This window comes from Janthinobacterium sp. TPC_1 (assembly GCF_056037845.1).
Window position 1 is genome coordinate 2,568,257 of sequence record NZ_CP195157.1, and the last position, 912,514, is coordinate 3,480,770.

A 912,514-nucleotide genomic window follows, 5' to 3' on the forward strand; every position below is an offset into this window, starting at 1 on the left:
AATCGGTGTTGCCGAAGCCGGCATCAAGAAACCCAACCGCAAGGATTTGCTGGTATTGAAACTGGCGCCGACGGCCACCGTGGCCGGCGTGTTCACCCTGAACCGCTTCTGCGCCGCGCCCGTGCAAATCTCGAAAGCCAACCTGGCGGCAGTGACGGCCGGCGCCGCGCCGATCCGCGCGTTGCTGGTCAACACGGGCAACGCGAATGCGGGCACGGGCGAATCGGGCCTGGCCGATGCGCAGGCCAGCTGCGCCGCGCTGGCCGAGCTGCTGGGCTGCACGCCGCAGCAAATCCTGCCGTTTTCCACCGGTGTGATCCTGGAACCCTTGCCCGTGCAGCGCCTGGTGGCCGGCTTGCCGCAAGCCGTGGCCGCGTTGACGCCTGATAACTGGTTTTCGGCCGCGGAAGCCATCATGACCACTGACACGCAGCCGAAAGCGGGCTCGCGCACCGTCACCATCGGCGGCCATGCGGTCACCCTGACGGGCATCAGCAAGGGCGCCGGCATGATCAAGCCGAACATGGCCACCATGCTGGGTTTCCTCGCATTCGACGCCACCGTGGCCCAGCCCGTGCTGGACCAGCTGGTGAAACAGGCGGCCGACAAGTCGTTCAACTGCATCACCATCGACGGCGATACGTCCACGAATGACTCGTTCATGCTGGTGGCCACGGGTGCCGGCAGCCTGGTCATCGATTCCATCGACTCGCCGCACTACGCGGAACTGGCCGCTGCCGTCACCGAACTGTCTACTTTTCTCGCGCAAGCCATCGTGCGCGACGGCGAAGGCGCCACCAAGTTCATGACTGTGACCGTGGAAGACGGCCGCAACGTGGAAGAATGCCGCAAGATCGCCTATTCCATCGCCCATTCGCCTTTGGTGAAAACGGCCTTCTTCGCCTCCGACCCGAACCTGGGCCGTATCCTGGCCGCCATCGGCTATGCGGGCGTGGACGACCTTGACGTGGGTCAATTGAATTTGTACCTGGACGACGTGTGGGTGGCCAAGAACGGCGGCCGCAACCCCGATTACCAGGAACAGGATGGCCAGCGCGTGATGCAGCAAAGCGAAATCACCATCCGCGTGAAACTGGCGCGCGGCGATGCGACGGCTACCCTGTGGACGTGCGACTTGTCGCATGACTACGTGTCGATCAACGCCGACTACCGCTCATGACCGCCCTCGATCAATTCCTGATCCGCGCCGAGCGGGTACTGGCGCGCCTGGAGTCGATCTTGCCGCCGGCCTTGCCGGCGACCGACTGGAACAGCTTTGCCTTCCGCTGGCGCCGGCGCCAGGGCGCCGCCAGCCATCTGCAGGCGGTGGCCCATGTGTCGAACACATCGCGTTGGATGACTTGCACAACATCGGCACGCAAAAGGCGCAGATCGAGCAAAACACGCGCCAGTTCGTCGCCAGTCGTCCCGCCAACAACGTGCTGCTGACGGGCGCGCGCGGCACGGGCAAGTCGTCGCTGATCAAGGCCTGCCTGAACCAGTTCGCCGGCCAGGGCTTGCGCCTGATCGAAGTGGATAAAGCAGATCTTGCCGACTTGCCCGACATCGTCGACCTTGTGGCGGCGCGCCCCGAGCGCTTCATCATCTTTTGCGACGACCTGTCGTTCGAAGAGGGCGAAAGCGGCTACAAGGCGCTGAAAGTGGCGCTCGACGGCAGCATCGCCGCGCAATCGGACAATGTGCTGATCTACGCCACCTCGAACCGCCGTCACCTGATGCCGGAACGCATGTCAGACAACACCAGCTACAAGACGGACGACGATGGCGATTTGCATCCGGGCGAGACGGTGGAAGAGAAAATCTCGCTGTCCGAGCGCTTCGGCCTGTGGCTGTCGTTCTATCCGTTCAAGCAGGATGACTACCTCGATATCGCGGCCCACTGGCTGGCCTCGTTCGGCTGCACGCCGGAGCAGATCGGGCAAGCGCGCGGCGATGCCCTGCGCTGGGCCTTGCAGCGCGGTTCCCGTTCGGGCCGTGTCGCCTGGCAATTTGCGCGCGATTATGCTGGGAAACTACCTGCGGGAAAGTTGCCGCAATGAGCGAAGTGAAAGTGACACCGGTGGACGTCGCCGTCGGCATCCTCATGAAGCCGAACGGCGACGTGCTGCTGGGCCAGCGCCCGGCCGGCAAGCCGTATGATGGCTATTGGGAATTTCCTGGCGGTAAAGTCGAACCGGGCGAAGCCATTTTGGATGCCTTGAAACGCGAGTTTGTCGAGGAGCTGGGTTTATACATCGACAGCGCCGAGGCCTGGTGCGGCGTCGAATATGTGTATCCGCACGCCCATGTGCGCCTGCATTTCTATATCAGCCGCGAATGGCGGGGCGAGCCGCAAAGCCTGGAAGGGCAGGCGTTCGCCTGGCAGGGCACGGTCGGCGTGGAACCCTTGCTGCCGGCCACCATTCCTCTGCTGGAATGGCTCGACGAGGTACGCCGGGAATCGCTGGCTGCCTGAGCATGACTTGCGCCGGTATGCCGCCCCTGTGCTGCGCTGGCGCAAGCCTGTTTCGTCCTTCCCTTGCATCGCCGGTGTTTTGCGCTACAGTGCTCTCATGACGCACTGGGGGAACTCGCATGGCGCTGACCCTGACCTTCACCGATACGGATGAATTGCTGCTCGCGGCGCTGCATAAGCGTGCGCGCGCCCATGGGCGCAGCATCGAGGAAGAGCACCGCGACATCCTGCGCAGCGCCCTGCGGCCGTTGCCGAAGCGGCCGCTCGACGACATCTTGCGCGCCATGCCGGACGTGGGACTCGACACGGATTTCGAACGCCGCTCCTGACGCGCCATGCCCGGCTACCTGCTTGATACGGATGTGATCGTTCCGCGCGGGAAAGGCAGCGCTGCGCCGGCGGGCGTGACCGCCTTTTTCGAGCGTACCGCCCCGGAAGAGCGTTACGTGCCGGTGCAAGTGATCGCCGAGTTGCGCGCAGGCATACAGTGCAGCTGGCGGCGCGAAGCGGCGCTGGAAGCACTGGCGCTCGAGGGCTGGCTGGAAGCTGTGCTGGCAGAGTATGCGCCCCGCCTGCTGGAATTCGATCTCGATTGCGCGCTCGTGTGCGCCCGCCTGCATGCTGGCCGCAGCCAAGTGCCGGGCGTGGACAGGCAGATTGCGGCGATGGGCATCGCCTATGGCTTGACGGTGGTCAGTGGACGGCTTGGTAGCTTCTTGACGCAGGGGCTGCGCCTGGAAAATCCGTTTAATTGAAGCTAATTGCGGCTTACTGCGGCTTGTTGTCTTCGTCCGCCAATGGATCTTCGAACGGATCGGCGGCGGGGATCGTGTATTTCTCTTCGGCCCAGGCACCCAGGTCGATCTGCTTGCAGCGTTCCGAGCAGAAGGGGCGGAATTTGTTGGCTTCAGTCCATTCGACTTTGGCGGCACAGGTAGGGCAGTTAACGACGGTCATGGCGATTACAGTTAAAAATTACAGAGCGTGAGCTCGAATGGTACATCGTCTTCCAGCGGCTTGGGTTTCAAGTCGCCGCCCTGGGTGGTGAAGCGCACCCACAGCATATATTTATTGGCGGAAATTTCCGGGATGGCGCCGCTGTTTTCATCCAGGCTCAGGCGCAGCATCTGGTACACCTTGCCTTGCAGCATTTGCTGGTAGCTGCCGCCATTGGCGATCAGTTTCACGGGGCCGCCGGAATCGCGCAGCAGGCGCAAGACGAGGGCCAGCGCATCGAACAGCGGTGCCAGCGGGGCGAACCAGGCGTGGATATCGGCCAGGCGCTGCTCGCAGCTGCGTTTTTGCCAGGCAAAGTAGGACGGCAAGTCGAATTCGCAGGCGCCGCCCGGGATGATGGTGCGGCCGCGGATGCTCATCAGCCATTCATTGTCGCGGATATTCTGGCCCGTCTTGCCTTGCGCCGCCACCAGGGCGCCGCTGACGCTGTCGAGTTCACCGAGGATGGCATCGAGGGTTTCCGGTTCTACATTCGGATTGCTGCGGTAGCCCAGCAGGCTCTGGCGCTGGCGCTCGAGTTCCTGCAGCAGGTCGGACTTCAGGTCGGCGCGGCCCGCCACTTCGAGCATGTCGAAAATGGTTGCCAAGGCAACATGGTGCTGCATTGCATGCTCTTGCTGGATGAAGAACTTGAATTTGTCGTACAGGTCTTCCAGCCGCAACAAGGTACGTATGCGTTCGTTGAAAGGGTATTCGTAGACAATCAAAATAATTCCCTTAAGTAAGGACCTGCAAACAATCCCGTGATTTTGAACCAAGCGTCGACAAATTACAAACGTTGCGACCCGATTCCAGCCATTCTTTTTGAAAATGCCAGATATAAATCGTGCAACTGGGCAATCTGCGGCGCCAGGTCAGCCAAATCGCCATTATTGTCGATCACATCGTCCGCCGCCGCGAGGCGCATGGCGCGCGTGGCCTGCGTGGAAATGATGGCCTTGACTTGTTCTTCCGATAAGCCATTGCGCGCCATCACACGCGATATTTGTAAACTTTCCTCGCAATCGATGACCAGCACGCGGTTGACCCGTTCCACCCAACCGCCGGACTCGACCAGCAGGGGCACGGCAAAGATCACATAGCTGCCCGTTGCTGCGGCGGCGGCCTCCAGGGTCGCCTGGCGGATGCGCGGGTGCAGGATGGCTTCCAGTCTGGCCTTGGCGGCGGCGTCGGAAAACACGAGGTTGCGCATTTTGGTGCGGTCGAGGGCGCCGCGCGCGTCCGCATAGTCGGGGCCGAATTCCGCCACCAGGGCCGGCATGGCCGCGCCATGCGGCGCCGTCAGGCTGTGGGCGATCTGGTCGGTATCGACGATGGAGGCGCCGCGCGCGGCAAACAGGTCGGCCACCGTGCTCTTGCCGCAGCCGATGCCGCCGGTGAGTCCGATGCTGAAATAGGGGGCGTTGTGTAATTGCATGTGTGTATCCATAAGGGGCCGGTCAGCCGGTCAGGCCCAGCGTGAGCCGCGACAGGGGCGTGCCGTACAGCAGCGCGATCAGGCCCGCCGCCGCCAGGTAGGGGCCGAAGGGAATCGGTTTGTCGCGCCCCCGCTTGGCAAACACGATCAGGCCGATGCCGACCACGGCGCCCACCAGCGACGACAACAATATGATCGTCGGCAACATGGTCCAGCCCAGCCACGCACCTAGCGCCGCCAGCAATTTGAAGTCACCATAGCCCATTCCCTCCTTGCCTGTCGCCAGCTTGAAGGCCCAGTACACGGCCCACAGGGCCAGGTAGCCGGCGGCCGCGCCGATGACGGCGTCCTGCAGCGGCACGAAGGTGCCGTTGATATTGACCAGCAAGCCCGCCCACAGCAGAGGGAAGGTGAGGTCGTCCGGCAGCATTTGCGTATCGGCATCGATGAAGGTCATGGCGATCAGCAGCCAGGCAAACACCAGCGTTGCCAGGCCCGTCCAGCCGCTGCCGAAGTGCCAGATCAAGAGGGCCGACAGCGTGCCCGTCAGCAGTTCCACCAGCGGATAGCGCGCGGAGATCGGCGCCTTGCAGGCGCTGCATTTGCCACGCAGCAGCAGGTAGCTGAGGACGGGGATGTTTTCCATGGCCGTGATGCGGTGGCCGCAGGCGGTGCAGTTCGAGTGCGGCAGCATCAGGTTGTAGCGGTCCGTGTGCGGCAGGGGCAAGCCGCTTTCCTCCGCCACGTAGTTATCGGAGTCGCGCTGCATCATTTTTGGCACGCGGTGGATCACCACATTCAGAAAACTGCCGACGATCAGGCCGAACAGGGCGGCGACGAGGGCGACGGGAAGATTGCCGGGCGCGGCGAACAGCAGGGTATCTTGCAGCATGGTGAACTTGTCTGAGGGGATGAATGTTGCCGCGCAAACATTGCCTGGCACTGCAGCAGTGTAAAACATCCGCTGGCGCATGGGGACGTTTTGCGTCGACATGTCTTCAAATCACGGCGCCCAGCTTGAAAATCGGCAAATACAAGGCGATCACGAGGGAGCCGACCAGCACGCCCAGCACCACCATCAGCGCCGGCTCCAGCAGCGTGGCAAGGGTGGCCACGGTGGCATCGATATCGGCCTCGATGATATCTGCCGCGCGCGACAGCATGGCGTCGAGCGCGCCCGATTCCTCGCCGATCAGGGCCAGCTGCGTCAGCAGCGGGGGAAATACGCCGCTGTGCTCCATGGCCAGGGCCAGGCTGCCGCCGGCGCGGATTTCCCGTTCGATGCTTGTCGTCGCTTCCTGGTACAGCGCGTGGCCGGTAGCGGCGCCCACCAGGCCGAGCGAATCGAGCAGCGGCACGCCGGCGGCGAACATGGCAGCCAGGGTGCGCGTCCAGCGGGCGATCGCCGCTTTGCGCTGGAGCGGGCCGAACACGGGCAGGCGCAGTGCCCGCAGTTGCGTGTTGCGCCGCCAGGCGGGCCAGCGGCGCCAGGCCAGGTGCAGCAGCACGCAAGCGAGCACGAGCGCCGCCAACAAAGCCAGCCAGTAATGGACCAGGAAGGCGGACGCGCCCATGACGAGCAGGGTAGGCAGCGGCAACGGTGCGCCGAAGCTGTCGAAGACCTGGCGAAAGGCGGGCACGACCACGCTCATGATGATGGCCGTGACGACGATGGCGACGAGCACGATGACCAGCGGATACATCAGCGCGCCGCGCACCTTCCGCCGCAGGGCGATGGCCTTTTCCTGGTGCGTGGCCAGGCGCGCCAGCAAGTCCTGCACGATGCCGGCCTGTTCGCCTGCCGCCAGCAGCTTGCAATACAGCTCGTCAAACAGCAGCGGGAACTGGCGGAACGCCTGCTGCAGGCTGCTGCCCGCTTCGATGTCGTGGCGCAAGTCGCGCATCAGCTCGGTGACGGCCGGTTTGGCGTGGCCCTTGCCGGCGATGTCGAAGGCGTGCAGCAGCGGCACGCCGGCCGCCATCATGGTCGACAGCTGGCGTGTGAACAGGGCGATATCCTTGCGCGTGATGGCCTTGCCCGGCGCGCTGCGCGCAGCCCGCACACGGGTGGCCAGGATGCCCTGGCGGCGTAGCGCGAGCGTCGCCGCGCCGGCATCGGCGGCGCGCAAGACGCCTTCGGCCGCCTTGCCATGGCGATCCGTGCCCTTCCATGCAAAGCGCCGCTCGGCCGCCATGTGCACCTCCTGCCGTCACGGTAGCAGCGTCAGGCAAGAGTACCAGCCGTACTGGCGGCAAGCTTGATGTGGCTCAGTCTTTTGTGGTTTGCACTTCCGTCTGTACAACGGCCTGGGCTTTCACGTCGGCCGCATCGTCCTCGTCGCTGTCCGTGCCCTTGCTGATGCTTTCGCCATCGTCGCGGCGCAGGGTCCAGAAGGTCAGCGAGGACAGCACCGTCAGGGCGGCCAGGGTGAGGAAGGCGTGGTGCAGTGCCGTGCTGAGCATGGCGCGGTCCGACTGCGGCATGTCGCCCAGGTACCAGCCCGTGATCAGCGAACCGAAGGCGAGGCCAAAGCTCATCGACAGTTGCTGCATCGAGCTGGCGATGGTGCTGGCCATGCTGGAATCGGCCTTGTCGACGTCGGCATACGCGATGGTATTCATGCTGGAAAATTGCAGCGAATTGAAAAAGCCCAGGCACAGGCTGATGGCGACGATCACATACAGGGGCGTGCCCGCGCCCACCTGCGAAAACATGGCGATGGTAATGCCGATCAGCACGGTGTTGACGATCAGCACCTGGCGGTAGCCGAAGCGGGCCAGCACGCGCGCGGAAATGAATTTCATGCCCATGGCGGCGGCGGCCGACGGCATCATCAGCAATCCCGATTGCCAGGCGGGCAAGCCCAGGCCCAGCTGGTACAGCAGCGGCAACAGGAAGGGCAGGCCGCCCACGCCCAGGCGCGTGACAAAGCCGCCCACCACCGAGACGCGGAAAGTGCGGATCTTAAAAAGGGCCAGGCGCAGCAGCGGGTGCAGCACTTCGCTCGAATGCCAGGCATACGCAGCCAGCAGGCTGATGGAAATGAACAGCAGCACGGCAAACGAAGTACCGTCGATGCGGTGTTCGCCGAAGATTTCCAGCAGCCACGACAGCAGCGCGATGCCCGTGCCGAACAGCACCAGGCCGATCAGGTCCAGCGGACGGGGCTTGTCGCCGTAATAGTCGGGCATGTAGCGGTGCGCCAGGTATAGCGCCGCCAGGCCGACAGGCACGTTGACGAAGAAAATCTCACGCCACGACAGCCAGTGGACGATCAGCCCGCCCACGGTAGGCCCCAGCAGGGGCCCGATCAGGGCGGGGATGATGACGAAATTCATGGCCGCCAGCAATTGTGACTTGGGAAAGGTGCGGATGATGGTGAGCCTGCCCACCGGCATCATCATGGCCGCGCCTACGCCCTGCAGCAGGCGCGCGGCCACCAGCATGGGCGCATTTACGGACAGGCCGCACAGGATGGAGGCGATGGTGAAGATGGCAACGGCGGCGGAAAACACGCGCCGCGTGCCGAAGCGGTCGGCCATCCAGCCGCTGATGGGGATACACACGGCCAGGCTCAGGATATAGCTGGTGACGACGGCCTTCAGGCTCAGCGGCGTCACGTTGAGGCTGGCGGCCATGGCGGGAATGGCGGTATTGACGATGGTGGAGTCGAGTTGCTCCATGAACAGGGCGGTGGCGACCACCCAAGGAAGGTAGCTTTTAATCGGGGAACTGGTCATGGATGCGAGCCTGAGGAGGTAAGACGGAGCCGACAGTACGATGAATTGTCACATAAATGGCGCAGGCTTGCCGCCCGCGCCGTTCATTCTGGCATCGAGTCGGGGGCAGAGTCCATGGAACATTTGTTCCATGGCAATAGATTACTGGCAAGGCTAGCATGTGTTTTCCGGCAGTTCCCGCCCCTCCTTCCCGAAAAGTCATGCCACATGAAAAATGCACTTACCTTCCTTGCTCTGAGCGCCGCCCTGTCCGCCTGCGGTGGCGGCGGCGATCACGCTGCACCGGAAGCGCCAGTCACGCCGCCCGTCGTGGTCACGCCCGTCGCCGATCCCGTGACGGTCGCCTCGCAAGCGGTCGCGGCCCAGGCTGGCCTGGCCGTGATCGCCGGCGCCAATGCGGACGAGACGGTGTATGACGTGGCGGCCGATATCGGGGACACGTGGCGCATCGCGTTCGACAGCGCAAAGAAAACCTACGCCATTCGCGTGCTGTCGACGCAATTCGGCTTGAGCGACCGCAGCGGCACGTTTACCGCGTCCACCAGCGGCAATCTCACCACCTATACGGCAACGGATTTCAGCGTCACCGTCGATGCGCGCACGCGCCTGCTGACAGGGACGGTGAAGCTGGGCAGCATGAATTCCAACGTCAGCGGCAGTGGCTATACCGCCACCGACGTGGCCAAGCTGGCCGGCAGCTATATCTTCCTGGGCGCCATGCGCAATGCCTCGAATGGTGGCGACCGCTTTAATCCGAAGGGCAGCCTCAAGGTGGCGGCCGATGGCAGCGCGCAACTGTGCAATGGCGGCGTGTTCAATGCGCAAGGCGTGTGCTCCGCGGTATCGCCGCAGCTGGAAGCGGAAAACGCCAGCCTGACCCTGGTCAAGGATGCAAAGAACGGTTTGCTCGTCGCCCGCCAGGGCCAGCAGGATTTCGGCATTGTCCACGTGCATGCCGGCGACCGGGGGCTGGCGCTGTTCATTGACCGCTACAGCCGCAACCAGCAGAACGTGCTGCGCGTGGGCACCATTGTCGCCGCCAAACAACAGAAGATCGGCACTGAAATCGCCGGCAGCTACGCCTGCTCGGCGCCGGGCATCAGCGCGAAGATCGAGGTTGCCGGCAGCACCGCGACCCTGACGAATAACACGAGCGGCAAGACGCATGCGGAAACCATCACCGTCAACAAGCTGGGCCTGGGCGCGCAGGCCGTCGATTTCGATGGCATCGCCGTGTTCAAGGACCCGGCTGACGTGCCGGCAGATTACTCGATGTTCATGCCGGTGTCGTCGAGCATGGCGGTCGAGTTCTCGACCGACCGCACGTACATGGGCACGTGCCTGAAAAAGTAATCGCTAGCGTTTGAGGTGATCCAGGGCGGCCAGCAGCGGAATGGCCGCATCGGCGATGCGCTCCAGGCTGGCCTCGCGCAGGGCGGCGGTGTCCACCGTGTGGCCGGAGTCCAGCCCCGCCCAGCGCAGCAGCGCCGAACACGCGGCGGGCGTGTCGAACATGCCGTGCAAATAGCTGCCGAGGATTTGCCCGTCACCCGACACGGCCCCTTCCGGGCGGCCGTCGATGACGAAGGCCGGCTGCGCCAGCGCCGCGCCATGCGACACGCCCATGTGGATTTCATAGCCAGCCACCGGCGCATCGGCCGCGCCGGCAAACGCGCAGTGGCCGCGCACTTGTTCCAGCCGCTTGTCTTGTCGCTTGTTAATTCCGTCACCAGGTCGAGCAGGCCCAGTGCCTTTGATTCTCCCGCCGCGCCTTCCACGCCCAGCGGATCGCGCACGCTCTGCCCCAGCATCTGGAAGCCGCCGCAGATGCCGAGCACCTTGCCGCCATAGCGCAGGTGTCTGGCCAGGTAGGCGGGCCAGCCTTGCTGCTGCAGCCAGGCCAGGTCGCCCCGCGTGTTCTTGCTGCCTGGCAGGATCACCAGGTCGGCCGGCGGAATCGGCTGGTCCTGTTTGATGAATTGCAGGTCGATGCCGGGGTGGGCGCGCAGCGCGTCGACATCCGTGTGGTTGCTGATGCGCGGCAGTTGCGGCACCACCACCTTGAAGGCGCCGCGTTCGGCTTGCGTCGCTTCGACGGCGTCTTCCGCGTCGAGGAACAGGCCTTGCAGATAGGGCAGCACGGCCAGCACGGGCTTGCCCGTCTGCTGCTCCAGCCACTCGATGCCGGGCGTGAGCAGCGAGATGTCGCCGCGGAAGCGGTTGATGACGAAGCCGAGGATGCGCGCCCGTTCGCTGTCGGACAAACACGCCAGGGTGCCGATGATGTGCGCGAAGACGCCGCCCCGGTCGATGTCGGCCACCAGGATCACGGGGCAGTCGACGGCTTCGGCAAAGCCCATGTTGGCGATGTCGCGCGCGCGCAGGTTGACTTCGGCGGGGCTGCCTGCGCCTTCGACGATGACGGCGTCGTATTGCTGGCGCAGCCGCGTAAAGGACTCCAGCACGGCGCCCATCGCGATGGTTTTATATTGCTGGTAGTCGCGCGCATCCATCTCGGCGCGCACCTTGCCGTGGATGATCACTTGCGCGCCCGTGTTCGACGAGGGTTTCAAGAGCACCGGATTCATGTCCGTGTGCGGCGCGATGCCGCAGGCCTGCGCTTGCAAGGCCTGGGCGCGGCCGATCTCGCCGCCGTCGCTCGTCACTGCGCTATTCAAGGCCATGTTTTGCGGCTTGAACGGCACCACCGTCACGCCACCGCGCTTCAACAACCGGCACAGGGCCGCGACGACGGTGCTCTTGCCCGCGTCGGACGTCGTGCCCTGCACCATCAGGACGGGAAAGGGAAGCTTCATGCCTGCTGCTCCTGCCAGGCTGAGATGATGTCGCTGATCTGGCGCAGCCCTTCGGTAATCGCCGCCGGGCCGGGCGACAGGATGTCGGGCGACTTGATCTCGAACAGCATCTGGTTTTTCACGGCGGGAATCGCATCCCAGCCCGGGCGCGCCGCCAGCTGCGCCGGCTGGAACTTCTTGCCGCACCAGCTGGCGAGGATGATGTCGGGCGCGCGTACGACCACGTCGTGGGAGTCGGCGATGATGCGCTCCTTCGCGCCGGGCTGCACGGACAATTCCGGGAAGGCGTCCGTGCCGCCGGCGATCTCGATCAGTTCCGCCGCCCAGCCGATGCCGCTCATCAGGGGATCGTTCCACTCTTCAAAATAAATCACGGGCTTGCGCGTCCAGGCGGCGGGCCCGGTTGCGGGCGGCGGCGATGTCCGCGCGCAGGCTGGCGATCAGCAATTTGCCCGCTTCCTCGCGCCGCACCAGCGCGGCCAGCACGCCGATCATGTGCAGGATGCCGTCCACCGTGCGCTGGTTGAACTGGTGTACTTCGATGCCGGCCTTGACCAGGTCGCGGCAGATATCGGCCTGCATGTCGCAAAAGCCGATCACGAGGTCGGGTTCCACTGCCAGGATGCGTTCCAGGTTCGTGGACGAAAAGCCGCTGATCCTGGTTTTTTCCTCGCGCGCCCGTGGCGGACGCACGGTAAAGCCGGAGATCCCCGCGATGACGTCCTCGGCGCCCAGCGCGTACAGCGTCTCCACGGCTTCCGTCGACAAACAGGCGATGCGCTGGTAGTGACTCACGGCGCCGCCTTGGCTGCGAGAGCGCTACGGCGCTGGCGGGCGACTTCCAGCTGTTCGCACATGGCGGCCGTGCCTTCGATCATGCGCGGCCGGCGGCGCGGTTCAGCAGGTCGCCATTCAGGCGGAACAGGTTATTCTTGCGCACGGCCGTCATCGACGGGAAGGCGCGCCACATGGCCAGGCCGCCTTCGCTGCGCGGGTCGCTCTTTTCGCTGGTGCCGAAGATGACTTCCGGGTCTTCCTGCAGCACGCCTTCCGGCGTGACGACGGGCGCCACCACCTTCATCGCGGCGAACACATTCTGGCCGCCGCATACGCGCATCGAATCGCTGATGATGCTCGCGCCGCTCAAGGTATATAAAGGTTTGTCCCACACCTGGTAAAACACGCGCACGGGCGGGCGCTGCGCGTATTGCGCCGTCAAGCTGGCCAGCTTGGCGCGCAGCTGGGCGGCGGCCGGTCTGGCGATTTTTTCCGTGCCCATCAGCTGGCCCAGGCGTTCCATGCTGTCGGGGATGTCAGCCAGCTTGCGCGGTTCGCTGTGATAAATCGGCACCTTCAGCTGGCGCAGCATGGCGATCTGGCGCTCTCGGCGCTGCCATGCATCCACACGACGATCAGGTCCGGCTTCAGGGCGATGATGCGCTCCATGTCGTACTGGCGGTTGTCGCCCACTTGCGTGATCTGCTTTGCCGCTTCCGGGAAGTCGCTGTAGCTGACGACACCGGCGATCCTGTCGCCGCCACCGGCTGCGAACAGCAGTTCCGTCACGTGCGGCGCCAGCGCCAGGATGCGCTGCGCCGGTTTTGCCACGGTGACGGTATTGCCGTCGTCGTCGCGCACGGTGATGGCGGCGTGTGTTTGCAGCGAGACCAGTCCGGCCAGCAGCAGTGCTGTTTTCAAGTGGTTCATGTGTGCTTCCATGTGGTGAGGGCCTGCTGCAGGCGCAGCCAGGCATGTTCGTCGGGGGGCAGGCCCAGGCGGATGCCGTGGGCAGCGTGGCGGAACAGGCGCACCCAGATGCCCGATTCTGCCATGTGGCGCCAGAACGTCGCGGCGCGTGCTTCCGGCCACCATTGGAACAGCGCCGTGCCGCTGCTGCTGGCGATGCCGTGCGCAGCCAATAACTGGTGCAAGCGGGTGCCTTCTCCGCGCAGGCGCTCGCGCATCGTGTGCTGCCAATGCGTGTCGGTGAGGGCGGCCAGCGCCACTTGCTGCGCCGGGCCGCTGACGGTCCACGGACCCAGCATGTCGGCCAACTGCGTCAGCAGCGCGGGATGGGCGGCGACAAAGCCCAGGCGCAGGCCCGCCAGGCCAAAGAATTTGCCCACCGAGCGCAGCACGATCAAGCCTGGCCGATGCGTATGCGGACCCAGGCTGGCCTGCGCTTCCGTGTCGCCAAACGCTTCATCGACCACCAGCCAGCCGCCGCGCGCGGCCAGCTTGCCGGCCCACTCCAGCAGCTGTTCCGGTGCGATGCGCTCACCCGTGGGATTGTTCGGATTGCAGACGACCAGCACGTCGCAGCCGTCCACCGCAGCGGCCAGCTGCGCATACGGCACTTGCCGCAATTGGTGGCCGTGCTGGCCCCAGTGGTGCGCGTGTTCCGCATACGAGGGCGCGGCCACCACCACGCGTGACGGTGGCCGCAGCCGGGGCAGGGCCTGGATGGCGGCTTGCGTGCCCGCCACGGGCAGCATGGCCGGTGCGTCGTAATAAGCGCAGGCGGTGGCCGCCAGCGCGGGATCGGCCTCCGGCAGCCGGTGCCAGGCGTTGGCGTCGGGTGCTGGCGCTGGCGCTGGATACCAGTGCGGGTTGATGCCGGTCGACAGGTCGATCCAGTCGGCGATTGGCCGTCCATACTCGTGCGCGGCGTCGCGCAGATTGCCGCCATGTTCAAGCAAGATAGGTCTCCCGAAGGCAGGACAGGCCAGCCAGCAGCGCCACCCAGATCAGCCACAGCACGGCCGTTTCGGCCACCAGGCGCCAGGCGCGGTCGATGTCGCGCGCTTCGGCGGGACGGCCGCGGCCCAGCGGCGGGCGGCGCTCCAGCGCGCCGTCGTAGATGGCGTCGCCGCCCAGGGCCAGGCCGAGGGCGCCGGCGCCGCTGGCCATCACGGGGCCCGCGTTCGGACTGCCCCAGTTGGGCGCCTGCGTGCGCCAGCATTGCCAGGCGCGCTGTTTGTCCGCCATGCTCTTGCCCAGCATGACATAGGAGAGGGCCGTCAGGCGCGCCGGCAGGTAATTCAATATGTCGTCGATGCGCGCGGCGCAGCAGCCGAACCAGTCGTAGCGCGCATTGCGGTAGCCCCACATGGCGTCGAGGGTATTCGCCAGCCGGAATAGTACGGCGCCGGGGCCGCCCGCCACGGCAAACCAGAACAGGGTGCCGAAGACGGCGTCGTTGCCGTTTTCCAGCAAGGACTCCGTGCTGGCCTTGGCCAGGCTGGCCGCGTCGGCGTTGGCCGTGTCGCGGCTGACGATGCGCGCCGTCAGCAGGCGCGCGTTGTCCAGGTCATCGATGGCCAGGGCGTCGGCAATCGGCTGATTGTGGTCGCGCAGGCTGCGCAATCCCAGGCACAGATACAGCAGGAAGACGTGCAGCGCCGCGCCGGCCAGGCCGCACAGCCACCAGGCGGCATAGCTGATGGGCAGCACGGCCAGCGACCAGGCCAGCGCGCCGCGCAGGAAACGCCCACGGCTCCGGTTCAGCAGGCGCTCCAGCGCGCTGGCGAGGCGGCCAAAGCCCACCAGCGGATGCCAGCGGCGCGTTTCTCCCAGCAGCATGTCGAGCAGCACGCCCGCCGCCATCAAGGCGGCCAGCATAGGCAGCGACAGGCCGCTCAGCATGGGCCGCCTTTCAGGTACAGCGGCAGGCCGGCGGCGACAAAGACAGCCTTGTCGCACACGGCGGCCACGGCCTGGTTCAAGCGGCCCGCTTCATCGGTGAAGCAGCGCGAGATGGCGCCATACGGCACGATGCCCATGCCCACTTCGTTCGAGACGAGAACGAGGTCGCAATCGGTATCGCCGATTTCGGCCAGCGCGTACAGCAGGTGCGCGCGCTCGCTGTGGAACAGTTCGGGCAAGGCGATGTCGCCCACGTCCGGATACGTCTCGCCGCTGGAAAACATCAGATTCGTTAGCCACAGGGTCAGGCAGTCGACCAGCAGCAGCCGGCCGGGCCGTGCTTCCCGCAGGATGGCGTCGCCCAGGCGCAGCGGTTCTTCGATAGTAACCCACCCGGCCGGGCGCTGGGCACGGTGATGCGTGATGCGCGTGGCCATCTCGCCATCGCCCGCTTGCGCGGTGGCGAGGTAGAGTACTTCCCTGCCGGACTCGCGGGCCAGTGTTTCCGCATGGGCGCTCTTGCCGGAACGGGCGCCGCCGAAGACCAGGGTGCGCGTCATGGCGCTGTTACCACTCGGTGCCGATTTGTGCGCCGATGCCGGCCGCATAGGCATGCTTGACGACGGCCATTTCCGTGACGGTGTCGGCGATGGCGATCAATTCGTCCGGCGCGCCGCGGCCCGTGATGACCACGTGCTGCATGGCCGGGCGTTCCAGCAGGTCGGCGATGACCTTGTGCACGTGAGGTAGTTGTACTTGAGGGCGATATTGAGTTCGTCGAACAGCACCAGGCCATAGCTGGGGTCGGCCAGGAAGGTCTTCGCCTGTTCCCACGCCAGTTCGGCCTTTTCGATGTCGCGTTCGCGGTTTTGCGTTTCCCAGGTATAGCCTTCGCCCATCGCATGAAAACTGATTTCGTCGGGGAAGCGGCGCAGGAATTTTTCTTCGCCAGTCGACATGGCGCCCTTGATGAACTGCACCACGCCTACCTTCATGCCGTGGCCCATGGCGCGGATGGCCATGCCGAAGCCGCTCGAACTCTTGCCCTTGCCGTTGCCCGTGTTGACGATGATGATGCCGATTTCCTTGTCCGCCTTGGCGATGGCCGCGTCGATGATGGCCTTCTTTCTCTCCATGCGCACGCGGTGGCGCTCGTTGATTGCGGCTGTTTCTACGTCGATAGGTTTGTTGTCGCTCATGTCTAATCCTCTTTCGGTATGAATATCTTGCGTTTGCCGTGATCGATGATCTCGATAGGGTGGCCCAGGTAGTCGCCCAGGATGGAGGCCTGCATCACCTCGGCCACGGGGCCGGCCAGCCAGCCGCCGTCGCCCATCAGCAGCAGCGCATGCGTCGAGACGCTGTGCACCAGGTTCAGGTCATGGCCGACCATGACCACGGTTTTATTCTGTTCGCGGCACAGCCTGGCCAGCAGGCCCATGACGCTGACCTGGTGCGCCAGGTCCAGCGCGTTGGCCGGCTCGTCCAGCAGCAGCAGGGGCGTATCCTGCGCCAGCATGGCCGCAATCGCCACGCGCTGGCGTTCGCCGCCGGACAGGCTGCGCACGTCGCGCTCGGCCAGGTGTTCCACTTCCATCGAGGCCAGCGCCGCCAGGGCGATGCGCTGGTCGTCGCTGCCTTCCCAGTAATGGTTATCGTGATACGGGTGGCGCGCCGACAGCACGGTTTCGATGACGCGGTACGAGAACGCATCGTGGCGCGCCTGCGCGAGGAAGGCCCGTTCGCGCGCCAGTGCTTCCAGTGGCCAGTCGACCAGCGCGCGGCCCTGTATCGTCACGTGGCCCGCATCCGGTTCGCGCAAGCCGGCCAGCGCGCGCAGCAAGGTGCTTTTTCCTGCGCCGTTGCGGCCGATGATGCTCCAGCATTCGCCGTCTTTGATTTGCCAGGTGAGGTTTTCCACGAGGCAGCGCGTGCCGGCCTTTAGGCCAAGTTGGTAGGTGCGTATCATGCTTTTTTCATCTCCTGCGCAGCCGATGCAGTTGGTACAGGAAGACGGGCGCGCCTATCATGGCCGTGACCACGCCGACGGGCAGCTGCAAGGGCGCCAGCACGGTGCGCGCAAGCGTGTCGGCCAGGACGAGGAAGGTGCCGCCGGCCAGCGCGGCGGCCGGTATCAGCAGGCGGTGGTCGGGGCCGCAGGCGAAGCGCAGCGCGTGCGGCACGATCAGGCCGACGAAGCCCACGCTGCCGGCGCTGGTGACGGCGCTGGCTGTGAGCAGGCCGGAACAGAAGAACAGTCCCTTGCGCAGGGCGCCCACGCGCACGCCCAGGGTGCTGGCAGCTTCCGCGTGCAGGGCCATGACGTTCAGCGAGCGCGCGCAGCGCAAGGCGAAGGCCATGGCCCCGGCCAACACCAGCCAGGGCATCAGCCGCGCGGGCGCGCCGGACAGGTCGCCGATCATCCAGAACACCATGCTGCGCAAGCGGCTTTCCGGGGCGATGGACAGCATCAGGGTGACGATGGCCATGCAGGCCGAGGCCAGGATCACGCCCGTCAGCAGCAACAGCGAGGCGCCGCCTTCGGCCGCCGTGCCGCCGCGCAGGTCGCGGCGCGCAAAAAAGTACAGCAGCATGGACACGCCGACGGCGCCGGCAAAGGCAGCCGCGTCGACCACCCACAGCGCGCACATGAACAGCAGCGCGGCCAGCGCGCCGACGGAAGCGCCGGCGGAAATGCCCAGCACGTAAGGATCGGCCAGGGGATTGCGCAGCAGCGCCTGCATCATCAGGCCGGCCAGCGACAGCGCCGCGCCGGTGACAAAGGCGGTCAGCGCACGGCCCAGGCGCAGGTCAAGCAGGGTGGCGGCGAGGGTGTCGGTCTTGCCCTGCATGACGTGGAACAGGGCGGAAGGCAGGTCGGCGAGCGGAATCGCGATCGAGCCGATCATGCCGGAGAAAATCAGGCTGGCAACGGCGCACGCGACCAGCACCGTGAGGATCACGGTGGCGCGGTGGCGCATATTGCGGAAAAATGGGTGCATGTACTGCCTTAAAAACGGGGACTGCAGAACTGCATCTGCGGGCGAGGGCGGCATGCCATCGCCCGCAGCTTACATCATTACATCATGCTTATTTCATGCCGTAGCGTACGCCAACGAAGAGGTTCGAGCCTGGCGTTGCATAGAAACGGCTCAGTTCATAGTCCTTGTTGGTGATGTTGTTCCAGCGTGCCAGCACCGACCAGTCACGTGCGAACTGGTAGGTGGTGTACAGGTTCAGCAAGCCATAGCCACCGAGGGTGGTTGTGTTGGCGGCATCTGCAAAACGTTTGCCCGACAACTGCCATTCCGTACCGGCGGTCAAAGGACCGGTTGTGTAATCGACAGCGAAATTGGCGTGCTTTTTCGCGCGGAGTGGCAGTTGCTTGTCGAGCGATTCATTGCGCGGATCTTGCAGATCGAGATTGCCACTGACGTTGAAGGCGCCGAACTTATGCGCGCCAGCCAGCGTCAGGCCTTTGAGCAATGCTTTGTCGACATTCATGCTGCAGCCTTCGCCTGGTGTCCAGCCTATCACCGTGCAAGGCCATACGTAGACAAGCATGTCGGTAATTTTGTTGTGGTAGTAGGTTGCGCTCAGTTGCGATTGGCCGTCGTTGTATTGCAAGCCAACTTCAGCATTGCGGCCTTTTTCCGGTTTGTTCGTCGGAATGCCGTAATCGGGGTAGTACAGATCGTTGAAGGTCGGTGCACGGAAACTGGTGCCATAGCTGGCGTTGGCGCGCAAGGCGTTGCTGAAACGGTAGCCATAGGCGACGCTACCTGTGTTGTGCGTACCAAACGCCGAGCTGTCGTCGCGACGGCCGCTGATGCTGGCCAGGTGGGCGCCGCGCACCAGGTTGTACGACGCTGCAAACGATTTGGTATTGCGTCCGCGGGACAGGCCTTTCTTGGAGCTCACGACATCTTCGTCACGGTACTCACCCAGCAGTTGCAGGGTGTCGCGGCCGATGAGAATATCGTTTTGCCAACTGATGTCGCTTTGCTTGGTGTCGAACTGGCTTCTGCCAAAGGCGTCGTTGGCGGAAACTGAGGTCAGTTTGTCGTTCGATTCTGCGTAGCGCAGCTCGCTGGTCCAGTTCGGCAAGAACTGGTTTTTCGTGAAGACCGAAATGCTTTCCTGCTTATTGTAGTTGCGCGCGTCGAAGTTCAAGCCCGCATCGTATTGTGCGTCCAGTTTGCTGTTCAGGAAAACCAGGCCGACTTCATGGCCCTTGGCCATCTGGTAGCCCAACTGGCCGCTGACGCTTTCCTTGTCGTAGCCGTCTTTGTCCGGATTGTAGGTGTATGACGAAGCGCCCAGCTTGGAGGCGGAATAGCCATCCGATTTTTCCTTGCCCGCAGTCAGCGCGTAGCTGAAACTGTTGTTGCCACCGGTAGAGCCTGCAACGCTTGCTTCTACCTGGCGGGTGTTGTCGCGGCCGTAGCCGGCGAAGGCGGAAAAGCGCGTCGCGCCGTCGCCTTTCTTGGTAAAGATCTGGATCACGCCGCCGACGGCATCGGCGCCATACATGGTGCTCAGTGGGCCGTAGACGATCTCAACGTGGTCGATGCTCGACAGGGGCAGGGCGCTCCAGTTGGCAGTGCCCAATGTGGCGGAGCCAATGCGCACGCCATCGACCAGCACGATATTCTGGTTGCTGTTCGCACCGCGGATGAAGACGCTCGAATCGGTGCCTGGGCCGCCATAGCGATTGACTTCAATGCCGCGCTGCTTTTTGCGCAGGTCAATCAGCGTACCGGCGCCCGAGCGCGCGATGTCTTCCGAGCTGATGGTCTGCGTATCGCTCAAGACCTCGCTCAGGTGCTGCGGGTAGCGGTTGGCGGTGACGACGATGGGGTCGAAGGTATCTGGCGTGGCTTGGGCGAAAGCGGCAGGCGCGGCAATGGCTAGCGCGAGCGACGTGAGGGCCGCGTGGCGGGAAACAGCATGGGTCATGATAATTTTCAGTAAGTAATATGCAACCAGCCGACGTCCCCGTAGGCCAGATTGAACAGAAGTGGGAACTGAAGATGACGATCGAAGATGGCCATGGGCCATTCGGATCGCGAACATCCCCGTTCGCCCACTTCCACCTGTCCTGGCCGGTATCCGGGCTGGCAAGTACGGCCATCCCACCTTCCCATGCTCGATGATTGCAAGCACAGTGGTTGTCAGAGATAGCTTGTCACCCGCTTCCTGTGGGGAGGGGCGACACTTGCTTACCGTTGCGGGGGCAGCACACGTTCGCCGCGAGCGCGGCATCGTGTTTCCCGTTTAACTGCGCTCATGGACATGAGCGCGGGCACCAAAACCCCGCCATTATACGTGCAGCAGGCGTGGACTGAAATGGCCGGCTGGACGATTCGATATCAGAAATCGACGACGACCGTCGCACCGTAGGCGATTTTATGGACGGAACGGGCGGCCAGCAGGGCCGTTTCCTCCAATGGCAGCCGGGCTTGCAGTGCCGACAGCAGGCGGATGGTACCCGCATGGCAGATGATGATGGCTGTTTCGTGTTGTTCGCGCAACAGATCGCCTAAAAACGCATCGACGCGGGCGGCCATCGCCAGCACATTCTCGCCGCCGCCGGGGCGATACCAGGCCAGATCGGCGGCCCAGGCATCGATGTCCGCGCGCGCAATCGCGTGCCAGGGCTGCATTTCCCATGTGCCGAAATCCATTTCGGCCAGCCGGGCATCAAAGTGTAATTCGCTCTCGGGCAGATCCTGCGCCAGGGCAGTCGCCAGGCTGGCGCAGCGGCGCAACGGGCTGGCATACAGCGGCACGCCGGCCGGCAAAGTCGCTTGCAGGCTGGCGCGCGCTGCGGCCATTTCGTGCGGCGCCACCGCCACATCGCTGCGGCCATAGCATGTGCCGCTGGTGACTTGCGGCGCGGGGTGGCGGACGAGGATCAGGCGCATGGTGTTTAGAAGAAGCGTGCTGGCGGCTGAAAGCTGGACAGGATGGCCAGGTAAATCGCCACTTCCGCCACCTGCTGCACGGCGCCCAGGCAGTCGCCCGTGTAGCCTTGCAGGCGGCGCTGGCATTTGCGGCCCAGCCAGAGTGCGGCAGCTGCCGCCGCCACGATGGCAAAGGCCAGCGCGCCCCAGTCGACTATCCCCAGCATGCCGCAGGCGATGGCGGGCAAAAGGGCGCAGGTGGCGGCGATGAGGAATTCTCCCGTCGTCATTTCCTGAGCCATTGGCTTGGACTTGCCTTCGTCGCGCGCATAGTCCATGACCCAGATCAGCGAGACGGCGGCCAGGCGAGACAAAGGATGGGCGATGAATAATGTCGCCACCACCGTGGCAGGTGGCAGCGAAGCGAGCGTTGTGCATTTGATGGCCAGCAGGCAGACGATGCCGATGGCGCCATACGCGCCGATGCGCGAATCCTTCATGATTTCCAGTACCCGCTCGCGCGTCAGTCCACCGCCAAAGCCATCGCACATGTCGGCGAAGCCGTCTTCGTGGAAGGCGCCCGTCAGGTAGATGCCGGCGGCGGCGGCTAGCAGCACGGCCACCGTCGAAGGCAGGAGCCAGCTGGCCAGCAGATACACTGCGCCGGAAATGGCCGCCACCACCACGCCGACCAGCGGAAAGTAGCGCGAAGCGTGCTGCAGCCAAGCCGGCTCGAAACCCACCCAGCGCGGGATCGGCAGGCGCGTGAAGAACTGCAGCGCGATGAAGAAGAGGCGGCACTGGTGGACTGCGGCGGAAACGGGGTTGGCCATGGGTCTTAGTCTGGCGTGGACTTTTCGCTGACCTGGGCCGATGCGAAGGTCGCCATCTCGCGCATGAAGTTGACGGCTGCGTGCAGCAACGGCAAGGCCAGTGCCGAACCCGTGCCTTCGCCGAGGCGCAAATCGAGGTGCAGCAGTGGGCGCGCTCCCAGGCTGGCCAGCAACTGGCGATGGCCGTTTTCATCGGAACAGTGCGAAAACACGCAGTAGTCGAGGATGGCGGGCTGCAAGCGGGCCGCCACCAGCAAGGCGCTGCTGACGATGAAACCGTCGATCAGCAAGATCATGCGCCTTTCGGCGGCTTTCAGCATGGCGCCGGCCATCATGGCGATTTCGAAGCCGCCGAAGGTGGCCAGCACGTCGAGCGGCTCATGGACTGCCGCATGATGGGCGACAGCCGCTTCGATCACCCGCTGCTTGTGCAATATGCCTTCCTTGGACAGGCCGGTGCCGGCGCCCACGCAGTCGGCGACCGGCTTTTGGGTCAGCTTGTGCATCAGTGCAGCGGCGGCCGTGGTATTGCCGATACCCATTTCGCCAAAGCCCAGTACATTGCCATCCAAGGTGGCGGCCAGGTCCATGCCCGCTTGCATGGCGGCCAGGCATTGTTCCTGGCTCATGGCGGGTTCTTTGGCAAAGTTGCGTGTGCCGGGACCCTGCTTGCGGTCGAGCAAGCCGTCGCGCGGGCCGAAATCGTGGTTCACGCCAGCGTCTACTATATATAAGGCGCAATCGTTCTGGCGGGCAAAGACATTGATGGCGGCGCCGTTACCGAGGAAATTTTCTACCATTTGCCAAGTCACGCTTTGCGGATAAGCAGAAATGCCTTCCGCGACGACGCCATGGTCGGCCGCGAAAACGATGATAGCCGGTTGATATAGTGCCAGTTGCGTGCTTTGCTGGATCAGGCCGATCTGGCGTGCCAGGGTTTCCAGTAGCCCCAGGCTGCCCAGCGGCTTGGTCTTGCTATTGATGGCATGTTCGAGGGCGGGCGTTGGCCAGTGCGGGATTGGCGGTGGGGGCGATGTGTGAGATAGGCATGGGAGTCAAGGTAGATGCGGCAGGATATTGTCTGTACTACGATATCACACAGCAATATTTGCCCAGCTGCAAATTAGCCCTTGTGGGTTGCGCAGGGCAGGGCTATAATTCGCCCCCTCGCTGAACGACGCATGCAAATGCAGCGTAAAGTGAGAAAAAAGAAGGAGTTGACGGACGTAGCAAATTGCTTCATACTCTTCCTTCTTCGCAGCTGACAAACACAACGCTTTGTCGATAGCGCGAAAGCAGTAACCGAATACAGTTCTTTAACAATTAACAGTCGATAAGTGTGGGCATTTGATGTAAGTGCAGCGGCGATCTTCGGATTGCTGTAATACTTAAAATATATCAAATGTTCACAAGAAATAATGAAATAGGATACTTCTTCGGAAGTAGCCTGTCAGTTTTTTGAGTGAGCGACCCGTCAGCAATGACGGTGCCTGTAAAAGGGCAAAGTAACAGAGATTAAACTGAAGAGTTTGATCCTGGCTCAGATTGAACGCTGGCGGCATGCCTTACACATGCAAGTCGAACGGCAGCACGGAGCTTGCTCTGGTGGCGAGTGGCGAACGGGTGAGTAATATATCGGAACGTACCCTAGAGTGGGGGATAACGTAGCGAAAGTTACGCTAATACCGCATACGATCTAAGGATGAAAGTGGGGGATCGCAAGACCTCATGCTCGTGGAGCGGCCGATATCTGATTAGCTAGTTGGTAGGGTAAAAGCCTACCAAGGCATCGATCAGTAGCTGGTCTGAGAGGACGACCAGCCACACTGGAACTGAGACACGGTCCAGACTCCTACGGGAGGCAGCAGTGGGGAATTTTGGACAATGGGCGAAAGCCTGATCCAGCAATGCCGCGTGAGTGAAGAAGGCCTTCGGGTTGTAAAGCTCTTTTGTCAGGGAAGAAACGGTGAGAGCTAATATCTCTTGCTAATGACGGTACCTGAAGAATAAGCACCGGCTAACTACGTGCCAGCAGCCGCGGTAATACGTAGGGTGCAAGCGTTAATCGGAATTACTGGGCGTAAAGCGTGCGCAGGCGGTTTTGTAAGTCTGATGTGAAATCCCCGGGCTCAACCTGGGAATTGCATTGGAGACTGCAAGGCTAGAATCTGGCAGAGGGGGGTAGAATTCCACGTGTAGCAGTGAAATGCGTAGATATGTGGAGGAACACCGATGGCGAAGGCAGCCCCCTGGGTCAAGATTGACGCTCATGCACGAAAGCGTGGGGAGCAAACAGGATTAGATACCCTGGTAGTCCACGCCCTAAACGATGTCTACTAGTTGTCGGGTCTTAATTGACTTGGTAACGCAGCTAACGCGTGAAGTAGACCGCCTGGGGAGTACGGTCGCAAGATTAAAACTCAAAGGAATTGACGGGGACCCGCACAAGCGGTGGATGATGTGGATTAATTCGATGCAACGCGAAAAACCTTACCTACCCTTGACATGGCTGGAATCCCCGAGAGATTGGGGAGTGCTCGAAAGAGAACCAGTACACAGGTGCTGCATGGCTGTCGTCAGCTCGTGTCGTGAGATGTTGGGTTAAGTCCCGCAACGAGCGCAACCCTTGTCATTAGTTGCTACGAAAGGGCACTCTAATGAGACTGCCGGTGACAAACCGGAGGAAGGTGGGGATGACGTCAAGTCCTCATGGCCCTTATGGGTAGGGCTTCACACGTCATACAATGGTACATACAGAGCGCCGCCAACCCGCGAGGGGGAGCTAATCGCAGAAAGTGTATCGTAGTCCGGATTGTAGTCTGCAACTCGACTGCATGAAGTTGGAATCGCTAGTAATCGCGGATCAGCATGTCGCGGTGAATACGTTCCCGGGTCTTGTACACACCGCCCGTCACACCATGGGAGCGGGTTTTACCAGAAGTAGGTAGCTTAACCGTAAGGAGGGCGCTTACCACGGTAGGATTCGTGACTGGGGTGAAGTCGTAACAAGGTAGCCGTATCGGAAGGTGCGGCTGGATCACCTCCTTTCTAGAGTTTGCACGAACCAGTAATGGTTCACGCATCAAATGTTCACACTTATCGGCTGTTTAATTAAGAAGAAACAGTAGTCGTAGTAGCACCGCGTTGGGGCTGTAGCTCAGCTGGTTAGAGCACCGTGTTGATAACGCGGGGGTCGTTGGTTCGAGTCCAACCAGCCCTACCAGTCATACCCAGGGGGATTAGCTCAGCTGGGAGAGCACCTGCTTTGCAAGCAGGGGGTCGTCGGTTCGATCCCGTCATCCTCCACCAATACTTTGAAAGTGCAAACGTAAGCCGGTCAACAAGACTGTGGTTTAGGTTTGATCTTTTAGCGATCAAAGCTGTTTCGTTCTTTAACAATCTGGAAGAAGTAAAGATTATTTATTGATCGGTTTGCCGTAACAAGCAAATCGATGGGTAATGATTGTATGTATCAACAAACAAGCAACAACGTTGTACTTTCTTATCCCTGTAGTAGCGCTCTTTGATTACCTAGTAATCAGAGGCTAACGTTATAGGGACAAGCGAATAAGTGCACATGGTGGATGCCTTGGCGATTACAGGCGATGAAGGACGTAGTAGCTTGCGATAAGCTGCGGGGAGTGAGCAAACACACTTTGATCCGCAGATTTCCGAATGGGGCAACCCACCCTTTTAGGGTATTGCATACTGAATACATAGGTATGCAAAGCGAACGCGGCGAACTGAAACATCTAAGTAGCTGCAGGAAAAGAAATCAACCGAGATTCCCAAAGTAGCGGCGAGCGAAATGGGAAGAGCCTGTACGTGATAGTCGGACCGATAACAGAATCCTCTGGAAATAGGAGCCATAGTGGGTGATAGCCCCGTATGTGAAATCGGACCGGTGGTACTAAGCGTACGACAAGTAGGGCGGGACACGTGACATCCTGTCTGAATATGGGGGGACCATCCTCCAAGGCTAAATACTCGTAATCGACCGATAGTGAACCAGTACCGTGAGGGAAAGGCGAAAAGAACCCCGGAAGGGGAGTGAAATAGATCCTGAAACCGTGTGCATACAAACAGTAGGAGCGGACTTGTTCCGTGACTGCGTACCTTTTGTATAATGGGTCAGCGACTTACATTCAGTGGCAAGGTTAACCAGATAGGGAAGCCGTAGAGAAATCGAGTCCGAATAGGGCGATCAGTCGCTGGGTGTAGACCCGAAACCAAGTGATCTACTCATGGCCAGGATGAAGGTGCGGTAACACGCCCTGGAGGTCCGAACCCACTAATGTTGAAAAATTAGGGGATGAGCTGTGGGTAGGGGTGAAAGGCTAAACAAACTTGGAAATAGCTGGTTCTCTCCGAAAACTATTTAGGTAGTGCCTCAAGTATCACCATCGGGGGTAGAGCACTGTTATGGCTAGGGGGTCATTGCGACTTACCAAACCATTGCAAACTCCGAATACCGATGAGTGCGAGCTTGGGAGACAGACGTCGGGTGCTAACGTCCGGCGTCAAGAGGGAAACAACCCAGACCGCCAGCTAAGGTCCCAAAGATTGGCTAAGTGGAAAACGAAGTGGGAAGGCTAAAACAGTCAGGATGTTGGCTTAGAAGCAGCCATCATTTAAAGAAAGCGTAATAGCTCACTGATCGAGTCGTCCTGCGCGGAAGATGTAACGGGGCTAAGCCAGTCACCGAAGCTGCGGATATCCTTTATTGGATATGGTAGGAGAGCGTTCTGTAAGCCTGCGAAGGTGTCTTGTAAAGGATGCTGGAGGTATCAGAAGTGCGAATGCTGACATGAGTAGCGATAATGGGGGTGAAAAGCCTCCACGCCGTAAGCCCAAGGTTTCCTGTTCAACGTTCATCGGAGCAGGGTGAGTCGGCCCCTAAGGCGAGGCAGAGATGCGTAGCTGATGGGAAGCAGGTTAATATTCCTGCACCGTCGTATGATGCGATGGGGGGACGGATCGCGGAAGGTTGTCCAACTGTTGGAATAGTTGGTTTCTGTCTCATAGAAGGCGCTTAGGCAAATCCGGGCGCGGAATTCAAGGGGATGGGACGAGTGAACTTGTTCACGAAGCAATCGGAAGTGGTTCCAAGAAAAGCCTCTAAGCTTCAGTCATACGAGACCGTACCGCAAACCGACACAGGTGGGCGAGATGAGTATTCTAAGGCGCTTGAGAGAACTCGGGAGAAGGAACTCGGCAAATTGGTACCGTAACTTCGGGAAAAGGTACGCCCCGGTAGCTTGATTGGTTTACTCCATGAGGGTGAAAGGGTTGCAATAAACTGGTGGCTGCGACTGTTTAATAAAAACACAGCACTCTGCAAACACGAAAGTGGACGTATAGGGTGTGACGCCTGCCCGGTGCTGGAAGATTAAATGATGGGGTGCAAGCTCTTGATTGAAGTCCCAGTAAACGGCGGCCGTAACTATAACGGTCCTAAGGTAGCGAAATTCCTTGTCGGGTAAGTTCCGACCTGCACGAATGGCGTAACGATGGCCACACTGTCTCCTCCCGAGACTCAGCGAAGTTGAAATGTTTGTGATGATGCAATCTACCCGCGGCTAGACGGAAAGACCCCATGAACCTTTACTGTAGCTTTGCATTGGACTTTGAACCAATCTGTGTAGGATAGGTGGGAGGCTTTGAAGCGGGGACGCTAGTTCTCGTGGAGCCAACCTTGAAATACCACCCTGGTTTGTTTGAGGTTCTAACCTTGGTCCGTTATCCGGATCGGGGACAGTGCATGGTAGGCAGTTTGACTGGGGCGGTCTCCTCCTAAAGTGTAACGGAGGAGTTCGAAGGTACGCTAGATACGGTCGGACATCGTGTTGATAGTGCAATGGCATAAGCGTGCTTAACTGCGAGACTGACAAGTCGAGCAGGTACGAAAGTAGGACATAGTGATCCGGTGGTTCTGTATGGAAGGGCCATCGCTCAACGGATAAAAGGTACTCTGGGGATAACAGGCTGATTCCTCCCAAGAGTTCATATCGACGGGGGAGTTTGGCACCTCGATGTCGGCTCATCACATCCTGGGGCTGTAGCCGGTCCCAAGGGTATGGCTGTTCGCCATTTAAAGTGGTACGTGAGCTGGGTTTAAAACGTCGTGAGACAGTTTGGTCCCTATCTGCCGTGGGCGTTGGAAATTTGAAGGGGGCTGCTCCTAGTACGAGAGGACCGGAGTGGACGAACCTCTGGTGTACCGGTTGTCACGCCAGTGGCATTGCCGGGTAGCTAAGTTCGGAAGAGATAACCGCTGAAAGCATCTAAGCGGGAAACTTGCCTTGAGATGAGATTTCCCAGAGCCTTGAGCTCTTTGAAGGGTCGTTCGAGACCAGGACGTTGATAGGCTGGGTGTGGAAGTGCAGTAATGCATTAAGCTAACCAGTACTAATTGCCCGTACGGCTTGTCCCTATAACCTTAGCAGGTACAGAGGATAAGACGGTACAACGTTGCGTGTGTGTTGATACACCGATTCATTACCCCAATCTTTGCGCTTCTTCCAGATTCATGGCCTTGTTGCTCAACAGAGAACAAGTGCCAGTACAAGTTATGCCTGATGACCATAGCAAGTTGGTCCCACCCCTTCCCATCCCGAACAGGACCGTGAAACAACTTTGCGCCGATGATAGTGCTGCAACCAGTGTGAAAGTAGGTTATCGTCAGGCTTGTTATTCGCAGTAGAGAAAAACCCGATCAGCAATGGTCGGGTTTTTTTTCGTCTGGCGGTTTGAGCGTTCGCCCCAAGCGAAGGCTGGGGTCAGACCCTGAGGGTCTGACCCCGGTATTTCGCCGTTGGGGTAATTCCGAATAAAAAAAAAGCAGCGCTACGCGCTGCCTTTGCCATCTAACGTCGCTTAACTTCCGCGATAAGTCGAATACGACCACGGCGATACCACTAGCGGAACATGGTAGTTTTCATCCGTATGCGCGATACCGAAGGACAGGGTGACCAGATCGATGAAGCGGGGCGAGGGCAATTCCACGCCTTGGGCGGCGAAATAGTCGCCTGCATTGAATACCAGTTCATACTGGCCCGCCTTCATGCTGTCGCCTTCCAGCAATGGCGTGCTGCAACGGCCGTCGCTATTGGTCATATCCATCTTCAATAACACTTTTCCTTCCGGCGCGACCGAAAACAGGGCCACCTTGACGCCGGCTCCCGGCCTGCCGTGGGCGATATCGAGTACATGCGTGCTGAGTTTTCCCATTTGCTATCCTGTATATAGGGTGAGTGAATGTGCTTATCGTGCAAATCATATACCGGTGACTGCGCCCGGCTATATGATTGGGCATATAGCCAACATTGTCCTCCTATAGGCGCGCCTCCGCATGAACAATTATGAAGATTATCCACGCGACTTGATCGGCTATGGCCGCACGCCACCGCATCCGCAATGGCCGGGCAAGGCTCGTATTGCCCTGCAATTCGTCCTCAATTACGAGGAAGGGGCGGAAAACAGCGTGCTGCATGGCGATCCCGCCTCGGAAACGTTTTTTCGGGAAATGATCGGTGCAGCCGCTTTTCCTGCGCGCCACCTCAGCATGGAGTCGATTTATGAATACGGTTCGCGTGCCGGGCTGTGGCGCTTGCTGCGCATGTTCGAGGAGCGGCGCCTGCCATTGACCGTGTTTGGCGTATCGATGGCCTTGAAACGCAATCCGGAGGCGGTGGCCGCCTTCCAGCAACTGGGGCATGAAATCGCCTGCCATGGCTTGCGCTGGATTTCCTACCAAAACATGGACGAAGCGACGGAGCGCGAACACATGCGCGTAGCCGTGCAGATCATCCGCGAATTGACGGGTTCCGCCCCGCAAGGCTGGTACACGGGGCGCGATTCTCCGAATACGCGCAAACTGGTGGTCGAGCATGGCGGTTTCCGCTACGACGCCGATTACTATGGTGACGATCTGCCATTCTGGGAGAAAGTGGCTTATACGGATGCTGCGGGCATGCCGGCCATGCAGCCGCAGCTGATCGTGCCCTACACCCTGGACGAACGACATGCGCTTTGCCGCCATGCAAGGTTTTAACTCGGGCACCCAATTTTTCGATTATCTGAAAGATGCCTTCGACGTGCTGTACGCGGAAGGCGATCCGAACGGCCTGAATCAGCCCAAGATGTTGTCGGTGGGCTTGCATTGCCGCCTGGTGGGGCGTCCGGGACGGGCCGCGGCACTGGCGCGCTTCCTCGACTATGTACAGCGCCATGAGCAAGTGTGGATCACGCGCCGCATCGATATTGCCGAACACTGGCATGCGACGCATCCCTGCACTGCTTGATGGGTATTGATATTGGATGATAAGTAAAATCAGTCTTTGCATATAGTTGTCCCATATGCCGGTGTTAATCTCCTATACTGGGACTATACCGAGGCCAGCATGTCAGAACCGATCCGTTTTTATTACCGTGGTGCCGTACAGGAAGTACGCAACGCCGCCCCTACGCAGACTGTGTTACAGCACCTGCGCGAGGATTTGCATTGCACGGGCACCAAGGAAGGCTGCGCCGAAGGCGATTGCGGCGCCTGCACGGTCATTATCGGCAGCCTGGCGGATGGCCAGGTCGAGATGAAAGCCGTCAACGCCTGCATCCAGCTCACGCCCACACTCGATGGCAAGGCCCTGTTTTCCGTGGAAGACTTGCAGCAGCCCGACGGCGCCTTGCATCCGGTGCAGCAGGCGATGGTCGAGTGCCACGGATCCCAGTGCGGTTTTTGCACGCCCGGCTTCGTCATGTCCTTGTGGGGCATGTACCTGGAGAAAAATGGCGCCACGCCCACGCGCTGCGAAATCGACGATACGCTGTCCGGCAATCTGTGCCGCTGTACCGGTTACCGGCCCATCATCGATGCGGCCAGGCGCATGGGCGAATTGCCACACGTCAGCTTTGACCGCGATGCCCTGGCGCAACAGTTACAAGCGCTGCAGCGCGCCAGCACGAGCACGTATGAACATGGCGGCCAGCATTTCCACGCGCCGCGCAGCATTGATGAACTGGTGGCGTTGCGCGCGGAAAAGCCGCAAGCCTGCCTGCTGGCCGGCTCCACCGATATTGGCCTGTGGGTCACCAAGCAACTGCGCGACCTGGGCGACATCATTTATCTCGGCAATGTGGCCGCCCTGAAAACCATCGACATCGTTGACGGCAAGCTGCAGATTGGCGCTGGCGCCAGCCTGAACGATGCGTATGCGGCACTGTGCGTGCATTATCCGGAAGAGTTGTCGGAACTGTGGCAGCGCTTTGCTTCCTTGCCGATCCGTAACGCGGGTACTTTGGGCGGCAATGTCGCCAATGGTTCGCCCATCGGCGACTCGATGCCGTGGCTGATTGCGCTGGGCAGCGAGATCGTGCTGCGCGGTTCCGCCGGCCAGCGGATCATGCCGCTGGAAAATTTTTATCTTGGCTATCAAAAGAAAGACTTGCAGCCCGGCGAATTCGTCGAAGCCGTGCGCGTGCCTTTGCCCCGTGCTGAGGTGCATTTCCGCACGTATAAACTGGCGAAACGCTTCGACCAGGATATCTCGGCCGTGTGCGCTGCGTTTGCCTTTGAACTCGATGGCGAACGCATCGTCGATACGCGCATCGCCTTCGGCGGCATGGCGGCCACGCCGCAGCGCGCCGCGCAAACGGAAGCGTTTCTGCGCGGACAGGCGTGGACGGAAGGCAATTTGCTCATCGCCATGCGCTTGCTGGCCGACGATTACGCGCCCTTGTCGGACATGCGCGCGTCGAACACCTACCGCATGACGACGGCGCAAAACCTGTTGCGCCGCTTCTGGCTGGAAACACGCCCCGGTGCGCCGTTGTTGCGCACTGCCCTCAACGCCTATGCTTGCCGCGCCTGAAAGGACCAGCATGAATCATCCTGCCACGCCCGAACTGCAAGCGGCTGCCTGGAGCGCCGTGGGCAAGCCCAGCCCCCATGAATCGGCGCAACTGCATGTGCTGGGGCAAGCCACCTACACGGACGATATCGCCGAATTGCATGGCACCTTGCACGCGGCGCTGGGCCTGTCGCAAAAGCCGCACGCGCGTATCACGGCCATGGATTTATCTGCCGTGCGCGCCGCTGCCGGTGTCGTCGCCGTCTACACGGCGCAAGACATCCCCGGCACCAATGATTGCGGTCCCATTATCCACGACGATCCCATCCTGGCATTTGATCTGGTGCAATATGTGGGCCAACCGATCTTCATCGTGGTGGCCGATACGCACGACCATGCGCGCCGCGCCGCGCGCCTGGCGCAAGTGTCATATGAGGAATTGCCCGCGATCATGACGCCGCAGGCGGCGAAGGCCGCGCAATCGTATGTGCTGCCGCCGATGCAGCTGACACGCGGCAACTACCAGGTCGCGTTCGAGAAGGCGCCGCACGTGGTCAAGGGCCAGCTGTATGTGGGCGGACAGGAGCAGTTTTATCTGGAAGGACAGATTTCCTACGCCATTCCGAAGGAGGCGCAGGGCATGCTGGTGCTGTGTTCGACCCAGCATCCGAGCGAGATGCAGCACGTGGTGGCGCATGCGCTGGGTGTGCATTCGCATAACATCACCGTCGAATGCCGTCGCATGGGCGGCGGATTCGGCGGCAAGGAATCGCAATCGGCCCTGTGGGCGGCGGCGGCGTCGATTGCGGCGGCCAAACTGAAGCGTCCCGTGAAACTGCGCGCCGACCGCGACGACGACATGCTGGTGACGGGCAAGCGCCACTGCTTTTACTATGAATACGAAGTGGGTTACGACGACGAAGGCCGCATCCTCGCCGCCAGGGTCGACATGACCACGCGCGCCGGCTACTCGGCCGACTTGTCCGGCCCCGTCGCCACGCGTGCCGTCTGCCACTTCGACAACACCTACTATTTGTCCGACGTGGACATCCGCGCCGCCTGCGGCAAGACGAATACGCAGTCGAACACAGCTTTCCGTGGCTTCGGCGGCCCGCAGGGCGCCATCGCCATCGAGTACGTGATCGATGAAATCGCCCGCCATTTGCACGCGATGCGCTCGATATCCGCTTGCTCAATTTTTATGGACGCAACGATGCGGAAGGGCGCAACGTCACGCCGTATGGCCAGAAAATCGTTGACAACGTCATCCATGAGCTCGTCGCGGAACTGGAAGACAGCAGCGATTATCGCGCGCGCCGCCGCGCCATCGATGCCTTTAACGAGGCCAGTCCTGTCTTGAAGAAGGGGCTGGCGTTTACGCCCTTGAAATTTGGCATCGCCTTCAACGTCACGCATTTGAACCAGGCTGGTGCCTTGGTCCACGTGTACGTGGATGGCTCCGTGCTGGTCAACCATGGCGGCACGGAAATGGGGCAGGGCATCAATACCAAGGTCATGCAGGTGGTGGCGCACGAGCTGGGACTGGATCTCGAATGCGTGCGTGCCACGGCCACCGATACCAGCAAGGTGGCGAATACGTCGGCCACGGCGGCATCCACCGGCGCCGACCTGAACGGCAAGGCGGCGCAGGATGCGGCGCGGCAGATCCGCGAACGCCTGGCCGATTACGCGGTCAAACTGTACGGCGGCGACGCTGTCAGTGTGCGCTTCTTCGACAACCATATCCACGTGAATGGCCATGTCGTCGCGTTTGCCGAGCTGGTGCAGAAGGCGTATCTGGCCCGTGTGCAACTGTGGTCGGATGGTTTTTACGCCACGCCGGGCTTGTCGTGGGATGCGAAGACGATGACGGGCCATCCGTTTTCCTACTACGCGTATGGCGCGGCCGTGGCCGAAGTGGTGGTCGATACCCTGACGGGTGAATGGAAGTTGCTGCGCGCGGACGCCTTGTACGACGCGGGCCAATCATTGAATCCCGCGATTGATCTGGGTCAAGTGGAGGGCGCATTTATCCAGGGTATGGGCTGGCTGACGACGGAGCAGCTGTGGTGGAATGCGGCGGGCAAGCTGATGACGCACGCGCCATCGACCTATAAAATTCCTGGCATTTCCGATTGCCCGGAAGATTTCCGTGTGAAACTGTTCCAGAACCGTAATGTGGAAGACAGCATCCACCGTTCCAAGGCCGTGGGCGAACCACCGTTGCTGTTGCCGTTTTCCGTGTTCTTCGCCATCCGCGACGCCATTTCCAGCGTGGGCCATCACGCCGTGCAGCCACCGCTGAATGCTCCCGCCACCAGCGAGGAAATCCTCAAGGCAGTCATGGCCGTGCAAGCGGTGCATGCCGGCGCCTAGGAGCAGAGCATGAGCGACTGGCTGACAGCGATGGAGAACGACATGCAGGCATCCGTGCTGGTGACGGTTGCCCTGGTGGAAGGTTCCGGGCCGCGCGAGGCGGGCGCGAAGATGCGCGTCAGCTTCGATGGTCAAATTGACACCATCGGCGGCGGCCACCTGGAATTGCGCGCCGTGGAAATCGCCAAGACCATGCTGGCCACGGGCGAGACCCATGCGCGGCTCGAGCGTTTTGCGCTCGGTCCCAGCCTGGGACAATGCTGCGGTGGCGTCGTCCATCTGGCATTCGAATATGTCGATGCCAGCCTGAAAGCATTGCTGGCCGCCTTGCGCGAACGCCGCCAGCAGGACAGCTGGCGTTTGACGGCGCTCGACGGTGAAGCCGCGTCGGCATTGTTCGATGTTGCCGGTCGCTTGATCGCCGGCACAGGCGCACAGGCGCCCGACACGTTTTCGCGCGAACGCAGTACCCATGTGGCGCAGGATGGCAAGGGGCGGCGCTGGCTGGTCGATCCCTGCCTGGCACCGCGCGCCCATCTGACCCTGTTCGGCGCCGGCCATGTGGGTGCCGCCATCGTGCGCGCGCTGGCCCACCTGCCCTGCAATATCACCTGGGTGGATGAACGCGAAGACATGTTTCCCGCGCAACTACCAGATAATGTACGCATCGCCGCCACCGATACGCCCGAGGAATTTGTCGCCATGGCGCCGCCGGGCGGCAGTTTTCTCGTCATGACGCATAGCCATGCGCTCGATCAACGCTTGACGCAAGCCATCATGGAGCGCGAGGATGCGGGCTGGTTCGGCTTGATCGGTTCGCACACGAAACGCAAGCAGTTCGAGCACCGCCTGCAGGCGCACGGCGTGCCGGACGAGCGCATCGCCGCCATGGTGTGTCCGATCGGCATGCCCGGCATCCGCAACAAGGCGCCGGCCGTGATCGCCGCTTCCGTTGCCTGTCAACTACTCATGGTGTGGGAGGAAGCGGCCGCGGCCGCCCTGGCCGCACCGCTGCGGCTGGCCTCTGCCAGTGCGCCACTGCGACGCGAGAAACGCGCCGCCATTCACCCCTTATAGAAAGAAGTCATGCCGATTGTTCCTGCTACATTGCAAGCTTACCGTGCCAGCTTGCTGCACTTCCACGCCGATCCCGCCTTTAGCGAGGAGGCGCATGCCTGGCATGCGGATGGCTTGCTGATCGTGGCCGACGGCAAGGTCGTGGCGGCAGGCGACTACGCGCAGCTGCTGGCGACCTTGCCGCCTGGCAGCGACATCGTCGATTACCGGGGCAAGCTGATCGTGCCCGGGTTTATCGATACCCACCTGCACTTCCCGCAGACGGAAATGATCGCCTCGCCCGCGCCCGGCCTGTTGCCGTGGCTGGAAACGTACACGTTTCCTACCGAACGCGCGTTTGAGGATCCTCAACATGCGCGCGATGTGGCCGAGTTTTCCCTCGATGAACTGCTGCGCTGCGGCACCACGACGGCCATGGTGTATGGCAGCGTGCATCCGCAATCGGTCGATGCCTTCTTTGGCGCCAGCGAGGCGCGCGGCTTGCGCATGGTGGCGGGCAAGGTCATGATGGACCGCAATTGCCCCGAGTTCCTGCGCGACACGGCCGAGTCGGGCGCGCGCGAAAGCGAAGGGCTGATCCAGCGCTGGCACAAGCACGGCCGTTCGCTGTATGCGATCACGCCCCGTTTCGTGCCGACCTCCACCAATGAACAGATGCACCTGGCGGGCGAGCTGGCGCGCGCCTATCCGGATACGTATCTGCAGACGCACGTGTCGGAAAACGCGGATGAATGCCGCTGGGTGCGCGAATTGCATCCGCAGGCGCGCAGCTACCTCGATGTGTATGACCAGTACGGCATGCTGCGTCCGCGCGCCATGTTCGGCCACTGCATCTGGCTCGACGAGCGCGACCGCGCGCGCATGGCGGAAACGTCTTCGGCGGCCGCCATTTGTCCTACATCAAACCTGTTCCTGGGCAGTGGCCTGTTCGATTTCGAGCGGGCCGATGCGGCGAGAGTGCTGCTGTCGCTGGCCACCGATGTAGGTGGCGGCACCTCGTTCTCGATGTTGCAAACAATGAACGAAGCCTATAAAGTAGCACGCTTGAAAGGCAGCTATCTGCCCGCCTTGCGCATGTTTTACCTGGCGACCTTGGGTGCTGCACGGGCCATGCAACTGGAAGGCACCCTGGGTAATTTCACGGCTGGCACGGAAGCGGATTTTATTGTGCTCGACAAGCAATCGACGCCGCTGCTGGAGCGCCGCACGGCCGGTTGTCAAAGCCTGGAGGAATTGCTGTTCGCCTTTGCGCTGCTGGGCGACGACCGCGCCGTGGCCGCCACCTATTCAGGCGGGCAATGCGTGCATGTGCGGGGGCAGGGCTGACCTACCCGTTGTTCAACACGAATCATCCTGAGCGAGAATGCGAATGCACATAAAACTCACCGGCCTGGCGCTTGCCGCCGCGCTGGCCTTGACCGGAACGGCGCAGGCCGCCCCGACTTCCAACGAAGCGGCCACGGCGCGCCATTTTGCCGCTCTGGTTGGCGGTGCGCAGCCGAAGACAGCCGAGTTGAGCCTGTTCTTTTCCATGATGCCCAAGGGCGGCGACCTGCATCACCATTACTCGGGCGCCATCTACGCCGAGCAATTCCTCGACTGGGTCGACAAGGAAAACTATTGCGTCAACAAGACAACGTACCGCATCGAAAGCAACAAGGACGTCGTGGCGGCTGAGCGCGCCAAACCGGCCGGACAGCGCAGCTGCCTGTCGTCCACGGAAGTGTTTGCCGATGCGGGCCTGTATGCGGAGCTGCTGCAGCGCTGGTCCACCAAGGACTTTTATAACCACGGCGCCATCCAGACGCCGCCCGACCGTACTTTCTTTGATACTTTCGGCTACTTCGGCCCTGTCGCCTCGACGAATACGGCCGACGGCCTGAAAACCCTGAAGCAGCGCGCCATCGCGGAAAACCTCAGCTACATCGAGACGATTTTCGAGCTGTCACCCTTCGTGCAGAACGCGCAGTTCGACCAGCAAGTACTGGCGCCGGGCTTGCCGCGGGCCGCGTTGCAAGCCGTGCTGGCCAAGTGGACAGCCAGCCTGGAGCAGGACGCCAGCTTCCAGAAAAGCATCACCGCGTATAACGACAATGTGAATAGCAGCAGCGCCGGCATCGACGATGCGCACTTCACCATGCGCTACCAGGCGTACGTGCTGCGTTTCCTGTCGCCATCGCAAGTGTTCTCGTCCATGGTGGCGGCGTTCAAGGGGGCCAGCCTGAATCCGCTGCTGGTGGGCGTCAATATCGTGGGCCAGGAAAGCGTGAATGTGTCCATGCGCGATTACAGCCTGCACATGGAAATGTTCAAGTTCCTCAAGGCAAAATATCCGAACGTCAAGATCGCCCTGCACGCAGGCGAGCTGGCGCTGGGCATGGTGCCGCCGGAAGGCATGGCGTTCCATATCGCCGAAGCCGTCGATGTAGCCGGCGCCGACCGTATTGGCCACGGCATGGATATCGCCTACGAGCACAATGCGCTGGCCACCATGCAAAAGATGCGCGAACGGGGCATTCCCGTGGAAGTGAACCTGACCAGCAACGATTACATCCTCGGCATCAAGGGGCAGGCGCATCCGGTCACCCTGTACCGCAAGTATGGCGTGCCGTTCGTTATCTCCACCGATGACGCGGGCGTGTCGCGCAATACCTTGTCGAATGAATACGTGCTGTTTGCCAGCCAGTACAAGACCGATTATGCGGAAATCAAAAAGCTGTCGTACAACAGCCTGCGCTATTCCTTCCTGGCGGAAGCGGACAAGCAACGTTTGCTGAAAGCGCTCGATGCCCGTTTTACCCGATTTGAAGCCTTGATCGCAAATAGTAATACTAAGGCAACTGTTGTAAAACCGTAAAAGTATTTCACCTCTCCCTCCTGCCACGCGACCGCAACTAGCGGTCGCGTAGTCTCCTGATCTTCATAGTTACAAAACCCTCCTTTTCTCCTTTTTGTTGTGCCTTTACGACAAAAAATGATGCGCTAGTAGTGCTTTCTTGCAATTATTTTCTGAAACAATTTCCAAGTCTTGCCGCTCATCTATAATTTCGCCCCGATGAGGTGAGCTTGCTCGGTTGATACAAAAAATGCGGCTTCCAGCGGTGATTTATATTTTTTATATATAAATTATTAAAAAAAAACGTATTTGTCAGCCTACAGACCTTAATGCATAGTTGGACGGCGAAGAATTGAATAAGTCATTTTTGATATCGCTTTTGTGACAATTCAGGATGTCTAGCGGCTCCTGTCACATTGCGGTCATATCCGTGTAACGGATTTGAAATATTCGATCTTTATACTGCCGTGTCTAGTTGGATAGTTTCCGTGTTTCACCACAATATAAGCAAGTCAAAATCTTGTAAGTTACAACACACTCTAGGGGGTTCAAATGCAGTTCATTCAACAACCAAAATTGCGACTAAGTATGATCGCAGTGGCATGCCAATTGGCCTGCTTCGGCATCTCTACTGCGCATGCGCAAAGTGCTGACGAAGCCACAAAAGTGGTCATTACCGCGAAAAAAACCGGTATGGGCCTGATGGTGACGGAAGATGCGCCAAAAGCACGCAGCACGATTACGGCAGAAGAACTGGAAAAGCAGCGTCCAACGGGCAATGCGTACGAAGCCCTGGAGATGTTGCCAGCTGTTAATAGCTACAACTACGATGCAACTGGCCTGTTTGGCGGCGGCCTGACACTGCGCGGCTTTAACTCCGACCAGATCGGTGCCACGATCAATGGCGTGCCGGTGAATGACTCCGGTAGTTTTGCCATTTACCCACAAGAATATGTCGACCAGGAAAATACCTGCTCGCAAACCGTGACCCAGGGTTCGACCGATGCCGATTCGCCACAAGTGGGCGCCACCGGCGGCAACTTCGGTATCAACACCTGTAATCCTGAAGACAAGCATCGCCTGCGCATGATGCAGACCATCGGTCAACTGAACATGAAGAAAACCTTCGTGCGCGTCGACACCGGCCTGTTCTCTGACAAGCGCACCAAGATGTTCGTGTCCGCTTCGCATGCTGAAGCCGACAAATGGAAAGGCAAGGGCGGCGCCAAGCGCGACCATATCGATGCTGGTATCAATTACGATTGGGACCGCTTCAACTATATTCATGCCACTTTGCTGTACAACGAGGCGATGAACAACAATATTAATAACCTGACCTTGTCGGAAATCAACAAGAACGGTTATTACTTTGATTACGCCGATACTTTCAAGGGCCATCTGAAGCCGGTAAAAGGCGTGGAACAAAAAGAAAGCACACAGTCGCCAGCTTTCTACAAACTGGGCATCAATCCATTCAAGAATGCCATCGCATCGGCTACGGCAAAGTTTCGCCTGAACGAAAACCTGGATCTGAAAGTGTTGCCATACATCTGGTACGGCTATGGTAACGGCGGCGTGCAACAGCGCGCCCAGTCGGAAAAAGGTTTTTATGACGCGACCACCGGCCTGCGCAATAGCGGCGTCGACTTGAATGGCGACGGCGATACCCTCGATACCATCCTGGTCGCCAACGCCAGCGTCACCAAGACCTTCCGTCCTGGCGTGACCGCGTCGCTGAACTGGGTATCGGGTAACCACGATGTGCTCGGTGGCTTCTGGTACGAACGTGCGCGCCATCAGCAAACCGGCCCGATGCTGGCGCTGAGCAACGATGGTATCTCGCAAGATCCTTGGCTGCAAAACGGCCAGATCCTGCGTCCGGATGGCACGCCAGCGCAAAGCCGTAACTGGATGTCGATTTCGACCGCTTATCAGTTCTTCCTGCAAGACACGATCAGCCTGAATGATGACAAGCTGAAGATCAATATCGGCGTGCGCAGCCCGAACGTGAAGCGCGACTTCACCAACTACGGCGACGAAAACAACAATGTCAAGCCGTACAACCTGATCAAGAAATACAACACCTTGCTGCCGCAGTTGGGTGCGCGTTACCGCATCACCAACGACGACCAAGTGTTCATTTCTGTCGCTAAAAACGTCAAAGCACCCCCTAACTTCGTGTTTGGCAACATCGGTACCAGCGTGAAAGTGGTCAATGGCGTCGCCAACTTTGTTGGTGATGTGAAACAAGAATCGTCGTGGAATACCGATATCGGATATCGCCATCAAGATGACAAGTTCATCGCCTCGGTGACGGCGTTCTTCGTCGATTTCAAGGATCGTCAGGCAACCACCTTCGATCCAATCACGCAAGCGAGCAGCTACACCAACGTTGGCCGCGTTACCAACAAGGGCCTGGAATTCGAAATCGGCAATACGCCGATCAATGGCTGGGCGATGTACGGTTCGCTGGGTTTCAATAACAGCAAAATCAAGGACGACATGCTGTCCGCGACGAATGTGTACCTGCCGACTGCTGGCAAGGAAATGATCAACACGCCGAAGAAGAAAGCCGGCTTGTCGATCGAATATCAGAATGGCTCGTTCTGGACCCGCGTGAAAGCGCGCGCCACCGGCCAGCAGCAAGCATCGATGGTCAATGATGAAACGGCACCAGGCTACACCACCTTCGGTATCGACGGCGGCTACACCTTTGCCAACTTCGGTTACATCAAGCGTCCTAAGCTGACGTTTAACCTGAGCAACATCACGGACAAGCAGTACCGCAATCCGTCCTCGACCACCGTCAAGAACACGCAGCCTATCGCTGGTGTGACGACGTCGGTTGATACCCAGCGTTACTACCTGGGCGCACCACGCTTCGTATCGGTCACCCTGTCGATCGATATCTAATCGACGCTGACGCGCAGCCTGCAGGCCAGGCTGCGCGCGATGTGTTGCAACGGGCCTCAGGGCCCGTTTTTCTTTTCTGCCGGCGTTGTGCAGCCGGACCTTGTTTAACCTGTTTGCGCAATGCCGTACCCCGGCCGTTGCGCTATGCTGCGAAGCCTATGAAAACACTGCCCTTATCCCTGATCGCGGTGGCCATCGCCGCCGCCATGACCGGCTGCGCCACCCATCCTGTGGCACCCGTCGATATCAACCTGGTCGCCCTGAACGATTTTCACGGCAACCTCGACCGCAGCAAATTTACCTACACGAGCGCCGCCGATGCGGAGCGCAAGACGGTGCAGGCCGGCGGCATCGATACCCTGTCCGGCGCATTGACGGCGTGGCGGCGCGAAGATGCGCAGCTGATTTTTGTCGGCAATGGCGACCTGGTCGGCGCCAGCCCCGCCATGTCGGCGCTGTGGGGGCGACGAACCGAGCATCGTCGCCATGAATATGCTGGGCATGAAGGCCAGTTCCGTCGGCAACCATGAATTTGACCAGGGCAAGGCGGAATTGCTGCGCCAGCAGCGCGGCGGTTGCGAATCGTCGCGCGCCGACAAGGCGTGCAAGTTCACGCCCGACTTCAAGGGCGCCAGCTATACCTATATGGCGGCCAATGTGATCGACACGCAGACGGGCAAGTCCTTGCTGCCCGCCTACCGCATCGAAGAGGCGCATGGCGTGAAGGTGGGCCTGATCGGCGCCGTGCTGAAAGATACGCCGTCCGTGGTGACGGCCGCCGGCATTGCCGGCCTGCAGTTTGGCGATGAAGCGGACGCCATCAATGCCACCTTGCCGCAGCTGCGCGCGCAGGGCGTGGGCGTGTTCGTCGTGCTGCTGCACCAGGGCGGCGAGACGAAGGAAGCCGTCGACCAGCCCGACTGCAGCCATCTGAAAGGCGAAGTGGTCGACGTGGTGAAACGCCTTGATCCGGCGATCCAGCTGGTCATCAGCGGCCATTCGCACCAGGGCTATCTGTGCCGCGTCGATGGCCGGCTCGTGACGCAAGCACAGATGGGCGGACATATGTTGACGCGCATCAAGCTCAAGGTCGATCCCGTCAAGAATGCGCTGATTGATGCCAGCGCGCAAAACGTCGTCATGCTGCCAGGTATGTATGAGCCGGACCCGGCCGTGGCTTCTTACCTGGAATCGGTCAAGCAACGCAGTGCGGCCGAATTGTCGCGTCCCGTGGCCGCCATCGCCGTGCCCAGCGTGGGCCGCAGCACCAAGGGCGGCGGCGCTTCCCCGCTGGGCGACCTGGTAGCCGACAGCACCCTGTTCGGCGCACGCGCTGCCGGCGCGCAAATCGGCCTGATGAACAATGGCGGCATCCGCAAGGACCTGGAAGCGGGTGCCGACCTGATGACGAATGTGGGTCAGAACCAGGCTGTGGTGCCGTTTGGCAATACCTTGATCGTCGTCAGTCTTTCCGGCGCGCAAATCCGCACCTTGCTCGAACAGCAATGGCCGGGCGAAGAGGCCGGCGAAGGCAATTTGCTGCAAGTGTCCGAAGGTTTTAGTTATCGCTGGGACAGCACGCGGCCCCAGGGCCAGCGCGTGCTGCCCGGCAGCATCATGCTCAATGGCGTCGCCATTGATGATGGCCAACAATACCGTGTCGCGGCCAACAGTTTCCTGGCCGGCGGCGGCGACCGCTTCACCGTGCTGGCGGCCGGCACGCGCCGTCTGGACACGGGCGTGCGCGACATCGATGCCTTCAGCAATTACCTGATCGACCGCGCGCGGGCCGGCAAGCCCGCTGGCAGCGCCACGGCGGCGGGCCGCATCGTGCGCGTCAAATAATCTACAAGGAATAACCATGCGTCGTTTATCTGTTTCCCTGCTCGTCACTACCCTGTTCGCGGGCACGGCCCACGCCGATTTCACCATTCCCGGCTTTGAGCTGGTGCACACCTCGCCCGTGGAAACGAGCTTGACCAATCCCGACCTGCGCGAGCCCGTCGCCGTGTGGAGCGAGCTGTTCGATGGTGCAAAAAAAGAGATCGTCATCGCCCAGTTCTATGCCGTCAGCAAGCCGGGCACGGCCTTTGAAAAGGTGCTGGCCAGCCTGACGGCCGCCGGCCAGCGCGGCGTGAAGATCCGCTTCCTGCTGGACCAGAAGGGCGTGGGCCTGTCGGAAGCGGCCACCATCGCCCGCATCAAGGCGATCCCGAACCTGGACTTGCGCCTCATCGATTTCAATAAAATCACGGGCAATGGCATCGTGCACGCAAAATACCTGGCCGTCGATGGCCAGGTCGCGTACATCGGCAGCCAGAACTTCGACTGGCGCTCGTTCGAGCACATCCATGAAACGGGCTTGAAGATCACGGAGCCCGCCATGGTGGGCCAGGTGCAGGCGATTTTTGAACAGGATTGGCAAGCCCAGGCGCTGACGTCGCAAGGCAGCCGCGCCACGGTGCTCAACAGCAAGGTGGTGCCAGCCAATTACGCGCAAAACGCCTTCCTGCTGGCCAGCCCGAACGCGTACAACCCGGCCGGCGTGGGCGACTCGGAAACGGGCTTGCCTGCCCTGCTGGCGGAAGCGAAAAACGAAGTGCGCATCCAGTTGCTCGACTATGCGCCGCTGTCCTACGGCCCGAACCGCACGCGGCCGTACTATGCCGTGATCGACAACGCCGTGCGCGCGGCCGCCCAGCGCGGCGTGAAAATCAAGCTGATGGTATCGAGCTGGAATACGGAAGCGCCCGCCATTGCCTACCTGAAAAGCCTGGCCCTGCTGCCGAACGTGGAAATCCGCATCGTGACGATTCCTGCGGCGTCGACGGGGTTCATCCCGTTCGCACGCGTGATCCATAGCAAGACCATGAGCATCGACGGCAAGCTGGCCTGGGTCGGCACGAGCAACTGGGCGGGCGGCTATTTTGATTTGTCGCGCAACCTGGAAGTGGTGCTGCGCAACGACGCCATGGCGCAACGCATCGCCGCGCTGCATGAGCAGACGTGGAGCTCGGCGTATGCGCAGCCGATCGACATCAACAAGCAGTATCCGAAGCCGGCGAAAGCCACGCCACAGGGCAAGGAGTAATGGTGAACATGAAAAAATTACTGTGCGTGCTGGCGCTGGGCGCCGCTTTCGCTTCCGGCAATGCGCTGGCCTGGGGCAACGACGGCCACCGCGCCGTGGGCGCCATTGCCGATCAATTGCTCAAAGGCAGCGCGGCCCAGGCGCATATCTCCCAATTGCTGTTGCCGGGCGAAAGCCTGGAAAAGATCGCCAATTGGCCCGACTGCGTGAAGGGCACGTATTGCGGCCCGCAATCGCCGGAAATGTTGACCTATGTCGCGGCGAACCCCAAGCATGGCGAGTACCATTACACGAACGTGCCATTCCAGAATGCGCACTATCATGACCATGGCGTGGGCACGGCCGACGACGATATCGTGCAGACGCTCAAGCGGGCGATCCTGGTGTTGCAAGGCAAGGCTGATGCGGCCAGCAATCCGCACGGTTTCAGCCAGCGCGAAGCTTTGATTTTGATCACGCACCTGGTGGGCGATATCCACCAGCCCCTGCATGTGGGCAATGCGTTTCTCGGCAAGGATGGCCAGTTCTTCGTGCCCGCTACACAGGCGCAGATCGACGACGTCGCCATTTTCAATGCGCGCGGCGGCAACGACTTGCTGCTCGACGATGCGAAGATGACGGCGCTGTCGGACGCCGTGATTCCCGCGCCGTTGCCGGCCGACGATGGCGCGGCCAAGCCGGCCAGCAGCTATCCGAAGTCGCCCACCAGGCCCCTGCATTCCTACTGGGATACGACCGTGGTCGATTACGCCATGCGCCGCCTGAGCACGCGCACGCCGCAGCAGTTCGCGCGCACCGTGATCGCCAGCGTGCCTGTGGTGAGCGCCAACAGCGGCGACCCCGCCACCTGGCCGTATCAGTGGGCCGATGCCGCGCTGGCGGCGTCAAAGCTTGCTTTCACGGACGTGGCGGCGGGACCGGCCACGCAGCAGACCAGCCGCAAGGGCGATGTCTATAATGTGTGGAGCTTGACGGTGCCGGACAATTACCCGGTGCCCAGCTCGGCGCTGGCCAAGCAGCAGCTGACCGAGGCGGGCTATCGCCTGGCTGCCGTGCTGCAGGCGATCTGGCCACAGTAAGGTGTCATCCGAAAGCGGCCTGCGGGCCGCTTTTTTCATGCCAGGGTGATGGCGATGCCCATCTCGCGGAAGGGGGCGACCAGGGCGTCTTCCACGTCGCGGTGCACGACGATATCGTTGATATGGCTCAAGGGTGCGATTTGGAACGGCGAGGTTGTGTTGAACTTTTCAGGTGACGCCAGCACAACGGTGCGTGCGGCGGCCTCGCTCAGGGCGCGTTTCACGCACGCTTCTTCGTAATCGCCGGTGGTGATGCCCGCTTGCGGATGCAGGCTGGACACGCCCATGAAATACAGGTCGGCGCGGATGCGGCCGATGGCTTCCACGGTGGCCGCGCCGACGCCCACGATCGAGTGCTTGTACAGGCGCCCGCCCAGCATCAGCACCTCGATGAACGGGTGATGTAGCAGTTCGACGGCAATCGACGGGCTGTGCGTGACGACGGTGGCGCGCAAGTCGCGCGGCAACTGGCGCGCCAGCTGCACGGCGGTCGTGCCGCCATCGATGAATGCCACTTGCCCCGTTTGTATCATGGCGCCCGCTGCGCGGCCGATGGCGGGCTTGGCTTCCGGCGAAATCTGTTCGCGGGCCGCAAACGGAGCCAATGCTGGCGAGCTGGATAGCAAGGGCAGGGCGCCGCCGTGCACGCGTTCCAGTAAACCCTCTTTCGCCAGCTCGCGCAAGTCGCGCCGTATCGTGTCTTCCGACAAGCCAAGGGCGTCGCTGACGGCCTTGGCGACGATCTGCCCTTCGCGCTGGAGCAAGTCCAGCAGGTATTGTTTGCGTTGATGTGTGAGCATGGTTTTTCTTATATTTTCTTGATATTGCACGAGTTTGCATGATAAAGTCGACGAACGCAAGCACAAGGAGATGATATGCGCGAAGAAAATAGCAAGCAGGAACGGGTCCGCATCCAGCAGGTGCAAACCCTGTCGCATGACTGGTATCTGCTGCAAAAGACCACGTTCGACTATCTGCGCCACGATGGCGAATGGCAGACGCAGACGCGGGAAACCTATGACCGCGGCGATGGCGCCACCATCCTGCTGTACAACAAGGTCAAACGCACGGTGGTTTTGATCCGCCAGTTCCGCTTTCCCACGTATCGCGAGGGCCACGACGGTTTCCTCATCGAAGCGGCCGCCGGCTTGCTGGAAGAAGCCAGCGCCGAGCAGCGCATCCGCGCCGAAGTGGAAGAGGAAACCGGTTACCGGGTGGGGCAGGTGCACAAGGTGTTCCAGGCCTTCATGAGTCCCGGTTCCGTGACGGAGCGCTTGCATTTCTTCGTGGCCGAAACGACCCGGCCAGCCGCATCGGCGACGGCGGCGGCCTGGCGCACGAAGGGGAAGACATCGAAGTGCTGGAACTGCCCCTGGCGCAAGCCATGCAGATGGTGGCCGATGGCCGCATCTGCGATGGCAAGACCATCATGCTGCTGCAGCATGCGCAGCTGCACTTGATGCCGCGCAAAAGGGGACTGCAGATTTTAGTGGCTGGCCCGTATCGTTCCGGCACGGGCGACGATCCGGCCTTGATGGCGCGCAATGTGGCGGCCATGGAAGCCGCCTGCCTTCCGTTGTATGAAAAGGGACACATGCCTGTGCTCGGTGAATGGCTGGCCTTGCCGATGCTGGCGCTGGCAGGCTCAACCGGGGTGGGCGATGCCGTGTACGAGGAATTGTTTCACGCGCATGCGACGCGTTTATTGAGCCATTGCGATGCCGTGCTGCGCCTCGGTGGCGCATCGGCTGGGGCAGACCAGATGGTCAACGTAGCGCGCAGCCTGGGCCTTGCCGTATTTTTTTCACCGGACGAGATTCCAATGGCGTAAAAAAAGCGAAGCCCGCGGGCTTCGCTTTTTTGCGCCACGTCAAAGCCAGGCTTAACGAGACTTTACAAACGGAATGCCAATCGCCTTCGGCGCGATGGATTTCGCCATCAGGCCCGCCAGCACGATCACGGTGACGACGTATGGCACCATCTGGATCAGCGAGCCGGGGATGCGGCCCACGACGGGCAAGTCCACGCCTTCAATCTGGATCTGGATGGCGGCGAAGAAGCCGAACATCAGGCAGCCGAGGAAAGTGTAGACGGGGCGCCAGTTGCCGAAGACCATGGCCGTCAGGGCCAGGTAGCCGGCGCCAGCCGACATGTCGCGCAGGAAGAAGCCGCTTTGCACGATGGCAAGATACGCGCCCGAGAACGAGCACAGGATGCCGGCCACCAGCATGGCCAGGTAGCGCGTCGCTTCCACGCTCACACCAGCCGAGTCGGCCGCGTGCGGGTTTTCGCCGCAGGCGCGCAGGCGCAGGCCGAAGCGCGTGTGGTACAGCAGCCAGTGCACGAGCGGGATCAGCAGGAACGCCACGTAGACGAGGATGGAATGGCCGCCGATCAGGTGGGCATACACCCAGCCGATGAAGGGAATGTGTTCCACGTACTGCGTGCCCGGCAAGACCACGTCGAACAGCCGCGCCGAACCGAGGTCGGGCGTGCGGCCGCCCTGCTGGAAGAAAAATTGTGCCAGCACAAACGTCAAGCCGCTCATGGCGATGTTGATGGCCATGCCGGCCACCAGCTGATTACCCTTTTGCGTGATGCTGACGTACGCCTGCAGCAGGGCCAGCGCGACGCAGACGAGCATGCCGGCAGCCATGCCGTAGTACGGGTTTTGCGTCGTGTAGGCCACGGCGGCGGAAGCAAACGCGCTGGCCAGGATCTTGCCTTCCAGGCCGATGTCGATCATGCCGCTGCGTTCGGCGAACAGGCCGGCCATGGCGGCAAAGATCAGGACGGGCGCATTGCGCACGGTCGATACCAGGATGCTGGCGAAATGAAAGTCGTCGAGTGTCATGGTGTTAGCCTTTGGTGCGCTTGAGCAGAGCGGAAATGGCCGGTGCGTAGAAGTTTTCCATGGCGCCGCAGAACAGGATGATCAAGCCCTGGATGAAAATGAAAGTTTCCGTCGGGATATTCGGTTTTTCCAGCGACAGGTCGAATCCGCCCTGGATCAGCGCACCGAACAGCACGGCCGACAGGAAGATGCCGACCGGGTGCTGGCGGCCCATCAGGGCGATGGCGATGCCGATGAAGCCGGCGCCACCGACGAAGTTGAGCGACAGGTAGTGCGTCGAGCCCATGATGGAATTGACGGAACCCAGGCCCGCCAGCGCGCCGGAAATGAGCATGACGATGATGATCATCTTGCTGATCGACACACCTGCGTAGTGGGCCGCGTGCTTGTTGAGGCCCGTGGCGCGCAGCTTGAAGCCCCACGACGAACGCCAGACCATCACGCCATAGATGACCAGCGCGGCGATCGCCAGGATAAAGCTGATGTTCAGCGGCGTGTCGCCCAGCGACGGGAACCAGGTGGAGAGGCGCGGCATTTCGCCGCTTTCCGCAAACACGCGGCTGGCCGTGTTCTGCTCGCCCGGCGGAATCAGGTACTTTACGATAATAAAATTCATCAGGCTGGCGGCGATGAAGTTGAACATGATGGTGGTCACCACGATATGGCTGCCGCGCTTGGCTTGCAGGTAGCCGGGCAAGAAGCCCCATAATGCGCCGAACAGGGCCGCACCGATCATGGCGGCGGGAATCAGGAGCCAGGCGGGCAGGGTCTGGTCGAAAGCCAGCATGGCGACAGTCAAGCCCAGGCCGCCGATATACATCTGGCCTTCGGAACCGATATTGAACAGCCCGGCCTGCATCGCCACGGAAACGGACAGGCCCGTGAAGATGAAGGTGCTGGCGTAGAACAGGGTGTAGCTCAAGCCTTCCGGATTGAGGATGGCGCTGTTGATCAGGATCAACAGCGATTCGGCCGGGTCTTCGCCCAGCATATAAATCACCAGGGCGGCGACCAGCAAGGCCGACAGCAGGTTTAACATGGGCATGACAAAGGCTGTCGCCCAGCGTGGCAAGTCGTTATTCATGATTTATGCATTCCCCCCATCAACAGACCGATGCGGGTGGTATCGAATTCTTCAATTTTCAGTTCGCCGGTGATGCGTCCGCCGCACATGACGAGAATGCGGTCGGCCAGCGCCCGCACTTCTTCCAGTTCGACGGACACCAGCAGGATCGCCACGCCCGCGTCGCGCAGGGCCAGCAATTGCGTATGGATGCTTTCGATGGTGCCGATGTCGACGCCGCGCGTGGGCTGCCCCACCAGCATCAGTTTCGGCTTGGCCAGTACTTCGCGCGCGATCACCACCTTTTGCTGGTTACCGCCCGACAACAAGCCGATGCGCAGATCCGGATTGGCCGGACGCACGTCGAAAGTCTTCAGTAATTCCGCGCAGCGGGCGCCGATGGCCTTGAAGTTGAACAAACCCCAGCGGTTTTTCAGGTGATCCTGGTAACCGAGGATGGTGTTCTGCATGACGGAAAAATTCTTCACCACGCCATCGCGCAAGCGGTCTTCCGGAATGTGGGCAATGCCCAGTTCGCGGAAGGCCAGCGGCAAGCCGTCGGCATCGTGGCGCTTGGCAAATGGCAAGTCCTTGTCCAGGAAGCGCAGCTTGCCGGACGTCGGCAAGCGCATGCCCGAGAGGATTTCCAGCAGTTCGCTCTGGCCATTGCCCGAGACCCCCGCGATGGCGACGATTTCGCCGGCGCGCAAGTTGAAACCTATGTCGGCCAGCAATTTGACCTGCTGCTCGTCAGCCAGTTGCAAACCGTCAACTTCCAGCACCGTGGCGCCCGGATTGTACGGTGCGCGCGGCAAGTGGCTCTGGATGGGGCGGCCCACCATCATGTTGGCCAGTTCTTCCTTCGAGGTGCCGGCGGCGTCGCCACGGCGCCCACCACCGTGCCGCCGCGCATGACGGTGACGTTGTCGGTGATTTCCAGGATCTCTTGCAGCTTGTGCGTGATCAAGATGATGGTCTTGCCTTGTTCCTTGAACAAGCGCAAGATTTCAAACAGCGAGGCCGTTTCCTGGGCCGTCAGCACGGCCGTCGGCTCGTCGAGGATCAGGATATTGGCGCTGCGGTAAATCTGCTTGAGGATTTCCACGCGCTGTTGCGCGCCGACGGACAGGTCTTCGATCTTCGCCAGCGGGTCGACGTCGAGGCGGTAGCGCGCGCAAATCTCGCGCAATTTCGCTTCCGCTTCCGTGCGGTGGCTGGCCAGGCGGAAACCGCCTTCCGTGCCCAGCATGATATTGTCGAGGACGGTGAAGTTTTCGACCAGCATGAAGTGCTGGTGCACCATGCCGATGCCGAGGTTGATCGCTTCCTGGCTGTTGCGGATAGGCTGTACTTTACCGTCGAGCAAGATTTCTCCGCCGTCGGCACGGTAATACCCGTACAGGATGCTCATCAAGGTCGATTTGCCGGCGCCATTCTCTCCCACCAGGCCGTGGATACTGCCCTTGGCGATGGAGAAGCTGACGTCGGCGTTCGCCTTCACATGTCCAAACTGCTTGGAAATGCTGCGAAATTCTACTGCTGGCTGCATAGGTTCATAACTGGATAGTTTCATGGAAACGCGCCGCGCGGAGACAGGCCCCGGCGGCGCGCTAAAAGATACGGAGAAAAATTAAACCGGGCAGCTGCTGCCGACGCGGTAATCGATCACTTTGATCTTGCCATCGATAATGTCCTTACGCGCACCCAACACGCGTTTTTCGATTTCCGGCGTAATCAGCTTGCGGTTGTTCGCGTCGAGCGCCCAATCCACGCCGCCTTCTTTCAAGCCTTTATAGCTGACGCCACCTTTCCAGGTGCCGTTCTTGACTTCCATGAAGCTGTCGTAGACCGTGTTGTCGACGCGCTTGACCATCGAGTCAGGATGCTGCCTGGATACAAATGGTTCTGGTTCGAATCGACGCCGATGGCCAGCTTGCCTTTTTCCTTGGCCATTTGCAGGGTGCCCATGCCGCTGCCGCCAGCGACGGCGAAGACGACATCGACGCCGCGCTCGAATTGCGAGCGGGCCAGTTCGCCACCCTTGGCCGGGTCATTCCAGGCGCCGGACGTGGTGCCGACCATGTTTTGCGTGATTTCCGCTTTTGCATTCACGGCCTTGACGCCTTGCGCGTAGCCGCAGGCGAAGTTGCGGATCAGGGGAATATCGATGCCGCCGATGAAGCCGACCTTCTTGCTCTTGCTGGCCATGGCCGCAGCCACGCCCACCAGGTAGGAGCCTTCTTCTTCCTTGAAGACAACGGAATTGACGTTGCTGCCGGCAGCCTGGCCATCGATCAGCACGAATTTGACGTTCGGGAATTCCTTGGCGACCTTTTGCACGGCTTGCGTTTGCGCAAAGCCGATGGCGGCGATCATGTCGAGTTTCTTGCGGGCCAGGCCGCGCATGACTTGCTCGGCTTGCGTATCGCTCGATGCCTGGACTTCGATGAAGGAAATGCCCGTGTCTTTTTTGAAGCGCGAGGCGCCTTCGAAAGCGGATTGGTTGAACGACTTGTCGAACTTGCCGCCCGCGTCATACACGACACCCAGTTTTGGGGTAGCCGCGGACGCTTGAGCAGTCAGAAATACGGCTGCGATCGTCAAACTAAATTGTGTAAGTTTCATGAATTGGCTCCTGGAAGATCGATATTGTATATTTTTTATAGGTGAAACATATAATTTGGGGCCGATTTAGCCTGTTTTTGATGCACGAGGTGATAATTCCTTATCAACATTGCACTGTATTGCACAAGATCATTGCTGGCCTCGACTGCTTTGATGTCGACAGTGTGATGCTCATGCAACAGTCGCGCCCCGTCTCTTTTATAGGTACAACATCGAATGGGGCTGCCGGAGCGGGCTGGGATGCGCCGTCAGTGGACGGGCTGGGCAAGCACGGAACCGGCGCCGCGATGGGCGTCCGAATCACTATGCATCATGCCAGATATGTATGACAAATACGTTTTTGTTTATGTATTTATATGCGGCGCATATAAATGGCCTGTCAGGCTGATGGGGGATTGATGATATTCAGGAAAGCCCGCACGACGGGAGCGTCATCGAGCGTCGTGTAGCTGATGTACAGGTTGGCCGACGGCGGATTCGTCTTGATGGGCAGGAAGACGACGCCGGGCCAGCCGATGCGGCTCGTCGTTTCCGGCACCAGGGTCACGCCCAGGCCCGCGCCCACCATGGCCAGCAGGGTTTGCGGTTCGCTCGCTTCCTGGAAAATCACGGGTTCGAAACCCGCGTTGATGCAGCATTGCACCAGGTAGCGGGGAAACGCGGATTTGTCGAGGTTGAGGGTCAGCATCGGCTCGTGGGCGATGTCGATCAGCTCGATGGCGGTGTTTTTCGCCAGTGGATGGTGTTCATTGACGGCCACGCAGACGTTTTCGCGGAAGCACAGTTCCTGGCGCAGGTTGTCGTGGCGCAAGTCGTCGTCATTGAGCTTGGGTTCGCGCCAGAAACCCACGTCGATCTGCTTGGCGCGCAAGGCTTCATATTGCACCGTGGGACCGAATTCATGGATGGTCCAGGTGACGCGGGGGAATTTGGTCTGGAATTCTTCCAGCAGGCTGGGGATGGGGCCCCACATGGCCGAGCCGACGATGCCCACGCGCAAGCGGCCCACTTCGCCGCGGTCGATCTGGCGGATGGTGTCGATGGTCATGCGCATCTTGGCCAACAGTTCGGCCGCCTCGTTCATCAGCGCCTTGCCCGCCACGGTCAGCTCGAAGGTGCGCGTGGTGCGCGCAAACAGGCGAACGCCCAGTTCGCTTTCCAGTTTCATGATCTGCTGGCTCAGGGGCGGCTGCGAGATATGCAGGCGCTCGGCGGCGCGGCTGAAGCTTTTCTCCTCGGCAACGGCAAGAAAATACTTTAACTGTTTCAGATCGATGGACATGCTTTCCTTGCATTACCTGATACTAAGCGAAAACCTAAGCGCGGGAACGGCGCGCGAGCCTGAAGGCTGCGCGCTTTTTTATGGCAGTCCTATTATCGTGCCACGACAGCCTGCATGGCAATGGCCAGCGCGGTGCCGACATGCGCATTGTGCTTGACCAGGGCGATATTCGTCGCCAGGCTGCGGCCATCCGTCAGTTGCTTGATGCGCGACAACAGGAAAGGCGTGACTTGCTTGCCCTTCACGCCGCCCGCGTCCGCTTCCTGCAGCGCTTGCGTGGTGATCGCATCGATTTCTTCCTTCGGCATCGCTTGCGCGGCGGGCACGGGGTTGCTGACGATCACGCCGCCTTTCAAGCCCAGCTGCCACTTGGTGCCGATGAAGGCGGCCTGTTCCTCAGCCGTGTCGAGGCGGAAATCGGCCTTGAAGCCGCTTTCGCGCGTGAAGAAGGCGGGAAAACCTTCCTGGCCCACGCTGATGACGGGCACGCCATGGGTTTCCAGGTATTCCAGGGTCAGGCCGATGTCGAGGATGGATTTGACGCCCGCGCAGACGACGGCGACGGAGGTTTGCGCCAGTTCCTGCAAGTCGGCGGAAATGTCGAAGCTCGTTTCCGCGCCGCGGTGCACGCCGCCGATGCCGCCCGTGACGAACACGGCGATGCCGGCCAGTTCCGCGCAGATCATGGTGGCGGCCACGGTGGTGGCGCCCAGTTTGCGCTGCGACAAGACGAATGGCAAGTCGCGGCGGCTGACCTTCATGGCGTCGGGCGAGGTGCCCAGCAATTCCAGCTGTTCCGGCGACAGGCCCACGCAGATCTTGCCGTCGATGATGGCGATGGTGGCCGGCACGGCGCCGCCGTCGCGGATGATCTGTTCCACTTCGCGCGCCATTTCCACGTTTTGCGGATACGGCATGCCGTGCGAAATGATGGTCGATTCCAGCGCCACGATGGCCTTGCCGGCGGGCGCGCGCGCGTCGAGGACTTCTTGCGAGAACGAGAGGAAGTTATTCAGTTGCGTCATGTGTCAATCCTGTTGAAAGAGGGTAGGGGGAGGCGGCGCCAGGTCGGCGTCGTCGATATCGTCGAGGGCGCCGGCCGAAATCTGGGGCGAGACGGTGGCAGCCGATTCCAGGGTCATGGCCGCCAGCTTCAAGCCGCGCCGGCATGCCAGTTTCAAATCGCTGCTGTCGTGGTAGAGCGACCAGCAGACGGCGGCGGAAAACGCGTCGCCGGCGCCCGTCACGTCGACGGCGTCCACTTCGCGCGCGGCCAGGTGGACGATGGGCGCGTCCAGGCTGTCGCCATCGGTGAAATACACGCCTTCGCCGCCGCAGGTGACGATCACCTGGCGCGCGCCCTGGCGCTGCACTTCGCGGCAGGCGGCGCGCACCTCAAACGCCGTTGGCAAGGCCCGCGCCACGCGCGTTTCCAGTTCGCCCCGGTTGAGGATCAGCAAGTGCAAGCCCGTCAGGTCTTGCGGCAGGTGCGCCATCTTCGGCTGCGAGACGGCGACGATGACCAGCGGCGTCGCACGGGCAGCATCCTGGCGCGCATCGGCCAGCAGTGCCTGCACGCTATCGTGGCCCAGGTTCAGGTCGCAGACGGTGAGGGCGGCGGCGGCGCGCTGCGGCTGGCGGCTGTGCAAAAAGGCGGGCGTCAGCTGTTCATACAGTTGCATGTTGGCCATCGCCAGCAGCATTTCGCCATGTTCATCGAGCACGGCCGTATAGGTGCCGCTGCTGGTGTTGCTCAGGTGCAGGCTGCCGCGCATGTCGATGCCCGCGTCTTCCGCGTGCGTCTGCAGCGCGTGGCCGGCCGCATCGTCGCCCAGCGCCGTCAGCAGGGCGACGGGAATCGACAATCGGGCCAGGTTTTCCGCGATGTTGCGGCCCACGCCGCCAAACACTTCTTCCGAACGCACGGGATTCGAGGTGCCCATCTGCAGGGTAGCCAGGGTGCGCATCTTGCGGTCGAGGTTGGCGGCGCCTATGCACAGCACGGGGCGGCTGTCGGGCAGCACGTAAGCGCGTCCCAGCAGGCGCCGCTCGCGGATCAGCCCGGCGATGTGGCCGGCGACGGCCGAGCGCGACAAGCCCAGTTCGCTCGCCAGGTCTTGCTGCGAGATGAAGGGATTGTTGCGGATCAGCGTGTACAGCTGGTCTTTTTTATTGGTATCGGTCACAGGTTTTCGCTGAAGGATTAAACATTTGTCCGAAACTGTAAACATTTGTCTTTGTGGTGTCAAGCTCGTCTCAAAGGTGCGCGAAACGTGTTCGTATGGAGCTTGTATGCATGCATTTCCGGGGCATTGCCGGGGCGTGGCCGCTGCTGGCGGACGAACGCTTGCCTGGACTATAATATCGGCGATTTATATTTAAATTGTATAAATTGGTAAGAAAAATGGTATTTGCCATACATATTCCGTTTGATGCATAGTGGCGGCAAATAGAGACAATACGCATTTCGATATACCTGTAACACCATACAAACCCGATACCTGGGCCGCAGCCCCTCACCGGGCGCGGCTGCGCAGGCAGCAACCATCATCATTAGTCAATCAGAGGATAACCATGTCGAACAACGCCCCTTTCCACGCCGCCGAAATCATCCGTGCCCGCGCTCCTGAAAATTTCAAGCCGCGCGTGGCGATGATCCTCGGCTCCGGCCTGGGTGTGTTGGCCGAGCAGATGACGGACGCCGTCAGCATCAGCTTTGACGAATTGCCAGGTTTTCCGATCAGCACCGTGCACGGCCATGCGGGCGAACTGGTGGTCGGCACCCTGTCGGGCGTCGCCGTCGTCTGCATGAAGGGCCGTGGCCACTTCTATGAAGGCTATGGCATGGGCGTGATGACGAGCGCCATCCGCACCTTGAAACTGCTGGGCTGCGAAATGCTGTTCGTCACCAACGCCGCCGGTTCCCTGCGCCCTGAAGTGGACGCCGGCAGCCTGGTCGCCATCAGCGACCCATATCAACCTGCTGCCAGGCACGCCGATGGTCGGCCCGAACGACGACCGCTTCGGCCCGCGCTTCTTCAGCATGGCCAACGCCTACGACGCCGAACTGCGCCAGCAAGTCAAGGACACTGCAGCCGCCAGCGGCATCACCCTGCACGAAGGCGTGTTCGTCGCCTACCCTGGCCCGAACTTCGAGACGGCCGCCGAAATCCGCATGATGGCCCGCCTGGGCGCCGATACGGTCGGCATGTCCGTGGTGCCGGAAGTGGTCTCGGCCCGCCATTGCGACCTGAAAGTGGTGGGCGTGTCCGTCATCACCAACCTGGCCGAAGGCATGTCGCCATTCGCCCTGTCGCACGAGCAAACCCTGAAATACGCGGCCATCGGCGCAAAAGACCTGGTCAAGCTGATTCTGGCCTTCCTCTCCAAAGTAGCTGAAAAGCCGCAAGCCTAAGCACTTTTTTTACGCAGTAGCGGCGCGCCGGCCACCGGCGCTGCCGCGTGGCAGGCCGGGGAAATCCGGCCTACACTGTTCGCATCACCCCGCATCAATCCATAAAGCGAGCCTTATCATGTCACGCGCATTTATCCTCCTGCTTGATTCCTTCGGCCTTGGCGCGACGCCAGACGCCGCCAAGTATGGCGACGCAGGTGCCAATACCTTTGGCCACATTGCCAGCACTGTCGCCAAAAGCGGCAAGACCTTGAAACTCCCGAACATGGAACGCCTGGGACTGGGCGCCGCCGCGCACCTGGCCAGCGGCGAATGGGCCACGGGCTTCGACCAGCGCGACGGCTTCACCGGCGCCTACGGCGCGGCGCGCGAGCGCTCCACCGGCAAGGACACGCAGAGCGGCCACTGGGAAATCGCCGGCGTGCCCGTCGAATTCGACTGGGGCTATTTTCCCCGCACCACGCCGTCGTTCCCGGCCGACCTGACCGACAAACTCAAAGCCCTGTCCGGCGTGCCCGGCTTCCTGGGCGACTGCCATGCCTCGGGCACGGACATCATCAACAAGCATGGCGACGAGCACGTCGCCACCGGCAAGCTGATTATCTATACCTCGGGCGACTCGGTGATGCAGATCGCCGCGCACGAAGAATCGTTCGGCCTCGAGCGCCTGTACGAAGTGTGCGAAATGGCCTTCAAGCTGGTCGAGCCGTACAACATCGGCCGCGTCATCGCCCGCCCGTTCACGGGCAGCAACGGCAATTACACGCGCACTTCCAACCGCCACGACTATGCGGTGGCGCCGCCAAGCAAGACCCTGCTCGACCACGTGAAGGATGCGGGCGGCGAAGTCGTCGGCCTGGGCAAGATCAGCGACATTTTCGCCACCCAGGGTATTTCCAGAGTCGTGAAGGGCGTCGACAACATGGCGCTGTTCGAAGCGCTGCTGAAGACGGCCGATGAAGTGCAGGACAAGTCGCTCACTTTCGTGAACTTCGTCGATTTCGACCAGGCGTTCGGCCACCGCCGCAACGTCGAGGGCTATGCCGACGCGCTGCGCGAAATGGATGCGCGCCTGCCGGAATTCATGGCCAAGCTGAAGGAAGGCGACCTGGTCGTGATCACTGCCGACCATGGCTGCGACCCCACCTGGCACGGCTCCGACCACACCCGCGAACACATTCCGATGATTTTCTTCGGTCCCGGCGTCGCCCCGCGCGCACTGGGTATTTCCGAGACGTTCTCCGATATTGGCCAAACCCTCGCCAAGCACCTTGGCGTACCACCACTTGCTAATGGAACCAGCTTGTTATGACACTCATGCACCCCGAATTCAAGCGTAACGAGGCCGTCGGCCTCGACCTGGGCTGGATCAACCAGATCCGCGTCAACCGCGCCGCGACGGACCGCCGCGCGGCCAGCCTGGCGAACCGCCGTACCGTGAAAAAGGAATACCAGGCCGCCTGGCTGGTGAAAGCCATCCAGATGATCGACCTGACCACCCTGGGCGGCGACGATACGCCGGGCCGCGTGGAGCGCCTGTGCATGAAGGCCATGCGTCCGCTGCGCGCCGACCTGATGGCCGCACTGGGTCTGACGCAGCTGAGCACCGGCGCCGTGTGCGTGTACCACGAGATGATCGCCCCGGCCGTGAACGTCATCCAGGGCCGCTTGCCTATCGCTGCCGTGTCGACCGCCTTCCCGGCCGGCCTGACGAACATGGAAACGAAGCTGCGCGAGATCGAACTGTCGGTCGCCGCGGGCGCTTCGGAAATCGATATCGTCATCACGCGCCAGCACGTCCTGAACGGCAACTGGCAAGTGCTGTACGACGAAATGCTGGCTTACCGCAAGGCGTGCGGCGAAGCGCACGTGAAGGCGATTCTCGCCACGGGCGACTTGCTGACCATGGAAAACGTGGCCAAGGCGTCGTGGGTCTGCATGATGGCCGGCGCCGATTTCATCAAGACGTCCACCGGCAAGGAAAGCGTCAACGCCACCATTCCCGTGGCCCTGACGATGGTGCGCACGGTGCGCGAATACTATGAACAGACGGGTTTCAAGGTGGGCTTCAAGCCGGCCGGCGGCGTCAGTTCGGCCAAGAGCGCGCTGCAGTTCCTGACCCTGATGAAGGAAGAGCTGGGCAACGAATGGCTGCAGCCGCACCTGTTCCGCATCGGCGCTTCCAGCCTGCTGACCGACATCGAGCGCCAGCTCGAGCACTACGTCACCGGCAGCTACTCGGCCAATCATCGTCACGCACAACCTTAAAGAACAATCGTCATGCCAACAATTAACGAGATTCTCACTACTATGGACTACGGCCCTGCTCCCGAAAGTCAAAAAGAAGCGCAAGCGTGGCTCGACGGCCATCAGCGCACATTCGGCCTGTTCATTGACAACGCCTGGAGCGAGCCGGCCGAACTGTTCGCCTCGACCAATCCTGCCGATGGCACGCAGCTGGCCGAACTGACGCAAGCCACCGATGCGGACGTGGAACGGGCTGTGGAAGCGGCGCGCCGCGCGCTGCCCGTATGGCAAGGCATGGGAGGCCATGGCCGCGCCAAGGTCATGTACGCGCTGGCCCGTCTGCTGCAAAGGCATTCGCGCCTGTTCGCCGTGCTCGAAACCCTGGACAACGGCAAGACCATCCGCGAAACGCGCGATATCGACCTGCCGCTGGCCGCGCGCCATTTCTACCATCACGCCGGCTGGGCGCAGCTGCAGTCGGAAGAATTCGCCGACTACCGCGCCGTGGGCGTGGTGGGCCAGATCGTGCCGTGGAATTTCCCCCTGCTGATGCTGTCGTGGAAAATCGCTCCGGCCCTGGCGGCCGGTAACACGGTCGTCTTCAAGCCGGCCGAATTCACGTCGCTGACCGCCATGCTGTTCGCCGAATTGTGCGTGCAGGCGGGCGTGCCGGCCGGCGTGGTCAACATCGTCACGGGCGACGGCCGCGTGGGTTCGGCCATCGTCAACCACCCCGGCGTCGACAAGATCGCGTTTACGGGTTCCACCGAAGTAGGCCGCTTGATCCGCGAAGCGACGGCCGGCAGCGGCAAGAAGCTGTCGCTGGAATTGGGCGGCAAGTCGCCGTTCATCGTCTTCGAAGACGCGGACCTGGACGGCGCCGTGGAAGGCCTGGTCGACTCGATCTGGTTCAACCAGGGACAAGTGTGCTGCGCCGGCTCGCGCCTGCTGGTGCAGGAATCGGTCCAGGAGCGCTTCCTGAACAAGGTACGCGCCCGCATGGAAAACCTGCGCCTCGGCTCGCCCCTGGACAAATCGATGGACGTGGGCGCGCTGGTCGACCCCGTGCAGCGCCAGCGCATCGCCGCGCTGGTCGATACCGCCCGTGCCGAAGGCTGCGACGTGTGGCAACCGGCGTGCGAATTGCCGGCTGACGGCTCGTGGTTCCCGCCGACCCTGATCACGGGCGCGTCGACCTCGGCCGCCGTGGCACAGGCTGAAATCTTCGGCCCCGTGCTGGTGGCCATGAGCTTCCGCACGCCGCCTGAAGCGGTGCAGCTGGCGAACAACACGGTGTACGGCCTGGCCGCCAGCGTGTGGACCGAGTCGATCAGCCTGGCCCTCGATATCGCGCCCGCCATCAAGGCTGGCGTGGTGTGGATCAACAGCGCCAACCAGTTCGACGCGGCCTGCGGCTTCGGCGGCTACCGCGAATCGGGCTTCGGTCGTGAAGGCGGCCGTGAAGGCATGCTGGAATACATGACGGCCCTGGCCGAAGATGCACGTCCGGCCTTGCCGGTGGTGGAAGCGAAAGCCAAGACCAATGCGAAGCCGGCGGCAGCCGACCCGTTCGCGATCGACCGCACGGCCAAGATGTACATCGGCGGCAAGCAGGCGCGCCCTGACAGCGCCTACAGCGTGCCCGTGTTCGGTGCCAACGGCACCCTGCTGGCCGAAGTGGGCGTGGGCAGCCGCAAGGACATCCGCAACGCCGTCGAAGCGGCCCATAAGGCGTCCGGCTGGACCAGCGCCACGGCGCACAACCGCGCGCAAGTGCTGTACTACATCGCCGAAAACCTCGCTGCGCGCGCCGATGAATTTGCCGCCCGCATCGCTGCCATGACGGGCAGTAAAAACCCGGAGAAGGAAGTGCAGGCTTCGATCGAACGCCTGTTCTACTATGCCGCCTGGGCCGACAAGTACGACGGCCTGGCGCACCAGCCGCCAACCAAGGGCATCACCGTGGCGCTGAACGAAGCGGTCGGCGTGATCGGCATCGTCTGCCCGAATGAAGCGCCACTGCTGGGCTTCATTTCGCTGGTGGCGCCGGCCATCGCGCTGGGCAACCGAGTGGTGGTGGTGCCGTCGGAAGCGCATCCGCTCTCCGCGCTGGACCTGTATCAGGTGTTCGACACGTCCGACCTGCCGGGCGGCGTCGTCAACATCATCAGCGGCAACGCCGATGAACTGGCGCGCACCCTGGCCACGCACGCCGACATCGACGCCGTCTGGCGCCATGACGGTTCCGGCGAAGGCTGCGCGGAAGTCGAGCGCCTGTCGGCCGGCACCCTGAAGCGCACCTGGGTCGGCGGCGCCAAGGGCCGCGACTGGTACAGCGCCGCGCAAAGCGGCGGCCGTGCCGTGCTGGCGCATGCGTCGCAAGTGAAAAACGTGTGGATACCTTACGGCGTCTGATTGACAACTGGAGTTGCAAAGCTGGGGTCAGAACCTTAGGGACTGACCCCAGTCTATTATGATCGGAGTTAATTCATGTTTTTGACCCAGGAAATCATCCGCAAGAAGCGCGACAAGGGCGTCTTGAGCGCCGAGGAAATCCAGTTTTTCGTGCGCGGCATCACTGACGGCAGCGTCAGCGAAGGGCAGATCGCGGCACTCGGCATGGCCGTCTATTTCAACGACATGAACATGGACGAGCGCGTGGCGTTCACCCTGGCCATGCGCGATTCCGGCCAGGTGCTGGACTGGCGCTCGCTGAACCTGCCGGGACCCATCGTCGATAAGCATTCGACGGGCGGCGTGGGCGACGTCGTCTCCCTGCTGCTGGGGCCCATGGTCGCCGCATGCGGCGGCTACGTGCCGATGATCTCGGGCCGCGGCCTGGGCCACACGGGCGGCACCCTGGACAAGTTCGACGCCATTCCCGGCTACTGCACGGTGCCGGACAATGCACTGTTCCGCAAGGTGGTGCAGGAGATCGGCGTGGCCATCATCGGCCAGACGGCGCAGCTGGCGCCGGCCGACAAGCGTTTTTACGGCATCCGCGATGTCACCGCCACGGTAGAATCGGTGGCGATGATCACCGGCTCCATCCTGTCGAAGAAACTGTCGGCCGGCCTGGACGCGCTGGTGATGGACGTGAAAGTGGGCAGCGGCGCCTTCATGCCGACCTACGACAAGTCGGTGGAACTGGCCGAGAGCATCGTCGCCGTCGGCAACGGCGCGGGCATGCAGACGTCGGCGATTCTGACGGACATGAACGAGTCGCTGGCGCCATACGCCGGCAATGCGCTGGAAGTGCGCGGCGCCATGGATTACCTGACGGGCCGTTCGCGTCCCGCGCGCCTGCACGAAGTCACCTTGTCGCTGTGCGCCGAGATGCTGGTGCTGGGCGGCCTGGCCGCCACGGAAGAGGACGCGCGCGTGAAATTGATGGCGGCCCTCGATTCGGGCGCGGCGGCCGAGCGCTTTGCGCGCATGGTGTCCGCCCTGGGCGGCCCGGCCGATCTGGTCGAGAACCCGGACAAGCACCTGGAGCTGGCGCCGTTCATCGTGCCGGCGCCGGCGCTGTCGGCCGGCTTTGCCAACGTGCGCGATTGCCGCGCCATCGGCCTGGCCGTGGTGGCCCTGGGTGGTGGCCGCCGCCGTCCGACGGACAGCATCGATTTCGCCGTCGGCCTGACGGACCTCGTGGGCCTGGGCGAGCAGGTGGCCGTGGGCCAGCCGCTGGCCATGGTGCACGCGCGCACGGAAGAGGCGGCGCAGCTGGCCGTCAAGGAAATCCAGGACGCGTATGCCATCAGCGCCGTGGCGCTGGCGGGCAATCCGGTGATTTATCGTACCATTCGTCCATAACTTAACCCTAGAAGCAAAATCTGGGGTCAGTCCTTGCAGGATTGGAATGCGTCCCATTGGAACGCATTCCCCCTGAGGGTCTGACCCCGGCCTTTCGCGGGTTTTACAGATAGATAAGCAAATGAACAACCAAGAACTGATCGCCGAAGCCAACGCCGGCCGCGAACTGGCCTACGCGCCGTATTCGCGTTTCAAGGTGGGCGCGGCATTGCTGTGCAAGGATGGCCGCGTCTTCCGCGGCTGTAACGTGGAAAACGCCGCGTATGGCCTGTGCAACTGCGCCGAGCGCACGGCGTTTTTCAGCGCCATCGCGCATGGCTGCAAACCGGGCGACTTCGCCAAACTGGCCGTCACGGGCGACACGGTCGAGCCGATTTCGCCATGCGGCGCCTGCCGCCAGGTGATCTTCGAGATGGGAGGCGCCGACCTGCCCGTGATCCTGACGAACCTGAAAAACGACATCATGGAAGTGACGGCGGGCTGGCTGCTGCCGCACGGCTTCGGCAATTCCGACCTGGACATGAAGTAACAGGATCCGCTTGAACAAGACGATCGACATCCAGGCCGCCGTGGCGATTGCCGCGGCCGAAGCCATGGCGGCGAAGACGCAGGGCACCTTTGGCGTGGGCGGCGTGCTGCTCGATGGCGCCGGCAACGTGCTGCAATCGATGCACAACAATGTCGTGCGCCAGGGCCTGGTGTTCGATCCCACCGCCCATGGCGAGCGCCAGCTGGTGGACTGGTATTTCGCCGAGCGGGCCAAGGGCGCGCCCTTGCCGCCGCCGGGAGAACTGACCATCGTCACCTCGCTCGACCCCTGCTGCATGTGCACGGGCGCCATCCTGGCGGCTGGTTTCAACGTGGTGGTGGCCGCGCCCGACGTCAAGGCGGGCATCAATTACGATGGCAGCGCCACGTTTACGGCCTTGCCGTCGCCGCTGCAGGCGCAGGCGGGCCGCAGCTTCTGCTATCCGGCCGTGCGCGGTGCCACCGAGTACGCGCGTGCCCCGTCCGGCGCCGCGCCCAGATCTTTTTTCATCGGCAAGAGCATCCACGAGGCGACGCAGGCACTGTGCTCGCTCGTGTTCGAAGCGACATCGGCGCAGGTGATGCAGCTGCTGAACGCCGGCGACGACGTGCCCTTGCGCGATCCGGCCGCCTTGCCGCCCGAGCACGCGGTGGTGCGCGCCTTGCGGCGCCGCTATCCCGACGCCCTGACTTACCGCTGCGACCCGCACGCGCCCGATGCGGGCCTGGCGCCATTCCTGCAGGCGGCCATGGAACAGGATCTGCGCGATGGTGGCCAGGGCGATGCGGCCGCCTTGCTCGATTCCTTCGGTAACCTGCTGCTGTGCATGCCGGGGAAATTGAGTCAATCGGCCATCCGCACGCCGTTCATGGAATGCACGCGCCAGTACGCGCAGCTGCGCTTTGAGCTGATGGCGAATGCGGCGCCGGCGCTGCAGGAAGAAATCAAAAGCTACCTGGGCCACCCCAAGCACGGCACCTTCGTGCTGGCCATCGGCCCGGATGACAGCGCCGCCAGTTTCATGACCCTGGGCGCCTACGGCTCCACCATGGAAGGGGCGCTGCCGGAGAATAATCCGGCGCAATTCCAGTACGTGCGACCCGCCATGGCGGAAGACGCGCTGCTGGCGCTGTGCGAGTCGATGCCGCCGCTATACCGCAAGCTGATACGCATCCGGCCGCGCCAGGTGGCGGACCAGGCCCTGGTCCAGGCGCTAGGCTAGCCTAGGCATCGTCGTCGGGCAGGTTTTTCAGCAGGAAGTCGCGCACGTTGTCGCCGGCCACGCGGTGGATCTGTGCTTCCGACAGGCCCGCGTCCAGCAGCGCCTGCGTCAATCGCGGCAGGCCGGCCGCGTCGATGGCCGTGGTGACGGCGCCGTCGAAGTCCGAACCATAGGCCACGTGTTCGGCGCCGATCAGCTTGACCGTGTACTTGATGGCGCGCGCGATCGATGCCACGTCCTTGCCGCAGACGGCCGTATTCCAGAAACCGATGCCCACCAGGCCACCTTGGGCGGCGATGCGTTTCAATTGTGCGTCGCTCAGGTTGCGCCCGTTGGCGCAGGTGCCGCGCACGCCCGTGTGCGACACCATCACGGGGCGTTTCGCCATCGTTAATACGTCGTCGATGGTGGCTGGCGAGGCGTGCGCCAGGTCGACGATCATCTTGCGCTGTTCCATGGCGCGCAGCCATTGCCGGCCCAGCGGCGTCAGGCCGCCTTTTTTCAAGCCATGCTGGGAGCCGGACAGTTCCGTGTCGAAGAAATGCGTGGGCGCGGCCATGCGATAGCCGGCCCGGTACAGAGTATCGAGGTTGTCCAGCTTGCCTTCGAGCGCATGCGCGCCTTCCAGTGTCAGCCAGCCGGCCAGCAGGGCGGGATCTTGCTCACGCGCGGCGATGAAGCTGCGCAGCTGGGCGCGGCTGCCGATCACGCGCACCTTGCCATGGCTCTTGGCCGCTTGCTGGCGCAGCTCGTCGGCCTGGTAAGTGGCGCGCGCCAGCAGGCTGGTCCAGGTGGCCGGCGGCAAGCCTTGCGCCACCACCAGTGCCGTGATGTTGTCCGTGTCGCTGCCATTGCGCTCGATATTCATCTTGCGCGGCGTCTTGGTGACGACGGAAAAGGCTTGCAGCGCCACGTTGGCCCGCTGCAGGCGGGGGAAGTCGACGTGCCCGCGCTGGCTGTCGCGGTTCAGATTGCGTTGCCACAGCAGGCTGTCCGCGTGCAGGTCGGCAATCCACAGGCTCTGGTGCAGGGCCATGGCCGCTGTCGACGGCGCCTTGCCGGACGGTGCGTGGATACGGTTGAGGTGCTCGTCGACGAGGACGGGGGCGGACAGGAAACCGCCGATCAGCGCAAGGCTGGCGGCGGTGAGGGTGCTGATAATCATTGTTCTCCGTTTTACCATGGATCGTAGGTGCCCAGGCTCCAGATGTGGCCTTCCGGGTCGCGGCAGGTAAAGCCCCCGTCCGCCGTAATCTTCATCCTTGATGTCGAGCACGATCTCGGCGCCGGCTTCGCGCGCGCTACGGTAGACGGCGTCGGCGTCGTTGACGACCAGGTAGCAATTTTGCGTGTTGGCGCCGCCGATTTCACTGGGCAGTTTCATCAGGCGGCCATAGTCGCTGTCGAGGACCGGCGCCACCATGACCATGCCGTTGCCAAAGCTCAGTTGTGCGTGGGCGACACCACCGTTGCCGTCAGGTACGACTAATTGTTTTTCAAAGCCGAGCGCCTTGCATAGCCATTCGATGGCGGCGGGCGCGTCATGGTAGCGCAGGCAGGGAATGGTCGTATTTACTGTAGCTTTTGCTATCGTGGTCATCAGAAAACTCCTATGGCTGTGGGGGAGTAGCTTCGATCATGGATACTGCGTGGCGTTCCGTATCAACCCCATCCATCGGAATGGGTTTGATGCTGGTCAGTGCTGTGCCCATCCATATTGCCATAGAATAATCATTGCACTCTTGCTACGGCTCAAATTTTTATTGCGGCGATTGCTGTGAGTCCGCCGCTTTCTGTTCCGCGCCGGCATCGTCGCTGTTGCTTGCCCATTTCAGCAGCATGACGAGGGCAAACAGCATGATAGCCAGCGGCAAGATGGTGATCAGGAACGCCAGGCCCAGGCAGCACGCCAGCAGCATGGGCCAGGACATGGCGCGCAGGGCGGCCATTCCCTGGCGCGCATAAGCGCACAGCTCGTTCCAGATTGCGCTGAAGGAAGTGCCGCCCGGTGCCGGATTGATGTCTTTCATGCCGTTCTCCTGTGGTTGCCGCTGCCGTATGCAGGCTGGCGATGAATCCACTATAGGTAAAACCTTGCTGCCGGGCATCGCGTATGCGACGAATGGCAGGAATGGCGGAGCGAACGGCGACAAATCAGGACAAACTGCTATTCAAACACCTTGAGTTTCAGCTGGAAACTGAGGGCGCCATACAGGCGGTCCTTGTAGGACGGCACGATGCGATATTCACGCCCACGCGCTGGTACTCATAGCTGATGGTGGGGACCAGGGCCGGGAACCAGTCACCATCGCGCATCTTCGGATAGCCGCTGAAGCCGCCAACGACGGCACCGACGCGCAGCGGGCCTACCTTGATGGGCTGGTAGTACACGCCCAGGTAGTTCGAATAGGCGCGGTCGCTATTGTAGAAGCGGCCAGCCGTGACCGACGCAACCGTGGAAAAGCGGTATTCGGCGCCCAGGCCCGGATTGCTGTCGTTCAAGTTCTTGTCGCGCTGAAAGTGATACGAATAAAAGCCCGCGTTGAGCCAGGTTTCGCTCAGCGGCTGATTGTCTATCATGCCCACTGTCTGCGCCTGTGCCGTGGATGCCGCTGCCAGCAGCGCCGCGCAGGCGACCTTGCCCAGCAATGACGCGGTGCGCGCCGATGACCATTGTTTCATGCCTGTTCCTTATCCTGTGGGTATCGCGTCGCCATTGCAAACGCTCCAGCGCGCCATGCTATCACTGCTCGTTTGTTCCTTGGAAATTTCATCACGTGCCGGGCACTGCCGCAGGCAGGGCGATGGCCGCCTGCACCATGTGCGCGATCAGGAATTCGGCATCTTCGTAATCCTTGCGCGTGAGCTGCTTGCGCTCCAGCACCAGGGCCATCTGCGTCGAAAAATCCGCATACGACTGGGTCATGGCCCAGATGGCGAACATCAGGTGCGTGGCGTTGACGGGCGCGATCCGGCCGGCGGCGATCCATGCCTCGAAGACGGCGATATCCTTGCGCAGCAGCGGCACGACCCGGTCGCGTATCTGCGCGCCGTACAGGGGCGCGCCATTGATCACTTCCAGCGCATACACGCGCGAAGCCCACGGCTGTTCGCGTGAAAAACGCAGCTTGGCGCCGATGTACGCACGCAGCACGTCGCGCGGCTCGTCGTGTTCATTGGCCAGCGATTCCATGCGCGCCAGCCAGTCGTCGAGCACATCGTCGAGCACGCGCTGGTACAGCAGCTGCTTGGAGGGGAAGTAATACATCAGGTTTTGCTTCGACAGGCCGGCCCGCTCGGCGATGGTGGCGATCGACGCGCCTTCATAGCCGCTTTGCGCGAAGGCGCGCACGGCTTGCTCCAGGATGTCCGCTTCCAGGCGGTCGCGGTTTTGCAGGCGCCGGCCACCGGCATTTTTCACGGAAAGGGCAGGGGATTTATCGCTGGCCATGGCGGGTTCTTTAGCGTGGGCGTATCGATTGCAGGAAGGCTTGCAGCACGGGGGTGTCGGTGTAGGCCACGTTGAAGCGGAACCACACCGTCTCGGGCGCGCGCAGCATGAAAAATTCGTTCGGCGACAGCAGGATGCCGGCCTTTAATGCCATGTCGGCGATGATCTTGCCATTCCATTCCGGCGTCTGCAGGTCGGGCCAGCCGGCGCTGACGAACATGCCGCCGCGCGGGCGCGCCACGGGCGCCATGCCCGCCTGCGCCAGGCAATCGATGCTGCGCTCGCGGGCCGCATCGAGTTGCGCCACCAGGCGTTCCACCATGCGCTTGTAGGGCCGCGCGCTGATGGCGTGGTAGACGGCGCGCTCGTTGATTTCCGACGTCGTCAGTCCTGCCAGCATTTTCACGCGCACCAGTTCGGCCACCAGCGACGGCGAGGCGCAAATCGATCCCACGCGCAGCACGGGCGACAGGGTCTTGGAAAAACTGCCCACGCGGATCACGCGGCGCAAGCCGTCCATCGCCGCCAGCGACGCTTCGCCGCGCGCCGCCAGTTCGCGGTAGATATCGTCCTCCACCAGCCAGAAATCGAATTGCTCGGCCAGCGCCAGCAGGCGGTGCGCCTGCGCCTGGCTCAAGGAAGTACCGAGCGGATTTTGCAGCACCGTGTTGACGAACATGAGTTTCGGCTGCGTGCGCGCGGCTTCAACGGCCAGCGCATCGAGATCGAGGCCCGCCTCGCCGCGGGCAATGCCGACGGGGATGCAACCGTGGTGGCGTATCAGCGACTGCAGGTTGCTGTAGCCGGGGTCTTCCACCAGTACCGTGTCGCCCGGTTTGGTCAGGCTGCGCAGGATCAAGTCAAAAGCATGCGTGGCGCCGTGCGTCAGCAAGACCTGGTCCGGTTCCACCTGGAACAGCTCTTCCGACAGGCATGTTGCCAGGTGCTGGCGCAGCGAAGGAAAGCCCAGCGGGTGGCCATAGCCGCGCAGGCGGCTGGCGGGAATGCGCATGGCCTGGCGCACGGCGTCGAGCACGGTCGCCTCGCCATACAGCTCGGGCGGCAGCCAGCCCGCCCCCACCGGCAGGGCGTCGGACACGCCCGAATACAGGTCCGGCGTGAGGGCATCGATGGCGGTGGGACTGGCGTGGATGCTTGCCTGCGGCGAGGCGGGGATATCGTGGCGCGCGACGAAATAGCCGGAACCGCGCCGCGACGACAGCAGGCCGAGGTTGACCAGGCGGTCGTACGATTCGACGACGGTAAAGGTCGACACGCCATTGCAGCGGGCGAACTGGCGCACGGACGGCATGCGCGTGCCGATGCGCAGGGCGCGGCTGCCCACCATGACGCTGATGGCGACGACGATCTGCTCGACCAGGCCGCCCTTTTTCTGGCGGTCGATGTCGAGCACGGGCCAGCCGCTGGCATTGCCGTCGCCCTCGTCCTGCTTCACCTTGTGTGTTACCGGTGGCTCCATATGCTGCCTTGCACAAAACTGTAGTGGTTTTTCGACCTGTACGGTTGGGATGTTTTGCCGTTTGTGTATCTGTGCCATTGGGGATGGCCTGTCTATTATTACATCAGCTTTTTGCCAACTGGTAAATTATTTTACGCTTCGTCAAAAACGATCCTGGCCCCGCGCCAGCCCATCCCAAGGAGAAGGTCATGAACGAAACAAGGCCGGAATCGATGTCGGCATTCTGGATGCCGTTTACGAATAACCGTGATTTCAAGGCCAACCCGCGCTTGCTGGTGTCGGCCGAAGGCATGTACTACAAGGACGTCGATGGCAACGCCATCCTCGATGGCACGGCGGGATTGTGGTGCGTGCCATGCGGCCATGCGCAGCCGAAAATCGTCGGCGCCATCCGCGAGATGGTGGGCCAGCTCGACTTCGCGCCGACCTTCCAGATGGGCCATCCGGCCGCCTTCGACCTAGCGGAAAAACTGATGGATTACACGGGGCATAAATTTGGCCACGTGTTTTATACGAACTCCGGTTCCGAGGCCGTAGATACGGCCCTGAAGATCGCGCTGGCCTATCATCGGGCGCGCGGCGAGGGCGCGCGCACGCGCCTGATCGGCCGCGAACGCGGTTACCACGGCGTGGGCTTCGGCGGCATTTCCGTTGGCGGCATCGGCGGCAACCGCAAGACCTTCGGCCCCCTGCTGCCGGGCGTGGACCACCTGCCGCACACGCACAACCTGAACCAGAATGCCTACACGGTGGGCGAGCCCGAATACGGTACCCACCTGGCCGACGAGCTGGAACGCATCGTCGCCCTGCACGACGCATCGACGATTGCCGCCGTCATCGTCGAACCGGTGGCCGGTTCCACTGGCGTGCTGATCCCGCCGAAAGGCTATCTGAAACGCTTGCGCGAACTGTGCACCAAGCACGGCATCCTCTTGATCTTCGATGAAGTCATCACGGGTTTCGGCCGCATGACGACGCCGTTCGCCGCCGATTATTTCGACGTCGAGCCGGATCTGATGACGACGGCCAAGGGCCTGACCAACGGCATGGTGCCGATGGGTGCCGTGTTTAGCAAAAAGTATATCCACGACGCCTTCATGGAGGCGCCACCGGGCATCGAACTGTTCCACGGCTACACGTATTCCGGCCACCCGCTGGCCTGCGCCGCCTCGCTGGCCACCTTGCAGGTGTTCGAGGAGCAGGACATCCTGGGCCACGCTAAAGCGATGCAGGCGTACTGGAGCGACGCCGTGCATTCGCTGAAAGGCTTGCCGCACGTGATCGATTTGCGCAGCATCGGCCTGATCGCTGGCATCGAACTCGATCCCATCGCCGGCAAGCCCGGCACGCGCGCCTTCAACGCCTTCAAGCAGGCCTTCGCCGACGGCGTGCTGATACGCACGACGGGCGACATCATCGCCCTGTCGCCGCCGCTGGTGCTGGAAAAACAGCATATCGACGAGCTGTTTGGCAAGCTGGCCAAGGTATTAAAGAATCTCGACTAAGGAAGACCATGAACGATCTCGACACGATTACCCACTACATCAACGGCGCCAAAGTCGACACCCAAAGCGGCCGCTACGGCGACGTCTACAACCCCGCCCTGGGCGAACCCGTGGCCCGGGTCGCGCTGGGCACCGTGGAAGATGTCGATGCGGCCGTGCAGGCGGCCGCCGCCGCCTTTCCCTCGTGGTCGGCCACGCCGCCGCTGACGCGCGCCAGGGTCCTGTTCCGCTACCTGCAGCTGTGCCAGCAGCACACGGATGAATTTGCCGCCATGCTCACGCGCGAGCATGGCAAGACCTTTGCCGATGCGCAGGGCGAGGTGGCGCGCGGCATCGAGATGGTGGAATTTGCCGTCGGCATCCCGCAACTGTTGAAGGGGGAATTCACGGACCAGATTTCGCGCGGCATCGACGCCTGGTCCATGCGCCAGGCGCTCGGCGTGGTGGCCGGCATCACGCCATTCAATTTTCCCGTGATGGTGCCGATGTGGATGTTCCCGGTGGCGATTGCCTGCGGCAATACCTTCGTCTTGAAACCGTCCGAGCGCGATCCATCGGCCTCCCTGCTGCACGCGAAATTGCTGAAAGAAGCGGGCTTGCCCGACGGCGTATTCAACGTGGTGCAGGGAGATAAAGTGACCGTCGACGCCTTGCTCGACCACCCCGTGGTGCAGGCAATCAGCTTTGTCGGCTCGACGCCGATTGCCGAATACATCTATTCGCGCGGCAGCGCCAGCGGCAAGCGCGTGCAGGCTTTGGGCGGCGCGAAGAACCACATGGTGGTGATGCCCGACGCGGATATGGAGATGACGGACGGTCGACGCGCTGATCGGCGCGGCCTATGGTTCGGCGGGCGAGCGCTGCATGGCCATCTCCATCGTGGTGGCCGTGGGCGATGCGGGCGACAAGTTGATCGACGCACTGGCAACGCGCACGGCCGCACTGAAAGTGCGCGACGGCATGGAAGATGGTGCGGAAATGGGACCGGTCGTGTCGCTGGCGGCCAAGCAGCGGATCGAAAAACTCATCGCCTCGGGCGTGGAGCAGGGCGCCACCTTGGTCGTCGATGGCCGCAACCACGTGGTGGCGGGCCGCGAGAACGGCTTCTTCGTCGGCGGCACCTTGTTCGACCACGTGACGCGCGACATGAGCATCTACAAGGAAGAAATTTTCGGCCCCGTGCTGTGCGTGCTGCGGTGTCCTGACGTGGTGCAGGCAGTGGAGCTGATCAACGCCAACGAGTATGGCAACGGCGTGGCCATCTACACGCGCGACGGCGGCGTGGCGCGCGAATTCGTGCGCCAGATTCAGGTCGGCATGGTGGGCGTCAACATCCCCTTGCCCGTGCCGATGGCCTTCAACAGCTTTGGTGGCTGGAAGCGCAGCATGTTCGGCGACCACCACGCGTATGGCCCCGAAGGCGTGCGCTTTTACACGCGCCACAAGGCCGTGATGCAGCGCTGGCCGAATACGGCAAGCGCTGGTGTGGAATTTGCTTTTCCCCAGATGAAGTAAGGGTTTTAAATCAAACATCGGCCGCACAAAAAAAGGAAACCGCGATGATCGAGTCCTTGAGCTATTTGCCGCATCCCGTCTTGCCCAATGAGGAATTGGCGGGCCATTTCACGGACCTGGCGCCGCCCCTGACGGCGCGCCAGGCCGCCATCGAAAGCGCCCGCTGCCTGTATTGCTACGACGCGCCGTGCAGCCGCATCTGTCCGTCGGAAATCGACGTGGCCAGCTTCATCCGCAACATCCACGACAAGAACATCAACGGCGCCGCCGCCGGTATCCTGAAACAGAACATCCCTGGGCGGCAGCTGCGCGCGCGTCTGCCCGACGGAGATACTGTGCGAAGACGTCTGCGTGCGCAACCACGATGCCGAAGGCCAGCCCGTCAAGATCGGCCTGCTGCAGCGCTACGCCGTCGACCACATGCATTTTACGGCGCACCCGTTCCAGCGGGCGGCAAGCACGGGCAAGACCATCGCCATCGTCGGCGCGGGCCCGGCGGGACTGTCGTGCGCGCACCGCCTGGCCATGCTGGGCCACGACGTGGTGATCTTTGAAAAGGAAGGCAAGGCGGGCGGCCTGAATGAATACGGCATCGCCAAGTACAAGCTGACGGACGATTTCGCGCAAAAGGAAATCGACTTCCTGCTGGACATCGGCGGCATTGACATCCGATGTCGCCAGACACTGGGCGAAAACGTGCAGCTGCGCGACCTGCACGCGCAGTATGACGCCGTCTTCCTCGGCCTGGGCCTGGGCGCCAGCCGCAAACTGGACTTGACGGGCGAGGAGGCACCGGGCTTGCTGGCCGCCGTCGACTATATCAGCGCGCTGCGCCAGGCGGACGACCTGGCCGCGCTGCCCGTGCCGAAGCGCGCGCTTGTGATTGGCGCTGGCAATACGGCCATCGATATGGCCGTGCAGATTCAAAGGCTAGGCGCCGAGGACGTCACCCTGGTCTACCGGCGCGGCTTCGACGCCATGACGGCCACCCACCATGAGCAGGATATCGCCAAGGCCAACCAGGTGCGCATGCTGACGTGGGCCCAGCCGCGGCAGGTGTTGCTCGATGCGGCTGGCCATGTGGCCGGCATGCGTTTCGAGAAAACGCGCATGCAGGGCACGCGCCTGGCGGGCACTGGCGAAACGTTCGACGTGGCGGCCGATGCCATCTTCAAGGCCATCGGCCAGAGCCTCGATACGCAGGTGCTGGATGACCCGATGGCATCCTTGCTGCAGCGCGCGGGCGACAAGATCGCCGTCGACGCGGGTTTTCGCACGGTGCTGCCGGGGATTTATGCGGGCGGCGACTGCGTGGCGCCGGGGCAGGATTTGACGGTGCAGGCCGTCCAGCATGGCAAGCTGGCCTCATTGGCCATCCATTCCGATTTGTTGAATAAAGTGGAGGCTGCATAATGGCTGATCTCAGCATCGAATTTTGCGGTATCAAGGCGCCGAATCCCTTCTGGCTGGCGTCCGCGCCACCGACCGACAAGGCCTACAACGTGGTGCGCGCCTTCGAGGCCGGGTGGGGCGGCGTCGTGTGGAAGACGCTTGGCGAAGACCCGGCCGCCGTCAACGTCTCGTCGCGTTATTCCGCCTTGTACGGCAAGAACCGCGAAGTGGTGGGTTTCAATAACATTGAACTCATTACCGACCGTTCGCTGGAGATCAACCTGCGCGAAATCACGCAGGTGAAAAAGGACTGGCCCGACCGCGCCATGATCGTCTCTCTGATGCTGCCCTGCGAAGAGCACTACTGGGCCGATATCCTGCCCAAGGTCGAGGCGACGGGAGCGGACGGCATCGAACTCAATTTCGGCTGCCCGCACGGCATGCCGGAGCGGGGCATGGGCGCAGCCGTGGGGCAGGTGCCCGAGTACGTGCAGATGGTCACCGCCTGGTGCAAGAAGCACAGCAAATTACCCGTCATCGTCAAGCTCACGCCCAACATCACGGACGTACGCATGCCGGCGCGCGCGGCCAAGGCGGGCGGCGCGGACGCCGTCTCGCTGATCAACACCATCAATTCCATCACCTCGCTGGACCTGGACCGCATGGTGGCCTTGCCGATTGTCGGCGGAGCCAGCACGCACGGCGGCTATTGCGGGTCTGCCGTGAAACCGATCGCCCTGAACATGGTGGCGGAAATCGCGCGCGATCCGCAGACGCGGGGCTTGCCCATTTCCGGCATCGGCGGCATCGGCAACTGGCGCGATGCGGCCGAATTCCTCGCCCTGGGCGCCGGCTGCGTGCAGGTGTGCACGGCCGCCATGCTGCATGGTTTCCGCATCGTCGACGAGATGAAGGATGGCTTGTCGCGCTGGATGGATGAGAAGGGCTATGCACGCATCAGCGATTTTTCCGGCAAGGCCGTGGCCAACACGACGGACTGGAAATACCTGGACATGAATTACCAGGTAATCGCGCAGATCAACCAGGACGACTGCATCAAGTGCGGCAAGTGCTACGTGGCTTGCGAAGACACCTCGCACCAGTCGATTGCGCAACTGATCGACGCGGCCGGTACGCGCACATATGAGGTGATCAAGGAGGAATGCGTGGGCTGCAACCTGTGCGAAATCACCTGTCCGGTGCAGGGCTGCATCACGATGGTGCCGCAGGCGACGGGCAAGCCGTACATGAACTGGACGCAGGATCCCAGGAATCCACGGGCATTGGCGGAATCGGCATAGGGCACGTTTTTTGCGTACGTATATTTTATAAACAGTTGCCCAACTTTGCAGTAAGCTAGGCCGCAGCCGTTTTTAAAACGCCCAACCTCCCAACCGATGGAGCAACCCTGTGAACCACGACTATTCAGGCAATACGCAACTCTGGAATGAAGACCTGGCGCCCACCACGGCGGCGCAGCGCACCTGGCGCTGGTATCACTTTGCCGCGCTGTGGGTCGGCATGGTGATGTGCATTCCCGCCTACACCCTGTCGGCCAGCCTGATCGACAGCGGTATGTCCGGCTACCAGGCCGTGCTCACGGTATTTCTCGCCAACGCCATCGTGCTCCTGCCGATGCTCCTGATCGGCCATGCGGGCACCAAGTACGGCATCCCGTATGCCGTGCTGGCGCGCGCCTCGTTCGGCACGGCGGGGGCGCGTCTGCCGGCCCTGATGCGCGCCATCGTTGCCTGCGGCTGGTACGGCATCCAGACCTGGTTCGGCGGCCAGATGATCTACACCTTGATGGGTGTATTAATGGGGCATGAACTGGGCGGCGAGAAGATCGCGGGCCTGGGCATCAATGGCAGCCAGCTGCTGTGCTTCCTGGCTTTCTGGGCCATCCAGTTCTATTACATCCTGCACGGCATGGAATCGATCCGTAAACTCGAAACCTACACGGCGCCGCTGAAAATCCTCATCTGCTTCGTGCTGCTGTACTGGGTGCACAGCAAGGCCGGCGGCGTGGCCAACCTGCTGGACCAGCCATCGCAATTCATCCCCGGCGGCAAAAAGGCGGGCCAGTTCTGGAGCGTCTTCTGGCCATCGTTGACGGCCATGGTGGGTTTCTGGGCCACCCTGGCCTTGAACATTCCCGACTTTACGCGCTTCGCGAAGACGCAGCGCGACCAGATCGTGGGCCAGTCGGTCGGCTTGCCCGTGCCCATGGGTTTGCTGGCCATGCTGGCCGTGATCGTTACCGCCGGTTCGGTCGTCATGTACGGCAAGGCCATCTGGGACCCCGTCGACCTGGCCAGCCGCATGACGGGCGCCGCCGTGCTGATCGCCCTGATCATCCTCCTGATCGACACCGTCAGCGTCAACCTGGCGGCCAACAAACCTGGTGGGGCCTGCGTATGACTTTTCCGCACTGGCGCCCAAGCAGATTTCGTACAAGATGGGCGGCTACATCACGGCCTTCATCGCCATCGTCATGATGCCGTGGAAGGTGCTCGAGTCGACGCAGGGCTATATCTTCACGTGGTTGATCGGTTATTCGGCCCTGCTGGGTCCCATCGCCGGCATTCTCATCGTCGACTATTATTTTGTGCGCAAGACGCAACTCGACGTCAAACAGCTGTATCGCGACGATGGCATCTATTCGTATGGCAGTGGCTGGAACATGGCGGCGCTGATCGCCTTCATTATCGCCGTGCTGCCGAATATCCCGGGCTTTCTGAACGCGGCCTTTCCCACGGCGTTTCCCGGCGTGGGAGAAGGCTTTAAAACCATTTACACCTACGCCTGGTTCGTGGGCGTGGCCATCGCCGCCGTCGTGTATGGCGTCATGATGAAGGGCAAGGTGGTGGCGCACGTGCAGCAGGCGCCGCAGTCGTAATCACTCAAGGAGAGAAGATGACTACACTGATACGTGGCGGTACCGTCGTCAACGCCGACCGCGCGTTTCGCGCCGATGTGCTGATCGAGGGCGACGTGATCGTCGCCGTCGGCGAGAACCTGCCCGTGCCGGCTGGCGCCACCGTGATCGACGCGGGCGGCCTGTACGTGATGCCGGGCGGGATAGACACCCACACGCACATGAATTTGCCCTTCATGGGCACGGTGACGTCCGACGATTTTTTCACGGGCACGGCGGCGGGACTGGCCGGCGGCACCACCACCATCATGGACTTCGTTATTCCCGCCCCGAAGCAGTCGCTGATCGAGGCGTATCACCAGTGGCGCGCGTGGTCGGCCAAGGCGGCCGGCGACTATACCTTCCACGTGGCGATCACCTGGTGGAGCGAGCAGGTACATGAAGAGATGGGAGTGCTGGTGCGCGAGCATGGCATGAACAGCTTCAAGCACTTCATGGCCTATAAAAACGCCATCATGGCGATGATGAAACGCTGGTGAAAAGCTTTACCCGCTCGCTGGAACTGGGAGCGCTGCCCACCGTGCATGCGGAAAACGGCGAGCTGGTTTTTCAATTGCAGCAAGCCTTGCTCAAAAAAGGCATCACGGGGCCGCAGGCGCATCCGCTGTCGCGGCCACCGGCCGTGGAAGCCGAGGCGGCCAACCGCGCCATCGCCATCGCCAATGTCTTGAATACCCCCGTGTACATCGTGCACGTCTCGTGCGCCGAGTCGCTTGACGCCATCACGCGGGCGCGCGCCAACGGCCAGCGCGTGTATGGCGAAGCGCTGGCGGGCCACCTGGTGATCGACGACAGCGTCTACCAGAGCGACGATTTCGACTACGTGGCGGGCCACGTCATGAGCCCGCCGTTCCGCGGCAAGCACCATCAATCGGCACTGTGGCACGGCCTGCAAAGCGGCAACCTGCACACGACGGCCACCGACCACTGCACCTTCTGCGCCGAGCAGAAGGCGGCTGGCAAACAGGACTTCACGCGCATCCCGAACGGCTGCGGCGGCGTGGAAGAACGCATGGCCGTCGTGTGGGATGCTGGCGTCAATTCGGGCATGCTCACCCCCTCCGAATTCGTCAAGGTGTCGTCCACCAATGCGGCGCAGATCTTCAATATGTATCCACGCAAGGGCGTCATCGCCGCAGGCAGCGATGCCGATATCGTGCTGTGGGACCCGCAAGGCACGCGCACCATTTCCGCCGCCACGCAGTTCGCCAAAGGGGGCTTCAACGTCTTCGAAGGGCGCACCGTGCGCGGCACTCCCCGCACCACGATTGCCGCCGGCAAGGTGGTGTTCCACCAGGGCGAACTGATGGCCGTCGAAGGGGCGGGGCGCTATATCGAGCGTCCCGCGTTTGCCGCCACGACCGCATAAGGAGTTGACGATGGATGAATTACGTATCAATGGTGAGCGCCTGTGGGCAGCCCTGATGGAACTGGCGCAGATCGGCGCGACAGTGAAGGGCGGCGTCAAGCGCCTGGCCCTGACGGACCTCGACAAACAGGGGCGCGACCTGGTGGTGCGCTGGGGTCGCGAGGCGGGCATGAGCATTACCATCGACCAGATCGGCAATGTCTTCATGCGCCGCGACGGCACCGACAATACCTTGCCGCCCGTGATGACGGGCAGCCACATCGACACCCAGCCCACGGGCGGCAAGTTCGATGGCAATTACGGCGTGCTGGCGGGCCTGGAAGTGGTGCGCACCCTGAATGACCTCAATATCAAGACGCGATCGCCCATCGAGGTGGCGTTCTGGACCAACGAGGAAGGCTCGCGTTTCGTACCCGTGATGATGGGCTCCGGCGTGTTTTGCGGCGCCTTTTCGCTCGAAACCGCGTACGCGGCGAAAGACACGGAAGGTAAAACGGTGGGCGAGGAGCTGGCGCGCATCGGCTATCGTGGAGACCAGGTGCCGGGCGACCATCCCATCAGTGCGTATTTCGAGACGCATATCGAACAAGGGCCGTGCTGGAAGACGCCGATAAAATCATCGGCGTGGTGCCGGCCGTGATGGGCCTGTCGTGGTACGACTGCGTGGTGACGGGCATGGAAGCGCATGCGGGGCCCACGCCCATGGGCCTGCGCAAGGATGCGCTGCAGGTGGCCACCACCATCATGCAGGAGGTGGTGGCGATTGCCAACCGCTACCCGCCGTATGGGCGCGGCACGGTGGGCATGGTGCAGGTCTTTCCGAACAGCCGCAACGTGATCCCCGGCGAGGTCAAGTTCAGCATCGACCTGCGCAACGTGAACGATGAACTGCTCAACACCATGCATGGCGAGATCACGGCCTTCATCGACGCCACGCGCGAAAAAACAGGCTTGGGCATTTCACTGGAAAGGGTGTCCTATTACCCGCCATGTCCGTTCCACCCCGACTGCGTGGGCGCCGTGCGCAATGCGACTGAAAAACTCGGTTACTCCGTGATGGACGTGGTGTCAGGCGCCGGCCACGACGCCATCTACGCGGCCCGGCTGGCGCCGGCCGGCATGATCTTCGTGCCGTGCAAGGACGGCATCAGCCACAATGAAATCGAGGACGCCAAGCCCGAGCACCTGGAAGCGGGCTGCAACGTGCTGCTGCACGCGATGCTGGAGCGGGCCGTGGCCGTGTAGCCAAAAAAATCACCAGGCGGCCCGCTTGCCGCCTGCTTCCAGGTCTCTGGCGGACATCAGCTGCCCAGCTGCCTCGCCGCGTAAGACGTCCCAAATCCCTGCCACTTTTCTCGCACCTGACAGCAGATATTTCGTCTCGATGCCAAGTGTTGCGAGAGCGTATCTTGCATCCATCCGTCGACTTTCGCGTCAGGTTTTTTGTATCTGTCTTTCCTTCATCTATCACTTGACATGCAGTCAGAGTGTCAAGAAATCATGAGAAAATTGCAGTTCAAAAAACGATGTTTTTAAATTTTCACTATGCGTATTTTTCTGTTCCGGGTATGGTGAGGAACCAATTATGACAAGCATGTTACAATTGTTGCCCAAAAAAATAATTAAAAATCACCGAGCCAATGTCATGGCTTTCCTGTGTCTTTCTTGCTATGACAAGATGCCATCTTTAGTATTGCTTACCCATGAGTTCAATTTTTACGCTACAAGAAAAACCGCTATTTTTAAATTATTCTGAAAAATTCACATATGTGCGCTGTTTTTTATGGATGTTATTGCCCAGCTTAATCTGGAGCTTTGCATTTGGTCGTATATATATCTGCATCGAGCCATTGTTTTTTCCGTATATGGAAAAACGTTTCAAGGGATGGGTTTCCTTTTTAATTAAGTTTTTATGGATTTTCATCTTCTTGGTTTCCATATTGTCAAATTGGAATATTCGACCCAGTTCATATGAATTTTACTTGTTCACTGTTTTGGGGAATTCTCCAGCGCCGATATTAATAATCTGTTTCTTGTTTTTTTTGATAATGTTTTTCTTCCTGTCTTCCGATGTTTATCGGAAAAACTTCGTTGGGATTCAGGCGCATTGTATTTTTTATTGGTATTTTCCTGATATCGCTAAAAGGTGTACTGCTGGTGCTGGATGTTGGCGTAAGTGAAATCCGCAATAGAATTGTCACACCGTCACCGTTTGCAATTAAAACGCTGATCAGTGATAGTTTTTTAAATAAACAGAATTCTTTGGGGAAAACCAGCGAACCGACCTTTTTGAATCATGTGAAAAGTGAAAGTTCAATGCCCGCAAAAATGGTTTTGATGATCGTGGAGTCATGGGGAGAAAGCCATGGTTCGTTGGTGGCCGTCGAAAAGAAGCTGAAGAGTCGCGGCGTGAAAGTGCTGAAGACTGGATTTACTGATTATCATGGTTCGACGATGCAAGGCGAGATTCGTGAGTTGTGTTCCGAATACATTCAGTTTGATGCAAGTACCAATTTCTCAGCAATGGCTGATGCTTGTGCTCCTGCCTACATGAAAACTAAAGGGTATGAGGTTTTTGGCGTACATGGGTATCAAAAAATGTTTTATGCCCGCGATTCCGTCTGGAAAAGCCTGGGCATCGAGCACGCATATTTCCAGCCTGAGCTGAGTAAGCTGAGAACTTGTCCGGGGCCATTTCGTGGTGTTTGTGACGAAGATATGATTAATTTTGGTGTGGATTTGATACGCCAGCAAGACAAGGCTTTTTTGTACATGCTTTCGTTGTCCAGCCATGAACCCATTGCATCGGGCATGCCCGATGCATCTGTCCAATATTTCCAAGATATGGAGAAGATTGGTGATTCACAGTTGGTAGCACGCAATGCGATTGGATTTTTGGTCGATACATTAAGTGCCAGTGCTGAGCTAGGCTGTACCGAAGCTTATGTGGTTGGTGATCATCAGCCGCCGTCTGCCGTAAATAGCGGGCAACTCTCCGAAGGCATGGTTCCATATATACGGATGTCTTTTCACTGCCAGCCATAGCATGTTTCAGCCTGTGAAAAGTATCATAATGTGGTGGTTTGCACGGACCCGGTTCCAGCCAAGCACGCATCTTTCCGTGGATCGAGGTGGCTGCCTTAGTAGTTCGTTGCTGCTGCACAACGTACGCCTTATACCAGCATGTACCGGCCTGGCTGCCTTCCCGGCCGCATCCCTGGCGCGGCGCCTGTCCGGGTTCCACCACTCTCTTCCTGTTACGTGTGTTTCTTCTGGAAGTTGCGCAAAAACGCCAGCAGCGCGCGCGCCGCGATGTCGGCGTCGTCGGCCGTCATGGTTTCCAGCGGGTTGTGGCTGATGCCGCCATTGCCGCAGCGGGTAAACAGCATGGCCACGTCGCTGATGGCGGCCATGGCCATGGCATCGTGGCCGGCGCCCGACAGCAGCGCGTACGGTGCGATGCCGACGGATGCCACGGCTTGCGCCAGCTGTGCCATCAGCCACGGCGCGCATGGCGCCGCGCGCGCCGACAGCAGCAGTTCCAGCTGGTAGTCGATCTGGCGCCGCGCGCAGATGGCGGCGATGCCATCCAAAATATCGTCGACGGCAGCCTGGCGCACGCTATCGCTGGCCGCGCGGATATCGAGCGACAGGGTGCAGGCGCCGGCGATCACGTTGACGGAGCCGTTGGGCACCTGCAGCTGGCCCACGGTGCCTACCAGCGCTTCGCCCTGGCTGCAGCGCCGTTCCACCAGCAGAATGATTTCCGCGGCCGCGCTGGCCGCATCCTTGCGCATGGTCATGGGCGTGGTGCCCGCATGGCTGGCCACGCCCCCAAGACTGACCAGGTAGCGCGAGCTGCCGGCGATCGCCGTGACAATGCCCAGCGGCAGGTCGCGCTCGAGCAGCACGGGACCCTGTTCGATGTGCACTTCCACATAGCCGAGCAAGTCGGCGGGGTTGCGCGCGATGGCGCCGATGGCGCTCGCTTCGTGGCCGGCGGCGGCCAGCGCGTCGCGCATGCTCACGCCGTCCGCATCCAACTGCTCCAGCAGCGACACGTCGAACTTGCCCGTCACGGCCGTGCTGCCCAAAAACGTGCTCTTGAAGCGCACGCCTTCCTCTTCCGCGAAAGCGACGACCTCGAAATGAAACGGCAGCCTTTCGCCCCGCTCATGCAGGTGGCGCACGACGGCGATCGGCAGTACGATGCCCAGCCGGCCATCGTACTTGCCGCCGTTGCGCACGGTGTCGTAGTGCGATCCCGTCATCAGGGTCTTCGCGCCCTGCGCGTCGGACAGGTAGCGTCCGACGACATTGCCGACGGCGTCGATGTGCACCTGCATGCCCGCGTCCCGCATCCAGTCGGCCAGCTGCGCGGCCGTTTTGCGGTGCGCCGGCGTCAGGTAAGCGCAGGTCAGGTTGTAATCGCTGTCGCTCCAGCCGGCCAGCGTTTCCGCCTGCTGCATGATGGCCGGGCCGAAGTCCAGGCGCACGTCGAACAGGTCGTTCAGGCGCAGTTCGGCGATGCGTTTGATCTGCCGCAGCGATTCGGCCAGTTCATCGGCGCGCCGGTTTTTCAGGCGCCGCGCAAACGTGGCGATGATGTCCTGGCGCGTCAGGCCCTCGCCCGTCGGACCCTTGACGGCCAGGATGAAGGGAAAGCCGAACTTGGCGTTGTATTCGCTGTTGAGGCGCTGCAGGGTGGCAAATTCCTCGGGGCTGCACAGGTTCAGGCCGGACTTGGCCTGTTCGCGCGTCGATTCCGCCGTCAGCTGCCCGGCGATGGCGGCCTTGCCGGCCAGTTCCGGGTGGGCGCGTATCAGTCCCAGCTGCTCTTCGGGCGAGGCTTGCGCCAGCACGCGCTGCAGCTCCGTCTTGAGGGCCGTCAGGCTGGCAAACGGCCGGGCGGCGGCCGCGCGCTGGGCGATCCATGGCGAGTGTTCGTAGATGCCATGCAGGTGTGCGATAAAATCGGCCTGGCTGCCGGCGTTCAGGTCTGAAAGGGTGGTCATGGTTTTCCGATCATGCAAGCGGTGATGATAGCGCCCCGTTCCTGCCTCCATTATATGCGCGCGCTGATAGCGGCTATCGCTGCACCAGCGCCTTGGCTGCTGCGCTGACCTGGTCGCGCAGCCATTTGTGTTCGGGCGCCTGGTGCACGCGCTGGTGCCACAGCTGGTAAAAGCGCATGGGCGGGAATTTCAAGGGCACGGTATACGTTTTCAGCGGCAGGGTCTTTTCATAGAAGCGCATGAACTGGCGGCCCGTGGTGAGCACCAGGTCCGTCTGCGTCAGCATGTAGGGGATCAGGCCGAAATACGCCGATTCCACCACCACGTTGCGCTGCAGGTTTTGCCGTTCGAGGAAGGAATCGATCACGCCGTGGTAGCCGGGCATCATCTGCGACGGCGCCACGTGCGGCAGGCTCAGATAGTCATCGAGCGTCATGGCGTCGCTGGCCGTGCGCCGCGCATAGGCGTTTTCCGCATGCATGGCGCAGACGATGGGATCTTCGAACAACTTCGAGATGTGCAGGTGCGCGGGCGGCTCGTCCCAGTTGGCGATGACCAGGTCCAGGCCCCCGTCGACAATTGCCGGATATGATCGATGCCCGGTCCCAGGCTATGCAGCACAACGCGGCTTTTCGGCGAACCGCGGCGCAGCAGGGCCACCACATTGGGCAGGAACTGGCTGTCCAGGTAGTCGGGCGCAGCGATATGGAAGGTGCGCGCCTCCTCCTGCGCCACGAACGGCGTCTTCTTGATAAACAGGCTTTCCGTCTGGTCGAGGATGCGCTTGGCCGGATTGAGCAGGCTTTCGCCATGCTGCGTGGGCACCATGCCGCGCGCGCCGCGCACGAGCAGCGGGTCGCCCGTCAATTCGCGCAGTTTGCGCAGGGAGGCGGAAATCGAGGGCTGCGGCTGATTGAGTTTCAGCGCCACGCGCGAGACATTCTTTTCCACCAGCAGCAGGTAAAGGATGCGGATCAGGTGCAGGTCGAGGTGTTGCGGCAGGCTGGACATGTGGCGGCGCCTCTGTTGTATATCGATTTGAATATGTCAAATATACGATATTTTTCATGTGATGGGCGGTAAATCCGTTTATCTTGTGTAGATTGGCACGAATATGGGTTCGGTCTGACTAGAGGAAATTTATGGAAGTATTTGCCTATCTGATTCCGTACGGCCTGGAGTGGCTGAACCTGATCGTCCGCTGGCTGCACGTCATCACGGGCATCGCCTGGATCGGTGCTTCCTTTTATTTCGTCTGGCTCGACAACTCGATCCGCCCGCCCGCGCCCGGCTCCGAGCTGGCGAAGAAGGGCGTGTCGGGAGAATTGTGGGCCGTGCATGGCGGCGGTTTCTACAACCCGCAAAAATACCTGCTGGCGCCCGCCGAACTGCCGAAGGAGCTGCACTGGTTCAAGTGGGAAGCGTATTCCACCTGGCTGTCCGGCTTTGCGCTCTTGACGATTGCCTACTACTTCAATGCGCAGGCCATGATGATCGACAAGGCCGTGGCCGATATCTCCAGCGGCCAGGCCGTCGGCATCGGCATCGCCACCCTCGTCATCGGCTGGACCGTGTACGACCTGCTGTGCCGCTCGAAGCTGGCGCAATATGAACTGTGGTTCGGCGTGACGGTGTTCGCGCTGATCGTCGGCGCCGCCTATGTGCTCACGCATCTGCTCAGCGGGCGCGCCGCCTATATCCACGTGGGCGCCATGATCGGTACCATCATGGTGGCCAATGTGCTGATGCTGATCATTCCCGGCCAGCGCAAAATGGTCGAAGCCATGGCCGCCGGCAAGCTGCCCGATCCCAGGCACGGCATGAAGGCCAAGCAGCGCAGCGTGCATAACAATTATTTTACGTTGCCTGTGCTGTTCATCATGATCAGCAACCACTACGCGATGACTTACCGTAACGACCACGCGTGGCTGGTGCTGGCGCTGATCATGGCGGCCGGCGTCTTCATCCGACATTTCTTCAACCTGCGCCACAAGGGAAGAGTCGAGTGGCGCTATCCGGCCCTTGGCGTGGCCTTGCTGGTGGGCGTGGCCGTGGCCATCGCGCGCCGAAGGCGCCGTGGCCAGCGCGCCCGTGGCGGACCCCGCCGCCCAGTTCGTGGCCGTGCATGCCATCATCGCCCAGCGCTGCGCCACCTGCCATTCGGCGCACCCGACGCAAGCCGGTTTCGCCACGGCGCCGGCCGGCATGATGCTGGATAATGAAATAGAAATCCGCCAGCACGCGGCGCAAATCTACAAGCAGGCCATCGAATTGAAGGCCATGCCGATCGGGAACCTGACGAATATGACGGAGGCCGAGCGCAGCGAACTGGGCGCGTGGCTGCAACAGACCATGCAAGGAGCAAAATGACTACGCACGCGGAAAAAATCACGGCCTGGATCGACGACCACTTCGACGAGGAGATCGCCTTTTTACAGCAGGTGGTGCAGCAGCCGACGGATACGCCGCCCGGCAATAACGCGCCGCATGCGGAGCTGGTGGCGCAGCTGCTGCAGGCGTATGGCTGGAACGCGGAAAAGCACGCCGTGCCGGCCGATCAGGTGGCAGCCTACGGCATGCAGAGCATCACCAACCTGATCGTGCGCCGCCCATATGCGGCAGGCGGGCCGACGGTGGCCCTGAATGCGCATGGCGACGTGGTGCCGCCCGGCGACAACTGGACGTATCCGCCATATGGCGGCCAGATCGACGGCGGCTATATCTATGGCCGCGCGACGGCCGTGTCGAAAGGCGATTTCGCCACCTATGTGTTTGCCGCGCGCGCCCTCGAAGCGTTGGGCATTCCATTGAAGGGCCAGCTCGAGCTGCACTTCACGTACGACGAGGAATTCGGCGGCTTGCTGGGGCCGGGCTGGCTGCTGGAACAGCAATTGACGAAGCCCGATTTCGTCATCGCCGCCGGTTTCAGCTACGGCATCGTCACGGCGCACAACGCCTGCCTGCAGCTGGAAATCACCGTGCACGGCAAGTCGGGCCACGGCTCGATGCCGGAAACGGGCCACGATGCGCTACAGGCGGCTAACAAGATCCTGAACGCCATCTATGGCCAGCTGCCGGAGCTGAAAAAGATCAAATCGAAAGTGGCCGGCATCGACTCGCCCACCATGCTGGTGGGCCGCATCGATGGCGGCACGAATACGAATGTGGTGCCGGGCAAGGTCGTCATGAAGATGGACCGCCGCATGATTCCCGAGGAAGATCCGGTGGCGGTGGAAGCGCAGGTGCGCGCGCTGATCGAAGACGCGGTGCGCGGCGAGCCGGGCATCCGCGTCGAGATCCGCCGCCTGCTGCTGTCGCACGCGCTGCGGCCCTTGCCCGGTTCGGAGCAACTGGTCGGCAGCTTGCAAAAGAACGCGCAAGCCATCCTTGGCGAAACGATTCCCGCCGTCGGCACCCCCCTGTATGCGGATGCGCGCCTGTATGGCGAGCGGGGCATCCCCGCCGTGCTGTATGGCGCCGGCCCGCGCACGGTGCCCGAATCGAATGCGAAGAAGGCCGACGAGCGGCTGGCGCTCGATGATTTGCGCAAGGCCAGCAAGATCGTCGCCCTGACCCTGCTCGACTTCCTGGCCGCCTGACTGGGCGGCGACCATGCCGCTGGCATCCGGTAAGATGCATGCCTGGGAAATCGGGGAGGCAGCATGGATGTGATTGGCAAGAAGACGATAAGGGAACTGGCGGCCGACCTGGTCGCCGGCCGCATCACCAGCGTGGCACTGACACAGCAGATGCTGGCACGCGCCGAGGCGCACCGGGCGCAGGGCGGCTTTGCGTATGTCAGCCTCGATGGCGAACAGGCGTTGGCCGAGGCCCGCGCCAGCGATGCGGCGCGCGCCGCCGGCTGGGTGCCTTCGCCGCTGGCCGGCATCCCCGTTTCGATCAAGGACCTGTTCGACGTCAAGGGGCAGGTCAGCAGCGCCGCCTCGCTGGCGCTGGCCGGCGGGCCGCCCGCCGATGTGGATGCTGGTGCCGTGGCGCGCCTGCGCGCGGCCGGCGCCGTTCTGCTGGGGCGCACCAACATGAGCGAATTCGCGTTTTCCGGTCTGGGCTTGAATCCCCATTACGGCACGCCGCGCAACCCGCACGACGGCGCGTGCGTGGCGGGCGGCTCCACCTCGGGCGGCGCCGTGACGGTGGCGCTGGACATGGCGGCCGGAGCGCTGGGCACGGATACGGGCGGCTCGATCCGCATTCCGTCCGCCTTTTGCGGCTTGACGGGCTTCAAGCCGACGGCCGCTTCCGTGTCGCTGGCCGGCGCCGTGCCCTTGTCGCGCTCCCTCGATTCGGCAGGGCCCATCGCGCACAGTGTCGATTGCTGCGCCATCCTGTACGCTGCCTTGTCTGGCAAGGAGGTCGCCGACGGCGTATCGGCATTAAAGGGCTTGCGCTTCGGCTTTACCCTTGACTACGTCGGCACGCACGTGGAGCCGCAGGTGCAGCGGGCTTTCGACGCCGCGCTGGATAAGCTGCGGCAAGCCGGCGCCCTGGTGGAACGGTTCGATTTTCCCGAATTGCTGGAACTGCCCGGTATCAATGGCGGCGGCGGCCTGGGCAGCGGAAGCCTGGCACTGGCACAGGGCGTTACTGGAAGAGAAGGGCGCACAGTACGACCAGCGCGTGGCGGCGCGCATCCGCCGCGGCCAGCAGCAGGGCGCAGCGGACTATATCGACGTGCTCGACGCGCGTGCGCGCCTGATCGCCATCGCGCAGCAGCGTCTGGCGCCGTTCGACGCCTGGCTGATGCCCAGCGTGGCTATCCTTGCGCCGGAAGTCGCGCCGCTGGAAGCGGACGACGCCACCTTCTTTGCCACGAACGGCCTGGTGCTGCGCAACGCCAGCGTGATCAACTTCCTCGATGGCTGCGCGCTGTCGCTGCCTTGCCATGCCGACGGCGAGCTGCCCGTGGGGCTGGGCATCTGCGGCCTGGCCGGCGCCGACGATACGGTGCTGCAAATCGGCCGCGCCGTGGAGGCGTTGCTACGAGGGAGCGGAAAAGAATAGTGCCATAGTGCAGGAAGATGCCAATTCTGTCATGATGGCTGGCATTGACATGGGATAGTCGCGCTTCCCCGCGCCGGCAAACTTCACACTGTGCACCGATACGACCTGATTAGCTGTCATGACTGCGGCGTGCTGTACCGCAAACGTCCGCTGCGTCCCCGCGAAAAGGCGCGCTGCATCCGTTGCCGCTCGGTGCTGTACCGCGGCGCCCACGTGCGCGGCGCATCGGCCGAATTGAGCAAGGTGGTGGCGCTCACGCTGGGCGCCGCCTTTGTCTTCCTGATCGCCCAGTTTTTCCCCATCGTCGAACTCGACGTCAATGGCCTCACTTCCAGCGCCACCTTGCTCGGCTCCATCCGCGTGCTGTGGTACGAGCAGATGCACATCGTGGCGACGATGGTTTTCCTGTTTACCATCCTCTTTCCCGCCATCGAACTCGGTTCCCTGCTGTACGTGGCGCTGGGGCTGCGCGGCGGCGTCAAGGTACCGGGATTCAACCGCGTGCTGCGCGCCGTGCAGACGGCGCGCGAATGGGGCATGACGGAAGTGCTGATGATCGGCATTCTGATCACCGTCGTCAAGATGACCAGCCTGGCTACGGTGCTGCCGCAACCTGGCCTGTTCGCGTTTGGCGCGCTCACCGTGCTGCTGGCCATCGTCGTCTCGTTCGACCCCAAGGCCCTGTGGAACCTGGGCGACGACCTGACCCGCCAAGCGCTGCCCGGCATCCGCTACAAGGCTTTCGCGCCCGGTGAAAAGGTGGTGCCCTGCCATGCTTGCGGCCTGGTGGCGCCGCCTGCGGGCAAGGGCAGGCATCTGGCGTGCGTGCGCTGCGGCACGGCCCTGCACGTGCGCAAACCGGACAGCATCAACCGCACCTGGGCCTTGCTGATCGCCGCCATGATCCTCTACATTCCCGCCAACCTGCTGCCCGTGATGGTGACGCAATCGCTGTTCGGCGCGCAGGACGACACCATCATGAGCGGCGTGGTGCTGTTCTGGACCAGCGGCTCGAAGGGCCTGGCCATCATCATTTTCATCGCCAGCGTGGCCGTGCCAATGTTGAAACTGGGCGTGCTGGCGCTGCTGGCGTTCACGGCGCAGCGGCGTTCGCGCTGGCGGCCGCGCCAGCGCACCATCCTGTACCGCATGGTCGAATTCATCGGCCGCTGGTCCATGCTCGACATCTTTGTCGTCACCCTGACGGTGGCGCTGGTGCGCTTCAAGTCGCTGGCCGTGATCACGGCCGGACCCGGCGCGCTGGCCTTCGGCGCGGTGGTGGTGCTGACCATGCTGGCGGCGATGCAGTTCGACCCGCGCCTGATCTGGGACCCTGTCGATGGGCAGGTGCCTGGCGAGGAAGAACCCGTGGTGGTGGCAAATACCGGAAACAATACAGTGATTGGAGAACAGCATGTCTGACAAAGAAGCGGGCGGCCTTGCCGAAACGGGTGGCCAGGGCGTCCCCCCGTTGCCGGAACCCGATGTGGAACAGGGCAGCCGCTGGCTGCCGTCGCTGGTGTGGCTCATCCCGTTGCTGGCCGCGCTGATCGGCGCCGGCCTGGCCGCCAAGTCCATCCTCGAGCAGGGACCCACGGTGACGGTCAGCTTCAAGAGCGCCGAAGGCCTGGAGCCGGGCAAGACCAAGGTCAAGTACAAGGACGTCGATATCGGCCAGGTGCGCGCCATCACCCTGGGCGACGACTTGAGCAAGGTCCTCGTGACGATCGACATGAGCAAGGAAGCGCGCCGCTTCGCCACCGCCGATTCGCGCTTCTGGGTGGTGCGCCCGCAAATTGGTGCCAGCGGCGTGACGGGGCTGGGCACCTTGCTGTCGGGCGCCTACATCGGCGTCGACACGGGCAAGTCGGAACAGAAGAAAGAGAACTTCATCGGCATGGAGAGTCCGCCCGCCGTGGCCGGTGACCAGAAGGGCAAGCTGTACACGCTGCATGCGGACAGCCTCGGCTCCGTCGACGTGGGCTCGCCCCTGTTCTTCCACCGCTTGCGGGTGGGCAAGGTGGTCAGCTTCGCGCTGGACAAGGATGGCACGGCATCACCATGTCGGTCTTCGTGAACGCGCCGTACGACCAGTTCGTCGGCAAGGATGCGCGCTGGTGGCATGCCAGCGGCGTCGACGTGCGCCTCGATTCCAATGGCTTCAAATTGAATACGCAATCGCTGGCCGCCATGCTGGTGGGCGGCATCGCCTTCGAGGCGGAAAACGGCCGCAAGCCCGTCGAACCGGCGCCGGCCGGCACCAATTACCGCCTGGCGGCCGACGAGGCGAGCGCCATGCGCGAGCCCGATGGCGAGGCCATCACCACCGTATTCTATTTCGACCAGTCCCTGCGCGGCTTGCAGCCCGGCGCCACGGTGGATTTCCGCGGCATCGTGCTGGGCGAGGTGCGCTCGGTCGGCATCGAGTTCGACCCCGTGAAGAAGAACTTCCGCATGCCCGTCACCGTCAATCTGTACCCGGCCCGCCTGGGCATGCGCTTCAAGGCGGCCGTCGACGATGAGGAAGGCTCGGCCGGCCACCAGCTGCTCGAACGCATGGTCAGCCGCGGCTTGCGCGCGCAGCTACGCACGGGCAACCTGCTCACCAGCCAGCTGTATATCGCGCTGGACTTCTTCCCGAAAGCGCCGAAGGTGGCGCTCGATCCGAACAGGTATCCGCTGGAAGTGCCGACCGTGCCGAACACCCTCGATGAATTGCAGACGCAGATCGCCAGCATCGCCCGCAAGCTCGATCAGGTACCGTATGCGGAGATCGGCAATAACCTGAACGCCACGATCAAGCAGGCCAATGTGTTGTTCAAGCAGATCGACGGCCAGGTGGTGCCGGAAATGCGCGACACCCTGACGGCGGCGAAGCAGACCTTTGGCACGGCCGAACAGGTGCTGCAGAAGGATTCGCCGCTGCAGTCGGACGTGCGCCAGGCCTTGCAGCAACTGACGCAAACCCTGCAATCGCTCAATGCCCTGTCGGATTACCTGGAACGCCATCCCGAGTCCCTGATCCGCGGTAAAAAAGGAGATGAAAAAAAATGATGAAGCCGATGTTTGCCGCGCTGCTGGCGGCCAGCCTGCTGGGCGCCTGCTCCACGCCCCAGCCCGAGCATTTCTATACGCTCAGCGGCGGCGCCGACGCGCAGCCGGCCAAGCCCGTGAAATACTATGTCGAGGTGCTGGCCGTCAGCGTGCCGCAGCAGGTGAGCCGCAACCAGTTCGTCGTGACGGCGCCGTCGGGGCGCATCGAATTGCTGGAGCAGCAGCGCTGGGCGGGGCCGCTGGCTGGCGAGATCGGACAGGCCCTGTCGACGGCCGTGACGAACGACCTGGGCGCCATCGACGTGTTCCGCACGCCGCATCCGGACAATCTGCCCGTGTACCGCATCAGCACCAATGTGCAGCGTTTCGAGTCCGTGATGGGCCAGTATGCGCTGATCGATGCCGTGTGGAGCGTGCGCCAGCTGGCCAGCGGCAAGGTGGTCACTTGCCGCACGATCGCCAATGAAAAGGTGGGCGCCGGCTATGATGAACTGGTGCTCGGTCACCGCCGCGCCGTGAACCGCATCGCCGCCGATGCGGCCAGCGTCGTGCGCGCTTTTGACAACGGCAGCGCCGCCTGCCCGGCCGCCTGAGCCGCTTTCCGCTACCCAGTCCCGGCGGCCGCTGGTAAAATGCGGCCATGGGAATGACCTTGTTCACGCGCCGCTTTGCCGCCTGGATCGCCTGTTTCGCGATCCTGCTGGCGGCGCTCGCGCCGTCGATTTCCCAGGCCGTCGCCAGCGCCAAGCAGGAGTCCGGCTCCGGCTGGGCGGAAATCTGCTCGGTGGCCGGCATCCGTTTTGTGCAGCTTGATCCAGCCGATGACGGCGCTGCCGATGGCAAATCCGGCGGCAAGGCCATGCAGATGGAGCATTGCGCCTTCTGTTCCACGCATGCGGGTTCCGTCGGCTTGCCGCCGGCCAGTCCCGTGCTGCCGCTGCTAGTGGCCAGCGGCACGGCCATCTTCCCGGCCCTGTACTACCAGTCCCCATCCCCGCTGTTCATCTGGTCCACCGCGCAGTCGCGCGCGCCGCCCGGTCTCATTTAAGTTTTTGCATTTTCAATGCTGGCGCTGTCCGCCTTGCGGTGTGACGCGCCGCATCCGCACACTTAAACGAGAATCACATGAACAAGACATTATTGGTGCTGGCGGCTGCCATCGCCCTGGCCTATCCCTGCGCGCGGGCGCAGCAACTTGACCACGCCATCGACACCGTCGTCGTTTCCGGCTCGCGCGCACAATCGTGGCTGTCCGAAACGCCGCAGGCGATCGGCGTCGTCAACGCCAAAACCCTGGAACGCGACAAGCCCAGGACCATGGGCGATATCCTCAACCGCATCGCCGGCGTGTACTGGAATGACCTGGGCAACGAGCAGCACAGCATGAGCATCCGCCAGCCCATCGGCACGAATGCCGTCTACCAGTACCTGGAAGATGGCATTCCCATCCGCCCGCTGGGCGTCTTCAACCACAACTCGCTCAACGAGATGAACATGGCGGGGGCGAGCGGCGTGGAAGTGGTGAAGGGCGCCGCTTCCTCGCTGTATGGCAGCAATGCCGTGGGCGGCGCCGTCAATTTCCTGACGGCCGGCGCCAGCGCCACGCCGACGGCCAAGGTGGGCGTGCGGCGCGACAGCGTGGGCGGCTACACCCGTTACGACACCTCCGCCAGCGATACCTGGGGGCCGCTGGGACTGCGCTTTTCCCATTACAGTTCGCGCCGTTCGCGCGACAACTGGCAAGAGTACAGCTATGGCGACAAGGATTCGTTCTCGCTGCGCGCCGACTATGCGCTCGGCCCCACCTCGCAGCTGCGCGCCACCCTCGTCCACACGGATCTCGATGCGGCCATGACGGGCAGCCTGTTCGAGAACGATTACCGCAGCAATCCCGGCAAGAGTCTCAATACATTCACCTACCGCAAGGACAAGACCACGCGCATGAATCTGGCGTGGGAGGGCGCGACGACGGCTAATGGCACGAGCACCATCACCGTGTTTACGCGCAAGAACGACCATGGGCAGCTTCCCGCGTATTCCATCGGCAGCTGCGTGGGCATGTTGTGCAAGGGCGTCATCAACAACAACCACGTCGATTCGCTGGGGCTGGACGTGAAACACCAGCAGAATTTTGCGTGGCTGGCTTCGCGCCTGATCGCCGGCGTGTACGTGGACAAGAGCGACAATCCCTTTGTGAGCGACAATCTGTCCATCGTGCGCGATGCGGCCACGGGCCGCTATCTGCGTTATACGCTGGCCAACGCGTCCAATCCGCAGGGCGTGCGCGACTACCAGACGGACATTTTGAACACGGCCGTCTTCGCGCAGTGGGAATTTTCTCCGCTGGCGGGCACGCGCGTGGTGCTGGGCGGACGCTCGGACGCCATCCGCTACGACTATCATAACAATCTGGCGCCCGGCGGCAGCGTCAACTACGGCGCGCCCGACGAGTCGCGCAGTTTTTCGCATGTGAGTCCGAAGCTGGGCGCCACCTACGCCATCGGCCATGCGGGCAGCGCGTATGCGAACGTCAGCCAGGGCTTCACGCCGCCCGAAGTGAGCCAGCTGTATGGCAAGACGGGCATCGCCGATTTGCAGCCGTCCGTCTACAACAACTATGAACTGGGCTTGCGCTGGGCCTTTTTGCAGGGCCGCTTGAAACTCGACACGGCCCTGTACCGCCTCGATGGGCGCGACACCATCGTCAGCTACACGCTCTCGCCGGGCAACAGCGAAAACCGCAATGCGGGACGCACGCGCAGCGAAGGCCTGGAGCTGGGCCTGAACTACGACGGCGGCCCGTTCGACGCGCGCTTCGCCACGGCCATCGCGCGCCACCGCTACCTGCGCTACCAGGTCTCCGATAGCCTCGATTACAGTGGCCGCACCATGCCGCAGGCGCCGCGCGACATCACCTCGTTCGAGATCGGCTACAAGCCCGTGACGGGCGCGCGTATCGCGCTCGAAGCCGTGCACCAGGGCCGCTACTGGATGAACAATGCCAACACGGTGGAGTATGGTGGCCACGCGCTGCTGAACCTGCGTGCCAGCTATCAGCTGGCGCGGGGCCTGGAAGCGTGGGCGCAGGTGCGCAATGTGACCGATAAGCGCTATGCCGATTCGGCCAGCAGCAGCTATGCGGGCACGGGCAGCTATGCGCCAAACAGCCAGAACCAGTACACGCCCGGTGCGCCGCGCAGCGTGATGCTGGGCCTGGCCTATACCTATGGCGGAATGTGAGGATGGCCATGGACGACGCAACCTTTCTTGTCGCACGGCGCAAAAGCCTGTACTGGCGCATCCACTTCTGGGCCGCGCTGATCGCCTCGCCGTTTGCCCTGGTGGCCACCCTGACGGGCATTTTGTATGTGTTTACGCCGCAGATCGAGGCAAGGCTGTACCAGCACCTCGACCATGTGGCGCCGCAAGCGTCCATGCTGCCGCTGGACGCCGCCGTGGCGGCAGCGGAACGGGCGGCGCCGCGCGGCTGGACGGTGCAGCACGTGGTGCCGCCGTTTCAACAGGACGACGCGGTGCAGGTGGCGTTCGCGCCGCCCGGCGGCGCGCCCGATGAACATGCGGGCCATGGTGGGCATGCCGCACCGGTCAAGCCAAAATTCGGCCTGCCCGCGCAAGCCGTCATCGTGTATGTGAATCCCTATGACGCGCGCGTCTTAGGCAGCCTGGCCAGCAGCGAACGCTTCGGCAACTGGGCAAAAAAGCTGCATTCGCGCCTGCTGCAAAACGATGGCTGGCGCTGGATGATCGAGCTGGCGGCCAGCTGGCTGATGGTGATGCTGGTGACGGGCGTGGTGCTGTGGTGGCCGCGCGGCGCGCAATCGGGCTTGCCGAAGCGGGGTGCGCGGGGGCGCAATGGCTGGCGCCAGTGGCATGCTTTTCTCGGCGTGGCGCTCGGCATCGTCAGCGTCGTGATCCTGACGACAGGCCTGACGTGGAGCCAGCAGGCGGGCGCGCGCATCCGCGTGCTGCGCGACGTCAGCGGCCAGGCGCCGCCGCCCGTGCCGCGCGGCCTGCACTCGACCGAGGAGGGCGCTCCGCTCGACTGGCAGGATGCGTGGCGGGTGGCGCGCAGCCATGCGCCCGCCATCGCCGTGCAGCTGACGGCGCCGGCCAGCCAGGACGATGTGTGGCGCGCCACCATGGCCGACCGCAGCCAGCCCACCCTGCGCTTCGACCTGCAATTCGATGCCTACAGCGGCAAGCCTTTGTACTATGCGGGATGGGACGCGCAGACGGCGTTCGGCAAGGCCACCGCCATCGGCATCCCGTTCCACCGCGGCGAATTCGGCTGGTGGAACCAGGCCTTGCTGCTGCTGTTCGGCGCCAGCGTGCTGTTTTCGCTGGTGTCGGGCTGGGTGATGTTCTTCAAGCGGCGCCTGCCAGGCTCGCTGGGCTTGCCCAAGCTGCTGCCGGGCGCCTGGACCTCGCCTTCGCCGCTGGCCTGGCTGGTGGCGGCCGGCATGTGCGCGCTGATGCCGCTGCTGCTCGTTTCCGGCTGCATGCTGATGCTGCTGGAACTGGGGCTGGCAAAATGTGGGCCGCGTGTCGGCCGGATGTGGCTGCGCTAAAATAAGGGGCGCGGTCAGGCTCGTTGCCAAGGGCCGCCCCTTTGCCTTGGCTGAACATGATATTCATCGACTTCCCCGCCCTGTCCACGCTGGCCGCCACGTCGGCAGGCGTCACGCAAAAATGCAGCTGCTGCGCCGTTCCGCTCGATGCCTGGCAGCGTCTTCCCACCTCGCTGGAGCTGGACCGCTTTGAAGAAATCGGCACTCTGCGCGAAGACCCGTACGAGGAACCGACGTTCGCCGAATACCACCCGCAGGGCACGCGCTACGACAGCGTCGACGCGCCCATCGCGCCGCGCTACTATCCCGCGAACCTGAGTCAGGTGGCCCGCTGCCTGGACTGCGGCCGCCACTACCTGCGCTACAACGAGGCGGGCGGCTATTTCACGGAACTGCGCATCCGCGCGCTGCGCCCGGCATTGCTGGCCGACGCGCCGCTGTCAGCGTGAGGGCGACAGGCTTTCCTTGACGTGCGCGATGCCGTGTTCATCGTAAATCGAGTACACGGCGGCGAGAAGGTTTTCCAGTTCCGGCGAGCGGTCCATATGCCGCATGCTGAATAAAATGGGCGAGAACGCATGCTTGTCGTCCAGCTTGCGGTACACGACGTTCCGGTGATGCATGGCTTGCACGCTTTCCGGCACGATGGAAATGCCCTGGCCGGCCGCCACCAGTCCCATGGAAATCTGCAGCTCGCGCACTTCCGTGACGGGACCGGGCGTGACATTGCCTTCGCTGAACATGGCCAGCACCTGGTCGGCAAAGCTGGGGCGGGGCGCTTTCGGATACACGAGCAGGGTTTCATGCACAAGGTCAGTCAGGCGCAATCCGCCTTCTCCCTTGGCCAGCCTGTGACCGGGCGGCAGGGCCACCACGAGCCGCTCTTCGCGCAGCAGGATGCGCGGATGCTGGGGTCTTCGCTTTTCAGGCGCCCGAAGCCCACGTCGATGCGGCCTTCCTTCAGGGCCTTCAACTGCTGCACCGTCGTCATTTCATGCAGGGTCACGTCGACCTCGGGATGGCGCTCGCAAAAGCGGTGCACGATGTCGGGCAATTCCCCATACAGGGTCGAGGCGACAAAGCCGATCGACAGGGTGCGTTCCAGCTTGCCCACGCGCTGCGTCATCGCCTGCAGGTCGCGCACCTGGTCGAGCAGGGGGCGCGCATGGGCGAGGAAAAACTCGCCCGCTTCCGTCAGCCGCAAGGGCCGCGAACCTTTTTCGATCAGCGCCACGCCCAAGGTTTCTTCCAGTTGCTGCATCTGCCGGCTCAGCGGCGGCTGCGCGATGTGCAGGCGCGCGGCGGCCCGCGTGAAGTTCCTTTCCTCTGCGACCGCAACGAAGTAGCGCAAGTGCCGTAATTCCATCTTCATACCTTTCAGGTATAGGTTTGATACCAACTCGGTGTGTTGGACGTGGGGAGATTCGGGGAATATCGTGTCACCACTCCACAGAATTATACGGAATAAATATGATTCAAAATATCGAGACCTACCTGGTCGATGTGCCAACCATCCGTCCGCACCGGATGTCCGTCGCCACCATGAATACGCAGACCCTGGTGCTGGTGCGGCTGCGCTGCGCCGACGGCATCACGGGCTGGGGCGAAGCGACCACCATCGGCGGCTTGGGCTACGGCGGCGAAAGCCCGGAAAGCATCAAGACGAATATCGATACCTATATCGCGCCGCTGCTGGTCGGCATGGAAGCGAGCGAAGTGGCCAAGGCCATGGCCAGGGTGCGCAAGGTCATCCAGGGCAACCGCTTCGCCAAGTGCGCGATCGAGACGGCCCTGCTGGATGCGCAGGCGCGCCGCCTGAACGTGCCGCTGTCGGAATTGCTGGGCGGCCGCGTGCGCGATGCGCTGCCTGTGGCCTGGGTGCTGGCCAGCGGCGACACGGCACGCGATATCGCCGAAGGGGAAAAAATGCTGGACCTGCGCCGCCACCGCATCTTCAAGCTGAAGATCGGCCTGCGCGACGTGATGGACGACGTGGCACACGTGCTGGAAATCAAGCGGGCGCTGGGCGAGCGGGCCAGCGTGCGGGTCGACGTCAACCAGGCCTGGAGCGAGACGGACGCCGTGTGCGGCATCGCCGCGCTGGAAGCGGGCGGCATCGACCTGATCGAACAACCGGTGAAGGCGGGCAACCGCGCCGCGCTGGCGCGCCTGAAGCAGCGCTTCGACGTGGCCATCATGGCCGACGAAGCCTTGCACGGCCCCGCCGATGCGCTGGCGCTGGTCCAGGCCGATGCGGCCGACGTGTTTGCCGTCAAAATCACCCAGTCGGGCGGCTTGCTGCCCGCGCTGGAAGTGGCCACCGTGGCGCGCCTGGCGGGCGTCGGCCTGTACGGCGGCACCATGCTCGAAGGCGGCGTCGGCACGGCCGCCACGGCCCACGTCTGTTCCACGTTTGCCGAACTGGCCTGGGGCACGGAATTGTTCGGGCCTTTGCTGCTGACGCAGGAAGTCTTGCGCGAACCGCTCGTGTACCGCGACTTCATGCTGCAGGTGCCGACGGGGCCTGGCCTGGGCGTCGAGATCGACCTGGACAAGCTGCGTTCCATGCAACGCCAATAAGGAGAAACCATGTTATTCCATGTACGCATGAACGTGAACCTGCCGTTGAGCATGCCCGCCGAGCAGGCGGCGCAGCTCAAGCAAACGGAAAAGGAACTGGCGCAGCGCCTGCAGCACGAGGGCAAGTGGCGCCACCTGTGGCGCATCGCCGGTCAGTACGCCAACATCAGCGTCTTCGACGTGGACAGCGTGGACGAGCTGCATAATTTGCTGACCTCGCTGCCGCTGTTCCCCTACATGCAGATCGACGTGATGCCGCTGTGCCGCCATCCTTCGTCGGTGCGCGGCGACGATTCCTGAGGAGACCGACGATGATGCATACAGCAATGACACTGCCGGGAAAACGTGCGAGGTGGACGGCATCGGCCTGCATTACCGCACGGATGGCGAGCGCGCTAAACCCTGCCTGGTCCTGTCGAATTCCCTCGGCACGGACCTGTCCATGTGGGATGCGCAGGCGGCCGCGCTGGCAAGCGACTTTTTTGTCGTGCGCTACGACACGCGCGGCCATGGCCAGTCCGCCAGCGGCAGCGCGCCGTTCAGCATCGAGCGCCTGGGCCTGGACGTGGTGGCGCTGCTCGACCACCTTGATATCGCGCGCGCTGCCTTCTGCGGCATTTCCATGGGCGGCTTGATTGGCCAGTGGCTGGGTATACACCAGCTGCGGCGCCTGACGCAGCTCGTGCTGGCGAATACGGCGGCGCGCATCGGCGGCGCCGCGCCGTGGCAGCTGCGGGCGGAGCACGTGCGCCGCGACGGCATGGCCGCGGTGGCCGGAAGTGCCGCCACGCGCTGGTTCACGCCGCAATTTATCGCGCGCGAGCCGGATACGGTGGCGCGCCTGGTCGGCACCTTGCGCAGCCAGGATGCCGGCGGCTACGCGGCCTGCTGCGAGGTGCTGGCCCAGGCGGACTTGCACGCCGGCGTCGGCACGATCAGCGTGCCGACCTTGATCATCGCGGGCGAGCACGATCCCGTGACCACCATCGACGACAGCCGCTGGCTGCAGCGGCAAATCGCGGGTGCCCGCCTGGCAAGCCTGCCCGCCTCGCATATCTCGAACGTCGAGGCGGCGGACTTGTTTACAGAGCAGTTGCGGACTTTTTTGTTGTGAGGCTTGCTGTACCGTATAGGTATGGCAGGAATTTGACTTCCCCCTGAGCACCGCCACCGGCTCGTCCTGCATGCGGCAGGGGAAGCTTTCTTGAAAAATAATAATAAGAAAAGCAGACTTGGAGTAGACGGATGGAAAACAGATTGATCATCATCGCTGCGATCACGGTGGGCTATTTCGCCCTCATGTCGTACATTACCTACAGCGTGCGCAAGCATGCCAACAGCGCCGAGGGCATGACGGCGGGCGGGCGCAATTATCCCGCCTACCTGATCGGCGCACTGTTATTGTCGGAATTTATTGGCAGTTCCGTCAGCATCGGCACGGCCCAGAAGGGTTATGAGCTGGGCATTTCCGCCGCCTGGAACCTGGTGGCGCTGTCGCTGGGCTTCTTGCTGCTGGCCATCGTGCTGGTCAAGAAATACAAGGAAAGCGGGCAGTCGACGATTTCCGGCATCCTGGCGCAAACGTATGGCGAGCCCGTGCGTTATGCGGCGTCCATCCTCACCATCGTCGCGTTGAGCATCGTTGCCGTGGCCCTGTATGCGAGCGGCGGCGCCGTGCTGGCGGCCGTGTTGCACATCAACAAAACGGTGGCCATCTTGCTGGTGGGCGCCATCACCGTGATCTATGTCAGCCTGGGCGGCATGCGCTCGGTCGTCTACACCAATTTCGCCCACTCCATCGTCAAGTACCTGGGCGTGATCCTGGCGCTGGCGTATGCGCTGGAAGCCTCCGGTGGCATCGGCGCGCTGCAGGCGCAATTGCCGGCCAAGATGTTCAACTGGGTCGAGATCGGCTGGGGCCAGATCATCGCCTGGATGATCGGCGGCATCGGTTCCATCTTCGCCACGCAATACGTGATCCAGGCGCTGGTCAGCACGGACAACCCGGCCGTGGCCAAGCGCGCCTGCTATTACGTGTCCTCGCTGATGATCCCGTTCGGCCTGATGGCGGCCCTGATCGGCATGTGCAGCGCCGTGCTGTATCCGGGCATGAAGTCGATCGATGCTTTTCCTACCCTGATCGCGCACATGCCGGCGTTTTCCGCCAGCATCATGATCGTCGGCTTGGCCGGTGCCCTGTTCGGCGGCATTTCCGCCACCACCCTGGCATCGGCCACGCTGGCCATGAAGGATTTTTATGACCCTTGGTACAACAAGGCGAAGAATGACGCGAAATCGCTGATGTTCCTGCGCATCGCCATCGTCGTGGCCGGTTTGCTGCCGCTGGTGCTGGCGCTATACGCGGAAAAACTGCTGATGATCGCCTTCCTCGGCAAGGCCCTGCGCGCCACCCTGGCCGTGCTGGTGCTGATGGCTTTCTATGCGCCGAAGTTCGGCACGCCGCGCGGCGCCTTCGTCGGCGTGATCGTTTCCGTGATCGCCACCATCGGCTGGTTCCTGGCGGGCAATCCTTATGGCGTCGACAGTTCCTACCTGGCGCTGGCTGGCCCGCTGCTGACCATGGGTATCAGCCATCTGTTCAAGCCGGCGCAAGCTGTGGCGAAGCCGGCATCGTCGTCGCGCCTGTAGTTTGCCCCGACCCTCAGACCAGTCCTGTCATGTAATAGATGGCAATGACGAGGAAGACGGCCACGGTCTTGATGACGGTGATGCCGAAAATGTCGCGGTAGGACTGGCGGTGCGTGAGGCCCGTGACGGCCAGCAGGGTGATCACGGCGCCATTGTGCGGCAGGGTATCCATGCCACCGCTGGCCATGGCCACCACGCGGTGCATGACTTCGAGCGGAATGTGCGCTTGTTGCGCGGCCTGGATAAAACTGTCCGACATGGCGGCCAGCGCGATGCTCATGCCGCCCGATGCCGAGCCCGTGATGCCGGCCAGGGTGGTGACGGAGACGGCCGCGTTGACGAGGGGATCGGGCACGCTGCGCAAGGTGTTGCTGACGGCAAGAAAACCGGGCAGCGCGGCGATGACGCCGCCGAAACCGTATTCGGACGCCGTATTCATGGCCGCCAGCAGGGCGCCGCCCACGGCCGCCTTGGTGCCTTCGGCAAAGGCGGCGCGGATGCGCCCGAAGGCGGTAATGCACACGAGCAAGATTCCCAGCAGTAGCGCGCCTTCCACGGCCCAGATACCGGTCACGGAGGCGATCGACGTGGACACGGGCGCATGCAAGCCCGGCAGGGCCTCGGCGGTGAGCACGTAGCTGGCGCCATACCAGTGGGGGATCAGCTTGGTCAGCGCAAAGTTGGCCACGCCCACCAGCACCAGAGGCGCCACCGACAGCAGCGGATGGGGCAAGTCGCCCGCGTCGGCCGTGGCCTTTTCGGCCTCGGCCCCATACCCTTCGCCCGTCGCCATGACGGAGCGGCGGCGCCATTCCAGAAAGGCCAGGCCCATGATCACCGTCAGCACGGCGCCTATCGTGCCCAGCCACGGTGCGGCCCAGCCGGTCGTATTGAAAAAGGTGGTGGGGATGATGTTCTGGATTTGCGGCGTGCCCGGTAAAGTATCCATGGTGAACGAAAACGCGCCCAGGGCGATGGCGCCCGGCATCAGCCGCTTGGGGATATTACTCTGGCGATACAGTTCGGCCGCAAACGGATAGACGGCAAACACCACCACGAACAGCGACACGCCGCCGTAAGTCAGGGCCGCGCACACGGCGACGATGACGGCATTCGCGCGCGCGCTGCCGATGTAGCGAATGGCCGCCATGACGATGGACTGTGAAAAGCCGGACAGCTCGATCAGCTTACCGAACACGGCGCCGAGCAAAAAGACGGGGAAATACAGCTTGATGAAGCCCACCATCTTTTCCATGAAGATGCCGCTGAAGACGGCCGGCACGGCGGATGGATCGGTGAGCAGCACGGCACCCAGCGCGGCGACAGGCGCAAACAGGATCACGCTGTAGCCGCGGTAGGCGGCCAGCATCAGGAAGGCCAGTGCGGCCAGAACTATCAGGAAAGACATCGGTCAGGCCCTTGCGCGAGAAGTGATCAGGATACTAATGATGCAATTAATATCATACTTCCCAGCAACACGCCAACGCGTGGGTCAAGGTGCAAGCAGTTCAGGCCGGCGCGGTGAGGAAAAAGGACTGGTCGGGGTGAGAGGATTCGAACCTCCGGCCTCTGCGTCCCGAACGCAGCGCTCTACCAGGCTGAGCCACACCCCGCTTTCCTTTATTACAGCAGATGGCGGTGCGGGTTTCAAGCGGCTGCATCAAGGTCTCTATTTCTTTTCCTGTTGCGCCTTCTTGATTTCCGCTTCGCTCACTTTTTTCGCCGGCGCATGCGTCGCCGGGGAGGTGGGGGCCTTGCGGGTGGCGTTTGCTTGCGCCATGACGGCGGCGCAGTCCGTGTCGGGGGCCTTGTCGACATTGACCAAGGGCAGCAGGGCGGCCAGCGGCGTGACGACGGTGGCCAGGGCCACGGCGGCGCCCGCTTTCAGGGCCAGCGGGCCTTTTTGCGGGCCCACGTCCGGGTTCTTGAACGTGCCTTTCGCGTACAGCGGCGTGCGCAGGGTGATGATGCGGGCGCCCTTGGTGCGGGGACGCACGTCGAGGTCCAGGGTTTCGCGGGCCAGGTTGACGTTGCCCGTGATGTTCACCACGGCCGTGTCCGTGTCGAGCACGAAGCGGCGCACGTCGGCCTGGCCATTCGTGACGGCGAAATCGCTGGCCAGGCAGTTCAGGTGCACCTGCTTGTCGCCGAAGATTTTCACGAAGACGGCATTGGCCAGGTTCAGGCCCGCCAGTTCCAGCATGAACTGGCTGACGGAGCCTTCGCTGACGGTGGCCGCCAGTTCGCCATTCGCGCTGGCCAGCATGGCGGAAATGGAATTGCCGTGGCCCGTCAGCGCCGCATCGCCATACACTTCACCGAAGCTCGCTTGCATCGATTGTAGCTTGGGAAACAGTTCGCGGATTTTGAGGTGGCGCGCCGCCACCTTCGCTTGCGCGGCGATGGTCTTTTGACGGCCGTCGAGCGTGATGTTCGACGTGATGTCGCCACCGGCCATGCCGAAGTTGAGCGGCGTCAAACTCAGCACCTTGTCTTTCATGTGGATGTTGGCGACAATGTCGTTGAGCGGGATATCGTGCGTGCGCACGAGTTTCTTGCCCGTGAATTTGACGTCGGCATCGAGCGCATTCCATTTCGCCGTGTTGAACTGTTCCACGGGTAAGGCTTTATTGTCCGGCTGCACGGGCGCCTTGCCGCGCGCCTGCTTTTGCGATTGCTGTCGTCGCCGATGGTGGGACCCAGGTCTTCCAGGCGCAGCTGCTGCGACGTCACTTCGCCACGCAACAGGGGGCGGGGCTGGCGCGGTAAATATTGCAGGGTGCCGGCCAGGTCGCTCTGGCCCACCGTGCCCTTGAAGTTCTGATACGTCCAGCTCCAGCTGGCGCCGTCCTTCTTGCCCAGCAAGCGGCCCTTGGTGGCGTAGTCCGGCGTTTCCGGCAGCAGCACGCCCGTCAGCGGGTACAGGTCGGCCATGCTGGCGCCGGCCAGGCTCAGTTGCAAGTCGATGCCGGACAGCGAACGCGGGTCCGTCAGCGTGCCATCGATGCTGGCCTTGTTCTTGCCCAGCACGGCATGCGCCTGCACGGGATAGACGGTGTTGTTGTCGGTCAATGACAGCACGGCGCCCGCCTTGCCGCCGCCCGTCACAGGCGCCTTGCGGTAGCTGCCGCCCAGGGTGAATTCGATGCCGTATTTTTGCATGGGGGCGTTGCCTGGCGCATCGCCCGGCGTGGCGTCGGGCGCCGTCGAGCTGACCTTGGCACGCAGGTCCAGGGCGATGCCCTCGTCCAGATAACGGATGGCGCCGTCGGCGAAGGCCATGCGCTGGATTTCCACGTCCCATGCCGACGGGCCATTGTCTTTCAGGGTCCAGCTATTGCTGCCGTCGGCGCGCCGCTGCAGGGCGATATTGGGTGCGTCGAGCGCCAGGTCCGTCAGCACCAGCTTGTGCCGCAGCAGGGGCAGCGGGTGGAGGGCCACGTCGATGCGTTTCGCGCTGGCCAGTTGCGGGCCGGCCGTGGCCCAGTCCGGGTTGCTCATGCGCACATCCTGGGCGCTGATGACAGGGCGCGGCACGTAGCGGCGCCAGCCCGGCTCCGTCTTGAGGCCTTGCTTCCATGCCACCTGCAAATCGCCGCCGATGACGAAGCTGCGGCCCGTGCTTTCCGACACCTTCTCGTTGATGTAGGGGCGGGCGCGGTTCCAGTCGAGGTCAGCACGAGGATGACGAGGATGGCAATCAGGGCCAGCAGGGCGGCCAGGCTCCAGCCGAGCATTTTCAGGGGTGTCGAGCGTCTCATGGGAATGCCAATCGCAGTGATTTTTCATCAAGGTAGACCGATTGTTCATATCGGTCGGTGCGCTGGGTTACGTACGTAGCGCGATTGCTGGCATTGATTCCATAATTCGATTATTATTGAAGTATGGAAAACGAAAATACAATCGCAACGCAAGCTGCGCCGCTGACGAGCACGGCTGCCATCTCGGCCCTGGCCGCGCTGGCACAGGAATCGCGGCTGGCCGTGTTCCGCCTGCTGGTGCAGACGGGCCCGGAAGGCATGGCGGCGACGAAAATCGCCGAAGCGCTGGCGATCGCGCCCTCGTCCCTGTCGTTTCACTTGAAGGAACTGGCGCACGCCAATCTGGTGACGGCAAGCAAGGCGGGGCGCTCCATCATCTATGCGGCCAATTACGCAGGCATGAACGGCTTGCTGGCCTTTTTGACCGAGAACTGCTGCGCTGGCGCGCCTTGCTGCGTCAGCGAACCACATTTACTGAAGGACATCACGACATGACGATCACGATCTATCACAACACCGCTTGCGGCACCTCGCGCAATACCCTGGCCCTGATCCGCAACACGGGTGTCGAGCCCGTCATCATCGATTACGTCAAGCAGCCGCCTTCGCGCGAGGAACTGGTCGATCTGATCCAGCGTGCGGGCCTGTCCGTGCGCGCGGCCATGCGCGACAAGGGCGCCCTGTACGATGAGCTGGGCCTGGCCAATCCGGATTTGCCCGACGCGGCCCTGCTGGACGCCATGCAAGCCCATCCTATCTTGATCAACCGCCCCATCGTCGTCACGGAACTGGGCGTGCGCCTGTGCCGGCCGTCGGAAAAAGTGCTGGAAATCCTGCCGCTGCCGCAGCAAGGGGCATTCGTCAAGGAAGATGGCCAGGCCGTGGTGGGTGCCGACGGCAAGCCGGTGGCATAAATGGAAGAGTTGCCGAACATCAGCGCCGCGCACCTGGACGTGCCCAGCCTGGATAAATTGGCGCCGATCAATGTGTCCACGCACGCGCCACGCATCCTGCTGTTGTACGGCTCCTTGCGCGAGCGCTCCTACAGCAAGCTGCTGACGCTGGAAGCGGAGCGCATCCTGCGCCATTTCGGCGCCGAGACGCGCGTGTTCGACCCGCATGGCTTGCCCATGGTCGACAGTGTGTCGCCCGAGCATCCGAAAGTGCAGGAGTTGCGCGCATTGTCGCTATGGTCGGAAGGGCAAGTGTGGTGCAGCCCCGAGCGGCATGGCGCCGTCACGGGCGTCTTTAAATCGCAGATCGACTGGCTGCCGCTGGAAACGGGCAGCGTGCGACCCACGCAGGGCCGGACTCTTGCTGTGATGCAAGTGTCGGGCGGCTCCCAATCGTTCAATGCCGTCAACGGCTTGCGCGTGCTGGGGCGCTGGATGCGCATGGTGACCATTCCGAATCAGTCCTCGGTGGCCAAGGCGTATCAGGAATTCGACGATGACGGCCGCATGAAGCCGTCGCCGTATTACGAGCGCCTGGTGGATGTGATGGAGGAGCTGTATAAATTCACCTTGCTGGTGCGCGACCGCCGCGACTACCTGGGCAGCCGCTACAGCGAACGGCTGGAGGCGGCGCCGGCCATCGTGCAGGAATTGGCGAATGCGGCCATGGAGCATGAACGGCAGTAATAAAAACGGCGCCAGTGGCGCCGTTTTTTATTGATGCAGGTCAAACACGGTCAGTGATTGCGGTCCACGGCAAACGAGCACAGTTGCAGCATGGATTGTTTATAAACACTGTCAGGCCAGCCGGCGATGGCATCGGCGGCGCGCTGGCCGGCGATTTCCGCCTGCTTGCGCGTGTAGTCTAGGGCGCCGCTGCTGGTGATGGCCGTCAGGACGGCATCGAAATGCTGTTCGTCGCCTTGCTCGATGCAGCTGCGCACCAGTTCGCGTTGCTCGGGCGTACCATTTTCCATCAGCCAGATCAGCGGCATGGTTGGTTTGCCTTCGCGCAAGTCGTCGCCCACGTTCTTGCCGATTTCGGCGGCGTCGCCAGCATAGTCGAGCACGTCGTCGATCAGCTGGAAAGCCGTGCCCAGCGAGCGGCCGTATTCGGCGGCCGCTTCGATGTCGTCTTCGCTGGCGCCGGCGATCAGGGCGCCCAGTTGCGCCGACGCTTCGAACAGCTTGGCCGTCTTCGAGCGGATGACGTTCAGGTAGCTGTCCTGCGTCACGTCCGGATCGTGCATGTTCAGCAACTGCAGCACTTCGCCTTCGGCGATCACGTTGGTGGCATCGGACAGGATTTGCATGACGCGCATATTGTTCAGCGATACCATCAGCTGGAACGAGCGCGAGTGCAGGAAGTCGCCCACCAGCACCGAAGCCGCATTGCCGAACAGGGCGTTGGCCGTCTGGCGTCCGCGGCGCATTGACGATTCATCGACGACGACGTCGTCGTGCAGCAGGGTGGCGGTGTGGATGAATTCGACCACGGCAGCCAGTTCATGGTGCGCCGTGCCGCGATAGGCGTGGGCATTGGCCACCAGCAAGATCAGCACGGGACGGATGCGTTTTCCGCCTGCGCTGATGATGTATTCGGCGATCTGGTTGATCAGAATCACATCGGAGTGCAACTTTTGGCGGATCACCGTATTGACTGCGTCCATATCGGCGGCAATCGTTTGCACGATGGTGTTTTGGTTAACGTGTTTGTTAGCGTCAGACAAGGCGAACCTGCATTAGATTGTGGGTGCCGCGATTATACGACAAGGCTTGCGCGCGCGTGATGTTTGCCTATGGCTGTAGGGCAATTGTTTGATCTTGTTGGCACTGGCGTGTGTTTTCCTGTCTGCCTGGCGCAAGCCTGACATGGTGGTCAGGTTGTCGACATACCACGATCATCAAGCTTTGTGAATAGTTTTTGACGCAATTTCTCAGTCCGTGTATAATCGCTGGTTCCCCCTGTTGTGCACGGCTTGCTTTTCATGGCAGTGGGACAAATTCTTTCAACATTTGATGAGGTTTCAAATCATGTACGCGGTCATAAAAACCGGTGGCAAACAATACAAAGTTGTCGCTGGCGAAAAACTTAAAGTAGAACAGATACCGGCAGACATTGGTTCCGAAATCACCATCGATCAAGTGCTCGCAGTAGGCGCGGGCGACAGCATCAAGTTTGGTGCTCCATTGGTCGAAGGTGCAACGGTACTGGTTACGGTTGTGGCGCATGGTCGCCATGATAAGGTCAAAATTTTCAAGATGCGTCGTCGTAAGCATTACCAAAAGCATCAAGGCCATCGCCAGAATTTTACCGAAATCCAAATCGTTTCGATCAACGGCTAATCGCCGCTGTTTGACGCAGTTTGTCTACATAATCAGCTATCAAGGAGTCTTAAATGGCACATAAAAAAGGCGGCGGCACAACGCGAAACGGCCGTGATTCAGAATCAAAGCGTCTGGGCGTTAAAGTCTACGGCGGCCAAGCTATCAATGCTGGCGGCATCATCATTCGTCAACGCGGCACCCCAGTGCGCGCCGGCGAAGGCGTAGGCATGGGCAAGGACCACACGTTGTTCGCGTTGATCGCTGGCAAAGTGAAGTTCGTTGTCAAAGGTGCTGGCTCGAAGCAATTCGTGACCGTTGTACCAAACGAAGCAGTACCAGCGTAATTCATTGGCGGAGCGCCAGTTCGCTCCGCAATGATCGCATGATGTAAGGCGCAAGCCTTCAATCGAAAGGCTCTGCCCAAGGTAGAGCCTTTTTAGTTTTATGGCGGCAAAATTATGAAGTTTATCGACGAAGCAAAAATCGAAGTCATCGCGGGCGATGGCGGCAACGGCTGCGCATCTTTCTGCCGTGAAAAATTCCGGCCTTTCGGCGGTCCCGATGGCGGCGATGGCGGCAAGGGCGGGTCCATCTGGGCTGTCGCCGACCGCAATATCAACACGCTCGTCGATTTCCGTTTCTCCAAAATGCACAAGGCTCGCAATGGCGAGCCTGGCCGTGGCGCAGATTGCTATGGCAAGGGCGCCGATGACATCCACCTGCGCATGCCGGTCGGCACCTTGATCATCGACAACGCGAGCGGCGAAATCCTCGCCGATTTGACCGAACACGGCCAGATCGAACTGCTGGCCAAGGGCGGCGAAGGCGGCTGGGGCAATATTCACTTCAAGTCCTCGACCAACCGCGCACCGCGTCAAAAAGGCGAGGGCAAGGAAGGCGAACGCCGCGAACTGCGGCTGGAACTGAAAGTACTGGCCGACGTGGGCCTGCTGGGCATGCCGAACGCCGGCAAGTCGACCTTCATTTCGGCCGTCTCGAACGCGCGTCCGAAAATTGCCGATTATCCATTTACCACCCTGCACCCGAACCTGGGCGTGGTGCGCGTGTCGCACGAGAAGAGCTTTGTGATCGCCGACATTCCCGGCTTGATCGAAGGCGCTTCCGAAGGCGCGCGCGGGCCTCGGCCATCAATTCCTGCGCCACTTGCAGCGCACTGGCTTGCTGTTGCACATCGTCGACCTGGCGCCGTTTGAAACCAATGTCGATCCTGTCAAGGAAGCCAAGGCGCTGGTCAAGGAGCTGAAAAAGTACGACGAGTCGCTGGTCGACAAGCCGCGCTGGCTGGTGTTGAACAAGCTCGACATGGTGCCGGAAGAAGAGCGCAAGAAGATCGTCAAGGATTTCCTCAAGCGTTTCGCCTGGAAAGGTCCCGTTTTCGAGATTTCCGCGCTGAACCACCAGGGTTGCCCGGAACTGGTGAATGCGATTTATCAACATCTGGAAGAGAAGAAACACAGCGAAAGCCGTGCCGAAGAAACGCAGATGACCGAAGAAGCGCGCGGTATCTCGTCGATCGACCCGGATGATCCGCGTTTCAAGATTCTCGACTAAGAGCCTTACCCTGATGCCGGTACAGACGATCGCTGTCGCGCCCGCGCGCAAGCAAGCGTGGCAGCGCCGTGTATTGCATCTGATCGCGTATGCTTACGGGCTGAGCGCGGTCGCCTGCCTGCTGTTCGCCGACGAGATGGCGGCCGGCATGGGCATCTTCCTCAATGGCGTCGATGGCTACAGCCAGTTCTACGCTTCCCATGTCGGTGTCTGGGGCGCTACCGCGCTGCTGGCGCTGTTCGCGGCACGGCAGGGCGAACCGCCTGTCCTCGGCGATATCACTGCAATGTTGGTCCTGGCGCAGCCCGCCGGCCGTCTGTTCGCGGCCATCAGCTTCGGCTTGCCTCAGGGTTTTGTGTTGTTCATGTGCGCAATCGAGCTGACGGCGGGGCTGGCCTTGCTGCTGCTGCGTCCTGCGCGCTGACGTCTATTAAGTGAAGAGCGCCGCCCCATGGATTCCGTGATTCAAAAAGCTACCCGCATCATCATCAAAGTCGGCTCCTCGCTGGTCACCAACGATGGCCGCGGGCTCGACCATGCCGCCATCGCCCGCTGGGCCGCGCAGATTTCCGGCTTGCGCGCCCTGGGCAAGGAAGTGGTGCTGGTGAGCTCCGGCGCCATCGCCGAAGGCATGCTGCGCCTCGGCTTCGAGCAGCGCCCCACCGATATCCACGAATTGCAGGCGTGCGCCGCCGTCGGCCAGATGGGCCTGGCGCAAATCTATGAAAGCAGCTTCCGCGCCCACAGCCTCGGCACGGCGCAAGTGCTGCTCACGCACGCCGACCTGGCCGACCGCGAACGCTACCTGAATGCCCGCTCCACCCTGACGACCCTGCTGCGCCTGGGCGTGGTGCCGATCATCAATGAAAACGACACGGTCGTCACCGATGAAATCAAGTTCGGCGACAACGACACCCTGGGCGCCCTCGTCGCCAACCTGATCGAGGCCGATGCGCTGGTGATCCTGACGGATCAGCACGGCCTGTTCTCGGCCGACCCGCGCAAGGATCCGAACGCTTACCTGATCACGCAGGGCATCGCCGGCGATCCGGCCCTGGAGCGATGGCGGGCGGCGCCGGCTCCAGCCTGGGGCGTGGCGGCATGCTGACGAAAATCCTCGCCGCCAAGCGCGCCGCCAAGTCCGGCGCGCATACCATCATCGCCTGGGGCCGCGACAGCGACGTGCTCAGCCGCCTCGCGCAGGGCGAAGCGATCGGCACGGAGTTGCGGGCACAAACGGGCCAATTGACGGCACGTAAGCAGTGGATGGCCGATCATCTGCACACGGCCGGCGCCGTCGTGCTCGACGCGGGCGCCGTGCAAAAGCTGCGCCAGGAAGGCAAGTCACTGCTGCCGATCGGCGTGACGGGCGTGAATGGCGAATTTGGCCGCGGCGCCGTCATCACCTGCGTCGACGTGGATGGTGTGCCCGTGGCGCGCGGCCTGTCGAACTACACGAGCGGCGAAGCGCGCCGCATCATGCGCAAGCCGTCCACCGAGATCGAGTCCATCCTCGGCTACATGGAAGGCCATGAGCTGATTCACCGCGATAATATGGTCTTGCTGTAAATGCTTGCTTGCAGGCAGTAGAATGTCAAAACGGCCCCTGCGGGCCGTTTTTTTTCTTTACACCACGGCCGGCATCGGCGACTTGTCCTTGTAGTCGCACAGGTCGGCGATCATGCAATTCCAGCATTGCGGCTTGCGCGCCGTGCAGGTGTAGCGGCCGTGCAGGATGAGCCAGTGGTGGGCGTCGTGCAGGAATTCCTTGGGGATGAATTTCAGCAGTTTTTGCTCGACGATATCGACATTCTTGCCTGGCGCGATGCCGGTGCGGTTCGAGACGCGGAAGATATGCGTGTCGACCGCCATCGTCGGTTCGCCGAACGCCGTGTTCATGACCACGTTCGCCGTCTTGCGGCCCACGCCGGGCAAGGCTTCCAGCGAGGCGCGGTCGCGCGGCACTTCGCCGCCGTGCTGCTCGAGCAGGATCTGGCAGGTGGCGATCACGTTCTTCGCCTTGGTGCGGAACAGGCCGATGGTGCGGATGTAGCTGGCCAGTTCGTCCACGCCCAGGGCCAGCATCTTGGCCGGGGTATTGGCGACCGGATACAGCAAACGGGTCGCCTTGTTGACGGACACGTCCGTTGCCTGCGCCGACAGCAGCACGGCGATCAGCAGCTCGAACGGCGTCGTGTATTCGAGTTCCGTTTTCGGGGACGGGTTGGCGGCGCGAAAGCGCGTAAAGATTTCCAGGCGTTTGGCGGCGTTCATGCGTCTTTTTTCGGGGCGTTGGGGGCGGGCGGTTCGGTCTGGGCGCTGTCGGCGGCCTTGGCGCGCGCGCGCTCCATGGCGGCGGCGATGATGGCGCGCTTGCGCTCCTTTTCCGCCTGTTCGTCGGGTGTGACGGGCACTTCCTGCGTCACTTCGCGCATCTTGGCGACGGCCTTGGCGGCCAGGCGCGCCTCGTTTTCCTCGCTTTCGCGGCGCAGGCGCTGCGTGCGGAAATCGTGGCGCGCGCGCGCGTCGTCCGCTTCCGCCTGGCTCCAGGCATCCCAGCCCGTGGCGTCGCCGCTGACCGGGTACATGACGATGCAGTCGACGGGGCAGGGCGCCACGCACAGGTCGCAGCCCGTGCACAGGCTGGTCACCACCGTATGCATCTGTTTGGCGGCGCCGACGATGGCGTCGACGGGACAGGCCTGGATGCACAGGGTGCAGCCGATACACAGCGATTCGTCGATGTAGGCGACAGATCGCGGACGTTCGAGGCCGTTGACGGGATTGAGCGGAATAACTTTTTTGCCCAGCAAGCCGGCCAGGCGCACGATGCCCTGCGCGCCGCCCGGTGGGCACTGGTTGATGTCGGCGCTGCCTGCGGCAATCGCTTCCGCATACGGGCGGCAGCCGTTGTAGCCGCATTTGGTGCACTGCGTTTGCGGCAGCAAGTCTTCGATCTGGTCGGCAAGTGAGGGAGGAACGGGATGCGGCACGGTCGTCTTCAATACGCTAAAACGTCATTATCGGCCATCTGGCCCGCATACAAGTAAAAACCTGTGTTGCGAGAGGGGCATAGCGGGCTGTTGCGGGCGCGCCGCAATCGTATTTTATTTCTCCGGGAATGTCAAAGTGCAAATAAACAACTTTGAAAATTCCTTTTTTTATGGGAGCATGATTTTTATCAAGCCAGTGATCAAAAAAAGCCGACCGCCAGTCCTGTTGCCGCGCCTGCATTGCCATGCGCGCCAGGCCATAGGAGCAAAACATGCGTTTCCTCCGGACAGTTGGTTTGCCCTTCTGTTTCTTCATGCACTCTGCGCTTGCCCTTGCGCACGGGCAGGCAGTATCTTCCATGGCGGCGCCGGGCGCTGCCAGCTCGCGCATCGTCCGCTTCGCGGCGGAAGACTGGCCGCCCTTCATTTCCCGCAGCCTGCCGGCCGACGGCATGTCGGGCGCCATGGTCAGCGCCGTCTTCGAGCGTCTCGGCTATACGGTCAAATATGAGTACTTTCCCTGGAAGCGCGCCATGCAGTTTGGCCTGGCCAGTCCCCGCTATGCCGGTTTTCTGGCCGTCTGGCGCACGCCCGAACGGGAAAAACTCTGCCACTTTTCTGTTCCGGTTGGCAATACGCAAGGCGTGCTGGCCTACCTGAAGGAAGATGGCGTGCCCGGCGCCACCCTGGCGGAGCTGGGCCAGTTGCGCATCGGCACCGTGGCCGGCTATTCGAATGGAGAACAGTTCGATGGCATGGTGGCGCGCGGCGAGCTGAAGACGGAAGAGGGCTTGAACGACGCGACGAATCTGAAAAAACTGTTCATCAAGCGCTACCGCGTGATCGTCATCGAGCGCCATGTCCTGCAGCACTTGCTGATGGGGCGCAACTTCAGCAAGGCCGAGCGGGAACGCATCGCCATCATCGATACGGTCTTCAAGGAGCGCCCCGTGCACGTGTGCTTCCAGCGCACGGCAGACGGCGCGGCGCAGCAAAAACGCTTCAACGAAGCGGCCCGTGAAATCGATACGGCCAGGCTGGAACGCGATTACTGGAAGCGGCTCGACAGAGCCTGGCTAGTGCCCCGTCCCTTCCCTGACGTCCCGCGGCACTGTTGTTAGTTGCCAAAACGAAATATCTAAATACGAAACCATTCGTTCTTGTTTGTTTGTCCATCCTTTAGTCTGCAGCCACTGTGTTGACGACTTTGAAAGGATGTTTTCGTATGCTGGAACTGATTCACAAGCATTCCCCCGCACCACGCTTGCGGCAACTGGCGCACGCCGTCTCGCTGGCCGTGCTCGTGCTGGGCGCGCCCGCCGCGGCCCATGCGCAAGCGGCGGCGGACGACGCCGGCGCGCTCGCCGGCGCGCTCGCCGACGCGCCGCTGGACGCCGTCATCGTCACGGGCGCGCGCGGCACCGGCCGCACGGTGGCCAACAGCGCCGCGCCGATCGACGTGATCAGCGCGCAGCAATTGCAGGCCACGGGCAAATTGAACCTGCTCGATGCGCTCGATACGGCCTTGCCATCGTTTAACTTGCCGGCCCGCGTACAGCCCGACCTGGGCAGCATCGTGCGCGCGGGCCAGCTGCGCAACCTCGACCCGTCGCATACGCTGGTGCTGGTCAACGGCAAGCGCCGGCATACGACGGCCATCGTCAATGAGGATGGTTTTCCAGGCTCCGTCGCCACCGACCTGGCCCTGATCCCCACGGGGGCCATTGCCCGTGTGGAAATCCTGCGCGACGGCGCCTCCGCCATCTACGGTTCCGACGCCATCGCCGGCGTCATCAACATCATCCTGAAAGCGGATGACAAGGGCAGCTTCAGCACACAGCTCGGTTCCACCTACGACGGCGACGGCACCAACGGTTCCGCGCGCATCGACGGCGGCACGCGCCTGGGCGAACACGGCTTTGCCCACTTCGGCGCCGAAGTCCAGCGCCAGGGCATAGCCGTGCGTAACTTCGGCTTGAATCCCGGCTATCTGTCGTATCCGGCCGTGCGCAACAGCGATGGCCAGCTGGTCAAATTGGGGCCGAACAACAGCTTGCCGGCCGGCGCTTCGCCTAACCCGGCCGAAGCGACGCGCAACAGCAATCCCTGGCGCAATACGGGTGTCCCGCAAAGCACGACCGCCTCGCTCAGCGCCAACGTCGGCTATGACGTGTCGAACGAGGTGCAATTGTACGGCTTCGGCACGTATGCGCACCGCAATGCCCGCTCGGCGCAGAATTTCCGCCTGCCCAATACCATTTTCAATAACAACAAGGGCTTGCTGGCCGTGTATCCCGACGGCTTCACGCCGTATGAAACGACGAGCGAAAACGACTTTTCCTTGACGGGCGGCATCAAGGGCGAGACGGCGGGCTGGAGCTGGGATATCAGCAGCACCTACGGCCGCGACGATATCGACGTGGGCGTGGAGCACTCGGCCAACTACTCGCTGACTTATCCGGGCGGCAAGACGGATTTTGATATCGGCAAGCAGCGCTACAGCCGTTCGACCACCAACGCCGACCTGCGCCGCCCCGTGCAACTGGGCTTGAGCGAACCGGCCGACCTCAGCGTCGGCCTCGAGTATTCGCATGAAACGCAGCAACGCAGCCCGGGCGAACCCGCTTCCTGGCAGGGCAGCGGCTCGTCGGCGCTGGCGGGCTACCTGCCCGTCGATGCGTCCGACACGGCACGTCATAGCTATGCGGCGTATATCGGCCTGGGCGCCAAACTGACGCCGCAGTTGCTGCTCGACACGGCCTTGCGTGCCGAAAAATATTCCGATTTCGGCAGCAAGACGACGGGGCGTTTGTCGGCCCGCTATGACGTCACACCCGCCGTCGCCGTGCGCGGCACCGTCAGCAACGGTTTCCATGCACCGAGCCTGGTGACGCAATCGTATTCGAACACCTCCGACCATGCGGGCGTGCCCTACACCTTGGCGCAGCCGAACTCAGCCGCTGCACAGGCACTGGGCGCGCAAGCGTTAAAACCGGAAAAATCGACGAATCTGTCGGCCGGGCTGACGTTCAATCCTACGCCCACCCTGCGCCTGGCCGTTGTTGACGCGTATCAAATCAAGGTCAGCGACCGCCTGGGCGTGTCATCGAACATCGGCATCGACCGCAGCTCGGGCGTGGCGCTCGACGGCAGCGGCCGGCCGCTGACGGCGGCGCAAGCGACCATCATTGAAAACCTGCTGCGTTCGGCTGGCTTGACGGTGGGCAATGGCCTCGTCGCGCATTACTTTGCCAACGTGGGCGACACGCGCACGCGCGGCATCGATTTCACGGCGGAAGATGTGCTGCGCGTGGCCGACGGCAAGCTGCGCTGGACGGCGGCAGCGAATCTCAACCATACGAGCCTGGTGGGCAAGGCGGAACTTCCCGCCGTGCTGCAAGGCTTGCCGAACATCGGCACCCTGAGCAAATCGGCCGAGTACGACTTGCTGTACCGCGCGCCGCGCGACAAGGAAATCCTCACCCTGGCGTATGAAAAAGCCGGTTGGGCATTCAATGTACGCGAGACGCGCTACGGCAAGCTCAAGCGCCTGAACGCCATCACGGGCGGCGATTACCAGCTGAAAGCGGCCTTTGTGACGGATGTCAGCATCGGCTACGACATCAGCAAGCGCATCAACGTGACGGTGGGCGCCAACAATGTCTTCGACCAGAAACCGAACCAGGTGCCGCGCGAGGCGCGCAGCGCCGCGAATCTGGCGCAGTACACAGGGGCTTACGACAACTCGGGGCCATTGGGCGTGCTGGGCGGCTATTACTACGCCCGCGCAACACTGTCATTCTGATTTGCCGCATCCCTCTACCTATCATCAAGAACAGGAACTCCTATGTCTGACAAAAATCAACACGCGGCCATCGACCTGGAATGGGCCAATCTCCTTTCGCCGCAGCGCCGCACGGTCTTGCGCGGCGGCGGCCTGGTGGCGGCGCTGGTCGCCTCGGGGCTGGCGGGGACGGCGCTGGCGCAGGATGGCGCCGTGAAACGGGTGAAGCCAGTATCCGGCAAGAGTCCGTGGGGCGAGCATACGGACACGGCGCCTACGCCGCGCCCCGTCAGCGTGCGGCCCGGCGAGGAAACCTTGCCGGGCAAGCCGCGCGCCTATACGGATATCGAGAGTTATCACGCGCATATCTATTTTGACGAAGACAGTTACCAGAAGGCGGCGCTGATACGCAAGTGGGCGGCCGAACGCTTCCAGATCGAGCTGGGCGACTGGAACCTGGAGCCGCGAGGCCCGCACGTGACGCCGTCGTTTTACTTTGGCTTTACCAATGACTTGCTGCCCGTGATCGTGCCGTGGCTGCAGCTCAACAGCCTGGGCCTGACGATATTGATCCACCCGAATACGGAAGATCCGCGCGCCGACCACCTGTATTACGCGCTGTGGGTGAACCGCTCGCAGCCCGTGAATGGCTATGCGATGAAGAAGCCGGGGCCGGGCGAGCCGAGGGTCGAGCAAATCTTTGTCAATACGCGCCCGACGGTGAAAATCGAGCGCGCGTGAGCCGGGCATAAAAGAAAACGCCACGCCAGTATGAACTGGCGTGCGTTTCGATGGAGATACCGTGTATTAGCCGTGCTTCTGAATGAATTCGCCGATTTTCGGGCAAATGATCTCGCGCCAGCGGCGGCCCGAGAAGATGCCGTAATGGCCACATTTCGGCGCCACGAAATCTTGCTGCATCTCGGCAGGGATGCCGGAACACAAGTCATGCGCTGCCTGCGTCTGGCCGGCGCCGGAAATGTCGTCCAGTTCGCCTTCCACGGTGAACAGCGCCACGTTCGTGATGTCTTGCGGGCGCACCAGCTGGCCGCCCACTTTCCACGTGCCCTTCGGCAGGCTGAATTCCTGGAACACGGTCTTGATCGTTTCCAGGTAGTACTCGGCCGGCATGTCCAGCACGGCGTTGTACTCGTTGTAGAACTGGCGGTGGCCTTCCGCCGGTTCGTCGTCGCCCGTCACCAGGTGCATGTAGAACTCGCGGTGGCTTTGGGCGTGGCGGCCCGGGTTCATGGCGATGAAACCGGCGTGCTGCAGGAAGCCCGGATACACCTTGCGGCCAAAGCCCGGGTAGTTCGGCGGCACCGCGTAGATCACGGTGTTTTCAAACCACGAGAATTTCTTTTCCGTCGCCAGGTTGTTCACTTGCGTGGGCGAGCGGCGCGGGTCGATCGGGCCGCCCATCATCGTCATGGTTTTCGGCATGTGCGGATCTTTGGCCGTCGCCATCAGCGAGATGGCCGCCAATACTGGCACGGTCGGTTGACAGACGGAAATGACATGCAGGTCGGGCGCCAGCAGGCGGATGAATTCCTGCACATAATAAATGTAGTCGTCCAGGTGGAACGGGCCTTCCGTCAGCGGTACCATGCGCGCGTCCGTCCAGTCGGTGATGTAGACATCGTGCTCGGCCAGCAAGCCGCGCACGGTATCGCGCAGCAGGGTCGAGTGGTGACCGGACAGGGGGGCAACCAGCAAAACTTTGGGCTGTTGCAAACCAGTGGTTTCTTTTTTGAAGTGAATCAGGCGGCAAAACGGTTTTGTCACGACAACATGTTCGCGGATGTCGACGCTCTCGCCCTGGACGAGAACGGATTTGATGTCGAATTGTGGTTTTTCGTAGTCTTTGCCAAGGCGGTACATCAGCTCGTAGCCGGCTGCGATGCGTTGCGAAAACGGGGTGTGGGCCAGTGGAGAAACCGGGTTGGTAAATAACTTGGAGGACATGTCTGCCCATTGCATCACCGGAGTGAGGAAAGAGCGTTGCAGTTCGTGCAGTTGGTAAAGCATATAGAGTCCTTGTTTAATTCCAAGCGCCAATATCGGCTCAAATATCATAATCCAATTTTACGATATTTGTTGAGGACAAAATGTGCTTTACCGCGCACAGGTCCACAGTTTGCGCTTTGCTGTGACAGCGCGCCACACTTGCGTGGATAGACCTGCAACGATGCCATAAAAGCAAAAAAAGCAGCGTTTCCGCTGCTTTTTGTACATTTTTTTGCCGCCACGCCCCTGCGGGGAAGAGTCTCCGCCGGAACTGCCGCCGCAACTGCCGTGCGCTTAGCGCACCAGCATGTCGAGCTTGTCCTTGACGTCCTTGTATTGCTCGGCTTCCGGCAAGGCAGCCTTCGTCTTGGTGATCGAGGGCCAGTTGCGGGCCAGATCGACGTTGATCTTGATGAAGGCTTGCTGGTCGCCCGGCACGTCTTCTTCCGCGAAAATCGCGTTCACCGGGCACTCTGCCACGCAGACGGCGCAGTCAATACATTCGTCCGGATCGATTGCCAGGAAGTTCGGGCCTTCCCGGAAACAATCTACCGGGCAGACATCGACGCAGTCGGTATAGCGACAGGCGATGCAGGATTCGGTGACAACGTGGGTCATAACAGTCCTATCAATTTGGGGGGAGGTGCTGTAGCGCCTGCAGGAACCTCGGCGGCGCATACTAAAGCAAAGCATTGTATTTTAAGGCAATTCGCTATTTCTCACAAATCCCGCTTATATACAATACATATAAGCAAATTCATTTTTTGGCTGCCGTGCCGTTGCTGCGCAGAGCGGGCATTTCAGCGACTATCCGGGACGTTGCCATGAAGAACGCGGCAAGAAAGCGACAGTCGCCCGCCGCGGCAGGTTGCGGGGCGGGTGGCGTGCTGGCTTGCCGTGTGGTGTTTTTGTTTTACTCAGGTCAAGAGCGCTACAAATACATGCCAGAACAATCAGGCGCTGGCACGTATTTGCGTCAGCAACTGTTGCCAACGTGCATTTTCAGCACTGCCATCCTCGGCAAACGTGATGGTGCGGCGCGCGCTGGGCGCGTCGACGGTGATCTGCCAGTGGGGAATGTCGGCGCCGACCTGTTCCACCGTGGCTGGCGGCTGCGTGAAAAAGCCGCTGCTGGCCAATGCCGCTTCCAGGCGGGGGCCAGCCGGATGGGCTTGCGTATCGATGTCGTACTGTTCGCTCAGGCCGGCAAAGCCGCCGCTGCTGCGGGCTGAAATTTTCATGCTGCTCCTTGCTGTTGTGGGTGGTGTGGGCGCGCCATGGCCAGCCGCTGGTGCGGCTGGCCTGAAGCGGGCGCGCTGGTGCGCTGCCGTGCTGTGTGGTGTCCTGTTTACCGTGGACCGTAGCTGCGGCACCAGGCGGCCAGCGCTTCGCGCTCCGCTTCGAGCAATTGATCCGACTCGCTGTATTCCGCATGGTTCATGGTACCGCAGCAGGCGCGCCTGTCCTGCACGGCGTCGTCTTCGTCGACGACATCGGCGGCAAACGTCATCTGGCCATCGTCCGTCATGGCATTGGCCTTGAGCACTTCGCGCACGGTAAAGCTGTTGCGGATGAAATCGAGGTAGGCGCCGTTGCCGTCGGCCTGGGCGATCGTCAGCATGTGGCCGGCCACGTCGGCATACGTGGCGGCTTGCTCGGGCGATGCCACCAGGGCGCGCAAGACCAGGCTGCGCAGGTAGTCGCCGCAGCGGTGCAGCACGGCCGCGTCGTCTTCCAGCTGGGGCTGGCGTTCGTGGGCAAAGATGTCGGCCAGGATGTCGTAGATGGCGCCCGTAAACACTTGCGAGATGGCGTGCACTTCCGTGCCTGCTTCCGACAATTTGATGTCGTTGTCGGCATTGCGCAAGCCGTTCGGCCGGCCCAGCGCCAGGCCGAATTGCTCCGCCAGGTCGGCCAGGAAGGTTTTATCGTGCAGGTCGGACTTCGTTTGCGCGATCACCGCTTCCACCTGGTCCAGCTGCGACAGGGCCAGGAAGATGGCCGTCAGGTCGCCGAACGATTCGTGCAAGCCGCCCGTTTGCGGTGGATTGTTGCTGAGCAGCCAATTCGGCTTGAGGCCATCGAGCACGGCGTGCCCCGTTTCATGCGAGACGATGTCGAGCGAGCGGCAGGTGTAGACGCGCTCGGTGGCGCCGCTGGGGATGAAGTCGCCGAACTTGAGCGCCTTGTCGCTGCGGCTGTAATACGCATTCATGACGTTGGGCAAGCCGTGCGGGAATACGCGCAGGGGTGCCGTATTGCTGGCGCTATTCCATTGCCAGGGCAGGGGCGGCGCCGTGTCGTTGCTGGCCAGCGCGCGCTGGTACATGGTGAGCGTCATGCGCACGATGGCAAACGTGTGCACGGCGTCGAACTGGTCGGTGTTGGGCGAAACGATGAAGTCGCCGAAGGCATTCGGGCTGACCTGGGCGATGCCCGGTTCGCCAAAGGTGATGCGCGCGTCGCGCGGGCCTTGCAGGATCAGCCCGGGCAGGAAGGCCTTGCGTGTGCCCAGGTCGCTGACGGACGGATCTTGTTTCCAGATCAGCACGCGTGAGCCGACGGGCACGGCGGCCAGGTTGCGCACGGTTGCCTCCGTCAGGCGGGGCGGACCCGGCTGCAAGGTCAGTTGCGCATTCTTGCGGTGCAAGCGATATGGCGCCGAGGGGGTAGGGACGTAGCCGACGGGCAGGGACACGCATTTGGTCAGCACGGCTTCGACCGGCACGATGACTTTCTGGTCCATGGTGGTTCTCCAAGACACTCGCAACTGGAACTGGAATAGTCGTCCCGCTGTGGCGTGTCCGGTTTGATCGCGCGCAAACGACATGCGGGAAAGACGGGCTTTTTTAGCCGTCCGGCGCCGGCTGCGGCCGTGCCCGCCGCATGGCGGCTGGTATGATGCTGGCCGTATTACCCCCGTTTTTAATAAAAGGATCGTTTGATGGCGGATATAAATATAGTTCAGCAACATAAGCTGACAGCGGTAAAGGCGCGCGAAGCGGCGCAGCAAGTGGCCGACAAGCTGGCCCAGGAATATGACCTGGCGTGCGCCTGGGATGGCGATGTGCTGCGTTTCGAGCGCAGCGGCGTCGATGGTTCGCTGACCCTGGAAAAAGAGCAGGCGCAACTGCAAATCAAGCTGGGTTTCATGCTCAGCGCGTTTGCTTCCACGATCGAAGGCAAGATCGCCGAGAAGATGCGCAAGGTGTTTACCGAGTCAGCTTGATGGCGTTTCACCCGCTTGTCTGGCGCCCCGTTTGGTGCTAGGAAGAGTGCCGCAGCAATGGGCGAAAAGACGATGAAAACACGTCTCTTTTCGCCTTTTTTACGTCTGACTGTACGCTAGCGAACATTGCTATCACATTTCTATTTGGAAAGCTATTGGACTTTTGTGTCTTTTTGCGTTATACTTGAGTCATATTTACAACAGCTACACCGCGTTTCACCTTCTGCTTCGCAGTACTCTCCGCTCGCTGAGTGGTGAATAATTCTTCGGGTTTTACACCCGCATCCAGTTAAAAGTAGCTTGGTCGATTTTTTTTCGGTCAAATACATTTGGTGCCATGTATTTGCATGGCGCTAGCGTTGTTAAAAGTCCTGAACCACAGCCTCTTTTAGCACGCACACGGCACCCCGGCACCGGCTTAGGCCATCCGCTGGTCACACGCGTGTCACCCCCTGTTTATTGTCGCTCCCGTGCGCATTTTGGCGCCGTGGCGTAGCCGACGCAACAGGGTTTGCTGATTCCCGCCGCAAGCTAGCAGGCTTGCTGGGTTTCAATCCATTCGTCAAATCGAGGGAGAACCACATCGTGGCAAAACAAATCATTATCGACCATGTGTTCAAAGTGTTCGGCGACAAGCCAGAAGAAGCACTTGAACTCGTCCGCCAGGGCGCCAGCAAGCAGGACATTCTGGCCAAGACAGATTGCACCATCGGCGTTTTCGATGCCACCTTTACCATTGAAGCGGGCGAGATCTTCGTCATCATGGGCCTGTCCGGTTCGGGCAAGTCGACCCTGGTGCGCATGCTGAACCGCCTGATCGAGCCCACCGCCGGCCGCATCCTGATCGACGGCAACGACATCAATACCTTGCCGGATGCCCAACTGCGCGCCCTGCGCCGCAAGGACATCAGTATGGTGTTCCAGTCGTTCGCGCTGCTGCCGCAAATTACCGTGCTCGACAACACCGCCTTCGGCATGGAACTGGCCGGCATGCCCAAGGCCGAGCGCCATGCGCTGGCCCAGCAAGCGCTGGAGCAGGTGGGCCTGGACGGCTACGGCGCCAGCTACCCCGACGAATTGTCGGGCGGCATGCAGCAGCGCGTGGGCCTGGCCCGTGCGCTGGCGTGCGATCCATCGATTTTGCTGATGGATGAGGCGTTTTCCGCGCTCGATCCGATTATCCGTACGGAAATGCAATCGGAACTGCTGCGTTTGCAGCAAATCAAGCGCCGCACCATCGTCTTCATTTCGCATGACCTCGACGAAGCCATGCGCATCGGCGACCGTGTTGCCATCATGAAAGATGGCCACGTGGTGCAGGTGGGCACGCCGGAAGAGATTTTGCGCAAACCGGCCAACGATTACGTGCGCAACTTCGTGCGCGGCGTCGATGCGGCGGCCGTCTTCAAGGCCAGCGATATCGCCCGCAAGAGCCAGATCGTCGTGTCCGAGTCGCCGAGCCGCGGTTCGCGCGCCGCGCTGTCGATGCTGGAAGAGCAGGATCGCGCGTTTGCCTACGTCGTCAATCCGCAGCGCAAGTTCCTCGGCGTCGTCTCGGCCGATTCGCTGCGCAGTGCGCTCGACGGCCATGTCGGACCGCTGGGCCTGGCGCATGCCTATTTGCCCGACGTGCAGACCATCAATGCAGACGAGCCAGTCGCCGGCCTGTTCGGCCAGGTGGCGCAACTGCCTTACGCCGTCCCTGTGGTGGCCAATGACGGCAGCTTCCGCGGCGCCATCAGCAAGACAACCTTGCTGAAGTTCCTCGACCGCGATACGCCAGCCATTGCCGAACAACAACAGAAAGGACAAGCATGAACCCAAGCACCGTTTCCACAGTAGAACCTGTTGTTGAACAGGCCGCGCAGATCAATCCCTGGGCGCTGACGCCGCCGACCGACGCCAGCACCGCGTGGCTGGATGCCGCCGCGCCCGCCGTGCAGCCGGAACACGCGACCGGTTTTCACCTGACGCAGATTTTCGACGGCTCGCTGCCGCTGGAAAGCTGGATCAACCAGGGCCTGGGCTGGGTCGTCGCGCATTTCCGCCCCTTCTTCCAGGCCGTGCGCGCGCCGATCGACAGCGTGCTGTCCGGCGTGGAAGGCGTGCTGCTGGCGGCCCCGTCGCTGACGGTGATCGCCATCATCGGCTTGCTGGCGTGGCAATTTACCAGCCGCACCCTGGCCATCGGCACCGTGCTGGCGCTGCTGCTCGTGTCGATGCTGGGCATCTGGCCGGAAGCCATGACCACCCTGTCGCTGGTGCTGACGTCGCTGGCCTTCTGTCTGGCCATTGGCTTGCCGCTCGGTATTTTCCTTGCCAGCAGCGACCGCGCACAGAATATCCTGCGCCCCCTGCTGGACGCCATGCAGACGACGCCCGCCTTCGTCTACCTGGTGCCCGTGGTGATGTTGTTTGGTATCGGTAATGCGCCGGGCGTGATCGTGACGATCATCTTTGCCCTGCCGCCGCTGGTGCGCCTGACCAACCTCGGTATCCGCCAGGTGCGTCCCGATCTGATCGAAGCGGCCCGTGCCTACGGCGCCTCGCCGTGGCAGCTGCTGACCCGCGTGCAGTTTCCGCTGGCCATGCCGTCCATCATGGCCGGTATCAACCAGTCGCTGATGCTGTCGCTGTCGATGGTCGTGATCGCCTCGATGATCGCCGTCGGTGGACTGGGCCAGATGGTCTTGCGCGGCATCGGCCGCCTGGACATGGGCCTGGCAACGGTCGGCGGCCTCGGTATCGTGCTGCTGGCCATCACCCTCGACCGCTTGACGCAAGCGATGGGCCAGCCACGCCGCGGCGTGCGCCACTGGTACCAGACGGGTCCTGCCGGTTTCGTGCTGCGCCTGGTGCGCGGCAACACGGAGAAAAATAATGTTGAACAGCAAGCAACGCTGGCCAACGCACAATAAGAAAGGATTTACATGCATCAAATCGACAATTTTAAAGTGACGCAAAAATCGCAACGCAAGTTCCAGCTGTTTTCCGCCCTGGCGATCGCCGCCATGGCGCTGACCACCAGCCTGGCCATGGCGCAGACGCCGGCCGCCGATGCGCTGCCCGGCAAGGGCGTCAAGGTCCAGCCGCTGCAAAGCTCGATCGCGGAAGAAACCTTCCAGACCATGCTGGTCGACAAGGCCCTGGAAAAGCTCGGCTACGACGTGCAGCCGATCAAGGAAGTGGAATATCCGACCGCGCATATCGCCATCGCCAACGGCGACGCCACCTTCATGGCCGTGCACTGGGACCCGATGCACAAGGATTTCTATAACAATGCGGGCGGCGACGCCAAGCTGCTGCGCACGGGCCAGTATGCGGGGCCGGCCGCGCAAGGTTATCTGATCGATAAGGCGACGGCCGAGAAGTACAACATCACGAATATCGACCAGTTGCGCGACCCGACGCTGGCCAAGCTGTTCGACCACGATGGCGACGGCAAGGCCGACTTGACGGGCTGCAACCCGGGCTGGGGCTGCGAAGCGCTGATCGAGAACCATATGGATGCGTACAAATTGCGCGAAACGGTAACGCATGTGCAGGGCAGCTATGCGGCCCTGATCGCCGACACCCTGGGCCGCTACAAGCGTGGCGAACCGATTTTGTACTACACGTGGACGCCGTACTGGGTCAGTGGCGTGCTGGTGCCGGGCAAGGACGTGGTCTGGCTGAAAGTGCCATTCTCGGCCAATCCGGACAAGGTGAATACCCGCCTCGACGATGGCAGCGATTACGGTTTTGCCGTCAACACGGCACGCATCGTATCGAACAAGGCCTGGGCGGAGAAAAATCCGGCCGCGGCCAAGTTGTTCGAGGTGATGCAATTGCCCGTGGCGGACATCAATGCGCAGAACGAGCGCATGCGCCGCGGCGAAAACACGCAGGCCGATATCGCCCGCCATACGGCCGGCTGGATCAAGTATCACCAGCAAAAGTTTGACGGCTGGATCGCGCAAGCGCTGGCGGCGGCAAAAAAGTAAATTACGGCTGATACAGGCGTAAATACAGGCGTAAAAAAAGTGGCTACCGGTTTGGTAGCCACTTTTGCGTTAACGGCCTGTTTTGGTGGTTTTTGGTGAGTTTTCAGCCGTTTTCGGCCTGTTTCTCCGCAAAACAGGAATTTTCGGCGTTTAATCCTTCAAGTCTTCGATCAGGTCGATGTATTGCTGTTGCGCATCTTCCTTCGAGGTGCCGGCCAGGGCCGCCCAGGCATCGAACTTGGCGCGGTTGACGAAGTCGGTCATGCCGGGGCGCTCGCCCGTGGCGTCGCCGCTCGACGCTTGCTTGAACAAGGCGTAGATTTTCAACAAGGTCATATTGTCCGGACGCTCGGACAGGGTCTTGGAATCGAGCTGCGCTTGGTCGAATTGCTCTTGTAAACTCATGATGGCTCCTGTGTACAGATGGAATCGCTGGAAAAGTGCGGCAGGCGCGGCGGAGTGGCCACCGTGCGTGCTGCAGTGCCTGACATCATAGTGAAAAAAGCGCGCCGTGCATTAGAGGACACACTCAAAACAAAAACGCCGCCGCTGCGTGAGAGGGGCGGCGCCTGGTACAGTCGCTTGAGCGCTGCGGAGTCGGTGCTTATACGCCCAGCAGTTCGACGTCGAAAATCAGGGTGGCGTTCGGTGGAATCACGCCGCCGGCGCCGCGGGCGCCATAGCCCAGTGCCGCCGGGATGATCAGCTGGCGCTTGCCGCCCACTTTCATGCCTTGCACGCCTTCGTCCCAGCCTTGAATGACGCGGCCGGCGCCCAGCGGGAATTCGAATGGGTCGTTGCGGTCCTTGCTCGAGTCAAATTTCGAACCGGCGCTGCCGTCGTCGTTCTGCAGCCAGCCCGTGTAGTGCACGACAACATTGTTGCCGGCTTGCGCTTCAGCGCCTTCGCCGACGACGGTATCGATGTATTGCAGGCCGGAAGCGGTAGTGGTGGTGGTCATGATAATCCTTGTGTAGGCGATGAAAGCTTCAGATTGTAGAGCAATGAGTTGCAAAGCGCCATTCCAGGCCCGGAGCGAAGAAAAACCGGAAATGAAATGAAGGCGATGTGTGGCCGCCCGGTGCATTTAAGGGGGATTTCACACAATAAATACGGTGTTCCACGTAAAATGCATGTTTTGTATTTAACAGTGATTTCTTCCATGTTCCGCAGTCTACGCCGCCTTGTTTTTTCCTCGCTGTGCCTGGTTTCCGCAATATCGACGGCGCAAGCCGAAGTGGTGGTGGTGCTCAATTCCCGTGATGCTACGGTGCAACTGCTGGACCAGAAAACCTACGCCCCCCTGTCCACCTTTGCCGTCGGCAAGGAACCGCACCATCTGATGGAGACGCCGGACGGCAAGTCGCTGATCGTCGCCAGCTCCGTCGGCAATGAGCTGATCTTCCTCGACCCCGTGTCGGGCCAGATCCAGCGCCGCATCAGCAATATCCTCGACCCGTACCAGATCGGCTTTTCGCCGGACCAGAAATGGTTCATCTCGAACTCGCTGCGCCTGGACCGCATCGACCTGTACCGCTACGATGGCAAGAACCTGACCCTGCCAAGCGCATCGCGCTGCCGAAATTGCCCAGCCACATGGCCTTCACGGCCGACAGCACCATGGCGTTCATTACGCAGCAGGGCAGCAACCAGGTCAGCGCCATCGACCTGGCCACGCAGACGGTGAAATGGACCATGCCCGTCGGTCCGGCGCCGGCCGGCATCACGATGACGCCCGACGGTAAATATTTGCTGGTCGGCATCATGGGCAGCGATTACGTGGAAGTGATCGACTGGCGCACGCAAAAGACCGTCAAGCGCATCAAGGCGGGCGCCGGCACGCACAATTTCCGCGCGCTCGGCGACAACCGCATGACGTTCGTCTCGAACCGCGTGTCGAACACCATCAACATCATCGACCAGAAAACCCTGGAAAACGTGGGCACCATCAATGTGCCCGGTGGCCCGGACTGCATGGAAATCACGCCCGATGGCAAAACCATGTGGGTAACGTTGCGCTGGATCAAGAAAGTGGCCGTGATCGACTTGACCACGCGCGCAAGGTGATCAAGACGATACCCGTGGGCCGCTCACCCCATGGCGTGTATTTCGCCACCCACTCGCCACGCATGTGATGAAGGGTGTGATGATGCAACGTTTCACCTTCGCGTGCCATGTGCCCGCCATGCTGCTGTGCGCCAGCGCCATGCTGTCGCCCGCGCATACCGCCGCAGCGGCGCCAGCAGCACCGGCCCCAGCCGCATCTTCGGCCCCGGCCGCCTGCAAGGGCACGATCTACATGACCTTCGACACGGGCAGCCAGTCGCAAGCGCAATTGATCGCCGACGTGCTGAACAAGCGCCATATCAAAGCGACGTTCTTCCTGGCCAACGAAAAGACCACGCGCGGCGACTATTCGCTCGATGCCTCGTGGGCACCGTACTGGAAAGCGCGGGTCGCCGAAGGCCATGCGTTCGGCACGCATACGTTTGACCACGTGTACTGGAAGAAGGATCTGGCCAACGGCTTGATCCAGGTCAAGCCCCAGTTCGGCAAGGATGGCGGCAAGCTGGCGTCTTTCACGGATCAGCAATTTTGCGAGGAATTGCGCCGCGTCGATACGCGCTTCCAGGAGCTGACCGGGCACAAGCTCGACCCGTTCTGGCGCGCGCCGGGCGGCTACACGTCGCCGCGCACTCTGGCCGCCGGCAGCGCCTGCGGCTACCAGCATGCGGGCTGGGCGCCAGCCGGGTATTCGGGCGATGAACTGCCCAGCGACAAGTATCCAAACGCCATGCTGCTGAAAAAGGCGCTGGCGAACTTGCGCAGCGGCGACATCTTCATTGCACACATGGGTATCTGGTCGCGCAAGGAGCCGTGGGCGCCCGCCAACCTGGACGCCTTGATTTCCGGCTTGCAAGACAAGGGCTTCTGCTTTGCCACCCTGCGCGAGCATCCCGGCTACGCGCCGAAGAAGGGCCAGCCATGACCGCCGCCGACATCGTCAGCTTCGTCACGCCCGCCATCGACGCCGTGGTCGACGCGTTTGGCGTGGCGCAAGCTGGCTGTTCCAGACCGTGGTGAATCCTCTCGTCTACCACCTGGGCTTTGGCGAATTCACGGAAGAAGCGTTTGAGGGCACGGAATGGCTGCTGATCGGCCTGTGCGAACTGGTGCTGCTGTTTCTCGTGCTGCGTCCGCTCGAAGCCTGGATACCCGCGCAAAAGATCACCGACCCGCGCGCCCGCTGGAACGATTTTATTTACACGGTGCTGCACCGCATCGGCCTGTTTTCCGTGCTGGTCTTCTTCACGCTCGATCCGCTGATGGATGCATTGGCGGGTGCTTTGCGTTTCGACAATATCCATCCATTGAATCTGGAGTCGCTGTTGCCCGGCATCAGTCCCTTAGTCAGTTTTATCATTTATTTTGTGATACTGGACTTCGTCGACTATTGCTATCACCGTGCCTCGCACCATTTCGGCTGGTGGTGGGGCTTGCACAGCCTGCATCACAGCCAGCAAAACATGAATTTGTGGAGCGATGACCGCAACCACCTGCTCGACGACTTCCTGCGCGACGTGGTGATGGCGCTGGTGGCGCTCGGTATCGGCGTGCCGCCAGGGCAATATGTGCTGCTGGTGTCGATTTCGCGCATCCTGCAAAGCTTGCAGCATGCGAATGTGCGGATACACTTCGGCCGCATCGGCGAGCGGCTGCTGATCTCGCCCCGTTTCCACCGCACGCACCACGCGATCGGCGTGGGGCACGAGTCGAAAGGCAAGGGCAGCCTGGGCGGTTGCAACTTCGGCGTGGTGCTGCCGATTTGGGATATGCTGCTGGGCACCGCGAATTTCTCGGCGGGCTATGCACGCACGGGCGTGCGCGACCAGCTGGCCCGCATCGACAGACAGGGCGTGGGCCGGCCCGGGCGCAACTATGGCCGCGGTTTCTGGCAGCAGCAATGGCTGGGTCTGCGCCGTATGGTGGAATTTGCAAGATTGAAACGAAAAGGACGCCGTTGATGCGTAATGTGCTGAATTCGTATGGCCGTGCTTTCCTGTCGCAATTGCATGGCAGGATATTGCTGTTGAGCATAGCGCCGTTCATCCTGTCGCTGGTCCTGTGGGGCGCCCTGCTGTACGTGGGCTTGCAGCCGCTGATCGACAGCCTGCATGCGCTGTTCACGCAGTATGATTTCTTCCGCACCAGTGGCCAGGTGCTGTCCGCCTTCGGCCTGGGCGTGCTGAAAGCCGTGATCGTGCCCCTGATCGCCATGTTCATGCTGCTGCCGCTGATGATCCTGACGGCGCTGATCTTCATGGGCCTGTTCGCCATGCCGGCCATCGGCCGCCATATCGGCGGGCGGCACTTTCCGCAGCTGGAAAAGAAGCATGGCGGCAGCCTGCTGGGCAGCGTCGGCACCTCGCTGGCCACATTTCTGCTGTTCATCGTCGTCTGGGTGCTCATGCTGCCCCTGTACGCGTTTCCGCCGGCCGCGCTGGCGGGGCAAGCCGTGCTGTGGGGCTGGCTGACGTACCGCGTGATGGCGTATGACGCCATGGCCGATTACGCCAGCGTGGAAGAGCGCCACGCCATCATGCGCACGCAGCGCTGGCCGCTGCTGGCCATCGGCATGGTGTCCGGCGCGGCCGGCGCCGTGCCGGGCATGCTGTGGATGGGCGGCGTGATGTCGGTGGTGTTCTTCCCCTTCCTGGCGGCGTTCGCCATCTGGCTGTATGTGCTGATCTTTATCTTTACGGGTCTGTGGTTCCAGTATTACTGCCTGGAAGCACTGGCGCGTTTGCGGGGCGTACGCGGCATGACCGACGTGGCGCCGGCGGACGCCTGACCATTTTTATTGCATTCTACGAGGGAGCTTCATGGCTATCGGATTGATCATCATCGGCGACGAAATCCTGTCGGGCAAGCGCACGGACCAGCATTTCCCGAAAGTCGTGAGCATGCTCAAGGCGCGCGGCTTGCAGCTGAGCTGGGCGGAATACGTGGGCGACGAGCCGGCCCGCCTGGTCGCCTTGCTCAAGCGCAGCTTTGCCAGCGGCGACATCGTCTTCAGCTTTGGCGGCATCGGCGCCACGCCGGACGACCATACGCGCCAGGCGGCCGCCGATGCGCTGGGCTTGCCGCTGGTGCTGCATCCGCAGGGCAAGCTCAATATCCAGCAACGCATCACGGAAATGGGCGAAGAGGCGGGCGTGCCGGCCGATTTGCACTCGCCGGAAAACCTGCACCGCCTGAAAATGGCGGAATTTGTCGAAGGCGCCGAGCTGATTCCGAATCCGTACAACAAGATTGCCGGCTTTGCCGTGCGCGAGCATTATTTCGTGCCGGGCTTTCCCGTCATGTCCTGGCCCATGATCGAATGGGTGCTGGACACGCATTACAGCCATTTGTTCAACCAGGTGCCGCACGCGGAACATGCCTTGCTCGTGTATGAAACGGCCGAATCCCTGCTCACGCCGCTGATGGTGCGGCTGGAAGCGGAGTTTCCGTTGATCAAGGTTTTCAGCTTGCCCAGCGTGGGCGACGCGCAGACGCGCCGGCATATCGAATTGGGCGTCAAGGGCGAGCCCGCGCAGGCGGCGGCCGCCTTTGCCGAGATGCGCGCCGCGCTCGATACCTTGCAGGCGGAATACACCACCATCTGACATGCCGCCAGCCCGGCGCCGGCGGCTTTTTCGCTGGCGTCCAGCCCGCCTTGCATCTATGTACGCAAGCGTACATTCCCAGACGTTGTTTTTTTGCGAAAATCTTCAATGAAGCAAGATTTTTGTGCGCGCTCGTCAGTCGTTTTCATGCCGATGTGGTGGAATGGTGAACAGGGGCTTCGCGTGTCGAACGCGGGGTCGCCTGCCTGTGCAGTAGCGTGTTTTTTCGATTCACCGGTATGGACATCATGTTAAGCAAGCTTTGTTGTGACCGGCCCTGGCTGGCCCTCGTCTTATCCCGCGCGGAGCGGTATCGCTACCGCCTTTTCCGCGCCGTCCAAACCCAACTTTATCCCAGCATCCCATGAAAGACACAGGCGTCAATCTGGCCGCGCAAGAGCGGCCCCCCTCTGATCCAGCTGCCGAGGCGCCGCCGCCGGCGAGCCCGCCGAAGAAGCGCCGTTCGCGCATCTGGCCCATCTTTGCCATTATTCTGCTGGCGCTGATTGCCGGCGTGGCGTGGTTCGTCATGCGCGAAGTGCGCACGTCGGCCCTGCAGGCCGAGTTTTTCACGCGCCTGGACCGTCAGCTGACGTTCAAGGTCGAGCCTGGCCCTGCGCCGGCGGGCGCCATCCGCTACCCGCAGCACGGCCCGTATGACGAGCGGCTCGGCTATGCCAGCTTGCCCGACTTCATCACCAAACTCAATGCGCGCGACTACGCCGTCACGGCGCAGGCGCGCATGTCGCCGAAAATGGTGCAACTGGTTGACCGGGGCATCTTTGCCACGTATCACGAGAAAAACCGCGCGGGCCTGACCATTCTCGATTGCCGCGCCGCGCCGCTGTTCGCGGCCAGCTATCCCGAGCGCATGTTCGACGGCTTCGCCGAGCGCCACCCGCGCTCGTGCAAAGCCTGCTGTTTATCGAAAACCGCGAATTGCTGGACCCGGGCACGCCCGAGCGCAATCCCGCCGTGGAATGGGACCGCCTGAGCAAGGCCGTTCTCGACAAGGCGCTGAACCTGTTCGGCGGCCACCGCGGTGGCGGCGGCAGCACGCTGGCCACGCAGATCGAAAAATACCGCCATTCGGAAGATGGGCGCACCAGTTCCATGCAGGACAAGCTGATGCAGATGATTTCGGCCAGCCTGCGCTCGTACCAGGATGGCGAAAACACCATGGAAGCGCGGCGCAAGATCGTCGTCAATTACTTGAATACCGTGCCGCTGTCGGCAAAGAGCGGTTTTGGCGAAGTCAACGGCATCGGCGACGGCATGTGGGTCTGGTATGGCCGTCCGTTTGCCGAAGTGAAGACTTTGCTCAAGGGTAATATGGATCAGCCGGGCAGTGCGCTGGCCTACAAGCAGGCGCTGAGCCTCTTGATCGCGCAGCGCCGTCCCTCCCTCGCACTACTTGGTGGCCGGCGGCGCCGACCTGGAAGAATTGACCAACAGCCATCTGCGCCTGCTGGCGCAGGCGGGCGTGATTTCGCCGCAGCTGCGCAATGCGGCCATTGCCGAAAAGCTGCGTCCATCGACGGCATCGGGCGTGCAATCGGAAGCGTCGACCTCGTTCGTCACGCGCAAGGCGTCGAATGCCGTGCGCAACCACCTGGCCAGCATGCTCGGCGATCCGCGCTTGTACAACCTCGACCGCCTCGACCTGAAAGTGGTCAGCACGCTCGATGCGCAGGCGCAAAACGCCGTCACCAAGGTCCTGCGCGAGCTGCGCGACCCGGAAGTGGCGAAAGCGGCCGGCCTGGCGGGCAAGGGCATGCTGGGCAATGGCGACCCCGCCAACGTGGTCTACAGTTTTACCTTGCTGCAAAAGGGCGAGCAGGCCAACTTGCTGCGCGTGCAAACGGATAACTTTGACCAGCCGCTCGACATCAACGAGGGCGCCAAGCTGGACCTCGGTTCCACGGCCAAGCTGCGCACCCTGGTGACCTACCTGGACATCATCGACCAGTTGCACCAGCGCTACAGCGGCATGGGCGCCGCCGAACTGGGCAAGATTGCCGTCGATCCCAAGGACATGCTGTCGCAGTGGGCAATTGCCTATCTGAAACCTTTGCCGCTGGGCGAGGCGCGCAATTTACCCGCCATGCTGGCGGCCGCCATGGAACGCAAATATTCGGGCAACCCGGGCGAAGGCTTCTTCACGGGCGGCGGCTTGCACCATTTCGGCAACTTCTCCAAGCTCGACGACAGCCGCATCATGACGGTGCAGCAGGCGCTGCGCCAGTCGACCAACCTGGTGTTCGTGCGCCTGATGCGCGACGTGGCCCGCTACTACATGTTCTCGCGCCCCGATTCCTCGGCCTCGCTGCTGGCGGATGCGGACGATCCGCGCCGGGCCCAGTACCTGAGCCGTTTTGCCGACAAGGAAGGGCGCAATTCCTGCACCGTTTCTATCAGAAGTACCGCGGCAAGAGCGTCGATGAGCAGGAAAAGATTTTATTGGCCAGCATCCGCCCGACCCCCGTGCGCCTGGCGAACATTTTCCGCACCGTCAATCCGAAGGGGACGGTGGCGGAATTCGGCGATTTCCTCAACGCCAACTTGCCGTCGCAAAACGAAGTGCCGCCCGAGCGCGTCGCCAGGATGTACGAGCAGTACGCGATGGAAAACTGGTCCTTGGCCGACCGCGGCTATCTGGCCAATGTGCATCCGCTGGAACTGTGGATGGTGGCGTATCTGCGCCAGCACGAAGGTTCCACCCTGTCGCAGATGGTGGCGGCCAGCGAGAAGGAACGCCAGGAAGTGTATAAATGGCTGTTCAACACGCACCGCAAGCATGCGCAAGACCGCCGCATCGCCAACTTGCTGGAAGTGGAAGGTTTCCTGGAAATCCACCGCCAGTGGAAAAAGATGGGCTACCCCTTCGATTCGCTGGTGCCGTCGTATGCGACCACCCTGGGCGCGTCGGCCGACCGTCCCGCCGCGCTGGCCGAGTTGATGGGCATCATCATCAACGATGGCGTGCGCAAGCCGAGCGTGCGCATCGATTCCATGCATTTCGCCGCCAATACGCCGTATGACACCATGGTCAAGCGGGGCAGCAAGGTGGAGGCGGAGCAAGTGTTGTCGCCGGACGTGGCGAAAGCCGTGGCCAAGGCCATCCGCGAAGTGGTGTCGGACGGTACGGCCAAGCGGGCGAAGACGGCGTTTGTCGGCGCCGATGGCGTGCCGATTCCCATGGGCGGCAAGACGGGTACGGGCGACCAGCGCTTCGACGTGTATGGCGCCGGCGGACGCCTGATCGAGTCGCGCTATGTGAACCGCTCGGCCACGTTCGTCTTCAATATCGGCGAGCGCTTCTATGGCAGCATGACGGCGTATGTGCGCGGACCGGAATCGAAGAACTACGATTTCACCAGCGCCTTGCCCGTGCAACTGCTGCTGGTGTCGCTGGCGCCGAGCCTGATGCCGCTGATCGAACCGCCCGCGCCGGCCGAGGGCGTGGCGAAGCAGTGTGCGAATTAAATCGTTGCTGCAATGAAAAGCCGGCCTGAATGGGCCGGTTTTTTTATGGAGGAGAAAGAAGCTATGGAAAGAATGCAGCACATCTTTGCGCAATATCACCGCTTCGACGATGGCGCGCTCGTATCATTCGAGCATGTGTATGGATCGCGCGGCGTGCAGGCCGTGCGCATCGTGTTGTACGCAAGAAATCATGCGCTGGACGGCAATGTCTGGTGCAACGTCGCCATCACGGTGGGCGAGGTGCGGGAAGTGCTGGTCAGGACGCCGGGCAACTTCATCAACCGCATCTGCTGCGGCGTGAAGTTGCTGCGTTTCGGCGATGTCTGGTGCGTCGATGTCGACGGCACGTATGCGCACGACGACCCTGCGACCCTGGACGAGGTGCGCCGCGATGGCGATTGCTACGTCATCGGCGGCACGGTCGAGGCCATCGAACTCGATTAGCCGGCAAACACAGCCGTTTTATCTGCCAGGCGCGCGTGGTAGGCGGCGATGGCGGGATAATCGGGACGTTGCATGGGCGCCATCAGCCAGCGCTTGACGGACAGGCCCAGCACGATATCGGCCACGGTGAATTGCTCGCCGCACGCATACGCGCCCGTGCGCTGCAACTGCTGCTCCAGCACGCCCATCATCTTGTTCCATCCGGCAATACCGGCCGCCAGCTGCGCCGCATCCTGGTGCGCGGGGCTGTGGCGCACCAGCGACATGAAGGCGTAGCGCCAGCTGTTGTTCAAATCGCCCATTTGCCAGTCCATCCATTTTTCCACTTCCGCGCGGGCGCGGGGATTGCTCGGCAGCAAGTCTTCGCGGCCCGCCTGGGCGCACAGGTAGCGGCAGATCGTGTTCGATTCCCACAGCACCAGGTCGCCGTCAACCAGTACGGGCACCATGGCGTTCGGGTTAGGGCCAGGAAGGCCGGGTCGTCCGTGGTGCGAAAGCCGCTGCCCCAGTCTTCGCGTTCGTAGGGCAGGTCGAGTTCCTCGCACGTCCACAGGACTTTGCGGACATTGATCGAGGCGGCTTTTCCAAGAATTTTCAGCATGCGGGGCTCCAGAGGGCAGGTGATCGATCTGCTACTGTAGCCGATTTGGCTACGCCGCGCCTGTGAAAGTGCCTTGCATAGTTGAGGTTTTCTTGGCATCGTAGCCACCCATGAAACCTATGCGCCACCACATGTCCAAAATCCTCGCGTTCAGCCGCTTTTCCGTGCGCGATTTCCTCGCCACCGCCGGTCCCACCTTGCTGCTGGTCGGCGCGTTCTGTGCGCTCGCCTACTGGCTGGTCGACCCGGCGCCGCCGCGCCAGGTGAGTTTGTCGACGGGGCAGGACAATAGCGCCTACGAAGAGTTCGGCAAGAAATACGCGGCCACCCTGGCCAAGCACGGCATCAAGGTGACCTTGCAACCGTCGTCGCTGGGCTCGCAGGAAAACCTGCAGCGCCTGAATAACGGCAAGACCGATATCGCCTTCGTGCAAAGCGGCTCGACGGAGCACGCCGATGCCGAGCGCCATGGCCTCATTTCCCTGGGCAGTTTGTTTACGGAACCCGTCTGGCTGTTCTTGCGCGAAGACAAGGCGGTGACGGAGTTGACGCAATTGAAAGGCATGAAGATCAACCTGGGGCCGGAAGGCACGGGCGTGCCCAGCCTGTTCCGGCAGTTGCTGTCCGTGAATGGCGTGGAAGCGAAGGAGCTGACGGTGAGCGACTTGCAAAATACGCCCGCCACGGTGGAGTTGCTGGAAGGGCGCATCGATGGTCTCGTGTTCAGCTCGGCGCCGGAAGCGCCGCTGATCCAGATGCTGCTGCAGACGCCGGGCATCAAGCTGTTTGATTTTTCGCAGGCGGAAGCGTACACGCGGCGTTTGCCTTTCCTCACGCATGTCGTTTTACCGCGCGGCATAGTCGACCTGGGGCAGAATATTCCGGCGCAGGATTATCATCTGATCGCGCCGACGGCCACCCTGGTCGCGCGCGAAGACTTGCATCCGGCCCTCGTCGACCTGTTCGTGCAGGCGGCGGCCGGCATCCATGGCGGCACGGGCTGGTTCCAGCAGCAGGGGCAGTTCCCGTCCGCGCGCTACACGGAAATTCCCGTCGCGCCCGAAGCGCTGAAATTCTACAAGGATGGCGCGCCCGTGCTGCAGCGCTACATGAGTTTCTGGCTGGCCAATTTTTTTGATCGCATGTGGGTGCTGGTGGTGGCGCTCGGCGCCTTGATATTACCCCTGTCGCGCGTGGTGCCGCCCCTGTACGTGTGGCGTATCCGCTCGCGCGTGTACCGCTGGTATGGCCAGCTGCGCACGGTCGAGCAGGCGCTGGAAGACGTGCCGCCAGAGCAGCGCGCGCACGTGTATGCGGAGCAATTACAACGGCTGGACCAGATCGAGGAGATGGTCAACCAGATCTCGATACCGCTGTCGTTTGCGGATGGCCTGTATGGCTTGCGCAGCCACATCAATTTCGTGCGCAAGCGCATCTTGACCTTGATGGGCGAACAGCCCGAGGTAGTTTAGACGAGGGTGACCGACAGCTTGCGCCCGAGCAGCGTGGCGGCCCGCTCCAGGGTCGACAGGGTCACGTCGCTGCCGGGGTCGAGCAGGCGGTCGAGCTGCGAGCGGCTGGTCTGCAGCAGGGCCGCCATGCGCGTCTTCGACAGCGATTGTTCCTGCATCGCCTGTGTCAGTTGCCAGGCGATCACTTCCTTGATGGCGCGGGTTTGCGTTTGCTCGAAGATGCCTTCTTCCTTGAGGAAGTCATCGAGGCTGCTGCCGAGGTGGGGAGCGGTGGCGTTCATGTCAGTTCCTTGTAGCGTTTGCGGGCCAGCGCCAGGTCATCGTCCGGCGTCGTCCGGGTTTTCTTGATAAAGCCGTGCAGCGCCACCAGGCAATCGCCGTGATGGCAGATCAGCACGCGCGCGATGCGGTTGCCGGGCAAGCTGCTGCGCACTTCCGACAAGCCGTGCCCGAGATGCCGGCACAGGGGCATGCCCACGGGCCAGCGCCATTGCGCATGCATCAAGTCTTGCCCGATCACATGGCGCTCTTCGATGGGCAGCGACTTGAGCCAGTCGCGTACGGGTTCGCCGCCATTGCCGTTCGCATAGAACAGCAGGCTAATCTGCCGCAAGCCGGAAGCATCCATGACGCACCTCTACGTTGTACTATATAAGGTACATATTCGCAAGGAGAATTTGCGCCGCGGTTGAAAAAATCGGGCGCGCATGGATGGTTGTAGCCGATGGCGGGCCATCGCGTGGCCCGCCAGATCAAACACTGTTCAGATAATTAAGCGGCCAGCATCAAGCGGCCAGCGTCAGGCGCCCAGCCAAGGCAAGCCTGCCTTGCACCAGCCGCCGATCTGCTTGCGGTGGCCGTCGGCGTCCTTGTCGCCTTCAAAACCTTCGAGGATGTCGAAACAGTTGCTGTAGCCGTGCTCGGTCGCCAGCTTGGCGGCGTGGCGCGAGCGCACGCCGGAGCGGCACAGGAACAGCAGCACCTCGTCCTTGCCGGCCTGGGCGGCCAGTTGCTGCATAAAATCGGGATTCGGCACGCCGCCCGGGTAGGTGGCCCACTGCACCGCACCATGCTGGGTATCGGCGATGTCGACCCGGCCGACCCAGTCGCGTTCGGCATTCGTGCGCACGTCGATGAGCTTGACGGCGGCATCGCGTTGCAGCAGCTCGTATGCTTCCTGCGGCGTGACGGCGCCGGCGTACGGCGTACCTTCATTGGCCCGGCTGCGGGCGGTGGTCAGGATGTCGGCGGCGGTGGTCATGGCGTCCTCGATGAAAGTGGGCAGGTATGGTCGATTATAGTGCGCCATCCGCGCCCCGCAAACGGGAATGCCATGGTGCACGCTCAATGCACCACAACGAGGCATTTTTCAGAAATCCGCACAAAAATGCACGATAATGGTGCATTATTCGTTTTTTGCACTTGCATAGTGCATTCTTGATTTGACGCAAACTCAGCAGGAAAATCGCGGGCGGGAAAACTTTCATTGGGATAGCCGGGTTTTGCCTCTGGCGGCCAGGTCTCTTCTGGAGCTGGCATGGAATCTGCTATGATCCTTATGAGTTTTGGTGGCACGCAATGTTTGCTTCGCTTCATCAGCCCAGACGCACTAAGGTCGGCTCACCCCACATTCATTTAGGAGATACGCATGGCAATGACAGCCGCAGAAGTCTTGAAGATGGTAGAAGAAAACGAAGTCAAATTCGTTGATTTCCGCTTTGCTGATACCCGTGGTAAAGAGCAGCACGTGACGGTTCCCGTGTCGCACTTCGACATGGACAAATTCGAGTCGGGCCACGCCTTTGACGGTTCTTCGATCGCTGGCTGGAAAGGTATCGAAGCGTCCGACATGATCTTGCTGCCGGATCCAAACACGGCCAATATCGACCCGTTCATGGAAGAAACGACCTTGTTCATGCAGTGCGACGTGATCGAACCGTCGGACGGCAAGGGCTACGACCGCGACCCGCGCTCGATCGCGAAACGCGCCGAAGCCTACCTGAAATCGTCGGGCATGGGCGACACCGCCTACTTCGGCCCTGAGCCGGAATTCTTCATCTTCGACAGCGTGCGCTGGAAGATCGACATGTCGGGCTGCTTCGTTAAGATCGGTTCGGACGAAGGTTCGTGGTCGACCGGCAAGGACATCGAAGGCGGCAACAGCGGCCACCGTCCTACCGTCAAGGGCGGCTACTTCCCCGTGCCGCCAGTGGACAGCTTCCAGGACATGCGTTCGGAAATGTGCCTGATTCTGGAATCGCTGGGCATCCCGGTTGAGGTACATCATCACGAAGTGGCCGGCGCCGGTCAGAATGAAATCGGCACCAAGTTCTCGACCCTGGTCGAGCGCGCCGACTGGACGCAAAACCTGAAATACGTGGTGTGGAACGTGGCGCACAGCTATGGCAAGACCGCCACCTTCATGCCGAAACCTATCGTTGGCGACAACGGTTCGGGCATGCACGTGCATCAATCCGTATGGAAAGATGGCAAAAACCTGTTCGCTGGCGACGGCTATGCCGGCCTGTCCGATTTCGCCCTGTACTACATCGGCGGCATCATCAAGCACGCCAAGGCACTGAACGCGATCACCAACCCGGGCACCAACTCGTACAAGCGTCTGGTACCAGGCTACGAAGCTCCAGTGAAACTGGCGTACTCGGCGAAAAACCGTTCCGCCTCGATCCGTATCCCGCACGTGGCCAATCCAAAAGGCCGCCGCGTCGAAGCGCGCTTCCCGGATCCACTGGCGAACCCGTACCTGTGCTTTGCCGCACTGCTGATGGCCGGCCTGGACGGCGTTGCCAACAAGATCCATCCGGGCGAAGCCGCCTCGAAAGATCTGTACCATCTGCCGCCGGAAGAAGACGCACTGATCCCTACCGTGTGCGCTTCGCTGGAAGAAGCACTGGAAGCCCTGGACAAGGACCGCGAGTTCCTGACCCGCGGCGGCGTGTTCAGCGATTCCATGATCGATGCTTACCTGGAACTGAAAATGCAGGACGTGCAGCGCATGCGCATGACCACGCATCCTGCCGAGTTCGACATGTACTACTCGCTGTAATGGCGCCATGCCGGCAACTTGCCGGTAGTGAATAAAAAACGCGGGTGAGGCGATGGTCTTGCCCGCGTTTTTTTTATGCTGTGCGCCAATGCGGCGCCGGTGCGGTGTTGTATAGTCGGCCCAGGAACCATGCGGCACGAGCCGACAGGAGTGAAGATTGACCAAGCATTACAGAATGGCGCTGATGGCAGGATTGCTGGGCGCGGCGGCACAGGCGCACGGGCAACTGTATGTGTGCGCCGATGCGCAGGGACACAAGACGTACACGGACAAGCGGGCCGGCGCGCATTGCCAGCTGCTCGATTTACCGGGCGCCATGACGGAGCCCCACGCACGCAAGACGGCGCCGCTGGCCGGCGCGCCTGCCCGGTCCGCCACGCAGGCGGTGGCCACGGCGGCGCCTGCCGCCGGCGCGTTTCCCAAGGTCGATGGCGCCGAGCAGCGGGCGCGCGACCTGGACCGGCGCCAGATCCTGCAGGACGAATTGCGCAGCGAAGAGCAGAAACTGGCGGCGCAGCGCCTGGAATTTAACGGCGGCCAACCCGAACGCCAGGGCAATGAGCGCAACTATGCGAAATATCAGGAACGGGTGGCGCAGTTGAAGGACAACATCAGCCGCACGCAGCAAAACATAGACGCCCTGAAACGCGAGATCGCGAATATTCGGTAAAGCACATGACACTAGACAACCATTCCAGCCGTCCCGCCCACCTGGCAGGCCTTGATTTGCTCGCTTCGGCCGTGATCCTGCTCGACGGCGACGGCCGCATCGGCTATGCCAACGCGGCGGCGGAAAACCTGCTGGAAAGCTCGCTGAAAGCCCTGTCGCGGCAAAAGCTGACGGCGCTGTTCCTCAATCCCGAGGAGCTGGCCGGCATTTGCGCGCAGGCGCTCGAACATAAGTTTTCTGACTTGCGCCAGGACCTGAGCCTGGAACGCCTGGGGCGCGAACCGCTGCGCGTGCACAGCATCGTCAGCGCGCTCGACGCACCTAGCGACGGCGTGCTGATCGAACTGCGCGAGAACGTGCAGCAATTAAAGCTCGACCGCGAGGAGCGCATCCTCGACCAGAGCCAGGTCAACAAGGAGCTGATCCGCAACCTGGCGCATGAAATCAAGAACCCGCTGGGCGGCATCCGCGGCGCGGCCCAGCTGCTGGAGCTGGAACTGCCGGCCCTGCACCTGAGCGAACTGCGCGAATACACGCAAGTCATCATCAAGGAGGCGGACCGCTTGCAGACGCTGGTTGACCGCCTGCTGGCGCCGCACCGCCGCCCGCACATCGTGGGCGACGTGAATATCCATGAAGTGTGCGAACGGGTCCGCAGCCTGATCCTGGCAGAGTTTCCCAGCGGACTGACCATTTCGCGCGATTACGACGCCTCGATCCCCGAGTTTCGCGGCGACAAGGAGCAGCTGATACAGACCGTGCTCAATATCGCGCATAACGCGGCGCAGGCCTTGGCCGAGCGCATCGAGGCGGGCGACGCGGAGCTGATTTTCAAGACGCGCGTGGCGCGCCAGGTGACCCTGGCCAAGGTTCGCTACAACCTGGCATTAGACTTGCATATCATTGACAATGGACCGGGCATCGCACCCCAGATCCGCGACCGGATTTTCTACCCGCTGGTGTCGGGCAGGGAAGGCGGCAGCGGGCTGGGGCTGACCTTGGCGCAAACCTTCGTGCAACAGCACCTGGGCGTGATCGAGTGCGAAAGCCGGCCTGGATACACCGATTTCAGGATCGTTCTCCCCTTGCCATAAGCGAGGCAGTATCCCACCCATGAAATCCATTGCGGGACGCACACACTAATGAAGCCAATCTGGATAGTTGACGACGACGAATCAATCCGCTGGGTGCTGGAAAAAGCCCTGGCGCGGGAAAATCTCGCCACCAAGAGTTTTGCCAATGCGCGCGACGCCATCGCCGCACTGGAATTTGACACGCCGCAAGTGCTCGTGTCCGATATCCGCATGCCGGGCGCATCCGGCCTGGAACTGTTGCAGACGGTCAAGTCGCGCTTTCCCGGCTTGCCGGTCATCATTATTACCGCCTTTTCCGACCTCGATTCGGCCGTCGCGGCCTTCCAGGGCGGCGCCTTCGAATACCTGGCCAAGCCCTTCGATATCGACAAGGCCGTCGAGCTGATCCGCCGCGCGCTGGAAGAAAGCTTGCGCGAGACCAGCGTCGAATCGGGCCCGTCGGAAACGCCGGAAATCCTCGGCCAGGCGCCGGCCATGCAGGAAGTCTTCCGTGCCATCGGCCGTTTGTCGCAATCGAATGTGACGGTGCTCATCACGGGCGAATCCGGTTCCGGCAAGGAACTCGTGGCGCGCGCGCTGCACAAGCACAGCCCGCGCGCGGCGCAACCGTTCATTGCCCTGAACACGGCGGCGATCCCCAAGGATTTGCTCGAATCCGAACTGTTCGGCCATGAGCGGGGGGCGTTCACGGGCGCGCAGACGACGCGCCGGGGCCGCTTCGAGCAGGCCGAGAACGGCACCCTGTTCCTCGATGAAATCGGCGACATGCCGTTCGACCTGCAGACGCGCCTGCTGCGCGTGCTGTCCGACGGCCATTTCTACCGCGTCGGCGGCCATCAGCCGATGAAAGCAAACGTGCGCGTGATTACGGCCACGCACCAGAACCTCGAGCAGCGCGTGCGTGACGGCCTGTTCCGCGAAGACTTGTATCACCGCCTGAACGTGATCCGCTTGCGCCTGCCCAGTTTGCGGGAGCGGCGCGAGGATATCCCCATCCTGGTGCGCCACTTTCTGGTGCAAAGCGCGCGCCAGCTGGGCGTGGAAGCCAAGCGCATGAGCGAGCCGACGATGCAGTTCCTCAGCAGCCTCGATTTGCCCGGTAATGTGCGCCAGCTGGAAAATCTGTGCAACTGGATCACCGTCATGGCGCCGGGCCAGACGGTGGAAATCAAGGACTTGCCGCTGGAATTGACGCAGGGACAGGGCGATGGCACCGCGCAGGCCGTGGCCGCTGATGCGCCGCCGGCGAATGTTGCTCATGTGCAAGGCGGCCAGGTATTCGAAGCTGTCGCGCCCGCCAACGGCGCGCCGCCGGGCTGGATCGGCTTGCTGGAATTGCAGGCGGCCGGCATGCTGGGCGCAGGGCAGCAGGAAGTCATGGCCGTGCTGGGGCGGCAATTCGAGTCGGCCCTGATCAAGACGGCGCTCAAGCATACGCACGGGCGCAAGAACGACGCCGCCGTGCGCCTGGGCATCGGCCGCAACACCATCACCCGCAAGATCTCCGAACTGGGCATCGACGGCGCCAAGGACGATTGACGCCTTGCCGGACGGGGGCTCCCCCGTCCGCTTTTTCTTGCGGTGTTCCTTGCACGCTACAACACCCACAGCAGGCGATAAGGTAAGCTGGCGCCTGCCGGACTGTTTCGTCCGGTCTTAACTTTCATTGTGGAACTGTATGCTGATTAACTGCGTGGCCTACCAGGATGGCAAAAAACTGGCCGACTTGCCGATCGACGATATCAGCGATTACGTCGAGCGCCCCGATTGCTTCGTCTGGGTCGCCCTGCTCGACGCCACGCCGGACGAGCTGAAACAGATGCAGCACGAGTTTTGCCTGCACGAACTGGCGGTGGAAGACGCGCAGCGGGGCCACCAGCGCCCGAAGATCGAGGAATACGGCGATTCCCTGTTTGCCGTGGTGAAAACCGTGGAAATGGTCGAAAACGAACTGGTGCTGGGCGAAGTCGACATTTTTGTCGGCGCCAATTACGTGCTTTCGTCGCGCAGCAACAGCTCGCAAGGTTTTCTTGGCGTGCGCGCCCGCGCCGAGCGCGAACCGCACCTGCTGCGCCAGGGTTCGGCTTTCGTGCTGTACGCGCTGATGGACGCGGTCGTCGACCGTTACTTTCCCGTGCTCGACGCGCTGGAATCGGAGCTGGAACTGATCGAGGACCGCATCTTCGACCGCGGCACCGAGCGCGACAATATCGAGCGGCTGTACCAGCTGAAACGCAAGGTCATGGTCTTGCGCCATGTGGTGGCGCCCCTGATGGAAGCGGTGGGCAAGCTGCACGGCGGGCGCGTGCCGCCGCTGTGCCACGATACCCAGGAGTATTTCCGCGACGTGCACGATCATCTGGCGCGCATCAATGGCACGCTCGATACCATCCGCGATACGATCAGCACGGCCATCCAGGTAAATCTGTCGATGGTGGCCATCGACGAGAGCGAAGTGAACAAGCAGTTGGCGGCCTGGGCGGCCATCTTTGCCGTGTTCACGGCATTTGCCGGCATCTGGGGCATGAATTTCAAGTTCATGCCGGAGCTGGACTGGCATTATGGCTATCCGGCCGCCGTGGCAGTGATGAGCTGTGTCTGCGGTTACATGTATTACTTGTTCAAGCGTTCCGGCTGGCTTTAAAAAATTCCTGTGTATCTGTATTATTGAACAATATCCAGGGGTACAATCGCGGCAGGTCCGCTGGGGCGGGTCATGGCTGAGAATCGCCGCGCCGGCAGCTGTGCCTGCGCTGCCGGTGCTGTGCAGGAGCATTCATGAGTATTCCGTTGTTTGATGTGAATTCGCAAGAACCCCTGTTCGATCCCGAGCAGCGGCGCACCCTGGCGGAAGCGGCCCTGCGCTCGATCACCGCCTCGACGGCGCACGCCCGTGGCGACGACTTCCTGCGCATCCTCGTCAAGGACCTGGCCGAAGCGCTCGACGTGCAGTATGTGATCGCCGGGCGCCTGGTGCGCATGGACGATGGCAGCGAAGGCATCCGCACCCTCGCCCTGTGGGGCGGCAATGGCTACCAGCCGAATATCGAATACAGCCTGCAGCACACGCCTTGCCAGGACGTCACCTGCCAGAGCATGTGTTTTCACGGCAGCGATATCCAGCGTCGCTTTCCATTCGATACCCTCCTTGTCGACATGCATGCGGAAAGCTATGTCGGCATGCCGCTGATCGATACCGATGGCAAGACCCTGGGCATCCTGTCGGCCATTGACACGCGTCCCATCGATGAAAACAAGCGTTTGCTGGCCTTGCTGCTGCTGTCGATCTTCTCGGCCCGCGGCGCGGCCGAACTGCAGCACCAGGAGCGCACGCAGCAACTGGAAGAAATCGTGCGCGTGCGCACCGAATCGCTGCTGGCGGCGCAGGCGAACCTGATCGAGCAGGAACAGATGGCGGCCCTCGGTTCGCTGGTGGCCGGTGTCTCGCATGAAGTCAACACGCCCATCGGCGTGGCGCTGACGGCCGCGTCGAGCATGGGCAGCTATGCCGACCAGCTGGTGCAGCTGCTGGGCGGCGCCAAGGTCAGCCGTGCCGAACTGATCGACATTGCCGAATCCCTGAAAGGCGCTGCGGCCTTGATCGAGCGCAACCTGGCGCGCGCCGCCGACCTGATCGGCAATTTCAAGCAGCTGGCCGTGGACCAGGTCAGCGAATACGTGGCCGACCTGGCGCTGCACGATTATGTGCACGGCCTGGTGTCGGCGCACAGTCCGGAATTGCGCAAGGCGGCGCTGGGCGTGGAACTCGACATCGCGCCCGATTGCCAGGTGCGCCTGGCGGCCGGCAAGCTGTCGCAAATCCTTTCGAACCTCTTGATGAACAGCGCCCGCCACGGCTATCCGCACGGCGGGCCGGGGCGCATCACGATACGCGCGCGCATCGAGGAGGAAGAGGGGGAAGACGCCGCCGGGCGATGGCTGCTGCTGGAGTTTTCCGATGACGGCATCGGCCTGGCGCCGGCCGTGCGCGAACATATGTTCGAACCGTTTTTCACCACCAAGCGGGGCCAGGGCGGCTCCGGCCTGGGCATGCACATCGTCTACACCATCGTGCAGCAGCTGGGCGGCCAGGTCAGCGCCATCGATGCCACGCCAGGCTGTCATATACAGATCAGGCTGCCGCTGGCAGCCTGAGGCTGGCTTAGCGCGCCGCCATCGACAGCGCTACCGCCTCGGCCACCTTGATGCCGTCGACGGCCGCCGACAGGATGCCGCCCGCATAGCCGGCGCCTTCGCCGGCGGGGAACAGGCCCCGTGTATTCAGGCTTTGCAGGTTGTCGTCGCGGCGCTTGATGCGGATCGGCGATGAGGTGCGCGTTTCCACGCCCGTCAGCACGGCGTCGGCCTTGTAATAACCCTTGATCTGCTTGTTGAACGCCGGAAACGCTTCGCGCAGGGCCGTGATCGCGTATTCGGGCAGCGAAGGCGCCAGGTCCGTCAGGTGCACGGCCGGTTTGTACGACGGCACCACGCTGCCGAATTCCGTCGAGGCGCGGCCGGCCACGAAGTCGCCGACTAATTGCCCTGGGGCATCGTAGTTGCCGCCGCCGAGGGCGAACGCGCGTTCTTCCAGTTCGCGCTGCAAGGCCATGCCGGCCAGCGGGTCGCCCGGGTAGTCGGCGGGCGTGATGCCGACGACGATGGCGCTGTTGGCGTTGCGTTCATTGCGCGAATACTGGCTCATGCCGTTCGTCACCAGGCGGCCCGGCTCGGATGCGGCCGCCACCACCGTGCCGCCCGGGCACATGCAGAAGCTGTAGACGGAACGGCCATTGCTGGCGTGGTGCACCAGCTTGTAGTCGGCCGCGCCGAGGATCGGGTGGCCGGCGCTGGGGCCGAAGCGGCAGCTGTCGATCAACGATTGCGGGTGTTCCACGCGGAAACCGATCGAGAACGGTTTCGCTTCGATGTACACGCCGCGCTTGTGCAGCATTTCAAAGGTGTCGCGCGCGCTGTGGCCGATGGCCAGCACGACGTGGTTGCTGGCGATGGTTTCGCCATTCTCCAGCACCACGCCACGCACCTGGCCACCGTCCGGGCCGGGCGCGATGTCGAGATCGACCACTTTGCTGCTGAAACGGTATTCGCCGCCCAGCTGTTCGATATTCGCGCGCATTTCCTCCACCATCTTGACCAGGCGGAAGGTGCCGATGTGCGGCTTGCTCACGTACATGATTTCTTCGGGCGCGCCCGCCTTGACGAATTCCGTCAGCACTTTGCGGCCGTAGTGCTTGGGGTCCTTGATCTGGCTGTACAGCTTGCCGTCCGAGAAGGTGCCGGCGCCGCCTTCGCCGAACTGCACGTTCGATTCCGGGTTCAGTTCGCGCTTGCGCCAGAAGCCGAAGGTGTCGACCGTGCGTTCGCGCACCTGCTTGCCCCGTTCCAGGATCAGAGGGCGCAGGCCCATCTGCGCCAGGATCAGCGCCACGAACAGGCCGCAGGGGCCCGTGCCGATGACGATGGGGCGCGGTTCGGTGCTGTGGCCGGCCAGCTGTTCGCCGCCGGCGACGAATTTGTAGTCGGTGTCGGGCGCGGGCATCAGGTGCACGTCGTGCCGCAGGCGCGCCAGCACGGCCGCTTCATTCTTGACGTCCACATGCAGCGAGTAAATCAGCACCACGGCGCTGCGCTTGCGCGCGTCATAGCTGCGCTTGAAGACGGTAAAGCCGAGCAAATCGGCGGCATCGATGCCCAGGCGCGCCAGGATGGCGGCGGGCAGGGCCGCTTCGTCGTGTTCGAGGGGGAGTTTTACTTCGTTGAGTCGCAACATGGTGTCTATCCGAAAAGTGCAGGGCTCCGTATCTAGCGGAGAGTGGGCAGCCGCGTGGCGCGGCGCAAGGCGGCATTTTACTCCTTCTTGTACGCAATGCATGGCGGCCAGGGCGGATGTCGGGCCTTTTTCCTGCTCCCTGGACGTTGTCGGCGACCGGCTTAGGTGCAAGAGGCGGCGCTTCCCCGGACGCCACGTCCGCACCGCTCCATGACGCGCTGGCATGGCATGACAGCGGGCTTCTGCAGCGCACCATTCGGGTGCGCCAATCTGTCGTTTCGCCGCCAAGGCTGGCATTTGTAGGCGATAGGCTGACTCTGCCCAAGCGATTGACGGCCGGTTTTTTTGCCTTTTTTAAATATTGCTTATTTTGCGCATGGGGGATTTTTGAAAGATCAAATTACATACGTCCGTGCTCTAGCCGAGCGGAAGATTGTTGAAGCAGCCAGAAGAATTTGAATATAAATGTATAGGTAACTTCTGTTTTTTCTTGCCAAATTGAATGGACAAGGAACGCTGCAGCGATGCGGAGAGATGGGATTTGCCGTAGCTTCGGGAGGGCTGCCATCGTGGCGTGGCGGGACAACGTGTTGCTGGCGCTGCCACATTTCACCTTGGTATACGAGCAGGAACTGGCGAGCTGGCACCTGTCATTAAAACGGGCTTCTTTATTTCAAATTATTGCGTGCAATAACTGTAGATATTATTTGATGCGTTTCTCATCGATTGATGAGTTCATTGCATTATCGATTCATTTTTTTTTGATTGTTCAGAAGTAATTATTTGATGGCGCTGAAATTTTTATTTTCGGGAAATTGAATGCGGGTCGTATTTCTATTTATTCGGCATTGAATATAAAAAATTTTCTTCAGAGGTTTTGGGTTATTTGTATGTGCAATAACTTATATTTAAACGTGAAGATACTCTTGAGAAGTATTCATGCAATGTAATTGAAAAATTCAACTTTGAATAGTTCAATTCCATATTGTGTTGTCAATTCGCAACAAATCTAAGGCCATCCCGTATGCTCGAAAGAGGCTGCTTCAAGGGCTGCAGCTGCGCCATCGCAGGGATGTCAAGTGGTGGGCATGCACGGGCGGGACACACAACAGCGTGTATTTCCAAGCCATATTTTTTCGCATATTAATATGCGTTTTTTTGCAGTGCGTCAAATTGGTGCAATGCCGCACAATCTTGGACGCAGTTGCCATTTTCCTGCTTCATTCATTTTGTTGTATCTTTGCATCATATTTTTCTACTATGTTGACAGTGACAATCGCATATGGTTTTATGTATCGCTTAGGCAAGTAGGTTTTTCCTGTTTTGTCTGAAGCCTGCCATATCAGTGGTGGGAGAGTGTCAAATCATCAAAAACTAAAACCGGAAATAAAAACGTATTAAACATGATTTAGTGCTTAAATTTACCAAGCAACTCTACCAGAGACGCTTAATCTAATAATTAGGAAACCACATGTTGAGAAAAACTGTTTTAGTACGTGCCCTGGCGCTGGCCTTCAGTGCCGGCGCCATGTCCGCCATGGTCGTTGCGCCTGTCATGGCGCAGTCGAACGCAGCAGGTAGTATTTTTGGTAAGGTCGGCAGCGGCGGTGGCGATACCGTCGTGTTGAAAAACAACGGTACCAACCAGACGCGTTCCACGGCAGTTGATGCAAACGGCTCATTCCGTGTCACGAGTCTGCCTATCGGCACCTATACCGTGACGCTGAAGAAGGGCGAATCGGTTGTCGGTACTACGTCGCTGGAAGTGCTGCGGGTCAAGGCGTCGAGGCGATTTTCCCTGTCGCTGGCGGCGTTCAGGCCGTGCAAGTAACGGGGCGTCGCAACCGCATCGATATCTCGAACTCGACCAATGGCGCGACCTTTACCGCACGTGAGCTGGACAAGTTGCCGATCGCACGTAACGTCGAGGCAATCGTTCAACTCTCCCCGAACACCACCCGTGGCGACCCGACCTATCCCGCCGGAGCTAGTTTCGGCGGCGGCGGCGCTTCGGAAAATGCTTACTATATCAACGGTTTCCCTGTAACCAACCCGCTGTCGCAATTGGGGGCAATGGAACTCCCGTTTGGCGCGATTGCTCAAGCTCAAGTTTTGACGGGCGGTTACGGCGTTGAATTTGGCCGTTCGGTTGGTGGCGTGGTCAATATCACGACCAAATCCGGTACCAACACCTGGGAAGCTGGTGCCCTGGTATCGATCTCACCGAAGTCGTTGCGCGCCAAGTCACGTGACATGTACTACGCCAACACCGGCGTTTTCCCGCAAACAGACGGAACCCTGCGTATTCGCCGCGAAGACAATGACTTCGAGCAAAAACAGTACTCAGCTTATGTTGGCGGTCCACTGATCAAGGATACCTTGTTCGGTTTCGTTGCACTGGAGCAAACTCGCGCCGAGAGCAATGGCGTCTTCGGCGGCCGCACCGCGCTGACTAACAGTGATAACGGCTGGCGCGATTACAAGACCACCACTCAGCGCTACTACGGTAAGCTGGACTGGAATATTTCCGATAATCATCGTATCGAATTCACAACGATCGGTGATTTGCCAGAGACCGATACACAGTACCGTTCGTATGATTACGCGACCCGCGCCGTCGGCAGCAAGATCAACTCGTCAACCCACGAAGAATACGGCCCATTCAACCCGAACGGCGGCGAAGCAAACATCGCGCGCTACGTTGGTAATATTACCGATAACCTGACCGTCACTGCCTTGTATGGTCAATCGCGTGCCAAGCATATATCTATGAGCCTACAGGCTACGATCCAAAGCTGGCACAAGTGAGTGCGGCAAAGGCGGATCAGGCGCCAGGCTTGAACTACTCTGGTGGTCAGCCGTTCTCGACCAATCAACCAGTCAATGGTTCCTCCGACCGCGTAACGTCCAAGCGTCTGGATTTGGAATACAAGATTGGCAACCACACTCTGCGTGCTGGTCTGGACAATAACAAGATGTCCTCGACAGATGCTGGCGATGCTCTGGCCGGTGGCGTACTGTGGTTGTATGGCAAGACACCGGATGCTACTCAGCCATTTAACGTTCCTGGTGGCGAAGTTGGCGTGTTGGCAGGCAAGGGTCCGCTCGCCTCACAAGGTTTTTATGTGTCGCGTGTCTTGTCCTCGACCGTATCGAATGCTTTCGCTGGTCAGGATGCTCAGTACATTGAGGATCGCTGGCAAGTGACGAAGGACGTGTTGCTGACCGCAGGTCTGCGTCGTGAGGGCTTCTATAATGCCAACCAGGACGGCACCAAGTATATTGAGATGAAGAACCAATACGCTCCACGCGTAGCAGCGGTGTGGGACGTGAATGGCGATGCATCGTTTAAAGTATTCGGTAGCGCTGGCCGTTACACCTTGCAAATGCCAACCGTGATCGCTCTGCGCGGTGCAAACGGTTCGCTGAACACCAACCAGTACTACGCTTACACTGGTACGGATGCACATGGTGCGCCAACGGGCTTGACCCAGATGACGGATGCGTTGTCTGCAAACAATGAATTCGGTCAAGCAAAAGATCCGAAAACCGTTGCTGCACTGGACATGAAGCCATCGTTCCAGGATGAGTTGACCCTGGGCTTTGAAAAGGCCTACAATCCTAGCCTGAATTTCGGTGCCAAGGTTACTTACCGTACCCTGAAATCGACGATCGATGACTTCTGCGATGGCCGCGTGCTCATAAAATACGCCAAGCGCAATGGTATCGATACTTCGAACTACGGCGGGTTTAATTGCGCATCGTTCAACCCGGGCGAAGCAAATGATTTCCTGGTTGACTTCGCAGGTACGCAGTCCAACTACACCCGCGTTCACCTGACGAAGGAAGACCTGGGCTTCGACAAGGCCAAGCGTACTTACGCTGCACTTGATGTGTTTGCTGAGCATCCATACCGTAATGGCTGGTATGGTAAGGTCAACTACACCCTGTCGCGCAGCAGCGGCAATACTGAAGGTCAGACGCTGTCCGATACCATTAGTGGCCAGGCTGACGTTGCCGCTACCCAAACCTGGGATTACGCAGCACTGATGCGCTATGCGGATGGCCGCCTGCCAAATGATCGTAAGCATCAGATCAAGGCTTACGGCTTCTACGACCTGACCCCAGAGTGGACCGTGGGTGCTGCCGCCTTGCTCGCTTCGGGCCGCCCACGTTCGTGCACGGGTACCAATCCGAACACGCAGACAGTAGAAGATAAGAACTTTAACTATCAGTCCGCTTCGCACTACTGCTTCGGTGCAACTGGCAATCAGAACGTTGTTTCGCCACGTGGTGCCGTGGGCAATCTGCCATGGGACAAAAACCTGGACTTGAACGTGTCGTACAAACCAGCTTATGTACCAGGCCTGTCGGTTAAACTGGACATCTTCAATGTGTTCGACACGCAAACCACGCAAAAAGTGGTCGAGCGTTACAACACCAACCAGGCACGCTATGCTCTGTATGAATCGGTACTGAGCTACACAGCACCTCGTTCGATGAAGTTCACCGCTGAGTTCAACAAGAAGTTCTAATTGTGTGATGGCCGCCGGCTTGCTGGCGGCTTGCAAAAGACACGATTTCAGTAAAAATGCCGCTCTCTGTCAAACAGGGGGCGGCATTTTTTTTAGCTATTTCCCCGGCAAGCGTGGGAACCGTCCCAGCGTTGTCTTCAATATGGTTTCCGAAAAACGGATGCGTCCGGCGTCGATTATTCAGCGCCATCCCGGATAATTCGGTAGGTAACTGCTGGCTACGCCATGGAAGAGGCGCCACCAGCCGCGCAAGCGGCTGTGATACGCATTGACTCTTACATCCCGCCCCACAGGGCACTCAACGTCGCCAGCGCCGTCAAGCCCGCCGTTTCCGTGCGCAGGATGCGCGGGCCCATCGCCAGGCCGATGGCGCCGGCGGCCAGGGCCGCCTTTTCTTCCGCCTCCGAAAATCCGCCTTCCGGGCCCACCATCACGGTGATCGCCTGCGGCGGCTGGTGGCGCGCCCAGTCGGCCAGCGACTGCTCCGCGCGCGGCGTCAAAATGATGCGCTTATGCAAATCTTGTTGTTTGCTCCAGCTATTGAACTCTTGCAGCGGCGCCAGCTGCGCCAGGCGGTTGCGGCCCGACTGTTCCGATGCAGAAACGATGATCGCTTGCCAATGCGCCAGTTTTTTCTCGGCCCGCTCGGCGGACAGGCGCACCACGCAGCGCTGCGCCGACAGCGGCACGATGCCGGCCGCGCCCAGTTCGATGGCTTTTTCGATGATCCAGTCCTTTTTTTCGACGCTTCCGGCAGCGCCTGCGCCAGGGTCACGGCATACGGCAGTTCCGCCTCGCGCGCCACGTGCGCCTGTATTTCAGCCGTCACGCTGCGCTTGGCGACCGCCACCAGGCTGGCCTGCACTTCGCCCCCTTCGCCATTGAACAGGGTGATGACGTCGCCCGGCGCCAGGCGCACGACCTGGATATGGTGGGCGACAGCCTCCGGCAGGGCAATGGTGGTGCCGGCAACGAGCGGCTGGGGACAGAAAAAACGCGGCATGCAAATCCTCAACGGGGGGTAAGTGGGGTGGAAAGACGTCAAAGTATAGCCATTTGGCGGGCCAGTACGCCGCAATTCTAATTTGCGGCCCCCCAGTCTGGTAAAATAGTTGACTACAGAAAGCAGCCGGCTTCCCTGTCCGCGCTGTTGCAAACGAATCCCAAACTCGCGACTGACCCACACCATCATGACAACTACGCTCCCGACTACCAAAATGGCCAATGCGATCCGCGCACTGGCAATGGACGCTGTACAAAAGGCCAACTCCGGCCATCCAGGCATGCCGATGGGCATGGCCGAGATCGCAGTTGCCCTGTGGAGTGGTCACTATCGCCACAATCCCGCGAATCCGAAATGGCAGAACCGCGACCGTTTCCTGTTGTCGAACGGCCACGGCTCGATGCTGCATTACGCGCTGCTGCACCTGACGGGCTACGACCTGTCGATGGATGACATCAAGGCCTTCCGCCAGATGCATTCGAAAACCCCGGGCCACCCGGAAGTCGATATCACGCCAGGCGTGGAAACGACCACCGGCCCGCTGGGCCAGGGCATCGCCAACGCCGTCGGCATGGCCCTGTCGGAGCAGTTGCTGGCCGCTGAATTCAACAAGCCTGGCCACGACATCGTCAACCACTACACCTACGCCTTCGTCGGCGATGGTTGCCTGATGGAAGGTATTTCGCACGAAGTGTGCGCACTGGCCGGCACCCTGGGCCTGAATAAACTGATCGCCCTGTACGACGACAACGGCATTTCCATCGACGGTAAAGTGGAAGGCTGGTTCACGGACGACACCCCGGCGCGCTTCGAAGCGTACGGCTGGAACGTCATCCGCGCCGTCGACGGCCACGATGTTGCCGCCGTGGCTGCCGCCATCGCCGCCGCCAAGACCGCCAGCAAGCCAACCTTGATCTGCTGCAAGACCATCATCGGCAAGGGTTCGCCGAACCTGCAAGGCGGCGACAAGGTCCACGGCGCCGCGCTGGGCGACAAGGAAATCGCCGCCGTGCGCGAATACATCGGCTGGGATGCCGCACCGTTCGAGATGCCGGCCGACGTGTACGCCGCCTGGGATGCGAAAGAGCAGGGCGCCCTGCTGGAAAAAGACTGGAACGAGCGCTTCGCCGCCTACGCCAAGGAATTCCCGCAGCAAGCCGCTGAACTGAGCCGCCGCATGCAGGGCGAACTGCCACAGGCATTCGAAGCGGCCCTGAGCGCCGCCATCGCTTCCTGCGTGCGTGGAAAAGAAAGAAAACATCGCCACCCGCAAGGCCAGCCAGAACGCCATCCAGGCATTGGCGTCGTCGCTGCCGGAATTCCTCGGCGGTTCGGCCGACCTGACCGGTTCGAACCTGACCAACTGGAAAGAGTGCGTGGCCGTGCGTTCGGGCCAGCCTGGCAACCACATCAACTACGGCGTGCGCGAATTCGGCATGAGCGCCATCATGAACGGCATCACCTTGCACGGCGGCTACATCCCGTTCGGCGCCACGTTCCTGACGTTCTCCGACTACAGCCGCAACGCGCTGCGCATGGCCGCCCTGATGAAACTGCGTTCGATCTTCGTGTTTACCCACGATTCGATCGGCCTGGGCGAAGACGGCCCGACGCACCAATCGGTCGAGCACGTCTCGTCGATGCGTCTGATCCCGAACCTGGACAACTGGCGTCCATGCGACACCGTCGAGTCGGCTGCTGCCTGGGGCGCCGCCGTGCGCCGCAAGGATGGCCCATCGACCCTGATCTTCTCGCGCCAGAACCTGCCGTACCAGGAGCGTAGCGCCGAACAGATCGAGAACATCTTCCGCGGCGGCTATGTGCTGAACGACGTGGCCGATGCCAAGGCGATCCTGATCGCCACCGGTTCCGAAGTGGAACTGGCCGTCGCCGCCGCCAGCGCGCTGGCCTCGGAAGGCATCAATGTGCGCGTGGTGTCGATGCCGTCGACCGACGTGTACGACCGCCAGGACGCCGCCTACAAGGCCAGCGTGCTGACGAAGGGCGTGCCGCGCGTGGCCATCGAGGCGGGCGTGACCAGCTTCTGGTACAAATACGTGGGCCTGGAAGGCGCCGTGGTCGGTATCGACACGTTCGGCGAATCGGCGCCGGCCGGCGTGCTGTTCAAGCACTTCGGCTTCACGGTCGAGAACGTCGTAGCCAAGGTTAAAGCCGTTATCGCTGGCTAATATTGATTTTGAGCAGACCCTGGCAAGGTAATGCCGGGGTGCTGTGCTGATACCTTTTTTTTAATCAGGAGCAGAGTATGACGATCAAAGTTGCAATCAATGGCTACGGCCGCATCGGCCGTAATGTGTTGCGCGCTTTCTACGAAGGCGGCAAGAAACAGGATATCCAGATCGTTGCCATCAACGACCTGGGCGATGCCAAATCGAACGCCCACCTGACCCGCTACGACACCGCGCACGGCAAGTTCCCGGGCACCGTCACGGTCGAAGGCGACAACATGATCGTCAATGGCGATCCGATCCGCGTATTCGCACAGCGCAACCCGGCTGAAATCCCATGGGGCGAGCTGGGCGTGGACGTCGTGCTGGAATGCACGGGCTTCTTCACCACCAAGGAAAAAGCTTCGGCTCACCTGAAGGGCGGCGCGAAGAAAGTCATCATCTCGGCACCAGGCGGCAAGGACGTCGATGCAACCGTCGTCTTCGGCGTGAATCACTCCGTGCTGAAATCGACCGACACCGTCATCTCGAACGCTTCGTGCACCACCAACTGCCTGGCACCGCTGGTCAAGCCATTGAACGACGCCATCGGCATCGAAACGGGCCTGATGACCACCGTGCACGCCTACACCAACGACCAGGTGCTGTCCGACGTGATGCATGAAGACCTGCGCCGCGCCCGTTCGGCCACCATGAGCATGATCCCGACCAAGACGGGTGCCGCTGCCGCCGTGGGCCTGGTGCTGCCTGAGCTGAATGGCAAGCTGGACGGCTTCGCCATCCGCGTGCCGACCATCAACGTGTCGCTGGTCGACCTGTCCTTCATCGCCAAGCGCGACACCACCGTGGAAGAAGTCAACGCGCTGATGAAAGCCGCGTCGGAAGGCGCCCTGGAAGGCATCCTGACGTACCAGACCGAACCGCTGGTCTCGATCGACTTCAACCACAACCCGGCGTCGTCGAACTTCGACTCGACCCTGACCAAAGTGTCGGGCCGCCTGGTGAAAGTATCGTCGTGGTACGACAACGAGTGGGGTTTCTCGAACCGCATGCTGGACACCACCGTTGCACTGATGTCGGCCAAGTAATTGTTGACCGCATAAGAAAAAACGCCCAGGTAGTTGCCTGGTTTTTTTTTTTTTTTCGTCCGTATGATTAGAAACGGCGCCGGTAGAAGCGCCACAGCAGGCGCAAGTCGCGCAGCACGGGCGCGCCGGACAGCAGGGTCAGCACGCCGGCCAGGATGATGGTGGCGGCGGGAAAACCGATGTGCTTGAAGGCGAGGGCGCCGCTGACGCCGCCGATGAAGAAGCAGCCGATCAGCAGGCTGTGCGTTCTCAGCTTGCCCCGGTTGACCTTGACCACGCGGTCCGGTAATTGCCTGCGGTTGTAATACGCCATCTTGCCCAGTTCGATGCCGATGTCGGTGGACAGCCCCGTCACGTGGGTGGTGCGGATGACGGCGCCGGAAATCTTGGTGATGATGGCGTTTTGCAAGCCCATCACAAAGCACAGCAGCAAGATGGTGACGGGACCGAGCACGTCGGTCGGGCATGGCGGCCAGGTAATTGCCCGCCAGGCCGAACAGCAGCAGTAGCGCCGCTTCCAGCAGCAGGCTGGCGGCAAACTGGCTGTGCAGCCGGCGCCGCTTGCCCCAGTTCACCATGATGGCCGTCACGGCCGCGCCGCTGACGAAGGCCAGCCAGGCACCCAGCGCGGCCAGCGCCACCGTGATATTGCCCAGCGCCAGGTCGTCCGCCATGCCCGAGACGATGCCCGTCATGTGCGAGGTATAGCCGCCGATGGCGAGAAAACCGCCCGCGTTGACGGCGCCCGCCACCAGCGCCAGCACGCAGCCCAGCTGCAGGTTGGCTTGCGTATCGCGCGCCGATCCGCTCAGGCGGGACAGGTAATGGAGCGGCATGCGGGCGCGTTTTCCTCTTGCCGTGGCTTATTTATAGATGCCGGAACCGACGATCATATTGTCGACCCGCTCGATGTAGCCGGATTTCTGTTCGACCACCTTGGTCAGGGGATTGGGCCACTTGAAGTCTACCCAGCCGCGTCCGGCCGGCGTGCTGGCCGTGGTAATCAGCGACTTGATGACGGCCTTGCCTTCATTGTCCTTCAGGTCGATCAGGTTCTTGCCGACCATCTTGGGATTGTTGCCGTGCGCCAGGGTGACGCCATTCATGTCGTACACATAAATGTACAGGTCGCGGTCATGGAAGCTGGTGTTGGCGGGATCGGCAATGGCGGCAAAGGCCTTTTCCTTGCCGTCGGCCTTGATCATGGCCACGGCGCGCTTGGTCATGGCGATGGCTTCATCCGCGCTGCCTCTGGGGGCGGCCCATGCCGTTGCCGGCATGGCGCAGATGATGAAACTGGCAACGAGGGCGTGGATGCCCGTTTTTACACTTGCCGTTTTTACACTTGTCTTCATACGCTGTCTCCTGGTATGGGCAACCCCGGCGCGGCCTGTTGTACGGCACTACTGGGAAGTGGAGTTGCCTGTACGTATCATACGCCGGCGCCGGGCTTATGCAATCGTCGCGGGAAAGATCGTGTGCCACAGGCGCATGACGTTGTCCGCATGCACGCGCACCCGTTCCGGTTCCACCCGGGCCAGGTCTTGCCCCTGCAGGCGCAGCTGGTGCTGCAGCTTGCGCAGCGCGCGGTAGGCGTCGGCCACCAGGGCCGCCAGTTGCGCGTCGATCAGCCCCAGCTCGCCGCACAGGCGCAGCAGGGCGATATTGCCCGAATTGGCCGTCAGCTGCGGATATTGCGCCGCATGCTGGAGCACCAGGTATTGCACCATGAATTCGATGTCGATCATGCCGCCCGGATCTTGTTTCAGATCAAAGCTGCCGGGGCGGGACGGGTGGGCATCGAGCATTTTCTTGCGCATCGCCACCACTTCGCCCTTGAGCGGGCCGTTTTCCGGGCGTTCCTTGCGCAAGATCGTGTCGCGGATGCGCTCGAAGTGTTTGCCGATGCTGACGTCGCCCGCGCAAAAGCGCGCGCGCGTGAGCGCCTGGTGTTCCCACACCCAGGCCGCGCTGCCCTGGTAGCGCTCGAAGGCTTGCACGCTGGACACCAGCATGCCCGAGGCGCCGTCGGGGCGCAGGGCGATGTCGATGTCGAACAAAATGCCGGCCGAAGTGTGCGAGGTCATCCAGGTGATAAAACGCTGCGCCAGCTTGGCGTACAGGGCGGGCGCGTCCTGGTCGTCGTCGTCGAACAGGAAGATGACGTCGAGGTCGGAGACATAGCCCAGTTCCTTGCCGCCCAGCTTGCCATACGCGATGACGGCGAATTTCGGCACCTCGCGGTGGCGCGTGGGCAATGTTTGCCACACGGCTTGCACGGTGGCGGCGACGATGATGTCGGCCAGCTGCGACAGGTAATCGGCCAGTTTTTCCACGCTCAGGTCGCCCGCCAGGTCTTGCGCCAGGCACTGGAACAACTGCGCGTGGTGCATTTCGCGCAGGATATCCATCTGCCGCTCCGTGTCGCCGGGGGCGTCGTCGAGCTGGCGCTGCAGGTCGAGTGCCAGCGCGTTTGGATCGGGCACCGTGTTGCGGATGCGTTCATCGAGCAGCTCGTCGAGCAGGATCGGATGCTGCGTGAGGAAGGTGGCGGCCCAGCCGCTGGCGCACACCATGCGCACGACCCGTTCCAGCGTGTGTGGGTATTCCGTCAACAATGACAGATAGGCCGAGCGGCGCGCAATCGCTTCCAGGAAATCGAGCAGCCGGCCCAGGGTGGCCAGCTGGCTGGCATTGCCGTTGGACACGGAGCAATCGGTGATCAGGGGCAGGGCGGAATTGACGAGGGCGACCAGACGCGTGCGGCTCGCCTCGGGCAGCGATTGCAAGCGCGGCGCCTGCCACGTGGCCAGCAAACGGCGCGCGCAGGCGGCCGGCTCATGGAAACCCAGGGCGGCGAAGCGCGCCTCGATGGCTTCCTGCTGGTCCGAGGCGGCGCAATCGTTCGACGTTTGCGGGTCGATGCCCGTGTCGGCCGGCGGCGTGCCGCTGCTCTTGTCGCTGAACATTTCGTCGAATTGACCGGCGACAAACACGCGGTGCGCTTCCAGCTGGGCCAGCAGGGTGGGCGTGTCGGGCAAGCCCATCATCTGCGCCACGGTCAGGCGGTCGGCCTCGCTGGCGGGCAGGGTGTGGGTTTGCGCATCATCAAGATATTGCAGCCGGTGTTCGAGGTTGCGCAGGAAAGTGTATGAATTGAGCAACTGTTCCACGATGGCCGGTTCCAGCAAGCCCTTGTCCGCCACCGTGCGCAAGGTAGCGCGCGTGGAACGCTCGCGCAGCTCGGCGTCGCGCCCGCCCCGTATCAATTGAAACACTTGCGCGAGGAACTCGATTTCACGGATGCCGCCGCGGCCCAGCTTGACGTTGTTGCTGCGGTCGGGGTGCAGCCGCTCCTGGCGGTTGACCTCGGCGCGGATCTGGCCGTGCATGGTGCGGATGGCGTCGATGACGCCGAAATCGAGGTAGCGGCGGAAGACGAACGGGCGCACGATGGCGTCGAGGGACGCAATGTCTTCGGGCTTGCCCGTCACGGCGCGCGCCTTGACCCAGGCGTAGCGCTCCCATTCGCGGCCTTGCACGATCAGGTATTGCTCCACCATGCCCAGGCTGGCGGCCAGCGGCCCCGAGTTGCCGTTCGGGCGCAAGGCCATGTCCACGCGGAAAGTAAAACCATCTTGCGTGATCTCGGCCAGGGCGGCGATCAGTTTCTTGCCCATGCGAATGAAAAACTCGTGGTTGGACAGGCTGCGCTGGCCCGGCAAGGTCGTTTGCGTGTCGCCGTCTTCCGGGTAGACAAAGATCAGGTCGATATCCGACGAGACGTTGAGCTCGCCGCCGCCCTGCTTGCCCATCGCCAGCACCATCAAGGCCTGTTCCTCGCCCGATTCCTCGCCCACGGGCATGCCGTGCAGGGCCACCATCTCCGCCATGATGGCGTCCACATGCGTGCGGATGGCGAAATCGGCAAAGCCCGTCATGGCCGTGACGACTTCGTTCAAGTCCGCCTGGCCGCCCAGATCGCGCGCGATCAGGCCGCAGACGAGCAGGTTGCGCAGGCGGCGCATGGCCCGCTCGGGCGGCAGCGGCGGCGTGGCGGCATTCGCCTGGGCGGCCAATTCGGCGGCAAAATCGAGCCCGTCCAGCGGCGCGCGCACCAGTTGCGCTACCTGCGCGGCTCGCTCGGGGGCGGCGTCCAGCCAGCGCTGGTAGAAACGGGAGGCGGAGATCAAAGGCTGTGTGCTCATGGTATCGGTAAGTGTCTCGTGGATGCTGCGTGCATGTTCTTGTTTAACTTGGCTGCGAACGGCGGGGGATGCGGTAAAATTGTGCCGCTGGCGCTAAGCCGCCGGCAGTGCGTGCTCTTCCGGACGATGGTAAGGGAGGCTTTGCTCTGACGCAAGCGCAAGGATGCAGGCGCGCACCACGAATGCAGACGATTTTTGCCATTATTTGACGCCGGGCCAGTTTATTAGCTTATTGATGCAAAAACCGCCAGAAGCAAGCGTGACAGAACATGTGCCACTGGCCCTGCGCTGGCAGCGGCTGCGTGCCGCCTATCGCATGGCCAACCTGGCCACCCACCATGTGCTGGGTTTTACCGTCAAACTGGTGCTGCTCGCGTATTTCGCCTTCGCCGTGCTGTTTTTGTTCCTGCGCTACGCGATCTTGCCGAATATCGATTATTACAAAGGCGATATCGAGCGGGCGGCCAGCCGCGCGCTGGGCAACCCCGTCAGCATCGCGCGTATTTATGCTTCCTGGCACGGCCTGCGGCCGAATCTCTTCCTCGGCGACGTGACCCTGCGCGACCAGGCGGGGCGCCAGGCGCTGAGCCTGCCGAGCATCTCGGCCACCGTGTCGTGGTGGAGCGTGCTCGGTTCCGTGCGCTTCACTACCCTGGAAATCACGCGGCCCGACCTGGACGTGCGGCGCAGCCTGGATGGCAAGCTGTACGTGGCCGGGGTATTGATCGACAGCACGCAAGGCAGCGATGGCAAGGGTGCCGACTGGCTGCTGTCGCAGCATGACGTCATCATCCGCGACGGCAAGGTGCGCTGGACGGACGAAGCGCGCGGCACGCCGGAGCTGGCTTTGTCGCAGGTCAACTTGCTGCTGCGCAACCGCTGGCGCAGCCACCGGCTGGGCTTGCAGGCCACGCCGCCGGCCAGCCTGGCCGCGCCCATCGATGTGCGCGCTCACTTCACGCATCCCCCTTTCAGCACGCGCATCTCGGATGTGTCGATGTGGAAGGGCGAGCTGTACGCGGACCTGAAAAACGCCGACCTGGCCGCCTGGCGCCGCTATCTCGATTACCCGTTCGAGCTGAGCCAGGGCAAGGGCGCCCTGCGCGCCTGGCTGAGCCTTGATCACGCGCGCCTGGCCGGCTTCACGGCCGATGTGGGTCTGACTGATGTGCAGGCGCGGCTGGGCGAGCATATCGCCCCGCTCGACTTGCTGTCGGTGAGCGGGCGCATTTCCGCCAAAGAAGAGCTGTCGGCGCAGGTGCCGGACGGCAAGCCCACCTTTGGCGCGAATGGCCATCAGGTGGAATTGACGAATTTCGCAGTAGAAACCCGCGATGGCCTCAGCCTGCCGCCCACGACCTTGTCCGAGCGCTTTATTGCCGCCACGAAGCGCAAGCCGGCGCGCACGGAAATCGCGGCCAAGTCGCTCGATTTGCAAACCTTGGCCGCGCTGGCCGACAAGCTGCCGCTGGGCGAGCAGCAGCGCCAGCGCCTCGACGCCTTTGCGCGCCGCGCGGCCGCCTGCAGGATTTTTCCGCGCAATGGGAGGGCGACATGGCCGCGCCCGCCAGCTACCGCCTGCGCGGCAAGCTCATCGGCCTGGGCCTGAATGCGCAGCCAGCGCAACTGGCTGTGGCGAAGACGGCGAGCAGCCCCGCGCAGGCCGCCGCGCCCGCCATCCCCGGTTTCGACCATTTGAGCGGCAGCATCGACGCCAGCGACAAGGGCGGCAGCATTGCCATCGACGCGCAGGACCTGGTGCTGCAATTGCCCACGTACTTGAGCGAACCGGCCATGCCGTTCGAACAATTCGCCATGCAGGCGCGCTGGACCTTCGAAGCGGAGAATATGCTGCAGGTCGAACTGGACAAGCTCGACTTCAATCAGCAAGGCTTGCGCGTCGCCTTGCAAGGCACGCACCGCCTGCCGCTCGACGGCAAGAACCTGGGCCAGGTCGACTTGACGGGGTCGATCGACAATTTCCAGATCAACACCATCGGCCGCTATCTGCCGCTGCAAACGCCCGAGCACCTGCGCCACTGGCTGACGGGCGCGCTGGAAGGCGGCGTGGCGCGCGATGTCAGCCTGCGCCTGCGTGGCGAACTCGAGCATTTTCCCTTCAAGGCCGACACGCCAGCCCAGCGTAACCGGGGTGATTTCCGTATCGCCGGCAAGCTCGAGAACGGCACCCTGAATTATGCACCGGGCGAATTTGCGGAAAGCGGGCCGCTGGCGGGCAAGGCGCCCCTGTGGCCGCAGGCGGAAAAGATCAAGGGCAGCTTCGTCTTCGAGCGGGCGCGCATGGAAATCCGCGGCGACACGGCCACCACGGGCGGCGTGGCCTTGACGAATGTCAAAGCCGTGATCCCCGACCTGACCGTGTTCGACACCTTGCTCGATATCGACGGCAACGCGGCCGGCCCGATGCAGGAATTCCTCAAGTACGTGACGGCCAGCCCCGTGCTGGGCTGGATCGAGCATTTCACGGATGAAACGACGGCGACGGGCAACGCCAAACTGGCCCTCAAATTGCACTTGCCGATCGAGCGCATGCTGGAAGCGACCGTGCAGGGCAGCCTGCAGCTGGCGGGCAACGACGTGGTGCTGTTCCACGACATGCCGCCCGTGCTGGGTACGCAGGGCAAGATCGAGTTCAACGAAAAGGGCGTCAACCTGAATGGCTTGAACGGCAGCCTGCTGGGCGGGCCGCTGGCCATCTCGGGCGGCACGCAGGCCGACAATTCCATCCAGGTCAAGATTGCCGGCAACATGAGCATCGACGGTTTGCGCAAGACGTATCCGGCACCCGTGCTGCAGCGCCTGGCGAAACATTTGAATGGCGGCGCCCGCTACAGCGGCCTGATCACGGCGCGCGACCACCAGGTGGTGGTCAATGTGGAGTCGCCGCTGACGGGCCTGGGCCTGGATTTCCCCGCTCCCCTGAAAAAGCCGGCCGGCGACAGCCTGCCCGTGAAATTCACCCTGACGGGCAATGCGGCCAACGGGGCCGGCCTGCGCACGGACGAGATCCGCATCGCGCTGGGGTCCGGCATCGCCGCGCGCTACCAGCGCCAGAAACAGGGTAAGGACGCCTGGCGCCTGGTGCGCGGCGGCATCGGCGTGAACGTGCCGGCGCCGGAACCGGACAGCGGCATGATGCTCAATGTGAATTTGAAAACCCTGGACGTGGACAGCTGGATCGCCGCCGGCAGCGAGATCGCCGGCAGCGCCGCGGCCTCCGCCGAGGCCGATGGCGACGCACCTGATATCGCGCAATACGTGGTGCCGGACATGATGGCGGCCCGTGCCAGCGAATTGATGCTGGGCGAGCGCAAGCTGGAAAACGTGGTGGTCGGCGCCACGCACCAGAAGGATGTATGGCAAGCCAATATTGATGCAAAACAAGTGTCGGGCTATGTAACGTGGCTGGAAACGCCATCCGGCCTGGGCAAGATGACGGCGCGCCTGTCGTCGCTGATCATTCCGGAGTCGGCCGCCAACGATGTGAAGAATTTGCTGGAGGGAAAGAGCGGCGCCCAGTCGATCCCCTCGCTCGATATTGTTGCCGAGCAATTTGAACTGTTCAACAAGAAGATCGGCCGGCTGGAGTTGCAGGCCTATAACACCATGGCGGCAGGCGGGCGCGAGTGGCGCGTGGGCAAGCTGCAACTGTCGAACCCCGATGGCGCCCTGAGCGGCAATGGCAAATGGGTCATCAAGGATGGACTAAGCACGACCAGCCTGCGTTTCGGCCTCGATATCGTCGATGCGGGCAAGCTGCTCGACCGCTTCGGCTTTGCCGATACGGTGCGTCGCGGCAAGGGCCGACTGAGCGGCGACATCGCCTGGAACGGCTTGCCGTACTCGCTCGATATTCCCACCCTGTCGGGGCAGATCGAAATGAACGTGGAGTCGGGGCAGTTCCTCAAGCAGGATCCGGGCGCGGCCAAGCTGTTGGGCGTGCTCAGCCTGCAAGCCTTGCCCCGCTTGCTGAAACTCGATTTCCACGATGTGTTTTCCGAAGGCCTGGCCTTCGACGGCATCACGGCCAACGCCAGCATCAAGCGGGGCGTGGTGACCACCGACAACCTCAAGATGCATGGCGTGGCGGCCACGGTGCTGATGGATGGCACGGCCGATATCGCCAATGAAACGACGAATCTGCACGTGGTGGTGATCCCGGAATTTAACCTGGGCACGGGACCGCTCGTGTACGCGCTGGCCGTCAACCCCGTCATCGGCCTGGGCAGCTTCCTCCGGCGCAGCTGTTCCTGCGCGCCCCCGTGATGAAGGCGCTCACTTACCACATGCAGATCGCCGGCCCGTGGAAGGCGCCCGTCGTGACCAAGCTCGATGGTGGTAAATTGGAGCCTGTCGCCTTGCCTGCCGCCGCGGCGGCGGAGGCCGTGGCGAAATAAGCGAGGCGTTCGAATGGATAAGAGGTGGCAATGATGCATACAGTCGCAGCGGTACAAATGATTTCCTCGCCGTCCGTGGAAGACAACCTGGCCACGGCACGGCGCCTGGTGGCGCAAGCTGCGGCCGGTGGCGCGCAGCTGGTGGTGCTGCCCGAATACTGGGCCATCATGGGCAAGCAGGAAACGGACAAGCTGGCTCATGCGGAACAGCCCGACCACGGGCCGATCCAGGATGGCATGGCGCAGATGGCGCGCCAGCACGGCATCTGGCTGATCGGCGGCACCTTGCCCCTGATTTCCGGCGAGGAGGGCAAGGTCTTGAACACCACGCTGGTGTACGACCCGCAAGGCGAGCCGGCCGGCCGCTACGACAAGATCCACCTGTTCGGCTTTACGCGCGGCGCCGAGTCGTACAACGAATCGCGCACCATCGTGCCCGGCGCGCAGGTGCGCGCCATCGAGACGCCGTTCGGCCGCGTCGGCCTGTCCATCTGCTATGACCTGCGCTTTCCCGAACTGTACCGCGCCATGGGCGATTGCGCATTGATCGTCGTGCCGGCCGCGTTTACCCACACGACGGGCAGCGCCCACTGGGAAGTGCTGCTGCGCGCGCGCGCCATCGAAAACCAGTGCTATGTGCTGGCCTCGGCGCAGGGCGGCCTGCATCCGAACGGCCGCCGCACCTGGGGCCACAGCATGCTGATCGACCCGTGGGGCGAAGTGAAGGCTGTGTTGCCGGAAGGCGAGGGCGTGGTGAGCGGCGAGATCGACCTGGTGTTTTTGGCCGGCGTGCGCGAGTCCTTGCCGGCGCTCGCCCACCGCACCATGTAAATTGAATGTTGAGAAAGAGTCATGATCCCATTTGAACCCAATCTGTCCAGCCTTGCCGTGGCGCGCGATATCCTGCTCACGCCGTTCGGCCTGGATGAAGACAAGCTGTTGAAAGCCCTGGGCACGATGTTTACGCATAAGGTCGATTACGCTGACCTGTACTTCCAGTCGACCAGGAGCGAAGGCTGGAGCCTGGAAGAGGGTATCGTCAAGACGGGCAGTTTTTCCATCGACCAGGGCGTGGGCGTGCGCGCCGTGTCCGGCGACAAGACGGCGTTTGCGTATTCCGACGACATTTCCGAGCGGGCCCTGCTGGAAGCGGCGGCGGCCACGCGCACCATCGCGCGCGCCGGTAGCGGCAAGATCAAGATCGCGGGCCGGACGCTGGCGCAGGGCGGGCGTTCCTTGTACCTGCCCAATGATCCGCTCGCTTCGCTCGATGCCACAGCCAAGGTGCAACTGCTGGAACGCGTGGAAAAGATGGCGCGCGCGAAAGACCCCCGGGGTGGTGCAAGTGATGGCGGGCCTGGCCGGCGAATACGACGTGGTGCTGGTGCTGCGCAGCGACGGCGTGCTGGCGGCCGATATCCGTCCGCTGGTGCGCGTGTCAGTGACGGTCATCGCCGAGCAGAATGGCCGCCGCGAAACGGGCTCGGCCGGTGGCGGCGGGCGTTTCAGCTATGACTATTTCAGTGATGCCGTGCTGGAACAATACGCGACGGACGCCGTCAATTCGGCCCTGGTGAACCTGGAAGCGCGCCCGGCGCCCGCCGGCCCCATGACCATCGTGCTGGGCCCGGGCTGGCCCGGCATCCTGCTGCACGAAGCCATCGGCCATGGCCTGGAAGGCGATTTCAACCGCAAGGGCTCGTCCGCGTTTTCCGGGCGTATCGGCGAGCGCGTGGCGGCCAAGGGCGTCACCGTGGTCGATGACGGCACCCTGGCTGGCCGCCGCGGCTCGCTCAATATCGACGATGAGGGCAACCCCACGCAGTGCACGACCCTGATCGAGGACGGCATCCTGAAAGGTTACATCCAGGACACGATGAATGCGCGCCTGATGAAGATGCCCGTGACGGGCAATGCGCGCCGCGAATCGTTCGCCCACCTGCCCATGCCGCGCATGACGAATACGTATATGCTGGGCGGTGACAAGGACCCGGGCGAAATCCTTGCATCCGTCAAAAACGGCTTGTATGCCGTCAACTTCGGCGGCGGCCAGGTCGATATCACGAACGGAAAGTTCGTCTTCTCAGCCAGCGAGGCGTACATGATCGAAAACGGCAAGCTCAGCTACCCCGTGAAGGGCGCGACCCTGATCGGCAACGGCCCGGACGTGCTCAACCGCGTTTCCATGATCGGCAACGACATGCGCCTGGACTCGGGCGTGGGCGTGTGCGGCAAGGAGGGGCAAAGCGTGCCCGTGGGCGTAGGGCAGCCGACCCTGCGCCTGGATGGCATCACGGTCGGCGGCACGGCCTAGGTACTTGAACGGGCGTTGCAGGCACCGGCGGTTCCTGCAACGCCCGACACGTCCGGCACGTTGATACAGATCAAAACTTGTATTTCACCCCCGCACTGATAAAGCGTCCCGCCGCGCCCGCATAATCGAGCGGGTTGTAGCCCGTGGCGCCATACGTCAGCGGATCGAGCGGGGCGATCTTGTCGAACAGGTTTTGTATCGTCGCAAACACTTCCAGCTTGGGCGTGGCCAGCCAGCGGGCCGTCAGGTCCACCGTGGTGAACGAGGCGATGCGGCAGCCGCGCGGCGCATCCGTGCCGTCGGCGAAGTGCGTGGCGCAGCCGTCCGGGTCATTCTTGAACAGTATGTTGTCGAGCGGCGCGCGGTAGTTGACGTTGGCGCTGACCCGCCAGTTCTGGCGTTCCCAGGTGGCGCCCAGATTGATGCGGTCGTCCGGCGTGCCCATGCAGTTGGACACGTCGCAATTACCATGCGTGCCGGCAAAATCGCGTTGCGTGCCGTCCTGTTCCGTGCGCAGCCATTTGTACAAATGCGTCCATTTCAGGTCAAACACCAGGTTGCCATAGTCGCTGCCCAGGTTGAAGCGCTGGCGGGCGTCGATATCGATGCCGCGCACCGTCGTTTGCGCGGAATTCACATAGTTGGCCAGCACGGCCGTAATGGCGCCTGGATCGCCGGCGATGCCGGTGGCCGTGGACGGGTCGCGCGCCACGCTGCCGGCGGCAATGGCCGCATCCGTCTGCTCCTGGTTGATTTCATTCTTGCGGCGGATTTGCCACAGGTCGACGGAAATGCTGGTACGCGGCAGCGGATCCCACACGGCACCCACGGAAAAGCTGCGCGAACGCTCGGGCGACAGGTTCGGATTGGGCGAGGTGATGACGGCGATCGGCGCGGGATCGCAGGCCACTTCCACGCCCAGCGCGCAGCGCAGCGGATCGCTTGCCGTGGAGAATGCGGCCAGGCCGCCGACGCCGTTTTCCGCCGCGCTGGGGGCGCGGAAACCCTTGGCGAAGGTGCCGCGCAAGGCCAGTTCGCGCACGGGCGTCCATTTCACGCCCACTTTCGGCGTGTAGGAGTTGCCCACGTCCGTGAAATGGTCGGCGCGCAGGGCGCCCGACAGTTCCACGGTCTTCAGCACGGGCGCCAGCACTTCCGCATAGATGGCGGAGGCATTGCGGCTGCCTTTGTAGGCGGAATAGCCGAGGCCAATGATATTGCCCCGTTCCGTGCCGGTGGTGGGCTTGAGTTCCGTCGATTCGTGGCGGAATTCCGCGCCCACGGCCACGCCCAGGCCGCCGCCGTCGAGCTTGGCCATTTCGCGGCTGGCCTTGAAGTCGATCTGCGCGATATGCGTCTTGGCATCGTTCGAGATGCGCGGCGACAGGGCCGCGTACAGTTCGGCCGAATTGAGGCCCGCGTTTTCCGCGATGCGCCACAGGCTGCCGGCTGGCAGGGCCGCATACGCGGGGTTCAGGCTGGCCGCCGCCACGTTGGCGGAAGTCGGATTGAGCAGGGCGAAGGCGACGTCGCGCTGCAGGTAGCCGTCCAGGTCGTTCGAGACCTTGTTTTGCGAGTACAGCAAGGCGCTGTCGATATCCCAGCCCGCCACCGTGCCCTTGATGCCGGCGACAAAGCGCGTGAAGGTGGATTGGACTTCCGACAGGCGCGGCCCCACGTCGGCCGCCAGGTAGCGCAGCCGCGCCGCCGTGCCGAAATACGGATTGTCGGGGTGGGCGGCGCCGAGCGACACGCCCGCATTGCTGACGGGGCCGCCCGGGTAGCCGACCGAGCCGCTGACCGTCGAGGGCGTGGTGGCCGAGTGCGATTCGCTGTGATACAGGTTCAGTTCGGCATACGTTTGCAACGCTGGCGTCAGCTGCCAGGCGCCACGGCCGAAGAAGTTGATGTTCTTCTGTTTCGGCTGGATCTGGCCATATTGCTGTGCGGCATCGGTCAGGCAGCCGCCGCCCGGATCGCCCTGCGGATGCGTGGTGAAGTTGCCGCAGGCGGCGCCGGGGAAGGTGCGCGTAAAGTCCGCGCCGGCCAGGTTGCCGCGGTTGTAGTAGTCGAGCGTGTCGGGATTGCGCACATTGCCGTTGACGGCGCTGCCGGCTGCATTGTTGGTGGTAATGGCGCCCGCGCCGCTCAGCGATTCCTGCGCGCTGAAACCCAGGTCGCGCAAGTCGCTGCGGCCGACGGCGCCCCGCCCGGCCCGGTCGCGGTTCCAGATGGCGGCCTTTTCGCTGTATTCGAGGTTCAGCAGCACGTTGTAGCGGTCCGTGTCGATGTCGCCGAAGCCGTGCGTGATGGCGGCGCGCGCGTCGCGCCCGTCCCACTCCTTCGTCTTGCCGTAATTGCCCTTGATGGCCGTGCCCTGGTAGTCGCGCCGCAGGATCACGTTGACCACGCCGGCGATGGCGTCCGAACCGTAGATGGCCGAGGCGCCATCCTTGAGGATTTCCACCCGCTCCACCGCTTCCAGGGGAATGATGTTCAGGTCGGCGAACACTTTCTGGCATCGTCGGCCAGGCCATACGGCGCCACCCTGCGGCCATTCAGCAGCACCAGGGTCGAGGCCGTGCCCAGGCCCCGCAGCGACACGCCGGAAGCGCCGGCGGCAAAGCCGTTGCCGAAGGTGGTGGGCACCGAGCCCTGGTTGTCGACGGCCAGGGTCTGCAGCAGTTCGGCCACGCTGGACTTGCCCGATTTTTCAATGTCGGCCGCGTTCAGGGTTTGTACGGCCGATGCCGTTTCCGCCTGGGCGCGGCGGATGTTCGAGCCGGTGATTTCCACGCGGGCAATGGGCGCGGCATCTTGTGCCAGAACGGGTAGACTCAGCAGTGCACTGGCCAGCGCCAGGCCCAGTCTGGGTGGTGAAAAGGCAGGGGATTGCAAGGATGGTGTAGGGATCATGCGGTTCTCCGGAAAGGTCAGGCAATCAAAGGTCGTCGATACGTCCTTGAGTTTTGTCCGTGCGGCGATGCCGGGACTAGATATGGATCAAGGAGTGTCCTGCTTTGTCGTCGATAGAATGGCTGGCGTGGCGTGGTTGCCACGACGGGCACAGCGGTGGCGCCCGGTATGCAGCGTCACAGCGAGATTCACCGTGCGCAACTTTTTATGCTTTTTTGCGGCTTATGCAGTGTAAAACGGCAGCGGCATGCGGCTTTGCCGACAAATATGCTTGCCAACCCTTGCAATTTAGGTTTATAGTCGTTCATCACTTACGGATGACTCGCATGTTCGCTCGCCACTTTTTTACCGCTTATTTTTACTTTAGCAATTCCAACCCAAAGGCGGTGGAGTAGCGGTCGGTTCACGTAGCAGCAAAACGAGATCCCAGCAAATTCTAAAAAACCGCCACTGATGGCGGTTTTTTTTTACCCAGATGTTTTACCCTTCCTTAAATTTTGGAGAAAATGATGCCCCGCACCGATGATTTGCGCATTCGCGAAATGAAGGAACTGACCCCGCCGTCCCACCTGATCCGCGAATTCGCCTGCTCGGAGCAAGCCGAACAGACCGCCGCCAGCGCCCGCATTGCCTTGCACCGTATCCTGCATGGCCAGGACGACCGCCTGATGGTGGTGATCGGGCCTTGCTCCATTCACGACACCAAGGCGGCGATGGAATATGCGCGCCTGCTGGTCAAGGAACGCGCGCGTTTTGCGGGCGAACTGGAAATCGTCATGCGCGTCTACTTCGAGAAGCCGCGCACCACGGTGGGCTGGAAGGGCCTGATCAACGATCCGTACATGGACAACAGCTTCCGCATCAACGACGGCTTGCGCATGGCGCGCGAACTGTTGCGCGATATCAATGAGCTGGGCTTGCCGGCCGGCACAGAATTCCTCGACGTCATCAGCCCGCAATACATCGCCGACCTGATCAGCTGGGGTGCCATCGGCGCGCGCACGACGGAGTCGCAGGTGCACCGCGAGCTGGCGTCGGGATTGTCCTGTCCGGTCGGCTTCAAGAATGGCACGGACGGCAACGTGAAAATTGCCGTGGAAGCCATCAAGGCCGCCTCGCAGCCGCACCATTTTCTTTCCGTCACGAAGGGCGGCCACTCGGCCATCGTATCGACCAACGGCAACGAGGATTGCCACATCATCTTGCGCGGTGGGAAAACCCCGAACTATGACGCGGCCAGCGTGGACGAGGCGTGCAAGGCCATCGCCGCGCAGGGCCTGGCGGCGCGCCTGATGATCGACGCCTCGCATGCGAACAGCTCGAAAAAGCCGGAAAACCAGATCCCCGTGTGCGCCGACATCGCCAGCCAGGTGGCAGGCGGCGATGGCCGCATCGTTGGCGTGATGGTGGAATCGCATCTGGTGGCGGGGCGCCAGGATTTGATCCCGGGCAAGGAATTGATCTACGGCCAGTCCGTCACGGACGGCTGCATCGACTGGAGTGCCAGCGTGGCCGTGCTGGAAAACCTGGCGGCGGCCGTGAAGCAGCGCCGCTTGCGCGAAGACGAGGCGTAGAGTCGTTCGAGCGCAGGCAAAAAAAACCCCAACGGAGTTGGGGCTGCTGGCAAGACCATCAACAGGGCGCCGAGGCGCCCTGTTTTTTATGCTGCTTACTTGAAGGTATAGCCTGCGCTGGCGTAGATGAAGCGGCCGCGTGGGTCATACTGGTTAATGTCATAACCCGACTGGAACTGGTTGCTGACTGGCACAAACATACTTGGTTGCTTGTCGAACAGGTTACGTACGCCGAAATTGAACGTCAATGCCTTCATCGGTTTGTAGCTGACGTTGGTGTCGTACAGTGCTTGCGCGCCGACGAAGTTGCGTACGCCGTCGACTTGGCGATTGCCGGTCTCATAGCGCGACGAGTAGTTCTGGGTCAGGGTGACAGCCCACTGACCCTGACTCCAGGTGCCGCTCAGTGCATGCTTCCAACGCAATACCACACCACCTTGATCCGCGCCCAATACCGGGTTACCGTCTTTGTCAACGATGGTGCCGACCTTGTGCGAGATATCGCCGCCAGGGCTGGTCTGGTCGTAGGTATCCATATAGGTACCGTTCATGTTGACGTCAAACCGGCCGATGCTGCTGTTCAGGCGATAGTTGGCAAACAGGTCAACGCCGCGTACGGTAGCGTCGCCGGTATTGGCCAGGGTCGTGATGATGCTATCGACGTTGTTGCCGTTCAGGGTTACCAGACCTGCATAGGCTTTGTCGCCAGCGCGGAAGCGCGACACGACTTCTTGTGCCGATGGGGTGGCCAGGATGTCCTTGATCTTGATCTGGAACCAGTCCGCACCCACGGTGAAGTTTTCGAATGGCGACAGAACCGCGCCGAGAGACAATTGCTTCGATTTTTCCGGCTTCAGGTTGGGATTGCCGCCAGCCAGAGCATTGACCTGCAACTGCGTCTGGTTCGTCGCTGGATCGTTGAACAATGCCGAATTTTGCAGCGATTGCGGAGTCCACAGGTCGGTCAGGCTAGGCGCGCGGAAGCCGGTGCCGCCCGATGCGCGCAGCAGGACTGCCTTGCTTGGCTGCCAGCGGCCATTCAGCTTGAAGTTGGTCGAATGGCCGACATCGTCGTAGCGGTCATGACGCACGGCCAGGCCCACATCGAGTTTTTTCATCAGCGGCACATTGGTTTCGCCAAAGATCGATTTGATGACGCGGTCACGGTTCACCGGCGGCACGCCGCCGCCCAGACCGGCGATATCGCCCGATTCCAGGGCAGGGCTAGGCGAAGTCGTGTAGGTTTCCTTGCGCGCCTGCACGCCCACCGCGTATTGCGCCGTGATACCGGCAATTTGCGGCAGGTCACCAGCCAGCTTGGCATCGAAGATGGTATTTTTTGATTTGGCGACCAGCGTGTCGCCAGTGTACAACGCGCCTTTCAGCTTGTCGGCCAGGGCGCCTGTCTGCACGCCGCCATTGGCCCATGGGTTCCAATTATTGCTTGGATCGTTGATGATTTTCGCATACGCCACTTGCGAGAAATAGCCGCCAGGAACGGTGCCGTGCGTCTTGCTTTCATTGCTGGTCAGTCAGTGCAACTTCATAGTCCTGGTTGCCGATCGTGCCCTTGGCGCCCAATACCAGGCGCGATTGGGTTGCTTCATCTTCGCTGATGCGGTTGCCGTAGTCAAACACGCGGCTGGTGATGGCCAACGGCTTGCCGATCAGATCGTTATGACCCTGGCTGGTCAAATAAGGTACGGCGATCGATTGGTACACCGGGTTGCTTGGGTACAAGATTAAGCCTGGGTAAACACCCTGCTTATCAAATTCGGCATCGGTGGTCAGGAAGCTGCGGCGCAGGGGACTGCCTTGGAACGATTGGGTTACCGTACTCTTCGAATACAGCATATCAGCGAACAGTTCGGTGGTCGAGTTCAGCTTGTACGCTGCATTTCCGGTGAAGTTGTTCAGCTTGCGTTTCGGGATCAGGCCGACAAAGGCATTGCTGTCGAAGGCGCAATATGGTGAGCCGTGGGTGGTGTTGGTGTCGTTCTTCACCATGTTGATCGTACCGCAATTATTGCTGGCGGCCAGAGGGTTGCCGTAACCTGCGCCCGGGTTATCGCCGAAGCCTGGCAGGCGATCGTTGGGATACTTGCTTGGGTCTACGCCGCCTTCGATATTGCCCTGGCCTGTGGCGCCAGCTGTGTAGTACGGTGACCGGTCGCCGGAAGCGGCGTACTTGCGGTCTTTGGAGAACAGTGCTTTTTCATTTTCGGACGAAGCCGACAGGACAACCGAGTAACCGTCCGATTCCAGGTTGCCGAAGCCGCCAGTGATCGACAATTTGTTATTCTGTCCGCCCCCGCTGTTGCTTGGGCTGCCGTAGCCAGCGTTGACTTCGATACCTTCAAAGCTTTTCGACAGGATGAAGTTGACCACGCCTGCGACCGCATCCGAGCCATACACGCCGGAAGCGCCGTCTTTCAGCACTTCGACACGTTCAATGGCAGCCAGGGGGATGACGTTGACGTTGACGGCTGCGCCGCCGCCGCCAGCAAAGGCGGCCAGACGGCGGCCGTTGACCAGGATCAGGGTGCGTTCGGCGCCGAGACCGCGCAGCGAGATCGAGGACAGACCGTAGGTGGAGCTGCCCGCGCCCGTGGCGTTTGCAGTCGAGCCAGACGAGGACAGGGCGGAAATTGATGTCAGCAATTCTTCCGTGCTGCTGGCGCCAGTACGCGCAATTTCCGCTTTCGTCATGATCTGGACTGGCAGGGCCGTTTCGGAGTCCACCCGTTTCAGCGAGGAACCCGTCACTTCGACTTTTTGCATGGCAGTCTCTTGTGCCATAGCATTGTTTGCAAATAATGCCATACCGGCGACGACGCCAGTCGAGCAGATGATTCTGATGGAACGCGACAGCTTTTTCTCTTCGATCATTGTTTTTCCAAAATAGTAAGTTAATTCGGATATTGTGTTGAATATCGATTTTTTGTTGGTAATTTGTCCCAAAAATCATACATTTCCATCATTATTCAAGTTGCGCTTGAATAAAATCAGGGCCTCATCAGACCACTTCTGTCTCGGCACTGTCAAGGAACTCGATTGAGCAATGAGACAAAAAAACAACAGATATTTTTATGATTTTGTTGAACTAGTTCATAAAAAAAAAAAACCGCTTGCCTGAAGTTTTGGCAAGCGGTCGCGTAGTTGCGGCAAAATGATGACGGTGTTTGGCGCCTTTATTACACTTAGGCTGACCAGCTGCCGAGACAGGTACTAAAACGTATAGCTGCCACGCAGGTAATACGCGCGTCCGACCGGATCCGTGTAGCGCGGGTCATAACCTTTCTGGAACAAGGTGCCCTGGTTCGAGAATGGCGGTTCCTTGTCGAACAGGTTTTTTACGCCCGCCGTCAGCAGCAAGCCCTTCCAAGCATAGCTGCCCGACACGTTGAGCAGGCTGTACGAGGGCACATCGTGCTTGTACTGCGGATCCACATTGTTCTGGTCCGTGTAGCCGGACTTGAACGATTGCGACACGGTGGCGCCCCAATTGCCCATGCGCCAGTTCAGCGCGGCCGTATGTTTCCAGCGGAATACGGGATTGTTGTCCGCATAGCGGCCCACGTTGGCGATGAAGGGGCCATTGCGCTCGTTCTGGTAGTCGTATTTGTGGGTCCAGGTACCGTCGACCGACACGCTGAAGTCGCCGTAGGCGCCGCGTCCCAGGCGCGCATTCAGGCTGACGTCGATGCCGTCGGTTTTCACTTCGCCGATGTTATCGTTCAGGTCGAGAATGGCGTAGGGCGAACCGTCGGGATTGCGCAGGAACAAGGCCTTGTATTTCTCGTAGTTGCCGAAGATCGATTGCTCGGGCAAGGATGAAATCTTGTCCTTCAAATGGATGTTCCAGTAATCGACGGCGACGGTGACTTCCTTGATGGGTTCGACCACGACGCCGAAGGCAAAGGTGGTGGATTTCTCCGGTTTTAGCTTTTCATTGCCACCTTGCAGCTTGAATTGCTGCAAGTCGCAATCGCGCAAGGGGTTGGCGCCCGGTTGCGGCACGCCACCGGGGCACAAGATCGGGTCGTCATAGGTATCGTTGGTATCGTTCTTCGATGGCGGCGCATTCTTTTCAAACAGGGTCGGGGCGCGGAAACCCGTGCTGGCCGAGCCGCGCAGCACCAGCGCGTTGCTGGCCTGGTAGCGCAGGGCCAGCTTGGGGTTGGTGGTGCTGCCCACGTCGCTGTAATGGTCGAAGCGGGCCGCCAACTGTACTTCCAGGTCCTTGATCAGCGGCAAGTTGACTTCGCCGAAGACGGCCTGGATCGTGCGTGCGCCGCTCTTCGACAGCGAGCCGGACAAGCCGGAACTGGCGGCCTGGCCGGCGATGTCGCGGTTGACATTGAAGTTGGCCTTTTCGCGCCGCACTTCGCCGCCCAGCGCGATGGCCAGCGGTCCGCCGGCCAGCTGCATCAGGTCGCGGCTGCCCTTGACGTCGAAGCCCGTGGTGGTGACCCTGGCGTTCTGCACTTCGCCGCGCAGGGCCGTGCTGGCCAGGTAAGCCTTGCCGGCCGCATCCTGCACGCCAAATGGATTCAGTATGCCGTTCAGCACGCCGGCCGCAAACGATGCATCCTGGACGTAGCCGTTCGTGAATTTCTCCGATGACTTGCTGATCGCATGGCTCAGCCCCGTCTTGTAATCCCAGCCCGCCAGCTCGCCTTCCAGGGCCAGCACCAGGCGGTCCGCCTTGCCGGTCGAATCGATCTGCCGCTGGCCCGCTTCCACGGGGCGCCAGTTGACGCTCAGCGGCTGGCCGGACAAGCCCGGCTGGGCCGGCACGCCGCCCGCATTGCCCGGATAGTATTTGCTGGTATTGGGCAAGATCAAGCCCGTTTGCGGCGGCGGCGCCGTGCGTGCCTTGACCTTGTTGTCCGAATGTAAGTATTCGACGGTGGCCAGGTGCCCGCCGCCCAGCTTGAAGGCGCCCTTGCCGAAGAAGGCCAGTTGTTGCTGGGCAGGCAAGTCGTCGATCTGCCGCGTGTAGTCCTGGCGGCAAGTGCCGTTCGCCGGCACGGCCGGCACCGACAGCGGAGGCAGACAGCCGCTGGCCGCGTAGGGGTTGCCGGCCAGCCCATCGCCGCCATTGGCTGCCGCATCAAAGTAATTGCCGGGGAAAGTGGTGCCGCTGGTAATCGACAGGCCGCGCGACGGGACGATGCCGGTCGCCGAAAAGGCGCGGTCTTGCGAAGTCAGCACTTTTTGCTTGTGGTAGTCGAGCACGCCAAAAATATTGTAGCCATCCGTGTCGAGTTCGCCAAAGCCCGTCGACAGGTTGAGGCGGTGCTCGTCGCCGCCCTTGTGCTGGGGAGCGATGACTTCGGCGGTGATGTTCGTGACATTCACCGAGCGCTTGGTGATGAAGTTGATGACGCCGCCGATGGCGTCCGTGCCGTAGATGGCCGAGGCGCCGTCGCGCAGCACTTCGACGCGCTCGAGGGCGGCGATGGGGATGATGTTCAGGTCGACGCTGGCGCCGTCATACGGGTGGTTGGCAATGCGCCGCCCGTTCAGCAGCACGAGGGTCTTGTCGCCGCCCAGGCCGCGCAAGTCGGCGCTGGCCTGGCCGCCCGTGGGCAAGCCGCTGGTGTTGCCGCCGACGGCATTGCCGCTGCCCATGCTGGAGGAGTTCGCGGGGATCTTGCTGAGCACTTCCTGGGCCGTCGTCAGGCCCTGCTTGGCGAAGTCTTCGGCCTTGAAGATGGACAAGGGCGTGGCCGTTTCCGCGACGAGGCGCTTGATGGAGGAACCGGTGACTTCGACCCGCTGCATGGCGGGCGTACCGGCTGCGCCGGTGTCCTGCGCCATGGCCGCATGGCCATAGGCGCCGAGCAAGGCTGCGCACAGCAGGCGCAAGGTAGGGGAGGGACTGCGGGTTGGCATCATCTGACACTCCTGTGGCATGGTCATGGGCCAAGTGGCCTGCAAGGGAGTTTTACAGGCGCACAGCAGGTAAGGTTTGCGCTGGCGCAATAGGCGTGTGGATGAGTGCCTTGCGCCACAGTCGCAGACGAAAAAAGGCGGTGATTGCTCACCGCCTCGCGTCAGGATGCCGGCGTCAGCTTAGAAGAACTTGTAGCTGGCGCCCAGTTTGAAGTAGCGGCCGATGGCGCCGCTGGCATCCATCGGGTTGTAGCTCATGCCGCCATAGGTCAGCGGGTCGAGCGGGGCGATTTTGTCGGTCACGTTGTTGATCGAGGCAAACAGTTGCAGCTGCTTGCTGTAGTTCCAACGGCTTGACAGGTCAAGCGTGGTGAACGAGGCGAGCTTGCAGCCGTTCGGCGCCGGCGTGCCGTTCGCCAGTTTGGAGGCGCAAGGGTCGCCCTCAAACTTGATATTTTTCATGTCCGAACGGTAGTTCAGCACGCCGCTGACGTTCCAGTTGCCCAGATCCCACGAACCGGTGAGATTGATCTTGTCCTTCGGCGTGCCGGCGCAGTTGGACGTGTCGCAATTGCCGTGCGTGCCGGCGAACTGGTAGCGCACGGTGGCCGACTCGGCCCGCACCCACGAGGCGATGTGGGTCCAGGTCAGGCCGAACGTGGCGCGGCCGTAGTCGCCCAGGCGCACGCGCTGCTTGACGTCCAGGTCGATGCCCTTGATTTCCGTAAAGCTGGAGTTGCGGTACGGCGCCTTGGTGATCAGCAAGGTGCCCGTGTTCGGCGTGACGACGCCGTTGATGGTCAGGTTGTTGTCGGAACGGATGGCCGTCGGCAGAGCGGCCGCCTCGTTGTACGGCAGCGGATTGATCTCGTTTTCGCGCTTGATTTTCCAGCCATCGAGCGACAGGCTGGTATCGTTGAACGGATCCCACACGATGCCCAGGGTATAGCCCTTGGATTTTTCCGGCTTGAGGCTGGGGTCGCCGACCTTGACGGCCGCCACCTGCAGTTCGCAGTCGCTGGCATTGGCGCCGGGCAGGCGGTTGCCGCCCGGGCAGCGCACGGGGTCGGTCACGGTCGAGGTGCCCGTCGATTGCGAATCGGCATTGCTTTCGGCCGGGCCCGGTGCGCGAAGCCTTCCGAATACGTGCCGCGCACGGCGAAGGTTTTGACCGGCGTCCACTTGGCGCCCAGTTTCGGCGTGGTCGAGGAGAAACGGTCGTATTTGTCGTAACGCAAGGCACCCGACAGTTCCACCGTCTTGAAGACGGGCGCCAGCACTTCCAGGAACACGGCAGAGACCTTGCTGTCGCCCTTGGCCGCCACGTAACTGGCGTTGATGGAACCGTCTTGCGTGCCCGTCAGGGAGGGATTGTCGAGTTTGTCGCGACGGTGCTCCGCGCCCACGGCCAGGCCCAAGGCGCCGCCCGGCAACTGCATCAGCTCGCGCGTGGCCTTGACGTCGATAATGTCGAGCTTGGTCGTGGAATCGGAGGTGGCGTTGGTGACCATGGCCGCGTACAGCGAGGCGGGATTCTTGCCTGCCTGTGCACCGATGTAGTAGGGGAAATACGGGTTTTTTGGGCTGGAATCTCCCAGGGCCGCCTTGACGACGGCCATGTTCAGCAGCAGTTGCTGCTGTAATCGAGGTGCAGCTTCGATTCCGAATGCGTGTAGCCGGCATCGTAGTCCCAGCCCATGGCATTGCCCTTGACGCCGAGCACGATGCGGTTGAACTCGTTGTTCGCCTTGCGCGTGCTGGGGCCGACGTCGAAAGCCTGGTAGCGCACGCGCACCGGCACGCCATACGGATTTTGCGGGTGGCCGGCGGCCAGCACGATGCTGGTGCCCTCTCCGGTGGCGTAGTTGATGACGCCGGCCTTGTTGCCGGCGTTCGGCGGGAAGGCGACCGTGGGCGTGACCGATGGCGGGATCATGGTGAAGGCCGTATCGCGTTTCGAGTAGCCCGCTTCCGCATACACCTGGGTGTCGGCATTGACTTGCCAGGTGCCGCGCGTGTACAGGTTGACCGATTCGATCTTCGGCTGCATCGAGCGGAACTGGTCGTGGTGCCACACGCAGCCGCCTTTCGGATCTTGCGGCGAGGAAACGGACAAGCTGGAGCAACCGGGCAGCGATACATAGTTGTTGGTGACGGGGTCGCGGATCAGGCCTGTCGGCGCGGCATTCGCATCGTTGTTGCTGTTGATGTAGCCGCCGGCGAACTGGGTGTTGATCGCATAGCCATACGGGCGCAGGTCGCCCTTGCCTATCCACTTGCGCCCGGCGCGGTCGCTGTTCATCAGCATGTCCGACTTGGTGTACTCGGCATTGACGACGACATTGAACTTATCCGTGTCGAGGTTGCCCTTGCCGAAGGTCAGCGAGGCGCGGTGCTGTTTGGCGTCGCTGTCGCCGGACATGCCCGTGTCGGCTTTCAGGGTCAGGCCTTCGAAGTCCTTGCGCAGGATGATGTTGACGACGCCGGCGATGGCGTCCGCGCCATACGTCGACGAGGCGCCGTCCTTGAGGATTTCGATGCGCTCGACGATCTGCATCGGCACGGTGGACAGGTCGGTAAAGCTCTTCTGGCCATCATCGGCGCGCGCGAACGGCGCCATGCGGCGGCCATTGAGCAAGACCAGGGTCGAGGTGGCGCCCAGGCCGCGCAGCGAGATGGCCGTGGAACCGGCGGCAAAGCCGTTGCCGAAGCCCGTCGGCAGGGAGCCGGCGCCATCGGCGGTGAGGGTTTGCAGGTATTCGGCGACGGTGGCCTTGCCCGATTTCATCAGGTCGTCGCGGGTGATCAGCTGTACCGGCGATGCGGTCTCGGCCGTCGCCCGTTTGATGCTCGATCCTGTAATTTCCACACGTTGTACATTGGCCTCTTGCGCCATTGCCGGCGCAGCCATGATGCCAAGGCTGAGCGCCGCTACGCTACCCGAAAAGATCAGGCGTACGGAGCGGGATATCACTGTTTCCATCATCATTCTCAGAACTCCGAAAGTATGCTCGGCCGGCCTGTGTGCGGCACAGCTTTGCCAGGGTGATAAAGATTGCTGCGTCGGCAATCGCTGTGGGTCAAACGGCATATCGTGCGTTGCCGTGATTGATAAGACCATTTGCCGGGAAACCCTGTCAACGCGCACACATGCTTTTTCAGCATGGAAACAACAGTGTTTTTTATAATATTGACCTGTTTCAATATTTGCAATTATTTCAATGTTGCACTGCGCCGCATATTTTCCGTACTGCCATAAAAACAGTTGTCATTCGGGGCCGTAAGGGTTCTTGCCAAGGCGTTTTTTCATGGTGGCGACCTGCTTTTGTTGCAATGCGGAAAATTTCCCCCATGCGGCAGGCGGCCGTGGCTGCGCGCCACGCCAGTACGGCGGCTTTTCGCCCGGCGAACAAAATATGCGTTATCGTTACGCCTTTTTCCAGCTCGCCTGCATGCGGACGGAGCTGGCGATGAGCAAGGCACAGATCTTGCGTGGATGGACTGGTTTTGGCGGTGGAATCCTGTATCCCAGGAGGAAGCCAGTACAAGCGCACCAATACGGTGCGACGGATAATCGAGATGAAGGGTATTACATGAAGTCACCATGGATGCGGCGCGTGGCGCTGCTCGCCTGCCTGGCCACCCTGCCGCTGGCCGCCGTTGCCGTTGACGCTGCCCCCGCGGCCGCGCCGGTGAAAACCTTGCGCTATATCCTGCCGGCCGCCGAGACGGGTTTTGACCCGGCCACCGCGCGCGACCTGTATTCGAACCACATCACGCAGGCCGTCTTCGACACCCTGTACACGTATGACTACCTGGCGCGCCCCGTGAAGGTGGTGCCCGGCGCGGCGGCCGCCATGCCGGAAGTGTCCGCCGACGGCAAGACCTATACCATCCGCCTGAAAAAAGGCATCCTGTACACGCCCGACGCCGCGTTTGGCGGCAAGCGCCGCGAACTGACGATGGCCGACTACGTGTATTCGTGGAAGCGGCTGTTCGACCCGCGCCTGGCGTCGCCGCACAGCTGGCTGTTCGAAGGCAAGGTGGTGGGCCTGGACGATCTGGCGAAGGACGCGGCCAAGTCGAACAAGCTCGATTACAGCAAGAAGGTGGCGGGACTGGAAATCCTCGACCCGTACACCCTGCGCATCTCGCTGACCAAGACCGATTTCAATTTCCCCATGATCCTCGCCTACGTGCCGACGGCCGCCGTGGCGCGCGAAGTGGTGGAAAAATACGGCGACGTGAAGGGCGAAGTGGGTTCGAATCCCGTCGGCACCGGCTATTACACCCTGGGCGAATGGACGCGCGGCAACCGCATTGTCCTCAACCGCAATCCGCAGCACTTGCCGGAAACGTGGAATTTCATGGCCGGCGACGACCCGGACGACCAGCGCATCGTGCGCCAGATGCAGGGCAAGCGCATTCCCGCCATCGACCGCATCGAAATTTCCGTGATGATCGAAGACCAGTCGCGCTGGCTGTCCTTCCAGAGCGGCGGCACGGACGTGTTCTGGCTCGACGGCCCGCTGGCGCCGAAGGCATTGCTGAACGGCAAGCTGCGTCCCGAGCTGGCGGAGAAGGGCGTGCAACTGTCACGTTTGCTGGACCCGGAAATCAGCTATTACTACTGGAATATGCAAGACCCGACCCTCGGCGGCTTCAGCAAGGAAAAGATCGCCCTGCGCCGCGCCATTGCCATGGCACACAATATCGACGAGGAAATCCGCATCATCTGGAATGGCCAGGCCAAGCGCCTCGACTATCCGATACCGCCCGGTGTCGTCGGCTACGATCCGCACTATAAATCCCTGCTGCAATACGATCCCGTGCTGGCGAATAAGCTGCTGGATAAATTCGGCTACAAGAAGGGCGCCGACGGCTGGCGCACCTTGCCGGACGGCAAACCACTCTTGATCCGCTACGCTTCGCGCAACGAAGCCAACGGCGTGCTGCAGGCGGAAATGTGGCGCAAGACGTATAACTCGCTGGGCATCCGCATGGAAAACGACCGCATGATCTTTTCCGACATTCTAAAAACGGAAAAGCAGTGCAAGATGCAGACGCGCACGGCGCCATGGCTGGCCGACTATCCGGACGGCGACAACTTCATGCAGCTGTTCTACGGCCCAAACACGCACCAGAACAACAATGGCTGCTACCAGGATCCCGAGTACGATAAATGGTACGCGGCCAGCCAGGCCATGCCGGCCAGCCCCGAGCGCGACGAGCTGTTCCACAAGATGGCGCGCCGCCTGGAAGTCAATGCGGGCGCCCTGATCGGCTATGCGCGCTACCGCAACATGCTGGCGCAAAAGTCGGTGCAAGGCTACAAGAAGCACCCGATCCTGTTCCAGGAATGGGCGTACATGGATATCGACAGCACGGGCGCGCCCGTGTCTGCCGCGCCAGCCCCTGCAGCCTCGGCTAAAAAATAAGCGCAGCTTATAACAACAAGGAATCATTATGTTCGCTTATATCCTGCGCCGCCTGTGGCAGATGCTGCCCACCATGCTGGGCGTCGTCCTGCTGGTGTTTATCTTGTTTAACTGGGTGGGCGGTGACCCCGCCTACATCCTGGCCGGCAAGATGTCTAGTGCGGAAAGCATCGCCAACATCCGCCGCCAGCTCGGCGTCGACCAGCCATACTATGTACAGCTGTGGATCTTCATCAAGCAGATCGTCACCTTTGATTTCGGTCAAAGCTGGGCCACGGGGGAATCCGTGTCGCACATCATCACTTCGCGCCTCGGGCCGTCGATGATGGTCTTGATTCCGCTGACCGTGCTGGAAACGTTTTTCGGCGTGGCGCTGGCGCTGGCCATCGCGTTTGTCCGCGGCTCGCTGACGGACCGCATGGTGATGATCGCCTGCACGGTGGGCATGTCGATTTCCATCCTCGTCTACATCATCGTCTTCCAGTACGGCTTCGCCTACAAGCTGGGCCTGTTCCCCGTGCAGGGCTGGGGCGACAGCTTCTGGGAAAACCTGCTGCGCTATTCCACCCTGCCGATTTTGATCGGCCTGGCCGTGTCGATCGCGCCGACCCTGCGCCTGTTCCGCACCTTCGTGCTGGACGAGGCCAACCAGGATTACGTGCGCACGGCGCGCGCCAAGGGCCTCAAGGAAGGCCGCATCATCATGTGGGTGCACGTGCTGCGCAATGCCGCCATTCCCATCATTACCTATGTGATGTCGAACTTGCCGGCCCTGCTGATCGGCGCTTTCCTGCTCGAGCGCTTCTTCGGCATCCCCGGCATCGGGCGTGAAGTGATCCTGGCCGTCGAGCGCAGCGACTTTCCGGTGATCAAGGCGATCACCGTGTATGTTGCCGCCGCCACCATGCTCTTCAACCTGCTCACCGACCTGCTGTACCAGGCGGTCGATCCTCGCGTACAACTGAAGTAGAAAGAGACGATGTCGAAACCTCATACATCGCCCGGCCTGTGGGCCCTGGCGTGGCGCCGTTTGCGCGGCGACAAGATTGCAATGGTATCGCTGGCCGTGGTCGGCGCATTTTTCCTGCTGGTGCTGGCCTCGGCCAGCGGCCTGGTGGCGGCGAACTGGGAAGACGAAGTGGCCGTCAGCTATGCGCCGCCCACGTTTGTCGGTGCCGACAAGGATGTGGCCGGCGCCCCGACGGCGCCATTCCCCAGTCCGACGAGCGCAGCGCGCCGACACCCGTCAACGTGCTCGACCCGCTGGCCGACGATATCGCCGAACTGCGCGCCCAGATGGGCAGCAACCCTTCTGCCGGCGTGGAAATGTACGGCGTCACCGACCCGCTGGCCGACGACTTGACGGCCTTGCGCGCCGGCATGGGCAAGACGAAGAAGTTGATCCCGCACAAGGCGGCAACCTTGCCGTTCGGCGCCGACAAGTGGGGCCACGACATCGTGCAGAAAACCATCAAGGGCGGCGAGACGTCGATCGTCGTGGGCCTGGTGGCGGCCTTGCTGGCCGTCGTGCTGGGCACCCTGTTCGGCGCCGTGTCCGGCTACTTCGGCGGCATCGTCGATGACTTTTTTAACTGGTTCTACAGCATTTTTACCTCAATTCCATCGATTCTGATGATCTTGACGGTCGCGGCCGTGCTGCAGCAGAAGGGCGTGCTGACCATCGTGCTGATCCTTGGGTTGACGGGCTGGACGGGGCCGTACCGCTTGATCCGCGCCGAATACATCAAGCACAAGGCGCGCGAATACGTGATGGCGGCCGACGCCATCGGTGCTTCGCACTGGCGCAAGATGTTTTCGCACATCTTCCCGAACGTGAGCCACGTTGCTCTGGTGCAAATGTCGATTCTGGTGGTGGGCTTCATCAAGGCGGAAGTGATTTTGAGTTTCCTCGGCTTTGGCGTGCCGGTGGGCACCGTCTCGTGGGGCAGCATGCTCAACGAGGCACAAAATGAACTGATCCTGGGCAAATGGTGGCAGCTGACGGCCGCCGCCACGGCGATGGCCGTGCTGGTGACGGCGTTCTCGCTGTTTACCGATGCCTTGCGCGATGCGCTCGACCCCAAAGTGAAATAGGAGTTGCTCATGGACCAGAATAACCTGTTGGAAGTGCGCGACCTGCGCGTCACCTTCCGCCTGGACAAGAAAACCACGTTCGAAGCCGTCAAGGGCATCTCGTTCAACGTGCCGCGCAACAGCACCGTCGCCCTGGTGGGCGAATCGGGCAGCGGCAAGTCCGTCAGCTCCCTGGCCGTGATGGGCTTGTTGCCGCCGGATAACACCATCATCGATCCCGCGTCCAGCATCCACTTTGGCGGACGCGACCTGCTCAAATTGTCGATTGCCGAGCGGCGCACCATGTGCGGCAAGGATATCTCGATGATCTTCCAGGAGCCGATGTCGTCGCTGAATCCCGTGTTTACCGTCGGATTCCAGATCGCCGAAGTGTTGCGCCAGCACATGGGAATGAACCGCAAGCAGGCAAGGGCGCGCACCTTGGCGCTGCTCGAGGAAGTGGGCATACCCGACCCCGCCACCAAGATCGACGCCTACCCGAGCCAGATGTCGGGCGGCCAGCAGCAGCGCGTGATGATCGCCATGGCGATCGCCTGCGAACCGAAACTCTTGATCGCCGACGAACCGACGACGGCACTGGACGTGACGATCCAGAAGCAGATCATGGACCTGATCGCGGCGCTGCAAAAGAAGCACCAGATGTCCGTGCTCTTCATTACCCACGACCTGGGCCTGGTGGGAGAAATCGCCGACCAGGTGATCGTCATGCGCCACGGCGAAGTGCGCGAAACGGGGGAAGTGCGGCAAGTGTTTGAAGCGCCGGCCGACGCCTATACCAAAGCCCTGCTGCATTGCCGTCCCTCGCTGGACGAACGCCCGTGGCGTTTGCCCGTGATCGCTGATTACATGGACGGCAAAGCGGGCCCCGGCATCGAAATGAAACAGCGCACGCGCGGCTACACGCCGGGCGACGAGCCGGTGCTGGTGGTGAATAACTTGAGCAAGAGTTTTTATACGCGCGAGGGCCTGTTCGGCAAGCGCGAATTCCAGGCCGTCAAGGACGTGTCGTTCACTTTGCCGCGCGGAAAAACGCTGGGCGTGGTGGGCGAATCCGGTTCCGGCAAGACGACGGTGGGCTTGACCCTGCTGCGCCTGCACCAGGCAACGAGTGGCACGGCCATGTTCCACGGCAAGGATCTGATCGCCATGCCGAACAAGGAGTATTTGCCGTATAAGCGCCGCATCCAGATCATCTTCCAGAATCCGTATGCGTCCCTGAACCCCCGCTTTACGGTGGGGCAGATCTTGCTCGAACCGATGCGCATCCACAAGATCGGCGCCAACGACCAGGAACGCATCGCCAAGGCCTATTGGCTGCTCGACAAGGTGGGCTTGCCGGAACAGGCTTTCCACCGCTATCCGCACGAGTTTTCCGGCGGCCAGCGTCAGCGCATCGCGATTGCCCGCTGCCTGACCATGCAGCCGGAAATCCTTGTGTGCGACGAATCCGTGTCGGCGCTCGACGTGTCGGTGCAGGCGCAGGTGCTCAATTTGCTGCAGGACTTGCAGGATGAATTCGGATTGTCCTATATCTTCATCTCGCACGATTTGTCCGTCGTCAAATACATCGCCGACCAGGTGATGGTGATGCACAAGGGGCAGGTGGTGGAACTGGCCGATTCGGATGAGCTGTACCGCAATCCCGTGCATCCGTACACGCGCACCCTGCTCAGCGCCATACCTAAGGGCGTCCAGGTGTAGGGGCATTTTTACGGTAAGATAGCGGCCATGCCCAACCTCATTTACCTGCTCGAACATTACGGTGTCCTGATTGTCTTTGGCATCGTGCTGGTGGAGCAGCTCGGCCTGCCGATTCCCGCCTTTCCCATTCTCGTGGTGGCGGGGGCGCTGGCCGTCGATGGCGACATGAATGGGGGGCTGGTGCTGGCCGCCGCACTGGGCGCCTGTCTGATCAGCGACTTCACGTGGTTCCGCGCGGGCCGCCATTTCGGCAAGCGCATCCTGCGGCTGCTGTGCCGCATCTCGCTGTCGCCCGACTACTGCGTCAGCCAGACGGAAGACAAATTCAAGCGCTGGGGCCCGAAAGCCCTGATCGTTTCCAAATTCGTGCCGGGATTCAATACCGTGGCCGCACCCATGTCGGGCGCGCTGGGCACGCCGCCGCGCCTGTTCTTCCTGTATGCGGGCCTGGGCGCCTTGCTGTGGAGCGGCACGGGCATCGCCGTCGGCGTGATCTTTCACGCCAGCGTGCAGCAGGTGCTGGACTTGCTCAGCACCATGGGCAGCACGGCCTTGCTGATGCTGGCCACCTTGCTGGGACTGTTCCTGCTATATAAATTCCTCGAACGCCGGCGCTTCCGCCAGGCCTTGCAGATCGAGCGCATCGGCATCGATGAATTGCTTGAACTCATAGAGCAGGGCGAGGAACCGCTGATGGTCGACGCGCGCAGCGCCACGGCGCAGGCCCTGGAGCCGGCCGTGCCGGGCGCCTTGTTCTTCAATGGCAAGGAACCCGTGCCCGCCATGATCGCCATGGACAAGGACCGCCACATCATTGTGTATTGCAGCTGTCCCAACGACGTGACGGCCGCGCAAGTGGCCAAGCTGCTGCACCAGCACGGCTTTCACCGGGCCAAGCCCCTGCATGGCGGCCTCGATGCGTGGAATGCCGCCTACCGCTCGGACCAGCCGGCACCCGCCAGCCTGCTGGGCGAAGGCTTGCCTTCCTGATCAGTAAAAACTGGTAGTAATAATACGAAAACACCGTCGCCGGGCCGCCGGAACGGCAGCGCTACGCCTGCGCCGCCCCATACAAAGCGGCTTTGCGCAAACTGCGGCATACTCTTGTTTTCAGGCGATTCCTGCTGCTATGCAGCATGCTTTTCGTGCGCCCACCGAGTGCAAGTACTTACTATAAATCATTGTTTGCGAGCAACTTTGGCCCTGCCTGTTGCATTTGGAGTGGAACTACCAATAAAGGCTTGTTTTGATGTACTTAAACTACAAACTTTGCTTGCCTCCGGGCGCATTCATCCTTTAAGCTTGGCGTCCCATGCGTCCCACTTCATCATTTAAAATCATGAGCGCTTCGTCTTCACCCGTATTGCCGACTTCCGCCTTTGCCGATGGACCGCGCCTGCTGGCCGACGTGGGCGGCACGAATGCCCGTTTCGCCCTGGAAGTGGCCGCCGGCCACATCACGCTGGTGGAAGTGCTGCCCTGTGCCGATTACCCGAGCCTGTCCGCCGCCCTGCAAGCCTACCTGGCCCTGCCGCACATCGCTGCCGCCGGCGGGCAAGCCGTGCGCCATGCCGTGATCGCCATTGCCAACCCCGTCGACGGCGACTTCCTCAGCATGACGAACCACCACTGGTCGTTCTCGATCCGCGCCATGCGCGAAGAGTGCGGTTTCACGACCCTGGACGTGGTCAACGATTTCACGGCCCTGGCGCGTTCCTTGCCGCAGCTGTCGAGCGAGCAAAAGCACCAGGTGGGTGCGGGTACGGCCCGTCCGAACACGGCCATCGGCCTGATCGGCGCGGGCACGGGCCTGGGCGTGTCGGGCCTGATTCCGTCGCACGGCGGCTGGATCGCCCTGCAAAGCGAAGGCGGCCACGTCAGCTTTGCGCCGTTCAATGAAAATGGAAGTGAGCATCCTGCAATTTGCCTGGCGCGAATACGAACACGTCTCGGCCGAGCGCCTGATTTCCGGCGATGGCCTGGAACTGATCTACCGCGCCCTGGCCGACCGCGCGGGCGTGCCGGCGGAAGACTTGCCGGCCGCGGAAATCACGCGCCGCGCGCTGGCCGGCGAATCGCAGCTGTGCGACGACGTCATCGAAGCGTTCTGCTGCATGCTGGGCACCGTGGCGGGCAACGTCGCCGTCACCCTGGGCGCGCTGGGCGGCATTTATATCGGCGGCGGCATCGTGCCGCGCCTGGGCGCGCGTTTCGACCGCTCCGGCTTCCGCGCCCGCTTCGAGCGCAAGGGGCGCTTTGCCAATTATGTGTCGCAAGTGCCGACCTTCGTCATCACGGCGCAGTATCCAGCTTTCCTGGGCGCATCGGCTATTCTCTCGGAGAAACTCGCCTCCCTGTGATGCGGGGAGTGGGCGATGTGTCGCGCCAGGGCCGGGTAAAACGCGTGTTTTACCCGGTTTTGCGCTTTTCCGCTTTTTATCAGGTACAATTGGCATCGTTGGATGAAACGACGACTGTCGCTCTCCTGTCTGGCTGTTTCGTCGCCACGGGAAAAGCAGCTGCTCCGGAGATCGTTTCATTGCTGGTTACTTAGTGAAGGTTAATTAAGGCCAGCACCATGGATGGCAGGACTTTCACTGCATCCGCTTTAGTCCCGCTTTGCGCGCATCGGCCAAGGCGTCGGAAAAACAGCCTCAACTAGTAACCCAGCACGGCGTCATCATCGATGTATGCCATCTGTTACGTTGAAATGAACGTTTTTGATTTCTTTCTCTGCATACGAATTGCAACACACATCCGCACAGAATTGCTATGAATACAATTGAGGCTAAAAAAGTCCTCGAAACCGCGTTGCTGTGCGCTCGTGAATCGCTGACGATCCACAGCCTGAAAAAGCTGTTCGTCGATGCGGACGAGAACGGCCGCGTGCGCGGTGTCGGCGTCGGTGCCGACACGATCAAGCAATTGCTGGAAGAGTTGCGCGACGAGTGGGAAGGGCGCGGCATCGAGATCGTCAGTCTGGCTTCGGGCTGGCGCTTTCAAAGCCGCCCGGAAATGAAGATGTATCTCGATCGCCTGACGCCCGAGCGGCCGCCCAAGTATTCGCGGGCGACCCTGGAAACCCTGGCCATCATCGCCTACCGCCAGCCGGTGACGCGGGGCGATATCGAGGAGATTCGCGGCGTTGCCGTCAATTCGCAGACGATCAAGATGCTGGAAGACCGCGGCTGGGTCGATGCCATCGGCTACCGCGACGTGGTGGGACGGCCGGCCTTGCTGGCCACCACCAAGCAATTTTTGGATGACCTGGGTTTGCATTCGCTGTCCCAGCTGCCGCCTTTGCAGCAAATCAGCGAAATGCAGGGCAATGGGCTCGAAGCCCTGGAAGCGGCCCTGCAAGAAAATTTTGACAAGGCAAGCAATGAGCTTGCCCCCCAGCTTGGTGCAGGTAGCAATACGGCTGTGACAGATGTAGATGTGACAGCAAGCCTTGATGCCGGCCCCGATGCTTCGCCCACGGACGAAGCCTACACTCACGACCCTGCGCCAGAACTAACGGTTGACGCTGCGCCAGGTCAGCACAGCCAAGAAACGAAGAATGAATAATCCGAACACACCCGAGACAGTAACCGCCAGCGACGAAGCCATCGTTGCCAAGCCCAAGCGCCGCACCAAAGCCCAGATCGAGGCCGACGCGGTTGCTGCAACCGCTGCTGGCGACACCGCCGCGGCCAAGCCGAAGCGCCGCACGAAAGCCGACGTGGCCGCCGATGCGCCCGTCGTCGCCGCTGCTGAAACTGAAGCTGCGCCAGCGGCCAAGAAAACCCGCGCCAAGCCGGCCCTGAAGGCCGTGGCCGAAGCCGCGGAAGCCGCAGCCGAGGCGGCTGCCGCCCCGGCGCCGCGTCCGCCGCGCGCCCGCGCCGCCGCCAAGGCCGCCGCTGCCGTCGCTGAAACGGCGCCGGAAGCCGTTGCCGACAAGCCGGCCGAAGCACGTCCGACCCGCGGTCCGCGCCAGATGCGCGGCGTGCAGGCCGAACGCGCGCTGCGCCAGCCGCCGCGCGCCGAAGCGCCGCAGGCAGCGCAAGCCGCTGCGCCTGCCGCAGAACAAGCTGCCGCGCCGGTCGCCGACGTGTTCGACGCCGAAGGCAACCTCGTTTCCGGCCCGCGCCTGCCGCGCGGTCCGCGCAACGACGTGCCGGGTGCCGGCAAGAATGCCGGCAAGAGCCGCAAGAAGGGCAAGGGCCGCCAGGCTGCGCCCGGCAAGGTCAGCGACGCCGATGCTGTCTTCTCGTTCGTTACTTCCGACGCGTTCGACAGCGAAGAAGGCGGCACGGGCCGCGTGCAGAAAGCGGCCGTGCGCCGCGACCTGACGTCCGACGACGACGCGCCGAAGCTGCACAAGGTGCTGGCCGAAGCCGGTCTCGGTTCGCGCCGCGACATGGAAGACCTGATTATTTCGGGCCGCGTGTCCGTGAATGGCGAGCCGGCCCACATCGGCCAGCGCATCCTGCCGAGCGACCACGTGCGCATCAACGGTAAATTGATCCAGCGCCGCGTCAGCAAGAAACCGCCGCGCGTGTTGGTGTATCACAAGCCGGCCGGTGAAATCGTCAGCCATAATGACCCGGACGGCCGTCCATCCGTGTTCGACCGCCTGCCGACCATGAAGGCCGGCAAGTGGCTGGCCGTGGGCCGCCTCGACTTCAATACGGAAGGCTTGCTGCTGTTTACCACCTCCGGTGATCTGGCCAACCGCCTGATGCACCCGCGCTACGGCATCGACCGCGAGTACGCCGTGCGTACCCTGGGCGAGCTGGAAGAGGGCATGCGCCAGAAGCTGCTGGCCGGCGTCGAGCTGGAAGACGGCCTGGCGCAGTTCTCGAAGATTGCCGATGGCGGCGGCGAAGGCATCAACAAGTGGTACCGCGTGGTGATCGGCGAAGGCCGTAACCGCGAAGTGCGCCGCATGTTCGAAGCCATCGGCCTGACCGTGTCGCGCCTGATCCGTACCCGCTACGGCGCCATGACCCTGCCGAGCGGCCTGAAACGGGGCCGCTGGGAAGAGATGGATGAAAACACCGTGCGCGACCTGCTGGCCGCCTACGGCATCGAAAAGAAAATGCCGCCTTCGGGCGATCCCCGTGCCGCCGGCGCCGCCAAGGGCCGCGAAGCGCGCAAGGTCGAACGCAAGGACCGCGATGACGAGCCGAATGGCAACCGCATCGATGTGAGCAACCGCAACGCCGATCCATTCCCCGTGGCGCCGCGCCGTGGCCAGCCGCAAGGCCAGTTTGCTCGTCCGCAAGGCCAGGGTCGCCCAGGCGGCGCCGGCCGTCCAGGCGACGCACGTGGTCCGGGTCGTGGCCAGCCGCAAGGTCCGTTCCAGGGTGGTCAGCCACGCTCGTCGGCGTCGTTCGACGCGCGCGCGCAAGGCCAGGGTCGTCCGCCGCGTGCGGCAGGCCAGGGCCAGGGACGTCCCGGTGGCGAAGGCCGCGCGCCGCAGCGCGGTCCGCGTCAGCCCGATCCACTGCAGACGGCCTTCGGCTTCGCCAGCACGGGTCCGCGCCGCAATGCTGGCGGTGGTGCCGGTGGGCAAGCGCGTTCCGGCGGTCAGCCGCGTGGCGGCATGGATCGTGGCGGCATGGACGGCATGCCGCGCCGCCGCAGCAAAGGTTAATCGGGAAGAGTTTCTTCTTGCGCGCCCGCCGATCTGCCGCGGGTGCGCGCTCTTGTAACTGTTGTAAGCCGGGCCGTTCCTCGTGTGCGGCATTGCGGCGAAGTTAATAAGAGGTTATAATCTGCAGCCTAATAAAAGTTCTCCGCAGGGTTGTTTGGTGGGGAGTGCTTTCATCTGGTTGGGGAAATACAAGAAGATGGGCAGATGCCCATTTTTTTTTTGTTGAACCGTTTGTAATGGCGCCAACAAGGGGCCATATATGACTTGAATGCGTGTTTTTGCATGTTTTCGGCGCCCAATGCGGCGCTGTCATGCCGAAAACGGGCCTTATTTCTGGAGAATTTCTTGCAGCAGTTGGGATTGATTGAAAAGACAGTTACAGGTCTGGGCTATGAGCTCGTTGATGTCGAACGTGCCGAGCGCGGACTGCTGCGCGTCTTTATTGATTTCAGCGCCGCCGATGCCGCTGAAAAAGGTCCGATCACGGTCGAAGACTGTGCCACGGTGAGTCACCAGTTATCGCATGTGTTGACGGTAGAGAACGTTCCTTACGAGCGTCTCGAGATTTCTTCCCCGGGTCTGGATCGTCCGGTGCGCAAGCTGGAAGACTTCGTCCGTTTCGCAGGCCAGGAAATCATCGTCAAGCTGATGGTGGCGATGCCGGGTACGAACAACCGGAAATCGTTCCAGGGGATATTGCAAGAACCCGTGGGCGATAAATTGTCGTTGGAATTTGAAGGTAAGGATGGTCCGGCGATGTTGGAGTTTACGCTCGCGGATGTGGATAAGGCACGCTTGGTGCCGCAGGTGGTTTTTAAGGGACGCAAAGCATGAGCCGCGAAGTTTTATTATTGGTTGACGCGCTGGCGCGCGAAAAAAACGTCGATAAAGATGTCGTCTTCGGCGCCCTCGAATTCGCGTTGGCGCAAGCCACGAAGAAACGGTATGAGGGTGAAGTAGACATCCGCGTTTCGATCGACCGCGAAACGGGCGAATTCGAATCGTTCCGCCGCTGGCACGTGGTGCCCGATGAAGCGGGCCTGCAATTGCCGGATCAGGAGATCCTGCATTTCGAGGCAAAAGAACAGATTCCCGATATCGAAGTCGATGACCATATCGAAGAACCGATCGAATCCGTTGAATTCGGCCGCCGTTTCGCCCAGGATACCAAGCAGGTGGTCCTGCAGCGCGTGCGTGATGCCGAACGCGAACAGATCCTGGTCGACTTCCTGGAACGCGGCGATTCGCTCGTCACCGGCACCATCAAGCGCATGGAACGCGGCGACGCCATCGTCGAATCGGGCAAGATCGAAGCACGTCTGCCACGCGACCAGATGATCCCGAAAGAGAATCTGCGTATCGGCGACCGTGTGCGTGCATATATCTTGCGCATCGACCGCAATATGCGCGGCCCGCAAGTGATCCTGTCGCGCACCGCGCCAGAATTCATTATGAAGCTGTTCGAGCTGGAAGTGCCGGAAATTGAACAAGGCATGCTGGAAATCAAATCCGCAGCCCGCGATGCCGGCGTCCGCGCCAAGATCGCCGTCTACACGGCCGACAAGCGCATCGACCCGATCGGTACTTGCGTCGGCATGCGCGGTTCGCGCGTGCAGGCCGTGACCGGCGAGCTCGGTGGCGAACGCGTCGACATCGTGCTGTGGTCGGAAGATCCGGCGCAGTTCGTCATCGGCGCCCTGGCGCCGGCGAACGTGTCGTCGATCATGGTTGACGAAGAGAAACACGCGATGGATGTCGTCGTCGATGAAGAAAACCTGGCAATCGCGATCGGCCGTTCCGGCCAGAACGTGCGCCTGGCCTCGGACCTGACCGGCTGGAAGATCAACATCATGACGGCCGAAGAATCGGCCGACAAAGCTGCCCAGGAAACGGCTGCCGTGCGCATCCTGTTCATGGAAAAGCTCGATGTCGACCAGGAAGTGGCCGATATTCTGGTGGAAGAAGGTTTCGCCAGTCTGGAAGAAATCGCTTACGTGCCAATTTCCGAAATGCTGGAAATCGAATCGTTTGACGAAGATACCGTCAATGAACTCCGTACCCGTGCGCGTGATGCGCTCGTGACCGAAGCGATTGCTTCGGAAGAGGGTCTGGAAGGCATGGACGAGGCGTTGGTGGGTCTGGAAGGCATGGACCGCATTACCGCCGGCAAGCTGGGTCTGGCTGGTATCAAGACCGTTGAAGCATTTGCAGCACTGGCATACGACGAATTTGGCGCAATCCTGGCCTTGTCTGCGGACCGTGCGCGTGAACTGATTACAAGTGAATTTAAAGATGTGACCGACGATGAGATGAAGTTGGTTGACTCGAAATACGACGATCGTGCCAAGGCGTTGCAAGCCAAGGCATGGAGTCTGGCCGAATCCGCAAAGGCTTAATTTGAGTATCTTTATCATCTCCGCGACACATAGAAAAGAGGACTGAATGGCGAGTAACAACGTAGCCCAATTTGCCACCGAACTGAAGATGCCTGCAGATTTGCTGCTGACGCAGCTGCGTTCTGCCGGCGTCGAGAAAAGTTCGACGTCAGATCCATTGTCGAAAGATGATAAGGACAAGCTTTTGGATCATCTGCGCCGCACACACGGCGCAGCGGCTGACACAGAAAAGAAAAAAATCACCGTGACCCGCAAGGAAACGACTGAAATCAAGCAAGCTGACGCCACCGGCAAGTCGCGCACCATCCAGGTGGAAGTGCGCAAGAAACGCACTTTCGTCCAGCGTGACGAAGCTGCGCCGGTCGCGGCAGAACCGGCTGCGCCTGCCGCACCGGTGATCGATCCCGCCGACGTGGCGCGCCGTGAAGAAGAAGCCCGTAAACAGGCTGAACTGATCGCCCGCCAGGAAGCCGATCTGCGCGAAAAGCAGGAACGTCTGGCCAAGCTGGACGCGGAAAAAGAAGCCCAGGCGAAAGCCACGCAACAGGCTGAACTTGCTGCGAAGAAAGAAGCTGAAGCGGAAGCGAAGAAAGCGGCCGCCAAGGCTGCCGCCGCGCCTGTCGCCAGCGCCGCTGCGCCTGTCGTTGACGACGCCGCCGCCGAAGCGAAAAAAGCTGCTGCCGCTGAAGAAGCGAAGAAGAAAGCCGCTGCCGCTGCTGTTGCCGCCAAGGAAGCCGCCGATAAAGCGGAAGCCACCGAGCGTGCACGCAAGGCCGTTGCCGACGAAGTCGCCCAGATCAAGGCCATGATGAACGCGCCACGCCGCGCCATCAAGGCACCGGAACCCGTACCGGTTCCAGTGAAACCGAAGGCGCCGGAAGGCACCCTGCACAAGCCTGCTGACAAGAAACCTGGCGACAAGCCGGGCGACAAGAAGCCTGCTGTTGCAGACAAGAAATCCATCAAGTCGGCGAATGTGTCGTCCACCTGGTCCGATGACGCGAAAAAACGCGGCACCACCGGTGGTCCCAAGCCACGCGGCAACAGCGGCCCAGGCGGCCGTGACAGCTGGCGCGGTGGCGCGAAGGGCCGTCGCCCGACGCACCATGACGACCGTGAATCGAACTTCCAGGCACCGACAGAAGCCGTCGTCAAGGACGTGCACGTACCGGAAACGATCACCGTGGCCGAACTGGCGCACAAAATGTCCGTCAAGGCATCCGAAGTCATCAAGCATTTGATGAAATTGGGCCAGATGTGCACGATCAACCAGGTGCTGGACCAGGAAACCGCCATGATTCTGGTGGAAGAAATGGGCCACAAGGCGTTCGCCGCCGAACTGGACGATCCGGAAGCGCTGCTGGCCGATGTGGGCGAACACGCGCACTTCGAAACCAAGCCGCGCGCACCGGTGGTCACCGTCATGGGTCACGTCGACCACGGCAAGACCTCGCTGCTCGATTACATCCGTCGCGCCAAGGTTGCCTCCGGCGAAGCGGGCGGCATTACGCAGCATATCGGCGCTTACCACGTCGATACGCCACGCGGCATGATCACCTTCCTCGACACCCCGGGCCACGAAGCGTTTACCGCCATGCGTGCCCGTGGCGCCAAGGCAACCGACATCGTGATTCTGGTGGTTGCCGCCGACGATGGCGTGATGCCGCAAACGAAAGAAGCGATTGCCCATGCGAAAGCAGCCGGCGTACCGCTGGTGGTGGCGATCAACAAGGTCGACAAACCGGGCGGCAACGTGGACCGCGTGACGCAGGAACTGGTTGCCGAACAAGTCGTGCCGGAAGAATACGGTGGCGAATCGCCATTCGTGCCGGTATCGGCCAAAACGGGCCAGGGTATCGATGACCTGCTGGAACAAGTGCTGTTGCAAGCCGAAGTGCTGGAACTGACGGCACCGGTCGATGCGCCAGCGCGCGGCCTGGTAGTCGAGGCGCGTCTGGACAAGGGCCGTGGTCCTGTCGCGACGATCCTGGTGCAGTCGGGTACCTTGCGCCGCGGCGACGTGATCCTGGCCGGCTCTTCGTATGGCCGTGTTCGCGCCATGCTGGACGAGAACGGCAAGCCGATCGCCGAAGCGGGTCCTTCGATTCCGGTCGAAATCCAGGGTCTGACGGAAGTGCCGGTCGCCGGTGAAGAAGTCGTCGTCATGGCTGACGAGCGCAAGGCGCGTGAAATCGGTCTGTTCCGTCAAGGTAAGTTCCGCGACGTGAAACTGGCGAAACAGCAAGCTGCGAAACTGGAAAACATGTTCGACCAGATGGCCGAAGGCGAAGTGAAAAACTTGCCGTTGATCATCAAAACCGACGTGCAAGGTTCGCAGGAAGCGCTGGTTGGTTCGCTGCAGAAACTGTCGACCTCCGAAGTGCGCGTACAAGTTGTGCACGCAGCCGTCGGCGGCATCACGGAATCGGACGTCAACCTGGCAGTCGCCTCGAAAGCGGTCATCATCGGCTTCAACGCCCGTGCGGATGCCCAGGCACGCAAGCTGGCCGAGTCGAATGGCGTGGACATTCGCTACTACAACATCATTTACGATGCGATCGACGAGATCAAATCGGCGTTGTCGGGCATGTTGGCACCAGAGAAACGCGAAACCGTCATCGGGCAGGTCGAGATCCGCCAGGTTATCCTGGTCTCGAAAGTGGGCGCGATTGCCGGTTGCCTGGTCACCGATGGCGTGGTCAAGCGTGCTTCTTCCGTCCGCCTGTTGCGCAACAACATCGTGGTGTGGAGCGGCGAGATCGACTCCCTGAAACGCTTCAAGGACGATGCGAAAGAAGTTCGCGCCGGTCTGGAGTGCGGCCTGTCGCTGAAGAACTACAACGACATTCAGGTTGGCGACACCCTGGAAGTGTTCGAAGTCCAGGAAATCGCTCGTACCCTGTAATCACAGCAGCAATGGCGCGGACATATCGTTGTCCGCGCAAACACGTGGGGCGCATTGGTCAACGGGCAACCGTTTGACCCATGCGCCCTGCGGCACTTAGGACAGCATAAAATCATGGCTAAACATAGCAAAACCATGCCGGCGCGCGGCTTGCGCGTGGCGGACCAGATCCAGCGCGATCTGGCTGAAATCATCGCCTACGAATTGAAAGACCCGCGCGTGGGCACGATGATCACCATCACCGAAGTACAGATCACGCCCGATTACGCGCACGCCAAGGTGTTTTTCACGATGTTGAAAGACAGCAAGGAAGCCATCAAGAACACCACCGAGGGCCTGATGGCCGCAGCCGGCTTCATCCGTGGCTTGCTGGGCAAGCGCCTGCACATCCACACCCTGCCGATGCTGCATTTCGTGCACGACAGCTCGACTTCGCGCGGCATGGAAATGTCCTTGCTGATCGACAAGGCCAACGCCACGCGCGCGGCCGATGCCGAGCCGGATGTCAAACCAGAAGCGGACGAGCAATAACAGTGGCCGGACCGAAGAAACCGCCCGGCATCAAGCGGGTGCGCGACCTGGTCGACGGCGTCTTGCTGCTCGATAAGCCCGTGGGCTGGTCCAGCAACGACGCCCTGATCAAGGCCAAGCGTGTCTTGAACGCGAAAAAGGCGGGCCATACGGGCACGCTGGATCCGTTCGCCACGGGCTTGCTGCCATTGTGCTTTGGCGAGGCGACGAAGTTCTCGCAGGACTTGCTGGAAGCCGACAAGACCTACGAAACCCTGGTGCACCTGGGGCAGACGACGGATACGGGCGACACGGAAGGCGAAGTGCTGGAAACGCGTGAAGTCAACGTCACCGAAGAGCAGATCGAAGCCGTGCTGGCGCGGTTCCGCGGGCCGATCCTGCAGACGCCGCCCATGTACTCGGCCTTGAAAAGGGACGGCAAGCCCTTATATGAGTATGCAAGGGCAGGCATCACGCTGGAGCGCGAAGCGCGTCCGGTGACCATCCACAAGCTCGAGTTCCTCGGCTACGAAGCCCCGTTCCTGAAATTGTCCGTGATGTGCAGCAAGGGCACGTATATCCGCGTGCTGGGCGAAGACATCGGCCATGCCCTCGGTTGCGGCGGCCATCTGAACGCCTTGCGCCGCACGCAGGTCGGCAACCTGACTTTGGACGGCGTCGTCACGCTCGATGAGCTGACGGCGCATGCCGCGCCGCTGAGTCTGCTGGCGCCCGTCGATGCATTATTGTCGAGTTTCCCCGCCGTCCAGTTGACGGAAGAATTGGCCAAGCGTTTCCTGCATGGCCAGCGCATCGCGCTGGGCAAGGAAGATGTCGCCGTGCCAGCCGAACCGGGCAGGGTGCGCGTGTATCACGACGCCAAATTGCTGGGCACGGGCCAGTTGCAGGAGTACAGCATCCTGGCGCCCGAACGGCTGATCGCCACAGCGCATCAGTGACCACCTGACCAAACCTACTGCGCGTCGTGATTTGCGGCCTGCGATGCTCACTGTGCATGCGCACAGCTGCGCTTCTTAGCCACAACTCCCTTCCGCTCGCTACGGTTTTGTCAGGTGTCGTTAAGTCATAGGTAAGTCATGGTCAAGTCATATTGATCAGCGACACTGCTAACCCGGTGTCGTATTTTTAAACAAACCGTCCCCGACTGCGGGAGCCGCCAGCATTTTTAGATAGCGTTGCAACGCAACATGCTATACTACGCGGTTCCGGAAATAGATTAGCATTCGGGTATCTCGTACATCTTGTACGCACTCCGCAGTTTTTCAGTAACTACTACGACCATGTCAAATACAAAACGCGCAATTCGTAATATCGCCATTATCGCCCACGTTGACCACGGCAAAACCACGCTGGTGGATCAGCTGCTGCGCCAGTCCGGCACCTTCCGTGAAAACCAAGCGGTCGACACCCGAGTCATGGACTCGAACGACCTGGAAAAGGAGCGCGGCATTACGATTCTGTCGAAGAACTGCGCCGTTGAGTACGAAGGCACCCACATCAACATCGTCGACACCCCAGGCCACGCCGACTTCGGCGGCGAAGTGGAACGTGTTCTGTCGATGGTGGACTCGGTTCTGCTGCTGATCGATGCACAGGAAGGCCCGATGCCGCAAACCCGTTTCGTCACGCGCAAGGCGCTGGCACTGGGTCTGAAGCCTATCGTGATCGTCAACAAGATCGACCGTCCAGGCGCACGTCCGGACTGGGCCATCAACCAGACGTTCGAACTGTTCGACAAGCTGGGCGCTACCGACGAGCAACTGGATTTCCCTATCGTTTACGCTTCGGGCCTGAACGGCTATGCCGGCCTGACCGAAGACGTGCGCGGCGGCGACATGAAGCCGATGTTCGACGCCATCCTGGAACACGTTCCAGTACGTGACGACAATCCGGAAGGCCCGCTGCAAATGCAGATCACTTCGCTGGACTACTCGTCGTACGTCGGCAAGATCGGCATTGGCCGCGTCAACCGCGGTACCGTTAAAGTTGGTCAAGACGTGCTGGTCATCAATGGCCCAGGCGCCACGCCAATCAAAGGCCGCATCAACCAGGTGCTGAACTTCAAGGGCCTGGAGCGCGTGCTGGTGGACGAAGCCGTCGCCGGCGACATCTGCCTGATCAACGGTATCGATGAAATCGGCATCGGTTCGACCCTGTGCGCAGTGGACACGCCTGAAGCGCTGCCGATGCTGACCGTCGACGAGCCGACCCTGACCATGAACTTCATGGTCAACAACTCGCCACTGGCTGGCCGCGAAGGCAAGTTCGTTACCTCGCGTCAACTGCGTGACCGTCTGGAAAAAGAATTGAAAGCCAACGTTGCTCTGCGCGTAGCGCCGACCGACGACGACACGATCTTCGAAGTATCGGGCCGCGGCGAGCTGCACCTGACGATTCTGATCGAAAACATGCGTCGCGAAGGCTTCGAGCTGGCCGTATCGCGTCCACGCGTGGTCTTCAAGATGGTCGATGGCGTGCGCCACGAGCCGTTTGAAAACCTGTCGGTCGACGTGGAAGAAGCCAACCAGGGCGGCGTCATGGAAGAACTGGGCCGTCGTCGCGGCGACCTGCAAAACATGGAATCGGATGGCAAGGGCCGCGTGCGTCTCGAGTACCTGATCCCGGCACGTGGCCTGATCGGCTTCCAGGGCGAATTCATGACCCTGACCCGCGGCACCGGCCTGATGAGCCACGTATTCCACGAATACGCGCCAGTCGACAACACCCGTGGCGAAATGGCTGGCCGTCGCAACGGCGTGCTGATCTCGCAAGACGACGGCGCCGCTGTTGCCTACGCTATCTGGAAACTGCAAGATCGCGGCCGCATGTTCGTGTCGCACAATGACCCGGTCTACGAAGGCATGGTCATCGGCATCCACTCGCGCGACAACGACCTGGTCGTCAACCCGATCAAGGGCAAGCAGCTGACCAACGTGCGTTCGTCGGGTACCGACGAAGCAGTGCGCCTGGTGCCGCCTATCCAGATGTCGCTGGAATACGCAGTCGAATTCATCGAGGACGACGAACTGGTGGAAATCACCCCGAAATCGATCCGTCTGCGCAAGCGCTTCCTGAAAGAGCACGAGCGTAAAAAAGCGTCGCGCGACGCGTAATACCCGCGTGAGCATGGATTGACGTCCATGCCGCTTTCGGCCCGCTGCGCCGCATGACTTTAACCGGTGATGCGCGCAGCGGGTTTGTTGTTTGTAGAAGCTGTTGTGTATTGACCTGTTTTTATTGATCCTATGACTACGTCCTCCCTGCCTTCCCGCCGCCTGTCCGTCGCCCCCATGATGGACTGGACCGACCGCCATTGCCGCAAGTTCCACCGCGAAATCACGCGTCACACCTGGCTCTACACCGAGATGGTGACGACGGGCGCGCTCGTGTACGGCGACGTGGAGCGCCATCTGCGCTTCAACGAGGAAGAGCATCCCGTCGCCCTGCAGCTGGGCGGCAGCGATCCGACAGACCTGGCCACCAGCGCGAAGCTGGGCCAGCAGTGGGGCTATGACGAAGTCAACCTGAACTGCGGCTGCCCGTCCGAGCGCGTGCAAAAAGGCGCGTTTGGCGCCTGCCTGATGGCCGAGCCGCAGCTGGTGGCCGACTGCGTGAAAGCCATGCGCGACGTGGTCGACATCGACGTCACCGTGAAACACCGCATCGGCATCGATGACAGCGAATCGTACGACTTCGTGCGCGATTTCGTCGGCACCGTGGCCGATGCCGGCTGCAAGACATTTATTGTGCATGCGCGTAACGCCATCCTGAAAGGCTTGAGTCCGAAGGAAAACCGCGAAGTGCCGCCCCTCAAGTATGACTATGCCTACCGTTTGAAGCGTGATTTTCCGCAATTCGAGTTCATTATCAACGGCGGCATCAAGACACTCGATGAGATCGACCTGCATTTGCAGCACCTGGACGGCGTGATGCTGGGCCGCGAGGCCTACCACAACCCGTATGTGATGGCGCAGTTCGACCAGCGCTATTACGGCGACGACGCGCCCGTGAAAACGCGCGAGCAAGTGCTCGAGGCGATGATTCCGTATATCAGCGCGCAGCTGGAGAAGGAAGCGGGGAGATTAAAACTGAACAGCGTGACGCGCCACATGCTGGGCCTGATGCAAAACCTGCCCGGCGCGCGCGGCTTCCGCCAGACCTTGTCCGACTCGAAGAAGCTGGCATCGGGCGACCCCCGTTTGCTGCTGGAAGCGGCGGCGCGCCTGTCGCTGCCCGCGTAATGAGCGGCGACTGCCACGCCCATGCACAGCAGTTGCATGGTTACCTGCAAGCCGTCAGCGCCCTGAAGGATGACGGCAGCCTGTTTCTTTGCGAGTATCTGGGACCCGTCGCGCCGCAGGCATCGCTCGATGCGCTGTGCCGCGTGCTGCGGATTGCGCCGGAGGGCGTGTCCTTGCAGCCGCTCGAGAGCGTGGCATGCAGCGGCATCGCCTGCACGCCGCGCCAGTGGCTGCTGGAGCGTATTCGTCCCATGAGCGAGGCGGACCGCCAGCCGTTCGATGCGCGTTTATATGACGGTTTCGAGCGCGAACTGGCCGAACTGCTGCGCGGCGAGCCCCACTGGTATCAACTGGTATTGTCTGGCCAGCGCAGCCTTGCCGGCCAATTGGGCGCCATCTGGAGCGTCTTTGTCTTCGGCACAGAGTGCCACGCCTATGTGATGCATTGCAGCTGGGACAGCTGATCCAACTTGTCTATACCGCTGCCCCTGCGCAGTGGTATTGTCCGTACTTCCCCCTCCTCTGAGCACCCCTCCCAAAACGATGCAATATGGCTATGCCATGTGTTGTAAATGCGCTGTTTCGGCGCACGCCCGCACTGTCGTGGGGCGTTTCTATGGGGCAAGAATCGGCGTTGTTGCCATTTCCCCGAAGAAAGTTAATCTGCCATTTATTCAGGTACTTATTGCTTGCTTTGAGGCAAAATTTACACCTATAATTGATTATAGACAAATATTTCTCATATGAATGTTTGATGTTGATCTCGCATCATCAGTGTCAAAAATTCAGGGTGTGGAACAAGTTTGCATTCGCAGTCACTGGCGTTTTCAGGGCTGTTGTAGATCAGGAAGTACCCCAGGCTGCGTGCGGCCGGATACCGCCAGCATACCAATGGGTAAGGGCGGATGCCGGTGTTACGCAGCCTTCGTCTTGTCGTGCCGGGCAAAAATCCTTATCAATAGTTTCATTTACGAAGAGCCGAAATGAATTTAGCAAAAATGAAGGTTGGTACCCGCCTGGGCCTGGGTTTCGCCCTGGTACTGGTTCTGCTGGTGGCCGTGACCGTCCTCGGCATCGCGCGGATGGCGCAAATCCAGGAACGTCTCGATCACGTGATCAATGTCAACAACGTCGTCACCCGCCTGGTGATCGATATGCGTGGCAACGTCAGCGACCGCATCACCTCGCTGCGCATCCTCACCCTGATGACGGACGCGGGCGATATGGAGCCGGAAATGGCACGTATCAAGACGCAGACCAGCACCTATCAGGAAACGCAGAAGAAGCTCGAAGAGAAATTCGCCATCGAGTCGACCTCTGAAGAAAAAGCCTTGCTGGCCTCGATCAAGGAATACGAGGCGGCCGCCATGCCAGCCATCGCCAAGGCGTCGGCACTGTGGATGGCCAACGATGCGGAAGGCGCCACGCGCGTGATGATCAAGGAAATCCGCCCGGTACAGAAAAAATGGATGGAAGCGCTGGAGCAACTGGCCGTGCTGGAAGACAAGCTCAATGAGCAGATGCAATCGGATGCCCGCAAGGCCTTCGACAGCGCGCGCCTGTTCATGATCATCCTCGGCGTGCTGGCCGTGGCGATGGGCGTGGCGGCGGCGCTGGTGATTACCCGCGGCCTGCTGAAACAGCTGGGCGGCGAGCCTGACTACACGGCATCGATCGCCGGCAGCATCGCAATGGCGACCTGTCGATCGGCATCCACACCCAGCCATCGGATAATTCCAGCCTGCTGGCGGAAATGAAGGAAATGCGCAACAGCCTGGTGGGCATCGTCGGCCAGGTGCGCGTCGGCACGGAAACCATCGGCACGGCCTCGCGCGAAATTGCCGACGGCAATATCGACCTGTCGTCGCGTACGGAGATGCAGGCCAGCGCGCTGGAAAAAACGGCGTCGGCCATGGAAGAGCTGACCTCGACCGTGAAACAGAATGCGGACAATGCGCGCGAAGCCAATAAACTGGCCGCCACCGCGTCGGACGTGGCCCTGAAAGGCGGCTCCGTGGTCTCGCAAGTGGTCGACACCATGAGTTCGATCAATGAATCGGCGAAGAAAATTGTCGACATCATCGGCGTGATCGACGGCATCGCCTTCCAGACGAATATTCTGGCGCTGAACGCGGCCGTGGAAGCGGCACGTGCCGGCGAACAAGGCCGCGGCTTTGCCGTGGTGGCGTCGGAAGTGCGCAACCTGGCCCAGCGCTCCGCTGGCGCCGCGAAAGAAATCAAGATCCTCATCGACGATTCGGCCGAGAAGACGGAACGCGGCACGCGTTTGGTGGGCCAGGCCGGCGTGACGATGGGCGAAGTGGTCGACAGCGTGCGCCGCGTCACCGACATCATGAGCGAGATCGCCAGTGCCAGCCAGGAACAAAGCGCCGGCATCGAGCAGGTCAACCTGTCGATCATCGAAATGGATGGCATGACGCAGCAAAATGCGGCCCTGGTGGAGCAGGCAGCCGCCGCGGCGCAAAGCTTGCAGGACCAGGCGGCCGAACTGGCCCACGTGGTCAGCATCTTCAAGCTGGTCGAAGGCGAAGAGAAGCCGGCGGCGTACGTGCCGGCCCCCGTGGCCGCCGCCGCGGCGCCAGTGGCCGCGCGCAAGCCGGCGCCGGCATTGCGCCCGGTCAAGTCGCTGACCCGCAAGGTGGAAGCGGCCGCACCCGTGGCCGCCCCCGGCGCCGCGCAAGGCGGCAGCGGCGAGCAGCAATGATGAGTGGGAAGAGTTTTAAGCGCGGCCAACAGCGCACAGGAAATCGAAATTACCGTATCTGATAATCATGGGGAAGCACATGTTTGAGAATAAGAGTTTGATGAGTGTTGCAGCAGCCTTGCTGGTATCCGTTTCTTCCGCCGCCTTCGCGGCCGAGGTACCGGCGTCGTTCGATGCCAAGAACTGCAAGGCCGACTATCCGAAAGCCTCGCTGATGAACGAAGAGCAGGGCACCGTCTCGATGTCTTTCCTGGTCAACGCCGACGGTAGCGTTGCCGATTCGAAAATCGAGAAGAGCAGCGGCTTCAAGAACCTGGACAAGGCCGCCATCAAGGCTCTGTCCGCGTGCAAGTTCAAGCCGGGCACCAAGGATGGCGCTGCTGCGCAAACCTGGACCAAGGTCGATTACGCCTGGAAGCTGGACTGATCCATATATTGCTGGGAGGTAACTCCCGGCATGCATTCTCCGCTACGGGCGGCGCCTGCGAGGGCGCCGCCCGTATTGTTATGTGCGCCAGCCAACGGCGCCGGCGCCGCCGATTCTGTTACCCTCGAAACATACCTTCGGGATCTCCCACCACAAGAGGCCTACCATGCAGCGCATCCTGACACTTTCTTCCCTGGCGGCCACCGGCTTGCTGCTTTCCGCCTGCGCATCGCTGGGCACGCCTGTCGGCTTGCAGGCGGGACAAACCGTCGCCGTCGTCAACAGCTTGAGCTGGGACAATCCCCTGACGGGCAAGCGCGACGGCGTGCGCACCAGCTGGCCCATCAAGGATGGCAAGATTGCCCCTGAATATTTCCCGCTGGCGCAATTGAAGCAGTGCGAGGCCGGCGGCACGCCTTGCGCCTGGGGCGTGATGCGGGCGCAGCGCAGCGCACCCACGCTGAGCTTTGTAGACGGCGGCGTGGACGTGGCGCTGAGCGTATCGATCGAGGTGGCGCGGCGCCAGGACGCGCGCCAGGGCGAGACGCAGACGGCGATGGCGATACCGCAGGATGTGCCGGCCCTGGCGGGCAAGCAGCGCGTGCAGCCCAGCTGGAAATTGAAGTATGGCAAGGTCGAGCAGGTCGAGCTCGATTACGGCGTGCGCTACCAGGTGTGCGTGCAGCGCTACGATGCGGCCGGCAAGGCCATCGACACCTGTGCGATTCCATTTATCTGAGGAAACATGCCGCGTGCGCCGCTTGTGGCGCGATTGCGACATTTCATGTTGCGGCGTGCGTCGGGGTGTAACAATAGGTAAAAGCACAGCAAAGCACGGCGTAATTTCTTATAGTACTTCATTAGAGATCGGTATTGGTACAAGAGGAGAATTGCGATGAAAACCCTGTTGGCAGTAATCTCGCTGGCCGCCCTCGGTGGCTGCGCCGTGGCGCCGCCCGGGCCCGCGTATTACGGTTCGCGCGCGCCACAGGCGGCCTACAATCCCTATGAATGGCATACGGTCTCGTCCGAACCGGTGCAGTCGGGCCGCGTGATGAGCGCGCCGCGCGTCGAATACACGAATGAACCCGTCTACGTGCAGCAGCAGCCGGTGTACGTGCAGCAGCCCGTATATGTGCCGGCACCCGTCTACGCGCCGCAACCGTATTATTACAATCCGCCCGTATCGATCGGGCTTGATTTCGTGTTTGGCTTTGGGCGCTACGGTGGACACCGCGGCGGCTGGGGCGGGCATGGCCGTTACCACGGCAGGCGCTAGCCGGCGCGCGTTGTCCGGTGACGGACTGCGGCGGCGCCTGATGACATCAGTGGAAATACACGGAACTCTGGTGCAGCACGTCCGCCGAGCACAGGATGTACATCGCCGCCGCTGCCAGACCTATTTGCAAGGCGCCAAAGCTGATCGGGATGAGGCGGGACATGTCGTACTCCTGAGTGTGTGAGGTGTGGTCAGGCTTTCATCATAGGTTGAATTGATGCCTTTGGGCATCGGATGAATGTCCGCCGCCATGTAGGACAACACCTCGTCGCTGCCTGGCTGTCCTGCCGCTTAGCGGTTTTTCCAGCGCAGCACCGGCTCTTCCGGCGCCGTGTCCGGCACGTTCGAGATCGCCAGCCAGTGCGTCAGGCGTTCCGGATGCTTGAGATTGATGCCCATGCCATCGATGATGCCGATTTGCTCCAGCATGCGCGCATCGATCTTCGCCTTCGACACCGTGGGCGCGCCCATGACCATGCGGTCATACGCCTTGCGCGCCTTGTGTTCCCACTTGTGCAGATTGCTTTCGTCGAAGCGGTTCGCTTCGAAATACACGGTCAGGGTGCCATCGAGGTTGCCGAAGCCGACGATGCCCGCGCCCTTGCGGATGGTGGTGGTGTTGTCGATGTCAAATTCCGCCGTGGGCACGAAGATGCCGGCGCGGCCATCGATGTCGGGACGTCCCACGGGCGTTTCCTTGCCGTAGGAACTGGTTTCGGTAATGGTTTTTTCTGCGGACATGGTGCGTGTGTGGCGGCCGTGCCGGGAGCACAATCGGGCCCGGCAGCGCCAGTCATCCTGTTCAAAAAATGCGTGCTGATGATCAGGGCGGGGTAGGGGCCCTGGCGGAGCGATGCTTGGCATTGCTTGATACCCCCCTATTGTAGCGCCAATTTAATTCTTCTTGGCAACATTTCCTGAAAATTATGCTCCCGTTTTCCCATGAAAAAAGCCGCCCGGCCATGGTGGCGGGGCGGCTGATTCGCGACGCTCGTTCAGGCTCAGGCAGCGTTCTTGCGGCGCGCCATGAAACCCAGCAAACCCAGGCCCAGCAGCATCATGGCGTAGCTTTCCGGTTCCGGCACGGCCGTCGTCACCGAGACGTTATCCAGGTAGGAACCATAGGTCGGCGCGGAGACGGGGCCGACCGATTCGAAGCGCAGCAGGCTCGACGAGCCGAGCGCCGTCACGTTCTGGCTGTAGGTTTGCCACACGCCGGTGGTGGTGCCGACCAGAGCCGTTGGCGTGAGCAGGGTCGAACCCCAGTAGACATTCATCAGACTGCTCGCGCCGCCTGGCGTATTCGGGCGGCCCGAATAGGCAAACGACAGCGCATACGTGCCGCCGGCCGTGGTGGCGATGGCTTGCGACACGGAGGTCAGGCGCGCGGCGTTGAGTTCCAGGTATTGCGTGCCGGCGGCGGCAACGGGATTGAAGCCGCTCAGGCCGCCTTGCGTGGCGCCCTTCTGGATTTCAAACGCCGTATTGCCGCTGACGGACGAAGTCCAGCCTGTGACGGCGCTCAGTTGCGCGAACGGCGTGTTGATGGCATTGCTTTCGAAGCTGCCGTTGACGACCAGTTCGGTCGCGGCGTTGGCGGCGCCGGCAGTGATCAGGGAAGTGAGTGCGGCGATCTTGATGAGGGTGGCAGGCATGTTCATGTATGGTCTGTTATCTTATTTAATGATTAATTTAATTTCTTAAATGATATTAAAGAATATCACTAAAACTCACCGGAAGTAGATGTTTCTCGCTAAAAAATTTGTAATTATGAAATTATCTGTGTTTAAATTGAAAATAATTTCCATGGCGAACTAATATTGTCAGCCTCGAGGGTGAGGCGGCCATGTTTAGGCTTGCATTAAGCATCTTTGTGACAGGACAGGCGAAAAAAACCTGCATCGACGTGACGGCGATGCAGGTTGTGATAGGTGCGCCTAGAACGCCAGGCGTCCCTGCAGGTAGAGCATGCGCGGCGCGCCCACCAGTTTGCCCAGGTTGCCGTCCGAGGTGCGCGTGAAGTAGCGCTTGTCGGCGAGGTTGTTGACGCCGGCGACCAGCTCCAGGCCCTTCCGGCCCGGCACTGTCCATTTCACTTGCGTGTTCCAGGTACGGAAGCCTGGAATGACGCCCAGGCTGCCGGCCGGATTTTCCGCCACGGTATTGGCCTCGTCGGCGAACTGGCGGCTCTGGTGGCTGCTCGACAAATCGAAACCCCAGGCGCCCAGCTGGTAGTGGGCGCCGACGGTATCCGTGGTACGCGAATAGAAGGGCACGTCGTTGCCCGCGTTCGCGCCATCCTGCAAGGTCGCCTTGGTGTAAGTGTAGGTGGCGTAGGCGTTCAAGCCGGCCAGCGGGCCGGACTTGTCGAAGCGGTAGTCGACGGCCGATTCCAGGCCCCGGTGGTGCGTGGCGCCCACGTTGTAGAAGACGACGTTTTCGCCGCTGCCGACGGACTGGATCTGGTTGTCGAACTTGATATTGAACAAGGTCGCTTCGGCCGACAGCTGGCCGCTCTTCCAGCGCGCGCCCAGTTCGGCCGTCTTGGCCAGTTCCGGCTGCAGCGGATTCTTGTCCGATTGCGAGTTCAGCTGCGTGTTTTGCACGGCGCCAAACGAGCTGTTGTAGTTGCTGAACAGGGTCACGTTGTTGTTGAGCAAGTAGGCCACGTTCAGCGAAGGCAGGGCCTTGTTGTTGAGCAACTCGATCTTCTGGTCGACCGGCAAGTGGTTGAAGCGTTCCGTCTTGATGTGTGTTCGTAAGCGCACGCCGGGCGTGATGCGCCAGGCATCGATGGCGATCTTGTCATCGATATACACGGCTTGCGCATCGGTGGCATTGTCGGCGAAGCGCGTCGGCTTTTGCTTTACACCGCTGGCGATGACGATGTTGTAGATGGTCTCGTCGGCCCGTTCGGCCAGGTAGCGATAGCCGACGGTGATGTCCTGCGATACCTTGCCGGTCGTGAAGCGCTGCGTGTAGCGGGGCTCGATGGCCGTCGTTTCATAGTTGCGCGGCTGGCGGCCCAGGCCCGTGCGGCCAGCGTTGATCAGGGTGCTTTCGCGCGAGCTCTTGTTGTAATAGGCGCGCACTTCGAATTCCTGCGTGCTGGAAATGGCGTTCAGGTAGCCGATGTCGACAGCCTTGCGCTCGCCGCTCCAGTAATCGGTCGGGCGCGTGTTCTGGAACGGGTCGGCCTTGTATTGGGCGGTGGTCAGGCCGCCCGGCGTGCGCGACGTCACGTCGTAGTAGGACAGCTTGGCGTACACCTCGGCCGTGGGGCTCAGGTCGTAGCGGAATTTCAGGGCGAAGTCGTTGACCTTCTCGTCGCTGCCCACGCGCCAGTCGCTGCCGCGGATGCCGGAATACAGCACGGCAAGGCCCAGGCCGCTATCGAGCTGGGTGCCGGCAAAGACGCTGGCCTGCGTATTGTGGCCCACTTCGCTGTACGAGTTGTAGCGCACGGTGGCGTCGCCCGTGATGCCTGGCGTGGTGGGCACGCGGCGTGTCTTGAAGTTGATGATGCCGCCCACGTTTTGCGGGCCGAAGCGCACGGCGCCGCCGCCGCGCACCACGTCGACCGTCTCGATATTGGCCAGGCTGACGGGCGCGAACGACAGTTGCGGCTGGCCATACGGCGCCACCGACATCGGGATGCCATCCAGTAACACCGTGCTGCGCGGCGAATAGCGCCCGGCCAGGCCCCGCACGCCGATATTCAGGGAGATGGCGCTGCCGGCGCTGCCCGAGTTGTCGCTGATCTGTACGCCGGGAATGCGGCGCATCACGTCGCTGAGGCTGGCCGCGCCCGAATTCTCGATATCGTCTCTTTGCACCACCGTGCGGGCGCCCGCGAAATTCTTCGTGCTGGCGGCCATGCTGGTGCCCAGCAGATTGCTGCTGACCTGGATCGATTCCAGGATGGGGCCGGCGTTATCGGCTGTACTGGCGCTATTGGCGTCCTGTGCCTGTGCGGCAAGCGGGGCGCCCAGGCAGGCGAGGGCGATGGCCAGCGCGCACGGGCGCAGGGAAAACGGCAGTGGGGAAAGAGTGGCGGCCATGCATGGATCTCCGTAATGACAATGTTTGCGCGTTCGCTCAGGCGGCGCGACAACATCGTGGCGTAGGCATCCGGCGCAAGGGGATGATAATGATAATGATTCTCATTTTATCCGTCAATTGCGCAAACTGCGTAGGGCTGGCTTTCTCCGCGCGCGGGTGGGGAAGTGTTGCTGGCGCGGTACAGCAGGGTGTCTGGATTGTTGCTTGGCACCATTGCTCGGGTGCGGCGGCATTGCGCGCGCTTCTTGTATACTCCCGTTTTTGCAGCCGTCAGACGTGAACGTACAATGAGCCAGACAACTGAAACGACACCAGGCAGTTCCTCCGTGGAACGCCGCCAGGGCGACCAGCCGGCAAGTGCTGCGCGCAAACTCAATCTGCTGGTGGTCGACGACAACCAGGAAGTGGGCGAATCGCTGGCCATGCTGCTCGAAGCGCTGGGCCACCATGCGGTGGTGGTGCGCAACTGGCAGATGGCCGTCGAGCAAGTCAAGCTGTGCGTGCCCGACGCCGTCTACCTCGACATCGAAATGCCCGGCATCAGCGGCATCGAAATCGGCCGCCGCCTGCACCACAATCCTGAAACGGCCAACGCCGTGCTGATCGCCGTCACGGGCCACAGCCTGCCCATGTACATGGACGACGCGCTGGCCGTGGGCTTCCGCCACTTCCTCGTGAAACCCGTGCGCCTGGAAGACCTGGCGACGACGGTGCAGTCGGTGCTGGCGGGGTAGTTTCTTCGCTGTTGTGGCGGATGGGCGGTCAGGTGGTCAGCGCTGCGGCGCGGAATTGCAAGCCGAGTGCATGCGTCACCTTCAAAATGGTGTCGAAGCTCGGATTGCCTTCGCCGGACAGGGCCTTGTACAAACTTTCTCGTCCCAGTCCCGTGTCTTTGGCAAGTTGCGTCATGCCACGCGCCTTGGCAATATTGCCAAGCGCTTTGGCGATGAAGGATGCGTCGTCGCCAGCTTCTTCCAGGCAAGCTTCAAAGTAGGCGACGATATCCTCATCGGTTTTGAGGTGCTGCGCACTATCCCACTTGTTGAGTTTTTGTGCCATCAGACCTCCTGGAGTGTTTGCAATCGCCGAAGTTGCCATCTTCGGCACGCTCATGCGAGCCTGAATGCGGAAAGAGCTTTCCGATCCTTCAGCTTGCTGAACCAACCATCGAACGTGGCGGTGGTATGGATGCTTTTTACACATACACAAGTGTATTTTTGGGGATACGGAAAATCAAGCGTAGTCTCAAGTGTGACTGCCGCGCGCAGGCTGGCTGCGTTCGCTGATGCGCTCGTCTGGCATGTTGCTGAAGGGGGAGGGCTGATGTTGCCTCATGCATGTGCGCGGAAATGAAAAAAGGGTTACAAGCCGAAGCATGTAACCCTTTTATCTACCGCTAATTCTGTGGGGGGGCTGATGGGGCTCGAACCCACGACAACAGGAATCACAATCCTAGCGTTGAGGGGAGATTTATTATTATAAATCAAAGGCTTAACAATTTAATCTTCCAACAATCATTCATTTTTCCTCACTAGCCTATGCGGCCTGCAGGCTACCCGTTGGAAAGTTCTTGTGAGCGCTAAGAGTCCAATCGGCTGGCACTATCGTCAGCCTGGCTTGTCTCTGTACCATATTGCCTTCTGGACTTATAATCCTTGCAACTGGTAAAGCGGAGGACGTATGGGTAGTTTTTTGCGTGATTTACAAATCAAAAATGTGTCCTTGGATCTCCGCCGGGTTGACGAACTTTGTGAGGCTATCGAAAGCTTGGCCATTGAATTGCGCGATGCGGCTGGGTTTCCGCCTTCCCAGCCTCTGCTTCCTTTCTATACATACGTCATACGGCACGATGGGCAAGGAGATCGCCTCTATAGCCGTCGAGACCTAATTGACAGATTTTCCAGGGCGAACGTCGTGGAGCGACTAACGCTTACGTTGGAAACGGGGCAGAGTACAAATACAAGCCGACAAGATGGCGTATTTATCGAGATGATTTTTGATAATGCTAATCCAAATTGCTTTCTGACGGTTTCCGCCGATAGCTCACGCTTATGCGGGGCAGCGTTCGGAGTGTTATCCAATCTAATGCGGAAATATCGCACGCGATATGGTGTGGTGAGATCGACTCTTTTTCAGTTAATGATACAGCTGACCGGGGTTACATTATTTTTTATCCTCAGCATTTCATTGGGTAAGCGTTTGGTGATTACGTCGCTTCACCTAATGGATTTATATTGATAGTCGCATTTACATTGTTAATGTGTTCAAACATTTGGAGCTTTTTGCTACCCGTATTGCAGAGAGGCCTCTCCGCCGTGTTTCCGTCAATAGAGTTCATCAGCGAAGGCCGACAATTCTGGCATTGGACAGTTCAGGCAGTAGTCGGTGCAGTTATTTCTGGAATGGTTTTGTTCGCAGTTGGCTCGGCGGGCGAGGTACTATTAAAAATGGCCGCTGGCATATTTAAAGTTGCTAAATGAAATTTTCGCAACGCGAACCTTCACTGCTAGGATGAATGAGCTTCAAAAAATGGCTGTTCAACTTCAACTTACCGTCACGATGGTGGTAAGGGGCCATAATGCAATTGAAGCTGCAGACTGGGCTGACGAGGTTGTCGAAGAGGCCTTCGCAGAGTCGCCCCGCTCTAGGTATCTAAGAATCTATCTTGATGAAGTTGAAAAAAGAGCTCCTCGATCACACGAGGTTTTGGCTAATATTGAGTCTATCAAACATTTTTTGCATAACAAGGGAAAAAATTAGTGAAAGCCTTGCTAATAATCGCCATAGCTTGCATTCCATTAGTGGCCTTTGGCGCGGAACCCCGCCAGCCAAATTTGTACCTAAATCCAGCAGATTTTTCCACAAAACGACAAGACTGTAACTTAATTGTTGGAGTAGTATCTTATATCCCGACTTGGCGAGATAATAAGGTGCCGGTTGCGCGAGCACATAAAAATATCGAGGATTTGCTAATTAAAGTTGCCGCAGCTGATGAAGATAAATTGCAGTGGCATCAGGTAGTAGACCGCTTGTATGGTTCCAAGGTCACTACTAAAGAGGTTGAAGGTCAGTTACGTCCCATGTGTGAAAAAATTCCGTGAGAGTCGCTACTAATCACAGCAATTGAGTTTCGATAACGTGTTGGATTAGATTGAGCGCGAATGTGGGCAGCTAAGTTGCTTCAACCTCTTGGTGGTGCTGGGTGCAAATATTGCAGACTGATATTTCAAGCACCTGCCAGGGAGGCTATTCGGTGGCGCCAGCCTTTTTTACTTTCCTACGATCATAGTGTTTGTGCGTGGTGCTTGGGTTGGCATGAGCGGCAAAATCATACGCGTCGACGTTACGCTGGTCGAACTTGGCTGTGATGGCGGCTGGCCGGATATCCTGCAGTGAAAAATACTGTGCGTGGTCTGCCAGCCTGTAGTCGGCCTCGTACTTCGCCACTTTCAGCCCCTTCTTATACGCCAGAATATATTCCAGCTCGGCAGCCCGTTTGCGAGCTAGTGCGGCGGCAGCCTCGGCGTCAAACGACGCTATCCACTCGAACATGGCATCCTGCAATACTGACCCCATCCCCGACCGCGTGTACGCCTGGCCTTTTGAGTTGGCGAACAGAAACTGGCGCGGCACCGAGTGCGTCTGTTCTGCTCGTGCAACGACTACGCGCAACCTGGTCGACCACTCACGCAATTTCATCACCTCGGCCTGCCCCTTCTTGCGCTTGGCGCTGGTGACGAGCACGCCTTCCTTCGTTTTGCCATCGATATGGAACGGCCGCAGGTTGCTGGCAGCCGTTATGTTCTTGAAAAGCGCCCGTTGTCGACCACCAATATGGTGCGCGCGCCGCTGGCCCGGCCTGGCTCGTTTGATTACGCATCGATTCCCTCCCGCATGGGCGACCAACGCGTGCCGCACGGCCTGGCTATCCTGAGCCTGAATGACCACCCGGATATCAGGCGGGTATTTGCGCGTTTCCGGATGGATGCCACGGGCATTCAATACAACGTCGGCGGTGGCGGCAAAGCGGTCGACCGCAAAGAGCTGATCATCTACCGCTGGGATAGGGCGGCCGAGCCAGCCAGGTTGTTCTAAGTTTTCAAGTTGGTGTGGCCAGTGCAGACGTCTGCACTGGCTGATGTCCTCTTGCATTCTTTGTATGAGCCTTTTGATATGGCATCATGGTGTTTTGCTGGGGGGGGAAAAATAATGGAAGTTTTTGCATTTGTCTGGTTAGGGAGTGCCGTACTTTGCTGGATTGTGGCCAATAGCAAAGCCCGTTTTGCCGGCGTCTGGTTTTTGTTGGGCCTGCTTTTCGGGCCGTTGAGCCTGATTGCTGTGGCAGTAATGCCATCGGTTGAAAAAGATAAGTCCGCCCCATCACCCCGTACCCACGTCAAGTGTCCTGACTGCAGGGAGCTGGTAATAAAGGATGCGCGAATCTGCAAACATTGTGGCTGCAAGTTGGTGCCACAGCCCTGACAGCGTTGGAAAATAAGAAAAACCGTTGGAAAACACAAAAAAAAGGGTTACAAGCCGAAGCATGTAACCCTTTTTATTTACCGCTAATTCTGTGGGGTGGCTGATGGGGCTCGAACCCACGACAACAGGAATCACAATCCTGGACTCTACCAACTGAGCTACAGCCACCACTGTCTTACTTACCTGTTTAGCTGTTTTGCTGAACAGGTGCCGAATTATACAAAGAACTCGGCGAAGTGGCAAATCTAAATGCAGTCTTTTTTAAAGAATCGAAAGATTGCATGAAAACGGCCGCTTTTGCTCGCACCGTTCACACGGACAGGTGTGCGACGGGCGGCTGCAAGTCCAGCAAACCGGCGAAGGCTTGCGCCAAGGATTCGACCTTGGCCGTCGTGTAGCCCTGCAGTTGCGGCGCATCGTTGTTGATGCGGCGCAAGCTGGCCGCATCGAGCAGGCGGGCCAGCTGGCGCGCCACGGCTTCGCCCGTGTCCACCAAGGTGATCGTTTCCTGCGTATGCGCGCGCACCGTGCGTTCGATGGCGTCCTGCACGAACGGGTAGTGCGTGCAGCCGAGCACAAGGGTGTCGACGCCCTGTTCCAGCATCGGGGCGATATAGCGCTCCAGCATGGCGCTGGTGGCGTCCAGCGGGTCGTGGCCCAGCTCGCACTGTTCGATGCGGTCGGCCAGGCCGATGCATGGCTGCAAGATGAACGTGGCGCCTGTGGCGGCGCTCACCTGCTCGCGCAGGGCCAGCAACTTGTCGCCGCGCAAGGCGCGTTCCGTGGCCAGCACGGCGATCTTGCTGTTGCGGCTGATGCTTGCCGCCGGTTTCAGGCCCGGTTCGACGCCGACGATGGGCAGGTCGGGGTAGCGCGCGCGCAGCGCCTTGATGGCGGCGATGGTGGCCGTGTTGCACGCCACCACCAGTGCTTTCGCGCCTTGCTGCAATAGAAAGGCGGTGATCGCCAGCGAACGGTCGACCACTTGCTGTTCCGTCTTGTCGCCATACGGCGCGTAGGCGGAATCGGCAAAGTAAATCAAATCTTCCTGCGGCAGCTGCGCGCGGATATGGCGCAGCACGGACAGGCCGCCCACGCCAGAGTCGAAAATGCCGATGGGCGCGTCTGGGTGGGCATTGCTTGCAATAGAAGTCATGGGGAACCGGAGTAGATAAAAAAACGCCGCGCTGATGTTGCCGCGCGGCGTCTATGGTAGAGCTTGTTTAAGCGACCGTCACGGGAATCTTGCTGACGCTATTGAGTTGCTCGATCTTCGCCTGCCATTCTTTCGGGCCCGTGTTGTGCACCGACGTACCCTTCGCATCGACGGCCACCGTGACCGGCATGTCGACGACGTCGAATTCGTAGATCGCTTCCATGCCCATGTCGGCAAAGCCCAGCACCTTGGCGTGCTTGATGGCTTTCGACACCAGGTAGGCGGCGCCGCCCACGGCCATCAGGTAAGCCGACTGGTGCTTCTGGATCGATTCGATGGCGACCGGGCCACGTTCGGCCTTGCCGATCATGGCGATCAGGCCCGTCTTTTCCAGCATCATGTCGGTGAACTTGTCCATGCGCGTGGCCGTCGTCGGACCGGCCGGGCCGACGGCTTCGTCGCGCACCGGGTCGACCGGGCCGACGTAGTAAATCACGCGGTTTTTGAAGTCGACCGGCAATTCCTCGCCCTTGGCCAGCATGTCCTGGATGCGTTTATGCGCGGCGTCGCGGCCCGTCAGCATCTTGCCGTTCAACAGCAAGGTCTGGCCCGGCGTCCACGAAGCGACTTCTTCTTTCGTCAGGGTATTCAGGTCGACGCGCTTGGATTTTTCCGTGTCCGGCGTCCAGTGCACTTCCGGCCACGACGACAGCGATGGCGGCGTCATGTAGGCAGGACCGGAGCCGTCCAGCACGAAGTGGCCGTGGCGCGTGGCGGCGCAGTTCGGGATCATGGCGACCGGCTTCGACGCGGCGTGCGTCGGGTGCATCATGATTTTCACGTCGAGCACGGTCGTCAGGCCGCCCAGGCCTTGTGCACCGATGCCCAGCGAGTTGATCTTGTCGCACAGCTCGATACGCAATTCTTCCAGTTTATTCTGCGGGCCGCGTTGTTTCAGCTCAAACATGTCGATGTCTTCCATCAACACCTCTTTTGCCATCAGCATGGCCTTTTCGGCCGTGCCGCCGATGCCGATGCCCAGCATGCCTGGCGGGCACCAGCCGGCGCCCATGGTCGGCACGGTTTTCATGACCCAGTCCACCAGCGAATCGGACGGGTTCATCATGATCATCTTCGATTTGTTTTCCGAGCCGCCGCCCTTGGCAGCGACCTTCACGTCGACGGTATTGCCTTCGACCAGTTCCATGTGCACCACGGCTGGCGTGTTGTCCTTGGTGTTCTTGCGGTCGAAATGCGGGTCGGCCACGATGGAGGCGCGCAGCTTGTTGTCATCGAAGTTGTACGCGCGGCGCACGCCTTCATTGACGGCGTCGGTGACCGTGCCGCTGAAACCTTCGAAGCGCACGCCCATGCCGATTTTCAGGAAGACGTTGACGATACCCGTGTCCTGGCAGATAGGACGCTTGCCTTCCGCGCACATGCGCGAGTTGGTCAGGATTTGCGCGATCGCATCCTTTGCCGCCGGGCTTTGTTCGGCCGCATAGGCGCGCGCCAGGTGCTCGATGTAATCAGCAGGGTGGTAGTAGCTAATGTACTGCAACGCTGCGGCGACGGATTCGATCAGGTCTTCTTGCTTTATGACAGTCATGGTGTTCTCGCGGTGGATAAGAAGGGTAAGACTCTTTGCTGAAAGCCCATGGCCGCCGCTGGCAGCCATGGGGCTTCTTTCTTTAGTGTGGTGCTCTGGCTTGATTTTGCGTGACGGTCATGATGCGGTCCGTGTACGCAATCGCCATCGCCGACAGGATGAAGACCATATGGATCACCGTTTGCGCGATGATCACTTCGATCTTGTACGAGTTGGCGTTGATGAAGGTCTTCAGCAGGTGGATGGACGAGATGCCGATGATGGCCATCGCCAGCTTCGTCTTCAGCACGGACGCATTCACATGCGACAGCCATTCCGGCTGGTCCGGATGGTCGTCGAGGTGCATGCGCGAGACGAACGTTTCGTAGCCGCCGATGATGACCATGATCAACAGATTCGAGATCATGACCACATCGATCAAGCCCAAGACCACCAGCATGATGGTCGCTTCATTGAGCTTGGTCGGCAGGGCGCCGCCCGGTACGGCCACGGCCGTCAAGACGTGCTGCAGGGCCGCATCATTGCCGAACACGGCGCCGATCAGGTCCGACAGTTCCACCCAGAAATGAAATACGTACACGCATTGGGCAAGGATCAAACCCAGGTACAGCGGCAGCTGCAGCCAGCGCGACATGAAGATGAAGGCGGACAGGGGATGCAGTTTGCTATGTTTGGGTTTTTGTGAATGGTCGATCATCTGGAGTTTCCTGGGGGTAAATACCAATTTTTGGTATGCCCGACATTTTACACTTGCTGCTGATCACTGCGCATGCCCTCGATCTGGATTCTTGGCCTTGATGAAACGCAAAGTGGCATCAAGTAGTTGGCGTGTTATCAGTTTTTCCATCCAGAATGCTGGGCGGCGCACCCTTGACGCCCGTCGCCTGTGGCGATTATGGTTAGAATGGATCGAGGAAAACGCCGACTGTAAGGCGTCCGTAAGACAGCAGGAATATTGTGTTAGCAAACAATTACTACACTGGAGACTAGCATGGCCGCTATAGAGAACCAAGGGCAGGGCACTGAGCAGCAGGGACCGGAAGAGTCGCGCGTATTTGAACCGTCGGCTGCGTTTGCCGCACAGGCAACGATTTCCGGCATGGACGCCTATCGCGCCATGGTGGCCGATGCCGAACGCGACTACGAAGGCTTCTGGGCCAAGCTGGCGCGCGAGAACCTGAGCTGGAAAAAGCCGTTCACCCGCACCCTGAACGAAGACAACGCCCCGTTCTACAAATGGTTCGAAGACGGCCAGCTGAACGTGTCGTATAACTGCCTGGACCGCAACATCGAAAATGGCCTGGGCGACAAGACGGCCATCATCTTCGAAGCGGACGACGGCACCGTTACCAAGGCAACATATAAAGAGCTGCACGAAAAGGTCTGCAAGTTCGCCAACGGCCTGAAATCCAAGGGCATCGCCAAGGGCGACCGCGTCATCATCTATATGTCGATGTCCGTCGAAGGCGTTGCCGCCATGCAAGCCTGCGCGCGCATCGGCGCCACCCATTCCGTCGTGTTCGGCGGCTTTTCCGCAAAATCCTTGCAGGAACGCATCATTGACGCGGGCGCCGTGGCCGTCATCACGGGCGACGAGCAATTGCGCGGCGGCAAGAAGCTGCCATTGAAATCCATCGTCGACGAAGCGCTGGCGCTGGGCGGCTGCGAGTGCGTGAAAAACGTCATCGTGTATAAACGCACGGGCAGCGACCTGCCGATGGTGGCCGGCCGCGACACCTGGCTGCACGACCTGGTCGAAGGCCAGAGCGCGCAATGCGAACCGGAATGGGTCGATGCCGAGCATCCATTGTTTATCCTGTACACCTCGGGTTCCACCGGCACGCCGAAGGGCGTGCAGCATTCGAGCGGCGGCTACCTGCTGTGGGCCGCGCTGACGATGAAGTGGAGTTTCGACATCAAACCGGACGACGTGTTCTGGTGCACGGCCGACATCGGCTGGGTGACGGGCCACAGCTACATCGCGTACGGCCCGATGGCCGTGGGCGCCACGCAAGTTGTGTTCGAAGGCATTCCGACCTACCCGAACGCGGGCCGTTTCTGGGAAACCATCAAGAAGCACAAGGTCAGCATCTTCTACACGGCCCCGACGGCCATCCGTTCGCTGATCAAGGCCGCCGACGTGGACCCGAAAGTGCATCCAAGCAACTACGACCTGACCAGCCTGCGCCTGCTGGGCACGGTCGGCGAGCCGATCAATCCGGAAGCGTGGATGTGGTACTACAAGCACATCGGCGGCGAGAAATGCCCGATCGTCGATACCTTCTGGCAAACGGAAACGGGCGGCCACATGATCACGCCATTGCCGGGCGCCACGCCGATGGTCCCCGGTTCCTGCACCCTGCCATTGCCAGGCATCATGGCCGCCATCGTCGACGAAGCGGGCCAGGACGTGCCGAACGGCCAGGGCGGCATTTTGGTCGTAAAACGCCCATGGCCATCGATGATCCGCACGATCTGGAACAACCCCGAGCGTTTCAAGTCCAGCTATTTCCCGGAAGAGCTGGGCGGCAAGATGTACCTGGCAGGCGACGGCGCCATCCGCAACAAGGACACGGGCTACTTCACCATCACGGGCCGCATCGATGACGTCTTGAACGTGTCGGGCCACCGCATGGGCACGATGGAAATCGAATCGGCCTTGGTGGCCAACCCGCTGGTGGCCGAAGCGGCAGTAGTCGGCCGTCCGGACGACACGACAGGCGAATCGATCTGCGCCTTCGTGGTGCTCAAGCAAGCGCGTCCGACGGGCGAGGAAGCGAAGAAACTGGCCCTGGAGCTGCGCAACTGGGTCGGCAAGGAAATCGGCCCGATCGCGAAGCCGAAGGAAATCCGTTTCGGCGACAACCTGCCAAAAACCCGCTCCGGCAAAATCATGCGCCGCCTGCTGCGCGTGCTGGCCAAGGGCGAGACGATCACGCAAGACGTGTCGACCTGGAAAACCCGGCGATTCTGGATCAGTTGAAGGAAGCGTCGTAATGAAAGGTCGGTCCCTGCGGGGGCCGACCACGGCCTCTGTTGGGCTGCTGCTTGTCGTTGCCAGCTTTAACTTTTACCCCACGGTAAATAACTTTGGCAGTCCGTAGAATCTTTGCTATAATCTGCGGCTTCGCGACAAGCGAGAAATAGTACGCAATGCGAGCAAGTAGACGCATTGCCTGCAGGAGAGGTGGATGAGTGGTTGAAGTCGCACGCCTGGAAAGCGTGTATAGGTTCATAGCCTATCGGGGGTTCGAATCCCCCTCTCTCCGCCAAGGATACAAATTGGCCAGTTCAAGAAAGTCCAAGAACGTCCACAAAAAACCGTTTTAGCCCGTGCTAAAGCGGTTTTTTTGTATTCTGGCGTCCAGTACTGTCCAGCTGCAGCCAGTAAAAATCGGGGCTGGATTACAGATCAGCTTACCCCAAGTCTGGCAACCAAGCCCTCATTCGTCGGTCTAAAGTGATTTCTGACGCATATGCTGAGGAGACAGCCATGGCCAAGATCATTCCTCCCCTGACCGAGTTCCAGGTCAAAAATGCCAAGCCCAGGCAAAAGTCATACAAGCTGTTCGATGGCGGCGGCCTGTACGTTGAAGTGATGCCCAGCGGTTCGCGGATCTGGCGCATGAAATTCCGTCAATCGAACGGCAAGGAAAATACGCTGACCTTCGGACCTTATCCGGAAATTTCGATCATGGTGGCGCGTGAAAAGCGCACGGAGGCGCGCCGCTTGCAGCTGCAGGGAATCGACCCTGGCAAGCACCGCGACGACGCCAGGCGGCTCGCTGCCGAAAAAGCATCCAATACCTTCGAGAAAATCGCCCGCGAGTGGTACGCGAACAAGGTGCCGACATGGAGCGAACGCACTGCCAAGAACATGCTGCAGCGCCTGGAAGCCGATATTTTTCCAAGCATCGGCGACCGGCCAATCACGGAAATCCGGCACCGCGAACTGATTGCCACGCTGCGTAAGATCGAGGAGCGCGGCGCGACCGAGATTGCACATCGGCTGAAAGCCGTCTGCTCGCAGATATTCAGCTATGCCATCCAGTGCGGCCTGGCCGACCGCAACCTGGTGGTGGACATGAAAGACGTCCTGAAGACCAAGCGCGCCTCGCACTACGCCGCCATCGACGCCGATGAATTACCCGCCTTCCTGGACGCGCTGGCGCGCAACGAGGCGCGCATGTTCGAGCCGACGCGCATCGCGCTGCGCATGATGCTGCTGGTCTTCGTGCGCACCAGCGAACTGATAGAAACGCCATGGAGCGAAGTCGATCTGGAGAAGGGGGAGTGGATCATTCCCTGGCAGCGCATGAAGCGCGGCAAGCTGACCGTCAACCCCGACACGACCAATCACCACGTCTGCCTTTCGCGCCAGGCGCTGGCCTTGCTACGCCAGCTGCACACCATCACCGGCCGCGGCACGTACCTGTTTCCAAACCAGCGTGACCACGACAAGCCGCTGAGCAACAACACGCTCCTTGTGGCGCTGGCCCGCATGGGCTACAAGGGCCGCATGACGGGCCACGGCTTCCGGGCGCTGGCCATGAGCACCATCAAGGAGCGCCTGGGCTACCGCCATGAGGTGGTGGACCGCCAGCTGGCGCACGCACCCAAGGACAAGGTGGCCAGCGCCTACGACCGCGCCCAGTTCCTGGCGGAGCGCCGCAAGATGATGCAGGAGTGGGCCGACTACCTGGAAGCCGTGGAACGCGGTGATACGCCGCCGCCAGGCCATCATGGAGCGCTGGAACTGGTGTGGCCAGCGCCGCATCGTTAAGGAGACAGCCATGCCAAGACGAATTGAACCTCTGACTGAGCAGCAGCTGATACAGGCCGAGCCTGGAGACAAGCCATTCAAGTTATTCGACGGCTACGGCCTGTATGTTGAAGTCATGCCGACCGGAACAAAGGCATGGCGGATGAAATTTCGTCAGTCAAATCGGAAGGAAGGCAGGCTAACTTTCGGCCACTACCCGGAAGTTTCTCCGGAGCTTGCGAGAAGCCGCTGCTTGGCTGCCCGGAAGATGCTCGATGAGGGCCAGGACCCGCGTACGGAATTCAATGCTGCGCACATACGCCTACCAAAGCGACTGTGGCGAAGTCGCCCGCTTCCTCCTGCCATGGACAGAAGAAAGGTTGGGCGCTGCGCAAGCCATGTCGGTATGCATGCGGTGGAACGGATGCGGGCGCAGGCCTTCCCGGCGCTGAGCCGCGTTTCCGCCGATGAAAGAATGCGAAGCGACATGCTGGCCATGCTGGAGAAAGTCCAGAAAGAGCGCGCCGCCGAGGTGATTGACGTGCTGTATGACTACTGCGCCGATATCATCTTCGACTGCCTTGAATTGGGCATCGATGAAGATGCTTTGATCGAAGCCATGGCGGATGCTAGGGTAGCGCAGCGGCGGAGGTGAGCTATGTATTGGTGCGTTGTTCTAATCTTCGCTGACACCAGTTCCTAAATGAGTTATTGTTCTAGCACAATATTTTTTTCAATAACTGTTTTTGGAAAATATCGCCCGATTGTACAAATTATAAAATTCTAGATTCGGTAATATATTGCGAGAAATTTCGGGGAGTGGATTTGTATTTTTAACTATAATTGGTGTGCTATTTTTATTGATGAAGACGTGAAAATAAGGCGCAATTTTTTATTATATTTCTATATTTTCAAAATAAAATGAATTCAAAATATATTGGCGATACATTCCGTGATTACATTTTTACTATGTTAAAGAGTAAGTTCCCGGATGCGCATGTTGAGGGTAAAGTTGCCTGGAAGAATGCAGATATTGTCTTTACTATGATGGAGCTTGGGAAGCGTGTTAAGGTCGCAGTTGAATGTAAAAACTATAATCGCGCATTGAAAACAAGTGATTTTTCAAAAATTCATGCGGACTATCAGGTTTCTTTGGAAAATAATGATATTAATTTGCTTCTTATTGTTCGAATTATCATGTGGAATCTGCATCAAGACAATATATAGAGAAAAGTAGAAATTTACGATTCATGACTGTTTCAGAGTTGGAAGGCTGGCTTGTCGGACTTGAACCATATGTGCAAGCTTTGGCTGAGGAATTTTCTGCTGATGAAATTCATGAGTATTATGTGGAGGGGCGTTTCGAAGATATTGATGGAACAGCGTTTGATAATATTCATGTGTGGATAAAATCTTCTTTAGCGAGCGATACAGGATTGGCAATCTTGGGTGGTTACGGGCTTGGTAAAAGTAGTTTGGCAAAACGATTGGCATCGGATCAAGCATTACGATACTTGCGCGATCCAGAAAATGAGCGTCTACCAATATTATTGCCATTGGGGCAGGTGGTGCACGAAACCGAACTTGCGGGATTGTTTGGAAAGCATTTTACGGCGAGATACTCATTGGAGGGGTATTCGTATAAAACTCTTATGCAATTGAATTCAGCAGGGAGGTTGTTGATAATATTGGATGGTTTCGATGAGATGAAACACGCGATGACTGAGCATGATTTTCGTGCAAACTTTCGAGAGTTTAATAAGCTCCGCGTACCTAATTCAAAGGTATTATTATTGGGGCGTCCTAATGCATTTACATCAGAATCAAGAAGTTTGTTAATACGAGGCCTATCGTCGATAGGTGAACAGCAATTTTCTAATTTTGATTTCCCCGCGTGGGAAGAGAGGAAATTATCATTTTTTAATTCTGAAGAGCAAAGGATTTTTCTCAATGGATTCTTGAAATGTAAAAATGATGTATTAATCGATAAGAGTATTAGGGTAAAGAGAATTGCCGAAGTAATGAGAGACATTGATGATGATATACTACAGCGCCCTGTACAAACACGAATTGTAGGTCTGCTTGCAGCGGATGCTAACTACGTTTTTAAAGGAATCAGCAGATTTCGGCTTTATAGTGATTTTGTTAAGCAGGTTATTCATCGAGACCAGGAAAAAAGAGCAAGAAGTTTTATTCCTGCTACAGATAGGCATAGTTTTTTATGTGGATTAGCGTGGTGGTCTTGGACTAGGCCTGGAGTTCAAGGTACTTTCTTAAGGGAGGAGGTTCCAAATTCATTGTTGGATGGTTTGTCTGATGGTCAGGCAATTGACTATCAATCCAAGAGAACTGAGTATTTAGTTTCTTCTTTAACGGAGGAGAAGGACTCTAATTTTTTATATTTCGCTCATCGTTCATTTCACGAATTTTTAGTGGCCGCTTACATAATTTCTTTGAGTGAGCCATCGCATAGCGCTCTAAAAGAGATTAGCTTAGCACTGAGCGATGATGTTGTTGACTTTTTACGCGAATCAAAAGAGGATGATTGTTTTGCATATATGTACTCGACATTGAGTGATGCAAAAGGAATTCCAGTTAGTTTAAAGATGACAGAGCTACTTTCATCCTCTACTATATTGCTGGAGAATATTCTGGAAAAAACAATATTAAAGTTGACTGCGCTTGATGTTTTTATTGTTTGGGCTTCTAAAAAGTTCGCTATCAATAACAAGGATTTTCAATCTTGGTTAGGAAAAGTTATTGCCTTTGGTGAGAATGATGCTGCAGATGCAGCTGGGTACATTTTTATGGAAATAATATATCACGATACTGAAGTTTCGTTGCTAAACCCTGTTGCTTTTATAAGTAAATCTTGGGATAGGATGCTATCTGGATTGAGTGGTGGTGGTTCAAAAATATATGAAGAGGAATTAATTAATGTGGATTCCAAAGGAATAGTAATTAAAGATGATAAATTTGGTGCGATAGCTGAATCAATTTCCAAGCAAACAAGAAAAATGCGCTTATTGAAAGGTGATTGGATTTTAATTAATGCCAAGCAAATGCATTCTATTTTTACTCAATCCATGAGGGCGTTAGGTTTTATAGGCTTATCCACAGGTAAAGAAAATAAGTTGTTTGAAATACCTTTGGATGCGGTTGAGAAGAATATGAGTAAAATTAGAGCTAGACAGTTCCGGTCAATTTATCAACGTAAAGGCGATGAATTTTTATTGGTTAAAAGTACGCGCCGAACGACAGGAAAGCGCAGCTCAAGACAAAAAAGAGACGATGAGTGAGTGATAAAAGAAAGTAATTCACTATTTCACTTTAAGTGTTTCGCTTGCGGAGACCAGTGCTTGCAGATTTGTCTGTCATTGGGGATATAGTGGTAGTGCGTCTGCTAGCTTCAATGCATGACTGCATCCACCGTAGTACCTCGCTTCTAAGCCAAGCAGAAGAACGTCCCTGCAACTTGACGGGCGCAGGGAAGGTGCCTTCCTTGATACCCGCATAAACGCTGCTGCGCGACTTGCCGCAGGTTGCCAGCACTTCGCCCAGGCGGATGAAGCGCTCTTCACCCAGGCGAGGTTCCACGCGGCGCTCTTTCAGGTATTCGGCTGTCGCTGGTTTCATGGCGTCCCCCTTCGTGAATCAAAAATGCCAGCGGCAGCACCGGGGCGAATGGCATATGCCGCAGGCCTTGCCCTGCGACCGATTCGTCCTTCGTCGAGACGCGCTCGCAATCATTATTTCGAAAACATGGGGCCAGTATCGAATGCCGTAATCGCTGGTGCAACAAGAATCGGCCTGCCATGCCACTTGGATCAAGCCTGCCGCGCACTTTGTGTGAGATCAAGGCTGGACACAGGAGCGGGTTCGTGGAAGCTTTAGCAGCTAAAAATTCGGCAATCGACAGCGCATTCTTCATGCGATAGATGCATTGGCGCGGCCCCGATTTCATTGGTCCTGTTGCCGTATCGCCGCCACATGTGCATGCGACTGCTGGCATCTCACGCCATCAATACCTGTCAGCAATCGTTTTGACCGCCTCCAGGGGGATCTCTTTCTGTCCATGCGGAAAGGCGCAGCCATCGGAGGAGAAGCGCGCTATTGCCGTGTAGTACTCGTACAGCAGACTATGAAAATTTGTTGCTGACATTGATCAAGGTCGGCCCAGATGCATGTCAAATGTTCCCACTTGGATGCTGCCTATTGCCGCTGATCAACCGTGCTACTTTCGGCATACATTCCTGCTAAATCTGCTCTCGTACCTGCAAAAAAATGGTTCGACCGAGGTATTACCCGGTGATTAAAGGGTTTCAGTCGCTGCACAGGGCGGAACTACCGTGCTAGTTTCGGCATACATTCCTGCTAAATTTGCTTTCGTACCTGTAAAAAAATGGTTTGGTCGAAGTTGTGTCCGACGATTTTTGTGGTTTAGTCGCTGCGCGAAGCGGGGCAGGATAGGTGAAGTTAGCTAACCTTCGGTTAGCTAACTTCCCACCTGCTTATTCGCACCTGCGGTGCTCAACGGAACTCCCGGTTTAGACTTTCGAATGAGCATGCTCCAACTGCACCTACTGCACCTACTGCGCCTTATGTGTAAGTCCGCGTCCGAATGGCAGCACCTTGCGCTCCTAGCCAGCCCATCTCAAAGGCGTATTCGATCAGTCTTCTCAGTCCTAGTCGAGGCTTATGTTTCCCTGGTGACCTCTTCATATTTCCTTTTCAGCATGTAATAGGCACAGCAAATGAAGAGCTTGTTGGAACTGGACCAGCACAATCCATATTCAAAGTTATTTCTTCGACGATCTTGTATAGATTTGGTAGGTTGACGCAGAAGAATCCCTATTGATCAGGGGTTTTAATAAGAATTAAAAATGATTTGAGTGGTTCTAAAATACTCCTTCAAGTAGGATGGATGGGGAAATTGCAAAACTGATGGCGCTGTATTTTCGGTGTAACATTGCGGCTTTCCGAGAGAGCTAAACAATCGGTTATTGGAATATGGATGATCAAGTTAATAATTTTTGTTCCTAATTAAGTGTTAATGTGATAAAGTTTTTCCGTAATGTAGAGAAGTTTGTTGCGTACTTTACCTCAATAGGACATTAATGAATATTTTACCCACTAAAGATGCCGCCGAGTTGGACGAAGTTTCTGAGGCCTTGGAAATTGTTTTTAAGGATACCAGCAACTTTATCGTCATAGGCCTGACTGGTCGCACGGGATCTGGATGCTCCACCAGTGCCGAACTACTTAGCTCTTCGCGGCTTCCTATTCCAGAGGCTGCTAACTCACATTATATAGGGAATGAAAAGAGAAAATATCAAATAGTCAAGAATTATATTGATAAGAAATGGGTACCATTTCAATGGTTGCAAATTAGATCGGTATTGACGCGCTATATTTTGGAGCTGGATTTCTCTGATTTTTGTAAGCTAGTTTGCGAAATATTGCGTGAAAATCAACATGACGTAGAAAATCATATAGGATACTTTAAGGATGAATATAGTGAATTCTACTCAAAAATTTCTAATTTTTTAATTAGTTCGGAAGAGTCGATAGGCGATATAAATGCAAAGAAGCTTGCGGCATATCAATTATATTTTATTGATTTGCCAATTTTCTCTAATAGTGTTCGTGATTGTTTGAAGAGAATTTCAGCAGGTGCCTACACATCTATTTATCAAAAAATCGGTGATAATGTTAGGGCTTCTGGTCGTGCTGATAATGCTAGTTTTAATCCAAAGAAGGTTTTTGCTTTCGCGGAAACCATCAGTCGAATAATTAAGTCAGCGAGATATTGGGCGAAAACGAAAGGAATTCCTTGTTATCTCGTGGTAGATGCTATTCGAAATCCATATGAGGCAGTATACCTTCGTGAACGTTATCCGGATTTCTTTTTGGTATCAATTAACACGGAGAATGAGAATAGATTGGCGCATCTTAGGAATAGCCATAAGTTTACTGATCAGCAAATCTCTGATTTGGATAAGAAAGAGTATCCACATTCGCTAATGGGGAGCAAAAAATATAGCTCACAAAATATTCAAAAATGTATCGAAATTGCAGATATCCATATCAATAACCCAAAGGCTGATCAGTACGGGACTAGTGAGCTTGCGAGTCAACTCGCTTGGTATGTCGGGTTAATGATGCATCCAGGACTCTCATTATGCCAACTTCCATGGAAACCTGTATGCAAATAGCCTACACAGTCAAAAAGTCTTCAGGTTGCATTTCAAGACAGGTGGGCGCTGTGGTTACTGATGAATACTATTCGGTTAAGTCAGTTGGTTGGAATAATACTCCTGCTGGTCAAGTTCCTTGTTTATTACGGAATGCTTCACATCTTCTTGATGGTATCGACGTTGTCGCATATAGTAAATATGAAAGAAATGACTCTGTATTCCGTGGAATAATGGTTTCAAAGTTTTCGAAGGATATTATCGATAAGGCGAATCAAAATGGACGAAATTTAGCTTACTGTTTTAAGGATATACAGAACGAAAAAGAAGGTGAGAAAAATCAAGTTCATACTCGTGCATTGCATGCGGAGGAAAATGCATTTTTACAAATTTCGAAGTTCGGAGGTCAAAAATTAAAGGGTGGAATATTGTTTACGACAGCGAGTCCGTGCGAGTTGTGTGCGAAAAAAGCGTATCAGATCGGCCTTGCAAAAATTTATTATATAGACCCATATCCGGGCATCGCAACTAGTCACGTTCTTACATCTGGAGATTTTAGCCCAACGTTAATACTTTTTAGAGGTGCAATTGGTGCAACTTATGATCGTCTATATCAACCTATTATGCCCTACAAGGAGGAGTTGGACATGTTGCTTTCTATTCCAAAAAAACTTCGTAGTGAGGAAGTGAAGTTGAACGAATTATCGGAAGAGAACTCTTCTTTGAAACGGCGATTGGAGATTCTCGAGGCGCGATTGATAGAAAAAAATATAAATTCTTCAAAAAACCAATAATTAATTACGGCTAGATAACACCTATGCAGCACCTATAGGGTTAGGTCTGCCATTTGGACACGGGCTGATACATTGAGCACTGCAGAAGCCTGGTCAGTTAGACCAACGAACGCACGTCCTCAGCACGCAATGCCGACGACAAAGACCGATGGGCTTCAACTGCAACCACAGCACCAATCCGTGTCCAAATGGCGGACCTGACCCCGAGTGCGTTGACAGGCGTTGAATGGTGCATTGCCACAATTTCGGAACAGTTGAGCGGCGGACGGTGGACAAGTATTGGCCATTTTTTGTTGCAAGCATCGTTTCGCGGTGACACTTTATGTATTTTTCTACTGGGCAAGATGCTATCCTGATCACATCTGTTAATTTTTTTTGGAATCATGCGAATCGAGAGGGTCGTTATGCACAATACCTACAACATATACAAGATTCGTCATGAACGATTAAATGATCTAAAACAAAAATTGGAAATGGTCGGCCTTTTCGAGCAGAAGACATTGCAGTCTAAAGAATACGAAATGAAATTTTACTTTTCTGAAAAGGTGGAGGGGAATCCTATTTGGTGGTGGCAAACATACCGTGATTTTTTCAAAGATGGACTAGAAGAACCTAAAAATTATTTTTATTTTGGCGTCCTGCTTTGCTCAGATACTAAGAACGAGGAAAGAATATATGCCGTCAGTTTAGGTAAAGCTCACTTCTACTTATCTAAGTTCATTAGTTCGGATTTCGGCATAAATTTAGCAGTTCGTATGGCTGACGAAAATACTATTCTTTTAAAGAAAAGTCGATATTTCGCGGGTTCCAAACGACAAGATGTTTCTTCGTACGAGAAATTTCAAAAAGATAGTTATGAGCCAGGGGAGTCAGTAGACCATTTAAAACTCAAAGCGTCGGATAAGGAAATATGGGGAAAGAAAAATATAATTTTTGCTGATTCCATACAAATGGATATGGACATTCATCCGTCGAATCTATCATCTGTTTTCGAACAGATTGATGCTCATTCTGTTAAGGACGAAATAATTCAGTTGCCAAAACTTGAACAGGTGGAAAATGAATTGGGGTATGATTTAGATGGTTTGCTGCTTGCATGTCTAAGGGATGAACAGGGGAAGGTAAATGTTGAAGAATTTTCTGTTCACGGAGTAGCGATTTGCTTTAGCTTTCACGACTATGAATATAGACTGTCAGCCAAGAATCCAGGTCAAGATAAATATCATAAGAAAAATATCGGAAACACGTTGGAAATTTCGGCCATTCGTGAATTCCTTGAGGAAAACAGGGATATTGTTGATGTTAATTCAATTCGAGTCCAGTTTCAGAATGATGAACTTGGAAGTTTTACAAAAGGACTCAAGGAGGTCCTAGATCTTCCTATATTCCATGATAATTCATACTACTTCCTCCGAAATGGAGAGTGGTATAAGTTCAATCAAATATTCATGGATTATCTTAAGCGCTCGCTTGAGAGCATCGAGTTAGTTAAAATGGTTGATCTGAGCGAAAAAGATTACCTTGCGTGGAAGGCCGATAAGGAAAGGAAGATTTTAGAAAAAGAAGATGTTGATGATAAGTTGGTATATCGAGAAAGTTATTTCAATAAAAAACTATGTACTGACCATGGTTATGAATTGCTGGATCGGCAACTTACACAAATACGGTCATTGAGCGAGGGAAAGCAGAAATATAAGGTTGAAATTGCTGACCTATATAAAGAAAATGAAATAATTTCCGTTAAAATATCAGAAGCTAATCATGATCTTATTTATAATATCGAACAATCAAAAGACTCGGTTGAGTTAATAATGAGGAAATCTGTTGATTTTGAACATAAGTTGGTTTCTGCAGGATTGTGGTTCGTATTTGAAGGCAATGTTGAAAAAATTACGGATATAAATTCAGTTCAGTTTTTATTGGCAATAGAAGCTTGGCGGAAATTAGTGAAAAGTTTTAATCTTAAACCGAGAATTTATATATCGAAACATGACTTGACCTAGAATTTTATAAAGTGAAATACGGAAGGTCTCGGCGCCGCTGAGGGTATGTTTTGGGGTATGCGGCAACCTGAACATAGCCGATAATTATGCGCCACAATGGATTCGTTCATGATAGTAATCCCCCCTCTTCCATTTCTGAGCGGCATCGGCATCGGCATTGGCATTGGCGGAACATCCCAGCTCATCACCCCGAATATCCCAAGCCCCCGCAAACCTTATCCCATCTCAACCCCCTCACAGTTTCCCCATGTATCGTAAGCCTCTCCTACCAAGCCCGGAGAGTCCCATGTCCTACACCTACACCAAAGTCACCGACCTGGAAAAAACCACCATGGTCGGAAATCATCAATGCGTTGCGCTGGTCCGCCATTACGCGGGCGCCCCAGCCACATTGGCCTGGAAGCAGGTGGAGGCAGTGCTGGGAAATCGTTTGCTGCGCAAGGGCACGGCCATTGCCACGTTTATCAACGGCAAGTATGCGAATCATCAACAAGGCAATCACGCGGCCCTGTATATGGGGCAGGCGCTGGATGGGATCATTGTCATGGACCAGTGGACGGGCAAGCGCCCGGGCATCGTGACTTCGCGCACCTTGCGTGCCAAAGGCCAGTACAAGAATGGCTTGCATATCGACCCCAGCAACAATGCCGACGCTTTTTTCGTCATCGAATAGGGGAGTGTCCATGCAACATCAACGTTTGTTGACCGCGCCGCCTGCTGCCTATTCCCTCTGTTCGCGCAGGCTGCGATGCCCGCCGTCCATGCTTGCCCGGAGAGCGTGCCCGAGGCATCGATCAGGCTGAACGCCGTGCCGGCTGGCTGGACGCCGTATATCGGCAGCCCACTCTACCTGAGTGCCGCGGCGCCGATCGACGGCGCGCCAGCGCGCAGGGGGCAGCTCGTGCCCAGCGGGGAGCGTAAGAAGCAAGGGAGAACGACGCTCAGCTACCGCCTGGAAGGCCCCTACCCAGACGGCAAGTGGCTGCAATGCAGCTACGGCGAGCATGGCGAAGTCACGCTGTCGCGGAGGATGGACGACAGCGTCAGCCTGTGCGAGTTTACTTACAGAAAAGGCCGCAAGGCCGGGCAGAACGAGATCGATATCGATTGCCGGTAAGTGAATTGGTATCAGCGGTATTGCTGCGTGAATCGCAGGCCGCTGCAATCAGTGCCTGTAGCTGTGCATGCCGGCTTACGCGTTCCGCTAAGCCGACCTACGCAACTGCCGCCTGCCCGCAGCGCAGACGCAAAAAAGCCCGCCGAAGCGGGCTTTTTCACTCTACCGTCAAACCAAACGCTCAGAACTGGTTCATCGTATTGTCTTTACCGGCAGCTTTGAGCGCCGCTTCGCCGCTGAAGTAATCCTTGTGATCGTCGCCGATGTCCGAGCCGGACATGTTTTGATGTTTCACGCAGGCGATGCCCTGGCGGATTTCCTTGCGCTGCACGCCGGCCACGTAGCCCAGCATGCCTTGGTCGCCGAAGTATTCCTTGGCCAGGTTGTCGGTCGACAAGGCGGCCGTGTGGTAGGTCGGCAGGGTGATCAGGTGGTGGAAGATGCCGGCTTCGCGGGCCGAGTCGGCCTGGAAGGTGCGGATCTTCTCGTCGGCGGCGATCGCCAGTTCCGTCTGGTCGTATTCCACGCTCATCAGCTGGGCGCGGTCGTAGGCGGACACGTCCTTGCCTGCTGCCGCTTTCATGCCGTCGAAGATTTGCTGGCGGAAGTTCAGGGTCCAGTTGAACGATGGGCTGTTGTTGTACACCAGCTTGGCGTTCGGGATGACCTTGCGGATTTCGCTGACCATGCCGCCGATTTGCGCGATATGCGGTTTTTCCGTTTCGATCCACAGCAGGTCGGCGCCGTTTTGCAGCGAGGTGATGCAATCGAGCACGCAACGCTCTTCGCCGGAACCGGCGCGGAACTGGAACAGGTTGCTCGGCAGGCGTTTTGGACGCAGCAGCTTGCCTTCGCGCTTGATGATGACGTCGCCATTGCCCAGCGCGTCGGCCGACACTTCTTCGCAGTCGAGGAAGGAATTGTATTGGTCGCCCAGGTCGCCTGGTTCATTCGTCACGGCGATCTGCTTGGTCAGGCCGGCGCCCAGCGAGTCGGTGCGGGCGACGATGATGCCGTCGTCCACGCCCAGTTCCAGGAAGGCGTAGCGGATGGCGCGGATCTTGGCCAGGAAGTCTTCGTGCGGCACCGTCACTTTACCGTCCTGGTGGCCGCATTGTTTTTCGTCGGATACCTGGTTTTCGATCTGGATGCAGCAGGCGCCCGCTTCGATGAACTGTTTCGCCAGCAGATAGGTGGCTTCGGCATTGCCGAAACCGGCATCGATGTCGGCGATGATGGGCACGACGTGGGTGACGTGGCCGTCGATCTTGGCCTGGATCGCTTGCTTTTCAGCACCTTGGGCCGCATCCAGCTGGCGGAACAGGCCGCCCAGTTCGCGGGCATCGGCCTGGCGCAGGAAGGTGTACAGCTCCTTGATCAGTGCCGAGACGGCGGTTTTTTCATGCATCGATTGATCCGGCAGCGGGCCGAACTCGGAGCGCAGGGCGGCGACCATCCAGCCGGAGAGGTAGAGGTAGCGGCGGTCGGTGCTGTTGAAGTGTTTCTTGATCGAGATCATCTTCTGTTGACCGATGAAACCGTGCCAGCAGCCGAGCGACTGGGTGTACTTGGATGGGTCCGCATCGTAGGCAGCCATGTCGTTGCGCATGATCTTGGCCGTGTACTTGGCGATGTCCAGGCCGGTCTTGAACTTGTTCTGGGCGCGCATGCGGGCGGCGGACTCGGGATTGATGGCGTTCCATGCGCTGCCTTGTTGGTCTTTCAAACCGGCAACAGCTTTGATGTCGTCTTGATATTGGGACATGTGAATCTCCTAAAAAGAAAAGCTATGTTTGAGAAAATCGCCGAGTGCGCCACAACGTCTTGTCGAAGCAAACTGCATGACTAAATAGTAGGCCGATTCGCGCCGATGTTCAAGTCTTATATAAGACATATAACTTAAATTAAGTCTTTGTTTTTCAACGGCTTAATTATAATTTTTCAGGATGTGAAATGAATTTTCAAAAAGTGAGAGCGGCGGTGTGAGCCATTGCTCATCAGGATTTCGCAATATGAAACGTCTTTTCAGATTTTGGTGCAGCGCGACATTCTGGGCGAAAAAAAAGCACCCGAAGGTGGCCTGGGCCGTAGCCAGCTGAGTTATCGGCCAACAGTCTGCCGCTGATCCTTGATGAACAGCGCCGTCAGCATGCCCACCACGCACACGCCGATCACATAATAGGCGGGGCCCAGCACGTTGTTCTTCAGCATCAGGGTCACGACCACGGGCGTCAGGCCGCCGAAGATCGCGTACGACAAGTTGTAGGAAAACGACAGTCCCGAGAAGCGCACCTGGGCCGGGAACGCTTGCACCAGCACGTAGGGCACGGCGCCGACGACGCCGACGAACAGGCCCGTCATCGCGTACAGGGGCAGCAGCAGGTCGGGGCGGGTGCCGACGGTGGTGTAGAAGATATAGGTACTGATGGCCAGCAGCACGGAGCCGGTGAAGATCACGCGCTTGCCGCCCAGGCGATCGGCCAGCATGCCGGCGATGATGCAGCCGAAGGCCAGGCACAGGGTTGCCACGGTATTGGCGACCAGGGTGGTGCGCGGCGCGATGTGGTGGATCTTTTGCAGCAGGGCCGGCGTCATCAGGATGACGACGACGATGCCGGCCGATAACATCCACGTCAGCAGCATCGATACGACGACGGCGCCGCGGTGGCTGCGCAGCACGGATTTCAAGGGCATTTCCGTGGCCAGCGCCTTGCGTTGCTGCATTTCTGCAAAAACCGGGGTTTCATGCAGCCAGCGGCGCAGATACATGGCGCCAAAGCCGAAGATGCCGCCCAGCAAGAATGGATAGCGCCAGGCGCCGTCGGTGATTTCTGCCGGCGTGTAGACGGTATTCAAGCCCGTCGCGACGAGCGAACCCAACAAAATACCGACAGTCAGGCCGGCCGTCAGCACGCCGCAGGCAAAGCCCGTGAAACGGCTCGGTACATGTTCGGAGACAAACACCCAGGCGCCCGGCACTTCGCCGCCCACGGCCGCGCCTTGGAAGACGCGCATCAAGAGCAGCAGCAGCGGGGCGGCCAGGCCGATGGTGGCGTAGGTCGGCAGCAGGCCGATCAGCAGGGTCGGCACGGCCATCATCAGGATGGAGAGGGTGAACATGCGCTTGCGGCCCAGCAAGTCGCCGAAGTGGGCCATGACGATGCCGCCCAGCGGACGCACGACGTAGCCGGCGGCGAAGATGCCGAAGGTTTGCAGCAGGCGCAGCCATTCCGGCATTTCCGGCGGGAAGAACAATTGGCCGATGGCGTTGGCAAAGAAGACGAAGATGATGAAATCGTAGAATTCCAGCGCGCCGCCGAGGGCGGCCAGCGACAGGGTTTTATAGTCTTGCTGGGTGAGGGGACGGCTTGCGGCGTGGATGGCGGCGGTGTTGGAAGTAGGCATGTGTCTCGTTCTTGTGTGTTATCGGAGATTGCCAGATCTAGCATACGCATTTCCGCCGCGTGAGTAAATGCGGCGCGTATGGGGAGCCGCCTCAGCTGTGCTTAATACAACGCCGCTATCATCCGCGTTGACTTCATTGGAAAGGACACAGTATGCATATCATGATGATCGTGGGCGCCAGCCGGGGCCTGGGACGCGCGCTGGTGGACGGTTTGCTCGCTGACGGACATACCGTCATCGGCGTATCGCGCCAGCAACCCGCCGACTTGCCTGCCGGCCAAGGTACACAGCTGCAATGGATCGCGGCGGACCTGGCCGCACCCGCGGAGGCCGTCGAACGCATCGCGCGCGAAGCGCCAGCCATGCTGGACGCGGTGATCTACAACCTGGGCATATGGGAAGAGAAGGCCTTCAGCGACGATTATGCGTTTCTCGGCGATGCGGACGATACTATCGTCGGCATGGTCAATACCAACATCACGGCGACGATATTGCTGCTCAAGCGCCTGGTGCCGCGCTTGTTGGGCAGCAACAAGCCGCAGCTGATCCTCACGGGCTCGACGTCCGGCCTGCGCCAGAGCGGCCGCCCGGAAGTGACGTTCAGCGCCTCGAAATTCGCCCTGAACGGCATCGCCGATGCCTTGCGCGAAGGATTCCGCTCACAGGGACTGGCCGTGACGGCGCTGCAGCTCGGTTATTTGAATACCTATGACGGCTTGTCCGTGCCGCTGGCGGACGCCGCCGCGCGGGGCGAAGGCGAACTGATACCCGTGCATGACGTCGTCGCCGTCGTGCGCATGCTGCTGAGCTTGTCGAATGCCTCGTTCGTGCGCGAACTGGTGCTGCCGGCGCTGCGCGACGAGCGTTTCTAGCCGCTAGGCGTCTGCGCCATAGACTTCGCTCCAGCCGAGACGCTCTTCCAGCCACTCATCCGCTTCGGACGAGTCCATGTGCAGCAGCAGGGCGCCCAGCCGCAGCTGGCCCTTGGCCAGGGCCAGCACGGCGAACACGGATTCCAGCATGACGGGGTCAAACTGGCCCTGCAGCTCGCGCGCGGCGATGGCGGGCAGCTGCGCCCAGGCTGCCTGGTAGCTGGCGGCCAGCCAGTCCGGCAGCGGCGGATTGTGCTGGCGGTGGCGTTCCAGTTCGATCAGGGCGATCAGCGCATAGAAATCTTCCTCGCGCGATTGTGCGTTGCCCAGCAGGTGGACGAGCTGGGGCACGGCCGCATACGAGGCCACGCCCACGTCGCCCTGGTGGTGCAGCTCTTCCCACAGCTCATGCCAGACGTCTTCGCCCGCCTGCATGGCCTTGAGCGCCCCGGCCACGTCGTAAGGTACGCGGTAGCCGCCTTCCAGGGTGGGCCAGAGGGGATCGTCGAGTGATAGCAGCATGGGTTTCCTTGATGACGCAGCTCGCTTGAGCAAATGCGCACTATACAAGCACTAAGCAAGCACCCGGCGCACGCAGCGCGCATAGCCGTCAAACGCGCGCGCATTCTGGTAGGCAACGCCCGTGTCGAAATCCTTGCACCAGACTTCGTCCTCGCTGTCGCCCGGTTCGCTCGACCAGTGCCAGTTGGGCCGGAACGCGTCTTTCAAGGTCGCATACAGCAAGGTCTGCTCGCGCCGATCCGGCAGGCTATGGCCGAGGCCGGCGGCCCAGTTGGATGCGGCTTGCCAGCAATGGTTCTCCAGCTCGCACTCGTCCGGCAGCAGCACCAGGTGGTAATCGGGCGCGCCATCCGTGCCGAGGGTCAGGCCGGCGTAGCGTTCGCCCTGTCGCAAGGGGACAGGCGCGGCGGCCGCTGGCGGCAGTTCGGCGCGGCGCACGGCGCAGGCGCGGCCGGCGTAGGTCTTGCGATAGTTGTACTGGGTGCCGTTGTCGAAATCGTGGCTCCAGGCCATGCGGGGCAGGATGGCGTCCGCTTCCGACGACCAGTACCAGGCATCCGGGAAGGCGTGGCCCAGGTTGGCGTGCAGCAAGGCCAGTTCGCTGCGCGTCGGCAAACAGGCGCCGCGCGCCGCGGCCCAGGCTAGTGCGGCTTGCCAGGGCAGGGCATCGGCTTCGCCGGGCAGCAGGAATAGCTGGTAGCCGGCGGCACCGTCCTGGCCAGGCATGATGCCCGCGTAGCGCTCGCCGGCAGCGGTGCCCAGGTCGTTATGCCTGGCGTGCATAGGCAAACATATGTTGTACATACTCGGCCTTGCCGAGCGGCACGCCGTTATGGCGCAGGATGTTGTAGGCCGTCACCAGGTGAAAATAGAACTGCGGCGTGGCCCAGTTGAGCGCGTATTCCAGGCCCGTCATGTCGAAGCTCAAGCCGCCGGCCAGGGTAATCGACACTTGCTGCTCTGCACCCGCGTCGACCGCTGCGCGGTCCGCCGCAGCGAGCATCGCTAGCGTGTCTTCGATCAGCGCCTTGGCTTCCGTCATGCTGGCGGGCGTGGCGACCTGGGGCAGCGTCTGCCGCGTCAGGCGGCACACGGCTTCCTGCGCCTGCGTGCACGTAAATTCCACCTGCCGCGCCAGGGTGTGCATGTCGGGCGCCAGCCGTGCATCGAGCAGGTTTTGCGGATCGAAACCCAGCGTCTGGGCGCGTTCTTCGCCTTTAGTTAACAGCGTCGTCAGGGAGCGCAGCATCTGTGCAAAGCAGGGGACGGTGATCGAGTAGACCGACATTGACATTCCTCAAGTAGTTATATGAACAGGGGGAAAGGCAGGCGGCCCCTACGGATGCCCCAGCACGCCCGGGCAATGCTCGAACCAGCCATCGTCTTCTTCCTGGGCAATAAACGCCGCGATCAGCGCCTGCTGTGCGGGCGGCACGGTGGCCAGCAAGGTGTTGAAGCAGCTAATTGCTGAGGCGTGGGGCGTGCCGGCACCATTGGCGATGCCGACGAGAAAGTCGCCGGCCCAGTCGGGCAAGGTGGCGATCAGGCGCGGCAGTTCGTGCAGCAGGGCCGTGCAATACGCTGTCTCGCCGAAACGCCAGGCGGCGCGGTTGGCCGTCTGGTAGGCGCCGTAGTCGTGTTCGGCTTGCACGGACTGAAAAATGGCCAGCGCGTAGTGCGCGCCTTCCTTACCCGTCAGCGCATCGAGCATGGCGCAGTAGCGCTGGAAGCGCCGCTGGGCTTCATGAGGCGGCGTGGACGTGTCGTCATCCTGGACGATATTGCCCACAATTAATAATTCGGCTTTCCAGAGTTCAAATGCAGTTGGCATGGCATGAATGAAATGATCGCGATGGGCTCTCATTATGACTTGTGTGCCCGTATTTTACTCACAGTGACAGATTCCTTTTCGGTGAAAATGAATCATCTTTGTTCTTCTATTTATTGACTTTACTGTTCACTGGCTGTGGCGACTCATCGTTACAAATGAAAGTCGGTTGATGGTTTCAATGCGATTATTTTTCTTTGCTTGAAATAGATAATAAGAATCCGGCGCTGGAATTACGATATTTTATGCTGTTCAATTCAGCTGTTGCCTATCATATTTTTTAGTTATCGTGAATAATTCGGGTCGAGTGAAATATCATTAACCTGATCGGAATATCACGTGAATAGTAGAATTTTATTTTGTGCGCTGGCTTTTGCTGCCTTGTCGGCCTGTGGTGGCGGGAGCAATGATGCGGCGGACAATGGCGGCGTCGTGGCGCCCCCCCCACGTTACTGTGGTCAATACGCAGCCAGTCGCGCAAGCCGGGCCCACCCAAAGCGTGGTGGTTGGCAGCGTTGTGACCCTGGATGCGAGTACCAGCTCCGACGCCAATGGCGATGCCTTGACCTATAAATGGGTGATGAGTTCCAAACCCGTCACCAGTGCCGCCGCCCTCGATTCCTTATCCGCCGTGAAACCGACCTTTACCGCTGATGTGGCTGGCACTTACATGGCCACCTTGCAGGTCAACGATGGCAAGATCAGCAGCGAGCTATCTTCGGTCACGATCACCGTATCGGTAGCCAATGCACCGCCGGTCGCCAACGCGGGGCATGCAATGACCATCGTTGCGGGTATGGGCATCATGTTGGACGGTAGCGCAAGCAGCGATGCGAATGGCGATATCCTCACCTATAAATGGAGCCTGGTATCGAAGCCGGCCGGCAGTACTGCACGGATCGTGGATGCAAACTCCGTGCGTCCGTATGTCGACGTGGATTTGCCGGGTGCCTATGAACTGAGCCTAGTTGTCAATGATGGCAAGGTGGATAGTGCGCCGGCTTTCGTGACGACGACGGCGGTTGTCGGCAATGTCCGGCCATTGGCCAATGCGGGCGTGGCGCAGAACGTGCTTAAAGGTAGCACCGTCATTCTCGACGGCAGCGCAAGTTCCGATGCGAATGGCGATGCCCTGACGTATTACTGGACCCTGACTTACCGTCCTGTGGGGAGTACTGCCACGTTGTCGTCCGCAACGCTGGTGAACCCCTCTTTTATCGCCGACAAGGCTGGCACGTATGTCGCCACGTTGCGTGTGTGGGACGCAGCGACAATGAGCGATTCAATGAGCGTCACGATTACGGCGACGTCCACGAATGCCGCCCCGGTGGCGAATGCCGGGGTGGATCAGCGTGTGCAGGCAAGTGCGTATGGTGTGACCCTCGATGGCAGGGGCAGTTCGGATGCGGACGGCGACAATCTCAGTTATAAATGGACGTTCATCTCCGTGCCTGCAAATAGCATGCTGCAGCCATTTCCCGGCGAATGGGACCGCAGCCAGACAGTCAGCAGATTTTTGGCGAATGTGCCGGGAACCTATGTCGTCAGCCTTGTCGTCAATGACGGTACGGTCGACAGTGCGCCATCGACCGCCACCATTATTGCCACTGCAAGTTCGACCAATGCGGAGCCGAGGGCCAATGCGGGCATAGATCAGTTTGTCGCGCCAGGAACGACCGTGCGTTTGACGGGACTTGGCAGTACGGATGTGGAACACGATGTCTTGACATACCGCTGGCAATTGAGGAGCAAGCCTGCTGGCAGCGCGGCCGTGCTGTCATCACTGACTGCCGCGCAGCCGACATTTTTCGCAGATATGGCCGGCAGTTATGTCGCGACATTAATCGTCAACGATGGCTCGGTGAATAGTAGCGAAGATAATATGGCGGTGACGGCGACGCCGAATCTGCTCAATTTGTACCAGGTGCAGGACAATGGGGCCGGTCCGGTCGACACGAAGGCCGGTTTGCCTTACCTCGCCAATGCGACGGTACATAAGTCGTGCTCGGGATCGTGTGCGGCCAACTTTACGGTCGATACCTTCAAGGTGGCCGCCGCCGGGACGAGCTTCATGATTACCCAGGTGACGGCCGTCGACAGTACCGGCAAGGTCGTTCCAGCCATCGTCGGTCTGGTGTCGGGCCAGGTCATTCCTGCCGGCAGCAGCGCCACCTTCTCGCTGGTGTCGCCCAAGACGAATGGCGCAACTGCCAAACTGACGTACAAGTTCTTTGTGGCGGAAACGGGCCAGTCTTTCGTTTATAACGCAGACTTCACGTCAAATTAAGTGATGTAATATGGCGAATGCCGGGCTTCGGTCCCGTATTCGCCAGCCCTTCTTGCCTGTGTTCCCATGCCCACCTGGACTTCCCCGCCCCAACTCGTCGCCCTGGCCGCCTTTTATGCGCAGGCGCAAGCCCATCCGGAAACGCTCAGTGATGCTGTCTTCCTGGAAAATGTGAAAAACGCCCACTGGCCCACCAATTGCTGGAATTATGCGGAAGCATCGTTCGCCATCATCGCCCCAGCCTGCCTGCTGCGTCCGCATCTGACCGCCGAGCTGATCGCCTTGCCCATCGACGCCATGATCGCGGGCGGCCTGGAGGAGGCGGAGCAAGTCATCGCGATTGGCCTGGCCTGCGCCACGCACGACGCGCCGTATGTGGAGGTGAGCGAGGAGGGCAGGCGCTGGCTGACGCAGGTGTGGCCGGGACTGGGGGAGGTGGTCGAGACCGTGTTCCGGGCCAGGCTGCAAGCGGCGCTGGCCGATGACGAGGAGTAAACGCTGACGCTTGACGCCGAAAGCTCATTTGCGTTAGTGCATACGTAACTACTTACATATATCCTTTCAACATGTCTTCCACCCTGCAAACCTACGGCTCCCTGATGCTGGCCAGCCGCCTGCGCCGTCTTTCCGATCAACTGTATGCCGGTGTCGATACCAGCTATGTGGCCGCCGGCGTCGAACTGACGTCGCGCTGTTTCCCCTTGTTATTGCTGCTGCGCGACAACGGCCCGACGGCGATCACGGCCCTGGCCGCGCAGATCGGGCAGACGCATCCGGTGGTGGTGCAGCTGGGGCGCAAGCTGCTCGATGCCGGCATGGTGGCGGAGCTGCCGGACGCCAGGGATGAGCGGCGGCGCTTGCTGGCGCTGTCCGACGCCGGGCAGGCGCTGCTGCGCAACATGGCGCCTCTGTGGGACGACGTGCGCGCGGCCGTCGACGCCGTCTTCGAGCAGGGCACGCCGCAGCTGATGGCCAGCCTGGACCGGGCTGAAGCGCGCCTGCAGTCGCAAGGCTTTGGCGAGACGATCGCCGCTTGCCGGCGCCAGCGCGAACGGGCCGCCGTGGAGATTATCGCGTACGACGCCCAGTATGCGGCCGACTTCAGGCGCCTGAATATCGCCTGGCTGGAGCGCTACTTTTATGTCGAGGCGCTGGACGACAAGGTGCTGTCCGACCCGCAACGCTCGATCCTCGACGATGGCGGGCAGATTTTCCTCGCCCGCCTCGATGGCAAGACCGTCGGCACGTGCGCGCTGATCCGCGCCGGCGACACCAGCATCGAGCTGTCGAAAATGGCCGTCACGCCCGAATGCCAGGGACTGGGCATTGCGCGCCGGCTGATCGAGCGGGCCTTCGACGCCTTCGAGGCCAGCGGCGCACAACTGCTGTTCCTGGAATCGAACAGCAAGCTGGCGCCCGCCATCCGCCTGTACGAAAGCAGCGGTTTTACCCACGTGGCGCGGCCGGCCGGCGACGCCCATTACCAGCGCGCCGACGTCTACATGGAGTGGCAGGGCAGGTAGCACACGCGAGGGCGCCACGCGGCGCTCCCCATCGGCCGTCTCCCGCGTTACAATACGTGCTTCCATAACGGAACCGTGGTTCCACTATCGAGAGACGCCGACGCCGCATGCCTTCCTTCCCGATGCCCTTCCCGCAGTTGATCGTTCCACCCGAGCCCACCCAGGCGCGCAGCAAGCTGGCCTTCGAGCGCTTGCTGCTGGTGGGGGAACAGTTGCTGGCGGAAAACCGTTTCGATGAAATCGGCGTGGCCGACCTGGCAAAACTGGCGGAAACCTCGGTGGGCACGTTTTACCGTTTGTTGGGCGACAAGGACACCTTGAGCCGCCTGCTGCTGCAGCGCTTTTTTTCCGATATGGTGGAAAAGGTCGAAACCCTGACGGAACTGCGCCAGTGGGAAGGGCGCAGCCTGGAAGCGTTCATCCGTGCCATGGTGGCCATGTTCGTGGCCGTCAACACGGGCCGGCGCGGCGTGCTGCGCGCCCTGATCACGCGCTGCTCGCAGGATGCGCAATTCCGCGACAAGGTGCACCAGATTAACCATCTGATTTCGCAGCGCACGGTCGCCGTGCTGGCCAGCAAGTCGTCCAGCATCCGCCACCCGAATCCCACGCAGGCCATGATGGTGGTGCCGCCCGTGCTGCTGGGCATCCTCAACCAGCACGTTTTGTCGGGCTCGCTGTCCTTTTTGTCGGCGGCTGCGCTCGAGGATGAACTGGTGCGTGTTGCTTTAAATTACCTGACTTCAGATATTTAGCGATTTAACTTGAAATCGGAATTCGGATTCCGTATTATGTTTTCCAACAGCAGGAAAACATATTCCTGCACCTGAACACAAAGCATGTTCAACAGCAAGGAGACAGAATGCGGCGTCACACGACATCCGATGTTCCATTGCATTACCTCGACTTGGGCAGGGAGCAGGGCGAGCCTGCGCAGTCAGAGCCTATTTTCCTGCTGCACGGCCTCGGATCCTGCGCCGCAGACTGGCGCCCGCAGATCGACGCGCTTGGCGCAAGCTACCGTTTGATCGTGCCCGACCTGCGCGGCCATGGCGCCAGTCCCGCGCCCAACGGCGACTGGCAGATCGGCGACTTCGCCAACGACCTTTTCAATTTGATGGACCAGCTCGACGTGCCGCGTGCGCACATCGTCGGCTTTTCGCTGGGCGGCATGGTGGGCCTGGAAATGGCCAACCGCGCGCCGGGCCGGGTGGCCAGTTTGTGCCTGATCAACTCGCAACCGTTCCAGGGCAGCAAGCCGGCGTCGCTGCTGTTTGCCTACTGGCTGCGGCGTACGGTGATCGCCACCTTCGGCCTGAAAGCCATGGGCAAGATCATCGGCAAGAAACTGTTCCCCGAGCCGGCCCAGCAAGCGCTGGTCGAGCGCTTCGCCACGCAGATGGCGGGCATGGACAAGCGCGCCTACCTGGCCGCGCTCGATGCCATTTTCCACTGGGATATCGATATTCACTTCCAGGCCCTGGCCATGCCCGTCTTCATCATGGCGGCGGACCAGGATTACACGCCCGTCGCCAGCAAGCGGGCCTTTGCCGCACAGTTTCAGCAGTGCGAGATCGAGATTATCGCGAACTCGCGCCATGCCACGCCCCTGGACCAGGCGCAGCGTGTGAATACCTTGTTGCAGTCCTTCCTCGCCACACATTCAAAATAAACAGGCCACTCGCCGCACGGGCAGAGGCCGGGAAACAGTCATCGCAGGGCAGGTGCTCGCATTGCGCGCGCGGGTACCGTTACGTCTTGCGATTCTGGAATCCGGCCGTCTTCCCTGGTGGTAAGCAAGCCTGACATTGGAGACGCTATGAAACTTGCTTTGAAATTGATGCCCGCCGCCCTCGCCGTTGCCGGCGCCTTCAGCTTTTCCACCCTGGCCCTGGCGCAGGAAGCCGCCGCCAGCGCCCAAAGCGCCAGCGAGGCCAGCGATGCGAAAGAACGCATGGAAACCGTCACCGTTTCCGCCCGCCGCCGCGAAGAGCGGCTGCAGGACGTGCCGCTGGCCGTCACGGCGTTTTCCGCCAAGGCCCTGGAGCGGGCGAATATCCAGAACCTGGCCGACTTGCAGGAGCGCGTGCCGAACCTGACCGTGTACGCCTCGCGCGGCACCAACACCACCTTGACGGCCTTCATTCGGGGCGTGGGCCAGGCCGACCCCGTCTGGGGCGTGGACCCGGGCGTGGGCATTTATTTCGACGACGTCTACATGGCGCGTCCGCAAGGCGCGCTGCTCGACGTGTTCGACGTGCAACGCATCGAAGTGCTGCGCGGCCCGCAAGGCACCTTGTATGGCAAGAACACCATCGGCGGCGCCATCAAGTACATTTCGCGCCCCCTGGCGAAGGAAAACGGCGCTTCGGCGGAAGTGGGCATCGGCAATTACAATCAGCGCAACTTCAAGGCCGCCTTCAATGTGGCCAACGAGAGCGGCACCTGGCGCGCGCGCCTGGCCGCTGCCAAGCTGGACCGCGACGGTTTCGGCCGCAACACCTTCAATGGCGAACAGGTCAGCGACCAGGACAGCACGGCCGCACGCCTGTCCGTCGGCTACTTTCCGCAAGATATCCCTTTGACCGTCGTGCTGAGCCTGGACGCCACGGACGACAAGTCGGGGGTGCGCGGCTTCCAGCGCATGGGCGTGAGCGCCTTCGATCCGCTCAAGCGGCCGGCCAGCACGGATGCGTATGACATCCAGAGCGGCATGCCTGGCAACAACTTCACGCACAACCGGGGCGGCTCGCTGGTGGCCAATTACACCTTGTCGAACGACTGGTCGGTGAAAGTGATCGGCGCCAAGCGGCGCAGCACCTCCGAGCAAACCATCGACTTCGACGGCTTGCCGCAACCGATTGCCGACGTGTTCGGCGACTCGCGCGACGAACAGAAAAGCCTGGAATTGCAGGCCTCGTACAGCGGCGACTACGGCGCCGGCGTGATCGGCCTGTACCGCTTCGAAGGCACGGCGGGCGGCGGCATCTACAACAACTTCCTGGGGCGCCAGTTCACGGCCGCCGTCAGCACGGTGGAAACGGACAGCACGGCGCTGTACACGGACTGGACCTGGCCGCTGGGCAAGGTGTGGAGCATCAATGCGGGCTTGCGCCACACGCGCGAGGAAAAGCGCGCCATCGTGCTCAACCGCTCTTTTGCCGACGTGGGCTTCACGCGGCCCATCCAGACGGCGGCCGACTTCGACAAGTCCTTGTCGGTGAGCAATACTTCGCCGAAAATTTCCGTGCGCTATGAAGCGTCGAAGACGACGAATTTCTACAGCAACCTGTCGCGCGGCTTCAAGTCGGGCGGCTACAACGTGCGCGCCAACAACCTGGTGGTGCCCGATTCCGCGCGCCCATACAAGGATGAAAAACTCGACGCGCTGGAAGTGGGCATGAAGTACGCGGCGCCCGACGACACCTTCGACGCCAACGTGGCCCTGTTCTACAACCGCTACAAGGATATTCAATTGTCCGTCTTCACCAGCTACGTGCAGCCGGGCGGCGTGCCGGGCTTCTATGGCGACTTCACGAATGCGGGCAAGGCGACGGTGAAGGGCGCGGAGTTCGAATTCTCGTGGCGGCCCAACCGCCAGTGGGAAGTCAACGGTTTCCTGGCCTTGCTCGATGCCAACTATGACGAGTTCATGAGCGGCGGCAAGAACATTGCGGATACGCAAAAGTTCAGCAACACGCCAGCCCGGCAAGTGGGCTTGAATGTGACGCGCACGGACCGCGACGTGTTCGGCGGCGCCTTGCGCAGCATGGTCGGCTATGGCTACCGCAGCAAGGTCTACCCGACCACGGACTTGAGCGAAACCCTGGCGCAGGGCGGCTACAGCATCTGGACGGCCGGCGTCGTGTGGGAAGCGCCGAAGAACTGGACGTTCAGCTTGCATGGCAGCAACCTGGGCAACAAGCGCTACCGCACGGATGGCTACAATATTCCGGCCGTGTTCATCCTCGACGGTTTCTATGGTCCGCCGCGCCAGATCATCGCCAAGGCTGGCTACAAATTTTAAGGGGTGGTAGAAGTGCCGGCTTGACGGGCGTCAAGCCGGGTCGTTGTCGCTGTTTTCGTCCTTAATAATAATCAGGAGACTGGCATGGCACATCTGCATCAACAACTGCGTCAATTCAATTCTTATCTGCATTCATCGCCGCCTGCGGCTTGCTGGCCGCGCTGCCGGCCACAGCCGGGCAGTGGGACTTCGGCCTGTACGCGAGCCTGTGGGGCTCGCGTGAATACCAGGTCTGGCTGCCGAGCAATTACAATCCGAACACGCCGCTGCCCGTCGTGCTGATGCTGCACGGCTGCGGTTCCGAGCCGAACAGCATGGCCGCCGTCAGCCGTTACAACCAACTGGCCGACAGCGAAAATTTCATCGTCGTCTATCCGCGCCAGAACGTCACGGCCAACCCCATGCGCTGCTGGAATTTCATGTTGCCGCTGAACCAGGAGCGGGGCACGGGCGAGCCGGCCGTGCTGATGGGCATCTTGAACAAGGTCAAGAATAACTACGCGGTGCAGGACAGCCGCGTGTACGTGACGGGCATCTCGGCCGGCGGCGCCATGGCCTCCATCATGGCCGCCTGTTACTCCGATGTGTTCGCCGCCGTGATGGTGCATTCGGGCGGCATGTACAAGGGCGCCACCGGCATGGTCACGGCCGCCGATTCGCTGTTCAACGGCAGTTCCTTCGACCCGAAAGTACGGGGCAAGGATGCCTGGCGCTGCTCCGGTTCGCCGCGCCGGCTGATGCCGACGATGGTGTTCCACGGTACTTCCGACATCGTCGTCAACCCCGTCAACGGCGAACAAACCATCGAACAATTCCTGCAGACCAGCGATTATGGCGACGATGGCCTCGACAATGACAGTGTGCGCTACCGTGCGGACAGCATCGTGCGCCAGACGGTGCCGTACGGCCGCAGCTATTCCATCGATACGTATCTGCACAACGGCGCCGTCATCGCGCAAAAGTACACGGTCGAGGGCATGAACCACGCGTGGAGCGGCGGCCCACCGGGCTGGCCATTCAGCGATGAGCTGGGCCCGGACGCCACCGTGATCAGCTGGAATTTCTTCAAGAATTACCAGCGCTGATGCAGTAAGGCAATTTACAGCTTGTACAATGGGCGCAGCAGCAATTGCGCCCCATTTTTTATACCTGCGAAAGATCCCATGCCTGCTTGCCGTTTGCCGTCCTGTCTTGCCGCCGTGCTGCTGTCCGCTTGCGCCAATGTCGTTCCGTCCGCGCTGTCGGCTGCCTACACGCAAGCGTTCGAGCGTGCCGCCCAGCAAGACAGCATGCGCAGCGAGTGCGACTGGGACGTGCGTTATGCACCCGTCGCGTCACAGGACGCCAGCGTGGCGCAACTGCAGGCCATCGCCACGGCGCGCCTGGCGGCAATGCAACTTTCACCCGCCTGGACCCTGGCCATGCCCGGCAGCGAGGCGCACGCCTTTACGGACTCGGCGCAGGACCGCGCCGGGCTGCAATTGTTGCTCAGCATCGTCTTGCCGGCCATGGAGCGCTACCCGGCCGGCGTCTTCGCGCGCACGGGCTTGCGCCACGTCGTGCTGGTGAAGGACTTGAGCGTGGAAGGCCAGCGCCGCCTGGCCATGCCGGCGCCGGAAATCGACAGCGTCGTCTACGCCGACAACCTGCTGGCCGCCCTGTGTCCATCCGGCATGGAGCTGCGCGTGCACCACGAGTATTACCACTTCATCGAATACCGGCTGTTCGACGATTTCTATTACCGCGACCCCGCCTGGCTGGCCCTGAACCCGCCCGGCACAGCCTATGGCCAGGGCGGCGCCACGGCCTACGGCAAGGGTTTCCAGAACCTGGGCCACCCGCAGCCCGGGCTGGTGAGCCTGTACGCCGCCTACGGCCCCGAGGAAGACAAGGCGGAAGTGTTCGGCTGGATGATGACCCCCGCGTATGCGTTGCGGCTGCAGCAGTGGACGGCGTTTGATCCCGCCTTGCTGGCGAAGCGGCAATTGTTGATGGATGTATTGAGCAGCAAGACAGATTCTTACTAAATATCAAGTATTTCCTTGCTATCCCATGGCATTGTCGGTTCTCCAGCTTGACTAGATGCAAGTGCGAATGAGGAGAGCGCCATGGACGGTGATGAGTCGATATCGGGTGGCGAACGTCCCTTGCGCCTGCGCCTGGGTGTCTCTCCCAAGGTACCGGCCGGTGCGCTGATACCGCAGCGCGTCGCTGGAAGCGAGGCCATCTGTGGCGGCATCGAGTACCGCGTGCTGTGCGTCTCGACGCATGTGGACTTGCCGCTCAGCGGTTTGATTGCCTTGCCTGCCGCTATCGACATTGTTACCGACCAGGGCCAGTTGCGCAGCATCTGCGGCCTCGTCACGCAAGCCAGTGCGGGGGACTGCGATGGTGCGCTGGCCAGCTACCAGCTGGTACTGACGGACGCCTTCGCCATCATGGAAAAGCGCTGCAATACGCGCGTCTTCCGGCGTTTGACGGATATCGACATCGTCAAGACCTTGCTCGACGAATGGATACGCAGCAATACCGTGCTGGCGCATGCCTTCCAGTATGCGTTTGCCGACTTCTTCGAAGCACAGACGTATCCGCAACGCGAATTTGTCATGCAGCACAATGAGTCCGATGCGGCCTTCGTGCGGCGCCTGCTCAAGCGAAGCGGCGTCGCCTGGTTTTTTCGCGCGCAAGGCAATGCGGATGCGCATGCCGAGCCGGCACATACCCTGGTGCTGTTCAACCATGCCGATGGCTTGCGGAAAAACATGGCCGATACCGTGCGCTATCACGCGGACCGCGCGACGGAACAGCGCGATACCCTGACGTCGTGGAACGAAGTCCGCAAGTTGCAAGCGGGAAAAGTAACGCTGCATAGCTGGAACGAGGAACATCCACGCGCGCGGCCGTTCATGACTGCCGACGCCATGGGGCAGGGCCGGCAAGGCATGCATGGCAACGCCATTGCCGCCAGTCTCGATGATTACCGCGTGCTGCCGCCGCGAGCGGGGAGCGATCATGATGCCTTGTGCCAGCTGGGCATGCTGGCCATGCAGCAGCATGACTACGAGAGCCATTGCTTTCATGCCGAGGGCAGCGTGCGCGACCTGTGTCCGGGCGAATACTTTAGCCTGGCCGAGCATCCCGACGTCGACGCACTTCCGCCGGCCGAGCGCGATTTTGTCGTGACGGCGCTGCAGGTGGCGGCGCAGAATAATTTACCCAGGGAACTGGCTGCCAGGGTCGCGCGTCTGTTTGCGCGCAACCGCTGGCTGGCCGATGGCACGGCGTTGCTGCAGCGCGAGCTGGCGACGGCGGTGGACGATGGCCCCTTGCGCATGCATATCGAGCTGAGCGCCGTGCGGCGCGGCGTGGCCATCGTCCCCGCCTATGACACGCGTAGCGATTTGCCGCATGTCGCCATGCAGAGCGCCGTGGTGGTGGGGCCGGCGAATGAAGAAGTTCATTGCGACGCCATGGGCCGGGTCAAGGTGCGCTTTCCCTCCACGCGCAAGCTGGACCATGAGCATGCAGGCGGCACGGGCGCCTCCGACACGGATGCCGATTCGGCCTGGGTAAGAGTCGCGTCCAGCTGGGCGGGCAACGGACCTGGCAGCATGCAGCAATGCGGCTATCTGGGCTTGCCCCGCGTGGGCAGCGAAGTCTTGCTGGCTTTCCTGGGCGGCGACCCGGACCGGCCCATCATCGTGGGGCAGCTGTACAACCACAGCGCGTTGCCGATTGCCTTGAGCAAGGCGGGCGACTTGCCGGGAAACCGCTATTTGTCCGGCATCAAGAGCCGCGAGATCAAGGGCACGCGTGGCAACCAGCTGCGCTTTGACGATGTGCAGGGGCAAATCAATGCCCAGCTTGCCAGCGATCACGGTTCCAGCCAGCTCAACCTGGGCTGGCTGACGCAGGACCGGCGCAATGGCCAGGGCGAGGCGCGCGGCGAGGGCGCCGAGCTGCGCACCGATGAGCAGTTGGCGATGCGGGCGGGCAAGGGCATGCTGCTCTCCGCCTGGAAGCGCCTGAATGGCGACGGCGGGCACATGGCGCGCAGCGAATATCTGGGGCTGATGGAAAATTGCCTGGAATTGTTTCGCTCGCTGGGCAGTTATGCTGCCACGCATCAGGCACTGGAGAATGCGGATGAAGCGCAGCAAGAGCTGCAGCACAGCTTGAAAAGCTGGGAAGGTGGCAGCAATACGCAGCCCCGTGCCGAGCTGGGCGGTGCGGCGGCGATTGCCGTCACGGCGCCTGCCGGCATCAGCTTTGCCAGTTCGAAGGCCATCGTCAGCTATGCCGTCAGCAATATCGATACGGTGGCGCAGCAGCATCTGCAAGCGGTGGCGGGCCAGCGCTACAGCGTGAACGCGGGCAAGGGCATCTCGCTGTTTGCCCATGCGGATGGCATCCGCGCCATCGCCCACCATGGCAAGTTCTTGCTGCAAAGCCAGCATGACGACATGGACCTTAACGCGGCGAAAAATTTGAAGCTCACCGCCAGCGAGGGAAAGCTGACGGGCATGGCCGATGAAATCGTGCTGATTTCCAAGCATGGCGCGTTCATCCGCATCGGCGACGGCATCACCTTTGGCAGCAAGTCGCCGCTGAACTTCAATGCGCCCAATTTCGTCTTCAATGACCCGCAGAGCATGGCAGTGCAATTGCCAAGCTTTGCCGAGGGCAAGGCCGATCAGCAATTCATTTTTCAATATGAGGGCGACGACAGTCCCGCCGATGGCGTGCCGCCAGCTCCCCAGCTGGCGCCGCAAGCCCACTTTGCCGTGAAGCTGGAGGATGGCTCGTCGGCCGATGGCCGCAGCGACGGGGACGGCAAGACGGAGGTACTGGAGCGCGCGGCCATGCACCTGGCCGCCATCGAAGTGTTCAACAACAAGGATTGATGACGCCAGGAGAGTGCGATGGGCAGCTATCCGAAAGTGCCGTACGTGGTGGGAGAAGACGTGACGCTCCTGCATTGCGAACGCACCGTCTGCAAGAAGGTAAAAATACGCCGCAACCTGCCGGGCAATATCATCGTTATTCACGGCGTCAACGATGTGGGCGTCAGCTACAAGGCGGTGGAAGATGGACTGTGCGAGGGATTGACGCAAAGGCTGGGGCGCGGCTTTACGCCAGCTTCTTACCGCATGCCCGTGGCGGCGGATAAGGACAAGCTGGAAGATGATCCCGACGCCGTCTTTTTCAAGCGCACGATCGCCAAGGATACCAACAGCCCCGTGATTCCGTTTTACTGGGGCTACCGCGAAGTTGAAGGTAAGACGACTACCATCCATGGTCAGTTCGTCGACCGTTACGGCAACCGGCTGGACAAGGATCTGTCCAAGGAAGGCGGGCCGTTCGGCAACGCCACCAGCAGTTTGCCCGACATGTGGCGCAGGGGTATTTATGCACCTGCCGATCCCATGGGTGATGCCTTGCGTCCGCTGAAGACGGCGCCTGGCCGCATGTATATGGTGCTGGCGGCCCAGCGCCTGGCAGCACTGATTTCCATGATCCGCGATTACGACGCCCAGGATACTGTCAGCATTGTTGCGCACAGCCAGGGCTGTCTGCTGTCGCTGCTGGCGCAAGCCATGCTGATGGAAAAGGGGCGGCGCCGGCCGATAATTTGATACTCACGCATCCGCCATACAGCCTGGTGGAAAATATTCCCTTTCTGCTGAGGAAGGCGAGCGGACTCGATGGTGGCGAGGATGCGGCGATGCGGGCGCACTATCATCTACTCGACGGTGTTCAGACGCTGGCCGCGCGCCTGCAGACGCTTGTCAATATTGTTGCTGGGGTAGCGAAAGGGAATGGACAACCCTGCGTTCCGTTATTTACGGAGTTGAATGGTGATCAGCATCGCGGTATGGTCGGCGCCAGTTGGAGCAATGTAGCGGATCGAGATAACCGCAGGAAAGTATATCTGTATTTTTGTCCCGAAGACATGACTGTGGCGCTCGATAACATTCAGGGAATTGGCTGGGATGGCGTACCCGATTTTGTAACAGGAACCGAGGTGAAGTCCGAAGAGGAAATTTATGCTTATGGAGGAAGAAATTACTCCACTGGTCGCTTTCATAATCGGGGTACTGAACAAGTACGAAAAGCACTCTCCGAATTGGGAACCAGGTTTTATCAACGGGTGTTCAGTAACAAGATACGTCTCGATCCAGGCACTGGAAAGAAGGCAGTGTCTCTTGTCGGCATGCCACCACCCCATGATTACCCATTGTGCCTGGAAAAAGAAGACGAACATGCACATGTGGAGGCATCTGTACGCGGCAACCGGGGTACGCACAAGGCAGTCGCATGGCCCATCAAGACCAAGCTGAAACCTGTCGAGCAGCGAAACGGTATACGCACAATTACTGGTGAAGCATTGCGCAAGCCTGTTCCTGCAGACCTGCGCGGCACCTCGCAAATTGACCCGGCAGACATACCCCGCGATTCAATAATGCATGGTAGAGCGAAGAAGGATGAGGGGCCGACGGAAGCGGTGGATCCTAATGACGCGGCAACGGCAATTGCCAGCGGTCGCGGCCTGATCAGTAAATCGGAAGAGCGTCCGGATCCTTCTGGTTATCGCAAGTTTCCGGAGAGTGTTGAGGCCTTACGCGAAACCGAGTTACAAAAGATGACGGTGGCCTATAACAAGGAACAGAAGCTGGATGACAAAGGCCCGTTGGCACAACGCAAGGTGATTTCTGCGACGAGGGACAAGAAAGGCAATGTATGGGCAAATATCCAGGAAAGCCCTAACGAAGCACGTCTGCGTTGGCAACACGAGGTCAGTGCCAAGTCCTTTCACAGTTCGATTATTGGCAACGTGAAGAATCATAGCCAGGTGACGGCGTATGACGTTGCCATAGGTAGTGGCAAGGCCAGCTCTGATCCGCAGTTCTACGAGTACTTATGTGCTGTGGCGGATTGGCGAGTGAAGGATTTGAAGACTAATGATAAAGGGCGTAAAGGAATGCTGATAAAGGAAAAATTCTTATCTGATTTTGCAGCATATTTATCCGTAGAACCTGCATGGAGAAGTGCTGCGATCAATGGCGGTATGGACTATTACAACACTGGAATTCTGCCCGCAGGACTTCCATTGTTTATCGGGTGCTTTATGGAAGATCGTTGTGTCACAAACAAAAGACATGAAGATAGTGACTGAAAAATAATTGGATGGTCTAGGACTCGTCGAAAAACTTGTTTGGACCGATGATCTTTTCTCCTGAATAGTAGACCAAAAAGGTGAAAGCTATGATGACGCTTCGTTGGTTGGGAATATCAATAGTTATTGTAATTTTATTTTTTGGCGTGTTATGGCTAGGTGCTTTGTCGAAGAGCCAGGCGCGTGAAATTGCATTACAGGTCCAGGAAAAACAGCCAAGGAAACCGGTGGAGCCACGGCAAGAGTATGTGCTGGAAGTGATCGGATTGGGTGTGACGCTGGACAAGTATCGGCAGGGTAAATTGTGGGGAGCCTTGCAAAAAGGAAGTCCTTACACGAGCATACGCGAACAAGATCCCAAGAAGTATCCCTGGACGGGTAATGACAAGGATGGCGACGGTGGTAGCAGAGCCTACGATGCACTGGAAAATGGCATCAATTTCACTCCGATGTATTGGAACCTGCCTTCGTTTTATGCTGGAACGCCCATTCTTGACCCGACTGCACAACCGAGCTTGATAGAGCCGATGGCGGGACTTGTGGCTGGCGCTGGTACGGGGGGCATGCCCTTGCATCTATTTTCCGTGGCTTCCTGGAAGCTGGATGAACATCCCGACCAATTGCTGATTGATGTGTTTGATTTTTTCGATAAGCATCCTGACGTACCTTACGTCGCCTTACACTCCGAGGATAGCGTTGGCACGCGGGATGGCAACCGGAAGCCAGGAACTGCAAGAAAATTGGTAAACGGGTATTTCATTCCGGATATGCCTGATGCCACGGCGGTGTTCATCCTGGCACGCCGCGAACGAATAGAACCGTTGCGTCCTTTTGTATGGGATGACCCGGAGAATAAATTCGTCCAAGAAAAACTGCGGGCCATGTATTACAACGTCATGCAGTCGTTGCCTTCACGCGCGAAACAGCTGCGACCTGAAGCCTTCAGCGAGCGTCAACCCACCGTCGCCGAATGGCTCGCCGCTGCCGCCGCTTTCGCCCAGCGGCCCGATATCCGTGGCGTGGGCTTGCATACCTTCGACAAGCTCAATCCCTGGGAAAATCGTCCGCCGCGCGACTGGAAGCCGACGCCGTGGTTTCCCATTCCGTGGAACCGGGAACAGATGGAAACCTTCGACCGCCTGCCTTCGTTTGGATTCGTGCACAGGCCCGTGTTCGTCAAGTTCGCGGATGAGGAAGGCAAGCCCGTCACGCGGCGCGATGCGCGCCAGAAGATATTCAATGCAGGCTGGCAGCAGGCGCTGCAGACCTTGCCGGAAGCCGAGCGCGGCAAGGGGCCTTCGCGTATCGTGGCCGGTACGGGAAACCAGCCGGAACAGTCGCTGATGTTGGAAAGCATGCTGCATGACTATGCGGCACAGGGCGGCCCCGAAATCGACAGTAGCAAGAGCGCGCAGTTCATCAATACCGATCTTCGCCTGGGCAACACGGGCGCGGCCACGTGGTTCATGCAGATGGCGATCGGCGTGATGGGAAGCTATCGCGATGGAGGCGCCAGTGCGGCGATTAATTTACGCGACAGCAATGAGGCCAGCATCATTTTTATTACACCGCCATCGGATGCCAAACGCCAGCAGCAGGATGCCAATGGCGACATCTTCCGCAGCCGCATCACGCCGGCCGTCGATCCGGCCAACTACGCGGCGCCATCGGTGGAAGCCATCCTGGAAAGTCAGGCTGGGCAATAATTCTGGAGGCAGCATGCGCAAAGTCATCCGCTTGGGCGATTCCACCTCGCATGGCGGCAAGGTGCTCAGTTGTGCCGCCACGCACTTTACGGTCAATGGTATTGCTGTCGCCTGTGTCGGGGACTTGTGCAGCTGCCCCATCAAGGGACATCAAGGCTGCAAGATTGCCAGCGGCTCGTCCCGGCATAACATCAACGGCATCGCTATCGCCTTCGAAGGCGATACCACCACTTGCGGCGCCAGGCTGTTGGCTGGCGGCGTCAACTTCCGGACCTCCTGACAGCCTGTCCGCCTGGCATTTCCTGGTAACTATATAATCGGCGCTTGGGCGATACCCGCCCCTGAACGTCGATTGAAGGAATGCCATGCCAGGATATTTCATGCGCTCTGTCGCGCTTTTTACCGTATCGGCCGTCTGCATCTCCGCCAGTGCCGCCGAGGCGGTGGCGGTGGATGCGCCGCAGCGTGCGTCCTTGCTGGATTTTTATGCGCAGCAATATCCGGGCGAACCGGCTGCGCGCACCGTGTTCGAAAGCGTGCCCATCGTGGGGGGACGTGGCAGCGAAGTGGTGGGCAGCGTGGAAACGCCGCCGTATCGCGGTCATGGCGCGCTGTGCCGGACGCAGCGCACCAAGTTCGTGCTGCACGGCGAAGGCAAGCAGGCGCGCTGGCAGGAGGCGGGCATGGAGTATTACGCCTGGCTCGACCGTGGCACCTGCCGCGCGGTGGCCGAACCCGTGCGCATGCTGCAACGGATTCCCGATGTGGAACTGGAAGGCGTGTTGCTGTACCAGAAGCCGCTGCTGGAGCGGGCGCGATTATTGATGGCGGGTAACACGGCCTGCGCGCCGCTACGGGCGCTGAAATTTACGCTGGCGGCCGTCGACGTGGGCGCCGCCGCCCCGCGCGCCGAAGAGCGCTATGCGCTCGTGTTCAAGAGCGACCGCGACAGCTACGCCCGCGTCTGGCTGCGCAAGAGCGGCGCCCAGTATGACGCCTGGAATGTGACTTGCCCGCCAGTGCTGTAAGCTGCGCTCCCTCGATTTATTTTTTTGACTGTTGCAACCATGAACGAAAATTCCACTTCCGCCCGCAGCTGGGGCACCATCGTCACGCATAGCGACGAGATGGCCATCATCTACCGTTATGTCGACGCCTTCCATGACGACTGGGACCTTTCGTCGCAGCCGGACCGCATCATCATCGCCTGGCGTTATGAAGATGAAACAGGCATGCCCGCGCCGAACGAGCGCGAGCACATGGAAGAGCTGGAAGCGGCGCTGGCGCCCGTGGTGGAAGAAGAAGGCTTCGCTACGCTGGCGCTGGTGTCGACGGGCGAAAACCTGCGCGAATGGATTTATTACACGCAGTCGGGCGAAGAATTCTTCAACCGCCTGAACACGGCGCTGGCGCCGCGCCCGAAATTTCCGATTGAAATCCGCAGCGCGGCCGATCCGGCCTGGTCGACGTATGCAGGCTTCATGGCAGCTCTGCCGAAGTAATTACGCCAGCGCGGCCGTCACGATGCGCGTGGCGGCCGTGATGATGTCCTGGTTCGTGTCCGCTTTTTTCTGTTCGCGCGTGTAGTACACGGCGATGAGCAGCGGCGCGCCGCTGGGCGGGTAGGCCACGCCGATGTCGTTGACGCTGCCATACGCGCCCGAGCCCGTTTTATCCGCCACTTGCCAGCCAGCCGGCACGCCGGCGCGGATGCGCTTGTCGCCCGTCGTGTTGCCGCGCATCCAGGCGTCCAGTTGCTGGCGCTGCGGCGCCGGCAAACTATTTCCCAACAACAATTGCTGCAAGCTGTGCGCCATCGACGCGGGGCTGGCCGTGTCGCGCACTTCGCCGGGGATGGCGCTATTCAATTCCGTTTCCCAGCGTTCCAGCTGGAATACCGTGTTGCCGATGCTGCGCGCAAACGCCGTCACGGCTTGCGGCCCGCCTAATATTGTCATCAGGAAATTGGCCGCGCTATTGTCGCTGTACTGCAAGGTGGCGGCGCACAGGTCGGCCACGCTCATGCCGTCGGCCAGATGCTTTTCCGTGATGGGCGAATACGTGACCAGTTCCTTTTTTTCGTAACGCACGTGCTGGTCCAGCAAGCCCGGCTGGCTGACGCTGCGGGCCAGCACGGCGCCTGCCAGCATGGCCTTGAAGGTGCTGGCCAGGGGAAAGCGTTCATCGGCGCGGTAGGCAACGCGCAGCTCGCTGCCCTGGCGCCAGGCGGCAACGCCGAGGCGTCCGCCTGCGGCCTGTTCCAGCGCGGCCAGCTGCGTGTGGGCGGCGGCGATGCCGGTGGTGGACGCGGCAAACAGCAGCGGCGTTGGGCACAGCAGGATAGCGCCGCTGGCCAGCAGGAGGTGGCGGCGGACGTGGTTCGTGGAGTCAGTCATGGTCTGTAGGTATTGTCGGAGTGGATAGGGCGGCCAGCAGTTCGCCGATGGCGAGCAGATTGGCCGGTTTGGTCAGGTGGTGGTCGAAGCCGGCCGCGCTCGACTGGCTGCGGTCGTTTTCGGCGCCCCAGCCCGTCAATGCGACGAGCACGACGCTGGCGCCGGCCGGTATCCGGCGCAGCGCGCGCGCCACTTCGTAGCCGTTCATGCCGGGCAAGCCGATGTCGAGGAAGATGACGTCTGGCAAGAATTGCGGCGCCACGGCCAGCGCTTGCGCGCCATCGTGAGCCACTTGCGTGGCATGGCCCATCATGTCGAGCACGGCGGCGAGGGTATCGGCCGCATCGACGTTGTCGTCGACCACCAGCACGCGGAAATGGCGGCCGCTGGCGGCAGGGGCGGGCGCGTCCGGTGCGGCGGGGGCTTGGGCTTCCTCCTTCAGCAGCGGCAGGCGCACGGTAAACGTGCTGCCCAGGCCGGCGCCGGGACTGGCCGCCGTGGCGCTGCCGCCATGCAATTCGGCCAGGCGCCGCACCAGCGACAGGCCGATGCCCAGGCCGCCCTGCGCGCGGCCCATGTTTTGTCCCACCTGGGTGAACATGTCGAACACGGTGGCGATCGACTCGGCGGGGATGCCCACGCCGCTGTCCTTGACCTCGATCAAGGCCTCGTTGCCATCGCGCAGGGCGCGCAAGCTGATGTGGCCGCCGGCGGGCGTGTATTTGGCGGCGTTGTTGAGCAAATTGCCCAGCACTTGCGCCAGCCGCGTAGGATCGGCTTCAAGCGGCAGCGCCTGCTCGTCGAGTTGCACCTGCAACTGGTGGCGGCCCGCCTCGATCAGCGGCATGCTCGTTTCCACGGCGCTGGCGATGATGGTTTTCAAGTCCGCGCGTTCCAGCTTGAGTTCGATCTGCCCCCGCGTGATGCGGGCCACGTCCAGCAAGTCGTTGACCAGGTGCACCATCTGATTGACTTGCCGTTCCATCACGTCGCGCACGCGCGACACGGTGGCGGGCTTGTCGGCGGCCAGGCGCATGATTTGCAGGCCGTTGCGGATCGGCGCGAGCGGGTTGCGCAGTTCGTGCGCCAGGGTGGCGAGGAATTCCGTCTTGCGCCTGTCCATCTCGGACAGGTTGTCGGCCAGCTGGCGCAATTGCTGCTCAGAACGCTTGCGCTCGCTGATGTCGCTGAACAGCACCGTCAGCAGGCGGCTGCCGGGTCCGCCGAGGCGCGCGGCGAAGACTTCGAACCAGCGCTCCATGGCCACGGCTTCATTTTCGTAGCGCACGGGCTCGCCCGTCTTGACGACCTGGTCATACAGGTCGAACCAGTGCTGGTCGTGGTCGGGCACGAAGCTGCGGATGGTCTTGCCGATGGCATTGTCGAGGCCCGACTGCTTGACGAAGGCGGCGTTGCCTTCCAGATAGCGGAAGTCCACGGGGCGGCCTTGCTCGTCGTACAGCATTTCGATGACGCAAAAGGCCTGGTCCATCAGCTCGATCAGGGTGCGGTAGCGTTCCTCGCTGCGGCGTAGCGCATCTTCCACCTGTTTCTGGCGCGTGATGTCGAGCAGGACGCCTGGAAATTGCAAGGGCGTGCCATCAGGTGCATATTCCGCGCGGCCCCGCGCGATGACCGAGCGGTACTGGCCATCGCCGGCAGCGACGCGGTAGCCGGCCTCGAATGGCGTGTGGGCATGCACGGCCTGGGCAATCTGCGCGCTGACTTGCTCGCGGTCATCGGGATGGATGATGTCCAGGTAGCGCGCCAGCGGCGCCGCCGTGGGCGCATCGGCATTGACGTGGAATAAACGCGCCATGTTGCTGTCGGCCGTCACGCGGTCGGCAACGATGTCCCAGTTCCAGGTGGCCACTTCGCCGGCCGCCAGGGTCAGGCGCAGGGTTTCCTCGTTCTGCTTGCTGGCCGTCAAGTCGAGCGAGATGCCGGACAGGGCGATCACGTTGCCGGCGCCGTCGCTGGCGCAGGTGCCGCGCATGTGCGCCCAGTGCAGCGAATTGTCGGGCCAGCGCACGCGGATGTCGATCTCGAAATCGCTGGCGCTGGCGATGGCGGCGTGCACCACCGTCTGCCACTGCTGCAGGTCGCCGTCGAGCATGGCGCCCGTCAGCTGCGCGTAACCGATGCGGCTGGCAGGCGGCAAGCCCAGATTGGCCTTGAATGCGTCGGAGCACGTCATGCTGCCGCTACCCAGGTCGATCTCCCACGTGCCCATGCGGCCGCCCTGCATGGCCAGGCGCAGCCGCTGTTCCGTCTGCCGTTGCTGCGTCACGTCGCAATGCGAGCCCAGCCATTCAACGATGCTGCCGTCGGGCGCCAGCACGGGCAGCATGCGCACGATCACATTGCGGTAGCTGCCGCTGACGTGGCGCAACCGGTATTCCGCTTCGAACACGGTCGTCAGATGCGACGGCATGACGTAAGGCAAGTTGCGGTCGTCCGGGTGCAGGGCATTGAGCCAGCCGCGGCCCAGCAGTTCGGCCTCCGTCTGGCCCGTGAAGGCGCGCCAGGACGGCTGGTCGGCATCGAACTGGCCGAAGGTTTTCGTGCTCCAGACGATGTCGCAATGGGCACCCAACAGTAAATGTGCCGCCTGGGCGGCGGCGATGCAGGACGGGACGGCGTTGCTGGGCTGGCTGGGTTCTGGCATGGAGGCGATCGACGATGGTGCGGGGCGCCGCCGCCGCACTGGAATGGGGCGGCATGGCAGCTCAAGTCTGGCGATATTACAACTATTTTTACCCTCGGGGCTGTCTTGCAGGACGCCAATCCCGCTTTCGGCTGGCCAGCAGAAAAAGTCGCGCCATATGGCATGTCATGGGGGAAATGGCAAAGAAATAGCAATACAGAGGCGCTATTGTGGCTGAATAACCACTAGTCGGCCCATTATGTTGACGAATGAATATTTTACATAACAATATTCTTGCTCCGCATAAGCTGCTTGAATTAAATTGGCGCCTTGCTAAAAAGTTGGTGCTCATCAGACATCTCAGAGATGCGGCCGGAACCGCTGTCCGCTTGCGCGGCAGCCAGGGCAGAGCCAGTGACGCCGAGAGCGGGGGAACATCCGCTCGCGCTGCCGCACCGTGATGGTGCGAACGATCGTCCAGCGCCGTATATAACCCGGAGACAGGTTGCAAGAAAGACAGATTTCGCAATTCTTTTTTTAAACTTCTGGGAAACCACATGATCAAGATGTCCAAGATGCACAAGCGTTTGTGCGCCAAAAGCGCCGCAATGCTGGCACTGTCCGCTGCCTTGCCTATCGGCTCGGCTTACGCTGATGAAGTCGCTGCTGATACGGCCCCTGCCGCCAGCCAGCTGGAAACCGTGACCGTCACGGCACAGCGCCGCAAGGAAAATATCCGCGACGTGCCCGTCTCCGTGTCGCTGCTGCGCGACGAGAAGCTCGACGTGCTGGTCTCCGGCGGGCAAGACATCCGCGTGCTGGCCGGCAAAGTGCCGAGCCTGAACGTGGAATCGTCGAATGGCCGCACCTTCCCCCGTTTCTACATCCGCGGCTATGGCAATACCGACTTCAACATCTTCGCATCGCAACCTGTTTCCCTGATTTACGACGATGTCGTGCAAGAAAACCCTATCCTCAAAGGCTATCCGATTTTCGACGTGGCCGGCGTGGAAGTGCTGCGCGGCCCGCAAGGCACCTTGTTCGGCCGCAATACGCCGGCCGGCGTGGTCAAGTTCGAATCCGTCAAGCCGAAGCTGGACAAGGTTGAAGGCTATTACAACGTTTCCGCCGCCACGCACAACACGACCAATTTCGACGGCGCCGTCAACGTTCCGCTGAGCAAAGAATGGGCGATGCGCGTCTCGACCTTGCGCCAGCACCGCGACGACTACGTCGACAACACGTTTACCGGCCAGAAAAACGCGCTGGACGGCTACAACGAACACGCCGAACGCGTGCAATTGATGTATGCGCCGAACGGCACCTTTAACGCCTTGTTTAATGTGCATCAGCGCAGCACCACGGGCAGCGCGCGCGTCTTCTACGCCAACATGATCAAGCAGGGCACGAACGATATCGTCGACGGTTTCGATCCGAAAAAATCCTACACCGATGGCCTGAACTTCCAGGAGCTGCGCACCAATGGCGCCAGCGCCCGCCTGAGCTGGGAACTCGACGGCGTCAAGCTGTACTCGATCACCGGTTTCGAACGCGTGGGCAAGTATGTGTCGCATGGCGACATCGACGGTGGCGCACCAGGCATGGTGCCAGCGATTCCATTCCCGGTGGAAACCGCCGGCGGCATCAGCAGCGTGAAACAGTACTCGCAAGAATTCCGCGCCGAATCGAAAAAAAATGCCGGTCCGCTCAATTGGCAGGCTGGCGTGTACTACTTCAACGAAGATGCCAACGGCTATACGGATAACTTCGGCGGTAGCGACCATGCGCTCGTTTCGCACCTGGCCAGCCGCCAGAAAAACAGTGCCTGGGCTACTTTCGGTTCCGTCAACTATGCCGTCAACGATGACTTCATGCTGCGTGCCGGCTTGCGCTACACCAAGGACAAGAAGGATTTCAACACGGTCGAAGCGGACCGCGTGAAGCAAATCAACCCGACCAGCGCCGATGTCAGCAAAGCCAAGGTCAACTGGGACCTGAGCGGTACCTACAAGTACAACAAGGACGTGAACTTCTACGGCCGTATCGCCACCGGTTTCCGCGCGCCAAGTATCGCGCCGGCCAGCAAGGATGTATCTGTGACCGTGGCCGATGCGGAAACCATCACCTCGTTCGAAGCAGGCATCAAGGCCGACCTGTTCGAGCGCCGCGCCCGCGTTGCTTTCAGCCTGTACAACTACCAGGTGAAAAACCAGCAACTGACGGTCGTGGGCGGCACCTCGAACGTCACGCGTCTGATCAACGCCGCCAAGACGAATGGCCGCGGCGCGGAACTGGAACTGGAAGGTTTTGTCACGCCTAGCCTGAAGATGTCCCTGGGCGGCAGCTACAACTTCACGGAAATCAAGGACCCGAGCCTGTCGGTAACCCCGTGCCGCAGCTGCACCGTGACCGATCCGATCAACGCTGCAAACCGGGCCGTTATCGACGGCAATCCATTGCCGCAAGCGCCGAAGTGGACGATCACCGCCACGGGCCGTTATTCGATCCCGATGGAAAACGGCGAATTCTTCGTCTTCACGGACTGGGCTTACCGCAGCAAGATCAATTTCTTCCTGTATGAATCCACCGAGTTCACCGGCAAGCCGATGGTCGAAGGCGGCTTGCGCGTGGGTTACACCTGGGATGCCGGCAAGTATGAAGTGGCCGCGTTTGGCCGCAACATCACCGACACCCAGCGTATCACGGGCGCCATCGACTTCAACAACCGCACGGGCTTCATCAATGAGCCACGTCAATTTGGCGTGCAATTCAAGGGCAACTTCTAATTGCCTGATGCCTGGCGCCGGCCCTTGCGGCTGGCGCCTGCTTCAACCCGCCGACGGCTCGCGCCGCGGCGGGTTTTTTTTATGCCCGCCCGGGAAGGCGCGCCAGCCGCTGCGTCCAGGCGGGCACGGCTTGCCGCCAGAAGTCTTCCACGTCGTCGGCGCGCACGTCGAGACCGAGGAAGCGGGCGGCTGGCAGCAGCGCCGACGCCAGCAGTTCTGCCGCACCGGTGCCCGTGTCGAAGGCGAGGGCGCCCGTCTGCTTCGACAGTTTCTCGCCGCTGGCATTGGTGACGACGGGCACGTGCAAAAAGCCCGGATGGGGCAAGCCCAGCACATCCTGCAGATACAGCTGACGCGGCGTGGAATCGAGCAGATCCGCCCCGCGCACCACCTGCGTGATGCCTGCGCGCGCGCCATCGTCGACCACCACGGCCAGCTGATACGCCCAAAAACCGTCGCCGCGCAGCACGATGAAATCGCCCACTTCACTGACCAGGTCCTGTTGCTGCGGCCCCGCCCAGCGGTCCGTAAAAGAGTACACAGCATCGGCTCCCTGCGGCACGCGCAACCGCCAGGCCCGCGCCGCCTTGCCTGGCGCCAGGCCATGGCGGCACGTGCCCGGATACACGGCGACGCCCCCCTTGGGCGCGCCCGCCTGCAGCACCGAATCCTGGATCTCCTTGCGGGAACAGCCGCACGCATACACGAGGCCATCGTCCTGCAACTGTTTCAGCGCCGCCTCGTACAGCGGCAGCCTGCGGCTCTGCCACGTCGCCTCGCCATCCCAGTACATGCCGCAGCGCTGCAGGCTGGCCAGGATACCCAGATCAGCACCCTCGACATTGCGGTCATAGTCCAGGTCTTCGATGCGCAGCAGCCACGTGCCGCGATGCACCTTGGCATCGAGATAACTGGCCATGGCGGCAACAAGCGAGCCCATGTGCAGGGGGCCGGAGGGGGAGGGGGCGAAGCGGCCGATGTAGGGGGCGGTGGGGGAGTTCGGAGACGGCATGCTGTGAGTGTAGGCGGTGGTGACAGGCGCTGATGGTTTATTGCTCAGGGTGGGGAGCTTTGGCGACAGCGGCAAGTATCGTGCAGGGCGATGGGCAAGTCAAATCCTGGGCTGTTCCAGGTGCTGCCTAATTGATAATCAAGTGTGTGACGTTATCTTCAACATATGAAATTTCTTCATTGCAGTAATGCGGGTCATTCAGCTCTCGGAAATGTAAATCCTTGTCGAATTCCTTCATCCTGAACTTGTTACTCAGCAGTGCCACAACGCTCCCCTTCTCTGGCCAGTCTGAAGAATGCAATGCAATCAATGCATTTCCAACGGAAATTTCATCCAGAATGCACATTGTTAATTTTTTGGGTAGCTTCTTCAACAAAACCAGCCATCGCATCTCACTCGATTTTGGAAAAAACGTATCACGACTTTTTATGAATGCCGTTATTCGTTGCTGCACTTTTATCGATTTATCTATATTGATATGCGATTCGCAATTATCATTAATTTTCAATCGGATGGGTGATTTTCTGGCTATTTTGTACTGCAAGATTATGCATGATGAGGATATTTTTATGTCATGTTGTACGATAACGCTTCCCCACGGAAATTGAAATATTATTTCTGATAACCCTTTCATTTTGCCGGGAATGCCAGACTTTCTTTGAATTTGTTTGACTAACGATGATTCACTCACGCCGTTGCCTACAGAATTATTTTCAAAGTAATGCATTATTATGCAATCTATTTCGGGGAAATTTTCTTTTACAATAATCAACTCGACAACGTAATCGCCTACCCATCCATTGATATCAAAAATATACATTCCAGTCCCTGTTGTTGTGGGTTTGATATGGAATGTATTGATAATGCTATTTATGAAATCGTTTGCTGGATTTTTTTTTCGATAAGGCAATCTCTCCATTGACGAGCAGTAATCCATCAATGAAATCAAAAATATAGCTTGGGATTTCAAATTTTTTCATTCTGTTATGCGGAATTTTGAATGATGCATCTCGTATGAATTATTGCGGTGATTCAGCACGGTTGGTAGAGGCAAATATTGTTCCCCATCGGATCTTCGACGTTCAGAAAACTTGCGTAGGGAGCCTCTACGTAATTGACGAAAAAAGCAGTTTTTTCCAGTCGCTCCTTGAACGTGTCAATATTTTTCGTTGGTAAAGTGAATAGATTGATCGTGCCACCTTTGTAACCTACGCGATGTGCTTGCTCAATGTTTGAAGGATGTATGAATTCTATTGAGAATTTTTTGTTGGACTCGTGCGCCATTGTCAGGCGGCGACTGGTACCTGAATCACACTGAATGATGCTATCCATTGTGATAAAAAACCCGAGATTATCAATGTAAAATTCTTTTGCTTCGTCAAAATTCAGGCAAAGTATTCCTATATTGATTGTGTTTAACATGTGATTTTTTCTGGACTTCATGATTATCCTTGGAAGAGAGGATAAATGCGAAAAATATTATTTTCAAAATTACATAAACCAGGATTTTATTATGGATAAAAAATTTTCACAGGCTTCATGTTCTTCTTTGAAAATGCGAAGCCCTGTCTTTATTCCTCGTTCATAGTAAAAAACCTCCCAATATCCATTTTTTCTCTGATGCACAGACTCTCATCCTGAGTCGGATCGCCAATCGAGAAAGCATTTGATGGTATGTTTAAAATTGCCATCTCGTGTACTATATCGGAAATATTCATATATATGGTAATCTGAATTTAATATTGGTTTTATGATAGGCGCAAAACACTGATGTGGTTTGATTATGTGGATCGTGACAGGCGTCTATTTCCCCCCATGGCCCTGCTTGCGGCAGAACGATGCCAAACGCATCCAGAAACCAGCGTCTCACTCTTCTTGTATATTTTCCTTCGGGTTTAGACTGAAAACCATCCATGCAATTTTCCGGACAAAAATACCAGCATTTTATGGGGCCATCATCTTTCTCAAAAAAACAAATAACGATTATTCTCAATTTCTTTAGTTTGAAACTTGTTTTGTAGGCAATTACCTCTTCATCATGCTTTACCCATGCTTCCCAGTCTTGATCCATCGAGTGTAGATTTTTTCTTTTCATCCCTCTAAATAGAATGATTGATTCGTTTGCAGAAAAATATCCATCTTCAAATTTGACATCACGAATTATATCCATTGTCAATAATTTTAATTTTGTGAATTTTTATCAGTTTATTATTTTCATCAACCAGGCTTATCTTATAGTTTTCTGATTGGGCATAAAAGTAAGCGGAGAAGAAACTTGAATTTAGAAAAATGCAAAAAACATATTTCCAACTCTTTTTATATGAATTTTCATTGATCAGTAGATTAATTATTTCTGGCGTGATTAGTTTGGCATTCCAAGCCTTGGATAGCTTAATGTGCATATCAGCTTCCTTGTTAATTTCAAACTTCATGCTTGACAAAAAATCCTTATGTGAATAAATAAGAATTTTCATTTTTGTCCTTTGATTTATTGTGTATGAAAATAGTGCATATTCCAGGATATTCCAATTTATGCCATCGCGGATTGAATAGATGCTGAAGCTGAAATGCTGCCCCATGGAAAGTTGAATGCGGAGAAAGATTTTTTTACTTCGTCAGGATTTTTTTCCAACACTTTAGCAAGTAATCTGGCCAGGTTGTTCTTGTCGGATATCAACTGATTTTCCGTTGAGTTGTATCCATATTTTTTGGTATTTCCTCCATCCCACGATAGCCATACACTCTTCATGCAATAATTTTCAAAGATAAAATTTATGCCAAACTCAAATTCATTCAAGCTTCCGCACGTTGATAAATTGCGCACATAAGTGTTTGTTTTATTGTTTTCTATTTCAATGTCATTTTCTTTTGCAATTTTAATAAAATCAGATTCGTTAAGTGGCGCCATCATTATGCCGTCCAATAGGAGATAACCATTTTTTGTGTCAAATGATACTTTTTTCATTTTTTGAAACCTTGCCGATGACCTGGTTACGGAGTGGTAATACGATAATCCCCAACCGGAAACTATGCGTTGACCGCTAGCGGATTAGATTTTCGCATATCCACTCTAGAGTTTTTGCATAGGAAATATTTCCTTTTTTCCGTTCTTGAGTCGCATCATGAAGAAAAGAGTTCTTTAGTTCCAAAGTTCCATTTTGCGTGACCCACATGTAAATTGAATCAGAGATAGCATGATCTGTATTGGCTTCATCAAGTATTTTTGCCATCATGTGCAAACCTTTAAAAATATGATTTTTTAACATATGGAATTCGGCCACAATCATGCGCAATCTCAGGGATTTGCTTTTTTCGAAGCTATCAAGAATTTTCTCTTGTTCATGGCTTGGTGAGTTGTGTAGGTAGTAACTAAATACAGGTTCAATATGGCCATTGAAAACGTTGTCGTCGTCGGCAGATACATTGATGGTGATGATGTTTTTTGCAATTTTCAACATGGCTGCGTTTGGCGGACTTTGCCATGCTATATCCCAGATAACCGGATGTAGTTCCGGGCTATAAAATTGGTGTTCGAGCGAGCGAGCAAAAAAATCAAGCTCGTTGCTTGTAAGTGGAGCAGTTTTCTTTGCGATAATTTTTCTTCGCAAACTTTTAAGATATTTTTGTTCCAGACGCAATTTTTTCATAATTAATTATATAGATTGAGAAATTGAATATTTTTCATGCTATATATCTCAAATCCATTTTTCCAAAAAATCTTCAAGAAATTTTATGTTTTTTATTTATTTGGTTGATGTGTTTTTGTTTGCATGAAAATTCTCATTTATTTCGATATCTCCAGTGTTGCTGTTTGTGTTTATTTTCGGCCTTGGAAATTAAATATTTTTGCGTTAGCTTTGAATTTTGATATGTTGGAGTCATCAATATTTATGTTTTTAAAATTCAACTATCTATGGCGATATGACCTGATAATCATGTTGTCTTTTTTGGAAATCAAATATGTTACTGCGTGTCCTAATGATGTTTCTCCTCCTAAGCTTTGGTGTTCTCCTGGAGCAAGATTGGGCATAAAAATTATTTCTATTTGTTGGTTGTCGTCCCTGATTAATATTTCAAAATCCTCAATATTTTTTTGTTTTTTTTCAAAGTCAATGTAAGCAATTGTTGTGTATCTAAAATATTTTCCAGAGATTTCGTCATCAAATTTTCGGATTTTTTCCATAATTTTTCTCCTTTAATTTTTTTTTGACTCAATATTTGTGCGGGTGATTTGTGTGTAAAAGTTCGATAGATAGTCACCATCTTGCCCATCACCTTGTCGAGCGCGATGGCGGCGTCGTCGGACAATACTTCCACCACATAGGCAAAGTCGCGCGACAGGCTTTCGCTGGCGGCCAGGCTGTTGGCCAGGAACTGGATGCCGGCAGGGCCGTCGCCATGCGGAAAGTGCAGGCGCAGCAGGCGCTGGCCCTGCATGTCGTCCACTAATGCCGTCCATGCCGCCGTCGTATCGGGGAACTGGATCATCGTGCATCGCTTCACGGTAGGGATCGTTGGCCGACTGTAGCAATAGCGAACACAAGCGTTTTTGCGCGGCCGCAAGGTTTAATCGTTGAGGGAGGGCATCAATTGCATTGTGTAATGCATGTCGTCGCGGTGGCGCGGCGTTGCCGCATCGCCGAGGAAACTGTTGCGGCCGAGGCCGGCTTGCCCGTCGGTCGTCAGCGCCATGCCCCGCACATCGCCGGCGCGCAGCACCAGCACGATGTCGTAGCGCACGAGCGGCTGGCCGAACAGCATCAGCATGTGCCGCAGCGCCTCGCTGGCCGGGGCGCGCGGCAGGAAGCTGGCGTGCTGCTCTGCCGTGAGCGGGCCGAGGCGCAGGCGCACGGCCAGGTCGGGGCGGCGGCAGCGCTCGCCGACGGTGGCGCGCTGGCCCAGCACGGCATTGGCCATGCCCAGCGCCGTTTGTTCGCGCGGCGCCAGCACGTCCATGGCGCCCGTCGCCTCGTCGATATGGCAGGGCACGCCGAAGTGGTCGGCGAGGATGCGCGCCATGACGATGGACGAGATGTCGCATTGCTGGAGCAAGCCGCTGTACAGGCCGGCCGCCGCCTCGTCCTGACCCTGGCCCGGCTGGCATGCGGCCACGTCCAGCAGGCGCGACAGGAAGTCCCCGCTGTGGCCGGCCTGCTCGATGCGGTATTTTTGCCAGGCCTGATAAAACAGGGCCACGGCGCGGCTGGAAAACAGGTCGAGAAACGCGCGTGCACTGGTGTCGCGTTCGCTGTATTGATGCACGGCGATGCGCTCCGAATAGTGGCTGGGCAAGCTGCCCTGGCAGCCCAGCAGGCCCATGAAGGTGGGCGTGAGGTGGATATGTGGTAACTCACCCGACAGCAGCGCCTGCAGCAAGGCATCCGCATCGGCGATGCCATCTGTGGTCAGCGCTTCGACCTGGCTGGCGGGAAAGCGCAGCGAGACGCTGTTGTCGAAGCGCACGCGCTTTGCCAGCGCCGTGTGCTCATCGATGCCGTGTTCGGCCAGCCACGCCAGCAGCAGGCGCAGCGCCTGGAAGCACTCGAAGCGCTGCGGCGCGTCGAGCAATTGCTGGATTACGCTGGCGTGGCGTCGGCGCTGCGTTCTGGGCATCGGAGGATTTCCTCGCCGCTGCGCCGGGATAGCAGCGTCAGTTGGCTAAAGCAGTTGAGCTGGCTGTTCAGGGCGAAATAGCGCTGCAGCACCTGCGCGAAGATGTACACGCTGCTGCCGACAAAAGCTTGCTCGTCAATGCCCAGGCGGATGCCGATGCCGGGCATCAGGGTGGGAAACGGTAGCGTTGGCATCCACGCGCGCGTGCTGCCGTGTTCGAGCGTGACGATACCCTGGATCAGCCGTTGCGTGGTGGGCGAGCGGGGCAGATCGTACAGGCTGAGCATTTTCTGGAAGTCGCCCAGGCCCGCTTGCGTCAGGCTCGAGTAATTGAGCGACAGGTGTGCAATCAGGCGCCAGTGGGCGCCATTGTCCGCCAGGAAACGCATGCTGGGCGTGGGCTTGCGCAGGAAGCGCGCGGGGATGCCGTCGGGCACGTCTTCGGCCAGCAAGTCGCCGCCGGGCAAGCCGTAGTGCAGGTGGGTGGGCAAGTCGCGGTTGCTGCACAGCAGCTGCGTCGAGACGGTGGCGCAGGCCGCGCTGTCTGGTGAAAACTGCGGGTCGATCAGGCTCAGCCGCATTTCATGGCCGGGGCTGATGGCGGCCACGGCTTCGTCGCGGCGCGCCAGCCAGTATTGGCCAAGCTCTGTCTGAGAACCTTGCCGCGAGGCATACAGCGGCAAGAAGGTGCTCAGGCGCTCGCCGGCTTCGTCCTTGCGCACCACGGTGACGGTCTCGATGCTGTGGATGTCATAGGCAAACGCATGCGTGGCATCGGCCACCAGCGCGTAGTCGGGTTCCGTGTGCGTGAGGCGGATCGGCACGCCCGACTTGGCAAACAGGTTGACGACGGGCGTGCAGCCCAGCAGCAGATTGTCGCGGCTGGCGCCGGAGAGCAGGCGCGCCTCGTGGCTGTCGCTGCGCACGCCCATGAGCGGCAGGTGCAGGGTGAACTGGCGGCACTGTTTCGGCAGAAGAGGAGCCAGCAGGGACCAGTCGATATCGATGAAATGAAATTTTTCGGGAAACGCGAAGTACTCGGTCAGCAGGCGCAGGGCCGGGTGCGAACGGGCGGAAAAGGGGATCAGCGCGTCGTCGTCCGCATAGCCGGCCGGGGCAAGCAAGGTGCCGTCGACGGCCAGCCACGGACTGTGCTCGTCCAGCGCCACGTACGCGCCCGCGCCGCGCAGGAACAGGGCGTCGAGCAGCGCCGCGCGCACGGACGCTTCGCCATCGGCAAACAGGCGCAGGCTGGCAAAACCTGTTTGATCGAGATGGTAGTTGTCGCTGCTGCTGGTGAATTGAATGCTGAGCAAGGCGCTGGCGCCGGCGGGCAGGCGCAGGCCAGGCGGCGCGTCGATGAGCGGCGAGAAATGCAGATGCGTGATCGCCAGCGGCGCCAGGGTCACGTCATATGCGCTGGTGAATTTGCAAGCCACGCCCTGCACCGGCTGCGAGCGCAGCACGGTGCCGCGTGGAACATGCGCCACCTGGGCCAGCTGGCCGCCAGCGTGCGCTTCGTCTGCCGCGATGCGCACGATGGAGCATGAAGGAAACGGCCGCAGGTAGTGCGGGTACAAAGTTTCAAGCAGGGAATGGGTGAATTGCGGATAGGCGTCGTCGAGGCGCTTGGCGACCCTGGCCGTGAGCAGGGCAACGGACTGGATCAGGCGCTCGATGTGCGGGTCTTCGCACGTCTCGCCGGCGATCAGCAGGCGCCCGGCCGCCTTCGGATAGCGGCTTGAAAACGCGCGCGTGTACTGGCGGAACAGGCCCAGCTCACGCTCGTAATACGGCAGCAGTTGTTCCACGTTCGCGCTCTCCGCCAGCTGGAAAGCTTCATGCTGGCATCAGGCGCGAAGGTGGGTGTTGATGCGTGACAATGATTCTTAGAAATGGTACTCCGCGCGTATCATCGGTGTCCTGGCCGTCTGGCCCACGTTGCCCGTGGTGGCGGGCGAGTTGCCGAACTTGTTCTTCCAGTACTGGTATTCCAGGCCCACGCGGAAGGTGTTCTTGGCGCTGCCCAGGGCCGCGCCCACGTCGTACATCACTTGCATGTCGATATTCGTTTCCACGGCCGTGTCGCGCCCCACTTCATCCTTGCCTTTCGAGTCGATGAGGTTAAAGAAACCTTCGAACGAGAACAGCGGCGACAGCGGGATGGCCCAGGCGCCCGTCAGCATGGCGTGCGTTTTAAATGTGTAGCGGCCCGTCACTTGCGAGATGGGCGGGAAGGCGCCGCTGGGGGCGTTGCTTTCGCGCAGCAACAGCAGGCTGGTGTTGAAGAAGCCGGGCACGTCCCACATCAGCGTGGGGCCGGCCACCAGCATGCGCTTGCGCGAGTTGTAGCCCACGTCATTTTTCGTGTTGACGTCGAAGCCCAGGGTGACGCCGACGCCGCGCACGGGGCCGAACTTGATGTCGCTGCCGCGCACCTTGCCGATGTCGATGGTGTTGCGGTACACCAGGTAGGCCTCTTGCGCGCCGGACGTCTTGCCCAGTGCGCCGGGGTCCTTGCTGTCGGAGATCAGGAAATCCAGGTTGACGAAGTTGCTGCCGTATTTGTAGCCGCTGGCGTGCGTGATGGCAAAGATGTTTTTCTTGATGTCGTCCGGGTTGAACGGCTCGCGGTAGTCATTGCCGGCGCGCCAGCTCAGCGCGGTATCGCTCCATTCGGCAGCCTGGGCGGTCGCGCCCATGCCCAGGGTGGTAGTAAGGCAGAGCAACAGACACGGTATGGTTTTTGGCACTTTCGGCTCCTGATGGCGGTGTTGGAAAACGGGAAATGAAATAGCAGGGGGCGTAGCCCGCATGAAGCGCTGCGATGGGGCATCGCGCGCCGTTCAATCCATGATGCGAGAAGCGCCGCGTCGGGCGATATGTCTTATCTGCATACTTACTATCAGTTCTTGCATATAATCATCGCACCTTCTCGCCCTTGCGGGGCAAGGTGGCCGCTGTAAAGCTGATAATTTTTTTCAAAATTGTATACAGGTGTTGTTTTTTTGCGGAAATAGAAATGCGCGCCGCCACGCCGTCCCCCAAGCGCCGCGGATGCCGATACGATAGAGACAACAGCTTGATTTTTTGCACCGGCGGCTATGCCGGTTTCCCCCGCAGCGAGGCACGAAAAAAACAATGACGGCACGTCTGGAATTACTCGATATCAGCAAGCGCTATCCGGCCGTGGTGGCCAATGACGGCATCTGTCTCACCGTGGCGCCGGGGCAGATCCACGCCGTGCTCGGCGAAAACGGCGCCGGCAAATCGACCTTGATGAAGATCATCTACGGCGCCGTGCAGCCCGATGGCGGGCGCATCGTGTGGAACGGCCGCGAGGTCGACATCGCCAACCCGTCGGCCGCGCGCGCGCTGGGCATCGCCATGGTGTTCCAGCACTTTTCCCTGTTCGACACTTTGACGGTGGCGGAAAACATCGCCCTCGGTTTGCCCGCCGGCACCAACATGGCGGAACTGGCGCAGCGCATCGAAGACACGGCGCGCCAGTACGGCCTGGACCTGGAACCGCAGCGCCACGTGCACACGCTTTCCGTCGGCGAATGCCAGCGCGTGGAAATCGTGCGCGCCCTGCTGGCCAAGCCGCAACTGCTGATCCTCGATGAGCCGACGTCCGTGCTGACGCCGGGCGCCGTGGAAAAACTGTTTGGCACTTTGCGCCAGCTGGCGGCCGAAGGCTGCAGCATCCTGTACATCAGCCACAAGCTCGACGAAATCCGCGCCCTGTGCCACACGTGCACGGTGGTGCGCGCCGGCAAGAATGCGGGCGTGTGCGACCCGTCGCAAGAGTCTGCAGCCAGCCTGTCGCGCATGATGATCGGCGCCGAGCCGCCCGCCGTCACCCGTGTGGCGCGCACGCCCGGCGCGGCCATGCTGAGCGTGCGCAATCTGGATTTGCCGAAGAGCCATCCGTTCGCCACGCAATTGATCGATATCAATTTCGACGTGCGCGCGGGAGAAATTGTCGGCATCGCTGGCGTGTCCGGCAATGGCCAGCAGGAATTGCTGGCGGCCCTGTCGGGCGAGGACATGCGCGCGGCCGCCGGCAGCATCGTGCTGAACGGTACGCCTGCCGGGCGCTTGCCGCCGGGCCGCCGGCGCGGCCTCGGTTTCGGCTTCGTGCCGGAGGAGCGGCTAGGACGGGGTGCCGTGCCCGACATGGGGCTGGCCGACAACGTCTTATTGAGCTTGCAGACACCCGCCACCATCCGCCACGGCTTCGTGCGCCGTGGCGCGATCGCGCAGCGGGCGGCCGCCATCATTGCCCGCTTCCAGGTGAAGGCGGGCGGGCCGCAGGCGCTGGCGCGCAGCTTGTCTGGAGGCAACTTGCAGAAATACATAGTCGGTCGCGAAGTCATGCGCGAACCCACGGTGCTGGTGGTGGCGCAGCCGACCTGGGGCGTGGACGTGGGCGCGGCCGCGCAAATCCGCGCCGAACTGCTGGCGCTGCGCGACGCCGGTTGCGCGCTGCTGGTCGTGTCGGAGGAACTCGATGAATTGTTCGAGATCAGCGACCGCCTGCTGGTGATGGCAAAAGGAAAAATTTCACCTTCGCTGGACGTGGGCGAGGCCAGCGTCGATCTCGTGGGGCAATGGATGAGCGGGCTGTGGCCGCAGGAGGCTGTCCATGGCTAAGTTCGCCTTGCGCCTGGAAGCCCGTCCGTCCCCATCGAGGCTGATGTCGTGGCTGTCGCCCGTGCTGGCCGTGCTGCTGACCGTGCTGTGCGGCGCGCTGCTGTTTGTTGCGCTGGGACACGATCCCGTGGCGGGCCTGGCCGTGTTCTTCGTCGAACCCTTGCGCGACGCGCATGGCTGGTCCGAGCTGGGTCTCAAGGTGGCGCCCCTGCTCTTGATCGCCGTCGGCCTGGCCATCTGCTTTCGCGCCAACATCTATAACATCGGCGCGGAAGGGCAGCTGACCCTGGGCGCCATCTGCGGCGGCGCGGCGGCCCTGTACCTCGATGACGGAATCGGTGGCGCGGCCATCATCGGCGTGTCCCTGCTGGCCGGCATGGCGGGCGGCATGGCGTGGGCGGGCCTGGTGGCGTGGCTGCGCGACCGCTACAACGCCAGCGAAATCCTCGTCTCGCTGATGCTCGTCTACATCGCCCAATTGCTGCTCAGCTATCTCGTGTACGGCGTGCTGCGCGACCCGGAAGGCTTCAATTTTCCCCAGTCGAAACTGCTGTCCGACGGCTTGCTGTTGCCGATGGTGATCAGCGATACGCGCTTGCACGTGGGCATCGTGTTTGCCTTGCTGGCCTCGCTGGGCGGCTGGTTGTATTTGTCACGCAGCATTGCCGGCTTCCGCCTGCGCGTGGGCGGCATGGCGCCGGCCGCCGCCCGCTATGCGGGCTTTTCCTCGCGCAAGACTTTATGGTCGTCGCTGCTGATCTGCGGCGCCCTGTCGGGCCTGGCGGGCGCGTGCGAAGTGCTGGGACCGATGGGGCAGCTCACGCCCACGGTGTCGCCCGGCTACGGCTTTGCCGCCATCATCGTCGCCTTCGTGGGGCGGTTGCATCCGGTCGGCGTGATTTTCTCCAGTTTCGTCATGGCCCTGTTTTATATCGGCGGCGAACTGGCGCAATCGCGCCTGGGCTTGCCCAGCGCCATCACGGGCGTGTTCCAGGGCATCCTGCTATTTGCCTTGCTCGCTTGCGACGTGTTGATCCAATACAAACTGCGCTGGAGGAAACATGGATAACTTGCTGCTCACCATCGCGCCCTTGATCGCCGCCAGCATCAATGCGGGCACGCCGCTGATGCTGGCCGCCCTCGGTTTATTGGTGAATGAAAAGGCGGGCGTGGTGAACCTGGGCGCGGAAGGCATGATGCTGGTGTCGGCCATCACGGGCTTTGCCGTGGCCGTCAATACGGGCAGCCCCACCTTGGGCTTTCTGGCGGGGGCGGGGGCCAGCATGGTGCTGTCCGGCTTTTTTGCCTGGCTGACCGTGTGGCTGGGCACGAACCAGTACGCGACGGGCCTGGCTTTATCGCTGTTCGGCGCAGGCGCGTCCACGTACATCGGCTTGAAGTACGTGGGCAACAGCTTACACAACGGCCGCTTCGGCATCCCTTTATTGGAAGACATTCCCGTGCTGGGGCCGGCCCTGTTCCGCCAGCATCCGATGGTGTATCTGTCGCTCTTGCTGTGCGTGGCCATCGCCTGGTTCTTGTATCGCACGCGGGCGGGACTCGTGCTGCGCGCCGTGGGTGAGTCGCCGTCTTCCGCGCATGCGCTCGGCTACCCCGTGCGCCGCATCCGCCTGGCGGCCGTGCTGTTCGGCGGCGCCTGCTGCGGCCTGGCCGGCGCCTTTTTGTCGCTCGTGTACACACCGCTGTGGGTGGAGGGCATGGTGGCCGGGCGCGGCTGGATCGCGCTGGCGCTGACCACCTTTGCCACCTGGCGCCCGGCGCGCGTGGTGGGCGGCGCCTACCTGTTCGGCGGCATCACGATCCTGACCTTCCACGCGCAGGCGCTGGGCGTGCCCATCGCGTCGCAACTGCTGTCGATGCTGCCGTATGTGGCGGCCATCGTCGTGCTCGTGCTCATTTCCAGCAATGCCAATTACATCAAGCTCAACATGCCCGCTTCGCTGGGGAAAAATTTCAATCCCGGAAATTAATCACTCACCACAAGGAAAACCATGTCCAAGAAACTAGTATGCGCCGCCGTTTGCAGTGCCATTTTGATGCCCGTCATGGCCGCCGCACCCGCCACCGCTCCGTTGAACGTCGGTTTCGTGTATATCAGCCCCATCGCGCGACGCGGGCTGGACTACCCAGCATGATCAGGCGCGCAAGGAAATGGAAAAGGCGCTGGGCAACAAGATCAGCACCAAGTTTGTGGAAAACGTGCCGGAAAGCGCCGATGCGGAACGGGTGATCCGCGACCTGGCGCAAACGGGCAGCAAGCTGGTCATCACGACTTCGTTCGGTTACATGAATCCCACCTTGAAAGTGGCGAAACAATTTCCTAATGTGAAGTTCATTCACTTGACGGGCTACAAGACGGCCGTCAACGTGGCCAACACGAATGCGCGTTTTTATGAAGGCCGCTACCTGGCTGGCGTGCTGGCAGGCAAGATGAGCAAGACCCATGTGGCCGGCTACGTGGCGGCGTTTCCCATCCCGGAAGTGTTGCAGGGAGTCAACGCCTTCACGCGCGGCATGCGCAGCGTCGACCCGAAGGCGGAAGTGAAAGTGGTGTGGGTGAATAGCTGGTTCGACCCGGGCAAGGAACGCGACGACGCGGCCATCACCCTGATCGGCCAGGGCGCCGACGTGGTCACCCACCACACGGACTCGACCGCCGTGGTGCAGGCGGCGGAAGAGAAGGGCAAGTATGCGATCGCCTACCACTCGGACATGAAAAAGTACGGGCCGAAGGCGCAGCTGGCCGCCGTCACCCACCATTGGGGCGACTATTACACGAAGCAGGCGCAGGCCGTGCTGGATGGTACGTGGAAGTCCAGCAGCACCTGGGGCGGCATCAAGGATGGCATGGTCAAGCTGGAAGGCATCAACGCGGCCGTGCCCGCTGACGTGAAACAGTTTGTATTGGCGCGCGAGAAAGACTTGGTTGCTGGTAAGCTCAATCCGTTCAGCGCGCCGATCAAGGATAACGATGGCAAGGTGCGCCTGGACAAAGGCGTGCTGGATGATGCGGCGCTGACGAAGATGGATTATTTTGTCGAAGGCGTGGCAGGAAAAGTTTCCGGAAAGTAATAGGTTTGCGTTTGAACTTGCTGTAATATATTGCCGGAAACGGGAGCAGGGCCGGGGATACATGCGCGTTCCCGGCCCACCCACACAGCAGAGCTTGAACAAGCCCGTACCGGAGACAGACCCATGGACAGACTGGAAGTATTCAAGATTATCGCGCTGCAAGCGAGCAAGGGCGAACTGACGTTCCCCGCCAACGTCAAGGCCACCTTGAAGCTGCAGGAAGCGCTGGACGACCCCGATTGCCATATCGAAGCGGCCGCCCGCATGGTCATGGCCGAGCCGCTGCTGTCGGCGCGGGTCGTGGCCTTGGCCAACTCGGCCGCCTACAACCGTTCCGGCAATGAAATCGCCAATGTGCGCGCGGCCGTCTCGCGCCTGGGCTTTGCCACGTTAAAGTCGATGGTGGCGTCCGTCATCGTGCGCCAGCTGGGCAGCCAGATCACGGACCCGCAATTGCGCGCCAAGGCGGCCAGACTGTGGGAGCACACGGCCCACGTGGCCGCGCTGAGCCAGGTGATCGCCCGGAAAGTCACGCATGTGGACGTGGAAACGGCCATGTTCGCGGCCATCGTGCACGAAGTGGGCGGCTTTTATCTGTTGTCGCGCGCCGAGGAATATCCGGGCCTGCTCGACGACAATACCGAAGACTGGATCGAATACGGCGAAAAACTGATCGGCCGCGGCGTGCTGCGCCAGCTGCAAGTGCCCGACATGGTCTTGCAAGCAGTGGAAGGCATGTGGCACGGCGGCAGCCCGTTCCCGCCCCGCACCCTGGGCGCGACCCTGGTGCTGGCCAACGATCTGTCGCCCGTCGGTTCGCCCCTGCACCCGCCGGAAAGCGCCGAGCGGCGCCAGGCGGCCGCGAAGATCGATTTCGGCATCGGCGGCAGCACCTTGCACACCATCCTCGAGGAATCGGCTGAAGAGATCGAATCCCTGGCGGCCGCCCTGCTGGTGTAAATTACGCCTCGATGACATCCCCGCCTTGCCGCGGGGATTTTTTTCGTCCGCATTTTGATGCATCTTTCCCCATGGCATACAATCGCCGCCCCCGGCCATCCGCCGGACTGAATGTCTCCTCTTACCCAAAGGATCTTATGCAGAAGCTGTTTTCTTCCCTCGCCTTGACGGCGCTGGCGTTTTCCGCCCAAGCCGCTACCAGTTTGCCCGTGGTGCAGGAAGCGCCCCTGCGCGCCCACCTGGCCTTCCTGTCCAACGATTTATTGGAAGGCCGGGGCACGGGCCAGCGCGGTGCCGACTTGACGGTGGCGTATTTGGAAACCCAGGCGCAGATGGCTGGCCTGAAACCCGTGCGTGGCAACAGCTACCGCCAGAGCGTGCAGATCGCCGGCGTGAAGTCGCTGCCGGCCGAGAGCAGCCTGCAGGCGTTGGCGGGCGGCAAGGCCGTGCCGCTGGCATTTGGCCCGGACTGGGTGTGGGCCACGGGCGACTCCGTTGCCGCGCACACATTCGACGCGCCGCTCGTCTTCGTCGGCTACGGCATCACGGCGCCGGAAGAGGGCTGGAACGATTTCAAGGGCGCCGATGTCAAAAACAAGATCGTCGTCATGATGGTCAACGACCCGCAGCCGACCGCGCTTGATCCGAACCGCTTTGCCGGCAAGGCGCTGACCTATTACGGTCGCTGGACGTATAAATTCGAGGAAGCCAAACGCCAGGGCGCCGCTGGTGTCTTGCTGATCCACACGAAACCGTCGGCCTCGTACGACTGGAGCGTCGTGCAGAACAGCTGGAGCGGCAGCGAGCGCTTCCAGTTGGCGGACCGCACGGCCGGCACGCCGCTGCAGGGCTGGATCGCGGAAGACGCGGCGCGCCGCCTGTTCGCGGCCGGCGGGCAAGACCTGGACGCCTTGCGCGCCAAGGCGGAACACAAGGATTTCCAGGCCGTCGCCTTGAATGCCAAGTTGTCGGGCGAGATGAAGTCCATCGTGCGCAAGGTAGAGCAGTTCAATATCGCGGGCATGGTGCCGGGCACCGACCCGGCATTGAAAGATGAAGCGTCGTCATCTACAGCGGCCATTGGGACCACCTGGGCAAGCAAGGTGACGCTGGAGACACGATTTACAACGGCGCCGTCGACAATGCCTCGGGCACGGCCGGCTTGCTGGCCATGGCGCAGGAAGCCGTGAAAAAGCCGGCGAAGCGCACGCAGATCTTCCTGTGGGTGGCGGCTGAAGAGCAGGGTTTATTGGGCAGTGCCGCCTATGCGGCCGATCCGCTGTGGCCTTTGGACAAGACGGCCGCCGCGCTGAACCTGGACAGCCTGAACTTTGTCGGCGCCACGCATGACATCGGCGCGCAGGGCAGCGAGCGCACGGAGCTGGGGGCGATGGCGGCGGCAACGGCCAAAGCCATGGGCATGCATATCGCCCCAGCCCGTCCCGACCTGGCCGGCGGTTATTTCCGCAGCGACCATTTCAGTTTTGCCAAGGCGGGCGTGCCCGCGTTTTCCATCAATGGCGGACGCGACTACATCAAGGACGTGGCCGCATCGAAAGCCAAGGCGGCCGCCTACGGCCCCCGCTACCATCAGGTGACCGATGAGTACGACGCCAGCTGGGATTTGTCCGGCATGACGCAGCAGGCGCAATTTACCTTGAGCCTGGGGCAGATGGTGGCAAATGCGGCGAAGATGCCGGCCTGGAAGGCGGGCGATGCGTTTGGCAAGGCGCGTGAGCAGGCGAAGTAAGGACGTAAAAAAACCGCTCTGTCGAGCGGTTTTTTTTGCGCTGGTCAGGTTGAGCTTGCCCGTTCCAGCCTGCGCTGCGTGTGCCGGTACTTGCTCCACACCAACAGCAGCAACAGCGGCATGGCGCCGCCCACCATGCACAGGGCGGGCCAGCCGCCGGCGGCAAAGCTGGCGCTGGCCAGGGCCGAGCCTGCCGACGCGCCGATGAAGCCGCCCGCGATGAACACGGTGGTCACGCGCGCCCGCGCATGCGGCGCCAGTTTATAGATGATGGACTGGTGCGTCACTTGCAAGCCCATCACGCCCATGTCCAGCAGGAGATGCCGATCAACAGCAGCGCCAGCGAATGGGCGCCGAAGCCGATCAATGCCCAGCCCGCGATCGAGGCGACGGCCAGCAGCCACGTGGCCTGGCGCGCATAGCCGCGGTCGGCCATGCGGCCGGCCGTATTCGCGGCAAAGGCGCCCGTGGCGCCCGCCAGGCCGAACAGGCCGATCTGCATTTCCGAATAGTGATACGGCGCGCCGCTGAGCAAGAAGGTCAGGCCCGTCCAGAACACGCTGAAGGTGCCCAGGCCCAGGCCCGAGAACAGGGCGCGCTGGCGCAGCAAGGGTTCCTGGCGGATGATGTCGGCCAGCGAAGCCATCAGCTTGCCGTATTGCAGCTTGCCACGCGGCGCCTCGTTCGGCAGGATGCGGCGCAGCATGACGAGCAGGGCGGCCACGACGATGGCAGCCAGCACGTAGACGGTGCGCCAGCCGCCGCTGATCTGCGACACGGTGCCGGAGACGGTACGCGCGAGCAAGATGCCCAATAATAATCCCGTCATGACGGTGCCCACCATGCGGCCCCGGCTGTGATCGGGCGCATACGACGCCACCATGGCCGTGACCACCATCAATGCGCTGGCCGTGATCCCCATCAAGACGCTGGCGATGGCAAAGACGATAATATTCTGGCTGGTAGCGGCCAGCAGCAGGGCACCGATCTTGGCGACCAGCATCCAGGTCAGCAACTGGCGGCGGTTCAGCACGTCGCTGAGGGGCACCAGGAAGACGATGCCCAGCACGTAGCCGATCTGCGTGGCCGTGACCAGGTAGCCCGCCTGCGGCACGCTGACGCCAAACGAGGCGGCCAGCATGGACGTGAGCGGCTGCACGTAATACAGGCTGGCGACGAGCACGCCGGCGGACAGGGCGAACAACAGGATGCGGGTGGAGCTCAGCAGGGTGCTGGCGTCGACGGACGATGGTGCAGATTTCATGCGATACAACTTTCTTGGAATGATGCTTTTGGATGAGCATGATAGCGGGGTGGCGTAGTTCTTGCCGGGCGCGGCCGATTTTGCTACTGGGCGTGAGCAAAAAAATCCCGGCGATCGTTGCCGACGGCCGGGAAAAGGGTATTTGGGGAAATACCAGGGGAGACAGTGAAGTTACTGCGCGCGTGCCAGCTCCGCATGCACTTGCGCCGTGATTTCATACGAACGCAGCCGGTGCTGGTGCTCGAAGATTTGCGAGGTGATCATCAGCTCGTCGGCGCCCGTTTCGGCGATGAAGGAAGCCATCTTCGCCTTCACCGTGTCCGGTGCGCCGATGGCCGTGCACGACAGCACGGAATCGAGCATGGCGCGTTCCTGCGGGCCCAGCTGCTCCAGGTAGCCGGGCACGGGCGGCTGCAGACGCGACGGGCGGCCCGTGCGCAGGTTGACGAACGCTTGCTGCATCGACGTGGCGCGCAGGTGCGCTTCGGCATCCGTGTCGGCGGCGAACACATTAAAGCCCAGCATCACGTACGGTTGCGCCAATTGTTTGGACGGCTTGAAGTGTTCGCGGTAATACGCCACGGCTTGCATCATCATCTGCGGCGCGAAGTGCGAGGCGAATGCGTACGGCAAGCCCAGGTGGGCGGCCAGCTGGGCGCCGAACAGGCTGGAACCGAGTATCCACACGGGTACTTTCGCGCCCTTGCCGGGCACGGCCAGCACGCGCTGGCGCGGCTCGTCGGACATGTAGTCGATCAATTCCAGCACGTCCTGCGGGAACTGCTCGGCGTCGGACTGCAGGTCGCGGCGCAGCGCGCGCGCCGTCGTCTGGTCGGAGCCGGGCGCGCGGCCCAGGCCCAGGTCGATGCGGCCCGGATGCAGCGCTTCCAGTGTGCCGAACTGTTCCGCGATGACGAGCGGCGAGTGGTTCGGCAGCATCACGCCGCCCGCGCCCACGCGGATGCTTGTCGTGCCTGCCGCCACATGGGCGATGACGACGGCCGTGGCGGCGCTGGCGATGCCGGGCATGCCGTGGTGTTCGGCCAGCCAGTAGCGGTTTAAAGCCCCAGCGTTCGCCGTGCTGCGCCAGGTCGAGCGTGTTCTTGAACGACTGGCTGGCGTTGCTGCCTTCGGCGATGGGCGCCAGGTCGAGTATGGAAAATGGAATCATGGTAGCGATATCGGGACGTGGTGGAAAATCACAATGGACGATTTGTCTATCCCCTGCCGCCGGCAGGGTCACCCATGACGGCGTGGCGGGGAAGACAGGCTGTGCACATGATAATGCGAATCGGGAATTTGCGTACTGATCGGTAAAAAACTCGTAGCGATTGGAAATCGGTGCGGGCGATGCTAGAGTGGGCCTCCCCATTTCACGCGCCCCGCCATGTTCAAGAAACCCCTGCTGTTGTCCCTGCTTGGCCTGCTGCTGCAGCCCTCCGTTCACGCCGCTCCCGTCAGCCCGCAGGCGCAGGAGACGGCTCGCTACGCGCTGGCCACCTATCCCGAACCGCTGATCGCCAGCCTGGCGAAGATGGTCAGTTTCAACACGGTGGCCGACCCGGCCGTGCCGTTTGCGGAGAATCCCCAGCACACGGGTTTTAAACGCTACCTGGCGGCCGAGGCGCAGCGCCTGGGATTCGATTTCCACGATCACGGCCACGTGGTAATCATCGGCATGGGCAAGGGCAGCGAGCGGGTGGGCGTGATCACGCACGGCGACGTGCAGCCTGTGAACCCCGCCAAGTGGGCCCGCTCGCCGTTCGAGCTGGACCGTACCAGCGAACCGGGCAAACTGCTGGGACGGGGCACGGAAGACGACAAGGGCCCCATCGCCACGGCCCTGTATGCGATGAAAGCCATCCAGGACAAGCAAGTGCCGTTGAGCAAGCGCATCGAGCTGTACGTGTACATGGCGGAGGAATCGGACTGGGAACCGCTGAAACAATTCCTGAAAACCCACACGCCGCCGCAGGTGAACATCACCATCGATGCGGAATATCCGGTGGTGACGGCCGAGAAAGGCTACGGCTCCATCAAGCTGACCTTGCCGCCGCGCACGGCACTGCCGGCCGAGGGCGGCCCCGTGCTGACGAACCTGACGGGCGGCTTTTTCGGCAGCCAGATCCCGGAAGACGCCACCGCCGTCATCGAACGCGCGCCGGCCGCGCTGGAAGCGGCCATCCGCGCTCGCGCGCAGCAGCAACAGGGCGTGCGCTACACGTATGCGCGCGATGGCGGCACCTTGAGCGTGACGGCGCTGGGCGTGTCGGCCCACTCGTCGAAGCCGGAAGACGGCGTCAACGCCATCAGCATGCTGGCCGACGCCCTGGCCGTGCAGCCGTGGCAGGGCACGCAGGCGGCCGACATGCTGTCGTTCCTGAATGAACTGGTGGGCACCGGCATTTACGGCGAACGCTTCGGCCAGATCGCCTACCGCGACGGTTTCATGGGGCCGATGACGGTGGCGCCTACCGTGCTCAAGCAGCAAGGCGGCGCGCTGGAACTGAATATCAATTTGCGCCGTCCGCAAGGCAAAACGGCAGCCGTGCTGCAGCAGCAGGTGACGGCCGCCTTCGACGGCTGGAAGGCGCGGCGCCAGGTACCGGCCGCGCTGCAGGTGCAGATCGGCGAGCCGTGGCTGCAGACGGACGCGCCGCAGATTCCCACCTTGCTATCCGTTTTCGAACATTACACGGGGATCGCCAATCCGCAGCCGGTCGCCATCGGCGGCGGCACCAATTCGCGGTTGTTCCCGAACGCCGTCAGCTTCGGCCCCGCCATGCCGCACACCGTGTACACGGGGCATTCCGAGCACGAGTTCATCACGGAAAAACAGTTGCTGCTGAACTTGCAGATGTACACGGCCGTGCTGATTGAACTGGCGAAATAGTCGCTTGCAAAAATAGCGGGAAGTCATAGACTGCAAGCCTGAGACGAGGCCAGGCGCCGAACTTTTTATGCGCGTGCTGGTCTTACGTTTCCATGTAGGAAGGGAGCAGCTATGCATGCACAACAGGACGCCCGGCTGGCGCCAGGCAGGGCAGGTGGGGCGGTGGCGTGCCGCATCCCGCACGAGGAGCGGTCATGAACTGGCCGCTGGAACTGGAAGTGGCGCACAAGCTGGCGCAGATGCGGGGCTGGCTGGAAGACCAGCATGCCGGCGCCGTGCGCCTGCGTGGCGTGGACTGGTTTGCGTGGGCCACGGCGGGCGCGTCGAACAGCCATCGTCATACTGCCGAGTGCGGCTGCGCGGAAGTGCTGGTGACGCGCGCCGCCGCCTACATCCTGACGGACGAAGCCGAAGCCATGCGCATGCGCGAGGAAGAGGTGCGCGGGCCATGGACGTGGCAGGTGTCGCCGTGGATGCAGCCGCAGCTGTATGAATTGCGCGAGCATTTCGTGCAGCATGTGGCCGGCGGCTTGCCTGTTTTGTCCGACCGGCCAGGCTTGCACGAACGCAGCCTGCCCGTGGCTCTGCGCGAAGAGCGGCTGGTGCTGCTGGAATCGGAGCAGCAGCGCTACCGGCAGGTGGGGCAGCTGGCCGCCAGCGCTGCGCGGATGCGCTGCGCCAGGCCCGCCCCGACTGGAGCGAACTGGAGCTGGCTGCCGCCTGCGTGCGCGCGCTGTGGCTGCGCGGCTTGCAGGCCGTGCACGTGCTGGTCAGCGGCGAGGAACGCCAACACCGTTATCGGCGCGCGCCGCCGGCCCAGGTGGTGCTGGGCACGCAAGCCGTGCTGGCCCTGTGCGCGCGGCGTTTCGGCCTGTGCGCCAGCCTCAGCCGTCAACGGCGCTTTGGCCCGCCGCAGCGTCGCGCCGATGGCGTGGCCGTGGGCGATGCCGATGCCGCCATGCTGGCGCTGGAAGCCGTGGCGCTCGACGCTTGCGAAACGGGTCGTGCCCTGAGCATGGTGTACCACGCGCTCGACAGCGCCTACGCCTATGCGGGCCAGCCCGATACGGTGCGCACCAGCCGGCAGGGTGGTATCCATGGCTACCTGGCGCCCGAAGTGGCAGCTGGCGCGCATACGGAAATCATCCTCAAGCGGGGCATGGCCCTGGCATTCCACCCCAGCCTGCCCGGCAGCACGGTGGAAGACACGTTTTTGCTCGACGGCAACCAATTGCACAACCTGACGCACGACCCGGCCTGGCCTTCGGCCATGGTGCAGGGCCGCAGCCGGCCGCTGACCCTGGCGCTGGCCTGATGCGCCTTGATGCGGCCAGGGGCGGAAAAAGGCAGCGGCAAGTGTCGGCCAGCACCGGCTGCATCAATAGCGCTGCATCACGCCTTTTTGCACGCTGACCCGGTCGCCGATCTGGAAGGCGGGCTGGGTATTTTGCATAAAGGTGCGCGTCGTGCCGTCGTCCAGGCGCAAGGTGACGCGGTACAGCATGTTGCCCGCCGCCCCCGAGGTGCTGCCGGCCGTGCCCGAGGTGCCCGCCTGCATGTCGGCACTGCCTTGATCCATGCCGCGCGGCACGGTTTCTATCGATTGCACCGTGGCCGAGCTGATGTTCATGCTGGACTGGCCCGCCATATCGCTGCTCATGCCGGTATCGGTGGCGGTGCTGGCTGTGCTGCTGGCCGGCATGCTGCTTTGCGGCGTCGTGCCGGCCGGTGCGGCATAGGTTTCGCCGCTGTTGCTGCGCGCCAGGCTGGCATTGTCCGTGGAATGGCAGGCCGCCAGCAAGGCGCATGTCAGGCCGGTCAGCAGCAGGGTTTTTTTCGATCTCATCTTGGTCTCCTCATGGTCGAACACTCAGGATCGGCACCCGCGGTGATTGCGGATAGCAGCGATTGCTGCATGTAAGAGCATGGCGTCGCCGGGATGTTCGGCGCCCGTCATTGGTGATTGAGCTAGATCAAGCGTCTAATTGCCGTGCTTGGTATAAAAGATGCTGGCAATTACCACTTCGTGCGGCTGCACGTTTCCTCACTGTTGAATCGGGAGAAAAAATGTCATCTGGCCCTACCGTAAAACTGATCGATGAGTTGGTGCTGGCCGTCGCCGGCACCGCGCACGATGCCCGTGCGCGCCATGTACTGGCCCAGGCATTGCATGGACTGGTGCGGCTGGCGCGCTCGGAACAGTTGCTGGACATGCAGCGCGATGCGGCACGCGCCATGGGCGCCGGCAGCCGGCGCGAGGCGCGCGCCCTGATGCGGCGCCTGGGCGCGCGCAGCCAGGGGCAGTTGCGGCTGGCATTGCAGGATAGCGAAGCGGACCGCGCCTGACGGACGGTGCCGGTTCAGCCTTTGGGCAACGGCGCGCCCTGAGCCAGGGCGGCGGCGACCATTTTCGGCCAGAGGAAATACAGCGGCAGGCAGACCGCCGCGGCGGCCGTGATATCGACCACCCAGTCGCTGACGGCGCCATGGCGGTAAGGCAGGAAGCTCTGGATGAATTCGTCCAGCGCGCCCATGGCCGCCACCATCAGCACGGCCAGCACTGCGCGGCGCGCCATGCCGCCGGACGTGCCGCTGAACAGGATCAGGGCCAGCACGCCGTAGCCGAAGGAATGCAGCACGCCGCCCGACGCATATTGGCCCACGTCGGCGCGCACGCCGGGAATGTCGCCGATCAAAATCACCAGGACATACAACACCAGGGCCGTGCGGTAGCGCAGGCGTTCGTAACGGTCGGAAAAACAGAGTTCGGGCAAGGGGGCGGACATGATGCGTCAGGATAAATGGAAAGGTACTCACAATATCATGCGCATGGCGGGCCACCGTGTTCTTGCGCAAGAGCTTGCCGGTCAGGCAAAAAAAAGGCCCGCGGGGGCGCGGGCCAAAAACCCAAATGAAATGGGTCAAGAGTTGAGAGTTGCTCGGTACTTACCATGTCGCGCGCCTTGCCGGCGCCCGCCACGGTCATGAAAGGGGAGTGGTGTGCCATCGCGGCACACCTGTCTGTAGTCAGGCATATCGGTTGCCTGTACAGCAGATGAAGCAAGTATAGGGGGCGAACATGACGGGCCTATGACACGCCGCAACATTTTTGAGGAAACCGGCATATTGATGGAAAAATTCGGGCGGCATGGCAAGAATAGCCATGTTTCAGTCGCGACAGCAAAAAAAAAGCCCGCTGGTGAAAGCGGGCTTAAAACTATTTTCTTGGAGGAGAATAGTGGAGACAGGTGCATTATGCTGCGTCGCACGATATGTGTCTAATGATCTTTTTAGATATGCATTATTCTTTTTTGATATAACTCGCCGGTTTCACTCTTTCACGGCCACCGTGTAGTTGAGCGCCATGCGTCCGCCATCGACATAGATGGTCTGGCCCGTCATATAGCTGGCGTCGTCGCTGGCCAGGAAGGCGGCGATGCCGGCCACTTCTTCCGGCTCGCCGCAGCGGCCCAGCGGCGTGCGCGACAAAATCGTGTGGCGCGCCTGCGGGCTCGACAGCACCGCCTGCCTGGCCAGTTCCGTCAGGATGGTGCCCGGCCCGATGCCGTTCACGCGCACGCCGTGCGGCGCCAGGTTCAGGGCCATGACCTTGGTCAGCTGGTTGATGGCGCCCTTCGACACCACGTACGGCACCTGGTTCGGAATGGCCAGCTCCGCATTCACGCTGGACATATTGATGATGCAGCCGCTGTTGCGCTTGACCATCTCGCGCGCCACGGCCTGGCCGCACAGGAACATCGATTTCAGGTTGATGCGCATGACCCGGTCGAAATCGTCTTCGCAGACGTCGAGGAAATCGGCCGCGTGCGTGACGCCCGCATTGTTGACGAGGATATCGATGTGGCCGAACTGGGCCAGCGTTTCCTTCAGCATCGCATCGACGTCCGCCTTCTGGCTGACGTCGGCGCAAAAGAAGCGCGCCTGCGGGCCGAGGGCGGCCGCTGCCTGCGCGCCTTCTTCCTTGATGTCGACCAGCATCACCTGCGCCCCTTCGGCGATCAGGCGGCTGGCGCAAGCCAGGCCGATGCCTTGCGTGGCGCCCGTGACGATGGCGTTTTTATTGACCAGTTTCATGTAATCGCCTCGGCGGGAAGGATTCAGAGGAGGATGGGTTCGTTCGGCAACTGGTTGCCGCGCGTCCCATCGGCAGGGAAGTGGCTTTGCAGCATGGCATTCAACTGCTGCAAGGCATCGAGCGTGCTGTCGTGGTAATTGCCATCCTTGAAACCGCCCGTCATGGCGCGGCATACGGCTTGCCACTGTTCCGGCGTGATGCGGCGGCCCACGTTGCGGTCGGCCACGATATCGACCTGGTGCTCGGCCAGGTTGATATAGATCAGCACGCCAACGTTGTCTTCCGTATCCCACACGCCATACTGGGCGAACAGTTCGCGCGCCCGCTCGCGGTTGCTCACGCCCTGGTAAGCCATGCCCGGCGTCAGGGCCGCTTCGACGATCAGGCGCACTTCCGCGCGGTGCATGGCTTCACCGTCGGCAATCGCTGTTTCGATGGCTTTCAGGGTGCGTTCGGGAAAGGCCTGGCGTGCCGTCGCCGGCGTGCCCCGCAAATGTTTCAAGGCGCGTCCGCAGCGTTGTCCGAATGTCAGTTGTTTCGTCATTACCAATCTCCCGAGGCGCCGCCGCCGTCAAAACCGCCGCCGCCGCCACCGAAGCCACCGCCGCCACCGCCTCCGCCAAAACCACCGCCGCCGCCGAAGCCGCCACCGCCACCGCGGTTGTTCAGCGCCTGGCTCAAAATGCTGCCCAGCACGACGCCGGTGGCGCCGCTGGACCAGTTGCTGCCGCGCTGCAGCCGGTTTGGGCCGCCACGCGAGCGGAACACGGTCACGAGCACAAGAAAGCCGAAGAACAGCAGCGGCAGCCAGAAGGTCAGGCCGCCCGCTTCCACGGTCGCCGGCGCCTGTTTTTGCGCCGGGGCGGGGAATTGCTCCTGGTTCAGCAGGGTGGCGATGGCGCCGATGCCAGCCACCAGGCCGCCGTAATAGTCGTTCTGCTTGAAATGCGGGGCGATCACGTCTTGCAGGATGCGTTTCGATTGCGCATCCGTCAGCACGCCCTGCACGCCGCGGCCCGCCTCGATGCGCAGGCGGCGCAAGGACGAGGGATTGTCTTTCCACCATCAGCAGCACGCCGTCATCGACGCCCTTGCGGCCCAGCTTCCAGGCATCCGTCACGCGGATGCTGTATTGCTCGATGGCTTCCGGTTCCGTGCTCTTGACCAGCAGCACGGCGATCTGGCTGCCCGTCTTGGCTTCGTAGTCGGCCAGCACGCCTTCCAGCGCCGCTTTTTGCTTGTCATCGAGCATGCCGGCGTTGTCCGTCACGCGCGCGGCCAGCGGCGGGACGGGCTGCAAGCCCTGCGCGCCGGCCGGCGGCATCGCCCACAGCAGCAGGGCCGTCGCCAGCGCGGCCAGATAAGACCAGGCTTTCATCTTATTTGCCGAAGTTGACGGTCGGCGCGGTCGAGATGGCTTTTTCATTTTCCACCGTGAACGACGGCTTGACCTTGTAGCCGAAGACCATCGCCGTCAGGTTGTTCGGGAAGCTGCGCGCATGCACGTTGTAATCCTGTACGGCGGCAATGTAACGCTGGCGCGCCACGGTGATGCGGTTTTCCGTGCCTTCCAGCTGCGACTGCAGGTCGCGGAAGCTGGTATCGGCTTTCAGGTCAGGATATTTCTCGGACACCACCATCAAACGCGACAGGGCCGACGACAGTTGTCCCTGCACTTGCTGGAATTTCTCGAACGCGGCCGGGTCGTTCAGCACTTCGGGCGTGATCTGGAAACTGGTGGCGGCGGCGCGCGCCTTGGTCACCGCTTCCAGCGTTTCGCGCTCGTGCGTGGCATAGCCCTTGACGGTATTGACCAGGTTGGGGATCAGGTCGGCGCGGCGCTGGTACTGGTTGACCACTTCGCCCCAGGCCGCCTTGGTGGCTTCGTCCTTGCTCTGGAAGTCGTTGTAGCCGCAGCCCGTCAGGATGCCGGCCAGGACGGTGACGCTTAGCGCCAGGCGCAGCCATTTGGTGAATTGATTGGTGATTTGCATGATGGGTTCCGTGCTGAGTAAGGGAGGTGAGGCAAATATACCTGAAACGGCCCGCCATGTCGGTTTAATAAGCGCGGGTGGCCGTGTCTGGCCGCGTTACAATACGGGGTTTGCAACTGAATATAGAGAAGGTGTGCCGTGAATTTCATCAATAAATTATCCGCCGCGTGGACGGCCAATAATTCCCTGCTGTGCGTGGGCCTGGACCCCGACCTGGCGAAACTGCCGGCCGAACTGCGCGACTTGCCCGATGGAATCACCACCTTTTGCACGCGCATCATCGACGCCACGGCCGACCTGGCCTGCGCCTTCAAGCCGCAGATCGCGTATTTTGCCGCGCTGGGCGCAGAAAAGCAGCTGGAAGACATCTGCCGCTACGTGCGCGAGAATTATCCGCACATCCCGCTGATCCTCGACGCAAAACGGGGCGACATCGGCGCCACGGCCACGCAATACGCGCGCGAAGCGTTCGAGCGCTACGGCGCCGACGCCGTCACCGTGAACCCGTACATGGGCGAGGATTCGCTCGACCCCTACCTGGCGTGGAAAGACCGCGGCGTGATCATCCTGTGCCGCACCTCGAACCCGGGCGGCTCGGACCTGCAATTCCTGAATACGGACGGCGAACCGCTGTACCAGCGCGTGGCGCGCCTGGTGGCCGAGAAATGGAACAAGAATGGCCAGTGCGCGCTCGTCGTCGGCGCCACGTTCCCAGAAGAACTGGCGCAAGTGCGCGCCATCGTCGGCGACATGCCGCTGCTGGTGCCCGGCATCGGCGCCCAGGGCGGAGATATTGCCGCCACCGTCGGCGCAGGCCAGACGGCGAACGGCATGGGCATGATGATCAGCTCCTCGCGCGCCATCATCTACGCCAAGCCGCAGGACGGCGAAGACTGGGCCGACGCGGCCCGCCGCGTGGCGATTGAAACGCGCGATGCGATCAATCAGCACCGTTCGGTTTAAGTTGCATGCATACAAAATGCCGGGCTAGCCCGGCATTTTGCATTCAGTCTCTTTGCGGGGCGACGATCTCCGCATAATCGTAGAGTTCGCCAAGAATTTTCTTCGCCACGCTCATCGACCGATTCCGACAGCACGTCGATTTCCGTAAACAGCATTTCGATGGTGCGGGCGCCGCCGTCGCCGTCGAACAATCGGGCGGCGCGGTGCTGTTCCCAGTGCAGGCTTTCCGCTTCGCTCAGGGTTTGCGGGAAATTGCGGGCGCGGTAGCGGAACAGCAATTCCTGCAAGCGTTCGTCGGCAAACGACGGGCGGGCCGTGGCCAGCCTGGCCGGCGTGTCGCGGCGCAAGGATTCGAGCAGGCGGCGGTCGTCGTTGCTGACGAAACCATTGTACAAATCCTCATCCACGTCCAGCGCGGTGTTCGCGCCCGGGCGCTGGAAGACTTCGGCCCAGATGGCATCCATGTTCGGCGCCGCGGCGGCGAATTGCGCGTTGACCTTCGCCGCGTCCACGTCGATGCCCCACTGCGCGGCCATGGCGGGCGACAGGGTCTTTAAATTGCCCACCAGCATGGGCGACTTGTTCAAATGCACGCTTTTCACGGGCAGGCGCGTCATGCCTTCCGGCATGGCTTCCTTGCGCGTGAATAAACGCGTGCGGATGGTGTCGGCGTCCAGTTCGAACAGTTCGCGCGGGTCGTAGGCGCAATCCCAGACGAGGATCTCGTTTTTGTTGCTCGGGTGCGTGGCCAGCGGCCAGACGACGCCCAGGCAACCCCGTTCGGCCGGGAACATGCCGGACACGTGCAGGAAAGGCTGGCGCTCGCCGGCGGCCAGGTGCATGCCCATTTCGCTGGCGACCCGGTCCTTCTTGTGCAGGGCCAGGCAGAATTCGAACAGTTTCGGCTGCTTCTGCTTGATCAGGCGCGCCAGGGCGATGGTGGCGCGCACGTCCGATAGCGCATCATGCGCCGCTTCGTGGGCCAGGCCATTGGCCTTGCTCAAGTGTTCCAGTTTAAAACTGGTCTGGCCATCGTCGCGCTTCGGCCATTGAATGCCTTCCGGGCGCAGCGCGTGCGTCATGCGCACGACGTCGAGGAGGATGTCCCCAGCGGCCGCAATGGTTCTTCCATTCGCGCGCATACGGGTCGATCAGATTGCGCCAGAACAGGAAACGCGTGACTTCATCGTCGAAACGGATGGTGTTGTAGCCCACGCCGATGGTGCCCGGCTCCGAAAAGGCCGCTTCGATGGTGGCGGCGAACTGGTGCTCGGGCACGCCCAGCTGCAAACACTGCTGCGGCGTGATGCCCGTGATCAGGCACGATTGCGGGTCGGGCAGGAAATCATTGGCAGGCTGGCAATACAACATGATCGGCTCGCCGATCTCGTTGAGATCCGCATCCGTGCGGATGGCGGCGAACTGGGCCGGGCGGTCGCGGCGCGGCTGGGCGCCAAAGGTTTCGTAGTCGTGCCAAAGAAAGGTCTGGTTAGTCATTGATGGTCGTAACTTAATGTTGCTGAATGGGTTATCCGGGCCGCTAAAAACAAGCCGCCGCTTCAGTTTTCTGAAAACCTGCCGATACTACACGAGAGGATGGTCATCATCGCGTTTCCCGCATGGTGGCATACATTGTCCGTTCAAGGAGGTCTATCGTGTCAATTCCCATCGCCGCAAGCGGCAATTCCACCCCTTCCGTGACTTCCGTCAGTACGGGTGTTGCCGGAAAGGACGATAAAGTCCAGCAAAAGGATGGCGTCAACGCTGAAATGAGCGTCAATGACCGCACCAAGCTGCAATTGAACGCTTCCATCATGCAGGCGTCGCTGAACGTGTCCATCGGTTCGGAAAACGAGCCGCTGGCGCTGCTGTACAAGACAGCCATCACCAACATCAATGAAGCGCTGAAGGGCCAGTACGGCGAGGACGCGATCCAGAACGCCGCCTCGCAGGACAACAGCGCCGAAGCGACGGCGAGCCGCATCGTCTCGCTGTCGACGGGTTTTTTCGACGCCTACAAGAAGCAGAACCCCGGCATGGACGACGATACGGCCCTGACCAAGTTCATGGACACCATCAGCGGCGGCATGGAAAAAGGCTTCAAGGAAGCGCGCGACATCCTGGGCGGCTTGAAAGTGCTGAACGGCGATATCGCCGGCAATATCGACAAGACGTATGAGCTGGTGCAGAAGGGCTACGCGGATTTCATCGCCGCCCACAGCAGCAAGAAGGATGATGCCGCCAAGCCGGCCGACAGCAAGGCTGCCTGAACTACAGCATGACCCGGTTGCGGCCCGATGCCTTTGCCCGGTAAAGGGCCGCGTCGGCCGCGGCGATCAGCGCTTCGTCGTCCTGTCCGGTCGCCAGGCTGGCCACGCCGAAGGAACCCGTGATGTGCGGCAGCGCGCTGCGCATGTCGGCGAAGATGACGGCGAGCTGCATGCGCTCGCACAGGCGCTCGGCCACGCGCAAGGCCACGTGTTCGTTGGTATCGGGCAAGATCACCATCATTTCCTCGCCACCATAGCGCACGGCAAAATCCGTGGGCCGCAGGGCCGCGCCCAGCACTTGCGCGGCGATGCGCAGCGCCTGGTCGCCCGCCTGGTGCCCGTGGGTGTCGTTGAAGCGCTTGAAATGGTCGAGGTCTATCATCACCAGCGACAGCGGCGAGCCGCTGGCGTGGGCCGTGACGATCATGTTCGGCAGTAAATCAGTGAGCCAGGCGCGGTTGTACAAGCCCGTCAGGCTGTCGACCATCGACAGCTGGCGGTAGAATTCGCCCAGTTTCTGCCGGCGGCGCAGCAGGGCGTTGGCGGCGCGGATGCGGAAGGACAGCAGCCGCAGCAGGTTGCGCGCCAGGCCGTTCGATTGCTCGATCAATTCCCAGACGATGGCCGCGTCGATTACCAGCAAATCGGTTTCTTCCAGGGCGGAAATGGCGGCCAGGTTGCTCGCTTCATCGAGCACCGACTGCTCCCCCACGCTTTCGCCGGGCAAGACCTTGCTGACGGTGCCGTCATCCATGCCCGTGTGGGTGTCGGCGGCCACGGCCAGCGAGCCGCGCAGGACGATGTACAGGCTGGCACCTTGCGTGTCGGCAATGGCTTCGCCCGCTTCGAGGCGCACCACGGGGCAGGGCGCCAGCATGGCGGCCGTCTGGCTATCCGCCCCATCGCGAAATAGCTGTAAATCGCCGATGTTGCAGCCTGAAGCGCTGAAGTTGCCGATCTGTTCCACAATCACACTTTCAAAAAGCCGGCGCGCGAGCAGAAGGCCGGTAGCTTCATGATAGCGTAAAGCAGCCTTGGCTGTAACGGCAAAGGCTTGCTTGATGTCACTTACTGTGAGAAATACGACAATTATTTCATTGCCGTGTTAATACGCTGGAATGCTTGCGGTTTTATTATGGATGTTGCCGCACGCGAAAGGTGGGGCCGGATGTGCAAAGGCAGCCTTGAACGGCTGCCTCAGTCTCTGGAAATCCTGCGGGTGGGGGATTACTCGGCGGTTTCTTCCGCTTCGGCCGTATCGATCACGGCATTCTTGCCGGTCGCATGGCGCTTGCTGTCTTGCAGGCGGCCCAGGGCGCTATCGATGGCGCGTTTCAGCTTGTCGGTGGCGCCGGCCACGGATTGATGCACGGTGGCGTTTTGCTCGGTCACGGCGATCGGTTGATAGCCTGCAACGCGTGCTTCCATGACGCAGCGGATATCGTCGGCGCCGCCTTTCGGGCCATTCGTGTCGCTGATGTGGACTTCGATGCGGGTCAGGTTGTCGCGGAAGCGGCTCAGTGCGCTTTCAAGTACGGATTGCACATGTTCGTTCAGTCCAGCGGTGTTGGCGATGGTGCTGTCGGTATGAATATTGATTTGCATATGCTTACTCCTGTCAATTCAAAAAAAACCCATCTCAGGCGTGCTGCGGCCTGGTTGCTGCCTCATGCACATGACCTCGTGCATGGAACTTATCTTACTCCTCTTTCCGGTATTTCAAGAGGGTGCGCACGATTAAGATGAGCTTAACCCTTCAGCCAGGTCAAGTTTCCGCTACGAAATTATTTTTTAGCCATTAATGAGTCCGGCGGCGATATTGATCGACAGCCCCAGCACGACCAGGTTGAAGAAAAAGCTCAGCACGGATTGCCCCAGCACGATCTGCCGCATCGTCCGCGTCTGCACGCACACGTCCGACGTTTGCACGGCCACGGCGATGGTGAAGGCGAAATACAAAAAATCCCAGTAATCGGGATGCTGTTCGTCGTCGGGAAACTTCAGGGGGCGCAGCGCGGGGTCGGCCTGGTAATACAGGTGGGCATAATGAAAGCAGAACAGGGTGCCGACGAGAAACCAGGAACCGACCAGTGTCAGGATCGTCAGGCCATAGTGCAGCGCGCGCTCGTCCGGTGCCATGTCTTTCATCGAGGACAGCTGCGAGACGATGGCCACCAGGCTCATCACGGATGCGACGGACAGGGCCGACAGCACCGTGGCCGCCCGCTCATCCTGGCGCGCCGCCATGGCTTTGACCTTGTGGTGGTTGGCGCGCATCATCATCCAGGCCATCGTCGCCAGGTAGAACCAGACGGCCACGTTCCACGCCGTCAGCAACGCGTCATCTGTTGCCAGGATGGCGGCAGCAGCAGGCCGGCCGCCACGCCGATGGCCGTGGCCATGCTCAGGTGGGGGCGGCTGCGGATGAAGCCGTGCAAGGGAAGCGTGATTTTCATGGTGCAAGTTAGTCAGTGGCAGTAGCGCATCTTAATCCTTATGGGCTTGCCGCGGTGGCCGTCCTGGCGGCCGCTTCCTTCTCGTGGTGGGGGAAACGGTCCATGCGCGACAGCACGGGGAACAGCACGGCCCACACGCCCGTCACGGCCAGGGTGGCGGCGCCGCCAAACAGCACGGCGCGCACGAGGCCGAACCAGCCGGCCGTCAGGCCCGATTCGAATTCGCCCAGTTCGTTCGAGGCGCCGATGAAGACGGCATTCACGGCGCTGACCCGGCCGCGGATCTCGTCCGGCGTCTCGAATTGCACCAGCAGGTGGCGGATGTAGACGCTGACCATGTCGCCGGCGCCCATCAGGAACAGCGCAACCAGTGCCAGCGGGAAAAATAGCTGGTGCTGCCCAGCACCAGGGTGCCCAGGCCGAAGACGGCCACGCCGCCGAACATCCAGGCGCCCACGCGGCGCGTGATGGGAAACATGGCCAGCGCGATCGAGCACAGGGCCGCGCCGGCGCCCGGGGCCGTGCGCAGCAGGCCCAGGCCGCTGGGGCCGATATGCAGCACGTCATGCGCGAGCGCCGGCAGCAGGGCCGTGGCGCCGCCGAACAGCACGGCGAACAGGTCGAGCGAAATGGCGCCCAGCACGATGGGTTTCGACCAGACGAAGCGCAAGCCTTCGAGCAGGGTGTGCCAGCTGACGGGTTCGCGCTTGACCACTTGCGGCGCGGGCGTGGTGGCGCGCATCAGCAGGACGGACACGACCAGCAAGGCCGACGAGACCAGATATACCACCTTGGGGCCGAAGTAATACAGCAAGCCGCCCAGAGTCGGGCCCAGGATGATGGCGACGTGCGAGCTTGACGAGCTGAGCGCGAGGGCGCGGCTGAAGTGTTGCGTCGGCACCATGTTCACCAGCACGGCTTGCGTGGCCGGCATCATGAAGGCGCGCGCGCTGCCGAACAGCACCAGCACGGCAAACACGGGCCAGACGATGGAAAGATTGCTTAATGTAAACACCAGCAAGGCCAGCGCGCAGGCGAGCTGTGCCGCCAGGCACCAGGCGATGATGTTGCGGCGGTTGTAGCGGTCGGCCACGTGGCCGGCCGGCAAAATCAAGACGAGGAAGGGCGCGAATTGCGCCAGACCGATCAGGCCCAGGTCGAACAGGCTGCCCGTGATCTGGTACACCTGCCAGCCGATGGCCACGCTTTGCATCTGCACGGCCACGGTGCCCAGCACGCGGGCGGAAAGGTAACAGGCGAAGTTGCGGTGACGCAGGATGGCGAGAGACATGAAATTTCCAGGAAACAGCGGGGTGGGGCGGGTGGCGGCAGCGGATGCCGCGCCAGCAGCACCCCGCTGTCTGGATGCTTACTTGGCCAGGTCGGCTTCCGTGGTGAAAGCGTCGGCGTAGAACTCGTCGGCTGGAAGTTGACACAATTGCACGAAATCGCGGTTGGCCGATTCGACGACGATCGGTGCGCCGCACGCATACACCTGATACGCGGACATGTCGGGCAGGTCGGCCATCACGGCCTGGTGCACGAAGCCCGTGCGGCCGCTCCAGCCGTCTTCCGGCAAGGCTTCCGAGACGACGGGCACATAGGTGAACTGCGGCAAGTCGGCGGCCCACTGGCGGCACAGCGCATCCATGTACAGGTCGTGCGGACGGCGGCCGCCCCAGTACAGGGTGATCGGGCGCGGGGATTGCTCGTTGATCATGTGCTCGACGATGGCTTTCAGCGGGGCAAAGCCCGTGCCCGAGGCCAGCAGCACGACGGGCTTGTCGGAATCTTCGCGCAGGAAGAAGGTGCCCATCGGGCCTTCGAAGCGCAGGATGTCGCGCTCCTTCATCGTGCCGAACACCTGGTCGGTGAACAGGCCGCCCGGCATGTGGCGGATGTGCAGGCTCACGGGGCCGCCTTCGACGGGTGCGCTGGCCATGCTGTAGCTGCGGCGCTTGTTGTCGCGCAGCATGATTTCGATATACTGTCCGGCGCGGTAGTTGAGGCGCTCGCTGGCCGGCAGCTGCAGGGTCAGCACGACGACGTCGGGCGCGACTTTTTCGATGGTGGTCACGCGCGACGGCATTTTCTTGATCGGGTAGTCGCTGCTGCCCGCCACTTCGCGCGCCTCGATGACGAGGTCGGCGTCCGTGGTGGCGCAGCAGAACAGGGAAAAGCCGGCCGCTTCCTCTTCCGGCGTCAGGGCGCGCTGCTGGTGCGCCTTGTGCTGGACGGTGCCGGCAAGCACTTTACCCTTGCAGGAACCGCAGGCGCCATTTTTACAGCCATACGGCAAGCCCACGCCGGCGCGTATCGCTGCCGACAGGACGGTTTCGTCCGCTTCGCAGCTGAATTGGTGGCCGCTGGGCTGAACAGTAACTTGAAAAGTCATACAATCCTTGAGATGAAAAATATGTTAATGCACTCTTTGCGCAAGCCTGTGGGCTTGCCGCGCCTGCTGATCCTGGGCTGCGGCGACGTCGGCATGCGGCTGCTGCCCCTGCTGCGCGCGCGCTTTCGCGTCTTTGCCGTCACCAGCCAGCCGGCGCGCTGCGCGCAGTTGCGGGCGGCCGGCGCCGTGCCCATCGTGGCCAACCTCGACGAGCGCGCCAGCCTGAAACGGCTGGCGGGACTGGCGCCGCTGGTCGTGCACCTGGCGCCGCCCCTGTCGTCGGGCTTGCTGGACCAGCGCACGCGCAATCTGGCCGCCATTTTACCCGAGCATGCCCGCATGGTGTATGTGAGCACCAGCGGCGTGTATGGCGATGGCGGCGGCGCCTGGGTCGATGAAACGCGGCCCGTGGCGCCGGCGAATGCGCGCGCGAAGCGGCGTGTGGACGCGGAACAGGTCTTGCGGGCCTGGGGCGCGCGCCGCGGCGCCAAGGTGACCATCCTGCGCGTGCCGGGCATTTATGCGGACGACCGCCTGCCCCTGAAGCGCTTGCGCGAGGGCACGCCGGCCCTGGCGGCAAGCGACGACGTGTACACCAACCATATCCACGCCGATGACCTGGCGCGCATCATTGAACGGGCCTTGTGGCGGGGCAAGCCGGGACGCGTGTATCACGCCAGCGATGACAGCGAACTCAAGATGGCGGACTATTTCGATGCCGTGGCCGATGCCTTCAAGCTGCCGCGCCCGCCGCGCCTGCCCCGTGCCGAACTGCGGCAAGCGGTCACGCCGATGCTGCTGTCGTTCATGTCCGAATCGCGCCGCCTGCACAATACGCGCATGAAACGCGAGCTGGGCGTGCGCCTGCGCTATGCGCGCGTGGCCGATGCCTTGCGGGCGATGGCAGCCGGCGGGGCCGGCATCGGGTAAAATGACCGGTTATCTGCGCACTTTTCCTGGGCCGGCGCGCGGCGCGCCGTTCCGGCGGTGCGCCATTCACTTAAGGAATACCGCATGAGCACCCTCACTTACGAAGAATACCTGGACGAGGTCACCACCGTCCTCACGGAACTGTACGACCTCGACGACGACGCCGCCATCAAGCTGGTCGTGGCGGCGCAGGACGCCGAATTTTTTGTCCCGCACGATGCGCATGAAGAAATGCGTACCTTGGAGCAAGCCAAGAAAGATGCGGTCACCCTGTTCGAGCGCAAGCAGAACCGCCAGCAGACGCAGGAAAAACAGCAACAGCGCGTGCGCCAGCAAAAGAAATAAGGACGGCCGCCAGGCCGTGGGCAATACGGGCTGCGGCGCAACGCCGTGGCCTTGCCGTTTGATGCAGCGCAAACGTGTCATGGCACGCTGGCGATATGGTGAGCAATGTCGTCACGCGTTTGGGCTATTTGTGACGGGCTCTACGCAGCGCGACGCTGTTTTTCGTCAGCAGGAGCGGGTCATGCGAGTTACGAATCACCCCAGCAAGGAACAGGTGTGCGCGCCTACATGCGCCGGCGCGAACATGCGCGGCAGCCGCCGCCGCCGCCCGATGAAATTCGCCGCCAGCTGGCCTGGTGCCGCGTGGATGTCTTGCCGGGTACTTGCCTGCTTGCCACCCCGGCAGGCGTGGCCGTGCAGGGTTGGCATTTATCTGCGGAAATGGCACGCCTGGGCACGCTCATGGCGATTGCCTGGCTGATGCGCAGCGGTGTTCCTCATTGTAAAAATTGATGACTTGCAGCAAACTTCCCCGATTTGAGTTATCCTCTAGCACATTCCAAGTGCGTCAATTCTCTTCAATTATCACAATTTTGCTTTAAGTTACGCAAAAATCAACAATAGCGTGTATTATATTGTTTGCGGCAGAAAAGCCGCATAAGTGATGGCGCTTTTTAGTGTGTTTACCCTGAATTATTGCAGAAGAGACATTCTGTTTCTTTTTGCCTTAATACAACAAGTACGGATTTTCGACCATGTCTCTCAAACAAATTACCTCTTTGCCTACCTACAACCCGAATCGCGTCCTCGATGCGATCATCGACAAGCTGCAACTGAAAAACGATGCCGCCCTGTCGCGAGCGCTGGAAGTGGCGCCGCCTGTCATCAGCAAGATTCGTCACAACACCTTGCCGATCGGCGCCACGATCCTCATCCGCATGCATGAAATCAGCGATTTCAGCATTCGTGAACTGCGCGAGTTGATGGCTGCCTAAGAGCGCCTGACAGACGGCAAACTGAGAGGTGCCGTCTGGGTAAGTCAGGCTTGCCGCGTGCGGCAGCCACATCTGTTTTCCGTTTTGCTATTGCGGGTCGCGGTTCAACACCGGACGATCGACATAGAAACGCCCCATTTCCAGGCTGGTCGAAGACGACTTGAGCACCGCTGCTGCCAAGGTGGCGGGCGCGCCGGAAAATGCCGTGCTGGCAGCGCCCGTCGCGCGGCCCGAATATGCCGTCGCCTGCACCGCCGCACCGGAAAACGCCGTCGCCTGCACCGCCGCACCGGAAAACGCCGTCTGCCCGGCCCGGCCCGAGTATGCGGTCGCCTGTACCGCACGCCCTGAATACGCGGCTTGCACGGCCCGTCCCGAATACGCCGCCTGTACGGCGCGCCCCGAATACGCCGTTTCTGCGCGGATATAATCTTCCCCGAATGTTTGCTCATACAGCTGTTTCATGCGCTCGCCCACGCGCTGGTGCGCCGCTTCGTCGTCTTCGCCGCGCAGGCCGATGTACGGAAAGTGATGGAGGAAGTAGCCGAACACCTGTTCGCAATCCTCTGCATATTTCAGGGTGTCGAGGATGTGGTAGTGCCAGAAAGTATCGACGTCCATCAGCGGCGCCGTTTCTTCTTCCGGAAACTGTTTCATCAGGATCAGGAAACGCCGGTATTCGAATTCCACCGCATTCGCCTTCTCCAGGCTCCATCCTTCGCCTGACTCCCGGTGCATCAGCTTGACCTTGATCGCGTCCAAATTCAAATCGGCAATTGTCTTGAAACTGTCGTTCGTATCCATGAATGTCCTTGTGGTAAAGAGTGTTGTGGGAAATACAGTGAAACAAAGGTGGGTGTGTACTCCTGGCAAGTCGTCGAGGAATGCCTGACCCATGGCGGGCAGGCGCGCTAAGTTGTCCTACATCAATATTGCATCTAATTACGAAATAAGCAAGCTGAGCTTGTTTCAAGCGGGACGTGGCTGTCAGGCGCTGGCCCGGCTGTCTTCCTGGTAGGGAAATGCCGTGGCGTCGGCGCCCAGCGGCACGCTGACATGCACGCTCATGCCGGCGCCGGGGCTGCTTTCGATGTAGAAAGTGCCGCCCAGCAACTTGATGCGCTCTTCGATGCCGACCAGGCCAAATGAGCCCTGCTTGTTGCGTCCGTCGATGGCCGCGCCCACGCCGTTGTCGCTGACGCTCATCGATACGGTGTCGCGGCACTTTTCCAGCTTGACTTGCACGCGGCTGGCATTGGCATGCTGGGAAATATTGCTGAGCGACTCTTGCAGGATGCGGAACAGGGCCGTGGCGCACTGGTCGCTCAAATAGATATCGTCATGGCTTTCGCTCATTTCGCAGGCGATGCCCGTGCGCTGGCGAAATTGCGCCACCTGCCATTCGACGGCCGCATTCACGCCCAGGTCCAGCACGGTGGGACGCAAGTCGTTGATGATCTGCCGCACGCTCTTGATGGTGGCGTCGATCTGCTCCAGGGTTGAGCGGGCGCGGGCGTTCAGGCGCGGATGGCGGCGTTGCGTGCGCGAGGCCAGCATGTCGGCATCGATGCGCAGCACCAGCAGGTTCTGTCCCAGGTCGTCGTGGATCTCGCGCGCGATGCGCTTGCGCTCTTCTTCCTTGATCTGGTCGGCGTGGGCCGCCAGGCGGCGCAGTTTCTGGTGCGACAGCTGCAGGCGAATCTGGCTGGCGCGCAATTCCTCCGTCATGCCCGTCGCCATCTGGATGGCGCGCCGGCGCGACGACGCCAGGGTGTGAAACAGCATGTACAGCAGCATGGTGCTGGCAAAACCGGTCATCAGGGCCAGCCACGGCAGGAAGGCATCGAAGCGGGTATACAGGTCGCTCTTGCGCACGCTGAACAGCGCTTGCCACACGCGGCCATTGTGTTCGATCAGCATCGTGCTGCTCAGGTAGCGGCCCGAGTTGCCGGGCTGCCACCATGGCGCATGCATGCCCGCCGCCGTGCTGTCGAAGATGGGGCGCATATCGTGCGGCAAGTCCGGCTGTTCAAGCGCCTGCTGGCCGATATCGAACAGGGTCAGGCGGACATTGCGTACCGGCATGTCGGCCAGCGCGCTGCGCATCATCGCCACCAGGTCGTAGCCGATGCCGACGGAACCCTGGTAGGCCGCGCGCCTTTGCTCCAGCGTATCGGTCGGCATGCCGAAGCGGTACACGGGCAGGCGCATGGCCATGCCCGTCAGCTGCGGCCGGCCTTCCATCGGCACGGGCACGCCGGAATTGCAGATCTGCCCGGTATCGCGCGACTGTTCCAGCGCTTCGGCGATCATGGGCCGCGCAGCGATGTCATAGCCATACTTTTCCGCAGCGCTGGCAATCGGCTCGATGTAGACCAGCGCGGAATAATGGGGGCGCGGGCCGGGCGGATGGATGGCAAACGCCGGATAGCCGTCGCGCCCGGGCGGATAGTCGCGCTGCATGGCCGTTTCGAAGGTGGCGCGCTGCGAATCGTCGAGTTCCCGGCTGTAATTGAGATTCATCACGCCCGGGTAGTTCTGATGCAAGGCGAGGTTTGCCACGTAGCGGTGGAATTGCTCGCGGCTCACGTGTTCATTGGCGTGGAACAGGCTGACCGTTCCGCGCAGCAAATTGGCATATGACTTGCCGCGCGATTCGATGTTTTTCTGGGTATTGCGCGCCAGATTGTTGAATAGCTCGCTGGCATCGTTTTCGATCGACAGCGAGGCGGCGATGTAGAACAGCAGGCCGACCATCAAGGACAGCACGAAGCCAATCAGCCACTGCGGCCTTTTTTCCAGCGATAACTGTTGTTCACCAGCAGTAGAGGACATCGCCATCCGCATCAAGAGGAGGAATCGGGTGCCGCCTCGGTGGCGGTGGCCAGGCTGCGTTGTACAAGCACCATCGACATTGCAAATTGCTCAATAGCTGCCTAATATACAAAACTATCGTGAATATAGTCAACAGGCAATATTTCTCTGGTGATAGATATTGCTAAGACGAAAAAAAAAAAAAAACCGCCGCAGCGGTTTTTTTTGGGGGACGGGCGTCCGGCGCCTTATTTTGCGGGCTGCCAGCTGTCTTTCAGGGTGACGATGCGGTTGAAGACGGGCTTGCCCGGCTGGCTGTCGACGCGGTCGGCCGCGAAGTAGCCGTGGCGCTCGAACTGGAAGCGCTGTTCCGGCTGGGCCAGTTCCGCACCCGGTTCCAGCCACGCCTGCACCACTTCCTTGGCCAGCGGGTTCAGGGCCAGCTTGAAGTCCTTGCCGCCCGCGCGCGGCTGCGGGTCCGTAAACAGGCGGTCGTACAGGCGTACTTCGGCGGCAATCGCCGTCGGCGCGCTGATCCAGTGCATATTGCCCTTGACCTTGTAGTTGGCGCTGCCTTCCGTGCCCGACTTGCTGTCCGGGAAATAGTTGCAATGCACGGCGATGACCTTGCCGTTTTCATCCTTGTCAAAGCCCGTGCACTCGATCACGTAGCCGTAGCGCAGGCGAACCTTGCTGCCCGGCTTGTCGTCGATCGGCGGATACAGGCGGAAATAGCCTTTATTCGGCACTTCCATGAAGTCGTCTTCCTCGATCCACAGCTCGCGCGAGATGGGGAAGGTGCGCAAGCCCCGCTCCGGGAAGTGCGGATGCACGGGCGCCGTGCATTCCACGCTCTCGTTTTCCGGGAAGTTGTCGATGATCAATTTCAAGGGGCGCAGCACGGCCACCGTGCGGGGCGCCTTCGGGTCCAGGTCTTCGCGCAGGCAGCCTTCGAGCACGCTGTAGTCGATCCAGCCGTCCGATTTCGTCACGCCCGTGCGTTCGCACATCAGCTGGATCGCTTCCGGCGTGTAGCCGCGGCGGCGCATGCCCACCAGGGTCGGCATGCGGGGGTCGTCCCAGCCGTCGACGATGTGTTCTTCCACCAGCTGGCGCAGCTTGCGCTTGCTGGTGACGATGTATGTCAGGTTCAGGCGCGAGAACTCGAACTGGTGCGGCACCGGTTGCTGGAAGAAGCCGCCGGCGGCGAGGGTTTCCAGCAGCCAGTCGTAGAACGGGCGGTGATCCTGGAATTCCAGCGTGCAGATCGAATGCGTGATGTTTTCCAGCGCGTCCGAGATCGGATGCGTGTAGTCGTACATCGGATAGATGCACCAGGCGTCGCCCGTGCGGTGGTGGTGCGCGTGGCGGATGCGGTAGATGGCCGGGTCGCGCAAGTTCATGTTCGGCGAACTCATGGCATCTTCGCTCATCTTCGCGCGCAGGATGTGTTCGCCATCCTTAACTGGCCCGCCTTCATGGCGCGGAACAGGGCCAGCGATTCGTCGCGCGGACGGTCGCGGAACGGCGAATTCTTGCCGGCCTGGCCGAAATTGCCCCGGTTGGCGGCCATGTCTTCGGCGCTCTGGCTGTCCACGTAGGCAAAGCCGGCCGTGATCAGGTATTCGGCCATCGCGTACAGCTGGTCGAAATAGTCGCTCGCGTAGTGCAGGTGGCTGTGGCCATCGGCAGTCTTCGGTTCCCAGTCAAAGCCCAGCCATTTCACGCTGTCCATGATGGTGTCGACGTATTCCTGCTCTTCCTTCGCCGGATTGGTGTCGTCGAAGCGCAGGTTGCACTGGCCGGCGTAATCGCGCGCCAGGCCGAAGTTGACGCAGATCGACTTGGCGTGGCCCACGTGCAGGTAACCGTTCGGCTCCGGCGGGAAACGCGTGATCACCTGGGGCAGGCCGGGACGCACGTGGGTGCCGGCAGCCAGGTCGGCTTCGATGATGTTACGCAGAAATTGGGCGCCAGCGCTGGCGCGGCGGTATTCGGTTTATCGTTGCTCATTGATCAATGCGGAAGAGTGACAGTAAAAAGCATTTTACCGTACCGCAAGCGCTTTATAAGCACGTATTTGCCCCCATTTCCCAGCATGCAAGCGACGCCGGCGCCGTTCTATAGGATAATTCGCCTTTAATTAGCAAACAAAACGTGACCCCGGAGCCATTTATGGAAAATTTGTATAACGTCCTCGGTGTCGCACCCAATGCCAGCGACGATGAAATCAAGAAAGTCTACCGTTCGCTGGCCATGCGCTTCCACCCCGACCGCAACCAGGCCCCCGGCGCCGAGGCGCGCTTCAAGAGCGTCACCAAGGCGTATGAAATCCTGGCCGACCCGGCCAAGCGCGCCGAATACGACCAGAGCGTGAACCACCGCATCATCATCGATCCGGAAGCGGAAGCCTATGCCCTGTGGTGCGGCGTGTTCCGCCTCCACGGCACCAACCTTCCAGCAGACTGAGTCTGCCGGCAGCCGCCATCGGGCGGCTTGAATGATATTTAAAACAACAACAACGGCGCTTTTATCAGCGCCGCGCATCACATTGGAAAGCACAGCATGAGAAGAGTACACCCTGAATTCGCGTACCAGTCGCGCGAGCTGGAAGGCCAGATCGACGGCATCCTCGGCGACCCGCCGAACCGCAAGAACTACAAAAGCATGGTCGACGCGCTGGTGAGCGAGTACGCCAGCGGCGGCGGCATCGAAGACGTGAACATGCTGGCCTTTGCGCTGGTCGACCACATCACCTTCAGCGATCCGAAAGGCTTGCTGGCCGAAAGCGAAGACTACGAGTTCGGCGACCCGTCCCGCGTGTTCTCGATGGCTGCCTGCGCCGCGCCGGAAGCGGCGAAGATGTACGCCGCCATCGAAGAGAGCTTCCCCGACCTGGCGCGACAGGCCATCATCACGGCCTTCCTGCACAAGAATCCGCGCCTGTGGGACGACGACGACCAGTCGCTCGACCAGCTGGCCGCCAATGACGACGGCGACGACGATCACGACGAAGATGAAGCCACCGACGATTTCGCCCAGATGTTTGACCAGGATGGAGATGACCATGGCCGATAACAAGGATGAACAAAAAAGTAACCTTCCCGCGCTGACGAAGCAGGTCACGGAATTGGTGCTGTCCGGTTCGCTGGGGCACGCCGAGCAGGCGTTTGCGGACGCGGCCGACCAGTACGGCGATCTTGCCGTGGTGGAAGTGCTCAATTCCATCCCGCCGCAGGTGACGGCCCTGCACCTGGCCGGCTTCGACGGCGGCAAGATGTCGCTGGCCACCCTGCTGGTGCCGCCCAAGGCCTGGGCCGACAGCCTGGCCTTCATCGCCGCCACCTGGAGCGACGACCAGATCGAGGACGATCCGGAACGCATCGCCGAAGCGCTGTTCGCGCACATCCACGGCGTGGTGTTTTCCACCGACGACGCCGAGCGCCGCCGCGAGCTGCTGCTCGAAGCGTCCGCCACCGACTGGGGCGCCACGGCGTTTGCCATTTTGTTCTCGATGGCGCCGAAGGAAATCCTCGAAGTGGCGGGCGAGATCGTCATCAAGGGGCCGTACGTGACGGGCGTGACGTCGTCCGACAACGACATCGTGCCGCTGGCCATCGAGCTGGCGCAGGCCAATGAAGACGGCTGGGACCGCTCGCTGTTCGAACTGTTCCCCGACTTCCGCCACAGCGCCGACCTGGCCGACGCGGAATACTCGGACGACCCGGACGAAGAGCCGACCATGTTGCAGCGCAGTACCAAGGAATTGCTGTACCGCCTGCGCAAGCAAGTGCCGAGCACGCGTAGCGCACCGCGTTCCAGCACGCGCCGCAGCCTGGGCACGGGCATTTTCTCGTAATGAAAGCAGGGAACTACTAATGCTGCCAGCAATTGTTGTAGAGAATCTTCCGCGCCTCGTGCGCGCCATCAAGCTGTTGCCGGGCGACCCGCGCGAGGATGCGGCGCTGCTGAACCTGGCCGACGAATTGACGGGCATCACGGCCATGGTGGCCGAGAAGTTCACGAATGAACGCACGGCCGACGGCATCCAGAAGGCGCTGTACCTGACGGTGGGCGGCGTGTCGCTGGGCCTGGAACAGGCCGTCACGCACGAAGGCGACCAGGCCGCGCTCGACTTCCTCGTCGAGCACGGCGCCGAACACGCGTTCCAGGTGGGCTTTCGCCTGATCAAGGAATTGTCGCAGCTGCCGGAAGACGCCCTCGTCGGCGAATACGACCAGGACCCCGTCTACCTTGCGCGCCGGCTGCGCGAGCTGTTCATCGATATTTGCCAGGCCGACCCGAACCAGAACTGGGCCGGCTATGAAAAGTATGCGCTGCAGTTGCAACAGCGCAAGGAAGTGCAAGCCGTCGTGCGCCTGGCCGGCTGGCTGCGCCGCCACCACGACAACGGCCCCGTCAGCGACAGCGACTTGAATGCCGAGGGTGTCATCGCCCTGGCCATCATCTTCGCCATCGAAGGCGGCGGGCGCATCGTGGCGCGCACGGGTCAAAAGGAGTTCGAGCGTTTCGTGCGTTCCGTGCGCAAGAACAAGCCCGACTTCGAGGAAGGCTGGGCCGCCCTGGTGGCCAAGGTGCCCGTGCAGCATCACCCGGTGCTGCTCGACCGCATCGCGTCCTACCGGCGCAGCTGCACCGTCGTGCACAAAATCCTCACGCGGGCCAGCATGAAGAGCCTGTTCGAGGACCTGGAAAATTACGCCGGTTCCGAGCTGGACGCCGACTACTCGTAATGCAGTACGTGGGCTGGCGCCTGCCGGCCTACGCTCCCCCTTCCAGCGCCGCTTCCTCGGCCAGTTTCACGAACGCCGCCACCAGCGGCGACGTCTCTTCTTCCCGCTGTGCAAGTAATAAACTGGTGGTCGCCTGCGGGTCGGCGATGGGGCGGTAGCACACGCCATCCATGCGGATGCGGTCGAACGAGGCGGGCAGCACGGAAATGCCGCAGCCGGCCGCCACCAGGCCGATGATGGTCGACGCTTCGCCCGCTTCCTGCGCCACCTGGGGCACGAAGCCGGCCGCCTTGCACAGGCGGAAAATTTGCGGATAAATCCCCGTGCCTGCATCCCTGGGATACATGACAAAGCCTTCGCCCGCCATGTCGGCAATCGCGATGCTGTCCTTGGCCGCCAGCGCATGGGCGACGGGCAGCACGAGGAACAGCGGGTCCTGGCGCAGTTGCGTCAGCTTGATATCGGAGGGATACGTCGTTTCCGGCGGGCGCACGAAGCCCAGGTCCATCGTCCGGCCCGAGATCGCTTCCAGCTGATGCAATGTCGCCATCTCGTGCAAGGTCAGGGTGACGTGCGGGAATTGCTGGCGGTAGCGGTTGATGACGGTGGCGAAGTAGGGCGTAAACGGCGTGGAAAACGTAAAGCCGATGCGCAATTCGCCCGCTTCGCCCCGCTGTGCCCGGCGCGCCGTCACGGCCGCCTGTTCAGACAGGGCCAGGATGCGCCGCGCATCGTCGAGGAAGAGGCGGCCCGCTTCTGTCAGTCGCACGGAGCGCTTGTTGCGCTCGAACAACTGCGCACCGAGTTCCGCCTCCAGCGCCTGGATCTGCTGGCTCAGCGGCGGCTGGCCGATGTGCAGGCGCTCGGCCGCGCGCGTGAAGTGCAGCTCCTCGGCGACGGCGACAAAGTAACGCAGGTGGCGCAGTTCCATATAAGTAATATTTTAAAAGTATGAGTTGGGCCTTGAATATATATTGGACGATATGAGTTGGCAATCCTAAGATGAAGACTCGCTTCCTTTCCGAAACACGGCCATGTCTGATTCATCGCTCGCTTTTGCCTCCGCCGCCACTCCGGCGCTTTCGCCTGCCGCTCCCGCTCCCCGCACGGCCATCGCCAAGGGTTCCATCGAATTCAAGCGCAGCAACCGCGCGCTGTTCTTTGGCGGCTTTTCCACCTTCAGCTTGCTGTATTGCATCCAGCCCCTGTTCCCGCGCTGCTGTCGCACCAGTTCCATTTGACGCCCGCGCAAAGCAGCTGGTCCCTGTCCGTGTCGAGCGGCTTGCTGGCCATCTCGCTGGTGCTGCTGAGCGCCGTGTCGGACCGGGTGGGACGCAAGCCGCTGATGGTGGCATCGATGTTTTCCGCCGCGATATTGACGATCTTGTCCGCCTTTGCGCAGGATTATGCGCAGTTGCTGGCGATCCGCGCCGCGCTGGGCGTGGCCCTGGGCGGCATGCCGGCCGTGGCCATGGCCTATCTGGGCGAGGAAATCGAGGGGCCGTCGCTGGGCTTGTCGATGGGCTTGTATATTGCCGGCAGCGCGTTTGGCGGCATGTCGGGACGCTTGATCGCTTCCATGCTCAGCGATTTTCTGTCGTGGCGCTGGGCCCTGGGCGTGCTGGGCGTGGCCGGCGTGCTGGCGGCGGCGGAATTCTGGCGCAGCCTGCCCGCGTCGAAGAACTTCGTGCCCAGTACCAAGGGTTGGAACGCCTTGCCGCATGCGATCAAGCAGCACTTTTCCGACCGGGGCTTGCCGTGGCTGTTCTGCCTGGCGTTCGTGCTGATGGGCTGTTTCGTCAGCCTGTATAACTACATCGGCTACCGTTTGCTGGCTGCGCCGTTCAGCTTGCGCCAGAGCACGGTCGGCTTGCTGGCATTCTTGTACCTGATCGGCATCTTCAGTTCCGTCTGGGCGGGCCGCCTGGTGGACCGGCTGGGACGCCGGGGCGTGCTGTGGATCATGCTGTCGGTGATGCTCAGTGGCATTGTATTGACCCTGTTCGACTCGCTGCCGCTGATCGTCACCGGCATGGCGCTGGCCACCTTCGGCTTCTTTGCCTCGCATTCGATCGCCAGCAGCTGGGTCAGCCGCCGCGCCCGCGCGCCGCAGGCGCTGGCCTCGGCCTTTTATCTGCTGTTCTATTATTTGGGATCAAGCCTGATCGGCTCCGCCTCGGGCATGATGTGGGGTTTCGACGGCTGGACGGGCGTCATCATCATGCTGGGCCTGTGCATGGGCGGCGGCGTGCTGATCGCCTTGCGCCTGCGCCATCTGCAGCCGCTGGGCGCGCGCGAAGCGGTGGGCTGAGCCCGGCTATTTGGGGCAGTTGCCGATCATCGTTTCTCCCTGCTTGCCCGCGCGCGTGGTCACGCACAAGGTGCCCAGCGCGCTGGTGATTTTATACGTGCGGCTGCCCCTGGCCTCATTCGCGCCCACTTCCTCGATTTTCGATGCCTCGTACCATTTCGGCGGCACGGCCGCGTAGGCTTCGGCAAAGCCTTGCTGCATGCGCTTGAAGCCCGTGTCGTCGAATTTCTCCCCGCCCCGCTGCGGGAATTCCTTGCGTAAATCCTTGTCGATCTTGCCCACGTCGCGCTTGGCTTGCGCCAGGATATCGGCTGCGCTGGGCGCTGGCGGCGCCGTGATCGCTTCCGGCGTTACCGGCGCCTGCGCCGGCTCGGCGGCGGGTGGTAGCAGGGGACGGCTGACGGGCGCCGGTATGGTTCGGCGCGGCACGTTTTCAGCGGCCGGTTTTGCGCTGCGCAAGGCTATCGGCTTGGGCGGCGCAGGGGACGTGTAGCGCAGCCAGGCGATGGCCGGACCCTGCGGCAGGTGCTCGTCAGCGGCAAGACGGGGGCGCGACTGCAGCACGACGTAGGCCAGCCCCGCGTGCAGCAGGACGATCAGCAGCAGGCCGGGAGCGCGGCGGGGCAGGGGTGGCAGCGAGGTCATGGAGGGCAGGGTGGTTCGGGTACGCCAATGTATCTGAAGAATTTGATAATTATCTAGAATGTCACAAGCGCTTACAAAAAAGTGCCACACGGAAATTTCAACGCCGCGGCCGCTGGCGGGGAACCCTGCGCCAGCCTGGCGATCCAACTCCCAATACCATGGGAGGACACATCATGATGCAGGCAAAGGAAGTGGCACGGCGCTTTGGCGCCATCGAACACGCAATCGGCCAGGCGGCCCAGCTGTGCGGCAAGCAGCAGGCATGCCGATGGACTTGAAGGATTGCATCAACCAGCTGGACCAGCAAAAGAGCGCCGTGCGGCAAGCCATCGACACGCACGACGATGCGCGCATCCGGCAAGCCGTCGACCAGATGGAATCGCTGGGCGACCGCGCCAAGCGGGCCTGCGGCACGGCGTCCAGCGTAACGCCGGAAATGAAGAGCGCCGTGCTCAAGGTGCACGATGAACTGTCCGACTTAAAACACCAGTTGCATTAGCTACATCTGCCGGAACAGATGGGCATATAAAGGGCTGACGCGCAGCTGTGCCGGATGCTGGCGCAGGGTCAGCGACAGCTTGCCCGCCTCGTCGCGCACGGCCGTGGCGATGGCGCTGGCGTTGACGATGGTGCCCCGGTGGATTTGCCAGAACTGTTGCGGGTCCAGCTGGGGCAGCAATTCCTTCAGGCTCGTGCGTATCAGCGCTTCGCTATCCTGGCACACGACGTTGATGTATTTGTCCAGCGCCTCGAAATACACGACGTCGGCCAGCGCGATCATGCGCACGCTGTTGCCGACGGCCGCCCGTATCATCTGCAGGCGCGGGGCGGGTGGCACCATGGCTTGCAACTGGCTCAGCAGGCGGGCCAGGTTGCCGTCGCTGGCGGACGCTGTTCCGTTCGCCGTCACCGGCGCCGCCGTGGCTGCCGCTGGCGTTGCTGTCCCGCTGGCGCCAGCGCTGTCGCGCAGGCGCTGCTGCAGGCGTTCCACCGTCTTGCCCAGGCGCGCATCGTTGACGGGTTTTAAGACGTAATCGGCGGCCGCATGCTCGAAGGCGGCCAGTGCAAACTCATCGTAGGCGGTGACGAACACGATATGGGGGAACGCGACGCCGTCGGGCCACTGTTCCGCCAGCTCCTCGGCCGCTTCCAGGCCCGTCTTGCCGGGCATCTTGATGTCGAGAAATAGTATGTCGGGCTGCAGCGCCAGGCCTTGCTGCAGGGCTTCCACGCCGTTGGCGCAGGTGGCGACGATGTCGAGTTCCGGCCATAGCCGGCGCAAGGCGTGCGCGAGGGCGGCGGCGAGTATCGGTTCGTCTTCGGCGATCAGGGCGCGCGGGGTGGGGTTGCTCATGGCATGGGACTCGCGGTGGTGGGGTGAATGGGAAATTGCAGGCGGGCGACGACGCCTGCCGGCGTGTTGGCGGCCAGCACCAGGCTGGCGGCATCGCCATGCATGCCGCGCAGGCGTTCGCGGATGTTCGCCACGCCCAGGTGCGTGCCCTTGCTCTGGCCCGGATGGTCGAGGCCCAGGCCATCGTCGCTGACGGTAAGAGTCAGCACGCCAGCGTCCGTGGATGCCCGCACGTGGATGTGGCCGCCTTCGATCTTCGGTTCCAGGCCGTGCTGGATGGCGTTTTCCACCAGCGGCTGCAGCAGCATGGGCGGCACTTTGATCTGGCGCAAGGCCTCGGGCAAGTCCAGCGCGTAGCCCAGGCGCGCACCCATGCGGATGGACATCAGGCCCAGGTAGGCTTCCATCAGGGAAAACTCCTGCTCCAGGGTGGTGGATTCGGCGCGCGAGGAAGACAGGGTGGCGCGCAGATACTGGATCAATTGATCGAGCAGCAACTGGGCGCGGTCAGGATCAAAGCTGATCAGGCCCTGCAGGTTGGCGAGGGTGTTGAACAGCATGTGCGGTTCGATCTGCGCCTGCAGCAGCTGCAGCTGCGCCTGCATGGCCTGGCGCGCCACGGATTCGGCGCGGGCTTTTTCCTGGGCCGCCTCCATTTGCAGGCGGGCGATTTTTTCGCGGCTGCCAAAGAACAGGATGGCCGCTCCCGCCACCGCCAAGGTGAACACCGTCATGCCGACATTGCGTGACGACATGGAGACGGGCGCGGGAACGTCGATATTGGCAAGCCAGCCGAACAGCATGGTGCCGCCTACCTGTGCCACGGTGGCGCTGACGATGATGAGGGCCGTGAAGGGCAGTCTTGGGGGGCGGCGTCCCTCGCCCCACCAGGCCAGGCGGATGCCGTCGATGAGCAGGAAGGCGATGCCGCCGATGCACATGGATGCAAGCAGGTTGAGCCAGAAGCTTTGTCCGCCGCTCAGCACGAAGGTGATGAAGAGGGCGCACAGGACATTGAGCAGCAGCGCATAACGGGCATCGCCCAGCAGGCGCCGGTAGGGAAAGCCCGTCTTGCGGGGGGCGGTGTCGGTAGTGTGCATGCGGGACCGCTTTCGGGTGGGCGTTCGGGTTGGCAATGCGGCAATTATGGGCGGCTCTGCATGCGGGCGCAACGCCGTTGCGACGAAAGCGGGCGGAGACGGCGCCAATCGCCTGATCGCGTCCTTTACATGGTGGCGCTTGCACGCGATGATGGCAAGACGTCCTCATTGAAAACCTCATCATGATAAAGGAACACCATGTGGCCCTATCCACGCACCCTGGCGCACCGCGGCGGCGGCACCCTGGCGCCTGAAAACACCCTGGCCGCCCTGCGCTGCGGCCTCGCCTACGGCTACCGTGCCGTGGAATTCGACGTCATGCTGGCGTCCGACGGCGTGCCCGTCGTCGTGCACGACCCCGAACTGGGCCGCACCGTGGCCGGCAGCGGGCATATCAGCGATTACACGGCCGCGCAGCTGGGCGCCATGGAGGCGGGCGCCTGGTTCGGCCCGCAATTCGCGGGCGAGGGCGTGCCCACGTTCGAGGCCGTGGTGGACTATTGCAAGGCGCAGCGCATCTGGATGAACATCGAAATCAAGCCGGCACCCGGCTTCGACGTAGCCACGGGCGAGGCGGTGGCGCGGGCCACGCGCGATTATTTCGCAAAAGAAATTGCTGCTGGAGAATTATTGCCCTTGCTCTCGTCGTTCAGCGTCGACGCGCTGCAAGCGGCGCGCCAGGCGGCGCCGGAACTGGCGCGCGGCTGGCTGGTCGAACAGATACCGGATGACTGGGTGCGCACGGCGAAGGAACTGGACGTGGTGGCGATTCATTGCGACCACCAGCAACTGACGCCGGAACTGGCGCGAAAGGTCAAGGAGGCGGGATACGGGCTGTTCTGCTACACCGTCAACACGCCCGAACGGGCCAGCGAACTGCTGGCCTGGGGCGTGGACGGTTTTTGCACGGATCGGATCGATCTAATCAAGGCAAGCTGATAAGTTCTCAGCTCAACAGCGCCTGACGTTACTAGAACGTCACGCGCATGCCGACGGTGACATTGCGCCCCATCAAAGGCGCCGCGTTCTTGATGAACGAGGTGTGGCTGTACGCCAGTTCATTCGTCAGGTTGTTCGCCTTGATGTAGAACTGGGCCGGCGTCGTGCCGATGCGCGTGTCGTAGTTGGCGGACAGGTTCAGCATGTTGTAGCCCGGGGTTGCCGTCTCAAACGCGGCCACCTTGTCTTGCTTGCCCACGCGGTAGAACTCGGCCACGCCGCTCCATGCCTGCCAGTTGGCGTCGACCTTCAGGCCAAAACGCTGGGCCGGGATGCGCGGCAGGTTGCTATTGTTAGCTGCGCCACCGTCGGCCAGCTTGGCCCGCACATAGTCGCCGAACACGCTGGCGCCGAACATGGGGTTCAATTGCTGGCGCACTTGCCCTTCCACGCCCGTAAACGTGGCGTCGCGCTGGGCGTACTGGATCAGCTGGAAGCCTTCGTGGTTGTCCAAGGTGGAGCCGAAGATGTAGTTGTCGACCTTGTTGCGGTAGGCACTGGCCGAGAAGGTCGTGGCGCCCGCATATTTGCGCAAGGTCAAGTCGATATTGTTCGACGTTTCCTTGCCCAGGTTTTGATTGCCCAGCTCGTACGTGGCCGTGGCCATGTGCACGCCGTGCGCATACAGTTCCTCGGCGCTGGGCAGGCGGTGGGTGCGGGAAATGGTCGAACCGAGCGAGTACTGGGGGGCGAATTTCCACACGGCGCCCAGCGAGACCGACGTACCCTTGGCGCTGCGGTCTTGCAAGGTGGCGCTGTCGACAGCGATGTCTTGCCATTCATGGCGCAAGCCCGCTTCGAAGCGCCATTGGTCGAGCTTGTATTCTTCCACCAGGAAGGCCGCGTGCTTCTTCGTGACCGTCGGCGCCACGTAGGCTTCCTCGCCCAGGGCGGAGAAATCGCGCTTCGACGTTTGCAGGCCGACCACGCCGCGCCAGCCGAAGACGGGATGGTGTTCCATCTCCAGGCGCGCATCGTGACCCTTGTTCTTGAACGTGGTGGCGATTTCCGTGCCTTCGATTTCATCGTGCTTGTAATCGGTAAATGAAGCGCGCAGGCGCAGCTTGGCGAAGCCGGGCACGGGATCGCGCAATTCGCCGCGCACGTCCCAGCGTTCGCTCTTCAGTTTCACGTAGGGCACGCTTTCGTGTTCATGCTCGTGCTCATGTTCTTCGTCGTCGCCATGGCCGTGGCCTTCGTGGCCGCCGCAGTGCAAGTGCGTGCCGTGCGGGTGGCAGCTTTCGAATTCGTGGTTGTGGCCAGGCAAGCCGTATTCCGCATGCTGGCTGGTGAAAGCCAGGCCCAGGAAGCCGCGCTGACCCACCCACGACACGCCCACGCTGCCCGTGTCCGTCTTGTTGTAGCTGCCTGCCACCCTGGAGCCGCCTTCCCAGCCGCTGCCGACCTTGTATTCCTTCGCGTCGCGCTTGACGCCTTCCGCGTGGAAGGCGATGTTGCCGGAGCCGCCAGTCACTTCAAAGGCGCCCGCCTTTTCGCGCGCGGCCGAATTGGCGCGTACTTCCGCGCTGCCTTCGAAGCCCTTGGCCGGCACGCGCGTGGGGATTTTCTTGTCGATCACGTTGACCACGCCGCCGACGGCGCCGCCGCCGTAGGCCAGCGCGGACGGGCCGCGCAAGACTTCAATCTGTTCCGACAGCATCGGTTCGGCCGCGACGGCATGGTCTGGGCTGATGGTCGAGGCGTCCTGCACTTCGGCGCCATCGGACAGCACTTTCACGCGCGGACCATCCATGCCGCGGATGATGGGACGGCTGGCGCCGGCGCCGAAATGGCTGGACGTGATGCCGGGCTGGCCGGCCAGGGTTTCGCCCAGGGTCGCTGACCTTGCCAGCACCAGTGCCTCGCCTTCCAGCACGGTCACGGGCGTGCTCATGTCGTCGCTGCCCAGGGCCAGGGCGCTGGCCGAGACGGTGACGGCGGGCAAGGTGGCTGCCTGTTGCGCCAGGGCGCTGGCGGGAGCGGCAAAGGCCAGCATGATGGCCAGCGCGAGGGGAGTCGGTTGGTGAGGACGGATGGACATGGGCAAGAGTTCCTTATCGGCTATCGTTATTGGCAGGGTTTGGGCAGCGCGCGCAAGGTAATGGCCTGCCCCAAGTTGATAATGATAACCCATTATCATTACTGTGTGACAGTTTTTCCGGGCGGTGGATGCAGGCGGATGGTGTATTCTGTCGGCTATGGAACGCACAACACGTCAAAAAACCGCTATTCAAGCCGCCATCGAGTCGGCCCAGCGCCCCTTGTCGGCGCAGGAAATCCTCGAACAGGCCAGCTTGCAGGTGACGCAGCTGGGCATCGCCACCGTTTACCGCAACTTGAAGTCCCTGGTGCTGGAAGAAAAGGTGCACGTGGTGACCTTGCCGGGCGAAAACCCGCGCTATGAGTCGAACACGGCCGCCAACCACCACCACCACCATTTCCAGTGCACCACGTGCCAGCGCGTATTCGACGTGCATGATTGCCCGGGCGACTTGAAGCGCATGGCGCCGCAAGGCTTTGTCGTCGAGCGCCACGAGCTGACCCTGTACGGCCGCTGCGCCGACTGCAATGCCGCTGCCGGCGCCGCAGTGCCCGCCGCCGTGACCACTGCGCACGCCTGCGCCAGCGGCCACGACCCGGCCTGAGCCGGCAGGCTGTCGATGTTGGCACGGGCGCAACAATGCCCTGGCTAGCCGTCAATGCCGCACCCCATATCACGTATAATCTTCCCTTTAAAGCTGCCGCCACTTTTTGCCAAAAAAACATGAAATCATCTGAAATCCGCGACAAGTTCCTCAAATTTTTCGAATCCAAGGGCCATTCCATCGTCCGTTCCAGCTCCCTGGTGCCAGGCAACGATCCGACCTTGCTGTTGACGAACAGCGGCATGGTGCAATTCAAGGACGTGTTTACGGGCATGGACAGCCGTCCGTACACGCGCGCCACCTCGGTGCAGCGCTGCGTGCGCGCCGGCGGCAAGCATAACGACCTGGAAAACGTCGGCTACACGGCGCGCCACCATACCTTCTTTGAAATGCTGGGCAACTTCAGCTTCGGCGACTATTTCAAGCGCGACGCGATTCACTTTGCCTGGGAACTGCTGACCAAGGTGTACGGCTTGCCGGCCGACAAGCTGACCGTCACCGTGTACATCGAAGATGACGAAGCGTACGACATCTGGGCGAAAGAAATCGGCGTGCCCGTCGAGCGCATCATCCGCATCGGCGACAACAAGGGTTCGCGCTACGCCTCCGACAATTTCTGGCAGATGGCTGATACGGGCCCATGCGGTCCGTGCACGGAAATCTTCTACGACCACGGCGCCGACATTCCTGGCGGCCCGCCGGGCTCGCCTGACGAAGACGGCGACCGTTTCATTGAAATCTGGAACCTCGTGTTCATGCAGTTCAACCGCGACGAAGCTGGCGTCATGCACAAGCTGCCGAAGCCATGCGTCGACACGGGCATGGGCATGGAGCGCCTGGCCGCCGTGCTGCAGCACGTGCATTCGAACTATGAAATCGACCTGTTCCAGCACCTGATCCGCGCCGCCGCGCGCGAAACGGGCGCCACGGACCTGGAAAACAAGTCGCTGCGCGTGATCGCCGACCACATCCGCTCCGCCGCCTTCATGATCGTCGACGGCATCATTCCGGGCAGCGAAGGCCGCGCCTACGTGTTGCGCCGCATCATCCGCCGCGCCCTGCGCCATGGCCACAAGCTGGGCCAGACGAAACCGTTCTTCTACAAGCTGGTGGCCGATCTGGCCATCGAGATGGGCGGCGCCTATCCGGAGCTGGAAGAAGCGAAGGAAAACGTCGCCAACATGCTGAAAGCCGAGGAAGAGCGTTTCGGCGAAACCCTGGAAACGGGCATGAAAGTGCTGGAAGCGCAGCTGGCCAAGGATGCCACGGGCATCGACGGCGCCACCGCTTTTACTTTGTACGAAACCTACGGCTTCCCGCCGGACCTGACGGCCGACATCTGCCGCGAACGCGACATCACCTTCGACCAGGTGGGCTACGATGCAGCCCTGAAAGAAAGCCAGGAACTGTCGCGCAAGGGCGGCAAGACGCACAAGGACAGCAAGGTCGAGTACACGGGCGAGAAAAACAAATTCGTCGGCTACGACCAGTTGACGTTCAGCAGCAAGGTTGTCGCGCTGTACGCGGCCGGCACGCCCGTGCAGGAACTGAAAGCCGGTGAGGCGGGCATCGTCGTGCTCGACACCACGCCGTTCTACGCGGAATCGGGCGGCCAGGTGGGCGACCAGGGCGTGATCGCCTCGGGCGCGGGCAGCTTTGCCGTCAGCGATACGCTGAAAATCCAGGCCGACGTGTTCGGCCACCACGGCGTGCTGGAATCGGGCGTATTGAAAGTGGGCGACGCCGTCTCGGCCGAAGTCGACACGGCCAAGCGCGCGCGCACCATCCGCAACCACTCGGCCACGCACCTGATGCACAAGGCCTTGCGCGAAGTGCTGGGCAGCCACGTGGCGCAAAAGGGTTCGCTGGTCGACCCGGACAAGACCCGTTTCGACTTCAGCCACAATGCGCCGATGACGGCGGAGCAGATCGCTGCCGTGGAAACGATTGTCAACAAGGAAATCCTGGAAAACCGCGCCACGCAAGCCCATCTGATGTCGTTTGACGATGCCGTCAAGCATGGCGCGATGGCCCTGTTCGGCGAGAAATACGGCGACGAAGTGCGCGTGCTCGACATCGGCAGCTCGAAAGAGCTGTGCGGCGGCGTCCACGTGCAGCGCACGGGCGACATCGGCTTGTTCAAGATCATCGCCGAAAGCGGCGTGGCCGCCGGCATCCGCCGCGTGGAAGCGGTGACGGGCGAGGGCGCGCTGGCGCTGGTGCAAACCATCAACCGCCGCCTGATCGAAGCGGCCAACGCCCTGAAGGCGCAGCCGGAAGAGCTGACGGCCCGCATCGGCCAGGTGCAAGACCACGTGAAGGCGCTGGAGAAGGAACTGGCCGCGCTGAAATCGAAACTGGCGTCGGGCCAGGGCGATGAGCTGGTCACGCAAGCCGTCGATGTCAATGGCATCAAGGTGCTGGCCGCCGTGCTCGATGGCGCCGACGTGGCCCGTCTGCGCGAAACCATGGACAAGCTGAAGGACAAGCTGAAAACGGCCGCCATCGTGCTGGCCAGCGTGGCCGACGGCAAGGTCAGCCTGATCGCCGGCGTCACGGCCGACGCGACTGGCAAGGTCAAGGCGGGCGAGCTGGTGAACTTCGTTGCACAGCAAGTGGGCGGAAAAGGCGGCGGACGCCCCGATATGGCGCAGGCGGGCGGCACCGATCCGAGCGGCCTGGCGAACGCCCTGGCCGGCGTGCCGGCCTGGGTCGGCGAACGCGCCAAATAAGGCGTAAGCTAGAGGGCATGCGGGGTTTTCATCCCACAGCCCCGTGAAAACGGCCCGCAGACATTGTTTGCGGGCCGTTTTGCCGTGTGGAATCTCGTTGTGACACCACAACAGCCGATGAACTATTTTGGTGCAGCGCGTCAATGCCCCTGATTTAGAGTAGTATGTCGAAAATCAGTACAACAAAATAATGGTGGGATATTGATGATGAGCGACACACTACTTGATACCGAGATTATGGAATTTCACAAAGAACTCGACGCGCGGGGCTTGAATTGCCCGTTGCCGATTCTGAAGGCGAAAAAGGCTTTGTCGGAGCTGCAGAGCGGGGAAGTGCTGCGCATCATGGCAACCGATCCCGGTTCCGTGCGCGACTTCCAGGCTTTCGCCAAGCAAACGGGCAATGCCCTGCTGTCGCACGTGCAGACGGGCACCGAATTCGTCTTCCTGATGCAACGCAAATAATTCTGCCAGCCGGGGCCGCCGTGGCGCGGCCTGGTCGATACCCAGCCGTGCCATTTTTGCGCCTTTTTGCTGCCCTGCAGCGTAGCGGCCGACTCCCCTGAAATCCTCGAAGCTGGACAGTTTAGATGGATTGCTCTAACAAAAAATCGCACGATCGTGCTTAAATTCGGTTCAGGATTCAAATTTCTCTTATAATCGAACGCACAATCAGCACTTGATCCGTCATTTTTATAATTTCCCAAAGGCATAGCTATGAAAGTCTTGGTACCCGTCAAACGCGTGGTCGACTATAACGTCAAAGTCCGCGTCAAGAGTGACGGCACTGGCGTCGATACCGCCAACGTCAAAATGTCGATGAACCCTTTCGATGAGATCGCGCTGGAAGAAGCGATGCGCCTGAAAGAGGCCGGCAAGGTCACCGAAGTGGTCGCCATCTCCTGCGGCGTGACGCAGTGCCAGGAAACCCTGCGCACGGCCATGGCCATCGGCGCCGACCGCGGCATCCTGGTGGAAACGACGACCGAACTGGAACCGCTGGCCGTCGCCAAGCTGGTCAAGTCCCTGGCCGAGAAAGAACAGCCGCAACTGATCATCCTGGGCAAACAGGCGATCGATGACGACAGCAACCAGACGGGCCAGATGCTCGCTGCCCTGCTGGGTTGGCCGCAAGCCACGTTCGCTTCGAAAGTCGTGCTGGAAGACGGCAAAGTCACCGTCACGCGCGAAGTCGACGGCGGCCTGGAAACCCTGGCATTGACCTTGCCAGCGATCATCACCACCGATTTGCGTTTGAACGAGCCACGCTATGTGACTTTGCCGAACATCATGAAGGCAAAGAAAAAGCCGCTCGAGACCGTCAAGCCGGAAGACCTGGGCGTCGACGTTGCGCCACGCCTGAAGACCCTGAAAGTCGTCGAGCCAGCCAAGCGCTCGGCCGGCATCAAGGTGCCGGACGTCGCCACCTGGTCGCCAAGCTGCGTACCGAAGCCAAAGTCATCTAAGCGGCTTTGCCGTCACTCCAGAACAATTACAGGACATATCATGGTCGCATTAGTTATTGCTGAACACGACAACGCTACCTTAAAGGGCAGCACCCACCACACCGTGACCGCGGCTGCCCAGTGCGGCGGCGACGTGCACGTACTGGTCGCAGGCTCGAACGCATCGGCTGCCGCCGCTGCCGCCGCGCAAATCGCCGGCGTGACGAAAGTCATCGTCGCCGACGCGCCGTACTTTGCCGACGGCCTGGCCGAAAACGTGGCCGAGCAAGTGCTGGCCATCGCCGGCAACTACAGCCACATCCTGGCGCCAGCCACCGCCTACGGCAAGAACATCCTGCCGCGCGTGGCCGCCAAGCTTGACGTAGCGCAAATCTCGGAAATCACCAAGGTCGATTCCCCAGACACCTTCGAGCGCCCGATCTACGCCGGTAACGCCATTGCCACCGTGCAATCCGGCGACAAGGTCAAGGTCATCACCGTGCGCACCACCGGTTTCGACGCCGCTGCCGCCACCGGCGGTTCGGCTGCCACGGAAACCGTCGCCGCCGTTGGCGACAATGGCAAGTCCACTTTCGTGGGCCGCGAACTGGCCAAGTCCGACCGTCCTGAGCTGACCGCCGCGAAAATCATCGTGTCGGGCGGCCGTGGCATGGGTTCGGCCGAGAACTTCCACATCCTGGAGCCGCTGGCCGACAAGCTGGGCGCCGCCATGGGTGCTTCGCGCGCAGCCGTCGACGCCGGCTTCGTGCCGAACGACTGGCAAGTGGGCCAGACGGGCAAGATCGTCGCCCCATCGCTGTACATCGCCGTCGGCATCTCGGGCGCGATCCAGCATCTGGCCGGCATGAAAGACTCGAAGACCATCGTCGCCATCAACAAGGATCCGGAAGCGCCGATCTTTGCCGTGGCCGACTACGGCATCGTGGGCGATCTGTTCGAGATCGTGCCGCAACTGGTCAAAGAACTGGGCTAAGTCTTACCCATTCAGGTTTTGTTATTGACAAAGCCACGCCGGCCCGCCCCACACGGCGAGCCGCGCGTGGCTTTTTTCTTGGAGAAATAGATGAGCTATCAAGCCCCGCTGAAAGACATGTTGTTCGTGATGAACGAACTGGCCGGCCTGGCCGAAATCCATACTTTACCTGGCTGCGAAGACGCGACGCCCGACACGGCCGAAGCCGTGCTGGAAGAAAACGCCAAGTTCTGCGGCGGCGTGGTGGCCCCCTTGAACGGCCCCAGCGACAAGGAACCGAGCTTCTGGCACGACGGCCAGGTCACAACCTCGAAAGGCTTCAAGGAAGCGTTCAAGGCCTACGGCGAAGCGGGCTGGCAGGGCGTGCAGCATCCGACCGAGTTCGGCGGCCAGGGTTTACCGAAGCTGCTGGCCACGCCGTGCATCGAAATGCTCAACTCGGCCAGCATTTCGTTCGCCCTGGTCGCCTTGCTGTCGGACGGCGCCATCGAAGCGCTGCTGACGGCCGGCAGCGACGAACAGAAGGCCACGTATCTGGAAAACCTGGTTTCCGGCAAGTGGACGGGCACCATGAATCTGACGGAGCCGCAAGCGGGCTCCGACCTGGCCGCCGTGCGCACGCGCGCCGTGCCGCAGGATGACGGCACCTATAAAGTCTTCGGCACGAAGATTTTCATCACGTACGGCGAGCACGACATGGCGGAAAACATCGTCCACCTGGTGCTGGCCCGCACGCCGGACGCGCCTGCCGGCGTGAAAGGCATTTCGCTGTTCATCGTGCCGAAATTCCTCGTCAATGCGGATGGCAGCCTCGGCGCGCGCAATGACGCGCACTGCGTTTCCATCGAACATAAACTGGGCATCAAGGCCAGCCCGACGGCCGTATTGCAGTTCGGCGACCACGGCGGCGCCATCGGCACCCTGGTGGGCGAGGAAAACCGCGGCCTCGAATACATGTTCATCATGATGAACGCAGCCCGCTTCGGCGTGGGCTTGCAAGGCATCGGCCTGGCCGAGCGCGCCTATCAGCAGGCCGTGGCCTTCGCCAAGGACCGCGTGCAGTCGCGCGACCTGGCCGGTTCCGCCGGTCCGGTCTCCATCATTCACCACCCGGACGTGCGCCGCATGCTGATGTCGATGCGCTCGCAGACGGAGGCGGCGCGCGCGCTGGCCTACGTGGGCGCGGCCATCAGCGACGTGGCGCACCACCATCCGGACGCCGAGGTGCGCGCGGAAAGCCTGGCGACCTATGAATACCTGGTGCCCGTGATCAAGGGTTGGGCCACGGAAATGTCGCAGGACGTCACGCGCGACGGCGTGCAGGTGCATGGCGGCATGGGTTTCATTGAGGAAACAGGCGCGGCCCAGCATTACCGTGACGCCAAGATTCTGACGATTTACGAAGGCACGACGGCCATCCAGGCGAACGACCTCGTGGGCCGCAAGACGGTGCGCGACGGCGGCGCCGTGGCGAAAGCCATCATTGCCCAGTGCGCGCCACGGAAGCCCAGCTGGGCGAGCTGACCGGCGCCGACTTCCAGGCCATGCAGCGCCATCTGGCCGAAGGCAGCGCCGCGCTGGAAGCCGTGGTCGAGTATGTGGTGGCGAACATGAAGACGGACATCAAGGCCGTCTTCGCGGGCAGCGTGCCGTACCTGAAACTGGCCGGCATCGTGCTGGGCGGCTGGCAAATGGCGCGCGCGGCCGTGGCGGCGCAGCAAAAGCTGGGAGAGGGCAGCGGCGACGCGGCGTTCTACAAGGCGAAGATCGCCACGGCCCGCTTCTTTGCCGACCACATCCTGTCGCAGGCCCCCGGCTTGCGCGCCACTATCATCGATGGCAGCGCGGGCGTGATGGCGCTGTCGGAAGAGCAGTTTTAAGTTGAAACTTGGCCAGCGCTCGCTGGCTGAATGTAAAAAAGCGCTGGAGAGTGATCTCCAGCGCTTTTTTTACTCTTTCAAAAGCTTACCTTCTGGCGATGCCGTTGCCGGAATTGCGCACCAGATCGCCAGCGGCCAGGCCAGGGTCCTGATCAAACGCGAAGTCAGCCTTGGCGCCCGTTTCGTATTGCACGGTGACGGTCCAGGTCTTGGCGTTCTTCATGTGGCCTTCGACTTGCTTGCCGGCATACGCGCCGCCGGCGGCGCCGGCCAGGGTGGCCAGATCCTTGCCGCGTCCGCCGCCCACCTGGCGGCCCAGCAGGGCGCCGGCCACGCCGCCGCCGATCATGCCCAGGGCGCCGCCTTCACCGGCTTTTTCAGTGACGTTGACTGCCAGCACCTTGCCGCACTCGGCGCAGATCTGGTGCTGCGGCTGCTTGGAAGGCTGGCTGGCGTAGGAATTGCCCGCTTTTTGCGCGGCCTTGGCGTTGATGATGGCCTGGTCGTATTCGCCCTTGGCGTCGCGCAGGCATTGCATGCGGGCTTTCGAGCTGGTTTCTTCGGCACACAATTTCTTGTCGTCCGCATAGCGCGTGTTCGCTTGCTTTGTATCGTAGGCGTATTGCGCCTTCGGCGACAGGTTTTGCGCGAAGGCGGAAGTGCTGAACAGGGCCGTAACGGCGACTGCGAGGATGAGTGGGCGACGAATCATGATCTTCTCCTAGGGTGTTGAATGAGCCAGTAATGTCGGCATTGTGAATGCAGTATAGAGGAAAATCATGATTGCTTACCAACACTTACATGTGCGCGCGGGGCGCGGCAAATGATGCCATTTCCATACGGAAATTAACCGTAGGCGCCGCCCGTGTACAGCAAGTCGAACAGGCGTGCCATGGTGGCGATCAGCACGCCCGCGCCTAGCATCAAGGTAGCGACCAGCACCACGGCCAGGGGCCAGCCCGTGTCCGACTGGCGGCTTGATGCGGCGTTGTAGCGGGCGTCCCACTTGTCGTCCGGCATCAAGCCCAGCACCAGCGCTTCCAGGAAGCCACCCAGGGCGGACAGGGTCAGCGGCAATATCTGGTAAAACCAGTCCGCCTCGGGAAATAGCTGGTGCAGCAGCAGCGCGCTGGCGGGCAGGGCGGCCAGGTGCAGCCAGCCCCAGCGGTCTTTGGCGCCGTGCAGGTAGAAGCGGTGCGCGCCCAGGGCGCCCAGCAGGAAGGCCAGCAAGGTGGTGAAGGCCTTGTTCTTGTGCGACTGTTGCAAAATGGTAGCGGTGGTCATGGGACTCCAGAGTTGCTCATCGGTAAAGATTGCCAGTATCGGCCATTGTCTCGTGCAACGATAGCACTTTCCTGTGGCGTTTATGGAATGATTTCGTCTGATTCCAAGCCATGGCCGGCACGATAGACGCACGCGCCTATTGCGTCTTCGGCGATGTCTGGTCATAATGTTTGATTAGCCCAAATTACACGCCCGTCATCATAACGCTTGCTGCCTGGCGGTAAAGCGCGCTATAATTTGCGGCTTTTTCCGCCTCAGCACACTTTTTGGAAATATTATGGTCGTTATTCGTTTAGCTCGTGGAGGCGCCAAGAAGCGCCCGTTCTTCAACATCGTCGCTACTGATTCGCGCAATCGCCGCGATGGTCGCTTCATTGAGCGTATCGGTTTTTACAACCCGATGGCGCAAGGTGGCGAAGTTCCACTGCGTATCACCGCAGACCGTCTGGCCTACTGGCAAGGCGTTGGCGCACAATTGTCGCCAACCGTTGCTCGCCTGGTAGCCAGCAACAACAAAGCAGCAGCTTAATTAGATCACTGGTTTGACGGTCAAGACTGCATCCGGGGTGAAAGTCCCCGATGACCTGGTACAGGTAGGCTATGTCTCCGGTGCTTATGGCATTGCTGGCGGGGTCAGGATCACTCCTTTCTCCGACGACGCGGATGCATTATTAAGCGTCAAAACCTGGTGGTTTGATAAACCGACCTTGCATGATGTTCAAGTCAGGCAAGCGAAGTTACACGGCGGCGACGTCGTGGCCCAGCTGGTGGGTGTGGTCGGGCGGGATGCCGCAGAAGCGCTGAAAGGCGTCTCTGTGCAAATTCCGCGTAGCCATTTCCCGACGCTGACGGCCGATGAATTTTATTGGTCCGATCTGATCGGACTGACAGTCGAGAATTTGCAAGGCGAGTGCCTCGGCACCGTGCACGACATGATGAGCAATGGTCCGCAGTCGATCTTGCGCGTCACGCCCGTCGCCACTGCCGATGAGACCGTTGAAAGGGCGCCTGAGCGCCTGATTCCGTTTGTTGGCCAGTTTGTCATTAACGTTGACAAGGCTGCCGGCAAGATCACGGTCGACTGGGGCCTCGATTATTAAACCGCCTGCGCATAATTTTGCGCCGAGCAATGTTTTCAGGATGGCGAGCGATGCAATTTGATGTCGTGACCCTGTTCCCGGAAATGTTTGCCGCGCTGACGCAGTCGGGTGTGACCCGGCGCGCCTTCGAGCAGGGGAAATGTGGCTTGTCGCTGTGGAATCCCCGTGATTTCACGACCGACAATCACCGCACCGTGGATGACCGCCCGTATGGCGGCGGCCCCGGCATGGTGATGATGGCGCGTCCCCTCGAAGCGACAATTAATGCCGCAAAGCAACGCCAGACCGATCTCGGCCTGGCGGCGCCCCGCGTGGTGTTCATGTCGCCGCAAGGCCGTCCGCTGACGCACGAGCGCGTCACGCAGCTGAAAGCCGAACCTGGTTTGGTGATCCTGTGCGGCCGCTATGAAGCCGTGGACCAGCGTTTGCTGGACCGTTGCGTCGACGAAGAGATCAGCATGGGCGATTTTGTCCTGTCAGGCGGTGAATTGCCCGCCATGGCGCTGATGGACGCGGTGATCCGTTTGTTGCCCGGTGTCTTGAACACGGAAGCATCGGCCATCGAGGACAGCTTCGTCAATGGTTTGCTCGATTCGCCGCACTACACGCGGCCGGAAACATATGAAGGCATGGCCGTGCCGCCCGTCTTAATGGGTGGCAATCATGCCGAGATCGTCAAGTGGCGCCGCCAGCGCATGCTGGAAGCGACCGCGACGAAGCGGCTGACCTGCTGGTCAGTGCACGCGCCGCCGGCTTGCTCAGCAAGACGGACGAAAAATTCCTGGCCAGCCTGTAAGCCGTTTTCGGACGGCCGGCAGGGTGGCTTTGTAGTGCCGGGCATGTTGCCCATATTGTGTTACCCATCCTCTACCGGGCGGATACTTGCTATCCACAGTGCGCCGGCATGATGGTTTTCGGAGTGTTAAAAATGGACTTGATTCAACAATTAGAGCAAGAAGAGATCGCCCGTCTGGGTAAATCGATTCCTGACTTCGCACCAGGCGATACCGTTATCGTCAGCGTCAACGTAGTCGAAGGCACGCGCAAGCGCGCCCAGGCTTACGAAGGCGTCGTTATCTCCCGTCGTAACCGTGGCCTGAACTCGAACTTCATCGTTCGCAAGATCTCGTCCGGCGAAGGCGTTGAGCGTACGTTCCAACTGTACTCGCCGCTGATCGCTTCGATCGAAGTGAAACGCCGTGGTGATGTTCGCCGCGCCAAGCTGTGTACTATCTGCGTGAGCGTTCGGGTAAATCGGCGCGTATCAAAGAAAAATTGCCAAATCGCCGCGTTGTGGCGAAAGCAAGCGCGTAATATCAGCGTCTGCGTTGGGAAAAGGGGTGCCGTATTGGTGCCCCTTTTTTTATTCTGAATTGCTAATGGGACAAGCTGCCATGGCCGCCATCGCATTTGATCCAAAAAAACAACTAGCCATCGATTCGATCGCCGGCGAGGCGGCGCTGGACGCCGTGCGCCTGACGCCGGACTGGCTGCGCCAGCGCCTGGCCGAACCGCCGGACTGGCAGCCCGAGATCACCCAGGATTTCCTGTCCGCCCGCGCCGTGCCCGTGCGCGCCGCCGTGCTCATTCCTCTCGTGCAACGTCCGCAGGGCTTGACCATCTTGCTGACCATGCGCACGGACCACCTGAGCAGCCATGCGGGCCAGGTCAGCTTCCCCGGCGGGCGCAGCGAACCGTTCGATGGCTCGGCCATCGCCACGGCCCTGCGCGCGAAACGGAAGAAGAGGTGGGCTTGTCGCGCCAGCATATCGAAGTGCTCGGTTGCCTGCCCGATTACCTGACGGGCACCGGCTACCAGGTCACGCCCGTGGTGGGCCTGGTGACGCCGCCGTTCGAGCTGCGCGCCGACCCGTCCGAAGTGGCGGAAATCTTCGAAGTGCCGCTGGTCTTCCTCATGGATGGCCTCAACCATCAACGCCTGTCGGTGGAATTGCCCGGCGGACGGCGCTCGTTCTACGCCATGCCGTACGAGCGCTTCTATATCTGGGGCGCCACGGCCGGCATGCTGCGCAATCTGTTTCACCTCTTGCGCGCGTAAAATGGCGCCGCGCACGTAATAAGTTTGATTCCAGCACGGCACTGCGCTATCGTAGCGGGCATTGCGGTATTGCTGAAAAAGACAAAAAGGACCATTGATGACATTTCTCTCCATACTTTGCGCATTGCTGATCGAGCAGCTCAAACCTTTGCGCGCGGATAATCCCATCTACGCCGAAATCAAGAGCCTGGCAATGCGCATGGAGACCTGGTTCAATGCCGGCCACGCCAACCATGGCCGCACGGGCTGGTTCCTCATGATCGGCGCGCTGATGGTGCCGACGGCAGGCGTGTACTGGCTCTTGCTGTATTACAAGCTGACTCCCCTGGCCTTCGTCTGGAACGTCCTCATCGTCTACCTGACCCTGGGCTTTCGCCATTACAGCCATTACTTCACGTCGATCCAGCTGGCCCTGAGCGCCGGCGACGAGGCGTCCGCGCGCACCTTGCTGGCCGAGTGGACCAAACTCGACACGGTGGGCATGGAAGCGAGCGAAATCGCCCGCATCGCCGTGGAAAAAGCCCTGATCACCACGCATCGCAATGTCTTTGGCGTATTTTTCTGGTTCCTGATGCCGCTGGGCCCTGCCTGCGCCGTGATGTACCGCGTGGCCGAATACCTGGCGCGCGCCTGGAACGAGCCCGAGCACATGCGCAATGAAGCGTTCGGCCAGTTTCGCGCCGCGCGCGCCTTTTACTGGATCGACTGGATCCCCGTGCGCCTGACGGCCGTGGCGTTTGCCGTGGTCGGCAATTTCGAGGATGCCATCTATGCCTGGCGCAATTTCGCCCAGCGCTGGCAGGACGAGGCCATCGGCATCATCCTGACGGCCGGCGGCGGCGCCATGGGCGTGCGCCTGGGCACGCCAGCGGAAACGGCGGCCCGCGTGCTGGTGACCCCCGACATGGCCGTCGATGACAGCGACAGCGAAAGCGATATCCTGCCCGGCGAAGAACCGGGCGCGCGCGCCTTGCAGAGCACGGTCGGCCTGGTCTGGCGCGCCTTGCTGCTGTGGATGCTGCTGCTGCTGTTGATGTCGGGCGCCGTTTTCCTCGGCTGACGCGGGCGCACACGCGCCATCCATGCGCCTTGCGCGCGGAACAAGGTTAAAATAGGGGCTGGCGCGCAAGGCGTGCCGGCCCCTGTTTGCATCGTCAGGGCAGATCGAGGTAGAAACCCAAGTCTTCTATAAGATATAATACTGGCTTACCGCAGCAAACGTAGTTGAATTACCAGCCCGGCTTACCCGCCGGGGCCATTCACGCAATCCAGTCCCGACAAGCCACATGGCCGAGTTATCTCAAAAAACAGGGGAACTCTCAGACGAGTTCTTCATCCTTGGTCTCACCAGCAATGGCAAGCAATTCCGACCCAGCGATTGGGCCGAGCGCCTTTGCGGAGTGATGTCCTGTTTCAATCCCGAAGGCGGCGGGCGTAACGCGCACCTCCAGTATTCGCCCTACGTGCGCCCGACCGTCGTCAATGGCGTCAAGTCGGTGGTGGTCAACACCAAGCTGCGCGAGATCGAGCCGATGGCGTTTCACTTCGTGCGCGAATTTGCCAAGGATAATGACCTGCAAATCGTCGAAGCCTGCTTCCTGCCGCCCCCCGAAGAAAAGTAAGACCGTTTCAATTGATTTGCCGCAAACCCGCCACGGCGGGCTGGCGTAGCGTAGACACTCTGCCTCAAACGGAGTGGCGACATGCGTATCGGCGACATCTGCACCCTGCACACCATCCATTGCCAGCGTGACACCAGCGTGCAAGACGCGGCGCTGCTGATGCGCCAGCATCACGTGGGCGACCTGATCGTGGCCGAGCAGCCGAACGGCGAGCGCGTCCCCATCGGCATCCTCACCGACCGCGACATCGTCATTTCCGTCATCGCCCTGGGCCTCGACCCCGCCAGCCTGCTGGTGGGCGACATCATGAGCGCGCAACTGCTGACGGCCAGCGAAGACGAAGACGTCTACGACATCATCGAACGCATGCGCGTCAACGGTATCCGCCGCCTGCCCGTGGTCAATAGCCTGGGCGCGCTGTCCGGCGTCGTCAGCATCGACGACCTGCTGGCCTTCCTGGCCCAGGAAATGGCCGAGCTGGCCCGCATCAGCAGCGGCCAGCTGGTTCACGAAAAGCGCACGCGAAAATAGCAAGCGCTAGCCAGGTATTGCGCAATTCCGGTCAAGCCACGGCTTGCTGAAAATGCTACAGTCGCTGCTCGTTCAACGGGAAGCGTTCATGCACTATCTGGCCAAGGCACTCTGGTATATCGAATCGCATTACGCGGACGATCTCTCGCTCGGCGATATCGCCCACGTGGGCGGCGCTTCGCCGTGTCATTTGACGCGCGCGTTTGGCCTGGCCACGGGCCACTCCGTGATGCGCTATGTGCGGGCGCGCCGGCTCAGCGAGGCGGCCCGCGCGCTGGCCCAGGGCGCGCAAGACATCCTTGACGTCGCGCTGCAGGCCGGTTACAGCTCGCATGAAGCCTTTACGCGGGCTTTCCGCGAACAGTTCCACGTTACGCCGGAAAAGGTGCGGGCCCAGCGCCACGTCGCCAACCTCGCGCTGGTGGAAGCGATCAAGATGGATGTGGCGCCTGGCGTGCCTTTGGCGCCGCCCCGTTTCGAGCAGGGCCCCGCCATGCTGCTGGCGGGCCTCGTCGAACGTTATCGCGCGGAAACATCTGCCGGCATCCCCGCCTTGTGGCAGCGTTTCCTGCCCCATGTGGCGCCCGGCCAGCTCGTGTATGGCGTGTGCTGCAACAATGATGACGCGGGCAATTTCGATTACCTGTGCGCCATGCCGGTCAGCGACTTTTCCCGGGCGCCCGATGGCTGGATGCGGCTGCGCATCGCCCCGCGGCGCTACGCCGTGTTTCACCACCGCGGCCACATTTCCACCATCCGCGCCACCTGGCATACCGTGTGGAACGAGTGGTTGCCGCAGTCCGGGCTGGAGGTGGCCGACGCGCCCGATTTTGAACGCTACGACCGGCAATTCGATCCCGCCAGCGGCATCGGCGGCGTGGAAATCTGGCTCCCCTTGAAAGCATGAGCATGCTCAATACCTTGTCTGCGCCGGCTGCCGGCGGCACCGCGCTGCGCCAGCGCCTGTTGCAAACCGCCGCCGCGCTGGCGGCGGGCCTGCCCCTGTACTGGGTGCTGGGACCGCAGCCGCTGGGCCCGCTGGCCTGGCTGGCGCCGCTGCCCGTGCTGTGGCTGGCCCTGCGTTCTTCGCGCCGCGATGCCGCCTGGATGACTTTCCTGGCCGCCTTGCTGGGCTTGTCATCGAACTTCAGCTATTTTCGCTTGCTGATGCCCTTGCCGGCCGTGCTGGCCGTGACCGTCGCCAAGGCCTTGCTGTGGCTGCTGGTGGTGCTGGCCACGCGGCGCCTCGTGCTGCGCTACCGCTCCGGCTGGACGGTGCTGGCGTATCCCGTGCTGTGGGTGGCCATCGATACCCTGATGGCTGCCTTCTTGCTCGATGGTAACTGGGGCAGCCTTGCGTATTCGCAAACCGATAACCTTGCCGTGCTGCAGGTGGCAGCCCTGGCGGGCGTGCCTGGCCTGCTGTTTTTGTTGTGCCTGCTGCCCTCGGCGCTGGCCTTGTTGCTGGCGGGCGGCCGCGCGTATGCGCCGGCGGCGAGTGCCGCCGTGTTGCTGCTGGCGGCAGCGTTCGCCGCTGGCGCCTGGCGCGTGCAAGGTGCGCCGGCGCCGGCGCCAGGCGGGCCGCTGGCGGGGCTGGCGGCCATCGACGACTTCATCGGCCCGGCCACGCCGCCGGCGCGCGCGCAAGCCATCTGGGACCAGTACGCGCGCCACGTGGTGCAGCTGGCCGGGCAGGGCGCCCGGCTGGTGCTGCTGCCGGAAAAGATCGCCGTGCTGGCGCCCGCGCAGGCGGATGCCGTGCGGCAGCGTTTCCAGGCGCTGGCGCGCGGCACGGGCGTGTGGATCGTTCTCGGCATCGGCGTGCAGGACGCCGCCGGCCGGCGCAACCTGGCCTGGCTGTTTGCTCCCGATGGCGCCGCGCCGGTCAGCTATCAAAAACATCATCTGGCGCCGCCCGAGCGCGAGTTTCTTGCTGGCAACGCGTATGCCGTGCAGCCCGTGGTGGGGCAGGCCATGGGCCTGGCCATTTGCAAGGACATGCATTTTGCGCCGCTGGGCAGGCATACGGCGCGGCTGGCGCGCAGGCGATGCTGGTGCCGGCCTGGGATTTCCAGCTCGATGCCTGGATGGGAGCGCGCATGACGGTCGTGCGCGGCGTGGAAAACGGTTATGCCGTGCTGCGCGCGGCGCGCGAGGGCATGTTGACGGTCAGCGATGCGCATGGACGGGTGCTGGCGGAACGGACCAGCAGCGCCATGCCGGGCAGCACCTTGCTGGCGCCGTTGCCGGCGGCGCTGCCTGTGGCAACCTGGGCCGGTTGGCTGGGGCCGCTGTTCGGCTGGCTGTGCGTGGCGCTGGGCGTGATCCTGCTGTGCGCGGGGCGCCGCGCCGCGCCTTCTGCCTGATGGGAAATGACAGGTTTTGCTGCAATGCGCAAAACCGCATTATGTAGCCCTTTTTATATTCTCCGTACGCAGGCCACATAATCGCCGCCGATTAATTCACCATGGTGGTGCATATATCGGCGCGGCGCCGGCATATATATTGCAGTGCAATAAGTGGTGTTATCTGGTATTGGTGAAATGGGGCGATTGGTATTAATTGGTACTTAATTCGGCCACGAAGTCATACATATCGCCGCGGAAGTAGGAGCGGCAGAATTCCACGGCGCGGCCATCGCGCAAAAAGCCCAGCCTTTCCACCGACAAGCCCGCGTCGCCTTCCTCCGCCTGCAGCAGGCTGGCCTGCTCGCCCGTCAGCAACAGCGCGCTCAGCCGCTGCAAGGCGCGCACGGGGCGGTTGCCCGCCTGTTCCAGCGCGTCGTACATCGATACGTCGACGGCGTCGAGCGCCGGCAGGCAGCTGGCGACGATGGTCGCGTATTCCAGGCACATCGGCACCTCGTCCGCATAGCGGATGCGGTGGAAGCGGTACACGGGTGCGCCCGGCGACAGCCGCAGGCGCAAGGCTTCTTCCGGCGTGACGGTGCCCTCCGCGCGCTTGAGCCACACGCTGCGCGGCGTGCGTCCGCGCGCCCGCATGTCCTCCGAAAACGAGGTCAGCTTGGCGAAATTCTTCTCGATGCGCGTATTGATGAAATTGCCCGAGCCAGGGCGCCGCACCAGCAAGCCCTCGTTGACGAGGCCGTCGATGGCCTTGCGCACGGTGATGCGCGAGACGGCCAGGTCGCTGGCCAGCTGGCGCTCAGCCGGCAGGGCTTCGTCGGGGCCGAGGATGCGCTTGTCGATCGCTTCGCGCAGCGCGCGCTGCAGTTGCTGGTACAGGGGCAGGCTACTCGTCTGCCCCAGGCCTTGCATGATGTGAGCCAGGGTTGTCATACGCTGAGGGTCTCCGTTACGGCGCGTTGCAGACGCGCTCTGTATCTGTTTTGTGTCGCTGGATAATACCAAAAAAGGCCGTTATAAAACCAATTTCAATTATCAAGCCAGCAATTTATGCCTGGCTACGCTCGTATTTAGTCCGTCCACACGGGCTACGGATTGATTTAGATAAAGTGGTCTGTGTGATTCAAACAACGTTATAAAAAAAAAGTTGCAACTGGTAGTGTTCTGGTATTGGATAGTAGTATATTGGCGTTGAATTGGTTTTGTAAGTGGTTGTACCGAAGGGTCTGCAGCATGCCGGCGAGAGTGGGCGGGCTGGAAAGAAGATCTACGTTAAAAATGAAAAGGTTCCAATCCTGGAGCCTAAATCAAGGGGGAGTACATGAAACGCAATTTGACAGCTAGCTCTGCAGCACGCAATTTGACGCCTATCGCCGCTGCTGTGGCTATGTTGATGGCCGGCGCGAGTTTCTCGGCGCATGCGCAGGAAGCCGTGGCCAAAGAGGCCAAGCCGGCAGCGACGGCTGATGTTGACGAAGGCCAGACCGTCGTCGTGACCGGTATCCGTGCATCGCTGCAACAATCCTTGAATCAAAAACGCAATTCTGACAGCCTGGTCGAAGTGATCACGGCTGAAGACGTGGGCAAGATGCCTGACAAAAACATCGCTGACTCGCTGCAACGCCTGCCAGGCGTGAGCGTTGCCGCGGCTGGCGGCGGCGAAGGCAGCTTTGGCGAGAATGATCGCGTGGCCCTGCGTGGCACGCCGTTCGGCCTGACCCTGACCACCTTCAACGGCCACGCAGTCGGCAGCGGCGACTGGTTCGCCGACAACATCATCGGCGGTGGCCGCAGCGTCAGCTTCTCGCTGTTCCCATCGGAACTGATCGGCCGCGTGACGGTGCATAAAGGTTCGCAAGCCGATTTGCTGGAAGGCGGCGCCGAAGGCGTGGTTAACATCGAGACGCGCAAACCGCTGGACTTCAAAAAGTCGTTTACGGGCCAGGTTAACGCCGGTGCCGTGTATTCGTCGAATTCCGGTAAAACCGACCCTCAATTGAGTGGCATGATCGCCTGGAAGAACGACACCAATACCCTGGGTGTGCTGGTACAGGGTTTCCATCAAAAACGCACCCTTACCCGTTACGGCCAAGAAAACCAGGTGTGGTACGACAAAGTTGAGCCTGGTACGCCTATCGCTGGCGCCATCCCCGGGCGCGGCTGGTTCGATGGCCAACTTCCTGGGCGGTACCGCGTGGTTTGAGCAGAAGCGTACACGCGATGGCGGCTTGATCGACATTCAGTTGAAACCGTCGAACGATGTCATGCTGGATCTGACGCTGTTCCATTCGCAACTGGATGCACCGAACATCAACCATAACTTCATGCAATCGCTGGGTCGTGCATTCGGTACCTCGTGGGCATCGCCACCTGGTTTTCCTTCGGCAAATATCAATGGCGCGATTGCCGGCGGTGTCATCACCAATCTGAACACCACCGTGCCAGCCAATTGCCCGACCTGCGCCGGTACGTCCGGTTCGGTGCAGGAAGAGTTCAGCCGTCCCGTAGCAAAAAGCAAATCCGACTTCATCAATCTCGACGGTAAATTCCGCGTCAATGAGCGCCTGGTGCTGACCGGCAAACTGGGCACCACCAAAGGTGTCGGCGAAACCGTCAGTGGCGCGCTGGGTGTTTGGATGCCATTCCGCGGCGCAGCTATCAGATGAACGGTTCGGAAAATCCGGTTACCTACACGATTCCTGGCGCGGACCAGTTTTCGATTCGCGGCACAGCTGACCCATATACCTATGGCTCGCACGTGAAAGCCGTCGACAAGGAAACTTATGGCCAGGTTGATGCTACGCTGAAACTGGATCTGCCATCGATTTCGTCCTTGCAGTTCGGTGCACGTGTCGCGGAACACAAGCGTACGCTGGAAGCCATCGGCATCAATTCGAACGTTGCCGGCAACACGGATGCTGGCGCGCTGGGCAATCCTGCCAACCTGCCATTCGGTGGCCTGACAGCGTTCCCGAGCGGCTTCAAAGATCTGGGCACGAATGGCGCCGGTTTCTGGACCTTCTCGCAAAATGCCGTGAATGGCTGGCTGTCCAAGTATGCCAATTACTCGGGTCACCTGCGTCAGAACGAATTCAACATCAAGGAGCCGACCCAATCGGCTTATGTGATGGCGAACTTTGGCGCCGAAGCACTCTCCGGTAACTTCGGCGTGCGCGTCGTGCATACCACGGAAGATGTGACCCGCTCCGAGATGGATGGTGCTGGCGTGTATACCGTGCGTAACTATAAGAATGGTTACACCGATATTCTGCCGAGTGCAAACTTCCGTCTGGACGTGTCGAAAAACGTCGTGGCGCGCTTCGGTGCAAGCCGCACGATGGCGCGTCCGGAACTGGGTCAAATGGCGGGCCTGGACTTGCGCGATCAGCAACTGTTCGGCGTGGTCGGCAATCCTAACCTGCGTCCTATCCGTTCCAACAATGCCGATATCGGCGTGGAATGGTACTTTGCGCCAAAATCGCTGTTGTCGGCGAATGCCTTCTTCTCGGCACTCGATGGCTACGTGACCTACGGCACGACCAAAGGTGTGTACTTTAACCAGCTGCAAAACAAGAATACCGAGTATGTCATCGGTACGCCGGTTAATACGACGGCTGAAGTCAAGGGTCTGGAACTGGCGTATGTTCAAGCGCTGCCGGGTGGTTTTGGTGTGAACACCAACTACACCTTCACGGATGGTAAGGAAACGGGTCACGCTGTCGGTTCGCCTTGCGCCAATGAAATTCGTCAGGATTGCACGTTGATCGGTACTTCGCGCAATGCTTACAATATCGGCGCCTTCTTTGAAAACGACAAGTTCAGCGCCCGCCTGACCTACAACTACCGCTCGGGCTTCTTGAACGGGACCAGCCGCAACAGCGCTGCCTATCAAGGTTCGATTGGTACCTTGTCGGCATCGATCGCTTACCAACTGACGGAAAACCTGGCCATCACGCTCGATGGCAAGGACCTGAACAATCCAATGGTGCGTTCGAAGATCCGTACGGCAGGCTATGCCGACATGCCAGGCGCGTTCTACAAGAACGGTCGTCAGATCTACCTGGCACTGCAGGGCAAGATGTAATACGTTTTTATTTAGTTAATGCCTCCCGGCGGACACCCGGGATGGCATGACAATGGCGGAGCGCAGCTGGCTCCGCCATTTTTTTATTGCAAGATGGCTTTTTTATATGTTGGGATACCTCCGATGACCTTACACGCAATGCTGGCTTGCTTCGCCTGCGCGCTGCCACTGGCCGCCTCCGCCGCTCCCGCCGCGCCGAACCTGGCGCCGGAAGTGGTGGCTTACTATCCCGGCTGGAAATCGGCCGATTTTCCCGTTAACGAGCACAATATTCGCGCCAGCAATGTCAGCCTGATCCAGTACGCGTTCGCCGACATTTGCTGGGATGGCGAACATGGCAACCCCGCGCCCGAGGGCGGCGGCGTGAGCGCCTGCCTCGATGCAGCCGGCCAGCCATCCCGGCCGGCCAATGGCAGCATCGTGCTGCCGGCGCCGCAAGCCGACGCCGACAACTTGCGCAAGCTCAATGCGCTCAAGCAAAGTCATCCACGGCTGCGCGTCCTGCTGTCGGTGGGCGGCTGGATCTGGTCGAACCGTTTTTCGGACGTGGCCGCCACGCCGGCCGCGCGCCAGGCGTTCATCGCTTCCGCGCTGGAGCTGGTGCGCCGCCATGGCCTCGATGGCATCGATATCGACTGGGAACATCCGGCCACGGGAGGCATTCCCTGTATCGAAGGCCGCCTCTGCCACCGCAGCGACGACAAGGAAAACTATGTGCGCCTGGCCAGCGAACTGCGCAGCGCCTTCGACCGCGCCGGCAAGCAGGCGGCCGGCCGCCATTACCTGATCACCATCGCCGCCGGCGCGCACGCCAGCCTGACCGATGACAGCGACGCCGCGCCCGGCTGGATCGTCCGCCTGGCGGCGCAGCTGGACTGGATCAACCTGATGACGTACGACTACCGCGGCGTGTGGGATGCCGAGAACGGCCAGCTGGCGCCCCTGTACGCCGACCCCGCCGACCCGCAGCGCGACAAGCACCTGTATGCGGACGCCACCGTGACGCGTTTCCTGCGCGCCGGCGTGCCGGCGGCCAAGCTGGTGCTGGGCGTGCCCTTCTATGGCTATGGCTGGAAGCAGTGCGCCGCCGGCCCCCGTGGCGATGGCCTGTACCAGCCTTGCCAGGGCGCGGCCAGCGGCAATGACGCTACGCCGACATTTACTTACCGGCATCTGCTGGAGCAAGGGTATCTGGTCGACGGCCAGGGCGCGCGGGGCTTCCAGCGCCATTGGAATGCCGCGTCGCAAGTACCGTATCTGTACAACCGCGACAGCGGCGTGTTCATCAGCTATGAAGATGCGCAGTCGGTGGCCCACAAAGTGCGCTATATCCGCGACAAGGGCTTGCGCGGTGGCATGTTCTGGGAATTGAGCGGCGACGCGCAGCATGCGCTGGGCTCGGCCCTGGCACCTGTCCTGAAGGGGGCGCAGCCATGAACCAGCGCTACCTCGCCCTCGACGTCCTGCGCGGCCTGACCGTGGCCCTGATGATCGTCGTCAATACGCCGGGCGACTGGGGCAGCGTGTATGCGCCTTTCCTGCATGCCGAATGGCATGGTTTTACTGTGACGGACCTGGTCTTTCCCAGCTTTTTGTTTGTCGTCGGCAATGCCTTGGCCTTTGCGCTGGGCAAGTATGAAAACCTGGGCCATGGCGCCGTGCTGGCCAAGCTGTGCAAGCGCAGCGCGCTGATCTTTCTGCTGGGCTTTTTGCTGTACTGGTTTCCTTTCTTCAAGATCGACGACGCGGGCCAGTTCGCCTGGTCGCCGCTGTCGCACACGCGCATTCCCGGCGTGCTGCAGCGCATCGCCGTGTGCTACCTGGCCGCCGCCCTGATCCTCCATTACTGGAAGACGCGCGGCGCGCTGGTCTTCAGCGCCTGCGCCTTGCTCGGCTACTGGGCCATCCTGGCGACCTGGGGCGACTACAGCCTGCACGGCAACGCGCCGGCCAAGCTGGACCTGATCTTGCTGGGCGACAGTCATTTGTACCACGGCGAAGGCATCGCCTTCGACCCGGAAGGCATCCTCGGCACCTTGCCGTCCATCGTCAATGTGATTGCCGGCTATCTGGCGGGCAGTTTCCTGCGCCAGACGGCGCCGGCACGGCTGCGCGCCAGCTTGGTTCAGCTGGCCGTGGCCGGTGCCATTTGCGTGGCGGTGGCCCTGTGCTGGAACGAGGTGTTTCCGATCAACAAGAAGCTGTGGACCAGCTCTTACGTGATGCTGGGCATCGGCCTGGACTTGCTGCTGCTGGCACTGTTGATGTTCATCATTGACGTGCGTCAAATGACGGGCTGGACCTACTTCTTTGAAGTCTTCGGCAAGAACACCCTGTTCATCTACCTGGTGTCGGAAGTGCTGGTGATCATCGCGTTTACCGTGCGCATCGGCAGCGGCAATCTGTACCAGTGGCTGTACCAGCACGGCTTTACGGGCTGGGCGCCGGCGCGCGTGGGCTCGCTGCTGTTTGCCGTCAGCTTCATGCTGCTGTGCTGGCTGATCGCCTACGCCATGGACAAGCGCAAGATCTATATCAAGGTCTAGAACTTCAGTTTTAATCCGTAGCGCGTGGCCAGCGCGGTGAAGGCCAGCATCAGGGCGGTGACGGCGGCGGCATTCCACAGGCCGGCCGCGCCGCCCGTTTCCAGCCAGGGCCACCAGAAGCGCGGCAGGTGCAGCACGGCCGCCAGCTGCTGCCACAGGTCGGGCACGATGTAGGCGAACAGGGCGTTGGTGCCGGCAGGCAACAATACCACCGCCCAGGCGCGCCAGCGCCACACGTCGATGACGACATAAAACACGAGGAACAGGGCCAGAATGAGGGCGCTGCACACGAGTGTGTACGATTCCGTCGCCGCGATCTTGTTGATGTGGTGATACGGCCGCAGCAGCAGGCCGGCAGCGAACAGTCCCAGCGCGAACCATGCCATGAAGCGGATGCGCTGCCCATGGCTCAGGGCGGCGCCGCGCAGGAACAGCTGGCCCACCAGGGTGCCGGCCAGCACATTGGCCGCCGTCGAACCGAGCACTTGCGGCACGTTGACGATGGCGTTCACGCCAGCCGGCAGGAAATCCAGGCTGCCCGCCGTGCCCCCCATGTACAGCACGATCAGCAGGGAAAACACGCCCATCAGCGCCGTGCCGCTACCCTGGCATGCCAGGTACAGCAGGCTGCACAGCAGATACGCCCAGCCTATCATGCCGAGGATGCCCCACCACGACGGCTGCAGCCAGGTGCTGGAAAACTCGCTGTTCAATTCCCCTCGAAAAGTTGCCAATAGGAACAGCATCAGCGCGCCGCCTGCGGCCAGCTCCAGCTTGCCCGCGCCCTGGCGCCACAGCAGTATCATGGCCATATAAAACAGCAGGAAGTAGACGGCGTGCGGCAGCGGCGCCGCCTGCGCATCGTAGCGGTAGGCGTTCGCCAGCACCACGCCGGCCAGCATCAGGCTGGCGGAGCGCCACAGCAGGCGTCCCAGCAAGGCCGGCGTGACGTGGCCGCAATGGCGCTGCAAGGCGAGCGGAATGGCCATGCCGACCATGAACAGAAAGCCGGGAAAGACCAGGTCGGGCACGGTGATGCCGTCGGCGCGCGGTCCCGCATGTTCGAGCCAGAAGGCAATGCCGGGCATGCCGGCCAGGTAGTTGACCCAGATCATGGTGACGATGACGAAGCCGCGGAAGGCGTCCAGGCTGATCAATCGTTCAGGTGCGGGTGCGGGGACGGTGGCTGGCGGCATGGCAGGATGGAAAAAGGTCGAAAAAAAAGCAGCCCCGGCCTGAACCGGGAACTGCCTTGCGTCTGCTTGATGGCGCAGGAATTACTGGGCCGCTGCTGCCGGCGCCGCCGCTGCCGTGGCAGGACGGTTCAGCCACAGGATCCAGTAGCGGGCCAGGTCGCCCACGCCGTCGCCGCCCTTGACCGTTTCCAGGACCTTGATGGCTTCATCTTTCTTGCCGGCCATGGCGTAGGAATAGCCGAGGCGCAGCTTGGCGTCTTCAGCACGCTTCAGGCCGCCCTTGGCGATGCCTTTCTGGATCAGGTCGATACCTTTGTCGAATGGTCCATCGTCACGAAGGCGTAACCGAGGTTGATCAAGCCCGTGCCATCCTTGCTCTTCATGGCCGACGCTTCGCCGCTGGCGATGTTTTTCGCATCGTCGGCGGCAGCCTTGGTGGCCTGGTCGCGCAGTTTCTTGTGCTTGGCGGCATTCGCGCCCGTGCCCAGCACGCCTTTGGCAAAGCCGGCGTCGAGGACTTTTTTCGCTTCCGTCGGGAAGGCGTTCTGCAAGGCGATTTCAGCCATGTCGCTGTAATCCTGTGGCGGCATGGTGTCGACGGCCTTGAATTGCAGGCGCAGCACGTCCAGCGCGAAGCGGTCCGAATAGCCGGCCTTGCCCTGCAGACGGCCCAGCAGGTCGCTCCAGTAGTCGTCCGACGGGTAGTAGCGCACCAGGTTTTCCATGGCGACCAGGTAAGTGGCCGGATCCTTGCTCTTCGAGCCCGTATTGGCCAGCAATTGCAGTTCTTCGATGCTCGGCGTCTTGCCCGCTTGCTGCTGGCCGTCACGTCACGTCGGGCCATCAGTTCCTGCTTGGCGCGCGCGAAATCATTGCTGAAGTAATAGGCGCGGATGATGTAGGGACGTACGGTCGCCACGTCGCCTGTTGCTGTCTGGTAACGGGTGAACCATTTGATGGCGTTCGGGTAATCCTTGGCGTTGTAGTGGTAGTTCGCCAGTGCCTGGATGAAGTCGCCTTCCGATTTCTTGTCCAGCTTGCCCGATTCGATCACCGCTTCCAGCGCCGTCATGGCCATGGCCGCATTGTTGGTGGTCGAGGCCAGCGCCACGCGCAGGCGGTTCAGCACGAACAATTCGTAAGGCGTCAGGGCCGGAATGGCGGCAGCCTGGTCGATGCGGCTTTGCACGTCGGCGTAGTTTTTCGCATCCATCGAGGCCTTCACGGCGGCTGGATCGAGCAGTTTGAACACTTCAGGGCGCACCGTGTCGGCTGGAGCGGCAGCGGCGGCAGCCGGCTTGGCATCCTGCGCGTGCGACAGGGTGGGGCAGGCAGTTCAGGCCGATGGCGGCCAGGAGCAGGCTAAGACGGGCAAGACGGAATTGGGACATGGGTTATCCTTCAATCAATAACAAAAATACGCACCTGCAGTGGCAGCCGCAACATCGTGCAGTGGCATTGCCAGAGGGGCAAGGAAGCTCGAAAAAACACATTTCTGCCGTTCTGCCTGCGTAAGTCAAACAGAAGCGGCATGATACAAAGCGGCTATTGTCACATAAACGGCTGAGCGGGTGCGGCAAACGTGCGCGCCAGGGCTTGCCCTTTTGCATCGAACAGCAGGCAGCGCTGCGGCGGCAGATGCAGGCGCATGGCGTCGCCCGCCTGGCGCAAGCCTTCCTCGGCCGGCAGCTTGACGGCCAGCATCTCGCTCACGCCCGGCATGCTGGCGTAAACGATGGCCACGTCGCCCAGGTATTCGACGTGGCTGACGGCCGCGTCGACGAGGTTGTCGCCTGCATCGTCCCCGTGCTGCAGGCTGACATGCTCGGCCCGCACTCCCAGGGTCAGCCGGTCGCCCGGCGCCACGCTCCCGCCCTGCGCTTCGACGTCGATCGCGGCGCCGCCGGGCAGGCGCACGGCCACGGAGCCGGGGCTGGCCGCGACGGCCTCGCAAGCGATGAAGTTCATCTTCGGCGCGCCGAGGAAGCCGGCGACGAACAGGTTGCCGGGATTGTTATACAACTCGTGCGGACTGCCCACCTGCTCGATGCGCCCGCCGTTGAACACGACGATGCGCTCGCCCAGGGTCATGGCCTCGACCTGGTCGTGCGTGACGTAGATCATGGTGGTCTTGAGTTCCTGGTGCAGGCGCGAGATTTCCACGCGCATCTGCACGCGCAGCGAGGCGTCGAGGTTCGACAGCGGTTCGTCGAACAGGAATACCTGCGGTTTGCGCACGATGGCGCGGCCGATGGCCACGCGCTGGCGCTGGCCGCCCGACAGGTCCTTCGGTTTGCGCTTGAGCAAAGGCGTGATCTGCAGGATCTCGGCCGCGCGCTCGACGGCGGCGCGCACCTCGGCCTTTTTATGCCCGGCCAGGGAGAGGGCGAAGGCCATGTTCTCGAACACCGTCATGTGCGGATACAGGGCGTAGCTCTGGAAGACCATGGCCAGGCCCCGCTCGGCCGGGGCGATATCGTTGGCCAGCTTGCCGCCGATATGCAGCTCGCCGTCCGTGATGTCTTCCAGGCCGGCGATCATGCGCAGCAGGGTTGATTTGCCGCAACCTGAAGGCCCCACGAAGACGACGAATTCGCCGTCGCGGATATCGAGGTCGATGCCGTGGATGACCGGGTGCTTGTCATCGTACAGCTTGACGATATTCTTTAAAGCAATGTGTGCCATGGAGTGGTTCTATCTTAGCTGGCGCTGGCTGGCGCCTGGGGGGAATCGGCCTTGCTCAGGTCGGGCTTGCCGGCGGCGTCCTTGGGGCCGATGCGCATGAAGCGCGACAGGATCAGGACGGGCAGGGCCGACACCAGCACCCACAGGAAAAAGGTCTTGTAGCCGAGCGCCGTCTGGATGTCGCCGCTGATCATCTTGAACAGCACGAAGCCCAGCTGCATCACGCCGGTGGCAAACGCATAGTGGGCCGTCTGGTACTTGCCGACGGAGACCACCTGCATCATGAACAGGATCAGGCCGACGAAGCCGAAGCCATAGCCGAACATCTCCACGCTGAGCGCGGCCGTGATCAGGGTCAGATCGGTGGGCATGCTGTGGCTCAGGTAGTAGAACACCAGGTTCGGCAAGTTCATGGCCAGGATCAGGAACAGCATGGCGCGCTTCAGGCCCAGCCAGGACGTGAAATAGCCGCCGCCGATGCTGCCCAGCAGGAAGGCGACCGTGCCGGCCGTGCCGTACACGGCGCCCACTTCCGTCGTCGACAGGCCCAGGCCGCCCAGTTCGCGCGCTTCGCGCAGGAACAGCGGGCCGATGGTCTGCACTTGCGCCTCGCCCGCGCGGAACAGGATGATGAAGCGATCATGCCCCAGATGCCCGGTTTTTTCAGGAAGTCCACCAGCACGTCCCACAGGGTGCGGCTGATGCCTGCCACGCTCTTGTCGGCCACGGCTGCGTTGCGCACCTGCGGCAGCGCCCACAGGTGGTACGCGGCCAGCGACACCATCATGGCGCCGATGATCAGGAAAATCACCGACCAGGCGGGTTTGACGCCGATGTTTTTCTCCAGATAGCCGGCCAGGATCACCAGGCCGCCCAGCGAGATGAATTTGCCCGCATTGAAGAAGGCGCCCTGCCAGCCCGCGTAGGCCGCCTGCTGCTTGTCGGACAGGCTGGCGATGTACAGGCCGTCGCAGACGATGTCGTGCGTGGACGAGGCCAGCGCGGCGACGAACAGCACGGCGATGCAGGCGGCGAACCACAGCGGCGTTTGCAGCGCCAGCGCGATCAGGCCCAGGCTCAGGCCACCGGCGAACTGGAACAGCACCACCATGGTCTTCTTGCTCGACGCCAGCTCCAGGAAGGGACTCCACAGCGACTTGAAGACCCAGGCGAAGCCGATCAGGCCCGTCCAGCGGGCGATCTGGTCGTTCGGCACCCCCATGCTCTTGAACATCAGGCCGGCCACCAGGGCGACCGCGTAAAACGGCAAGCCCTGGGCGAAGTACAAGGTGGGCACCCACGAAATCGGGCTGCGGACGCCGCCCTTGCTACTGTTGCTGCTGCTGGTCTTGTCATTCATGGATGCTTCCTCGGGTCGTCTTGAAAGTGCTGTGTGATTCGGTGGCAAGGGCGGCGCTCACTGGCAGCGCCGCCTGGCCTCGGCCATGATGATGCGGTCGGCCGCCTCCTGCGCGTACACGCCGGCGCCGGCCGGGTAGCGTGCGGCCATCGCGGCCAGGCGCTGCAGCCGCGTGCCCACCGCCTGCAGCGGCAGGGCGCCAGAGGCCAGCGCGGCGCCGACGGCGTCCAGCGCGGCTGGCAGCTGCGCGGCATCGGCCAGCAGCGCCATGTCGGCGCCGGCGGCCAGCGCGCGCGCGCGCCGACATGCCCGCCCTGCGCATCGATGCCCGGCGCGAGCAGCACGCCGTGCATCACCGCGTGCGACAGGCTGGCGGGCTGGTTTTCATCGAGGGCCGGATAGGCCACGTGCGCGCTCATCATCGAGGCCGTCTGCGCGGCGGCCCGGCGAAACGGCACGAAATCGTGTTCTTCCAGCTGCGAGCGGGTCTTGTCGACGCTGGGGAGAGGGCTGCCGGCGCCGTGCTGCGGCAGGTACAGCCTGGCGCAGCACGCCACGCCCTCGGCCTGGCAGCCCGCCGTCCAGGCGTGCGCCATGGCGGCCGCTTGTGCCGGATCGCCGCCAAACGCCTGCGCCGCGCCCGGCGCCTGTCCGGCAGCCGTATCGAGATTGATCAGGGGCGCCAGCAGCCAGTTGATGCCCAGTGCGCGCAAGCCGCGCGCCGTCGCCGCGCCCGTGCCGTTGGCCAGTTCCGCGTCGCCAAGGGCGCACAGGTTCATGGCGTCCGGTGGCTGCGGCAGCCAGGCCGGATAAGCGGGAGGCATGCCGGCCGGGTCGATGGCGATCAGCGCCTGCGGACCCAGGGCGCGGCGCAAGTCCGTGCTCAGGCGCGTCAGCTGCACCGCATCGCGCAGATTGGCCGCGCGCAGGCACACGGCGCGGATGCCGTTCTGCCGCAGCCATTGCGCCGTGGCCGCATCGAGCCCGGTGCCGGCGATGCCCGTCATCAGCAGCTGGCCAGCCAGCAGGCGCAGGTCGGTGGCGATGGCGGCGCTCATTTGACGGCGCCGTCCATGCCGCGCATGAAGAAGCGCTGGGTGAACAAAAACGCCAGCAGGGTTGGCACGATGGTGATCAATGTGCCGGCGGCGATCACGCGCGTGCTGCTGCCGAAGGTGCCGCGCAAATACAGCACGCCGACAGAAAGCGGGAATTCATCGGGCTTGCTCATGACGATGGACGGCCAGATGTACTCGTTCCACGATTCGACGGCCGTCAGGATGCCGACGGTGGCCAGCCAGGGCGTAATCAGCGGCAGCATGATGCGGCTGAAGATCACCCACTCGGAGGCGCCATCGACCCTGGCCGCGTCGATCAGGTCTTGCGGCACTTCCTCGAACGCCTGCTTGAGCAGCAAGATGGCCACGGCCGTCACCACGTTGGGCAGGATCACGCCCGTGTAGGTGTCGACCAGGCTCATTTGCGTGATGGTGATGAAGTTGACGAGGAAGTTCACCTCCGACGGCAGCACCAAGGTGGCGAGGATCAGGCCGAACACGAGTTTGCGGCCGCGGAATTTCAGGCGCGCCAGCGGATACGCGGCCAGTGAGCACAGCAGCAGCTTCCAGAACACGGTGAACACGGCGATCAGCACGGAGTTCTTGAAGAACGACCAGATGGGAATCGCGTTGAACACTTCGATGAAGTTCTCGAAGGACGGCGCCTTCGGCCAGAAGGTGGGCGGGAAGGCGAAGATATTGCCCTCCGTGGAAATGGCCGTCACCAGCGTCCACCAGAACGGGAAGACGCAGACGACGGCGATCGCGCACAGCACGGCATAGTGGCCCAGTATGTGCAGGCGCGTTTTCAGGGGGCGGGAACGGATTTTCATGGTCATTCCCCGGTCAGCGGTGCTTGGGTTTGAGGTAGCGCAGGCACAGCAGGGCGATACCGATGCAGAATAGGGACACGACGAAGCTGGCGGCCAGCGCGCGCGGCAGCTTCAAGTGTTTGAGGCCCTGGTCATACGCGTAATACAGCGCCGTGAAGGTGGAATTCATCGGGCCGCCCTGGGTCAGCACGTCGACTTCCTGGTAAGCCTTCAGGGCCGCCAGCACGGACAGGATGGAGCACAGCATGATGGTCGGGCGCAGCATGGGAACGGTGATCTTCCAGAAGCGCTGCCAGCGGTTGGCGCCGTCGAGCATGGCCGCTTCCTGCATGTCAGACGGAATCGATTGCAGGGCCGCCAGGTACATCACCATGTACCAGCCCAGGCCGCGCCACAGGGTGACGAACATGACGGCAAACAGGGCCAGGCTGTCATTCGACAGCCAGCCCACGGGCGCGTTCACCAGCTTCAAGGTCATCATCACGTAATTGAGCGCACCCTGTTCGTGGAACATGAAGCCCCACATGATACCGACGACGGACACGGTGGTCACCACGGGCACGTAGAAGGCGGCGCGGAACAAACGGATGCCGGGCAGGCGGTTGTTCACCAAGACCGCCAGCGTGATGGCGCCCACCTGCACGAAGGGCACCATCAGCAAAAACATCAGCGAATTCTTCAGGCCCGAGACGAACATCTCGTTGTTGAAGATGTAGCGGAAGTTGTCGAGGCCGACGAAGCGCGTCTCGCGTATCAGGCTGTAGTCGGTGAAGGCCAGCACGGAGCCGTAGCCGACGGGCCAGAAGGAAAAGGCGGCCAGCAGCAGCAGGGCCGGGGCGAGGAACAGCCAGGCTTGCACGGTGTGGCGGTGGGCGAGTTTCATGGTGTCCTTAGTGGCGCGGCAGGGTGGCCAGCTTGCGGTTCCAGATGGCGACGGCCTGGTCCAGCGCCTGCTGCACATCCTGCTTGCCCGTCACGCCCGCCTCGACGGCTTTCACCAGCGAGCGGCGCAGCTCGTCGTAGTCGTCGATGCCGGCCACGTACAGCGTGCGCGAGTGATTCATCGACAGGGCGCCGGCGGCCACCGCCTTTTCGGCCGCGCTCGCGTTCTTCGGCGTGGCGAGGAAAAACGGGTCGGCGGCTGCCTTGATCGTGGTGGGGAAGACGCTGGCCTGGCGCGCGAAGGCCAGCTGGTTGTCGTCGTTCGTCAGGAAGCGCGCGAACTTGCCCACCGAGGGCAGCAGGCTTGCCGGCACGCCTTTCGGGATGGCGAAGTGCACCAGCCAGCCGCCGTCGGCTATGCCGGTGGGGCCCAGCGGCGCGGGCGCCACGTCGGTGATGGCGTAAATGTCTTTCGCATCGCCGCGGATGCGCTGCATGGCCGTCGGCGGCGCCAGCAGCATGCCCAGGCGGCCGCCCTTGTAGGCGTCGATCACGGCCGGGAAATTGTCTTCGGCGAACAGGCTTTCTTTCAGCAGGCCGCCGACCCTGTAGGTGTCGGCCAGTTTCTGCACCAGCGCCACGTGCCGCGGCGAATTGAAGACGGCGCGGTTGTCGGTGATGACGGCCAGGCCCTGCTGCATGAACAGGCCGTCGATTTTCGACAAGGCGGGAGCGATGCCGGCCTTGCCCGTGCGCTGCGCGATCTGGCGCGCAAACGCCAGCTGTTCATCGAGGCTGGCGGGGCCGCGCGTGAGCCCCGCCTGCTTGAAAATGGCGGTATTGAAGGCGATCACCGCGACATTGCTGTACATGGGGAAGCCATAGGTGCCGCCCTTGAAGCGCAAGTCCGCCAGGGCGCTGGGAATGTAGCTGGCGCGCGCAGGCGCGATCAGGCCATCGACTTGTGTGAGCAAGCCGTCGCGCGCAAATTCGTCGGCCCAGGGCACGTTCAGGCTGACCAGCGCGGGCGGCGTGCCGGCCACGATGCGCGTGACCAGCTTGGTCTGGATGATGTCCCACGGGAAGTCGATCCATTCGATTTTGACGCCGGGATTTTGCGCCTCATAGCGCGCCATCACCGCATTGAAATACGGCGTGAACTTGGGCTTCATGCTGAAGGTCCAGAATTCGATTTTCTCGGCAGCCCATGCCTGCGGCGCGAGCAGGCCCGCGCAGGCAAACACTGCCAACAGTCTCTTGATCATTATTATTATCCTGGCGACTGACCCCGCAAGTGCCGGGGTCGGACCCTCAGGGTCCGACCCCCGTCTCAGCCTTTGGGGGGGCGTAAGTTACTACTTGTTGCTTAGTTTGTTTTTGTTACCTTGCTCAGGTGACGCGGCGCATCCGGGTCCATGCCGCGCGCGGCCGACAGTTTTGCCGCCATCACGTAGAACGACTGGATGGCGACGATCGGATCGAGATCCGGCGTGGCCGCCACGGGCAGGGTCAGGTCGCGCTCGGCCACGTCGGCGGGCGCCGCCAGCAAGACCTTGGCGCCACGGCCGCGCATCTCTGTTGCCAGCTGCAGCAGGCCGGCCTGGGTCGGGCCACGGGTTGCAAAAATCAGCAGCGGGTAGCCGTCTTCGATCAGGGCCATGGGGCCGTGCTTGATTTCGGCGCCGCTGAACGCTTCCGCCTGCAGGGCCGAGGTTTCCTTGAATTTCAGGGCCGATTCCAGCGCCACGGGGAAGCTGATGCCGCGTCCGACGACCATGATGTTGCGGGCCGGGGCCAGCACGTCGATGGCGGGCGACCAGTCGACGCGGGTCGCTTCGAGCAGCGCTTCGGGCAGCGCTTCCAGGCCTGCCTGCAGCTCGGGATCGTTCTGCCACTGGGCTACCATGCGCGCGCCGGCGACCAGGCTGGTAATGAAGCTTTTCGTCGCGGCGACGCTTTGTTCCTTGCCGGCGCGCAGGGGCATGGCCCATTCGGCGGCGTGCGCCAGCGGCGAATCGATGTCGTTGACGAGGGCCACGGTGGTGGCGCCGCCGTCGCGGAAGTAGCGGATCGGTTCGACCACGTCCGGGCTCTGGCCCGATTGCGAGATCGAGATGGCCAGGGTATCGCGCGTCACCAGCGGCGACTTGTTCAGGGTCACCAGCGACATCGGCAGGGACGCGACGACGCGGCCCAGGCGCGCCATGATCAGGTAGGCGACGTAGTTGCAGGCGTGGTCGGAGCTGCCGCGCGCGATGGTCAGCGCGGTCGAGAACGAGGTGCTCCTCAATTTGCGGCCCAGTTCCGCGTAGCGTTCGGTGTCGCTGGCCAGTTGCAGGGCGACGCATTCGGCGGCGGAAACGGCTTCTTTAAGCATCATTGAGGTCACAGATTTCTCCTTCTATATACACTGCTTTGAGTTTGAGATCGCGATCGAGTACTACCAGATCGGCGTAAGTGCCGGGGGCCAGCCGGCCGCGTTCTTCCAGGCCCAGGTAATCGGCGGCGTTGGTCGACACGCGCTTGGACGCGTCGGCCAGGTCCAGTCCCAGTCCCACCAGGTTGCGCAGCGCCTGGTCCAGGGTCAGGGTGCTGCCCGCCAGCGTGCCGTCGGGCAGGCGCACGCCGCCCATGCATTTCTGCACGGCGTGGCGGCCCAGCATGTATTCGCCGTCCGGCATGCCGGTGGCGGCGGTCGAATCGGTGACGCAGTACAGGCGCGGGATGGCGCGCAGGGCCACCTTGATGGCGCCCGGATGCACGTGCAGCAGGTCGGGGATCAGTTCGGCGTATTCGGCGTGCGCGAGGGCGGCGCCGACCATGCCCGGCTCGCGGTGATGCAGGCCGCTCATGGCGTTGAACAGGTGCGTGAAGCCCACCGCGCCGTGCTCCAGCGCGGCCACGCCGTCTTCATAGGAGCCCAGCGTGTGGCCGATCTGCACGCGCACGCCGGCGTCGGCCAGGGCCCGCACCAAATCCAGGTGGCCGGCGATTTCCGGCCCACGGTAATGACGCGCAGCCTGGCCAGCGTTTGCAGGCGTTCGATTTCGGCCAAGGTGGCGGCGCGCGCGTAGTTCGGCTGCGCCCCGAGCTTGCCGGAATTGATGTACGGGCCTTCCAGGTGGGCGCCCAGCACGCGCGCCGTGTTCGGGCGGCGGTTGTTGGCGGCGATGCCGATGGCCGTCAAGGCCATGTCGATGTCTTCCGGCGGCGCCGTCATGGTGGTGGCCAGCAGGCTGGTGGTGCCGTGGCGCGCATGGATGGCCGCGATGGTGTAGACGGCTTCGCCGCCTTCCATGATGTCCTTGCCGGCGCCGCCGTGCACGTGCAGGTCGATAAAACCGGGCAAAATATAGTCGTCGCTGTTGCCCGACGGGTGGAGGGAATCGCCCTCGATGCTGTCGACGCGCTCGCCGAAAGCGATGGCGCCGTGGATCCAGCCGCCGGGGGTAAGGATATTGCCTTTGATAGTGCTGCTCATCTGCGCGACTCCGCTACGAATTCATAATAATCACTGCGGCAATACGAGTGGGTCAGTTCCACCGCTGCGCCGTTGTCGAGATAACTGACACGGGTGATGTGCAGCATGGCTTCACCCGTCTTGATATTGGCCAGCTTGGCCTGTTCCGCCGTGGCGTTGACGGCGCGGATATGCTGCAGCGCGCGCATCGGGATGGTGCCGCGCGACTCCAGGTAGCCGTACAGCGAATCGGTGACTTGCTGCGGGTCCGGCATGTACAGGGCGGGGATGGTGGTCGTCTCGATCGCCATCACCACTTCGTCGGCCGTGCGCAGGCGGCGCAAACGCGCCACCGGCATGTGCGGCGACAGTCCCAGAGACAGCAGTTCCAGCGGCGCGGCCGAGCCGATATCGCGCTGCAGCCAGCGCGAGCCGGCGGTAAACCCCCGCTGGCGCAATTCTTCCGAAAAGCTCGTCAGGCGCGACAGCGGCTGTTCCAGCTTGGGCGTGATGTAGGTGCCCGAGCCGCGCTTGCGCGTCAGCATGCCCCGGTCGCACAGCATGTCGATGGCCTTGCGCGCCGTCACGCGCGAAATTTCCAGGATGTCCGACAGCACGCGCTCCGAGGGCAAGGCCTGGTTGGCGCGCCAGTCGCCGCTGGCGATGCCGTCCGACAGCATGTTCGCCAGCTGCATGTAGAGCGGCGTGTCGCTGGCGGGATTGGGTTTGAAGGCGGACAGTTTGGCCAGCATGGTCATTGCTCCTGCAAGTGCTTGCGTATCAGGCGCAGGCCGCCTGCGGCCGAGTCGCCCTGTGCCGGCACGACCAGTTGCAACAGTGCCGCCGGCAGGTAGCCCGACAAGGGCGCCGCCAGGCCGCCGCACAGGGCCACGGGCAAGCTGCCGGCCGGGTCGAGCGCCCGGGCGATCAGGGCGATCTGCTGGCCCGCGTCGGTCAGGATGGTGTGCGCCACCACGTTGGTGGCCGCATGTTCGAGCACCAGGCGCGCCAGTTGCGCAAAGTTGGTCTGCTGGCGGCCGCCAGCCACACCTGCATGGCGTCGCGCTGGCCGCCGCAGGCATCGATGACGGCCGTGGCGAAGGCGCTGCCGGGCACGCGCCCGTCGGCCACCTGTTGCGCGTGGTTGATGGCGCGCATGCCGATCCAGGCACCGCCCGCTTCGTCGCCGGAGGGGAAGCCCCAGCCGCCCACTTCGTGGCGGCTGCCGTCCGCGTGCAGCACTTCGCCCACGCTGCCCGTGCCGATGGCAACGATGACGCCCGGCTGGCCCGCATGCGCGCCCAGCAGGGTGGTCAGGGCATCCGATTCCAATGCCACCAAGGCATAGCCGGGATTGTGTTCGATGAAGCTGGCGGCCCACTGCTTGTTGTGCACGCCGGCCAGGCCCAGGCCGATGGCCATGCGCTGCAGGGGCGGCTGTTCCAGGCCGGCGGCGCGGAAGGCCAGGGTGACGGCATGCGCCACGGAGGTCCAGGCCCGTTCGATGCCCAGGCCCAGGCCGGAAGGGCCGCTTTGTCCCTGCGCCAGTTCCTGGCCATCGAGGCGCGCCAGGCGTACGCGGGTGCCGCTGCCCCCGCCGTCGACGCCGATTATGTATTCGATCATGTGTGTGCAGTCCCGCGTATGGTTGGATGCGCCTGTCTCGTTTTTATTTGTCGGGCGGCGAAAAAGCTGAAGGCACTATATTGTTGCCTCGATGGCTTGTCAACAGGTATTTAAGTGGTATTAACAAATGCCTTGCGCGGCGTCGTGCCATGCCCGAGGGAATGATTGCAAGTATTTGTTAGTAAAGGAGTTTTTGTATTTATTGAATGGTATTGAAATTGGCCTTGTTTAATGCCAATTTTTTCCCACTGGTCTGTGCCCGGTGTTGCGGTATTGCTTTTGTGCATGCTTGGCAAGGGACGCCATGAAGAGTAAAGTCGGCCTTTTACACCTGAGTTGGAAGAGCATGATGAACGACAAGGCAGCAAAGAGCGATTACTGGGACGACTGGCAGCAAGAGGCGCTGGCCGCCGGCGTGTCGGCGCCGCTGGCCGCGCTGGGCATGGAAATGATGCGCACGCACCGCAAGAACCGCTGGCCGAAGGATTTCCTGGGCCGCGAAAGCGATGGCCCGGTCATGATCGAGATGTGCCTGGAAGACGAGGCGGAGACGGAATTGTTCTTCATCGAGAACCTGTATCCCTACGATGCGGCGCTGATCGAAAAGACGCGCCGCCGCCTGTGCCTGCACTGATCCGGCACTGACGTACGACTGGAACGGCCGCCTTGCGCGGCCGTTTTGCTTTTCGGGTGGCATTTTCATGGGGGAGTGTCATAATGGCCCAGGCATTTCCGCCCAGGCATGGAGTAGATGATGAGCAAGGCACAGGACAGCAAGAAAGAAGCCAAGAAAGAACCGGCCAAGACCATGAAGGAAAAGAAGGAAGCCAAGAAGGTCAAGAAAGAAGAGCGCAAGCGCTGATCATGCGCCTGCGCCGTACCCTGACGCGCCCGTGGCGTGCGCCGGCCCTGCTGGCGGCGTTCGCCCTGCTGGCCTTCGGCGTGCCCGTGTCCGGCGTGCTGGCGCAGGCCAAGCCGGCGCCGTCCACGTTCGGGCAAGTGGTGGGCAATGCCGTGCTGTGCATCGACCATATCGACAACAAGGCCTTCTATGCCTACCTGCTGACGGCCTTCGGCCCCGCCTACAAGCATGAAGGGGGCGCCTACTGGTTCCGCACGGAAGCGACCCTGTGGGGCGCGCCCGTTACCGACGTGATCGTCAGCGACGATACCAGTCCCCTCGTCTTCATGGGCGTGGTGGCGGATTCGACGCCGGAAAAGCTGGAACCGGCCATCCGCGGCGCCTCTGGCCTGCGTTTCAATAAACTCGACAATTCCGCCTTTCCTGTCCGTGGCTCCGTGCCTGGCAGTAAAATCGTCTACTTCCGTAGCAAGGCGAAAGTGTATTGCGCCAAATACAAGCCCTTGCCGCCCGCCCGCACCCGTTGAGGGTATCGGCTTGCCGCAGCGCATTTTGATCGTTTCATCCGCAGGGTCTCCATGTACACGCATTATTTCCAGCTCAAGCAATCGCCGTTTTCGATCGCCCCCGATCCGCGCTACCTGTTCATGAGCGAACGCCACCGCGAAGCGCTGGCGCACCTGCTGTATGGCGTGGGCAGCGGCGGCGGCTTCGTGCTGCTGACGGGAGAGATCGGCGCCGGCAAGACCACCGTGTGCCGCTGCTTCATGGAGCAGATTCCGGAAAATTGCCAGCTTGCCTATATCTTCAATCCGAAATTGTCCGTCGAGGAATTGCTGCTGTCGATCTGCGAGGAATTCCGCATCGCCCTGGCGCCCGGCGTGGCCAGCGTGAAAGGCTATGTCGACGCCATCAATGCGCACTTGCTGGCCAGCCATGCGCAGGGCAAGAATAATGTGCTGATCATTGATGAAGCGCAAAACCTGTCCGCCGCCGTGCTGGAGCAGCTGCGTTTACTGACCAACCTGGAGACGAGCGAGCGCAAGCTGCTGCAGATCATCCTGATCGGCCAGCCGGAATTGCGCGCCATGCTGGCCCGGCCCGAGCTGGAACAGCTGGCGCAGCGCGTCATCGCCCGCTATCACCTGGGTTCGCTGACGGCGGACGAGACGGCCAGCTATGTCCGCCACCGCCTGGCCGTGGCGGGCAGCACGGCGCAGACGCCGTTCGCGCCCCGTTTGATGGCGCCCATCCATGCCTTGAGCAAGGGCGTGCCGCGCCGCATCAACCTGCTGTGCGACCGCGCCTTGCTGGGCGCCTACGTGGAAAACCAGCCGCAGGTGACGCGCCAGATCCTGCGCCGCGCCGCCGAGGAAGTGTTTGCGGAAGAGGGCAAGCCGGTTGCAGGAAGGGGCTTGCGCTGGCCGCACGTGGCCGGTGGCGTGCTGGCCGGCGCGCTGGTGACGGCTGCGCTGGCCTGGCATTTCATGCCGCATGCGCCTGCCACCGTGGCCGTGGCGAAAGCGCTCGCCGTGGCGGCGCCCGTTGCCGCTGCTGTTCCTGCAAAGGCGCCTGCGCCTGCGCCCGCGAGCGTGCCGGACCGCAACGCCGTGCTGCGCCAGCTGGCTGCCCTGTGGGGCGAGCAGTTGCCGGCCGGCGACGCTTGCCAGGCGGGCGCGCGCGCCGGCCTGCGCTGTTTGCACAGCCGTGGCGGCATCGCCGAACTGCGCGTGCTGGACACTCCCGCCATGCTGGCCTTGCGCGATGCGGGTGGCACGGAACAGCCGGCGCTGCTGACGCGCCTGCAGCATGATACCGCCACCTTGATGCTCGATGGCAAGCAGATCAGCTTGCCGCTGGCCCAGCTGTCGCAGCGCAGCGATGGCAGTTTTACCACCTTCTGGCGCGCCCCGCGCGTCTGGCGCGATGAAGTGCCGCTGGGCGCCCGCGGCGCCGACGTGGACTGGCTGGCGCAGCGCCTGGCGCAGCAGCGGGGCTTGCCGGCGCCGGCCGCCAATCTGCCGCTCGATGCCGAGATGCAAGGCCAGCTGCGCGCTTTCCAGCAAAGCCAGAACCTGCGGGCCGATGGCCTGGCGGGCCCGAAAACATATATACGCCTGAGGCAACTGGGCGACAACGCGGAGCCGCGCCTGAGCGGTGCTGCTCCTGCCGTGGCGGCGCCCGCCGCGACGGCGATGGTGGCGGGGAAATAAGATGTCCTACATACTTGAAGCACTGAAAAAATCGCAAGCCGAGCGCCAGCTGGGCGAGTTGCCGTCGATCCACGCACCGCAAGTGCAGCTGCACGATGGCGCGGCGTCCGGCGCGGCGCGGCGCGCGCCCGTCTGGCTGGCGCTGGGCGGCGTGACGGTGGCCGTGGCTGCCGCACTGCTGCTGTGGCAGCCGTGGCAGGCGGGCGCGGCGGCGCCTGTAGCCGTACCTGTTCCCTTGTCTGCTGCCGCGCCTGCCGTGCTGGTCCAGGCTGTGCCAGCGCCGATGCCGGCAGTCCCTGTGCCCGTGGCGGCCCCGCCAGCGGTCGCCGCGCCCGTGCCCGTGCCGGCGGCGGCCACCGCTGCGCCCGTACACCATGCCAGGCCCGTGGCGGAACCGAAGCAGGAAACGCCGGGCCAGGCCGCGCCGCCGCCCGTAGTGGCCCCGCCCCCCGCAACGCCTGCTCCCGCGCCGCCGGTTGAAGAGGCCGTGCCCGGCATGCGCGACTTGCCCGAGCCGATACAGCGGCAAATTCCCCCGATCGCCATCGGCGGCTATATTTATTCGAAGAATCCGGCCGACCGTTTGCTGCTGATCGACAAGGTGCTGCGCCACGAAGGCGAGGAACTGGCGCCTGGCCTGGTGCTGGAAAAGCTGCAGCCGAAGGCGGCCATCTTCAGTTTCAAGGGCTACCGCTACCGCGTGCCGTATTGAGTTGTTGCACATCAAGGCAGGGGTACAGTAGCTGAATCATACTGGCCTGGCCTGGTCGAACCAGGATTGCCGCGTCCGTGCGCGCGGCCGGGGAGGTCCCATGATTGCTGCTGCCGGTGAGGGTGTGCTTGATGCGGATGCGCCGGAAAACCTGGCGCGCATCGAGCATATCGTCGTGCTGATGATGGAAAACCGTTCGTTCGACCACATGCTTGGCTACCTGAGCCTGGAAGGCGGGCGTGCCGATATCGACGGCTTGCAGGCCAGCCATGCCAACGTGCATGCGGGCGTGACGTATCCCGTGCACCATTTGCGGCGCACGGCCTTCGGCCCGCAGCAAGACCCGTCGCATACGGGCCAGTCGGTGGCGCAGCAATTGCAAAACAATAACGGCGGCTTCGTCGACGACTATGCGCAAACGCATCCGGGCGACCCCGACATCGACCTGGTGATGGGTTACTACAACGGGACCGACTTGCCCATGTACGATTTCCTGGCGCAGCAGTTTTGCGTCTGCGACCGCTGCTACAGTTCCGTGCCGGGCGCTACCTGGCCCAACCGTTTGTATGCGGTCAGCGGCAAGGCGGCCGGCAGCAAGGATAGCAAGCGCGTGCCCCTGTATGCGAACAAGTCCTTCGTGCGGCACCTGGACCGCGCCCAGGTCGGCTGGAAATTTTATTCCGCCTGGAAGCCCTGGAGCCTGGCCTTCAGCGACGACCATTACCGCTCGTCCGAGTGGTACGAGCCGTTCGGTTCCAGCGCGCGCCGCTATGGCTTCATCGGCGATGCGCTGGCCGGCACCTTGCCCCCGGTCAGCTGGATCGATCCGCATTTCTTTGAAAACGACGACCACCCGCCGGCCGATATCCGCGCCGGCCAGGCGCTGGTGGCGCAGGTCTACCAGGCCCTGTCGCGCGGTCCCGCCTGGGCGCGCACCTTGCTGATCCTCAGCTATGACGAGCACGGCGGCTTTTTCGACCATGTGCCGCCGCCCGCCGCCGACGACGACGACCCCGCGTTTCGCCAGTATGGCGTGCGCGTGCCCATGCTGCTCGTGTCGCCGCTGATCGCGCCGGGCAGCGTCAGCCACCAGGTGGTCGACCACACGTCGATTATCAAAACCATCCTGCAGCGCTTTTGCCGCGCCGCCGATGGCAGCTTGCCCCAGATGGGCGCGCGCGTGGCGGCCGCCAGCGGCCTGGGCGCCGTGCTGACCCTGGCGCAGCCCCGCGCGGCGCCGGCCGTGCCCGCTACGGTGCTGGCGCAGCGTGCCGCCTGGGAAGCGGATGTGCGGGCCCGGGATTTCGCCTCGCTGGCGCCCGCCTGCCAGCCCGCCGCTGACCTGGCGACGGCTGGCGAGCTGGACGCTGCTGCCGCCGTGCCCGCGCTCTCCGATGCCGAGGCGGGCGCGCTTGCCGCGCATCGGCAATTGGCGCGCATGGCCAGGAATGTGCAGGCGCAGAATGGGAAAAATACGGGGAGAAATGCGGGAAAAAATGTGGCCCAGCCGGCAGGCCGGCGCCGGCGCCAGGGTGGCAAGCCGGCGCCGGCCGGCGCCGGGAATGGCGGAAAATCCGGAGGCGCTTGATTTGGGCGATGAGCCTGGCACTGGGCAAGGCAATGCGCTGGGCAATGCGCGGGTGGGGCTGCGTATAATCATTCCTTCTCAATCAAGGAGTGACCATGCACGATGCGATGCCCGCACACCCGGTACTGGGGGTGATCGGCCGTTCCGGTAGCGGCAAGACGACCCTGCTGGAATTTGTGGTGAAGGAATTGGCGGCGCGCGGCTTGCGCGTCAACCTGGTCAAGCACAGCCACCATGACCTGGCGCTGGAGCCGCCGCAAAAGGACAGCGCCCGCCTGCGCCTGGCGGGCGCGGCGGAAGTGCTGGTGGCGTCGCCGTATCGCTTTGCCATCGTGCATGAGCTGCGCGGCGCGCCGGAACCGAGCCTGGCGCAGCAATTGGCCCGCATGGGGCCGGCAGACCTGACCCTGGTCGAGGGCTTCAAGACGGATCCCATCCCCAAGCTGGAAGTGTTTCGCCCGGAAGTGGGGCAAGCGCCCCTGTATCCGCATGACCCGCATGTGATCGCCGTCGCCTCCGACAGCCCGGCACCGGACGATCTGCGCGAGGGCGTGCAATGGCTGGACTTGAATGCGCGCGAGCATGTGCTGGCCTGGCTGCTGCACAGGCTTGAAAAATAAGTTAAAGGTTTGCCGGCAGCATCCGTTAACAAGGGTAGAACCTCATTGGAGAAACGTATGGACGTCGCAAGCATTGCTCAACTGTCAACCACGATGGCGGAGACAGGCACGCGTCAAGCCGTCGGTTTGACTGTCCTGAAAAAAGCGCAGGATATTCAAAGTTCGACTGCCACTGCCTTGCTGGAAGCGCTGCCACCGATACAGTCGGCGCCGAGCCTGCCGGCTCACCTCGGTAACCGCATCAACACGACAGCCTGAGCGCAGGTCGGTAGCGCCCGTCCGGCGCTGGTCGTACCCATGCCCACACCACCGTCATCGACGGTGGCGCGTGGGCGTTTTTGTTTGTCTTTTCGCCTTCCTCCCGTCTCCGTTCGCCATGACCCGGCCGATTCAGTAGAATGACGTCCATCACCTCGCGTTGTCCATCGTGCAGCCCGGGGCGTGCCCACTTTACTTTGACCCATGCAAGAGGATTCCCCATGAACAAACGTCAAGCTCTCATCGCCGCCGCCCTCGCGGGCCTGTGCGCCGGCACCACCGTCAACGCGGCCGCCCACGATGGTCCCGCCCCCGGCGACAAGGAAAAATGCTATGGCGTGGCCAAGGCGGGGCAGAACGATTGCGCTTCGTCCGATGGCGCGCATTCCTGCGCGGGACAGGCGGAGGCGGACAACTTGCCCACGGAATGGGCATATGTTGCCAAGGGCACGTGCGAACAGGCGGGCGGCTCCGTGAAACCCGTCAAGGCCGCCAAGGCTGCCAAGCCGGCCACGCAGCCCTGAGCGTCCGCCGCCCGCCCATGCCGCCGCCCGTCCTCGCGCTAGCCGGCGCCGGCGTCGGCTTGCGCGCGGCGCACTACCGCGACTTCCTGGCGCGCCGGCCCAAGGTCGGCTGGCTGGAAGTGCACACTGAAAATTATCTGCAGCCTTCGGGCTGGGACTGGCATGTGCTGCAAACCCTGCGCCAGGACTACCCGCTCAGCCTGCATGGCGTGGGCCTGGGTCTGGGATCCGTCCGGGGCTTTTCCGAGGCCCATCTGCAGCGCGTGCGCGCGGTGGTGGAAGGCATCGCGCCGGCCCTCGTGTCGGAACACCTGTGCTGGGGCGCCGTGGCGCAGCAGCAACTCAATGATCTGTTGCCGCTGGCCTTGAATGGCGCCGCCCTCGATTTACTGTGCGCAAGAGTAGGGCGGGTGCAGGATGTGCTGAAAAGGCCGATCTTGCTGGAGAATGTCTCCACTTACCTGCGTTTTGCCGACGATGCCATGAGCGAAGCGCAATTTCTGACGGAACTGGCGCGCCGCAGCGGTTGCGGGCTGCTGCTCGATATCAATAACCTGTATGTGAACCAGTGCAATCACGGCGAAGACGCCTTGGCGGCCATGCAATCGATTGCGCCGGGCAGCGTGGGCGAGCTGCACCTGGGCGGCCACCTGCTGACGCCGCACGCCGTGATCGACCACCATGGGGCCGCCGTGGCCGATCCCGTCTGGGATTTGTATGCGGCCGCCTTGCAGCGCTTTGGCGCCGTGCCCACCCTGGTCGAATGGGACACGGATTTGCCGCCGCTCGATATCCTGCTGGGCGAGGCGGACAAGGCGCAAGGCATGCTGGCGCGCCACGCGCAACATGCGCCGTGGCACGCGATGCCGCCGCTGCCGTCACCGCCGCCGGCCGCGTCGCCAGGCGCGCTGGCTGCTGGCCAGCAAGCGTTCGCCACCGCCTTGCTGGATACTGAGGCAACATTGCCAGCGTTCGCGGGAGACGTGGTGCCGCAGCGTTTTTCACTGTACCGTGGCAACTTGAGCGCCGCCTGGCGCCGCACGCTGGCGCACGCCTATCCCGTCGTGCTGGCGCTGGTGGGCGAGGATTTCTTTGGCGGCCTGGCGCGTGCATACGGCCGGAGGATGCCATCCGATAGCGCCGATTTGAACCAGTTTGGCGCCCGTTTCGCCGATTTTCTTGCTGCGTTCCCGCCTGTGGATGAGCTGCCTTACCTGCCGGACATGGCGCGCCTGGAATGGGCCTTGCACCTGGCCCATTACGCGGCCGATGCGCAGGCACTGGCGCCCGAGTCGCTGGCCGCCTTGCACCCGGATCAGCTGGAAGCGCGCCGTTTTACCCTGCATCCCGCTTGCGCCTTGCTGGCGTCCGGCTGGCAGGTGGCGGCCATGTGGCAGGCGCATCAGGAGGGGGACGGTTCGGCGATCTTTCCGCAAGATCTGCAGGTGGCCAGCCAGGCGCTGGTGTGCCGGCCGCGCTGGAAGGCGCAGGTGCTGATATTGGATGTGGCCGCGCATGCCGCCTTGCAAGCCTTGCGGCAGGGGCAGACGTTCGGCGCCGCGCTCGATGCGGCGTTCGAGCTGGATCCGGCCTTCGACCTGGCCGCGCACTTGCGCCAGTGGCTGGCGCATGCGGTGCTGGTGGCGTAACTATGACTCGAAGGCCCGCAGCAGGCGCGCTTCGCCCGTCTGATCGCGGTACAGGGCATTCGCGGCCAGGGTGGCGTCCATCATGCGGGTGACTTGCTCCTCTTCAAAGCGGGCAAGCTCGGCAGTGGCCGCGACGAGGGCCAGTTGCAGCCTGGCACGCGCACTCTGGTACAGGCTGCTGGTATATTTGTCTGTGTTGCGCAGTAATTCTTCCGCGTTTTCTATTACCTGGCGCAAGTCGCCGATCAGGCGTTCCTGGCTGCGCGTACCTTGTTCGGGATGGTCCATGGCGCTTCCCTTCTGCAATCGATATTTATCTGACAATAACGACGTGTCGCAGCTTGACTTGGGCAGCCGGGCTGGCAGGGGTGCTGGCTGGACGCATGGGGCTGCTTTCGCACCCCATGCCGGTATCAAACGGGGCCGACGACCGTGATACGGATATCGCCCACGCTGACCACCTGACCGGCGCGGATCTTGGCGGTCTTGCGCAATTCCTTCTTGCCATCGACCTTCACCACGCCGCTATCGACCATGACCTTGCCTGCGCCACCGCTGTCGCACAGGCCGACCAGCTTCAGCAGCTGGTTCAGCTCGACGAACTCGGATGTTAAATCAAAGCTTACTTTTTGCATTGTATCCCTTATTGCAACGATGTGTTTTCAACACTGAATGACAGTGTCAACTAAGGTCATAGTTTACATGAAGCGAGGGGGAATGCAGGCTGAGCCTTAACTTTTGTTGGGCTGCGTCATCTCCAGGGGAACGATCCATGCACTGAATTGCTCTTCCGTCACAAAGCCCAGGGCCAGCGCCGCTTCCTTCAGGGTCGTGCCTTCGTGCTGGGCCTGTTTGGCGATTTGCGCCGCCTTGTCGTAGCCGATGTGCGGTGCCAGCGCCGTGACCAGCATCAATGAGCGTTCCATCAGTTCGGCGATGCGACCACGGTTCGGTGCGATGCCGTGCGCGCAATGCGCGTCGAAGCTGCGCATGCCGTCCCCGAGCAGGCGCGCGCTTTGCAGGAAGTTGTGCGCGATCAAGGGCTTGAAGACGTTCAGCTCGAAATTGCCCGAGGCGCCGCCCACGGTGATGGCCACGTCGTTGCCGAATACCTGGCAGCACAGCATGGTCAGCGCCTCGCACTGGGTGGGATTGACCTTGCCCGGCATGATGGAGCTGCCCGGCTCGTTTTCGGGGATGGTGATTTCGCCGAGGCCGGAACGGGGACCGGACGCCATCCAGCGCACGTCGTTGGCGATTTTCATCAGGGCCGTGGCCAGGGTTTTCAAGGCGCCATGGGCGGCGACCAAGGCATCGTGGGCGGCCAGGGCGGCAAACTTGTTGCTGGCCGTTTCGAACGGCTGGCCCGTCAGGCGCGCCAGCTCAAAGGCGATGCGGCCTGCAAATTCCACGTGGGCATTCAATCCCGTGCCGACGGCCGTGCCGCCGGCGGCCAGCTGCAGCAGCGGCGGCAGCGCTGCCGTGATGATGTGCTCGGCAAAGTCCAGCTGCGCCACGTAGCCGGAAAATTCCTGGCCCAGGGTCAAGGGCGTGGCGTCCTGCAAATGCGTGCGGCCGATCTTGACGATGTCGGCAAATTCCGTCGCTTTCGCGTCGAGCGTGGCGCGCAGCTGGCGCAGCGGCGGCAAGACGGTGTGGGCGACGGCCAGCGCGGCCGCCACGTGTATGGCGGTGGGAAAGATGTCGTTCGAGGACTGGCCCAGGTTGACGTCGTCGTTCGGGTGCAGCAGGCGCTCGGCGCCCCGCAAGCCGCCGATCAGCTCGGAGCCGCGGTTGGCCAGCACTTCATTCATGTTCATATTGCTTTGCGTGCCGGAACCCGTCTGCCAGACGGCCAGCGGGAATTCCCCGTCATGCTTGCCGGCCAGTACTTCGTCGGCCGCCTGCGTGATGGCGATGGCTTTTTTGCCATCCAGTAATCCCAGGTCCAGGTTGACGTGGGCGGCCGCGCGCTTGACGGTGGCCAGGGCGGCGATCAGTTCGGGCGGCATCTTTTCCGTGGAGATATGGAAGTGCTCGAGCGAGCGCTGCGTTTGCGCTCCCCAAAGCCGGTCGGCGGGTACGTCGATCGGGCCGAAACTGTCGCGTTCGATTCTGCTACTCATGGCATCCCTTTCATCGATGGAGGTGGATCGAGTGTACTCCAGACGTCAAAAAGGCACAGGATGATGCTGTATTGCATCATTTTTGCCTTGGCTCATCTATATTTTTGCGATTTCCTGCCGTTAAAGACAGGCGAGTCTCCATTATTTATCTTGTTATCAAAGCGATCAGTCCATGCAGAGCAGCATCTTTCCCCGTTGGTCCCTGATCGCGTGCGCCGCCGCCAGCCTGGCCTTGCCGCCCGTCATGGCGGCCGAACTGGGCGACATGGCCGTGCTGTCGCACGTGGGCCAGCCCTTGCTGGCCGAGATCGAGCTGACGGCGCTGGCGCCCGATGAAGCCGGCGGCGTGGCCGTGCGCCTGGCTTCGCCCGATGTGTACCGGGGCGGCGGCATCGGCATGGACGCTGCCCTGCAAACCTTGGCGATCAGCCCGTTTGAACGCGGTGGGCGGCAGTATGTGCGCGTGACCACCCGGCAAGCGATCCAGGCTGGCCACGTGCATCTGTATTTGTTGCTGGGCAGTGGCAATGGTGCCGTCGTGCGCCTGGGCACCTTGTGGCTGACGCCGGCCCCGCCCGCTGCCGCCAGTGTGCCAGCCAGGCAAGCTGTTCCGGCGCCCGCGCCAGTGCCCGCGCTCATGCCTGTAGCGCCGCCGCGCGCCGTGGCCGGAGCGCCGCCGCCCGATGCTGCCGCGCTGGCGGCCCGCGCGCGGGCAGAGGGCATGTTGCGTCCGGCCAAGGTGTTCGTGCCGCCGCCCGCCGCGCCTGCGCCAGCCGCTCCCGCGCTGCGTCCGCCGCCGTTGCGCCGCGCCACGGCGCCCGTGGCCGCCTGCGCGCCGCAGGCCGATGCCGGGCAGGCGGCAGCGTGCGTGGCGCTGGACGAGAAAAATACGGCCCTGAATGACAAGCTCGGCGAATTGGAGGGCAAGATCGGCGCCTTGCAAAAGGCGCTGGCGCTGCCTGCCGCCGCGGCCGTGCCGCCTGCTGCCGCGCCAGCCGTGGCGGAAGCGCCCCATGCCAAGCCCAAGCCCCTGCACGCGGCGCCGGCTGCCGACAAGGAAAAGAAGCCGGGAGGCAACGGCTTGCTGTGGCTCGGTGTCGGCACCTTGCTCTTCCTGCTGGTGACGGCGCTCATCGTGTATGCCGTGCGCAAGCGCAGGCAAGGGGCGGGGCCGGGCACGCCGTCGAAATACTGGGTTTTGCTGCGCAAGCCGTTCGGCCGCAGGAAGAAGGAGGTGCCCGTGCTGACGGAGACGGTGGAGGAGGGGCAGGTGGCCGAGCCGGAAGCGGAGCCGTTCTCGCGTTAATGCCGCTGCAAGGCCGCACTCCAATTTGATATAAAAAAAGATATTGAAAAAATACATGGGAACGCTTGCCAATCACGTTGCCTGTTTCTTAAAGATGGTGCTATGATTAATTCAGTGGACTTGCTCTACGACAAAACAGCCCCAGCCTGGCGCAGTCACCAACGATAGTGTGGCGCGGCAAACAGGTGTAGCGTTGCATAAACGCCTGGGTCTGGAAGCGGTTCGCGATGCCGACGATGTGCTCGCGAACGCCGGATGCAACCGGCAGCGAGGCGACGCCAGGAGATACCTGGGGCTCGCCTTCCAAATTCTCCCCCTTTGCTTCCCGCGCGCCGCAGATGGCGCGCTCACTGCCAAGGCGATAGGCGTAAAAAAAGCACCCTCGGGTGCTTTTATCGTTTCTGATGCGGCTGCTTCTTACATGCGGGCGCGCGATCCCGGCATGACGTTCGACAGCTGCGTCATCCACGGTTCCGTGATGGCGCGGATTTCGCGGTCGTTTGCCAGGATTTGCTTGAGCAAATCGATCTTGCGCTGGCGCGAGGCGCCGGCCTGGGCAGGCATGCTGCCCGCCATGGTCGCGCTGGCGGCGCTGGCGCACTGGTTTTCCAGGGTATCCAGGTCATCCCAGTCGCTCGAACGTGCGGCCACGACCATTTTGTTGGTCATTCCTGCAATATTTTCATACATCGAGAGAACGTCGTTGGAGGTCATGAGCACACCCGTAACTAGTGAATGGATTACCGCTTGTCTAGATTAACGGCGGGTCCAACGGGAACTTGAGGGTGTTTTTGAAAAAAAAGTGAAAATAATTTGCCTGATTTTGGCGTGCCGCCGGAATCGCCCGCAAACCCGCATGGATGCTGGGGTGGCGATACCGGCAGCGGTGGATTTATTTGACGAGTTCTTCCAACCCTGCGCTCAGTTCGGCAGGCGGCGGCATCTTGTCGACCAGCACGGAGGGCGGCAAACCCAGCGCTTCAGCCACTTCATTCGGGTAGCAGGCGATGATTTCTTCATTGCTCAACGCATTTTCCTCGATGCGCGCGCGCCAGGCGGCCAGGTGGATGATGGCGGCCAGGCGGTTCAACGGCGCCTTGGCCAGCGGATCGGGAAAGGCGGCGATGGCCTCGGCAAAGGCGGGCGGAAACTTCCAGCGGCGCGCCAGTTCGGCGCCCACTTGCGCATAGTCATAGCCCAGCGATACCCGTTCCGCATCGAGCCGGCGCGCATCGAGCGGCGGTGCGATCTTGTCGAGCTGCATGGCTTGCTCGGGCATGACGGCATGGATCACCAGTTGTCCGATCGCATGCATCATGCCGATGGTGAACGCCAGGTCCTGGTTGTCACCCGTCTGCCTGGCGATCCAGCGGGCCGACACGGCGCTGTGCAGGCTGTAGCGCCAGAACTGCTGCAGATTCAGTCCGGGCACGGTCTTGAATCCGCTGACCAGGCCCGAGCTGATGACGAGGGTGCGCACGGTCACAAAACCGAGCATCAGCACGGCGTCTTCCACCGTGCCGATGCTGCGCGAGACGTGGTAATAGGCCGAATTGGCCAGCCGCAGCAGCTTGGCGCTCAGCACAGGATCCGCGCTCAGCTGGCGCGCGATGTCTTCGGTGGCACAGGCGGGGTTGTCGAAACTGCGCACCAGTTCATCGACGATCTTCGGGGCGGCGGGCAGGGCGTGGGGATGCTGGAACAGCGCTTCCAGTTGCATGGCAATCTCCTTGGCGTTCGCGCGGTACGGGGTCGTGCAACTATATGCTGATTTTTTGTCCGCATGCAAAAAAGTTCAGGGGCGGATTTTGGGCGGGAAACAGGCTATGATTTCAGCCCTGGTTTCAGCTCATTTTCAGCTATTTCATCGAAAGGATCGCCATGCACGGTCTGCGTTTTTCCTGGTCCCGGACGCCAGTCCAGGCCGCCATCGTCCTCGCCCTGGCCGGCGCCTCGCTGACCGGTTTGCCGGCCCAGGCGCATGGCCAGCAAGCGGCCGTGCCCGCTGCCGCGAAGACCTTGCCCGGCGACGATTTCTACGATTACGTGAATGGCGACTGGCTGCGCAGCACGGAAATTCCCGCCGACCGCAGCAGCTGGGGCTCGTTTGCCATCCTGTCCAACGCCACCAACGAACGCATCATCGGCCTCGTCGAAGGCCTGGCCGCTACGCCGCAGGCGGACGCGTCCGCGCGCCAGGTCAGTGATTTTTACCGTTCCTGGATGGATGAAGCGGCTATCGAAGCGAAAGGCTGGGCGCCGATCAAGCCCTTGTTGACCAAGATCAATGGCATACGCGACCGGACGGGGCTGGCCCGCGCGCTGGGTGAAAGCTTGCGCGCCGATGTCGATCCGCTCAACGCCACCAATTTTTATACGGAAAACCTGTTCGGCCTGTGGGTGGCGCAAGACTTGAACGACACCACGCGCAACGTTGCCTACTTGCTGCAAGGCGGCCTGGGTTTGCCCGACCGCGCCTTCTACCAGGGCGACAGCGCCCGCATGCAGGGCTTGCGCGCGGGCTATCAGGCGCATATCGCGGCCATGCTCAAGCAGGCCGGCTACGGCGATGCGCCGGCCCGCGCCGCGCGCGTGTTTGCGCTGGAACAACAAATTGCCGCGAGTCACGCTAGCCGCGAGGATTCGGCCGATGTCGTCAAGGGCAACAACGCGTGGCGCGCCGCCGACTTCGCCAGCAAGGCACCGGGCCTGGACTGGAAAGCCTTCTTCCAGGCGGCAGGGCTGGGCCAGCAGACGGATTTCATCGTCTGGCACCCGTCGGCCATGACGGGCAGCGCCGCGCTGGTGGCGAGCGTGCCGCTGGCCACGTGGAAGGATTTTCTTTCCTTCCACGCGATCAACCATTTCAGTACCACCTTGCCGAAGGCGGCCGCCGACCAGCGCTTCGCCTTCTATGGCAGCACCCTGAGCGGCACGCCGCAGCAGTCGCTGCGCAGCAAGCGCGCGCTGGCCGCGACGAATGCGGCCCTGAGCGACGCCGTCGGCAAGCTGTACGTGGATCGCTATTTCCCGCCGGAATCGAAAGCCCGCGTGCAAGACATGGTGACGAATATCGTCGCCGCCTTCTCGCGCCGCATCGACAAGCTGGACTGGATGGCGCCGGCCACCAAGGCGCAGGCGCAGGAAAAACTCAAGACCCTGTACGTGGGCGTGGGCTACCCGGAACGGTGGGAAAACTACGCGGGCTTGCGCGTGGTGCGCGGCGATGCGCTGGGCAATGTGCAGCGGGCCGAGCAGTTTCATTACCGGCAGGAACTGGCCAAGCTGGGCCAGGCGCCCGACCGCAAGGCCTGGGCCATGCCGGCGCAGCTGGTCAACGCCGTCAACCTGCCGCTGCAAAATGCGCTCAATTTCCCCGCCGCCATCCTGCAACCGCCGTTTTTCGACCCGCAAGCGTCCGACGCGGCCAACTATGGCGGCATCGGCGCCACCATCGGCCACGAGATCAGCCACAGCTTCGACGACCAGGGCGCGCAGTTCGACGCCCAGGGCAAGCTGCGCGACTGGTGGACGCCGGCCGACCTGGCGCATTTCCAGTCGGCATCCAAGCAGTTGGTGGCGCAGTTCGCCGCCTACAAACCGTTCCCCGACCTGGCCGTGAATGGCCAGCTGACCCTGAGCGAAAACCTGGCCGACCTGGCCGGCGTGGCGGCCGCGCATGACGCGTTTGCGCTATCGCAACAGGGCAAGCCGGCGCAGGCGGACGCCGACCGCGATTTCTTCACGGGCTATGGCGTCAGCTGGCGCAGCAAGGCGCGCGAAGCGGCGGCGCGCCAGCAAATCCTCACGGATGGCCATGCGCCGGCGCAATACCGCGCCGCCACCGTGCGCAACCTCGACGCCTGGTATCCGGCCTTCGACGTCCAGCCGGGGCAGCAGCTGTACCTGGCGCCGGAACAGCGCGTGCGCGTCTGGTAGACAATGTGGACGGTGCCGGACGCGCAATGCGCCGGCGCCGTAAAATGGCGTGATTACTGATTGGAGCGCCATGAAGCCGACCTCGCAAGACCAGCAAGATCCCATCCACGCCATCACGGGCCGCACCCTGGCCCACTACGATGCCAGCGCCGAGCAGTTTTTCGAAGGCACGCGCGACCATGACGTCAGCCAGAACATTAGCGCGCTGCTGAACGCCATCGGCAAGCCGGCGCCGCTGGCGATTCTCGACCTCGGTTGCGGCCCCGGCCGCGACCTGAAGGCGTTTACGGGCCTGGGCCACCACGCAACGGGCGTCGATGGCTGCCCCCGTTTCGTCGGGATGGCGCGCGCCTACAGCGGCTGCACCGTGTGGCAGCAGGATTTCGTCGACCTCGATTTGCCGGCCGCGCACTTCGACGGCGTGTTCGCGAATGCCGTGCTGTTCCACGTGCCCAGCGCCGCCTTGCCCGGCGTGCTGCGCGCTTTGTACGCGTGCCTGAAACCGGGCGGCGTGCTGTTCAGCTCGAACCCGCGCGGGCAGAACGAGGAAGGCTGGAATGGCGCGCGCTACGGCAGCTACCACGACGAAGCGACGTGGGCCGCCACGTGCAGGCGGCCGGTTTCAGCCTGGTCGAGCAATACTACCGTCCGCCGGGCCTGCCGCGCGAGCAGCAGCCGTGGCTGGCCACCGTCTGGCGCAAGGATTTGACGGCCTGATCGACGATGTTGGCACTGTGTTAGGAACCGTACAGAGCCTTTGATCCCCACTGCGTACTATGGACACATCGACACGCAACAAGCAGCGTGTGAGCCGCAGTACCGGCCCTGATGGGCTGGACAACAGATGTACCAACTACAGTGAGGATCCATCATGAACAAAGATCAAGTCGAAGGTAAACTGAAGGAAGTCGGCGGTAAAATCCAGGAAGCCGCTGGCAAAGTCGTCGGCAGCGAAGAACAGCAAGCCAAGGGCCTGGCAAACCAGGTCGAAGGCAAAGTGCAGAAGAAGGTTGGCGATGTGAAAGACGCGGTGGAAACCATCACGCGCAAACCGTAATTTGCTGTACACATAAAAAAACCGCCGCCTGTCGCGAGACAGGCGGCGGTTTTTTATTTGATGCAGCGCAAGCTTACTGTGCTGGCTTCATCAGGTTTTGCTTGAAGAACAGCTCGATTTTCTTGTACACGTGGCGCTGGCCCGCGCGCGACGAGATGCCGTGCTTGGCGCCCGGATACGTCATCAGGTCGAATTGCACGCCGCGGTTCACCAGCGCGTCGATCAGTCGCGTGCTGTTGCTGAACAAGACGTTGTCGTCGGCCATGCCGTGCACCAGCAGCAGCGGCGACTTCAGGCCGTCGAGGTGGGCGAACACGGTGCTGGCCTTGTAGCCGTCCACGTTTTCCTTCGGCATGCCGAGGAATTGCTCCGTGTAGTGGGTGTCGTACAGCGACCAGTCGGTGACGGGCGCAACCGACACGCCCATGGCGATCTTGTCCGATGCTGCCGACAGCAGGCGCAGGGTCATGAAGCCGCCGTAGCTCCAGCCGAACACGCCGATGCGTTTCGCATCGACGAAGCTTTGCTTGGCCAGCCAGTCGATGCCGACCAGCTGGTCCGCCACTTCGGCCGCACCGAGGTTGTGATAGATGGCGTCCGTGAACGCGCGCTCGCGGCGCGACGAACCCCGGTTATCGAGGCGGAAGACGACAAAGCCCTGCTGCGCCATGTACTGGTCGAAGTTGTTGCCCCAGCGGCGAGCCACGTGCTGCGAGTGCGGGCCGCCATACGTCGACAGGTAGACGGGGTAGCGCTTGCCCGCGTCGAAGTTCGACGGCTTGACGATCGAATAGTGCAGGGTCTGGCCATCGTTGGCCTTCAGGGTGCCGTACTCGGTCGGCAGGTGGTCGGCCTTGTACTTGGCGTATGGATGGCCGGCGTTCAGCGCGTTTTCTTCCAGCCAGCCCACCATGGCGCCGTCCGGGCGGCGGATGCTCACCTGCGGCGGCGTGGCCGGGTCGGAATACGTGTCGACAAAGACTTCGCCGTTGCGCGAGAACGTCGTGTCGTGCCAGCCGTCGGCCTTGGTGACGCGCTGCGGCTTGTCGGCCGTGCTGCCGTCGAGGGCCAGGGCGTAGGTCTGCTTGTCGATCACGGCGTCGCGGTTCGACGACACGAACACTTTACCCGTCTTCTGGTTCACGGCCAGCACGCTGTCGATGCCCCACTCGCCGGAAGTGACAGGGTGCAGCAGCTTGCCGCCCATGTCGTACAGGTACAGATGGTTGCGGCCCGTGCGCTCGGACGACCACAGGAAGGTGCCGTTCGACAGGAAGCGCAGGTCGTCATGGATGCTGACCCAGGTTGTCGACGTTTCCGTCAGCAAGGTGCGCTGCGCCAGGGTAGCCGCGTCGACGGCGACCAGGTCCAGGGTCTTCTGGTCGCGCGACTGGCGCTGGTAGACGAGCGACTTGCTGTCCGCGCTCCAGTCGGCGCGCACCAGGTAGATGTCCGGGTTCGTGCCCAGGTCCACCTGGCGCTGCGCGCCCGTTTCCGGCGAGACGGTCAGCAGTTGCACCAGCACGTTCGGGTCGCCGGCGGCAGGGTAGCGCTGTTCCACGACGACGTCCGTGCGGTCGGCGAAGATTTCGAAGCGGCGCACGACGGGCACGGGCGCTTCGTCGTAGCGTTTATAGGCGATGGCGGAATCGTCCGGCGCCCAGTAGTAGCCGGTGCGCTGGCCCATTTCTTCCTGCGCCACGAATTCGGCTTCGCCGTTGCGGATCGTGCCCTTGCCGTCGGTCGTCAGCTGGCGTTCCTTGTCCGTCTTGAGGTCGATCACATAGATGTTTTGATCGCGCACAAACGACACGTAGCGGCCCTTCGGCGAGATTTTCGGATCGAGCACATTGCCCTTGGCGACCAGGCGCGCCTTGTCCGGGTGGGCCGCGTCGACCAGGTACAGATTGCCGGCCAGCGGCACCAGCAGCTGCTTGCCGTCCGGCGACCAGCTGTAGCTGAGAATGCCGTTCAGGCTGGCCGTGCGCTCGCGTTCGCGGCGCGCCTGCTCTTCGGGCGAAATCGTTTCATTCGGCACCAGCGCCTTCGAGTCGATCAGGCGGTGCGTGCTCTTGTCCTTCAGCTTGAATTCCCACAGGTCGAGCTGGAACTGGTTGTCGGCGCGGCCGCGCAGGAAGGTGACGCGCTCGCCATCGGGCGAGACCTTCAGGTTGCGCACGCCGGGGCCGGCCAGCGCCGGATCGGCGTGGATGCGTTCCAGGGTCAGCTTTTCAGCCGATGCGGGAACGCTGGCCATCGCGGCCAGGAAACAAAGAATAAAACGCATGGATGTCTCGGTAGTTGGAAGGGAAGGGCACTGCATGTTAAGGCGAGCTTGAGCGTTGCCTAAGCGTAAGACGATACCAGAGCGTGCCTGTTTATGCGATAGCCCATGCCACGGAATATGGCGTTCCTGGCCATATTTCCTTCGTCAAAAATGTCCAGCAGCCGCCCATTCCATGGCGCTTTGCCCCGTTCAGGCCAATATCGTGCCTTCGATTACCGTCAGGCATGCGCCGCCTATCCAGGCGTGGCCATCGCGGAAAGTCACGGACACGCGGCCGTCGCGCTGCAGGCACGTGCCCTGGCGGACCGTGTAGTCGGCGCCCGCCAGCAGGTGCGCGATGCAGGCGTTGGCGCTGCCCGTGACGGGGTCTTCGACCAGCGCGCCATGCTCGCTGAGCAGCGCGCGCACTTCGTAGTCGGCCGGCCCGCCTGCGCCGTGCGGGCCGTACAGCGCCAGGCCGTCGGCGCCGGCGGCGGCCAGCAATGGCGTCAGCGCGGCGATGTCGGCGCGCACGGCCAGGCAGGCGGCGGCGCTGGCCAGCGGCACGCACAGCCAGCGGATGCCCATGTCGGCGATGGTGGCGCCAGCGGCCAGTTCTCCGCCCAGCGCCGTTTGCAGCAGCGGCAGCAGATCCGGGGCGAGCGCGCGCGTGCTGCAGGGCGGCGCCTGGAACGCCAGCACGCCGCCGGCACCGCGTTCTATCTGCACCAGGCCGACGCCGCATTCCTGCACGATGCGCGCGCCCCTGGGCTGCATGCCCGCATCGAGCAGGGCGTGCGCCGTGCCCAGGGTCGGGTGGCCGGCGAACGGGAATTCCATCTCGGGCGAAAAGATCCGCACGCGGTAATCGGCGGCCGGGTCGCGCGGCGCCAGCACGAAGGTGGTTTCCGACAGGCCCGTCCAGCGCGCGATGGCCTGCATCTGCGCGGCGTCGAGGCCATTCGCGTCTAGCACGACGGCCAGCGGATTGCCCGAGAAGGGAACCGTGCTGAAGACGTCGACTTGCCTGAAGGGGCGTGGTTGCCGCATGGTGTGCTCCTTGTGCATGGGGGGCTCCTTGTATCAGGCTGCGCGCAGGCGCTGCAGCGACAATCGGTTCAGGTACCAGGTCAGCAGCACGGCGGCCACCGTCAGGCCCGTGACCAGGCCGATCCAGAAGCCGGCGGCGGCCATCGGTTCGGCCGGCGACCAGATGAAGCCTTGCGGCGCCAGGCCCAGCACATAGCCGATGGGCAGCGAGAAGCCCCAGAGAAGGCCAGCAGCTGGATCAGCATCGGCTGGCGCGTCACCTTGTAGCCGCGGATGGCGCAGGAAGTGGCCACCTGCGTGGCGTCGGACAGCTGGAACAGGGCGGCGAACAGCAGCAGCTGCGCGCACAGGGCCTGCACTTGCGGGTCGGACGTGTAGGCTTGCGCGATCTGGTGGCGGAAGACGGTGATCAGGGTGGCCGAGACGATGGCCGCCGTCAGCGACATGGCCACGCCCACCCACGAGATGAAGCGCGCGCGGCGCAGATTGGCTTCGCCCACGGCATGGCCCACGCGCGTGACGAGCGCGATGCCGAACGTGAGCGGCACCATGAAGACGACGGACGAGAAATTGAGGGCAATCTGGTGCGCCGACACCTGGATCACGCCGAAGCGCGCCACCAGCAGGCTGATGACGCCAAAGGCGCTCACTTCGGCAAAATACGTGACGCCGATGGGCAGGCCGAGGCGCAGCATGGGGCCGATGGACGACAGCTGCGGCCATTCCCAGTGCGTGAACGGATACGTGGCGCGGTAGGCGGGCGCGATCCGGATCCACGCCAGCATGGCCAGCAGCATCATCCACACGCAGCAGGTGGTGGCCACGGCGCAGCCCACGCCGCCCAGTTTCGGCATGCCCCAGTGGCCGTAGATCAGCAGGTAGTTGACGAAAATATTCAGCGCCAGCGCGGCCAGCGCGATGACCATCACGGGCTTGGTCTGGTTGATGCTGGTGCTGTAGCCGTACAGCGCGCGGTAGGCGGCGAACGGCGGCAGCGCGCAGCTGATGATGTGCACGAACAGCTTGGCCTTGGCGGCCACCGCCGGTTCGAGCATCAGGTGGTCGAACACCAGCGCCGCCATGTTCGTCAGCAGGCAAGCCACCAGGCCGACCAGCAGCGCCTTCCACAGCGACTGGCGCACGATGTGCGGCACCCGGTCGTGGCGTGCGGCGCCGATTTCATGCGCCACCAGCGTATTGATCGCCATCATGATGCCGCTCACCGTCACCAGTACGATGGACCAGATGGCCGCGCCCAGCGACACGGCTGCCAGCTCTTCGGGATTGGTATGGCCCGTCATGGCCACGTCGGCCGCGCCCATGCCGACGGTGGCCAGCTGGCCGATCAGGATGGGCCAGGCCAGCTTCCACAGCGAGGAAACTTCATTGCGGACGGCGGGCAGGGTGAACGAGGTCGTGTGTGGCATGGGCGGCAAGCTTGACTAAACACAAGATTCTACCGGCATTCGCCGTGCTTGTCCGACGCGGCGCCCCCGGCGCCCGCCACGGTAATCATTTGTTACAGCTAAGAATGCCAGTCGCGGATAGACTGCGCGCTCTATTTGGCAAAATGACCAAATAGTCAACCGCAATACCCTGACTATGGAGCAAGACCATGCTGAAACACACCCTGAGGTGCGCCCTGTTGCTGGGCGCCGCCATGACGGCCGAACTGGCCGGCGCCGGCGAACTGACCCTGTATTCGCGCGACGATTATCACGGCCGCTCGCAGACCGTGCGCGACGCCGTCGCCGACCTGGAAACCCTGCGCTTCAACGACACGACGCAAAGCATCCGCGTGCGCTCGGGCCGCTGGGAAGCGTGCGAGGAAGCCGATTTCCGCGGCGATTGCTTCCTGCTCGAGGCGGGCGAGTACCCGTCGCTCGATGGCCGCGCCAACAAGATCACGTCGCTGCGCGAAGTGCGCGGCGGCTGGGGCGGTCATCCGGGCCGCGACCGCGATTGGGAGCGCGACCGCGAGCGGGACCGCGACTGGGACGGCCGCCGTGACCGCGAGCGCGACCGCGAGCATGGCCATCTGCCGGGGCGCTCGCTGGGCGGCGAGCTGACCTTCTATACGCGCGACGATTTCGCCGGCCGTAGCTTGACCGTGCGCAATAGTTCGGCCGATTTGCGCGAACGCGACTTCAACGACACGGTGCAGAGCGTGCGCGTGCGCTCCGGCTACTGGGAAGTGTGCGAGGACGTGGGCTTCCGCGGCCGTTGCCGCACCCTGGAACCCGGCGAATATGCGAGCCTGGAGCGCATGAGCAACCACATCTCCTCGGTGCGCGAAGTGCGCTGACGCGGGTCGCCCGGCAAGGCAAATGGCAATGGCAGGCTCCCGCGGGGGCCTGCCATTGCTTTTGGTAACAATTTATTGTGCTTTTCGCATACTTTGTTACACCGTTTTTTCTGCAGATGGCTACACTGGCATCAGTTGTCATGTCGATCACTTGCCTTTGCCGCCACCGGAGACCGCCCCATGAATCGCCCGTTCGCTTTTGCCCTGCTGTGCGCCAGTTCGCTGTTTGTCCACCTCGCGGCGCAGGCCGGCGAGATTCGCCTGTACACCGACGATAATTTCAAGGGCAGGGTGGTAGTCTTGCGCGATACGACCGATGACCTGTCGCGCGTCAATTTCAATGACACCGTGTCGAGCATCCAGGTCGAGTCGGGCAGCTGGGAAGTGTGCACGAATTCCGATTTCAAGGGCGATTGCAAGACGCTGGAACGGGGCGACTACCGCTCGATGCCGGGTATGAACGACAAAATTTCATCCGTGCGCGAAGTCGGCGGCAGCGGCAGCAGCGGCGGCGGCCGCCGCGCGGCACTGGAATTGTATGCGGACGGCGGCCAGCGCGGCGCGTCGGCCGGCATCAACGCGGACCGCGACGACCTGGTCGACATCCGCTTCAACGACCGCGCCAGCAGCGCGCGCATCGAATATGGCTACTGGCAGCTGTGCAGCGATTCCAACTACCGCGGCAGCTGCCGCGTGTTCGGGCCTGGCAGCCACGATGACCTGGGCAGCCTGAGCGGGCGCGTGTCGTCTGCGCGCCTCGTCGATCCGCGCGAAGAGAACCGTCCGCAAAATAACGAGGGACTGGTGGTGTTGTACGGCCGCGCGTTCCTGAAGGGGCCCGGGCTGCAGGTGAACCGCGACGTCAGCGACCTGGTGCACCTGAACTTCAATGACCAGGCCGCCTCCATCGCCATCCACGAAGGCACCTGGGAAGTGTGCTCGGACTCGCAGTTCAACGGCAGCTGCGAGCGCATTGGGCCGGGCAAGTATGAAACCCTGGGCGCGACGCTGGAAAAGCGCATTTCCTCGCTGCGTCGCCTGTACTGAGCGCGCGACCGGGCCTTCGCCGAGGCCTTGTATTTGTTACACTAACACCCTGGCGCAATCGCCAGGCAAATCATCACCAAAGAATGAAGAATGGAGTTAATCATGACGGGCCCTCTCAAACACGCGCTGGCATGCGCGGCGACCTTGCTGCTCTCGCTGGGGGCGCATGCGACCGCCCATGCGGGCGATATCACCTTGTTCGAAGACGTTGATTTCCGTGGCCGCGCGGTGAACCTGCGCGAGACGACGGACGATCTGTCGCGCTTTGGCTTCAACGACAAGGTGTCGAGCATCCTCGTGCGTTCAGGCACCTGGGACGTGTGCACCGATGCCGGCTTCCGCGGCAGGTGCAAGACCCTGGGGCCTGGCGAGTACAGCTCGATGCCCGGCATGAACGACGCCATCAGTTCGGTGCGCGAGTCGGGCCGCGGCGATGGCAACAATCCGGGACGCCCGGGACGCGACCCTGACCGCGGCAACGGCGGCTATGGCCGTGGCGGCTCGCTGGAAGTGTATTCGGGCGCGGGCCAGAATGGCGGCTCGGCACGGCTGAACCGCGATACGGACGATTTCGTCAGTATCGGCTTCAACGACCGCACCACCAGCATCGTCATCCATAACGGCTACTGGCAGCTGTGCAGCGATTCGAACTACAACGGCGTGTGCCGCATCTTCGGCCCTGGCCGCCACGACGACCTGGGGCGCGGCCTCGACGGGCGCGTTTCGTCGGCGCGCATGGTCGACGAGCGCGAGGCGCGCCGCCAGCAGCAATACGATAATCAGTACCAGCGGCCGCAGTACGACCAGCCGCAGTATCCGCAATACCAGCAGCCGCAGTACCAGCAGCGCGGCGCCGTCCTGCTGTTCCCCGAAGCGGGCATGCGCGGCGAACCGCTGGCGCTGGACCGCAATGCGGAAGACCTGGTGCGCTACAACTTCAACGACCGCGCCTCGTCCATCGTCGTCAACGAGGGCCAGTGGGAAGTGTGCAGCGATTCGAACTTCCGTGGCCGCTGCGAAGTGATCGGGCCGGGCGAATACGGGCGCCTGAACAGCATGGAAAACCAGATTTCCTCGCTGCGCCGCGTGCGCTGACCGCGCCTTGACGCCTTGCTGACAGGCCGCCTGCCGGGAATGCCCCGCCAGGCGGCTTTTACATTCCCAGCCGTGTGCTGACATTTGCTTGCCCTTTGTTACACTCGCCGCCTGCCGCCTGGACTACACTGGCGAAAATGTCTCAGTATTGGAGTTGTCATGGTTCGATCTTTCCGCCCTGCGCTGTTGTGCGCCGCCACCTTCCTCGCCCCGCTGGCCGCCTTCGCGGGCGAAATCACCCTGTTCCAGGATGCCGGTTTCCGCGGCCGTCCCGTGACCCTGCGTTCCGACACGGGCGACCTGTCGCGCATGGGCTTTAACGACAAGACCTCCAGCATCATCGTGCGCTCGGGCACCTGGGAAGTGTGCAAGGATGCCAGTTACCGGGGCAACTGCCGTACCTTCGGACCGGGCCGCTACGACAGCATGCCGGGCATGAACGATGCCGTTTCCTCGGTGCGCGAAGTGGGCCGTCCGGGCCACGGCGGCGGCGACCACCGGCCCTACCCGCCGCGCCCCGAGCGTCCTCATCCCGGTTATCCCGGCCACGGCGGCGGACACCGTCCGGACATGAATGGCGCCGTGCTGCTGTTCCCCGATGCGGGCATGCGCGGCCGGCCCGTGCGCCTGGACCGCGAAGTGCATGACTTGAGCCGCTATGGCTTCAACGACCGCGCCGAATCGGTCGTCGTCAACTACGGCCGCTGGGAGTTCTGCGTCGACGCCAATTTCCGCGGCCGCTGCGTGGTGATGGGGCCGGGCAGCTATGGCCGCCTGCACGGTGGTCTGGACCGCCGCATTTCCTCGCTGCGCCGCGTGCGCTGATTCCGCTGCCGGGCAGCGTCGTATTGTGCGCACGCTGTCCAGCGACTAATTCGTGTACTCTTCCCTCAGGCAGTTCAACCATGGGGAGCAGGCACGGTGGAATACAAGGACTACTACAAGGAACTGGGCGTCGAAAAGACGGCGACCGAGGCCGAGATCAAGAAGGCGTACCGCAAGCTGGTGCGCAAATACCATCCCGACGTGAGCAAGGAGCCGGACGCGGACAAGCGCACCAAGGCCCTGAACGAAGCCTACGGCGTGCTGGGCGACGCGGAAAAGCGCGCCGCCTACGATGAACTGGGCCGCAACCAGGGCGCGCAGGGCCAGCCGTTTCGCCCGCCGCCGGACTGGGGTTCGGGCTACGAATCGTCGGGCGCCGACGACAGCGACTTCTTTGCCGACCTGTTCGCCCATGTGGGCGGCCGGCGCCGCGCCAACAGCACTTTCCAGATGCAGGGCGAGGACAGCCACGCCGCCATCACCATCGACCTGCAGGACAGCTACCAGGGCGCCAGGCGCCACATCGTCATGCGCGTGCCCGAAGCGGACGCCCAGGGCCACGTCGTCACGCGCGAGCGCACCCTGGAAGTGACGATACCGAAAGGCGTCACGGAAGGGCAGCAGCTGCGCATGAAGGGGCAGGGCCATCCGGGCAGCGGCGGCGCGCCCGCCGGCGACCTGTATCTGGAAATCCGCTTCCGGCCCGATGCGCGCTACAAGGTGGAAGGGCGCGACGTGTTCGAGACGGTGCCCGTGACGCCATGGGAAGCGGCGCTGGGCGGCGAGATCGACGTGCCCACGCCATCGGGCACGGTGTCCGTCAGCGTGCCGCCCAATTCGCAGACGGGGCGCAAGCTGCGCCTGAAGGGGCGCGGCATTCCCGCCGCCCAGCCGGGCGACCTGTATCTGCTGCTGGAAGTCGTGCTGCCGCCGGCGAACGACGACAAGGCGCGCGAACTGTATGCAACCATGGCGCGCGAGATGGCTTTCAATCCGCGCCAGAAGCTGGGAGGGTAAATCATGACAAACAAGGTAATTGGCGAACTGCTCGAAGACCGTGCCCTGAGCCTGGAGGAACTGGCGCGCGCCTGCGCCGTGGAGCCGGACTGGGTGGTGCAGCATGTGCAGACGGGCGTGCTGCTGCAGGATGGTCCGCCGCCGGGTCAATGGACGGCGTGGCGCTTCACCAGCCTGGATCTGGTGCGCGCCCGCCGCCTGCACGAAATCGAATCCGTGTTCGACGCGAACGCGGACCTGGCCGCGCTGGTGGTCGATTTATCGGAAGAAGTGGCGCGCCTGCGCCGCCGCCTGCACGTGCTGGGCGTCGAGTAACCCTTAGGCCGGGTCGCCGTGCCGCTGCACGGTGATCCTGCCGATATAAAACTGCCCGTCGACGACCACCCGGTGCGGGATGCCGGCCACGTCGAAGCCGGGACCGCCGTCTTCCATCCATTCCTGCGCCAGCGAGTCGAACTGCTGCGGCGTCATGCGCAGCATCTGCGCCGTGATGACGAAGCGCGCGCCTGGTTTTTGCTTGTTGACGAAGTCGTCGATGCCGGCCATGGTGTTTCCTTTTGATACTGATCAATGTATGCGCGCATGATACCCGCCCGTGCGCGCATCTAAAAGACTTGTTCCAGCAGCGGCAACTGCTCCGCAAACCGTTCCGTCAGCCACTTGCCCGCCTGGCCCGGCGGCGTGTCCGCGCGCTGGATCAGGTAAATCGGGTAATTTTCGCCGTTGTCGACGGCCAGCGGCAGGCGCACCAGGCGGCCGGCTTCCAGGTCGTCGCGCACCATCGCTTCGGGCATGTTGCCCCAGCCCAGGCCCGCGCGCAGCAGCGCGTGTTTGGAACCCAGGTCGCCCAGGCGCCAGTTGCGCAATCCCAGCACGCCGAAATCCTGGCCCTCCGTCAGCACGCTGCGGTCGCTGAGCACCAGCTGCACGTGCTCGCGCGCCACGCTGGACGCAATCGGCCCTTGCAGCTGCGCCAGCGCGTGGCTGGGCGCGGCCACGGGAATCAGGCGTACGTGGCCGACGGCCAGGCGTTCGAAGACGCTGGCCGTGGCCGTCATCCAGCCGCCCAGGCCGATGTGGCAGCTGCCATCCATCACCAGCTGCGCCACGGCGCCCATGGCTTCGATGCGCAGGCGCAGGGCGACGGTGGGGAACTGCGCCTGGAACGCCTCGAGCACGCGCACCAGCACGCAAGTGGGGAACATCACGTCGACCACCACCGATACTTCCGCCTCCAGCCCGCCGGCCAGCGCCTTGGCGCGCGCGCGCATGCCGTCGACCTTCAGCGCCACGGCGCGCGCGTCGGCCAGCAGGGCGCGGCCCGCGTCCGTCAGGGTGGGCTTGCGCTTGCCGCGGTCGAGCAGCACCACGTTCAGCTGTTCTTCCAGGTTGGCGATGGTGTAGCTGATCACCGACTGCGTGCGGTGCAGCTGGCGCGCCGCGTGGGCGAAGCCGCCCGCGTCGATGACGGCGACAAACACGCGCAACTGGTCGAGCGAAGGCTGGCCCGGTTCTCTCATGGTAACTCCCTATCTAGAAATTCGATGCTAACCATTGATATTTATACGGTTTCATCGATGGTAGACCCGAACTATGCTGTATGCAAGGGCTGCGATGCGGCCATTCCCGTCACCCGTTTTCACAGGAGCACTTCATGAGCAAGGTTTTATACATCAATAGCAGCGTGCGCAACAGCGGTTCCCTGTCGCGCCAATTATCGGGCGAATTCGTCGCCAAACTGGCCGCGCAAGGCGCCAGCGTCGTCGAGCGCGACCTGGCGGCGCAGCCCGTGCCGCACCTGACGGAAGAGGTAATGGGCGCGTTCTTCACGCCGGCTGAGCAGCGCAGCGCCCAGGCGGCAGCGGCGGTGCAATTGTCCGATACCCTGGTCGATGAATTGCTGGCCGCCGACGTGCTGGTGCTGGCCGCGCCTATGTACAATTTTTCCGTGCCGTCGACCCTGAAGGCGTGGATCGACCATGTGGCGCGCGCCGGCCGCACTTTTCAATATACGGCGACGGGTCCCGTCGGCCTGGCCACGGGCAAGAAAGCGTATATTTTCACGGCCAGCGGCGGCGTCTACAGCGCAGGCCCGGGCGCCGCGTATGACTACCTGAGCACCTATCTGCGCACGGCGCTGGGCTTCATCGGCATCACCGATATCGAGTTCGTGCAAGCGGAAGGCGTGGCCATGGGCGAAGATGCCGTCGCCAGCGCAGTCGCCAAGAGCCGTGCCTCGATCGAGGCCCTGGCGGCCTGAGTCTGGCCCCGCGCTAGTTCCAAAGGGGGATTGCCAATCTGCCATGGTTGACATAAGCTTGCCGGCGGCACGCCCCGTGCCAGGCCGGCGAGCCGTTCGCCATGAAAGTCCCCCATGTACCAGTTGGCAAGCGCAGTACTGTTCGGATGTTCCCTGTTTTCCGCAGGCATGGCGCGCTGGCAGCAGACCGCGCCCGCTGCACCACCTGCACCGCCCCACGTGGGTCGCCACGCCTCCACGCCCGAAGATATCCGCGCCATCGAGCAAGTCGTCGCCGACTTCCAGGCGGCCCTGGTCGCCAAGGACGTCAGGCTGCTGTCGTCGCTGATGCTGCACACCAACATCCTGTTCGCCTCGCCGGCCGACGACGGTTTCATCAAGAAAATGCGCGACACGACGGACGTCCACTTCGACGGCGTCGCGGCGGGTGGCTACGCCGCTTTCGCCAACTTCATCAAGCGCGAACCGCAGCGCACGGAAGAAAAATTCTACAACGTCAAGATCACCCAGGACCGCCATGTGGCGTGGGTCAACTTCGACTACGAATTCCTCGTCGGCGACAAATTATCGAACTATGGCGTGGAAGCATGGCAGATGGTCAAGCGCGACGGCGCATGGAAAATCCTCAGCATCGTCTGGTCCATGCATTCCGCCGCCGAGGCAGGAAAATAGGGCCAGCCGTGCCGCGTCAGTCGCGCGGCAGTTCGCGGATTTCCACCGTCCCCCCTGCGTTCAGTACGGGGTTTCCGATTAACAATTTTTTAGCATCGTCTATACTTTCAGCTTGCACGCGTAGATAGCCTGACAAGTGTGGCGTGACCGCTCTGGCCTGGCCTGAGCGGTGCACGCAGATGCCGGGCCCGATGGAGCTGCCGCCGCAGAAGCGGCCGCTGGCCCTGAGCATGGCGAAGTAGTCTTCCCAGGCCGAGGTGGCGACGTCCATCGGTGTTTCCGTGTCGTCATGCATGAAGATGATGTAGTCATTCATCCTTTTTCTCCTGTGCCGCGTGATAAAAAGAGAGCTGAATCAAGTATCCCAAGCAATCGCGAGCGCATGGTTTTACCCTTACCGCGTCAGTCCGTAGAGACAAGCTGTCCGGCCATGTCATTTTTGGAGCGTACATCGTGCCGATAAAGTATGTTGATTTTTATGAGGTGAATTACACGGCAGAGCGCCTGCGGGGCTGCAAGCTGTGGGGCGCCTATGTCGCCATCTATGCCCCGTCGCCCAACCCCATGCACCGGGTGAACCTGGTGAAAAAGCGCAGGGTGGCGGCCGACCACCAGTTTACAACGGAAGCGGACGCCATGGCGGAAGCGGACGAGGCGGCCGTGAAGCTGGTCGAGCGGCGCCAGCGCCGCTATGTCTTCCACCCCTGACCTGGCTTGTTCAGGCGCAAGTTATTGCGAATGAGCACAGTCCTGGCGCCGGCTGGCCAGGCGCGCCAGCGAAGTTGCCCGTATTATGCAAGCTATCATGCAAGATATCGCCACGCCAGAGGACCGCCATGAAACGCCAGTTGCACCTGCTCGTCATCGACCCGCAAAACGATTTTTGCGACTTGCCCGCCACCTGGCTGCCGCCTGATGCGGCGCCGGCCCTGGCCGTGCCCGGCGCCCACGCCGACATGCTGCGCGTGGCGCAGCTGATCCGTGAAGGGGGCGGCGGTTTGACGCAGATCAGCATCACGCTCGATGCGCACCACCGCTACGACATCGCCCACCCCGCGTTCTGGCGCACGGGCGATGGCGGCCCGGTCGCGCCGTTCACGCAGATCAGCGCCCGGCAAGTGCGCGACCGCTTGTTCCTGCCCGCCGCCAGCGGCGCCTTGCCGCGCGCGCTGGCTTACCTCGATGCCTTGCAGCAGGCGGGGCGCTACCAGCTGATGGTGTGGCCCGTGCACTGCGAAATCGGCAGCTGGGGCCAGAATGTGCACGCGGCCGTGCGTGCCGCCTACAACGGCTGGGAAGTGGCAAATCTGCAAGTGGTCGCCAAGCTGAGCAAGGGTTCGAATCCCTGGACCGAGCATTACTCGGCCGTCATGGCCGAAGTGCCCGATGCGCAGGATGCGGCCACCCAGCTCAACCGCGCTTTCCTAGACACCTTGCTGCCGGCGCAGCAGATTTATGTCTGCGGCGAAGCGGGCAGCCACTGTGTCAAAGCCAGCACCGAGCAGCACATCGCCGACTACCTGCAAGCGCAGCAAGGCAAGGCGGCCCTGTCGCGCCTGGTGCTGCTGACGGACTGCATGAGCCCCGTCACGGGTTTTGAACGGCAACAGCACGAGTTTCTTGCTGCCATGCAAGAGCGCGGCGTAGGTCTGGCCACGGCTGCCGACGCCGTTCCCGAGCTGCTGGCCAACGCGGCTGCCTGAGCCACTGTTAATCGTGCCCTGCTGAAATGCTTGCGGTGGCGTACTATTCTGGCTTCAGGAAGTTGGAGAAAACACACATGACCCCGATAGTGCGCAGTTTGCTGGAAACCGATCTGTATAAATTTACAATGTGGCAAGCATTGCTGCACGGTCATCCGAATACCCATACCGAATACGAATTTGTCTGCCGTAATAAAACGGCGTTCCCGCTGGCCGAACTGAAGGTCGAGCTGGAAGAACAGCTCGACCATTTATGCTCGATGTCGTTTGCCGACGACGAGCTGGCCTATCTGCGCACCTTGCGCTTCATGAAGAGCGATTTCGTCGACTTTTTGACGGTGTTCCGCTTCCAGAGAAAATTCATCGAGGTCAGCACCGATGGCGACACCTTGCTGGTGCACGCGGCAGGGCCGCAGGTGCACGTGATGGGCTTCGAGATTTTCGTGCTGTACATCATCAACGAACTGTATTTCCGCCGCTTCGACCTCGATGCGGCCATGCGCGAAGGGCGCCACCGCCTGGGCTTGAAAGTGGCGGCCGTCAAGGAATTCGGTAAATTGCCGCGGCGCAAGCATCCATTTGAATTTTCCGACTTCGGCGTGCGCCGGCGTTTTTCCGGCGCCTGGCATGACGAGGTGGTGCAGCGGCTGGCGCGCGAAGTGCCCGAGTATTTCAAGGGCACGTCGAATGTCTACCTGGCGAAAAAGCTCGGTATCGTGCCGATCGGCACCATGGCGCATGAATACATGCAGTCGTTCCAGTCGTTCGGCGTGCGTCTGCGCGACTTCCAAAAAGGCGGCACTGGAAGACTGGGTGCAGGAGTACCGTGGCGACCTGGGCATCGCCCTGACGGACGTGGTCGGCATGGATGCCTTTCTGGCCGACTTCGACCTGTATTTCGCCAAGCTGTTCGATGGCTTGCGCCACGATTCGGGCGACCCCGTCGAGTGGGGCGAGAAGGCGCTGGCCCACTATGCGGCCTTGCGCATCGACGCCAATACCAAGCGCCTCGTGTTTTCCGACGGCCTGGACCTGGACAAGGCGTTTGCCCTGTACCAGCACTTCGCCGACCGCATCATGACGGGCTTTGGCATCGGCACCAATCTGACCAACGACGTGGGTTTGACGCCGCTCAATATCGTCATGAAACTGGTGCGCTGCAATGGCCAGTCCGTAGCGAAACTGTCGGATTCGCCGGGCAAGACGCTGTGCAAGGATGAAACCTTCCTCGCGTATTTGCGGCAAGTGTTCCACCACCCTGCGGCATGACGGCGGCAGGGCAGGCGCTGTCCGCTTAAAAACCCGTGACCACGGTATTCATGTGCTCGACCTGCGGCGGGGCGGCAAAGAATTCGCCGACCAGGCCGCGCCAGGCCTGGAAGTCTTCGCTGCCGCGGAAATGCACGGTATGGTCTTCCAGTGTCGTCCAGCCCACGACGAGGCGGTAGGCGTCGCCGTTTTCGATCGAGCGCTCCAGGCGCATCGATTCACAGCCGCGCGCGCGCCGGAACAGGGGCACGGCTTGCGTCACGGCCGCCTCGAAGGCTGCGTGCGTGGCCGATTTGATCTGGATATGGGCAATTTCATAAATCATGGCAAGTTCCACTGTGGAATGAAGGAACGCTGATCTTGCCATAGTTTGGCCGTGCAGGGGAGGGGTGTCAGCCCGCCAGCGCAGGCGTGCCGGTGCGCCGCCCGCCCGCGTGGCTGGCCGTGCGCTGTTCGATGTCGCAGCCATTGCATGCCTGCACGATGGCGTGCGCCCGTTCCCGTTCCTGCGGCGTGCTGACGGCGACGACGGGGCGGAACATGCCGCGCCACGCCGCCTTGCCCTGTACGGGGACGGCCTCGTCGTCGACCGTGTCGAGCTGCACGGCGTGCGGGGGGAAACCGTCGCCCAGCAGGGCGCTGCGGGCCTGCTGGGCATCGGCAAACTGGTCGAAGATACGGATCAGGGCCGGCGAAACAAGGGGGCTGGTGGAGGTGCTCATGGCCAGGCTTTCAAAGAGGGTCTTCCGGATTTGACCTGCGAGCCTTGAAATAATTCTGGCTCAGCCTCTAAATGCCTGCATTCGGTGGCAAAAGTTTGATAAATATCCAGTATGGCTGCCAAGTCGCGCTAAGATACGGCTTGCGGGATCAATCTTTCATAGGAGAACTAAATGGCAGCGAAGAAAATTCTGTTTTTGACCGGCGATTTTGCAGAAGATTATGAAACGATGGTGCCTTTCCAGGCCCTGCTGATGCTCGGTCATACCGTGCACGCGGTCTGCCCCGGCAAGAAAAGCGGCGAGACGATCAGACGGCCATCCACGATTTCGAGGGCGACCAGACCTATACGGAAAAACCGGGCCACTTGTTCACCCTGAATGCCAGCTTCGACGAGATCGACCCGGCCCACTATGACGCCGTGATGATCGCTGGCGGTCGCGCGCCCGAGTACCTGCGCCTGAACGAGAAAGTCATCGCCGCCGTGCGCCATTTCGCCGAGGCGGGCAAGCCTGTCGCGGCCGTCTGCCACGGCGCGCAATTGCTGGCCGCCGCCGACGTCATCCGCGGCAAGCGCATTTCCGCCTATCCCGCTTGCGCGCCGGAAGTGAAACTGGCGGGCGGCACGTATGCCGACATCGCTGTCACGGACGCCGTCACGGATGGCCAGTTCGTCACGGCGCCCGCCTGGCCCGCCCATCCGGCTTGGCTGGCGCAGTTCGTCAAGCTGCTCGGTACCGAGATCCATTTGTAACGATAGACTTGCCCGCCGCGCTGCACGCCAGCCTGGCGGGTGTTTCCCCTTTTTTGATTCGAGTTCTTCATGCATGCGCCGCGCAGTCAACCTTCCCGCAAACAACTTCCAGCGTCGCGCTGGCGCCAGCGCCGCCAGGCGCAAGCCGCATCGGGCCTGAGCGCCGCGCAGGAACGCCAACTGGCCACCCTGCATGACATTTCCACCCTGCTGGCGGGCCAGCACGCCATCGATGCCCTGTGCCGCGGCTTTTTGCGCCACGTGATGCAATTCGCGCAGGCCGAAGGCGGCACCGTGCGCATCCTTGATCCGCAACAAGATACCGTGCACATCATCGTGCACGAGGGCATTTCCGACGCCATGGTGGAAGAGGAACATTGCATCCGTAACAACGATTGCCTGTGCGGTGCGGCCGTGGCGCAGGGCGTGATCCAGATCCGCGATTTCCGCCAGGTCGATGCGCTGCAGCGCTTCCGCTGCCAGGACGAAGGTTTTATCGCCATCGCCGTCTTCCCCATCCTCGCGCGCGAGCAGGTGGTGGGCAGTTTTTCGCTGCACTTTGCGCGCCCGCAAGCGGCCCATGCGCAGCAGCAGGGCTGGCTGGAAACCCTGGGCCAGAGCCTGGGCATCGCCATCGAAAACCAGCGCCTGATCGCGCGCGAAAAGGAATTCGCCGTGGCGCGCGAACGCAGCCTGCTGGCCGAAGGCTTGCATGACAGCATCGCGCAAAGCCTGAACTTCATCAGCCTGCAAGTGCAGATGCTCGACGATTCCGTGCGCCGGGGCCAGCTCGACGAGGCGGCCGAAGTGTTGCCGCTGATGCGCATGGGCGTCGAGCAAAGCTACCAGGACGTGCGCGAATTGCTGGTCAATTTCCGCACGCGCTGGCATGGCAGCGACCTGGAAAGCAAACTGTCGGAAGTGCTGGCCAAGTTCGAGCTGCAGACGGGCGTCGTCGGCACGCTGGACATGAGCGGCAACGGCGCGCCGCTGGCGCCCGAGCAGCAATTGCAGATCCTGTTCATCGTGCAGGAAGCGCTGTCGAATATCCGCAAGCACGCGCAAGCGAGCAATGTGGCGCTGCGCGTGGAAAACGGACGCGATTTTGCGCTGCAGGTGCGCGACGATGGCGAAGGCTTTGCCGCCAACCTGCGCGACAAGAAAACGGAATTGCAGATCGGCTTGCGTATCATGCAGGAACGGGCCGAGCGGCTCGGTGCGCAATTTGCCATCGACAGCAGGCCCGGCGGCGGCACGACGATTTCGCTGGCCTTGCCGGCAGCCCGGCGCCAGGCCGCGTAACAGATGAATCATCCTTATCAGGCAACAAACATAGTGAACGCTCCAATCAAAATCCTGCTGGTCGACGACCACACCTTGCTGCGCAGCGGCGTCAAGCTGCTGCTGCAGCGCAATCCTCAATTCCAGGTGGTGGGCGAGGCATCGAACGGGCTCGACGGCGTGCGCCTGACGGCCGAACTGCGGCCCGACGTGGTGCTGATGGACTTGAACATGCCCGGCGTGACCGGCGTCGAAGCGCTGCAGCTGATTCTGCAGGACATGCCGCAGATGGTGGTGCTGATGCTGACCGTGTCGGAAAATGCGGCCGACCTGGGCGCGGCCCTGCGCGCGGGCGCGCGCGGCTATTTGCTGAAGAACATCGAGGCCGAGCAGCTGGGCCAGGCCATTTGCCGCGCCGCCGCCGGCGAATCCGTGATTGCCGACGCCATGACGGCCAAGCTGGTGTCGCAGTTCCGCGCGGGGCAGAACGCGCCCCAGGCCGATTACGACAAATTGACGCCGCGCGAACGCGAAGCCATGGCTTGCCTGGCTCAAGGGCTGAGCAACAAGGAAATCGCGCGCCAGCTCGATGTGGCCGAAAGCACGGTGAAAATCCACGTGCAAAACATCCTCAAAAAGCTCAAGCTGAGCAGCCGCGTGCAGATCGCCGTCTACGCGGTCGAGCGCGAATTCGGCAAATAAAGATCAAGCAAAGCGCAAATAGTGCGCAAGGAATGCGCGATTGTTTGATCTGCATGGCGTTACGGCCTAGACAACCCTAGTTCCTTTGACGTATGGCCTTGACCGTGCCTGCGCATTACACTCTTAGTCATTCGCTAATCTAATAAGAGAGTGTCATGCATAAGGTCAACGTCGATGGCTTGCTATCGAGCCAGGCTCTGTTCCGCCATATTTCCCCTTCGCAATTAGAGCAATTGCGCCAGGATGTCGTGCGCGTCGAAGTGGAAAAAGGCAAAGTGCTGTTCCGCAAGGGCGAAGTGGCGGAAGGCGCCTACGTGGTGGTCTTCGGCCTCGTCAAGCTGAGCGTGTTTTCCATGGAAGGAACCGACAAGGTTCTGGAACTGATCCGCCCGGGCCAGAGTTTCGGCGAAGCCATGATTTTCCTCGATGAACCGTATCCGTTCTGCGCCGAAGCGCTCGAGCACTGCCTGCTGCTGCGCATCCCGCCGCACGCGCTACTGCGCCTGCTGGACCAGTCGCCCCGCATCGCGCGCCAGATGATGAACAGCCTGTCGCACCACCTGATGGGTTTCATCCGCAACGTGGAACGCTGCTCCGTGCAGAACGCCACCCAGCGCGTGGTCGAGTATCTGCTGCAGGCATCGGATCAGCAGCGTTCGAACGAAGTCAAGCTGGACCTGAAGAAAAGTTTATTGGCATCGTTCCTGAACCTGGCGCCCGCCACCCTGTCGCGCGTGCTGCACCAGTTGACGGATTTGCATTTGATTAAAGTCAGCGGTTCGCTGATCCAGATCCAGCCGGATGCGCTGAAGACGTATCGCCACGGTTCCGCCACGGCCATGCTCAATTAAGTTTTTCAGCAGGCAAGGTCAGCCGCCAGAACAGCAGGGCGAGCAAGCTGACCGCCGCGCCCAGCGCGCATACCCCATGCCAGCCCGCCAGCGCATACACGCTGGTGGCGGCAATCGCCCCCACACCGCTTCCCACCGCATAAAACAGCATGTAGCACGCCACCAGGCGGCTGTGCGCGTCGCTGTCGTCCTTGAAGATCAGGCTCTGGTTCGTCACGTGGATGGCCTGGCCCGCCAGGTCCAGCGCGATGATGCCGATGACCAGGGGCCACAGGGCCGCGCCCGCAAAGCTGAGCGGCAGCCACGCGGCCAGCAGCAACAGCAGGGCCGCGCCCGTCGTCCACTGCGCGCGGCCCTGGTCCGCCATGGCGCCCGCACGCGCCGCGCCCAGGGCGCCGATCACGCCGACCAGGCCAAACGCGCCGATGGCCGCATGCGTATAGCCTTGCGCCGTCAGGGGCAGCACGAGGGCGCTCCAGAAAATATTGAAGACGGCAAACATCAGCAGGGCCAGCATGCCGCGCACGCGCAGCACCTTGTTGTGCAGCAGCATGTCCAGCATGGACGCGAGCAGGGCGCCGTAGGCCAGCTTTTGATCGGATGGCTGCGCCGGCGGCAGCTTGCGCCACAGCAGCAGCAACAGGGCGCAGGCGATGGCGGCCGAGACAAAATACACGGCGCGCCAGTCGGCGACATCTGCCACCACGCCGGACAGGGTGCGCGCCAGCAGCAAGCCGATCACCACGCCGCCCTGCGCCATGCCGACGACCCTGCCCCGTTCGTGGCTGGCCGCCGCGCTGGCCGCGTAGGCGATCAAGCCCTGCGTCATGGCCGTGCCCAGCAATCCCACCAGTAGCATGCCGCCCAGCAAGGCGGCCGTGGAACGGGCGCAGCCCAGCGCCGCCAGGGAAATGGCAAGCAAGCCCAGCTGGAACAGGGTCAGCCGGCGCCGGTTCAGCATGTCGCCCAGGGGCACGAGCAGCAGCAGGGCCAGCGCGCAGCCGAGTTGCGTGGCCGTGATGACCATGCCGCTGGCCGCTTCCGTCATGCCGAACTCGTGCGCCAGCGTGGCGAGCAAGGGCTGGGCGTAATACACATTGGCCACGCTGAGGCCGGCCGCACAGGCAAACAGCCAGACGAGAGGGGAAGGAAGTGCTGCTGTGATGGGGGTGGTCGTGTCGCGCATGGGCTTGCCTATAAGTGGTTGCAAATTAAAACTAGTTGGAGTCTACGGTGATTAGTTTTAAAATGCAACCACTCAATCCTGGAGCATGCCGATGGCCAAGCGCAAGAGCCTGAAAACCGACCCCTGTCCCGTGGCGCGCGCGCTCGACGCAATCGGCGAGCGCTGGTCGCTCTTGATCGTGCGCGACGCCTTCGACGGCATGCGCCGGTTCGGGGAATTCCAGAAAAGCCTGGGCGTGGCGAAGAACATCCTGGCCGACCGCCTGCACACCCTGGTGGAAGAGGGCATTTTTACCATTGCGCCCGCGTCGGACGGCACGGCCTACCAGGAATACGTGCTGACGGCCAAGGGGCTGGCCCTGTTTCCCGTCGTCGTCGGCTTGCGCCAGTGGAGCGAGGCGCAATTGTTTGAACCAGGCGAGGCGCACTCCACCTTGCTGCAGCGCGGGTCAGGCTTGCCCGTGCGCAGGCTGGACGTGCTGGCCGAGGATGGCCGTGTCCTGCAGGCGGGCGATACGGTGGTGCACAAGGTGGAGTCCAGGACATGAAGCGCGTGGCCGTCATCGGCGGCGGCATCACGGGCGTCACCACGGCATACGCGCTGGCGAAACGCGGCGTGCACGTGACCCTGATCGAGCGCCACCGCTATGCCGCCATGGAAACGTCGTATGCGAACGGCGGGCAATTGTCGGCCTCGCACGCGGAAGTGTGGAACCACAAGGCAACGATACTGAACGCCGTGAAATGGATGGCGCGGCGCGATGCGCCGCTGCTGCTGCATCCCTGGCCCAGTTGGCACAAGTTGAGCTGGTTTGCGGAGTTTCTCGCCGCCATGCCGGATTACGAGCGCAACACCATCGCCACGGCGCGCATGGCGATTGCCGCGCGCGCACACCTGTTTGCGTGGGCGGAGCAAGAAAACATTGATTTTGATCACCGGCGCGCCGGCATCCTGCACGTGTACCGCGACCAGCGCGGCTTCGAGCGGGCGGCCGGCGTGTCGCGCCTGCTGGCGCAGGCAGGGCTGGGCAGGGCTGGAGCGGCGCGCCGTGAGCTTGCTGGAAATGCGCGCCATCGAACCGGCGCTGCACGGCGACTTTTACGGCGGCTACTACACGGACAGCGATTCCACGGGCGACATCCACAAGTTCACCAGCGGCCTGGCCGATGCCTGCGCCCGCCTGGGCGTGGCCTGCCGCTACGGCGCGCAGGTGACGGCGCTGGCGCGCGAGCATGGCCAGGTGCGCATCAGCGTGGGTGAGAGCGTGGGCGAGGATAGCAGCGTGTTCGACGCCGTCGTCATCTGCGCGGGCACGGCCAGCCGCGCCATGGCGGCCATGCTGGGCGACCATGTGAATGTGTATCCCGTGAAAGGCTATTCGATTACCGTGCAGCTCGATGACGCCGCCAGCCGGGCGGGCGCGCCGCAGGTCAGCCTGCTCGACGACGCCACCAAGCTGGTCAGCAGCCGCCTGGGCGAAGACCGGTTGCGGGTGGCGGGCACGGCCGAGTTCAACGGCGTCAATGACGACATCCGCGCCGACCGCATCCGCCCGCTATTGCAGTGGGTCGAGCAGTGCTTTCCTGAAGTCAATACGCGCAAGGTGATCCCCTGGGCGGGCCTGCGCCCCATGCTGCCCGCCATGCTGCCGAAAGTGGGGCCGGGCAAGGCGCCGGGCGTCTACTACAACACGGGCCACGGCCACCTGGGCTGGACCCTGGCGGCCGCCACGGCGGAGATGGTGGCAGAGGTGGTGGACAAGGCGGCTGCTTAGTTCTTCGGCAGCAGATCGCTGAGCGCGGCGCGGCCCTTGACGGTGAGGAAGGGGCCGACCTTGCTGTAGGGCATTAAAAAATCGTTTTCGCAGCCGCTGCCGTTCGAGTCTTCCCAGAACGACACCCCTTCGGGTTTCAAGGACAGGTGGAAGCGGCCGCGGCCGTCGTAATCCGTGCCCTTGCACTCGGCGTCGATTGTCACATCCTTGAAGAGGGCCTGGCGCAATCGGTCCGGCAATTCGGCCTTGTCGTCGCCATCGCTGGCGCTGGCGCCAAACCAGTTCCACACGTCCGTTTCCTGGCCCGTTTTCACGTCCCAGGTGCGGAAGCGGATGGAAATGCCGCTGGCGCCATAGCCGGCCGCCCAGCGGTAGAATTTGACCGTCACCCAGCGCGGCGACCAGTAGGTGGGCTCCGCATACACTTCGTCTTCCGTCGTGAAACCGTTGCGGCCCAGGTATTCGCGGCGCGTGGCATAGAAATCGGCCAGGTCCTTCTTGTTCTTCGCCAGCACGGCGCGCAGCTGCGCGTTGATTTTTGCGATGCCGTCGCCAGGCGCCATCAATTCCACGGTGATGGTGTCGCCCACTTGCAGGTTGCGGTATTGCTTGCCTTCGAAGGCGATCGGTTTGCTCGTCTTGGTATTGGGAAAATCTTCCAGCGCCAGGTTGTAGGCATCGCTGGCGCAGGACGGATGCTCGCGGTCGCCCGCTGCTTCCAGCAGGGTCAAGGCCAGGGGGAGGGTCTTGCCGCTTTTCGGCTCCGTCCACGTGCCGGACAGCTTGTTGCCTTGCGGCGCGTTGAGGCGCCACGTGCCCGTCGTGTCGCCCTTGGCGTCGGATTCGCTCCACTCGCTCTTGCCGTTCGCCATGGACAGCATGATCGGCGTCTTGTAGCGCGTGTAGTAGTAATTGCCGCTGCGGTCAGACCCTTGCGTGGGGCTGGGCTGGTTGAAGCAGGCGACGATATTCGCCTTGCCCAGGGTGCCCTGCCACACGCCTTGCACGGGCGTATCGCCAGCCATGGCGATATGGCAGGCGGGCAGGGTCAGGCAGGCAAACAGAAAGCGGCGCATCGGTGGTTCCTCTCGTGGGCGAAGGCCGATTCTACATGGCCCCGCCCACGAGATGCCACACGTCAACTTATTTGGCCGGACGCTCCTGCGCCACCACGGCCATCGCCGCGCCCAGGTACTGCAGCATGGCGGCGTCGACGAAGCTGCCTTGCATCAAGCGCGGTTCCTGCTGGTGCGCCTGGCGGAACTTCAGCTGCGTGGCCGGGTCCGTGCCGGCATACGAGCGGAACAGATCCAGCCACTGCCGCGCCAGCTGCAGCACGGCCGGGTCCGTGGGCGGCGTGCGCGCATCGATGGCGGCGCGCACGGCGGCGATCAGGGCCGGCCACTCGCCCGAGCGCCTGCCGTAGTTGGCGAGTAAATACGCATATTCCTGCTCATCGAGGAAAGGTCGATACAGCGCAATGCGCGAAGCGTTGAAGGCGGCGATGATGAACTGCATCAGTTCCGCATCGATGCTGGTGGTAGCCTGCATGGATGGCTCCTGCTCGTGCATGCTGTTCAGGCGCGCGAACAAGCCCGGGTGGGCGCCCGTGTCGCGCACCAGCTTGACCATCCATTCCGTGGCCAGCGCTTGCGCCTGCGCATCGCCGGGGCCCGCGCCCGCGTCCCTGGCGGCGCGCACGCGCGTCACCAGTGCCTTCCATTCCTGTTCCACGGCGCTATCTGTCAGCAGCGGCATCCGTTGCAGTTCTTCCTCGGTAAAATATTTGTCGTACATGGTCATCAACTCCATTGTGGTGAGCCACTCGGCCAGTTCCGGTGCCTGCCCCTGGGCCAGTTGCGCCTGCAAGGTGCGCAGGCGTTCGCGCAGGGTGGAAGCCTGCGCGATCTGGCGTTCCAGCATGGCGATCTGCTGCGCCACGATGGCGCTCAAGGGCAGGTCCGGGCCGGCGAGTGCGTTGGCGATATCGGCCAGCGACAGCCCGAACTTGCGCAGCGCCATGATCCGGTGCAGCCGGTCCATGTCGCCGTGCTGGTACAGGCGGTAGCCAGCTTGCGTGCGCGCCGAAGGCGAGAGCAGGCCGATGCTGTCGTAGTGGTGCAGGGTGCGGATGCTCAAGCCTGTCATCCTGGCCAGTTCACCGATTTTTAACAGCATCGTTTGCTCCTTTCTTGTTGCGTACAGACAGGTTCGATCCTGACGCTACGTCAGGGTCAAGCAATATTTTCAGCTGATCGTCAGCCGTTGCCGCAATTCCTGCAGCAGGGTGCCCGTCTTTGGCGTCAGCTGGCGCGCCAGCGGCCACGCCAGGTACAGGGGCAGGCCCGGCGTGGCCAGTTCCGGCAGCACTGCCACGATGGCGCCCGTGGCCAGGTAGTCTTCCACCAGCCAGGTGGCCAGCTGGGCCACGCCCAGGCCCGCCAGCACGGCGGCCGTGCGCGCCTCCGCGTCGCCCACCGTCATGCGGGGAGACGCCAGGCGGTATTCCAGCTGGCCTCCCTTGTCCCCGTCCGGGAACAGCCACGGCATGGGCGAACCGTCGCCACGCCCGTAGGCGATGCAGTCGTGGCCATCCAGATCCGCGATGGACGCGGGCGTGCCGCGCCGCGCCAGGTAGCCGGGCGCCGCGCACAGGATCAGGTGTTCGTCGCCCAGGTGCATCTGCCCCAGCGCGGCGGGCCAGTGCGAAGGCGCGCCGATGCGCACGGCGATATCGATGCGCTCCTCGAACAGGTCGACGAAGCGGTCGCTGAAAGGCGATGGCCGGCTGCAGGCGCGGATATTTTTCGCACAGACCGATCAGCGCCGGCATCACGCGCAGCCGGCCATACGCGGCGGGCACGCCGATGCGCACCTGGCCCGCCAGTTCCGCCGCATGGTCGCCCAGCACGTCTTCCGCATCCGCCAGTTCCTGCAGCACGCGCTTGCAGGTGGCGTAGTAGGCGCGGCCCGCGTTGCTCAGTGTCAGGCGGCGCGTGCTGCGCTGGAACAGCAGCACGCCCAGCCGTTCCTCCAGCCGCGCCACGCTCTTGCTGACGGCCGAGCTGCTCAGGTGCAGGCGCTCGGCCGCCTTCGTAAAACTGCCCGCGTCGGCCGTGGCGAGGAAGGGCGTAAGGCCCTTCAGATGTTCTGATGAAAACATGATCCGCGAATTTTATTCATGAATAGGGTGAAATAGTATCGCGGATAAGAATTTGCGTCGCGGATATGATGGATTTTTCTTTCGGAGCTACTCTCATGCAAAAACACGCCCTCATCATCGGCGCCAGCGGCGTCATCGGCAGCAATCTGGCCACGCATCTGCTCGGCGAAGGCTGGCAGGTGACGGGCGTCTCGCGCGGACGCACGCCCGTTCCCGCCGGCTGCACGGCCCTGCAATTGGATGCGACGGACGGCGCCGCCGTCGCCGCCGCGCTGGCGGGCTTCGACGCCAGCCACGTCTTTTTTACAGCCTGGGCGCGCCAGGAAAATGAACAGGAAAACATCCGCGTCAACGGCGCCATGGTGGCCAACGTGCTGGCCGCGCTGGGGCCGAACGGCCATTTGCGCCACGCGGCCCTGGTGACGGGCCTCAAGCATTACCTGGGTCCGTTCGATGCCTATGGACAGGGCGCCGTGCCCGTCACGCCGTTCCGCGAAGAGCAGGGCCGCCAGCCTGTCGAGAATTTTTATTACGCGCAGGAAGACCGCCTGTTTGACGCGGCCGCGCAGTACGGCTTCACGTGGAGCGTGCACCGCCCGCACACCATCATCGGCTATGCGCTGGGCAATGCCATGAACATGGGCCTGACCCTGGCCGTGTACGCGAATTTATGCAAGGCCGGCGGCCAGCCCTTCGTCTTTCCCGGTTCGTCCGCGCAGTGGCACGGCCTGTCCGACATGACGGATGCGGGCCAGATCGCGCGCCACCTGGCGTGGGCGGCCGACAGCCCTTGCGCGCGCAACGAAGATTTTAATATCGTCAATGGCGACGTGTTCCGCTGGAAGTGGCTGTGGCCGCGCCTGGCCGCGTATTTCGGCATCGAAGCGGCGGACTTGCCGGAAACGATGGCGCCGCTGGCCGGCCGCATGCACGACGCGCCCGCGCAATGGCGTGAGATTGCCGGGCAGCATGGACTGGCGGAGCTTGACGTCGGCCGCCTGGCCTCGTGGTGGCATACGGATGCCGACCTGGGCCGGCCGATGGAAGTGATGACGGACATGGGCAAGAGCCGCAAGGCGGGCTTCCTCGACTACCAGGACACGCACGATGCCTTCATCAAACTGTTCGAGCGCCTGAAGGCGCAGCGCATCATTCCGCGCTGACGCTGTCCGCCGCGGCCGGTGGCGGCATTGCAGCCGCTGCCGCATTCGCCGCATTTTGCTTGTGCCGCTGCGCCCGCTGCCATTCCAGGCCCGGGCGGTCGACGCGGAATTGCAGCAGCCGGCCTTGCACCACTTCCGTCACGTAGGCCGTGCGGCCATCGGGGCCGCCAAAGGTGATGTTACTGGGCTTGGCGCCGGGCACGCTGATTTCGCGCAAGATGCGCCCTTGCGGCGACAATTTCACCACCGTGCCCTTGCCGTAGCGCGTCACATAGAGGTTGCCGTCGACGTCCACGCGCATGCCGTCCATGCCGAAATCGTCGAACTTGATCAGCAAGCGCTTGCCGCTCAGGCTGCCATCGGCGGCGATGTCATACATCCAGATATTGCGCTGCACGCTTTCATTCACGTACAGAATCTTGCCGTCGGGACTGACTTCGATGCCGTTGGCCGTGCCCATGGTGTCGAGCGCCAGGGTTACCGTGCCGTCCTGCGCGATGCGCCACACGCGGCCCGTGTTTTCCTTCCAGTTCGGGTCGCTCGCATACAGCACGTCGTCGGCCGTGATGGCGATGTCGTTCGGCTGCGTCATGCGCGGCTCGCGCGCGTGGATGGCGAGCGCGCGCGTGGCCGGGTCGACCAGGTAAATCGTGTGTTCCATGTAGTCGGCCAAATACATCTGGCCACGGCTGCCGAAGCGGATGCCGTTGGCGATGCTGGTGCCGGGCAGGGTCAGGTACACCTCGCCAGTGCCGCCGGGGCTGACCATGCCGATGGTTTGCTGGCGCGCAAAGTTGACGGCATAGATATTGCCATCCGCATCCACTGCCGGGCCTTCGATGCCCTTGGTAAAGGAATGCGCGGGCGTGAAGGTGGTGGCGAGGAACAGCGTTTCGTGCGCGGGCGGGCTGGCGCAGGCGGACAGGCTGGCCAGCGCGGCGGCCAGCACGGCGGCGCGCAGCGACGCCAGGGCGTTTCGGGAATCGGGCATCAAGGTTCTCTGTATGGCAACGGTGGCGTATGTTACCCGACGCGCAGCAAGCGGGGCGCCAAGCTAGGCGGCCACGACGACGAGGTCGGGGAAATCGTCCTGCCAGCCGTCCCATTCGTCTTGCAGATGGGCGTGCATGCCGGCCCGGTCTTGCGCCAGATCAAACGCGTCCGCGCTGGCCAGCAGAAAATGGGCAATGGCGCGCAGGGTGGCCGGGTCGGCCTGGATGGTCACGTCGGAGCAGGGCAGCGGACGTTCGGCGGCCTCGTCTTGCAGATAGCAGTGCAGCGATAAATGTGTGGTCATGAGCTTCAGTTGTTGATGTAGGCGCCCAGCATGGCGTGTGCGTTCAGTGCGGCGCGGGCCGCTTTCAGTTCCCCCGGCTGCAGGTACCAGAAGATCCAGCCGGCATGCTCTTCACAGCGGCCATGGGCTTGCATCGCAGCGCGCAGCGCTTGCCGGCGCTCGGGCGGCAGCGCATCCAGTTTGGCTTGCGTGAAACCATTGATCGGATAGACATCGCGCAGGTGCGCATCTTGCAACCCGCGCCGTTTGATGGCGGCCCAGTTATTTGCGGGGCAAGGCGTGCCAAAGGTCATCGGATGGGCCTCATCGAGCTGCCGGTAGCCGAGTGCGTAGCCGGTGCCATAGCCCTGCGTTTCAGCGTAGCAGTACACATATTCGCAATGCTCAAACAGGCCGGGTATGGCCCGCGCACCGTCGAACAGCGGCGCCAGCGCAAGCTTGCTGGCGCGTATGGACAGAACCAGCTCCGAGTCCGATGAATACATGGCCTGCGCGTCGCAGTTGACGGCCTCGTAAGCTTCGTCGGGCGGTACGAGACGCGGCGAAAGCAGTCCGATGCTGTTGGTCTCTGGCGCGAACAGCATCTTCTCGTAATTTCGCTGTGAGAACTTGACGATTTTGCCGCGCTTGTTGCCGTAGCGCTCGACGGGTTCGCCGATGTGCGCGAACCAGGCAAACAGCTGGGCGCTGGCCGCAGCGGCAATGAAGGGGGTATTTTTCTTGAATTCGCCTACGAGGAAGTGATATTGGTCCATATGTCGTTATTAGGGGGGGGCAACGCGCATGATGCCATGCGCGGGCACCTGGCGCCAGCGCGCGCACCGCAGCGATGGCGCCGGATGGGAGCGATAGAAAAAGATGCACGGCAGGACTGCGCAACGGCCCGCTTGAGGCGTATGATGGAAATACGGATGTGGTTGCCGCAAGGCAGTGCGACCGGCACGCGCCAGCACGTCCTGCAGGTTTTTTTTCGTGGTTTTGGCAGCAGTAACAACGAGGAGACATCATGGACAAACCCGAATTCATCCTGGCCGCCAAGGCCATGGAAACCCTTGAGATGTATCAAACGTTCTACGGCCATTCACAGGAATACCAGGCGCACCAGCAGGAAGTGCTGAAACTGCTGCGCCACAAGGGCGCTTCCCTTGGTGTCCGAACATGGCCCGGCGAAGTTTTTATTGGCGTTTGCCGATGCGCTGGAAGTGGCGGGCTTGCCGGGCGAGTATGTGCCGTTGAGCCGAAGGTAGGGGGCGCGGGAGCCTGGCTGTTTAATGGCTGCCAGGCTGTATGGGCGCTAGCAAATCGAGCCACCTATGCTTTTGCCATTGCGCAAGTTAAAGCCGAAGTAGCACCTATAGCCGTCATGATCCCGGACACAGGAAACATTTTCCTTATCGCGCTGCCGATAGCCTTTCTCCAAACTGCAGCGTTCTTTCGAATCCGGAGCCATGGAGTCAAACATTTCCTTGGCAACGGCCCCCGTGACCATGAAAGAAATCTTGCGGTCATGCGGTGTGGGAGGCTGTTGCTCGCCCAAGGTGTTCGAATAAATCAGATAAGAACCCTTGAACTGTTTGTCTGCGCCCCAGTCGCTGTTGCCACCTGCATAGACCGGTGAAAACAGGGTGAGGGCGCTCAGCGCCATAGGCCATAGTGTTTTCATATCAGGCTCTCAGTTCCAGATGAAAGTGATGGTCGTGATTTTTGAATGGCGTCACGAATGGAATGTGGGTATCGTTAAACAGCACCCTGCGCACGCTGGCATGGGCACGAAAAAGTGCGATGAGCTTCGCCGTCGCGGCTTGATCGTAGTCTCTGTCATACCAATAAACAGGGAGTTGAAGGCCGTCCTTGCGCAGCGGGCGAATGTCCACCTCCAAGCCGGATTTGTGGGTTGAGTGCTGGCCATAGGCGGTTCCGTTAGCCAGACTGATGTTGCCAATGCCAAATTGCCGGTTATCGATCGCTACGTAATAGTCTGCATCTTCCGGTGCCTGCGGCAGGATGAAGAATCCACGCTTGTCCCTGGGCTGAACTTCGAGCATGGTCGACTCCGCTAGGCGCAACGGTGGGGGAACTGGCATTGTTTCGCATTCCGCTTCATATAGGATTGCGCTTCCGCAAACAATTGCGGGCTGGAACAGGAGTCAACGCCGCCATGGCGGAAAGAACACCTTGCCCGGCCAGTGTTGCGGTAACTTTTTTATATCTTTTGTGACGATGTGTGAGTATGTTGCTGCCTATTTGGTGCACACTTTGCCGGATATCAAACCGGGAGTTAATCCATGACCAGGTCACGCAGCTTGCCGCCACGCCTGTTGGGTGCCGGTTTCGGGGATTCTCTTTGTTGCCGCTGGCAATCTTCTTTGTCGTGCTGGTGTGCCTGTCGCTCCTGGCGATCCAGTTATGGATGACCTTGCGCGCGCGGGAAGTGCAGCTCAATGAAGCGGCCCGTGAAAGCGCCAATCTGGCGCAATCCGTTGCGCAGCATGCCTATGACACCATCAAGGAAGCCGATACGGTGCTGGTCGGACTGGTGGAGCGGGTGGAGACAGATGGTGTCTCCGACCTTGAACTGGAGCGTATCCATAAATTGCTGGTCACCCGTGTCGGCGAGCTGCCGCAGCTGCACGGCATCTTCATTTATGCCAAGGATGGCAGCTGGCTGGTGAACTCCCAGAAAACGCTGTTGAGCCATCTGAATAATTCCGATCGGGATTATTTCAACTACCACCGAACGCATGATGACCGCGGGCCTTATGTCGGCCCGCCCGTGCGCAGCAAATCGACCGGGGACTGGATCGTTACGGTATCGCGGCGTATCAATATGCCGGACGGCAGTTTCGGCGGCGTGGCGCTGGCGACCATCGATATGCATTATTTCAGGCAGTTTTACGAACGTTTTTCGATAGGAGAAAAAGGCGCCATTTTCATTGCGAATGGAAAAGGCATTCTTTTATTGCGAAGGCCGTTCGATGAAAGCATGCTGGGGCGCGATCTTTCGCAGTTTCCTTTATTTCATGATTATTTGCCCAAGAGTCCCGTTGGCACGGCCGTGATCAAGTCGCGGGTCGATGGTGTAACGCGTATCAACAGCTACCGAAGAATCGAGGAATACCCGCTGGTGGTCTCTGCCGCCTTGTCGCAGGAAGAAGTGCTCGCCGAGTGGCGTCTCGACATGATTTTGCAAAACGCGGTGGGTGGCGTACTGGTACTGCTGATTGCCTTCATCGGTTACCGCGTGGTGCGGCAAATCGATTTGCGGGTCAAGAGCGAGGCGGGTTTGCTGGAGGCGCGTAACGAGCTGGAGTTGATCAATGAAACCCTGGCCCGCCTTGCCAACCAGGATGGGTTGACGGGACTGGCGAACCGGCGCCACTTCGACCAGTCGCTGCTTGCCGAATTCAGCCGTGCGCAGCGTGAAGGCAGCGCCATGGGACTGGTGTTGATCGATGTCGATTTCTTTAAGCAATACAACGATATCTATGGCCATGTGGCCGGCGACGAGTGCCTGAGAAAAATTGGCAAGGTGGTGGCCTACAGCATGCGCCGGCCGGGAGACCTTGCTGCGCGTTATGGCGGCGAGGAAATGGTCGTTTTATTGCCCGGCACGGATATGGCCGGCGCCTTGGCGGTGGCGGAAGGGCGTGCGCGATGCCGTGCAATCGCTGGGAATCGAGCATCGGGGCAATCCTCCTGGCGTGGTGACGGCCAGCGTCGGCGTGGCGGCGTTTATGCCGACGCATCTGGAAAACCAGGCAGTCGAGCTGCTTGAGTTCGCTGACAAGGCCCTGTACAAGGCCAAGGCAGCCGGCAGAAACCGGGTCTGCTTTGAATCTTCCTTTGAAAGTGCGGTGCAGGCTGTGACTGTTTTGGCGTTTCGATAGCAATTTTGAAGGGGCGGGGCCGGCGTGGGCTGTGCGCTGCGTCCTCGGTGGCGCGTGCGCCCGCCGTGTCCATGTACAATCGGCAACATCCGGATCGACGTATCCACCCCTCATCGCGGAGTGCCCACTAGCGTGACACAAACATTGCAAACCTGGCTGCTGGCCTGGCGCGAAGCCTTTACGTGCATCGGCCTGGGATTGCGCGATGCGCGTCATGCGGGGCTGTGGTGGCGCTCCGCGCTGTGGTGCATGGCGGTCGTGGCGTTGTGGCTGGGGCTGTATAGCTGTTTCGGCCGTTTTTTTGTCGAGCTGAGCGCCATGCTGGCGCTGGTGTCCGTTACCGGCCTGCTGGGCCTGGGCGTGATGGATGGCGTCGGGACACTCGCCAACGGGCCTGCCACGCTCTCGCAGATGGGCAATATCGCCGGCAGCCTGGGCAGCGCCGCCCAAGCCCTGTTGTCGATCGGCCAGATCGCCCTGGCCTTGCTGGCGCTGGCCACCTTGTTCTATGTCATGGTCTTTATTGTCGGCGCCATCGGCACGGCGCGCTTGCCGCTGCGCTGGTTCTTGCTGGAGCGCGCCAAGGCGGTGGCGGCGCGCCGCTATGCCGGCCGGCAAGCGCCGGCAAGCCTGGCGCTGTCCGCCGCACGCCCGGCCTGGTGGCGCCGCCTGTTGCTGCTGCTCTCCCTGCTGATCCCCGTGTGGGCCATGTGCGTGCTGATTGCTTGCCTGCTGGCCTGGAACGTGCAGGCGATCTATGGCGCGGCGGCAAAGGATGTGCTCGATGAGCAACAGCAAGCGGTGTTGCGCCGCGCCCAGCATCCGGCGATCTTTGCCCTGGGACTGCTGCTGTGTTTGCTGATGCTCGTGCCGGTCCTCAATTTATTGTTGCCAGGCTTGCTGTGCAGCAGCGTTTGCCATTTGCAGCGCCGCGGCTGGCGCGCCACGGGAACGTCAATCACAGTGGAGTGAACAAGGAGTGAACATGAGTGAACACGCAAGACGCGGCAGCCTGGAGCGCGCCATTCAAATCGCCGCCGCCACCCATGCCGGCCAGACGGACAAGGGCGGCGCGCCCTACATACTGCACCCCTTGCGCGTAATGCTGCGCGTCGCCCCCGGCGCCCAGCAGATCGTTGCCGTGCTGCATGACGTGGTGGAAGACAGCGACGGTAAAGTCACCTTCGAGGACCTGGCGCGCGAAGGATTTTCCCAGGAAGTCATCGACGGCGTGCGCGCCGTGACCAAGGTCGAGGGCGAGTCGTACGAGGACTTCATCGCCCGCGCGGCCTTGAACCCGGTCGGCAAGGCCGTCAAGCTGGCTGATCTGGCGGAAAACAGCGACTTGTCGAGGATAGGGGCGCCGACGCGGAAGGATCTGGAGAGGATAGAGAAATATCGGCGGGCGATCGGGTATTTGCGGAGGGATGTTTCTTAATTTCAAGGTGGGCGGCGCGTCTTTGCTCTGGTTTAATGTCATGACCGCAATTAGCGATAACGCCATTAACGTACAGGGATTTGAACCTTCGCAATGCTTCGGGAATGCACTACGGCAAAAATTGTCGAGTGTGCATCTGTTGGCGATCATGCGAGGGTTTCCTCCAAGTACAGCGGTGCGAGACATCGTCAATAAAATGCGTTACAAGGTTTGACAGGCAGTATGCATCGCGACGCAATGCAAATCCGCATACTTTTTGAATTCAGCTTTGTCCAAGTTATTTATTTTAATGACCCTGCTATCCCCCGGATAAGACCACTAATACATCAGACGGCCATTTTCACGTCACGATTAAATAGCGGGACGGATGACATGAAACGCATTCTCGCTGTTTTTTCGCTCCTTGCTTTGGCTACGGCCATGGCCCAATCCGCAACCCAATGGTTACTTTCTTACCAGTCATTCAAAAGCCGCTATGCCATCTATAGCGGAGGCCTGAGCGATCCACAGCCGCCAACCAGGAAAGACAAACGCATCGCGTTTTAGATCGACGGCAAGGCGGCAAAGCAGCTATTTGATGCGATGGGAGAGGACTTGCGCAATGCGTGCGGCGCGGATGGCGAATATCGCCTGCGTCAGCGGGCGGAAGTGCGCTGTTCCTACCATCCCCGTGACGGCCATCATTGCGACTTCGGTTTTGATCTTCTAACCGGACGCAGTATCGGCGGCTCCGTATGCTGAGGCGCGTCAGCGTGCGATTCGTCGCGCTACTGTGCTTGCTGTTGGTGCACTAGGCCAGGGCCGTATGGGAATTCGTGCAAAAGGATTTTTCAGGGGCGTACGCGATTTATGGCGCATATCTCGACGATGCCGTGGCACAGGTTGCGGGCGATACCAAAGTTGCGTTTCGTTTGACGGGAGCAGCTGCAAAGGACATGTTCGACGCCATCGGGCCGGATATGCGCGATGGCTGCCCCGATCCGCAAATACGCATTCGCAATCGTGACATGCTGCTGTGCCGGCATCGTCCGAAAGATGGTTATCGCTGTGATTTTGGTTTCGATTTGTCGACGGGCTTGAGTATCGGGGGAGCGGTGGGGGGGGGGGGGGAAACGGGCACGATTACCATGTCAGGAAGAATCGCCTGCGGCTGAGCTTACAAATGTAGCCAGAGTTTGCGGCTCTATTGGGTAGGCAGGGCGGCTTACATCACTTACGTAGCCACACGGGACTTGGATTAGATGCTACAGCAGTAAAGGTTGAGTTTGCGTACAAATAGCAGACTTGATCCGGTTCATAGAGCTTGCGTTAAACGCAGTCCGCAGTGTTGGCAGGTTGTCGCATTGCATATTGTAGATGAGACGTAAAATCGAACAGTAAGAAGTGAGCAAAATGGCAATTCGATGAAAGTCAAAAAACCTTCATCGAACGCCACCTTAATTCATTGTGAAAAACATAAGTAAGGCAGTGGTGGTGAAAATAATATTCACTTCAAGTATTGTTTTATTAACTTGCAAGAAAATTTCATGGAGTTTTTACTTTATATAATATTTTAAATTTTCATTATTTTATTTTTTGGATTTGGATTGTTTTTCTATTATTTCTTAGGGCGAGGCGGAAATAATATAATTTAAAATTATCAAGAGAAAATCTGTCCATAATGTGTATGAGTTAGTTTGTTGAAGATATTTAATGCCTTCATGTGTTCCGGCTTATTTTCTTCTAGCTCTACTTTGAATCCATGGTAGTTATTTCCATGATGGCAGTGAAATTGATACCAGGAATTATTAAAATAGCTATAAATTTTTGAGTTAACTTTTATTCCGTTATTAAGTGCTAACTGCGCATCAGTTGCGGAAAGATCCATAATGCTTACAAGTTCTCCCGCAGCCCGATATTCCTTCATTTTGTGTTTTGGATTATTTTCAAATTTCCACATGAGTCCGGAGAGCCCCATCTCATCGGTCACATTCAATACGGTTTTTACTCCCCAAATTGAGCTATGAATACTCGTAGATGACACACCATAAGCTTGACAGTTTCTCGCGGAAACTGTTAGTGGTGAGCCGATACATGATGCAGCACTATCGAAACATGATTCTTTAAGGCAATTTCCACTGCTATCGGTAATGGCGTCATTATCTTTAGAGTGGTAGTTTTCAGAGTAAGGCTGCTTGAGAAAAACCTCGATGGCAAGCTTGCGCTGACGCTCATCAAAGGCACGTCCCTTACTAGAACTTGCGACGAGAACCTCTTTAACAGTGGAACTGCCAGTAATTATTTTATCGCCTAACGTACGAGTTCGATATGCTTTCTTTCCAAAGCTAATATCTCTTGTGCGTGCGACCAATATGGCTAATTTAAAAAGAATATCCATCGCATCGCCTTCATTAGATGCTTGACCAACTATAGATAAATCATTAATAAATACCTTCATTAAAATAACCTCAACAAATCTTTTTCAGCTTGGTCGAAAAATCCTTCGTCAACGTCGCTTAAGCCACCGTCGGGGTCAATAAGAATTTCTGTTACAATTCGTCCAGCATCAGTAGATCTTACAGAGTTTATTATTACAAAACCTTCAGCTACCCCAGTTTCTTTGGCGGAAACGCGAATTCCGTTAACAATATGATCGCTGTGAGTTTCTAATATTACTTGGACACCACAATCAGCAGTTGATATTAATAAAGATGCAAGTGCTGATTGTGCGGCAGGATGTAGGTGTACCTCTGGATTTTCAACTATAAGACATCCGCCATCTCTTGTACAGAGAGCTCCTAATACAATAGGAATCACATTGCTAATACCAAACCCTGTATTAACCGGACGTACCTGATTGGCAGTTGATCCTGCTGAAAAAGTATTGGAAACTTTATCAAGATTTAGGTGTGAATTGGCAACTATATCAAAATCTGAGTTTATTAATTTCATGGCCTCTTTAAAGGCAACAGCCAGACTTATTGGGCGATCCTCCTGCCCATCTGCAGTTGGATAAATACGCTTGGCAAGTTTTTGATTGGGGGCAGGCATGTCACCATACCGTACCAAAGCAGCTATGGCATATTGTCCATAAATCCCCAAGTCAAGCTTGTCTGAATCAAAATTAGTATCGTAACTATTTTGAGGGGAAAGTCTGTATGCGCTTAGATAATTGAAATCCGAGCAGAAAAAATCATGAGCCAAGTTGGGACTAGAGTCAATCTCAATATGGTACTCATCAGCCTTGGTTTTTTTTAGGTCAGATGAAAAATCTAAATTGTCAATTGAGATTAATAGTGATTCCCCAATAGGGGAATGGTTTATTAGATCGCGAACATGCCCAACAGAAAAATATTCCCCTACTAAGCTGAGCTTTCCCAATTGGAGTTTGTTGCAGTTATAATTTTGTCGAAGTAGAAGAAGCGCTTGGAGAGCTGTAGATTTTCCTGCAGAATTGGCACCGCAAAATACAGTGAGATTGGATAAGTTAAATGAAATTGTATTGAAGCATTTAATGTTTTTTAATTCTAGTTTTGATATCATCGATGTAAATCCTAGCTATGAATATTTTTTAAAAAATTCTGTGGGGACATGCTGTTTTTGTATCTATACTTTCGATTTCTAAAATCTTCTAAATCAAAATATCTATCCTTAAGAGATTCAATAAAACATGCGACAATGCTTTCACTATCCAACTCAATGCCATTTATATTTTCATAGGGGAAGTAACCTCTACTGGATAAATCTGTAAATATTATTGTTGCTCTCAAAACTCTACTTGCTTTATCTAGGGCGTTGACTACCACATTTTTCAGATGATTAAAATCTTCTGGATTGCGATGCAAGTAAATGGCCGTTTCATCAAGTAGATCGCTAAATTTGCTGTATTCTCTATTGTTGAGATAAGATATGCGGTTGTGATATGTTAAAGATGCGCAGCAAAGCATTAGATAAAGTTCATCAAAATCTGAAGCTGCTTTATGGTTTGCTTTTGAAGTGCTAATCGATATTTTTTGTAAATTTCCTGATTTTGGCGTTAGGTTATTATGTGTGATATTTTGAAGTTCACGAATGAAGTATAGATTCTCACGAAAAGCATAATTTCGAGCAAGTTGGATTGGAAATCGATAGGAATCCGAATGAAACCTTTTAAAAAATTCGAATTTTAAGATCGCATCAGTATCATAACTTATGATTGTAAGATCAAGCTCAGTACGGTTGTGGAAAATAGATGCCTGCGCATAAGGTAATTCTGAATACCTATGATTATTAAGAGAGGGTATAAGCTTTAGGTATTGCAGACTAAATTCATCATTAAAAAATTCCTGGAGGCAAATTAAGCGTTGCACACCATCAAGTACGAATAATTCACCATAATGATTTTCTTCGCAAAGTATATCGGCCGCTGGCATGCCGACTAATATACTTTCAATGAATGTCGATTTTGAAAAAATGGACCACGACTTAGTATAGGTGAACATGGGATCCCACCGAATCCTCTCACTACGAATCCCATCTAATAGTGATGGTATCGATTGGGTAGTTTTTCTATATCTAAAAGATCTATTGAATTCTTTATAGTCCATGTCAGGCAAACCCTGAAATTTTTTTTGCATGGTAGTACCTTTTAAAATAAAAACGATCCGTGACTCGCCATGATTTTTTGTTGATGATATGTAAAGTGAAAGTACGATTAAAGGCATGTCACTTGATCGCATCATATCGTACCTCAACTTATCTGATGCATTTTTATGGCTCTTAAGTTCCTATTGGAGCAATTGCAGGGTTGTATTTGGACCCGAATGTTCATCACTTTGGAATGACCAAGGAATCACTGGTTTCCGATGGTGCATCCTTTCACGCGGCTGGTAGAAGACGTGTTTGTACTGAGTTTTTCCCATGTTTGGACGTCAAACGGACTAACCACAACTCAAGCAAGTCATCATTGTCCAACTCATCGGCCAAGAACACAAGTTCGTTATGTTGGCAATCTAGTTAGCTGAGAAAAGACGGGGTCTTGACAATATTACGTACTTGGTTAGGTGGTTGATCTTCGCTTTAGATTGGGTTGCTTGCGATGTCACAGTGCGCTAAGTATTTTATTGTAATAATGATAATTATGCCTCGTGTTAAATTCTGAGTGGAACGATAGGTAGATTTGCTATTTGTACACGGTCTTAGCCATTGATGTTGCCACTTGGAAAAACCGCCTGCGGCGCAAAAGCTAGCCAGAAGAATCGGAGGGGGGTGCGCTTGCAAGCGCAACCCGGTTGTGCGGCGCCGAGCTGCGCTCGCCGAAGGCCTCGCACAACCCCCGCGCCCGTACCGGACGCGGATCGATGCTCGCGTTCTGCATGCATGGAATAAATAAAAAGGGCCTCCCCGCCAAAACGGGGAAGCCCTTTTATTTATTCAGTGGTGGAGACGGCGGGAATCGAACCCGCGTCCGCAAGCACTCCACAGACAGTTCTACATACTTAGCACTATCATTTAATTTAACTCAGCCAGCACGGATGTGCACGTTATGGGCAAGCGAGTTACCTATTATTTAGTCGGACGCTAAGTAACCCAGCATACGACGAGTCCCTGTAAATGACTCTAGAGCTTTTGACGGCCCACCCCAGGGACGAGGTGTTCTAGAGCTAACAGCGATTAAGCTGCCAGTGCGTACGAGTTATCGTTTGCAGTTAAGTTTTTTCAGGTTGTATTTACGAGGTAGCCCGCCCTCGGTATGCCCTGCGCTGCTTTGCAACCCACGTCGAAACCAGGTCGTCCCCACAGAACCTTCATTGTAGCGCAATCTGACCACTCTTGCATGGTGCTTTCGCTTGCTGGTGTGCCAGATCAAGCGCAGGCCGATTTATGCCGCCAATTGCCGGGCCTGCGCCGCCTTCACCACCGCGCTGACCAGCTCGAGCAGCGCATGCGGGGTATCCAGCAGGTGGTCGGCGTTCCAGTGCTGCGGTTCGACGGGGCCGCAGTAGCCCCAGGCGCAGGCCACCGTGCGCATGCCGGCGGCGCGGCCGGCCTGGATGTCGCGCAGGTCGTCGCCCACGTACCAGCAGTCTTGCGGCGCCAGGTCCAGGCGGCGCGCCGCTTCCAGCAGGGGGGCGGGGTGCGGCTTAGGATGCGCCATGGTGTCGCCCGAGATCACGCAGCCGGCCGCGCCCAGGCCGATCTGGCCCACCAGCGGGTCGGTGAAGCGGGCGGCCTTGTTGGTGACCACGCCCCAGGCCAGGCCCAGGGCACTCAAGCCCTCCAGCAGGGCGGGGATGCCGTCGAACAAGCGGCTTTCCACGGCCAGCGCCGCTTCGTAATTGTTCAGGAAGCCGTCCTTCAGGGCTTCGTAGCCGCTTTCGCCGGGTTGGACGCCGTACGACGCGCCGATCATGCCGCGCGCGCCGGCCGAGGCGGTGGGGCGCAGGATGTCATACGGGGTCGGCGCCAGGCCGGCGCGCGCGCGCAGCAGGTTGATGGCCGCTGCCAGGTCGGGCGCGGTGTCGGCCAGGGTGCCGTCGAGGTCGAACAGGATGGCGCGCGGGGCTGGCAGAGGGTCTGTGATCATGGCGGGCGAAGTGTGTCAAGTAAGAATGAAAAATGGCGGCCGCAGCCGCCTGGTATTGTGCGTGATGGTTACAACGGCCGGGTGCAGGCCACCAGATAATTGACGCTGGTATCGCTATTAAGTGAGTAAATCTTGGTCAGCGGATTGTAGCCCATGCCGCGCATGCTGTTGACGTCCAGGCCGGCGCTGCGCACGTATTGCGACAGCTCGGCCGGGGTGATGAATTTGTCGTAGTCGTGCGTGCCTTTCGGCAGCAGGCGCAGCAGGTACTCGGCACCGAGGATGGCGAACAGGTACGCTTTCGGGTTGCGGTTCAGGGTCGACAGGAAGACATGGCCGCCCGGTTTCACCAGCGTGGCGCAAGCCTTGACGATGGCGGCGGGATCCGGCACGTGTTCGAGCATTTCCATGCAGGTCACGACGTCGTACTGGCCCGGCTCTTCCTCGGCCATGGCTTCGGCGGCGATCAGCTTGTAGCGTACCTTGGCACCCGATTCCAGGCTGTGCAGGTCGGCCACTTTCAGGGCCTTGTCGGACAGGTCGATGCCCGTCACGTCGGCGCCCTTGCGGGCCATCGATTCGGCCAGGATGCCGCCGCCGCAGCCGATGTCGATCACGCGCTTGCCGGCCAGCGGCACTTTTGCGTTGATCCATTCCAGGCGCAGGGGGTTAATTTCGTGCAGGGGACGAAACTCGGAAGTGGGGTCCCACCAGCGGTGGGCCAGCTCACTGAATTTTTGGATTTCGAGAGGGTCGGCGTTCATAGGTCGAATAATAGCGGCAATTTTACAATTGGGCAGCCACGGACGAAAAAAAACCCCGCCATGGCGGGGTTTTTCATGCTGTCCTTGACTTGCGCGATGTCTTGCGGCAAGTCGAGGGGCTCAGCTATTACTTGTTGCGGGTACCAACAACTTCGATTTCCACGCGACGGTTTTTCGCACGGCCTTCGGCAGTTTTGTTGTCAGCAACAGGTTGTTTTTCGCCTTTGCCTTCGGTGTACACGCGGTTGCTTTCAACGCCTTTGGTGACCAGGTAGGCTTTGACAGCATCAGCACGACGTACCGACAGTTTTTGGTTGTAAGCATCGGTGCCGACGGAGTCGGTGTGACCCACAGCGATGATGACTTCCAGGTTGATGCCGCCCAGTTGTGCGGACAGCTCGTCCAGCTTGGCTTTGCCTTCTGGCTTCAGCGTAGCTTTGTCGAAATCGAAGAAGGCATCAGCAGCGAAGCTGACTTTTTCCGAGGTAGGAGCAACGACGACTGGTACTGGTACGACAACGACTGGTGCCGGTGCTGGTACGACTGGTGCTGGAGGAGCCACGCATTTGCCGTCTTGCAGGGTTTCTGGCTCTACGCACAGTGGCACGTCGCAACCTGGCACTGCGTCAGCAGGTGTCCAGTAGCCGGTACGCCAGCACAGACCGAATGGGTCACGCACGATGACGCCGCGGGCATCTTGCACGTAAGCGCTTTTTGGGCTTGGTGCTTTGATGTCAGTGGTAACTGGCGCGAATGGTGGGGAGGTTGGGGTTTGGGCCGAAGCCGAGCCAGCAATCACTGCGGATGCAGCGAAAAACAGCGTTACAAATTTATTCATTCTTTTTTCCTTTCGGGGGGTGATATCCGCAGAACAACACTGCGCTACTGGTGCTACGTGCCAAGATTTTATCATGTAGACCATATGCGCTCGTTTCAGATTGCGAAACTAGCAATTAACTTCTCAGTCATTTTGCCACACGCATCAGGGGCGCACGACCGTGGTTAAATCAAAGCTTACCCGATTTTAGACCGCACGTTGTTTTTGCGCAACGAAAATGCCCATTTGTAACGCGTCTGTAACAATTGATCGGTTTTTTTGCCTCTTTTAAGGGCAGGCGTCTTGAACTGGTATTGCCATTGTGCATTATCGACAGGCCGGCGTGCACGCTCCCGGTGCAAACTGGCAATATTGCCGGTCTGGCCAATTTGTACAGGTAACAGGGCGCGCATGCTAAAATCGTGCGCTTGACTGTCAAGAGTGTGAAGCAAATGCCCGCGGCGGCGCTACCGCCCGGGATGGTTTGTCAGGCACTCTGCGACATGGACGCCGGGCCGCGCCAGCAGCGCGCAGTGCGGCATCCACGACGACAGCCACCCAGGATATGCAGTATTGCGTCATACATTGCGTAACAGATAAGTTAACCACAGCCTGAGATCAGTCGAACCGCCAATGGATCAATTCGCAAAAGAAACAATTCCTATTTCCCTCGAAGAAGAGATGCGCAAGAGCTACCTCGATTACGCCATGAGCGTGATCGTCGGCCGTGCCTTGCCCGATGCGCGCGATGGCTTGAAGCCAGTGCACCGCCGCGTCTTGTTCGCGATGCATGAAATGAATAACGTGTGGAACCGCCCTTACGTCAAGTGCGCCCGCGTGGTCGGCGAAACCATGGGTAAATACCATCCCCACGGCGATGCCTCGATCTACGACACCTTGGTGCGCATGGCGCAAGATTTTTCGCTGCGCTACATGCTCGTCGATGGCCAGGGCAACTTCGGTTCCGTCGATGGCGACGGCGCCGCGGCGATGCGTTACACCGAGTGCCGCCTGGACAAGATCGCCAGCGAGCTGCTGGCCGATATCGACAAGGACACCGTCGACTTCCAGCCCAACTACGACGGCAAGGAAAAGGAACCGACGGTCTTGCCGACGCGTATCCCGAACCTGCTGATCAACGGCTCGTCCGGTATCGCCGTCGGCATGGCGACGAACATTCCGCCACACAACATCACCGAAGTGATCGACGGCGCGCTGCATGTGCTGCGCAACCCGGAATGCACGATCGATGAATTGATCGAGATCATTCCCGCCCCCGATTTCCCGACCGCCGGCATCATCTATGGCGTGTCGGGCGTGCGCGACGGCTACCGCACGGGCCGCGGCCGCGTGGTGATGCGCGCCAAGACCCACTTCGAAGAATACGGCAAGGATGGCGGCCGCATCGCCATCATCGTCGACGAGCTGCCCTTCCAGGTCAACAAGAAATCCTTGCTGGAACGCATCGCCGAAAACGTGCGTGACAAGAAGCTGGACGGCATTTCCGACATCCGCGACGAATCCGACAAGTCGGGCATGCGCGTGGTGATCGAGCTGAAGCGGGGCGAAGTGCCGGAAGTGGTGCTCAACAACCTGTACAAGCAGACCCAGTTGCAGGACACCTTCGGCATGAACATGGTGGCCCTGGTCGATGGACAGCCGAAGCTGCTGAACCTCAAGCAGATGCTGCAACAATGCTTCCTGTCGCACCGCCGCGAAGTGGTCACGCGCCGCACCGTGTTCGAATTGCGCAAGGCGCGCGAACGCGGCCACGTGCTCGAAGGCCTGGCTGTCGCGCTGGCCAACATTGATGACTTCATCGCCATCATCAAGGCCGCGCCGACGCCGCCGATCGCCAAGGTCGAGCTGATGGCCAAGGCCTGGGATTCGTCCGTCGTGCGCGAAATGCTGGCCCGCACGGGCGACGGCACGACGCCGGGCGGCGTGGACGCCTACCGTCCGGAAAACCTGCCGAAGCACTACGGCATGCAGGCCGATGGCCTGTACAAGCTGTCGGACGACCAGGCGCAGGAAATCTTGCAGATGCGCCTGCAGCGCCTGACGGGCCTGGAACAGGACAAGATCGTCAATGAGTACAAGGACGTGATGGAACATATCGCCGACTTGCTCGACATCCTGGCCAAGCCGGAACGCGTCACCGTCATCATCACCGATGAAATGACCCTGGCGAAGAACGAATACGGCGCCGGCAACAAGGACGTGCGCCGCTCGCAGATCAGATCGAGCTCAATGCGACCGACCTGGAAACGGAAGACCTGATCACGCCGCAAGACATGGTCGTGACCCTGTCGCACACCGGCTACATGAAGGCGCAGCCGATCACCGAATACCGCGCGCAGAAGCGCGGCGGCCGCGGCAAGCAAGCCATGGCGACTAAAGAGGAAGACTGGATCGACCAGCTGTTCATCGCCAATACGCACGACTACATCCTGTGCTTCTCGGATCGTGGCCGCATGTACTGGCTGAAGGTGTGGGAAGTGCCGCAAGGCTCGCGCAATTCGCGCGGCAAGCCGATCGTCAACATGTTCCCGCTGCAGGACAACGAAAAGATCACCGTGATCCTGCCGCTGTCGGGCGAGAACCGCACGTTCCCGGAAGACCATTACGTGTTCATGTCGACCAGCCTGGGCACCGTCAAGAAGACGCCGCTGAAGGACTTCAGCAATCCACGCAAGGCCGGCATCATCGCGGTCGACCTGGACGACGGCGACTTCCTGATCGGCGCGGCGCTGACGGACGGCCAGCACGACGTGATGCTGTTCTCCGATTCGGGCAAGGCAGTGCGCTTCGACGAAAACGATGTGCGTCCGATGGGCCGCACGGCGCGCGGCGTGCGCGGCATGAACCTGGAAGAAGGCCAGCACGTGATCGCCCTGCTGGTGGCCGAGAACGAGCAGCAGTCGGTGCTGACGGCCACGGAAAACGGCTACGGCAAGCGCACGCCGATCACCGAGTACACGCGCCATGGCCGTGGCACGAAAGGCATGATCGCCATCCAGACCAGCGAGCGCAATGGCAAAGTGGTTGCCGCGACCCTGGTCGATGCCAGCGATGAAATCATGCTGATCACCACCGGTGGCGTCTTGATCCGCACCCGCGTGTCGGAAATCCGCGAGATGGGCCGCGCGACGCAGGGCGTGACCCTGATCGCCGTGGAAGACGGCACCAAGCTGTCCGGCCTGCAGCGCGTGGTGGAAACGGATATCGACGAAGTCGAGCTGACGACGGAGGCGGACGCCGCGCCTGCGCCGGCAGCGGCCGAACCAGCCGATCCTGTCGACCCGGCCCAGCCGGAGTAAGATGATTGGGGCTCTTTCGGGAGCCCCAATTGCTATTGGCGTGCCTTTTCCTGGCGCCGCCAGCACAATTTCGTACGTCGGCTTAGCCCGTCGGGCGTAAGCCGACATGCATCGCCGGCAGTGCCCTTTTACCAGTCAATCAACATCCCGCATGCCATGAGAAAAATCGTCGCCACCTTCTTCGCCGCGTTTTCGCTGGCCTTTCTTGCGACCTTGCCGGCCCTGGCCCAGAGCACGCAAGCCACGCCCGCCCGCCAGGCGGCGCCCAGCCCCGCCATGAAGGTGGCCGTGCGGCGCATGCTCGACGCGATGCAATTCCCGCAGCTGACGCGCAACATCTTCGACCAGATGCTGCAATCGGTGCCCGCCATGATCCGCCAGTCGGCGCAGCAGCAAATCAGCAGCAACCCGAACCTGGACGAGCAGCGCAAGGCGCGCGCGCTGGCCAGCGCCGAGGAGGAGATCCCCGTCGCCATCGCCACCCTGACGCAGGTGCTGGCCGACCCGACCCTGATCGATGATCTGAGCGCCGAAATGGTGCCCCTGTACGCGCGCTTTTACACGGTGCAGGAAGTCGAGCAGCTGACGGCCTTCTACAAGACGCCGCTGGGCCGCAAGATGCTGGCCACCATGCCGCAACTGTCGGCCGAGTCGATGGCCATCAGCCAGCGCGTGCTGATCCCGCGCGTGAATGCCGTGCTTGACCAGGTCATGCGGGCGGCCACGCAGCCGCCCCAATAATTTCATTTTATTAAGGACTGTATCGTGACCCATATCTACAACTTCTCCGCCGGCCCCGCCGTCCTGCCCAAGGAAGTGCTGGCGCAAGCGGCGGCCGAGATGCAGGACTGGCATGACAGTGGCATGTCGGTGATGGAAATGAGCCACCGTGGTCCCGAATTCATCTCCATCTACAAGCAGGCGGTGGCCGACCTGCGCGAGCTGCTGGCCGTGCCCGAGAACTATAAAATCCTGTTCCTGCAGGGCGGTGGCCTGGGCGAGAACGCCATCATCCCCATGAACCTGGTGGGTCTGGCCGCGCAGCAGCCGGCCACCATCGATTTCGTGCATACGGGCTCGTGGTCGGGCAAGTCGATCCAGGAAGCGGGCAAGTATGCCAACGTCAACGTGGCCGCGTCGTCCAAGGCTGCCCATTTCACGGGCGTGCCGCCCGTCGCCGAATGGCAGCTGACGCCGGGCGCCGCCTACCTGCACATCTGCACCAATGAAACCATCGACGGCGTGGAATTCCAGCAGGCGCCGAATGTCCCCGCAGGCACCACCATCGTGGCCGACATGTCTTCGCACATTCTGTCGCGCGTTATTGACGTATCGCAATATGGCGTCATTTTTGGCGGCGCGCAGAAAAATATCGGCCCGGCCGGCCTGACCCTGGTCATCGTGCGCGAAGACTTGCTGGGCAAGGCGCTGCCGATCTGCCCGTCCGCTTTCGACTGGACCATCGTGGCCGAACATGAGTCGATGTACAACACGCCGCCTACCTATGGCATCTATATCGCCGGCCTGGTTTTCCAGTGGCTCAAACGCCAGGGTGGCGTTGCAGCCATGGAACAGCGTAATATTGACAAAGCGGCGCTGCTGTACGCGGCGCTCGATGCGGACGATTTCTACCAGAACCGGGTCGACCCCGCATACCGCTCGCGCATGACCATCCCGTTCTATCTGCGCGACGAAAGTCTGAACGACGCATTCCTGGCCGGCGCCAAGCAGCGCGGCCTGCTGCAACTGAAGGGCCACAAGTCCGTCGGCGGCATGCGTGCATCGATCTATAACGCGATGCCGATCGAGGGCGTGCAAGCCCTGGTGAATTATCTGAACGAGTTTGCCGGACGCTGAGTCGCTTAACCGACCGCGCCGGCCCGCCGCCGGCGCAGGCCGCGCGGCAATGATTGAAGTACAGCTGACGAAACAAACCAACCATGACCGATAAATTGAAACCGCTGCGCGAACAGATCGATGCCATCGACGCGCAAATCCTCGAACTGCTGAACCGCCGCGCGCAGATCGCCCAGCAAGTGGGCCACGTGAAGGCCGAAACCCAGGCGCCCGTGTTCCGCCCCGAGCGCGAAGCGCAGGTGCTGCGCGGCGTGGCCGAGCGCAATCCCGGCCCCATGGGCGACCGCGAAGTGCAGACCATCTTCCGCGAAATCATGTCGTCCTGCCGCTCGCTGGAAAAACGCGTCACCGTGGCCTATCTTGGCCCGGCAGGCACCTTCAGCGAACAAGCCGTGTACCAGCAGTTCGGCAGCGCCGTCGAAGGCTTGCCGTGCGCCTCCATCGACGAAGTGTTCCGCTCCGCCGAGGCGGGAACGGCGGATTTCGGCGTGGTGCCGATCGAGAATTCCTCGGAAGGCGCCGTCAACCGCACCCTGGACATGATGCTGCAGACTAGCCTCATCATCAGCGGTGAAGTCGCGATTGCCGTGCACCACAGCCTGATGACGAAGAGCGGCAACATGGATGGCGTCACGGCCATTTGCGCCCATTCCCAGGCGCTGGCGCAGTGCCAGGTGTGGCTGAACCAGAATTATCCGCACGTCGAGCGCCGCGCCGTGGCCTCGAATGCCGAGGCGGCGCGCCTGGCCGGCGAAGATGGCACGGTGGCGGCGATCGCCAGCGAACTGGCGGGCGCGCAGTACAAGCTGGGCGTGGTCAAGGGCCACATCCAGGACGACCCGCACAACCGCACGCGCTTTGCCGTCGTGGGCACCTTGCAGACGGCGCCGTCGGGCAAGGACCAGACCTCGCTGGTATTGGCCGTGCCGAACAAGGCCGGCGCCGTGTATCAGTTGCTGGCGCCCCTGGCCAGGCACGGCGTGTCGATGACGCGCTTCGAGTCGCGCCCGGCGCGCATGGGCAGCTGGGAGTATTATTTCTATGTCGACGTGGAGGGCCACGTGCATGACGCGGCCGTCGCGCAGGCGCTGGCCGAGCTGCAGAGCAACGCGGCGTTTTTCAAGGTGCTGGGGTCGTATCCGGTCAGCCTGTGAAGTTGTAGCGATTCTTACAATCACCCACTTTTTTAAAGAACACCATGTCTAAAAATATCGGTCCAGAATACGTCCGCGCCATCGCCCCTTACCAGAGCGGCAAACCGATCGCGGAAGTCGCGCGCGAATTCGGCCTCGACGAGGCAGCCATCGTCAAGCTGGCGTCGAATGAAAACCCGTACGGCATGCCGGAATCGGCCAAACAGGCGATGATCGCCGCCATCGATGACCTGGGCCGCTACCCGGACGCCAACGGCTTTGACCTGAAGGCCGTGCTGTCGAAACGCTACGACGTGCCGGCCGACTGGATCACCCTGGGCAACGGCAGTAACGACATCCTGGAAATCGCCGCGCACGCGTTTGTCGAGCACGGCCAGTCCGTCGTGTACTCGCAATACTCGTTCGCCGTGTACGCGCTGGCCACGCAGGGCCTGGGCGCGCGCCACATCGTCGTGCCGGCGCAAGCCTACGGCCATGACCTCGACGCCATGGCGGCGGCGATCGCCGACGATACGCGTCTGGTCTTCATCGCCAACCCGAACAACCCGACCGGCACCTTCCTGACGGCCGCGCAGCTGGAAGCCTTCCTCAAGAAAGTGCCTGCGCACGTCGTCGTCGTGCTGGACGAGGCCTACAACGAATTCCTGTCGGCCGACGACCAGTACGAGTCGACGGCGTGGGTACGCCAGTATCCGAACCTGGTGGTCTCGCGCACCCTGTCGAAGGCGTATGGCCTGGCCGGCCTGCGCATCGGCTTTGCCATCGCCCAGCCGGTGCTGACGGACCTGATGAACCGCATCCGCCAGCCATTCAACGTCAATTCGCTGGCGCAGGCGGCAGCGATTGCCGCCCTGAACGACAAGGCCTTCCTCGAGCAAAGCGCGCGCAACAACGCGGCCGGCTACCAGCAGTTCACGGAGGCGTTTACGCAACTGGGCCTGGAATATGTGCCGTCGCATGGCAATTTCGTGCTGGTGAAGGTGGGCGACGACGATGAAGCGGGCGCGCGCGTCAATCTGGCGCTGCTCAAGCAGGGCGTGATCGTGCGCCCCGTCGGCAGCTACGGCTTGCCGCAATGGCTGCGCATTTCCATCGGCCTGCCGCAGGAAAACGCCATCTTCATCGCCGCGCTGACGAAAGCGCTGGCCTGACGATATGACGACGCCTGCACTGAACAAGGTCGTCATTTTCGGCGTGGGCCTGATCGGCGGCTCGTTCGCGCGCGCCCTGAAGCACGCGGGCGCCGTCGCCACGGTGGTCGGCATGGGCCGGTCGCCGGCATCGATGGCGCGCGCGCTTGAACTGGGCATCATCGACGAAATCGGCGGCGACATGGCGCAAGCCATGGCGGGCGCCGATCTGGTGCTGCTGGCCGCGCCCGTGGCGCAGACGGGTGCCATCCTCGCGTCCATCGCGCCGCACCTGCAGCCGGGAACCATCGTCACCGACGCGGGCAGCACGAAAAGCGACGTGGTGGCGGCCGCGCGCGCAGCACTTGGTGGCAAGGTGGCGCAATTCGTGCCCGGCCACCCGATCGCGGGACGCGAGACGAATGGCCCTGACGCGGCCATCATTGACTTATATCAAGGCAAGAAAGTGGTGCTCACGCCGCTGGCGGAAAACGCCGCGCCCGACGTGGAGCGGGTGACGGCCGCCTGGCGTGCCTGCGGCGCCATCCTGCACACCTTGAGCCCCGAAGAACATGACAAGGTGTTTGCCGCCGTCAGCCATCTGCCGCATTTGCTGGCCTTTGCGCTGGTCGACGACATCGCCAACAAGCCGCACGCGGGCCTGCTGTTTCAATACGCGGCCAGCGGCTTTCGCGACTTTACGCGCATCGCCGGCTCATCGCCGGAAATGTGGCGCGACATCAGCCTGGCCAACCAGCCGGCGCTGCTGCACGAACTGGACGCCTACCTGGCGCAGTTGACGACCTTGCGCGCCCACCTGGCCGCCAACGACGGCGCCGCCATCGAGGGCGTGTACGCGAACGCCCAGCACGCGCGGCAGCAATGGATAGAGGCGATCGAAACGGCGGAAGCGCCCGCGCCCACACAATAATTGAAGGATTCCAGCATGACCCAGATCAAGCACTACCCCCACCATATCGATTTGAAGCCGGTGATGCACGTCGAAGGCACGGTGCGTTTGCCCGGCTCGAAAAGCATTTCCAACCGCGTGCTGCTGCTGGCCGCGCTGGCCAGGGGCACGACGAAAATCATCGATTTGCTCGCTTCCGACGACACCTTCGTCATGCTGACGGCCCTGACGTCGCTGGGCGTCAAATGGACGCAGGATGAATTGACGGGCGACCCGGCCACTGCCCACCAGGTGCACCACGTGGAAGGCTGCGGCGGCGTGTTCCCGCACCACGCGGCGGACCTGTTCATGGGGAACGCCGGCACGGCGATCCGCCCGCTGACGGCGGCGCTGGCCGTGATCGGCGGCGACTACACGCTGCATGGCGTGTCGCGCATGCACGAGCGCCCCATCGGCGACCTGGTCGACGCGCTGAACGCCGTCGGCACGCAGATTGAATACACGGGCGAGCAGGGCTTCCCGCCACTGCGCATTCGCCGCGGTCACATCCACGCGCAGCGCATCGCCGTGCGCGGCAACGTGTCGAGCCAGTTCCTGACGGCCTTGCTGATGGTGGCGCCGCTGATGGCGCGCGACCATGCCGTGACCATCGATGTCACGGGCGAGCTGATTTCGAAGCCGTACATCGAGATTACCCTGAACCTGATGCGCCGTTTCGGCGTGAAGGTCGAGCATGACGGCTGGCAGTCGTTCACCGTGCAGCCGGGCCAGCAGTATCAAAGCCCGGGCACCATCCACGTGGAAGGCGACGCCTCGTCGGCCTTCGTACTTCCTGGCGGCCGGCGCCATCGGCGGCGGTCCCGTGCGCGTGGAGGGCGTGGGACGCGACAGCATCCAGGGCGACGTGCGCTTCGTCGAAGCCTTGCAGCAGATGGGCGCGACCATCACCATGGGCGAGAACTGGATCGAGGCCCGTTCGAACGGCGTGCTGAAAGCCGTCGACATGGACTTTAATCACATCCCCGACGCGGCCATGACGATCGCCGTGGCGGCCCTGTACGCGGACGGCACCAGCACCTTGCGCAATATCGCCAGCTGGCGCGTGAAGGAAACGGACCGCCTGGCCGCCATGGCGACGGAATTGCGTAAACTGGGCGCCGAAGTGGAAGAGGGCGCGGACTACCTGCGCGTGACGCCGCCGGCCGAAATCCAGGCAGCGACCATCGACACGTATGACGACCACCGCATGGCCATGTGCTTTTCGCTCGCCTCGCTCGATGGCGCCGCGCGCCGCGGCAACGAGATGCGCATCAACGACCCGAAATGCGTGGCCAAGACCTTCCCCGAGTATTTCGCCGCATTCGCGGGGATTGCCAAAGACACCTTGATTTAATTGATTGTTTAATACTATGCCAACCTCCAACATCCCAGTCATCGCCATCGACGGCCCCACCGCTTCCGGCAAGGGCACGGTGGCCCATCGCGTGGCCGACAAGCTGGGCTTTCATTACCTGGACTCGGGCGCGCTGTACCGCCTGACGGCCTTGAGCGCGCTGCGCCGCGGCACCGACTTGCGCGACGAGCACGCGCTGGCCAAGCTGGCCGAGCACTTGCCCTGCCATTTCGCGGGCGGCGAAATCCTGCTGGCGCAGGAAAACGTCACCGAACAGATCCGCGCCGAAGAAGTGGGTAATACGGCGTCGAAAATTGCCGTATTGCCAACGGTTCGCCATGCCCTCGTGGGCTTGCAGCTGGGTTTTCGCAAGACGCCGGGCCTGGTGGCCGACGGGCGCGACATGGGCACGGTGATCTTCCCGCATGCCCAATTGAAGGTCTTTCTCACGGCCAGCGTCGAGGCGCGCGCGCAACGGCGCTACAAGCAATTGATAGACAAGGGTTTTTCTGCTAATATGGAAGACCTTCTGATGGATTTGCAGGCGCGGGACGAACGTGATACTCACCGTGCGATTGCGCCGCTGGTCCCCGCGGAAGGGGCGCATGTCCTCGATACGTCGGAAATGACGGCAGATGATGCCGTCGAAACCGTGTTGAAATGGTATGCAGCTGCAGCAAAATAGTGTGATTTCTATGCTATGTGGTGCCCGTTGACGGCTCCTGGCCTGTCCGGGTGTGTCAAAAACCTAACCCAGTTTAAGTCGCATCGTGCGATCTCTGCTGGATAACCTGTGTGAACCCTATGTCTACTGTTACAACTAACGAATCTACCGGTATGGAAAGTTTTGCTGCGCTCTTCGAGGAATCGTTGTCGCGTCAAGATATGCGCTCCGGCGAAGTTATTTCCGCTGAAGTCGTGCGCCTCGACCACAATTTCGTGATCGTCAACGCCGGCCTCAAATCCGAAGCATTCATCCCTGTCGAAGAATTCAAGAACGACCACGGCGAACTGGAAGTCAAAGTTGGTGATTTCGTTTCCGTGGCGATCGAATCGCTGGAAAACGGTTTCGGCGATACCATCCTGTCGCGCGATAAAGCCAAGCGTCTGGCTTCGTGGCTGGCTCTGGAAAAAGCAATGGAATCGGGCGAAATCGTCGTCGGTACCGTCAATGGTAAAGTCAAAGGCGGTCTGACCGTGTTGACCAACGGCATCCGCGCATTCCTGCCGGGTTCGCTGGTTGATACCCGTCCTGTCAAAGACACCACCCCATTCGAAGGCAAAACCCTCGAATTCAAAGTGATCAAGCTGGATCGCAAGCGTAACAACGTGGTTCTGTCCCGCCGCGCCGTCATCGAAGCTTCGATGGGCGAAGAGCGTCAGAAACTGATGGAAACGCTGAAAGAAGGCACGGTCGTGACCGGCGTCGTCAAAAATATCACCGACTACGGCGCGTTCGTGGATCTGGGCGGTATCGATGGCTTGCTGCACATCACCGACCTGGCATGGCGCCGTGTACGTCACCCGTCGGAAGTTCTGACGGTTGGCCAGGAAATCACCGCCAAAGTCCTGAAATACGATCAAGAGAAAAACCGTGTTTCGCTGGGCGTGAAACAACTGGGCGACGATCCTTGGACCGGTCTGTCCCGTCGTTACCCACAAAGCACCCGTCTGTTCGGTAAAGTAACGAACCTGACCGACTACGGCGCGTTCGTTGAAGTGGAACAGGGTATCGAAGGTCTGGTACACGTTTCCGAAATGGACTGGACGAACAAAAATGTTGCTCCTAACAAAGTTGTCCAACTGGGCGACGAAGTAGAAGTGATGGTTCTGGAAATCGACGAAGAGCGTCGTCGTATCTCGCTGGGCATGAAACAGTGCAAAGCCAATCCATGGGACGACTTCGGTGTTACCCATAAGAAAGGTGACAAAGTCCGCGGCGCGATCAAATCGATCACCGACTTCGGCGTGTTCATCGGCCTGGCCGGCAACATCGACGGTCTGGTGCACCTGTCCGACCTGTCCTGGACCGAAACCGGCGAAGAAGCCGTGCGTCGCTTCAAGAAAGGTGACGAACTGGAAGCCATCGTTCTGGCCATCGACGTTGAGCGCGAGCGCGTTTCCCTGGGCGTCAAGCAACTGGAAGGTGACCCATTCAACAACTTCGCAGCCATGAACGACAAAGGCTCGCTGGTAACCGGCACCGTTAAATCGGTTGAGCCTAAAGGCGCCGTGATCCAACTGTCCGAAGAAGTTGAAGGCTACCTGCGCGCTTCCGAAATCTCGCGCGACCGCGTTGAAGATGCTGGTACGCACCTGAAAGTCGGCGACACCGTTGAAGCCATGGTGTTGAACATCGACCGCAAAGCCCGTGGTATCCAACTGTCGATCAAAGCGAAAGACAACGTGGAAACCCAGGAAGCCATGCAGAAATGGCAGCTACCGACAACAACGCAGCTTCGGGCACCACCAGCCTGGGCGCCTTGTTGAAAGCTAAGTTCGATAACAAGAACTAAGACTTCGCGGATACTGGCAGATGACAAAGTCCGAGCTGATCAACCGCCTCGCTGAGCGTTATTCTCAGCTGGTGGCGAAAGATGCGGAGTATGCCGTCAAGACCATTCTCGATGCGATGACCAACGCCCTGGCGACCGGTCAGCGTATCGAGATCCGCGGTTTTGGCAGTTTTGCCCTGAACAGCAGGCCCCCGCGCATCGGCCGCAACCCGAAATCCGGCGACAAGGTGATGGTGCCCGAAAAACGGGTACCCCACTTCAAGCCGGGCAAACAGTTGCGCGAGCGGGTGGACGCGATGGTCGGGCAACCGATTATCGAGGATTAATCGTCTGCTGGAAGGCGACATAGAAAGCGGCGTCCCTTGGATGCCGCTTTTTTTTGTTAATATGCTGAGAATACCTGACATAAGCTACTGCGCGTCGCGCTTTGCGGCCGGCGATGCTCACCGTGCTCGAGCACGGTTGCGCTTCTTGGCCACAAATCACTGACGCTCGCTGCGCTTCTGTCAGGCATTCCAAGGTTGTGCCATACGGGCATTTTTTGTACTTTCTGGGCGTATCGATGAAAATCATCTCCACCATCGTTGGCTGTGTTCTTTTCGTCCTGTTCTTCAGTTTTGCGCTGAAGAATGCGCAGGTTGTCGACCTGCATGTTTTCCTCAATTATGAAATTCGCGGCCCCCTGGTCCTGATGCTGCTGGGCTTTTTTGTCGCTGGCGCCAGCCTGGGCGTGCTGGCCCTGACGCCGACCGTGTTCCGTCACCGCCGCGAAGCGAGCAAGCAAAAAACCACCATTGCCGCGCTGCAGACAGTTGGCGTGCCCAGCAATGTCCAGCCGCAACCGGACAGCGTGAGCGCGCAGTAAGCGCCGTCCTCGCTCCTATCTCTCTTACTCGAATAAAAACAATCGCATGGATTTTGAACTCTGGTGGCTCTTGGGTATCCCGGTGTTTTTCGCGCTGGGCTGGATTGCCGCGCGTGTTGACATTCATCAACTGGTGTCCGAATCGCGCAGCCTGCCGCGCAATTACTTCAAGGGCTTGAATTTCCTGCTCAATGAACAGCACGACAAGGCCATCGACGCCTTCATCGAAGTCGTCAAGCTGGACCCGGAATCGGCCGATATGCATTTTGCGCTGGGTAATCTGTTCCGCCGCCGCGGCGAGACGGAGCGCGCCATCCGCGTGCACCAGAACTTGCTGGCGCGCCCGGATCTGCCGCTGGAACAGCAGGGCCATGCCGCCTACGAGCTGGGCATGGATTACCTGAAGGCGGGTTTGCTGGACCGCGCCGAAGAAACCTTCAACAGCCTGGTCGACACGCAATATGCGGCCCAGGCGCGCCGCGCGCTGCTGGAAATCTACCAGCGCGAAAAGGAATGGCCACGCGCCATCGAAGCGGCCGTGGGCTTGCAGGAATCGGGCGCCGGCGCGCGCCAGAAGGAAATCGCCCAGTTCTATTGCGAGCTGGCGCATGACGCCCTCGTGCACATGAAACCGGACGAAGCCATGCCGCTGCTGGAAAAAGCCTTGCAGACGGACCGCAAGAGCGTGCGCGCCACCATTCTGACGGGCGACGTGCTGCTGGCGCGCGGCGACGTGGAAGGCGCGCTGACCACCTGGCGCCGCGTCGAGCAGCAAAGCGTGCCGCACGTGGCCCTGGTGGCCCAGCGCCTGATGGATGGTTACACCAGGCTGGGCCGTCCGCAGGAAGGCGTCAACCTGCTGCGTTCCTACCTGGAAGAGGCGTCGTCGATCGACCTGATCGAAGTCGTCTTCAAGGCCGTCATCGAACTCGACGGCGTGGAAGCGGCGAAGCAGCTGGTCAGCGCGGAATTGCGCCGCACGCCAACCTTGCTGGGCCTCGATAAACTGCTGGAAGCGCGCATGATGGATGCCCCGGCCGCCATCTGGTCGGAGCTGTCGATGGTGAAAAACCTCGTGCACGGCTACACGCAGAAGCTGGCCCGCTACCAGTGCAGCCACTGCGGCTTCAAGGCGCGCCAGTTCTACTGGCATTGCCCTGGCTGCAACAAGTGGGAAACCTACCCACCGCGCCGCACTGAAGAATTAAATGTCATGAATTGATCAATCGTACACGCCACCTTGCCTCGCGCAACGTGGCGTGTACTCGTATGTAACACCTATATTTCAGAAATACGGCACAACCATGAAAATCACTATTATCGGCACCGGCTATGTTGGCCTCGTGACCGGCGCCTGCCTGGCGGAGCTGGGCAACGACGTCTTTTGCCTCGACCTGGACGCACAGAAGGTCGCTTTGCTCAACAGCGGCGGCATCCCCATCCATGAACCGGGCCTGGAAGAAGTCGTCGCGCGCAACCGCGCCGCCGGGCGCATGACCTTTTCCACCGACGTCGAAGCGGCCGCCGCGCACGGCGTGATGCAATTCATCGCCGTCGGCACGCCGCCCGATGAAGACGGCTCGGCCGACTTGCAATACGTGCTGGCCGCCGCGCGCGGCATCGGCAAGTACATGACGGACTTCAAGGTCATCGTCGACAAGTCCACCGTGCCCGTCGGCACGGCTGAAAAAGTGCGCGCCGCCATCCAGGGCGAACTCGACGCGCGCGGCGTGGCCGCCACGTTCTCGGTGGCGTCGAACCCGGAATTCCTGAAGGAAGGCGCGGCCGTCGAAGACTTCATGCGCCCGGACCGCATCGTCGTCGGCGTCGATGCCACGCCGGACGGCGAGCGCGCACGCGAATTGCTGAAAAGCCTGTACGCGCCGTTCAACCGCAACCACGAGCGCACCCACTGGATGGACGTGCGCTCGGCCGAGTTCACCAAATATGCGGCGAATGCCATGCTGGCCACGCGCATTTCCTTCATGAATGAACTGGCGAACCTGGCCGACAAGGTGGGCGTCGATATCGAAGCCGTACGCCATGGCATCGGTTCCGACCCGCGCATCGGCCATAGTTTCCTGTACGCCGGTTGCGGCTATGGCGGTTCCTGCTTCCCGAAAGACGTGCAGGCGCTCGAGCGCACGGCGCGCGGCTACGGCCAGGAATTGCTGATCCTGCGTGCCGTCGAAGCCGTCAACGACCAGCAGAAGCAGGTGCTGGGACGCAAAGTGGTCACTCGCTTCGGCGAAGATTTGACGGGCCGGCATTTCGCCGTGTGGGGCCTGGCCTTCAAGCCGAATACGGACGACATGCGCGAAGCGTCGGCCCGCGTCCTGCTGGCGGACTTGCTGGGACGCGGCGCAACCGTGGCCGTGTACGACCCCGTCGCCATGGCCGAGGCGCGCCGCGTGCTGCAACTGGACTTGACGCCGGAGCAATTGGCGAAGGTGCGCTTTGCCGACAGTCCGAAGGATGCGCTGCAGGACGCCGATGCGCTGCTCATCGTGACGGAATGGAAAGCCTTCCGCAGCCCCGACTTCGAGCAGGTCAAGGCGCGCCTGAAGCAGGCCGTGATCTTTGACGGACGCAATCTGTTCGAGCCGGCCGTCATGGCCGAGAACGGCATCGAATACCACGGGATCGGTCGCTCGATCCTGACGCGCGCATGAGCGCCAATGAGGTGGTCGCCTTGACGGCGCCGGCCGCATTGGCCCAGGTACGCCTGCTGGTGGTGGGCGATGTGATGCTGGACCGCTACTGGTTCGGCGACGTCAGCCGTATTTCGCCGGAAGCGCCCGTGCCCATCGTGCGCATCGAGAAGCGCGAAGAGCGCCTGGGCGGCGCGGCCAACGTGGCGCGCAACGCGGCCGCGCTGGGCGCGAAGACGAGCTTGCTGGGCGTGGTGGGCGACGACGAGGCCGGCAGCCAGGTCGAGCGCCTGCTCGAAGGCGGCGGCATCCACAGCTATCTGCAGCGCGACGCGGCCATTTCCACCATCATCAAGCTGCGCGTGATCGGCCGCCAGCAGCAGATGCTGCGCATCGATTTCGAGGATGCGCCCAGCGACACGGTGCTGCGCGACAAGCTCAAGCAATTCAACGCGCTGTTGCCCAGCTACGACGTGGTGATCCTGTCCGATTACGCCAAGGGCAGCCTGGTGAACGTGGCCGAGATGATCAAGGCGGCCCGCGCCGCCGGCAAGATCGTCATGGTCGATCCGAAAGGCGATGATTTCAGCCGCTATGCGGGAGCGTCAGTGCTCACTCCGAACAAGTCCGAGCTGCGCCGCGTGGTCGGCAGCTGGAGCACGGAAGAGCAACTCACGGAACGCGCGCAGCAGATGCGCGCGCAGCTGGGGCTGGACGCCTTGCTGCTGACGCGTTCGGAAGAAGGCATGAGCCTGTACACGGCCGATGACGTGCTGCACATGCCCACCGATGCGCGCGAAGTGTTCGACGTCTCGGGCGCCGGCGACACGGTGATCGCCACCATGGCGGCCATGTTGGGCGCAGGCATGGGCCTGGGCGACGCCGTGCGCACGGCCAACCGCGCCGGTGGCATCGTCGTCGGCAAGCTGGGCACGGCCACCGTCACCCGCGAGGAGCTGTTCCCGCAGTAAATTGTTGCACTACCTGCGTCAGGCCGTTTGATCTGGCGCAGGTTTTCCTGCCGTTCTGCCGTGCCGTCTTGTCAACCATATCACGCCACAGCCGTTAAAGCCGTTAAGGCGCTGTTCCTCCCTTGCGTTCGAGTCATCTTGAAACCACATCACGGAGAGATACCCATGTTCAAAAAAATACTGCTGGCCATCGCCACCCTGATCGCGACGATGGGCTTTGCCTTTGCCCAGGTCGATGTCAACAAGGCGGACCAGGCGGCACTCGACAGCGTCAAGGGCATTGGGCCCGTCACGTCGAAAGCCATCATCGACGAGCGCGCCAAGGGCGGCGCCTTCAAGGATTGGGCCGATTTCGAAAGCCGCGTGAAGGGCATCGGCCCGAAAAGCTCCGTGAAGCTGTCGGAAGCGGGCTTGCAGGTGAATGGCCAGGCCAAGTCCGGCGCGCCGGCGGCGCCCGCCCCGGCGGCGAAGGCTGCCCCGGCAAAAAAGGAAGCTGCTGTGAAGGAAGTTGCAGCGAAAGAAGCCGCACCGAAGCCAGCTGCTGCGACCGACACCGCTGCGGCGCCAGCCAAGACGGCCGCTGAAACGAAGAAAGAAGCTGCTGCAGCCAAGAAAGAAGCCAAGGCCGCTGCTGCTGCAGCCAAGAAAGAAGCCGCCGCCAAGGCAGTGCCCGCTGCAGCGCCTGCCGCCGCCGCAGCCGATGGCGCCGCGCCCGTGAAGACGGCCGCCGAAGCGAAGAAGGAGGCTGCCGCTGCCAAGAAAGAAGCGAAGGCTGCTGCCGCTGCCGCGAAGAAAGAAGCGAAACTGGCTGCCGCCGAGGCGAAGAAAGCGGAAGCCGAGAAAAAATAAGCGTTTTGTTGTAGAGCGTGCTGCGTGGTGGTGCCGCGCAGCATGCAAGAAAACCCCGCGTGGTACCGGCCGCGCGGGGTTTTTATGCGACAGCCAGTTTACAGCTGCGACTCGATCGGCAGCCAGCGCATCACGGACACCAGCATGCGGCGCCAGAAACCCGACTCCGGATCGTGCGTCCATAGCTTGGCGGGCTGCTCGGTGGCGTCGGACCAGCGCAAGGCGCCGCCGTCGAGGAACAGGCGGTAGCTGGTGTCGGCCGAGGTCGAGTGCAGGAACAGGGCGCGCATGTCGGCCGCCAGCGCGGCATCGTCGAACAGCACGCCCATTTCCGTGTTCAGCTGGGCCGAGCGGGGATCGAGGTTGAAGGAGCCGACGAAACCACGCCGGCCATCGACCACCACGGCCTTGGTATGCAGGCTGGCGCGGCTCGAACCCATCAGGCTGATGCGCTTGCGATGCTGCGTCTTCAATTCATACAGGTCGACGCCGCCATCGAGCAGCAGCTGGCGGTAGCGCGCATAGCCCGCATGCACGAGGGCCACGTCGGTGGCCGCCAGCGAGTTGGTCAGCACCTTGACCTGGACGCCGGCCGCGACCTTGTCGCCCAGCAGCGTGCTCAGCGCCGTGCCGGGCACGAAGTAGGGCGAAGTCAGCAGCGCTTCTTCGCGCGCCTGCGTCAGCAGGGGCAGCAGGCTGTGCATGAGCCAGTGCTCGCTGCGCTGCAGGCTGGCCACGGGCGCGGCTTTTTCCGGCGGGTCCGACAGCACCTGCACTTGCGCGCTCCAGTGCAGCCGCAGCCGGCCATCGAGGTGGGCCTGCAGCTGGCCCGTGTCGGTCAGTTGCCGCAAATACGGCGAAGCGCCCAGTTCTCCCGTCAGCGCATCGAGGCGGGCGCGCACCGCCTGCAATTCGGGCGCACCCGCGTTCTTGCCTGCATGCAAGGCACCGATGGGGAGGACGGCGCGGCTGTTCCAGAAGCGGTCGAAGATGTCGCTCGTCTGCTGCACGGCGGGGCCCACCAGCAGCAAGTCGGCATCCTGGAAATTGACTTGCTCGGCGGCATCGAAGTATTCATCGCCGATATTGCGCCCGCCGACCAGGGCGACCCTGCCGTCGACGATCCAGGCCTTGTTGTGCATGCGCCGGTTCAGGCTGACGGCGCGCAAGGCCATTTCCACGGCGCGCCACCAGATGCCGTCGCGGTTGCGGCTTGGATTGAAGATGCGCACGTCGATCAGCGGGTGGCTGTCGAGCGCGAGGATGGCGGCGTCCTGGCCCCGCGCATTGATGTCGTCGAGCAATACGCGCACGCGCACGCCGCGGTCGGCCGCGCGCAGCAGTTCGCGCACGAGCAGGCGGCCCGTGACGTCGTTATGCCAGATGTAGTACTGCAGGTCGATGCTGCGGCCCGCTTCGCGCGCGCTCAGGGCGCGCAGGGCGAACGCTTCCAGGTTGTCGTCGATCAGGGCCGTGCCGCTGTGGCCCGGGCGTTGCGCCAGTTGCGGCGCCAGCACGCGGTCGAGCAGGGTGGCATCCATCGCCACGGGCAAGGCCATTCCTGGCGCGCCCAGCGAACGCTGGGCAAAGCGCCCGTAGCTGTACAGGGCGGCGATGCTGAGCACGGCAAATAGCGTGCCCAGTAGCAATAGTTTGACGAGCATGCGGCGCACCGTCAGCGGGCCGCGGGCATGCTGCGGCGCGGGGAAAGCCTGGTGGTGTGGGGCATGCGGACTCTTTCAACGGGATGGCGAGAGCCGATTGTAGCAGTTTCTACAATGCACGATTTCAGGCCGAGCCCGCCGGCAGCCGCGCCAGGAAGCCGTGAATCTGGGAAACGACGGCCGCGCCTTCGCCGACGGCGGCGGCCACGCGCTTGGTCGAACCGGCACGCACGTCGCCGATGGCGAACACGCCCGGCACGCTCGTTTCCAGCGCGGCCCGCTCGGGCAGGTCGGGAGGCGGCTCGGTCAACAGCGCGGCGTGGCCGTGGGCGCGGCATTCGGCGCGCGTGACGTCGAAGCCCGTGCGGATAAAGCCCTGTTCATCGACGGCCACGGCGCAGTCGTGCAGCCAGTCCGTGTTCGGATCGGCGCCCACGAACAGGAACACGCGGCGCACGGCGCAATCGCACTCTGTGCCCGTCTGGTTGTTGCGCCAGCGCACTTCCGTCAAGCCATCGTCGTCGCCTTCGAGGGCGATGATTTCCGTGTGCGTGTGCAAGGTGATGTTGGGCGTGGCGGCGATGCGCTCGATCAGGTAGCTAGACATGCTGGCCGCCAGCCCTTCGCCGCGGATCACCATGTGGACCTTGGCGGCGTGGCCGGAGAGGAACACGGCCGCCTGGCCGGCCGAATTGCCGCCGCCGACCAGGATGATCTCTTCCTGCCGGCACAGCTTGGCTTCGATGGGTGAGGCCCAGTAATACACGCCCCGTCCCTCATACGTTTTCAGGTTGGCCAGCGAGGGGCGGCGGTAGCGCGCGCCGCACGACAGCACCACCGTGCGGGCGCGCACCTGCGTGCCGTCGCACAAGTTGACGCGCAGCGGCCAGGTGTCGCACAGCAAGTTGGCGGCGCTGGCCGGGGTGGCGATTTCGACGCCGAACTTTTGCGCCTGCACATAGGCACGTCCCGCCAGCGCCCGGCCGGAGATACCGGTGGGAAACCCCAGGTAATTTTCGATGCGCGCGCTGGCGCCCGCCTGGCCGCCATACGCGCGCTGTTCCAGCGCCAGCACCGACAAGCCTTCGGAGGCCGCATACACGGCCGTGGCCAGGCCTGCCGGCCCCGCGCCCACCACCAGCACGTCGAAGATCTTGTCGCCGGACAAGTCGGGCAGCATGCCCAGGCAGCGCCCCAGTTCCGCATTGCCGGGATTTTTCATGATCTTGCCGTCCGGACAGACCACCAGCGGCCATTCCTGCGGCGTGGGCTGGTAGCGCTGGGCCAGCGCGGCGGCGGCCGCATCGCTGGTCGGATCGAGCACCGTGTGCGGGTGGCCATTGCTCGACAGAAAGCTTTGCAGGTGGAACAGATTGCCATTGCCGCGCGGGCCCACCAGCACGGGGCCGCCCGAATTCGATTCGATCAGCGCCACGCGGCGCAGGATCAGGGCGCGCACGATGCGTTCGCCCATCTCCGCCTCGGCCACGATCAGCGCGCGCAGGGATTCCGAGCTGATGTCGAGCAATTCCACCTCGCCCACGGCGCTGCCATTGACGAGGGTGGGGCGGCCGGACAATTGCGCCACCTCGGCAATGAAATGGCCGACGCCCACTTCGCGCAGCACGGACGCCTGCCCCAGCACTTCGTGGCGCTTGATGCTGACGCGTCCGGACAGTATCACCAGCATGCCGAAGCTGCTGCTGCCCGCCTCGAACAGCGTCTCGCCATCGGCAAAGCGCTGCCGCGTGCCATAGCGCTGCAAGCGCTGCAGTTCGGGCGCATTGAAGACGGGCGAGATCTGGTGGCTGCGGCCCTGCAAGTCGAGCGTGGCGAACTGGACGGAATCGTCCTGCGTCGTTTCGGGAATGAATTCGGGGGTGCTGCTGGCCATGGCGAGTCCGATCGGAGGCTGAATAAGCAAATAACAAAAATAACTAACAGTGGCGAGTCTAGCGCATGCGGCGCGCGCCCGCCGCAATACCCTCTGCGCATGCCCGGAAATGGCGGTGCGGCAGGCGCCATGCGGCATGCGGCGGCATGCGCGCACGCGCACGCGAACCCGGATGCCTCCGCCGATCAGCGATACGCTGCCCAGCATCTCATATTAGAATGGGTCTTTGTTGAAATTACTCAAACAGACACGATGGCTTACAAGACACTTGAAGATACGATAGGCAATACCCCGCTGGTGCAGCTGACGCGCTTGCCGGGCGCCGATGCGCTTGCGCGCAACAACGTCATCCTGGGCAAGCTGGAAGGCAACAATCCGGCCGGCTCCGTGAAGGACCGTGCGGCCATGTCCATGCTCAAGCGCGCTGAAGAGCGCGGCGTCATCAAGCCGGGCGATACCCTGATCGAGGCGACCAGCGGCAATACGGGCATCGCCCTGGCCATGGCCGCCGCCTTGCGCGGCTACTACAAGATGCTGCTCTTGATGCCCGATAACCTCAGCGTGGAGCGCCGCCAGAGCATGGCCGCCTACGGCGCCGACATTTTATTGACGCCGAAGACGGGCGGCATGGAATATGCGCGCGACCTGGCCGAGCAGATGCAGAAGGATGGCCGCGGCGTGATCCTCGACCAGTTCGCCAACGAAGACAATTCGCGCGCCCACTATGAGAGCACGGGACCGGAAATCTGGCGCGATACCAACGGCCAGGTCACGCATTTTGTCAGCGCCATGGGCACGACGGGCACCATCATGGGCGTGTCGCGCTATTTGAAAGAACAGAATCCCGCCATCCAGATCATCGGCGCCCAGCCCGAGGAAGGTTCGCAGATTCCCGGCATCCGCAAATGGCCGGAAGCCTATTTGCCGAAAATCTACGACAAGTCGCGCGTGGACCAGGTGGAATACGTGAGCCAGGGCGTGGCCGAGCGCATGGCGCGCAGCCTGGCGGCGGAAGAGGGCTTGTTTTGCGGCATCTCCGCAGCCGGTGCGTGCGAAATCGCGCTGCGCATCTCGCAAACGGTGGAAAACGCGACCATCGTATTCGTCGTGTGCGACCGCGGCGACCGTTATCTGTCGACCGGTGTTTTCCCTGCGTAACGGCTGAAGTCATGGAACTGATGTTGGCCAGGACGGCCTGAGAACTGCTGAAAACTACCCCCTCCCCACGGCGGGGAGGGAAAACCTGCGAAACTGGCAGGATCAGCCTTGTGGCGTTTCGCCTTCTTTTGGCTTGAATTGTTTGTCGCTGATGCGGAATTTGTTACGACGGTCACCCATCAGGTAACGCAGGTCGCGGATGCTCAGGTCGCTGACTTCGTGCATGCGGATCAACAGCGATGCGCCGACCGGCAGGCGGTGGTGACGGATTTTGCTGATGACCGGTGGCGCTACTTCCAGCGCGCGGGACAAGGCTGCGTCGTTTTTCAGGCGCAGGTTTTCGATCAGGGTATCGAGCAATCTTTTGGGTTGTATTGAAGCAGATCGTCGGAGTCCGAATCGCTGTTCATATCAATGCCGACTTGGTTTGTCATGATGTTATTGTTCCTTCTGTAGTTGCACTGCAAAGTAAAAAACACTCGGAGCTCGCTCTTGCTGCGTTCATGTTCATTCTTTACTAAAAGGAACGAATTCACACACGGTACGATCCGGGATACAGTTTTTCATGATATATACACAATTGTACAACAGGATTCAATTTCAGACCGGAAAGCCTGCTAATCTTGCTTTGTACAGAATCGGTGTTGTCTGGTTGCAACACCTATTTATTCTTTATTATGCTCCATGATAGAACAAAAATTGTACTTTGACAAAAGTTAAGTATAAAACCATTTCCGTATTCCGTGCCGCACAAAGGCTGGCGAGCGAGGCTGGCACATGTTATCGGCCCTACCATAGTCTTGTTTGGTGGCCGCTTCAACATCCCTTACGCTTTCTTACAAGTAATATTATAACTTTACATGACTTTCGGTTAGCGTGCGCGCACTTGGCTGATGGCCTTGCCCAGGTCAATGACTGACATGGCATAAAAATAACTTCTGTTGTACTGAGTTATAGCAAAGAAGTTATTGGTTGCCAAGTGATACTCAGTTGCTTCTGAACCATTTTGTAAGTCGATCAAGCCGAACAGCATGTTCTGGGGCGTGGCCGCGACGGTGCTCACGCCCGCTTCCTGCAATTCCCCCAGCCGGTACTTGGCCTGCAAGCCCTGGCCGATGAATTTTTCCCAGGCGCGGCTGGCCGAGACGGTGACAGGATAGGTGCTGATGGCCGGATCGTCGCGCCGCCAGCCGTGTTCGACGAGGAAATGCGCGACGCTGCCGATGGCGTCGGCCGTGGAGTTGCGCAGGTCGATATGACTATCGCCATCGAAGTCCACCGCATATTTCATGATGCTGCTAGGCATGAACTGCGGCAGGCCGATGGCGCCCGCATACGAGCCGAGCAGGGTCAGCGGATCGATGCCATCCTTGCGCGCGTACAGCAGCGCGTTTTCCAGTTCTCCCTTGAAAAATTCCATGCGTGCGGCCCGCGTCGGGCTTTCCGGATAGGAAAACGCCAGGGTGGTCAGCGCGTCGAGCACGCGGAAGCGGCCCGTATTGCGTCCGTACACGGTTTCCACGCCGATGATGCCGACGATGATCTCGGCCGGCACGCCATATTCACGCTCGGCGCGCGCCAGCGCTTCCGCGTTCTCTTCCCAGAATTTCACGCCCGCATTGATGCGCACCGGCTCGATGAAGCGCGCGCTGTACGCTTGCCAGTTCTTCGGCTTGCCCGGCGGCGCCGGTTTCATCAGCTGCACGGTCGACTCGACATAGCGCACCTTGCCGATCAGGGTGTCGAGTCCGGCGCGGTCAAAGCCATGCTTGGCAGACATCTCGTCGAGGAAGGCGCGGACTTCTTTCCAGTTGGCATAGTCGACAAACTCGCCTTCGAAGTCGAATTTTGCCGGTGCTTTTTTGGCTGCGACCTTGGCGGGCGGGGCCTTGGCCGCGCGCACGGCACGGGCGCGGTCGGCGGCGGAAATATGGCTGTTTTCGCCGGCGTGCGCGGTGGCCAGGCACAGGGGAAAGGAGAGGAGCAGGGACAGGGCGGAGGTTTTGATCGGTAACAAGGAGCGTCTCATCGGCATTGGGTTAACAGGCGGCGCAAGCTGCGCCGCGCGCGGAGTTGTTCGTCTGGGTTGGCATTACCATACTTCATCGCGGCATAGATTGCCAGAAACTGTGCGATGGCGGCGTGCGCCTCGGGTGTGGCCTTGCCTGCGGCCAGGCGCGCAGCATAACCGTGCGGGCCTTCATGCGGCGCACGGCTGTGGCCGCGCCGCGCCTGCTGGCGGCAAAACTGCGCGTACAGGGCGTCGAGCGGATCGCCTTGCCGGGCTTGGCGCCACCAGACCAGTGCGCCGGCCACGGCGGACAGCAGGGCCAGCACGGCGCAAGCCAGTGCCAGTGTCTCTTCGCTGGCAAGTTTTTCAAGCCATCGAGCATGGCGCGCTGGCGCTGCGGCGTGGTGTCGAGCACCCAGCTGCTCCAGGCTTGCTCGGCCTGCTGCCATTGCTGGCGCCAGGCGGCAAGCGCCCCGTGCGCGCCGCCATCGAGGCCGGCCAGGGCGCGCCACGCCGTCAACGGCGACGGTGCCGGCGGCAGGGCGGCGTCCAGGTTGCGCTCGGTGCGCAGGGGTGCGACGGCGCCCGTGGGATCGATGCGCACCCAGCCCCGGCCCGCCAGCCACACTTCGCTCCAGGCGTGGGCATCGGACTGGCGCACCGTCAGGCTGGCACCGTCACTGTTGCGTGCGCCGCCCTGGTAACCGGTGACGACGCGCGCGGGTATGCCCATGGCGCGCATCAGCACGACGAAGCTGCCCGCGTAATGTTCGCAAAAGCCCGCCTGCGTCGTAAACAGGAAGTCGTCGACGCCATGCTTGCCCAGCAGCGGCGGCTGCAGGGTGTAGCGGAAGGGCGCGCGGCGGAAGTGCTCCAGCACGGCGGTGATGGCGTCGGCGGGCGCCAGCATCTGCGCGCCGCTGCCGCGCAGGGCGCGTGCCCAGGCCACGCTGCGCGGATTGCTGCCGGCGGGCAAGGCCAGCCAGGGTTGCTGCTGGGTCAAAGACAAGCCGGCCTGCAGCTGGTAGCGGGAGTGGGAACTGACGCGGTAACGTACGGTCGAAGTAATAGGCTGTATGGTCAGCACTTCCAGCGCGGACGACACGACGTAGGGATTGCCGGGCAAGCGTTCGATGCTGCGGGGCACGTCGAGCGCGAAGATGCGCCGCTGGCCGCTTGCCTGCAAGGTCACCTCATATTGGCTGGGCCGGCCTTCCAGCGCGATGTCGATGCGGCTGTCGCCGGCAGGCGCGCGCCCCTTCGCGCCCCGGCGCGTCCAGGTGGCGCCGTCGTAGTCTCCCAGCACCACGCCGCGCCAATACAGCTGCTCTTGCCGCGGGAGCGGGGCGGAAAAGCGGGCAGTGAAGACGGGTTCGCCAGACAGGGCCAGCGAGGCGATGGCGCCCGGTTGCATGCTGTCGGACAAGCCCGTGCGCGCCTGCGTGCCCTCGTGCGGCGCGCCCCACAGGGGGCCGTCGATGCGCGGCACGGCAAGAAACATCAGGGCCGCCAGGGGAAGGGCCAGCGCCAGCATGCGTCCCAGCAAACTTAATCTTTGCGCCAGGCGCGGCTGCAGCGTGCCGTACTGGGCCGACAGCAGGCCGGCCAGCAAGACGAGGACGGTAGCCAGCATCCAGGCGGCGCTGAGGATGCCTTGCGCATGGAAGAAGTTCGCCAGCAGGAGGAAAAAACTGAGGAAGACGAAGACGAAGATATCGCGCCGGCCATGCATTTCCAGCGATTTCAAGGCCAGCAGCAGGGCCAGCATGGCTACGCCGGGATCGCGTCCCAGCACGCTGCCATAGCTGGCGTACACGCCGGCGATGCCCAGCAAGGCCAGCGGCGCGAGCAGCGTGAGCGGCGGCTGGCGCCGGCCCCGCACGGTAATGATGGCGCGCCACAGCAGCAGCGCGGCGGCGGCCACCGACAGCCACGCAGGCAGGTGCAGCGCGTGCGGCGCCAGCACCATGGCGGCGGCCAGCAACAGCAGCAGCATGTCGGCCTTGTCGCGCGGCAAGCTGTTAAACCAGCGGATCATGGTGACTCCTTGCTGGGAGGTAAGTCATGCAGGGCCAGCGCGCGCAGGCAGGCGTCGCGCTGGCTGAGGCCCAGGCCCGGCGCCACGGTCAGCGCGCCCAGGCGCAAGCCATAGGGCTGGCCGTCCCGCTCCGCTGTCAGCACCCAGGCGGCCAGGCGAGACAAACGCGCTTCCGGCGCCAGCGCGTGCAGGGCGGCGTGCTCAAGCATGATGCTGCCAGGGGCTGCGCCCGCCTGCGCGTCGGTGGCAGGCTGGAATTGTTTGCTGAATAAATGCTCGCCGTCATGGCGGGCGATGTGGCGCCAGGCCAGTCGGTGCAACGGGTCGCCGGGCTGGTAGGCGCGCACGCCGGCCAGCTCCAGGGCGCCGCCGGACGTGCGCGGCGGTTGTGCTTGTTGCACCTGCCGCACCGTGCCGGCCGGCAAGGGCAGCGGCGGCGCGTTGTGCTCGGGCTGCGGATACACGAGCACGCGCGCCTCCGGCTGCCAGTGGCACCAGGCAACAAACAGGCCCAGCGGAAAACGGCCGGACAGGCGCACGGGAGGAGCCGCGAGCCATCCCCGTTGCTGCGCCGCTACGCCGATGCTGACGGCCGTTTCGCCGTGGGCGGCGATGTCGGCCAGGCTGGGCGCTGCCGGCGAGCCGAACGCGGCCAGGTGGATCGCATGGCGCGGGCGCGCGCTGCGGTTGATCAGGCGCAAGGTGAACAGGGCATGGCTGCCCGTGAAGACGGGCTTGCCGGGCGTGGCGGCCAAGGCCAGGCCCGCCAGGTTGCGGCTTGTAAACAGCATGTCGGCGATGGCGCAGGCGGCCGCGAAGTACGTCAGGGCGTAGCCCAGGCCCAGGCCGTAGTTGACGGCGGCGATCCACAGCGCCAGCAGCAGCACCGCAAAGGCCAGGCCCGCGCGCGAGGGGCGGATGTGCACGCGCTGCGCGCCCAGCCAGGGGCGTGCCGGCAGCCAGGAAACATTGCGCCAGCGCATGCCGGTCAGACGGGCGTGTTCAAGAGCATGTGCTGCAGCAGCGCGCGGCTATCCGAGGCTCCTTGCGCCGCATGCAGGCGGTGGGCGCAGACGGGCAGCAGCACGGCTTGCACATCGTCGGGCGTGACGTGGTCGCGTCCGGCCAGGGCGGCCCAGGCGCGCGCCGCCTGCAGCAGGGCCAGCGCGGCGCGCGGACTGAGGCCATCGGCAAACACGCCCGGCACGCGGGTGGCATGCACGAGGGCCAGCACGTAGTCGACCACGGCAGGCGAAGCGTGGATGGTGCGCAAGCCCGCCTGCGCCTGCAGCAATTCTTCCGCGTTCATGACGGCTGGCAAGGTTTGCAGCATGGCGCGGCGGTCGGCGCCCAGCAGCAGTTCCCGTTCGGCGGCCGCATCCGGGTAGCCCAGGGTGACGCACATGAGAAAACGGTCGAGCTGCGATTCGGGCAGGGGGAAGGTGCCCAGCTGGTGTGCGCAGTTTTGCGTGGCGATGACGAAAAACGGCTGCGGCAGCGCGCGCGTGACGCCGTCGAGCGTCACTTGCCGCTCTTCCATCGCTTCGAGCAAGCCCGATTGGGTCTTCGGCGTGGCGCGGTTGATCTCGTCGGCCAGCAGCACCTGGGTAAACAGGGGGCCTGGATGAAAAATGAAACTGGCGCTGCCCCGGTCATACACGCTCATGCCGGCCACGTCGGCCGGCAGCAGGTCGCTGGTAAATTGCTGGCGCTTCCATTGCAGGCCCAGCGAGATGGCCAGCGCATGCGCCAGCGTCGTCTTGCCCACGCCGGGCACGTCTTCGATCAGCAGGTGGCCGCCCGCCAGCACGCAGGCGAGGGTCTGGCGGATCTGTAACTGTTTGCCGACGAGAACTTCGCCGATCTGCTGTGCGGCCTGGTGTATTTTCGAAAACATGCTATTTCTATCACAGTACGATGGATTATTTAATTTACAATCGCTTTGGCTAGGTCAAAGCGCGCCGCCCGCCCGTTGCGCGCTCGTGGTAGATTAGAGAGGCAGCAAGGACGGCCAGGGCGGCACAGACCAGCCAGTGATTTTATGCGAGAACGCGCAGGGCGAACAGGAATGCCATGCAGTGTTCCCGGAGAATGGATAGAGACAGAGGTAACCAGTACAGCGCATGAGCACAGCCATTTATACCCATCCCGATTGCCAGCGCCACGAAATGGGCGACTGGCATCCCGAATCGCCGGCCCGCTTGCAGGCCATCAACGATCAATTGATCCTCGCGCACATCAGCGACCTGGTCGAGCACCGCGACGGCGTGCGCGCGCAATTGTCCGATATCGAGCGCAACCACAGCGCCACGGCCATCGGCCTGGTGCGCGACAACGTGCCGCCGGCGGGCGATTACTATCCGCTCGACGGCGACACCCTGCTCAACGCGCACAGCTACGAGGCGGCGCTGGCGGCCGCTGGCTCGGCCGTGGCCGCCACGGACGCCGTCATCGATGGCGAGATCAGCAACGCCTTTTGCGCGATCCGCCCGCCCGGCCACCATGCGCGGCCCAGCGAACCGATGGGTTTTTGCCTGTTCAATAATATCGCCATCGCCGCCAAGCATGCGCTCGACGTGCGCGGGCTTGAACGGGTCGCCATCGTCGACTTTGATGTACATCACGGCAATGGCACGGCCGAATCCGTGGCGAACGACCCGCGCATCCTGATGGTGAGTTTTTTCCAGCACCCGTTCTATCCGTACAGCGACGTCGAATCGTATACGGATACGCGCGTCAACGTGCCCGTGCCGGCCCGCTCGAAGGGTGACGCCGTGCGCCAGCTGGTGCTCGATCACTGGCTGCCCGCGCTGCACCGGCAGCAGCCGCAGATGATTTTCATTTCCGCCGGTTTCGATGCCCACCGCGAAGACGACGTGGGCGGCATGGGCCTGGTGGAGGCCGACTACACGTGGATGACGCAGCAGATGATGGCCGTGGCCCATCAGTATGGCAAGGGGCGCATCGTCAGCTGTCTCGAAGGGGGCTACAACCTGTCGTCGCTGGGCCGCAGTGTGGCGGCGCACGTGAAGGCGCTGGCGGAACTCTGACTACAGCAGGGTGGGGCGGCTGCGGGAATTGGTGTGGCGGTGCGTCTGGTAGTCGAGCGCATCGCCGGCCATGAAGCGGCGCCAGGCTTGCGTGTAGACGAGCGATGATTTCTCCGCATCGAAGCTGTCGAGCTGCAGCATGTCGCGGTGGTGCTTGATTTCATTGACCAATTGGTCATACAGCATTTGCAAGCCATAACTGTCCGCGCTCTGGCGTTTCAGGCGCTCTTCCAGCTGCGCCACTTGCCCCTGCAAACTGCCGGCATTCCCTCTTCCAGTCATTGCGCGGCGGGCGCTTGGGCGCCATGCCAGTGTGTTCCATCATCATATCGACCTATCCCCATCGCGTATCTCCCTGCACCTGGCGGAGCCAGCCTGGAAATAATTGCTTTTCATTTAAGAGGCGATATTAGAGCACACTTTTTTATTACTCTCAGTAAATATAAAAATCCTTGTGGAAATACTTGACCTGGCTTCCCCGGCGCGCATCACTGGCGCTGCGCTGCCTTCAACGGCGCTGCCGGGGCGGCTCCGGCTATTTTTCCGTCGTCGGCATAGGTCAGGGTCAGCAGGGTATTGTCGTCCCAGGTCACGTCATGCAGCGGCGGCACGAAGCGCTGGCGGTCTTGCGTGACGCGGATGTCCAGCGTGCGCTCGCCCGAGCGCGCCTGCACGGCCAGCAGCTTGCGCAGCACGGGAAACGGTACGTGGATCAGCGATGAGTGGCACGGTCCGCCCGCCAGGCGGAACAGGTTGCGCCGGACGAAGGGGAGCTGGTCCTGTTCGACTGCCCAGCGGATTTCGCATTCCAGGCGCAAGTCGCCCAGGCGGCGCACGTTCGCGGGCAGTCCCGGCGTATGGATGTCGGCGCGCCAGCGCAGGGTATCGCGCTTCTTGTTGCTGACCAGGTCGGCATTCGCATCGTAGGCCGTCTTGTCGCGCGTCAAGGTGAAGCTGCCGTCCGCCGCCAGGGGCACGGGGATGGACAGGTTGTCGGCCGACAGGTGCAAGGTCACGCCATCGAGCCGGGCCTGGGGCGTGGCGGGAACCAGCATGAAGCGCAGCGGCGCGTCCGGCGCTAGGCGCTGGTGGTCGGCATACGCGTCGAGTCCCTTGAGCATGGTGCGGTAGGGGCGCAGGTCGGGATCGCGCGTGCCTTGCACGTCGACGACCTGCTGCATTTCCTGGTTCACCGGGTCGCCGGGCGCCGCCGCTTGTTCCTGGGCCATGGCGGGCAGCAGGCCGGCGCTAAGGGAGACGAGGAGGCAAAAACGGGAAAAGTGCATGGAAGGCGTGCCAGGTTAAGCTTGCAATGGTGAACCGGCCAGGCTGGACGGACTGCGGATATTATCATTCATGTAACTGCCAAATTATCACCAATTGTCTCGTTCGTGTCGCACGGCTGGCGCTGGCGGCGGAAAATGGGACGTCGTGGCGGCAACCACGTAAAATAGCGGATTGACCGAACGATTTTGAAAGCAAGAGCATGGCGATACAATGGTACCCAGGACACATGAACGCGGCCCGCAAGAAAGCGGCCGAGACCATGGAAAACACCGATCTGGTGATTGAAGTGGTGGACGCGCGCCTGCCGGCAGCCAGCTGCAATCCCATGGTGGACGAGCTGCGCCTGTTCCGCCAGCGCCCTTGCCTGAAGATCCTCAACAAGACTGACCTGGCCGATCCTGCCGCGACAGCCGCCTGGGTGGCCTATTTCAATGCCCAGGAAGGCGTGACCGCGTATGCGATGACGACCAAGAAGCCGGGCGACGTGGCGCGCATCCCTGACCTGGCGAAATCGCTGGCGCCGCACCGCGGCGTGCCGACGAAGCCGCTGCGCATCATGATCATGGGCATCCCCAACGTGGGCAAGTCGACCCTGATGAACGCGCTGCTGAAGAAGCGCGTGGCCAAGGTGGGCGACGAGCCGGCCGTGACCAAAATGCAGCAAAAGCTGTACCTGGACAAGAACACGATTCTGGTCGACACGCCCGGCATGTTGTGGCCAAAGATCGCCATCCCCAGCGATGGCCTGATGCTGGCGGCCAGCCACGCCATCGGCTCGAATGCGCTGATCGAAGAGGAAGTGGCCGTGTTCCTGGCCGAGGAATTGCTCAAGCGCTACCCGGACTTGCTGGCTGCCCGCTACGGCACCAAGGTCGATGAAGTCGACGCCATCGGCGTGGTCGAGGGCATCGCCGCCAGGCGCGGCTTCCGCATCAAGGGCGGCGACTACGATTTCGAGAAAGCGTCGCACACCTTGCTGCTGCTCGACTACCGCAGCGGCATCCTCGGGCGGATCTCCTTGGAAACGCCGGATACGCGCGCCGCCCTGCTGGCCCAGCACGCGGCCGAGATGGCGGAAAAAGCGGCCAAGGCAGCGGAGCTTGCCGCCGAGAAGGCGAAAAATGCGGCGCGGGGCAAGCGCGGCACGTAAGTTACCGCTTCACCATGCAAAAAGCGCCGCGACAGCAATGTTGCGGCGCTTTTTTTCATGCGCGAGCCGATTATCCGAATTTGAAACTGGTCACCGCCAGCGCCCCAAAAAAATCCTCCTCGTGGTACACGACCTGCGCCGCCTCCTGCTCGGCCGCGCCGAGCGCCACCATCAGCGGCAGCAGATGGTCTTCCTGCGGATGGGCCTGGCGCGCTCCCGGGGCCCGGTCCCAGGCCAGCAACTGTTCCAGCCTTTGTTCTGGCGGCAAGGCCATGGCCTGGCGCAGCCAGGCGTCGAACTGGTGCGAGGCGGCGGCGCCCGCCTGGCCGAACTGGCGCAGGTTGTGGTAACTGAGGCCGCTGCCCAGTATCAGCACGCCTTGCCGGCGCAGGCCCGCCAGCGCGCGGCCCACTTCGACGTGCGTCAGCGGGTCGTAGCCGTGCTTGAGCGACAGCTGCACCAGCGGCATGTCCGCCTGCGGGTAAATGGGGAACAGGGCACTGAAAGTGCCGTGGTCGAAACCGCGCTCATGGTCCAGGCGCGCCGGATGGCCGGCCGCGTCCAGCAACTGCTTGACTTGCGCCGCCAGCTCCGGCGCGCCCGGTGCCGGGTACTGGATCTGGTACGTGTGCGGCGGAAAGCCCGAATAATCGTAGATCATGCCCGGGCGGGGGCTGGCCGAAACGAGAAATTGCGGCCCTTCCCAGTGCGCCGTCACCACCAGCACGGCCTTGGGACGCGTACCGATCTGGCGCGGGATATCCTGCAGCGACGCTTCCAGCACGTCGTAGCGGCCGCCGAACTGGTCTTTCATGAACGGCCACGGGCCCGCCGCCGTGCGACAGGAAATAAGTAGGGAAGGTGTGCTCTTGCATGGCGGCTCCTGGTAGGAATGGCTGATGATGGAACGATGATAGTCATGCGCGGTCAGTTGATCAAGATCGCAATTATTGATATATCATTTCCATTTTGTTGATGATGGGATGCTCATGGATACCTTGCGCAGCATGCGCGTGTTTCGCGCCGTGGTGGAACTGGACAGCTTCGTGCGCGCCAGCGAGCGGCTGGATCTGTCGCCCGCCATGGTCAGCAAGCACGTGATGCACCTGGAACGCCACCTGGGTGCGCGCCTGCTGAACCGCAGCAGCCGCCACCTGAGCCTGACGGAAATCGGCAAGGTGTATTTTGAACAGTGCCGCGACATGCTCGACAACCTCGACGAGGTGGAAGCGACGGTCGGCCGCACGACGGTGGTGCCGCGCGGCATGCTGCGCCTGAGCGCCCCCGTCTGGTTCGCCAACGCCATCTTTACGCGCACGCTGGCCGCCTACCGCGAGCGCTTCCCGGAAGTGACTTTTGACGTCGACCTCAGCGGAAGAGTCGTCAACCTGGTGGAAGAGGGCTTCGACCTGGCCCTGCGGGTGAGCCAGGCGCCGTCGCCGAGCCTGATCGCGCGGCCCATCGGCAGCATCGCCTTTCATTTGGTGGCCGCGCCCGCCTACCTGGCGCGCGCGGGCCATCCGCACGTGCCGCAGGACCTGGCGCAACACGCCATGATCAGCTATTCCTTGTTGTCAAACGGAAATGAACTGGCTTTCGACGGGGAGCAGGGGCGCGAGACGGTGAAGTTCTCGCCCGTGCTGCAATGCAATAACGAAAGCCTGCTGCACGCGGCCGCGCTCGACGGCATGGGCATTGCCCTGCTGCCGTCGTGGCAAACGGATGCGGACCTAGCGGCGGGGCGGCTGGTGCGCCTCTTCGACGGCTACCAGCTGGCGGGCGGCAAGGTGTACGCCGTGTACACGAGCCGCCGCTACCTGTCGTCGAAAGTGCGCACCTTCATCGACTTCCTCGCCGATGAAGGGCGCCTGGGGGCCTGACTAGGCGATTGAACGCTTGACGTCGATCAAGGCGAACAGGCGCGCGCTGCGCATCCACGCCAGCACCAGCACCGCCAGCTGCGTCGCCAGGAAGCCGGCCACGAGGGCCAGCGGACCGGGGGCGGCCAGGTTCAGCCGGGCCACGCCCAGCAGCGCATACAGGGCCAGTCCCAGCACGGTGATGACGAGGTAGATGGCCAGGCTGGCCAGCGGACGCCGGCGCAGCATGCCGAGGCCCCGCCACCACGCCTTGACGGCCGACGTGCGGCGACGGTCGACGGCCAGCGCCGCGCGGCCCGCGTCGAGCGTGGCGCAGGCCAGCAGGAACAGCACGCCCGTGAGCAGCAAGGCCAGGTGGCGGGCCAGGTCGGCGTCCGCTTCCAGGATGGCCTTGGCCGCGTGCTTGTCGGCCAGTTTCAGCGCGCCGGCGCCGATCGCCAGCGCCACGCCCAGCGGCACGATACTCCACAGCAGCATGCGCAGCATGCGGCCGTATTCGCCGAAGGCGCCCGTCAGCAGGGGGCCGAAGCCCAGCGCCGCAGGCGCGCGCGCGGCCGTCACCACCAGGCCGCTCAGCAGCGGCGACAGCAGCAAGGCCAGGATGGCGCCGGTGATGGCGGCCTGGCTGATGGCGGCGCCGTTGCGTGCCGCATTGGCGACCAGGTCGGCCAGGGTCGACATGTCGAGCTGGTGCGCCAGGGCCGCCGCATGCACGGCCTGGTCGAGGCTGGCGCTCAGGGTGCGCCACAGGGGAAAGACGGCAAGGATGGCGGGGATCAGCAGCAAGCCCGCCCACAGCAGCAGCAAGCGCCATTGCAGGGCGGCGCGGCTGGCGCGCGTGGTCAGGGTCAGGCCGCTGGCCCGTGTCGTGGAAGTGGCGCTCATACGATGGCAATCAGGGAAAGGAGGTATTGGAAGGCGGCGGCCAGGTCGAAGCTCCAGCGCCGCGCGGCCGAGGCATCGGCTTTCAGGGTGCGGCTGTCATCGAGCTTGTTGACGTCGAGGTAGTGCACGCGGTCGGGATCGAGTTCGGCCGAGACGGCTTTCACGGGCTTGCTCCAGGTGTAGCGCTGCCACAGCTGCTCGTTGTCCCATACCACGCGTTCGGACGTGCCGTCGGCAAATTTCACCAGCAGCACCTGCGGCACGGGCGCGCCGCGGCGGCGCAAGACCACGCTGGTCAGATACGGATACGGTCCCGTGCCGGGCTTGGCGTCCGGATGCGCCTTGTCCCACGCCTCGCGCACCTTTTCCTCCTCTTTTTCCAGCGCCTCGGCCGTGTGTTCCACGCGCTTGCCGTTCACCAGCGCCGTGCCGGCCAGCGGCGTCTGCTCTTCGCTGGTGAAGCTGCCGATGCGGTCGTCGATATTCGCGCTGGCATAGACTTGCTGCGCGAAGACCTGTTCCACGATGCGCCGCTGGCCCGTCGCCTCGGCCAGCGCTTCGCGCAGGTCGGCCACGCTCGGGTGGCGGAATTTCCACTGTTCATAATAGGCCTTGAAACCCCGTTCCATGGCCTCGCTGCCGATGCGCGCTTCCAGGTCGCGCAGGGTGACGGCCGTGCGGCTGTAGACGGGGCCCACGCCCTGCAGGCGGTTCCACGCATTCTGGCCCAGCGGGTCGGCCGCATCCTGGCGCGGTGCGGCCATGCGCTCGAATTCGAAGACCTTGAAGGCGGGATCGAAGCCCAGGCGCTTGAGCAGGGGCGTGGTGGCGTGGATGTCCTGGCCGCGCGCGCGCAGCATGCGCTGGTCCCAGTACTCGTTCAAGCCTTCGTCTAGGATCGGTTCCTCGAACTCGTTCGAGGCCAGGATGCCGTAGAAATAGCCATGCCCGAATTCATGGATGGTGACGAAGTCGAGGCCGAATTCTGCCGCCGTCTTCGGCTGCAGGCTGGCGTAGCTGGACGCCGTGATGAAGGTCGGGTATTCCATGCCGCCCGCTTCGGCCGCATTAAACGGCGGAATCACCACCGTCAGGGTCTTGTACGGATACGGGCCCAGGGTGCGCGAGAAATACGTGAGCGAATCCTTCGCCGCCTGCAGCGCGGGCGCCGCGTTGGAGGCGTATTCGGGCGGGTACAGCACCTTGATGGCCACCGGCGGGCTGCCTGGGCCGCTCCAGCTGCCCAGCAGGGGCTGGGCGCTGCGCTTGTCGGCCGTCCAGGCGAAATCGTGCACGTCGCCCTGCACGTAGTGATGCGTGAGCATGCCGTTCTTTTCCTGCGGCGCGCCCTGCAGTTCGCCCGTGGCGCCCACCGTGTATTCCTTGGGCACGGTCAGTTTCACGTCGTAGTGGCCGAAATCGGCGTAGAACTCCGAATTGAGGTGGAATTCATGCGCGTTCCAGCGCGGCGCGGTGGCGCCCCGTTCGCCGGGCAGTTCCAGCACGGCGATCTTGGGGAACCACTGGCCCACCAGGTGGAAGCTGCCGAAATAGCCGGTGCGCGCGATGACGCGCGGCAGCTGGTCGAAGAAGCGGATGTCGAGCGTCGTCTCGGCGCCCGGCGCGACGGCCTGCGGCAAGTCGACGCGCACCACGGTGCGGTCGGTGGCCGGGCCGTTGTCCGGCTGGACGAAATGCCAGGGCGCCTTGGCGCCGTTCTGCGTCATGCTGCGCAGTTCGATGTAGCCCCACTCGCCGTCGCGCGTGTCGACGCCCGAGCGGAAGCCCGTGTCGAGCTTGCGCTTTTCGGTGAAGAAGGTCGAATGTTCGCCTTCGAATGCGTTCAGATACAGGTGCAGGTAGACGCTGCTGACGGCTTGCGCGCTGCGGTTGCGCCAGCGCAACTTTTGCTGGCCATCGATGGTGTGCTTGACGGGATCGAGCGTCGCTTCGATCTGGTAGTCGACCACGCGGTCCGACAGGGTCGCTTGCGCGCCCGTGCGCGCGCCGCCCCACGCGTTGCTGGCGCTGGGCGTGCCGACGGCCGACGCGTGCGGCGACGCCAGGGCGATGCCGTCGGCCGATGGCGCCAGCGGCACGGGCGCGCCGGCAGGCTTGCCCTGGCCCGGCTGGGCGAACAGGTCGGCCTGCAGGGCCAGGCCGGCCAGCAGCAGGGCGGCGATGGAGAGGGCTTTGAACTTGCCCGAGATGGGGAAAAAACCAATGCTGCGGCGCGTGCCGCGGGGACTTGGCGGCCCCTGGCGCGTTGTGCTACGACTTTCCATGCGTGACTCCCACAGTGACTTCTTATTGTTGATTTTTAAATGCAGTCGGCTGCGCCCGGGATTGCCGGGTGCACCTTAATATACCTACAAAAATGCCAAATCACCAATAAAATATTGGCATAAGGAAAGTACCAGCGGGCTAGTGCTTGCGGCGCCGTGCGCCGTGGGTATAATGATTCGCTTTTGCCATCCCTCCATCCCTCTGCCGAGCGTCCGCGCCCCGGCAGCGCACCCAGCTTTCCGCCATGATGCCTGTCCCTCCCGCCCTGACCATCGCCACGCGCACCTTGCTGCTGTGCGCCCTGGCCATGCCGGCGTGCGCGCAGGATGGCGTGGATGGCGGCGCGGCCGGCGTCACGCATGGCGACTTGTCCGCCGAACTGGCGCAGGGCGGCCAGCACAGCGTGCGCGGCGCGCTGTCGCGCGAGCAGGACGGCATGACGCTCGACGTGGCCATCGACGGGCTACGCAACGGCAATTACCGCGATGGCAGCGTGTTTCACCAGCGCGGCTTCAACGGCGGCGCGGAATGGAAGCTGCGCCAGGGCCGCATCGGCTTCAGCGCCGACCAGCTGAACCAGGACACCCGCTATCCCGCGCCCGAGGCGCCGTTCCTGGCCTTGCTGGCGGCCCGCCCGGAAGACCTGTACCGCTATGAGGTGCGGCGCGCCAGCGCCTTCGTGCAGCGCTATGTGGGCAGTTTCGAGCTGGGCGTGGAGTTGTCGCAGCGGGAAAAGCGCGCCACGGCCCGCTATGCAGGCGAGGACGGCAGCAGCGAATCGCGCTACAGCAGCCGCCGCCGGCAACTGGCGCCCCGTCTGCGCCATTACGGCAAGGTGGGCGGCGTGGGCACGGATACGGAAGTGGGCCTGGACCTGATGCAGTGGCAGCGGCGCTCGGACCGCGCGGCGCTGGGCCGCGATGGCGACGGGCAGCGCCGCCAGTACTCGCGCGCGCTGCTGCTGCGCGAAGAGCTGGCCTTCGGCGGCGCGTATGCGCCGCGACTGCTGCTGGGGCTGCGGCATGAACAGTTCCAGCTCGATCCGGCCGACATGCCCGCCGGCGGCAGCGACTGGGAAAACCAGAATGCCTGGGATTTGCAGGGCAGCCTGCAGCTGCGCCCGCAACTGAGCGTGTACGCCAAGGCCGCGCGCAGCTACCGCATCGACGACGATGGCTATACCCGCGCCGGCTACCGCCCCCTGGCGGGACAGCTGCGGCGCGAAACGGAAGTGGGCGCCACCTTCGGCGACGCGGCGCGCAGCGCTTCCGTGCGCCTGTTCAGCGAGCGCCTGAGCAACCAGATCGTCTTCGACCAGAGCCTGGGCCAGCTTGGCTTTGCGGGCAACCTCGAGCCCTCGCGCCGCGCCGGCATCGCCATCGAGGCCGGCCTGGCGCTGGCGCGCGACTGGCGCCTCGACGCTCAGCTGCGCCAGGTGCATGCGCGCTATGACGATTACGCCTACGACGGCCCGGACATCGCCCTCGTGCCGAAAACCCTGGCCAGCCTGCGCCTGTACTGGACGGGGCAGGCCGGCGCCAGTGCCGACGTGGGCGTGCAATGGCTGCGCGCCCTGCGCTATGGTCCGGATTTCGCCAACAGCTGCCTGGCGCAGGTGCCCGCGTTTGCCACCGTGGACGGGCGCTATGCGCGCAAGCTGGGTGCCTGGGAGCTGGAACTGGCCGGCAGCGACCTGGCCAACCGCCGCCATTACGGCGATGCGCCGGGCTGCCGCTCCAGCATTTACCTCAACGATGCGCGCCAGTTGCGCGTGTCGGCGCGCTACCATTTCTGAGGCAGACGCGCGGCGGCGCTTAAGAGCGGCTTAATCGGGCGCAAACGGAGCGCGTAAAAGCGCCTTTTTTCCACCCGGGCTTCAATGGCCGGCGCAAAAAGTGGTAATCTCGCCCCGTTCACGACCACTTTATGATGAAGGATTATTATGCGTTTTCTGCGTTTCTTGCGTCCCCTGCTTGCCGCTGTCACCCTGGTGGCGGCCACCGGCGGCGCCATGGCGGCCGATACCGGCTTTACCACGCTCCCGACGCCAGTGCGCACGGACACGGGCAAGAAGGTGGAAGTGGTGGAGTACTTCATGTATTCCTGCCCGCATTGCTACGCGCTCGATCCGCTGATGCACGACTGGGTCAAGAAGCAGGGCGACAAGATCGCCTTCCGCCGCATCCACCTGGCCTTCTCCGGCCCGAAAGACCCGCAGGCGCACGCCTATGCCACGCTGGAAGCGATGGGCCAGCTGGACCAGTTCCACGACAAGATCTTCCGCGCCATCCACGTCGAGCGCAACCGCCTGAACCGCGATGACGCCATCCTCGACCTGCTGGTCAAGAACGGCATCGACAAGGCGAAATACCTGGACATGTTCAACTCGTTCGGCGTGCAGACCAAGCTGAAACGCAACGAACAACTGATTACCGCCAGCAAGATCGACAGCGCGCCGACCATCGTCATCGACGGCCGTTTCGTCACGTCGCCGGCGCAATTGTCGCGTCCGGGCCAGTCCGAGCCGCAGACCCAGGCGGCGACCCTGCGCGTGATGGATGAACTGGTGGCGCGCGTCCTGAAAGAGCGCGCACCGGCGCCAGCGAAGAAGTAACAGCGGAGAAGACCATGAAACAGCTGCCCTGGACCCTGTGCGCACTGGCTCTGGCCCTCGTGGCGTGGCTGGCGATCGCCGTCGTCAACGTGGAAAACCAGCGCAATGCGCTGGTGACCAAGGCTTGCGTGGACCCCGCGTTCAAGAACGAGGTCGACGCGAAATGCCTGGCGTCCGTGCAATCGCGCGAACACTGGTGGCAGCATCTGACTTATGCCATGACGCACTTTGGAAATTGAATGCGCCTGCCAGAAAAACCCGCCTTGCGCGGGTTTTTTTTCGTCCGCGTATGATGATGTGACAACTACCAAGGAGGGACGATGAAGGAAGTGATCCTGATTACGGGCAGCAGCCGCGGCATCGGCGCGGCGACGGCGCTGCTGGCGGCGCGCCAGGGCTATGCCGTCTGCGTCAACTATCTCCGCGATGCGCAGGCGGCGGAGGATCTGTGCGCGCGCATCGTGGCCGAGGGCGGCGAAGCGATTGCCGTGCAGGCCGACGTCAGCGATGAAGCGGACGTGGAACGGCTGTTTGCGGACGTCGATGCGCGCCTGGGCACGCTCACGGCGCTGGTCAACAATGTGGGCGTGCTGGAGCAGAAATGCCGGCTGGCCGACATTTCCGTGCAGCGCCTGGAGCGCGTGCTGCGCACCAACGTGATCAGTTACTTTTTGTGCTGCCAGCAGGCCGTGCGGCGCATGTCGACGGCGAACGGCGGGCAGGGCGGGCGCATCGTGAACGTGTCGTCGGTGGCCGCGCGCATCGGCTCCCCGGGCGAATACATCGATTACGCCGCTTCCAAGGGCGCCGTCGATACCCTGACCCTCGGGCTGGCGCAGGAAGTGGCGGCCGAAGGCATCCGCGTCAACGGCGTGCGGCCCGGCATCATCTACACGGAGATCCACGCCTCTGGTGGCGAGCCGGGGCGGGTGGCGCGCCTGGCGTCCGGCGTGCCCATGCAGCGGGGCGGCCAGCCGGAAGAAATCGCCGGCGCCATCCTCTACCTGCTGGGGCCGGGCGCCACGTATGTGACGGGCAGCATCCTCGACGTGGCCGGCGGGCGCTGATTTTCAACGCATTTTCAATCCTGACAAGCAGATGATTCAAGCGCTGGGCCAATTATCAGGCAGGGCAAGCGAGTCCAGAATGACGGTGTGCCATCTGCACGCCGATCAACCCACCTGGAATGACCATGCCTGCTTCTCCTTTTGCTCCCGCCATCCTGGCCCTGTCCCTGCTGGCTGCCACGCCGGCCCATGCCGCCGCCAAGCTGCCCATGCCCGCCCACTTGTCCGGCGCGCAAGCCGATGCCACGGTGGCGCTGGCGGCGCGCCGCTATGCCGCGTTCTGGCAGAGCGGCGACCCGGCCCTGGCGCGCCTGGCCCTGGCCGACGATTTTATCGACCGTACCTTGCCCGCCGGCCGTCCGCAGGGATTGGCCGGCCCGCTGCAGGCGTCGCAGGTGTTTCACGCGGCCGTGCCGGATCTGCAGGTGGCCATCGAGGACATGCTGGTGGCAGGAAGCCGGGTGACCCTGCGCCTGCACTTCACGGGCCATTTCACGGGCGTCTTTCCCACGCCGCAGGGCGAACTGCGCGGGCAGGGGCAAGCCATCGATTTCCAGGCGTTTGATTTATATCAGGTCAATGCGCAGGGACGCATCAGCGACAACTGGCATCTGGAAGACAACCTGACCCTGCTGCGCCAGCTGGGCGTGCTGCCCCAGTAAGGGCGGACGTCAGGCTTGCAGCGCGGCGAACTGCTGCAGCAGGAAGTCGGCCAGCAGGGCGACGCGCGGCGGCTGGAAGCGGCTGCGCCGGTACAGCAGGTGCAGGGGAACGCTGTCGGCAAAGTAATCGTCGAGCACCGTTTGCAAGCGTCCCGCGCGCAGGTCGTCGCCGATGTCGAGCAGGGATTTGTAGGCATAGCCATGGCCAGCCACGGCCCAGCGGCGGATGATTTCGCCGTCGTTGCTGTGCCAGGCGCCCTGCAGGCGCAGGCTGTGGCGCTTGCCGTCTTCGCGGTAGCGCCAGTCCTGCGGCGCGCCGTCGCCCGCCGTGAGCACGAGGGTGGGCAGCAGCGCCAGGTCGCGCGGCGTGGCCGGCACGCCGACCCTGGCGGCCAGCGCGGGAGCCACGCAGACGACGCGCCGGCCCGGGTGCAGCAGGCGCGCCACCATCTCGCTGTCGGGCAGCTCGCCATAGCGGATGGCCAGGTCGACCTCGTCCTGCACCAGCCTGGCCGTCATGTCCGTCAGGGTCAGCGCATGGCGCACCTGCGGGTGCAGCGCGGCAAAGCGGTCGAGCATGGGCAGCAGCAGCTGGCGGCCGATGTCGGACGGCGCAGAGATGCGCACCTGGCCGCGCACGGCGCCGCCGCCCCCGTGCAAGCCGTCTTCGGCCTGCGCCAGCAAGTCCAGCGCCTGTTCGCTGTACTGGCGGTAGTGCTGGCCCTCTTCCGTCAGGCGCAGTTGGCGCGTGGTGCGCTCGAACAGGGTGGCGCCCAGCGCCGCTTCCAGGCGCGCGATGGCGGCGCTGGCGGCGGCCGGCGACAGGCCGTGCTTGCGGCCGGCCGCGGAAAAGCTGCCCAGCACCGCGGCATCGAGGAACAGGGCGATTTCCGCCAGGCGCCCGGCACCGCCGCTCATGCGGGGTGCGCGGCCGCCGGTTTCGGCGCCGGTGCCGAATGCGGCGCCGAGTGGGGCGTGATCACCACGGTGCAGGTGGTGCCGGCCACCAGGACCTGATTCCTGTCTTGCTCGTCGATGTGGATGCGCACGGGCACGCGCTGCGCCAGGCGCACCCAGTTGAAGGTGGGATTGACGTCGGCCAGCAGTTCGCGGCCCGTGGCGGCGTCGCGGTCGGTGATGCCGCGCGCGATGCTTTCGATGTGGCCGTGCAGGGTGCCGCCGCTCATCAGGTTCATTTCCGCCTTGTCGTCCTGCGCCAGCATGCCCAGCTTGGTCTCTTCGAAGTAGCCGACGACATAGTACGAGGCGCTGTCGATGACGGCCAGCTTGGGGGCGCCGACGGCGGCAAAATCGCCCTTGTGCACGTTCAGGTTCGTCACGTAGCCGCTGACGGGGGCGCGCACGGTGGTGCGTTCCAGGTTCAGTTGCGCCAGCGCGCGCGCGGCCACGGCGGCCTGCACCTGCGACGAGGCCGAGGTGGCGGCAAAGGCGGCGCTTTCGCGGCTTTCCGTCGAGATGATGCTGGCGTCCAGATTGGCGCGGCGCTGCGCTTCCTTGCCGCGGCGGCCCATTTCCGTCTTTTGCGCGGCCAGCACGGCGTCGGCCTGCGCCAGCGCGCTCGCATAGCGCTCCTTGTCGACGACGAACAGGATATCTCCCTTTTGCACCACCTGGTTGTCGCGCACCAGCACGTCCGTGACGGTGCCGGCCACGTCGGCGCTGATATTGACGATGTCGGCCTTGATGCGGCCGTCGCGCGTCCATGGCGATTCCATGTAGCGGTCCCAGACGGTCTTGCCTATCCACAGGGCTGCGGCCAGTAGCAGCAGGGTGATTGCATAGCGGGTCAGTTTGCTTACCATGTCGGCAGCCTTTCCTTGATCGGGTTGAACAGTTTTTTTTATTTGTAAAGCGATAGCGCCAGCGCGCCGAAGATGGCGATGAAGATGCACAGCCGCGCCAGCGACGGGTGCCACACCATGCGGTACACGCCCAGCCAGCCCAGCACGCGGTCGAGCAGGGTTTGCAGGCCGATGCTGAGGATGAACAGGGGCAGCAGGGTGGGAATCAGTATTCCGAACAGGGCGAATTCACGCGGCATGGTGGTCTCCGGCGCCAGGCGCCATATGGTCGAGCAATGAGGTGTAGATCGAATGCAGGTCGGCCAGCGCCGTCTGCAGGCGCGCGCCGCGTTCCTGTGTCGCACCCGCTTCGGCCTGCGCCGCACGCACCACGGCGCCCGCCTGCAGGGTGGCGGCCAGCGCCGCCTGCAGCTGCGCATCGCCGCGCGTGCGCAGCCAGCCGGCGATGTGGTCCACGCACTGCTGCAGCGCGTGGCGCGTGGCGCCCGGGCGGGCGGTCGCGATCAGTTCGCGCAATTCGATCACGGAATGGCCGATTTCCAGCAGGGTCAGAGCCTGGCGCACGACGGCGCGCGTGGCTTCGCCCGGCGCCGGGCCGGCCGCCGCATTGAGCTGGCTGGCTGAGCAGGTCGCGCACGCGGTTGTCGAAGCGGTGTTTCACGCGCCGCGCGGGGGCCGTGCACGCATGCAGCGCTTCGCGCCACAGTGCCCGGCCGATATGGTCCTTGTGGCCCATCGTGTGTTCGGGCAGCAGCACGGCAAACACGAGGGCGGCCAGCATCAGGCCGACGATCAGCGCCATGCCCGTGTTGAGGAAGGCGGCGCCGTCGATATGCATCAGATTCGTCGGCGCCATCTGCGTGATGAAGGTCGACACGCCCAGGCCCACGCCCAGCTTGGCGGGATTGGTCATCAGGTACAGGCCCACGGCCAGGAACGGCGCGAAACTGAGCACCAGCATGGGGAAGCCGTCGCCGTGCACCAGCACGAAGTACACGCACACGAGCGACAGGGGCATGGCGATCAAAAAGCCCGCCAGCACTTGCCGGATCATCAGGATGGGACGCGGCGAGGACGACGCCAGCGCGCAGAACACGGCTGCCATCAGCATCGCCGTGCCGGCATAGGACCAGGCGAGGAAGTAGGCGCCCAGCGCCAGCAGGGCCAGGCTGATGCCGGCGCGCGCGCCGCTGGCGATCACCAGCGCGGGCGGCGTCTTCGGCGCATACGCCTGCGGCGTGCTCACTTCCAGCGGCGTATCGTGCGCCAGGCTGAAATACACTTCGTGAAAGCGGCTCATGTCGCGCGCGAAGCGCTCGAGCAGCTCGCAGACGGTGTCGAAGTCGATCTGCTGCGCATGCGCGATGGCCGCGCCGTCGATGTCCGCGCGCGCCTGGCCCAGCGCCGTTTGCAGATGCAGCTGCATGGTGTCGAGCGAGTCTTGCGAGGGCGTCGTTTGCAGCGCTTCGGCGACGATGGCGTACAGGGGCGCGCACGCCTGCATGACTTGTGTTTCGCCGTCGCGCTGCAGGCGGTCGAACAGGCGGTGGAAGGTATAGAAGGTGGTCAGCGCCGTCATGAAGGTGGCGTTGAAGGCGTGCAGCTTGCGGTTTTTGCGCGCGCACGTGGCTCACCTTGCTGGTCACTTCGAACAGGGCGGCCGAGCGGCCCAGTTCCAGCGCCGCCACGTCGGCGGCAAATTGCAGATGCGTCAGTTCCACCTGGGCCGGCGTGAGTTTTTGCTGCAGCACGTCCTGGCAAAAGGTGAGGAATTTGCCGTAGCGGGCCTGTACCGTGCGCATCACCTGCGTGCCCTGGTGGCGCGGCAGCAGCACGCTGGACACGGCGGCCGAGCAGATGATGCCCAGGCCCACTTCGGCCACGCGCGTGACGGCCAGCGAAAACACCTGCGTCGGCTGCTCGATGGCGGGCAGCACGATCATGCAGGCCGTGTAGCCGGCCAGCACGTACACGTAGGACTGGGCGTTGCGGTGCAGGGCCGAGCCGCTCGTGCACAGGCCCACCCACAGGGCCAGGCCGGCGAACAGCAGCACCGGCTGCTGCGGGAACAGGCCGATCAGGGTCAGCGCGGCCGTGCATCCGAGCAGGGTGCCGCACAGGCGGTAAAAGCTTTTTTCCAGCACCATGCCGCTGCTGGGCAGGGCCAGGATGATGGTGGTGGTCATCGCCGTGCTCGGTGAATCGAGGCCCAGGCGGTAGGCCAGCCACAAGGCGCAGAACGATGCGATGAGGGTCTTGCCGACGTAGATCCAGCGTTCGCCTTCCGTCGTGCGCCAGTCTTGCAGCGCCAGCGCCAGCCAGCGGGCCGCCCGGGTCAGGGGCCCAAATGTAGGTGTTGTGGCTGGCGTCATCGATAGGCTATCAGTTCTGGTTGTTGAGATTGTTGAGGTTGCGCAACTGGCGCACGTACAGCTTGTCGAGCACTTGCAGCTCTTCTTCAGTAAAACCCTCATACAGGGCCGAGGTTTCCTGGTACACGTCGGGCAGCGCCGTTTCGATCAGGGCGCGGCCCTTGTCGGTCAGCGAGATCATCACCGAGCGGCGGTCGCCGGGGCGCGTGCCGCGGTGGATCAGGCCGCGCGTTTCCAGGTCATTGCACACGCGCGTCAGGTTGGCCGGCTTTTCGTGACAGGCCATGCCCAGGGTGCAGGCGTTCGAGGTTTCGTCTTCCGTGCCGTACAGCACGGCCAGCACCATGTAGCTGGCATCGACCAGGTCGTGCTTTTTCAGCGCGGCATTGGTCAGGTCCTTCATGCCTTTTTGGATGTGGTACGTCATGCGCAGCAGGCGCATCAGTTCCATGGGGAAGCCTGGCATGCGCGTGCGGATGTTTTGCAGCCGCTTGGAGGTGGCGTCAAAAGCGGTCATGTCATATTCCTTCATGTATCAATAAAGCTCCGATTGTATCTTGTTGGGCTAGGGCAACGCGAGCCTAGATGCCGCCTCCCAATGCATTCATCAAGGAAACGTACAGATCGAGTTCGCGCGCCCCATTCTGCGCCTGCTGCTGTTCTTCCGCCAGCAGCGCCACTTGCGTGTTGAGCATGGCGATGGCGTCGCTCATGCCCGCCTTGTACGCCTTTTCCGCCAGGTCGCGCGCGCGCTGCGCCGTGGCCAGCGCCTGCACGGTCAGCTGGTGCTGCCTGGCCAGCGATTGTGCCTTGGTAACGGCATTGGCCACGTCCGACATGGCATTGATGACGGTGGCGTTGTATTGCTCCACGGCGCCGTCGTACACGGCCGTCTGGCTGCCCAGCTGCGCGCGCAAACGGGCGCCAGCAAAGATGGGCAGGCTCAGCGCGGGCGAGATGCCGCGGATGTCCGAGTTGGCATCGAGAAAGTGGCTGAAGCCGAAGGCCTGGAAGCCGGCAAAGGCCACCAGGTTGACGTTCGGATAAAACTCGGCCTTGGCGGCGTCGATGCGCTGCGCCGCCGCTTCCACTCTCCAGCGCTGGGCGGCGATGTCGGGCCGGCGGCCGATCAGGTCGGCCGGCAGGGCGGCGGGAATGGCCAGCGGCTGGTCCAGGCGCAGCACGGGGGCGCGTGAGCGCGGCACCGGCGGCCGGACCCTTGCCGGCCAGGGCCGCCAGCTGGTTGCGCAGCAGGGCCAGCGACTCGGCCGACTGCTCCAGCTGGCGGCGTCCCGCGGGCAAGGTGGTTTCGATTTGCGCCACGTCAATGTCCGTGCCGATGCCGGCCGCCTTGCGCTGGCGCGTGATGTCGAGGATGCGGGCGCGCTGCGCCAGGCTGCGTTCGATCACATCCTGCAGCTGGAATTCATACGACAGCTGGATGTAGGTGCGCACCAGCGCCGTTTCCAGGGCCAGGCGGGCCATCTGCGATTCGGCCGACGCCATCTGCACGTCGCCCAGGGCGGCGGACAGGGCGGCGCGGTTGCGGCCCCACAGGTCCAGGTCGTACGAGGCCGTGACGGTGGCCTGGTTGCGCCACGCGTAGTTGCCGGCCAGCGGGGCCGGCGTGCTGCCGTGCTGCGAATACAGTTCGCGGTTGATGGAGACGTTCGCGTCCGCCTGCGGGCGGGTCTTGTCTTCCGCCGCGCCGGCCAGCGCTTCGGCCTGGCGCGCGCGCGCGCCTGGGCGCCGCGCAGGGTGGGGCTGTCGGCCAGCGCCTGATCCATCAAACGGTTCAATTGGGGATCGTGCAAGTCTTGCCACCATTGCGTGCGGGGCCATTGTATGGCGGCACTGGCGGCGGCATCCATGGCCTGGCTCGCTTTCAGCTTGTTGGCATCGAGCATGGCCGATTGCGGCGCGATATGGCCCATGTCGGCGCAAGCGCTCAAGGCAAGGATCAGGCTGGCGGCAAGCAAACGGCGGTGCAGGGACATGCAGGGACTCCGGGAGAGATATGTTGGGGGTGCTGCTGACAGCTCGCCGCGGTGAGCTTCGGGAGTGGCCCGAGTGCTGCGCCGCAACTGAGGTGTGTTACTGACTGACTGAAACCGGCTGACTGGTTTCTTATTTCACGACGTGTTTTGTCGTTTGCGCGACGTCAAAGTCCGCTTCCGTTTGCGGGATCAGGCCAGCCTTGCGGGCGGCGTAGAACTCGGCCATGACTTCTTCGCGCGTCACCTTGCTGGCGGCGGTGGCCGGCGTTTTCGGATAGTCGACTTCGCTGGTGGCGATTTCGCCGGCGTTGCGGGCACGGATGTATTCGGCCGTGACGTCAGCGCGCGTGAGTTGCTGGCTGGTAGCGGCAGGCGCGGCGCTCTGGGCAAAAGCCGAAGCGGCGGTGGTGATGGCGAACAATGCTGCGATGAGTGATTTGGCTTGCATGATAAGACTCCAAAATGTGCATGATGGCTGGGTGGATGGGCCGGATCGCCACGTACCGGTCGGTTCGTCGGCAGGGCGCTGGTGGGCGCCGTGCCGCCGATGAAGCAGTTTCTGGATGAGAAGATGCTTACTTGAATTAACTATAGCAATGAATAGTACATTTGTGAAGTAATTTCTGAAAATATTTGTGCGATGCCGCATTTCCCCTGGGGAAGATGCCGTGCAGGCGTGCGCCGCTGGCCGCGCCAGGGGAGTAAGCTGGTTTTTTGATTAACGGGAGTCGGCCATGAGCAGCAGTTCACTCGACCCGGACAATTTACCCGTCACTTCCGACCGCGTGCTGGGCAGCGGCCATGGAAAGGGCGCGCTCGGTCCCAGCGACAGTTCCGACAGCGGCAGCGACATGCAGGGCGTGCCCGGCCAGGATGCGGAGGAGCTCGATAACGACAGCGATGCGGCCGGCACGGGCGAGCGGGCCGGCGTGGAACCCCACAACACGGCGCCCGATGGCGGCGACATCGACGTCGACCATGTGGAAAGCCTGGCGCCCGTGCCGCTGGCGGAGGAGGGCGAGGGGAAATTGCCTCCACGAAATACTGTCCCTCCTGCGCCATCAGCGTAAAATACAGGCAAGGCGGCGTGCGCGCCGCCATGGCCAGCCGGCCGGCACAGGATAGGATGTCAGAGGATGCAAACGCAGATGTCGGAAGAGAAAGAAAAAGACTTGATGTCGATGTACCGCGAGACGCGGCCGCGCGAGTTTTTTGGCGAAAAAAGTAACACCAATCACCTGGCCTGGAGTTTGCTGGTGATGTTGCTGGCGCTGGCGTTCTGGCTGGTCGTGGCCCTGGCGGCAGCGGAAAACCAGCGCTATGCCCTGGAAACGAAGGCGTGCCAGGATCGCGTGTTTCCCTCGGAAATCGACACGTCTTGCCTGAAGCAGGTCAAGTCGCGCGATCACTGGTGGCAGCACGTGGGCCACGCGCTGGTGCGCATGGGCGCCTGACCCTGGCGCAAGCTGGTCTGAACGGCCTGGCGGAATCTGGCGGCGGCGAAGGCCGCCACGGTGATAGGGTGATGGAGCGATAGTGCGGGAGGCGTCATGCCACGCGATCACTCGCGCGAGCAGCCGCAATGGCTGCTGGCGCGCCACAGTGCCTTGACGGCGCGCCAGTTATTGCGCGCTTATGGCTTGCTTTGCCTGTTTTCCCTGACGATTGCCGCCGCCTTCGCGCTGCGCGGCCTCTGGTACATTCCCGTCTTTTCGTTCGCCGAACTGGGCCTGGTGGCCCTTGCCCTGCTGCATTACCTGCGCCATGCGCGCGACTATGAGCACATCGCCCTGCGCGACGGCGAGCTGATCATCGAACAGGTCAGCGCCGGCCACTGCCGGCGCCACCATTTTTATCCGTGGCGCACGCGCATCGCCGTGCCGCAGTGGCCGCGCCAGTTGATACAGATCAAGGATAGCGGTGCTGGCGGCGCGCATGTGGACGTGGGCGTGTTCGCCACGCCCGAACGGCGCCGGCAGGTGGCGCAGGAACTGCTGGCCCTGCTGCCACCACCCATCTCGCCGCCAGCGCCACCGTGAACGCCTTACACGGCCCGCGACGGGCCTTCCCACAGGTTGATATGGCCTTCGCGCGCCTGCACGTCGATGGCGGCCAGCTCGTCGGCCGTGAACGACAACTGCTGCAGCGCGGCCACGTTTTCGCGGATTTGCGCGCTGCTGCTCGCGCCGATCAGGGTCGAGGTGACGCGCGGATCGCGCAGCACCCAGGCCAGCGCCATCTGCGCCAGGGTCTGGCCCCGCTGCGCGGCGATCTGGTTCAGCGCGCGCACGCGGGCCAGGTTTTCCGCGCTCAGGTGTTTTTGCAGCAGCGAGCCGCCGCCGGGGCGGTTGACGCGCGCATCCTGCGGCACGCCGTCGAGGTATTTGTCGCTCAGTAAACCCTGCGCCAGCGCCGTGAACGTGATGCAACCCATGCCTTCTTGCTGCAAGGTATCGAGCAAGCCGTCTTCCTCGATCCAGCGGTTGAGCATATTGTAGGCGGGCTGGTGGATCAGGCACGGCACTTTCCATTCTTTCAGCAGGGCGGCCGCCTCGGCCGTCTTTTGCGGCGAATACGAGGACAGGCCCACGTACAGCGCCTTGCCCTGCTGCACGGCAGTGGCCAGCGCGCCCATGGTTTCTTCCAGCGGCGTGTCAGCGTCGTAGCGGTGCGAGTAAAAGATGTCGACGTAATCGAGGCCCAGGCGCCGCAAGCTCTGGTCCAGGCTGGCCAGCACGTATTTGCGCGAACCGCCGCCCTGGCCGTACGGGCCTGGCCACATGTCCCAGCCTGCCTTGGTGGAAATGATCAGTTCATCGCGGTAGGGTAAAAAATCGTCGCGCAGCAGCTTGCCGAAATTGCTTTCCGCGCTGCCATACGGCGGGCCGTAGTTGTTGGCCAGGTCGAAATGCGTGATGCCCAGGTCGAAGGCCGTGCGCAGCATGTCGCGCTGCGAAGCCAGATTGTTGCTGTCGCCAAAGTTGTGCCACAGCCCCAGGGACAGCAGCGGCAGTTTCAGTCCGCTGCGCCCGCACGTACGGTATGGCATGCTGTCGTAGCGGTTCTCGGCGGCGTGGTAGGTCATGGCATCTCCTTGTAAATGAATCGCCTATTTTGGCGCAAAATCAAGGTCTGCGTGCGTGCGCCTTGCGCGCGGCGGGACGCGCCTTACAATGGGCGTTCAGGAATCTCGCAAGGAGCGGTCATGGAAATCGAATTGAAATTGCTGCTGGCGCCGCGCAAGACGCGCGCCCGCCTGCGCGCCCACCCGCTGCTGGCGCAGACTGCGCAAGGTGCGCCGCAGGTGCTGCAGATGCACGATATCTATGTCGATACGCCCGATTTGCAGCTGTGCCACCACCACGCGGGCTTGCGCGTGCGCCAGGTGGACGGACACTGGGTGCAAACCCTGAAGGCGGGCGGCACGGTCAATGGCGGCTTGCACAGCCGCCACGAATGGGAAGGCGATGTGCCGGGGCCGCAGCCGGATCTCGCCGCGCTCGAGTCGGCCATCGGCCGCAAGCAACCCGTCCGCGCGCTGCTGCGCCAGGACGCCGTCCGCGACGGCTTGCAGCCCGTGTTTACCACGCGCATCGAGCGCACCGTCTGGCAATTGCGCACGCCGCAGGGCGATCAGATCGAATGCGTGCTGGACCAGGGCGTCATTGACAGCGGCACGGACGGGGCCGCGCGCAGCGTGCCCGTCAGCGAGGTCGAACTGGAATTGAAGCAGGGGCAAGCTTCCAGCCTGTTCGACGTGGCGCTGGCGCTGCTGCAGGACGTGCCGCTGCAACTGGGCCACATGAGCAAGGCGGAACGCGGTTACCGTCTCGCGGTGCCGCAGCCTCTGCAGGCGGTCAAGGCGCAGCCGCTGGCGCTGGATGCGGCGATGTCGGTGGAGCAAGTGTTCCTGGCCATCGCCGGCAATTGCCTGGAGCAAGTCAGCGGCAACCAGGATGGCGTGGCGGCGGGCGAAGACGTGGAAAGCGTGCACCAGATGCGCGTGGGACTGCGCCGTTTGCGCTCGGCGCTGGGTATGTTCAAGTCCCTGCTGGTGCTGCCGGATGCCTTGAAGGGGGAACTCGACTGGCTGGGCGGCGCGCTGGGCGAGGCGCGCGACTGGGATGTGTTGGCTGGTAACACCCTGGCGCAGCTCGATGGCGAGGCGCAGGCCGATGCGGCCGCGCTGGCACAGGCGGCGCACGCGCAGGCGCGGCTCAAGCACCAACAAGCGGCCCAGGCCGTCATTTCGGCGCGCTATACGGCTTGCATGCTGGGCGTGCAGCGCTGGCTGCAGGCGCGCGCATGGCGCGACGGTTGCTCCGTGCGCCAATTGCGGCGCCTGGACGCGCGCGTGTCGCCGTTTGCCCGCGCCACCCTGCGCAAGGACCAGCGCCGCCTGATGAAGCGCGGCAAGCGCCTGCTGCATGCCACGCCGCAGCAGCGCCACCAGGTGCGCATCGCGGCCAAGAAGACGCGGTATGCGACGGAATTCTTTGCCTCGCTATTTGCGGGCCGGGCTGTGAAGCCGTATGTGGGGCGGCTGTCGGCGCTGCAGGATGAACTGGGCTGGCTCAACGATGTGCAGGTGGCCGACCGGCTGTTGCAGCAATTGCCCGAAGTTCAGGCTGGTCAGGCCGACCAGGCTGACCAGTCCGCCCAGGACGGATTGCGGCTGCACGCGGCCTTTGTGCGCGGCTACCTGGCGGCGCGCGCGCAAGCGCAAGGTGCCGATGGCCGCATGCACAAGGCCTGGCGGCGCTTCAAGGCGGCCCGTTTGCCGGCCTGAATCCGGTTTGATCGGGGTGTGAGACCTGGCCAGACCCCATCAGGCCGGACCCAGTCAGGCCAGACCTAATCAGTCCAGTCCAGCGCAGGCTAGGCCAGCGGCCGCTGCAACTGGCGTTCGAGGATGGCCAGCGGCGACTTGTCGGGCGCAGCCATGGCGCGCACGGGCAGCAGCCAGGTTTGCTCCAGCGCATGCTGTCCCCGCAGGGCCGCGTGCGATACGGCGTCGCTGAAGACGATCCACGTCTGGCCCGGCGCGAACGCATGCGTGTGCTGCTCCACCTGCGCCTGGTAAGCGAGATCGGCCTTCATGGCGTCGTGCAGCTGCAGCATGTAGTGATCGTAGGGTGTGCGCCGCGACTTGGTGACGTGCAGCCATTGCAGCAGCGCCGCCAGCACGGGTTGCGGACGCTTTGCAAGGGGTAAAAAATGCTGCGCCACCTGTTCGAATGGCGCGCCCAGTTTCCACACGCGGGGCGCGTCGCGCGGATGGATGTTGGTGAAGACGCGCAGGATGCGCCGGCCTTGCGTGGGTGCGGAGGGGAAGCTGTCGACGTGCAGGCGCGTATCGTCCTTGCGCCAGGAGGTGATGCGCCCGGCGATTTCCACGGGGCGAAAGCTGCCCTTGCCTTGCTGTAGGTGGGGAACATAGCCGGGCAGCAAGCCGGCCAGCAAGTGCTGCGTGTGCCGCGCATAGCGCCGCATCAGCGCGGCCAGCAGGGCCGCATCGCAGGCATCGCCCTGGCCCCGCACGCCGCGCGCCGGTTCCCAACTGATGTTCTTGGCGCTGCTGGCGCTACCCACAGCGCCGTTCAGCAGGGCATGCTCTTCCTGTTGCAGGGGGAAACCCAGGCGGGGCAGCAGCACGACTTGCCCGTCTTCGAGCGCCTGCAGCGCCGCCGCTTGCTGCGCGGCGCTGCCGCTGGCGTCCCAGCGGGGCAGGGAAATGTCGACGAGCTTGCTCATGGCGCAAACGGGGAAGAGGTCGGAGCCGCCAGTTTATGCGCTTGCCGCCCGCTCCCGTTTGCGCTGGCGCAGTGTTACATCATAATTTGCTGTTCTGGCAGCCGGCGCTCACGCATTCGCGCACGCGGTCTTGCAGGAATTGCGCGCGTTCGATGGTGGTCTGGGTGGCGCAATCGAGGTTCACATAAAAGCCTGACGATTCGCGTTTGGAGCAATTTTGGTTGCGGTTGCTGATCCACGCCAGCTGGCCCGATTTCAGCTTCTGCTTGCCGGCGGCATCGAGCTGGGCGCTCAGTTTCTTGTAGTTGGCGTTGAGTTCCTTGTCCGCTTCCTGGTACACCTTGTTGAGGCAATACAGGCCGTCGAAGTCGTTGCGCGGCGTGTCGCAGGCGGAGTTGGCGAAGGCGGAACCGGAGGCAAATACGAGCAGGGCAAGCATGAATTTTTTCATTGTTTTCTTTCAGCAAGGGATGGCGGCGAGGCTGGCCGGCAAGCACGGGCGTGCGCTTGCGTATCTTATAACATCGCGCATGCTGATCTTGTTCGCTTGACCAGTGTGTGCCGCCCGCATCTACTTTCTGCGTGGACATAAAAAAAGCCCGCGCTCGCAAGCACAGGCTTCTTTTGGTGCGCCGCAGCGGCGAATGCCGCGGGCGCGTCCGTTTTACGTTGTCAGGAACCGCTTACGCGAAGTTCTTGGCAACGAAATCCCAGTTGACCAGGCCCCAGAACGTTTCCACGTACTTGGCGCGCAGGTTGCGGTAGTCGATGTAGTAAGCGTGTTCCCAGACGTCGCAGGTCAGCAGCGGCTTGTCGCCGGTGGTCAGCGGGCAGCCGGCGTTCGAGGTGTTGACGATGTCGACGGAGCCGTCGGCTTTTTGCACCAGCCAGGTCCAGCCCGAACCGAAGTTGCCCACGCACGACTTGGTGAATTCTTCCTTGAACTTGTCGAACGACGACCATTTGGCGTTGATCGCGTCAGCCACGGCACCGGTAGGCGCGCCGCCGCCGGCCGGCTTCATGCCGTTCCAGTAGAAGGTGTGGTTCCATACTTGTGCCGCGTTGTTGAAAATGCCGCCCGACGATTTCTTGATGATTTCTTCCAGCGACAGGTTTTCGAACTCGGTGCCCTTGATCAGGTTGTTCAAGTTGGTGACATACGCCTGGTGATGCTTGGCATAGTGGTATTCCAGGGTTTCTTTCGAAATATGCGGCGCCAGAGCGTCCATTTCATACGGCAGTGGTGGCAGAGTATGTTCCATGTGATGTCCCTTTATGGTGAGTGTTCGGAGTCTTCCGGCCTGGGCCGGAGGGTTGAGCCTTGCGTGCTTGAACCAAGCATTCTTGCTGAACGAGCCACTATTGTAAAGCGGATGCGCCATTGCTGCAGATTCCCGCACGCGTTGCGGATGCCGCTGGCGTAGTGATTCTCGTTCAGCGCCAGACCTAGCGAACACGTCGGGTAGTTTCCCTGACGATCAGTTCCAGAGGAGGTATCGCCGCCTGCACGGCCTCGCCATTGATCAGCCCCAGCAGCGCTTCCGTGGCGATGCGGCCGATGTCGTACAGGGGCTGGTGGATGGTCGTCAGCGGCGGCGTCGTGTAGGACGAGCCGGGCAAGTCATCGAAACCGACGAGCGAGATGTCGTCGGGCACGCGGATGCCCTTGCGGTACAAACATAGGCGCACGCCATAGGCGGACAGGTCGTTGGCGGCGAAGACGGCGCTGAACTGTTGCTGCGTATCAAACAAGTGGTTCATGGCCAGCATGCCGCTTGCCTCGTGGAAATCACCTTCCGCCATCAGCTTCGGGTCGATGGCGATGTCCGCTTCGCGCAGCGCGCGCTGGTAGCCCGTCAGGCGTTCGGCCGCATCCGTGTTGTTGGCAGGGCCGGCGACAAACGCGATGCGCCGGTGGCCCAGTTCGATCAAGTGGCGCACGGCCAGGTAGGCGCCGTATTCGTTGTCGAGCTTGAAGCCGATGGCGCTTTTGGTCGCCAGCAGGCGGCCCGTCGAGACGATGGGCCGCTGCTGCGAGAAATCAAGCACGCTCTCGTCCGAGATGCGCCCCGACAGCAGGATGATGCCGTCCACCTTTCTCGCCAGCAGCAGACGGATGCGATCCGCTTCTTCCTGCGCATTCCAGTGCCCGCTGACGATGACGGACGCGTAGCCCGTGTCTTTCAAGCCATCGTCCACGCCGCGCAGGCTTTCGTCGAAGAAGGGGCTGGAAATATCCTGCACCACGATGCCGATGGTCATCGAGCGGCCCTTTTTCAGCCCCTGCGCCATCTGGTTCGGCGCGAATTTCATGTGCGCAATCGCCGCCAGCACGGCGTCGCGCTTGTCGTCAGACACCCTGGCCGTGCCGTTCAGGATGCGCGAAACGGTGCTGGGCGACACGCCGGCCTGGCGGGCCACGTCGAGCAGGGTGGAGGGAGAGGCGGCGTGGTCGCTATCGTTCAAGGTGGTTCCTGGGTATCAAGATGGCTGGTCGTCAGTGTTCTGAAAACCTTTTCATTGAAAGATTACCATAAATGCCCACGGTGGGCCGTAGGTCGGGTTAGCCCTGCGGGCGTAACCCGACATATTGTTGGCCGTGCACGTCGGGTTACGCGTTGGCGCGCTATCCCGATCCAATTATGAAAACGTTTTCACAAAAAACAACGGCGGCTCAAATGAGGAATTTTGCGCTTTCTCATAGGAGAACACGCGCCACGGCGTGCAACTTGCCACGCCACCCTCGATAAAAATGACAACTTTTTCGGTTGACTTGATTTTCTTTGCGGTGTTAAATGGACGCATGTTGTGAAAACGTTTTCAAGATAGAAGACGCTCAATAAACGGAGATGAAATAATGAAGTCAAGCATCCTTGGCGCCGCCCCCCTGGCCGCGCTGACCCTGGCCTGTGGCGTGGCCGCCGCAGCCGCCCCGCCTGCCGCACCGTTGCCTGCCCTGGCCCCCGCCACGATCACCGTCGCCTCCTTTCCCGACCTGGACCGCGCCGTCAAGACGGCCTTGCCCCTGTGGGAAAAGCTGTACCCGCAAGTAAAGGTCAAGCTGGTCAGCCTGCAGATCGACGACCACCATAACTCGATGACGACGGCGCTGGCGGCCGGCGCGCGCCTGCCCGACGTGATGGCCATCGACTTCCGCTATGTCGGCAGCTTCGCCGAATCGAAGGGCATGGAAGACCTGTTGCAAGCGCCATACGGGGCAGGGCAGTACCGCGCCCAGTTCGTGCCGTTCACCTTCGTGCAGGCGACCAGTTCGCGCGGCACCCTGGGCGCCATGCCGGCCGACCTGGGGCCGGGCACTTTGTTCTACCGCAAGGACTTGATGGACAAGGCGGGCATCAAGGAAAGCGATTTGACGGCTTCGTGGGAATCGTACATCGCCGCCGGCAAGAAGCTCAAGGCCGCCACGGGCACCTATCTGCTGGCCGGCGCCAGCGACCTGGCCGACATTTATATCCGCGCCAATCTGAAAGATGGCGAAGGCATTTACTTTGGCGACAAGGGGCAGGTGCTGGTCGACTCGCCCCGCTTCGTCAAGGCCTTCGAACTGGCCAAGGCGGCCAGGATCGCCGGCATCGATGCGCGCACCGTGGCCTGGACGGGCGAGTGGGCCGAAGGTTTTAAACGCGACAAGGTGGCCAGCCAGATGATGGGATCGTGGCTCAGCGGCCACCTGGCCAAATGGCTGGCGCCCGATTCCAAGGGCCAGTGGCGCGCGGCGAACCTGCCGGCCGGCGCGCTGGCGTCGTACGGCGGCTCCTTCTACGGCATCCCGAAAAAGGCGGCCAACAAGGCGCAGGCCTGGGAATTCATCAAGTTCATGACCGTTAACAAGGATATCCAGCTGCACTCGCTGAAAGAGATCGGCGCCTTCCCGGCCCTCAAGGCGGCGTATGCGGATCCCATGATGGACGAGCCGCAGCCGTATTTCGGCGGCCAGAAGACGCGCCTGCTGGCGCGCGACACGGCGGCGAAGATTCCCGTCATCCGCGTCGACAAGTTCGACGCCGTGGCGCGCGACATCGTCAACATGGAACTGGAAAGCGTGCTGGCGCAAAACAAGGATATCAAGACGGCCCTGGCCGACGCCAAGGCCCTGATCACCCACCGCGCGCGGCGCTAGGAAACAGCATGACTCTTGATACTGATCAAACCGGGAGCCGGCCATGAACGCACCTTCCGCATCGCTGGCGCAAGGCGCGCCCGTCTCGGCGCGGCCGGCACGCAAGCGCTTCAACATGAAAAAATGGGCGCCGTATATCTTCATCAGCCCCTTCTTCATCCTGTTCGCCGTCTTCAGCCTGTTCCCGCTGCTGTTTTCCATCTATTTGTCGTTCAACCAGTGGGAAGCGGCCAGCGGCGTGGAAGCCATGCAGTGGGTGGGGCTGGACAACTACAAGTACGCCTTGAGCGACCCGTGGTTTTTGCGCTCGCTGGGCAATACCGTCTGGCTGGCGCTGGCCTCGGGTGTGCCGCAGCACCTGGTCGCCATTCCGCTGGCAGCCTTCATCCACAACAGCTTCAAGCGCTCGCGCAACCTGGTGATCGGCATTTACTTTTTACCGTTCATCACCTCCAGCGTGGCCATCGCCATGGTCTTCAACACCCTGTTCTCGCGCGACTATGGCCAGATCAATGTGCTGCTCCAGTGGTGCGCCAGCCTGCCGCTGGTGGGCGGGCTGTTTCCGGCAGAATCGATCGACTGGCTGGGCAGCTCGCTGTTCATCAAGCCGGCCGTCGCCTTCGTGATTTTCTGGCGCTACCTGGGCTGGAATCTGGTGCTGTACCTGTCCGCGCTGCAGGTCATCCCGAAGGATTTATATGAAGCGGCCACCATCGACGGTGCGTCGAAACGCCAGCAGTTCTGGTACATCACCCTGCCGCAGCTGCGCCCCATGATCTACCTGGCCGTCACCTTGACCATCATGGGCAACCTGCAGCTGTTCGAGGAACCGTTCGTGCTGGTGGCCGAATCGAGCGGCGTAAGCCAGTCCGTGATGACGACGGCCATCTTCGTCTACAAGACGGCGTTTTCCTCGGGCGACTTCGGCACGGCGTCGGCCATCTCCTGGCTGCTGTTTTTGATCATCGCCAGCACCACCTGGGTGAACAACCGCATCTTCAGCCGCAACGAACGCCGAGAAGCCAAGGAGGCCAAATGAAGACTACCCGCTGGACGGCCTACGCCATGGTGGCCATCGGCGCCCTGATCATGGTCGCGCCGTTCTACTTCATGTTCGTCTTCGCCACGCACACGAGCGCCGAGATCTACAGCCTGCCGCCGCCGCGCTGGTTCGGCACGGCCCTGCTGAACAACATCGAGCTGCTGCAGGAGCGCCTGCCGTTCTGGCGCAATATCGGCATCAGCCTGTACGTGGCCCTGATGACGACCGCGCTGACCCTGTTCTTTTGCTCGCTTGGCGGCTATGCGTTCGCCATGTACGAATTCCGCTTCAAGCGGCCCCTGTTTACCCTGGTGATGGCGTCGATGATCATCCCGTCGTTCATGAACATGATCCCCACCTTCATGCTGATGGATTTCCTCGGATGGCTGGACCAGCCGCGCGCCCTTTACGTGCCGGGCGCGGCCGGCGCGCTGGGCATCTTCCTGATGCGCCAGTACATCGGCACGGCCATCCCGAAGGATTTGATCGAGGCGGCGCGCATCGACGGCTGCGGCGAGTTCGCTATCTACTGGCGGGTCGTGCTGCCGCTGATCGGCCCCGCCATGGGCACCCTGGGCCTGATCACCTTCATCAACTCGTGGAACAATTTCATCACGCCGCTGGTCGTCATGCGCTCCGTCGAGAACTACACGATCCCGCTGGCCCTGCGCAGCATGCAGGCGCCGAACAACACGGAGTGGGGCGCGCTGATGACGGGCGCCGCCATCGCCGTGCTGCCGCTGCTGCTGATGTTTTTTGTCGCCTCGAAGCGCCTGATCGAGGGCCTCACGCAAGGCGCCGTCAAAGGCTAGAACTTTCTTAACCACTCACACTGACATGACCACCATGCATAACGACGACACCGATACCAACTTCCCCGCCGCCTTCACCTGGGGCGTGGCCACCAGCGCCTACCAGATCGAGGGCGCGGCCGCCATCGACGGCCGCGGCCCGTCCATCTGGGATACCTTCAGCCACACGGACGGCAAGATCATCGACGGCAGCAATGGCGACGTGGCTTGCGACCACTATCACCGCTACTTTGATGACGTGGAGCTGATCGCCAGCCTGGGCGTGAACGCCTACCGCTTTTCCATGTCCTGGTCGCGCGTCCAGCCCACGGGTTCCGGCGCCTGGAACGAGGCCGGCTTTGATTTTTACTCCCGCCTGCTCGACGCCCTGGCCGCCAAAGGCCTCGAAGCGCATCTGACCCTGTACCACTGGGACTTGCCGCAAGCGTTGCAGGACGAGGGCGGCTGGCTCAACCGCGCCACCTGCTACCACTTCGCCGCCTACGCGGCCGAGGTGGCGCGCCGCTTCGGCCACAGGGTCGCCAGCATCGCCACCCATAACGAGCCGTGGTGCACGGCCGTGCTGGGCCACGGCACGGGGCAGTTCGCGCCCGGCATGGCCGACCCGGCCGCCGCCGTGCAAGTGTCGCACCATCTGCTGCTGTCGCATGGTCTGGCCATGCAGGCCATGCGCACGGTGAACGCGCCGGCAAAGCTGGGCATCGTGCTCAATCAATGGACGGCCACGCCGGCCACCGACAGCGCCCAGGACCGCGAGCTGGCCGAACTCGAATATGCGCGCTCGGTGCAGTGGTATATGGACGCCATCTTCAAGGGCCGCTACCCGGCCCTGGCCCTGAAACACGCCGACGCTTCCGCTTTGGCCATCTTTGAAAACGATTTCATAGATATTAAACAGCCCATCGATTTCCTCGGCGTGAACTACTACACGCGCGCCTTCATGAGCGCCGAGACGCCGCCGCGCAAGCCCGAATGCAAGCTAGGCGTCAACGACATGGGCTGGGAAACCTATCCGCAAGGCTTGACGGAGCTGCTCGTGGGCCTGCACCGCGAATACCGGCTGCCGCCCGTCTACATCACGGAAAACGGCATGGCCGTGGCCGACAAGCCCGTCGGCGGCAAGATCCATGACCAGGCGCGCATCGAGTACGTGCGGCTGCACCTGGATGCCTTGCGCGCCGTGATTGCGCAGGGTATCGACGTGCGCGGCTATTTCTACTGGAGCCTGATGGATAACTTCGAGTGGAACTCGGGCTACGCCAAGCGCTTCGGCATGCTGTACGTCGATTACGCCACGCAGCAGCGCAGCTTCAAGGACAGCGCCCTGTGGTACCGCGACTTCATCGCCGCGCAGCGCGCCGTGCATGCCGATGCGGCCGTCCTGGCCGGGGAGCACTGAGATGGCCGCCATTTCCCTGCGCGGCATCCGCAAGACCTACGGCGACGGCCCGGAAATCGTCAAGGGCCTGGACCTCGATATCCATGACGGCGAATTCATGGTCTTCGTGGGGCCGTCCGGTTGCGGTAAATCAACCCTGCTGCGCATGATCGCGGGTCTGGAAGACATCAGCGCGGGCCAGCTGCGCATCGGCGACCTGCTGGCCAACGACGTGGCGCCGGCCGAGCGGGGCATCGCCATGGTGTTCCAGAGCTACGCCCTGTATCCGCACATGACGGCGCGCGACAACATGGGCTTTGCCTTGAAATTGGCGGGCCAGCCGGAAGCCGAAGTGCGCGCCGCAGTCGGCAAGGTGGCCGAGATTTTGCAGATCACGCACCTGCTCGACCGCAAACCCAAGGCCTTGTCGGGCGGCGAACGCCAGCGCGTGGCCATCGGCCGCTCCATCGTGCGCCAGCCCAAGGTGTTCCTGTTCGACGAGCCGCTGTCCAACCTCGACGCCTCGCTGCGCGTGCAGACGCGCATCGAGCTGGCCAAGCTGCACCAGGAACTGGGCACGACCATGATCTACGTCACGCACGACCAGGTCGAGGCCATGACCCTGGGCGACAGGGTCGCCGTTTTCCACGGCGGCCACCTGGAGCAGGTGGGCGCGCCTTTGGCCCTGTACCGCCATCCGGCCAGCCAGTTCGTGGCCGGCTTCATCGGCGCCCTGCGCATGAACTTTTTGCCGTGCGCCGCCGTCCCCGCGCTGGCCAGCCAGCTTGGCGGCGCGGCGGGCATGCTGGTCGGCATACGCCCCGAACACCTGCGCCTGGTGCCGCGCAGCGAGGGCTATGGCGCCACGGTCACCCTGATCGAACAGCTGGGCGACGCGCAGATCATCCACGCGACGCTCGAGGGAAGTTCGCAAGCGGTGGCCATCAAGCTGCACGGCGAGGCGCGCCACGCGCTGGCGCAGGGCAGCGCCATCGGCTTCGCGCCGGAAGAAGGCCATGCCTTTCTGTTCGACACGGCCGGGCGCGCCGTGGCCACCCATTGACCCCGCACGGAGGCGACATGACTTCAGATTGACACCCAAAAAATGTGCAGCAGTAGCCAAAGAGCTATGTGATCATCATTCAACCAGCGGTACAGGAGACAACAACAATGCAACAGCTCAAACGCAATACCATCGCCCTCAGCCTGGCGCATGCGACCTTCGCCCAGTTCATCTTGCTGGGCAGCGGCGCCGCCATGGCCCAGGAAGCGGTCAGCACCACGGCAGCCACCGACGCGGCAAAACCGGCCGCCGAACAGATGGACCGCATCGTCGTCACGGCCACGCGCCGCAATACCTTCGTGCAGGAGACGCCGCTGGCCGTCACCGCCTTCAACCAGGACACCCTGCAAAACAACCAGGTCAAGGACCTGGCCTCGCTGGCCACCATGGTGCCCAGCCTCGTCGTCGAGCAGCATGGCGACTCGGGCGGCGTGCACGTCTACATGCGCGGCGTCGGCTCGGCCAACCACACGGAGCTGGGCGACCCGGCCGTCGCCTTCTATGTCGACGGCGTGTATTCGCCGCGCCCCCAGGGCGCCACGGCGCTGATGTACGACTTGAGCCACGTCGAGGTGGCGCGCGGACCGCAGGGCACCCTGAACGGCCGCAATTCGACGGCCGGCGCCGTCAATCTCGTGTCGGCCGCGCCAAACACATCGAAGTTCATGGGCTCGGCCGGCATCACCGTGGGCGATTACCGCCACCTGCAGACGCAGGGCATGCTCAATATCCCGTTCTCCGACGACGTGGCGCTGCGCATCGCCGCCATCAAGGATAGCCATGACGGCACGGTGGACTTCCGCCGCGGCTCGAACGTCATGCCGGGCACGGCCAAGTATGGCGCCGGCGACCAGATGGGCGTGCGCGCCTCGCTGCTGTGGAAGTTCACGCCGCAGCTGCGCGGTACCTTCATCGCCGACTACTTCCTCGACCAGGGCGCCGGCAACGTCTACCTGGCGGCCGAACCCAAGCCGGGCGAGAAGCTGCGCTCGGCCCTGATCGATACGCCGGGCACCCTGGACCAGTCGATCCTGACCTACAAGGGCAAGCTCAATTACAAGCCGACGGATGCGCTGGACTTTACTTACCTGGGCAGCTGGAGCCGCTACAAGCGCCAGAACAGCAACGATGCCGATGCGGGCCTGTTCCCCGGCTTTAAGTCGGAAAACCGCACCGACTGGGCGCAGTTCGACAGCTATTCGCACGAACTGCAGGCGCGCTCGGACGACGATGCGCCATTCCAGTGGGTCGCCGGCCTGTTCCTGTTCAATGAAAAGAACAAGGTGCGTTTCGATATCGACCGCAGCCAGATTTCGCAGGCGGCCGTGCAGCAGGATATCGCCAACGGCGCCGTGATCTTCGTGCAGCCCACGGTGGGCCAGTATGCGTCGGCCATGTCCTTCATTCAGGGCGACCGCCAGCTCAAATCGAAAGCCGTGTTCGGCCAGGTCAGCCAGCAGCTGACGGACCAGATCAAGCTGACGGCCGGCGCGCGCTACACGAAAGACCATAAATTCGACGTCGGCGGCCAGAACTGGGCTTGCCCGAACTGGCCCGCGCAACACGCCACTGGGCACCACCGTGCTCACTGCCGACCAGCTGCGCCAGCTGGTCACGCCCGGCACGGGCCTGGCCAACACGCACAATATCGGCCCCGGCGGCGCCATCACGGCGGCCGCCTGCGGCAATACGCCGGGCGACAATACGGCCGACCTGAAATACGGCCAGGCCACCTGGCTGGGCCGCATCGAGTACAAGCTGCGTCCCGATATTTTGCTGTTCGGCTCCGTGACGACGGGCTTTCACTCGCCGGCCATCGGCGACGGCGGCGCCACCACCAAGCCGGAAAAGCTGACCAGCTATGAAATCGGCTTCAAGTCGGATCTGCTGAACCGCGAACTGACCCTGAACCTCGATGCTTTCCTGATGAAGTACAAGGACAAGCTCGAATCGCAGGTGGTCAACAGCGTGCTGGCCAACTTCAATGCGGCCGGCGCCACCGTCAAGGGCCTGGAAGCGGAATGGGTGTGGCGGCCGACGAAGGTCGACCGCCTGACGGGCAACGCCACCTGGCTCAAAGCCGTGTATGACGATTTTCTCTCGTGCGACGTCGATGCGGCGCGCGCGAATGGCCAGTCCTGCGGCTCGACGGCGCCATTGGTGAACGTGGGCGGCAGCACCATGAAGCATGCGCCGAAGTTTTCCACGACGGTCCAGTACGAGCACGATTTCACGGTCGCCGGAGGCCAGCTCACGCCGCGCGCTTCGGTGCACTATGAAACCATGTCGTATGTGGGTGCGGGCGCGTTCAACGGTGACGTGCCGGGCCATGCGGGCGTCAAGCGCCAGGAAGCCTACACGACCCTGGACCTGAGCCTGCGCTTCCAGCCGGCCAACAAGGCGTACACGGTGGAAGCGTTCGTGCAGAACGCCACCGACAAGGCGGTCAAGCTGGACGTCAATGAAATCTGCACGGATGTGGGCATGCCATGCCAGCCCACGCAGCAGATCTACGGCGCCTTCTACAACGCGCCGCGCACGTTTGGCGCGCGCGTGTCGATGAAGTTTTAAATGAGGTAGTGTGAAAGAGCAGTTGCAGTCGCAGTCCACTCAGTAGGGGAAGGTGTTGGGCCGGGGAGCTTCCCCGGCCTTTTTTACTCTAACGTCGCCTGCACGCTGGCGATGCCGATCTGCGCGCTGCCTTCGGCCAGGCGCACGTTGACGTTCTGGCGCGCCTGCAGCTGGGCCGGCGAGCGCACGATGGCGCCTTTTTCGTCGCGCAGGATGGCGTAGCCGCGTTCCAGCGTGCGCTGCGGATTCAACAGTTCCAGCTGCGCCGCCAGGCCGTCGAGGCGGTGGCGCCGCTGGCTGACCAGCTGTGCCATGGCCGCGCCGCCGCGCCGCTGCATGTCCACCAGGCGGGCGCGCGGCGCCGTAACGTCTGGCCGCAAGGCCGTCCAGCGCGAACGCAGGCGTTCGAGCGCGTACTGTGCCTGGCTGACTGGCGCGCGCGCCGCATGCGTCATGGCCGTGGACAGGGCCAGCAGCTGCAAACGCTGCTGCCGCAGCTGCGCTGTCGGGTTGAGCAGGCGGCGGCTGTGGCGGTCCAGCGTCTGCGCCGCATCGTCGAGGCTGCGGCGCATGGCGCGGCGCAAGTCCGCCGCATCGGCGCGCAGGGACGCCATCCAGTCGGCGCGCGGCGTGGCCGCCAGTTCGGCCGCCGCCGTCGGCGTGGCCGCGCGCAGGTCGGCCGCGAAGTCGGCAATGGTGAAATCCGTCTCGTGGCCCACGCCGCTGATCACGGGCATGGAACAATCGGCGATCGCGTGCGCCACCGCTTCATCGTTGAACGACCATAAATCCTCGATGCTGCCGCCGCCACGGCACACTAGCAGCACGTCGCACTCGGCCCTGGTCGATGCCGTGCGGATGGCGTGCGCGATTTTTTCCGGCGCCTGCTGGCCCTGCACGGGCGTGGGATACAGAATGATGTTGACATGCGGCGCGCGGCGCTTGAGCGCGATCAGCACGTCGCGCAGGGCGGCCGCCTGCGGGCTGGTGACGATGCCGATGCTGCGCGCGAACATGGGGATGGCGCGCTTGCGTTCCTGGTCGAACAGGCCCTGCGCGGCCAGTTTTTCCTTCAGGCGCTGGAACGCTTCGTACAGGGCGCCCACGCCGGCGCGGCGAATGGCTTCCACGTTGATCTGGTAATCGCCGCGCGCGCCGTACAGGGTGACGAGGGCGCGCACTTCCACCTTGTCGCCTTCGCGCGGCGTGAAGCCGGCAAACTGGGCGCGGCCGCGGAACATCACGGCGCGCACCTGGGCGCCATCGTCCTTCAAGGTGAAATACCAGTGGCCGGAAGCGGCGCGCGTGAAGTTGGAAATCTCGCCGGCGATCCAGGTCAGGGGGAACGAGCGCTCGAGCAGGCGCGCGACGGCCTGGTTCAGGGCGCTGACGGTCAGCACGGGCGGGGCGGCAAAGCCGCTGTCAGTCGGGGTGTCGTTCATCATCAGGCAAGGGGAAAGAAGAAAGCTGTCCACATATTATCGGCGAGGTCATGCTTATGTCATATATCGTGCAAAACAACAAGATCTATTTCTAAGTAATTGATTTCATGCAGAATTCCCGCATGCCTGATTTGCGTGCACAGGGAAAAAATCCTTTAATATCAAGCACATCAGTGCAGCCCCTGCCACTTACGCACAAAGTTATCCACAGAAAGTGTGCGGAACTTTTTGCCTTGGACAAACATGGCCGGCTAGGCCTTGATTGAGCGATAAAAATGCCTTGCTACATTTTTGCGCACGGAAATAAAGTGTATAGGAATCAAGTGCTTAGTATGCCATGCATGGCCTTGCGCACAATCTTATCCACAAAAAATGTGCAGAACTCTGGCACGGCAGCGGATTTAGCCAGCGGAATGCCCATGGCATGGCTTGCCTGAATTTTGCGCAGCATAAAAATAGCCATATAGATCAATGGTCTAGCGTGCAGTCGTGCGCCTTGCTCACAATCTTATCCACAGAATATGTGCAAAACCGCATAAATCGTTTCGTCTTTTCCCCGGGTTTTCCAGTGTGTGAGCAGGCGCTTGCGCTGCCTTATTTTTTAGCATTGAAAAAAACTCCTTTAAAATCAATGCTCTTGCATGGAGTCAATCGGCTTGCTCACAATCTTATCCACACTTTATGTGTGAAACTGGCTTCGCGGTGGAAAACTGCGTTTTTGAAGTCAAATCGGACGCTGAAAACCCAGCTTTTCAGCCCTTGCTACATTTTTATGCACGGCAATAAAAACGATATAAATCAATGTACTTAGCGTCTATCTTTGAGCTTGCGCACAATCTTGTCCACAGATTGTGTGCAGAACTTTGACGCTCCTTCTGCCGCCGATTGCGCGCTGCCTGCCACTTTTTTACTCATTGATTTAATTTTGTTTAAAATCAATGACTTAGATGAATTGCACGGCTTTGCGCACAATCTTGTCCACAGTAAATGTGCAGAACTCTTCAGGTATTAATTTATTGACATTGACTACTGGCGATAAGCTGCTATGCCTGTATTTTGCGCAGCACGATAATTTTCATGTAAATCAATGACTTGCATGCTGGACTTCATGCTTGCTCACAATCTTATCCACACAAAGTGTGCAAAACTGAGCGCCAGCGACACGCGCCTGCCGCGCCGTGTGGACAAGTGCCATGCAGGCGCCACTTGCCGCCGGCGCGGCAACGCGCTACATTGCGCCATTCCTGCGCGGACGTACAATCGGTCTTCGGCGCTCGGTACAATACAGGCTGTCCGGGTGGTCCGCCGCCTTCCCTTTACCAGGAGTTTCTTTTGCTCGCTATATTTCAAGCCGCTGGCTGGCCCATCTGGCTGTTGTTGATCGCTTCCATCGTCGCCCTGGCCCTGATCATCGAGCGCCTGCTGTATTTGCGACGTGCCAAGATCCTGCCCCGCAAGCTGTTTGATGAAGTGGTGCAGGTGTATCGCAGCGGCAAGATCACGCCGGACACGGTGGCCAAGCTGGAAGACAATTCGCCGCTGGGCGTGGTGCTGGCCGCCGCCTTGCGCAACGTCGACGCGCCGCGCGAAGTGATGAAGGAATCGATCGAAGAGGCGGGCAGCGGCGTGGCCCACACGCTGGAACGTTTCCTGACGACCCTGGGCACCATCGCCACCCTGGCGCCGCTGATGGGGCTGTTCGGCACGGTGATCGGCATGATCGAGATTTTTGCCTCGCCCGGCGCCACCGCGTCGAACACGGCGCTGTCGCACGGTATTTCCGTCGCCTTGTATAACACGGCGTTTGGCCTGGCCATCGCCATGCCGGCCCTGATCTTCTACCGCCACTTCCGCGCCCTCGTCGACAGCTTCGTCATTGATATGGAGCAACAAGCCGTCAAGTTCGTCGACATCGTCCACAGTGGCCGCAAATGAACTTCCGCAAAGGCAAGGGGCGTGAAGACCCCGAAATCAACCTGATCCCGTTCATCGATGTGTTGCTGGTGATCCTGATCTTCCTCATGGTCAGCACCACCTACAGCAAGTTTACGGAGCTGCAGATCACCTTGCCGACGGCCGACGCCGAGCAGGCCAAGGATAAGCCGCAGCAGATCGACGTCACCATCGATGCCAAGGGCAACTACACGGTCAACCGCGAACCCGTCTCGTTCCGCGACGTGGCCGGCCTGGCCGATGCCCTGCAGAACGCGGCCAAGGCTGCCAACGGCGGCAAGGCGCCCGCGCAGACGCCCGTGGTGGTGGTCAACGCCGACCAGTTCGCCATGCACCAGATGGTCATCCACGTGATGGAAGCGGCGCGTCTGGCCGGCTATGAAAAGCTGACGTTCGCGGCGCAGGCGGGCGGCAAGTAAGGCCAACCCCCAACCCCAACCGAAGTGCCGGGGTCGGACCCTCAGGGTCCGACCCCAGGTGTCGATTTTGGGTTCCAATTTTAGTTGACACCCCATGCCCACATCCTCCCCCGCCAAGCTTGAAACCACACTCACCCGCGCCTGGCTGACGCGCGGACCGCTGGCGTGCGCGCTGTGGCCCGTCTCGCTGCTGTTCGGCGCCCTGAGCAGCGTCAGGCGCGGCCTGTACCGGGCAAACATCCTGAAATCGGCGCGCCTGCCCGTGCCCGTCGTCGTCGTCGGCAATATTTTTATCGGCGGCACGGGCAAGACGCCGCTGACGATCTGGCTGGTGCAAGCCTTGCGCGACGCGGGCATGCGCCCGGGCGTCATTTCGCGTGGTCACGGGAGCGCCGACCGGTTGCCGCGTGCCGTCACCGCTGCTTCCACGCCGCAGCAGGTGGGCGACGAGCCGCTGCTGATCTTCCAGCGCGGCGGCTGCCCCGTGATGGTGGGGCGCGACCGCGCGCAAGCGGGCAGGGCGCTGCTGGCGGCGCACCCGGACGTCGACGTGCTGGTCACGGACGACGGCTTGCAGCATTACGCCTTGCAGCGCGACGTGGAAATCGTGCTGTTCGACGGCCGCGGCGCGGGCAATGGCTGGCTGCTGCCGGCGGGACCGTTGCGCGAATCGCCGCGCCGCCGGCGCGACGTGACGGTGATCAATGCGCCCGCGCTGGCGCCGGCGCTGGTGGACCAGGTCGCGCCCAAGGGCTCGCTGGTGGTGCAGATGCTGCTCGATGGCGGCGTGGCCGAACGCCTGCTCGACCGCAGCGAGCGCATGCGCCTGGAAACCCTGGCGGCCAGCGGCCGGCGCATCGTGGCGGCGGCCGGCATCGGCAACCCCCGGCGCTTCTTTGCCATGCTGCGCGGGGCCGGATTGGATTTTACGGAACTGCCTTTGCCCGACCATCACGACTTCCTCGACCAGCCATTTGCGGCACTCGACACGGATGTGATCTTGATCACCGAGAAGGATGCAGTAAAATGTGCGCAAATTGAACATCTCAAAGATGACCCGAGACTGTGGGTCGTCCCCGTCAGTGCGCGCATCGATAGCGCGCTGGCCCAACAAATTGTGGAGAAATGTCGTGGACGCTCGACTGCTTGATATCCTGGTCTGCCCTGTTTGCAAGGGTCCGCTTGAACACGATAAGAAGGCGCAGGAACTGATTTGCCGCGCCGACCGCCTGGCCTATCCTATCCGCGATGGCATCCCCATCATGTGGGCGGACGAAGCGCGCACCCTGCAAGACGCAGTGGAATAACGATGGCGTTCATCGTCATCATCCCGGCCCGCCTGGCTTCGACGCGCCTGCCGAACAAGCCGCTGGCCGACCTGGGTGGCAAGCCCATGGTGGTGCGCGTGGCTGAGCAGGCGGCGCTCTCTGGCGCCGCGCGCGTCATCGTCGCCACCGACCATGCATCCATCCGCGACGCCTGCGCCGCGCATGGCGTGGAAGTGTGCATGACGCGCGCCGACCATCCGTCGGGCACGGACCGCATCGCCGAAGTGGCGCGCACGCTGGCTTTGCCGCCGGACGCCGTCGTCGTCAACCTGCAGGGCGACGAACCGCTGATCGATCCGGCCCTGCTGGCCGCCTGCGCGGCGCAGATCAGCGCCGCCGTCCCCATGGCCACGTGCGCCCATCCGTTGCACGACGTGGTCGACGCGTTCAATCCGAACGTGGTGAAGGTCGTGCTGGACAAGAACGGCCGCGCCTTGTATTTCTCGCGTGCAACGATTCCGTGGCACCGCGACGGCTTCGCCCAGTCCCGTGAAAACTTGCCGCAAGGCTACGTGCCGCTGCGCCATATCGGCCTGTATGCGTACAGCAATGCATTTTTGCAAGAATATCCGCAATTGTCCGCATCGCCGCTGGAAGCCATCGAGGCGCTGGAGCAGTTGCGCGTGTTGTGGCACGGTGTTGCCATCGCCGTTCACGTCACGGACTCGGCGCCGGCCGCCGGTGTCGACACGCCGGAAGATCTTGCCAGGGTGCAAGCCCACTACGGCGCCCTGTAAGCGCTACCCGCAAAACGGCAGGCGTGCAAATATAATTTGTACGCCTGCAGCAAAAACCACATTTTGAAACGTCCGCCTCGCTAATTGCTGGCTTTGATCAATCAGGGCATAGCATAGCAATTCGATAGCAAACTGGCGCTCTGGGGATTTTTTGTGGTAAGTTTCGTAGGGAAAGATAGCCATAGCAACACCATCTAAAAATAATTACACATACCACCATCCAAAATCTGTTTTTTAGGAACTTTTCAATGCGTCTGATACTTTTAGGAGCACCCGGTGCCGGCAAGGGCACCCAAGCTAATTTCATTAAAGAAAAATACAATATTCCACAAATCTCCACGGGCGACATGCTGCGCGCGGCGATCAAGGAAGGCACGGAACTGGGCCTGGCAGCGAAAAAAGTCATGGATGCGGGCGGCCTCGTGTCGGACGACATCATGATCGGCCTGGTCAAGAACCGCCTGCAGGACGCCGATTGCGCCAATGGCTACCTGTTCGACGGCTTCCCGCGCACCATCGCGCAAGCGGACGCCATGAAAGATGCGGGCATCCATGTCGACTACGTGCTGGAAATCGACGTGCCGGACGAGTCGATCATCGAGCGCATGGACGGCCGCCGCAGCCACCCGGGTTCGGGCCGCGTCTACCACGTCAAATTCAATCCGCCCAAGGTCGACGGCGTCGATGACATCACGGGCGAACCGTTGATCCAGCGCGACGACGACAAGGCGGAAACGGTCAAGAAGCGCCTGGACGTGTACCACAACCAGACCAAGGTCTTGCTCGGTTACTACAACGACTGGGCCAAGTCCGGTCTGCCGGGCGCACCGAAATACCGCCGCATCGCCGGCGTCGGTCCGGTCGAGCAAATCCGCGACAGCGCATTTGCCGCCCTGGCGGAATAAGCAGTATTGAAAAGCGGACCTGAGTGTCCGCTTTTTTTGTGCCCGCTTTTCGCCAGCGGTGCCGTGTCGTTTTCGTGGTTCAGGTTTTTTGCAGGTCGTGTTTTCCTGGCTGCGCGTGCCTACCCGGTGCGGTCTGCAGCTGTTGGCAATGACGTCGGATAAAAACAGAAGGGGACGATATGGCAGCCAGTTTGTGGTTTGCGGTAGCCTGCGGCGTGGTCGCAGTCATTTACGGTTTGGTGTCGCGTAGCTGGATCCTGCGCCAGGATCCCGGCAACGCGCGCATGCAGGAAATCGCCCTGGCCATCCAGCAGGGTGCGGCCGCCTATCTGGCGCGCCAGTACCGCACCATCGCCATCGTCGGCGTGGTGCTGCTGATCGCCATCTATGTGCTGCTCGGCTTGCACACGGCGCTGGGCTTCCTGATCGGCGCCGTGCTGTCGGGCGCCTGCGGCTTCATCGGCATGAATGTCTCGGTGCGGGCCAATGTGCGCACGGCGCAGGCGGCCACCCTGGGCATCAACCAGGCCTTGAACGTCGCATTCAAGGGCGGGGCGATCACGGGCATGCTGGTCGTCGGCCTGGGCTTGCTGGGCGTGACTCTGTTCTACTGGCTGCTGGCGACGACGGGCGCGCCCGGCCTGACCCAGCATGACCTGATCAAGCCCCTGATCGGCCTGGCCTTCGGCGCCTCGCTCATTTCCATCTTCGCGCGTCTCGGCGGCGGCATCTTCACCAAGGGCGCCGACGTGGGCGCGGACCTGGTGGGCAAGGTCGAGGCGGGCATCCCCGAAGACGATCCGCGCAACCCGGCCGTCATTGCCGACAACGTGGGCGACAATGTGGGCGACTGCGCCGGCATGGCGGCCGACCTGTTCGAAACCTATGTCGTGACCCTGATCGCTACCATGCTGCTGGGCGCCTTGCTGATGGCCGAAGCCAGCAACGCGGCCATCATCTACCCGCTGCTGCTGGGCGCCGTCTCCATCCTCGCGTCCATCGTCGGCTGCTCGATGGTGAAAACGGCCCCGGGCAAGAAAATCATGTCGGCCCTGTACACGGGCCTGTGGTGGGCGGCCGGCCTGTCGCTGGTGGGCTTTGCCGTCGTCACGTGGCTGCTGTGGCCCGACGACGCCATGCGCTACAAGATGCTGGGCGCCACCGTGGTCGGCATCGTGCTCACGGGGCTGATGGTGTACATCACCGAGTACTACACAGGCACGGATTTCAAGCCCGTGCGCCACATCGCCGAAGCGTCGACGACGGGCCACGGCACGAATATCATCGCCGGCCTGGGCGTGTCGATGAAGTCCACCGCGTATCCGGTGCTGGCCGTCTGCATCGCCATCCTCGTCTCGTACCAGCTGGCGGGCCTGTACGGCATCGCCATTGCGGCCACCTCGATGCTGTCGATGGCGGGCATCATCGTCGCGCTCGACGCGTACGGCCCCATCACCGATAACGCGGGCGGCATCGCGGAAATGTCGGGCTTGCCCGACTCCGTGCGCGCCATTACCGACCCGCTCGATGCCGTCGGCAACACCACCAAGGCCGTCACCAAGGGCTATGCGATTGGCTCGGCCGGGCTGGCCGCGCTGGTGCTGTTTGCCGACTACACGCATGCGCTCGAATCCGTGGGCCAGCACATCACGTTTGACTTGTCGAACCCGATGGTCATCGTCGGTCTGTTCATCGGCGGCCTGATACCGTACCTGTTCGGCGCCATGGCGATGGAAGCGGTGGGCCGCGCGGCCGGTGCCGTGGTGGTGGAAGTACGCCGGCAGTTCCGCGACATCAAAGGCATCATGGAAGGCACGGCGCGGCCCGAATACGACAAGGCCGTCGACATGCTGACGGCGTCGGCCATCCGCGAAATGATCGTGCCGTCCTTGCTGCCCGTCGTCGTGCCCATCGTCGTGGGCATGCTGCTGGGGCCTGCGGCACTCGGCGGTCTCTTGATGGGGACGATTGTGACGGGCCTGTTCGTGGCCATTTCCATGACCACGGGCGGCGGCGCCTGGGACAATGCGAAGAAATACATCGAGGATGGCCACTTCGGCGGCAAGGGTTCGGATGCGCACAAGGCGGCCGTCACGGGCGACACGGTGGGCGACCCGTACAAGGATACGGCGGGACCGGCCGTCAATCCCTTGATCAAGATCATCAATATCGTGGCCCTGCTGCTGGTGCCGCTGCTGCCGGCCACGGGCTGGGCTGGCCGTGGCGGCGCCGGCACCCGTCCACGCGCCCGCGCCACCCGTCATGGCGCCGGCCACACCCGTGCAAAGCTTGCCCGCGCAATAAGAGGGTGCGGTTCCCGCAGCCCCGTGGCACGTGAAAAATTGCAGTACGGCATGGAGTGCCGTGCTGCCGAGCAGCGTGCGCTGACGGGGAGGCGAACATGAACACGAGAGCGTTGATGGGGCGTGCCGGCTTGCTGGCGCCGCTGCTGCTGGCCGCCTGCACGGTGCTGCCGGAAGGGCCGTCGGCCATGGCCTTGCCCGGCACGGGCAAGAGCCTCGATCAATTCCGCGTCGATGACGGCAGTTGCCGTGGCTATGCGCAGGCGCAGCTGGCCGGCACGGGCGCGGCCGAGAGCTCCTCGCATGGCATGCAGCGCAGCTACGATGATTCTTATCAAAAATGTATGTATGCGAGCGGCCACAAGGTGCCCTTGGCCGGGCGGATGCTGGGCAGCGTGCCGGCGAATGCCGCCACGCCGCCGCCCGATACGCCGCCGCCCCGTTATTAGCCGATTAGAAGCGCGACGTCAGGCCGACGAACATGCGGCGTCCCGGTACGTAGTAGTCGACCAGGCCATCGGCCATCGGACCCTTCTTGAACAGGTTTTGCACGCCGCCGCGCACCGTCCACTGGGGCGTGACCTTGTACGACACGACGGTGTCGACGATGGTGTAGGCCTTGTCGGCCAGCTTGCCGGCATCGAGTTCCTTGCCCGTGTACTGGGCCGATACTTCGCCGAACAGCTGGTCGTTGACTTGCCAGCCCAGCGCCGAGTACCACGACAGTTTTGGCGTGGACAGCAGGTTGGCGCCCGTAGTGAGGTTTTTCGCTTCCGCCATGTAGGTGACGTTGTTACGCCAGTTCAGGTTTTTCGTCAGCGGGATGGTGGCCGTCGCTTCCAGGCCGCTGGTGCGCGCCTTCTGGATATTCGTCATCTTGGTCCACCAGCGCTGCTGGTAAAAGCCCAGCGGCGCATAGTCGATCTTGTTCTTGAAATCCGTGTGGAAGTAGGTCAGACCCACGTCCCAGCCATTCTGTTCCCACGCCACGCCGATCTCGCCGGCCGTGCTCGTTTCCGGCTTCAAGTCCGCATTGCCGGCCATGTAGCAGTCGCCCGTGATGTAGCCCAGCGGTTTCAGGCTGCCGCAACCGCGTCCGGCCGAGTTGGTCGCCGCCGCCGGCGAGTTTTCCTTCAGGCTTGGGGCGCGGAAGCCTTGCGACACGCCGCCCTTGATGGTCCAGGCGGGGGCGGGGTGGTACACCAGGTACAGGCGCGGGCTGTAGTGGTTGCCGAACTTGCTGTGGTGATCGAGGCGCAGGCCGGCCGTGGCCGTCAAGTTTTCGCGCAAGAACAATTGATCTTCCGCAAACAGGGCCGAGGTGGTGCCCGACAGGGTCGCGCCGCTCACGGTGTTGCCCAGATAATCGGTGGGCACGGTGCCGATGGTATTCGTGTTCGTCAGTTCCTGGTGCTTCCACTGGCCGCCCATCACCAGCATTTGCTCGATGCCGCCCCAGCCGAGCCGTTTTTCCAGGCTGGCATCGAGCGTGCTGTCCTTGGATTTCGCCACCGTGCCGACGTCCTGGTTATCGAAGTCGTTGTGATACAGGTTGACCGTGGTCTTGCCGAAGTCCCAGCGGCCTTCGTAGCCGAGGCTGACACTCTTGCGTATCAGCTTGTTGGCGCCCCAGCTGTAGACCAGCGGCTCGCCATCCGCATCATGCGCACTCGAATTGCTCGCTTCCTGCCTGCCATAGCTGGCGTCCAGCGACAGGTTCTGTTTCTTGTCCAGCGCCCAGGTCAGCTGGCCCGAGACAGTCTGGTTGCGTTCGCCGCCCATGGCGCCCGCTTTGTCGAAGGATTTTTCATCGGGATTCTGGCGCGACTGGTTCACGCCCAGGCGCATGCCGACCGTGTCCGACAGGGGACCGGCCAGGTTCACGCCCAACTGGTGCGCCGTGCCGCGGTCGCTGTCCTGCGGCTGCGTGTAGTTGGCCGTGGCCGAGCCGTTCCACTTGCCCGGCACCTTGCGTGTGATGATGTTGATCACGCCGCCCATGGCGTCCGAACCGTACAGCGAGGACATGGGACCACGCACCACTTCGATGCGCTCGATCATGTCGGGTGAGATCCAGTTCAAGTCCTGGCGGCCCAGATCCGGGCGGTAAGCCGTGTCGGCCGAGCTGCCCACGCGCTTGCCATCGACCAGGATCAGCGTGTATTTGTCGGGCAGGCCGCGCAGCTTGATCTTCGACGCTTCGCGTTCGGGGCCGGTGCCGCCCGTCACGCCGGGGATGCGGCGCAGCAAGGTGTTCAGGTCATACACGGGCTGGCGCTCGATTTCCTCGCGCGTGATGACGCTGATGCTGGCCGGCGCATCCTTGATGTCGATGGCCGTGCCCGACGCGGTGACGACCACCGTGTTCATGGTGGGATCGGCGGCCACATTGCCTTCGGCCCAGGCGTTGCTGACGGCCAGCGAGAGCAGGCAGGGCAGGAGCAGGGCGGCGGAATGCATGGCACGGGCGGGAGTGGAAGCGGGGATTACGAAGGCGGGACTACGCTTGGTCATGGTGAACTTTCCGGATGTTGTTATTTCCTGGCTGCCTTCCGGGTGGCTCGGGTATGAATGAAAAGAGAATCAACTGCGCTCGAATTCTGATAATGAGAATAAGAATCGTTCTTATTGTAGTGCCATCCTGGCAAGAAGGAAAGTGCTGAAAGGAAATAAAACACCGTTGCAGTATGTGCATGGCATCTGGCGCAGTGTGTGCCAATAATGAAAGCGGTAAGATCGATGCTTGGGGAGGTGGCATGAAGACGATGGTAAAAAGCATGCTGGCGCTGGCCGGCGCCCTGCTGGTAGCTGCTGGCGGCCATGCCCGGGCGCAGGAACCGGCGGCGCCTGCCGAGTCTTTGTCTGAGCCTTTGCCCGTGTGCCGGCTCGACCCGCGCGACAGCGCAAGCTGGCCGTGGAACCGTGCCGCCCGGCGCCGCCCGTGCAGCCGCGCCGTTCCGTGGCGCAGGTGATCGGCCGCATGCCGGCGCAGCCAGCGCCTCCCATTGTGCCCATGGCGCCTTTGCCGCCCGGCCCGGCCGTGCCCATGCCGCGCGCGCCGCAGCCCATCGGTTCCTGCGACGCGGGCGGTTGCCGCGACGCGTCCGGCGCGCGCTACGACGGCGCGGGCAACGCCACGCTCGATGCCAACGGGCGCATCTGCCACCGCAACGGCGCTTTTATCCAGTGTTTTTAAGCCTGCCACGCGCTGGCGCCGCAAGTTTTCGCTCGGTGACGGCAAAAATGGCTACAATTGTCGCCGACATTACGTTTACGTAAACGTAATAGTGCGTAATAGCGTAATAATGGCATCGTGCATCAACCATCAGGCGCCGGGAACACGGCCCTTATCACTCAGGAGATTTCATGCAGATTCAGGACAATGTATTCATCATCACGGGCGGCGCATCGGGTTTGGGCGCGGCCACGGCGCGCATGCTGACGGCGGCCGGCGGCAAGGTCGTGCTGGCCGACGTGCAGACGGAAGCGGGCCAGGCGCTGGCCGCTGAACTGAACGGCATGTTCGTGCAGTGCGACGTGACGTCGGAAGAAGACGGCATGGCCGTGGTGGCGGCGGCCACCAAGCTGGGCACCTTGCGCGGCCTGGTCAACTGCGCCGGCGTGGCGCCTGCCGTGAAAACCGTGGGCAAGGATGGCCCGCACCCGCTGGCCCTGTTCCAGAAAGTCGTCAACATCAACCTGGTGGGCACCTTCAATATGTGCCGCCTGGCGGCCGACGCCATGGCGAAACAGGATGCGACGGCGGAAGGCGAGCGCGGCATCATCATCAACACGGCTTCCGTGGCGGCCTACGATGGCCAGATCGGCCAAGCGGCCTACGCCTCGTCGAAGGCGGCCGTGGTGGGACTGACCCTGCCGATGGCGCGCGACCTGTCGCGCAACGGCATCCGCGTGATGACGGTGGCGCCCGGCATTTTCGAAACGCCGATGCTGCTCGGCATGCCGGCCGAAGTGCAGGATGCGCTGGGCAAGATGGTGCCGTTCCCTTCGCGCCTGGGCAAGCCCGGCGAATACGCGCAGCTGGTGAAAGCCATCGTGGAAAACGTCATGCTTAATGGCGAAACAATCCGCCTGGACGGCGCCATCCGCATGCAGCCAAAGTAAGAGCACCTGGACAATGCCCAGAGCGTTGTTGCATGGCCTCGCCGTACTATTCGTACTGTCTTCGGCCACGCGCCTAGCCCTGGACATCGCCAGGCACTCTTACGAAGGCAGTGCCCTAATGGGCATTTGATGTAGGATACCCCCGTATGGGGCGTACGGCCTTGCCTGGCTGTGCGCCCTTTTTTTTATCGGAGAATCCATGATCGCATTGAAGCCGCTGGCGCTGAGCCTGACCTTGCTGGGAGCCCTGGCTGCCAGTCCCGTATTTGCCGAAGTGCCGCAAAAGGCGCCGGAAATCGCCACCGCATATGCGGAGAAATCGGGCTGGGCGGCGCAGAAATTCATGGTCGCCGCCGCCAACCCGCTGGCCGCCGATGCCGGCTACCAGATGCTGAAAAAGGGCGGCAGCGCCATCGACGCGGCCATCGCCACGCAGCTGGTGCTCACCCTGGTCGAGCCGCAATCGTCGGGCATCGGCGGCGGCGCCTTTTTGCTGTACTCCACGGCCAAGGGCGTGCAGGCGTTCGACGGGCGCGAAACGGCGCCGGCCGCCGCCGACGAACACCTGTTCCAGAACGCGGACGGCAGCCCCGTCTCGCGCGCCACGGGCGTCGTGGGCGGGCGTTCCGTGGGCGCGCCGGGCGTGCTGCGCATGCTGGAACTGGCGCACAAGGAACACGGCAAGCTGCCGTGGGCGACCCTGTTCAGCCCCGCCATCCGCCTGGCGCACGGCGGCTTTCCCGTCAGCCAGCGCCTCAACGGCCTGTTAAGCTGGATCAGGCCCTCAAGCGCGACCCTGTCGCCGCCGCGTATTTCTATGACGGCGAGGGCAAGGCCTGGCCCGTCGGCCACGTGCTGAAGAACCCGCAACTGGCGCGCACCCTGCGCGAGATCGCCCGCGGCGGCGCCGACGCCTTTTACCAGGGCCGCATCGCGCGCGACATCGCCGCCAAGGTGGCGTCGCACCCGAGCAATCCGGGCAAGCTGACGGCGGCAGACATCGCCAACTACCGCGCCAAGGTGCGCGAGCCCGTCTGCAGCGACTACAAGGCGTGGACCGTGTGCGGCATGCCGCCGCCATCGGCGGGCGGCATCGCCATCGCGCAGATGCTGGGCATCCTGGAAGTGAAGGATATCGGCCCGTATGCGCCCGTCGACGGCGTGCCCGATGCACAGGCGATCCATCTGTTCTCGGAAGCGGGGCGCCTGGCCTACGCGGACCGCAACCGCTACGTGGCCGACACGGATTTCGTGCCGCTGCCCGGTAACGGCATCCCTCGATGCTCGATAAAACCTACCTGGCGCAGCGCGCCGCCTTGATCGGCGACAAATCCATGGGCAAGGCCTTGCCCGGCACGCCGCCCGGCATGCAGGTGGCGTGGGGCATGGACAACGCCTTGCAGCGCCCGTCGACGTCGCACCTGGTGGCCGTGGATGCTTTTGGGGGCGGCCTGTCGATGACCACCAGCGTGGAAGACGCCTTCGGCTCGCGCCAGATGGTCGACGGCTTCCTGCTGAATAACCAGCTGACGGATTTCTCGTTCGATTCGCGCGATGCCGACGGCCCCATCGCCAACCGGGTCGAAGCGGGCAAGCGTCCGCGCAGCGCCATGTCGCCCACGCTGGTATTCGAGAAGGGCACGCACAAGCTGGTGCTGGCCACGGGCTCGCCTGGCGGCTCGTCCATCATCAATTACGTTGCCAAGGTGCTGGTCGGCACCATGGACTGGGGCTTGAACGTGCAGCAGGCGATCAGCCTGCCGAACTTCGGCAGCCGCAATGGCCCGACGGAGCTGGAAAAGGGCCGCGCGCCTGCCGCCCAGGTCGAGGCGCTGCAGGCGATGGGCCACGAAGTGCGCGTGATCGAGCAGAATTCCGGCTTGCAGGGCATCATGCGCTTGACTGCGCATGGCAAGGATTTCTGGTTTGGCGGGGCGGATCCGCGGCGCGAAGGCATGGTGCGCGGTGATTAATTAACATCTAAACTTTTCCACAAAGCATCCAGACCCTGCTAATCTGCCGGCATGGGAATGCAAAATAAAACAGGCTTGATACTCACGGGAGGGGGCGCCCGTGCCGCCTACCAGGTGGGCGTGCTGCAGGCGATTTCGGCGATTCTGTGGGAAGCGGGCTGGGCGCCGGCGCGCAACCCGTTCGACATCATCTGCGGCACCTCGGCCGGCGCCATCAATGCCACGGCGCTGGCCTGCCGCGCGGATAACTTCGGCGAAGGCGTGCAAAAGCTGCTCGACGTGTGGCAGCACATCGAGGTCGAGCAAGTGTACCGGGCCGATTCGCTGGGCGTGATCCGCTCGGGCGCGCGCTGGCTGTCCTTGCTGTCGTTCGGCTGGCTGCTGCGCCAGTGGCATGCCTCGCCGCCCAGTTCCCTGCTCGACAATACCCCGCTGGTCAGCCTGCTGCACCGCATGCTCGACCTGCCGCGCCTGGACGCGGCCCTGGCCGACGGCCTGCTGCATGCGCTGGCCGTGACGGCATCGTCGTACTCGGGCAGCCGCCACATGACGTTTTACCAGACGGCCGAGGATATCGCGCCGTGGGTGCGCACGCAGCGCCTGGCCTTGCCCGACCAGATCGGCGTGGAGCACTTGCTCGCCTCGGCCGCCATCCCTTTTATTTTTCCCGCCGTGCCCCTGTACGTGGGCGGCCAGCGCGAATACTGCGGCGACGGTTCCATGCGCCAGCTGGCGCCTATTTCTCCGGCCATCCACCTGGGCGCGAACAAGGTGCTGGTGGTGGGCGCGGGGCGCATGACGGAACCGGCGCCCGCCGCGTCCGAAGCGGCGCGCTACCCCAGCCTGGCGCAGATCGCCGGCCACGCGCTGTCGTCGATTTTCCTCGATGGCCTGGCCGTCGATATCGAGCGCCTGAACCGCATCAACCTGACCCTGTCGATGCTGCCGCCCGAGTTGCTGGGCAAGACGGCCTTGAAACCGGTGGAATTGCTGGTCATCGCGCCGTCCGAGCGGCTCGACGCCATCGCCAGCCGGCATATCGGCAGTTTGCCGCGTCCCATCCGCACCATGTTGTCGGGTATCGGCGCGGCCGAAGCGCGCGGCGCGGCGCTGGCATCGTATTTGTTGTTCGAATCGACGTATACTAACGAGCTGATCCGTCTTGGACAGCGCGATACGCAGGCCCGCAAGGACGATGTACTGGCGTTTTTTGGTTCTTGAGACGGCCCTTGGAGCGGCGTGCGGGTTTTTCGCGTTTTTTTTGACAGGACGATTGTGCTGGTATTTCGACGTGTGTTTTCGATGTTGCCTTACTGTTAATTCTTCTGCTGGGCGGCTGGGCTGCGGCGGCGCCTGCGCCCACCTTGCGCTTCGACCAGCTCAGCGTCGACCAGGGCCTGGCGCAGGAATCGGTGCTGGCCATCGCCCAGGACCGGCAGGGCTATATGTGGTTCGGCAGCCAGTCTGGCCTGAGCCGCTACGATGGCTACCGCATGGTCGTCTACAAGAATATCGAGGGCGACAAGACCAGCCTGGCCGACAACTGGGTCGGCGAGCTGCATGTCGATAGCCAGGGCCAGCTGTGGGTCGGCACCGACAATGGCCTGGACCGCTTCGACGCCGCCAGCCAGACCTTCATCCATTACGTCCCGGCCGAAAAGAGCAAGCGCGGCAACGGCAACCGGCATATCCATGCCATTCTCGACGATGGCGCGCGCGGCTTCTGGATCGCCACCTCGGACGGTTTGCAGCATTTCGACCCGGCCACGGGCCACTTCCGCACCTGGCACCATGAAGAAGGCAACCCGCACAGCCTGGGCGACAATGAAATCAAGGCGCTGGCGCTGGACGCGCAACAGCGCCTGTGGATCGGCACGGTGACAGGCCTGGACATGCTGGCGCCGGGCAGCGAGCGCTTCGAGCATTTCGCCGTCGATACGGAGCCCGGTTCGAAGTACAACGTGATCCAGTCGCTGCTGATCGACCGCCAGCAGAACCTGTGGATCGGCACCATGGCCGGCGCCGAGCGCTGGCGCCTGGGCGGCGCCGGCGAGGCGCCCCAGGTACGCGTGCGCTTCGGCGAGAAACATGGCTTTTCCGCCATCCGCGTCGCCAGCCTGTACCAGGACGTCGATGCCACCGTCTGGCTGGGCAGCAATGCCGATGGCCTGTTCCGCTGGCTGCCCGGCAGCGACAGCTTCCTGCAGTACCGCCACCAGACGGGCGACAAGTTCAGCGTCGCCGACAACCAGCTGTCGTCGCTGTACCGCGACCGCGCCGGCACCTTCTGGGTCGGCTCCTGGGTACAACGGCGTGAGCCGGGTGGACCTGGGCAGCGGCGGCTTTTCGCGCATGGCGCGCGCCCCCGGCGACGTGGGCGCGCTGGCGGACAAGAAAGTGCGCGCCGTGGCCGACGCGGGCAATGGCAAGCTGTGGCTGGCCACCAAGGGCGGCCTGAAACTGTACGACACGCGCGACGGCAGTTCGCGCCTGTTCGACCTGCGCAGTTCGCCCGGCATGTCGCGCGACGAGCAGGTCACCACCCTGTACAAGGCGCCGGACGGCACCCTGTGGGTGGGCGGCTCGACGGGCTTGCACCGCTTCGATCCGGCACTGGAGCGCTTCTTCACCATGCGCTTTGCCGCCGGCGATCCGAACAGCGACACCATCCGCAATGTGGTCAGCGACCGCAGCGGCATGCTGTGGGTATCGACGCGGGGCGGCGTGCACCGCTTCGACCCCGTCAGCCGCCGCTTTACCACCTACCGCCACGACCCGGCCAACCCGAACAGCCTTTCACAACATGGTGCGGCCCGTGCTGGAAGACGGCAAGGGGCGGCTGTGGATAGGCTCTTTCCACGGCCTGGACTTGCTGGACCGCGCCAGCGGCCGCTTCCGCCATTTCCGCCACGATCCGCAAAACCCGCATAGCCTGAGCCACGACGAAGTGCATTTCCTGCACGAGGACAAGCGCGGCGTGCTGTGGGTGGGCACGGCCAATGGCCTGAACCGCATGGACGTCGACGCCAAGGGCGAAATCGGCTTCCGGCGCTTCGTGCGCAAGGATGGCATGGCCGACGACGCCGTCGCCAGCATCCTCGGCGACGACAACGAGCAGCTGTGGCTGAGCACGAACAGCGGCATCACGCGCCTCGACATGCGCAGCGGCCTGTTCCGCAACTACGACAGCGCCGATGGCACGGTGGAAGGCTCGTACTTCGATGGCGCAGCCCTGCGCGCGGCGGACGGGACCATGTATTTCGGCGGCTTCAACGGCATGACGGCGTTCGTGCCGCAGGATATCCACGACAACCGCGTGCCGCCGCTGGTGGCCATCACGGAGCTGCAGATCTTCAACAAGCCGGTGGCCATCGGCCGCGGCGAGTTCGCGCACGTGCTCAGCAGGGCCATCGACCACACGCGCCAGCTGGTGCTGACCAGCCGCGAAAGCGTCTTTTCGCTGGAGTTCGCGGCCCTGCATTTCGCCGCGCCGCAGCGCAACATGTTCGCCTACCGGCTCGAAGGCTTCGACCAGGACTGGGTCATGACGGACGCTGGGCGGCGCTTTGCCACCTACACCAACCTCGATGCCGGCAACTACGTGTTTCGCGTCAAGGCGGCCAACAAGGACGGCGTGTGGAACGAGAGCGGCGCCACGCTGGCCATCACGATCCTGCCGCCGTTCTGGAAAACCTGGTGGTTCCGCACCCTGATGGCGGCGCTGCTGCTGGGCGCCATCTATGGCGCGTACCGCCAGCGCGTGCGCGCGCTGCGGCATCAACAGAATGAACTGGAAAAACAGGTCAGCGAACGCACGGCCGAGTTGCAGAGCAAGGAAATCGAAGTGCTGGCCCAGTCGGAAAAGCTGGCACAGGTCAACAACAGCTTGACCAAAAACGAGGAAAGTTTGCGCCAGGCCAAGCGCAAGGCCGAGGATGCGACGCGCCAGAAGTCGGAATTTTTGGCCAATATGAGCCACGAGATGCGCACGCCGCTGGCCGGCGTGATCGGCATGCTGGGCTTTGCCCTGCGCGACGAGCAGCTGCACGACGCCACGCGCGAGCAGATCCTGCGCGGCCAGGCCAATGCCCAGTCGCTGCTGGTGATCATCAATGACTTGCTGGATTTTTCCAAGATCGAGGCGGGCAAGCTGAGTATCGAAAATATCGATTTCGCGCTCGGCGCGGCGATCGAGGCGGTCGTCAGCCTGTTCGAGGAGCAGGCGGCCGCGCGCAGCATCGGTTTTTCCATCGATTTCGCGCCCGACCTGCCGCCCTTCGTGGTGGGCGACCCGACCCGCTTGCGCCAGGTGCTGGTCAACCTGGTCGGCAATGCCTTCAAGTTCACCCAGCGCGGCGGCGTCAGCGTGTGCGTCGAGCGGGCCGGCGTGGCCAGCGGCAGCGGCGGACGCCGTGTCAACCTGATCCGCTTTACGGTCAGCGACAGCGGCATCGGCATCGATGCCGATGCGATGGCGCGCCTGTTCCAGAAATTTGAGCAGGCCGACGCCAGCACCACGCGGCGCTACGGCGGCACGGGGCTGGGCCTGGCGATCTGCCGCCAGCTGGTCGAACTGATGGAGGGCGAGATCGAGGTGGCCAGCACGCCGGGGCAGGGCAGCACGTTTGCCTTCACCTTGCCGCTGGCCGATGGCGTGGCGCCGCCGCTGGTGCCGCAGGTGGCGCTGGCGCCGCACAGCCACCAGTTGCGCGTGCTGTGCGCGGAAGACTTCCCCACCAACCAGATTATCATCCGCGTCATGCTCGAAGAGCTGGGGCACCGGGTCGACGTGGTCGCCAACGGCGCGCTGGCGGTGGCGGCCTGCGTGCATACGCGCTATGACCTGATCCTGATGGACGGCCGCATGCCGGAGATGGACGGCGCCACGGCCACGCGCTTGATCCGCGTGGGCGGCTGGCCGGACCAGCCCGTGCGCGACCAGGAGCTGATGATCGTGGCCCTGACGGCGAATGCCAGCGAAGAGGATCGCGGCCGCTATCTGGGCGTCGGCATGGATGATTTCCTCAGCAAGCCTGTGGACGAGGCGGCGCTGCATGGCTTGCTGGCGCGCACCATCGAGCGCCAGCTGCAGCGCGGTTTCATGTTGCCGCGCATGCCGTCGAACGCGCCGCGCGCCAGCGCGCGGGGGCAGGCCGAACTCGACGCCTTGTTCGGCATCGCGCCGGCGGCCCCCGTCGCGGCACCCTCCCAGTCCATCCGCAGCGGCGAACTGCAGCGGCGCATCCGCGTCGCCTTCGTCGCCGACCTGGAGGGACGCCTGCGCGAACTCGACGCCGCGCCTGGCGGCGCAGGACCGCGACAACGCCGGGCGCCTGCTGCACGGCTTGAAGGGCAGTGCCGCCTATCTCGATGAAACGCAGCTGCACATGCTGTGCACGGAAATGGAGGAGGCGGCCGATGGCGGGCGCTGGACCCAGGTGGCCCTGCATTTGCCGCAATTGCGCGCACTGTTGGCGCAAATAGCCGTTTCGGGCAAGGAAATGTAAAATAGGCAATGCCGGCCATCGGGCGCGCGGCGAAACTGGGTAGAATACGGCCAGGCCCCTGATGCCGCCGGCAATGGAGAAAGCAATGAAAGTACTGGTGGTTGACGATGATGTCGTGTCGCGCATGGTATTGATGCATCTGATCGACAGCTGCGGCGTGCACGATATCGTGGAAGCCGAAGATGGCGCGGCGGCGTGGGAGCAGCTCGAAGGCGGCTTGCGCCCCGCGCTGTGCTTCTGCGACTTGCGCATGCCGCGCCTGTCCGGCATGGAGCTGCTGCAGAAAATCCGCTCCGACAGCGCGCTCGACGCCATGCCGCTGGTGCTCGTGTCGTCGGCGAATGACCACGACACCGTGCGCGACGCCGTGCAGGCCGGCGCCGCCGGCTATATCGTCAAGCCCTTCCAGCCGGAGCAGGTGCGCCATCATATCGACGCCTGCTTCGACGTCTCCGCCTTGCCGGCCGAGGCGCCGCGCGACACCCTGCAGCGGCTGGGCATCGACGGCGAACGCCTGCTGGCCTACTTGACGGGCTTCCAGGGGCAGATCGGCGCCGCCAGCGAGCAGGTCGACGCCTTGCTGGCGCGCGGCGAACCGGCGCAGGCGCGCCAGCAGCTCGAACGGCTGCACCTCGGTTGCCGCACCCTCGGCTTGCATGGCGCGGAGGCGGGGATGATGGCCCTGCTGCAGGCCTCGGTGCTCGATGGCGAGCAGATACAGGCGGCCCTGGCCGCGCTGGCGCGCAGCGTGGCGCAGCAGGCGCGTTTGCTGCGGCAGCAGGACGGGATCGACTGAATCTGCTGTTTTCTGCTTGCCGGGAAAATACTTTAGGTTTAAAGTATCTGCTTCCGGGCCATGTGCACGCGCCCGCTACCAGCCAGGATGAGCATGAGCAGCGACCCTTCGCCTACCACCGCATCTCCCCAGGATGACTTTGCGCGCGCGCACTTGCCGCCGCGCGCACTCTGGCCGCAGCTGTGCCTTGACTTGCCCGAGCTGCTGTATCCGGCGCGTCTCAATTGCGTCGCCGCGCTGCTCGATGCGGCCGTGGCCAACGGCGGCGGCGAGCGCACCGCCATCCTTGCCGACGGCCAGCGCTGGACCTACGCGCAGCTGGCGCGGCAGGTCGACCGCATCGCCCACGTGCTGCGCGCCGACCTGCGCCTGATCCCCGGCAACCGCGTGCTGCTGCGCGGCGCGAATACGCCCATGATGGCCGCCTGCCTGCTGGCCGTGCTGAAGGCCGGCTGCATCGCCGTGCCGACCATGCCGCTGCTGCGCGCGCGCGAACTGTCCACCATCCTGGCCAAGGCGGAAGTGAACGCCGTGCTGTGCGCCCAGGGCTTGCGCGGGGAACTCGACGGCGTGCCCGGCCTGCCGGCCATGCTGTGCTTTGGCGCCGACGACGCGGAACTGGAACGGCGCATGGCGGCCCACGCCGCCCCCTTTGCCGCATGCGACACGGCGGCCGACGACGTCTGCCTGATCAGCTTTACCTCGGGCACGACGGGCGTCCCCAAGGGCACCATGCACATGCAGCGCGACCTGCTGGCCATCTGCGACTGCTTTCCCCGCTCCATGCTGCAGGTGCGCGCCGACGATATCTTCATCGGCACGCCACCATTGGCTTTTACTTTTGGCCTGGGCGGCCTGCTGCTGTTTCCCCTGCGCTTTGGCGCTTGCGCCGTGCTGCTGGAAAAACTCACGCCCGACGCGCTGCTGCGCGCCATCGGTGCCTATCAGGCCACCATTTGCTTCACGGCGCCCACCTTTTACCGCCAGATGGCGCCGCTGGCCGCGCAGCACGACCTGCGCAGCCTGCGCTTGTGCGTGTCGGCCGGCGAAGCGCTGCCGCTGGCCACGCGCGACGCCTGGCAGGCGGCGACGGGACTGGCCATGACGGACGGCATCGGCGCCACCGAGATGCTGCACATCTTCATTTCCGCCACGGGCGAGGGCATCCGCCGCGGGGCCATCGGCAAGGCCATCCCCGGCTACCAGGCGTGCATCGTCGATGACGCCGGCGTGCCGCAGCCGCCCGGCGTGACGGGCCGCCTGGCCGTGAAAGGCCCCACCGGCTGCCGCTACCTGTCCGACCCGCGCCAGCGCGAATACGTGCAGAACGGCTGGAACCTGACGGGCGACACCTTCGAGATGGATGCCGACGGCTATTTCTATTACCGCTCGCGCAGCGACGACATGATCGTCTCGGCCGGCTACAACATCGCCGGCCCGGAGGTGGAAGAGGCGCTGCTGCGCCACCCGGCCGTTGCCGAATGCGGCGTGGTCGGCGCGCCGCCGATGCCGAGCGCGGCCAGATCGTCGAGGCGCACGTGGTGCTGAAAGATGGTTTCCAGCCCGGCGATGCCCTGGCAGCCGAATTGCAGGACTTCGTGCGCCAGCAGATCGCCCCGTATAAATACCCGCGCGCCATCCGCTTCCTGCCTGCGTTGCCGCGCACGGAAACGGGCAAGCTGCAGCGCTTCAAACTTCGCACGGACACCCCATGAATATCGTCTGCATCGGCGGCGGCCCTGCCGGCCTGTATTTCAGCCTGCTCATGAAAAAGCAGAACCCGGAGCACCGCATCACCGTCATCGAGCGCAACCGCCCGTACGACACGTTTGGCTGGGGCGTGGTGTTTTCCGACCAGACCCTGGGCAACCTGGCCAACGCGGACGAGCCGACGGCGCGCGCCATCCTGCAGGCGTTCAACCACTGGGATGATATCGAAATCCACTTCAAGGGCCAGACCGTGCGCTCCGGTGGCCATGGCTTTTGCGGCATCGGCCGCAAGCGCCTGCTTAATATCCTGCAGGCGCGCTGCGAGGAACTCGGCGTGCAGCTGGTGTTCGAGACGGAAGTGCGGGACGACCAGGCCATCGCGCGCCAGTACGGCGCCGACCTGGTGATCGCCAGCGACGGCTTGAACAGCCGCATCCGCACGCGCTATGCGGCCAGCTACCAGCCCGAGATCGACCAGCGCCATTGCCGCTTCGTCTGGCTGGGCACGCGCAAGAAATTCGAGGCCTTCACGTTTGCCTTCCGCCAGACGGAATTCGGCTGGTTCCAGGCGCATATCTATCAATACGACGGCGAGACCTCGACCTTTATCGTCGAAACGCCCGAACACGTGTGGCGCGCGGCGGGACTGGACGCCATGAGCCAGGAAGAGGGCATCGCCTTTTGCGAAGCGCTGTTCGCCGGGGAACTCGATGGCCACGGTTTGCTGAGCAATTCGCCGCACTTGCGCGGTTCGGCGCAGTGGATCACCTTCCCGCGCATCGTCTGCCCAGCAATGGGTGCATGTACAGGATGGCGTGCCCGTGGTGCTGATGGGCGACGCGGCCCATACGGCGCATTATTCGATCGGTTCCGGCACCAAGCTGGCGCTGGAAGACGCCATCGAGCTGGCGCGCTGCTTCGGCCAGCATGGGGATACGGATGCTGCGCTGGCCGCCTACCAGCAGTTGCGCGCCATCGAGGTGCTGAAAATCCAGAGCGCGGCGCGCAATTCCATGGAGTGGTTTGAAAACGTCGAGCGCTACAGCGCCATGGACGCGCCGCAGTTCGCCTATTCCATGCTCACGCGCAGCCAGCGCATCTCGCACGAAAACCTGCGCCTGCGCGATCCCGCCTACGTGGCCGGCTATGAACTGTGGCTGGCGCGGCGCGCCGGCGAGCAGGCCGGCGTTGTATTTCCGCAAGTACCTTTGCCGGACCAGGCCGTGCCACCCATGCTCACGCCGTTCAAGCTGCGCGGCGTGCTGCTGAAAAACCGCATCGCCGTCTCGCCGATGGCGCAGTACAGCGCCGTCGATGGCGTGGCGGGCGACTACCACCTGATGCACCTGGGCGCGCGCGCCATGGGCGGCGCCGGCCTCGTGTTTGCCGAGATGACGTGCGTGTCGGCCGACGCGCGCATCACGCCCGCCTGCCCCGGCATGTACAGCGAAGCGCACACGCAGGCCTGGCGCCGCATCGTCGACTTCGTGCATGCCAACAGCGATGCGAAGATCGCCCTGCAATTGGGCCATGCGGGCGCGAAAGGCTCGACGCGGCCCATGTGGGACGGCATCGACCAGCCGCTCAGGGAGGGGAACTGGCCTTTGACTTCGGCCTCGGAGCAGCAATACCTGGCCGGCGTGTCGCAAACGGCGCGCGCGGCCACGGAAAGCGACCTGGCGCGCATCGAGCAGGACTTCGTGCGCGCCACCCTGGCCGCGGCCGTCGCCGGTTTCGACTGGCTGGAACTGCATTGCGCGCACGGCTACCTGCTGTCGAGTTTTATCTCGCCGCTGACCAATCGCCGCACGGACGAATATGGCGGCAGCCTGGAAAACCGCTGCCGTTATCCGCTGCGCGTGTTCCGCGCCATGCGCGCCGCCTGGCCGCAGGATAAACCGATGAGCGTGCGCATTTCGGCCCACGACTGGGTCGACGGCGGCATCACGCCCGATGACGCCGTCGTCATCGCGCGCCTGTTCAAGCAGGCCGGCGCCGACCTGATCGACTGCTCCTCGGGCCAGGTCAGCAAGCTCGAACGGCCCGTGTACGGGCGCATGTTCCAGGCTCCGTTCGCCGACCGCGTGCGCAACGAGGCAGGCATCGCCAGCATGGCCGTCGGTTCGATCTTTGAAGCCGACCACGCCAACAGCATCATCGCCGCCGGGCGCGCCGACCTGTGCGCCGTGGGCCGCCCGCACCTGGCCAACCCGGCCTGGACCCTGACGGAAATGGCGCGCATCGGCTACAGCGGCGGGGCAGCCGCGTGGCCGAAACAGTACCGTCCGGGCCAGCAGCAGCTGGAGCGCAATCTGCAGCGCGAGCGGCAACTGGCTGCCGCCAATACGGGCCTGACCCCGCAACAGGTGGCCGCGCGGCTGCTGGAAGGATGACATGAGCAAGCAAGCATTGATGGACACGCTGTCAGAAAAACATGCGCTGGTGACGGGCGCCGGCAGCGGCATCGGCCTGGCCTGCGCGGGCGCTTTGCTGGACGCGGGCGCCCGGGTCACCCTGGCCGGGCGCGACGGCGCGCGGCTGGCGCGTGCGCGCATGCAGCTGGAAGAGGCGGGCCACGCGGGCAGGGTGGCCATCTGCGTGCTCGACGTGGCCGTGGAAGCGTCCGTGCAGGCGGGTTTCGCGCAGGCCGCCGCGCATTTCGGCCGTATCGATGTATTGATCAATAACGCGGGCCAGGCGCATGCGGCGCCGTTCGGCAAGACGGACGCCGCCATCTGGCAGCAGATGCTGGCCGTGAACCTGACGGGCGTGTTCCACTGCTGCCAGGCCGTCCTGCCGGCCATGCTGGAAGCGGGTTGGGGACGCATCGTCAACGTGGCGTCGACGGCGGGCCTGAAAGGCTATCGTTACGTCAGCGCCTATGTCGCCGCCAAGCATGGCGTGATCGGCCTGACGCGCGCGCTGGCGCTGGAAGTGGCGCCGCGCGGCGTCACCGTCAACGCCGTCTGCCCCGGTTATACGGAAACGGAGATGGTGGCGCAGGCCGTGCAGAACATCGTGCGCAAGACGGGGCGCGGCGAAGAGGCGGCGCGCGCGGAACTGGCGGCAGCCAATCCGCAGCAGCGGCTGGTGCAGCCGCAGGAAGTGGCCGATGCGGTGGCGTGGCTTTGCCTGCCCGCGTCGTCCGCCATGAATGGACAATCGATCGCCGTCGCCGGCGGCGAAGTCATGTAACGGAATGAAGATCATGGATAAAGAAAGCGCTGACGCGCAAGAACAACCGGTACTGGACCTGTCCAGCCGCCTGACGCAAGACCACCATCAGTCGCTCAAGCTGTGGCTGCGCATGCTCTCGTGCACGGTGAAAATCGAAAACGAGGTGCGCACGCGACTGCGCGCCACCTTCGGCATCACCTTGCCCCGCTTCGACCTGATGGCGCAGCTGGAGCGCTTTCCCGAAGGCTTGCGCATGGGCGAGCTGTCCAAGCGCATGATGGTCACGGGCGGCAATATCACGGGCATCACCGACCAGCTGGAGCAGGAAAAGCTGGTGGCGCGCGTGGTCGACCCGAAGGACCGCCGCTCGTACAGCGTCAAGCTGACGCCGGCGGGCCGGCGCGCCTTCGACGAGATGGCGCGCGTGCATGAAGGCTGGATCGCCGAACTGCTGCACGGCGTGACGCCGGACGACAAAAACCAATTGATCGACCTGCTGTCGCACATGAAGCAGCAGTTGAATAACACCCCTCTAAAGGACTGAGCATGCGCCATCTACCCGGCCAGCCGCAAGATCTGCCAGGCAACCGCACCAGCTTGGGCCATTACGCCGCGCGGCATTTTTTATTCTCCGTCGAGGAAGGCGTCGCCACCTTGACTTTGCACAGGCCCGAGCGCAAGAATCCGCTCACTTTTGACTCGTATGCGGAATTACGCGAGCTGTTTCGCGCGCTGGCGCATGCGGACGACGTCAAGGCCGTGGTGATCACTGGCAGCGGCGGTAATTTCTGCTCGGGCGGCGACGTGCACGACATCATCGGCCCGCTGACGCAACTCGACATGCCCGGCCTGCTGGCGTTTACCCGCATGACGGGCGACGTGGTGAAAGCCATGCGCGCCTGCCCGCAGCCCATCATCGCCGCCATCGACGGCATTTGCGCGGGCGCCGGCGCCATGCTGGCGCTGGCTTCCGATATCCGCCTGGGCACGGCGCGCAGCAAGACGGCCTTTTTGTTTACCCGCGTGGGCCTGGCCGGCTGCGACATGGGTGCCTGCGCCTTGCTGCCGCGCGTGATCGGCCAGGGCCGCGCCGCCGAACTGCTGTACACGGGGCGCTCGCTGGCCGGAGCCGAGGGCGAGCGCTGGGGCTGGCTCAACCGCCTGGTCGAGCCGGAAGAACTGGCCGAGGCGGCGCAGCTGTTCGCCGCCGGCCTGGCCGGCGGCCCCACGTTCGCGCACGGCATGACGAAAAAAATGCTGCAGCAGGAGTGGAACATGGGCGTCGACGAAGCCATCGAGGTGGAAGCGCAGGCGCAAGCCATTTGCATGGCCACCAACGATTTTCATCGGGCCTATCACGCCTTCGTGGCGAAGGAAAAACCGCAATTCGAGGGCGATTAAGATGCAACATACACGCGATACGACTTACCTGGACTGGCCGTTTTTCGAAGCGCGGCATGCCGAGCTTGAGTCTGAGCTCGATGCCTGGGCGACGCAGCACCTCGATGTCGCCCATGGCGGCGACGTCGATGCGGCCTGCCGCGCGCTGGTGGCGCAATTGGGGCAGGGCGGCTGGCTGGCCTACGCCACCGGCACCGATGGCAAGATCCACGCGCGCCATTTGCCTGATGCGCGAAACCCTGGCGCGCCATAACGGCCTGGCCGATTTCGCTTTTGCCATGCAGGGACTCGGTTCGGGCGCCATCGGCCTGTTCGGCAGCGCGCAGAACAAGGCGCGCTATTTGCCCGATGTGGCCAGCGGCAAGCGCATCGCCGCGTTTGCCCTGTCCGAGCCGCAGGCCGGTTCCGACGTGGCGGCCATGGCGTGCGCGGCGCGCCGCGATGGCGACGACTATGTGCTCGATGGCGAAAAGACGTGGATCTCGAACGGCGGCATCGCCGACTTTTACGTGGTGTTTGCCCGCACGGGCGAGGCGCCGGGCGCGCGCGGCATCAGCGCCTTCATCGTCGACGCCGACAATCCCGGGCTGGAAATCGCCGAGCGCATCGCCGTCATCGCGCCGCATCCGCTGGCGCGCCTGCGTTTCAATCACTGCCGCGTGCCTGTCTCGCAGCGCCTGGGCGAGGCGGGGCAGGGTTTCAAGGTGGCGATGGCCACGCTCGACGTGTTCCGCACCTCGGTGGCCGCCGCCGCGCTGGGCTTTGCGCGGCGCGCCTTCGACGAGGCGCTGCGCCACGCGACAAAGCGCCAGATGTTCGGCCAGACCCTGGCGGACTTCCAGCTGACGCAGGCAAAATTAGCGCAGATGGCCACCGGCATCGACGCGGCCGCGCTGCTCACCTACCGCGCCGCCTGGCAGCGCGACCAGGGCCGCAAGGTGACGAAGGAAGCGGCCATGGCCAAGCTGACGGCCACCGAGACGGCGCAGCAGGTGATCGATGCGGCCGTGCAGCTGTTCGGCGGCATGGGCGTGGTCAGCGACCATCCGGTCGAGCGCCTGTACCGCGAAATCCGCGCCTTGCGCATCTACGAGGGTGCCAGCGAAGTACAGCAACTGATCATCGCGCGCGAATTGCTGCGCGTGGCGGCGGACGCATGAACCGCATGAACGACGAGGAGAACACAATGCAAGTGCTGCAACCACCAGGATGGGCCAGGCCGCGCGGCTATGCGAACGGCATCGCCGCCAGCGGACGCACGGTGTACGTCAGCGGCATGATCGGCTGGGATGCGCAGGGCCAGTTCCATACGGACGATTTCGCGGGACAGGTGCGCCAGGCCCTGCAGAATATCGTCGTCGTGCTGGCCGAGGCGGGCGCCTTGCCCGAGCACATCGTGCGCATGAACTGGTATGTGCTCGACAAGAAAGAGTATGTGGCGGCGTATCCGCAAATCGGCGTGGCGTACCGCGAGCTGATCGGCAAGCACTACCCGTCCATGACGGCGGTGCAGGTTGCCGGCCTGATCGAGGATCGCGCCAGGGTGGAGATCGAGGTGACGGCAGTGCTGCCGCCATGATGCCTGTATGAACTATTGCATTAACTGCATTTCAATTGAAATAAATTAATGCAATTAATATATCACCCTGTGCTATATTGATATGCCGAAAATTCACGGCAAACACACAGGGGGAGCGATGCAACAACAACAAATCATGCTGAAAATCAAGGCGCTGCAGCCCGTCACCTTGCTCGCTGCTGCCTTGCTGTGCGGCAGCATCGTTCCGGCCGCCTCGGCGCAGTCCTTGCTCAACGGCGCGCAGGAGGCGCAGCTGTCCGCCTGGCTGGGCGAAGGGCCGCTGGCGCTGACGGCCATCTACACGAAGTCGGCGGGCGACACCTCGCGTGACTTTCACCTGGCCGCCGACGGCAAGGGACGCACGTTTTCCGTGATGCAGGCGAGCAACGCCGCCGGCCAGACCTGGCTGGTGGGCGGCTACAACCCGCAAAGCTGGAATTCGTCGGGCAACTACAACATGACGCCGGAAGACCGCGACCGCACGGCCTTCATCTTCAACCTGACGTCGGGCCAGCATTTCCGGCAGACGCCGAAAACCTATGCGCTCGACTCGGTGGGGGCATATCAAACTTTTAACGACATCAACGCCGGTCCCACGTTCGGCATCGGCGCCGACCTGGGCATGTCGGCTGACCTGACCAGCAATGGGATTTCTTCGCGCTACTCGTACATCGATCCCGTCAATGGCATCTTTGGCGCCAGCTTGCTCGACGGCGCGCCGTATGGCTCCTATCCGAATGTCACCTTTGGCGCCATGCAAGTTTTTAGCGTCAGCGCCGTGCCGGAACCGGCAAGCTACGCGCTGTTGCTGCTGGGCCTGGTTTCGCTGGCAGGCTGGCGCCGCAGGGCAGCCCGTGCTTGAGGATTGATCTGCGTTGATTTGTTTCCAGGATGAATCGATTGCACGCGGCGCGGCAGGGCGCGGGCGTATGCGTGGTCCCCCCGACTGGAATCGAACCAGTATCCCACGCTTAGGAGGCATGTGCACTATCCATTGTGCTACGGGGAGGACGCTCAGGCGTGGCAAGCTGCCATGCCGGATCCGGCGGCAAGGGGCGTGCAAGACGTCCCATGTGTCGCGGATCGAGCGCAATTATAGCCGACAGTTCGCAAGATATGCCTATGCTTGCGCGAGTATCGGTACAATGCGTGCTTCATTCATCTAATCGGCGGCTGTTTTGCACACCACGCGGTGTGCGCGAGACGGCGCCCGAGCACTCTTACTCATTATGGCTGTCATTTCTCTTTCATCGGCGCAACTTGCGTTCGGTCACGTCGCGCTGCTCGATCACGCGGAATTTTCACTGGAAACCTCGGAGCGGGTCGGCTTGATCGGCCGCAACGGCACGGGTAAATCGTCGCTGTTGAAGGTTATTTCGGGCAAGTTCAAGCTCGATGACGGCTTGTTGGTGATGCAGCAAGGCATCAAGATCGCCTATGTGGAGCAGGAACCGCAATTCGACCCGGACATGTCCGTGTTCGACGCCGTCGCCTCCGGCATGGGCGAATCGCAGGCGTGGCTGAAGGAATACGATGCGCTGACGGGCCAGTTTGGCCAGGGCAATGACGACGAACTGATGGAACGCATGCACGACATCCAGGTCAAACTCGATGCGGCCGATGCGTGGAGCTTGCCGAACAAGGTGGAAACCGTGCTCGACCGTCTGAACCTGACGGGCGACATGGCCATGAAAACCCTGTCCGGCGGGATGCAAAAGCGCGTGGCGCTGGCGCGCGCGCTGGTATCGGCCCCCGACGTGCTGCTGCTCGATGAACCGACCAACCATCTGGACTTCAGCTCCATCCTGTGGCTGGAAGGTTTGTTGCGCGACTTCAAGGGCAGCGTGCTGTTCATTACCCATGACCGCTCCTTCCTCGACAACGTCGCCACGCGCATCATCGAACTCGACCGCGGCCGTTTGCTGTCGTACCCGGGCAACTTCACGGCGTATCAAGTGCGCAAGGCGGAGCAGCTGGAAATCGAGGAAGTGGAAAACGCCAAGTTCGACAAGTTCCTGGCGCAGGAAGAAGTGTGGATACGCAAGGGTGTCAAGGCCCGCCGCGTGCGCGACGAAGGCCGCGTGCGCCGCCTGGAAGCGCTGCGCCTGACGCGCAATGCGCGCCGCGAACAGCAGGGACAAGTCAAGCTGGACGTATCGGCCGGCGAACGCTCGGGCAAGATCGTGGCGGACCTGGAAAACGTCTCGAAGATCTATGGCGACAAGGTCATCGTCAAGGATTTCAGCGCGACCATCTTGCGCGGCGACAAGGTTGGCCTGATTGGCGCCAACGGCGCCGGCAAGACCACCTTGCTGAAGATGATCCTCGGCGAAGAGCAGTCGGACACGGGCACCATCCGCCTGGGTACCAAGCTGCAAGTGGCGTATTTCGACCAGATGCGCACGCAGCTGAACGAAGAGGCGAACCTGATGGAAACCATCGCCCCGGGCAGCGACTGGGTCGAGATCAATGGCCAGCGCCGCCACGTGATGACGTACCTGAACGACTTCCTGTTCGCGCCGGAACGTGCCCGTTCGCCCGTCAAGTCGCTGTCCGGTGGCGAGCGCAACCGTCTGCTGCTGGCGCGCCTGTTCGCCAAGCCGGCCAACGTGCTGGTGCTCGATGAGCCGACCAATGACCTCGACATCGATACCCTGGAATTGCTGGAAGAGTTGCTGGAAGAATATACCGGCACGGTTTTCCTCGTCAGCCATGACCGCACCTTCCTCGACAACGTCGTCACGCAGGTGATCGTTGCCGAAGGCGAGGGCAAGTGGCGCGAATTCGTCGGCGGCTACACGGACTGGGAGCGCGTGCGCACCTTGCCGATCGCCACGGCGCCCGCCAGCAAGCCGGCCGTGAAGGTCGAGGCCGCCGCACCGGCCGCGAAGCAGAAAAAGCTCAGCTACAAGGAGCAGCGCGAGCTGGAAGAACTGCCGAAACTGATCGCCAAGCTGGAAGACGAGCAATCGGTGCTGGCTGCCGAGCTGTCGCATCCGGACTTCTACAAGAAGACGCCGGCCGAAGGCAAGCGCCTGAACGCGCGCGTGGCCGAGATCGAAGGCGAATTGCTGGAAGCGCTGGAAAAGTGGGAGCAGATCGAGGCGCGCGCCAACGGTTGATGCTTTTTTGCATACCCTGTTGTAATTAAGTCAGGATTATTTGCCACGGCAACGGTCCTGCTTGATATAATTATATAATTATATTTATTACATCGGGGGATGCATGTTTGTCATGAAAAACACGCGCTCCGGACCACGGCGTCCGGCGCGTGGCACCATCTCCGCTGCGCAGCAGCATGGTTGACCGCGCCGCCTGGCCCCGGGTAGCGCCATTCCTGGCCTACCTCTCCTTTATTTTCATTGCCGACATGCTCGGCCGTCTGGGCGTTGCCGCGCAGGAATTGCGCTGGCTGTACGCCGTCAAGATCGGCGTCGTGCTGGGCCTGCTGTTGTACTGGCGCCGCAGTTACACGGAATTGCTGTGGACGCCGTTGGGCGCGCGTGCCATTCTCGGGGCGCTGGCAAGCGGTGTTGTTGTTTTTCTGCTGTGGATCAATCTCGACGCCGGCTGGATGCGCATCGGCAACGCCGATGGCTACGACCCCCGCACCGACGGCCGCATCGAGTGGAGCCTGGTGCTGCTGCGCATCGCCGGCGCGGCGCTGGTGGTGCCCGTGATGGAGGAGCTGTTCTGGCGCTCCTTCCTGCTGCGCTGGCTCGACAAGCCGGATTTTTTGCGGGCCGCGCCGCGCCAGGCCAGCGCCAAGGCCTTCGCCATCAGCGTGCTGCTGTTTGGCTTCGAGCATAATTTATGGCTGGCCGGCATGGTGGCCGGTGCGGCATATAGTGTGTTGTACATGCGTAGCCAGTCCCTGTGGTCGCCTATCCTCGCGCATGGCGTGACGAACGGCGTGCTGGGGCTCTGGATTATTTCTGGTGGGCACTGGAATTACTGGTAGTATTGCCTATCAACTGTGTGATCTTTCAAAGACAAAATCCATGTTGAACTCCTTGCGTAAAAAAGCTGTTGCCGCCGCCTTCACGGCCCGCCCCCGCCTGTCTGTTGCGCTGGTCCTGGCCGGCACCCTGGCCAGTGGCGCCGCGCTGGCCGATATCAGCGACACCATCAAGCCTTTCGTTGCCACTTCCTATTCGTACGACGACAACCTGATGCGCTTGCCGGACGACGTGCCCGGTTTTTCCGGCCCCCGTTCGGATACGTCGAGGATGCTGCAGGCGGGCTTCCTGTTCAACCGTCCCATCGGACGCCAGGTGCTGACGGGCCAGGCCAAGTGGTCGAAGGTGAGCTTCAACCGCTTCAGCCAGTTCGACTACGATGGCAAGGATTACCTGGCCGACCTGGAGTGGCACATCGCCAACCACCTCGAAGGCCATGTGGGCGCCAGTTATGCCCAGACCCTGACGCCGTTCAGCGACTTCCAGAGCACGGTGCGCAATTTGCGCACGCAGCGGCGCGAGTACCTGAATGGCGCCTGGCGCTTCCACCCCAGCTGGCGCGTGCGCGGCGGCCTGTCGCGCGACCGCTATTTGTATGACTTGCCATCGCAGGCGTTTTCCAACTGGACGGAAGACGCGACGGAGTTCGGCGTCGATTACCTGGCGCGCAGCAATAGCCGCATCGGCCTGCAGCTGCGCCACCTGAACGGCAAGTATCCGAACCGCAGTGCGCTCGAAGCCAGCGTGTACGGCAATGGCTATCGCCAGGACGAGATCAAGGCGAATGTCTTCTGGGAGTTGAGCGGCATCACGCAGGTGGAATTCCTCGGCGGCTGGGTGCGCCACCGCAACAATTTGCTGGCCGGGCGCGATGACAGCGGCACGAATGGCCGGCTGAGCGTGTACTGGAAGCCTTTGGGCAAGGTCAATTTCACGGGCATCGTCTGGCGTGAATTCGGTTCCGTCGACAATTCGCTGGTGACAAGCAGCCTGAACACGGGCGCCAGCGTGGGCGCCACGTGGGCGGCCACGTCGAAGGTGCGCGTCGATGCGCTGCTGCGCCAGGAGCGGCGCGATTTCGCCGCCATCAGCGGCCTGGTGCTGCCTGGCGACGGGCGCGACACCACCCGCACGGCGTCGCTGGGCGCCACGTATGCGCCGCACCAGAAAATCCAGCTTGGCGTGCGCCTGTTCCACGAGCGGCGCGAAGGCGTCGCCATCATCGATAGCGGCAGCTATCGGGCCAAGGGCATTTCCTTCAATGGCAGCGTCCAGTTTTAAAGATCAACATGACTGTCAATGATATACCCCTGATTTCGTTTTTCCAGCGCGTCCTCGATCCGATCATCATCATGGGCTTGCTGTACCTGATGACGGTTTTGTCGGGGGCGACATTTACCGGCTATACGCTGGTGCTGATGATCTTGGCCGTCTTCATTTCATCGACGGTGTACCAGCATGTCGACCCCTACCGTACCTGGCGCAGCGGCCGCATGCTCGCGTATGCGCGCGATATCCTCGTGGGCTGGGCGATCGTCGCGCTGATCCTCATCTTCCTGGGCTCGGCCACGGGCCTGGCCTATCATTTCGATACCGAGGTGGTGCTGGCCTGGTTTGTCCTCACGCCCTTCGTGCTGCTGGCCGGGCACCTGGCCGGGCGCAAGTTCAGCCTGCACCCGGACGGCGACAGCGAAGTGCGCTCGGTGGTCATCATCGGCGCCAATGACGCCAGCCTGAAGTTTGCCGCCACCGTCGAGCGCAATGCCAACCTGTTCATGCACGTGCATGGCTTCTTCGACGACCGCACGGACGACCGCTGGCCGGAAAAGATGCGCGAACCCATGCTGGGACGCATGGATGATATCGCCACCTACGTGCGCGAACACAATATCAAGATGATCTTCATCAGCCAGCCGATCTCGGCCCAGCCGCGCATCCGCAAGATGCTCGACGAGCTCGAAGATACGACGGCTTCCGTGTATTTCCTGCCGGACATTTATATCTTTGACCTGATGCAGGCGCGTTTCGACAACGTGGGCGGCATGCCCGTCATCGCCATCCGCGAATCGCCCTTCACGGGCTTTAACAGCATGGTCAAGCGGGGCAGCGATATCGTGCTGGGGCTGGTGATCCAGGTGCTGCTGCTGCCGGTGATGCTGGTCATCGCCATCGCCGTCAAGAGCACCTCGAAAGGCCCGGTGATTTTCCGCCAGCGCCGCTATGGCCTGTATGGCGAAGAGATCGTCGTCTACAAGTTCCGCTCCATGACGGTGGGCGAAGACGGCGACAATGTGGTGCAGGCAACCAAGAACGACCAGCGCGTGACGCGGGTCGGCGCCTTCCTGCGCCGCAGTTCGCTCGATGAGCTGCCGCAATTCCTCAATGTCTTGCAGGGCCGCATGAGCATCGTGGGGCCGCGCCCCCATGCCGTCGTGCACAACGAGCAATACCGCAAGCTGATCAAGGGCTATATGCTGCGCCACAAGGTCAAGCCCGGCATTACGGGCTGGGCCCAGGTCAACGGTTTACGGGGCGAGACGGAAACGCTCGACAAGATGGAGGCGCGTATCCATTTCGACCTCGATTACCTGCGCAACTGGTCGCTGTGGCTGGATCTGTGGATTATCGCGCGCACGGTGAAAGTGGTGCTGGCGCGCGAGAACGCCCATTGAGCGCCAGTCTGCTGCTGGCAGGAAAAAATAGCGTTTGATTATACTTTGCACGGTGTCAATACGCGTTAAAATGGAGCATCTTATAGAGCACCAGCGCATTACGCGACCACTCGCGCTCACCTTGCCACGAGTCGTGCCGGCCATGCGCCATTACTTTCCTCTTGGGAAGGGTTCACGATGTGTGCAGTATCCGGCCCTGCCCCTGCCGGTCGTTGCGTCACCCTGACGGGTAGCCGTCAGGGACGGCACGCGCCAACTATCATTTTTAAAGTCGCTCTGAACCGTGCAATACATAATATTTTGCAATGAAGTGGACTGCGGAAATAGTTGTTTTTATATCTCATTAGTAGATTTTTAAGCAAAATATTTTCCTTGTTGCCTTGCATTATGTGTATTATGTTTACAATATTATTAATTATTTGACGAATAACTATTTTCAGGGGAAATTATTTCATGTCGTGCAGCCTGGCCATGCCAGTCCACCACGCCGGATTTTTCCACCCACCCGTCATACCTGTTTTTCGAAGGAGCACGCTTGAATCATTCTTTTCACTCCCGTCCCGCGCCGCGTCTGCTGTGCGCCGCCCTGGTCCTGCTGGCCGCTGCCGGGCTGTCCGCCTGCGGCAACAAGGAAAAAAAGGCTGGCCAGGCGCTGGCCAGCGTGAACGGTGAAGAAATCACCATCCTGCAGTTGAATGAAGAGTTGCAGCGCGCCGGCGTGCAGGCGCCGCAGCAGGCAGCGGCCAGCAAGCAATTGCTCGAATCGCTGATCGACCGCCAGTTGCTGCAAAATGAGGCGGCCAAGGAAAAGGTCGACCGCGATCCGAAAGTCATGCAAGCCATCGAGCGTGCCAAGGCGCTGATCGTGGCCCAGGCCTACATGCAAAAGCGCATCGGCGCGGCGACCCGCCCCAGCAAGGCGGAAGTGGACGAGTATTTCGCAAAAAATCCCCTGTTTTTCAGCCAGCGCAAGCAATTCGATTTGCGCGAGCTGGTCATTCCGACGGCGGCGCTGAACGACGAGCTCAAGGCCGTCATGGACCGCGCCAAGTCGCTCGAAGACGTGGCGCAATGGCTCGACGAGCACAAGATCGCGTACGGCCGCACGCAGGTGTCGCGCACCAGCGCCGACCTGGCGCCGGAACTGAGCAGCAAACTGCAATCGATGCCCAAGGGCCAGCTGTTCATCGTGCGCGAAGGCGAGCGCAGCCTGCTCATCGCGCTGGCCGATATCAAGGACAGCCCGGTGGGCCTGGACGCGGCGGCGCCGCAGATCGAACAGTTCCTGGCCAACAAGAAGAACAAGGATGCGGCCGAGGCGGAACTGAAGCGGCTGCGCGCCAGCGCCAAGATCGAGTATTTCAACAAGGATGCGGCGGCACCGGCCAGCGCGCCAGCCAGCGCACCGGCTGCGGCTCCGGCCCCGGCGGCAGCGGCGCCGGCGGACAGCGCGCATGAAGCCAATGTGCGCGGCGTGGCGGGATTGAAATAAGTGACGTATCAACAAGTAGTTAAACATCAGCAATCTACCAACGGGAATCTGTAATCATGAAACGACTCGCAAACTGGATGATGGCGGCCTTTCTGGCCCTCGCCGCAGGCATGGCCGGTGCAGCCGATGTCCCCCTCGGGGCCGGTGATGTGCTGAAAATTTCCGTCTACGGCAACCCGGACCTGGGCCTGGAGACGCGCGTCAGCGAAGCGGGGGAAATCACCTTCCCGCTGGTGGGGACGGTCGCGCTCGGCGGCTTGTCCACGTCGGCAGCGGAAAAGAAGCTGGGCGGCCTGCTCGAGAGCGGCGGCTTCCTGCGCAAGGCGCAGGTGAACATCATCGTGACCAGCCTGCAAAGCCAGCAGGCGTCCGTGCTGGGCCAGGTCAACCGCCCGGGCCGCTATCCGGTGGAAGGCAAGCGCAGCGTGATGGACATGCTGGCCATGGCCGGCGGCGTCAGTCCTGACGGCGCCGACCAGATCACCGTGATCCGCAAGCGCGGCGGCACGCCACGCGCGAGGTGGCCGATATCCTCGACATCGTGCGCAACGGTGACCTGAAGGGCGACACGGAAGTGGGCGGCAACGACATCATCTATGTCGAACGCGCGCCGCGCTTCTATATCTACGGCGAAGTGCAGCGTCCGGGCGCCTTCCGCCTGGAACGCAACATGACCGTCCTGCAAGCCTTGTCCGTGGGCGGCGGCCTGACGGTGCGCGGCACCGAGCGCGGCGTGCGCGTCAAGCGCCGCAATGCGGAAGGCCAGATGGAAGTGCTGCCGGTCAAGCATGACGACCTGCTGCGCGTCGACGATATCGTGTATGTCCAGGAAAGCCTGTTCTAAGAGCAACTGGCTCCCTATCTTTTTGTATTGAAAGTTTCCAAATGAACCTCACCCAACTATTGCTGATCCTTCGGGCACGCAAGAAGATTGTGCTGCTGACCTTGCTGATCACCGTGGCGCTGGCGCTCGGCGTCAGCCTGGTGCTGCCGAAGACCTACAAGGCCACCAGCACCTTGCTGATGAACTACAAGGGCGTCGATCCCCTGACGGGCATGACCATGCCGGGGCAGTTGCTGCCCGGCTATATGGCGACCCAGGTCGATATTATCGGCAGCAAGAACGTCGCCTTGCGCGTCGTCGACCAGCTGGAACTGGCGCGCAGCCCCGCCGTGATCGCCCAGTTCAACGAAGCGGCACAAGGCAAGGGCACGGTGCGCGACTGGCTGGCCGACTTGCTGCTGAAGAAACTCGAAGTGATGCCGTCGCGCGAAAGCAGCGTGGTCGATGTCAGCTTCAAGGGCGCCGACCCGCAATTCGTGGCGGCCGTGTCGAATGCCTTTGCGGAACAGTATCAAAAGGTCAGCATCCAGCTGAAGGTCGACCCGATGCGCAAGGCGACCACCTATTTCGATGACCAGACCAAATTGCTGCGCGATAACGTTGAGCGCGCGCAAAGCCGCCTGTCGAAATACCAGCAGGATAACGGCATCGTCAGCGTCGACAACCGCCTCGACGTGGAATCGAACCGCCTGAACGACCTGTCGGCGCAGCTGGTGCTGGCGCAAGGCCAGGCCATGGAAGCCAATTCGCGCCAGCGCATGGCGCAGGGCGGCAACCTGTCCGAATCGCCGGACGTGGCATCGAATCCGCTGATCCAGAGCCTGAAGCTGGGCCTGGGCAACGCCGAGGGCAAGCTGGCTGAGCTGGGCCAGCGCCTGGACCGCAATCACCCGCAGTACCAGAGCGCCAAGGCGGAAGTGGACAAGCTGCGCCGCGACCTGGCCGAGCAGACGCGCGCCACCTCGCAAAGCGTGGGCAACAATGCGCAGATCCTGCAGCAGCGCGAAGGCGCGATCCGTGCCGCCCTGGCGGCGCAAAAAGCCAAGGTGCTGGAACTGAACCGGACGCGCGATGAAATGGGCGTGCTGAGCAAGGATGTGGAAAGCGCCCAGCGCGCCTTCGACGTGACTTCGCAGCGCCTGTCGCAGACGCGCATCGAAGGCCAGGCGGAGCAGTCCGATATCGCCATGCTCAACCCGGCCACGGCGCCGATCGAGCCGGACAGCCCGAAGATTCCCCGCAACGTGCTGCTGTCGATCTTCCTCGGCCTCATGCTGGGCTGCGGCATCGCGCTGCTGGCCGAATTGCTGGACCGCCGTATCCGTTCCGACCAGGACCTGAGCGAAGTGCTGCAGATTCCCGTGTTCGGCGTGGTCGACTGGAAACCTAAACAGCGTCGCATGCGCGGCATGCTGCCGCGCCGCTTGCGCCTGAACTGAGATGGAACCTATCATGACTTCAAGTCCACACCTCCTGAATAACACCGCACCGCTGGTGCGCGGCGCCGATTCCAGCATTGGCGGCCTGTTGCTCGAATCGGGCAAGATCACGCCGGAAAACGCCGAACGCGTGCTGCGCATGCAAAAGGAACTGGGCATCCGCTTCGGCGAAGCGGCCCTGCGCCTGGGCCTGATCACGGAAGCCGATATCGAGCAAGTGCTGGCGCGCCAGTTCGACTACCCGTATCTGCAGCCGGGCGCCGGCAAGTATCCGCAGGAACTGGTGGCCGCCTACCAGCCTTTCAGCCACCAGGTGGAAACCCTGCGCGCCGTGCGCAGCCAGCTGATGCTGCGCTGGTTTGCCCGCGGCAGCAAGTCGCTGGTGGTGCTGGGCATGGAGCCGGGCGACGGCGCCAGCCTGTTCGCGGCCAACCTGGCCGTGGTGTTTTCCCAGCTGGGCGAGCATACCTTGCTGGTCGACGCCAACCTGCGCGCGCCGCGCCAGCATGAAATCTTCGACCTCAAAACGCGCCAGGGCCTGTCCGACGTGCTGGCCGGCCGCGCCGAACTCGATATCATCGCCAAGGTGGAATCGTTTGTCGCGCTGTCGGTGCTGGCGGCCGGCACCTTGCCGCCGAATCCGCAGGAATTGCTTAGCCGTACCTCCTTCGTCACGCTCAACAAGCAGCTGGAAAGCCGCTACGACGTGGTGCTGTACGACGTGCCGGCGTATGCCACCGGTTCCGATGCGCTGGCCGTGGCGGCGCGTGCCGGCGGCGTGCTGCTGGTGGCGCGCAAGAACAAGACACCGATGGCGGAAGTGGCGGCCATGAGCGAGCAGATGACGCATAGCGGTGCCCAGGTGGTCGGTTCGGTAATGGTCGACTTTTGATGGCTGCGCCTGGCCATGCCATGCCGCCGGCACGGGCCGGCCGCTCCGCCGTGCCGGACTGGCTGCCGCTGGCGCTGGGCTTCCTGGCCATGCTCGTGCCCAGCCTGGTCGGGCTGTTGCGTGGCATCTGGTCGACCGAAGAGCAGGCGCACGGCCCCATCATCCTGGCCCTGTCGCTGTGGCTGATCTACCGCAAATGGCCCGAGATGCTGGCGCAGAGCGCCGGCGCCCGTCCGGCCCGCGCCGGCTGGCCGCTGCTGGCCGCCGCGCTGCTGCTGTATGTGCTGGGCCGTTCGCAGCAGATCCTGTCGCTGGAAATCCTCGCCCTGATCGGCACCGGCCTGGCGCTGCTGCTGCTCAAGCGCGGCTGGGTGGCCGCGCGCGTGCTGTGGTTTCCCTTCTTCTTCATGCTGTTCATGGTGCCGCTGCCGCTGCCGCTGGTGACGACCCTGACCATGCCGATGAAAATGGCCGTGTCGTATGTGACCGAACACCTGCTGTTCCTGGCCGGCTATCCGATCGGCCGTAACGGCGTGATCCTGCAGATCGGCCAGTACCAGCTGCTGGTGGCCGACGCCTGCGCCGGCTTGCAGACCTTGCTGACGCTTGAAGCGCTGGGCCTGTTCTACCTGAACCTGGTGCGGCACACTTCGCCGTTCCGCAACATCGTGCTGGCCCTGCTGATCGTGCCGATTTCCTTTACGGCCAATGTCATCCGCGTGGTGGTGCTGACCCTGATTACGTATTACTTCGGCGATGCGGCCGGGCAGGGCTTCCTGCATGGCTTTGCCGGCATGGTGCTGTTCATTTCCGCGCTGCTGCTGATCCTCAGTGTCGACAGCTTGCTGCAGTGGGTCGTGCGCAAGCGCCAAGCGCGCCGCGCGCCCACCGTGGGAGCGTCGACATGAACGGGGCATTGCGCATGAATGTACTGCTGGGCGCCTTGCTGCTGGGCGCGGCCGTCGTCAGCCATGGCGTGGCGCCGGGCGTGAAGCTGGCCGACCAGCGCCCCAGTTTTTCGCTCGAAGCGGCGATACCGCAAGCGTTCGGCGAGTGGCGCGTCGACAGCTCCATCGTGCCGCTGCAGGTCGACCCGGAGACCCAGGCGCGCCTGAACAAGATCTACAACCAGACCCTGTCGCGCACCTACATCAATGCGCACGGCGAACGGGTGATGCTGTCGATCGCCTACGGCGGCGACCAGAGCGACAACATGGGCGTGCACAAGCCGGAAGTGTGCTACGCGGCGCAGGGTTTCCAGGTCGAGCGCGACGAGTACGGCGAGCTGGCCTCGGCCTACGGCAGCCTGCCCGTGAAGCGCCTGCTGGCCGTGAGTGGCAACCGCAGCGAGCCCATCACGTACTGGATCACCGTCGGCGACAAGATCAGCAAGGTGGGCATGCAGCAGCGCCTGGAGCAATTGCGCTACGGCTTGACGGGCACCGTCGCCGACGCCATGCTGTTCCGCGTGTCGAGCATCGATACGGACTTGCCGCGCGCGTACCGCTTGCAGGACGATTTCGTCAACGGCTTGCTGGCCAGCATGCCGGCGGCGGATCGGAGCCGCCTGATCGGCGCGCCGCGCGGCTGAGGCGTGGCTTTGAAGTATGAAATACCGCCAGCGGGCGTGGCGCACGGTGGCAGATAGCGAGAATCATGAGCAGCGACATCAATAAGAAAAGCGTCAGCGCCGTCAAATGGGCGGCGATGGGCACGGTCCTCATGTTTGGCCTGCAGCTGGTCACGCAAGTGGTGCTGGCGCGCCTGCTGGGGCCGGAAAACTACGGCTTGTTTGCCATGGGACTGATTGTGCTGACATTTAGCAACTTTCTGGCCGATTTCGGTTTTTCCTGGGGGCTGGTGCAAAACCGCACGCTCAGCGAGGAAGACGTGCGCTTCACCGTGACGTGGCAGGCGCTGACGGGCCTGGCGGCCATGACCTTGCTGTTTTTCATGGCGCCCTGGATCGCCGCGTACTTCAAGGAACCGCGCATCGCACCCGTGATCGCCTGGATGAGCCTGACCTGCCTGCTGAATGCGCTGACGGCGCCGGGCAGCAGCCTGTTGCGGCGCGCGCTGGATTTCCGCTGGCTCAACATCATCCAGGTGAGCAGCTACATCGTCGGCTACCTGCTGGTGGGCTTGCCGCTCGCGTATGCGGGCGCCGGCGTGTGGACCCTCGTGTGCGCCTGGCTGGGACAGGCGGCCACGGCGCTGGTGCTGACGTATGCGCGCACGCGCTTTTCGCTCAAGCCGCTGCTGTGGTACGAGGGCGCGCGGCGCTCGACGAATGTGGGCGTGACGGTATTCATGACGAATCTGTGCAACTGGTGCCTGAACAATATGGACCGCGTATTCCTCGGCCGCTTGCTCAATGCCCACGCGGTGGGCGTGTATGCGGTCGGCTACAACCTGGCCAATACGCCCAACTCGCTGTTCCTGAGCGCCTTGCAGCCGGCATTCCTGGCCACGGGCGCCAAGCTGCAGGACGATCTGCCGCGCCTGCGCGACACGTATCTGTCGGTGCTGGCGACCATCTGGATCGTCATCCTGCCGCTGTTCGTGCTGCTGGCGATGACGGCGCCGGACCTGATCGGCGTGTTGTACGGCAAGGTGTGGCAAGAGTCGGGCATCGTGCTGAGCATCCTGGCGCTGGCCATGCCCGCCTACATCACGTGGGGCATGTCGACGCCGATTTTATGGAATACGGGCGGCAAGCACCTGGAAAGCCTGCTGCAGCTGCCGCTGATCGTGCTGGCCGGCGCGGCGCTGTTGCTGTGGGCGGGGCAGGGCGTGGCGGTGGTCGCCATGATCGCCGCCGGCACCTTGCTGGCGCGCGCGCTGGTGGTGGGCACGGTGGCGTGCTTGCGCCTGCAGGTGGGGCCGGGCGAGCTGGCGCCGCTGGCCGCGCGCGGCCTGGCCATGGGCTTGCTGGCCGGCGCGGGCAGCTGGGGCGGCGCCGTGCTGGGCGGCCTGGGCGGCAGCCATCCGCTGCCGGCATTCCTGGGCGGCGCGCTGCTCGGCGGCCTGACCTTGCTGCTGGCCGTGCTGGCCTGGCCGGGCTTGCTGGGCGCGCGCGTGGTGGGCATGCTGGCCCGTTTCAGTCCGCCGCTGCCGGCGCGCGTGGGCAGTTATCTGCGCGCCCGCTGCAGCGCCTGAGGCGGGGCGGAGCAGGGCAGGGAAATACCGATCAAGCGGCGCGTTGCGCCTGCGACAACTTACTGGATACGCGAGAATCACATGAGTGAAATACTGTTTGGCCTGTTTGCTCTGATCAGCGCGCTGCTGCTGGTGTTCGTCATCGCCTTGAGCATTCATTGGGGGAATAAGCGCGAGACCGGGCTGGTGCCCTACGTGTTCTATCCCGTCATGCTGTCGATCGCGTTGACGGCCATCCTGTCGAACCGCGACATCTCCGGCAACGAGATCCTGCTGACGGCGCAAACGGTGCGCCACCCGGTCGGCGTCTGGTTTGGACGCATGACCTCGCTGTTCGTGATCTTCGCCTGCGGCGAGCGCATCCTGCACCGTTTGATGGAGCGCGAAACGCTCAAGCCCATGCCGATGCTGCTGTTCTGGGCGCTGTTCATCTATTTTCTGACGAATATTCTCAGCCCCGCCTTCCTGGGCAGCCATACCGATGTCTCGCATGAATACCTGTACATGTTCCTGGCCGGTTACGCCGCCTTGCTGATGACGCCGAAAGAGGTGGACATGAGCATCGTGTCGATGCGCAATGCGACCTTGCTGTTCCTCGTGCTCAGCGCGGCCGTCGCGGCCTGGAACCCGAACATGGTCTTCAACAAGAACTACCATGGGCTGATTCCTTTCCTCAGCGTGCGCTATGCGGGCCTGGCCAGCCATGCGAACGGACTGGGACCGATGGCAGTGGCCTTCCTGCTGTGCCTGTGGCGCAAGCCGTATGCCTGGCGCGCACTGAACCTGTTCGCCTGGACGCTGGGCCTGGCCAGCCTGATGCTGGCGCAATCGAAAACCAACTGGATCGCCTGCATCCTGTGCTTTGCCTGTATCGCGTATTTCGGTTTCCGCGAGCAGATCAAGGAGCGCCTGTTCGACTACCGCCGCCCGCAATTGTCGATCATCGGCATCTTCTGTTTCATTTTGCTGTGCGTGCTGGGCATGCTGCTGGTGATGTTCGGCAACCTCGACGCCAAGCTGGCGCGCTTTGCCTCAAGCAATGAAGGCTTCGAATTGCTCAGTTTTACGGGGCGCGACGTGATCTGGCAGGTGGCGGTGCAGGAATGGCACAAGAACCCCGTGTTCGGCTACGGCTTGCAGATCTGGGATGAGGCATTCCGCCTGAGCACGGCATGCCGTACGCCACGCATGCGCACAGCCAGTTCTACCAGAGCCTGTCGAGCGCGGGCACCGTCGGCGCCGTCGGCCTGGTGCTGTACGTGATCGTGCTGCTGTACGGCGCGGCGCGCACGGCGCGGGCCAGCCAGGGCCTGTCGATGGCGCTGTTCGTGCTGATCATCAGCCGCTCCTTCAGCGAAGTGCCCCTGTCGCTGGCCGGTTTCGCCGCCGAGGCGCTGACGCACTTGCTGCTGCTCATCATCGTGGCCGCCTACTATCCGACGGCCGACCGGCAGGCGGTCAGGGCGCGCAAGGTACGCGTGCCGGGAATGGCGTAATGCTGTGCTCGGTCATCATCCCGCTGTATAACAAGGGCCCGTATGTCGAGGCGACCCTGGCGTCGGTGCTGGCGCAGACGCATGCCGACTGGGAAGTACTGGTGGTCGACGACGGTTCCGGCGACGACGGCGCGCAGCGCGTGCTGGCCTGCGCGGATGCGCGCGTGCGCCTGATCCGCCAGGCGAATGGCGGCGTGTCGCGCGCGCGCAACCGCGGCATCGCCGAGGCGCGGGGCGAACTCGTCTGCTTTCTCGATGCGGACGACCTGTACGCGCCCGATTACCTGCGCACGCAGGTCGGCCTGGCGCAGGCATTTCCCGACGACTGTTTTTTTGCCACCGGCTACACCAGTTTCGCGCCCGGCAGCACGCCGGACATGGCGGGCGCGCCCGTCGCGCCCGCCCAGGCGCAGCGCATCGGTGAATTCTTCACGCATTTCAACCAGCACTGGCCCTTCTTCTGCACCAATTCCGTCGCCGTGCGGCGCGCGGCGCTGGCCGCGCTGCAACCGTGTTTCCCGGAAGGCGAGCAATTCGGCGAAGACCTGGACTTGTGGTTTCGCCTGGCCGAGCAGCATCGCCTGGTGCTGGCGGCGGCGCCGCTGGTGGCGTACCGGCGCGAAGTGGGCGGCAGCCTGACGGCCATCCTGGGGCGCGACGTGGTCTTGCCGTGTTTCTGCGGCTCGAGGCGCGCGCGCGCGCCTGGCCGGCCGGCAACCGGGCACGCCGGCCGGCCTTGCTGCTGGCCTCGAATGCGCGCGTGGCCGTGGTGCGCGAAATGCTCGAAGGGGGGCGGCGCGGCGCGGCCCTGGCCGAACTGGCGCGCGCGGCCCGCCATGGCGTGACGCGCCACTGGTGGACGACGGCCGCCATGTGCGTGTTATTTACACCGGGCATGACGCGGCGCTGGTCCTTGTGGCGTAAATCACGCACCCCCGCTTAATTCCGGCGTTGCCGGGAGGCATTTCGGTATAATTGCGGCATACGCCCGAGTTCTTTGGGCGCCCAAACCTCCATACTTGTGTGCGAAAAAGCCGTACTGTTTGCGTTGCGGTAACATTGTACAAGTTAAATAGTAACCAAAAGTAATGTTTTCCCGACCTTCAATCCGCCCCCCGGCAAAGGAAGCCCCCGCCATGAAATCTAGCAAACGTCCCCTGCTGCGCGCCCGCTGGCTATTGTTATTGCCGCTGTGCGGAATGGCCCAGGCCGACTGGGTCCAGTCGAGCGAAGCCCTTGCCGTTCGTCCTCTGCCCGACAATATGCAGTCGCAGCCGCAAAATCCTCCCACCTTCACCTGGTCACGGCATGCCACCTTGCCGCCAGCCTACGTCGTCCAGGTGATGCAGGGCGGTGTGCTGTATAAAACCTTCAATACTTCGCGCAATTGGTATTTGCCGCCGAAATCATTTCCTGTAGGTAGCTATACATGGCGCGTGCGGCCATCCACTTCGCAAGAGTGGTCCAGCCCCCGCAACTTTGTGATCGGTAGTAACTCGCAGCTGTTCGAAGTGCCGGAAAATGTGACTTTGCGTAACACTATCCTGAGCAAGCCCCGGCCGCGCGCACTGCCCAGCGGGACCAAGCTGTTTTCCACGTGGACCTCGGCCATGCGCACGGACCGCACGCCGGCGTTAAATGGCCTGACGAACGAAGTGAAGTACTACATGACGGCGCTCAAGACGGTGTCCGACGCCGAATGGCCGCTGGTGCCGGGCGCCATCCGCACGGCCGCCGTGGTGGCGCAGGCGGCCAACATCATGACGCGCGTCAATCCGAATGCGCGCCAGCTGGAAGGCGCGGCCCTGCTGTACCGCTTGACGGGCGAAAAGATCTACCTCGATGAAGCGATCCGCCGCGGCGACCAGTTCGCCGCGCTGAACATCACCGGTCCCACCAGCTTCGTCAACCAGGACATGGCCAGCCGCGTCATGGCGCAAAGCCTGATGAAGGCCATCGACAACCTGGGTACGGCGCTGGTCGTCAATGGCGATACGACGCGGCGCACCAAGTGGCTGTCCGTGGTGGCGGCGCGCACGAATGCGCTGTACAAGGATTTGTCGGCCAATGGCGGGCGCCTCGACCAGTATCCGTATGATTCGCATGCGGCCACCAGCATGGCCTACCTGACCCTGACGTCGACGCTGGCGCTGGGCGACATTCCCGAGGCGCAGACCTGGTTCGACTTCGCCTTCCGCGCGTTTGCCAGCTCGTTCAGCATCTGGAGCGGTCCGGAGGGCGGTTTCGCCAACGGCACGGCGTATGCGGAATACGAGGCCGACTTCGCGCTGCAGATCTGGCCGGCGCTGGCGCAGGCCACGGGCGTAAACATGTTCGACAAGCCCTGGTCGCGCGGCTTTGCGCAATTCCTCATGCATTTCGTGCCGCCGGGCCAGCAAACCCACGTCTTTGGCGATGGCCACGAGACGGCGCCCGAGTTCCGCTTCATGAAAGGCTTCGCCTCGCGCTACGCCACGCCGCAGTCGGCCTGGTATGTGAAGAACCTGACGCGTCCCGACGACGTGCTGGCCACCCTGCAGTCGCCTTACCCGATGCCCGTCAATACGGTGACGGCGACTCCCACGCCGCCGGCCAACGCCGCCTACTATCCGAGCATCGGCTGGACGGCCATGCACAGCAACCTGGCCGACAGTGGCCGCACTTCGCTGTACTTCAAGTCCAGCGCGTATGGCTCGTTCAACCACAGCCATGGCGACCAGAACGGCTTCGTGCTGTTCAGCGGCGGCGTGCCGCTGCTGACGGAGACGGGCTGGTATGACTGGTACGATTCGCCGCTGTGGAATTCCTGGTACCGTCCGTCGAAGTCGCACAATGCGCTGACCTTTGACGGCGGCATCGGGCAAAACGTGGATGGCTATGAAGAGCCGCTGGCGCGCAATGGCCGCATCATGGCGTTTTCCACCACGCCGGCCGTCGATTACGTGGAGGGCGACGCCACGCTGGCGTATGCGGGGCAGCTCAAGTCGGCCGTGCGCAAGATCTGGTATGTGCGCGGCAGCAACACGGCCGTCATCCTCGACCAGTTCTCGTCGGCCACGCCGCGCGTGTTCGAATGGAATTTCCATGGCTACGCGCCGATCGTCGTCGACGCTGCCGGCAAGATCTCGGTCACCAACCAGAGCCGCAGCGTGTGCATCGTGCCCTTGACCACCACGGCGCAGCGCTTCGAGCGCCGCGTGGGGCCGCCGCCGCAAGCCGGCACCTATGAAGACCATGGCGTGTTCGTCAAGGCGGCCGCGGCCACCAGCGGCGAATTCCTCACCGTGCTCGACGTGGGCTGCAAGAACACCGCCGTCAAGCTCGACACCAGCGGCGGCTTGCGCAAGGTGATCGTCGGCACGCAAACGCTGACGTTGCCGCTGCCCAAGTAAAGCCACGCGCACCGCACAAGAAAAGCAATGCCAGCCCAGGCATTGCTTTTTTTTTGCGCCGCAGCCAGTCACGGCCATGCTGTTTTTCATGTAACATAGATAATAAATTCATATGAGTATCGGCTCGTGCAGACTATGCCCGAGCCATCTTCCCCTCTGACGCGCCAGGTAGACGGTTTCCCCATGCCCCTGAAGATTTTGCAATTTGTACCGGAAAGCTTGCCCACCTTCCGCGCCGACGTCGCCGTGCTGTTCGGCAAATACCTGCCGCGCCACGGCATCGAATGCGACATCGTCGGCATGCCTTCGCCCGATGCGCCCGCGGCGCAGGCACAACCGGGGCAGGGCTTTCGCTCCGTGCGCAGCGGGCGCTTCCGGCACAACCGCATCGCGCGCGAACTGGCGTTCCAATGGACCTGCGTGCGCGCCTTGCTGGCCGCCAGGCGCGCCAGCTGCGATGCGATCCAGGTGCGCGACATGGTGCCGACGGGGCTGCTGGCCCTGCTGGCGGCGCGCCTGAAAGGCATCCCCTTTTATTACTGGGTCTCGTTCCTGATCAGCGAAGGCCGCATCGAGCGGGCGCGCAGCAGCCTGGCGCAGCGCCGCACCTTGCGCGCGCGCCTGGTGCTGTGCAAGGGCCTGGTCGAGCGCTGGCTGCTGTACCGGGTGCTGCTGCCGCGCGCCGACCATGTCTTCGTGCAAAGCGAGGCGATGCTCGAACTGATGCGCACGCACGGCATCGCCGCGCAGCGCATGAGCGCCGTGCCGATGGGCGTGGATACGGAAGTGCTGGGCCAGCAATCGATCGTGGCGTGCCGGCCCGCCGGCTGGGAAAGCGTGCCGCTGCTGGGCTACCTGGGCACGTTGGACCAGTCGCGCCAGCTCGAACGCCTGCTCGACGCCTTGCTGATCGTGCGCCAGCAGTTGCCCGACGCCTGTCTGCTGCTGATCGGCGCCTCGGACACGCCGTCCGACGTGGATGCCTTGCTGGCCTACGCGCAGCGCGCGGGACTGGCCGACGCCGTGCGCGTGACGGGCTGGCTGCCGTCGAGCCAGGCCTGGCCCTTGCTGGCGGGCACCGATGCGGCACTGTCGTACTTTCCCCGCGGCATCATCGGTGATGTCTGTTCGCCCACCAAGCTGCTGGAATACCTGGCCCTGTGCCTGCCGGCCGTGGGCAATGACAATCCCGACCAGGTGCGCGTGCTGTCGGACAGCCAGGCAGGCTGGCTGACGGCCAGCAATCCGGCGGCGCTGGCCGTGGCGATGACGGCGATCCTGCGCGATGTGCCGGCGGCGCGCGCGCGTGCCCAGGCCGGCGCCGCGTATATCGAAACGCAACGCAGCTACCGCGTGCTGTCGGCCGAACTGGCGCAGCGCTACCGGGCCCTGGCTGGCGCCTGACGGTATGTGTACAGCCAGCAAGTATTTGTTGCCGATTCAAGCCGTGGCGCGCAGAATGAAGCTGGCCATGCTGCGTGGAAGCAACTGGGGTGTGGCCTGATCGGTGTAAAAATAGGTGCGTCCATAGCTAAATTACAAATTTATAACATATAATGTCAATATGACTACTGTAATGTTGCTTGGACCCGCGCTCAATGCGGTCAGCGGGGTGACTACCCATTTGAACCAACTGTTTTCCTGTTCCCTGTCGCGCGACTTTCAACTGGTGCATTTCCAGGTGGGAAGTGAAGGCCGGCAAGAGTCGCGCTTGCGCAAGCTGCTGCGTTTTGCCTGGAGTCCCGTTCAGTTCGTGCGCGCCTTGCGCGTGCACCAGCCGCAGATCGTGCACATCAACACGTCGATGGAAGTGAAAAGCTATTGGCGCGACCTCGTGTACTTGCTGCTGGCCAAGGCCATGGGCAAGCGCGTGCTGTACCAGGTGCATGGCGGCGCCTTGCCGCAGGTGTTTTTCGGCGGCAAGGGCCTGTTGACGGGCGTGCTGCGGCGCGTGCTGCGCCTGCCCGACGCGCTGGTGCTGCTGGCGCAGTGCGAATTGCTCGGCTATCGCCGCTTCGATGCGGCGCTGGCGCCGGAAGTCATCCCGAACGCCATCGATGCCGGTACGGATGCGGGCGCCAAGACGCTTGCTCCGCAGCGTCCGCTGTCGCTCGTGTACGTGGGCCGTCTGGCCGACAGCAAGGGCTTGTTCGAGCTGGTCGAGGCGATGCGCCTGGTGCGCGGCGCCGGCGTGGCAGCCACCCTGGCCCTGGTGGGCAGCGGCCCGGCCGACGCGGCCTTGCGCGAGCGGGTGGCGGCGCTGGGCTTGCAGGACACGGTGACGTTCCTGGGGCAAAAATTTGGCGTGGAAAAAGAGGCGGCCTGGCGCGATGCCGACCTGTTTGGCTTTCCCACGCACCATGAGGGTTTGCCGTACGCCTTGCTGGAAAGCATGGCCGCGCGCACGCCGGCGCTCGTGTGCCCCGTGGGCGCGATTCCCGATGTGATGCAAGACGGCGTGCATGGCGTTTTCGTGCCGCCGCGCAATGCGCAGGCGCTGGCGGACGCCATCGTGCGCCTCGACGCCGACCGCGGCCTGCTGCAGCGCATGGGGCAAGCGTGCCGCGAGCGCATCGAAAGCGCCTATACGGTCGAGCGCCTGGCGCAGGATTTCCGCCGCGTTTACCGCGCCATGCTGGCGCCGCCGGCAGTCTAGCCGAACTCTTTTTTAAGCGAGCCTATATGTGCGGTATTGCCGGTTTGATCTTCCCTTCGTCCGTCGCCGGCTTGCCTGCCGCGCTCGACGCCATGGGGCGCGCCATCGCCCACCGCGGCCCCGATGACACGGGCGTGCTGCAGGCGGCGACGGCCGACGGCGCCTGGCAGGTGGGTTTGCTGCACCGCCGCCTGTCCATCATCGATATCGCCACGGGCCACCAGCCGCTGGGCAATGCGGCGGGCGACGTGCAGATCATCTTCAATGGCGAAATCTACAATTTCCAGCCCCTGCGCGACGAACTGATCACGCTGGGCCACCATTTCCGCACGGCATCGGACACGGAAACCATCGTGCATGCCTACGTGCAATGGGGCGAGGAGTGCGTGCAGCATTTCCGCGGCATGTTTGCGTTTGCCATCTGGGATGCGCGCAAGAATTGCCTGTTCATGGCGCGCGACCCGTTCGGCAAGAAACCGCTGTTCCTGTGGCAACACGAGGGAAAACTGGCCTTCGGCTCGGAAATCAAGGCCCTGCTGGCCTTGCCCGACGTGGCGCCGCAAGCGGACCAGGCCGCCATCTGGGATTATTTCGCCTACCGCTACGTGCCGGGCCCGGCCACCTTGTTCCAGGGCATCCGCAAGCTGGCGCCCGGCTCCACGGCCACGTGGGAAAACGGCGTGCTGCGCGAGCGCGTGTACTACACGCCGCCCGACAGCCGGCCCCGTGCGGCGGCCCCGCTGCCGGCCGACCCCGTCGCCACTTTCCTCGCCAAGCTCGATGAATCGGTGCGCATCCGCATGATTTCCGACGTGCCCTTCGGCGCCTTCCTGTCCGGCGGCATCGATTCGTCGGCCGTGGTGGCGCTGATGTCGCGCCATGCGGGCGTGCCCGTGAAAACCTTTTCCGTCGGCTTCAAGGAGGGCGGCTTCAGCGAACTGGCGTATGCGGCCGATATCGCCCGGCAATTTTCTACGGAACACCATGAGCTGGAAGTGTCCGTCGACCAGGTCATCGCCTTGCTGCCCGACCTCGTGCGCTTCCGCGACGCCCCCGTGGCCGAGCCGTCCGACATTCCCATCTACCTGCTGGCGAAAGAGTCGCGCAAGACGGTCAAGATGGTGCTGACGGGCGAAGGCTCCGATGAAATCCTCGGCGGCTACCCGAAACACGTGTACGAACGCTATGCGGGCAACTACCAGATGCTGCCGGGCCTGCTGCGCCACGGCCTGATCGAGCCGGCTATCGGCGCCTTGCCATATCGTTTCCGCCGCGCCAAGACGGCCATCGTCAACCTGGGCCTGGAGGCGTTCGACGAGCGCATGCCGCGCTGGTTCGGCATGATGTCCGACCAGGAGCGGGCGCGCCTGGTGGCCATGCCGCCGCCGGTGCGCCAGCGCGACCCCTCGCTGGGCTGCGGCAGCGCGGACAACAGCGCCTTGCGCCGCATCCTGTGCTTCGACCAGCTGAGCTGGCTGCCCGACAATCTGCTGGAGCGGGGTGACCGCATGACCATGGCCGCGTCGCTGGAAGCGCGCATGCCCTTCATGGACCACGAACTGGCGGCGTATGTGTCGAGCCTGCCGGACGAGTACCGCGTGCGCGGCCGCACCACCAAGTGGATCTTGCGCGAAGCCATGAAACAGTTGTTGCCGGAAAATATTCTGGCGCGCCCGAAAGTGGGTTTCCGCGTGCCCGTCAACGAATGGTTCCGCGGCCCCATGAAGGATTACCTGTACGAACACCTGACGGGCGCCGAGTCGCGCACGCGCCACTACTACCATGCGGCGGCGCTGCAGCAGGTGCTGGCTGAACACGTTGCAGGGCGGCAAAACCACGAGAAGCTGCTGTGGAGCTTGCTCACCCTGGAAATCTGGCAGCGCCAGTATCTGTGAGATGCCCATGCTGAGCAATTTGTCCTGGAAACTGAACCGCTTGCGCGCCATGGGGGCGCCCGAGGTAGCGCACCGCGTGCGTGATGCCGTGCAGCAGCGGCTGCAGGCGCGCGGCTACGGCCTGGCGCACGTGCCGCCGCCCGCCGCCCGCCAGCGTTTCGGCGCGCCATGGCTGGGTCTGCCCATCGATGCGGCGCCGCACCTGGCGGCCGCCGAACGCCTGCTGGCGGGTCGTTTCGACGTGTTCGCCCTGCGCGATGCGGACCTGGGTTTCCCGCCGCAATGGAACCGCGATCCGAAGACGGGCACCGTGGTGCCGCTGGGCTTCGGCAAGACGCTCAATTACCGCGATGAAGCGGTGGTGGGCGACATCAAATGCCTGTGGGAACCGAACCGCCACCTGGCCGTGGCCGACCTGGCGATGGCCTACCACCTGGGCGGCGACCTGCGCCATGCGCGCGGGGCGCAAGCGTTGCTCGAATCGTGGTGGCAGCAGTGTCCGTATCCGCTGGGGCCGAACTGGAGCAGCGCGCTGGAGCTGGCCCTGCGCCTGGTCAGCTGGTCGCATGCGTGGCACTTGCTTGGCGGCATCAACAGCCCCTTGTTTGCGGGAGCGCAAGGGCAAGCCTTTTTGCAGCGCTGGCTTGACAGCATCTACCAGCATTGCCACTTCATCGCGGGCCACTTGTCGCGTCACTCGTCGGCCAACAACCACCTGTTTGGCGAATTGACGGGCTTGCATATCGCCGCGCTCACATGGCCTTGCTGGCCGGAAAGTGCCGGCTGGCTGGCGCAGACGGAACGCGAGCTGGAAGCGCAGGCGCTGCTGCAGAACGGCCCGGACGGCGTGAACCGCGAGCAAGCTATTTATTACCAGCACACGGTGGCCGATGAAATGCTGCTGTGCGTGCTGGCGGGCCGCGCGAATGGCCGTCCCCGCTCGGCCGCCTTTTTGCGGCGCCTGGAAGCCATGCTGGACTTTCTCGCCGCCATGACGAACGTGGCGGGCGACGTGCCGATGATCGGCGACGCCGACGACGCGCTGCTGGCGCACTGGGACAAGACACCGGGCGCCAATCCCTATGCCTCGCTGCTGGCCAGCGGCGCGGCCCTGTTCGGCCGCGCCGACTTCAAGGCCAAGGCGCGCACTTTCGATGAGAAAAGCGCCTGGCTGCTGGGCGAGGCGGGCGCGCAGGCTTTCGATGCCTTGCCGGACGCCGCGCCGGCAACCTTGCCGCGCGCCTTCCCCGATGGCGGCTATTACGTGATGGGCGCGCGTTTCGATACGGCATCCGAAGTGCGCCTGATTGCCGACGCCGGCCCGCTGGGCTACCTGGGCATTGCCGCGCATGGCCACGCCGATGCGCTGGCGCTGACCTTGTCTGTGGCGGGCCAGGCGGTGCTGGTCGACCCGGGCACCTACGCCTACCACACGCACAAGCAGTGGCGCGATTACTTCCGCGGCACCAGCGCGCACAATACCGTGCGCATCGATGGCCGCGACCAGTCCGAGTCGGGCGGCAACTTCCTGTGGCTGCGCAAGGCCGGCGCGCAGTGTCTGGCCTGGCGTGACGATGCCGATGGGCAATTCTGGAGCGCCAGCCATGACGGCTATATGGGCTTGAAAGATGCCGTGCTGCACCGGCGCGACGTGCGCGTGGCGCCCGGCGCCGCGCTGATCGTGGTCGACGACGTGCTTGCATGCCAGGGCGCGCATGCAGTGGAGCTGTTCTGGCACTTTGACCCCCGCTGCCGCGTGCGGCTCGATGGCCGGGTGCTGCGCGTGGCGGGCGATGATTTCTCGCTGGAAATGCATCTGCCGTCCTTGCCGGATGCCACAGTGCAACTGGTATGCGGCAGCGATGAGCCGCCGCTGGGCTGGATTTCGCGCCGCTTCGATGAAAAACAGGCTGCGCCTGTACTGGTCTGGCGCGCGCAAGTGCAAGGCGCGGCCACCTTGCGCACGGAGTTTCACCTGAGTTTGGCTACCCCTGATCTGTCAGAAAATACGAGGAAAACATGAAAATTAGCATATTTGGTTTGGGTTATGTGGGTGCCGTCTCGGCTGGTTGCCTGGCAACGGATGGACACGAAGTGATCGGCGTCGATCCGAACAGGACCAAGGTGGAGCTGATCAACCAGGGCACCACGCCCATCATCGAAAAAGACATCGGCGAGATGATTGCCGCCACCGTCAAAAGCGGCCATTTGCGCGCCACACCTTCGACGTGCGCGACGCCGTCTTCGGCTCGGACATGTCGCTCATCTGCGTGGGCACGCCGTCGCAGCTCAATGGCAACCTGGACCTGAGCCACGTGCGCAAGGTGTGCCAGGAAATCGGCGCCGCCATCCGCGAAAAAGACAGCTTCCACGTCGTCGTGGCGCGCTCGACCATGCTGCCCGGCTCCATGCGCGCGCTGGTGATCCCGACCCTGGAAGCGGCCTCGGGCAAGGTGGCCGGCGTCGACTTTGGCGTCTGCAACAACCCGGAATTCCTGCGCGAAGGCACGGCCGTCTACGATTACTACAATCCGCCGAAGACGGTGATCGGCGAATCCGATGAAAAGGCGGGCGCCTTGCTGGTGCAGCTGTACGAAAAAATGGACGCGCCGCTGGTGCGCACGGACGTGGAAACGGCCGAAATGGTGAAATACACGGACAACACCTGGCACGCCGTCAAGGTGGCGTTCGCCAATGAAATCGGCAATATCTGCAAGGCCGTCGGCATCGATGGCCACACGGTGATGGAGATCTTCTGCCAGGACACCAAGCTGAATTTGTCGCCGTACTACATGAAGCCGGGCTTTGCCTTCGGCGGCTCGTGCCTGCCGAAGGACGTGCGCGCGCTGACCTACAAGGCGCGCAGCCTGGATCTCGATTTGCCCTTGCTTAACTCTATCCTGCCATCGAACCAGAAGCAAGTGGAAAAGGGCATCAAGATGATCGTCGACAAGGGCGCGCGCAAGGTGGGCATCCTGGGCTTCTCGTTCAAGGCCGGCACGGACGACTTGCGCGAGTCGCCGCTGGTCGATGTCATCGAGTATTTGCTGGGCAAGGGCTACGAGCTGAAGCTGTACGACAAGAACGTCAACCTGGCCGCCCTGACGGGCGCCAACCAGGATTACATCCTGAACATGATCCCGCACATTTCCAAGTTGATGGTGGACAACATGCAGGACGTGCTCGATTTTGCCGACACCATCGTCATCGGCAACGGCGCGGCCGAATTCAAGACCGTGCCCGCCAGCCTGCGGCCGCACCAGCAGATCGTCGACCTGGTGCGCATCAGCAAGGAACAAAGTGGAGAGCAATATGACGGCATCTGCTGGTAACACCGTGGCTGGCCAGCCAAGGCGCGTGCTGATCCTGGTGGAAAACCTGCCGTCGCCGTTCGACCGGCGCGTGTGGCAGGAAGCGACCACCCTGCATGCGAATGGCTACGAAGTGTCGATCATCTGCCCGACGGGCAAGGGCTACGAGTCGCGCTACGAAGCCATCGACGGCATCCATATCTACCGCTACAACCTGCCGCTGGAAGCGGAAGGGGCCAAGGGCTACCTGGTGGAATACTCGCTGGCGCTGTTCCATACTTTCCGTCTGGCATGGAAAGTGCATTTTGCGCGCGGCTTCGACGTGATTCACGCCTGCAATCCGCCCGATTTGCTGTTCCTCATCGGCGGCTTCTTCAAGTTGACGATGGGCAAGCGTTTCCTGTTCGACCACCACGACATCAATCCGGAGCTGTACGAAGCCAAGTTCGGCCGCCGCGATTTCTTTTACAAGCTGATGGTGCTGTTCGAGCGCTGGTCGTTCCAGAGCGCCGACGTGTCGATCGCCACCAACGAGTCGTACAAGAAGATTGCCATCGAGCGGGGCGGCATGGACCCGAACGACGTCTACGTGGTGCGCAGCGGACCCAAGCTGGACCGCCTGCGCGTGCTGCCGCCCGTGCCGGAACTCAAGAAGGGCCGCGCCTACCTGGTCGGCTATGTGGGTGTGATGGGTGCGCAGGAAGGCATCGACCTGCTGCTGCAGGCGGCGCAATACATCGTGCAAACCCTGAAGCGCGAGGATGTGCAGTTCGGCCTGGTGGGCGGCGGCACGTCGCTGGAACAGATGAAGCAGATGGCGCACGACCTGGGCATCGCCGATTACGTGACGTTTACGGGGCGCGTGCCGGACCAGCAGCTGCTGGAAATGCTCAACACGTCCGATGTGTGCGTGAATCCGGACGTGGCCAACGACATGAACGACAAGTCGACCATGAACAAGATCATGGAATACATGGCGCTGGGCAAACCGATCGTGCAGTTTGATCTGGTCGAGGGCAAGGTTTCCGCGCAGCAGGCATCCTTGTATGCATTGAAGAACGACCCTGTCGACATGGCGCGCAAGATCGTCGAATTGCTGGACGACCCCGCCCGCCGCGAACAGATGGGGGCGTTTGGCCGCCACCGCGTGATCAACGAGCTGGAGTGGGAATATGAAGCGCCCAAGCTGCTGGCCGCGTATGCGCGCCTGTTTCCCGCCGCCGCGCCCGCCGCTCCCGTGACCTTGAGCAAGGATGGCCGCTGAAGTGCACTCAATCCTGATGGAGTATGTCCGACGATGAAAGCAATGATATTGGCCGCAGGCAAGGGCACGCGCGTGCAGCCCCTGACCTACGATTTGCCCAAGCCGATGATTCCCATCCTGGGCAAACCCGTGATGGCTTATGGTGGTGGAACACCTGGCGCAGCATGGCGTGACCGATATCATGGTCAATGTCAGCTACCTGCATGAAAAGATCGAGGAGTATTTCGGCGAAGGCCACCAGTTCGGCGTGCGCATCGGCTATTCCTTCGAAGGCTATACGAACGACGCGGGCGAGGTCGTGCCGCAGCCGCTGGGCTCGGCCGGCGGCATGAAGAAGATCCAGGAGTTCGGCGGCTTTTTCGACGACACGACGATCGTGCTGTGCGGCGACGCCTTGATCGACCTGGACCTGGAAGCGGCCGTGCGCGAGCATCGCAGCAAGGGCGCGCTGGCGACCGTCATCACCCTGGAAGTGCCGTGGGACAAGGTGTCGAGCTATGGCGTGGTGGTCAGCGATGCGGACGGGCGCATCCGCGCCTTTCAGGAAAAGCCGGCGCAGGCCGATGCGTTGTCCAATTGCGTCAGCACCGGCATCTATATTTTCGAGCCGGCCGTGCTGGACCTGATTCCCGCCGGCCAGCCCTTCGATATCGGCTCGGAACTGTTTCCCCTGCTGGTAGAGCGGGGCTTGCCCTTCCATGCGCAAAAGTGCCAGTACAACTGGATCGATATCGGCAGCATCAAGGATTACTGGGAAGTGCTGCAAAGTGTGTTGATGGGAAAAGTTGCCAATTTACATGTTCCTGGCACCCGCATCGCCGATGGCGTGTGGGCCGGCCTGAACACCAGCATCGACTGGAGCGGCGGCACGCGCATCGAGGGGCCCGTCTACATCGGCTCGGGCTGCCGCATCGAAGCGGGCACGACCATCATCGGGCCGGCCTGGATCGGCCACGGCAGCCATGTCTGCGGCGGCGCCGAAGTGGTGCGCAGCGTGCTGTTCGAGTACACGCGCGTGCTGCCTGGCGTGTTGCTTGATGAAATGATCGTCTTCAAGGATTATAGTGTCGACCGTGCCGGCCAGATGCGCCACGTTTCCGAGTATGAGAACGATGCGTGGGGCAATGCGCGCGACCGGCGCAGCCTGCGCCGCGCGGAAACGCCGCCGGCCCTGTATGCTGCCCAATAAACTGTTTTTGAAATGAAACCATGAAAATTTACCCAGTCATCCTGTCCGGCGGTTCGGGCACCCGCTTATGGCCGCTGTCGCGCGCCGTGTTGCCCAAGCAACTGTTGCCGCTGGTAACGGACAAGACCATGCTGCAGGAAACGGCGCTGCGCGTGACGAGCCTGCCGAACCGCCGTGCCGGCGATAGCGGACTGGCCGCCTTCGACGTCATGCCGCCGCTGGTGGTGTGCGGCAATGAGCACCGCTTCATGGTGGCCGAGCAATTGCGCGAGATCGGCTTGCCGCCGCTGGGCATCCTGCTCGAACCCGTCGGGCGCAACACGGCGCCGGCCGTGGCCGTGGCCGCGCAATACCTGCTGGCCATCGACCCGCAGGCGCTGATGCTGGTCTTGCCGGCCGACCACGTCATCACCGACGTGGCCGCGTTTCACCAGGCTATCGCCGAAGCGGCATCGCTGGCAGCCGACGGCGCGCTGGCCACCTTCGGCATCGTGCCGACGGCGCCGGAAACGGGCTATGGCTACATCCGCAGCGGCGCGCCCGTGCATCCGGGCGCCGTGGGCTGCAAGGTCGAGCGTTTCGTGGAAAAGCCGGACCTGGCCACGGCACAGTCGTTCCTTGCCGCCGGTAATTATTTCTGGAACAGCGGCATGTTCCTGTTCCGCGCCGAACGCTATCTGGGCGAGCTGGGGCAATTCCAGCCCGCCATGCTGGCCGCCTGCGAAGCGGCCGTGCGCGACGGTTACCGCGACCTCGATTTCTGCCGCCTGGAAGAAAAGGCCTTCTCCGCCTGCCCGTCCGATTCGATCGACTATGCCGTCATGGAGCATACGGCGCATGCGGTGGTGCTGCCGGCCGCCATCGGCTGGAGCGACGTCGGTTCCTGGTCGGCCCTGTGGGAAGTGCAGCCGGGCGACGCCAACGGCAACGTGGTGCGCGGCGACGTGTATCTCGATGGCGTGAGCAATTGCCTGGTGCGTGCCGAGCGCCGCATGGTGGCCGTGCTGGGCGTGCAGGACCTGGTCGTGGTGGAAACGGACGATGCCGTATTGATCGCGCACAAGGACCAGGTGCAGCGCGTGAAACAGGTGGTCGACCACCTGAAGCAGGCGGGACGCAGCGAACACGTGCAGCACCGCAAGGTGTACCGCCCGTGGGGCAGTTATGAAGGCATCGATATCGGCGAGCGCTTCCAGGTCAAGCGCATCACCGTCAATCCGGGCGGCAAGCTGTCGCTGCAGATGCACCATCACCGCGCCGAGCACTGGGTGGTGGTCAGCGGCACGGCGCAAGTCACGTGCGGCGAGAAGGTGACCTTGCTGACGGAAAATGAATCGACGTACATTCCCATCGGCATGACGCACCGGCTGGAAAACCCGGGCAAGCTGCCCTTGCACCTGATCGAAGTGCAGTCGGGCAGCTACCTGGGCGAAGACGATATCGTGCGCCTGGAGGATGTCTACCAGCGCGCCTGATGGCGCCATACTCGGCAGGCAGCCGCGCCCCTGGCCGCCTGCCTCCGATTTCCCCCTTACCGGTGCACCGACCCTTGCGCAACTTCCTTTGTCTTTCGCTGGCGCTGGCCGCCGGCGCTGCCCATGCCGACCCTGCCGCAGCCGTGGCCCCGCCCGGATTGCAGGCCTCGCAGCTGGCCATCGTCGTCAACGACGCCGAGCCCAACAGTATCGAGGTGGGCGAGTACTACCGCAAGGCGCACGGCATTCCGGCCGCGAACGTGGCGCACGTCAATATTCCCAACCGCCCCCGCAAGCTCAGCATCGACCAGTTCACGCAGCTGAAAGAGCGCATCAATGCGCAGCTGAAACCTGACATCCAGGCCGTGCTGATGGTGTGGAGCGCGCCGTATGCCGTCGAATGCAACGCCATCACTGCCGCATTCACACTCGGCTATGACGGGGATCAATGCGCGAAGACGTGCGATCCGGGCAAGCCCAGCGCATATTTCAACAGCGAGGTGGCGCAGCCCTACACGCAGCTGGGCTTGCGCTTGTCGATGCTGCTGCCCATCGATTTCGTGGAAGAGGCCAAGGCCGTGGTGGACCGCGGTGCCGTCAGCGGCTTTTCCGTGCCGGCCGCCAGCGCGTATTACCTGAGCACCAGCGACGCGGCGCGCAACAGCCGCGCCGCTTTCTTTCCGCCCGCCGGCGTGGTGCGCCAGCGCAAGCTGACCATCAGGCACCTCAAGGCGGACAGCCTGGAAGGGGCGCAAGACATCATGGTGTACCAGACGGGGCTGGCCAAGGTGGCCAAGCTGGAGACCCTGCACTTCCTGCCCGGCGCCCTGGCCGACCACCTGACCTCGTTTGGCGGCGACTTGCAGGGCAGTAGCCAGATGAGCAGCCAGCGCTGGCTGGAGGCGGGCGCGACGGCCAGCTATGGCACCGTCAGCGAACCGTGCAGTTATTGGCAGAAGTTTCCCAATCCGACCGTGCTGCTGCTGCGCCGCTACCTGTCCGGCAGCACGGCGCTGGAAGCGTACTGGGGCAGCGTATTGTGGCGGCCCAGGGCCTGTTCCTCGGCGACCCGCTGGCGGCCCCGTATGCGGGCTTGCGGCGTTGAAGCCTGATTCTTTCAGGCAATAAAAAAGGCCCTTGCGGGCCTTTTCTCATGCTGCGGCGTTATTTGCTCTTTGCGGCGGCGCGCCAGGGCGACGAGGCCCAGTCCGGCCAGCAGCATGGCATAGGTTTCCGGTTCCGGCACGGCGGGAATGTCCGGCGTCACGGGGATGATGCTGCCGCCCGTGAAGCCGCCACCCGAGCCGCCGCCGCCGACACCGTTACTGCCTGTAGGCAAGCCTTCGCCCAGCGACGACGAAACGATCAGTGGCGCCTGGGTGTCGCCGCTGCGGCCCTGATTATACGAACGGCCCGGGCCGCGGTATCCGGCTGCGTCGTCGAAGGGACGGTTTGCTTCGGAGGCGACGAAGTCGCGCGTGGCAAAACGGAAGTCGCGGTCGTTGCTGACGAGCGCCTTGCGCGGTTCGCCGGTGCTGGCATCGGCAGGCAACTGGCGCGTGGCCAGGCGGTGATTATTCTCGGCCGATGACGCGTTGCGGAATTCCTGATCGGACACGCCGCCGTCAAATTCCGGCGTCTTGTTCGTGCCGTCGTTGGTGCGCGTGCCGGCGCCGATGAAGCCGTTGGACAGGCTGCAGGCGCTGTAGGTGCCGTCCAGGTTGGCATCTTTCGTATTGCCGTTCGCCGACTGCGTGCTGGCCTGGCAATTCTTTTCATTTTTTTGCGCAGGCGCGGCCGTTTGCGCCTGTACGCTGGCACCGAACAGCATCAGTGCTGCGGCCAGCAGCAAGGGACGGGAAGAGGCTGGCGTGAAGATTGGTGTTGGCATGATCGATCTCTCAAAAAGCATGGAAGGGTGCGCCGTTCGACGCGTGTATCCACATGCGAATGTTGCCGCTCCCGTCCAGGCTACGTTGCGAGCAAGGTGGGGAGTGCGTTTCAAGGTCAGGCATGGATGGGGCCTGCACTACTGGGTCTGGTGTTGCCGTTCAATTTCTTATCAGGAATTAAACTTATTTGTTTGAATTATATCATATTGTGCAGCCGAGTACGCATCAAGCTTGCTTTGTAAAGCATGGCGTTGCTGAAAGGATACTGCCGGCATGCGGTCGCCAGCCTGGATCGCTGTCAGGCATGACTCCGTTCAACTTAATGAAATGTCATCAAATCGTCATGCGCCCGGTTTAGTATGCAAATTCGTATGCAAATCATAAGTTCGTTGTCATTTTACTGACCAGGAAAACCATGACTTCCCACCTTGCCGCCGTGTCCTTCTCGCCCTTGTCCCTGCGTAAACCGTTGCGCCTGACGGTCATGGCCGCCGTGCTGGCCAGCCTGTCCCTGCCCGCCCTGGCCGCCTCCGACGTCGTCATCAGCCAGGTGTATGGAGGCGGCGGCAACACGGGGGCCGTGTACCGCAACGATTTCATTGAGCTGTTCAACCGTGGCGCCAGTCCCGTCAACCTGGGCAACTGGAGCGTGCAATACGCGCGTCCGCCGCCGGTACGAGCTGGTCCGTGACGGCCTTGCCGGCTATCGATTTGCAAGCCGGCCAGTATTTGCTGGTCCAGCAAGCCAGGGGCACGGGCGGCACGCAAGACTTGCCCGCACCGGACGCCACGGGCAGCCTGGCCATGTCGGGCACGGCGGGCAAGGTGCTGTTGAGTAATAGCAAGACGGCGCAAACGGGCACCAGCCCCACGGGCGCCGCCGTCATCGACCTCGTCGGCTTCGGCACGGCCAACGGCTTTGAAGGCGCCGCGGCGCCCGCGCCTTCGAATACCTTGTCCATCCTGCGCGCAAACGGCGGCTGCGGCGACACGGATGACAACAGCGCGGATTTTGCCACCGGAAGCGTGACGCCGCGCAATACGGCTTCGCCGCTGCATGCGTGCGGCGGCCCCGTCGTGCACCAGATCATTGCCAGCTGCCCCGCCAGCCTGGCCTTGGCCGTGGGCAATGGCGGCAGCGCCGTGCTGCGCGCGTCCGACGTGGATGGCGTCGTGAATGCGGCCAGCCTGGCGTCGCCGGCCGTGGCCGGCATCAGCCTGGCCCATTTCAGCGCGGCCGGCGTGGCGGGCGACAGCGCCACGGTGAGCCTGCTGGTGGCCGCGGGCGTGCCGGTGGGCAATTATCCCGTCATCGTGAATTTCAGCAACGACCAGCAGCAAAGCGCCAGCTGCAAGGTCGACGTCGCCGTGCAAGGCCTGGCCGCCGTCAGCCACACGATCCCGCAGATCCAGGGCAGCGGCGCGGCCAGCCCCTACGCCAATGCCGTGCAGACGACCGAGGGCGTGGTGACGTTGAAAGTGGGCACGGGCTTCTTCATGCAGGACGCGGCCGGCGATGGCGACCCGTCGACGTCGGACGGCATTTTTGTCTACACGGGCAGCACGGCCACCACCGTGCAGCCGGGCGAGCTGGTGCGCGTGACGGGCACGGTGGTCGAATACACGCCCACGGGCGCGAAAAATTCCTATACGGAATTGAAGGATGTGACGGCCATCCTCACGCAAAGCGCGGGCCACGGCATCGTGCCGGCGAATGTGATGCTGCCGAACGACAAGCTGACCGCCGTGGAAGGCATGCTGGTGCGCTTCACGCAACCGTTGACCGTGTCGCAAAACGCCTACCTGGGCGCGCGCGGCGAACTGACCCTGTCGGCGGGCCGGCGCGAGGTGCCGACCAACCGCTATCCGGCGGGATCGAACGAGGCACAAAGTTTGATCGCGGCCAATGCGAACAACCTGATCGTGCTCGATGATGGCATATTCGTCACACCGCCGACGATACCGTACATCGGCCAGGATGGCACCGTGCGCAGCGGCGACACGGTGGCCGACCTGACGGGCGTGGTGGACTTCGGTGCCATCGGCGGTGGCGGCGCCGCATATAAACTGCAGCCGACGCGCAGACGCCGCAATTCTCGCGCGACAACCCGCGCACGGGCAGCCCGGAACTGCCATCAGGCAACGTCAAGGTGGCCAGCGCCAACGTGCTGAATTTCTTTACGACTTTTACCAATGGCAATAACGTGTTTGGCCAGACGGGGCAGGGCTGCACCGTGGGGTCATCGACCAGCAAGAGCAATTGCCGCGGCGCCGATAACCTGGCCGAGTTCGAGCGCCAGCGCGACAAGATCGTGGCCGAACTGAAAGCCATCGATGCGGACGTGGTGGGTTTGATGGAAATCCAGAACAATGGCGAAACGGCCGTCACCTATCTGGTCGAGCAGCTGAACGCGGCCATCGGCGGCGTCACCTATGCCGTGGTGCCGAAGCCGGCCGCCACGGGCACGGACGCCATCCGCGTGGCGATGATCTACAAGCCAGGCAAACTGGGCCTGGTGGGCGGCGCCTTGTCGGATGCCAGCGCCATCAACAACCGTCCACCCATGGCGCAGACCTTCCGTGCCGTCAATGGCGAGAAATTCTCGCTGATCGTCAATCACCTGAAATCGAAGGGCAGCTGCCCGGCAAGCGGGCCAGATGCGGACAACAACGATAGCCAGAGCTGCTGGAACGCCACCCGCGTGCAGCAGGCCCAGCGCCTGGTGGGCAGCTTCGTGCCACAGGTGGCGGCCGCCGCCGGCGACGCGGACGTGCTGGTCATCGGCGACCTCAATTCCTATGGCGCGGAAGACCCGATCCAGCTCATCACGGGCGCCGGTTTCGTCAATGAGCTTGAGCGCTTCGTGCGGCCGTCCGGCATGCCGTACTCCTACGTATTCGGCGGCCAGAGCGGCTACCTCGACCATGCCCTGGCCAGCGCCTCGCTGAGCCCGCAAGTGGCCGGTGTTGCCGAATGGCATGTGAATGCGGACGAGCCGGAAGTGATCGACTACAACATCGATGCGGCCAAGCCGCAAGACCTGTACAACGCCTTGCCCTACCGCGCCTCGGACCACGACCCCGTCGTCATCAGCCTGGACTTGCAGCCCGCCTACCGCGACATCACGGCCGGCGTGGCGCAAGCCAGCTCGGGCCTCACGTTCAACCGCGCGACGCAACAATACACGGGCACGTTCTCGTTCACCAACACGGGCAGCAGCGCATTGAGCGGCCCGTTCCAGGTGGTGTTCGGCGGCTTGCCGGCCGGCGTCAGCCTGAGCAACGCCACGGGCAACCATGCGGGCGCCGCCTATGTCACCGTCAACGGGGCCAGCCTGGCGCCGGGCGCGACGGCCTCGTTTGGCGTCAGCTTCACCAATCCGTCGAAAGCGACGATCCATTATTCCGCCAGCATCTACGCCGGCAACTTCTGAGGACACCATCATGCTGACAACGAAACTCAATCCGGCCCTGCGCCGCGCCGTGCTGGCCGCCGTGCTGGCCGCCAGTTCCAGCGTGGCGCTGGCGGACCCGCTAGCCTACCGCGTGGAAATCGACACGAGCCAGTTCTCGGGCGCCGGTTTCCTCGACTTCGCCTTTATCGCCGGCAACAGTCCCGCGCCCGGCGCCAGCGCCGTGCTCAGCAATTTCTCGGGCGCGTTCGGCGCGCTGGCGTCGCAGGAAGGCAATGTCAGCGGCAGCGTGCCCGGCACCTTGACCTTCGGCAATAGCGGTGCCTACAACGACTGGTTTCACAACGTGACCCTGGGCGGCAAGTTCGGTTTCAACGTCGTCTTCGGCGGCGACTTCCTGACCACGCCCGGCAACGCGGGCACGACGTTTGGCGTGGGCTTGCTCGACTATACCGGCATGGCTTACCTGGGCAATGCGAATGGCAACCTTGTGCAATTCGAACTGACGCCGCTCAATGGCAGCTTGCCCGGCAGCATTACCGGCAGCAGCTACGCCAGCATGGCGACGATCTCGGCCGTGCCGGAAGCGTCGGAATGGATGATGCTGACGGGCGGCCTGGCGCTGATCGGTCTGGCCCTGCGCCGCCGCCAGAGCGTGTGAGCCTTTCGGCGCGGCGCGCGCCGGTGCGTGTTGCGCGGGCTTAAGATTGCGGGGCGGTTCCGGTGCCGCGGTGCGTGCCGCCGTCGTTGACATGCTCTTCGCTATCGGGCGAGACGCGCGCGACGAGGGGGCTGGCGCGCAGGCGCTTGACCTCGGCCGGGGTGAGCAGGGCGGCAAAGCCGTCCAGCGCGTTCGTGTAGCGGTATTGCACTGTGGCGTCAGGCACCAGCGCCAGTACGGCGCGCCGCCGCTCTGCGCGCCGGGCCGCATCGCCATCCGCCTGCGGTGCGGCTGTCAATTGCACAATGTAGGCCTGGCGCGGGGGCGCGGCCGGAGCGGCCGGCAGGATACAGGCGCTGGCCAGGATGGCAACACTCAGGCGGAAGGCTGGCATGGAGGCTCCTCGGTGCGTGGTGGCGGCACGGCCGCCCACGCGCCGATTGTACCCGCGCCACGGGGCGGGGCAGGCGGCGCGCGATTTGCGCTAGTGCAAACGTGATGGTTTCCCTGGTATTTTGTTGTTTTCAGTACAAATAAAAGATTGTATTAAGCATAAGCGGCATGGTAGCCTGCTAAGCAATCCTCAGGAAATCACAATAATTTATTGGGGCTTACTTAGGCATCAGGCAGGCGCGCGCCGCCTGTGCGCAGCCACCAGCGGCGCACATGGCGGCAATGTATTGAAGGTAGGCAAGAAGGAGTTACCGGATGCATGCAGCACACAGGCAGAACCTTGCGGCAACGCGCCATGCGCGCGGCTTTACCTTGCTCGAATTGCTGGTCGTCATCGTGATCATCGGCTTGCTGGCGGCCTATGTCGGTCCCAAATACTTTGCCCAGCTGGGCAAATCGGAAGTGACGGTGGCCAAGGCGCAGATCGAGGCGTTTGAAAAATCGCTCGACACCTACCGCCTTGACGTGGGGCGCTATCCGACCACGGAAGAAGGCCTGGCCGCGCTGCTGGCCGCGCCGCCCGCCGCCGGCACGCGCTGGAATGGCCCCTACCTGAAAAAAGCCGTGCCTCTCGACCCGTGGGGCCATGCCTATCAATACCGCGCACCGGGCAGCAAGGGCGAGTATGACATCGTCTCGATGGGCAAGGATGGCCAGCCGGGCGGCAGCGGCGAGAATGCCGACATCAGCTCGCAATAGGGCCAGCGCCACGCCTCCCTCACGGACACGCCATCATGCAGTTTGAAGTGCGCGCGCTTTCCACGGACCAGGCCATCGCTACCTTGCACACGTGCGTGATCGACGGCCGCGACGAGGCCGACGCGCGCCGCCAGGCCGAGGCGCGCGGCTTGTTCGTCAGCGCCATCCGTCCCTTGCGGGCCACGCCGTTCAGTGCGGCCGGGCGCCAGCGCGCGCGGGCCCTGCCGCTGCTGCTGTTCAGCCAGGAATTGCTGGCGCTGCTGCAAGCGGGCCTGGGCATCGTCGAGGCGCTGGAAGCCTTGCTGGAAAAGGAAGCGTCGCCAGCCACGCGCAGCGTGCTCACGCGCCTGCTGGAAGGCTTGCGCGAAGGCAAGCGCTTTTCCGCCGTGCTGGCAGAGCAAGCCCAACTGTTCCCCCCTTTGTATATCGGCATCGTCAAGGCGGCCGAAGGCACGAGCGACTTGCCGCGTGCCTTGTCGCGCTACATCGACTACCAGCAGCGCATCGATACGGTGCGCAGTAAAATCGTCAGCGCCGCCATCTATCCCACTATTTTGCTGGCCGTGGGCGGCGGCGTCAGCGCCTTCCTGATCAGCTATGTGGTGCCCCGTTTTGCCGAGGTCTACCAGGGCGCCGGGCGCAATCTGCCGTGGATGTCGCAAGTCATGCTCAGCTGGGGCCAGTTCGTCACGCAGCATGGCGTGCTGCTGTTGCTCGGGCTGCTGATCACCGGCAGCGTCGTGTTCACTGCCGTGCGGCGCGTGCTGCGCCATGGCGGCGTGGCGCGCCTGCTGGCGAAGTTGCCCGGCATCGGCGAGCGCGTGCGCATCTATGAACTGTCGCGTTTGTACCTGACCCTGGGCATGCTGGCCGAAGGGGGCATCACCATCGTGCAAGCGATATCCACCGTGCAGGCGATGGTCTCGCCGGGCATGCAGGCTTCCCTGCAGGGCGCGCGCGGTGCCATCGAGGCGGGCCAGCCCCTGTCATCCGCGTTTGAGCAATATCAGCTGACCACGCCGATCTCGCTGCGCATGCTGCGCGTGGGCGAGCGCACGGGTGACATGGGCCCCATGCTGACGCAGTCGGCAGCCTTTTATGATGGCGAAATCAGCCGCTGGATCGACCGTTTTACGCGCACCTTCGAACCCTTGCTGATGGCCGCCATCGGCCTGGTCGTGGGCGCCATCGTGATCCTGCTGTACATGCCCATCTTTGACCTGGCCGGCGACATTTCATGATGCAGAGCGCAGCCGAATCCACCGTGGCCATCGACCCTGCGCTGCTGCAGCGCGCGCGCCTCCTGAGCCGGCAATCGAAGCGCAGCCTGGTCGAGCAATTGCAGCAATTGAGCGCATCGACGCGCGCGCCGTGGTGCGCGCACTGGCGCGCCCCTTCGGCCTGGGCGTGCTGGAAACGGCGGACATGCTGGCGTTGTCTCCCGCCTTCGACCGGCTGCCCCTGTCGCAGGCGCTGGCGCGCCACTGCGTGCTGCTGCGCGCCGCCGATGGCCAGCTGGCGGGCGTGATCGCCGACCCTTTTGATCTGGATCTGCAAACCTGGCTCGGGGCGCGCGCCGGGCAGGGCGCCTTGAACGTGCATCTGGCGCTGCAGGCCGATATCGATGCCTATCTGTCGAAGCAGGAAGAATCGGCGCGCGCCGTCGACAGCCTGCTGCCCGGCGCCGCCACGGACGCGCGGCGCGACGGCAAGACGGCGGCCGTGCTGTCGTTCGCCAGCGTGTCGGAAGCGGCCAGCCCCGCCGTCAAGCTGGTCAACTCGACTTTATATGACGCCCTGAAGGCGGGTGCCTCGGACATCCACCTGGAAAGCACGGCCGGCGGCCTGGCCGTCAAGTACCGCGTCGACGGCGTGCTCGATCACGCCACGGCCGTCAACGGCATCGAAGTGGCCGAGCACATCATCTCGCGCCTGAAGGTGCTGGCCGAACTCGATATCGCCGAGCGCCGCGTGCCGCAGGACGGCAGCTTCCGCGTGGAGTCGGGCGGGCGCGAAATCGATTTGCGCGTCTCCATCATGCCCAGCATCCATGGCGAGGATGCCGTCATCCGCATCCTCGACAAGCGCGCCATGATCGAGGCCTACGGCGCGCTGACCCTGGAAGCGCTGGGTTTTGACGCGCCCTCGCTCGAAGCCCTGCGCGCGCTGGCGCAGGAAGCCTACGGCATGCTGCTCGTCACCGGCCCCACGGGCTCGGGCAAGACGACCACCCTGTACGCGGCGCTGACGGAAATCCACAACGGGCGCGAAAAGATCATCACCATCGAAGACCCCGTCGAATACCAGCTGCCCGGCATCTTGCAGATACCCGTGAATGAAAAGAAGGGGCTGACCTTCGCCAAGGGCTTGCGCTCCATCCTGCGCCACGACCCCGACAAAATCATGGTGGGCGAGATCCGCGACCGCGAGACGGCGGAAATCGCCGTGCAGTCGGCCCTCACGGGCCATCTGGTGCTCACCACCGTGCACGCGAATAATGTCTTCGACGTATTCGGCCGTTTTACCCACATGGGCATCGACCCGTATGCGTTTGTTTCGGCCCTGAACGGCATCTGGGCGCAGCGCCTGATCCGCACCAACTGTCCCCATTGCGCGGTGGAGTACACGCCGGACGACGCAGAGCTGGCCAGCGTGGGCCTGGCGCGTGCCGACGTTGATGCATATCAATTCAAGCAGGGCAAGGGTTGCGGCGATTGCCGCGGCACGGGCTACAAGGGGCGCCGCTCGATCGCCGAAATCCTCGTGCTGACCGATGAAATCCGCGAACTCATCGTCGATAAAAAACCGATCCGCCAGATCAAGGCGGCCGCGTATGCGAACGGCACGCGCAGCCTGCGCCTGGCGGCGCTGGAACTGGTCAAGCGGGGCGCCACCACCATCACGGAAATCAAGAGGGTCACCCTGCATGCGTAGAGGTTTGGGAATTGGACTGCGCCTGGGCGTGGCGGCGGGCAGCGTCAGCTTGTGGCGCAGCAGCCGCTGGCGCGCGCCCGCCTGGACGCCGCTGGGCGAAGCCGCGTATGCGGGGGACGAGTCGCTGCATGGCGACTTTGCCGCCCTGGGCCAGGCGCTGGCGCAGCTGCTGCCGGCCGGCCAATACGCGGGCTGGCCCTTGTCCGTGGTGCTCGACGATGCGCTGGCGCGCCTGTGGCAAGTGGACATGCCGCAAGGCGCGGCGCGCCTGGCCGACATCGAGGCGGCCGCCGCGCTGCGCTTCCAGTCGCTGTATGGCGATCCTCCCGGCCTGTGGCATAGCAGCAGTGCCTGGGATGCGCGCGCGCCGTTTTTTTGCGCCGTGCCCCGTGCGCTGCTGGCGCAACTGACGCGCGTGGCGGCCGAACGCAAGCTGGCCCTGATTTTTATTACGCCGCAATTCGCGCGCCACTGGAACCGCTGGCACGGCGCCCTGAAGCCGGGCGCCTGGTTCGGCCAGTTGCAGGAAAACGCCTTGACCCTGGGCGTGCGGCACGCTGGCCGCCTGCTTGCCGTGCGCGCGCTGCCCTTGCCACGGGACGCGCAGGATGCAGGCCGCGACTGGCTGGCGCAGGCGCTGGCGCGCGAGGCGCTGCTGCAAGGCGTGCCCGCACCCGCGCTGCTGCAGCTGTGCGGCGCGCCGCCGGCGGACTGGCTGGCGCCGGCGACAGCGTTCCACTGCCAGGTTTTTTCCACGCCGGACGGCGAAGCCGCCCTGTCGCCGGCCGCCTGCCTGGCGCGCAGCGGAGGCGTGGCATGACGCGTCTCGATATCGATTTCGCGCCGCCAGGCTGGCGCCGCAGCCTGCGGCGCGTGCCCGCCTGGGCCTGGTGCGCGGGCGCGCTGGGCGTGGCCTTGATCGTCACGGCGGCCTGCAGCGGCAGCGCCGCGCTGCGGCGCCAGCAGGCAAGCGAGGCGCAATGGCAGCGCGCGCAACAGCGCGTGGCGGCCGCCATGCAGGGGCCGGCGCCTGCGCCGCCAGTGCAGATCGCGCCCGCGCAGGCGGCGGCCGTGAATGCGGCCATCCTGCAATTGAACCTGCCGTGGCGCGACGTGCAGGATGCGCTGGCCAGCGCCACGCCGCCCGCCATCGCGCTGCTGGCGCTGGAACCGGACGCGCGCAAGCGGGTATTGAAGATCACGGCCGAAACCACCAGTAGCGACGCCATGGTGGCCTATATCGCGCAATTGAAGCGGCAGGAGCTGTTCGGCGCCAGGGTGCAGCTGCTGCGCCATGAAATCAACGCGCTCGATCCGAACCAGCCCTTGCGCTTCCAGCTCGAAGCGCGCTGGGGCACGCCATGATGGCCGCCGACATCAATAGCTTGCGCCTGCGCGCGCAACTGCTGCTGCGCCGCCTGGGCGCGCCCGCCTGCCTGGCAGTGCTTCTGCTTGCACTGGGCATGGCCGCCTCGATCTGGGCCTGGCAGCAGCGTGCCGTGGCGGCGCGGCTGGAAGCGCGCCCCTTGCCGCAGCCAGCGCTGGCCGTGGCGGCCTTGACGCCGGCGACGACGGCCAGCGAGAACCTGGCGCGCTTTTATGCCGCCCTGGGACAGCAGCGCCACGCGGAGCAGCAGGTCAAGCAGCTGTTCGACCTGGCCGCGAAAAACGGCTTGCTGCTGGCGCAGGGCGAATACAAGAGCGGCTACGACAAGGCCAGCCGTGTCGCCACATACCAGGTGACCCTGCCGCTGAAAGGCAGTTATGCGGCCGTGTGGCAGTTCGCGCTGCAGGCGCTGCGCGCCATGCCCTTCGCTTCGCTCGACGAACTGAGTTTTCGCCGCGAGCAGATCGCCGACACGCAGCTCGAAGCGCGTTTGCGCCTGACGTTTTATTTAGCTGACAGCGTGGGAGCGGCGCCATGACCCCGCGCCATTGGCTCATGCTGGCCGGCGTGCTGGGCGCGGGCGCCTTGCTGCTGTTCGGCGAGCGCCAGCCCGTGGCCGAGGTGGCCGAGGCGGTCGAGCGCGCCGTCGCCCCCGCGCGCCATGCCGCCGCCAGGCCGCCAGCCGCGCAGCCGGCCATCCTGGCCTTGCTGCCGCGCAGCGAAGTGGCGGGCGAGGATGGCGACACCTTTGGCGGCACCGGCGCCGTCTTCCACCGCCAGGACTGGACACCGCCGCCGCCGAAGGTGGCCGCCGTCGCGCCACCGCCGCCACCCCCGCCGATGGCGCCGCCGCTGCCCTTCGTCTACCTGGGCAAGGCGGCCGCCGACGGCGCCTGGGAAGTGTTTTTGTCGCGCGCCGACAAGACGTATATCGTGCGCGCCAATACCGTCATCGATGGCGCCTACAAGGTCGCGGCGATCGCGCCGCCCGTCATGACGCTCACTTATCTGCCGTTGAACCAGGTTCAGCAGCTCAACATTGGAGTTTCCGAGTGATGTCTCGTTCCTTTTCATCGGCGCTGCTGCCGGTACTGCTGGCGCTGCTGTCCGGCTGCGCAGGGCAGCAAGCCTACCGCGACGGGCGCGAGCTGATTGCGCAAGATCACATCCCGGCCGGCCTGCAAAAGCTGCAGGAGGCGCTGCAGCAAGACCCCGGCAACGCGCAGTACCGCAGCGCGTATCTGCAGGCGCGCGAACGGGCCACCAGCAGCCGCTTGCAGCAGGCCGAGCGCCAGGCGCAGGCGGGGCAGGGCGAGCTGGCGCGCGCGTCCTTCCTCGGCGTGCTGGAAATCGATGCGCAGAACGAGCGCGCCAGCAGCGGCTTGCGCGCGCTCGAACGCGAACAGCGCCAGGGGAAATTGCTGGCCGATGCGCGCACGGCGTTTGATGCAAAACAATACGACCCGGCGCGCCAGCGCCTGAACGCCATCCTCACCGAGCAGCCGAACCATGCGGGCGCGCGCGCGCTGCTGCGCGAGGTCGATGAAAAAACGGCGCCGCCCATCGTCGAATCGGGCCTGGCCAAGTCGTACAAGCAGCCGATCACCATCGAGTTCCGCGACGCCCCGTTAAAACAGGTGTTCGAGCTGATCGCGCGCCGCTCGGGCCTCAATTTCGTCTTCGACAAGGACGTCAAGGCGGACGCGAAAACGTCGATCTTCCTGAAGAACAGCACGGTGGAATCGGCCGTGTACTTCCTGCTGGTGACGAACCAGCTGGAGCAGCAGGTGATGGATGCGAACACCATTTTGATCTATCCCAATGTGGCGGCGAAAGTGAAGGAATACCAGGAAGTGCTGGTCAAGACCTTTTTTCTGGCGAACGCGGACGCCAGGCAGGTGGCCAACACGCTCAAGACCATCTTGAAGACGCGCGACGTGGTGGCCGATGAAAAGCTCAACCTCGTCATCGTGCGCGACTCGCCCGAGGCGATCCGCCTGGCCGAGCGCCTGATCGCGCTGCAGGACGTGCCGGAGGCGGAAGTGGTGCTGGAGCTGGAAATCCTCGAAGTCAAGCGCAGCCGCCTGCTGGAACTGGGCGTGGCCTGGCCATCGAGCCTGACCCTGACGCCACTTTCCACCTCGGGCGGGATAGGGCTGACCATCAACGACCTGAATAATCTGAACCAGCGCACCATCGGCGTGAGCGACCTGTCCGTGACGGCGAACGCCAAGAAGACGGACGGCGACGCGAATATCCTGGCCAATCCGCGCATCCGCGTGCGCAACCGCGAAAAGGCGAAGTTCGTCATCGGCGACCGGGTGCCCGTGGTGACCACCACGATTTCGCCGGGCACGGGCGGCTTCGCTTCCGAGTCGATCAGCTACCTGGACGTGGGCTTGACGGTGAACGCCGAGCCGACCATTTACCTGAATAACGAGGTGGGCATCCGCATCTCGCTCGAAGTGAGCAACCTGGGGGCGGCCACCACCACCCGCAGCGGCTCGACCCTGTACCAGATCGGCACGCGCCAGGCCTCGACCATGCTGCAATTGAAGGATGGCGAAAACCAGGTGCTGGCGGGCCTGATCAACAATGAAGAGCGCAGCTCGGGCAACAAGGTGCCTGGCCTGGGCGATATTCCCGTGCTGGGGCGTTTGTTCGGCAGCAGCAAGGACGACAGCCAGAAGACGGAGATCGTGCTGTCGGTCACGCCGCACCTGGTGCGCACGGTGCAGCGTCCGGAAGCGAAGGAATCGGAATTCTCGGCCGGCACGGAAGGCAGCTTCCGCCGCCGTCCCGACATGGCGGCCAGGGCGCCCACGCAGATGCCGGGCACGGTGATCGTGCGTTCCGGCCCGTCGGCCGTCGGCATGCAGCCGGCGCCGGCGCAGCCGCTGATGGCGCCGGGACAGGTGCCGCCGATCGTGCCACCGGCATTGCCGCAGAGCGTGCCCGCGCCGGAAGTCGCGCCGTCGCCCGAACCGGCCGCCTCGCCTTTGCCGATATCGTCGGGCCAGCCCGTGCCGCTGCAGCGTCGTCGCCCTTGCCGCTGTCGTCGAGCCAGCCGGTGCCGGTCGCCAAATGAGGCTGGCGCGCACGCCCGGCGGTTTTACCCTGATCGAGCTGCTGGTGACCCTGGCCATCCTCGGCGTGCTGGGCACCCTGGTGGTGCCCGTCACGCAGGTGGCCATGCAGCGGCGCCAGGAGCAGGACTTGCGGCGCGCGCTGCGCGAGATCCGCCAGGGGCTCGACGCGTATAAGCGGGCCGGCGACGAAGGGCGCATCGTGCGGGCGCCCGACGCCAGCGGCTACCCGAAAAGCCTGGAACTGCTGGTCGAAGGCGTGCCGGACCAGCGCAACCCGAAGCGCAGCAAACTGTTTTTTCTGCGCCGCGTGCCGCGCGACCCGTTCAACGCAGACGCGGGCCTGAGCGATGCGCAGACCTGGGGCAAGCGCAGCTACGCCAGCGAGGCGGCTGAACCGCGCGAAGGCGACGACGTCTACGATGTGTACTCCACGTCCAATAAAACGGGCCTGAACAACGTGCCTTACCGTTTATGGTGAACCATGGCTGCTGACATCCTTGCTGCCCGCAGGCGCGGCTTTACCCTGATCGAATTGCTGGTGGTGCTCGGCATAGTGGCGCTGCTGCTGACCCTGGCCGTGCCCCGCTACTTTCCCAGCCTCGACAAGGCGAAGGAAACCGTGCTGGCGGATAATTTACGCAACCTGCGCGCCACCATCGACCAGTTCCACGGCGATACGGGCCGTTATCCCGATTCCCTGGAGCAACTTGTGGAAAAGAAATACCTGCGCGCCATGCCCGTCGATCCCATCACGGACAGCGACGCCAGCTGGCTCATCGTGCCGCCGCCCGACGACACGCCGGGCCAGGTGTATGACGTGAAAAGCGGCGCGCCCGGCAAGGACCGCAGCGGCACGCCGTTTGCCGACTGGTAGCGGCCATGCATCGTTCTGCGCGCCGCCAGCGCGGTTTCACTTACCTGGGCCTGATCATCCTGGTGGCCATCCTGGGCCTGGTGGGGGCGGCCGGGCTGAAGATGGGTTCCCTGCTGCAGCGCCAGGCGGCCGAGCAGGAGTTGCTCGACATCGGCGCGCAGTTTGCCGATGCGTTGCAAAGCTACGCGGGCGCCACGCCCGCCGGCCAGCCGCAGCAGCCGGCGACGCTTTCCGCCTTGCTGCGCGATCCCCGCTTTCCGCAAGTGCGCCGCCATTTGCGCAAGCTGTATGTCGACCCCATCACGGGGCGCGCCGAATGGGGCTTGCTGTACCAGCCGGGCAGCCGCGGCATCATCGGCGTGCATAGCCTGTCGTCGTCCGCACCCTTAAAAGTGGGCAATTTCGACGCCCGATTCACTGACTTCGAAGGCAAGGCGCACCTGTCCGAGTGGCAGTTCGTCGCCGGCGGCCCCGTGCCGCCGGCAGGGCTGGCTCTCGTGCCGGCTGAGGTGGATACGGGCAAGCCGCCCGCCTTGTTTCCTCCTGCCGCGCCAGCGTCCGCCGTGCCCGAGGTGGTGCCGCCGGAGGAAGAGGCCGGCGCGCAGCAGGAAGCGGCAAACCCGTTGTAACCATAAGTCAATGGGGCGCGATACAGAGAGAACTATTTTCACTGGGAAATCCTCCGGCATGAGTAACCATTCCATAGAGGAAATACTTATTCCAAATGAAATTTAAATAAAATAATTGCAAGTAATTTAATGTCTTTATGATACCATTTTGTTTGGTACTTTCAGTACTCAAGCGATGGCTGGCCCATCTGGCGGCCATAAATTACTTTTAAGGGATAATTTATGAAATTGAAATTTATCGCGGCGGGCATTCTGGCTGCAGCTTCGTTCAGCGCATCGGCTGCAACGTATGAGCTGGGTGTCCTGGATCCTGATACAACCGATACGCTGTCGGGAATTAGCACCAAAATCCCGACGTTTTTCCAGGTCGATGATTCCTGGACCTTTAAATTGCTGACGCCATCGTGGACCTCGCTGGCCTTCCTGCAAACGTTTACCTCGCCGGAAGGGGCAGTCCAGGATATTACGGCCACCTTGCTTGGATATCGCAATGACAAAGGCGGCTTCGTCAAGCGCACGGCGATAGGCATGCAAAGCCTGAGTTGGGCTGGTCCATGGGAATTGGACGCCGGTGAGTACACTGTGCGCGTGACCGGCGTGACCAGCCTGACACGGGCCCAGTATATGGGGACGGTATCGGCCCGGCCCGTGCCGGAACCGGAAACCTACGGCATGCTGCTGGGCGGCCTGGCGCTGGTCGGCTTCGCGCTCCGCCGCCGCGCCCGCAAGGCTGTTTGATTTTTTCCTGGCCTGAATGACAAAACCCGCCGAGGCGGGTTTTTTTTTTTGTTTCTACAACATGCGCAGGACTAGGCGCCAAGTCGAAGACAGTACGCTAGTACGGCGAGACGCTGGCAACAACGTCCTGCACATGTTGTTACGCGTGGCGCTTGAAGTCGCGGAAGCGGAAGCCAACCGCAAATAACGTCGCAAAGTACGCCACGCCGCACACGGCCACCACCAGGGCCAGCGCGCCGGCCCGCAGCAGCGGATGGGCTTGCATGGCGATCCAGTCGATGCGCAGGGCGCCAGCATACGCCACGCCGCCCATCACGATGAGGGCCGGCAGCAGGCGCGCGAAGAATTTGGCCCAGCCCGGTTTCGGCTGGTAAATGCCGCGCTTGCGCAAGCCCCAGTACAGGAAACTGGCGTTCAGGCAGGCGCCCAGGCCGATCGACAGGGCCAGGCCGGCCACGGCGATGTAGGGCACGAACAGCAGATTCATCAGCTGCGTGGCGATCAGCACGCCGATGGCGATTTTCACGGGCGTGCGGATGTCCTGGCGTGCATAGAACGCGGGCGCCAGGGTTTTTACCAAGATAATGCCGATCAAGCCCAGGCTGTAGGCCACCAGCGGCTGCGTCGACATGGTGACGGATTCGGCCGTAAACTTGCCGTAGTGAAATAATGTCGCGATCAGGGGCGTGGCCAGGGTCGCCATGCCGACGGCGGCGGGCAGGGCCAGCAAAAAGGTCAGGCGCAAGCCCCAGTCCAGCAGGGCCGAGTATTCCGTCTTGTCGCCATCCACGTTGGCTTTCGACAGGCTGGGCAGCAAGATGGTGCCCAGGGCCACGCCCAGCATGGCGGTCGGAAACTCCATCAGGCGGTCCGCATAGGACAGCCAGGAAATGCTGCCCTCGGCCAGGCGCGAGGCGATGCTGGTGTTGATCATCAGGCTGATCTGCGCCGCCGAGACGGCAAACACGGCCGGTCCCATCTTTTTCAGCACGCGGCGCACGCCGCCGTCGGACAGGCCGATGGCGGGATTGAGCGACAGGCGCGGCAGCATGCCGATCTTGATCAGCGCGGGAATCTGGATGGCCACCTGCAGCAGGCCGCCGGCGAACACGGCAATGGCCATGGCGTAGATCGGCTGTTTTAAATAGGGCGCGAGGAACAGCGAGGCGGCGATGAACGATAGGTTCAGCAGCACCGGCGTAAACGCGGGTATCTTGAATTCGCGCCAGGTATTCAAGATGCCGCCGGCCAGGGCCACGAAGGACATGCAAGTAATATAAGGGAACATCAGCCGCGTCATCCACACGGCCGCGTCGAAGGCGCCCGGGTCCTTGGACAGGCCCGTGGCGATCGCATACACGAACCACGGCGCGCCGGCGATGCCGATGGCGGACACGAGCAAGGTGGCCCAGACGAGGGTGGTGGCCACATGGTCGGCCAGTTGCTTGCTCGCTTCCTGGCCATGCTGGTTCTTGTATTCAGACAAGATCGGCACGAAGGCTTGCGAGAACGCGCCCTCGGCAAACAAGCGGCGCAACAGGTTGGGGATGCGGAAGGCAACGATGAAGGCGTCCGTGTAGGCGCCGGCGCCAAAGGCGCGCGCGAACAGGCTTTCGCGCAATAATCCGGTTACACGGGACAGCATGGTCATGCTGGAAATGGCGGCGAGGGTTTTAAGCAAGTTCATGGGGGCAGATTATAGCCGGGCGCCAGTGCCGGCAAACGCTTAAAATATGGTAACAATTGCCGCCGATCCGCTGCCGATTCGCCCTTGCCAGCCCCATTTTCAGGTGTTTTTGGCGTCACACACGGTTTTTTGATTTGCCCCCGCTTGAAAATATCGCTATAATCGAAGGCTGTACAGAATTCTGTTACGCAGACACTAATGTTTGACAGGCACTGGTTTGGCACACATGGTTCGGCAGACGCACAGAACGCACCGGTTGGCAAACACTAATGTTTGCAAACGCACTTTGACCCTGTTTTAGGAAATTCCATGGCAAATACCGCACAAGCGCGCAAACGCGCTCGTCAAGCAGTTAAGCAAAACGCACACAATTCGTCCCAACGTTCGACCTTGCGCACGGCTATCAAAGCTGCTCGCAAAGCGATCCAGGGCGGCGACAAGGCAGCTGCTGCTGCAATCTTCCAGGCATCCGTGTCGACCATCGACCGTATCGCTGACAAGAAGATCATCCACAAAAACAAGGCAGCTCGCCATAAGAGCCGTCTGGCAGCTGCTTTGAAAGCACTGTCCGCTTAATATTCGCCAGCAGGCAAGCCACCACGGTGGCCTTGCCTGTGCCGGTACGCTGGCACTGGTTGAAAAGCAAAAACCCGCAGATTCGTTCTGGCGGGTTTTTTCGCGTTTTTATCCGGTTTTTAAGGCCGCGTCCGCCAGCGGCCGGCCGCCACGGCCTAGCGTGCCGCCGGCAGGTTGCCGATGCTCATGCCCGGCTTGATATTCTTTTGCTTGAACCAGCCCAGGTGCATTTCCAGCGCATAGCGCACGGGCACGGTCTTCGTGGAGCAATGGCTGTCGAGCGTATGCGGCTGCATGTCTTCGATGTTGACGATCTTGCCGCTGGCATCGATAAAGGCCACCGACAGGGGCAGCGGCGTGTTCTTCATCCACATGCATTGCGTGGACGGGTTGCCAAAGACGAACAGCATGCCCGCATTCGCCTCCATCTTTTCACGGTACATCAAGCCCTGCTCGCGCGTTGTGCTTCCGTGGCGGCCACTTCCGCCTGGATCAGATGCATGCCGGCCGACAGTTGCACGCCCCTGGTTTGCGCCTGGGCCATGCTGGCGCAAGATAACAAGGCGATGGACAGGCCGAGACGGCGTAGGGAATTTTTCATGGGGCGGGATGGTGGCTGCGAAGCGGCGATTAAGCCATGCTGGCGGCTGCCTGGTCAAGCATGCTGCCTGTCCGCGCCGAAAGCGTGGGGTTACAGCAACATAGTCGCTGCCGTAACCCCGGGGATTGCGCTTACTTCACGGGCTTGCCTGCTTCAGCGGCCGGCTGCTTCGACTTGCGGGACTGGGGAACCAGGCGCGGCGCATCGGTGGCGGCCGAGGCCTTGGTTGATGCGCCCGAACGTGCCGCATCCGTCGCGGCCGACGCGTTGACGGTGGCCGACGCCGGCGGCACCGGCTTGACGGCGTCGGTGGCGGCCGAGGCGTGGCTGGCGGCCGAGGCGGGTGGCGGCTTGACGGCATCGGTCGCGGCGGAAGCGTGCACCTTGGCGCCCGCTTGCGCCAGTGCGGCGCCAGCGAGCAGGGAAGCGGCCAGGGCCAGGATTACTTTTGTCATCATCTTTCCTTTTCAGTCATGTTAAGGTGGGATGATTTTAATGCATTATCTAAAAATAAATAGTGCTTATTGGCAAAATTCAATGCCGAGGCTGTTTTTTCTTGTCCCGCTCACGCTTTTCCGATGTTCTCGGCCGGCACTTCGCACCATTCTCCTGGCAGCAAGGGGTGGCTGGCCAGCGAGAACGGGCCGATGGCGCTGCGCACCAGGCGCAGGGTGGGCAGGCCGACGGCGGCCGTCATGCGCCGCACTTGCCGGTTTTTTCCCTCTTTTAAGGTGATCGCCAGCCACGAGGTGGGCTTGTCGGCGCGCGCGCGGATGGGCGGATTGCGCGGCCACAGCCAGTCCGGCTCGGCGATGCGCACGGCCTTGCACGGTTTGGTGATGAAGTCGCCCAGGTCCAGCGGCGCCTGCAGGCGCGCCAGGCTGGCCGCATCGGGCACGCCATCGACCTGCACCAGATAGGTTTTCGCTTCCTTGCGGTCCGGGTGGCTGATCTCGTGCTGCAGGCGGCCGTCGTCCGTCAGCAGCAGCAAGCCTTCGCTGTCGGCGTCGAGCCGGCCGGCCGGGTAGATGCCGGGAATGGTGAGGTGGTCGGCCAGAGTGGTGCGGCCGTCCTGCGGCGAAAACTGGCACAGGACCTGGAACGGTTTATTGAAGAGGATGAGTGGCATGCTGGTAGAGGAATTGATGCAAACGATGGTGGCTGCTGGTTGGCGCCGCAAAAGCGTGGCGCCCTGTAAGATACTGGTGCATAATGTGAAACGTAAGTCTTATGTCTTATAGAAGACATAGGCGGTATGGCAACGAGGTTCTTTGGCGCCGTGAATGGCCCGGGTGTTCTTTCCCTGCTAAAGTGCGTTGTTGCCGCCATGTTCGGACTTGTTTTTGTAAACTCTGCAACCGCAGAGCGCGTCGCCGGCCCGTGTTGCCCGCCAGCGGTGTGTCCCACTTCGGAGATCACGATGTATCAACATATCACTGTACCTGCTGACGGCCAAAAAATCACCGTCAACGCCGATTTTTCGCTGAATGTACCAGATAATCCCATCGTTCCCTTCATTGAAGGCGATGGCACGGGCATCGATATCAGCCCGGTCATGATCAAGGTGATCGACGCGGCCGTGGCCAAGGCCTACGGCGGCGCGCGCAAGATCAGCTGGATGGAAATCTACGCGGGCGAAAAATCGACGAATGTGTACGGCCCCGATGTGTGGCTGCCGGAAGAAACCTTGCAAGTGCTGAAAGATTACGTGGTCTCCATCAAGGGTCCGCTGACGACGCCCGTCGGCGGCGGCATCCGCTCGCTGAACGTGGCACTGCGCCAGCAGCTCGACCTGTACGTCTGCCTGCGTCCCGTGCGCTATTTCACGGGCGTGCCGTCGCCCGTGAAAGAGCCGGAAAAGACGGATATGGTGATTTTCCGCGAAAACTCGGAAGACATCTACGCCGGTATCGAATACCAGCAAGGCTCGCCCGAAGCCAGGAAACTGATGGATTTCCTCGTCAATGAAATGGGCGTGACGAAAATCCGCTTCCCGGCCACCTCGGGCCTGGGCATCAAGCCCGTCTCCATCGAAGGCACGCAGCGCCTGGTGCGCAAGGCCATCCAGTACGCGATCGACAATGACAAGCCTTCCGTGACGATTGTGCACAAAGGCAACATCATGAAGTACACGGAAGGCGGCTTCCGCGACTGGGCGTATGCGCTGGCGCAAAAGGAATTCGGTGCCGAGCTGATCGATGGCGGCCCCTGGTGCAAGTTCAAGAATCCGAAGACGGGCCGCGACATCATCGTCAAGGATTCCATTGCTGACGCGTTCCTGCAACAGATCTTGCTGCGTCCGGCCGAATACAGTGTCATCGCCACCCTGAATCTGAACGGCGATTACATTTCCGACGCGCGCTGGCGGCGCAAGTGGGCGGCATCGGCATCGCGCCGGGCGCCAACCTGTCCGATTCCGTCGCCATGTTCGAAGCGACGCACGGCACGGCGCCGAAGTACGCGGGCAAGGATTACGTGAACCCCGGTTCCCTGATCCTGTCGGCGGAAATGATGCTGCGCCACATGGGCTGGCTGGAAGCGGCCGACCTGATTATTTCTTCGATGCAAAAGTCGATCGCCTCGAAGCGCGTCACCTACGATTTCGCCCGTCTGATGGAAGGCGCCACGCAAGTGTCGTGCTCCGGTTTCGGCGAGGTCATGATCGAGCACATGTAACAAGAGCGGTGGGGCAGGGTGCAGCGCACCCTGCGGACGAAAAAAAACCCCGCTTCAAGGAAACGGGGTTTTTCACATCTGAGGGCCGGCGATGCTTAGGCTGCTTGGATGTTGGAAGCTTGCTTGCCTTTAGGGCCTTGCGTGACTTCGAATTGAACTTTTTGACCTTCTTTGAGGTCTTGAAACCGTTCATGTTGATTGCGGAGAAATGAGCAAACAAATCTTCGCCGCCATCATCTGGAGTGATGAAGCCAAAACCTTTGGAATCATTGAACCACTTAACTGTACCTGTTGCCATAAAAAGAACTTTCAAAATTAAAACAAATCACACGAGCCATAAAAGCAAGAAGCTTCTTGCCCCCTCCTCGACGTCTCACTTCTTATCAAGCTGTACATTACTGCAACAGTCGATACAGCATTGTTGGCGGAATAAATAATGAAGTCAAGCGCTTTTCCATCGATATTGCCAAATTCTTCACGGCAACCAAAAAAGCAACTCTTGATTTTGACAGCAAGGTCGCCATCTGCGCAATATTAAGAAAACGCGTAAGATTGAAAACAATTGGAAAGGCGTAGATATTGCGCATGACAACCACTGTGAAAGCATTAGAATAAGCGTATGGCAACCAAGCACGACACAGAAACCCTGCTGGAGCGGCAAGTGCTGAAGCCGCCACCGCTCTACCAGGTGGCCTTGCTCAATGACGACTACACCCCGATGGAATTTGTGGTGGCCATCATTCAGGAGTATTTCAACAAGGACCGTGAAACGGCGACGCAAATCATGCTCAGTGTTCATCGCTACGGCAAAGGAGTGTGCGGCGTGTTCTCTAAAGATATAGCGTGTACCAAAGTGGAGTTCGTTTTAACGCATGCGCGCAAGGCGGGGCACCCCCTGCAGTGCGTGATGGAGGAAGTATGATTGCGCAGGAATTAGAAGTAAGTTTGCACATGGCGTTTGTCGAAGCTCGGCAGGCACGGCACGAATTCATCACGGTTGAGCATTTATTGCTGGCACTGCTGGACAATCCCTCCGCTGCCGAGGTGTTGCGTGCCTGCGCGGTCAATATTGAAGACCTGCGCAAGACCCTCACCAATTTCATCGGCGATAACACGCCGACCGTGCCTGGCACGGGCGAAGTCGACACCCAGCCGACGCTTGGTTTCCAGCGCGTGATCCAGCGCGCCATCATGCACGTCCAGTCCGCCTCGAATGGCAAGAAGGAAGTCACGGGCGCCAATGTGCTCGTGGCCATCTTCGGCGAAAAGGATTCGCATGCCGTCTACTACCTGCATCAGCAGGGCGTGACGCGCCTGGACGTGGTCAATTTCATTTCGCACGGCGTGCGCAAGGACCAGTCGACGGAAAGCGCGAAAGCCTCCGAAGGCGTGGAAGAAGCGCCAGTCGACGGCCAGCCGAAGGAAAGCCCGCTCGACCAGTTCACGCAAAACCTGAACAAGGCCGCTGCCGAAGGCAAGATCGACCCGCTGATCGGCCGCGAGGAAGAAGTCGACCGCGTGATCCAGATCCTGTGCCGCCGCCGCAAGAACAATCCGCTGCTGGTCGGCGAGGCGGGCGTGGGCAAGACGGCCATCGCCGAAGGCCTGGCTTACCGCATCACGCAAAGCGACGTGCCGGAAATCCTGCAGAATGCCGTCGTGTATTCGCTGGACATGGGCGCCTTGCTGGCCGGTACCAAATACCGCGGCGACTTCGAACAGCGCCTGAAAGCCGTGCTCAAGCAATTGAAGGACAATCCGAACGGCATCCTGTTCATCGACGAGATCCACACCATCATCGGTGCGGGCTCGGCGTCGGGCGGCACGCTGGATGCATCCAACCTGCTGAAACCGGCACTGGCGAATGGTCAGCTGAAATGCATCGGCGCGACCACGTACACGGAATTCCGCGGCGTGTTTGAGAAAGATCATGCCTTGAGCCGCCGTTTCCAGAAAGTGGACGTCAACGAGCCGACCGTCGAGCAAACCGTGCAAATCTTGCGCGGCCTCAAGTCGCGCTTCGAAGAGCACCATGGCGTCAAATACTCGGCCTCGGCCCTGTCGACGGCGGCCGAACTGGCGGCGCGCTTCATCAACGACCGCCATCTGCCCGACAAGGCGATCGACGTCATCGATGAAGCGGGCGCGGCGCAGCGCATCCTGCCGAAGTCGAAGCAAAAGAAAACCATCGGCAAGGCCGAGATCGAGGACATCATCGCCAAGATCGCGCGCATTCCGCCGCAAACGGTCAACCAGGACGACCGCAGCAAGCTGCAGACGATCGACCGCGACTTGCGCAATGTCGTGTTTGGGCAAGATCCCGCCATCGACGCGCTGGCCTCGGCCATCAAGATGGCGCGTGCCGGCCTGGGCAAGACGGACAAGCCGATCGGCTCCTTCCTGTTCTCCGGTCCGACCGGCGTCGGCAAGACCGAGGTGGCGAAACAGCTGGCCTTCATCCTCGGTATCGAGCTGATCCGTTTCGACATGTCGGAATACATGGAACGCCACGCCGTCAGCCGCCTGATCGGCGCGCCGCCGGGCTACGTCGGTTTCGACCAGGGTGGCTTGCTGACGGAAGCGATCACCAAGAAGCCGCACGCGGTCTTGCTGCTCGATGAAATTGAAAAAGCCCATCCGGACATTTTCAATATCCTGCTGCAAGTCATGGACCATGGCACCTTGACGGACAACAATGGCCGCAAAGCCGATTTCCGCAACGTGATCATCATCATGACGACCAATGCGGGCGCGGAAAGCCTGCAAAAGACGTCGATCGGCTTCACCAATTCGAAGCAGGCCGGCGACGAGATGGCCGACATCAAGCGCATGTTCACGCCGGAGTTCCGCAACCGCATCGACGCGACCATCAGCTTCCGCGCGCTGGACCAGGAAATCATCCTGCGCGTGGTCGACAAGTTCCTGATGCAGCTGGAAGAGCAGTTGCACGAGAAAAAGGTCGAAGCCGTGTTTACCGAGAAGCTGCGTGCTTTCCTCGGCAAGAAAGGTTTCGATCCGCTCATGGGCGCGCGGCCGATGGCGCGTTTGATCCAGGACATGATCCGCAAGGCCCTGGCCGACGAACTGCTGTTCGGCCGCCTGGTCACGGGGGGACGGGTCACCGTCGACCTCGACGACAAGGACCAGGTCTTGCTGGAATTCCCGGAACCGCCAGACGCGGCGCCGACGGCAGCACCGGAAACGGTGGAAGTCGAGTAATCGGCCCCTTCGCTTCCGCGCGATCAAAAAACCCGCCCACACAAGTGGCGCGGGTTTTTTTACGTCCTGGCCGCAGGAATGGAAACTGTTGTGTAAATATCCTTGTTTAAAAATAAGTATTGCTTTTGCGTAAGCTATGCAAGAATCAGAATCCCGATGTCGGCCATGCCCCGCATCGTTCCGCTTCCCTGGCTCTTGAAAGATTGCTTAATGAAAATTTCCCGCACTCTCGCCTTCCTCCTGTTGTCCGCCGGCCTGCTGGGCAATGCCGCCGCTGCCGCGTCCGCTGGCAGTTATTTCCGTTTTCCCGCCGTGCGCGGCGATACCGTCGTCTTCACGGCCGAAGGCGACTTGTGGAAAAGCAATCTACGCGGCGGCGCGGCGCAGCGCCTGACCACGCATCCCGGCTATGAAACGAACGCGGCAATTTCGCGCGACGGCCAGTGGCTGGCGTTTTCCGCCGCCTACGAAGGGGCGCAGGAAGCGTATGTGATGCCGCTGGCGGGCGGCTTGCCGCGCCGCATTTCCTTTGACAATGGCGGCGTGCTGGTGCTGGGCTGGACGGCGCAGGGCGAAGTGCTGGTGAGCACGCAAAATACGGACGGTCCCGCCTCGCGCCGCATCGTCGCTGCCATCGATCCCGTGAAACAGACGCGGCGCGTGTTTCCCGTGGCCGACGCCAACGACGCCGTGCTCGACGACGCTGGCAAGACGCTGTTCTTCACGCGTTTCGGCCTGGCCATGACGAACGACAATGTGCGCAACTACCGGGGCGGCGCGCATGCCACCTTGTGGCGCTATGATCTCGATGGCAAGGGCGAGGCCGTGCCCATGCACACGGATGCTGGTGTGTTGGCGGGCAACAACAAGCGCCCCATGTGGTGGCAGGGCCGCGTCTACTACATCAGCGACGAGGGCGGCAGCGACAATCTGTGGAGCATGCTGCCCGACGGTTCGGACCGCCGCGCCCTGACCCGCCACACGCAGTGGGATGTGCGCAATGCGCAGCTGGGCGACGGCAAGATTGTGTATCAATTGGGCGCAGACCTGCGGGTACTGGACCTGGCCGCAGGGACGGACTCATCGCCATTGCCGATCAGCCTTGTCTCCGATTTCGACCAGCAGCGCGCGCGCCAGATCCGCTCGCCGCTCGATACCTTGAGCAATGTCCAGGTGTCCGGCAAGGATGAGCGCATCATTCTCACTGCCAGGGGCCGCGTGAGCATCGCCGGCACGGGCAGCTTGCGCCGCGTCGACATCGCCATTCCCGAAGGGGCGCGGGCGCGCGACGCCGTCTTTTCCAGCGACGAGAAATCCGTGTTCGCCATCGTCGACACGAGCGGAGAGAACGAAATCTGGAAGTACGCGGCCGACGGTTCGGGCAAGGGCGAGCAGCTGACGACGCAGGGAGATAATCACCGCTGGAAGCTGTACCCGTCGCCGGACGGACGCTGGCTGGCGCACACGGATAAAAAGGGCCGCTTCTGGCTGCTGGATCTGGCAACGAAGGGCAACCAGCTGATCGACGACGCGGGCAAGGCGGGCGTGGACAAGCACGACGAAGTGCAATGGTCGCCCGACAGCCGCAACCTGGCCATCGTGCGCGTGGCCAGCAACGAGCAGCGCGAGCAGATCGGCCTGTACAACCTGGCATCGAAGCAGTTGCAATTCGTTACCAGCGACCGTTATACCTCCGCTTCGCCCGTGTTTTCGCCGGACGGGCGCTGGCTGTATTTCATGTCGGCGCGCAATTTCCAGCTGGCCAATGGGTCGCCGTGGGGTGACCGCAACATGGGGCCCGTGTTCGACAAGCGCATCGGCGTGTATGCGCTGGCGCTGCAGCCGGGCAACCGCTTCCCGTTCCAGCCCGACGATGAGCTGAGCCGCCCGGGAGTGAAACCGGCCGAGACGGACGATGAAAAGGCGGCCGAATCGGCGGCGGAAAAGGCATTGGAAAAGGCCGGCGGCAAGACGGCCGTGAAAAAGGCGCCGGCAGCGCTGCCGGACGTCGTCTTCAAGGGCCTGGCCGGGCGCCTGTATGAAGTACCGCTGCCGGCGGGCAATTACGGCGCGCTGGCCATGGACGACAAGCGCCTGTATTTCCTCGAGCGTGACAGCGGCGAGAACAAGTTCAGTCTGAAAACGCTGGCCATAGGCAATACCGGCTCCAAGCCGGAATTGCTGGTGGCCAATGTGCGCGAATTCGACCTGGCGCAGGATAAAAAGCATTTGTACTACAGGACAGCAACCAGCGCAGCGGCCACGGGGCCGGGCGAGATGCTGGTGATCGAGGCGGGCGCCAAGCTGCCGTCCGACTTGTCGAAGGCGAAAGTAAAAGTCGACGACTGGACGTTTGTGTCGAACCCGCGCCTGGAATGGAAGCAGATGTTCAACGACGCCTGGCGCTTGCACCGCGACTTCCTGTACGACGCGAAGATGCGCGGCGTGGACTGGGGGCGGCGCGCGACAAGTATGCGCCGCTGGTCGAGCGGGTCACGGACCGCGCCGAACTCAATGATTTACTCGGCATGATGGTGGCCGAAGTGGGTGCCCTGCATTCGCAGATCCGTCCCGGCGAATTGCGCCGCACGGAGCAGGAAGGCGCGCCGGCCGGCCTCGGTGCCGTGCTGGCGCGCACCAGCGAGGGCTACCGGGTCGAACACGTCTACCGCAGCGAGGCGGAATTGCCGTCGGCGCGCGCGCCGCTGGCGCGCCCCGAAGTGGACGTCAACGCGGGCGACGTGATCACGGCCGTCAACGGCAAAGACGTCCTGGCCGCGCGCGACATCAGCGATTTGCTGCTGAACCAGGCCGACAAGCAGGTCTTGTTGCAGGTCAAACGCGGTCATGGCAAGGCTGCGCCGCGCGCCGTCATCGTCACGCCCGTCAACATGGCGAAACAGACGGCGCTGCGCTATGGCGACTGGGAACTGAGCCGCGCCGAGCAGGTGGCGGCCGCCTCGCAGGGGCGCATCGGCTACCTGCACCTGCGCGCCATGGGGGCCAACGACATCGCCTCGTTCGCGCGCGATTTTTATGCCAACATCAACCGCGAAGGCCTGATCATCGACGTGCGGCGCAACAACGGCGGCAATATCGACAGCTGGATCATCGAAAAACTGCTGCGCAAGGCCTGGGCCTACTGGGCGCCGCCGGGCGTGCAGCCGTCGACGAACATGCAGAACACCTTCCGCGGCCATCTGGTGGTGCTGGTCGATGAACTGACGTATTCCGATGGCGAGACCTTCGCCGCCGGCATCAAGGCATTGAAACTGGCGCCGCTGGTGGGCAAGCGCACGGCCGGCGCCGGCGTCTGGCTCAGCGACAATACGCGTCTGGCCGACAACGGCATGGCGCGCGTGGCGGAAAACGGCCAGTTCGGCATCGATGGCCAGTGGCTGATCGAAGGCGTGGGCGTGGTGCCGGACGTCGAGGTGGACAATCCGCCGCACGCCACCTTCAATGGCGGCGACCGCCAGCTGGACGTGGCGCTCGACATGCTGGCGAAAAAACTCAAAGAGCAGCCGCGCCCCGCCTTCCAGGCGCAGCCTATCCCCGCGCTCAAGTAATCTGGCTACAGGCCGGTGGCGGCCTTGAATTGCAGTGCGCGGCGGCGCGACACCTCGACCACGCTGCCGTCCAGCAGGCGCAGGTCGAGGCCGTCGGCCGCATTCGGCGCCACTTGCGCCACCTGCGCCAGGTTGACGATCTGGCGCCGGTTGGCGCGGAAGAATTGCGCAGGATCAAGCCGTTCTTCCAGCTGGCTCAATGAGCGCAGCATCAGCGGCTGCTGCGCCGCGAAATGCACGCGCGTGTAGTTGCCTTCCGACTCCAGCAGGCGGATATCGTCAAACGCCACGAACCAGCAGCGCTCCCCATCCTTGATGAAGACCTTGCGCGGCGCGGGCGGCGGCACGGCTTGCGCCCGCGCGCCGGCGCGTGCCAGGGCCGTGGCCAGGCGCGCCGCCTGCACGGGTTTTTGCAGGTAGTCGAGGGCGCTGACCTCGAAGGCCTGCAGTGCGTACTGGTCGAAGGCCGTGCAAAAGATGACGTCGGGCGCGTCGTCGAGCGACGCCAGCAGGTCGAAGCCGGAGCCGCCCGGCATCTGCACGTCGAGCAGCAGCAGGTCGGGGCGCAGCTTGGCGATCTGCGCGACGGCGTCGGCCGCGCTGGCCGCCTCGCCGACGATGTCGACGGCACCTTGCCGCACATGCGGCGCCAGCAGGCGCCGCAGCTCGGCGCGCGCCAGGCGCTCGTCGTCGACCAGCAGTACCTTGAGCGGCCGAGCGTTCATGCCTGCTCCGGCAGGTCGATGGTGGCAAATACCCAGCCCGCCTGCTGGCGCAATTCCAGGCTGGCGCGCTCGCCGCAGGCCAGCTGCAAGCGCTGGCGCGCATTGCGCAGGCCGACGCAGGTGGAGTTGCCCGGTGCGCGCAAGACGCCCGTGTTGGCGACCTCGATCTGCAGCATGGCCGCGCCATTCGCGCTGTGGCGCCGCGCCGCGATGCGGATGTCGCCGCCGTCGGCGCTCGTTTCCACGCCATACTTGACGGCGTTTTCCACCAGCGTTTGCAGGGCCATGGGCGGCACGCGCACCTGTTCCAGGCCGGGGGCGCTGATCCCGATCGCAAAGTTGACGCGCAGGCGCTCCTCGAAGCGTATCTGTTCGATCGCCAGGTAGGCGCGCACGGCGTCCAGTTCGGCCGCCAGCGGCACCGTCGCATGCTGGCCAGACTGCAGCGCATGGCGCATCAGGCCGGCCAGCTGGTCGATCATGTGCGCGGCCGCCTCGCGGTCTTCGAAGATCAGCGCGCGCACGCTATTGAGGCTGTTGAAGAAGAAATGCGGGTTCACCTGCGCCTGCAAGGCGCGCAACTGGGCGTCCTTGGCCAGTACTTCCAGGCGCAGCGCCTCGGCCTCGAAGCGGCTGGCGCGGCGCAGCGACTGCACCATCGAGTACAGCACGGTCCAGATCAGGAAGATGGCGCTCCAGGTGACGAGCGCCGGCGGCAGCCAGGCCAGGCTGGTGACGGGGCCGAACGGCTGCAGCACGGCGTAGCCGGCGCCCGCGCTCAGGCTCTGGATCAGGCCCAGCAGCGGAAGCACGGGGAGGATGCGCTGCCAGGCGAAGCGGCCGTCGATCCAGCCGCGCCGCCGCAGGAGGCGCCGCCACGCCATGGACAGCAGCAGGCCGCTGGCGCCGCCCCACCAGCAGACGCCAAGAATGGCCCAGCTCATGGGGGCGCGGCTCAGGCTCAGCAGCGCCAGCAGGGCGGCCCCATTCCAGCCGGCCAGCTGGAAGGTCCAGTACCAGTTCAAACGGGTCAGCCAGGAACGGGGCGCTTGTGTCATGGCTGCCTGTCAGTCGAGGAATTGCCCGATGCGGCCGAGCATCCAGTCCGGCTGGTCGTACATGATGAAATGGCGCGCCGTGTCGGCCAGCACGATCTGCACGCCCGGCAGCTGCGCGTACTGCTGCTGGAAGGTGGCTTCGATGGCGGCGCGCGGCGCATAGTCCTTGTAGGCGATCCAGGTACCCAGCACCAGGGCGGGCGACTGTACTTTCGCCACGTCCTGGCGCAGGTCGCTGGCCATCAGCGTGCCCATGGCCTTGATCACCGTCTCGCGGTCGGAGCGCTGGCCCCAGCCGATGATGCGCTCCACGTCGGCTGGCGCGCTGGCCATGCTGGTGACCGCGCGGCGCTGGCTGGCGGCGTAGGTGGCGTCATCCTGCGCGCGCATGGCCGATTGCATCTGCGTTGCCATGGCTTGCAGCTGCGGCGGCGTAATGGACGGCAGTTGCGTCGCGCCCAGCGCGGGCAGCGAGTCGACGATCACCAGCTTGCCCGTCCGGGCCGGATGGTCGATGGCCATTTTCAGGGCCAGAAAGCCGCCCAGGCTATGCCCGATGATGGCCGGTTGTCCCAGTTTATTCACTGTGATGTAGTCGGCCAGCTGCTGCTCCGCCTGCGCCAGCAAGTCGCCATCGATGGGCGCCACGCCGGCAAAGCCGGCCAGGGTCAGCACGTGGCATTGACGCGCGGTGTGCGGCGCGCACAGGCGCGCCACCGTGCCTTGCCAGACTTCGCCCGACGACGCCAGGCCGGGAATCAGGATCAGGGGGCGGCCTTGTCCGGTGACCTCGACCGTGAATGCGGCAGGTGCAGCGGCCTGGCTGGCGCTGGCCAGCAGCGCGGTACTGAGCAAGATTAATGTTTGCAGTGTTCGTTTCATGGGGTACTCCTCCTTGACGACCATGCTAGCGGCGCCGGGAGCGCGCAGCCAGCGCCGCGGGATGAGCGGCGCCAGGGCGGGATGAGCGGTTCAGATCCATTCATCCTGGTCCTGGCAGTGCTCGGGAAGGTAGGTCAGGTATTGCACCATGCGCGGCGCCGGGCCGCGGTTGGGCGTGGCGCAGTGGGGCAGGGCCTGGTGCCAGATGATGAAATCGCCGGCCATGCCGTCGACGGGCACGGGCCGCAAGGCTTCGACGGCCCATTCGCGCGGCTGGCGGCCCGGCGGCACTTGCCGCAGCCAGTCGGCCACGTGCCGCTGGAAGCCGGGCACGCAGTGAAAGGCGCCGTGCTGCGCGGGACAGTCGCTCAGGTACAGCATGCCTTGCAGCTTGAACGGAATCGGCTGTTGCAGGCTGACGTCCCAGTGCAGGGCGCTGCCGAGGAAGCGGTGCTGCGGCGTTTCCGGCGGGTTGAAGCTCACCTTGTCGATGCTGGCGTAGATGCCGGTGCCGGCGCCTGTGCCGCTGTCATATAGCTGCTGGCAGGCGTGGCGCACGTGCGTGCTGTGGCGGTTTTCCTCGAGGGCCGGATGGTCGGAAAACTGCAGCATCAGGCCCCGCTTGCCCGGATGCGGCTGGTACCACGACGTTGGCTCGTCGGGCGAGGCGCCCAGGTAGTCCCAGATGGCCGTTCGGGCGGCGGCGCACTGCGCGCGCGGCACGGCGCCGCGCAGCACCAGATAGCCGTGTTCTTCGAAATGGCGCAGCTCGGCGGCGGACAGCACGTCCTGGTGCGCGCTGGCGGCATGCGCCGGGCGTGGGCGCGTGCGCGCGGCGATCCAGTCCGTGTAGGCTTGCAGGGTCGGGCGTTGCTGATACAGGAAGTGCAGCGTGTCTTCCATGGAAATGCCGCGCGCGTACAGCGCCTGGAGGTCCCCGTGGTCGCGCGCCAGCCCCTGCTTGCCCGTCGCGCCAGCGTGTCCCGTGCAGCGTTGCCATAAGTCGTGCAGGTGAGGCCAGTCGTCCATGGTGTTTTTCGTCCGGGTGAAAAAATCAGCTGGCGCGCAGGCGGCGCCACAGCGTGGTGCGGCTGATGCCGAGGTATTGGGCGGCGGCGTCGCGGCGCCCGCCGAAGCGCGCCAGCACCGCGCTGGCGCTTTCGTCTTCCAGGCGCGGCGCGATGGCGACGGCCGGCGCCGGCGGCAGCGCCGCCGTGCCGGCAGCGTTGCCCAGTTCCGGCGCCACGCCCAGCACGAAGGCGGGGGTGAGCGCCTGCAGCGGCTCGGCGGCCAGGAACAGCGCCAGGCGCTCGGCCAGGTTGCGCAGCTCGCGCACGTTGCCGGGCCAGTCGTAGCGGCGCAGCAGCGGCGCGCAGGCGATGATTTCCGCGTGCAGGTTGGGGTGCGGACGGGCGCCCAGCGCGGCCAGCGCGTTTTTCAGCGACCATTCGGCCAGGCCCGGAATGTCGCTGGCGCGTTCGCGCAAGGCGGGCAAATGCAGGCGCAGCACGGCCAGGCGGTAGAACAGGTCGGCGCGGAAGCGTCCTTCGCGGATGCGCTGCTCCAGGTCGCAGTGCGTGGCGCTGATGATGCGCACGTTGATGGCGATGGGCCGCGTGCCGCCCACGCGCACCACTTCGCGCTCTTCCAGCACGCGCAGCAGCCGCGTTTGCAGGGCCAGCGGCATTTCGCCGATTTCGTCAAGGAACAGGGTGCCGTGGTTGGCCGCTTCGAACAGGCCCGCATGGCCGCCCCGGCGTGCCCCCGTAAACGCCCCGTCCTCGTGGCCGAACAGCTCCGATTCCAGCAGGGACTCGGCGATGGCGCCGCAATTGATGGCGATGAAAGGCCGGTTCGCGCCCAGGCTGCGCGGGCTTTCGCGGTGAATGGCCTGCGCCACCAGTTCCTTGCCGCTGCCCGTCTCGCCCTGGATCAGCACCGTCGCCGGCGAGCGGGCATACAGCACCACCGACTGGCGCAGCGCCTCCATCGCCTCCGATTCGCCGCGCAAATCGTGCAGGCCGTGGCGCGCGCGCAGGGTGTCGGCCACCACCGCGCGCCGTCCCCGGTTCGATTCGATCTGCGTCAGGCGCGCCAGCTCCAGCGCGTCGTCGAAGGCGCGCCGGATGGCCGTGGCCGAATACACGAAGACGGCGGCCAGGCCCGCCTCTTCGGCCAGGTCGGTGACGAGCCCCGCGCCGACGACGGCTTTGACGCCGGCCGCCTTCAGTTCATTGATCTGCGCGCGCGCGTCTTCCTCGGTGGCGTAGGTGCGCTGCGCGATCTGGAAGCCGAAGGTGGCGGCAAATTCGCCCAGTTCCGGCATCGGGTCCTGGTAGGTGACGACGCCGATGTGCGGCGAGATGCGCCGCGCGCGCGCCAGCGCCTGCATCACGTCGTAGCCACTGGCCTTGGCGATGATGACGGGCACCGACAGGCGGCCTTTCAGGTAGGCGCCGTTCGAGCCGGCCGCGATGACGGCGTCGCAGCGCTCCGTGGCCATGCGTTCGCGGATGTGGCGCACGGCGTCGTCGAAGCCCAGGTTGATCGGTTCGATCGTCGCCAGGTCGTCATATTCGAGCGTGATGTCGCGGAACAGGTCGAACAGCCGCGAGACGGAGACGGTCCAGATGACGGGTTTGTCGCGGTGGTCGAGCGGAGGTTGGGGAGGGCGGCGCATGCTTTATTCTAAACGATTTGTTTCATTTTCTTGCCATGCAACGCCGCCGTTGCAACGGGCGTGTTGCACGTGCTCTGTGGTGTTTCAGATATTGCCAATAAGGAATATGAAAAAACCGCCGGAAACTGGTTTATGATCTAGCAGCACCATGATGCTTGGAAGAATATGTTTCCCAGGCGCATGTTCACTTTGCCGTTAACCATCCATGGTGTCCATGAACCGCGTACCAACCAGTCCCGATTTCATCGCCGATGCCTTGCAGCTGATCGCCTTGCCCGCTTGCGCTTGCGATGCCTGCGGCATGGTGGTGGCCGCAAATGGCGCCCTGGGCGCCTTGCTGGGCAGGGACGTGTCGGGCCGCCTGCTGGCCGACTGTTTTACGGACGCCTACCGCGCGTCGAGCAGCAGCATGCTGCGCGGCGCGCTCGGTGCGGCCGGGCGCGAGCGGCAGTGGGACAGCAGCCTCGAAGGGGACACGGGCGCCATCGCCGTGCAGGTGTGGGCCAGGCCCCTGCTGGTCGGCGACGGCTTGCCGGGCGCGACCCTCGTGTTTGCCGACATCAGCGTGCAGCAGCGCGACCAGCAAGCCTTGCGCAAGACCTTGCTGGAACAGCAGGCCATCCTGGAAAGCGCCGCCGTCGGCATCGTGTTTTCCAAGGGCGGCTTCATCGAAGAGTGCAATATCCGCGCCGCCGAAATGCTCGGCTATGCGCGCCACCAGTTGACGGGCATGCCGGGCGCGGTGCTGTACCGCTCGGCCGAACATTGCCGCGCCCTGGGGCTGGAAGCGGCGCCGCTGCTCTCGAAGGGCAAGCCCTACCGCACGGAGCTGGAATTGCGGCGCCAGGATGGCACCCTGTTCTGGAGCCGCCTGCACGGGCGCGCCGTCGATCCCTTGAATACGCATGACGGCACGGTATGGATTATCGAAGATATCAGCGACCACCGGCGTGACGAAGATCAATTGCGCCGCGCCATGCTGGAAATGCAGGCCGTGATGGACAACGCGCCCTTGGCCATCGGTTTTCAGCGCGACAAGGGCGTGCTGCGCTACAACCGGCGCTTTGCCGAATGCTTCGGCTTCGACGGCGACAGCGGCGTGGGCATGGCCGTCGCCGACCTGTACCCGTCGCGCGCGGCGTATGACAATGTCGTGCGGCAGGCCGCGCCCCTGCTGCGGCGCGGCCTGCCGTTCCAGGGCGAGATGGAGATGCGCCGGCGCGACGGCTCGACGTTCTGGGCGCTGGCGTATGGCTATGTCCTCAATCCGGAGAACCAGACCGACCGCGGCCTGCGCGACACGATCTGGCTGTTCGACGACCGCAGCGCGCAGAAGGCGGCCGAGGAGGCCACGCGCCAGCTGATGCTGGAGCAGCAGGCCATCCTCGACAATGCCTCCGTCGGCATCCTGTTTTCGCGTTCGCGCCTGATCCTGCGCTGCAATCCCCGCTTCGCCGAAATGTTCGGCTACGCGCAGGACGAGATGACGGGCATGCCCGCCGCCGGGCTGTTCCCCTCGCCCGCCGCCTACGAGGAGTTTGGCGTGCAGGCCACGCCGCTGCTGGGACAGGGCTTGCCGTACGAGCAGGACGAATCGCTGTTCCGCCGCCGCGACGGCAGCCTGTTCTGGTGCCGCATCCGCGCCAAGGCCGTCGACCAGACGCACAGCGAGCAGGGCGCCATCTGGATCCTCGAAGACATCACCGCCAGCCGCCAGGCGCAGATGGAAGTGGCGGCCATTATGACGAATGCCTCGGTGAGCATCCTGTATACCAAGAACCGCCAGATCACGCGCTACAACCTGGGCTTTGCCGCGATGTTCGGCTATAGCGGCGACGAGGCGCTGGGCTTGCCCGGGCGCGCGCTGTACGTGTCGCAGCAATCCTACGAGCTGCTGGGCGCGGCGGCCTTCCCCTTCCTGTCGGTGGCCAAGCCCTTCCAGACGGAGGTGGAAATGCAGCGCCGCGACGGCAGCACCCTGTGGGCGCAGCTGATCGCCTACGTCGTCAATCCGGACGATCCCGCCGCCGGCACCATCTGGATCATCGAGGACCGCACGGAAGCGAAGCGCGCCGAAGAATCGCTGCGCAACGCGCTGCTGGAAAACCAGGCCATCCTCGACAGCGCCGTGCTGGGCATCTCGGTGGTGGAGGGCGGCCACAATTTGCGCGCCAACAGCAAGATGGAAGAGCTGTTCGGCTATGGGCCCGGCGAGATCAACGGCCTGTCGGTGCGGGCCTTGTACCCGGACGTGGCGGCATGGAAGGCGGCGCGCGGCGAAACGGCGCGCGATTTCGAGGCGGGCAGGGTGCACATGTCGGAGTACCAGCTGGTGCGCAAGGATGGCAGCCGCTTCTGGGCGCGCCTGTCGGGCCGGCCGTTTGATCTGGCGCATGCGCATGGCCGTTCCGTGTGGCTGGTCGACGACGTGACGGCGCGCCGCGAGGCGGCCGAGGCGGTGCGCCGCGCGCGCGACGAGCTGGAATTGCGGGTGCAGGAACGCACGGCCGAACTGGCCGGCGCCAATCTGCTGCTGCAGGGCGAGATCGTCGAGCGGCGCCAGGCCGAGGCGCGGGTGCACCACATGGCCTACCACGACAATCTCACGGGCTTGCCGAACCGCGCGCTGCTGTCGGACCGGCTGGAACGGGCCATGCTGGCCGCGCAGCGCTCCGGGCGCAAGCTGGCCGTGATGTTCATCGACCTGGACCGCTTCAAGACCATCAACGATTCGCTGGGCCACATGACGGGCGATCTGCTGCTCAAGGAAGTGGCCGCGCGGCTGTGCGGCGCCGTGCGCGCCAGCGACACGGTGGCGCGCCTGGGCGGCGATGAATTCGTCGTGCTGGTGCCGGGCATCCGCGGCGGCGAGGAAGCGGCGCGCGTGGCCGAGAAGATCATCGAGGCGCTGACGCCCGCCTTTCCGCTCGACGGCCATGTGCTGCATGTGACGCCATCGATCGGCATCTGCGTGTATCCGGACGATGGCGGCGACGTCGACGCCCTGATGCGCCATGCCGATGCGGCCATGTACCACGCCAAGGGCAATGGCCGCAACAACTACCAGTTCTTTACGCAGACGATGAACCAGGCGGCGGCCCTGCACTTCGACCTGGAAAGCAGCTTGCGCACGGCGCTGGCGCTGCAGCAGTTCGAACTGTTTTACCAGCCGATCATCGATATCGCCACGCGCCGCCTGCACGGCATGGAAGTGCTGCTGCGCTGGCGCCGCCCGGGCCACGGCCTGGTGCTGCCCGACCGCTTCATCCCCATCATGGAGGAAAACGGCTTGATCGTGCCAGTGGGCGAGTGGGTCATGCGCCAGGCGTGCGAGCAAAGCATGGCCTGGCAGCGCCAGGGCTTGCAGCCGGTGCCGCTGGCGGTGAATCTGTCGCCGCGCCAGTTCATGCACAAGGGTCTGGTGGCGGCCATTGGCGCCGTGGTGCGGGAAACGGGCATCGATCCGGCGCTGCTGGAGTTCGAGATCACCGAGACGGCGCTGATGCAGCACGGCGAGCATACCCTGGAGATTTTGCGCCAGATCAATGGCATGGGCTTGCGCCTGTCGATCGACGATTTTGGCACCGGCTATTCCAGCCTGGCCTACCTGAAGCGCTTCCCCGTGAAGAAGGTCAAGATCGACCGCGCCTTCATCAAGGATCTGGAACACAGCGCGGAAGACCGCGCCATCGTGGCCGCCATCATCGCCCTGGCCGACAGCCTGCAATTGTCGGCCGTGGCAGAGGGCGTGGAGACGGAGGAGCAGTTCGCCCTGCTGCAAGCGAACGGCTGCCGCTATGCGCAGGGCTATCTGTTTTCCGCGCCGGTACCTGCAGCGAATGCGCAGGTGTTATTGGAACGCGTATCTGGTTAGTCGATGGTGGCGACAACCGGCGCATGGTCGGACGGCTGCTCCCACTTGCGGGGCACGCGGTCGATCACGCAGGCGGTGCAGCGGGCGGCGAGGGCGGGCGAGAGCAGGATATGGTCGATGCGCAGGCCTTTGTTCAGGCGGAAGCCCAGCTGGCGGTAATCCCACCAGCTGAACGATTTTTCCGCCTGCTCGAACAGGCGGAATGCGTCCGTCAGGCCGATGTCGAACAGGCGCTGCAGGGCGGCGCGCTCCTTGTCCGAGACCAGTACCTGGCCTTCCCAGGCGACGGGGTCGTGCACGTCGCGGTCGTCGGGCGCGATATTATAGTCGCCGACGACGGCCAGTTGCGGGTGCTGCTGCGCTTCTTCGGCCAGCCAGTCGTGCAGGGCGGACAGCCAGCCCAGCTTGTATTCGTATTTGTCCGAGTCGACGCTCTGGCCGTTCGGCACGTAGGCGCAGACGACGCGCACGCCACCGATGGTGGCGGCCAGGATGCGCTGCTGCGCATCCTCATAGCGCGGGTTGTTTTTCACCACATCGGTGATCGGCAGCTTCGACAGGATGGCTACGCCGTTATACGTTTTCTGGCCGCTGAAGACTACCTGGTAGCCGGCCGCCTCGATCTCGGCGACGGGGAACTTGTCGTCCGTGAGCTTGGTCTCTTGCAGGCAGAGTATGTCGACCGGGTTGTCGGTCAGCCACTGCAGCACTTGCGGCAGGCGCACTTTGAGCGAGTTGACGTTCCAGGTGGCGAGTTTCATGGGGAAAATCCTTGCTTGAATAGGTGACGATGGGGTGTCGATAGGCGCGAATCTTACCGCATGCGCGTCGACGGCGTCCTGTCGCGCTTGTTGCGCACCACCTTTATTTGCTCACAGGGAAAAAGATATTAATAAAGTATTTATATTTAACCAATCGTGGCGCATGAATATTATGTTTTTGTGTATCATTGATCAACCCCTATGTTTGATTTGGCATAAGTGGCTGGCATGGCAGGCTGCGTCTCGCCGTTTAACGCGACAAAGGTGTAAAGTTTCTCGCTAAAACGCGATAAAAACTACTAAAATGGCACAATGTAACAACTGTGTCACACGGCTTTGTTACAGCCAAGTTAAGAACCGAACAGGAAGCAGTTGTAATTAGTTGTAATTGCTATTCCGATTACATGACCACTGTGCCCGGGGCGGAACGTCAATTCCGTCCCTGGCGCCGCCAGACTTGTTATATAAATTGCAGTACTATATCTATGAGACTGTTTTGCGACATCAATAGATGGTACTATTTTGAAATGTTGCAGTTTTAATAGTGAGACTTGCGCGTAGCATTTGCAAAGGAAGAAAATGCGAACTGCATTTGAAGCGTGGGCGCAGCGTGACGGCCACATTGTGCGGCGAAGAGAAGATAAACCGGATGAGTACCTGATTTTCGAGACCCAGCGCCGCTGGGTTATCTGGCAGGCGGCTCTGACGCATGGCAAGACGGCTGCCAAGCCGCGCGTGAGCGCGGCCGAAAAGGCGGCGAAAGCCCAGCGCGCGCTGGAAATGTCGTCCGACGAGGCAACCGTGCGCAACAAGGTGCTCAATGAGGTGCTCGACGCCTTCAGCGGCGCCGATGGCGCTGCCGGCATGGAAGGCATACTGAAAGTGATCCAGGGCCTGAAGATGAAGCAGAAGGCGCTGGCCGACGACAAGAGCGAAGATTCCACGGCTTGAGGGGGCGGCGATGCGTTATCGGCACTACAAGGGCGGCATTTATGAACTGGTGTGCGAAGCCACGCTGGAAGCGGATCTGACGCCGATGATCGTGTATCGCGCCGCCGACGGTTCCATCTGGACCCGGCCGAAAGACGTGTTCTTTCAGCTGATCGAGGTCGAAGGCGTCATGGTCCAGCGTTTCGCCCCCATCAACTGATGGCCGCCTGCGTGCGTGCCCGGGATTTTCTTCATGCGTAAATTGCTGCCTGCCGCCCTGGTGCTGGCCTTTGCCTGCGCCGCGGCGCATGCCGAAACCATCGGTTCGGTCGACACGGTGTTCAAACTGATCGGCCCTGACCATAAAATCGTCGTCGAAGCGTATGACGACCCGCGCGTCGCCGGCGTCAGCTGCTATCTGTCGCGCGCCAAGACGGGCGGCATCAAGGGTGCCGTCGGCCTGGCCGAAGACAAGGCCGATGCGGCCGTGGCTTGCCGCCAGGTGGGGCCGCTGCAATTCAAGGGCAAGCTGCCGCGCCAGGAAGAAGTGTTTACCGAGCGCGCCTCGATCTTCTTCAAGCACGTGCGCGTCGTGCGCATGGTCGACAGCAAGCGCAATGCGCTCGTCTACCTCGTATATTCCGACCGCCTGATCGAAGGCAGCCCGAAAAACAGCGTCACCGCCGTCGCCGTGCCTGGCGACCAGCCGATTCCCGTCCGTTAAGCGAGCTTCCCATGCGCGTGCCGCTGTCTGCCCCCCTTGCCGCCTTTGCCGCCGGGACGCTGCTGCTGTTCGGCCTGGGCGGCTGCGCCACCCTGACGGGCAATACCGAGCAGATGGTGCTGGTGCAGACCATCCAGGACAACCGCGAACTGACGGGCGCCGGCTGCATCCTCAGCAACGACGTGGGCAAGTGGTTCGTCACCACGCCCGGGCGCATCACCATCCGCAAGAGCCAGGAACCGTTGAAAGTCGACTGCCGCAAGCACGGTTCGCCCGCCATCGCGACGGACGACCACATCGATCCCAAGCTCAATGGCAGCGTCTGGGGTAATGTCATCCTGACCCTGGGCGTCGGCTATTTCGTCGACCGCAATACGGGCGCCGGCTTCGACTACCCGTCCATTTTGACCATCGTCATGCAGGACCCCGCGCGCCTGGCGCCTCCGCCCGCGCCGGTTGCCGCGCCGCCCCCAGGCGCCGTGCCGGAAACGGTGGTGCAGCCGAAGGTGGCGCCGTCGCCGTTGCCCAATCCCGTCGTCTACTGATTAATACGCCACGCATGAAAAAACCGCCATGGTCAGTGACCATGGCGGCTGCCTTCTTACGTAGCGACGCCTGACAAAACCGTAGCGAGCGGGAGCTAGTGGTGGCCGAGAAGCGCAGCTGTACTTTATGTACAGCGAGCATCGCCGGCCGCCAATAGCCCCGCGCAGTAGGTTTGGTCTGGCGTTCTCTTACACGCGGTTGATCAGGAACGTCGTCAGCAAGGGTACTGGACGGCCGGTCGCGCCCTTCGAGCCGCCCGATTTCCATGCCGTGCCTGCGATGTCCAGATGCGCCCAGGTGTACTTCTTGGTGAAGTTTTCCAGGAAGGCCGCTGCCGTCACCGAACCGCCGCCTGGCGTGCCGATGTTGGCCAGGTCGGCGAAATTCGACTTCAGCTGCTCGTTGTATGCCTCTTCGATCGGCATGCGCCATGCCGTGTCGCTCGATTGCTTGCCCGCTGCCAGCAGTTCATTGGCCAGCTGGTCATGCGCCGCATCGCTGCGCGTAAACAGGCCGCTGTTGTGGTGGCCCAGGGCGACGACGCAAGCGCCCGTCAGCGTGGCGATGTCGACCACGGCTGCCGGCTTGAAGCGTTCGGCGTAGGTCAGCGCGTCGCACAGTACCAGGCGGCCTTCGGCGTCCGTATTCAGCACTTCGATGGTCAGGCCGTTCATCGAGGTGACGATGTCGCCCGGCTTGGTGGCGCGGCCCGACGGCATGTTTTCGCACGCGGCGATGACGCCGATGACGTTCAGCTTCAGGTTCATTTCGCCGATGGCGCGGAAGGTGCCCAGCACCGAAGCGGCGCCGCACATGTCGTACTTCATTTCATCCATGCCGGGACCGGCCTTGATCGAAATGCCGCCCGTGTCGAAGGTGATGCCCTTGCCGACCAGGACCACCGGCGCATCCTTGGCCTTGCCGCCCATGTGCTTCAGGACGATGAACTTCGGCGGCTGCTCGCTGCCGTTGGTGACGGACAGGAAGCTGCCCATTTTCAGCGCTTCGAGCTGTTTGCGGTCCAGCACTTCGACTTCGAACTTGTAATCCTTGGCCAGCTGCTTGGCCGTGTTGGCCAGGTAGGTCGGATTGGCGATGTTGGCCGGCAGGTCGCCCAGGTTGCGCGTCAGGTCGGAACCGTTGGCGATGGCGATGGCTTGCGCCAGCGCGCCGCGCGTGGCTGCCGTTGCTGGCGCCGACAGGACGATCTTGCGCACGCCCGCTGGCGCCGGATCTTTTTTGCTTTTTTGCGAGTCGCAGCGGTATTCGCTGTCGTGGGCGGCTTGCACCACGCAACGGATTGCCCAATTTACGTCGCGCTCTTTCACTTCGGCCAGCGGTAATGCGATAATGGCGTCCGCAGCGCCCAGCGAGCCGAAGGCCTTGAGTGCGGCCTGTACGCCGGTCGTGAAGCTTTTTTCGCTGACAGTTTCATCGCTGCCCATGCCTACCAGCAGAACACGTTCGGCGGCGACGCCATCGACTGCGCGCAGCAGCAACGTGCTGCCAGGCTTGCCGCTGATGTCGCCGGACTTCAGCGCAGCCGAAATCGCACCCTTGCTGTCCAGCGATTTTGCCGCTGGCGACAGTTTTTTGTTTTCGAATACCGCAACCGCGATGCATCCGCTTTTGGCCGTGCCGAGGGTGCTCTTGGTATCGAATGCTTTTATGCTAAAGTCCATTTGGTTCTCCGTTTTCATTTACTAGTAACGTGTTACTCAACTAACTGACCCGAATTATAAACTCCGAATGATCTTTCAACGCGCCCTTCGACGTGAATTGGCTAGTGCCGCCGGGGCCACCTTCACTGTTTTGTTCAGCATCCTGCTCACCTGGATGCTGATCGGTATTCTCGGCAAGGCGGCGGGCGGCAAGATCGCGTCGTCCGACGTCATGTCCCTGATGGTCTTTTCCGCCCTGATGCAGCTGCCCACCATCATCATCCTCACCGGTTTCATTTCGGTGCTGATGGTCGTCACGCGCAGCTACAAGGAGTCGGAGATGGTGGTGTGGTTCGCTTCCGGCCTGAGCCTGTCGCGCTGGATCTGGCCCGTGCTCAGCTTCGGCCTGCCGCTGGTGCTGGCCACCGGCATCCTGAGCCTGTATGCCACGCCGTGGGCGCAAAAGAAAAGCGATGAATATGTGGCGCGCTTCGAAAAGCGCGAAGACCTGCAGAAAGTCACGCCGGGCCAGTTCCGCGAATCGGCAGGCAGCAACCGCATCTTCTTCGTCGAGGGCGTCAGCGGCGAAAAGAACGTGGTGCAGAACGTCTTCGTCAATACCGTCGATGAAAAAGGCAGCGCCGTCGTCGTCGTCGCCAGGGAAGGCGTGATCAATACCGACGCCAAGGGCGAACGCTTCCTGGTGCTCAAGAGCGGCCGCCGCTACCAGGGCATACCCACGCAGGCCGACTTCCAGACCATGGAATTCGAGCAGTACATCATGCGCATCGAGAGCAAGCAGCAGGCGCTGGGTGCGGAGCTGGGCGTGCGCGCCATGAGCACCATGGCGCTGGTCGCCGAGCCGAATCCCTACACCATGGCCGAATTACTGTGGCGGGTCAGTGCGCCCCTGATTGGCCTGATGCTGATCCTGCTGGCCATTCCGCTGGGCTTCGTCAATCCGCGTGCCGGCAGTTCGACCAACCTGATCATCGCCCTGCTGATTTTCTTTACGTACAGCAACCTTATCAAGGTCATCGAAGCGAGCGTGTGAAACAGGGGCGCCTGAGTTTTGGCATGGCCTGGTGGCCGCTGCACCTGCTGGCGGCGCTGGCCGTGGTGGCGCTGTTTGCCTGGCGCCTGAATGTGAATCACCGCTATCATCCGCTGGTCCTGCTGGCGGCTTTCAAGCGCGCGCGCCGCGCCGGCAAACCAAGTAAAGCGGTATCGAAATGAAGATTTTACAGCGCTATTTTGCCGTCTCGATATTCCAGGCGGTGCTGTTCGTGCTGCTGGCCTTTCTGGCTTTGCAAGCCTTCATCGACCTGACGGGCGAGCTGCCCAAGGTGGGCCGCAACGGCTACACCATCCAGTATGCCTTCCTGTATGTGCTGGTGCTGGTGCCGGGCCACGTGTACGAGGTGATGCCGATCGCGGCGCTGATCGGCACCATCTACACGATGGCGCAGTTTGCCGCCAGTTCCGAATTTACCATCATGCGCGCTTCAAGCATGTCGACGGCGATGGCGGCCGGTTTCCTGTTCCGCATCGGTATCGTCTTCGTCGTCATCACCTTCATCTTCGGCGAGTTGATCACGCCGCGCACGGAGCCGCTGGCCGAACGCCTCAAGCTGACCTCGCGCGGCGCGGCCGTGTCGAGCGAATTTCGCTCCGGCCTATGGACCAAGGACATGGTCAAGAGCGAGGGGCTGACGGGCACCGTCACCGGTTCGCGCTTCTTCAATGTCGGCGAAGCGCGTCCGGATGGCCAGCTGAAAAACGTCAAGCTGTATGAATTTGACACCGATATGCGCTTGCGCACCTTGACCGTGGCCAAAGGAGCGGCATATCAGGGCAATAATATCTGGCGCCTGACCGATGTGACGGAAACCTCGTTCTCGAACAGCGCGGCGACCTCGCCCGGTTTCGAGCCGAAGCTGGAAAACTACTATGCGCAGGAAACGAGCATGGTGCGTACGGTGCAAAGCGCCAGCAAGGACATGACGTCGGAAGTGACGCCGAAGATCCTGACGGTGTCGGCTTCCGATCCCGAGCGCATGTCGGCCAGCGAACTGGCCGTGTACACGCGCCACCTGGCCGAGAACAAGCAGGAAACGGAGCGCTTCCGCATCGCCTTCTGGAAAAAGCTGATCGATCCGCTGGCCATTTTCGTGCTGATGGCGCTGGCGCTGCCGTTCGCCTACATGCATACGCGCAGCGGCGGCATCAGCCTGAAGATATTCATCGGCATCATGATCGGCGTGAGCTTCATGCTGGTCAATACGCTGTTCTCGCATCTTGGATTGCTCAGTACCTGGCCGGCCTTCCTGACGGCAGTGGCGCCGAGCGCCCTGTATCTGCTGCTGGCGCTGGGCGCCCTGTGGTGGGTGGAGCGGCACTGATGGAGACGAACGTGAAACAGGCACTGATCTTGTTTGCCCACGGCGCGCGCGCCGCATCGTGGGCCGCGCCCTTCGAGCGCCTGCGCGACCTGACCCAGGCGCGCATGCCCGGCACCAGCGTGCACCTGGCCTTCCTGGAACTGATGACGCCACGCCTGCCCGAGCTGGTGGCGACCCTGCTGGCCGAGCTGCCCGCCGGCGCCATCCTGGACGTCACCGTGGTGCCCGTGTTCCTGGGGCAGGGCGGGCATGTGCTGCGCGATTTGCCGCTGCTGCTGGAAGAATTGCGCCAGCAGCATCCGGCACTGCGCCTGAAAGTGGTCGAGGCGGTGGGCGAGAACGCCAGCGTGCTGGCCGCCATGGCCGACTATTGCGTGGCGGCGCCAGGCTCCAGTCCTCTGCCTTGAGCGGCATCGACATCGTCTACCTGTGGGTAGACGGCGCCGATCCCGCCTGGCGCGCGCGCCGGCAGCACGCATATGCGGCCTGGGCGCAGGCGCATCCCGGTCAGCTGGCCTTGCACGGCAACGTGGCGGGCCGCTACCGCGACAACGGCGAACTGCGCTACAACCTGCGCGCGCTCGAGCGCTTCTTTCCCGGCCATGGCCATGTCTACCTGCTGACGGACCGCCAGGTGCCGTCCTGCTGCGCGCTTCACCGCGCCTGACGGTGATCGACCATGCCAGCCTGATGCCCGGCGCATCGCTGCCAGTGTTCGACTCCGGCCATATCGAATCGTATCTGCACCATATTCCGGGCCTGTCCGAACGCTTCTTGTATTTGAACGACGACGTATTTTTTGGCGCGCCGTTCGAGTCCGCATTCTGGTTCGGGGGGGAAGGGGACCGGTGTCTGAGCGTGTTTACGGAAAGTGCGCCGCAGGACGAAGTGCCGGGCTTGCGCGCCGACGTGGCGGCGCCCGTCAATTGCGCCACCCTGTCGCGGCAATGGCTGTCGGCGCAGTATGCCGATTACCAGCATGAACCGCGCCTGTATGCGCATGCGCCGCGGCCCATGCTGAAAAGCGCGCTGCATGACCTGGAAAGGCTGGCGCCGGCCATGTTTGCCGGCGTGCGCGCGACGGTGTTCCGCTCGTGGCAGGTGCCGGCATTGCTGCCCGACCTGGTGCCGCGCTGGATGGTGCATCAGGGGATTGCGCGCTCGCGCATGCTCGACCCGCTGCATATCGCCAGCGGCGATGCGCACGCGCCGCAGCAGCTGGAGGAGCTGGCGGCGCGTTTCGGCAGCTTGCCGTTTTTCTGCATCAACGATACCTGCGACGAGGCCGACGATGACGACCCGCGCCTGCTGCGCGTGGCTGTTACCTTGCAGCGGCTGCTGCCGCTGCCATCTTCATTTGAAAACGCTTAAGCCGATTTCTTTTTTGGCGCCAGGCTGATGCGGGCGGCGGCCGAGCTGTCGGACAGTGAAGCGAGGAACAGCAGCAAATAGGCGCCCAGTTCGAAGACTTCCTCGCCCAGCAGCGCATAGGCGTCCGGCATGCCATGGAAGACCTTCTTGTCGAATGGCCAGCCGGCCACCATCAGCAAGCCGCCGATGGCCGTCAGGATGGTGATGCGCATGCTGAAAATCTGCGGCGCATGGGCAAATACCTTGCGCGCGCGCGGCGCGAAAAAGATCAGCACGCGTATCAGGATCAGCAATTCCACCACGCGCAGGGCTTTTTCCAGCTGCGCCCAGGCGGGCGCCGTGCCGAACTGGTCGATATCGAGTTCGCGCAGCAGGAAACCGAACAGCAGGGCCGACAAGCCCGCATGCATCAGAAAGCGCAGGGACTGGCGGTCCGGCTCCTGCCACGCGCGCACGCCGTGCACCGTGCAGGCCAGGGCCAGGAACAGCGCCTGCAGCCATTCCAATAAATGGTTTTCATCGTCGATATTCGGGAACACCGTCCACAGGGCGATGGAGGCGAGCATGCTGAACAGCACTGCGCTGGCGACGCCGACATTGCTGCGGCTGAGCGAAGTCAGGGCTTCGCGCATGGAGGTGAAATTCATGTGTGGTCGTAAGGCTAAAGTTGCGCGGCGCGGTATTGCAGCCTGCGGGCGCAGCTTTTTTCGGGGAGATCGCCGGGTGGCCTCCGTCAGCCGGAAGACCGCGCGGCAAGCGCTATTATGGCGGGGTGTAGTGTGATTTTATTGCTATCACGCAACAACTTCTCGAGAAAAGATGCGTGAGCATCGTATCATGTTTTCTCTGAGGACGTCGGTTACTGACTTTAAAGTCGGTAAAATACGGTGTATTTATTCAGGCATGGCGCGCCAGCATGGCCGCCGTTTCTGCAATGGCCTGGTGCGCGCGCGCGGCCATGGCGTCGCCCAGCATCACCAGCACGGGGCCATGGGTGTCGCCCAGGCCGTGCGCCAGGGCGCTCAGCGTCAGGCGCACGATGCGCTGATCCGGGCGGCTGCAGTTTTCAATCACCACCACGGGGGTATCGGCCCGGCGGCCCAGGGCCAGCAGGCGCTGCGCCGTGGCGATGGCTTCGCGCCCGCCCATGTATTGCACCAGGGTATCGCAGTCCGGGATGCGCGTCTGCTCCGGTTCTCCCGGCGCCGTGCTGGAGGTGAAAAAGGCCACGCTGCGCGACACGCCCCGCTTGGTCAGCGGCTGCAAGGTGGCCGCCGCCGCCGCCAGGGCCGTGGTAATGCCGGGCACCACTTCCACGGCGATACCCGCTTCTTCCAGCGCCCGCAATTCCTCGTCGGCGCGGCCGAACAGCATGGGGTCGCCCCCTTTCAGGCGCACGACGACGGCGTGCTTGCGGGCGTTGTCGACTAGTTGCTTGTTGATGAACGCCTGCGCCGTCGACAGCTGGCCGCAGCGCTTGCCGACCAGAATCTTTTGCGCCTGGGGGCACAACTCCAGCATTTCCTCGGTGACCAGCGCGTCGTGCAGCACGACGTCAGCCTGTGCCAGCAGGCGGGCGCCGCGCAAGGTCATCAAGTCTTGCGCGCCGGGGCCGGCGCCGATCAGGTAGACCTTGCCGGGGAGAGATGGGGAGCTGTGCATATGGCTGCCTTTCCTGGACGAAGCGGGGTTAGAGCCGGACCATGCCGGCCGCGACCGTCTGGTGGGTGACTTCATCGATCAGGATAAACGCACCGGTGGCGCGGATATCGGCATACGCGTCGGCCGCCAGCGCCTGCTGCACGTTCAGGCTGATGCGGGCGATGTCGTTCAGCTTCAAGCCTTCGGCCGGATGGCGCTGCTGCGTATTAATGTCGAGGATCGATTCGATCGCCGTCACCTTGGCCGCCGTCTGTTTCGTGCCGTGCTTGATCCAGTACTTGCGGCGCAGGTCCAGCGCGTCTTCCGACAGCCAGCACACGTCGGCCACCACCTGTTTCAGCAGGGTGGCAGGGCGCTCGCTGCTGGCCAGCAAGTCGCCGCGCGAGATGTCGAGGTATTCATTCAGCAACAAGGTCACGGACTGGCCCACCACGGCCGTCGGCAGCGAACCGTCGAGGGTGACGATATCTTTGACTGTTGCCGTCTGGCCCGATGGCTGCACCACCAGGGTGTCGCCGATGCTGACCTTGCCCGCCTCGATGCGGCCCATGTAGCCGCGGAAGTCGTTCGCTTCGTGGCCATTGTGGCGCGCCACCAGTTGCACCGGGAAGCGGAATGGCGTGTCGTGCGATTCGTCGTAGACGGACAGCGATTCGAGCAGCTCGATCAGGGTCGGGCCCGTGTACCAGCCCAGCTTGTCGCCGCGTTCGACGACGTTGTCGCCCGTCAAGGCGGACAATGGAATCGGCGTGATGTCCTTCAGACCCAGCGACTGGGCAAATTCGCGGTAGGCCGCGACGATGCGGTTGTACACCGTCTCATCGTAGTCGACCAGATCCATCTTGTTGACGGCCACGACCACGTGCTCGATCTGCAGCAAATGGGCAATCGTCGAATGGCGTTTGGTCTGGATCAACAGTTCTACGCTGCCATCGTCACCGAGTTTGACTTTCGACACGTCGATCAAAATGATGACGGCGTCGGCCGTGGACGCGCCCGTGACCATGTTGCGCGTGTACTGTTCATGGCCCGGCGTGTCGGCGATGATGAATTTGCGCTTTGGCGTGGCAAAGTAACGGTAAGCCACGTCGATGGTGATGCCTTGCTCGCGTTCCGCTTCCAGGCCGTCCGTCAGCAAGGACAGGTCGACCGTGTCGCCCACCGTGCGCTTGTGCTTGGAGCGCGACATGGCGTCGAGCTGGTCGGCGAAGATGCCCTTGCTGTCGAACAGCAAACGGCCGATCAGGGTGCTCTTGCCGTCATCGACGGAACCGGCCGTGATAAAACGCAACATGCCGCGTTCGACGCTGTCGGTGAGATTGGTGTTCTGGATTGCTGCGTTCATTAGAAATACCCTGCTTTCTTGCGTTTTTCCATCGAGGCTTCGGAAGTCTGGTCATCCATGCGGGTGGCGCCCCGCTCCGTGATTTGCGTGATTGCCGTCTCGGCGATGATGGCGTCGACGGTGGCCGCATCGGACGAGACGGGGCAGGTGCACGAAATATCGCCCACCGTGCGGAAGCGCACGACTTGCGTTTCCACCGTTTCACCTTCGCGCGGCGGCGTCAAGTCCGTCAGCGGCACCAATAAACCATTGCGCGGGATCACCTGGCGCTCGTGCGCGAAGTAGATCGGCGGCAATTCCAGTTGCTCGCGGGCGATGTATTGCCACACGTCCAGCTCCGTCCAGTTCGAGATGGGAAACACGCGCATGTTTTCACCGGGATGCACGCGGGTGTTATACAAGTCCCACAGCTCGGGACGCTGGGCTTTCGGGTCCCAGGCGCCGAATTCGTCGCGGAAGGAAAAGATGCGTTCCTTGGCGCGGGCCTTCTCTTCGTCGCGGCGGGCGCCGCCGATGCAGGCGTCAAAACCGTGTTCGGCGATGGTTTCCAGCAAGGTGACGGCTTGCGCCGCATTGCGCGAATCCGTGGCCGGGTTGCGCAGGCGCACGGTGCCGCGCTTGATCGAATCTTCCACGGAGCCGACGATCAGGCGCTCGCCCAGTTCCGCCACTTTCTTGTCGCGGAAAGTAATGACTTCCGGAAAGTTATGGCCCGTGTCGATATGCACGAGGGGAAACGGGAACTTGCCTGGGCGGAAGGCCTTTTCGGCCAAACGCAGCAGGACGACGGAATCCTTGCCGCCGGAAAACAGCAGCGCGGGGTTGGCCGATTCGGCCGCCACTTCGCGCATGATGTGGATGGCTTCCGATTCAAGGCTGTCGAGGTGACGCTGGTTCAAAATATTGCTCATATTGGATGCTTTCTTGTTCTGTGTGTCTGTTCAGGCTGCCACGGATTTGATGCGGATCAACTTGCCGTCCACCATGTGCAGGCCGCATTCCTTGGAATCGGGATTTTCCCACCACCAGCGTCCGGCGCGCACGTCTTCGCCCGGCTGCACGGCCCGCGTGCACGGTTCGCAGCCGATGGACGGGTAGCCCTGGTCGTGCAGCGCATTGTAGGGCACGTCGTTGGCGCGGATATAGGCCCACACGTCTTCTTCCGACCAGTCGGCCAGCGGATTGAATTTCGTCATCGCGTGCGCCGCATCGTCTTCCTGCACGTGCAATTCGGCGCGCGTGGTGGACTGGGCGCGGCGCTGGCCCGTCACCCAGGCCTTGTTGCCGGCCAGGGCGCGGCCCAGCGGCTCGACCTTGCGGATGCGGCAGCATTCGCGGCGCATCTCGACACTATTGTAGAACGCGTTCAGGCCGTTCTGTTCCACGTAGGCGGCAACAAGCTCCGGCTGCGGGCGGTACAGCGTGATATCGTGGTCGTAGCGGGTTTTGACCTTGTCGAGCACGGCCAGGGTTTCCTGGTGCAGCCGGCCCGTTTCCAGGGAAAAGATGCCGATGGGCAGCTTTGCCTTGAGAATCATGTCGGTCAGCACCATGTCTTCGGCTGCCAGGCTGGACGCGAACACGGCCGGCGAAAAATCCGCGGCGATGCGTGTCAGCGTTTGCTCGGTGGCGTGAATCAAAGAAGTCAGATCGCTCATGATTGGTCCTCAGATGCCGGCCGCGTTGTCGAGGTCAGGATTCTGGCCTTCGCGGTGGTGGCGGCGGAACAGCGGCGATTTCTGATCCCACGACGCCTGGTAGGTTTCCGAAAAGACCGACAAACCTTTCAGGGCGTCATGGATGCTGCGGTCCGGGCGCGTCGCATACGCGTCAAAGCCGACCCGATGCATGGAAAACAGCTGGTCGCGCAGCACGTCGCCGATGGCGCGTAATTCTCCGCGGAAACCCAGGCGGGCGCGCAGGTTGAAGGCGATGGAATAGCCGCGGCCATCCGTGAATTTCGGAAAATCCACGCCGATGACGGGCAACACATCCACGTCGGCCGCCAGTTCTTCCGGGCGCTCGTCGCTGGCCAGCCAGACGCCGATGTCGGGCAGGCGCGCGGCCAGGGTTGCGCGCTGGGCTTGCCAAACGAGCAAGGGGACGATGACCTTGCCTGCAGGCACGACGACCGTTTCCGGCGTGTCGGTCTCATCGAGGCGCAGCAAGCCCCAGGTATTTGGCACCACGGCGGCGTTCTTGATGATTTCTTCGCGTACTTCAAACATATTCGTCTTCTCCCACCAGGTTGCCGACCGTGATCGGCGTTGCATATACGTGTTCCTTGAACGGCGCCAGGCCCAGGCGCTGGGCCGTGTCGACGAAGCGCTCGCCTTCATGGCGGTCGCGCACGTAGACGTGCAGCAGGCGGCCGATGACTTCAGGCATCTGCAGGGAAGAGAACGATGGTCCGATGATCTTGCCGATGGCCGCGTTGTTGCCTTGCGCGCCGCCGATCGACACTTGATACCATTCGCTGCCATCCTTGTCGACGCCGAGGATGCCGATGCTGCCCACGTGATGGTGGCCGCAGGCATTGATGCAGCCGGAAATATTCAGTTCGATCTCGCCGATGTCGTGCTGGAAGTCGATGCTGTCGAAGCGCTCGGCGATGGCGGCCGCGATCGGCAGCGACTTGGCGTTCGCCAGCGAGCAGAAATCGCCGCCTGGGCAGCAGATCATGTCCGTCAGCAAACCGATGTTCGGCGTGGCCAGGCCATGCGCCTTGGCTTCCTGCCACAGTGCGAACAGTTTTGACTGCTCCACATCGGCCAGCACCAGGTTTTGCTCGTGCGTCACGCGCAGTTCGCCAAAGCTGTAGCGGTCGGCGAGATCCGCCACGAAGTCGATCTGCTCGGCCGTCGCGTCGCCTGGCGGCACGCCCGTTTTCTTCAGGGACAGCACCACGGCCACGTAGCCGGGGCGCTGGTGCGGCTTGACGTTGCGCGCCAGCCAGTTGACATAGGCCTTGTTGTCCGCATGTTCCGTCTTGTAGTCGAGTTCCGGCAGGGCCAGGTAGGCGGGCGGATTGAAGAAGTCCGCCACGCGCTGCATTTCCTCTGCCGTCAAGGTTTCCGGACCGTCCTTCAGGTCGACCCATTCCGCTTCCACCTGGCGCGTGAATTCTTCCACGCCGATGGCTTTCAGCAAGATCTTGATGCGCGCCTTGTATTTGTTGTCGCGGCGGCCGTGCAGGTTGTACACGCGCATGATGGCCTGGATGTACGTCAGCAAATGCTGCCATGGCAGGAAGTCGCGCACGACGACGCTGCCCAGGATAGGCGTGCGGCCCATGCCGCCGCCCGCCATCACCTTGAAGCCCACTTCGCCAGCTGCGTTGCGCACGGCCGTCAAGCCGATGTCGTGCACGGCGATGGCGGCGCGGTCTTCCTCGGCGCCATTGATGGCGACCTTGAATTTACGTGGCAGGGCGATGAATTCGGGGTGGAAGGTGCTCCACTGGCGCAATACTTCCGCGTACGGGCGCGGATCGATGATTTCATCGGCGGCCACGCCGGCGAACGGGTCCGATGTTGTATTACGGATACAGTTGCCGGAAGTCTGGATCGCGTGCATTTCCACGGACGCCAGGTCCGTCAGGATATCGGGCGTCTGTTCCAGTTCGATCCAGTTGAACTGGATGTTCTGGCGCGTGGTGAAGTGGCCATAGCCGCGGTCATACTTGCGCGCGATGTGCGCGAACATGCGCATCTGCTTAGCCGACAGCAAGCCGTACGGCACGGCGATGCGCAGCATGTAGGCGTGGCGTTGCATGTACAGGCCGTTTTGCAGGCGCAGCGGAATGAATTCCTCTTCCGTCAGTTCATTGGCGATACGGCGCGCAACCTGGTCTCGGTACTGGGCGATGCGTTCTTTGATGATGAGGTGGTCGTACTGATCGTAATGGTACATATCAATTCCTAAAAAAGCCGGGGTGCTGGAAGATTGCCTGGGATTATGTTCTTGATACTGCTCTTGTCACTTGTTCGGTCATTAATAGATTAGCTTCACTGCCACGCCGGTCAAGGTCATCGCCAGCAAGACTCTTAAAAACTTTTCCGGCACGGAGCGGGCGACCCAGGAGCCGAGGGTGATGCCAGGCAGGGAGCCGACCAGCAAGGAAGCCAGCAATTCCCAGTGGATGGAGCCGAGCCACCAGTGACCGAGGGCGGCGATGGCCGTCAGGGGCACGGCGTAGGCGATGTCGGTGCCCGCCACTTCGGCCGAGCTCATGCGTGGATACAGCATCACCAGCAAGGTCGCGCCGATGCGCGGCCGCGATCGATCGACGAGACCGTCACCAGCACGCCCAGCACGGCGCCGGCGATGATGGTCGCGGCGGCAAGCTTGTTGCCTTGCAATTGTTTCTCGGGGTGCGCATTGATCCAGGCCAGCATGCGGCCCTTGAAAATGAGTGCCACGACGGTCAGCAGCACGGAGCCGGCGATCGAGTAACGGATGATCTGGCCGATTTCCGGCGACAGGGTGCCGAACGATTTCAGCGCCAGGGTCGCGATGACGGCGGCGGGCAGGGCGCCCATGCACAGGCGCTTGACGATATCCCAGCGGATGGTGCCGCGCAGGCGGTGCGTCAGGGTGCCCGCGCTCTTGGTGATCGAGGCGAACGCCAGGTCCGTGCCCACGGCCACGGAGGGCGGCACGCCAAACAGCAAGGTTAACAGCGGCGTCATCAGCGAACCGCCGCCCACGCCGGTCATTCCTACGAGTAATCCTACGGCAAATCCTGAGACTATATAAGACAAAGTCATGCTTGCACCCCCAAAGTACTCGCAATAGTAATAAACTTAGTGTTTATTCCAAACTACTAAGTACGCATTTGCTTATATGCGATATGCGTATATGCATGCATGCAAAATCATGGGTGGGGCGGAAACTCGGCAAATCACGGCAATCTAGGGCAAACCAGCAATGAATCTCCATCAACTGCGCTTCGTGCGCGAAGCGGTCCGGCAGAACTACAACCTGACGGACGCCGCCAAGGCATTATTTACGTCGCAACCGGGCGTATCGAAAGCCATCATCGAGCTGGAAGAGGAACTGGGCGTGGATATTTTCACGCGCCACGGCAAGCGCATCCGCGGCTTGACGGAGCCGGGCCGCCTGGTGCTGGAGTCCGTCGAGCTGATCATGCAGGAAATCGACAGCATGAAGCGCATCGGCAAGGAATTCGCGGCGCAGGACAGCGGCAGCTTTACCATTGCCACCACGCATACGCAGGCGCGCTACACCTTGCCCAAGGTCGTGCAAGCCTTCATGCTGAAGTTCCCGAAGGTCAGATTGTCATTGCTGCAAGGAAATCCGCGCCAGATCGCCGAGATGGTGCAGCGCGACCAGGCGGATCTTGCCATCGCCACGGAATCGATCGCCGCCATCGATGGTTTAATTACCTTGCCGTGCTATCAATGGGAGCACGTGGTGGTGGTGCCCGTCGATCATCCGCTGCTCAAGTCGAAGTCCGTGACCCTGGAAGAAATCGCCGCCTTCCCCCTGATTACCTATGACAGCGCGTTTGCCGGACGCAACAAGATCGACCACGCTTTCGTGCTGCGCGGCCTGAAACCGGACATCCTGCTGGAGGCCATCGACGCGGACGTGATCAAGACTTATGTGGAGTTGGGCATGGGGATTGGTATCATAGCGGGTATGGCCTTCGATGCCGAGCGCGACAAAGGCTTGCGCGCCATCCCTGTCGGCCACCTGTTCGGCATGAATGTGTCGCGCGTGGCCGTCAAGCAGGGCGCGTATTTGCGCAGCTATATCTATACCTTTATCGAGTTGCTGACGCCGACCCTGAATCGCAAGCTCATCGAGCAGGCGATGAGCGGTGATAAAGAGCACTACGAACTATAACAATGCATGAAGTCGGCCGGGCGAGGTGCCTGGCCAAGATTATTTAAGAAGAGAAGAAACAATGATTACCGATCAGCTTGCCAAATATTACGCCACCATCGCGCAGCAGTACGAGCGCGTCTATGACAAGCCCGAACGCCAGGAAGACCTGGAAGTGTTGCGCGACAAGGTCGCCGACGTGCTGGAAGGCCACACCGTGCTGGAACTGGCTTGCGGCACGGGCTACTGGACGGAAGTGGTCGCCGAGTCGGCCGAGTCCGTGCTGGCCACCGATATCAACGATGAAATGCTGGCGCTGGCCCAGGCCCGTGGCTTGCCCGACAACGTCACGTTTGCCAAGCTCGACGCATTCAACTTGCCCGACGACCTGCTGGGCAAGTTCACGGCCGTGTTCGCCGGCTTCTGGTGGTCGCACGTCAAGCGCGAAGACCAGGACAAATACCTGAAGCAATTGCGCAGCAAGCTGGGCAAGGACATCCTGCTGGTACTGATCGACAATTCCTATGTCGATGGCAGCAGCACCGTGATCGCGCGCACCGACCTGGAAGGCAATACGCACCAGTTCCGCACGACGGATGGGGGCGAGCGCTACGAAGTGTTGAAGAACTTCCCTTCGGATAGCCACCTGCGCAAGAAGTTCGCCCACTCGGCCCGTGAAATCCGCATGAAGCGCCTGGAATACTACTGGCTGCTGAGCTGCCGCCTGAAGTAAGGCCGGCACGGCAAGACAAACCGCCTGCGGGCGGTTTTTTTTTTTCGCCTGTTGTTTTTATCTGACACGATGTTGTGCCAAAAAGCAACATCTTGTCGATGTCATATTGTTGAAGTATTTCGTGGGCATGATTCGGTTCAGCAGCTAGGCAGCTCAGCAGCAGCTCAACTTGTCCAACCTAATGTAGAGAATCTCAAGTGAAAAAAATTACTCTGGCAGCATTGATCATCGGCACCTTCGCAGCAGCTACGGCGCAAGCACAATCGAACGTCACCGTGTATGGCCTGGTTGACCTCGGCATTGCCAAGACCACTGGCCAGCCGACGGTACAACGCGAAAACAATGCGTCGCGCCTCGGTTTCAAGGGTACGGAAGATCTGGGTGGCGGCCTGTCCGCAATTTTCAACCTGGAAAGTGAATTCCTGGCCGACACCGGCGCGCAAAAAGGCGTGTTGTTCGACCGTCAAGCGTATGTGGGCTTGAAAGGCGCGTTTGGTACCGCCATCCTGGGCCGCACCAAGAATCTGGTCGATGGCACCATCGCCCGCGTCGACCCATTCAACACCTACGGCGTGGTCGGCAAGAACAATGAAACCCTGCTGCGTTCGGGCGTCGGCACGTCGCGCGTCAACAATGCCGTGACCTACAACAGCCCAAGCTTTGACGGTTTCGTGGGCAGCCTGCAATACGTGTTGAGCGAAGTCAACAGCGCTGACGCAGGCGTGATTGGCCTGGCAACCTACGACAATGGCCCGATCAGCTTGCACGCCGGCTACGAAAAAGCCGTGCAGGCAACGGCAACGGCAGCCAAGCCTGACCTGTGGTCCATCGGTGGCGGCTATAAATTCGGCCCAGCCAAGATCACGGCCGCTTACTCGAAAGGCGACACCAAGGTTGCCACGACTGGCGAATTCAAGTCCTACCTGATCGGCCTGAACTACACGGTGGGCGGCGGCGATGCCAAAGTGTCGTATGGCAAGCAAGAGCAAAGCAACAACAAGTTCAAGGATCAGGACACCATCAAGGAATTCGGCGTCGGTTACGACTACCACCTGTCGAAGCGCACCGATGTGTACGCTTACGCTGGCCGCGAGCGCGTCAAGTCGCTGACCTCGTACCAGATCGGTCTGGCACACAAGTTCTAAGCAGCATTCGCTGTAACGAAGCAAAGGCGCCTGCGGGCCTTTTTTTATTGCATCGCCGCTGCTGGCACTTCCTTATGCATGGGCAGCGAGATGTCGATGCGTGTGCCGCCCAGTTCGCTATCGGCGCCGATATGGATGCTGCCGTTCAAGCCCCACACCCGTTCGCGCATGCCCAGCAACCCCAGTGCCGTGGCTTTCTCCATGTCTTGCTCGGCAATGCCGCGGCCGTCATCCTGGATGGTGATGGCCAGCGAGGAATCGATGCGGTGCAGGGCGATGGTGATGTGGTTCGCTTCGGCATGGCGCGCGATATTCGTCAGTGCTTCCTGCACGATGCGGTAGATGGCCGTGCTGCGCGCATCGTCGAGCACCAGGTCGGCCTCGTCGGCCAGCAAGTCGAAATGGATGGCGCGGCGCAGCAGGAAGTCGTGGCGCAGTTTTTGCAGTGCAAAATACAAGCCCCCTTCGTCGAGTGCGCGCGGACGCAGGTTGCTGGCGATGCGCCGCAGCGAGGTGATGGCTGTCACCAGCAATCCGTCCATGTTTTGCAGCAACGCTTGCAGGGGCACGGTCGTGTCCGTATGCTGGCGCACCAGGGTCAGGTCGACGCGCAAGGTGGCCAGCAATTGTCCCAGGTCATCATGCAGCTCGCGCGCGATATGCTTGCGCTCTTCTTCGCGGATGGATTGCAGCGCGCTCGACAATTCACGCAGTTGCGAAAAGGAGCGGGCCAGCTGTTCATGCATCTGCTGGCGCGCGGTAATGTCGCGCACGATGATGGTAAACACGCTTTGGCCGTTTTCCTGCATGGCCGAGAGCGAACCTTCGAGGGGAAACATGGCGCCATCGCTGCGCCGGCCCGTCAAGGTGTAATCGGTGGCGCGCCGGCCCGTCAGGCGCAGCTCCTGGCTGATGTCATCGAACGGCGGATCGCCTTCATGCCTGCCCAGGCTGCGCAAGTCGCGCAGGATATAGTGGCCCAGGCGCATGCCGCGCATGCCGGCCGGCGTGTCGTCGAACAACCTGGCTGCCGCCGCGTTCGCATGCAGGATGATTTGCCGGCTGTCGATGCTGATGATGGCGTCGCTGGCGCTGTCGATGATGGCTTGTCCGCGCGCCTGCCGTTGCCGGCGGGCTTTCAGTGGAGGAAACAAGCACAGCAAAAGCGCCGCCGCCATGCCCAGCGGCAAGATGCGCAGCAGTGCAGGACTGCCTCGGTCGGGCATGGGGTTCTCCTTGCAATGTGTACGAAGGCAGGCAAGACAGGGATGGCGGGCAGGACTCTATCTAGCCTATGCCTGTTGGCGCGGCGTGGCTTGATGTGGCGCAGGAAGGGGAGCGGAAGAGATCAATACGCCGCGCCGGCAAGGCCGGGCGGCGGCGTGCGATTTACATTTGCTTGAACAGGTGCAGGAAACTGCGGCTCACTTCGAGCTTGTCGGATTTGCCCTTGATGAGCACCAGGTGGCGGCCGCGGATGTCGCGCGTCACGCCTTCGATGGCATTCACGTTGACCAGGGTGGCGCGGTGGATTTGCCAGAACAGCGAAGGGTCGAGCTCTTCGGCCAGGTCGCGCACGGGCTTGCGGATCAGCGCCTCATACTTGGCTGTCTGCACGCAGGTGTATTTCTCGTCAGAACGGAAAAATAAAATCTCTTCCACGGGGATCATGCGCAAGTCCTGGCCGATGCTGGCCTGTATCCATTGCAAATACGTGGGCTTGGCCGTGATTTTCTCCGCCAGCTGCGACAGCATGGCCGTGACGCTGCTGTTGACGTCCAGCGCCGGCTTGTTCAAGTGCGTTTTCAGGCGTTCCACCGTCACCAGCAGGCGCTCATGCTCGGGCGGCTTGAGCACGTAGTCGACGGCGCCCCGTTCGAACGCTTCGACGGCGTGGCTATCATAGGCCGTGACGAAGACGATATGGGTCTTGCTGCCTATTACCTGCGCCGCTTCCATGCCCGTCTTGCCGGGCATGCGGATATCGAGGAAGGCAAAGTCAGGCTTGAGTTGTTCCACCAGTTCGATCGCTTGTCGCCATTCTTGGCTTCGCCGATGATTTCCAGTTCGGGCCAGGCCTGGCCCAGGCGCAGGCGCAGCTGGTCGCGCATCAGTCTTTCGTCGTCGGCAATAATAGCGGTAGGCATAAGTCTCAAGTGTGAACGGGCGAAGATTGATTATTCAATGATTTAGCGTTTTTATCAACTGTCTTATTTGGACAGCTGATACGGCACTTCGATCACGGCGCACACGCCGGAGGGTTGATTTGGCGTAATGGTCAGGCTGCCTTGGTCACCATGCAACAGTTTCAGGCGTTCGCGGATGGTGGGCAAGCCCAGGCCCGTGCCATCGCTGGGCACGACGCCAAAGCCGAGGCCGTCATCGGTGACGGTGACACGCAGCTTGCTGTGCGCCACTTCAGCCACGATGCGCAAGGTGCCGCCTTCCGGCTTGACTTCCAGGCCGTGCTTGATGGCATTTTCCACCATCGATTGCAGCATCATGGGCGGGAAGGCTGCGCTGCGCAGGCCGTCAGGAATCTGGAAGTCGACGGTCAGGCGTTCTTCCATGCGCATTTTCAGCAGGTTCAGGTACGCTTGCACCATGTCCGCTTCGCGGCCCAGGTTGGTAATCAGGGCGTTGTCGCGCATTTGCGGCAGCACCGCACGCAGATACTGGATCAGGCTGCGTTGCATCTTGGCCGCGCGCGGCGGGTCGACCTGGATCAGGTGCTCGACGGAAGCAAGCGTATTGAACAGGAAGTGCGGCTCGACTTGCGCCTGCATCATCTGCATCTTCGCTTCGCTGAGCTGGCGCTGCATGGATTCGCGCTCGGCCGCTTCATTCGCCGTGACGGTTTCCGCTTCGGCGCGTTTCTTGCCGCCGACCAGGGCTTTCATGGCGAACAGGGCCAATACCAGCAGCGAGACGAAGCTCTTGAACCAGGTGGAAGCTTGCTGGTGGTAGCGCGAAACCTTTTGCTCCGCAGCATCATCGACCGCTTCTTCGATGGCATTCGACAACTCTTCGCCGATTTTGCGGGGGCAGTTCGATATGGACTTCTTCTCCCGAAGCATTGGTGGTCACCGGATAGCTGGGCTTGGCGGGGGCGGCTGGCGGTTCGGGCGGTGCCGGCGGCACCGCGTTTGCGTGCTCGTCCGCCTCAGCGGCATCGGCCGGTTCGCTGGCCGCATCGGTGGCGCTGCCACGCCGATTCTTGCTGTTGCGGGGATTAAAATGGATGCCCGTATCGTCGATCAGGATATTGGTTTCCCCCGAGCCCTTATTGCTGCGTTTGTGCGACTTGATGACCACTTCTTCGTCCGGACTGGACGAGAACAGTTCATCTTGCAAAATGGAGCCGGCGATCAGGGCCAGTGCAGCGAACAGGAAAAATTTCCACCAGGACAGCTGGGTGACCCAGGTCGTCGTCGCGTCGAATGCCCGCTGCAACCAGGCGAGGATGGTCTTCAACAGTTGAGGCAGGCTGGAAATCGGGAGCATGTGGACGCTTTCAAATACAAGATACAAGAGTTAATCGACGCGGCGGACAAGTTTAACCTGTTGTTGCGCCGTGTCAGAGTCTGATGTTGCCACTGTGCCTAAAGCCATGGCCCGACGCCAGCCCCTTGCGACAGGCTGCACAAAAGGGCGCTTGAAGTGAGTGCTTTGCCTGCTGGGCGGAGAGTTGTTCGGATGGGGCTGCAAAATAGCCCTTGCGGCGCGCGCAGGGCAGGGCTATAATTCGCCCCCTCGCTGAACGACGCATGTAAATGCCGAGTAAAGCAGGGTGAAAAAAGAAGGTTGACGAATTAGCCGAAACGCTTCATACTCTTCCTTCTTCGCAGCTGACAAACACAACGCTTTGTCGATGGCGCGAGAGTGGCAAATAAGCAGTACCGAATACAGTTCTTTAACAATTAACAGTCGATAAGTGTGGGCATTTGATGTAGTGCAGCGCCGATCTTCGGATTGGCGTCATACTTAAAATATCAAATGTTCACAAGAAATAATGAAATAGGCGCTACGAAAGTAGTAGCCTGTCAGTTTTTTGAGTGAGCGACCCGTCGCAAGACGGTGCCAATAAAATGGCAAAGTAACAGAGATTAAACTGAAGAGTTTGATCCTGGCTCAGATTGAACGCTGGCGGCATGCCTTACACATGCAAGTCGAACGGCAGCACGGAGCTTGCTCTGGTGGCGAGTGGCGAACGGGTGAGTAATATATCGGAACGTACCCTGGAGTGGGGGATAACGTAGCGAAAGTTACGCTAATACCGCATACGATCTAAGGATGAAAGTGGGGGATCGCAAGACCTCATGCTCGTGGAGCGGCCGATATCTGATTAGCTAGTTGGTAGGGTAAAAGCCTACCAAGGCATCGATCAGTAGCTGGTCTGAGAGGACGACCAGCCACACTGGAACTGAGACACGGTCCAGACTCCTACGGGAGGCAGCAGTGGGGAATTTTGGACAATGGGCGAAAGCCTGATCCAGCAATGCCGCGTGAGTGAAGAAGGCCTTCGGGTTGTAAAGCTCTTTTGTCAGGGAAGAAACGGTGAGAGCTAATATCTCTTGCTAATGACGGTACCTGAAGAATAAGCACCGGCTAACTACGTGCCAGCAGCCGCGGTAATACGTAGGGTGCAAGCGTTAATCGGAATTACTGGGCGTAAAGCGTGCGCAGGCGGTTTTGTAAGTCTGATGTGAAATCCCCGGGCTCAACCTGGGAATTGCATTGGAGACTGCAAGGCTAGAATCTGGCAGAGGGGGGTAGAATTCCACGTGTAGCAGTGAAATGCGTAGATATGTGGAGGAACACCGATGGCGAAGGCAGCCCCCTGGGTCAAGATTGACGCTCATGCACGAAAGCGTGGGGAGCAAACAGGATTAGATACCCTGGTAGTCCACGCCCTAAACGATGTCTACTAGTTGTCGGGTCTTAATTGACTTGGTAACGCAGCTAACGCGTGAAGTAGACCGCCTGGGGAGTACGGTCGCAAGATTAAAACTCAAAGGAATTGACGGGGACCCGCACAAGCGGTGGATGATGTGGATTAATTCGATGCAACGCGAAAAACCTTACCTACCCTTGACATGGCTGGAATCCCCGAGAGATTGGGGAGTGCTCGAAAGAGAACCAGTACACAGGTGCTGCATGGCTGTCGTCAGCTCGTGTCGTGAGATGTTGGGTTAAGTCCCGCAACGAGCGCAACCCTTGTCATTAGTTGCTACGAAAGGGCACTCTAATGAGACTGCCGGTGACAAACCGGAGGAAGGTGGGGATGACGTCAAGTCCTCATGGCCCTTATGGGTAGGGCTTCACACGTCATACAATGGTACATACAGAGCGCCGCCAACCCGCGAGGGGGAGCTAATCGCAGAAAGTGTATCGTAGTCCGGATTGTAGTCTGCAACTCGACTGCATGAAGTTGGAATCGCTAGTAATCGCGGATCAGCATGTCGCGGTGAATACGTTCCCGGGTCTTGTACACACCGCCCGTCACACCATGGGAGCGGGTTTTACCAGAAGTAGGTAGCTTAACCGTAAGGAGGGCGCTTACCACGGTAGGATTCGTGACTGGGGTGAAGTCGTAACAAGGTAGCCGTATCGGAAGGTGCGGCTGGATCACCTCCTTTCTAGAGTTTGCACGAACCAGTAATGGTTCACGCATCAAATGTTCACACTTATCGGCTGTTTAATTAAGAAGAAACAGTAGTCGTAGTAGCACCGCGTTGGGGCTGTAGCTCAGCTGGTTAGAGCACCGTGTTGATAACGCGGGGGTCGTTGGTTCGAGTCCAACCAGCCCTACCAGTCATACCCAGGGGGATTAGCTCAGCTGGGAGAGCACCTGCTTTGCAAGCAGGGGGTCGTCGGTTCGATCCCGTCATCCTCCACCAATACTTTGAAAGTGCAAACGTAAGCCGGTCAACAAGACTGTGGTTTAGGTTTGATCTTTTAGCGATCAAAGCTGTTTCGTTCTTTAACAATCTGGAAGAAGTAAAGATTATTTATTGATCGGTTTGCCGTAACAAGCAAATCGATGGGTAATGATTGTATGTATCAACAAACAAGCAACAACGTTGTACTTTCTTATCCCTGTAGTGCTCTTTGATTACCTAGTAATCAGAGGCTAACGTTATAGGGACAAGCGAATAAGTGCACATGGTGGATGCCTTGGCGATTACAGGCGATGAAGGACGTAGTAGCTTGCGATAAGCTGCGGGGAGTGAGCAAACACACTTTGATCCGCAGATTTCCGAATGGGGCAACCCACCCTTTTAGGGTATTGCATACTGAATACATAGGTATGCAAAGCGAACGCGGCGAACTGAAACATCTAAGTAGCTGCAGGAAAAGAAATCAACCGAGATTCCCAAAGTAGCGGCGAGCGAAATGGGAAGAGCCTGTACGTGATAGTCGGACCGATAACAGAATCCTCTGGAAATAGGAGCCATAGTGGGTGATAGCCCCGTATGTGAAATCGGACCGGTGGTACTAAGCGTACGACAAGTAGGGCGGGACACGTGACATCCTGTCTGAATATGGGGGGACCATCCTCCAAGGCTAAATACTCGTAATCGACCGATAGTGAACCAGTACCGTGAGGGAAAGGCGAAAAGAACCCCGGAAGGGGAGTGAAATAGATCCTGAAACCGTGTGCATACAAACAGTAGGAGCGGACTTGTTCCGTGACTGCGTACCTTTTGTATAATGGGTCAGCGACTTACATTCAGTGGCAAGGTTAACCGCATAGGGAAGCCGTAGAGAAATCGAGTCCGAATAGGGCGATCAGTCGCTGGGTGTAGACCCGAAACCAAGTGATCTACTCATGGCCAGGATGAAGGTGCGGTAACACGCCCTGGAGGTCCGAACCCACTAATGTTGAAAAATTAGGGGATGAGCTGTGGGTAGGGGTGAAAGGCTAAACAAACTTGGAAATAGCTGGTTCTCTCCGAAAACTATTTAGGTAGTGCCTCAAGTATCACCATCGGGGGTAGAGCACTGTTATGGCTAGGGGGTCATTGCGACTTACCAAACCATTGCAAACTCCGAATACCGATGAGTGCGAGCTTGGGAGACAGACGTCGGGTGCTAACGTCCGGCGTCAAGAGGGAAACAACCCAGACCGCCAGCTAAGGTCCCAAAGATTGGCTAAGTGGAAAACGAAGTGGGAAGGCTAAAACAGTCAGGATGTTGGCTTAGAAGCAGCCATCATTTAAAGAAAGCGTAATAGCTCACTGATCGAGTCGTCCTGCGCGGAAGATGTAACGGGGCTAAGCCAGTCACCGAAGCTGCGGATATCCTTTATTGGATATGGTAGGAGAGCGTTCTGTAAGCCTGCGAAGGTGTCTTGTAAAGGATGCTGGAGGTATCAGAAGTGCGAATGCTGACATGAGTAGCGATAATGGGGGTGAAAAGCCTCCACGCCGTAAGCCCAAGGTTTCCTGTTCAACGTTCATCGGAGCAGGGTGAGTCGGCCCCTAAGGCGAGGCAGAGATGCGTAGCTGATGGGAAGCAGGTTAATATTCCTGCACCGTCGTATGATGCGATGGGGGGACGGATCGCGGAAGGTTGTCCAACTGTTGGAATAGTTGGTTTCTGTCTCATAGAAGGCGCTTAGGCAAATCCGGGCGCGGAATTCAAGGGGATGGGACGAGTGAATTTATTCACGAAGCAATCGGAAGTGGTTCCAAGAAAAGCCTCTAAGCTTCAGTCATACGAGACCGTACCGCAAACCGACACAGGTGGGCGAGATGAGTATTCTAAGGCGCTTGAGAGAACTCGGGAGAAGGAACTCGGCAAATTGGTACCGTAACTTCGGGAAAAGGTACGCCCCGGTAGCTTGATTGGTTTACTCCATGAGGGTGAAAGGGTTGCAATAAACTGGTGGCTGCGACTGTTTAATAAAAACACAGCACTCTGCAAACACGAAAGTGGACGTATAGGGTGTGACGCCTGCCCGGTGCTGGAAGATTAAATGATGGGGTGCAAGCTCTTGATTGAAGTCCCAGTAAACGGCGGCCGTAACTATAACGGTCCTAAGGTAGCGAAATTCCTTGTCGGGTAAGTTCCGACCTGCACGAATGGCGTAACGATGGCCACACTGTCTCCTCCCGAGACTCAGCGAAGTTGAAATGTTTGTGATGATGCAATCTACCCGCGGCTAGACGGAAAGACCCCATGAACCTTTACTGTAGCTTTGCATTGGACTTTGAACCAATCTGTGTAGGATAGGTGGGAGGCTTTGAAGCGGGGACGCTAGTTCTCGTGGAGCCAACCTTGAAATACCACCCTGGTTTGTTTGAGGTTCTAACCTTGGTCCGTTATCCGGATCGGGGACAGTGCATGGTAGGCAGTTTGACTGGGGCGGTCTCCTCCTAAAGTGTAACGGAGGAGTTCGAAGGTACGCTAGATACGGTCGGACATCGTGTTGATAGTGCAATGGCATAAGCGTGCTTAACTGCGAGACTGACAAGTCGAGCAGGTACGAAAGTAGGACATAGTGATCCGGTGGTTCTGTATGGAAGGGCCATCGCTCAACGGATAAAAGGTACTCTGGGGATAACAGGCTGATTCCTCCCAAGAGTTCATATCGACGGGGGAGTTTGGCACCTCGATGTCGGCTCATCACATCCTGGGGCTGTAGCCGGTCCCAAGGGTATGGCTGTTCGCCATTTAAAGTGGTACGTGAGCTGGGTTTAAAACGTCGTGAGACAGTTTGGTCCCTATCTGCCGTGGGCGTTGGAAATTTGAAGGGGGCTGCTCCTAGTACGAGAGGACCGGAGTGGACGAACCTCTGGTGTACCGGTTGTCACGCCAGTGGCATTGCCGGGTAGCTAAGTTCGGAAGAGATAACCGCTGAAAGCATCTAAGCGGGAAACTTGCCTTGAGATGAGATTTCCCAGAGCCTTGAGCTCTTTGAAGGGTCGTTCGAGACCAGGACGTTGATAGGCTGGGTGTGGAAGTGCAGTAATGCATTAAGCTAACCAGTACTAATTGCCCGTACGGCTTGTCCCTATAACCTTAGCAGGTACAGAGGATAAGACGGTACAACGTTGCGTGTGTGTTGATACACCGATTCATTACCCTTAATCTTTGCTTCTTCCAGATTCATGGCTTTGTCGTCCTACAGGAGACAAATGCCGGTACAAGTTATGCCTGATGACCATAGCAAGTTGGTCCCACCCCTTCCCATCCCGAACAGGACCGTGAAACAACTTTGCGCCGATGATAGTGCTGCAACCAGTGTGAAAGTAGGTTATCGTCAGGCTTGTTATTTGGTGAAACAGCCCCCGGCTGTTCCACCTAGAGAAAAACCCGATCAGCAATGGTCGGGTTTTTTTTCGTCCGCTGATTTTATCTACGCCAGCGCTTGCCGGGTTTTTGAAAGGGATATCTTGTCTGCTGTGCATACATTGGAGCAATTACGCGCTGGCCAACTGGCCGGCCTGCGCCGCCTGACGCTGTCCTGCGGCTTGGCGGACTTCCCCCGTGAGATCTTCGACCTGGCCGACAGCCTGGAAATCCTCGATCTGTCCGGCAATGCGCTGTCCACGCTGCCCGACGATTTACCGCGCCTGCACCAGCTGCGCATCATTTTTTGCTCGGATAATCTGTTCACTACCTTGCCGGCCGTGCTCGGTTCCTGTCCTGCACTGGAAATGATCGGCTTCAAGGCGAACCGGATACGCCACGTGCCGGCCGCAGCCTTGCCATCCAGGCTGCGCTGGCTGACCCTGACCGATAATGCCATCGAGGCCTTGCCGGACGAGCTGGGCAAGTGTGGGCAATTGCAGAAACTCATGCTGGCAGGCAATTGCCTGAGTCACTTGCCTGCTTCTCTGGCGAACTGCCGCCAGCTGGAACTGGTGCGCATTGCCGCCAACCGTTTCACGGCGCTGCCCGACTGCCTGCTGGCCTTGCCACGCCTGAGCTGGCTCGCGTATGCGGGCAATCCCTTCACGCAAGCGCGTGAACTGGCGGCCCTGAGCGGCGCCGGGACGGCGGGCGTGGCCTGGCCGCGCCTGCAACTGGCGCAGCAGCTGGGGGAGGGGGCCTCGGGCGTGATTTCCCGTGCCCGCCTCGATGGCTGCACGGATGTCGCCGTCAAAGTATTCAAGGGGGCGATGACCAGCGACGGCTTGCCGCGCAGCGAAATGGCGGCCTGTGTCAGCGCCGGCGCCCATGCGGGCCTGATTCCCATCCTGGGGACGCTCGATGCGCATCCGCAAGGGGCGCTGGGACTCGTCATGCCGCTCGTTGACGCGGCCTTCCGCAACCTGGCCGGGCCGCCCAGCCTGGCGTCGTGCACGCGCGACGTGTATGCTGAGGGTGTGCGCTTTGACGCAGCGCAAGCGCTGGCCATTGCCCAGGGCATCGCCTCGGCCGTGTGCCAGCTGCATGGGCGCGGCATCGTGCATGGCGACCTGTATGCGCACAACATCCTGCATGCGGACGGCGGTGCCTGCCTGCTGGGCGACTTCGGCGCGGCGTCCATGTTTGCGCCCGGCTCGCCGCAAGGGGACTTGCTGCAGGGCATAGAGGCGCGTGCCTTTGGCGTGTTGCTGGGCGAGTTGATCGCGCATTGTGCTGCCCCCTTGCCCGTCTTGCAGGCCGTGCAGGAAGCTTGCCTGCAGGAAGACGCGCTGCGGCGGCCACAGTTTGACGTGATCGAGCGGCAATTGCTGGAAATGTTCCCCGCATAAAAAAATGGCGCAGCCTTCGCAGGCTGCGCCATTTTTATGTCAGGCTGGCAAGATTCAGCTTGCTACCTGGATTTCTTTTTCCGGCAGGGCGATCTGGTTGTCGACGCTGAACTGGTAGTCCTTGAAGACGTGTTCGGCCGTCAGGATCTGGTATTCGCCATTGTCCAGCTTATGCGTGGTGTCCTTCAGGCGATACGTGTAGTGGCCGCAAGTCCAGCAGTTGAAGTTGCGCATGTGGGTGCACAGGCAAGTCTTGTCCATCACGACGACGGTTTTTTGTTCCGGATGGGCGGCAACTTCGCGGTTGTACGAGTTGATGTACGCGCAGTTGCCCGTCGCGTCGAGCAGGTAGCCATACGATTCGCAGCCTGGACGGATGCCGGCGCCGATGGCGGGCGTGTTCTTCAGCATGCGCATCGGGTAGCCGGTCGGCGAGACGCCGTTGACGATGATGTCTTCTTCCGAGGCTTTGTAGTATTCCTGCTTGACCTTGTTTGGCAAGCCGCATTCCTTGGTGACGGTAAAGCGCGTCGCCACTTGCACGCCGGCCGCGCCCGCTTCCAGGAAGGAGACGGCGTCGCTGCCCGTGAAGATGCCGCCCGCGGCGATCAGCGGGATGTCCAGCTGTTCCGCTTTCAGGTAGGCCAGCAGTTCCGCCGTGATCGTGTGCAGGTCGTAATTAGCCCAGTCCATGCCGAAACCCAGGTGGCCGCCGGCCAATGGTCCTTCGACGATGATGAAGTCGGGCAAACGGTCCAGCTTGGCGTTCTTGCGCAGGAAAATCTGCAAGGCGCGCACGGACGAGACGATGATGCCCAGCTTGGCATCGCGGAAACGGGGATGGTCGGCCATCAGTGCGAACGAACCGAAGTGCAGACCGGCGGACAGGGTGATGCCGTCGATGCCCGCGTCCAGCGCCGCATTCAGGCGCACGCGCAAGGTTTCGCGGGGGCCGTTCATGGTCAGCTTTTCCATGCAATTGACGAAGATCAAGCCATCGCCTTTTTTCGCTTCCATGGTGCGGCCGATATGCAGGCGCTGCGCTTCCGCCAGGCGGCCCAGGTCGAATTGCACCACGGCCTTGTCGCTGTTATTGATGTTGAATTTGTACAGTTTCGTCTTGTCTTTGACGAAGGTGGTGTCGAACCGGCGATCCGACACGTCTTCCACCATGGCATCGGAGATATGCCCGATACCGTTCAGCCGGGCCGCTTCCAGGGCCAGCTCCGACGTGGAAATATCCACACCCATTCCGCCTATCATGATGGGCACATATTCTTTTTTGCCAAATCGCAGGCGGAAATCATCAACACGTTTCATTGCTATCCTTAGACTACCGTGGTTATCACTGAGCCAGATGTACGGTCAAACCCGCTGCCGGTCAGGCGCGCGGGCGCATGTAGCTGTGCGCAGCTTCAATTCTACCCCAAGCGGGCGGGCTCTCCGAGGCAGAGCTTGCCACCATGCGGGCGCAAGCGCAGGCCGGAGCGTGCGCATCATCGAAATTAATCGCGGAAATTATTAAATTCCAGCGGCATGTCGGGCACGTCCTTGCGCAGCATGGCCATGGCCGCCTGCAGGTCGTCGCGCTTGGCGCCCGTGACGCGCACGGCTTCACCCTGGATGCTCGCTTGCACTTTCATCTTGCTGTCCTTGATGACGCGCACGATTTTCTTGGCATCATCCGATTCGATGCCATTCTTGATCTTGATGATCTGCTTGACCTTGTCGCCGCCGATCTTCTTGATGTCGCCTTCGTCGAGGAAGCGCACATCGACCTTGCGTTTGGTCAATTTGTTCGTCAGCACGTCACGTACCTGGCTGAGCTGGAATTCCGAGTCCGCAAACGCGGTCAATTCGTTTTCCTTGTGTTCGACGCGGGCGTCACTGCCCTTGAAGTCGAAGCGGGTCGTGATTTCCTTGTTGGATTGCTCGACGGCATTCTTGACTTCGATCATATCGGCTTCGGAGACTACATCAAATGACGGCATGGTCTGTTCCTTTTCTTGTTAAAGCGAGCGCGCGCTCGGCGCGCTGGGCCTTGGCGGCTGATTCTGCGCCATGGGATGGCCCTGTTAAAGATGCGACATTTTAACGGACAACGGGCAAGTCGCCCTTGTCCTGAGGTGGTTTTTTGTCGCTTTCGCTCTATAATCGAGCAAAATTTCCCTATCCCATGCATCCAGAGCTCACCATCGAACACAATTACAACCTCCAGCGCCTGAATACCTTCGGCATCACGGCCAATGCGGCCGCCTACGTACGCATCACTTCGCAGGCCGAATTGCAGGCGGCGCTGCAAGATCCGGCCCTGTCCGCCATGCCGCGCCTGATCCTGGGCGGCGGCAGCAACATCGTGCTCACGGGCGACTTTCCCGGCGTGGTGCTGCACATGGCCACGCGCGGCATGCGCCTGGCGCAGGCCGATTTCGACACGATACTCGTCACGGCCGCAGCCGGCGAGAACTGGCACGATTTCGTGCAATGGACCCTGGCGCAAGGCGTGGGCGGGCTGGAAAACCTGTCGCTGATCCCCGGCACGGTGGGCGCGGCGCCTATCCAGAATATTGGCGCGTATGGCGTCGAAATCAAGGATTATCTGCATAGCGTGAGCGTCATGCACAGCGCCAGCGGCATCGTCTTCGACATGGACCGCGACGCCTGCCGCTTCGCCTACCGCGACAGCATCTTCAAGCAGGCGGACGGGCGCGAACTGATCGTGCTGGAAGTAACGTTTGCCTTGCCGGCCCAGTGGCAGCCGAACTTGCGCTATGCGGAACTGGCGCAGGCCGTGGCCGAGCGTAATCTTGCCGAACCGACGCCGCAACAGGTGGCCGAGACGGTGATGGCGATCCGCCGCAGAAAATTGCCCGACCCGGCCGTGATCGGCAATGCGGGCAGCTTCTTCAAGAATCCGGTGGTGTCACGCGAGCAATGTCTTGCCTTGTTGGAACGTTTTCCTGCCTTGGTGCACCATGTGCAGCCCGATGGCACGGAAAAGCTGGCGGCCGGCTGGCTGATCGATCAGTGCGGCTGGAAGGGGAAAAACCTGGGGCCCGCGGGAGTGTATCCCAAGCAGGCACTGGTTCTGGTGAATAATGGCGGCGCTCGTGGCGCGGACATTACCCGGCTGGCGGAAGCGATACAGGATGATGTAGAGGCGAAATATGGCGTGCGCCTGTCGCCCGAGCCTGTGTTTGTCTAATTAAGCGAAATGGCAGACGTAATCGAGCGTCTCCACCGTTTCAATATCAAAATAGCTATTGCCCGGGACCTTGAATTCCTGGCCCGCGCCATAGCTGTTCCACTCCGTCGCGTCGGCCAGGCGCACCTTGCACACGCCGCCGACGACTTCCATGATTTCCGGCGCGCCCGTGTTGAAGCGCAACGATGACGGGAAAATCACGCCCACGCTTTTTTTCGTGCCGTCGGCCAGGATGACGTTGTGCGAGACGCATTTGCCGTCAAAGTAGATATTCGACTTCTTGACGACGCTGACATTGTCCAGTTGTGTGCTCATGCTTCACTTTCCTTGCTGTTAAAAATCAGTCTTCGACGTCATCGGCGCTCAGCACGCTGTTGCGTCCGCCGCGCTTGGCCGCGTACAGGGCCTGGTCGGCGCGGTTGATCAGTTGCTCGACCGTCGAGTCGGGCGATGGCACGACGGTGGCCACGCCGATCGAGATGGTGACGATGCCCGTGCTGGCCGCCGGGTTCTCGATCTGCAAGCCTTCCAGATGGCGCCGGCATGCTTCGGCGATCAGCAGCGCGCCGGCCGCTTCCGTTTCCGGCAGGATCAGGGCGAATTCTTCGCCACCGTAGCGGGCGGCGGCCAGGTCGGCCGGGCGTTTCAAATGTTCCGTCAGCACGGCGGCGACCTTTTTGAGGCACAAGTCGCCAGCCAGGTGGCCAAAGTGATCGTTATAGCTTTTGAAATGGTCGATGTCGCAGAATAGCAGGCTCAGCGGTGTTTTGTCGCGCTGGCCCCGCTGCCATTCGAATTGCAGGGTTTCATCGAAGCGGCGGCGGTTGGCGATGCCCGTCAAGCCATCGAGGGCGGCCAGTTTCTGTAATTCAATATTCGCGTCCGCCAGGTTTTTTTGGCTTTCTCGCAGGAAACGAAAGGCCTGGTCGCGCTGCAAGCGGCTGATGTGGGCTGCCGAGTGATAGCGTATGCGCGCCAGCAACTCCAGGCGGTCCGGCAGTTTCACTACGTAATCGTTGGCGCCGACGGCAAAGCTGTGCGCCTTCAGTTTCGGGTCGTCCTTGGCCGACATCACGATCACCGGCACGTGCGCCAGCGCCTCGTTTTCGCGGTACAGCTGGATCAGGGCGAAGCCGTCGATACCCGGCATCACCAGGTCTTGCAGGATGACGGTCGGCTGCAAGCGCAGCGCCGTATCGAGCGCTTGCGTGGCGTCGGTCACATAATGAAATTCGATATCCTGCTGGTCGCTGAGCATGCGCCGGACTGCCTCGGCAATGATCAACTGGTCGTCCACCAGCAGGACGCTGACCTTGAATTCGGTCAATGCGGGTTCGTGCTGGATGAAGCTCGAGGAGAATTCTGGCATTGCATTCTTTTCAGATGTTAGGGGAGGGCTCCCACCCATTGTTGAGTTTGGCGCCCAGGCGGCTGCGCAGGCTGGCGCCTATTCTATCCAGGGGCAGGATGTACTGCGCCGCATCAAGTTCGGCTGCCGCGCGCGGCATGCCGTACACGGCACTGCTGGCCTGGTCTTGCGCAATCGTCGTCTTGCCGGCGCGGCGCATGGCCAGCAAGCCATCGCCGCCGTCGCGTCCCATGCCTGTGAGCAATACGCCGATGGCGTCGCCGCGCCAGTGCTGCGCCACGCAGTTGAAGAATACATCGACGGACGGGCGGTAAACATACTCGCGCGGTGCTGCATCGTAACCCAAACGATAATTTTGATCTAGCAGCAGGTGGTCGTTGGTCTTGGCGATCAGTACCGTGCCCGATACCAGTTCGTCGCCTTCGGCGATCACGCGCACGGGCATGCTGAGCTGGTCATCGAGCCACTTGGCGAAGTGCGAGGCGAAGGTTTCATCGATATGCTGCACCACGACGATGGCGCAGCCGGGCGGCGCCGTCCAGCCGGACAGCACCTTGGCCACGGCCGATGGCCCGCCCGTCGAGGCGCCGATGGCCACCAGGGTCGATACCTGGCCATCGCCCCGTTCGCCGCCATTGGCCACGGCCTGGCGCGGCGGTGGCGTCTCTGCACTATGGCGTATCAGCTTGCCGATGGTCTTGATCTTGGCCAATAGTTCGCTGTCGCCGCCCACTTGTCCCTGCAGCACGGGCGTGGCGGTGACGTCGAGCGCGCCCGCGCCCAGCGCGCGGAAAACCTGGTTGACATTGTCTTGCGGGCGGCCCGTGACCACCAGGATGGCGCACGGGCTTTGCTCCATGATCAGGCGCGTCGCTTCCACGCCATCCATTTCCGGCATGTTCAGGTCCATCAGGATCAGGTCGGGGCGGTTGCCCTCGCACATGCGCACGGCTTCGAGTCCGGTGCGGGCAATCCACAGCACCTGGTGTTCCTGCGTGCTGGCCACCACCCGGCGCAGGGCCTCGGCGGCCATGGCGACATCGTTGGCAATGGCAATTTTCATGAAGTACAACTCATAAGCGGGCATCTCCTATCAGGTCGGCTACTGCGTCGAGCAAGGTCTCGTCGTGGAAGCTGCCCTTGGTCAGATAATAATCGGCGCCGGCGGACAGGCCGCGCGCGCGGTCTTCCGGGCGGTCCTTGTACGAGACGATCATCACCGGCAGCTTGTGCAGGTGCAGGTCCTTCTTGATCAACGAGACCAGTTCGATGCCATCCATGCGCGGCATGTCCACGTCGGTGATCACCAGGTCGTATTCGCCGCTGCGCACCACGTTCCAGCCGTCGATGCCGTCGATGGCCACGTCGACCTCGAAGCCGCGCGCCAGCAGCAGCTTGCGCTCCATTTCGCGCACCGTCAGCGAGTCGTCGACGACGAGGATGCGCTTGGCGCGGCGCTGCTGCGCGTGGCCGGCCTGCGCCAGCTGGTGCAGGCCGCCCTCGTGCAGCAGCTTGTCGATCGACAGCAGCAGATCGGGCACGTCGAGTATCAGTACCGGCTCGCCGTCGTCGAGCAGGGCGGCGGCGGAAATGTCGCGCATCTTGCCGAAGATCGGATCGATGGCCTGCACCGCCAGGCTTTGCTCGCCGCGGATGGCGTCCACCACCAGCGCATAGCTTTGCTTGCCGCGCCCGATCACCACCACGGGCAAGTCTTCGGCCTGGCTGGCCGCTTCGCCCAGCTCCAGCACCTGCGCGGCAGACACGAGCCCCAGATGCTCGCCCTTGAGCTCGAAGAACTGCTTGTTTTCCAGCGTATGGATGGCCGCTTGCGGCACGCGCACCACGCTTTCCACCTTGACGATGGGGATGGCGTAGGCTTCGCCGTGGACGTCGATCACCAGCGCGCGCACGATCGATTGCGTCAGCGGCAGGGTAATCAGGGCGCGGAAGCCCCGTCCCGGCTCCGATTCCAGGCGCACCGTGCCGTTTTGCTGGCGTATCGTCTCGTGCACGATATCGAGGCCCACGCCGCGTCCGGACAGCTGGTTGGCCGTCGCTTTCAGGCTGAAGGCGGGCAGGAACAGGAATTCCAGCAGCTCGCCCGGCGACAGCGCGGCGGCCATGGCGGGGCTGGCCATCTTGCGCTCGATGACGGACTGGCGGATTTTTTCCAGGTCGACGCCGCGCCCGTCGTCGCTGATCTCGATGCTCAGCATGCCGGCGCGGTGGCGCGCTTCCATGCGTATCGTGCCCAGCGCCTCCTTGCCCGCGTCGATGCGCTCGTACGGGCCTTCCATGCCATGGTCGATGGCATTCCTCAGCATGTGGTTCAGCGGGCTTTCGATCTTTGCCAGGATGTCGCGGTCGACCAGGGTGTCTTCGCCCTCGATTTCCAGCTGCACTTCCTTGCCCAGGCTGCGCGCCAGGTCGCGCACCATGCGGGGAAACGCGTGGATGCCGTCGCGGAAAGGGCGCATGCGCAGGGCCAGCACTTCGTCGACCATGCCTTGCGAGACGGCCAGCAGGCGCCGTTCATAGGTTTCGATGTCGGCGATGTGCTCGAGCATGAACTGCTTCAGCGGCTGCGTCTTTTGCAGTGCCAGCAGCGACTTTTCCATCAGGCCCGCATCGCCCGAACGGGAAATGGCTTCATGCAGGTGCTCGATGGCGGAAAACAGGCTGCTCTGGTTGCGCTTGAAACGCTGCAGCGCGCCGATGAACGGGTGCATCTGGTGCGCATTGATGGCGATTCGCTGGCCAGCGACAGCAGTTTGTCGAAGTTTTGCGCCGGCGCCTTGGCCGGTGCGGCACCCGTGCGGGGCGCAGGCGCGGCGGCCGGTTCCACTTCCTCGCCGGCCAGGCCGCTGGCCACGGGAACTTGCTGTTCGGCAACTTCCACCTGCAGTGGCGCAGCCGCAGCCGCCGGCACCGGTGGCGGGGCCGCAGGCAGGGCCGGCAGCTCCGGCAGGTCGGCGATGCCGGCGATGGCGTTCAGGGTCTGGTCGATCTGCGCCGCATTCGCGGCCAGCCACGCTTCGGCGCCCGCGTCGTCCAGGCGCGACAGCTGCACGATCAGGTCGACGCCCGACAGCAGCACGTCGACCCGTTCCGGCGTGAGTTTTAATCGGCCATGCTGGGCGGCAACAAAGCTATCTTCCATGCCGTGCGCCAGTTGCACCACCACTTGCAGGCCGACGATGGCGGCGGCGCCCTTGATCGAGTGCGCCGCGCGCATCATCGATTCGACGGCGGCCGCGTCGCCCGCATGGCGCTCCATGGCCAGCAAGCCATCGGTCAGAATCTGGGTCTGGCTGTCCGCCTCCATGCGGAACAGATCCAGCATGGAAAAGGCACTCAGGTCGCCGTGCTGGTCCTGGCTCATCGTAATAGTCTCGCAAGTTGAAAGCCGATCAGCGCCGTGTCGAGGCAGCCGATGCGCATGTCGCCCTCGGTGATGACACCGGACAGATAGCGCGACAGGCCCTTGTTGATGGTCGCCGCCGGCGCCTGCACCTTGGCAGAGGCGTAGCGCACGATGCCGTGCAGGTCAGCCACGGGCAGCGCATAGGCCTGCTCTTCCCAGCGCATCAGCAGCAGGCGCGCAAAGGTGTGGCGGCCGCGGGCCGCTGGCGCGCCCTGTTCGTCGATGCCCAGCAGGTGCGCCAGCGACATGCATGGATACAGCTTGCCGCCGATATTGACGATGCCCGCCAGGCCGCGCCCGCTGCGGTGCGGCAGCACTGCGGCCGGGCTTGCGGCGCCACGGAATCGAACACCTGCGTGGGCAGCGCCAGCCATTCGCGGCCGATGCGAAACACCAGCGCCGAGCTGTCGCGCACTTCGCCGCCCGCGTCGAGCTGGCGGAAGTGGCTGGCCCAGTCGCGCTGGTAGTGTGCATCCACGGGGCGCTGCAGGTTGCGCTGGGCGGCGCCCGCATACACCTCGCAGTTGCGGCAATGGACGTTGGCGGGCAGTTTGGGACAGCTCTGGTCGCCGACCACGCCGATATGGTTCCAGCAGTCGTCGATGGTTTCCAGAGTCTCGCTGGCGATGATGGTTGTCATGCGTGCCCCTTAGTTGGACGCCTGGCGGCGCTGGTAGATGCGCGCCGCGCGCGCCTTCAGGGTGGCGGCGGCCGTGTGGTTGCCATTGCGTTCGGCCAGCAGGGACAAATGGCACAGCGCCTCGTAATGGTCGGGCTGCAGGTAGATGCAGCGGCGCCAGTAATCGTCGGCCAGGTCCATCTTGCCGGCCAGCTCATTGATGATGCCCAACATGAAATACGCTTCCGCCGCCTCGGGCACTTTCGCCAGGTGGGCGTGGCATTTTTCGCCCGCTTCGCGCAGCTGGCCACGGTCGGCCAGCAGGCGCGCCTCGGCCAGCAAATCGGCTGGCGCGGCCGGCGCCGCCGGCACGGACACGGGGCGCGTGCGCGGCGCCGGTGGGACGGGCGCGGCGGAAGAGGAGGCTGCTACGGCAGCGCGCCTGGGCGCGGGCGGCACGCTGCGCAGGGGACGCGCGGCCGGCAGCGGTGCCAGCTGCACGGGACTGGCCGGCGCCGCCGTGTCCTTCTTCAGGGCGAAGGCCTGGCGGAACTGCAGCGTCGCAAAGCCGTTCTGGCAGAACGAGGGCACTTCCGCATAGCCGGCCAGCAGCATGCCGTCATCGGCCAGCAGGGCCGACAGATTGGCGATGGCGGCGCGCGTGGTCGGTTTGTCGAAGTAAATCAAGAGGTTGCGGCAGAAGATGACGTCGTAATGGCGGCTGTAGGTGGCCGTATCGAACTGCAGCAGGTTGCCCTGCCTGAAGGTGACTTGCTCGCGCAGGGCGTCGATGATGCGGTAGGCGTCGTCGGCCACGTGCGTGAAATAGCGTTCGCGGAAGGCCACGTCCTGCGCCCGGAAGGCGTTGCGGCCATACACGCCGGCCTGCGCCCGCTCGATGCAGCCGGGGCTCAGGTCATAGGCGTCGATGCTGAACGCCTGTTTCGGCACGCCGCCGTCGCGCAGCGCCATGGCCATCGAATACGGTTCCTCGCCGCCCGCGCACGGGATCGACAGGATGCGCGTGGCGCGCCCGCGCGCCCAGCGTTCCTGCACCAGTTCGACGGTGGCGTAGAACGCCTGCGGGTCGCGGAACAGCCACGATTCGGGCACCACCACCAGTTCGATCAATTGGGTCATTTCGGCCGGCGTGAGCGCCTGCAGATAGGCTGCGCTATCCGTAAAGCCCGTCTGCTCCATGCGCTGGTTGACGGCCCGCTCGGCCACGGTTCTGGAGACGGACAGGCCGGTCGCGCGGCGCAGCAGGGCTTGCGCCGTCATGCCGCGCTCGCGTCTTGAAACAGCAGCGCGCGCACGTCGGGCGGCAGCAGGTGTTCGAGTTCGACCAGTTGCACGATGCCGTCGGCATCGCTGGCCACCTGGCCCAGGAAGGGCGCCGTCGCCACGCCGCTATCCTCGAGCTGTTCCGCATCGAGGTCGGCGATGCCGCGCACCTGCGAAGCGAGCAAGCCCAGCGCGTGTGCGGTTGCGCCGCCAGGCGCGCGGTAGTCGACGATGACGATGCGCGTGTCGAACTGCGCGGCGGCGGCCGGCAGCCCCGCCAGGCGCGACAGGTCGATCACGGGCACGGGCGTGCCGTGCAAGTCCATCAGGCCGGCCACGTAATCGGGCGTGAGCGGCAACTGCTTCAGCTCCAGCAGCGGCAAGACGCGCACGATGCCGGCCAGGGGCAGGCCGTAGCGGTCGCGTCCGATGTGAAAGAGCAGTACTTTCATGGGGTCAGATGGTGACGGCGAAGGTCGACACGCTCGACTGCAGGTCGCCGGCCGCATATTGCAGCTGGTGCACCGCCTCGCTGGTGGCTTTCAAGGATTCCACCGTTTGCTGGGTGGCATCGTTGAGCTGCATCATGGTGTCGGAAATCTGCGACGCGCCGATCGCCTGCGACTGCATGCCTTGCAGCACGGCATCGAATTGCGGCGTGAGTTTTTGCACCTGGTCCATCACGGACGACAGTTGCTCGGCCACTTGCCGCACTTCGCCCACGCTGCGGCGAATTTCCTCCGAGAACTTATCCATGCCCATCACGCTGGCCGACACGGCAGATTGCATTTCCTTCAACATTTGCTCGATATCCCAGGTGGACACCGAGGTCTGGTCGGCCAGGCGGCGGATTTCCGTCGCCACGACGGAGAAGCCGCGGCCCGCCTCGCCCGCCTTTTCCGCCTCGATGGCGGCGTTCAGCGACAGGATGTTGGTCTGGTCGGCCACTTTCGTGATGGTGATCAGGACGCTGTTGATATTGCTGGCCTTTTCCGACAGGGCGGCCAGCTTGGCGTTGATGGAATCGGTGGCCGAAACCATGTGCTGCATGGTCGAATCCATGCGTTTGAGGTTGTTTTGCGCTTCGGCCGTCGCATTCGTCGTGTAGTCGGCCACGGCGGTGGCGTCTTCCATGGTTTTGAGCAACTGGCTCGTGTTGGCCGAAATTTCCTTGGTGGTGCTGAGAATTTCCACGCTGGTTTGCGCTTGCTCAATGCCCGTGGCTTCCTGCTGGCGAGCCGAGGCGGCGATTTCCGTGGCCGAGGTCGTCACCTGGATGCCGGCCTTTTGCACATTGTTGAGCAGGCTGCGCAGGTTCTCGAACATCTTTGCCAGGCCGTTGCCCAGCTGGCCGATGGCGTCGCTGCCCGTGATGCCGACCTTGCCCGTCAGGTCGCCCGAGGCCGCCTTCGACACCACTTCCAGCAGGGAATCGACCTTGGCCCGCAAGCTGTTCGTCGCGGCCAGTTCATTGGCCTGGTTGTCCTGGATGGTTTGCGCCATGCGGTTGAACTCTTCCGTTACCTTGCCCAGCTCGTCGCGCGAGAGGATGGCGGCGCGCGCGCCTTGCTCGCCGCCGGCGATGCGGCCGACGGCGTCCGTCAGGCTGTTCAGCGGGCCGAGGATGGAACGGCCCAGCAGGTAGGAAATGCCCAGCGCCAGCACCACGCACAGCAAGCCGCCCAGGGCCAGGGTCAGCAGCATGGTTTCCTGCAATTTTGCCGTGGTGGCCGTGCGTTCGGCCAGCAGGCGCGATTCTTCCGCCGCCACTTCATCGAGCAGCTTGTTCGCTTGCGCGACAGCCGGATAGCCGGTCGGCGGCATGGTGCGCGCCACCGATTCCGTCGCGCCCGGCGCATTGCCCAGCGCGCGGCGCTTCTCGATCAGGGGATGGATCCACTCCTTGACCCAGGTGCTGGTCAGCTGGTCGATCTTGCGGAAGCGTTCCGACTGCACCTTGTTGTCGACCGTCATGGCGATGGCTTTTTGCGTGTGCTGGCTCAGCACCCCCGTTTCATCGGTTTCCGGCGTCAGCGAGGCTTCGTTGCCGGTCAGAATGAAACCGCGCGCCTCCACCTGGATTTGCAGGATGGAATTGTGGATCTTGTCGATCTCGACCAGCACTTCCATCGTATGGCGGTCCCATGCATTGGCTTCCGACAGCCGCGAAAAACTGTTGTAGGCCACGCCCAGCAGGATCAGGATGATGGCCACGATGGAGCCGAAGCCCAGGTACAGTTTATTCTTGATACTCAGGTCTTTGAACATGGGAGGGCTCCGAAGGCGGGAAGGTCAGCACAATTGCACTGTAGCATTTTGCCATGCGGACAGCAAAATGGGGTGCGTGCAGGGCCGTAAATCGCGGACGAGTGCGTTTCAAACGTAAAAAAGCCGCCCGTGGGCGGCTTGAGCTGGCGCGGGAGGCGGTGCCTCCCGGCAATTACTTCTGGCCGCGCTTTTCGCGGGCGATGGCGGCGATGCGCATGCGCAAGGCGTTCAGCTTGATGAAGCCGCCGGCATCGGCCTGGTTGTAGGCGCCGCCGTCTTCGTCGAAGGTGGCGATGTTCATGTCGAACAGCGAATCGGTCTTCGAATCGCGCGAGACGACGATGACATTGCCTTTGTACAACTTGATGCGTACCCAGCCGTTCACGGTTTCCTGCGTGTGGTCGATCAGGGTTTGCAGGGCCACGCGCTCGGGCGCCCACCAGTAGCCGTTGTAGATCATCGACGCGTAGCGCGGCATCAGGTCATCTTTCAGGTGGGCCACTTCGCGGTCCAGGGTGATCGATTCGATGGCGCGGTGGGCCTTGAGCATGATGGTGCCGCCCGGGGTTTCATAGCAGCCGCGCGATTTCATGCCGACGTAGCGGTTTTCCACCAGATCCAGGCGTCCCACGCCATGCTTGCCGCCGACTTTGTTCAGTTCGGCCAGCACGGTGGCGGGCGACATGCGCACGCCGTTGATGGCGACGATGTCGCCTTTTTCGTATTCGATGTCCAGGTATTCCGCTTCGTCCGGCGCCTTTTCAGGGCTGACGGTCCAGCGCCACATGGTTTCTTCCGCTTCGGCGCTCGGGTTTTCCAGGTGGCGGCCTTCAAAGCTGATGTGCAGCAAGTTGGCATCCATCGAGTACGGCGCGCCGCCGTTCTTGTGCTTCATGTCGATTTCGATGCCGGCGTCTTCCGCGTACTTCAGCAGTTTTTCGCGCGACAGCAGATCCCATTCGCGCCATGGGGCGATGATTTTCACGCCTGGCTTCAAGGCGTAGGCGCCCAGTTCGAAACGCACCTGGTCGTTGCCCTTGCCGGTCGCGCCGTGCGAGATGGCGTCGGCGCCCGTGGCGTTGGCGATTTCGATCAGGCGCTTGGCGATCAGCGGACGGGCGATCGAGGTGCCCAGCAGGTATTCGCCTTCGTAGACGGTGTTGGCGCGGAACATCGGGAAGACGAAATCGCGCACGAATTCCTCGCGCACGTCTTCGATATGGATGTTTTCCGGCTTGATGCCGAATTTGATGGCCTTGGCGCGCGCCGGTTCCAGTTCTTCGCCCTGGCCCAGGTCGGCCGTGAAGGTGACGATTTCGCACTGGTAGTTATCTTGCAGCCATTTCAGGATGACGGAGGTGTCGAGTCCGCCGGAATAGGCCAGGACTACTTTTTTAATGTCGCTCATATTGCTTCCAGTTGTCGTTGTCGATGTATGTGTTGCGATGCTGCCAGAATGGTTGCAGTGCCTGGCGAATTAGTTGATTTTACCCAGTAACAGGTATTCGATCAGGGCTTTTTGCACGTGCAGGCGGTTTTCCGCCTCGTCCCACACGACCGATTGCGGGCCGTCGATCACTTCGGCGGCCACTTCCTCGCCGCGGTGGGCGGGCAGGCAGTGCATGAACAGGGCGTCGGGCGCGGCGCGGGCCATCTTCGCGCCATCGACGATCCAGCCGTCGAAGGCGGCGATGCGGGCCGCGTTTTCCGCTTCGTAGCCCATGCTGGTCCACACGTCCGTGTTGACCAGGTGCGCGCCCTCGCAGGCGTCCGATGGGTTGGCGAAGAAGGTGTAGCGCTCGGTCTTGACTTGCGCCAGGTCAATGTCATAACCCTTCGGCGTCGACACGTTGACGTGGAAGCCGAACACTTCGGCCGCTTGCAGCCACGAGTACAGCATGTTGTTGGCGTCGCCGATCCAGGCGACGACCTTGCCGGCGATCGAGCCGCGGTGTTCGATGTAGGTGAAGATGTCGGCAAAGACCTGGCACGGGTGGTGTTCATTCGTCAGGCCATTGATCACGGGCACGCGCGAATTGGCGGCGAAACGCTCGATGATTTCCTGGCCGAAAGTGCGCACCATGATGATGTCGCACATGCGCGACATGACCTGGCCCGCGTCTTCCACCGGCTCGCCGCGGCCCAGCTGGGAATCGCGCGTGTTCAGGTAGATGGCGGCGCCGCCCAGCTGGTGCATGCCGGCTTCGAACGACAGGCGCGTGCGGGTGGAGTTCTTTTCAAAGACCATCACCAGGGTGCGGTCGATCAGTGGATGGTAGATTTCGTAATTCTTGAACTTGCGCTTGATCAGATGGGCGCGTTCGATCACATATTCATACTCTTCCAACGTGAAATCGGAGAACTGGAGGTAGTGCTTGATCGGTTTTTTTGTCGACATAATGACCACTTGAAGATGCGCAGGCCGCCGGCGGCGTGCCTTTCCCGCCGGGTTGCATCAGCGTACAACATCTCGACTGATGACTGCCTCGCCCGGCGCGCTGCTGTGTTGATCGGTGCCCGCGCCGGTTTGTCGCGCGGGTCGATGCGGTTTGCCAAGTTGTAAATCATGCAATGGCAGGGACTTCAGCCATTCAATTATAAGGGTTTTGCTTTTAGATTGGAAAGACTGGCCGGACGGGTACTTGTGTAGACAAGTGGCCGCGTCCAGCCAGGGTCTTGCCGGCTCAATAGATGTTGGCCGGGGTGGCCGCATCGATCCGCGGCGCCACCAGGGGCAGATCGAGCGTGAAGCGCGTGCCGGCGGGGCTGCTGGCCACCTGGATAGTGCCGCCCAGCAAGGCCGTGACGATGTTGTAGCTGATCGACAGACCCAGGCCGCTGCCGCCCTGGCCCAGCTTGGTAGTAAAGAAGGGGTCGAAGATGCGCGACAGATGCTGTTCGGCGATGCCGCCGCCATTGTCGGCGAAGACGATCTGCACGCGGGCGGCCTCCACCGTGGCGGACAGGCGCATGCAGCCCGTGCCGGCGGCGCCATCGTTGGGCGCGGGGGCGAAGGCGTGCAGCAGGGCATTGTTGATCAGATTGGTGATCACCTGGCCGAACGGGCCCGGATAGCTGTCCATGGCGATGCCGAACTCGATCTGCGTCTCGATGCGGTGGCCCGAGCTGCGGATGCGGTTCATGACGGTGGCGATGATTTCATTGCTGACTTGTTGCAGATCAAACTGGCGCCGCTGCTCGGTGGTGCGGTCGACGGCCACCTGCTTGAAGCTGTTGACCAGGTCGGCCGCGCTGTGCAGGCCGCGCATCACCAGCGCCGACGCCTTGCCCGCATCCTCGATGTAGGCGGCCAGGTCGGAGCGGCGCAGGCCGGGGCCGTTCATCAGGCGCTCCACGTCTTCCGTCTTTTGCTGCATGGTGCTGGCGATCAACAGGCTGTTGCCGATCGGGGTATTCAGTTCATGCGCCACGCCGGCCATCAGGGAACCGAGGGCAGCCAGTTTTTCCTGCGATACCAGTTGTGCCTGGGCATCTTGCAACTGCCGGTAGGCGCTGGCATTGTCGAGCGCGATGGCGCCGTACGCGCACAGGGTACGGAAGATCAGCCGCTCGCGTTCGCCGTAGGCATGGGCATGGCAAGCCTGCACCGTCATCACGCCCAGCACGCGTTCGCCCACCGTCAAGGGCACGTACAGCACGCTCTGGTTATGCAGGGTGCCTGGCACCGTGTAGGCATGGCGCTTGGGCGGTACCTGGGCGATATACACTTCGCTCCGGCCCAGCAGGCAGCGCACGGAATAGGCGCGTGGGTTGCTCAGCGGAATGGCGTTGTCGGGCAGGGGCCGGCCCGCTTCCATGCCGTGCGCGCGGCGCAGCGCCGTGCCGGCGGGATCGAGCATGTAGACGGCGAAGGTGTTTACTGGCAGCAAGGCATGCACGTGGCGGTCGAGCACCTGGAACACGGCGCTGGCGTCGAGGTGGGTGGTGATTTCCTGGCCGATGGCCGACAGCCGTTCCAGCGTGTCGCTGGTCTGTTGCAGCACTTCGGCGCGGCGCGCCTCGGAAGCGGCCAGTTCGCGGTGGTGATAGCCTTCCGAGCGCGCATGTTCCGTCTGGTGGTAGACCTGCATGGCGGTGGCGCGGTTGCTGGCCTGCTGGGTGTGGCTTTTTTCGCGCGCCACGCCCGCATCGAGGGCGATATCGTAGGCGCGCGCATAGTCGCCCGCATGCGCGTATTCGCGCGCCAGCGCATCGAGCAGTTCGCCGGGCGGCACATAGCCGTCGATGGAGGCGGCTACCTGCAGCGCCTGGTGCAGGAAATGCAGGGCCGGATTGCGTTCCAGCATGCCTGCCGGCGGCGGCAGGTCGTGGCGCGCATGCAGCATGGACAGCACGCGCAGCGCCGCCACCTGGTGCATGGCGTCGCCTTGCGCCGTGGCAAGCTGGCAAGCCCGTTCGGCCGCCTGCAGCGCCTCGTCCGGACGGTCCAGGTAGGACAGCGCGTGGGCGCTGCCGCGCTGGGCCATGCTGCGGAAATCGGCCTGGCCCAGCGCTTCGGCGCGCTGCGCCAGCCGGCTGAAGGCGTCGAGCGCCGTGTCGTAATCGCCCTTGTCCAGGCTCAGTTCGCCCAGGTGGAACAGGGCGTTGGCATAGGTGCGCGCACCCGCCACGGGGGCCAGGATCAGCAGCGCCTCGCGCAGCAAGTCTTCGGCGGCGGTCAGGCGCCCCAGCTTGCGCATGGTCTCGGCCGTATGCGTCTGGCAGGCGCCGATGCTGCGCGGCCAGCCGGTCGGGCGCGCCAGATCCAGCGCGCACTGCATCCATTCGAGAGCCGATTCGTTGTCGTTAAGGCTGGAGAAACAGTCGCCGATATTGATGGCGGCCGTGATGGCGCCGCGCAGCTGGCCGCTTTCCAGCGCCGCCTCATAGCTTTGCATGTAGTGGCCGGCGGCCGTGCCCAGGTCGCGCGAGGTGTGCGCCAGCAAGCCGCGGAAGTCGTGCACCCAGGCAGCCAGCGGCGCGGGCAGCTTGCCGCTGGCGCCGTCAAGCTGGAAGTGGCCGCCCCAGCGCGCTTGCGCGGCCGGCGCATCGCGCAAGACGGCCCAGCGCGCCGTGGCCGCATCGGCCAGGCTGGCGCGCATCGCATCGCCGGCGCTGCGCGCTTGCCCGGCAGCGGCCAGCAGCTCTGCATCGCAGCGGGCATGGTCGCCCCGGTCGACGGCAATCGAGGACAGCAGCCAGTGGGCGTCGGCGCAACCGGCGCCATCGCCTTGCGCGCACAGGACGGCATGCGCCGCCATGGCCAGGTTTTCGGCCGCATCGAGCGCACCTTGCAGCCATGCAACTTCCGCTTGCACCAGCTGCAGGCGCGCCTGCGCGATGGCCAGGGCGTGCGCAGGCAGTTGGGCCTGGGGCAGCAAGGCCGCCGCTTCGGCTGCATGGTGCAGCGCTTGCGGGCAGTTGCGCTGGCGCAAGTGCCATGCCAGCAGCATCAGCAAGGGCAGGCGCTCCAGGCCGCGCAATGGCCGCAGTGTGTCTTCCCACTGTGTAATGTCATGTTCGAGTGCGAACATTTCCATCCGAAATCTCCCGCAAGGCGATGGTGTTGGCCTGCGGCCAGTGACACCTTATTGGATCGCATTGTAAGCTGCATTCGGATACAGTTGTTTGGCCGACTCGACAGTATTTTTTTTTGCGCGCGCCCTTTCAGGCTGCGCAAAGCCGGCGGGGCAATGGCTTGCCGGCCGGTCGCCGTGACGCTTGCGCCGTGCTGCTTGTTTAGCGGCCGGCGAAGTGCACGGTGCTGGCCGTTTCGCCAGCCTTGGCCATGGCGCCCGGAATCTGGTTCAGTCCGGTAATGGCGATGACGTCGCCATCGGCGCGAAATTCCATGCGCGTGCCGCTGGCCGTTTCAAAGACGCCCGGCGCGCGGCCGAACAGTTCTATTTCGGGCTGCCCCTTGATGTGCGTGAAATAGCGGTTGACTTGCTGGCGCAGCAGCAGGGTGTCGCCCGTGTCGAGCTGGTAGCTATTGCCGTACTGGCTGAATTCCTGCGGGGCAAGTTTATAGACCTTGCCGGAAATTTGAACCTTGTCCTGTTCGCCGATTTCCAGCGCGCTGGCGCTGAGGCAAGACAGGCCGAGGACGAGGGCGGCGCTACCGAGGGCGAGGGTACGCGAGAACGATGATTTTCATGATTTCACCTTGTTATCGAGATGCTGGTTGGAGTTAGACCGATGTTGTCTCCAGCAGGTTCGCTGGCGGGGACAGTGCCAAGGTAGCAAGTGGGCTGGCGCCATGCCAGCGTGAAGCGACGAAACGCAGGAATCCGGCGCTGAAATGCGAAATAGGCCGATGGGCAGTTTTGGAATGAATGGGGGAAAGCGGGCTGTACGGCAGAATTTAATTCTGCTAAATTCGATGTGGTAATGTTTTTGTCGGCCTGGCGCCCGCCCTGATGGCGGGCGCCACGCGCGTTCAATACAGCGTTTGCGCCGATTCGTGCAGCAATTGGCCGTACAGGGTATGGCGCATCTTGGCGATCTTGCCTTCAGACAAGGCTTGCAGGATCGCGCATTGCGGCTCGATCAGGTGGCGGCAGTTATAGAACTTGCAACCGCCCAGATAGGGCTGGAATTCGCGGAAGGCCCGCTCCAGCATGCCTTCGCTCAAATGGTACAGGCCGAACTCCTGGAAGCCGGGCGAATCGATGATGGAACTGTTGGCGCCCAGTTCGTCGAGCTTGTACAGGCGCGTAAAGGTCGTCGTGTGCTTGCCCGTGTCGAGCGCGGCCGAGATTTCGCGCACGGCGATATCGGCGTCCGGCACCAGCAGGTTGATCAAGGATGACTTGCCCATGCCCGACTGGCCGATCAGGATCGACGACTGGCCCGCCAGCAGCGGCGCCAGGGTGGCCACGGCGTGTTCCGGTTCGGCACGCGCCGACACTTCATCGACGGGATAGCCCATCGAGGAATACGGCAGCAGGCGTTCGCGGGCGCGCTCCAGCGAAGCCGTCACGTCCGTTTTATTCAGAATGATGCGCGCCTCGATGCCGGCCGCATCGGCCGCCACCAGCGAGCGCGAGATCAGGTCGTCCGCAAAGCCCGGTTCCGTCGCCACGACGATGAACAGCTGCGTCAGGTTGGCCGCCAGCAATTTCGATTTGTACTGGTCCGAGCGGTACAGCAGGGTCTTGCGTTCCTCGATGCGGTCGATGACGGCCTGGTCGTTCGAAGTGCGCGTCAGGTGCACGATGTCGCCCACGGCCACATTGGTTTTCTTACCACGCGTCACGCATTGCAGCTTGGCGCCGTCCACGTCGGCCAGGTAGTGGCGGCCGTGGGCGGCGATGATGATACCCGTCAACTTGCCTTCGCTCATGGGGCCACCTGGCTGCTCTGGTAGATGAGGTCGGCCTTGGCGGCGCAGATGAAGTCGTTTTCGGACAGGCCGCCGGCGCCCTGGTTGACCGAGTGCGTGTCGTAGCGCACGGCGCAGGTTTTGTAAGTAATGATGAGCTCCGGATGGTGGTCTTGCGTATGGGTCATATAGGCCAGGGCGTTCACGAACGCCAGGGTCTGGTAGTAATTCTTGAAGCCGTAGTCGCGGCACAGCTTGCCATTTTGCAGCGTCCACTGGGGCAGCAGGGCGAGCAGGGTGGCGACGCCGGTGTCGCCCAGCGCGTGCTGGCGCGGCGCGCAGGACAGTTGGGCCAGCTCTTGCAGTGTGGATGGCGTATTCATGTCGTAGCCCCTTTCAGGTGGCGGATGCGCACGCTGGCCGGCGGATGCGAGTCGTAGAAGGCCGAGTGCAGCGGGTCGGGCGTCAGGGTCGACGCATTGTCTTCATACATTTTGACGAGGGCCGAGACCAGGTCGTCCGCCTGCGTGTGCGTGGCGGCAAAGGCGTCGGCCTCGAATTCGTGCTTGCGCGAGCTGAGCGAGGTCAACGGTCCCAGCAGGAAAGTGAAGACGGGCAAGGCCAGCATGAACAGCAGCAGGGCCAGCGCGTCCGTCGGCTGGCCGGTGAGTGCCAGCGTCACGGGATCCACGCCCAGGCCCGCGTAAAACCAGGGCTGCGTCTTCAGGAAGCCCAGCAGCGCCAGAAAGCCCAGCGAAATGATAAACATCATGGCGATGCGCTTGACGATGTGCTTGAGCTTGAAATGGCCCAGCTCATGCGCGAGCACGGCCTCGATTTCCTGCGGCGCCAGGCGCGACAGCAGGGTGTCGAAGAAGACGATGCGCTTGTTGGCGCCAAAACCCGAGAAATACGCATTGCCGTGGGCGCTGCGCTTCGAGCCATCCATGACGAACAAGCCTTTCGAGGCGAAACCGACGCGCTGCATCAAGCCTTCGATGCGGCTTTTCAAGGATTCGTCGGCCAGCGGCGTGAATTTGTTGAACAGGGGAGCGATGACTGTGGGAAACAGCACCATCATCAGCAGCTGGAAGCCGCTCCAGACGAACCACGCGTACAGCCACCACAGGCCGCCACTTTTCGCCATCAGGGTCAGCACGACCCAGATCAGCGGCAAGCCGATGGCCGCGCCCAGGCCCACGCCCTTGAGCATGTCCATGAAGAACAGCTTGCGCGCCATGGTGTTGAAGCCGAAACGTTGTTCCAGCACAAACTGGCGGTAATAGTCGAAAGGCAGGTCGATCAGGCCGGAAATGACGGCAAAGGCGGCGATCAGGCCGATCTGGTACAGCATGGGAGAATCCGCTCCCATCCATTCATTCAGGTGCAGCGCCAGCCATTGCAGGCCGCCCAGCAGGGTAAAACCGATCAGCACGGCATAGTTGACCAGCAGGGTCAGCAGGCCGAACTTGGTCTTCGCCACCGTATAGTCGGCCGCCTTCTGGTGCGCGGCCAGCGGAATCTTTTCCGCGAATTCTGGCGGGACAGCCGCGCGGTGCGCCAGCACGTGGCGAATCTGCCGCGAAGCGAGCCAGAAGCGCACGGCCAGGGTCAAAACGAGGACGGATACAAACAAAATCGAAAACGCGAGTGAATACATTCTGTGCCTGTGAGAAAATGGCTGATTATTTAGTTTGATTAGGCCAAGAGAGAATTATGTCACAAGCGACCGACTTAACCGCATCCACCCCCGCACCTGCCGTCCCGGCACGTCCCAACGAGATGAACCTGGTCTGGGTCGACATGGAAATGACGGGCCTGGAGCCCGATACCGACCGCATCATCGAGGTGGCGGTGGTGGTGACGGACATGCACTTGAACCTGCTGGCCGAAGGCCCCGTGTTCGTGATTCACCAGTCGGATGAAACCCTGAACAAGATGGACGCCTGGAACAAGGGCACGCACGGCCGTTCGGGCCTGATCGACAAGGTGAAGGCGTCGACCGTGACGGAAGCGCAGGCGGAAGCGGAACTGATCGCGTTCCTGAAGAAATACGTGCCGGCAGGCAAGTCGCCCATGTGCGGCAACACCATCGGCCAGGACCGCCGCTTCATGGTGCGCGGCATGCCGAAGCTGGAAGCATTCTTCCACTACCGCAATGTTGACGTATCGACATTGAAAGAGCTGTGCAAGCGCTGGAAGCCGGAAATCGCCACCGGTTTCAAGAAACACCAGAAGCACACGGCGCTGGCCGATATCCTCGAGTCGATCGAAGAATTGAAGTACTACCGCGAGCATTTCATCAAGTTATAACTTTTCGTATGTTCCAAAAAGGCGAGGGCGGACCAAACACCATCCTCGCCTTGCCACTGCAGCGCAAACGGTCCCGTTTGCCGCAAGCCCGTGATCCACACTGTCTCGCCAGGTTCGCGGAAATATGCCGTGCACTGGCCGAACGGCTGTTCCAGCCGGCACAGCACCAATCCTTCGCCCGCCACGGCACACCATTGCTCATTGATATCGATCAATGCCACGGCCGGGTCGCCATAGAATTCGCCCAGGCTGGCGTGCCGGCCATCTGCCGCTGTCACGCCGGCCTGTTCGTATTCGTGCTGGATACTGAATTGGGCGCTGCGCGCCAGTTCCGTGCTCGTCATGCTGTCTCCACGGTAGGCCAGACGGTTTCCTGGTCGGCGCGCGCCTCTGCGATCAGCCATTCGCAGAATGCGTGCACGAGGGGCCGCGTTTCCGCCTGGGGCGAGCGCAGCAAATAATAGCAGTGGGGGCCGCGCACGGCGTGCCCGAAGACGCGCACCAGGCGGCCCGAGCGCAGGTCGTCGCCGATCAGGGGGCTGGCGGCGATGGCCACGCCCTGGCCGCTGGCGGCCGCGTCCAGGCATAAATAGGTGTGCGAAAAGCGCGCGCCGCTGTTGCCGCTATTGCCGCTGTAATGCACGCCGCAGCTGTGCAGCCAGCGCGTCCAGTCGATTTCGCCGGGCAGGTGCACTTCCGGCTCGTCGTGCAGCAGCGGATAGCGCAGCAGGTCGGCCGGCTGGCGCAGGCTGGCCGCGTTGGCGCGGAAACCGGGGCTGCAGACGGCGGAAAACCATTCTTCCATCAATAAATCCACCTTCAGGCCCGGATAGCGGCCCGGTCCCAGGCGGATGGCCACGTCCACGCCATCGCGCGCCAGGTCGACCGGGTGCATGGACGCCAGCACGCGCAGTTCGATCTGCGGGTAGCGGTCGCGCAGCCGGCCCAGACGCGGCATCAGCCAGCGCGAGACGAGTGAGCTGGTGGCCGTCACAGTGACGACCTTGTCGTCGCCCTGGCGCCGCGCCTGTTCGGAAACGTCGGCCAGCTGGTTGAGGATCGGCCCCAGCGAGGCCGCATAGCGCTGGCCGGCGCTGGTGAGCACCACGCCGCGCGGCAGGCGCTGGAACAGCACGATGCCGAGCCACGCTTCCAGCTGTTTTACGTGATGGCCGATGGCGCCGGCCGAGACGTGCAATTCTTCGCCCGCGCGCTGGAAGCCTTCATGGCGGGCGGCCGCCTCGAAGGCGTGCAGGGCGGCGAGCGGTGGCAAGGGACGTGACATGACAGTCTTCAAGAGAATTGAGCCTCAGTAAAATTCGGCCTATCCGTGAAGAATATTGGTTTGTTTCATTTTGCGCAAGCGAATATGATGCCGTCACTGCGTGAAGTGACCCGCAATAGGATTCACGCATGCACATCTCCCGGCCTGGCTGGGCATTTATATTTACAACGTTACAACGCCTGGAAAACCGTCGCGCTACGCAGCAGGTTTGCCCAGGCGTACTCAAAGAGGTTTAGTCATGTCTGATCGCCGCGCTGTTGCGCTGGTGTTGCTGTCGGCCGCCGGTTTCGGCAGTTCCGCCGTGTTTGCCAAGGCGGCCTATGCGTCCGGGGTCAACCCGTCGACCATGCTGGCCTTGCGTTTCGTCATTGCTGCCATGCTGTTGCTGCCGCTCGTGTGGCTCGGTGGCTGGCGCTTGCCGCGCGGCCGCCTGCTGGCCGGCTACATGCTGATGGGCTTGATGTACACGGCCCAGTCGCAAGGCTATTTCAATGCCCTCATGTATGCCAGCAGCGGCCTGTGCGGCATGTTGCTGTACGTGTATCCCGTGCTGGTGACGATCCTGGCGCTGGCGCTGGGCTGGGAAAAGCTGGACCGGCGCATGCTGGTGCTGATGGCGCTGGCCATTGCCGGCATGGCGATCACCCTGGGCGGCAAGCTGCAGGGCCAGCCCATCGGCATCGCCCTGGCCTTGATGGCGGCCGGCGTGTACGCCGTGTACATCCTGTGTCGGCAACAGCCTGTCGAAAAGCCGCGAGAATATTCACCCATTGGCCGCTTGCGTGGTGATTTTGGGCACGGCCGGGCTGTCGAACAGTGCAATTGCGCTGTGGCAAGGCGTTTCCTTGCCGGGCACGGCGACGGGCTGGCTGGCCGTCAGCGCCATCGCCCTGTTCTCGACGGCCATCGCGATCGCCGCCTTCTTTGCCGGCGTGGCGCAGATCGGCGCGGCCAAGGCTTCGATCATCTCCACCTTTGAACCCGTCATCACGATGGCCTTCGGCGTGACCCTGCTGAAGGAATCCGTCAGCGGCACGCAATTGCTGGGCGGAGCCATGGTGCTGGCCGCCGTGGTCTTGCTGGCGCAGCGCCCCGCGCCCAAGGCGGCGGCCATGCCGGCGGTACAGGCCAGCGCCTGAATTCAACGCTGACATTTTCTCAACACTGATCAGTTGTATCGATCGGTCTCCTTTGGCGCCGCGACGGGTTTTCTGTCGCGGCGCTTTTTTTTTGCCCGCGCTCAGGCACACGTAAATAAGTCTTGATTGCGAATGATTCTCATTTATAATTAACTTCAAGATTCCCCCACCACCAGCCAGCCCATGCCAGCCAGTGTTCGCCTTGAAAGGAGACACCGTGACGAGCATGCCCCCTATTTGCAATACCGAGCTGGTCGCCAGCGAATTTGCCCGCCTGCGCCGCGAAAAGAAGGCCCGCCACCGCGACATCGCCGAGGAACTGGGCATGGCCGAAGGCGAGCTGATCGCCGCGCACGCTGGCCTGTCGCTGGCCAATGGCGCCTTGCTGGGCGCCGCGCGCCTGCAGGCCGACTGGCCCGCCATCATTGCCGCGCTGGAACCGCTGGGCGAAGTCATGGCCCTGACGCGCAACGCTTCGTGCGTGCATGAAAAGACGGGTGTCTACCGAAAAGCCAGCCACAACCACCACGTGGGCCTGGTGCTCGGTGGCGACATCGACCTGCGCGTGTTCTACCGCCAGTGGGCGCATGGCTTTGCCGTGCGCGAGCTGGGTGAAAAGGAAGTGCAGCGCAGCCTGCAGTTTTTCGATGCGGCCGGCCACGCCGTGCACAAGATTTTCCTCAAGCCGCAAAGCGATATTGCCGCCTACGACGCGCTGGTGGCGCGCTTTGCCGATGCCGACCAGACGGCCGGCATCGCCGTGACGGCACCGCTGCCGGCGCCGGCCGAACTGCCCGATGCGCAGATCGACGTGGCCGGTTTTCGCGCTGCCTGGGCCGACTTGCGCGACACGCACGAATTCTTCACTTTGCTGAAAAAATATGCGGTCTCGCGCCTGCAGGGCCTGCGCCTGGCCGAAGCGCGCTTCGTGCAGCAGATCGACAAATCCTGCGTGCTCGACCTGCTCAACGATGCCGCCCTCGAAAGGGTGTCCATCATGGCCTTCGTCGGCAATGCCGGCATGATCCAGATCCATTCGGGGCCCGTGCACAAGATCGCCGTGATGGGGCCATGGATCAATGTCCTCGACCAGCGCTTCAACCTGCATTTGCGCGAAGACCATATCGCCAGCGCCTGGGTGGTGAAAAAGCCCACGGTCGACGGCCTGGTGACGTCGGTGGAACTGTTCGATGCGAAGGGCGACACCATCGTCATGTTCTTCGGCGAACGCAAGCCGGGCGTGCATGAATTGTGCGAATGGCGCCATATCGTCGACAGAGTGGCGCAGGAGGGCGAATTATGCGCCGCATGATCGCCGCCAGCGTGGCGCGCCGCATCGCGCTGAAAAAGATGGGGGCGGGAGCATTGGCCCTGGCCGCACCGATGCAGGTGCTGGCGGCAGTGACCGACGCGGGCAAGCCGCTGGCCAAGGCGCGGCGCATCGTCAGCGTGGGCGGCGCCCTGACGGAAATCGTCTATGCGCTCGAAGCGCAGGGCGAACTGGTGGGCGTCGACACCACTTCGCTGTATCCGGCCGTGGCGCGGCAACTGCCGCAGGTCGGCTATGCGCGCACCCTGTCGGCCGAGGGCGTGCTGTCGCTGGCGCCCACGCAGCTGATCGCCACCGAGGAAGCGGGGCCGCAAGCGGTGCTGCGCCAGGTGCGCGACGCGGGCGTGCCGGTAGCGGTGCTCAGCGCGAACAACCGATTCGAAGGCTTGCTGGAACGGGTAAAGCAGGTGGGCCGCATCACGGGCCGCGCCGAGCCCGCCGCGCGCCTGGCGCACACCTTGCAGCAGCAGTGGAACGGCGCCCTGGCCACGGTGCAGCAGCGCCAGCATGCGCCCGTGCGCGTGCTGTTCATCCTCGCCCATGCGCCGAACCAGGTGATGGTGGGCGGGCGCGAGACGGGCGCCGACGCCATGCTCGCGTATGCGGGCGCCGTCAATGTGATGGGCGGGCAGGGTGGATTTTCCGGCTACAAGCCGCTGACGCCCGAAGCCGTGATCGCCGCGCGGCCCGACATCGTGCTCGTCACCGACCAGGGCTTGCAAGCCTCGGGCGGCGTGGACGGCATCCTGAACCTGCCTGGGCTGGCGCAGACGCCGGCCGGGCGCAAGCACCGCATCGTCTCGCAGGAAGCCATGCTGCTGCTGGGCTTTGGCCCGCGCATGCCGCAGGCGCTGGCGGAACTCGACGCCGCTTTCGCCAAAGCCATGGCCGCATGAACGTGGCCTCCCTGGTCTCCGCCGCGCCCTGGCGCTGGCCTCGCTGGGGCGCCGGCGGGCTGCTGGCCGCCGCCCTGGCTGGCGGCTTGCTTGTCGCCGTGCAGGCCGGCGCCGTGCCTGTCGCCTTGGCCGACTGGCTGGCGCCGTTTCAGTCTGGCGACGCGGCGCTGTCCGGAGGCGCGTATGTGCTGTGGCATATCCGTTTGCCGCGCGCCCTGTTTGCCATCCTGATCGGCGCCGCGCTGGCGCTGGCCGGCGGCTTGACGCAAGGGCTGTTCCGCAATCCGCTGGCCGACCCGGGCCTGCTGGGCGTGAGCAGCGGCGCCGCCTGCGCGGGCGCGGCCACCATCGTCTTCACCGCCAGCCTGCACGTGGTGCCCGAGCTGCGCGTGTGGCTGCTGCCGGCCGCCGCGTTTGCCGGCGCCATGCTCATTTGCGTGCTGCTCGACCGGGTCGCCCGCTGGGCCACGCCCGGTTCCATCGTCGGCCTGCTGCTGACGGGCGTGGCGCTGAACGCCATCGCGGTGGCCGTCATGGGGCTGTGCATCTACCTGGCCAGCGACGATCAATTACGCACCCTGACTTTCTGGACCCTCGGTTCGCTGTCGGCCGGCAGCTGGCGCCAGGTGGCGGCGCTGCTGCTGGTGCTGGCGGGCGCGCTGTGGGCCACGCGTTTCCTGATGCGTTCCCTGAACGCGCTGGCGCTGGGCGAGGCGCAGGCGCTGCACGTGGGTGTCGACGTGAGCCGCTTGCGCACGCAGGTCATCGTGCTGGTGGCCGTGCTGACGGGGTTTGCCGTGGCCTGGTGCGGCGGCATCGGTTTTATTGGCCTGATCGCGCCGCACCTGGTGCGCACCTGGCTGGGCGCCGACCAGCGCAAGGTACTGCCGCTGGCGATGCTGATGGGCGGCTTGCTGCTGCTGTTGGCCGATACCCTGGCGCGCACGGTGGCCATTCCCGCGGAAGTCCCCGTCGGCATTTTTACGGCCTTGCTGGGCGGGCCATTTTTCCTGATGCTGTTGCGGCGCTTCCGCCACGGCACGGCCTGAAAGGATGGGCATGACGCCTTTATTGGAACTCACGTTCGCCACCACGCAACTGGGCCAGCAGTATTTCGGCCCCTTCAATGTGCGGGTGGCACCCGGCGAGCGCGTCGCCATCCTCGGCCCCAGCGGCGCGGGCAAGTCGACCCTGTTGAAACTGATGGCGCGCGAACTGCGGCCGCAGGCGGGCCAGGTGGCGCTCGCGGGACGGCCGCTGGCGCAGTGGCCGCTGGCCGAACTGGCCCTGCGCCGCGCCGTCCTGCCGCAAGGCTCGAACGTGGCCTTCGGACTGCAGTGCGAGCTGGTGATCGGCCTGGGACGGGTGGCGCGCCTGGCCGACCCGCAGCTGGAGCGGATCGTGCAGGAGGCGGCCGCCCTGGCGCACGCCGCGCATTTGCTGGGGCGGCGCCTGGACACCCTGTCCGGCGGCGAGCAGGCCAGGGTGCAGCTGGCGCGCATCTTCGCGCAGATGTGGGATATGCAGGATGGCTTGATACTCGTCGACGAACCGCTGGCGGCGCTCGATCCCGGCCTGCAATTCGACCTGCTGGAAAGCCTGCAGCAGTTTTGCGCCGCGCGCGGCCACGCCGTCGTCGCCATCCTGCACGACATCAACCACGCCTTGCTGGGCTTCGAGCGGCTGCTGCTCGTGCGTTCGGGCCAACTGGTGGCCGACATCGCCAGCGATGCCGGCGCCGTGCCAGCCCTGGCCGCGCTGTACGGCATCGCCCTGACGACGGCGACCAGCAGCGACGGCGACGTGTGCGTCATCCCCGCCAGAAGCGCCATACGCAGGGCCGCCTGACCGGCACATTTATTATTTACTCGCTCACCACACGTCCGCCGCGCGCGGCCGCGCCATCTGGCCGCTGCCCAGCAGCCAGACCATCAGGGCATCGGCCTGTTCGCGCGTGGCCGTCACCTCCTGCACGATGCCGAAGGCTTTCATGGCGCCGGCCGCCAGCGCCTGCAGACGCGCGCGCTGCTGCGCGTCCGCCTCGACCGACACCAGGCCCCGGCAAATGGCGGCCAGCGCCACCTTGTTATGCTTGAGCCACAGGCCGCGCCGCTTGCGGTCGACGTGCGCTTCGTCGCTGCGCTCTGCTTCGAACAGCATGACGAACGGTTCGCCGTGGCGCAGCAGGGCGTCCATGTCGTTTTCCCACAGCGGGGCATAGCCGGTGACGGCCGTTTCAGGGCGAAAGCGCACGACGGGAAAGTCGCTGACGTCGTGGATGGAAAAATGTGCGGGATTCGGTTTCATGGCGTGCTTCCTTGCGAGGTGGTTGAAAATGCTTGCCAGCCGCCGCCCAGCGCCTTGTAGAGACCTGGACAGCGACAGCGAGGCGGTGGCGCGGCTGTCGACCAGCGCCGCTTCGTTGTTCAATAAGGTGTTTTGCACATGCAGCACGTTGAGCAAGTCCGTGCCGCCCTGGCGGTACTGCAGTTCCGCGCTGCCCAGCGCGCGGCGTCCCTGTTTGACGGCTTCATCGAGGCTGGCCTGGCGCCGTTCGTTGGCCTGGTAGCCAGATAAGGCATCTTCCACCTCGTGCCAGGCGGCCAGCACCGTCTGGCGGTAGGCGATGGCCGCTTCCTGCTGCTGTGCCTCGCGCAATTGCAGCTTGCCGCGCAGGCGGCCGCCGTCGAACAGGGGCACGCTGAAGCCGGGGCCGAAGGCAAAGCGTTTGGCGTCCCAGCCGATGTCGGACAGCTGCATCGCCTGCAGGCCGATGCTGCCCGAGAGGGTGATGCGCGGATAAAAATCGCCTTGCGCCACGCCGATGGCGGCCGTGGCCGCGTGCAGCTGCGCTTCGGCGCGGCGGATGTCGGGACGGCGCTCGGCCAGTTCGCCGGGCACGCCCAGCTGCACCTGCATGGCCACGGCGGGAATATCCTTGCCCGCCGCCAGTTCGGCGTGCAGGGCTTGCGGCGGCAGCGCCAGCAAGAGGGCGAGGGCATTGCCCAGGCGCGCTTCGCGCTGCTGCAGCGGCGGCAGGCGCGCTTCGATGGTGGCCACGTGGGCCGCCGCCTCGGCTTCGTCGAGCTGCGTCGCCGCGCCTTCGCGCAGGCGGATGCGGGTCAGGTTCAGGGTATGGCGGGCGATATCGAGCAGTTGCCGCGTGATGGCCAGGGTCTGCTGCGCGCCGCGCAGCTCGATGTAGTCGCGCGCCGTCTCGGCCAGCACGGCCAGCAGCACGCCGCGCTGCGTTTCCAGCGCCACGCCGACATGCGCGTCAGCCGCTTCCACTTCGCGCCGCACGCGGCCCCACAGGTCCAGCTCCCAGGCCGCATCAAGGTTGCCTTGCCACAGGCTGTAGGCGGCTGGCCGTTGTTGCGCGACGGGTCGCTCAAGCCTTGTTCGCTGTTGCGCGCGCGGCTGACGCTGCCATTTGCGCCCAGCGAGGGGCCTTGCGCGGCGCCCGCCACGCCCCGTGCGGCGCGGCTTTGCTCCAGCCGGCTGCCGGCCGCCAGCACGTCAAGGTTGGCGCCGGCGGCGTGCTGCAGCAGGGAAGACAGGGTGGTATCGCCGAAGCTGTCCCACCAGCGCTGTTCGAGGGCGGCGTCCTGCCGGGCGGCGAAACGGGCATCCTGCGCCTGGCGCCATTGCTGTCCCAGCTCGTGGTGCGGGCGCTGGAAGTCGCTGCCCACGCTGGCGCAGCCGGCCAGGCCCAGGGCCGTGAAAATGATCAGTGCTTTCATCGCGCGCTCACCTGTTGCACTTCTGGACGGCGCATGGCCGCAGCTGTACTAATGCGCACTTCGGCCGACATGCCCACGCGCAGGCGGCTGCCGTCATCCTGGCCCGGATCGAGCGCGATCCTGACGGGGATGCGCTGCACCACCTTGGTGAAGTTGCCGGTGGCGTTTTCCGGCGCGATGGCGGCAAACGTCACGCCCGTGGCGGGCGCGATGCTGTGCACCGTGCCGCGCAGGAGCACGCCCGGATAGGCGTCGACGGCGATGCTGGCGCGCTGCCCCTGGCGCACGTGCGTCAGCTGCGTTTCCTGCAGGTTGGCGACGACGAAGCTGCGGTTCAGGGGCACCACGGCCATCAGGCTGGCGCCGGGCGCCACGAGGGCGCCGACGCGCACGGCGCGGCGTCCCACGATGCCGTCGATGGGGGCGCGCAGCTGCGTATGCGACAAATCAAGTTCGGCGCGCTGCAGGCTGGCGCGGGCGCGCAGCAGGGCCGCTTCGGCCGCGCCTTGCTGCGCCTGCAAAATGTCCGTCTGCTTGCGGGTGGCGACGAGGGCGGCGCGGTTTTGCGCCAGGCGCGCGCGGCTCACGTCGAAGCGCGATTGCGCCTGCTGCGCGTTTTGCACGCTGCCCGCACCCTGGCCGGCCAGGTGCGTTGAGCGGGCCAGTTCCTGCTGCGCCAGCTTGTCTTCCGCCTGGTTGGCCTCGACCAGGGTCGTGGCTTGCTCGATCACCGATTGCTGGCGCTGCAAGGTGGCGCGGGCATTCGCCAGCTGCGCTTCGGCACCGGCTACCTCGGCGCGGGCCGAGGCGGCGGCGGCCTGGTAGTCGCGGTCGTCGATGCGCGCCAGCAGCTGACCCGCCTTGACAGTCTGGTTGTCTTCCACCAGCACTTCCCGCACGATGCCGCCCACCTTGGGGGAGAGCACGGTGTAGTCGGCACTGACGAAGGCGTCGTCGGTGCCTTGTTCTTCGCTGGGCGAAAACAGCAGTTGCCAGGCGCAAAAGGCGAGGGCGCAGGCCAGCAGGGCCAGGCCGAGAAGAAATGCGCGTGAGCGCAGTATGGTTGTTTGCATGGGGATGCTCTTTCTTGAAATAAAAGTCAGGCTGCGCGCGGCGGATAGACGCGCGTCGGCAGGATGGGAATGATCAAAATCATGGCCAGCGCGATGGCGGCGACAATGAGGTACAGGTCGGACGAGGTCAGGGTGACGACTTGCGCATGCATGCGCGCGCTCAAACCAGGACCCAAACCCGCCATGTCCACGGCGGCCGGCAGGTTGCCCAGGCGTTCGCTGAGCACCGTCGAATGAAAATGGTTGCGGCGCGTGATCAGCGCATCGAGCACGCCGGTGGCGACGACGGCCGACATGCCCTTGATGGTGTTGAACCAGGCCGAGGCGAAAGGGCCGTCCTGCGGCGCCAGGCCCGTGGTGGCCAGCAGCAGCAAGGGAATCACGGCCATCGGTTGCGCAAAGATCTGCACCGCCTGCAGCAGGTAGAAGTGCGTGCGTATCCAGTCCGGCGACATGCGCGCACCGAGCACGCAGGACAGGGCCAGCAGGGCCAGGCCGATGGCCAGCACCCAGCGGCAGTCGACGGCGCGCAGATTGCACAGGGCGGCCCCAGCGGCAGGGCGACCAGCTGCGGCAGCGCCACCATCAGCATCACGGGCGCCGTCTGCAGCGGGCGGTAGGCGTGCACCTGCGCCAGGTAGGACGAGGGAATCAGGATCACGGCCAGCAGCACGAACAGCACGCCGCCCAGGGTCAGCAGGGCATGGCTGAGGTTCCGCCGCGACAGCAGCTGCAGCTTGAAGAACGGCAGCGGATGCGACCATTCATTGATAAAGAACAATACCAGCAGCAGAAGGCCGCCGCCCAGCAGCACGCAGATCAGGGGCGAGGCGAACCACGCCAGGCGCTCGCCCTGCAGCAATCCCACCACCAGCATGCTGATGGCGGGCAGGCCCAGCAGCAGGCCGCGCCAGTCGAATTGACGGAAACGTTCGAGGCGCAGCGGGTCTTGCGGCAAGCCCCAGGACACCATCAGCAGCGCGACGATGCTGCCCGGGACGACTTGCCAGAAGGCCCATCGCCAGCCCAGGTACTCGGTCCAGAAGGCGGCCAGCGGCGTGCCCAGGCTGGGGCCGAAGGTGGCGCTCAGCGCATAGCCGCCCAGGCCATACAGCTTGATGTTCGGCGGCAGGAAGCGCAGCGCCACCGTCATCAGCATGGGCGGCAGGGCGCCGCCGGCCGCGCCCTGCACCACGCGCAGGACGATCAGCACGGACAGGTTCGGCGCGAACGGACACAGCACGCCGGCGGCCATGCAGACGATGATGGCGGCGGCCGTCAGGCGGCGCAGCGAGAAGGTGACGGAGCACCACGGCGCAAATGCCATGGCCGACACCGACGCGGCTGCATACAGGGCGACGAGCCAGCTGGCGTCGTCGCGCGCGATGCCCATGGCGCCGCGGATGTCGGCCAGCGCGACCTTGGTGATGTTTTCATTCAGGCCGGACACCAGCACGGCCAGCAGCACGCCGGCCAGGCCCGTGGCCAGGCGCAGACCGAAAATGGGCGGTGTAGGGGGAGGCGGCGCCGTCGGGACGGCGCCGGGTAGCAGTACAGCGGACACAGGGAACTCCGTGGATGAGAATCAGTCCACGCAGTATAGGTAGCCGTTAATCTTGTGAAAATTGATAATTAATGAAGTCTGAATTGCGTCTGGCGCAATGATTCAGGTGCCAGGGAGTGCGCTGCCGCACAGCTCCTTGATCATCCGCCGCAGCCAGCGGTGCGCATGGTCGTGGTCGAGGCGCGGGTGCCAGGCCTGCATCACGTCGACGCTGTCGACGGGAATCGGCAGCTGGAAGGTGCGCAGTTTCAATCCCAGGCGCTCGACGATGGGCAGCAGAGGCGTGGGCATCAGCGGCAGCAGCAGGCGCGAATCGGCCACGGCGAAGATGGCGGACTGGAAGTTGGGGCTGATCAGCGAAACCCGGCGCATGTAGCCCCGCTCGGCCAGGGCCGTGTCGAACGGGCCGCGCGCCAGGCCGCGCCGCGAGACGCTGATATGTTCGTATTCGGTAAAGCTGTCCAGGTTGACGGGGCCGTCGAAGAAAATCGGGTGGTCGCTGCGGGCAATGCCGACAAAGCCGCTGCTAAACAGCTGCTGCAGCTTGATGTCGGGCGCAAAGGCGCGCCGCGCGCTGATGTACAGGTCGATGCGGCCCGCGTGCAGGGCGTCGTTTTCCGTGGCGCCATCGCCTTCGGGCACGAAGCGCAGCACCGTGTGCGGCGCATGGCTGGCCAGCAGGTCGCGCAGCTTGCCGCCATACGCGCCGACAAACACGTCGTTGGCGCACAGGCTGAAGGTGCGTTCCAGCGTGCGCAAGTCCACTTCGCGGCCGGAAGTGAAGATGGCGTGCGCCTGCTCCACCACGCCGCGCACCTGCTCGCGCAATTCCAGCGCGCGCGGGGTGGGCGCCAGGCCGCGCCCGGAGCGCACGAAGACGGGGTCGCCGATGGCGTCGCGGATGCGCGCCAGGGTGCGGCTCATGGCCGGCGCGCTCAGGTTCATGCGCCGCGCCGCGGCCACGGCGCTGCCTTCCTCGAGCAGGATGTCGAGGGCGACGAGCAGGTTCAGGTCGGGGAGTTTCATGCGGCGATTATAGCCCGGGGGCCAGCGCCAGCGCTGCGCCGGCAGGACGCCGGCGCAGCGGGGATGCTATTGCGGTATTACTCGGCTGCCGGCTCGGCGCCGCAGCATTTCTTGAACTTCTTGCCGCTGCCGCAAGGGCAGTCGTCGTTGCGGCCCACTTTCGGCTCTTCGCGCTTCATGGTTTGCACCGGAGCCTTGCGGCGCGGCACCCAGAAACGGTGGATGGCCGGCAGGTTTGCTTCCAGTTCCTGCGCCAGCTTGTGCGCCTTGACCGGGTCTTCCACCAGTTTCAGTTCTTCTTCCTTGATTTCGTCGGCGCCCAGCAGGTAGATCGGCTGCATCAGTTCGGCCACTTCGGAATCCCAGATTTCGTTCCACGAACCCGGACGCAGTTCCATGCCGTCCCAGAAGCCCCAGCACCAGGCTTCGGCGTCGATCAGGGTCTGGCCTTCGTAGTCGTGTTCGACGAACAGGGCTTCGAATTCCTTCGGCGCCACTTCAAACGTCACCAGCACTTCGTTCATGAAGCGCATGATCAGGTTGACGATGCGCTCTTCTTCCTTGCTGTTCTTGAATTTCGGCGCATCTTCGGCATCTTCGCCCCACACGCGCGGCAACCACTCGGCCGGCATGATCGGTTCCGGGCCGATGGCGACGGCCGTCAGATAGCCGTGCAGCATATCCATGGTCATGGCGTCTTCGGAGCACCGGTCCGACAACAGGAATTGGTCTAATTCGTCGAATTCTTTTTCTGATAATGGCTGTTCGAGTTGCATGGCTTGCTCTTTGATTGAATGTAAGCCGCCAGTATACGCCTTGCAGCGCTTCATCACCGAAGTGTTTGCACCGGCGGCCCGCGCGCGCCTTACAATGTCGCTTATGCACAATGAAAACCAGCCGCACGAGGACGACCGGCCCGTCCATCCCTTTTCCGCACTGAGCCCCGATTGCGTGCTCGACGCCCTCGACAGCGTGGGCTTGCGCGGCGACGGCCGCCTGCTGGCGCTGAACAGCTATGAAAACCGCGTCTACCAGGTGGGCATCGAGGATAGCGCGCCCCTGGTGGCCAAGTTTTACCGTCCCGAACGCTGGAGCGACGCCGCCATCCTGGAAGAACACGCGTTCGTGTCCGAGCTGGTCGAGCGCGAAATCCAGGTGGTGCCGGCGCTGGCCATCAACGGCAGCACCCTGCACCAGTACCAGGGCTTCCGCTTTGCCGTCTTCCCCCGCCACGGCGGCCGCGCGCCCGAGCTGGACGACCCGGCGACCCTGGAATGGATAGGGCGCTTCATCGGCCGCATCCACGCCGTCGGCGCGCTGTCCGCCTACAAGGAACGCCCGGCCCTCGATCACCAGACGTTTGGCGTCGAACCGCGCGAATTCTTGCTAGAAGGTAATTTTTTGCCGCCCGAACTGCTGGCCGCGTATTCCAGCGTGGCGCAGCAGGCGCTCGACGGCGTCAAGCGCTGCTATGACCGCGCGGGCGACGTGGCCGTGCTGCGCACGCACGGCGATTGCCATGGCGGCAACGTGCTGTGGACGGACGCCGGCCCCCATTTCGTCGATTTCGACGATAGCCGCATGGGTCCGGCCATCCAGGACCTGTGGATGATGCTGTCGGGCGAACGCGGCGACCAGGTGCGCCAGATGAGCGACATCCTGGCCGGCTATGAAGATTTCTGCGATTTTGACCCGCGCCAGCTGTACCTGGTCGAAGCGCTGCGCACCCTGCGCCTGATCCATTATTCGGCCTGGCTGGCGCGCCGCTGGGACGATCCCGCCTTCCCCGTCGCCTTCCCGTGGTTTAACACGCAGCGCTACTGGCAGGACCGCATCCTGGAACTGCGCGAGCAGGTGGCCTTGATGGACGAAGCGCCGCTCTGGCCCATTTGACTTAAACGTGGGAAAAGGGCGGTAAACGTCCTTCTTCTTGCCGCGCTGATTTGTGCATGCCTGTTCGATAATGGTGGTAATAAATTCCCATAAGCAACGGAATTCACCCGAATAAGCGAGAAATCATGCAAGCACAGCAAAATCAGCGCCAGGCCGCCTCCCTCACCGTCGCGTATTCCGCCGACGACGAGTTCGACCAGGACAGCATGGTCTCGCTGCATGATTTCAAGGACCTGGAGCGCAAGGCGGAAGCGCCGGCTGTCGCCATCACGCCCGAACCGCAAGCCGAGCCGTCAGCCGAAGCCGACATCAAAGCGCCCGCCGCCGAACGCCAGAAAATGGAATTGAAAGCCATCCACGAGGCGATTGCCCGCGTGGAAGCGGAAGCGAAGGCCACCTGCGCCGCCGAGAGCCGCGCGCTGGCCGAGGCGCGCGTGCGCTCGCTGGCCGAGGACCGCGCCGCCATCGACGCGGCCGCCGCCGCCGCCGCGCAGCAGAATGCGCAGGCCGCCGAAGAGGCGATTGCCGCCAACCGCGAACGCCTGGACACCATGCGCGCCGCCGCGCAAGCCAGCGTGGCCCGCCTGGAAGCCGTCAAGCAGGAAACGGCCGAATTGCGCGCCCGCGTGGAATCCGATAATGAAATCCGCCTTGCCGCCGAACAGCGCGCCCGCGCCGAGCAGGAAAGCCGCTTGCGCGCCAGCGAGCAGGTGGCGGTGCAGTCGGAATTGGCCGAGCAGGCCGCCCGCGCCGCCGAGGAATTGCAGGTGCAGACGGAGCAGGCGCGCCTGCAGGCCGTCGAGCGCGTCGCCGCCGTGCAGGCGGCCAAGGAAGAAATGGTGGGCATCGCCTCGGCCGATGCCCGTGTCGCCGTGCTGGCCCGCGAACGCGAGCGCCACGCCCACGGCGCGCGCCAGACGGCGCAGATGCTGGCCGAAGCGGAAAGCGAAGCGCTGGACTTGACGGTGCAGCGCGAGCGCGCCGACCAGATCGCGCTGGAATCGGCCTTCAACCGCGCCGCCGCCGAAGTGCGCGCCCTGGAAGAAGCGCGCGCGCTGGCGCACCTGAGAGCAGGAACGCGAAGCCATTGCGCTGGCGCAGGCGGAATCGGAACGCCATGCGGCGCAATCGCTGCGTTTGCGCCTGCAGACGGAAAAGGAATTGCGCGACGCGGCCATCCACCGCGAGCGCCTGGAAATGGTCGCCGTGGCCAGCGCGCAGGCGCGCCGCGATGCCGACGTGCGCATCCTGGCCGCCACCGAGGCGCGCATCGAGGTGGACCGCCAGCTGCGCGCCGTGGCGCTGGCCCGCGTGACCGCCGAACAGGACGCGGAAATCGCCGGCCACGCCAAGCTGGAAGCGGAAACGGCCGCACTGGAACAGACCAAGGCCCGCGAAGCGGCCGAGCAGGCAGCCGCCGTGGCGGCAGCCCGCGAACTGGAAGAACAGCAGCGCGCCGCCAGCCTGGCGCAGGAACGCGCCGGACTGGCGCGCCAGGCGTCGGAACTGGCCGCCAGCCAGAACGAAGCCGAGCAGGCCGAAGTCGATGCCGGCAAGGCGACTTTGGCCGCGCAGGCGCAGGCAGCGCAACTGGCACAGGAAAAAGCACGGCAGGCGGAGCAGCTGCAGCAGGCGGAGCAGGAGCGCCTGGCCGCCGAGCAGGCCGCCATCGCCGCCCTGAAAGAAAAACTGGAAGCGGAAGCGCTGGCGTGCAACGCGGCGCAGGAGCGCATCGCCGCCGAAGGCGCGCAAGCGGAACTGCTGCGCGGCCAGCACGCCGCCGAACAGGCTTTGCGGGAAGCGGCGCAAAAGGAAGCCGACGCCATCCGCATCCTGATGGACCAGGCGCTGGTCGAAGGCGAAAAAAAGGCCGCTGCCGCGCAAGCCGTGCAGGCGCAGGCGCGCCTGGCCGTGGAACTGGGACAAGTGCATAGCGAGCGCGCCCGCGTGGAAGAAGACAAGGCGCAAGCTGCCGAAGCGCTGCTGGCATCCGAGCGCGATTTCGTCGCGGCCGAGCGCGAGTCGCTGGCGCTGATCGCGCAAAAACTGGTGCAGCAGCGCCAGACGACGGCCGCCGAGGAACGCGCGTCGAACGCCATCGCCGGCCGCCTGGAAGCGGAAAAGCAGGCGACGGCGGCTGCCGAAGCGAGCGCCGGCATGGAACAGCAGGCGCTCGACGCCATGCGCCAGCGCGAACAGCTGGAACTGGCTGCGCAGCAGGCCGCCAGCGAGAAACTCGACGCGCAGCAAGCCTTGCTGGCCAGTGCCCAGGCCCATGCGGCCCTGCAGCGCAAGGCGGCCGACACGACGCGCGCGATGGCCGAGGCCAAGCAGCAGTTGCTGGAACGGGATACGGAGCGCGCGCAGCAGCAGGAGCGCGAACTGGCGGCCCTGCGCGCCAGCCTGGAGCAGCCGCAAACCGTCTTTTCCAGCTCCTTGAGCGCCGCCCGCGCGAAAGCCGAACAGGTGAGTTCGGCCAGTCTGACGCGCGAAGTGATCGAGCGCCTGACGCAGCCTAACGAAGCTGGCGCCGTCTGGCGTTCGCGCTGAGAGCCTGAAAACCCGATAACAGCCGGGGTCGGACCCTCAGGGTCCGACCCCAGTCCCAGGTTTGGGTTGCGTCCGTATTCCCATCAAAACTTCCGTCCCCCCCCCCCACCAAAATCACATCCGCATCGCGGTGATAATCGGTGATGACTCGGTTCCACGCCACGTGCGCCACCCAGCGGCGGTCGACGTGGTAGCGGGCCACGGCTGACAGCAAGCCCGTCAGGCGCGTGCTGTGGCCCTGGGTGTCGCGGCCGTCCCATGCCAGGTAGGGGCCGCCGCCCATGCCGAATTCCACCTTTTCATTGAGCGAGCGGATCAGCCACAGCTGGGCGGCCACGCCGCGCCGGTGCGCCAGGTCCGTGTCGCCTTCGTCGAGGGCGGTGACGGTCCAGTCCACGTATTTTCCCGCCGCGCGCCGGTATTCCAGCGTGAACGGGCGCGAGGACTCCGAGCGCAAGCTGTTGACGATGGTGTGGCCCGTCGAGAGGGTCACGGTGTCGTCGTGCGCCCAGTTCTGCAAGTGCAGCTTGGCGCCCGGCACGCCGTCATAGCGGTAGCCCGCGCCGATCAGCAGGTGCGTGGTGTTGTCCTTGCCGTCGGGCTTGATGCGGTTGAGCTGTGCCTGCGCATACCAGCGGTTGTCGAACTGCCAGCGCGCCTGCAGGCTGACGATGGAACCCCAGCCATGGTCATTGTCGAAATTGTGCAGGCCGTCGTCGGTCCTGGCCGTATCGAAGAAAAAATAGCGGCCCGCGCCGGCGCCCAGCATCAGCCCCTGCTCCACCTTTTTCGTGCGCAGCCAGAACTGGCCCGCCATGCCGTCGCGGTGATGGTCTTGCGGATGGCCCTCATTGATGTAGGACAAGCTCATGGCGTTGTAGTCGCCCACCGGCTGCGTGTAGCTGACGGCGGCGACAAAGGTGCGCTCCTTGGTCGAACTGACTTTCAGGGCACCGGCCATGCCGGAGATGTCCTGTGCCTGGGCGGACAGGGGCAGCGAGGCGGCCAGCAAGGCCAGGGCGGCGGGGCGTATGCGCATGGTTTTCCGGTCGTGGTGATGCTCGCTAACGGCGGGCTGGCTGGACGTACTGCGCTAGCGCAAGCATCGCGTGTTTTTACTACAGCAATGAACAGTTCCAGTCAGAACTAATTGCGATAGTGTATAAGAAAGCGGGAATGTGTGAGGCGCGCCATGCGGCTGGAGAGCGGGGAGGGGCGCCGGCACGAGTATGGCTGGCCGGCGCGGTATTGCTGGAATGACGGTATTACTGACTCAGGACGACTTTATCGGCAAAATATTCCGTCTCGCCGAAGCATTGCGTGGGCACGCCCTTGTGCTGGCTGTAGGTGACGAGGATGCGCTTGCCGGCCGCGGCCGTCAGCTGCTTCGCCACTTCCTCGTCGCGCACGCTGAACTGGAATTTTTCCGGGATGGTGCCGGGCAGCGCCGTCAGCAGCAATTCCCCTTCCCACGTCTTGCAAATCCAGCCCCGCTTGGAGAACTTTTGCAGGTAGCCCGCCCGTTCGCCTTCCGAGTACGAGAAGCTCAGGGCCATCCACGTGTAGGCTGCCAGCAGCAGGAAGCCGGCCACGAGGAAGATGGCGAAGGCGAAGGTGACTTTTTTGGTCGTAGGGGTCATGTTAAGGGGTGAATTGTTTAGTTGGAGAAAGAGTTAGTCTTTCCGGCCGGCTTTCCAGTTCAGGCCAAAGTTATATCTTTCATCCATGGCCTGGTGCGCCGTGATTTTACCTTGGCCGCCGAAGTATTCCACCAATTTTGTCACCTGCAGGTTGCCGCCGTGGTTTTCCAGCATGGCGATGGCGCACATGGCGTGCTGGCTGTCGCTGTCGAGGCGCACTTCCACCGTCGGCTGGCCCGGGATCTCGATCGTCACGACGCCATCCGTGGCGGCCCAGTTCGGCACGCCCTCGTAGATGAAGGCGTAGACAAGTACGCGCTTGATCTGGTCGAAATGGGTGCCGTTGATGAAGATGTTTTCGCCGCTGCTGACGCTGCCCGTGCGGTCGTCGCCTTCCAGGTGGATGTACGGCGGGCGGTCGTAGGCGCCCCAGCTGTTGCCCAGCGCCTGCACGGCGCTCTTGGCGCCATTGCTCATTTCGAACAGGCAGCCGATGTCGAGGTCGATGCCGCCCGAACGGCCGGCCGGCTTGTTGAACAGCTTGCCGAGGAAGCCCGTGTCCAGTTTCGAGGCGGGCGCCTGGCCTTGCGACGCATTCTGGTTCCAGTTCAGGTTGACGCGGATGCGGCCATAGCCGCCGCTGTCGCGCTTGTCGAGCGAAATCTTGTCGCCGCGCTTTTCCAGGCGGATCTTCGACAGCGAGATTTTATTCGCCGGCGGCGGTGCCGCTGGCGCAGGCACGGGGGCCGGCGCCGGAGAAGATTGCGCTGCTTCGCTGCCGCCGAAGTGCTTCAGCAGCGCCGCCAGGCCGCCCGCGAAACCCTGGCCCACGGCGCCGAAGCGCCAGCTGCCGTCGCGGCGATACAGTTCGCCGATGATGACGGCTTTTTCGTCCTGGAAGTCCGTGCCCGTGAAGGCAAACGTGGCGGCCTGGCCCAGCGCCATGCTGGAGTTGCCCAGCGCGCGCATGCTGCCCTGTTCCGTCGCCGCCGTAAACACCAGCTTGTCGATCGAGGCGGGCAGGCGGGAAAGGTCGACCTGGAAGGTGGAGCGGGGGCCGTTCAGCTCCACCGTGACGGCGTTGTCCGGCGCGCTTTTCTGGTTGTAGAACACCATGTAGCGGTCGTCCGACAGCTTGCCGGCCGCATCGACGCCGAAGCAGCTGACGTCCACTTCCATCGAGCCGGAAGCGATATCGAGGGTGACGGCAAACGGGCCGTTCAAGCCCAGGTCCGCCAGTTTTCCTTTTTGTCCGCGTGTGAAATTGGTCATGGTCGTGCAATCCCTTCGTCGCTTGAGAGTTGAGTCAATGAGATAGTCGGCAGGTGCGCGGCGGCGTTGTCGGCCGCGTGGCGGATGCCGAACAGGCGCGCCTGCTCGATGATGCGCAGGGCCCAGCTGCTGTGCGTGGCCACTTCGCACATCGATTCCTGCATGCGGAACACGGCCGGGCTGTCCGGGTCGATGATGCGCAGCGCCAGTTCGATGTCCGACTGCGCCACCTGGTAGTGGCGCTCGATCTGCGGCACCTGGTCAGGGTGGATGGCCGTCTTGGCGATCATGCCGTGCGCCATGTCCTGCGCCACTTCGGCGTCGAGCCAGCTGCCCTGCGACAGGTGCTCGAAGACGGGCGCCGTCAACTGGAATCCGTGCGGCTTGAAGATCGTCACCAGGCGGCCGATGACCTGCCCCAGCGGCGTCTGGTAGATGGTGCCGCTGGTGGGGCGGCGCAGGCCCAGCAGGGCCAATAAATCGTTGCCGCCGATGCGCAGGGCCAGGATGCGGCGCCGCACTTCCGGCGCCGACAAAATGATGCGGAACTGCTTCATTTCCTCGTCGTCGAACACTTCCGCCGTTTCCAAGGTCGGCATCAGCAAATGATGCGTGTGGCGCACGAGGTCGAAATACGCGGCGAAGTTGTGGCGCGTCGATTTCGGCAGCACGAAGCCGCTCAACTTGTCGGCGCCCGGCATGGCCAGCACGCGCGCCAGCACCTCGAGGTTACGCACGCGCACGAAGCGCAAGGTATCCGATTCGTCGGCCATGTTTTGCAGCGCCAGCGACAGGTTGAACAGCGCGTAACTGAGGTCGCGTTCGGCGATGGCGTCTTCGGTGCAAAGGATGACCGAACGCAAATGACTGAATTTGTCGCCATTGGCGATCGCCAGCAAGTCCTTGTGCGTGGTCGGCACATACATGGAGGCGCCCAGCGCCGCTTTATGCTCGCTTTGTGGGTGTAGGGAGTTGTTATCCATCGACTGCGCTCCTGATAAGGGCGACCGCCTGGTAAGGCAGTGCCGGTTCTACTGTAATGGGTATGGCTTTTTCCTGCGCCAGAAGCAGCAAATGTGCCACGTCCGGCGCATTCGTGTCGCGCACGATCAGGCGCTCGGGCACGCGGCGCAGCAGCACGCGCGTCGCTTCGCCGATGCCAGGCTTGATCAGGTTGATGTCGCTGATGCCGTATTGCTGCTGCGCGGCCGCCATGTAGGCTTGCGAGCGGGCCGCCATGGCTGGCGCGTCGCTCGCTTCGGCCAGCGGGATGCCGCTGCTGGCGGCAATCGCCATGGCGTCGGCCACCAGGCCGTCGGCGAAAGCGCGCGACTGGTCGTGCTGCTCGAACTGCGCGTAGTACACGCAGCCGTGGAAGTCGCCGGGGCCGATGGCTTCATTGAGTACGGAGCGGCTCACCAGGCCCGAGACGGTGGCATTCAAGATGCTCGACGGGATCAGGTAGTCGCTGGCCGAGGCGGCGCAGGCGGCCGTGCCGGCCAGGTCGGACAGCACGAACAGGCCGCCGTCTATCGCCGTGCCATTGGCCGCGTTGAAATCGTGGACCGTCTGGCGCAGTTCGCGCGAAATCACGCCCTTGCCCGTCGCCGTCGACGAAGACGAGGGATTCAGCTGCATGGCCCTGCGCCAGGATGTGCTTCAAGGCGTTCGCATCGATGCCGCGGTCGCGGATGATGGAGACGGAATAGTGGCTGCATGCGCGCTGGAATACCTGGCGCAGCAAGTGGCCCAGGATGACGCCCACGGGCGTGCCGGCGCGCGCCAGCGACACCAGGGTGATGGGCCCCGCGCGGCGCGCCGCGATCAGGGCGGCCAGGCGCAGGCAGTCGCGCGCCATCTGCAGGCGGTTGGCCGCGAATGCGCTCTGGAACAGGGCCAGATAGGCGGGCGAGGGCAGGGATTCGGGCGACAGCATTTCGCTGTAGTGGCGCTGGCCCGACTGGATCAGACGCTCCTTTTCGGCCAGGTCGAGAATCGGTTCGAGCGCCATCGGCGTGAGCAGAAACTCCACGTCTTCCTGGCGGTAGCTGCCGCTGAAATGCTGCGTGTCTTGCGTCATAGCGCCGCCACCGTGAGTGCCGCCAGCTGGGTGCCGTTGGGGATGATGGCGTAGTCGCAGGCGGCCATGAAGCGGGCGTCCGAGCGGCTGTCGCCCATGCCGAAGCTGACGATGGGGCCATGTTCGGCTTCCAGTTCCGCGCGCAGGTAAGCGACGGCGCGCGCCTTGTTCAGGGTCTTCGGCAGCACGGCCAGGTTGTTGCCGTTGCGGTGGATGAAGTAGCCGCTGCCTTCCGTGGCGATCCACTGCTGCAGCACTTGCTCTTCGATGTCGGCCAGGCGTTCACCGCGTGCTTCATGGTCCTTGACGACGATGTAGAACGGCGTGTTGTAGTCTTCGATCAGGCGCGCGCGCGAAGGCATGCCCGTCTTGATTTGAAAATCGTCGATGATGCGCATGGCGTCCCGCAGGCCGGGCAAGGCCGTCTGCATGTCGTTTTGCATCAGGGCCAGCCAGCCCGCGTCGAGCGCGCCGCCTGGCTGCAGCACGATGCCGCCGTAATCGAGCACGCTGTAGCTGGTAAACGGCAGGTCGACGCGGCGGAAGGCGTCGCCATTCCTCGCCGTGGCGGGGATCAATGTCATGCCGCTTTGCGCGAAATCAAAGAAGGCGCGCTGGCGTGCCGTCGTAAACGAGCAGGCGTCGCCATTTTTCAGATAGGCGGCCGGCTGCAGGTCGGTCTCGCCGGGGCATTTTTTCGGGGTCTGGAACAGTGTGTCGTCCAGATCAACAAACAGGAATTTCTTCAATTTGGGTCTCTGACTGAAAGTGGAACAGGCGGCCATTCAACTGGCCGGCGAGTTGCATGAGGGCCGGGCTGGCCGGGGTTTCATGGCAGATGAACACGTGCTGGTACTGGCCAGGCGCCACGTTGTACAGGTAATTGGCGATGCCTTCGCCGTAGTTGTCGTCGCAGTGAACGATATGGCCGACGGAGCCCCACGACAAAATGGGCGAGCGCGTGGTCGATTGCACTACCACGTTCTTGCCCAGCGCTTCGAGCTCGCGCGCCAGCAAAAACGACGGGTGCATGAATTCGCCCGTGCCCAGCACCAGCACGGAGTCGCCGGCGCCGATCTCCTGCGCCAGTTGCACCGCCAGGCCTTGCGGCGGCGCCAGCGCGCGTCCCACGCCGATGCGCCCGAAGGCGGAGCTGGCGCCCCGTTCTTCGTTGGCCTCGAAGCGCTGCGCGCTGGCCGCCACGGGAGCGGGCGCCGCGCCGGCCTGGAAGGCGTACTGGCCGGACAGCGCCGCGCCGATGCTGGTGGGCAGGCCGAAACGCTCACTCAAGCCCGCGTTGGCGGCCTGGCCCATGAAATTGGTGATCACGCCCAGGTGCAGCTTTTCCAGCTGCGGATAGCGCGCGCGGCACACTTGCACCAGGTTGGCGAAGGTGTTGCCGGTCGACGCTTCATCATCGATCAGCACCAGGCTGCGCGCCGTGGAAAACAGCGCGCTGGCCGCGTCGGACAAATGCAAAAACTGGCGCGGGGCGTGGCTGTGCGATTCCTCGAATTCGAAGAAGGGCACCGTGCCCACGCGGTAGCGCGAGCTGTGCAAAAACAGCGCTTTTCCATTCGGGTTGGCGCGCAGCCACGCTTCGAACACGCCCTGGCCCAGGCCGACGGCCGTTTCCGCCATGGCGATGAAGACGACGGGGCCGGGCAGGCTGGGGGGGATTTGCGCGGCCAGGTCGTCGTGGATGGCTTGCATGGCGCGCGGCGTGACGGGCCAGTGCTTGCCCAGCACTTTGGAGAGGAACAAAAAGCCCCGCTTGGCGTTGGCGCGCGCGGCAAAGCCGATCAGCCAGTCCAGCGGAAAGCGCGCCTCGTCCACCTTCAGGGTCAGCTCGCCCGTGGGCATCTGCTGCTTGACGAGGTTCATGGCAGCTCCACGGCGCAGGCGGCTTCGCCCACGCGCATGCCTTCGCGGATGGCGGGCACGGCGAGCTTGTCAAAGCCCTGGTCGAAGCCGGCCAGCGCCAGGTAGGGCAGGTTGGGGCCGGCCGCACACGCCATGCCGATGCGCCCGACATGCGCGGGTTGATTTCCAACAAAGCCAGGCCGTTCGCGCCTTCGCGGAACTGGATGTTGAAGACGCCGTTCAGGCGGTAGTCGCGCGCCAGCTTGTCGCAGGCGGCCAGCAGGTCGTCGCGCAGTTCGATCAGCTGGCCGCTGCCGCCTCCATGCAGCTTCTTGCGCGGCACGGCGCAAATGAGCTTGCCCTGGTCGGCGACGCAGTCGGCGCTGTATTCGTGGCCGTCAAGGTATTCCATCAGCAGCAGGGTTTTAAATGTACCCATCTGCGCCAGGCCGTTGCGCAGCTCTTGCGCATTGATCTGATACGCGGCGCCGGCCAGCAGCAGCTGGGCGCTGGTGCGCTCTTCATCGAGTATGGCAAAGCCCAGCGCATACACGGATTCGGACGGCTTGATGCACAGCTTGCGATGCAGCGGGCGCAGTTCGGCGTAGGCGGCGTCGTATTCCGCGATGGTGGTCACGGCGCGGTAGTCGGCCGGACGCGCCATGGGCAGGTCGAGGCCTTCGCAGAAGCGTGCCTTGTCGTGCATCAAGGTCAGTGTCTCTTCGCTGGCCACGCTGAGCACGCGCGTGCCGATGGCGGCGAAGCGCGCGCTGGCGCTGCCGATCAGGCCCGCTTCCTTGCCGGGCCAGAAAATCGTGATATCGCGCTCGCGGCAAAATTCCAGGCACCACTCGACATAATTGTGGCCCGTCAGTCCCGACGGTTCGACCACATATTCGTGGGCCGATAAAAAGGCGGCCGCATGCGCATTCGTATTGCTGCACACGATGTGATAGCGCGGCGCGCCATTGGTCGCGGCAATATCGGCTTCGCGGATCAGGCGCATGGCCGTGCCGACCGAGGAAAATGTTTTGTTGAACCAGACTCTTTGCATGTACGGGGGACCGGGTAAAGAAAGGGGAAGCCGCGCGCAGGTGCGCGCGCGGGGAGTCTAAGCGACCAGACTTAACCTGGCCTTAGATTTTTTTGAACTACAACGTTGAGCAGCAGCAAACTAACAGCGCCTGACAAAACCGTAGCGAGCGGAAGGAAGAGGTGGCCGAGAAGCGCAACCGTACTCAAGTACGGTGAGCATCGCAGGCCGCCTATGCCGACGCGCAGTAGGTTTGGTCAGGTGCCTCTAACTAGCTTTGCCGCTGGCTGTCCATTTCAGGAATGCATCGCGGTTGCGCGAGCAGATGAACACCTTGCCCGAGCCGGAAAAGCGCAGCACGATGCCTTCGCCGCTGGTCACACTGTTGACGATATTGCCGAGGAAGCCGCCGATGCCGCCGCCGCTGGCACCGCCGCCCGTGGTCACGGAAATCTCGTATTTCAGGCTGTTGTCCCAGCACACCACGTGGGAATTGTCGATCACGACGTCCTTGCCCGGTTCGACGTCGAGCTGGAACATGGAGCCGAAGCCCGACACCACCACTTGCCCCGTGCCGGCCGTTTCCATGACGAAGAAGCCGCCCGACTGGGCGAACAGCGCGTTGCCGATGCTTTGCGTGCGCACTTTCATTTCCGTGCCCGAGGTGGCGGCGACAAAGGCGCCGTCGTTGAGCAGGTACTGGCGCGCGCCCACGTCGACCACTTCGATGGCGCCCGGCAGGGTGGGCGAGAGCAGGCAGTCGCCGCTGCCGCGCACCGCTTCGATATGCTGCTGGAAGAACGATTCGCCGTTGGCGAAGCGGCGCATGATGGCGCTGCCCAGGCCGCCCGTCATCTTGCCCTTCAAATCGAGCGCCGTTTCCATCATCACCATCGCATCGGATTCGCAATAGATGGTTTCGCCCTGCTTCATGCTGACGTGGAGGAAGGGATCGACGTCGCCCGTGACACTAAATACTGGCATGATAAATCTCCAAAAAAAAGCCGCCTGAACTGTGCAGGCGGCATTAATGATATGACATTAAGATAATTCACCTCGGAAAACCGTAGCGAGCAAGCTCGATTTCGGGTTAAGTCGCGCAGCTGTACGGAGGTACAGCGAGCAACGCAGGCCCGAAAGTGAGCGGCGCAGTAGGTTTAACGAGCGTGAATTAGGCGTTGACGCCGAAAGAACGGGCGAGGGGGCCCAGGCCGCCGTTGAAGCCCTGGCCGATGGCCTTGAACTTCCATTCGCCGTTGTAGCGGTAGATTTCGCCAAAGATCATCGCCGTTTCCGTCGAGCTGTCTTCGGACAGGTCGTAGCGGGCGATTTCTTTTTCGCCTTCCGCGTTCAGGCAGCGGATGAAGGCTTTCGAAACCATGCCGAAGTTCTGGCGGCGGGCGTCGGCGTCGTGGATGGTGACGGTGATGCTGATGCGGTCGATGTCGGCCGGCACGCGGGTCAGGTCGATTTCGATGCGTTCATCGTCGCCTTCGCCTTCGCCCGTCGTGTTGTCGCCCGTGTGCACGACGGAGCCGTCGGTCGACTTCAGGTTGTTATAGAAGATGAAGTCAGAGTCGCCACGGACTTTGCCGTCGCTTTTCAGGAGGAAAGCGCTACCGTCAAGGTCGAAAGGGCGCCGTCCGTCGAACGAGGATCCCAGCCGAGGCCGACGATGATCTTCTTCAGGTTCGGTGCTTCCTTGCTCAGGTTGACGTTGCCGCCTTTTTGCAAACTGATTGCCATGTGGTGCTCCTTAAAAAATTAAACTCGATCATGCATTCATGGGATGAGCGCATGAGACGCTCGTGCCATTACTCTCTCAATTGGGGGCGGAACCCCCGATTTCAAGCTTGTGCCGCGTGCCGTTTGCGATAACGCAAGGACGACCACAGCGAGACCAGGATGAAGGCCACGCCCGACAGGCCCGTGAACCACTCCGGAATATGGTACTTGACGGACGCCAGCATGATCAGGGCGAGGATGCCGATCGCATAGTGGGCGCCGTGCTCGAGGTAGACGAATTCGTCCAGCGTGCCCTTGTGCACCAGGTACACCGTCATCGAGCGCACGAACATGGCGCCGATGGCCAGGCCCAGCATGATGATGACGACGTCGTTGGTGATGGCGAACGCGCCGATCACGCCGTCAAAGCTGAACGAGGCATCCAGCACTTCCAGGTACAGGAAGCCGCCGATGCTGCCGCGCGCCACCGTTTTTACCAGGTCGCCATTGCCGTTTTTGGCCGGTGCGGCGCCTTCTTCCTCGTCATCCTGCAAGTCCGGTTCGCCTTCTTCCAGCAAGCCGCTGATCCAGTTCACGCCGATGTAGACGGCGATGCCGACGATGCCCGAGGCGAGCACGCTGTACTTGGCTTGCGCAGGGCCCATCGCCACGCAGGCGGCCACGGCGCCCATGGTGATCAGTACGGCCAGGCTTTCCGTGCCCAGCGCGTTGACTTTTTCCTCGGCCCAGCCCAGCCAGTGCAATTCTTTCTCGTCGTCGAACAGGAAGTTCAGGAACACCAGCAGCAGGAAGGCGCCGCCGAAGGCCGCCACTTGCGCATGGTTGTCCGTCAGGTGCTTGGCATACACATCGGGCGTGGTGGTGGCCATGGTCCACACGTCGACAGGCCCAGGCCTGTGGCGACGGAAACGATGACCAGCGGGAACAGCAGCCGCATGCCGAAGACGGCCACGAGGATACCTACCGTGAGGAACAGTTTTTGCCAGAATTCATTCCAGTGGCGCAAGACCGAGGCATTCACCACGGCATTGTCGAACGACAGCGATACTTCCATGACGCCCAGCACGCCCGTGATCCACAGGGCATTGATCAGGCCGGACATGCCGCCATGGCTGTAGCCCCACCAGCCCGACACTGCCATCAGGATAAAAGTGACTAAAAAGGAAATTCTGAAATGCCGCATGAGTACCCCGTTGCAAGTATGAAAGACGTTTGATTATCCGCGCCGCTGTGCGCGCCGCACTCAGTGTTGATATACGTCAATTGTTGTATATGCCATGATTTTATATTAGTTGCCGCCGGGGGCGGCGTTTTATAGGCCGACGACCGACAGTTCTGCTGGCGCGGATGATCTGCGATAATTGCGGCGCGCCCATCCGGCTGCCGCAGTCTCTTGCATACTCTCTACATATATATAAGAAGGAATACCCCGTGGATATCGCTTACCTCGTCACGCCCCTGATCACCTGGATCCTGGTCGGACCGATCAAATTTCTGATCAACAGTGTCCGCACGCGGCAATGGGCGTTCGGCCTGGTCGGCAATGGCGGCTTTCCCAGCAACCATAGCGCCGTCGTTTCCAGTATGGCAACCCTGATCGCCTTGCGCGAAGGCATAGGCCATCCCGCCTTCGGCGTGGCCGTGACCCTGGCCTTTATCGTCATCATCGACGCCAACAGCCTGCGCCAGCACGTGGGCAAGCAGGCGGCGGCCATCAACCGCCTGGCGGGGGAGGCGGTCAGCGCCGCACACAAGACCTTGCGCGAGCGCATGGGGCATACCCTGGTGGAAATCGCCGGCGGCCTGTGCACGGGCGTGGCGATCGGTTTCCTGATCAATTCCGTGTTTGCCCGCTAAGCATTTTTTTCCTGAAACGCAAAACCCCGCTTCAAGGCGGGGTTTTGCGTTTCAGGGCGTAAAAACTACGTTTCATCCATTGATTAAAGCATTACAGGAAACCGCCGATTGACATGCCCAGACGCGCTCATGGATACTTTGGCGCTTGTGGTTTTAATAAAAATAAATGCCTGCCATCGCTTGCCGGCCCTATCCGGGTCATCGGGACGGTCGTGGCGCTATCTATCCGGAGAATTACCCATGTTGCGCAAAACCCTGTTTGTTCTGGCAATCGCTTCTGCCCTGGCCGCCTGCGGCAAAGAGTCCAAAGATCCCGGCAAGGGTGGCAAGAATGCCAAGGAGCAGGCGGGCGCTGCCGTCAATCTGCTGGTGTCCCCGGAAGACTTGCTGACCATCCAGAGCAATGCGCTGGCGTCCGGTCCCGTGATCACCGGTTCCGTCCAGCCCGAGCGCAACGCGGACTTGCGCGCCGAAGTATCGGCCGTGGTGATCCAGGTCCTGAAGGAAAACGGCGAAATCGTCAAGCGCGGGCGACGTGCTGGTGCGTCTGGACGAAACGTCCATCCGCGACAGCCTCAATTCGGCCGAAGAAGCGAGCCGCGCCGCCAGCCAGGTGCTGGAACAGTCCGAACGCATGTTCCAGCGCATGAAAACCCTGCGTGCCTCGGGCATGACGTCGACGCAGGCGCTGGAAGACGCGGAAATCCGCCGCAACAATGCGCAAAGCGACTTGTCCGCCGCGAAGAGCCGCGCCGCCCAGGCGCGCCAGCAGCTGCAGCGCACGCTCGTGCGCGCGCCGTTCGACGGCATCGTGAGCGAGCGCAAGGTATCGAATGGCGATACGGCGCAAATCGGCAAGGAATTGATCAAGGTCATCGATCCGACCAGCATGCGCCTGGAAGGCCTGGTATCGGCCGACAAGATCGGCGTCGTCAAGGTGGGCCAGCCGGTGTTGTTCCGCATCAATGGTTATCCGGGACAGGATTTCGCGGGCAAGGTGCGCCGCGTCGACCCTGCCGCCGCCACACCGTCACGCGCCAGGTGGCCGTGCTGGTCGATTTCAACGACAAGGAACAACCGCGCGTGGCCGGCCTGTATGCGGAAGGCCGCATCGAGACGGAAACCGTCAGCGCGCTGATGATCCCCGACTCGGCCCTGGTGAAGGCGGGCGACGTCACGTACACGTGGAAAGTCAAGGACAAGGCCTTGCATAAAGCCACGCTGCGCATCGGCGCGCGCGACGTGCGCACGGGCCAGTGGGAAGTGCAAAGCGGCCTGGCCAGCGGCGACACCGTGCTGCGCACGCCGGGCTCGACCTTCAAGGATGGGCAGAAAGTGGAGTTGACGGCCGCCAAGGCCGTGCCAGCCGCCGCCGTGGCCAGCAGCAGCACCGCCGTTGCCGGTAAAGGAAACTAAGCCATGTTCCTTTCCGATTTCAGTATCAAGCGGCCCACCGCCACCATCGTCCTGATCCTGGCCATGATGTGCGTCGGTTTGCTGGCGCTCAAGAAATTGCGCGTCAACCAGAATCCGGACGTCGAAGTGCCGTTCATCGTCGTCAGCATTCCTTACCCTGGCGCATCACCTGACACGGTCGAGCGCGAAGTGGTGAACCGCCTGGAAAAGTCGCTGCAAAGCATTTCCGGCGTGACCGAGGTCAACAGCGACTCGAATGAAGGTTCGGCCAGCATCTTCCTGAAGTTTTCCTTCAATACCAATTTGATCGAAGCGTCCGACAATATCCGCAATGCGATTGCCGCCGTGCGCTACAAGTTGCCGACGGAAATGCGCGAACCCATCCTGCAGCGCATCGACCCGGCCGCCGAGCCGATCATGCAGCTGGCGCTGTCGTCGAACTCGCAAAGCCATGCGGAAATTTCGCGCCTGGCCGAAGACGTGCTGTCGGACCGCTTCCGCACCGTCGACGGCGTGGCGCTGGTCAACGTGGGCGGTTCGCTGAAGCGCGAACTGTCCGTGCTGTTGCGGGCGGAAAAGTTGCGTGAATACAATGTTTCCGTCAGCGACGTCGTCACCGCCTTGCGCAACCAGAACACGAACGCGCCCGTGGGCAAGGTGCGCGGCACCCTGGACGAGAAAAGCATCCGCCTCGTGGGCCGCATCGAGTCGCCAAGCGACTTCGAGAAAGTGGTGATCAAGCGCCGTGGCGAGGAAATCGTGCGCCTGGCGCAAGTGGCCACCATCGAGGACGGTTTTGCCGAAGTCAACAGCCTGAGCATGCGCAGCGGCAAGCCCAACGTGGGCATATCGATTACCCGCGTGCGCGACGCCTCCACCGTCAGCGTGGCCAACAAGATTCGCGACATGGTGGCGGAAATCAACAAGACCTTGCCGAAAGGCACGATCCTGCAAGTGACGCGCGACGGCGGCGAAAACGCCCAGCATAGCCTGAACAACGTGATCGAATCGCTGGTGCTGGGCGCCGTGCTGACGATTTTCGTCGTCTACGCCTTCCTGAACTCCTGGCGTTCGACCCTGATCACGGCGCTGAGCCTGCCCACGTCCGTGATTGCCGCCTTCATCGCCGTGTGGCTGTGCGGCTTTACTCTGAACTTCATGACCCTGCTGGGTCTGTCGCTGGCCATCGGCGTGCTGATCGATGACGCCATCGTCGTGCGCGAAAACATCGTGCGCCACATGCAGATGGGCAAGGACCGCCGCACGGCCGCGCTGGAAGGCACGGCCGAGATCGGTATGGCCGTGGCCGCCACGACCTTCTCCATCATCGCCGTCTTCATTCCCGTCGCCTTCATGCCCGGCATCTCGGGCGAATGGTTCCGTCCGTTTGCCTTGACGGTGACGTGCTCGGTGCTCGTCAGCCTGGGCATCTCGTTTACGCTCGACCCCATGCTGTCGGCCTACTGGGGCGATCCGGTCGAGGAACACTCGGCGCCGAAAAAGGGCATCGGCCGCGTGCTGGAGAAATTCAACCACTGGTTCGACCACCAGGCCGACCGCTATGGCCGCGTGATCGCCTGGGCCCTGCATCACCGCCGCTGGATGGCCGTGATCGCCTTCGGCAGCCTGGTGGGCGCCATCGTCCTGCACTCCACGCATGGCGGCACGAGTTTCTTGCCGGCATCCGATTCCGGCAATCTGATGATCAATGTGCGCACGCCATCGTCGAGCAGCATCGAGTATTCGCGCTTGAAACTGGAAGCGGCGGCCGTGCTGGCGCGTACCTTGCCTGAAACCAAGGATACCAACAGCTCCATCAATGCCGGTGGCGGCCGCGTGTATGTCGACATCGGCAAGCGCAACACCCGCAAGCGCTCGGCCAAGGAAATCGCCGTCGAGCTGCGCGAGAAGATGTCGCGCCTGGTGGGCGCCGAATACGTGGTGCAGGATGACTTGAGCAACGGTTCGCAAAAGCCGATCCAGGTGGAATTCACGGGCCCGGATTCGCGCAAGCTGATGGAAATCACGAATGCCTACATGGACAAGCTGCGCGCCATTCCCGGCGCCGTCGACGTGGGCTTGTCGGAGCAGGACCCGAAGAACGAGCTGCAGATCGAGCTCAACCGTGGCCTGGCCAACTCGATGGGCATTTCCGTCAATGACGCGGCGCAATCGCTGCGCGTGGCCTTTGCCGGCGTGGAAGTGGGCGACTGGGTCGATCCGACGGGCGAAACGCGCGACGTGGCCGTGCGCCTGCACCCCGACGACCGCGTGGCGTCCGAGAACATCGAGCGCCTGCCGATCAGCGTGACGGGCACCTCGCAAATGGTGCCGCTGGACCAGATCGCCACCATTACCATGGGCAAGGGCCCGTCCGGCATCGAGCACAAGAATGGCAAGCGCACGATCACCGTGTCGGCCAATGCGCAGGGCCGTTCGAACGGCGAAGTGACGAGCGATGCCATGAAACTGGCCAACTCCATCGACTTCCCGCCCGGCTACGGCCTGGCGCTGGGCGGCGCGGGCCAGGACCAGCAAGAGCTGTTCACGGAAATGCTGATCGCGCTGGTGATGGGTATCGGCCTGATGTATTTGATCCTCGTCATGCAGTTCGGTTCCTTTACGGCGCCCGTGGCCGTGATGATGTCCTTGCCGCTCAGTCTGATCGGCGTGGTGGTGGCGCTGGTGATTACCAACAACACCCTCAACCTGATGAGTTTTATCGGCATCATCATGCTGATGGGCCTGGTCGCCAAGAACGCCATCCTGCTGCTCGACGCGGCGCGCAAGCGAGAAGAAGAAGGCCATGGCCGCGAGGATGCGCTGATGTATGCGGGCCGCATGCGTCTGCGTCCCATCCTGATGACGACGTTCGCGCTGATCGCCGGCATGTTCCCCGTGGCGCTGGGCCTGGGCGAGGGTGGCGAGTTCTACCGTCCACTGGCGATCGCCATCATCGGCGGCACCATCACCTCGACGATTCTGACCCTGCTGGTCGTGCCGACCTTCTATGACAGCATCGAAATCGCCCGCGATGGCGCTGTGGCCAAGTTCCACCGCCGCGCCGCGCGCATGCCCGTGGCCGTGGCCATGATATTGACCTTGCTCGAATGCGTGCTGACCCTGCTGATGGTGCGCTTCGTCTACCGCATGCTGAAGAAGGCCGTGCTGTTCGTGATGGGCCGCCGCGCGCCGAAGGCGGCGTCGGTCAGCCTGCAAAAGTAAGTCTGGCAGCCTCGGCTGCGCAATCCTTGTGCCAGGTCAAAGAGCCTTCTTCGGAAGGCTCTTTTTACGTCTGGTGCTCTACAATCGTAGAACGGGTGGGCGGGTTCGCCAGCCTGGTATCGCGATACTTTTGCGATATTTTTCAACGGCAATGTGGCACGGCAACGTATCGGACCAGCACCATGTTCTCCAGCCTCCGGCAGCCCATACTCGGCATTCTTACAGTATGCCTGCTGGCCGCTTGCGCCGTCGGGCCGGACTTCCGGCGTCCCGCCGCCCCCGGCGGTGGCGACCGCTACACGCCGGCACCGTTGCCGGCGCAAACGGTGGCGGCGCCCGGTCCCGCCGGCCAGGCGCAGCGCTTCGTGCCGGGCCAGGATATTCCCGCGCAATGGTGGTCGCTGTTCCAGTCGCCGGCGCTGGACCAGCTCGTGCGCGGCGCCCTCGCGCGCAATCCCGGCCTGGCGTCGGCCCAGGCGGCCCTGCGCCAGGCCGATGAAAACTACCGCGCCCTGTCCGGCAGACTGCTGTATCCCGAGGTAGGCGCCCAGCTGGGCGCCAGCCGCGAGAAAAACAGCAGCCTGGAGGGCGTGGGCGGCGTCCTCAATTTGTACAATGCCTCGGTGAATGTGTCGTATGCGCTGGATGTGTTTGGCGGCAACAAGCGCCAGCTGGAAGGCTTGCAAGCCCTGGTTGACTATCGGCAGTATCAGCTGGAAGCGGTGTATCTGGCCCTGACGGCCAACCTGGTGACGGCGGCCATCCGCGAAGCATCGTTGCGCGCCCAGCTGCAAGCCACCGGCGAGATACTCGATGCGCAGCAGAAACAGCTGGACCTGATCGAACAGCAATTGCGTTTCGGCGCCATCAGCCGCGCCACGGTGCTGATCCAGCGCAACACGGTGGCGCAGACGCGGGCCAGCGTGCCGCCGCTGGAAAAAGCCCTGGCCCTGACGCGCCACCAGCTGTCCGTGTATGCGGGCCGCTTGCCCAGCGAGCCTGGCATGCCTGAATTCGACCTGGCATCGCTGCGCTTGCCGCGGGACTTGCCCGTTTCCCTGCCGTCGGCCCTGGTGCGCCAGCGCCCCGACATCCGCGCCAGCGAAGCGCTGCTGCAGCAGGCCAGCGCGCAGATCGGCGTCGCCACGGCAGCCATGTATCCCCAGTTCACCTTGACGGGCAATTTGGGGGCGCTGGCCACCAGTTTTCCCGCGCTGCTGCATGGCGGTTCTTCCGTGTGGGGCGTGGCGGCCGGGCTGGCCCAGCCCATCTTCAATGGCGGTGCGCTGCGCGCGGGGCGGCGTGCCGCCGTCGCGGCCTACGAGGGCGCGGCGGCCGATTACCGCGCCACCGTGCTGGGCGCTTTCCAGAATGTGGCGGATAGCCTGCGCGCGCTCGAGGCCGATGCCGCCGCCTTGCAGCAGCAAGCCGAGGTGGAGGCCATGGCCAGCGAATCGCTGGCGCTGAGTACGCAGCAATTCAAGCTGGGCGCCATCAGTTACCTGTCCTTGCTGGACGCCCAGCGCACTTATCAGCAGGCCAGGGTGGGCCTGGTACAGGCGCAGGCGGCCCGCTATGCCGATAGCGCAGCGCTGTTCCAGGCGCTGGGCGGCGGCTGGTGGAACCGTCCCGCGCTGGACAACGTTTCCGCCACGACCACCTTGCCGGTGGCGGCAGGCACGGATTGACTTTTGGACGCCGGAATAAACGGGGAGCGCATCCATGACGAAACGCAATAAGCGCATGCTCATCATGCTGGGGGCGGTGGTGCTGTTGATTGCCCTGCTGGCGCTGGGATTTTTCCTGCACATCCGCCAGCTCATGGCCAGTTCGCCCAAGCCCACGCCGCAGACGGTGTCGGCGACCATCGTCCGCAAGGTCGACTGGCAGCCGCATCTGTCCTCCGTGGGCACCCTGGTGGCCGTGCGCGGCGTCGACGTGACGAGCGAAATCGCCGGCCTCGTCAGGTCCATCCATTTCAAGTCCGGCCAGGAAGTGGCGGCGGGGCAACTGTTGCTGCAACTGAATGCCGATGCCGACCTGGCGCAGCTGCGCGCGCTGGAGGCGGCCGCGGAACTGGCCGCGTCCGTGCTGGCGCGCGACCGCCAGCAATTTGCCGTGCAGGCGATCAGCCAGGCGCAGGTCGACAACGACGCGGCCGACCTGAAAAGCAAGCAGGCACTGGCGGCCCAGCAGGCGGCACTGGTGGCCAAGAAAACCATCCGCGCGCCGTTTGCGGGCAAACTCGGCATCACCACCGTCAATCCGGGCCAGTACGTGAATCCCGGCGACAAGATCGTCACCTTGCAAACCATCGATCCCATCTATGTCGACTTCTATATTCCGCAAAAGCAGCTGGGCGGCCTGCAAGTGGGGCAAGCCCTGAATCTGTCCAGCGATGCGCATGCCAACACGGCGTTTGCGGGCAAGGTCAGCGCCATCAGTTCCAAGGTCGACCCCGCCACGCGCAATGTGCAGGTGGAAGCCACGGTGGCCAATCCCCAGCGGCAGTTGCTTCCGGGCATGTTTGCCAACGTCCTCGTGGAAGTGGGAGGGAAGAAACAGTTCCTGACCTTGCCGCAGACGGCGATCACCTATAACCCGTATGGCTCCACCGTCTTCGTTGTGCAGCGGGCCCCGGCCCCGGCCCCGGCCCAGGCCCAGGCGCCCAAGGCCGGCGCGCCGCCGCCGAAGGCGGGCGACCTGGTGGTGCAGCAGGTATTCGTGACGACGGGCGAGACGCGGGGCGACCAGGTGGCCGTGCTGACGGGCCTGACCGAGGGGCAGCAGGTCGTCACCAGCGGGCAGATCAAGCTCAAGAACGGCAGCCCCGTGGTGATCAGCAACGTCGTCGAGCCGCGCAACAATCCGCAGCCCACGCCGCAGGAACATTGAGTCGAGGCGCCGCCATGAACTTCACCGATCTCTTTATCCGCCGGCCCGTGCTGGCCATGGTGGTGAGCCTGCTGCTGGTGGTGCTGGGCTTGCGCTCGCTGTTCAGCCTGCCCATCAACCAGTATCCGAAGACGCAGAATGCCGTCGTGACGATCTCCACCACCTATTACGGCGCCGATGCGCAGACGGTGGCCGGTTTCATTACGCAGCCGCTGGAATCGGCCATTGCCCAGGCGCAGGGCATCGACTACCTGTCTTCGTCCAGCAGCAGCGGCGTGTCGACCATCACGGCCACCTTGCGCCTCAATTACGACGCGAACCGTGCTTTGACGCAAATCAATACCCAAGTCAGTTCCGTGAAGAACCAGTTGCCGGCCCAGGCGCAAACGCCCGTGCTGACGGTACAGATGGGGCAGACGACGGACGCCATGTACCTGGGCTTTTACAGCAAGACCTTGCCGACGAATAATGTGACGGATTACCTGAGCCGCGTCGTCAAGCCCAAGCTGGACTCCGTCACCGGCGTGCAGACGGCGGAATTGCTGGGCGCGCGCCTGTTCGCCCTGCGCGCCTGGCTCGATGCGGACAAGATGGCCGCCTTCGGCGTGACGGCGGCCGAGGTGAGTACCGCCCTGGGCAATAACAATTACCTGGCCGCGCTGGGATCGAGCAAGGGGCAGATGGTGACCGTTCCCCTGACGGCCGGCACGGATCTGCATTCGGTCGAGGAATTCAGGAAACTCGTCGTCAAGCGCAGCGGCGATTCCATCGTGCGCCTGGAAGACCTGGCCACCGTCGTGCTGGGGTCGGAAAACTATGATTTCAACGTGGCTTTCAGCGGCGTGCGCTCCGTCTTCATCGGCATCAAGGTGGCGCCGGAAGCTAATATCCTCGACGTGGCCAAGCGCGTGCGCGCCAGCTTCCCCGATATCCAGTCCCAGCTGCCGGCCGGGCTGACGGGGGAAATCGTGTACGACTCGACATTCTTCATCAATACTTCCATCAAGGAGGTCATCAAGACCCTGGTCGAGGCATTGCTGATCGTCACCATCGTCATCTATTTGTTCCTGGGCAGCCTGCGGGCCGTGATCGTGCCCGTGATCGCCATGCCGCTGTCGCTGATCGGCACGTTTACGGCCATGCTGGCGCTCGGCTATTCCATCAATCTGCTGACCTTACTGGCCATCGTGCTGGCCATCGGCCTGGTGGTTGACGACGCCATCATCGTGGTGGAAAACGTGGACCGCCACATGAAGCAGGGCCAGCCGCCGCTGGAGGCCAGCCTGCTGGCGGCGCGCGAGCTGGCCAGCCCCATCCTGGCCATGACGGTGGTACTCATTGCCGTGTACGTGCCCATCGGTTTCCAGGGCGGCCTGACGGGCGCGCTGTTTACGGAATTCGCCTTCACCCTGGCCGGCGCCGTGGCCGTGTCGGGCATCGTGGCCTTGACCCTGTCGCCCATGATGTGTTCGCGTTTTTTTCGTCCGGAACAGGACAGCGGGCGCTTCGTGCAAGCCATCGACCGCGTCTTCGGCAAGGTGCACGACACGTACCAGCGCCTGCTGCATGCGCTGCTCGACACCTGGGTGGTGCTCATCGTCATGGCGGCGCTATTGATGGTGGTGCTGGGACTGATGTTCAAGATGTCGCAGTCCGAGCTGGCGCCCGAGGAAGACCAGGGCGTCGTGCTGTCGCAGGTGGTGGGCGACCCGACGGCCACCTCGGACCAGATGCAGGTGTATGCGGAGCAAATCTACCAGGTGGCCAAGGCCATGCCCGAATACAGCCAGATGTTCCAGATCACGGGCGTGCCGACGGTCAACTCGGGTTTTGGCGGCATGCTGATGACGCCGTGGGACGAGCGCACGCGCAGCGCCCAAGAGGTGCAGCAGGACTTGCAGGCGGGCTGGAACCGGATTGCCGGCGCCCGCGTGGCCGCCTTCCAGTTTCCCGCCTTGCCCGGCTCCTCGGGCCTGCCCGTGCAATTCGTCATCGCCACCACGGAGCCGTTTGAAAACCTCGATGCCATCGCGCAGCAGGTGCTGGAGAAGGCGCGCGCGTCGGGCAAGTTCTATTTCATCGACACGGACTTGAAGATTGATAAACCGCAAGCCACCGTCGTGATCGACCGCGACAGCGTGGCCGCGCTGGGCATGACGCAGCAGGATGTGGGGCAGGCGCTGGGCGCGGCTTTGGGCGGCAACTACGTCAATTATTTTTCCATCGCCGGGCGTTCCTACAAGGTGATCCCGCAGGTGCTGCAGGTGGACCGCCTGAATCCATCGGCCGTGCTGGACTTCCATATCAAGACGCCCGACGGTGCGATGATACCGGCCAGTACCGTCGCGCATATCCGCTACGATGTCGTGCCCGAGTCGATCAACCGCTTCCAGCAACTCAATTCCGTGACGCTTTCCGGCGTGTCCGGCGCCTCGCAGGGCGAAGTGCTGGCCTTCATGCGCGAGACGCTGGCCCAGCTGGCGCCCAGCGGCTACACGGCCGATTATGCGGGCCAGTCGCGCCAGTTTGTGCAGGAGTCGGGCGGTTTTGTCGTCACCATGCTGTTTGCCGTGGTAATCGTCTTCCTGGCGCTGGCGGCGCAGTTCGAGAGTTTCCGCGACCCCGTCGTGATCCTCGTTTCCGTGCCGCTGGCCCTGTTTGGTGCCACCATGTTCATCTTCCTCGGCTTTGCTTCGATCAACATCTACACGGAGGTGGGCCTGGTGACCCTGATGGGGCTGATCAGCAAGCATGGCATCCTGATCGTGGAAGTGGCGAATCAGCTGCAAAAGACGGGCAAGAGCAAGCGCGAAGCGGTGGAAGAAGCGGCTGCCGTGCGCCTGCGCCCCATCCTGATGACGACGGCTGCCATGGTGTTTGGCGTGCTGCCCCTGGTGATCGCTTCGGGCGCTGGCGCGGCCGGGCGCCACGCGATGGGGCTGGTGATTTTCACGGGCCTGTCCATCGGCACCCTGTTTACCCTGTTCGTGGTGCCGGCCATGTATCTGTTCCTGGCCGCCGATCACCAGGCGCTGGGCGCGCGGGGCGCGTTGAAGGCGGCGCCAGCCCATTGATACGCTGTAGCGGGCGCAATTGCTGCGCTGTGCAAGACAAAGAGCCTTCGTTGGAAGGCTCTTTGTTGTTGATTCCCGTGCTCGTTGCCGGGCTGCGGGGCTAGTCGCCGCAGCGCAGCGGGTGCAGCCTTTAGCTGCTGCGTGGCGGTGGCGTGGTGGTCCCAGTCCCTGTGCCGGTTCCTGGCGTGGTGCCGGGCGGGGTGGCTGGCGGCGTCGTCGTGCCGTCGGGGTTGGTGGTGGTACCCGGCGCAACGGATGGCGTGGCGGGCGTGGTGGTGTCCGGCGTGGTGGTGCCGCTGGTGCCCGAGGTGCCGCTGCCGCCCGTGCCGGGCGTGGTGGCGGGCGCCGTGTTGGGCGTGGCCGCCGGGGCGGTGGTGGACTCATTGTGCTTGTTGCAGCCGCCCAGCAGCGCGCACACGATGGCGGTGCCGAGGACAAGCTTGCTGGTGCTAGGGAGTGGGGCCGTCATGATTGTTCCTTTCTCGTTGGAAAGCTGTCGAGGGTGATCGTACCTTGCAAGGCGGCCTGTCACGGTGCGGGCAGACCGTCGCAGCAAGGCTGGCATCGCTTGCAAAAATTAGAGTAGGCAGGCGCGCGCAGGTTCACCGGATTTACAAATCAGCGGCCATCGGCGAGAAAAGAGGCGATCCGCTTTGACATGGCGCAAGCGCGCCACGTGAACGACAAAGAAAGGGCCAGGACAGGGCGTCCCGGCCACGCATGGGGGGCTTACTTGGCGGCAGGGGCCTTGCTCACTTCCACTTCCCAATCCACGCCTGACTCAATGTGATGCTTGGCGGCAAAGTCGCCCTGGCTGATGGCCACGGCCACGTCGAGCAGGCTGTTCAGGTAGACCAGGGGCTTGCCCTTGGCGACGCCGCCAAACGTGTGCTCGAACGGCGCCGTGACCTTGGCCACTTGTTTGCCCTTGTGCAAAATGCGCACTTGCAGCGGATCGTGCAGTTTCACCTGTAATTCGTCGAGCAGGGATTTCGGGATATTCGTCCAGACATTGCCATACTTTACGTCCAGCACGGGCACGATGCCGCGGATGGTATTGCCGTGGCGCACAGGTTTTTGATACGCGATCTTGACCACGGATGCGCTGGGCAATGACGGGCCCACCTGTTCATAGCTGATGGCGCCCGACGCCAGGCGCGCACCCACGTAGGCGTACACGTCGCGGCCGTGGAAGGTGTAGGACTCCGCGGAGCCGGCCAGGCGGTTGACCTTTTCATCGATTTCGCGCAATTCCGCCACGCCATCGCGCTCGGCGATCAGGGTGAACAGGCCGTTGTCCGGCCCCACGAAATAGCGGCCCCCCTTGGTTTTCAGCACCACCGACTTGCGGTTGGTGCCCACGCCCGGATCGATGACGGAAACAAATACCGTGCCTTGCGGCCAGTAATTGGCCGTCTGGTACAGGCGGTAGGCGCCCAGCCAGATGTCGTAGTCGGGAATCTGGTGCGTCAGGTCCGAGATGGTGAGCTGGGGATCGACGCCGTAGGCGACGCCATGCATGGCGGACACGGCGCCGTCGGCCGTGCCGAAGTCCGTCATCAGCACCAGCGGTGCGGCAGCCTGGGCGGGCGACAGCAGCAGGGCGCTCAGGCAGGCGCCGGCGGCGAGGTGGGAGATTCGTTTGATGATCATGATTTATCCTTGTCCGTGTCAGAACGTGTAGCTTAATTTAGCGTAAAAGTAGGCGCCATTGACGCCGATGGGGTTGATGAAATTGTAAGGCAGGGCGCCGCCATAGGTGGCGTTATTCGTTTCGCGCACGCGCTGGGGATAGCGGTCGAGGATATTGTTGCCGCCCACGCTCAGCGTCAGTTGCTTGCTCAGTTTCAATTGGCCTTCCAGATCCAGCGACCAGACGGCGCCGAAGCGCTGCGCGGGGATGCCGTCGATCAAGGGCGCATCGCTGTCGTAGGAAAAATCTTTCAGCTCGCCAAAGCGGGTGGCGCGCGCCTGCACGCCCCAGCCGGCCGCCTGCCAGTCAGCGCCCAAGATCAATTTGCTGGTCGGTGACGCATGTTTGATACGGAACAAACTCGTTTCCGTCAGCAGGGTCAGACTTGGATCGATATTGGTTAGTGCCGCGGAACTCTGGCGCAGCTTGTCGAGGCTGGTCTTGTTCAGGTTCAGCGCCGCATTCAGGTTCAGTTTGCCTGAGGTGAACGCCAGGTCGTGGTTCAGCACCACATCCAGGCCTTTGGTTCGCGTGTCGAGCAAATTGGCCAGGTAGGCCACGGATTGAATGTCGCTGCGGCCATTCGCGGCAAGGTAGGCCGTGACGGCATCGCTTTGCAAGTCGCTCGAGCGCGTGATGCGGTCGCGGATGCGGATCACGTAGGCGTCCACCGTCACGCTGGTGGCGGCCGCCGGTTTCCAGGCCAGGCCCAGCGACAGGTTGGTCGATTTTTCCGGTTTCAGCTGTTGCGCGCCGAAGCTGCGCGCCAGCGGGTCGCTGGCCGGCAGCAGGGCTGCCGTTTGCAGGGCCGTGCCATCGGCGTTGAAGTTCAGGGTGGCGAAGCGGAAACCCGTCTGCACGAGGGCTGGCGCGCGGAAGCTGTTCGACAGCGAGCCGCGCACGAGGAAGCTGTCCGTCACCTTGTAGCGCGTGGACAGCTTGCCCGTGCTGGCGCTGCCGAAGTCGCTGTAGTCGGAATAGCGGGCGGCGGCGCCCACCAGCAGGCGCGGCGTGAGGTCGCTTTCCACGTCCGCATACACGGAGCGGATTTGCCGGCTGCCGTCGTAGGCGTCCGATGGACGCAAGCCTGGTCCCGCCTGCGCGCCCGGTGGCGCGTCGGTGAAGCTGCCGGCCGCATACGAGGCGGGGTCGCCGGCCGAGCTGGTGTACGTTTCGCGCATCCATTCGGCGCCCACGGCCACGCTCAACGGTGACGGCAGGCCGATGTCGATGGTGCGCGTGGCATCGAAGTTCAAGGCGTCCTGGCGGAAGTCGAAGCCGGCCAGGTGGAAACTGGTGGGGCTGGCCGCGCCCAGCGAAGCGTTGACGGAGTGGCTTACGCCATAGTCAAAGCGGTCGCTGCCGTGGCGCGCGCTGGCGTCCCAGTTCCACTCGCCCGCGCTGCCGCGCACGCCGGCAACGATGCTGAGGTCGCGCTTGTCGCCGTTGGTGACGGGGCGGTAGCCGTGCGGATACAGGGCCGTCACGTTCGACGGGTCGCCCGGATAGCGGAAGTAGGCGCTGCCGTCGGATGTGCGCTCGTTCAGGGTGGCAAACGAGTACAGGTCGAGGCCGTTGGCCAGCGTGAGCCGGGTGTTGTAGAACAGATAGTTGTTGCGCTGGCGCGAGTCGCCGGACTTGAACACCACCTTGCCGTCGAGCGCCTGGTCGGCCGGCGTGAAGTTGTAGGACGTCCAGCCCGCGTCGCTGGGGCCGGCCCGTTCCGTGGGCGAGCGGCGCCGCGTTTCCGCGCCGAAGCGGAAGAATCCCGCCTCGCCCAGCGGCACGCCGTAGTCGGCGTTGACGATGACGGTCTGGCCATCCGTCAGGGTTTGATCGGTGGGGGCGAAATGCGTGTGGTTGGCACCATAGCTGACGGAGGCGGCACCGCCCGTGCGGGCCTTTTTCAGCACGATGTTGATCACGCCGGCCACGGCATCGCTGCCGTACTGGGCGCCCGCGCCGTCGCGCAGGATTTCGATGTGGTCGATGGCATTCGGGGGAATGGCGTTGATGTCGACCGGCACGGTGCCGGCAAAGCTGCTTTCCGTGTCGAGCACGGCGCTCGTGTGGCGGCGCTTGCCGTTGATCAGCACCAGCACCTGGTCGGGCGCCAGGCCCCGCAACTGGATGCCGCGCACGGAGTCCGACGCGCCGCTCGACTCGATGCGGGGGAAGTTGATCGACGGCGACAGGTTTTGCAGGGCCGCGCCCACGTCGCCCGAGGCCAGCGCGTTGTCCACTTCACGGGCACCGAAGCGGTCGATGGGCACGCTGCTGTCGAACACGGTGCGGCGGTTGCGCGCGCGCGAACCGACGACGGTGACCTGGTCGATGCTGGCGCCGGCCGTTTCAGCGGCGGCGCCTGTGCCTGTGCTGGCGGTGGCTTGCGCGTCCTGTGCCCAGGCGGGCGCGGCGCCCAGCATGGCGCAGGCCAGCACGATGGCGCGCAGCGGCGTGGCGGGAAGGGAATGGGGGGCGTATGAGTGGCGCAGGTGCACGGCGGTATCCTTTAAGCTTGTTCATCTGAAAACAATTGGATGAGCTTAAGGGAGGTTGTTGCCCAGGCGAACGATTCTTTATGGATATGCTTATGGCTGTTGTTTCTACGCCGCTTCACTCAGGGCGCCAGCTCAGGGCGTCAGATTACGCAGCAGGGCGGGTATCTCGGCCGGGATTTCGCGCGCCAGGTAGCCGAGGATGCCGAAGCGCAGGGCCAGCTTTTCGCCAGCCAGCGCATGCAGGGCGATGCCCCAGGCGCATGCCTGTTCCAATGGCGCGCCGCGCGCGGCCAGGCCCGTGATGATGCCGGCCAGCGTGTCGCCGGAACCGGAGATGGCCAGGCCGATGTTGCCGCCCGCGTGCGTCCAGCTGCTGCCATCGGGCATGGCGATGACGGTCAGCGCGCCTTTCAGGGCGACGATGGCATGCCAGCGCCGCGCCGCTTCCACGGCGCAGGCGTGCGGGTCGGCCAGCACGGCGTCCTTCGACAGGCCCATCAGCTGGGCCAGCTCGCCCGCGTGCGGCGTCAGCAGCACCGGCTGCTCAAAATGGAACTGCGGCGGCTGGCGCACGACCTGCATGGCGCAGGCATCGAGGATCAGGCGGCTGCCGGCAAACAGGGGCAGCAGGTGGCGCATCAGCTCGCAGCTTGCCGCCGTGTCGCACATGCCCGGCCCGACGAGGACGGCATCGACCTTGCCCGCCAGCGGCGCCAGCTGGTGCCGCGCCTCGTGGCGGAAGCCACCCAGCGCCGTTTCGTCGAGGCCGATGACCCGCGCCTCGGGCATCGCGACGGCCACTTGCGCCGCCACCGAGGCGCCCGTCGCCAGGGTCAGCTTTCCCGCGCCCGCGCGCAGGGCTGCCGTGGCCGCCAGCACGATGGCGCCCGGCATTTCTTCGGAGCCGGCGACGATCAGCAGATGGCCGCGCACTTCCTTGTCGCCATCGGGCTGGGGCATGGGCAGGGGCCAGGAACGCAGCAGGGAAGGGGTGATGGCGGTGGCGTCCATGGATGACCTCCGAAGGATCAGGATTTCGGCGCCGCCGGCATGTCGGGCTGGGCCGTGACGGGAGTGCCGGCCGCTTCCAGCGGCGCAACAAAATTGCACAGGTCCAGCTGCAGCTTGCCGTGCCTGCCCAGGGCGGGGTTGAAGGCGTATGAGGTGATGCCGCAGTTGGGCACGTCGGCCGCCTTGTCGATGGCCAGGATGGCGTGCTCGTCGCAGCGCTCCAGCAGGTAGCGGAAGCAATTGATGATGACCTGGTGGCCGACGATCAGCACCCGTTCGCCCCGGTATTCGCGGGTGATGGTGTCGAGCACGCTGCGCAGGCGCAGGATGACGTCGCACCAGCTTTCGCCGCCCGGCGGGCGAAAATAAAACTTGCCCACGTGCTGGCGCTGTTCGTACAGCTCCGGGTATTTGCTGGCGATGCCGTGCACGGTCAGGCGGTCGAGGATGCCGAATTCCTTTTCGCGCAGGCGCTCGTCGGCCGCGACGGAGTTCAAGCTGTCCTCACCGATGCGCGCCAGCACGGCTTGCGCCGTCTGGTGGGCGCGCACATACGGCGAATACAGCACGACGGTCGGTTGTTGTTCAGGGGGAAGGGTGGCGAACCAGTCGCCGAGGGCTTGCGCCTGGCGCGCGCCAAGCTCGGAGAGGGGGACATCGACGTCGCGTTCGGCGATGGCGATCAATAACTGTTTTTCCGCTTCGGCGGCATCGCGCGCCACGTTGCCGGCACTTTGGCCGTGACGCACGATCCAGATTTGCTGCGGCCATTTCTGTTCCATCGCCTTGCGCCTTGCGCCTTCCTCCGTATTGATTGCGATTCAATATAGACGAAAGCGGCAAGGCGCGGCGCGCCGCTCGATAGCTTCCTTAGGCCGCGTGTTCCGCCTCGTCCAGGTCCGGCGCGTCGTCGCTGTTGTAGACGGCCAGGTCGGTTTGTCCCATGACCCGGCTGGTGACGGTGCCGGCCGTGATCGAGCCGCTCACGTTCAGGGCCGTGCGGCCCATGTCGATCAGCGGTTCGACGGAGATCAGCAAGCCGGCCAGTGCGACGGGCAAGTCCATCGCCGACAGCACGATCAGCGCGGCAAACGTGGCGCCGCCGCCCACGCCGGCCACGCCGACGGAACCGATGGTGATGATGGCCAGCAAGGGCAGCAGGAAGCTGACGGTGAACGGGTCGACGCCGACGGTAGGGGCGATCATGATGACGCCAGCATGGCCGGATAGATGCCGGCGCAGCCATTCTGGCCGATGGTCGAGCCGAACGAGGCGGCGAAATTGGCGATGCCTTCCGGCGTGCCCAGGCGCTGGGTTTGCGTCTGCACGCTCATCGGGATCGAGCCGGCGCTGGTGCGCGACGTGAACGCGAAAGCCAGCACGGGGAAGACTTTCTTGACGAAGCGCAAGGGGTTCAGGCCCACGCCCGCGATGATGGCCAGGTGCACGAGGAACATCAATATCAGCGCGCTGTACGAGGCGACGACGAAGTTGATCAGCTTTAAAATGTCCGTGTAGCTCGACGAGGCCACCACTGCAAACATCAGCGCGAACACGCCGTACGGCGTCAGGCGCAGCACCAGGGTGACCATGCGCATGACGATGGCGTGCGCCACTTTCATGAAGCTTTCGAAGGAGGCGAAGATTTCCGGCTTCTTGGCGGCGATGCCCGTGGCCGAGATGCCGATGAAGATCGAGAACACGACGACGGCGATGGTCGTCGACGTCTTGCGCGCGCCCGTCATGTCGAGGAAGGGATTGGTCGGCACGAAGCTGACCAGCAGTTTCGGCAAGGACAGGGCTTTCGCCGTTTCCAGCGACCCTTGCAGCTGCACGCCGCGCGCCACTTCGGCCGCGCTCGACGTCAGGCCGACGGCCGTCAGGCCGAACAGCTTGGCCATCAAAATGCCCAGCGCGGCGGCGACCGTGGTGGTGATGAGCAGGGTGCCGATGGTCAGCGCGCTGATCTTGCCCAGGGAACTCGCATCCTTGAGCTTTAAAATGGCGGAAATGATGGACACCATGATCAGCGGCATGATGATCATCTGCAACAGTTTGACGTAGCCGCTGCCGACGATGTCGATGTATTCATTGGTGCCGGCGATGATGGGCGAGCCAGCGCCGTACAGCCACTGCACGGCCGCACCGAGCAGCACGCCCAGGCCCAGGCCCGTGAAGACGCGCACGGTAAACGTCGCGTGTTTGCGTTGCTGATGGAACATGAAAGCGAAGACGAGCAACGCAACGAGCAGATTCAGGATGATATTAATTGCCATGAAGGGGCCTTATCTTGGTTTTATTCGAGACTGCACGGAGCACATAAAACAGTACTACAACTGACAGCTGCCCCAGCCCGGGGCGGAAGGGCAAGCACTGTACAGTACTATGGTGGCGTTTTGCGCAATACCGCTGCGAATATTACGCTATATAAATATGCTCCACAGGCATAAGTCTTCCGGCGGATTGTGAAAAACCCGATTTCATGCCAGCATGTTTTGCCTATTTATTAATGTCGTGCCAATTATTTCAAGGAAAAAGATGAATGTTTTAACGGAAGTACAGGTACTCGATGCGGAAGAACGCTTGCGCCTGGCCATGATGGCCTCCGACGTGGCTGTACTGAGTCAGTTGCTGGCCGATGACTTATTGTTTACCAATCACCTGGGCCACTTGCTGAGCAAGCATGCGGATCTGGCCGCGCACGAGCAGCGACTGCTGACTATTACCGATCTGCGCGCGTCCGAGCGCCATGTGCGCATCAATGGCCCCGTGGCCGTGGTCTCCGTGCGCATGCAGTTGACGGGCAGTTATCACGACGTGGAAACGCATGGCGACTTCCGTTTTACGCGCGTCTGGGCGCAGGATGCGGCCGGCGCGCTGCAAGTGATCGCCGCCCATTCGGGCGTCGTGGCATAGGGGTAATTGAGTGGATCATCGTTCCAAAGGGCAGCTGTTTGAAGCTGTCATCGCCGCCGGCCCGGCCACCCTGGCCGTCACGGCCGGCTATCCCGTGCTGCTGTACAACCTGGTGCGCACCTGGTCCGACGCTCCCGGCGCCAATGCCCTGGCCGCGCTGCTGCTGACGGGCGGCCTGTGGGCCTTGCTGGAATTCTGGCGCATCGCCCTGGCCACGGTGGCGCGCAAGGCGTATGCCTTCAACTGGCGTTTCTGGCTGGCCATCGCCAGCTTTCTTGCCTGCTTCGTGCGTTTCGTGCCGGACATGCCGGCCGGACTGATGTTGTTGCTGATGGTGCTGCCGGCGCTGGCGTGGACGCATTTCATCTTGTTGCAGATCAAGCGTCCAGCCAACTTGTAAGTTTTAATCTTCCTCTTCGGTCTCTACTTTCAGCCAGGCTATCCGCCCATTGCCCGCCTCATGCAGATGGGCCAGCAGGGCGGTGGCCGCCGTTTCGGGCAGGCTGAAGTCGAACAGCACGGCGTCGCCGTGTTCCACGTTCAGCAGGGTGGCGCCGGCGCCGTCGAGTTCGCGGCGCAGCATGCCCTCCATCGCATACGGCACCGTGCAGCGCAGGCTGCGCTGGCGCACGATGGCCGTCTTTTCCGCCTGCAATAACGCTTGCGCCACGCTGTCCGTGTAGGCGCGCACGAGGCCGCCCGCACCGAGCTTGATGCCGCCAAAATAGCGCACCACGGTGGCCAGCACGCCTTCCAGGTCCTGGTGGCGCAGCACGTCGAGCATGGGCCGCCCGGCCGTGCCGCTCGGTTCGCCATCGTCGACGGCCGCCGACTGCCCGCCCGCCAGCAGCGCCCAGCACACATGGCAGGCGCCCGGATGCTGGGCCTTCAAGTCATTGACCACCTGCTGCGCGCTGGCGCGGTCCGTCATCGGCTGCACGCAACCGATGAAACGGCTTTTCTTGATGATCAGTTCGCTGTGGACGGGGGCGGCAATGGTAAACGGCATGGCGGGTGCGAAGGCGGGCAAAGCAGCATGATAGAGGAAATGCGCGCCGGGGACGAGCCAGCCCGCTCACGCGGCGGACGCGGCCACCAGTTCGCGCAGCGCCGCATCGCGCACCTGCACAATGTCGAACAGGCCCAGCGCATGCAGGGCGGGCAGGGCGTCGACAATGTCGCGCTCGGCGATGGCCTTGTCGTCGCTGCTGCTGGCGTCGTCCAGCCACAGCCGTGCATTGGCCAGGAAGGCGCCCACCGTGCCCTTGCGCACGGTGACGCCCTTGAACTGGGCCTGGTTTTGTTGATCGGCTAATACGTCTTCTGCACGCATGGCGAACTCCTGAGGGGTGGAAAGACTTCACTGTATGATGGCCGGATTGTCTTGCCTGCGTTGTTTATGTCATTCGATACGTCAAATCCGTCAATCTTGCCGCCAGCACCGCCGCTGCGCGCCATGCGCATTGTCCAGCCGCAGGAAAGGGTGACGGCGGCGCACCGCCATGCCAGCGGCCAGCTGTTCGGCGCGATGCGGGGTTTGCTCTCCGTTGCCGCCGACAGCGGACAATGGGTAGTGCCGGCCAGCCACTGCGTGTGGGTGCCGCCCCATCACATCCACGCGCTGCGTTCGCATGGCCCGTTTGCGGGCTGGAGCGTGTATGTGGACGAGGCCAGTTGCGCCGGCTTGCCCGCCGCGCCGTGCGTGATGCGTGTCTCGGGCTTGCTGCGCGAGGCGGTGGGCCGCGCCAGCACCTGGGACGAGGGCGCACTGGACGCGCGGCAGGCCCGGGTGGCGGGGCGTGATCCTCGACGAAATCGCCGCCGCGCCGCACGAATCCTTCGGCTTGTCGCTGCCCCCTCGGACCCGCGCCTGCTGCGCGTGGCGCGCGCCGTGCTCGACGACCTGGCCGATGAGCGTGGCGTGGAAGCGCTGGCCGCCTGGGCCGGCGTCTCGCCGCGCACCCTGGCGCGCCGTTTTACGCTGGAGACCGGCTTTACGCCCTCCGCCTGGCGCCAGCGCGCCCGCATCCTGCGCGCCCTGGAACTATTGGCCGCCGGCCAGCCCGTCACGACGATTGCGCTGGACCTGGGCTACGACAACGTCAGCGCCTTCATCGCCATGTTCAAGAGGGTGATGGGGGTGACGCCGGGGAGGTATGGGGAAAAGGATGATAGTGAATCGAGTAATATCGGTAATTGATAAAGCACCACTTGCTGCAGATGGAGGCGCCCAAGGCTGAAATCGTGTACGAATGCCGGACTTGACTCCGATCCCGCGATCTCAATATTGTCGTGCCTTGTATTGGCCGTCCTTTGGGAACGCTACTTCTTTGATGGCCAAATCAGTTGCGCTGAAAGGCAGCAGATCAGTTGGTAATTGTCTATATGAAAAATACTCGGGTCGGCAGGGTCCTGTGTACCGACGAAGAAAATCCATCCTTTGATCTGCTTGTTACGCTTTGCTTGCTCGATGGCTTCTTCGCGAGTCGTGGTGAATTCGCGTAGCAAGGTGTTACGACGGACCTTACTCCAACTTTCCCAGTTCACGCGCACTTTGCAAAGCGTCTTGTATTCCCCCGTTTCTTGGCTCCATTCGCCTGCGTTAAGCGTCAGCTCGCAGTACTCTTCTGTTATCAGTGGCCTTGCTGTCCAGCGGATTGCTGCGTAATAAAGCCGGGTTGGAAACTTGAATGGTTCTGGCTTTTTGCTACGCAGGTAAGTGAAGATTTTGGCATAGGTGTTGCCTGCAACACCAGGAATCTCGAGCGGCAGAAAGTCGCGGTCGTTTGGAAGCTGAATGAATGCACGGCATGCGGGGCGAATGCTTTTTACTGAATGGCCATGATACTTGCGTGGCGTGGCGGCATTTTTATCCGACGTGCTGCTTGTCCTTGTGCTGCCGGATAATCCTTGCGTAACGAGGTCTTTGACAACTAACCTGTTGGCAAGCGAAGGTTTGATTATTCTTCCGAAGGTTGAAGCGTCGGAACAAAAAATTGTTATCCTAGAACATGCAGTCAAAACTAAAGAAGGTCGCCCTTCAAAATTCAAAGTGTGGATTGGTCGTGATTGCAACGCGCTCACAGCAGACGCAAAAAATTACTGGAATGACCTCAAGAACAAAGGTAAAGATTACTTTGTCGAAAATCTTAATGAAGAAGGAAAACAATACGAAAAGGACGAGGTTAAACAATTCATTAATGGTTTGTTCGCCAAGTAAACGCAGAAACATCAAAACAAAGCCACCTATAAGGTGGCTTTTTCGTTGACAAAAACATATCAAAAACTCATTTTAGGTTGACGTAACCAATCTTAAACGATAGAATTATGTGACATATGTAACATAACATAAGGCACATGATGGCAATCGGCGAATCGGGCAGAATCGTTCTAGAAATTGAGCCAGAGCTCAAGAAAAAAATTTATGCATGTCTAGCTTTAGAACAGACGTCTTTAAAAGACTGGTTTATAAAAGCAATTGAAGAACATATGCAGTGCAATCACCCTGAAATTTTTACCACGAAGAATAATAAAAAATGAATTTTATTGAAAACGAATCCGAGCAAAAACTTCGTGGCGGTTACTACACTCCAGAATACTTGGCAACCTATATCGCCAAATGGGTAGCAAACTCGTCTCCGAAGAATATTTTAGAACCAAGTTGTGGTGACGGGATTTTTCTAAAAGCTCTGCATAATATCGGAGAACACAAGAACATCCAGTTTCATGGTTTCGAATTACTAAAAGAAGAAGCGGAAAAAGCTAAAGCTCTTTCTCTTCAACTAGATATGCATGCAACAATTGAAAACTCTGACTTTCTTGAGCATGCAATTCGAATCATACACTCAGGGAAAACGGCTTATGATGGCGTAGTTGGAAATCCGCCATTTATTCGCTACCAATATCTCCCTAAAGACTCGCAGGATAAAGCAGAAATAATATTCAAGAGCGAACACTTAAAGTTTACAAAGCATACCAACGCATGGGTTCCATTTGTTATCTCTGCAATTAAAATACTTGCACCGGGTGGTAGACTTGGAATGATTCTACCAGCAGAAATTATTCATGTCATGCATGCTCAGTCTTTAAGAACTTATCTTGGAGAACAATGCAGTAAACTACTAATTATCGATCCAGAAGAAATCTGGTTTGAAAATACGCTTCAAGGCGCAGTTATTTTATTTGCAGAAAAAAAGCAAACAGTCAGCGACCATTCTTATGGATTGGGCATCCATAAAGTGGCTGGCAAAGATTTTCTTAATGAAGATCCAGGAGACTTGTTTGAAAGAGTTCCAAGAATCATGGTGAAACATTAGAAGGAAAGTGGACACAAGCTTTACTAACTAAAGAAGAAAGAGAACTCTTCAAATCACTTCTCAAACTTGATGAAGTCCATAAATTCCATAATATCGCAAAAGTAGACGTCGGCATTGTAACTGGAGCTAACAAGTTCTTTTTAGTTGCTGACGATGTAGTGAAGGAATACGGATTAGAAGACTATGCTCACCCTATGTTTGGACGAAGCGAACACTGCCCAGGGCTAATATATGACAACGAACAGCACAAAAAAAATGCCGAAAAAGGAAATCCGACAAACTTTATATTAATCAAAGACGAGCTAGGAAAGCTACCCAAAAAAGTAAAAGAATATATTGCATATGGTGAATCGCAAGATCTCCAAACCCGCTATAAATGTAGAATTAGGAAACCTTGGTATACAGTCCCATCCGTGTATGCCACAGAGATAGGAATGCTAAAGCGCTCCCATGATATGCCTAAGTTAATTCTTAATACAGTCGTCGCTTATACAACTGACACCGCATATAGAATAACTACAAAAGGCGATATTTTATCCAAGAAATTGGTGTATTGTTTTGGGACAGCACTAACTGCATTAAGTGCAGAGCTTGAGGGGCGGCATTACGGAGGTGGCGTCCTAGAGCTAGTTCCGTCAGAAATCGAACAATTACTCATCGCCTATCCAAAAGGATTGGAAGAACATGACCTTGATGAGCTCAACCAAATCTACAAGGATAAAAGTGCTCCTGAAATTCTTGAACAACAGTCTAGAATTGTTTTAGGAGCACTGGGAGTCACAAGCACTCAACAAAGAATATTATTAAACGCTTGGAAGCGGTTAAAGAATCGAAGGCAGCGGATCGCCGACTAATTAATCTATCTCAATTGCAAATACGGGTGGGGTTGTGTCTTTTCTATATAGCTTCATAACCCTACCAAGTAAGTCTTCTCGTGCAACAACCGACTTAGCCATACCCCAACTAATATTAGTCATAGCATTCAGTTGTTCATACGATTTAGAAGTAGTATCTGTATTATGAGAAATCTTTAGCAAAAATCCCCCTCTATATTCACCCTTAGTTAAAAAGTGAAATAAAGCATTTGCTCGTTCGTAGTGTGGTAGAGCATAATCAAATCTCCAGTCCAAATCAGAAAATATTTCATCTCTGAAATAGTGCCTTTGGTCAATCTGGTCCATTGCGCCCTTCTTCCACAGCATAGAACCAGTGGGATTGGTATTTCCACCTTTGGGAATATTAAGATCTCTTTCTTTTAGTTCCTTACTCTGCCAAACCAAATAATAATCACGAATGTTTGGAGCAGTGATACTAGGGACATCAATAGGCGTCTCTCTCCCGTTGGCATTAACTACAATCGTATCTAAAAGTCCTCTTGGTCCTCTTCTTTTGGTAACAGGTATGGGAAAATTTTTGAACAAGTCCATTAAAGGTAATTGATCATCTAATTTCTTCGAAGATCTAATTCCTCTATGCTTACGAATGACCGCCTCATCGATCGACGACTCGGCCGGTATTTATAAGAGCCTCAATATCTTCTTTTTTCTTAATAGCAATTACATGCTGAGGATGTTTCACGATCAGACCAGAAAATAGAGATTCAGCATCCACCACAAATTCTTCGTCGTCCTTATTTGTTAAATCTAATTCTAAAATAGAACTAGCTTCAATATTATTATTTAATCCCCCAAAAGTTAGATTAGCACTGCCGACTATCGCAGTTGCGACCGCGTCCTTTCTAGCAAGGTAAATCTTAGGATGAAATATCGTATTCTGTGATCCTGTATCAACCACGTAAATATTTGCTCCAGTAGACAAAAGAATTTCTAAAGCCTGGAAAGAGGTTATGTCATTTCTAATTCCAACAAAAACAAAAGAATTTTTTTTATTCCTCTCCAATGCGGATTTTATAGTCATTACACCTTGGCTTCTAGCAAAAGCAACGCTTACAAGCAAGCTATCCAAGTCTTTTTCAAGGGTTTTTCTGATAATTGTAGAGTGGTCATGTTTCGTCACAGCTTGTAACAAGAATTTCGCTTTTGCCATATCATCTCCCTATGAGGTGGGAACATGATATCAAGATAGTTGCCTTTGGTAAAGATATTGCATGGTGTGCATCCAACACTAGCTTATGTAAATCACTTTCGAATGAAAAAAGCCACCTTATAGGTGGCTTTTTTATTCCTGACTACCATTCTTAAATGATTCAATCAATCGTATTTTTTCACTTATTTCTGAAATAGCCCCTTGATTCACCAGACACAGCCTATGCGTTATTCTTACGGATAGGAATAGGACTGTGTAGTGGTTTAATGTACCCGAACACTGATTTAGGCGAGAATTCTCGCCATAGAGAGGTGTTTGATGAGCAAGCAAAGACGTACGTTTTCCCCTGAGTTCAAACAGCAGGCGGCATGCCTGGTACTGGATCAAGGATATAGCCATACGGAGGCAAGCCGGTCGGTGGGCATCGGCGAATCAGTGCTGCGCCGCTGGGTGCAGCAGCTTCAGTTGGAGCGGCAGGGCATCACGCCACAGAGTAAGGCAATGTCGCCTGATCAGCAGCGAATACAGGAACTCGAAGCACGCATTGAGCGTCTCGAGCGGGAGAAGTCCATTTTAAAAAAGGCTACCGCGCTCTTGATGTCGGAAGGGATAGAACGTACGAGGTAATCGATCAGATTTGTGGTGACGAATCAATCGAGTTGATCTGCGCGGTGTTCGACGTAGCGCGGTCATGCCTGTATGCATATCGGGAGCGCGCCCGCCACATTGATGTTGAGCGCATGGCATTGCGTAGCCGCGTGCACGAGCTGTTCGTCGAGAGTCGCAGTTCGGCGGGAAGCCGCAGCATCATGGGCATGATGCGCGAGGAAGGCACAGCAATTGGCCGCTTCAAAGTCAGTCGTTTGATGGAAGAGTTGGGGCTGATCTGCAGGCAGCCTGGCAGCCATGCCTATAAGCAGGCCACGGTGGAGCGGGTCGATATTCCGAACCACCTCAATCGTGAATTCACAGTCGAGGCGCCAAATCAGGTCTGGTGCGGGGACATCACCTATGTCTGGGCGCAAGGCCGATGGTATTACTTGGCAGTGGTGTTGGATTTGTTCGCTCGCCGAGCGGTGGGCTGGGCATTCTCGCTACGACCCGACGCCGACCTTGTTGTGCAAGCGCTGGAAATGGCTTACGAGCAGCGAGGTCGACCGATGGCGCTGCTGTTTCATTCGGATCAAGGTAGCCAGTACGCCAGTCGAAAATTCCGTCAGCGCTTGTGGCGCTATCGAATACGACAGAGCATGAGCCGGCGGGGAAATTGTTGGGATAACTCCCCGATGGAACGGCTATTCCGTAGCGTCAAAACGGAATGGGTGCCGTCAACCGGTTACGTGACGGCACAAGAAGCACAACGGGACATCAGCCACTACCTGATGCATCGGTATAACTGGATACGGCCACATCAGTTCAACCAGGGACTGGCACCGGCCGTCGCAGAAGAAAAACTTAACGTAGTGTCCGTGATGGGTTGACCACTACATGGGCACTGGATCGCTGGGGGCACATAAGATCTTTGGCTGCACGGCAACGGAGTGTTAGCGCATTGACTGACGCGTTAGAGGTTCAATTACTTGATGAGGAAGTGTTAACGGGACCGAACAACTGGACTGCAGCGCTAATTCGAGGGGTGTTGAGAGATTCCGAGGCGCTGATTTGGTTGGCTCACAACCTTATTATTGTTTAATCATGGCAATGCTTTTCCCTGTAGTCCGAACTGCTGGCATGTGGTTCTTCCGCTGAATTTACTGTTACGTCCGACAGGACTGATGTACATGGGCTAGTGCGAAGAATTTTCGATGTTGATGCGGAACGGCAGCGACCGGACCTTTTCCGAAGCGACCAGAGAGCGACCAGAAAGCAAAAAAGCCCACGAACGTAAATTCGTGGGCTTCTCTGAAGTATTTGGTAGGCCGTGCGGGATTCGAACCTGCGACCAACGGATTAAAAGTCCGCTGCTCTACCAGCTGAGCTAACGACCCAAAAACTTTGACTGCTTACTGCGGTAACACTGTGCGGTACGTACTTGCCACGAAGGCAAGTAAGCGTATTGCAAATTCTTGGTAGGCCGTGCGGGATTCGAACCTGCGACCAACGGATTAAAAGTCCGCTGCTCTACCAGCTGAGCTAACGACCCAAGGGCGGCTATTATGACGGCCAATGGCGGTTTTGGGAAGGGCCGGGTTGGAAAAAAGCCTTGCGTTGCCCTGAAGCGAGGGATAGTATAGGTAGATAGTCTACCTATTTATGTGATCCCATGTCCAATACCGAAGACCTTCCCATCCCCGAGCGCGCGCTGGCGCTGTCCGATGACTTGCGCGTGGCGTTCAAGCGCCTGTTGCGCGCCATGCAGCGCGAAGGGGGCGAGCTGGAAGGCGGCGTATCGATGATGCAGTACATGCTGCTGGCGCTGATCCACGAGCAGCCCGGCATCGGGGTGGCTGCGCTGGCGCGGCTGCAGAATGTGCGCGGGCCCACCGTCAGCGCCCAGGTCAAGTCGCTCGAAGAGGCGGGGCTGGTCGAGCGCAGCGCGCCCGATCCGCAGGATCGCCGGCGTTCGGGCTTGCACGTGTCCGCGCAAGGCCTGGCGATCCTCGAAACCCTGCGCGCGCGGCGCCGCGATGCGCTGGCGCGGCGCATCGCCCGCTTGTCGCCGCAGCAGGTCGATGCGCTGGAAGCCGCCATGCAGCCGCTGCTTGAGATTGGACAGGCATGAGCGGCCACGATCACGCCGCAGGCGCAGACAAGGACGCCGTAAAACCCGTCACCGAGCGCGAAGTGCGCGCCATCTACCTGGGTCTGATGGCCGTGCTGGGCCTCGGTGCGCTGGACCAGAGCATCGTCGCCACGGCCTTGCCGCGCATCGTCGACGACCTGGGCGGCATGGCGCATTTGTCGTGGGTGGTGACGGCCTACGTGCTGGCGTCGACGGCCACCATGCCCCTGTACGGCAAGCTGGCCGACCAGTACGGCCGCCGCCCCATGATTTTCACGGCCCTGCTGACCTTCTTGCTCGGTTCCGTGCTGTGCGGGCTGGCGCAGAACATGACGGAACTCATTATTTTCCGCGCCATCCAGGGCCTCGGTGCGGGCGGCTTCATGCCGCTGGCGCAGATCATCATCGGCGACATCGTGCCGCCGGCCGAGCGGGGCAAGCGGCAGGGTATGGTGCCCATCGTGTATGCCGTCACCAGCGTGCTGGGTCCCGTGCTGGGCGGCGTCATCACGGATGCCCTGTCGTGGCACTGGATTTTCTATGTCAACCTGCCCGTGGGCGTGGCGGCCGTTGTCATCATCGCGCGCGCCATGCGCAAACCGGCGCGCACGCATGCGCACCAGATCGACTACCTGGGGTCGGCGCTGCTGACGGGGGCCGTCACGGCGGCGCTGCTGGTGCTGGCGCTGGGCGGCACGGAGTGGCCGTGGGACTCTCTCGCCATCAAGGTATGCGGCGGCGTCGCCTTGCTGCTGGGCGCCTGGCTGGCCTTCCACGTGGGCAGGGTGGACGAACCCGTGCTGCCGCCCGAGCTGTTCGAAAACCGCACTTTCAATATCGCCAGCCTGGTGATGGCCGTGACGTTCATGGGCCTGATGGGCGCCAGCGTCTTCTTCCCCCTGTTCTTCCAGCTGGTGATGGGCACGAGTCCCGCCGAATCGGGCGTGATGACGGTGGCGATGATGGTGGGGCTGGTGGCGTCGTCGATGTTCAACGGCAGGGTGCTGTCGCGCTCGGGCAAGTACAAGATGGTGCAGGTGGCGGGGCTGGGCGTGGCGGTGGTGGCGTTTGCCGTGCTGGCCTGGGCCATGGAAACGTCGCGCGGCTACTGGATCATCGAGCCGGCCATCTTCCTGCTCGGCACGGGATTAGGATTAGTGATGCCGAACATGACGATCGCCGTGCAAAATGCCTTGCCGCTGGCGCGCCGCGGCGTGGGCACGGCCATGCTGGCCTTTTTCCGCTCGCTGGGCGGCTTGCTGGGCGTGACGGCATCCGGCGCCATCCTGGCGCACCAGCTGCACAAACATGGCGTGGAAGCCGTGTCGGCGCTCGGTGCGCAGGCGGCGGTACAGACGGTGGAAGTCTACCGGCACGCGATCGCCAGCGTGTTTGGCGCCGGCGCCGTGCTGCTGCTGGTGGGACTGGTCTTCCTGCTGTTCCTGCCGGAATTGCCCCTGGAGGGGCATCCGGCAACGGTGAAGGACGATCAGTAGCGTTCCAGCCAGTGCGCGTACGGCGCCGGCAGGGTCCACGAGGCGCGTTCGACGCCGAGTTCCTTGGCGGCAAAGTATGCCCAGTGCGGATTGGCCAGGTGCGCCTTGCCGACCATTACCACGTCCAGCTGTTCTTCCTTGACGACGCGCTCGGCGATGGCCGGCGTGCCGAAGCCCCAGGCGGACGAGACAGGGACGCCCGCCTCCGTGCGCACGCGCTCGGCGATCGGGCCCATGAAGGCCGGGCCCCACGGGATAGCCACGTCGGGAATGGTAAAGCCCATGCTGACGCTGATCATGTCCATGCCCGCATCCTTGAACTGGCGCACGAGGGCTATCGATTCGAGCAGGGTTTGCTCGTCGCGGCCGTCGAATTCCAGCACGCCGAAGCGGATGGTCAGCGGCAGGTGCTCGGGCCACACTTCACGCACGGCTTTCAATGTTTCCAGCAGGAAGCGGCTGCGGTTCTCCACGCTGCCGCCATAGATGTCGTCGCGCTGGTTCGAGTGGGCGGAAAAGAAGCTTTGCGCCAGGTAGCCGTGGGCGAAGTGCAGTTCCAGCCATTCGAAGCCCACTTCGCGGGCGCGGATGGCCGCATCGACGAAGTTCTGTTTCACGCGGGCGATATCGTCGAGGTCCATGGCGCGCGGCACCTTGCCCAGGCCGCCGCCGAAGGCGATGGCGGAAGGGGCGATGGTTTGCCAGCCGCGCGCGTCGCCTTCAGCAATGTGGTCGTCGCCTTCCCATGGGCGGTTGGCGCTGGCCTTGCGGCCCGCGTGGGCGATCTGGATGCCGGGCACGGAGCCGGCCGCCTTGATGGCTTTCACGACAGGCACGAAGGCTTGCGCCAGATCATCGTTCCAGATGCCCGTGCAGCCGGGCGTGATGCGGCCTTCGGGTGCCACGGCCGTCGCTTCGACGATCACCAGTCCCGCGCCGCCGCGCGCCATGCCCGCGTAATGCGACAGATGCCAGTCGTTGGCCACGCCATCGACGGCCATGTACTGGCACATGGGCGGCACGGCGATGCGGTTGCGCAGGGTGACGTTTTTGAGGGTGTAGGGCTGGAAGAGGGCGGACATGGTGGCCTTTGTGTTGGTTTTCAGAAAAGTAAGGTCAAGCTGATTCGGTAGTTCGTAAATATTCGAAGAATGGAATTAGTATAGCGCATGCTGTATGATTCTGCTCATGCGTCCACACAAACATCCCTCCGCCAGCGAATTCGTGCTCGAAAGAGTGCTGTACGCCTTGAGCGATTCCATACGCCTCGACATCGTGCGCCACCTGGCCAGAGTCGAGGCGGCCGCTTGCGGCGACCTCGATGGCGGACGGCCGAAATCGACCGTTTCCCACCATTTCAAGGTCTTGCGCGAAGCGGGCCTCGTCTACACGGAAAACGCGGGCACGACGCACATGAATACCCTGCGCCGCGCCGATATCGAGAGCCGTTTCCCCGGCTTGCTCGACGCCATCCTGGCGCAGCAGCCATTGGCGCCCGGGCAGCCGGAGGCGGAAAAGCCCGCAGCTTAGCCGCCTGTCGTGCCCCGCCATTTGCCAGGCTCGGCTATGATGTCGGCCTTTCGGTAAATCCCCTGCCGCGCGCCTGTTGCGCGACGGACTGGCGAGACTACCTGGCACGGCAAGGGATGGGAATGACGGTAGCAGCAGTGGTATCACAGGCGGACCTGGCAAATCGTCCGCAGTTTGGCTGGATCAATGTATTGATTGAAGGCGGGCGCGGCGCAGTTGATCGTGTTGCACCACCTGGCGTTTTACGGCCCCATGTCCGACTACGTGCAACCGCTGTGGCCCGCGTTGCTGGACTGGCTGGGCGGCAGTGCGCGCATCGCCGTGCAAGTATTTCTCGTCATCGGCGGCTTTCTCGTCGCCAAATCCCTCGCACCCGCCGGCCAGCCCGGCATTGCCACCCCGCTGCAGGCCGTCTGGCGCCGCTATGCCAAGCTGGCGCCGCCTTTCCTGGCGGCCACCTTGCTCGCCGCCGTGCTGACGCCCGTGGCCGGCATCTGGATGCTGCACGATTCCATGTCGGCCGCCGTCACCCTGGGCCAGTTGAGCGCCCATGCCTTGCTGCTGCACGGCGTGCTGGGCTATGAATCGCTGTCGGCTGGCGCCTGGTACGTGGCCATCGATTTCCAGCTGTACCTGCTGACGGTATCGCTGCTGTGGCTGGGCGGCCGCCTGGCGGGCCGGCGGCGCGGACGCTGGCTGATGCCGCTGGCCGTCACCGTGGGCATCACCTTTTCCCTGCTGTATTTCAATCTCGACGCGGGCTGGGATAACTGGGCGCCGTATTTCTTCGGCAGCTATGGCCTGGGGCTCATGGCCTGGTGGGCCAGCGACCCGGCCCGCAAACCGGGCGCCATGACAGCGCTCATGGCCATGGCCGCCGTGCCAGTCCTGCTGGCCCTGGCCGTCGACTACCGCAGCCGCATCGCCCTGGCCCTGATCGTCGCCTGCGCGCTGTTCCTGTTCGGCCGCGCCCGCACGCCCTCCCAGGGCGGCGCGTGGAACATCGTCAACGCCCTGGGCCGCATCTCGTATGCCGTGTTCCTCGTCCACTTTCCCGTCAGCCTGCTGGTGAATGCTTTATTTATTGCCTATGTGCCGCTCGAGCCCGAGTGGCAAGCGCTGGGCATGCTGACGGCCTGGGGTGCCAGTCTGGCGGCCGGGGCGGCGTTTCACCGCTGGGTGGAGGTGCCCTGGGGCGGGTGATGGGGAGCGTGCTGGCGCATCTGGCCGGGAGGCAGGCGCTGGCGTCGCGTTAATGGTGGTGATGTAGCAGTCCCGATGGCGCCCTTGTTCGCGAAACAGGGCTGGCTGTTTCTATTATTTGTTACTACAATAAATAATGAGAATCACTTTTGATGCTGTCAAGCGTGAAAAGACGCTCAGGGAGCGTGGCCTCGACTTTGCGCGTGCACGCGAAGTGTTTGACGGCCTCACCATTACACTGCCGGACCAGCGCCAGGACTACGGCGAACCCCGCTTCATCACTGCAGGTTGGCTCGACGAGCGCCTGGTTGTACTGGTCTGGACGCCGCGTGGCCGGGCGCGCAGAATCATCAGCATGAGGAAGGCAAATGAACGCGAAATCGACAAATACAAACAAAGCCTGGGTTGATCCGGACGATGCGCCTGAATTGACGGATGGTTTTTTCGAGCAGGGTATCTGGCAAGTGGGCGACAAGCCCGTTTCCCGCCCTGAGGCGCAGCAGCAGGAGGCGGCACGCCGCCGCGGCAGACCCGCTGGCACTGGCGGCAAGGTCAGCACGACCATACGTTTCGACGCCGACATTCTCGAAGCCTTCAAGGCCACCGGCGATGGGTGGCAAACGCGCATGAATGATGTATTGAAGGAGTGGCTGCGATCCAGGCAAGCCTAGAAAACAAAAAAGCCAACCGCGAACGGTTGGCTTCTTCATAGTATTTGGTAGGCCGTGCGGGATTCGAACCTGCGACCAACGGATTAAAGAACGCAAAGCGGGGAGTATAGTTTTCCCTTTGCCGATCCGATTGAGGGAAAATGTTTCCCATCTCCTTGGGGAAACTTGGATCATTGTTTGTGCTGTGCTGTGCTCTGCGGTGTCTCCATCGAACTTGGCTCTAGATTCACTGAGCTTGACTGCATTCTATCTAGCCCTGACCAGACCGCGACCAATATTAACAATTATCGGCTTTACAGATTTCGCTGCAAATCAAGGCCTACTTTCCCTTTGGAATTTTTTTCGTGACAATATGGTGTTGACAGGAAATAATTGCGTCGCAAGGTGATGTGGAAACTGTCAAAAAATCACCATTGCTAGTACAGTGCTCAGCTTGGTGGTCATTGGCTAGCGTGCCTTGCATTACGTTCATTAATGGAGAAAGTTGGGTGACTACATCCGATCTGCTGAAAATATTGCTACCCTCCATGGGCGGCGTAACGGTTTTTGCCTATTATCTTTCACATCTGGTTGATCATGGCTCTTCGAAGCTAGGTAGGGAAGAGATTGCCCGGATCGCGAAGAAAAGGGTCATTCTTCCTGCATCGCGTTCTGCCTTCAGTTTTTTCTTGTACGCGTCCGATCATTTTTTCGGGAAGCGACTTTTTTCTTGGAGAGCATTGTGCAGATCATTTGCGTTAAGCGGGCTATGGATTTTTCTGGTGCTGGCGATATGCTGGTATAGCTTTCCAAACTACAAAAGCTGGTTGGGAAGTGATTATTATCGAGAAACCTTATTCTGAGACATTCGCTACCGCTCATTTTTGCGGGCGTGGCTATTGATTTTCTCTCGTTGTGCCTTACCCGGTACGTCATTCGATCATCAATCGGAAAAAAAGCGGCGCATCCATTTCTCTCGCTTCTTATAGATTTCCTATTGTCCGTGCTGTTGTTTTATGTTGGCTTTTCTCTGGCAAAGATTGCCGTTCTCCCAGGGCATACAGCACTTGGTCCTATCGACTCGTTGAGGCTGTGGTTGACGCCATCTGTTCTGCCATCCGAATTTCAGCTGCTGCAGTCTCTGACGGCAGATATGCTCGTCCCCGTTGGGGGAGGGGTGTTCGATATAAAAGGTGGTTTGCTGACCGAGCTCGTTTACGCTTTCCCGGAAGCGATATTATTTTTCTCCAGCTTGCTCAGCTCCGTATGGTTGTGGCTATATGTTGGGGGTTACATCTTGCTGTACATAGCTGTTCGATTGGACCGAGTTTCACAATGGTTCATGGAGAGGCTGGATTTTGACCACGGGCCTGGAACGGCGCTCGGTTTAGCCATTGTCGTAATATACGTGATGCTTTGTGCTGTCTTCGTGATGGTTAACTTGCTGATTAATTTGATTTGAATGAAGCAGCGCTGGTTTAAATGTTAATGATCCAGCAATTCCTGCTCAACTTAGGCCGCTAACCAAGCGCATGTTGTTTTGGTTGTCGTCTTCGAGCAGGTAATTCGCCCGTTGCTTTCTAGCCTTGGCCTACAAGTTGTTGAGAGTGGGGAGATTGGGTTGAGTGCCGGAGCGGCATAAGGTGAGGCTTTTACCGATGCGACTAGAGAGCGACCAGAAACAAAAAAGCCAACCGCGAACGGTTGGCTTCTTCATAGTATTTGGTAGGCCGTGCGGGATTCGAACCTGCGACCAACGGATTAAAAGTCCGCTGCTCTACCAGCTGAGCTAACGACCCAAAAACTTTTTACAGCAACTTCGGTAACACTGTGCCGTAAAAAAAAATGCTTGCTATAACAACTCGCAAGCAGATCAGTACTGCGTATTCGTGGTAGGCCGTGCGGGATTCGAACCTGCGACCAACGGATTAAAAGTCCGCTGCTCTACCAGCTGAGCTAACGACCCGAAGAAGAAAGATTATAGGGGGTGCCCGGGATTCTGTCAAACCTAACGGGCAACTTTTTCCCCGTTTTTACTTTTTACCGGCCCGTTCCTTGGCGGCCTGGGCCGCGCTGGAGTCCGGGTAGCGCGAGATCAGCGCGTTCAGCGTCTTGGTCGCGTTCGGCTTGTCTTTCAGCTCCGTGTAGCAGCTGGCGATGTTGAGCATGGCGTCGGGCGCCTTCGGGCTGTCCGGGTAGTGTTTCAGCACGGCCTGCTGGGCCGTGATGGCGCTCTTGCAGTCGCGCTGGGCGTAATAGGCATTGCCCAGCCAGTATTGCGCGTTGGCCGCATACGCCGATTCGGGATAGCGCTTGACGAAGCCGTCCAGGGCCGTCACGGCGCCCTTGTAGTCGCCCGACTTGAACAGGCCGAATGCGGATTCGTACGCGCTTTGCTCGGACACGCCCACGGCCGCTTCCTGGCCGTCGATGGTGACCTGGCGCGGTTCGAGCTTGCGCAGGCGCGCGTCGATGTCGGTGTAGAAATCCTTCTGGCGTTTTTGCGTGTTCGCCAGGTCGTTGCCCAGCACTTCGATCTGGCCGCGCAGGCGGGCGATCTCTTGCATGGTCTGGTCGTGCTGGTTGAGCAGGCTCAAGGTGCTGGTCTTGTCCGCCTTGGTGTCGATGCGGCTGTTCAGGTCGCGCGCCATGGCGTCGACCTTGGCGCGCAGCTCCAGGATGGCCTTGCGCGCTTCGTCGTCGTCGAACAGGGCGGCGTTGGCGTGCAGGGGCAGGTAGGCAAACGCGGCCATCAAGGCGGCGGCGACGCCGGCTTTCGAGAATGTCATCATGGGTCGGGCTTTCTAAGGTTACGCAAACATGCAAACGGGGCGCCGGGCGGTGAATCACCGCGCTGCGCCCCATTATTATGCCTATGACTGGCCAGTTAGGTAAGCGTCAATGCTTGCGCGCTCACCCGTCAACATCAATAAACGATGTCAGCGCGGCGGTTTTCAGCCCATGCTGCTTCGTTGCTGCCTTGTGCTTTAGGCTTTTCTTTGCCCAGCGACACGGCTTCCATCTGGCCTTCCGGCACGCCCAGGGCAGCCATCGACTTGCGCACGGCTTCGGCACGTTTCTGGCCCAGGGCCAGGTTGTACTCAGCGCCACCGCGTTCATCGGTGTTACCTTGGATCAGGATCTTGCGCGATGGGGTTTTCACCAGGTAAGCAGCGTGGTTTTGCACGACTGGGGTGTCCGCTTCGCGCACGACGTACTTGTCGAAGTCGAAGTAGATGCTGCGGTTAGCCAGCACGCCTTTTGGATCGTCCAGTGGATCGACCGATGCGGTCGTTACTGGCTGAACTTGACGGGTGTCAACTGGAGCGACGACTTTTTCAGGAGCGCGCTCAACCACTGGGGTCTCTGCTACTTTGACTGGGGTGCTGCAGGCGGACAGCAGGGCTGCGGTAGCGGCGATGAAAGCCAAACTTTTAAAGTTACTCATTTTTATTCTCCGGGTCATGGTTAAAGGTGAAACTGTACAGCATTTACTTCATAAAAGGACCCCAGGTGGGCTCCTTGATATTGCCAGCTTGCGTAGTCAAACGCTGTTTGACGCGGCCATCCACCGATACCACTGCCAGCGACTTGCGTCGTCCGGATTCGGTCGCGTACATGATATATTTCCCGTTGGGCGAAAAGCTCGGTGATTCGTCGTTGGCGGTGTCCGACAGGCGCAGTTCCTGGCCACTAGCCAGGTCGAGCGCGTAGAGCTGGAAATTGCCGTCGCGACGGGAAATATAAGCGAGTGTCTTCCCGTCGGACGAAATCCGCGGGCTGATGTTGTAGGAGCCGCCAAACGTCACGCGCTTGGCTTCGCCGCCGCTGCTCGACATGCGGTAGATCTGTGGTCCGCCGCTGCGATCGCTGGTGAAGTAAATGCTTTGGCCATCGGCCGAGAATTGGGGTTCCGTATCGATGCCGCTGCTGGTGCTGACGCGGCGCAAGCCGCTGCCGTCGGCATTGACGGTGTAGACCTGGGTATGGCCATCGCGCGACAGGGCCACGGCCAGGCGCGAGCCGTCCGGGCTCCAGCTGGGCGCGGAATTGCTGCCTTTTTCATTCGATACGATGGTGCGCTGGCGCGTCACCAGGTTTTGCACGTAGACGATGGGCTTTTTCTTTTCAAACGACACATACGCCACCTTGGTGCCATCCGGCGACCACGACGGCGAAATGATCGGCTCGTTCGAGCGCAGGGCGACCTGGATGCCTTCGCCATCGGCGTCGGCGATTTCCAGCCGGTATTCGCGGCCCGATTGCGTGACGTAGGCGATGCGCGTGGCGAACGCGCCTTTGACGCCCGTCAACTTCTCATAGATGTCATCGGCGATCTTGTGCGCCAGCAGGCGGTTGAACTGCGGCGCGGCCGCATTGTTCATGCTGGAGATCTGCGCGCCCTTGATGGTGTCGAACAGCTTGTAGCGCACGTCCAGGCGGCCATCGGCCATGCTTTGCACGCTGCCGGCCGCCAGCGCGTCGGCGCCGCGCGATTTCCACTGCTCGTAGCTGACGGGCGCCGTTTCCGCCACGGGCGCATCGGCGTCGATCAGCTTGAACACGCCGCTGCGCGCCAGGTCGGCCTTGATGATGCCGGATAACGATTGCGGCGCCGCTGATTCATTGACAAAGGTGGCGACAGCCACCGGGATCTGGTTGCTGCCGATCCCCGTAATCTCCACGCGCAGCTGCGCCTGGGCGCCGGCCGCGCCCAGCATCAGGCCGGCGCAGAGCACGACGTAGCTCATTTTTTTCATGGTCATCATTTAGGCAAATCCTTCATCTCGAATATGAGTTCAATCTCGCGTTCCACGGTGCCGTCTTTTTTCTTCGGCAGTGCGACGATTTATTAATGGCGTTTTCCACCGAGCTGTCATACGCCGGCAGGCCGCTACTTTTTATCTTTCGGACCGAAATAATTTCCCCAGTTGGCAGTTGCTCGATCTTGAACACGGCGCGCGGGTTGCCCGGCACCTCCGTGCTACCGCTGTACGCGATATTGCTCTTGATCTTGCTCGTCAGGGCAGCGACATAGCCGCTGTCCTTGCGTGGCGCGGTCGCTTTCGCGGCCGTACCCGTTGTGCCATTGCCTGCCTGCGCCATCATGCGCTTCATGTCATCGGCACGCAATTTGTCGGCTGCCGCTTTTTCCGCCGCCGCTTTCTTGGCCTTGGCGGCTTTTTCGGCCGCAGCTTTCTTCTCAGCCAATTCTTTCTCGGCTTTTTCTTGTGCTTTTTCTTTCTCTTTTTCGAGCTTGGCTTTCTCCAGCTTGTCAGCCTTTTCTTTCTCGAGCTTTTCAGCCTTGTCTTTTTCTTTCTGCTTCTGTTTTTCCAGTTCGCGCTTTTCTTCCTCGCGTTCCTTTTGTTCCTGCTTGCGGCGTTCTTCCGCTGCCGCTTTCTCTTTTTCTTCCTTCAGCTTGGCCTTCTTGCGTTCCAGGGCGATTTCCGCCTCGCGCAGGTCGACTTTCGGCTCGGGCGCGGCCACGGGCGGCGGTGGCGGCGGGGCCGGCTGTTCCACTTCCGGTTCCGGCGGCGGCGCCGGTGTCGGCTCCGGTTCCGTCGCCACGTCGGGCGGCGGCGCGGCCGTTTGTACTTTCAGGTCCCACACTTCCGCTTCGACGGCGACAGGTTCCGTATTTTGCCAGTGTACGCCCACCCACAGGAAAAACAGCAGGCCAAGGTGCATCGCCAGCGCCAGGCCCAGCGAGGGCCAGCGGCTGCGTTCGCGCGGCACGCTGTAGGGCTTGCCGAGTACATGGTCGATTTGTTTGTTCTGCAAAGTCTAGTCTATCTAAAAACGGTCAAGTCTGGAAACAGGGTGCTGCGCTTACTTGGTGGCCAGGCCGACGCGGGTAATGCCCATCTTTTTCGCTTCCGAAATGAGCTGGATCACATCGTCGTACTTGCTTTCCTTGTCGCCCGCAATCATCACGGGATAGTCGGGATTGCTTTCGTGCAAGCCGCGCAGCTTGCGCAGCAGGGCGTCGCGGTTCGGTTCCGTTTCCGGCGACAGCTGTTCCTTGCCGATCACGCCGATCGACAGCGAACCATTCGGTTTCAGCACGATCTGAATATAGTCATCGGGCGGTTTCGCCGACTTTTCCGCGTTGGGCAGATTCACCACGCTGGGATTGTTCGACGACGGCATCACCATGAAAATGATCAGCAGCACCAGCATCACGTCGATGTACGGCACGACGTTGATCTCGGACTTGAACTTGCGGCCGCGGCCGCCGCGCATGCCGCCGCTATTGAAGGAGGAACCCATGGACGCTGCTCCCTCTTAGCGCGACTGGCGCTGCAAGATGTTGGAGAATTCCTCGACGAAGCTCTCGAAGCGGATCGCCAGGCGGTCGATGTCGTGCGAAAAACGGTTGTAGGCGACAACGGCGGGAATCGCGGCGAACAGGCCGATGGCCGTGGCGATGAGCGCTTCGGCAATGCCGGGCGCGACGGCGGCCAGGGTCGCTTGCTGCACGTTGGCCAGGCCGCGGAAGGCGTTCATGATGCCCCACACGGTGCCGAGCAGGCCGATGTAAGGCGAGACGGAGCCGACGGAAGCGAGGAAGGCCAGGTGCGATTCGAGCACGTCCATTTCACGCTGGAAGGCGGCGCGCATGGCGCGGCGGGCGCCGTCGAGCACGGCGCCGACGTCCAGCGCTTCGCGCGAACCGTACGATGCCTTGCCCTTGATGAATTCGCCCATGCCGGCGTCGAAGATGCGGGCCAGCGCGCCGCTCTGGTCGCGGTTGCCGCTGGCGTTCTGGTGCAGCGCATGCAGGTTGCCGCCGGCCCAGAAGCTGCGTTCGAATTCGATGGTTTGCTTGCGCGCCTGGCGCACGGCAAACATCTTGCGGAAAATGTAGGTCCAGCTGGTCAGGGAAATCAGCAGCAGCAGGGCCATGATCAGTTGCACGATCAAATGGGCATTGGAGATGAGCGCGAGGAAAGAAAGATCTTGTGTAACGTTCATTGGCTGGCAGTCTGTTGGGTGAATTGTCCGGGGGTGGCGGGTAGGGCTCAGGCGGCGCGCATGCGGGCCGCGACGGCGTCGGGCACGGCGCGCGGGCGCAATGCCGAATCGACGCAGCCGACCTTGACGCGCGCCGTGTTGAGCAGGCGGTCGCCGCACCAGGCTTGTTGCAGGAAAACGATGGAGGCACGCCCCATTTTCTCTATGCTTAAGGTTAATCTTACCGTGTCATCGAGCCTGGCTGGCGCATGATAGTCGGCGTTGACGCTTTTGACAACGAACATCGCGTCGTGCTGTTCCAGCAATTCCTGCTGGCCCACGTCGATGGCGCGCAGCCATTCGGTGCGCGCGCGTTCGAAGAATTTAGGTAGTTAGCGTAATAGACGATGCCGCCGGCGTCGGTGTCTTCATAGTAGACACGTACGTTCCAGGTAAAGACTGAAGGCATGTTTATTGCGCCAGTAGTGAGATTGAGCAACATTTTACGCGATTTTTCTTCTTGTGACTGTGGGCGCTTGCTGGAAAGCCATGCAAAAGCGGCATATAAGTTGCACCGCAGCATTGTAAATCTGGGGTAGGCAATGGCAAGCCTCGTAACATACGCTTACAAGCCGCCGCCAGGTTTAAGCCCGGCTTAAGCGCCGCGCTCACGTCGCTGGGCGGCCTGTGGCCTCGCCCGGGCTGCGGTGGCGCGCGGCGATTATAGCCGCACCGTTGCATTCCTTGCTCAATTTGGGCACTTAACTTACAATTTGACTTCCATTACGTCTCACGTGACTGGCGAAAAGTCGGCGATCTCCAAGAATGGCGATCGGCAAACCGGCGAAAGGTGGGCATCCACCGGGAAACGTGAGATTTTTCATCAGCCGTTCGCCTGGGTAGCCACTATGGAAAAGCACGAAGAGGCTGCCTGTCCAATGTTGTTATTCACTTAACGCCGGCTCCCCTCATTCGATCCAACCTGCCAGTACAAGCACCCTCATACTTGGAGTTTTTACATGTTTGCAAAAGATCACAACCTCGCCAACGTCGACCCTGAATTGTTCGCCGTCATTCAAAAAGAAAACGTGCGCCAGCACGATCACATCGAGTTGATCGCGTCGGAAAACTACACGTCGCCAGCCGTAATGGAAGCGCAAGGCTCGCAGCTGACGAATAAATATGCCGAAGGCTATCCAGGCAAGCGCTACTACGGCGGCTGCGAATACGTCGACGTGGCCGAGCAACTGGCCATCGACCGCGTCAAGCAGCTGTTCGGCGCCGAATGCGCGAACGTGCAGCCGAACTCGGGCTCGCAGGCGAACCAGGGCGTGTTCTTCGCCATGTTGAAGCCAGGCGACCTGATCATGGGTATGTCGCTGGCCGAAGGCGGCCACCTGACCCACGGCATGCCGCTGAACATGTCCGGCAAGTGGTTTGACGTCGTTTCCTACGGTTTGACGGCGGAAGAAGACATCGACTACGAGGCGATGGAACGCCTGGCCCGCGAACGCAAGCCGAAGCTGATCATCGCCGGCGCCTCGGCATTCTCGAAAAAGATCGACTTCGAGCGTTTCGGCAAGATCGCCAAGGAAGTGGGTGCCTACTTCATGGTCGACATGGCCCACTACGCGGGCCTGATCGCCGCCGGCCTGTACCCGAACCCGGTGCCGTTCGCCGACTTCGTCACCTCGACCACGCACAAATCCTTGCGCGGCCCGCGCGGCGGCATCATCCTGATGAAGGCCGAACACGAAAAAGCCATCAACTCGGCCATTTTCCCCGGCATCCAGGGCGGCCCGCTGATGCACGTGATCGCCGGCAAGGCCGTCGCCTTCAAGGAAGCGCTGAGCCCTGAATTCGTCGAATACCAGAAGCAAGTGATCAAGAACGCCGACGTGCTGGCGAAGACCCTGATCAAGCGCGGCCTGCGCATTGTTTCCGGCGGCACCGAATCGCACGTCATGCTGGTCGACCTGCGCGCCAAGAACCTGACGGGCAAGGAAGCCGAAGCCATCCTCGGTTCCGCGCACATCACCTGCAACAAGAACGGCATCCCGAACGACCCGCAAAAACCTTTCGTCACCTCGGGCATCCGCCTGGGCAGCCCGGCGATGACGACGCGCGGTTTCAAGGAAGCGCAAGCGGAAGAAGTGGGCAACCTGATCGCCGACGTGCTGGACAACCCGCATGACGCCGCCACCATCGAGCGCGTGAAAGCGGCAGTGAAAGTGCTGGCCGACGCGCACCCGGTGTACGCAGCATAATTATTTGTCCAGAATGTGTCATACGGAGTAAGATTCTGTATGACACATTCCTTCGTGCCCCAGGGCGCCCGGAGTGATTCGGGCGCCCTTTGTACAAGGGCGGCGATTTCCCGTAATTATTACTACTATAAAGTTGTAGCCAGCCCATGAAATGTCCATTTTGCCAGCACGGCGATACCCAGGTTCTCGATACGCGCGTATCGGAGGAAGGGGATGCCATTCGGCGCCGCCGCCGCTGCGGCAAATGCGACAAGCGGTTTACGACATACGAACGCATTGAACTTATCATGCCGGCCGTCGTCAAAAAGAATGGCAGCCGGACGGAGTTCGCTGCGGATAAGTTGCGCGGCAGTTTGATGCTGGCCTTGCGTAAGCGTCCCGTCGCGGCCGCCTCTGTGGATACGGCCATCGCGTCCATCCAGGAAAAACTGCTGACCAGCGGCTTGCGTGAAGTCGATTCCGGCTATATCGGCGAACTCGTCATGCAGGAACTCAAGCGTCTGGACAAGATCGCCTACATCCGCTTCGCCTCCGTCTACAAGAATTTCGAAGACCTGGCCGAGTTCCAGGATGCGATCGCCGAAGTGGGACAGGCACGCGGCAAGCCCTGATACTTGCTTTGCCGATAGCGGGGCCGCTCATGCGCCCCGTTTTCGCCCCCCGTTTTCACCACGCCAGCGCTCGCCTGGCAAGCGGTCTGATCAATCCCAACGCGGTTCTTCTCCCCTTATCGCTGCGCTGTTTGCGCTAGCGCAGATCCCGATTTTTGTGCGCGCCTATCGTGTAGCTGGGCCGCCTGTTCTTGCGACTCTTTCTGCGGAAGGGAGCAAGGCATGCGCAATGGCGGTCGCGATAAGTTTCTGGCGGATGGCAGCAGCCTCGTCGAGGTGCTGGTGTCGCTGCTGCTGTTGACGCTGGGCTTGCTCGGTGCCAGCATCTTGCAATTGAACTCCCTGCGCGCGCGCCATGAATCGGCGCTGTTGTCGGCGGGCGCGCAACTGGCCGCCGGCATGGCCGAACGCATGCGCGCGAATAGCGTGCTCATGAATGGCCCCGATACGGGCAATCCCTATCTGAAGGTGGAATACGCGGCGGCGGACGGCGCCGACGCGGGCGGCGGTGCGCCCGACTGTTTCGGCGCTGCCGCCTGCGGCGCGGTCGAACTGGCGCAATTCGATATCGCCGAATGGAAGCAGGTGCTGCAATCGGCCTTGCCCGGCGCGCGCCTGCGCATCTGCCGCGACCTTGCCGCATGGGACGCCGCCGCCCAGGGCTTGCACTGGGCGTGCAGCGGCGGCAAGGGCGCGCCCATCGTCATCAAGCTGGGCTGGCGCACCCGCCTGTCCGATGGCCAGCCCGCCGTGGATGCGGCCGGCGAGCCGCTGCCCAGGCTTGCATTCCAGCTTGGCGGAGGCGGCGCATGAACGGCACGCACGCCATTCGCCGGCATTGCGGCATGAGCCTGGTCGAGCTGCTGGTGGCCCTGTCGCTGGGTGCGCTGCTGATGCTGGCCGCCAGTAGCGTGCTGCTGGCCACCAGCGGCAGTTATGGCGACCAGTCCGCCAGTGCGCGCCTGGACGACAATGGCCGCTATGCGCTCGACACCATCGCCCGCGCCGTGCGCCAGACGGCGTATGTGAATTGGGATAGCAGCGCCGCGCCCGTCGCCCATGCCGATCACGACAGCGCGAATGTTGCCGGGCTCGACGCGCGCAGCCTGGGCAAGAACAGCGAAGGCATCAGCGGCGCCTTGCCCGGTGCCCTGCATGGCAGCGACGTGCTGGCCCTGCGCTATTACGGCGCTGGCAAGGACGAGGGCGGCGATGGTTCCGTGCTCAATTGCGCCGGCTTCGGCGTGGGTGCCGCCCAAACGGAGGCGCAGCGGGGCTGGAGCATTTTCTATGTAGCGCAGGGCGCCGATGGCGAAGGCGAACTGCGCTGCAAATACCGTGGCGCGAACGGCTGGGGCGCGGACGCCGTCATCCGCGGCGTCGATGGTTTCCAGGTGCTGTATGGCCTCGACACGGATGCGCCGCCGGACGGCGTGGCGAACCGCTATGTCAACGCCAGCGCGCTCGACGCCTACGATGCGGCGCTGGTGCTGGCGGGTGCGGATGCGGCCGCGCGCCAGCGCGATTTGCGGCGGCGCACGCACTGGAAGCGCGTGGCCTGCGTGCGCGTGGCGCTGTTGCTGCATGGCGAGGCGGGCCAGGCGGACAAGATGGCGGAACTGGGGCCGGCGCAGTTCGACCTGTTCGGCAAGGCGTATGCCGAGGCGCACGGCGCCGATGACACGGGCGTGCGCATCGCGCGCGCGTCCTTGCCTGCCGCGACGCGTTCCCGGCTGCGGCAACTGGTGCAGACGAGCATCATGCTGCGCAACGGGCCGGCGTAGGCGGACGGCGCGATGGCTGGCGCGGGCGTTACCTGTTGCTTGCCTCCCTGCTTGCCTTGTTGTTCACCTCGTGCGCGCCACGGTGGCGCCACCCTTGTGTATGTGCTGGGCCTGCTGGTGATTATCTTGCTGCTGGGCATATCGGCGGCGCAGATGGCCTTGCAGGGCGAAAAGGCGGCACGCGGCGAGCGCGACCGGCAGATCGCGTTTCAGGCGGCGGAGGAGGCATTGGTGGATGCGCAGAACGATATCGAAGGCTTGCCCGGCGCACCGGGCCGTAGCAGCCTGTTCGCGCCAGGCAGCGCGGCCGGGTTCGCGGACGGCTGCGGCGAGGGTGGCGCGCTGGGCCTGTGCCTGCCCGCAGCGCCAGATGCGCCGGCGCTCTGGCTGAGTACGGACCTCGATGGTGCCGAAGGGAGCAGCCGCGCGGTTTCATATGGCCAGTTTACGGGCGCCGTCATGCAGACGGGGCAGGGTTTCCTGCCGTCGCGCCTGCCCCGCTACCTGATCGAACTGCTGCCGTTCCACCCGCCCGGCGCGCAGGCGGCGGCAGTGGCTGGCTGCCTGGCCACGGAAAGCTATGTGTACCGCATCACGGCCATCGGTTTTGGCGCGCAGGACAGCACGCAAGTCGTGCTGCAAAGTTATTACCGCAAGCAGGCGGCGGGAGCGGGACCATGAGGATTTGCTCATCCGCTTTAAGGGCCGCCTGGCTGCTGCTGATCGGCCTGTTTTGCCTGGCTTGCGGCGCCGCCCTTGCGGCCGCACCTCCCGTGACGCTGGCACGGGCCGACGCGGGCTTGCACGGCGCCAGAGTGCCGCCGAACCTGCTGCTCAACCTGTCCCTCACGCATGCGGCGACCGCTGCCGCGCACGGCGGCGATTATGCGCCGCAGCGCGAGTACCTCGGTTACTTTCATGCGCGCATGTGCTACAGCTATCCGTACCGCAGCAAGGATGGCGTCATGCTGCCGGACCTGCGCGTAGCGACCGCTTACTTCTCCGTGCTGAAGCCTGCCGATGCGCTGCACGGTTGCGGCGGCGATAGTTTTAGCGGCAACTTTCTGAACTGGGCCAGCGCCAGCATGCTCGACATCGTCCGCTACGCGCTGACGGGCGGCGACCGCGTCATCGACGAGGTGCGCAAGACGGTGCTGCAGCGTGCCTGGCTGCCCGATGCCGGCAGCCCCATCGACTTCTATGCCCACCCTGTCTTTTTCCCGCGCAAAGTCTTGCAGACCGGCGTGTCGGCGGCGACGCCGTTTGCGCTGGCGCAACTGGCCATCGTTTCCTGCCGCAACCGCCTGCTGTTCGGCGACGCCAGCGCGCCCCCGGGCGGCAGTTGCGACGCGCCCGGCTTTGCTGTCACGCACGGCATGTTCCTCGCGCGCGTGCGCGTCTGCGATGCCGATGAAGGGCCGCTGCGCGACGACTTGTGCCTCGCGTATGGCAAGAACTACAAGCCGGTGGGCGCCGTGCAGCGCCATGGCGGCAGGGTGCGCGTGGGCGTGTTTGGCCACTTGAACGGCGTGTCCGCCAGCGCCGGCCCCGTGTATGGCGGCGTGCTGCGCGCGCCGCTGGCCCACGTGGGCAGGCTGCGCTGGACGGCGCCCGATTTTTTGCCGCAAGACAATGCCGGCGCCGAGTGGAATCCCGCCACTGGCGTCTATATGTCTGAAGCTGCGGGACCTGGCGGCGGGGTGACCGCTTACATCAATGGCCTGGGCCGCGGCAATGCCGGGCATCCGGGCGCGTATGCGGGCGCGGCGCCGCTGGCCGAATTGCTGTACGAATCGCTGCGCTACCTGCAGGGGCGGCAAGCGAGCGCCGTAGTGCCTCCTGCCACGGCTCCGCCTGCCATCGATGGCGGCTTGCCGGTCGTGACCCCATGGAGCGACCCGCAAACGGCCAGTTGCCAGCGCCATATTGTCGTCAGCCTCGGCGATGCGGGTATGGCGCTCGACCGCTACGTGCCCGGCAATGTTCCTGTGACTCCCGTGTCAAGCGGCGACCGCGCCCGCGCGCCGGATGGTTTTGCGCCACCGCCGTTCGATGCAATGGCCTGGACGCATGCGGTGGGCAGCCTGGAAAGCGGCGGCGCGCAGGGCAATCCCGCGCCACGGCCCGAACTGGCGGCGCTGGAATTGCTGGCCGACGGGACGGGCGGCGCCAGCTACCATGCGGCGGGCCTGGCCTACTGGTCGCATATGCAGGCCCTGCGTCCTGGCGGCAAGAACGACGGCCTTGCCAAGGTCGAGCACTATGCGGGCGACTTGCGCCAGGGCGACCCGGCCGCTACGCCCGCTGCTACGCCTTTATTGTTGGCGGCCAAATATGGCGGCTTTCTCGATGCCAATGGCGACGCCAACCCATTCAAGGGCGCAACGGGCAGCGCGTTCGATGAATGGAGCCTCGATGGCCGCTGGCCCGCCCATTACCTGCCCGGCAGCGATCCGGCCGCCCTGATCGCGGGACTGCGCGCAGCCTTTGCGGCCGCCGACAAGGGCAGCTTGCCGGCGGCGCTGGCAGGGCCGGCCCTGATGGCGCTGGCCAGCGGCACGGAAGAGGCGTACTGGTTCCAGACGCAACTGCGCCTGGCCGATGGCAGCATGACCTTGTCGCGCACCGCGTTTGCCGTGGGCGCCGATGGCGCACTGCTTCCCGGCAAGCCAAGGTGGCGCGCGGGCGGGTTGGACAAGATGGCGCCGGAGGGAACGCCAGCGGCCTTGCGTCCCGTCTACACGCTCGACGCCAAGGGCGCCCTGATGCCGCTGGCCTGGACGCGGCTCGACGCGGAACAGCGCGGCGCGTTCGATGGCGGCGACGGCCGGGGCGAGGCGAGGCTGGCATATCTGCTGGGCCAGCGCGCGCACGAGGCGGGCCAGCCGGGCGGCTTCCTGCGGCGCAGGTCTGGCAGCCTGGGCGCGGCGCCATACGGCAATCTCGTGTACGTGGGCGCGCCGGGGCTGGGCATGCCGGGGGCGGGATATGGCTTGCACCGCCAGGCGCTGCTGCAGCGCCGGAAAATGCTGTATGTAGGCGCCAACGACGGCTTGCTGCACGCCTTCGATGCGCGCACGGGCAGCGAATTGTTTGCCTATCTGCCGCAGGCGCTGCTGCACGTTGCGGCAGCCGCTGCGAGTACTCACTACAGCCCCGGCCCGCTGCTCGATGGCGCGGCGGCCACGGCGGAAGTGCTGGTGGCGGGGCACTGGAAGACGGTGCTGGTGTCGGGCATGGGCGGCGGGGCGCAAGGCGTGTTTGCGCTCGACATCACGGACCCGGCGCGCTTCGCGCAAGACGGTGCGCTGTGGGAATTTACGGACCGCGACGACAGGCTGATGGGCAATGTGCGCGCGCCGCCCGCCTTTGCCCGCATCAATATGGGCGCCAAGGAGGGGGCGCCGGCCTACCGCGATTTCGCCATCGTTGCCAGCGGCTACAACAATTATGTAAACGACGGCAAGGACACGACGGCGCCCGCATCGGCCGCCGCCATCTTCCTGCTGGCGCTGGACAAGGCGCCCGGCACGCCCTGGATGTTGGGAAGTAATTACTTCCGCCTCAAGGTGCCCGTGGCCGGCGGCAGCGGTGGTGGCGATGGCGGCCATGACGCTGATGCGGGCACGGATTCCATGCCCCAGGCGCTGGGCCCGCCCGCCGTGGTGCCGGGCGGCGACGGCGCGCTCGCGTATATGTATGCGGGCGATTTGCAGGGCAATATCTGGCGCCTCGACCTGGCTGGCGGGCCGCCGTGGAAGGATGGCCAGGGGCGCAAGCTCGTCTTTGTTGCGCGCGATGCGCAGGGCCGGCGCCAGCCCGTGACGCAGCATCTGAACGTGGCGTACGCGCCCGGTGGCGGCTATCTGCTGTTGTTCGGCACGGGCAAGCTGGCCGAGGCGGGCGATACCTGGCCTTCCGCCTTTCTGTCGCAGTCGTTTTACGCCGTGCACGACGATGTACGGGAAACATCTCCCACGCGCAGCCGGGCCGACCTGGAGCAGCGCAGCCTGGGCGAGGCGGCGGGCGGCGTGCGCGTCGACGGCGCCGAGCTGCGCTATACGGGCAGCGACGCCATGCGCGGTTGGTACCTCGATTTTCTCAGTACGGCGCAGACGGGCGAACGCGGCATCAGCAGCCCCGTATTGGCCGCCGGCAAGGTACTGTTCAATACCGTCCTGCCGGGGCGCGACGCTTGCGCCAGGCCGGCCACGCGCCTGTACGTGCTCGATGTGCTGAGCGGCTTTGCCGCCGATGGCGCCGGTGTCGTGCAGGCGGGCGAGCAGACGGGGCGCTTGTTCGATGGTCTGGCGCGCGCGCCGCCGCTGGCGCTGGAATTGAGCAGCACGGTGGGCGCCGCGACGGCGGCAGGGCGGGCCGACGGGCGCAAGGAACTGGCCGTGCTGCAGCCGGGCTTGCCAGGTGCGGCCAGCGGGGCAGTGCTCAAGGTCGTCAGCGCGCCGCTGCCGGCCCGGCGCCTCAGCTGGCGCGAAGTGGCGAACTGGCGCGAATTGCATGAGGCGGCCAAGAAAAAATAGGCGTGGGCATGGCTGCGTGTCGCAAGTGACAAGCGTGCCGGCCTGCGCATCGTATCGGCTGGCGCTTGTTGGAAAGGGGGAAATAGCATGGGGACGTTGGCAAGGCAGAACTGGTTCGCCGCAAACGGTGGCGTTCCTGCTGCCAATCAGCCGGGCTTCAGCCTGATCGAACTGCTGGCCGCGCTGGCAATCACGAGCCTGCTGCTGGCGCTGGCCGTGCCCGCTTATCACGGCCATGTCGTGCGGGCCAAGCGGGTGCAGGGGCAGGCGGCCCTGCTGCGGCTGATGCAGCAGCAAGAACGCTATTATTCGCAAAACAATCATTATCTGGCCTTTTCCTCCGCCTCGCCGGCACCGCAGGCGCAAGCATTTCCATGGTGGTCCGGCGACGGAGGCGCGGCCGGCAGCGCGTATGAAATCGAGGCGCTGGCCTGTCCCGGCCTGGCAATCGGGCAATGCGTGCTGTTGCGGGCCATGCCGGGCACGTCCAAGGTCGATGCGCAGTTCCAGGATGCCGATTGCGGCGTGCTGTCCTTGAACAGCACGGGCCAGCGCGGCAGCAGCGGTCCCGCCAGCCATTGCTGGCCCTAGACCATGGTTACGCTGACGCGCGCACGAGGCAGGGGGGCTTCACTTTCATGCCGCCTTTCGCCTTCCTGCGGCCGGCCCTGGTTTGCCCGTTCGCGCAGCAGCCATGTCGGGCGGGGCATACCATGCTCGAATTGCTGGCCGTGCTGGCGATTGCCGCGCTGCTGGCGGCCGCGGCCTTGCCCAGCTTGCAGCATGTGCTGGCGCGCCAGCAGGTGCGCGCGGCGGCCAGGGACTTGTTTTCGGCCATCGAATTGACGCGGGCGCAGGCGATGGCGCGGGGCCGGCGCGTGCTGCTGATGCCGGCAGGGTCCGGTGGCACGGACTGGAGCGCGGGTTGGCTGGTGTTTATTGACAGCAATGCCAACCTGGCGTTCGACGGTGGCGACGAATTGCTGTTCCGCCAGGACCCGCTGCCGGCGGGCATCACGGTCCAGTTCGTGTTTTCCTCGGCCACGGTGCCGTTTTATATCGCCTACAATGCTGCAGGACGCAGTTGCAGCGCGACCAATAGCCTGGCGGCGCGCTGGGGCACCTTGTCCCTGACTTTGGGAAAGCAGGTGCGCCATATTAAAATCAATATGCTGGGCAGGGTGCGCGTGTGCGACCCGCAGCAGCAAGCGGTCAATTGCAGCGGCGTGGCCGACAGTTCCTGACACGATTGACCAATGACTCACCTTCAAGCAAAGAAGCCCGTGGAAATACTCAACGATATCGATGGCATGCGCCTGGCGCTGGAATGGGCGGCGCGCGGTTTATACACGACCTCGCCCAATCCCCGCATCGGCTGCGTGATCGTCCGCGATGGCCAGGTGATCGGCGCCGGCGTGACGCAGGCGGCCGGGCAGGATCATGCCGAAGTGCAAGCGCTGGCGAATGCGGCGGCGCGCGGCAACGACGTGCGTGGCGCCACCGCGTATGTCACTTTGGAACCGTGCAACCACCATGGCCGCACGCCGCCCTGTTCCGATGCGCTCGTGCGCGCGGGGCTGGGACGCGTCGTGGCCGCCATGACGGATCCGAATCCGCTGGTGGCGGGGCAGGGACTGGCCAAGCTGGAAGCGGCTGGCATTGCCGTCACTACGGGCGTGCTGGCGGATGAGGCATATGAAATGAATATCGGCTTCTTTTCGCGCATGCAGCGCGGCAAGCCGTGGGTGCGCATGAAAACGGCGGCCAGCCTGGACGGCATGACGGCCTTGCACAACGGACAAAGCCAGTGGATCACGGGGCCGCAGGCGCGCGCCGACGGCCATGCGTGCGCGCGCGCGCGCCTGCGCCATCCTGACGGGCATCGGCACGGTCAAGGCGGACGACCCGCAACTGAACGTGCGCGCCGTCGAGACGCCGCGCCAGCCGCGCCGCATCGTCGTCGACAGCCGGCTCGACATCAGCCTCGACGCGCGCATCTTGCAGGGCGGCGGCACGTGGATCGTGGCGGCCGTGGCCAACCCGGAGAAACAGGCGCAACTGCAGGCGCTCGGCGCGGAAGTCATCCTGTTGCCGAACGCGGCCGGCAAGGTCGACCTGGCCGCGCTGATGCTGGAACTGGGACGCCGGCAAATTAATGAAGTCCACGTCGAGGCCGGCACCAGGCTGAAGGCTCGCTGATCCGCGAAGGCTGCGTCGACGAGCTGCTGGTCTACCTGGCACCCACCTTGCTGGGCGACGCGCAAGGCATGTTTGCCTTGCCCGCATTGACGGATATCAAACAGCAGCGCACCTTGCAATTTCACCAGGTTCAGCAAGTGGGCGAAGATTTGCGTATCCTTGCAAGATTCGCGCAACGAAATTAACATTTTTACATTTTTATAGGGTTAGCTCCATGTTTACAGGAATTGTTGCCGCCATTGGCAAGATTGAAACCGTGCAAGCACTCGAAGGCGGCCTCGACGCAGGCGTGCGCCTGACCATCCACGCGGGCGGCTTGCCGCTGGCCGACGTGGCCCTGGGCGATTCGATCGCCATCAATGGCGCCTGCATGACGGTGGTGGAAAAGTCGGACACGGGCTTTGCCGTCGATGTCTCGCGCGAAAGCCTCAATTGCACCGTGGGCCTCGATACGACGACGGAAGTGAACCTGGAAAAAGCCCTGACCCTGGCCGAGCGCCTGGGCGGCCACCTGGTGTCCGGCCACGTCGACGGCCTGGGCATCGTGCGCAAGTTCGAAGCCGTGGGCGAATCGTGGGAACTGGTCATCGAAGCGCCGCACGAACTGGCGAAATACCTGGCCTTCAAGGGTTCCGTCGTCGTCAATGGCGTATCGCTGACCGTCAACCGTGTGGAAGACCTGGGCGCGGGCGCCGTCAACGGCTGCCGCTTCTCGATCAATTTGATTCCCCACACCATCGCCATGACGACCCTGAAACATTTGACGGTCGATGGCAAGGTCAACCTGGAAATCGATTTGATCGCCCGCTATGTCGAGCGGATGTTGTCGCTGGACAAGGCTGCCGCTTAACGCTACAGCGTAAGGCAACACACCTGCCGCCTTGGCAAGCGTGTGTTGCTTTTCTTTCAGACGCGCATACTATGAAGCTTTCCGCAGTGGAGGCCAGTCATGGACCCGATTTCGCGCGCAACCGTGCCCAATACCATCCCGGCCACGCCCCGCGTGGGCGCGGCAACGCTAGCGCCGCTGGCGCCGGCGACGCCCGTGCCGCCTTCCAGCGCGGCTGCAGCCCTTGCCATTCAGTCATCGACCCAGGTCGACCTCTCTCCGCTGGGCCAGTTCCTGTCCGGCGTGGCCTTGTCGCGCCGGCAATTGCTGGCCTTGCAGGGTGTCACGGAGGAGGCCAGGGCGGCAAATACTCCCGTGAATGTCAATGAGGACTTGCTGGCGCTGGCGCGGCAGCTGACGGAATCGTTTGCCCAGCTGCAGACGAGCGGCATCGACGCCAGCCAGCTGGCGACGGTCGGCGACACGCCGGGCAGCCTGGCGCAGCGCTACGATTTACTGTCGGGCGATGGCACGACGGATGCGGCGGCTGCGCTGGCGCAGGACGGCAGCCTGCTCACGCAAGCACAGCTGGCCCGCATCGGCATCGATTTGCGCAATGAAGATGTCGATGCGACCACGTTGCAGGCCGCGTATGCGGCCGACAGCCATGCCACCCTGGACGCCTTGCAACAGGGAACGGACGTGCTGGCGCAGGTGGGCGCCGTGCTGGCCCGGCAGCAGGGCGCGCCGCTGGCGGCCAATGTCGAAGCGGATTTGACGGGCGCAGCGCTGCAGGCCGCGCAGCCGCAGGCCGTCGACGAGGCGCCGCCGCAGACGGCCGCGATTGCACAGCGACAACTGGAATTGCAGCAGCAACTGGAAGCGGAAGAGCTGAACCTGGATTTGCAGGCGCAGCGGGCAGACAGCCAGCGCGTGGATGCCCTGCGCATCGACAGCGAGCGCATGAATGCCGAGCAGCTGGCGCAGCAGGAGGACGCCGCGCGGGCGGCCCAGGCGCAGGTGCGCGCGGGGCAGGGGCAAGCCGATGCGGGCCTGGCGACGGCGCAAGCCCCGCTGGCGCAGGAAAATACGCAGGCGCAGCAGCTGGCTGCGCAAGCCGCGGGCATGGCCGTGCCGCCACCCTCGTCGCAAGACCCGTCCGTGGCGGCGGCCATCGCCGCGTATAACCTGAACAATGCAGCCCTGAATCCCGGCTTGATGCACCGGCCATTGCCGGCCAGCGACTCGCGCTTGCCGCTGGTGGCGCCGGTGGCCCCCGTGGAACCCGTCAAGCCCGTGGATAAAATCTAGGGCAGCAGGGTAGCATTCAGGGTAATGTTGGCTTTAAGCAACTTCGACACGGGGCAGCCGGCCTTGGCCTTGCCCGTCAATTCTTCGAACTTCGCCTGGTCGGCGCCCGGTATCTTCGCTTTCAGGATCAGGTGGACGGCCGTGATGGCAAAGCCGTCGTCCACTTTATCGAGCGTGACTTCGGCCGTCGTTTCCATCTTTTCCGCCGTCAGGCCTGCTTCGCCGAGGATCAGCGACAGGGCCATGGTGAAGCAGCCCGCGTGGGCTGCGCCGATCAATTCTTCGGGATTGGTGCCGGGTTTGCCTTCGAAGCGGCTGGCAAAGCCGTACGGGTATTCCTGCAAGGCGCCGCTGCGCGTGCTGATGGCGCCCTTGCCGTCCTTGATGCCGCCTGACCAGATGGCCGATCCATGGGTTTTCATGTTGCCGCTCCTGTGTGGGGTGTCGCTGCGAGTGGAGTGTCAGCGCCGTGGCGGTGACTGGCTGATCTTATGCTCTTTGCAAGGCTGGCGGCGCGCGTCTTGCCGCCGCCGTGTGCGCCGGATCGGGGAATCGGCGCTTTGCGGGGCAGGCTGCGGCGCCCATGCCGCAAAGCTGTCTTATTTCAGGTCTGCAAGCGCTAAATCCTTTAAAATAGCAGGTTATAAGAAAATTCCCGGAAATTCGCGGAATGTTCGCACGCGATGTTTCAGTTTTTAGCCTTACTAAGAGGATCAAAGATGTCTATATCCAGCACCGAAGAGATCGTCGCTGAATTACGCGCCGGCCGCATGGTGATACTGGTCGATGAAGAAGACCGGGAAAATGAAGGCGATCTGGTGCTTGCCGCCGATTTCGTGACGCCTGAAGCCATCAATTTCATGATCACGCATGCGCGTGGCCTGGTCTGCCTGACCCTGACGGAAGAGCGTTGCGACGAGCTGAACCTGTCGATGATGACGTCGCGCAACGGCACGGCCTATGGCACCAACTTCACCGTGTCCATCGAAGCGGCCGAAGGCGTGACGACGGGCATTTCCGCCGCCGACCGCGCCAAGACCATCCAGGTAGCGGTTGCCAAGGGCACGCAGCCCAGCGATATCGTCCAGCCTGGCCATATCTTCCCGCTGAAAGCGCAAAAGGGCGGCGTGCTGATGCGCGCAGGCCATACGGAAGCCGGTTGCGACCTGACGGCCATGGCCGGCTTGACGCCCGCGTCCGTGATTTGCGAAATCATGAAGGATGACGGCACCATGGCGCGCCTGCCGGACTTGCTGGTGTTTGCCGAGCAACATGGCCTGAAAATCGGCACGATTGCCGACCTGATCCATTACCGCAGCCAGACGGAATCCCTGGTCGAGCGCGTTGCCGAGCGCACCCTGCACACGGCGCATGGCGAATTCCGTTTGATCGCCTTCCGCGACAAGCCCAGCGCGTCGGCCCACCTGGCCCTCGTGCATGGCGATTTGGCACCCGGCCTGGAAGCGCTGGTGCGCGTGCACCAGCCCGTTTCCCTGCTGGACGTGCTGGAAAGTGAAGCGACCACCCACTCGTGGACGGTGGCCGCCTCGATGGCCGCCATCAAGCAGTCCGAGCGGGGCGTGATGGTCTTGCTGAACTGCGGCGAGACGTCGGGCGAGCTGTTTGCCCAGTTCGCCGCGCTCGATACGCCGCAAGCCAAGCCGAAAGGCCGCGCCGCCAGCATGGACTTGCGCAGCTATGGCATCGGCGCGCAAATCCTGCGCGACCTGGGCGTGAGCAAGATGCAATTGCTGGCCAGCCCCCGCAAGATGCCGTCGATGGTCGGTTTTGACCTGGAAGTCACCGGTTTTCAGTGCCATCCAGGCCAGACGTCGATGTAAGAGTAAACGATGGCGACATGTGCATGTCGCCCTGAACCACCAGATTAAAGAGGCATATGATGACCGTAGGAGCATACGAAACCAATTTTGCCGGCGAAGGTTTGCGCGTCGGTATCGTCCAGGCACGATTCAATGAAATCGTCGGTGGTGGCTTGCTGTCGGCATGCCTGGAAGAGTTGAGCAAGCTGGGCGTGGCCGATGAAGATATCCTGCACGTGACCGTGCCGGGCGCCCTGGAAATCCCGCTGATTCTGCAAAAAATGGCAGAAACCGAGCAATTCGACGCCCTGATCGCACTGGGCGCCGTGATTCGCGGTGAAACCTACCACTTCGAGCTGGTATCGAACGAATCGGGCGCGGGCATCACGCGCGTCGGTCTCGATTACGGCATCCCCATCGCCAACGCAGTGTTGACGACGGAAAACGACGAGCAGGCGGAAGTGCGCATGCTGGTCAAGGGAGCGGAAGCGGCACGCGTGGCAGTGGAAATGGCTAATCTGGCGCAAGCGCTGGAAGAGTTGCAAGACACCGACGAAGACTAAGCGCGTGTGATAAGAATGCCATGGCTGCGTTGCAAGGCCTCGCCGTACTTTCGTACTGTCTTCGGCCTCGCGCCTTGCCCTGACATCCTTCTCACGCACGCTTGAATTGCGGCTGCGCTGCCTAAAAGCGCGCCGCAGTGTCTCGCCGGAATTTGTAGTGAACACGTACTTAAGAACAGGTAACAATCATGACTGAGAAAAATTTGCTCGCCAACCCCAGCAAAAACCGCACGCCGCGTCACCGCGCGCGCGAGTTTGCGCTGCAGGGCTTGTACCAGTGGCTGCTGAACAATGAAGACGCGACTACCGTCGTGAACAATATTCGCGCGGCCCACGGCTTCGACAAGGCCGATGGCGATCATTTTACGGTGCTGCTGTACGGCGCCATCAAGGATTCGCTGGCGCTGCGCGACAGCATGGCACCTTTGATTGATCGCAATATCGCGGAATTGTCGCCCATCGAAAACGGCATCCTGCTGATCGGCGCGTTCGAGCTGAAGAACAACATGGAAATCCCGTACCGCGTCGTCATCAACGAAGCGGTCGAGCTGGCCAAGTCGTTTGGCGGTATCGACGGCCACAAGTATGTGAACGGCGTGCTCGACAAGCTGGCAGTGAAATTCCGCGAGGAAGAAGTGGGCGCCAACAAGCGCAAGTAATATATAGCGTAGTTCCTGCGGCTGCTGCCGCAGGGTAACAAAAAAGCCACCGGCACTTGCGTGCGGTGGCTTTTTCTTTGGGTGCTGCTTTTTGGATGCCCCTGTGAGGGCTTTTAAAGGGTCACAGGCCGGCGATCTCGTTGTGCGGCAGCACTTTGATGGTGATGCCGCTTTCCGCTGCAGGCGCCTTGGCTGGCGCTGGCGTGTTCGATGCCATCACCGGCGTCGTGGTCGGCACGCGCTGGCCGGCCGACACTTGCTTCAGGCGGCGGTATTCGGCCAGCACGCGCGAGCCGTAGCCCGAGTCGGTGGCGAAGTTGGCGGCGCCCACATAGGTTTTCAAGCCCGCTTCGACGGAACCGCCGCGCGTGACGTAGTCTTTCAGGATCAGGGAGCCGACGCGGATGTTGGCGACGGGATTCAGCGCTGCTTGCACGCCGCCCATTTCCTGGAAGCGCTCATGGTGCACTTTCGACATGACTTGCATCAAGCCTTGCGCGCCGACGGGGCTTTCCGCGAACGGGTTCAAGCCCGATTCGATGGCCATCACGGCCAGGATCAGCAGCGGGTCCAGCTTGATTTCACGGGCCGTCAGGTAAGCCGTCGAGACGAGCATATTGGTGGCGTCGTTGGCCACGCGGTAGCGCTTGGAGAGCCAGTTGGTGACCCATTGCTGCTGCTTTTGCGTGCCCAGCAAGGCTTTTTCTTCCTTGGTCAGCGGTGCGTCGCTGGCGGCGGCCGTTTGCACGGAAGCAGGCGCTTCCATCAGTGCCGACAGGGCCGGCGCTTCGACGGCTTGCGCCTCTGCCATTGGCAGCGGGAACAGGCTGTGCGTCAGTTGCTTGCCCAGGTCCGGGCGGAACATCAGCAGGGCGATCAGTGCCAGGGCGGAAATGCCGAAGACTGTCAGTGTGTGTTGTGCCGTGGTCAAAACGCCACGCGCCGAAATGGCTTGTGCGCGGGCGCGCAAACGCGCCAACGCTGGCTGCCCAGCCACGGTTGAAGCAGGCAAGGCTGCTTCAGTGCTACGATGAGTCATAGAGTTCCCCGAAATGTCGCGTCAACAGGCAGCCCCTCCGCGGTGTCGCGGTGTTGTGGGTACTGCCAATGCCGTGCATCAGAAATATCATCGTTTCCGCCGCGTATGGATGCGTGCGAGAAACGCCGTCATTGCTTGCTTGAGCTGATCGGTCCCGTTTTTGGTATTGGATCAGTCGCAATACAACTTTTACCGGGGGTAAGGCAGACGCCTTTTGAAAACACTCCTTAAAATGTCATGTGGAGCCCCGACTCCGTGAATGAAAGAGAAACGCTAAAATCAAGCTCTGGGCCGGCGTGCTCTTTCAAGTTGGGCGAATTGTAGAAGCCGTTTTATATCAAGTCAATACTAACGAATCGATTCTTTATTACTTTTATGTCTTACTTTTTGTCTTGCATTGTGCCAAAAGCCAATAAAATCAATTACTTGGCATAGATCCTTCAGCAACGGCGTCCGACGTCAAAAAAAAAAATTAAAAACACATGAAATATTCAGATTTGCGAGATTTTATTTCTCAACTGCAACAAATGGGTGAACTTAAGCCCATTTCGACCCCCATTTCACCGATTTTGGAGATGACGGAAGTCTGCGACCGCACCTTGCGCGCGGGCGGACCGGCCTTGCTGTTCAATAATCCGACGGGATACGACATGCCGGTGCTGGGCAATCTGTTCGGTACCACGCGCCGCGTGGCGCTGGGCATGGGCGCGGAAGACGTCAGCGAGTTGCGCAAGATCGGCCATGTGCTGGCGCGCCTGAAGGAGCCGGAACCGCCGAAGGATTTCAAGGATCTGCTGGGCCTGGGTTCCCTGGTGAAATCCGTGTGGGACATGTCGCCGAAAGAGTTGCGCGGCGCCAAATGCCAGGAAATCGTCTGGGAGGGTAATGACGTCGACCTGGCGCGCTTGCCCATCCAGCATTGCTGGCCCGGCGACGTCGCTCCCCTGATCACCTGGGGCCTGGTGATCACCAAGGGGCCGAACAAGAAGCGGCAAAACCTCGGCATTTACCGCCAGCAAGTGCTGGGGCGTAATAAAGTCATCATGCGCTGGCTGGCGCACCGGGGCGGGGCGCTGGACTTCCGCGAGCATGCCATTCAAAGCAAGGGCAAGCCGTATCCGATCGCCGTCGCGCTGGGCGCCGATCCCGCTACTATATTAGGGGCCGTCACGCCGGTGCCGGACAGCTTGTCCGAATACCAGTTCGCCGGCTTGCTGCGCGGCAGCCGCACGGAGCTGGTGAAAGCCATCGGCAGCGAGCTGCGCGTGCCCGCTTCCGCCGAAATCGTGCTCGAAGGCCATATCTACCCCGATGAAAACCATCCGAGCGGCTACGAGCACGCGCTGGAAGGGCCGTATGGCGACCACACGGGCTACTATAATGAGCAGGACAGTTTCCCCGTGTTCACCATCGACCGCATCACCATGCGCCGCGACCCGATCTACCACTCCACGTACACGGGCAAACCGCCGGACGAGCCGGCCGTGCTGGGCCTGGCCCTGAATGAAGTGTTCGTGCCCCTGCTGCAAAAGCAGTTCAGCGAAATCACTGACTTCTATCTGCCGCCCGAAGGCTGCAGCTACCGCATGGCCGTGGTGCAGATCAAGAAACAGTACGCGGGCCACGCCAAGCGCGTGATGTTCGGCGTGTGGAGCTTTTTGCGCCAGTTCATGTATACCAAGTTCATCGTGGTGGTCGACGAAGACGTGAATATCCGCGACTGGAAAGAGGTGATCTGGGCCATCACGACGCGGGTCGACCCCATCCGCGACACGACCCTGGTCGACAACACGCCCATCGATTATCTGGACTTCGCCTCGCCCGTCAGCGGCCTGGGCAGCAAGATGGGCATCGACGCGACGAATAAATGGCCGGGCGAAACGACGCGCGAGTGGGGCACGACGATTGCCATGACGCCGGAAGTGAAGGCCAAGGTGGATGGGATCTGGCAGGAGCTGGGTTTGTAAGGCCAACCCAAGAGCAGATGCCGGGGTCGTACCCTGAGGGTACGACCCCAGATTTCGCCGTTGGGGTACTCTGGTTTTTGCGTGACTTCCCCAATCTTGCGCAGACCGGTTATAATTGTCCCCGGCGGGCCCCTGCGCATCGTGGCATGGCTAACCTGGTCAGGTCGGGAACGAAGCAGCCACGGCTATTAACCATGAGTGCCGCAGATCAGGCTCGCCTCCTTCGGGAATGTTTTAATCTGGATCAACAATCAAGCTGCCATGGGCAGCTTTTTTGCTTTTACGGCCCCGTTTTCCTGCGACGCCGCAGCATTGCCGGGCTTGCCGTGTTTTCCATATTTCCAGCTGGCCATGTTATACAATTGCTGCTTTGCCGCGTTTGCCAGGTTTGCCTGGCCCGGCCATGAGGCTTGCGCCCGCCGCGCAGGATCACCCGCAAAATCGCATGGTAAAATCTCAGCATGTCCTATCAAGTCCTCGCCCGTAAATACCGCCCCAAGAATTTCGAGACGCTCGTCGGCCAGGAGCACGTCGTGCGCGCGCTCACGCATGCCTTGCACAGCGGCCGATTGCATCACGCCTACCTGTTCACGGGCACGCGCGGCGTCGGCAAGACGACCCTGTCGCGCATCCTGGCCAAGTCGCTCAATTGCATCGGCCCCGATGGTACGGGCGGCATCACGGCCCAGCCTTGCGGCGTCTGCGAAGCGTGCACGGCGATCGATGCGGGACGCTTTGTCGACTATATAGAGATGGATGCGGCATCGAACCGCGGCGTCGATGAAATGGCGCAGCTGCTGGAGCAGGCCGTCTACGCGCCCAGCAATGCGCGCTTCAAGGTCTATATGATCGACGAGGTGCACATGCTGACGAACCACGCGTTCAATTCCATGCTGAAAACCCTGGAAGAGCCGCCCGAGCACGTCAAGTTCATCCTGGCCACGACGGACCCGCAAAAGATTCCCGTGACCGTGCTGTCGCGCTGCCTGCAGTTCAACCTCAAGCAGATGCCGCCCGGCCACATCATCAGCCACCTGGACAATATCCTGGGACAGGAAGGCATCGCCTTCGAACAGCCGGCCTTGCGCCTGCTGGCCCAGGGCGCCCATGGTTCCATGCGCGACGCGCTGTCGCTGACGGACCAGGCCATCGCCTACGCGGCCGGCGAAGTCACGCTCGACGCCGTGCAAGGCATGCTGGGCGCGCTCGACCAGTCGTACCTCGTGCGCCTGCTCGACGCGCTGGCGCAGCAGGATGGCGCGGACTTGCTGGCCGTGGCCGACGAAATGGCCTCGCGCAGCCTGTCGTATAACGGCGCCCTGCAGGATCTGGGCACCTTGCTGCACCGTATTGCGCTGGCGCAAACCGTGCCGGCCGCCTTGCCGCAGGATTTGCCCGAATACGCGGACATCGTGCGTCTGGCCGCCGCGTTCGACGCGGAAGAAGTGCAGCTGTTTTACCAGATCGCCGTGCATGGCCGCAATGAACTGGGCCTGGCGCCCGACGAGTACGCGGGCTTTACCATGACCTTGCTGCGCATGCTGGCCTTTCGGCCCGGCATAGGCGGCGCCGAAGGCGTGCCGGCTGCGGCACCGGCGGCTGCCCCTGGCAACCGTCCCGCCGCCGTCGCCGCCGCGCGCGCCGCCGCTGGCGCTTCCGCACCGGCCGCCCGCGCCGCCACGAACAGCGTGGCCAGCCATGCCGCCGTGACGCCGCCCGCCGTGGTGGCCGCCGCTGCCGCCAGCATGGCCCGCAGCGAAGCGCCGCCGCCACGCGCGGCTGCACCAGCACCGGCACCTGTCCCAGCCCCGGCACCGGCAGCGCCGCCGCCTGCGGCTGCCCCGGCAGCCTCGGGCGCGCCGATCAGTTCCGCGCGCGCCGCCATCAATGCGGCGCTGGAAGCGGCCCGCGCCGCCTCGAAAGGCCGTCCGGGCAGCGCGCCGTCGGCGCCATCGTCGGCGCCCAAGCCGGCCGCACCGGCACCGGCACCGGCTGCCGCTGTTGCCGCGCCCGCCCAGGCCGCGCCCGCTCCGGCAGCGCCCGTCCAGGCTGCACCGCCGCCGGCCGCCGCGCAAGCGCCGGCGCCGTGGGACGATGCGCCACCCGTGGCCGTCATGGAAGCGCCGGCACCGGTGCAGCCGGCGCGCCAGGCGCCGCCACAGCAGGCGCCCGCCGACGACGACTTGCCGCCCTGGGTCACCGAATTTTCCGACGACAGCGCCTCGGCCGCCGTGTCGGCGCCCGCCGCGCAGAGCAGCGAGCAGCCGGCCGTCGTCATGCCGCAACGTGCCGCCAAGCAAGCCGCGCCCAGCGGGCCGTACGTGATTACGCCCGTGCCGGGCCTGGACTGGGACGGCAACTGGCCGGCCGTCGCCGCCGTGCTGCCCCTGCGCGGCATAGCCCAGCAGCTGGCCGTGCAAGCCGAGCTGATCGAATGCCTGCACGACGGCCACAGCACCACGTTCCGCCTGCGCGTGCCGATCGATACGTGGCGCAGTCCGGCCAACGTGGAAAAACTGGCGGCCGTGCTGAGCGAGCGTTTCGGCCGCAAGGTGAATGTCGACACGGAACTGGGCGCCGTCTGGTACACGGCCAGCGCGGAAGCGCAGGCCCACCGCGAGGCGTGCCAGCTTGCCGCGGAAGAAACCATCGCCAGCGATCCCTTCGTGCTCGACATGAAGCGTGTATTCGACGCCTTTGTCGTGCCGGGAACGATTACCCCTGCACCGGCCGGCTCCGCCGCGCCGACCCTGCATTGATGATTAACACACTCACAAACTGAATTAACGGAGCATTCTTATGATGAAAAATCAACTGGCTGGCCTGATGAAGCAGGCGCAAGCAATGCAAGACAACATGAAAAAGGCCCAGGAACAACTGGCGCTGGTGGAAGTGGAAGGCCAGTCCGGCGCCGGCCTGGTGAAAATCGTCATGACGTGCAAGAACGACGTCAAGCGCGTCTCCATCGACCCGTCGCTGCTGGCCGACGACAAGGACATGCTGGAAGACCTGGTGGCCGCTGCCTTCAACGACGCCGTGCGCAAGGCGGAAGCGACATCCGCGGAAAAAATGGCAGGCTTGACCGGCGGCATGAACTTGCCAGCCGGCTTCAAAATGCCATTCTGATGCAACACCGCATGCGCTCGATCTGTGGCACTGGGCAGGGTTGATCCATGTCAAAGTCGCTTGAATTCTTGACCGAGGCGCTGCGGCGCCTGCCCGGCGTCGGCCCCAAGTCGGCGCAGCGGATGGCGTTTCATTTGTTGCAGCACGATAGGGAAGGCGCGGCCATGCTGTCGCGCGCCCTGTTCCAGGCCGTCGATGCCGTGCATCACTGCGGCCTGTGCAATACCTTTACCGAACATGAAGTGTGCGAGACCTGTCTCGACGAAGAGCGCGACAAGCGCTTGCTGTGCGTGGTGGAAACACCCGCCGACCAGCTGATGATCGAGCAGACGCTCACCTACAAGGGCCTGTATTTCGTCCTCATGGGACGGCTCTCTCCGCTGGACGGCATCGGCCCGAAAGATATCCACCTCGAAAAATTGCTGAACCGCGCCAACGATGGCGTGGTCAATGAAGTGGTGCTGGCCACCAATTTCACGAATGAAGGCGAAGCGACGGCCCATTACATCAGCGAAATGCTGAAGGCGCGGGGCTTGCGCGTGAGCCGCCTGGCCCGCGGCGTGCCCGTGGGCGGCGAACTGGAATACGTCGACGCGGGCACGATTGCCCGCGCGATGCTCGACCGCAGGGCAACCTAAATCATGCAAGAAAAAACGTCGGCTGGTCCTTTGACGGGCATCAAAGTCCTGGAACTGGGCACCCTGATCGCGGGGCCGTTCTGCGCCCGCATGCTGGCCGAATTCGGCGCCGACGTGATCAAGATCGAGTCGCCCGATGGCGGCGACCCGATCCGTACCTGGCGCGTGCTGAAGGACGGCACCTCCTTGTGGTGGTCGGTGCAGGCGCGCAACAAGAAAAGTCTGACCTTGAACCTGAAAACGCCCGAGGGCCGGGCGATTGCGCGCCAGCTGGCCCTGGAAGCGGACATCATCATCGAGAACTACCGCCCCGGCGTGCTGGAAAAGTGGGACCTCGGCTATGAGCAGCTGAAAAAGGAAAAACCGTCGCTGATCATGGTGCGCCTGTCCGGCTTTGGCCAGACGGGGCCGATGAAGGACTTGCCCGGCTTCGGCGCCATCGGCGAGTCGATGGGCGGCTTGCGCTATGTGTCCGGCTTTGCCGACCGCCCGCCCGTGCGCGTCGGCGTGTCGATAGGCGACTCGGTGGCGGCCCTGCACGGCGTGATCGGCGCCATGATGGCCCTGCGCCACCGCGACGCGACGGGCGGCCGGGACGGCGGGCAAGGGCAGATGGTCGACGTGGCCCTGTATGAATCCGTGTTCAACCTGATGGAGTCCCTGGTGCCCGAATACGACCAGGCGGGCGTGGTGCGCGAGCGCACGGGCGGCTCGCTGCCCGGCATCGTGCCCTCGAATACCTATACGACGGGCGACGGCGAAAACATCGTCATTGCCGGCAATGGCGACGCCATCTTCAAGCGCTTGATGCTGGCCATGGGCCGCATTGACATGGCGGGCGACCCGCAGCTGGCGCGCAATGACGGCCGGGTGGCGCGCACGCAGGAAATCGACGACGCCATCGGCGCCTGGTGCGCCACGCACACGATCGACAGCGCGCTGGCCGTCTTGACGGCGGCAGACGTCCCCGCCGGAAAGATTTACTCCGTGCGCGACATGATGAGCGATCCGCAGTTTCTCGCCCGCAACATGTTCGAACAGCACCATTTCGCCGACGGCACGCCCGTCAAATTGCCCGCCATCAGCCCGAAACTGTCGGCCACGCCGGGCAAGACACAGTGGCTGGGGCCGGCCCTGGGCCAGCACAACGACGAAGTGCTGGCATCGCTCGGCTATGATGCGGCCGCCATCGCGCGGCTCAAGACCGATGGCGTGGTGTAAGCCATGCTCCTGCCGACTCAATGATACCGATCATGCCTCCATTGTTCCACCGCGCGCGCACCGCGCTTGCCCTGGCGTCCGCCGCCATTCTGCTTTCCGCCTGCAACATCCCGCCCGCCTCGCATTACGCCGATGCGGATGCCGTGGGCGGCCTGCGCCTGATCGGCGAGCAGCGCATTGCGCTCAAATACGCGTTCGAGGGCACCACGGTGGGCGGCTTGTCCGGCATCGACTACGATGCGGCCAGCAATACCTGGGTGATGGAAAGCGATGACCGCTCGGAAATCAATCCGGCCCGCTTTTACCGCGCCACGCTCAGCTACGACAGCACGGCATTCTCTGCCGTGACCTTCAACAGCGTGCATTTCTTCACGCAGCCCGACGGCAGCCGCTATCCGAACCTGGCCCATGCAAAGCTGGACCGGGGCGAGCAGGTGCCCGACATCGAAACCATCCGCGTCGATCCGCGGGACGGCAGCCTGTGGTATGGCAGCGAAGGCAACCGCAAGGTGGGCTTGCACCCGTTCGTGCGCCACGCGGACCGCGATGGGCATTATCTGTCTACCTTGCCCACGCCCGCCATGTTCAATGTGTCGAAGGAAGAAATCGGTTCGCGCAACAACATGAGCTTCGAGGCGCTGTCGTTCTCGTCGGACGGCAAGAGCCTGTGGCTGGGCATGGAAGCGGCCCTGTACCAGGATGGCCCGCTGGCCACGCCAGATCGCGGTTCCGTGGTGCGCATCACGCGCCTGGACCGCGCCGGCAAGGTGCTGGGCCAGTATGCGTATCTGATAGAGCCGGTGGCGTCGCGGCCCGCGCCGGGGCGCGAAGCGGACAATGGCGTGTCGGAAATCCTCGCCGTGAACGGCCATCAGGTGCTCGTGGTGGAGCGGGCCGGCGTGGCCAACGCGGACGGCCTGTACACGAACCACGTGCGCATCTATGCGATGGACACGCAGGGCGCCACCGATATCCAGGCCATCCCCGCGCTGGCGGGCGCAAGCTATGTGCCGGCGCGCAAGCGCCTGCTGCTGGACCTGGAAAAGATCGGCCTGTCCCGGGTCGACAATATCGAAGGCATCAGCTGGGGCCCGCGCCTGGCGAACGGCCGCCGCAGCCTGGTGATGATTTCTGACGATAATTTTAATCCGCAGCAAGTCACGCAAATCCTTGCCTTCGAAGTGCTCTAGTTTCCAGGCTGGCCAGCTGGCCCGTCTGCCTGGCCAGCATGGCCGTGATCGTGTCGTGCGGCGACGGGTGGCCTAAAAAGTATCCCTGGGCCATGTCGCAGCCGTATTCTTCCAGCATCACCAGCTGCTCGTCCGTCTCCACGCCCTCGGCCACCACCACCATCTTCAAGCCGTGCGCCATGGCGATGATGGCGCGCGTGATGGCCGCGTTTTCCGTATCCTGCGGCAAGCCGGCGATAAAACTCTTGTCGATTTTCAAGGCCCGCACGTCGAAGCGTTTCAAATAATTCATCGACGAGTATCCCGTGCCGAAGTCGTCGATCGACAGGTAGACGCCGATGCCGCGCAATTGCTCCAGGGTCACCATGGTGGCGCGCGCGTCGTCCATCAACGTCCCTTCCGTCAATTCCAGTTCCAGCAGCCGCGCGTCGAGGCCCGTGTCGGCCAGGGCCGACAGCACGATCTGCATCAGGTTTTCATCCTTGAATTGCTTGGCCGACAGGTTGACGGCCATGCGGATGGCGCGCCCGCCATCGTTTTGCCACGCCTTGGCCTGGTTGCACGCCGTGCGCAGCACCCATTCGCCGATGGGCACGATCAACCCCGTCTCCTCGGCCAGCGGGATGAATTCCGTAGGCGAAATGATGCCCCGCTCGGGATGGCGCCACCGGACCAGCGCTTCCACGCCGACGATCTGCGTGCTGGGCACGTCGATCTGCGGCTGGTACAGCAGGTACAGCTCGTTGTTCTGTAACGCTTTGCGCAAGCCCACTTCCATCTTGACGTGGCTCATGATTTCCATCGTCAGCGAGGAGCTGTACAGCTTGGCGTTGTTCTTGCCGCAGTTCTTCGCGTGGTACATGGCCGTGTCCGCGTATTTGAGCAGCGAGTTGCAGTCCTCGCCATCTTCCGGATACAGCGAGATGCCGATGCTGGCCGTGACGAAAATCTCGTGCCCCTCGATCATGAAGGGCCGGCGCATGGCTTCTTTTACGCGGTGCGCCACGTTCAGCGCGTCTTCCACGCGCTCCAGGTCGGGGATCAGAATCGTGAATTCGTCGCCGCCCAGGCGCGCCAGGTTGCTGCCGCCGGAGCTGGGCCCGAACTCGTGCTCGGCGCGCAGCACCAGGTCGCTGGGGCGGATGGTTTCGCGCAGGCGCTCGGACACCACCTTGAGCAAATGGTCGCCCACGTCGTGGCCCAGGGTGTCGTTGATGCGCTTGAAGGCGTCGAGGTCCATGAACAGCACGGCGAATTTCTTGTCGTGCTCCTTCGAGCGCAGCAGCTCGCGTTCCAGCGTTTCCAGGAAAGCCTGGCGGTTGGGGATGCCCGTCAGGCTGTCGCAATAGGCGAGGCGGCGGATCTGCTCTTCCGTGCGCTTGCGCTCGCTGATGTCGCGCACCAGGCCCAGCACCTCGTCGGCCCCCGTCGCCACCAGGCGCGCCTCGAAATGGCGCGTGCTGTCTTCGTGCGTGAGCGTGTAGTCGACGGAGCCGATATGCTGCGTGGCCAGCACGGCGTGCGCCTTGTCCAGCAGGCGCGCGGCGATTTCGGGCGGCAGCACGTCGCGGATATGGCTGCCCACGCAGTCGCTGAGGGAAAAGCCGGCGCTGGCGTCATGCCCCTGTTCATAGTCGAGATAAAAGCCTTCGCGGTTCAGGCGGAAGAAGGTGTCGGGGATGGCGGCCAGCACGGCGCGGTTGTGCGCGTCGGCGATGCGCAGGCGGGCGATGGCGTCGCTGGCGCGCAGCACGTACAGCACGCGGTGTCCCAGGATGGGCCAGTTGATGGGCTTGGAAATGAAATCCGTGGCGCCCACCTCGTAGGCGCGCGTGACGGCTTCCAGTTCGTCGCCGCCCGTGACCATGATGATGGGCACCGTGCCGCCCACTTCCTGGTGGCGGATTTCGCGGCACACGGCAAAGCCGTCCATGGCGGGCATGTCGACGTCGAGCATGACCAGGTCGGGCCCGCTGTGCTTGTAGCTGGCCAGTGCCTGCACGCCGTCTTCGGCCTCGATCACGTCCAGGCCCACTTGCGTGAGCATTTGCCGCATCAGCAGGCGCATCACGGGATCGTCATCGGCCACCAGCACCAGGCCGCGGGGAGGGGAGAGGGGCGCTGTCATGTCAGTGTTCCTTCACGAGGATGGCGTTCAGCGATTCGCGTACGGACAGGAAGGCTTGCTGCATCTGCTGCAGCAGGATGGCCGCGCCCTCGGTGCTGCCGGCGCGGCCCAGTTTTTCCATCTCCTTGCACAGCTGCGCCAGGCCATCGGCGCCCACGTTGGCGCTGCCCGACTTGAGGCTGTGCGCCACCTTGCGCAGCGCTTCCGCATCCGCGCCCGCAATCGCCTCGCGCATGGCGCTCAACTGGCGCGGCGTCTCGCTGGTAAAGGCGAGGATGACCCGTTCCAGCAGCGCATCGCCATCCGTGCCGGACAGGGCGCGGATGTTTTCCAGCGCCTGCCGGTTCAGCGGCTGGCCCGCCGGCGCGGCGGCGGATGGCGGCGTTGCCACGGGCGGCGGTTCGGGAGGCGCCTCCTGCGGTGCTTCGCTGTGGTGCACGGTGGCCGCGCGCGGCAGGGTGATCCAGCGCGCGATCGTGTGGCCCAGGTCCTGCTGCGTGAACGGCTTGCTCAGGTAATCGTCCATGCCGGCCGCCAGGCACGCTTCGCGGTCGCCCTGCAGCGCATTGGCCGTGATGGCGACGATGGGCAGCACGCGCGCGTGGCCGCACTGCTGTTCGTGGCGGCGGATTTCCGCCGTGGCGGCAAAGCCATCCATCACGGGCATCTGGCAATCCATCAAAATCAAATCGAAATCCTCGGCCTGCGCCGCCTGCAGGGCTTCTTCGCCGTTGCGCGCGCACACCACGTCCAGGCCCAGGCTGTCGAGCATGGCCAGCGCCACTTCCACGTTGACGGGATTGTCCTCGGCCAGCAGCACGCGGCGGCGCTGGCGCCGGCCCACCTGGCGCGCCGTGTGCGGCGGATGGATGCGCAGGCTGTCGCTGGCGCGCGGCGGCGTGACGATGCAGTCGAACAGATCGCATTCGCGGGCCGGCTTGATCAGCTGGTAGGCCACGCCCGCCTCGCGCCGCTGCACGGGGTCGGCCGCCGCCTGTTCCGTGCTCAGCAGCAGTAACTTGAGGTCGGCCAGCAGCGGGTCGCTCTTGATGTTGGCGGCTAGGGCCAGGCCGCTGGTGCGCGGCAATTCCATGTCGAGCAGGGCCACGGCATACGGCGTGCCGGCCTGCGCGGCCGCGCGCAGCTTGCCCAGGCAGTCGCTGGCCGTGCCGGCGCTGTCGCTGACGATGTGCCAGCTGGCCAGTTGCCGCTCCAGCACGGCGCGCGTGGCGGGTGTGTGGTCGACGATCAAGGCGCGTAACCCTCGCGTGGTTTTCAGGTTGAAGGACGGGTCATCGCTGTCGACCCGCCGCTTATCGAAATTTACTTCGAACCAGAAGATCGAGCCTTGCGTTAAAGCATTATCAACGCCGATAGTGCCGCCCATCAGCTCCACCAGCTGTTTCGAAATCGTCAATCCCAGGCCCGTGCCGCCGTGCTTGCGCGTGGTCGAGCCGTCCGCCTGCGAAAACGATTCGAAGATGCGCGTCTGCGCTTCGCTCGACACGCCGATGCCCGTGTCGTGCACCTCGAAGCGCAAGCCCACGCTGGGCGCGTCTTCGCTGCACACTTCCACTTTCACGGTGACCTTGCCCGTTTCCGTGAACTTGATGGCGTTGCCCAGCAAGTTGACGATGATCTGGCGCAAACGGTTCGGGTCGCCGCAGATGGCGATGGGGATGTCATAGGCGATATCGAATTCCAGGCTGATATTCTTCGCTTCCGCCTGCGGCGCGAATACGTGTTCTATGTCGTCGAGCAATTCGCGGAAATTGAAGCGGATGTATTCCACGCTCAGCTTGCCCGCCTCGATCTTGGAAAAATCGAGGATGTCGTTGATGATCACCAGCAAATTCTGCCCGGAACGCTGCACCATGCTCGTGTAGTGGCGCTGCTGCGGGCTCAACGGGCTGGCCAGCAGCAATTCCGTCATGCCCAGCACGCCATTCATCGGCGTGCGGATTTCATGGCTCATGGTGGCAAGGAACGCGCTCTTCGCCTGGCTGGCCGCCTCGGCCGCATCCTTGGCCTTTTCCAGCTGCGCCGTGCGCACGCCCACCTGGCGTTCGAGCTGGTCGCGGTAATTGGCCAGGGTGCTGTCGCGGCTGTCGATCTGCGCCAGCATGTCGTTGAAACTGTCGATCAGCACGCCCAGCTCGTCGCTGCGCTGGTGCGCGATGCGGTGGCTGTAGGTCTGGCTGCTCGACACTTTTTGCGCCGTATCAATCAGCTTGGTGATCGGTTCGGCGATCACGCTTTTAAAGCGCCGCGCCAGGAAGACGGCGATCAGGAAAGACAGCACGGTGGCGCCGCCGATGGCGCCCACATGGCGGCCGATGTCGCGCCACATATGGTTCAGGTCTGCCTCGATCAGCACGGCGCCGATGATCTGTTGCGGCTCGCCTGGCCGGTAGACGGGCCGGTACAAGCGCATGGCGGGCGCCAGGGTCGTGCCCGAGCCTTGCGTGACGGGCTGCACGGCCATGTCGGCCAGCAGGGCCGGGTCCATGTCTTCCGGCGCCGGCAGGCCGTCCGCATGCTGCGGCGCGCGGTACAGGGCGAACAGGCGCCCGCCCTTGTCGAACAGGGCCGCCTGGGCCACCTCGTCGCGCGCCGACAGTGCCGCCAGCACCTGTTCCGCCTGCGCCTGCGCCGGCTTGCCTAGCAGCATCGGCGCCGCGCTGGCCGCGCCGATCACGCCCGCCAGCGACAGCAGTTGCTTGCCTTCATCGTTTTTGTGGTTGAGCACGGAAGTCAGCGCAAACGCCACGAACACCAGCAGCAGCGCGCAGCCCGACGACAGCACCGAGATCATGGTCAGCTTCTGGCTGATGCTGGAGCGTTGGAAATTGAACATGAATTCGCTGCTTCCCCGGTCGCCCGTTGACTGTTATTTAATTCCTATTGGAAAAATATAGACGCGAAGACACATCCCGATATTGATGTGGGTCTAATGGAGGAGAGGGGAGGGGAACTTATAAGAGAGGAAATGAATAGGGCGGCCCAACAAGACCGCCCTCAAATTATTGCTGAGCAACAACACATGACCCAGCCGTAGCGAGCGGAAGGGAGAGGCGGCCGAGAAGCGCAACCGTACTAAAGTACGGTGAGCATCGCAAGCCGCCTATACCGACGCGCAGCAGGCTGGGTCAGGTGTCCGCTAACAACAACCGCCGCGTTTGCCGGCGCCGCCGTAGCGCGCTTCCTGCCGTTCGCGGAAAAACTCTTCATACGTCATCATCGGCTCGCCGGGATGGGTCACTTCCCGGTGCGCCACGTAGGTGTCGTACTCGGGCAAGCCGCACATGAGCCGCATGCTTTGCCCCAGATACCGTCCCGCCTTGATGATTTCGTCGATCATCATTGCACCGTGGGCATGGCCTGGAACGGCGTTTCCTTGGTGCTAGGCTTGCTGTCGGCGCGCGCCTTCAGGATGGTGCGGATGCCGAAGAACAGCACGCTGATCACGACGATGACGAAGAAGGCGGCTAGGCCGGCGTCCAGGTAATCGTTGAAGATGATCTGCTGCATCTGCGCCACCGACTTGGCCGGCGCCAGCAGGGTGCCTTCATCGAGGGCTGCCGAATATTTCTTGGCATGCGCCAGGAAGCCGACGCGCGGGTTGGTATCGAAAATCTTTTGCCAGCCCGCCGTCAGGGTGCACAGCAGCAGCCAGATGGTCGGCGTGATGGTGACCCACGCATACTGGCCACGCTTCATCTTGAACAGCACGCAGGTGCCGAGGATCAGCGCGATGGCCGCCAGCATCTGGTTGGCGATGCCGAACAGCGGCCACAGCGTATTAATGCCACCCAGCGGATCGACCACGCCCTGGTACAGGAAATAGCCCCAGGCCGCCACGCACAGGCCCGTGGCCAGCAGGTTGGCGATGACGTTTTCCGTCTGTTTCAGGCTCGGGACGAAGCTGCCCAGCAAATCCTGCAGCATGAAGCGGCCCGCACGCGTGCCCGCATCGACGGCCGTCAGGATGAACACAGCGCTTCGAACAGGATGGCGAAGTGATACCAGAAAGCCATCATGGCCTTGCCGCCGATGGCACCCGAGAGAATCTGCGCCATGCCGACGGCCAGGGTCGGTGCGCCGCCCGCGCGCGAGATGATGCTGTGTTCGCCAACGTCCTTGGCCGTCTGCGTCAGCATGTCCGGCGTGACGTAGAAGCCCCATTGCGAGATCGCCTGTGCGGCGGACTCTGCCGTGGTGCCGATCAGGGCGGCCGGGCTGTTCATGGCGAAATAGATGCCCGGCTCGATGGTCGAGGCGGCCACCAGGGCCATGATGGCAACGAACGATTCCATCAGCATGGCGCCATAGCCGATGAAGCGGGCGTGGCTTTCGTTTTCGATCATCTTCGGCGTGGTGCCCGAGGAAATCAGGGCGTGGAAGCCGGACACGGCGCCGCAGGCGATGGTGATGAACAGGAAGGGGAACAGATTGCCCGACCAGACGGGGCCGGAGCCGTCGATGAACTTGGTCATGGCCGGCATTTTCAGGTAAGGCGCGACGACGATGATGCCGATGGCCAGGCCCAGGATGGTGCCGATCTTCAGGAAAGTCGACAGGTAGTCGCGCGGCGCCAGCAGCAGCCACACGGGCAGGACCGAGGCGATGAAGCCGTAGCCGATCAGCATCCATGTCAGTTCCGTGCCCGTGAACGTGAACATCGGGCCCAGCACGGCGTGTTCCTGCACGTACTGGCCGCCGATGATGGCCAGCATCAGCAAGACGAAGCCGATGATGGAGATTTCGCCGATGCGGCCCACGCGGATGAAGCGCGAGTACACGCCCATGAACAGGGCGATGGGAATCGTCGCCATCACGGTGAAGCTGCCCCATGGCGAACCGGTCAGCGCCTTGACGACGATCAATGCCAGCACGGCCAGGATGATGACCATGATCATGAAGCAGCCGAGCAAGGCGATCATGCCGGGGATTTCGCCCAGTTCAGCCTTGATCAGGTCGCCCAAGGAGCGGCCGTCGCGGCGCATGGAAATGAACAGCACGATGAAATCCTGCACGGCGCCCGCAAACACGACGCCGGCGAGTATCCACAGCATGCCGGGCAGATAGCCCATCTGCGCGGCCAGCACGGGGCCGACCAGGGGGCCGGCGCCGGCAATCGCCGCGAAATGGTGGCCGAACAGCACATATTTATTCGTCGGCACGTGATCGAGGCCGTCGTTGTGCTTGAAGGCGGGCGTCATGCGGCGGGCATCGAGGCCCAGCACCTTGTCGGCGATGAACAGGCTGTAGAAACGGTAGGCGATCAGGTAGACGCAGACGGCGGCGATGACGATCCAGATCGCGCTGATCGGTTCGCCACGTTGCAGGGCAACAACGCCCAGGGACCCGGCGCCGGCCAGCGCAAGCGCTGCCCAGCCGAGCTGTTTGAAAATGCGGTTCATGCTTCCTCCAGAGATTGACGGGCGCTGTGCCGTGCGATGATGTGTGCTGCCGGGCCTGGTCGTCGCCAGTTTGGGTGTCAGTTTGGTGTATCTGCAGCTTATGGCGAGTATTCAGGAATCGTATAATTGCCGCAAGCGCACGACTACGCAGTAACGCTCAGTATTACTACGCAGACTGATCGCGGCGCCGCGACGTAAAATCACGCCTTCCCACCAGCAAAGACGCCGCCGGAGCGCCAGGCCATGAAACTCAGACAGAAAGTCATCTTCCTGGCCCTCACGCCGCTGATCCTCGCCCTGTGCGCTATCGCGTTTGCCGTGCGGCACCAGGCAATTACCCTGGCAGAGCAGCAGCGCGCCACCATCCAGCAAGCGTATCTGGCCAGCAAGGAAGCCGAACTCAAGCATTACGTGACCCTGGCCAGCCATTCCATCGCCTCTCTGTATCAGTCGGGCCGCAAGGATGCCGCCACGCAAGAGGAGGCCAAGCGCATCCTGTCCGCCCTCAGCTATGGCGACGACGGCTATTTCTTCATCTATGATTTGCAGGGCAATTCGCTGATGCATCCGCGCCAGCCCGAGCTGGTGGGGCAGAACCTGTGGCAGTTGCGCGACGCCGAGGGCAACCTGACCATCCAGCGCCTGATGCTGCGGGCGAAGGGCGGCGGCGGCTTCGAGCGCTACAACTGGATCAAGCCGTCGACCAACAAGTCCGCCCCCAAGCTCGGCTATGTGATTTTGATGCCGGAGTGGGGCTGGATGATGGGCACCGGCATCTACATGGATGACGTGGACCAGGCGCTGGCCAAGGTCGACGCCCAGCAGTCGCGCAATATCCGCTCGACCATGGAACTGATCGCCGCCATCGCCATCCTCGGTTCCCTGCTGGTGGCCGCCTGCGGCCTCGTGCTGAACCTGCGCGAACTGCGCGTGGCCGACGCCAAGCTGAAAGTGCTGGCGCAGCGCGTGGTCGAATCGCAGGAAGAAGAGCGGGCGCGGCTGTCGCGCGACTTGCATGACGGCATCAGCCAGTGGCTGGTGTCCATTAAACTGCAGATCGAGGCGGGCATCGCGCGCCTGGCTGGCAATGCCGAGCAGAAAGACAAGGCGCCCGCCACCTTCGAACGGGCCGCCGAGCAGCTGAACAAGGTGCTGGGCGAGGTGCGGCGCATTTCGCACAACCTGCGCCCGGCCATCCTCGACGACCTGGGCCTGGCCGCCGCGCTCGACCATCTGGTGCATGAATTTAACGACAGCAGCAGCGCGCAAGCCAGCTTCACGGCCAGCCCGGCGGCGGCGGGCGAGGGATTGCCCGACATGGTGAATACCGTCCTGTTCCGCATCGCCCAGGAAGCGCTGACCAATTGCGAGCGCCATGCCCATGCCAGGGGCGTGGAAGTGAGCCTGCGCGAAGCGGGCAAGGCCGTGGAATTGCGCATCGAGGATAATGGTGGCGGCTTCGACTTCGACGGCATCGCCCTGCACCCGCAGCGCGGCATCGGCCTGCGCAACATGACGGAACGCATGGAAGCCATCGGCGGCAGCCTGCACATCGCCTCGTCCCCGGCCGGCACCGTGGTGCTGGCGCGGCTCGATCTTCCCTCCACACACTAATAATGAGAACCATGAGCGACACGATCCGAATTTTGCTGGTGGACGACCACCCCCTCGTGCGCGACGGCTTGCGCGCGCGCCTGGAAGCGGTGGCGCATTTCGACGTGGTGGCCGAGGCGGGCGGCGCCGACGAGGCGCTGGCCCAGGCGCGCGCGCACCAGGTGGACCTCGTGTTGATGGATATCAATATGCGCGGCATCAACGGCATCGAAGCGACGGCGCTGTTCAAGCAGGCGTTTCCGCAGATTGCCGTGTTGATCCTGTCCATGCACGACAAGCTCGAATACGTGTCGCAGGCCATCGCCGCCGGCGCGCGCGGCTATGTGCTCAAAGATGCCCCAGGGAAAGATATCGTCTTCGCCATCGAGACGGTGATGTCCGGCGGTATTTATTACAGCGCCGCGCTGGCGCGGCAGCTGTCTCGCCCGCAAGTGCACGATTCCTTCCTCACCACACGCGCGAGCAGCAGGTGCTGCAGCACATCGCGGCGGGCCAGTCGAACAAGCAGATCGCCCGCGACCTGGACCTGAGCGTGCGCACGGTGGAAACGCACCGCCTGAACATCAAGCGCAAGCTCGGTATCGAAGGGCAGGCTGAACTGATCAAATACGCGGTCGAGCACGCGCATGGCGGCAGCGCCTGAGCAGGCGTACGGCGCCGTCTTTTGCCAAACCCGCATGACAGGCGGGTTTCTCGGTGGAATGTTTTTTTTGAACATTTATTGCCAAAATTAAACTGTTTCGTGGGTGAGATTCGGATAGAATGATTCTTGCTGTCGAAATGGCATCCCTGTCGGGCCAGGGTTGCCAATGCTGGCCAGTTTATTTACTATGGCGCCCTACCCACACTGAGATACCGATGTCAGCGTCTGAATCAAACCTGTTTCCGTTGGTGGGATTACAAGCAGTGGCCAATGCTCTTAACGAGTGGGTCGCTGTCACCCTGCATGTACCGCAGGCCTCGACGGCGCCGCTGCTGGCGGCGCTGGCCGCCGCCGATGCGTATGCCTTCCTGGCGCCGCTCGACTGCATCATTCCCCTGGCCGACCCGCATGGCGTGGACGAGGCCGTGCTGGCGCAACTGGCGCCGCAACGCACCATTTTCCGTTTGCCGGCGCAGCTTGCCGGCGACAAGCAGATTCAAAAGAAATGCCAGCAATGGCGCGACGCCGGCTACCGCATCCTGCTCGATGGCGATGATGCCGGTCCCGTGACGGCGGCGCAGGTCGAGGCGCGCGCCCTGAGCTTTGACGCGGCCGGCACCCGCCCGGCCCTGCATCAGCTGCTGCCCTTGCCGGGGCCGCACCTGGCCTACAACATCGCCGATGCGGGGCAGCTTGCCGCATTGCAAGAACTTGGCGTGAGCTGGTTTGCCGGCGATTACGCCTTGCACCAGGCGCGCCAGCAAAGCGAGCCGGAAGACGCCACTTCGCGGCGCCGGCTGCTGTCGCTGCTGGGCCTGCTGGCCCGCGATGCCGACGCGCACGAGCTGGAAGTGCCGCTCAAGCAAGATCCCTCGCTCAGCTATCATTTATTAAAACTGGTCAACTCGGCCGCCTTCGGTTTCACGGCGCCGATTACCGGCTTCAGCCAGGCCATCACCCTGCTGGGCCGGCGCCAGCTGCAGCGCTGGCTGCAACTGCTGCTGTATGCGCGGCAACAGGACGACGGCAAGATCCACGCGCTGCTGCCGCTAGCGGCCGTGCGCGCGGCGCAGATGGAAGCGCTGTGCCAGTTGCGCGGCGGCGACCGCGATGCGCAGGATCTGGCCTTCATGGCGGGCGTGTTCTCGCTGCTCGACGTCTTGTTGGGCATGCCGATGGAAGAGATCATCGCCACCCTGAACCTGGCACCCGAAGTGAGCGTCGCCTTGCTCGAACGCAATGGCGAGCTGGGCGCCTTGCTGGCGCTGGTCGAAAGCGGCGTGCCCCCGCCCGATGGCTTGCGGCGTGCCGGCATCGATGGAGAAACCTATTGGCGCAGCCTGCTACAGGCCTACCAGTGGGCCATCCAGGTCAGCCGGAACCTCTAGCATGACCTTGCTGCCGGTGTCGGATTCCCTCGGTGACAGCGCCGCCCTGTGCGATGCCGTCGTGCGTTTGCGCGGCCCCGCGCTGGTGGCTGAACTGGGCCGTATCGCCAGCGCCGTGATGGCCAGCCCGCATGGCCAGTTCCTGCCCGCGGCCGATGGCGCTGCCCGGCCCGCGCTGTTCCCCCGCGATACGCCCGCCTTGCTGCAGGAAATCAGTTTCGACGGCCACTGCTTCGGCCATTACAGCGTGGCCGGACGCAGCGCGTACAACGACGCCGACCGCCGCCACCTGGCCAGCCTGGCATCGCTGACGGCCGGCGTGCTGCAAGTGCATTCGCTGGCGCAACGTTCCACGCACGCCTACGCGCAAGTGGAAGCCTTGCTGGCGCAGCAGACGCAAATCCTCGACCAGCTGCATGAATCCGTGCTGACGATGGACTTGACGGGCTACATCACCAGCTGGAACAAGGGCGCCGAGCGCCTGTTCGGCTACACCTCGGTGGAAGCCGTGGGGCGCAACATCCTGTTCCTCTACGACGACGAAGACACGGGTTTCCACGACGCCTTCCTGGAGCAGGGAGGGCGCCTGATGGAGGTGCGCCGCCGAAAGAAGTCGGGCGAGATCTTCTGGGCCAGCCTGTCCCTGTCGCCGCTGCAAGACCTGGACGACAAGCCCATCGGACTCATCGCCTACCTCACTGACATCACGGAGCGCAAGCTGGCCGAAGAACGCCTGCACCACCTGGCGTATTACGACCCGCTGACCAGCCTGCCGAACCGCACCCTGCTGGCCAAGCTGGTCGACCAGGCCCTCAGCGTGGCGCAGCGCAGCAAGATGCTCGGCTGCGTGCTGTTCATCGACCTGAACCGTTTTAAGCTGATCAACGACACCCTGGGCCGGCGCATCGGCGACGAGCTGCTGCGGCAAGTCTCGCTGCGTTTCCGCCATGCCTTGCGCGACCAGGATCTGGTGGCGCGCCTGGGCGGCGACGAGTTCGCCGTCGGTCTGTTCGACATCGGCCAGCATTTCGAGGCCAGCATGGTGGCGCAAAAGCTGCTCGCTTCCCTGGTGGAACCGTTTTTGATCGAGGGCCACGACCTGCGCGTGGGCGCCAGCATCGGCATCAGCGTGTATCCGCAGGACGGGCAAGACGCGGAAACCCTGCTGCGCCTGGCCGACATCGCCATGTACCGCGCCAAGCAGGACAGCGGCGGCGAAGCGGAAAGCGTGGCTTTCTACAGCCAGGACATGAACCTGGGCATGCAGGCGCGCATGCGTCTGGAAACAGGCTTGCGCCAGGCCTTGTCGGAACAGCAACTGCTGCTGCACTACCAGCCAAAGTATGCGCTGGGCAGCGGCCGCATCATCGGCGCCGAAGCGCTGGTGCGCTGGCACCACCCGCAGCACGGCATGATCCCGCCCGCCGAATTCATCCCCCTGGCCGAATCGACGGGCCTGGTGGTGCAAGTGGGCGAATGGGTGCTGGAAGCGGCCTGTGCCCAGGCGCAAACGTGGAAACTGGCCGGCTTGCCGCCGATCCGCCTGGCCGTCAACGTCTCCGCGCGCGAATTCACGGCGGCCTTGCCCGCCAGGGTGGCGGCAACCCTGGCCCGCTACGGCCTGGAAGCGGCCTGGCTGGAACTGGAAATCACGGAAAGCACCCTGATGCACAACATCGAGAGGGTCATCGGCATCATGGACCGCATCACGGCCTTGGGCGTGGCCCTGTCGCTGGACGACTTCGGCACCGGTTATTCGAGCTTGTCCTACCTCAAGCGCTTCCCCATCGACACCCTGAAAATCGACCGCTCGTTCACCACCGGCATCCCGACCGACGCCAGCGACTGCGCCATCGCCAGCACCATCATCAGCATCGCCCAGCAGCTGCACCATAAAGTCATCGCCGAAGGCGTGGAAACGGCGCCGAGCAGCTGGCCTTCCTGAAGAGTTCCGGCTGCGACGAAGTACAGGGCTACCTCTTCTCGCGCCCATTGCCGGCGGCGGGGGAGTTCGAGAAGGCGCTGCGGGAAAACTGGGGCGTGTAAGGCATGTGTGCTGGCATGATTGTTTATGTCACAAGCAAAGAGCCGGGGGCGTTGGGGTAAATAAGGCCACGGGAGTGCTAGCCATTGGTAAGCCACTGACCTTTATGTATAATGCTGCCATCTGGAAGCGTGGCCGAGTGGTTGAAGGCACTAGTCTTGAAAACTAGCGACGGGTTACACTGTTCGTGAGTTCGAATCTCACCGCTTCCGCCAAGTACATAAAAAATTCGTGAGTATACTCAACCTATATTCCACCGAATTTCATTGAAAATCAACGACTTAGCTTGATTTTCATCCCTCCGAGTCACAGATTCGGAACCATCCAAAAACCTTCCCACAGAATCACGCGTAGGCTGAAATGTAGGTATCATGCGGTTTTTCTCAAACCCGTACCTACAGGATTTCGCATGGCCATCAATACGCTTACCGATGCAGACTGCCGCCGCGCCACGCCGAATGACGGCAAGCTGCGCAAGCTCTTCGATGGCCACGGCCTGATGCTGGCAGTCCTGCCGAGCGGAAACAAGGTTTGGCGCATGGCCTATCGTAACGACGAGGGCAAGCAGCAAACTGCCGTGATCGGCCCGTATCCCCTGATCGGCCTCAAGGAAGCGCGCGAGCGCCGGGACGTTTTGCGGTTGAAACTGATCGACGGCGACGACCTCAAGCCCAAGCGCAAGGCAAGCAGCCCATCCATTACCCTTGATGCCGCCATCGATACCTACTGGGCGGGACGCACGGACATCAGCGCCGGCTACAAAGCCAATGCATTGCGCGCGTTGGCCATGTACGTCTCGCCGACGCTGGGCGCGAAAACCGTGCGTGAAATTACCAAGGAAGACTTGATGGCGGCGCTGCGCCCGATGGATGCTGCCGGCCTGTCCGTGTACGTCCGGCGCGTGCGCATGTGGGTGGGCCAGGTGCTCGACTGGTCCATTCAGCACGGCCACTGCGAAGAAAATCCCGCATCGAACATCAATTCGAAGGTCGCCTTTTCCCGCAAGCCGCGCGAAGGCTTCGCCGCCCTGGCATTGGCTGAGGTGCATCCGTTCATGGAGCGCCTGGCCCTGGAAGATGAAATTCAGTCCGTGCTGGCCTGCAAGCTGCTGGCGTTGACGTGGACGCGCACGGACGAGCTGCGGCGCATGACCTGGGCGGAAGTGGAGGGGGATGTCTGGCGGATACCGGGCAAGCGCATGAAGAAGGGCCGCGAGCACCTTGTGCCGCTGTCATCCCAGGCGCTGGCCCTGCTGGCGGAAATGAAGCTGCGTTCGCGGGGCAGCAACTACGTTTTCCCGAACGACCGTGGCGGTAGCCGCCCCATGAGTGAAAACGCGATTCTTTACCTCATTCACCGTATCGGCTTCAAGGGCAAGATGACGGGCCACGGCTGGCGTAAGGTCGGTTCCACCTGGGCCAACGAGCACGAATACAACTCGGATCACGTCGAGGTGCAGCTCGCGCACAAGGACGGCGGCGTGCGCGGCGTCTACAACTCGGCCGAGTACATGAAGCCGCGGCGTGTGATGCTTCAGGCGTTCGCTGACTGGCTGTTAAAGCAGCCTGATCCCAGCGGCTTGGAGCGTTGAAAGGCGCCATCCCAGCGTGCGCTGGGTTATGGCAACGTCCGCTGGCGGCAGCTTGTTATCCTTGACCCATCTGCGCAGCGTCTCCGAAGTGACGCCCAGCATTTTGTATAAGTCCTGGCGGTAGATAATTCGGTCTTCGTTCATTATTTGAGTCCTTTCGTGGTGGGGTTTTTCTTGCGCTGGGCTGGTTCTGTATGGCCGGCTTTGCTTTGCACCGCCAAGGCGAATGCTTCGGCCTCGGTGTGGTGCGGTACTTCGACGCCTGGCTTGCGGTAATCACGCAGTCGGCAGAATTCTTTGTATTGGTTCATTTGGGTACTTTGTAGTTCGCTTGATAGTTTTACTCGTCTGCTTGTGCCATCCGCAACGCTGGCACTCTGGTGGCTCATGTCACCTCCATTGCCGACTCAATGAAGATCCGCGCCTGCTCCGCGTTGATCGCGTTACCGTAGGCGCGCAGGCGTCCCACTCGGGCGGTAGCCCCATCAGCCAGCGGGAATGTGCCGGGTTCAACTGGCCGCCACTTTTCATCCCTGCAGTGCAACCAGTCAGCATCTCTCCAGATGCCGTTAGTCGGGCCGCGCAGGTGCTCGTCAATGGCACCATCTCCGTCAGGTAGCCGCTCGTCCGATTGGTCGCTACGCGGCTGGGCCGTAGTCCCGTCCTGTCGATTACGTCCAACGTGTTGGGTGTCGGCCAGCCGCACAAGTACGCTTGCCTGGGTAGCTGATCCACCCGATCCTTTCCATCCCGTTGCGCCACCATTCCCGGCGTGTCCTTCCAGTCCCGAGCCGCTGGTGTTACCCACCCAGTAGGTGCGGTCCCGGATATGCGGAGCACCGACGCCCGCAGACGGGAACGCAAGCGCCCCGAAGGCATAGCCCAAGGCTTCCATGTCAGTTTGTACAAGGTCGAGCCAAGTATCTGCGTCCTTACTCGCAACCTGCTCTCCAAGGATGACTGGAGGCTGGAGCTTCTGCCGGCGACGCCATTGAGCGTGCTCGCGGATGAGGTGGTGGAATGCTGGCCACAGGTGCCGCTCGTCAGCGAACCCAGCGCCGCCGCCTGCCGAGCTGAAAGGCTGGCACGGGCACGAGCCTGTCCAGACTCGTCGCGAATCGTTCCATCCTGCGCGACGAAGAGCATAGGACCAAACTCCAACGCCAGCGAAAAAGTGGCATTGCGTGTAGCCGACGAGCTCGTCGGGACAAATATCTTCGATCGATCGTTCATCCACAATTCCCGGCGCTATGTGGCCGGCCTTTATCAGGTTGCGCAGCCAGGCGGCTGCGTATGGGTCAATTTCATTGTAAAAAGCGCTCACGTGTAACGCCTCATGGCACCAGTTGAGATGAATTCACGCACCTGCCATATTGGCTTTGCAGTTGCAGCATGCTGGTTTTTCCGCATGAGCTGCCCTTGATGATTTGCAAGGACATGGGCCCGGTCAAGGAGCCCAGATGCTGGTGTTCAGTCTGGAATGGCTTGACAGATACCAGCGCGGCCAGCGGCACCGCGCGGAACATGCCCGGCCACTGGTGATCCAGCTCCACCCACGCATGCAGCTCGCCATTGCCCACATCACGGCGCAAGTCGTTGACGGTGCCGGCCTGGTAGCCTTCATCGGTATCGAATGTCACGCGGTCGCCCAGGGCGATTTGCCGCGGTGAATCGGTCAGGGTGTTCAGCATTGCGGTGTTCCTTTCAGTTTTGCGGTAACGCCGCACACACCGTAGCGGTCGATGGCGGCGTCGATCACGTCGCCGCTGGATGCGGCAACCTCAAAAAATTAAAGCGTTCGGTTTGCGTGCGAACGATCACGGCATAGGTGCTCATGTGCCAGTTCCTTCATCGGGTGGGGTGTCGGGGACGATCAGCCGGGGCCACGGGCAGGCGTTGACGGCCGCCCAGGCGGCAATCAGCGCTGTTTTTGCCTCGTCAGACAAATTAGGGATTGGCGCCGCCGGCGGCGTGGCCGGGGCAGGGCGGTCGGGGTGCGTACAGTTATTTACACGAGTCCGAGGAACGGCAACACCAACAGCCACCCCGCGCCCGCCTGTGGCCTGTACGGGCGTCCACGTATGGCGCACGGACTTGAAGACCACGCCGATCAGATCGCTGCAGCGCACGCCGTAGGGCGTGGTGCGCAGCGTTTCGCCGTAGCGGCCGATGACGGTCTTTTCGTCCTTGGCCAGGGTGACGACCAGTTCCTTGCGCGGCACCAGGGCGCCGCCCTGGGCGCGCAGGTACTCGGCCCAGCAGGCGCGCTTTTCGCCGTCGATCTTTTGCACGGCGTCCCAGGCGCGGCGCATGGCGGCCGGGGCTTCGTTGAGCATGCTTTCCTCGATGCGGCGCAGTTCGCGCCAGACGGTGACGGGAGCGCCGCCCCATTGCTGGAATTGACGGATGCCCCAGCACGCGGCCCAGGACTCGACGCGCGCCGATGGCGTCAGCTCGACATCGCCTTCGGTGTCGGCCGTGACGACGTAGCCTTCTTTCGTCTTGTGCTCGGCCACGCCGTCGATGTTCTTGGCCACGTACTTGGCGATATAGCCGGCGGCGCTGCCCTTGGCCCAGTCGATGCGCTTGACGTCCAGGCGGCGCGCGAAGGCACCCGGTTCGCCACGGTCCACGCGCCAGGCGTAGCGCTTCATGATGCGGATGGCGCGGCCCGCCACGTCCTGCAGGTGGGCCGTCTTGTATTTCGCGGTGGGGCGCACGAACAGCAGCAGATGCCAGTGCGGGCAGCCGTCGTGGTGCGGCTCGGCGATGCGAAAGCCGTACAGGCGATGCCACGGCGCGCCAGCGCGGAGCGGCACAGCGACGTCATCTTGCCCAAGTAGGCGTTGGCCTCGCGCGGCGTGGAGCCGTCGAACTTGTCGTTTGCCTTGCCGCTGTGCTGCATGGCGTGGAAACGCGATGGGCACGTCCAGGTAATAAAAATGCCCTGGTCGCCGCACTCGCGGGCGATCTGCTCAAAGCCGTTGATGCGCAACATCAGCTCGCCGCGCCGGATGGCCTTGTTGGCGGTGGTCTTCTCGGCCAGCTCGGCGATGCTGAATTGTTGGCCGTTCTCGTTCTGCACCAGCGTGGCGGCCAGCGCTGCCGCGTTGCGGCGGTTCTGCGCCAGGCGCGACAGCACGGCGTCGTTGCTGGCGTAGGGTTCGCCGCGATAGTTCACGTACCCCAGGCGGATATTGCCCGCCTCGAAGGCGCGCTTGACGCGCTTGCGCAACTGGCGGCGCCACCAGCGTGCATCCACCAGGCGGGCGATGGTATCGGTCAGCGCGTCGAACTCGGGCAGCTCGATGCCATACGAGGCGCATTCGTCTTCCATGATCTGCAGGGCGTGCGTGTCGGACACGGCCATCCACAGCATTTTGGTCACGCCGGCCGCCGCGCGCTCGGCGGTGGCCACGATGTCGGCGTCGCTCTGCGACAGGTCGACGCCGGCCGGCACGTACTGTTCGGCGAACTCGCGCACAAAGCTGGTGGCGATGGATTCGTACACTCTGTACCAGGACGACCAGGCCATCTTGGCCATGGCGGCCGTGATGACGCGGTTGCGCCACTTGAACGGGATACGGGCTAGCTCGGGCGCGAAGTACGGGGATCGCAAAAACGCCTCGTGACGCTGAGCGGGCTTGAGAATTTCTTTAGATGGCATTCAACAGTCTTTCGTACACACGGATAGCGGCGGAGGTGGCGGCGCGCAGCTCGATGCGCTCTTCCTCGGTAAATGAGTGGATGGGCGATTCCCAGCGGTCAGCGTCCATACCGGCAGCGATCAGCACGGAGCGGCGCGCGCCGCGCGGCGACAATCCCCAGGCCTGGGCCATGAAGGGCGCCAGATTGCGCGGCTTGATGCTGCGTAGCTGGGCCTTGGCTTCGGCGATAGCGGCCAGCGCATGCCCGGCGCCTGGTGGCGTCGGCATATCCTTGTCGCGCGCTGCCAAAATCTCGGCGGCAGGCTGGAAGGACAGGTGATTGTCGATAAGGGACGCCGGCATGGTTCAGTCCTTGATGGCGCCGATGGCCTGCAGCACGGCAGGGGTGATGACGATCAGGAGCGACAGCAGCCAGATGCCGCAGGTTTTGGCAAGGCGCTGCATTAGCGTGCCCCTGCCTTGAGAAAATGTTCTGCCCAATACGGGAGCGTGTGCGATGTGCCGCAGCAGTGCCGGGAACCTGCTTCGTTGGCGAAAATGTAGTTCACCTCGATGGGCAGCTTGCCGACCAGGGCGCGCTGCTTGGCTGGCGCGAAAAATCCGTCGCGCTCCAGTGCCTGCGCATCGCTGACGATGAAGGTCAGATTGGCAGCGCCGTAGGCGTGATAGGTCTTGGCAATCTCATGGATGCGGGCGGTCAGCGCCGCGATGCCGATGCCCGCACTGGCCTGCAGCAGAAAACACGTTGGCGCCACGGGGACAATACAATTTTGCAAGGTCGGGCGGATCGTGCTTGATGCCATGGATTGGTCGGCATGACTGGTGGCGTGCAGCGTGTTTTCCATCGGTTTTCCTTATTTCAGGTTGAACGAATCCCGCACGCTCAAAAGGGAGCGCAGCAGGGCACAGCAAAAGAGGGGAGTTACGGCGGCCGGACTACGGCGGCGCGCGGAGCGGGATAGTCATCAGCAGCCCGCAGTCAGGTCCAGGGCGAGCTGGCTTGTGGCCGCCGCGCGCGCATGCTGGGACATCGGGATGCGGATATCGGCCTTGGGCATGGCGGACAGCGAGAGGGTGCGCAGCACTTCCAGGCCAGCCACGAAGGAGTGCCCGCAGTCCGGTTCTGGCACATATAGGTGATTTCCTTGAACATGGCGGACATCGTGCGGCTCTTGACGGCGCGGACGGTGTATTCGCAATGCGGGCATGGCAGGCCGATGACTCTCATTTCAGCTTTCTTTCCACTTGGTACAGGGCGCGACCGCGACCCGTCATGTTTTTCGACTGTATGCGTAAGCGCGACTTGACGAGCCATTCAGCCGCCTGATCGATACTTGCCAGCCCCTGGCGCTGGCGCACGAGTTCCAGCACCGCGCGCTCTTCGTCATTGAGGTGAATTTGATGGTCTGGCATTTTCTGTAACTTTAGAGTTGCTCAAAAGTGACTCGGTTTAAACGCTGCGACGCTGTACGCTGTCGATAGTGGCGTCATCCAAGGCGATCACGGCCAGGGCTTCACGCATCACGATCTGGCGCACCAGCACCGCAAGCTCTTCGCCCTGGTAGTTGGCGATCGAGGAAACGAGCTGGTGCTCGTAATCGTCCAGGCGCAGCATGACGCGGTGGCTGCGGATACGTTTTGCATCGGGGTACATGACGTTGTCCTTAGTGGGTGGATTTGGATGCGAGTTCGCGCTTGTAGTCGGCGAGGCCGCGCAGGATCAGGAAGCGGAGGAACCAGGCACGGGAGCGCTCAAGTTTCTCCGCGTAGCCTTCGACTTCGTCAACCTCATCAGGCGTCAGACGGACGCCAAGAGGCTTAGTCGTGACGCCCTTGGCAGTACGCCTCGCTATGGATACGTTTTTCATAATGTTATGATGTGTAATCGCTACAGGATGGCGTAACTATAGTATGTTAAAACATACTTGTCAACGTAGATGTATGGATAAAAATATTTTTGGTGATAGATTAAGGCAGGAGCGAACACGCTTGGGTCTTACACAAGAAGCGTTCGCGGCAATTGGTGGCGTGAAGAAACTCGCACAGATTAACTATGAGCAAGGAAAGACGTTACCTGATGCCGGCTATATGGTTGCGCTGGCAGGTATTGGAGTCGACTTGTCGTATGTGATGCTTGGTGTACCAGCCAGTAACACTTTGACTGACGATGAAAACGAGTTGTTAGCGGGATATCGACGGCTAGATTTGCGAGGAAAGGCTCGTGTTCTTGGTGTTGTGGAAGGAATTGGAGAGCCGGCAGTTACGTCGCCCTCCAGAACAGTCGAACGCAACACACAAATGGTTTTCCATGGCAAAGTAGGCCAGCAAATTCATGGGGATATCACGGCTCCCCAAACGATCAACGTTGGTCGCAAAAAAAAATCACCTACGTAGAGCGCGGCGGAAAGATAGGCTATCGTTGGTATGGTCAGCAGTGAGATGGAAAGTTGCTGCTGTAGCCCCTTTGCTCTTTGCGTGCTGCTGGCCGCAGCATAGATGCGAAACGATGACGTCGATGGTCAACGAGCCTGTCAGAAATTCATGCTATTTCGAGGGCAAGGCATACACTGTTGGCATTGTCATTGAGACGGCACGAGGTATTAAATGCGAGTGTGCCTCAGCAGCAACTTCTGATGGCCTACCGACTTGGGTGAGCGGCACATGGAGTTAGCTATATTCTCGCCGATGCCAATGCCGGGCATCGGCTAATACCAGAAGTGCCGCACCACTGTCTTTGGTACGGTGTCGCCATCAAAAGCTTCTTGTGACATTTTGCGTATTTTTGCGGTGGTCTGAATGTTATCCTCCGATTCGCAGGTTGCTGGCCGTATTGAGCCGGTACGCGTTTCACGAAGACTATGCAAAGATTAACTTACCTATTTTCGGCAGCCTTGACGCTGTCAGTTCCTGTTCTGGCAAATTCAGCGGCGAAAACTGTACCTCTTTCATCTGTTGAAGAGCGGCAGTGGATTAGCGCAGTGAAAGCGCATAAGACTGCAGACGGCAAGACTGTCCAGGAGGTTCTCAGCCGTGTTGAAAAACGCGCGCTTGGCCGTTTCAAAGTGGCTTCCTACGATGTGTTTTACGACTGGAATGGGCAGCCCAGCACGGTCGTAATATCGTATTGGATTGGCACAAAGCGTAAGCGAGATTTAGCGTTTTCAGATCTCGCGTATCCAATGAATCGTAATGGAACGATTGCGAAAATTTCGCTCGTTGACCGGCCAACTCTAGCGGCTTTAGAAGCGGGAGTTGATGCAATGTTTGCCGAGGTTGGTATGCGTTACAAAACGGACTGCTCACCTAGCATGCTATCTGAAAATTGCTGAAAGGCGATTTGGTGGTATCTAATACATACTTGAAGGAAGTAGCTAACAGCAGACGTACGACTACGAAAAAATTTACACGTCTTATCGAACTCCGTTTCCGGGAAAATTCAATGCCACTAGTTGGGGAATTGCAAAGCATTACATGAAGAAAAATACCGTAAAAAGATTCTATGAAATTGAGCAAGCCAAGATTTTATTGGATTTTGAAAAAATTTCACTATTTACAAACCATCCGACGTCGCTGGGAACCTTCAGAGAAAGTCGTCTTCGCCAGTACCTAAAAGATTTTACACCTAGTCAACTTTCTATGGGTACCGGATTCATTTCTGCTAATGATGCAATACAAGGAGAAATCTCGTCGCGGAGTAGTCGTCAAATTGATTGCTTAGTATATGATGGGAGCAAGAGACATCTTGAACTCAAAACTGACGACTACGTCATTATCTGTCCGGCGCAACTGTATGCCGCTATCGAGATTAAGAGTGATCTAACTTTTTATAAGCAACAATTTAAAGAGGGCGACGATCTGGATGCATTCCCAATCCATAGGGTAGGTCAAAAACCATATCGGTGGGCTGGAACAGTCGTGGATGCGTTTAAAAATATAAAATCTGTTGCTGACAATGAACCAAAAGAGGGACGGAAAGCATTCTGTGGAGTTTTTGGTTATGGTGCTAGCTTTGATGTGAAGACTCTTTTTGCAGCTTTCGACAACAAGGAATTGCAGATACAGTTAGGAATCACGCATGTCGATCAGCTTCCAGCCGCTATTTGCGTTCCAGGAAAATTTATTGTTGTTTTTTCGCCATATGATATTTTGGAATCGACGCCGCATCATGATCCTTATACTTCCTTCATGAATGTACTGATGTCGTGCGACGACTCGATGGCGCTTCCTTTGCAATTTTTCACGACATCTTATCTGAATCAAGTTGGATATACGTTGAATAATGAAATGGTTGACGCTGGCGGGCTGAATTCAGTTTCTTCTATTAGAGCAGACATCTGGCGGGCTCATTTTGATTTGAGATCAGATGGTTACGAAGACCAATAAACACGTGCTTACGACATGTAAATTAAGCTGCCCTTATATTTTGAGACGGAACATAAATTATTGATCGATCGTTTCGTGGTATTAAAAAATGGCGATTTAAATATTGCTTATTTAATATTATTAATAGCAATTCCCCAGCAATAACTTAGTACTAAGTCAAGGTGCTTTTTTTGGGCACGCAGCCGCTGACGGAGGGTAAATCCAGTACTTTATTGCCTGCATTTCTGCAGGCAACGGCTTGCGTAGGCTTTCACGGTTCTTCGATATTCTCCTTGATAATGTCGCGCACTTCTTCGATATGCTTCCACGCATGCAGCGCCGCCCGCTTGGCGGCCTGCTTACTTTTGTAAACATGCTCCAGCGTCTTGAGCTGGCCTTTGGCGCCGGCCTGCTCCTGCCCCGTTTTTTTCTTCTTCGCCGCGACGTCCTTCCACTTGGCCACCACGCCCGTGATGCCTTCGTCCGGGTCTTTCTCGTCCTCGCGCTCGGCCTCGACCGCTTCCGTTTTCGTCTCAAACTCCACGCGTGTGGTAAAGCCGTTGCCGCCCAGGCTGTGCGTGACCTTGACCGATAGCCAGTCGGTGGCGTCGATCTCGGGCTTGAAGCCTTGCACGGTGACGGGCGATTGCGGGAACACTGCCGGATTGCCCAGTGCCAAGCTCATTTCGAAGGTGGCCAGGCCGCGCAGGATGCGCTGCCATTCGGCCACGGCCGCCGCGCGCGCGTCGGTTTCGTTGGCGAAGGTGGTGCGCAGGCGCTTGCTGTTGCCGAGCACGCCGGCCACGACGCTGCGGCGGCGCGCGTAGCGCTCGTCGTGCCAGAAGGCGCGCACGCCCGTGTAGGCGTCGCTCTCGGCGCTGTGGTAGCGGTGGCCGTCGCCCAGGGCGCGCGTGATGGGGATGACGGGCAGCGCCTTGCCGCTAGCGGTGCGGCTCTGGTTGATGGGGATGAAGAGCAAAGTGTCGTTCTTGACGGTGGCCACCGCGTCGTATTTCCTGCCCAGCCGGCGCAGGAAGGCCGCATCGCTTTCGTGGGTCTGGTCGATGTGCTCGATGGCCGTGTCGCGCAGGCGCGTCGACACGCCCGACGCCAGCTCGTTGCGAAAGGCGATGGCCTCGATGATGGCGCCCAGGGTGGTCTTGTGAAAGCTGTGTTCCTGTTGCTGCTTGAAGGTGTCGATCAGGTTGGCCGACCTGGCGCGCAGGGTGATGGTGTCGGGCGCGCCGCTGTGCTCCACCTCGTCGACGGTGAACTTGCCCATCTCGACCAGGCCGGACGCTTGCCAGCCCAGCGCCAGTTCTATCTGCGCGCCGCGCGGCGGCATGGCCAGCTTGCCGTCGCTGTCGTCCAGCGCAATGTCGAGCTGGTCGCTCTCGTCGCCTCGGCACAAGGTCAGGGTCAGGTTGATGAGGCGTGGCGAGACGATGGCGGTGATGTCCTTGTCCTCGATGGTGACGCGGAAGGCGGGGATATGCTCGCTCATTTGAACTTGTCCGCCGCGCTGCCGATGGCGCCGCTGATGCTGCCGCCGATCTTGTCTTTCATCTCGCTGACCACGCCGCCGTATTTCGAGGTGATGCCGCCGACCACGTTGCCGACCACGCTGCCCACGGCATTCCTGGCCGCGCCGGCAATGCTGCTGGTCATGCCGTCGATGCTGAGCATGTTTTTCAGGTCGCCGATGTCGCCCAGGCCAAGCATGGCCAGCACGCCGTCGTCATCGCGCTTGAGCGCAATCGAGAACTCGACGCGCCGCGCGCCACCGCTGCCGTCCAGGATGGAGCGGCCTTCCGTCATGCTGGTGATGCGGTACGAGCCGAGAATGCGGCCCGTGCCCTGGATCAGAATCCACGATTTCCCCGTGTCGGCCATCATGCGCAGCGCATCGAGCGAATACAGTGAGCCGGTCAGTTCCGGCGCTACCCAGCCCGACAGGGTAATGGTGTCGTCGCCGGGCCCCACATACTGGTGCGCGTCGCGCAAGCCCACGCGGGCCGTGCTGGCGTGCTTCCATTCCGTTTGCCGCTGCAGCTCGTGATAGGCCAGGGTCGGCAGGCTGAACACGAACATTCCTAAAATCATCATCATGGTGGTTATTCTTTCTTAATCGTGGTCGCGCAGGGACGAGCGGATGCGTGCCGCTTTTTCGCGGTCGCGCTGATCGAGCGCCACGCTCACGGCGCGCGCGATGGCCTGGGGATCGGTGCCGGCCTGCACGTGGAAGGTGATTTCGATCTTGTCGCCTTGAATCGTCATGCCGGCGCCGAACCCGCCCTGGGCCAGCGGGGCGCGCGTATCGACGGCGCTGGCCGGCAAGGCGGTGGCCGTGCCGATGGCAATGCCGGCGCCCAATTGCGTCAGGCGCTGCGCCAGCCCCGAAACCTTGGCAATCGGCGCGCCCTCGCTGCGATCCAGGCCCACGGCCAAGCCTTGCATGGTGTAGTCGCCAAGCTGGGCAAACACGCGGCTCGGGCTGTGGATGCCCAGCTTTTCCTTGAACCAGGCAATGGTGTTGGAACCGGCATCGCTGATGGCGTCCTTGACGGCGCCCATGGAACCGGTGATGCCGTTGACCAGGCCGCGCAGGATGTTGGCGCCGAACTCGGTAAATTTGGCCGGCAGCTCGATGCCGAACCAGCTCATGACACCCGCGAACGCCTGGTAGAACACGCCGACCGGCGACCAGTTGATAATCAGGGCCGTGATGCTGCCCATGCCGCCGGCACAGACCGTGCGCAGGCGCGACCAGATGTCGGCAAAGAAGGCGGAAATGGGCGCCCAGGATGCGGTGATGCGTTGCAGAATGCTGGCGCCGAAGTCGGTGAACTTGGCCGGCAGCACGATGCCGAACCAGCCCAGCACGCCCGCGAAGGCGCGATAGAACAGGCCCAGCGGCGACCAGTTGACGATCAGGGCGCTGACGCCGCCTATGCCGCCTGCAAATGCTGTCTTGATGTGCGACCAGATGCCGCTAAAGAAGCCGGCCAGCGGCGCGAGTCCCTTGGCAAAGCGGCCCCGGATGCTGGCGGCAAAGTCGGTGAACCTGGCCGGCAGCGCAACACCGAACCAGCCCAGCACGCCCGCGAAGGCGCGATAGAACAGGCCCAGCGGCGACCAGTCGGCGATCAGGCTATTGATGCCGGTAAAGCCGCCGGCAAAGGCCTCCATGACGTCTGACCACAGGCCGCCAAAGAAAGCCTTGATCGGCTCCCAGTATTTGTAGATCAGGAAGGCGGCGCCGGCAATGACCGTGATGGCGATGCCAATCGGGTTCATCAGAAGAGCGCGGCCCAGCCACAGCACGGCGCGGCCGGCCCACATGAAAGCGCCGCCCAGCTTGCGCAGGATGGGCGTGAGCACGCCGCCCGTCACGCCCATCTTGGCGAACATGACGTGCAGCATGGCATACGGGCCGATCATGGCGGCAATGCCCAGCATCAGCGGCCCCAGCACCAGCAGCAGGCCGGCCAGCACGGCAAAGGCGGTAATCATGAGCTTGGCCACGGTCGGGTTGCGTTCCATGAAACCGTTCAGGCGCGTGAACGCCGCAATCGCCATTTCAAGCGCTTGCGTGTACATGGGCAGAATTTTTTTTCCCATGACCAGCTTCAGGTCGGAAAGCTTGGCATGGGCTTCGTGTTCTGCACCAGCGCCTACCGCGCGCGCGCGGTCGTGTAACTTGTCCATGCCTTCGGTGTTCTGATTGAGGCGCTCACTCTTTCGCATTTGCAAGCGCTGGCCAACCACGCGCATCAAGAAGGCAGCACCGTTGCTATTGGAAATGAGGGTGCCAATTTTGCTGTTAATTGCATCTTCGTCTGTAATTCCTTTCGCAGCCAGCTTAGGCAGGAAAACTTTTTCTACCCAGTCCAATGGACTTTTTTGGAACAGTTCGCCTTCCAGCAGCGCGCCAGCCTGAATGTATTTAATTTGCCCCACCTTGTCGTACTTGATGTGCGTGCCATTCAACAGGCCAAGAGCTTGCATTTCCCTGGCCGAGCGTTGAGTGGCGCGTCCCTGGACAATGTTGTTGTACAGCGAGCGGAAGCCGACACCGGCTGTCGATCCGCCCAACTCCTGCAACATGGGTTCCATCTGATTGAAAAACGCGTTGTCGGTCAAACCTTTACCCGCCACGCCGCTACGAATCGTGAATTGACGCCATTCTTCGCCACTTACTCGCCCGCCTGTCGCAGCAATGATTTTTTGAATGCGATCAGCATCCTTCTTGAATGCCTCGACTGATCCAGCATTGCCGCGTAACTCAATGACCTTTTGCATAGCAAACAACTGCGCATTGCGTTCCCCAGCGGAATCTGGATAGAGGGTATCGTTGATGAACTTCATTTTTGCCAAGCTGGGCAAAGCCATTTCAGCATGGTGTCCGTCTGCAAAGATGGAAATTGAATCTCGGATCATTTCCGTCTTTTCCAGCTGGCTAACGCCATACGTCTTGAGTTCCTTCGCAAACGCAATCGCGTGTTCTTTTTCCTTGGCCGTGCGCGTACCCAGCGCACGGATGCGCGCCGTTTCAATTTCGTAGTGTTTCGCTTCGTGTAGCCCCTTGACGACGGGCGCGGCCACCACGGCGCCGGCGGCAGTCGCGCCAGCGCCGGCCATGGCAATGCTGCCCGCTTTGCTACGCAGCTTGTCGGCGTGCTGGGTGGCATTGGTGACGCGCTGCTGCTTGGCGGCGGAGGCGGCCAGGCGCTTTTGTTGCGAGGCAAGCTCAACGTTCGTCAGCTGGATGCTGTTTTTCAACCACTCCTGCGCCTTGCCCAGCTGACGCGTGTCGATGCCGGCGTCTTTCAGGCAGGTGCGCAGGACGCGGAATTGCTGGCTCTGTTCTCGACCTTTCAGCGTCAAGGCCTGCGTGACCTTCGTCGCCGCCTTCAAATCACGCGTCATGGCGCGTGTAGGAGACTCGGTCTGTTTTATGCTTGCGGCCAGCTCTTTTACTTTCTTTTGAGCTTCTTTCAGCTCAACCCCCGTTGTTCGAATACCGCTATGCAGTTCGCGGAATTTCCCCAGGTTTCGTTGCTGGGCATTCAGCTCGCGCAAGCGGTCGCTGGTCGCCTTCAATGCCTTGGCCGTCTCGCTGGAACCGCCCATGATCTTTTTCAGCGGGCCGGTAATCTTGTCCAGCGCTGCAAATACCACCTGTAATTTCAGATCCCGACCAGCCATCTATTCCGCTCCGCTTCGCTGCCGGGCGCGTTCGCGCCAGGCCATCAGTTCATCAATCGTAAAACCGTCCATCGCTGCCGGCGTCCAATGGAAGACGCCGGCAATGTCGGCCATGGCGTCTTCTACTTCGCCGGGGATACCGAAAGGCGATCGGCTTTGCTCGCCAAAAAACCGGCAACCTCGGCGCCCACGGCCAGCAGGTCGGCCGGGTCCATGTTGGCGATGTCGTGCGCGGTCAGGGTCGGCTCGGTGATGCGCGGCAGGACGATCTGCAGGGCCGACACGTTCAGGTTGGCCAGCTCGATCAGGGAAATGCCGCGCAGGGCGCCCGCCTTGGGCTTGCGCACGGTCAGCGAAGTGATGAAGCTGTCGCCGCGCTTGATTGGCTCGTCCAGTTCGATGACGGCTTGGTTTTGGGTATCGTTGTTCATGCTGTGTTCCTTGTGGTGGGGTGGTCAGTAAAAAAGGGGATTACAGGCCGATGGCCTTGCGGATGGCCGCATTCGTGTCGCCGCCGCCAAAGTTCTCGGTGCCGCTCATGAAGTCCAGTTCGATGACGGTGGCGCCGTCGATCATCAGCTTGTAATAGCTGCAAGCCATGGTGTATTTGTGGGTGGTGTCGTCGCCCATCTTGGCCGCGCCCATGTCGATTTCCTTGTAACGGCCACGCACGACGACCTCGACGGCGGCGACGCTGCCGTCATCGTCGTTCTGGTAAGCGCCGGCAAAGCGCAGTTGCACGGCGCCGTGCGTGTGCGCGCCGTACTGTTTCAGGGCTTCGGCGATCAGGCCGCCGCCGCTCCATTCCAGCGACAGTGCCTCGTTGCCGAAGTCGACGGACACGGGGCCGCTCATGCCGCCGGCGCGGTACTCTTCCATCTTGCGGCTGAGCTTGGGCAAGGTGACTTCGGGCACCATGCCCATGAACAGGACGCCGTTTTGAAATACGTTGAATTGCTTGAGTTTGTGGGGCATGCCCATAGTGTTCTCCAGTGGTCAGTGGCACCCGCACGCGGCGGGCACGGGGATGGTTAAGCCGCGATGCGGGAGGCGAAGTCGGCCAGGTAGCGGTCGGTAATGCGCTGCTGGAATTTCAGGTTTTCCAGCGGCGGCACGGGCGTGTAGTCGTAATCGATGGCCAGCTTGCCGTCTTTCAGCCCGGCCTTGTCGTTGTACTGCTCGTCATACCAGGCATGGCCGTCGATGATGTAGCCCTGCAATTTCAGGTCGCGGAACTTGGCGTTGATGCTTTCCAGCAGATCGCGCACCAGCGACGGATGCAGGGGCACATCGACATAGGCGAAATGCGCCTCGGCGATGGTGTCGGCCAGCACCTGGGCCGTGCGCGTGTAGCTTTCGAAATAGAAGAAGCCGCCCGGCGCCTCGCAGGTGCGCGAACCCCAGAAGCGGTAGCCGCCCATGTTAATCAGGGTGGTTACTTCCTTGGCGTTGAGCACGCCGGCGTCGGTGGCCGGGTCTTGCAGGTCGAAAAACACATCCTTGGTGATGCCGGTCGGGCCGTTGACGACCACGTTCGACAATGTCTTGTGCCAGCCCGTTTCCTCGTCGATCTTGGCGCGCAGGCCCATGGCGTAGGCGACGGCGGACATGCTGGCCTCGGCATCAAGGGCGGTATCCCAGTTCACAAAATCCGGCCAGATGAGCATGACCTCACGCTGGCCGAACTGTCCGCGATAGGTGGTGGCGGCCGTGACGGTGGCGCAGCCGTAGGCCGACGCATACACGAAGCCGCGCAGGCGCTGCGCCACGCTGGCCAGGGCGTTGGTGACGGCCTGGGCGTCCAGTCCCGGCGCGCCCAGGATGCGCGGTTTCACGCCCAGCTTGCTTTGCGCGGCCAGCAGCGCCTGGGCGCCCAGGTACTTGCCGTCCGGCGAGACGCCGCCCACGGCATTGGTCGTGGTTTCCGCTTCCGTCTCGCCTTCGGCCACGCGCACCACGACCGTCAGCGGCTTGGTCTGCGCGGCGATGGCCTGCAGTGCGCGATACAAGGTGCCCGTCTTGCCGGCCTTGCCCATGGCGGCCAGCACGTTGGTGACGAGCACGGGCGTGTCGAGCGGAAAGGCGGCCGGGTCGGCGTCGTCGGCCGTGGCGATCAGGCCCAGCACGGCCGTGGAGACGGTGCGGATGGGGCGCGAACCCTCGTTAATTTCAATGACGCGCACGCCATGGTGGTAGTCGGTGGCCATGTGGCTCTCCTGGTGAGTGGTGAAAAGGCGTTACTGGGGGGCTGTTGTGCCGGCATCATCGAAGGCGCGCCGCGCCTCGTCCGGCAAGGCGTCGGCGATGCGCTGGAATTCGGCGCTGACGGCCGCTTGCAGCGCTTCGATGTCCTGCGCGGCGGCGACCGCTGGGCAGATGGTGATGTCGAGCAGGCCGGTGCGCGCCGTGGCGATGGCTTGCGCGGTGGCCGCGTCGCCGCTGGCCATGGCGGCAAAGCCGATGCCGGCCAGGCGGTTGAGGATGGCGTCGCGCGTCTGGCGCACGCTGGCCAGGTAGGGCGCGGCCAGCACGGCAAACGGTGGCGGCGGTGGCGCGGTGATGCTCCACTTGCCGCCGGATTTCTTGCGGATGGTGGCGCCGGCGGTGATGGCCTCGCGCAGCATGGCCTCGTCCTCGGGCGCGACCTCGACGCCATCGGCTGGCCAGGTGCCTGCATGTTCGTAGTCGGCACGCATGGCGGCCGGATAAAAGCCACGGGTGGTATTGGAATAAAAGATCGTCATATTATTTTCCGAAAGCGATGTAACGGGTGGCTGGCGTGGAGTCGGACGAGTACGCGGCAAAGCCCGTTCTGGTTGGCTTGCCGGTTCCCAGGCGATTGACGGCGTCGTTGTTGGCGCCGGTGAGACAGACGCCGAAGCACTCCACAGGGAAGGCGATATCGAAGGTAATGAAACTTCCCGCAGGCGTCGCGGTGGCATCGCCAAATTGCATGATGAAATTACCCGGCAGTTTTTGGTGGCCGTTATTTGCAGCCAACTTTGATGAAAAATCGGCGACCTTGGCCAGGAGCGGGTGCGGATCTGCAGCGGCCAGGTGCTTGGCCAGTTGCTGGTCGCCATAGGCCCGTGCGCTGGTATCCTGTTGATCGACATAGGTGACCTTGGCCAGCAGTGGGTGCGGGTCAGCGGCAGCCAGGTGCTTGGCCAGCTGCTGGTCGCCATAGGTGCGCGCGCTGGTGTCCTGCTGATCGACGTAGGCGACCTTCGCCAGCAGCGGGTGCGGATCGGGAGCCGCCTGATGCTTGGCCAGTTGCTGGTCGCCATAGGCGCGCGCACTGGTGTCTTGCTGATCGACATAGGTGACCTTGGCCAGCAGCGGGTGCGGATCAAGAGCCGCCTGATGCTTGGCCAGTTGCTGGTCGCCATAGGTGCGCGCGTTGGCGTCCTGCTGATCGACATAGGCGACCTTCGCCAGGAGCGGGTGCGGATCAAGAGCCGCCTGATGCTTGGCTAGTTGCTGGTCGCCGTAAGTGCGTGCGTTGGTGTCCTGCTGATCGACATAAACGACCTTGGCCAGCAGCGGATGCGGGTCGGCGGCAGCCTGATGCTTGGCCAGCTGCTGGTCGCCATAGGCGCGCGCGCTGGTGTCCTGCTGATCGACGTAGGTGACCTTCGCCAGCAGCGGGTGCGGATCAAGAGCCGCCTGATGCTTGGCCAGTTGCTGGTCGCCATAGCTGCGCGCGCTGGTGTCCTGCTGATCGACGTAGGCGACCTTCGCCAGCAGCGGGTGCGGGTCGGCGGCAGCCAGATGCTTGGCCAGTTGCGCGTCGCTGTAGGCGCGCACAATGATGTCCTGGTCATCGACATACTTGCGCGTGGCCAGGATGATGGACGGGTCGATTTTCAGTTCGATGGCGGCCGTGCTGGCGACGATCAACACGATGCGCACCACTTGCGTGCGGCCGCTGCCTTCCATCATCAGGGGCTTGTAGCTCGGCGGGCAGTTGGCCACCGCGCACAGGTCGCCGGCCTCGTCAAAGATGCCGATTTCGCGTATCCACCAGCCGCCCACGTCTTCGGGCAAGACTTGCTCGACGATGATCTGGCTGGTGTTGGCCGGATCGATGGTCAGCTGGTTCAGGCCCGCGCGGCGCACCTCGTGCACCAGCGCCTTTTGCGTGCGCACAGGCATGGGCAAATTGCCGTTGCCGTCGCCCACGGCCAGGCTTTTCAGTTTCAGGGTTTGGCCCAGGGCGATGGCGTTGGCCAGCTTGGCCTCGCCCACTTCGGTCAGGATGGCAAAGTATGTGCTCATGGATAGATGGTCAGGGTGTCGATGGTATGGGATGCGCCGGCCTGCAACAGCGTGCCGCGCACTTCGATGGTTTCCGCGATCCAGGGATACACGGTCATGCTGTCGCCGTGGTACGCACAAGCGCCCGCGTAGACGTTGCCGCGACTTTCCAGATAAATGGCCAGGCCCGTCATGTGGCGGCTGACGGGCTTGGCGTCGGCGATCAGGCGTTCCATTTCCTGAAACATGGCGTCCGTGATGCCCGTGTCCAGCACGCCGACATCGAGGCGAGGCGGAAAGTGCCCGGCACGCCCGGCGGCGTGGTTTGCCACCATTCGGTGATGCGGATCAAATAGCCCAGGGATTCGACCACGCGGCGCACGGCGGCAATCGTGCCCTTGTGCTTGTGGATGAAATAGGATGCCTTGATGGCGCCGCGCTTGGTCGATTCGGGCCAGGTGTCGTCCCAGCGGTCAACGGAACAGGCCCAGGCCAGGAATGGCAGCAGGGCGACCGGGCAGCGGTCGGCGCTCCACAGGTCGCGCAGCGGCACGGGCACGTTGACCAGTTCGGCGCAGGCCACGGCGATGGCGCGTTCCAGCGCCGTGCTGTTGGGCGGCAGGGTGGGCACGGTCTTATTCATCGAGCACCACCACGTTCAGTTTGATGGCCGTGCAGCGCGCGGCCTGCGTGGCGTTCAGTTCGATGTCCGCCACCGGGCTGCTCAAGACGACCTTGCGCACGCCCTCGACGTGGACGGCGGCGCTGCAGGCGGAACGGTAAATGCTATGGCCCAGCGGCGACGCGGCTGCGACACGCGCACGGCGTTGGCGCGCGCGGCGTCCAGTAGGATCGGCACTTCCGGGCCGACGCCGATAAACAAGGTGGCCTCGATCTGGTAGTCGATGACCTGGGCGGCTTGCACCGTCAGGCGGTCGCCCAGGGGGCGCACGTCCTCGGCGTTGAGCGCGCGCGCCACGGTGGCCAGCAGCGCGGCGTCGGCGATGCCTGTGTCGTTGTTGGCCAGCACCGTGACGGTGACGCTGGCCGGCGCGGGGCTGGTGGCGCTCGCGTCCTTGACGCGGCCATCGCTGCTGCGGGCGTGGAATTCATACGACGCCTTCGGGCCGGCTACGGAGAGGCCGTCCGGTGCTTCCTGGATGCGCAGGCGGTAGGCGTCGTTGTCTTCCATGACGGCGGCCACGGGCGGCAGCGCGTTGGGATTGGCCGGCGTGATGACCAGGCGCGCCACGTTGACGTTGGCGCCCAGCTGGTCCAGGTCGCCGTCGAGGGCAAAGGCCAGCATGACGGCCTTGCCCGCCTCGTTGACGCGGTTGCGCAGGATGGTTTCCTGATACGCATTTTCTTCCAGCAGCTTGGTGGCTGGCTCCGATTCCAGCTCCAGCAGGGCCGTGACAGCCGCGCGCTCGGCTTCCGGCAGCAGGCTCACCAGGTGGGCTTTGCGGTTGGCCAGGATGGCTTCGAAGTCCAGCACCTCGACCACGCTGGGCGCCGGCAACTGGGTCAGGTCGATGGGCGTGCTCATACGGCGCCCCCTTGCTTGACGGGCACGGCCAGAGTGATGCCCTGGCCGTTGGCCGTGCCATCGAGTAGCAGCGCGATGGCGCCGTCCGTGTCGCGCGTGAGCTGCACGCTGGCCAGTTGCAAACGCGGCTCCCAGCGGCGCAAGGCAAAGGCGGTGGCGGCATAGATGCGCAACTGCGTGGCGCTGTTCAGGGGCTGGTCGATCAACTCGGGCACTTCGGAGCCATAGCGGCGGCGCCGGATGCGCGAACCCATCGGCGTGGTGAGAATGTCGGTCACGGACTGGCGCAGATGGCCCAGGCCCGTCAGGCTGCGCCCGGTGGCGGCGTGCATGCCCATCATGATTGCGGCCCGTCCGACTGGTCGCCGCCGGCTTTGACGCCGCCGTGCGCATGTTTGGCCAGGCTGATGGCGCCGGCCAGCACGTCCTCGCTGGCTTTGATCGTGCCTTGCACGGCCATGGCCACGCCGCCAGCGGCGCCGGCCTTGGCGTTCACGCCGCCGTTCAGCGCGGTGGCGCCGTTGACGGTGGCCGCTTGCATGACGATCAGGTTTTTCATGACGGTCAGGTCGCCCGTGCAGATGGTGCTGGGTGCGTTCGACGTCACCTTGTCGGCGGTGATGGTGGCCGTGCCGCCGGGGAGTAGGGCCGTCAGGGCGTGGGCCGCATGGTCGTACTGCACCACGGCGCCGTCGGGGTAATGCGTGGTGTGGATGGTGTCGCTGGTTTCGGGGGCGTCAAATTCCTGGGAGTACAGCGCAGGCAGGATGATGCCGCGCGTCAGGTCGCCGCCCGGAGAAAAGACGATCACTTGTTCGCCGACCGTGGGCGCCGACCAGGTGCGCGTGCTGCCCGCGCGCCGGGTGGCCCACTTCAGCCATTCGGTGGTGAGGGTCGGCCCGAGCCGCACGCGCGCCTTGGCCCCTTTGACCTCGGCGATGGTGCCCAGGCGGATCAGGTTTTGTAGCAAGCGGAGGAGGTCGGACAGGTCGGCGTTCATGCAATGCATGTTGCCGAAGTCCGCGTGCGGATGCACGCGGGGGCGGGTTGATAAAGCTATTAATAACTAAAGATTTTACACATACAGCTCAATAAATAATTTTTAAATAATGAAATTGGCTGTTTCTCGTATTAATTGAGGTAGTGTCAATTTCTCATGTGAAATTTCAAGTGAGCCGAACTTCATTCTCCGCAAAGAGGTTAGCTCCTACCAAGATACTATCCCGGAGACCTTTGAGTACATGTCCGCTCATCTTGCGTTCTCTTTCTTTACATACAATATCTAATTTATTTGCCATGCAAAGTAACCAATCTTTTTCATCTTTTAATTTTCTACGGTAGTGTTCTGAAGAATATCGCTCCTCAAACATATGGCCTACCTGATAAATTTGTCTGGGATGTAGCTTTAATAAAACTTGAACAAATTTTTCTTGGTCAATAAACGATAAAATTGGCATGCCAACATATTTTGCAGCTTTATAGTTGTTGTGAATTAATTCTGTTGTAAATTGATTGGTGTTGGTTTCCATAAGTTCCAACATCTCTAGTGCTTCATTTGGGTAATTTTCAGTTATTGAATTAAATCCAATTGCATCAACTTCCTTTAGAAAGTCGGAAAAATCTTGTTCTTCAACTTCGTGGTACCCAAGGCTTTCGTATCCAGTTCTATTTCTAGATTTTATGTAACTGGAAAACATTTCTCTTAGGGTGCCATTGTTTTTCATTTGCTGGACATTTGCTAAGCCTAACTCTACTATTTCCGTCCTTTCTTTGTCATATACTCCAATCTTTGAAAGTCGCATTAAATTCGATACTGCATGAATGAGTTCGCCTAAGTTTGGGATATTTTTTTTCAAAAAACTTTTTTCGACATTCTTGATTGCCACTTCAAGCTCATCGTCCAATAGATGATGCATATGCCACAATATAATCCAGTCAGGCCTATTTTCTTCTGGGAAGTACCTGCTATTTTTTAAGGCTCGGTTAATTTCCTCGCTGTCAAAAAGTCCTGTGTTGAAGACTGACTCCCATGTCGTTGAGTTAAGTAGTGCATCCATTATCTTTACATCAGTATATTTTTCACTGAGGTATGTATATAAATTTTCCGGCTCATCTAAATCTAATGGTGTGATATTTTTTTTCGGAAAGCTGCCACCTATCAATTTTATATGGCTTGGCAGCATGGTTCCGCTTTTAATTTCGAAAGAGTAAATGAGGAAGAAAGATAAAAGGTGTTCCATTAACTCTATTTTTTTTCGTACTGCCATGTCCAGAATTTCTACCATTCGTGCGAAATCCAAAATGGCTTGGCGAAGATGTCTTAGGTTCTTAAAATCTGCATTTATGTAAATTTTCTTAATTATTTCGATATGTTCTATTAGTAAATTTTTGCTGCTTTCCAAACTAATCTCATTGATGAATGTTTTAATTGCTTCAGAGAAATCTGGCTCAATCTGAAAGGTTTTTCCGATTAATTTTTCTTTTATTTTTTGATAGCTTCTGTCAGTGATATATTTTTCATCGCTGAATGATGATGCTATTACATCTTCATTGCATAGGATGATAACTTTTTGACCATCATGTTCAACAAAATAATTTATGTAGCCGAGCACCTCTGATATTGATAGTGAACAGCGCTCTAGGTCGTCGAAAACCAGAATATGCCCATTTGTGTTTCGAAGATATTCAGGTAGATTAAGCTCAGGTATTCCAATATTTGCTCTCGCATCAGATTTTGGATCGTTGTCGAGATTGATTTTTAAAGTTCCCTTGATGAATCCCTTTAATATTCGACTCGCAATTTCAGTTCCTTTTGATGATAATAATGGATGTAATTGTTTAAAAAACTCATCATCAATTTGTGATGTTTCTGATATGCCATAAAGGCTTATATATAAAACTTTAATTTTTTTGTTTTCTAATTCTTTAATAAAGTTTTTTATAAACCAGGTTTTTCCACTTCCCCATAATCCTTTCAGCATGATTGCATACTGTGGACTATTTTTCATTTCAATATAATAGTGGAGGTAGTTTTTTATTTCTTTGTTTTTATCTGGCATGGTTTATTTTTCAATTCTATGGTTGTGAAATGGGGAGTGCTAAATTTGTATATTTGCTAATTTATTCTCTGGGCTGGAAAATTACTGTTTCCGTATCACTTCCATGTGCTTGTATAAACTCTAGCGTAATTTTTAGGTAAAGTCAGTCAGTTTTTCTGACATTAAAATTTTTGGATATGGTGCAGTAAATAGTGGCGGATCAACGTCCTGTCGAGATCAGGCAATCCAAGCAACGAGCGACGCGCATATCTGTACATTTCACCGTTTTTTGAGACACGCTCCTGCAAGCCAAACTGATGCACACGCGCCACGCGCGCCACCCAGCCAAAGAAGCCGACCTCGATCTGGTCGCCTGTCGCCTTTACTTTCAGATGTTTGGCGGTGCGAATCTTGGCAAACATGGCCGCCTTTTGCCGCTTGATCCTCCCATTCTTCCCCTTGAACTCCTTGCGCCGCTTGCGCGCCGGGTAGGCCGTGCCATCCGGCCCCTGCTGTGCCTTGATGCGTTGCGACTGGCTGCGGCGCAGGTCGATGGCGACCTTGTGATTGATGGCGCGGCGCTGGGCCGGCTGCAGCTTGGCCAGCAGGGCGCCGGCCCAGGCTTCCAGCGCGTGCAGGTCGTCGCTCATGGCGTGGCCTCGGGCGTGCGCCATTCGGCCAGCAGGGTGTCGCCGTCGTACAGTTTCCAGAACGTCCGCATAAGCCGGCATGTGCTGTATCTCGGCCAGGTGCTTGATGTCCAGGCGGCCCGCTTCGCCGGTCTTGACGGCCACGCGCTCGGTCAGGTCCAGCTTGATGGAAATGTCGACCGTTTCATGGTTATTAAAATCCACCTCGAAGGCGATGCCGTGCTTGCGGGTTTCCTCGTTGGCCATCAGGTCGAGCTGGTGCACTTTCAGCCAGGCGATCAGGGCCACCATGATGGCGTCGGCGTCGCCCGCGTAATCGGTGACGATCAGGTTAAGCTTGAAGCGGTATTCGAAGGAGAGGGAGGCGGTGGCCGACGCCACCACGTTGCCCTCGTCGGCGAAGACCAGCAGACGGTCGGGGTCGCGCTGCAGGTCGGGGATGGCGGCGGCCAGGTGCTGGCGCAGGCTATTCGGTTTGTACATGGTAGGTGTCTCGTACGGTGTTGTAGGCGTCGATGCAGGCGTTCAGCTGGCGGGTGGCGTCGTCGCCGTCGCCGGCAATGGCGTCAAGAGCTGCCGCAGTCGCCGGGTCAAGTTCGGCGCGCGCTTCACGCCGATGGCCTGCGGCAGCGGCGGGATCTGCAGTTGCGGGGCACTGGCCGCTGGCAACGGGGATTGACAGGCGCACAGCGCCGCTGCGCACGTCAGCATTGAAACGGTCACGTTCAGTTTTCGCATGGGATTGCTCCTGGGTGAGGTGGTCGGCACGCTGTGCCAGGGCGGCACCGGCGGCGCGCTCCAGCGTCAGCACGCGGGCGGTGGCCTGGGCCAGTGCGGTGGCGGCATTGGTTTTGCTGGTGGCGGCCGCCCGCTGCAGTTCGGCGATGCTGGCGTCCTTGCGCCAGCCCTGCGCCATCCAGCCCGCCAGGGCGCCGCACAGGAGAACGGCGGCCAGCGGGCGCCAGGTGGTCGTGGTCACATGGCCACCCGTTCCTTGATCCAGCCGAACAGAAAACGGCGCTGGGTCTTGTTGGCCTCGGTGATTTCCAGATAGCGCGCCGCCTGCAGGCCGTTCAATGCACGCAGCAGTACGGTGGCGCCGTCCTGGCCGCGCCATTTCAGGAAGGCGGCCAACGCGCCCAGCGACTGTTCGCCCAGGTGGCCATCGACAACCAGGATGGGATAGCGTGCGCCCGTGTCATTGAAACCGTTCAACCAGCGCTGCAGGAACTCGGCTGCGCGGTGCGGCCCCATGTTCACGCCCGTGTCGATCACTTCGGCGCCGATGCCAACATGGATGGCCAGCACCTGGTCGAATTTCGGTTCCGTGATGTAGCGGGCCGTGTAGATCGCGTGCGCCACCGACACGGGCAGGTCACGCATCGGCCCCGTGTAGCCGTTGGCGCGCGCCACCGCCACGGTGATGCCGTAATTGGTTTCGCCGCCTTTGTCTGCCGGGTCGTTCACATAGCCACCTTCGGCGCGCAGGATGGCGTCGATGACGCGTGCGATCAGTGGATTGTCCGTGGTGGCCATTAGTGTTCCTTCGCGTCTTTGACCAGCTCGGCGATGTCCTTGTCGCTGCGCCGCTGGAACCACAGGGCCACGGCGCGCGATACCCACCAGCCGGGCGCGCCGACGATCAGGTCGATGGCGGAGGCGTTGACCATGGCGCCGATGGCCGGGAGCTGGGCGCACAGCAACTGGTACACGGTGCCGCCCAGGAGGCACGAGAACACGCCCGCGCAGGCCAGGCGGGCGACGAATTCGCCCTTGTTGAAGGTGCCGTCGGCATTCAGCGGCGGGAGCACGATGTACAGCATGGCCGCACCGACCATGCCCAGCGCCGCCTTGAAGCCGTACAGTTTGACCAGGGTGGCGAAACCACCAAACGATTCTGCGGACATTGCTTGTTTCTCCATGATGAGGATAAGTAGAGGTGTTGTTAAAAAAAGTTAGTCCCATAGCTGCACAAGATCGGCAACGGCGGCCACGTTGGCGGCAGGTTCCGGCAGGGTGACGACCAGGCCGGCCGGCAGCACGGCGCCGTGGCGCGCCAGTGTGGGATTCATTTCCAGGGTGTGCTCGACGTATCCCGCGCCGTCGCCCAGGTAGCGCCACACCAGGGCGTCTACCGTGTCGTGCTGCCGCGTGCGCACCTGCATCAGATCAGTTCCACGGTGAGGTGCGTGCGGCCGACCATATCCGCGATGGCCCATTGTGCATTGCGCCGCTGCGCGCCTGGTGCTTCGTCCAGCCATTCCATGCTTTTCTTGTCGCTGACGGACGTGGCCGTGCTGTCGTAATCGCGGTAACGCTCGATCAGATCGGCTTTCGCCGTGCTGTAGACGGCGCGCCGGTACTGCGCCAGCAAGCGGGACTCGCGGTTGATGCGCGTGGCTGGCACATCGACCAGGGCAGGGACTCCGGCAGCGGCCTGCTTGCCCTGCCAGTCGGCCAGCTCGCGGTTGACCTGCAGGATGGCATCGACCACGGCTTGCACCAGGCGCGCGTCGGTGACGGTGCCATCCAGGCGCATGGCGTCACGCATATCGTGTGAGCAGGATGTCGGGAAACCAGCCGTCGTTCTCGATGATGCCGGCGGCCGGCGCTGGCGGAGCAGGGGTGGTGCCAGGCTGGTTTGACGGAGGCAGGGCCATGAAGGACATACGGGGCGCTTTCAAAAGTGGGCGGTGGACGGGGTTCATCAGGTCGATGGTTCGGCCAGAATCCCCCCGTGCCGCCGTGCTGCGGGGGATGCTCTTTACGTGGAACCGGCCGCGCGCTTGAGGCGCCGCTCCAGCCGTTCCATATCTTTCTTGACGCCGCAAGACTCCGACAGGGCGCGCGCACGTTTCAGCTGGGCCATGGCGTTTTCCGCCTGCTGCACCAGTTCCGGGGCGATGTCCGTATCGTCGGCCTGATCGAGCACGGCGATCATGGCGAGGCCAATCGCCTTGTGCAGTTTGGCGCGCGCCTGGTCGGGCGCGTCGCTGGCGGCCGTCAACTGCTCGACGGTGCCCAGCACCTGCGCCGCGTGCTGCGGATCGCTGGCCAGTTTGCGTGCAAATAGCCCTCGGCGAACTCGTCCAGCATCAGCGTGGCGATGTCGCGGCTGTAGGTGTCGGGCAGGGTGAACTTGTGCGCCAGCGCGTATTCGGCCATGACCAGGGCGCGCTCGTACTTGCCCGTGTCGATGTGCCACACCAGCAGGGTGGCAAAGACGTCATCCTGCGCACCCTTGCCGCCCGCCAGCACGCCATCGATCCACTGCGCGTAATCCGGCAGCAAGGTGGCCTTGACCTCGATCTTGCGTTCGACCGACTGGATGGATTTCAGGCGCCGACGGTCGTCGGACAGCTTGTAGAGCATCAGGTCGTAGGCCGTGCCGGTGGTGACGCCCTGCGGCGCGGCGGCGCCGGCCGTGCGCTCGGCCAGCATGCGCGCGCGGTGGCGCAGGGCGGGGGATTGATGGGCCATTATTTGTCTTTCAGCTCGATGTTTTCCACCAGCGCGGCCAGGCCCAGGTCTTCGATCACGTAGGCGTCGTTGGACGATTCGTAGTTTTCGATGCGGTCGCGCTTGGGCACGTCCTCGACGCGGCGGCGGCGCGCGCCTTCCTGGAAATAGATCGACAGATTGTCGAAACGCGTGATGAGGATGGCGTTGTCCGGGAAGAACGGCACGCGCGCCGCTGGCAAGCCGCCGATACGTTTCTGGCTGATGATGATGTCGGCCGCCAGGGTTTCCATGGGCGCCTGCTTGGTGTTGACCAATGGGAAATACTTGTCGTTCAACAGCTTGCGCCCGACGATGGCCACCAGATTGGTGTCTTCCTGATACCACGGGTCCAGCAGGTTGACGGCATCCATGACGGCCGCGTCGAGGTTGGCATAGTCGGCGCCGTCCACGTCGCCGATGACGACCTGGCCCGGCATGCCAGCGGCCACCAGGCCAAGCACGCGCTCGGGCGCCAGCTCGCGCAGGTGCTGCAGCCAGCCTTTATTGACGTCCTGCAGCAGCGGATTGGCGTCCAGATCGGTGTCAGCCATGGCCTTGACCTTGACGCCATTGAAACCGATGACGATGCGGTCCAGCGCCTGGCGCGTCAGGATGGCATTGGCCACGCGCGACTGGAAGTCGGGGAACTTGGCCCAGGCGTCGAGCTTGGCATAGTTCAAATGCGTGTCGAAGTTGGTTTGCTCGCAGCGGTATTTGGTGCCGTCCAGGGTGGACAGGTCGCGCGTCTTGCGTTCCTTGTCTTTGGTGTTGGTGCGGCCGGCAATCGGGCCAGACACGCCCAGGCCCAATTTTTCGCCTTCCTGCTCGGTCACGCCGATGATGTTGACCTTCGACAGGAACTCGCTCGATTCCTGCATCTTCGTTTCCAGCTTTTGCTGCACGCTGGGCGTGACGCTGAAGGTCTTGGCCACGTTGTCCGTGTCGTTCAGTTGGCCCAGGCGGGTTTCATATTGGCCAAAGACCTGGCGCGTTTGCTTTTTCATAAATCAGTGCTCCGTTGTTGAATGGGGGGAAGAAAGGGCGAGGGCGCTTAGAACTCGGTCTGCACGGCGCCGTCGTTGCCGGTGGCGGCCGGGCGGCGCGGGCCGTTGCCGGGCGTTTCGTCCATCTGCGCCTTGAAGGTGGCCAGCTCGTCCTGCGTCGCTTTCTGCGCCTTTTCCGCGGCATCGAGGCGCTTGAGGGCATCGGCATAGTTGTCGTTGGCGGTGACGACGTGGCCGGCCAGTTCCTGCACGGCTTCGCTGATGTCGGCGAACTGCGCGGCGTCGGCGCCGGATTTATTGGAGAAGCGCGACAGCAGGTTTTTCACGGCGTCGGCCAGCTTGATGCCCTGCTCTTCAAACTCCAGCGTCACCTCGACGGCGGAGGTAAACAGGTTGGTGCTTTGCTGCTTGCGGCCGGCGGAGAACTGCAGCGCTTCGGTGCCCAGGCTGGCGGGGCTGTCCGTGACCCCCAGGCCGACCAGGTAGGGCTGCGACGAGTTGGCAAAATCCGGCTGGATTTCCAGGCTGGTATAGAGCTTTTGTTTCGCCTTGTTGATGGCCACCAGTTCCGGCGTGGGTTCGATCTGTGCGAACAGGGCCAGTTTCTTGCCGCTGTCCGTGTTCACTTCCTCGGCTTTCACCGCGATCACGTCGCCGTAAGCCTTGAACTGGCTGTCGGGCAGGATGCCGCGAATGTGCTCGAGCCAGATGCGCGCGCCGTAGGTCTTCGGGTTGTAGGTGGCGGCGATCTGTTCGATGGTGGCGCGGTCGATGTTGCGGCCGTCCGTGGTGGCGCCTTCGGTGGCGACGCGGAAAAATTTCGATTTGGACATGGTGGGCGTTCTCGGTTGATCGGATAACGCCATGGTCAACGTCTTGGCGCTGCGATTCAATGCGCTGCGGGTTGCTATGGGGCATAGCGACTTTTGCCTTTCCCCGCTCCGCGCGCGCGCGGCCTACGCTGGCGGCATGCTAGTCATTGAACAAAAAACCGAAGAGAAAATCGCCGAACTGGCCGTGCCCGAATCCGAGCCACGCCGCGCCGCGCGCGCTCTGTACTGGAAGGCTGGCGCATTTCGTCCATCGCGCGCCACCTGGGAATCAAGCGCAGCACCATCAATAGCTGGAAAGAGCGCGACGAATGGGACAAGGCGCAGGCCATCGAGCACGTCGAGGCGTCGGCCGAGCTGCGCCTGGTGAAACTGATCGAAAAAGAGGTCAAGAGCGGCAGCGACTACAAGGAAATCGACTTGCTGGCGCGCACCATCGTGCAGATGGCGCGCGTGCGCCGCTACGAGCAGCCGGGCGGCAACGAGGTCGATCTCAACCCCAGGCTGGCGAACCGCAATGCCGGCCCGAAGAAGAAGCCGACCCGCAACGATTTCAGCGAAGAGCAGAAAATCCAGCTGCTCGACGCCTTCCAGGATTCGCTGTTCGATTACCAGAAAGTTTGGTATCGCAACGGCGACCAGCGCACGCGCGCCATCCTCAAGTCCCGGCAGATCGGCGCCACCTGGTACTTTGCGCGCGAGGCGCTGGCCGACGCGATGGAGACGGGCCGCAATCAAATCTTCCTGTCCGCGTCGAAGTCGCAGGCGCACGTCTTCAAGCAATACATCGTGCAATTCGCGCGCGAGGCGGCCGGCATCGAGCTGACGGGCGACCCCATCGTGCTGCCGAACGGCGCCCACCTGTATTTCCTGGGTACCAATGCGCGCACGGCGCAGGGTTACCACGGCAATTTCTACTTTGACGAATTTTTCTGGACGCAGAATTTTCAGGAGTTGAACAAGGTGGCCTCGGGCATGGCCATTCACAAGAAATGGCGCAAGACCTACTTTTCAACCCCATCCTCGACCACGCACCAGGCCTATCCATTCTGGACGGGCGAGCTGTTCAACAAGCGCCGCGCCAAGGCCGATCAGGTCAATATTGATGTGAGCCACGCCCGCCTGTCGTCGGGCTTCACGGGTGAGGACAAGATCTGGCGCCAGATCGTCACCATTCTGGACGCCGAGCGCGGCGGCTGCAACCTGTTCGACATCGACGAGCTGCGCAACTTCGAATACAGCCCGGACCAGTTCGACAACCTGTTGATGTGCAACTTTATTGACGACTCGGCCTCGGTCTTCCCACTGGCCGAGCTGCAGCGCTGCATGGTCGATTCCTGGGTCGAGTGGGACGACTACAAGCCCTTGCTGGGCCTGCGCCCGTTCGGCAACCGGCCCGTGTGGATCGGCTACGACCCGGCCTTGAACGGCGACAGCGCCGGGTGCGTCGTGCTGGCGCCGCCCATGACGGCCGGCGGCAAGTTCCGCATTCTGGAGCGCCACCAGTGGCGCGGGCAGAGCTTTGAAGACCACGCCGACGCCATCCGCCAGATGACCCAGCGCTACAACGTCGAATACATCGGCATCGATACCACGGGCATGGGCATCGGCGTGCTGCCGATCGTGCGCGGCTTCTTCCCGGCCGTGACGGCCCTGAATTACTCGCCCGAAGTCAAAACGCGCATGGTCTTGAAGGCCAAAAACATCATCAGCAAGGGCCGGCTGGAGTTCGACGCGCCGGCTGGACGGATATCGCGCAGTCCTTCATGGCCATCCACAAGACCCTGACCCCCAGCGGGCGGCACGTGACCTATGTCGCCGGCCGCAGCGACGAAACCGGCCACGCCGATCTGGCGTGGGCCTGCATGCACGCCCTCGATCACGAGCCATTCGAAGGCACCACCGACAACCACCAATCCTTCATGGAGATTTATTCTTGAGCAAAGCACGACACTTGCGCGGCCGGCAGGCCGAGAGCGCACCACCAGCGGCCACGGCGCCGGCCGCCGCCGGCATCGAGGCGTTTTCCTTCGGCGACCCGACGCCCGTGCTCGAGCACGCCGATATCCTCGACTGTTTCGAATGCTGGAAGAACGGCCACTGGTATGAGCCGCCCGTCAACCTGGCCGGCCTGGCCAAGTCCTTCAATGCCGGCGTGCACCACAGCAGCGCCATCCACTTCAAGGCCAACGTGCTGGCGTCCACCCTGATTCCCAGCAAGTATTTGTCGCGCGATGCTTTCAAGCGCATGGCCCTGGACTTCCTGACCTTTGGCAACGCCTACCTGGAAGACCGGCCCAGCCGCAGCGGCAAGGCGCTGGCGTACCAGCATGCGCTGGCCAAGTACATGCGGCGCGGCGTCGATCTGGATACTTATTATTTCGTCAACGGCTACCAGGCCGTGCACCAGTTCGACAAGGGCCGCGTGTTCCACCTGATGGAGCCGGACGTGAACCAGGAGCTGTACGGCGTGCCGCAGTACCTGAGCGCCCTGCAATCGGCCTGGCTCAACGAGGCGGCCACCTTGTTCCGCCGCAAGTACTACAAGAACGGTTCGCACGCCGGCTTCGTCTTCTACATGACGGACGCTGCGGCGAATACCCAGGACGTGGACAACCTGCGCCAGGCCATGCGCGACAGCAAGGGGCCGGGCAACTTCCGCAACCTGTTCATGTACGCGCCGAACGGCAAGAAGGATGGCATCCAGATCCTGCCCGTGTCGGACGTGGCCGCCAAGGACGAATTTTTCAACATCAAGAGCGTGACGCGCGACGACCAGCTGGCCGCGCACCGCGTGCCGCCCCAGCTGATGGGCATCTTGCCGAACAATGCCGGCGGCTTCGGCGCCGTCGAACCGGCCGCGCGCGTCTTCGCGCGTAACGAGCTGGTGCCGCTGCAGGCGCAGTTCGAAGCGATCAACGAGTGGGCCGGCGTGGAAGTGGTGCGCTTCGCCCCGTATGACCTGGCCACGGGCGGGGAGGGCGCGGCATGAGCGATCACATCGACAACACCGACAAGATCATCTTCGCCGAGGTGGCGCGCGGCCTGGCTGCTGTACGGTGCCGGCCCGCCCTGGTGGCGCATGGCTGCTGCCACTACTGCGACGAGGCGCTGGCGCCCGCGCTGCTGTTCTGCAATGTGGACTGCCGCGATGACTACGAGAAAGAGCAGGCGGCCAAGGCGCGCGCCGGCCGCGCAGGATGACCACCACGCAGCGATAGCTGGCAGGGCCGGGCCGTGGCAGCCCAGGCGCGCCAGCGCACCCCAGCCACCGCACAAGCCGCCTACGAGGCGGCTTTTTTACGTCCTAATGAATGAAATTGCCATGGAGGCAAGAAAAATCCCCATTTCGGCCCGGCGCGCGCAGTTGTCCCCCCTCCACACCTGCCCGCTATATAGGGCTCTTTTGATTCAAATTTGCGCCATGGCCGAAAGTGCATGAGGACTGGCGTGGCGGGGCGAAGAGAGGGCGTGCGTTTTGACGCATTTTGACGCACTTTGAGCGGTTTTTCGTACGGTTGGTGCGATGGCGTGGGAAGGACGGCTTTCGTGCCATGGTGGGGAATGCAGCGTACCTCTGTTGTATGCCAACACCATGGAGCTAAATTGCTGCGTGAATGAAAAACGATTTGACCTTGTTTCGATTTTCCACGACCAGGGCTGCCAAACGGGCTATCGCAATAATGCATACCACGCTGCCAACTGCTATGAGGGGGCAAAGTAAAACTGATCTTTGCATCCAAGGTTGAACAATGCCAAAAAGAAACAGAAGGATAGGCATGTGGATGATGTAAAGGGTATAGGAATATGGAGCTGCCGAACGAAATATGGTCGTGAATTTGGCACTGCCGACCAGAATGAGTGCAAGAATGGCTGAAAAGCATAAGCCGGTAGCGATATTGTAGAGAACAAGAAAATGCCACGCAGTGCGGGCATCTTCAACAGTCAGCGTCTTTGTCGCAAAGAAAATTGCGGGGAAAAGGAGCACAGTGGCTGCCAGCCACAAATATTTGGCCGGCGGAAGGACGGACCGATTGTGCAAGATGGATATTAGGTAACCGGCCCACCAGACCGGCAGGTAGTAGTAAAACTGATCATTGTTCCATCCGACATAAAGCAACGCCGCTACTGCGGGGATAGAAGCCAGTTTCCACCAGCGTTTTGGCCAGGCGACAATTGCGGCCAGCAGGTAGTACCAGACCTCGATAGACAGGCTCCATAAAGCGCCGTTCGAATTTGGCGTATCAGTAAAGAAACCGTTGACCGCAACGGCAGCCCCAAGAAGCTGCATTGGCTCATAGGTAAATTCTTGGCGCGCAAGCGCATGACCGGGCATAGACAGAAATGCGCGGGAGCCGCTCGCGAAGACGAAAGGGGCAATCTGATATAGTAAAATCAACAATGCGATAGATAGCAGGAGCGGTGGCCAGATTCTTATAATGCGATCACCAAGATATTTTTTTAGTGAGAGCGCACCGCTGTTTTTTGCAATATTGCTGCTGATGGATTTCCCGATCAAAAAGCCGCTGAGAACAAAGAAAATCATTACTGAACTTTGAGCCAACAACCCGAGCCATGGCGATAGCCTCTCGTAAAACGGGGCTATCAAGACCTGATTGGCATGTCCGATCACGACTGAAATTGCTGCAAGGCCGCGTATGGAATCAAGCTGCGAGGAAATATTTTCGGTTATTTTTGGGAGTCTTGCGACGACGGGGGACATTACCTTTGCTCCATTGCGACTATCTGCCGGTCCGCGATACTACTACAGTCGCGGTTTTCTGCCTTAGGTATGTCCGAGGTAAGAAGTGCTCAAACATTTCAATTTTTGCTTGAATTTTAGTTGGTGCCGCCTTGGCGCGCGCATTCCATGAGCAAAAAAAAGGCTGTCATTTTGTTGTCATTCCCAGGCTAAAACAGCCCAAAAACAACCCAAATAATGACAGCCTTTTTCTTGCTAACTACTTGATTCTAAAAAATTCAGTGGTGGAGACGGCGGGAATCGAACCCGCCTCACCTTGCCAGGTACTCCCACCAAAAAAGTACAGCGTCGTACGTGTTCCTGCTTAGAGGTATCGCGCGTGGGGTGCAGGTGCGCAAAGTTTTTTTGTGCCGATGTTCGTTCGTAGGTAGCATAGTAGGTACGGTTCTTATTTGGCTTGTGGAAAGCCGCATAAGTATTAGTCATTTGCATTACACCGCTTCCGCCAGGAAATAAAGAAACCGCCTTCGGGCGGTTTTTTTTATTGCCTGGCGGAAGCGAGCAGGGCGCCTGCGCGCCCTGCGTGTGAGATTCGAAGGGCTGGGCCTACCGGCCCAGCCCGCCCCGAATCCTCCAATTGCTGCCGCTGCGCGGCAGCTCCGCGCGCCGAGGGCGCGCGTTCGTGGTTCTAATCAGGTCTTTAACTGAGCCAGCTTCCACAGCACCCAACGCATCAGTTCGTGTCCGAATAGCGGACCTGACCCTCGCGCCCCGTGGCTGGTAGGGGCGCCGAGACGGATCACGCCGCGCATGTGAACTCCACGCGGATTGCGGATACCGCGTGATGTCCCGATTCGCGGTTCGTTTTCAGCTTCAATCTGATCACTTGGAATAGCCCTGTGTTGACGACTCCTTGTCGTCGTTTCGAATGCCCCACCACATTAAATAGGCGTTGTTTTCGCCGCGCGCGCGGAACCATGGCCCTTCCGGTTTGAACGGTCGCACCTTTTCGGGCGGCGCCACCAGCACCGCCGTGGGGTGTGCGGTATCGCTCGTTCCAGCGACGAGCACATTTTTGCCGACATGGTTGGCATAGGCTATCGCCAGCGCCACGTTCGTCAGCGCGGTGCCAGTGCCCATTTCGCCCAGGATCGCTGGCGTATTGAAGCTCTGCTTCATAAAGTCGAATTCGGCCAGCTCACTTGTAAGGGTTTGTGCCAACGTGCCGATGCGCTCGGATGAGTCGGACTGGGTGTTGTTGGCATCGTGGATCACGTAGCCGATATCGCCTTTGGTGTTGGCCGCGTTATGCACCGCGCCATCCAGCGCCGCCTTCCAGGCCTGCACCGCGCGCGGCGGCTGGCCTTTTTGCGCTTCGAAATCGACCACGGACTTTGTCGCCGGGTAGCCCACCCACGCCAGGGCCGCACGCTCGGTTTTATAGTTTGGGCCAGCCAGCACCAGAAGCACCATGTTTTCGTTGATTTGCTCGTCCTTGGGCGGGAAGCTCGGGGCGTCCCAGTTCATTACCCAGACGGTTTCGTTGGGATGGGCGCGCAAATAGTCGAGACCGGCTGTGAGCGAGGTAAAGCCGGCATTGGCGCCACCCATCGTGACGTGCACATCGGGAGGCGTGCTGCGCGACCATGCTTTGGGAAAGCTGGGGTTGCCGATATCGAACGCACGTCTAATTGTTTTTCGAGTGAAATCCGCCGCGGTTACCGGATCGAGGCGACCTTGGGGAAGCGCATATTGCACGTGAATGCCGGCAAGTTCACGCCACGTCGTCTTGTCCTTGAGCGAATGGGCGTTGTAAAAATAGCGCGAGCTTGAAAAATAGATGTCGCGAAACTTATACATCAATTCTTCCACGTATTTTTTGTGATATCCCTCGAACGACTCTCTGCCCTCATTTCCATCCGCCACGATACCGATTGCCTGCAGCGTGGAGTACTTCTTGGGCTTGGTTCTGACCTGGTCGTCATTTTCGTTCGGCTTGGCCAGACCCAAGGTCCACAACAACTGCCATTCCGTCGGATAATCGCGACGTTGCAGCGGGTTGAGCCACTGTACCCCGACCACCTGGGCGACGAAGGGTTTCGCTGAGTCTTCTACGGATAAAGCTGCAGCAGGTGAGGCGCTTGGCGCGGGCGCGGTTGAGCAGGCGGCAAGCAATCCGAATAAAGCGAGTGCGGATATGGTGGGATAGCCCAAAAAACGCATCAGTAGTTCTCCATCGGTTAAGGATTGTGCAGCAGCAGGGGCTGGGTGCCGTGTGAGCCAAAGCGCTCCCACCAAGATCAGGCAGAAGCCGAGCAAGCTCCAGCCCAGTCTTCTAGGCCAGGTTGCGATCAGCTGATTCATAGCTGCACCTCTTGTTGCTGCCGCGTGCGGCTCTGGCGCTCATCGAAGATCTTTTCTGGCATGTCCAGCCTAACAGCCGCTCCCCCTGCCGCTGGCAGGCATCGTAGAAATCAGGGTCGCGCCGCAGGTGGTCTTGTGGCCTTCGAAGGCCACCGGTACACCATCCATCGTTCGCACCTTTGGATCCCCTTCGGCGATGCTGCACACTTCATGGCCGCGCATCGGGCACAGGCAACGGTCGCCTTTGCGCGCAACAGCTACCCCCAGCACGTCACTATTCGGTGCGGCAGAAATGACCTTGCCCCCGTGGCTGGTTGGGTCGCCGAGACGGATCACGCCGCGCATGTGAACTCCACGCGGATTGCGGATGCCGCGCGATGTCCCGATTCGCGGTTCGCTTTCAGCTTCAATCCGGTCACTTGGAATAGCCCTGTGTTGACGACTCCTTGTCGTCGTTTCGAATGCCCCACCACATTAAATAGGCGTTGTTTTCGCCGCGCGCGCGGAACCATGGCCCTTCCGGTTTGAACGGTCGCACCTTTTCGGGCGGCGCCACCAGCACCGCCGTGGGGTGTGCTGCATCGCTCGTTCCAGCGACGAGCACGTTTTTGCCGACATGGTTGGCATAGGCTATCGCCAGCGCCACGTTCGTCAGCGCGGTGCCAGCGCCCATTTCGCCCAGGATCGCTGGCGTATTGAAGCTCTGCTTCATAAAGTCGAATTCGGCCAGCTCACTTGTAAGGGTTTGTGCCAACGTTCCGATGCGCTCGGATGAGTCGGACTGGGTGTTGTTGGCATCGTGGATCACGTAGCCGATATCGCCTTTGGTGTTGGCCGCGTTATGCACCGCGCCATCCATTGCCGCCTTCCAGGCCTGCACCGCGCGCGGCGGCTGGCCTTTTTGCGCTTCGAAATCGACCACGGACTTTGTCTCCGGGTAGCCCACCCACGCCAGGGCCGCACGCTCGGTTTTATAGTTTGGGCCAGCCAGCACCAGAAGCACCATGTTTTCGTTGATTTGCTCGTCCTTGGGCGGGAAGCTCGGGGCGTCCCAGTTCATTACCCAGACGGTTTCGTTGGGATGGGCGCGCAAATAGTCGAGACCGGCTGTGAGCGAGGTAAAGCCGGCATTGGCGCCACCCATCGTGACGTGCACATCGGGAGGCGTGCTGCGCGACCATGCTTTGGGAAAGTTGGGGTTGCCGATATCGAACGCCGCGATAATGGTTTCTCGAGTGAAATCCGCCGCGGTTACCGGATCGAGGCGACCTCGGGGAAGCGCATATTGCACGTGAATGCCGGCAAGTTCACGCCACGTCGTCTTGTCCTTGAGCGAATGGGCGTTGTAAAAATAACGCGAGCTTGAGAAATAGATGTCGCGAAACTTATAGATCATCTTTTCCATGTATTTTTCGTGGTATCCCTCGAACGACTCTCTGCCCTCATTTCCATCCGCCACGATACCGATTGCCTGCAGCGTGGAGTACTTCTTGGGCTTGGTTCTGACCTGGTCGTCATTTTCGTTCGGCCTGGCCAGACCCAAGGTCCACAACAACTGCCATTCCGTCGGATAATCGCGACGTTGCAGCGGGTTGAGCCATTGCACGCCGACCACCTGGGCGACGAATGGAACGGCCGGGTCCTGCATCGGCGTTGCCGGGATCGGTGCCGAGCGGGAGCTGGGCGCGGCGGCGCAAGCAGTTAATGCACCGAATACCGCTATCGCGGTCAAAGTAGGAAAGCCCAAAAAACGCATAATCAATTCTCCATCTGTCAAGGATTGCGCCGCGGCGGCGTTTGCATGCCGCGTCAGCCAGAGCATGCTGGCGACGGCCAGGAAAAAGCCAAGTAGACTCCAGCCAAGTCTTCTAGGCCAAGTGGCGGTTAGTTTGCCCATTGCCGCTCCTCTGGCTGCTGACGGGCGGCACTTTGGCGCTCGTCGAAAATCTTGCCAGGCATGCTACCTTCCCCGTCTGGGGTTGTAGTTGCCCAATCATATACGGCCTGTTTCTTAAATTTGCCCGAATGGAAATATTCATGGAACCCTTTGTTAGGGTCATCCTTCTCCAGTCCCTCTAAGAATCGCCAATCCGCCGCTTTCCTCGCTGTCCTCAAGGCTGCCGGCGAAATGTTGCAGCAGCCTATCGCTACGTCATAGGTCAGCGCGTTTCGAGCATGCATGCTATTTGTCATGATGGTTGAGTGATCAGTTGCGTGGCTATCCACTGTGGCTGCCAGCAGCGTCTTGATTTGTTTGCCGCGCCATTTCGCGTAGTTGTCATCGGCACTTTCTGGTTCGTCCTCCATCTTGACCTTGTCCTCGTTTTTATACAGCTTTTCTCGTTTGGCCTGCATGCGCAGATAAGCGTGATGCTCATAGCGCAGCGATGCTTCGCTGCCGTTGTCACCCAGCGCGGCATCGGTCAGCTCGGTTTGCGGTCCCTGGCTACCGCCTTTCGGAATCGGGTTATCGTGGCCGTACGGATCACCATTCTCGCGCGCACGTTGATGGTCGCGTGACTGACCCTGCGCGTCAAAGCCTTGGTCGAACTTCAGGCTGCTGGCGCCGAAACGTTTGGACTGTGGATGGAAAGGCGCGGGCAGCGCTGGCGCCTCCAGCGGCAGTACCCAATTGTCCGGGGGCAGGGCGTTGATGGGCACTTTCTTTACGCCGAGCACTATCTTAAAAATCGGCCAGGTAACGACGGACATGATCGAACCGATCACGCTCGAATTTGTGGGCAGGCCTTTGCTCAGCGAATACTCGGCCGGTGGCGACTCTGGAAACCAGAAGCTCTTGTTTCCTTTCTTCGGTTTGCGCCAGTGATTGTCCCAGCTGTCATATTTTTTCACGCCCGGCGTGCCCACCTCGAATCCCTGCGCAAACACGCGTTGGGTGAACACACCGAAACCACCGGTAGCGTCGATCTCTTCTGCGTTCATGCCACGCCAGCCGATCCCCTGGACAGAAGTCGATGAAATGACTTGATCATGCGGGTTGGAATACAGCGTCACGCGGCCGTACGTTGCGTCCATGTATCCGTGGCGCTTGCGGTCCGTGGCGATATCGAAGTCATGGGCGCAATTGGACATACGCGCATCGACTGCCGCATCACTTTGTTTGCGCGATCTTTGTCCACGAATGATTTCAAAGAACGCTTTCATTGTCTCGACCCGGGCTTTGTAGGTCTGGCGTCCGGTACGGCCCTGGCGGTCCTTCATGTCGCCCTGGGTCATATGCTCCGAAAAATTGCTGTCCACCAAGCTGTAGGGTGGGTTGCATAGCACGTACGAGTCCGCCACACAGTTAAGCTGCCCGGAGATTCGGTCGCCGAGAAAGGCGGCGGCGATGCCGACCATATTTCCTTGGCTATGGCAGACGATGGTGATCGGCACATCCGCCTGCTGCTTACGTAACGATTCCACGAGCTTCGCAAGGCGTAACGCGGCCAGCACGTAATATGGCCGCGGCGGGCAACTATAGACTTGTCGGTCATTGGTAGGGTTCATGTGCTGGATGTGGAGCCACAAAAACAGATGGTCCGACAGGCCTTGTCCCCACAGGTCGGGCAGCGAGGTACAGCCATTGGCGAACGGGCCGCCGCCCCAATAATCGTTCTCGTTCAGATAAATGCTGTCGCCATACGCCTGCAGCTCGTCGCTGCTGGCCTTGTAGCCCCACCGGAAGCGGATTACAGGAGAAAAGGCGTCGGCATCAGACATGAACGATTTCGGATTCATGTCGGGATTGATAAACCCGTCATTGCTAAGCTCCGGGAGATACGTCGTGGGCGACAGCTGTCCCGCTTCTGGGCCCTTGTGAGTCAGATCTTGATCGCGGCGGCGCAGCCGCTCGTTCAGCCCGGCGCAAAGACCCTCTTCGGCTTCGCCATACCATTCGCCGTCGGAATTGACGCCGTGGACAAAGATTACCAATCCGGGCAACGGCAACTGGGCGATCATGTCCATATTACCTTTGTTAAAAAGACATACCCCGCTCTTGGATGCCAGCAGGGTGTTTCCTTCCTTCAGCTCCTCCAGAACTGCGTCGCCCTGGACATCCGCAATCGACGATCCGCCAGGCTGTGGGGCTGGTTTGCTATAACTCATAATGCATCCTCAACTTGCTCGATTACGATAGATAAATGTTTCGCATGGCGGCAGCATTGTGCGATGGCCGTGGCGCCCATCATTTACGCGGCGCAAAGAAATATGCCTTGATTTGTTGCAACCGGCCGGAGGTGATCGGACTAACCTTGCCATCGCCGCCACTTGTGCCCGAAATCGGGCCGTCGCCTGGTAGCTCGGCATGGAACAGCATGCCTTCGACCGGTTTGCCATCGGTGGGGCTTAGCAGCCGTGGAGTGCGGCCCAGATCGGCTTCGCCGAAGCTGGGCAGCTCCGCCGGCGAACTGGCCGGACCGTTCCAGTGGTGGCCATTTGTCTTGACGGTCAGCGCGCCTGGCCCGCCCAGCTCCACCGTTCCGCCCGCCAGCTTGAGATAGGCGCCGCCACCTGTCATTAGCGTGACTTCGTCGTGCGCCATGATGACCACACGCGTTCCAGCAGTGGCCTTGATATCCTTGGCCGCGTCCAGCAGCATTTCATCGTGCTGGCTTTGCATCTTGAATTTGCCGTAATGGGCGATCTGGACGATTCCATCCTGGTGCGCGAACAGCGAGATACCCTTGCCGGCGTTCAGGTTGAAGCGCTGCCCGGCGGTCAGCTGCATGTGTTGCTGCGCCACCGTGTCGACGTTCACGCCGGCGTAGCTGACGATCGTCTTCGGCGTGCTCACCGCGATTCCTGCCGGGGCCGTGATGCTGACGGTCGGTTCGCCTTGAACCCCGCCCGGTGACACATTGCTACCGCCCGCCGCGCCGGCCACTGCCTCCTTGAGCGTGGTGGCCGGCTCGTCGTCGAGTGCCAGCGCCTGGTGCTCGGCTGCGAATTGGCCAAGCGATTTGAACAGATCCAGGCAGTCTTGCATCAACGCGACATGCTCTTCGTTGCTGAGCTGATTGCCGGCGGCGTCCAGGCGCTTCCAGGCCGAAATCAGCAGTGCTTTGGCGGTGCGGATGCTGCCGCCCTCATCGCTGCGCAGTTCGAAACCCTCGCCGCGCGGTGCGGCTTTGCCCTGCTTGCGAGGCTCAGTCAGATACCCCAAGTTAAGTTGCGCGGCGGCGTGGTCGCTGGAGAGCTGTGCGCTGATCTGGCCGGGCGTGTCGTCCAGCCGAAGCTGGTTGGCGCGCTGGCCGCCGATCTCGCGACTGACGATGCCCGACAGGTAGCGGTCGCCTGGAAGGCTGCTGACATGGCTAAAGCTTGGTGGCGGCGTGGTGCCGCCATGCACCGCACCGGTGATGACGGGCTTGTCCGGATCGCCACCCAAAAAATCGACCAGGCAGGAGGTGCCCACGCGTGGCAAGCTGTTGGCGCCCCATCGTGCGCCGGCCCAGGAAGTGGCTACGCGCACCCACGCCGAATCGTTCGGCGTAACTTCGTCGTTCGCCGCGCGCCCTCCAGCTAGTTCATCAGGACGGACTCCAGGAAAGCGAACCATCACGCGGCCCAGCTCGTCGCAATGGACTTCCTCGCCCTGGGGACCGATCACCATCACATTCAACGGTGCGACAGCGGGCAAGTCCCGCCGCGGATCGTACGATGGCACAATCGGCACGCCACGCCTGACGCAGCGGAAGTAATTGGAGTAGCGCGCCCCGCGCTCGGCATTGGCGTCGGCCAGTGCGCTGGCGTGGCTGACGCTCCCTTGCGCCCAGCGGTTCAGTGCAAAAAGGCGCTGTACGCGCTCACCGACCGTCTTGGGCAGGTTGTTCTCAGCCTCTACGCGCAGTTCGGTAATGATGAATTCGCGCTCGTCTGCCGCATGCGCGTCGATGCCGGCGTGCCCGGTTACACCAATCCACTGACCGATGCACAGGTCGCGCACACTGCTTTCGCCTTCAAAACATTTGGCGTCATATTCATGACGCTGCATGCGCAGCAGGCCCAAGTCGCCATAGTCCTCATCGTTGTCGCCGGCGTGGGGCGCTTCGATCAGGGAGTCTTCCAGCCCCAAGGCGAATTTCGCGCCCATCGGGCCCTGTTCGACCCCGCCTGGTGTCGCGAAGCGGGATGCGCGCGCGGTCTTGTAGTCCCAGCTCTGCCGGCTCTCACGCTGCCTGGCACGAGCTGTCGCAAAGCCTGCCAAGCGGTGATGGTGTCGCGCGCCTCGGTGCCGTCGTCGCGATGGAAACGCACGCTTCCAGCCGCGTTTTGCGCCAGGCTATTGGCGTCATCGAACAGAACCAAGGTATGCGACGGCGTTTCATCGCTGCCGCCCGCGCTTGCGCGGCCCGCCTGGAAAAACCACGCCAAGCCGCGCCGGCGCCAGAGGCGGCGTAAGAACGCAGCATCCGATTCGTTGTGCTGCATGGTGAATTCGCGCTGCGGGTAGCTCGTCTTCAGGTTTGACAGGTCGTGGTCGAAGGCGCGTGCCAACACAGGATTGTTCTGACGCCAGTGGTCGAGAATCTTGCCTGTAATCTCAATTTCGTTTTTGTTACGGAAAATCCGGCTATGACAGCCCTTGTCCATGATGGACAGGGCGTCGCGCACGATTAGCTGATACGTGGCCAGGCCGCCATCGGCCTCGCCAGCAATCACCGAGTCGACGATCCCGCAGACCGAGCGCAACTCGCCTTTGTCTGTGACGAATTGCAATTCGGCGGGCATGGCTATGAATTGCTTGGTGGGCAAGTCGGCCTGGGATGCTACGCATAGCAGTTCATATTGCAGGCCTCCGCACAGGGTCTCGACGCCGCTAACCTGTTTGACCAGCAGCAGGTCGTCAGCGACGCCCTTATCGTGTGAGAGGCGCAGGCGGATAGGGCGATTCGCTTCCGTCAGGCCGGACACGGCGGTCAATACATCGTTCAGATTCATGGTTGAGCTTTCAAATTAGGTGCCCATTTCGCAAGAAAAATTTCCATGTGGCTTGCTAACGTAACGGCAAGGCTGCGCCTCGTCACATCTGAGGCCAGTGTGATTGCGGCAGAACAAAGGTTTCGAGGTGGAAAGTCGAGCACGTCGGGCGCTGGCGGACTGCACATCCCTGGAGGGATAGCGGTACCTTTTCGAATTTCTTGTGGTGTTCGGTATATTTGTTTGCTGTACAAATTGTACGCAAGTTACCAGTGGATAATCCCTCCAATAGTCACACTTTCGCGCGATGTGTAGTTGGATGCTGCAGAGGGGGGGGGCTCTGAAAGACTCCTTTACGCGCGCATTGTTTTTTTTGAAATACTGTGTAAAAATACAGTATTAACGTTCAAAAAGGACACCTCATGATCAAAGGCAGTTGCTGCTGTGGCGCAGTAAAATTTGAATTGGCCTCACCCCCAGGCATGATGGGCATGTGCCACTGTTCCCGCTGCCGGAAGGCGGGAGCGAGTGCCCTGGTCTTCGTGGATAAAAATTCATTTACCTTGCTGGAGGGGCGAGAATGTATTCAGCGCTATGAGCCAGAGCCTCCCTTTAAGTATGCAAGAACTTTTTGCAAACACTGCGGGACTTCCTTGGGGGAAGTTGGCTCGGAGAATGATTCATTTCCCATCGCCGTTAACTGCCTGGATGATGACCCCGAGGTAAGAATGCAATTTCAATTTCATGTTTATGTTGGCTCCAAGCCGGCATGGTATGAAATTTGTGATGGTGCAAAACAGTTTCAAGAAAATCCAACATAATAAAAAAAGCCAGTCATTTGACTGGCTTTTTTATCGCGCTCTTGAGATTCCGAGCAAGAGTCCGCGCAAAAATGACAGGCTCAGTTTCTTGATGTCCTGCCTACATCATCGACTCTTTAAAATCACCCCACTCATATATTGATTCAAGTCGCGAAAATCCTGAACTTTCCAGGCATGCGGCGGTATCTTCACGCCATTTTCTCGCAAAGTTTTTGGAATCAAGTCGCCATTGGGGCGGAGTATGACCGATGACACAATAACGCCAGGATAATCATTCAGTCGTTTTTTGAAAGCGGATGTCGTCAGGTCAGGCGTTGGGGGATTGCTCTTATTTGCCAATGCTCCTGTCCCTTTGATATCAGCGCCGTGGCACACGGCACATCTCTGTACATAAAGATTTTTTCCGTTGATATTATCCGCGAAGGATAATGGTGTTTGCATCAGCGACAGAATTCCCAGCGAAGCGGCGAATAATATTTTCATTTTCATGTGGTCTTGTTGTATCGGTCAGATATGCGTCGAGGGCAGGGCCCGGATTTTATTTTTCGGGGATTTGTCTCGACTACTCATTCCATCATTATATCTGCCGGGATTCTCTGCCGGGTGCCGCAGCGTATCGGGCGCAGCCACGGCGGGAATTCTTTTGTATGGATAATGTACGCAGATATTTGCTGGCAACGATGACTGGACGGCGCCTGCCCGCCACAATTTCCCCAACCGCGACCGCGGGCGTACCCTGCTTATTGGTAAATGAGCAGGTATTTCGCGGGAATGTCGAGCGGGTGGAGCCTGCCCGCCAGAGCCAGGTCAATCAGCAGGGCGAGCACGAGGCCGGCGCCCGCCGGAATGCCGATGGCGAGCCTGCGCACCATGGGCGGGCGCGCCTGGACTTGCCAGTAGGCGGCACAGCCCAGGTGGGCAAACAGGGCGAACACCGCGAGGAAGTAGTACGGCGCAAAGAACCATGCATATGGCATCAGGACAAAACCGGCCGCCGCATAGTAAAAATTGGTGTCGAGCCTGAGCGCGGCGCGGCCGAACAGGACGGCACCCACATGAAACAGCAGGAACAGGGCCAGGTAGATGCCCGAACCGGCTTGCAGCCACGCTACGAATCCGTCGCGTTTCTTCCAGCTCCTTAGCACCATCCATGTTCCGCTGCCACATTGAAACAGCACGCACGCCAGCAGCACCGGCTCGAGCACGGCATGTCGATACAGGGGCCGGATCGCCTCCATGAAGGCGATGTGCGCATGGGGGCCGGCAACGGCCGCCAGGTGATTGCCAAGATGCAACAATATAAAGACCGCCAGGACACAGGCCGACAGGCGGTGAAATTTACGAATTGACATAGGTATTCATGGGTGAGTTCGATGTTTCCTGTGTTGCGCATGGCGCCATGCTGAGCGCCATCGCTTCTTCAGGTGCGGCACCAGTCGCTGGCCGAAGCTGTGCCAGGAATATCGGGCCGTCGTGCCCGCTCCAATTTTTCATGGCCTGGTGGATAGTGCGCGGCTTGAACTGCTGCGCATTGCCGGGAAACGGCAGGGCGGGCGAGCTTGGCAAGTCGGCGATCCCGCGCGCGACGGGCATGGCAGCGGTGTTCATGAAACTCCTTCGGTGTGCATGTGATGAAGTCAGTATCGCTTGCTCCCTGATGCAGGTCTTGAACGTTTGCGACACGCTACAATGCTTTCATGACACCAACTGATTTCATCTGCCACAGGCGTGGCGCAGGACTCTCTCTGCCCACGATTGCCCCCACAAGACGACCATGACCTTCACGCTCCACCCGTTTTCCGCTATCCTGCCCGCGGATTGGCTCCTTCTGCTGAACCACCCGGACGTCATCCGCCACATGCCGCTCGCCACCGAAAGCTGGACTGAGCAGGCTGTGGTGGAATGGGCGAAAGGCAAGGACGCGCAGTGGCAGGCCCATGGCTATGGACCGTGGGCGATCCGGATCGATGGCGCTTTTGCCGGCTGGGGCGGTTTTCAGCAGGAAGGGCGCGAAGCGGATCTCGCACTGGTATTGCTTCCTGCATTCTGGGGATGTGGACCCGCGCTGGTGCGCGCTTTCATGCGCCGCCGGCTGGAACTGGGCATAGGTGCTGTAAGTCTCCTGCTGCCGCCCAGCCGCACGCGCGTCAGGGGGCTTGCACGAATCGGCTTCGCCTTTGACTGCGAGGTGGAGTATGACGGCCGGCGTTTCCTGAAGTTCCGGGCAGTCGAATGAGTTTCATCTGCGTGGAGGGGATGGCAATATCCCCTCGTCCCCAGCTACGCTCCTATTCACTTTCCACCTTTGAACCCATGAAAAACATCACCGTAGAATATCGTCACAATTTTCCCCTCGATCCGCTCGACGTCGTCCGCGTCTTCGATCAGTCCGGAATCAAGCGGCCGACCGGCAATCTGCCGAGAATCGCGCGCATGTTCGCCGCGCCTTGTCTCTTGCTGTCGGCTTGGGTAGACAATGAGCTGGTGGGGGTGGCGAGGTCGCTGACCGACCATGCGTATTGCTGCTATCTGTCGGATCTGGCCGTCAACAGGCAATACCAGGGTCTGGGTATCGGCAAGCAGCTGGTCCAGCGCACGCAAGCCATCATCGGCGACGAAGTGTCCCTGATACTGCTTTCCGCTCCGGATGCCATGTCCTACTATCCGACGCTCGGTTTTGAGCCTGCCGGCAATGCCTATGTGATCCGGCGCAAACATTGAGCGCGCGCTTCCCGGAACTCCGCCTTATGAAACCCGTCTACACACTCGCCGAAGCCCTGGCAAAAGACCCCGGCCGCGTCGCCAAAACCCAGGCGCTCACCCTCGACAGTGCCAGGCCCCGCATGGGCCTGAAAGGCAGCCATGGCTTGTTCGCGTCCGAAGCGTGGTGGCAAAACATCGCGGCCAGGCGCCTGCAGACGCAAACCTTGACGGGCATCATCGAGCGCACGTATTTCGCGGGCCAGGACAGCCGGCGTGGCGATCAAGTCAACAGCTTCACTTTGCGCCTGGCCGATGGCTCGACAGCCGATGAAAGCATCTACACGCACCGCCGGCAGGACATCAAGCTGTTCGTGCCAGGCGCCACGGTGACGATGGTCTACGCGCTCGATGAGCTGAAGGCGCGGGCGGCGGACGGTGGTGCCGACTATGCGCGGATCGTGCTGGAAGTGTCTGTTTCTGCGGCATAAGGCCTTATATTCACTTGATGCCGCTGCCATAAGCCCCCTGTTCCCTGTCAACACCATCCCTCCAGGTTTGCATTAAATTAAGGATACTTCATGATGGAGGCGAGATGGATGACGAACTCAGTGGTGAAACATGGGGGCGAAAATTTCCAGGCAGCACCAACACGAGGGATTTGTCAGGAAATTTTCGTTTGGCAGTGGAAGATTTTCTATATGCAATGAAAGAGGCGGGGATCAGGGTTGCAATCAATGCCACCTACAGACCGCCGCAGCGCTCCTACCTGATGCGTTATGCGTGGAGACTCGCAAGAAAACAGCTTGATCCCCAACATATCCCAAAAATGGCGGGTGTGAATATCGCATGGGATCACGGTGAAATTGACGCATCTGTCAAGGCTGCAAAAGCGATGTTGACCGTCTTGCAGATTAATCATTTACCCATCAAGCCCGCACTGCGCTCGCAACATAATTCTGCTCTTGCGATTGATATGGATTTGGTGTGGAGCGGAACGGTTGAGGTGAAAGATGCGAGCGGTAATATGGTGAAGATTGCCACTTTGCCGAGAAACGGCATGAACAGGCAACTTATCGCGGTCGCTGCAACATATGGAGTAAAGAAATAAACGGGCCTGGAAGCGACCGGCCACACTGGTCCAATAACGGTTATTAAAGGAAAATCATGCGAATGTTTTTTCTGATAGTAGCTATTTACTTTGTTCTTCCTTTTGCCTTTTCAGCCCAGCCACTCCCTCAGGATGTCAGCAGGTTTATCTATAACGCAGAAGCATGTGAGCACTTGGCGGGAGAATTTGATGGGGAGCTACCTAAGCGGCAGCAGGATGCTATCCTCAAGAATATACATAAATACTGCAAGGTGGCGCAAAATCAGCTGAGAATTCTTGAGGTGAAATATCAAGGCAATGCCAAAATAATGAAGGTCATCAAGAGTCATGCTAATGATGCGGTGACCAGTTATGAGAGGGAATGACATACGCTGGTCTTGCTGGTGAACGTAGAGCGCAAGCTGCCACCACAGCAATATGCGCAAACTTGACCTAAGCAAATTCCCCACAGAAATTCGTTTGACCGCCTCCCGCGCCAGGTCTAGAGTCGTCAAAGACACCTCAACCGACCCCATCGCCCCCCATGGCCAAGCCCTTTCCCTTGAATCCCAAGAACCCCGAACGCATCTGCTGGGGCTGCGACAAGTATTGTCCGCCGGATGCCATGCGCTGCGGCAATGGTTCCGAACGCACGCAGCATCCCATCGAGCTGTTTGGCGAAGGCTGGAATGACTGGGGGCTGGCGGCCGCCGATCAAGCCGAGGCGGAGAAAAAACCGTAGCGGTGACAGCGCCGCGATCCGCTACAATTTCCCATCGCAAACGCGCCCACGCTGAGGAAATGCCCATGCAAGAAATCCTGTCCCGCTGGCTGGCAAGCAGCGCCGGCGATTACGCCATGGTCGAACATCCGGCCGTCCACACCATCGATGAAGCACGGATCCACGTGCCGGCCATGCCCGGCCTGATGGTGAAGAACCTGTTCGTGCGCGACGAGAAGGGCCGGCGGCATTTGCTCGTCATCGTGCCTTGCGACAAGCGCGTCGACCTGACGGCGCTGGGACGGTTGTTGCCGGCCAGTAAGCTGAGCATGGCCTCGCCCGAGCGCCTGCTGCGGCACCTGGGCATCACGCCCGGCGCCGTCAGCCTGTTCGCGCTGATCCACGACAGCGCGCGGGCGGTGGAGCTGGTGCTGGACCAGGCCGTGTGGGATGCCGGCCATATACAAGCGCATCCGCTGCGCAACACGGCCACGGTGGCGCTGTCGCATGCGACCCTGGTCCGTTTCCTCGCGCACACGGGGCATGTACCCCGCATCGTGACGGTGCCTGCAACGCAATAAGACAAGCTCAATGCCCGGCCACGGGCGCGCCGCCGCTGCGCCGCCCCGGCCGGAAGCCATGCGCGCGGGCCGACCAGGCGAGCGCGAACGCCAGCAGGAGTAAAGCCACCATGGCCCAGGGGAAAGCGTCTGCGCCCCAGGTTTCCAGCAAGGCGCCGCCCACCACGCCCGCGGCCGCAATCGCGCCATTCCACGCCACCACGTTCATCGACAAGGCCACGTCGGCGCCGCTGCCGGCCGTGTCGGCCAATGCCGTTTGCAACAGCGTTGCCGCGCCGCCAAAGCTCAGGCCCCAGACGGCCATGCCGACATAGATGACAGTTGGAAACTGCGACGCCATGCCCAGCACGAGGGCCGTGGCGGCGAAGGTCGCCAGGCTGGCCAGCACGGTGGCGCGCAGGTGGCGCTCGACCAATTTCCCCGTGATCCAGATGCCGGCCATGGCCGCCGCACCGAAGACGAGCAGCACCAGGTCGATGCGCCCCGTCAATCCGGCCGGCGCCACGAACGGGGCGATGTAGGTGTAGAGAATGTTGTGCGCCAGCATCCAGGCGATGACGACGGCCAGCACGGGGCGCACGCCCGGCGTCGTGAAGACGCGGCGCAGGGGCAGGCGCTCATGCGCACGCTGGCCAGGGTAGTCCGGCACTTTCGCCAGCACCCACCCGATCAGGACCAATGTCAGCGCGGAAATGATCCAGAACGCGGCGCGCCAGCCGACCAGCGAACCGAGCAGGGTGCCCAGCGGCACGCCCAAGGACAGGGCGACGGGCGCGCCCACCATGGCCAGCGCCAGGGCGCGGCCTTGCTGGTGGGGCGCCACCATGCGCCGCGCGTAGCCGGCCAGCAAGCTCCACGCCAGTCCGGCCGCCATGCCGGCAAAGAAGCGGGCTGCCAGGGTCAGCCAGTAGTGCGACGACAGCGCCGTGACGGTATTGAACACGAGAAAGCCGATGATGGTCAGCAGCAGCACGTTGCGGCGGCGCCAGCCGCGCGTGGCGATGGTCAGCGGTATGGCCGCCAGCAGGGAACCGAGCGCATAGGCCGTGACCATTTGCCCGGCCAGCGCGGCGCTGATGCCGAGTCCCGCGCTGATCTGCGGCAACAAGCCGGCGGGCAAGGTTTCCGTGACGATGCAGATAAAACCCGTCATGGCCAGGGCCAATAAACCTGAAACGGGGAGTCGGTCGGCCAGCGCGGGGCTGGCTCCGGTGGTGAGCGTGGCGTGATTCAAAGCGGCTATCCTTGGAAATGTGACGGGGCGGCAAGGCGCGGGAGTGCCCCCGGCCGTCGTGGCGGTATATATGTATCGATCGGTATAAATATAGGCGATGGCGCGCCGCGTTGTCAATGACTTCTGTATCGAGTAGTATGTAAGTGGTGGTGCGTAGATGAGAAGGAGCGATGGATGGCGCAAATGGGACGGCCGCGTACGTTCGACCGGCAGGCAGCCGTCGAGCAGGCCATGTTTTTATTCTGGCAACAGGGATATGAATCGACGTCCTTGAGCCAGCTCAAGGCGAGCCTGGGCGGCGGCATTTCCGCGCCCAGCTTTTATGCGGCGTTCGGCTCGAAGGAAGCGCTGTTCCGCGAGGCGGCGCAATGCTATCTGGACACCTTTGCGCGCGTGACGGAGTGTTTGTGGGACGATGGCCTGGCGCCGCGCGCGGCCATCGAGCTGGCCTTGCGCCAGTCGGCCGGCATGCAGTCCGATGCGGGACATCCGCCCGGCTGCATGGTGGCGCTCGGCTGCATGAGCGCGCCGACGGCCGAACATGCGGCCGTGGCAGCCCCGCTGACGGCTTCGCGCGCGCGCACGCGTGCCGGTTTCGTGCATTGCGTCGAGTCGAGCGGGGCATGGCCGGCGGTGAGTTGCCGGCGGGTATGGATGCTGCGGCGCTGGCGGCCGTCTTTGACAGTTTTTTATCGGGCGTGGCTATCCAGGCCCGCGACGGCGTGGGCTACGCCGTGTTTGACGCCGCCATCACGCAGATCCTGCGCGTGTGGGATGCCAGCCGCTTGCCAGCCTAGACCGTAAAGCGAAACTCCAGCACGTCGTCGCCATACTTGTCCGTCTCTCCCGTCGCCGTCCAGCCCAGGTAGCGGTAAAAGCCGTAGGAGCGCGAGGCGGGGTCGCTGGAGCAACCGAGGAACAGCCGCTGGTGGCCCCGGGCGCGCAGGTCGGCCATCACCAGTTGCAGCAGGGTCTTGCCGATGCCCAGACCTTCGAATTGCGGCAGCAGCGCCAGGACGATGATTTCGCCCGTGTCGCGCTCGCCAAAGCAGTAGCCGGCCAACTGACCGTCGTGATGGCAGACCTGGCCGGGCAGGCTGCCCGAGCGCATCATGTCGGCCCAGGTGTCGGCCGTGATGCCCACTTCCGCCAGGCGTTCCTTGGAAACGGCGTTTTGCCGCGTCTTGCCGCGCAAGGCGATAAAGGCCGGGGTATCTTCCGCCCTGGCGGCATGAAAAGTAATCGATGCGGGATGTGTCGTCATGTGTGCGTGAATTGTTGTGAATTGTTGGATGGTAGTGAAGGATTTACTCCCACGGTTTGCGCATAATGTGCGCGTGGCGCTGCCAGTCAACTACTTTTGTATTTTCAATGGCTTGCTGGCCGGGATTGGCGCTATCGATCTTTTCATCCTTGACGATGACCAGCTCGTTTTTATCATTGAGGCGGTATTCCCTGTAGCGCTCGCAATCCTGTTCACGCCGGGCGGTGGTGATTAATTTGTCAGCCTGCCACGCATAGCTGTCTTCATAAAAACATTGCGCCGCGCAGCCGCAATTGGCGATGCCGCCTTCGATTTTTTGATCGCTTATGCTGATATCCAGATTCGGAATGGCAGACAAGGGTTTGTTGAAACTGTATTGTTTTGCTTGCGCATCCCACAGCCACACGTCGGAACAGCGGATGCGCCCCTGGCTATCCGTATAGCCGGTGACCCACAGGTCGGCATGGCCGTCGAAATTCATGTCCAGCAGCAGCGCGTGCAAATTGCCCGTACCACTGCTGCTGCAACTGCCATTGAGCCACTGCTTGCCGATTTTCAGACGGTAGGTCTGTTTTTCATCGTGATTGACATAGCGGATATCGGCCGCTTGCCGCACTTTGCCTGTCGCGGCTTTGTCCAGGTGCAAGGTGCCGCCATAAGCCGACGTGGCAATCAGGGATAAAAGCAGAACAATCAATTTCATGGCGTTATTCTTCGGGCACAATGCCCCGATTGCATCAGGTGGAGAATGATCATAACGCATGATCTGGGCAATGCGCCACACGGTTTCTATTGTGCATTCTGTGTGGAACAGTGCTGTGTACAATGCCCAAAAATCCCCGATAAGGAATCTTCATGACTGTTTCCAGCGCATCTTTTAATGAAGCGGGCATCCTCGCTTATAACGACGGCAATCATGCCGAGGCATTTAAGCAATTCGACGCCGCCGCGCGCACCGGCGATCCCGCGGGCCAGCATTTATTGGCCAGCCTGTATTACCAGGGCCATGGCGTGACGCAAGACTTGCCGAAAGCGGTGGAACTGTTCACGGCGGCAGCGCAAGCGGGCTTTCCGCCGTCGCTGGCCAACCTGGCCCTGATGTATGCGAGCGGCGATGGCGTCGCGCAAGACATGGCGCAATCGCTGGCGTACGGGCGCCAGGCGGCCGAGGCGGGCGATGGCCAGTCGCAATTCAATCTGGCGCAGGCTTACCGCAAGGGTATTGATGTACCGCAAGACTATGCCGAGGCGGCGTTCTGGTACAAGCAGGCGGCCGAAGCCGGCTCCCTTTCCGCACAGAATGAATATGGCTTGCTGTACGCGCAAGGGCAGGGCGTGGAGCTCGATTACGTGCAGGCCTATGCGTGGATCGCCATGCCGGCCGAGGCGGGCAGCGCGCAATCGGTCAAGAACCGCGACCAGCTGCTGGAAATCCTCACGCCGTCACAGCAGCAGGCGGCGCGCGCGCTGGCCGCCGAGTATGCAGCGCAGTACGGGGTCAATCCCCACTAGACTTCCCCGGCAGCTTGGTCAGCACGCCGGCCGCATCGAGTTCATAGCTGTCGAAATCGCGCGCCAGGAACAGTTCACCTGAGTAATGCAGCCGCGCTTCCGCTTCCAGCTCGGCCATGCCGTCCGCATTGTGATAGCGGGCGCTGAAGTGGGTGAGGATCAGGTTCGGCAAGCGCACCGCTTCGGCGAACTGCGCCACGCGCTGCACGGAACTGTGCGTGGGGCCGGGGCCCACCTTTTGCAGCATCGCTTCCGTGTAGGTGGCTTCGTGCACGAGCAGTTGCGCATCCGTGCAGGCATCCGTCAGCAGCCCCGGCGTGTCGTTGTCGCCGCCGATGACCACGGTGGCGCGCTGCGTTTCCGTCTGGCGGAAAGCGGCGGCGCGCAAGACCGTGCCATCGTCCAGGATCGCATCCTGGCCCGCCTGCAACAGTCCCCAGGCGGGGCCGGGCGGCACGCCCGCTGCCTGCAGGGCCGCCTTGTCCAGTTTCCACCGGCTCGTTTCCAGCGCAAATCGGTAGCCGACGCTCGGTGCGCGGTGCGACAGCGCGTGGCGCGAAATGGTCAGGCCCGCTTCTTCATGCACGACTGGCGCGCTGTCCACGTCGATGTGGATCAACGGGTACGTCAAAAACAGTTCCGTGTGCAGCAGGGTCGCGTCGATCCACGCCTTGATGGCGGCCGGGGCGATCAGCAGCAAGGGTTTCTTGCGCCCCGTCATGGAGGCGCTGGCCAGCAGGCCCGGCAGCCCATAGCTGTGGTCGCCATGCACGTGGGTGATGCAGATGCCCACCAGGTCGTGCACGGACAAGGGCAGGCGCTGCAGCCGGTGCTGCGTGGCTTCGCCGCAATCGATCATCCACCAGTCGCGGTTGTGCGTGGTTTGCAGGGCCAGCGACGTGACGTTGCGGTGGCGCGTGGGCACGCCGGAAGACGTGCCGAGAAAAGTCAGTTTGAACATGCCCGCATTATGCGGCAAGCCTTGCCCGCTTGCCAACGCCGCTGGCCTCAGCTTGCCAGTGAAGCGCTCAATTTGTCCTTGTAGATGCGCCCGTTCTTCATGATCAGCAGCAATTTTTCTTCAGGCTGGGCGAGGAAATCGAGGTTCTTCGCGGGATCGCCATCGGCCACCAGCAAGTCGGCCAGCGCGCCCACGGCCAGTTGGCCCAGGGTGCCCGGGTAGGGCGCGCGCTGGCCGGCCAGGGCCAGCAATTGTCCATTCTGCCCCGTCGCCTGCGCCAGCAGGGTCAACGGGTCGTAAAAGCGCGTGAGCTTGGCCAGCTGGCGACCCTGGGTCGGCGTGTTTTTCGCGTTGAACAGAATATCCGCCCCCAGCCCGTCCTGATGCCGTATTTTTGCGCCAGCGCATACGCCTTCACCGTGCCTTCCGATACGATGGCCTGGCTGGCCTTGCGCGCCGCATCGGGATACACATTCGCATCCGCATCCTGCAGGAACGGCTGCAAGCTCCACCACGTGCCCGCGTCGCGCATCATGCGCGCGGATTCGTCATCGGCAAGCTGGCCGTGCTCGATGCTGCGCACGCCCGCGCGGATGGCCCGCTGTATGCCTTTCGGCGTGTAGACGTGGGCCATCACATAGGTGCCCCAGTCGGTGGCCGCTTCCACGCCGGCGCGCAGTTCGCGTTCCGAATACTGGGTGCTGTCGAGTGGGTCGTACATGGACGCCACGCCGCCGCCGGCCATCATCTTGATCTGCGTCGCGCCCAGCATCAGCTGCTCGCGCACGCGGCGCAGCACTTCCGCCTCGCCATCGGCGATCATGGCCATGCCCGCCGTTTCCGCCATGCCCAGCGGCGCGTTGGCCGCGCGGGGAATCTCCGAGCGCAGGCGGAAGTCGCCATGGCCCGAGGTTTGCGAAATCATGGCGCCGGACGGGAAGATGCGCGGGCCGTCGACGATGCCTTCATCGATGGCGCGTTTCAATGCAAACGCGGGGCCGCCAGGATCGCGCACGGACGTGAAGCCCCGCAGCAGGGTGCGCCGCGCTTCCTGCGCCGCCACCAGATATAAATAGCCGACGTCGGACGTCATGGCCGTCACCTGGCTGATGGCGGCCAGCATGGTGTGCCAGTGGGCGTCGATCAGGCCCGGCATGACCAGCTTGCCCTGGCAATCGATCACTTGCGCGCCTTCGACTTTCTCGCCGGCGGGCAGCAGGGCGGTAATCGTCGCCCCCGTCACCAGCACGTGGATGCCGGAACGGGGTGCCTTGCCCGTGCCGTCGAACAGGCGCAGATTGGTCAGCAATAGGGGGCGGTCGGATGCTTGCGGCTGCTGGGCGATGGCGTTGCTGGTGGATAATCCGATGAACGGCGCCAGCATGGCGGCCGTGCCGCCGAGAAATTGCCGGCGCCGCATGTCCGCCATCACCCGCTGGTGCAGGATGGTGAAGACCGTGCCGCCGCAGTCGCAGGCACGCGGCTTCAAGCCGCCCGTTTGCCACGTGTCCATCAGATGCTGCTCTTGTGCCAGGGCCATCGCGCCATCCTTTCATCGCTGCCGCACCGGGAGCGTGGCAGCAGGCAAAGTTAATGATTAGAAACTATTGCCATAGTTAGCCCGCAGCGGTGGCAAGTCAAGCGTGCACTTGCTTTACGGCAAAAAAAGGTGCATCGGCTGTTCACGGTGCCTGCTGGCCGCTATTTTCCCCTTCTCCTGCCGTGTAGTCGACAAAGCCGTCGCGGCGGCAAAAGCTGGCCAGCTGCATGCCGGCCTGGCGCGCGATGCGGATGGCCAGCGAGGTGGGCGCCGAGATGGTGGCGACGAGCCCGATATGCATGCGCGCCGACTTGCGCACCAGTTCATAGCTGGCGCGGCTGGACAGGAAGACGAAGCCGTCGTGCATGGCGATGCGGTGCAGCGCCAGGTAGCCGATCAGTTTATCGAGGCCGTTATGCCGGCCCACGTCCTCGAACACTTTTACCACCGCGCCCTCGGCCGTGCACCAGGCTGCCGCATGCACGCCGCCCGTTTTGTGCATCAGTTCCTGGTAAGGCAGCAGTTCGCGCGCGGCCCGGCCGAGGATGGCGCTGCTGGCCACCAGCGGCGGCAGGGGCCGCGTAATCTTTTCCGGCACCAGGTCCAGCAGGGCCAGGCTTTCGATGCCGCACACGCCGCAACCCGTGCGCCCCGTCAACGCGCGGCGGCGGGCCTTGAGCTTGATCAAATCGGGCTGCGCGATGGTCAGCCGCACTTCCGCACTGTCCGCGCCGCAGCACACGTCGAGGTCGTAGATGTCGCGCACGCTGCCGACGATACCCTCCGTCAAGGTAAAGCCGACGGCGAATTCCTCGAGGTCGCGCGGCGTGGCCATCATCACCGCGTGGGCGATGCCGTTGTAGACGAGGGCCACGGGATACTCCTCGGCCACCATGTCGTGGCCCGCCGTGGCCACGCCACCTTGGTGGCGCACCATGGGGACTTCCAGGAAACCGTCGCGTTCGATGGTGGTGATGCCGATGTCGCATTCCATGATTTTTCCTCCAGTTAATCGATCTGATAGCGGGGGCAGGGCCGTATCGAAGGCAGCAGCGGGTCGCCGTTCAATTCCAGCAGCGAGCGTTCCGTTTCGCGCGTCATGGCGTTCAGGGCCAGGCAGTTGGGCGCCAGGCCGAACGGTTCGGCGATCTGCTGCGCGATGGCTTCCAGCGCAAACAGGGTGTAGGCGACGAAGACGGAAATGAGGGGCGTGGCCACGCCGATGGCGTCCACCAGTCCCAGCGGCAGTAAAAAACAGTACATGTAGACGGTGCGGTGCACGAGCACGCCATACGGATACGGAATCGGCGTGTTCTTGATGCGCTCGCAGCCGGCCACGGTGGCGGCCAGGTCGTTGAGCTGGGTGTCGAGCATCCACAGCAGCTGCGTCTGGCCCGGCTGGCGCTGCACGGCCTCGTGCAGCATGGCGCGCACCGTGTGCAGCACGGCGACGGGCTTGAAGTTGACTCCCTGCAATTGCTGCACGTCGCCGGCCGGCAGGTAGCGCGCCAGGTCTTCTTGCGGATCCGTCTGGCGCAGCTGGTGCTTGAGCGCGTAGACGAAGGCGATCAGGCGGCGCAGCAGCAACTGGCGGTCCAGGCCGCTCGTTTCCTGCGGCAGATACGTGAGCGCCTGCGAAGCGAGGGCCCGCGCGGCGATCAGCAATTGCCCCCAGATATGCCGCGCCTCGACGAAGCGCGCATAGCTGGCGTTGTTGCGAAAGCCGAGAAAGATCGCCAGGCTGATGCCGACCATGGGAAACGGCGCCGTATCGAGCGGAATCTTGACGCCGAAGATACGGCCATCCGTCAGCAAGGCCAGCGAACTGACGACCAGCATCAGCAGCAATTGCGGGATGATGGCTTGCAGCACCGAGCCATCCCAGACGAACAGCATGCGAAACCAGTTGGTGGTGGGCCGAATGATCATGATTTGATGCCGATCAATGCTTGCGGGGCACGACTTTGCCCTCGAAGACGTAGTATTGGAACAGGTTGTAGCCGATCATGATCGGCAGCATGGAACCCATGCCGATCAGCATGAAGATCAGGGTCGGCTCGTCCGATGCGGCCGCCGCGATGCTCAGCTTGCCCGGCACCAGATCTGGAAAGAAACTGATGGCCAGGCCCGCGAACGACGCCAAAAACAGCACGATGGCGCCGCGGAACGGGCCGCGCACGCCGTTCACGTGCACGGCCCACAGGATGTAGATGAAGGCGCTGGCGGCGATGGCGGCCAGGGCCAGCAGCACGCCGAACACGCCCGGCTGCGCCCAGCGGTCGTGGCCGATGGCGCTGAAGACCATGGTGCCGGCCGACAGCACGATGGCGGCCGCGACCGTCGCCAGCACGCTGGTGGTGGCGTAGCGCCGCGCCGCCGCTTCCAGCTGGCCGCCCGTCTTCTTGATCAGATAAGTGCTGCCCAGCAGGCAGTACCCGGCCACCACGCCCAGCGCCGTGCACGCCGTGAAGGTACCGCTCAGCCAGCCCGGCTGCAAGCCCGTGATGACCTCGCCCAGCACGACGCCCTGCGCCACGGCGGCCAGCAGGCTGCCCACGCCGAAGACCAGATCCCACAGGCGCTTGTTGCCGGCCGCATGGCGGAACTCGATCGAGGCGCCGCGCATTATCAGGCTGGCGATCAGCAGCATGATGGGAATGTACAGCTGTTCCAGCAGGGTGGCGTAGGCGCTGGGAAACGCGCCGAACAGGGCGCCGCCCACCACCACCAGCCAGGTTTCATTGGCGTCCCACACGTGGGCGATCGACTGGAAGATCAGGTTGCGTTCCTGCTCGCGGCCGGTGAACAGGCTGAGGATGCCCACGCCCAGGTCAAAGCCGTCCGTGACCACGTAAAACACCAGCATCAGGCCGATCAGGCCGAACCAGGCATTGCCCAGCATGGCATGCGAATTGATATCCATTACATACTCCTTGATTGATGGGGGCGCATTTCAATACCCCGCGGCATGGGCGGCGTCCGGCAGCGGCAGCGCCACGTCCGGGCCTTGCTGCAGCCATTTCTTGGCAAACACAAAGAAAGTGACGAACAACACGATGTAAAACACGAAGAACATCAGCATGCTGCCGGCCACGGCGTGGGCCGCCACGTCGGAAACGGCGTCGCGCGTGCGCAGCAAGCCGTACACGACCCACGGCTGGCGTCCCACTTCGCGCACGATCCAGCCGCACTCGACGGCGATGTAGGGCAGCGGTATCGTCAGCACCCAGGCCAGCAGCAGCTTGCGGTTGCGCACGAACTCCTGCACCCGTCCGCCCACCTTGCGCCAGGCGACGAAGGTCCAGAACGCCAGCAGCACGAACCACATGCCGATGCCGGCCATGGCGCGGAACGCGTAGTACAGCAGCGGCAGCATGGGCGGCTGGTCTGCGCGGGCGATGTCGGCCAGGCCCGTGATCTTGCCCGTGGCGCTATGCGTGGCGATCACGCTGAGCATGCCGGGCACTTCGAGCGACCAGTCGTTCTTCTGTTCCGCCTGGTTGGGCCAGGCCAGCAGGGACCAGGCCGCCCCTTCGCCATCGGGATTCGTGTGCCAGTGGCCTTCGATGGCCGCGCCCTTGGCGGGCTGGGTCTTGAAGACGTCGACGCCGCTCGAATCGCCGAGCCACACTTGCAACGGAGCAATGACCAGCAGCAGCATCAGCGCCAGCTTGAACGAGCGGGCGAAGAAGGCCGGTTCGCGGCGCTTGAACATATACCAGGCGGAAATGCCGGCGATGACGATCAAGCCCGTTTCCACGGCGGCCACCCACATGTGGCCCACGGCCCAGGCCATGTCGGGATTGAAGATGGCGGCCACGTAATCGGTGACGATGATCTTGCCGTCCACCACGCGCACGCCGGCCGGCGTCTGCATCCAGGAATTGGCGACCATGATCCAGAACGAGGAAATGCTGGAACCGAGCGCCACCATGCCGGTGGCAAACAGGTGCACGCCCTTCGGTACGCGGCCCCAGCCGAACATCATGACGCCGATGAAGCCCGCTTCCAGCATGAAGGCCATGGCGCCCTCGAAACCGAGGATGTTGCCGATGAACTGGCCGGAATGGTGCGAGAACGGCGCCCAGTTGGTGCCGAACTGGAATTCCAGGGGAATCCCGCTGACGACGCCGACGGCGAAGTTAAGCACCAGCAGCTTGCTCCAGAAGCGCGCGTGGCGGTAGTAGACGGGGTCGCTGGTGCGCAGCCACAGCGCCTCGACAACGAACAGGAACAGCGACAGGCTGATCGTCAATATGGGCCACAGGATGTGGAAGATGGCCGTCATCGCAAATTGCGCGCGCGACAGGTCCAGGGTATCGAAACAACATGGCGTTCTCCTGATCAACTGAGGGCGGCCGAAGGCGCCAGCAGCACGGGGATGGATTTGAAGGTCGGCGTGCGCGAACCGTGGCCCACGCTGTCGAGCGGCACCAGCGGATTGGTTTCCGGGTAGTAGGCGCCGATGCAGCCGCGCGGAATGTCGTACTCGACCAGCAGGAAGCGGTCGGCGCGGCGTTCGATGCCGTCATGCCACACGCCGATCAGGTCGACCCAGTCGCCGGCCGCAAAGCCCAGCATGGCCAGGTCGTCCTTGTTGATGAAAACGACGCGGCGCTGGCCGAACACGCCGCGGTAGCGGTCGTCCATGGCGTAGATCGTCGTGTTGTACTGGTCGTGCGAACGCGTGGTCATCAGCACCATCAAGCGCTCGCCATATTGCTGGCGCGCGCGGTGGATCGGCGTATCGAGTTCCACGGCGTTGACGAGGAATTGCGCCTTGCCGCTGTCCGTCTTCCACACTCTTTCGCGCGAAGCGATTTCCAGGTGGAAACCGCCCGGTTTGGCCACGCGCAAGTTGTAGTCGAAAAAGTCGTCGAACACTTGCTCGATGGAATCGCGCAGCAGCGCATAGTTGCCGGAATAGCGCAGCCAGTCGATCTTCTCGCTGCCCACGGTCGCCTGCGCCATGCCGGCCACGATGGCGATTTCCGAGCGCAGATTGGGCGAGGCGGGCTGGTTCATGCCGAACGAGATGTGCACCATGCTCATCGAGTCTTCCACCGTCACGCCTTGCGCCACGCCTTGCTGCACGTCGATTTCCGTGCGGCCCAGGGTGGGCAGGATCAGCGCATCCTTGCCGTGCACGAGGTGGCTGCGGTTGAGCTTGGTGGCGATGTGCACCGTCAGGTCGCACGACCGGAGCGCATCCCAGGTGCGCGGCGTGTCCGGCGTGGCCATCGAGAAATTGCCGCCCAGGGCGACGAACACTTTGACCTTTTTCTCCAGCATGGCTTCGATGGTGCCGACGGCGTCATAGCCGTGGTGGCGCGGCGGTTCAAAACCGAACACCAGGCCCAGGCGGTCGAGGAACTCCTTGGTCGGCTGTTCCTCGATGCCCATGGTGCGGTCGCCCTGCACGTTCGAGTGGCCGCGCACGGGGCACAGGCCCGCGCCGCGCTTGCCGATATTGCCGCGCATCATCATCAAGTTCGACAGGATCTGCACCGTGGCCAGCGAATTCTTGTGCTGCGTCACGCCCATGCCCCAGGTGGCGATGACGGCCTTGCCTTTGACATAGATCTGCGTCAACTCTTCGATCTTGTCGCGCGCCACGCCCGATTCGGCCAGCAGCAAGTCCCAGCTTTCCGCGCGCAGGTCGGCGGCGAAGGCGTCGAAGCCGCTCGTGTGTTCGGCGATGAAGGCGCAGTCGAGCACGCGTTCCTGGCCGTGGGCGATGGCGTCATCATCGAGCTCGACGACGCGCTTGGCCATGGCCTTGATCAGCGCGAAGTCGCCGCCCAGCGTGGGGCAGATGAACAGCGAGCAAATGTTCGTGCTGCCGCCCGTCAGCATTTCCAGCGGATGCTGGGGGCTGGTGAAGCGTTCCAGGCCCCGTTCGTGCAGCGGGTTGATGGAGACGATGGTGGCGCCGCGGCGCGACGCTTCGCGCAATTCGCCCAGCATGCGCGGGTGGTTGGTGGCCGGGTTCTGGCCGAACAGCAGCAGGGTGTCCGCATGTTCGAAATCGTCCAGCAGCACCGTGCCCTTGCCGATGCCGACCGTTTCCGGCAAGCCGCGGCTCGTCGCTTCGTGGCACAGGTTGGAACAGTCGGGGAAGTTGTTGGTGCCATAGGCGCGCACGAACAGTTGGTACAAAAAGGCCGCTTCGTTGCTGGCGCGGCCCGACGTGTAGAAGGCGGCCTGGTTCGGGTCGTCCAGCGCGTGCAAATGGTGCGCCACGAGGGCGAACGCGTCGTCCCAGGCTATCGCCTGGTATTTGTCGCTGGCCGCGTCGTACACCATGGGGTCCGTCAAGCGGCCATGTTGTTCCAGATCATAGTCCGACTGTTCCATCAATTCCGTGACCGTGTGTTCCTGGAAAAACTCGGGGCGCACGCGCTTGCTCGTCGATTCGGCAGCCACGGCCTTGACGCCGTTTTCGCAGAATTCGAACGTCGACGCGTGTTCGCGGTCGGGCCAGGCGCAGCCGGGACAGTCGAAGCCGTCGGGCTGGTTTTGCTCGAACAGCGAGCGGTAATTGCCCGCGCTGACTTTTTCCTTGAACAGATTGATGGCCACGTACTTGAGGGCACCCCAGCCGGCCGCGGCATGGGTGTAGGGCGCGATGCGCGCGTCGGACTTTGGCTTGCTCATGATGACTCTCCTGGTGATATGCGATGGGACAATCACATGGTAGGGGCGGCGGACTCCCCCGTAGGCGCACAGTTCCGGACAAAAAAACAGAGTACAGATGGCAAGATGACGATGCCGGTCGCGCCGGCGCCGGCCGTGATTTATGATGTGGACAAGGAGAAAAACATGCACAGGGAAGACAAGGAAGATAAGGAAGATGGAATCGACGCGGCGCTGATAGCGCTGCTGGCGCTGCTGTGGCAAGCGCGGCAGGAGGCGCCCGAGAAACCGTGGTCGCTGGCCAAGCTGGCCAAGCGGGCAGGGGTACAGATGAGTACGTTGTTGCGCCAGCTCAATGCGCTGTCCAGCGCGCAACTGGTGAGCGTGACGACGGCGGAGAGCGGCGGCAGTGCATCCTTGAGCGCGGCGGGCGCTGAGCTGTGCGCCAGCGTATTTACTTCACCGCAAGAAGAGTAGCCGCGTGTCTGTACTCTATCGGCTGGCGCCGGACTGTACCTCCTGGCATGCCCCCTTTCGTCCTATGCTGGACACTGACGAATGCACATCAAGGGGGAAGCACAATGAACACCATCCTGTATCCGCAGCCGGCGCTCCGGCAGCCAGACTATATCGAGCCGTGCGTGGACATGCTGGGCCGCCCCCTGACGGACTTGCGCATTTCCGTCATTGACCAGTGCAACTTCCGCTGCACCTATTGCATGCCGGCCGAACTGTACCCCAGCGATTACCCGTTTCTGCCATCGAGCGAGCGCCTGTCTTTCGAGCAGATCGAAACGATGGCGCGCGCCTTCGTGCGCCTGGGCGTGGATAAGATCCGCATCACGGGCGGCGAGCCGCTGCTGCGCAAGAACCTGGAACGGCTGATCGAGCGCCTGGCGCGGCTCGCCACGCCGGACGGGCGCGCCGTGAGCATCGCGCTGACGACGAATGGCAGCTTGCTGGCCGCCAAGGCGCGCTCGCTGAAGGAGGCGGGCCTGGACCGGGTCACCGTCAGCCTCGACAGCCTGGATAACGGCATCTTCCAGCGCATGAATGGCGTCGATTTTCCCGTCGAGAAAGTGCTGCACGGCATTGAGGTAGCGCAAGCCGTCGGTTTGCACCCCGTGAAGGTCAACATGGTCGTGCAGAAAGGCGTCAACGACAGCCAGATCGTGCCGCTGGCGCGCCATTTCCGCCACACGGGCGTGATCCTGCGCCTGATCGAATTCATGGACGTGGGCGGCATCGGCGCCTGGTCGCGCACGCACGCACGTCGTCACGTCGGACGCGGCGCGCGCGCTGATCGCGGCGGAATTTCCCCTTGTATCGCTGGGCGAAGGCAAGCCGATCTCGCACGAGACGGCCAGCCGCTACAGTTATCTCGATGGCGGCGGCGAAGTGGGCTTCATTTCCAGCGTGTCGCAGCCGTTCTGCGGCGACTGCAGCCGCGTGCGCGTCTCGTCCGATGGCAAGCTGTTTACCTGTTTGTTCGCCCATGACGGCCTCGACCTGCGTCCCCAGCTTGATCCTGCGCAAGGCCCGCAAGGGCTGGAAACCGTGCTGCGCCGGCACTGGCAGCGCCGTGGCGACCGCTACTCGGAAGTGCGCGGCGCCCTGGCCCAGGCCGGCGGCGCCCAGCGCAAGCAGTATCCCACCGTGCGCATGTCGCTGGTGGGCGGGTGAATGGTTTACAGGAACTCGGTGATCAGTTTGCCCAGCAGGATGATCGCCTGTTCCACGTCCGCGTTCCACGGATAGCTGTAGTTGAGGCGGATGCAGTGCTTGTAAGCCTGGCTGACGGAAAACATGCGCCCCGGCCCCACCGTGATCCTGCATTCCAGCGCGCGCCGGTACAGTTGCATCGAGTCCACGTTGCCCGGCAACTCCACCCACAGCACGTAGCCGCCCTGCGGTTGCGAGACTTTGGTGCCGGCGGGAAAGAAGCGCAGCACGGCGGCGGCCATGATGCGCGCCTGCTGGGCGTAGGCCTTGCGGGTGCGGCGCAGATGCTGTTCGTAGCCGTCGTTCTGCAGGTATTCGGCGATGGCCAGTTGCGGGAACGACGAGGTGGTGAGCGTGTTGAGGAATTTGAGTTCCTCCACCTTGCCCCGGTAGCGCCCGGCCAGGGCCCAGCCCACGCGCTGGGCGGCGCTGAGGCTCTTGGAAAACGAGGAACAGTGCAGCACCAGGCCCTTGCGGTCGTAGGACTTGAGCGAGGACGGGTGGGCGTCGCCGTAATACAGCTCGTTGTAGACGCCGTTTTCGATGGCGGGCACGTCGTGCTGCTCCAGCAGCTGGACCAGGGCCCGCTTGCGCTGGTCCGACATCTGGAAGCCCAGCGGATTCTGGAAGTTCGGCATCACCATGACGGCGGCGATCGGCTGCCGGGCCATGATGTCGGCCAGCGCTTCAATGCTGATGCCGTCATACGGATCGGTGGACACTTCCACCACCTTCATGCCCAGCCGCTCGACGGCCAGCAGCATCGCATAGAAGGTGGGCGATTCGACGGCGATGGTGTCGCCCGGCCTGGCCACGGCTTGCAGGCACAGGTTGATGGCTTCCGTGGCGCCCACGGTGACGATGATTTCGTCGGGATCGACGGCCAGGCCGTTTTCCAGGTAGCGGCGGGCGATTTCGCGTATCAGTTGCGGGTTGCCCGGCGGCAGGTCGTCCGTCACGCTCCAGTCGCGGTTGCGGCGCGCCACGGCGCTCGCGTACTGGTTGATGCGTTCCCACGGAAACAGCGCGGGATCGGGGTAGGGCGAGCCCAGCGGAATGGCGTCGTGCAAGCCGATCGAGCGCAGGGTCGACAGCACCAGGCGGCTGACGTGCACTTCGGCCGGCACGGTGCTCGGCTGGGATGCCTGCATGCACAGGTCGGCCGGCTGCGCATCGCCGGCGCGGGGCCGCACGAAGTAGCCGGACTGGGGCCGGCTTTCGATCACGCCCATGCCTTCCAGCTTGACATAGGCGCGCAGCACCGTCGTGATGCTCAGCTTGTGCTGCTGGCTGGTCTGGCGCACGGAGGGAATGCGTTCCCCGGGCAAGAGCACGCCCTGGGCCACCAGTTGCTCGATGTCGCCGACGAGCTTTTCATACAATTTCATGCAATGGTATCCATTCTTGATTCTTGCTCTACGTCATTGCATTATCGTCCAATTCATGACGACCTATAGTTACAATTATCATGTTGCCTAAATGAAACTGCCATCCGGCACTTCTGGTTTAAGATTCACCTGGAAAACGAAAAAGGAACATCTGTCATGGCAATTCCACAAAGCATGCTGTCCGTCGTCGCGCGCGACGAAGTGCATTTGCAGTTCAATGTGAAGGCCGGCGTTGAACCGGAGCAGCTGTTCAGGGTGCTGGGCAAGCTGTGGGAATCCGGGGTCACGGGCATCCTGGACCCCACCCTGAACCGCCACCATCAGTTGACGGGCGGCACGGCCAATGTGGTGCTGGGATTCCGGCCCGAGCTGTGGCGCGCCGCCTGTCCCGGCTGCGTGCCGGACAACATGGCATCGTTCGCGCACGACCTGGTGGGCGCCAACGGCAAGACGGCGCCGGCCACCCAGCACGATTTCTGGGTCTGGATCACGCAGTCGAACGCGGCCACCCTGTACGACAGCATGCGCACGACGCTCACCTTGCTGGGTCCCTTTGCCGAGCTGGCCAGCGAACAGGTGTGTTTTCCGTATCATAACAATGTGACTTTCGACGGCTTTGCCGACGGCGTCGCCAACCCGAATCCGTTCCGCGCCAATGGCGTGGCCATCATTCCGGACGGCGAGGCGGGTGCGGGCGGCTCGACCGTGCTGCTGCAGAAATGGCGCATGGACGTGGAGCGCCTGCGCGCCTTGCCCGTGCACGCGGCGGAGCAGGTGTGGGGCCGCACCAAGGCCGGCAGCCATGAATTGTCGCCGCTGCCCGTCGATTCCCACGTGGGCCGCAACCAATTTCTGCGCGATGGCGAGGAAGTCGATATCGTGCGCCGCAATGCCAATTACGCCAATGCTGCCGAGGCGGGCGTCATGTTTGTCGGTTTCAGCCGCGACATCACCGTGACCATGGGCATGCTGCGGCAAATGTACGGCGTAGGCTATGATGGCGTCACCAAGACGGACAGGCTGCTGGATTTTTCCACGGCGCTGTCGTCGGCGATCTATTTCGTGCCCAGCATCGACGCCTTGCTGGCCGTGGGCATTTCGCCGGCGGATCCCGGCTAAGGGCCGCCCCGGCGGTCCCTATTTTTACTTAACTAGGAGTTTTCCATGCGTATTCGTCCCGCCACACTGTTGTCCACCTTGATACTGGGCAGCGTCGTCTTCAGCGCTTCCGCTTCCGCCGTCGGCCTGGGTTTCCTGGCAGATACGCCGATGGCTTACCTGAACAAGAACGACAAGCCCGTCTTCGTGAAAGCCGTCACCGACGTGCTCAATGACAAGAAGGATGGCGAAACCGTGCAATGGAGCAATGAAGGCTTGCGCAATTCCGTGCGCATCGCCGCCGACATCACGGCCAGCGACACGGAAAAGACGGACGCGCAAACCTGCCGCAAGGTGCAGGTGGGCTTGAACGCCAAGGGCCAGGAACAGACCCTGAAGCTGAAAGTGTGCAAGACCGGCACGGCCGCGTGGAAAGTGGCGAAGAGCTGACAGTCCGTGCATTCCCTTGCCGGTCCTGCGCCGGCAAGGTGACGACTTTCTCATAGCTAAGTCTGGCAGCGGTTAGAATCACGCTTTACCCTCACTTTTGTCACCTGCATGCAGCAAAGTCGCCTCCTGTTCTTCCGCCTGGCCGGCCAGTTTCGCCGCTATGGCGCCATCGTTGCCGCCACCTTGCTGGCCGTGGGCGTGGCGTCTGCCACCGATGTATTGTTGATTCGACAATTGCAAAACGTCGTCGACGCCATGCGCGCGACGGCCAGCACGCAGGCCGCGCCCGCGTCCGGCGTGATGGGCATGCTGCAGGGCTGGGTCGACCGTTTCTTGCCGGCACAGGCGGGGCAGGTGGACTTGTGGGTGATTCCCGCCACCATCCTGGGCCTGGCCGTGCTGCGCATGGTATCGAGCTTTGCCGGCGATTACGGTTCCGTATGGCTATCGAGCCGGGTGCAGGCCGATCTGCGCGAAAAGATGTTCGCCACCATCATGCGCCTGCCCAGCCGCTTCTTCGACACCACCACCACCAGCCTGACGCAGTCGCGCGTGGCCTTCGACGCCAGCCAGGTGTCGCAGGCGGGCTTGAACGTGCTCAACGTGATGGTGCGCGATTCCGTCGCCACCATCGGCTACCTGGTCCTGCTGTTCAGCATCGACGTGAAACTGGCCCTGTTCTGCATGGCCTCGATGCCCATCGTCGCCATCGTCGTGACCCTGGCGGGCCGCCGCATGCGTCACCTGAGCAAGAGCTCGCAGCAAGCCGTGGGCGAGCTGACGTCCGTGCTGGACGAAAGCATCGCCGGCCAGCGCGTGGTGAAAATCTTCGGCGGGCAAGACTATGAGCAGGCGCGTTTCGTCGACGTCGTCAAGCGCAACCGCCAGCTGGCCGTCAAGCATGCGGCCACGTCCGCCATGAATTCCGGCTTCATCATGATGCTCGTCGGCATCACCCTGTCGTCCGTGATCTATTTCGCCATGCTGCGCGCGCAAAGCGGCGCCATCACGCCGGGCGCCTTCGTTGCTTTCATGGGCGCGCTGATGGCCATGCAGTCGCCGATCAAGAATTTAACGAAGATCAATGAGCCGCTGCAGCGGGGCCTGGCGGCGGCCGAATCCGTCTTCGGCTTGATCGACACGCCGCTGGAACCGGATCCGGGCACCATCGCCCCGGCCGCCGTGCAAGGCAATCTGTCCCTGCAGAACGTGCACTTCCGCTACAACAGCGACGATCCCGATGCGCCCACGGCCTTGAGCGATATCACGCTCGACATCTGCGCCGGCGAAACGGTGGCCCTGGTGGGCGGCTCCGGCGGCGGCAAGACGACCTTGCTGGGCTTGCTGCCGCGCTTCTATGACGTCAGCGGCGGCCGGATTTTGCTCGACGGCGTCGACGTGCGCGACTACGCCTTGCTGGCCCTGCGGCGCCAGTTCGCCCTCGTCAGCCAGGATGTGATTTTGTTCAACGACACGATGGCGGCGAATATCGCGTATGGCGACCCGGCCCCGGACCAGGACAGGATTGAAAGCGTCGGCGCGCGCCGCCTACGCGCACGACTTCATCATGCAACTGCCGCAAGGCTACGCAACCCAGGCGGGGCAGAACGGTTCGCGCCTGTCGGGCGGGCAACGCCAGCGCCTGGCCATTGCCCGCGCGCTGTACAAGGATGCGCCGATACTGCTGCTCGATGAAGCGACCAGCGCGCTGGACACGGAGTCGGAGCGTTCCGTGCAGGCGGCGCTGGAAGTGCTGATGCGCAACCGCACCACCATCGTCATCGCCCACAGGCTGTCCACCATCGAAAGCGCCGACCGCATCGTCGTCATGCAGGGCGGCCGCCTGGTCGAGTCGGGCAGCCATGCCGCCTTGCTGCAGCAGGGCGGCGCGTATGCACGGCTGCATGCGAGCCAGTTATCTCCCGTCAAGGATGGCATGGGCTGATGTGTGGCGCGCCAGCGCATCCGCCGGGCCGGAGCCGGACCAGCAGGTTCGTCCCGGCCTTTTTTTATGGGGCGGCAATCGTGCCCATGGCGAACGGCGCTTGCCTTTATGATAGTGGCCGTAAAGCAACATGAGCAATGGAGCAACATGAAGAATCAACAGACGATGCGCTGGCTGCTGGCCGCCGCGTTGGGCATGGGCGCAGCCCTGCCATTGGTGGCACAGGAAGATGCGCCGTTGCCGGCAACGGCTTCCGATCACGCGCAAGAAGAGGACAAGACCATGTATCTGGATGAAAATTTCATGCCAAGCAACCAACGCCGCGCCGTGTATGCGCTGCGCACGCCGCCGGAGCGCGACGAGGCGCTGGGCGCCTGGCATGTGCGGCTCGAATTTCCCGACACGCCGGGCGTGCTGGCCTTTGAAACCTATGCCACGGATCTGGACTTGAGCCAGATCAAGTTCGTGCGTTTTCGCAAGTCCTACTACGAGAATGGCCAGCTGCTGCGCGAAACCTACTTCAATGCCCAGGGCGAGGAGCTGCTGGGCGGCTGCGTGTACTTCGAGAATGGCCAGGTCCAGCGCGGGTCACGGCGTTGCCGAACGGACGCGACAGCATCTCGGAAACGTATCACAAGAACGGCCAGCTGATGAGCCGCACGCTGTACCACGGCGACGAGATGGCCGATGGCGAGCACGTGTCGTATGGCGCGAATGGCGCCGTCAGCAACCGCTCGTATCGGCGCAATGGCCAGATGGATGGCCTGGAGGAATCGTTTTATGCGGATGGCAAGCTGCACCGTAAGGGGCGGTACGTCGATGGCAAGCGCGAGGGCGAGTTTGTCCGGTATGCCCAGGACGGCAAGGTGCTGGCCAGGACCGTCTGGGTGCACGGCCAGCCCGACGGATGGTCGTTTGAAAGCCATGGCAATGGCGTCGTGTCGAACAAGACGCTGTACCAGAAAGGCGCCGTGCTCAGCTTGCAAACGTGGGGGCCGAATGGCCGGCCCAACTTTGCGTGGCAGAAAGACGCGCAGGGGCGCGACCATGGCGACACGACGGACTGGCATGCCAACGGCGTGCGCGCCAGCGTGACGCCGTTTGTCGAAGGCCAGCGCCACGGCTTGCTGCAGACCTGGTACAGCGACGGCAGCCTGCGGCAGATCGTGCCGTATGAACACGGCAAGAAGCACGGCATCGAGCGCCAGTGGGACAAGACGGGCAAGCTGGTGCTGGAACAGACGTGGCAGGCTGGCCAGCCCGTGGCCGCGAAATAGGGGGGGGATCGCATGCGGTACGGACAGAAAATGCGCCTGGCCCTGCTGGCGGCGCTCATGACGGTGCTGCCGCTGGCGGCGCAGGCGCAGGCGCCGGCTGGCGGCACATCGTTCTATGACAGCGGCCGGCTCCAGCAAAAAGTGACCGTGCTGCCGAACGGGCGCGACCGCATTGCCGAGACCTACCACGAGAATGGCCAGCTGATGAACCGCATCACTTACCACGGCCAGCGGATGGCCGATGGCGAGTATGTGTCGTATGGCCCGAATGGCAAGGTCAGCAGCCGCGCTTTCCTGAAGGACGGCAGGATGCATGGCTTGCAGCAATTGTTTTACGCCGACGGCAAGCTGTTCCAGCGCAGCCATTTCATCCATGACAGGCAGGATGGCGAGGCCGTCACCCTGGCCGAGGATGGCAAGGTGCTCGCCAGCATGATATGGCGCAATGGCGAGCCCGACGGCTGGTCGTTCGACAGCCATGACAATGGCCAGCTGGCGCAGAGAGCGCTGTACCGCAGGGGCAAGTTGCTCCGCATGCAGAAGTGGGGCAGCAATGGCCAGCCGACCGTTGCCTGGCAGCAGGATGCGCAAGGGCGCGAGCAGGGCGACGTGACGCAGTGGCATGACAGCGGCGTGCGCGCCCAAGTCACTCCCATGCGCGACGGCCAGCGCCACGGCTTGCTGCAAAGCTGGTACGGCGACGGCAGCCTGCGGCAACTGGTGCCCTACGAACACGGCAAGAAGCACGGCGTCGAGCGCGAGTGGGATCCGTCCGGCAAGCTCGTGCTGGAGCAGGCCTGGCGCCATGGGGAGCCTGTAACAAGCAGTTAGTGGAGGGCCGTCTTTGCAGGTATCATGCAGGGATTCCGGCCCGCCAGCAGGCGCGAAGCCGGCAGGATAACTGGAGGCAACGGTGGTGGAAGCGGAAGTATCGGCGGTGGCCAAGGCGCAAAGCCTGGCCTTGCAAAACATGCGCGTCGTCATGCGCGCGGCGCAGCGGCATTCGGCACAGGTCGAAAAGCAATGCGGCGTGTCGGGCGCACAACTGTGGGTGATGCAGGAATTGCTGGAGCGGCCAGGCCTGCGCATGGGCGAGCTGGCAAGCAAGATGTCCATCCACCAGACGACGGCCAGCAACTTGGTCGAGGCGCTGGTGAAAAAAACCTATGTGCGCAAGGCGCGCGACCAGCCCGACCAGCGCGTCGTGACGCTGACCCTGACGGTGGAAGGGCATGCCGTGATCGCCGGCGCGCCGCAGCCGGCGCGCGGTTTGCTGCCCAGTGCGCTGGCGCAGCTCGATGCCGCCAGCCTGGCGCACCTGAACCATGGCTTGAGCGCCTTGCTGGCCGTCGTCGCCCCCGATGACAGGCAGGCGGGCATGCAGCCTTTTCCGTTCACCATGTAGCCGCCGGCAAGCGTGTGGCCGGGCCGCTCCGCTTGCCCTTATCATCGGCGCTGTCGCAGTGTTGATGAAAGCATGCCTTGAAGATCGTCATTCCCGTTTTGCTGGCTACCGTCCTGGCCGGTTCATCCCTTTCCATGGCCACTGAGTCGGCCACCCGATACTTCGACGCGGATTATCAGCCTGCCGGGCGGGCCGCCGCCATGTACGAGCAGCGCGCGCCGCTGCGCCACGACGCGGGCCGCCAGGCCTGGCACTGGCAGCTGCACTTCGCGCAGCCGCCAGGCAAGCTGCACATGGATGCCTGGCTGCGCGGCGCGGATCCTGAGTCGTCCGACTACGTCCACCAGCGCAGCGTGTATTTCGCCGATGGCCAGCCGGCGCTGCTGGAAGAGCGCAACGGCGAGGGCGACTTCGACGGCGTGAACGTCGCCTGGTATGCGGATGGCACGCTAAAAAGCCGCAAGGCTTACCGCGGCGGCGAGTACGAGGGCTTGCATAGCCACTACCATGCGAATGGCCAGCTGAGCCGTGAATTGCGGTACCAGGCGGGCCAGCCTGCCGATGGCGAATACCTGAGCTTTGACGAGCGTGGCCAGGTCAGCAACCGCGCCCATTTTGCCGATGGCGTGCTGTCGGGCGAAGTGACAGCGTTTCATCCGAATGGCCGGCTGGCCGAGCGCGGGACGTACCTGGACGGCCAGCGCGAGGGCCTGTACGAGGCCTGGTGGCCGGACGGCCGCGAAAAAGCGCACCTCCATTACGTGCATGGGGAAAAGCACGGGCTGGAGCGCAACTGGGCCGAGGACGGCACGCGCACCGTTTGCGCATGGCAGGACGGCAGCTTGCTGCGCCCCTGCAGCCATTTTTAGTTCGGTGGCGCCGGCAGCCGCTGCAGCTGCAGCTGGGCCAGCGCGCCGTACAGCGGTTCGCTGAGCACGCGCGAGACGGTGCTGGCCACCACCGCGCAGGCCATCAGGCTCAGCACCATGCCGTGGCCGTCGACCATTTCCATGACGATGATGAACGCCGTCAGCGGCGCCTGCGTGGCGGCGGCCAGGAAACCCACCATGCCCAGCGCGATCAGCGCGGGCGCGTGCGGGTAGTGCAGCAATTGCGCAATGTCATGCCCGATGCCGGCGCCGATGGCCAGGGATGGGGCGAAGATGCCGGCCGGCACGCCCGACCACACGGTCAGCCACGTCGCCACATATTTGAAGGCCACAAAGGCCGGTGCCGCGTCGCTGGAACCTTCCAGCATGGCGCGCGTGGCCACGGTGCCGCTGCCGAACGTGGCGCCGTGGCTGGCGATGCCGATGGCCGCCACCAGCAAACCGCAGACGGCGGCGAACAGCACGGGCCGGCCTGTTCTCCACGCGGACAATTTCCCCAGCGGATTGCCCCGGGCGGACGCCAGCAGCAGCCGCGCAAACAGGCCGCCGGCCACGCCCGCGACCAACGTTACCAATAAACCTGGCAGTGCCAGCGCCAGGCCGATGGGGCCCGGATGGATGATGCCGAAATGGGTGGCATTGCCGTGGATGGACACGGCCATCATGCCGGCCAGCACGATGCCGGCGACAATCAAGCCGCTGTTGCGCTGCTCGGGCGAGCGCGACAATTCCTCGATGGCGAACATGACGCCCGCCAGCGGCGTGTTGAAGGCGGCCGCGATGCCGGCCGCGCCCCCGGCCACCAGCAGCGAGTGGGCGCTCACCTGCGAATGGCGCGGCAGCCAGCGCCGCGCGGCGAGCATCACGCCGGCGGCGATCTGCACGGACGGCCCTTCGCGCCCCAGCGACAATCCCCCCAGCAAGCCGCCCGCCGTCAGGCCGATTTTCGCGGCGCTGAGTTTCAGGGACACGAACAGCGAGCGCTGCTCCGGCGCCACGGCCGGGTCCAGTGCCGCCATCACTTGCGGGATGCCGGAACCGGCCGCGCCCATCGCGTAGCGGCGCGTCAGCCAGACGAGCAGGGCGGCGCAGGCGGGCGTCCACAGCAGGGCGAACCACCAGGCCTTGCCGTTAAAAAAGAGAAAACAATCGAGCGCTGTTTCCGCCAGCCACGTAAAGCCCACGACGACGAGGCCCGCGACGGCGGCCATGCCGACGACGACGGCGCGCGACCACCACAGGCGCGGGTTGGCAAATTCATGCTTGAAGGCAGAGGGGATGTCGTGCAAGTGCTTCATTGCGGCAAGTCCTGGAAGGGGCGCGCAAGGCGTCGGGGAGGCTTGCCATTATATAGATGTATTTGCTCAAATGTATTTGCGGGGTTTTAATTGTGGAACTTCAGTTGTGGAACTGCTACACGAACAGTTCGCGCCGCGCGCTCTGGCTGATGGCGACGGTGGCCGGGTGGCTCAAACGGCGTTCCGTGGTGATCGCATACACTTGCTCGACGAGGCTGTCGACCCGCCCCAGCGCCACCACGCCATGCTGTTCGCATACCTGGGGCGCGATCACGGTGGGGGCGAAGAACAGGCCGGCGCCGGACTGGCCGAACGCTTGCATCATGGCACTGTCGTCGAATTCGCCCACGATGCGCGGGTGCAGATTGTGCTCGCCCAGCCATTGCAGCAGGCGGCCGTAGATGGCGAAATCCTCGCCCGGCAGCAGCAGCGGCGCGCCGTCGAGGCAGCGGGGAAAGCCGCCTTCCAGGGTGGCAGCCAGCGCCGGCGTGCCGAACAGGGTCATGCCGCTTTCGCCCAGCAGGTGGTTGTAGCCGCGCACGCTCAAATGGGACGGCATGGGGCGGTCGGCGATGATCAGGTCCAGCCGGTGCACGGCCAGATCCGCCAGCAGGCTGGCCAGCCGGCCTTCGCGGCAGATCATGCGCAGCGGTTCGGCCAGGCCCAGCGCCGGTTCGACGAGGCGGCAGGCGATCAGTTTCGACACGGAATCGGCGCAACCGACGCGAAACGTGGTCGTCGCCGTGCGCGACTGGTCACGCACGATTTCCAGCAATTCATCGCCCGTGCTGAAGATCTCTTCCGCATGGCTGAGGATGCGCCTGCCCGTCTCCGTCAATTCCAGCTTGCGCCCGCTGCGGCGGAACAGTTCCACGCCCAGGGTGTCGGCAAAGTCGCTGAGTTGGCCGGAAATCGATTGCGGCGTCAGGTGCAGCTGCTCGGCCGCGCGGGCGATGCTGCCCGTCTTGGCCACCATCCAGAAATAGCGCAAGTGCTTGAAGTTGAGTGTCGACATGTTTGTTCCCGGCAAATTAATGCATCGACTTTTTCGATGTATTCGTAAATTATATTCGATTTGTTCGATGTTTATATTCAGCCTATGATGACTGCTCAATTCATGCAAGGAGAATGCCATGGGCATCAGGATACAGACAGATTATTGCGGAGGCCGCCGATGAACGGCCTGGAGAGCATTGCAACGGCGCCCATGTGGGCCGGTTTCATCGCCTTCGTCCTGCTGATGCTGGCGCTGGACTTGTTCGTCTTCGGCGGCAACAAGGCGCACAAGGTGGGCGTCAAGGAAGCGGCGACGTGGTCGCTCGTGTGGGTCAGCCTGGCCCTGCTGTTCAACGGCGGCCTGTGGTGGTATCTGAACGGCACGGCCGGTCCCGAGATCGCCAACCAGAAGGCGCTGGAGTTTTTCTCCGGCTACCTGATCGAAAAAGCCTTGTCGGTCGATAACGTGTTCGTCTTCCTGCTGATCTTCAGCGCCTTCCAGGTGCCGATCCAGTACCAGCGCCGCGTGCTGATCTATGGCGTGCTGGGCGCGATCGTCATGCGCGCCGTGATGATCATGGCCGGCGCGTGGGTGGTGAGCGAGTTCAGCTGGGTGCTGTACCTGTTTGGCGCCTTCCTGTTGATTACCGGCATGCGCATGCTGGTGGCGGCCGATGCGGAACCGGACGTGGCGAACAACCCCGTGCTGCGCTTTGCCGCCGCCACTTGCGGGTGGCCGACGGCGACCACGGCGAGCGTTTCTTCGTGGCAAAGGGCGGTTTGCGCTATGTCACGCCCCTGTTCCTCGTGCTGATCCTGATCGAGGTGACGGACCTGGTGTTTGCGGTGGACTCGATCCCGGCGATCTTCGCCATCACGACGGATCCGTTCATCGTCTTCACGTCGAACCTGTTCGCCATCATGGGCTTGCGTGCCTTGTACTTCCTGCTGGTGGACGTGGCGGACCGCTTCCACATGCTCAAGTATGGCCTGGCGATGGTGCTGGTGTTCATCGGCGCCAAGATGCTGGTCATGCCGTGGTACCACGTGCCGGTGGAAGCGTCGCTGCTGGTGGTGGCGGTGCTGATCGTATCGAGCTGCGTGGCGAGCGTGTTCATCACCCGCAGCGACAAAAAGTAAAACTGCAGTACGGCGCGCCCCGCACGGCGGTGGCGCGTCTTTTGATCAATCACAATGAAAGAATGAAATCATGCGTACCTATGAAGCGAACAGTCCCCAGGCAGCGGGACGTATCCTGGCCCTGATGATGGTGGTCGATGGCAACCTGGCAAGCGCCGAGCTGCAGGCCATGCACCGAAGCAAGATCCTCGAGCATATCGACCTCGAACCGGCCGCCTTCCAGCAACTGCTGCAAGACTTGTGCGACGATATGCTGACCTCGACCGTGCATGGCGCCGTGCAACTGGCCCATGGCGTGATCGACAGCCTGCTCGATGAAATCACGGATCCTGACTTGCGCCGCAAGCTGCTGCAAGCGATGTGGAAGATCGCCGACGCGGACGACTGGCTGGCCGATGGCGAAGCCGTGCTGCTGGCCCGCGCCAGCGCGGCATGGTCGGCGGAAACGAATTTCCGCGCGCATGCCGCTTGATGCACATCAAGCCGTCTTATGCCCCATGGCAATGACGGCGGCGCCGGCCAGGGCCAGGCCTACGCCCGTCATATCGGTCCAGGCGGGCGTGACGCCGTCCACCAGCCACAGCCATCCCAGCGCCGTGGCGATATAGATGGCGCCATACGTGGCGTAGACCCTGCCGCTGGCGGCCGGGTGCAGGGTCAGCAGCCACACGAAGAGCAAGAGGCTGACGGCGGCCGGCAACAGCAGCCAGGCGCTGCCCTTGTTGCTCAGCCACAGCATGGGCAGATAGCAGCCCAGCAGTTCAGCCACGGCCGTGACGGTAAACAGCCCGAAGGTGCGGGCAAGACTGGTCCACTCGATGGCGTCGTTCATGGCATTCCTGTTTTTTCAGTCGGGCCGCCATTGTAGCCGGGCGAACCTTCATTGAGCTGCAGGGCAACATACAGCAGCAGGCGGTCATCCGTGTCGTCTAGATCCAGCCCCGTCAGTTCGGCGATCTTTTGCAGCCGGTAATCGAGCGTGTTGCGGTGGATGTGCAGCGCCCTGGCCGTGGCCATCGGGTGGCTGTGGTGGCGGAACCAGGCGGCCAGGGTGCGCATCAGGGTGCCCGCCTTGCGGTCGTGCGCCTGCAGGCGGGCCAGGGTCTGGCGCAATTGCTCAGCCTGCCAACCGTCCTGCAGGCCGGACAGCAGCACGGGCAGGCTCAGTTCCAGATACGAAAAAGTGGCTTGCGCGCCATCGCGGGCGCGTCCCACGCGGGCCGTCTGCTTCGCCGATTCATATGAAGCCGTCGCCCCGTCGAGGCCCGGCAAGGCCACGCCCATGGACAGGGTGGCGGCCGGCGCGAGCGCCTGCTGCGCCACCTGGTGCAGTTCGAGCAGGCGCTGCCTGGCCTGTGCCGCGCGCGCCTGCTGCGGGCCGCTGGCGGGAAAGGCGTCGAGCAATACCAGTTCGCCTGGCGAGACGACGGCCATCAGCAGGGCAGGCCAGCGCGCCGACAGGTCGGACTGCACTTGCTGCAGCTGCGTCAGCACCTGGTCCAGCCGCTCGCCCGGGCCTTCTCCCGCATCGGGAATTTCCAGCACGAACATGGCGCGCGGCACGCGCAGATCGACGGCCAGGCGCGCCGCCCACGCCTGCATGCTGGCGTCCGAAATGCCCGTGCGGTAGACGAGCTGGAACACGAATTCCTCGCGGTAGCGCTTTTCGTGCTGCAACTCGCTGAGCAGCCGCGCCTGCTCCAGCATCATTTCCGCCATGGCGCGCACCAGTTCGCCGAACTGGCGCACGGCATCGGGCTCGCCCGTCAGGCCCAGCACGCCGCAAATCTCGCCGCGCACCGTCAGGGGCAGGTTGATGCCGGCCCGCGTGCCGGGCAGCCTGGCCATGTCGGCCGCGCCGATTTCCACGCTGGCGCGCCGGGCCAGCGCCAGTTGCGCGCCCGGATGCAGGTCGCCCACGCGCTGCGGGTCGCCGCTGGCCAGGATCACGCCGCGCGCATCGATGACGTTGACGCTGAACGGGATGATGTGCATGGTGCGCCGGACGATGTCTTGCGCCAGGGGAAAATCGATGCTCGGCATGGCTGGTCGCCTTATGGTTTTGTGCATTTGCATGGAATCATCGGATTAAACACTATATTTCTTCGTGCATCCGCCCGATGACTGTTTCTGCCGGCGATTGTACGATGGGCTGCTCGTATCCCATAAAAAAATACTCAGGAGACACCCATGACCACCCAACCAGGCGCCAGCCTGCCCGCCGGCGCGTCCGCGCAGGACCGCGTGCGCGAAGGCGCCTACCGCAAGGTCACCTTGCATCTGATCCCCTTCATCTTCATTTGCTACCTGTTCAATTACCTGGACCGCGTGAATGTCGGCTTTGCCAAGCTGCAAATGCTCGATGCGCTGCAATGGAGCGAAAGCGTGTACGGCCTGGGCGCCGGCATTTTCTTCATCGGCTACGTGGCCAGCGGCGTGCCCAGCAACCTGCTGCTGCACCGCCTGGGCGCGCGCAAGGTCATCGGTACCCTGATGATCGCCTGGGGCATCGCTTCGGCCTGCCTGATGTTCGTCACCACGCCGGCCGCGTTCTACTCGCTGCGCTTCATCACGGGTGTTCGAGGCAGGCTTCTTCCCCGGCATCGTGCTGTACTTTACGAACTGGTATCCCGCTTCGCGCCGGGGCCGCATCATGGGCCTGTTCATGTCGGCCATTCCCATTTCCGGCTTGCTGGGCAGCCCCTTGTCGGGCTGGATGATGCAATCGTTCGCGGGCCACGGCGGCCTGGCCGGCTGGCAATGGATGTTCTTGCTGCAAGGCATCCCTACCGTGCTGCTGGGCTTTCTCGTGTACGTGCTGCTGAACGACGGCATCGCCCAGGCGAAGTGGCTGAATACGGAAGAAAAGCAGCTGCTGCGCGCCGACCTCGACGAGGACGAACGCCAGCGCCGCAACGGCGCGAATACGGCCGACACCTTCGCCAGCGTCTTGCGCAACAAGCACGTGTGGATGCTGGGCCTCGTGTATTTCTGCATCCAGATGGGCGTGTATGCGATCAACTTCTGGCTGCCCACCATCGTCAAGTCGCTGGGTTTTGCCAGCCCCGTCGCCGTGGGCTGGATCAGCGCCATTCCCTACCTGTGCGCCAGCATCTTCATGATCTGGGTGGGCCGTTCGGCCGACAGGCACAAGGAACGCCGCTGGCATTTGAGCGGCCCCCTGCTGATGGCGCTGTGCGGCTTGCTGCTAGCCACCCAGGCGCACGGCAACGTGGTCGTCGCCATCATCGGCCTGTCGCTGGCGACCATGGGCGCGCTGTCCGGCCTGCCCATGTTCTGGCCCCTGCCCACGGCGTTCCTGGGCAGCGCGGCGGCGGCCGGCGGCCTGGCGCTGATCAATTCGCTGGGCCAGGTGGCCGGCTTCGTCAGCCCCTTCCTCGTCGGCTGGATCAAGGATGCGACGGGCGGCACCGACGTGGCCCTGTATATTCTTTCCGCAGTCATGCTGCTGGGCGCCATACTGGTGCTGCGCGTTCCCGCGCGCATCGTTAATCGCTAAGTGAACCGTTGAACGAACCTGCCATCGAACCGAGGAATTGACAATGACGATGACGACACCGCCGTGCCGCGCGCCTTGCTGCAAGCCATGTTCCACGCCGCCATCGAGGCGGCGCAGCCATCGCACTGCATACCGCCCCATCTGCCGCCCGCGCCCAAGGGACGGCTGATCGTCATCGGCGCCGGCAAGGCCTCGGCCGCCATGGCGCAGGCCGTGGAGCGGCACTGGCCGGGGCCGCTGTCGGGCCTCGTCGTCACGCGCTACGGCTATGCCGTGCCCTGTGAACGCATCGAGATCGTGGAAGCGTCGCACCCCGTGCCGGATGCGGCCGGCATGCAGGCGGCGCAGCGCATGCTGGAATTAGTTGCCAACTTGCAGGCGGACGACACGGTGCTGTGCCTGATCTCGGGCGGCGGCTCCTCGCTGCTGGCCCTGCCGCTGGACGGCATCACGTTGGCCGACAAGCAAGCGTTGAACCGCGCATTGCTGGCGTCGGGCGCCACCATCGGCGAAATGAATTGCGTGCGCCGCCATTTGTCCGCCATCAAGGGCGGCCGGCTGGCGGCCGCCTGCCATCCGGCGCAAGTCATCACTCTGGCCATCTCCGACGTGCCAGGCGACAAGCTGGGCGATATCGCCTCCGGCCCCACGGTGGGCGACGCGACGACGTGCGAGGATGCGCTGGCCATCGTGCACCGCTATGGCATGGACTTGCCGGACAGCATAAGAGCAACGCTGGAAAGCGGGCGCGGCGAATCTGTGAAACCCGGTGACCCGCGCCTGGCGCGCACGCGCACGACCCTGGTCGCCACGCCGCAGATGGCCCTGGAAGCGGCGGCCGCCGTGGCGCGCGCGGCCGGCGTCACGCCGTATATATTAGGCGACAGCCTGGAAGGCGAAGCGCGCGACGTGGGCAAGGTCATGGCCGGCATCGCGCTGCAAACGGCGGTGCGGGGCCAGCCGTTTCCCGCCCCGTGCGTGCTGCTGTCTGGCGGCGAAACGACGGTCACCGTGCGCGGCAATGGCCGCGGCGGGCGCAACGTGGAATTTTTGCTGCTGGCGCTGGGCATCGCGCTCGATGGACAAGCGGGCATCCATGCGCTGGCTGGCGACACGGATGGCGTCGACGGCCAGGAAGAGATCGCCGGCGCGCTTCTGGCGCCCGACACCCTGCAACGGGCTTGGGCGCTGGGCATCAGGCCCCGCGACAGCCTCGACAACAACGATGGCCACGGCTTCTTCCAGGCACTGGGAGACGCAGTGATCACGGGCCCGACATTGACGAATGTCAATGATTTCCGGGCCATCCTGATTACCTGATCAGTTAAAACCTTCCAGGACGATTTTTCCCTTCGCCGTATTGCTCTCCAGCAAGGCATGCGCGCGTTTCAAATTCGCCGCATTGATCGTGCCGAAGCGCTCGGCCACGGTGGTCTTGATGATGCCCGCATCCACCAGCTGCGCCAGTTCTTCCAGCAAGGCATGCTGCTGGACCATGTCGGCCGTCTGGAACAGGGAACGGGTAAACATCAGTTCCCAGTGCAGGGACACGCTCTTGCCCTTGAACTTGCGCACGTCGATGTGCTCGGGGTCGTCGATCAGGGCAAATTTCCCCTGCGGCGCGATCAATTCGACGATCTGTTCGAAATGCTTGTCCGTCTGGTTCAGGCTGATGACGTAATCGACGGGCGGTAAACCCAGGCGCGTGATTTCGGCGGCCAGCGGCAGGCTGTGGTCGATCACGTGGTGCGCGCCCAGTTGCTTGACCCAATCGGCCGTTTCCGCGCGCGACGCCGTGCCGATGATGGTGACGCCTGTCAATTGCCGCGCCAGCTGCACCAGCACGGAACCGACGCCGCCGGCCGCGCCGATCACGAGCAGCGACTTGCCTGTCAGACTCTTGTCGCGGCTCAGCTGCAGGCGGTCGAACAGCAGTTCCCAGGCCGTGATCGCCGTGAGCGGCAGGGCGGCGGCCGCAGCGAAATCGAGGCTGGCCGGCATGTGGCCGACGATGCGCTCGTCGACGAGCTGGAATTCGCTGTTGCTGCCGGGGCGGTTGATGGCGCCCGCGTACCAGACCTTATCTCCCGCCTGGAACAGGGTGACGTCGGGGCCGACGGCCGTGACGACGCCGGCCGCATCCCAGCCCAGCACTTCCGGCTGGCCGTCTTTCGGCGCGCGGTTCTTGCGCACCTTGGTGTCGACGGGGTTGACGGAAATGGCGTGCACGGCGACGAGCAGGTCGCGCCCCGTGGCGACGGGCACGGGCAGCTCGATGTCGAGCAGGGCGTCGGTATCCGTGATGGGCAGGCTGTGGTGGTAGGCGATGGCTTTCATGTGCTTCCTCGTTGAGTGGATACCGTATGATGGTCGTATTGTCGCCCTGGAAAAAGGGGGCGCGTACCGAAACACTTTCAAAGGAATGCTGAAAATTGCTGCGACTCGATGACTTGCAGGTGTTTGTGCGCACGGCCGACCGGGGCAGTTTGTCGGCGGCCGCGCGCGAGATCGGCATCTCGCCCGCGCTGGCCAGCGCCGCCGTCAAGCGCCTGGAAGGGGAGCTGGGCTTGCGCCTGCTGGCCCGCACGACCCGTTCGCTGAGCCTGACGCCGGAAGGCACGCAATATCTGGAACATGCGCGCGAAGCCTTGCGCCTGCTGCGCGCGGGCCACGACGCACTGCTGGCCGGCAAGGACAGTTTCGGCGGAACCTTGAAAATTGCCATGCCTTCCGACCTGGGCCGCAACCTGATGCTGGGCTGGCTGGACGAGTTCCAGTTGCGCCATCCGAAACTGCAGTACCAGCTCAGCGTCAGCGACCGGGTGGCCGACATGGTGCGCCAGCAAGTCGACGTGGCCCTCCGCTATGGCCAGCAAGACGATTCGAGCCTGATCGCCATGCCGATCGCCCCCGCCAATGACCGCGTGCTGGTGGCCTCGCCCGCTTACCTGCGCGAACACGGCCCGTTGCTGGCGCTGGAAGACTTGTCGCAGCGCAATTGCCTGCGCTTCGCGCTGGAAGACGGCTTGCACGACCGCTGGACCTTTTACCGCCTGCCCCAGCGCGAGCAGGTGACGGTGTCCGTCAGCGGCAACCGCAGCGCCGACGACGCCGACCTCGTGCGGCGCTGGGCCGTGGCGGGCCTCGGTATCGCCTGCAAATCGCGGCTCGATGTGGCAGGCGACCTGGCCGCCGGGCGCCTGCAAGCGCTGTTGCCCGAGGTGGCGGGCGAGGCCACGCCCCTGCACCTGGTCTGCACGCACCGGGCGCAAGTGACGCCGCTGGTGCTGCAGCTGCGCGATTTCCTGCGCGACAAGTGTGCGGAATTAATAAAATAACATTATTAATTACAACTCGTTGCAAATGGCAATCATGCGCGGGTCAAGCTGGGCGTACCCTCAGGCATTCTGCATGAAACCGCTTGAAGGATAGCCATGACCCCCAACCGATTATTGCCGACAGTCTTGATGTCCCTGCTGCTGGCCGGCTGCACCGCAACGCAACCTGCCGCCCAGGCCGATCATCGCGCGCCGGCCAGCGCCGCGCAGGACATTGCCATGCTGCAAAGGGTCAGCTGGGGCGTGAACGGGGGCAGCGTGCGCCAGCTGCAGCAGCAAGGCTGGAATGCCTGGCTGCAGGCGCAGTTGCATCCAGGCAAGGCCAGCCTGCCGCCCGCCGTGCAGGCGCAGATCGACGCCATGACCATCAGCCAGGTGCCGCTCGATCAGCTCGTCATGTCCGTGGAGCAAAAGCGCAAGGCGTCCGCCGGCGTCATGGACGACATGGCGAAGCAGCAGGCGCAAAAGGAGTATCAGCAGGAACTGAATCGCCTGGCGCGCGAGGCGGCCACGCGCTCGCTGTTGCTCGACGTGTATTCGACTAACCAGTTGCAGCAGCAGCTGAGCTGGTTCTGGCTCAACCATTTCAGCGTGCACCAGGGTAAGCACAATCTGCGCGCCATGGTGGGCGATTACGAGGCGAACGCCATCGCACCGCATGCTTTGGGGAAATTTCGCGACTTGCTGGGCGCCACCGTCCACCATCCGGCCATGCTGCGCTACCTGGACAATGAAGCCAATGCCGTCAAGCGCATCAATGAAAACTATGCGCGCGAGCTGATGGAGCTGCACACCCTGGGCGTCAACGGCGGCTACAGCCAGACGGACGTGCAGGAACTGGCGCGCATCCTGACCGGGGTGGGCGTGAACCTGGGGCCGGAGACGCCGAAGGTGAAACCGGGCTTGCAATCGCAATACGTGCGCCGCGGCTTGTTCGAATTCAATCCGAACCGCCACGATTACGGTGATAAACAATTCCTGGGGCAAACGGTGAAGGGCAGGGGACTGGCCGAGCTCGATGAAGCGCTGGACCGCCTGAGCCGCAGTCCCGCCACCGCGCACTTTATCAGCGGCAAGCTGGCCCAGTATTTCGTCGGCGACAATCCGCCCGAAGCGCTGGTGGCGCGCATGGCGGCCACCTTCCGGCAAAGCGACGGCATGATCTCCGACGTGCTGCAGACCATGTTCAGCAGTCCCGAGTTCAGGCAATCGCTGGGCAAGAATTCAAGGACCCCATGCATTATGTGGTGTCGGCCGTGCGCCTCAGCTATGACGATAAGCCCATCCTCAACGCGGGCCCCATGCTGAGCTGGCTCGCGCGCATGGGCCAGCCCCTGTACGGGCGCCAGACGCCCGATGGCTATCCCTTGACGGACGCTGCCTGGGCCAGCCCCGGCCAGATGACGACGCGCTTCGATATCGCCCGCACCATCGGTTCGGGCAGCGCCGGCCTGTTCAGGACGGAGGGCCCGCAGCCGCAGGAAAAAGTCGCGTTTCCCCAGCTGGCCAGCGCTCTGTATTACCAGTCGCTGCAGCCAGGCCTGAGTCCGGCCACGCGCCAGGCCCTGGACCAGGCCGCCTCGCCGCAGGAGTGGAATACATTTCTGCTCTCTTCGCCGGAAATGATGCACCGCTAAAACGCCTGCCAAAACCTGCTGCGCGTCGCGACTTGCGGCCTGCGATGCTCACTGTGCATTCGCACAGTTCCGCGTCTCGGCCACAATTCACTGCCGCTCGCTACGGTTTTGTTCACGCGTTAAATACTGAAAGGAGTTGCCATGAACCGTCGTGACCTGTTGAAAGCCCTGGCCGCCGCGCCCTTGCTCACCCATGCGGGCAGCCTGCTGGCCGCGCCCGCCACGGATGCAAAGCTGCTGTTCGTCTTCCTGCGCGGCGGCTATGACGCGAACAATCTGCTGGTGCCGGTCGGCAGCGATTTTTACTATGCGTCGCGGCCGAATATTGCCATCGCGAAACCCGGTGAAGACAATGGCGCGCTGGCCTTGAACGGCGACTGGGCCCTGCATCCGGCCTTGCGCGAGAGCATCTACCCCATGTTCACCGGCGGCGAGGCGGCCTTCATTCCGTTTGCGGGCACGACGGATTTGACGCGCAGCCATTTCGAGACGCAGGACAGCATCGAACTGGGACAGGAGATCGGCGGCCGGCGCGATTTCCGCTCGGGCTTCTTGAACCGGCTGGCGCAAAGCCTCAATGGCAGCAAGCACGCCATTTCCTTCACGGACCAGCTGCCGCTGATCTTCCAGGGCGGCGTGCAAGTGCCGAACATGGGGCTGCGCTCGGTGGGCAAGTCCGGTATTGATGCGCGTCAAAGCCAGCTCATCGCCGCCATGTACCAGGGCACGCCCTTGCAGCAACCGGTCAGCGCGGGCTTTGCCGTGCGCGCGGACGTGAGCCGGGAATTGACGGGAGAAATGCAGGCGGCCAACCGCAACGCCATCAGTACCAAGGGTTTTGAACTGGAGGCGCAGCGCATCGCCCGCTTGATGAAGGACAAATACAACCTCGGTTTCGTCGACGTGGGCGGCTGGGATACGCACGTGGGGCAGGGCGGCGCCAACGGCTACCTGGCGGGGCGCTTCGACGAACTGGGGCGGGGCCTGGCCGCGTTTTCGCAGGAAATGGGCAGCGCCTGGCGCAATACCGTGGTCGTCGTCGTCAGCGAATTTGGCCGCACCTTCCGCGAAAACGGCAACCGCGGCACGGACCATGGCCACGGCAGCGTCTTCTGGGTGCTCGGCGGCGGGATCAAGGGCCGGCAGGTGGCGGGCGAGCAGGTGGCGATTTCGCAGGCGACGCTGTTCCAGAACCGCGACATGCCCGTGCTGAATGAGTACCGGGCCGTGCTGGGCGGCTTGCTGCGCCGCACCTTCGGCTTGACCCCGGCGCAACTCGATCACGTGTTTGCCGGCGTCAAACCGGTGGAGCTGGGACTCGTGTAAATCAGCGAACCTCCGTGTTACGCTACGCCTGCGCAACTGGCGCGTAGCCTAGCACCTATCAAAACCTACTGCGCGTCGTAATTTGCGGCCTGCGATGCTCACTGTACCTTCGTACAGTTGCGCTTCTCAGCCACAACTTCCTTCCGCTCGCTACGGTTTTGTTAGGCGCTATAAGCCCGTACACCTTTACAGTGTGCTGGGCATGAATGGAGTGGTATGACCGATACCCAGCGCGACATCGTCAGCGCAGGCTTTTCCCTGGCCCTGATCGCCGTGACGGCCTTCGTCATGCAGCGTTTCTTTTTGCCCCTCGTGTGGGCCGGCATCCTGTGCGTGGCCACCTGGCCCCTGTACCTGCGCGTGCGCGCGGCGCTGGGCCAGCGCACCCTCATCGCGGCAGCCGTGCTGACCCTGGCGTTTGCCTGCATCTTCATCATTCCCGTGCTGTTCGGCGTGGCGCAGGCGGCGCGCGAAGTGCCCGTGCTGGCCAATTTCGTCGTCCATGCGAATACGGATGGCTTGCCCGTGCCGGACTGGGTGGCGCACATTCCCCTGGCGGGCAGCGCCATCGGCGACTGGTGGCAAGCCACCCTGAGCCAGCCCCACGGCCTCGGCCACTTCTTTGCGGGCAGCGCCGTGGGCGGCTTTCACTCCGCGCGCGACATGCTGAAAGTCCTCGGCGCGGACGTCTTCCACCGCCTCGTCGACTTCGGCCTGGCGTTTTTATGCCTGTTTTTCTTTTACAAGGATGGCGAAGCGCTGACGCGCCAGATCACGGCCGTCGGCAGCCATTTCCTGCGCCCCGAACGGTGGGGGCGCTATGCGCAAAAGATTCCGACGGCCATCCGCGCTACCGTCAACGGCCTGGTGCTCGTGGGGCTGGCCGAAGGCGTGCTGATCGGCTTCGCCTATGCGATTGCCGGCTTGCCGTCGCCGGCCCTGTGGGCGTTCGCCACGGGCATCCTGGCCATCATCCCATTTGGCGCGCCGCTCGCTTACCTGTGCGCGGCCGCCTTGCTGGTGTTCCAGGGCAATGTGGGCGCCGCCATCGGCGTGGCCGCGTGGGGCACCGTGGTGCTGTTCGTGGCCGACCATTTCGTGCGCCCTGGCATGATCGGCAATGCCACCCGCTTGCCCTTCCTGGCCGTGCTGTTTGGCATTCTGGGCGGCGTGGAAACCCTGGGCCTGGTGGGCCTGTTCATTGGCCCCGTCGTGATGGTGTTGTTCGTCACGCTGTGGTACGAAGCGAATGTGTTTGACAAGCTGCCGCCTGCCAACCCGCTTGCCGACGCAAGTGCCGAAACACCTGCCAGCCCGGCCGCACCGGAACGCACGCAGTAATGAGGGGTCGGCCAGCGTTGCCGCCGGCCGGTACTGGCGCGCTCCTGGCGTGGCCGGACGGAGCTGACTTGATAACAGGGTGCGAACACCTTGTTTTAAAGTCATTCTTAATGCGCCTTGGATAAAATGAGGAGCCAACGGCGCATCAGCAGCACTTCAACATAGCCCGGCTCGATGCCCGTACCGCACTCGATCAAGGGATTGACGGTGTAGTAGCGCTTGCGGAAGTCGCGGCAGACGAGGATTTCGCGCTTGCCCATGCGGACGAGGAAAGAGCTTGGGGCGTATTCCAGGCCGAACCGTGAGCCAAAACCGCTATTCAATGTTGCCATGACAATTCCTTTGAGGGAGATGTGTTGAACGAGTCATCAGAATAGCATAACTACTGTATGAAAACACAGCTACTGTATGAATAAACAGTATTTTTTTACTGGTGTGGTTTTTTTGATCATCGCCAGGGACATGAAAGAGAGATGAGTTTGCAAGAGAAAAATGACATGGGCATGACCACGGGCTGGACCCTTAAACTGCGCCGCTTCGTCGAGGCGCGCCTGTCGCCCGAGGGCGAGCTGGGACTGCACATGACGGTCGGCGTGGCGCTGATGCTGGTGGCCATCGTGGTCTTCCACGAGATCGCCGAAGCTGTGATGGGCATGGAGCAGATCACCGTGATCGATCTGCAGGTGGCGCAGTGGTTCAACCAGCATGCCGTGCCGTGGATCACCAGCGTGCTGCTGGTCGTCACGCATATGCATGGCGTGATCGGCGCCATCACCCTGGCTACCTTGCTGGGCTGGTATCTGCACCGCAAGGGAGCCAATTACTGGCTGTTTACCCTGGTCATCACCATGCCGGGCGTCATGTTTTTGAACCTGCTGTTAAAGTACATTTTTGTCCGCGCGCGGCCCAGCTTTGACGAGCCCATCCTGCAGACGGCCTTGAGCACGTACAGCTTTCCCAGCGGCCATACGGCCACGTCGACAGCCCTGTACGGTCTGCTGGCCGCCTACCTGATTTGCCAGACGGCACCGGGCGCCTGGGGCAAGCGCATCGCCATCGCGCTGGCAGCCTTCCTGATGGCGGCGCTCGTCGGCTTCAGCCGCATTTACCTGGGCGCGCATTACCTGAGCGATGTGCTGGCGGCCATGGCGGAAAGCTATGGCTGGCTGGCCATCTGTATCGCCGGCGTGTCGACCCTGCGCCGCCGCCGGCATATCCGGCAAACCAGATAAGGGGAGTGATCCTGAGCAAGATTGCAGTCATCATCAATGCGGGCGCCGGCTGCGGCTATGCGCCCGACTGGGCGCAGCAGCTGGAAGCGCAATTCCTCGCCGTCGGCCTCGATGCCGCCATCACCCTGGCGCAAAGCGGCGCCGAGATGATCGCCACGGCCGAACAAGCCTTGCGCGATGGCGCGCCCATCGTCGTGGCCGGCGGCGGCGATGGCACCATCAATGCCGTCGCCTCCGTCGTCGTCGGCAGCGGCACGCCGTTTGGCGTCTTGCCGCTAGGCACCTTGAACCATTTCGCCAAGGATCTGAATATTCCCCTCGCGCTGGAGGCGGCCATCGCCAATGTGGCGCAGGGCTTGCGCGTGAAGGTCGATGTGGGCGACGTCAATGGCCGCATCTTTCTGAACAATTCCAGCCTGGGTTTGTATCCCGATATCGTGCGCGACCGCGAAAAGCAGCAGCGCCGGCTGGGACGGGGCAAGTGGCTGGCGTTCGGCTGGGCGCTGGTGGCCGCCTTGCGCCGCTATCCGTTTCTCAGTGTGCAATTGAAACTCAACGATGCCGTGCATGCGCGGCGCACGCCTTTCGTTTTCATCGGCAATAATGAATACCTGATGGAAGGCTTGAATATCGGCGAGCGCGAACGGCTCGATGGAGGCCAGTTGAGCCTGTACGTGGCGCAACGTCCCGGGCCGCCTCGGCTTGCTGAAGCTGGCCTTGCACGCGCTGTTCGGCAAGTTGTCGCAAGCCAAGGATTTCGACGTGCTGACGGCCACCGACCTGGAAATCGCCACGCGGCACCGCCGCCTGCGCGTGGCCACCGATGGCGAAGTGACCGTCATGAATACGCCGCTGCAGTACCGCATCCGTCCCGCCGCGCTGGATGTGATCGTTCCCGCGCCGGCGCCAGCCCAGGAGTAGGCCATGCGTACCCTCGTGCATTTATCTGACTTACATTTCGGCAAGGTCGATGCGGCCCTGCTGGCGCCCCTGCGCGCGCTGGTCGAGCGCCTGGAACCGGACGTGGTCGTCGTCTCGGGCGACCTTACCCAGCGGGCCCGCAGCGTGCAATTCCAGCAGGCGCGGCACTTTCTCGACAGCTTGCCGGGGCCGCAGATCGTGGTGCCAGGCAACCACGACGTGCCCCTGTATAACGTCTTTTCCCGCTTCCTCACGCCGCTGGTGAAGTACCGGCGCCATGTGACGGATGACCTGACGCCCGAATATATCGATGAGGAAATCGCCGTGCTGGGCATCAATACGGCCCGCTCATTGACGTTCAAGGATGGCCGCATCAGCCATGAGCAGATCGATTTCCTGCGCGAACGGCTGGGCCGTTTGCCGCCCGGTTTGACGCGCATCATCGTCACGCATCATCCGTTTGACTTGCCCGAGCATTTCGACAAAGATGACCTGGTGGACCGCGCACCGCTGGCGCTGCAAATGTTTTCCGAATGCGGGGTCGACCTGCTGCTGGCGGGCCATCTGCACGCCAGCGTGGCGGGCAACACGGCCGAACGCTACAAGATCGCCGGCTACGCCGCCCTGATGGTGCAGGCGGGCACGGCCACGTCCACGCGGGGGAGGGGCGAGTCGAACTCGTTCAATGTGCTGCGCGTGGAAAACAGCTGCATCCGGGTCGAGCGCTACAGCTGGAGTGACGAGAGTGCCGACTTTGAAAAGGTCAGCACGGAAGCGTTTGAACGCCAGGGCGGGGTGTGGGCCAGTTTGCGGCCGCTGTGAGGCGCCGCATGCGCGCGATGGATTATTGACTACAGATGGCGTGCCGGATCCATGCGGTCATGCAAAATGCGCACGATGGCAATGCCATAGTGAGTGATGCGGAAATAAATCATGTGCCGTCCCACTTTGCGGCGCCGGTAGCCGGGCCGGATCTGCTCGCATGCCGGTGCCGTCTCGGGCGTGCGCGCCAGCTCATCGAAGGCCGCCGTCATGTTGTCAAGATAAGCACTGGCCTGCTGCACGCTCCACCGCTGCGACGTATACGCCCAGATCGCCTCAAGATCATGCTCGGCGGCGGGCGTCAGCCGGTATTTAGCCATGCGCTGCCAGCATTCTCTGCTTGAAAGCCCTGGCGTCGAAAGGCTGGGGTTCGCCGCTGGCCTCGCCTTCCACCAGCGCCGCGCGGATCGCATCGAGTTCGGTGCTGCGTTCCTGTTCACGCCGGATCAGGTCTCGGATGTACTCGCTGTCGTTGGTATAGCGCCCGGCGTCAATTTGCGCCTTGATCCAGTCGTCCTGCTGCTCCGTCAAGGTAATGGTCTTGCGCACGGTGCCCATGGTGGTCAGCTCCAGAGATGAGTAGTACGACGATCATCATACTATTGGTGCAATATAGTGCATATCTATGCAAATATCCAGTTCCTGCAAGGCGCTTACAGCCAGTAATTCATGAAACGAGCCGCCCACTCCTTCATGCGGTCCGCGATGGGCCGCGTTTCCCATTTCGCCCTGGTGATTTCTTCCGAATCGCGCAAATCTTCCTGGAAGGCGTTTTCCATTTCGCGGCCGAAGCTGTCGCCCAGCACGATCACGTTCAGCTCGCTGTTATGCAGGAAGCTGCGCATGTCGATGTTGGTCGAGCCGACCGTTGACCAGGCGCCGTCGATGACGGCCGTCTTGGCGTGCAGCACGGCCAGTTTCAAGTGAAAGATGCGGATGCCGCCGGCCAGCAGCTGGTCGTACAGCGCGTGTCCCGCATGAAACACGAGGCCGCTGTCGGACACGCCGGGCAGCACCACGGTGACGTCCACGCCCCGTTTCGCGGCCGCCACCAGCGCGTCGACCGTCTGCTGGTCGGGCACGAAATAGGCGGAGGTGATGTGGATGGATTTCTTGGCTTCCTGGATAGCTAAAATATACGCCTTGTAGATTTCAAAGCCGCCGTCCGGTTCGCTGGCCACCACGCGCACCAGTTTGTCGCCCACTTCGGACAGCACGGGGAAATAATTGGCATCCGGCAAGTCGGCCTGGTCTTGCTGGGCCCAGGTGCGGATGAACAGCCACTGGAAGGCGGCCACGGCCGGGCCTTCCACTTTCACGTGCGTGTCGCGCCAGCCCACGTCCTTCTTGTCGGTAGCTTTCGATTTCGAGCGGAACAGCGAGCTTTTCGCATAGGTATCGCTGATATTGATGCCGCCCGTAAACGCCGTCTTGCCGTCGACGATCAGCACCTTGCGGTGGTCGCGGTTGTTGATCTTCCAGTCGTCGCCCTTGAGCTTGGCGGGATTGACGGGATTGAAGGCCACCAGGTGCACGCCGGCCGCGCGCATGCGTTCGAAAAACGCCTGCGGCACGCCGATCGTGCCCACGCTGTCATAGATGACGTTGACCGTCACGCCCGCTTGCTGCTTCTCGATCAGCATGTCGGCGAATTTCAGACCCAGCGGGTCCTGGTCGAAGATATACGTTTCCAGGTTGATGCTGTTCTTCGCCTCGCTGATGGCCTGGAACATGGCGGCCATCGTTTGCGGGCCGTCAAACAGCAGGGTTACCTTGTTGCCCTTGATCAAAGGCACGCCCGTGGCCGCCTCTTCCAGCGCGGCCTGGGTTTTCAAGTCCATGCCGGACTTGGCCCAGCGCTTGTTGAGCAGGGCCGCGCGGCTGTTGACGTTCAGCAAGGCGCCTTTGCCCGTGATGACATTGGGCTTGGCCACGGGGGCCAAGGTGGTGTTGAGGTTCTTGACATTGGGTAGCGAGGCGCATGCAGCCAGGGTCCAGCACAGCAGTAGGGCGGTGAGACAGGGTTGCATGCGCCGAGCGGTCATTTTTGAGCCTTGTTTGTCAGTGACAGGTTTGCCGAGTCATCGGCCAGTGCCAGGGGCGGCGGGTTTTTCGAACCAAAGAAGAAGACGATGGGTGAGCGCAGGAAGCGCTTGCCAAGGATTTTCAACAATTGCATGCCGTGCTTGAAGCGCACCTGGCGCGAACGCAGGGCGACCCACAGGGCCAGGCCGAAGCTGACGAGCAGGTTGGCCGTGCCGATGGCGAAGATGCCCGACAGCGACTTGACGGCCAGTTGCCAGCTCATATTGTGATCGAGTCCCACCAGGGCTGTCGCAAAGTTGGCGGCAGAGAAGGTGATGTGTCGGATATCGATCGGCAAGCCGATCAGGAAACCCAGGGTGCCGATGGAGCCGAGCAGGATACCGAAATAGAAGTTACCCATCAGCCCGCCCAGATTGTTTTCCAGGTACAGGCCCAGCCGCTGCAAGCGTTCCTGGCCGATCACGCGGCCCAGGCCGCGCAATTGCGCGATGCGCTGCGCCCAGCGCGTGTACAGGGCCTGGTTGTCGTAGTAGCCGGAAATCAGGCCCGCCACGAACAGGCACACGCCGGCGATCATGGCGTAGAAGATGGCGGGGCTGCCGATGGGGTCGATATCGTGCAGCAAGTGCATGGCTTTTTCCGGCGTCACCAGGTTGTGCCCCGTGATCGCCTTGTAGCCGAGCGCGATCAGCCAGGCCGTGGGAATGGCCGTCGCCAGGTTGCCCAGCACGGCCATGTTTTGCGTGCGGAACACTTTATTGATCAGTTCCGCCATGCTGTCGAGGTCGATGTTCCGGCCATCCTTGCTGTGCAGGCCGGCGGCGATGCGCGAGGCCGTCATGGCCGGCTGCTTGGTGGCCACCGTGAAGTGCAGCAAGTGGATGAACATGAAGCCGATCGAGTAATTCATGCTGAACATGAACGCTTCGACCAGCGGCGCCGAGCGCAGATACGACATCAATATCTTGAACAGGGCCATGAAGCCGATGATCACGCCCGCGCCCGCGGACGAGAGGAACATGGCGCCCATTTCGCGGCGGTTTTCCGCGATGTAGTGCTCGCCCGTGCGGCTGGCGTTTTCCGTCACATTGCGAGCCAGCAAGTTGATATTGTCGGAAAACAGGTCGCTGACCTTGTATTTGTTGTTGTGCGCCTGGATCAGTTCCAGCGCCAGCCCGACGGCGCCCGCGCGGCGGCGGCTGACCGGCTGCGGGTGCAGCAAGTCTTGCGTGGCGTCCACCGTGATGGCGGCGATGTCCACATTGTTCGATGCGGGCAGCTCGCCGCTCGTGTCGACGAGGAACAACAGCTTGCGCAGGCGCTCGATGCTTTGCGCCAGCGCCACCAGCAGGTAGGTGAGGGGAATGCTGGTGCCCTGGTACAGCGCCTTCTTGCGGATCTTGGCGATGACGGCGTCGCACTGGTCCAGCATCACCAGCAAATGGCGCGCGTCCTCGATGTGCTCGATGTCGCCCTGCAGCAGGCTCGTATAGGCGTCCAGGTAGGCGTTCACTTCCGTGTTCTGCACCATGAACGGCGACTGGAACACTTCAATTTCACTGTGGAAACGCGTCAGTTCCGGCTCCAGGCCCATGGCGCAGACGCGGTAGGACAGGGTGCGGATGGCGTCGAGCAGGCCTGGCAGCATGATGTTGCCGTCGCCGACGGCCAGTTCGACCTCGTCGCTGGTGAGCACGTCGAACAGTTCCAGCCAGTCCGTGGCGGGGACGTTGCTGATCCACAAATAATCGGTCTTCAGGTACAGCACCTGGTCGAGCGCGTCGTTCAGGTATTCGTCGCCGAGGGCGGGCGGCAGCATGCGGTAGGCGATGCGGCGTTTCAATTCAGTAAAGAAGCCGCTGTTCGACAGCACGCCGATATCGGTGTACAGGCTGGCGTGGCGGCGGCGCGCGGCCAGCACGCGCAGCACGTATTCGTGCAGGGCGCGCGCTTGCGCGGGGTTACCTTTGAGAAGCTGGCGCAGGGTGCGCACGTTGGCGATCGCGGTAGCGCTGTCGTGGGCGCGCTTGGGACGCAGTGAGTTGAATAATTCCACCAGCAAGTCGATATTGCTGGAGTTGGGGTCAATGCGTTCGAGGATAGCTAGCATGCAAAAAAACGGGCGAGCCGCTGTCGGTAAAACCAGTAGTGTACCGCCTGCGTCAAATCGCGCAACGTTCGCCACCGAACATTGCTTCACGGCAGGGCCTGCTTTTAACGCCATTTTGCCGCAAATTGCGACAATCATGCTTGCTCTTGCGTGTTGTCAGTGTGCGACGTGTTTCCCGGGACTAAGCTGAAGTTTCTGTTGTACAACGCACGGATGGCTGGACAAAAAGCGAGGATAAGGTAACACTGGGACGTGACACACAGCGCACGTCCTGATCAATACCGGAAAGTAGTTTCTTTCACGTTACCGAGATATTTATCATGCAGACCTCGTATTTTGCGCTTGCTGTGATAGGGATGGGGCCGTGGCTGCTGTTTGCGCCGGCCCAGGCTGCCGATGGCGCAGGCAATGCCGCATCCAGTAACGTTGCCGTGTACGGCGTGCTCGACGCGGGTATCGTGGCCGAACGGGGCTGTGCCGCCAATTGCGCCGGCACCAAGGTCTCGGGCGGCGTCGCGTCCGGTTCGCGCCTGGGGCTGCGGGGCCGCGAAGCGCTGGGCAATGACGTGTCCGCCGTATTCACGCTGGAAGCGGGCATCCAGAACGACACGGGCCAGTCGGAAGAGGGCCGGCTGTTCGGCCGCCAGGCCTATGTGGGCCTCGACAGCCGCCTGGGCGCGCTGACCCTGGGGCGCCAGTACAATCCGCACTACCTGGCCCTGACCGACGTGGCCGACCCGTTCAAGGGCGGCATGGCCGGCAGCGCCGGCAACCTGGCCGGCTACAGCGTGAAACGCTATGACAACACCATCAAATATGAAACCCCCGCCTTGCGCGGCGTGTCCGCCAGCGCCATCTACAGCTTTGGCGAGTCGCCCTACAGCAATGCCAACAACCGCGCGTATGGCGCCACGCTCGGCTATTCGGCCGGCGCCGTGAATGTCAGCGTGTCGCACCAGCGCAAGAATAGCCTGATCCTTGCTGCCGGCACCTTGCCCGCCATCGACATGTCGGCCCGCAACACCCTGATCGCGGCCAACCTCGACCTGAAGGTGGCGACCGCCTTTGCCGCCGTCGGTGTCAACAAGGGTTACGGCAGTTCGCCGTGGGACCCGAACAACGCCTACAGCGCGCTGGCCCTGTCGATGTCGTCGTCGGACAGCCGCGATACCTTGCTGGGCGTGTCCGTACCCGTGGGCGGCTTCAAGCTGCTGGCATCCTGGGTGCGCAAGGACGACCGCGACCTGGCCAACCGCGACGCCAGCCAGGTGGCCGTCGGCCTCACGTATTCCCTGTCAAGACGCAGCGATTTCTACGCGTCCTACGCGAAGATCCACAACAGGAACGGCGCCCGCTACACGGTGGGCAATGCCAGCGATGCGGGCCGCGGCGACGCGGCTTTTAATATGGGCTTCCGTCACGGTTTCTGAGCGGCGGCGGATGGCGCAGGGCACGTTGCGCCCAGCCACTTGCCGTTGCTCGTCACATTCACCTGTTCCGGCGTGCCGCGCGCGCTGGTGCTCACCGCCAGCTGCATGCTGAACGCCTGATCGCCCGTGAACAGCACCTTGCCTTCGCCGCTCGATTTCGGATTCGCGCAGCTGAACGACACCTTCATGCCGCCTGCGATATCGGTGTTGTTCGATTTGCAATCGCCGGGCTGGCCCGTGGGAATCTGCTTGCGCGCCGCCATGTCCGGCGTCACGCAGGCCGTCACGCGCACGGCGCCGTCGGCACCCACGGTAGGCATGGCCATGCCGCGGCTGGCCGCCATGCTTTCCAGCTGCTTGCGTTGATCGGGGGGAAGGTTGCCCAGTTGCTGCAGCACCATGGACATTGCGTTGTCGGTGGCGGCGTCGGGCGAGGCCATCTTGCTGTCGACTTGCCACAGGCCCGGTTTGATGGCGGTCGATGGCGCGGCGGCCTGGGCGCCGGCCTGGGTACCCAGGGCGGCGCAAGTGAGCAGGGTCAGGCGTAGCAGGGATGATTTCATGTGGGCGTCTCCGGAAAAGGCAGACCCCAGCATACGGCATGGCAAGCGGGGCACGCTTGCCATTGTGTTACAAACTGTGATCGGGTTCGATGCGGCGCACGTCCACGCAGGCGATGCGGCGCTCGTCCGCTTCGACGATTTCATAGCGCAAGTCGTCGAGCTCCAGCACTTCGCCCACGGCCGGCATGTTCTCGAAATGCGCCAGCAGGAAGCCGGCCAGCGAGTTGTACTCGCCGTCTTCGCTGACGAGGGTTTCCGTCTCGAACACTTGCTCCAGGTAATGCAGGTCCGTCGCGCCGTCGATGCGCCAGTGACCGGGGCCCAGCACTTCCACGTCCGGCTGCTCGTCCTCGTCGGGGAATTCGCCGGCGATGGCTTCCAGGATGTCGATCGGCGTGAGCACGCCTTGCACGGTGCCGAACTCGTCGACCACCAGCACCAGCTGGCCGCGCGAGCGCTTTAATGTTTCCATGGCTTTCAGGACGCCGGCCGCTTCCGGCACGACGACGGCTTCGCGCATGCTGGCCGGGTCGATCTTGCCGCGCGAGACGAGATCCTCGATCAGGTCCTTGCTGCGCGCGATGCCGGCCACGTTGTCGAGGTCGTCCTTGCAGACAGGAATCATGCTGTGCGGCGTGTCGCGCAGCAATTGCAGCATCTTCTCGCTGCTGTCGTTCAGGTTGACCCACGAGACGTCGCCGCGCGGCGTCATGACGGAGCGGATCGAGCGTTCGGCCAGGGTCAGTACGCCGCTGACCATGTTGCGCTCTTCCACGCCGAAGGCGGAGACGTCGGGCAATTCCTTGACTTCGTGCTCTTCCACGACTTCGCGGCCCTTGCGCCCGCCCAGCAGGCTCAGCACGGCTTGCGCCGTGCGGTCGCGCAGCGGGGCGTTCGACTGCAGCTTGAGGAAGTTGCGGCGGGCCAGCTGATTGAAGAATTCGATGACGATCGAGAAACCGATAGCGGCGTACAGATAACCCTTCGGGATGTGGAAGCCCAGGCCTTCGGCCACCAGGGACAGGCCGATCATCAGCAAAAAGCTCAGGCACAGCACGACGACGGTGGGGTGGGCGTTGACGAAGCGCGTCAGTACCTTCGAGGCCAGCATCATGACGACGATGGAAATGACGACGGCCGCCATCATCACGTACAGGTTTTCCACCATGCCGACGGCCGTGATGACGGCGTCGAGCGAAAAGACGGCGTCGAGCACGACGATCTGCGCCACCACCAGGCCGAAGCCGGCGTAGACTTTCGGGCCCGTCTGGGCGTGCGTGACGCCTTCGAGGCGTTCGTGCAGCTCGGTGGTGGCCTTGAACAGCAGGAACAGGCCGCCGACGAGCAGGATCAGGTCGCGCCCCGAGAACGAAAATTGCCAGACAAAAAAGAGCGGCGTGGTCAGCGTGACCAGCCAGGAAATCAGCGAAAGCAGGCCCAGGCGCATGACGAGGGCCAAGGTCAGGCCCAGCACGCGCGCCTTGTCGCGCTGGTGCGGCGGCAGTTTCTCGGCCAGGATGGCGATGAAAATCAGGTTGTCGATACCCAGTACGATTTCCAGTACGACCAGCGTCAGCAGGCCGACCCAGATTGTCGGGTCAAATAACCATTCCATGTGTGTAACCTTGTAAAGTTAAATCAAAATAAAGCTTGCCTGGCGGCCAGTGCCCCAGGGAATGATGTTGCTAATGTGTGATGTGATGGCGGACGCGCGGCGGCCGGGTGGCCTGCCGCGCGTCCGCTTCGGCAAGTGCCCCCGGTCCCGCTTGCCAAATGATGGCGCAAAACGGCGCGCCCTGGCGCGAGGTCGGGTACAGCGTGATGGGATCGTTGTCGCATTCGTCGGCGTCGCAGCTGTCGCCGGGCAAGCCGGCATGGACGCTGGGGTCGAGGCAATCGGCGGCAGGCATGGCGGCAGCGGCGGCCGCGACTGCGGCGTCAAGGTGCTGGAATGGGGAAGGACTGGCGTAAGCCATGCTGGCGAACGCCTGGGGTAACGCAATGAAAACAAAAAGGCAGAGCAGGACGAGAGCTCGTCTCATATACAGGCAGATAGTTCTGGAACCGTGGAGTATAACACGGGAAAATAACAGCTCGATGACAGGACTTGCGTAACTGATAAGTATGCCGTAAATTGCGAGAGCAATCATTTCCCCTGGCAGCGAAGACGCAGCGCGGGCCTGTGGCAATTCTTGCGCTTGTATTCCATTGCGCCCGCTTTTGCGCTTGTCTAATAACGTAGTGTTACCAGGACTTTGCCTTGAAACCAATTACCGCCCTCCTGCTTGCCGCCGGCATCCTCTCGCCTTCGTTCATCCTTGCCGCCACCCCAGTGGAAGCGGCGCCGGTCCAGAAAGCCGGCAAGGCTGCGCCCAACCGTGCCGCCGTCAAGGTCACGTCCGTCGAAGGCATCACCGAATACCGCCTGGCCAACGGCTTGCGCGTGCTGCTGTTCCCCGACGCCAGCAAGCCTACGCTCACCACCAACATCGTCTACCTGGTCGGTTCGCGCCATGAAAACTATGGCGAAACGGGCATGGCCCACTTGCTCGAACACTTGCTGTTCAAGCCCAGCGCCAACTTTGGCGTCAGGAAGGGCACGAAAACCCCCGTCGAGATCCTGAACTCGACGGGCGCCCAGTTCAACGGCACCACCTGGTACGACCGCACCAATTACTACGCCACTTTCCCCGCCAACGACGACAACCTGCGCCAGATGCTGGCCATGGAAGCGGACCGCATGGTCAACGCGGCCATCGACCAGAACGACCTGTGGAACCCCGTCACAAAAAAAGCGCGAAATGACGGTCGTGCGCAACGAGTTCGAGATGGGCGAGAGCGATCCGATCGGCGTGACCAGCGAACGCATCCAGGCCATCGCCTACGACTGGCACAACTATGGCAAGTCGACCATCGGCGCCCGCTCCGACATCGAGCAGGTGAATATTCCCCGCTTGCGCGCGTTTTATCATAAATATTATCAGCCGGATAACGCCGTGCTGATGGTGGCGGGCCGCTTCGATGAAGCCAAGGTCTTGAAGCAGATCAATGATTTGTTCGGCAAGATCCCGAAACCGACGCGCGTGATCGAACCGACCTACACGGCCGAACCCGTGCAGGATGGCGAGCGCGCCGTGACGGTGCGCCGCAGCGGCGGCACGCAATTCGTCGGCGCCGGCTACCACGTGGCGCCGTCCGGCAACCCGGACGCCGTCGCCATCGAGGTGCTGGGCCACGTGCTGACCGATGCGCCCGCCGGCCGCCTGCACAAGGCGCTGGTGGAAACCAAGCTGGCCAGCAAGATCGAATACAACTCGGTGAGCAACCTGGAACCGGGCTACAACCTGTTCGGCGCGCTCGTGCCCGTCGATGGCAACCTTGACGCAGCGCAAGCGGCCATGCTGAAAGTGCTGGAAGACTTGAAATCGCAGCCGATCACGGATGCGGAAGTGGCGCGCGTGAAACAGCAGCTGAACAAGCAGGTGGAACTGATCACTTCGAATACGGCGCGCATGACGATCGCCCTGACGGAGTCCCTGGCGGCCGGCGACTGGCGTTTGTTCTTCCTGCAGCGCGACCAGCTCGACAAGCTGACGACGGCGCAAGTGCAGGCGGCGGCCGAGAAATACCTGAAGAGCTCGAACCGCACCCTGGGCCGTTTCATCCCCACCGATGCGCCGGACCGCACCATTGTGCCGGCCTACGCCGACGTGGCGCCGCAGCTGGCCGGCTACACGGGCCGCGCCGTGGTGGCGCAGGGCGAAGCGTTCGACCCCAGCCCCGACAATATCGAGGCGCGCACCACGCGCTTCACCTTGCCGAACGGCTTGAAGGGCGCCTTGCTGCCGAAGAAAACCAAGGGCAGCAACGTCAGCGTCGTATTGAAATTGCAGCTCGGCAGCGAAGAAAGCTTGCGCGGCAAGGGGCAAGTGGGTAGCTACACGGCCAATTTGTTGTCGCGCGGCACGGATAAACTGTCGCGCCAGGAAGTGAAGGACAAGTTCGACCAGCTGGGCATGCAAGTGGCCATCTCCGGTGGCGCCGAAGGCGTGACCGCCATGCTGACGGGCAAGCGCGAGAACTTGCCGGCCGCCATGGATCTGCTGGCGCAAGTGCTGCAAAAGCCGGCCCTGAACGAGACGGAATTCCTGGAATTGCAGCGCGAGCGCGTGGGCCGCGCCGAGCAGGAGTTGCCTGAACCGCAGCCGCTGGCCGTGAACGCCTTCCGCCGCCTGCTCGACGCCACGCCGGAAGGCCATGTGCGCCACGTTGCTACCTTGCCGGCGGAACTGGCGCAATGGAAAGCCATCAAGGTTTCCGATGTGAAAGCCTTCCATGGCGCCTACTATGGCGCGTCGAATGCCACCTTTGCCGCCGTGGGCGACTTTGACCCGGCCGCGCTGAAGGCGCAAGTGGCCAGCCTGTACGGCAGCTGGAAGGCGCAGCAGCCCTACGTGCGCATTCCCGACGCCGTCAAGCCCGTCAGCGGCGAGAAAGTCACCCTGGAAACGCCGGACAAGGCCAACAGCGTGCTGTTCGCCATTCAGCCGGTTCCCCTCAAGGATGATGCCGCCAGCTACCCTGCCTTGCTGATGGCTAACCATATGCTCGGCGGCGGCGCCTTGCGCAGCCGCCTGGCCGACCGCATCCGCCAGAAGGAAGGCCTGTCGTACGGCGTCGGCTCGCAAGTGTCCGTGCCGTCGCGCGAACCGGCCGGCTACTGGATGGCCTACGCCATCAGCGCGCCGCAAAACACCGTCAAGGTGGAAGCGGCCCTGCGCGAGGAAATCGCCAAGGCGCTGGCCGACGGCTTTACGCAAGAGGAACTGGCGGAAGCGAAGAAAGGCTGGCTGCAATCGCAGGAAGTGGGCCGCACGCAGGACAGCGGCCTGGCGCGCGAACTGGCCGGCTACCTTGCCGAAGACCGCACCATGGCCTACGACAAGGACCTGGAAGCGAAAGTGGCGGCCCTGACCCTGGCGCAAGTGAACCAGGGCTTGCGCGAGTACCTGAAGCCAGCGGCCGTGTCGGTCGTGACGGCGGGCGATTTTGCCAAGGTGGCGAAAGAGGGTGAAAGCGGCGCGAAGGCAACGACGTCGAAATAAGCTGTTTTAGATGGAAAAAAACCCGCTGGCAATGTAATTGCCAGCGGGTTTTTTTATTGATGCGAGTCAACTTAGCGCGGCGCTAATTCCGCGACGTAAATTTCCACGCGGCGATTGCGTGCGCGTCCCGATGCATCCGCATTCGAGGCGATCGGCTCGCGGGCGCCGCGGCCTTCGGTGACGACGCGCGTCGGCGAGACGCCGCGCATGGCCAGGTAGTCGCGCGTGTGGGCGGCGCGTTCCACCGACAGCGGTTCATTGATGGAATCGCTGCCCGTGCTGTCCGTGTGGCCGATGATGCTGACCGTCGTGTTCGGGTTTTCATTCAGGGTGGCGGCAAAGCGGTCGAGAATCGGGCGGAAGTTGCCCTTGATGTCGGCGCGGTTGGTATCGAAGGAAATGTCGCTCGGGATTTCCATTTTCAGGCGGTTATCGGACGTCTGCGACACTTGCACGCCAGTACCCTGCGTGGCTTGCTCCATGGCGCGCTTCTGGTTTTCCATGCGGTTCGACCAGATATTGCCGACCACGGCGCCAGCTGCGGCACCGATCAGGGCGCCGCCGGCCGTGCGGCCGCTGCTGCCGCCACCGGTGGTGCCGCCGATCAGGGCGCCCAGGCCTGCGCCGATGCCCGCGCCCGTGGCCGTGCCACGTTGCGTCGAGGACATATCCGCGCAGCCGGTGGCGGCCAGCGCGATCACCAGCATGCCGATCAGGGATTTGGCGCCAGGGCCTTTTTTGAATGCTACTTTCATGGATTTTCTCCTTGTTTTGTTATTGGGACATACCCAGGAATTACCTGCACACGTTACTGCAAAATGGCGCTGCTTGCCAGCACGCACACCGTATGCAAAAAAAGCGGCGCCCGTTTGCACGCGCGCCGCCTTGTCTGGCCGGTAAGCCGACCTCTATAAACCGCGCCCGCTGATCAGGCGCAGCAGGACCATGATCACGGCGACTACCAGCAGAATGTGGATGAAGCCGCCAATGGTATAGGAAGTTACCAGGCCCAGCAGCCAAAGAATAATGAGTACGACGGCGATTGTATACAACATGATATGTCCTCCGAGAGTAATGTGTGGATGACGGCGGCGGCCCAGGCCTGGAAGGCGCTGGCGCATGGCGCCGTCATCGGTTCTTGTCATTGCGCGGCGATTGGGTCGCTGAACGCTGATGCCATGACTTAGTGTCTACTTTGTTTCCCTTGCGTTCTGTACGCTGTCGTACACAAGTCTCAACTATCGGGGCCGGTCGGCATGTTCGTCGGCCATGCCGGGCAGCCACGCCAGCATGCCGGCCATGCCGACGGCGCCCGCCAGGCAGCTGAGCATGCCGCCGGTGAGCAGCAGCATCACGCCGAACACGGGTGCGCTCGCTTGCGCCGGCGCCAGGTCCAGCGCGCAGAAGCCCAGCGCGGTGGCCAGGATGCCGCCGCCGATAAAACCCAGCCAGATCCTGTTGCTGCCTGTCTTGTCGTTTTCCATCGCCGCTCCTTGAGGGGAATATCCGTTGAACTTTCCTGAATGCATCATCTCGCGTCACGGCAAGCTCATCTGTACGCCAACGAACATTATCAAAAAGAAAACGCCCGGACAGGCCGGGCGTGTGTTGGATTTGCCACTCATTCCGGCAGCGGCGCCGCCGCGCTTCTCTTAGCCGATGGCGCGCAAGCCGCCGTTGACGACGCGCACGCGGTCGCCCTGGCGCCAGTTCGGCGCGGCGCTCTGGTGCACGGTGCGCGTCTTGCCGCTATCGAGGCGCACGACGATGTTGTAGCTGCGCGTGGCGCGCACGCTGCCTTCGATCTGGTTGCCGGCCACGGCGCCGCCGACGGCGCCCAGCACGGTGGCCAGTTGCTTGCCATGGCCGCCGCCCACCTGGTTGCCCAGCAAGCCGCCGACGACGGCGCCGCCGGCCGCGCCCACGCCGCTGCCTTCGGCGCGCGTATTGACTTCATGGATGGCTTCGACCACGCCGCAATTGCTGCACACCTGCGGTGCCGGTGCCGGGGCCGCCGCGTATTGCTGCGGTGGTGGCTGCTGCGGCTGCGGCTGGCGCACGGGCTGCTGCTGTGGCGGCAGGGCGGCCAGCGGCTGCGCGCCGGCCGGTTGCAAGTTTGCTGGCGGCTGGTTTGCCTGCAGGTTGGCCATTTGCTCGGCTGAGGTGCTGGCCGCCAGGGGCTGGCTATCTCCCTGGGACGAAGGCAGCCAGCCCATCAGGGCTGCCGTGCCCACGCCGCAAAACAGCAGGACGGCGACGGCGGCGGCAAGTACCAGCGGATGGAGGGATTTGGTGGTGGTGGTCATGGAAAGCTCCTTGGTTTTTATAAATAATGAAATGGGTAGTGCGTGTTATCCGTGCGATTCGCGTGTATTGCCAGTGTGCTGCGCCGCTTGCCCCGCTTCCGTGCGTCACCGTACATACAGGGGTGGTACGGCACCGTAGGCTAGGTAAAAATTATGTCGAGTTGTAACGACACCAAGGAAAAGCAATGCCACCAACGACTGCCAGCATGACCCTGTCCCGCGACGCAGGCCGATCCGGCCTGGGCACGCCTGCGGGCGCGCTTGACGCGGGCAACCGCTTGCTGGCCAGCCTGCCCGAGCACGACTTGCGGCACCTGACGGCGCTGTTCCATACCGTCACGGTCGAGGTGGGCGAGGTGCTGTACGAACCGGGCCAGCCTATCGGCCATATCTATTTCCCCGGCGATTGCCTGATCTCGCTGCTGGCCGTGGCGGAAGGCCGGATGACCCTGGAAGTGGGCTCCGTCGGCCGCGAAGGCGTGCTGGGCGCTTCCGTCGCGCTGGGCCATGATCTGGCGCAAGTGCGTGCCGTGGTGCAACGTTCCGGCACGGCCAGCCGCATCGCGCGGGCCGATTTCTGCGCCGAGTTCGCCCAGCTCGATTCCCTGCAGCGCCTGCTGTACCGCTACACGGACACTTTGCTGGCGCAAGCCATCCAGATCGCCGTGTGCAGCCGCTTCCACGTGCTCGAGGCGCGCCTGGCCCGTTCGCTGCTGATCACGCGCGACCGCCTGCAATCGGAAAAATTTCACCTGACCCATGAATTCCTCGCCCATACCCTGGGCGTGCGGCGCGTCGGCGTGACCAAGGCGGCCAGCGCGCTGCAACAGCAAAAACTCATCACCTACAGCCGCGGCAATATCGAAATCCTCGATTCGGCCGGCCTGGAAGCCGTGTCTTGCCGCTGCTACGAGCTGGTCAAGGATAGCGGCGCCATCGGCATGGCCAACGTCTTCGTCTAATTTCCTCAGAATAACTTTTCAATGTCGTCAACGGAAGCCGCACGCAAAAAAGCGGGGCAGGCGCCTGCGCGCCCACCCCGCTTTTCGGATGGCCGATTACTTCGGCTTGACTTGGTTGCCGATCACGCCGCCGACGGCGGCGCCGCCGACTGCGCCGACGGCGCTGCCGCCCGTCAGCACGGAGCCGGCAACGGCGCCGATACCAGCGCCGATGGCCGTGTTCTTATCCTGGCCGGACATGTTGGCGCAAGCGGTCAGGCTCAGCAGCAGGGCGGCAACGGAAGTGGTAGCGGCGATTTTTTTAATGATTTGCATGATAGTTCTCCTATGAATTCGGACCTCGTGGCGCCGGCATGGTATGGGCCGGGGGACTTCGTATCGCCACGTCTTGGGTGTTTCAGGCACGATCACAGAATAGGATTGTGACAAGGCAGGGTCTGTTCGGCAACGCACATAGGGGTGTAACAATTGTAATCGTGCACGGCTGCGTATTTCTTAACGGTTTTTGCGCGGCGCCTTGCCCGGTTTCGGCGCCACCGGTTTCACGCGCGCCTGGGCCAGCAGGGCCGCGCATTCGCTGTCCTCGACGGGGCCGGTATTGACCAGCGGCAGCAGCGCCGCCACGGGCGCCACCACGGCCAGCGCCAGGGCGCCGCCGGCGCGCAGGGCCAGCACGCCCTTGTCGACGCTCACGTCGGGCTTGCTGAAGGTGCCGTGCACATACAGGGGCGAGCGCAGCGAAAAGATGCGCAAGCCTTTGCTGTCGGGCCGCAGGGTCAGGTCCAGCCGTTCATCGGCCAGGTTCACCGTGCCGTCGATATGCAGGACGGCGTCATCCGTGTCGACGATGAACTGGCGCGTGCGCATCAATCCCTTGGTGACGGTGAAGTCGGCGGCCATGCAATTGAGCTTGACCTGCTTGTCGCCAGCCAGCTTGGCCAGCACGACACTGCCGATATTCAAGCCCATTTCTTCCAGCAGCAGCTTGCTGATGCTGCCCCGGTTGATCAGCGCGCGCACTTCGCCGTTCGAGCTGCCCAGCAGGCTGGCGACGGAATTGCCCGTGGCCGACAGCGAAGCGTCGCCATTGATCTCGCCCACGCTCGCTTGCAGGGCCGGCAAGCGGGGAAACAGTTGCTGGATGTGCAGATGGCGCGCGCTGGCCTTGAGTTCGGCCGCGATGCCGTTGGCGATGACCTTGCCGCTGCCGTCGAGCTTGATTTGCGACGTCAGGGTGCCGCCCGCCACGTTGAAGTTGAGCGGCGTCAAGGACAGCACGCCGTCCGTCAGCACCACGTGCGTGTCGAGCTTGCTGATTGGCAACTCGGCGTCGCGCGTGATCTTGTCGGCCGTATAGCGCACGTCGGCGTCCAGGCTGGTCCAGCGCTCCGTCTTGAAGGTTTCCACCGGCAAGAGACCCGGCCGGCCGGCCGGCTGCGTCGACGGCACGCCCCGTTCCTTCTTGCTGGCGCTGGAATCGGCGCCCACCAGTGGACCCAGGTCGGAAAATTGCAGCAGGCGCGAGTGGACGTCGCCCGTCAGGCGCTTGCGCGGCGTGCTGGCGGAAAAGGCCAGCTTGCCACTGATGTCGCTCGACCCCACCTTGCCGCTGAACTGGTCATATACCCATTCGCCGCCGCGCGGCGCCAGGGTGCCCGTCAAATGGCCTTCCGTGCTGAAGTGCGGCGTTTCCGGCAGCAGCACGCCCGTCAAGGGATACAGCCGGGCCATGCTGGGGCCGGACAGCTTCAGGCGCACGTCCAGCGCCGCCAGGTCGGCGGGGCGCGTCAGTGTGCCTTCGATGGCCACACTGCTGCCGCCCGCGCGCATGTCGGCCTGGATGGGGAAGGGCGTGCCTTGCCGCTGCAGCGACAGCACGCCGCCCGCCTTGCCGCCGCCCTGGACGCTTTCGCCGCGGTAGGTGCCGGACAGTTTCCAGGCGATGCCGTAGCGCGCATCGCCGGCGATGGTGTCGACGTCGGCGCGCATCGCCGTTTTGCTGACGCCGTCGTCCAAGGTCACGCTGCCCTTGCTGAAGACCACGCTTTGCAGCTCCAGCTGCCACGGCGATGGCTGGTCCTGCTTGTCGAAGGTCCAGTTGTTCTTGCCATCCTTGCTGCGCAGCAAGCGCACCTGCGGCGTGTCGAAGCGCAATTGCGGGATGATGATCTTCTTCTCCAACAAGGCCAGGGGATTGAGCGAGAACGCCAGCTGGCCCACGCTGGCCAGTTGCGCCTGGCCATCCGTCCCGGCCATGGTGCTCGGGTTGCCCAGGCGCACGTCCTTGGCCTGCAGGTGCGGCCAGGGCAGATAGTCGCGCCAGGTTTTTTCCCCCGCTGCCTTGCCTGGCTGCTGCCACGTCAGCGCCAGGTCGCCCTCGATGGCAAACGGCCGTCCCAGCGCTTCGCTGGCGCGCGCATTGAGCCAGGGCTTGGCGCGGTTCCAGTCCATGTTCAGCAGGACGATGGACGCCGTGACGGGCAGGGCGACGAGCACGGCGGTGCTGGCGAGGGCGATTTTCTGGCGGCGAGACAGTTGCATGGGCGACGATTCTTTCTGGACAAGTATTCACGATGCTACAGGAATCGCTGTCAAGCCGGGCCCGTTTCTCGCTTTTGCGGCCCGGCGCGTGCGCTGGCGCACGTTGCCCATGCAAGTATTGTCGATTTCCTACTCTATGTGCGGCACCGAACGGATATGCGGGGAGCCGGGGCCTATAACGTCATACATCAAACGCAGTTCCTGATTCGTTCCACCTGTTACACATCAATCACATTCTCCAGGAGAAGAAAAATGACAAACCGAGATTTCATCAACACCCCCATGACCGCTCTGGCCGCCTGCCTCACCGCCGTTGTCCTGATGACGGGCTGTTCCAGCCTGAAAACGCCGGCCACGGCCGACGTCGCCGTGTCGCGCGCCGCAGTCGATAACGCTGCCAGCGCCGGCGCTGCCGACCTGGCACCCGATGAAATGCGTTCGGCCCGCGAAAAAATGCGCATGGCCAACCAAGCGCTGAAAGACCGCGACTACAAGCTGGCGCGCGACCTGGCCGACCAGGCGCAAGCCGATGCCAAGCTGGCGCAAAGCAAGGCCAACTCGGCCAAGGCCACCAGCGCCGCCGATGAAATCAACGAGAACATCCGCGTCATGCGCGAAGAACTCGACCGTGCCAACCAGCAAGCCCCGAAACAATAACTAACAAGAAGAACAGGATTCCATCATGAAAAAAGCTACCTACACCACCATTCCCGGCCTGCTGGCCATGGCCGCCCTCGTTGCCGCCTGCAGCTCCGCACCGACCACCACCAGCCTGCTCGACCAGACGCGCGGCGATTACATGGCGGCGCAATCGAACCCGCTGGTGTCGACCTATGCGCCGCGCGAATTCCGCGAAGCGAGCGCTGCACTGGAAGCGGCCAACGCTGCCGCCACGCGCCAGGATGACAGCGAAAAAGTCGACAAGCTGGCCTACCTGGCCAAGCAAAAGATAGCCACGGCGCAAGAAGTCGCCAAGCAGAAAGCCGCCGAAGCCGATATCGCCAATGCCGGCAAGCAGCGCGACCAGTTGCGCCTCGATGCCCGCACGCAGCAGGCTGACCAGGCCACGGCCCGCGCCCAGTCGGCACAGGCGGATGCGGAAGCTGCCAAGGCACAGGCACAAGCGGCCGAAGCGTCGGCCCGCGATGCGCAGGCCCGCGCCGCCGGACTGGAAGCCCAGCTGGCCGACCTGGCCGCCAAGAAAACGGAACGCGGCATGGTCATTACCCTGGGCGACGTGCTGTTTGGCACGGACAAGGCAAACCTGACGGCCGATGGCGCGAATACGGCGCGCAAGCTGGCCGACGTGCTGAAAAACAACCCGCAGCGCACCGTGCTGATCGAAGGCTTCACGGATAGCACGGGCGGCTCCGCGCACAACCTGGAATTGTCGCAACGCCGTGCCGAATCCGTGCGCAATGCGCTGCTGGAGCAAGGCATCAGCCGCGACCGCATCGCCACGAAAGGCTATGGCGCTGCCTATCCGGCCGCCGGCAACGATACGGCGGCGAACCGCCAGCTGAATCGCCGTGTGGAGATTGTTCTGTCGGAAGACAATACGGCCATTCCTGCCCGCCGTTAAGAGCTGCGCCGCCTGGCGCGGCAGTAGAAAGGCAGCACCGGCCGAATGCTGGCCGGTGGATACCCATGCAATACTTGAAAGGAAGCATCATGACCCAAACATCTGTTGAGATTCCAGCTGGCATCGATACGGCCGCCATCCGCGCGGCCGCCAAAAACCTGGACGACGGCGCCGTGACGGCCGGCTACCAGGGCGACCGCCAGGAGTTGATCACCCTGTTGAATGGGGCGCTGGCCACCGAACTGGTGTGTATTGCGCGCTATAAACGCCATTACTACACCGTGAGCGGGCGCGACAATGGCACCATCAAGGCCGAGTTCCTTGAGCATGCGCAACAGGAGCAGGAGCACGCCGACTGGCTGGCCGAACGCATCGTGCAATTGAATGGCAAGCCAGATTTTAATCCTGCAACATTGCTTGCGCGCAGCCATGCCGAGTATGATGACTCCGAAGACGTGCAAAGCATGGTGCGTGCCAATCTGATCGCGGAACGGGTAGCGATCGAGTCGTATCGCCAGATGATCGTGAAAATTGGCGACAAAGACCCGACGACACGCCATTTGTTGATCAAAATCATGGCTGTCGAGGAAGAGCACGCCGATGATATGCGCGATCTAATGGAATAGTGTTTTTGAGTAAAGTAGGTATAGTAACTACATTCATCCACAGCTAAGGAGCTAAACCATGTTGGAAAACAATATCACCACCGTCAATAACGATGTCAAAACGCTGGTCAAGGATGCGCAAGCCCTGTTCAGCGCCGCTGCCGCCCTGACGGGCGAAAAAGCTGACGAAGTGCGCATCAAGGGCATGAAAACCCTGGACGCCGCTCTGGCCAAGGCACACGAAGCGCAAGCGTCGGCCATCGTCGCCACCAAGCAGATGGCTGCCCAGGCAGACGGTTATGTCAAGGAAAACCCATGGCGCACGGTGGCCGTCGCCGCTGGCGTCGGCGTGCTGGTCGGCTTCATCCTGGGCCGCAAGTAATCCCACTCAGGAGCGATATGGACAAGTCTGCTTCGTCTCACCAGGGGCCGGGATTGATCGGTTCGGTTGCCGGCCTGGCCAAGAACGCCGTCGGACTGATGTTGTCGCGGCTGGAACTGGCCACCATCGAACTGTCGGAAGTGCGCAATCACGTGTTGCAGCTGATTGTCATTTTCGCGCTGGCGACGGTGGCGGGCTTGTTTGCCATCGCTTACGGCAGCGTGCTGATCGTCTTCCTGGCCTGGGATAGCCTGGGCTGGAAGATCCTGGCGATCATGACGGTCGTGTTCGTACTGCTGGGCATCGGCCTGGTCATGTATGCGCGCGCCATGCTGCGTCAAGGACGGCTGTCCATGCCCGCCACCATGGCGGAATTGAAGGCCGACCGCGACATGCTGATGTAAGCTGCCCTACGAGGAGAATTCATGTTGGAAAACGACAAACTGGCGGCGCAAGCCGCCCGCAAGCGCCTGCTGATCGCCCAGGGCGAGATGTACCGCGTGGGCATCGTGCATGCGCGCGCCAACGTGGGCTATGCCTTGCGTCCCGAATCGATGCTGCAGGGCGTGGTCGAAACGGCGGTCGGCTTTGCCGGCCACCGCGTCGAATCCCTGCTGGCACCGGGCGGCATGCGTTTGCAAGGTGCCATGCCTTACGTGCTGACGGCGCTATCGTTTATCGGACGCAAGAAGCTGGTGAAGCCGGCCCTGGTCCTCGTGGCCGTGGCCGCCGCGGCCGCCAGCTGGCTGCGCCGCAAGCGCTGAACGCCAGCCGCACAGGAACGCCGTCATCGACGGCGTTTTTTTTTGCCTGTACGCAACGTCCGACGCGCGCACGCGCAAGCGCGCACAATCCCTTAAAGCGCGCACAATTCCTTAAAGCGCGCACAATCCCTTACAATGATTCACGCCGCATTTCGCGCGGCGGACAGAGGGGCCATCTTGATGACGAATGCGAAGACACCGATCAATCAGTTAAATCCTTCGCGCCTGCGCATCGTGCTGGTGCTGCAAGGCGGCGGCGCACTGGGCGCCTACCAGGCCGGCGTCTACCACGCCTTGCACGAACATGGCCTGGCGCCCGACTGGGTGGTGGGCACCTCGATCGGCGCCATCAATGCCGCCATTCTGGCAGGCAACAAGCACGAAGACCGCCTCGTGCGCCTAAAACAGTTCTGGCAGCGCGTGGCGCACCGCGACAGCATCGACATGAACCTTGTTTCTGACCAGCAACGCCGCTCGAACATCTGGCTGGCCACGCTCGATACGGTGCTGCGCGGCGTGCCCGGCTTCTTCAAGCCGCGCGCATTCAGCCTGTTTCCCGCCGGAATTGCCGTCAAGCCGGAAGAAGCGAGCTTCTACGATACGGGCGAGCTGGCCAGCACGCTCGGTGAACTGGTCGATTTCGATTACCTGAACCAGCCGGGCGGCATGCGCCTGACGGTCAACGCCCTGCGCGTCAAATGCGGCAGCCTCACCAGTTTCGACAGCCAGCAGCAACCGTTGACGGCCGACCACATCCGCGCCAGCGGCGCCTTGCCGCCCGGCTTCGCCGGTGTGCGGATCGATGGCGATTTATATTGGGATGGCGGCCTGTACTCGAACACCCCGCTGGAAACCGTGCTCGACGATACGCCCCACGTCGACACGCTCGTCTTCATGGTCGATTTGTGGAGTTCGGAAGGGCCGGAACCGACGACCCTCGATGAAGTGCAGACGCGGCAAAAGGACGTCACCTTCGCGTCGCGCTCGAAACGCCACATCGAGGATTACGTCAACACGCATACCCTGCAGCACAAGGCGGGAACTGTACGCCCGCCTGCCCGAGGACGCGCACAGCCACCGCCAGGCCGAAGAACTGGCGGCGCTGGGCTGCGACAGCACCATGCACATCGTGCGCCTGCCGTACGCGGGGCGCGACTGGCATATGGCGGCCAAGGACATCAACTTTTCCAAGGGCTCCATCGAGTGGCGCTGGGAGCAGGGCTACCAGGATGCCTTGCGCGCAATCAAGGCGGCCGGCTGGCTGGCCTTTGTCACGGAAGACACGCCGCTCGTGGTGCATGAATTGCCGCCATACGAGCGCGACGCCGCTTAGTGACGCCTGTCAAAACCTGCTGCGCGTCGGTATAGGCGGCCTGCGATGCTCACCGTACTAGAGTACGGTTGCGCTTCTTAGCCACCTCTCCCTTCCGCTCGCGACGGTTTTGTCAGGCGTTGCGGTTTGTCTGGCGTCGCAACAGCACGACGCATCACTGCGGATGCGCCGCTTCGCGCAGTTTTTCCGCGTTCGCCATGTCTTGGCGGTACGTATCCTGCGCGTCCTTCAGGCAGCTGGCGCGCGCGGCGGACGGTTCCAGACGACAAGCTTTCTTGGCCTCGGCCAGGGCGGCGCTGATTTCCTTGCGCAGGGTGCGCAGCTGGGCTTGCGCCGTGCTGTCTTCCTGATACCAGCGTTGCGGGTCGCCCGGCTGCGGCGTGGCCGTCTGGGCCAGTGCCAATGGTGCCACGCTGCAAGCGAACAGGGTGGCCAAGAGTGTGTTGTGGATAGTCATGATATTTCCTCCTTGCAATAAAAAAGGCGCCGTAGCGCCTTTTTTTACAACCTGCCCGTCAGTAATAGCAGGATCAGTATCACTACGACCAGGCCGGCGATGCCGCTGGGGCCGTAACCCCAGTTGCGGCTATGCGGCCAGGTGGGCAGGACGCCGACCAGGGCCAGGATCAAGATGATCAGAATGATGGTGCCCATGGTATCTCCTTGTTGGTGCATGGTCCGGCGCGGGCTTGCTGGCAAGCCCGGCCAGCGGATTAATAGCGGTAGACGCGGCCGTCAACGACGCGTACGCGGTTGCCCGGGCGCAAATCATTCGCGTTGTCCTGCACCACGGTGCGGTATTCGCCGTTGTCGAGGCGTACGCTGATCTGGTAAGCCTGCGCTTGCTGCTTGCGGCCTTCCACCTGGTTGCCGACCACGCCGCCAGCGACGGCGCCCGCCACGGTGGCGGCCGTGCGGCCGCTGCCCGAGCCGATGGTGTTGCCCAGCAGGGCGCCGGCGATGCCGCCGACCACGGCGCCGGCGCCGCTGGTCTGTCCGCCGCCTTGCACGATCTGGATGGAGTCGACAGTGCCATACATGGCGGACTCAGGCTGGTTGGCCGGGTAATACTGTTGTGACTGGGTAGGGCCGGTGGCGCAACCGCTGAGTACGGCGGTTGCGGCGAGCATCAGTGCAGCCAAGGTGGCGTTGGTTTTCATTTTATTCTCCTGACGAGGTGAGGGTGTAGGGCCATCTTAGTCAGGCCCGTGCCTCCGGTCTGTACGCTGCCGCACGTACCTATTTGCTGCTTAAATGACATCTTTGGCTGGCGCTATCCGGCAAAACGTTGTTATTTCTCCCTGTCTGCCTTCCGCTTTCAAAATAAATTACTTGTGTACGGCAGCGTACAGAAGAGCGGCGGCGATCCACGTAAAACGGTAGTCATGCCAAGCAGACATGCTTGCTACCACCAGGGAGAAATACATGCACAACAAGAACAAGCTTTTCACCGCCATCGTCGTCAGCCTGGCGTGCGCCGCCTGGGGCGGCCAGGCAGTGGCTGCCACGCCGGAAGCGAAAGCGGCCTACAAGGCGGCCAATGAACAGGCGGGCCTGAATTACAAGCTGGCACACGCCGAATGCGAAAAAATCACGGGCAACCCGAAGGACGTCTGCATCGCCGAAGCGAAGGCCGTGCGCGCCTATGATGAAGCAGTTGCTCAGGCGCAATACACGAATACCCTGCGTGCCTACACCAAGGCGCGCATCAAGATTGCCGATGCCAACTACGACGTCGACCTGGCGCGCTGCAATGCGCTGACGGGCAACGACAAGGATGTCTGCGTCAAGCTGGCCAAGTCCACCAAGGTGGCGGCCCTGGCCGATGCCAAGGCGGACAAGAAAGTCATCGAAGCGCGCAGCGATGCGCGTGAAGCAAAAAGAAAAGCCGAGTACAAGGTCGCGACAGAAAAATGCGATGCATTGGCCGGCGCAGCCAAGGATGACTGTATCAAGGCTGCAAAAACCCAGTTTGGCTACTGAGCTCCCTCCGGCGCACAGTCACCACACTGGTATAAGAAGCTCATTGTGAGCACATTGATTGACCACTCCTAAGGAAACCACCATGAAATTCACTAAATCGATCGCTACTGGCCTTTTCGTCGCTTCCCTGTTCGCCGTTGCAGGTTGCGCTTCCACCCCAACCAAGGAAGGTACGGGCGAGTACCTGGACGACGCGGCCATCACCACCAAGGTAAAAGCCAGCAGCATCTTCAATGAGCCGACCCTGAAATCGACGGAAATCAACGTTGAAACCTTCAAGGGCGTGGTTCAGCTGAGCGGCTTCGTTGCGCAGCCAGCCGATGCCGCCAAAGCGGGCGAAGTTGCCCGTGGCGTCAAGGGCGTGAAGTCGGTGAAAAACGACATCCGCGTCAAGTAATGGCATGAACTGCCGCAGCGGCCAGCCCCACGGCTGGCCCTGCGGCCCTCCACCGACCGTCGCGGGAATCGCATGCATATCCAGCCTACAGATACCCCGCCCGAGCCGGTGGCGGCTGCCTCCACCGAGCCTGCCGGGCCACCTCCCGGCGCGCCCGTGGAGCAGCCAGACGCATCCCTGCGTTTGCCGCTGCACGTCCATGCGCGCGGCATGGCCCTGGGCATCATCGCCACCGTCAGCTTCATCTATGCGCTGCAGTGGGCACAGAAATTCCTCATTCCCGTCATCTTCGGCATTTTCATTGCCTATACCCTCAATCCCGTCGTCGCCTGGCTGGAAAAGCTGCGCCTGCCGCGCGCCATCGGCGCCACGGCCGTCACGGCCCTGATCCTGTTCGGCTCCATCGTCGTCGTCGAGCGCGTGCAGGGCGAATTTGAATCCATCGTGGAAGAGTTGCCGGCCGCCACGCATAAACTGTCGCGGCTAATCGCCGCCAGTACGGGCGGCAAGAACAGCACCTTCCAGAAAATGCAAGCCGTGGCCAATGAAATCGAGCAAGTGGCCGCCGGCGCCGAAGCGCGCCGCAACAACCGCCGCGCCGCCGCTGCCGAGGCGCCCAACTTCAAGATCATGGACTGGGTCTGGGCCGGTTCGCTGGGTCTGGTGGGCTTTCTCAGCCAGGCCACCATGGTCATCTTCCTCGTGTTTTTCCTGCTGCTGTCGGGCGATACCTTCAAGCGCAAGCTCGTCAAGCTGACGGGGCCGTCGCTGAGCCGCAAGAAGGTCACCGTGCACATCCTGGAAGACATCAATACCTCGATCCAGAAACTATATGTTCATGCTGCTCGTCACGAATGTCTTGCTGGCCGTCCTGATGTGGATCGCGCTGCGCGTGATCGGCCTGGAAAACGCGGGCGCCTGGGCCATCGTGGCCGGCTTGCTGCACATCATGCCGTATTTCGGCCCGCTGCTCATCACCATCGCCACGGGCCTGGTGGCCTTTTTACAGTTCGAATCGCTGGAAATGGTCTTGCTGGTGACGGGCACGTCGATGGCCATCGCCACCCTGGTGGGTACCTTTGTGACCACCTGGATGACGGGGCGCATCGCCCGCATGAATCCCACGGCTGTCTTCATCAGCCTGCTGTTCTGGGGCTGGCTGTGGGGCGTCTGGGGCTTGCTGCTGGGCGTGCCCATCATCGTCATCGTGAAGGTGGTGGCCGAGCGCGTGCAGGGCATGGAAGTGGTGGCCGAGCTGCTGGGCGAATAGTTTGCGGCAGCACAAGAAAAACGGCGCCCGCGGGCGCCGTTTTGACATGCGTCAGCCTGCTCAGGACTGGTGGCGTTTCAGTATCTTGACTTGCACGTCGCCATCGTCCGTCTTCGGCATATCCTTCATGCTGCCCAGCTGCAGGGCGAACTGGCGCGTGAATTCGGCGCCCAGGAAGAAGATTTGCGCCGAGTAATACACCCACAGCAGCAGGGCCACCAGCGAACCGGCCGCGCCATAGCTGCTGGCCACGCCGCTATTGCCGATGTACACGCCAATCGCGTATTTTCCCAGTGAAAACATGAACGCCGTGCCCACGGCACCGATCAGCACGTCGCGCCAGGACAGGCGCACGCGCGGCAGCATTTTATAGATGACGGCAAACAGGCTGGCGATGACGGCAAAGCCGATCAGGTTCGACAAAATGGTAAACAGCACGGCCGTGTCTTTCCACACGCCTTCCCAGAAGTTGGCGAGGATGGCCATGGCCGCGTTGACCACCAGCGACACCATCAGCAGGAAGGCCAGCACCAGTACCAGGCCGAAGGAGAGCACGCGTGCGCAGCATGTCCCAGGCGCCCGCCTCTTTCAATGGCGGCACTTGCCAGATTTCATCGAGGCTGGCCTTCAGTTCCGCAAACACGCTGGTGGCGCCAAACAGCAGCAGGGCGCTGGCGATGAGGGTGGCGATGCGGCCTTGCTCATGGTTCTTCGCGCCGGCCAGCACCAGCTGGATGGCTTCGGCGCCCTGCGTGCCCAGCAAGCCCTGCAGTTGACCCATCAGCTCGCCGCGCGCGGCGGCCGGGCCATAGAAGAAGCCGGCGATGGCGATCACCAGCACGAGGATGGGGGCGATGGAAAACAAGGTGTAGTAGGCGAGGGCCGCGCCCTTGCTCGAGGCGCGGTGTTCCAGCCATTCGGTGACGGAGCAGACGATGACGCTGCGCATTTGTTTGCTGAGCGGCGCCAGGCCGGCCAGCCTGGGATAGCGGGTAGAAAAATTCATGATGGCTTTCAATGCAAAAAAGGGGCGCGAGCCCCTTTTTTTATTTACAAGTGGCGTACCACCGTTCAGCTTACTGCACGCGGCGTTCGATGGTGATCTGTTCCACTTCAACGCGGCGGTTCGGTTCCAGGCACTTGATCAGGTCGGCACGTTTCTTGTTATCGCAGGTGACGACAGGATTGGTGGAGCCTTTGCCTTCGGCCGTCAGGCGGTTGGCGGCGACGCCATGGGCGACCAGGTATTCCTTGACGGCGTCAGCGCGCTGCTGCGACAGTTTCAGGTTGTACTTGGGCGAACCGATGCGGTCGGCATAACCGCTGATGACGACGTTGTTGACGTCCGGCGCTGCGTTCAGCACGCGGGCGATTTCGTCGAGCTTGGTCTGTGTCGGACCCAGCTTGGCGCTGTCGAACGCGAACAGTTCCGTTGCCGACATCGTCACTTTTTCAAAGCGTGCCGGCGGCGGTGGCGGTGGTGGTGGCGGCACGACCACGACGACTTCCTCGCGCACTGGCGGCGGTGGCGGTGGTGGCGGCGGTGCAGGCGGTTTGTCGAACGCGAAGTTCAGGCCCACGGTGACGTAGTAGTTGTTCGACTTGCTGCTCGGGTCGAAGGTATTGCCGCGCAGGAAACCGTGCACATTGCGCACGTCAGCCTGGAACGACAATTGATCATTGATGGTGGACTGGAAGCCCAGGCCGACGCTGGCGTATGGCGAACTCTTGCTGCGTTCGCCGAAGGCAAAGCTGGTGTCCTTGTCGCGCTGCATGCCGGCACCGACCAGCAGGAAGGGGCGGAAGGCTTTGCGCGAGAACATGTACAGGCCGTCTACGCCCAGCGTATTTTGCTGGTAGCGCTGTTGGCCATCCTTGGAGCGGGCATACGTGGTGCCCAGTTGGATATCCCAGTCCTGGGAAACAGGTTTGCCGAAACGCAAGCCTGCGCCATAGCCGGTTTTATCCGTGGCGAAGTCGGAATCTGGCTTGAGTGCGTTGAGGCTGGGTTGAATGTACCAGGAAGGATTGATTTCCTGGGCCTGTGCGCCGAGGAGGGCGGAGCACAGTACTGCGGCGGCAACGGCGATTTTTTTTAGATTATTCACAAGTAACTCCCAACGTTGATAAGAGATTGTCTCTACTGCATCAATGCGACAACTGCCAGACATGCTATTGCTAGAGATAGACAACAATTCCAGGTGCGCTTTCTTGCGATAAATGCACTGCTGTTGGACTAGAGAATACGGTTGCACGTTCAACCGGTCGGTGCGTTGGCGCACAAAGCATTGCGGTATATCAATGGTGTTGCAGATTCACGACAAATACTTTGCTGTTGAAAAAAACTCATCTGCCTCGATAAAAACTGGCGGCAACCGCCAACGGACGGGTGTCGCCGCAAGAGGCAATCGTACGACTTGCTGCTGGCTTGCCACTGTATATTAGCAACAATGATGAGCTTGATAACTAATATTACATTACTGTTGTATTCCTGCCGCGCTGCCTTGCCGAGATTCATTGGGCAACTTTTGCGCGCCGCAGCCAGCTCCGCCACTTTCATCAAGGAGTTACCCGTGCCTGATCGTCCCCGTATTTTTTCTTCCCCGCTGTCTGGCAAGCTGGGCCCGCTGGGTCTGCTGTTGTCGCTGGGCCTGGCTATGCCGGCCTGGGCCGATAGCGGCGTAGCCTTGTTTTCACCGAGCGGCACGGTCAAGGCCGTGCGCCAGGTACGGGCCCAGTTCGCCACGCCGATGGTGCCGTTCGGCGACATGGGCTTGCCCGCGCCGTTCGCCATCGATTGCGGCAAGGCCGAGCCTGGCGTCGTGGCGGGCGCGGGACGCTGGGCCGACGAGCGCAACTGGAACTACGATTTCGAGCGCGACTTGCCGGCCGGCGTGGCCTGCAGCTTCACCTTGAAGCCAGGGCTGAAGGACTTGGCGGGCCAGGCCTTGCAGGGCACGGCGGCGTACCGCTTTTCCACGGGCGGCCCGGCCATCGTCGAGGCCGTACCGTATGACGGCCAGCCCTACATCGATGAAAACCAGATCTTCGTGCTGGGCCTGGACGCCGCGCCGAACGAGGCCAGCGTGGCCGCCAACGCGTATTGCCGCGCCGATGGCATCAATGAAAAGATTCCCGTGCGCTTGCTCAAAGGCAAGGAGCTGGAGCAGGTATTGACCCTGCGCAAGAGTTTTCTCGACCGCTACCTGACCGTGTATTTCAAGAAGCGGGGCACGCTGTGGAAAGTGGGCATGCCCGTCGCCAGCAAGGGCGCGCCGCCGCTGCCCGTCACGGTGCTGCAATGCAAGCGCAGCTTCCCCGCCAACGCCAAGGTGTCGCTCGTGTGGGGCGAAGGCATTGCCAGCGCCAGTGGCATCGCCACGGACAAGGCGCAAACCCTGCAGTACAAGACGCGGCCCGATTTCACGGCCAAGTTCAGTTGCGAGCGCAGCAACCCGAAGGAGCAGTGCATTCCCTTCCTGCCCATGCGCGTGCAGTTTTCCGCGCCCGTGAGCGCGGCGCAGGTGCGCGCCATGACCCTGAAGGGCGGCGGCAAGACGTATGCGCCGACGATTGCAAAAGAGGAAGAAAAGGCGGAGTTCCTGTATAGCGCCACCTTCAACGGCCCCTTCCCCGTGCAAGCCAGTTTCGTGCTGAACTTGCCGCCGAAGCTGACAGACGATGCGGGCCGCGCCTTGCTCAACCGCGCGCGCTTCCCCATGACGGTGCGCACGGGCGAACAGCCGCCGCTGCTGAAGTTCCCGGCCCCGTTCGGCATCATCGAAGCCAAGGGCGACGGCTTGCTGCCCGTCACCGTGCGCAATATCGAGCCCGTGCTGTCAGGCAAGGAAGTCGCCCAGCCATCCGCTGCCGCCACGGGCTCCACCTTGCGCGTGCCCGACAATGACGACAAGTTCATCATCGAGTGGATGCAGCGCCTGGCCGGCGATGGCGCCGGCGGCGAGTACTGGCAGCCGTATGCCCAATATGCGGGCAACATGAGCAAATCCGTGCTGGCCGACGCCGCCGGCACGCGCCCCATCAGCCTGCCGCGTCCCGATGGCAAGAAAACCTTTGAAGTGATCGGCATCCCTTTGCAGAAACCGGGCTTTTATGTGGTCGAGCTGGCCAGCCCCATCCTGGGCAAAGTGCTGCTTGGCAAACCGACGACGGCGTATATCCGCACGGCCGCGCTGGTGACGAACCTGGCGGCCCACTTCAAGCACGGCGCGCAATCGTCGCTCGTGTGGGTCACGTCGCTGGACAAGGGCGCGCCTGTTGCGAAAGCGCAAGTGGCCGTGCGCGACTGCGCCGGCAAGCTGCTGTGGCAAGGCGCCACGGGCGCGGACGGCGTGGCGCACATCCCCGGCGAGCTGGCCGCTTCCAGCTGCAAGAACAATGGCCGCTACTTTATCAGTGCGCGCAGCGGCGGCGACATGACGTTTACCCTGTCGGACTGGGTGGGCGGCATCGAAGCCTGGCGTTTCAACCTGCCCACGGACGACACGCGGGCCGACAACACCTTGCTGGCCACGGTTTTCGACCGCACCTTGCTGCGCGCCGGCGAAACCGTGCACATGAAGCACTTTATACGCAAGCACACGGGCGAGGGCATGAGCCTGGTCGACAAGAACAACGGCCCCGGCAGCGCCACCTCCGTCGTCATCACGCACCAGGGCAGTGACCAGAATTACCAGTTGCCCCTGCGCTGGTCCGCCGGCGGCACGGCGGAAAGCGACTGGCTCATTCCCGCCGACGCCAAGCAGGGAGAGTACAGCGTCACCATGGCGGGCCGTCCTTCCGGCAGTTTCCGCGTAGAAGCCTTCCGCGTGCCGACCATGAAAGCCGTGCTGCAGGGGCCGAAGGCGCCCGCCGTGCAGGCAAAGCAGGTGGCCCTCGATGCGCAGATCACGTACCTGGCCGGCGGCGCCGCCACGAATGCGCCCGTCAAGCTGCGCACGGTGCTGCAAGACAAGAGCGTGACGTTTGCCGACTATCCAGATTACAGCTTCAGCAATGGCGACGTGAAGGAAGGTCTCGTCAAACAGGGCACGGGCTACGACGACGATGAAGGCGAATGGCAGGATGAAGGCCGTGGCGTTGCCAGCGCCGGCGCGACGGCCGCGCGCACGCAAAGCTTGAGCCTGGACAAGGCCGGCGGCGCGCGCATCGTCATCGACCAGTTGCCGCAACTGTCCGTGCCGCGCGACCTGGTGGCGGAAATGGCTTTCCAGGATGCGAATGGCGAGACGGCTTCCGTCGCCACGCGCGTGCCGCTGTGGCCATCGAATGTGGTGATCGGCATCAAGCCCGACACCTGGGCCTTGAGCAAGGATGCCTTCAAGTTCACGGTCGCCGTGCTGGGCACGAATGGCAAGCCCGTGGCGAACGCCCCGGTCGCCGTCGACTTCTTCCAGCGCAACAGCTATTCGCACCGCCGCCGGCTGATCGGCGGCTTCTATGCGTATGAAAACAGCAGCGAAGTCGTCAAGCTGGGCCCGGCGTGCTCGGGCAAGACGGACAGCAAGGGCCTCTTGATGTGCGACGTGAAGGCGCCCGCCAGCGGCAATCTGATCCTGCGCGCCCGCACGCAGGATGCGTCCGGCAATGCGGCCGTGGCCAACCGCGAAACCTGGGTGGCCGGCAGCGGCGACTGGTGGTTCAACGCCAGCGACAATGACCGCATCGACGTCTTGCCTGAAAAGAAACGCTATGAACCGGGCCAAGAGGCGAGCTTGCAGGTGCGCATGCCGTTCCGCTCGGGCACGGCGCTGATCACGGTCGAGCGCGAAGGCATCCTCGACACCTATGTGCGCCAGCTCAATGGCCGGGAACCGGTGGTGAACATCCCGGTCAAACCAAACTATGCGCCGAATGTGTATGTGTCCGTGTTTGTCGTGCGGGGGCGTGTCGATGGCGTGCAGCCGACGGCCCTGGTGGACCTGGGCAAGCCGGCCTACAAGATGGGCATCGCGCCACTGAACGTGGGGTGGCAGGCGCATGAACTGAACGTCATGGTGGTGTCCGACAAGGAAGTATATAAAACGCGCGACAAGGCGGAAGTCTCCGTGCGCGTGCGCCGCGCCGACGGCAAGCCGCTGCCGGCGGGCGCCGAAGTGGCGCTGGCGGCCGTCGATACGGGCTTGCTGGAGCTGATGCCCAACGATAGCTGGAAGTTGCTCGATACCATGATGGCGCAGCGCAGCTTGCAGGTGGAAACGGCGACGGCGCAGATGCAGGTGATCGGCAAGCGCCATTTCGGCCGCAAGGCCTTCCCGGCTGGCGGGGGCGGCGGCAAGGGCGCCAGCCGCGAGCTGTTCGACACTTTGTTGTTCTGGAAGGGCACCGTCAAGCTCGACGCCAAGGGCGAAGCGACCGTGCAAGTGCCGCTCAACGATTCCTTGACGGGCTTCCGCATCGTTGCGATTGCCAGCGCGGGCAAGGAATTGTTCGGCACGGGCAGCACGGATATCCGCAGCTCGCAAGACCTGATCCTGATGTCGGGCTTGCCTTCCCTCGTGCGCGAAGGCGACCAGCTGCGCGCGGGCTTTACGGTGCGCAACACCTCGGCCGCCCCCCTGAGCGTGGAACTCAATGCCAGCGCGGCCGGCAAGGCGCTGCCGCGCCAGAGCTTGACGTTGGCGGCGGGCGAAGCGCGCGAAACGGGCTGGGATTACCAGGTGCCGCTCGGCGCGCAAACTGTCGTGTGGGAGATCAGCGCGAAGGCGGGTAGCCATACGGACAAGCTGAAAATCACGCAAAAAGTGGGCCAGGCCACGCCCGTGCGCACGTACCAGGCCACCTTGATGCAGATCGACAAACCCATCAATATGTCCGTGCAGATGCCGGCCGGCGCCTTGCCGGGCCGGGGCGGCCTGCAGACGAGCTTTGTCGCCAAGCTGGGCGGCGAACTGCCCGGCGTGCGCGAGTACATGGCCGCCTACCCGTACACCTGCTTCGAGCAAAACACCTCGAAAGCCATCGCCCTGCAAGACCAGGAGGCGTGGAACAAGCTGGCTGCCAGCCTGCCCGCCTACCTCGATGGCGACGGCTTGCTGAAATACTTCCCCATCATGGAGCAGGGCAGCGACAGCCTGACGGCCTACGTGCTGTCGGCCACCCGGGAAGCGGGCTATGCGATTCCCGAACAGACGAAGAACCGCATGGAAGCAGCCTTGACGGCCTTCGTGCAGGGCAAGATCGTGCGCCATTCCGCGCTGGCCACGACGGACCTGGCCGTGCGTAAACTCGCTGCGCTGGAAGCGCTGTCGCGTTCGAATAAAGTGCCGCCCGATGCGCTGGAGAGCATCAGCATCAGCCCGAACCTGTGGCCGACGTCCGCCGTCATCGACTGGAGCTTGTTGCTGCAACGCACGCCAAGCCTGGCGCGCCGCGATGCGCTGCTGGCCGAGGCGCAGCAGATATTGCGTTCGCGCCTGAATTTCCAGGGCACGACCATGGGCTTTTCCACCGAGCGCAAGGATAACTGGTGGTGGCTGATGGTGTCCGGCGACGTCAACGCCAACCGTTTATTACTGGCCGTGATGGACAACCCCGCGTGGAAGGACGATATCGGCCGCCTGGTGCGCGGCAGCATGGGCCGCCAGAAGAAGGGCCGCTGGGATACCACGGTGGCCAACGCCTGGGGCACCCTGGCGATTGCCAAGTTCTCGGCCAAGTTCGAATCCACACAAGTGACGGGCGCCAGCGCCGTCAAATTGGGCAGCGATACGCAAGCGCTCGTGTGGAATGGCGCGGCGAAAGTGGGACCCGTGCTGCAGGCGTGGCCGAAAGGCACGGATACCCTGGGCCTGGCGCACAGCGGCACCGGTAAACCGTGGGCTACCGTGCAAAGCCTGGCGGCCATCCCGCTCAAGGCGCCCGTCTCCAGCGGCTATACGATCAAGAAAACTGTGACGCCGGTGGAACAGAAAACGGCGGGCGCCTGGTCGCGCGGCGACGTCTACCGCGTGCGCCTGGATTTATCCGCGCAGGCGGACATGAGCTGGGTGGTGGTCGACGACCCGATCCCGGCCAGCGCCAGCGTGCTGGGCAATGGCCTGGGCCGCGATTCGCAGCTGCTGACGGCGGGTGAAAAATCCACGGGCTGGGTCTGGCCCACGTTCGAGGAACGGGCGTTCGACGCCTTCCGCGCCTACTACGCCTACGTGCCGAAGGGTAACTGGAGCGTGGAATACACGGTGCGCCTGAACAATGCCGGCGACTTCAGCCTGCCGGCCACGCGCATCGAGGCCATGTATTCGCCCGAGATGTTTGGCGAAGCGCCGAATGCGAATGTCAAGGTGGGCCAGTGAAGCGGTTGATCTTGATCATGGGCTGCCTGCTGGCCAGCCCGGTCTTCGCCGAGGCGGTCCTGACGCCGGCCCAGGTGCAGGCTGCTTACCGCAGTTCGGAAGCGCAATTGCTGGACCGCGGCGGCGCGCCGTTGCAATCGTTACGCGTGGACATGAAAGTGCGGCGCTTGCCGTGGGTGCCGCTGGCCGATATTTCCCCCGCCGTGCAGCAGGCCGTGCTGCTGGCGGAAGACCAGCGCTTCATGCGCCATGGCGGCGTGGATGTGTCCGCGCTGGCCACGGCCGCCTGGGACAATCTGTTTGCCAAGAAAGCCCGTGGCGCCTCGACCATCACCATGCAGCTGGCGGGCCAGCTCGATGCTGACTTGCAGGCGCAAGCGGGCGGACGCAGCCTGCGCCAGAAATGGGACCAGATGCGCGCCGCGCAAGCCATCGAGGATAGCTGGAGCAAGGCGCAGATTTTCGAGGCCTATCTGAACCTCGTATCGTTCCGGGGAGAGCTGCAGGGCATCGCCTCCGCCTCGTACAGCCTGTTCGGCAAGGCGCCGTCGGGCCTGAACCAGACGGATGGCATCATCCTGGCCAGCCTCGTGCGGGCGCCGAATGCGCCGCCGGCCGCCGTCACGCGCCGTGCCTGCGCGCTGGCGAAAGAATGGCGCATGGACAGCAGCTGCCAGCTGATCGGCCAGCGCGTGCAAACGGCCTTGCAGCGCACGGCCCTGTACGCCGACCTGGCGCCTGCGCCGCAAGTGGCGCAGCAATTGCTGAAGCAGCCGGGCGCGCAAGTCGCCAGCACGCTCGACGGTGCGCTGCAGCGTTTCGCCCAGGAAAACCTGCGCCAGCAGCTGGGATCTTTGCGCGAGCGCAATGTCAACGACGGCGCCATCATCGTGTTGGATAACCGCAGCGGCGAGATCCTCGCCTATGTGGGCAATGCGGGCGGCAGCCACGTCGATGGCGTGACGGCCCTGCGCCAGGCCGGTTCCACATTAAAGCCTTTCCTGTATGAGCTGGCCATCGAGCGCCGCCTGATGACGGCTGCCTCCGTCATGGACGACTCGCCGCTCGACGTCGCCACGGCGTCCGGCATGTATGCGCCGCAAAACTACGACCGCAATTTCAAGGGTTACGTCAGCGCCCGCACCAGCCTGGCCAGTTCCCTGAACATTCCCGCCGTGCGCACGGTGTTGCTGACGGGGCAGGACGGTTTTTATAACCGCCTGAAGGACGTGGGCCTGTCCAGCCTGACGGAACCGGCCGAATACTACGGCCCGTCGCTGGCGCTGGGCTCGTCGGAAGTAACCCTGCTGGAACTGGCCAACGCCTACCGCGCGCTGGCGAATGGCGGGCTGTACAGCACAGCCAGCCTGCAGCCGGGGCAGGCTGACAAGGACAGGCGCCGCGTGATGGAGCCGGGCGCCGCCTTCATCGTGAGCGATATCCTGGCCGACCGTGCCGCGCGCAGCATGACCTTTGGCTTGCGCAACGAGCTGGGGACGAATTTCTGGAGCGCCGTCAAGACGGGCACGAGCAAGGACATGCGCGACAACTGGTGCATGGGCTACTCGGAGCGCTACACGGTGGGCGTGTGGGTGGGCAATTTCGATGGCAAGCCCATGTGGGACGTGTCGGGCGTGACGGGCGCCGCGCCCGTGTGGCGCGACGTGATGGATTATCTGCACAAGAACGTGCCCAGCCATGCACCGAAAGCGCCGCCAGGCGTGCTGCAGCAAATGGTGGCCTACCAGCCCGCGCTGGAAGCGCCGCGCCGCGAATGGTTTATTGCCGGCACGGAAAGCCCCGTCATCGCCGTGCTGGGGGACACCGTGAAGCCGCCCGCCATCGTCTATCCGGCCGAGGACAGCATCCTCGCCATCGACCCCGACATCCCGCCCGCCCTGCAGCGCGTGTTCTTCCAGGCGCAAGGCAGCCACGGCTTGCGCTGGGTGCTCGACGGTAAGGATATGGGCGGCGCAGCGGAGAGCATCAGCTGGCGCCCCGTGCCCGGCAAGCATGCGCTGGCTCTCGTCGATGACGCTGGCAAGACGGTGGTGCAGGTGGCATTCCAGGTGCGGGGCAATGCCCTGGCGCAGCTGGCCGCACAGGGAAAATAATCAATTCGATGGATAGTTCGCCGGGTCGATGGCCGGCGTGACGTAGTGCCGCAGCACGTCGCCGCCGTGCGGGTGTTTTTGCGTGCGGCGCTTTTCGTCCGATGGCGGGCTGACCAGCACACGATGGTCGCCTCGTCCGGGTTGCGCAGGTTCACCACCGCGCTGACGCCGCCATCGCGGTAGCTGCCCATCACGCCGATGGCCATCTGTACGAACAGGGTGGCCGCGCCCGTGTTGCCCAGGCGCCGGTCCGTATCGATCCATTGCGCCGTGTTGCCGCTGTCGAGCTCCGTGCCGCCATCTTCCGCATGTTTCAGCAAAGTCTTGTGCAGCGCCAGCAGCTGCGCCTGATTGCCGCCCGTCGCCGCGACCAGGCGCGCCGGCGCGGCGGGACGTTCGGTTTCCGGCAGGCTGCGCAAGGCTTGCTGCCAGCCCGCCTGCAGGGCGTGTTCGCGCTGGTCGCGCCGCGTCAGCGGCTTGCCGTGTTCATCCGTCAATTTGATAAAAGTGGGCCGGTGGAGGAAGCCGAAGGTGGGCAGGCGGTCCAGCTGCGCCAGCTGCTCCTTGTTGAACGGCAGGGGAAACCAGGGCGTGGGTTGCCAGTCTTTCGGCGGCTGATAGGTCTTGTGCTGGAGCCTGTCGAGCATGCTGAAGCTGCCCGTGCCGCGGATGTCGGAACGCCGGGCGAATTGCGCGGCGACGGGCAGCCATTCGGCGATGCTGGGCTGGCGCCGGGTGATGGCTGTGGGATCAGTTTCCAGGCGTGCCTGCGGTACTGTACCCATCAAATCATAGTAGGCCAAATACAAGCGCCGCGCCACGCCGTAGGTATTCAAATCATCGACGCTGTCCTCGGGCGGCGCATCGTCATACGCAAACTTGCGCACGGCATCGATGCGTTCGCGCCGGGCCAGCACGAACAGGGCGGAGGCGTCGGGCATTTCGGGGATGTAGCGGCCATCCTTCACAAGTGATGGCGAATCAATTGGCCGGTACAGATCGCGCGTGGGCGTGCTGTCTTCGGAATTGAGTACGATGTAGGGTACATCGGGGTTGGCGTCAAAAAAAGCGAACACGTCTTCCAGGATGCGGTCCGGATGCTCACTGAAGCGGCGCGGACCGCAATGAACAGATGCCAGTGCAGGCCGGAGGGGGCGGCGCCAGCGGCCAAACCTATTACCGGCGCATCGGGGCGGTCCAGCATGCGTGAATTAAAGATCGGTGGTTCTGCGTTAAACACGGGCACACCAAAATACATGGGGATGTACTTTGCGCCATTTTCCAGCGCATCACCACTGCGGCCCCCCGACATTCCCGATCTTTCCATGGCATCCCATGGATATTTTTCCTTGTCCTGTTCGCGGATGCTGGCATAGGCGTTTCCCTTCTGCAGGGCTTCCCAAAGCTTGTCCTGACGATACTTGTCCAGGGTGACGCCAAGACCGATCACTTCCAGCACATATTCCCGCTTTTCCTGCTCTGTAGGCGCCGCCTGCTGCACTTGCGGCTTTGCGATGGGTACAGGCTTGGAGGAGTGCAGCCAGCGTGCACCAAGCAATGCGGCCGCCACGATGGGCGGGATCAGCAAGAGCCATCTCAGGTGTTTCCATATTTTGCTGCTCATCGTTGCCTCCAGCAAGAAAGGTGAGTGATTGCTCAGTGCAGACCAAAGCAGTAGCAGTGCCAGTGCACCAAGGCTAGCAATGAGCGGATACGTCAAGCGCGGAAGCAAGTTGTTCATTTTGGGATGTCATCGCTGGCTTTGTGAACGACTGGCGTGATGACCGATTCGGTGCGTCTGCCCGTTACGGTTTCACACACGACGGTGGAGGGCAGGCCAGCTTGCAGGTCAGGTAACCAGGCCGGTAGCACTCCCGAACTGTAGTATTGGGCATTACCTTCGATAATTTGTCTGCGTTGCGTGGATTCAGATGCCCAATAGACGCCAAATTGCGTCAGGAACTCTTCCCATCTGCGAATAGACGGCCGGTGAGGTATCAGTGCATCTCGTTGCAGCCGCCAATCCGCCACCGCACACAAATACCGGTAAAACTGCGGATCGCTGCTCGCCTTGCCGCTGCCGATGGCCACGTCATACGCCGTCACATTGCGGTGGTTTTCCGCGTTGCCGATGATGGCGCCGTGGAAGGATTTGGGGCTGACCTCGTTCTGCCAGCGCTTGCGCGCCTGGTTCGGGGTTTCCAGCGGATCGATGTATAGCAGGTCACCGCCGCGCGGGTAGCGGGCCACGCGTTCCAGCTTGCGCCAGTCTCCCGGTTCTTTGCCCAGATTGAGAGCTTGCTCCACCTGTTTGAGTGCGGACGGACTGAAGGGGCCATAGTTGTATTCCGATTTCCGGTCGTGCAGGGGGCGAGGATCGTCGACGACTTCTCTCGGAAGTTTTCGCACGCCTTTTTTACTGGTAATGGCAATGGCCGCATCGATCGGATCGACTTCTTCGCACGGTCCTTGCTGGTCGCGCGGCAGCTTGGCCTGGTCGGAATCCTTGGGGAATTGCGCCGGCTTGACTTCGCCGCCGTCGAGCACGGCCGCCCTGGGCACGCGCAGCGCTTCGCCATTGATCGTGCGCAAGCCTTCGCGCCGGCCCGCTGCCGTGGAAAAGATATTCCATTTGCCGGGTTTGACGGGCGGCCATGGTGCCTCGTCATGGTTGCCGCGATGGCCACGGTTCGCGCCGGCCACGTGGGCGTGGTCGTCCTCGTCTTCCAGGCGCAGGGCGAAGTCGTGCGGCGGCAGCCCGACGAGTACCGGGCCGCTGTTTTTTTCAGCTGCATCGGACCGCTGTTTGTTGGTAAAGACCCGCTGGTAAAATCCTGCGCCCAGTTCGGCCAGCGGCTTGCGCATCTGGTATTGCTTGTCCCACTGAGTAGGGCCGGCGCCCCAGATGCCTCCGTCTTTCTTGCCCTCGGTTTTCGACAGGCCATGGCCATTCTGATGATCGGGCACGCCCTGCCAGCCGATGCCTTGCATATTGTCCAGCGCCACCGTCATGTCTTCGGGACAAAAGTACAGGTAGACCTTGCCCCGGTTGTCGCGGTCCGCTTCCGCCCGCCATGCCGCGCCCGCCATGCCATGGCAGACGGCATGATCCTTGATCTGCGCAAAGGCGGGCGTGGCATGCTTTTTTGCCACCACGCCCTGCACGATCTGCACCAGCGTCTGCAGGCGCGCATGGAAGGTCTGGCGGTCGTTGATGGCCATGTACTGCTTGCGCATGACCGCATCCTGGCCGCCGCCGAAGATGCGGCTCGATTCCGCCGCGCCAAAGAACATGGTCGTGTCTTCCACCAGGCTGTAGGGTGGGTGCGTGAGGATCAAGGTGTCGGCGGGCCGCTTGCCCTCGTCGAGCAGGAAGGCCTGTGCCAGCAGCGAGATCAAACAGCCCTGGCTGTGCGCGACGATGGAAACCACGTCATTGCTGTCGTAGTCGCGGATCATGGCGATGAGCGCGGCCAGGCGCTTGGCGGCCAGCACCATATACATGCGCCCGGGAGCCGTCATCAGGGGCCGCACGGGGTCGCCGCCCACGTCGTAGGGCGAGAACAAGCCCTTGTTCCACATGTCGGGCAGGGTGTTGGTGGCATTGCCGAACGGGCCGCCGTTCTTCGACATGTCCTTGTCCAGGCGGTTGCCGTAGCGGTCCGTGTTCTGGCCGTTGACCACTTTGCTGGCGTTGCCTTGTTCGCGAAAGCCCCAGTAAAACGGGATCACGGGGCTGTACGTCGTATCGTCAGGCTTGCGCTTGAAATAGATGGCGTCCGGATCGGCGATCACTTCACGCTTGTCGGATTCCTGCGGCATACGGTAGGCGGCCGGGGTGAACACGTGGCCGCCGCCATACATGCGCGCGTCGAGTCCCTGGCATAAACCCTTTTCCACGGCGCCAAAACTGGTGCCCACATCGTTGACGCCATGGATGACGATGATGTTGCCGGGCAGTTCAGGGCGGATGCGCACGATGGCATCCTGCATGCGGCCGCAATGCAGCAGGGCGGTGCTCTTGCCGCTGGTGTAGGGAAGTTTGGGATACGCCATCGCCACTCCATGCTGACCAGTCAGGACAGTGTAGAGAGGCGCGATGGCGGATTAGTTGCGATTACGCAAACTTTGCGGGAAAGAATGCGGTCTTACGGCGCGCTGATGATCTTCGTCAGCGCGATGCGGTACGCGGGCTGCACGTCGCCATCCTGGTCCAGCTTGTCCGTCATGATCACGCCGAAACCCTGCGCGTACCACACGTATTCGCCGCTTTTACCCTTGCTCTTGCCGCCCACGTCGCGCAGTTCGAACTTGCAGGCGTCGGGGAAGCGGCGCCCGCCCAGTTCCAGGCGCTCCCAGCCCAGGAAGGTGATCGAGAAATCGCGTTGATCGGTGCGCGTGGAGGTGGTGATCTTGTCGGACAGGCCCGCCAGCGGGTAGTGGGTGCTCGTTTGCGTGTCCGTGAATTGCACGCGCACTTCCTGGCCCGGGCGCATCCTGGCGGGGATGGCCGACTGCGGCGCGTAGACGTTCTTGCTGCGCACTGTGCCGTCTTCGTTGTAATGGACCGTGCCCGTCAGGAAGACCTGGCCGTCGCGGATGTCCTGGTAGGACGTGGCCAGCACAAGACGCCGCCGTCGAGGATCAGCTGGATACCCTTGAGTTTCTTGCCTTCGAAGACTTCCTCGACGTTGACTTGCGCGTCGCCATTGTTCTTGCTGAACTTGACGCCCGTCGTCAATTCCATGCACTCGCCGACCGTCGGCGCCGCCTGTACGCCCGCGGCCGCCAGTACGCCTGCCGCCACCAACACTTGCCATGCTGCTTTCATTGTCATCCCGGCTATCTTGTAAAGGCGTGATGATAGCGTGCCCTGGAGCAATGTGGCGCAGCGCTGACCCTATTTCGCAGGGGCGACGGGGATGCTGGGCACAGCGGGGGTGGACGCTGGCGGCGCCGTCGGCTTGCCGCGCCGCGTGCGCTTGTCCGTGCGTGTTTTGGCAGGCTTGGCGTCGTGGATCAGCCTGCCCTTGTTGTCGAGCTTGTCGGACTGGTCCGATTGCTGGCCTGGATCGTTGGCATTGTTGGTGTGGTTGCCCGTCTGGTTCACATTCGTCGTCGACTGGCTTGCACCCAGGCGCCGCCGACGGTCATCAGGGTGGCGGCCAGCAAGAGAGCGGCGGTTTTCATGGCGGTGTCCTGTGCAGAAGTGAGTAAGAACTGGCATTCTCACACAGGAGACCGCCCGCACGGGTAGGACGCCGCCGCATGGCTGTGTCGGCCATTTGCTTCAGATCAACGGAACTGTTCCGTCGAGATGTCAAATCGCTTGAGTTTGTCGTACAGGGTTTTCTTCGGGATATTCAGGCTGGCGGCCGCGTCGATGACGTTGCCATTGTGGCGGCGCAAGGCTTCCTCGATGATGGAAATCTCGAAGGTGTCCACCTGTTCGGCCAGCGACGCCTCGCGGCAGCCGGCCGGGCTCAGGGTATCGTCCAGCAGGCCCAGCACGAAGCGGTCGGCCACGTTGTGCAGCTCGCGCACATTGCCGGCCCAGCGCTGCGCCATCAGCGAGGCGATCAGTTCGCCGCTGACGAGGGCGGCCGGCTGGCCATAGCGCAGGGCCGCCTGCTGCAGCACGAAAAATTCGAACAGCAGGGGGATATCCTCGCGCCGGTTGCGCAGCGCCGGCAGCGTGAGGCTGGCCACGTTCAGGCGGTAATACAGGTCGGGCCGGAACTTGCCCTGTTCCGCCAGAACATTCAAATCTTCCTTGGCGGCGGCGATCACGCGGAAATTGACGGATATCAATTTGTTGGAGCCGAGCCGTTCCACTTGGCGCTCCTGCAGCACGCGCAGCAGTTTCACTTGCAGGGCCAGCGGCATGCTTTCGATTTCGTCGAGGAACAGGGTGCCGCCATTGGCGTACTCGATCTTGCCGATGCGCTGGCGCTGCGCGCCCGTAAACGCGCCTTCCTCGTGGCCGAACAGTTCCGATTCGAAGATCGATTCGGGCAGGGCGCCGCAATTGATGGCCACGAAAGGGTGGTCGCGCCGCTCGCTGAAGTCGTGCAGGCAGCGGGCGATGAGTTCCTTGCCGGTGCCCGTTTCGCCCAGGATAATGATGTCGGCCGACTTCGGCGCCAGGTTCAGCACCAGCTGGCGCACCTTGGCCATGGCGGCGCTGCGGCCCACGATGCGCGCCTCGATGCCGACCCGCTGTTCGAGCTGGCGGCGCAAGTTCATGTTTTCCAGCACCAGGTGGCGTTTATCCAGGGCGCGGCGGCACACTTCCACCAGCAAGTCGGCGGAAAACGGTTTTTCGATGAAATCGTAGGCGCCACGGCGCATGGCGCCCACGGCCATCGACACGTCGCCATGGCCCGTAACGAGGATGACGGGCAGGCTGGCATCCTGTGCCACGGCGATATCGAGCAGTTTCAAGCCATCCATGCCGGGCAGCTTGATATCGCTCAATAAAATGCCGGCAAATTCCGGCACCAGGTAGGGCAGCGCTTCCTCGGCCGTGGCGACGGCCGTCACTTGCAAGCCCGCCAGTTCCAGCGATTGCCGCGCGCCCTTGCGCACGACGGCGTCGTCTTCCACCAGCAGCACTTGCATGCCCTCAAAAAATTATTCTCATGCATCGGGTGTTTCCTCTGTCTCTTTATTTTTCCCCCGGGGCGCAGCTGAGGGTGATGGTAAATTGCGCGCCGCCCCCTTCCTGCGCGCTGCGGTTGCGCACGGCCAGCGCGCTGCCGGCCGCGCGCAGTATGCCAGCGCTGATCGACAATCCCAAGCCCAGCCCGTGTTCCTTGGTGGTATAGAAGGGGTCGAAAATCTTGTCGAGCGAAGCGAGCGGGATGCCGGGGCCATTATCGGTGATATGCAGCACGGCGAGGTCGCCTTCGCGGCGCACCTGGAACCAGATCTGCACGGGCTCGCTTTCCGGCACGGCATCCATGGCGTTCGTGATCAGGTTGGTAAACACCTGTTCCAGGCCGATGGCGTTGCACAGCACGATGATGTCGTCCTCAAGCCAGCTTTCATGCAGGGTCAGGCGCTGCGAGTTCTTGCGCGTGCGGATTTGCAGCATGGTTTGCGCAAACGCCTGGCGCACGCTGACGGGCTTGCGCGCATCGTCGCTGCGCCGCGCAAAGCCTTTCAGTTGCGAGGTGACATAGCCGAGGCGCTTGACGAGGTCGGAAATGGTCGACAGGTTGTCGAGCGCGTCGTCGATCTGGCCGCGTGCCAAAAACACCTTGGCATTGTCGGAAAACGTCTGCAGGGCGGCCAGCGGCTGGTTCAGCTCGTGCGTGACGCCGGCCGCCATCTGGCCGATGGCTGCCAGCTTGCCGCTTTGCACCAGTTCCGCCTGGGCGTAGCGCAAGGTCTGCTCGGCCCGCTCGCGCTCGGCCACTTCCGCCTGCAGGCGGCCGTTCGCGTGGACGAGGTCGGCCGTGCGCTGCTCGACCTTGATTTCAAGCTGTTCATAGGCACGGGCCAGCGTTTGCTGCGCATTGAGCTTGTCGGCGATGCGGCGCCGGCGCTGGCGCGCATACATCAGGGCCAGCAGCAGCAAGGCCCAGCCCAGCGCGGCGGCGATGGCCGCGTTGCGCGCCGCCTCATCGACCTGGTCGAGCTCGGCCAGCACGGTGATTTGCCATTGCAGCGGGCCCAGCGCGCGGTTCACGGCCAGATAGTCCACCTTGTCGGCATTGCCGGACAGGGCGGGGGCGTCGCTCGTCTGCGGGCGTTCCAGCGTCATCACGCTGGCGCCGTCGGCGAACTGGCGGCTGACGCGGTGCGGCAAGATGGGCAGATTTTCCTGCAGGAACTGACGCTGTTCGCTGATGTCTTTCTTGGCGGCCGGCGACAAAGGCGCCAGCGTCTTGAACTTGAAGGCGGGGGTGGTGGCCAGGATGATCACGCCATTCGCATCCTTGACCCAGATCTGTTCACCGGCGCCGGGCGTGCGCCACGATTGCTCGATCCAGTCCAGGTTGACCTTGGCGGCGACGATGCCGAGGATGCGCCCGTCGCGCTGCACGGGCTGCGAAATGAAATAGCCGGCCTCGAAGGTGGAAAAGCCGATGCCGTAGAAGCGGCCGATGCCGCCCGCGATCGCATCCTTGAAGTAGGGCCGGAAACCGTAGTTGACGCCCACATACGAGCTGCGGTCTTGCCAGTTGCTGGACGCCAGGGTGGTGCCCTTGGCGTCGAGCACGTAGACGGCAAAGGCGCCCGCGCGGCGGTTCATGTCGACCAGGTAGGCATTGATCTGCGTCACTCTGCCGGCGCTAGGCTGTTCCAGCAATTGCGCCACGGCATCGCTCTGGGCCACGGCCAGGGGCAGGAATTCGTACTTGTTGAGGGCGCCGCCGATGGACGCCGCATACAGTTCCGCGCGCGAATCTAGCGTGCGGTGCAATTCATCGAGCTGGCGCTGCTTGACCCAGGCATACGACGCCCACGTCAGCACGACCAGCGAGCCCACGGCCAGCAGGGGGGCAAGCAGCTGTCTCAGGGGCCATTTGCCGAATGCCATGGTGCTCCGTGTGTCGGGTTAATTACGACGGTATTGTAAGGCTGAAACCCGCAAGTCGAAGACTGGGGTCGGACCTTAAGGTCCGACCCCGGCACTTGCTTTCGGATTAGCTTGCGCGGCAATTAATCAGCAGTGCTGGCCATGGTTTCCGCGTTATGGTGCCTTTGCTGCTCTTCCATCACCATCTCGCCCAGCATGCGCTTGAGGCGGTTGAACTCCGGGTCGCTCGGGTCGCGCGGGCGGGGCAGTTCGATGGCCACGTCGCGCTTGATGGTGCCGGGACGGTAGGTCATGACGATGGTGCGGTCGGCCAGGTAGATCGATTCCTCGATCGAGTGCGTCACAAACACGATGGTGGTGCCGAAGACTTTCCAGATTTTCAGCAATTCATCTTGCAGGTTGCGCCGCGTCAAGGCGTCCAGCGCGCCGAACGGCTCATCCATCAGCATGATCGGCGAATCGAGGGCCAGCACGCGGGCGATCGCCACGCGCTGGCGCATGCCGCCGGACAAGTCTTTCGGGTAGCGGGTACGGAATTCCGTCAAGCCCAGCATGCTCAGCAGCATGTCGACCCGCTCCTTGATTTCGGCCGGCGTCTTGCCGGCGATTTCCAGGCCGAAAGCGATATTGCTTTCGATGGTCATCCAGGGGAACAGCGCATATTCCTGGAACACCATGCCGCGGTCGGGGCCGGGTTCGGTGATCAGCTTGCCGCCGGCCAGGATCTGGCCCGACGTCGGCTGCGAAAAGCCGGCGATGGCGTTCAGCAAGGTCGACTTGCCGCAGCCGGACGGTCCCAGCAGGCAGATGAACTCGCCGCTGGCGATTTCCAGGTTGATATCCTTCAGGGCGATGACGTCCGCGCCGCCCGTGGTGAAGATTTTATTGACTGCATTGATATTGATCGTGGTCATGGCCGTTCCTCTCAGTGTTCCAGGCCGCGGTGCCACTGCAGCAAATGATTATTCAGGGCATTCATGGCCATGTCGATGGCCAGGCCGAACAGGCCGATGGTAAACATGCCGGCGATAATCTTGTCAGACCAGAAATATTCGCGTGCTTCCAGGATGCGGAAACCGAGGCCGCTGTTGACGGCGATCATTTCCGCCACGATCACGACGATGAAGGCCGTGCCCATGCCGATGCGCGCGCCGGCCAGGATGTACGGCGTGGCGGCCGGCAGGATGACGCGGCGGAACATGGTCATCTGGCTGGCACCCAGGTTGCGCGCGGCGCGAATATAAATGCCGTCGACCTGGCGCACGCCGGCGATGGTATTCATCAGCACGGGGAAGAAGGAACCGATGCTGATCAGGAAGAAGGCGGGCGGGTTGCCCAGGCCGAACCATAAAATGGCCAGCGGAATGTAGGCGATCGGCGGAATCGGGCGCAGCACCTGCACCAGCGGGTCGAACAGTTTATAGATGGTCTTGTTGGTGCCCATCAGCAAGCCCAGCGGCAAGGCCAGGCCGGCGCCGATGGCAAAGCCGCCCAGCACGCGCGACAGGCTGGCCCAGGCGTCGTGCGGCAGTTCGCCGGAGAACATCCACACCAGGTAGTTGCCCGCTTCGGGCGTGTACGCTTGCATGGGGATCAGGTATTCATACCATTTCACCAGCACGGCCACGGGCGAAGGCAGGATTTGCGGGTTGATCCAGCCGAAGGTCGACATGGCTTGCCACAGCAGCAGCACGGCGACGGGCACGGCGGCGCCATGCGCGAAGCGTTTCATCATTTGCATATTCATCGTGACACTTTCAGATTAGCGAGGTCGTGGTTAGCGTGGGACATAGGACTTCTTGGCTTTTTCCAGCAGGTCCAGCTTGACCCAATCCTTGGCGGCAGGCGCCTTGGCCATGCGGCCCACGCCGAATTTCACCATGTAGTCGGTGGTCAGCTGCACGTGGCTTTGCGTGATGTCTTCCGTGAAGATGGCGTTGTCGATGGCGTCGCGGTAATCCTCGGACGTGATCTGGTTCTTGAACATCGATTCGCGCACGTATTTTTCCGCCAGTTTCGGGTCGGCCAGGAAGGCGCGCGTGGCGGCGACGAAGCAATCCATGAAGCGCTGGGCCACGGCCGGCGGCTTTTCCTTGTACATCTTTTCCGTCATCACGAGGGCGCGCACGGGCTCGCCCAGCGGCGTGTCGTAGGGCTTGATGACGGCCGCGCCGTATTTCTTGTGGATCGCCTGCGTCGAGTACGGTTCGGACTGGCTCATGACGTCGATATCCTTGGTCAGGAGCGCCTGGTTCAGGTCCGGGTAGCCCATGTACAGGATCTGCACGTCCTTGCCCGGCTTGTCGGACCAGGTCAGCTTGGCCTTGGTCAGTTCGGCAAACAGCAGGATTTCCTGCGGGCCGCCGCGCGTGACGCCGACTTTCTTGCCTTTCAAGCCAGCAATATCCTTGATGTTCAGGTCGGGCCTGGCGACGATCTGCACGCCGCCCTTGGCGAAGCCGCCCACCAGGTACACGGGCAAGCCCGTGGCGCGGCCCGTGATGGCCGCTTCCAGCGCGCTGGCGGACACGTCGATTTCACCGGCGATCATGGCCGGCACGATGTCGAGGCCCTTGGCGAAGATGCGTTCCTCGATCTTCAAGTCGTATTTCGGCGCGATTTCCTTCATGTAGGCGACGGCGCCGTAATGGGCGAATTTCAGGTTGCCCAGGCGAACCAGGTCGGCCGCATGGGCGGCCAGCGGGAATTGCGCGGCCAGGGCGACGGCCACGGCCAGTGCCTTGGTGTTGAGGAAGGACGAGATGCGGAAGGTGCTTGCCATGCTGTTGTCTCCAAAAAAGGTAGATGGTTTTTATATTGGGTGAGGCTGCCGCTCTGATGGCGCTTATGAAAATATAAAAGCATCTTCCGTGCCAGTGGAGCGCATTTTGGCGTTTATTGCAAGTGATTGTTTATAAAGGCTTAATTTGAATCTATTGAAAATGGGAAATGGCGAGATTCCGCCTTTCCGCACGGCGAGGGGAAAGACTGTGCGGATTGCCGCATTGCGGCCGCTGCTGGCGAGGCGTGCCGGCGCCGCAGATACGGGTGAACCTTCATGGCGCGGGCGACTCCAAACGTAAAAAAACGCGTTGCAAACCGGCTGGCAACGCGTAACTCCCCCGTGGAGTAGGGATGGCGCCGCGTGGGCGCCTGATGGAGGCCTTCGTCTGTCGCCTTATTTCGGCGTGGCGGGCGGCAGGGCGGGCGCGGTGGCGGGATCGGTCAGCGGCGCAGGCGGCGTCGTGCTGCCCGGACCCGCTTCCGGCATGGCTGGCGTGACGGGGGCAGGCATCACTTGTGGCGTGGAGGCGGGATTCGGCGCCGTTTCGGGCAGGGGCGCTTCGGCCGGTTTTTTACAGGCGGACAAGGTGACGAGCAAGGCGGTGGCCCACAGGGCAGGCATTAGGGCAGGCATTTTCATGATGTTTCCTTTGCAAGAGTCGAAGGATCGCGGTGCGGGCGGCAGGCGCCGCGCGCGAAGCTTGAATTTATTGCAATGGCGACTCTGCTTCTGTTCGCTATTTCACTTTGCGCCATGAATGGACACAGTGTTTTTTTAGATGCCTTTTTTAGATGCCACGAGAGAAATGATTCAACAGGGAAATATTTTTCACTTTCTTGCTTCTAATGTTCGTTAACGCACAGACCAGCGCCGCCGGCACAGGCATTCTGTGTCCAGACGCTCAGGATTCGTGGCGTTCTGGTATAAAAATTGCCAAGAACTTAACAATCCGGGCTACCGGCAATCGTTTAAAAGGAGTATTCAAATGCATGCAATGACTCAGTCTCACGTGAAGAGCGAATTAAAGGCAGCGCACCAGGAACTTCGTAGCCCCGAAAAAGGCTCGCAAATGGTCGAACGCGCAGCACCCATCCCCCCGGAACGCATGAATCCCATTTCCATGGCACCGATCGAGCGCGTGCGTTCGACGTCGGCCACCCTGCGCCGCATCGAAAACATGCAAAAGCTGATCGGTGAATTGTCGCTGCACGAGATGCTGGCCGACGAAATCGCCTGGTTCCTCAAGTTTTCGCCATCGGGCGCCCGCAAATACATCCGCGACCTGCGCGAAGCGGGCGTGATCGAACTGGCCCGCTACATTGAAGGCACCGCCACCTACCTGGGCAAGGCAGTGTACCAGCTGACGCCGGACCCTGAGCGCGTGCGCGCCTTCCTGGCCGCCATCGTCCAGCCGAAACGCGAAGGCGCGCCACCGCGCAAGGACCGTCCCGGCTTGCGCGAGCAAAGCATGGCAGGCAGCGGCCGCCACTTCCACATCCTGGCCGATGACACGCATTACGCCATCCGCGTCAACCGCGGTCCCGTGACGCGCGATCCGCTGGTGGCCGCCTTGTTTGGCGCGCCACAGCAAAAGTCGGCCGAGTAAAACCTATCGGTTTTGTCAGGCGTTGTGACGTAATAGAAGCCGGGTTGCTGCCCGGCTTTTGGCGTTGGGGCAAGCCCTTTGACCTTAGCGGATTGAAAAGATATTAATCAACCCCATGTGGGCTGGACTGCCGCCCGCAACGCGCGGGTTCACTTGAAGGAGCTGTCCTTGTCTGCCTACGCCGTGTTTTCCTGCCCCCATGCCTTCATTGTCCTGACGCGGGCCGCCGCATGAACCCGCTGCTGTGGATCGCCCTCGTCACGGCAGCCATCGTCTTTTCGCTGTGGTTCCCCCGCTGGCGCCTGAAGCGGGCCCTGGCGAAACCCTTGCCGGCCGAAGGCCTGGCCGTGCTGGAAAGCAATATTCCCGTCTACCGGCATATGCCGGCGCCGCTGCAGGAACAGTTGCGCCGCCTGGTCGTGCAATTTTTGTATCAGAAGAAATTCGTCGGTTGCGGCGGCCTGGAGATCACGGACGAGATGCGCTACACCATCGCCGGCCAGGCGTGCTTGCTGCTGCTCAATCGCCAGACCCAGGTGTATCCGGAACTCGACACCATCCTCGTGTATCCCACGGAATTCATCGTCACGCGCGATGAAGTGGGGCCGGGCGGCGTCGTCACGCCATCGGCCAACGGCTTGTTGGGCGAATCCTGGGGCGATGGCCGCGTCGTGCTGGCCTGGGACCACGTGCAGCGCGGGGCGGCCGACTGGACCGATGGCCACAACGTGGTGCTGCATGAATTCGCCCACCAGCTCGACAGCGAATCGGGCGCCGCGAATGGCGCGCCCTACCTGCCCAGCGTGTCGAGCTACCGCAGCTGGGCCACCGTGCTGTCGCGCGACTTCGACAACCTGCGCCACGACGCCATCTATCAGCAGCACAGCGTGATGGACCACTACGGCGCCACGAATCCCGCCGAATTCTTTGCCGTGGCCACGGAAACCTTCTTTGAAAAGCCGTACCAGATGGCCGAGCACCACGAAGAACTGTACGCGCAATTCTTGCAGTACTACAAGGTTGACCCGCGCGACTGGATGGCGCCGCCCGTGGAACCCGAACACATGGCCTCTCCATTCCCGAACTTTGCGCCGCACTGGTAAACGGGACTTCAGCCCAGCAGCCGCCGTTTCAGCGCGGGATAGCTGCTGCGCGACACGGGAATGCCCGTGCTGGTCTGCGTGTCGAGTGCGTACGTACTTGCCGCCCGCGGCGATCTGCAGCCGCTTGAAACCCAGGCTGTTGACGAGGTAGGAGCGGTGCACGCGCAGGAAGTGGGGCGGCAGCAGGGCCATGAGCTTGTCGATCGGCAAGTCATGAAAACACTGTTCGCCGCTGCGCAGCACGATATTGCTGTAGTGGCCATCGGCTTGCACGTGATCGATGTCGGCCATGGCGATCCATTCCAGCGCGCCCCGTTTCTTGACGGCCAGCGAGGCCGCTTGCGTATGCCGCCCCGTATAGCGCTGCAGCGCCTTGTGCAGCCGTTCGCGGCTGAAGGGCTTGGCAACGAAGTCGAGCACGCCGAATTCGAAGGCCGTGATCGAGCGCTCCGCGTGGGCCGAGACGATGATGGTCTGGAATGGGGCTTGTTGGGCCAGGCGCAGCAGGTCGTAGCCGTCCGCGCCATGCAAATTTAAATCCAGCAGCAGCAAGTCGACCTGCTCTTGCCCCTGCTTCTGCGCCAGGGCGGCCAGGGCTTGCGGGACATTGTCATGCAGCACGAGATTGCGGAGTCGCGCGCCGAAATGCGTGCGCACTTCGCGTTCCAGGCCTTGCGCGATCAGCGGTTCATCTTCCAGTATCAATACGTTCATGGGGCCGCCGGCAGGGTAAAAGTGAGACGCCAGCCAGCCTGATGCTGTTCGCTGGCATAGTGGGCCGCATCGCCAAACACGGCATGCAGGCTGGCGCGGATGTACTGTTCGCCCACGCCGCTGCCCGCATGGGGGCGCGTCTCGCCTTCGGGCAGGACCAGCGTAAGTATTTGCGTTTGCGCAAGCCTGGCGCTGCGCAGCACGAAGTGGGCACCGTGGCGGTAGCGGTTGTGGCTGAACGCGTTTTCGAGCGCCGTCAGCAACAGGGCGGGCGGCACGGCGATGCCCGCCGCGTCGCCATCGAGCAGCAGGCTGCACGGCTGCTGCAGCCGCGTGCCCATGATGCTCAGGTAGTTCTGGCACAGGGCCAGTTCCTGCGTCAGGGCGATGCTGGGCTGCTGGGCAAATTCATTGAGCATGCGCAACTCGGCCCCCAGCGCCTCGATGAAGGTTTCGGCCGCCTGCGGCGATTGAGCGTTGAGTTCGCTGATCAGGCTCAAGGAATTCATCAGGAAATGCGGCTGCATGCTTTTGCGCAAGAGCTGGTTTTCCAGCTGCCGGGCGCGCGCCGCCTTGCCGCGTTCGCTCAACAGCTGGGCCAGCAATTGCGCGCACAGGGGCAGCAGCAAGAAGCACACGACGAGGGCGAAGCCGCCTTCGGCAAACTGGCTGCCCGTCAGCAGGAACAGGGTGCACGAGGCCAGCGCGATCAAGGTGCCGCCGCGGCTGCCCGGCAGGCGGCGCCACAGGGCGCCCAGGTTCAGCAGCAGGCTCGCCGCCAGACCCGTCATAAACATCAGCCAGCAGCTGGCGTCGAAATGCGCGGGCAAGGCGCCGGCCAGCGCGCTGCACGCCAGCAACACCGCCGCCGCCAGCGGCCAACGGGGCAGGCGGTACGCCGTATAAAAATACAGGGGCAGCAGGGCGGAAAACAGCCACGTCAGGGCGCTGACGGCATACAGGCGCGGCAAGTGCCAGGGGTAGGCATAGCCGGTAACGCTGCGCCAGAGTTCCACCACCAGCAGCAGCGCCGCCACCAGGCACAGCGCGGCAAACATGGCCCAGTGCCGCTGCCGCTGGTACAGCACCGTCAAGGCGAGGAACAGCAAAGCGACGGCGCCCAGCGCGCCCGCCAGCAGCAGCGGCGGCAGCCTGTACCAGGCCAGCGCCGCGCGGTAATCTTGCCGGTCGACCAGGTACAGCGCATACAATGGCGACGCCAGGCGGGCCGGCGCCTGCTGCGTCGACAGCAGCAGGCGCAGGTGGTGCTTGCCCACGGTCAACTGTTGCGGCGTCAGGTGGATGGCGAAATCGATGTCGCCCGGCCTTTCATCGACAGCCTGGCGGGCCGGCTGGCCATTGCTGCCGATCAAGACACCATCGAGCCACAGCTCGCTGGCGGCCAGCGCCGACAGCACCAGCAGCTGCGTCGACGAGGGCGTGGCGGCCAGGACCAGTTCGCGCTCGACGCACAGCAGCTGGCCCGGCCGGAGCAACTGCCGCAGCGTGGCGGCGGGCGCGGACGGCGTGTTGCCGCAGGCGCGCCAGCCTTCGCCCAGCCAGAGCGGATGCATGGCGCAGGCGAAAGAGGGCAAGGCCAGGCAGCACAGCAACAGGTAGCGGAAGAGGGAGGGCATGGCGGGCATTGTAGCCGCTCATTTGCTACTCCTTTGCAACATTTCCATGCTCCCCGGTGCCGTTCGTGCAGTCCGCGTGCATTTCGTGCATCGTCCGCCTATGGCGCTGGCATGATGCTTATCATGCATCAGCGCCGCGTGGTGGACGCGGCCCTCACCAGGGAATGACTGATTATGCAAAGCAGCAAATACTACGGTTTCGCCGGCGCGCTGGCGCTGTTCTGCGGCGTGGCGCAGGCCGCCCCCGCTCTTCTGTTCCCGCTGCTGTTCCCGCTCCCGCGCTGGCCGCGCGCCTGGCGGACTTCGACGGCTGGGTGGCCCGGCGCATGGCCGCGCAGCGCATGCCGGGCGTGACCGTCGGGTTCAGCCAGGGCGACGTGGAATGGGTAAAAGGCTATGGCTATGCCGACCTGGAAAACCGCGTGCCGGCCACTGCCCGGTCCAGCTACCGGCTGGCGTCCGTCACCAAGCCCATGACGGCGGTGGCCGTCCTGCAGCTGGCCGAGCAGGGCAAGATCGACCTCGATGCGCCCGTGCAAACCTATGTGCCGTACTTCCCCGTCAAACCGTTTACTGTCACGGTGCGCCAGTTGCTGGGCCACCTGGGCGGCATCGACGCCTACCGCAATAGCCAGGCGGAGCAGCATTTCAAGGAGCACAAGGATACGCGCCAGTCCATCGCCGTCTTCGAACAGTTCGACCTGGTGGCCGAACCGGGCACGCGCTTCCGCTACACGAGCTATGGCTACAACTTGCTGGGCGCCGTCATCGAGGGCGCCTCGGGCGAAAGCTATGGCGGCTACATGCGGCGCCACGTGTGGGGGCCGCTGGGCATGGACGCCACCGTGCTGGACGACCCGGACGCCGTGATCGCCCACCGCGTGCGCGGCTACCGGCTGGCCGGCACGGCGTTGAAGAATTCGGAATTCGTCGACATCAGCAGCCGCTTTTCCGCCGGCGGCACGCGCGCCAGCGTGCCCGACATGCTGGCCTTCGGCCGGGGCGTGCATGAAGGCAAGATTCTGTCGGCGGCCAGCGTGGCGGCCATGGTGCAGCCGATGGCCACGCGCGCGGGCCGCTTGACGCACTACGGCATGGGCTGGGAAATCCTGCCGACGGGCGGGCGCTACGCCATTGCGCACAGCGGCCAGCAGCCGGAAACCGTGACCTATCTGTACAGCTTTCCCTCGCGCAAGCTCACTCTTGCCGTCGCGTCCAATCTCGAGCGCGTCAATCCGGAAGCCTTCGTGCAGCACCTGTTCGAGGTGGTCACGGGCGAACCGTGGCAGCTGAACACGTATATCGCCGACGCGGGCGCGCAGCGCGCTTACCAGGTGGCGCAAGGCTTGTTCGAGGAAGGCAGGGCCTACGCCGAGCGCACGGATCAAGCGTATGCGGATGCGGCCGCCACGCGGGCAGCCTTTGCGCAAATCAACCAACAAGCGCTGGCGCCGGACGCCACGGCCGCGCGCGCCTTCATCGAAACGGCCCGCCATCCCGCGGGCGGGCGCGTGTTTCTCACGGCCGGCGCCAGCATGGCCGGGGCATTGCGCGAATCGGGCGCCGACCTGGATACCTACTCGCGCGGCGGCGCGCTGGCGTTTGCGCGCGACTATATTCTGTTGTCGCAAGGCAAAGCGTCCGGCACCTTGCCCCGTTTCGATCCCGCCTTCGAGCAAGCCATCGTGGCCCTGGCCGCCAGCTGGGACCGCACGGCCGCCATCGCCTGGCCGCAGGCCCCCGTATCCATCGCCGCAATCGATGGCCAGCTGCGCGCAGCCTTCCGCAGCCAGCGCGCCTATCCCGATTTCGTGCCCGAGCTGCTTGAGCTGGCGCAAGCGTCGGACGCGCGCGGCGAAGCGGAGGCGGCGCTGGCGGCCGGCCGCCTGGCCGTGGCACTGTATCCGCTCAGCGACGGCGCGCATGCGCTGCAAGGCTTGACCTTGCTGCGCGCCGGCAAGACAGAACCGGCCCTTGCCGCCCTGCGCGTGTCGCTGGCCCGTGATCCGCTGGGCGCGGCCAGTCCGGCGGCGCTGAACCTGGAAGCGTATCGATTGAAAGGCAGCGGCGCCGTGGCGCAAGGCATGGCCGTGCTGCAGGCGGCCGTCAGCCTGCATCCGCAGAACGCGAACCTGCACGACAGTCTGGCCGAGTTTTATGTGGAGCAAGGCTTGCGCCCGCAGGCCGTCGAGGCTTACCGCCAGGCATTGCAGCTTGACCCCCGCTATCCGGGCGCCGTGGGGGCCAGGGCGGCGATCCTGCGCCTCGGCGGCGAGACGAAGGCGCTGGCGCCTTAGCTGAGGTCTTCACTGATGCCTTAGATGAATTCTTCATAAGCAAGGCTGAAAAGATTCCTTTTTGGAAATAAGGACGCTGCGGTCTAATGGCGGCATTCGTTATCCACCAGAGGAATCCCATGCAGACCCGTCTTCATTTCGCCGCCCTGTTATTCACCAGCATCGCCTTCACCCAGGTGGCGCAAGCGGACCAGCTGGCCGCCATCAAGGCGAAGGGCGAGCTGGTCTGCGGCACCCTGGGCACGGACGAGCCGAACAGTTTCATCGACGCCAGGTCGCGCCAGCTGGTCGGCTATGAAGTGGACCTGTGCCGCGCCATCGCCCAGGGCCTGGGCGTCAAACCGGTGATCAAACAGCTGGCCGTGGCCGCCCGCATTCCCGAATTGCAGCAGGGCCGCATCGATATCCTGACGGCATCCTTGACGCACAACAAGGAACGCGAAGCGCTCGTCGATTTCTCGCTGTCCACGTTCTACACGGGCCAGCGCGTGCTGGTCAAAAAGAGCAGCAATATCACGACGGTCGCGGGACTGGCCGGCAAGAAAGTGCTGACCGTCAAGGGCGGCACGCAGGAACCGAATATCCGCAAGGCCGTGCCCGGCGTGGAGGTGGTGACGTTCGAGACGGCGGGCCAGGCGTATTTGGGCTTGCAGCAGGGCAAGGGCGTCGGCTATGTCGACGATGAAGTCTCGCTGCTGAATAATTACGCCAAGCTGGGCGCCGCGCAAAAGGACTATATTGTGCTGCCGCAAAACATCAGCGAGGAAGTGTTTGCCTTCGGTATCCGCAAAGGCGAGAAGGGCGTGAAAACGGCCGTCGACCAGGTGCTGCGCGGGCTGGAAAAGTCGGGCGAGGCGGAAAAACTGTTTTTCAAATGGTATGGCCCCACGAGCAACGTCAAGTTTCAAAAACGCACATTCAAGATCGAATCGGACAAGATTGACGCCTGAACCTTGCCTGACGCTTCCGCATGTTTGATCTGAACTTTTTGCTGGCCGGCGACTACCGCGACTGGCTCGTCTCCGGCTTGCTGCTGTCCCTGCAACTGATGGGCATTACCTTGCTGCTGGCCCTGCCGCTGGCGTGCGGCGTGGCCATGCTGCGCCTCGCCCCGTCGCGCCTGCTCAATGGCCTGGGCGCCGCGTATGTCGAGCTGATCCGCAACGTACCGTTGCTGGCCCACTTCCTGTTCTGGTATTTCGGCGCGCCCGAACTCTTGCCCGACTCTTGGAAGGAGCGCTTGTATGCCGGCAATATTGAAGCCGTCAGCGCCGTCACGGCCCTGACTTTATATACGGCCGCCTACATGGCGGAAGACATCCGCAGCGGCATCCGCGCCATTCCCGCCCAGCAATTCGAGGCGGGCCGGGCGCTGGGCTTCAGTTTTCTTGCCACCATGCGCCTCTGCATCGTGCCGCAGGCGCTGCGGCTGGCCGCGCCGCCGCTGCTGTCGCAAACCCTGACCCTGTGGCAAAACACCAGCATCGCCACCGTCATCGGCGTAGCCGAGCTGATGTACCAGACGCAGCGCGTGGAAGCGGCCTCGTTCCGCAGCGTCGAGGCCTTCGTCTTCGCCAGCGCGGCCTACCTGGCCGTCTCGCTGCTGATCGCGGGCCTGGCGGCCTTGCTGCAAAGGAAGGTGTCCTGATGCTGGAACTGCTGCACGATTATTGGCTGTATTTTCTCGTCGGTCGCTATCCCGAGGGGCCGCTGGGCGGCCTGGCGCTGACGGTCGTGCTGGCCAGCCTGGCGCTGGTGCTGAGCCTGCCCTTCGGCTTGCTGCTGGGCCTGGCGCGCCTGAGTCCCTGGCGCCTGCTGCGCTGGCCCGTCGCCGCGCTGATCCACGTGGTGCGCGGCATCCCCTTGCTGCTGGTCATCTTCTGGGCGTATTTCTTCCTGCCCAGCATCACGGGACATGAAAGCGGGCAATTCGGCACCATGCTGGCCGCCCTCGTCATTTTCGACGGCATTTATCTGGCGGAAATCGTGCGGGCCGGCGTGCAAGCCGTGCCGCGCGGGCAGGTGGAGGCGGCCCGTTCGCTGGGTTTGAACTATCTGGACAGCATGCGCCAGGTGGTGCTGCCGCAGGCGCTGCGCCACATGCTGCCCTCGCTGGTGAACCAGTTCGTCTCGACCATCAAGGAAACCTCGCTCGGTTACATCATCGGCCTGGCCGAAGTGTCGTTCATCGCTTCGCAAGTGAACGGCCTGGTGCTGACGAAGCCCGTGCAAGTGTATTTTTTGCTGGGCATGACGTATTTTGTTTTGTGTTTCAGCCTGTCGCGCGCCGCCTTCTGGCTCGAGCGGCGCCAGGCGCGACTCTTGAAAGCGGCTAGATGATTACCTTTGACAACGTCAACAAATACTATGGCGAGTATCACGCCCTGCGCGAGATCAATGAACACGTGGCCAAGGGCGAGGTGCTGGTCGTGTGCGGGCCGTCCGGCTCCGGCAAGTCGACCCTGATCCGCACCATCAACCGCCTGGAGCCGATCGCTTCGGGCCGCATCGCGGTGGCGGGCCAGGATATCCACGCGCCGGGGCTGGACGTGAATGCCTTTCGCTCGCATATCGGTTTTGTGTTCCAGCAATTCAACCTGTTTCCGCACCTTTCCGTGCTGGACAATTGCGCGCTGGCGCCGCAGCGCTTGCGCGGCCTGACCCGGCGCGAAGCGGAGGAGCGCGCGCTGGCCCTGCTGGAACGGGTGGGGCTGGCGCACAAGGCGCGCGCCATGCCGGCGGCCTTGTCGGGCGGCCAGCAGCAGCGCGTGGCGATTGCCCGCGCGCTGGCCATGCAGCCGCCGCTGATGCTGTTCGACGAGCCGACCAGCGCGCTGGACCCGGAAATGGTGGGCGAGGTGCTGCAAGTGATGCGCGACCTGGCGCAGGGCGGCATGACCATGGTGTGCGTGACGCACGAGATGGGCTTTGCCCGCGAAGTGGCGGACCGCGTCTGGTTCATGGACCACGGGCAAGTGCTGGAGCGGGCCACGCCCGAGGAATTCTTTGCGCGGCCTCAACATGCGCGCGCACAACAATTCCTGTCGGATATCCGCAGCCCGTTTGGCGTATCCGCATGAGTGAGCGGCTGTGTGCGTAATCGAACGGTATTTCGCGGTTGGTGAGCGCACGCTGGAGGCGTGGCGCATGGTGCGCCCGCAGCCGATCAGGAGGGCCGTATCATGTCACGCATCATCGCAGGTCATTTTCAGTTGCAGGAACAGGTCGACGCCGCGCGCGCCGCCCTGAACCAGGCGGGCTTTTCCGACAGCCGCATCAGCGCGTTCTTTGTCAACCAGCCGGGGCAGCACGATCTGCACGCGCTCGGCGGCGACCGCGACGTGTCGCCCGGCGCCCGGGAGACGCCCACGGGCGTGGTGGAAGGCGTGGCGGTCGGGGCCGCCGTCGGGGCGGGCATCGGCGCGGCCACCACCCTGGCGACGGGGCCGCTGGGGCCGGTGGTGGGGGCGCTGGTGGGCGCCCACGTGGGCTCGCTCTACAGTTTCAACAAGATGAAGGAGGCGGGCGAAGCCGAGAAGAACGGCGACGGGAATGGCGAAAACCGCCGCCAGCCGCGCCATCCGGGCATGCTGATCGCCGTGGCGCTGGGCGGCCTCGACGAGCGCGAACGGGCGCTTGAGGCGCTGCACCGGCTGGGCGCCGAGCATATCGAGGAAGCGGAAGGCACGATCGCCAATGGCGACTGGCTCGACTTCGACCCGCTCAGCATTCCCGTGCTGGTGGCGTGAATCGCCGCCTCTGTGGTGCAAAAGGCATAAATTCCGCGCTGCACGAAATTTAGGTATGATCCTTGTTAGTATGAGTAATTATTGGTAAACAATGCCGACAGGGATAGTTTCCGCGCGCCCGAAGTGACACTGGACCAAGGTGACTGCCCGTAGTACTTGCCTCGCATGCTAACGAGTATGGATAGGAGGGCGCGTCATGACACAGGCATGGTTCATTCTGACACGGGCCGATGGGCGCGACATCTGCGCGCCCTCGCCGGCACAGCTGGCCGATGCGCTGGCCGAGGTGTACCGGGGCGGTGCCGTCACGCCGGACGGCAGCCCGGCCGCCGTCTTGTTGCGCTTTGGCTACGACGACGGCTTGATGTATCAGGTCGAAGTCGCTAGCGGAGGCGAAGTCACTTTCGAGGAATGGTCGGACCGCGATTGTGAAATCGCCCTGGCCAGTCCGCGCCACATGTCGGCCCTGCCGCAGGACGACGCGCTGCAGCTGTGGCAGTGGCTGGCGCAGCGCCAGGTGGCGAAGATCCGCAGCCAGCCCTGGCAGGGCGGCTAGCCCTGCCGTCTTTGCAGCGCGCTAGTGTGCCATCAGCACGGGAATCGTCATGCTCTGCAGAATCGTGCGCGTGACGCCGCCGAGGATGGTTTCGCGCAGGCGCGAATGGCCATACGCTCCCATCACCAGCAAGTCGGCCGACAGGTCGGCGGCCTGCGACAGCAGGGCCTCGCCGATATCGCCGCGCCGCACGCCCCCGCCATCGAGCAAATGCAGCCGCGCTTCCACGCCGTGGCGCGCCAGGTAGTGCAGCAATTCCGCGCCCGGCTGTTCACCGTGCTCGGCCGCGTGTACCTGGGCGTCGAAGATGGCGACGTGGACTTGCCCGGCGCGCTGCAGCAGGGGCAGGGCGGCGCTCACGGCGCGGCTCGCTTCCTTGCTGGCGTTCCAGGAAATGAGCACATTGCGCGCCGCTGCCGGCGGCGCCAGCAGGGGCAGCGGCGGCGCATACGGCACGATCAGCACGGGGCGGCCCGAATGCAGCAGCACATAGGCGGGAAAGTCGCGCATCACGGACGGCGATTTATCCTTGGCATTGTATTGGCTGATGACGACCAGGTCCGCATAGCGGGCCAGCAGGCTGATGCCGCCCGCCGCCTCGTCGTCGACGACGCGCTGTTCGTACGAGACGACGCCGGCCGCGCGCACCTGCTGTTCGAAACCGTCGAGGGCGCGCGTGGCCCGCTCGCGCAGGAAGTTCAAATGCAAGCTCAGGTTCGGGTCGGCATCGAGGTCGGGCTGGTTCTGGTACAGCAGGCGCGACACGCCCGTCAGGGCCACGCCCGTCAGGTGGCCGCCGCACGCCTGGGCGATGCTGGCGGCCGCTGCGATGCGGGCGGCGCGTCCGGCGCTGTCGTCGATGTGGAGCAATACGGTCTTGTACGTCATGGCCTGGCCTCTCGCTGTGCGGTAGTGGCCATTCTGGCACAGTCCGGGGCGCCGGCCGCGCACGACTGCGGCCAGCGCCTGCCGCTTCAGCTCATGGCGATGATGATGATGTCGGCGTCGCAGTTGCGGTAATGAATCACGATGACGATGACGCGCCGCAATTGCGCCGCTTTTTGCGCCACCTCCAGCATGGCGCGGCTGGCGCGGTTCTTCATCGTCACCTGCACTTGCGAGGCATCGCTGACGGGGATGCCCATGGCTTTCAGCGCCGCTTTCGGGTTGGCCATCAGGGCCAGCGCATGCTGTGGATCGAGCTCCGCCTGATGCACCGATTCCACGTCGCTCATGCCGGGATTGATGTCGTTGAACAAGTCCCTCAATGCTTCTGTGTCGTCCTGGATTTCCATCGCGCTCTCCTTTGGATCATGCCATCAGGCAAGGATTATCTGCCTTGCCCGCCGAGGTGCCATCACCTCTCCGATGAGTATGATTTTGATAATTTTTAGCATATGGACACAGCGCAGACGAACGCGGCAATAAGCAGACCGGGCCTTTGATCTGGCGCAATGTCCGCTTCAAAAGCGCCACCTACACTTGATCCCACGCAGAACAACCATAACAAGCGGGGAGAGACAGCAATGAAGGAACAAAAGGTAGCGCTGGTGACGGGGGGCATGGGCGGCCTGGGCACGGCCTTGTGCCGCCGCCTGCATGCGGCGGGCTTTGCCGTCGTGGCGGCGCATACGCCGGGCAACACACGCGGGTGGAAAGCTGGCTCGACGAGCAGCAGGCACAGCAGTATTATTTTCATCCGCTGGCGCTCGACGTGACGGACTTTGCTGCCTGCAGCGAAGCCGTCGGCAGGGTGCTGGCGCAGTTCGGCCGCATCGACGTGCTGGTCAACAACGCCGGCATCACGCGCGACCAGAGCATGCGCAAGATGGAATTGCCGCACTGGTCCGAGGTCATGCGCACCAATCTCGACAGCCTGTTCAACATGAGCAAGCAGGTGCTGGAACCCATGCTGGCCAATCGCTGGGGCCGCATCATCAATATCTCGTCCGTGAATGGCCAGAAGGGCGCGTTTGGCCAGTGCAACTATGCGGCCGCCAAGGCGGGCGTGCATGGCTTCAGCAAGGCGCTGGCGCTGGAAGTGGCGCGCCACGGCATCACCGTCAACACGGTTTCGCCCGGCTATTTGCGCACGCAGATGGTGACGGCCGTGCCGGCCGATATCCTGGAAACGAAGATCCTGCCGCAGATTCCCCTGGGCCGCCTGGGCGAGCCGGACGAGGTGGCGGCCCTGGTGGCTTACCTGGCATCCGACGAGGCGGCGTTCGTCACGGGCGCGAACATCGCCATCAATGGCGGACAGCACATGAGTTGATCGGGCGTGCAGCTGGATATTTGAAGCAGGGCAATGGCAGTAGAGGAGACCCGTCCATCCAGCCGGCGCACAGACGCTGGCGGAGGACGGCAGGCAGCATGGTAGTCACGCTGGAAAACAGGGGGCAGGGCAGCAATGCCTTGCCCTTTGTTGTTGCGCCGCCGTGACGCTCCCCCTCAGGGGAGCGGGCGCCGGGCTTTTTCCAGCCGCGTCTGGCAATCGATGCACAGCCGGGCTTCGGGGCGCGCGTTCAGGCGCGACAGGCCGATCGCTTCGCCGCAGTTGTCGCACAGGCCGTAGCTGCCGTCGGCAAACTTGGCCAGCGCGTGCTTAATGATGGCCAGTTGCGCCAGGTTGTGCTCGGCCGCTTCGCTGACGAGGGCGTTCAGGGTGCGCACGCTGGCATTGTCGGCCGGCGAAGCTTCGACTTCATTGAGCAGCGAGGCGCGCGCATCGGCCTCGGCCGTTTCATTCTCGATCTGTTCCAGCAACGCCAGCTTGCGTTGCTCCAGCACGCCCTGCAGGCGCTGCAACTGGTCTTGTGGCAATCCATTCATGGCTGTCCCCGATAGGCGTCTCTCCTCTATGGTAGTCCAGGATGGGCGCTTCTGCTTGCGCTACTACCCGCGCCGCGTTTGACGCGGCGCAGGCAGGCGCGGGCCGTTCTATGCTGGCTCTTTCAGGCAGTTGACCATCCAGGCCACGCCGAACTGGTCTTTCAGCATGCCGAAGCGCTTGGCCCAGAACGTTTCCTGCATCGGCATCTGGATGTTGCCGTCACGCGCCAGCGCGTCGAAGGCCCGTTCCGCCTCTTCCGGCGTGTCGACGGTCAGGCAGACCGAGCTGCCGCTCATGCCCCTGGCGCCATCTTCCTGGCAGCCGCCGTCCGAACCCATCAGCATGGTCGGTCCCAGCTGCACGGAGCCGTGCATGATCTTGTCGTACCAGTCTTCCTTGACTTGCTCCTGGCCTGGCGTGCCCCGGTACGGCATCAGGCACAGGTTGTCGCCATGCAGGTGCTGGCGGTAATATTCCAGCGCTTGCGCGCAATTTCCATTGAATTGCAAATACGGTTCGATACGCATATTGGCCTCCTCTGGTGGTTCCGCCGGCACGATTGCCAGGCGGGGACGTCCCAGTATAGGCGTTCGCCGGCCGATTTCAATCACTCCGGCGTCATCTCTTGCAGCCGCTCACGCACCTTGCCCAGGGTGCCGAGGATGCGCTCGGGATTGCCGGCGAGGACGGCGCTGCCCAGGTGCAACAAGCTCGTCGCCAGGCTGATCCAGTGCCGCACGTCATCGTTGCGGGCGATGCGCAAACGCACCGTGTCGAGCAGGCCGCTGAGCTGGCGCTGCGCCGTTTCCAGGCCGGCCACCGTGTGCCCGGCGGCATCGGCATACAGCTGGTTGGCTTGCTGGCGCAAGGCCACTTCCAGGGGGCGAAGACGGCCTGTGCCTGGCTGTGGCTGATGCCGTTTTCTCCCTGGCTGGCGCGCTTGCGGATGGCGCGCATGACGGCGCCATGCAGGGTGACGGCCGCCTGCGACAGGCTGTCGGCCAGTTGCTCGACGCGCATGGCGCTGCTCAGGGCCGCTTCGCGGCGTTCGCTGCTCCTGCTTACTGATCCGTCCATCTTGCCTCCGTGGTGGTGAGGGCGGCGGCGAGCTGGGCATGGCCGCGCGCCAGTGCCGCCAGTTGCCGGCGTGCCAGGGTGTGGCGCAGGCCAAGCAGCCGGTATTCTTCGGTTTTGCTTTGTTGCATGTTTTTCGCCAGCACGGACAGCAGCCGCTGCTGCGGCGTGTCGGCATACGCGATTTCCACCTCGAGCAAGCCGAGCACCATGTCGCGCTCGTTGTCTCCGCTTTTGTGTCGTACAGCGCCAGCAAGCTGTCGAGCGCCGCCAGCAAGGCTTGCAGCGGCGCGTCGCCATCGTGCAGCACTTGCGCCAGGTGTGCCTGCTGGCTGGCCGCCCCGCCCAGGCGCGACAGTTGCTGCAGCAATACGGTGTAGGCGCTGACGTGGCGGTCGTCGATGCCGCTGCCGGGCCAGGCGCGGATGGCGGCGCCGGCGCTGGCCAGTTCCGGCTGCACGTCATACGCATCGGCATTCGCCAGCCGGCCCAGCGCCTGCAGGTACAGGCGCACGGCCTGCGCCAGGCGCGCGACGTCCGCCTGCGCGGCGCGGCGCTGCGCATCGAGCAGGCGTTCGCGCGCGTCTTCGGTCGGCGACAGGTAGGGGCGGGCGCGCTGGTAGCTGTCCACGTGGCGCTGCGACAGTTCGTTGAAGGCAGTCAAGGCATCGGTGCCGGCGGCCAGGGCGCGCACCTGCGCCAGGTCGGTGCGCGGGCTGGCGCAGCCGCACAGCAGCACGGCCAGGCAGAGGTGCAGGCCGAGGCCAGGGAAAAGGGCGCGGCGAAGGCGGGCGGGCAGGGTGGACACGTCACCTCTCGACAGGGAGTACTGTATGGAAAGGTATTGTCGTGCCGGCCTGCGCTGCCCGCCTTGTGCGGGCGCAAGCGCGCTGCGATCAGGCGCCTGTTGTGCCCGTTGTGCCCGTCAATTGCGCGCGCCAGCCCAGCCCGGCAACGGTGTCGCTGGCGGGCCGGTATTCGCAGCCGACCCAGCCCGCGTAGCCGATCTGGTCAAGCAGCTTGAACAGATGGCGGTAGTTGATCTCGCCCGTGCCCGGTTCATGGCGGCCCGGCGTGTCGGCGATCTGGATGTGGCGGATCAGGGGCAGCAGGGCGCGGATGGTGTTGCTCAGCTCGCCTTCCATGCGCTGCATGTGATAAATATCGTATTGCAGGAAAATATTGCTGCGCTGACAGTCGGCGATAATGTCGGCCGCTTGCTGACTATGGTTCAGAAAGTAACCGGGCATGTCGTAGCGGTTGATCGGCTCGATCAGCACGTTGATGCCGTGCGGCCGGCAGGCGTCGGCCGCATGTTGCAGGTTGCCGATCAGGCTTTGCCGCGCCCGCTCCAGGCTCATGCCGGGCGGCACGATGCCGGACATGCAGTGCAGCTGTTTCGCCCCCAGCGCCAGCGCGTAGTTGAGCGCCAGCTGCACATTCGTGCGGAATTCCTCGCCCCGGCGCGGATCGCAGGCGATGCCCCGCTCGCCGTGCTCCCAGTCGCCGGGCGGAAAGTTGAACACGGCCAGCTGCAAATGGTGGCGTTCCAGCCGCATGGCAATCTGGCGCGCCTCGACGGCATAGGGAAACAGGAATTCGACGGCATCGAAGCCCGCTTCCCTGGCGGCGGCAAAGCGGTCCAGGAAGGGCAGTTCGGTAAACATCATGCTGAGGTTGGCAGCGAAGTTCGGCATGGCAGCACGCAGGTGAGGAAGATGGATACTATCCTAGCCCAAATTGCCAATCAGTGGCGTGCATGAAAAAACCGTTCCAGAAACAAGTCCTGGAACGGTTTTTGTCGTCTTTTTGACAAAGACAAACGGGGCCTGAAAGCCGGGCTTTCAGGCTGCGTTTTAGCGGCCGCGGCCGCCGGAGCGGTGGGAGGCCGCCGAACGCGGCGCATTGCCGGAACGGTTGCCGCCGCCACCGCCGCCGCCCGACGGGCCGGCGCTGCGTGGCTTGGCGCCGCTGCCGCCCGTTTTCACGCGCACGACGGCGCCGGCTGGCGCGCGGCTGTTGTTGCGGTGGCCGCCGGTGCCGCTGCGCAATTGCACAGGCTGGGCGCGGGCGTTCAGGTCCGGCTCGAAGCCGGGGATGACTTCGCGCGGCAGGGTTTGCTTGATCAGCTTTTCGATGTCTTTCAACATTTCGTGCTCATCCACGCAGACCAGCGACACGGCTTCGCCCTTGGCGCCGGCACGGCCCGTGCGGCCGATACGGTGCACATAGTCTTCCGGAATGTTCGGCAAGTCGTAGTTGACGACGTGCGGCAACTGGTCGATGTCGATGCCGCGCGCGGCGATGTCGGTGGCGACCAGCACTTGCAGGGTGCCATCCTTGAACTCGGACAGGGCGCGCGTGCGCGCCGACTGGCTCTTGTTGCCGTGGATGGCCAGGGCGCCGATGCCGTCCGCGCCCAGCTGCTCGACCAGTTTATTGGCGCCATGCTTGGTGCGCGTAAACACCAGCACTTGCGTCCAGTTGTTCGACTTGATCAGGTAGGACAGCATCGGGTGCTTCTTGTCGCGGTCGACGGGATGGATCTTTTGCTTGATCACTTCCACGGTCGAATTGCGGCGCGCCACTTCGATCATGGCCGGCTTGTTCAGCAAGCCGTCGGCCAGGGCCTTGATCTCTTCCGAGAACGTGGCCGAGAACAGCAGGTTCTGGCGTTTCGGCGGCAGCACGGCCAGCACTTTCTTGATGTCGCGGATGAAGCCCATGTCCAGCATGCGGTCGGCTTCGTCCAGGATCAGGATTTCCACCTTCGACAGGTCGACGGTGCCCTGGCCCATGTGGTCGAGCAAGCGGCCCGGCGTGGCGACGAGGATGTCGACGCCATGCTTCAATTGCTTGATTTGCGGGTTGATGCCGACGCCGCCGAAGATCACGGCCGAATTCAGCTTGGTGTACTTGCTGTAGGCGCGCACGCTTTCCTCGACCTGGGCGGCGAGTTCGCGCGTCGGGGCCAGGATCAGGGCGCGGATGGGGCGCGTCGAGGTGTTGCTGGTGATGGCAGCGCCATTCGCGTCGGTGGACAAACGGTGCAGCACGGGCAGGGTGAAGCCGGCTGTCTTGCCGGTACCGGTCTGTGCGCCGGCCAGCAAGTCGCCGCCAGCGAGCACGGCGGGAATCGCCTGCGACTGGATCGGGGTCGGCACGGTGTAGCCGTGTTCGGTAACTGCACGTACGATAGCGTCGGACAATCCGAGGGAGGAAAAGGACATGGTAACTTTATTGTGAGATCGGCCTGTCGCCATCGTGGGGCGCCAGTCGCAGGCAATCAGATTAGGGGTCGAAAGACAGCGGCAAGGGGACTGGTCATATGTGCCGCACACGCGAAGTATAACAGCATGGCAAAAAACCGCCGAGTTTGTTTAAAGTATGCAATGCCACAGGTAAAAGAAATACATGGCCAGGGCGCGCCTTTTCATGCCGTTTTTCATTATTATTGCCTGTAGCACTCCATTCGCGGGACTCAGCGCGGCGCCGGGGTGTTCACTCCCGGAGGACTATCATGCGTATTGCCGATCTTCGCATCGCCACCCGCCTGTATGGCGGTTTTGCCACCATCGTCCTGTTGCTGGCCGCCCTGGTCACCGTCGCCACGCTGAATGTCGCGCGGCTGGCCGACGCCAATGCCATCAACACCCACACCTACCTGGTACTGGCCGAAAACAGCGCCATCCTGGAAAGCCTGATCAATATGGAAACGGGCCAGCGCGGCTATGTGATCACGGGCGTGGAGGCCTCGCTGGAACCGTACCAGGCGGGTCAGGCCGCGTTCGGCGCGCATCTGGGGAAGGCGCGCGCCCTGACCAGCGACAATCCCGCCCAGCAGGAGCGCCTGGCAAAACTCGATGCCGCCAAGCAAGCCTGGCTGGCCGGCGCGCTCGAACCCGTGATCGCCATGCGGCGCGCCGTGGCGCAGGGCACGGCGGCCATCGAACCCGTGCTGGCGCTGGAAAAGGAGGGCCGGGGCAAGCAGGCCATGGATGCCATGCGGGCCTTGCTGGGCGAGATCGGCCAGGCGGAAACGGCGTTGCTGGCGCAGCGCTCGGAAGCGGCGGCGGCCTTGCAGGCGCGCACGCACTGGACCTTGCTGGGCGGCGGCGCGGCGGCGCTGTTCCTGGCCGCCCTGATCGCCTGGTGGCTGGCGCGCAACATCAGCGTGCCGCTGCGCTCGGCCATCGGCGTGGCCAGGCAGGTGGCGCAGGGCGACCTGACGGTGCAGGTGGACGTGCGCTCGAAGGATGAGACGGGCGAACTGATGCAGGCATTGCAGGACATGACGGCCAGCCTGCTGCGCATCGTCACCGAGGTGCGGGGCGGCACGCAAGCCATCGCCACGGCTTCGCGCCAGATCGCTTCGGGCAACCTCGACCTGTCGGCGCGCACGGAACAGCAGGCCAGTTCGCTGGAGGAAACGGCCTCGTCGATGGAAGAACTGACCGGCACGGTGCAGCAGAACGCGCAGAATGCCCATGAAGCCAACGGCCTGGCCGCATCGGCCTCCGCCGTGGCGGGCAAGGGCGGCAGCGTGGTGGCGCAGGTGGTCGATACCATGGGCTCGATCAACGACTCGTCGCGCAAGATCGTCGACATCATCGCCGTGATCGACGGTATCGCCTTCCAGACGAATATCCTGGCCTTGAACGCGGCCGTGGAGGCGGCCCGGGCGGGCGAGCAGGGGCGCGGCTTTGCCGTCGTCGCCACGGAAGTGCGCAACCTGGCCAAAGATCGGCCGGCGCGGCGAAGGAAATCAAGGCCCTGATCAACGACTCGGTGGCGCAGGTGGAGAGCGGCGCGCGCCTGGTCGACGAAGCGGGCCACACCATGCACGAGATCGTCGACAGCGTGCACAAGGTCAGCAGCATCGTCGGGCATATCTCGGCCGCCAGCGATGAGCAGCGGGCCGGCATCGAGCAAGTCAACCAGGCGATCAGCGAAATGGACCATGTGACCCAGCAAAACGCTTCCTTGGTGGAAGAGGCCGCCGCTGCGGCGGAAGCCATGCAGGAGCAGGCGGCGCGGCTGGCCGATGCGGTGGCCGTGTTCAGGACGGCGCAGGTGGACGCCGTCGCGGCGCCGTCACCCCGGCCCGCCGTGCGCCGTCCCGTGCCGCTCAAGGCGGCGCGCGCACCTGCCCGCCTGAGTGCCAGGCCCGTGGCGCGCCATGCGCCGCAAGTTCCGGCCGGCAAACAGCGCCCAGGGGAAGACGAGTGGGACGAGTTTTAATGCCGCAGTGCATGTGACAACTGTCGCAAAATAGCGCTTGCGTGCATGTGACTGTTGTCGCATAATTGTGTCAATAGTCACTATAAGGATGCACCATGAGCACGCCCTCCGTCACCGAATTGTCGTTATTGAAAGCCTTGTGGAAAGACCACCCGCTGTCCGCGCGTGAATTGCACGCCAGGGTGGAAGACGAGCTGGGCTGGTCGTTTTCGTCCACGCGCAAGACGGTCGAGCGCATGCTGGACAAGGGCATGCTGCTGCAGCGCAGCGTGCATGGCGTGCTCGTGTATGAAGCGAACGTGGACAAGGTGGCCACCCTGGCCGCGTTCGCGCACGACTTTGGCCGGCGCGTGATGGAAATCGATAGTCCCTTGCCGGTCAGTATGTTTACGGGCAGCAAACTGGTGGACCAGCAGGAGCTGGCGGCGCTGGAGCAGCTGCTGCAGGACTGGCCGCTCGAGGGAAAGGAATAGGCGATGCTGCTGTTTTCTCTCACGCGCTGCTGCAGGCCAGCGCCGCCTGTCTCGTGACGGGCCCGCTGCTGTGGGCAATGCTGAGCCTGGCACAACGGCGCTGGCCCGCGCTGGCGGCGCAGCGCAGCGTGTGGCTGGGCGCCCAGCTGGTGCTGGCCGCCGTGTTTGTGCTGCCGCTGCTGCCCGACGCGCGGCAGCTGAGCGTGGTGCCCGAGGTAAGCGTGCCCGTTTTCCTGGCCGGCACGGCGCCCGGCGCGCCGCTGGCCATGGCGGCGCCGGTTGCCGGGCTGCCACCGGCTGCTTCCTGGCTGGCCCTGGTGCCATCCGCCTGGGGCCTGATCTATCTGCTGGGCGTTGCTTGCGCCGTCTGGCGCTGGCGGCGTGGCCACGCCATGCTGCGCACCTTGCTGCAACTGGCGCGGCGCCGCGGCCTGCCTGGCATGGATGTGCTGGAAGTGGACGCGCCGATCTCGCCGATGCTGGTGGGCGTGTGGCGGCCGCGCTTGCTGTTGCCGGCGCACCTGGCGCAATTTACGCCGGAACAGCGGCAGCTGGTGATTGCCCATGAGCTGACCCATGCCCGCCGGCGCGACCCCGTGCTCCTGCTGCTGGCCACTCTGCTGCAGGCGCTGCTGTGGTTCAATCCGGCCGCGCGCTGGCTGGCCGGCCAGCTGGCTTGGGCGCAAGAGCTCGGTTGCGACCGCCAGGTTCTGGCGGGCCGCCCCGCGCGCCAGCGCCAGCAATATGCGGCCGCCCTGGTCCGGCAGCTGGGACTGCAGGCGCAGCCGCTGCCGGGGCTGGCCTTCGGCGGCGGCGGCATGGCCGAGCGCCTGCGGCGCATGCGTGACGGGCAGGGGCGCCCGCCTGCGGCCCTGCGGGTGCTGACGGCGCTGCTGCTGTGCGCGATCGGCGCGGCCAGCCTGGCGCTGCAGCCGGCATTGGCGTGGGCCGTGGCAGCCGCGCCGGCAACCATGCCCGCTGCGACGGCGACGGCGCCAGCGCTCTGGCGCAATCCCCTCGATACCATGCGCGTGACCGGCTTCTTTGGCGTGGTGCGCCAGCTGACGCCGCGGGGCCATCGCGGCATCGATCTGGGCGCCAGGCGCGGCACGCCCGTGCATGCGGCGGCCGACGGCATCGCCAGCGTCAGCGAAGATGCGCGCCTCGGCAAGGCCGTGCGCATCGACCATGGCGGCGGCGTCGAGTCGCTGTATGCCCATCTCGACCGGGTCACGCTCACCACCGGCATGGCCGTCACGGCGGGGCAGGCCATCGGCACCGTGGGCGCCACCGGCCTGGCGACGGGACCGCATCTGCATTTCCAGGTCAGCCGCGACGGGCGCTTGCAGGACCCGCAACAGTGGCTGGCCGGTCTCGATGCCAACGCCACCGCGCACGCCTTGCGCATGCGCAAGGAACAGTTCGGCCATTAGCGTGAGCCGGCCGCAGGTCGGTTGAGCGCGGGAGCGCACGGCCGACACCATCACAACCCTTTCAGGATTCCCCATGCGATTGCGTATTTTGTTGTGCAGCCTTGCGCTGCCGTGGACGGCGCACGTCCGTGCCGCAGACGTTCTCCCTTCCGTGACGGTCACTGCCGGCAAAGTCGACCAGCGCCGCAACGACACCGTCGCCGCCATCGTCGTCGGCCACGAGGAACTGATACGCCAGGGCGAGCGTACCTTGTCCGACGCCCTGAAGCGCCTGCCCGGCATTACCATCGGCGGCACGGCTTCGGGCACGGCTGGCGGGCAGCTCCAGCTGCGCGGGCTGGGCCAGGGTTATACCCTGGTCATGCTCGACGGCGTGCCCGTGCCGCCCGGTTTTTCGCTCGACTCCCTGGATCCGGAACTGGTCGAGCGCGTGGAAATCATGCGCGCCGCCACGGCGCAGTTTTCCGCCCAGGCGATCGCCGGCTCCATCAATATCGTGCTGAAAAAATCGGGCAAGCGGCGCGAGCGCACTGTCAAGCTGGGGGCGTCCGGCAGCCACGGCATGCCCGCCGGCAGCGCCACCGTGCAGTGGTCGGACAAGGACGGCGACCTGTCCTGCGCGCTGGCCGGCACGCTCGCGCACACGGGGCGCCGGGGCGTGCTCGATGAATGGAACCGCGCATACGATGCCGCTGGCGGGCCCACGGTGGTGCGCCATATGCCGCTGACGGAGCGCGTGACCAGCGATGCGTTCGAGCTGGCGCCCCGCCTGCAATGGGCGCTGGCGGGCGAAGACAGCCTGGCCTGGCAAAGCCTGGTCAGCTGGCGCCGCGTGGCCAGCCGCCGCCAGGTCGTGGAAACGGCTTACCTGGGCGGCCATACCGGCTATCCGCACAACGACGCCGCCTTCAGCCAGGACAGCGGCACCGTGCGCAGCGATCTGCACTGGCTGCGCAAGCTGGGGCAAGGGGCCAGCCTCGATATGAAACTGGGCCTCGATGTCAACCACCGCAGCAGCGACTATCTGTTCCAGGGTGTCGGCGCCGCGCCCGGGCCGGCGAATGTGCGCCGCGTCGATGCGGGCGTGGACAACGAGGTGGGCGCGCAGACCAGCGGCACCTACCGCCGGACGCTGGGCGCGGGGCACGCGCTGGCGGCGGGCTGGGATGCGGGGCACCGGCGGCGCGCGGAGTTTCGCCGCGAGCGCCAGCTCTCGCCGGGCGGGCCGCCCGTGCTGCCGGACGCAGACTATGCGGCCACGCTGCGGCGCCTGGCCCTGTTTGCGCAGGATGAATGGGATATCTCCGCGCGCTGGTCGCTGTCTCTGGGGCTGCGCTGGGAAGCCTGGCGCACGGCCAGCACCACCGGCAGCGCGGACGCCGTCGACGTGCGCGCGCAAGTGTGGAGCCCCGTGCTGCACAGCCTGTGGAAGCTGGCCGGCAAGGATCAGCTGCGCCTGGCCGTCACGCGTACCTACAAGGCGCCGCAGATTTTCCAGCTGATCCCGCGCCCCTACCTCAACGACAACGGCAACAGCCCAGCGAATCCCGACAACCAGGGCAACCCGGCGCTGCGCCCGGAGCTGGCGTGGGGCCTCGATGCGGCCTATGAATACTATCCCGAGGAAGGCGCCATGCTGGGCGCCAGCGCCTCGCTGCGGCGCATCGGCGACGTGATGCTGGACCGGCTGTACCAGGACCAGGGGCGCTGGGTGGCCATGCCCGTCAATCAGGGCAGGGCGCAGGTGCGCGGCATCGAACTGGAAGCGAAGCTGCCGTTGGTGGCGCTGTGGGCGGACGCCCCCGCGCTGGACTTGCGGGCGAACGTGGCGCGCAACTGGTCGACGCTGGACGCCGTCGCCGGCCCGGACAACCGCCTCGATGGCCAGCTGCCGTGGAGCGCCAACCTGGGCGCCGATTACCGGCTGTCCAGCAAGCCCTTGACCGTGGGCGGCAATCTGCATTACCAGGGCGGCGGACGGTGGCGCGAGTCAAGCCAGCTGCTGGCCTGGCAGGGCGCCCGCCGCGAACTGGACCTGTACGCCTCGTGGAAGTTCAGCGACCAGCTGCGCCTGCGCGTGTCGGGCGCGCCAATCTGCTGCGGCAGCCTGAGCGCGCGCGCAGCCTGTATGCGGATGGCGCCGGCAGCCTGTTGCGCACGGTCGATACGGGCAGCTACCGCACCCTGCGCGTCATGCTAGAAGGCTCCTTGTAGGCCTTGTTCAGTCGTCGATCTCCGCGACGACGTAAGCGATGCCCTGCGCATCGAGCCAGGCGCGCACGGCGTCCAGGCCGTGCCACGGGTCCGGGCGCAGGTGCTGGCAGACATACAGGCCGGCGGCCGTCAGCCTGGCGTCCGTGTCGGGCATGGCGTTGCCGGGCGGGCGCGGCGCTGGCGCCGCCAGCTCTGGCAGCCGCGCGAGGTGCTGGCGCTGTTCCGGCGTCAGGCTGGCCGTGATCCTGAATTCAAATCCCATGTTTTCTCCTTGATTTGCGGGCCGCCGCAGCGGCTATTTTTCATTATCGAAAAAATTGCACATAGCTTGGCATTCTTTCCGTTTTTGTTTTCAAAGTATCTCGTCCATACTGCATAGCACTGGCCCGGCACACACAGCGTGACGCAAGGGCAGGAGCAGAAGCGCCGTACAACGACATCCCTTTTTTTATATTCAATTATTTTCACCAAGGAAAACATCATGCCTATCGCCACCGCCCAAGCCGCCCAAAAACTGCTGACCCCTGACGATCATACCCTGATCATGATCGACCACCAGTCGCAGATGGCGTTCGCCACCCGCTCGATCGACCTGGCCTTGCTGCGCAACAATGCGGCCCTGGTGGCGAAGGCGGCGGTGCAATTCAATGTGCCGGCGATTTTGACGACGGTGGCGGCCAAGTCGTTCTCCGGCCCTATTTTTGACGAAATCCAGTCCGTCTTCCCCGAACAGGCGCCGGTCGACCGCACGACCATGAACACCTGGGAAGACGCGCGCATCGCCGACAAGGTGAACGGTTACGGCAAGGGCAAGATCGTGCTGGCCGGCCTGTGGACCTCCGTCTGCATCGTCGGCCCCGCCCTGTCGGCGCTGGCGCAGGGCTTCGAGGTGTACGTGATCGCCGACGCCAGCGGCGACGTCTCCGATGAAGCCCATGCGATGGCCATGCAGCGCATGATACAGGCAGGCGCGCAGCCGATGACGTCCGTGCAATACTTGCTGGAACTGCAGCGCGACTGGGCCCGCGGCGAGACCTACAATGAAACGGTGGCGACGGCCGTGGCGCACGGCGGCGGCTATGGCCTGGGCTTGATCTACGCCAAATCCATGTTCAACGCCAGCGAAGGTCATTGAGCTTTCATTGATATCGCGCCAGCGCCGCCCGCCAGCGGGGCGGTATTCTTCACCTGAACCGGGAGTTTCCATGCACGCAAGCACGATTTTACTGAATGGCCGTTTCCACACGGTCGACAGGACGCAGCCGCTGGCGTCCGCCGTCGCCATCGCCGATGGCAAATTCCTCGCCGTCGGCGACGTCGAAGACGTGATGCGCCATCGCGGCCCCGCCACGCAGCTGATCGACCTGGCTGGCCGCACGGTGATTCCCGGCCTGAACGATTCGCATCTGCACCTGATCCGGGGCGGCTTGAACTACAACCTGGAACTGCGCTGGGAAGGCGTGCCGTCGCTGGCCGACGCCTTGCGCATGCTCAAGGAGCAAGCCTTGCGCACGCCGAACCCGCAATGGGTGCGCGTGGTGGGCGGCTGGACGGAATTCCAGTTCGCGGAAAAGCGCATGCCGACGCTCGATGAAATCAACGCGGCCGCGCCCGACACGCCCGTCTTCATCCTGCACATGTACGACCGCGCCCTGCTCAACCGCGCCGCCCTGCGCGCCGTCGGCTACGATAAAAATACGCCGAACCCGCCCGGCGGCGAGATCGTGCGCGATGGGGCCGGCAACCCGACGGGCTTGCTGATCGCCCGGCCGAACGCCATGATCCTGTATGCCACGCTGGCGAAAGGCCCGAAGCTGCCGCTGGAACTGCAGGTCAACTCCACGCGCCAGTTCATGCGCGAACTCAACCGCCTCGGTATCACCAGCGCCATCGACGCCGGCGGCGGCTTCCAGAATTATCCCGAAGACTACGCTGTCGTCGATGAGCTGGCGCAAAAGGAGCAGTTGACGATACGCATCGCCTACAACCTGTTCACGCAAAACAAGGGCGCGGAATTGCAGGACTTCCAGAAGTGGACGGGCATGATCAAGCCCGGCGACGGCACGGATTACTACCGGCACAACGGCGCCGGCGAAATGCTGGTGTTTTCCGCCGCCGACTTCGAGGATTTCCTCGAGCCGCGCCCCGAGCTGGCGGCCGGCATGGAAGACGAGCTGGAAAAGGTCGTGCGCCACCTGGTCGAGCAGCGCTGGCCGTTCCGCCTGCATGCCACCTATGACGAATCGATCAGCCGCATGCTCGACGTGTTTGAAAAAGTCAACCGCGACACGCCGTTCGGCGGCTTGCACTGGCTGTTCGACCACGCGGAAACCATCAGCCCGCGCAATATCGACCGCGTGAAAGCGCTGGGCGGCGGCCTGGCCATCCAGCACCGCATGGCCTTCCAGGGCGAGTATTTCGTCGAGCGTTACGGTTTTGATGCGGCCAGGGCCACGCCGCCCGTGCAGCGCATGCTGGACGCGGGCGTGCCCGTGGGCGGCGGCACGGACGCCACGCGGGTCGCCAGCTACAACCCGTGGACGGCGCTGTACTGGCTCGTTTCCGGGCGCACCGTGGGCGGCCTGGCCCTGACGGATGCGGCGGGCAGACTGTCGCGCGACACGGCGCTGGAACTGTGGACGGCGGGCAGCGCCTGGTTTTCCAGCGAGCAAGGCAAGAAGGGGCGCATCCGCGAGGGCATGCTGGCCGACCTTTCCGTGCTGTCGGCCGATTACTTTACGGTGCCGGAAGAGGCGATCAAGTCCATCGAATCCGTGCTGACCATGGTGGGCGGCAAGGTCGTCTACGCCCAGGGAGAATTCACGGCGCTGGCGCCGCCGGCCATCCCCGTGCTGCCCGAGTGGTCGCCCGTGCGCACGGTGCCCGGCCATTACCGGCCCGCAGCCAGGCCGGCGCAAGCGCAAGCCATGCTGCCGCACCAGTGCGCGGGCGCCTGCGGCGTGCATGCGCATGCGCACGACCGGGCGCGCAAGTCGGCCGTGCCGGTTGCCGACTTTTCCGGTTTCTGGGGCACCCTGGGCTGCAGCTGCTTCGCCTTCTAGGCGGCCGGGCCTTATTTTGAAAGACGCAGGATGGCCGAGGCGAGCCGCGTGAAACAGGGACTCAGGTCGCTTTCGGTGGCCGCATAGCAGTACAGGCCCATGGGTTCGGCCGGCTTGCGGCAACGCGTTGGCGCATCGCTCGTGTTGGCCATGCAGCGCAGCAAGTCTTCGCCGATTTCATTGTCCGGCCCTGCCATGCCCTTCAGCGCGGCGCCCATGCCCAGGGTAAAGATGTAGGTTTTTTCCAGGCGCGCCTTGCTGGCCATCGCTTCTGCCAGGTTGCGCGATGCACGGTGCATATTGGTCCACTGAAGTTTTCTGGTGGACATATCTTTGCTCACTGCACGCGGCGCAGTGGTCACGATGGGGAATTCGCGTGCCGTCGGATCGTCGGCCGGCTGGGCGGGAGGATTGTGCGCGTTATACCAGGCCGGCAATTCACTGATCAGGTTTCTGGCGCAATAGGTCTCGGGCGCGAGCTTGGTGCTGGTTGCATCGATACGGTACAGTCCATCTGTCGCAAAACCGCTCGATGGTAAATCGTCGTACACGGCCAGCGCTCCCGCTTTCGTGCAATTGCCCGTGGTAGCGGGGAAAAAGTAAGAGGAAAAGGCGGACGGCGAGCCGTCGGAAAAGAACACGATGACGCGCAGGCTGGAGCGATTGACCTGGCTGATGCCCTTGAGTTGATCAAGGGCATTCCACATGCCTTCCGAATAATTCGTGCCGCCTTCAAACTTGTAGCCATTGATGGCATTGCCAGCCTGCGTGCGATTGAAGCCGCGATCGCTTGTCTTGATCGGCAGATCGAGTTGCGCGCCGCTGGCAAAATGCAGGAGGCCCACGCGGTCCACGGTGGAATTGAATTTATTCAGGAAGGAAATGCCCGCAGCCCGCACGGCGTCCGCATTGTTTTTCAGCGACCCCGACGTATCCATCACCAGCACCATGTCCAGATCCTTGCGGATGGTTTGCGCGCTGGCGGCCACGTTCATGGTCTTGAAGCCGAGTATGCCCATCAGCGAGACGGGCAGGGAGGCGGTGGCCGAGACGTCGATGGTGACGGTGCCCTTGTCGAAGGTCACGCCGACGGGGTTCAGTACGGGCGTGGAGAGCAGGAACTGATCCGGATAATTGATGTCAAAAAACTCCTTGGCCGACTGGCGCGCACTGTCCCGCTGTTCCGCTTCGGAGTTGCCTGTAGTAACGCCGCGCGCCGCCGCCAGGCTGGCCGAGTCGACGGCCGCATTGAGCTTGGCCTTGACGAAGTAGCCGAGGGCCGAATCGATGGCCAAGCCCGCCGAGGCGATCAGGACGACGGCCGACAGCGCCACCATGATCAGCACTTGGCCGCCTTGCCGCTTGTGTGGAATGCGCATCAGAATATCGTCATCGAAGTCAGGTTGGGGCCCAGGATGGGCGTCGTGCTGTTGCCAATTTTCAAGGTGCCGAAAAGCATGTCGAAATTGTAGAAAGTTTCCACGGCGTAGATCAGTTCGCCGTCCGCCAGTTGGTTCTGCATCAATGCCACCGTGGGAGCATAGTCGTCCTTGGCGATGCTGGTGCACGTGCCATTGCTCCAGCTGCTGCATTGCCACACCTGGCTGGCGGGCAGGTAGCCGCTGGCCTTGGCGCCGGCGTCCCAGCGGTACTGTTCCAGCACGATATTGCGCAAGCCGCTCTTCGCCGTGTAGCCCATGATCTTGGTGACGTAGATCATGCCGCGCCTGTTCATGTCCAGCGGCGGCGTGCTGGCGGCCAGCGCATTCATGATGGTCTGGCTTGAGCCGCTCAGGTCGGACGTCGAGCGCGAGGCCAGGTTGGCGCCTTCGCGGCTGATGTTGAGCAGGATGATCTTGGCCTGGATGGCGCGCGACAGGTCGACCACCATGAACAGCAGCAGCGCCAGCAGCGGCAGCACGATGGCAAATTCGATGGCGGCGATGCCGCGCGCGGCGCGCCGCGCAAGAGGGCGGGAGCGCATCACAGGCCGCCAAAGCTTTCATTGCGCATGGTGGCGGCCACGACGTAGGGCGATTTGCCGTCCTTGTAGAAGGCGGCCATCAGCGGCGTGGCGAATTTCCAGTTGTATGCGACGGAAATGACGACGATATCGCCGCTGTTGCCGAACATGCCGGTGCTGGTGCCGCTGGTGCCATTGACCGTGATGACGGGATTGACTTTGTCGTAGATGCCCATGGAACTGGCTTTCATCTTTTGAATGACGGCCTGGTAGCGCTGCTGGTTGCTGCTGGCCGGATCGAGATCCTTGTTCCCCGTCACGGCATAGCGTGCGCCTTCGCGCACCGCATGCTGCATGGTGAGATTGGCGAAATAGGCCATGCTCAGTTCGATCATGCCGATCAGCAGCAGCAGGAAGACCGGGGCAATGATGGCAAACTCGACAAGGGTGGCGCCAGCCTGCCGGATGCTGCATGGCGGAGGGCGGGAAAAGCGGGCCGTAGCCTTGCTGAGCATCATTTCGGGTATCCAGGTAAAGGCTCGCGCCTGCGTTTTATGGCAATGCATTCAAATCAATTTGCCTCAGCTCATTTTATCGCGCTTTGCGCGAGTGAGGTTCGCATTAAAATGCACGGAAATCAAGTTTATTATAATTTACATAGTCAATGGCGGGCTGCCCATTCCTAATTTGTATTCCTGAGAGTAATATGCGGAGCGTACGGAAATTAAAAAATAATTAAGCAATTTCCGGCATGCCGAACCGATGGTGCTTTTTGCAAAGATGAAATGAGTATGCTGCAACAGCAACAATTGCAATGGGGAAAGAGCGGCGTGCCAGCCTTGCCGCCGGAGGAGCATGCTGACTTGCAAATAATCTCAGGCATGCGCTTATTCTTGGCCGTGACGGCATTATTGGCACTGATGCTCAATTCCGGCAGCCAGGGCTTGTCCGGGCAATTGGCTTGGGTAATTTTCCCCCTGTATGTGCTGTATGGCGCGGTATTGCTGGTTTTGCTGCATTTTCATCGCGGCAGCGGCAAATTGGTGTATTGGCTCGACGTATGCTGGTGCGGCCTGATCGTGTTGTGCACCGGCGGCGGCGAGAGTTACTTTTTCCCCGGGTTTTTCTTTGCGATCCTGGCGTCCTCGTTCCAGCGGGGATACGATGAAGGCGCCCGGATAACGCTCGCTTCCTGTGCCATGCTGGTGCTGGCGTCGGTGCTGTCGGAGCAGGAGCCGAATCTGCCGCACCTGCTCTTGCGCACGGCGTTTGTCCTGGCGCTGGGCTGCATGATCGCTTGCTGGGGTGGCCTGAGCGTGCAGCACAAGCGCCGCCTGGCCTTGCTGCGCGAGGTGGGCCAGCAATCGAATCCCCGTTTCGGGGTCGATCATACGGTGGCGTCGATGCTGGAGAAGGCGCGCGTCTTCTTTGGCGCCAGCAGTTGCATCCTGGTCATGCGCGAGGGCGGCGCCGCGCATTGGCAGTTGCGCACGGCGCTCGACGACAGCAGGGGAAATGGCGGGCGCGTCAGCCAGATGAGCGAAGCGGCCGTGGCGCCGCTGATGGTGTTCGAGGCCAGCCAGAGCGTACTGTACGCGTCGTCGCTGCGTTCGCGCCTCGGGCTGGCGCATGCCTGGCAGGGCAAGGCACGCGCCAGCGCCAGATGGCAGCGGCTCGACATCGACGCGACGCAGGGCACCGCGCTGACGGAACTCTTCGATGCGCGGTCCTTCATCAGCGTTCCCTTGCCTTTGCATAAGGGACAGGGCCGGCTGTACGTGCTGGCGTCCACAACCCGGCTGTCGAAGGCCGACGCCATGTTCTTGACGCATATCGTTGCACAAGTATTTCCCCAACTGGAGAATATCGCCATTCTCGACAAGCTCGCCTCCGGCGCCGCTTACCGCGAACGGCAGAAAATTGCCCGCGATTTGCACGATTCGACCATCCAGCCCTACATCGGCCTGCGCCATGGCTTGAGCGCCTTGCGGGGCAAGGTGGCCGCCGGCAGTCCCCTGCTGGCCGACCTCGACAAGCTGATCGAGATGAGCGGCCAGGTGATAGCCGACTTGCGCCAGATGGCGCAGACGGTGCGCGGCGGCAAGGAGCGGTACGACGAGCCGGAGCTGCTGGCGGCCCTGCGGCGCCAGGCGCAACAGTTGAAGAAATTCTTTGGCATCGACATCGAGATTGTCTCGGACCGGACGTTCCTTCTCAGCGACAGGCTGGCGGCGGAAGTGTTTCAGATCGTCAATGAAGGCATGAGCAACATCCGCAGGCACACCACGGCCCGCGAGGGCTGCGTGCGCCTGGCCTGCGGGACGCATGCCGTGTCGATCTCGATCGAAAATGCCGCCGAGTCCGGCGCACCGGGGCGCGTGCCGTTCATGCCCGCTTCCATCGCTGAACGCGCGCAGGCGCTGGGCGGCACCGTGCAGGTTGGCCAGGCGGCTGGCGGCGCCACGGCGGTGCGTATCGAAATTCCCGTGTAAGGGCCCGGCCCTGCGCGCCGTGGCACATTGAAGGTAAGCCTATGTCAAGTCTGCATCCCATCCGCGTCATGCTGGTCGACGATCATAAAACCATGTTGTGGGGCCTGGAAAAAATGCTGGAGGACGCGTGCCCGGCGATGACAGTGGTCGCCAGCGTCAGCAATATTGGCGATGCCGTGGCGCTGGCCGGCAGCTTGCAGCCCGATATCGTCGTACTCGACGTCGATCTCGATGGCGTGTGTGCCGTCGATTCCGTGCCGGCGCTGGTGGCCAACGGCGTCACGCGCGCGCTGATGTTCAGCGGCACGCGCGACCAGGAAGTGCTGGCCCGCGCCGTGCGCAGCGGTGCGCGCGGCGTGATCGGCAAGGAAGTGGCGGCGGAACAGCTCATCGATGCCATCGCGCGCGTGCACCGCGGCGAACTCTGCCTGGACCAGGCCTTGCTGGGCAGTCTGCTGGGAGCGCTGATCAAGCCGGTCCCGGCACCGGCGGCGCCCGATCCGGAGGCGGCGCGCATCGCCCTGCTGACCATCAAGGAACGCAAGATCGTTGTCATGATGGTGGAAGGCAATGGCGCACTCAACAAAACCATAGCGCAGCGCGCCTTCATTTCCGAGCAAACCTTGCGCAACCATTTGACGTCGATTTACAGCAAACTGGACGTGGCCAACCGCCTGGAACTCTATGTCTACGCCTTGAAGAACGGCCTTGCGGGACCCCAGGAATGCTGAATCCAGTACAAATGTACTGATATTGCAAAAGAAAAAAGCTCTTTTGTACCAGTTAAAAAATTACTTTTATCTGATTAATATCACTATTTATTTATTTATAATATATGAATCGGCAATCGGTAAATGCCGCTGAATTAGTCAGACTGATATTGCGAATAGGGCCAAGGGCAGGAAAGGCCGGAAAAAAATGATACGCCAGGCATCGTGTATTTAATGCGCGGTTGGCGCAGCAATTCATTTTCCGCTTATACCTGGCGATGCTCGCTGATCGCCTTGGTGTGCCTGCCTGTACTTTCGCCCATATGCAAGGATCCGTGGCATAGATCCACTTCTGGCTGTATCCGCAGTTGTCATGACGTTGTAAAACTTACTCTGAATGGATTAATCATGAATTTCATCAAAAATTTTATCGCTGAAGAAGATGGCGTTACCGCAATCGAATACGGCCTGATCGCCGCGCTGATCGCTGTCGCGATCGTTGGCGTCGTGAAAACTGTGGGTACCGATCTGGGTGCCGTATTTACCAGCGTTTCGAAGAACTTGACAGGCAAGTAATCGCCACGCGTGCTATGGCAGTGCGCGCCCCTCCGGGCGCGCGCCGATGGTGGCCCGGATCAGCCGCATGGCGCGGGCCATCGTCGTTTCTGCCCCAGTCCTTGTCTTTCCCGCGCCGGATAATCCATGTATACCGCTCTTTTCCTGACCTGGTCGCCGGCAGTCCTGCTGGCCGGCTTGCTGCTGCTGGCCGTGTGCCACGACGTGCGCAGCCGCCGCATCCCGAATCGCCTGGTGTTTTCAGGCGCGCTGGCAGGATTGTTGCTCAACGCAGCGTTGCCGGCCGGTGCAGGCCTGTTGTCGGCCACGCCCGGCGCGCTCGGCTTCTGGCCGGCCCTGGGCGGCCTGGCCCTTGGCCTGGCGTTGCTGCTGCCGATGTATGCGCTCAAGGCGCTGGGCGCCGGCGACGTGAAATTGATGGCCATGGTGGGGGCCTTTGTCGGTCCGCACGCCGTCTTCTTTTGCCTGCTGGTCAGCCTGCTCGCTGGCGGCGTGCTGGCGCTGGCCGTGGCCGCTTATCACGGCACCTTGCGCCAGGTCGGCAGCAATAGCTATCACATGGCCTTGAGCAGCTTCATGCGGGCCATCGCGGCGCAACGGCCCGATATCGACGCGCCGGTCGCGCCCAGCGGCAAGTTGCCGTATGCCATAGCCATCGCCAGTGGCACCGCGCTCTACCTGCTCCTGGCCGCCGGCGGCCAGCTGGGACTCTTCGCATGACCGCTGGCGTCTTCCGCACCCGTACCCATGCCTGCTGATCTGCTTGCCGCACCGGCTTCCCAGCGTGCCCCGCGCACCGTCGAAGAGACGGGCTTGCCCTTTTTCTTCCTGGTCGAACTGCTGGTCAAGGTGCTGTTCCAGCGCGGGCAGCTGCACCTGCCCGAGCTGGCCAGCTACGTCAAGCTGGGCCTGGGCGTGATCGACCCCGTCATGGTCTTCATGCGGCAGGAAAAAATGTGCGAGGTCATGCGCCGCGGCGCCAGCGGCACCGATGCCGACCTCCACTATCAGTTGACGGACAGCGGCCGCCAGCGCGCCCTCGAATGCCTGGCGCGCAATGCCTATGCGGGCCCATGCCCGGTGCCGCTGGCCGCCTATAACGCGCAGGTATCGGCGCAAAGTGTTGCCAACATGCATGTCACGCGTCCGCAGGTCGCGGCCAGCTTCGACGGCGTGGTGGTGAATCAGACCGTGCTCGACCAGCTGGGCGCGGCCATGAATTCCGGGCGCGCCATTTTCATCTACGGCGCCGCCGGCAGCGGCAAGACGTATCTGGCCGAACGCCTGCAAGACTTGCTGCAAGGGGCCATTGCCTTGCCTTACGCCATCATGGTCGATGGCGAAGTCGTGCCCTTCTATGACCCGGTGCTGCATCTGCCGGCGGCGCAGCAGGCGGAAGCGCCGGCCGGCATCGAGCGCGCCGTGCAGCTCGACGCGCGCTGGGTGCGCGGCGTGCGCCGCCCGGCCGTGCTCACCGGCGGCGAGCTGACCCTGGAAATGCTGGACCTGCGCTTCGACGGCGTAACGCGGCTGTACCGCGCGCCGCCGCACCTGAAGGCCAACAACGGCATTTTTCATCATCGACGACCTGGGGCGCCAGCGCTGTTCGCCGCTGGAGCTGATGAACCGCTGGATCGTGCCGATGGACCGCGCCATCGATTACCTGTCGCTGCATAACGGCCATACCTTCCAGGTGCCGTTCGACGTGGTGGTGGTGTTTTCCTCGAATTTCCTGCCCGAGCGGCTGTCGGACGCGGCCTTCCTGCGCCGCCTGGGCTACAAGATCGAAGTGCCGGCGCTCAGCGCGGCGCATTACGAAAGCGTGTTTCGCCAGACCTGCGCCACCTGCGGCGTGGCGTTCGACGCGGAGGCCTTTGCCTTCCTGCTGCAGCGCCATGCACGCGGCGCGACGCCCTTGCTGGCCTGTTATCCGCGCGACCTGCTGCGCCAGGTGCGCGACCTGGCCCGCTACGAAGGCACGCCGGTGCAACTGAGTGCAACGGTGCTGGACTGGGCCTGGAACAATTATTTTGCCGGCGCGAACCAGCGCCAGGGCGCGGACGACATGGCCGTGCAAGAGCGGCGCGAACAGAAATCAAGCTGAAGTCAGAGGAAAAACGATGCGAAATACCCGTGCTTTACTTATGTTGCTGCTGGCCCTCGTGCTGGCCGGTGCCGCCGTGCTGACGGCGGCGATCTGGATGGGCGGCCAGAGTACGCCCGCGAGCCAGCAGATCGTCGTGGCCCTGGTCGATATCGGCGTGGGCACGAAGATCAGTCCGCTCATGCTGCGCAGCATGGACTGGCCCGCCGGCGCGCAGCCGCCCGGCGCCTTTACCGACAGCAAGGCGCTGGACGGACGCATCACGCGCACGGCCATCAGCCTCGGTGAACCGGTGCTGGAAAGCAAACTGGCGCCGCCGGGCACGAGCGGCGGCCTGTCCTCCATCGTGGCCGATGGCAAGCGCGCCATGACCGTGCGCGTCAACGATGTGGTGGGGGTGGCGGGCTTTGCCTTGCCTGGCAACTTTGTCGACATCCTCGTCAATACCCAGGATGACCGGGCCAAGGCCAGCGGCGGCGCCGAGCTGGCCATTTCGAAGATCGTGCTCGAGCGCATCCTGGTGCTGGCCGTGGCGCAGGAATCGAACCGCGACGACAACAAGCCCAAGGTGGTCAATGCCGTCACCCTGGAATTGACGCCGGACCAGGTGGAAAAGCTCGACCTGGCGCGCAGCGTGGGCACCTTGTCGCTGGTGCTGCGCAACCAGATCGACCCGGCGCCCGTCAACACGGGCGGCGCCACCAAGGAGTCGCTGCTGGGACTGAAGCCGCTGCTGCCCGTCGCCGCGCCGCGCGCGGCTGCACCGGCGCGCCAGGCGCCGCGTCCCGCCGCGCCACCGGCCGAGAGCGTCAAAGTGATCACGGGCATGGATACCCGCGTCCAGCAATTCTAACCATACCAGTAGCAGGGATAGTCGATGACCTCATTTCGTACCCGTATCGCCAGGCCGCGCTTGCGCCTGGCCCTGGCCCTGAGTGGCTTGACGGCGAGTTTGCTGTGGCCGCCTGGCGCCAGCGCCGCGCCCGCCGTGCGCAAGGTGGACGCCGCCAGCCAGGCCGCCCCCCTGTCGCTGGGCGGCGATATCGCCCGGCTGGGGCCGCCGATCCGCTTGTCCGTCGGCAAGTCGACCTTGCGCAGCCTGACGCGGGCCGTCTCGCAGATCGCCGTCAATGATCCGAAGGTGGCGGGTGCCAGGCTGCTGGGCAGTTCCAGCGAGCTGTATATCTGGGGCCTGGCCCCGGGCAGTACCAATCTGATTCTGTGGGACAAGGAGCATCGTCCCGTGATCGTCGATATCGAAGTCGGAATCGATGCCGACGGCTTGCAGGCGCAGCTGGCGCATGTGTTTCCCCGTGAAACAGATCTCAAGGCCAGTTCGGCCGGCGGCGCCATCGTGCTGACGGGCATGGTTTCGGATGCCGTCAAGGCCAGCCAGATCATGGCCATGGCCACGGCGTTTGCGCAGCGGGGAGGCGGCGAAGCGGCGCCGGCGGCCACGGGAGCGGCAGGAGCCGCTATGGCGCCAGTCGCCGGCCCGGCCGGCGCTGCCGCTTCCGGCGTGAGCGTGATCAATATGCTGACCATCGCCGCGCCGCAGCAGGTGATGCTGGAAGTCAAGATCGCCGAAGTCTCGAAAACCCTCGTCGACCAGCTGGGCGCCAGCATCGGCGCGCGCGCCAGCAGCGGCAACTGGACTTACAGTTTCCTGTCGAACTTGTTGAGCGGCAACCCCAGCATGATCGACGGCTTCAATGGTAAAAACGGCAACTTCCTCACGCTCGATGCGCAAAAGCGCGACGGCCTCGTGAAAGTGCTGGCCGAACCGAACATCATGGCCATCAGCGGCCAGGAGGCCAGCTTCCTGGCCGGCGGCAAGATCTACATTCCCGTCTCGCAAGACAGCGCCACCAACAAGATCACCCTGGAAGAAAAGGAATTCGGCATTGCCGTCAAGTTCACGCCCACCGTGCTCGACGGCGGGCGCATCAATCTGAAGGTGGCGCCGGAAGTGTCGGGAGCTCAACAAGGACGGCATCGGCATCACCACGGGCGGCACGGCCGGCAGCGCCATCCTGCCGGCATTTACCACGCGGCGCGCCACCACCACGGTGCAATTGTTCGATGGCCAGAGCTTTGCCATCGGCGGCTTGATCAAGAACAATGTGACGACGAATATCAAGGCGCTGCCGATGCTGGGCGAGATTCCCGTGCTGGGCGCCTTGTTCCGCAGCAGCGATTTCCAGACCGACCGCACCGAGCTGGTGTTCATCATCACGCCGCACCTGGTCAAGCCGCTGGCCGGCGACTACGCGCTGCCGACGGATGCCTATGTGGCGCCCAGCCGCGCGCAATTTTTCCTGCAAGGAAAGATGGAAGGCGATGCCACGCCGCCGCCGGCGGCGGCCGACAAACAACCGGGCGCCCCAGCGGCGACCGGCTTCGACATTCAATAGGAGAGTGAGCATGCAGCGTCCTCCATTCCTTCCCCTGCTGTGCGTGCTGCTGGCATCGATCGCCGCCAGCGGCTGCGCCACCACGCCGCGCCTCGACAGCAACTTCGGCCGCAGCGTCGGTTTGCTGCGCGCCCAGCAAGTGATCAACCCGCAGGCGGGACGGAACCGCGACCCGGTGGCTGGCCTCGACGGCAAGTCGGCGGCGGCGGCATACCAGGCCTACGAGAAGACTTTCAGCGCGCCCGTGCCGCAGTCGGGCGCCATGACGATCAGCCTGGGACGCCAATGAAGATGTCACCGTTACCACAGAATAAGCAAGGCATATCGTGAAAATCGCCATCATATCCCGGGATGACAGAGTATTGGCCGAGCTGGGCCGCCTGGTCGGCAACCGTAATCCGGCGGACGACGTCGACGCCCGCAGCGGACCGCTGGAGCAACTGTATGCGGCGCAAGAGCTGCCAGACGTGCTGATGTTCGACCGGCCCGGCAACGATGGCGCCGACCTGGCCGCCATTGAGCGCCTGAGCAATCAGTTTCCGCGCCTGGCCGTGATTGCTGTGCCCGCAGCATTCGCCCGACTTCCTGCTGCAAGCCATGCGTGCCGGCGTGCGCGAAGTGTTGCCGTCGCCGGCCGCCGCCGCCAGCGTCTACCCGGCCCTCGAACGCATCGAGGAAAAACTCGAGCGGCGCGACAATGGCAATGGCAAGGTGCTGGCCTTCATTTCCTGCAAGGGCGGCAGCGGCGCCACCTTCATCGCCACCAACCTGGGCTATGCCCTGGCGGAAAGCGGCCACAAGCGTGTTGCCTTGCTGGACCTGAACCTGCACTTCGGCGATGCCTCGCTGTTTGTCTCCGAAAACAAGCCGCTCGCTACCCTGGCCGACGTCACGCGCGACATCCACCGCCTGGACCCGTCCTTCCTCGCCTCGAGCATGCTCAATGTGCTGCCCAATTTCAGCGTCCTGGCGGCGCCGGAGGACCCGGCCCATGCCAGCGAAGTCCAGCCCGAGCATATCGACGCCATCATCAAGCTGGCGCGGCGCCAGTACGACTTCGTGGTGCTCGACGTGGGGCGCAACCTCGATGCGGTCAGCGTGCGCGCGCTCGACCACGCCGACCTGATCTTCCCCATCCTGCAAACGACCTTGCCCTACATCCGCGACGGCAAGCGCCTGCTGGGCATGTTCCGCTCGCTGGAATACGACAAGGACAAGGTGCGCCTGATCGTCAACCGGCACGACAGGGGCGGCGAAATCCGCCTGCAGGACCTGGAGGCGGCATATGGCACGACGATCGACCGCACGGTGCCGAATCATTATGCGTCGGCCGCCGCATCGGTCAACCAGGGCATGCCGATCTTGCAGCTGGACAAGAACAGCCCCATCACGCGCTCGCTGCAGGAGTTTGCCGCCAGCCTGACGGGCGCCAGCGTCGAACCCGCGCGGCAAGGCTGGCTGAACCGCGTGCTGCGGCGCGCCTAACCCCATTCGAACAGGAATTCTTTTATGGCAACTTCCCCCGTCTCCAGCCTGTCGATCCGCGAGCGTCTCGGCAATGGCAAGATCGCCACCCTGACGCCGCAGCGCGCGCCCTCGATCGACAACCGCAGCTACCGCGAGCTGAAACAGCGCATCCATACGCTGCTGCTCGAGCGCGTCGACCTGGAAAGCATGCAGCGGCTGACGCAGGATCAGATCCGCGACGAGTTGCGCAGCCTGGTCGAGCGTCTGCTCGACGAGGAAGCCGTGGTCATCAACGATATCGAGCGCAAGAACCTGACGCGCGACATCCGCAACGAGATGCTGGGGTTTGGCCCGCTGGAAACCTTGCTGTCGGACCCGAGCGTGTCGGATATCCTCGTCAATGGCCACAAGCAAGTATATGTCGAACGGCGCGGCAAGCTGGAATTGACCGATGTCGTGTTCAATGACGATGCCCATTTGATGAAAATCATTGACAAGATCGTCTCGCGCGTGGGCCGCCGCATCGACGAATCGAGCCCCATGGTCGATGCGCGACTGCCCGACGGTTCGCGCGTCAACGCCATCATCCCGCCGCTGGCCATCGACGGGCCCGTGATGTCGATCCGGCGTTTTTCCGTCGACCCGCTGCGCCTGGCCGACCTGGTCGCCTACACCAGCATGACGGCCGAGATGGCCGAAGTGCTGCAGGGCCTGGGCAAGGCGAAGATGAATATCCTCATTTCC

At 62.2% G+C, this 912,514-nt stretch carries 769 protein-coding genes, 13 tRNA genes, 6 rRNA genes, 2 other RNA genes, 116 pseudogenes and 2 riboswitches (2 of these 908 cut by a window edge); of the genes and pseudogenes, 501 read left to right on the forward strand and 405 right to left on the reverse strand.

Annotation, left to right across the window (positions count from 1 at the left end):
- The 5 genes and pseudogenes from argJ to ACQVLG_RS12620 form a co-directional block, all read left to right on the forward strand.
- Positions 1-1,180: the 3' portion of a bifunctional glutamate N-acetyltransferase/amino-acid acetyltransferase ArgJ gene (gene argJ / locus ACQVLG_RS12600; RefSeq protein WP_230541469.1), read on the forward strand. 59 nt of this gene lie to the left of the window's left edge; only the last 1,180 of its 1,239 coding nucleotides appear in the window; the start codon falls outside the window, past its left edge; it ends in the stop codon at positions 1,178-1,180.
- Positions 1,177-2,060: pseudogene (locus tag ACQVLG_RS12605) on the forward strand (ATP-binding protein). Before argJ ends, ACQVLG_RS12605 begins: the two are co-directional and overlap by 4 nt.
- Positions 2,057-2,476, forward strand: a complete 420-nt coding sequence (locus tag ACQVLG_RS12610) for an NUDIX domain-containing protein (protein ID WP_230541467.1) — start codon at positions 2,057-2,059, stop codon at positions 2,474-2,476. The pseudogene ACQVLG_RS12605 and the gene ACQVLG_RS12610 overlap by 4 nt, the downstream one beginning before the upstream one ends.
- Positions 2,477-2,595: 119 nt before the next feature.
- Complete coding sequence (locus ACQVLG_RS12615; protein ID WP_474294842.1) at positions 2,596-2,805, forward strand: FitA-like ribbon-helix-helix domain-containing protein; 210 nt, start codon at positions 2,596-2,598, stop codon at positions 2,803-2,805.
- Between the two features lie 6 nt (positions 2,806-2,811).
- Positions 2,812-3,231 (forward strand): PIN domain-containing protein, encoded by a 420-nt coding sequence (locus ACQVLG_RS12620; RefSeq protein WP_474294844.1) that lies wholly within the window; start codon positions 2,812-2,814, stop codon positions 3,229-3,231.
- Between the two features lie 13 nt (positions 3,232-3,244).
- Here the strand turns inward: ACQVLG_RS12620 and yacG are convergent, their stop codons facing one another.
- The 6 genes from yacG to ACQVLG_RS12650 all read right to left on the reverse strand — a co-directional run bounded on the left by yacG (position 3,245) and on the right by ACQVLG_RS12650 (position 8,651).
- Positions 3,245-3,433: a DNA gyrase inhibitor YacG gene (gene yacG / locus ACQVLG_RS12625; protein WP_101483945.1), complete on the reverse strand. Its 189-nt coding sequence runs from the start codon at positions 3,431-3,433 to the stop codon at positions 3,245-3,247.
- Between the two features lie 11 nt (positions 3,434-3,444).
- Positions 3,445-4,200 (reverse strand): cell division protein ZapD, encoded by a 756-nt coding sequence (gene zapD / locus ACQVLG_RS12630; protein ID WP_230541464.1) that lies wholly within the window; start codon positions 4,198-4,200, stop codon positions 3,445-3,447.
- Positions 4,201-4,262: 62 nt separating this feature from the next.
- Positions 4,263-4,910 carry a dephospho-CoA kinase gene (gene coaE / locus ACQVLG_RS12635; RefSeq protein ID WP_474294847.1) on the reverse strand — a complete coding sequence of 216 codons (648 nt, stop codon included), beginning with the start codon at positions 4,908-4,910 and terminating at the stop codon, positions 4,263-4,265.
- Positions 4,911-4,932: 22 nt separating this feature from the next.
- Positions 4,933-5,802 carry a prepilin peptidase gene (locus ACQVLG_RS12640; RefSeq protein ID WP_474294849.1) on the reverse strand — a complete coding sequence of 290 codons (870 nt, stop codon included), beginning with the start codon at positions 5,800-5,802 and terminating at the stop codon, positions 4,933-4,935.
- 106 nt (positions 5,803-5,908) lie between these two features.
- A complete protein-coding gene (locus tag ACQVLG_RS12645; protein ID WP_474294851.1) occupies positions 5,909-7,105 on the reverse strand; it encodes a type II secretion system F family protein in 1,197 nt (398 codons plus the stop codon).
- A 73-nt stretch (positions 7,106-7,178) separates the two neighbouring features.
- Positions 7,179-8,651 (reverse strand): DHA2 family efflux MFS transporter permease subunit, encoded by a 1,473-nt coding sequence (locus ACQVLG_RS12650; RefSeq protein WP_474294853.1) that lies wholly within the window; start codon positions 8,649-8,651, stop codon positions 7,179-7,181.
- Between the two features lie 207 nt (positions 8,652-8,858).
- Here ACQVLG_RS12650 and ACQVLG_RS12655 point away from each other — a divergent pair, with 207 nt between their 5' ends.
- Positions 8,859-10,004 (forward strand): hypothetical protein, encoded by a 1,146-nt coding sequence (locus ACQVLG_RS12655; protein ID WP_474294855.1) that lies wholly within the window; start codon positions 8,859-8,861, stop codon positions 10,002-10,004.
- Between the two features lie 3 nt (positions 10,005-10,007).
- Here ACQVLG_RS12655 and ACQVLG_RS12660 read toward each other — a convergent pair.
- From ACQVLG_RS12660 to cobT, 14 genes and pseudogenes are all read right to left on the reverse strand, one after another.
- A pseudogene (locus ACQVLG_RS12660) lies at positions 10,008-11,467 on the reverse strand (cobyric acid synthase).
- Positions 11,464-11,841 carry an ABC transporter substrate-binding protein gene (locus ACQVLG_RS12665; RefSeq protein ID WP_474294857.1) on the reverse strand — a complete coding sequence of 126 codons (378 nt, stop codon included), beginning with the start codon at positions 11,839-11,841 and terminating at the stop codon, positions 11,464-11,466. Before ACQVLG_RS12665 ends, ACQVLG_RS12660 begins: the two are co-directional and overlap by 4 nt.
- Positions 11,828-12,262 carry an ABC transporter substrate-binding protein gene (locus ACQVLG_RS12670; protein WP_474294859.1) on the reverse strand — a complete coding sequence of 145 codons (435 nt, stop codon included), beginning with the start codon at positions 12,260-12,262 and terminating at the stop codon, positions 11,828-11,830. Before ACQVLG_RS12670 ends, ACQVLG_RS12665 begins: the two co-directional genes overlap by 14 nt.
- A pseudogene (locus ACQVLG_RS12675) lies at positions 12,259-13,174 on the reverse strand (cobalamin-binding protein). Before ACQVLG_RS12675 ends, ACQVLG_RS12670 begins: the two are co-directional and overlap by 4 nt.
- Positions 13,171-14,166 (reverse strand): threonine-phosphate decarboxylase CobD, encoded by a 996-nt coding sequence (gene cobD / locus ACQVLG_RS12680; protein ID WP_474294861.1) that lies wholly within the window; start codon positions 14,164-14,166, stop codon positions 13,171-13,173. The pseudogene ACQVLG_RS12675 and the gene cobD overlap by 4 nt, the downstream one beginning before the upstream one ends.
- Positions 14,159-15,112, reverse strand: a complete 954-nt coding sequence (cbiB, locus tag ACQVLG_RS12685) for an adenosylcobinamide-phosphate synthase CbiB (protein ID WP_474294863.1) — start codon at positions 15,110-15,112, stop codon at positions 14,159-14,161. Before cbiB ends, cobD begins: the two co-directional genes overlap by 8 nt.
- Positions 15,106-15,672, reverse strand: a complete 567-nt coding sequence (cobU, locus tag ACQVLG_RS12690) for a bifunctional adenosylcobinamide kinase/adenosylcobinamide-phosphate guanylyltransferase (RefSeq protein WP_474294865.1) — start codon at positions 15,670-15,672, stop codon at positions 15,106-15,108. Before cobU ends, cbiB begins: the two co-directional genes overlap by 7 nt.
- Before the next feature lie 7 nt (positions 15,673-15,679).
- A pseudogene (gene cobO, locus ACQVLG_RS12695) lies at positions 15,680-16,311 on the reverse strand (cob(I)yrinic acid a,c-diamide adenosyltransferase).
- A 2-nt stretch (positions 16,312-16,313) separates the two neighbouring features.
- Complete coding sequence (locus tag ACQVLG_RS12700; RefSeq protein ID WP_474294867.1) at positions 16,314-17,081, reverse strand: ABC transporter ATP-binding protein; 768 nt, start codon at positions 17,079-17,081, stop codon at positions 16,314-16,316.
- A gap of 7 nt (positions 17,082-17,088) precedes the next feature.
- Positions 17,089-18,114, reverse strand: coding sequence for a FecCD family ABC transporter permease (locus ACQVLG_RS12705; RefSeq protein WP_474294869.1), 1,026 nt, complete (start codon positions 18,112-18,114; stop codon positions 17,089-17,091).
- Between the two features lie 88 nt (positions 18,115-18,202).
- Positions 18,203-20,071 carry a TonB-dependent receptor domain-containing protein gene (locus ACQVLG_RS12710; RefSeq protein WP_474294871.1) on the reverse strand — a complete coding sequence of 623 codons (1,869 nt, stop codon included), beginning with the start codon at positions 20,069-20,071 and terminating at the stop codon, positions 18,203-18,205.
- 127 nt (positions 20,072-20,198) lie between these two features.
- A riboswitch (cobalamin riboswitch) is annotated at positions 20,199-20,440 on the reverse strand.
- Positions 20,441-20,484: 44 nt separating this feature from the next.
- Complete coding sequence (locus ACQVLG_RS12715) at positions 20,485-21,039, reverse strand: histidine phosphatase family protein (RefSeq protein ID WP_474294873.1); 555 nt, start codon at positions 21,037-21,039, stop codon at positions 20,485-20,487.
- A gap of 5 nt (positions 21,040-21,044) precedes the next feature.
- Positions 21,045-21,851 carry an adenosylcobinamide-GDP ribazoletransferase gene (locus ACQVLG_RS12720; protein WP_474294875.1) on the reverse strand — a complete coding sequence of 269 codons (807 nt, stop codon included), beginning with the start codon at positions 21,849-21,851 and terminating at the stop codon, positions 21,045-21,047.
- A gap of 5 nt (positions 21,852-21,856) precedes the next feature.
- Entirely contained in the window at positions 21,857-22,870 is a 1,014-nt protein-coding gene (gene cobT, locus ACQVLG_RS12725; protein ID WP_474295638.1) for a nicotinate-nucleotide--dimethylbenzimidazole phosphoribosyltransferase, read from the reverse strand.
- Positions 22,871-23,368: 498 nt separating this feature from the next.
- Here cobT and ACQVLG_RS12730 point away from each other — a divergent pair.
- From ACQVLG_RS12730 to rrf (ACQVLG_RS12750), 5 genes are all read left to right on the forward strand, one after another.
- A 16S ribosomal RNA gene (locus ACQVLG_RS12730) occupies positions 23,369-24,899 on the forward strand.
- A 98-nt stretch (positions 24,900-24,997) separates the two neighbouring features.
- Positions 24,998-25,074: transfer RNA gene (locus ACQVLG_RS12735), tRNA-Ile, on the forward strand.
- 10 nt (positions 25,075-25,084) lie between these two features.
- A tRNA-Ala gene (locus ACQVLG_RS12740) sits at positions 25,085-25,160 on the forward strand.
- Positions 25,161-25,408: 248 nt separating this feature from the next.
- Positions 25,409-28,284 (forward strand): 23S ribosomal RNA (locus tag ACQVLG_RS12745).
- Positions 28,285-28,425: 141 nt separating this feature from the next.
- Positions 28,426-28,538, forward strand: a 5S ribosomal RNA gene (gene rrf / locus ACQVLG_RS12750).
- Together the 16S, 23S and 5S rRNA genes with 2 tRNA genes alongside form the textbook arrangement of a ribosomal RNA operon.
- Before the next feature lie 189 nt (positions 28,539-28,727).
- Here rrf (ACQVLG_RS12750) and uraH read toward each other — a convergent pair.
- Entirely contained in the window at positions 28,728-29,081 is a 354-nt protein-coding gene (uraH, locus tag ACQVLG_RS12755) for a hydroxyisourate hydrolase (protein ID WP_034754489.1), read from the reverse strand.
- A 121-nt stretch (positions 29,082-29,202) separates the two neighbouring features.
- Here uraH and puuE point away from each other — a divergent pair.
- From puuE to ACQVLG_RS12810, 11 genes and pseudogenes are all read left to right on the forward strand, one after another.
- A pseudogene (gene puuE, locus ACQVLG_RS12760) lies at positions 29,203-30,154 on the forward strand (allantoinase PuuE).
- Between the two features lie 99 nt (positions 30,155-30,253).
- Complete coding sequence (gene xdhA / locus ACQVLG_RS12765) at positions 30,254-31,720, forward strand: xanthine dehydrogenase small subunit (RefSeq protein ID WP_474294877.1); 1,467 nt, start codon at positions 30,254-30,256, stop codon at positions 31,718-31,720.
- A 10-nt stretch (positions 31,721-31,730) separates the two neighbouring features.
- Positions 31,731-34,075, forward strand: a pseudogene (xdhB, locus tag ACQVLG_RS12770) (xanthine dehydrogenase molybdopterin binding subunit).
- Between the two features lie 9 nt (positions 34,076-34,084).
- Positions 34,085-35,152, forward strand: a complete 1,068-nt coding sequence (gene xdhC / locus ACQVLG_RS12775) for a xanthine dehydrogenase accessory protein XdhC (protein WP_474294878.1) — start codon at positions 34,085-34,087, stop codon at positions 35,150-35,152.
- A 9-nt stretch (positions 35,153-35,161) separates the two neighbouring features.
- Entirely contained in the window at positions 35,162-36,478 is a 1,317-nt protein-coding gene (gene guaD, locus ACQVLG_RS12780; RefSeq protein WP_474294881.1) for a guanine deaminase, read from the forward strand.
- Positions 36,479-36,521: 43 nt separating this feature from the next.
- Positions 36,522-38,009, forward strand: coding sequence for an adenosine deaminase family protein (locus tag ACQVLG_RS12785; RefSeq protein WP_474294883.1), 1,488 nt, complete (start codon positions 36,522-36,524; stop codon positions 38,007-38,009).
- Positions 38,010-38,540: 531 nt separating this feature from the next.
- On the forward strand, positions 38,541-40,901 hold the full coding sequence (locus ACQVLG_RS12790; protein WP_230538811.1) for a TonB-dependent receptor: 2,361 nt from the start codon (positions 38,541-38,543) through the stop codon (positions 40,899-40,901).
- Between the two features lie 158 nt (positions 40,902-41,059).
- The gene (locus ACQVLG_RS12795) at positions 41,060-41,431 is read left to right on the forward strand and encodes a hypothetical protein (RefSeq protein WP_474294885.1); all 372 of its coding nucleotides are present in this window, start codon (positions 41,060-41,062) and stop codon (positions 41,429-41,431) included.
- A complete protein-coding gene (locus ACQVLG_RS12800; protein WP_474294887.1) occupies positions 41,388-42,746 on the forward strand; it encodes a bifunctional metallophosphatase/5'-nucleotidase in 1,359 nt (452 codons plus the stop codon). The genes ACQVLG_RS12795 and ACQVLG_RS12800 overlap by 44 nt, the downstream gene beginning before the upstream one ends.
- Positions 42,747-42,762: 16 nt before the next feature.
- Complete coding sequence (locus ACQVLG_RS12805; protein ID WP_474294888.1) at positions 42,763-43,992, forward strand: phospholipase D-like domain-containing protein; 1,230 nt, start codon at positions 42,763-42,765, stop codon at positions 43,990-43,992.
- A gap of 8 nt (positions 43,993-44,000) precedes the next feature.
- Positions 44,001-45,071: a S1/P1 nuclease gene (locus tag ACQVLG_RS12810; RefSeq protein WP_474294890.1), complete on the forward strand. Its 1,071-nt coding sequence runs from the start codon at positions 44,001-44,003 to the stop codon at positions 45,069-45,071.
- Positions 45,072-45,106: 35 nt separating this feature from the next.
- Here the strand turns inward: ACQVLG_RS12810 and ACQVLG_RS12815 are convergent, their stop codons facing one another.
- Entirely contained in the window at positions 45,107-45,871 is a 765-nt protein-coding gene (locus ACQVLG_RS12815) for a DeoR/GlpR family DNA-binding transcription regulator (RefSeq protein ID WP_474294892.1), read from the reverse strand.
- Positions 45,872-45,946: 75 nt separating this feature from the next.
- Here ACQVLG_RS12815 and ACQVLG_RS12820 point away from each other — a divergent pair.
- Positions 45,947-46,530 (forward strand): annotated as a pseudogene (locus ACQVLG_RS12820) (NUDIX domain-containing protein); the annotation flags it as partial.
- Entirely contained in the window at positions 46,531-46,902 is a 372-nt protein-coding gene (locus ACQVLG_RS12825) for a DUF4406 domain-containing protein (protein WP_474295640.1), read from the forward strand.
- Positions 46,903-46,953: 51 nt separating this feature from the next.
- Here ACQVLG_RS12825 and ACQVLG_RS12830 read toward each other — a convergent pair whose 3' ends face one another.
- From ACQVLG_RS12830 to ACQVLG_RS12865, 8 genes and pseudogenes are all read right to left on the reverse strand, one after another.
- The gene (locus ACQVLG_RS12830) at positions 46,954-47,925 is read right to left on the reverse strand and encodes an ABC transporter permease (RefSeq protein WP_086145100.1); all 972 of its coding nucleotides are present in this window, start codon (positions 47,923-47,925) and stop codon (positions 46,954-46,956) included.
- 4 nt (positions 47,926-47,929) lie between these two features.
- Positions 47,930-49,009 (reverse strand): ABC transporter permease, encoded by a 1,080-nt coding sequence (locus tag ACQVLG_RS12835; RefSeq protein WP_474294894.1) that lies wholly within the window; start codon positions 49,007-49,009, stop codon positions 47,930-47,932.
- Positions 49,006-49,833 carry an ATP-binding cassette domain-containing protein gene (locus ACQVLG_RS12840; RefSeq protein WP_474294896.1) on the reverse strand — a complete coding sequence of 276 codons (828 nt, stop codon included), beginning with the start codon at positions 49,831-49,833 and terminating at the stop codon, positions 49,006-49,008. Before ACQVLG_RS12840 ends, ACQVLG_RS12835 begins: the two co-directional genes overlap by 4 nt.
- Positions 49,830-50,537: an ATP-binding cassette domain-containing protein gene (locus ACQVLG_RS12845; RefSeq protein WP_474294897.1), complete on the reverse strand. Its 708-nt coding sequence runs from the start codon at positions 50,535-50,537 to the stop codon at positions 49,830-49,832. The genes ACQVLG_RS12840 and ACQVLG_RS12845 overlap by 4 nt, the downstream gene beginning before the upstream one ends.
- 81 nt (positions 50,538-50,618) lie before the next feature.
- Positions 50,619-51,613 (reverse strand): annotated as a pseudogene (locus ACQVLG_RS12850) (BMP family lipoprotein).
- 379 nt (positions 51,614-51,992) lie between these two features.
- Positions 51,993-52,895: a LysR family transcriptional regulator gene (locus tag ACQVLG_RS12855; protein WP_086140167.1), complete on the reverse strand. Its 903-nt coding sequence runs from the start codon at positions 52,893-52,895 to the stop codon at positions 51,993-51,995.
- A gap of 92 nt (positions 52,896-52,987) precedes the next feature.
- Positions 52,988-53,920, reverse strand: coding sequence for a pseudouridine-5'-phosphate glycosidase (locus ACQVLG_RS12860; protein WP_474294899.1), 933 nt, complete (start codon positions 53,918-53,920; stop codon positions 52,988-52,990).
- 3 nt (positions 53,921-53,923) lie between these two features.
- Positions 53,924-55,081, reverse strand: a complete 1,158-nt coding sequence (locus tag ACQVLG_RS12865) for a carbohydrate kinase family protein (RefSeq protein ID WP_474294901.1) — start codon at positions 55,079-55,081, stop codon at positions 53,924-53,926.
- 388 nt (positions 55,082-55,469) lie between these two features.
- Between ACQVLG_RS12865 and xapA the strand changes: the two are divergent.
- The 7 genes and pseudogenes from xapA to ACQVLG_RS12900 all read left to right on the forward strand — a co-directional run bounded on the left by xapA (position 55,470) and on the right by ACQVLG_RS12900 (position 64,121).
- Positions 55,470-56,310, forward strand: a pseudogene (gene xapA, locus ACQVLG_RS12870) (xanthosine phosphorylase).
- 118 nt (positions 56,311-56,428) lie between these two features.
- The gene (locus tag ACQVLG_RS12875) at positions 56,429-57,622 is read left to right on the forward strand and encodes a phosphopentomutase (protein ID WP_070219353.1); all 1,194 of its coding nucleotides are present in this window, start codon (positions 56,429-56,431) and stop codon (positions 57,620-57,622) included.
- On the forward strand, positions 57,619-58,578 hold the full coding sequence (gene deoC / locus ACQVLG_RS12880) for a deoxyribose-phosphate aldolase (RefSeq protein WP_474294903.1): 960 nt from the start codon (positions 57,619-57,621) through the stop codon (positions 58,576-58,578). The genes ACQVLG_RS12875 and deoC overlap by 4 nt, the downstream gene beginning before the upstream one ends.
- A gap of 12 nt (positions 58,579-58,590) precedes the next feature.
- A complete protein-coding gene (locus ACQVLG_RS12885; protein WP_474294905.1) occupies positions 58,591-60,972 on the forward strand; it encodes an aldehyde dehydrogenase family protein in 2,382 nt (793 codons plus the stop codon).
- Positions 60,973-61,047: 75 nt separating this feature from the next.
- Positions 61,048-62,370: a thymidine phosphorylase gene (deoA, locus tag ACQVLG_RS12890; RefSeq protein WP_474294907.1), complete on the forward strand. Its 1,323-nt coding sequence runs from the start codon at positions 61,048-61,050 to the stop codon at positions 62,368-62,370.
- Between the two features lie 121 nt (positions 62,371-62,491).
- Complete coding sequence (locus tag ACQVLG_RS12895; protein ID WP_474294909.1) at positions 62,492-62,899, forward strand: cytidine deaminase; 408 nt, start codon at positions 62,492-62,494, stop codon at positions 62,897-62,899.
- A 4-nt stretch (positions 62,900-62,903) separates the two neighbouring features.
- Positions 62,904-64,121, forward strand: coding sequence for a nucleoside deaminase (locus ACQVLG_RS12900; protein ID WP_474295642.1), 1,218 nt, complete (start codon positions 62,904-62,906; stop codon positions 64,119-64,121).
- A 1-nt stretch (position 64,122) separates the two neighbouring features.
- Here the strand turns inward: ACQVLG_RS12900 and ACQVLG_RS12905 are convergent, their stop codons facing one another.
- The 6 genes and pseudogenes from ACQVLG_RS12905 to ACQVLG_RS12930 form a co-directional block, all read right to left on the reverse strand.
- Positions 64,123-65,304 (reverse strand): dipeptidase, encoded by a 1,182-nt coding sequence (locus tag ACQVLG_RS12905; RefSeq protein WP_474294911.1) that lies wholly within the window; start codon positions 65,302-65,304, stop codon positions 64,123-64,125.
- A pseudogene (locus ACQVLG_RS12910) lies at positions 65,298-65,721 on the reverse strand (VOC family protein). Before ACQVLG_RS12910 ends, ACQVLG_RS12905 begins: the two are co-directional and overlap by 7 nt.
- Positions 65,722-65,881: 160 nt before the next feature.
- On the reverse strand, positions 65,882-66,151 hold the full coding sequence (locus ACQVLG_RS12915) for a hypothetical protein (protein ID WP_230538796.1): 270 nt from the start codon (positions 66,149-66,151) through the stop codon (positions 65,882-65,884).
- Positions 66,152-66,288: 137 nt separating this feature from the next.
- Positions 66,289-66,803: pseudogene (locus ACQVLG_RS12920) on the reverse strand (hypothetical protein).
- 91 nt (positions 66,804-66,894) lie between these two features.
- Positions 66,895-67,572 carry a TetR family transcriptional regulator C-terminal domain-containing protein gene (locus ACQVLG_RS12925; RefSeq protein ID WP_474294913.1) on the reverse strand — a complete coding sequence of 226 codons (678 nt, stop codon included), beginning with the start codon at positions 67,570-67,572 and terminating at the stop codon, positions 66,895-66,897.
- Between the two features lie 10 nt (positions 67,573-67,582).
- The gene (locus tag ACQVLG_RS12930; RefSeq protein WP_474294915.1) at positions 67,583-69,052 is read right to left on the reverse strand and encodes an aminotransferase-like domain-containing protein; all 1,470 of its coding nucleotides are present in this window, start codon (positions 69,050-69,052) and stop codon (positions 67,583-67,585) included.
- Between the two features lie 188 nt (positions 69,053-69,240).
- Here ACQVLG_RS12930 and aptA point away from each other — a divergent pair, with 188 nt between their 5' ends.
- From aptA to ACQVLG_RS12970, 8 genes and pseudogenes are all read left to right on the forward strand, one after another.
- A complete protein-coding gene (gene aptA, locus ACQVLG_RS12935) occupies positions 69,241-70,557 on the forward strand; it encodes an omega-aminotransferase AptA (protein ID WP_474294917.1) in 1,317 nt (438 codons plus the stop codon).
- Positions 70,558-70,565: 8 nt separating this feature from the next.
- A pseudogene (locus tag ACQVLG_RS12940) lies at positions 70,566-72,072 on the forward strand (CoA-acylating methylmalonate-semialdehyde dehydrogenase).
- Positions 72,073-72,116: 44 nt separating this feature from the next.
- A pseudogene (locus ACQVLG_RS12945) lies at positions 72,117-73,485 on the forward strand (NAD(P)-dependent oxidoreductase).
- A complete protein-coding gene (gene preA / locus ACQVLG_RS12950) occupies positions 73,485-74,765 on the forward strand; it encodes an NAD-dependent dihydropyrimidine dehydrogenase subunit PreA (RefSeq protein WP_230538789.1) in 1,281 nt (426 codons plus the stop codon). The pseudogene ACQVLG_RS12945 and the gene preA overlap by 1 nt, the downstream one beginning before the upstream one ends.
- Before the next feature lie 109 nt (positions 74,766-74,874).
- Positions 74,875-76,363: pseudogene (locus ACQVLG_RS12955) on the forward strand (NCS1 family nucleobase:cation symporter-1).
- A 17-nt stretch (positions 76,364-76,380) separates the two neighbouring features.
- A pseudogene (gene hydA / locus ACQVLG_RS12960) lies at positions 76,381-77,771 on the forward strand (dihydropyrimidinase).
- 10 nt (positions 77,772-77,781) lie between these two features.
- Positions 77,782-79,016 (forward strand): annotated as a pseudogene (locus ACQVLG_RS12965) (Zn-dependent hydrolase).
- An 825-nt stretch (positions 79,017-79,841) separates the two neighbouring features.
- The gene (locus ACQVLG_RS12970; protein ID WP_474294919.1) at positions 79,842-80,816 is read left to right on the forward strand and encodes a sulfatase-like hydrolase/transferase; all 975 of its coding nucleotides are present in this window, start codon (positions 79,842-79,844) and stop codon (positions 80,814-80,816) included.
- Positions 80,817-81,028: 212 nt separating this feature from the next.
- Here the strand turns inward: ACQVLG_RS12970 and ACQVLG_RS12975 are convergent, their stop codons facing one another.
- Positions 81,029-82,786 carry an allantoate amidohydrolase gene (locus ACQVLG_RS12975; RefSeq protein WP_474294921.1) on the reverse strand — a complete coding sequence of 586 codons (1,758 nt, stop codon included), beginning with the start codon at positions 82,784-82,786 and terminating at the stop codon, positions 81,029-81,031.
- Between the two features lie 73 nt (positions 82,787-82,859).
- Positions 82,860-83,797 (reverse strand): annotated as a pseudogene (locus ACQVLG_RS12980) (LysR substrate-binding domain-containing protein).
- Positions 83,798-83,928: 131 nt separating this feature from the next.
- Between ACQVLG_RS12980 and ACQVLG_RS12985 the strand changes: the two are divergent.
- From ACQVLG_RS12985 to ACQVLG_RS13030, 10 genes and pseudogenes are all read left to right on the forward strand, one after another.
- Positions 83,929-85,156, forward strand: a pseudogene (locus ACQVLG_RS12985) (urate hydroxylase PuuD).
- Positions 85,153-86,385, forward strand: a complete 1,233-nt coding sequence (locus ACQVLG_RS12990; RefSeq protein ID WP_230538782.1) for a M20/M25/M40 family metallo-hydrolase — start codon at positions 85,153-85,155, stop codon at positions 86,383-86,385. The pseudogene ACQVLG_RS12985 and the gene ACQVLG_RS12990 overlap by 4 nt, the downstream one beginning before the upstream one ends.
- A gap of 63 nt (positions 86,386-86,448) precedes the next feature.
- Positions 86,449-87,808, forward strand: a pseudogene (locus ACQVLG_RS12995) (amidase).
- Positions 87,809-87,937: 129 nt separating this feature from the next.
- Complete coding sequence (locus tag ACQVLG_RS13000; RefSeq protein ID WP_474294923.1) at positions 87,938-89,230, forward strand: paraquat-inducible protein A; 1,293 nt, start codon at positions 87,938-87,940, stop codon at positions 89,228-89,230.
- Positions 89,223-90,862: pseudogene (locus tag ACQVLG_RS13005) on the forward strand (PqiB family protein). Before ACQVLG_RS13000 ends, ACQVLG_RS13005 begins: the two are co-directional and overlap by 8 nt.
- Positions 90,859-91,455, forward strand: coding sequence for a PqiC family protein (locus tag ACQVLG_RS13010; RefSeq protein WP_230538778.1), 597 nt, complete (start codon positions 90,859-90,861; stop codon positions 91,453-91,455). The pseudogene ACQVLG_RS13005 and the gene ACQVLG_RS13010 overlap by 4 nt, the downstream one beginning before the upstream one ends.
- 47 nt (positions 91,456-91,502) lie before the next feature.
- Positions 91,503-91,910: a DUF2946 domain-containing protein gene (locus tag ACQVLG_RS13015; protein WP_474294926.1), complete on the forward strand. Its 408-nt coding sequence runs from the start codon at positions 91,503-91,505 to the stop codon at positions 91,908-91,910.
- 77 nt (positions 91,911-91,987) lie between these two features.
- Entirely contained in the window at positions 91,988-94,102 is a 2,115-nt protein-coding gene (locus tag ACQVLG_RS13020; protein WP_474294928.1) for a TonB-dependent receptor family protein, read from the forward strand.
- Positions 94,103-94,110: 8 nt separating this feature from the next.
- A complete protein-coding gene (locus ACQVLG_RS13025; protein ID WP_474294930.1) occupies positions 94,111-95,451 on the forward strand; it encodes a PepSY-associated TM helix domain-containing protein in 1,341 nt (446 codons plus the stop codon).
- A gap of 56 nt (positions 95,452-95,507) precedes the next feature.
- On the forward strand, positions 95,508-95,900 hold the full coding sequence (locus ACQVLG_RS13030) for a hypothetical protein (RefSeq protein WP_474294931.1): 393 nt from the start codon (positions 95,508-95,510) through the stop codon (positions 95,898-95,900).
- Here the strand turns inward: ACQVLG_RS13030 and ACQVLG_RS13035 are convergent.
- Positions 95,892-96,817 (reverse strand): annotated as a pseudogene (locus tag ACQVLG_RS13035) (LysR family transcriptional regulator). The gene ACQVLG_RS13030 and the pseudogene ACQVLG_RS13035 overlap by 9 nt on opposite strands.
- 104 nt (positions 96,818-96,921) lie before the next feature.
- Here ACQVLG_RS13035 and ACQVLG_RS13040 point away from each other — a divergent pair.
- From ACQVLG_RS13040 to ACQVLG_RS13055, 4 genes are all read left to right on the forward strand, one after another.
- The gene (locus tag ACQVLG_RS13040; RefSeq protein ID WP_474294933.1) at positions 96,922-98,031 is read left to right on the forward strand and encodes a muconate/chloromuconate family cycloisomerase; all 1,110 of its coding nucleotides are present in this window, start codon (positions 96,922-96,924) and stop codon (positions 98,029-98,031) included.
- A 9-nt stretch (positions 98,032-98,040) separates the two neighbouring features.
- On the forward strand, positions 98,041-98,331 hold the full coding sequence (gene catC, locus ACQVLG_RS13045) for a muconolactone Delta-isomerase (RefSeq protein ID WP_474294935.1): 291 nt from the start codon (positions 98,041-98,043) through the stop codon (positions 98,329-98,331).
- Between the two features lie 52 nt (positions 98,332-98,383).
- Complete coding sequence (gene pcaD / locus ACQVLG_RS13050; RefSeq protein ID WP_474294937.1) at positions 98,384-99,145, forward strand: 3-oxoadipate enol-lactonase; 762 nt, start codon at positions 98,384-98,386, stop codon at positions 99,143-99,145.
- Positions 99,146-99,276: 131 nt separating this feature from the next.
- Entirely contained in the window at positions 99,277-100,680 is a 1,404-nt protein-coding gene (locus ACQVLG_RS13055) for a sodium:solute symporter family protein (RefSeq protein WP_474294938.1), read from the forward strand.
- 13 nt (positions 100,681-100,693) lie between these two features.
- Here ACQVLG_RS13055 and ACQVLG_RS13060 read toward each other — a convergent pair whose 3' ends face one another.
- The 3 genes and pseudogenes from ACQVLG_RS13060 to ACQVLG_RS13070 form a co-directional block, all read right to left on the reverse strand.
- Entirely contained in the window at positions 100,694-102,088 is a 1,395-nt protein-coding gene (locus tag ACQVLG_RS13060) for a GntP family permease (RefSeq protein WP_474294940.1), read from the reverse strand.
- A gap of 128 nt (positions 102,089-102,216) precedes the next feature.
- Positions 102,217-102,293 (reverse strand) — tRNA-Pro (locus tag ACQVLG_RS13065).
- Positions 102,294-102,349: 56 nt separating this feature from the next.
- Positions 102,350-104,490, reverse strand: a pseudogene (locus ACQVLG_RS13070) (AsmA family protein).
- A gap of 74 nt (positions 104,491-104,564) precedes the next feature.
- On the opposite strand from ACQVLG_RS13070, the gene ACQVLG_RS13075 reads away from it, so the two are divergent.
- Genes ACQVLG_RS13075 through arsH form a run of 3 tightly spaced genes read left to right on the forward strand, consistent with a single transcriptional unit; the run spans position 104,565 to position 106,081 of the window.
- Entirely contained in the window at positions 104,565-104,936 is a 372-nt protein-coding gene (locus ACQVLG_RS13075) for an ArsR/SmtB family transcription factor (RefSeq protein ID WP_474294942.1), read from the forward strand.
- A complete protein-coding gene (gene arsC / locus ACQVLG_RS13080) occupies positions 104,933-105,355 on the forward strand; it encodes an arsenate reductase (glutaredoxin) (protein ID WP_474294944.1) in 423 nt (140 codons plus the stop codon). Before ACQVLG_RS13075 ends, arsC begins: the two co-directional genes overlap by 4 nt.
- Positions 105,356-106,081 carry an arsenical resistance protein ArsH gene (gene arsH, locus ACQVLG_RS13085; protein WP_474294945.1) on the forward strand — a complete coding sequence of 242 codons (726 nt, stop codon included), beginning with the start codon at positions 105,356-105,358 and terminating at the stop codon, positions 106,079-106,081.
- 50 nt (positions 106,082-106,131) lie between these two features.
- Here the strand turns inward: arsH and ispB are convergent, their stop codons facing one another.
- Positions 106,132-107,124: an octaprenyl diphosphate synthase gene (gene ispB, locus ACQVLG_RS13090; RefSeq protein ID WP_474294947.1), complete on the reverse strand. Its 993-nt coding sequence runs from the start codon at positions 107,122-107,124 to the stop codon at positions 106,132-106,134.
- Positions 107,125-107,428: 304 nt separating this feature from the next.
- Here ispB and rplU point away from each other — a divergent pair, with 304 nt between their 5' ends.
- The 5 genes and pseudogenes from rplU (at position 107,429) to proB (ending at position 110,863) form a co-directional block, all read left to right on the forward strand.
- Entirely contained in the window at positions 107,429-107,740 is a 312-nt protein-coding gene (rplU, locus tag ACQVLG_RS13095) for a 50S ribosomal protein L21 (RefSeq protein WP_034754730.1), read from the forward strand.
- 53 nt (positions 107,741-107,793) lie between these two features.
- Positions 107,794-108,066 carry a 50S ribosomal protein L27 gene (gene rpmA / locus ACQVLG_RS13100; protein ID WP_070219281.1) on the forward strand — a complete coding sequence of 91 codons (273 nt, stop codon included), beginning with the start codon at positions 107,794-107,796 and terminating at the stop codon, positions 108,064-108,066.
- A 114-nt stretch (positions 108,067-108,180) separates the two neighbouring features.
- Positions 108,181-109,294: pseudogene (obgE, locus tag ACQVLG_RS13105) on the forward strand (GTPase ObgE).
- Positions 109,295-109,307: 13 nt separating this feature from the next.
- Complete coding sequence (locus tag ACQVLG_RS13110) at positions 109,308-109,718, forward strand: hypothetical protein (protein WP_474294950.1); 411 nt, start codon at positions 109,308-109,310, stop codon at positions 109,716-109,718.
- 27 nt (positions 109,719-109,745) lie between these two features.
- Positions 109,746-110,863, forward strand: a pseudogene (gene proB, locus ACQVLG_RS13115) (glutamate 5-kinase).
- A 57-nt stretch (positions 110,864-110,920) separates the two neighbouring features.
- On the opposite strand, the gene nth reads toward proB, so the two are convergent.
- From nth to ACQVLG_RS13130, 3 genes are read right to left on the reverse strand one after another with little or no spacing between them, the layout of a single operon-like run.
- A complete protein-coding gene (nth, locus tag ACQVLG_RS13120) occupies positions 110,921-111,568 on the reverse strand; it encodes an endonuclease III (RefSeq protein ID WP_474294952.1) in 648 nt (215 codons plus the stop codon).
- Positions 111,565-112,287, reverse strand: a complete 723-nt coding sequence (gene rsxB, locus ACQVLG_RS13125) for an electron transport complex subunit RsxB (RefSeq protein ID WP_474294954.1) — start codon at positions 112,285-112,287, stop codon at positions 111,565-111,567. Before rsxB ends, nth begins: the two co-directional genes overlap by 4 nt.
- A 16-nt stretch (positions 112,288-112,303) precedes the next feature.
- Entirely contained in the window at positions 112,304-112,648 is a 345-nt protein-coding gene (locus ACQVLG_RS13130; protein ID WP_474294956.1) for a hypothetical protein, read from the reverse strand.
- On the opposite strand from ACQVLG_RS13130, the gene ACQVLG_RS13135 reads away from it, so the two are divergent.
- From ACQVLG_RS13135 to ACQVLG_RS13145, 3 genes are all read left to right on the forward strand, one after another.
- Positions 112,647-113,408, forward strand: coding sequence for a substrate-binding periplasmic protein (locus ACQVLG_RS13135; protein WP_474294958.1), 762 nt, complete (start codon positions 112,647-112,649; stop codon positions 113,406-113,408). The two genes, ACQVLG_RS13130 and ACQVLG_RS13135, sit on opposite strands and share 2 nt — an antisense overlap.
- A gap of 104 nt (positions 113,409-113,512) precedes the next feature.
- Positions 113,513-116,092 (forward strand): TonB-dependent receptor plug domain-containing protein, encoded by a 2,580-nt coding sequence (locus ACQVLG_RS13140; RefSeq protein WP_474294959.1) that lies wholly within the window; start codon positions 113,513-113,515, stop codon positions 116,090-116,092.
- Positions 116,093-116,134: 42 nt separating this feature from the next.
- Complete coding sequence (locus tag ACQVLG_RS13145) at positions 116,135-116,812, forward strand: DOPA 4,5-dioxygenase family protein (RefSeq protein ID WP_474294961.1); 678 nt, start codon at positions 116,135-116,137, stop codon at positions 116,810-116,812.
- A gap of 66 nt (positions 116,813-116,878) precedes the next feature.
- Here the strand turns inward: ACQVLG_RS13145 and ACQVLG_RS13150 are convergent, their stop codons facing one another.
- From ACQVLG_RS13150 to ACQVLG_RS13165, 4 genes are all read right to left on the reverse strand, one after another.
- Positions 116,879-118,099 (reverse strand): polyhydroxyalkanoate depolymerase, encoded by a 1,221-nt coding sequence (locus ACQVLG_RS13150; RefSeq protein WP_230538755.1) that lies wholly within the window; start codon positions 118,097-118,099, stop codon positions 116,879-116,881.
- Positions 118,100-118,372: 273 nt separating this feature from the next.
- Positions 118,373-118,696 carry a ferredoxin FdxA gene (fdxA, locus tag ACQVLG_RS13155; RefSeq protein WP_010395176.1) on the reverse strand — a complete coding sequence of 108 codons (324 nt, stop codon included), beginning with the start codon at positions 118,694-118,696 and terminating at the stop codon, positions 118,373-118,375.
- A gap of 335 nt (positions 118,697-119,031) precedes the next feature.
- On the reverse strand, positions 119,032-119,319 hold the full coding sequence (locus tag ACQVLG_RS13160; RefSeq protein ID WP_474294964.1) for a protealysin inhibitor emfourin: 288 nt from the start codon (positions 119,317-119,319) through the stop codon (positions 119,032-119,034).
- A gap of 107 nt (positions 119,320-119,426) precedes the next feature.
- Positions 119,427-120,824, reverse strand: a complete 1,398-nt coding sequence (locus ACQVLG_RS13165) for a hypothetical protein (RefSeq protein WP_474294966.1) — start codon at positions 120,822-120,824, stop codon at positions 119,427-119,429.
- 198 nt (positions 120,825-121,022) lie between these two features.
- Here ACQVLG_RS13165 and ACQVLG_RS13170 point away from each other — a divergent pair, with 198 nt between their 5' ends.
- The 4 genes from ACQVLG_RS13170 (at position 121,023) to proX (ending at position 125,290) form a co-directional block, all read left to right on the forward strand.
- Positions 121,023-121,307 (forward strand): polyhydroxyalkanoic acid system family protein, encoded by a 285-nt coding sequence (locus tag ACQVLG_RS13170; protein WP_230538752.1) that lies wholly within the window; start codon positions 121,023-121,025, stop codon positions 121,305-121,307.
- A 585-nt stretch (positions 121,308-121,892) separates the two neighbouring features.
- Complete coding sequence (gene proV, locus ACQVLG_RS13175; RefSeq protein ID WP_086145175.1) at positions 121,893-123,125, forward strand: glycine betaine/L-proline ABC transporter ATP-binding protein ProV; 1,233 nt, start codon at positions 121,893-121,895, stop codon at positions 123,123-123,125.
- A complete protein-coding gene (proW, locus tag ACQVLG_RS13180) occupies positions 123,122-124,225 on the forward strand; it encodes a glycine betaine/L-proline ABC transporter permease ProW (protein WP_230538751.1) in 1,104 nt (367 codons plus the stop codon). Before proV ends, proW begins: the two co-directional genes overlap by 4 nt.
- 12 nt (positions 124,226-124,237) lie before the next feature.
- Entirely contained in the window at positions 124,238-125,290 is a 1,053-nt protein-coding gene (gene proX, locus ACQVLG_RS13185; protein WP_474294968.1) for a glycine betaine/L-proline ABC transporter substrate-binding protein ProX, read from the forward strand.
- A 150-nt stretch (positions 125,291-125,440) separates the two neighbouring features.
- Here the strand turns inward: proX and ACQVLG_RS13190 are convergent, their stop codons facing one another.
- On the reverse strand, positions 125,441-125,695 hold the full coding sequence (locus ACQVLG_RS13190) for an acyl-CoA-binding protein (protein ID WP_070219266.1): 255 nt from the start codon (positions 125,693-125,695) through the stop codon (positions 125,441-125,443).
- 199 nt (positions 125,696-125,894) lie between these two features.
- The gene (locus tag ACQVLG_RS13195) at positions 125,895-126,251 is read right to left on the reverse strand and encodes an FKBP-type peptidyl-prolyl cis-trans isomerase (protein WP_034760263.1); all 357 of its coding nucleotides are present in this window, start codon (positions 126,249-126,251) and stop codon (positions 125,895-125,897) included.
- Between the two features lie 201 nt (positions 126,252-126,452).
- Here ACQVLG_RS13195 and ACQVLG_RS13200 point away from each other — a divergent pair.
- From ACQVLG_RS13200 to ACQVLG_RS13230, 7 genes and pseudogenes are all read left to right on the forward strand, one after another.
- A pseudogene (locus tag ACQVLG_RS13200) lies at positions 126,453-127,425 on the forward strand (YVTN family beta-propeller repeat protein).
- Positions 127,426-127,436: 11 nt separating this feature from the next.
- On the forward strand, positions 127,437-128,279 hold the full coding sequence (locus ACQVLG_RS13205; RefSeq protein ID WP_474294971.1) for a polysaccharide deacetylase family protein: 843 nt from the start codon (positions 127,437-127,439) through the stop codon (positions 128,277-128,279).
- A pseudogene (locus tag ACQVLG_RS13210) lies at positions 128,276-129,315 on the forward strand (sterol desaturase family protein). The gene ACQVLG_RS13205 and the pseudogene ACQVLG_RS13210 overlap by 4 nt, the downstream one beginning before the upstream one ends.
- The gene (locus ACQVLG_RS13215) at positions 129,315-130,142 is read left to right on the forward strand and encodes an EI24 domain-containing protein (RefSeq protein WP_474294973.1); all 828 of its coding nucleotides are present in this window, start codon (positions 129,315-129,317) and stop codon (positions 130,140-130,142) included. Before ACQVLG_RS13210 ends, ACQVLG_RS13215 begins: the two are co-directional and overlap by 1 nt.
- A gap of 31 nt (positions 130,143-130,173) precedes the next feature.
- Complete coding sequence (locus ACQVLG_RS13220) at positions 130,174-130,959, forward strand: competence/damage-inducible protein A (RefSeq protein WP_230538745.1); 786 nt, start codon at positions 130,174-130,176, stop codon at positions 130,957-130,959.
- A 364-nt stretch (positions 130,960-131,323) separates the two neighbouring features.
- A pseudogene (locus ACQVLG_RS13225) lies at positions 131,324-134,445 on the forward strand (transglycosylase domain-containing protein).
- Positions 134,446-134,517: 72 nt separating this feature from the next.
- Positions 134,518-134,889, forward strand: coding sequence for a hypothetical protein (locus ACQVLG_RS13230; RefSeq protein WP_474294975.1), 372 nt, complete (start codon positions 134,518-134,520; stop codon positions 134,887-134,889).
- Here the strand turns inward: ACQVLG_RS13230 and ACQVLG_RS13235 are convergent.
- Positions 134,886-135,490: pseudogene (locus ACQVLG_RS13235) on the reverse strand (glutathione S-transferase family protein). The gene ACQVLG_RS13230 and the pseudogene ACQVLG_RS13235 overlap by 4 nt on opposite strands.
- A 131-nt stretch (positions 135,491-135,621) precedes the next feature.
- Here ACQVLG_RS13235 and ACQVLG_RS13240 point away from each other — a divergent pair.
- On the forward strand, positions 135,622-136,962 hold the full coding sequence (locus ACQVLG_RS13240; protein ID WP_474294977.1) for a TAXI family TRAP transporter solute-binding subunit: 1,341 nt from the start codon (positions 135,622-135,624) through the stop codon (positions 136,960-136,962).
- Here the strand turns inward: ACQVLG_RS13240 and ACQVLG_RS13245 are convergent.
- The 4 genes from ACQVLG_RS13245 to ACQVLG_RS13260 all read right to left on the reverse strand — a co-directional run bounded on the left by ACQVLG_RS13245 (position 136,959) and on the right by ACQVLG_RS13260 (position 138,501).
- The gene (locus tag ACQVLG_RS13245) at positions 136,959-137,243 is read right to left on the reverse strand and encodes a helix-turn-helix domain-containing protein (RefSeq protein ID WP_230538740.1); all 285 of its coding nucleotides are present in this window, start codon (positions 137,241-137,243) and stop codon (positions 136,959-136,961) included. The genes ACQVLG_RS13240 and ACQVLG_RS13245 overlap by 4 nt on opposite strands.
- Positions 137,240-137,590, reverse strand: a complete 351-nt coding sequence (locus tag ACQVLG_RS13250) for a type II toxin-antitoxin system RelE/ParE family toxin (protein ID WP_474294978.1) — start codon at positions 137,588-137,590, stop codon at positions 137,240-137,242. The genes ACQVLG_RS13245 and ACQVLG_RS13250 overlap by 4 nt, the downstream gene beginning before the upstream one ends.
- 171 nt (positions 137,591-137,761) lie before the next feature.
- Positions 137,762-138,223, reverse strand: a complete 462-nt coding sequence (locus ACQVLG_RS13255; RefSeq protein WP_474294980.1) for a rhodanese-like domain-containing protein — start codon at positions 138,221-138,223, stop codon at positions 137,762-137,764.
- An 83-nt stretch (positions 138,224-138,306) separates the two neighbouring features.
- Positions 138,307-138,501, reverse strand: a complete 195-nt coding sequence (locus ACQVLG_RS13260) for a hypothetical protein (RefSeq protein ID WP_474294982.1) — start codon at positions 138,499-138,501, stop codon at positions 138,307-138,309.
- 109 nt (positions 138,502-138,610) lie between these two features.
- Here ACQVLG_RS13260 and glnA point away from each other — a divergent pair, with 109 nt between their 5' ends.
- The 6 genes from glnA to ACQVLG_RS13290 all read left to right on the forward strand — a co-directional run bounded on the left by glnA (position 138,611) and on the right by ACQVLG_RS13290 (position 145,945).
- Positions 138,611-140,026, forward strand: coding sequence for a type I glutamate--ammonia ligase (gene glnA / locus ACQVLG_RS13265; RefSeq protein ID WP_070219258.1), 1,416 nt, complete (start codon positions 138,611-138,613; stop codon positions 140,024-140,026).
- A gap of 157 nt (positions 140,027-140,183) precedes the next feature.
- Positions 140,184-140,696, forward strand: coding sequence for a DUF4124 domain-containing protein (locus tag ACQVLG_RS13270; RefSeq protein ID WP_474294984.1), 513 nt, complete (start codon positions 140,184-140,186; stop codon positions 140,694-140,696).
- A 5-nt stretch (positions 140,697-140,701) separates the two neighbouring features.
- Positions 140,702-141,790, forward strand: coding sequence for a nitrogen regulation protein NR(II) (gene glnL / locus ACQVLG_RS13275; RefSeq protein ID WP_474294986.1), 1,089 nt, complete (start codon positions 140,702-140,704; stop codon positions 141,788-141,790).
- A gap of 48 nt (positions 141,791-141,838) precedes the next feature.
- On the forward strand, positions 141,839-143,329 hold the full coding sequence (gene ntrC, locus ACQVLG_RS13280) for a nitrogen regulation protein NR(I) (protein WP_474294988.1): 1,491 nt from the start codon (positions 141,839-141,841) through the stop codon (positions 143,327-143,329).
- A 139-nt stretch (positions 143,330-143,468) separates the two neighbouring features.
- Positions 143,469-144,434, forward strand: coding sequence for a magnesium/cobalt transporter CorA (corA, locus tag ACQVLG_RS13285; protein WP_034760218.1), 966 nt, complete (start codon positions 143,469-143,471; stop codon positions 144,432-144,434).
- Positions 144,435-144,568: 134 nt separating this feature from the next.
- Positions 144,569-145,945 carry a GAF domain-containing sensor histidine kinase gene (locus ACQVLG_RS13290; protein WP_230538735.1) on the forward strand — a complete coding sequence of 459 codons (1,377 nt, stop codon included), beginning with the start codon at positions 144,569-144,571 and terminating at the stop codon, positions 145,943-145,945.
- 7 nt (positions 145,946-145,952) lie between these two features.
- Here the strand turns inward: ACQVLG_RS13290 and ACQVLG_RS13295 are convergent, their stop codons facing one another.
- Positions 145,953-147,581, reverse strand: coding sequence for an NAD(P)/FAD-dependent oxidoreductase (locus tag ACQVLG_RS13295; protein ID WP_230538734.1), 1,629 nt, complete (start codon positions 147,579-147,581; stop codon positions 145,953-145,955).
- Positions 147,582-149,109: 1,528 nt separating this feature from the next.
- On the opposite strand from ACQVLG_RS13295, the gene ACQVLG_RS13300 reads away from it, so the two are divergent.
- The 3 genes from ACQVLG_RS13300 to ACQVLG_RS13310 are packed head-to-tail and all read left to right on the forward strand — an operon-like array spanning position 149,110 to position 152,116.
- Positions 149,110-149,412, forward strand: a complete 303-nt coding sequence (locus ACQVLG_RS13300; protein ID WP_474294991.1) for a carboxypeptidase-like regulatory domain-containing protein — start codon at positions 149,110-149,112, stop codon at positions 149,410-149,412.
- Positions 149,403-150,389 carry a TonB-dependent receptor plug domain-containing protein gene (locus ACQVLG_RS13305; protein WP_474294993.1) on the forward strand — a complete coding sequence of 329 codons (987 nt, stop codon included), beginning with the start codon at positions 149,403-149,405 and terminating at the stop codon, positions 150,387-150,389. Before ACQVLG_RS13300 ends, ACQVLG_RS13305 begins: the two co-directional genes overlap by 10 nt.
- Positions 150,386-152,116 carry a hypothetical protein gene (locus ACQVLG_RS13310; protein WP_474294995.1) on the forward strand — a complete coding sequence of 577 codons (1,731 nt, stop codon included), beginning with the start codon at positions 150,386-150,388 and terminating at the stop codon, positions 152,114-152,116. The genes ACQVLG_RS13305 and ACQVLG_RS13310 overlap by 4 nt, the downstream gene beginning before the upstream one ends.
- 275 nt (positions 152,117-152,391) lie before the next feature.
- Here the strand turns inward: ACQVLG_RS13310 and ACQVLG_RS13315 are convergent.
- Positions 152,392-153,035, reverse strand: a pseudogene (locus tag ACQVLG_RS13315) (16S rRNA (uracil(1498)-N(3))-methyltransferase).
- Here ACQVLG_RS13315 and ACQVLG_RS13320 point away from each other — a divergent pair.
- The 3 genes and pseudogenes from ACQVLG_RS13320 to gap all read left to right on the forward strand — a co-directional run bounded on the left by ACQVLG_RS13320 (position 152,922) and on the right by gap (position 156,396).
- A complete protein-coding gene (locus ACQVLG_RS13320; protein WP_474295935.1) occupies positions 152,922-153,200 on the forward strand; it encodes a hypothetical protein in 279 nt (92 codons plus the stop codon). The pseudogene ACQVLG_RS13315 and the gene ACQVLG_RS13320 overlap by 114 nt on opposite strands.
- A gap of 106 nt (positions 153,201-153,306) precedes the next feature.
- A pseudogene (tkt, locus tag ACQVLG_RS13325) lies at positions 153,307-155,308 on the forward strand (transketolase).
- A 77-nt stretch (positions 155,309-155,385) separates the two neighbouring features.
- The gene (gene gap / locus ACQVLG_RS13330; protein WP_010395244.1) at positions 155,386-156,396 is read left to right on the forward strand and encodes a type I glyceraldehyde-3-phosphate dehydrogenase; all 1,011 of its coding nucleotides are present in this window, start codon (positions 155,386-155,388) and stop codon (positions 156,394-156,396) included.
- A 67-nt stretch (positions 156,397-156,463) separates the two neighbouring features.
- On the opposite strand, the pseudogene ACQVLG_RS13335 reads toward gap, so the two are convergent.
- From ACQVLG_RS13335 to glnE, 3 genes and pseudogenes are all read right to left on the reverse strand, one after another.
- Positions 156,464-157,232, reverse strand: a pseudogene (locus tag ACQVLG_RS13335) (YoaK family protein).
- Positions 157,233-157,259: 27 nt separating this feature from the next.
- Complete coding sequence (locus ACQVLG_RS13340) at positions 157,260-157,751, reverse strand: cache domain-containing protein (RefSeq protein ID WP_230538727.1); 492 nt, start codon at positions 157,749-157,751, stop codon at positions 157,260-157,262.
- Between the two features lie 96 nt (positions 157,752-157,847).
- Positions 157,848-160,604, reverse strand: coding sequence for a bifunctional [glutamate--ammonia ligase]-adenylyl-L-tyrosine phosphorylase/[glutamate--ammonia-ligase] adenylyltransferase (glnE, locus tag ACQVLG_RS13345; protein WP_474294997.1), 2,757 nt, complete (start codon positions 160,602-160,604; stop codon positions 157,848-157,850).
- Positions 160,605-160,863: 259 nt separating this feature from the next.
- Between glnE and ACQVLG_RS13350 the strand changes: the two genes are divergently transcribed.
- The 5 genes and pseudogenes from ACQVLG_RS13350 (at position 160,864) to tldD (ending at position 167,336) form a co-directional block, all read left to right on the forward strand.
- A complete protein-coding gene (locus ACQVLG_RS13350; RefSeq protein WP_474294999.1) occupies positions 160,864-162,213 on the forward strand; it encodes a YhdP family phospholipid transporter in 1,350 nt (449 codons plus the stop codon).
- On the forward strand, positions 162,159-164,891 hold the full coding sequence (locus ACQVLG_RS13355; protein ID WP_474295001.1) for a YhdP family protein: 2,733 nt from the start codon (positions 162,159-162,161) through the stop codon (positions 164,889-164,891). The genes ACQVLG_RS13350 and ACQVLG_RS13355 overlap by 55 nt, the downstream gene beginning before the upstream one ends.
- Positions 164,888-165,022, forward strand: a complete 135-nt coding sequence (locus ACQVLG_RS13360) for a hypothetical protein (protein ID WP_474295003.1) — start codon at positions 164,888-164,890, stop codon at positions 165,020-165,022. The genes ACQVLG_RS13355 and ACQVLG_RS13360 overlap by 4 nt, the downstream gene beginning before the upstream one ends.
- 30 nt (positions 165,023-165,052) lie before the next feature.
- Positions 165,053-165,853: a carbon-nitrogen hydrolase family protein gene (locus ACQVLG_RS13365; protein WP_474295004.1), complete on the forward strand. Its 801-nt coding sequence runs from the start codon at positions 165,053-165,055 to the stop codon at positions 165,851-165,853.
- A gap of 21 nt (positions 165,854-165,874) precedes the next feature.
- Positions 165,875-167,336, forward strand: a pseudogene (gene tldD, locus ACQVLG_RS13370) (metalloprotease TldD).
- Positions 167,337-167,406: 70 nt separating this feature from the next.
- Here the strand turns inward: tldD and ACQVLG_RS13375 are convergent.
- Together ACQVLG_RS13375 and ACQVLG_RS13380 are read right to left on the reverse strand one after the other, a co-directional pair.
- Entirely contained in the window at positions 167,407-169,848 is a 2,442-nt protein-coding gene (locus ACQVLG_RS13375) for a TonB-dependent receptor domain-containing protein (RefSeq protein ID WP_474295006.1), read from the reverse strand.
- Positions 169,833-170,252, reverse strand: a complete 420-nt coding sequence (locus ACQVLG_RS13380) for a TonB-dependent receptor plug domain-containing protein (protein ID WP_474295007.1) — start codon at positions 170,250-170,252, stop codon at positions 169,833-169,835. Before ACQVLG_RS13380 ends, ACQVLG_RS13375 begins: the two co-directional genes overlap by 16 nt.
- Before the next feature lie 509 nt (positions 170,253-170,761).
- Here ACQVLG_RS13380 and aroG point away from each other — a divergent pair.
- Positions 170,762-171,826 carry a 3-deoxy-7-phosphoheptulonate synthase AroG gene (gene aroG / locus ACQVLG_RS13385; protein ID WP_099374780.1) on the forward strand — a complete coding sequence of 355 codons (1,065 nt, stop codon included), beginning with the start codon at positions 170,762-170,764 and terminating at the stop codon, positions 171,824-171,826.
- A 95-nt stretch (positions 171,827-171,921) separates the two neighbouring features.
- Here aroG and ACQVLG_RS13390 read toward each other — a convergent pair whose 3' ends face one another.
- From ACQVLG_RS13390 to ACQVLG_RS13410, 5 genes and pseudogenes are all read right to left on the reverse strand, one after another.
- Positions 171,922-173,301 carry a TonB-dependent receptor domain-containing protein gene (locus ACQVLG_RS13390; RefSeq protein ID WP_474295009.1) on the reverse strand — a complete coding sequence of 460 codons (1,380 nt, stop codon included), beginning with the start codon at positions 173,299-173,301 and terminating at the stop codon, positions 171,922-171,924.
- 43 nt (positions 173,302-173,344) lie between these two features.
- On the reverse strand, positions 173,345-174,787 hold the full coding sequence (locus tag ACQVLG_RS13395; RefSeq protein WP_474295011.1) for a TonB-dependent receptor: 1,443 nt from the start codon (positions 174,785-174,787) through the stop codon (positions 173,345-173,347).
- A 267-nt stretch (positions 174,788-175,054) separates the two neighbouring features.
- Positions 175,055-177,730 carry a TonB-dependent receptor gene (locus ACQVLG_RS13400; protein WP_474295012.1) on the reverse strand — a complete coding sequence of 892 codons (2,676 nt, stop codon included), beginning with the start codon at positions 177,728-177,730 and terminating at the stop codon, positions 175,055-175,057.
- Positions 177,731-177,907: 177 nt separating this feature from the next.
- Positions 177,908-179,346: pseudogene (locus tag ACQVLG_RS13405) on the reverse strand (TonB-dependent receptor domain-containing protein).
- A gap of 2 nt (positions 179,347-179,348) precedes the next feature.
- Entirely contained in the window at positions 179,349-180,638 is a 1,290-nt protein-coding gene (locus tag ACQVLG_RS13410; protein ID WP_474295014.1) for a TonB-dependent receptor plug domain-containing protein, read from the reverse strand.
- A gap of 682 nt (positions 180,639-181,320) precedes the next feature.
- On the opposite strand from ACQVLG_RS13410, the gene ACQVLG_RS13415 reads away from it, so the two are divergent.
- The 21 genes and pseudogenes from ACQVLG_RS13415 (at position 181,321) to ACQVLG_RS13515 (ending at position 207,102) form a co-directional block, all read left to right on the forward strand.
- Entirely contained in the window at positions 181,321-183,165 is a 1,845-nt protein-coding gene (locus ACQVLG_RS13415) for an ABC transporter substrate-binding protein (RefSeq protein ID WP_474295016.1), read from the forward strand.
- Between the two features lie 28 nt (positions 183,166-183,193).
- Positions 183,194-184,135, forward strand: a complete 942-nt coding sequence (locus ACQVLG_RS13420; RefSeq protein WP_474295018.1) for an ABC transporter permease — start codon at positions 183,194-183,196, stop codon at positions 184,133-184,135.
- 9 nt (positions 184,136-184,144) lie between these two features.
- Positions 184,145-185,259 (forward strand): annotated as a pseudogene (locus ACQVLG_RS13425) (ABC transporter permease).
- A gap of 9 nt (positions 185,260-185,268) precedes the next feature.
- Positions 185,269-186,960, forward strand: a complete 1,692-nt coding sequence (locus tag ACQVLG_RS13430; RefSeq protein WP_230538716.1) for an ABC transporter ATP-binding protein — start codon at positions 185,269-185,271, stop codon at positions 186,958-186,960.
- A gap of 27 nt (positions 186,961-186,987) precedes the next feature.
- Positions 186,988-187,950, forward strand: a complete 963-nt coding sequence (locus ACQVLG_RS13435; protein WP_230538715.1) for a VTT domain-containing protein — start codon at positions 186,988-186,990, stop codon at positions 187,948-187,950.
- A gap of 349 nt (positions 187,951-188,299) precedes the next feature.
- Positions 188,300-188,779, forward strand: a pseudogene (locus ACQVLG_RS13440) (glucokinase); the annotation flags it as partial.
- Between the two features lie 88 nt (positions 188,780-188,867).
- Entirely contained in the window at positions 188,868-189,320 is a 453-nt protein-coding gene (locus tag ACQVLG_RS13445) for a glucokinase (protein ID WP_474295021.1), read from the forward strand.
- A gap of 412 nt (positions 189,321-189,732) precedes the next feature.
- On the forward strand, positions 189,733-190,527 hold the full coding sequence (scpB, locus tag ACQVLG_RS13450; RefSeq protein ID WP_230538713.1) for an SMC-Scp complex subunit ScpB: 795 nt from the start codon (positions 189,733-189,735) through the stop codon (positions 190,525-190,527).
- Complete coding sequence (rluB, locus tag ACQVLG_RS13455) at positions 190,520-192,598, forward strand: 23S rRNA pseudouridine(2605) synthase RluB (RefSeq protein ID WP_474295023.1); 2,079 nt, start codon at positions 190,520-190,522, stop codon at positions 192,596-192,598. The genes scpB and rluB overlap by 8 nt, the downstream gene beginning before the upstream one ends.
- Before the next feature lie 345 nt (positions 192,599-192,943).
- Positions 192,944-193,432, forward strand: coding sequence for a ribosome maturation factor RimP (rimP, locus tag ACQVLG_RS13460; protein ID WP_035828693.1), 489 nt, complete (start codon positions 192,944-192,946; stop codon positions 193,430-193,432).
- On the forward strand, positions 193,429-194,994 hold the full coding sequence (nusA, locus tag ACQVLG_RS13465; protein WP_086144982.1) for a transcription termination factor NusA: 1,566 nt from the start codon (positions 193,429-193,431) through the stop codon (positions 194,992-194,994). The genes rimP and nusA overlap by 4 nt, the downstream gene beginning before the upstream one ends.
- Positions 194,995-195,040: 46 nt before the next feature.
- The gene (infB, locus tag ACQVLG_RS13470) at positions 195,041-197,899 is read left to right on the forward strand and encodes a translation initiation factor IF-2 (protein ID WP_230538711.1); all 2,859 of its coding nucleotides are present in this window, start codon (positions 195,041-195,043) and stop codon (positions 197,897-197,899) included.
- Positions 197,900-198,013: 114 nt separating this feature from the next.
- On the forward strand, positions 198,014-198,430 hold the full coding sequence (rbfA, locus tag ACQVLG_RS13475) for a 30S ribosome-binding factor RbfA (protein ID WP_076569135.1): 417 nt from the start codon (positions 198,014-198,016) through the stop codon (positions 198,428-198,430).
- 2 nt (positions 198,431-198,432) lie between these two features.
- Complete coding sequence (gene truB / locus ACQVLG_RS13480) at positions 198,433-199,368, forward strand: tRNA pseudouridine(55) synthase TruB (RefSeq protein WP_474295025.1); 936 nt, start codon at positions 198,433-198,435, stop codon at positions 199,366-199,368.
- A 342-nt stretch (positions 199,369-199,710) separates the two neighbouring features.
- On the forward strand, positions 199,711-201,543 hold the full coding sequence (gene typA / locus ACQVLG_RS13485) for a translational GTPase TypA (protein WP_230538709.1): 1,833 nt from the start codon (positions 199,711-199,713) through the stop codon (positions 201,541-201,543).
- 132 nt (positions 201,544-201,675) lie between these two features.
- Positions 201,676-202,671, forward strand: coding sequence for a tRNA dihydrouridine(20/20a) synthase DusA (gene dusA / locus ACQVLG_RS13490; RefSeq protein ID WP_474295028.1), 996 nt, complete (start codon positions 201,676-201,678; stop codon positions 202,669-202,671).
- Positions 202,671-203,135 carry a hypothetical protein gene (locus tag ACQVLG_RS13495; protein ID WP_474295030.1) on the forward strand — a complete coding sequence of 155 codons (465 nt, stop codon included), beginning with the start codon at positions 202,671-202,673 and terminating at the stop codon, positions 203,133-203,135. Before dusA ends, ACQVLG_RS13495 begins: the two co-directional genes overlap by 1 nt.
- A gap of 534 nt (positions 203,136-203,669) precedes the next feature.
- Positions 203,670-205,415, forward strand: a pseudogene (locus ACQVLG_RS13500) (methyl-accepting chemotaxis protein).
- Positions 205,416-205,475: 60 nt separating this feature from the next.
- The gene (locus ACQVLG_RS13505) at positions 205,476-205,823 is read left to right on the forward strand and encodes an energy transducer TonB (RefSeq protein ID WP_474295032.1); all 348 of its coding nucleotides are present in this window, start codon (positions 205,476-205,478) and stop codon (positions 205,821-205,823) included.
- 166 nt (positions 205,824-205,989) lie between these two features.
- Entirely contained in the window at positions 205,990-206,562 is a 573-nt protein-coding gene (locus tag ACQVLG_RS13510; protein ID WP_474295033.1) for a hypothetical protein, read from the forward strand.
- A gap of 156 nt (positions 206,563-206,718) precedes the next feature.
- Positions 206,719-207,102, forward strand: a complete 384-nt coding sequence (locus tag ACQVLG_RS13515; RefSeq protein ID WP_230538703.1) for a hypothetical protein — start codon at positions 206,719-206,721, stop codon at positions 207,100-207,102.
- Positions 207,103-207,393: 291 nt separating this feature from the next.
- Here the strand turns inward: ACQVLG_RS13515 and ACQVLG_RS13520 are convergent, their stop codons facing one another.
- The 3 genes from ACQVLG_RS13520 to ACQVLG_RS13530 form a co-directional block, all read right to left on the reverse strand.
- Positions 207,394-207,843, reverse strand: a complete 450-nt coding sequence (locus tag ACQVLG_RS13520; RefSeq protein WP_230538702.1) for a hypothetical protein — start codon at positions 207,841-207,843, stop codon at positions 207,394-207,396.
- A gap of 260 nt (positions 207,844-208,103) precedes the next feature.
- Positions 208,104-208,757, reverse strand: a complete 654-nt coding sequence (locus tag ACQVLG_RS13525) for an FxDxF family PEP-CTERM protein (protein ID WP_474295035.1) — start codon at positions 208,755-208,757, stop codon at positions 208,104-208,106.
- Positions 208,758-209,039: 282 nt separating this feature from the next.
- On the reverse strand, positions 209,040-211,163 hold the full coding sequence (locus tag ACQVLG_RS13530; RefSeq protein ID WP_474295037.1) for a TonB-dependent receptor family protein: 2,124 nt from the start codon (positions 211,161-211,163) through the stop codon (positions 209,040-209,042).
- Between the two features lie 288 nt (positions 211,164-211,451).
- Between ACQVLG_RS13530 and ACQVLG_RS13535 the strand changes: the two genes are divergently transcribed.
- On the forward strand, positions 211,452-211,898 hold the full coding sequence (locus ACQVLG_RS13535) for a response regulator (RefSeq protein ID WP_230538699.1): 447 nt from the start codon (positions 211,452-211,454) through the stop codon (positions 211,896-211,898).
- A gap of 28 nt (positions 211,899-211,926) precedes the next feature.
- Here ACQVLG_RS13535 and ACQVLG_RS13540 read toward each other — a convergent pair whose 3' ends face one another.
- Positions 211,927-212,223 (reverse strand): addiction module antidote protein, encoded by a 297-nt coding sequence (locus ACQVLG_RS13540; RefSeq protein WP_474295039.1) that lies wholly within the window; start codon positions 212,221-212,223, stop codon positions 211,927-211,929.
- Positions 212,224-212,844: 621 nt separating this feature from the next.
- Between ACQVLG_RS13540 and ACQVLG_RS13545 the strand changes: the two genes are divergently transcribed.
- Positions 212,845-213,402, forward strand: a complete 558-nt coding sequence (locus ACQVLG_RS13545; RefSeq protein ID WP_474295041.1) for a hypothetical protein — start codon at positions 212,845-212,847, stop codon at positions 213,400-213,402.
- Positions 213,403-213,923: 521 nt separating this feature from the next.
- Positions 213,924-214,265 carry a hypothetical protein gene (locus tag ACQVLG_RS13550; RefSeq protein ID WP_474295042.1) on the forward strand — a complete coding sequence of 114 codons (342 nt, stop codon included), beginning with the start codon at positions 213,924-213,926 and terminating at the stop codon, positions 214,263-214,265.
- Between the two features lie 145 nt (positions 214,266-214,410).
- Here ACQVLG_RS13550 and ACQVLG_RS13555 read toward each other — a convergent pair whose 3' ends face one another.
- The 5 genes from ACQVLG_RS13555 to ACQVLG_RS13575 form a co-directional block, all read right to left on the reverse strand.
- Complete coding sequence (locus ACQVLG_RS13555) at positions 214,411-215,316, reverse strand: hypothetical protein (protein ID WP_474295044.1); 906 nt, start codon at positions 215,314-215,316, stop codon at positions 214,411-214,413.
- Between the two features lie 422 nt (positions 215,317-215,738).
- Positions 215,739-215,814 (reverse strand) — tRNA-His (locus ACQVLG_RS13560).
- Between the two features lie 142 nt (positions 215,815-215,956).
- On the reverse strand, positions 215,957-216,802 hold the full coding sequence (gene murI / locus ACQVLG_RS13565) for a glutamate racemase (protein ID WP_474295046.1): 846 nt from the start codon (positions 216,800-216,802) through the stop codon (positions 215,957-215,959).
- Positions 216,803-216,869: 67 nt separating this feature from the next.
- Complete coding sequence (locus ACQVLG_RS13570) at positions 216,870-218,411, reverse strand: fumarate hydratase (protein ID WP_086144995.1); 1,542 nt, start codon at positions 218,409-218,411, stop codon at positions 216,870-216,872.
- Between the two features lie 82 nt (positions 218,412-218,493).
- Positions 218,494-219,108, reverse strand: a complete 615-nt coding sequence (locus ACQVLG_RS13575) for a YqhA family protein (RefSeq protein ID WP_070218187.1) — start codon at positions 219,106-219,108, stop codon at positions 218,494-218,496.
- Between the two features lie 294 nt (positions 219,109-219,402).
- On the opposite strand from ACQVLG_RS13575, the pseudogene acs reads away from it, so the two are divergent.
- The 6 genes and pseudogenes from acs (at position 219,403) to ACQVLG_RS13605 (ending at position 226,472) form a co-directional block, all read left to right on the forward strand.
- Positions 219,403-221,408 (forward strand): annotated as a pseudogene (gene acs, locus ACQVLG_RS13580) (acetate--CoA ligase).
- A 184-nt stretch (positions 221,409-221,592) separates the two neighbouring features.
- A tRNA-Ser gene (locus ACQVLG_RS13585) sits at positions 221,593-221,683 on the forward strand.
- Positions 221,684-221,904: 221 nt separating this feature from the next.
- On the forward strand, positions 221,905-223,194 hold the full coding sequence (locus tag ACQVLG_RS13590; RefSeq protein ID WP_474295048.1) for a tyrosine-type recombinase/integrase: 1,290 nt from the start codon (positions 221,905-221,907) through the stop codon (positions 223,192-223,194).
- Positions 223,154-223,828 (forward strand): Arm DNA-binding domain-containing protein, encoded by a 675-nt coding sequence (locus ACQVLG_RS13595; RefSeq protein ID WP_474295050.1) that lies wholly within the window; start codon positions 223,154-223,156, stop codon positions 223,826-223,828. Before ACQVLG_RS13590 ends, ACQVLG_RS13595 begins: the two co-directional genes overlap by 41 nt.
- Positions 223,829-224,094: 266 nt before the next feature.
- A complete protein-coding gene (locus ACQVLG_RS13600; protein WP_474295052.1) occupies positions 224,095-224,400 on the forward strand; it encodes a hypothetical protein in 306 nt (101 codons plus the stop codon).
- On the forward strand, positions 224,373-226,472 hold the full coding sequence (locus ACQVLG_RS13605; protein WP_474295054.1) for an NACHT domain-containing protein: 2,100 nt from the start codon (positions 224,373-224,375) through the stop codon (positions 226,470-226,472). Before ACQVLG_RS13600 ends, ACQVLG_RS13605 begins: the two co-directional genes overlap by 28 nt.
- A 31-nt stretch (positions 226,473-226,503) precedes the next feature.
- Here the strand turns inward: ACQVLG_RS13605 and ACQVLG_RS13610 are convergent, their stop codons facing one another.
- Positions 226,504-226,809: a helix-turn-helix transcriptional regulator gene (locus ACQVLG_RS13610; RefSeq protein ID WP_409027112.1), complete on the reverse strand. Its 306-nt coding sequence runs from the start codon at positions 226,807-226,809 to the stop codon at positions 226,504-226,506.
- Entirely contained in the window at positions 226,751-227,104 is a 354-nt protein-coding gene (locus ACQVLG_RS13615) for a hypothetical protein (RefSeq protein WP_474295937.1), read from the reverse strand. The genes ACQVLG_RS13610 and ACQVLG_RS13615 overlap by 59 nt, the downstream gene beginning before the upstream one ends.
- Positions 227,105-228,290: 1,186 nt before the next feature.
- Here ACQVLG_RS13615 and ACQVLG_RS13620 point away from each other — a divergent pair.
- From ACQVLG_RS13620 to ACQVLG_RS13640, 5 genes are all read left to right on the forward strand, one after another.
- Positions 228,291-229,388 (forward strand): nucleoside/nucleotide kinase family protein, encoded by a 1,098-nt coding sequence (locus tag ACQVLG_RS13620; protein WP_474295056.1) that lies wholly within the window; start codon positions 228,291-228,293, stop codon positions 229,386-229,388.
- Entirely contained in the window at positions 229,379-230,161 is a 783-nt protein-coding gene (locus ACQVLG_RS13625) for a hypothetical protein (RefSeq protein WP_474295058.1), read from the forward strand. Before ACQVLG_RS13620 ends, ACQVLG_RS13625 begins: the two co-directional genes overlap by 10 nt.
- A gap of 404 nt (positions 230,162-230,565) precedes the next feature.
- Positions 230,566-232,164 carry a DUF6119 family protein gene (locus tag ACQVLG_RS13630; RefSeq protein ID WP_409027110.1) on the forward strand — a complete coding sequence of 533 codons (1,599 nt, stop codon included), beginning with the start codon at positions 230,566-230,568 and terminating at the stop codon, positions 232,162-232,164.
- A 286-nt stretch (positions 232,165-232,450) separates the two neighbouring features.
- On the forward strand, positions 232,451-232,837 hold the full coding sequence (locus tag ACQVLG_RS13635) for a BPSL0067 family protein (protein ID WP_474295060.1): 387 nt from the start codon (positions 232,451-232,453) through the stop codon (positions 232,835-232,837).
- 57 nt (positions 232,838-232,894) lie between these two features.
- A complete protein-coding gene (locus ACQVLG_RS13640) occupies positions 232,895-233,281 on the forward strand; it encodes an STY0301 family protein (protein WP_474295643.1) in 387 nt (128 codons plus the stop codon).
- 181 nt (positions 233,282-233,462) lie between these two features.
- Here the strand turns inward: ACQVLG_RS13640 and ACQVLG_RS13645 are convergent, their stop codons facing one another.
- Positions 233,463-235,046, reverse strand: a complete 1,584-nt coding sequence (locus ACQVLG_RS13645; protein WP_474295062.1) for an isocitrate lyase — start codon at positions 235,044-235,046, stop codon at positions 233,463-233,465.
- A 335-nt stretch (positions 235,047-235,381) separates the two neighbouring features.
- Positions 235,382-236,686 carry an MFS transporter gene (locus tag ACQVLG_RS13650; RefSeq protein WP_474295064.1) on the reverse strand — a complete coding sequence of 435 codons (1,305 nt, stop codon included), beginning with the start codon at positions 236,684-236,686 and terminating at the stop codon, positions 235,382-235,384.
- A 152-nt stretch (positions 236,687-236,838) separates the two neighbouring features.
- Between ACQVLG_RS13650 and ACQVLG_RS13655 the strand changes: the two genes are divergently transcribed.
- The gene (locus tag ACQVLG_RS13655; protein ID WP_474295066.1) at positions 236,839-237,558 is read left to right on the forward strand and encodes an SDR family oxidoreductase; all 720 of its coding nucleotides are present in this window, start codon (positions 236,839-236,841) and stop codon (positions 237,556-237,558) included.
- A 3-nt stretch (positions 237,559-237,561) separates the two neighbouring features.
- Here ACQVLG_RS13655 and ACQVLG_RS13660 read toward each other — a convergent pair whose 3' ends face one another.
- Genes ACQVLG_RS13660 through ACQVLG_RS13675 form a run of 4 tightly spaced genes read right to left on the reverse strand, consistent with a single transcriptional unit; the run spans position 237,562 to position 239,911 of the window.
- Positions 237,562-238,080 carry a hypothetical protein gene (locus ACQVLG_RS13660; protein WP_474295068.1) on the reverse strand — a complete coding sequence of 173 codons (519 nt, stop codon included), beginning with the start codon at positions 238,078-238,080 and terminating at the stop codon, positions 237,562-237,564.
- Positions 238,081-238,131: 51 nt separating this feature from the next.
- Positions 238,132-238,863: an Lcl C-terminal domain-containing protein gene (locus ACQVLG_RS13665; protein WP_474295070.1), complete on the reverse strand. Its 732-nt coding sequence runs from the start codon at positions 238,861-238,863 to the stop codon at positions 238,132-238,134.
- Positions 238,847-239,368 (reverse strand): DUF1993 domain-containing protein, encoded by a 522-nt coding sequence (locus ACQVLG_RS13670; protein WP_474295072.1) that lies wholly within the window; start codon positions 239,366-239,368, stop codon positions 238,847-238,849. Before ACQVLG_RS13670 ends, ACQVLG_RS13665 begins: the two co-directional genes overlap by 17 nt.
- A gap of 48 nt (positions 239,369-239,416) precedes the next feature.
- Complete coding sequence (locus ACQVLG_RS13675) at positions 239,417-239,911, reverse strand: hypothetical protein (protein ID WP_474295074.1); 495 nt, start codon at positions 239,909-239,911, stop codon at positions 239,417-239,419.
- Positions 239,912-240,362: 451 nt separating this feature from the next.
- On the opposite strand from ACQVLG_RS13675, the gene ACQVLG_RS13680 reads away from it, so the two are divergent.
- The 15 genes and pseudogenes from ACQVLG_RS13680 (at position 240,363) to ACQVLG_RS13750 (ending at position 258,130) form a co-directional block, all read left to right on the forward strand.
- A complete protein-coding gene (locus ACQVLG_RS13680; RefSeq protein WP_474295075.1) occupies positions 240,363-242,195 on the forward strand; it encodes a PKD domain-containing protein in 1,833 nt (610 codons plus the stop codon).
- A gap of 66 nt (positions 242,196-242,261) precedes the next feature.
- Positions 242,262-242,690 carry a hypothetical protein gene (locus tag ACQVLG_RS13685; protein ID WP_474295077.1) on the forward strand — a complete coding sequence of 143 codons (429 nt, stop codon included), beginning with the start codon at positions 242,262-242,264 and terminating at the stop codon, positions 242,688-242,690.
- A gap of 71 nt (positions 242,691-242,761) precedes the next feature.
- Positions 242,762-243,718, forward strand: a complete 957-nt coding sequence (locus ACQVLG_RS13690; RefSeq protein ID WP_474295078.1) for a bifunctional helix-turn-helix transcriptional regulator/GNAT family N-acetyltransferase — start codon at positions 242,762-242,764, stop codon at positions 243,716-243,718.
- 107 nt (positions 243,719-243,825) lie between these two features.
- Positions 243,826-244,473 carry a TetR/AcrR family transcriptional regulator gene (locus ACQVLG_RS13695; RefSeq protein WP_474295080.1) on the forward strand — a complete coding sequence of 216 codons (648 nt, stop codon included), beginning with the start codon at positions 243,826-243,828 and terminating at the stop codon, positions 244,471-244,473.
- 107 nt (positions 244,474-244,580) lie between these two features.
- Positions 244,581-245,390 carry an alpha/beta fold hydrolase gene (locus ACQVLG_RS13700; RefSeq protein WP_474295082.1) on the forward strand — a complete coding sequence of 270 codons (810 nt, stop codon included), beginning with the start codon at positions 244,581-244,583 and terminating at the stop codon, positions 245,388-245,390.
- A gap of 147 nt (positions 245,391-245,537) precedes the next feature.
- On the forward strand, positions 245,538-247,745 hold the full coding sequence (locus tag ACQVLG_RS13705) for a TonB-dependent receptor (protein WP_474295084.1): 2,208 nt from the start codon (positions 245,538-245,540) through the stop codon (positions 247,743-247,745).
- A 149-nt stretch (positions 247,746-247,894) separates the two neighbouring features.
- Positions 247,895-248,830, forward strand: coding sequence for an extracellular catalytic domain type 1 short-chain-length polyhydroxyalkanoate depolymerase (locus tag ACQVLG_RS13710; RefSeq protein ID WP_474295086.1), 936 nt, complete (start codon positions 247,895-247,897; stop codon positions 248,828-248,830).
- Between the two features lie 78 nt (positions 248,831-248,908).
- Positions 248,909-249,772 (forward strand): hypothetical protein, encoded by an 864-nt coding sequence (locus ACQVLG_RS13715; protein ID WP_474295088.1) that lies wholly within the window; start codon positions 248,909-248,911, stop codon positions 249,770-249,772.
- Between the two features lie 81 nt (positions 249,773-249,853).
- On the forward strand, positions 249,854-252,649 hold the full coding sequence (locus tag ACQVLG_RS13720) for a type VI secretion system Vgr family protein (protein ID WP_474295090.1): 2,796 nt from the start codon (positions 249,854-249,856) through the stop codon (positions 252,647-252,649).
- Positions 252,650-252,667: 18 nt separating this feature from the next.
- Positions 252,668-253,689: pseudogene (locus ACQVLG_RS13725) on the forward strand (T6SS effector phospholipase Tle3 domain-containing protein); the annotation flags it as partial.
- Positions 253,690-254,388: 699 nt separating this feature from the next.
- Entirely contained in the window at positions 254,389-254,922 is a 534-nt protein-coding gene (locus ACQVLG_RS13730) for an effector protein Tle3 domain-containing protein (protein ID WP_474295644.1), read from the forward strand.
- Between the two features lie 89 nt (positions 254,923-255,011).
- Positions 255,012-256,628 carry a type VI lipase adapter Tla3 domain-containing protein gene (locus ACQVLG_RS13735; RefSeq protein WP_474295092.1) on the forward strand — a complete coding sequence of 539 codons (1,617 nt, stop codon included), beginning with the start codon at positions 255,012-255,014 and terminating at the stop codon, positions 256,626-256,628.
- Between the two features lie 13 nt (positions 256,629-256,641).
- Positions 256,642-256,908, forward strand: coding sequence for a PAAR domain-containing protein (locus ACQVLG_RS13740; protein ID WP_474295094.1), 267 nt, complete (start codon positions 256,642-256,644; stop codon positions 256,906-256,908).
- A 100-nt stretch (positions 256,909-257,008) separates the two neighbouring features.
- The gene (locus ACQVLG_RS13745; RefSeq protein ID WP_474295096.1) at positions 257,009-257,656 is read left to right on the forward strand and encodes a hypothetical protein; all 648 of its coding nucleotides are present in this window, start codon (positions 257,009-257,011) and stop codon (positions 257,654-257,656) included.
- Between the two features lie 39 nt (positions 257,657-257,695).
- The gene (locus ACQVLG_RS13750; RefSeq protein ID WP_076567214.1) at positions 257,696-258,130 is read left to right on the forward strand and encodes a DUF695 domain-containing protein; all 435 of its coding nucleotides are present in this window, start codon (positions 257,696-257,698) and stop codon (positions 258,128-258,130) included.
- On the opposite strand, the gene bla is transcribed toward ACQVLG_RS13750, so the two are convergent.
- A complete protein-coding gene (gene bla, locus ACQVLG_RS13755) occupies positions 258,131-259,024 on the reverse strand; it encodes a class A beta-lactamase (protein ID WP_474295098.1) in 894 nt (297 codons plus the stop codon).
- Entirely contained in the window at positions 259,017-261,692 is a 2,676-nt protein-coding gene (locus ACQVLG_RS13760; protein WP_474295099.1) for a hybrid sensor histidine kinase/response regulator, read from the reverse strand. Before ACQVLG_RS13760 ends, bla begins: the two co-directional genes overlap by 8 nt.
- A 536-nt stretch (positions 261,693-262,228) precedes the next feature.
- On the opposite strand from ACQVLG_RS13760, the gene ACQVLG_RS13765 reads away from it, so the two are divergent.
- Entirely contained in the window at positions 262,229-264,457 is a 2,229-nt protein-coding gene (locus tag ACQVLG_RS13765; RefSeq protein ID WP_474295101.1) for a TonB-dependent receptor, read from the forward strand.
- A 79-nt stretch (positions 264,458-264,536) separates the two neighbouring features.
- Here ACQVLG_RS13765 and gluQRS read toward each other — a convergent pair whose 3' ends face one another.
- The 12 genes from gluQRS to ACQVLG_RS13825 form a co-directional block, all read right to left on the reverse strand.
- Positions 264,537-265,469: a tRNA glutamyl-Q(34) synthetase GluQRS gene (gene gluQRS, locus ACQVLG_RS13770; protein ID WP_474295103.1), complete on the reverse strand. Its 933-nt coding sequence runs from the start codon at positions 265,467-265,469 to the stop codon at positions 264,537-264,539.
- A 127-nt stretch (positions 265,470-265,596) separates the two neighbouring features.
- The gene (locus ACQVLG_RS13775; protein ID WP_474295105.1) at positions 265,597-266,439 is read right to left on the reverse strand and encodes a hypothetical protein; all 843 of its coding nucleotides are present in this window, start codon (positions 266,437-266,439) and stop codon (positions 265,597-265,599) included.
- Between the two features lie 62 nt (positions 266,440-266,501).
- Positions 266,502-266,912, reverse strand: a complete 411-nt coding sequence (locus tag ACQVLG_RS13780; protein WP_474295107.1) for a VOC family protein — start codon at positions 266,910-266,912, stop codon at positions 266,502-266,504.
- Between the two features lie 271 nt (positions 266,913-267,183).
- Entirely contained in the window at positions 267,184-267,540 is a 357-nt protein-coding gene (locus ACQVLG_RS13785; RefSeq protein WP_474295109.1) for a hypothetical protein, read from the reverse strand.
- An 82-nt stretch (positions 267,541-267,622) separates the two neighbouring features.
- Positions 267,623-267,943, reverse strand: a complete 321-nt coding sequence (locus ACQVLG_RS13790; RefSeq protein ID WP_474295110.1) for a hypothetical protein — start codon at positions 267,941-267,943, stop codon at positions 267,623-267,625.
- Positions 267,944-267,999: 56 nt separating this feature from the next.
- A complete protein-coding gene (locus ACQVLG_RS13795; protein WP_474295112.1) occupies positions 268,000-268,434 on the reverse strand; it encodes a hypothetical protein in 435 nt (144 codons plus the stop codon).
- A gap of 76 nt (positions 268,435-268,510) precedes the next feature.
- Entirely contained in the window at positions 268,511-269,116 is a 606-nt protein-coding gene (locus tag ACQVLG_RS13800) for a hypothetical protein (protein WP_474295114.1), read from the reverse strand.
- 418 nt (positions 269,117-269,534) lie between these two features.
- Positions 269,535-269,957 (reverse strand): hypothetical protein, encoded by a 423-nt coding sequence (locus ACQVLG_RS13805; RefSeq protein WP_474295115.1) that lies wholly within the window; start codon positions 269,955-269,957, stop codon positions 269,535-269,537.
- Positions 269,958-270,035: 78 nt separating this feature from the next.
- Positions 270,036-271,082: a type VI secretion system baseplate subunit TssG gene (tssG, locus tag ACQVLG_RS13810; RefSeq protein WP_474295117.1), complete on the reverse strand. Its 1,047-nt coding sequence runs from the start codon at positions 271,080-271,082 to the stop codon at positions 270,036-270,038.
- Positions 271,046-272,893 (reverse strand): type VI secretion system baseplate subunit TssF, encoded by a 1,848-nt coding sequence (gene tssF, locus ACQVLG_RS13815; RefSeq protein ID WP_474295119.1) that lies wholly within the window; start codon positions 272,891-272,893, stop codon positions 271,046-271,048. The genes tssG and tssF overlap by 37 nt, the downstream gene beginning before the upstream one ends.
- Positions 272,894-272,971: 78 nt before the next feature.
- Positions 272,972-273,784 (reverse strand): outer envelope protein, encoded by an 813-nt coding sequence (locus tag ACQVLG_RS13820; RefSeq protein ID WP_230538824.1) that lies wholly within the window; start codon positions 273,782-273,784, stop codon positions 272,972-272,974.
- Positions 273,785-273,987: 203 nt separating this feature from the next.
- Entirely contained in the window at positions 273,988-274,233 is a 246-nt protein-coding gene (locus tag ACQVLG_RS13825) for a hypothetical protein (protein ID WP_474295121.1), read from the reverse strand.
- Here ACQVLG_RS13825 and ACQVLG_RS13830 point away from each other — a divergent pair.
- The 6 genes and pseudogenes from ACQVLG_RS13830 (at position 274,224) to ACQVLG_RS13855 (ending at position 281,541) form a co-directional block, all read left to right on the forward strand.
- A complete protein-coding gene (locus ACQVLG_RS13830; RefSeq protein ID WP_474295123.1) occupies positions 274,224-275,738 on the forward strand; it encodes an ABC transporter ATP-binding protein in 1,515 nt (504 codons plus the stop codon). The genes ACQVLG_RS13825 and ACQVLG_RS13830 overlap by 10 nt on opposite strands.
- On the forward strand, positions 275,731-276,807 hold the full coding sequence (locus ACQVLG_RS13835; RefSeq protein WP_474295125.1) for an ABC transporter permease: 1,077 nt from the start codon (positions 275,731-275,733) through the stop codon (positions 276,805-276,807). The genes ACQVLG_RS13830 and ACQVLG_RS13835 overlap by 8 nt, the downstream gene beginning before the upstream one ends.
- Complete coding sequence (locus tag ACQVLG_RS13840; RefSeq protein WP_474295127.1) at positions 276,800-277,729, forward strand: ABC transporter permease; 930 nt, start codon at positions 276,800-276,802, stop codon at positions 277,727-277,729. The genes ACQVLG_RS13835 and ACQVLG_RS13840 overlap by 8 nt, the downstream gene beginning before the upstream one ends.
- A 21-nt stretch (positions 277,730-277,750) precedes the next feature.
- Positions 277,751-278,831, forward strand: a pseudogene (locus ACQVLG_RS13845) (BMP family ABC transporter substrate-binding protein).
- Positions 278,832-278,954: 123 nt separating this feature from the next.
- A complete protein-coding gene (locus ACQVLG_RS13850; protein ID WP_230538651.1) occupies positions 278,955-279,791 on the forward strand; it encodes an HDOD domain-containing protein in 837 nt (278 codons plus the stop codon).
- Between the two features lie 137 nt (positions 279,792-279,928).
- A pseudogene (locus ACQVLG_RS13855) lies at positions 279,929-281,541 on the forward strand (M28 family peptidase).
- Between the two features lie 44 nt (positions 281,542-281,585).
- On the opposite strand, the gene ACQVLG_RS13860 reads toward ACQVLG_RS13855, so the two are convergent.
- From ACQVLG_RS13860 to ACQVLG_RS13870, 3 genes and pseudogenes are all read right to left on the reverse strand, one after another.
- On the reverse strand, positions 281,586-281,843 hold the full coding sequence (locus ACQVLG_RS13860; RefSeq protein WP_474295129.1) for a hypothetical protein: 258 nt from the start codon (positions 281,841-281,843) through the stop codon (positions 281,586-281,588).
- Entirely contained in the window at positions 281,840-282,805 is a 966-nt protein-coding gene (locus ACQVLG_RS13865; RefSeq protein WP_474295131.1) for an MFS transporter, read from the reverse strand. Before ACQVLG_RS13865 ends, ACQVLG_RS13860 begins: the two co-directional genes overlap by 4 nt.
- Positions 282,806-282,976: 171 nt before the next feature.
- Positions 282,977-283,976: pseudogene (locus ACQVLG_RS13870) on the reverse strand (LLM class flavin-dependent oxidoreductase).
- Positions 283,977-284,192: 216 nt separating this feature from the next.
- On the opposite strand from ACQVLG_RS13870, the gene ACQVLG_RS13875 reads away from it, so the two are divergent.
- The 3 genes from ACQVLG_RS13875 to ACQVLG_RS13885 all read left to right on the forward strand — a co-directional run bounded on the left by ACQVLG_RS13875 (position 284,193) and on the right by ACQVLG_RS13885 (position 287,013).
- On the forward strand, positions 284,193-285,698 hold the full coding sequence (locus tag ACQVLG_RS13875; protein WP_474295133.1) for a dipeptidase: 1,506 nt from the start codon (positions 284,193-284,195) through the stop codon (positions 285,696-285,698).
- 194 nt (positions 285,699-285,892) lie between these two features.
- Positions 285,893-286,711 (forward strand): hypothetical protein, encoded by an 819-nt coding sequence (locus tag ACQVLG_RS13880; protein ID WP_474295134.1) that lies wholly within the window; start codon positions 285,893-285,895, stop codon positions 286,709-286,711.
- Positions 286,636-287,013, forward strand: coding sequence for a hypothetical protein (locus tag ACQVLG_RS13885; RefSeq protein WP_474295136.1), 378 nt, complete (start codon positions 286,636-286,638; stop codon positions 287,011-287,013). The genes ACQVLG_RS13880 and ACQVLG_RS13885 overlap by 76 nt, the downstream gene beginning before the upstream one ends.
- Positions 287,014-287,076: 63 nt before the next feature.
- On the opposite strand, the gene ACQVLG_RS13890 is transcribed toward ACQVLG_RS13885, so the two are convergent.
- Positions 287,077-287,544, reverse strand: coding sequence for a hypothetical protein (locus ACQVLG_RS13890; protein ID WP_230538645.1), 468 nt, complete (start codon positions 287,542-287,544; stop codon positions 287,077-287,079).
- Between the two features lie 221 nt (positions 287,545-287,765).
- Here ACQVLG_RS13890 and ACQVLG_RS13895 point away from each other — a divergent pair, with 221 nt between their 5' ends.
- Positions 287,766-288,044 carry a hypothetical protein gene (locus tag ACQVLG_RS13895; RefSeq protein WP_230538644.1) on the forward strand — a complete coding sequence of 93 codons (279 nt, stop codon included), beginning with the start codon at positions 287,766-287,768 and terminating at the stop codon, positions 288,042-288,044.
- Positions 288,045-288,058: 14 nt separating this feature from the next.
- Here ACQVLG_RS13895 and ACQVLG_RS13900 read toward each other — a convergent pair whose 3' ends face one another.
- The 5 genes and pseudogenes from ACQVLG_RS13900 to ACQVLG_RS13920 all read right to left on the reverse strand — a co-directional run bounded on the left by ACQVLG_RS13900 (position 288,059) and on the right by ACQVLG_RS13920 (position 291,788).
- Complete coding sequence (locus ACQVLG_RS13900) at positions 288,059-288,484, reverse strand: VanZ family protein (protein WP_474295138.1); 426 nt, start codon at positions 288,482-288,484, stop codon at positions 288,059-288,061.
- 544 nt (positions 288,485-289,028) lie between these two features.
- Positions 289,029-289,793 carry an SDR family NAD(P)-dependent oxidoreductase gene (locus tag ACQVLG_RS13905; protein ID WP_230538642.1) on the reverse strand — a complete coding sequence of 255 codons (765 nt, stop codon included), beginning with the start codon at positions 289,791-289,793 and terminating at the stop codon, positions 289,029-289,031.
- 23 nt (positions 289,794-289,816) lie between these two features.
- Complete coding sequence (locus ACQVLG_RS13910; protein WP_230538641.1) at positions 289,817-290,338, reverse strand: TPM domain-containing protein; 522 nt, start codon at positions 290,336-290,338, stop codon at positions 289,817-289,819.
- Positions 290,338-291,172, reverse strand: a pseudogene (locus ACQVLG_RS13915) (TPM domain-containing protein). The gene ACQVLG_RS13910 and the pseudogene ACQVLG_RS13915 overlap by 1 nt, the downstream one beginning before the upstream one ends.
- 1 nt (position 291,173) lies before the next feature.
- Positions 291,174-291,788, reverse strand: a complete 615-nt coding sequence (locus ACQVLG_RS13920) for a LemA family protein (protein ID WP_070313665.1) — start codon at positions 291,786-291,788, stop codon at positions 291,174-291,176.
- 138 nt (positions 291,789-291,926) lie between these two features.
- Between ACQVLG_RS13920 and pyrF the strand changes: the two genes are divergently transcribed.
- A complete protein-coding gene (gene pyrF / locus ACQVLG_RS13925) occupies positions 291,927-292,751 on the forward strand; it encodes an orotidine-5'-phosphate decarboxylase (RefSeq protein WP_474295141.1) in 825 nt (274 codons plus the stop codon).
- A 43-nt stretch (positions 292,752-292,794) separates the two neighbouring features.
- On the opposite strand, the pseudogene sbcB reads toward pyrF, so the two are convergent.
- A pseudogene (gene sbcB / locus ACQVLG_RS13930) lies at positions 292,795-294,248 on the reverse strand (exodeoxyribonuclease I).
- Positions 294,249-294,406: 158 nt separating this feature from the next.
- Between sbcB and ACQVLG_RS13935 the strand changes: the two are divergent.
- On the forward strand, positions 294,407-295,021 hold the full coding sequence (locus ACQVLG_RS13935) for a DUF5610 domain-containing protein (protein WP_230538637.1): 615 nt from the start codon (positions 294,407-294,409) through the stop codon (positions 295,019-295,021).
- Between the two features lies 1 nt (position 295,022).
- Here ACQVLG_RS13935 and ACQVLG_RS13940 read toward each other — a convergent pair whose 3' ends face one another.
- From ACQVLG_RS13940 to ACQVLG_RS13965, 6 genes and pseudogenes are all read right to left on the reverse strand, one after another.
- On the reverse strand, positions 295,023-295,988 hold the full coding sequence (locus tag ACQVLG_RS13940) for a GGDEF domain-containing protein (protein ID WP_474295143.1): 966 nt from the start codon (positions 295,986-295,988) through the stop codon (positions 295,023-295,025).
- Between the two features lie 260 nt (positions 295,989-296,248).
- Positions 296,249-296,626, reverse strand: a complete 378-nt coding sequence (locus ACQVLG_RS13945; RefSeq protein ID WP_070221366.1) for an HPF/RaiA family ribosome-associated protein — start codon at positions 296,624-296,626, stop codon at positions 296,249-296,251.
- A 186-nt stretch (positions 296,627-296,812) separates the two neighbouring features.
- A complete protein-coding gene (locus ACQVLG_RS13950; protein ID WP_474295146.1) occupies positions 296,813-297,358 on the reverse strand; it encodes a DUF1345 domain-containing protein in 546 nt (181 codons plus the stop codon).
- Positions 297,352-297,477, reverse strand: coding sequence for a hypothetical protein (locus ACQVLG_RS13955; protein ID WP_474295148.1), 126 nt, complete (start codon positions 297,475-297,477; stop codon positions 297,352-297,354). Before ACQVLG_RS13955 ends, ACQVLG_RS13950 begins: the two co-directional genes overlap by 7 nt.
- Before the next feature lie 38 nt (positions 297,478-297,515).
- Positions 297,516-298,768, reverse strand: a pseudogene (locus ACQVLG_RS13960) (MFS transporter).
- Positions 298,769-298,846: 78 nt separating this feature from the next.
- Complete coding sequence (locus ACQVLG_RS13965) at positions 298,847-299,872, reverse strand: CDP-6-deoxy-delta-3,4-glucoseen reductase (protein WP_474295150.1); 1,026 nt, start codon at positions 299,870-299,872, stop codon at positions 298,847-298,849.
- A 12-nt stretch (positions 299,873-299,884) separates the two neighbouring features.
- Here ACQVLG_RS13965 and ACQVLG_RS13970 point away from each other — a divergent pair, with 12 nt between their 5' ends.
- The 4 genes from ACQVLG_RS13970 to ACQVLG_RS13985 all read left to right on the forward strand — a co-directional run bounded on the left by ACQVLG_RS13970 (position 299,885) and on the right by ACQVLG_RS13985 (position 302,082).
- A complete protein-coding gene (locus ACQVLG_RS13970; RefSeq protein WP_474295152.1) occupies positions 299,885-300,802 on the forward strand; it encodes an SDR family oxidoreductase in 918 nt (305 codons plus the stop codon).
- An 84-nt stretch (positions 300,803-300,886) separates the two neighbouring features.
- A complete protein-coding gene (locus ACQVLG_RS13975) occupies positions 300,887-301,147 on the forward strand; it encodes a hypothetical protein (protein ID WP_230538631.1) in 261 nt (86 codons plus the stop codon).
- Positions 301,148-301,363: 216 nt separating this feature from the next.
- Positions 301,364-301,600, forward strand: coding sequence for a hypothetical protein (locus tag ACQVLG_RS13980; protein WP_474295154.1), 237 nt, complete (start codon positions 301,364-301,366; stop codon positions 301,598-301,600).
- Between the two features lie 242 nt (positions 301,601-301,842).
- A complete protein-coding gene (locus ACQVLG_RS13985) occupies positions 301,843-302,082 on the forward strand; it encodes a hypothetical protein (RefSeq protein WP_029496207.1) in 240 nt (79 codons plus the stop codon).
- Positions 302,083-302,169: 87 nt separating this feature from the next.
- On the opposite strand, the gene ACQVLG_RS13990 is transcribed toward ACQVLG_RS13985, so the two are convergent.
- The 3 genes and pseudogenes from ACQVLG_RS13990 to ACQVLG_RS14000 all read right to left on the reverse strand — a co-directional run bounded on the left by ACQVLG_RS13990 (position 302,170) and on the right by ACQVLG_RS14000 (position 306,909).
- The gene (locus tag ACQVLG_RS13990; protein WP_474295157.1) at positions 302,170-302,979 is read right to left on the reverse strand and encodes a glycine-rich domain-containing protein; all 810 of its coding nucleotides are present in this window, start codon (positions 302,977-302,979) and stop codon (positions 302,170-302,172) included.
- 90 nt (positions 302,980-303,069) lie between these two features.
- Complete coding sequence (locus ACQVLG_RS13995; RefSeq protein ID WP_474295159.1) at positions 303,070-304,917, reverse strand: sensor histidine kinase; 1,848 nt, start codon at positions 304,915-304,917, stop codon at positions 303,070-303,072.
- Positions 304,918-305,144: 227 nt separating this feature from the next.
- Positions 305,145-306,909, reverse strand: a pseudogene (locus ACQVLG_RS14000) (glutamine--tRNA ligase/YqeY domain fusion protein).
- 162 nt (positions 306,910-307,071) lie between these two features.
- On the opposite strand from ACQVLG_RS14000, the gene ACQVLG_RS14005 reads away from it, so the two are divergent.
- From ACQVLG_RS14005 to ACQVLG_RS14020, 4 genes are all read left to right on the forward strand, one after another.
- Positions 307,072-307,365 carry a DnaJ domain-containing protein gene (locus tag ACQVLG_RS14005; RefSeq protein ID WP_070288594.1) on the forward strand — a complete coding sequence of 98 codons (294 nt, stop codon included), beginning with the start codon at positions 307,072-307,074 and terminating at the stop codon, positions 307,363-307,365.
- Positions 307,366-307,461: 96 nt separating this feature from the next.
- Positions 307,462-307,974: a hypothetical protein gene (locus tag ACQVLG_RS14010; RefSeq protein ID WP_230503649.1), complete on the forward strand. Its 513-nt coding sequence runs from the start codon at positions 307,462-307,464 to the stop codon at positions 307,972-307,974.
- Entirely contained in the window at positions 307,964-308,755 is a 792-nt protein-coding gene (locus ACQVLG_RS14015; RefSeq protein WP_230538625.1) for a hypothetical protein, read from the forward strand. The genes ACQVLG_RS14010 and ACQVLG_RS14015 overlap by 11 nt, the downstream gene beginning before the upstream one ends.
- A gap of 19 nt (positions 308,756-308,774) precedes the next feature.
- Positions 308,775-309,650, forward strand: a complete 876-nt coding sequence (locus ACQVLG_RS14020; RefSeq protein WP_474295162.1) for a hypothetical protein — start codon at positions 308,775-308,777, stop codon at positions 309,648-309,650.
- A 28-nt stretch (positions 309,651-309,678) separates the two neighbouring features.
- Here ACQVLG_RS14020 and ACQVLG_RS14025 read toward each other — a convergent pair whose 3' ends face one another.
- The gene (locus ACQVLG_RS14025) at positions 309,679-310,581 is read right to left on the reverse strand and encodes a LysR family transcriptional regulator (protein ID WP_474295164.1); all 903 of its coding nucleotides are present in this window, start codon (positions 310,579-310,581) and stop codon (positions 309,679-309,681) included.
- Positions 310,582-310,684: 103 nt separating this feature from the next.
- On the opposite strand from ACQVLG_RS14025, the gene ACQVLG_RS14030 reads away from it, so the two are divergent.
- Positions 310,685-310,891, forward strand: coding sequence for a hypothetical protein (locus tag ACQVLG_RS14030; RefSeq protein WP_474295165.1), 207 nt, complete (start codon positions 310,685-310,687; stop codon positions 310,889-310,891).
- Entirely contained in the window at positions 310,843-311,961 is a 1,119-nt protein-coding gene (locus ACQVLG_RS14035; protein ID WP_474295167.1) for an MFS transporter, read from the forward strand. Before ACQVLG_RS14030 ends, ACQVLG_RS14035 begins: the two co-directional genes overlap by 49 nt.
- 6 nt (positions 311,962-311,967) lie before the next feature.
- Here ACQVLG_RS14035 and ACQVLG_RS14040 read toward each other — a convergent pair whose 3' ends face one another.
- On the reverse strand, positions 311,968-312,606 hold the full coding sequence (locus tag ACQVLG_RS14040; RefSeq protein WP_474295169.1) for a hypothetical protein: 639 nt from the start codon (positions 312,604-312,606) through the stop codon (positions 311,968-311,970).
- Positions 312,607-312,868: 262 nt separating this feature from the next.
- Here ACQVLG_RS14040 and ACQVLG_RS14045 point away from each other — a divergent pair, with 262 nt between their 5' ends.
- Positions 312,869-313,105, forward strand: coding sequence for a hypothetical protein (locus ACQVLG_RS14045; protein ID WP_474295171.1), 237 nt, complete (start codon positions 312,869-312,871; stop codon positions 313,103-313,105).
- Here ACQVLG_RS14045 and ACQVLG_RS14050 read toward each other — a convergent pair whose 3' ends face one another.
- Complete coding sequence (locus ACQVLG_RS14050; RefSeq protein WP_474295173.1) at positions 313,106-313,960, reverse strand: LytR/AlgR family response regulator transcription factor; 855 nt, start codon at positions 313,958-313,960, stop codon at positions 313,106-313,108. It abuts the gene before it with no gap.
- On the reverse strand, positions 313,957-315,060 hold the full coding sequence (locus ACQVLG_RS14055) for a sensor histidine kinase (protein WP_474295174.1): 1,104 nt from the start codon (positions 315,058-315,060) through the stop codon (positions 313,957-313,959). Before ACQVLG_RS14055 ends, ACQVLG_RS14050 begins: the two co-directional genes overlap by 4 nt.
- A 198-nt stretch (positions 315,061-315,258) precedes the next feature.
- Between ACQVLG_RS14055 and ugpQ the strand changes: the two genes are divergently transcribed.
- Positions 315,259-315,999, forward strand: a complete 741-nt coding sequence (gene ugpQ, locus ACQVLG_RS14060) for a glycerophosphodiester phosphodiesterase (RefSeq protein WP_474295176.1) — start codon at positions 315,259-315,261, stop codon at positions 315,997-315,999.
- A 31-nt stretch (positions 316,000-316,030) separates the two neighbouring features.
- Here ugpQ and ACQVLG_RS14065 read toward each other — a convergent pair whose 3' ends face one another.
- Positions 316,031-318,100 (reverse strand): TonB-dependent receptor domain-containing protein, encoded by a 2,070-nt coding sequence (locus ACQVLG_RS14065; RefSeq protein WP_474295178.1) that lies wholly within the window; start codon positions 318,098-318,100, stop codon positions 316,031-316,033.
- 157 nt (positions 318,101-318,257) lie between these two features.
- Here ACQVLG_RS14065 and ACQVLG_RS14070 point away from each other — a divergent pair, with 157 nt between their 5' ends.
- The 6 genes and pseudogenes from ACQVLG_RS14070 to ACQVLG_RS14095 all read left to right on the forward strand — a co-directional run bounded on the left by ACQVLG_RS14070 (position 318,258) and on the right by ACQVLG_RS14095 (position 325,755).
- Entirely contained in the window at positions 318,258-318,704 is a 447-nt protein-coding gene (locus ACQVLG_RS14070; RefSeq protein ID WP_230538616.1) for a Fur family transcriptional regulator, read from the forward strand.
- 119 nt (positions 318,705-318,823) lie between these two features.
- A complete protein-coding gene (alaS, locus tag ACQVLG_RS14075; RefSeq protein WP_474295180.1) occupies positions 318,824-321,436 on the forward strand; it encodes an alanine--tRNA ligase in 2,613 nt (870 codons plus the stop codon).
- 237 nt (positions 321,437-321,673) lie between these two features.
- Positions 321,674-321,901: a sulfurtransferase TusA family protein gene (locus ACQVLG_RS14080; protein WP_010395510.1), complete on the forward strand. Its 228-nt coding sequence runs from the start codon at positions 321,674-321,676 to the stop codon at positions 321,899-321,901.
- A 252-nt stretch (positions 321,902-322,153) separates the two neighbouring features.
- A pseudogene (locus ACQVLG_RS14085) lies at positions 322,154-322,759 on the forward strand (electron transfer flavoprotein subunit beta/FixA family protein); the annotation flags it as partial.
- Positions 322,760-322,942: 183 nt separating this feature from the next.
- The gene (locus tag ACQVLG_RS14090; RefSeq protein WP_131688382.1) at positions 322,943-323,875 is read left to right on the forward strand and encodes an electron transfer flavoprotein subunit alpha/FixB family protein; all 933 of its coding nucleotides are present in this window, start codon (positions 322,943-322,945) and stop codon (positions 323,873-323,875) included.
- A 90-nt stretch (positions 323,876-323,965) separates the two neighbouring features.
- A pseudogene (locus ACQVLG_RS14095) lies at positions 323,966-325,755 on the forward strand (acyl-CoA dehydrogenase).
- An 85-nt stretch (positions 325,756-325,840) separates the two neighbouring features.
- On the opposite strand, the gene ACQVLG_RS14100 reads toward ACQVLG_RS14095, so the two are convergent.
- Both ACQVLG_RS14100 and ACQVLG_RS14105 read right to left on the reverse strand, forming a co-directional pair.
- Positions 325,841-326,467, reverse strand: coding sequence for a glycine zipper 2TM domain-containing protein (locus tag ACQVLG_RS14100; RefSeq protein WP_230538612.1), 627 nt, complete (start codon positions 326,465-326,467; stop codon positions 325,841-325,843).
- A 134-nt stretch (positions 326,468-326,601) separates the two neighbouring features.
- Complete coding sequence (locus tag ACQVLG_RS14105) at positions 326,602-327,039, reverse strand: NINE protein (RefSeq protein WP_474295183.1); 438 nt, start codon at positions 327,037-327,039, stop codon at positions 326,602-326,604.
- A 277-nt stretch (positions 327,040-327,316) separates the two neighbouring features.
- Between ACQVLG_RS14105 and rpsP the strand changes: the two genes are divergently transcribed.
- From rpsP to ACQVLG_RS14160, 11 genes and pseudogenes are all read left to right on the forward strand, one after another.
- The gene (gene rpsP / locus ACQVLG_RS14110) at positions 327,317-327,568 is read left to right on the forward strand and encodes a 30S ribosomal protein S16 (RefSeq protein ID WP_010395524.1); all 252 of its coding nucleotides are present in this window, start codon (positions 327,317-327,319) and stop codon (positions 327,566-327,568) included.
- A gap of 13 nt (positions 327,569-327,581) precedes the next feature.
- The gene (rimM, locus tag ACQVLG_RS14115; protein ID WP_474295185.1) at positions 327,582-328,139 is read left to right on the forward strand and encodes a ribosome maturation factor RimM; all 558 of its coding nucleotides are present in this window, start codon (positions 327,582-327,584) and stop codon (positions 328,137-328,139) included.
- Between the two features lie 50 nt (positions 328,140-328,189).
- Positions 328,190-328,935 (forward strand): annotated as a pseudogene (gene trmD / locus ACQVLG_RS14120) (tRNA (guanosine(37)-N1)-methyltransferase TrmD).
- A 132-nt stretch (positions 328,936-329,067) separates the two neighbouring features.
- A pseudogene (rplS, locus tag ACQVLG_RS14125) lies at positions 329,068-329,453 on the forward strand (50S ribosomal protein L19).
- Positions 329,454-329,533: 80 nt separating this feature from the next.
- Positions 329,534-330,198: pseudogene (locus ACQVLG_RS14130) on the forward strand (CoA pyrophosphatase).
- Between the two features lie 97 nt (positions 330,199-330,295).
- Complete coding sequence (locus ACQVLG_RS14135; protein WP_474295187.1) at positions 330,296-331,258, forward strand: CobD/CbiB family protein; 963 nt, start codon at positions 330,296-330,298, stop codon at positions 331,256-331,258.
- A 226-nt stretch (positions 331,259-331,484) separates the two neighbouring features.
- A complete protein-coding gene (locus ACQVLG_RS14140; RefSeq protein WP_029496213.1) occupies positions 331,485-331,820 on the forward strand; it encodes a DUF3579 domain-containing protein in 336 nt (111 codons plus the stop codon).
- A gap of 81 nt (positions 331,821-331,901) precedes the next feature.
- Complete coding sequence (locus ACQVLG_RS14145) at positions 331,902-332,351, forward strand: CBS domain-containing protein (protein WP_070221849.1); 450 nt, start codon at positions 331,902-331,904, stop codon at positions 332,349-332,351.
- 88 nt (positions 332,352-332,439) lie between these two features.
- Entirely contained in the window at positions 332,440-333,258 is an 819-nt protein-coding gene (locus ACQVLG_RS14150; RefSeq protein WP_474295646.1) for an AraC family transcriptional regulator, read from the forward strand.
- A complete protein-coding gene (locus tag ACQVLG_RS14155; RefSeq protein ID WP_474295189.1) occupies positions 333,255-334,454 on the forward strand; it encodes a nitrilase-related carbon-nitrogen hydrolase in 1,200 nt (399 codons plus the stop codon). The genes ACQVLG_RS14150 and ACQVLG_RS14155 overlap by 4 nt, the downstream gene beginning before the upstream one ends.
- Positions 334,406-334,717, forward strand: a complete 312-nt coding sequence (locus ACQVLG_RS14160) for a hypothetical protein (protein WP_474295191.1) — start codon at positions 334,406-334,408, stop codon at positions 334,715-334,717. Before ACQVLG_RS14155 ends, ACQVLG_RS14160 begins: the two co-directional genes overlap by 49 nt.
- 192 nt (positions 334,718-334,909) lie before the next feature.
- Here ACQVLG_RS14160 and ACQVLG_RS14165 read toward each other — a convergent pair whose 3' ends face one another.
- Positions 334,910-335,650 carry a GntR family transcriptional regulator gene (locus ACQVLG_RS14165; protein WP_034759852.1) on the reverse strand — a complete coding sequence of 247 codons (741 nt, stop codon included), beginning with the start codon at positions 335,648-335,650 and terminating at the stop codon, positions 334,910-334,912.
- A 388-nt stretch (positions 335,651-336,038) separates the two neighbouring features.
- Here ACQVLG_RS14165 and ACQVLG_RS14170 point away from each other — a divergent pair, with 388 nt between their 5' ends.
- The 5 genes from ACQVLG_RS14170 (at position 336,039) to ACQVLG_RS14190 (ending at position 341,347) form a co-directional block, all read left to right on the forward strand.
- Entirely contained in the window at positions 336,039-336,920 is an 882-nt protein-coding gene (locus ACQVLG_RS14170; protein ID WP_474295193.1) for a TonB-dependent receptor plug domain-containing protein, read from the forward strand.
- The gene (locus ACQVLG_RS14175; RefSeq protein WP_474295195.1) at positions 336,886-337,383 is read left to right on the forward strand and encodes a hypothetical protein; all 498 of its coding nucleotides are present in this window, start codon (positions 336,886-336,888) and stop codon (positions 337,381-337,383) included. The genes ACQVLG_RS14170 and ACQVLG_RS14175 overlap by 35 nt, the downstream gene beginning before the upstream one ends.
- A complete protein-coding gene (locus tag ACQVLG_RS14180) occupies positions 337,350-338,801 on the forward strand; it encodes a TonB-dependent receptor domain-containing protein (RefSeq protein WP_474295197.1) in 1,452 nt (483 codons plus the stop codon). Before ACQVLG_RS14175 ends, ACQVLG_RS14180 begins: the two co-directional genes overlap by 34 nt.
- Before the next feature lie 123 nt (positions 338,802-338,924).
- Positions 338,925-340,238, forward strand: coding sequence for a glycoside hydrolase family 18 protein (locus ACQVLG_RS14185; RefSeq protein WP_474295199.1), 1,314 nt, complete (start codon positions 338,925-338,927; stop codon positions 340,236-340,238).
- A complete protein-coding gene (locus ACQVLG_RS14190; RefSeq protein ID WP_474295201.1) occupies positions 340,235-341,347 on the forward strand; it encodes an acyltransferase family protein in 1,113 nt (370 codons plus the stop codon). Before ACQVLG_RS14185 ends, ACQVLG_RS14190 begins: the two co-directional genes overlap by 4 nt.
- Here ACQVLG_RS14190 and ACQVLG_RS14195 read toward each other — a convergent pair.
- From ACQVLG_RS14195 to ACQVLG_RS14205, 3 genes are all read right to left on the reverse strand, one after another.
- A complete protein-coding gene (locus tag ACQVLG_RS14195) occupies positions 341,344-342,543 on the reverse strand; it encodes a DUF5009 domain-containing protein (protein WP_474295203.1) in 1,200 nt (399 codons plus the stop codon). The genes ACQVLG_RS14190 and ACQVLG_RS14195 overlap by 4 nt on opposite strands.
- An 81-nt stretch (positions 342,544-342,624) precedes the next feature.
- Positions 342,625-342,768 (reverse strand): hypothetical protein, encoded by a 144-nt coding sequence (locus tag ACQVLG_RS14200; protein WP_474295205.1) that lies wholly within the window; start codon positions 342,766-342,768, stop codon positions 342,625-342,627.
- 74 nt (positions 342,769-342,842) lie between these two features.
- Positions 342,843-343,322: a hypothetical protein gene (locus ACQVLG_RS14205; protein ID WP_474295207.1), complete on the reverse strand. Its 480-nt coding sequence runs from the start codon at positions 343,320-343,322 to the stop codon at positions 342,843-342,845.
- A 228-nt stretch (positions 343,323-343,550) separates the two neighbouring features.
- Here ACQVLG_RS14205 and ACQVLG_RS14210 point away from each other — a divergent pair, with 228 nt between their 5' ends.
- A complete protein-coding gene (locus tag ACQVLG_RS14210) occupies positions 343,551-343,685 on the forward strand; it encodes a hypothetical protein (RefSeq protein ID WP_474295209.1) in 135 nt (44 codons plus the stop codon).
- Between the two features lie 409 nt (positions 343,686-344,094).
- Here the strand turns inward: ACQVLG_RS14210 and ACQVLG_RS14215 are convergent, their stop codons facing one another.
- From ACQVLG_RS14215 to ACQVLG_RS14260, 10 genes and pseudogenes are all read right to left on the reverse strand, one after another.
- Complete coding sequence (locus tag ACQVLG_RS14215) at positions 344,095-345,228, reverse strand: ABC transporter ATP-binding protein (protein ID WP_474295211.1); 1,134 nt, start codon at positions 345,226-345,228, stop codon at positions 344,095-344,097.
- A 442-nt stretch (positions 345,229-345,670) separates the two neighbouring features.
- Positions 345,671-346,588 carry an MFS transporter gene (locus ACQVLG_RS14220; protein ID WP_474295213.1) on the reverse strand — a complete coding sequence of 306 codons (918 nt, stop codon included), beginning with the start codon at positions 346,586-346,588 and terminating at the stop codon, positions 345,671-345,673.
- Complete coding sequence (locus ACQVLG_RS14225; RefSeq protein ID WP_474295215.1) at positions 346,585-347,646, reverse strand: glycoside hydrolase family 3 N-terminal domain-containing protein; 1,062 nt, start codon at positions 347,644-347,646, stop codon at positions 346,585-346,587. The genes ACQVLG_RS14220 and ACQVLG_RS14225 overlap by 4 nt, the downstream gene beginning before the upstream one ends.
- A complete protein-coding gene (locus ACQVLG_RS14230) occupies positions 347,643-348,479 on the reverse strand; it encodes a carbohydrate ABC transporter permease (protein ID WP_230538595.1) in 837 nt (278 codons plus the stop codon). Before ACQVLG_RS14230 ends, ACQVLG_RS14225 begins: the two co-directional genes overlap by 4 nt.
- A gap of 13 nt (positions 348,480-348,492) precedes the next feature.
- Positions 348,493-349,362, reverse strand: coding sequence for a carbohydrate ABC transporter permease (locus ACQVLG_RS14235; RefSeq protein ID WP_219310923.1), 870 nt, complete (start codon positions 349,360-349,362; stop codon positions 348,493-348,495).
- Positions 349,363-349,369: 7 nt separating this feature from the next.
- Positions 349,370-350,626, reverse strand: a complete 1,257-nt coding sequence (locus tag ACQVLG_RS14240; RefSeq protein WP_474295218.1) for an ABC transporter substrate-binding protein — start codon at positions 350,624-350,626, stop codon at positions 349,370-349,372.
- A gap of 101 nt (positions 350,627-350,727) precedes the next feature.
- Entirely contained in the window at positions 350,728-351,741 is a 1,014-nt protein-coding gene (locus tag ACQVLG_RS14245) for an SIS domain-containing protein (RefSeq protein WP_152285307.1), read from the reverse strand.
- Positions 351,731-352,842 (reverse strand): annotated as a pseudogene (gene nagA / locus ACQVLG_RS14250) (N-acetylglucosamine-6-phosphate deacetylase). Before nagA ends, ACQVLG_RS14245 begins: the two are co-directional and overlap by 11 nt.
- On the reverse strand, positions 352,839-353,573 hold the full coding sequence (locus ACQVLG_RS14255) for a GntR family transcriptional regulator (protein ID WP_052140116.1): 735 nt from the start codon (positions 353,571-353,573) through the stop codon (positions 352,839-352,841). Before ACQVLG_RS14255 ends, nagA begins: the two are co-directional and overlap by 4 nt.
- A 2-nt stretch (positions 353,574-353,575) precedes the next feature.
- A pseudogene (locus tag ACQVLG_RS14260) lies at positions 353,576-354,447 on the reverse strand (glucosamine kinase nucleotide-binding domain-containing protein).
- A 346-nt stretch (positions 354,448-354,793) separates the two neighbouring features.
- Here ACQVLG_RS14260 and ACQVLG_RS14265 point away from each other — a divergent pair.
- The 9 genes from ACQVLG_RS14265 (at position 354,794) to bufB (ending at position 362,873) form a co-directional block, all read left to right on the forward strand.
- Positions 354,794-355,081, forward strand: coding sequence for a hypothetical protein (locus ACQVLG_RS14265; RefSeq protein ID WP_029496217.1), 288 nt, complete (start codon positions 354,794-354,796; stop codon positions 355,079-355,081).
- Positions 355,082-355,311: 230 nt separating this feature from the next.
- Positions 355,312-355,836 (forward strand): hypothetical protein, encoded by a 525-nt coding sequence (locus tag ACQVLG_RS14270; RefSeq protein ID WP_474295221.1) that lies wholly within the window; start codon positions 355,312-355,314, stop codon positions 355,834-355,836.
- A gap of 51 nt (positions 355,837-355,887) precedes the next feature.
- Positions 355,888-357,522 (forward strand): ExeA family protein, encoded by a 1,635-nt coding sequence (locus tag ACQVLG_RS14275; RefSeq protein ID WP_474295223.1) that lies wholly within the window; start codon positions 355,888-355,890, stop codon positions 357,520-357,522.
- 1 nt (position 357,523) lies between these two features.
- The gene (locus tag ACQVLG_RS14280; RefSeq protein WP_474295225.1) at positions 357,524-358,234 is read left to right on the forward strand and encodes a general secretion pathway protein GspB; all 711 of its coding nucleotides are present in this window, start codon (positions 357,524-357,526) and stop codon (positions 358,232-358,234) included.
- A 100-nt stretch (positions 358,235-358,334) separates the two neighbouring features.
- Positions 358,335-359,822 carry an alkaline phosphatase family protein gene (locus ACQVLG_RS14285; protein WP_474295227.1) on the forward strand — a complete coding sequence of 496 codons (1,488 nt, stop codon included), beginning with the start codon at positions 358,335-358,337 and terminating at the stop codon, positions 359,820-359,822.
- A gap of 95 nt (positions 359,823-359,917) precedes the next feature.
- The gene (gene mobB, locus ACQVLG_RS14290; RefSeq protein WP_230538587.1) at positions 359,918-360,442 is read left to right on the forward strand and encodes a molybdopterin-guanine dinucleotide biosynthesis protein B; all 525 of its coding nucleotides are present in this window, start codon (positions 359,918-359,920) and stop codon (positions 360,440-360,442) included.
- Positions 360,443-360,499: 57 nt separating this feature from the next.
- On the forward strand, positions 360,500-360,700 hold the full coding sequence (locus ACQVLG_RS14295) for a YjfB family protein (RefSeq protein WP_071079054.1): 201 nt from the start codon (positions 360,500-360,502) through the stop codon (positions 360,698-360,700).
- A 221-nt stretch (positions 360,701-360,921) separates the two neighbouring features.
- The gene (locus ACQVLG_RS14300) at positions 360,922-361,224 is read left to right on the forward strand and encodes a BufA1 family periplasmic bufferin-type metallophore (protein ID WP_230538586.1); all 303 of its coding nucleotides are present in this window, start codon (positions 360,922-360,924) and stop codon (positions 361,222-361,224) included.
- Between the two features lie 17 nt (positions 361,225-361,241).
- Complete coding sequence (gene bufB / locus ACQVLG_RS14305) at positions 361,242-362,873, forward strand: MNIO family bufferin maturase (RefSeq protein WP_474295230.1); 1,632 nt, start codon at positions 361,242-361,244, stop codon at positions 362,871-362,873.
- On the opposite strand, the gene ACQVLG_RS14310 is transcribed toward bufB, so the two are convergent.
- The 3 genes from ACQVLG_RS14310 to fumC all read right to left on the reverse strand — a co-directional run bounded on the left by ACQVLG_RS14310 (position 362,874) and on the right by fumC (position 364,999).
- Entirely contained in the window at positions 362,874-363,161 is a 288-nt protein-coding gene (locus ACQVLG_RS14310) for a hypothetical protein (protein ID WP_230538584.1), read from the reverse strand.
- A 125-nt stretch (positions 363,162-363,286) separates the two neighbouring features.
- On the reverse strand, positions 363,287-363,508 hold the full coding sequence (locus ACQVLG_RS14315) for an RNA-binding S4 domain-containing protein (RefSeq protein WP_092798343.1): 222 nt from the start codon (positions 363,506-363,508) through the stop codon (positions 363,287-363,289).
- Between the two features lie 96 nt (positions 363,509-363,604).
- A complete protein-coding gene (gene fumC / locus ACQVLG_RS14320) occupies positions 363,605-364,999 on the reverse strand; it encodes a class II fumarate hydratase (RefSeq protein ID WP_474295232.1) in 1,395 nt (464 codons plus the stop codon).
- Positions 365,000-365,171: 172 nt separating this feature from the next.
- Between fumC and ACQVLG_RS14325 the strand changes: the two genes are divergently transcribed.
- On the forward strand, positions 365,172-366,305 hold the full coding sequence (locus ACQVLG_RS14325) for a type IV pilus assembly protein FimV (protein ID WP_474295234.1): 1,134 nt from the start codon (positions 365,172-365,174) through the stop codon (positions 366,303-366,305).
- A gap of 417 nt (positions 366,306-366,722) precedes the next feature.
- Here the strand turns inward: ACQVLG_RS14325 and ACQVLG_RS14330 are convergent, their stop codons facing one another.
- The gene (locus ACQVLG_RS14330) at positions 366,723-367,019 is read right to left on the reverse strand and encodes a flagellar protein FliT (protein ID WP_474295236.1); all 297 of its coding nucleotides are present in this window, start codon (positions 367,017-367,019) and stop codon (positions 366,723-366,725) included.
- A gap of 178 nt (positions 367,020-367,197) precedes the next feature.
- Positions 367,198-368,025 carry an HDOD domain-containing protein gene (locus tag ACQVLG_RS14335; protein ID WP_230538580.1) on the reverse strand — a complete coding sequence of 276 codons (828 nt, stop codon included), beginning with the start codon at positions 368,023-368,025 and terminating at the stop codon, positions 367,198-367,200.
- A 161-nt stretch (positions 368,026-368,186) separates the two neighbouring features.
- Between ACQVLG_RS14335 and ACQVLG_RS14340 the strand changes: the two genes are divergently transcribed.
- The 3 genes and pseudogenes from ACQVLG_RS14340 to ACQVLG_RS14350 all read left to right on the forward strand — a co-directional run bounded on the left by ACQVLG_RS14340 (position 368,187) and on the right by ACQVLG_RS14350 (position 371,301).
- Entirely contained in the window at positions 368,187-370,244 is a 2,058-nt protein-coding gene (locus ACQVLG_RS14340) for a M13 family metallopeptidase (RefSeq protein ID WP_474295238.1), read from the forward strand.
- A 70-nt stretch (positions 370,245-370,314) separates the two neighbouring features.
- A pseudogene (locus ACQVLG_RS14345) lies at positions 370,315-370,961 on the forward strand (class I SAM-dependent methyltransferase).
- Between the two features lie 154 nt (positions 370,962-371,115).
- Positions 371,116-371,301, forward strand: coding sequence for a CsbD family protein (locus tag ACQVLG_RS14350; protein ID WP_116743435.1), 186 nt, complete (start codon positions 371,116-371,118; stop codon positions 371,299-371,301).
- 73 nt (positions 371,302-371,374) lie between these two features.
- Here ACQVLG_RS14350 and ACQVLG_RS14355 read toward each other — a convergent pair whose 3' ends face one another.
- The 3 genes and pseudogenes from ACQVLG_RS14355 to ACQVLG_RS14365 form a co-directional block, all read right to left on the reverse strand.
- Entirely contained in the window at positions 371,375-373,588 is a 2,214-nt protein-coding gene (locus tag ACQVLG_RS14355) for a S9 family peptidase (protein ID WP_474295240.1), read from the reverse strand.
- Positions 373,589-373,777: 189 nt separating this feature from the next.
- On the reverse strand, positions 373,778-374,617 hold the full coding sequence (locus ACQVLG_RS14360; protein WP_474295242.1) for a PhzF family phenazine biosynthesis protein: 840 nt from the start codon (positions 374,615-374,617) through the stop codon (positions 373,778-373,780).
- A gap of 33 nt (positions 374,618-374,650) precedes the next feature.
- Positions 374,651-376,044: pseudogene (locus tag ACQVLG_RS14365) on the reverse strand (MATE family efflux transporter).
- A 188-nt stretch (positions 376,045-376,232) separates the two neighbouring features.
- Here ACQVLG_RS14365 and ACQVLG_RS14370 point away from each other — a divergent pair.
- The 6 genes from ACQVLG_RS14370 to ACQVLG_RS14395 all read left to right on the forward strand — a co-directional run bounded on the left by ACQVLG_RS14370 (position 376,233) and on the right by ACQVLG_RS14395 (position 381,221).
- Positions 376,233-376,922: a beta/gamma crystallin family protein gene (locus tag ACQVLG_RS14370; RefSeq protein WP_474295244.1), complete on the forward strand. Its 690-nt coding sequence runs from the start codon at positions 376,233-376,235 to the stop codon at positions 376,920-376,922.
- Positions 376,923-377,102: 180 nt separating this feature from the next.
- Positions 377,103-377,969, forward strand: a complete 867-nt coding sequence (locus ACQVLG_RS14375; RefSeq protein WP_474295245.1) for a beta/gamma crystallin-related protein — start codon at positions 377,103-377,105, stop codon at positions 377,967-377,969.
- Between the two features lie 102 nt (positions 377,970-378,071).
- Complete coding sequence (locus ACQVLG_RS14380; protein ID WP_230538572.1) at positions 378,072-379,064, forward strand: beta/gamma crystallin-related protein; 993 nt, start codon at positions 378,072-378,074, stop codon at positions 379,062-379,064.
- 159 nt (positions 379,065-379,223) lie between these two features.
- Entirely contained in the window at positions 379,224-379,889 is a 666-nt protein-coding gene (locus ACQVLG_RS14385; protein ID WP_474295247.1) for a beta/gamma crystallin-related protein, read from the forward strand.
- A gap of 96 nt (positions 379,890-379,985) precedes the next feature.
- Positions 379,986-380,906 carry a DnaJ C-terminal domain-containing protein gene (locus ACQVLG_RS14390; RefSeq protein WP_474295249.1) on the forward strand — a complete coding sequence of 307 codons (921 nt, stop codon included), beginning with the start codon at positions 379,986-379,988 and terminating at the stop codon, positions 380,904-380,906.
- A 3-nt stretch (positions 380,907-380,909) separates the two neighbouring features.
- Entirely contained in the window at positions 380,910-381,221 is a 312-nt protein-coding gene (locus ACQVLG_RS14395) for a chaperone modulator CbpM (RefSeq protein ID WP_474295250.1), read from the forward strand.
- A gap of 3 nt (positions 381,222-381,224) precedes the next feature.
- Here ACQVLG_RS14395 and ACQVLG_RS14400 read toward each other — a convergent pair whose 3' ends face one another.
- Both ACQVLG_RS14400 and ACQVLG_RS14405 read right to left on the reverse strand, forming a co-directional pair.
- A complete protein-coding gene (locus tag ACQVLG_RS14400) occupies positions 381,225-381,452 on the reverse strand; it encodes a hypothetical protein (protein WP_034759733.1) in 228 nt (75 codons plus the stop codon).
- Between the two features lie 59 nt (positions 381,453-381,511).
- On the reverse strand, positions 381,512-382,426 hold the full coding sequence (locus ACQVLG_RS14405) for a LysR family transcriptional regulator (protein WP_474295252.1): 915 nt from the start codon (positions 382,424-382,426) through the stop codon (positions 381,512-381,514).
- Between the two features lie 134 nt (positions 382,427-382,560).
- On the opposite strand from ACQVLG_RS14405, the gene ACQVLG_RS14410 reads away from it, so the two are divergent.
- Positions 382,561-383,166 (forward strand): FMN-dependent NADH-azoreductase, encoded by a 606-nt coding sequence (locus ACQVLG_RS14410; RefSeq protein ID WP_474295254.1) that lies wholly within the window; start codon positions 382,561-382,563, stop codon positions 383,164-383,166.
- Positions 383,167-383,280: 114 nt separating this feature from the next.
- Positions 383,281-383,838 (forward strand): Cif family virulence factor, encoded by a 558-nt coding sequence (locus ACQVLG_RS14415; protein WP_474295256.1) that lies wholly within the window; start codon positions 383,281-383,283, stop codon positions 383,836-383,838.
- A gap of 16 nt (positions 383,839-383,854) precedes the next feature.
- Here ACQVLG_RS14415 and ACQVLG_RS14420 read toward each other — a convergent pair whose 3' ends face one another.
- Complete coding sequence (locus tag ACQVLG_RS14420) at positions 383,855-384,154, reverse strand: YciI family protein (RefSeq protein ID WP_230538565.1); 300 nt, start codon at positions 384,152-384,154, stop codon at positions 383,855-383,857.
- A gap of 137 nt (positions 384,155-384,291) precedes the next feature.
- Here ACQVLG_RS14420 and ACQVLG_RS14425 point away from each other — a divergent pair, with 137 nt between their 5' ends.
- The 3 genes and pseudogenes from ACQVLG_RS14425 (at position 384,292) to pncB (ending at position 386,810) form a co-directional block, all read left to right on the forward strand.
- On the forward strand, positions 384,292-384,546 hold the full coding sequence (locus tag ACQVLG_RS14425; RefSeq protein ID WP_230538564.1) for a hypothetical protein: 255 nt from the start codon (positions 384,292-384,294) through the stop codon (positions 384,544-384,546).
- Between the two features lie 128 nt (positions 384,547-384,674).
- A complete protein-coding gene (locus ACQVLG_RS14430; protein WP_474295258.1) occupies positions 384,675-385,541 on the forward strand; it encodes a cysteine hydrolase family protein in 867 nt (288 codons plus the stop codon).
- Between the two features lie 77 nt (positions 385,542-385,618).
- Positions 385,619-386,810: pseudogene (pncB, locus tag ACQVLG_RS14435) on the forward strand (nicotinate phosphoribosyltransferase).
- A 25-nt stretch (positions 386,811-386,835) separates the two neighbouring features.
- Here the strand turns inward: pncB and ACQVLG_RS14440 are convergent.
- Positions 386,836-387,135: an antibiotic biosynthesis monooxygenase family protein gene (locus ACQVLG_RS14440; protein ID WP_230538561.1), complete on the reverse strand. Its 300-nt coding sequence runs from the start codon at positions 387,133-387,135 to the stop codon at positions 386,836-386,838.
- Between the two features lie 67 nt (positions 387,136-387,202).
- Positions 387,203-387,532 (reverse strand): hypothetical protein, encoded by a 330-nt coding sequence (locus ACQVLG_RS14445; protein ID WP_474295260.1) that lies wholly within the window; start codon positions 387,530-387,532, stop codon positions 387,203-387,205.
- Positions 387,533-387,703: 171 nt separating this feature from the next.
- On the opposite strand from ACQVLG_RS14445, the pseudogene ACQVLG_RS14450 reads away from it, so the two are divergent.
- The 4 genes and pseudogenes from ACQVLG_RS14450 to ACQVLG_RS14465 all read left to right on the forward strand — a co-directional run bounded on the left by ACQVLG_RS14450 (position 387,704) and on the right by ACQVLG_RS14465 (position 391,118).
- Positions 387,704-388,284, forward strand: a pseudogene (locus ACQVLG_RS14450) (DJ-1/PfpI family protein).
- A 69-nt stretch (positions 388,285-388,353) separates the two neighbouring features.
- A complete protein-coding gene (locus ACQVLG_RS14455; RefSeq protein WP_230538558.1) occupies positions 388,354-389,586 on the forward strand; it encodes a GAF domain-containing sensor histidine kinase in 1,233 nt (410 codons plus the stop codon).
- Positions 389,587-389,589: 3 nt separating this feature from the next.
- Positions 389,590-390,267: a response regulator gene (locus ACQVLG_RS14460; RefSeq protein ID WP_442908025.1), complete on the forward strand. Its 678-nt coding sequence runs from the start codon at positions 389,590-389,592 to the stop codon at positions 390,265-390,267.
- A gap of 155 nt (positions 390,268-390,422) precedes the next feature.
- Positions 390,423-391,118, forward strand: a complete 696-nt coding sequence (locus ACQVLG_RS14465; RefSeq protein ID WP_034759676.1) for a Crp/Fnr family transcriptional regulator — start codon at positions 390,423-390,425, stop codon at positions 391,116-391,118.
- On the opposite strand, the gene ACQVLG_RS14470 is transcribed toward ACQVLG_RS14465, so the two are convergent.
- Entirely contained in the window at positions 391,111-392,304 is a 1,194-nt protein-coding gene (locus ACQVLG_RS14470; RefSeq protein ID WP_474295262.1) for an MFS transporter, read from the reverse strand. The genes ACQVLG_RS14465 and ACQVLG_RS14470 overlap by 8 nt on opposite strands.
- Positions 392,305-392,395: 91 nt before the next feature.
- On the opposite strand from ACQVLG_RS14470, the gene ACQVLG_RS14475 reads away from it, so the two are divergent.
- The 3 genes and pseudogenes from ACQVLG_RS14475 (at position 392,396) to ACQVLG_RS14485 (ending at position 394,078) form a co-directional block, all read left to right on the forward strand.
- On the forward strand, positions 392,396-392,851 hold the full coding sequence (locus ACQVLG_RS14475; protein WP_474295264.1) for a winged helix-turn-helix transcriptional regulator: 456 nt from the start codon (positions 392,396-392,398) through the stop codon (positions 392,849-392,851).
- A pseudogene (locus ACQVLG_RS14480) lies at positions 392,848-393,204 on the forward strand (FAD-dependent oxidoreductase); the annotation flags it as partial. The gene ACQVLG_RS14475 and the pseudogene ACQVLG_RS14480, both read left to right, overlap by 4 nt.
- Positions 393,205-393,352: 148 nt before the next feature.
- Positions 393,353-394,078, forward strand: coding sequence for an FAD-dependent oxidoreductase (locus tag ACQVLG_RS14485; RefSeq protein ID WP_474295266.1), 726 nt, complete (start codon positions 393,353-393,355; stop codon positions 394,076-394,078).
- On the opposite strand, the gene ACQVLG_RS14490 is transcribed toward ACQVLG_RS14485, so the two are convergent.
- From ACQVLG_RS14490 to ACQVLG_RS14500, 3 genes and pseudogenes are all read right to left on the reverse strand, one after another.
- A complete protein-coding gene (locus ACQVLG_RS14490; RefSeq protein WP_474295268.1) occupies positions 394,075-395,154 on the reverse strand; it encodes a hypothetical protein in 1,080 nt (359 codons plus the stop codon). The genes ACQVLG_RS14485 and ACQVLG_RS14490 overlap by 4 nt on opposite strands.
- Before the next feature lie 67 nt (positions 395,155-395,221).
- Positions 395,222-396,256: a MerR family transcriptional regulator gene (locus tag ACQVLG_RS14495; RefSeq protein WP_474295270.1), complete on the reverse strand. Its 1,035-nt coding sequence runs from the start codon at positions 396,254-396,256 to the stop codon at positions 395,222-395,224.
- Positions 396,257-396,325: 69 nt separating this feature from the next.
- A pseudogene (locus ACQVLG_RS14500) lies at positions 396,326-397,241 on the reverse strand (LysR family transcriptional regulator).
- Between the two features lie 95 nt (positions 397,242-397,336).
- Here ACQVLG_RS14500 and ACQVLG_RS14505 point away from each other — a divergent pair.
- On the forward strand, positions 397,337-398,404 hold the full coding sequence (locus ACQVLG_RS14505; protein WP_474295272.1) for an SDR family oxidoreductase: 1,068 nt from the start codon (positions 397,337-397,339) through the stop codon (positions 398,402-398,404).
- On the opposite strand, the gene ACQVLG_RS14510 is transcribed toward ACQVLG_RS14505, so the two are convergent.
- From ACQVLG_RS14510 to ACQVLG_RS14520, 3 genes are all read right to left on the reverse strand, one after another.
- Entirely contained in the window at positions 398,391-399,395 is a 1,005-nt protein-coding gene (locus tag ACQVLG_RS14510; RefSeq protein ID WP_474295273.1) for an SMP-30/gluconolactonase/LRE family protein, read from the reverse strand. The two genes, ACQVLG_RS14505 and ACQVLG_RS14510, sit on opposite strands and share 14 nt — an antisense overlap.
- Positions 399,396-399,458: 63 nt before the next feature.
- Positions 399,459-399,701: an Imm32 family immunity protein gene (locus ACQVLG_RS14515; protein ID WP_474295274.1), complete on the reverse strand. Its 243-nt coding sequence runs from the start codon at positions 399,699-399,701 to the stop codon at positions 399,459-399,461.
- Positions 399,702-399,706: 5 nt separating this feature from the next.
- Positions 399,707-400,456 (reverse strand): hypothetical protein, encoded by a 750-nt coding sequence (locus ACQVLG_RS14520; RefSeq protein WP_474295276.1) that lies wholly within the window; start codon positions 400,454-400,456, stop codon positions 399,707-399,709.
- Between the two features lie 251 nt (positions 400,457-400,707).
- Between ACQVLG_RS14520 and ACQVLG_RS14525 the strand changes: the two genes are divergently transcribed.
- A complete protein-coding gene (locus ACQVLG_RS14525; RefSeq protein ID WP_474295277.1) occupies positions 400,708-401,319 on the forward strand; it encodes a hypothetical protein in 612 nt (203 codons plus the stop codon).
- 46 nt (positions 401,320-401,365) lie between these two features.
- Here ACQVLG_RS14525 and ACQVLG_RS14530 read toward each other — a convergent pair whose 3' ends face one another.
- On the reverse strand, positions 401,366-401,746 hold the full coding sequence (locus ACQVLG_RS14530; protein ID WP_474295279.1) for a hypothetical protein: 381 nt from the start codon (positions 401,744-401,746) through the stop codon (positions 401,366-401,368).
- 302 nt (positions 401,747-402,048) lie between these two features.
- Between ACQVLG_RS14530 and ACQVLG_RS14535 the strand changes: the two genes are divergently transcribed.
- From ACQVLG_RS14535 to ACQVLG_RS14560, 6 genes are all read left to right on the forward strand, one after another.
- A complete protein-coding gene (locus tag ACQVLG_RS14535; RefSeq protein ID WP_474295280.1) occupies positions 402,049-403,476 on the forward strand; it encodes a sensor domain-containing diguanylate cyclase in 1,428 nt (475 codons plus the stop codon).
- Positions 403,406-403,588 (forward strand): diguanylate cyclase domain-containing protein, encoded by a 183-nt coding sequence (locus tag ACQVLG_RS14540; protein WP_474295282.1) that lies wholly within the window; start codon positions 403,406-403,408, stop codon positions 403,586-403,588. The genes ACQVLG_RS14535 and ACQVLG_RS14540 overlap by 71 nt, the downstream gene beginning before the upstream one ends.
- A gap of 132 nt (positions 403,589-403,720) precedes the next feature.
- Entirely contained in the window at positions 403,721-404,560 is an 840-nt protein-coding gene (locus ACQVLG_RS14545) for a hypothetical protein (protein WP_474295284.1), read from the forward strand.
- A 13-nt stretch (positions 404,561-404,573) separates the two neighbouring features.
- On the forward strand, positions 404,574-405,026 hold the full coding sequence (locus tag ACQVLG_RS14550; protein WP_474295286.1) for a GTP pyrophosphokinase: 453 nt from the start codon (positions 404,574-404,576) through the stop codon (positions 405,024-405,026).
- Between the two features lie 372 nt (positions 405,027-405,398).
- Entirely contained in the window at positions 405,399-405,572 is a 174-nt protein-coding gene (locus tag ACQVLG_RS14555) for a hypothetical protein (protein WP_474295288.1), read from the forward strand.
- Between the two features lie 269 nt (positions 405,573-405,841).
- On the forward strand, positions 405,842-406,180 hold the full coding sequence (locus ACQVLG_RS14560) for a hypothetical protein (RefSeq protein ID WP_474295289.1): 339 nt from the start codon (positions 405,842-405,844) through the stop codon (positions 406,178-406,180).
- Positions 406,181-406,665: 485 nt separating this feature from the next.
- On the opposite strand, the gene ACQVLG_RS14565 is transcribed toward ACQVLG_RS14560, so the two are convergent.
- The 8 genes from ACQVLG_RS14565 to ACQVLG_RS14600 form a co-directional block, all read right to left on the reverse strand.
- The gene (locus ACQVLG_RS14565) at positions 406,666-407,463 is read right to left on the reverse strand and encodes a hypothetical protein (RefSeq protein WP_474295291.1); all 798 of its coding nucleotides are present in this window, start codon (positions 407,461-407,463) and stop codon (positions 406,666-406,668) included.
- A complete protein-coding gene (locus tag ACQVLG_RS14570) occupies positions 407,463-408,548 on the reverse strand; it encodes an AAA family ATPase (RefSeq protein WP_474295293.1) in 1,086 nt (361 codons plus the stop codon). The genes ACQVLG_RS14565 and ACQVLG_RS14570 overlap by 1 nt, the downstream gene beginning before the upstream one ends.
- Before the next feature lie 11 nt (positions 408,549-408,559).
- Positions 408,560-409,621 (reverse strand): hypothetical protein, encoded by a 1,062-nt coding sequence (locus ACQVLG_RS14575; protein WP_474295295.1) that lies wholly within the window; start codon positions 409,619-409,621, stop codon positions 408,560-408,562.
- Positions 409,622-410,421: 800 nt separating this feature from the next.
- Positions 410,422-410,782: a transfer-messenger RNA gene (gene ssrA / locus ACQVLG_RS14580) on the reverse strand.
- An 83-nt stretch (positions 410,783-410,865) separates the two neighbouring features.
- Entirely contained in the window at positions 410,866-411,570 is a 705-nt protein-coding gene (locus ACQVLG_RS14585; RefSeq protein WP_474295297.1) for an HAD family hydrolase, read from the reverse strand.
- A 68-nt stretch (positions 411,571-411,638) separates the two neighbouring features.
- Positions 411,639-412,334, reverse strand: a complete 696-nt coding sequence (gene ubiG / locus ACQVLG_RS14590; RefSeq protein WP_230538500.1) for a bifunctional 2-polyprenyl-6-hydroxyphenol methylase/3-demethylubiquinol 3-O-methyltransferase UbiG — start codon at positions 412,332-412,334, stop codon at positions 411,639-411,641.
- A gap of 127 nt (positions 412,335-412,461) precedes the next feature.
- Positions 412,462-413,172, reverse strand: a complete 711-nt coding sequence (gene ompA / locus ACQVLG_RS14595; protein WP_034782001.1) for an outer membrane protein OmpA — start codon at positions 413,170-413,172, stop codon at positions 412,462-412,464.
- Positions 413,173-413,348: 176 nt separating this feature from the next.
- Positions 413,349-413,564, reverse strand: a complete 216-nt coding sequence (locus ACQVLG_RS14600) for a hypothetical protein (RefSeq protein WP_474295299.1) — start codon at positions 413,562-413,564, stop codon at positions 413,349-413,351.
- A 220-nt stretch (positions 413,565-413,784) separates the two neighbouring features.
- Here ACQVLG_RS14600 and gyrA point away from each other — a divergent pair.
- The 15 genes and pseudogenes from gyrA (at position 413,785) to ACQVLG_RS14675 (ending at position 430,767) form a co-directional block, all read left to right on the forward strand.
- Positions 413,785-416,471: pseudogene (gene gyrA / locus ACQVLG_RS14605) on the forward strand (DNA gyrase subunit A).
- A 156-nt stretch (positions 416,472-416,627) separates the two neighbouring features.
- A complete protein-coding gene (locus tag ACQVLG_RS14610; protein ID WP_230538497.1) occupies positions 416,628-417,212 on the forward strand; it encodes a DUF2059 domain-containing protein in 585 nt (194 codons plus the stop codon).
- A 24-nt stretch (positions 417,213-417,236) separates the two neighbouring features.
- Positions 417,237-418,328 carry a 3-phosphoserine/phosphohydroxythreonine transaminase gene (gene serC / locus ACQVLG_RS14615; protein WP_474295302.1) on the forward strand — a complete coding sequence of 364 codons (1,092 nt, stop codon included), beginning with the start codon at positions 417,237-417,239 and terminating at the stop codon, positions 418,326-418,328.
- Between the two features lie 83 nt (positions 418,329-418,411).
- A complete protein-coding gene (gene pheA / locus ACQVLG_RS14620; protein WP_474295303.1) occupies positions 418,412-419,482 on the forward strand; it encodes a prephenate dehydratase in 1,071 nt (356 codons plus the stop codon).
- Between the two features lie 44 nt (positions 419,483-419,526).
- The gene (gene hisC, locus ACQVLG_RS14625) at positions 419,527-420,633 is read left to right on the forward strand and encodes a histidinol-phosphate transaminase (protein ID WP_474295305.1); all 1,107 of its coding nucleotides are present in this window, start codon (positions 419,527-419,529) and stop codon (positions 420,631-420,633) included.
- Positions 420,634-420,637: 4 nt separating this feature from the next.
- Positions 420,638-421,543: a prephenate dehydrogenase gene (locus tag ACQVLG_RS14630; protein WP_474295307.1), complete on the forward strand. Its 906-nt coding sequence runs from the start codon at positions 420,638-420,640 to the stop codon at positions 421,541-421,543.
- A gap of 15 nt (positions 421,544-421,558) precedes the next feature.
- A pseudogene (gene aroA / locus ACQVLG_RS14635) lies at positions 421,559-422,915 on the forward strand (3-phosphoshikimate 1-carboxyvinyltransferase).
- Positions 422,916-422,931: 16 nt separating this feature from the next.
- On the forward strand, positions 422,932-423,600 hold the full coding sequence (gene cmk, locus ACQVLG_RS14640) for a (d)CMP kinase (RefSeq protein ID WP_474295309.1): 669 nt from the start codon (positions 422,932-422,934) through the stop codon (positions 423,598-423,600).
- Between the two features lie 152 nt (positions 423,601-423,752).
- Positions 423,753-425,431, forward strand: a pseudogene (rpsA, locus tag ACQVLG_RS14645) (30S ribosomal protein S1).
- A gap of 20 nt (positions 425,432-425,451) precedes the next feature.
- Entirely contained in the window at positions 425,452-425,757 is a 306-nt protein-coding gene (locus tag ACQVLG_RS14650; RefSeq protein ID WP_008446215.1) for an integration host factor subunit beta, read from the forward strand.
- A 236-nt stretch (positions 425,758-425,993) separates the two neighbouring features.
- Positions 425,994-426,296: a LapA family protein gene (locus tag ACQVLG_RS14655; protein WP_076567441.1), complete on the forward strand. Its 303-nt coding sequence runs from the start codon at positions 425,994-425,996 to the stop codon at positions 426,294-426,296.
- A gap of 46 nt (positions 426,297-426,342) precedes the next feature.
- Positions 426,343-427,518, forward strand: a complete 1,176-nt coding sequence (lapB, locus tag ACQVLG_RS14660) for a lipopolysaccharide assembly protein LapB (RefSeq protein WP_230538490.1) — start codon at positions 426,343-426,345, stop codon at positions 427,516-427,518.
- An 82-nt stretch (positions 427,519-427,600) separates the two neighbouring features.
- Positions 427,601-428,968: a UDP-glucose dehydrogenase family protein gene (locus ACQVLG_RS14665; protein ID WP_474295312.1), complete on the forward strand. Its 1,368-nt coding sequence runs from the start codon at positions 427,601-427,603 to the stop codon at positions 428,966-428,968.
- Positions 428,965-429,918, forward strand: a complete 954-nt coding sequence (rfaE1, locus tag ACQVLG_RS14670) for a D-glycero-beta-D-manno-heptose-7-phosphate kinase (RefSeq protein WP_474295314.1) — start codon at positions 428,965-428,967, stop codon at positions 429,916-429,918. Before ACQVLG_RS14665 ends, rfaE1 begins: the two co-directional genes overlap by 4 nt.
- Positions 429,919-430,083: 165 nt before the next feature.
- Positions 430,084-430,767, forward strand: coding sequence for a ComEA family DNA-binding protein (locus ACQVLG_RS14675; protein ID WP_230538487.1), 684 nt, complete (start codon positions 430,084-430,086; stop codon positions 430,765-430,767).
- A gap of 98 nt (positions 430,768-430,865) precedes the next feature.
- Here the strand turns inward: ACQVLG_RS14675 and ACQVLG_RS14680 are convergent, their stop codons facing one another.
- Together ACQVLG_RS14680 and ACQVLG_RS14685 are read right to left on the reverse strand one after the other, a co-directional pair.
- On the reverse strand, positions 430,866-432,431 hold the full coding sequence (locus ACQVLG_RS14680; RefSeq protein WP_474295317.1) for a phospholipase D family protein: 1,566 nt from the start codon (positions 432,429-432,431) through the stop codon (positions 430,866-430,868).
- Between the two features lie 124 nt (positions 432,432-432,555).
- A complete protein-coding gene (locus tag ACQVLG_RS14685) occupies positions 432,556-434,325 on the reverse strand; it encodes an FAD-dependent oxidoreductase (RefSeq protein WP_474295319.1) in 1,770 nt (589 codons plus the stop codon).
- Between the two features lie 252 nt (positions 434,326-434,577).
- Here ACQVLG_RS14685 and cysM point away from each other — a divergent pair, with 252 nt between their 5' ends.
- The gene (cysM, locus tag ACQVLG_RS14690; RefSeq protein WP_474295321.1) at positions 434,578-435,483 is read left to right on the forward strand and encodes a cysteine synthase CysM; all 906 of its coding nucleotides are present in this window, start codon (positions 434,578-434,580) and stop codon (positions 435,481-435,483) included.
- Between the two features lie 102 nt (positions 435,484-435,585).
- Here cysM and ACQVLG_RS14695 read toward each other — a convergent pair.
- The 6 genes and pseudogenes from ACQVLG_RS14695 to ACQVLG_RS14720 all read right to left on the reverse strand — a co-directional run bounded on the left by ACQVLG_RS14695 (position 435,586) and on the right by ACQVLG_RS14720 (position 441,429).
- Positions 435,586-435,917, reverse strand: a pseudogene (locus ACQVLG_RS14695) (hypothetical protein).
- Positions 435,918-436,354: 437 nt separating this feature from the next.
- Positions 436,355-437,518 carry a lytic murein transglycosylase B gene (mltB, locus tag ACQVLG_RS14700; RefSeq protein WP_474295323.1) on the reverse strand — a complete coding sequence of 388 codons (1,164 nt, stop codon included), beginning with the start codon at positions 437,516-437,518 and terminating at the stop codon, positions 436,355-436,357.
- On the reverse strand, positions 437,509-437,943 hold the full coding sequence (locus tag ACQVLG_RS14705; protein WP_474295648.1) for a DUF4129 domain-containing protein: 435 nt from the start codon (positions 437,941-437,943) through the stop codon (positions 437,509-437,511). Before ACQVLG_RS14705 ends, mltB begins: the two co-directional genes overlap by 10 nt.
- A 200-nt stretch (positions 437,944-438,143) precedes the next feature.
- Positions 438,144-439,532 (reverse strand): annotated as a pseudogene (locus tag ACQVLG_RS14710) (transglutaminase TgpA family protein); the annotation flags it as partial.
- Positions 439,529-440,515: a DUF58 domain-containing protein gene (locus ACQVLG_RS14715; RefSeq protein WP_474295324.1), complete on the reverse strand. Its 987-nt coding sequence runs from the start codon at positions 440,513-440,515 to the stop codon at positions 439,529-439,531. The pseudogene ACQVLG_RS14710 and the gene ACQVLG_RS14715, both read right to left, overlap by 4 nt.
- Positions 440,516-440,520: 5 nt before the next feature.
- Positions 440,521-441,429 carry an AAA family ATPase gene (locus ACQVLG_RS14720; RefSeq protein WP_474295326.1) on the reverse strand — a complete coding sequence of 303 codons (909 nt, stop codon included), beginning with the start codon at positions 441,427-441,429 and terminating at the stop codon, positions 440,521-440,523.
- A gap of 226 nt (positions 441,430-441,655) precedes the next feature.
- Between ACQVLG_RS14720 and ACQVLG_RS14725 the strand changes: the two genes are divergently transcribed.
- On the forward strand, positions 441,656-442,582 hold the full coding sequence (locus ACQVLG_RS14725) for a histone deacetylase family protein (RefSeq protein ID WP_230538480.1): 927 nt from the start codon (positions 441,656-441,658) through the stop codon (positions 442,580-442,582).
- Here ACQVLG_RS14725 and ACQVLG_RS14730 read toward each other — a convergent pair whose 3' ends face one another.
- Both ACQVLG_RS14730 and ACQVLG_RS14735 read right to left on the reverse strand, forming a co-directional pair.
- Positions 442,583-442,864 (reverse strand): hypothetical protein, encoded by a 282-nt coding sequence (locus ACQVLG_RS14730; RefSeq protein WP_474295329.1) that lies wholly within the window; start codon positions 442,862-442,864, stop codon positions 442,583-442,585.
- A 206-nt stretch (positions 442,865-443,070) separates the two neighbouring features.
- The gene (locus ACQVLG_RS14735; RefSeq protein ID WP_474295330.1) at positions 443,071-443,868 is read right to left on the reverse strand and encodes a hypothetical protein; all 798 of its coding nucleotides are present in this window, start codon (positions 443,866-443,868) and stop codon (positions 443,071-443,073) included.
- Between the two features lie 227 nt (positions 443,869-444,095).
- Here ACQVLG_RS14735 and ylqF point away from each other — a divergent pair, with 227 nt between their 5' ends.
- On the forward strand, positions 444,096-445,019 hold the full coding sequence (gene ylqF, locus ACQVLG_RS14740) for a ribosome biogenesis GTPase YlqF (protein WP_474295650.1): 924 nt from the start codon (positions 444,096-444,098) through the stop codon (positions 445,017-445,019).
- Positions 445,020-445,089: 70 nt separating this feature from the next.
- On the opposite strand, the pseudogene ACQVLG_RS14745 reads toward ylqF, so the two are convergent.
- Positions 445,090-445,894: pseudogene (locus ACQVLG_RS14745) on the reverse strand (DODA-type extradiol aromatic ring-opening family dioxygenase).
- Between the two features lie 114 nt (positions 445,895-446,008).
- Here ACQVLG_RS14745 and ACQVLG_RS14750 point away from each other — a divergent pair.
- Positions 446,009-446,899: a LysR family transcriptional regulator gene (locus ACQVLG_RS14750; RefSeq protein ID WP_474295332.1), complete on the forward strand. Its 891-nt coding sequence runs from the start codon at positions 446,009-446,011 to the stop codon at positions 446,897-446,899.
- Here ACQVLG_RS14750 and ACQVLG_RS14755 read toward each other — a convergent pair whose 3' ends face one another.
- Entirely contained in the window at positions 446,900-447,784 is an 885-nt protein-coding gene (locus ACQVLG_RS14755) for a hypothetical protein (RefSeq protein ID WP_474295334.1), read from the reverse strand. It abuts the gene before it with no gap.
- Positions 447,781-450,069 carry a M1 family metallopeptidase gene (locus ACQVLG_RS14760; protein WP_230538473.1) on the reverse strand — a complete coding sequence of 763 codons (2,289 nt, stop codon included), beginning with the start codon at positions 450,067-450,069 and terminating at the stop codon, positions 447,781-447,783. The genes ACQVLG_RS14755 and ACQVLG_RS14760 overlap by 4 nt, the downstream gene beginning before the upstream one ends.
- Positions 450,070-450,314: 245 nt before the next feature.
- Here ACQVLG_RS14760 and ACQVLG_RS14765 point away from each other — a divergent pair, with 245 nt between their 5' ends.
- The 5 genes from ACQVLG_RS14765 to ACQVLG_RS14785 all read left to right on the forward strand — a co-directional run bounded on the left by ACQVLG_RS14765 (position 450,315) and on the right by ACQVLG_RS14785 (position 454,413).
- Positions 450,315-451,865: a TonB-dependent receptor domain-containing protein gene (locus ACQVLG_RS14765; protein WP_474295336.1), complete on the forward strand. Its 1,551-nt coding sequence runs from the start codon at positions 450,315-450,317 to the stop codon at positions 451,863-451,865.
- Between the two features lie 147 nt (positions 451,866-452,012).
- Entirely contained in the window at positions 452,013-452,684 is a 672-nt protein-coding gene (locus ACQVLG_RS14770) for a thiol:disulfide interchange protein DsbA/DsbL (protein ID WP_076567474.1), read from the forward strand.
- Positions 452,685-452,698: 14 nt separating this feature from the next.
- Complete coding sequence (locus tag ACQVLG_RS14775) at positions 452,699-452,923, forward strand: hypothetical protein (protein ID WP_474295338.1); 225 nt, start codon at positions 452,699-452,701, stop codon at positions 452,921-452,923.
- A gap of 81 nt (positions 452,924-453,004) precedes the next feature.
- A complete protein-coding gene (locus ACQVLG_RS14780; protein WP_474295340.1) occupies positions 453,005-453,751 on the forward strand; it encodes an SDR family oxidoreductase in 747 nt (248 codons plus the stop codon).
- A 125-nt stretch (positions 453,752-453,876) separates the two neighbouring features.
- A complete protein-coding gene (locus tag ACQVLG_RS14785; RefSeq protein WP_474295342.1) occupies positions 453,877-454,413 on the forward strand; it encodes an ester cyclase in 537 nt (178 codons plus the stop codon).
- A gap of 9 nt (positions 454,414-454,422) precedes the next feature.
- Here the strand turns inward: ACQVLG_RS14785 and ACQVLG_RS14790 are convergent, their stop codons facing one another.
- From ACQVLG_RS14790 to ACQVLG_RS14835, 10 genes and pseudogenes are all read right to left on the reverse strand, one after another.
- Complete coding sequence (locus ACQVLG_RS14790; RefSeq protein WP_474295344.1) at positions 454,423-455,331, reverse strand: LysR family transcriptional regulator; 909 nt, start codon at positions 455,329-455,331, stop codon at positions 454,423-454,425.
- On the reverse strand, positions 455,328-456,236 hold the full coding sequence (locus ACQVLG_RS14795; RefSeq protein WP_474295346.1) for an efflux RND transporter periplasmic adaptor subunit: 909 nt from the start codon (positions 456,234-456,236) through the stop codon (positions 455,328-455,330). The genes ACQVLG_RS14790 and ACQVLG_RS14795 overlap by 4 nt, the downstream gene beginning before the upstream one ends.
- 38 nt (positions 456,237-456,274) lie before the next feature.
- Positions 456,275-456,475, reverse strand: a complete 201-nt coding sequence (locus ACQVLG_RS14800) for a DUF1656 domain-containing protein (RefSeq protein WP_070224633.1) — start codon at positions 456,473-456,475, stop codon at positions 456,275-456,277.
- Positions 456,465-456,800 (reverse strand): hypothetical protein, encoded by a 336-nt coding sequence (locus ACQVLG_RS14805; RefSeq protein ID WP_474295652.1) that lies wholly within the window; start codon positions 456,798-456,800, stop codon positions 456,465-456,467. The genes ACQVLG_RS14800 and ACQVLG_RS14805 overlap by 11 nt, the downstream gene beginning before the upstream one ends.
- Before the next feature lie 58 nt (positions 456,801-456,858).
- Positions 456,859-457,662: pseudogene (locus tag ACQVLG_RS14810) on the reverse strand (FUSC family protein); the annotation flags it as partial.
- Positions 457,544-458,710, reverse strand: a pseudogene (locus tag ACQVLG_RS14815) (FUSC family protein); the annotation flags it as partial. The pseudogenes ACQVLG_RS14810 and ACQVLG_RS14815, both read right to left, overlap by 119 nt.
- Positions 458,619-459,125 carry a MarR family winged helix-turn-helix transcriptional regulator gene (locus ACQVLG_RS14820; protein WP_230538465.1) on the reverse strand — a complete coding sequence of 169 codons (507 nt, stop codon included), beginning with the start codon at positions 459,123-459,125 and terminating at the stop codon, positions 458,619-458,621. The gene ACQVLG_RS14820 and the pseudogene ACQVLG_RS14815, both read right to left, overlap by 92 nt.
- A 64-nt stretch (positions 459,126-459,189) precedes the next feature.
- Positions 459,190-459,792, reverse strand: coding sequence for a TolC family protein (locus tag ACQVLG_RS14825; protein ID WP_474295349.1), 603 nt, complete (start codon positions 459,790-459,792; stop codon positions 459,190-459,192).
- Between the two features lie 97 nt (positions 459,793-459,889).
- Positions 459,890-460,450 (reverse strand): annotated as a pseudogene (locus ACQVLG_RS14830) (TolC family protein); the annotation flags it as partial.
- A 285-nt stretch (positions 460,451-460,735) separates the two neighbouring features.
- The gene (locus ACQVLG_RS14835; RefSeq protein ID WP_230538463.1) at positions 460,736-461,053 is read right to left on the reverse strand and encodes a DUF4148 domain-containing protein; all 318 of its coding nucleotides are present in this window, start codon (positions 461,051-461,053) and stop codon (positions 460,736-460,738) included.
- Between the two features lie 286 nt (positions 461,054-461,339).
- On the opposite strand from ACQVLG_RS14835, the gene ACQVLG_RS14840 reads away from it, so the two are divergent.
- From ACQVLG_RS14840 to ACQVLG_RS14850, 3 genes are all read left to right on the forward strand, one after another.
- Positions 461,340-461,675, forward strand: a complete 336-nt coding sequence (locus ACQVLG_RS14840; RefSeq protein WP_474295351.1) for a hypothetical protein — start codon at positions 461,340-461,342, stop codon at positions 461,673-461,675.
- 66 nt (positions 461,676-461,741) lie between these two features.
- Positions 461,742-462,059, forward strand: a complete 318-nt coding sequence (locus ACQVLG_RS14845; protein WP_474295353.1) for a hypothetical protein — start codon at positions 461,742-461,744, stop codon at positions 462,057-462,059.
- Between the two features lie 96 nt (positions 462,060-462,155).
- The gene (locus tag ACQVLG_RS14850; RefSeq protein WP_230538460.1) at positions 462,156-462,644 is read left to right on the forward strand and encodes a DUF2244 domain-containing protein; all 489 of its coding nucleotides are present in this window, start codon (positions 462,156-462,158) and stop codon (positions 462,642-462,644) included.
- A 5-nt stretch (positions 462,645-462,649) separates the two neighbouring features.
- Here ACQVLG_RS14850 and mgrA read toward each other — a convergent pair whose 3' ends face one another.
- Positions 462,650-463,690, reverse strand: coding sequence for an L-glyceraldehyde 3-phosphate reductase (gene mgrA, locus ACQVLG_RS14855; protein WP_474295355.1), 1,041 nt, complete (start codon positions 463,688-463,690; stop codon positions 462,650-462,652).
- A gap of 120 nt (positions 463,691-463,810) precedes the next feature.
- On the opposite strand from mgrA, the gene ACQVLG_RS14860 reads away from it, so the two are divergent.
- Positions 463,811-465,394: a CYTH and CHAD domain-containing protein gene (locus ACQVLG_RS14860; protein WP_474295356.1), complete on the forward strand. Its 1,584-nt coding sequence runs from the start codon at positions 463,811-463,813 to the stop codon at positions 465,392-465,394.
- A gap of 89 nt (positions 465,395-465,483) precedes the next feature.
- On the opposite strand, the gene ACQVLG_RS14865 is transcribed toward ACQVLG_RS14860, so the two are convergent.
- The 4 genes from ACQVLG_RS14865 to ACQVLG_RS14880 all read right to left on the reverse strand — a co-directional run bounded on the left by ACQVLG_RS14865 (position 465,484) and on the right by ACQVLG_RS14880 (position 468,825).
- On the reverse strand, positions 465,484-466,359 hold the full coding sequence (locus tag ACQVLG_RS14865; RefSeq protein ID WP_474295358.1) for a Kdo hydroxylase family protein: 876 nt from the start codon (positions 466,357-466,359) through the stop codon (positions 465,484-465,486).
- Between the two features lie 79 nt (positions 466,360-466,438).
- Entirely contained in the window at positions 466,439-466,810 is a 372-nt protein-coding gene (locus ACQVLG_RS14870; RefSeq protein ID WP_474295360.1) for a lysozyme inhibitor LprI family protein, read from the reverse strand.
- 232 nt (positions 466,811-467,042) lie between these two features.
- Positions 467,043-467,621 (reverse strand): superoxide dismutase, encoded by a 579-nt coding sequence (locus tag ACQVLG_RS14875; protein WP_070224622.1) that lies wholly within the window; start codon positions 467,619-467,621, stop codon positions 467,043-467,045.
- A 184-nt stretch (positions 467,622-467,805) separates the two neighbouring features.
- Positions 467,806-468,825: a LacI family DNA-binding transcriptional regulator gene (locus ACQVLG_RS14880; RefSeq protein ID WP_230538454.1), complete on the reverse strand. Its 1,020-nt coding sequence runs from the start codon at positions 468,823-468,825 to the stop codon at positions 467,806-467,808.
- A 391-nt stretch (positions 468,826-469,216) separates the two neighbouring features.
- On the opposite strand from ACQVLG_RS14880, the gene ACQVLG_RS14885 reads away from it, so the two are divergent.
- The 7 genes from ACQVLG_RS14885 to ACQVLG_RS14915 all read left to right on the forward strand — a co-directional run bounded on the left by ACQVLG_RS14885 (position 469,217) and on the right by ACQVLG_RS14915 (position 477,366).
- Entirely contained in the window at positions 469,217-470,500 is a 1,284-nt protein-coding gene (locus ACQVLG_RS14885; protein WP_474295362.1) for an extracellular solute-binding protein, read from the forward strand.
- Between the two features lie 43 nt (positions 470,501-470,543).
- Positions 470,544-471,539: a carbohydrate ABC transporter permease gene (locus ACQVLG_RS14890; protein ID WP_474295364.1), complete on the forward strand. Its 996-nt coding sequence runs from the start codon at positions 470,544-470,546 to the stop codon at positions 471,537-471,539.
- Positions 471,536-472,354, forward strand: coding sequence for a carbohydrate ABC transporter permease (locus ACQVLG_RS14895; protein WP_070282696.1), 819 nt, complete (start codon positions 471,536-471,538; stop codon positions 472,352-472,354). Before ACQVLG_RS14890 ends, ACQVLG_RS14895 begins: the two co-directional genes overlap by 4 nt.
- A gap of 25 nt (positions 472,355-472,379) precedes the next feature.
- A complete protein-coding gene (locus tag ACQVLG_RS14900; protein ID WP_474295367.1) occupies positions 472,380-473,753 on the forward strand; it encodes a GH1 family beta-glucosidase in 1,374 nt (457 codons plus the stop codon).
- A 1-nt stretch (position 473,754) separates the two neighbouring features.
- Positions 473,755-474,795, forward strand: a complete 1,041-nt coding sequence (locus ACQVLG_RS14905) for an ABC transporter ATP-binding protein (protein ID WP_474295369.1) — start codon at positions 473,755-473,757, stop codon at positions 474,793-474,795.
- Positions 474,796-474,902: 107 nt separating this feature from the next.
- Entirely contained in the window at positions 474,903-476,660 is a 1,758-nt protein-coding gene (locus ACQVLG_RS14910) for a TonB-dependent receptor (protein ID WP_474295371.1), read from the forward strand.
- Positions 476,542-477,366, forward strand: coding sequence for a TonB-dependent receptor domain-containing protein (locus tag ACQVLG_RS14915; protein WP_474295654.1), 825 nt, complete (start codon positions 476,542-476,544; stop codon positions 477,364-477,366). The genes ACQVLG_RS14910 and ACQVLG_RS14915 overlap by 119 nt, the downstream gene beginning before the upstream one ends.
- Positions 477,367-477,449: 83 nt before the next feature.
- On the opposite strand, the gene xseA is transcribed toward ACQVLG_RS14915, so the two are convergent.
- A complete protein-coding gene (gene xseA / locus ACQVLG_RS14920) occupies positions 477,450-478,811 on the reverse strand; it encodes an exodeoxyribonuclease VII large subunit (protein WP_474295373.1) in 1,362 nt (453 codons plus the stop codon).
- 316 nt (positions 478,812-479,127) lie between these two features.
- Positions 479,128-479,259, reverse strand: a complete 132-nt coding sequence (locus ACQVLG_RS14925; protein WP_265334726.1) for a hypothetical protein — start codon at positions 479,257-479,259, stop codon at positions 479,128-479,130.
- Positions 479,260-480,140: 881 nt separating this feature from the next.
- On the opposite strand from ACQVLG_RS14925, the gene ACQVLG_RS14930 reads away from it, so the two are divergent.
- From ACQVLG_RS14930 to ACQVLG_RS14965, 8 genes are all read left to right on the forward strand, one after another.
- Positions 480,141-480,743, forward strand: a complete 603-nt coding sequence (locus ACQVLG_RS14930; protein ID WP_230538447.1) for a MotA/TolQ/ExbB proton channel family protein — start codon at positions 480,141-480,143, stop codon at positions 480,741-480,743.
- Complete coding sequence (locus tag ACQVLG_RS14935) at positions 480,740-481,180, forward strand: ExbD/TolR family protein (protein ID WP_096234339.1); 441 nt, start codon at positions 480,740-480,742, stop codon at positions 481,178-481,180. The genes ACQVLG_RS14930 and ACQVLG_RS14935 overlap by 4 nt, the downstream gene beginning before the upstream one ends.
- Positions 481,181-481,274: 94 nt before the next feature.
- Positions 481,275-482,330 (forward strand): tetraacyldisaccharide 4'-kinase, encoded by a 1,056-nt coding sequence (gene lpxK / locus ACQVLG_RS14940; protein ID WP_474295375.1) that lies wholly within the window; start codon positions 481,275-481,277, stop codon positions 482,328-482,330.
- Entirely contained in the window at positions 482,311-482,487 is a 177-nt protein-coding gene (locus ACQVLG_RS14945; RefSeq protein ID WP_010395789.1) for a Trm112 family protein, read from the forward strand. The genes lpxK and ACQVLG_RS14945 overlap by 20 nt, the downstream gene beginning before the upstream one ends.
- 2 nt (positions 482,488-482,489) lie before the next feature.
- Positions 482,490-483,245, forward strand: a complete 756-nt coding sequence (gene kdsB, locus ACQVLG_RS14950) for a 3-deoxy-manno-octulosonate cytidylyltransferase (protein WP_474295377.1) — start codon at positions 482,490-482,492, stop codon at positions 483,243-483,245.
- 248 nt (positions 483,246-483,493) lie between these two features.
- Positions 483,494-484,150, forward strand: a complete 657-nt coding sequence (gene adk, locus ACQVLG_RS14955) for an adenylate kinase (RefSeq protein ID WP_230538443.1) — start codon at positions 483,494-483,496, stop codon at positions 484,148-484,150.
- 179 nt (positions 484,151-484,329) lie between these two features.
- Positions 484,330-486,555 carry a sodium-translocating pyrophosphatase gene (locus ACQVLG_RS14960; RefSeq protein WP_474295379.1) on the forward strand — a complete coding sequence of 742 codons (2,226 nt, stop codon included), beginning with the start codon at positions 484,330-484,332 and terminating at the stop codon, positions 486,553-486,555.
- Positions 486,552-486,902, forward strand: coding sequence for a glycine zipper family protein (locus ACQVLG_RS14965; RefSeq protein WP_474295381.1), 351 nt, complete (start codon positions 486,552-486,554; stop codon positions 486,900-486,902). Before ACQVLG_RS14960 ends, ACQVLG_RS14965 begins: the two co-directional genes overlap by 4 nt.
- 4 nt (positions 486,903-486,906) lie before the next feature.
- On the opposite strand, the gene ACQVLG_RS14970 is transcribed toward ACQVLG_RS14965, so the two are convergent.
- The gene (locus ACQVLG_RS14970) at positions 486,907-488,967 is read right to left on the reverse strand and encodes a TonB-dependent receptor domain-containing protein (RefSeq protein WP_474295383.1); all 2,061 of its coding nucleotides are present in this window, start codon (positions 488,965-488,967) and stop codon (positions 486,907-486,909) included.
- 242 nt (positions 488,968-489,209) lie between these two features.
- On the opposite strand from ACQVLG_RS14970, the gene ACQVLG_RS14975 reads away from it, so the two are divergent.
- From ACQVLG_RS14975 to ACQVLG_RS15055, 17 genes and pseudogenes are all read left to right on the forward strand, one after another.
- On the forward strand, positions 489,210-489,425 hold the full coding sequence (locus ACQVLG_RS14975) for a hypothetical protein (protein WP_474295385.1): 216 nt from the start codon (positions 489,210-489,212) through the stop codon (positions 489,423-489,425).
- On the forward strand, positions 489,395-489,649 hold the full coding sequence (locus tag ACQVLG_RS14980; RefSeq protein WP_474295387.1) for a hypothetical protein: 255 nt from the start codon (positions 489,395-489,397) through the stop codon (positions 489,647-489,649). The genes ACQVLG_RS14975 and ACQVLG_RS14980 overlap by 31 nt, the downstream gene beginning before the upstream one ends.
- 170 nt (positions 489,650-489,819) lie before the next feature.
- Positions 489,820-490,578, forward strand: coding sequence for a 3-hydroxyacyl-CoA dehydrogenase (locus ACQVLG_RS14985; protein WP_474295388.1), 759 nt, complete (start codon positions 489,820-489,822; stop codon positions 490,576-490,578).
- 199 nt (positions 490,579-490,777) lie between these two features.
- Positions 490,778-492,551 (forward strand): annotated as a pseudogene (ggt, locus tag ACQVLG_RS14990) (gamma-glutamyltransferase).
- Positions 492,552-492,602: 51 nt separating this feature from the next.
- Positions 492,603-493,772 (forward strand): patatin-like phospholipase family protein, encoded by a 1,170-nt coding sequence (locus ACQVLG_RS14995; RefSeq protein ID WP_092715093.1) that lies wholly within the window; start codon positions 492,603-492,605, stop codon positions 493,770-493,772.
- Between the two features lie 143 nt (positions 493,773-493,915).
- Positions 493,916-494,563 (forward strand): annotated as a pseudogene (locus tag ACQVLG_RS15000) (ligand-binding sensor domain-containing protein); the annotation flags it as partial.
- A gap of 791 nt (positions 494,564-495,354) precedes the next feature.
- Positions 495,355-497,925 (forward strand): hybrid sensor histidine kinase/response regulator, encoded by a 2,571-nt coding sequence (locus tag ACQVLG_RS15005; protein ID WP_474295390.1) that lies wholly within the window; start codon positions 495,355-495,357, stop codon positions 497,923-497,925.
- Positions 497,897-498,058 (forward strand): hypothetical protein, encoded by a 162-nt coding sequence (locus ACQVLG_RS15010; protein WP_474295392.1) that lies wholly within the window; start codon positions 497,897-497,899, stop codon positions 498,056-498,058. The genes ACQVLG_RS15005 and ACQVLG_RS15010 overlap by 29 nt, the downstream gene beginning before the upstream one ends.
- Positions 498,059-498,143: 85 nt before the next feature.
- On the forward strand, positions 498,144-498,854 hold the full coding sequence (locus ACQVLG_RS15015; RefSeq protein ID WP_474295394.1) for a response regulator: 711 nt from the start codon (positions 498,144-498,146) through the stop codon (positions 498,852-498,854).
- A gap of 93 nt (positions 498,855-498,947) precedes the next feature.
- Positions 498,948-500,569: pseudogene (locus tag ACQVLG_RS15020) on the forward strand (AMP-binding protein).
- Positions 500,566-502,957, forward strand: a pseudogene (locus tag ACQVLG_RS15025) (bifunctional salicylyl-CoA 5-hydroxylase/oxidoreductase). The pseudogenes ACQVLG_RS15020 and ACQVLG_RS15025 overlap by 4 nt, the downstream one beginning before the upstream one ends.
- 1 nt (position 502,958) lies before the next feature.
- Entirely contained in the window at positions 502,959-503,759 is an 801-nt protein-coding gene (locus ACQVLG_RS15030) for an SDR family NAD(P)-dependent oxidoreductase (RefSeq protein ID WP_474295395.1), read from the forward strand.
- Positions 503,760-503,772: 13 nt separating this feature from the next.
- The gene (locus ACQVLG_RS15035) at positions 503,773-504,285 is read left to right on the forward strand and encodes a MarR family winged helix-turn-helix transcriptional regulator (protein ID WP_474295397.1); all 513 of its coding nucleotides are present in this window, start codon (positions 503,773-503,775) and stop codon (positions 504,283-504,285) included.
- A gap of 2 nt (positions 504,286-504,287) precedes the next feature.
- Positions 504,288-505,142, forward strand: coding sequence for an enoyl-CoA hydratase family protein (locus ACQVLG_RS15040; protein ID WP_474295399.1), 855 nt, complete (start codon positions 504,288-504,290; stop codon positions 505,140-505,142).
- Between the two features lies 1 nt (position 505,143).
- Positions 505,144-506,302: pseudogene (locus ACQVLG_RS15045) on the forward strand (acyl-CoA dehydrogenase family protein).
- Between the two features lie 26 nt (positions 506,303-506,328).
- Complete coding sequence (locus tag ACQVLG_RS15050; RefSeq protein WP_474295400.1) at positions 506,329-506,721, forward strand: RidA family protein; 393 nt, start codon at positions 506,329-506,331, stop codon at positions 506,719-506,721.
- A gap of 118 nt (positions 506,722-506,839) precedes the next feature.
- Entirely contained in the window at positions 506,840-507,583 is a 744-nt protein-coding gene (locus ACQVLG_RS15055; protein ID WP_474295402.1) for a PEP_CTERM-anchored TLD domain-containing protein, read from the forward strand.
- A gap of 72 nt (positions 507,584-507,655) precedes the next feature.
- Here the strand turns inward: ACQVLG_RS15055 and ACQVLG_RS15060 are convergent.
- A tRNA-Arg gene (locus ACQVLG_RS15060) sits at positions 507,656-507,730 on the reverse strand.
- Between the two features lie 220 nt (positions 507,731-507,950).
- Between ACQVLG_RS15060 and ACQVLG_RS15065 the strand changes: the two genes are divergently transcribed.
- The 25 genes and pseudogenes from ACQVLG_RS15065 (at position 507,951) to ACQVLG_RS15185 (ending at position 538,968) form a co-directional block, all read left to right on the forward strand.
- Positions 507,951-509,843: an ATP-binding cassette domain-containing protein gene (locus ACQVLG_RS15065; protein WP_230538427.1), complete on the forward strand. Its 1,893-nt coding sequence runs from the start codon at positions 507,951-507,953 to the stop codon at positions 509,841-509,843.
- 149 nt (positions 509,844-509,992) lie between these two features.
- A complete protein-coding gene (locus ACQVLG_RS15070; RefSeq protein WP_329958037.1) occupies positions 509,993-510,682 on the forward strand; it encodes a CAAX prenyl protease-related protein in 690 nt (229 codons plus the stop codon).
- Positions 510,683-510,722: 40 nt separating this feature from the next.
- Positions 510,723-511,961, forward strand: a complete 1,239-nt coding sequence (gene epsL / locus ACQVLG_RS15075) for an XrtB/PEP-CTERM-associated polysaccharide biosynthesis outer membrane protein EpsL (RefSeq protein ID WP_230538426.1) — start codon at positions 510,723-510,725, stop codon at positions 511,959-511,961.
- A gap of 8 nt (positions 511,962-511,969) precedes the next feature.
- The gene (locus ACQVLG_RS15080) at positions 511,970-513,352 is read left to right on the forward strand and encodes an undecaprenyl-phosphate glucose phosphotransferase (protein ID WP_230538425.1); all 1,383 of its coding nucleotides are present in this window, start codon (positions 511,970-511,972) and stop codon (positions 513,350-513,352) included.
- A 535-nt stretch (positions 513,353-513,887) separates the two neighbouring features.
- A complete protein-coding gene (locus tag ACQVLG_RS15085) occupies positions 513,888-514,844 on the forward strand; it encodes an EpsD family peptidyl-prolyl cis-trans isomerase (protein ID WP_474295406.1) in 957 nt (318 codons plus the stop codon).
- A gap of 56 nt (positions 514,845-514,900) precedes the next feature.
- Positions 514,901-515,688: pseudogene (gene epsE / locus ACQVLG_RS15090) on the forward strand (polysaccharide export protein EpsE).
- 41 nt (positions 515,689-515,729) lie between these two features.
- Positions 515,730-517,127 carry a chain length determinant protein EpsF gene (gene epsF, locus ACQVLG_RS15095; RefSeq protein ID WP_230538422.1) on the forward strand — a complete coding sequence of 466 codons (1,398 nt, stop codon included), beginning with the start codon at positions 515,730-515,732 and terminating at the stop codon, positions 517,125-517,127.
- A gap of 13 nt (positions 517,128-517,140) precedes the next feature.
- On the forward strand, positions 517,141-518,019 hold the full coding sequence (epsG, locus tag ACQVLG_RS15100) for a chain length determinant protein tyrosine kinase EpsG (RefSeq protein ID WP_230538421.1): 879 nt from the start codon (positions 517,141-517,143) through the stop codon (positions 518,017-518,019).
- Positions 518,020-518,039: 20 nt separating this feature from the next.
- The gene (xrtB, locus tag ACQVLG_RS15105) at positions 518,040-518,927 is read left to right on the forward strand and encodes an exosortase B (RefSeq protein ID WP_230538420.1); all 888 of its coding nucleotides are present in this window, start codon (positions 518,040-518,042) and stop codon (positions 518,925-518,927) included.
- On the forward strand, positions 518,924-519,610 hold the full coding sequence (gene epsI, locus ACQVLG_RS15110; protein WP_230538419.1) for an exosortase-associated protein EpsI, B-type: 687 nt from the start codon (positions 518,924-518,926) through the stop codon (positions 519,608-519,610). The genes xrtB and epsI overlap by 4 nt, the downstream gene beginning before the upstream one ends.
- A 65-nt stretch (positions 519,611-519,675) precedes the next feature.
- A complete protein-coding gene (locus ACQVLG_RS15115; protein ID WP_474295408.1) occupies positions 519,676-521,178 on the forward strand; it encodes a lipopolysaccharide biosynthesis protein in 1,503 nt (500 codons plus the stop codon).
- 81 nt (positions 521,179-521,259) lie between these two features.
- The gene (locus ACQVLG_RS15120) at positions 521,260-522,441 is read left to right on the forward strand and encodes an O-antigen ligase family protein (RefSeq protein WP_474295410.1); all 1,182 of its coding nucleotides are present in this window, start codon (positions 521,260-521,262) and stop codon (positions 522,439-522,441) included.
- The gene (locus tag ACQVLG_RS15125; protein ID WP_474295412.1) at positions 522,351-522,674 is read left to right on the forward strand and encodes a hypothetical protein; all 324 of its coding nucleotides are present in this window, start codon (positions 522,351-522,353) and stop codon (positions 522,672-522,674) included. The genes ACQVLG_RS15120 and ACQVLG_RS15125 overlap by 91 nt, the downstream gene beginning before the upstream one ends.
- The gene (locus ACQVLG_RS15130) at positions 522,674-523,519 is read left to right on the forward strand and encodes a glycosyltransferase family 2 protein (RefSeq protein WP_474295414.1); all 846 of its coding nucleotides are present in this window, start codon (positions 522,674-522,676) and stop codon (positions 523,517-523,519) included. The genes ACQVLG_RS15125 and ACQVLG_RS15130 overlap by 1 nt, the downstream gene beginning before the upstream one ends.
- Before the next feature lie 291 nt (positions 523,520-523,810).
- Positions 523,811-526,066 (forward strand): heparinase II/III domain-containing protein, encoded by a 2,256-nt coding sequence (locus ACQVLG_RS15135; RefSeq protein WP_474295416.1) that lies wholly within the window; start codon positions 523,811-523,813, stop codon positions 526,064-526,066.
- Positions 526,067-526,201: 135 nt separating this feature from the next.
- Positions 526,202-527,470 (forward strand): glycosyltransferase, encoded by a 1,269-nt coding sequence (locus ACQVLG_RS15140; protein WP_230538414.1) that lies wholly within the window; start codon positions 526,202-526,204, stop codon positions 527,468-527,470.
- Between the two features lie 172 nt (positions 527,471-527,642).
- Entirely contained in the window at positions 527,643-528,722 is a 1,080-nt protein-coding gene (locus tag ACQVLG_RS15145) for a glycosyltransferase family 4 protein (RefSeq protein WP_474295418.1), read from the forward strand.
- Positions 528,723-528,748: 26 nt separating this feature from the next.
- The gene (gene asnB, locus ACQVLG_RS15150) at positions 528,749-530,617 is read left to right on the forward strand and encodes an asparagine synthase (glutamine-hydrolyzing) (protein ID WP_474295420.1); all 1,869 of its coding nucleotides are present in this window, start codon (positions 528,749-528,751) and stop codon (positions 530,615-530,617) included.
- Positions 530,618-530,624: 7 nt separating this feature from the next.
- Positions 530,625-532,640: a heparinase II/III family protein gene (locus ACQVLG_RS15155; RefSeq protein ID WP_474295421.1), complete on the forward strand. Its 2,016-nt coding sequence runs from the start codon at positions 530,625-530,627 to the stop codon at positions 532,638-532,640.
- Entirely contained in the window at positions 532,637-532,927 is a 291-nt protein-coding gene (locus ACQVLG_RS15160; protein WP_474295423.1) for a hypothetical protein, read from the forward strand. Before ACQVLG_RS15155 ends, ACQVLG_RS15160 begins: the two co-directional genes overlap by 4 nt.
- Positions 532,846-533,949, forward strand: coding sequence for a nucleotide sugar dehydrogenase (locus ACQVLG_RS15165; protein ID WP_474295424.1), 1,104 nt, complete (start codon positions 532,846-532,848; stop codon positions 533,947-533,949). The genes ACQVLG_RS15160 and ACQVLG_RS15165 overlap by 82 nt, the downstream gene beginning before the upstream one ends.
- Positions 533,930-535,192, forward strand: coding sequence for a glycosyltransferase family 4 protein (locus tag ACQVLG_RS15170; RefSeq protein ID WP_474295426.1), 1,263 nt, complete (start codon positions 533,930-533,932; stop codon positions 535,190-535,192). The genes ACQVLG_RS15165 and ACQVLG_RS15170 overlap by 20 nt, the downstream gene beginning before the upstream one ends.
- A gap of 33 nt (positions 535,193-535,225) precedes the next feature.
- A pseudogene (locus tag ACQVLG_RS15175) lies at positions 535,226-536,381 on the forward strand (nucleotidyltransferase family protein).
- 20 nt (positions 536,382-536,401) lie between these two features.
- On the forward strand, positions 536,402-537,856 hold the full coding sequence (locus ACQVLG_RS15180; protein WP_474295428.1) for a mannose-1-phosphate guanylyltransferase/mannose-6-phosphate isomerase: 1,455 nt from the start codon (positions 536,402-536,404) through the stop codon (positions 537,854-537,856).
- 62 nt (positions 537,857-537,918) lie between these two features.
- Positions 537,919-538,968, forward strand: coding sequence for a TIGR03790 family protein (locus ACQVLG_RS15185; protein ID WP_474295430.1), 1,050 nt, complete (start codon positions 537,919-537,921; stop codon positions 538,966-538,968).
- A 5-nt stretch (positions 538,969-538,973) separates the two neighbouring features.
- Here the strand turns inward: ACQVLG_RS15185 and ACQVLG_RS15190 are convergent, their stop codons facing one another.
- On the reverse strand, positions 538,974-539,747 hold the full coding sequence (locus ACQVLG_RS15190) for a PEP-CTERM sorting domain-containing protein (protein ID WP_474295432.1): 774 nt from the start codon (positions 539,745-539,747) through the stop codon (positions 538,974-538,976).
- Between the two features lie 416 nt (positions 539,748-540,163).
- Here ACQVLG_RS15190 and ACQVLG_RS15195 point away from each other — a divergent pair, with 416 nt between their 5' ends.
- The 4 genes from ACQVLG_RS15195 to ACQVLG_RS15210 are packed head-to-tail and all read left to right on the forward strand — an operon-like array spanning position 540,164 to position 543,822.
- Entirely contained in the window at positions 540,164-540,439 is a 276-nt protein-coding gene (locus ACQVLG_RS15195) for a lamin tail domain-containing protein (protein WP_474295433.1), read from the forward strand.
- Entirely contained in the window at positions 540,436-541,920 is a 1,485-nt protein-coding gene (locus ACQVLG_RS15200) for a hypothetical protein (RefSeq protein WP_474295435.1), read from the forward strand. Before ACQVLG_RS15195 ends, ACQVLG_RS15200 begins: the two co-directional genes overlap by 4 nt.
- A complete protein-coding gene (locus ACQVLG_RS15205) occupies positions 541,878-543,182 on the forward strand; it encodes an ExeM/NucH family extracellular endonuclease (RefSeq protein ID WP_474295656.1) in 1,305 nt (434 codons plus the stop codon). Before ACQVLG_RS15200 ends, ACQVLG_RS15205 begins: the two co-directional genes overlap by 43 nt.
- A gap of 10 nt (positions 543,183-543,192) precedes the next feature.
- Positions 543,193-543,822 carry an NF038129 family PEP-CTERM protein gene (locus tag ACQVLG_RS15210; protein WP_230538403.1) on the forward strand — a complete coding sequence of 210 codons (630 nt, stop codon included), beginning with the start codon at positions 543,193-543,195 and terminating at the stop codon, positions 543,820-543,822.
- Positions 543,823-543,862: 40 nt separating this feature from the next.
- On the opposite strand, the gene ACQVLG_RS15215 is transcribed toward ACQVLG_RS15210, so the two are convergent.
- Entirely contained in the window at positions 543,863-544,216 is a 354-nt protein-coding gene (locus tag ACQVLG_RS15215) for a protease inhibitor I9 family protein (RefSeq protein ID WP_474295437.1), read from the reverse strand.
- A gap of 314 nt (positions 544,217-544,530) precedes the next feature.
- On the opposite strand from ACQVLG_RS15215, the gene gspG reads away from it, so the two are divergent.
- The 12 genes and pseudogenes from gspG to ACQVLG_RS15275 all read left to right on the forward strand — a co-directional run bounded on the left by gspG (position 544,531) and on the right by ACQVLG_RS15275 (position 554,625).
- Entirely contained in the window at positions 544,531-544,974 is a 444-nt protein-coding gene (gspG, locus tag ACQVLG_RS15220) for a type II secretion system major pseudopilin GspG (protein ID WP_034782166.1), read from the forward strand.
- Positions 544,975-545,009: 35 nt separating this feature from the next.
- The gene (locus tag ACQVLG_RS15225; RefSeq protein WP_474295439.1) at positions 545,010-546,215 is read left to right on the forward strand and encodes a type II secretion system F family protein; all 1,206 of its coding nucleotides are present in this window, start codon (positions 545,010-545,012) and stop codon (positions 546,213-546,215) included.
- Positions 546,215-547,908, forward strand: a pseudogene (locus ACQVLG_RS15230) (GspE/PulE family protein). Before ACQVLG_RS15225 ends, ACQVLG_RS15230 begins: the two are co-directional and overlap by 1 nt.
- Positions 547,909-547,912: 4 nt before the next feature.
- Positions 547,913-548,728, forward strand: a complete 816-nt coding sequence (locus ACQVLG_RS15235) for a hypothetical protein (protein WP_474295441.1) — start codon at positions 547,913-547,915, stop codon at positions 548,726-548,728.
- On the forward strand, positions 548,725-549,273 hold the full coding sequence (locus ACQVLG_RS15240; RefSeq protein WP_474295443.1) for a hypothetical protein: 549 nt from the start codon (positions 548,725-548,727) through the stop codon (positions 549,271-549,273). Before ACQVLG_RS15235 ends, ACQVLG_RS15240 begins: the two co-directional genes overlap by 4 nt.
- Positions 549,270-549,833: a hypothetical protein gene (locus tag ACQVLG_RS15245; RefSeq protein WP_474295445.1), complete on the forward strand. Its 564-nt coding sequence runs from the start codon at positions 549,270-549,272 to the stop codon at positions 549,831-549,833. The genes ACQVLG_RS15240 and ACQVLG_RS15245 overlap by 4 nt, the downstream gene beginning before the upstream one ends.
- The gene (locus ACQVLG_RS15250; protein ID WP_474295447.1) at positions 549,830-550,351 is read left to right on the forward strand and encodes a hypothetical protein; all 522 of its coding nucleotides are present in this window, start codon (positions 549,830-549,832) and stop codon (positions 550,349-550,351) included. Before ACQVLG_RS15245 ends, ACQVLG_RS15250 begins: the two co-directional genes overlap by 4 nt.
- Positions 550,352-551,085: 734 nt before the next feature.
- Positions 551,086-551,964: pseudogene (locus tag ACQVLG_RS15255) on the forward strand (type II secretion system protein GspD); the annotation flags it as partial.
- Between the two features lie 415 nt (positions 551,965-552,379).
- A complete protein-coding gene (locus ACQVLG_RS15260; protein WP_474295449.1) occupies positions 552,380-552,862 on the forward strand; it encodes a type II secretion system protein in 483 nt (160 codons plus the stop codon).
- A 3-nt stretch (positions 552,863-552,865) separates the two neighbouring features.
- On the forward strand, positions 552,866-553,258 hold the full coding sequence (locus ACQVLG_RS15265) for a type II secretion system protein (protein WP_230538395.1): 393 nt from the start codon (positions 552,866-552,868) through the stop codon (positions 553,256-553,258).
- 5 nt (positions 553,259-553,263) lie between these two features.
- Positions 553,264-553,887 (forward strand): type II secretion system protein, encoded by a 624-nt coding sequence (locus ACQVLG_RS15270; RefSeq protein ID WP_474295451.1) that lies wholly within the window; start codon positions 553,264-553,266, stop codon positions 553,885-553,887.
- 222 nt (positions 553,888-554,109) lie between these two features.
- Positions 554,110-554,625: an FxDxF family PEP-CTERM protein gene (locus ACQVLG_RS15275; RefSeq protein WP_230538393.1), complete on the forward strand. Its 516-nt coding sequence runs from the start codon at positions 554,110-554,112 to the stop codon at positions 554,623-554,625.
- A 139-nt stretch (positions 554,626-554,764) separates the two neighbouring features.
- On the opposite strand, the gene murJ is transcribed toward ACQVLG_RS15275, so the two are convergent.
- Entirely contained in the window at positions 554,765-556,312 is a 1,548-nt protein-coding gene (gene murJ, locus ACQVLG_RS15280) for a murein biosynthesis integral membrane protein MurJ (RefSeq protein WP_474295453.1), read from the reverse strand.
- 309 nt (positions 556,313-556,621) lie between these two features.
- On the opposite strand from murJ, the gene rpsT reads away from it, so the two are divergent.
- Positions 556,622-556,888 (forward strand): 30S ribosomal protein S20, encoded by a 267-nt coding sequence (gene rpsT, locus ACQVLG_RS15285; protein ID WP_010395935.1) that lies wholly within the window; start codon positions 556,622-556,624, stop codon positions 556,886-556,888.
- A gap of 155 nt (positions 556,889-557,043) precedes the next feature.
- Here rpsT and ACQVLG_RS15290 read toward each other — a convergent pair.
- From ACQVLG_RS15290 to ACQVLG_RS15300, 3 genes and pseudogenes are all read right to left on the reverse strand, one after another.
- Positions 557,044-557,489 (reverse strand): annotated as a pseudogene (locus ACQVLG_RS15290) (DUF192 domain-containing protein).
- Positions 557,490-557,620: 131 nt separating this feature from the next.
- Positions 557,621-557,944 (reverse strand): hypothetical protein, encoded by a 324-nt coding sequence (locus ACQVLG_RS15295; RefSeq protein WP_474295456.1) that lies wholly within the window; start codon positions 557,942-557,944, stop codon positions 557,621-557,623.
- Between the two features lie 110 nt (positions 557,945-558,054).
- On the reverse strand, positions 558,055-558,618 hold the full coding sequence (locus ACQVLG_RS15300; RefSeq protein ID WP_474295457.1) for a pseudouridine synthase: 564 nt from the start codon (positions 558,616-558,618) through the stop codon (positions 558,055-558,057).
- Positions 558,619-558,909: 291 nt separating this feature from the next.
- Here ACQVLG_RS15300 and icd point away from each other — a divergent pair.
- Positions 558,910-560,165: pseudogene (icd, locus tag ACQVLG_RS15305) on the forward strand (NADP-dependent isocitrate dehydrogenase).
- Positions 560,166-560,260: 95 nt separating this feature from the next.
- Here icd and ACQVLG_RS15310 read toward each other — a convergent pair.
- Together ACQVLG_RS15310 and ACQVLG_RS15315 are read right to left on the reverse strand one after the other, a co-directional pair.
- Positions 560,261-560,463: pseudogene (locus tag ACQVLG_RS15310) on the reverse strand (cold-shock protein).
- A gap of 97 nt (positions 560,464-560,560) precedes the next feature.
- A complete protein-coding gene (locus ACQVLG_RS15315) occupies positions 560,561-560,752 on the reverse strand; it encodes a hypothetical protein (protein WP_474295459.1) in 192 nt (63 codons plus the stop codon).
- 32 nt (positions 560,753-560,784) lie between these two features.
- Here ACQVLG_RS15315 and clpS point away from each other — a divergent pair, with 32 nt between their 5' ends.
- The 4 genes from clpS (at position 560,785) to ACQVLG_RS15335 (ending at position 566,953) form a co-directional block, all read left to right on the forward strand.
- Complete coding sequence (clpS, locus tag ACQVLG_RS15320) at positions 560,785-561,087, forward strand: ATP-dependent Clp protease adapter ClpS (RefSeq protein WP_034751577.1); 303 nt, start codon at positions 560,785-560,787, stop codon at positions 561,085-561,087.
- Positions 561,084-563,384, forward strand: a complete 2,301-nt coding sequence (clpA, locus tag ACQVLG_RS15325; RefSeq protein WP_034751575.1) for an ATP-dependent Clp protease ATP-binding subunit ClpA — start codon at positions 561,084-561,086, stop codon at positions 563,382-563,384. Before clpS ends, clpA begins: the two co-directional genes overlap by 4 nt.
- Positions 563,385-563,594: 210 nt before the next feature.
- The gene (locus ACQVLG_RS15330; protein ID WP_474295461.1) at positions 563,595-565,916 is read left to right on the forward strand and encodes a S41 family peptidase; all 2,322 of its coding nucleotides are present in this window, start codon (positions 563,595-563,597) and stop codon (positions 565,914-565,916) included.
- The gene (locus ACQVLG_RS15335; protein WP_474295463.1) at positions 565,913-566,953 is read left to right on the forward strand and encodes a S41 family peptidase; all 1,041 of its coding nucleotides are present in this window, start codon (positions 565,913-565,915) and stop codon (positions 566,951-566,953) included. Before ACQVLG_RS15330 ends, ACQVLG_RS15335 begins: the two co-directional genes overlap by 4 nt.
- A 5-nt stretch (positions 566,954-566,958) precedes the next feature.
- Here the strand turns inward: ACQVLG_RS15335 and ACQVLG_RS15340 are convergent, their stop codons facing one another.
- The 5 genes from ACQVLG_RS15340 to prpR form a co-directional block, all read right to left on the reverse strand.
- A complete protein-coding gene (locus tag ACQVLG_RS15340) occupies positions 566,959-567,678 on the reverse strand; it encodes a LytR/AlgR family response regulator transcription factor (protein WP_474295464.1) in 720 nt (239 codons plus the stop codon).
- Positions 567,675-568,736, reverse strand: a complete 1,062-nt coding sequence (locus ACQVLG_RS15345; protein ID WP_474295466.1) for a sensor histidine kinase — start codon at positions 568,734-568,736, stop codon at positions 567,675-567,677. Before ACQVLG_RS15345 ends, ACQVLG_RS15340 begins: the two co-directional genes overlap by 4 nt.
- 9 nt (positions 568,737-568,745) lie before the next feature.
- Positions 568,746-569,618 (reverse strand): alpha/beta fold hydrolase, encoded by an 873-nt coding sequence (locus ACQVLG_RS15350; RefSeq protein ID WP_474295468.1) that lies wholly within the window; start codon positions 569,616-569,618, stop codon positions 568,746-568,748.
- A gap of 90 nt (positions 569,619-569,708) precedes the next feature.
- Positions 569,709-570,647, reverse strand: a complete 939-nt coding sequence (locus ACQVLG_RS15355) for a phytanoyl-CoA dioxygenase family protein (protein WP_474295470.1) — start codon at positions 570,645-570,647, stop codon at positions 569,709-569,711.
- A gap of 25 nt (positions 570,648-570,672) precedes the next feature.
- A complete protein-coding gene (prpR, locus tag ACQVLG_RS15360) occupies positions 570,673-572,298 on the reverse strand; it encodes a propionate catabolism operon regulatory protein PrpR (protein WP_474295472.1) in 1,626 nt (541 codons plus the stop codon).
- A 214-nt stretch (positions 572,299-572,512) separates the two neighbouring features.
- On the opposite strand from prpR, the gene ACQVLG_RS15365 reads away from it, so the two are divergent.
- Entirely contained in the window at positions 572,513-576,172 is a 3,660-nt protein-coding gene (locus ACQVLG_RS15365; RefSeq protein ID WP_474295474.1) for a sensor domain-containing protein, read from the forward strand.
- Here the strand turns inward: ACQVLG_RS15365 and xth are convergent.
- A complete protein-coding gene (xth, locus tag ACQVLG_RS15370; protein ID WP_230538380.1) occupies positions 576,169-576,933 on the reverse strand; it encodes an exodeoxyribonuclease III in 765 nt (254 codons plus the stop codon). The genes ACQVLG_RS15365 and xth overlap by 4 nt on opposite strands.
- Positions 576,934-577,512: 579 nt before the next feature.
- Between xth and ACQVLG_RS15375 the strand changes: the two genes are divergently transcribed.
- The 4 genes from ACQVLG_RS15375 to ACQVLG_RS15390 are packed head-to-tail and all read left to right on the forward strand — an operon-like array spanning position 577,513 to position 579,132.
- Complete coding sequence (locus ACQVLG_RS15375) at positions 577,513-577,884, forward strand: phiTE_015 family protein (protein WP_096234395.1); 372 nt, start codon at positions 577,513-577,515, stop codon at positions 577,882-577,884.
- 10 nt (positions 577,885-577,894) lie between these two features.
- The gene (locus ACQVLG_RS15380) at positions 577,895-578,083 is read left to right on the forward strand and encodes a DUF1653 domain-containing protein (protein WP_034782199.1); all 189 of its coding nucleotides are present in this window, start codon (positions 577,895-577,897) and stop codon (positions 578,081-578,083) included.
- Between the two features lie 33 nt (positions 578,084-578,116).
- Entirely contained in the window at positions 578,117-578,587 is a 471-nt protein-coding gene (locus ACQVLG_RS15385) for a CreA family protein (protein WP_230538379.1), read from the forward strand.
- Positions 578,588-578,598: 11 nt separating this feature from the next.
- Positions 578,599-579,132 carry a hypothetical protein gene (locus ACQVLG_RS15390; RefSeq protein ID WP_474295477.1) on the forward strand — a complete coding sequence of 178 codons (534 nt, stop codon included), beginning with the start codon at positions 578,599-578,601 and terminating at the stop codon, positions 579,130-579,132.
- A 189-nt stretch (positions 579,133-579,321) separates the two neighbouring features.
- Here the strand turns inward: ACQVLG_RS15390 and ACQVLG_RS15395 are convergent, their stop codons facing one another.
- Positions 579,322-580,815, reverse strand: coding sequence for a leucyl aminopeptidase (locus tag ACQVLG_RS15395; protein ID WP_230538377.1), 1,494 nt, complete (start codon positions 580,813-580,815; stop codon positions 579,322-579,324).
- Between the two features lie 67 nt (positions 580,816-580,882).
- On the opposite strand from ACQVLG_RS15395, the pseudogene lptF reads away from it, so the two are divergent.
- The 5 genes and pseudogenes from lptF to ACQVLG_RS15420 all read left to right on the forward strand — a co-directional run bounded on the left by lptF (position 580,883) and on the right by ACQVLG_RS15420 (position 584,567).
- Positions 580,883-582,030, forward strand: a pseudogene (gene lptF, locus ACQVLG_RS15400) (LPS export ABC transporter permease LptF).
- Positions 582,027-583,196 (forward strand): LPS export ABC transporter permease LptG, encoded by a 1,170-nt coding sequence (gene lptG, locus ACQVLG_RS15405; RefSeq protein ID WP_474295479.1) that lies wholly within the window; start codon positions 582,027-582,029, stop codon positions 583,194-583,196. The pseudogene lptF and the gene lptG overlap by 4 nt, the downstream one beginning before the upstream one ends.
- Entirely contained in the window at positions 583,196-583,603 is a 408-nt protein-coding gene (locus tag ACQVLG_RS15410) for a sirohydrochlorin chelatase (protein ID WP_474295481.1), read from the forward strand. The genes lptG and ACQVLG_RS15410 overlap by 1 nt, the downstream gene beginning before the upstream one ends.
- A complete protein-coding gene (locus tag ACQVLG_RS15415; protein ID WP_474295483.1) occupies positions 583,600-583,863 on the forward strand; it encodes a Stealth CR1 domain-containing protein in 264 nt (87 codons plus the stop codon). Before ACQVLG_RS15410 ends, ACQVLG_RS15415 begins: the two co-directional genes overlap by 4 nt.
- A gap of 2 nt (positions 583,864-583,865) precedes the next feature.
- Positions 583,866-584,567, forward strand: coding sequence for an exopolysaccharide phosphotransferase (locus ACQVLG_RS15420; RefSeq protein WP_474295485.1), 702 nt, complete (start codon positions 583,866-583,868; stop codon positions 584,565-584,567).
- On the opposite strand, the gene ACQVLG_RS15425 is transcribed toward ACQVLG_RS15420, so the two are convergent.
- The 8 genes and pseudogenes from ACQVLG_RS15425 to ACQVLG_RS15460 all read right to left on the reverse strand — a co-directional run bounded on the left by ACQVLG_RS15425 (position 584,564) and on the right by ACQVLG_RS15460 (position 592,343).
- Positions 584,564-585,214, reverse strand: a complete 651-nt coding sequence (locus ACQVLG_RS15425) for a hypothetical protein (RefSeq protein ID WP_474295487.1) — start codon at positions 585,212-585,214, stop codon at positions 584,564-584,566. The genes ACQVLG_RS15420 and ACQVLG_RS15425 overlap by 4 nt on opposite strands.
- 250 nt (positions 585,215-585,464) lie before the next feature.
- Entirely contained in the window at positions 585,465-586,229 is a 765-nt protein-coding gene (cobA, locus tag ACQVLG_RS15430; protein ID WP_230538371.1) for a uroporphyrinogen-III C-methyltransferase, read from the reverse strand.
- A 28-nt stretch (positions 586,230-586,257) separates the two neighbouring features.
- Entirely contained in the window at positions 586,258-587,574 is a 1,317-nt protein-coding gene (locus ACQVLG_RS15435) for a sulfate adenylyltransferase subunit 1 (protein ID WP_099665035.1), read from the reverse strand.
- Positions 587,574-588,488, reverse strand: a pseudogene (gene cysD / locus ACQVLG_RS15440) (sulfate adenylyltransferase subunit CysD); the annotation flags it as partial. The pseudogene cysD and the gene ACQVLG_RS15435, both read right to left, overlap by 1 nt.
- A gap of 27 nt (positions 588,489-588,515) precedes the next feature.
- Positions 588,516-589,232: a phosphoadenylyl-sulfate reductase gene (locus ACQVLG_RS15445; RefSeq protein ID WP_474295489.1), complete on the reverse strand. Its 717-nt coding sequence runs from the start codon at positions 589,230-589,232 to the stop codon at positions 588,516-588,518.
- Between the two features lie 9 nt (positions 589,233-589,241).
- A complete protein-coding gene (locus tag ACQVLG_RS15450; protein ID WP_474295491.1) occupies positions 589,242-589,802 on the reverse strand; it encodes a DUF934 domain-containing protein in 561 nt (186 codons plus the stop codon).
- On the reverse strand, positions 589,795-591,486 hold the full coding sequence (locus tag ACQVLG_RS15455) for a nitrite/sulfite reductase (protein WP_474295493.1): 1,692 nt from the start codon (positions 591,484-591,486) through the stop codon (positions 589,795-589,797). The genes ACQVLG_RS15450 and ACQVLG_RS15455 overlap by 8 nt, the downstream gene beginning before the upstream one ends.
- A gap of 81 nt (positions 591,487-591,567) precedes the next feature.
- A pseudogene (locus ACQVLG_RS15460) lies at positions 591,568-592,343 on the reverse strand (sulfite exporter TauE/SafE family protein).
- Positions 592,344-592,503: 160 nt separating this feature from the next.
- Here ACQVLG_RS15460 and ACQVLG_RS15465 point away from each other — a divergent pair.
- The 3 genes from ACQVLG_RS15465 to ACQVLG_RS15475 all read left to right on the forward strand — a co-directional run bounded on the left by ACQVLG_RS15465 (position 592,504) and on the right by ACQVLG_RS15475 (position 595,302).
- Complete coding sequence (locus tag ACQVLG_RS15465; RefSeq protein WP_034751505.1) at positions 592,504-593,445, forward strand: CysB family HTH-type transcriptional regulator; 942 nt, start codon at positions 592,504-592,506, stop codon at positions 593,443-593,445.
- Positions 593,446-593,506: 61 nt separating this feature from the next.
- A complete protein-coding gene (locus ACQVLG_RS15470) occupies positions 593,507-594,157 on the forward strand; it encodes a class I SAM-dependent methyltransferase (RefSeq protein WP_034782226.1) in 651 nt (216 codons plus the stop codon).
- 197 nt (positions 594,158-594,354) lie between these two features.
- Positions 594,355-595,302, forward strand: coding sequence for a porin (locus ACQVLG_RS15475; RefSeq protein WP_051991189.1), 948 nt, complete (start codon positions 594,355-594,357; stop codon positions 595,300-595,302).
- Positions 595,303-595,346: 44 nt separating this feature from the next.
- On the opposite strand, the gene ACQVLG_RS15480 is transcribed toward ACQVLG_RS15475, so the two are convergent.
- From ACQVLG_RS15480 to ACQVLG_RS15490, 3 genes and pseudogenes are all read right to left on the reverse strand, one after another.
- On the reverse strand, positions 595,347-596,528 hold the full coding sequence (locus ACQVLG_RS15480) for a PAS domain-containing sensor histidine kinase (protein WP_474290051.1): 1,182 nt from the start codon (positions 596,526-596,528) through the stop codon (positions 595,347-595,349).
- A 163-nt stretch (positions 596,529-596,691) separates the two neighbouring features.
- Positions 596,692-597,449: pseudogene (locus tag ACQVLG_RS15485) on the reverse strand (LytR/AlgR family response regulator transcription factor).
- Positions 597,450-597,512: 63 nt separating this feature from the next.
- Positions 597,513-598,806 (reverse strand): annotated as a pseudogene (locus ACQVLG_RS15490) (sensor histidine kinase).
- Between the two features lie 604 nt (positions 598,807-599,410).
- On the opposite strand from ACQVLG_RS15490, the gene ACQVLG_RS15495 reads away from it, so the two are divergent.
- The 6 genes from ACQVLG_RS15495 to ACQVLG_RS15520 all read left to right on the forward strand — a co-directional run bounded on the left by ACQVLG_RS15495 (position 599,411) and on the right by ACQVLG_RS15520 (position 606,011).
- Positions 599,411-600,941 (forward strand): 16S ribosomal RNA (locus ACQVLG_RS15495).
- A gap of 98 nt (positions 600,942-601,039) precedes the next feature.
- Positions 601,040-601,116: transfer RNA gene (locus tag ACQVLG_RS15500), tRNA-Ile, on the forward strand.
- 10 nt (positions 601,117-601,126) lie between these two features.
- Positions 601,127-601,202: transfer RNA gene (locus ACQVLG_RS15505), tRNA-Ala, on the forward strand.
- Positions 601,203-601,447: 245 nt separating this feature from the next.
- Positions 601,448-604,323 (forward strand): 23S ribosomal RNA (locus tag ACQVLG_RS15510).
- A gap of 140 nt (positions 604,324-604,463) precedes the next feature.
- Positions 604,464-604,576 (forward strand): 5S ribosomal RNA (gene rrf, locus ACQVLG_RS15515).
- A 136-nt stretch (positions 604,577-604,712) separates the two neighbouring features.
- Positions 604,713-606,011 carry a leucine-rich repeat-containing protein kinase family protein gene (locus tag ACQVLG_RS15520; RefSeq protein WP_474295658.1) on the forward strand — a complete coding sequence of 433 codons (1,299 nt, stop codon included), beginning with the start codon at positions 604,713-604,715 and terminating at the stop codon, positions 606,009-606,011.
- Between the two features lie 54 nt (positions 606,012-606,065).
- Here the strand turns inward: ACQVLG_RS15520 and ACQVLG_RS15525 are convergent, their stop codons facing one another.
- Positions 606,066-607,331, reverse strand: a complete 1,266-nt coding sequence (locus tag ACQVLG_RS15525; protein ID WP_230542318.1) for a nitronate monooxygenase — start codon at positions 607,329-607,331, stop codon at positions 606,066-606,068.
- A 185-nt stretch (positions 607,332-607,516) separates the two neighbouring features.
- Entirely contained in the window at positions 607,517-608,002 is a 486-nt protein-coding gene (locus ACQVLG_RS15530; protein ID WP_034759416.1) for a YajQ family cyclic di-GMP-binding protein, read from the reverse strand.
- A gap of 185 nt (positions 608,003-608,187) precedes the next feature.
- Here ACQVLG_RS15530 and murB point away from each other — a divergent pair, with 185 nt between their 5' ends.
- Positions 608,188-609,216: a UDP-N-acetylmuramate dehydrogenase gene (gene murB, locus ACQVLG_RS15535; RefSeq protein ID WP_474290052.1), complete on the forward strand. Its 1,029-nt coding sequence runs from the start codon at positions 608,188-608,190 to the stop codon at positions 609,214-609,216.
- On the opposite strand, the gene ppnP is transcribed toward murB, so the two are convergent.
- The 12 genes and pseudogenes from ppnP to ACQVLG_RS15595 form a co-directional block, all read right to left on the reverse strand.
- Complete coding sequence (gene ppnP, locus ACQVLG_RS15540) at positions 609,217-609,531, reverse strand: pyrimidine/purine nucleoside phosphorylase (RefSeq protein ID WP_474290053.1); 315 nt, start codon at positions 609,529-609,531, stop codon at positions 609,217-609,219.
- 25 nt (positions 609,532-609,556) lie between these two features.
- The gene (locus ACQVLG_RS15545) at positions 609,557-610,585 is read right to left on the reverse strand and encodes a diguanylate cyclase (protein WP_474290054.1); all 1,029 of its coding nucleotides are present in this window, start codon (positions 610,583-610,585) and stop codon (positions 609,557-609,559) included.
- Between the two features lie 10 nt (positions 610,586-610,595).
- Positions 610,596-611,648, reverse strand: a complete 1,053-nt coding sequence (gene cheB, locus ACQVLG_RS15550) for a chemotaxis-specific protein-glutamate methyltransferase CheB (RefSeq protein WP_474290055.1) — start codon at positions 611,646-611,648, stop codon at positions 610,596-610,598.
- A 10-nt stretch (positions 611,649-611,658) separates the two neighbouring features.
- Positions 611,659-613,970 (reverse strand): annotated as a pseudogene (locus ACQVLG_RS15555) (hybrid sensor histidine kinase/response regulator).
- Complete coding sequence (locus ACQVLG_RS15560; RefSeq protein ID WP_474295660.1) at positions 613,967-614,293, reverse strand: chemotaxis protein CheW; 327 nt, start codon at positions 614,291-614,293, stop codon at positions 613,967-613,969. The pseudogene ACQVLG_RS15555 and the gene ACQVLG_RS15560 overlap by 4 nt, the downstream one beginning before the upstream one ends.
- Positions 614,176-614,652 carry a hypothetical protein gene (locus tag ACQVLG_RS15565; RefSeq protein ID WP_474290056.1) on the reverse strand — a complete coding sequence of 159 codons (477 nt, stop codon included), beginning with the start codon at positions 614,650-614,652 and terminating at the stop codon, positions 614,176-614,178. Before ACQVLG_RS15565 ends, ACQVLG_RS15560 begins: the two co-directional genes overlap by 118 nt.
- Before the next feature lie 9 nt (positions 614,653-614,661).
- Positions 614,662-615,912, reverse strand: coding sequence for a CheR family methyltransferase (locus ACQVLG_RS15570; RefSeq protein ID WP_474290057.1), 1,251 nt, complete (start codon positions 615,910-615,912; stop codon positions 614,662-614,664).
- Entirely contained in the window at positions 615,909-616,367 is a 459-nt protein-coding gene (locus ACQVLG_RS15575; RefSeq protein WP_474290058.1) for a chemotaxis protein CheW, read from the reverse strand. The genes ACQVLG_RS15570 and ACQVLG_RS15575 overlap by 4 nt, the downstream gene beginning before the upstream one ends.
- Positions 616,368-616,371: 4 nt before the next feature.
- Positions 616,372-618,183 (reverse strand): methyl-accepting chemotaxis protein, encoded by a 1,812-nt coding sequence (locus ACQVLG_RS15580; RefSeq protein WP_230542310.1) that lies wholly within the window; start codon positions 618,181-618,183, stop codon positions 616,372-616,374.
- 172 nt (positions 618,184-618,355) lie between these two features.
- Positions 618,356-619,591: an argininosuccinate synthase gene (locus tag ACQVLG_RS15585; protein WP_034759383.1), complete on the reverse strand. Its 1,236-nt coding sequence runs from the start codon at positions 619,589-619,591 to the stop codon at positions 618,356-618,358.
- A gap of 69 nt (positions 619,592-619,660) precedes the next feature.
- Positions 619,661-620,581: an ornithine carbamoyltransferase gene (argF, locus tag ACQVLG_RS15590; protein ID WP_077401165.1), complete on the reverse strand. Its 921-nt coding sequence runs from the start codon at positions 620,579-620,581 to the stop codon at positions 619,661-619,663.
- Between the two features lie 286 nt (positions 620,582-620,867).
- Positions 620,868-623,723 carry an ATP-binding protein gene (locus ACQVLG_RS15595; protein ID WP_474290059.1) on the reverse strand — a complete coding sequence of 952 codons (2,856 nt, stop codon included), beginning with the start codon at positions 623,721-623,723 and terminating at the stop codon, positions 620,868-620,870.
- Between the two features lie 181 nt (positions 623,724-623,904).
- Here ACQVLG_RS15595 and ACQVLG_RS15600 point away from each other — a divergent pair, with 181 nt between their 5' ends.
- On the forward strand, positions 623,905-624,333 hold the full coding sequence (locus ACQVLG_RS15600) for a hypothetical protein (RefSeq protein ID WP_474290060.1): 429 nt from the start codon (positions 623,905-623,907) through the stop codon (positions 624,331-624,333).
- A gap of 289 nt (positions 624,334-624,622) precedes the next feature.
- Here the strand turns inward: ACQVLG_RS15600 and rsgA are convergent, their stop codons facing one another.
- From rsgA to ACQVLG_RS15615, 3 genes are read right to left on the reverse strand one after another with little or no spacing between them, the layout of a single operon-like run.
- Complete coding sequence (gene rsgA, locus ACQVLG_RS15605; RefSeq protein ID WP_099665016.1) at positions 624,623-625,528, reverse strand: ribosome small subunit-dependent GTPase A; 906 nt, start codon at positions 625,526-625,528, stop codon at positions 624,623-624,625.
- Positions 625,525-625,890, reverse strand: coding sequence for a 4a-hydroxytetrahydrobiopterin dehydratase (locus ACQVLG_RS15610; RefSeq protein ID WP_474290061.1), 366 nt, complete (start codon positions 625,888-625,890; stop codon positions 625,525-625,527). Before ACQVLG_RS15610 ends, rsgA begins: the two co-directional genes overlap by 4 nt.
- A complete protein-coding gene (locus tag ACQVLG_RS15615) occupies positions 625,887-627,167 on the reverse strand; it encodes a M48 family metallopeptidase (RefSeq protein WP_230542306.1) in 1,281 nt (426 codons plus the stop codon). The genes ACQVLG_RS15610 and ACQVLG_RS15615 overlap by 4 nt, the downstream gene beginning before the upstream one ends.
- A 56-nt stretch (positions 627,168-627,223) precedes the next feature.
- Here ACQVLG_RS15615 and orn point away from each other — a divergent pair, with 56 nt between their 5' ends.
- A complete protein-coding gene (gene orn / locus ACQVLG_RS15620) occupies positions 627,224-627,820 on the forward strand; it encodes an oligoribonuclease (RefSeq protein ID WP_170846480.1) in 597 nt (198 codons plus the stop codon).
- On the opposite strand, the gene ACQVLG_RS15625 is transcribed toward orn, so the two are convergent.
- Positions 627,793-628,164, reverse strand: coding sequence for a hypothetical protein (locus ACQVLG_RS15625; protein ID WP_474290062.1), 372 nt, complete (start codon positions 628,162-628,164; stop codon positions 627,793-627,795). The two genes, orn and ACQVLG_RS15625, sit on opposite strands and share 28 nt — an antisense overlap.
- Positions 628,161-629,105: a transcriptional regulator GcvA gene (gcvA, locus tag ACQVLG_RS15630; RefSeq protein WP_474290063.1), complete on the reverse strand. Its 945-nt coding sequence runs from the start codon at positions 629,103-629,105 to the stop codon at positions 628,161-628,163. The genes ACQVLG_RS15625 and gcvA overlap by 4 nt, the downstream gene beginning before the upstream one ends.
- A 238-nt stretch (positions 629,106-629,343) precedes the next feature.
- On the opposite strand from gcvA, the pseudogene ACQVLG_RS15635 reads away from it, so the two are divergent.
- From ACQVLG_RS15635 to ACQVLG_RS15660, 6 genes and pseudogenes are all read left to right on the forward strand, one after another.
- Positions 629,344-629,694: pseudogene (locus tag ACQVLG_RS15635) on the forward strand (EamA family transporter); the annotation flags it as partial.
- 196 nt (positions 629,695-629,890) lie between these two features.
- Complete coding sequence (locus ACQVLG_RS15640) at positions 629,891-630,244, forward strand: EamA family transporter (RefSeq protein WP_474295662.1); 354 nt, start codon at positions 629,891-629,893, stop codon at positions 630,242-630,244.
- 226 nt (positions 630,245-630,470) lie between these two features.
- On the forward strand, positions 630,471-631,556 hold the full coding sequence (locus ACQVLG_RS15645) for a hemin-degrading factor (protein ID WP_474295664.1): 1,086 nt from the start codon (positions 630,471-630,473) through the stop codon (positions 631,554-631,556).
- Positions 631,544-632,470: a heme/hemin ABC transporter substrate-binding protein gene (locus ACQVLG_RS15650; protein ID WP_474290064.1), complete on the forward strand. Its 927-nt coding sequence runs from the start codon at positions 631,544-631,546 to the stop codon at positions 632,468-632,470. The genes ACQVLG_RS15645 and ACQVLG_RS15650 overlap by 13 nt, the downstream gene beginning before the upstream one ends.
- Complete coding sequence (locus tag ACQVLG_RS15655) at positions 632,467-633,519, forward strand: FecCD family ABC transporter permease (RefSeq protein WP_474290065.1); 1,053 nt, start codon at positions 632,467-632,469, stop codon at positions 633,517-633,519. Before ACQVLG_RS15650 ends, ACQVLG_RS15655 begins: the two co-directional genes overlap by 4 nt.
- Before the next feature lie 10 nt (positions 633,520-633,529).
- Complete coding sequence (locus ACQVLG_RS15660) at positions 633,530-634,318, forward strand: ATP-binding cassette domain-containing protein (RefSeq protein ID WP_474290066.1); 789 nt, start codon at positions 633,530-633,532, stop codon at positions 634,316-634,318.
- A gap of 24 nt (positions 634,319-634,342) precedes the next feature.
- Here ACQVLG_RS15660 and ACQVLG_RS15665 read toward each other — a convergent pair.
- The 5 genes and pseudogenes from ACQVLG_RS15665 to ACQVLG_RS15685 form a co-directional block, all read right to left on the reverse strand.
- A pseudogene (locus tag ACQVLG_RS15665) lies at positions 634,343-635,848 on the reverse strand (efflux transporter outer membrane subunit); the annotation flags it as partial.
- 361 nt (positions 635,849-636,209) lie between these two features.
- Entirely contained in the window at positions 636,210-637,286 is a 1,077-nt protein-coding gene (locus tag ACQVLG_RS15670) for an HlyD family secretion protein (RefSeq protein WP_474290067.1), read from the reverse strand.
- Positions 637,287-637,665: 379 nt separating this feature from the next.
- The gene (locus ACQVLG_RS15675; RefSeq protein ID WP_474290068.1) at positions 637,666-638,850 is read right to left on the reverse strand and encodes an MFS transporter; all 1,185 of its coding nucleotides are present in this window, start codon (positions 638,848-638,850) and stop codon (positions 637,666-637,668) included.
- A gap of 102 nt (positions 638,851-638,952) precedes the next feature.
- Entirely contained in the window at positions 638,953-639,876 is a 924-nt protein-coding gene (locus ACQVLG_RS15680; RefSeq protein WP_474290069.1) for a LysR family transcriptional regulator, read from the reverse strand.
- Between the two features lie 77 nt (positions 639,877-639,953).
- Complete coding sequence (locus ACQVLG_RS15685) at positions 639,954-640,652, reverse strand: UPF0149 family protein (RefSeq protein ID WP_077401213.1); 699 nt, start codon at positions 640,650-640,652, stop codon at positions 639,954-639,956.
- 103 nt (positions 640,653-640,755) lie between these two features.
- On the opposite strand from ACQVLG_RS15685, the gene ACQVLG_RS15690 reads away from it, so the two are divergent.
- Complete coding sequence (locus tag ACQVLG_RS15690; RefSeq protein WP_230542294.1) at positions 640,756-641,769, forward strand: serine/threonine protein kinase; 1,014 nt, start codon at positions 640,756-640,758, stop codon at positions 641,767-641,769.
- Between the two features lie 142 nt (positions 641,770-641,911).
- On the opposite strand, the gene ACQVLG_RS15695 is transcribed toward ACQVLG_RS15690, so the two are convergent.
- Together ACQVLG_RS15695 and ACQVLG_RS15700 are read right to left on the reverse strand one after the other, a co-directional pair.
- Positions 641,912-642,079, reverse strand: a complete 168-nt coding sequence (locus ACQVLG_RS15695; protein ID WP_474290070.1) for a hypothetical protein — start codon at positions 642,077-642,079, stop codon at positions 641,912-641,914.
- Positions 642,063-642,857 (reverse strand): hypothetical protein, encoded by a 795-nt coding sequence (locus ACQVLG_RS15700; RefSeq protein ID WP_474290071.1) that lies wholly within the window; start codon positions 642,855-642,857, stop codon positions 642,063-642,065. Before ACQVLG_RS15700 ends, ACQVLG_RS15695 begins: the two co-directional genes overlap by 17 nt.
- Positions 642,858-642,906: 49 nt before the next feature.
- Here ACQVLG_RS15700 and ACQVLG_RS15705 point away from each other — a divergent pair, with 49 nt between their 5' ends.
- Complete coding sequence (locus ACQVLG_RS15705; protein WP_474290072.1) at positions 642,907-644,319, forward strand: coiled-coil domain-containing protein; 1,413 nt, start codon at positions 642,907-642,909, stop codon at positions 644,317-644,319.
- On the opposite strand, the gene ACQVLG_RS15710 is transcribed toward ACQVLG_RS15705, so the two are convergent.
- The 10 genes and pseudogenes from ACQVLG_RS15710 to ACQVLG_RS15755 form a co-directional block, all read right to left on the reverse strand.
- The gene (locus ACQVLG_RS15710) at positions 644,285-645,358 is read right to left on the reverse strand and encodes a hypothetical protein (RefSeq protein ID WP_474290073.1); all 1,074 of its coding nucleotides are present in this window, start codon (positions 645,356-645,358) and stop codon (positions 644,285-644,287) included. The genes ACQVLG_RS15705 and ACQVLG_RS15710 overlap by 35 nt on opposite strands.
- 226 nt (positions 645,359-645,584) lie before the next feature.
- Entirely contained in the window at positions 645,585-645,959 is a 375-nt protein-coding gene (locus ACQVLG_RS15715) for a hypothetical protein (protein WP_046682297.1), read from the reverse strand.
- A gap of 33 nt (positions 645,960-645,992) precedes the next feature.
- Complete coding sequence (locus ACQVLG_RS15720) at positions 645,993-647,231, reverse strand: TerD family protein (RefSeq protein ID WP_474290074.1); 1,239 nt, start codon at positions 647,229-647,231, stop codon at positions 645,993-645,995.
- Positions 647,228-648,214 (reverse strand): HpcH/HpaI aldolase/citrate lyase family protein, encoded by a 987-nt coding sequence (locus ACQVLG_RS15725; RefSeq protein WP_474290075.1) that lies wholly within the window; start codon positions 648,212-648,214, stop codon positions 647,228-647,230. The genes ACQVLG_RS15720 and ACQVLG_RS15725 overlap by 4 nt, the downstream gene beginning before the upstream one ends.
- Complete coding sequence (locus ACQVLG_RS15730) at positions 648,207-648,869, reverse strand: cysteine protease StiP domain-containing protein (RefSeq protein ID WP_474290076.1); 663 nt, start codon at positions 648,867-648,869, stop codon at positions 648,207-648,209. The genes ACQVLG_RS15725 and ACQVLG_RS15730 overlap by 8 nt, the downstream gene beginning before the upstream one ends.
- Positions 648,870-648,897: 28 nt before the next feature.
- Positions 648,898-649,311, reverse strand: a pseudogene (locus ACQVLG_RS15735) (cysteine protease StiP domain-containing protein); the annotation flags it as partial.
- Complete coding sequence (locus tag ACQVLG_RS15740; protein WP_474290077.1) at positions 649,308-650,060, reverse strand: HAD family hydrolase; 753 nt, start codon at positions 650,058-650,060, stop codon at positions 649,308-649,310. The gene ACQVLG_RS15740 and the pseudogene ACQVLG_RS15735, both read right to left, overlap by 4 nt.
- On the reverse strand, positions 650,038-651,195 hold the full coding sequence (locus tag ACQVLG_RS15745; protein ID WP_474290078.1) for a phosphoribosyltransferase domain-containing protein: 1,158 nt from the start codon (positions 651,193-651,195) through the stop codon (positions 650,038-650,040). The genes ACQVLG_RS15740 and ACQVLG_RS15745 overlap by 23 nt, the downstream gene beginning before the upstream one ends.
- A complete protein-coding gene (locus ACQVLG_RS15750; RefSeq protein WP_474295875.1) occupies positions 651,192-651,329 on the reverse strand; it encodes a hypothetical protein in 138 nt (45 codons plus the stop codon). Before ACQVLG_RS15750 ends, ACQVLG_RS15745 begins: the two co-directional genes overlap by 4 nt.
- A 65-nt stretch (positions 651,330-651,394) precedes the next feature.
- A pseudogene (locus ACQVLG_RS15755) lies at positions 651,395-651,586 on the reverse strand (ATP-grasp domain-containing protein); the annotation flags it as partial.
- On the opposite strand from ACQVLG_RS15755, the gene ACQVLG_RS15760 reads away from it, so the two are divergent.
- The gene (locus ACQVLG_RS15760; protein WP_474295877.1) at positions 651,497-652,084 is read left to right on the forward strand and encodes a hypothetical protein; all 588 of its coding nucleotides are present in this window, start codon (positions 651,497-651,499) and stop codon (positions 652,082-652,084) included. The pseudogene ACQVLG_RS15755 and the gene ACQVLG_RS15760 sit on opposite strands and share 90 nt — an antisense overlap.
- A gap of 390 nt (positions 652,085-652,474) precedes the next feature.
- On the opposite strand, the gene ACQVLG_RS15765 is transcribed toward ACQVLG_RS15760, so the two are convergent.
- From ACQVLG_RS15765 to ACQVLG_RS15775, 3 genes and pseudogenes are all read right to left on the reverse strand, one after another.
- Positions 652,475-653,191, reverse strand: coding sequence for a TIGR00266 family protein (locus ACQVLG_RS15765; protein WP_102295010.1), 717 nt, complete (start codon positions 653,189-653,191; stop codon positions 652,475-652,477).
- A gap of 187 nt (positions 653,192-653,378) precedes the next feature.
- A pseudogene (locus ACQVLG_RS15770) lies at positions 653,379-653,953 on the reverse strand (TerD family protein).
- 101 nt (positions 653,954-654,054) lie between these two features.
- Positions 654,055-655,136 (reverse strand): annotated as a pseudogene (locus ACQVLG_RS15775) (DUF475 domain-containing protein).
- Positions 655,137-655,384: 248 nt separating this feature from the next.
- On the opposite strand from ACQVLG_RS15775, the gene ACQVLG_RS15780 reads away from it, so the two are divergent.
- From ACQVLG_RS15780 to ACQVLG_RS15805, 6 genes and pseudogenes are all read left to right on the forward strand, one after another.
- On the forward strand, positions 655,385-655,810 hold the full coding sequence (locus ACQVLG_RS15780; RefSeq protein ID WP_230542284.1) for a divergent PAP2 family protein: 426 nt from the start codon (positions 655,385-655,387) through the stop codon (positions 655,808-655,810).
- A gap of 240 nt (positions 655,811-656,050) precedes the next feature.
- Positions 656,051-657,226: pseudogene (locus ACQVLG_RS15785) on the forward strand (efflux RND transporter periplasmic adaptor subunit).
- Positions 657,227-657,229: 3 nt separating this feature from the next.
- Positions 657,230-660,451 carry an efflux RND transporter permease subunit gene (locus ACQVLG_RS15790; protein ID WP_230542282.1) on the forward strand — a complete coding sequence of 1,074 codons (3,222 nt, stop codon included), beginning with the start codon at positions 657,230-657,232 and terminating at the stop codon, positions 660,449-660,451.
- 182 nt (positions 660,452-660,633) lie between these two features.
- A complete protein-coding gene (locus ACQVLG_RS15795; RefSeq protein WP_474290079.1) occupies positions 660,634-662,139 on the forward strand; it encodes an efflux transporter outer membrane subunit in 1,506 nt (501 codons plus the stop codon).
- Positions 662,140-662,173: 34 nt separating this feature from the next.
- Positions 662,174-663,346 (forward strand): efflux RND transporter periplasmic adaptor subunit, encoded by a 1,173-nt coding sequence (locus ACQVLG_RS15800; protein ID WP_474290080.1) that lies wholly within the window; start codon positions 662,174-662,176, stop codon positions 663,344-663,346.
- A gap of 14 nt (positions 663,347-663,360) precedes the next feature.
- The gene (locus ACQVLG_RS15805; protein WP_474290081.1) at positions 663,361-666,420 is read left to right on the forward strand and encodes an efflux RND transporter permease subunit; all 3,060 of its coding nucleotides are present in this window, start codon (positions 663,361-663,363) and stop codon (positions 666,418-666,420) included.
- Positions 666,421-666,550: 130 nt separating this feature from the next.
- Here ACQVLG_RS15805 and ACQVLG_RS15810 read toward each other — a convergent pair whose 3' ends face one another.
- The 7 genes from ACQVLG_RS15810 to ACQVLG_RS15840 form a co-directional block, all read right to left on the reverse strand.
- Positions 666,551-666,889, reverse strand: coding sequence for a hypothetical protein (locus ACQVLG_RS15810; RefSeq protein ID WP_474290082.1), 339 nt, complete (start codon positions 666,887-666,889; stop codon positions 666,551-666,553).
- 260 nt (positions 666,890-667,149) lie between these two features.
- The gene (locus tag ACQVLG_RS15815) at positions 667,150-668,073 is read right to left on the reverse strand and encodes an SAM hydrolase/SAM-dependent halogenase family protein (protein WP_474290083.1); all 924 of its coding nucleotides are present in this window, start codon (positions 668,071-668,073) and stop codon (positions 667,150-667,152) included.
- Positions 668,074-668,091: 18 nt separating this feature from the next.
- The gene (locus tag ACQVLG_RS15820) at positions 668,092-670,614 is read right to left on the reverse strand and encodes a TonB-dependent receptor plug domain-containing protein (protein ID WP_474290084.1); all 2,523 of its coding nucleotides are present in this window, start codon (positions 670,612-670,614) and stop codon (positions 668,092-668,094) included.
- A gap of 132 nt (positions 670,615-670,746) precedes the next feature.
- Positions 670,747-671,625, reverse strand: a complete 879-nt coding sequence (locus ACQVLG_RS15825; protein WP_474290085.1) for an NAD(P)H-hydrate dehydratase — start codon at positions 671,623-671,625, stop codon at positions 670,747-670,749.
- Positions 671,626-671,642: 17 nt separating this feature from the next.
- Positions 671,643-672,407, reverse strand: coding sequence for a histidine phosphatase family protein (locus ACQVLG_RS15830; RefSeq protein WP_474290086.1), 765 nt, complete (start codon positions 672,405-672,407; stop codon positions 671,643-671,645).
- Positions 672,408-672,495: 88 nt separating this feature from the next.
- Positions 672,496-672,831: a cation:dicarboxylate symporter family transporter gene (locus tag ACQVLG_RS15835; RefSeq protein ID WP_474290087.1), complete on the reverse strand. Its 336-nt coding sequence runs from the start codon at positions 672,829-672,831 to the stop codon at positions 672,496-672,498.
- Positions 672,828-673,901 (reverse strand): cation:dicarboxylate symporter family transporter, encoded by a 1,074-nt coding sequence (locus ACQVLG_RS15840; protein ID WP_474290088.1) that lies wholly within the window; start codon positions 673,899-673,901, stop codon positions 672,828-672,830. The genes ACQVLG_RS15835 and ACQVLG_RS15840 overlap by 4 nt, the downstream gene beginning before the upstream one ends.
- A 262-nt stretch (positions 673,902-674,163) precedes the next feature.
- Here ACQVLG_RS15840 and ACQVLG_RS15845 point away from each other — a divergent pair, with 262 nt between their 5' ends.
- Both ACQVLG_RS15845 and ACQVLG_RS15850 read left to right on the forward strand, forming a co-directional pair.
- Positions 674,164-674,541: a nuclear transport factor 2 family protein gene (locus tag ACQVLG_RS15845; protein WP_474290089.1), complete on the forward strand. Its 378-nt coding sequence runs from the start codon at positions 674,164-674,166 to the stop codon at positions 674,539-674,541.
- A 10-nt stretch (positions 674,542-674,551) separates the two neighbouring features.
- Positions 674,552-674,941 (forward strand): hypothetical protein, encoded by a 390-nt coding sequence (locus ACQVLG_RS15850; protein WP_474290090.1) that lies wholly within the window; start codon positions 674,552-674,554, stop codon positions 674,939-674,941.
- A gap of 3 nt (positions 674,942-674,944) precedes the next feature.
- Here the strand turns inward: ACQVLG_RS15850 and ACQVLG_RS15855 are convergent, their stop codons facing one another.
- The gene (locus ACQVLG_RS15855; protein ID WP_474290091.1) at positions 674,945-675,550 is read right to left on the reverse strand and encodes an IMPACT family protein; all 606 of its coding nucleotides are present in this window, start codon (positions 675,548-675,550) and stop codon (positions 674,945-674,947) included.
- Between the two features lie 66 nt (positions 675,551-675,616).
- Positions 675,617-675,874 carry a hypothetical protein gene (locus tag ACQVLG_RS15860; RefSeq protein WP_230542269.1) on the reverse strand — a complete coding sequence of 86 codons (258 nt, stop codon included), beginning with the start codon at positions 675,872-675,874 and terminating at the stop codon, positions 675,617-675,619.
- A 123-nt stretch (positions 675,875-675,997) separates the two neighbouring features.
- On the opposite strand from ACQVLG_RS15860, the pseudogene ACQVLG_RS15865 reads away from it, so the two are divergent.
- Positions 675,998-676,741 (forward strand): annotated as a pseudogene (locus ACQVLG_RS15865) (AraC family transcriptional regulator).
- Positions 676,742-676,863: 122 nt separating this feature from the next.
- Here ACQVLG_RS15865 and ACQVLG_RS15870 read toward each other — a convergent pair.
- Positions 676,864-677,592, reverse strand: coding sequence for a hypothetical protein (locus ACQVLG_RS15870; RefSeq protein WP_474290093.1), 729 nt, complete (start codon positions 677,590-677,592; stop codon positions 676,864-676,866).
- Positions 677,593-677,901: 309 nt separating this feature from the next.
- Here ACQVLG_RS15870 and ACQVLG_RS15875 point away from each other — a divergent pair, with 309 nt between their 5' ends.
- From ACQVLG_RS15875 to ACQVLG_RS15885, 3 genes and pseudogenes are all read left to right on the forward strand, one after another.
- Positions 677,902-678,081, forward strand: coding sequence for a hypothetical protein (locus ACQVLG_RS15875; protein WP_474290094.1), 180 nt, complete (start codon positions 677,902-677,904; stop codon positions 678,079-678,081).
- Positions 678,078-678,857 (forward strand): N-6 DNA methylase, encoded by a 780-nt coding sequence (locus ACQVLG_RS15880; RefSeq protein WP_474290096.1) that lies wholly within the window; start codon positions 678,078-678,080, stop codon positions 678,855-678,857. The genes ACQVLG_RS15875 and ACQVLG_RS15880 overlap by 4 nt, the downstream gene beginning before the upstream one ends.
- Before the next feature lie 14 nt (positions 678,858-678,871).
- Positions 678,872-679,711, forward strand: a pseudogene (locus tag ACQVLG_RS15885) (hypothetical protein); the annotation flags it as partial.
- On the opposite strand, the gene ACQVLG_RS15890 reads toward ACQVLG_RS15885, so the two are convergent.
- Positions 679,712-680,284 (reverse strand): hypothetical protein, encoded by a 573-nt coding sequence (locus ACQVLG_RS15890; protein WP_474290097.1) that lies wholly within the window; start codon positions 680,282-680,284, stop codon positions 679,712-679,714.
- A 64-nt stretch (positions 680,285-680,348) separates the two neighbouring features.
- The gene (locus ACQVLG_RS15895; RefSeq protein ID WP_474290098.1) at positions 680,349-680,903 is read right to left on the reverse strand and encodes a phospholipase D-like domain-containing protein; all 555 of its coding nucleotides are present in this window, start codon (positions 680,901-680,903) and stop codon (positions 680,349-680,351) included.
- Between the two features lie 318 nt (positions 680,904-681,221).
- Between ACQVLG_RS15895 and ACQVLG_RS15900 the strand changes: the two genes are divergently transcribed.
- Positions 681,222-682,384 (forward strand): IS3 family transposase gene (locus ACQVLG_RS15900; protein WP_474290099.1). Its coding sequence is split into 2 segments (ribosomal slippage): positions 681,222-681,477 and positions 681,477-682,384, totalling 1,164 coding nucleotides; the frame shifts between segments, so codons are not numbered across the junction.
- 431 nt (positions 682,385-682,815) lie between these two features.
- On the opposite strand, the gene ACQVLG_RS15905 is transcribed toward ACQVLG_RS15900, so the two are convergent.
- Positions 682,816-682,891: transfer RNA gene (locus ACQVLG_RS15905), tRNA-Lys, on the reverse strand.
- Positions 682,892-682,970: 79 nt separating this feature from the next.
- Positions 682,971-683,046, reverse strand: a tRNA-Lys gene (locus tag ACQVLG_RS15910).
- Between the two features lie 120 nt (positions 683,047-683,166).
- Here ACQVLG_RS15910 and ACQVLG_RS15915 point away from each other — a divergent pair.
- The gene (locus tag ACQVLG_RS15915) at positions 683,167-683,625 is read left to right on the forward strand and encodes a MarR family winged helix-turn-helix transcriptional regulator (protein WP_474290100.1); all 459 of its coding nucleotides are present in this window, start codon (positions 683,167-683,169) and stop codon (positions 683,623-683,625) included.
- Positions 683,622-685,121 carry an MDR family MFS transporter gene (locus tag ACQVLG_RS15920; RefSeq protein WP_474290101.1) on the forward strand — a complete coding sequence of 500 codons (1,500 nt, stop codon included), beginning with the start codon at positions 683,622-683,624 and terminating at the stop codon, positions 685,119-685,121. Before ACQVLG_RS15915 ends, ACQVLG_RS15920 begins: the two co-directional genes overlap by 4 nt.
- Here ACQVLG_RS15920 and ACQVLG_RS15925 read toward each other — a convergent pair.
- The gene (locus ACQVLG_RS15925) at positions 685,115-686,203 is read right to left on the reverse strand and encodes an NADH:flavin oxidoreductase/NADH oxidase (protein WP_474290103.1); all 1,089 of its coding nucleotides are present in this window, start codon (positions 686,201-686,203) and stop codon (positions 685,115-685,117) included. The genes ACQVLG_RS15920 and ACQVLG_RS15925 overlap by 7 nt on opposite strands.
- 106 nt (positions 686,204-686,309) lie before the next feature.
- Between ACQVLG_RS15925 and ACQVLG_RS15930 the strand changes: the two genes are divergently transcribed.
- The 6 genes from ACQVLG_RS15930 to ACQVLG_RS15955 all read left to right on the forward strand — a co-directional run bounded on the left by ACQVLG_RS15930 (position 686,310) and on the right by ACQVLG_RS15955 (position 689,966).
- The gene (locus tag ACQVLG_RS15930) at positions 686,310-686,651 is read left to right on the forward strand and encodes an ArsR/SmtB family transcription factor (RefSeq protein ID WP_230542487.1); all 342 of its coding nucleotides are present in this window, start codon (positions 686,310-686,312) and stop codon (positions 686,649-686,651) included.
- A gap of 222 nt (positions 686,652-686,873) precedes the next feature.
- Positions 686,874-687,854 carry an acyltransferase family protein gene (locus ACQVLG_RS15935; RefSeq protein WP_474295667.1) on the forward strand — a complete coding sequence of 327 codons (981 nt, stop codon included), beginning with the start codon at positions 686,874-686,876 and terminating at the stop codon, positions 687,852-687,854.
- Between the two features lie 136 nt (positions 687,855-687,990).
- Entirely contained in the window at positions 687,991-688,263 is a 273-nt protein-coding gene (locus tag ACQVLG_RS15940; RefSeq protein ID WP_474290104.1) for a BrnT family toxin, read from the forward strand.
- Positions 688,223-688,525, forward strand: a complete 303-nt coding sequence (locus ACQVLG_RS15945; protein ID WP_474290106.1) for a BrnA antitoxin family protein — start codon at positions 688,223-688,225, stop codon at positions 688,523-688,525. Before ACQVLG_RS15940 ends, ACQVLG_RS15945 begins: the two co-directional genes overlap by 41 nt.
- Before the next feature lie 488 nt (positions 688,526-689,013).
- Positions 689,014-689,367, forward strand: coding sequence for a hypothetical protein (locus ACQVLG_RS15950; RefSeq protein WP_474290108.1), 354 nt, complete (start codon positions 689,014-689,016; stop codon positions 689,365-689,367).
- Positions 689,368-689,396: 29 nt separating this feature from the next.
- Positions 689,397-689,966 carry a hypothetical protein gene (locus ACQVLG_RS15955; RefSeq protein WP_474290110.1) on the forward strand — a complete coding sequence of 190 codons (570 nt, stop codon included), beginning with the start codon at positions 689,397-689,399 and terminating at the stop codon, positions 689,964-689,966.
- Positions 689,967-690,227: 261 nt separating this feature from the next.
- On the opposite strand, the gene ACQVLG_RS15960 is transcribed toward ACQVLG_RS15955, so the two are convergent.
- The 9 genes and pseudogenes from ACQVLG_RS15960 to ybgC all read right to left on the reverse strand — a co-directional run bounded on the left by ACQVLG_RS15960 (position 690,228) and on the right by ybgC (position 695,927).
- Positions 690,228-690,303 (reverse strand) — tRNA-Lys (locus tag ACQVLG_RS15960).
- A 91-nt stretch (positions 690,304-690,394) separates the two neighbouring features.
- Positions 690,395-690,470: transfer RNA gene (locus ACQVLG_RS15965), tRNA-Lys, on the reverse strand.
- Positions 690,471-690,537: 67 nt separating this feature from the next.
- Complete coding sequence (gene ybgF, locus ACQVLG_RS15970; protein ID WP_474290111.1) at positions 690,538-691,296, reverse strand: tol-pal system protein YbgF; 759 nt, start codon at positions 691,294-691,296, stop codon at positions 690,538-690,540.
- A gap of 134 nt (positions 691,297-691,430) precedes the next feature.
- Complete coding sequence (gene pal, locus ACQVLG_RS15975) at positions 691,431-691,952, reverse strand: peptidoglycan-associated lipoprotein Pal (RefSeq protein WP_230542412.1); 522 nt, start codon at positions 691,950-691,952, stop codon at positions 691,431-691,433.
- 43 nt (positions 691,953-691,995) lie between these two features.
- On the reverse strand, positions 691,996-693,264 hold the full coding sequence (gene tolB / locus ACQVLG_RS15980) for a Tol-Pal system beta propeller repeat protein TolB (RefSeq protein ID WP_230542415.1): 1,269 nt from the start codon (positions 693,262-693,264) through the stop codon (positions 691,996-691,998).
- A 22-nt stretch (positions 693,265-693,286) separates the two neighbouring features.
- Complete coding sequence (gene tolA / locus ACQVLG_RS15985; RefSeq protein WP_474290113.1) at positions 693,287-694,285, reverse strand: cell envelope integrity protein TolA; 999 nt, start codon at positions 694,283-694,285, stop codon at positions 693,287-693,289.
- 48 nt (positions 694,286-694,333) lie between these two features.
- The gene (locus tag ACQVLG_RS15990; RefSeq protein WP_223278896.1) at positions 694,334-694,774 is read right to left on the reverse strand and encodes an ExbD/TolR family protein; all 441 of its coding nucleotides are present in this window, start codon (positions 694,772-694,774) and stop codon (positions 694,334-694,336) included.
- 15 nt (positions 694,775-694,789) lie between these two features.
- Positions 694,790-695,479, reverse strand: coding sequence for a protein TolQ (tolQ, locus tag ACQVLG_RS15995; RefSeq protein ID WP_034759183.1), 690 nt, complete (start codon positions 695,477-695,479; stop codon positions 694,790-694,792).
- Between the two features lie 47 nt (positions 695,480-695,526).
- A pseudogene (gene ybgC / locus ACQVLG_RS16000) lies at positions 695,527-695,927 on the reverse strand (tol-pal system-associated acyl-CoA thioesterase).
- A gap of 315 nt (positions 695,928-696,242) precedes the next feature.
- A riboswitch (ZMP/ZTP riboswitch) is annotated at positions 696,243-696,366 on the forward strand.
- Positions 696,367-696,477: 111 nt separating this feature from the next.
- On the opposite strand from ybgC, the gene glyA reads away from it, so the two are divergent.
- From glyA to ACQVLG_RS16055, 11 genes and pseudogenes are all read left to right on the forward strand, one after another.
- Positions 696,478-697,725: a serine hydroxymethyltransferase gene (glyA, locus tag ACQVLG_RS16005; protein ID WP_230542409.1), complete on the forward strand. Its 1,248-nt coding sequence runs from the start codon at positions 696,478-696,480 to the stop codon at positions 697,723-697,725.
- 146 nt (positions 697,726-697,871) lie between these two features.
- Complete coding sequence (nrdR, locus tag ACQVLG_RS16010; protein WP_086146069.1) at positions 697,872-698,336, forward strand: transcriptional regulator NrdR; 465 nt, start codon at positions 697,872-697,874, stop codon at positions 698,334-698,336.
- A gap of 222 nt (positions 698,337-698,558) precedes the next feature.
- Complete coding sequence (pilV, locus tag ACQVLG_RS16015) at positions 698,559-699,149, forward strand: type IV pilus modification protein PilV (protein ID WP_474290115.1); 591 nt, start codon at positions 698,559-698,561, stop codon at positions 699,147-699,149.
- Entirely contained in the window at positions 699,146-700,120 is a 975-nt protein-coding gene (locus ACQVLG_RS16020; protein WP_474290116.1) for a PilW family protein, read from the forward strand. The genes pilV and ACQVLG_RS16020 overlap by 4 nt, the downstream gene beginning before the upstream one ends.
- Before the next feature lie 12 nt (positions 700,121-700,132).
- Entirely contained in the window at positions 700,133-700,801 is a 669-nt protein-coding gene (locus tag ACQVLG_RS16025) for a pilus assembly PilX family protein (RefSeq protein WP_474290117.1), read from the forward strand.
- A complete protein-coding gene (locus ACQVLG_RS16030) occupies positions 700,798-704,658 on the forward strand; it encodes a pilus assembly protein (RefSeq protein WP_474290118.1) in 3,861 nt (1,286 codons plus the stop codon). The genes ACQVLG_RS16025 and ACQVLG_RS16030 overlap by 4 nt, the downstream gene beginning before the upstream one ends.
- A gap of 87 nt (positions 704,659-704,745) precedes the next feature.
- Positions 704,746-705,249, forward strand: coding sequence for a type IV pilin protein (locus tag ACQVLG_RS16035; protein WP_474290120.1), 504 nt, complete (start codon positions 704,746-704,748; stop codon positions 705,247-705,249).
- Positions 705,250-705,296: 47 nt separating this feature from the next.
- Positions 705,297-705,902 carry a GspH/FimT family protein gene (locus ACQVLG_RS16040; protein ID WP_474290121.1) on the forward strand — a complete coding sequence of 202 codons (606 nt, stop codon included), beginning with the start codon at positions 705,297-705,299 and terminating at the stop codon, positions 705,900-705,902.
- Between the two features lie 66 nt (positions 705,903-705,968).
- Positions 705,969-707,042 (forward strand): annotated as a pseudogene (ribD, locus tag ACQVLG_RS16045) (bifunctional diaminohydroxyphosphoribosylaminopyrimidine deaminase/5-amino-6-(5-phosphoribosylamino)uracil reductase RibD).
- A 29-nt stretch (positions 707,043-707,071) separates the two neighbouring features.
- Positions 707,072-707,707 carry a riboflavin synthase gene (locus tag ACQVLG_RS16050; protein ID WP_070219574.1) on the forward strand — a complete coding sequence of 212 codons (636 nt, stop codon included), beginning with the start codon at positions 707,072-707,074 and terminating at the stop codon, positions 707,705-707,707.
- 99 nt (positions 707,708-707,806) lie between these two features.
- Positions 707,807-708,997, forward strand: a complete 1,191-nt coding sequence (locus ACQVLG_RS16055) for a hypothetical protein (protein WP_474290122.1) — start codon at positions 707,807-707,809, stop codon at positions 708,995-708,997.
- On the opposite strand, the gene ACQVLG_RS16060 is transcribed toward ACQVLG_RS16055, so the two are convergent.
- On the reverse strand, positions 708,994-709,419 hold the full coding sequence (locus tag ACQVLG_RS16060) for an OsmC family protein (RefSeq protein ID WP_474290123.1): 426 nt from the start codon (positions 709,417-709,419) through the stop codon (positions 708,994-708,996). The two genes, ACQVLG_RS16055 and ACQVLG_RS16060, sit on opposite strands and share 4 nt — an antisense overlap.
- Positions 709,420-709,716: 297 nt before the next feature.
- On the opposite strand from ACQVLG_RS16060, the gene ribBA reads away from it, so the two are divergent.
- The 3 genes from ribBA to nusB all read left to right on the forward strand — a co-directional run bounded on the left by ribBA (position 709,717) and on the right by nusB (position 712,039).
- On the forward strand, positions 709,717-710,838 hold the full coding sequence (gene ribBA / locus ACQVLG_RS16065) for a bifunctional 3,4-dihydroxy-2-butanone-4-phosphate synthase/GTP cyclohydrolase II (RefSeq protein WP_474290124.1): 1,122 nt from the start codon (positions 709,717-709,719) through the stop codon (positions 710,836-710,838).
- Positions 710,839-710,897: 59 nt separating this feature from the next.
- Positions 710,898-711,380 carry a 6,7-dimethyl-8-ribityllumazine synthase gene (gene ribH, locus ACQVLG_RS16070; RefSeq protein WP_034759563.1) on the forward strand — a complete coding sequence of 161 codons (483 nt, stop codon included), beginning with the start codon at positions 710,898-710,900 and terminating at the stop codon, positions 711,378-711,380.
- A gap of 188 nt (positions 711,381-711,568) precedes the next feature.
- Positions 711,569-712,039, forward strand: coding sequence for a transcription antitermination factor NusB (gene nusB / locus ACQVLG_RS16075; RefSeq protein WP_474290125.1), 471 nt, complete (start codon positions 711,569-711,571; stop codon positions 712,037-712,039).
- 121 nt (positions 712,040-712,160) lie between these two features.
- Here nusB and ACQVLG_RS16080 read toward each other — a convergent pair whose 3' ends face one another.
- A complete protein-coding gene (locus ACQVLG_RS16080) occupies positions 712,161-713,078 on the reverse strand; it encodes a lytic transglycosylase domain-containing protein (RefSeq protein WP_172404761.1) in 918 nt (305 codons plus the stop codon).
- A gap of 482 nt (positions 713,079-713,560) precedes the next feature.
- Between ACQVLG_RS16080 and ubiD the strand changes: the two genes are divergently transcribed.
- Both ubiD and ffs read left to right on the forward strand, forming a co-directional pair.
- On the forward strand, positions 713,561-715,045 hold the full coding sequence (gene ubiD, locus ACQVLG_RS16085) for a 4-hydroxy-3-polyprenylbenzoate decarboxylase (RefSeq protein WP_071650179.1): 1,485 nt from the start codon (positions 713,561-713,563) through the stop codon (positions 715,043-715,045).
- A gap of 123 nt (positions 715,046-715,168) precedes the next feature.
- An RNA gene (gene ffs / locus ACQVLG_RS16090) (signal recognition particle sRNA small type) lies at positions 715,169-715,267 on the forward strand.
- A 29-nt stretch (positions 715,268-715,296) separates the two neighbouring features.
- Here the strand turns inward: ffs and ACQVLG_RS16095 are convergent.
- A complete protein-coding gene (locus ACQVLG_RS16095) occupies positions 715,297-715,575 on the reverse strand; it encodes a hypothetical protein (protein WP_474295880.1) in 279 nt (92 codons plus the stop codon).
- Between ACQVLG_RS16095 and dnaX the strand changes: the two genes are divergently transcribed.
- Genes dnaX through ACQVLG_RS16120 form a run of 5 tightly spaced genes read left to right on the forward strand, consistent with a single transcriptional unit; the run spans position 715,507 to position 721,220 of the window.
- Positions 715,507-717,804, forward strand: a complete 2,298-nt coding sequence (dnaX, locus tag ACQVLG_RS16100) for a DNA polymerase III subunit gamma/tau (protein WP_474290127.1) — start codon at positions 715,507-715,509, stop codon at positions 717,802-717,804. The genes ACQVLG_RS16095 and dnaX overlap by 69 nt on opposite strands.
- A gap of 40 nt (positions 717,805-717,844) precedes the next feature.
- Complete coding sequence (locus ACQVLG_RS16105) at positions 717,845-718,171, forward strand: YbaB/EbfC family nucleoid-associated protein (protein ID WP_034759121.1); 327 nt, start codon at positions 717,845-717,847, stop codon at positions 718,169-718,171.
- A 47-nt stretch (positions 718,172-718,218) separates the two neighbouring features.
- The gene (gene recR, locus ACQVLG_RS16110; RefSeq protein WP_076570564.1) at positions 718,219-718,809 is read left to right on the forward strand and encodes a recombination mediator RecR; all 591 of its coding nucleotides are present in this window, start codon (positions 718,219-718,221) and stop codon (positions 718,807-718,809) included.
- Positions 718,810-718,812: 3 nt separating this feature from the next.
- A complete protein-coding gene (locus ACQVLG_RS16115) occupies positions 718,813-720,030 on the forward strand; it encodes a CaiB/BaiF CoA transferase family protein (RefSeq protein ID WP_474290129.1) in 1,218 nt (405 codons plus the stop codon).
- 32 nt (positions 720,031-720,062) lie between these two features.
- A complete protein-coding gene (locus ACQVLG_RS16120) occupies positions 720,063-721,220 on the forward strand; it encodes an esterase-like activity of phytase family protein (RefSeq protein ID WP_474290131.1) in 1,158 nt (385 codons plus the stop codon).
- Here the strand turns inward: ACQVLG_RS16120 and ACQVLG_RS16125 are convergent.
- From ACQVLG_RS16125 to ACQVLG_RS16140, 4 genes and pseudogenes are all read right to left on the reverse strand, one after another.
- Complete coding sequence (locus ACQVLG_RS16125; RefSeq protein WP_474290133.1) at positions 721,189-723,348, reverse strand: putative bifunctional diguanylate cyclase/phosphodiesterase; 2,160 nt, start codon at positions 723,346-723,348, stop codon at positions 721,189-721,191. The genes ACQVLG_RS16120 and ACQVLG_RS16125 overlap by 32 nt on opposite strands.
- Before the next feature lies 1 nt (position 723,349).
- Positions 723,350-726,205, reverse strand: coding sequence for a hybrid sensor histidine kinase/response regulator (locus ACQVLG_RS16130; RefSeq protein ID WP_474290134.1), 2,856 nt, complete (start codon positions 726,203-726,205; stop codon positions 723,350-723,352).
- A 303-nt stretch (positions 726,206-726,508) separates the two neighbouring features.
- On the reverse strand, positions 726,509-726,709 hold the full coding sequence (locus ACQVLG_RS16135) for a YbdD/YjiX family protein (RefSeq protein WP_010396213.1): 201 nt from the start codon (positions 726,707-726,709) through the stop codon (positions 726,509-726,511).
- Positions 726,709-728,771, reverse strand: a pseudogene (locus ACQVLG_RS16140) (carbon starvation CstA family protein). Before ACQVLG_RS16140 ends, ACQVLG_RS16135 begins: the two are co-directional and overlap by 1 nt.
- A 243-nt stretch (positions 728,772-729,014) precedes the next feature.
- On the opposite strand from ACQVLG_RS16140, the gene ACQVLG_RS16145 reads away from it, so the two are divergent.
- The 6 genes and pseudogenes from ACQVLG_RS16145 (at position 729,015) to ACQVLG_RS16170 (ending at position 736,051) form a co-directional block, all read left to right on the forward strand.
- The gene (locus ACQVLG_RS16145; protein WP_474290136.1) at positions 729,015-730,385 is read left to right on the forward strand and encodes a cache domain-containing protein; all 1,371 of its coding nucleotides are present in this window, start codon (positions 729,015-729,017) and stop codon (positions 730,383-730,385) included.
- An 11-nt stretch (positions 730,386-730,396) separates the two neighbouring features.
- Positions 730,397-731,028, forward strand: a pseudogene (locus ACQVLG_RS16150) (response regulator transcription factor).
- 263 nt (positions 731,029-731,291) lie between these two features.
- Entirely contained in the window at positions 731,292-732,416 is a 1,125-nt protein-coding gene (locus tag ACQVLG_RS16155) for an EAL and HDOD domain-containing protein (RefSeq protein WP_474290137.1), read from the forward strand.
- A gap of 1 nt (position 732,417) precedes the next feature.
- Positions 732,418-734,462: pseudogene (locus ACQVLG_RS16160) on the forward strand (putative bifunctional diguanylate cyclase/phosphodiesterase).
- Between the two features lie 123 nt (positions 734,463-734,585).
- Positions 734,586-734,675: transfer RNA gene (locus tag ACQVLG_RS16165), tRNA-Ser, on the forward strand.
- Between the two features lie 194 nt (positions 734,676-734,869).
- Positions 734,870-736,051, forward strand: a complete 1,182-nt coding sequence (locus ACQVLG_RS16170; RefSeq protein WP_474290138.1) for a tyrosine-type recombinase/integrase — start codon at positions 734,870-734,872, stop codon at positions 736,049-736,051.
- Between the two features lie 143 nt (positions 736,052-736,194).
- On the opposite strand, the gene ACQVLG_RS16175 is transcribed toward ACQVLG_RS16170, so the two are convergent.
- From ACQVLG_RS16175 to ACQVLG_RS16225, 11 genes and pseudogenes are all read right to left on the reverse strand, one after another.
- The gene (locus tag ACQVLG_RS16175) at positions 736,195-736,440 is read right to left on the reverse strand and encodes a hypothetical protein (RefSeq protein WP_474290140.1); all 246 of its coding nucleotides are present in this window, start codon (positions 736,438-736,440) and stop codon (positions 736,195-736,197) included.
- Positions 736,437-737,375: a DNA cytosine methyltransferase gene (locus ACQVLG_RS16180; RefSeq protein ID WP_474290142.1), complete on the reverse strand. Its 939-nt coding sequence runs from the start codon at positions 737,373-737,375 to the stop codon at positions 736,437-736,439. The genes ACQVLG_RS16175 and ACQVLG_RS16180 overlap by 4 nt, the downstream gene beginning before the upstream one ends.
- A 10-nt stretch (positions 737,376-737,385) precedes the next feature.
- Complete coding sequence (locus tag ACQVLG_RS16185; RefSeq protein ID WP_474290143.1) at positions 737,386-737,742, reverse strand: hypothetical protein; 357 nt, start codon at positions 737,740-737,742, stop codon at positions 737,386-737,388.
- A gap of 165 nt (positions 737,743-737,907) precedes the next feature.
- Positions 737,908-739,718, reverse strand: a pseudogene (locus ACQVLG_RS16190) (replication endonuclease); the annotation flags it as partial.
- On the reverse strand, positions 739,708-740,061 hold the full coding sequence (locus tag ACQVLG_RS16195) for a hypothetical protein (protein WP_034745810.1): 354 nt from the start codon (positions 740,059-740,061) through the stop codon (positions 739,708-739,710). The gene ACQVLG_RS16195 and the pseudogene ACQVLG_RS16190, both read right to left, overlap by 11 nt.
- Before the next feature lie 101 nt (positions 740,062-740,162).
- Positions 740,163-740,564, reverse strand: a complete 402-nt coding sequence (locus ACQVLG_RS16200) for a hypothetical protein (protein ID WP_474290145.1) — start codon at positions 740,562-740,564, stop codon at positions 740,163-740,165.
- A 120-nt stretch (positions 740,565-740,684) separates the two neighbouring features.
- Positions 740,685-740,849: a hypothetical protein gene (locus ACQVLG_RS16205; protein WP_474295881.1), complete on the reverse strand. Its 165-nt coding sequence runs from the start codon at positions 740,847-740,849 to the stop codon at positions 740,685-740,687.
- Between the two features lie 29 nt (positions 740,850-740,878).
- Positions 740,879-740,947: pseudogene (locus ACQVLG_RS16210) on the reverse strand (Ogr/Delta-like zinc finger protein); the annotation flags it as partial.
- On the reverse strand, positions 740,944-741,090 hold the full coding sequence (locus ACQVLG_RS16215) for a hypothetical protein (protein WP_474290146.1): 147 nt from the start codon (positions 741,088-741,090) through the stop codon (positions 740,944-740,946). The gene ACQVLG_RS16215 and the pseudogene ACQVLG_RS16210, both read right to left, overlap by 4 nt.
- Positions 741,091-741,169: 79 nt before the next feature.
- Complete coding sequence (locus tag ACQVLG_RS16220) at positions 741,170-741,373, reverse strand: hypothetical protein (protein WP_035820909.1); 204 nt, start codon at positions 741,371-741,373, stop codon at positions 741,170-741,172.
- 10 nt (positions 741,374-741,383) lie between these two features.
- On the reverse strand, positions 741,384-741,587 hold the full coding sequence (locus ACQVLG_RS16225) for a hypothetical protein (RefSeq protein ID WP_474290148.1): 204 nt from the start codon (positions 741,585-741,587) through the stop codon (positions 741,384-741,386).
- Positions 741,588-741,660: 73 nt separating this feature from the next.
- Here ACQVLG_RS16225 and ACQVLG_RS16230 point away from each other — a divergent pair, with 73 nt between their 5' ends.
- The 3 genes from ACQVLG_RS16230 to ACQVLG_RS16240 all read left to right on the forward strand — a co-directional run bounded on the left by ACQVLG_RS16230 (position 741,661) and on the right by ACQVLG_RS16240 (position 744,102).
- Complete coding sequence (locus ACQVLG_RS16230) at positions 741,661-742,113, forward strand: helix-turn-helix domain-containing protein (protein ID WP_328571140.1); 453 nt, start codon at positions 741,661-741,663, stop codon at positions 742,111-742,113.
- 497 nt (positions 742,114-742,610) lie between these two features.
- A complete protein-coding gene (locus ACQVLG_RS16235) occupies positions 742,611-743,048 on the forward strand; it encodes a hypothetical protein (RefSeq protein ID WP_474290150.1) in 438 nt (145 codons plus the stop codon).
- Between the two features lie 142 nt (positions 743,049-743,190).
- Positions 743,191-744,102 (forward strand): DUF6602 domain-containing protein, encoded by a 912-nt coding sequence (locus ACQVLG_RS16240; protein ID WP_474290152.1) that lies wholly within the window; start codon positions 743,191-743,193, stop codon positions 744,100-744,102.
- Positions 744,103-744,352: 250 nt separating this feature from the next.
- Here the strand turns inward: ACQVLG_RS16240 and ACQVLG_RS16245 are convergent, their stop codons facing one another.
- From ACQVLG_RS16245 to ACQVLG_RS16365, 25 genes and pseudogenes are all read right to left on the reverse strand, one after another.
- On the reverse strand, positions 744,353-745,585 hold the full coding sequence (locus ACQVLG_RS16245) for a phage late control D family protein (protein ID WP_474290154.1): 1,233 nt from the start codon (positions 745,583-745,585) through the stop codon (positions 744,353-744,355).
- Positions 745,582-746,190: a phage tail protein gene (locus tag ACQVLG_RS16250; protein WP_474290155.1), complete on the reverse strand. Its 609-nt coding sequence runs from the start codon at positions 746,188-746,190 to the stop codon at positions 745,582-745,584. The genes ACQVLG_RS16245 and ACQVLG_RS16250 overlap by 4 nt, the downstream gene beginning before the upstream one ends.
- Positions 746,191-746,205: 15 nt before the next feature.
- On the reverse strand, positions 746,206-749,289 hold the full coding sequence (locus ACQVLG_RS16255) for a phage tail tape measure protein (protein ID WP_474290157.1): 3,084 nt from the start codon (positions 749,287-749,289) through the stop codon (positions 746,206-746,208).
- Positions 749,290-749,403 carry a GpE family phage tail protein gene (locus ACQVLG_RS16260; protein WP_071650284.1) on the reverse strand — a complete coding sequence of 38 codons (114 nt, stop codon included), beginning with the start codon at positions 749,401-749,403 and terminating at the stop codon, positions 749,290-749,292.
- 8 nt (positions 749,404-749,411) lie between these two features.
- The gene (locus ACQVLG_RS16265) at positions 749,412-749,720 is read right to left on the reverse strand and encodes a phage tail assembly protein (protein WP_070346127.1); all 309 of its coding nucleotides are present in this window, start codon (positions 749,718-749,720) and stop codon (positions 749,412-749,414) included.
- A gap of 40 nt (positions 749,721-749,760) precedes the next feature.
- Entirely contained in the window at positions 749,761-750,270 is a 510-nt protein-coding gene (locus ACQVLG_RS16270; protein ID WP_474290159.1) for a phage major tail tube protein, read from the reverse strand.
- Positions 750,271-750,320: 50 nt separating this feature from the next.
- Positions 750,321-751,496, reverse strand: a complete 1,176-nt coding sequence (locus ACQVLG_RS16275; RefSeq protein WP_474290160.1) for a phage tail sheath protein — start codon at positions 751,494-751,496, stop codon at positions 750,321-750,323.
- Positions 751,497-751,526: 30 nt separating this feature from the next.
- A complete protein-coding gene (locus tag ACQVLG_RS16280) occupies positions 751,527-752,033 on the reverse strand; it encodes a hypothetical protein (RefSeq protein ID WP_474290161.1) in 507 nt (168 codons plus the stop codon).
- A 1-nt stretch (position 752,034) separates the two neighbouring features.
- On the reverse strand, positions 752,035-753,567 hold the full coding sequence (locus tag ACQVLG_RS16285; RefSeq protein WP_474290162.1) for a phage tail-collar fiber domain-containing protein: 1,533 nt from the start codon (positions 753,565-753,567) through the stop codon (positions 752,035-752,037).
- Positions 753,564-753,794, reverse strand: a complete 231-nt coding sequence (locus ACQVLG_RS16290; RefSeq protein ID WP_474290164.1) for a hypothetical protein — start codon at positions 753,792-753,794, stop codon at positions 753,564-753,566. Before ACQVLG_RS16290 ends, ACQVLG_RS16285 begins: the two co-directional genes overlap by 4 nt.
- On the reverse strand, positions 753,770-754,189 hold the full coding sequence (locus ACQVLG_RS16295) for a phage tail protein I (RefSeq protein ID WP_474290165.1): 420 nt from the start codon (positions 754,187-754,189) through the stop codon (positions 753,770-753,772). The genes ACQVLG_RS16290 and ACQVLG_RS16295 overlap by 25 nt, the downstream gene beginning before the upstream one ends.
- 81 nt (positions 754,190-754,270) lie before the next feature.
- On the reverse strand, positions 754,271-755,092 hold the full coding sequence (locus ACQVLG_RS16300; protein WP_474290166.1) for a baseplate J/gp47 family protein: 822 nt from the start codon (positions 755,090-755,092) through the stop codon (positions 754,271-754,273).
- Positions 755,089-755,433, reverse strand: coding sequence for a GPW/gp25 family protein (locus ACQVLG_RS16305; RefSeq protein ID WP_474290168.1), 345 nt, complete (start codon positions 755,431-755,433; stop codon positions 755,089-755,091). The genes ACQVLG_RS16300 and ACQVLG_RS16305 overlap by 4 nt, the downstream gene beginning before the upstream one ends.
- The gene (locus ACQVLG_RS16310; protein WP_474290170.1) at positions 755,430-756,128 is read right to left on the reverse strand and encodes a phage baseplate assembly protein V; all 699 of its coding nucleotides are present in this window, start codon (positions 756,126-756,128) and stop codon (positions 755,430-755,432) included. Before ACQVLG_RS16310 ends, ACQVLG_RS16305 begins: the two co-directional genes overlap by 4 nt.
- 130 nt (positions 756,129-756,258) lie before the next feature.
- Positions 756,259-758,151: a P-loop NTPase fold protein gene (locus tag ACQVLG_RS16315; protein ID WP_474290171.1), complete on the reverse strand. Its 1,893-nt coding sequence runs from the start codon at positions 758,149-758,151 to the stop codon at positions 756,259-756,261.
- A 161-nt stretch (positions 758,152-758,312) separates the two neighbouring features.
- Positions 758,313-759,263 carry a phage virion morphogenesis protein gene (locus ACQVLG_RS16320; RefSeq protein ID WP_474290173.1) on the reverse strand — a complete coding sequence of 317 codons (951 nt, stop codon included), beginning with the start codon at positions 759,261-759,263 and terminating at the stop codon, positions 758,313-758,315.
- Positions 759,247-759,759: a lysis system i-spanin subunit Rz gene (locus tag ACQVLG_RS16325; protein WP_474290174.1), complete on the reverse strand. Its 513-nt coding sequence runs from the start codon at positions 759,757-759,759 to the stop codon at positions 759,247-759,249. Before ACQVLG_RS16325 ends, ACQVLG_RS16320 begins: the two co-directional genes overlap by 17 nt.
- Positions 759,756-760,316: a glycoside hydrolase family 108 protein gene (locus tag ACQVLG_RS16330; RefSeq protein WP_474290176.1), complete on the reverse strand. Its 561-nt coding sequence runs from the start codon at positions 760,314-760,316 to the stop codon at positions 759,756-759,758. The genes ACQVLG_RS16325 and ACQVLG_RS16330 overlap by 4 nt, the downstream gene beginning before the upstream one ends.
- Complete coding sequence (locus tag ACQVLG_RS16335; RefSeq protein WP_070224671.1) at positions 760,316-760,687, reverse strand: hypothetical protein; 372 nt, start codon at positions 760,685-760,687, stop codon at positions 760,316-760,318. Before ACQVLG_RS16335 ends, ACQVLG_RS16330 begins: the two co-directional genes overlap by 1 nt.
- Before the next feature lie 48 nt (positions 760,688-760,735).
- Positions 760,736-760,945 (reverse strand): tail protein X, encoded by a 210-nt coding sequence (locus ACQVLG_RS16340; protein ID WP_474290178.1) that lies wholly within the window; start codon positions 760,943-760,945, stop codon positions 760,736-760,738.
- Positions 760,945-761,449: pseudogene (locus ACQVLG_RS16345) on the reverse strand (head completion/stabilization protein). The gene ACQVLG_RS16340 and the pseudogene ACQVLG_RS16345 overlap by 1 nt, the downstream one beginning before the upstream one ends.
- A gap of 95 nt (positions 761,450-761,544) precedes the next feature.
- Positions 761,545-761,808 (reverse strand): hypothetical protein, encoded by a 264-nt coding sequence (locus tag ACQVLG_RS16350; protein WP_474290180.1) that lies wholly within the window; start codon positions 761,806-761,808, stop codon positions 761,545-761,547.
- Positions 761,784-762,260 carry a phage terminase small subunit gene (locus ACQVLG_RS16355; protein ID WP_474290181.1) on the reverse strand — a complete coding sequence of 159 codons (477 nt, stop codon included), beginning with the start codon at positions 762,258-762,260 and terminating at the stop codon, positions 761,784-761,786. The genes ACQVLG_RS16350 and ACQVLG_RS16355 overlap by 25 nt, the downstream gene beginning before the upstream one ends.
- Positions 762,260-763,285: a phage major capsid protein, P2 family gene (locus tag ACQVLG_RS16360; RefSeq protein WP_474290183.1), complete on the reverse strand. Its 1,026-nt coding sequence runs from the start codon at positions 763,283-763,285 to the stop codon at positions 762,260-762,262. Before ACQVLG_RS16360 ends, ACQVLG_RS16355 begins: the two co-directional genes overlap by 1 nt.
- A gap of 47 nt (positions 763,286-763,332) precedes the next feature.
- A complete protein-coding gene (locus tag ACQVLG_RS16365) occupies positions 763,333-764,118 on the reverse strand; it encodes a GPO family capsid scaffolding protein (RefSeq protein WP_474290184.1) in 786 nt (261 codons plus the stop codon).
- Between the two features lie 136 nt (positions 764,119-764,254).
- Here ACQVLG_RS16365 and ACQVLG_RS16370 point away from each other — a divergent pair.
- The 3 genes and pseudogenes from ACQVLG_RS16370 (at position 764,255) to ACQVLG_RS16380 (ending at position 767,319) form a co-directional block, all read left to right on the forward strand.
- Positions 764,255-766,055: pseudogene (locus tag ACQVLG_RS16370) on the forward strand (terminase ATPase subunit family protein).
- The gene (locus ACQVLG_RS16375; RefSeq protein WP_474290185.1) at positions 766,052-767,107 is read left to right on the forward strand and encodes a phage portal protein; all 1,056 of its coding nucleotides are present in this window, start codon (positions 766,052-766,054) and stop codon (positions 767,105-767,107) included. The pseudogene ACQVLG_RS16370 and the gene ACQVLG_RS16375 overlap by 4 nt, the downstream one beginning before the upstream one ends.
- Positions 767,104-767,319 (forward strand): hypothetical protein, encoded by a 216-nt coding sequence (locus tag ACQVLG_RS16380; RefSeq protein WP_474290187.1) that lies wholly within the window; start codon positions 767,104-767,106, stop codon positions 767,317-767,319. Before ACQVLG_RS16375 ends, ACQVLG_RS16380 begins: the two co-directional genes overlap by 4 nt.
- Before the next feature lie 397 nt (positions 767,320-767,716).
- Here the strand turns inward: ACQVLG_RS16380 and ACQVLG_RS16385 are convergent, their stop codons facing one another.
- From ACQVLG_RS16385 to ACQVLG_RS16415, 7 genes are all read right to left on the reverse strand, one after another.
- Positions 767,717-768,838 carry an acyltransferase family protein gene (locus ACQVLG_RS16385; protein WP_474290188.1) on the reverse strand — a complete coding sequence of 374 codons (1,122 nt, stop codon included), beginning with the start codon at positions 768,836-768,838 and terminating at the stop codon, positions 767,717-767,719.
- Between the two features lie 861 nt (positions 768,839-769,699).
- Entirely contained in the window at positions 769,700-771,181 is a 1,482-nt protein-coding gene (locus ACQVLG_RS16390; RefSeq protein WP_474290189.1) for a virulence factor, read from the reverse strand.
- A gap of 69 nt (positions 771,182-771,250) precedes the next feature.
- Positions 771,251-771,526: a PAAR domain-containing protein gene (locus tag ACQVLG_RS16395; RefSeq protein WP_474290191.1), complete on the reverse strand. Its 276-nt coding sequence runs from the start codon at positions 771,524-771,526 to the stop codon at positions 771,251-771,253.
- Between the two features lie 70 nt (positions 771,527-771,596).
- Positions 771,597-773,078 carry a virulence factor gene (locus ACQVLG_RS16400; protein ID WP_474290192.1) on the reverse strand — a complete coding sequence of 494 codons (1,482 nt, stop codon included), beginning with the start codon at positions 773,076-773,078 and terminating at the stop codon, positions 771,597-771,599.
- A complete protein-coding gene (locus ACQVLG_RS16405) occupies positions 773,066-775,291 on the reverse strand; it encodes a T6SS effector phospholipase Tle3 domain-containing protein (RefSeq protein WP_474290193.1) in 2,226 nt (741 codons plus the stop codon). Before ACQVLG_RS16405 ends, ACQVLG_RS16400 begins: the two co-directional genes overlap by 13 nt.
- Positions 775,292-775,370: 79 nt before the next feature.
- Positions 775,371-777,278, reverse strand: coding sequence for a DUF2345 domain-containing protein (locus ACQVLG_RS16410; protein WP_474290194.1), 1,908 nt, complete (start codon positions 777,276-777,278; stop codon positions 775,371-775,373).
- The gene (locus tag ACQVLG_RS16415) at positions 777,239-778,126 is read right to left on the reverse strand and encodes a phage late control D family protein (protein ID WP_474290195.1); all 888 of its coding nucleotides are present in this window, start codon (positions 778,124-778,126) and stop codon (positions 777,239-777,241) included. The genes ACQVLG_RS16410 and ACQVLG_RS16415 overlap by 40 nt, the downstream gene beginning before the upstream one ends.
- Positions 778,127-778,527: 401 nt before the next feature.
- On the opposite strand from ACQVLG_RS16415, the gene ACQVLG_RS16420 reads away from it, so the two are divergent.
- Positions 778,528-778,926, forward strand: a complete 399-nt coding sequence (locus ACQVLG_RS16420) for a GFA family protein (RefSeq protein ID WP_474290197.1) — start codon at positions 778,528-778,530, stop codon at positions 778,924-778,926.
- Between the two features lie 105 nt (positions 778,927-779,031).
- On the opposite strand, the gene ACQVLG_RS16425 is transcribed toward ACQVLG_RS16420, so the two are convergent.
- The 3 genes from ACQVLG_RS16425 to ACQVLG_RS16435 all read right to left on the reverse strand — a co-directional run bounded on the left by ACQVLG_RS16425 (position 779,032) and on the right by ACQVLG_RS16435 (position 780,534).
- Positions 779,032-779,409: a cytochrome c gene (locus ACQVLG_RS16425; RefSeq protein WP_474295669.1), complete on the reverse strand. Its 378-nt coding sequence runs from the start codon at positions 779,407-779,409 to the stop codon at positions 779,032-779,034.
- 257 nt (positions 779,410-779,666) lie between these two features.
- Positions 779,667-780,224 carry a hypothetical protein gene (locus ACQVLG_RS16430; RefSeq protein ID WP_474290198.1) on the reverse strand — a complete coding sequence of 186 codons (558 nt, stop codon included), beginning with the start codon at positions 780,222-780,224 and terminating at the stop codon, positions 779,667-779,669.
- A 40-nt stretch (positions 780,225-780,264) separates the two neighbouring features.
- Positions 780,265-780,534: a hypothetical protein gene (locus ACQVLG_RS16435; RefSeq protein WP_230541830.1), complete on the reverse strand. Its 270-nt coding sequence runs from the start codon at positions 780,532-780,534 to the stop codon at positions 780,265-780,267.
- A gap of 166 nt (positions 780,535-780,700) precedes the next feature.
- On the opposite strand from ACQVLG_RS16435, the gene ACQVLG_RS16440 reads away from it, so the two are divergent.
- From ACQVLG_RS16440 to ACQVLG_RS16470, 7 genes are all read left to right on the forward strand, one after another.
- Complete coding sequence (locus tag ACQVLG_RS16440; RefSeq protein WP_474290199.1) at positions 780,701-781,162, forward strand: GNAT family N-acetyltransferase; 462 nt, start codon at positions 780,701-780,703, stop codon at positions 781,160-781,162.
- A 77-nt stretch (positions 781,163-781,239) separates the two neighbouring features.
- Positions 781,240-781,647: a GNAT family N-acetyltransferase gene (locus ACQVLG_RS16445; RefSeq protein WP_230541828.1), complete on the forward strand. Its 408-nt coding sequence runs from the start codon at positions 781,240-781,242 to the stop codon at positions 781,645-781,647.
- A gap of 26 nt (positions 781,648-781,673) precedes the next feature.
- Positions 781,674-782,117, forward strand: a complete 444-nt coding sequence (locus ACQVLG_RS16450; protein WP_474290200.1) for a hypothetical protein — start codon at positions 781,674-781,676, stop codon at positions 782,115-782,117.
- Positions 782,118-782,221: 104 nt separating this feature from the next.
- A complete protein-coding gene (locus tag ACQVLG_RS16455; RefSeq protein WP_474290202.1) occupies positions 782,222-782,737 on the forward strand; it encodes a hypothetical protein in 516 nt (171 codons plus the stop codon).
- Between the two features lie 56 nt (positions 782,738-782,793).
- The gene (locus ACQVLG_RS16460; protein ID WP_230541825.1) at positions 782,794-783,102 is read left to right on the forward strand and encodes a hypothetical protein; all 309 of its coding nucleotides are present in this window, start codon (positions 782,794-782,796) and stop codon (positions 783,100-783,102) included.
- Positions 783,103-783,260: 158 nt separating this feature from the next.
- A complete protein-coding gene (locus ACQVLG_RS16465) occupies positions 783,261-783,458 on the forward strand; it encodes a DUF3079 domain-containing protein (protein ID WP_332862333.1) in 198 nt (65 codons plus the stop codon).
- A 65-nt stretch (positions 783,459-783,523) separates the two neighbouring features.
- Positions 783,524-784,018 (forward strand): prolyl-tRNA synthetase associated domain-containing protein, encoded by a 495-nt coding sequence (locus ACQVLG_RS16470; protein ID WP_474290204.1) that lies wholly within the window; start codon positions 783,524-783,526, stop codon positions 784,016-784,018.
- A gap of 7 nt (positions 784,019-784,025) precedes the next feature.
- Here the strand turns inward: ACQVLG_RS16470 and ACQVLG_RS16475 are convergent, their stop codons facing one another.
- Positions 784,026-785,171, reverse strand: coding sequence for an MFS transporter (locus tag ACQVLG_RS16475; RefSeq protein WP_474295671.1), 1,146 nt, complete (start codon positions 785,169-785,171; stop codon positions 784,026-784,028).
- A 255-nt stretch (positions 785,172-785,426) separates the two neighbouring features.
- On the opposite strand from ACQVLG_RS16475, the gene ACQVLG_RS16480 reads away from it, so the two are divergent.
- Entirely contained in the window at positions 785,427-786,056 is a 630-nt protein-coding gene (locus ACQVLG_RS16480) for a TetR/AcrR family transcriptional regulator (protein ID WP_474290206.1), read from the forward strand.
- Here the strand turns inward: ACQVLG_RS16480 and ACQVLG_RS16485 are convergent.
- Positions 786,046-786,516 carry an N-acetyltransferase family protein gene (locus ACQVLG_RS16485; RefSeq protein ID WP_474290208.1) on the reverse strand — a complete coding sequence of 157 codons (471 nt, stop codon included), beginning with the start codon at positions 786,514-786,516 and terminating at the stop codon, positions 786,046-786,048. The two genes, ACQVLG_RS16480 and ACQVLG_RS16485, sit on opposite strands and share 11 nt — an antisense overlap.
- A gap of 43 nt (positions 786,517-786,559) precedes the next feature.
- Positions 786,560-787,300, reverse strand: coding sequence for an XAC2610-related protein (locus ACQVLG_RS16490; protein WP_474290209.1), 741 nt, complete (start codon positions 787,298-787,300; stop codon positions 786,560-786,562).
- A 71-nt stretch (positions 787,301-787,371) separates the two neighbouring features.
- Here ACQVLG_RS16490 and ACQVLG_RS16495 point away from each other — a divergent pair, with 71 nt between their 5' ends.
- Positions 787,372-788,028, forward strand: a complete 657-nt coding sequence (locus tag ACQVLG_RS16495) for a tetratricopeptide repeat protein (protein ID WP_474290211.1) — start codon at positions 787,372-787,374, stop codon at positions 788,026-788,028.
- Here ACQVLG_RS16495 and ACQVLG_RS16500 read toward each other — a convergent pair.
- From ACQVLG_RS16500 to ACQVLG_RS16535, 8 genes are all read right to left on the reverse strand, one after another.
- The gene (locus ACQVLG_RS16500; protein ID WP_474290213.1) at positions 788,015-788,989 is read right to left on the reverse strand and encodes a ribonuclease Z; all 975 of its coding nucleotides are present in this window, start codon (positions 788,987-788,989) and stop codon (positions 788,015-788,017) included. The genes ACQVLG_RS16495 and ACQVLG_RS16500 overlap by 14 nt on opposite strands.
- A gap of 47 nt (positions 788,990-789,036) precedes the next feature.
- Positions 789,037-789,279 (reverse strand): hypothetical protein, encoded by a 243-nt coding sequence (locus tag ACQVLG_RS16505; RefSeq protein WP_474290215.1) that lies wholly within the window; start codon positions 789,277-789,279, stop codon positions 789,037-789,039.
- Positions 789,276-790,529, reverse strand: a complete 1,254-nt coding sequence (locus tag ACQVLG_RS16510) for a metal-dependent hydrolase family protein (RefSeq protein ID WP_474290217.1) — start codon at positions 790,527-790,529, stop codon at positions 789,276-789,278. Before ACQVLG_RS16510 ends, ACQVLG_RS16505 begins: the two co-directional genes overlap by 4 nt.
- 142 nt (positions 790,530-790,671) lie before the next feature.
- Complete coding sequence (gene fdhD, locus ACQVLG_RS16515) at positions 790,672-791,523, reverse strand: formate dehydrogenase accessory sulfurtransferase FdhD (protein WP_474290219.1); 852 nt, start codon at positions 791,521-791,523, stop codon at positions 790,672-790,674.
- Between the two features lie 14 nt (positions 791,524-791,537).
- Entirely contained in the window at positions 791,538-792,458 is a 921-nt protein-coding gene (locus tag ACQVLG_RS16520; protein WP_474290221.1) for a bestrophin family protein, read from the reverse strand.
- A 13-nt stretch (positions 792,459-792,471) separates the two neighbouring features.
- Positions 792,472-793,452, reverse strand: coding sequence for a cytochrome d ubiquinol oxidase subunit II (locus ACQVLG_RS16525; RefSeq protein ID WP_474290223.1), 981 nt, complete (start codon positions 793,450-793,452; stop codon positions 792,472-792,474).
- 30 nt (positions 793,453-793,482) lie between these two features.
- On the reverse strand, positions 793,483-794,877 hold the full coding sequence (locus ACQVLG_RS16530; protein ID WP_474290224.1) for a cytochrome ubiquinol oxidase subunit I: 1,395 nt from the start codon (positions 794,875-794,877) through the stop codon (positions 793,483-793,485).
- Positions 794,874-797,186, reverse strand: coding sequence for an FdhF/YdeP family oxidoreductase (locus ACQVLG_RS16535; RefSeq protein WP_474290225.1), 2,313 nt, complete (start codon positions 797,184-797,186; stop codon positions 794,874-794,876). The genes ACQVLG_RS16530 and ACQVLG_RS16535 overlap by 4 nt, the downstream gene beginning before the upstream one ends.
- Before the next feature lie 105 nt (positions 797,187-797,291).
- On the opposite strand from ACQVLG_RS16535, the gene ACQVLG_RS16540 reads away from it, so the two are divergent.
- Together ACQVLG_RS16540 and moaA are read left to right on the forward strand one after the other, a co-directional pair.
- Positions 797,292-797,642, forward strand: a complete 351-nt coding sequence (locus tag ACQVLG_RS16540) for an ArsR family transcriptional regulator (RefSeq protein ID WP_474290226.1) — start codon at positions 797,292-797,294, stop codon at positions 797,640-797,642.
- A 170-nt stretch (positions 797,643-797,812) separates the two neighbouring features.
- A pseudogene (gene moaA, locus ACQVLG_RS16545) lies at positions 797,813-798,848 on the forward strand (GTP 3',8-cyclase MoaA).
- A 5-nt stretch (positions 798,849-798,853) separates the two neighbouring features.
- Here the strand turns inward: moaA and ACQVLG_RS16550 are convergent.
- A complete protein-coding gene (locus tag ACQVLG_RS16550; protein ID WP_474290228.1) occupies positions 798,854-800,275 on the reverse strand; it encodes an aminotransferase-like domain-containing protein in 1,422 nt (473 codons plus the stop codon).
- A 156-nt stretch (positions 800,276-800,431) separates the two neighbouring features.
- Between ACQVLG_RS16550 and ACQVLG_RS16555 the strand changes: the two genes are divergently transcribed.
- The 9 genes and pseudogenes from ACQVLG_RS16555 (at position 800,432) to ACQVLG_RS16595 (ending at position 807,319) form a co-directional block, all read left to right on the forward strand.
- Entirely contained in the window at positions 800,432-801,394 is a 963-nt protein-coding gene (locus ACQVLG_RS16555) for a Dyp-type peroxidase (RefSeq protein WP_474290230.1), read from the forward strand.
- Between the two features lie 45 nt (positions 801,395-801,439).
- Complete coding sequence (locus ACQVLG_RS16560; RefSeq protein ID WP_474290232.1) at positions 801,440-801,823, forward strand: hypothetical protein; 384 nt, start codon at positions 801,440-801,442, stop codon at positions 801,821-801,823.
- 306 nt (positions 801,824-802,129) lie between these two features.
- Positions 802,130-803,284 (forward strand): annotated as a pseudogene (locus ACQVLG_RS16565) (ABC transporter ATP-binding protein); the annotation flags it as partial.
- Between the two features lie 106 nt (positions 803,285-803,390).
- A complete protein-coding gene (locus ACQVLG_RS16570) occupies positions 803,391-803,768 on the forward strand; it encodes an ATP-binding cassette domain-containing protein (protein WP_474290233.1) in 378 nt (125 codons plus the stop codon).
- Positions 803,769-803,915: 147 nt separating this feature from the next.
- A complete protein-coding gene (locus tag ACQVLG_RS16575; protein ID WP_474290235.1) occupies positions 803,916-804,419 on the forward strand; it encodes a hypothetical protein in 504 nt (167 codons plus the stop codon).
- Positions 804,419-805,045 (forward strand): toxin-antitoxin system YwqK family antitoxin, encoded by a 627-nt coding sequence (locus ACQVLG_RS16580; protein WP_474290237.1) that lies wholly within the window; start codon positions 804,419-804,421, stop codon positions 805,043-805,045. The genes ACQVLG_RS16575 and ACQVLG_RS16580 overlap by 1 nt, the downstream gene beginning before the upstream one ends.
- 30 nt (positions 805,046-805,075) lie before the next feature.
- Entirely contained in the window at positions 805,076-805,876 is an 801-nt protein-coding gene (locus ACQVLG_RS16585; RefSeq protein ID WP_474290238.1) for a toxin-antitoxin system YwqK family antitoxin, read from the forward strand.
- Positions 805,877-805,958: 82 nt separating this feature from the next.
- Positions 805,959-806,450 carry a MarR family winged helix-turn-helix transcriptional regulator gene (locus ACQVLG_RS16590; RefSeq protein WP_474290239.1) on the forward strand — a complete coding sequence of 164 codons (492 nt, stop codon included), beginning with the start codon at positions 805,959-805,961 and terminating at the stop codon, positions 806,448-806,450.
- A 77-nt stretch (positions 806,451-806,527) separates the two neighbouring features.
- Positions 806,528-807,319, forward strand: coding sequence for a toxin-antitoxin system YwqK family antitoxin (locus ACQVLG_RS16595; RefSeq protein ID WP_474290240.1), 792 nt, complete (start codon positions 806,528-806,530; stop codon positions 807,317-807,319).
- Here the strand turns inward: ACQVLG_RS16595 and ACQVLG_RS16600 are convergent.
- The gene (locus ACQVLG_RS16600) at positions 807,316-808,638 is read right to left on the reverse strand and encodes a chloride channel protein (RefSeq protein WP_230541803.1); all 1,323 of its coding nucleotides are present in this window, start codon (positions 808,636-808,638) and stop codon (positions 807,316-807,318) included. The genes ACQVLG_RS16595 and ACQVLG_RS16600 overlap by 4 nt on opposite strands.
- A gap of 115 nt (positions 808,639-808,753) precedes the next feature.
- The gene (nhaR, locus tag ACQVLG_RS16605) at positions 808,754-809,653 is read right to left on the reverse strand and encodes a transcriptional activator NhaR (protein WP_474290242.1); all 900 of its coding nucleotides are present in this window, start codon (positions 809,651-809,653) and stop codon (positions 808,754-808,756) included.
- Positions 809,654-809,812: 159 nt separating this feature from the next.
- Between nhaR and ACQVLG_RS16610 the strand changes: the two are divergent.
- Both ACQVLG_RS16610 and ACQVLG_RS16615 read left to right on the forward strand, forming a co-directional pair.
- Positions 809,813-810,774 (forward strand): annotated as a pseudogene (locus ACQVLG_RS16610) (TerC family protein).
- Positions 810,775-810,844: 70 nt separating this feature from the next.
- Complete coding sequence (locus ACQVLG_RS16615; RefSeq protein ID WP_077401482.1) at positions 810,845-811,246, forward strand: TerB family tellurite resistance protein; 402 nt, start codon at positions 810,845-810,847, stop codon at positions 811,244-811,246.
- Between the two features lie 6 nt (positions 811,247-811,252).
- Here ACQVLG_RS16615 and ACQVLG_RS16620 read toward each other — a convergent pair whose 3' ends face one another.
- Positions 811,253-811,606 (reverse strand): YnfA family protein, encoded by a 354-nt coding sequence (locus ACQVLG_RS16620; protein WP_474290244.1) that lies wholly within the window; start codon positions 811,604-811,606, stop codon positions 811,253-811,255.
- Positions 811,603-812,817 (reverse strand): sugar diacid recognition domain-containing protein, encoded by a 1,215-nt coding sequence (locus ACQVLG_RS16625; RefSeq protein WP_230541799.1) that lies wholly within the window; start codon positions 812,815-812,817, stop codon positions 811,603-811,605. Before ACQVLG_RS16625 ends, ACQVLG_RS16620 begins: the two co-directional genes overlap by 4 nt.
- 147 nt (positions 812,818-812,964) lie before the next feature.
- Between ACQVLG_RS16625 and ACQVLG_RS16630 the strand changes: the two are divergent.
- Positions 812,965-814,294 (forward strand): annotated as a pseudogene (locus tag ACQVLG_RS16630) (MFS transporter).
- Positions 814,295-814,381: 87 nt separating this feature from the next.
- Positions 814,382-815,614: a glycerate kinase type-2 family protein gene (locus ACQVLG_RS16635; protein ID WP_474295673.1), complete on the forward strand. Its 1,233-nt coding sequence runs from the start codon at positions 814,382-814,384 to the stop codon at positions 815,612-815,614.
- On the opposite strand, the gene ACQVLG_RS16640 is transcribed toward ACQVLG_RS16635, so the two are convergent.
- Positions 815,615-816,631, reverse strand: a complete 1,017-nt coding sequence (locus ACQVLG_RS16640; RefSeq protein ID WP_474290245.1) for a zinc-binding alcohol dehydrogenase family protein — start codon at positions 816,629-816,631, stop codon at positions 815,615-815,617.
- Between the two features lie 95 nt (positions 816,632-816,726).
- On the opposite strand from ACQVLG_RS16640, the gene ACQVLG_RS16645 reads away from it, so the two are divergent.
- The 5 genes from ACQVLG_RS16645 (at position 816,727) to ACQVLG_RS16665 (ending at position 821,936) form a co-directional block, all read left to right on the forward strand.
- Positions 816,727-817,632 (forward strand): LysR substrate-binding domain-containing protein, encoded by a 906-nt coding sequence (locus ACQVLG_RS16645; RefSeq protein ID WP_474290247.1) that lies wholly within the window; start codon positions 816,727-816,729, stop codon positions 817,630-817,632.
- 96 nt (positions 817,633-817,728) lie between these two features.
- On the forward strand, positions 817,729-818,940 hold the full coding sequence (locus ACQVLG_RS16650; protein WP_474290248.1) for a DUF1800 domain-containing protein: 1,212 nt from the start codon (positions 817,729-817,731) through the stop codon (positions 818,938-818,940).
- Positions 818,841-819,269: a DUF1800 family protein gene (locus ACQVLG_RS16655; RefSeq protein WP_474295674.1), complete on the forward strand. Its 429-nt coding sequence runs from the start codon at positions 818,841-818,843 to the stop codon at positions 819,267-819,269. Before ACQVLG_RS16650 ends, ACQVLG_RS16655 begins: the two co-directional genes overlap by 100 nt.
- Positions 819,270-819,410: 141 nt before the next feature.
- Entirely contained in the window at positions 819,411-820,595 is a 1,185-nt protein-coding gene (locus tag ACQVLG_RS16660) for a DUF1501 domain-containing protein (RefSeq protein WP_474290250.1), read from the forward strand.
- 216 nt (positions 820,596-820,811) lie between these two features.
- On the forward strand, positions 820,812-821,936 hold the full coding sequence (locus tag ACQVLG_RS16665) for an AI-2E family transporter (protein WP_230541792.1): 1,125 nt from the start codon (positions 820,812-820,814) through the stop codon (positions 821,934-821,936).
- Between the two features lie 107 nt (positions 821,937-822,043).
- On the opposite strand, the gene ACQVLG_RS16670 is transcribed toward ACQVLG_RS16665, so the two are convergent.
- The gene (locus ACQVLG_RS16670; RefSeq protein WP_010396348.1) at positions 822,044-822,268 is read right to left on the reverse strand and encodes a hypothetical protein; all 225 of its coding nucleotides are present in this window, start codon (positions 822,266-822,268) and stop codon (positions 822,044-822,046) included.
- A gap of 147 nt (positions 822,269-822,415) precedes the next feature.
- On the opposite strand from ACQVLG_RS16670, the gene ACQVLG_RS16675 reads away from it, so the two are divergent.
- The 3 genes and pseudogenes from ACQVLG_RS16675 (at position 822,416) to ACQVLG_RS16685 (ending at position 824,911) form a co-directional block, all read left to right on the forward strand.
- Positions 822,416-823,168 (forward strand): phosphatase PAP2 family protein, encoded by a 753-nt coding sequence (locus ACQVLG_RS16675; protein WP_474290253.1) that lies wholly within the window; start codon positions 822,416-822,418, stop codon positions 823,166-823,168.
- Positions 823,169-823,173: 5 nt separating this feature from the next.
- A pseudogene (locus ACQVLG_RS16680) lies at positions 823,174-824,089 on the forward strand (diacylglycerol/lipid kinase family protein).
- A 3-nt stretch (positions 824,090-824,092) separates the two neighbouring features.
- The gene (locus ACQVLG_RS16685; RefSeq protein WP_230541789.1) at positions 824,093-824,911 is read left to right on the forward strand and encodes a metallophosphoesterase family protein; all 819 of its coding nucleotides are present in this window, start codon (positions 824,093-824,095) and stop codon (positions 824,909-824,911) included.
- 29 nt (positions 824,912-824,940) lie between these two features.
- Here ACQVLG_RS16685 and ACQVLG_RS16690 read toward each other — a convergent pair whose 3' ends face one another.
- From ACQVLG_RS16690 to ACQVLG_RS16705, 4 genes are all read right to left on the reverse strand, one after another.
- Positions 824,941-825,231, reverse strand: coding sequence for a type II toxin-antitoxin system RelE/ParE family toxin (locus ACQVLG_RS16690; RefSeq protein ID WP_474290255.1), 291 nt, complete (start codon positions 825,229-825,231; stop codon positions 824,941-824,943).
- On the reverse strand, positions 825,224-825,469 hold the full coding sequence (locus ACQVLG_RS16695; RefSeq protein ID WP_230541787.1) for a type II toxin-antitoxin system ParD family antitoxin: 246 nt from the start codon (positions 825,467-825,469) through the stop codon (positions 825,224-825,226). Before ACQVLG_RS16695 ends, ACQVLG_RS16690 begins: the two co-directional genes overlap by 8 nt.
- Before the next feature lie 95 nt (positions 825,470-825,564).
- Positions 825,565-826,956, reverse strand: a complete 1,392-nt coding sequence (gene cls / locus ACQVLG_RS16700; protein ID WP_474290257.1) for a cardiolipin synthase — start codon at positions 826,954-826,956, stop codon at positions 825,565-825,567.
- Positions 826,953-829,067 carry a site-specific recombinase gene (locus ACQVLG_RS16705; RefSeq protein WP_474290259.1) on the reverse strand — a complete coding sequence of 705 codons (2,115 nt, stop codon included), beginning with the start codon at positions 829,065-829,067 and terminating at the stop codon, positions 826,953-826,955. The genes cls and ACQVLG_RS16705 overlap by 4 nt, the downstream gene beginning before the upstream one ends.
- A 320-nt stretch (positions 829,068-829,387) precedes the next feature.
- Here ACQVLG_RS16705 and ACQVLG_RS16710 point away from each other — a divergent pair, with 320 nt between their 5' ends.
- On the forward strand, positions 829,388-830,497 hold the full coding sequence (locus ACQVLG_RS16710) for a porin (RefSeq protein ID WP_474290260.1): 1,110 nt from the start codon (positions 829,388-829,390) through the stop codon (positions 830,495-830,497).
- Here the strand turns inward: ACQVLG_RS16710 and ACQVLG_RS16715 are convergent.
- From ACQVLG_RS16715 to ACQVLG_RS16725, 3 genes are all read right to left on the reverse strand, one after another.
- Positions 830,485-831,060, reverse strand: coding sequence for a DUF3617 domain-containing protein (locus ACQVLG_RS16715; protein WP_474290262.1), 576 nt, complete (start codon positions 831,058-831,060; stop codon positions 830,485-830,487). The two genes, ACQVLG_RS16710 and ACQVLG_RS16715, sit on opposite strands and share 13 nt — an antisense overlap.
- Before the next feature lie 67 nt (positions 831,061-831,127).
- Positions 831,128-832,675 (reverse strand): TerC family protein, encoded by a 1,548-nt coding sequence (locus ACQVLG_RS16720; protein WP_474290263.1) that lies wholly within the window; start codon positions 832,673-832,675, stop codon positions 831,128-831,130.
- A gap of 70 nt (positions 832,676-832,745) precedes the next feature.
- On the reverse strand, positions 832,746-833,036 hold the full coding sequence (locus ACQVLG_RS16725; protein WP_230541781.1) for a hypothetical protein: 291 nt from the start codon (positions 833,034-833,036) through the stop codon (positions 832,746-832,748).
- 284 nt (positions 833,037-833,320) lie between these two features.
- Here ACQVLG_RS16725 and ACQVLG_RS16730 point away from each other — a divergent pair, with 284 nt between their 5' ends.
- Both ACQVLG_RS16730 and ACQVLG_RS16735 read left to right on the forward strand, forming a co-directional pair.
- Positions 833,321-834,034 carry a M16 family metallopeptidase gene (locus tag ACQVLG_RS16730; protein WP_474290265.1) on the forward strand — a complete coding sequence of 238 codons (714 nt, stop codon included), beginning with the start codon at positions 833,321-833,323 and terminating at the stop codon, positions 834,032-834,034.
- A 28-nt stretch (positions 834,035-834,062) separates the two neighbouring features.
- Entirely contained in the window at positions 834,063-836,165 is a 2,103-nt protein-coding gene (locus ACQVLG_RS16735; protein WP_474295676.1) for a M16 family metallopeptidase, read from the forward strand.
- Between the two features lie 71 nt (positions 836,166-836,236).
- On the opposite strand, the gene ACQVLG_RS16740 is transcribed toward ACQVLG_RS16735, so the two are convergent.
- From ACQVLG_RS16740 to ACQVLG_RS16755, 4 genes are all read right to left on the reverse strand, one after another.
- The gene (locus ACQVLG_RS16740) at positions 836,237-836,872 is read right to left on the reverse strand and encodes a YiaD family glycine zipper/OmpA-like lipoprotein (protein WP_442908098.1); all 636 of its coding nucleotides are present in this window, start codon (positions 836,870-836,872) and stop codon (positions 836,237-836,239) included.
- A 201-nt stretch (positions 836,873-837,073) separates the two neighbouring features.
- The gene (locus ACQVLG_RS16745) at positions 837,074-837,220 is read right to left on the reverse strand and encodes a lmo0937 family membrane protein (RefSeq protein ID WP_010396376.1); all 147 of its coding nucleotides are present in this window, start codon (positions 837,218-837,220) and stop codon (positions 837,074-837,076) included.
- A gap of 183 nt (positions 837,221-837,403) precedes the next feature.
- On the reverse strand, positions 837,404-837,649 hold the full coding sequence (locus tag ACQVLG_RS16750) for a hypothetical protein (protein WP_474290266.1): 246 nt from the start codon (positions 837,647-837,649) through the stop codon (positions 837,404-837,406).
- Between the two features lie 168 nt (positions 837,650-837,817).
- Positions 837,818-838,471, reverse strand: coding sequence for an outer membrane lipoprotein (locus tag ACQVLG_RS16755; RefSeq protein ID WP_474290267.1), 654 nt, complete (start codon positions 838,469-838,471; stop codon positions 837,818-837,820).
- Between the two features lie 185 nt (positions 838,472-838,656).
- On the opposite strand from ACQVLG_RS16755, the gene ACQVLG_RS16760 reads away from it, so the two are divergent.
- The gene (locus ACQVLG_RS16760) at positions 838,657-839,433 is read left to right on the forward strand and encodes a Crp/Fnr family transcriptional regulator (RefSeq protein ID WP_230541776.1); all 777 of its coding nucleotides are present in this window, start codon (positions 838,657-838,659) and stop codon (positions 839,431-839,433) included.
- Positions 839,434-839,529: 96 nt separating this feature from the next.
- Here ACQVLG_RS16760 and ACQVLG_RS16765 read toward each other — a convergent pair whose 3' ends face one another.
- Both ACQVLG_RS16765 and ACQVLG_RS16770 read right to left on the reverse strand, forming a co-directional pair.
- Positions 839,530-839,748: a glycine zipper 2TM domain-containing protein gene (locus ACQVLG_RS16765; protein WP_010396384.1), complete on the reverse strand. Its 219-nt coding sequence runs from the start codon at positions 839,746-839,748 to the stop codon at positions 839,530-839,532.
- A gap of 180 nt (positions 839,749-839,928) precedes the next feature.
- The gene (locus ACQVLG_RS16770) at positions 839,929-841,974 is read right to left on the reverse strand and encodes an AsmA family protein (RefSeq protein WP_474290268.1); all 2,046 of its coding nucleotides are present in this window, start codon (positions 841,972-841,974) and stop codon (positions 839,929-839,931) included.
- Positions 841,975-842,256: 282 nt separating this feature from the next.
- Between ACQVLG_RS16770 and ACQVLG_RS16775 the strand changes: the two genes are divergently transcribed.
- From ACQVLG_RS16775 to ACQVLG_RS16805, 7 genes and pseudogenes are all read left to right on the forward strand, one after another.
- The gene (locus ACQVLG_RS16775; RefSeq protein WP_474290269.1) at positions 842,257-842,631 is read left to right on the forward strand and encodes a DUF4398 domain-containing protein; all 375 of its coding nucleotides are present in this window, start codon (positions 842,257-842,259) and stop codon (positions 842,629-842,631) included.
- A 25-nt stretch (positions 842,632-842,656) separates the two neighbouring features.
- Positions 842,657-843,556 carry an OmpA family protein gene (locus ACQVLG_RS16780; RefSeq protein ID WP_230541774.1) on the forward strand — a complete coding sequence of 300 codons (900 nt, stop codon included), beginning with the start codon at positions 842,657-842,659 and terminating at the stop codon, positions 843,554-843,556.
- Positions 843,557-843,645: 89 nt separating this feature from the next.
- Positions 843,646-844,182: a ferritin-like domain-containing protein gene (locus ACQVLG_RS16785; protein ID WP_070224913.1), complete on the forward strand. Its 537-nt coding sequence runs from the start codon at positions 843,646-843,648 to the stop codon at positions 844,180-844,182.
- A 58-nt stretch (positions 844,183-844,240) separates the two neighbouring features.
- Entirely contained in the window at positions 844,241-844,543 is a 303-nt protein-coding gene (locus ACQVLG_RS16790) for an ElaB/YgaM/YqjD family protein (RefSeq protein WP_034758939.1), read from the forward strand.
- A 17-nt stretch (positions 844,544-844,560) separates the two neighbouring features.
- Positions 844,561-844,947 carry a phage holin family protein gene (locus tag ACQVLG_RS16795; RefSeq protein WP_474290272.1) on the forward strand — a complete coding sequence of 129 codons (387 nt, stop codon included), beginning with the start codon at positions 844,561-844,563 and terminating at the stop codon, positions 844,945-844,947.
- Positions 844,948-844,968: 21 nt separating this feature from the next.
- Positions 844,969-845,307 (forward strand): hypothetical protein, encoded by a 339-nt coding sequence (locus ACQVLG_RS16800; RefSeq protein ID WP_474290273.1) that lies wholly within the window; start codon positions 844,969-844,971, stop codon positions 845,305-845,307.
- 180 nt (positions 845,308-845,487) lie between these two features.
- Positions 845,488-846,640: pseudogene (locus ACQVLG_RS16805) on the forward strand (patatin-like phospholipase family protein).
- A gap of 154 nt (positions 846,641-846,794) precedes the next feature.
- Here the strand turns inward: ACQVLG_RS16805 and ACQVLG_RS16810 are convergent.
- The 3 genes from ACQVLG_RS16810 to ACQVLG_RS16820 are packed head-to-tail and all read right to left on the reverse strand — an operon-like array spanning position 846,795 to position 847,800.
- Entirely contained in the window at positions 846,795-847,097 is a 303-nt protein-coding gene (locus tag ACQVLG_RS16810; protein WP_474290274.1) for a hypothetical protein, read from the reverse strand.
- Positions 847,098-847,141: 44 nt separating this feature from the next.
- On the reverse strand, positions 847,142-847,294 hold the full coding sequence (locus ACQVLG_RS16815; RefSeq protein WP_010396415.1) for a DUF3309 family protein: 153 nt from the start codon (positions 847,292-847,294) through the stop codon (positions 847,142-847,144).
- Between the two features lie 59 nt (positions 847,295-847,353).
- Positions 847,354-847,800 (reverse strand): outer membrane lipoprotein, encoded by a 447-nt coding sequence (locus ACQVLG_RS16820; RefSeq protein WP_230541770.1) that lies wholly within the window; start codon positions 847,798-847,800, stop codon positions 847,354-847,356.
- 265 nt (positions 847,801-848,065) lie between these two features.
- Between ACQVLG_RS16820 and ACQVLG_RS16825 the strand changes: the two genes are divergently transcribed.
- The 3 genes and pseudogenes from ACQVLG_RS16825 to ACQVLG_RS16835 all read left to right on the forward strand — a co-directional run bounded on the left by ACQVLG_RS16825 (position 848,066) and on the right by ACQVLG_RS16835 (position 850,290).
- A complete protein-coding gene (locus ACQVLG_RS16825; protein ID WP_474290276.1) occupies positions 848,066-848,623 on the forward strand; it encodes a hypothetical protein in 558 nt (185 codons plus the stop codon).
- Between the two features lie 82 nt (positions 848,624-848,705).
- Positions 848,706-849,020: a BON domain-containing protein gene (locus ACQVLG_RS16830; protein WP_474290277.1), complete on the forward strand. Its 315-nt coding sequence runs from the start codon at positions 848,706-848,708 to the stop codon at positions 849,018-849,020.
- Positions 849,021-849,197: 177 nt separating this feature from the next.
- Positions 849,198-850,290 (forward strand): annotated as a pseudogene (locus ACQVLG_RS16835) (AI-2E family transporter).
- Between the two features lie 60 nt (positions 850,291-850,350).
- Here ACQVLG_RS16835 and ACQVLG_RS16840 read toward each other — a convergent pair.
- The 3 genes and pseudogenes from ACQVLG_RS16840 to ACQVLG_RS16850 form a co-directional block, all read right to left on the reverse strand.
- Positions 850,351-851,239 (reverse strand): annotated as a pseudogene (locus ACQVLG_RS16840) (YihY/virulence factor BrkB family protein).
- Between the two features lie 127 nt (positions 851,240-851,366).
- The gene (locus tag ACQVLG_RS16845; RefSeq protein WP_474290278.1) at positions 851,367-852,398 is read right to left on the reverse strand and encodes an OmpA family protein; all 1,032 of its coding nucleotides are present in this window, start codon (positions 852,396-852,398) and stop codon (positions 851,367-851,369) included.
- 149 nt (positions 852,399-852,547) lie between these two features.
- On the reverse strand, positions 852,548-852,853 hold the full coding sequence (locus ACQVLG_RS16850; RefSeq protein ID WP_474290280.1) for a hypothetical protein: 306 nt from the start codon (positions 852,851-852,853) through the stop codon (positions 852,548-852,550).
- Positions 852,854-852,863: 10 nt separating this feature from the next.
- Between ACQVLG_RS16850 and ACQVLG_RS16855 the strand changes: the two genes are divergently transcribed.
- Both ACQVLG_RS16855 and pbpC read left to right on the forward strand, forming a co-directional pair.
- Entirely contained in the window at positions 852,864-858,605 is a 5,742-nt protein-coding gene (locus tag ACQVLG_RS16855; protein ID WP_474290281.1) for an alpha-2-macroglobulin family protein, read from the forward strand.
- A gap of 17 nt (positions 858,606-858,622) precedes the next feature.
- Complete coding sequence (pbpC, locus tag ACQVLG_RS16860; protein ID WP_474295678.1) at positions 858,623-860,719, forward strand: penicillin-binding protein 1C; 2,097 nt, start codon at positions 858,623-858,625, stop codon at positions 860,717-860,719.
- Between the two features lie 128 nt (positions 860,720-860,847).
- Here pbpC and ACQVLG_RS16865 read toward each other — a convergent pair.
- The 12 genes and pseudogenes from ACQVLG_RS16865 to ACQVLG_RS16920 form a co-directional block, all read right to left on the reverse strand.
- A pseudogene (locus ACQVLG_RS16865) lies at positions 860,848-861,660 on the reverse strand (hypothetical protein); the annotation flags it as partial.
- A 23-nt stretch (positions 861,661-861,683) separates the two neighbouring features.
- Positions 861,684-862,460: a type VI lipase adapter Tla3 domain-containing protein gene (locus ACQVLG_RS16870; RefSeq protein WP_474290283.1), complete on the reverse strand. Its 777-nt coding sequence runs from the start codon at positions 862,458-862,460 to the stop codon at positions 861,684-861,686.
- Entirely contained in the window at positions 862,457-864,775 is a 2,319-nt protein-coding gene (locus ACQVLG_RS16875) for a T6SS effector phospholipase Tle3 domain-containing protein (RefSeq protein WP_474290285.1), read from the reverse strand. The genes ACQVLG_RS16870 and ACQVLG_RS16875 overlap by 4 nt, the downstream gene beginning before the upstream one ends.
- 92 nt (positions 864,776-864,867) lie before the next feature.
- Complete coding sequence (locus tag ACQVLG_RS16880) at positions 864,868-865,344, reverse strand: hypothetical protein (protein WP_474290286.1); 477 nt, start codon at positions 865,342-865,344, stop codon at positions 864,868-864,870.
- On the reverse strand, positions 865,296-865,550 hold the full coding sequence (locus ACQVLG_RS16885; RefSeq protein WP_474290287.1) for a hypothetical protein: 255 nt from the start codon (positions 865,548-865,550) through the stop codon (positions 865,296-865,298). Before ACQVLG_RS16885 ends, ACQVLG_RS16880 begins: the two co-directional genes overlap by 49 nt.
- A 69-nt stretch (positions 865,551-865,619) precedes the next feature.
- Positions 865,620-865,946: a hypothetical protein gene (locus tag ACQVLG_RS16890; RefSeq protein WP_474290289.1), complete on the reverse strand. Its 327-nt coding sequence runs from the start codon at positions 865,944-865,946 to the stop codon at positions 865,620-865,622.
- A 68-nt stretch (positions 865,947-866,014) separates the two neighbouring features.
- On the reverse strand, positions 866,015-867,340 hold the full coding sequence (locus ACQVLG_RS16895) for a sigma-54-dependent transcriptional regulator (RefSeq protein ID WP_474290291.1): 1,326 nt from the start codon (positions 867,338-867,340) through the stop codon (positions 866,015-866,017).
- A gap of 46 nt (positions 867,341-867,386) precedes the next feature.
- The gene (locus ACQVLG_RS16900; RefSeq protein WP_474290293.1) at positions 867,387-869,267 is read right to left on the reverse strand and encodes a sensor histidine kinase; all 1,881 of its coding nucleotides are present in this window, start codon (positions 869,265-869,267) and stop codon (positions 867,387-867,389) included.
- 122 nt (positions 869,268-869,389) lie between these two features.
- Entirely contained in the window at positions 869,390-870,181 is a 792-nt protein-coding gene (locus ACQVLG_RS16905) for an ABC transporter ATP-binding protein (RefSeq protein ID WP_230541760.1), read from the reverse strand.
- A gap of 11 nt (positions 870,182-870,192) precedes the next feature.
- Entirely contained in the window at positions 870,193-871,008 is an 816-nt protein-coding gene (locus ACQVLG_RS16910) for an ABC transporter permease (RefSeq protein WP_474295679.1), read from the reverse strand.
- A 36-nt stretch (positions 871,009-871,044) separates the two neighbouring features.
- On the reverse strand, positions 871,045-872,049 hold the full coding sequence (locus ACQVLG_RS16915) for an ABC transporter substrate-binding protein (RefSeq protein ID WP_474290295.1): 1,005 nt from the start codon (positions 872,047-872,049) through the stop codon (positions 871,045-871,047).
- A gap of 396 nt (positions 872,050-872,445) precedes the next feature.
- A complete protein-coding gene (locus ACQVLG_RS16920) occupies positions 872,446-872,691 on the reverse strand; it encodes a hypothetical protein (RefSeq protein ID WP_474290297.1) in 246 nt (81 codons plus the stop codon).
- A gap of 466 nt (positions 872,692-873,157) precedes the next feature.
- On the opposite strand from ACQVLG_RS16920, the gene ACQVLG_RS16925 reads away from it, so the two are divergent.
- Complete coding sequence (locus ACQVLG_RS16925; RefSeq protein ID WP_223278908.1) at positions 873,158-873,658, forward strand: winged helix-turn-helix domain-containing protein; 501 nt, start codon at positions 873,158-873,160, stop codon at positions 873,656-873,658.
- 230 nt (positions 873,659-873,888) lie between these two features.
- The gene (locus ACQVLG_RS16930; protein WP_474290298.1) at positions 873,889-874,761 is read left to right on the forward strand and encodes a M90 family metallopeptidase; all 873 of its coding nucleotides are present in this window, start codon (positions 873,889-873,891) and stop codon (positions 874,759-874,761) included.
- A gap of 174 nt (positions 874,762-874,935) precedes the next feature.
- Here the strand turns inward: ACQVLG_RS16930 and ACQVLG_RS16935 are convergent.
- Positions 874,936-875,475 (reverse strand): annotated as a pseudogene (locus tag ACQVLG_RS16935) (LytR/AlgR family response regulator transcription factor); the annotation flags it as partial.
- Entirely contained in the window at positions 875,472-877,112 is a 1,641-nt protein-coding gene (locus ACQVLG_RS16940) for a histidine kinase (protein WP_474290299.1), read from the reverse strand. The pseudogene ACQVLG_RS16935 and the gene ACQVLG_RS16940, both read right to left, overlap by 4 nt.
- 164 nt (positions 877,113-877,276) lie before the next feature.
- On the opposite strand from ACQVLG_RS16940, the gene ACQVLG_RS16945 reads away from it, so the two are divergent.
- The 7 genes from ACQVLG_RS16945 (at position 877,277) to ACQVLG_RS16975 (ending at position 883,714) form a co-directional block, all read left to right on the forward strand.
- Positions 877,277-879,409: a serine hydrolase domain-containing protein gene (locus ACQVLG_RS16945; RefSeq protein WP_474290301.1), complete on the forward strand. Its 2,133-nt coding sequence runs from the start codon at positions 877,277-877,279 to the stop codon at positions 879,407-879,409.
- 119 nt (positions 879,410-879,528) lie between these two features.
- Positions 879,529-880,359 carry a transporter substrate-binding domain-containing protein gene (locus ACQVLG_RS16950; RefSeq protein WP_474290302.1) on the forward strand — a complete coding sequence of 277 codons (831 nt, stop codon included), beginning with the start codon at positions 879,529-879,531 and terminating at the stop codon, positions 880,357-880,359.
- A gap of 20 nt (positions 880,360-880,379) precedes the next feature.
- Positions 880,380-881,057 (forward strand): amino acid ABC transporter permease, encoded by a 678-nt coding sequence (locus tag ACQVLG_RS16955; protein WP_474290304.1) that lies wholly within the window; start codon positions 880,380-880,382, stop codon positions 881,055-881,057.
- Positions 881,057-881,749 carry an amino acid ABC transporter permease gene (locus ACQVLG_RS16960; RefSeq protein WP_474290306.1) on the forward strand — a complete coding sequence of 231 codons (693 nt, stop codon included), beginning with the start codon at positions 881,057-881,059 and terminating at the stop codon, positions 881,747-881,749. The genes ACQVLG_RS16955 and ACQVLG_RS16960 overlap by 1 nt, the downstream gene beginning before the upstream one ends.
- The gene (locus ACQVLG_RS16965; protein WP_474290307.1) at positions 881,746-882,489 is read left to right on the forward strand and encodes an amino acid ABC transporter ATP-binding protein; all 744 of its coding nucleotides are present in this window, start codon (positions 881,746-881,748) and stop codon (positions 882,487-882,489) included. Before ACQVLG_RS16960 ends, ACQVLG_RS16965 begins: the two co-directional genes overlap by 4 nt.
- A 102-nt stretch (positions 882,490-882,591) precedes the next feature.
- Entirely contained in the window at positions 882,592-883,158 is a 567-nt protein-coding gene (locus tag ACQVLG_RS16970; RefSeq protein WP_474290309.1) for a glycine zipper domain-containing protein, read from the forward strand.
- Positions 883,159-883,354: 196 nt separating this feature from the next.
- Positions 883,355-883,714, forward strand: a complete 360-nt coding sequence (locus tag ACQVLG_RS16975) for a hypothetical protein (protein WP_070224943.1) — start codon at positions 883,355-883,357, stop codon at positions 883,712-883,714.
- A gap of 21 nt (positions 883,715-883,735) precedes the next feature.
- On the opposite strand, the gene ACQVLG_RS16980 is transcribed toward ACQVLG_RS16975, so the two are convergent.
- Positions 883,736-884,602: a universal stress protein gene (locus ACQVLG_RS16980; protein WP_474290310.1), complete on the reverse strand. Its 867-nt coding sequence runs from the start codon at positions 884,600-884,602 to the stop codon at positions 883,736-883,738.
- Positions 884,603-884,688: 86 nt separating this feature from the next.
- On the reverse strand, positions 884,689-885,009 hold the full coding sequence (locus tag ACQVLG_RS16985) for a hypothetical protein (protein ID WP_150130844.1): 321 nt from the start codon (positions 885,007-885,009) through the stop codon (positions 884,689-884,691).
- 231 nt (positions 885,010-885,240) lie between these two features.
- On the opposite strand from ACQVLG_RS16985, the pseudogene phbB reads away from it, so the two are divergent.
- Positions 885,241-885,989: pseudogene (gene phbB / locus ACQVLG_RS16990) on the forward strand (acetoacetyl-CoA reductase).
- Between the two features lie 176 nt (positions 885,990-886,165).
- Here the strand turns inward: phbB and ACQVLG_RS16995 are convergent.
- The 5 genes from ACQVLG_RS16995 to ACQVLG_RS17015 all read right to left on the reverse strand — a co-directional run bounded on the left by ACQVLG_RS16995 (position 886,166) and on the right by ACQVLG_RS17015 (position 890,851).
- Entirely contained in the window at positions 886,166-886,546 is a 381-nt protein-coding gene (locus tag ACQVLG_RS16995; RefSeq protein ID WP_230541745.1) for a TraR/DksA family transcriptional regulator, read from the reverse strand.
- Positions 886,547-886,654: 108 nt separating this feature from the next.
- Positions 886,655-887,074, reverse strand: a complete 420-nt coding sequence (locus tag ACQVLG_RS17000) for a VOC family protein (protein WP_474290312.1) — start codon at positions 887,072-887,074, stop codon at positions 886,655-886,657.
- Between the two features lie 80 nt (positions 887,075-887,154).
- Positions 887,155-888,429: a proline-rich domain-containing protein gene (locus ACQVLG_RS17005; RefSeq protein WP_474290313.1), complete on the reverse strand. Its 1,275-nt coding sequence runs from the start codon at positions 888,427-888,429 to the stop codon at positions 887,155-887,157.
- An 88-nt stretch (positions 888,430-888,517) separates the two neighbouring features.
- On the reverse strand, positions 888,518-889,318 hold the full coding sequence (gene otnI, locus ACQVLG_RS17010; RefSeq protein WP_230541741.1) for a 2-oxo-tetronate isomerase: 801 nt from the start codon (positions 889,316-889,318) through the stop codon (positions 888,518-888,520).
- Positions 889,319-889,477: 159 nt separating this feature from the next.
- The gene (locus ACQVLG_RS17015) at positions 889,478-890,851 is read right to left on the reverse strand and encodes a DEAD/DEAH box helicase (protein ID WP_474290315.1); all 1,374 of its coding nucleotides are present in this window, start codon (positions 890,849-890,851) and stop codon (positions 889,478-889,480) included.
- A 290-nt stretch (positions 890,852-891,141) separates the two neighbouring features.
- On the opposite strand from ACQVLG_RS17015, the pseudogene ACQVLG_RS17020 reads away from it, so the two are divergent.
- The 4 genes and pseudogenes from ACQVLG_RS17020 (at position 891,142) to ACQVLG_RS17035 (ending at position 896,968) form a co-directional block, all read left to right on the forward strand.
- Positions 891,142-892,862: pseudogene (locus ACQVLG_RS17020) on the forward strand (methyl-accepting chemotaxis protein).
- Positions 892,863-892,957: 95 nt separating this feature from the next.
- Complete coding sequence (locus ACQVLG_RS17025) at positions 892,958-893,335, forward strand: BlaI/MecI/CopY family transcriptional regulator (protein WP_230541739.1); 378 nt, start codon at positions 892,958-892,960, stop codon at positions 893,333-893,335.
- A gap of 29 nt (positions 893,336-893,364) precedes the next feature.
- Positions 893,365-894,768: a peptidoglycan DD-metalloendopeptidase family protein gene (locus tag ACQVLG_RS17030; RefSeq protein ID WP_474295681.1), complete on the forward strand. Its 1,404-nt coding sequence runs from the start codon at positions 893,365-893,367 to the stop codon at positions 894,766-894,768.
- Between the two features lie 151 nt (positions 894,769-894,919).
- Complete coding sequence (locus ACQVLG_RS17035; protein ID WP_474290316.1) at positions 894,920-896,968, forward strand: TonB-dependent receptor plug domain-containing protein; 2,049 nt, start codon at positions 894,920-894,922, stop codon at positions 896,966-896,968.
- Positions 896,969-896,989: 21 nt separating this feature from the next.
- Here ACQVLG_RS17035 and ACQVLG_RS17040 read toward each other — a convergent pair whose 3' ends face one another.
- The gene (locus ACQVLG_RS17040; RefSeq protein WP_230541736.1) at positions 896,990-897,244 is read right to left on the reverse strand and encodes a hypothetical protein; all 255 of its coding nucleotides are present in this window, start codon (positions 897,242-897,244) and stop codon (positions 896,990-896,992) included.
- Positions 897,245-897,463: 219 nt separating this feature from the next.
- Between ACQVLG_RS17040 and ACQVLG_RS17045 the strand changes: the two genes are divergently transcribed.
- Entirely contained in the window at positions 897,464-898,117 is a 654-nt protein-coding gene (locus ACQVLG_RS17045; RefSeq protein ID WP_474290317.1) for a hydrolase, read from the forward strand.
- Between the two features lie 70 nt (positions 898,118-898,187).
- Positions 898,188-900,044, forward strand: coding sequence for an amidohydrolase (locus ACQVLG_RS17050; RefSeq protein WP_474290318.1), 1,857 nt, complete (start codon positions 898,188-898,190; stop codon positions 900,042-900,044).
- 11 nt (positions 900,045-900,055) lie between these two features.
- Here the strand turns inward: ACQVLG_RS17050 and ACQVLG_RS17055 are convergent, their stop codons facing one another.
- Genes ACQVLG_RS17055 through ACQVLG_RS17065 form a run of 3 tightly spaced genes read right to left on the reverse strand, consistent with a single transcriptional unit; the run spans position 900,056 to position 902,522 of the window.
- Positions 900,056-901,423: a vWA domain-containing protein gene (locus tag ACQVLG_RS17055; protein WP_474290319.1), complete on the reverse strand. Its 1,368-nt coding sequence runs from the start codon at positions 901,421-901,423 to the stop codon at positions 900,056-900,058.
- The gene (locus ACQVLG_RS17060) at positions 901,423-902,028 is read right to left on the reverse strand and encodes a TadE/TadG family type IV pilus assembly protein (RefSeq protein ID WP_230541732.1); all 606 of its coding nucleotides are present in this window, start codon (positions 902,026-902,028) and stop codon (positions 901,423-901,425) included. Before ACQVLG_RS17060 ends, ACQVLG_RS17055 begins: the two co-directional genes overlap by 1 nt.
- A complete protein-coding gene (locus ACQVLG_RS17065) occupies positions 902,028-902,522 on the reverse strand; it encodes a TadE family protein (protein WP_474290320.1) in 495 nt (164 codons plus the stop codon). The genes ACQVLG_RS17060 and ACQVLG_RS17065 overlap by 1 nt, the downstream gene beginning before the upstream one ends.
- 366 nt (positions 902,523-902,888) lie before the next feature.
- On the opposite strand from ACQVLG_RS17065, the gene ACQVLG_RS17070 reads away from it, so the two are divergent.
- The 12 genes and pseudogenes from ACQVLG_RS17070 to ACQVLG_RS17125 all read left to right on the forward strand — a co-directional run.
- Positions 902,889-904,499: a sensor histidine kinase gene (locus tag ACQVLG_RS17070; protein ID WP_474290321.1), complete on the forward strand. Its 1,611-nt coding sequence runs from the start codon at positions 902,889-902,891 to the stop codon at positions 904,497-904,499.
- 41 nt (positions 904,500-904,540) lie between these two features.
- On the forward strand, positions 904,541-905,230 hold the full coding sequence (locus tag ACQVLG_RS17075; protein ID WP_474290322.1) for a response regulator: 690 nt from the start codon (positions 904,541-904,543) through the stop codon (positions 905,228-905,230).
- 387 nt (positions 905,231-905,617) lie between these two features.
- Positions 905,618-905,785 carry a Flp family type IVb pilin gene (locus ACQVLG_RS17080; RefSeq protein ID WP_230541728.1) on the forward strand — a complete coding sequence of 56 codons (168 nt, stop codon included), beginning with the start codon at positions 905,618-905,620 and terminating at the stop codon, positions 905,783-905,785.
- A 126-nt stretch (positions 905,786-905,911) separates the two neighbouring features.
- Complete coding sequence (locus ACQVLG_RS17085) at positions 905,912-906,505, forward strand: A24 family peptidase (protein WP_474290323.1); 594 nt, start codon at positions 905,912-905,914, stop codon at positions 906,503-906,505.
- A 27-nt stretch (positions 906,506-906,532) separates the two neighbouring features.
- On the forward strand, positions 906,533-907,462 hold the full coding sequence (locus ACQVLG_RS17090) for a hypothetical protein (RefSeq protein WP_474290324.1): 930 nt from the start codon (positions 906,533-906,535) through the stop codon (positions 907,460-907,462).
- The gene (locus tag ACQVLG_RS17095; RefSeq protein ID WP_474290325.1) at positions 907,407-907,889 is read left to right on the forward strand and encodes a hypothetical protein; all 483 of its coding nucleotides are present in this window, start codon (positions 907,407-907,409) and stop codon (positions 907,887-907,889) included. The genes ACQVLG_RS17090 and ACQVLG_RS17095 overlap by 56 nt, the downstream gene beginning before the upstream one ends.
- Before the next feature lie 16 nt (positions 907,890-907,905).
- Positions 907,906-908,742 (forward strand): Flp pilus assembly protein CpaB, encoded by an 837-nt coding sequence (gene cpaB, locus ACQVLG_RS17100; protein ID WP_230541725.1) that lies wholly within the window; start codon positions 907,906-907,908, stop codon positions 908,740-908,742.
- 24 nt (positions 908,743-908,766) lie between these two features.
- Positions 908,767-909,822 (forward strand): annotated as a pseudogene (locus ACQVLG_RS17105) (type II and III secretion system protein family protein); the annotation flags it as partial.
- Positions 909,823-909,958: 136 nt separating this feature from the next.
- Positions 909,959-910,303, forward strand: a complete 345-nt coding sequence (locus tag ACQVLG_RS17110; protein ID WP_474295683.1) for a hypothetical protein — start codon at positions 909,959-909,961, stop codon at positions 910,301-910,303.
- A 10-nt stretch (positions 910,304-910,313) separates the two neighbouring features.
- Positions 910,314-910,592 carry a pilus assembly protein gene (locus ACQVLG_RS17115; RefSeq protein WP_474290326.1) on the forward strand — a complete coding sequence of 93 codons (279 nt, stop codon included), beginning with the start codon at positions 910,314-910,316 and terminating at the stop codon, positions 910,590-910,592.
- Positions 910,593-910,858: 266 nt separating this feature from the next.
- A complete protein-coding gene (locus tag ACQVLG_RS17120) occupies positions 910,859-911,788 on the forward strand; it encodes a CpaE/TadZ family protein (RefSeq protein ID WP_474290327.1) in 930 nt (309 codons plus the stop codon).
- A gap of 48 nt (positions 911,789-911,836) precedes the next feature.
- A protein-coding gene (locus ACQVLG_RS17125; protein ID WP_474295685.1) for a CpaF family protein crosses the window boundary here: on the forward strand, positions 911,837-912,514 show its 5' portion. The gene runs 669 nt beyond the window's last position; the window shows 678 of its 1,347 coding nt (coding positions 1-678); the start codon lies at positions 911,837-911,839; its stop codon lies off the right edge, out of view.

What these genes read in the sequence shown, in the direction of transcription:
- ACQVLG_RS12835 (WP_474294894.1), bottom strand. Translation starts at nt 49,009, where the DNA reads ATGAATAACGACTTGCCACGCTGGGCGACAGCCTTTGTCATGCCCATG.
- ACQVLG_RS15805 (WP_474290081.1), top strand. Translation starts at nt 663,361, where the DNA reads ATGAACTTCACCGATCTCTTTATCCGCCGGCCCGTGCTGGCCATGGTG.
- ACQVLG_RS16980 (WP_474290310.1), bottom strand. Translation starts at nt 884,602, where the DNA reads ATGACGTACAAGACCGTATTGCTCCACATCGACGACAGCGCCGGACGC.
- ACQVLG_RS15300 (WP_474295457.1), bottom strand. Translation starts at nt 558,618, where the DNA reads ATGCCACTCATCCTCTTCAATAAACCGTTCCAGGTCCTGTGCCAGTTT.
- ACQVLG_RS12830 (WP_086145100.1), bottom strand. Translation starts at nt 47,925, where the DNA reads ATGACACTCGACGACTTTCATTTCGCCAGCATCCTGGTATCGACCGTG.
- rfaE1 (WP_474295314.1), top strand. Translation starts at nt 428,965, where the DNA reads ATGAGCGCCAATGAGGTGGTCGCCTTGACGGCGCCGGCCGCATTGGCC.
- ACQVLG_RS13150 (WP_230538755.1), bottom strand. Translation starts at nt 118,099, where the DNA reads ATGCTTTACCAACTGCACGAACTGCAACGCTCTTTCCTCACTCCGGTG.
- ACQVLG_RS16115 (WP_474290129.1), top strand. Translation starts at nt 718,813, where the DNA reads ATGCAAGAAAAAACGTCGGCTGGTCCTTTGACGGGCATCAAAGTCCTG.
- ACQVLG_RS13250 (WP_474294978.1), bottom strand. Translation starts at nt 137,590, where the DNA reads ATGGATGCTTCCGGCTTGCGGCAGATTAGCCTGCTGTTCTATGCGAAC.
- ACQVLG_RS14960 (WP_474295379.1), top strand. Translation starts at nt 484,330, where the DNA reads ATGGCAGCCAGTTTGTGGTTTGCGGTAGCCTGCGGCGTGGTCGCAGTC.
- cobU (WP_474294865.1), bottom strand. Translation starts at nt 15,672, where the DNA reads ATGACGCGCACCCTGGTCTTCGGCGGCGCCCGTTCCGGCAAGAGCGCC.
- ACQVLG_RS14680 (WP_474295317.1), bottom strand. Translation starts at nt 432,431, where the DNA reads ATGCTCGTCAAACTATTGCTACTGGGCACGCTATTTGCCGTGCTCAGC.
- ACQVLG_RS13190 (WP_070219266.1), bottom strand. Translation starts at nt 125,695, where the DNA reads ATGAGTTTACAAGAGCAATTCGACCAAGCGCAGCTCGATTCCAAGACC.
- ACQVLG_RS14155 (WP_474295189.1), top strand. Translation starts at nt 333,255, where the DNA reads ATGAGCATGCTCAATACCTTGTCTGCGCCGGCTGCCGGCGGCACCGCG.
- ACQVLG_RS14040 (WP_474295169.1), bottom strand. Translation starts at nt 312,606, where the DNA reads ATGACCTCGCTGCCACCCCTGCCCCGCCGCGCTCCCGGCCTGCTGCTG.
- ACQVLG_RS13130 (WP_474294956.1), bottom strand. Translation starts at nt 112,648, where the DNA reads ATGGAAGATACTGCCTGCCCGTGCGCAAGGGCAAGCGCAGAGTGCATG.
- mobB (WP_230538587.1), top strand. Translation starts at nt 359,918, where the DNA reads ATGCACGATGCGATGCCCGCACACCCGGTACTGGGGGTGATCGGCCGT.
- ACQVLG_RS13160 (WP_474294964.1), bottom strand. Translation starts at nt 119,319, where the DNA reads ATGAAAATTTCAGCCCGCAGCAGCGGCGGCTTTGCCGGCCTGAGCGAA.
- ACQVLG_RS12825 (WP_474295640.1), top strand. Translation starts at nt 46,531, where the DNA reads ATGCCGCGCAAAAGGGGACTGCAGATTTTAGTGGCTGGCCCGTATCGT.
- ACQVLG_RS13215 (WP_474294973.1), top strand. Translation starts at nt 129,315, where the DNA reads ATGCGTAATGTGCTGAATTCGTATGGCCGTGCTTTCCTGTCGCAATTG.
- cls (WP_474290257.1), bottom strand. Translation starts at nt 826,956, where the DNA reads ATGACCGCTCGGCGCATGCAACCCTGTCTCACCGCCCTACTGCTGTGC.
- ACQVLG_RS16455 (WP_474290202.1), top strand. Translation starts at nt 782,222, where the DNA reads ATGGATGACGAACTCAGTGGTGAAACATGGGGGCGAAAATTTCCAGGC.
- rbfA (WP_076569135.1), top strand. Translation starts at nt 198,014, where the DNA reads ATGGCTAAACATAGCAAAACCATGCCGGCGCGCGGCTTGCGCGTGGCG.
- ACQVLG_RS16035 (WP_474290120.1), top strand. Translation starts at nt 704,746, where the DNA reads ATGGGGACGTTGGCAAGGCAGAACTGGTTCGCCGCAAACGGTGGCGTT.
- ACQVLG_RS16440 (WP_474290199.1), top strand. Translation starts at nt 780,701, where the DNA reads ATGACCTTCACGCTCCACCCGTTTTCCGCTATCCTGCCCGCGGATTGG.
- ACQVLG_RS15670 (WP_474290067.1), bottom strand. Translation starts at nt 637,286, where the DNA reads ATGCAAACAACCATACTGCGCTCACGCGCATTTCTTCTCGGCCTGGCC.
- ACQVLG_RS12845 (WP_474294897.1), bottom strand. Translation starts at nt 50,537, where the DNA reads ATGCAGCCAGCAGTAGAATTTCGCAGCATTTCCAAGCAGTTTGGACAT.
- ACQVLG_RS13515 (WP_230538703.1), top strand. Translation starts at nt 206,719, where the DNA reads ATGAAAACCCTGTTGGCAGTAATCTCGCTGGCCGCCCTCGGTGGCTGC.
- ACQVLG_RS15170 (WP_474295426.1), top strand. Translation starts at nt 533,930, where the DNA reads ATGACGGCATCTGCTGGTAACACCGTGGCTGGCCAGCCAAGGCGCGTG.
- ACQVLG_RS16825 (WP_474290276.1), top strand. Translation starts at nt 848,066, where the DNA reads ATGCACAACAAGAACAAGCTTTTCACCGCCATCGTCGTCAGCCTGGCG.
- ACQVLG_RS16615 (WP_077401482.1), top strand. Translation starts at nt 810,845, where the DNA reads ATGCGTACCTATGAAGCGAACAGTCCCCAGGCAGCGGGACGTATCCTG.
- ACQVLG_RS15830 (WP_474290086.1), bottom strand. Translation starts at nt 672,407, where the DNA reads ATGGAACAGAAATGGCCGCAGCAAATCTGGATCGTGCGTCACGGCCAA.
- ACQVLG_RS15730 (WP_474290076.1), bottom strand. Translation starts at nt 648,869, where the DNA reads ATGCAGCTGAATCCCTCGTCTTCGTCGACGGCGACGGGCAAGGGCGTG.
- rsgA (WP_099665016.1), bottom strand. Translation starts at nt 625,528, where the DNA reads ATGAGCGAAGGCAAGTTGACGGGTATCATCATCGCCGCCCACGGCCGC.
- ACQVLG_RS15895 (WP_474290098.1), bottom strand. Translation starts at nt 680,903, where the DNA reads ATGGCAAAAGCGAAATTCTTGTTACAAGCTGTGACGAAACATGACCAC.
- ACQVLG_RS16770 (WP_474290268.1), bottom strand. Translation starts at nt 841,974, where the DNA reads ATGCAACTGTCTCGCCGCCAGAAAATCGCCCTCGCCAGCACCGCCGTG.
- ACQVLG_RS15660 (WP_474290066.1), top strand. Translation starts at nt 633,530, where the DNA reads ATGACGCCTTTATTGGAACTCACGTTCGCCACCACGCAACTGGGCCAG.
- ACQVLG_RS12815 (WP_474294892.1), bottom strand. Translation starts at nt 45,871, where the DNA reads ATGCTCACACATCAACGCAAACAATACCTGCTGGACTTGCTCCAGCGC.
- ACQVLG_RS15930 (WP_230542487.1), top strand. Translation starts at nt 686,310, where the DNA reads ATGCGTCCACACAAACATCCCTCCGCCAGCGAATTCGTGCTCGAAAGA.
- ACQVLG_RS12855 (WP_086140167.1), bottom strand. Translation starts at nt 52,895, where the DNA reads ATGTCCATCGATCTGAAACAGTTAAAGTATTTTCTTGCCGTTGCCGAG.
- ACQVLG_RS16050 (WP_070219574.1), top strand. Translation starts at nt 707,072, where the DNA reads ATGTTTACAGGAATTGTTGCCGCCATTGGCAAGATTGAAACCGTGCAA.
- ACQVLG_RS13220 (WP_230538745.1), top strand. Translation starts at nt 130,174, where the DNA reads ATGGCTATCGGATTGATCATCATCGGCGACGAAATCCTGTCGGGCAAG.
- ACQVLG_RS14885 (WP_474295362.1), top strand. Translation starts at nt 469,217, where the DNA reads ATGAAGTCAAGCATCCTTGGCGCCGCCCCCCTGGCCGCGCTGACCCTG.
- ACQVLG_RS13240 (WP_474294977.1), top strand. Translation starts at nt 135,622, where the DNA reads ATGTCCAAAATCCTCGCGTTCAGCCGCTTTTCCGTGCGCGATTTCCTC.
- ACQVLG_RS15190 (WP_474295432.1), bottom strand. Translation starts at nt 539,747, where the DNA reads ATGCCAACACCAATCTTCACGCCAGCCTCTTCCCGTCCCTTGCTGCTG.
- ylqF (WP_474295650.1), top strand. Translation starts at nt 444,096, where the DNA reads ATGAACGCGGCCCGCAAGAAAGCGGCCGAGACCATGGAAAACACCGAT.
- ACQVLG_RS16650 (WP_474290248.1), top strand. Translation starts at nt 817,729, where the DNA reads ATGACCCCCAACCGATTATTGCCGACAGTCTTGATGTCCCTGCTGCTG.
- ACQVLG_RS15925 (WP_474290103.1), bottom strand. Translation starts at nt 686,203, where the DNA reads ATGTCCGCCCTCTTCCAGCCCTACACCCTCAAAAACGTCACCCTGCGC.
- ACQVLG_RS13110 (WP_474294950.1), top strand. Translation starts at nt 109,308, where the DNA reads ATGCCGGTACAGACGATCGCTGTCGCGCCCGCGCGCAAGCAAGCGTGG.
- ACQVLG_RS14175 (WP_474295195.1), top strand. Translation starts at nt 336,886, where the DNA reads ATGGCCAACTTCCTGGGCGGTACCGCGTGGTTTGAGCAGAAGCGTACA.
- guaD (WP_474294881.1), top strand. Translation starts at nt 35,162, where the DNA reads ATGCCGATTGTTCCTGCTACATTGCAAGCTTACCGTGCCAGCTTGCTG.
- ACQVLG_RS13010 (WP_230538778.1), top strand. Translation starts at nt 90,859, where the DNA reads ATGATGAAGCCGATGTTTGCCGCGCTGCTGGCGGCCAGCCTGCTGGGC.
- ACQVLG_RS16030 (WP_474290118.1), top strand. Translation starts at nt 700,798, where the DNA reads ATGAGGATTTGCTCATCCGCTTTAAGGGCCGCCTGGCTGCTGCTGATC.
- ACQVLG_RS15145 (WP_474295418.1), top strand. Translation starts at nt 527,643, where the DNA reads ATGTTGCTTGGACCCGCGCTCAATGCGGTCAGCGGGGTGACTACCCAT.
- ACQVLG_RS14245 (WP_152285307.1), bottom strand. Translation starts at nt 351,741, where the DNA reads ATGATGCTTAAAGAAGCCGTTTCCGCCGCCGAATGCGTCGCCCTGCAA.
- ACQVLG_RS15035 (WP_474295397.1), top strand. Translation starts at nt 503,773, where the DNA reads ATGGATAAAGAAAGCGCTGACGCGCAAGAACAACCGGTACTGGACCTG.
- ACQVLG_RS16335 (WP_070224671.1), bottom strand. Translation starts at nt 760,687, where the DNA reads ATGTCCGCAGAATCGTTTGGTGGTTTCGCCACCCTGGTCAAACTGTAC.
- ACQVLG_RS12700 (WP_474294867.1), bottom strand. Translation starts at nt 17,081, where the DNA reads ATGATACGCACCTACCAACTTGGCCTAAAGGCCGGCACGCGCTGCCTC.
- ACQVLG_RS16900 (WP_474290293.1), bottom strand. Translation starts at nt 869,267, where the DNA reads ATGGCATTCGGCAAATGGCCCCTGAGACAGCTGCTTGCCCCCCTGCTG.
- ACQVLG_RS17050 (WP_474290318.1), top strand. Translation starts at nt 898,188, where the DNA reads ATGCACGCAAGCACGATTTTACTGAATGGCCGTTTCCACACGGTCGAC.
- ACQVLG_RS14755 (WP_474295334.1), bottom strand. Translation starts at nt 447,784, where the DNA reads ATGAGCGCCACTTCCACGACACGGGCCAGCGGCCTGACCCTGACCACG.
- hisC (WP_474295305.1), top strand. Translation starts at nt 419,527, where the DNA reads ATGTCTAAAAATATCGGTCCAGAATACGTCCGCGCCATCGCCCCTTAC.
- ACQVLG_RS14190 (WP_474295201.1), top strand. Translation starts at nt 340,235, where the DNA reads ATGAACCAGCGCTACCTCGCCCTCGACGTCCTGCGCGGCCTGACCGTG.
- ACQVLG_RS14145 (WP_070221849.1), top strand. Translation starts at nt 331,902, where the DNA reads ATGCGTATCGGCGACATCTGCACCCTGCACACCATCCATTGCCAGCGT.
- ACQVLG_RS14750 (WP_474295332.1), top strand. Translation starts at nt 446,009, where the DNA reads ATGGATACCTTGCGCAGCATGCGCGTGTTTCGCGCCGTGGTGGAACTG.
- ACQVLG_RS16185 (WP_474290143.1), bottom strand. Translation starts at nt 737,742, where the DNA reads ATGCTGAACACCCTGACCGATTCACCGCGGCAAATCGCCCTGGGCGAC.
- ACQVLG_RS14200 (WP_474295205.1), bottom strand. Translation starts at nt 342,768, where the DNA reads ATGGCCGGCAAGAAAGATGAAGCCATCAAGGTCCTGGAAACGGTCAAG.
- alaS (WP_474295180.1), top strand. Translation starts at nt 318,824, where the DNA reads ATGAAATCATCTGAAATCCGCGACAAGTTCCTCAAATTTTTCGAATCC.
- proW (WP_230538751.1), top strand. Translation starts at nt 123,122, where the DNA reads ATGAACCCAAGCACCGTTTCCACAGTAGAACCTGTTGTTGAACAGGCC.
- ACQVLG_RS16710 (WP_474290260.1), top strand. Translation starts at nt 829,388, where the DNA reads ATGCAGACCTCGTATTTTGCGCTTGCTGTGATAGGGATGGGGCCGTGG.
- epsG (WP_230538421.1), top strand. Translation starts at nt 517,141, where the DNA reads ATGACTTCAAGTCCACACCTCCTGAATAACACCGCACCGCTGGTGCGC.
- ACQVLG_RS13795 (WP_474295112.1), bottom strand. Translation starts at nt 268,434, where the DNA reads ATGAAAAAAGTATCATTTGACACAAAAAATGGTTATCTCCTATTGGAC.
- ACQVLG_RS14090 (WP_131688382.1), top strand. Translation starts at nt 322,943, where the DNA reads ATGGTCGCATTAGTTATTGCTGAACACGACAACGCTACCTTAAAGGGC.
- ACQVLG_RS13435 (WP_230538715.1), top strand. Translation starts at nt 186,988, where the DNA reads ATGCCCAACCTCATTTACCTGCTCGAACATTACGGTGTCCTGATTGTC.
- ACQVLG_RS14050 (WP_474295173.1), bottom strand. Translation starts at nt 313,960, where the DNA reads ATGAGCAACCCCACCCCGCGCGCCCTGATCGCCGAAGACGAACCGATA.
- glyA (WP_230542409.1), top strand. Translation starts at nt 696,478, where the DNA reads ATGTTTGCAAAAGATCACAACCTCGCCAACGTCGACCCTGAATTGTTC.
- ACQVLG_RS15455 (WP_474295493.1), bottom strand. Translation starts at nt 591,486, where the DNA reads ATGTACCATTACGATCAGTACGACCACCTCATCATCAAAGAACGCATC.
- ACQVLG_RS16285 (WP_474290162.1), bottom strand. Translation starts at nt 753,567, where the DNA reads ATGAGCACATACTTTGCCATCCTGACCGAAGTGGGCGAGGCCAAGCTG.
- ACQVLG_RS16670 (WP_010396348.1), bottom strand. Translation starts at nt 822,268, where the DNA reads ATGGCAACATTGAATAGCGGTTTTGGCTCACGGTTCGGCCTGGAATAC.
- ACQVLG_RS17115 (WP_474290326.1), top strand. Translation starts at nt 910,314, where the DNA reads ATGCAGCGTCCTCCATTCCTTCCCCTGCTGTGCGTGCTGCTGGCATCG.
- ACQVLG_RS15545 (WP_474290054.1), bottom strand. Translation starts at nt 610,585, where the DNA reads ATGCCAGAATTCTCCTCGAGCTTCATCCAGCACGAACCCGCATTGACC.
- ACQVLG_RS15195 (WP_474295433.1), top strand. Translation starts at nt 540,164, where the DNA reads ATGACTTCCCACCTTGCCGCCGTGTCCTTCTCGCCCTTGTCCCTGCGT.
- ACQVLG_RS14315 (WP_092798343.1), bottom strand. Translation starts at nt 363,508, where the DNA reads ATGCAAAAAGTAAGCTTTGATTTAACATCCGAGTTCGTCGAGCTGAAC.
- ACQVLG_RS14765 (WP_474295336.1), top strand. Translation starts at nt 450,315, where the DNA reads ATGATGCCTGTCCCTCCCGCCCTGACCATCGCCACGCGCACCTTGCTG.
- ACQVLG_RS17025 (WP_230541739.1), top strand. Translation starts at nt 892,958, where the DNA reads ATGAGCACGCCCTCCGTCACCGAATTGTCGTTATTGAAAGCCTTGTGG.
- ACQVLG_RS14520 (WP_474295276.1), bottom strand. Translation starts at nt 400,456, where the DNA reads ATGGACCAATATCACTTCCTCGTAGGCGAATTCAAGAAAAATACCCCC.
- ACQVLG_RS14455 (WP_230538558.1), top strand. Translation starts at nt 388,354, where the DNA reads ATGCATGCGCCGCGCAGTCAACCTTCCCGCAAACAACTTCCAGCGTCG.
- ACQVLG_RS15575 (WP_474290058.1), bottom strand. Translation starts at nt 616,367, where the DNA reads ATGAAAGTACTGCTCTTTCACATCGGACGCGACCGCTACGGCCTGCCC.
- ACQVLG_RS16960 (WP_474290306.1), top strand. Translation starts at nt 881,057, where the DNA reads ATGCTGGAACTGCTGCACGATTATTGGCTGTATTTTCTCGTCGGTCGC.
- ACQVLG_RS15835 (WP_474290087.1), bottom strand. Translation starts at nt 672,831, where the DNA reads ATGATCGCCCCTACCGTCGGCGTCGACCCGTTCACCGTCAGCTTCCTG.
- epsI (WP_230538419.1), top strand. Translation starts at nt 518,924, where the DNA reads ATGAACGGGGCATTGCGCATGAATGTACTGCTGGGCGCCTTGCTGCTG.
- ACQVLG_RS15260 (WP_474295449.1), top strand. Translation starts at nt 552,380, where the DNA reads ATGAGGCTGGCGCGCACGCCCGGCGGTTTTACCCTGATCGAGCTGCTG.
- ACQVLG_RS15915 (WP_474290100.1), top strand. Translation starts at nt 683,167, where the DNA reads ATGTCCAATACCGAAGACCTTCCCATCCCCGAGCGCGCGCTGGCGCTG.
- ACQVLG_RS15250 (WP_474295447.1), top strand. Translation starts at nt 549,830, where the DNA reads ATGACCCCGCGCCATTGGCTCATGCTGGCCGGCGTGCTGGGCGCGGGC.
- ACQVLG_RS12805 (WP_474294888.1), top strand. Translation starts at nt 42,763, where the DNA reads ATGCGTCGTTTATCTGTTTCCCTGCTCGTCACTACCCTGTTCGCGGGC.
- ACQVLG_RS14795 (WP_474295346.1), bottom strand. Translation starts at nt 456,236, where the DNA reads ATGGTAAGCAAACTGACCCGCTATGCAATCACCCTGCTGCTACTGGCC.
- ACQVLG_RS13955 (WP_474295148.1), bottom strand. Translation starts at nt 297,477, where the DNA reads ATGAAAATCACGCTTCCCTTGCACGGCTTCATCCGCAGCCGCCCCCAC.
- ACQVLG_RS16360 (WP_474290183.1), bottom strand. Translation starts at nt 763,285, where the DNA reads ATGAAAAAGCAAACGCGCCAGGTCTTTGGCCAATATGAAACCCGCCTG.
- ACQVLG_RS14655 (WP_076567441.1), top strand. Translation starts at nt 425,994, where the DNA reads ATGAAAATCATCTCCACCATCGTTGGCTGTGTTCTTTTCGTCCTGTTC.
- ACQVLG_RS16475 (WP_474295671.1), bottom strand. Translation starts at nt 785,171, where the DNA reads ATGACGGGTTTTATCTGCATCGTCACGGAAACCTTGCCCGCCGGCTTG.
- ACQVLG_RS14310 (WP_230538584.1), bottom strand. Translation starts at nt 363,161, where the DNA reads ATGGACCATCCCGAACAAGGTACGCGCAGCCAGGAACGCCTGATCGGC.
- ACQVLG_RS16340 (WP_474290178.1), bottom strand. Translation starts at nt 760,945, where the DNA reads ATGCAGGTGCGCACGCGGCAGCACGACACGGTAGACGCCCTGGTGTGG.
- ACQVLG_RS12800 (WP_474294887.1), top strand. Translation starts at nt 41,388, where the DNA reads ATGAATATGCTGGGCATGAAGGCCAGTTCCGTCGGCAACCATGAATTT.
- ACQVLG_RS16950 (WP_474290302.1), top strand. Translation starts at nt 879,529, where the DNA reads ATGCAGACCCGTCTTCATTTCGCCGCCCTGTTATTCACCAGCATCGCC.
- ACQVLG_RS14355 (WP_474295240.1), bottom strand. Translation starts at nt 373,588, where the DNA reads ATGCGTTTTATTCTTTGTTTCCTGGCCGCGATGGCCAGCGTTCCCGCA.
- ACQVLG_RS15715 (WP_046682297.1), bottom strand. Translation starts at nt 645,959, where the DNA reads ATGACCCCTACGACCAAAAAAGTCACCTTCGCCTTCGCCATCTTCCTC.
- ACQVLG_RS14975 (WP_474295385.1), top strand. Translation starts at nt 489,210, where the DNA reads ATGAAGACGATGGTAAAAAGCATGCTGGCGCTGGCCGGCGCCCTGCTG.
- ACQVLG_RS16815 (WP_010396415.1), bottom strand. Translation starts at nt 847,294, where the DNA reads ATGGGCACCATCATTCTGATCATCTTGATCCTGGCCCTGGTCGGCGTC.
- ACQVLG_RS14055 (WP_474295174.1), bottom strand. Translation starts at nt 315,060, where the DNA reads ATGCACACTACCGACACCGCCCCCCGCAAGACGGGCTTTCCCTACCGG.
- ACQVLG_RS15270 (WP_474295451.1), top strand. Translation starts at nt 553,264, where the DNA reads ATGCATCGTTCTGCGCGCCGCCAGCGCGGTTTCACTTACCTGGGCCTG.
- asnB (WP_474295420.1), top strand. Translation starts at nt 528,749, where the DNA reads ATGTGCGGTATTGCCGGTTTGATCTTCCCTTCGTCCGTCGCCGGCTTG.
- ACQVLG_RS16480 (WP_474290206.1), top strand. Translation starts at nt 785,427, where the DNA reads ATGGCGCAAATGGGACGGCCGCGTACGTTCGACCGGCAGGCAGCCGTC.
- ACQVLG_RS12710 (WP_474294871.1), bottom strand. Translation starts at nt 20,071, where the DNA reads ATGACCCATGCTGTTTCCCGCCACGCGGCCCTCACGTCGCTCGCGCTA.
- ACQVLG_RS17040 (WP_230541736.1), bottom strand. Translation starts at nt 897,244, where the DNA reads ATGGGATTTGAATTCAGGATCACGGCCAGCCTGACGCCGGAACAGCGC.
- ACQVLG_RS15655 (WP_474290065.1), top strand. Translation starts at nt 632,467, where the DNA reads ATGAACGTGGCCTCCCTGGTCTCCGCCGCGCCCTGGCGCTGGCCTCGC.
- nth (WP_474294952.1), bottom strand. Translation starts at nt 111,568, where the DNA reads ATGAACGCCGCCAAACGCCTGGAAATCTTTACGCGCTTTCGCGCCGCC.
- ACQVLG_RS13420 (WP_474295018.1), top strand. Translation starts at nt 183,194, where the DNA reads ATGTTCGCTTATATCCTGCGCCGCCTGTGGCAGATGCTGCCCACCATG.
- ACQVLG_RS16785 (WP_070224913.1), top strand. Translation starts at nt 843,646, where the DNA reads ATGACCCAAACATCTGTTGAGATTCCAGCTGGCATCGATACGGCCGCC.
- ACQVLG_RS14275 (WP_474295223.1), top strand. Translation starts at nt 355,888, where the DNA reads ATGTACACGCATTATTTCCAGCTCAAGCAATCGCCGTTTTCGATCGCC.
- ACQVLG_RS16870 (WP_474290283.1), bottom strand. Translation starts at nt 862,460, where the DNA reads ATGAACAACTTGCTTCCGCGCTTGACGTATCCGCTCATTGCTAGCCTT.
- ACQVLG_RS14005 (WP_070288594.1), top strand. Translation starts at nt 307,072, where the DNA reads ATGGAAAATTTGTATAACGTCCTCGGTGTCGCACCCAATGCCAGCGAC.
- ACQVLG_RS16400 (WP_474290192.1), bottom strand. Translation starts at nt 773,078, where the DNA reads ATGGGCAAACTAACCGCCACTTGGCCTAGAAGACTTGGCTGGAGTCTA.
- ACQVLG_RS13495 (WP_474295030.1), top strand. Translation starts at nt 202,671, where the DNA reads ATGAGCGGCGACTGCCACGCCCATGCACAGCAGTTGCATGGTTACCTG.
- ACQVLG_RS17065 (WP_474290320.1), bottom strand. Translation starts at nt 902,522, where the DNA reads ATGCTCAGCAAGGCTACGGCCCGCTTTTCCCGCCCTCCGCCATGCAGC.
- ACQVLG_RS15140 (WP_230538414.1), top strand. Translation starts at nt 526,202, where the DNA reads ATGCCCGAGCCATCTTCCCCTCTGACGCGCCAGGTAGACGGTTTCCCC.
- ACQVLG_RS14045 (WP_474295171.1), top strand. Translation starts at nt 312,869, where the DNA reads ATGCCGATGGACTTGAAGGATTGCATCAACCAGCTGGACCAGCAAAAG.
- ACQVLG_RS13520 (WP_230538702.1), bottom strand. Translation starts at nt 207,843, where the DNA reads ATGTCCGCAGAAAAAACCATTACCGAAACCAGTTCCTACGGCAAGGAA.
- ACQVLG_RS16395 (WP_474290191.1), bottom strand. Translation starts at nt 771,526, where the DNA reads ATGCGCGGCGTGATCCGTCTCGGCGACCCAACCAGCCACGGGGGCAAG.
- glnL (WP_474294986.1), top strand. Translation starts at nt 140,702, where the DNA reads ATGACACTAGACAACCATTCCAGCCGTCCCGCCCACCTGGCAGGCCTT.
- ACQVLG_RS15710 (WP_474290073.1), bottom strand. Translation starts at nt 645,358, where the DNA reads ATGCGCATACGCCCCGCCGCCCTGGCCTTGCTGGCCGCCTCGCTGCCC.
- ACQVLG_RS14775 (WP_474295338.1), top strand. Translation starts at nt 452,699, where the DNA reads ATGAAACAGCTGCCCTGGACCCTGTGCGCACTGGCTCTGGCCCTCGTG.
- ACQVLG_RS14295 (WP_071079054.1), top strand. Translation starts at nt 360,500, where the DNA reads ATGGACGTCGCAAGCATTGCTCAACTGTCAACCACGATGGCGGAGACA.
- ACQVLG_RS15725 (WP_474290075.1), bottom strand. Translation starts at nt 648,214, where the DNA reads ATGGATAACAACTCCCTACACCCACAAAGCGAGCATAAAGCGGCGCTG.
- ACQVLG_RS13835 (WP_474295125.1), top strand. Translation starts at nt 275,731, where the DNA reads ATGGCTAAGTTCGCCTTGCGCCTGGAAGCCCGTCCGTCCCCATCGAGG.
- ACQVLG_RS14470 (WP_474295262.1), bottom strand. Translation starts at nt 392,304, where the DNA reads ATGCGCGACACGACCACCCCCATCACAGCAGCACTTCCTTCCCCTCTC.
- ACQVLG_RS13790 (WP_474295110.1), bottom strand. Translation starts at nt 267,943, where the DNA reads ATGAAAATTCTTATTTATTCACATAAGGATTTTTTGTCAAGCATGAAG.
- ACQVLG_RS14410 (WP_474295254.1), top strand. Translation starts at nt 382,561, where the DNA reads ATGAGCAAGGTTTTATACATCAATAGCAGCGTGCGCAACAGCGGTTCC.
- ACQVLG_RS15860 (WP_230542269.1), bottom strand. Translation starts at nt 675,874, where the DNA reads ATGCGTGCAGAAGACGTATTAGCCGATCAACAAAACCAGGCCCAGTTC.
- ACQVLG_RS17015 (WP_474290315.1), bottom strand. Translation starts at nt 890,851, where the DNA reads ATGTCCTTTTCCTCCCTCGGATTGTCCGACGCTATCGTACGTGCAGTT.
- ACQVLG_RS14510 (WP_474295273.1), bottom strand. Translation starts at nt 399,395, where the DNA reads ATGCCCGATTCCCGAAACGCCCTGGCGTCGCTGCGCGCCGCCGTGCTG.
- ACQVLG_RS16620 (WP_474290244.1), bottom strand. Translation starts at nt 811,606, where the DNA reads ATGAACGACGCCATCGAGTGGACCAGTCTTGCCCGCACCTTCGGGCTG.
- ACQVLG_RS16955 (WP_474290304.1), top strand. Translation starts at nt 880,380, where the DNA reads ATGTTTGATCTGAACTTTTTGCTGGCCGGCGACTACCGCGACTGGCTC.
- ACQVLG_RS14105 (WP_474295183.1), bottom strand. Translation starts at nt 327,039, where the DNA reads ATGACCACCGCTACCATTTTGCAACAGTCGCACAAGAACAAGGCCTTC.
- ACQVLG_RS15015 (WP_474295394.1), top strand. Translation starts at nt 498,144, where the DNA reads ATGAAAGTACTGGTGGTTGACGATGATGTCGTGTCGCGCATGGTATTG.
- ACQVLG_RS17045 (WP_474290317.1), top strand. Translation starts at nt 897,464, where the DNA reads ATGCCTATCGCCACCGCCCAAGCCGCCCAAAAACTGCTGACCCCTGAC.
- ACQVLG_RS16105 (WP_034759121.1), top strand. Translation starts at nt 717,845, where the DNA reads ATGATGAAAAATCAACTGGCTGGCCTGATGAAGCAGGCGCAAGCAATG.
- ACQVLG_RS12885 (WP_474294905.1), top strand. Translation starts at nt 58,591, where the DNA reads ATGCCAACAATTAACGAGATTCTCACTACTATGGACTACGGCCCTGCT.
- ACQVLG_RS16685 (WP_230541789.1), top strand. Translation starts at nt 824,093, where the DNA reads ATGCGTACCCTCGTGCATTTATCTGACTTACATTTCGGCAAGGTCGAT.
- ACQVLG_RS13400 (WP_474295012.1), bottom strand. Translation starts at nt 177,730, where the DNA reads ATGATGCCAACCCGCAGTCCCTCCCCTACCTTGCGCCTGCTGTGCGCA.
- ACQVLG_RS13665 (WP_474295070.1), bottom strand. Translation starts at nt 238,863, where the DNA reads ATGCACGCCAGGCATAACGACCTGGGCACCGCTGCCGGCGAGCGCTAC.
- ACQVLG_RS13365 (WP_474295004.1), top strand. Translation starts at nt 165,053, where the DNA reads ATGATGCATACAGTCGCAGCGGTACAAATGATTTCCTCGCCGTCCGTG.
- ACQVLG_RS14150 (WP_474295646.1), top strand. Translation starts at nt 332,440, where the DNA reads ATGCACTATCTGGCCAAGGCACTCTGGTATATCGAATCGCATTACGCG.
- ACQVLG_RS13745 (WP_474295096.1), top strand. Translation starts at nt 257,009, where the DNA reads ATGCGCTCTGTCGCGCTTTTTACCGTATCGGCCGTCTGCATCTCCGCC.
- ACQVLG_RS14630 (WP_474295307.1), top strand. Translation starts at nt 420,638, where the DNA reads ATGACGACGCCTGCACTGAACAAGGTCGTCATTTTCGGCGTGGGCCTG.
- ACQVLG_RS13970 (WP_474295152.1), top strand. Translation starts at nt 299,885, where the DNA reads ATGAAAAATATGTTAATGCACTCTTTGCGCAAGCCTGTGGGCTTGCCG.
- ACQVLG_RS16175 (WP_474290140.1), bottom strand. Translation starts at nt 736,440, where the DNA reads ATGAGCCACCAGAGTGCCAGCGTTGCGGATGGCACAAGCAGACGAGTA.
- ACQVLG_RS15340 (WP_474295464.1), bottom strand. Translation starts at nt 567,678, where the DNA reads ATGAACGCTCGGCCGCTCAAGGTACTGCTGGTCGACGACGAGCGCCTG.
- ACQVLG_RS13750 (WP_076567214.1), top strand. Translation starts at nt 257,696, where the DNA reads ATGAACGAAAATTCCACTTCCGCCCGCAGCTGGGGCACCATCGTCACG.
- ACQVLG_RS15125 (WP_474295412.1), top strand. Translation starts at nt 522,351, where the DNA reads ATGCCGTACGCCACGCATGCGCACAGCCAGTTCTACCAGAGCCTGTCG.
- ACQVLG_RS15625 (WP_474290062.1), bottom strand. Translation starts at nt 628,164, where the DNA reads ATGACGAGCACGGAACTGGCGCGCAGCGCCCAATTCAGTATCCAGCAC.
- ACQVLG_RS16600 (WP_230541803.1), bottom strand. Translation starts at nt 808,638, where the DNA reads ATGAAGCACTTGCACGACATCCCCTCTGCCTTCAAGCATGAATTTGCC.
- mltB (WP_474295323.1), bottom strand. Translation starts at nt 437,518, where the DNA reads ATGCCGATGAGACGCTCCTTGTTACCGATCAAAACCTCCGCCCTGTCC.
- ACQVLG_RS16355 (WP_474290181.1), bottom strand. Translation starts at nt 762,260, where the DNA reads ATGGCCCATCAATCCCCCGCCCTGCGCCACCGCGCGCGCATGCTGGCC.
- ACQVLG_RS14235 (WP_219310923.1), bottom strand. Translation starts at nt 349,362, where the DNA reads ATGAAACTCGCCCACCGCCACACCGTGCAAGCCTGGCTGTTCCTCGCC.
- ACQVLG_RS15650 (WP_474290064.1), top strand. Translation starts at nt 631,544, where the DNA reads ATGCGCCGCATGATCGCCGCCAGCGTGGCGCGCCGCATCGCGCTGAAA.
- ACQVLG_RS15180 (WP_474295428.1), top strand. Translation starts at nt 536,402, where the DNA reads ATGAAAATTTACCCAGTCATCCTGTCCGGCGGTTCGGGCACCCGCTTA.
- ACQVLG_RS16705 (WP_474290259.1), bottom strand. Translation starts at nt 829,067, where the DNA reads ATGCTAGCTATCCTCGAACGCATTGACCCCAACTCCAGCAATATCGAC.
- ACQVLG_RS15120 (WP_474295410.1), top strand. Translation starts at nt 521,260, where the DNA reads ATGAGTGAAATACTGTTTGGCCTGTTTGCTCTGATCAGCGCGCTGCTG.
- ACQVLG_RS17075 (WP_474290322.1), top strand. Translation starts at nt 904,541, where the DNA reads ATGTCAAGTCTGCATCCCATCCGCGTCATGCTGGTCGACGATCATAAA.
- ACQVLG_RS13060 (WP_474294940.1), bottom strand. Translation starts at nt 102,088, where the DNA reads ATGTCTTTCCTGATAGTTCTGGCCGCACTGGCCTTCCTGATGCTGGCC.
- ACQVLG_RS13015 (WP_474294926.1), top strand. Translation starts at nt 91,503, where the DNA reads ATGGGAATGACCTTGTTCACGCGCCGCTTTGCCGCCTGGATCGCCTGT.
- ACQVLG_RS16970 (WP_474290309.1), top strand. Translation starts at nt 882,592, where the DNA reads ATGTCACGCATCATCGCAGGTCATTTTCAGTTGCAGGAACAGGTCGAC.
- ACQVLG_RS16420 (WP_474290197.1), top strand. Translation starts at nt 778,528, where the DNA reads ATGATCAAAGGCAGTTGCTGCTGTGGCGCAGTAAAATTTGAATTGGCC.
- rpsT (WP_010395935.1), top strand. Translation starts at nt 556,622, where the DNA reads ATGGCAAATACCGCACAAGCGCGCAAACGCGCTCGTCAAGCAGTTAAG.
- ACQVLG_RS15920 (WP_474290101.1), top strand. Translation starts at nt 683,622, where the DNA reads ATGAGCGGCCACGATCACGCCGCAGGCGCAGACAAGGACGCCGTAAAA.
- ACQVLG_RS16890 (WP_474290289.1), bottom strand. Translation starts at nt 865,946, where the DNA reads ATGCCAGTTCTTACTCACTTCTGCACAGGACACCGCCATGAAAACCGC.
- ACQVLG_RS15335 (WP_474295463.1), top strand. Translation starts at nt 565,913, where the DNA reads ATGATGGTGGCCGAAGTGGGTGCCCTGCATTCGCAGATCCGTCCCGGC.
- ACQVLG_RS16795 (WP_474290272.1), top strand. Translation starts at nt 844,561, where the DNA reads ATGGACAAGTCTGCTTCGTCTCACCAGGGGCCGGGATTGATCGGTTCG.
- ACQVLG_RS14600 (WP_474295299.1), bottom strand. Translation starts at nt 413,564, where the DNA reads ATGCGCGCCCTGTTACCTGTACAAATTGGCCAGACCGGCAATATTGCC.
- ACQVLG_RS14335 (WP_230538580.1), bottom strand. Translation starts at nt 368,025, where the DNA reads ATGCAACTGGAAGCGCTGTTCCAGCATCCCCACGCCCTGCCCGCCGCC.
- ACQVLG_RS12875 (WP_070219353.1), top strand. Translation starts at nt 56,429, where the DNA reads ATGTCACGCGCATTTATCCTCCTGCTTGATTCCTTCGGCCTTGGCGCG.
- ACQVLG_RS15840 (WP_474290088.1), bottom strand. Translation starts at nt 673,901, where the DNA reads ATGGCAATTAATATCATCCTGAATCTGCTCGTTGCGTTGCTCGTCTTC.
- ACQVLG_RS15695 (WP_474290070.1), bottom strand. Translation starts at nt 642,079, where the DNA reads ATGTCGGCTTCGGCTGACGGCTCGGCTTGCGGTTCGGGCGTGATGGCG.
- ACQVLG_RS16460 (WP_230541825.1), top strand. Translation starts at nt 782,794, where the DNA reads ATGCGAATGTTTTTTCTGATAGTAGCTATTTACTTTGTTCTTCCTTTT.
- ACQVLG_RS16740 (WP_442908098.1), bottom strand. Translation starts at nt 836,872, where the DNA reads ATGCTGGTGATCGCGCTGGCCGCCACCGGCTGCGCGGATATGTCCTCG.
- ACQVLG_RS16305 (WP_474290168.1), bottom strand. Translation starts at nt 755,433, where the DNA reads ATGATGGGCATGCACGCCGCCACCGGGCGCAGCCTGACGGGCCTGGGC.
- pal (WP_230542412.1), bottom strand. Translation starts at nt 691,952, where the DNA reads ATGAGTAACTTTAAAAGTTTGGCTTTCATCGCCGCTACCGCAGCCCTG.
- ACQVLG_RS15315 (WP_474295459.1), bottom strand. Translation starts at nt 560,752, where the DNA reads ATGCGCAATATCTACGCCTTTCCAATTGTTTTCAATCTTACGCGTTTT.
- ACQVLG_RS13650 (WP_474295064.1), bottom strand. Translation starts at nt 236,686, where the DNA reads ATGCCTACTTCCAACACCGCCGCCATCCACGCCGCAAGCCGTCCCCTC.
- ACQVLG_RS15760 (WP_474295877.1), top strand. Translation starts at nt 651,497, where the DNA reads ATGCAGCTTCTTGCGCGGCACGGCGCAAATGAGCTTGCCCTGGTCGGC.
- ACQVLG_RS14165 (WP_034759852.1), bottom strand. Translation starts at nt 335,650, where the DNA reads ATGACAACCCTGGCTCACATCATGCAAGGCCTGGGGCAGACGAGTAGC.
- ribH (WP_034759563.1), top strand. Translation starts at nt 710,898, where the DNA reads ATGACCGTAGGAGCATACGAAACCAATTTTGCCGGCGAAGGTTTGCGC.
- ACQVLG_RS16425 (WP_474295669.1), bottom strand. Translation starts at nt 779,409, where the DNA reads ATGAAAATATTATTCGCCGCTTCGCTGGGAATTCTGTCGCTGATGCAA.
- recR (WP_076570564.1), top strand. Translation starts at nt 718,219, where the DNA reads ATGTCAAAGTCGCTTGAATTCTTGACCGAGGCGCTGCGGCGCCTGCCC.
- ACQVLG_RS16750 (WP_474290266.1), bottom strand. Translation starts at nt 837,649, where the DNA reads ATGGAAAACGACAAGACAGGCAGCAACAGGATCTGGCTGGGTTTTATC.
- ACQVLG_RS13655 (WP_474295066.1), top strand. Translation starts at nt 236,839, where the DNA reads ATGCATATCATGATGATCGTGGGCGCCAGCCGGGGCCTGGGACGCGCG.
- ACQVLG_RS14730 (WP_474295329.1), bottom strand. Translation starts at nt 442,864, where the DNA reads ATGACTGGAAGAGGGAATGCCGGCAGTTTGCAGGGGCAAGTGGCGCAG.
- ACQVLG_RS16930 (WP_474290298.1), top strand. Translation starts at nt 873,889, where the DNA reads ATGAACCCGCTGCTGTGGATCGCCCTCGTCACGGCAGCCATCGTCTTT.
- ACQVLG_RS14215 (WP_474295211.1), bottom strand. Translation starts at nt 345,228, where the DNA reads ATGGCACACATTGCTTTAAAGAATATCGTCAAGCTGTACGATGACAAG.
- ACQVLG_RS15525 (WP_230542318.1), bottom strand. Translation starts at nt 607,331, where the DNA reads ATGAAACGTGTTGATGATTTCCGCCTGCGATTTGGCAAAAAAGAATAT.
- ACQVLG_RS14970 (WP_474295383.1), bottom strand. Translation starts at nt 488,967, where the DNA reads ATGACCAAGCGTAGTCCCGCCTTCGTAATCCCCGCTTCCACTCCCGCC.
- ACQVLG_RS15265 (WP_230538395.1), top strand. Translation starts at nt 552,866, where the DNA reads ATGGCTGCTGACATCCTTGCTGCCCGCAGGCGCGGCTTTACCCTGATC.
- ACQVLG_RS15365 (WP_474295474.1), top strand. Translation starts at nt 572,513, where the DNA reads ATGAACCGCGTACCAACCAGTCCCGATTTCATCGCCGATGCCTTGCAG.
- ACQVLG_RS14800 (WP_070224633.1), bottom strand. Translation starts at nt 456,475, where the DNA reads ATGCCGCGTGAATTCGCCCTGTTCGGAATACTGATTCCCACCCTGCTG.
- ACQVLG_RS16220 (WP_035820909.1), bottom strand. Translation starts at nt 741,373, where the DNA reads ATGTACCCCGATGCAAAACGTATCCGCAGCCACCGCGTCATGCTGCGC.
- ACQVLG_RS17070 (WP_474290321.1), top strand. Translation starts at nt 902,889, where the DNA reads ATGCGCTTATTCTTGGCCGTGACGGCATTATTGGCACTGATGCTCAAT.
- ACQVLG_RS14080 (WP_010395510.1), top strand. Translation starts at nt 321,674, where the DNA reads ATGGAATTTCACAAAGAACTCGACGCGCGGGGCTTGAATTGCCCGTTG.
- ACQVLG_RS15345 (WP_474295466.1), bottom strand. Translation starts at nt 568,736, where the DNA reads ATGACACAAGCGCCCCGTTCCTGGCTGACCCGTTTGAACTGGTACTGG.
- ompA (WP_034782001.1), bottom strand. Translation starts at nt 413,172, where the DNA reads ATGAATAAATTTGTAACGCTGTTTTTCGCTGCATCCGCAGTGATTGCT.
- ppnP (WP_474290053.1), bottom strand. Translation starts at nt 609,531, where the DNA reads ATGAGCACACAACTGGACAATGTCAGCGTCGTCAAGAAGTCGAATATC.
- ACQVLG_RS14220 (WP_474295213.1), bottom strand. Translation starts at nt 346,588, where the DNA reads ATGAATGACAAGACCAGCAGCAGCAACAGTAGCAAGGGCGGCGTCCGC.
- arsH (WP_474294945.1), top strand. Translation starts at nt 105,356, where the DNA reads ATGGAAGAGTTGCCGAACATCAGCGCCGCGCACCTGGACGTGCCCAGC.
- ACQVLG_RS15585 (WP_034759383.1), bottom strand. Translation starts at nt 619,591, where the DNA reads ATGAGCGACATTAAAAAAGTAGTCCTGGCCTATTCCGGCGGACTCGAC.
- ACQVLG_RS16790 (WP_034758939.1), top strand. Translation starts at nt 844,241, where the DNA reads ATGTTGGAAAACAATATCACCACCGTCAATAACGATGTCAAAACGCTG.
- clpA (WP_034751575.1), top strand. Translation starts at nt 561,084, where the DNA reads ATGATTGCGCAGGAATTAGAAGTAAGTTTGCACATGGCGTTTGTCGAA.
- gcvA (WP_474290063.1), bottom strand. Translation starts at nt 629,105, where the DNA reads ATGTCACGTCCCTTGCCACCGCTCGCCGCCCTGCACGCCTTCGAGGCG.
- ACQVLG_RS16550 (WP_474290228.1), bottom strand. Translation starts at nt 800,275, where the DNA reads ATGAAATTGTATGAAAAGCTCGTCGGCGACATCGAGCAACTGGTGGCC.
- ACQVLG_RS16495 (WP_474290211.1), top strand. Translation starts at nt 787,372, where the DNA reads ATGACTGTTTCCAGCGCATCTTTTAATGAAGCGGGCATCCTCGCTTAT.
- ACQVLG_RS13730 (WP_474295644.1), top strand. Translation starts at nt 254,389, where the DNA reads ATGACGGTGGCCTATAACAAGGAACAGAAGCTGGATGACAAAGGCCCG.
- ACQVLG_RS13260 (WP_474294982.1), bottom strand. Translation starts at nt 138,501, where the DNA reads ATGCCAGCTCCAGAAGAGACCTGGCCGCCAGAGGCAAAACCCGGCTAT.
- ACQVLG_RS13850 (WP_230538651.1), top strand. Translation starts at nt 278,955, where the DNA reads ATGGACAGACTGGAAGTATTCAAGATTATCGCGCTGCAAGCGAGCAAG.
- ACQVLG_RS14860 (WP_474295356.1), top strand. Translation starts at nt 463,811, where the DNA reads ATGGAAATCGAATTGAAATTGCTGCTGGCGCCGCGCAAGACGCGCGCC.
- ACQVLG_RS16450 (WP_474290200.1), top strand. Translation starts at nt 781,674, where the DNA reads ATGAAACCCGTCTACACACTCGCCGAAGCCCTGGCAAAAGACCCCGGC.
- ACQVLG_RS16275 (WP_474290160.1), bottom strand. Translation starts at nt 751,496, where the DNA reads ATGGCCACCGACTACCACCATGGCGTGCGCGTCATTGAAATTAACGAG.
- gap (WP_010395244.1), top strand. Translation starts at nt 155,386, where the DNA reads ATGACGATCAAAGTTGCAATCAATGGCTACGGCCGCATCGGCCGTAAT.
- ACQVLG_RS12860 (WP_474294899.1), bottom strand. Translation starts at nt 53,920, where the DNA reads ATGACGCAACTGAATAACTTCCTCTCGTTCTCGCAAGAAGTCCTCGAC.
- ACQVLG_RS16635 (WP_474295673.1), top strand. Translation starts at nt 814,382, where the DNA reads ATGTTCCACGCCGCCATCGAGGCGGCGCAGCCATCGCACTGCATACCG.
- ACQVLG_RS15845 (WP_474290089.1), top strand. Translation starts at nt 674,164, where the DNA reads ATGAATGTTTTAACGGAAGTACAGGTACTCGATGCGGAAGAACGCTTG.
- ACQVLG_RS16230 (WP_328571140.1), top strand. Translation starts at nt 741,661, where the DNA reads ATGGATAAAAATATTTTTGGTGATAGATTAAGGCAGGAGCGAACACGC.
- ACQVLG_RS13910 (WP_230538641.1), bottom strand. Translation starts at nt 290,338, where the DNA reads ATGACGAAACAACTGACATTCGGACAACGCTGCGGACGCGCCTTGAAA.
- ACQVLG_RS14905 (WP_474295369.1), top strand. Translation starts at nt 473,755, where the DNA reads ATGGCCGCCATTTCCCTGCGCGGCATCCGCAAGACCTACGGCGACGGC.
- ACQVLG_RS14405 (WP_474295252.1), bottom strand. Translation starts at nt 382,426, where the DNA reads ATGAGAGAACCGGGCCAGCCTTCGCTCGACCAGTTGCGCGTGTTTGTC.
- ACQVLG_RS16725 (WP_230541781.1), bottom strand. Translation starts at nt 833,036, where the DNA reads ATGGCTTACGCCAGTCCTTCCCCATTCCAGCACCTTGACGCCGCAGTC.
- ACQVLG_RS15065 (WP_230538427.1), top strand. Translation starts at nt 507,951, where the DNA reads ATGGCTGTCATTTCTCTTTCATCGGCGCAACTTGCGTTCGGTCACGTC.
- ACQVLG_RS14720 (WP_474295326.1), bottom strand. Translation starts at nt 441,429, where the DNA reads ATGTTTTCGAAAATACACCAGGCCGCACAGCAGATCGGCGAAGTTCTC.
- fdhD (WP_474290219.1), bottom strand. Translation starts at nt 791,523, where the DNA reads ATGGAATGCGACATCGGCATCACCACCATCGAACGCGACGGTTTCCTG.
- ACQVLG_RS13195 (WP_034760263.1), bottom strand. Translation starts at nt 126,251, where the DNA reads ATGACCACCACCACTACCGCTTCCGGCCTGCAATACATCGATACCGTC.
- ACQVLG_RS14420 (WP_230538565.1), bottom strand. Translation starts at nt 384,154, where the DNA reads ATGAATGACTACATCATCTTCATGCATGACGACACGGAAACACCGATG.
- ACQVLG_RS16800 (WP_474290273.1), top strand. Translation starts at nt 844,969, where the DNA reads ATGTTGGAAAACGACAAACTGGCGGCGCAAGCCGCCCGCAAGCGCCTG.
- coaE (WP_474294847.1), bottom strand. Translation starts at nt 4,910, where the DNA reads ATGCAATTACACAACGCCCCCTATTTCAGCATCGGACTCACCGGCGGC.
- ACQVLG_RS13985 (WP_029496207.1), top strand. Translation starts at nt 301,843, where the DNA reads ATGTCTCTCAAACAAATTACCTCTTTGCCTACCTACAACCCGAATCGC.
- ACQVLG_RS13735 (WP_474295092.1), top strand. Translation starts at nt 255,012, where the DNA reads ATGATGACGCTTCGTTGGTTGGGAATATCAATAGTTATTGTAATTTTA.
- ACQVLG_RS16270 (WP_474290159.1), bottom strand. Translation starts at nt 750,270, where the DNA reads ATGGGCATGCCCCACAAACTCAAGCAATTCAACGTATTTCAAAACGGC.
- ACQVLG_RS14995 (WP_092715093.1), top strand. Translation starts at nt 492,603, where the DNA reads ATGGGAATGCAAAATAAAACAGGCTTGATACTCACGGGAGGGGGCGCC.
- murB (WP_474290052.1), top strand. Translation starts at nt 608,188, where the DNA reads ATGCATCCAGAGCTCACCATCGAACACAATTACAACCTCCAGCGCCTG.
- ACQVLG_RS15390 (WP_474295477.1), top strand. Translation starts at nt 578,599, where the DNA reads ATGCGCGTGCCGCTGTCTGCCCCCCTTGCCGCCTTTGCCGCCGGGACG.
- ACQVLG_RS14270 (WP_474295221.1), top strand. Translation starts at nt 355,312, where the DNA reads ATGCGCCTGCGCCGTACCCTGACGCGCCCGTGGCGTGCGCCGGCCCTG.
- ACQVLG_RS13055 (WP_474294938.1), top strand. Translation starts at nt 99,277, where the DNA reads ATGGAAAACAGATTGATCATCATCGCTGCGATCACGGTGGGCTATTTC.
- ACQVLG_RS15790 (WP_230542282.1), top strand. Translation starts at nt 657,230, where the DNA reads ATGTTCCTTTCCGATTTCAGTATCAAGCGGCCCACCGCCACCATCGTC.
- fdxA (WP_010395176.1), bottom strand. Translation starts at nt 118,696, where the DNA reads ATGACCCACGTTGTCACCGAATCCTGCATCGCCTGTCGCTATACCGAC.
- ACQVLG_RS15425 (WP_474295487.1), bottom strand. Translation starts at nt 585,214, where the DNA reads ATGAATTTCACCTCCATGCGCGAAGCCCTGACTTCGCTCAGCCGCAGC.
- ACQVLG_RS13670 (WP_474295072.1), bottom strand. Translation starts at nt 239,368, where the DNA reads ATGTCGGTCTACTCGATCACCGTCCCCTGCTTTGCACAGATGCTGCGC.
- ACQVLG_RS14170 (WP_474295193.1), top strand. Translation starts at nt 336,039, where the DNA reads ATGAAACGCAATTTGACAGCTAGCTCTGCAGCACGCAATTTGACGCCT.
- ACQVLG_RS16625 (WP_230541799.1), bottom strand. Translation starts at nt 812,817, where the DNA reads ATGCCGAGCATCGATTTTCCCCTGGCGCAAGACATCGTCCGGCGCACC.
- ACQVLG_RS13685 (WP_474295077.1), top strand. Translation starts at nt 242,262, where the DNA reads ATGCCCACCTGGACTTCCCCGCCCCAACTCGTCGCCCTGGCCGCCTTT.
- ACQVLG_RS13630 (WP_409027110.1), top strand. Translation starts at nt 230,566, where the DNA reads ATGCACAATACCTACAACATATACAAGATTCGTCATGAACGATTAAAT.
- ACQVLG_RS15945 (WP_474290106.1), top strand. Translation starts at nt 688,223, where the DNA reads ATGAACGCGAAATCGACAAATACAAACAAAGCCTGGGTTGATCCGGAC.
- ACQVLG_RS16775 (WP_474290269.1), top strand. Translation starts at nt 842,257, where the DNA reads ATGACCGCTCTGGCCGCCTGCCTCACCGCCGTTGTCCTGATGACGGGC.
- ACQVLG_RS16690 (WP_474290255.1), bottom strand. Translation starts at nt 825,231, where the DNA reads ATGGCTAAATACCGGCTGACGCCCGCCGCCGAGCATGATCTTGAGGCG.
- ACQVLG_RS12795 (WP_474294885.1), top strand. Translation starts at nt 41,060, where the DNA reads ATGAAAACACTGCCCTTATCCCTGATCGCGGTGGCCATCGCCGCCGCC.
- ACQVLG_RS12615 (WP_474294842.1), top strand. Translation starts at nt 2,596, where the DNA reads ATGGCGCTGACCCTGACCTTCACCGATACGGATGAATTGCTGCTCGCG.
- ACQVLG_RS14025 (WP_474295164.1), bottom strand. Translation starts at nt 310,581, where the DNA reads ATGGAACTGCGCCACCTGCGTTACTTTGTCGCCGTCGCCGAGGAGCTG.
- ACQVLG_RS16195 (WP_034745810.1), bottom strand. Translation starts at nt 740,061, where the DNA reads ATGCCGGCGTCCCTTATCGACAATCACCTGTCCTTCCAGCCTGCCGCC.
- ACQVLG_RS15050 (WP_474295400.1), top strand. Translation starts at nt 506,329, where the DNA reads ATGCAAGTGCTGCAACCACCAGGATGGGCCAGGCCGCGCGGCTATGCG.
- ACQVLG_RS14440 (WP_230538561.1), bottom strand. Translation starts at nt 387,135, where the DNA reads ATGATTTATGAAATTGCCCATATCCAGATCAAATCGGCCACGCACGCA.
- ACQVLG_RS16925 (WP_223278908.1), top strand. Translation starts at nt 873,158, where the DNA reads ATGAATCCCATTTCCATGGCACCGATCGAGCGCGTGCGTTCGACGTCG.
- ACQVLG_RS14385 (WP_474295247.1), top strand. Translation starts at nt 379,224, where the DNA reads ATGGTTCGATCTTTCCGCCCTGCGCTGTTGTGCGCCGCCACCTTCCTC.
- ACQVLG_RS14030 (WP_474295165.1), top strand. Translation starts at nt 310,685, where the DNA reads ATGTCTGATTCATCGCTCGCTTTTGCCTCCGCCGCCACTCCGGCGCTT.
- ACQVLG_RS13990 (WP_474295157.1), bottom strand. Translation starts at nt 302,979, where the DNA reads ATGGGTCAGGCATTCCTCGACGACTTGCCAGGAGTACACACCCACCTT.
- ACQVLG_RS15615 (WP_230542306.1), bottom strand. Translation starts at nt 627,167, where the DNA reads ATGTATTCACTCGCGTTTTCGATTTTGTTTGTATCCGTCCTCGTTTTG.
- typA (WP_230538709.1), top strand. Translation starts at nt 199,711, where the DNA reads ATGTCAAATACAAAACGCGCAATTCGTAATATCGCCATTATCGCCCAC.
- ACQVLG_RS16940 (WP_474290299.1), bottom strand. Translation starts at nt 877,112, where the DNA reads ATGCCCTCCCTCTTCCGCTACCTGTTGCTGTGCTGCCTGGCCTTGCCC.
- ACQVLG_RS15480 (WP_474290051.1), bottom strand. Translation starts at nt 596,528, where the DNA reads ATGCCCGACCGAGGCAGTCCTGCACTGCTGCGCATCTTGCCGCTGGGC.
- cpaB (WP_230541725.1), top strand. Translation starts at nt 907,906, where the DNA reads ATGCGAAATACCCGTGCTTTACTTATGTTGCTGCTGGCCCTCGTGCTG.
- gluQRS (WP_474295103.1), bottom strand. Translation starts at nt 265,469, where the DNA reads ATGCCGTCTCCGAACTCCCCCACCGCCCCCTACATCGGCCGCTTCGCC.
- bla (WP_474295098.1), bottom strand. Translation starts at nt 259,024, where the DNA reads ATGACTGACTCCACGAACCACGTCCGCCGCCACCTCCTGCTGGCCAGC.
- xseA (WP_474295373.1), bottom strand. Translation starts at nt 478,811, where the DNA reads ATGATGAACGACACCCCGACTGACAGCGGCTTTGCCGCCCCGCCCGTG.
- ACQVLG_RS15720 (WP_474290074.1), bottom strand. Translation starts at nt 647,231, where the DNA reads ATGACCAATTTCACACGCGGACAAAAAGGAAAACTGGCGGACCTGGGC.
- xth (WP_230538380.1), bottom strand. Translation starts at nt 576,933, where the DNA reads ATGAAACTCGCCACCTGGAACGTCAACTCGCTCAAAGTGCGCCTGCCG.
- ACQVLG_RS16465 (WP_332862333.1), top strand. Translation starts at nt 783,261, where the DNA reads ATGGCCAAGCCCTTTCCCTTGAATCCCAAGAACCCCGAACGCATCTGC.
- ACQVLG_RS15810 (WP_474290082.1), bottom strand. Translation starts at nt 666,889, where the DNA reads ATGACGGCCCCACTCCCTAGCACCAGCAAGCTTGTCCTCGGCACCGCC.
- ACQVLG_RS15160 (WP_474295423.1), top strand. Translation starts at nt 532,637, where the DNA reads ATGAAAATTAGCATATTTGGTTTGGGTTATGTGGGTGCCGTCTCGGCT.
- ACQVLG_RS15330 (WP_474295461.1), top strand. Translation starts at nt 563,595, where the DNA reads ATGAAAATTTCCCGCACTCTCGCCTTCCTCCTGTTGTCCGCCGGCCTG.
- ACQVLG_RS13840 (WP_474295127.1), top strand. Translation starts at nt 276,800, where the DNA reads ATGGATAACTTGCTGCTCACCATCGCGCCCTTGATCGCCGCCAGCATC.
- scpB (WP_230538713.1), top strand. Translation starts at nt 189,733, where the DNA reads ATGAATACAATTGAGGCTAAAAAAGTCCTCGAAACCGCGTTGCTGTGC.
- ACQVLG_RS15685 (WP_077401213.1), bottom strand. Translation starts at nt 640,652, where the DNA reads ATGCAACTCGAACAGCCATTATCAGAAAAAGAATTCGACGAATTAGAC.
- ACQVLG_RS13170 (WP_230538752.1), top strand. Translation starts at nt 121,023, where the DNA reads ATGGCGGATATAAATATAGTTCAGCAACATAAGCTGACAGCGGTAAAG.
- ACQVLG_RS13510 (WP_474295033.1), top strand. Translation starts at nt 205,990, where the DNA reads ATGCAGCGCATCCTGACACTTTCTTCCCTGGCGGCCACCGGCTTGCTG.
- ACQVLG_RS13595 (WP_474295050.1), top strand. Translation starts at nt 223,154, where the DNA reads ATGGAGCGCTGGAACTGGTGTGGCCAGCGCCGCATCGTTAAGGAGACA.
- ACQVLG_RS14715 (WP_474295324.1), bottom strand. Translation starts at nt 440,515, where the DNA reads ATGCGCTGGCGCAATGTTTCCTGGCTGCCGGCACGCCCCTGGCTGGGC.
- ACQVLG_RS13635 (WP_474295060.1), top strand. Translation starts at nt 232,451, where the DNA reads ATGTCCTACACCTACACCAAAGTCACCGACCTGGAAAAAACCACCATG.
- ACQVLG_RS12905 (WP_474294911.1), bottom strand. Translation starts at nt 65,304, where the DNA reads ATGGTAAAACGGAGAACAATGATTATCAGCACCCTCACCGCCGCCAGC.
- pbpC (WP_474295678.1), top strand. Translation starts at nt 858,623, where the DNA reads ATGGGCTGCCTGCTGGCCAGCCCGGTCTTCGCCGAGGCGGTCCTGACG.
- clpS (WP_034751577.1), top strand. Translation starts at nt 560,785, where the DNA reads ATGGCAACCAAGCACGACACAGAAACCCTGCTGGAGCGGCAAGTGCTG.
- ACQVLG_RS16320 (WP_474290173.1), bottom strand. Translation starts at nt 759,263, where the DNA reads ATGTACAAACCGAATAGCCTGCGCCAGCACCTGGCCGCCGCCATCCCC.
- ACQVLG_RS16265 (WP_070346127.1), bottom strand. Translation starts at nt 749,720, where the DNA reads ATGAACAACGATACCCAAAACCAAGCCGTCATCGAACTGGACGAGCCA.
- ACQVLG_RS15080 (WP_230538425.1), top strand. Translation starts at nt 511,970, where the DNA reads ATGACTGTCAATGATATACCCCTGATTTCGTTTTTCCAGCGCGTCCTC.
- ACQVLG_RS15470 (WP_034782226.1), top strand. Translation starts at nt 593,507, where the DNA reads ATGATTACCGATCAGCTTGCCAAATATTACGCCACCATCGCGCAGCAG.
- ACQVLG_RS14185 (WP_474295199.1), top strand. Translation starts at nt 338,925, where the DNA reads ATGACCTTACACGCAATGCTGGCTTGCTTCGCCTGCGCGCTGCCACTG.
- epsF (WP_230538422.1), top strand. Translation starts at nt 515,730, where the DNA reads ATGAACCTCACCCAACTATTGCTGATCCTTCGGGCACGCAAGAAGATT.
- ACQVLG_RS14925 (WP_265334726.1), bottom strand. Translation starts at nt 479,259, where the DNA reads ATGCTGCGCAAAATTCAGGCAAGCCATGCCATGGGCATTCCGCTGGCT.
- ACQVLG_RS16885 (WP_474290287.1), bottom strand. Translation starts at nt 865,550, where the DNA reads ATGAAAGCAGCATGGCAAGTGTTGGTGGCGGCAGGCGTACTGGCGGCC.
- ACQVLG_RS15115 (WP_474295408.1), top strand. Translation starts at nt 519,676, where the DNA reads ATGAGCAGCGACATCAATAAGAAAAGCGTCAGCGCCGTCAAATGGGCG.
- ACQVLG_RS15275 (WP_230538393.1), top strand. Translation starts at nt 554,110, where the DNA reads ATGAAATTGAAATTTATCGCGGCGGGCATTCTGGCTGCAGCTTCGTTC.
- ACQVLG_RS16875 (WP_474290285.1), bottom strand. Translation starts at nt 864,775, where the DNA reads ATGGCGTATCCCAAACTTCCCTACACCAGCGGCAAGAGCACCGCCCTG.
- ACQVLG_RS12645 (WP_474294851.1), bottom strand. Translation starts at nt 7,105, where the DNA reads ATGGCGGCCGAGCGGCGCTTTGCATGGAAGGGCACGGATCGCCATGGC.
- corA (WP_034760218.1), top strand. Translation starts at nt 143,469, where the DNA reads ATGCTGATTAACTGCGTGGCCTACCAGGATGGCAAAAAACTGGCCGAC.
- ACQVLG_RS12720 (WP_474294875.1), bottom strand. Translation starts at nt 21,851, where the DNA reads ATGGCCAACCCCGTTTCCGCCGCAGTCCACCAGTGCCGCCTCTTCTTC.
- ubiG (WP_230538500.1), bottom strand. Translation starts at nt 412,334, where the DNA reads ATGAACGCCGACCCTCTCGAAATCCAAAAATTCAGTGAGCTGGCCCAC.
- ACQVLG_RS13145 (WP_474294961.1), top strand. Translation starts at nt 116,135, where the DNA reads ATGTCTGACAAAAATCAACACGCGGCCATCGACCTGGAATGGGCCAAT.
- ACQVLG_RS15940 (WP_474290104.1), top strand. Translation starts at nt 687,991, where the DNA reads ATGAGAATCACTTTTGATGCTGTCAAGCGTGAAAAGACGCTCAGGGAG.
- ACQVLG_RS16435 (WP_230541830.1), bottom strand. Translation starts at nt 780,534, where the DNA reads ATGAACACCGCTGCCATGCCCGTCGCGCGCGGGATCGCCGACTTGCCA.
- ACQVLG_RS15745 (WP_474290078.1), bottom strand. Translation starts at nt 651,195, where the DNA reads ATGAACCTCGTCAAGCAGCAGATGCCCACGGGCGAGCTGACCCTGAAG.
- ACQVLG_RS16720 (WP_474290263.1), bottom strand. Translation starts at nt 832,675, where the DNA reads ATGGAATGGTTATTTGACCCGACAATCTGGGTCGGCCTGCTGACGCTG.
- ACQVLG_RS13290 (WP_230538735.1), top strand. Translation starts at nt 144,569, where the DNA reads ATGAGTATTCCGTTGTTTGATGTGAATTCGCAAGAACCCCTGTTCGAT.
- ACQVLG_RS13340 (WP_230538727.1), bottom strand. Translation starts at nt 157,751, where the DNA reads ATGAAGACAAGTGTAAAAACGGCAAGTGTAAAAACGGGCATCCACGCC.
- ACQVLG_RS12640 (WP_474294849.1), bottom strand. Translation starts at nt 5,802, where the DNA reads ATGCTGCAAGATACCCTGCTGTTCGCCGCGCCCGGCAATCTTCCCGTC.
- ACQVLG_RS13530 (WP_474295037.1), bottom strand. Translation starts at nt 211,163, where the DNA reads ATGGCCGCCACTCTTTCCCCACTGCCGTTTTCCCTGCGCCCGTGCGCG.
- ACQVLG_RS14285 (WP_474295227.1), top strand. Translation starts at nt 358,335, where the DNA reads ATGATTGCTGCTGCCGGTGAGGGTGTGCTTGATGCGGATGCGCCGGAA.
- ACQVLG_RS13625 (WP_474295058.1), top strand. Translation starts at nt 229,379, where the DNA reads ATGCAAATAGCCTACACAGTCAAAAAGTCTTCAGGTTGCATTTCAAGA.
- ACQVLG_RS16560 (WP_474290232.1), top strand. Translation starts at nt 801,440, where the DNA reads ATGCGTATTCGTCCCGCCACACTGTTGTCCACCTTGATACTGGGCAGC.
- ACQVLG_RS14985 (WP_474295388.1), top strand. Translation starts at nt 489,820, where the DNA reads ATGCAGATTCAGGACAATGTATTCATCATCACGGGCGGCGCATCGGGT.
- ACQVLG_RS15155 (WP_474295421.1), top strand. Translation starts at nt 530,625, where the DNA reads ATGCTGAGCAATTTGTCCTGGAAACTGAACCGCTTGCGCGCCATGGGG.
- ACQVLG_RS14910 (WP_474295371.1), top strand. Translation starts at nt 474,903, where the DNA reads ATGCAACAGCTCAAACGCAATACCATCGCCCTCAGCCTGGCGCATGCG.
- ACQVLG_RS14475 (WP_474295264.1), top strand. Translation starts at nt 392,396, where the DNA reads ATGGCCAAGCGCAAGAGCCTGAAAACCGACCCCTGTCCCGTGGCGCGC.
- ACQVLG_RS14100 (WP_230538612.1), bottom strand. Translation starts at nt 326,467, where the DNA reads ATGATTCGTCGCCCACTCATCCTCGCAGTCGCCGTTACGGCCCTGTTC.
- ACQVLG_RS14300 (WP_230538586.1), top strand. Translation starts at nt 360,922, where the DNA reads ATGAACAAACGTCAAGCTCTCATCGCCGCCGCCCTCGCGGGCCTGTGC.
- ACQVLG_RS14065 (WP_474295178.1), bottom strand. Translation starts at nt 318,100, where the DNA reads ATGTCCATCCGTCCTCACCAACCGACTCCCCTCGCGCTGGCCATCATG.
- ACQVLG_RS13880 (WP_474295134.1), top strand. Translation starts at nt 285,893, where the DNA reads ATGAACTGGCCGCTGGAACTGGAAGTGGCGCACAAGCTGGCGCAGATG.
- ACQVLG_RS14230 (WP_230538595.1), bottom strand. Translation starts at nt 348,479, where the DNA reads ATGAAAATCCGTTCCCGCCCCCTGAAAACGCGCCTGCACATACTGGGC.
- ACQVLG_RS13255 (WP_474294980.1), bottom strand. Translation starts at nt 138,223, where the DNA reads ATGACCACCGCCGCCGACATCCTGACCACCGCCCGCAGCCGGGCCAAT.
- ACQVLG_RS14070 (WP_230538616.1), top strand. Translation starts at nt 318,258, where the DNA reads ATGGAACGCACAACACGTCAAAAAACCGCTATTCAAGCCGCCATCGAG.
- ACQVLG_RS12975 (WP_474294921.1), bottom strand. Translation starts at nt 82,786, where the DNA reads ATGACCACCCTTTCAGACCTGAACGCCGGCAGCCAGGCCGATTTTATC.
- ACQVLG_RS14685 (WP_474295319.1), bottom strand. Translation starts at nt 434,325, where the DNA reads ATGGCCAGCAGCACCCCCGAATTCATTCCCGAAACGACGCAGGACGAT.
- nusB (WP_474290125.1), top strand. Translation starts at nt 711,569, where the DNA reads ATGACTGAGAAAAATTTGCTCGCCAACCCCAGCAAAAACCGCACGCCG.
- ACQVLG_RS16365 (WP_474290184.1), bottom strand. Translation starts at nt 764,118, where the DNA reads ATGTCCAAATCGAAATTTTTCCGCGTCGCCACCGAAGGCGCCACCACG.
- ACQVLG_RS15295 (WP_474295456.1), bottom strand. Translation starts at nt 557,944, where the DNA reads ATGACAAAAGTAATCCTGGCCCTGGCCGCTTCCCTGCTCGCTGGCGCC.
- ACQVLG_RS14415 (WP_474295256.1), top strand. Translation starts at nt 383,281, where the DNA reads ATGTACCAGTTGGCAAGCGCAGTACTGTTCGGATGTTCCCTGTTTTCC.
- ACQVLG_RS14495 (WP_474295270.1), bottom strand. Translation starts at nt 396,256, where the DNA reads ATGCTGTTAAAAATCGGTGAACTGGCCAGGATGACAGGCTTGAGCATC.
- ACQVLG_RS13245 (WP_230538740.1), bottom strand. Translation starts at nt 137,243, where the DNA reads ATGAACGCCACCGCTCCCCACCTCGGCAGCAGCCTCGATGACTTCCTC.
- ACQVLG_RS16820 (WP_230541770.1), bottom strand. Translation starts at nt 847,800, where the DNA reads ATGAAAACCAACGCCACCTTGGCTGCACTGATGCTCGCCGCAACCGCC.
- ACQVLG_RS15395 (WP_230538377.1), bottom strand. Translation starts at nt 580,815, where the DNA reads ATGGACTTTAGCATAAAAGCATTCGATACCAAGAGCACCCTCGGCACG.
- ACQVLG_RS15375 (WP_096234395.1), top strand. Translation starts at nt 577,513, where the DNA reads ATGCGAACTGCATTTGAAGCGTGGGCGCAGCGTGACGGCCACATTGTG.
- ACQVLG_RS16060 (WP_474290123.1), bottom strand. Translation starts at nt 709,419, where the DNA reads ATGAAAACCCATGGATCGGCCATCTGGTCAGGCGGCATCAAGGACGGC.
- ACQVLG_RS13135 (WP_474294958.1), top strand. Translation starts at nt 112,647, where the DNA reads ATGGCGGCGCCGGGCGCTGCCAGCTCGCGCATCGTCCGCTTCGCGGCG.
- ACQVLG_RS17055 (WP_474290319.1), bottom strand. Translation starts at nt 901,423, where the DNA reads ATGCGCATTCCACACAAGCGGCAAGGCGGCCAAGTGCTGATCATGGTG.
- ACQVLG_RS12930 (WP_474294915.1), bottom strand. Translation starts at nt 69,052, where the DNA reads ATGGAGCCACCGGTAACACACAAGGTGAAGCAGGACGAGGGCGACGGC.
- ACQVLG_RS16745 (WP_010396376.1), bottom strand. Translation starts at nt 837,220, where the DNA reads ATGTTGTATACAATCGCCGTCGTACTCATTATTCTTTGGCTGCTGGGC.
- ACQVLG_RS16280 (WP_474290161.1), bottom strand. Translation starts at nt 752,033, where the DNA reads ATGACGATCTTTTATTCCAATACCACCCGTGGCTTTTATCCGGCCGCC.
- ACQVLG_RS14400 (WP_034759733.1), bottom strand. Translation starts at nt 381,452, where the DNA reads ATGGCCGGCATCGACGACTTCGTCAACAAGCAAAAACCAGGCGCGCGC.
- ACQVLG_RS16240 (WP_474290152.1), top strand. Translation starts at nt 743,191, where the DNA reads ATGAAGAAAAATACCGTAAAAAGATTCTATGAAATTGAGCAAGCCAAG.
- ACQVLG_RS13020 (WP_474294928.1), top strand. Translation starts at nt 91,988, where the DNA reads ATGAACAAGACATTATTGGTGCTGGCGGCTGCCATCGCCCTGGCCTAT.
- ACQVLG_RS15990 (WP_223278896.1), bottom strand. Translation starts at nt 694,774, where the DNA reads ATGGGTTCCTCCTTCAATAGCGGCGGCATGCGCGGCGGCCGCGGCCGC.
- tolB (WP_230542415.1), bottom strand. Translation starts at nt 693,264, where the DNA reads ATGAAAAAAATGAGCTACGTCGTGCTCTGCGCCGGCCTGATGCTGGGC.
- rpmA (WP_070219281.1), top strand. Translation starts at nt 107,794, where the DNA reads ATGGCACATAAAAAAGGCGGCGGCACAACGCGAAACGGCCGTGATTCA.
- ACQVLG_RS16895 (WP_474290291.1), bottom strand. Translation starts at nt 867,340, where the DNA reads ATGCAAGTGCTGCTGGTGGAAGACGACGCCGTCGTGCGCAAGGGCGCG.
- ACQVLG_RS15890 (WP_474290097.1), bottom strand. Translation starts at nt 680,284, where the DNA reads ATGGACTTGTTCAAAAATTTTCCCATACCTGTTACCAAAAGAAGAGGA.
- ACQVLG_RS15700 (WP_474290071.1), bottom strand. Translation starts at nt 642,857, where the DNA reads ATGGCTTCGCGTTCCTGCTCTCAGGTGCGCCAGCGCGCGCGCTTCTTC.
- ACQVLG_RS12895 (WP_474294909.1), top strand. Translation starts at nt 62,492, where the DNA reads ATGAACAACCAAGAACTGATCGCCGAAGCCAACGCCGGCCGCGAACTG.
- ACQVLG_RS16735 (WP_474295676.1), top strand. Translation starts at nt 834,063, where the DNA reads ATGGTGGCGGGCCGCTTCGATGAAGCCAAGGTCTTGAAGCAGATCAAT.
- ACQVLG_RS14840 (WP_474295351.1), top strand. Translation starts at nt 461,340, where the DNA reads ATGAGCAGCAGTTCACTCGACCCGGACAATTTACCCGTCACTTCCGAC.
- ACQVLG_RS16145 (WP_474290136.1), top strand. Translation starts at nt 729,015, where the DNA reads ATGAAACTCAGACAGAAAGTCATCTTCCTGGCCCTCACGCCGCTGATC.
- ACQVLG_RS13590 (WP_474295048.1), top strand. Translation starts at nt 221,905, where the DNA reads ATGGCCAAGATCATTCCTCCCCTGACCGAGTTCCAGGTCAAAAATGCC.
- ACQVLG_RS14965 (WP_474295381.1), top strand. Translation starts at nt 486,552, where the DNA reads ATGAACACGAGAGCGTTGATGGGGCGTGCCGGCTTGCTGGCGCCGCTG.
- otnI (WP_230541741.1), bottom strand. Translation starts at nt 889,318, where the DNA reads ATGCCGAACTTCGCTGCCAACCTCAGCATGATGTTTACCGAACTGCCC.
- ACQVLG_RS16225 (WP_474290148.1), bottom strand. Translation starts at nt 741,587, where the DNA reads ATGAAAAACGTATCCATAGCGAGGCGTACTGCCAAGGGCGTCACGACT.
- ACQVLG_RS14015 (WP_230538625.1), top strand. Translation starts at nt 307,964, where the DNA reads ATGGCCGATAACAAGGATGAACAAAAAAGTAACCTTCCCGCGCTGACG.
- ACQVLG_RS14550 (WP_474295286.1), top strand. Translation starts at nt 404,574, where the DNA reads ATGAGTGAACACGCAAGACGCGGCAGCCTGGAGCGCGCCATTCAAATC.
- deoC (WP_474294903.1), top strand. Translation starts at nt 57,619, where the DNA reads ATGACACTCATGCACCCCGAATTCAAGCGTAACGAGGCCGTCGGCCTC.
- ACQVLG_RS15855 (WP_474290091.1), bottom strand. Translation starts at nt 675,550, where the DNA reads ATGCCGTTTACCATTGCCGCCCCCGTCCACAGCGAACTGATCATCAAG.
- cmk (WP_474295309.1), top strand. Translation starts at nt 422,932, where the DNA reads ATGCCAACCTCCAACATCCCAGTCATCGCCATCGACGGCCCCACCGCT.
- catC (WP_474294935.1), top strand. Translation starts at nt 98,041, where the DNA reads ATGTTATTCCATGTACGCATGAACGTGAACCTGCCGTTGAGCATGCCC.
- ACQVLG_RS16130 (WP_474290134.1), bottom strand. Translation starts at nt 726,205, where the DNA reads ATGTTCAATTTCCAACGCTCCAGCATCAGCCAGAAGCTGACCATGATC.
- ACQVLG_RS13140 (WP_474294959.1), top strand. Translation starts at nt 113,513, where the DNA reads ATGCTGGAACTGATTCACAAGCATTCCCCCGCACCACGCTTGCGGCAA.
- ACQVLG_RS15240 (WP_474295443.1), top strand. Translation starts at nt 548,725, where the DNA reads ATGACGCGTCTCGATATCGATTTCGCGCCGCCAGGCTGGCGCCGCAGC.
- ACQVLG_RS16755 (WP_474290267.1), bottom strand. Translation starts at nt 838,471, where the DNA reads ATGACCACCACCACCAAATCCCTCCATCCGCTGGTACTTGCCGCCGCC.
- ACQVLG_RS16025 (WP_474290117.1), top strand. Translation starts at nt 700,133, where the DNA reads ATGGCTGGCGCGGGCGTTACCTGTTGCTTGCCTCCCTGCTTGCCTTGT.
- ACQVLG_RS14460 (WP_442908025.1), top strand. Translation starts at nt 389,590, where the DNA reads ATGAATCATCCTTATCAGGCAACAAACATAGTGAACGCTCCAATCAAA.
- ACQVLG_RS16920 (WP_474290297.1), bottom strand. Translation starts at nt 872,691, where the DNA reads ATGAAAATGCCTGCCCTAATGCCTGCCCTGTGGGCCACCGCCTTGCTC.
- ACQVLG_RS15030 (WP_474295395.1), top strand. Translation starts at nt 502,959, where the DNA reads ATGAGCAAGCAAGCATTGATGGACACGCTGTCAGAAAAACATGCGCTG.
- ACQVLG_RS12650 (WP_474294853.1), bottom strand. Translation starts at nt 8,651, where the DNA reads ATGACCAGTTCCCCGATTAAAAGCTACCTTCCTTGGGTGGTCGCCACC.
- preA (WP_230538789.1), top strand. Translation starts at nt 73,485, where the DNA reads ATGGCTGATCTCAGCATCGAATTTTGCGGTATCAAGGCGCCGAATCCC.
- ACQVLG_RS16380 (WP_474290187.1), top strand. Translation starts at nt 767,104, where the DNA reads ATGAGCGATCACATCGACAACACCGACAAGATCATCTTCGCCGAGGTG.
- ACQVLG_RS16520 (WP_474290221.1), bottom strand. Translation starts at nt 792,458, where the DNA reads ATGATCATTCGGCCCACCACCAACTGGTTTCGCATGCTGTTCGTCTGG.
- ntrC (WP_474294988.1), top strand. Translation starts at nt 141,839, where the DNA reads ATGAAGCCAATCTGGATAGTTGACGACGACGAATCAATCCGCTGGGTG.
- rpsP (WP_010395524.1), top strand. Translation starts at nt 327,317, where the DNA reads ATGGTCGTTATTCGTTTAGCTCGTGGAGGCGCCAAGAAGCGCCCGTTC.
- ACQVLG_RS16580 (WP_474290237.1), top strand. Translation starts at nt 804,419, where the DNA reads ATGAGCCGCACGCTGTACCACGGCGACGAGATGGCCGATGGCGAGCAC.
- ACQVLG_RS14835 (WP_230538463.1), bottom strand. Translation starts at nt 461,053, where the DNA reads ATGCAAGCCAAATCACTCATCGCAGCATTGTTCGCCATCACCACCGCC.
- ACQVLG_RS15005 (WP_474295390.1), top strand. Translation starts at nt 495,355, where the DNA reads ATGGTGCGGCCCGTGCTGGAAGACGGCAAGGGGCGGCTGTGGATAGGC.
- ACQVLG_RS13830 (WP_474295123.1), top strand. Translation starts at nt 274,224, where the DNA reads ATGACGGCACGTCTGGAATTACTCGATATCAGCAAGCGCTATCCGGCC.
- ACQVLG_RS16535 (WP_474290225.1), bottom strand. Translation starts at nt 797,186, where the DNA reads ATGAGCAAGCCAAAGTCCGACGCGCGCATCGCGCCCTACACCCATGCC.
- gspG (WP_034782166.1), top strand. Translation starts at nt 544,531, where the DNA reads ATGCATGCAGCACACAGGCAGAACCTTGCGGCAACGCGCCATGCGCGC.
- ACQVLG_RS13205 (WP_474294971.1), top strand. Translation starts at nt 127,437, where the DNA reads ATGATGCAACGTTTCACCTTCGCGTGCCATGTGCCCGCCATGCTGCTG.
- bufB (WP_474295230.1), top strand. Translation starts at nt 361,242, where the DNA reads ATGCCGCCGCCCGTCCTCGCGCTAGCCGGCGCCGGCGTCGGCTTGCGC.
- ACQVLG_RS14870 (WP_474295360.1), bottom strand. Translation starts at nt 466,810, where the DNA reads ATGAAAAAATTCATGCTTGCCCTGCTCGTATTTGCCTCCGGTTCCGCC.
- ACQVLG_RS13690 (WP_474295078.1), top strand. Translation starts at nt 242,762, where the DNA reads ATGTCTTCCACCCTGCAAACCTACGGCTCCCTGATGCTGGCCAGCCGC.
- ACQVLG_RS13040 (WP_474294933.1), top strand. Translation starts at nt 96,922, where the DNA reads ATGATTCAAAATATCGAGACCTACCTGGTCGATGTGCCAACCATCCGT.
- lptG (WP_474295479.1), top strand. Translation starts at nt 582,027, where the DNA reads ATGAAGATTTTACAGCGCTATTTTGCCGTCTCGATATTCCAGGCGGTG.
- ACQVLG_RS16415 (WP_474290195.1), bottom strand. Translation starts at nt 778,126, where the DNA reads ATGAATCTGAACGATGTATTGACCGCCGTGTCCGGCCTGACGGAAGCG.
- ACQVLG_RS16525 (WP_474290223.1), bottom strand. Translation starts at nt 793,452, where the DNA reads ATGGATATCAATTCGCATGCCATGCTGGGCAATGCCTGGTTCGGCCTG.
- ACQVLG_RS17060 (WP_230541732.1), bottom strand. Translation starts at nt 902,028, where the DNA reads ATGCGCTCCCGCCCTCTTGCGCGGCGCGCCGCGCGCGGCATCGCCGCC.
- ACQVLG_RS12620 (WP_474294844.1), top strand. Translation starts at nt 2,812, where the DNA reads ATGCCCGGCTACCTGCTTGATACGGATGTGATCGTTCCGCGCGGGAAA.
- ACQVLG_RS13620 (WP_474295056.1), top strand. Translation starts at nt 228,291, where the DNA reads ATGAATATTTTACCCACTAAAGATGCCGCCGAGTTGGACGAAGTTTCT.
- nrdR (WP_086146069.1), top strand. Translation starts at nt 697,872, where the DNA reads ATGAAATGTCCATTTTGCCAGCACGGCGATACCCAGGTTCTCGATACG.
- ACQVLG_RS15040 (WP_474295399.1), top strand. Translation starts at nt 504,288, where the DNA reads ATGCGCCATCTACCCGGCCAGCCGCAAGATCTGCCAGGCAACCGCACC.
- ACQVLG_RS14505 (WP_474295272.1), top strand. Translation starts at nt 397,337, where the DNA reads ATGCAAAAACACGCCCTCATCATCGGCGCCAGCGGCGTCATCGGCAGC.
- proX (WP_474294968.1), top strand. Translation starts at nt 124,238, where the DNA reads ATGCATCAAATCGACAATTTTAAAGTGACGCAAAAATCGCAACGCAAG.
- ACQVLG_RS13075 (WP_474294942.1), top strand. Translation starts at nt 104,565, where the DNA reads ATGGAAAACGAAAATACAATCGCAACGCAAGCTGCGCCGCTGACGAGC.
- ACQVLG_RS14370 (WP_474295244.1), top strand. Translation starts at nt 376,233, where the DNA reads ATGCTGAAACACACCCTGAGGTGCGCCCTGTTGCTGGGCGCCGCCATG.
- dusA (WP_474295028.1), top strand. Translation starts at nt 201,676, where the DNA reads ATGACTACGTCCTCCCTGCCTTCCCGCCGCCTGTCCGTCGCCCCCATG.
- ACQVLG_RS14875 (WP_070224622.1), bottom strand. Translation starts at nt 467,621, where the DNA reads ATGGAACATACTCTGCCACCACTGCCGTATGAAATGGACGCTCTGGCG.
- ACQVLG_RS14020 (WP_474295162.1), top strand. Translation starts at nt 308,775, where the DNA reads ATGCTGCCAGCAATTGTTGTAGAGAATCTTCCGCGCCTCGTGCGCGCC.
- lapB (WP_230538490.1), top strand. Translation starts at nt 426,343, where the DNA reads ATGGATTTTGAACTCTGGTGGCTCTTGGGTATCCCGGTGTTTTTCGCG.
- ACQVLG_RS13965 (WP_474295150.1), bottom strand. Translation starts at nt 299,872, where the DNA reads ATGACTTTTCAAGTTACTGTTCAGCCCAGCGGCCACCAATTCAGCTGC.
- ACQVLG_RS14430 (WP_474295258.1), top strand. Translation starts at nt 384,675, where the DNA reads ATGAAACGCCAGTTGCACCTGCTCGTCATCGACCCGCAAAACGATTTT.
- ACQVLG_RS14665 (WP_474295312.1), top strand. Translation starts at nt 427,601, where the DNA reads ATGAAAATCACTATTATCGGCACCGGCTATGTTGGCCTCGTGACCGGC.
- nusA (WP_086144982.1), top strand. Translation starts at nt 193,429, where the DNA reads ATGAGCCGCGAAGTTTTATTATTGGTTGACGCGCTGGCGCGCGAAAAA.
- ACQVLG_RS13355 (WP_474295001.1), top strand. Translation starts at nt 162,159, where the DNA reads ATGGCCGCGCCCGCCAGCTACCGCCTGCGCGGCAAGCTCATCGGCCTG.
- ACQVLG_RS16245 (WP_474290154.1), bottom strand. Translation starts at nt 745,585, where the DNA reads ATGAGCGAGCATATCCCCGCCTTCCGCGTCACCATCGAGGACAAGGAC.
- ACQVLG_RS13995 (WP_474295159.1), bottom strand. Translation starts at nt 304,917, where the DNA reads ATGTCCTCTACTGCTGGTGAACAACAGTTATCGCTGGAAAAAAGGCCG.
- ACQVLG_RS15880 (WP_474290096.1), top strand. Translation starts at nt 678,078, where the DNA reads ATGAATTTTATTGAAAACGAATCCGAGCAAAAACTTCGTGGCGGTTAC.
- ACQVLG_RS13895 (WP_230538644.1), top strand. Translation starts at nt 287,766, where the DNA reads ATGTCATCTGGCCCTACCGTAAAACTGATCGATGAGTTGGTGCTGGCC.
- ACQVLG_RS14725 (WP_230538480.1), top strand. Translation starts at nt 441,656, where the DNA reads ATGAGCACAGCCATTTATACCCATCCCGATTGCCAGCGCCACGAAATG.
- ACQVLG_RS14465 (WP_034759676.1), top strand. Translation starts at nt 390,423, where the DNA reads ATGCATAAGGTCAACGTCGATGGCTTGCTATCGAGCCAGGCTCTGTTC.
- ACQVLG_RS15530 (WP_034759416.1), bottom strand. Translation starts at nt 608,002, where the DNA reads ATGCCGTCATTTGATGTAGTCTCCGAAGCCGATATGATCGAAGTCAAG.
- ACQVLG_RS16665 (WP_230541792.1), top strand. Translation starts at nt 820,812, where the DNA reads ATGACCGATACCCAGCGCGACATCGTCAGCGCAGGCTTTTCCCTGGCC.
- ACQVLG_RS15380 (WP_034782199.1), top strand. Translation starts at nt 577,895, where the DNA reads ATGCGTTATCGGCACTACAAGGGCGGCATTTATGAACTGGTGTGCGAA.
- ACQVLG_RS13535 (WP_230538699.1), top strand. Translation starts at nt 211,452, where the DNA reads ATGAGCCAGACAACTGAAACGACACCAGGCAGTTCCTCCGTGGAACGC.
- ACQVLG_RS15130 (WP_474295414.1), top strand. Translation starts at nt 522,674, where the DNA reads ATGCTGTGCTCGGTCATCATCCCGCTGTATAACAAGGGCCCGTATGTC.
- orn (WP_170846480.1), top strand. Translation starts at nt 627,224, where the DNA reads ATGTCACAAGCGACCGACTTAACCGCATCCACCCCCGCACCTGCCGTC.
- ACQVLG_RS13660 (WP_474295068.1), bottom strand. Translation starts at nt 238,080, where the DNA reads ATGCTGCTATCACTCGACGATCCCCTCTGGCCCACCCTGGAAGGCGGC.
- ACQVLG_RS15350 (WP_474295468.1), bottom strand. Translation starts at nt 569,618, where the DNA reads ATGAAACGAACACTGCAAACATTAATCTTGCTCAGTACCGCGCTGCTG.
- ACQVLG_RS14525 (WP_474295277.1), top strand. Translation starts at nt 400,708, where the DNA reads ATGGACAAACCCGAATTCATCCTGGCCGCCAAGGCCATGGAAACCCTT.
- ACQVLG_RS17080 (WP_230541728.1), top strand. Translation starts at nt 905,618, where the DNA reads ATGAATTTCATCAAAAATTTTATCGCTGAAGAAGATGGCGTTACCGCA.
- ACQVLG_RS14010 (WP_230503649.1), top strand. Translation starts at nt 307,462, where the DNA reads ATGAGAAGAGTACACCCTGAATTCGCGTACCAGTCGCGCGAGCTGGAA.
- ACQVLG_RS15580 (WP_230542310.1), bottom strand. Translation starts at nt 618,183, where the DNA reads ATGTTCAAAGACCTGAGTATCAAGAATAAACTGTACCTGGGCTTCGGC.
- ACQVLG_RS13780 (WP_474295107.1), bottom strand. Translation starts at nt 266,912, where the DNA reads ATGAAGTCCAGAAAAAATCACATGTTAAACACAATCAATATAGGAATA.
- ACQVLG_RS15245 (WP_474295445.1), top strand. Translation starts at nt 549,270, where the DNA reads ATGATGGCCGCCGACATCAATAGCTTGCGCCTGCGCGCGCAACTGCTG.
- ACQVLG_RS15565 (WP_474290056.1), bottom strand. Translation starts at nt 614,652, where the DNA reads ATGACAACCATCATCGCCAGCGAGACTCTGGAAACCATCGACGACTGC.
- ACQVLG_RS15765 (WP_102295010.1), bottom strand. Translation starts at nt 653,191, where the DNA reads ATGCCAGTATTTAGTGTCACGGGCGACGTCGATCCCTTCCTCCACGTC.
- ubiD (WP_071650179.1), top strand. Translation starts at nt 713,561, where the DNA reads ATGAAATATTCAGATTTGCGAGATTTTATTTCTCAACTGCAACAAATG.
- ACQVLG_RS16470 (WP_474290204.1), top strand. Translation starts at nt 783,524, where the DNA reads ATGCAAGAAATCCTGTCCCGCTGGCTGGCAAGCAGCGCCGGCGATTAC.
- ribBA (WP_474290124.1), top strand. Translation starts at nt 709,717, where the DNA reads ATGTCTATATCCAGCACCGAAGAGATCGTCGCTGAATTACGCGCCGGC.
- ACQVLG_RS14785 (WP_474295342.1), top strand. Translation starts at nt 453,877, where the DNA reads ATGCCTGCTTCTCCTTTTGCTCCCGCCATCCTGGCCCTGTCCCTGCTG.
- adk (WP_230538443.1), top strand. Translation starts at nt 483,494, where the DNA reads ATGCGTCTGATACTTTTAGGAGCACCCGGTGCCGGCAAGGGCACCCAA.
- infB (WP_230538711.1), top strand. Translation starts at nt 195,041, where the DNA reads ATGGCGAGTAACAACGTAGCCCAATTTGCCACCGAACTGAAGATGCCT.
- aroG (WP_099374780.1), top strand. Translation starts at nt 170,762, where the DNA reads ATGCCCCGCACCGATGATTTGCGCATTCGCGAAATGAAGGAACTGACC.
- ACQVLG_RS14585 (WP_474295297.1), bottom strand. Translation starts at nt 411,570, where the DNA reads ATGATCACAGACCCTCTGCCAGCCCCGCGCGCCATCCTGTTCGACCTC.
- ACQVLG_RS13575 (WP_070218187.1), bottom strand. Translation starts at nt 219,108, where the DNA reads ATGATCGACCATTCACAAAAACCCAAACATAGCAAACTGCATCCCCTG.
- ACQVLG_RS15225 (WP_474295439.1), top strand. Translation starts at nt 545,010, where the DNA reads ATGCAGTTTGAAGTGCGCGCGCTTTCCACGGACCAGGCCATCGCTACC.
- kdsB (WP_474295377.1), top strand. Translation starts at nt 482,490, where the DNA reads ATGGCGTTCATCGTCATCATCCCGGCCCGCCTGGCTTCGACGCGCCTG.
- ACQVLG_RS16915 (WP_474290295.1), bottom strand. Translation starts at nt 872,049, where the DNA reads ATGGCAAGCACCTTCCGCATCTCGTCCTTCCTCAACACCAAGGCACTG.
- ACQVLG_RS14900 (WP_474295367.1), top strand. Translation starts at nt 472,380, where the DNA reads ATGACCACCATGCATAACGACGACACCGATACCAACTTCCCCGCCGCC.
- epsL (WP_230538426.1), top strand. Translation starts at nt 510,723, where the DNA reads ATGTTGAACTCCTTGCGTAAAAAAGCTGTTGCCGCCGCCTTCACGGCC.
- ACQVLG_RS15055 (WP_474295402.1), top strand. Translation starts at nt 506,840, where the DNA reads ATGCAACAACAACAAATCATGCTGAAAATCAAGGCGCTGCAGCCCGTC.
- ACQVLG_RS15445 (WP_474295489.1), bottom strand. Translation starts at nt 589,232, where the DNA reads ATGAGCGATCTGACTTCTTTGATTCACGCCACCGAGCAAACGCTGACA.
- ACQVLG_RS16410 (WP_474290194.1), bottom strand. Translation starts at nt 777,278, where the DNA reads ATGGGCGCGAAATTCGCCTTGGGGCTGGAAGACTCCCTGATCGAAGCG.
- ACQVLG_RS13800 (WP_474295114.1), bottom strand. Translation starts at nt 269,116, where the DNA reads ATGAAAAAATTGCGTCTGGAACAAAAATATCTTAAAAGTTTGCGAAGA.
- ACQVLG_RS16570 (WP_474290233.1), top strand. Translation starts at nt 803,391, where the DNA reads ATGCAACTGCCGCAAGGCTACGCAACCCAGGCGGGGCAGAACGGTTCG.
- pheA (WP_474295303.1), top strand. Translation starts at nt 418,412, where the DNA reads ATGACCGATAAATTGAAACCGCTGCGCGAACAGATCGATGCCATCGAC.
- ACQVLG_RS13805 (WP_474295115.1), bottom strand. Translation starts at nt 269,957, where the DNA reads ATGATCCAGTTCCCCGATACGACGGCGGCATGGACGGCATTAGTGGAC.
- ACQVLG_RS13945 (WP_070221366.1), bottom strand. Translation starts at nt 296,626, where the DNA reads ATGCAAATCAATATTCATACCGACAGCACCATCGCCAACACCGCTGGA.
- ACQVLG_RS14935 (WP_096234339.1), top strand. Translation starts at nt 480,740, where the DNA reads ATGAACTTCCGCAAAGGCAAGGGGCGTGAAGACCCCGAAATCAACCTG.
- mgrA (WP_474295355.1), bottom strand. Translation starts at nt 463,690, where the DNA reads ATGACCTACCACGCCGCCGAGAACCGCTACGACAGCATGCCATACCGT.
- ACQVLG_RS16170 (WP_474290138.1), top strand. Translation starts at nt 734,870, where the DNA reads ATGGCCATCAATACGCTTACCGATGCAGACTGCCGCCGCGCCACGCCG.
- ACQVLG_RS13820 (WP_230538824.1), bottom strand. Translation starts at nt 273,784, where the DNA reads ATGGGCGCGACCGCCCAGGCTGCCGAATGGAGCGATACCGCGCTGAGC.
- ACQVLG_RS14350 (WP_116743435.1), top strand. Translation starts at nt 371,116, where the DNA reads ATGAACAAAGATCAAGTCGAAGGTAAACTGAAGGAAGTCGGCGGTAAA.
- ACQVLG_RS16540 (WP_474290226.1), top strand. Translation starts at nt 797,292, where the DNA reads ATGACGATGCCGGTCGCGCCGGCGCCGGCCGTGATTTATGATGTGGAC.
- ACQVLG_RS14360 (WP_474295242.1), bottom strand. Translation starts at nt 374,617, where the DNA reads ATGCGGCAACCACGCCCCTTCAGGCAAGTCGACGTCTTCAGCACGGTT.
- ACQVLG_RS12925 (WP_474294913.1), bottom strand. Translation starts at nt 67,572, where the DNA reads ATGGCCAGCGATAAATCCCCTGCCCTTTCCGTGAAAAATGCCGGTGGC.
- ACQVLG_RS16965 (WP_474290307.1), top strand. Translation starts at nt 881,746, where the DNA reads ATGATTACCTTTGACAACGTCAACAAATACTATGGCGAGTATCACGCC.
- lpxK (WP_474295375.1), top strand. Translation starts at nt 481,275, where the DNA reads ATGCCCACATCCTCCCCCGCCAAGCTTGAAACCACACTCACCCGCGCC.
- ACQVLG_RS13715 (WP_474295088.1), top strand. Translation starts at nt 248,909, where the DNA reads ATGCCTGCTTGCCGTTTGCCGTCCTGTCTTGCCGCCGTGCTGCTGTCC.
- ACQVLG_RS13430 (WP_230538716.1), top strand. Translation starts at nt 185,269, where the DNA reads ATGGACCAGAATAACCTGTTGGAAGTGCGCGACCTGCGCGTCACCTTC.
- ACQVLG_RS16390 (WP_474290189.1), bottom strand. Translation starts at nt 771,181, where the DNA reads ATGAATCAGCTGATCGCAACCTGGCCTAGAAGACTGGGCTGGAGCTTG.
- ACQVLG_RS12990 (WP_230538782.1), top strand. Translation starts at nt 85,153, where the DNA reads ATGACTACGCACGCGGAAAAAATCACGGCCTGGATCGACGACCACTTC.
- ACQVLG_RS13615 (WP_474295937.1), bottom strand. Translation starts at nt 227,104, where the DNA reads ATGAAGAATGCGCTGTCGATTGCCGAATTTTTAGCTGCTAAAGCTTCC.
- ACQVLG_RS14570 (WP_474295293.1), bottom strand. Translation starts at nt 408,548, where the DNA reads ATGATATCAAAACTAGAATTAAAAAACATTAAATGCTTCAATACAATT.
- ACQVLG_RS16405 (WP_474290193.1), bottom strand. Translation starts at nt 775,291, where the DNA reads ATGAGTTATAGCAAACCAGCCCCACAGCCTGGCGGATCGTCGATTGCG.
- ACQVLG_RS17090 (WP_474290324.1), top strand. Translation starts at nt 906,533, where the DNA reads ATGCCTGCTGATCTGCTTGCCGCACCGGCTTCCCAGCGTGCCCCGCGC.
- ACQVLG_RS13030 (WP_474294931.1), top strand. Translation starts at nt 95,508, where the DNA reads ATGATATTCATCGACTTCCCCGCCCTGTCCACGCTGGCCGCCACGTCG.
- ACQVLG_RS12705 (WP_474294869.1), bottom strand. Translation starts at nt 18,114, where the DNA reads ATGCACCCATTTTTCCGCAATATGCGCCACCGCGCCACCGTGATCCTC.
- yacG (WP_101483945.1), bottom strand. Translation starts at nt 3,433, where the DNA reads ATGACCGTCGTTAACTGCCCTACCTGTGCCGCCAAAGTCGAATGGACT.
- ACQVLG_RS16640 (WP_474290245.1), bottom strand. Translation starts at nt 816,631, where the DNA reads ATGAAAGCCATCGCCTACCACCACAGCCTGCCCATCACGGATACCGAC.
- ACQVLG_RS16445 (WP_230541828.1), top strand. Translation starts at nt 781,240, where the DNA reads ATGAAAAACATCACCGTAGAATATCGTCACAATTTTCCCCTCGATCCG.
- ACQVLG_RS16510 (WP_474290217.1), bottom strand. Translation starts at nt 790,529, where the DNA reads ATGGCCCTGGCACAAGAGCAGCATCTGATGGACACGTGGCAAACGGGC.
- ACQVLG_RS14445 (WP_474295260.1), bottom strand. Translation starts at nt 387,532, where the DNA reads ATGAGCACCTCCACCAGCCCCCTTGTTTCGCCGGCCCTGATCCGTATC.
- ACQVLG_RS12790 (WP_230538811.1), top strand. Translation starts at nt 38,541, where the DNA reads ATGCAGTTCATTCAACAACCAAAATTGCGACTAAGTATGATCGCAGTG.
- ACQVLG_RS13700 (WP_474295082.1), top strand. Translation starts at nt 244,581, where the DNA reads ATGCGGCGTCACACGACATCCGATGTTCCATTGCATTACCTCGACTTG.
- ACQVLG_RS15385 (WP_230538379.1), top strand. Translation starts at nt 578,117, where the DNA reads ATGCGTAAATTGCTGCCTGCCGCCCTGGTGCTGGCCTTTGCCTGCGCC.
- ACQVLG_RS14195 (WP_474295203.1), bottom strand. Translation starts at nt 342,543, where the DNA reads ATGCCGCCAGCCACCGTCCCCGCACCCGCACCTGAACGATTGATCAGC.
- ACQVLG_RS13890 (WP_230538645.1), bottom strand. Translation starts at nt 287,544, where the DNA reads ATGAGATCGAAAAAAACCCTGCTGCTGACCGGCCTGACATGCGCCTTG.
- ACQVLG_RS14255 (WP_052140116.1), bottom strand. Translation starts at nt 353,573, where the DNA reads ATGCTGGCCAAACTGTCCGCCTTCAAACCCAATCCCGCCAGCGACACG.
- ACQVLG_RS12810 (WP_474294890.1), top strand. Translation starts at nt 44,001, where the DNA reads ATGAAAAAATTACTGTGCGTGCTGGCGCTGGGCGCCGCTTTCGCTTCC.
- ACQVLG_RS15645 (WP_474295664.1), top strand. Translation starts at nt 630,471, where the DNA reads ATGCCCCCTATTTGCAATACCGAGCTGGTCGCCAGCGAATTTGCCCGC.
- ACQVLG_RS16255 (WP_474290157.1), bottom strand. Translation starts at nt 749,289, where the DNA reads ATGGCTGGTCGGGATCTGAAATTACAGGTGGTATTTGCAGCGCTGGAC.
- ACQVLG_RS16260 (WP_071650284.1), bottom strand. Translation starts at nt 749,403, where the DNA reads ATGGCCGACATTGCCGGCGTCTTCCATTGGACGCCGGCAGCGATGGAC.
- ACQVLG_RS16080 (WP_172404761.1), bottom strand. Translation starts at nt 713,078, where the DNA reads ATGACTCATCGTAGCACTGAAGCAGCCTTGCCTGCTTCAACCGTGGCT.
- ACQVLG_RS14565 (WP_474295291.1), bottom strand. Translation starts at nt 407,463, where the DNA reads ATGAAGGTATTTATTAATGATTTATCTATAGTTGGTCAAGCATCTAAT.
- ACQVLG_RS14790 (WP_474295344.1), bottom strand. Translation starts at nt 455,331, where the DNA reads ATGAGCGGCGGTGCCGGGCGCCTGGCGGAAATCGCCCTGTTCCTCGAT.
- ACQVLG_RS13675 (WP_474295074.1), bottom strand. Translation starts at nt 239,911, where the DNA reads ATGCCAACTGCATTTGAACTCTGGAAAGCCGAATTATTAATTGTGGGC.
- ACQVLG_RS15610 (WP_474290061.1), bottom strand. Translation starts at nt 625,890, where the DNA reads ATGAATACGCCATCCACACTGCAAGAGCTGGCCCAACTGTCCTGCGCG.
- ACQVLG_RS13720 (WP_474295090.1), top strand. Translation starts at nt 249,854, where the DNA reads ATGGACGGTGATGAGTCGATATCGGGTGGCGAACGTCCCTTGCGCCTG.
- ACQVLG_RS14380 (WP_230538572.1), top strand. Translation starts at nt 378,072, where the DNA reads ATGACGGGCCCTCTCAAACACGCGCTGGCATGCGCGGCGACCTTGCTG.
- ACQVLG_RS16585 (WP_474290238.1), top strand. Translation starts at nt 805,076, where the DNA reads ATGCGCCTGGCCCTGCTGGCGGCGCTCATGACGGTGCTGCCGCTGGCG.
- ACQVLG_RS13165 (WP_474294966.1), bottom strand. Translation starts at nt 120,824, where the DNA reads ATGGACCAGAAAGTCATCGTGCCGGTCGAAGCCGTGCTGACCAAATGC.
- ACQVLG_RS13610 (WP_409027112.1), bottom strand. Translation starts at nt 226,809, where the DNA reads ATGAAACCAGCGACAGCCGAATACCTGAAAGAGCGCCGCGTGGAACCT.
- ACQVLG_RS13905 (WP_230538642.1), bottom strand. Translation starts at nt 289,793, where the DNA reads ATGAAACTGGTCAATAAAAACGCCATCGTCACGGGCGCCACGCAAGGC.
- ACQVLG_RS16945 (WP_474290301.1), top strand. Translation starts at nt 877,277, where the DNA reads ATGACTGATTATGCAAAGCAGCAAATACTACGGTTTCGCCGGCGCGCT.
- ACQVLG_RS16135 (WP_010396213.1), bottom strand. Translation starts at nt 726,709, where the DNA reads ATGATCGACGAAATCATCAAGGCGGGACGGTATCTGGGGCAAAGCATG.
- ACQVLG_RS15690 (WP_230542294.1), top strand. Translation starts at nt 640,756, where the DNA reads ATGCACAATGAAAACCAGCCGCACGAGGACGACCGGCCCGTCCATCCC.
- ACQVLG_RS12785 (WP_474294883.1), top strand. Translation starts at nt 36,522, where the DNA reads ATGCACATAAAACTCACCGGCCTGGCGCTTGCCGCCGCGCTGGCCTTG.
- ACQVLG_RS12915 (WP_230538796.1), bottom strand. Translation starts at nt 66,151, where the DNA reads ATGAAAGACATCAATCCGGCACCGGGCGGCACTTCCTTCAGCGCAATC.
- ACQVLG_RS16830 (WP_474290277.1), top strand. Translation starts at nt 848,706, where the DNA reads ATGAAATTCACTAAATCGATCGCTACTGGCCTTTTCGTCGCTTCCCTG.
- ACQVLG_RS15215 (WP_474295437.1), bottom strand. Translation starts at nt 544,216, where the DNA reads ATGCCAGCCTTCCGCCTGAGTGTTGCCATCCTGGCCAGCGCCTGTATC.
- ACQVLG_RS17095 (WP_474290325.1), top strand. Translation starts at nt 907,407, where the DNA reads ATGAACCGCTGGATCGTGCCGATGGACCGCGCCATCGATTACCTGTCG.
- ACQVLG_RS13555 (WP_474295044.1), bottom strand. Translation starts at nt 215,316, where the DNA reads ATGCAAGAGGACATCAGCCAGTGCAGACGTCTGCACTGGCCACACCAA.
- ACQVLG_RS14555 (WP_474295288.1), top strand. Translation starts at nt 405,399, where the DNA reads ATGAAACGCATTCTCGCTGTTTTTTCGCTCCTTGCTTTGGCTACGGCC.
- glnA (WP_070219258.1), top strand. Translation starts at nt 138,611, where the DNA reads ATGGCAATGACAGCCGCAGAAGTCTTGAAGATGGTAGAAGAAAACGAA.
- ACQVLG_RS15875 (WP_474290094.1), top strand. Translation starts at nt 677,902, where the DNA reads ATGGCAATCGGCGAATCGGGCAGAATCGTTCTAGAAATTGAGCCAGAG.
- ACQVLG_RS14140 (WP_029496213.1), top strand. Translation starts at nt 331,485, where the DNA reads ATGGCCGAGTTATCTCAAAAAACAGGGGAACTCTCAGACGAGTTCTTC.
- deoA (WP_474294907.1), top strand. Translation starts at nt 61,048, where the DNA reads ATGTTTTTGACCCAGGAAATCATCCGCAAGAAGCGCGACAAGGGCGTC.
- ACQVLG_RS13380 (WP_474295007.1), bottom strand. Translation starts at nt 170,252, where the DNA reads ATGATCCCTACACCATCCTTGCAATCCCCTGCCTTTTCACCACCCAGA.
- nhaR (WP_474290242.1), bottom strand. Translation starts at nt 809,653, where the DNA reads ATGTCGACACTCAACTTCAAGCACTTGCGCTATTTCTGGATGGTGGCC.
- ACQVLG_RS12840 (WP_474294896.1), bottom strand. Translation starts at nt 49,833, where the DNA reads ATGATGGTGGGCCGCCCCATCCAGAGCCACTTGCCGCGCGCACCGTAC.
- pilV (WP_474290115.1), top strand. Translation starts at nt 698,559, where the DNA reads ATGCGCAATGGCGGTCGCGATAAGTTTCTGGCGGATGGCAGCAGCCTC.
- ACQVLG_RS16760 (WP_230541776.1), top strand. Translation starts at nt 838,657, where the DNA reads ATGCCACCAACGACTGCCAGCATGACCCTGTCCCGCGACGCAGGCCGA.
- ACQVLG_RS14650 (WP_008446215.1), top strand. Translation starts at nt 425,452, where the DNA reads ATGACAAAGTCCGAGCTGATCAACCGCCTCGCTGAGCGTTATTCTCAG.
- ACQVLG_RS13295 (WP_230538734.1), bottom strand. Translation starts at nt 147,581, where the DNA reads ATGTTGCGACTCAACGAAGTAAAACTCCCCCTCGAACACGACGAAGCG.
- murJ (WP_474295453.1), bottom strand. Translation starts at nt 556,312, where the DNA reads ATGAACTTGCTTAAAACCCTCGCCGCCATTTCCAGCATGACCATGCTG.
- ACQVLG_RS16975 (WP_070224943.1), top strand. Translation starts at nt 883,355, where the DNA reads ATGACACAGGCATGGTTCATTCTGACACGGGCCGATGGGCGCGACATC.
- tolQ (WP_034759183.1), bottom strand. Translation starts at nt 695,479, where the DNA reads ATGAACGTTACACAAGATCTTTCTTTCCTCGCGCTCATCTCCAATGCC.
- ACQVLG_RS16695 (WP_230541787.1), bottom strand. Translation starts at nt 825,469, where the DNA reads ATGGGCACCGTGCGCAAGACCATTACCTTGACGGAGCAGCAGGACGAC.
- ACQVLG_RS14325 (WP_474295234.1), top strand. Translation starts at nt 365,172, where the DNA reads ATGCAGAGCAGCATCTTTCCCCGTTGGTCCCTGATCGCGTGCGCCGCC.
- ACQVLG_RS13600 (WP_474295052.1), top strand. Translation starts at nt 224,095, where the DNA reads ATGAATTCAAAATATATTGGCGATACATTCCGTGATTACATTTTTACT.
- argF (WP_077401165.1), bottom strand. Translation starts at nt 620,581, where the DNA reads ATGTCGACAAAAAAACCGATCAAGCACTACCTCCAGTTCTCCGATTTC.
- ACQVLG_RS14210 (WP_474295209.1), top strand. Translation starts at nt 343,551, where the DNA reads ATGAAGTCGCCTTCCGATTTCTTGTCCAGCTTGCCCGATTCGATCACC.
- ACQVLG_RS14575 (WP_474295295.1), bottom strand. Translation starts at nt 409,621, where the DNA reads ATGCAAAAAAAATTTCAGGGTTTGCCTGACATGGACTATAAAGAATTC.
- ACQVLG_RS14780 (WP_474295340.1), top strand. Translation starts at nt 453,005, where the DNA reads ATGAAGGAAGTGATCCTGATTACGGGCAGCAGCCGCGGCATCGGCGCG.
- ACQVLG_RS13545 (WP_474295041.1), top strand. Translation starts at nt 212,845, where the DNA reads ATGGGTAGTTTTTTGCGTGATTTACAAATCAAAAATGTGTCCTTGGAT.
- xdhA (WP_474294877.1), top strand. Translation starts at nt 30,254, where the DNA reads ATGTCAGAACCGATCCGTTTTTATTACCGTGGTGCCGTACAGGAAGTA.
- cysM (WP_474295321.1), top strand. Translation starts at nt 434,578, where the DNA reads ATGGCTTACAAGACACTTGAAGATACGATAGGCAATACCCCGCTGGTG.
- ACQVLG_RS12610 (WP_230541467.1), top strand. Translation starts at nt 2,057, where the DNA reads ATGAGCGAAGTGAAAGTGACACCGGTGGACGTCGCCGTCGGCATCCTC.
- cobA (WP_230538371.1), bottom strand. Translation starts at nt 586,229, where the DNA reads ATGCACAGCTCCCCATCTCTCCCCGGCAAGGTCTACCTGATCGGCGCC.
- ACQVLG_RS14820 (WP_230538465.1), bottom strand. Translation starts at nt 459,125, where the DNA reads ATGACCGCTTTTGACGCCACCTCCAAGCGGCTGCAAAACATCCGCACG.
- ACQVLG_RS14895 (WP_070282696.1), top strand. Translation starts at nt 471,536, where the DNA reads ATGAAGACTACCCGCTGGACGGCCTACGCCATGGTGGCCATCGGCGCC.
- xrtB (WP_230538420.1), top strand. Translation starts at nt 518,040, where the DNA reads ATGCCGCCGGCACGGGCCGGCCGCTCCGCCGTGCCGGACTGGCTGCCG.
- ACQVLG_RS14225 (WP_474295215.1), bottom strand. Translation starts at nt 347,646, where the DNA reads ATGAGCGCCGCCATCGCCACCGACCTGCGCCTGCTGGCTGGCCAGCTG.
- rplU (WP_034754730.1), top strand. Translation starts at nt 107,429, where the DNA reads ATGTACGCGGTCATAAAAACCGGTGGCAAACAATACAAAGTTGTCGCT.
- ACQVLG_RS13540 (WP_474295039.1), bottom strand. Translation starts at nt 212,223, where the DNA reads ATGGCACAAAAACTCAACAAGTGGGATAGTGCGCAGCACCTCAAAACC.
- fumC (WP_474295232.1), bottom strand. Translation starts at nt 364,999, where the DNA reads ATGAGTAGCAGAATCGAACGCGACAGTTTCGGCCCGATCGACGTACCC.
- ACQVLG_RS13025 (WP_474294930.1), top strand. Translation starts at nt 94,111, where the DNA reads ATGGACGACGCAACCTTTCTTGTCGCACGGCGCAAAAGCCTGTACTGG.
- ACQVLG_RS16120 (WP_474290131.1), top strand. Translation starts at nt 720,063, where the DNA reads ATGCCTCCATTGTTCCACCGCGCGCGCACCGCGCTTGCCCTGGCGTCC.
- ACQVLG_RS15795 (WP_474290079.1), top strand. Translation starts at nt 660,634, where the DNA reads ATGTTCTCCAGCCTCCGGCAGCCCATACTCGGCATTCTTACAGTATGC.
- ACQVLG_RS14735 (WP_474295330.1), bottom strand. Translation starts at nt 443,868, where the DNA reads ATGCACTTTTCCCGTTTTTGCCTCCTCGTCTCCCTTAGCGCCGGCCTG.
- xdhC (WP_474294878.1), top strand. Translation starts at nt 34,085, where the DNA reads ATGAGCGACTGGCTGACAGCGATGGAGAACGACATGCAGGCATCCGTG.
- ACQVLG_RS13410 (WP_474295014.1), bottom strand. Translation starts at nt 180,638, where the DNA reads ATGGCTGCGCCGGCAATGGCGCAAGAGGCCAATGTACAACGTGTGGAA.
- ACQVLG_RS13705 (WP_474295084.1), top strand. Translation starts at nt 245,538, where the DNA reads ATGAAACTTGCTTTGAAATTGATGCCCGCCGCCCTCGCCGTTGCCGGC.
- rluB (WP_474295023.1), top strand. Translation starts at nt 190,520, where the DNA reads ATGAATAATCCGAACACACCCGAGACAGTAACCGCCAGCGACGAAGCC.
- ACQVLG_RS16765 (WP_010396384.1), bottom strand. Translation starts at nt 839,748, where the DNA reads ATGCAAATCATTAAAAAAATCGCCGCTACCACTTCCGTTGCCGCCCTG.
- ACQVLG_RS17085 (WP_474290323.1), top strand. Translation starts at nt 905,912, where the DNA reads ATGTATACCGCTCTTTTCCTGACCTGGTCGCCGGCAGTCCTGCTGGCC.
- murI (WP_474295046.1), bottom strand. Translation starts at nt 216,802, where the DNA reads ATGACTTCTATTGCAAGCAATGCCCACCCAGACGCGCCCATCGGCATT.
- ACQVLG_RS16290 (WP_474290164.1), bottom strand. Translation starts at nt 753,794, where the DNA reads ATGTTTCAGGAAATGGAACGCCTGATCGCCGACGCCAAGCCCGTCAGC.
- ACQVLG_RS13645 (WP_474295062.1), bottom strand. Translation starts at nt 235,046, where the DNA reads ATGTCCCAATATCAAGACGACATCAAAGCTGTTGCCGGTTTGAAAGAC.
- ACQVLG_RS13695 (WP_474295080.1), top strand. Translation starts at nt 243,826, where the DNA reads ATGCCTTCCTTCCCGATGCCCTTCCCGCAGTTGATCGTTCCACCCGAG.
- ACQVLG_RS15135 (WP_474295416.1), top strand. Translation starts at nt 523,811, where the DNA reads ATGAAATCTAGCAAACGTCCCCTGCTGCGCGCCCGCTGGCTATTGTTA.
- ACQVLG_RS14395 (WP_474295250.1), top strand. Translation starts at nt 380,910, where the DNA reads ATGACAAACAAGGTAATTGGCGAACTGCTCGAAGACCGTGCCCTGAGC.
- ACQVLG_RS16810 (WP_474290274.1), bottom strand. Translation starts at nt 847,097, where the DNA reads ATGACTATCCACAACACACTCTTGGCCACCCTGTTCGCTTGCAGCGTG.
- cheB (WP_474290055.1), bottom strand. Translation starts at nt 611,648, where the DNA reads ATGAAAATTGCCATTGCCAACGATGTCGCCATGGCCGCCGAGGCCCTG.
- dnaX (WP_474290127.1), top strand. Translation starts at nt 715,507, where the DNA reads ATGTCCTATCAAGTCCTCGCCCGTAAATACCGCCCCAAGAATTTCGAG.
- ACQVLG_RS16995 (WP_230541745.1), bottom strand. Translation starts at nt 886,546, where the DNA reads ATGAATGGATTGCCACAAGACCAGTTGCAGCGCCTGCAGGGCGTGCTG.
- ACQVLG_RS15355 (WP_474295470.1), bottom strand. Translation starts at nt 570,647, where the DNA reads ATGGACGACTGGCCTCACCTGCACGACTTATGGCAACGCTGCACGGGA.
- ACQVLG_RS14890 (WP_474295364.1), top strand. Translation starts at nt 470,544, where the DNA reads ATGAACGCACCTTCCGCATCGCTGGCGCAAGGCGCGCCCGTCTCGGCG.
- ACQVLG_RS13920 (WP_070313665.1), bottom strand. Translation starts at nt 291,788, where the DNA reads ATGCAAATCACCAATCAATTCACCAAATGGCTGCGCCTGGCGCTAAGC.
- ACQVLG_RS15680 (WP_474290069.1), bottom strand. Translation starts at nt 639,876, where the DNA reads ATGAAACTCCCCGACCTGAACCTGCTCGTCGCCCTCGACATCCTGCTC.
- ACQVLG_RS13975 (WP_230538631.1), top strand. Translation starts at nt 300,887, where the DNA reads ATGAGCACCCTCACTTACGAAGAATACCTGGACGAGGTCACCACCGTC.
- ACQVLG_RS13760 (WP_474295099.1), bottom strand. Translation starts at nt 261,692, where the DNA reads ATGCCAGAACCCAGCCAGCCCAGCAACGCCGTCCCGTCCTGCATCGCC.
- ACQVLG_RS16555 (WP_474290230.1), top strand. Translation starts at nt 800,432, where the DNA reads ATGGCAATTCCACAAAGCATGCTGTCCGTCGTCGCGCGCGACGAAGTG.
- ybgF (WP_474290111.1), bottom strand. Translation starts at nt 691,296, where the DNA reads ATGATGACATTCTCGAAAGCCGGCGTCGCCGCCGCCTTGATGGCCGCG.
- ACQVLG_RS14610 (WP_230538497.1), top strand. Translation starts at nt 416,628, where the DNA reads ATGAGAAAAATCGTCGCCACCTTCTTCGCCGCGTTTTCGCTGGCCTTT.
- ACQVLG_RS13300 (WP_474294991.1), top strand. Translation starts at nt 149,110, where the DNA reads ATGTCCGCCATGGTCGTTGCGCCTGTCATGGCGCAGTCGAACGCAGCA.
- ACQVLG_RS15750 (WP_474295875.1), bottom strand. Translation starts at nt 651,329, where the DNA reads ATGGCGTGTGCGGCCGGCCCCAACCTGCCCTACCTGGCGCTGGCCGGC.
- ACQVLG_RS15825 (WP_474290085.1), bottom strand. Translation starts at nt 671,625, where the DNA reads ATGGACGCCACCGCCATCACCCCTTCCCTGCTGCGTTCCTGGCCCCTG.
- ACQVLG_RS16385 (WP_474290188.1), bottom strand. Translation starts at nt 768,838, where the DNA reads ATGTCCCCCGTCGTCGCAAGACTCCCAAAAATAACCGAAAATATTTCC.
- ACQVLG_RS16500 (WP_474290213.1), bottom strand. Translation starts at nt 788,989, where the DNA reads ATGTTCAAACTGACTTTTCTCGGCACGTCTTCCGGCGTGCCCACGCGC.
- ACQVLG_RS13415 (WP_474295016.1), top strand. Translation starts at nt 181,321, where the DNA reads ATGAAGTCACCATGGATGCGGCGCGTGGCGCTGCTCGCCTGCCTGGCC.
- ACQVLG_RS14375 (WP_474295245.1), top strand. Translation starts at nt 377,103, where the DNA reads ATGAATCGCCCGTTCGCTTTTGCCCTGCTGTGCGCCAGTTCGCTGTTT.
- ACQVLG_RS15210 (WP_230538403.1), top strand. Translation starts at nt 543,193, where the DNA reads ATGCTGACAACGAAACTCAATCCGGCCCTGCGCCGCGCCGTGCTGGCC.
- ACQVLG_RS13230 (WP_474294975.1), top strand. Translation starts at nt 134,518, where the DNA reads ATGCAGCACATCTTTGCGCAATATCACCGCTTCGACGATGGCGCGCTC.
- ACQVLG_RS14675 (WP_230538487.1), top strand. Translation starts at nt 430,084, where the DNA reads ATGTTCAAAAAAATACTGCTGGCCATCGCCACCCTGATCGCGACGATG.
- ACQVLG_RS14760 (WP_230538473.1), bottom strand. Translation starts at nt 450,069, where the DNA reads ATGGAAAGTCGTAGCACAACGCGCCAGGGGCCGCCAAGTCCCCGCGGC.
- ACQVLG_RS15800 (WP_474290080.1), top strand. Translation starts at nt 662,174, where the DNA reads ATGACGAAACGCAATAAGCGCATGCTCATCATGCTGGGGGCGGTGGTG.
- ACQVLG_RS13525 (WP_474295035.1), bottom strand. Translation starts at nt 208,757, where the DNA reads ATGCCTGCCACCCTCATCAAGATCGCCGCACTCACTTCCCTGATCACT.
- ACQVLG_RS16200 (WP_474290145.1), bottom strand. Translation starts at nt 740,564, where the DNA reads ATGGAAAACACGCTGCACGCCACCAGTCATGCCGACCAATCCATGGCA.
- tssG (WP_474295117.1), bottom strand. Translation starts at nt 271,082, where the DNA reads ATGCCCAGAACGCAGCGCCGACGCCACGCCAGCGTAATCCAGCAATTG.
- ACQVLG_RS16985 (WP_150130844.1), bottom strand. Translation starts at nt 885,009, where the DNA reads ATGGAAATCCAGGACGACACAGAAGCATTGAGGGACTTGTTCAACGAC.
- ACQVLG_RS15465 (WP_034751505.1), top strand. Translation starts at nt 592,504, where the DNA reads ATGAATCTCCATCAACTGCGCTTCGTGCGCGAAGCGGTCCGGCAGAAC.
- ACQVLG_RS16315 (WP_474290171.1), bottom strand. Translation starts at nt 758,151, where the DNA reads ATGCCAGATAAAAACAAAGAAATAAAAAACTACCTCCACTATTATATT.
- ACQVLG_RS16295 (WP_474290165.1), bottom strand. Translation starts at nt 754,189, where the DNA reads ATGAATAAGACCGTGCCCACCCTGCCGCCCAACAGCACGGCGCTGGAA.
- ACQVLG_RS14490 (WP_474295268.1), bottom strand. Translation starts at nt 395,154, where the DNA reads ATGCGCCGCTTTCTGTTTGCCTGCCTGACCCTGCCCGCCTGCCATATC.
- ACQVLG_RS15435 (WP_099665035.1), bottom strand. Translation starts at nt 587,574, where the DNA reads ATGAACGCAGCAATCCAGAACACCAATCTCACCGACAGCGTCGAACGC.
- ACQVLG_RS15410 (WP_474295481.1), top strand. Translation starts at nt 583,196, where the DNA reads ATGGAGACGAACGTGAAACAGGCACTGATCTTGTTTGCCCACGGCGCG.
- ACQVLG_RS14330 (WP_474295236.1), bottom strand. Translation starts at nt 367,019, where the DNA reads ATGACCTCCAACGACGTTCTCTCGATGTATGAAAATATTGCAGGAATG.
- ACQVLG_RS12970 (WP_474294919.1), top strand. Translation starts at nt 79,842, where the DNA reads ATGTTTATCGGAAAAACTTCGTTGGGATTCAGGCGCATTGTATTTTTT.
- ACQVLG_RS14705 (WP_474295648.1), bottom strand. Translation starts at nt 437,943, where the DNA reads ATGGCAGCAGGCCGAGCAAGCCTGGAGCAGCTGGGTGCTCGACACCAC.
- ACQVLG_RS15595 (WP_474290059.1), bottom strand. Translation starts at nt 623,723, where the DNA reads ATGGAAATGTTCGCACTCGAACATGACATTACACAGTGGGAAGACACA.
- ACQVLG_RS16715 (WP_474290262.1), bottom strand. Translation starts at nt 831,060, where the DNA reads ATGAAATCATCCCTGCTACGCCTGACCCTGCTCACTTGCGCCGCCCTG.
- ACQVLG_RS13570 (WP_086144995.1), bottom strand. Translation starts at nt 218,411, where the DNA reads ATGACTGTCATAAAGCAAGAAGACCTGATCGAATCCGTCGCCGCAGCG.
- ACQVLG_RS16250 (WP_474290155.1), bottom strand. Translation starts at nt 746,190, where the DNA reads ATGATGATGATTTTAGGAATGTTCGTGTTCAGCCTGCCGACCCTGGCC.
- ACQVLG_RS14770 (WP_076567474.1), top strand. Translation starts at nt 452,013, where the DNA reads ATGCGTTTTCTGCGTTTCTTGCGTCCCCTGCTTGCCGCTGTCACCCTG.
- ACQVLG_RS12655 (WP_474294855.1), top strand. Translation starts at nt 8,859, where the DNA reads ATGAAAAATGCACTTACCTTCCTTGCTCTGAGCGCCGCCCTGTCCGCC.
- ACQVLG_RS16910 (WP_474295679.1), bottom strand. Translation starts at nt 871,008, where the DNA reads ATGCAAATGATGAAACGCTTCGCGCATGGCGCCGCCGTGCCCGTCGCC.
- ACQVLG_RS17000 (WP_474290312.1), bottom strand. Translation starts at nt 887,074, where the DNA reads ATGCGTATCGAACCGTATTTGCAATTCAATGGAAATTGCGCGCAAGCG.
- ACQVLG_RS13785 (WP_474295109.1), bottom strand. Translation starts at nt 267,540, where the DNA reads ATGGATCAAGACTGGGAAGCATGGGTAAAGCATGATGAAGAGGTAATT.
- ACQVLG_RS16485 (WP_474290208.1), bottom strand. Translation starts at nt 786,516, where the DNA reads ATGACGACACATCCCGCATCGATTACTTTTCATGCCGCCAGGGCGGAA.
- ACQVLG_RS16020 (WP_474290116.1), top strand. Translation starts at nt 699,146, where the DNA reads ATGAACGGCACGCACGCCATTCGCCGGCATTGCGGCATGAGCCTGGTC.
- ACQVLG_RS16040 (WP_474290121.1), top strand. Translation starts at nt 705,297, where the DNA reads ATGCCGCCTTTCGCCTTCCTGCGGCCGGCCCTGGTTTGCCCGTTCGCG.
- ACQVLG_RS15450 (WP_474295491.1), bottom strand. Translation starts at nt 589,802, where the DNA reads ATGTTTGAAGTACGCGAAGAAATCATCAAGAACGCCGCCGTGGTGCCA.
- ACQVLG_RS16575 (WP_474290235.1), top strand. Translation starts at nt 803,916, where the DNA reads ATGAAGAATCAACAGACGATGCGCTGGCTGCTGGCCGCCGCGTTGGGC.
- ACQVLG_RS16905 (WP_230541760.1), bottom strand. Translation starts at nt 870,181, where the DNA reads ATGACCACGATCAATATCAATGCAGTCAATAAAATCTTCACCACGGGC.
- aptA (WP_474294917.1), top strand. Translation starts at nt 69,241, where the DNA reads ATGAACGAAACAAGGCCGGAATCGATGTCGGCATTCTGGATGCCGTTT.
- arsC (WP_474294944.1), top strand. Translation starts at nt 104,933, where the DNA reads ATGACGATCACGATCTATCACAACACCGCTTGCGGCACCTCGCGCAAT.
- ACQVLG_RS13875 (WP_474295133.1), top strand. Translation starts at nt 284,193, where the DNA reads ATGTTCAAGAAACCCCTGCTGTTGTCCCTGCTTGGCCTGCTGCTGCAG.
- glnE (WP_474294997.1), bottom strand. Translation starts at nt 160,604, where the DNA reads ATGAGCACACAGCCTTTGATCTCCGCCTCCCGTTTCTACCAGCGCTGG.
- ACQVLG_RS14340 (WP_474295238.1), top strand. Translation starts at nt 368,187, where the DNA reads ATGCACGGTCTGCGTTTTTCCTGGTCCCGGACGCCAGTCCAGGCCGCC.
- ACQVLG_RS14865 (WP_474295358.1), bottom strand. Translation starts at nt 466,359, where the DNA reads ATGAGCAAGCTCGTCGACATTTCCCTGCCCCGCTGGGACGCCAGCGGC.
- ACQVLG_RS16125 (WP_474290133.1), bottom strand. Translation starts at nt 723,348, where the DNA reads ATGACAGCGCCCCTCTCCCCTCCCCGCGGCCTGGTGCTGGTGGCCGAT.
- ACQVLG_RS15815 (WP_474290083.1), bottom strand. Translation starts at nt 668,073, where the DNA reads ATGATCATCAAACGAATCTCCCACCTCGCCGCCGGCGCCTGCCTGAGC.
- prpR (WP_474295472.1), bottom strand. Translation starts at nt 572,298, where the DNA reads ATGCGCCGCCCTCCCCAACCTCCGCTCGACCACCGCGACAAACCCGTC.
- ACQVLG_RS12715 (WP_474294873.1), bottom strand. Translation starts at nt 21,039, where the DNA reads ATGCGCCTGATCCTCGTCCGCCACCCCGCGCCGCAAGTCACCAGCGGC.
- ACQVLG_RS14850 (WP_230538460.1), top strand. Translation starts at nt 462,156, where the DNA reads ATGCCACGCGATCACTCGCGCGAGCAGCCGCAATGGCTGCTGGCGCGC.
- ugpQ (WP_474295176.1), top strand. Translation starts at nt 315,259, where the DNA reads ATGTGGCCCTATCCACGCACCCTGGCGCACCGCGGCGGCGGCACCCTG.
- ACQVLG_RS14530 (WP_474295279.1), bottom strand. Translation starts at nt 401,746, where the DNA reads ATGCTCGAAGTTCAGCCCAGGGACAAGCGTGGATTCTTCATCCTGCCG.
- ACQVLG_RS16660 (WP_474290250.1), top strand. Translation starts at nt 819,411, where the DNA reads ATGAACCGTCGTGACCTGTTGAAAGCCCTGGCCGCCGCGCCCTTGCTC.
- ACQVLG_RS13865 (WP_474295131.1), bottom strand. Translation starts at nt 282,805, where the DNA reads ATGAAATCTGCACCATCGTCCGTCGACGCCAGCACCCTGCTGAGCTCC.
- ACQVLG_RS14515 (WP_474295274.1), bottom strand. Translation starts at nt 399,701, where the DNA reads ATGACCACACATTTATCGCTGCACTGCTATCTGCAAGACGAGGCCGCC.
- ACQVLG_RS16780 (WP_230541774.1), top strand. Translation starts at nt 842,657, where the DNA reads ATGAAAAAAGCTACCTACACCACCATTCCCGGCCTGCTGGCCATGGCC.
- ACQVLG_RS13740 (WP_474295094.1), top strand. Translation starts at nt 256,642, where the DNA reads ATGCGCAAAGTCATCCGCTTGGGCGATTCCACCTCGCATGGCGGCAAG.
- ACQVLG_RS14845 (WP_474295353.1), top strand. Translation starts at nt 461,742, where the DNA reads ATGCAAACGCAGATGTCGGAAGAGAAAGAAAAAGACTTGATGTCGATG.
- ACQVLG_RS14280 (WP_474295225.1), top strand. Translation starts at nt 357,524, where the DNA reads ATGTCCTACATACTTGAAGCACTGAAAAAATCGCAAGCCGAGCGCCAG.
- ACQVLG_RS14135 (WP_474295187.1), top strand. Translation starts at nt 330,296, where the DNA reads ATGACATTTCTCTCCATACTTTGCGCATTGCTGATCGAGCAGCTCAAA.
- ACQVLG_RS16300 (WP_474290166.1), bottom strand. Translation starts at nt 755,092, where the DNA reads ATGAGCACGCCCATCGACCTGACCCAGTTGCCGGCGCCCAGCGTGGTC.
- ACQVLG_RS13765 (WP_474295101.1), top strand. Translation starts at nt 262,229, where the DNA reads ATGATCAAGATGTCCAAGATGCACAAGCGTTTGTGCGCCAAAAGCGCC.
- ACQVLG_RS16330 (WP_474290176.1), bottom strand. Translation starts at nt 760,316, where the DNA reads ATGGCCACCACGGACAATCCACTGATCGCACGCGTCATCGACGCCATC.
- ACQVLG_RS14265 (WP_029496217.1), top strand. Translation starts at nt 354,794, where the DNA reads ATGATGAACGACAAGGCAGCAAAGAGCGATTACTGGGACGACTGGCAG.
- ACQVLG_RS16055 (WP_474290122.1), top strand. Translation starts at nt 707,807, where the DNA reads ATGGACCCGATTTCGCGCGCAACCGTGCCCAATACCATCCCGGCCACG.
- ACQVLG_RS13900 (WP_474295138.1), bottom strand. Translation starts at nt 288,484, where the DNA reads ATGTCCGCCCCCTTGCCCGAACTCTGTTTTTCCGACCGTTACGAACGC.
- ACQVLG_RS14240 (WP_474295218.1), bottom strand. Translation starts at nt 350,626, where the DNA reads ATGATCAAGAGACTGTTGGCAGTGTTTGCCTGCGCGGGCCTGCTCGCG.
- ACQVLG_RS13505 (WP_474295032.1), top strand. Translation starts at nt 205,476, where the DNA reads ATGTTTGAGAATAAGAGTTTGATGAGTGTTGCAGCAGCCTTGCTGGTA.
- cbiB (WP_474294863.1), bottom strand. Translation starts at nt 15,112, where the DNA reads ATGCTGAGCGGCCTGTCGCTGCCTATGCTGGCCGCCTTGATGGCGGCG.
- ACQVLG_RS15570 (WP_474290057.1), bottom strand. Translation starts at nt 615,912, where the DNA reads ATGACGGCGCAAGCCCTGCTGCGCCGCGCGACCGGCCTGTCCGTCTCC.
- uraH (WP_034754489.1), bottom strand. Translation starts at nt 29,081, where the DNA reads ATGGGAAAACTCAGCACGCATGTACTCGATATCGCCCACGGCAGGCCG.